At 43.7% G+C, this 922746-nt stretch carries 814 protein-coding genes, 16 tRNA genes, 2 rRNA genes, 38 pseudogenes, 2 CRISPR repeat arrays, 3 riboswitches and 1 other annotated feature (1 of these 876 cut by a window edge); of the genes and pseudogenes, 651 read left to right on the forward strand and 219 right to left on the reverse strand.

Going from position 1 to position 922746, the window contains the following annotated elements; genetic code table 11:
• Window positions 1–157 precede the first annotated feature (157 nt).
• The 3 genes from G4D54_03700 (at window position 158) to brnQ (ending at window position 4942) form a co-directional block, all read left to right on the forward strand.
• Window positions 158–3067: ribosomal RNA gene (locus G4D54_03700) — 23S ribosomal RNA — on the forward strand.
• A 67-nt stretch (window positions 3068–3134) separates the two neighbouring features.
• Window positions 3135–3248 (forward strand): 5S ribosomal RNA (gene rrf / locus G4D54_03705).
• A gap of 341 nt (window positions 3249–3589) precedes the next feature.
• A complete protein-coding gene (gene brnQ / locus G4D54_03710; GenBank protein QJA01590.1) occupies window positions 3590–4942 on the forward strand; it encodes a branched-chain amino acid transport system II carrier protein in 1353 nt (450 codons plus the stop codon).
• Between the two features lie 143 nt (window positions 4943–5085).
• Here the strand turns inward: brnQ and G4D54_03715 are convergent, their stop codons facing one another.
• Window positions 5086–5898, reverse strand: a complete 813-nt coding sequence (locus G4D54_03715) for a Cof-type HAD-IIB family hydrolase (protein ID QJA01591.1) — start codon at window positions 5896–5898, stop codon at window positions 5086–5088.
• A 218-nt stretch (window positions 5899–6116) separates the two neighbouring features.
• Between G4D54_03715 and rpsL the strand changes: the two genes are divergently transcribed.
• The 44 genes from rpsL to G4D54_03935 all read left to right on the forward strand — a co-directional run bounded on the left by rpsL (window position 6117) and on the right by G4D54_03935 (window position 34376).
• Window positions 6117–6539, forward strand: coding sequence for a 30S ribosomal protein S12 (gene rpsL / locus G4D54_03720; GenBank protein ID QJA01592.1), 423 nt, complete (start codon window positions 6117–6119; stop codon window positions 6537–6539).
• Between the two features lie 25 nt (window positions 6540–6564).
• A complete protein-coding gene (rpsG, locus tag G4D54_03725) occupies window positions 6565–7035 on the forward strand; it encodes a 30S ribosomal protein S7 (protein ID QJA01593.1) in 471 nt (156 codons plus the stop codon).
• 15 nt (window positions 7036–7050) lie between these two features.
• Window positions 7051–9129 (forward strand): elongation factor G, encoded by a 2079-nt coding sequence (fusA, locus tag G4D54_03730; GenBank protein ID QJA01594.1) that lies wholly within the window; start codon window positions 7051–7053, stop codon window positions 9127–9129.
• A 68-nt stretch (window positions 9130–9197) separates the two neighbouring features.
• Window positions 9198–10382: an elongation factor Tu gene (tuf, locus tag G4D54_03735; protein ID QJA01595.1), complete on the forward strand. Its 1185-nt coding sequence runs from the start codon at window positions 9198–9200 to the stop codon at window positions 10380–10382.
• Window positions 10383–10483: 101 nt separating this feature from the next.
• On the forward strand, window positions 10484–10702 hold the full coding sequence (locus G4D54_03740) for a hypothetical protein (protein ID QJA01596.1): 219 nt from the start codon (window positions 10484–10486) through the stop codon (window positions 10700–10702).
• Window positions 10683–10994: a YbjQ family protein gene (locus G4D54_03745; GenBank protein ID QJA01597.1), complete on the forward strand. Its 312-nt coding sequence runs from the start codon at window positions 10683–10685 to the stop codon at window positions 10992–10994. Before G4D54_03740 ends, G4D54_03745 begins: the two co-directional genes overlap by 20 nt.
• A 55-nt stretch (window positions 10995–11049) precedes the next feature.
• Window positions 11050–11138, forward strand: a riboswitch (TPP riboswitch).
• Window positions 11139–11199: 61 nt separating this feature from the next.
• Complete coding sequence (locus G4D54_03750; protein ID QJA01598.1) at window positions 11200–11967, forward strand: ABC transporter permease; 768 nt, start codon at window positions 11200–11202, stop codon at window positions 11965–11967.
• Window positions 11964–12962 carry an ABC transporter substrate-binding protein gene (locus tag G4D54_03755; protein QJA01599.1) on the forward strand — a complete coding sequence of 333 codons (999 nt, stop codon included), beginning with the start codon at window positions 11964–11966 and terminating at the stop codon, window positions 12960–12962. The genes G4D54_03750 and G4D54_03755 overlap by 4 nt, the downstream gene beginning before the upstream one ends.
• 22 nt (window positions 12963–12984) lie before the next feature.
• A complete protein-coding gene (locus G4D54_03760) occupies window positions 12985–13725 on the forward strand; it encodes an ABC transporter ATP-binding protein (protein QJA01600.1) in 741 nt (246 codons plus the stop codon).
• Window positions 13715–14443 carry a hydrolase TatD gene (locus tag G4D54_03765; protein ID QJA01601.1) on the forward strand — a complete coding sequence of 243 codons (729 nt, stop codon included), beginning with the start codon at window positions 13715–13717 and terminating at the stop codon, window positions 14441–14443. The genes G4D54_03760 and G4D54_03765 overlap by 11 nt, the downstream gene beginning before the upstream one ends.
• A 296-nt stretch (window positions 14444–14739) precedes the next feature.
• A complete protein-coding gene (rpsJ, locus tag G4D54_03770; GenBank protein QJA01602.1) occupies window positions 14740–15051 on the forward strand; it encodes a 30S ribosomal protein S10 in 312 nt (103 codons plus the stop codon).
• Between the two features lie 13 nt (window positions 15052–15064).
• On the forward strand, window positions 15065–15751 hold the full coding sequence (gene rplC, locus G4D54_03775) for a 50S ribosomal protein L3 (protein ID QJA01603.1): 687 nt from the start codon (window positions 15065–15067) through the stop codon (window positions 15749–15751).
• 3 nt (window positions 15752–15754) lie between these two features.
• Entirely contained in the window at window positions 15755–16384 is a 630-nt protein-coding gene (gene rplD, locus G4D54_03780) for a 50S ribosomal protein L4 (GenBank protein ID QJA01604.1), read from the forward strand.
• The gene (rplW, locus tag G4D54_03785; protein QJA01605.1) at window positions 16384–16680 is read left to right on the forward strand and encodes a 50S ribosomal protein L23; all 297 of its coding nucleotides are present in this window, start codon (window positions 16384–16386) and stop codon (window positions 16678–16680) included. The genes rplD and rplW overlap by 1 nt, the downstream gene beginning before the upstream one ends.
• A gap of 59 nt (window positions 16681–16739) precedes the next feature.
• Window positions 16740–17573 carry a 50S ribosomal protein L2 gene (gene rplB, locus G4D54_03790; protein QJA01606.1) on the forward strand — a complete coding sequence of 278 codons (834 nt, stop codon included), beginning with the start codon at window positions 16740–16742 and terminating at the stop codon, window positions 17571–17573.
• Window positions 17574–17592: 19 nt separating this feature from the next.
• The gene (rpsS, locus tag G4D54_03795; GenBank protein ID QJA01607.1) at window positions 17593–17871 is read left to right on the forward strand and encodes a 30S ribosomal protein S19; all 279 of its coding nucleotides are present in this window, start codon (window positions 17593–17595) and stop codon (window positions 17869–17871) included.
• Between the two features lie 15 nt (window positions 17872–17886).
• Entirely contained in the window at window positions 17887–18222 is a 336-nt protein-coding gene (gene rplV / locus G4D54_03800) for a 50S ribosomal protein L22 (GenBank protein ID QJA01608.1), read from the forward strand.
• Between the two features lie 11 nt (window positions 18223–18233).
• Window positions 18234–19025: a 30S ribosomal protein S3 gene (gene rpsC / locus G4D54_03805; GenBank protein QJA01609.1), complete on the forward strand. Its 792-nt coding sequence runs from the start codon at window positions 18234–18236 to the stop codon at window positions 19023–19025.
• Window positions 19026–19028: 3 nt separating this feature from the next.
• The gene (gene rplP, locus G4D54_03810) at window positions 19029–19445 is read left to right on the forward strand and encodes a 50S ribosomal protein L16 (protein ID QJA01610.1); all 417 of its coding nucleotides are present in this window, start codon (window positions 19029–19031) and stop codon (window positions 19443–19445) included.
• A gap of 2 nt (window positions 19446–19447) precedes the next feature.
• On the forward strand, window positions 19448–19648 hold the full coding sequence (gene rpmC / locus G4D54_03815; protein QJA01611.1) for a 50S ribosomal protein L29: 201 nt from the start codon (window positions 19448–19450) through the stop codon (window positions 19646–19648).
• 16 nt (window positions 19649–19664) lie between these two features.
• Window positions 19665–19925, forward strand: a complete 261-nt coding sequence (gene rpsQ, locus G4D54_03820) for a 30S ribosomal protein S17 (GenBank protein ID QJA01612.1) — start codon at window positions 19665–19667, stop codon at window positions 19923–19925.
• A gap of 17 nt (window positions 19926–19942) precedes the next feature.
• Window positions 19943–20311 (forward strand): 50S ribosomal protein L14, encoded by a 369-nt coding sequence (gene rplN, locus G4D54_03825; GenBank protein QJA01613.1) that lies wholly within the window; start codon window positions 19943–19945, stop codon window positions 20309–20311.
• 12 nt (window positions 20312–20323) lie between these two features.
• Window positions 20324–20647, forward strand: a complete 324-nt coding sequence (rplX, locus tag G4D54_03830; protein ID QJA01614.1) for a 50S ribosomal protein L24 — start codon at window positions 20324–20326, stop codon at window positions 20645–20647.
• 12 nt (window positions 20648–20659) lie between these two features.
• A complete protein-coding gene (gene rplE / locus G4D54_03835; GenBank protein QJA01615.1) occupies window positions 20660–21199 on the forward strand; it encodes a 50S ribosomal protein L5 in 540 nt (179 codons plus the stop codon).
• A gap of 16 nt (window positions 21200–21215) precedes the next feature.
• On the forward strand, window positions 21216–21401 hold the full coding sequence (locus G4D54_03840) for a type Z 30S ribosomal protein S14 (GenBank protein ID QJA01616.1): 186 nt from the start codon (window positions 21216–21218) through the stop codon (window positions 21399–21401).
• A 21-nt stretch (window positions 21402–21422) separates the two neighbouring features.
• Window positions 21423–21818 carry a 30S ribosomal protein S8 gene (rpsH, locus tag G4D54_03845; GenBank protein ID QJA01617.1) on the forward strand — a complete coding sequence of 132 codons (396 nt, stop codon included), beginning with the start codon at window positions 21423–21425 and terminating at the stop codon, window positions 21816–21818.
• 21 nt (window positions 21819–21839) lie between these two features.
• Window positions 21840–22385 carry a 50S ribosomal protein L6 gene (gene rplF / locus G4D54_03850; protein QJA01618.1) on the forward strand — a complete coding sequence of 182 codons (546 nt, stop codon included), beginning with the start codon at window positions 21840–21842 and terminating at the stop codon, window positions 22383–22385.
• Between the two features lie 21 nt (window positions 22386–22406).
• Window positions 22407–22763: a 50S ribosomal protein L18 gene (rplR, locus tag G4D54_03855; protein ID QJA01619.1), complete on the forward strand. Its 357-nt coding sequence runs from the start codon at window positions 22407–22409 to the stop codon at window positions 22761–22763.
• A 12-nt stretch (window positions 22764–22775) separates the two neighbouring features.
• Window positions 22776–23288, forward strand: a complete 513-nt coding sequence (rpsE, locus tag G4D54_03860) for a 30S ribosomal protein S5 (protein QJA01620.1) — start codon at window positions 22776–22778, stop codon at window positions 23286–23288.
• Between the two features lie 15 nt (window positions 23289–23303).
• Entirely contained in the window at window positions 23304–23744 is a 441-nt protein-coding gene (gene rplO, locus G4D54_03865) for a 50S ribosomal protein L15 (GenBank protein ID QJA01621.1), read from the forward strand.
• A gap of 2 nt (window positions 23745–23746) precedes the next feature.
• Window positions 23747–25051, forward strand: coding sequence for a preprotein translocase subunit SecY (gene secY, locus G4D54_03870; protein QJA01622.1), 1305 nt, complete (start codon window positions 23747–23749; stop codon window positions 25049–25051).
• 19 nt (window positions 25052–25070) lie between these two features.
• Window positions 25071–25718, forward strand: coding sequence for an adenylate kinase (locus G4D54_03875; GenBank protein QJA01623.1), 648 nt, complete (start codon window positions 25071–25073; stop codon window positions 25716–25718).
• 2 nt (window positions 25719–25720) lie between these two features.
• Window positions 25721–26494 (forward strand): type I methionyl aminopeptidase, encoded by a 774-nt coding sequence (gene map, locus G4D54_03880; protein ID QJA01624.1) that lies wholly within the window; start codon window positions 25721–25723, stop codon window positions 26492–26494.
• Entirely contained in the window at window positions 26487–26705 is a 219-nt protein-coding gene (infA, locus tag G4D54_03885; protein ID QJA01625.1) for a translation initiation factor IF-1, read from the forward strand. The genes map and infA overlap by 8 nt, the downstream gene beginning before the upstream one ends.
• A 24-nt stretch (window positions 26706–26729) precedes the next feature.
• A complete protein-coding gene (gene rpmJ, locus G4D54_03890) occupies window positions 26730–26846 on the forward strand; it encodes a 50S ribosomal protein L36 (protein ID QJA01626.1) in 117 nt (38 codons plus the stop codon).
• A gap of 15 nt (window positions 26847–26861) precedes the next feature.
• The gene (gene rpsM / locus G4D54_03895; GenBank protein QJA01627.1) at window positions 26862–27227 is read left to right on the forward strand and encodes a 30S ribosomal protein S13; all 366 of its coding nucleotides are present in this window, start codon (window positions 26862–26864) and stop codon (window positions 27225–27227) included.
• Window positions 27228–27248: 21 nt separating this feature from the next.
• The gene (gene rpsK / locus G4D54_03900) at window positions 27249–27647 is read left to right on the forward strand and encodes a 30S ribosomal protein S11 (GenBank protein QJA01628.1); all 399 of its coding nucleotides are present in this window, start codon (window positions 27249–27251) and stop codon (window positions 27645–27647) included.
• A 28-nt stretch (window positions 27648–27675) separates the two neighbouring features.
• On the forward strand, window positions 27676–28635 hold the full coding sequence (locus G4D54_03905; GenBank protein ID QJA01629.1) for a DNA-directed RNA polymerase subunit alpha: 960 nt from the start codon (window positions 27676–27678) through the stop codon (window positions 28633–28635).
• A 27-nt stretch (window positions 28636–28662) separates the two neighbouring features.
• On the forward strand, window positions 28663–29028 hold the full coding sequence (rplQ, locus tag G4D54_03910) for a 50S ribosomal protein L17 (GenBank protein QJA01630.1): 366 nt from the start codon (window positions 28663–28665) through the stop codon (window positions 29026–29028).
• Window positions 29029–29430: 402 nt separating this feature from the next.
• Complete coding sequence (locus G4D54_03915) at window positions 29431–30597, forward strand: D-alanyl-D-alanine carboxypeptidase (GenBank protein QJA01631.1); 1167 nt, start codon at window positions 29431–29433, stop codon at window positions 30595–30597.
• Window positions 30598–30809: 212 nt separating this feature from the next.
• Complete coding sequence (locus tag G4D54_03920) at window positions 30810–31796, forward strand: M15 family metallopeptidase (GenBank protein QJA01632.1); 987 nt, start codon at window positions 30810–30812, stop codon at window positions 31794–31796.
• A complete protein-coding gene (locus G4D54_03925) occupies window positions 31793–32971 on the forward strand; it encodes a CapA family protein (GenBank protein QJA01633.1) in 1179 nt (392 codons plus the stop codon). The genes G4D54_03920 and G4D54_03925 overlap by 4 nt, the downstream gene beginning before the upstream one ends.
• On the forward strand, window positions 32968–33549 hold the full coding sequence (locus tag G4D54_03930; protein ID QJA01634.1) for an O-methyltransferase: 582 nt from the start codon (window positions 32968–32970) through the stop codon (window positions 33547–33549). The genes G4D54_03925 and G4D54_03930 overlap by 4 nt, the downstream gene beginning before the upstream one ends.
• 125 nt (window positions 33550–33674) lie before the next feature.
• The gene (locus tag G4D54_03935; protein ID QJA01635.1) at window positions 33675–34376 is read left to right on the forward strand and encodes a hypothetical protein; all 702 of its coding nucleotides are present in this window, start codon (window positions 33675–33677) and stop codon (window positions 34374–34376) included.
• A gap of 140 nt (window positions 34377–34516) precedes the next feature.
• On the opposite strand, the gene G4D54_03940 is transcribed toward G4D54_03935, so the two are convergent.
• On the reverse strand, window positions 34517–34945 hold the full coding sequence (locus G4D54_03940) for a hypothetical protein (GenBank protein QJA05146.1): 429 nt from the start codon (window positions 34943–34945) through the stop codon (window positions 34517–34519).
• A 208-nt stretch (window positions 34946–35153) separates the two neighbouring features.
• A complete protein-coding gene (locus tag G4D54_03945; GenBank protein QJA01636.1) occupies window positions 35154–36176 on the reverse strand; it encodes a DUF2804 domain-containing protein in 1023 nt (340 codons plus the stop codon).
• Window positions 36177–36398: 222 nt separating this feature from the next.
• Here G4D54_03945 and G4D54_03950 point away from each other — a divergent pair, with 222 nt between their 5' ends.
• The 15 genes from G4D54_03950 (at window position 36399) to G4D54_04020 (ending at window position 56201) form a co-directional block, all read left to right on the forward strand.
• Window positions 36399–37109 (forward strand): ABC transporter ATP-binding protein, encoded by a 711-nt coding sequence (locus G4D54_03950; GenBank protein QJA01637.1) that lies wholly within the window; start codon window positions 36399–36401, stop codon window positions 37107–37109.
• Complete coding sequence (locus G4D54_03955) at window positions 37099–38691, forward strand: hypothetical protein (protein QJA01638.1); 1593 nt, start codon at window positions 37099–37101, stop codon at window positions 38689–38691. Before G4D54_03950 ends, G4D54_03955 begins: the two co-directional genes overlap by 11 nt.
• A 377-nt stretch (window positions 38692–39068) precedes the next feature.
• Window positions 39069–43220, forward strand: coding sequence for a leucine-rich repeat protein (locus tag G4D54_03960; protein ID QJA01639.1), 4152 nt, complete (start codon window positions 39069–39071; stop codon window positions 43218–43220).
• A 4-nt stretch (window positions 43221–43224) separates the two neighbouring features.
• Entirely contained in the window at window positions 43225–43743 is a 519-nt protein-coding gene (locus G4D54_03965; protein ID QJA01640.1) for an LPXTG cell wall anchor domain-containing protein, read from the forward strand.
• Complete coding sequence (locus G4D54_03970; protein QJA01641.1) at window positions 43730–44458, forward strand: hypothetical protein; 729 nt, start codon at window positions 43730–43732, stop codon at window positions 44456–44458. The genes G4D54_03965 and G4D54_03970 overlap by 14 nt, the downstream gene beginning before the upstream one ends.
• A 63-nt stretch (window positions 44459–44521) precedes the next feature.
• Window positions 44522–45034: a hypothetical protein gene (locus G4D54_03975; GenBank protein ID QJA01642.1), complete on the forward strand. Its 513-nt coding sequence runs from the start codon at window positions 44522–44524 to the stop codon at window positions 45032–45034.
• Window positions 45035–45182: 148 nt separating this feature from the next.
• The gene (locus tag G4D54_03980) at window positions 45183–45536 is read left to right on the forward strand and encodes a hypothetical protein (protein ID QJA01643.1); all 354 of its coding nucleotides are present in this window, start codon (window positions 45183–45185) and stop codon (window positions 45534–45536) included.
• Between the two features lie 165 nt (window positions 45537–45701).
• A complete protein-coding gene (locus tag G4D54_03985; protein QJA01644.1) occupies window positions 45702–47009 on the forward strand; it encodes a hypothetical protein in 1308 nt (435 codons plus the stop codon).
• A 357-nt stretch (window positions 47010–47366) separates the two neighbouring features.
• On the forward strand, window positions 47367–49877 hold the full coding sequence (locus G4D54_03990; protein QJA01645.1) for an ABC transporter ATP-binding protein/permease: 2511 nt from the start codon (window positions 47367–47369) through the stop codon (window positions 49875–49877).
• A gap of 348 nt (window positions 49878–50225) precedes the next feature.
• Complete coding sequence (locus tag G4D54_03995; protein QJA01646.1) at window positions 50226–51053, forward strand: energy-coupling factor transporter ATPase; 828 nt, start codon at window positions 50226–50228, stop codon at window positions 51051–51053.
• Window positions 51029–51889: an energy-coupling factor transporter ATPase gene (locus G4D54_04000; protein ID QJA01647.1), complete on the forward strand. Its 861-nt coding sequence runs from the start codon at window positions 51029–51031 to the stop codon at window positions 51887–51889. The genes G4D54_03995 and G4D54_04000 overlap by 25 nt, the downstream gene beginning before the upstream one ends.
• Complete coding sequence (locus G4D54_04005; GenBank protein QJA01648.1) at window positions 51882–52682, forward strand: energy-coupling factor transporter transmembrane protein EcfT; 801 nt, start codon at window positions 51882–51884, stop codon at window positions 52680–52682. The genes G4D54_04000 and G4D54_04005 overlap by 8 nt, the downstream gene beginning before the upstream one ends.
• Complete coding sequence (gene truA, locus G4D54_04010; protein QJA01649.1) at window positions 52675–53433, forward strand: tRNA pseudouridine(38-40) synthase TruA; 759 nt, start codon at window positions 52675–52677, stop codon at window positions 53431–53433. Before G4D54_04005 ends, truA begins: the two co-directional genes overlap by 8 nt.
• Window positions 53434–53698: 265 nt before the next feature.
• Window positions 53699–55102, forward strand: coding sequence for a cation:dicarboxylase symporter family transporter (locus G4D54_04015; GenBank protein QJA01650.1), 1404 nt, complete (start codon window positions 53699–53701; stop codon window positions 55100–55102).
• Between the two features lie 319 nt (window positions 55103–55421).
• A complete protein-coding gene (locus G4D54_04020) occupies window positions 55422–56201 on the forward strand; it encodes a hypothetical protein (protein QJA01651.1) in 780 nt (259 codons plus the stop codon).
• A gap of 336 nt (window positions 56202–56537) precedes the next feature.
• Here G4D54_04020 and G4D54_04025 read toward each other — a convergent pair.
• Window positions 56538–58319 (reverse strand): annotated as a pseudogene (locus G4D54_04025) (IS1634 family transposase).
• A gap of 291 nt (window positions 58320–58610) precedes the next feature.
• On the opposite strand from G4D54_04025, the gene G4D54_04030 reads away from it, so the two are divergent.
• The 7 genes from G4D54_04030 to G4D54_04060 all read left to right on the forward strand — a co-directional run bounded on the left by G4D54_04030 (window position 58611) and on the right by G4D54_04060 (window position 66786).
• Window positions 58611–59063: a GNAT family N-acetyltransferase gene (locus G4D54_04030; protein ID QJA01652.1), complete on the forward strand. Its 453-nt coding sequence runs from the start codon at window positions 58611–58613 to the stop codon at window positions 59061–59063.
• Window positions 59064–59202: 139 nt separating this feature from the next.
• Window positions 59203–59841: a helix-turn-helix transcriptional regulator gene (locus G4D54_04035; protein ID QJA01653.1), complete on the forward strand. Its 639-nt coding sequence runs from the start codon at window positions 59203–59205 to the stop codon at window positions 59839–59841.
• A 175-nt stretch (window positions 59842–60016) separates the two neighbouring features.
• Window positions 60017–60727, forward strand: a complete 711-nt coding sequence (locus tag G4D54_04040) for an aspartate/glutamate racemase family protein (GenBank protein QJA01654.1) — start codon at window positions 60017–60019, stop codon at window positions 60725–60727.
• An 818-nt stretch (window positions 60728–61545) separates the two neighbouring features.
• A complete protein-coding gene (locus G4D54_04045) occupies window positions 61546–62298 on the forward strand; it encodes an ABC transporter ATP-binding protein (GenBank protein ID QJA01655.1) in 753 nt (250 codons plus the stop codon).
• Window positions 62291–64897: an ABC transporter permease subunit gene (locus tag G4D54_04050; GenBank protein QJA01656.1), complete on the forward strand. Its 2607-nt coding sequence runs from the start codon at window positions 62291–62293 to the stop codon at window positions 64895–64897. The genes G4D54_04045 and G4D54_04050 overlap by 8 nt, the downstream gene beginning before the upstream one ends.
• Window positions 64898–64910: 13 nt before the next feature.
• Window positions 64911–66002 (forward strand): 2-aminoethylphosphonate--pyruvate transaminase, encoded by a 1092-nt coding sequence (phnW, locus tag G4D54_04055; protein ID QJA01657.1) that lies wholly within the window; start codon window positions 64911–64913, stop codon window positions 66000–66002.
• A gap of 1 nt (window position 66003) precedes the next feature.
• Window positions 66004–66786, forward strand: coding sequence for a phosphonoacetaldehyde hydrolase (locus G4D54_04060; GenBank protein ID QJA01658.1), 783 nt, complete (start codon window positions 66004–66006; stop codon window positions 66784–66786).
• Between the two features lie 341 nt (window positions 66787–67127).
• Here G4D54_04060 and G4D54_04065 read toward each other — a convergent pair whose 3' ends face one another.
• A complete protein-coding gene (locus G4D54_04065; GenBank protein QJA01659.1) occupies window positions 67128–68594 on the reverse strand; it encodes a GntR family transcriptional regulator in 1467 nt (488 codons plus the stop codon).
• Window positions 68595–68797: 203 nt separating this feature from the next.
• On the opposite strand from G4D54_04065, the gene G4D54_04070 reads away from it, so the two are divergent.
• The 8 genes and pseudogenes from G4D54_04070 to G4D54_04105 all read left to right on the forward strand — a co-directional run bounded on the left by G4D54_04070 (window position 68798) and on the right by G4D54_04105 (window position 79274).
• The gene (locus tag G4D54_04070; protein ID QJA01660.1) at window positions 68798–70447 is read left to right on the forward strand and encodes a diguanylate cyclase; all 1650 of its coding nucleotides are present in this window, start codon (window positions 68798–68800) and stop codon (window positions 70445–70447) included.
• Complete coding sequence (locus tag G4D54_04075; GenBank protein QJA01661.1) at window positions 70444–70812, forward strand: Hpt domain-containing protein; 369 nt, start codon at window positions 70444–70446, stop codon at window positions 70810–70812. Before G4D54_04070 ends, G4D54_04075 begins: the two co-directional genes overlap by 4 nt.
• Window positions 70809–73361, forward strand: coding sequence for a response regulator (locus G4D54_04080; GenBank protein ID QJA01662.1), 2553 nt, complete (start codon window positions 70809–70811; stop codon window positions 73359–73361). The genes G4D54_04075 and G4D54_04080 overlap by 4 nt, the downstream gene beginning before the upstream one ends.
• Window positions 73362–73513: 152 nt before the next feature.
• Window positions 73514–73954: a recombinase family protein gene (locus tag G4D54_04085; GenBank protein QJA01663.1), complete on the forward strand. Its 441-nt coding sequence runs from the start codon at window positions 73514–73516 to the stop codon at window positions 73952–73954.
• A gap of 270 nt (window positions 73955–74224) precedes the next feature.
• Window positions 74225–75038, forward strand: a pseudogene (locus tag G4D54_04090) (hypothetical protein).
• Window positions 75039–75063: 25 nt separating this feature from the next.
• Window positions 75064–78528, forward strand: a complete 3465-nt coding sequence (locus G4D54_04095; GenBank protein ID QJA01664.1) for a hypothetical protein — start codon at window positions 75064–75066, stop codon at window positions 78526–78528.
• Between the two features lie 325 nt (window positions 78529–78853).
• Window positions 78854–79129 (forward strand): annotated as a pseudogene (locus G4D54_04100) (hypothetical protein).
• Between the two features lie 52 nt (window positions 79130–79181).
• Window positions 79182–79274: pseudogene (locus G4D54_04105) on the forward strand (integrase).
• 142 nt (window positions 79275–79416) lie between these two features.
• Here the strand turns inward: G4D54_04105 and G4D54_04110 are convergent.
• From G4D54_04110 to G4D54_04130, 5 genes are all read right to left on the reverse strand, one after another.
• Window positions 79417–79493, reverse strand: a tRNA-Arg gene (locus tag G4D54_04110).
• 377 nt (window positions 79494–79870) lie between these two features.
• On the reverse strand, window positions 79871–80470 hold the full coding sequence (locus G4D54_04115; GenBank protein QJA01665.1) for a GNAT family N-acetyltransferase: 600 nt from the start codon (window positions 80468–80470) through the stop codon (window positions 79871–79873).
• A gap of 63 nt (window positions 80471–80533) precedes the next feature.
• Entirely contained in the window at window positions 80534–81163 is a 630-nt protein-coding gene (locus tag G4D54_04120; GenBank protein ID QJA01666.1) for a CPBP family intramembrane metalloprotease, read from the reverse strand.
• 61 nt (window positions 81164–81224) lie between these two features.
• A complete protein-coding gene (locus G4D54_04125) occupies window positions 81225–81650 on the reverse strand; it encodes a VOC family protein (protein ID QJA01667.1) in 426 nt (141 codons plus the stop codon).
• A gap of 56 nt (window positions 81651–81706) precedes the next feature.
• Complete coding sequence (locus G4D54_04130; GenBank protein ID QJA01668.1) at window positions 81707–82291, reverse strand: flavodoxin family protein; 585 nt, start codon at window positions 82289–82291, stop codon at window positions 81707–81709.
• Between the two features lie 230 nt (window positions 82292–82521).
• On the opposite strand from G4D54_04130, the gene G4D54_04135 reads away from it, so the two are divergent.
• The 9 genes from G4D54_04135 (at window position 82522) to G4D54_04175 (ending at window position 92936) form a co-directional block, all read left to right on the forward strand.
• Window positions 82522–83238, forward strand: a complete 717-nt coding sequence (locus G4D54_04135; protein ID QJA01669.1) for a hypothetical protein — start codon at window positions 82522–82524, stop codon at window positions 83236–83238.
• Window positions 83239–83738: 500 nt separating this feature from the next.
• Window positions 83739–85196, forward strand: a complete 1458-nt coding sequence (locus G4D54_04140; protein ID QJA01670.1) for a hypothetical protein — start codon at window positions 83739–83741, stop codon at window positions 85194–85196.
• A gap of 5 nt (window positions 85197–85201) precedes the next feature.
• Window positions 85202–86380 carry an FAD-dependent oxidoreductase gene (locus tag G4D54_04145; protein QJA01671.1) on the forward strand — a complete coding sequence of 393 codons (1179 nt, stop codon included), beginning with the start codon at window positions 85202–85204 and terminating at the stop codon, window positions 86378–86380.
• Between the two features lie 27 nt (window positions 86381–86407).
• The gene (locus G4D54_04150) at window positions 86408–88219 is read left to right on the forward strand and encodes a thioredoxin (GenBank protein ID QJA01672.1); all 1812 of its coding nucleotides are present in this window, start codon (window positions 86408–86410) and stop codon (window positions 88217–88219) included.
• Window positions 88220–88247: 28 nt separating this feature from the next.
• A complete protein-coding gene (locus G4D54_04155) occupies window positions 88248–88907 on the forward strand; it encodes a Crp/Fnr family transcriptional regulator (GenBank protein ID QJA01673.1) in 660 nt (219 codons plus the stop codon).
• A gap of 427 nt (window positions 88908–89334) precedes the next feature.
• Complete coding sequence (locus G4D54_04160) at window positions 89335–90045, forward strand: hypothetical protein (GenBank protein ID QJA01674.1); 711 nt, start codon at window positions 89335–89337, stop codon at window positions 90043–90045.
• Window positions 90046–90401: 356 nt separating this feature from the next.
• Window positions 90402–91202 carry a KilA-N domain-containing protein gene (locus tag G4D54_04165; GenBank protein QJA01675.1) on the forward strand — a complete coding sequence of 267 codons (801 nt, stop codon included), beginning with the start codon at window positions 90402–90404 and terminating at the stop codon, window positions 91200–91202.
• Between the two features lie 337 nt (window positions 91203–91539).
• Entirely contained in the window at window positions 91540–91803 is a 264-nt protein-coding gene (locus G4D54_04170; protein QJA05147.1) for a helix-turn-helix transcriptional regulator, read from the forward strand.
• A 158-nt stretch (window positions 91804–91961) separates the two neighbouring features.
• Window positions 91962–92936 carry a Gfo/Idh/MocA family oxidoreductase gene (locus G4D54_04175; GenBank protein QJA01676.1) on the forward strand — a complete coding sequence of 325 codons (975 nt, stop codon included), beginning with the start codon at window positions 91962–91964 and terminating at the stop codon, window positions 92934–92936.
• Window positions 92937–93303: 367 nt separating this feature from the next.
• Here G4D54_04175 and G4D54_04180 read toward each other — a convergent pair whose 3' ends face one another.
• Window positions 93304–93666, reverse strand: a complete 363-nt coding sequence (locus tag G4D54_04180) for a hypothetical protein (protein QJA05148.1) — start codon at window positions 93664–93666, stop codon at window positions 93304–93306.
• A gap of 6 nt (window positions 93667–93672) precedes the next feature.
• Complete coding sequence (locus G4D54_04185) at window positions 93673–94137, reverse strand: DeoR/GlpR transcriptional regulator (protein QJA01677.1); 465 nt, start codon at window positions 94135–94137, stop codon at window positions 93673–93675.
• Window positions 94138–94438: 301 nt separating this feature from the next.
• Between G4D54_04185 and G4D54_04190 the strand changes: the two genes are divergently transcribed.
• The 12 genes from G4D54_04190 to G4D54_04245 all read left to right on the forward strand — a co-directional run bounded on the left by G4D54_04190 (window position 94439) and on the right by G4D54_04245 (window position 106488).
• Window positions 94439–95239 (forward strand): DeoR/GlpR transcriptional regulator, encoded by an 801-nt coding sequence (locus G4D54_04190; GenBank protein QJA01678.1) that lies wholly within the window; start codon window positions 94439–94441, stop codon window positions 95237–95239.
• Window positions 95205–96149 carry a mannose-6-phosphate isomerase gene (locus G4D54_04195; protein ID QJA01679.1) on the forward strand — a complete coding sequence of 315 codons (945 nt, stop codon included), beginning with the start codon at window positions 95205–95207 and terminating at the stop codon, window positions 96147–96149. The genes G4D54_04190 and G4D54_04195 overlap by 35 nt, the downstream gene beginning before the upstream one ends.
• Before the next feature lie 533 nt (window positions 96150–96682).
• Entirely contained in the window at window positions 96683–97546 is an 864-nt protein-coding gene (locus G4D54_04200; protein ID QJA01680.1) for a ketose-bisphosphate aldolase, read from the forward strand.
• 9 nt (window positions 97547–97555) lie between these two features.
• Window positions 97556–98737 (forward strand): iron-containing alcohol dehydrogenase, encoded by a 1182-nt coding sequence (locus G4D54_04205; protein QJA01681.1) that lies wholly within the window; start codon window positions 97556–97558, stop codon window positions 98735–98737.
• Window positions 98734–99540: a transketolase gene (locus G4D54_04210; GenBank protein QJA01682.1), complete on the forward strand. Its 807-nt coding sequence runs from the start codon at window positions 98734–98736 to the stop codon at window positions 99538–99540. Before G4D54_04205 ends, G4D54_04210 begins: the two co-directional genes overlap by 4 nt.
• A complete protein-coding gene (locus G4D54_04215) occupies window positions 99537–100505 on the forward strand; it encodes a transketolase (GenBank protein QJA01683.1) in 969 nt (322 codons plus the stop codon). Before G4D54_04210 ends, G4D54_04215 begins: the two co-directional genes overlap by 4 nt.
• A 131-nt stretch (window positions 100506–100636) precedes the next feature.
• Window positions 100637–103354: a PRD domain-containing protein gene (locus G4D54_04220; GenBank protein ID QJA01684.1), complete on the forward strand. Its 2718-nt coding sequence runs from the start codon at window positions 100637–100639 to the stop codon at window positions 103352–103354.
• Window positions 103355–103774 (forward strand): PTS fructose transporter subunit IIA, encoded by a 420-nt coding sequence (locus G4D54_04225; protein QJA01685.1) that lies wholly within the window; start codon window positions 103355–103357, stop codon window positions 103772–103774.
• 12 nt (window positions 103775–103786) lie between these two features.
• The gene (locus G4D54_04230) at window positions 103787–104251 is read left to right on the forward strand and encodes a PTS sugar transporter subunit IIB (GenBank protein QJA01686.1); all 465 of its coding nucleotides are present in this window, start codon (window positions 103787–103789) and stop codon (window positions 104249–104251) included.
• A gap of 20 nt (window positions 104252–104271) precedes the next feature.
• The gene (locus G4D54_04235) at window positions 104272–105036 is read left to right on the forward strand and encodes a PTS sugar transporter subunit IIC (GenBank protein QJA01687.1); all 765 of its coding nucleotides are present in this window, start codon (window positions 104272–104274) and stop codon (window positions 105034–105036) included.
• Window positions 105020–105835 carry a PTS system mannose/fructose/sorbose family transporter subunit IID gene (locus G4D54_04240; GenBank protein ID QJA01688.1) on the forward strand — a complete coding sequence of 272 codons (816 nt, stop codon included), beginning with the start codon at window positions 105020–105022 and terminating at the stop codon, window positions 105833–105835. The genes G4D54_04235 and G4D54_04240 overlap by 17 nt, the downstream gene beginning before the upstream one ends.
• An 8-nt stretch (window positions 105836–105843) precedes the next feature.
• Window positions 105844–106488, forward strand: coding sequence for an RpiB/LacA/LacB family sugar-phosphate isomerase (locus tag G4D54_04245; protein ID QJA01689.1), 645 nt, complete (start codon window positions 105844–105846; stop codon window positions 106486–106488).
• A gap of 430 nt (window positions 106489–106918) precedes the next feature.
• On the opposite strand, the pseudogene G4D54_04250 reads toward G4D54_04245, so the two are convergent.
• Window positions 106919–108701 (reverse strand): annotated as a pseudogene (locus tag G4D54_04250) (IS1634 family transposase).
• Window positions 108702–108978: 277 nt separating this feature from the next.
• Here G4D54_04250 and G4D54_04255 point away from each other — a divergent pair.
• The 5 genes and pseudogenes from G4D54_04255 (at window position 108979) to G4D54_04275 (ending at window position 112970) form a co-directional block, all read left to right on the forward strand.
• Window positions 108979–109206, forward strand: a complete 228-nt coding sequence (locus tag G4D54_04255; protein ID QJA05149.1) for an AAA family ATPase — start codon at window positions 108979–108981, stop codon at window positions 109204–109206.
• Window positions 109164–109535: an AAA family ATPase gene (locus tag G4D54_04260; protein QJA01690.1), complete on the forward strand. Its 372-nt coding sequence runs from the start codon at window positions 109164–109166 to the stop codon at window positions 109533–109535. The genes G4D54_04255 and G4D54_04260 overlap by 43 nt, the downstream gene beginning before the upstream one ends.
• Window positions 109487–110667, forward strand: a pseudogene (locus G4D54_04265) (AAA family ATPase). Before G4D54_04260 ends, G4D54_04265 begins: the two are co-directional and overlap by 49 nt.
• 402 nt (window positions 110668–111069) lie before the next feature.
• Window positions 111070–112086: an ROK family protein gene (locus G4D54_04270; GenBank protein QJA01691.1), complete on the forward strand. Its 1017-nt coding sequence runs from the start codon at window positions 111070–111072 to the stop codon at window positions 112084–112086.
• A complete protein-coding gene (locus G4D54_04275; GenBank protein ID QJA01692.1) occupies window positions 112083–112970 on the forward strand; it encodes a PHP domain-containing protein in 888 nt (295 codons plus the stop codon). The genes G4D54_04270 and G4D54_04275 overlap by 4 nt, the downstream gene beginning before the upstream one ends.
• A gap of 117 nt (window positions 112971–113087) precedes the next feature.
• Here the strand turns inward: G4D54_04275 and G4D54_04280 are convergent, their stop codons facing one another.
• A complete protein-coding gene (locus G4D54_04280) occupies window positions 113088–114005 on the reverse strand; it encodes a hypothetical protein (protein QJA01693.1) in 918 nt (305 codons plus the stop codon).
• 691 nt (window positions 114006–114696) lie between these two features.
• Between G4D54_04280 and G4D54_04285 the strand changes: the two genes are divergently transcribed.
• The 11 genes and pseudogenes from G4D54_04285 to G4D54_04335 all read left to right on the forward strand — a co-directional run bounded on the left by G4D54_04285 (window position 114697) and on the right by G4D54_04335 (window position 127805).
• Window positions 114697–115137: a PTS glucose transporter subunit IIA gene (locus G4D54_04285; GenBank protein ID QJA01694.1), complete on the forward strand. Its 441-nt coding sequence runs from the start codon at window positions 114697–114699 to the stop codon at window positions 115135–115137.
• Window positions 115138–115149: 12 nt separating this feature from the next.
• Window positions 115150–115989: a PRD domain-containing protein gene (locus G4D54_04290; GenBank protein ID QJA01695.1), complete on the forward strand. Its 840-nt coding sequence runs from the start codon at window positions 115150–115152 to the stop codon at window positions 115987–115989.
• A 339-nt stretch (window positions 115990–116328) separates the two neighbouring features.
• A complete protein-coding gene (locus G4D54_04295; protein ID QJA01696.1) occupies window positions 116329–117714 on the forward strand; it encodes a PTS transporter subunit EIIC in 1386 nt (461 codons plus the stop codon).
• Window positions 117715–117804: 90 nt separating this feature from the next.
• Window positions 117805–119244, forward strand: coding sequence for a M81 family metallopeptidase (locus G4D54_04300; GenBank protein QJA01697.1), 1440 nt, complete (start codon window positions 117805–117807; stop codon window positions 119242–119244).
• Window positions 119245–119291: 47 nt separating this feature from the next.
• Window positions 119292–120731, forward strand: a pseudogene (locus G4D54_04305) (M81 family metallopeptidase).
• Window positions 120732–120790: 59 nt separating this feature from the next.
• A complete protein-coding gene (locus G4D54_04310) occupies window positions 120791–122164 on the forward strand; it encodes a M24 family metallopeptidase (protein QJA01698.1) in 1374 nt (457 codons plus the stop codon).
• A gap of 30 nt (window positions 122165–122194) precedes the next feature.
• Window positions 122195–122976: pseudogene (locus tag G4D54_04315) on the forward strand (HAD-IIB family hydrolase).
• The gene (locus G4D54_04320) at window positions 122973–123677 is read left to right on the forward strand and encodes a hypothetical protein (GenBank protein QJA01699.1); all 705 of its coding nucleotides are present in this window, start codon (window positions 122973–122975) and stop codon (window positions 123675–123677) included. Before G4D54_04315 ends, G4D54_04320 begins: the two are co-directional and overlap by 4 nt.
• A gap of 43 nt (window positions 123678–123720) precedes the next feature.
• Window positions 123721–125145, forward strand: a complete 1425-nt coding sequence (locus G4D54_04325) for a glycoside hydrolase family 1 protein (GenBank protein ID QJA01700.1) — start codon at window positions 123721–123723, stop codon at window positions 125143–125145.
• Between the two features lie 155 nt (window positions 125146–125300).
• Entirely contained in the window at window positions 125301–126200 is a 900-nt protein-coding gene (locus G4D54_04330; GenBank protein QJA01701.1) for a MurR/RpiR family transcriptional regulator, read from the forward strand.
• 138 nt (window positions 126201–126338) lie between these two features.
• On the forward strand, window positions 126339–127805 hold the full coding sequence (locus G4D54_04335; protein QJA01702.1) for a glycoside hydrolase family 1 protein: 1467 nt from the start codon (window positions 126339–126341) through the stop codon (window positions 127803–127805).
• A gap of 272 nt (window positions 127806–128077) precedes the next feature.
• On the opposite strand, the gene G4D54_04340 is transcribed toward G4D54_04335, so the two are convergent.
• A complete protein-coding gene (locus G4D54_04340) occupies window positions 128078–129577 on the reverse strand; it encodes a carboxypeptidase M32 (protein ID QJA01703.1) in 1500 nt (499 codons plus the stop codon).
• Window positions 129578–129810: 233 nt separating this feature from the next.
• A riboswitch (TPP riboswitch) is annotated at window positions 129811–129914 on the forward strand.
• 53 nt (window positions 129915–129967) lie between these two features.
• On the opposite strand from G4D54_04340, the gene G4D54_04345 reads away from it, so the two are divergent.
• The 8 genes from G4D54_04345 (at window position 129968) to G4D54_04380 (ending at window position 140349) form a co-directional block, all read left to right on the forward strand.
• Window positions 129968–130606: an HAD family phosphatase gene (locus G4D54_04345; protein ID QJA01704.1), complete on the forward strand. Its 639-nt coding sequence runs from the start codon at window positions 129968–129970 to the stop codon at window positions 130604–130606.
• 2 nt (window positions 130607–130608) lie between these two features.
• Window positions 130609–131406, forward strand: coding sequence for a bifunctional hydroxymethylpyrimidine kinase/phosphomethylpyrimidine kinase (thiD, locus tag G4D54_04350; GenBank protein ID QJA01705.1), 798 nt, complete (start codon window positions 130609–130611; stop codon window positions 131404–131406).
• 244 nt (window positions 131407–131650) lie between these two features.
• Window positions 131651–133333, forward strand: coding sequence for an EAL domain-containing protein (locus G4D54_04355; GenBank protein ID QJA01706.1), 1683 nt, complete (start codon window positions 131651–131653; stop codon window positions 133331–133333).
• A 477-nt stretch (window positions 133334–133810) separates the two neighbouring features.
• Entirely contained in the window at window positions 133811–134296 is a 486-nt protein-coding gene (locus G4D54_04360; protein ID QJA01707.1) for a sigma-70 family RNA polymerase sigma factor, read from the forward strand.
• Window positions 134277–135008 carry a hypothetical protein gene (locus G4D54_04365; protein QJA01708.1) on the forward strand — a complete coding sequence of 244 codons (732 nt, stop codon included), beginning with the start codon at window positions 134277–134279 and terminating at the stop codon, window positions 135006–135008. Before G4D54_04360 ends, G4D54_04365 begins: the two co-directional genes overlap by 20 nt.
• Window positions 135009–135434: 426 nt before the next feature.
• Window positions 135435–137783 (forward strand): hypothetical protein, encoded by a 2349-nt coding sequence (locus G4D54_04370; protein QJA01709.1) that lies wholly within the window; start codon window positions 135435–135437, stop codon window positions 137781–137783.
• Window positions 137784–138786: 1003 nt separating this feature from the next.
• Window positions 138787–138963: a hypothetical protein gene (locus G4D54_04375; protein ID QJA01710.1), complete on the forward strand. Its 177-nt coding sequence runs from the start codon at window positions 138787–138789 to the stop codon at window positions 138961–138963.
• 366 nt (window positions 138964–139329) lie between these two features.
• Entirely contained in the window at window positions 139330–140349 is a 1020-nt protein-coding gene (locus G4D54_04380; GenBank protein QJA01711.1) for a DUF1016 domain-containing protein, read from the forward strand.
• Window positions 140350–141343: 994 nt separating this feature from the next.
• Here the strand turns inward: G4D54_04380 and G4D54_04385 are convergent.
• The 14 genes and pseudogenes from G4D54_04385 to G4D54_04450 form a co-directional block, all read right to left on the reverse strand.
• Complete coding sequence (locus G4D54_04385; GenBank protein QJA01712.1) at window positions 141344–141580, reverse strand: hypothetical protein; 237 nt, start codon at window positions 141578–141580, stop codon at window positions 141344–141346.
• Between the two features lie 87 nt (window positions 141581–141667).
• Window positions 141668–143047, reverse strand: coding sequence for a site-specific integrase (locus G4D54_04390; GenBank protein QJA01713.1), 1380 nt, complete (start codon window positions 143045–143047; stop codon window positions 141668–141670).
• Between the two features lie 13 nt (window positions 143048–143060).
• Entirely contained in the window at window positions 143061–143276 is a 216-nt protein-coding gene (locus tag G4D54_04395) for a helix-turn-helix domain-containing protein (protein ID QJA01714.1), read from the reverse strand.
• A complete protein-coding gene (locus G4D54_04400; protein ID QJA01715.1) occupies window positions 143249–143683 on the reverse strand; it encodes a helix-turn-helix domain-containing protein in 435 nt (144 codons plus the stop codon). Before G4D54_04400 ends, G4D54_04395 begins: the two co-directional genes overlap by 28 nt.
• A 140-nt stretch (window positions 143684–143823) precedes the next feature.
• Entirely contained in the window at window positions 143824–144066 is a 243-nt protein-coding gene (locus G4D54_04405) for a helix-turn-helix domain-containing protein (protein QJA01716.1), read from the reverse strand.
• Window positions 144059–144445, reverse strand: a complete 387-nt coding sequence (locus G4D54_04410) for a type II toxin-antitoxin system PemK/MazF family toxin (GenBank protein QJA01717.1) — start codon at window positions 144443–144445, stop codon at window positions 144059–144061. The genes G4D54_04405 and G4D54_04410 overlap by 8 nt, the downstream gene beginning before the upstream one ends.
• Before the next feature lie 133 nt (window positions 144446–144578).
• Window positions 144579–144845, reverse strand: a pseudogene (locus G4D54_04415) (hypothetical protein).
• Between the two features lie 198 nt (window positions 144846–145043).
• Window positions 145044–145469, reverse strand: coding sequence for a sigma-70 family RNA polymerase sigma factor (locus G4D54_04420; GenBank protein QJA01718.1), 426 nt, complete (start codon window positions 145467–145469; stop codon window positions 145044–145046).
• A 401-nt stretch (window positions 145470–145870) separates the two neighbouring features.
• Window positions 145871–146290: a metal-dependent transcriptional regulator gene (locus G4D54_04425; protein ID QJA01719.1), complete on the reverse strand. Its 420-nt coding sequence runs from the start codon at window positions 146288–146290 to the stop codon at window positions 145871–145873.
• 11 nt (window positions 146291–146301) lie between these two features.
• The gene (locus G4D54_04430; GenBank protein QJA01720.1) at window positions 146302–148011 is read right to left on the reverse strand and encodes an ABC transporter ATP-binding protein; all 1710 of its coding nucleotides are present in this window, start codon (window positions 148009–148011) and stop codon (window positions 146302–146304) included.
• Window positions 148011–149768 (reverse strand): ABC transporter ATP-binding protein, encoded by a 1758-nt coding sequence (locus G4D54_04435; protein QJA01721.1) that lies wholly within the window; start codon window positions 149766–149768, stop codon window positions 148011–148013. The genes G4D54_04430 and G4D54_04435 overlap by 1 nt, the downstream gene beginning before the upstream one ends.
• 1 nt (window position 149769) lies before the next feature.
• Window positions 149770–151239 (reverse strand): ABC transporter ATP-binding protein, encoded by a 1470-nt coding sequence (locus tag G4D54_04440; GenBank protein ID QJA01722.1) that lies wholly within the window; start codon window positions 151237–151239, stop codon window positions 149770–149772.
• Window positions 151236–151967, reverse strand: coding sequence for an energy-coupling factor transporter transmembrane protein EcfT (locus tag G4D54_04445; GenBank protein ID QJA01723.1), 732 nt, complete (start codon window positions 151965–151967; stop codon window positions 151236–151238). Before G4D54_04445 ends, G4D54_04440 begins: the two co-directional genes overlap by 4 nt.
• On the reverse strand, window positions 151964–152563 hold the full coding sequence (locus G4D54_04450) for an MptD family putative ECF transporter S component (GenBank protein ID QJA01724.1): 600 nt from the start codon (window positions 152561–152563) through the stop codon (window positions 151964–151966). The genes G4D54_04445 and G4D54_04450 overlap by 4 nt, the downstream gene beginning before the upstream one ends.
• A gap of 184 nt (window positions 152564–152747) precedes the next feature.
• Here G4D54_04450 and G4D54_04455 point away from each other — a divergent pair, with 184 nt between their 5' ends.
• Window positions 152748–153740: a helix-turn-helix transcriptional regulator gene (locus G4D54_04455; protein QJA01725.1), complete on the forward strand. Its 993-nt coding sequence runs from the start codon at window positions 152748–152750 to the stop codon at window positions 153738–153740.
• Window positions 153741–153930: 190 nt separating this feature from the next.
• Here G4D54_04455 and G4D54_04460 read toward each other — a convergent pair whose 3' ends face one another.
• From G4D54_04460 to G4D54_04485, 6 genes are read right to left on the reverse strand one after another with little or no spacing between them, the layout of a single operon-like run.
• A complete protein-coding gene (locus G4D54_04460; protein QJA01726.1) occupies window positions 153931–154089 on the reverse strand; it encodes a TnpV protein in 159 nt (52 codons plus the stop codon).
• On the reverse strand, window positions 154059–155765 hold the full coding sequence (locus tag G4D54_04465; GenBank protein QJA01727.1) for an ABC transporter ATP-binding protein: 1707 nt from the start codon (window positions 155763–155765) through the stop codon (window positions 154059–154061). The genes G4D54_04460 and G4D54_04465 overlap by 31 nt, the downstream gene beginning before the upstream one ends.
• Window positions 155758–157524, reverse strand: coding sequence for an ABC transporter ATP-binding protein (locus G4D54_04470; GenBank protein ID QJA01728.1), 1767 nt, complete (start codon window positions 157522–157524; stop codon window positions 155758–155760). The genes G4D54_04465 and G4D54_04470 overlap by 8 nt, the downstream gene beginning before the upstream one ends.
• Before the next feature lie 30 nt (window positions 157525–157554).
• A complete protein-coding gene (locus tag G4D54_04475) occupies window positions 157555–159012 on the reverse strand; it encodes an ABC transporter ATP-binding protein (GenBank protein ID QJA01729.1) in 1458 nt (485 codons plus the stop codon).
• Window positions 159013–159732 (reverse strand): energy-coupling factor transporter transmembrane protein EcfT, encoded by a 720-nt coding sequence (locus G4D54_04480; protein ID QJA01730.1) that lies wholly within the window; start codon window positions 159730–159732, stop codon window positions 159013–159015.
• Window positions 159729–160343: an MptD family putative ECF transporter S component gene (locus G4D54_04485; protein ID QJA01731.1), complete on the reverse strand. Its 615-nt coding sequence runs from the start codon at window positions 160341–160343 to the stop codon at window positions 159729–159731. Before G4D54_04485 ends, G4D54_04480 begins: the two co-directional genes overlap by 4 nt.
• A 188-nt stretch (window positions 160344–160531) precedes the next feature.
• Here G4D54_04485 and G4D54_04490 point away from each other — a divergent pair, with 188 nt between their 5' ends.
• Window positions 160532–161503, forward strand: coding sequence for a helix-turn-helix transcriptional regulator (locus G4D54_04490; GenBank protein ID QJA01732.1), 972 nt, complete (start codon window positions 160532–160534; stop codon window positions 161501–161503).
• A gap of 117 nt (window positions 161504–161620) precedes the next feature.
• Here the strand turns inward: G4D54_04490 and G4D54_04495 are convergent, their stop codons facing one another.
• The 22 genes from G4D54_04495 to G4D54_04600 all read right to left on the reverse strand — a co-directional run bounded on the left by G4D54_04495 (window position 161621) and on the right by G4D54_04600 (window position 185702).
• Complete coding sequence (locus G4D54_04495) at window positions 161621–162049, reverse strand: sigma-70 family RNA polymerase sigma factor (protein ID QJA01733.1); 429 nt, start codon at window positions 162047–162049, stop codon at window positions 161621–161623.
• A 401-nt stretch (window positions 162050–162450) separates the two neighbouring features.
• Window positions 162451–162870 (reverse strand): metal-dependent transcriptional regulator, encoded by a 420-nt coding sequence (locus G4D54_04500; protein QJA01734.1) that lies wholly within the window; start codon window positions 162868–162870, stop codon window positions 162451–162453.
• Window positions 162867–164342, reverse strand: a complete 1476-nt coding sequence (locus tag G4D54_04505; protein ID QJA01735.1) for an energy-coupling factor ABC transporter ATP-binding protein — start codon at window positions 164340–164342, stop codon at window positions 162867–162869. Before G4D54_04505 ends, G4D54_04500 begins: the two co-directional genes overlap by 4 nt.
• A complete protein-coding gene (locus G4D54_04510; GenBank protein QJA05150.1) occupies window positions 164339–165019 on the reverse strand; it encodes an energy-coupling factor transporter transmembrane protein EcfT in 681 nt (226 codons plus the stop codon). Before G4D54_04510 ends, G4D54_04505 begins: the two co-directional genes overlap by 4 nt.
• Window positions 165019–165615 carry an MptD family putative ECF transporter S component gene (locus G4D54_04515; protein ID QJA01736.1) on the reverse strand — a complete coding sequence of 199 codons (597 nt, stop codon included), beginning with the start codon at window positions 165613–165615 and terminating at the stop codon, window positions 165019–165021. The genes G4D54_04510 and G4D54_04515 overlap by 1 nt, the downstream gene beginning before the upstream one ends.
• Window positions 165616–165639: 24 nt before the next feature.
• Window positions 165640–166623, reverse strand: coding sequence for a helix-turn-helix transcriptional regulator (locus G4D54_04520; protein ID QJA01737.1), 984 nt, complete (start codon window positions 166621–166623; stop codon window positions 165640–165642).
• A 107-nt stretch (window positions 166624–166730) separates the two neighbouring features.
• A complete protein-coding gene (locus G4D54_04525; protein ID QJA01738.1) occupies window positions 166731–168467 on the reverse strand; it encodes an ABC transporter ATP-binding protein in 1737 nt (578 codons plus the stop codon).
• Window positions 168468–168470: 3 nt separating this feature from the next.
• On the reverse strand, window positions 168471–170288 hold the full coding sequence (locus G4D54_04530; GenBank protein QJA01739.1) for an ABC transporter ATP-binding protein: 1818 nt from the start codon (window positions 170286–170288) through the stop codon (window positions 168471–168473).
• 152 nt (window positions 170289–170440) lie between these two features.
• Window positions 170441–171247, reverse strand: coding sequence for a class I SAM-dependent methyltransferase (locus G4D54_04535; GenBank protein QJA01740.1), 807 nt, complete (start codon window positions 171245–171247; stop codon window positions 170441–170443).
• A 25-nt stretch (window positions 171248–171272) separates the two neighbouring features.
• A complete protein-coding gene (locus G4D54_04540) occupies window positions 171273–172088 on the reverse strand; it encodes a methyltransferase domain-containing protein (GenBank protein ID QJA01741.1) in 816 nt (271 codons plus the stop codon).
• Between the two features lie 13 nt (window positions 172089–172101).
• Window positions 172102–172620 (reverse strand): hypothetical protein, encoded by a 519-nt coding sequence (locus G4D54_04545; protein QJA01742.1) that lies wholly within the window; start codon window positions 172618–172620, stop codon window positions 172102–172104.
• Window positions 172617–173471 (reverse strand): class I SAM-dependent methyltransferase, encoded by an 855-nt coding sequence (locus tag G4D54_04550; GenBank protein QJA01743.1) that lies wholly within the window; start codon window positions 173469–173471, stop codon window positions 172617–172619. Before G4D54_04550 ends, G4D54_04545 begins: the two co-directional genes overlap by 4 nt.
• 118 nt (window positions 173472–173589) lie before the next feature.
• Complete coding sequence (locus tag G4D54_04555; GenBank protein QJA01744.1) at window positions 173590–175323, reverse strand: ABC transporter ATP-binding protein; 1734 nt, start codon at window positions 175321–175323, stop codon at window positions 173590–173592.
• Between the two features lies 1 nt (window position 175324).
• Complete coding sequence (locus G4D54_04560; GenBank protein QJA01745.1) at window positions 175325–177097, reverse strand: ABC transporter ATP-binding protein; 1773 nt, start codon at window positions 177095–177097, stop codon at window positions 175325–175327.
• 110 nt (window positions 177098–177207) lie between these two features.
• Window positions 177208–177831: a TetR/AcrR family transcriptional regulator gene (locus tag G4D54_04565; protein ID QJA01746.1), complete on the reverse strand. Its 624-nt coding sequence runs from the start codon at window positions 177829–177831 to the stop codon at window positions 177208–177210.
• Window positions 177832–178061: 230 nt separating this feature from the next.
• Window positions 178062–178490: a sigma-70 family RNA polymerase sigma factor gene (locus G4D54_04570; GenBank protein ID QJA01747.1), complete on the reverse strand. Its 429-nt coding sequence runs from the start codon at window positions 178488–178490 to the stop codon at window positions 178062–178064.
• A gap of 401 nt (window positions 178491–178891) precedes the next feature.
• Window positions 178892–179311: a metal-dependent transcriptional regulator gene (locus G4D54_04575; GenBank protein QJA01748.1), complete on the reverse strand. Its 420-nt coding sequence runs from the start codon at window positions 179309–179311 to the stop codon at window positions 178892–178894.
• Window positions 179312–179322: 11 nt separating this feature from the next.
• The gene (locus G4D54_04580) at window positions 179323–181065 is read right to left on the reverse strand and encodes an ABC transporter ATP-binding protein (GenBank protein ID QJA01749.1); all 1743 of its coding nucleotides are present in this window, start codon (window positions 181063–181065) and stop codon (window positions 179323–179325) included.
• Window positions 181062–182876, reverse strand: coding sequence for an ABC transporter ATP-binding protein (locus G4D54_04585; GenBank protein ID QJA01750.1), 1815 nt, complete (start codon window positions 182874–182876; stop codon window positions 181062–181064). The genes G4D54_04580 and G4D54_04585 overlap by 4 nt, the downstream gene beginning before the upstream one ends.
• Complete coding sequence (locus G4D54_04590) at window positions 182857–183477, reverse strand: MptD family putative ECF transporter S component (GenBank protein ID QJA01751.1); 621 nt, start codon at window positions 183475–183477, stop codon at window positions 182857–182859. Before G4D54_04590 ends, G4D54_04585 begins: the two co-directional genes overlap by 20 nt.
• Before the next feature lies 1 nt (window position 183478).
• On the reverse strand, window positions 183479–184978 hold the full coding sequence (locus tag G4D54_04595; GenBank protein QJA01752.1) for an ABC transporter ATP-binding protein: 1500 nt from the start codon (window positions 184976–184978) through the stop codon (window positions 183479–183481).
• A gap of 19 nt (window positions 184979–184997) precedes the next feature.
• Window positions 184998–185702 carry an energy-coupling factor transporter transmembrane protein EcfT gene (locus tag G4D54_04600; protein QJA01753.1) on the reverse strand — a complete coding sequence of 235 codons (705 nt, stop codon included), beginning with the start codon at window positions 185700–185702 and terminating at the stop codon, window positions 184998–185000.
• Window positions 185703–185884: 182 nt separating this feature from the next.
• On the opposite strand from G4D54_04600, the gene G4D54_04605 reads away from it, so the two are divergent.
• Window positions 185885–186850 carry a helix-turn-helix transcriptional regulator gene (locus G4D54_04605; GenBank protein ID QJA01754.1) on the forward strand — a complete coding sequence of 322 codons (966 nt, stop codon included), beginning with the start codon at window positions 185885–185887 and terminating at the stop codon, window positions 186848–186850.
• Between the two features lie 382 nt (window positions 186851–187232).
• The gene (locus G4D54_04610) at window positions 187233–187592 is read left to right on the forward strand and encodes a helix-turn-helix domain-containing protein (protein ID QJA01755.1); all 360 of its coding nucleotides are present in this window, start codon (window positions 187233–187235) and stop codon (window positions 187590–187592) included.
• 28 nt (window positions 187593–187620) lie between these two features.
• Here the strand turns inward: G4D54_04610 and G4D54_04615 are convergent, their stop codons facing one another.
• The 31 genes from G4D54_04615 to G4D54_04765 all read right to left on the reverse strand — a co-directional run bounded on the left by G4D54_04615 (window position 187621) and on the right by G4D54_04765 (window position 224769).
• Window positions 187621–189384, reverse strand: coding sequence for a CHAP domain-containing protein (locus G4D54_04615; GenBank protein ID QJA01756.1), 1764 nt, complete (start codon window positions 189382–189384; stop codon window positions 187621–187623).
• Window positions 189385–189417: 33 nt separating this feature from the next.
• Window positions 189418–190191 (reverse strand): class B sortase, encoded by a 774-nt coding sequence (srtB, locus tag G4D54_04620; GenBank protein QJA01757.1) that lies wholly within the window; start codon window positions 190189–190191, stop codon window positions 189418–189420.
• A 14-nt stretch (window positions 190192–190205) separates the two neighbouring features.
• Window positions 190206–190610, reverse strand: coding sequence for a hypothetical protein (locus tag G4D54_04625; GenBank protein ID QJA01758.1), 405 nt, complete (start codon window positions 190608–190610; stop codon window positions 190206–190208).
• Between the two features lie 13 nt (window positions 190611–190623).
• Window positions 190624–192957 carry a DUF87 domain-containing protein gene (locus G4D54_04630; protein QJA01759.1) on the reverse strand — a complete coding sequence of 778 codons (2334 nt, stop codon included), beginning with the start codon at window positions 192955–192957 and terminating at the stop codon, window positions 190624–190626.
• Window positions 192954–193394, reverse strand: coding sequence for a PrgI family protein (locus tag G4D54_04635; protein ID QJA01760.1), 441 nt, complete (start codon window positions 193392–193394; stop codon window positions 192954–192956). The genes G4D54_04630 and G4D54_04635 overlap by 4 nt, the downstream gene beginning before the upstream one ends.
• A gap of 13 nt (window positions 193395–193407) precedes the next feature.
• Complete coding sequence (locus tag G4D54_04640; GenBank protein QJA01761.1) at window positions 193408–194244, reverse strand: hypothetical protein; 837 nt, start codon at window positions 194242–194244, stop codon at window positions 193408–193410.
• Window positions 194237–194809, reverse strand: a complete 573-nt coding sequence (locus tag G4D54_04645; GenBank protein QJA05151.1) for a DNA methyltransferase — start codon at window positions 194807–194809, stop codon at window positions 194237–194239. Before G4D54_04645 ends, G4D54_04640 begins: the two co-directional genes overlap by 8 nt.
• 100 nt (window positions 194810–194909) lie before the next feature.
• Window positions 194910–195263 carry a glutamyl-tRNA amidotransferase gene (locus G4D54_04650; protein QJA01762.1) on the reverse strand — a complete coding sequence of 118 codons (354 nt, stop codon included), beginning with the start codon at window positions 195261–195263 and terminating at the stop codon, window positions 194910–194912.
• Between the two features lie 14 nt (window positions 195264–195277).
• The gene (locus G4D54_04655) at window positions 195278–197071 is read right to left on the reverse strand and encodes a type IV secretory system conjugative DNA transfer family protein (GenBank protein QJA01763.1); all 1794 of its coding nucleotides are present in this window, start codon (window positions 197069–197071) and stop codon (window positions 195278–195280) included.
• Window positions 197058–197255, reverse strand: coding sequence for a hypothetical protein (locus G4D54_04660; protein ID QJA01764.1), 198 nt, complete (start codon window positions 197253–197255; stop codon window positions 197058–197060). Before G4D54_04660 ends, G4D54_04655 begins: the two co-directional genes overlap by 14 nt.
• Before the next feature lie 15 nt (window positions 197256–197270).
• Window positions 197271–198134, reverse strand: a complete 864-nt coding sequence (locus tag G4D54_04665) for a hypothetical protein (GenBank protein ID QJA01765.1) — start codon at window positions 198132–198134, stop codon at window positions 197271–197273.
• 6 nt (window positions 198135–198140) lie between these two features.
• The gene (locus G4D54_04670; protein ID QJA01766.1) at window positions 198141–198956 is read right to left on the reverse strand and encodes a PcfB family protein; all 816 of its coding nucleotides are present in this window, start codon (window positions 198954–198956) and stop codon (window positions 198141–198143) included.
• On the reverse strand, window positions 198898–200307 hold the full coding sequence (locus G4D54_04675) for a relaxase/mobilization nuclease domain-containing protein (protein QJA01767.1): 1410 nt from the start codon (window positions 200305–200307) through the stop codon (window positions 198898–198900). Before G4D54_04675 ends, G4D54_04670 begins: the two co-directional genes overlap by 59 nt.
• Window positions 200307–200639, reverse strand: a complete 333-nt coding sequence (locus G4D54_04680) for a ribbon-helix-helix protein, CopG family (GenBank protein ID QJA01768.1) — start codon at window positions 200637–200639, stop codon at window positions 200307–200309. Before G4D54_04680 ends, G4D54_04675 begins: the two co-directional genes overlap by 1 nt.
• On the reverse strand, window positions 200599–200739 hold the full coding sequence (locus G4D54_04685) for a DUF3789 domain-containing protein (protein ID QJA01769.1): 141 nt from the start codon (window positions 200737–200739) through the stop codon (window positions 200599–200601). The genes G4D54_04680 and G4D54_04685 overlap by 41 nt, the downstream gene beginning before the upstream one ends.
• Window positions 200740–200844: 105 nt before the next feature.
• The gene (locus G4D54_04690; GenBank protein QJA01770.1) at window positions 200845–201234 is read right to left on the reverse strand and encodes a hypothetical protein; all 390 of its coding nucleotides are present in this window, start codon (window positions 201232–201234) and stop codon (window positions 200845–200847) included.
• Window positions 201212–202195: a DUF3991 domain-containing protein gene (locus G4D54_04695; protein ID QJA01771.1), complete on the reverse strand. Its 984-nt coding sequence runs from the start codon at window positions 202193–202195 to the stop codon at window positions 201212–201214. Before G4D54_04695 ends, G4D54_04690 begins: the two co-directional genes overlap by 23 nt.
• Before the next feature lie 79 nt (window positions 202196–202274).
• Complete coding sequence (locus tag G4D54_04700; protein ID QJA01772.1) at window positions 202275–204095, reverse strand: hypothetical protein; 1821 nt, start codon at window positions 204093–204095, stop codon at window positions 202275–202277.
• Window positions 204096–204207: 112 nt separating this feature from the next.
• Window positions 204208–204585, reverse strand: coding sequence for a hypothetical protein (locus tag G4D54_04705; GenBank protein ID QJA01773.1), 378 nt, complete (start codon window positions 204583–204585; stop codon window positions 204208–204210).
• A 32-nt stretch (window positions 204586–204617) separates the two neighbouring features.
• A complete protein-coding gene (locus G4D54_04710; protein ID QJA01774.1) occupies window positions 204618–212948 on the reverse strand; it encodes a DEAD/DEAH box helicase family protein in 8331 nt (2776 codons plus the stop codon).
• A 15-nt stretch (window positions 212949–212963) separates the two neighbouring features.
• A complete protein-coding gene (locus G4D54_04715; protein ID QJA01775.1) occupies window positions 212964–213188 on the reverse strand; it encodes a hypothetical protein in 225 nt (74 codons plus the stop codon).
• A gap of 12 nt (window positions 213189–213200) precedes the next feature.
• Window positions 213201–213806 (reverse strand): hypothetical protein, encoded by a 606-nt coding sequence (locus G4D54_04720; protein QJA01776.1) that lies wholly within the window; start codon window positions 213804–213806, stop codon window positions 213201–213203.
• 131 nt (window positions 213807–213937) lie between these two features.
• Window positions 213938–214213 (reverse strand): hypothetical protein, encoded by a 276-nt coding sequence (locus tag G4D54_04725; GenBank protein ID QJA01777.1) that lies wholly within the window; start codon window positions 214211–214213, stop codon window positions 213938–213940.
• A gap of 9 nt (window positions 214214–214222) precedes the next feature.
• Window positions 214223–214528 (reverse strand): hypothetical protein, encoded by a 306-nt coding sequence (locus tag G4D54_04730; GenBank protein QJA01778.1) that lies wholly within the window; start codon window positions 214526–214528, stop codon window positions 214223–214225.
• Between the two features lie 147 nt (window positions 214529–214675).
• A complete protein-coding gene (locus G4D54_04735) occupies window positions 214676–218821 on the reverse strand; it encodes a Cys-Gln thioester bond-forming surface protein (protein ID QJA01779.1) in 4146 nt (1381 codons plus the stop codon).
• A gap of 181 nt (window positions 218822–219002) precedes the next feature.
• Window positions 219003–219938, reverse strand: coding sequence for a ParB/RepB/Spo0J family partition protein (locus G4D54_04740; protein ID QJA01780.1), 936 nt, complete (start codon window positions 219936–219938; stop codon window positions 219003–219005).
• Entirely contained in the window at window positions 219892–220719 is an 828-nt protein-coding gene (locus tag G4D54_04745) for a ParA family protein (protein ID QJA01781.1), read from the reverse strand. The genes G4D54_04740 and G4D54_04745 overlap by 47 nt, the downstream gene beginning before the upstream one ends.
• Before the next feature lie 149 nt (window positions 220720–220868).
• Window positions 220869–221288 (reverse strand): nuclear transport factor 2 family protein, encoded by a 420-nt coding sequence (locus G4D54_04750; protein QJA01782.1) that lies wholly within the window; start codon window positions 221286–221288, stop codon window positions 220869–220871.
• 58 nt (window positions 221289–221346) lie between these two features.
• The gene (locus G4D54_04755) at window positions 221347–221520 is read right to left on the reverse strand and encodes a hypothetical protein (protein ID QJA01783.1); all 174 of its coding nucleotides are present in this window, start codon (window positions 221518–221520) and stop codon (window positions 221347–221349) included.
• A gap of 371 nt (window positions 221521–221891) precedes the next feature.
• A tRNA-Arg gene (locus G4D54_04760) sits at window positions 221892–221968 on the reverse strand.
• A 446-nt stretch (window positions 221969–222414) separates the two neighbouring features.
• The gene (locus tag G4D54_04765) at window positions 222415–224769 is read right to left on the reverse strand and encodes an HAD-IC family P-type ATPase (protein ID QJA01784.1); all 2355 of its coding nucleotides are present in this window, start codon (window positions 224767–224769) and stop codon (window positions 222415–222417) included.
• Window positions 224770–224970: 201 nt separating this feature from the next.
• On the opposite strand from G4D54_04765, the gene G4D54_04770 reads away from it, so the two are divergent.
• Complete coding sequence (locus G4D54_04770) at window positions 224971–225756, forward strand: DeoR/GlpR transcriptional regulator (protein ID QJA01785.1); 786 nt, start codon at window positions 224971–224973, stop codon at window positions 225754–225756.
• 129 nt (window positions 225757–225885) lie between these two features.
• Here the strand turns inward: G4D54_04770 and G4D54_04775 are convergent, their stop codons facing one another.
• Both G4D54_04775 and G4D54_04780 read right to left on the reverse strand, forming a co-directional pair.
• Window positions 225886–226176, reverse strand: a complete 291-nt coding sequence (locus tag G4D54_04775) for a Dabb family protein (protein ID QJA01786.1) — start codon at window positions 226174–226176, stop codon at window positions 225886–225888.
• A gap of 16 nt (window positions 226177–226192) precedes the next feature.
• Window positions 226193–226813, reverse strand: coding sequence for a DUF4230 domain-containing protein (locus G4D54_04780; GenBank protein ID QJA01787.1), 621 nt, complete (start codon window positions 226811–226813; stop codon window positions 226193–226195).
• 209 nt (window positions 226814–227022) lie between these two features.
• Between G4D54_04780 and G4D54_04785 the strand changes: the two genes are divergently transcribed.
• From G4D54_04785 to G4D54_04795, 3 genes are all read left to right on the forward strand, one after another.
• The gene (locus G4D54_04785) at window positions 227023–227586 is read left to right on the forward strand and encodes a hypothetical protein (protein ID QJA01788.1); all 564 of its coding nucleotides are present in this window, start codon (window positions 227023–227025) and stop codon (window positions 227584–227586) included.
• A 229-nt stretch (window positions 227587–227815) separates the two neighbouring features.
• Window positions 227816–228292 carry a hypothetical protein gene (locus tag G4D54_04790; GenBank protein ID QJA01789.1) on the forward strand — a complete coding sequence of 159 codons (477 nt, stop codon included), beginning with the start codon at window positions 227816–227818 and terminating at the stop codon, window positions 228290–228292.
• 386 nt (window positions 228293–228678) lie between these two features.
• The gene (locus G4D54_04795; GenBank protein ID QJA01790.1) at window positions 228679–229278 is read left to right on the forward strand and encodes a polymer-forming cytoskeletal protein; all 600 of its coding nucleotides are present in this window, start codon (window positions 228679–228681) and stop codon (window positions 229276–229278) included.
• 480 nt (window positions 229279–229758) lie between these two features.
• Here G4D54_04795 and G4D54_04800 read toward each other — a convergent pair whose 3' ends face one another.
• Both G4D54_04800 and G4D54_04805 read right to left on the reverse strand, forming a co-directional pair.
• Complete coding sequence (locus G4D54_04800) at window positions 229759–230943, reverse strand: collagen-like protein (GenBank protein ID QJA01791.1); 1185 nt, start codon at window positions 230941–230943, stop codon at window positions 229759–229761.
• Between the two features lie 407 nt (window positions 230944–231350).
• Window positions 231351–231728: a MerR family transcriptional regulator gene (locus G4D54_04805; protein ID QJA01792.1), complete on the reverse strand. Its 378-nt coding sequence runs from the start codon at window positions 231726–231728 to the stop codon at window positions 231351–231353.
• A 312-nt stretch (window positions 231729–232040) separates the two neighbouring features.
• On the opposite strand from G4D54_04805, the gene G4D54_04810 reads away from it, so the two are divergent.
• The 5 genes from G4D54_04810 to G4D54_04830 all read left to right on the forward strand — a co-directional run bounded on the left by G4D54_04810 (window position 232041) and on the right by G4D54_04830 (window position 236983).
• Window positions 232041–232790 (forward strand): N-acetylmannosamine-6-phosphate 2-epimerase, encoded by a 750-nt coding sequence (locus G4D54_04810; GenBank protein QJA01793.1) that lies wholly within the window; start codon window positions 232041–232043, stop codon window positions 232788–232790.
• 32 nt (window positions 232791–232822) lie between these two features.
• Window positions 232823–235093: a pyruvate formate-lyase gene (locus G4D54_04815; GenBank protein ID QJA01794.1), complete on the forward strand. Its 2271-nt coding sequence runs from the start codon at window positions 232823–232825 to the stop codon at window positions 235091–235093.
• Window positions 235086–235982: a glycyl-radical enzyme activating protein gene (locus G4D54_04820; protein QJA01795.1), complete on the forward strand. Its 897-nt coding sequence runs from the start codon at window positions 235086–235088 to the stop codon at window positions 235980–235982. Before G4D54_04815 ends, G4D54_04820 begins: the two co-directional genes overlap by 8 nt.
• 166 nt (window positions 235983–236148) lie before the next feature.
• Window positions 236149–236568, forward strand: coding sequence for a C_GCAxxG_C_C family protein (locus tag G4D54_04825; GenBank protein QJA01796.1), 420 nt, complete (start codon window positions 236149–236151; stop codon window positions 236566–236568).
• Window positions 236569–236779: 211 nt separating this feature from the next.
• The gene (locus G4D54_04830) at window positions 236780–236983 is read left to right on the forward strand and encodes a hypothetical protein (GenBank protein ID QJA01797.1); all 204 of its coding nucleotides are present in this window, start codon (window positions 236780–236782) and stop codon (window positions 236981–236983) included.
• A gap of 254 nt (window positions 236984–237237) precedes the next feature.
• Here the strand turns inward: G4D54_04830 and G4D54_04835 are convergent, their stop codons facing one another.
• Window positions 237238–237648: an XRE family transcriptional regulator gene (locus G4D54_04835; protein QJA01798.1), complete on the reverse strand. Its 411-nt coding sequence runs from the start codon at window positions 237646–237648 to the stop codon at window positions 237238–237240.
• 444 nt (window positions 237649–238092) lie between these two features.
• Here G4D54_04835 and G4D54_04840 point away from each other — a divergent pair, with 444 nt between their 5' ends.
• Window positions 238093–239097: a hypothetical protein gene (locus tag G4D54_04840; protein QJA01799.1), complete on the forward strand. Its 1005-nt coding sequence runs from the start codon at window positions 238093–238095 to the stop codon at window positions 239095–239097.
• 164 nt (window positions 239098–239261) lie between these two features.
• Window positions 239262–239717: pseudogene (locus G4D54_04845) on the forward strand (hypothetical protein).
• Window positions 239718–239934: 217 nt separating this feature from the next.
• Here the strand turns inward: G4D54_04845 and G4D54_04850 are convergent.
• The 6 genes and pseudogenes from G4D54_04850 to G4D54_04875 form a co-directional block, all read right to left on the reverse strand.
• Window positions 239935–240120 carry a hypothetical protein gene (locus G4D54_04850; GenBank protein QJA01800.1) on the reverse strand — a complete coding sequence of 62 codons (186 nt, stop codon included), beginning with the start codon at window positions 240118–240120 and terminating at the stop codon, window positions 239935–239937.
• 5 nt (window positions 240121–240125) lie between these two features.
• Window positions 240126–240542 (reverse strand): annotated as a pseudogene (locus G4D54_04855) (sigma-70 family RNA polymerase sigma factor).
• Window positions 240543–240798: 256 nt separating this feature from the next.
• Entirely contained in the window at window positions 240799–241485 is a 687-nt protein-coding gene (locus tag G4D54_04860) for a hypothetical protein (GenBank protein ID QJA01801.1), read from the reverse strand.
• Entirely contained in the window at window positions 241485–241934 is a 450-nt protein-coding gene (locus tag G4D54_04865) for a winged helix DNA-binding protein (protein QJA01802.1), read from the reverse strand. Before G4D54_04865 ends, G4D54_04860 begins: the two co-directional genes overlap by 1 nt.
• 249 nt (window positions 241935–242183) lie before the next feature.
• Window positions 242184–242432 (reverse strand): annotated as a pseudogene (locus G4D54_04870) (hypothetical protein).
• Window positions 242426–242668: a hypothetical protein gene (locus G4D54_04875; protein ID QJA01803.1), complete on the reverse strand. Its 243-nt coding sequence runs from the start codon at window positions 242666–242668 to the stop codon at window positions 242426–242428. Before G4D54_04875 ends, G4D54_04870 begins: the two are co-directional and overlap by 7 nt.
• 510 nt (window positions 242669–243178) lie before the next feature.
• Between G4D54_04875 and G4D54_04880 the strand changes: the two genes are divergently transcribed.
• From G4D54_04880 to G4D54_04905, 6 genes are all read left to right on the forward strand, one after another.
• Window positions 243179–243847 carry a response regulator transcription factor gene (locus G4D54_04880; protein ID QJA01804.1) on the forward strand — a complete coding sequence of 223 codons (669 nt, stop codon included), beginning with the start codon at window positions 243179–243181 and terminating at the stop codon, window positions 243845–243847.
• Window positions 243831–245255: a HAMP domain-containing histidine kinase gene (locus tag G4D54_04885; GenBank protein ID QJA01805.1), complete on the forward strand. Its 1425-nt coding sequence runs from the start codon at window positions 243831–243833 to the stop codon at window positions 245253–245255. The genes G4D54_04880 and G4D54_04885 overlap by 17 nt, the downstream gene beginning before the upstream one ends.
• Window positions 245245–246006, forward strand: coding sequence for a hypothetical protein (locus G4D54_04890; GenBank protein ID QJA01806.1), 762 nt, complete (start codon window positions 245245–245247; stop codon window positions 246004–246006). Before G4D54_04885 ends, G4D54_04890 begins: the two co-directional genes overlap by 11 nt.
• A 134-nt stretch (window positions 246007–246140) precedes the next feature.
• Window positions 246141–247454: a hypothetical protein gene (locus G4D54_04895; protein QJA01807.1), complete on the forward strand. Its 1314-nt coding sequence runs from the start codon at window positions 246141–246143 to the stop codon at window positions 247452–247454.
• Window positions 247455–247458: 4 nt separating this feature from the next.
• Window positions 247459–248184: an ATP-binding cassette domain-containing protein gene (locus G4D54_04900; protein ID QJA01808.1), complete on the forward strand. Its 726-nt coding sequence runs from the start codon at window positions 247459–247461 to the stop codon at window positions 248182–248184.
• Window positions 248178–250526 (forward strand): ABC transporter permease, encoded by a 2349-nt coding sequence (locus G4D54_04905; GenBank protein ID QJA01809.1) that lies wholly within the window; start codon window positions 248178–248180, stop codon window positions 250524–250526. Before G4D54_04900 ends, G4D54_04905 begins: the two co-directional genes overlap by 7 nt.
• A gap of 68 nt (window positions 250527–250594) precedes the next feature.
• Here the strand turns inward: G4D54_04905 and G4D54_04910 are convergent, their stop codons facing one another.
• The 5 genes and pseudogenes from G4D54_04910 to G4D54_04930 all read right to left on the reverse strand — a co-directional run bounded on the left by G4D54_04910 (window position 250595) and on the right by G4D54_04930 (window position 256044).
• On the reverse strand, window positions 250595–252058 hold the full coding sequence (locus tag G4D54_04910; GenBank protein ID QJA01810.1) for a collagen-like protein: 1464 nt from the start codon (window positions 252056–252058) through the stop codon (window positions 250595–250597).
• A gap of 175 nt (window positions 252059–252233) precedes the next feature.
• Window positions 252234–253970 (reverse strand): collagen-like protein, encoded by a 1737-nt coding sequence (locus tag G4D54_04915; protein QJA01811.1) that lies wholly within the window; start codon window positions 253968–253970, stop codon window positions 252234–252236.
• A gap of 320 nt (window positions 253971–254290) precedes the next feature.
• Entirely contained in the window at window positions 254291–254890 is a 600-nt protein-coding gene (locus G4D54_04920) for a collagen-like protein (protein ID QJA01812.1), read from the reverse strand.
• 182 nt (window positions 254891–255072) lie between these two features.
• Complete coding sequence (locus tag G4D54_04925; protein QJA05152.1) at window positions 255073–255735, reverse strand: collagen-like protein; 663 nt, start codon at window positions 255733–255735, stop codon at window positions 255073–255075.
• A gap of 117 nt (window positions 255736–255852) precedes the next feature.
• Window positions 255853–256044: pseudogene (locus tag G4D54_04930) on the reverse strand (hypothetical protein).
• A gap of 121 nt (window positions 256045–256165) precedes the next feature.
• On the opposite strand from G4D54_04930, the gene G4D54_04935 reads away from it, so the two are divergent.
• From G4D54_04935 to G4D54_04980, 10 genes are all read left to right on the forward strand, one after another.
• Complete coding sequence (locus tag G4D54_04935) at window positions 256166–256927, forward strand: DeoR/GlpR transcriptional regulator (GenBank protein QJA01813.1); 762 nt, start codon at window positions 256166–256168, stop codon at window positions 256925–256927.
• Between the two features lie 292 nt (window positions 256928–257219).
• Complete coding sequence (locus G4D54_04940; protein QJA01814.1) at window positions 257220–257831, forward strand: bifunctional 4-hydroxy-2-oxoglutarate aldolase/2-dehydro-3-deoxy-phosphogluconate aldolase; 612 nt, start codon at window positions 257220–257222, stop codon at window positions 257829–257831.
• Between the two features lie 15 nt (window positions 257832–257846).
• Window positions 257847–259766: a BglG family transcription antiterminator gene (locus G4D54_04945; protein QJA01815.1), complete on the forward strand. Its 1920-nt coding sequence runs from the start codon at window positions 257847–257849 to the stop codon at window positions 259764–259766.
• Entirely contained in the window at window positions 259759–260223 is a 465-nt protein-coding gene (locus tag G4D54_04950; GenBank protein ID QJA01816.1) for a PTS transporter subunit EIIA, read from the forward strand. Before G4D54_04945 ends, G4D54_04950 begins: the two co-directional genes overlap by 8 nt.
• Entirely contained in the window at window positions 260220–260534 is a 315-nt protein-coding gene (locus G4D54_04955) for a PTS fructose transporter subunit IIBC (GenBank protein QJA01817.1), read from the forward strand. The genes G4D54_04950 and G4D54_04955 overlap by 4 nt, the downstream gene beginning before the upstream one ends.
• Window positions 260535–260539: 5 nt before the next feature.
• Window positions 260540–261583, forward strand: a complete 1044-nt coding sequence (locus G4D54_04960; GenBank protein ID QJA01818.1) for a PTS fructose transporter subunit IIC — start codon at window positions 260540–260542, stop codon at window positions 261581–261583.
• 589 nt (window positions 261584–262172) lie between these two features.
• On the forward strand, window positions 262173–263564 hold the full coding sequence (locus tag G4D54_04965) for a glycoside hydrolase family 1 protein (protein ID QJA01819.1): 1392 nt from the start codon (window positions 262173–262175) through the stop codon (window positions 263562–263564).
• A 252-nt stretch (window positions 263565–263816) separates the two neighbouring features.
• Window positions 263817–266237 carry a formate C-acetyltransferase/glycerol dehydratase family glycyl radical enzyme gene (locus G4D54_04970; GenBank protein ID QJA01820.1) on the forward strand — a complete coding sequence of 807 codons (2421 nt, stop codon included), beginning with the start codon at window positions 263817–263819 and terminating at the stop codon, window positions 266235–266237.
• Window positions 266231–267139 carry a glycyl-radical enzyme activating protein gene (locus tag G4D54_04975; protein QJA01821.1) on the forward strand — a complete coding sequence of 303 codons (909 nt, stop codon included), beginning with the start codon at window positions 266231–266233 and terminating at the stop codon, window positions 267137–267139. The genes G4D54_04970 and G4D54_04975 overlap by 7 nt, the downstream gene beginning before the upstream one ends.
• 298 nt (window positions 267140–267437) lie before the next feature.
• Complete coding sequence (locus tag G4D54_04980; GenBank protein QJA01822.1) at window positions 267438–267971, forward strand: hypothetical protein; 534 nt, start codon at window positions 267438–267440, stop codon at window positions 267969–267971.
• A gap of 252 nt (window positions 267972–268223) precedes the next feature.
• On the opposite strand, the gene G4D54_04985 is transcribed toward G4D54_04980, so the two are convergent.
• Window positions 268224–269003, reverse strand: coding sequence for a DeoR/GlpR transcriptional regulator (locus G4D54_04985; GenBank protein QJA01823.1), 780 nt, complete (start codon window positions 269001–269003; stop codon window positions 268224–268226).
• Window positions 269004–269237: 234 nt separating this feature from the next.
• Between G4D54_04985 and G4D54_04990 the strand changes: the two genes are divergently transcribed.
• Window positions 269238–270311 carry a transaldolase gene (locus G4D54_04990; protein QJA01824.1) on the forward strand — a complete coding sequence of 358 codons (1074 nt, stop codon included), beginning with the start codon at window positions 269238–269240 and terminating at the stop codon, window positions 270309–270311.
• A gap of 410 nt (window positions 270312–270721) precedes the next feature.
• On the opposite strand, the gene G4D54_04995 is transcribed toward G4D54_04990, so the two are convergent.
• Entirely contained in the window at window positions 270722–271309 is a 588-nt protein-coding gene (locus G4D54_04995; GenBank protein ID QJA01825.1) for an NUDIX hydrolase, read from the reverse strand.
• A 128-nt stretch (window positions 271310–271437) separates the two neighbouring features.
• Here G4D54_04995 and G4D54_05000 point away from each other — a divergent pair, with 128 nt between their 5' ends.
• Both G4D54_05000 and G4D54_05005 read left to right on the forward strand, forming a co-directional pair.
• Window positions 271438–271665: a hypothetical protein gene (locus tag G4D54_05000; protein ID QJA01826.1), complete on the forward strand. Its 228-nt coding sequence runs from the start codon at window positions 271438–271440 to the stop codon at window positions 271663–271665.
• An 84-nt stretch (window positions 271666–271749) separates the two neighbouring features.
• Window positions 271750–272208, forward strand: coding sequence for a thioredoxin (locus tag G4D54_05005; protein QJA01827.1), 459 nt, complete (start codon window positions 271750–271752; stop codon window positions 272206–272208).
• Window positions 272209–272512: 304 nt separating this feature from the next.
• On the opposite strand, the gene G4D54_05010 is transcribed toward G4D54_05005, so the two are convergent.
• Complete coding sequence (locus tag G4D54_05010) at window positions 272513–272824, reverse strand: hypothetical protein (protein ID QJA01828.1); 312 nt, start codon at window positions 272822–272824, stop codon at window positions 272513–272515.
• 138 nt (window positions 272825–272962) lie between these two features.
• Here G4D54_05010 and G4D54_05015 point away from each other — a divergent pair, with 138 nt between their 5' ends.
• The 5 genes from G4D54_05015 to G4D54_05035 all read left to right on the forward strand — a co-directional run bounded on the left by G4D54_05015 (window position 272963) and on the right by G4D54_05035 (window position 278140).
• Window positions 272963–273421 carry a pyridoxamine 5'-phosphate oxidase family protein gene (locus tag G4D54_05015; GenBank protein ID QJA01829.1) on the forward strand — a complete coding sequence of 153 codons (459 nt, stop codon included), beginning with the start codon at window positions 272963–272965 and terminating at the stop codon, window positions 273419–273421.
• A 453-nt stretch (window positions 273422–273874) separates the two neighbouring features.
• Window positions 273875–274852: a sugar ABC transporter substrate-binding protein gene (locus G4D54_05020; protein ID QJA01830.1), complete on the forward strand. Its 978-nt coding sequence runs from the start codon at window positions 273875–273877 to the stop codon at window positions 274850–274852.
• 2 nt (window positions 274853–274854) lie between these two features.
• On the forward strand, window positions 274855–276162 hold the full coding sequence (locus G4D54_05025) for a sensor histidine kinase (GenBank protein ID QJA01831.1): 1308 nt from the start codon (window positions 274855–274857) through the stop codon (window positions 276160–276162).
• Window positions 276162–276839 (forward strand): response regulator transcription factor, encoded by a 678-nt coding sequence (locus G4D54_05030; GenBank protein ID QJA01832.1) that lies wholly within the window; start codon window positions 276162–276164, stop codon window positions 276837–276839. Before G4D54_05025 ends, G4D54_05030 begins: the two co-directional genes overlap by 1 nt.
• Window positions 276836–278140 (forward strand): sugar ABC transporter substrate-binding protein, encoded by a 1305-nt coding sequence (locus G4D54_05035; protein ID QJA01833.1) that lies wholly within the window; start codon window positions 276836–276838, stop codon window positions 278138–278140. The genes G4D54_05030 and G4D54_05035 overlap by 4 nt, the downstream gene beginning before the upstream one ends.
• 485 nt (window positions 278141–278625) lie before the next feature.
• On the opposite strand, the gene G4D54_05040 is transcribed toward G4D54_05035, so the two are convergent.
• Window positions 278626–279318, reverse strand: a complete 693-nt coding sequence (locus G4D54_05040; protein QJA01834.1) for a response regulator transcription factor — start codon at window positions 279316–279318, stop codon at window positions 278626–278628.
• On the reverse strand, window positions 279315–280826 hold the full coding sequence (locus tag G4D54_05045; protein QJA01835.1) for a HAMP domain-containing histidine kinase: 1512 nt from the start codon (window positions 280824–280826) through the stop codon (window positions 279315–279317). The genes G4D54_05040 and G4D54_05045 overlap by 4 nt, the downstream gene beginning before the upstream one ends.
• Before the next feature lie 452 nt (window positions 280827–281278).
• Between G4D54_05045 and G4D54_05050 the strand changes: the two genes are divergently transcribed.
• Window positions 281279–281722 carry a hypothetical protein gene (locus G4D54_05050; protein ID QJA01836.1) on the forward strand — a complete coding sequence of 148 codons (444 nt, stop codon included), beginning with the start codon at window positions 281279–281281 and terminating at the stop codon, window positions 281720–281722.
• Window positions 281723–281788: 66 nt separating this feature from the next.
• Here G4D54_05050 and G4D54_05055 read toward each other — a convergent pair whose 3' ends face one another.
• Complete coding sequence (locus G4D54_05055) at window positions 281789–282667, reverse strand: alpha/beta hydrolase (GenBank protein ID QJA01837.1); 879 nt, start codon at window positions 282665–282667, stop codon at window positions 281789–281791.
• 142 nt (window positions 282668–282809) lie between these two features.
• On the opposite strand from G4D54_05055, the gene G4D54_05060 reads away from it, so the two are divergent.
• Window positions 282810–284867, forward strand: a complete 2058-nt coding sequence (locus G4D54_05060) for a PTS transporter subunit EIIA (GenBank protein ID QJA01838.1) — start codon at window positions 282810–282812, stop codon at window positions 284865–284867.
• A 122-nt stretch (window positions 284868–284989) separates the two neighbouring features.
• On the opposite strand, the gene G4D54_05065 is transcribed toward G4D54_05060, so the two are convergent.
• Together G4D54_05065 and G4D54_05070 are read right to left on the reverse strand one after the other, a co-directional pair.
• Complete coding sequence (locus G4D54_05065; protein QJA01839.1) at window positions 284990–285454, reverse strand: hypothetical protein; 465 nt, start codon at window positions 285452–285454, stop codon at window positions 284990–284992.
• 133 nt (window positions 285455–285587) lie between these two features.
• Window positions 285588–286364, reverse strand: coding sequence for a DeoR/GlpR transcriptional regulator (locus tag G4D54_05070; protein QJA01840.1), 777 nt, complete (start codon window positions 286362–286364; stop codon window positions 285588–285590).
• A 156-nt stretch (window positions 286365–286520) separates the two neighbouring features.
• Here G4D54_05070 and G4D54_05075 point away from each other — a divergent pair, with 156 nt between their 5' ends.
• The gene (locus G4D54_05075; protein ID QJA01841.1) at window positions 286521–287549 is read left to right on the forward strand and encodes a 2-hydroxyacid dehydrogenase; all 1029 of its coding nucleotides are present in this window, start codon (window positions 286521–286523) and stop codon (window positions 287547–287549) included.
• Window positions 287550–287657: 108 nt separating this feature from the next.
• On the forward strand, window positions 287658–288485 hold the full coding sequence (rhaD, locus tag G4D54_05080) for a rhamnulose-1-phosphate aldolase (GenBank protein ID QJA01842.1): 828 nt from the start codon (window positions 287658–287660) through the stop codon (window positions 288483–288485).
• Window positions 288486–288554: 69 nt separating this feature from the next.
• Here rhaD and G4D54_05085 read toward each other — a convergent pair whose 3' ends face one another.
• Window positions 288555–288791 carry a hypothetical protein gene (locus G4D54_05085; protein QJA01843.1) on the reverse strand — a complete coding sequence of 79 codons (237 nt, stop codon included), beginning with the start codon at window positions 288789–288791 and terminating at the stop codon, window positions 288555–288557.
• A 263-nt stretch (window positions 288792–289054) separates the two neighbouring features.
• Between G4D54_05085 and G4D54_05090 the strand changes: the two genes are divergently transcribed.
• The 9 genes and pseudogenes from G4D54_05090 (at window position 289055) to G4D54_05130 (ending at window position 299359) form a co-directional block, all read left to right on the forward strand.
• Entirely contained in the window at window positions 289055–289336 is a 282-nt protein-coding gene (locus G4D54_05090) for a hypothetical protein (GenBank protein QJA01844.1), read from the forward strand.
• 192 nt (window positions 289337–289528) lie between these two features.
• A pseudogene (locus G4D54_05095) lies at window positions 289529–290220 on the forward strand (response regulator).
• A gap of 240 nt (window positions 290221–290460) precedes the next feature.
• Window positions 290461–290943: a PTS sugar transporter subunit IIA gene (locus tag G4D54_05100; GenBank protein ID QJA01845.1), complete on the forward strand. Its 483-nt coding sequence runs from the start codon at window positions 290461–290463 to the stop codon at window positions 290941–290943.
• Complete coding sequence (locus G4D54_05105) at window positions 290940–291242, forward strand: PTS sugar transporter subunit IIB (GenBank protein ID QJA01846.1); 303 nt, start codon at window positions 290940–290942, stop codon at window positions 291240–291242. Before G4D54_05100 ends, G4D54_05105 begins: the two co-directional genes overlap by 4 nt.
• Window positions 291243–291292: 50 nt before the next feature.
• Window positions 291293–292708, forward strand: a complete 1416-nt coding sequence (locus G4D54_05110) for a PTS galactitol transporter subunit IIC (protein ID QJA01847.1) — start codon at window positions 291293–291295, stop codon at window positions 292706–292708.
• A gap of 3 nt (window positions 292709–292711) precedes the next feature.
• Entirely contained in the window at window positions 292712–294001 is a 1290-nt protein-coding gene (locus G4D54_05115) for a sn-glycerol-1-phosphate dehydrogenase (GenBank protein QJA01848.1), read from the forward strand.
• 8 nt (window positions 294002–294009) lie between these two features.
• Window positions 294010–294705 (forward strand): L-ribulose-5-phosphate 4-epimerase, encoded by a 696-nt coding sequence (locus G4D54_05120; protein QJA01849.1) that lies wholly within the window; start codon window positions 294010–294012, stop codon window positions 294703–294705.
• A 30-nt stretch (window positions 294706–294735) separates the two neighbouring features.
• On the forward strand, window positions 294736–295542 hold the full coding sequence (locus G4D54_05125; GenBank protein ID QJA01850.1) for an HAD-IIA family hydrolase: 807 nt from the start codon (window positions 294736–294738) through the stop codon (window positions 295540–295542).
• Window positions 295543–295870: 328 nt separating this feature from the next.
• Complete coding sequence (locus G4D54_05130; GenBank protein QJA01851.1) at window positions 295871–299359, forward strand: hypothetical protein; 3489 nt, start codon at window positions 295871–295873, stop codon at window positions 299357–299359.
• Between the two features lie 514 nt (window positions 299360–299873).
• Here the strand turns inward: G4D54_05130 and G4D54_05135 are convergent.
• Window positions 299874–299949, reverse strand: a tRNA-Val gene (locus G4D54_05135).
• An 844-nt stretch (window positions 299950–300793) separates the two neighbouring features.
• Here G4D54_05135 and G4D54_05140 point away from each other — a divergent pair.
• The 5 genes from G4D54_05140 (at window position 300794) to G4D54_05160 (ending at window position 307292) form a co-directional block, all read left to right on the forward strand.
• Window positions 300794–301390 carry a TetR/AcrR family transcriptional regulator gene (locus tag G4D54_05140; protein ID QJA01852.1) on the forward strand — a complete coding sequence of 199 codons (597 nt, stop codon included), beginning with the start codon at window positions 300794–300796 and terminating at the stop codon, window positions 301388–301390.
• 21 nt (window positions 301391–301411) lie between these two features.
• Complete coding sequence (locus G4D54_05145; GenBank protein ID QJA01853.1) at window positions 301412–303484, forward strand: MMPL family transporter; 2073 nt, start codon at window positions 301412–301414, stop codon at window positions 303482–303484.
• 13 nt (window positions 303485–303497) lie between these two features.
• Entirely contained in the window at window positions 303498–305663 is a 2166-nt protein-coding gene (locus G4D54_05150; GenBank protein ID QJA01854.1) for a hypothetical protein, read from the forward strand.
• 105 nt (window positions 305664–305768) lie between these two features.
• Window positions 305769–307016 (forward strand): HD domain-containing protein, encoded by a 1248-nt coding sequence (locus tag G4D54_05155; protein ID QJA01855.1) that lies wholly within the window; start codon window positions 305769–305771, stop codon window positions 307014–307016.
• Between the two features lie 201 nt (window positions 307017–307217).
• A tRNA-Thr gene (locus tag G4D54_05160) sits at window positions 307218–307292 on the forward strand.
• Between the two features lie 470 nt (window positions 307293–307762).
• On the opposite strand, the pseudogene G4D54_05165 reads toward G4D54_05160, so the two are convergent.
• A pseudogene (locus G4D54_05165) lies at window positions 307763–307891 on the reverse strand (2,4-dienoyl-CoA reductase).
• A gap of 2 nt (window positions 307892–307893) precedes the next feature.
• A pseudogene (locus G4D54_05170) lies at window positions 307894–308022 on the reverse strand (hypothetical protein).
• Window positions 308023–308153: 131 nt separating this feature from the next.
• On the opposite strand from G4D54_05170, the gene G4D54_05175 reads away from it, so the two are divergent.
• The 15 genes from G4D54_05175 to G4D54_05245 all read left to right on the forward strand — a co-directional run bounded on the left by G4D54_05175 (window position 308154) and on the right by G4D54_05245 (window position 323173).
• Window positions 308154–308753, forward strand: a complete 600-nt coding sequence (locus tag G4D54_05175; GenBank protein QJA01856.1) for a TetR/AcrR family transcriptional regulator — start codon at window positions 308154–308156, stop codon at window positions 308751–308753.
• Between the two features lie 246 nt (window positions 308754–308999).
• Window positions 309000–309827: a peptide transporter gene (locus tag G4D54_05180; protein ID QJA01857.1), complete on the forward strand. Its 828-nt coding sequence runs from the start codon at window positions 309000–309002 to the stop codon at window positions 309825–309827.
• 43 nt (window positions 309828–309870) lie between these two features.
• Complete coding sequence (locus tag G4D54_05185) at window positions 309871–310389, forward strand: hypothetical protein (protein ID QJA01858.1); 519 nt, start codon at window positions 309871–309873, stop codon at window positions 310387–310389.
• Between the two features lie 44 nt (window positions 310390–310433).
• Window positions 310434–310781: a hypothetical protein gene (locus G4D54_05190; GenBank protein QJA01859.1), complete on the forward strand. Its 348-nt coding sequence runs from the start codon at window positions 310434–310436 to the stop codon at window positions 310779–310781.
• Between the two features lie 32 nt (window positions 310782–310813).
• A complete protein-coding gene (locus G4D54_05195; protein QJA01860.1) occupies window positions 310814–311173 on the forward strand; it encodes a nuclear transport factor 2 family protein in 360 nt (119 codons plus the stop codon).
• Window positions 311174–311316: 143 nt separating this feature from the next.
• Window positions 311317–311769: a helix-turn-helix domain-containing protein gene (locus G4D54_05200; GenBank protein ID QJA01861.1), complete on the forward strand. Its 453-nt coding sequence runs from the start codon at window positions 311317–311319 to the stop codon at window positions 311767–311769.
• Between the two features lie 148 nt (window positions 311770–311917).
• Window positions 311918–312829, forward strand: coding sequence for a nucleotidyltransferase (locus tag G4D54_05205; GenBank protein ID QJA01862.1), 912 nt, complete (start codon window positions 311918–311920; stop codon window positions 312827–312829).
• Window positions 312830–313003: 174 nt separating this feature from the next.
• Window positions 313004–314185 carry a helix-turn-helix transcriptional regulator gene (locus G4D54_05210; protein ID QJA01863.1) on the forward strand — a complete coding sequence of 394 codons (1182 nt, stop codon included), beginning with the start codon at window positions 313004–313006 and terminating at the stop codon, window positions 314183–314185.
• Between the two features lie 77 nt (window positions 314186–314262).
• Window positions 314263–316191 carry an FAD-dependent oxidoreductase gene (locus G4D54_05215; protein ID QJA01864.1) on the forward strand — a complete coding sequence of 643 codons (1929 nt, stop codon included), beginning with the start codon at window positions 314263–314265 and terminating at the stop codon, window positions 316189–316191.
• Between the two features lie 11 nt (window positions 316192–316202).
• On the forward strand, window positions 316203–318131 hold the full coding sequence (locus G4D54_05220) for an FAD-dependent oxidoreductase (protein ID QJA01865.1): 1929 nt from the start codon (window positions 316203–316205) through the stop codon (window positions 318129–318131).
• 253 nt (window positions 318132–318384) lie between these two features.
• A complete protein-coding gene (locus G4D54_05225; protein QJA01866.1) occupies window positions 318385–319014 on the forward strand; it encodes an HAD family hydrolase in 630 nt (209 codons plus the stop codon).
• Between the two features lie 309 nt (window positions 319015–319323).
• On the forward strand, window positions 319324–320700 hold the full coding sequence (locus tag G4D54_05230) for a sodium-dependent transporter (GenBank protein QJA01867.1): 1377 nt from the start codon (window positions 319324–319326) through the stop codon (window positions 320698–320700).
• A gap of 97 nt (window positions 320701–320797) precedes the next feature.
• Complete coding sequence (locus G4D54_05235) at window positions 320798–321970, forward strand: iron-containing alcohol dehydrogenase (protein ID QJA01868.1); 1173 nt, start codon at window positions 320798–320800, stop codon at window positions 321968–321970.
• A gap of 495 nt (window positions 321971–322465) precedes the next feature.
• A complete protein-coding gene (locus tag G4D54_05240) occupies window positions 322466–322957 on the forward strand; it encodes a hypothetical protein (protein QJA01869.1) in 492 nt (163 codons plus the stop codon).
• A gap of 18 nt (window positions 322958–322975) precedes the next feature.
• The gene (locus G4D54_05245) at window positions 322976–323173 is read left to right on the forward strand and encodes a hypothetical protein (GenBank protein QJA01870.1); all 198 of its coding nucleotides are present in this window, start codon (window positions 322976–322978) and stop codon (window positions 323171–323173) included.
• A gap of 157 nt (window positions 323174–323330) precedes the next feature.
• Here G4D54_05245 and G4D54_05250 read toward each other — a convergent pair whose 3' ends face one another.
• Together G4D54_05250 and G4D54_05255 are read right to left on the reverse strand one after the other, a co-directional pair.
• A complete protein-coding gene (locus tag G4D54_05250; GenBank protein QJA01871.1) occupies window positions 323331–323585 on the reverse strand; it encodes a DUF2087 domain-containing protein in 255 nt (84 codons plus the stop codon).
• A 99-nt stretch (window positions 323586–323684) separates the two neighbouring features.
• Complete coding sequence (locus G4D54_05255; protein ID QJA01872.1) at window positions 323685–324107, reverse strand: hypothetical protein; 423 nt, start codon at window positions 324105–324107, stop codon at window positions 323685–323687.
• A gap of 138 nt (window positions 324108–324245) precedes the next feature.
• Between G4D54_05255 and G4D54_05260 the strand changes: the two are divergent.
• The 5 genes and pseudogenes from G4D54_05260 (at window position 324246) to G4D54_05280 (ending at window position 328064) form a co-directional block, all read left to right on the forward strand.
• Window positions 324246–324946: pseudogene (locus G4D54_05260) on the forward strand (DUF1361 domain-containing protein).
• The gene (locus G4D54_05265) at window positions 324924–325769 is read left to right on the forward strand and encodes a Cof-type HAD-IIB family hydrolase (protein ID QJA01873.1); all 846 of its coding nucleotides are present in this window, start codon (window positions 324924–324926) and stop codon (window positions 325767–325769) included. Before G4D54_05260 ends, G4D54_05265 begins: the two are co-directional and overlap by 23 nt.
• Complete coding sequence (locus G4D54_05270; GenBank protein QJA01874.1) at window positions 325762–326583, forward strand: Cof-type HAD-IIB family hydrolase; 822 nt, start codon at window positions 325762–325764, stop codon at window positions 326581–326583. The genes G4D54_05265 and G4D54_05270 overlap by 8 nt, the downstream gene beginning before the upstream one ends.
• Window positions 326584–327049: 466 nt before the next feature.
• Window positions 327050–327769 (forward strand): AzlC family ABC transporter permease, encoded by a 720-nt coding sequence (locus G4D54_05275; GenBank protein QJA01875.1) that lies wholly within the window; start codon window positions 327050–327052, stop codon window positions 327767–327769.
• Window positions 327762–328064 carry an AzlD domain-containing protein gene (locus G4D54_05280; protein QJA01876.1) on the forward strand — a complete coding sequence of 101 codons (303 nt, stop codon included), beginning with the start codon at window positions 327762–327764 and terminating at the stop codon, window positions 328062–328064. The genes G4D54_05275 and G4D54_05280 overlap by 8 nt, the downstream gene beginning before the upstream one ends.
• A 47-nt stretch (window positions 328065–328111) precedes the next feature.
• On the opposite strand, the gene G4D54_05285 is transcribed toward G4D54_05280, so the two are convergent.
• Both G4D54_05285 and G4D54_05290 read right to left on the reverse strand, forming a co-directional pair.
• Entirely contained in the window at window positions 328112–328450 is a 339-nt protein-coding gene (locus G4D54_05285) for a helix-turn-helix transcriptional regulator (protein QJA01877.1), read from the reverse strand.
• Between the two features lie 350 nt (window positions 328451–328800).
• Complete coding sequence (locus G4D54_05290; protein ID QJA01878.1) at window positions 328801–329547, reverse strand: SDR family oxidoreductase; 747 nt, start codon at window positions 329545–329547, stop codon at window positions 328801–328803.
• A gap of 136 nt (window positions 329548–329683) precedes the next feature.
• On the opposite strand from G4D54_05290, the gene G4D54_05295 reads away from it, so the two are divergent.
• The 5 genes and pseudogenes from G4D54_05295 (at window position 329684) to G4D54_05315 (ending at window position 333135) form a co-directional block, all read left to right on the forward strand.
• Window positions 329684–330223, forward strand: a complete 540-nt coding sequence (locus tag G4D54_05295; GenBank protein ID QJA01879.1) for a hypothetical protein — start codon at window positions 329684–329686, stop codon at window positions 330221–330223.
• Window positions 330204–330707, forward strand: a complete 504-nt coding sequence (locus tag G4D54_05300; GenBank protein QJA01880.1) for a hypothetical protein — start codon at window positions 330204–330206, stop codon at window positions 330705–330707. Before G4D54_05295 ends, G4D54_05300 begins: the two co-directional genes overlap by 20 nt.
• A 63-nt stretch (window positions 330708–330770) precedes the next feature.
• Window positions 330771–331328, forward strand: a complete 558-nt coding sequence (locus tag G4D54_05305; protein QJA01881.1) for a PadR family transcriptional regulator — start codon at window positions 330771–330773, stop codon at window positions 331326–331328.
• A 20-nt stretch (window positions 331329–331348) separates the two neighbouring features.
• Complete coding sequence (locus G4D54_05310) at window positions 331349–331618, forward strand: DUF3795 domain-containing protein (protein QJA01882.1); 270 nt, start codon at window positions 331349–331351, stop codon at window positions 331616–331618.
• Between the two features lie 542 nt (window positions 331619–332160).
• Window positions 332161–333135, forward strand: a pseudogene (locus G4D54_05315) (transposase).
• A 468-nt stretch (window positions 333136–333603) separates the two neighbouring features.
• Here G4D54_05315 and G4D54_05320 read toward each other — a convergent pair.
• On the reverse strand, window positions 333604–335538 hold the full coding sequence (locus tag G4D54_05320; protein QJA05153.1) for a transcription antiterminator: 1935 nt from the start codon (window positions 335536–335538) through the stop codon (window positions 333604–333606).
• 283 nt (window positions 335539–335821) lie between these two features.
• On the opposite strand from G4D54_05320, the gene G4D54_05325 reads away from it, so the two are divergent.
• From G4D54_05325 to G4D54_05355, 7 genes are all read left to right on the forward strand, one after another.
• Window positions 335822–336823, forward strand: coding sequence for a Gfo/Idh/MocA family oxidoreductase (locus G4D54_05325; protein ID QJA01883.1), 1002 nt, complete (start codon window positions 335822–335824; stop codon window positions 336821–336823).
• Between the two features lie 134 nt (window positions 336824–336957).
• Window positions 336958–338382: a PTS mannitol transporter subunit IICB gene (locus tag G4D54_05330; GenBank protein ID QJA01884.1), complete on the forward strand. Its 1425-nt coding sequence runs from the start codon at window positions 336958–336960 to the stop codon at window positions 338380–338382.
• Between the two features lie 55 nt (window positions 338383–338437).
• The gene (locus G4D54_05335) at window positions 338438–339097 is read left to right on the forward strand and encodes an HAD family hydrolase (protein QJA01885.1); all 660 of its coding nucleotides are present in this window, start codon (window positions 338438–338440) and stop codon (window positions 339095–339097) included.
• 15 nt (window positions 339098–339112) lie between these two features.
• Window positions 339113–339580 carry a PTS sugar transporter subunit IIA gene (locus tag G4D54_05340; GenBank protein QJA01886.1) on the forward strand — a complete coding sequence of 156 codons (468 nt, stop codon included), beginning with the start codon at window positions 339113–339115 and terminating at the stop codon, window positions 339578–339580.
• On the forward strand, window positions 339564–340457 hold the full coding sequence (locus tag G4D54_05345) for an ROK family protein (GenBank protein QJA01887.1): 894 nt from the start codon (window positions 339564–339566) through the stop codon (window positions 340455–340457). The genes G4D54_05340 and G4D54_05345 overlap by 17 nt, the downstream gene beginning before the upstream one ends.
• A 1095-nt stretch (window positions 340458–341552) precedes the next feature.
• Window positions 341553–341981: an IS200/IS605 family transposase gene (gene tnpA, locus G4D54_05350; protein ID QJA01888.1), complete on the forward strand. Its 429-nt coding sequence runs from the start codon at window positions 341553–341555 to the stop codon at window positions 341979–341981.
• Window positions 341953–343056 carry a transposase gene (locus G4D54_05355; protein QJA01889.1) on the forward strand — a complete coding sequence of 368 codons (1104 nt, stop codon included), beginning with the start codon at window positions 341953–341955 and terminating at the stop codon, window positions 343054–343056. Before tnpA (G4D54_05350) ends, G4D54_05355 begins: the two co-directional genes overlap by 29 nt.
• Window positions 343057–343212: 156 nt before the next feature.
• Here G4D54_05355 and G4D54_05360 read toward each other — a convergent pair whose 3' ends face one another.
• Complete coding sequence (locus G4D54_05360) at window positions 343213–344028, reverse strand: MerR family transcriptional regulator (protein QJA01890.1); 816 nt, start codon at window positions 344026–344028, stop codon at window positions 343213–343215.
• A gap of 86 nt (window positions 344029–344114) precedes the next feature.
• Here G4D54_05360 and G4D54_05365 point away from each other — a divergent pair, with 86 nt between their 5' ends.
• Window positions 344115–345845, forward strand: a complete 1731-nt coding sequence (locus G4D54_05365; protein ID QJA01891.1) for an ABC transporter ATP-binding protein — start codon at window positions 344115–344117, stop codon at window positions 345843–345845.
• On the forward strand, window positions 345838–347619 hold the full coding sequence (locus tag G4D54_05370) for an ABC transporter ATP-binding protein (protein ID QJA01892.1): 1782 nt from the start codon (window positions 345838–345840) through the stop codon (window positions 347617–347619). The genes G4D54_05365 and G4D54_05370 overlap by 8 nt, the downstream gene beginning before the upstream one ends.
• 257 nt (window positions 347620–347876) lie before the next feature.
• Here G4D54_05370 and G4D54_05375 read toward each other — a convergent pair whose 3' ends face one another.
• A complete protein-coding gene (locus G4D54_05375; protein QJA01893.1) occupies window positions 347877–348170 on the reverse strand; it encodes a Tat (twin-arginine translocation) pathway signal sequence in 294 nt (97 codons plus the stop codon).
• A gap of 345 nt (window positions 348171–348515) precedes the next feature.
• Between G4D54_05375 and G4D54_05380 the strand changes: the two genes are divergently transcribed.
• From G4D54_05380 to asnB, 9 genes are all read left to right on the forward strand, one after another.
• Window positions 348516–348878 carry a hypothetical protein gene (locus G4D54_05380; protein ID QJA01894.1) on the forward strand — a complete coding sequence of 121 codons (363 nt, stop codon included), beginning with the start codon at window positions 348516–348518 and terminating at the stop codon, window positions 348876–348878.
• A 91-nt stretch (window positions 348879–348969) separates the two neighbouring features.
• Entirely contained in the window at window positions 348970–349743 is a 774-nt protein-coding gene (locus G4D54_05385) for a histidinol-phosphatase HisJ family protein (GenBank protein QJA05154.1), read from the forward strand.
• Window positions 349744–349762: 19 nt separating this feature from the next.
• On the forward strand, window positions 349763–350326 hold the full coding sequence (locus G4D54_05390; GenBank protein QJA01895.1) for a histidine phosphatase family protein: 564 nt from the start codon (window positions 349763–349765) through the stop codon (window positions 350324–350326).
• 403 nt (window positions 350327–350729) lie between these two features.
• A complete protein-coding gene (locus G4D54_05395) occupies window positions 350730–351422 on the forward strand; it encodes a hypothetical protein (protein ID QJA01896.1) in 693 nt (230 codons plus the stop codon).
• Window positions 351423–351433: 11 nt separating this feature from the next.
• Window positions 351434–352435 carry a GGGtGRT protein gene (locus G4D54_05400; protein QJA01897.1) on the forward strand — a complete coding sequence of 334 codons (1002 nt, stop codon included), beginning with the start codon at window positions 351434–351436 and terminating at the stop codon, window positions 352433–352435.
• A 679-nt stretch (window positions 352436–353114) separates the two neighbouring features.
• Entirely contained in the window at window positions 353115–354086 is a 972-nt protein-coding gene (locus tag G4D54_05405; protein ID QJA01898.1) for a rod shape-determining protein, read from the forward strand.
• A 320-nt stretch (window positions 354087–354406) separates the two neighbouring features.
• Entirely contained in the window at window positions 354407–355726 is a 1320-nt protein-coding gene (gene amrA, locus G4D54_05410) for an AmmeMemoRadiSam system protein A (protein ID QJA01899.1), read from the forward strand.
• Window positions 355710–356534 carry an AmmeMemoRadiSam system radical SAM enzyme gene (gene amrS / locus G4D54_05415; GenBank protein ID QJA01900.1) on the forward strand — a complete coding sequence of 275 codons (825 nt, stop codon included), beginning with the start codon at window positions 355710–355712 and terminating at the stop codon, window positions 356532–356534. The genes amrA and amrS overlap by 17 nt, the downstream gene beginning before the upstream one ends.
• Window positions 356535–356626: 92 nt before the next feature.
• Entirely contained in the window at window positions 356627–358462 is a 1836-nt protein-coding gene (gene asnB, locus G4D54_05420) for an asparagine synthase (glutamine-hydrolyzing) (protein ID QJA01901.1), read from the forward strand.
• Window positions 358463–358746: 284 nt separating this feature from the next.
• Here asnB and G4D54_05425 read toward each other — a convergent pair whose 3' ends face one another.
• Together G4D54_05425 and G4D54_05430 are read right to left on the reverse strand one after the other, a co-directional pair.
• The gene (locus tag G4D54_05425; GenBank protein QJA01902.1) at window positions 358747–358893 is read right to left on the reverse strand and encodes a hypothetical protein; all 147 of its coding nucleotides are present in this window, start codon (window positions 358891–358893) and stop codon (window positions 358747–358749) included.
• Between the two features lie 99 nt (window positions 358894–358992).
• Window positions 358993–359868 carry a DMT family transporter gene (locus G4D54_05430; protein ID QJA01903.1) on the reverse strand — a complete coding sequence of 292 codons (876 nt, stop codon included), beginning with the start codon at window positions 359866–359868 and terminating at the stop codon, window positions 358993–358995.
• Window positions 359869–359972: 104 nt separating this feature from the next.
• Between G4D54_05430 and G4D54_05435 the strand changes: the two genes are divergently transcribed.
• The 5 genes from G4D54_05435 to G4D54_05455 all read left to right on the forward strand — a co-directional run bounded on the left by G4D54_05435 (window position 359973) and on the right by G4D54_05455 (window position 365727).
• The gene (locus G4D54_05435; GenBank protein QJA01904.1) at window positions 359973–360608 is read left to right on the forward strand and encodes an ATP-binding cassette domain-containing protein; all 636 of its coding nucleotides are present in this window, start codon (window positions 359973–359975) and stop codon (window positions 360606–360608) included.
• The gene (gene fetB, locus G4D54_05440; protein QJA01905.1) at window positions 360601–361380 is read left to right on the forward strand and encodes an iron export ABC transporter permease subunit FetB; all 780 of its coding nucleotides are present in this window, start codon (window positions 360601–360603) and stop codon (window positions 361378–361380) included. Before G4D54_05435 ends, fetB begins: the two co-directional genes overlap by 8 nt.
• Before the next feature lie 91 nt (window positions 361381–361471).
• A complete protein-coding gene (locus G4D54_05445) occupies window positions 361472–362368 on the forward strand; it encodes an AraC family transcriptional regulator (protein QJA01906.1) in 897 nt (298 codons plus the stop codon).
• A gap of 160 nt (window positions 362369–362528) precedes the next feature.
• The gene (locus G4D54_05450; GenBank protein QJA01907.1) at window positions 362529–364082 is read left to right on the forward strand and encodes a peptidoglycan DD-metalloendopeptidase family protein; all 1554 of its coding nucleotides are present in this window, start codon (window positions 362529–362531) and stop codon (window positions 364080–364082) included.
• Window positions 364083–364290: 208 nt separating this feature from the next.
• The gene (locus G4D54_05455) at window positions 364291–365727 is read left to right on the forward strand and encodes a glycoside hydrolase family 1 protein (protein QJA01908.1); all 1437 of its coding nucleotides are present in this window, start codon (window positions 364291–364293) and stop codon (window positions 365725–365727) included.
• A 60-nt stretch (window positions 365728–365787) separates the two neighbouring features.
• On the opposite strand, the gene G4D54_05460 is transcribed toward G4D54_05455, so the two are convergent.
• The gene (locus G4D54_05460; protein ID QJA01909.1) at window positions 365788–367668 is read right to left on the reverse strand and encodes a PTS transporter subunit EIIA; all 1881 of its coding nucleotides are present in this window, start codon (window positions 367666–367668) and stop codon (window positions 365788–365790) included.
• 223 nt (window positions 367669–367891) lie between these two features.
• On the opposite strand from G4D54_05460, the gene G4D54_05465 reads away from it, so the two are divergent.
• The 20 genes from G4D54_05465 to G4D54_05560 all read left to right on the forward strand — a co-directional run bounded on the left by G4D54_05465 (window position 367892) and on the right by G4D54_05560 (window position 384226).
• Window positions 367892–369307, forward strand: coding sequence for a glycoside hydrolase family 1 protein (locus G4D54_05465; protein QJA01910.1), 1416 nt, complete (start codon window positions 367892–367894; stop codon window positions 369305–369307).
• Window positions 369304–370257 carry a DMT family transporter gene (locus tag G4D54_05470; protein ID QJA01911.1) on the forward strand — a complete coding sequence of 318 codons (954 nt, stop codon included), beginning with the start codon at window positions 369304–369306 and terminating at the stop codon, window positions 370255–370257. Before G4D54_05465 ends, G4D54_05470 begins: the two co-directional genes overlap by 4 nt.
• On the forward strand, window positions 370254–370559 hold the full coding sequence (locus tag G4D54_05475) for a PTS lactose/cellobiose transporter subunit IIA (GenBank protein QJA01912.1): 306 nt from the start codon (window positions 370254–370256) through the stop codon (window positions 370557–370559). The genes G4D54_05470 and G4D54_05475 overlap by 4 nt, the downstream gene beginning before the upstream one ends.
• A 23-nt stretch (window positions 370560–370582) precedes the next feature.
• Window positions 370583–371899: a PTS sugar transporter subunit IIC gene (locus tag G4D54_05480; protein ID QJA01913.1), complete on the forward strand. Its 1317-nt coding sequence runs from the start codon at window positions 370583–370585 to the stop codon at window positions 371897–371899.
• A gap of 21 nt (window positions 371900–371920) precedes the next feature.
• Window positions 371921–372238 carry a hypothetical protein gene (locus G4D54_05485; GenBank protein QJA01914.1) on the forward strand — a complete coding sequence of 106 codons (318 nt, stop codon included), beginning with the start codon at window positions 371921–371923 and terminating at the stop codon, window positions 372236–372238.
• 55 nt (window positions 372239–372293) lie between these two features.
• On the forward strand, window positions 372294–373025 hold the full coding sequence (locus tag G4D54_05490; protein QJA01915.1) for a hypothetical protein: 732 nt from the start codon (window positions 372294–372296) through the stop codon (window positions 373023–373025).
• 422 nt (window positions 373026–373447) lie between these two features.
• On the forward strand, window positions 373448–374401 hold the full coding sequence (locus tag G4D54_05495; protein ID QJA01916.1) for a biotin--[acetyl-CoA-carboxylase] ligase: 954 nt from the start codon (window positions 373448–373450) through the stop codon (window positions 374399–374401).
• Complete coding sequence (locus tag G4D54_05500; GenBank protein QJA01917.1) at window positions 374398–374952, forward strand: biotin transporter BioY; 555 nt, start codon at window positions 374398–374400, stop codon at window positions 374950–374952. The genes G4D54_05495 and G4D54_05500 overlap by 4 nt, the downstream gene beginning before the upstream one ends.
• Before the next feature lie 295 nt (window positions 374953–375247).
• On the forward strand, window positions 375248–376171 hold the full coding sequence (locus G4D54_05505) for an ABC transporter permease (protein ID QJA01918.1): 924 nt from the start codon (window positions 375248–375250) through the stop codon (window positions 376169–376171).
• Window positions 376172–376259: 88 nt separating this feature from the next.
• Entirely contained in the window at window positions 376260–377663 is a 1404-nt protein-coding gene (mutY, locus tag G4D54_05510; GenBank protein QJA01919.1) for an A/G-specific adenine glycosylase, read from the forward strand.
• Window positions 377663–378232: an NUDIX hydrolase gene (locus G4D54_05515; GenBank protein ID QJA01920.1), complete on the forward strand. Its 570-nt coding sequence runs from the start codon at window positions 377663–377665 to the stop codon at window positions 378230–378232. The genes mutY and G4D54_05515 overlap by 1 nt, the downstream gene beginning before the upstream one ends.
• Before the next feature lie 222 nt (window positions 378233–378454).
• Complete coding sequence (locus G4D54_05520; GenBank protein ID QJA05155.1) at window positions 378455–379123, forward strand: N-acetylmannosamine-6-phosphate 2-epimerase; 669 nt, start codon at window positions 378455–378457, stop codon at window positions 379121–379123.
• Between the two features lie 195 nt (window positions 379124–379318).
• A complete protein-coding gene (locus G4D54_05525; protein ID QJA01921.1) occupies window positions 379319–380047 on the forward strand; it encodes an aspartate kinase in 729 nt (242 codons plus the stop codon).
• An 83-nt stretch (window positions 380048–380130) separates the two neighbouring features.
• Window positions 380131–380322, forward strand: a complete 192-nt coding sequence (locus tag G4D54_05530) for a hypothetical protein (protein QJA01922.1) — start codon at window positions 380131–380133, stop codon at window positions 380320–380322.
• A gap of 49 nt (window positions 380323–380371) precedes the next feature.
• Window positions 380372–380788 (forward strand): GNAT family N-acetyltransferase, encoded by a 417-nt coding sequence (locus G4D54_05535; GenBank protein ID QJA01923.1) that lies wholly within the window; start codon window positions 380372–380374, stop codon window positions 380786–380788.
• A 6-nt stretch (window positions 380789–380794) separates the two neighbouring features.
• Window positions 380795–380950 (forward strand): hypothetical protein, encoded by a 156-nt coding sequence (locus tag G4D54_05540; GenBank protein QJA01924.1) that lies wholly within the window; start codon window positions 380795–380797, stop codon window positions 380948–380950.
• A 344-nt stretch (window positions 380951–381294) separates the two neighbouring features.
• Window positions 381295–381924, forward strand: a complete 630-nt coding sequence (locus G4D54_05545; protein QJA01925.1) for a redox-sensing transcriptional repressor Rex — start codon at window positions 381295–381297, stop codon at window positions 381922–381924.
• Window positions 381925–381978: 54 nt separating this feature from the next.
• Window positions 381979–382152, forward strand: a complete 174-nt coding sequence (locus tag G4D54_05550) for a hypothetical protein (GenBank protein ID QJA01926.1) — start codon at window positions 381979–381981, stop codon at window positions 382150–382152.
• A 16-nt stretch (window positions 382153–382168) separates the two neighbouring features.
• Window positions 382169–383551: an asparagine--tRNA ligase gene (gene asnS, locus G4D54_05555; protein ID QJA01927.1), complete on the forward strand. Its 1383-nt coding sequence runs from the start codon at window positions 382169–382171 to the stop codon at window positions 383549–383551.
• A 15-nt stretch (window positions 383552–383566) separates the two neighbouring features.
• The gene (locus tag G4D54_05560; GenBank protein QJA01928.1) at window positions 383567–384226 is read left to right on the forward strand and encodes an N-acetyltransferase; all 660 of its coding nucleotides are present in this window, start codon (window positions 383567–383569) and stop codon (window positions 384224–384226) included.
• A gap of 55 nt (window positions 384227–384281) precedes the next feature.
• Here G4D54_05560 and G4D54_05565 read toward each other — a convergent pair whose 3' ends face one another.
• The 5 genes and pseudogenes from G4D54_05565 to G4D54_05585 form a co-directional block, all read right to left on the reverse strand.
• The gene (locus G4D54_05565; protein QJA01929.1) at window positions 384282–384605 is read right to left on the reverse strand and encodes a helix-turn-helix transcriptional regulator; all 324 of its coding nucleotides are present in this window, start codon (window positions 384603–384605) and stop codon (window positions 384282–384284) included.
• Window positions 384606–385014: 409 nt separating this feature from the next.
• Window positions 385015–385347, reverse strand: coding sequence for a helix-turn-helix transcriptional regulator (locus G4D54_05570; GenBank protein QJA01930.1), 333 nt, complete (start codon window positions 385345–385347; stop codon window positions 385015–385017).
• An 85-nt stretch (window positions 385348–385432) separates the two neighbouring features.
• A pseudogene (locus G4D54_05575) lies at window positions 385433–385743 on the reverse strand (hypothetical protein).
• Window positions 385744–386194: 451 nt separating this feature from the next.
• Window positions 386195–386610 (reverse strand): annotated as a pseudogene (locus G4D54_05580) (hypothetical protein).
• 145 nt (window positions 386611–386755) lie between these two features.
• Window positions 386756–387712, reverse strand: a complete 957-nt coding sequence (locus G4D54_05585; protein ID QJA01931.1) for an Rpn family recombination-promoting nuclease/putative transposase — start codon at window positions 387710–387712, stop codon at window positions 386756–386758.
• A gap of 385 nt (window positions 387713–388097) precedes the next feature.
• Here G4D54_05585 and G4D54_05590 point away from each other — a divergent pair, with 385 nt between their 5' ends.
• The 19 genes from G4D54_05590 to G4D54_05680 all read left to right on the forward strand — a co-directional run bounded on the left by G4D54_05590 (window position 388098) and on the right by G4D54_05680 (window position 411948).
• A complete protein-coding gene (locus G4D54_05590) occupies window positions 388098–388934 on the forward strand; it encodes a LicD family protein (protein QJA01932.1) in 837 nt (278 codons plus the stop codon).
• Between the two features lie 17 nt (window positions 388935–388951).
• Window positions 388952–390244 (forward strand): N-acetylmuramoyl-L-alanine amidase, encoded by a 1293-nt coding sequence (locus G4D54_05595; GenBank protein ID QJA01933.1) that lies wholly within the window; start codon window positions 388952–388954, stop codon window positions 390242–390244.
• Between the two features lie 33 nt (window positions 390245–390277).
• Window positions 390278–392134, forward strand: coding sequence for an ABC-F type ribosomal protection protein (gene abc-f / locus G4D54_05600; GenBank protein QJA01934.1), 1857 nt, complete (start codon window positions 390278–390280; stop codon window positions 392132–392134).
• A gap of 16 nt (window positions 392135–392150) precedes the next feature.
• Window positions 392151–393149, forward strand: coding sequence for an NADPH dehydrogenase (locus tag G4D54_05605; GenBank protein ID QJA01935.1), 999 nt, complete (start codon window positions 392151–392153; stop codon window positions 393147–393149).
• Window positions 393150–393372: 223 nt separating this feature from the next.
• Window positions 393373–394440: a cell division protein FtsZ gene (gene ftsZ, locus G4D54_05610; GenBank protein QJA01936.1), complete on the forward strand. Its 1068-nt coding sequence runs from the start codon at window positions 393373–393375 to the stop codon at window positions 394438–394440.
• Between the two features lie 133 nt (window positions 394441–394573).
• Window positions 394574–395992, forward strand: a complete 1419-nt coding sequence (locus G4D54_05615; protein ID QJA01937.1) for a spore germination protein — start codon at window positions 394574–394576, stop codon at window positions 395990–395992.
• Between the two features lie 60 nt (window positions 395993–396052).
• Complete coding sequence (locus G4D54_05620) at window positions 396053–396403, forward strand: hypothetical protein (GenBank protein QJA01938.1); 351 nt, start codon at window positions 396053–396055, stop codon at window positions 396401–396403.
• A 72-nt stretch (window positions 396404–396475) separates the two neighbouring features.
• Window positions 396476–397681: a diphosphate--fructose-6-phosphate 1-phosphotransferase gene (locus G4D54_05625; GenBank protein ID QJA01939.1), complete on the forward strand. Its 1206-nt coding sequence runs from the start codon at window positions 396476–396478 to the stop codon at window positions 397679–397681.
• A 295-nt stretch (window positions 397682–397976) separates the two neighbouring features.
• On the forward strand, window positions 397977–399677 hold the full coding sequence (locus G4D54_05630; protein ID QJA01940.1) for an ABC transporter substrate-binding protein: 1701 nt from the start codon (window positions 397977–397979) through the stop codon (window positions 399675–399677).
• Between the two features lie 113 nt (window positions 399678–399790).
• Window positions 399791–400771 (forward strand): ABC transporter permease, encoded by a 981-nt coding sequence (locus tag G4D54_05635; GenBank protein ID QJA01941.1) that lies wholly within the window; start codon window positions 399791–399793, stop codon window positions 400769–400771.
• Between the two features lie 11 nt (window positions 400772–400782).
• Entirely contained in the window at window positions 400783–401697 is a 915-nt protein-coding gene (locus G4D54_05640) for an ABC transporter permease (protein QJA01942.1), read from the forward strand.
• Between the two features lie 12 nt (window positions 401698–401709).
• Entirely contained in the window at window positions 401710–402708 is a 999-nt protein-coding gene (locus G4D54_05645) for an ABC transporter ATP-binding protein (protein QJA01943.1), read from the forward strand.
• Window positions 402709–402711: 3 nt separating this feature from the next.
• The gene (locus tag G4D54_05650; GenBank protein ID QJA01944.1) at window positions 402712–403695 is read left to right on the forward strand and encodes a dipeptide ABC transporter ATP-binding protein; all 984 of its coding nucleotides are present in this window, start codon (window positions 402712–402714) and stop codon (window positions 403693–403695) included.
• Entirely contained in the window at window positions 403695–403889 is a 195-nt protein-coding gene (locus G4D54_05655) for a hypothetical protein (GenBank protein ID QJA01945.1), read from the forward strand. The genes G4D54_05650 and G4D54_05655 overlap by 1 nt, the downstream gene beginning before the upstream one ends.
• A 316-nt stretch (window positions 403890–404205) precedes the next feature.
• Window positions 404206–405906, forward strand: coding sequence for a phosphoenolpyruvate--protein phosphotransferase (gene ptsP / locus G4D54_05660; GenBank protein QJA01946.1), 1701 nt, complete (start codon window positions 404206–404208; stop codon window positions 405904–405906).
• A 256-nt stretch (window positions 405907–406162) separates the two neighbouring features.
• Window positions 406163–407695: a GGDEF domain-containing protein gene (locus G4D54_05665; GenBank protein QJA01947.1), complete on the forward strand. Its 1533-nt coding sequence runs from the start codon at window positions 406163–406165 to the stop codon at window positions 407693–407695.
• Between the two features lie 306 nt (window positions 407696–408001).
• Complete coding sequence (locus G4D54_05670) at window positions 408002–408976, forward strand: substrate-binding domain-containing protein (GenBank protein ID QJA01948.1); 975 nt, start codon at window positions 408002–408004, stop codon at window positions 408974–408976.
• Window positions 408966–410441 carry a sensor histidine kinase gene (locus G4D54_05675; protein QJA01949.1) on the forward strand — a complete coding sequence of 492 codons (1476 nt, stop codon included), beginning with the start codon at window positions 408966–408968 and terminating at the stop codon, window positions 410439–410441. Before G4D54_05670 ends, G4D54_05675 begins: the two co-directional genes overlap by 11 nt.
• Complete coding sequence (locus G4D54_05680) at window positions 410434–411948, forward strand: response regulator (GenBank protein QJA01950.1); 1515 nt, start codon at window positions 410434–410436, stop codon at window positions 411946–411948. The genes G4D54_05675 and G4D54_05680 overlap by 8 nt, the downstream gene beginning before the upstream one ends.
• A gap of 348 nt (window positions 411949–412296) precedes the next feature.
• On the opposite strand, the gene G4D54_05685 is transcribed toward G4D54_05680, so the two are convergent.
• The 6 genes from G4D54_05685 to G4D54_05710 all read right to left on the reverse strand — a co-directional run bounded on the left by G4D54_05685 (window position 412297) and on the right by G4D54_05710 (window position 421943).
• The gene (locus tag G4D54_05685) at window positions 412297–414048 is read right to left on the reverse strand and encodes a M3 family oligoendopeptidase (protein QJA01951.1); all 1752 of its coding nucleotides are present in this window, start codon (window positions 414046–414048) and stop codon (window positions 412297–412299) included.
• Between the two features lie 226 nt (window positions 414049–414274).
• The gene (locus G4D54_05690; GenBank protein QJA01952.1) at window positions 414275–414928 is read right to left on the reverse strand and encodes a TMEM165/GDT1 family protein; all 654 of its coding nucleotides are present in this window, start codon (window positions 414926–414928) and stop codon (window positions 414275–414277) included.
• 110 nt (window positions 414929–415038) lie between these two features.
• A complete protein-coding gene (locus G4D54_05695) occupies window positions 415039–416061 on the reverse strand; it encodes a M42 family metallopeptidase (GenBank protein QJA01953.1) in 1023 nt (340 codons plus the stop codon).
• A 9-nt stretch (window positions 416062–416070) separates the two neighbouring features.
• On the reverse strand, window positions 416071–416586 hold the full coding sequence (gene pyrR, locus G4D54_05700) for a bifunctional pyr operon transcriptional regulator/uracil phosphoribosyltransferase PyrR (protein ID QJA01954.1): 516 nt from the start codon (window positions 416584–416586) through the stop codon (window positions 416071–416073).
• Between the two features lie 24 nt (window positions 416587–416610).
• Window positions 416611–418104: a hypothetical protein gene (locus G4D54_05705; GenBank protein QJA01955.1), complete on the reverse strand. Its 1494-nt coding sequence runs from the start codon at window positions 418102–418104 to the stop codon at window positions 416611–416613.
• A 605-nt stretch (window positions 418105–418709) separates the two neighbouring features.
• Window positions 418710–421943: a DEAD/DEAH box helicase family protein gene (locus G4D54_05710; protein QJA01956.1), complete on the reverse strand. Its 3234-nt coding sequence runs from the start codon at window positions 421941–421943 to the stop codon at window positions 418710–418712.
• A gap of 783 nt (window positions 421944–422726) precedes the next feature.
• Here G4D54_05710 and G4D54_05715 point away from each other — a divergent pair.
• The 5 genes and pseudogenes from G4D54_05715 (at window position 422727) to G4D54_05735 (ending at window position 426018) form a co-directional block, all read left to right on the forward strand.
• Window positions 422727–424352, forward strand: coding sequence for an ABC-F family ATP-binding cassette domain-containing protein (locus tag G4D54_05715; GenBank protein QJA01957.1), 1626 nt, complete (start codon window positions 422727–422729; stop codon window positions 424350–424352).
• Window positions 424353–424421: 69 nt separating this feature from the next.
• Window positions 424422–424735 (forward strand): annotated as a pseudogene (locus G4D54_05720) (hypothetical protein).
• Between the two features lie 47 nt (window positions 424736–424782).
• Window positions 424783–425091 (forward strand): hypothetical protein, encoded by a 309-nt coding sequence (locus G4D54_05725; protein QJA01958.1) that lies wholly within the window; start codon window positions 424783–424785, stop codon window positions 425089–425091.
• A 32-nt stretch (window positions 425092–425123) separates the two neighbouring features.
• Complete coding sequence (locus G4D54_05730; protein QJA01959.1) at window positions 425124–425354, forward strand: hypothetical protein; 231 nt, start codon at window positions 425124–425126, stop codon at window positions 425352–425354.
• 190 nt (window positions 425355–425544) lie between these two features.
• Window positions 425545–426018, forward strand: coding sequence for a low molecular weight phosphotyrosine protein phosphatase (locus tag G4D54_05735; protein ID QJA01960.1), 474 nt, complete (start codon window positions 425545–425547; stop codon window positions 426016–426018).
• A 411-nt stretch (window positions 426019–426429) separates the two neighbouring features.
• On the opposite strand, the gene G4D54_05740 is transcribed toward G4D54_05735, so the two are convergent.
• The 5 genes from G4D54_05740 to G4D54_05760 form a co-directional block, all read right to left on the reverse strand.
• Entirely contained in the window at window positions 426430–427251 is an 822-nt protein-coding gene (locus G4D54_05740) for a formamidopyrimidine-DNA glycosylase (GenBank protein ID QJA01961.1), read from the reverse strand.
• Between the two features lie 114 nt (window positions 427252–427365).
• A tRNA-Trp gene (locus G4D54_05745) sits at window positions 427366–427439 on the reverse strand.
• Window positions 427440–428071: 632 nt separating this feature from the next.
• Window positions 428072–428938, reverse strand: coding sequence for a class I SAM-dependent methyltransferase (locus tag G4D54_05750; GenBank protein ID QJA01962.1), 867 nt, complete (start codon window positions 428936–428938; stop codon window positions 428072–428074).
• A gap of 541 nt (window positions 428939–429479) precedes the next feature.
• Window positions 429480–430247, reverse strand: coding sequence for a class I SAM-dependent methyltransferase (locus tag G4D54_05755; GenBank protein QJA01963.1), 768 nt, complete (start codon window positions 430245–430247; stop codon window positions 429480–429482).
• Between the two features lie 200 nt (window positions 430248–430447).
• Window positions 430448–431689: a transcriptional regulator gene (locus G4D54_05760; protein ID QJA01964.1), complete on the reverse strand. Its 1242-nt coding sequence runs from the start codon at window positions 431687–431689 to the stop codon at window positions 430448–430450.
• Between the two features lie 545 nt (window positions 431690–432234).
• Between G4D54_05760 and G4D54_05765 the strand changes: the two genes are divergently transcribed.
• On the forward strand, window positions 432235–433290 hold the full coding sequence (locus tag G4D54_05765; protein ID QJA01965.1) for a flippase-like domain-containing protein: 1056 nt from the start codon (window positions 432235–432237) through the stop codon (window positions 433288–433290).
• Between the two features lie 205 nt (window positions 433291–433495).
• Window positions 433496–434776: an EAL domain-containing protein gene (locus G4D54_05770; GenBank protein ID QJA01966.1), complete on the forward strand. Its 1281-nt coding sequence runs from the start codon at window positions 433496–433498 to the stop codon at window positions 434774–434776.
• A gap of 154 nt (window positions 434777–434930) precedes the next feature.
• On the opposite strand, the gene crcB is transcribed toward G4D54_05770, so the two are convergent.
• On the reverse strand, window positions 434931–435296 hold the full coding sequence (gene crcB / locus G4D54_05775) for a fluoride efflux transporter CrcB (protein QJA01967.1): 366 nt from the start codon (window positions 435294–435296) through the stop codon (window positions 434931–434933).
• A 160-nt stretch (window positions 435297–435456) separates the two neighbouring features.
• Between crcB and G4D54_05780 the strand changes: the two genes are divergently transcribed.
• From G4D54_05780 to G4D54_05795, 4 genes are read left to right on the forward strand one after another with little or no spacing between them, the layout of a single operon-like run.
• On the forward strand, window positions 435457–436785 hold the full coding sequence (locus G4D54_05780; protein ID QJA01968.1) for an MATE family efflux transporter: 1329 nt from the start codon (window positions 435457–435459) through the stop codon (window positions 436783–436785).
• 9 nt (window positions 436786–436794) lie between these two features.
• The gene (locus G4D54_05785; protein QJA01969.1) at window positions 436795–437493 is read left to right on the forward strand and encodes a noncanonical pyrimidine nucleotidase, YjjG family; all 699 of its coding nucleotides are present in this window, start codon (window positions 436795–436797) and stop codon (window positions 437491–437493) included.
• Window positions 437486–438142: an HAD family hydrolase gene (locus tag G4D54_05790; GenBank protein QJA01970.1), complete on the forward strand. Its 657-nt coding sequence runs from the start codon at window positions 437486–437488 to the stop codon at window positions 438140–438142. The genes G4D54_05785 and G4D54_05790 overlap by 8 nt, the downstream gene beginning before the upstream one ends.
• 1 nt (window position 438143) lies before the next feature.
• A complete protein-coding gene (locus tag G4D54_05795) occupies window positions 438144–438290 on the forward strand; it encodes a hypothetical protein (protein QJA01971.1) in 147 nt (48 codons plus the stop codon).
• A gap of 11 nt (window positions 438291–438301) precedes the next feature.
• Here G4D54_05795 and G4D54_05800 read toward each other — a convergent pair whose 3' ends face one another.
• The 3 genes from G4D54_05800 to tpx form a co-directional block, all read right to left on the reverse strand.
• Window positions 438302–439189, reverse strand: a complete 888-nt coding sequence (locus G4D54_05800) for a YegS/Rv2252/BmrU family lipid kinase (protein QJA01972.1) — start codon at window positions 439187–439189, stop codon at window positions 438302–438304.
• A 76-nt stretch (window positions 439190–439265) separates the two neighbouring features.
• The gene (locus G4D54_05805) at window positions 439266–439763 is read right to left on the reverse strand and encodes a cytidine deaminase (protein ID QJA01973.1); all 498 of its coding nucleotides are present in this window, start codon (window positions 439761–439763) and stop codon (window positions 439266–439268) included.
• Between the two features lie 564 nt (window positions 439764–440327).
• Window positions 440328–440819, reverse strand: a complete 492-nt coding sequence (tpx, locus tag G4D54_05810; GenBank protein QJA01974.1) for a thiol peroxidase — start codon at window positions 440817–440819, stop codon at window positions 440328–440330.
• A gap of 198 nt (window positions 440820–441017) precedes the next feature.
• Here tpx and G4D54_05815 point away from each other — a divergent pair, with 198 nt between their 5' ends.
• The 17 genes and pseudogenes from G4D54_05815 to G4D54_05895 all read left to right on the forward strand — a co-directional run bounded on the left by G4D54_05815 (window position 441018) and on the right by G4D54_05895 (window position 455007).
• Window positions 441018–441785 (forward strand): threonine/serine exporter family protein, encoded by a 768-nt coding sequence (locus tag G4D54_05815; GenBank protein QJA01975.1) that lies wholly within the window; start codon window positions 441018–441020, stop codon window positions 441783–441785.
• Between the two features lies 1 nt (window position 441786).
• Entirely contained in the window at window positions 441787–442245 is a 459-nt protein-coding gene (locus tag G4D54_05820) for a threonine/serine exporter (GenBank protein ID QJA01976.1), read from the forward strand.
• Complete coding sequence (locus G4D54_05825; GenBank protein QJA01977.1) at window positions 442232–444544, forward strand: U32 family peptidase; 2313 nt, start codon at window positions 442232–442234, stop codon at window positions 444542–444544. The genes G4D54_05820 and G4D54_05825 overlap by 14 nt, the downstream gene beginning before the upstream one ends.
• A 47-nt stretch (window positions 444545–444591) precedes the next feature.
• Window positions 444592–445368 (forward strand): HD domain-containing protein, encoded by a 777-nt coding sequence (locus G4D54_05830; GenBank protein QJA01978.1) that lies wholly within the window; start codon window positions 444592–444594, stop codon window positions 445366–445368.
• 550 nt (window positions 445369–445918) lie between these two features.
• Window positions 445919–446569, forward strand: a complete 651-nt coding sequence (locus tag G4D54_05835) for a TVP38/TMEM64 family protein (GenBank protein QJA01979.1) — start codon at window positions 445919–445921, stop codon at window positions 446567–446569.
• Between the two features lie 119 nt (window positions 446570–446688).
• The gene (locus G4D54_05840) at window positions 446689–447399 is read left to right on the forward strand and encodes a response regulator transcription factor (protein ID QJA01980.1); all 711 of its coding nucleotides are present in this window, start codon (window positions 446689–446691) and stop codon (window positions 447397–447399) included.
• A 14-nt stretch (window positions 447400–447413) separates the two neighbouring features.
• Window positions 447414–449561: a HAMP domain-containing histidine kinase gene (locus G4D54_05845; protein ID QJA01981.1), complete on the forward strand. Its 2148-nt coding sequence runs from the start codon at window positions 447414–447416 to the stop codon at window positions 449559–449561.
• A gap of 186 nt (window positions 449562–449747) precedes the next feature.
• Entirely contained in the window at window positions 449748–449987 is a 240-nt protein-coding gene (locus G4D54_05850) for a hypothetical protein (protein ID QJA01982.1), read from the forward strand.
• Window positions 449978–450199, forward strand: coding sequence for a GNAT family N-acetyltransferase (locus G4D54_05855; GenBank protein QJA05156.1), 222 nt, complete (start codon window positions 449978–449980; stop codon window positions 450197–450199). Before G4D54_05850 ends, G4D54_05855 begins: the two co-directional genes overlap by 10 nt.
• 48 nt (window positions 450200–450247) lie before the next feature.
• Window positions 450248–450673 (forward strand): hypothetical protein, encoded by a 426-nt coding sequence (locus G4D54_05860; protein ID QJA01983.1) that lies wholly within the window; start codon window positions 450248–450250, stop codon window positions 450671–450673.
• A gap of 54 nt (window positions 450674–450727) precedes the next feature.
• Complete coding sequence (locus G4D54_05865) at window positions 450728–451108, forward strand: GNAT family N-acetyltransferase (GenBank protein ID QJA01984.1); 381 nt, start codon at window positions 450728–450730, stop codon at window positions 451106–451108.
• Window positions 451109–451208: 100 nt separating this feature from the next.
• Complete coding sequence (locus G4D54_05870; protein QJA01985.1) at window positions 451209–452246, forward strand: DUF1016 domain-containing protein; 1038 nt, start codon at window positions 451209–451211, stop codon at window positions 452244–452246.
• A gap of 51 nt (window positions 452247–452297) precedes the next feature.
• A complete protein-coding gene (locus tag G4D54_05875) occupies window positions 452298–452663 on the forward strand; it encodes a glyoxalase/bleomycin resistance/dioxygenase family protein (protein QJA01986.1) in 366 nt (121 codons plus the stop codon).
• Between the two features lie 164 nt (window positions 452664–452827).
• Complete coding sequence (locus G4D54_05880) at window positions 452828–453361, forward strand: PadR family transcriptional regulator (protein ID QJA01987.1); 534 nt, start codon at window positions 452828–452830, stop codon at window positions 453359–453361.
• Between the two features lie 2 nt (window positions 453362–453363).
• Entirely contained in the window at window positions 453364–454155 is a 792-nt protein-coding gene (locus G4D54_05885; protein ID QJA05157.1) for an alpha/beta hydrolase, read from the forward strand.
• A gap of 1 nt (window position 454156) precedes the next feature.
• A pseudogene (locus G4D54_05890) lies at window positions 454157–454529 on the forward strand (IS256 family transposase).
• Window positions 454530–454821: 292 nt separating this feature from the next.
• Complete coding sequence (locus G4D54_05895) at window positions 454822–455007, forward strand: hypothetical protein (GenBank protein ID QJA01988.1); 186 nt, start codon at window positions 454822–454824, stop codon at window positions 455005–455007.
• Window positions 455008–455075: 68 nt separating this feature from the next.
• Here G4D54_05895 and G4D54_05900 read toward each other — a convergent pair whose 3' ends face one another.
• Window positions 455076–456485: an MATE family efflux transporter gene (locus G4D54_05900; GenBank protein ID QJA01989.1), complete on the reverse strand. Its 1410-nt coding sequence runs from the start codon at window positions 456483–456485 to the stop codon at window positions 455076–455078.
• A gap of 125 nt (window positions 456486–456610) precedes the next feature.
• On the opposite strand from G4D54_05900, the gene G4D54_05905 reads away from it, so the two are divergent.
• Window positions 456611–457129, forward strand: coding sequence for a PadR family transcriptional regulator (locus G4D54_05905; GenBank protein QJA01990.1), 519 nt, complete (start codon window positions 456611–456613; stop codon window positions 457127–457129).
• A gap of 202 nt (window positions 457130–457331) precedes the next feature.
• Complete coding sequence (locus G4D54_05910; protein ID QJA01991.1) at window positions 457332–457595, forward strand: hypothetical protein; 264 nt, start codon at window positions 457332–457334, stop codon at window positions 457593–457595.
• A 293-nt stretch (window positions 457596–457888) separates the two neighbouring features.
• On the opposite strand, the gene G4D54_05915 is transcribed toward G4D54_05910, so the two are convergent.
• Window positions 457889–459415: an FAD-dependent oxidoreductase gene (locus tag G4D54_05915; protein ID QJA01992.1), complete on the reverse strand. Its 1527-nt coding sequence runs from the start codon at window positions 459413–459415 to the stop codon at window positions 457889–457891.
• Between the two features lie 134 nt (window positions 459416–459549).
• Here G4D54_05915 and G4D54_05920 point away from each other — a divergent pair, with 134 nt between their 5' ends.
• The 4 genes from G4D54_05920 (at window position 459550) to G4D54_05935 (ending at window position 463396) form a co-directional block, all read left to right on the forward strand.
• Window positions 459550–460260: an alpha/beta hydrolase gene (locus G4D54_05920; GenBank protein QJA01993.1), complete on the forward strand. Its 711-nt coding sequence runs from the start codon at window positions 459550–459552 to the stop codon at window positions 460258–460260.
• Window positions 460257–461828: a UDP-N-acetylmuramoyl-tripeptide--D-alanyl-D-alanine ligase gene (locus tag G4D54_05925; protein QJA01994.1), complete on the forward strand. Its 1572-nt coding sequence runs from the start codon at window positions 460257–460259 to the stop codon at window positions 461826–461828. The genes G4D54_05920 and G4D54_05925 overlap by 4 nt, the downstream gene beginning before the upstream one ends.
• Before the next feature lie 71 nt (window positions 461829–461899).
• Window positions 461900–463054 (forward strand): D-alanine--D-alanine ligase, encoded by a 1155-nt coding sequence (locus tag G4D54_05930; GenBank protein ID QJA01995.1) that lies wholly within the window; start codon window positions 461900–461902, stop codon window positions 463052–463054.
• An 81-nt stretch (window positions 463055–463135) separates the two neighbouring features.
• Entirely contained in the window at window positions 463136–463396 is a 261-nt protein-coding gene (locus G4D54_05935) for a hypothetical protein (GenBank protein QJA01996.1), read from the forward strand.
• A gap of 296 nt (window positions 463397–463692) precedes the next feature.
• Here G4D54_05935 and G4D54_05940 read toward each other — a convergent pair whose 3' ends face one another.
• Window positions 463693–464559, reverse strand: coding sequence for an AraC family transcriptional regulator (locus tag G4D54_05940; GenBank protein ID QJA01997.1), 867 nt, complete (start codon window positions 464557–464559; stop codon window positions 463693–463695).
• Window positions 464560–464819: 260 nt separating this feature from the next.
• On the opposite strand from G4D54_05940, the gene gnpA reads away from it, so the two are divergent.
• Window positions 464820–466991 (forward strand): 1,3-beta-galactosyl-N-acetylhexosamine phosphorylase, encoded by a 2172-nt coding sequence (gene gnpA / locus G4D54_05945; protein ID QJA01998.1) that lies wholly within the window; start codon window positions 464820–464822, stop codon window positions 466989–466991.
• 624 nt (window positions 466992–467615) lie between these two features.
• Window positions 467616–468743: a hypothetical protein gene (locus tag G4D54_05950; GenBank protein ID QJA01999.1), complete on the forward strand. Its 1128-nt coding sequence runs from the start codon at window positions 467616–467618 to the stop codon at window positions 468741–468743.
• Window positions 468744–469106: 363 nt separating this feature from the next.
• On the opposite strand, the gene G4D54_05955 is transcribed toward G4D54_05950, so the two are convergent.
• A complete protein-coding gene (locus G4D54_05955) occupies window positions 469107–470312 on the reverse strand; it encodes an FprA family A-type flavoprotein (protein QJA02000.1) in 1206 nt (401 codons plus the stop codon).
• A 22-nt stretch (window positions 470313–470334) separates the two neighbouring features.
• The gene (locus tag G4D54_05960; protein ID QJA02001.1) at window positions 470335–472239 is read right to left on the reverse strand and encodes an acyl-CoA dehydrogenase; all 1905 of its coding nucleotides are present in this window, start codon (window positions 472237–472239) and stop codon (window positions 470335–470337) included.
• Window positions 472240–472784: 545 nt separating this feature from the next.
• Between G4D54_05960 and G4D54_05965 the strand changes: the two genes are divergently transcribed.
• The 3 genes from G4D54_05965 to G4D54_05975 all read left to right on the forward strand — a co-directional run bounded on the left by G4D54_05965 (window position 472785) and on the right by G4D54_05975 (window position 475834).
• Complete coding sequence (locus G4D54_05965) at window positions 472785–473387, forward strand: sugar O-acetyltransferase (protein ID QJA02002.1); 603 nt, start codon at window positions 472785–472787, stop codon at window positions 473385–473387.
• A 287-nt stretch (window positions 473388–473674) separates the two neighbouring features.
• Window positions 473675–474490 (forward strand): purine-nucleoside phosphorylase, encoded by an 816-nt coding sequence (locus tag G4D54_05970; GenBank protein QJA02003.1) that lies wholly within the window; start codon window positions 473675–473677, stop codon window positions 474488–474490.
• An 18-nt stretch (window positions 474491–474508) separates the two neighbouring features.
• Entirely contained in the window at window positions 474509–475834 is a 1326-nt protein-coding gene (locus G4D54_05975) for a replication-associated recombination protein A (GenBank protein QJA02004.1), read from the forward strand.
• Between the two features lie 348 nt (window positions 475835–476182).
• Here G4D54_05975 and G4D54_05980 read toward each other — a convergent pair whose 3' ends face one another.
• On the reverse strand, window positions 476183–476911 hold the full coding sequence (locus G4D54_05980) for an SIS domain-containing protein (protein QJA02005.1): 729 nt from the start codon (window positions 476909–476911) through the stop codon (window positions 476183–476185).
• Window positions 476912–477108: 197 nt separating this feature from the next.
• Between G4D54_05980 and G4D54_05985 the strand changes: the two genes are divergently transcribed.
• From G4D54_05985 to G4D54_06055, 15 genes are all read left to right on the forward strand, one after another.
• Window positions 477109–477465 carry a helix-turn-helix transcriptional regulator gene (locus tag G4D54_05985; protein QJA02006.1) on the forward strand — a complete coding sequence of 119 codons (357 nt, stop codon included), beginning with the start codon at window positions 477109–477111 and terminating at the stop codon, window positions 477463–477465.
• A gap of 9 nt (window positions 477466–477474) precedes the next feature.
• On the forward strand, window positions 477475–477831 hold the full coding sequence (locus G4D54_05990; GenBank protein QJA02007.1) for a hypothetical protein: 357 nt from the start codon (window positions 477475–477477) through the stop codon (window positions 477829–477831).
• 441 nt (window positions 477832–478272) lie between these two features.
• Window positions 478273–478511 (forward strand) — a binding site (T-box leader).
• Between the two features lie 45 nt (window positions 478512–478556).
• Entirely contained in the window at window positions 478557–479681 is a 1125-nt protein-coding gene (gene hisZ / locus G4D54_05995; protein QJA02008.1) for an ATP phosphoribosyltransferase regulatory subunit, read from the forward strand.
• Entirely contained in the window at window positions 479678–480310 is a 633-nt protein-coding gene (locus G4D54_06000; protein QJA02009.1) for an ATP phosphoribosyltransferase, read from the forward strand. The genes hisZ and G4D54_06000 overlap by 4 nt, the downstream gene beginning before the upstream one ends.
• A complete protein-coding gene (gene hisD / locus G4D54_06005) occupies window positions 480304–481587 on the forward strand; it encodes a histidinol dehydrogenase (GenBank protein ID QJA02010.1) in 1284 nt (427 codons plus the stop codon). Before G4D54_06000 ends, hisD begins: the two co-directional genes overlap by 7 nt.
• Window positions 481584–482618, forward strand: a complete 1035-nt coding sequence (gene hisC / locus G4D54_06010; protein ID QJA02011.1) for a histidinol-phosphate transaminase — start codon at window positions 481584–481586, stop codon at window positions 482616–482618. The genes hisD and hisC overlap by 4 nt, the downstream gene beginning before the upstream one ends.
• Entirely contained in the window at window positions 482615–483226 is a 612-nt protein-coding gene (gene hisB / locus G4D54_06015; GenBank protein QJA02012.1) for an imidazoleglycerol-phosphate dehydratase HisB, read from the forward strand. Before hisC ends, hisB begins: the two co-directional genes overlap by 4 nt.
• Before the next feature lies 1 nt (window position 483227).
• On the forward strand, window positions 483228–483851 hold the full coding sequence (hisH, locus tag G4D54_06020; protein ID QJA02013.1) for an imidazole glycerol phosphate synthase subunit HisH: 624 nt from the start codon (window positions 483228–483230) through the stop codon (window positions 483849–483851).
• The gene (gene hisA, locus G4D54_06025) at window positions 483848–484567 is read left to right on the forward strand and encodes a 1-(5-phosphoribosyl)-5-[(5-phosphoribosylamino)methylideneamino]imidazole-4-carboxamide isomerase (protein QJA02014.1); all 720 of its coding nucleotides are present in this window, start codon (window positions 483848–483850) and stop codon (window positions 484565–484567) included. The genes hisH and hisA overlap by 4 nt, the downstream gene beginning before the upstream one ends.
• Window positions 484567–485328 (forward strand): imidazole glycerol phosphate synthase subunit HisF, encoded by a 762-nt coding sequence (gene hisF, locus G4D54_06030; protein ID QJA02015.1) that lies wholly within the window; start codon window positions 484567–484569, stop codon window positions 485326–485328. The genes hisA and hisF overlap by 1 nt, the downstream gene beginning before the upstream one ends.
• Window positions 485325–485651 (forward strand): phosphoribosyl-AMP cyclohydrolase, encoded by a 327-nt coding sequence (gene hisI / locus G4D54_06035; GenBank protein ID QJA02016.1) that lies wholly within the window; start codon window positions 485325–485327, stop codon window positions 485649–485651. Before hisF ends, hisI begins: the two co-directional genes overlap by 4 nt.
• Window positions 485648–485971 carry a phosphoribosyl-ATP diphosphatase gene (gene hisE, locus G4D54_06040; protein QJA02017.1) on the forward strand — a complete coding sequence of 108 codons (324 nt, stop codon included), beginning with the start codon at window positions 485648–485650 and terminating at the stop codon, window positions 485969–485971. The genes hisI and hisE overlap by 4 nt, the downstream gene beginning before the upstream one ends.
• A gap of 171 nt (window positions 485972–486142) precedes the next feature.
• On the forward strand, window positions 486143–486994 hold the full coding sequence (locus tag G4D54_06045; GenBank protein QJA02018.1) for an AraC family transcriptional regulator: 852 nt from the start codon (window positions 486143–486145) through the stop codon (window positions 486992–486994).
• Between the two features lie 209 nt (window positions 486995–487203).
• On the forward strand, window positions 487204–488241 hold the full coding sequence (locus G4D54_06050) for a YeiH family putative sulfate export transporter (GenBank protein ID QJA02019.1): 1038 nt from the start codon (window positions 487204–487206) through the stop codon (window positions 488239–488241).
• A 143-nt stretch (window positions 488242–488384) separates the two neighbouring features.
• Window positions 488385–489005, forward strand: coding sequence for a DUF308 domain-containing protein (locus G4D54_06055; GenBank protein ID QJA02020.1), 621 nt, complete (start codon window positions 488385–488387; stop codon window positions 489003–489005).
• A gap of 837 nt (window positions 489006–489842) precedes the next feature.
• Here the strand turns inward: G4D54_06055 and G4D54_06060 are convergent.
• Window positions 489843–490787, reverse strand: coding sequence for a magnesium transporter CorA family protein (locus G4D54_06060; GenBank protein QJA02021.1), 945 nt, complete (start codon window positions 490785–490787; stop codon window positions 489843–489845).
• 225 nt (window positions 490788–491012) lie between these two features.
• On the opposite strand from G4D54_06060, the gene G4D54_06065 reads away from it, so the two are divergent.
• Entirely contained in the window at window positions 491013–491921 is a 909-nt protein-coding gene (locus G4D54_06065; protein ID QJA02022.1) for a GNAT family N-acetyltransferase, read from the forward strand.
• A gap of 176 nt (window positions 491922–492097) precedes the next feature.
• Here G4D54_06065 and G4D54_06070 read toward each other — a convergent pair whose 3' ends face one another.
• Entirely contained in the window at window positions 492098–492631 is a 534-nt protein-coding gene (locus tag G4D54_06070; GenBank protein QJA02023.1) for a DJ-1/PfpI family protein, read from the reverse strand.
• Between the two features lie 112 nt (window positions 492632–492743).
• Between G4D54_06070 and G4D54_06075 the strand changes: the two genes are divergently transcribed.
• The 15 genes from G4D54_06075 to G4D54_06145 all read left to right on the forward strand — a co-directional run bounded on the left by G4D54_06075 (window position 492744) and on the right by G4D54_06145 (window position 512348).
• Window positions 492744–494090 carry a sodium:alanine symporter family protein gene (locus G4D54_06075; GenBank protein ID QJA02024.1) on the forward strand — a complete coding sequence of 449 codons (1347 nt, stop codon included), beginning with the start codon at window positions 492744–492746 and terminating at the stop codon, window positions 494088–494090.
• Entirely contained in the window at window positions 494091–495245 is a 1155-nt protein-coding gene (locus tag G4D54_06080) for a glycerate kinase (protein ID QJA02025.1), read from the forward strand.
• 262 nt (window positions 495246–495507) lie between these two features.
• On the forward strand, window positions 495508–495867 hold the full coding sequence (locus tag G4D54_06085) for a winged helix-turn-helix transcriptional regulator (GenBank protein ID QJA02026.1): 360 nt from the start codon (window positions 495508–495510) through the stop codon (window positions 495865–495867).
• Between the two features lies 1 nt (window position 495868).
• Entirely contained in the window at window positions 495869–496534 is a 666-nt protein-coding gene (locus G4D54_06090) for a class I SAM-dependent methyltransferase (protein ID QJA02027.1), read from the forward strand.
• Window positions 496535–496615: 81 nt separating this feature from the next.
• Complete coding sequence (gene cadA, locus G4D54_06095; GenBank protein QJA02028.1) at window positions 496616–499210, forward strand: cadmium-translocating P-type ATPase; 2595 nt, start codon at window positions 496616–496618, stop codon at window positions 499208–499210.
• A gap of 222 nt (window positions 499211–499432) precedes the next feature.
• Window positions 499433–499870: a bacteriocin gene (locus G4D54_06100; GenBank protein ID QJA02029.1), complete on the forward strand. Its 438-nt coding sequence runs from the start codon at window positions 499433–499435 to the stop codon at window positions 499868–499870.
• 329 nt (window positions 499871–500199) lie between these two features.
• Entirely contained in the window at window positions 500200–501225 is a 1026-nt protein-coding gene (locus tag G4D54_06105; protein QJA02030.1) for an alpha-hydroxy-acid oxidizing protein, read from the forward strand.
• A 14-nt stretch (window positions 501226–501239) separates the two neighbouring features.
• The gene (locus G4D54_06110; GenBank protein QJA02031.1) at window positions 501240–501629 is read left to right on the forward strand and encodes an Inorganic pyrophosphatase; all 390 of its coding nucleotides are present in this window, start codon (window positions 501240–501242) and stop codon (window positions 501627–501629) included.
• 214 nt (window positions 501630–501843) lie between these two features.
• Entirely contained in the window at window positions 501844–502329 is a 486-nt protein-coding gene (locus tag G4D54_06115) for a DUF4358 domain-containing protein (GenBank protein ID QJA02032.1), read from the forward strand.
• Window positions 502330–502382: 53 nt separating this feature from the next.
• Window positions 502383–503201 (forward strand): YihY/virulence factor BrkB family protein, encoded by an 819-nt coding sequence (locus tag G4D54_06120; GenBank protein ID QJA02033.1) that lies wholly within the window; start codon window positions 502383–502385, stop codon window positions 503199–503201.
• A gap of 21 nt (window positions 503202–503222) precedes the next feature.
• A complete protein-coding gene (rlmD, locus tag G4D54_06125; GenBank protein QJA02034.1) occupies window positions 503223–504539 on the forward strand; it encodes a 23S rRNA (uracil(1939)-C(5))-methyltransferase RlmD in 1317 nt (438 codons plus the stop codon).
• 155 nt (window positions 504540–504694) lie between these two features.
• Window positions 504695–505468, forward strand: coding sequence for an amidohydrolase family protein (locus tag G4D54_06130; GenBank protein QJA02035.1), 774 nt, complete (start codon window positions 504695–504697; stop codon window positions 505466–505468).
• A gap of 252 nt (window positions 505469–505720) precedes the next feature.
• On the forward strand, window positions 505721–508024 hold the full coding sequence (locus tag G4D54_06135) for an EAL domain-containing protein (GenBank protein ID QJA02036.1): 2304 nt from the start codon (window positions 505721–505723) through the stop codon (window positions 508022–508024).
• Between the two features lie 718 nt (window positions 508025–508742).
• On the forward strand, window positions 508743–509615 hold the full coding sequence (locus tag G4D54_06140) for a hypothetical protein (GenBank protein ID QJA05158.1): 873 nt from the start codon (window positions 508743–508745) through the stop codon (window positions 509613–509615).
• Between the two features lie 735 nt (window positions 509616–510350).
• A complete protein-coding gene (locus G4D54_06145) occupies window positions 510351–512348 on the forward strand; it encodes a S9 family peptidase (GenBank protein QJA02037.1) in 1998 nt (665 codons plus the stop codon).
• 76 nt (window positions 512349–512424) lie between these two features.
• Here G4D54_06145 and G4D54_06150 read toward each other — a convergent pair whose 3' ends face one another.
• On the reverse strand, window positions 512425–513825 hold the full coding sequence (locus G4D54_06150) for an FMN-binding glutamate synthase family protein (protein QJA02038.1): 1401 nt from the start codon (window positions 513823–513825) through the stop codon (window positions 512425–512427).
• A gap of 120 nt (window positions 513826–513945) precedes the next feature.
• A CRISPR array of direct repeats spans window positions 513946–514597; the repeat unit is 34 nt; unit sequence ATTTAGATCCACAAGCTCCGCGAAAGAGCTTGAC.
• 366 nt (window positions 514598–514963) lie between these two features.
• Between G4D54_06150 and G4D54_06155 the strand changes: the two genes are divergently transcribed.
• From G4D54_06155 to guaA, 4 genes are all read left to right on the forward strand, one after another.
• Window positions 514964–516133: an aminotransferase class I/II-fold pyridoxal phosphate-dependent enzyme gene (locus tag G4D54_06155; GenBank protein QJA02039.1), complete on the forward strand. Its 1170-nt coding sequence runs from the start codon at window positions 514964–514966 to the stop codon at window positions 516131–516133.
• Entirely contained in the window at window positions 516130–516729 is a 600-nt protein-coding gene (locus tag G4D54_06160; protein ID QJA02040.1) for a type 1 glutamine amidotransferase-like domain-containing protein, read from the forward strand. The genes G4D54_06155 and G4D54_06160 overlap by 4 nt, the downstream gene beginning before the upstream one ends.
• 70 nt (window positions 516730–516799) lie before the next feature.
• Window positions 516800–516899, forward strand: a riboswitch (purine riboswitch).
• 52 nt (window positions 516900–516951) lie between these two features.
• The gene (locus G4D54_06165; protein QJA02041.1) at window positions 516952–518286 is read left to right on the forward strand and encodes an NCS2 family permease; all 1335 of its coding nucleotides are present in this window, start codon (window positions 516952–516954) and stop codon (window positions 518284–518286) included.
• Between the two features lie 122 nt (window positions 518287–518408).
• Complete coding sequence (guaA, locus tag G4D54_06170) at window positions 518409–519950, forward strand: glutamine-hydrolyzing GMP synthase (GenBank protein QJA02042.1); 1542 nt, start codon at window positions 518409–518411, stop codon at window positions 519948–519950.
• A 239-nt stretch (window positions 519951–520189) separates the two neighbouring features.
• On the opposite strand, the pseudogene G4D54_06175 reads toward guaA, so the two are convergent.
• Window positions 520190–520411: pseudogene (locus G4D54_06175) on the reverse strand (helix-turn-helix transcriptional regulator).
• Window positions 520412–520442: 31 nt separating this feature from the next.
• Here G4D54_06175 and G4D54_06180 point away from each other — a divergent pair.
• A complete protein-coding gene (locus tag G4D54_06180; GenBank protein QJA05159.1) occupies window positions 520443–522404 on the forward strand; it encodes a hypothetical protein in 1962 nt (653 codons plus the stop codon).
• Between the two features lie 737 nt (window positions 522405–523141).
• On the opposite strand, the gene tsaA is transcribed toward G4D54_06180, so the two are convergent.
• Together tsaA and G4D54_06190 are read right to left on the reverse strand one after the other, a co-directional pair.
• Entirely contained in the window at window positions 523142–523621 is a 480-nt protein-coding gene (tsaA, locus tag G4D54_06185) for a tRNA (N6-threonylcarbamoyladenosine(37)-N6)-methyltransferase TrmO (protein ID QJA02043.1), read from the reverse strand.
• Between the two features lie 71 nt (window positions 523622–523692).
• Complete coding sequence (locus tag G4D54_06190; protein ID QJA02044.1) at window positions 523693–524514, reverse strand: MerR family transcriptional regulator; 822 nt, start codon at window positions 524512–524514, stop codon at window positions 523693–523695.
• A gap of 381 nt (window positions 524515–524895) precedes the next feature.
• Between G4D54_06190 and G4D54_06195 the strand changes: the two genes are divergently transcribed.
• The 7 genes from G4D54_06195 to G4D54_06225 all read left to right on the forward strand — a co-directional run bounded on the left by G4D54_06195 (window position 524896) and on the right by G4D54_06225 (window position 531421).
• Window positions 524896–526368 carry a hypothetical protein gene (locus tag G4D54_06195; GenBank protein QJA02045.1) on the forward strand — a complete coding sequence of 491 codons (1473 nt, stop codon included), beginning with the start codon at window positions 524896–524898 and terminating at the stop codon, window positions 526366–526368.
• 174 nt (window positions 526369–526542) lie between these two features.
• Window positions 526543–528303, forward strand: a complete 1761-nt coding sequence (locus G4D54_06200; GenBank protein QJA02046.1) for a DEAD/DEAH box helicase family protein — start codon at window positions 526543–526545, stop codon at window positions 528301–528303.
• An 8-nt stretch (window positions 528304–528311) separates the two neighbouring features.
• Complete coding sequence (locus tag G4D54_06205; protein QJA02047.1) at window positions 528312–529286, forward strand: helicase; 975 nt, start codon at window positions 528312–528314, stop codon at window positions 529284–529286.
• A gap of 115 nt (window positions 529287–529401) precedes the next feature.
• Window positions 529402–529608 carry a hypothetical protein gene (locus tag G4D54_06210; protein QJA02048.1) on the forward strand — a complete coding sequence of 69 codons (207 nt, stop codon included), beginning with the start codon at window positions 529402–529404 and terminating at the stop codon, window positions 529606–529608.
• Between the two features lie 124 nt (window positions 529609–529732).
• The gene (locus G4D54_06215) at window positions 529733–529903 is read left to right on the forward strand and encodes a hypothetical protein (protein ID QJA02049.1); all 171 of its coding nucleotides are present in this window, start codon (window positions 529733–529735) and stop codon (window positions 529901–529903) included.
• A 161-nt stretch (window positions 529904–530064) separates the two neighbouring features.
• The gene (locus G4D54_06220; GenBank protein QJA02050.1) at window positions 530065–530361 is read left to right on the forward strand and encodes a DNA methyltransferase; all 297 of its coding nucleotides are present in this window, start codon (window positions 530065–530067) and stop codon (window positions 530359–530361) included.
• A gap of 244 nt (window positions 530362–530605) precedes the next feature.
• The gene (locus G4D54_06225; GenBank protein ID QJA02051.1) at window positions 530606–531421 is read left to right on the forward strand and encodes an HAD family phosphatase; all 816 of its coding nucleotides are present in this window, start codon (window positions 530606–530608) and stop codon (window positions 531419–531421) included.
• 639 nt (window positions 531422–532060) lie between these two features.
• On the opposite strand, the gene G4D54_06230 is transcribed toward G4D54_06225, so the two are convergent.
• Entirely contained in the window at window positions 532061–534547 is a 2487-nt protein-coding gene (locus G4D54_06230; GenBank protein QJA05160.1) for an ABC transporter permease, read from the reverse strand.
• Window positions 534547–535248: an ABC transporter ATP-binding protein gene (locus G4D54_06235; GenBank protein QJA02052.1), complete on the reverse strand. Its 702-nt coding sequence runs from the start codon at window positions 535246–535248 to the stop codon at window positions 534547–534549. Before G4D54_06235 ends, G4D54_06230 begins: the two co-directional genes overlap by 1 nt.
• A gap of 573 nt (window positions 535249–535821) precedes the next feature.
• Between G4D54_06235 and G4D54_06240 the strand changes: the two genes are divergently transcribed.
• The 6 genes from G4D54_06240 to G4D54_06265 all read left to right on the forward strand — a co-directional run bounded on the left by G4D54_06240 (window position 535822) and on the right by G4D54_06265 (window position 545001).
• A complete protein-coding gene (locus tag G4D54_06240; GenBank protein QJA02053.1) occupies window positions 535822–536379 on the forward strand; it encodes a TetR/AcrR family transcriptional regulator in 558 nt (185 codons plus the stop codon).
• Between the two features lie 218 nt (window positions 536380–536597).
• Window positions 536598–537287 carry a response regulator transcription factor gene (locus G4D54_06245; GenBank protein QJA02054.1) on the forward strand — a complete coding sequence of 230 codons (690 nt, stop codon included), beginning with the start codon at window positions 536598–536600 and terminating at the stop codon, window positions 537285–537287.
• Window positions 537275–538237, forward strand: coding sequence for a GHKL domain-containing protein (locus tag G4D54_06250; GenBank protein QJA02055.1), 963 nt, complete (start codon window positions 537275–537277; stop codon window positions 538235–538237). Before G4D54_06245 ends, G4D54_06250 begins: the two co-directional genes overlap by 13 nt.
• 196 nt (window positions 538238–538433) lie before the next feature.
• Window positions 538434–540245, forward strand: coding sequence for an ABC transporter ATP-binding protein (locus G4D54_06255; protein ID QJA02056.1), 1812 nt, complete (start codon window positions 538434–538436; stop codon window positions 540243–540245).
• Window positions 540202–542010 carry an ABC transporter ATP-binding protein gene (locus G4D54_06260; protein QJA05161.1) on the forward strand — a complete coding sequence of 603 codons (1809 nt, stop codon included), beginning with the start codon at window positions 540202–540204 and terminating at the stop codon, window positions 542008–542010. Before G4D54_06255 ends, G4D54_06260 begins: the two co-directional genes overlap by 44 nt.
• A gap of 663 nt (window positions 542011–542673) precedes the next feature.
• The gene (locus tag G4D54_06265) at window positions 542674–545001 is read left to right on the forward strand and encodes a hypothetical protein (protein ID QJA02057.1); all 2328 of its coding nucleotides are present in this window, start codon (window positions 542674–542676) and stop codon (window positions 544999–545001) included.
• Window positions 545002–545350: 349 nt separating this feature from the next.
• On the opposite strand, the gene G4D54_06270 is transcribed toward G4D54_06265, so the two are convergent.
• Window positions 545351–546454 carry a transposase gene (locus G4D54_06270; protein ID QJA02058.1) on the reverse strand — a complete coding sequence of 368 codons (1104 nt, stop codon included), beginning with the start codon at window positions 546452–546454 and terminating at the stop codon, window positions 545351–545353.
• Window positions 546426–546854, reverse strand: a complete 429-nt coding sequence (gene tnpA / locus G4D54_06275; protein QJA02059.1) for an IS200/IS605 family transposase — start codon at window positions 546852–546854, stop codon at window positions 546426–546428. The genes G4D54_06270 and tnpA (G4D54_06275) overlap by 29 nt, the downstream gene beginning before the upstream one ends.
• Before the next feature lie 637 nt (window positions 546855–547491).
• Here tnpA (G4D54_06275) and G4D54_06280 point away from each other — a divergent pair.
• The 72 genes and pseudogenes from G4D54_06280 to G4D54_06635 all read left to right on the forward strand — a co-directional run bounded on the left by G4D54_06280 (window position 547492) and on the right by G4D54_06635 (window position 610808).
• Window positions 547492–548919, forward strand: a complete 1428-nt coding sequence (locus G4D54_06280; protein QJA02060.1) for an amidophosphoribosyltransferase — start codon at window positions 547492–547494, stop codon at window positions 548917–548919.
• 296 nt (window positions 548920–549215) lie between these two features.
• A complete protein-coding gene (locus G4D54_06285; GenBank protein ID QJA02061.1) occupies window positions 549216–549845 on the forward strand; it encodes a TetR/AcrR family transcriptional regulator in 630 nt (209 codons plus the stop codon).
• Between the two features lies 1 nt (window position 549846).
• Window positions 549847–550554, forward strand: a complete 708-nt coding sequence (locus tag G4D54_06290) for an NAD(P)H-dependent oxidoreductase (protein ID QJA02062.1) — start codon at window positions 549847–549849, stop codon at window positions 550552–550554.
• Complete coding sequence (locus tag G4D54_06295; protein QJA02063.1) at window positions 550547–551254, forward strand: hypothetical protein; 708 nt, start codon at window positions 550547–550549, stop codon at window positions 551252–551254. The genes G4D54_06290 and G4D54_06295 overlap by 8 nt, the downstream gene beginning before the upstream one ends.
• A gap of 138 nt (window positions 551255–551392) precedes the next feature.
• Window positions 551393–552745 carry an MATE family efflux transporter gene (locus tag G4D54_06300; protein QJA02064.1) on the forward strand — a complete coding sequence of 451 codons (1353 nt, stop codon included), beginning with the start codon at window positions 551393–551395 and terminating at the stop codon, window positions 552743–552745.
• A 510-nt stretch (window positions 552746–553255) separates the two neighbouring features.
• A complete protein-coding gene (locus G4D54_06305) occupies window positions 553256–555859 on the forward strand; it encodes a GTP-binding protein (protein ID QJA02065.1) in 2604 nt (867 codons plus the stop codon).
• Between the two features lie 578 nt (window positions 555860–556437).
• The gene (locus tag G4D54_06310; GenBank protein ID QJA02066.1) at window positions 556438–557862 is read left to right on the forward strand and encodes a deoxyguanosinetriphosphate triphosphohydrolase; all 1425 of its coding nucleotides are present in this window, start codon (window positions 556438–556440) and stop codon (window positions 557860–557862) included.
• Between the two features lie 8 nt (window positions 557863–557870).
• Complete coding sequence (locus tag G4D54_06315; protein ID QJA02067.1) at window positions 557871–558455, forward strand: uracil-DNA glycosylase; 585 nt, start codon at window positions 557871–557873, stop codon at window positions 558453–558455.
• A 529-nt stretch (window positions 558456–558984) separates the two neighbouring features.
• Complete coding sequence (locus G4D54_06320; GenBank protein ID QJA02068.1) at window positions 558985–560313, forward strand: FAD-dependent oxidoreductase; 1329 nt, start codon at window positions 558985–558987, stop codon at window positions 560311–560313.
• Between the two features lie 134 nt (window positions 560314–560447).
• The gene (trxA, locus tag G4D54_06325) at window positions 560448–560765 is read left to right on the forward strand and encodes a thioredoxin (GenBank protein ID QJA02069.1); all 318 of its coding nucleotides are present in this window, start codon (window positions 560448–560450) and stop codon (window positions 560763–560765) included.
• Between the two features lie 9 nt (window positions 560766–560774).
• Window positions 560775–561988, forward strand: a pseudogene (locus tag G4D54_06330) (redoxin domain-containing protein).
• A 43-nt stretch (window positions 561989–562031) separates the two neighbouring features.
• Window positions 562032–562466, forward strand: a complete 435-nt coding sequence (locus tag G4D54_06335; GenBank protein ID QJA02070.1) for a helix-turn-helix transcriptional regulator — start codon at window positions 562032–562034, stop codon at window positions 562464–562466.
• Window positions 562467–562585: 119 nt separating this feature from the next.
• A complete protein-coding gene (locus G4D54_06340) occupies window positions 562586–562870 on the forward strand; it encodes a hypothetical protein (GenBank protein QJA02071.1) in 285 nt (94 codons plus the stop codon).
• Between the two features lie 223 nt (window positions 562871–563093).
• Window positions 563094–563169: transfer RNA gene (locus G4D54_06345), tRNA-Val, on the forward strand.
• A 9-nt stretch (window positions 563170–563178) separates the two neighbouring features.
• Window positions 563179–563254: transfer RNA gene (locus G4D54_06350), tRNA-Thr, on the forward strand.
• 17 nt (window positions 563255–563271) lie between these two features.
• Window positions 563272–563355 (forward strand) — tRNA-Tyr (locus G4D54_06355).
• An 8-nt stretch (window positions 563356–563363) separates the two neighbouring features.
• Window positions 563364–563439 (forward strand) — tRNA-Gln (locus tag G4D54_06360).
• Window positions 563440–563459: 20 nt separating this feature from the next.
• Window positions 563460–563535, forward strand: a tRNA-Lys gene (locus G4D54_06365).
• 10 nt (window positions 563536–563545) lie between these two features.
• Window positions 563546–563619: transfer RNA gene (locus tag G4D54_06370), tRNA-Gly, on the forward strand.
• A gap of 570 nt (window positions 563620–564189) precedes the next feature.
• Window positions 564190–564459, forward strand: a complete 270-nt coding sequence (locus G4D54_06375; GenBank protein QJA02072.1) for a cold shock domain-containing protein — start codon at window positions 564190–564192, stop codon at window positions 564457–564459.
• Between the two features lie 59 nt (window positions 564460–564518).
• Window positions 564519–565361, forward strand: coding sequence for an AAA family ATPase (locus G4D54_06380; protein QJA02073.1), 843 nt, complete (start codon window positions 564519–564521; stop codon window positions 565359–565361).
• Window positions 565354–566052 carry a ParB N-terminal domain-containing protein gene (locus G4D54_06385; protein QJA02074.1) on the forward strand — a complete coding sequence of 233 codons (699 nt, stop codon included), beginning with the start codon at window positions 565354–565356 and terminating at the stop codon, window positions 566050–566052. The genes G4D54_06380 and G4D54_06385 overlap by 8 nt, the downstream gene beginning before the upstream one ends.
• 53 nt (window positions 566053–566105) lie before the next feature.
• On the forward strand, window positions 566106–566384 hold the full coding sequence (locus G4D54_06390; GenBank protein ID QJA02075.1) for a helix-turn-helix transcriptional regulator: 279 nt from the start codon (window positions 566106–566108) through the stop codon (window positions 566382–566384).
• Entirely contained in the window at window positions 566384–567463 is a 1080-nt protein-coding gene (locus tag G4D54_06395) for a peptidoglycan DD-metalloendopeptidase family protein (protein ID QJA02076.1), read from the forward strand. The genes G4D54_06390 and G4D54_06395 overlap by 1 nt, the downstream gene beginning before the upstream one ends.
• A gap of 55 nt (window positions 567464–567518) precedes the next feature.
• A complete protein-coding gene (locus G4D54_06400; protein ID QJA02077.1) occupies window positions 567519–568151 on the forward strand; it encodes a hypothetical protein in 633 nt (210 codons plus the stop codon).
• 349 nt (window positions 568152–568500) lie between these two features.
• Entirely contained in the window at window positions 568501–569637 is a 1137-nt protein-coding gene (locus tag G4D54_06405) for a hypothetical protein (GenBank protein ID QJA02078.1), read from the forward strand.
• A gap of 19 nt (window positions 569638–569656) precedes the next feature.
• On the forward strand, window positions 569657–570007 hold the full coding sequence (locus G4D54_06410; GenBank protein QJA02079.1) for a hypothetical protein: 351 nt from the start codon (window positions 569657–569659) through the stop codon (window positions 570005–570007).
• A gap of 339 nt (window positions 570008–570346) precedes the next feature.
• Entirely contained in the window at window positions 570347–571216 is an 870-nt protein-coding gene (locus G4D54_06415; protein ID QJA02080.1) for a hypothetical protein, read from the forward strand.
• Complete coding sequence (locus G4D54_06420; protein QJA02081.1) at window positions 571209–571442, forward strand: hypothetical protein; 234 nt, start codon at window positions 571209–571211, stop codon at window positions 571440–571442. The genes G4D54_06415 and G4D54_06420 overlap by 8 nt, the downstream gene beginning before the upstream one ends.
• 17 nt (window positions 571443–571459) lie before the next feature.
• Window positions 571460–571921, forward strand: coding sequence for a single-stranded DNA-binding protein (ssb, locus tag G4D54_06425; GenBank protein QJA02082.1), 462 nt, complete (start codon window positions 571460–571462; stop codon window positions 571919–571921).
• Window positions 571922–572169: 248 nt separating this feature from the next.
• Entirely contained in the window at window positions 572170–572403 is a 234-nt protein-coding gene (locus G4D54_06430; GenBank protein ID QJA02083.1) for a hypothetical protein, read from the forward strand.
• A 13-nt stretch (window positions 572404–572416) separates the two neighbouring features.
• Window positions 572417–572674, forward strand: coding sequence for a hypothetical protein (locus tag G4D54_06435; GenBank protein ID QJA02084.1), 258 nt, complete (start codon window positions 572417–572419; stop codon window positions 572672–572674).
• A complete protein-coding gene (locus tag G4D54_06440) occupies window positions 572671–573654 on the forward strand; it encodes a hypothetical protein (protein QJA02085.1) in 984 nt (327 codons plus the stop codon). Before G4D54_06435 ends, G4D54_06440 begins: the two co-directional genes overlap by 4 nt.
• A gap of 1142 nt (window positions 573655–574796) precedes the next feature.
• On the forward strand, window positions 574797–575075 hold the full coding sequence (locus G4D54_06445; GenBank protein QJA02086.1) for a hypothetical protein: 279 nt from the start codon (window positions 574797–574799) through the stop codon (window positions 575073–575075).
• Window positions 575075–575233 carry a hypothetical protein gene (locus G4D54_06450; protein QJA02087.1) on the forward strand — a complete coding sequence of 53 codons (159 nt, stop codon included), beginning with the start codon at window positions 575075–575077 and terminating at the stop codon, window positions 575231–575233. Before G4D54_06445 ends, G4D54_06450 begins: the two co-directional genes overlap by 1 nt.
• 63 nt (window positions 575234–575296) lie before the next feature.
• Window positions 575297–576283 carry a hypothetical protein gene (locus G4D54_06455; protein QJA02088.1) on the forward strand — a complete coding sequence of 329 codons (987 nt, stop codon included), beginning with the start codon at window positions 575297–575299 and terminating at the stop codon, window positions 576281–576283.
• Window positions 576273–576563: a hypothetical protein gene (locus G4D54_06460; GenBank protein ID QJA02089.1), complete on the forward strand. Its 291-nt coding sequence runs from the start codon at window positions 576273–576275 to the stop codon at window positions 576561–576563. The genes G4D54_06455 and G4D54_06460 overlap by 11 nt, the downstream gene beginning before the upstream one ends.
• Before the next feature lie 154 nt (window positions 576564–576717).
• The gene (locus G4D54_06465) at window positions 576718–577590 is read left to right on the forward strand and encodes a hypothetical protein (GenBank protein QJA02090.1); all 873 of its coding nucleotides are present in this window, start codon (window positions 576718–576720) and stop codon (window positions 577588–577590) included.
• A 50-nt stretch (window positions 577591–577640) separates the two neighbouring features.
• Window positions 577641–577850: a hypothetical protein gene (locus tag G4D54_06470; GenBank protein ID QJA05162.1), complete on the forward strand. Its 210-nt coding sequence runs from the start codon at window positions 577641–577643 to the stop codon at window positions 577848–577850.
• A 79-nt stretch (window positions 577851–577929) separates the two neighbouring features.
• A complete protein-coding gene (locus G4D54_06475) occupies window positions 577930–579657 on the forward strand; it encodes an AAA family ATPase (protein ID QJA02091.1) in 1728 nt (575 codons plus the stop codon).
• 76 nt (window positions 579658–579733) lie between these two features.
• Window positions 579734–580177: a hypothetical protein gene (locus G4D54_06480; GenBank protein ID QJA02092.1), complete on the forward strand. Its 444-nt coding sequence runs from the start codon at window positions 579734–579736 to the stop codon at window positions 580175–580177.
• A 42-nt stretch (window positions 580178–580219) separates the two neighbouring features.
• The gene (locus G4D54_06485) at window positions 580220–581206 is read left to right on the forward strand and encodes a flagellar biosynthesis protein FlgM (GenBank protein ID QJA02093.1); all 987 of its coding nucleotides are present in this window, start codon (window positions 580220–580222) and stop codon (window positions 581204–581206) included.
• Between the two features lie 232 nt (window positions 581207–581438).
• A complete protein-coding gene (locus G4D54_06490; protein ID QJA02094.1) occupies window positions 581439–583940 on the forward strand; it encodes a hypothetical protein in 2502 nt (833 codons plus the stop codon).
• The gene (locus G4D54_06495) at window positions 583937–585790 is read left to right on the forward strand and encodes an isopeptide-forming domain-containing fimbrial protein (protein QJA02095.1); all 1854 of its coding nucleotides are present in this window, start codon (window positions 583937–583939) and stop codon (window positions 585788–585790) included. Before G4D54_06490 ends, G4D54_06495 begins: the two co-directional genes overlap by 4 nt.
• Complete coding sequence (locus G4D54_06500; GenBank protein ID QJA02096.1) at window positions 585787–586641, forward strand: class C sortase; 855 nt, start codon at window positions 585787–585789, stop codon at window positions 586639–586641. The genes G4D54_06495 and G4D54_06500 overlap by 4 nt, the downstream gene beginning before the upstream one ends.
• Window positions 586625–587578, forward strand: coding sequence for an LPXTG cell wall anchor domain-containing protein (locus tag G4D54_06505; GenBank protein QJA02097.1), 954 nt, complete (start codon window positions 586625–586627; stop codon window positions 587576–587578). Before G4D54_06500 ends, G4D54_06505 begins: the two co-directional genes overlap by 17 nt.
• Before the next feature lie 308 nt (window positions 587579–587886).
• Window positions 587887–588393, forward strand: a complete 507-nt coding sequence (locus tag G4D54_06510; protein QJA02098.1) for a hypothetical protein — start codon at window positions 587887–587889, stop codon at window positions 588391–588393.
• A 185-nt stretch (window positions 588394–588578) separates the two neighbouring features.
• Window positions 588579–588911, forward strand: coding sequence for a hypothetical protein (locus tag G4D54_06515; GenBank protein ID QJA02099.1), 333 nt, complete (start codon window positions 588579–588581; stop codon window positions 588909–588911).
• Window positions 588912–588923: 12 nt separating this feature from the next.
• On the forward strand, window positions 588924–590867 hold the full coding sequence (locus tag G4D54_06520; protein QJA02100.1) for a hypothetical protein: 1944 nt from the start codon (window positions 588924–588926) through the stop codon (window positions 590865–590867).
• Window positions 590864–591184 (forward strand): hypothetical protein, encoded by a 321-nt coding sequence (locus tag G4D54_06525; GenBank protein QJA02101.1) that lies wholly within the window; start codon window positions 590864–590866, stop codon window positions 591182–591184. The genes G4D54_06520 and G4D54_06525 overlap by 4 nt, the downstream gene beginning before the upstream one ends.
• On the forward strand, window positions 591165–591890 hold the full coding sequence (locus tag G4D54_06530) for a hypothetical protein (protein ID QJA02102.1): 726 nt from the start codon (window positions 591165–591167) through the stop codon (window positions 591888–591890). The genes G4D54_06525 and G4D54_06530 overlap by 20 nt, the downstream gene beginning before the upstream one ends.
• Before the next feature lie 4 nt (window positions 591891–591894).
• Complete coding sequence (locus G4D54_06535) at window positions 591895–592086, forward strand: hypothetical protein (protein ID QJA02103.1); 192 nt, start codon at window positions 591895–591897, stop codon at window positions 592084–592086.
• 20 nt (window positions 592087–592106) lie between these two features.
• Complete coding sequence (locus tag G4D54_06540) at window positions 592107–593936, forward strand: hypothetical protein (GenBank protein ID QJA02104.1); 1830 nt, start codon at window positions 592107–592109, stop codon at window positions 593934–593936.
• Window positions 593937–594107: 171 nt separating this feature from the next.
• Window positions 594108–594821 (forward strand): TIR domain-containing protein, encoded by a 714-nt coding sequence (locus tag G4D54_06545; protein QJA05163.1) that lies wholly within the window; start codon window positions 594108–594110, stop codon window positions 594819–594821.
• Window positions 594822–594841: 20 nt separating this feature from the next.
• The gene (locus G4D54_06550) at window positions 594842–595039 is read left to right on the forward strand and encodes a hypothetical protein (GenBank protein QJA05164.1); all 198 of its coding nucleotides are present in this window, start codon (window positions 594842–594844) and stop codon (window positions 595037–595039) included.
• Window positions 595040–595356: 317 nt separating this feature from the next.
• Window positions 595357–595734 carry a recombinase family protein gene (locus tag G4D54_06555; protein ID QJA02105.1) on the forward strand — a complete coding sequence of 126 codons (378 nt, stop codon included), beginning with the start codon at window positions 595357–595359 and terminating at the stop codon, window positions 595732–595734.
• A 272-nt stretch (window positions 595735–596006) separates the two neighbouring features.
• Window positions 596007–596450, forward strand: coding sequence for a hypothetical protein (locus tag G4D54_06560; protein QJA02106.1), 444 nt, complete (start codon window positions 596007–596009; stop codon window positions 596448–596450).
• Between the two features lie 326 nt (window positions 596451–596776).
• Window positions 596777–597712: a hypothetical protein gene (locus G4D54_06565; GenBank protein QJA02107.1), complete on the forward strand. Its 936-nt coding sequence runs from the start codon at window positions 596777–596779 to the stop codon at window positions 597710–597712.
• Window positions 597709–597981 carry a single-stranded DNA-binding protein gene (locus G4D54_06570; protein QJA02108.1) on the forward strand — a complete coding sequence of 91 codons (273 nt, stop codon included), beginning with the start codon at window positions 597709–597711 and terminating at the stop codon, window positions 597979–597981. Before G4D54_06565 ends, G4D54_06570 begins: the two co-directional genes overlap by 4 nt.
• A 70-nt stretch (window positions 597982–598051) precedes the next feature.
• Window positions 598052–598210, forward strand: coding sequence for a hypothetical protein (locus tag G4D54_06575; protein QJA02109.1), 159 nt, complete (start codon window positions 598052–598054; stop codon window positions 598208–598210).
• Between the two features lie 294 nt (window positions 598211–598504).
• Window positions 598505–598813: a hypothetical protein gene (locus G4D54_06580; GenBank protein QJA02110.1), complete on the forward strand. Its 309-nt coding sequence runs from the start codon at window positions 598505–598507 to the stop codon at window positions 598811–598813.
• Entirely contained in the window at window positions 598791–599309 is a 519-nt protein-coding gene (locus tag G4D54_06585) for a hypothetical protein (GenBank protein ID QJA02111.1), read from the forward strand. Before G4D54_06580 ends, G4D54_06585 begins: the two co-directional genes overlap by 23 nt.
• A 288-nt stretch (window positions 599310–599597) precedes the next feature.
• Window positions 599598–599837, forward strand: a complete 240-nt coding sequence (locus G4D54_06590; protein QJA02112.1) for a hypothetical protein — start codon at window positions 599598–599600, stop codon at window positions 599835–599837.
• A gap of 376 nt (window positions 599838–600213) precedes the next feature.
• Complete coding sequence (locus tag G4D54_06595; GenBank protein QJA02113.1) at window positions 600214–600705, forward strand: hypothetical protein; 492 nt, start codon at window positions 600214–600216, stop codon at window positions 600703–600705.
• A 749-nt stretch (window positions 600706–601454) separates the two neighbouring features.
• Window positions 601455–601904 carry a hypothetical protein gene (locus G4D54_06600; GenBank protein QJA02114.1) on the forward strand — a complete coding sequence of 150 codons (450 nt, stop codon included), beginning with the start codon at window positions 601455–601457 and terminating at the stop codon, window positions 601902–601904.
• Window positions 601905–601907: 3 nt separating this feature from the next.
• Window positions 601908–602774, forward strand: a complete 867-nt coding sequence (locus tag G4D54_06605; protein ID QJA02115.1) for a hypothetical protein — start codon at window positions 601908–601910, stop codon at window positions 602772–602774.
• Between the two features lie 35 nt (window positions 602775–602809).
• Complete coding sequence (locus G4D54_06610) at window positions 602810–604441, forward strand: hypothetical protein (protein QJA02116.1); 1632 nt, start codon at window positions 602810–602812, stop codon at window positions 604439–604441.
• The gene (locus G4D54_06615; protein ID QJA02117.1) at window positions 604438–606459 is read left to right on the forward strand and encodes a type IV secretory system conjugative DNA transfer family protein; all 2022 of its coding nucleotides are present in this window, start codon (window positions 604438–604440) and stop codon (window positions 606457–606459) included. Before G4D54_06610 ends, G4D54_06615 begins: the two co-directional genes overlap by 4 nt.
• 83 nt (window positions 606460–606542) lie before the next feature.
• The gene (locus tag G4D54_06620) at window positions 606543–607682 is read left to right on the forward strand and encodes a pentapeptide repeat-containing protein (GenBank protein QJA02118.1); all 1140 of its coding nucleotides are present in this window, start codon (window positions 606543–606545) and stop codon (window positions 607680–607682) included.
• On the forward strand, window positions 607682–608788 hold the full coding sequence (locus G4D54_06625) for a hypothetical protein (GenBank protein ID QJA02119.1): 1107 nt from the start codon (window positions 607682–607684) through the stop codon (window positions 608786–608788). Before G4D54_06620 ends, G4D54_06625 begins: the two co-directional genes overlap by 1 nt.
• Window positions 608789–608833: 45 nt before the next feature.
• Window positions 608834–610126 (forward strand): DUF3991 domain-containing protein, encoded by a 1293-nt coding sequence (locus G4D54_06630; GenBank protein ID QJA02120.1) that lies wholly within the window; start codon window positions 608834–608836, stop codon window positions 610124–610126.
• A gap of 475 nt (window positions 610127–610601) precedes the next feature.
• A pseudogene (locus tag G4D54_06635) lies at window positions 610602–610808 on the forward strand (hypothetical protein).
• 1032 nt (window positions 610809–611840) lie between these two features.
• Here G4D54_06635 and G4D54_06640 read toward each other — a convergent pair.
• From G4D54_06640 to G4D54_06650, 3 genes and pseudogenes are all read right to left on the reverse strand, one after another.
• Window positions 611841–612080, reverse strand: a pseudogene (locus G4D54_06640) (hypothetical protein).
• Complete coding sequence (locus tag G4D54_06645) at window positions 612073–612534, reverse strand: thioredoxin (GenBank protein QJA02121.1); 462 nt, start codon at window positions 612532–612534, stop codon at window positions 612073–612075. Before G4D54_06645 ends, G4D54_06640 begins: the two are co-directional and overlap by 8 nt.
• A 25-nt stretch (window positions 612535–612559) precedes the next feature.
• The gene (locus G4D54_06650; protein QJA02122.1) at window positions 612560–619480 is read right to left on the reverse strand and encodes a DUF4968 domain-containing protein; all 6921 of its coding nucleotides are present in this window, start codon (window positions 619478–619480) and stop codon (window positions 612560–612562) included.
• Between the two features lie 1044 nt (window positions 619481–620524).
• Between G4D54_06650 and G4D54_06655 the strand changes: the two genes are divergently transcribed.
• Window positions 620525–621835: a recombinase family protein gene (locus G4D54_06655; protein QJA02123.1), complete on the forward strand. Its 1311-nt coding sequence runs from the start codon at window positions 620525–620527 to the stop codon at window positions 621833–621835.
• Between the two features lie 951 nt (window positions 621836–622786).
• Here the strand turns inward: G4D54_06655 and G4D54_06660 are convergent.
• Window positions 622787–623650, reverse strand: coding sequence for a MurR/RpiR family transcriptional regulator (locus G4D54_06660; protein QJA02124.1), 864 nt, complete (start codon window positions 623648–623650; stop codon window positions 622787–622789).
• Window positions 623651–624050: 400 nt separating this feature from the next.
• On the opposite strand from G4D54_06660, the gene G4D54_06665 reads away from it, so the two are divergent.
• The 6 genes from G4D54_06665 to pepT all read left to right on the forward strand — a co-directional run bounded on the left by G4D54_06665 (window position 624051) and on the right by pepT (window position 629398).
• Window positions 624051–625349, forward strand: coding sequence for a PTS sugar transporter subunit IIC (locus G4D54_06665; protein QJA02125.1), 1299 nt, complete (start codon window positions 624051–624053; stop codon window positions 625347–625349).
• A gap of 94 nt (window positions 625350–625443) precedes the next feature.
• Window positions 625444–625740, forward strand: a complete 297-nt coding sequence (locus tag G4D54_06670; protein QJA02126.1) for a PTS sugar transporter subunit IIB — start codon at window positions 625444–625446, stop codon at window positions 625738–625740.
• Window positions 625740–626066 carry a PTS lactose/cellobiose transporter subunit IIA gene (locus G4D54_06675; GenBank protein QJA02127.1) on the forward strand — a complete coding sequence of 109 codons (327 nt, stop codon included), beginning with the start codon at window positions 625740–625742 and terminating at the stop codon, window positions 626064–626066. The genes G4D54_06670 and G4D54_06675 overlap by 1 nt, the downstream gene beginning before the upstream one ends.
• Window positions 626059–627225, forward strand: coding sequence for an aminotransferase class I/II-fold pyridoxal phosphate-dependent enzyme (locus tag G4D54_06680; protein QJA02128.1), 1167 nt, complete (start codon window positions 626059–626061; stop codon window positions 627223–627225). The genes G4D54_06675 and G4D54_06680 overlap by 8 nt, the downstream gene beginning before the upstream one ends.
• A 441-nt stretch (window positions 627226–627666) precedes the next feature.
• The gene (locus tag G4D54_06685) at window positions 627667–628113 is read left to right on the forward strand and encodes a DUF2383 domain-containing protein (protein QJA02129.1); all 447 of its coding nucleotides are present in this window, start codon (window positions 627667–627669) and stop codon (window positions 628111–628113) included.
• A gap of 61 nt (window positions 628114–628174) precedes the next feature.
• The gene (gene pepT / locus G4D54_06690) at window positions 628175–629398 is read left to right on the forward strand and encodes a peptidase T (GenBank protein ID QJA02130.1); all 1224 of its coding nucleotides are present in this window, start codon (window positions 628175–628177) and stop codon (window positions 629396–629398) included.
• A gap of 677 nt (window positions 629399–630075) precedes the next feature.
• Here the strand turns inward: pepT and G4D54_06695 are convergent.
• A complete protein-coding gene (locus G4D54_06695; GenBank protein QJA02131.1) occupies window positions 630076–630711 on the reverse strand; it encodes a pentapeptide repeat-containing protein in 636 nt (211 codons plus the stop codon).
• Between the two features lie 382 nt (window positions 630712–631093).
• Between G4D54_06695 and G4D54_06700 the strand changes: the two genes are divergently transcribed.
• From G4D54_06700 to G4D54_06710, 3 genes are all read left to right on the forward strand, one after another.
• On the forward strand, window positions 631094–633241 hold the full coding sequence (locus G4D54_06700) for an RNA-binding transcriptional accessory protein (protein ID QJA02132.1): 2148 nt from the start codon (window positions 631094–631096) through the stop codon (window positions 633239–633241).
• A 172-nt stretch (window positions 633242–633413) separates the two neighbouring features.
• Complete coding sequence (locus G4D54_06705; protein ID QJA02133.1) at window positions 633414–634241, forward strand: transketolase; 828 nt, start codon at window positions 633414–633416, stop codon at window positions 634239–634241.
• On the forward strand, window positions 634241–635170 hold the full coding sequence (locus G4D54_06710; GenBank protein QJA02134.1) for a transketolase family protein: 930 nt from the start codon (window positions 634241–634243) through the stop codon (window positions 635168–635170). The genes G4D54_06705 and G4D54_06710 overlap by 1 nt, the downstream gene beginning before the upstream one ends.
• 428 nt (window positions 635171–635598) lie before the next feature.
• Here the strand turns inward: G4D54_06710 and G4D54_06715 are convergent, their stop codons facing one another.
• Window positions 635599–636606, reverse strand: coding sequence for a D-alanyl-D-alanine carboxypeptidase (locus tag G4D54_06715; protein QJA02135.1), 1008 nt, complete (start codon window positions 636604–636606; stop codon window positions 635599–635601).
• Between the two features lie 150 nt (window positions 636607–636756).
• Here G4D54_06715 and vanR point away from each other — a divergent pair, with 150 nt between their 5' ends.
• The 14 genes from vanR to G4D54_06785 all read left to right on the forward strand — a co-directional run bounded on the left by vanR (window position 636757) and on the right by G4D54_06785 (window position 649923).
• Complete coding sequence (gene vanR, locus G4D54_06720) at window positions 636757–637446, forward strand: VanR-ABDEGLN family response regulator transcription factor (protein QJA02136.1); 690 nt, start codon at window positions 636757–636759, stop codon at window positions 637444–637446.
• Window positions 637436–638536, forward strand: a complete 1101-nt coding sequence (locus tag G4D54_06725; GenBank protein QJA02137.1) for a HAMP domain-containing histidine kinase — start codon at window positions 637436–637438, stop codon at window positions 638534–638536. The genes vanR and G4D54_06725 overlap by 11 nt, the downstream gene beginning before the upstream one ends.
• Window positions 638533–639654, forward strand: a complete 1122-nt coding sequence (locus tag G4D54_06730) for a HAMP domain-containing histidine kinase (protein QJA02138.1) — start codon at window positions 638533–638535, stop codon at window positions 639652–639654. Before G4D54_06725 ends, G4D54_06730 begins: the two co-directional genes overlap by 4 nt.
• 28 nt (window positions 639655–639682) lie before the next feature.
• Window positions 639683–640198 (forward strand): hypothetical protein, encoded by a 516-nt coding sequence (locus G4D54_06735; protein QJA02139.1) that lies wholly within the window; start codon window positions 639683–639685, stop codon window positions 640196–640198.
• A 104-nt stretch (window positions 640199–640302) separates the two neighbouring features.
• Window positions 640303–640572 carry an ACT domain-containing protein gene (locus tag G4D54_06740; GenBank protein QJA02140.1) on the forward strand — a complete coding sequence of 90 codons (270 nt, stop codon included), beginning with the start codon at window positions 640303–640305 and terminating at the stop codon, window positions 640570–640572.
• Window positions 640573–640584: 12 nt separating this feature from the next.
• On the forward strand, window positions 640585–641943 hold the full coding sequence (locus G4D54_06745) for a PFL family protein (protein ID QJA02141.1): 1359 nt from the start codon (window positions 640585–640587) through the stop codon (window positions 641941–641943).
• Between the two features lie 481 nt (window positions 641944–642424).
• Window positions 642425–643345 carry a hypothetical protein gene (locus G4D54_06750; GenBank protein QJA02142.1) on the forward strand — a complete coding sequence of 307 codons (921 nt, stop codon included), beginning with the start codon at window positions 642425–642427 and terminating at the stop codon, window positions 643343–643345.
• 622 nt (window positions 643346–643967) lie between these two features.
• The gene (locus tag G4D54_06755) at window positions 643968–644672 is read left to right on the forward strand and encodes an ATP-binding cassette domain-containing protein (GenBank protein QJA02143.1); all 705 of its coding nucleotides are present in this window, start codon (window positions 643968–643970) and stop codon (window positions 644670–644672) included.
• Between the two features lie 9 nt (window positions 644673–644681).
• Window positions 644682–645602 (forward strand): SufD family Fe-S cluster assembly protein, encoded by a 921-nt coding sequence (locus G4D54_06760; GenBank protein QJA02144.1) that lies wholly within the window; start codon window positions 644682–644684, stop codon window positions 645600–645602.
• A gap of 153 nt (window positions 645603–645755) precedes the next feature.
• Window positions 645756–646820 (forward strand): methyltransferase domain-containing protein, encoded by a 1065-nt coding sequence (locus tag G4D54_06765; GenBank protein QJA02145.1) that lies wholly within the window; start codon window positions 645756–645758, stop codon window positions 646818–646820.
• A gap of 71 nt (window positions 646821–646891) precedes the next feature.
• Window positions 646892–647698 (forward strand): helix-turn-helix transcriptional regulator, encoded by an 807-nt coding sequence (locus G4D54_06770; protein ID QJA02146.1) that lies wholly within the window; start codon window positions 646892–646894, stop codon window positions 647696–647698.
• Window positions 647695–647970, forward strand: a complete 276-nt coding sequence (locus G4D54_06775) for a hypothetical protein (GenBank protein ID QJA02147.1) — start codon at window positions 647695–647697, stop codon at window positions 647968–647970. Before G4D54_06770 ends, G4D54_06775 begins: the two co-directional genes overlap by 4 nt.
• 45 nt (window positions 647971–648015) lie before the next feature.
• The gene (locus G4D54_06780; GenBank protein QJA02148.1) at window positions 648016–648633 is read left to right on the forward strand and encodes a thermonuclease family protein; all 618 of its coding nucleotides are present in this window, start codon (window positions 648016–648018) and stop codon (window positions 648631–648633) included.
• 393 nt (window positions 648634–649026) lie between these two features.
• Window positions 649027–649923 (forward strand): MerR family transcriptional regulator, encoded by an 897-nt coding sequence (locus tag G4D54_06785; protein QJA02149.1) that lies wholly within the window; start codon window positions 649027–649029, stop codon window positions 649921–649923.
• 203 nt (window positions 649924–650126) lie between these two features.
• Here G4D54_06785 and G4D54_06790 read toward each other — a convergent pair whose 3' ends face one another.
• The gene (locus G4D54_06790) at window positions 650127–651326 is read right to left on the reverse strand and encodes an FprA family A-type flavoprotein (GenBank protein ID QJA02150.1); all 1200 of its coding nucleotides are present in this window, start codon (window positions 651324–651326) and stop codon (window positions 650127–650129) included.
• Window positions 651327–651529: 203 nt separating this feature from the next.
• Between G4D54_06790 and nagA the strand changes: the two genes are divergently transcribed.
• From nagA to G4D54_06820, 6 genes are all read left to right on the forward strand, one after another.
• Window positions 651530–652669, forward strand: a complete 1140-nt coding sequence (nagA, locus tag G4D54_06795) for an N-acetylglucosamine-6-phosphate deacetylase (GenBank protein QJA02151.1) — start codon at window positions 651530–651532, stop codon at window positions 652667–652669.
• A 1082-nt stretch (window positions 652670–653751) separates the two neighbouring features.
• The gene (locus G4D54_06800) at window positions 653752–654537 is read left to right on the forward strand and encodes a Cof-type HAD-IIB family hydrolase (GenBank protein ID QJA02152.1); all 786 of its coding nucleotides are present in this window, start codon (window positions 653752–653754) and stop codon (window positions 654535–654537) included.
• A gap of 79 nt (window positions 654538–654616) precedes the next feature.
• Complete coding sequence (locus G4D54_06805; protein ID QJA02153.1) at window positions 654617–655480, forward strand: aldose 1-epimerase family protein; 864 nt, start codon at window positions 654617–654619, stop codon at window positions 655478–655480.
• Between the two features lie 434 nt (window positions 655481–655914).
• On the forward strand, window positions 655915–656835 hold the full coding sequence (locus G4D54_06810) for an aldo/keto reductase family oxidoreductase (GenBank protein ID QJA02154.1): 921 nt from the start codon (window positions 655915–655917) through the stop codon (window positions 656833–656835).
• A gap of 196 nt (window positions 656836–657031) precedes the next feature.
• The gene (nagB, locus tag G4D54_06815) at window positions 657032–657754 is read left to right on the forward strand and encodes a glucosamine-6-phosphate deaminase (protein QJA02155.1); all 723 of its coding nucleotides are present in this window, start codon (window positions 657032–657034) and stop codon (window positions 657752–657754) included.
• Window positions 657755–657888: 134 nt separating this feature from the next.
• On the forward strand, window positions 657889–658746 hold the full coding sequence (locus tag G4D54_06820; GenBank protein ID QJA02156.1) for a Cof-type HAD-IIB family hydrolase: 858 nt from the start codon (window positions 657889–657891) through the stop codon (window positions 658744–658746).
• A 44-nt stretch (window positions 658747–658790) separates the two neighbouring features.
• On the opposite strand, the gene ybaK is transcribed toward G4D54_06820, so the two are convergent.
• Complete coding sequence (ybaK, locus tag G4D54_06825) at window positions 658791–659273, reverse strand: Cys-tRNA(Pro) deacylase (GenBank protein ID QJA02157.1); 483 nt, start codon at window positions 659271–659273, stop codon at window positions 658791–658793.
• A 114-nt stretch (window positions 659274–659387) separates the two neighbouring features.
• Here ybaK and G4D54_06830 point away from each other — a divergent pair, with 114 nt between their 5' ends.
• The 5 genes from G4D54_06830 to G4D54_06850 all read left to right on the forward strand — a co-directional run bounded on the left by G4D54_06830 (window position 659388) and on the right by G4D54_06850 (window position 664978).
• Window positions 659388–660263, forward strand: coding sequence for a Cof-type HAD-IIB family hydrolase (locus G4D54_06830; GenBank protein QJA02158.1), 876 nt, complete (start codon window positions 659388–659390; stop codon window positions 660261–660263).
• A 62-nt stretch (window positions 660264–660325) separates the two neighbouring features.
• Window positions 660326–660634 (forward strand): thioredoxin, encoded by a 309-nt coding sequence (gene trxA / locus G4D54_06835; GenBank protein QJA02159.1) that lies wholly within the window; start codon window positions 660326–660328, stop codon window positions 660632–660634.
• Between the two features lie 298 nt (window positions 660635–660932).
• On the forward strand, window positions 660933–661658 hold the full coding sequence (locus G4D54_06840) for a DUF554 domain-containing protein (protein ID QJA02160.1): 726 nt from the start codon (window positions 660933–660935) through the stop codon (window positions 661656–661658).
• A 951-nt stretch (window positions 661659–662609) separates the two neighbouring features.
• Entirely contained in the window at window positions 662610–663923 is a 1314-nt protein-coding gene (locus G4D54_06845) for an MFS transporter (protein QJA02161.1), read from the forward strand.
• A gap of 653 nt (window positions 663924–664576) precedes the next feature.
• Window positions 664577–664978 (forward strand): hypothetical protein, encoded by a 402-nt coding sequence (locus tag G4D54_06850; protein ID QJA05165.1) that lies wholly within the window; start codon window positions 664577–664579, stop codon window positions 664976–664978.
• Window positions 664979–665299: 321 nt separating this feature from the next.
• Here the strand turns inward: G4D54_06850 and G4D54_06855 are convergent, their stop codons facing one another.
• A complete protein-coding gene (locus tag G4D54_06855) occupies window positions 665300–665500 on the reverse strand; it encodes a cold-shock protein (GenBank protein ID QJA02162.1) in 201 nt (66 codons plus the stop codon).
• Between the two features lie 904 nt (window positions 665501–666404).
• Between G4D54_06855 and G4D54_06860 the strand changes: the two genes are divergently transcribed.
• On the forward strand, window positions 666405–666872 hold the full coding sequence (locus G4D54_06860) for a hypothetical protein (protein ID QJA02163.1): 468 nt from the start codon (window positions 666405–666407) through the stop codon (window positions 666870–666872).
• Window positions 666873–667042: 170 nt separating this feature from the next.
• Entirely contained in the window at window positions 667043–668794 is a 1752-nt protein-coding gene (locus tag G4D54_06865) for a DEAD/DEAH box helicase (GenBank protein QJA02164.1), read from the forward strand.
• A gap of 79 nt (window positions 668795–668873) precedes the next feature.
• Here the strand turns inward: G4D54_06865 and G4D54_06870 are convergent, their stop codons facing one another.
• Entirely contained in the window at window positions 668874–669728 is an 855-nt protein-coding gene (locus G4D54_06870) for a mechanosensitive ion channel family protein (protein ID QJA02165.1), read from the reverse strand.
• A 146-nt stretch (window positions 669729–669874) separates the two neighbouring features.
• On the opposite strand from G4D54_06870, the gene G4D54_06875 reads away from it, so the two are divergent.
• The 16 genes and pseudogenes from G4D54_06875 (at window position 669875) to G4D54_06950 (ending at window position 694071) form a co-directional block, all read left to right on the forward strand.
• The gene (locus tag G4D54_06875) at window positions 669875–670336 is read left to right on the forward strand and encodes a hypothetical protein (GenBank protein QJA02166.1); all 462 of its coding nucleotides are present in this window, start codon (window positions 669875–669877) and stop codon (window positions 670334–670336) included.
• A 127-nt stretch (window positions 670337–670463) separates the two neighbouring features.
• Entirely contained in the window at window positions 670464–671246 is a 783-nt protein-coding gene (locus G4D54_06880) for a hypothetical protein (GenBank protein ID QJA02167.1), read from the forward strand.
• A 175-nt stretch (window positions 671247–671421) separates the two neighbouring features.
• Entirely contained in the window at window positions 671422–671769 is a 348-nt protein-coding gene (locus tag G4D54_06885) for a hypothetical protein (GenBank protein QJA02168.1), read from the forward strand.
• Between the two features lie 88 nt (window positions 671770–671857).
• The gene (locus G4D54_06890) at window positions 671858–672955 is read left to right on the forward strand and encodes a hypothetical protein (protein QJA02169.1); all 1098 of its coding nucleotides are present in this window, start codon (window positions 671858–671860) and stop codon (window positions 672953–672955) included.
• A gap of 11 nt (window positions 672956–672966) precedes the next feature.
• Window positions 672967–673818 (forward strand): ATP-binding cassette domain-containing protein, encoded by an 852-nt coding sequence (locus G4D54_06895; protein QJA02170.1) that lies wholly within the window; start codon window positions 672967–672969, stop codon window positions 673816–673818.
• Window positions 673819–673823: 5 nt separating this feature from the next.
• Complete coding sequence (locus G4D54_06900) at window positions 673824–676166, forward strand: hypothetical protein (GenBank protein QJA02171.1); 2343 nt, start codon at window positions 673824–673826, stop codon at window positions 676164–676166.
• A 385-nt stretch (window positions 676167–676551) separates the two neighbouring features.
• A pseudogene (locus G4D54_06905) lies at window positions 676552–676763 on the forward strand (AAA family ATPase).
• A gap of 108 nt (window positions 676764–676871) precedes the next feature.
• Complete coding sequence (locus G4D54_06910; protein QJA02172.1) at window positions 676872–677180, forward strand: hypothetical protein; 309 nt, start codon at window positions 676872–676874, stop codon at window positions 677178–677180.
• Complete coding sequence (locus G4D54_06915) at window positions 677132–677791, forward strand: AAA family ATPase (GenBank protein QJA02173.1); 660 nt, start codon at window positions 677132–677134, stop codon at window positions 677789–677791. Before G4D54_06910 ends, G4D54_06915 begins: the two co-directional genes overlap by 49 nt.
• Window positions 677755–678336 (forward strand): hypothetical protein, encoded by a 582-nt coding sequence (locus G4D54_06920; GenBank protein ID QJA02174.1) that lies wholly within the window; start codon window positions 677755–677757, stop codon window positions 678334–678336. Before G4D54_06915 ends, G4D54_06920 begins: the two co-directional genes overlap by 37 nt.
• Window positions 678337–678578: 242 nt before the next feature.
• Window positions 678579–679385 carry a hypothetical protein gene (locus G4D54_06925; protein ID QJA02175.1) on the forward strand — a complete coding sequence of 269 codons (807 nt, stop codon included), beginning with the start codon at window positions 678579–678581 and terminating at the stop codon, window positions 679383–679385.
• A 259-nt stretch (window positions 679386–679644) separates the two neighbouring features.
• Complete coding sequence (locus G4D54_06930) at window positions 679645–686934, forward strand: S-layer family protein (GenBank protein ID QJA02176.1); 7290 nt, start codon at window positions 679645–679647, stop codon at window positions 686932–686934.
• Window positions 686935–687142: 208 nt separating this feature from the next.
• Window positions 687143–690649 (forward strand): pyruvate:ferredoxin (flavodoxin) oxidoreductase, encoded by a 3507-nt coding sequence (gene nifJ / locus G4D54_06935; protein ID QJA02177.1) that lies wholly within the window; start codon window positions 687143–687145, stop codon window positions 690647–690649.
• 61 nt (window positions 690650–690710) lie between these two features.
• Window positions 690711–691922, forward strand: coding sequence for an AI-2E family transporter (locus G4D54_06940; GenBank protein QJA02178.1), 1212 nt, complete (start codon window positions 690711–690713; stop codon window positions 691920–691922).
• A 111-nt stretch (window positions 691923–692033) separates the two neighbouring features.
• Window positions 692034–692783, forward strand: coding sequence for an N-acetylmuramoyl-L-alanine amidase (locus G4D54_06945; protein ID QJA02179.1), 750 nt, complete (start codon window positions 692034–692036; stop codon window positions 692781–692783).
• 79 nt (window positions 692784–692862) lie between these two features.
• Window positions 692863–694071 (forward strand): helix-turn-helix transcriptional regulator, encoded by a 1209-nt coding sequence (locus G4D54_06950; protein QJA02180.1) that lies wholly within the window; start codon window positions 692863–692865, stop codon window positions 694069–694071.
• A gap of 124 nt (window positions 694072–694195) precedes the next feature.
• Here G4D54_06950 and G4D54_06955 read toward each other — a convergent pair whose 3' ends face one another.
• The gene (locus G4D54_06955; protein QJA02181.1) at window positions 694196–694615 is read right to left on the reverse strand and encodes a hypothetical protein; all 420 of its coding nucleotides are present in this window, start codon (window positions 694613–694615) and stop codon (window positions 694196–694198) included.
• Window positions 694616–694788: 173 nt separating this feature from the next.
• Here G4D54_06955 and G4D54_06960 point away from each other — a divergent pair, with 173 nt between their 5' ends.
• On the forward strand, window positions 694789–696423 hold the full coding sequence (locus G4D54_06960) for a putative manganese-dependent inorganic diphosphatase (protein QJA02182.1): 1635 nt from the start codon (window positions 694789–694791) through the stop codon (window positions 696421–696423).
• 36 nt (window positions 696424–696459) lie between these two features.
• Here G4D54_06960 and G4D54_06965 read toward each other — a convergent pair whose 3' ends face one another.
• A complete protein-coding gene (locus tag G4D54_06965; GenBank protein ID QJA02183.1) occupies window positions 696460–698541 on the reverse strand; it encodes a diguanylate cyclase in 2082 nt (693 codons plus the stop codon).
• A gap of 106 nt (window positions 698542–698647) precedes the next feature.
• Here G4D54_06965 and G4D54_06970 point away from each other — a divergent pair, with 106 nt between their 5' ends.
• The 11 genes from G4D54_06970 to G4D54_07020 all read left to right on the forward strand — a co-directional run bounded on the left by G4D54_06970 (window position 698648) and on the right by G4D54_07020 (window position 709684).
• Window positions 698648–699370 (forward strand): response regulator transcription factor, encoded by a 723-nt coding sequence (locus tag G4D54_06970; protein QJA02184.1) that lies wholly within the window; start codon window positions 698648–698650, stop codon window positions 699368–699370.
• Window positions 699367–699909, forward strand: a complete 543-nt coding sequence (locus G4D54_06975) for a hypothetical protein (protein ID QJA02185.1) — start codon at window positions 699367–699369, stop codon at window positions 699907–699909. Before G4D54_06970 ends, G4D54_06975 begins: the two co-directional genes overlap by 4 nt.
• On the forward strand, window positions 699869–700621 hold the full coding sequence (locus G4D54_06980; protein QJA02186.1) for a hypothetical protein: 753 nt from the start codon (window positions 699869–699871) through the stop codon (window positions 700619–700621). Before G4D54_06975 ends, G4D54_06980 begins: the two co-directional genes overlap by 41 nt.
• 147 nt (window positions 700622–700768) lie before the next feature.
• Complete coding sequence (locus G4D54_06985; protein ID QJA02187.1) at window positions 700769–701212, forward strand: DUF2712 domain-containing protein; 444 nt, start codon at window positions 700769–700771, stop codon at window positions 701210–701212.
• Window positions 701213–701265: 53 nt separating this feature from the next.
• Window positions 701266–702042, forward strand: coding sequence for a hypothetical protein (locus tag G4D54_06990; GenBank protein QJA02188.1), 777 nt, complete (start codon window positions 701266–701268; stop codon window positions 702040–702042).
• On the forward strand, window positions 702032–702757 hold the full coding sequence (locus G4D54_06995; GenBank protein QJA02189.1) for a hypothetical protein: 726 nt from the start codon (window positions 702032–702034) through the stop codon (window positions 702755–702757). The genes G4D54_06990 and G4D54_06995 overlap by 11 nt, the downstream gene beginning before the upstream one ends.
• Window positions 702754–703455, forward strand: a complete 702-nt coding sequence (locus G4D54_07000; GenBank protein QJA02190.1) for a DUF2705 family protein — start codon at window positions 702754–702756, stop codon at window positions 703453–703455. Before G4D54_06995 ends, G4D54_07000 begins: the two co-directional genes overlap by 4 nt.
• A gap of 11 nt (window positions 703456–703466) precedes the next feature.
• Window positions 703467–704198: a hypothetical protein gene (locus G4D54_07005; GenBank protein ID QJA02191.1), complete on the forward strand. Its 732-nt coding sequence runs from the start codon at window positions 703467–703469 to the stop codon at window positions 704196–704198.
• A 17-nt stretch (window positions 704199–704215) separates the two neighbouring features.
• On the forward strand, window positions 704216–704872 hold the full coding sequence (locus tag G4D54_07010) for an ABC transporter ATP-binding protein (GenBank protein ID QJA02192.1): 657 nt from the start codon (window positions 704216–704218) through the stop codon (window positions 704870–704872).
• A gap of 294 nt (window positions 704873–705166) precedes the next feature.
• Entirely contained in the window at window positions 705167–707749 is a 2583-nt protein-coding gene (locus G4D54_07015; GenBank protein ID QJA05166.1) for a cation-translocating P-type ATPase, read from the forward strand.
• Window positions 707750–708361: 612 nt separating this feature from the next.
• Window positions 708362–709684: an HAD hydrolase family protein gene (locus G4D54_07020; GenBank protein QJA02193.1), complete on the forward strand. Its 1323-nt coding sequence runs from the start codon at window positions 708362–708364 to the stop codon at window positions 709682–709684.
• Window positions 709685–709805: 121 nt separating this feature from the next.
• Here the strand turns inward: G4D54_07020 and G4D54_07025 are convergent, their stop codons facing one another.
• Both G4D54_07025 and G4D54_07030 read right to left on the reverse strand, forming a co-directional pair.
• A complete protein-coding gene (locus G4D54_07025; protein QJA02194.1) occupies window positions 709806–710696 on the reverse strand; it encodes a hypothetical protein in 891 nt (296 codons plus the stop codon).
• Between the two features lies 1 nt (window position 710697).
• Window positions 710698–710913 (reverse strand): helix-turn-helix transcriptional regulator, encoded by a 216-nt coding sequence (locus G4D54_07030; protein ID QJA02195.1) that lies wholly within the window; start codon window positions 710911–710913, stop codon window positions 710698–710700.
• Window positions 710914–711072: 159 nt separating this feature from the next.
• Between G4D54_07030 and G4D54_07035 the strand changes: the two genes are divergently transcribed.
• The 8 genes from G4D54_07035 to G4D54_07070 all read left to right on the forward strand — a co-directional run bounded on the left by G4D54_07035 (window position 711073) and on the right by G4D54_07070 (window position 718414).
• Window positions 711073–711990: an ATP-binding cassette domain-containing protein gene (locus G4D54_07035; GenBank protein QJA02196.1), complete on the forward strand. Its 918-nt coding sequence runs from the start codon at window positions 711073–711075 to the stop codon at window positions 711988–711990.
• Window positions 711987–713207 carry an ABC transporter permease gene (locus G4D54_07040; GenBank protein ID QJA02197.1) on the forward strand — a complete coding sequence of 407 codons (1221 nt, stop codon included), beginning with the start codon at window positions 711987–711989 and terminating at the stop codon, window positions 713205–713207. The genes G4D54_07035 and G4D54_07040 overlap by 4 nt, the downstream gene beginning before the upstream one ends.
• A 23-nt stretch (window positions 713208–713230) precedes the next feature.
• Window positions 713231–713647, forward strand: coding sequence for a hypothetical protein (locus G4D54_07045; GenBank protein ID QJA05167.1), 417 nt, complete (start codon window positions 713231–713233; stop codon window positions 713645–713647).
• A 235-nt stretch (window positions 713648–713882) separates the two neighbouring features.
• Window positions 713883–714587, forward strand: a complete 705-nt coding sequence (locus G4D54_07050) for a GntR family transcriptional regulator (GenBank protein ID QJA02198.1) — start codon at window positions 713883–713885, stop codon at window positions 714585–714587.
• Window positions 714588–714703: 116 nt separating this feature from the next.
• Window positions 714704–715690, forward strand: coding sequence for a PhnD/SsuA/transferrin family substrate-binding protein (locus tag G4D54_07055; protein QJA02199.1), 987 nt, complete (start codon window positions 714704–714706; stop codon window positions 715688–715690).
• 293 nt (window positions 715691–715983) lie between these two features.
• Entirely contained in the window at window positions 715984–716772 is a 789-nt protein-coding gene (gene phnC, locus G4D54_07060) for a phosphonate ABC transporter ATP-binding protein (GenBank protein ID QJA02200.1), read from the forward strand.
• Window positions 716769–717557 carry an ABC transporter permease subunit gene (locus G4D54_07065; protein QJA02201.1) on the forward strand — a complete coding sequence of 263 codons (789 nt, stop codon included), beginning with the start codon at window positions 716769–716771 and terminating at the stop codon, window positions 717555–717557. The genes phnC and G4D54_07065 overlap by 4 nt, the downstream gene beginning before the upstream one ends.
• Window positions 717557–718414 (forward strand): ABC transporter permease subunit, encoded by an 858-nt coding sequence (locus tag G4D54_07070; protein QJA02202.1) that lies wholly within the window; start codon window positions 717557–717559, stop codon window positions 718412–718414. Before G4D54_07065 ends, G4D54_07070 begins: the two co-directional genes overlap by 1 nt.
• A gap of 187 nt (window positions 718415–718601) precedes the next feature.
• Here G4D54_07070 and G4D54_07075 read toward each other — a convergent pair whose 3' ends face one another.
• Window positions 718602–719027, reverse strand: a complete 426-nt coding sequence (locus tag G4D54_07075) for a hypothetical protein (GenBank protein ID QJA02203.1) — start codon at window positions 719025–719027, stop codon at window positions 718602–718604.
• 191 nt (window positions 719028–719218) lie between these two features.
• On the opposite strand from G4D54_07075, the gene G4D54_07080 reads away from it, so the two are divergent.
• On the forward strand, window positions 719219–719617 hold the full coding sequence (locus G4D54_07080; protein QJA02204.1) for a hypothetical protein: 399 nt from the start codon (window positions 719219–719221) through the stop codon (window positions 719615–719617).
• 210 nt (window positions 719618–719827) lie between these two features.
• Here the strand turns inward: G4D54_07080 and G4D54_07085 are convergent, their stop codons facing one another.
• The 3 genes from G4D54_07085 to G4D54_07095 form a co-directional block, all read right to left on the reverse strand.
• Entirely contained in the window at window positions 719828–720559 is a 732-nt protein-coding gene (locus G4D54_07085) for a hypothetical protein (GenBank protein QJA02205.1), read from the reverse strand.
• Window positions 720543–721301 carry an ABC transporter ATP-binding protein gene (locus tag G4D54_07090; GenBank protein ID QJA02206.1) on the reverse strand — a complete coding sequence of 253 codons (759 nt, stop codon included), beginning with the start codon at window positions 721299–721301 and terminating at the stop codon, window positions 720543–720545. Before G4D54_07090 ends, G4D54_07085 begins: the two co-directional genes overlap by 17 nt.
• 107 nt (window positions 721302–721408) lie before the next feature.
• Window positions 721409–722254 carry a DUF368 domain-containing protein gene (locus tag G4D54_07095; protein ID QJA02207.1) on the reverse strand — a complete coding sequence of 282 codons (846 nt, stop codon included), beginning with the start codon at window positions 722252–722254 and terminating at the stop codon, window positions 721409–721411.
• Between the two features lie 193 nt (window positions 722255–722447).
• Between G4D54_07095 and G4D54_07100 the strand changes: the two genes are divergently transcribed.
• Together G4D54_07100 and G4D54_07105 are read left to right on the forward strand one after the other, a co-directional pair.
• Entirely contained in the window at window positions 722448–723035 is a 588-nt protein-coding gene (locus G4D54_07100; GenBank protein QJA02208.1) for an N-acetylmuramoyl-L-alanine amidase, read from the forward strand.
• Window positions 723036–723218: 183 nt separating this feature from the next.
• Entirely contained in the window at window positions 723219–725252 is a 2034-nt protein-coding gene (locus G4D54_07105; protein ID QJA02209.1) for an ATP-dependent helicase, read from the forward strand.
• 503 nt (window positions 725253–725755) lie between these two features.
• On the opposite strand, the gene G4D54_07110 is transcribed toward G4D54_07105, so the two are convergent.
• Window positions 725756–725831: transfer RNA gene (locus G4D54_07110), tRNA-Asn, on the reverse strand.
• Between the two features lie 135 nt (window positions 725832–725966).
• Window positions 725967–726218 carry a kinase to dihydroxyacetone kinase gene (locus tag G4D54_07115; GenBank protein QJA02210.1) on the reverse strand — a complete coding sequence of 84 codons (252 nt, stop codon included), beginning with the start codon at window positions 726216–726218 and terminating at the stop codon, window positions 725967–725969.
• A 195-nt stretch (window positions 726219–726413) separates the two neighbouring features.
• On the opposite strand from G4D54_07115, the gene G4D54_07120 reads away from it, so the two are divergent.
• From G4D54_07120 to G4D54_07130, 3 genes are read left to right on the forward strand one after another with little or no spacing between them, the layout of a single operon-like run.
• Window positions 726414–726989, forward strand: coding sequence for a hypothetical protein (locus G4D54_07120; GenBank protein ID QJA02211.1), 576 nt, complete (start codon window positions 726414–726416; stop codon window positions 726987–726989).
• A 12-nt stretch (window positions 726990–727001) separates the two neighbouring features.
• A complete protein-coding gene (locus G4D54_07125; GenBank protein ID QJA02212.1) occupies window positions 727002–727571 on the forward strand; it encodes a hypothetical protein in 570 nt (189 codons plus the stop codon).
• Between the two features lie 10 nt (window positions 727572–727581).
• Window positions 727582–727797 carry a helix-turn-helix transcriptional regulator gene (locus G4D54_07130; protein ID QJA02213.1) on the forward strand — a complete coding sequence of 72 codons (216 nt, stop codon included), beginning with the start codon at window positions 727582–727584 and terminating at the stop codon, window positions 727795–727797.
• A gap of 102 nt (window positions 727798–727899) precedes the next feature.
• Here the strand turns inward: G4D54_07130 and G4D54_07135 are convergent, their stop codons facing one another.
• From G4D54_07135 to G4D54_07155, 5 genes and pseudogenes are all read right to left on the reverse strand, one after another.
• Complete coding sequence (locus tag G4D54_07135) at window positions 727900–728658, reverse strand: CPBP family intramembrane metalloprotease (GenBank protein ID QJA02214.1); 759 nt, start codon at window positions 728656–728658, stop codon at window positions 727900–727902.
• Between the two features lie 40 nt (window positions 728659–728698).
• Window positions 728699–729901: a class I SAM-dependent rRNA methyltransferase gene (locus tag G4D54_07140; GenBank protein ID QJA02215.1), complete on the reverse strand. Its 1203-nt coding sequence runs from the start codon at window positions 729899–729901 to the stop codon at window positions 728699–728701.
• A gap of 215 nt (window positions 729902–730116) precedes the next feature.
• Complete coding sequence (locus G4D54_07145; GenBank protein QJA02216.1) at window positions 730117–730476, reverse strand: hypothetical protein; 360 nt, start codon at window positions 730474–730476, stop codon at window positions 730117–730119.
• 642 nt (window positions 730477–731118) lie between these two features.
• Window positions 731119–731327, reverse strand: a pseudogene (locus G4D54_07150) (helix-turn-helix transcriptional regulator).
• 344 nt (window positions 731328–731671) lie between these two features.
• Window positions 731672–731747 (reverse strand) — tRNA-Glu (locus tag G4D54_07155).
• 214 nt (window positions 731748–731961) lie between these two features.
• Between G4D54_07155 and G4D54_07160 the strand changes: the two genes are divergently transcribed.
• From G4D54_07160 to G4D54_07170, 3 genes are all read left to right on the forward strand, one after another.
• Complete coding sequence (locus G4D54_07160) at window positions 731962–732957, forward strand: asparaginase (GenBank protein QJA02217.1); 996 nt, start codon at window positions 731962–731964, stop codon at window positions 732955–732957.
• A gap of 325 nt (window positions 732958–733282) precedes the next feature.
• Window positions 733283–733816, forward strand: a complete 534-nt coding sequence (locus G4D54_07165) for a DUF1836 domain-containing protein (protein ID QJA02218.1) — start codon at window positions 733283–733285, stop codon at window positions 733814–733816.
• An 89-nt stretch (window positions 733817–733905) separates the two neighbouring features.
• The gene (locus G4D54_07170; GenBank protein QJA02219.1) at window positions 733906–734121 is read left to right on the forward strand and encodes a hypothetical protein; all 216 of its coding nucleotides are present in this window, start codon (window positions 733906–733908) and stop codon (window positions 734119–734121) included.
• On the opposite strand, the gene G4D54_07175 is transcribed toward G4D54_07170, so the two are convergent.
• Window positions 734081–734965, reverse strand: coding sequence for a metallophosphoesterase (locus G4D54_07175; protein ID QJA02220.1), 885 nt, complete (start codon window positions 734963–734965; stop codon window positions 734081–734083). The genes G4D54_07170 and G4D54_07175 overlap by 41 nt on opposite strands.
• Window positions 734966–735144: 179 nt before the next feature.
• On the opposite strand from G4D54_07175, the gene G4D54_07180 reads away from it, so the two are divergent.
• Window positions 735145–736317 (forward strand): NAD-dependent malic enzyme, encoded by a 1173-nt coding sequence (locus G4D54_07180; protein QJA02221.1) that lies wholly within the window; start codon window positions 735145–735147, stop codon window positions 736315–736317.
• 213 nt (window positions 736318–736530) lie between these two features.
• Here G4D54_07180 and fumC read toward each other — a convergent pair whose 3' ends face one another.
• From fumC to G4D54_07195, 3 genes are all read right to left on the reverse strand, one after another.
• Entirely contained in the window at window positions 736531–737895 is a 1365-nt protein-coding gene (gene fumC, locus G4D54_07185) for a class II fumarate hydratase (protein QJA02222.1), read from the reverse strand.
• A gap of 82 nt (window positions 737896–737977) precedes the next feature.
• Complete coding sequence (locus G4D54_07190) at window positions 737978–738265, reverse strand: hypothetical protein (protein ID QJA02223.1); 288 nt, start codon at window positions 738263–738265, stop codon at window positions 737978–737980.
• A 41-nt stretch (window positions 738266–738306) separates the two neighbouring features.
• On the reverse strand, window positions 738307–738870 hold the full coding sequence (locus tag G4D54_07195; GenBank protein ID QJA02224.1) for a hypothetical protein: 564 nt from the start codon (window positions 738868–738870) through the stop codon (window positions 738307–738309).
• A 394-nt stretch (window positions 738871–739264) separates the two neighbouring features.
• Here G4D54_07195 and G4D54_07200 point away from each other — a divergent pair, with 394 nt between their 5' ends.
• Window positions 739265–740272, forward strand: a complete 1008-nt coding sequence (locus tag G4D54_07200; protein ID QJA02225.1) for a hypothetical protein — start codon at window positions 739265–739267, stop codon at window positions 740270–740272.
• A gap of 60 nt (window positions 740273–740332) precedes the next feature.
• On the forward strand, window positions 740333–740566 hold the full coding sequence (locus G4D54_07205) for a hypothetical protein (protein ID QJA02226.1): 234 nt from the start codon (window positions 740333–740335) through the stop codon (window positions 740564–740566).
• A gap of 525 nt (window positions 740567–741091) precedes the next feature.
• Here G4D54_07205 and G4D54_07210 read toward each other — a convergent pair.
• Window positions 741092–741595 (reverse strand): flavin reductase family protein, encoded by a 504-nt coding sequence (locus tag G4D54_07210; GenBank protein QJA02227.1) that lies wholly within the window; start codon window positions 741593–741595, stop codon window positions 741092–741094.
• Between the two features lie 132 nt (window positions 741596–741727).
• Between G4D54_07210 and G4D54_07215 the strand changes: the two genes are divergently transcribed.
• The 3 genes from G4D54_07215 (at window position 741728) to G4D54_07225 (ending at window position 744115) form a co-directional block, all read left to right on the forward strand.
• Window positions 741728–742402 carry a metal-dependent hydrolase gene (locus G4D54_07215; protein QJA02228.1) on the forward strand — a complete coding sequence of 225 codons (675 nt, stop codon included), beginning with the start codon at window positions 741728–741730 and terminating at the stop codon, window positions 742400–742402.
• Between the two features lie 83 nt (window positions 742403–742485).
• Window positions 742486–742983 (forward strand): hypothetical protein, encoded by a 498-nt coding sequence (locus G4D54_07220; GenBank protein QJA02229.1) that lies wholly within the window; start codon window positions 742486–742488, stop codon window positions 742981–742983.
• A gap of 334 nt (window positions 742984–743317) precedes the next feature.
• On the forward strand, window positions 743318–744115 hold the full coding sequence (locus G4D54_07225; GenBank protein QJA02230.1) for a ZIP family metal transporter: 798 nt from the start codon (window positions 743318–743320) through the stop codon (window positions 744113–744115).
• 81 nt (window positions 744116–744196) lie between these two features.
• Here G4D54_07225 and G4D54_07230 read toward each other — a convergent pair whose 3' ends face one another.
• Entirely contained in the window at window positions 744197–746182 is a 1986-nt protein-coding gene (locus G4D54_07230; GenBank protein ID QJA02231.1) for an FAD-dependent oxidoreductase, read from the reverse strand.
• 229 nt (window positions 746183–746411) lie between these two features.
• Between G4D54_07230 and G4D54_07235 the strand changes: the two genes are divergently transcribed.
• The 3 genes from G4D54_07235 (at window position 746412) to malQ (ending at window position 750946) form a co-directional block, all read left to right on the forward strand.
• Window positions 746412–747023: a TetR/AcrR family transcriptional regulator gene (locus tag G4D54_07235; GenBank protein QJA02232.1), complete on the forward strand. Its 612-nt coding sequence runs from the start codon at window positions 746412–746414 to the stop codon at window positions 747021–747023.
• Window positions 747024–747206: 183 nt separating this feature from the next.
• Entirely contained in the window at window positions 747207–749465 is a 2259-nt protein-coding gene (locus G4D54_07240) for a glycogen/starch/alpha-glucan phosphorylase (protein QJA02233.1), read from the forward strand.
• 8 nt (window positions 749466–749473) lie between these two features.
• Window positions 749474–750946 (forward strand): 4-alpha-glucanotransferase, encoded by a 1473-nt coding sequence (gene malQ, locus G4D54_07245; protein ID QJA02234.1) that lies wholly within the window; start codon window positions 749474–749476, stop codon window positions 750944–750946.
• A gap of 281 nt (window positions 750947–751227) precedes the next feature.
• Here the strand turns inward: malQ and G4D54_07250 are convergent, their stop codons facing one another.
• On the reverse strand, window positions 751228–752523 hold the full coding sequence (locus G4D54_07250; protein QJA02235.1) for a PDZ domain-containing protein: 1296 nt from the start codon (window positions 752521–752523) through the stop codon (window positions 751228–751230).
• 313 nt (window positions 752524–752836) lie between these two features.
• On the opposite strand from G4D54_07250, the gene G4D54_07255 reads away from it, so the two are divergent.
• From G4D54_07255 to G4D54_07435, 37 genes and pseudogenes are all read left to right on the forward strand, one after another.
• Entirely contained in the window at window positions 752837–754213 is a 1377-nt protein-coding gene (locus G4D54_07255) for a neurofilament protein (GenBank protein ID QJA02236.1), read from the forward strand.
• Between the two features lie 288 nt (window positions 754214–754501).
• Window positions 754502–754577 (forward strand) — tRNA-Glu (locus tag G4D54_07260).
• Between the two features lie 122 nt (window positions 754578–754699).
• Window positions 754700–755023 (forward strand): hypothetical protein, encoded by a 324-nt coding sequence (locus G4D54_07265; GenBank protein ID QJA02237.1) that lies wholly within the window; start codon window positions 754700–754702, stop codon window positions 755021–755023.
• Window positions 755007–756554, forward strand: a complete 1548-nt coding sequence (locus tag G4D54_07270) for a hypothetical protein (GenBank protein ID QJA02238.1) — start codon at window positions 755007–755009, stop codon at window positions 756552–756554. Before G4D54_07265 ends, G4D54_07270 begins: the two co-directional genes overlap by 17 nt.
• 272 nt (window positions 756555–756826) lie before the next feature.
• Complete coding sequence (locus G4D54_07275; protein QJA02239.1) at window positions 756827–757504, forward strand: hypothetical protein; 678 nt, start codon at window positions 756827–756829, stop codon at window positions 757502–757504.
• 45 nt (window positions 757505–757549) lie between these two features.
• Window positions 757550–757777 (forward strand): hypothetical protein, encoded by a 228-nt coding sequence (locus tag G4D54_07280; GenBank protein ID QJA02240.1) that lies wholly within the window; start codon window positions 757550–757552, stop codon window positions 757775–757777.
• Window positions 757778–757956: 179 nt separating this feature from the next.
• On the forward strand, window positions 757957–758448 hold the full coding sequence (locus tag G4D54_07285) for a thermonuclease family protein (protein QJA02241.1): 492 nt from the start codon (window positions 757957–757959) through the stop codon (window positions 758446–758448).
• A 14-nt stretch (window positions 758449–758462) separates the two neighbouring features.
• The gene (locus G4D54_07290; protein QJA02242.1) at window positions 758463–758681 is read left to right on the forward strand and encodes a hypothetical protein; all 219 of its coding nucleotides are present in this window, start codon (window positions 758463–758465) and stop codon (window positions 758679–758681) included.
• The gene (locus G4D54_07295) at window positions 758654–758920 is read left to right on the forward strand and encodes a hypothetical protein (protein ID QJA02243.1); all 267 of its coding nucleotides are present in this window, start codon (window positions 758654–758656) and stop codon (window positions 758918–758920) included. Before G4D54_07290 ends, G4D54_07295 begins: the two co-directional genes overlap by 28 nt.
• A complete protein-coding gene (locus G4D54_07300) occupies window positions 758917–759081 on the forward strand; it encodes a hypothetical protein (protein QJA02244.1) in 165 nt (54 codons plus the stop codon). The genes G4D54_07295 and G4D54_07300 overlap by 4 nt, the downstream gene beginning before the upstream one ends.
• Before the next feature lie 59 nt (window positions 759082–759140).
• Window positions 759141–759863 carry an AAA family ATPase gene (locus G4D54_07305; protein QJA02245.1) on the forward strand — a complete coding sequence of 241 codons (723 nt, stop codon included), beginning with the start codon at window positions 759141–759143 and terminating at the stop codon, window positions 759861–759863.
• A 1-nt stretch (window position 759864) separates the two neighbouring features.
• Window positions 759865–760881 carry a ParB N-terminal domain-containing protein gene (locus G4D54_07310; GenBank protein QJA02246.1) on the forward strand — a complete coding sequence of 339 codons (1017 nt, stop codon included), beginning with the start codon at window positions 759865–759867 and terminating at the stop codon, window positions 760879–760881.
• A 751-nt stretch (window positions 760882–761632) separates the two neighbouring features.
• Window positions 761633–762913, forward strand: a pseudogene (locus G4D54_07315) (IS30 family transposase).
• A 456-nt stretch (window positions 762914–763369) separates the two neighbouring features.
• A complete protein-coding gene (locus G4D54_07320) occupies window positions 763370–764365 on the forward strand; it encodes a flagellar biosynthesis protein FlgM (protein QJA02247.1) in 996 nt (331 codons plus the stop codon).
• A 223-nt stretch (window positions 764366–764588) separates the two neighbouring features.
• On the forward strand, window positions 764589–767090 hold the full coding sequence (locus G4D54_07325) for a hypothetical protein (GenBank protein QJA02248.1): 2502 nt from the start codon (window positions 764589–764591) through the stop codon (window positions 767088–767090).
• Window positions 767087–768940, forward strand: a complete 1854-nt coding sequence (locus tag G4D54_07330) for an isopeptide-forming domain-containing fimbrial protein (protein ID QJA02249.1) — start codon at window positions 767087–767089, stop codon at window positions 768938–768940. The genes G4D54_07325 and G4D54_07330 overlap by 4 nt, the downstream gene beginning before the upstream one ends.
• On the forward strand, window positions 768937–769791 hold the full coding sequence (locus tag G4D54_07335) for a class C sortase (protein QJA02250.1): 855 nt from the start codon (window positions 768937–768939) through the stop codon (window positions 769789–769791). Before G4D54_07330 ends, G4D54_07335 begins: the two co-directional genes overlap by 4 nt.
• Window positions 769775–770719 (forward strand): hypothetical protein, encoded by a 945-nt coding sequence (locus G4D54_07340; protein ID QJA02251.1) that lies wholly within the window; start codon window positions 769775–769777, stop codon window positions 770717–770719. The genes G4D54_07335 and G4D54_07340 overlap by 17 nt, the downstream gene beginning before the upstream one ends.
• Window positions 770716–771558 carry a DUF5011 domain-containing protein gene (locus G4D54_07345; GenBank protein QJA02252.1) on the forward strand — a complete coding sequence of 281 codons (843 nt, stop codon included), beginning with the start codon at window positions 770716–770718 and terminating at the stop codon, window positions 771556–771558. The genes G4D54_07340 and G4D54_07345 overlap by 4 nt, the downstream gene beginning before the upstream one ends.
• A gap of 65 nt (window positions 771559–771623) precedes the next feature.
• A complete protein-coding gene (locus tag G4D54_07350; GenBank protein ID QJA02253.1) occupies window positions 771624–772577 on the forward strand; it encodes a conjugal transfer protein in 954 nt (317 codons plus the stop codon).
• Between the two features lie 2 nt (window positions 772578–772579).
• On the forward strand, window positions 772580–772873 hold the full coding sequence (locus G4D54_07355; protein ID QJA02254.1) for a hypothetical protein: 294 nt from the start codon (window positions 772580–772582) through the stop codon (window positions 772871–772873).
• Window positions 772874–772882: 9 nt separating this feature from the next.
• Complete coding sequence (locus G4D54_07360) at window positions 772883–773263, forward strand: hypothetical protein (GenBank protein QJA02255.1); 381 nt, start codon at window positions 772883–772885, stop codon at window positions 773261–773263.
• Window positions 773253–775652, forward strand: a complete 2400-nt coding sequence (locus G4D54_07365) for a hypothetical protein (GenBank protein QJA02256.1) — start codon at window positions 773253–773255, stop codon at window positions 775650–775652. Before G4D54_07360 ends, G4D54_07365 begins: the two co-directional genes overlap by 11 nt.
• Window positions 775649–777967: a hypothetical protein gene (locus tag G4D54_07370; GenBank protein ID QJA02257.1), complete on the forward strand. Its 2319-nt coding sequence runs from the start codon at window positions 775649–775651 to the stop codon at window positions 777965–777967. The genes G4D54_07365 and G4D54_07370 overlap by 4 nt, the downstream gene beginning before the upstream one ends.
• Complete coding sequence (locus tag G4D54_07375; GenBank protein QJA02258.1) at window positions 777954–779018, forward strand: peptidoglycan DD-metalloendopeptidase family protein; 1065 nt, start codon at window positions 777954–777956, stop codon at window positions 779016–779018. The genes G4D54_07370 and G4D54_07375 overlap by 14 nt, the downstream gene beginning before the upstream one ends.
• Window positions 779019–779034: 16 nt before the next feature.
• The gene (locus G4D54_07380; protein ID QJA02259.1) at window positions 779035–779625 is read left to right on the forward strand and encodes a hypothetical protein; all 591 of its coding nucleotides are present in this window, start codon (window positions 779035–779037) and stop codon (window positions 779623–779625) included.
• A 14-nt stretch (window positions 779626–779639) separates the two neighbouring features.
• Window positions 779640–780101, forward strand: a complete 462-nt coding sequence (locus G4D54_07385; GenBank protein QJA02260.1) for a hypothetical protein — start codon at window positions 779640–779642, stop codon at window positions 780099–780101.
• A 14-nt stretch (window positions 780102–780115) separates the two neighbouring features.
• Entirely contained in the window at window positions 780116–780376 is a 261-nt protein-coding gene (locus G4D54_07390; GenBank protein ID QJA02261.1) for a hypothetical protein, read from the forward strand.
• Between the two features lie 21 nt (window positions 780377–780397).
• A complete protein-coding gene (locus tag G4D54_07395) occupies window positions 780398–782548 on the forward strand; it encodes an ATP-binding protein (protein QJA02262.1) in 2151 nt (716 codons plus the stop codon).
• Entirely contained in the window at window positions 782536–782877 is a 342-nt protein-coding gene (locus tag G4D54_07400) for a hypothetical protein (GenBank protein QJA02263.1), read from the forward strand. The genes G4D54_07395 and G4D54_07400 overlap by 13 nt, the downstream gene beginning before the upstream one ends.
• 357 nt (window positions 782878–783234) lie before the next feature.
• On the forward strand, window positions 783235–784074 hold the full coding sequence (locus tag G4D54_07405; protein QJA02264.1) for a hypothetical protein: 840 nt from the start codon (window positions 783235–783237) through the stop codon (window positions 784072–784074).
• Window positions 784075–785668: 1594 nt separating this feature from the next.
• Window positions 785669–786382: a transposase gene (locus G4D54_07410; GenBank protein QJA02265.1), complete on the forward strand. Its 714-nt coding sequence runs from the start codon at window positions 785669–785671 to the stop codon at window positions 786380–786382.
• Between the two features lie 2228 nt (window positions 786383–788610).
• A pseudogene (locus G4D54_07415) lies at window positions 788611–788903 on the forward strand (helix-turn-helix transcriptional regulator).
• A 75-nt stretch (window positions 788904–788978) separates the two neighbouring features.
• Complete coding sequence (locus tag G4D54_07420; protein ID QJA02266.1) at window positions 788979–789437, forward strand: hypothetical protein; 459 nt, start codon at window positions 788979–788981, stop codon at window positions 789435–789437.
• Entirely contained in the window at window positions 789332–790207 is an 876-nt protein-coding gene (locus G4D54_07425; protein ID QJA02267.1) for a hypothetical protein, read from the forward strand. The genes G4D54_07420 and G4D54_07425 overlap by 106 nt, the downstream gene beginning before the upstream one ends.
• A 450-nt stretch (window positions 790208–790657) precedes the next feature.
• Window positions 790658–791359 (forward strand): annotated as a pseudogene (locus G4D54_07430) (replication initiation factor domain-containing protein).
• Window positions 791360–792058: 699 nt separating this feature from the next.
• Entirely contained in the window at window positions 792059–796081 is a 4023-nt protein-coding gene (locus tag G4D54_07435; GenBank protein QJA02268.1) for a hypothetical protein, read from the forward strand.
• A 1575-nt stretch (window positions 796082–797656) separates the two neighbouring features.
• Here G4D54_07435 and G4D54_07440 read toward each other — a convergent pair.
• Window positions 797657–797953, reverse strand: coding sequence for a hypothetical protein (locus tag G4D54_07440; GenBank protein QJA02269.1), 297 nt, complete (start codon window positions 797951–797953; stop codon window positions 797657–797659).
• A 64-nt stretch (window positions 797954–798017) separates the two neighbouring features.
• A pseudogene (locus tag G4D54_07445) lies at window positions 798018–798502 on the reverse strand (helix-turn-helix domain-containing protein).
• A gap of 1087 nt (window positions 798503–799589) precedes the next feature.
• Here G4D54_07445 and G4D54_07450 point away from each other — a divergent pair.
• The 21 genes from G4D54_07450 (at window position 799590) to G4D54_07550 (ending at window position 822698) form a co-directional block, all read left to right on the forward strand.
• Window positions 799590–799787 (forward strand): site-specific DNA-methyltransferase, encoded by a 198-nt coding sequence (locus G4D54_07450; GenBank protein ID QJA02270.1) that lies wholly within the window; start codon window positions 799590–799592, stop codon window positions 799785–799787.
• A gap of 1134 nt (window positions 799788–800921) precedes the next feature.
• On the forward strand, window positions 800922–801686 hold the full coding sequence (locus G4D54_07455) for a GntR family transcriptional regulator (protein ID QJA02271.1): 765 nt from the start codon (window positions 800922–800924) through the stop codon (window positions 801684–801686).
• The gene (locus tag G4D54_07460) at window positions 801683–802411 is read left to right on the forward strand and encodes an amidohydrolase (protein QJA02272.1); all 729 of its coding nucleotides are present in this window, start codon (window positions 801683–801685) and stop codon (window positions 802409–802411) included. Before G4D54_07455 ends, G4D54_07460 begins: the two co-directional genes overlap by 4 nt.
• Before the next feature lie 21 nt (window positions 802412–802432).
• Complete coding sequence (locus G4D54_07465; GenBank protein ID QJA02273.1) at window positions 802433–802924, forward strand: PTS sugar transporter subunit IIB; 492 nt, start codon at window positions 802433–802435, stop codon at window positions 802922–802924.
• Between the two features lie 41 nt (window positions 802925–802965).
• Window positions 802966–803709 (forward strand): PTS sugar transporter subunit IIC, encoded by a 744-nt coding sequence (locus G4D54_07470; protein QJA02274.1) that lies wholly within the window; start codon window positions 802966–802968, stop codon window positions 803707–803709.
• Window positions 803710–803727: 18 nt separating this feature from the next.
• Complete coding sequence (locus tag G4D54_07475) at window positions 803728–804558, forward strand: PTS system mannose/fructose/sorbose family transporter subunit IID (GenBank protein ID QJA02275.1); 831 nt, start codon at window positions 803728–803730, stop codon at window positions 804556–804558.
• Window positions 804533–805294, forward strand: coding sequence for an amidohydrolase (locus G4D54_07480; protein ID QJA02276.1), 762 nt, complete (start codon window positions 804533–804535; stop codon window positions 805292–805294). Before G4D54_07475 ends, G4D54_07480 begins: the two co-directional genes overlap by 26 nt.
• A gap of 24 nt (window positions 805295–805318) precedes the next feature.
• On the forward strand, window positions 805319–806281 hold the full coding sequence (locus G4D54_07485; protein QJA02277.1) for a translation initiation factor eIF-2B: 963 nt from the start codon (window positions 805319–805321) through the stop codon (window positions 806279–806281).
• On the forward strand, window positions 806278–807087 hold the full coding sequence (locus G4D54_07490; protein ID QJA02278.1) for a BtpA/SgcQ family protein: 810 nt from the start codon (window positions 806278–806280) through the stop codon (window positions 807085–807087). The genes G4D54_07485 and G4D54_07490 overlap by 4 nt, the downstream gene beginning before the upstream one ends.
• A gap of 67 nt (window positions 807088–807154) precedes the next feature.
• Complete coding sequence (locus G4D54_07495) at window positions 807155–807565, forward strand: PTS sugar transporter subunit IIA (GenBank protein QJA02279.1); 411 nt, start codon at window positions 807155–807157, stop codon at window positions 807563–807565.
• Between the two features lies 1 nt (window position 807566).
• Complete coding sequence (hydA, locus tag G4D54_07500) at window positions 807567–808958, forward strand: dihydropyrimidinase (GenBank protein QJA02280.1); 1392 nt, start codon at window positions 807567–807569, stop codon at window positions 808956–808958.
• Between the two features lie 579 nt (window positions 808959–809537).
• Window positions 809538–811115: a recombinase family protein gene (locus tag G4D54_07505; protein ID QJA05168.1), complete on the forward strand. Its 1578-nt coding sequence runs from the start codon at window positions 809538–809540 to the stop codon at window positions 811113–811115.
• A 667-nt stretch (window positions 811116–811782) separates the two neighbouring features.
• The gene (locus tag G4D54_07510) at window positions 811783–812676 is read left to right on the forward strand and encodes a U32 family peptidase (GenBank protein QJA02281.1); all 894 of its coding nucleotides are present in this window, start codon (window positions 811783–811785) and stop codon (window positions 812674–812676) included.
• Window positions 812677–812684: 8 nt separating this feature from the next.
• The gene (locus tag G4D54_07515) at window positions 812685–813914 is read left to right on the forward strand and encodes a U32 family peptidase (GenBank protein QJA02282.1); all 1230 of its coding nucleotides are present in this window, start codon (window positions 812685–812687) and stop codon (window positions 813912–813914) included.
• A 93-nt stretch (window positions 813915–814007) separates the two neighbouring features.
• Window positions 814008–815702, forward strand: a complete 1695-nt coding sequence (locus tag G4D54_07520; protein QJA02283.1) for a proline--tRNA ligase — start codon at window positions 814008–814010, stop codon at window positions 815700–815702.
• Between the two features lie 526 nt (window positions 815703–816228).
• Window positions 816229–817929, forward strand: a complete 1701-nt coding sequence (locus G4D54_07525; protein ID QJA02284.1) for a hypothetical protein — start codon at window positions 816229–816231, stop codon at window positions 817927–817929.
• 307 nt (window positions 817930–818236) lie between these two features.
• Complete coding sequence (locus G4D54_07530; protein QJA02285.1) at window positions 818237–819436, forward strand: threonine ammonia-lyase; 1200 nt, start codon at window positions 818237–818239, stop codon at window positions 819434–819436.
• Complete coding sequence (locus tag G4D54_07535; protein QJA02286.1) at window positions 819429–819875, forward strand: YaiI/YqxD family protein; 447 nt, start codon at window positions 819429–819431, stop codon at window positions 819873–819875. The genes G4D54_07530 and G4D54_07535 overlap by 8 nt, the downstream gene beginning before the upstream one ends.
• A gap of 450 nt (window positions 819876–820325) precedes the next feature.
• The gene (locus G4D54_07540) at window positions 820326–821153 is read left to right on the forward strand and encodes a hypothetical protein (GenBank protein QJA02287.1); all 828 of its coding nucleotides are present in this window, start codon (window positions 820326–820328) and stop codon (window positions 821151–821153) included.
• 14 nt (window positions 821154–821167) lie between these two features.
• Window positions 821168–821920, forward strand: a complete 753-nt coding sequence (locus G4D54_07545) for an N-acetylmuramoyl-L-alanine amidase (protein ID QJA02288.1) — start codon at window positions 821168–821170, stop codon at window positions 821918–821920.
• 76 nt (window positions 821921–821996) lie between these two features.
• Window positions 821997–822698 carry a Bax inhibitor-1/YccA family protein gene (locus G4D54_07550; GenBank protein ID QJA02289.1) on the forward strand — a complete coding sequence of 234 codons (702 nt, stop codon included), beginning with the start codon at window positions 821997–821999 and terminating at the stop codon, window positions 822696–822698.
• A 278-nt stretch (window positions 822699–822976) separates the two neighbouring features.
• Here the strand turns inward: G4D54_07550 and G4D54_07555 are convergent, their stop codons facing one another.
• A complete protein-coding gene (locus tag G4D54_07555; GenBank protein QJA02290.1) occupies window positions 822977–823837 on the reverse strand; it encodes a DUF4438 domain-containing protein in 861 nt (286 codons plus the stop codon).
• 278 nt (window positions 823838–824115) lie between these two features.
• Between G4D54_07555 and G4D54_07560 the strand changes: the two genes are divergently transcribed.
• The 5 genes from G4D54_07560 to G4D54_07580 all read left to right on the forward strand — a co-directional run bounded on the left by G4D54_07560 (window position 824116) and on the right by G4D54_07580 (window position 827089).
• A complete protein-coding gene (locus G4D54_07560; GenBank protein ID QJA02291.1) occupies window positions 824116–825081 on the forward strand; it encodes a clan AA aspartic protease in 966 nt (321 codons plus the stop codon).
• A 151-nt stretch (window positions 825082–825232) separates the two neighbouring features.
• Window positions 825233–825670 (forward strand): peptidylprolyl isomerase, encoded by a 438-nt coding sequence (locus tag G4D54_07565; protein ID QJA02292.1) that lies wholly within the window; start codon window positions 825233–825235, stop codon window positions 825668–825670.
• Window position 825671: 1 nt separating this feature from the next.
• Window positions 825672–826016 carry an amino acid permease gene (locus G4D54_07570; protein QJA02293.1) on the forward strand — a complete coding sequence of 115 codons (345 nt, stop codon included), beginning with the start codon at window positions 825672–825674 and terminating at the stop codon, window positions 826014–826016.
• Window positions 826017–826025: 9 nt separating this feature from the next.
• Window positions 826026–826352 carry a rhodanese-like domain-containing protein gene (locus G4D54_07575; GenBank protein ID QJA02294.1) on the forward strand — a complete coding sequence of 109 codons (327 nt, stop codon included), beginning with the start codon at window positions 826026–826028 and terminating at the stop codon, window positions 826350–826352.
• Entirely contained in the window at window positions 826349–827089 is a 741-nt protein-coding gene (locus tag G4D54_07580; GenBank protein ID QJA02295.1) for a tyrosine-protein phosphatase, read from the forward strand. The genes G4D54_07575 and G4D54_07580 overlap by 4 nt, the downstream gene beginning before the upstream one ends.
• A 166-nt stretch (window positions 827090–827255) precedes the next feature.
• Here the strand turns inward: G4D54_07580 and G4D54_07585 are convergent, their stop codons facing one another.
• Window positions 827256–827987, reverse strand: a complete 732-nt coding sequence (locus G4D54_07585) for an RNA methyltransferase (GenBank protein ID QJA02296.1) — start codon at window positions 827985–827987, stop codon at window positions 827256–827258.
• A gap of 122 nt (window positions 827988–828109) precedes the next feature.
• On the opposite strand from G4D54_07585, the gene nadE reads away from it, so the two are divergent.
• The 3 genes and pseudogenes from nadE (at window position 828110) to G4D54_07600 (ending at window position 831597) form a co-directional block, all read left to right on the forward strand.
• Window positions 828110–829759, forward strand: a complete 1650-nt coding sequence (gene nadE, locus G4D54_07590; protein QJA02297.1) for an NAD(+) synthase — start codon at window positions 828110–828112, stop codon at window positions 829757–829759.
• A gap of 69 nt (window positions 829760–829828) precedes the next feature.
• Window positions 829829–831031 (forward strand): AI-2E family transporter, encoded by a 1203-nt coding sequence (locus G4D54_07595; GenBank protein QJA02298.1) that lies wholly within the window; start codon window positions 829829–829831, stop codon window positions 831029–831031.
• Window positions 831032–831086: 55 nt separating this feature from the next.
• Window positions 831087–831597, forward strand: a pseudogene (locus tag G4D54_07600) (GNAT family N-acetyltransferase).
• A 164-nt stretch (window positions 831598–831761) separates the two neighbouring features.
• Here G4D54_07600 and G4D54_07605 read toward each other — a convergent pair.
• The 4 genes and pseudogenes from G4D54_07605 to G4D54_07620 all read right to left on the reverse strand — a co-directional run bounded on the left by G4D54_07605 (window position 831762) and on the right by G4D54_07620 (window position 838593).
• Window positions 831762–831926, reverse strand: a pseudogene (locus G4D54_07605) (hypothetical protein).
• A gap of 283 nt (window positions 831927–832209) precedes the next feature.
• Window positions 832210–833877 carry a Na/Pi cotransporter family protein gene (locus G4D54_07610; protein QJA02299.1) on the reverse strand — a complete coding sequence of 556 codons (1668 nt, stop codon included), beginning with the start codon at window positions 833875–833877 and terminating at the stop codon, window positions 832210–832212.
• Window positions 833878–834601: 724 nt separating this feature from the next.
• Window positions 834602–836275, reverse strand: coding sequence for a Na/Pi cotransporter family protein (locus G4D54_07615; GenBank protein ID QJA02300.1), 1674 nt, complete (start codon window positions 836273–836275; stop codon window positions 834602–834604).
• Between the two features lie 224 nt (window positions 836276–836499).
• The gene (locus tag G4D54_07620) at window positions 836500–838593 is read right to left on the reverse strand and encodes a glutamine synthetase type III (protein QJA02301.1); all 2094 of its coding nucleotides are present in this window, start codon (window positions 838591–838593) and stop codon (window positions 836500–836502) included.
• 335 nt (window positions 838594–838928) lie between these two features.
• Here G4D54_07620 and G4D54_07625 point away from each other — a divergent pair, with 335 nt between their 5' ends.
• From G4D54_07625 to yunB, 4 genes are all read left to right on the forward strand, one after another.
• Window positions 838929–839465 carry a rubrerythrin family protein gene (locus G4D54_07625; GenBank protein QJA02302.1) on the forward strand — a complete coding sequence of 179 codons (537 nt, stop codon included), beginning with the start codon at window positions 838929–838931 and terminating at the stop codon, window positions 839463–839465.
• A 246-nt stretch (window positions 839466–839711) separates the two neighbouring features.
• On the forward strand, window positions 839712–841109 hold the full coding sequence (locus G4D54_07630) for a TrkH family potassium uptake protein (protein ID QJA02303.1): 1398 nt from the start codon (window positions 839712–839714) through the stop codon (window positions 841107–841109).
• A 12-nt stretch (window positions 841110–841121) separates the two neighbouring features.
• Window positions 841122–841799, forward strand: coding sequence for a TrkA family potassium uptake protein (locus G4D54_07635; GenBank protein ID QJA02304.1), 678 nt, complete (start codon window positions 841122–841124; stop codon window positions 841797–841799).
• 115 nt (window positions 841800–841914) lie between these two features.
• Window positions 841915–842598 carry a sporulation protein YunB gene (gene yunB / locus G4D54_07640; GenBank protein QJA02305.1) on the forward strand — a complete coding sequence of 228 codons (684 nt, stop codon included), beginning with the start codon at window positions 841915–841917 and terminating at the stop codon, window positions 842596–842598.
• 96 nt (window positions 842599–842694) lie between these two features.
• Window positions 842695–844697: a CRISPR direct-repeat array (repeat unit 33 nt; unit sequence ATTTAGATCCACTAGCCTCAGGAGAGGCTAGAC).
• 259 nt (window positions 844698–844956) lie between these two features.
• Here yunB and G4D54_07645 read toward each other — a convergent pair.
• Both G4D54_07645 and G4D54_07650 read right to left on the reverse strand, forming a co-directional pair.
• Window positions 844957–847335 carry a ribonucleoside triphosphate reductase gene (locus tag G4D54_07645; protein QJA02306.1) on the reverse strand — a complete coding sequence of 793 codons (2379 nt, stop codon included), beginning with the start codon at window positions 847333–847335 and terminating at the stop codon, window positions 844957–844959.
• An 18-nt stretch (window positions 847336–847353) separates the two neighbouring features.
• The gene (locus G4D54_07650; GenBank protein QJA02307.1) at window positions 847354–848490 is read right to left on the reverse strand and encodes an anaerobic ribonucleoside-triphosphate reductase activating protein; all 1137 of its coding nucleotides are present in this window, start codon (window positions 848488–848490) and stop codon (window positions 847354–847356) included.
• A gap of 234 nt (window positions 848491–848724) precedes the next feature.
• On the opposite strand from G4D54_07650, the gene G4D54_07655 reads away from it, so the two are divergent.
• Window positions 848725–849795 (forward strand): hypothetical protein, encoded by a 1071-nt coding sequence (locus tag G4D54_07655; GenBank protein QJA02308.1) that lies wholly within the window; start codon window positions 848725–848727, stop codon window positions 849793–849795.
• 102 nt (window positions 849796–849897) lie between these two features.
• On the opposite strand, the gene G4D54_07660 is transcribed toward G4D54_07655, so the two are convergent.
• The 3 genes from G4D54_07660 to G4D54_07670 form a co-directional block, all read right to left on the reverse strand.
• Window positions 849898–851001: a DUF2974 domain-containing protein gene (locus G4D54_07660; protein ID QJA02309.1), complete on the reverse strand. Its 1104-nt coding sequence runs from the start codon at window positions 850999–851001 to the stop codon at window positions 849898–849900.
• 310 nt (window positions 851002–851311) lie between these two features.
• A tRNA-Leu gene (locus G4D54_07665) sits at window positions 851312–851399 on the reverse strand.
• 8 nt (window positions 851400–851407) lie between these two features.
• Window positions 851408–851481, reverse strand: a tRNA-Cys gene (locus G4D54_07670).
• 768 nt (window positions 851482–852249) lie between these two features.
• On the opposite strand from G4D54_07670, the gene G4D54_07675 reads away from it, so the two are divergent.
• Together G4D54_07675 and G4D54_07680 are read left to right on the forward strand one after the other, a co-directional pair.
• Window positions 852250–853305: an alanine--glyoxylate aminotransferase family protein gene (locus G4D54_07675; GenBank protein ID QJA02310.1), complete on the forward strand. Its 1056-nt coding sequence runs from the start codon at window positions 852250–852252 to the stop codon at window positions 853303–853305.
• Window positions 853302–854015, forward strand: coding sequence for a phosphocholine cytidylyltransferase family protein (locus G4D54_07680; GenBank protein QJA02311.1), 714 nt, complete (start codon window positions 853302–853304; stop codon window positions 854013–854015). The genes G4D54_07675 and G4D54_07680 overlap by 4 nt, the downstream gene beginning before the upstream one ends.
• A 158-nt stretch (window positions 854016–854173) precedes the next feature.
• Here G4D54_07680 and G4D54_07685 read toward each other — a convergent pair whose 3' ends face one another.
• Window positions 854174–854773: a hypothetical protein gene (locus G4D54_07685; GenBank protein QJA02312.1), complete on the reverse strand. Its 600-nt coding sequence runs from the start codon at window positions 854771–854773 to the stop codon at window positions 854174–854176.
• 184 nt (window positions 854774–854957) lie between these two features.
• Here G4D54_07685 and G4D54_07690 point away from each other — a divergent pair, with 184 nt between their 5' ends.
• The 5 genes from G4D54_07690 to G4D54_07710 all read left to right on the forward strand — a co-directional run bounded on the left by G4D54_07690 (window position 854958) and on the right by G4D54_07710 (window position 859770).
• Window positions 854958–855935 (forward strand): extracellular solute-binding protein, encoded by a 978-nt coding sequence (locus G4D54_07690; GenBank protein ID QJA02313.1) that lies wholly within the window; start codon window positions 854958–854960, stop codon window positions 855933–855935.
• Window positions 855923–856708: an ABC transporter ATP-binding protein gene (locus G4D54_07695; GenBank protein QJA02314.1), complete on the forward strand. Its 786-nt coding sequence runs from the start codon at window positions 855923–855925 to the stop codon at window positions 856706–856708. The genes G4D54_07690 and G4D54_07695 overlap by 13 nt, the downstream gene beginning before the upstream one ends.
• Entirely contained in the window at window positions 856698–858284 is a 1587-nt protein-coding gene (locus G4D54_07700) for an ABC transporter permease subunit (GenBank protein QJA02315.1), read from the forward strand. Before G4D54_07695 ends, G4D54_07700 begins: the two co-directional genes overlap by 11 nt.
• 90 nt (window positions 858285–858374) lie before the next feature.
• Complete coding sequence (locus G4D54_07705; protein QJA02316.1) at window positions 858375–859283, forward strand: NTP transferase domain-containing protein; 909 nt, start codon at window positions 858375–858377, stop codon at window positions 859281–859283.
• 214 nt (window positions 859284–859497) lie between these two features.
• Entirely contained in the window at window positions 859498–859770 is a 273-nt protein-coding gene (locus G4D54_07710; GenBank protein ID QJA05169.1) for a DUF1905 domain-containing protein, read from the forward strand.
• Between the two features lie 23 nt (window positions 859771–859793).
• Here the strand turns inward: G4D54_07710 and G4D54_07715 are convergent, their stop codons facing one another.
• The 4 genes from G4D54_07715 to G4D54_07730 all read right to left on the reverse strand — a co-directional run bounded on the left by G4D54_07715 (window position 859794) and on the right by G4D54_07730 (window position 861986).
• Complete coding sequence (locus G4D54_07715) at window positions 859794–860486, reverse strand: M23 family metallopeptidase (GenBank protein QJA05170.1); 693 nt, start codon at window positions 860484–860486, stop codon at window positions 859794–859796.
• Window positions 860479–861138, reverse strand: coding sequence for a TetR/AcrR family transcriptional regulator (locus tag G4D54_07720; GenBank protein QJA02317.1), 660 nt, complete (start codon window positions 861136–861138; stop codon window positions 860479–860481). The genes G4D54_07715 and G4D54_07720 overlap by 8 nt, the downstream gene beginning before the upstream one ends.
• A 315-nt stretch (window positions 861139–861453) precedes the next feature.
• Window positions 861454–861669, reverse strand: a complete 216-nt coding sequence (locus G4D54_07725) for a helix-turn-helix transcriptional regulator (GenBank protein ID QJA05171.1) — start codon at window positions 861667–861669, stop codon at window positions 861454–861456.
• Window positions 861666–861986: a hypothetical protein gene (locus G4D54_07730; protein QJA02318.1), complete on the reverse strand. Its 321-nt coding sequence runs from the start codon at window positions 861984–861986 to the stop codon at window positions 861666–861668. The genes G4D54_07725 and G4D54_07730 overlap by 4 nt, the downstream gene beginning before the upstream one ends.
• 195 nt (window positions 861987–862181) lie before the next feature.
• Here G4D54_07730 and G4D54_07735 point away from each other — a divergent pair, with 195 nt between their 5' ends.
• The 3 genes and pseudogenes from G4D54_07735 (at window position 862182) to G4D54_07745 (ending at window position 864631) form a co-directional block, all read left to right on the forward strand.
• A complete protein-coding gene (locus G4D54_07735; GenBank protein ID QJA02319.1) occupies window positions 862182–862964 on the forward strand; it encodes a histidinol phosphate phosphatase in 783 nt (260 codons plus the stop codon).
• 449 nt (window positions 862965–863413) lie between these two features.
• Window positions 863414–864076 carry a helix-turn-helix transcriptional regulator gene (locus G4D54_07740; protein ID QJA02320.1) on the forward strand — a complete coding sequence of 221 codons (663 nt, stop codon included), beginning with the start codon at window positions 863414–863416 and terminating at the stop codon, window positions 864074–864076.
• Window positions 864077–864171: 95 nt separating this feature from the next.
• Window positions 864172–864631, forward strand: a pseudogene (locus tag G4D54_07745) (pyridoxamine 5'-phosphate oxidase family protein).
• Window positions 864632–865430: 799 nt separating this feature from the next.
• Here G4D54_07745 and trxA (G4D54_07750) read toward each other — a convergent pair.
• Window positions 865431–865739 carry a thioredoxin gene (gene trxA / locus G4D54_07750; protein ID QJA02321.1) on the reverse strand — a complete coding sequence of 103 codons (309 nt, stop codon included), beginning with the start codon at window positions 865737–865739 and terminating at the stop codon, window positions 865431–865433.
• A 348-nt stretch (window positions 865740–866087) separates the two neighbouring features.
• Here trxA (G4D54_07750) and G4D54_07755 point away from each other — a divergent pair, with 348 nt between their 5' ends.
• The 4 genes from G4D54_07755 (at window position 866088) to G4D54_07770 (ending at window position 867900) form a co-directional block, all read left to right on the forward strand.
• Window positions 866088–866852 (forward strand): 4Fe-4S binding protein, encoded by a 765-nt coding sequence (locus G4D54_07755; protein QJA02322.1) that lies wholly within the window; start codon window positions 866088–866090, stop codon window positions 866850–866852.
• A 63-nt stretch (window positions 866853–866915) separates the two neighbouring features.
• A complete protein-coding gene (locus G4D54_07760) occupies window positions 866916–867098 on the forward strand; it encodes a 4Fe-4S binding protein (protein ID QJA02323.1) in 183 nt (60 codons plus the stop codon).
• The gene (locus G4D54_07765) at window positions 867095–867652 is read left to right on the forward strand and encodes a 4Fe-4S binding protein (protein QJA02324.1); all 558 of its coding nucleotides are present in this window, start codon (window positions 867095–867097) and stop codon (window positions 867650–867652) included. Before G4D54_07760 ends, G4D54_07765 begins: the two co-directional genes overlap by 4 nt.
• Window positions 867652–867900 carry a heavy-metal-associated domain-containing protein gene (locus tag G4D54_07770; GenBank protein QJA02325.1) on the forward strand — a complete coding sequence of 83 codons (249 nt, stop codon included), beginning with the start codon at window positions 867652–867654 and terminating at the stop codon, window positions 867898–867900. Before G4D54_07765 ends, G4D54_07770 begins: the two co-directional genes overlap by 1 nt.
• Before the next feature lie 670 nt (window positions 867901–868570).
• Here the strand turns inward: G4D54_07770 and G4D54_07775 are convergent.
• Window positions 868571–869287 carry a DUF134 domain-containing protein gene (locus G4D54_07775; protein ID QJA02326.1) on the reverse strand — a complete coding sequence of 239 codons (717 nt, stop codon included), beginning with the start codon at window positions 869285–869287 and terminating at the stop codon, window positions 868571–868573.
• Between the two features lie 287 nt (window positions 869288–869574).
• Here G4D54_07775 and G4D54_07780 point away from each other — a divergent pair, with 287 nt between their 5' ends.
• Together G4D54_07780 and G4D54_07785 are read left to right on the forward strand one after the other, a co-directional pair.
• Window positions 869575–869850, forward strand: a complete 276-nt coding sequence (locus G4D54_07780) for a hypothetical protein (GenBank protein ID QJA02327.1) — start codon at window positions 869575–869577, stop codon at window positions 869848–869850.
• Window positions 869847–870455 (forward strand): DUF308 domain-containing protein, encoded by a 609-nt coding sequence (locus G4D54_07785; GenBank protein ID QJA02328.1) that lies wholly within the window; start codon window positions 869847–869849, stop codon window positions 870453–870455. Before G4D54_07780 ends, G4D54_07785 begins: the two co-directional genes overlap by 4 nt.
• A gap of 481 nt (window positions 870456–870936) precedes the next feature.
• Here G4D54_07785 and G4D54_07790 read toward each other — a convergent pair whose 3' ends face one another.
• On the reverse strand, window positions 870937–872049 hold the full coding sequence (locus G4D54_07790; GenBank protein ID QJA02329.1) for a 4-hydroxybutyrate dehydrogenase: 1113 nt from the start codon (window positions 872047–872049) through the stop codon (window positions 870937–870939).
• A gap of 134 nt (window positions 872050–872183) precedes the next feature.
• On the opposite strand from G4D54_07790, the gene G4D54_07795 reads away from it, so the two are divergent.
• The 4 genes from G4D54_07795 (at window position 872184) to G4D54_07810 (ending at window position 877967) form a co-directional block, all read left to right on the forward strand.
• Window positions 872184–872888 carry a polyphosphate polymerase domain-containing protein gene (locus tag G4D54_07795; protein QJA02330.1) on the forward strand — a complete coding sequence of 235 codons (705 nt, stop codon included), beginning with the start codon at window positions 872184–872186 and terminating at the stop codon, window positions 872886–872888.
• Window positions 872870–873541: a DUF4956 domain-containing protein gene (locus tag G4D54_07800; GenBank protein QJA02331.1), complete on the forward strand. Its 672-nt coding sequence runs from the start codon at window positions 872870–872872 to the stop codon at window positions 873539–873541. The genes G4D54_07795 and G4D54_07800 overlap by 19 nt, the downstream gene beginning before the upstream one ends.
• Window positions 873531–875270 carry a carbohydrate-binding domain-containing protein gene (locus G4D54_07805; protein QJA02332.1) on the forward strand — a complete coding sequence of 580 codons (1740 nt, stop codon included), beginning with the start codon at window positions 873531–873533 and terminating at the stop codon, window positions 875268–875270. Before G4D54_07800 ends, G4D54_07805 begins: the two co-directional genes overlap by 11 nt.
• A 474-nt stretch (window positions 875271–875744) precedes the next feature.
• Complete coding sequence (locus G4D54_07810; GenBank protein QJA02333.1) at window positions 875745–877967, forward strand: GGDEF domain-containing protein; 2223 nt, start codon at window positions 875745–875747, stop codon at window positions 877965–877967.
• A gap of 129 nt (window positions 877968–878096) precedes the next feature.
• Here the strand turns inward: G4D54_07810 and G4D54_07815 are convergent, their stop codons facing one another.
• On the reverse strand, window positions 878097–880028 hold the full coding sequence (locus G4D54_07815) for an NAD(+) synthase (protein ID QJA02334.1): 1932 nt from the start codon (window positions 880026–880028) through the stop codon (window positions 878097–878099).
• Window positions 880029–880280: 252 nt separating this feature from the next.
• Here G4D54_07815 and G4D54_07820 point away from each other — a divergent pair, with 252 nt between their 5' ends.
• Window positions 880281–881189 (forward strand): cation diffusion facilitator family transporter, encoded by a 909-nt coding sequence (locus G4D54_07820; GenBank protein ID QJA02335.1) that lies wholly within the window; start codon window positions 880281–880283, stop codon window positions 881187–881189.
• A gap of 336 nt (window positions 881190–881525) precedes the next feature.
• Here the strand turns inward: G4D54_07820 and G4D54_07825 are convergent, their stop codons facing one another.
• Complete coding sequence (locus G4D54_07825) at window positions 881526–883040, reverse strand: 4Fe-4S binding protein (protein QJA02336.1); 1515 nt, start codon at window positions 883038–883040, stop codon at window positions 881526–881528.
• Window positions 883041–883469: 429 nt separating this feature from the next.
• Between G4D54_07825 and G4D54_07830 the strand changes: the two genes are divergently transcribed.
• The 26 genes from G4D54_07830 (at window position 883470) to G4D54_07955 (ending at window position 901429) form a co-directional block, all read left to right on the forward strand.
• Window positions 883470–884840: an aldehyde dehydrogenase gene (locus G4D54_07830; GenBank protein ID QJA02337.1), complete on the forward strand. Its 1371-nt coding sequence runs from the start codon at window positions 883470–883472 to the stop codon at window positions 884838–884840.
• 6 nt (window positions 884841–884846) lie between these two features.
• Window positions 884847–885641 carry a polysaccharide deacetylase family protein gene (locus G4D54_07835; protein ID QJA02338.1) on the forward strand — a complete coding sequence of 265 codons (795 nt, stop codon included), beginning with the start codon at window positions 884847–884849 and terminating at the stop codon, window positions 885639–885641.
• Between the two features lie 113 nt (window positions 885642–885754).
• Window positions 885755–886276, forward strand: a complete 522-nt coding sequence (locus G4D54_07840; GenBank protein ID QJA00893.1) for a hypothetical protein — start codon at window positions 885755–885757, stop codon at window positions 886274–886276.
• A 1403-nt stretch (window positions 886277–887679) separates the two neighbouring features.
• Window positions 887680–888210, forward strand: coding sequence for a hypothetical protein (locus tag G4D54_07845; protein QJA02339.1), 531 nt, complete (start codon window positions 887680–887682; stop codon window positions 888208–888210).
• Between the two features lie 456 nt (window positions 888211–888666).
• A complete protein-coding gene (locus G4D54_07850; GenBank protein QJA02340.1) occupies window positions 888667–889347 on the forward strand; it encodes a deaminase in 681 nt (226 codons plus the stop codon).
• Window positions 889348–889544: 197 nt separating this feature from the next.
• Window positions 889545–889988: a GNAT family N-acetyltransferase gene (locus tag G4D54_07855; GenBank protein QJA02341.1), complete on the forward strand. Its 444-nt coding sequence runs from the start codon at window positions 889545–889547 to the stop codon at window positions 889986–889988.
• 335 nt (window positions 889989–890323) lie between these two features.
• On the forward strand, window positions 890324–890485 hold the full coding sequence (locus G4D54_07860) for a hypothetical protein (GenBank protein ID QJA00894.1): 162 nt from the start codon (window positions 890324–890326) through the stop codon (window positions 890483–890485).
• A 25-nt stretch (window positions 890486–890510) separates the two neighbouring features.
• Window positions 890511–890837 carry a nucleotide pyrophosphohydrolase gene (locus G4D54_07865; GenBank protein ID QJA02342.1) on the forward strand — a complete coding sequence of 109 codons (327 nt, stop codon included), beginning with the start codon at window positions 890511–890513 and terminating at the stop codon, window positions 890835–890837.
• A gap of 60 nt (window positions 890838–890897) precedes the next feature.
• Complete coding sequence (locus G4D54_07870; protein QJA02343.1) at window positions 890898–891254, forward strand: helix-turn-helix transcriptional regulator; 357 nt, start codon at window positions 890898–890900, stop codon at window positions 891252–891254.
• Window positions 891255–891314: 60 nt separating this feature from the next.
• Entirely contained in the window at window positions 891315–891770 is a 456-nt protein-coding gene (locus G4D54_07875; protein QJA02344.1) for a pyridoxamine 5'-phosphate oxidase family protein, read from the forward strand.
• Window positions 891771–892519: 749 nt separating this feature from the next.
• Window positions 892520–892777: a methyltransferase domain-containing protein gene (locus G4D54_07880; protein QJA05172.1), complete on the forward strand. Its 258-nt coding sequence runs from the start codon at window positions 892520–892522 to the stop codon at window positions 892775–892777.
• A 42-nt stretch (window positions 892778–892819) separates the two neighbouring features.
• Window positions 892820–893035 (forward strand): class I SAM-dependent methyltransferase, encoded by a 216-nt coding sequence (locus G4D54_07885; protein ID QJA05173.1) that lies wholly within the window; start codon window positions 892820–892822, stop codon window positions 893033–893035.
• On the forward strand, window positions 893026–893283 hold the full coding sequence (locus G4D54_07890) for a hypothetical protein (GenBank protein QJA02345.1): 258 nt from the start codon (window positions 893026–893028) through the stop codon (window positions 893281–893283). The genes G4D54_07885 and G4D54_07890 overlap by 10 nt, the downstream gene beginning before the upstream one ends.
• A 70-nt stretch (window positions 893284–893353) precedes the next feature.
• The gene (locus tag G4D54_07895) at window positions 893354–893707 is read left to right on the forward strand and encodes a n-acetylglutamate synthase (protein QJA02346.1); all 354 of its coding nucleotides are present in this window, start codon (window positions 893354–893356) and stop codon (window positions 893705–893707) included.
• 40 nt (window positions 893708–893747) lie between these two features.
• A complete protein-coding gene (locus G4D54_07900; protein QJA02347.1) occupies window positions 893748–894248 on the forward strand; it encodes a GNAT family N-acetyltransferase in 501 nt (166 codons plus the stop codon).
• Window positions 894249–894618: 370 nt separating this feature from the next.
• A complete protein-coding gene (locus G4D54_07905) occupies window positions 894619–894831 on the forward strand; it encodes an ATP-binding protein (GenBank protein QJA02348.1) in 213 nt (70 codons plus the stop codon).
• Between the two features lie 24 nt (window positions 894832–894855).
• A complete protein-coding gene (locus tag G4D54_07910; GenBank protein ID QJA02349.1) occupies window positions 894856–895008 on the forward strand; it encodes a hypothetical protein in 153 nt (50 codons plus the stop codon).
• A gap of 175 nt (window positions 895009–895183) precedes the next feature.
• On the forward strand, window positions 895184–895435 hold the full coding sequence (locus tag G4D54_07915; GenBank protein ID QJA02350.1) for an HAD hydrolase family protein: 252 nt from the start codon (window positions 895184–895186) through the stop codon (window positions 895433–895435).
• 55 nt (window positions 895436–895490) lie between these two features.
• Complete coding sequence (locus tag G4D54_07920) at window positions 895491–895952, forward strand: NUDIX domain-containing protein (protein ID QJA02351.1); 462 nt, start codon at window positions 895491–895493, stop codon at window positions 895950–895952.
• The gene (locus G4D54_07925) at window positions 895949–896146 is read left to right on the forward strand and encodes a DUF4177 domain-containing protein (GenBank protein ID QJA02352.1); all 198 of its coding nucleotides are present in this window, start codon (window positions 895949–895951) and stop codon (window positions 896144–896146) included. Before G4D54_07920 ends, G4D54_07925 begins: the two co-directional genes overlap by 4 nt.
• Window positions 896143–896481 (forward strand): transporter, encoded by a 339-nt coding sequence (locus G4D54_07930; GenBank protein QJA02353.1) that lies wholly within the window; start codon window positions 896143–896145, stop codon window positions 896479–896481. The genes G4D54_07925 and G4D54_07930 overlap by 4 nt, the downstream gene beginning before the upstream one ends.
• Window positions 896482–896566: 85 nt before the next feature.
• On the forward strand, window positions 896567–897238 hold the full coding sequence (locus tag G4D54_07935) for a hypothetical protein (protein ID QJA02354.1): 672 nt from the start codon (window positions 896567–896569) through the stop codon (window positions 897236–897238).
• A gap of 582 nt (window positions 897239–897820) precedes the next feature.
• The gene (locus tag G4D54_07940) at window positions 897821–898594 is read left to right on the forward strand and encodes a 4Fe-4S dicluster domain-containing protein (protein QJA02355.1); all 774 of its coding nucleotides are present in this window, start codon (window positions 897821–897823) and stop codon (window positions 898592–898594) included.
• A gap of 12 nt (window positions 898595–898606) precedes the next feature.
• On the forward strand, window positions 898607–898972 hold the full coding sequence (locus G4D54_07945; GenBank protein QJA02356.1) for a winged helix-turn-helix transcriptional regulator: 366 nt from the start codon (window positions 898607–898609) through the stop codon (window positions 898970–898972).
• Window positions 898969–899733: a 4Fe-4S binding protein gene (locus tag G4D54_07950; protein QJA02357.1), complete on the forward strand. Its 765-nt coding sequence runs from the start codon at window positions 898969–898971 to the stop codon at window positions 899731–899733. The genes G4D54_07945 and G4D54_07950 overlap by 4 nt, the downstream gene beginning before the upstream one ends.
• Before the next feature lie 544 nt (window positions 899734–900277).
• On the forward strand, window positions 900278–901429 hold the full coding sequence (locus G4D54_07955) for a DUF349 domain-containing protein (protein QJA02358.1): 1152 nt from the start codon (window positions 900278–900280) through the stop codon (window positions 901427–901429).
• Window positions 901430–901525: 96 nt separating this feature from the next.
• Here the strand turns inward: G4D54_07955 and G4D54_07960 are convergent, their stop codons facing one another.
• Window positions 901526–902200, reverse strand: coding sequence for a Crp/Fnr family transcriptional regulator (locus G4D54_07960; protein ID QJA02359.1), 675 nt, complete (start codon window positions 902198–902200; stop codon window positions 901526–901528).
• A 104-nt stretch (window positions 902201–902304) separates the two neighbouring features.
• On the opposite strand from G4D54_07960, the gene G4D54_07965 reads away from it, so the two are divergent.
• Window positions 902305–903684 carry an MATE family efflux transporter gene (locus G4D54_07965; GenBank protein ID QJA02360.1) on the forward strand — a complete coding sequence of 460 codons (1380 nt, stop codon included), beginning with the start codon at window positions 902305–902307 and terminating at the stop codon, window positions 903682–903684.
• Window positions 903685–904129: 445 nt separating this feature from the next.
• The gene (locus G4D54_07970; protein ID QJA02361.1) at window positions 904130–907438 is read left to right on the forward strand and encodes an EAL domain-containing protein; all 3309 of its coding nucleotides are present in this window, start codon (window positions 904130–904132) and stop codon (window positions 907436–907438) included.
• A gap of 419 nt (window positions 907439–907857) precedes the next feature.
• Here the strand turns inward: G4D54_07970 and G4D54_07975 are convergent, their stop codons facing one another.
• Window positions 907858–908511: a Crp/Fnr family transcriptional regulator gene (locus G4D54_07975; protein QJA02362.1), complete on the reverse strand. Its 654-nt coding sequence runs from the start codon at window positions 908509–908511 to the stop codon at window positions 907858–907860.
• A 114-nt stretch (window positions 908512–908625) separates the two neighbouring features.
• Here G4D54_07975 and G4D54_07980 point away from each other — a divergent pair, with 114 nt between their 5' ends.
• The 14 genes and pseudogenes from G4D54_07980 to G4D54_08045 all read left to right on the forward strand — a co-directional run.
• The gene (locus G4D54_07980) at window positions 908626–908970 is read left to right on the forward strand and encodes a hypothetical protein (GenBank protein ID QJA02363.1); all 345 of its coding nucleotides are present in this window, start codon (window positions 908626–908628) and stop codon (window positions 908968–908970) included.
• A gap of 390 nt (window positions 908971–909360) precedes the next feature.
• On the forward strand, window positions 909361–911529 hold the full coding sequence (priA, locus tag G4D54_07985) for a primosomal protein N' (protein QJA02364.1): 2169 nt from the start codon (window positions 909361–909363) through the stop codon (window positions 911527–911529).
• A 10-nt stretch (window positions 911530–911539) separates the two neighbouring features.
• Complete coding sequence (locus G4D54_07990) at window positions 911540–912319, forward strand: phosphatase PAP2 family protein (protein QJA02365.1); 780 nt, start codon at window positions 911540–911542, stop codon at window positions 912317–912319.
• Entirely contained in the window at window positions 912316–913563 is a 1248-nt protein-coding gene (gene rsmB / locus G4D54_07995; protein QJA02366.1) for a 16S rRNA (cytosine(967)-C(5))-methyltransferase RsmB, read from the forward strand. The genes G4D54_07990 and rsmB overlap by 4 nt, the downstream gene beginning before the upstream one ends.
• 141 nt (window positions 913564–913704) lie before the next feature.
• The gene (locus tag G4D54_08000) at window positions 913705–914991 is read left to right on the forward strand and encodes a hypothetical protein (GenBank protein ID QJA02367.1); all 1287 of its coding nucleotides are present in this window, start codon (window positions 913705–913707) and stop codon (window positions 914989–914991) included.
• A gap of 370 nt (window positions 914992–915361) precedes the next feature.
• On the forward strand, window positions 915362–915631 hold the full coding sequence (locus G4D54_08005; GenBank protein QJA05174.1) for a hypothetical protein: 270 nt from the start codon (window positions 915362–915364) through the stop codon (window positions 915629–915631).
• A gap of 52 nt (window positions 915632–915683) precedes the next feature.
• A pseudogene (locus G4D54_08010) lies at window positions 915684–916193 on the forward strand (hypothetical protein).
• Window positions 916194–916208: 15 nt separating this feature from the next.
• Entirely contained in the window at window positions 916209–917012 is an 804-nt protein-coding gene (locus tag G4D54_08015) for a hypothetical protein (GenBank protein QJA05175.1), read from the forward strand.
• Window positions 917009–917620 carry an ABC transporter ATP-binding protein gene (locus tag G4D54_08020; protein QJA02368.1) on the forward strand — a complete coding sequence of 204 codons (612 nt, stop codon included), beginning with the start codon at window positions 917009–917011 and terminating at the stop codon, window positions 917618–917620. The genes G4D54_08015 and G4D54_08020 overlap by 4 nt, the downstream gene beginning before the upstream one ends.
• Window positions 917587–918085 (forward strand): annotated as a pseudogene (locus G4D54_08025) (hypothetical protein). The gene G4D54_08020 and the pseudogene G4D54_08025 overlap by 34 nt, the downstream one beginning before the upstream one ends.
• A gap of 189 nt (window positions 918086–918274) precedes the next feature.
• Window positions 918275–920356: a DUF1430 domain-containing protein gene (locus G4D54_08030; GenBank protein QJA02369.1), complete on the forward strand. Its 2082-nt coding sequence runs from the start codon at window positions 918275–918277 to the stop codon at window positions 920354–920356.
• Window positions 920353–920997 (forward strand): ABC transporter ATP-binding protein, encoded by a 645-nt coding sequence (locus G4D54_08035; protein QJA02370.1) that lies wholly within the window; start codon window positions 920353–920355, stop codon window positions 920995–920997. The genes G4D54_08030 and G4D54_08035 overlap by 4 nt, the downstream gene beginning before the upstream one ends.
• 344 nt (window positions 920998–921341) lie before the next feature.
• Window positions 921342–922679 carry a DEAD/DEAH box helicase gene (locus G4D54_08040; GenBank protein QJA02371.1) on the forward strand — a complete coding sequence of 446 codons (1338 nt, stop codon included), beginning with the start codon at window positions 921342–921344 and terminating at the stop codon, window positions 922677–922679.
• Window positions 922645–922746, forward strand: a pseudogene (locus tag G4D54_08045) (DEAD/DEAH box helicase) (it continues 1076 nt past the right edge of the window). Before G4D54_08040 ends, G4D54_08045 begins: the two are co-directional and overlap by 35 nt.

Raw genomic sequence — 922746 nt, forward strand, 5'->3', positions numbered from 1 at the left:
AAAGAAGTCGATCTTTGAAAACTGAATAACAGAAGACATATGAAGGTCTATAACGAAAGTTGTAAACGAACATAGATATTCACGAGTAGAAAGTTAAACAAAACAGAAAACTCAAGCAAAAACCTAAGCAAAGAAAAGAACGCTTTAGAACTTAATCGTGATTAAGTGAATAAGGGCGTACGGTGGATGCCTAGGCACTTGGAACTGAAGAAGGACGCAACAAACGGCGAAACGCGACGGGGAGTGGTACGTACACAAAGATCCGTCGATATCCGAATGGGGGAAACCCGGCAGCAGTAATGAGCTGTCACCCATGAGTGAATACATAGCTCATGAGGGAGGTACCCGGAGAACTGAAACATCTAAGTATCCGGAGGAAAAGAAAATAAGAATGATTCCGTAAGTAGCGGCGAGCGAACGCGGAGGAGCCCAAACCAGATCTTGATCTGGGGGTTGTAGGACCACGAGATGGCAAGAGCAAGGCTAAGAGAACGGCATTGAAAGGCCGACCGGAGAGGGTGCAAGTCCCGTAACTGAAAGTCTAGCGAAGCCTAGTGGTATCCTGAGTACGGCGAGACACGAGAAATCTTGTCGGAAGCAGGCGGGACCATCCGTCAAGGCTAAATATACCCAAGTGACCGATAGTGAACCAGTACCGTGAGGGAAAGGTGAAAAGAACCGCGGGAGCGGAGTGAAATAGAACCTGAAACCGTATGCTTACAAGAAGTCAGAGCCCGTTAAAGGGTGATGGCGTGCCTTTGTAGAATGAACCGGCGAGTTACGTTATCGTGCGAGGTTAAGTAGAAGATACGGAGCCGAAGCGAAAGCGAGTCTTAATAGGGCGACAGTACGATGATGTAGACCCGAAACCGTGTGATCTAGCCATGACCAGGTTGAAGTTCAGGTGAAACTGAATGGAGGACCGAACCGACCCCCGTTGAAAAGTTGGCGGATGAGTTGTGGCTAGGGGAGAAATTCCAATCGAACACGGATATAGCTGGTTCTCCCCGAAATAGCTTTAGGGCTAGCGTCGAGGTAGAGTCGCATGGAGGTAGAGCACTGAATGTACGATGGCCCCATCCCGGGGGTACTGAGTATAATCAAACTCCGAATGCCATGGTGACATACTCGGCAGTCAGACTGTGGGTGATAAGGTCCATGGTCAAAAGGGAAACAGCCCAGACCGCCAGTTAAGGTCCCAAAATGTATGCTAAGTGGAAAAGGATGTGGGGATGCACAGACAACTAGGAGGTTGGCTCAGAAGCAGCCATCCTTCAAAGAGTGCGTAACAGCTCACTAGTCGAGTGACCCTGCGCCGAAAATGTACCGGGGCTAAGCATACTACCGAAGCTGCGGATTTGCAGTAATGCAAGTGGTAGGGGAGCGTTGCATGCACGTAGAAGCCGTACCGTAAGGAGCGGTGGAGAGCATGGAAGAGAGAATGCCGGTGTGAGTAGCGAGATGTAGGTGAGAATCCTACACACCGATAGCCCAAGGATTCCAGGGGAAGGTTCGTCCGCCCTGGGTAAGTCGGGACCTAACGCGAGGCCGAAAGGCGTAGTGGATGGAAAACAGGCAGATATTCCTGTACCCGCGATGGAAATGAAGGAATGACGGAGAAGGCTAGTGTGAGCCACTTAGTGGATTGTGGTCGAAGCATATAGCAGGCTGACAGTGAAATGCGTCAGCGGGATGTAAGATGTGATAGGTAAGGGAACGTCCTCGGACAAGTACTGAAGCACATGATGCCAGCTTCCAAGAAAAGTTTCTAGTAATGATTCCATAGCGGCCCGTACCAAAACCGACACAGGTGGGCAAGGAGAGAATCCTGAGGTGAGCGAGAGAACTGTTGCCAAGGAACTCGGCAAAATGACTCCGTAAGTTAGCGATAAGGAGTGCTCTTGTAAAAGAGAGCCGCAGTGAAGAGGCCCAAGCGACTGTTTAACTAAAACACAGCTCTCTGCAAAGTCGCAAGACGAAGTATAGGGGGTGACGCCTGCCCGGTGCTGGAAGGTTAAGAGGATTTGTCATCCGCAAGGAGAAGCAATGAATTGAAGCCCCAGTGAACGGCGGCCGTAACTATAACGGTCCTAAGGTAGCGAAATTCCTTGTCAGGTAAGTTCTGACCCGCACGAAAGGCGTAACGATTTGGGCGCTGTCTCGGCAGCAGACTCGGTGAAATCTTAGTACCTGTGAAAATGCAGGTTACCCGCAACTAGACGGAAAGACCCCATGGAGCTTTACTGTAGCCTGATATTGAATTTTGATCAAAGATGTACAGGATAGGTGGGAGGCTGTGAGACGTGTACGCCAGTATACGAGGAGCCGCTGTTGGGATACCACTCTTGTTTGATTGAAGTTCTAACCTGCATCCATGAACTGGGTGAGGGACCGTGTCAGGTGGGCAGTTTGACTGGGGCGGTCGCCTCCTAAAGAGTAACGGAGGCGCCCAAAGGTACGCTCAGATTGGATGGAAATCAATCGACGAGTGCAAATGCAGAAGCGTGCTTGACTGTGAGACAAACAAGTCGAACAGGGACGAAAGTCGGGATTAGTGATCCGGCGGTGCCGAATGGAAGGGCCGTCGCTCAACGGATAAAAGCTACCCTGGGGATAACAGGCTGATCTCGCCCAAGAGTTCACATCGACGGCGAGGTTTGGCACCTCGATGTCGGCTCATCGCATCCTGGAGCTGAATTCGGTTCCAAGGGTTGGGCTGTCCGCCCATTAAAGCGGTACGCGAGCTGGGTTCAGAACGTCGTGAGACAGTTCGGTCCCTATCTGTTGTGGGCGTTGGAGATCTGAGGAGAGCTGTCCTTAGTACGAGAGGACCGGGATGGACCTACCGCTGGTGCACCAGTTGTTCCGCCAGGAGCATAGCTGGGTAGCTAAGTAGGGAAGGGATAAGCGCTGAAAGCATCTAAGCGCGAAGCCTACTCCAAGATGAGATCTCCCATTCGTATAACGAAGTAAGACCCCTTGAAGACGACGAGGTGGATAGGTCAGAGATGGAAGTGTAGCGATACATGGAGTTGACTGATACTAATAGGTCGAGGACTTAATCACACGTACCAGATGGTACAAAAAGAAACTGTCAACTGTTATTCAGTTTTGAGGGGTAGACCTCAAAGTGATCTGGTGGCGATAGCGATGTGGATACACCTGTTCTCATCCCGAACACAGAAGTTAAGCATATCAGCGGCGACAATATCTGGACTGGCTCCAGTGAAGATAGCACGCTGCCAGGTAATCTGACTCATCTTACGATGGGTCTTTTTTTGTTTTGTGTCTTCTGTTCAATCTGTGGATTGTGTACTCTTGGCAATAGCTTACATTTTCTTTTTTGGCATTCCCTATATGTAACTACAGTACCTTGTATACCGAAAATTGAATAGCAGTGTCTCTGATGTAACATTGCCAGTGAATGCTGATTACTGTTCTTTCTGTAATTATATACAGGCTAAGTCGAAAAATAGCTGCTGGATGCAGATTATGATTTGCAGCAGTCAGTCTAAAACAGTGAAAAAGTGATTGCGTATCGCTTTGTTTTCCGCTATGATGAATAGGCGTGAATATAAGGAGCTTTTATATGAAGAAATTAACATTTATTCAAATTATATCGGTATCTATGATGCTTTTTGCAATTTTTTTTGGTGCCGGCAACATGATTTTTCCTCCTGCTATGGGACAACTGGCTGGAACGAGCTATATCAGTGCCCTTGCAGGCTTTATTCTGACTGATGCGGGTATTGCAATTCTTGGAGTAACAGCTGTTGTACTGGCAGGAACTTCTATGAGTGATCTGGGAAATCTGGTCAGTCGGAGGTTCGCTTTGGTTCTATCGGTTGGTGTTTATATGCTAATCGGTCCGCTGTTTGCACTGCCAAGAACCGGAAGCGTTTCTTTTGAAATAGCATTGCTTCCCTACATAGGGGAGAACAATGCCATACTATGGTCATTGCTGTTTACAGCTGCCTTCTTCGGACTTACCTACTATCTGAGCAGCAACCCAAGCAGGATTGTGGATGTTGTCGGCAAATATCTGACGCCGGTCCTGCTGATCAGTATACTGGCTATCTTTATCGCCTCTCTTTTACAGGAAACAAGCAATGGTGCATTCTCTTTTGGAACCATGATGGAGCCGTCCCCTGCATATGTTGATATTCCGTTCTTTAAGGGCATGATCGAGGGCTATAATGCATTGGATGGACCGGCAGGGCTGGCATTTGCAATTCTTGTTATAACAGCAATTCGCAGTTATGGTGTTACAGATAAGAAATCCATTGCTCGTTATACGATACTCTGCGGTCTTGGAGCGGCAGGCTTTCTGGCAGTTGTTTATTTTATGCTCACCTATGTCGGGGCCATTACGAATACGCCCTTCACAAACGGCGGAGCACTTCTGCATGCAGTAACCAATCATCTGTTTGGCGGTATCGGTGGAATCATTCTGGGAATTGCTGTTCTATTCGCCTGTCTTACAACCTCAATTGGACTGACAACATCCTTTGCGGATTATTTTCAAACCATACTGCCCAAACGCTGGACCTATAAAAGAATAGCTGCTGCTGTCTGCTTGTTCAGCTTTGTGATTTCCAATATTGGCTTAAGTCAGCTAATCACTGTATCACTCCCAATTTTGATTATGATATATCCGCTCACCGTGGTGCTGATGCTTTTGTCTTTTCTAAAACAGCGGATCGGATCACGGCGAATGGTGTATATCATGGCGATGCTGTTCACCTTTGCAGTATCCTTCGTAAATGGTATGGAAAGTGCAGGTGTTTCCTTGGGGATAATCAGTGACTGGTTTGCAGAGCTACCGTTTTATGAGCTGAGTATCGGCTGGATTCTACCCGCAGTGGCAGGTGCATTGATCGGACTTCTGCCATTCTGGCCAATGAACAATGAAGGATCAGGACTAACAGAAACCAGAGAATAAGAAAAGGAAGACCGTTCAATGAGCGGTCTTCTTCTGATATATGTAATTTCATTTTTTGACTCTCAATAGCCTTGACAACAAAGCATAATCACAACGCTGGAGTGTCTCCTTTTCATGCGTTATATCTGCCTGTTAAAGATATGCTATAGTTTGAGCTGCAGATTTAAAATTTTTTGTAATGCACGCGCTGTTCCATGGTCATAGACAGAGGCTGTCACCATGTTGGCAAAGGATTTTACGTAATCGGTGGCACTTCCCATGGCAACCCCCATACCTGCCATCTCCAGCATCTTGATATCATTGGTGCTGTCGCCAAAGCAAATGCATTCCTCCCAGGAAATCCCCTCTTTTTGCAGAACCTGATTGATTCCCACAAACTTATCGTTATTTGCATTGAATACATCAAAGCAGAAATGATCCTGTGCAACCTCGATCAGATCGCTGCGCAGCAGCGGATGCTTTGCAAGAAATTCCTCCAGGGAGCGCTGCTCCTTTGTCATCAGGACTGCATTATAGGCATTGTGCCGTTTATGATAAGAGCGCTGTTCATCATAGAACAGATAATTCAGAACATGGTGGTCTCGACAGAAATAATAAAACGGATAAAATTTATCATATATATAGGATGTATCTCCGAAATGGAACATCAGTCCGTTTTCCTGCTGCTCGCACCAGTCTACGATATCCTGCGTCGTCTGTCTGTCAAGCGGATTTTCAAACAGCAGGCGCTGCTCACGATCCAGAACATAGCCGCCGTTGATCATCACCATATAATCAAACTGTACACGCTCCAGAATCAGGTTCATCTGATTCAGCGGTCGACCCGTTGCGGCGCATACGAGATACCCCTGATCCTTCAATGCTTGAATCGCCTGAAGACTGGATTCCTGAATGATGTCGTTTTCTGTCTGATACAAGGTACCATCCATATCAAAAAACACGATTTTATAAGCCATACTTGAAACCTCTACTTTCCCTCTATGTCTATTCGTCCCCTATTATACTAGAATCTCAAATCTTTTACAAAGAAAAATAAAAAAAGGTGTTGACAAGCTATTCCAGTTGCTTTATGATTATTAGGCAAGTGGATTTTTGAGGTTCCCGTTCTGCGGGAACTACATTTACACTTCAAAATGACACACCCGGAAATGTGTGTTAGTGAAAGGAGGATATTATGCCAACAATTAACCAATTAATTCGTAAAGGTCGTGAACAGAGCGTGAAGCTTTCCAAGTCACCAGCTCTGAATAGAGGATATAACTCAATCAAGAAACGTCCTACAAACTTAAGTGCACCTCAGAAACGTGGAGTTTGTACTCGTGTCGGTACAATGACACCGAAGAAACCAAACTCAGCGCTGCGTAAATATGCCCGTGTTCGTCTGAGCAACGGTATGGAGGTTACTGCCTACATTCCTGGTATTGGACACAACCTGCAGGAGCATAGTGTTGTAATGATCCGTGGAGGACGTGTTAAGGATCTTCCAGGTGTTCGTTACCACATCATCCGTGGTACACTGGACTGTGCTGGAGTTGCGAACCGTAACCAGAGCCGTTCCCTGTACGGAGCAAAACGCCCAAAAGAAGCTAAGAAATAATCAATTGTGAAAGGAGGAAATTCGAATGCCTAGAAAAGGACATGTAGCAAAACGTGATGTATTAGTAGATCCAATTTACAACTCCAAGCTGGTTACTCGTTTAATCAACAAGATCATGATTGATGGTAAAAGAGGGGTTGCACAGAAGATTCTGTACAATGCGTTCGATATTATTGAAGTAAAAACTAACGAAAAACCAATGGAAGTTTTCGAGAAAGCTCTGGAAAACGTAATGCCATTACTGGAACTTAAGGTTCGCCGTGTTGGTGGTGCCAACTATCAGGTCCCGGTGGAAGTATCCGCTGAAAGACGTCTGACTCTTGGTCTGCGTTGGATCGTGAACTATGCTCGTTTAAGAAACGAGAAAACAATGGAGCAAAGACTTGCTGCTGAAATCATGGATGCAGCAAACGGAAGTGGTGCATCTGTTAAGAAACGTGAGGACACTCACAAGATGGCAGAGGCAAACAAAGCATTTGCTCATTACCGCTGGTAAGAAAGGAGATCCATTATGCCACGTCAGTATTCATTAGAAAACACACGTAACATTGGTATCATGGCTCATATCGATGCTGGTAAGACAACAACTACAGAGCGTATTCTGTATTATACAGGTGTTAATCACAAAATCGGAGAGACTCACGATGGAGCTTCTACGATGGACTGGATGGCACAGGAGCAGGAACGTGGTATTACCATCACTTCTGCAGCAACAACTGCAGCATGGAAGGGTACCCGTATCAACATTATCGATACTCCAGGTCACGTTGACTTCACAGTTGAGGTTGAACGTTCCCTGCGTGTACTGGATGGTGCCGTAACGGTACTGGATGCAAAAGCCGGTGTAGAGCCTCAGACAGAAACCGTTTGGCGTCAGGCTACTACATATGGTGTTCCTCGTATCGTATTCTGTAACAAAATGGATGCAACAGGAGCTGACTTCCTGATGTCCTGCAAAACAATTGTAGATCGTCTGGGAGCTAAGTCCTGCCCGATTCAGCTGCCAATCGGTGCTGAATCCACTTTCACTGGTATCGTTGATATCATTGAAAGAAAATCTGAAATCTATACAAACGACTTAGGTACGGATATTCAGGAAGGCGATGTTCCGGAAGATCTGAAGGATCTGTGTGAGGAATACCGTTCCAAGCTGATTGACTACCTTGCTGATTATGATGAAGATTTCATGATGCAGGTACTGGAGGGTGAAGAACCTAGCGTTGAGGACATCAAGCGTGTTCTGCGTATCGCCGTATGTGCCGGTGATTTCTTCCCTGTATTATGTGGTTCTGCATATAAGAACAAGGGTGTTCAGATGGTTCTGGATGCTGTTGTTGAATATCTGCCTTCTCCGCTGGATGTTCCTGCAATCAAGGGAACGCTGGAGGACGGAAGCGAATCCGAGCGTCATTCCAGTGATGAAGAACCATTCGCTGCATTGGCATTCAAAATCGCAACGGACCCATTTGTTGGAAAGCTTTCCTTTTTCCGTGTGTACTCCGGTACAGCAAAGGCAGGAAGCTACGTTCTGAATTCCACAAAGGGAAAAAGAGAGCGTTTCGGACGTATCGTTCAGATGCACGCCAACGCTCGTAAGGAAATCGATCAGGTATATGCAGGAGATATCGCTGCTGCCGTAGGTCTGAAGGTTACAACAACCGGAGACAGCTTATGTGCAGAGGATTCTCCAATCATTCTGGAATCCATGGAATTCCCGGAACCGGTTATCGAACTGTCTCTGGAACCGAAGACCAAGGCTGACCAGGATAAGATGGGTCTTGCTCTTGCGAAGCTTGCAGAAGAGGATCCTACCTTCAAAACCTATACAGACCAGGAAACAGGTCAGACAATTATCGCCGGTGTCGGTGAGCTTCACCTGGACATCATCGTTGACCGTCTGCGCCGTGAATTCAAGGTGGAAGCAAACGTTGGACAGCCGATGGTTGCTTACCGTGAAACCATCCGCGGTACTGCTGACTGTGAAGGTAAATACATCAAACAGTCCGGTGGACGTGGACAATATGGTCATGTATGGATCAAATTTGAGCCTCAGGAAGAGGGAAAAGGATTTGAATTCGTTGATGCTACAGTCGGTGGAAGCGTACCTCGTGAATACATCAAGCCTACAGAAGAAGGTCTGAGAGATGCACTGGCAAACGGTATTGTTGCCGGATATCAGGTAATCGATATCAAAGCAACGCTGTTTGACGGTTCTTACCACGATGTCGATTCCAGTGAAATGGCGTACAAAATTGCGGCTAGTATGGCATTAAAGGCAGCTGCCAAGAAATGTAATCCGGTTATTCTGGAGCCGATCATGATGGTGGAGGTAACTGCACCAAATGAATATCTTGGATCCGTAATGGGTGACGTAAGCTCCCGTCGTGGTGCTATCGTTGACCAGGAAGAGAGAGGAAACGCGATTATCGTTAAGGCTCACATTCCGCTGTCAGAGATGTTCGGTTACGTTACAGACCTGCGTTCCTTCACTCAGGGACGTGGAAATTACTCTATGAAATTCGACCATTATGCCGAAGTACCGAAGAGTATTGCAGAAAAAATCATTAAAAACAATAGTTCTGAAAATTAACTGTTGCTTTTATAAAAACTTTGAATTAGAATATACTTGGAAACTAATAAATTAGGAGGAAAATTAAAATGGCAAAAGAAAAATTTGACCGTTCCAAAACACATGTTAACATTGGAACTATCGGACACGTTGACCACGGTAAAACTACGTTAACTGCTGCTATTACAAACGTTCTTGCAAAAGACGGTATGGCACAGGCACAGGCTTATGACCAGATCGATGGTGCACCTGAAGAAAAAGAACGTGGAATCACAATCAACACTGCACACGTTGAATATCAGACTGACAAGCGTCACTATGCACACGTTGACTGCCCAGGTCACGCTGACTACGTTAAGAACATGATCACTGGTGCTGCACAGATGGATGGTGCTATCCTGGTTGTTGCTGCATCTGATGGTCCTATGCCTCAGACTCGTGAGCACATCCTGCTTGCTCGTCAGGTAGGTGTTCCTTACATCGTTGTATTCCTGAACAAATGCGACATGGTTGATGACGAAGAACTGATCGACCTTGTTGAAATGGAAGTACGTGAGCTGTTAAGCGAGTACGGATTCGACGGAGATAACGCTCCGGTTATCCGTGGTTCTGCACTGAAGGCTCTGGAAGGTGACGACAAATACGTTGGCGCTATCAAAGAACTGATGGATGCAGTTGATGAATTCATCCCAGATCCAACTCGTGAAACTGACAAACCATTCCTGATGTCTGTAGAAGACGTTATGACAATCACAGGACGTGGTACAGTTGCTACAGGACGTGTTGAGCGTGGGGTAGTAAAACTGGGAGAAGAAGTTGAAATCGTTGGTATCAAGGATACTCAGAAAACTGTTGTTACCGGACTGGAAATGTTCCGTAAGCAGCTGGACTTCGCAGAATCCGGAGACAACATCGGTGCTCTGCTGCGTGGTATCAACCGTGACCAGATTCAGCGTGGACAGGTTCTTGCTAAACCAGGATCCGTACATCCACACACAAAGTTCAAGGCTCAGGTTTATGTATTAACAAAAGAAGAAGGTGGACGTCACACTCCATTCGTTTCTAACTACCGTCCTCAGTTCTACTTCCGTACAACTGACGTAACTGGTGTTATTACATTACCGGAAGGAACTGAAATGGTTATGCCTGGTGACAACGTTGAAATGAACGTTGAGCTGATTGCTCCAATTGCTATCGAAAACAACACAAAGTTCTCTATCCGTGAGGGTGGACGTACTGTTGGTTCCGGTAACGTTACAGAAATCATCGAGTAATTTTATAAAAACAATGAAAAGAGCACAATTGTGCTCTTTTTTCTGTGTGTTGTACCTTTTTTGTAGTATAATACAGGTAACGACAGAAGGGAGTGGGCAGTATGAACAGAAAAATGCTGGCACCTATCATAATTGGCATTTTGATTGCATTTTATATGATGATTTGGATCAGCTCCTTGTTTTTTCTGGATGCACCGGGGTTTCTCGTAATCTTGTTTGGCATCCCCATGCTGGCACTGCTTTTTCTGTGGATACATGTTGTCAAGGAACGGCTTGACGAGATAAGGAGCGGAGAAGAAGATGATCTTAGTAAATACTGATTACATTACCGGAAAAACGCTGAATATGCTGGGACTGGTAAAGGGAAGTACAATTCAGACAAAGAATATCGGTAAGGATATTTCTCAGGGCTTTAAGACACTGGTTGGTGGTGAGCTGAAGGCATACAATGAAATGATGAATGAGGCACGTGCACTGGCAACGAAGCGAATGGTGGAGGAGGCAGAGGCTCTCGGTGCTGACGCTATTGTCAACATCCGTTATGCATCCAGTGCCATCATGGGTGGAGCCGCAGAGGTTATAGCCTATGGTACAGCGGCAACCTTCCTGTAAAAGCAGCTTGTCTGCTTTTTTCTTTTCTTTTTTACACGGAGCGTGTATAATGATACTGTCATGACAGGGGTGCCGTAAGGCTGAGACAGTCCCTTATGACCTGATCTAGTTAATGCTAGCGTAGGGAGTCATATCTATCTTGAGTATTAGATTGGTTCACTTACGCCTCACGGAGGTGTTTTTTTATTGGAAAGGAGAACTATGGATGAAGCGTTTAAAAAGAATCGGTATGCCGCTGCTCACGCTGCTTCTGGTACTGGCAGTATGGGAAGGCTGTGTTCATATATTTGATATTGATTTGTATATTCTGCCGGCGCCCTCAACCATCCTACAGGCGCTGTTTGCGAATCGCGATATACTGTGGATGCATTCTCTGGTAACGCTGCAGGAGGCTGTCATCGGTTTATTGATCGCCACCCTGCTCGCAATCGTAATTGCGATTGGCATGGATCTTTCCCAGCTGTTTAAACACAGCATATTTCCCCATCTGGTTGTCACGCAGACAGTACCGGTCATGGTACTGGGACCGCTGTTTTCCATTTGGCTGGGTTTCGGCATGGCACCGAAGATTCTAATGGTCATCTTCATGTGCTTCTTTCCGGTCGCAATCGCCTTCTGTGACGCGCTGGGTAAAGTAGATGAGCATCAGATCAGTCTGCTGAAAAGCTTTGGAGCAAAAAAATGGCAGATATATGCATATGTGAAGATACCGGCGGCCTCCACTGCACTGTTTTCCGGATTGAAGGTAGCAGCTACCTACTGTATCGGTGGTGCTATCGTCGGAGAGTGGCTGAGTGCATCCGCAGGTCTTGGATACTATATGATCCGTGTAAAAAACGGCTATATGCTGGATAAGGTGTTTGCCTGCGTAGTGGTTATTATCGCACTGAGTCTGCTGCTGCATGGAGCGGTGGTGCTGCTGGAGGCGGTGTTGTTTCCATATGCGAGAAAGAAAAGAGGGAAAGCGAAATGAAGAAATTAGGCTGTATGCTGATGGCTGTGCTGATGGCTGTCACAGTGAGTGGATGTTCTGATAAAAAGGAAGCATCCGAAAACAAAGAAACAGAAAAAAAGGTAACATTGATTCTGGATTATCTTCCAAACACCAATCATACCGGTTTCTATGTGGCGAAGGAAAAAGGCTTTTTCAAGGAAGAAGGCCTGGAGGTGGATATCATTGAGCCGGGAGATGATTCGACAAGTGCAACACTGGTTGCGGCAAACAAGGGAGAATTCGGTGTCAGCTATCAGGAGGACGTCACGTATGCGAGAACGGCGGAGGAACCATTGCCGATTCGTGCAATTGCGACCATCATCCAGCATAATACAAGCGGCTTTGTATCATTGAAAAAGGAAAATATCAAAACACCGAAGGATTTCGAGGGAAAGGTTTATGCAGGATGGCAGGCACCGAGTGAGGAAGCAGTTGTAAAGGCGGTAATGACAGCTGCGAAGGCAGATTTCTCCAAGCTGACAATGGTGGGGGCAGATGGCAGCGGCTTTGCTTCCCTTGGCAAGAGTGTGGATATCCAGTGGGAATTTGAAGGCTGGGCAGTCACAAAGGGAAGAATGGAAGGCTATGAACTGAATTACATACCGTTACGCGAACTGGATGAACGCCTTGATTATTATACACCGCTCATTATTACCAGTGAAAAGATGATCAAGGAAGATCCGGAAACGGTTCAGAAATTTATGAATGCGGTAAAGAAGGGATATGAATATGCAATTGAAAACCCGGATGCATCCGCTGAAATATTAAGCAAATACGCTCCTGATTATGATTTGAAATTTCTGAAGGAAAGTCAGAAATATCTGAGCAGTGAATATGCCAGGGATGCGGACAGCTGGGGTGTTATGAAGGATTCCGTATGGGATAACTATACTGCCTTTATGTATGAAAACAAGCTGATCACAGAAAAAATCAAGGCGGATGAACAGTATACCAATGAATTTGTAATGAAATAAAAAAACGACACAGGAGGTCATCATGAAATTACGAGTGGAGGATATGGCAATCTCTTTTGATAACAGAAGAATACTGGAGCATGTCGGCTTTCATGTGGAAGAGGGAGAGTTTACTGCGCTGATTGGACCAAGCGGATGTGGAAAGTCCACATTGCTGAACATACTGGCAGGGCTTTTGGATTGTGAAGAGGGAACCTTTTATGTGGATGATGTGCAGGTTAGCGGCGTATCCTCCCACTTTGCCTATATGCCACAGGATGATCTTCTTCTGCCATGGAAGAATATTCTGGATAATGTTTGTTTATATGGAAAGCTTCACGGGCATGTGAAGGAAGCCAGAGAGCAGGCATTGCAGGAGTTTGAGGCATTTGGATTGAAGGGATATGAACAGGCTTATCCCTATGAACTATCCGGCGGTATGAGGCAGCGGGCTGCGTTTTTACGAACGGCACTTTGCAGTGCGGATATCCTGTTGCTGGATGAACCCTTCGGTGCGCTGGATGTCATCACCCGCAACGATATGCAGGATTGGCTGCTGAAGCTGAGAAGTGAATTAAACAGAACGATGCTGCTGGTGACCCATGATATTGAAGAGGCCCTGTATCTGGCAGACCGCATTCTGATTCTTGGTGGATCACCTGCTTCCATCTGTAGGGAAATCTCATTAAAGGATTGCAAAAAAAGCAGGGAGTGGCTGTATGATCAGGGTGGTCTGAAGAAGGAAATCTATCAGCTGCTGAAGGAGGGGACATATGATCGTTGATGCGCATATGCATATGGAGGAAGCTTATCCGGCAGAAATCTTAAAAGAACAGGACATTGCCTGTATCGCCAATGCCGCAACACCTGAAGAATATAAGAACTTAAGAAAGCTGCAAGAGAAGAATCCTTTCCTATGGATCAGTGCCGGTATTCATCCGTGGAAGGTGGATGAGGTTCACTGGGATGCAATGCTGCCGATTCTTGAGGAAGTGGACATCATTGGTGAAATCGGATTGGATAGTGTCTGGTGTAACACGGATATGACATTGCAGTCCCGGCTGTTTGAGCAGCAGCTTGCTTTTGCACAGCGATATCAGAAACCGGTGATTCTGCATCTGAAGGGAAGAGAAAAGGAAGCACTTGAATATTTGCGTCGCTATGAAAACCGGTATCTGGTGCACTGGTATTCCTGTGATGCATGGCTGCAGGAGTATATTGATCTGGGCTGCTGGTTTACCGTCGGTCCTTCGCTGCCCTTCGATGAAACGGTACAGCATGTGGCGGCCTGTGTCCCGCTGGATCGAATGCTGGTGGAAACGGATGGTATTTCCGCATGTACGTGGTGTGAGAATCGTAAGGTCGCACCAGAGGAGCATGGAGCCATATTAAAACGCAGTATGCACAAAATCTGTGAAATGCGTAACATATCCTATGAGAAACTGCAGGAACAGATGGTGGTTAACTGTGAAAAATTTATCGGGAAGCGATTTCCGTTTTAAAGAAAACTTCTATCGATTTAGAAGTTTTTTTACGTGATTTTCATCAAAAAAACATGTAAACGCTCTCATAAACTGCTGATTTTCAGCAGGAAACGCATTCGGAAAAGATTATGAAAAAAACTAAAAAAAGCCGTAAATAACGCTTGTAATCAACATTTGGATGTGTTAGAATATTATCACGACCGCAAGGACATGCGAGGTTGCCGACCCACTGAGAAACGTTGTCATGGACGGCGAGGCCGGGGAATTCGCATCGAGCGAGTCTATAGTCCATATAGGCGAAAGGAGATATATTCATGGCAAAAAATAGCGTAAGAATTCGCTTAAAAGCTTATGAGCACAGAATCTTGGATGCATCCGCAGAAAAGATCGTGCAAGCGGCACAAGCTCACGGTGCTAAAAAAATTGTTGGACCAGTACCTCTTCCAACTGAAAAGCAGGTGGTTACAATCCTGCGTGCGGTACACAAATACAAAGATTCTCGCGAGCAGTTCGAGATCAGAACGCACAAACGTTTAATTGAGATTGTCGGACCTACAGCAGAAACAATCGACTCACTGAGTCGTCTGGAGCTGCCTAGTGGTGTTGACATCGAAATTAAGCTGTAATGGAGGTGACATCATGAAAGGTATTCTAGGACGCAAACTTGGGATGACACAGGTCTTCACAGAGGATGGAACACTGATTCCTGTAACTGTAGTTGAGGCTTGTCCAAATGTTGTATTACAGAAGAAAACAGTGGAAAACGACGGATACGAAGCTGTGCAGTTAGGTTTTGAAGATGTTAAAGAAACACGCAGCACAAAAGGTGAAGCCGGACATGCTGCGAAAGCAAACACTGCTCCAAAAAGATTTGTCAAGGAAGTTCGCGACAGCGAATTTGCTGATCTGGAGCTGGGTGCTGAGGTTAACGTAGGAATCTTCAGTGCCGGAGAAACAGTAGATGTTATCGGTACATCCAAGGGTAAGGGATTCATGGGTACGATTGTTCGTAACAATGCGAAAATCGGTCCTAAGAGCCATGGTTCCGGACACCACAGACATATCGGTTCCCTTGCTACAAACGGTATTACCTCTCGTCAGGGTAAAATCTTAAAGGGTACGATGATGGCTGGTCAGGAAGGTGGTTACAGAACTACAAACCAGAACCTGACAGTGATCAAGGTTGACGTTGAAAACAACTACTTATTGATTAAAGGAAACGTGCCTGGGCCAAAACGTGGAATGGTTATGGTGCGCACTGCTAAATGTTCCAAGGGCAATACAGAACCTGTAACATTAGTGGATTACACGAAAGAGGAGGAATAAAAGATGCCTAAGATGGTCGTATTAAGCCAAACTGGTAAAGAGCTGAATGAAATCACTCTTGCAGATACAGTATTTGGCATCGAGCCAAATCAGCAATGTATCTTCGATGCTGTCATTATGCAGAGAGCATCTATGCGTCAGGGTACTCACGATACCAAAAACCGTACAGAAGTACGCGGTGGTGGACGTAAGCCTTGGCGTCAGAAGGGAACCGGACGTGCTCGTCAGGGATCCATTCGTGCCACACAGTGGAGAGGCGGAGGAATCGTATTCGGTCCGACTCCTAGAAACTATGGCTACAAGCTGAACAAAAAAGTTCGTCGTCTGGCTCTGAAATCAGCTCTGTCTGAAAAAGTGCTGGAAAACGCAATGAGCGTTGTGGACAAGTTTGAGCTGGAAGCTCCGAAAACAAAAGCTTTCAATCAGATTGTCGCTGATATCAACGCACCTAAGAAAACCTTATTCGTAGTATCTGAAGGTGAAGATTTTGAAAACGCATTCCTGAGCATGAGGAACATCCCTACTATGATGATGCTTACTGCTGATGGATTAAATGTTTACGATATCGTAAATGCTAACAAAATCGTCTTTACAGAAGCTGCTGTGAAAGATGTTGAGGAGGCACTTGCATAATGGAAAACTACAAGGATATCATCATCCGTCCGATCATCACTGAAAAAACGATGAGATACATGGACGCAGATAACAAAGTAACGTTTGAAGTTAAAAAGGGAACCAACAAAACACAGGTAAAACAGGCCGTGGAAGCAATCTTCGGTGTCGATGTTGAGAAAGTGAACATCGTGAATGTGAAACCGAAAACCAAGAGAATGGGTAAATATGTTGGTACTACCAAGAATGTCCGTAAAGCCTATGTGAAAATCAAGGAAGGTCAGGACATCAACTTATTCGGCGAAGAAGCTGAATAAGTTCAGGAAGAAGCACGCTATTTCCTGACTAAATATTGCGTAAGGAGGAAATTGACACTATGCCAATTAAGAAGTATAAGCCGACCACTCCAGGTCGTCGTGGTATGACTAGTCTGTCCTATGAAGAAATTACGACAGACAAGCCTGAAAAAAGTCTGCTGGAGCCGTTAAAGAGCAAAGGTGGACGTAACAATAACGGACGTATCACAACCCGTCATCAGGGTGGTGGACACAAGAGAGCTTACCGTGTTATCGATTTTAAGAGAAACAAAGACGGTGTTCCTGCTCGTGTGGCTACGATTGAATACGATCCAAACCGTTCCGCTAACATCGCTCTGTTGAACTATGCAGACGGTGAAAAGCGTTACATCATCGCTCCAAAGGGATTAACTGTTGGTATGACAGTAGTTTCCGGTGAAGGTGCCGACATCAAGGTCGGTAACGCAATGGAGCTGAAAGATATCCCTGAAGGTACTTTCATTCACAATATTGAATTAAAGCCAGGTAAGGGTGGCCAGATGGCTCGTTCCGCTGGAACATCTGCTCAGATCCTTGGTATTGAAGAAAAATACACAACGGTTCGTTTGGCTTCTGGTGAAGTTCGTAGAATTCTGTCTAATTGCCGTGCTACAATCGGTCAGGTTGGTAACGAAGACCACAGTCTGGTAAACTACGGTAAAGCCGGACGTATGAGATGGAAGGGTGTTCGCCCGACTGTTCGTGGTTCCGTTATGAACCCTAATGATCACCCTCATGGTGGTGGTGAAGGACGTACTCCAGTAGGACGTAAATCTCCAATGACACCTTGGGGTAAGAAAGCTATGGGTGTGAAAACACGTAAAGCGAAAAAAGCGTCAACGAAACTGATCGTTCGTCGTCGTAATGGCAAATAGGCAAAGGAGGAAATGAAAAATGAGTCGTAGTCTTAAAAAAGGCCCGTTCTGTGATGACCACTTAATGAAAAAAGTGGATGAGCTGAACAAAGCCGGTAAAAAACAAGTTATCAAAACCTGGTCACGTCGTTCAACTATATTCCCTCAGTTTGTGGAACATACATTTGCCGTTTACAACGGTAAGGAGCACCTGCCTGTTTACGTTACAGAAGATATGGTAGGACACAAGCTTGGTGAATTCGTGCCAACCCGTAAATACGGTGGTCACGGCGATAATGACAAGAAAGCTAAACGATAAGGAGGAAACGTTATAATGGAAGTTAAGTCAACAGCGAAAACATTACGTATCCCACCTAGAAAAGCTCGTATTGTTATCGATTTAATCCGTGGGAAAGATGCTGCTGAAGCAGCTGCAATCTTAAAGTTCACACCGAACGTTGCAGCAGAAGCAGTTGGTAAGGTATTGAAATCTGCAGTAGCAAATGCAGTGAATAACCATGATATGGATGAAGAAAAGCTGTACGTAAAGGCATGCTATGCAAACGAGGGTGTAACTCTGAAACGTTTCATGCCACGTGCAAAAGGATCTGCTAGTGCGATCCACAAACGCACCAGCCACATTACTGTTGTGGTTGACGAGCGTGATTAAGGAGGTAGCTCATGGGACAGAAAGTTAGTCCGATCGGATTACGTGTCGGTGTCATCCGTGACTGGGAGTCCAGATGGTACGCTGACAAGGATTATGCCGATTTATTATTGGAAGATGTAAAGATTCGTGAATTCCTGTTCGCTGAGTGCAAGAATGCATCAGTGTCCAGAGTTGAGATCGAACGTTCTAAAAACCGTGTGGAAATCATGATCCGTACCGCTCGTCCAGGTGTGATCATCGGGACAAACGGTGAAAATGTTGAAATGCTGAAGAAAAAAGTTGAGAAGCTGACTGGTGGAAAGAACATCTACCTGAAGGTTCTGGAAATTGCAAACCCGGATCTGGATGCAAAGCTGGTTGCCCGCAGCATTGCGGATCAGCTGGAGCAGCGTGCTTCCTTCCGTACTGCACAGAAGAAAGCTATCCAGAGAACAATGCGTGCCGGAGCAAAGGGTATCAAGACAGCTGTATCCGGTCGTTTGGGCGGAGCTGATATGGCTCGTACCGAAGGCTACAGCGAAGGTGTTGTACCTCTGCACACACTGCGTGCAGATATCGATTATGCTTGGGAAGAAGCATCTACGACTTACGGTCGTTTAGGTGTAAAGGTTTGGATTTGCCGTGGTGAAGTTCTGCCAGGACAGATGGTTCAGGAACCGGAAGCTCCGAAGAACAACATGAACGACAGACGCCGCAATCGCCGTGGTAATCGTGGTGGAAACAGAAACAACAGCCAGAGAAACAATAACAACAGAAACTCTGCTGGTGGAAATGCTCCTAGAAAAGCGGAAGGAGGAAAATAATTTATGTTAATGCCTAAGAGAACTAAATATAGAAGACCTCACCGTTTAAGCTACGAGGGACGTGCAAAAGCCGGTCGTGAAGTATCTTTTGGTGAATATGGTCTAATGGCTGACACTGGTGCTTACGTCAGCAACCGTCAGATCGAGGCCGCTCGTATTGCCATGACTCGTTACATGAAGCGTGGTGGTAAGGTTTGGATCCGTATCTTCCCTCACATGGCAAGAACGAAAAAACCTCTTGAAGTACGTATGGGTTCTGGTAAGGGTGCTCCTGAAGGATGGGTAGCAGTTGTAAAACCGGGCCGTGTTATGTTTGAAATCGCCGGTGTACCTGAAGAAGTGGCACGTGAGGCATTCCGTCTTGCTGCTCACAAGCTGCCGGTGAAGACAAAATTTGTTGTTAGAAAAGGAGAGAAGTAATTATGACAGCGAAAGAGATCAGAGAAAAAAGCAATACTGAATTATTACAAGAGATCGAAACGCTTAAAGATGAACTTTTTAATCTTCGTTTCCAACAAGCTACAGGTCAGTTGACAAACACTGCACGTATGAAGACAGTGAAAAAGACAATTGCCCGTATCAAAACTGTGATGACTGAGCGCGAGCTTGGTAGTCAGGATTAAGGAGGATCACTAAGTTATGGAAAGATCTAACCGTAAAGTATATCGCGGGACTGTAGTTTCCGACAAGATGGATAAGACAATTACTGTTATTGTTGAAACAAAGAAAACACACCCGTTATACGGAAAACGTGTAAAATATTCTAAGAAATTTAAAGCGCATGACGAAAACAATGAAGCTAGAATGGGAGATAAGGTAGAAATCATGGAAACACGTCCATTGTCTGCTACCAAGAGATTCCGTCTGGTGAAAATCGTCGAAAAAGCTGTACAGCTGTAATCAGGAGGTAGACATTCATGATCCAGAATGAAAGTAGATTACGCGTCGCTGACAACACGGGAGCCAAAGAAGTTCTGGTTATCCGCTGCTTAGGCGGAAGCGTTCGTAAGTTTTCAAACATCGGGGATATCGTTGTCTGTGCTGTAAAGCAGGCTGCTCCTGGTGGAACTGTAAAAAAAGGTGATGTTGTCAAGGGTGTAATCGTACGTACAAAACGTGGCGTTCGCCGTGACAACGGAACATACATCAAATTTGATGACAATGCGGTTGTCCTGATCAAGGACGACAATACACCGCGTGGAACTCGTATTTTCGGACCTGTTGCACGTGAGCTGCGTGACAAGGACTTCATGAAAATTGTGTCTTTGGCACCAGAAGTACTGTAAGGAGGTGTCTTTGTGAAAATCAAAAAAGGTGATAAGGTTCAGGTTATTACAGGTGCTTACAAGGGCACTATCGGTGAAGTAACCAAAGTTTTCCCTAAGGAAGACAAAGTAATCGTGGAAGGTGTCAACCTGGTGAAGAAGCATCTGAAGCCTACACAGGCGAATCCGGATGGCGGAATCATCGAGAAGGAAGCTCCGATCCATGTATCCAACGTAATGGCTTACGATTCCAAAGCGAAGAAGGCAAGCCGTGTCGGTTATGAAACAAAAACTGACAAAAAAGGTAACACAGAAAAGGTACGCGTCTACAAAAAAACCGGCGCTGAAGTTAAGTAGGGAGGCTAAAGGATGAATCGCCTAGAACAGAAATATAAAGAGGTCGTAACACCAAGCCTGATGAAGAAATTCAACTACAAATCAGTCATGGAAGTACCTCACGTAGATAAAATCGTTATCAATATGGGTATCGGTGAAGCTATTTCAAACCCAAAAGTGCTGGATGAAGCAGTTGCTGAGCTGGCACAGATCACCGGACAGGCTCCGGTAATCACAAAAGCTAAGAAGTCCATCGCAAACTTCAAACTTCGTGAAGGAATGCCGATCGGATGTAAGGTTACTCTGAGAAAAGAAAAAATGTATGATTTCATGGATAAGCTGATGAACATCTCACTGCCTCGTGTACGTGACTTCCGCGGTGTCAGTGCCACTTCCTTTGACGGTCGTGGAAACTACACTCTGGGTGTAAAGGAACAGCTGATCTTCCCGGAAATCGATTACGATAAGATCAACAAGGTTCGCGGTATGGATATCGTTATTGTTACGACAGCCAACACGAACGAAGAAGCAAAGGCACTGCTGGAAGAAATGGGCATGCCTTTCAAGAAATAGGAGGACTTAGACGTATATGGCAAAAAAAGCAATGGTTAACAAATCAAAACGTCCTCAGAAGTACAAAGTGCGCGAGTACACCAGATGTGAGCGTTGTGGACGTCCTCACTCAGTTTTACGTAAATACAAACTCTGCCGTATTTGCTTCCGTGAGCTGGCTTACAAAGGTCAGATCCCGGGTGTGAAAAAGGCAAGTTGGTAGTCAGATAGGAGGAATACAGTCATGATTATGACAGATCCGATTGCAGATATGCTTACCAGAGTTCGTAACGCGCTTCAGGCTCGTCACGAAACAGTGGAAATTCCTGCAAACAAAGAAAAAGTTGAAATCGCTAAGATTTTAAAGAATGAAGGATTCATCACAGACTATACAGTCGATGGTGATGTTAAGAAAACCATCACAGTTACTCTGAAATATGGTCCTAACAACGAAAAAGTAATCAACGGGCTGAAGAGAATCTCAAAACCAGGCTTACGTGTTTATGCAAAGGTGGACTCCATTCCTCGCGTAATGAACGGACTGGGAATTGCAATCATCTCTACATCCCACGGTGTGATAACAGATAAAGAAGCAAAAGCTAAACATGTTGGCGGTGAAGTCATCGCTTACGTTTGGTAAGAGCTTAACGGAGGTAAGAAAATGTCACGTATCGGTAATAAAGCGATTACCATTCCTGCCGGCGTTGAAGTAACCATCGCTGCCGGGAATGAGGTGACTGTTAAAGGTTCCAAGGGAACTTTAACTCGTCAGTTTAACCCTGCTTTGGGAATCAAGGTAGAAGAAAATGTATTGACAGTAACTCGTCCTAACGACGAAAAGCATGTGAAACAGCTGCATGGTACAACCCGTGCATTGCTGGCAAACATGGTGGAAGGTGTGTCCGAAGGCTTTACAAAGGAACTGGAACTGGTAGGTATCGGTTTCCGTGCTGCTGTAAGCGGAAGCAAGCTGACCTTAAACGTTGGGTACTCCCACCCGGTTGAGTTCGCTGTAGAAGACGGTCTGAAGGTAGAATGCTCTTCTGCTACGGATATCAAAGTATCAGGAATTGACAAACAACGCGTTGGTGAATTCGCTGCAAACATTCGTGCTGTGAGAAAACCAGAACCTTACAAAGGAAAAGGTATTCGCTATAAAGGTGAATATGTTCGTCGTAAGGAAGGTAAAACAGCAGGTAAGAAATAGTGGGAAAGGAGAAATTGAACAATGCTTAAGAAAGTTTCTAGAAATGACGAGCGTATGCGCCGTCACGTGCGTGTTCGTACCAAAATCAGCGGTACTCCTGAATGTCCCCGCCTGAACGTTTTCCGTTCAAACAGCAACATTCACGCGCAGATCATTGATGATGTTAACGGTGTAACCCTGGCATCTGCAAGTAGTGTAGAATTAAAGTTAGAAAACGGTGGAAATGTTGAAGCCGCTAAAACTGTAGGAACAGAAATTGCAAAGCGTGCAATTGAAAAGAACATCACTGGTGTCGTATTCGACCGTGGTGGATATGTTTACACAGGGCGTGTAAAGGCATTGGCCGAAGCAGCAAGAGTTGCTGGCTTGAAATTTTAGGAGGTTATGCGAATGGAACGTAGACCAAGAAGAAATCGCGATGCTGAAAAAGAATTTGAAGAACGCGTAGTTACCATTAACCGTGTAACAAAGGTAGTCAAGGGTGGACGTCGTTTCCGCTTTGCAGCTCTGGTTGTTATCGGTGACAAGAAGGGCCGCGTCGGCTTTGGTACAGGTAAAGCCAACGAAGTACCTGATGCAATTAAGAAAGCAATCGAAGATGCTAAGAAGAATGTCTTCACAGTACCTGTTGTAGGAACTACAATTCCTCATGCAATCACTGGAAGATACGGAGCTGGAGAAGTATTCCTGCGTCCTGCTTCTGAAGGTACCGGAGTTATCGCCGGTGGTCCTGTTCGTGCAGTCCTGGAGCTGGCTGGTATCAACGATATCCTTTCCAAGTGTCTGGGAAGCCGTACACCAATCAACATGGTTCGTGCTACGATCTCTGCCCTGAAAGATCTGAAAACGATCGAGGAAGTTGCTCGTCTCCGTGGTAAAAAACCAGAAGAAATTCGCGGTTAATAGGAGGATTAGAACATGAAATTACATGAAATGAAATATACTGAAGGAGCTAGACAGAAAAGCTACCGTGTTGGTCGCGGTCATGGCTCCGGAAATGGTAAAACAGCAGGAAAGGGTCATAAAGGACAGAAAGCAAGATCTGGCGGAGGCGTTCGTTTAGGTTTTGAAGGTGGTCAGACACCACTTGCTAGACGTTTACCAAAACGTGGATTTACAAACTTCAATCGCAAGGAATATGCTATCGTAAACGTTGCATCCCTGAACGGGTTTGAAGACGGTACGGAAGTAACTCCGGAATTGTTGATTGAATGTGGATTAGTAAAGAAAGAACTGGATGGTATTAAAATCCTGGGCGAAGGTGAATTGGAGAAGAAGCTGAGCGTAAAAGCAAACAAATTCTCTAAATCAGCAATCGCTACCATTGAGCAGGCAGGCGGAAAAGCAGAGGTTATCTAATCATGTTTAGGACCTTTGCAGACATGTTCAAGAATAAAGATATTCGTAATCGAATATTCTTTACTCTTGCCATGTTGTTCGTCTTTCGCTTCGGTTCAGCAATCACTGTACCGGGCGTAGATGTAACCGAATTGATAAAAGGTATGCAGGATAGCTCACTATTTGCGATGATTAATATGCTGGGCGGTGGTGGTCTGGAGCAGCTTTCCATTTTTGCGATGGGTGTTGGTCCATACATTACTGCCTCCATTATTATTCAGCTGTTATCCATGGATGTCATTCCTGCGCTTACCGAACTGGCTAAGGGCGGAGCAACCGGAAAGAAGCAGATTGACCGTTATACACGCTATCTGGCAGTCGTATTAAGCTTTTTCCAGGCATCCACACTGGTTTACAGTTTCTCCACACAGTATAAAACACTGCTGGTAAATGGAAGCGGATGGGCTTCTATTTTGTACGTTGCGACCCTGTTAACAGCAGGCAGCATGTTCATTCTGTGGATTGGAGACCGTATCAGCATGAAGGGAATTGGAAACGGTGTTTCCATGATCATTGCTGCCGGTATCATCTCCAGACTGCCATATCAGTTTACAACAGCATGGCAGACACTGGTGGATCAAAGCAACAGCAGTGCAACCTTCAATGGTATTCTGACATTCGGACTTTATATTGTGTCCTATCTGCTGATTATCGTATTCGTCGTCTTCATGCAGACAGCAGAACGTAAGATTCCGATTCAGTATACATCCAGTACTGTAACGACTCGTAAGAAGGACATGACTTACCTGCCGCTGAAAATCAATTCCGCCAGCGTAATTCCTGTCATCTTCGCATCCGCCATCATGGTTGCGCCGCTGCAGATCTGCAAAATGGTCTGGCCAGCAGCTGGCTGGGTCAAAACACTGGAAACCTATATGGGAATGCAGACTCCGGTCAGCCTTGTGATCTATGTGGTTTTGATACTGTTATTCACCTTCTTCTATACGAAGCTGCAGGTGGATCCGGAAAAAATCGCAGAGAACCTCGGAAAATCCGGTACGTATATCCCGGGAATCCGTCCGGGTACGGAGACCAAAGAATATGTTAACAAAGTATTGTGCAGAATCACGGTTCTGGGAGCAATCGGGCTTGCCTTTATCGCTGTTCTGCCGCATGCACTGCCTCTGATTCCAGGCATCAATCTTCCACAGTCAATGGGTATTGGTGGAACCGGAATCATCATCGTTGTCGGTGTGGCAATGGAAACGGTAAAACAGATCGAGGGACGCCTGACACAGAAATCCTACCGCGGATTCCTGCAGAGATAAAACGATAGAAGGTGAACCTATGAATATCCTGATTATGGGAGGACCTGGTGCCGGAAAAGGTACAATGTCTGCCAAAATCGTCGAGAAGTTTAACGTTAACCACATTTCCACGGGAGATATCTTCCGCAGTGAAATCGGAAAGGGAACAGCTCTTGGCATGGAGGCGAAAAGCTTCATGGATAAAGGACTGCTGGTTCCCGACGAAGTCGTTAACAATATGGTAAAGAGTTATCTGGAAAAGCTGGAAGACAAGAAAAACGGTTTCCTGCTGGACGGCTATCCGAGAACACTTGACCAGGCCAAAGCATTCGATGCACTGGCTGAAGGCAGCGAGCTTGCCATTGACAAAGTCATCGCACTTGAAATTGACTTTGAAAAGCTGGCAGATCGTGTAACCGGACGCCGCATTTGCAAGGAATGTGGAGAAATCTATCACATCAAATCAAAGCCGAGTAAAACCGACAATGTTTGCGATGTATGTGGTGGAGAATTATTCCAGCGCAAGGACGATACTGTGGAAAGCTTAACAGTGCGTCTGGAAGAGTACAGTTCACAGACGGCTCCGGTGCTTGACTATTATGATAGTAAGGGAATCGTCACAAGAATTGATGCGAGTCAGCCGATTGACAGCGTATGGAATGATACACTGACAGCTCTGGAGAAATAGGAATGGTGAAAGCCAAAACAAATCAGGAGTTGACAAAGATGAGAAAAGCGGGTATAATTGTTGCGCTTGCACATCGTGCAGCAAGTGCAGCAATGCAGCCCGGAATTACCACGCAGGAATTGGATAGAATCATTGAAAATGTGATTCTGGAAAACGGTGCAACACCGTCATTCAAGGGTCTGTACGGCTTTCCGGCAGCAGCCTGTATTTCTATAAATTCTGTCGTAGTACATGGTATCCCAGGCGATACCGTTTTATGCGACGGAGACATTGTTTCAGTAGATATCGGTGCCTGTTATCAGGGGTACCATGGAGACTCTGCCTGGACCTATGGCGTTGGCAAGCTCAGCGAGGAAGATCAGCGACTGATGCGTGTCAGTGAAGAATCCTTGTATGAAGGTTTAAAAATGGCCAGAGCGGGGAATCATTTAACTGATATTTCTCATGCAATCGGAGAATATGTGTTTACGCACGGATATTCGATTCCAAGAGACTATGCAGGACATGGTATTGGAACTTCTGTCCATGAAGATCCGACAGTTCCAAATTTTGGCCCAGCAGGCCGCGGCATCCTCCTGCAGGAGGGTATGACGCTGGCAGTGGAACCGATGGTTCACGCGGGCAAACCACAGACAAGAATGTTGAAGGATGGCTGGGGTGTTGTCACTAGAGACGGCAGCAAGGCAGCTCATTTCGAACACACGATTGTGATTACAAACCGTGGGTATGAAATACTCACAACACTGAATAAGGAGGAACGTCCAGATAATGGGTAAACAAGATGTTATTGAAATTGACGGAGTTGTTGTAGATACTCTGCCAAATGCAATGTTTAAGGTGAAACTGGCCAACGGACACGAAATTCTGGCTCACGTTTCTGGTAAAATCCGCATGCACTACATTCGCATTTTACCAGGGGACCGTGTTACCGTAGAGATTTCACCGTATGATTTAACACGTGGGCGTATAACATTCCGACACAAGTAAGTCGTGAATTAAGGAGGAAAACGCATGAAAGTAAGACCATCTGTCAAACCAATATGCGATAAGTGCCGCATTATCAAACGTAAAGGCCGCGTCATGGTTATTTGCGAAAATCCAAAACACAAACAGAGACAGGGAAACTAACGGAGGTGTAATGTAATGGCTCGTATTGCAGGTGTAGACTTACCACGCGATAAGCGCGTAGTAGTATCATTAACGTATATTTACGGTATCGGTCGCTCCACATCAGAAAAAATTCTGGCTAAAACTGGAATCAGCGAAGATATCCGTGTAAAAGACTTAACAGAAGATCAGGTAAATGCAATCCGTAACGAAATCGATGGTGTAAAGGTTGAAGGTGACCTGCGTCGTGAGGTTCAGTTAAACATCAAGCGTTTAATGGAAATCGGATGCTACCGTGGAATCCGTCACAGAAGAGGATTACCAGTACGCGGACAGCGTACAAAGACAAATGCTCGTACGCGTAAAGGTCCAGTTCGTACAGTAGCAAACAAAAAGAAATAGGACGATAGGAGGAAGTAAATAATGGCAAAGAACGTAAAAGCGAACTCACGTGGTAAACGTAAGGCACGCAAGAATATTGCTCGTGGAGTTGCACATGTCCACTCAACATTTAACAATACCATCGTTACTATTACTGATGAAAACGGAAATGCTGTAGCATGGTCTAGTGCTGGTGCTTTAGGATTCAAGGGATCTCGTAAATCCACTCCTTTCGCAGCACAGATGGCTGGAGAAGCTGCAGGAAAAGCAGCAATAGAGAATGGTATGAAAGTAATTGCAGTTAGCGTAAAGGGTCCGGGACCAGGACGTGAAGCAGCTGTAAGAGCTCTGCAGGTAGCAGGACTGGAAATCACATTGATTAACGATGTGACACCGATCCCGCACAACGGTTGTCGTCCACCTAAACGACCACGTGGTTAATGATTAACTGTAATTGAGGAGGTAAACTATGCAAAAATTCGAACGTGCACATTTTGAAGTAAAAGAATATGATGAATCTCAACATTACGGGAAGTTTGTGTTTGAACCTTTGGAAAGAGGTTTTGGTACAACCATTGGAAATGCACTAAGACGTGTTTTGCTCTCCTCTTTACCGGGAGCTGCCGTATTTTCAATTAAAGTTGATGGTGTTTACCACGAGTTCACTTCAATTCCTGGAATTGTAGAGGACGTAACGGCAATCATTTTAAATATCAAAACCCTTGTGATGAGTATTCAGGATGATGAAATTTATACCCTGCGTATCTCAAAACAGGGTCCAGGCGCAGTAACCGGTGCTGATATCATTTGCCCGGAAGGTGTGGAGGTAATAAGCAAGGACTTGCACATCTGTACACTGGAAGAGGGCGGAATGCTGGAAATGGAACTGCAGGCTCGTATTGGTCGCGGGTACGTGAGTGCTGACACAAACAAGCAGCTGTACCAGACACCAAATCAGCCTCTGGGAATCATTTACACAGATTCAATTTATACACCAATCGAAAAGGTATCCTATAATGTGGAGCCGACTCGTGTTGGACAGGATGCTCACTATGACAAGGTTGCTCTGGAAATCTGGACAGACTCTTCACTGAGTCCTGCAGAAGCCGTAGCACTTGCCAGCAAAATTCTGATCGACCATCTGGAGCTGCTGACGAATGTTCACGAAGCAGTAAACGATATGGAATCCGTGATGAAGGAAGCACAGGGTGAGGTACAGAATAAGGGACTTGTCATGATGATTGAAGACCTTGACTTATCCGTACGTTCCTATAACTGTTTGAAGCGTGCAGGAATCCAGACTGTGGAGGAACTGACGCAGAGAACAGAGGATGAAATGATGCGTGTAAGAAACCTGGGTAAGAAATCATTAAAGGAAGTTAAAGATAAGATCTATGATTTGGGACTGAGTTTCAAGTCATACGAATAAATATTCGCAAGGGAGGTTAATGGACCAATGTGGAATCGTAAATTAGGACGTAAAGCTGACCACCGTAAAGCTTTATTACGTAACATGGCGACATCCGTGATCGCTTACGGTCAGATTGAAACTACTGAAATGAAAGCAAAGGAACTTCGTTCCGTTGTTGATGAACTGATCACACTGGCAAAACGTGGAGACCTGCACGCTCGTCGTCAGGCTGCAAGCTTTGTACGTGATGTTGTTGTCAATGAAGAAACAGGACAGACTGCTCTGCAGAAGCTGTTTGAAGAAATCGGACCTGCTTATGCAGACCGTAAGGGTGGATATACTCGTGTTGTTAAGACAAGAGTACGTCGCGGAGACGCAGCACCTATGGCAATCATTGAATTAGTTAAATAAATAACATGAGAACTGCAACGCAAATCCATAGCGCTGCAGTTTTTTTATCCCTACGGTAATTTAGACATCCTTTTCTAGGACCAGTGACAAAGGCAGACCAGCTGTTAAACTGGAATTGTTTGACGAGGGCTCCTGTATGATCACAACTGTTATTTGCAGGCGATAATAGAATTCCTCCCGTATTAAATTTATGAATATGGAGGATTCATGCATTCGCATTAAACAAATAATCTTATGCGATAGACATATCATGTATTTGATGGAAAAAAAGAAATTGAATGCAGATCTGTGGTTTCGTTAACATACGATTCAGCAGTGTCTTTTTATATTGAAAAAAAGGTTACCTGTATTCATTTTACCTGCATTGTAGTATTATAGTGTAGTAAAGGATGTGGGTAGCTCATGCGAATGAAGAAAAAAGTTCTCATTGCCGGTATTGCGATAATACTTGCAGCTTCCGCCGTTGTTGGCTATATCTGGTCACAAAATCAAAAAAAGGAACAGGATTATGCAAAGATGGAGATAACATTCCAAAAGGATCGCCAGATTCTGGAATATGGGGAAAAGATAGACAGCCGCTCCTTTGTAAAGCATTCATTTGGTGAAGTGAAAACCTACCCGAACGTTAATACAAAGAAAACAGGTAATCAGACAATCACCTATGTATTGACCTATGAAGGGCAGACGAAAAAAATACCGTATACGGTTGAAGTAAAGGATACAAGAAAACCGACAATAAAGCTGAAGGAGAATCATATTACACTGGAATATGGGCAGAAGTATGATGTCGCAGATAATATAAAAAGCGTTCGTGATCCGATTGACGGACCCTTGAAGAAAGCAAACAAAAAAGCAGCCGGAAGCTATTGGATTGACAGCAAGCTGAATGTGTTGGAGGCAGGGAGCTACACCATCACCATACATGCACAGGATCTAAATGGAAACAGTGCAGAAAAAAAGTTTACGGTAATGGTAGAGAAAAAAACAGCGCCGGACCTGAAGGAAAAAAATCCTTCTTCTTCTGATGAAGCGTCATCATCACAGACAGAAGGTTCCGAAGCTGCATCTGTCGAGCCGTATTACGTCAACGGAGTGCTTCTGGTGAATAAAAAGCATGCACTGCCACAGAATTACGGAGGGATGGATTCCAATGCTTACGCAGCTCTGCAGCAGCTTCAGGCCGGAGCTGAGGCTGCTGGTTATTCCATGCCGCTGATCAGCGGCTATCGTTCCTATGCATATCAGGCTTCCTTGTATAACAGCTATGTCGCACAGGATGGACAGGAGCTTGCTGATACCTATTCAGCAAGACCGGGACATTCGGAGCATCAAAGCGGTCTTGCTTTTGACATCGGTGCCTTGGATAACGGGTATGGCAATACGCCGGGTGGAAGATGGCTGAATGCCCATTGTGCAGACTATGGCTTTATTCTGCGCTATCCGGCTGGTAAGGAAAGCATTACAGGCTATCAATACGAGCCATGGCATGTTCGCTACGTTGGGAAAGAAATCGCATCCCGGATTATGTCACAGGGGATCACGCTGGAGGAATATCTGGGAAATGTATAAGCATAGAAAATAAGTGAACTCTACATCCCTGTATAGAGTTCGCTTTTTTTCATTATGTCCGCCGCTTCATAAGACAGCCGTATTATTGAGGATAAACAGCATGCTTCCCATATATAATCTTAAGAAACAGGGAAGATTCACCTGCTTTTTGCGGATGTCACTGTACGAATAAACAGAAACTGTTATAATATGGTGGAGCGAGGGATGTACATATGAAAAAACAACTGATGATACTTATGACGGCAGCGCTTCTGCTTGCCGGCTGCAATTCCAACGAGGAAGAGGACGCCCTAAAACAGTATGGGGTAGAGGATACAAAAAGCTGTGATAATCTTGCGGCTGTGAAGCAGGCAGGTGACAAGCTTGTAAAGGACAAGGAAAGTGTCTACTGTGCCATCACAACAGATAAGAATCTGGATCAGGCAACTGCCTTTGTGAAAAAGGATTACGATGCGAAGCGCATCAGCGAGTTTTTAAATCTTCCATACTACCACAAGGAGTTAACCGAGCGCTATATTGCATACGATGACGGAAAAAGAGCAGTACAGGACATTGTTACGAAAGTTAATATCGGCTTGGATCAGCCATATTTCACCAACGTTGATATAATCAGGGATACTGATGATGTAGCACTGCTGGTTAATAAATATCACCGGCTGCCGGATGATTATGAGCCGCAGAATCTGGTAAAGACTCCGAATGCCTGTGTAATTGGAGAAGATTTTTCCTGTCAGAGCGAGCCTCAGTATCTACGCAAGGAGGTTGCGGATGCATTTTCCGAGCTGGTGAAGGCAGGAAAGGCAAAGCATATCAATATCAAGGCAATTGCAAGCTATCGCAGCTTTGCCTATCAGAAAAATCTGTATGATTATTATGAGCAGAGTCAGGGAAAGGAATATGCGGATAAATACTATGCCCGCCCGGGACAGAGTGAGCATAACAGCGCCCTTGCCGTGGATGTGACCATTAACAATGAAAATTTCAATGAAATTGAAAACTCAGAGCATTATGACTGGCTGCTTAAACATATCGCAGACTATGGCTTCATCCTGCGATACCCTGAGGATAAGGTGGATGTGACCGGTTATCAGTATGAATCCTGGCATCTGCGTTATGTCGGAAAGGATATTGCTAAGGAAATTGTGAAGCAGGGGCTTACACTGGATGAATATATTGCCAGAAAGGATGTGCAGAAATGAAAAAGCTTATGGTTTTGATGCTGAGTCTGCTGCTGTGTGCATGCAGTACATCAGAGAATAAAGAAAAAGAAACACCGAAAGAGGATCCGAAAAATGAAAATACAACGGTATCCTTTGTCGGAGTCGGAGATAATTTGATTCATGAAATGATATATAAGCAGGCGGATGCTGCTGCCGGTGAGATGAATGATGGAAAATATGATTTTACGGAAATGTATACGCATGTAAAGAAGGATATTCAGAAAGCGGATCTTGCTTATATCGATCAGGAATCCATTGTTGGTGGAGATGCGCTTGGTATCAGTGGCTATCCGACATTCAACACGCCTGCAGATATCGCTAAAAATGTTGCGGATACCGGCTTTGATATCGTGAATACGGCAAACAATCACTGTCTGGATAAATATCAGGAGGGAATCGATTATTCTCATGAAATCTGGGCAAAACAGAAGGGCATTATTACAGCTGGAACCTATACCTCCCAGAAGGATCGGGATACGATACGCACAATCAAACGCAAGGGAATCACATTTTCCTTTCTTGCCTATACCTATGGAACAAACGGAATTGAACCACCCAATCCCTACAGTGTTGCTTATTTCGATGAGGACCGGATTCGCGAGGATGTGAAGAAGGCAAAACAGCTCAGCGACGTTGTGATTGTTTCTGCGCATTGGGGTGATGAAAATGTTTCAGCCCCTACGGAGTTTCAAAAGAAGTATGCAAAGCTGTTTGCGGATTTGGGTGTTGATGTTGTTGTCGGTGAGCATCCGCATGTGATTCAGCCGGTAACATGGATGGATGGTAAGGATGGAAATAAGACGCTGGTCATTTACTCACTTGGCAATTTTCTGAATGGAATGCTGGATGTAAATAACGTTCTTGGCGGTATGATCCGTTTCGATTTTGTAAAAGACGCAAAAAGCAGTGAAATTTCCATCCAGAATGTGAAATGGGAACCACTGATTACACATTATACTGGAGATGCTGCGGATATTATGAATACGAGAAAGAATTTCACAGTATATAAGCTGAGTGATTACAGCGAGGAGCTGGCGGAACAGCATGGATTAAATGGTGTGGACGGACAGAAGGTTCGCCTGAATGATCTGTATGCGCGAACAAAAAAGGTGATTACAGAAATACCTGTTATAGAAAAAGGGGATACGAAATGACGCTGATAGAAGAAATGGAGATGTATGCGCACGAACATGATGTGCCGATTATGCAGAAGGAAGGCATTGATTTTACGTGCTCCTTTCTGAAGGAGCATAATCTGAAGCATGTGCTGGAAATCGGAAGTGCCATCGGCTATTCGGCAATCCGTATGGCAATGCTGGATATGGATATACGGATCACCACGATTGAACGGGATAAGGATCGCTATGATCAGGCTGTAGAGTATGTAAAAAGAAGCGGATTGCAGGACCGGATCACACTGCTGTTTGGTGATGCACTGGAGACAGTCGTTGAGGGAAGCTTTGATATGCTGTTCATCGATGCGGCCAAGGCACAGTACACTAAGTTTTTCGAGCGCTATGAGCCATTGCTGAAAAAGGGCGGATATGTAATAACGGATAATCTGAAATTCCATGGTCTGGTAGAGCATCCGGAAAACATTAAAAGCCGCAATCTGCGTAGTCTGGTACGTAAAATCGGAAATTTTGTCGAGTATCTGAAGCAGCGTGAGGATTATGATACACAATTTTATGATTTTGGAGACGGTGTGGGAATCAGCAGAAAAAAAGTGTGAGTATAGATCGGAAAGAAAAGGCGTAGCCGGTGCAGTAAGGAATGAAACTATTCCTGAAATTAAGCTATTTCATGTATCATTTCGCATGTTTTGTGATACAATAGAAACAAGAAAGTGGTGATACTATGAAAAAGATAATACCTGCACTGGCGGTAATTGCCGGAGCTGCGGCACTGGTTGCCTACAAGCTGAAAAAGGATGAGGAAAAACAGATCGTTGATCTTGATCAGGGACTTCTTGAGGATGAGGATGACCTGAATGAAATGGATATGGATGACGAAATTGAAGAAGGTCCGATCAGTGATCCCGCTTCCTGTATGGAGACTGTGAAAGAAGAAGCTGCGGATGCTGCAGAGGATTTGAAGGATCTTGCAAAGGATGCTTTTGAAGAAGGAAAAGAAGCAGCTGAGGATTTTGCGGATGCTGTGAAGGATCAGGCAGCGGAAGCAAAGGATATCGTTCAGGATGCTGCAGAGGAATTTGATACGGATTTTCCGTCTCTCCTGAAGAGTGAAACGGCAGCTCTGAAGGAGCAGGCAAAGAAATTGATGGATGACATGCTGCAGGAGGGGGACGTACATGAAAATGAGCGTCCGGTTCAGCACAGCGTGGTATTCCAGACAGCCGAGGATATGGATAGCTTTAAAAATGAGGTTATCAATAAGGGCTTCGTCATCACAAGAGGGGATGAAGACCTGGAGCTGATTGTATTGCATATCACTCCGATTGATGATGTCAAGCTGATGGGAAATATCTTGTATATTGCCGGCGAAGCGAAGCTGCATCATGGTAAATATCAGGGATGGAGCAGTAAGGTTATTTATTAAGCCATACAAATAGAAAGACGTCACATACTGCGGCGTCTTTTTCTCAGCTTTGAAACACTTGCTTTTATTCGCTGAATGCTCATAGCACAATAGAGATTCGTTTCGTAAAGAAAAACCCCGGTTTATGCGCCGGTTTTTTTTCAATCAATTAACACTGTTTCGTCTATGCGTTTCCCATGCTTATCGTAAAAACGTAATTGTGAAATACTTGAATAAGGCGGAAGGAAGTCATAGCTTTTGATAAGATAGGTATCCAGATTTGATAATCCATCCAGTGATATGGTGAGCTTATCTTTATCATTCTTGGAAGCACGCAAATCAAATTCATAGCGCTCTGCTTTCACGATACTGTTATCGATAAAGACGACGATACGGATATTATCGGGCGTTCCAACCTTCATATAGCCAAAAGGTGTATCAGATTCTCTGCCGCCTTCATAGGAATAGGATGAACCATCCTTCTTAAAAATCAACAGATGATAGGTGTCCCTTTGTTTTAGTAAATATAGTAAGCTTTGCTTATCTTCTATAACATTTAATTGCTCATGATTTTTATAATTATTGTTCATATAATCCTTTGGATCAACCGTATCCTTACTGAATTCACATGCGGATAAAATGAATGCGCAGGCGAATATAAATGACAACCTTATTTTTGCTTTCGTTTTCTTATCTCCCGTTAAAGTAGAAATGACCTATTCGGCTTTTAGAACAGATGATACGTAGGCTCTATGGATGTAATCATATCACATAGGTAATTGAAAATAATGATATGGTTTAATAGCGGTTGTGAACCTTTTCAAAAAAGCAAAGCATATCCTCTAGCTTCAAAATGCTTCCATCATCCAATACGGCCGTTCCACTGAGGTAGCCGAAAACCTGATGCTGATCCGTTACAATGATGAGCGCACTTGTTTTCGCACAACGATCAAGAATCGGTCGAAAGGACATTTCAAAGCGTGCGTCGCTGGATGTAATACGCCAAGGCTTGAGATAGCTGTCCGGCGGTATGTGGAAGGTAACATCCTCCAGCTTGTGTGCAACACCATCATACAGCAGTAGATTTTCACTGGCCGCTGTCGTATCACCAAAGCCGTAGCCGACATTGAAGCCAAACGGTTTTCCTTCCACAAGGCCGTTTCCGTTTCCCCAGTACCAGGTGTTGTCATAGGTCCATACCCCACGCCCCCAATCCAGTGTTCCGAAGGAATCCTGTGGATCAAAGTGTATTGTGTTACCGTCAAAGCTGACATTTCCCTCAGCACGCATGCAATTGATTTTCTGATTGTAGTAAAATGCGGTCTTTTTTTCTTTCCACGGTGTCGCAATTACCATACTGTCCATATCCGGCTGATGCAGCGTGATTTCACAATGGAATGGTTTTCCTTCATAGAAGTTCTGAAAATCACAGCGAAGAATGCGTTTGCCCTTCATGACCTGAAATTCCATATCGAGTCGCTTATCCCTGTATCGGCAGGAGCCGCTTTCCGAGCTGGTCGGCAGCTTCAGCTTACCCATTGGAAATGCGTTCAGTATGGTTTCGGTATGCTCCCAGCCCTTCTTAAAATCAAGAAGAGAAACGGATTGCAGTCCGATATAACCGTCATCGGAAATTGTGAAGGCGACCCCATAATGATTGTTAAGTATCAGATAATAATCCCATTCCTTGATTCTCCAGCGTTTTGCTTTAATATCCTCTCTGCGATATTCCTGCAGCAGGGAGCGGGACCAGCCTGTCTCTTTCAGCCTGCCATGCTCGTTCAGTAAAAGGTGCCGCTGTGTAACCTCATGATTGCGCATACGATAGCCTCCTGTTCTTTTATCTTCATTATAGTAAGTGTCCTGCAGGATTACAATATCATGTCGTAAATCCTTGATTTTATTTGACAAATGATTTTTGTACGGGTATCCTGAAATTACAGATGCCGTAGGCTGTAGCATGACCATCAAATATCCGGTAAAATAAGCGGTCAAACACGGATACAGTGTCTGCATAAGAGAAGGACAACCGGGAGGATACCTATGAAACTTCATATACAGAATGTGAAAAAGACCTATGATAAGAAAGAAGTGCTCAAAAACACCGGTGCAGTTTTTGAACAAGGGAAGATATATGGTCTGCTGGGAAGAAACGGAAGTGGTAAAACGACGCTGTTTAACTGCATATCCCATGAGATACCCTGTGAGGGTGATTTTCTGATAGAGGAGCACGGTGAACTGCGAAAGGTAGAGGACAGAGATATCGGTTATGCATATTCCAGCCCGATTCTGCCTGAATTTATGACTGGTTTTGAATATATCCGCTTTTATATGGATATTCATGCAAAGGAAATTGATTCTGCCAAGACCATAGATTCCTATTTTGATCTGATGCGCATCGTAGCGGAGGACCGGCATCGTCTGATTAAGGGGTACAGTCACGGTATGAAGAACAAGCTGCAGATGCTGGGATTTCTGATTTCACGGCCGAAGATCATTTTACTGGATGAACCGCTGACATCCTTTGATGTTGTTGTGGCAAATGAAATGAAGCATTTGCTGCTGGAAATGAAGGAGGAACACATTCTCATATTCTCCACCCATATTCTGCAGCTGGCAAGAGATCTCTGTGATGAGATCGTGCTATTGCATAACGGGGTACTGGAACAGCTCGATCATGATCTGCTGCAACAAAATGATTTTGAGGATCGCATCGTTTCACTGCTGCAGGAGGAAGTAAAGCATGCTGGGTGATATTCTGCTGCTGTTTCGGATTCGGATGACCAGAAAGGTGAACGGATTTTTCTATTACTTTAAAAAACTCCCTCTGATTGGCAGGCTTTTGAAGGAATCCTGTTATGCGGCTGTAAATCTAAAGGGAGTGCTGAGTGTCTTCTCCTTCTTGGTGGATGTCCTGATGAACTTATTGAAGAATTTGCTGTATCTGTTTGTGGTGATTGCTGTGCCGCTGATCAATCTGCAGAAGGGTGCGAATGATGTGCAGATTAGAAATGGGTTTCTGTTTGGCTTTGTACTGTTAAGTCTTGTAGCAGGAAGCATAAGCAACAGCAAGCTTCTCACAGCGGATGATGAAACCTTTATTCTCAGCCGCCAGATGCATATGGCAGCCAGACGTTGTCTGTGCTCCCGCAGCTGGTACAGCTATAGCATGAATGCGATCGGACTCTTCCTGGCGTGCCTGCTTCTGTCCTTTATGTTTTCGTTTCCCTTCTGGTATGCACTTATGGCCGGATTCGGCTATCTGGGCTCCCATCAGTGTATGGACATGCTGCAGATGCGGCGCTTTCAAAAGAAAAACAGCTTTTATTTGGATGCGAATATATGGAAGCTCCTCATTTCACTTGGCTCCTTGATCCTGCTGTATGCGCTATACTGGCTGAAAGTGGATTTCAGCTTTGCTCCACGGCTATTCTGCATCTTTGCACTTGTGTGTGCAGCAGCCATCATTCCCTATCTGCGTTTTGAAAGCGGCTATCATGCTTACAGTGAGCTGCTGACACGTCTGCTTACGGATAATCATGAAATATTGCAGCTGGATAGCAGTCGGATGAAGCAGATGGAGGTAGCTTTGGATGAAAAGAGCTATACCAGTGAGGAGCTGCAATATCAAACGGAGAAAACGGGCTACGCCTTTTTAAATGATCTATTCTTCCGCCGTCATAAGCATTTGATTTATAAGCCGGTAAGATTTCGTCTGGTGATGATGACAGTGCTCTGGCTTGCAGGAACACTTTTGATAATTATGCTGAAGGATGATATGAAACTCACGAAGGATATTCTGGAGCTGCTTCCGCCATTTGTATTCCTTTCCTATATTCTCAGCATCTCACAGCGTGTCTGTAAGGCAATGTTTATGAACTGTGATGTGTCGCTGCTGCATTACAGCTATTATCGCAGAAAGGAGGCGGTGCTGGTAAATTTTCGGCTTCGCTTAAAAAAGCTCTGCTTCTATAATCTCCTGCTCATCATGGTGCTTTGCCTGTACATGAATATCACCGTGGTGCTTGCCGGATTGCCCTATACTCTCTCAACGCTTCTTCTGTTCGATTTTGCTTTGCTTTGTCTGGCTGTGTTTTTCAGTGTTCACTATCTGTTTGTCTACTATATCTTTCAACCGTATAACGAACAGTTTGATATGAAGAATCCGTTCATGTCAATCCTGAACGGCATGGTGTACCTTTTTTGCTATTTCTGCATGCGGTTGGATGGAAATCTGGTGTTTGTCTGCGGTGTATTGGCTGCTACAATTCTATATATTCCGATTGCGCTTACCCTGGTGTACCGTCTGTCACCGAAGACGTTCCATTTGAAATAGATATTTTGAGCGTATACAGGCGGCTTAGATAGTAAAACGAAGAAAATAATTGTAAAAATATATTGCTATTATTTACAAATTTTGGTAATATGTAAATGTAATAAAGTGTTCATAAAATTATACATTTAGAGACAATGTGTTTTATCGCGATATTGTCTCTTTTTTTATACTTTTTCCCGTGTTTTTCTTTAAATCACCTCTATTTAATAAAGTATAATATTATGCATAGGGAGTAGCGCATCGCCGATATATCGAATGAAAGAATCCATGAAAATATCCGCTGTGCGGTATGTAAATGTTTATAAATATATAATAAAGATGAGGTAAGCAAAGAGAATCAGAGGCTATGATGATAATGTCAGAATGGGAGGATGTATATGAAAAGAAGGTTTATCGTGTGTGCACTGACGATAGGAATGATGCTGATGATGATTCCACAGAATTTCATATATGCAGTATCAAACACCGAAGTCGAGGTGACTAGCACAGAAATACATGCTGAAAATGTAAAAGCTGATGTTTCCTATATTGGTAAAAAAGCAGATACGGGAGTGCAGGAAGCAACCTTAGCAGCATCAGCTCCTACAGATCCAACCTTTTTTACATTTGATACAGCAAATCCGGGAATGATTACAAACTATTCTGCAAGACCGGATGCCCCTAAGGATATCGTAATTCCGGATTCCTATGTAAAGGATGGAAAGACGATTGAAATTACAGCAATAGGACAGAGTGCGTTTTCAGGTCAGGAGCTGACATCTGTTGTGCTGAATGATAATCTTTTATCCATTGGGAACAATGCTTTTTCCAGTAATACAAAGATCACCTCCATTGTCATCCCAAACAGTGTAACATCCTTAGGAAGGAGTGCATTTTACGGCTGCAGTGCTTTATCTTCGGTAACTCTGTCAGATCAGCTGAAAGAGCTGCCTGACTCTGTATTCGAAGGTACTAAAGTTGACAATCTGATTGTACCGGAGGGTGTTTTGAATATCGGCAGCAGAGCATTTTACGGGGACAGTGCCTTGAAGAATATTCAGCTTCCATCGACACTGACAGGAATCGGATCAAATACGTTTTATCGTGCCGGCGCTTTACAATCCATTACTCTTCCCGATAAACTTCAGTTGATATCAGACAGTGCATTTGCATTTAGCGGATTAACAAGTCTGTCACTTCCGGATGCTATTACAAGCATTTCCAGCAATAGCTTTTCCAACTGTACGGCCCTTCAGAATATCAGATGGCCTGCCAATCTGAAAGCTATTAAGAGCAGTGCATTTTCAGGCTGCTTCAATCTTTCTGACATCACATTGCCTGATAGTGTTGAGACAATTGACGCTAAGGCATTTTACAGCTGCTCCGGCTTGCAGAAGATAACAGTGGGCTCATCTATAAAAACAATAGGCCAAAATGCATTTAACGGAACAAAAAGCGGAATCGAAATTCATTTAGAGCAAAAGGCTGTGAACGATGTGACAGGCGCTCCCTGGGGAGCGGTAAAAGCGCAAATATATTGGCAGAGTGATGATGATTCCTGTTTTTATATTAGTGGTGATGGCACAATATTGGGCTTTAAGCCATTAAATCATACGACAGGTTCATCGCAGCATACGGCGTCTAAAAATCACACGATTGTAAATATTCCCTCTGTGATAAATGGAATTACGGTGACTTCCATTGCTGATAATGCATTTAACAGTAATTCCGACATTTTAGCTGTTAATTTTCCAAATACGTTAAAAAGCATAGGTACTAGGGCTTTTTATGGATGTGGAAAATTAGGCTATAACGATAAAAAAATAGTATTTCCTGATTCCGTTACCGATATCGGTGAAGAGGCATTTGTCTCGTTTAGTCTTGCAGTAACTCAGATCCAATTTGGGTCAGGTATTAAAACGATTGGTAAGGACGCTTTCCGTGTAACGAATGCTATGAAAATTCATCTATTGTCAAAAAACGTAAATGAGGTTACAGGAAGTCCATGGGGCGCAAGCAAGGCTTCTATTTACTGGAAAGACAGCGATACTTCCTGCTTCTATGTAGATGATAAGGGGAAATTGATCGGTTTTAAGCCATTAGATCATACTGGCTCTGATGAACACACAGCCTCACAAAATCACACCGTGGTAGACATACCGGAAGAGGTTCGCGGAATAAAGGTGACAAGCATTGGAGCGAATGCATTTGCAAATTCCGATATAACTTCAATCTCATTTCCTGATACCGTCACAGAAATAGAGGAAGCAGCTTGTAAAAATTGTAAGTCCTTAAGCTATGTGCGACTGCCGAGAAATTTGAACATGATACCTGATTATATGTTTTATGGCTGTACACAGTTAAACACCATAATTTTACCGGACGGACTGACAACGATTTCCGATTATGCATTTAGCAATACTTCGCTTGAGACGGTAACATTTCCTGATACACTGCAGAGTATCGGGACTCATGCATTTGAAAAGACGAAGATAACATTCCTGCATTTACCTGACAGCGTTACAAAATTGGGTACCGGTGTATTCAGTGACTGTTCTGAGCTTACAGAAGTTACTTTGCCGAACAAGCTGAATAGTATCTCAGGAGCAATGTTCTCTAACGATAAAAAATTAACAACCATCATCCTTCCCGAATCCACCAAAACAATCGGCACATTTGCATTTTCAAATTGCAGCTCACTATCCACCCTCACATTGCCATCAGGTATTACAGAAATTTATGATTATGCATTTCAGGGCTGTACATCTCTGGATAGTCTAACGCTGCCGGAGGGATTAATCAGATTGGGGGAAAATGCAATAAATGGTACCAATATCTCACAAATCAAGCTTCCGTCAACTCTGTTGTATGCTTCAAAGTCTCTGACTGGCTATAAGGGAAATACCATTTATGTTCATCAGGCTCGGGATTCTTCTGCAATTGCCTGGGCACAGCCATGGGGAGCAACCGGAGCGACCGTATATTATGATGGTGAGTATACCGATATCACAACCTCAGTAACATATGATGCAGTATGCAGCAAAGCAACGATTCATGCCGTCATTACAGCTCCTGAAAATGCTATGATTAAATCTGTTACATTGCCGGACGGAGAAAAAAAAGATTTTCTGAATACTCCTGTTTATGAATTTGATTATCCGGTTCATATGAATGGAGAATATACGATAACGGCTTCGACAAATAGTGCGGATACAATACAGGCTGTTAAAGTTTCGGAGCTTGTCTATGCACGAATAGAAGCAAACAGCTTTTCTCTGTCCCTTAACAAGGTGTCAAATCTTACAGAACAGAGTATCCTAAGCAGCGCGCAGGCACATGCATATCGTAACAATGACGAGCAAACGCCCATTACAGTAACACTAGAAACATCGCTGCAGGATATAAAACATGCATTGAATAAATCAGGCAGCCGAACAAATGCGGTGCTGAGCGCTACGACAAAGACACCGGATGATAAGACTGATATTACAGTGAAAAAGGAAATTATAATTTCTGTTAGTGACGTGGTACGAGTTACTTTTAAGGACTGGAACGGTACGATATTAAAGGATGCGACAGAAATAACTGTTGGAAGCAGTGCAGTTCCGCCAGCTGACCCGAAACGTGAGGGATATACATTTACCGGCTGGGATCATCCATTATCGAATATTCAGGAGGATACCGTATTTACTGCCCAGTATATGCAGAAGCAATATTCAGTAAAGTACGATACCAATGGCGGTACACCTGCTTATCCGGATAAAATAGTAACATGGGAGCAAAAGAATTTGTTGCCGGGGACTCCCAACAGAGAGCATTACGAATTTCTGGGCTGGCGCATTGCAGGCAGCAGTGAAAATATAACCAGCGAGAATACTTTCAAGGAGCTTGCTCTTAACGATCAGGTTTCATCCATCACCCTGACTGCTGTATGGAAACCAGTATCGTATAAACTGCATCTTATCACCAATGGAGGAAGAGAGCCGGATATTGAAAAATCCTTTACGATTGAAAACAATAAGGTGGATATCAGTGATGTTAAGGTAACGAAAATCGGAAGCAGTTTTTCCGGATGGAATACAGTGCAGGACGGAAGCGGTGATACAGTTGAAGCTTTACAAGACTATGAGCCTCCATTAAAAGATACATATCTTTATGCTCAATGGACAGCGCAGGATGCCAGCTATTATGTAGCTATTCCTAATAAGATAACATTGCATAATATACCCGGAAGCGGTTATGCCGGTGCATCGGAAGTGATTCAAATGGATGAGTCTCATGTTGAAGATGCCACTATGCCGGATAAGACGGTTGAAGTTTATTGTACGCCGTCCATCACCCTGACAAATACTGAATCACAGAATGCCTATACCGCGAAGGTGCTGACATCTGAACAAAAACCATATGAAGATGCTTCCAAACCGCTGATGATTTTAAGCATGAAGGGAACCAAGCAGAAGGAATTCCACCTCCGTACGGTAAAAAACAGTCAATGGAAGCGCGGTATATATGAAGGAAGCATGATGTTTCGTTTAAAATTGGGAGGGTGATTGTATGCATAGCAAAAACTATGGGACTGCATTGTTTCTTATCCTGATGATTGTTGGTCTTACCATCCTTCCTGTAAATGCACATGAGGTAGAAGTAAGCTATGTACCACAGGATTATGAATTAAAAACCTTTCATATGGAAGTACGTATACAGGGAGAAGGTGCCGTGCTGGATCAGGGACTAACGTTAAAAAATCCTACTTTCTTTGCATTGCATTCCGATGAAAAAAAGCAGTTTGTACTGCAGCCTGCACAAGGCTATGAAATTGCCGATATTCAGTATGACGGGGAAGATATAACAAATCTGCTGCAGCAACAGACCCTTACGGTCAAAGGAAAGGATCATGATACAAAACTGATCGTTACTTTTTGTAAACAATCACAAAAACCCCGGAAGGACACAGATACAGTGGAAACAGGGGATTCGGTAGCCACAGCAGGATACCTTTCCATCATCTTGTTATCTGCAGGCTTTATCATCTTCGTCAGGAAGAAAAAGGAGAAGCAGCATGACAAGAGGTAAGCGCGAATTCAGAAGTAAGGGGGTAAACTGGCCATGCCTATCACCAAAAGATATGAAGGAAAAGTATCAGAATAAGACCTATGCAGTGATAGGGGAGATAGGGGCTAAAGCTATAAAAGGAAGGACTGTGGATATTTCCGTTGGACAGAAAATTTTAAAGGCTGCGCCGGCAGGAACCTATCACGCCATGCTGTATCGTACATATGGCTATATTGAAGTTGAAAAGGATACTTATCTTGCAGTAAAAAAGAGTAATATACACTATATTTTGCTGACAGCATGTATCGTGCTTGCCTTGTTTATCGGTATTCTCTGGAATACACAGGGGAATGTGCCGCTAGATCCAAATTCACAGGATTACAAAGGTAAACTGCAGCGACCTGAAAATTGGGATGCGAATTCTATATTGATACCGGGGTTCGATGATCTCCATATGAACGCTGATTCGGATACTATTTATGTGGCATTCAGTAATCCAAAGGAAAATCCATGTTACTTCCAATACACAATCGTTTTGGATAAAACAGAGGAGATTCTATATACAAGCGGGCTTATAGAGCCGGGGAAGGCAGTCGTAAAAGAAACGCTTAACAAACCGTTTCCGGAGGGTGTTTATCCAATTACAATTAAAATTCGCTCTTATTCTCTGGAGGATTATGAAAAAGAGCTGAATGGAGGAGCTGTACAAACAAATCTAGTTTCGCTAAAGGAATAGAAAAAAGATGGTAAGAAAGAAGAAATCTTCTTACAGATAAATGAGAATAGAGGAGGAAAAAAAATGAAAAAACTATTCGCAACAGCAGCAGCGATGGCAATGTTTCTGTCATTGGGTGCGACCACAGTATTAGCAGCAGATGAGGATACAAAGGATGTAGATGTTACTTATGACAATTCAGAAACGATTGTTGACCCTACTGATCCTGATGCAGGAAAATGGGGGGGACGAGTACCCGCATCCATTCAGTTTACAGAAACAACAAAATCCGTAAATGCTGATCTTGAACTGGTTGGTTTAAATGGGAATGACATTGCTGCAATGAATAAAGATGTAGACGTTACAGTTACATCATCAAAGGGAATGAAATTATCTCTATCTGACGGAACGGATGAATTGCCGTATACACTGACATATGGATCAAAGACAATGAATGGTTCAACACCAATTACTGTGAATTTGACGTCACAGGCAACGAAGCAGGCCGGTATAGCAACCTTGCCAGGGTCATCTGTAGCAACCAAAAAAGGAGTACATAAGGATATCTTAACTTACACGGTAGCAATGCATAAATGATTATTGTTACAAGCCTTTATTGTAACGGTTTGGGCATTTCAGATAACGTGACAATGTAAACAAAACGGAATCAAACTGAATGAGGAGCCTATTTCAATCAGTCTGATTCCATTTTTTCAATCGATTTATTAACTGATAGGAGCATATTATGGAAATAGAAACGTCGATTAAGAATGAGCAGTTTCAGATTATGAGAATCGAAGATACATATACCGTTCGAATCGATATTAAGGACCATATGAAGGAATTGTTTATAAAACATAAAGGGGATGGCTTTGTATGCTGCGGCTATGACTGGTGTACATTGCTGATTGCATTCATGTATCATAATGAAGAACTGAAAAATTTATGGTATGTTTTTGACTATGAACCGACGGATGAACAGTTATGTGTATCATCAAAGGATGGTGACGCTTTACAACAGCTTATGGAGGCGTTTGGAAAGATATATAACAACGCAGCTTTTATAGAGCATTTAATGCAGGAGATTGACTATAAATAATGTTATGATGGAATGCAGCATTTTCTGATTGAGCATTTATAATCATAGTATGAAAGGAGGTCATAATGGAATACAAATGCAGCTGCGTATGCAAAATATCCTTAAAAAATAGATTGCGGAATTTTTTCTTTCCGCTATAATTATAGGAAGTAGGGAGATGAGGGCATGCTGAAGAAAAATTTTAATTATTTTACTATGTTTGCGACCGGGCTGTTTTTCTGTGTGCTCGGTTTTTCCTTTATCTTCGATTCTCTTGCTGTCTGGAACTGGCTGTATACCACACTTGTCATCGGTATATCCGTCACCGGAGTCTTTCGTATGTTCAACATGATTCTGAATTACCGCAAGCTGAAGCATAAGGGCGGACAGTTTCTGGATATCGTCGTGTGGCTGATTGCCATTATCATATCACTCACCATACCGGAAACCTTCTTCGCGATATTTCCACGGTTGATCGGCTGCTGGATCCTACTGCATGCCATTATCAAAATTATCGTCTTTTATATCAAAATCAAGGATCGGCTGCCCATTCCGTTTACAAAGGTGATTTTTCTATGCGGCGATTTGATCATCGCTTTCTTTCTGATTGTAAATCCGGGAGCGCATGAGGATGTAATCAGCCTTTTTCTGGGAGCCTATTTTCTTATTTACGGAGGAAATACCCTGCTTGATCTGATACGGGAAATCCTGCCAAGTGGCAGCGGGGATAAGCTGGATCAGAAAATTCAGCTATCGGTACCTCCGGTATTGTCCGCCATCATCCCTCCGCATTTGATGAGTACCCTTTTGAACAAGGATAAAGAGGATGAAATCAAGGAGCGCTTTGATGCCATAAAGGAGGATATTCCCGTTGATATGGAGGTGCTGATTCATTTAGCGCCAAGCGGACCCGCTATGTTTGGACATGCGGATGTCGTGTATCGCGGACTGGTCATATCCTATGGCTGCTATGATCCGCATAATCGACATTTGTTTGGAACACTGGGAGATGGTGTCGTCATTATCGCACCAAAGGATACCTATATCCGAAACTGTCTGGAGAATGAGAATAAGACACTGATCGGCTTTGGTGTATCTCTGAATGAGGAACAGAAAAAAAGGCTGAATGACCGCATTCTGGAGGTATTTGAGACCTTTTGCGATTTCGAGTGTGACGAGCAGCTGAAACAGAAAGGACTTCCCTGCAAGGGAGCGTGTGATGACTATCTGAGCCGTGTAACCAGAACATCACCGGATGCCAGATTTTATAAGATACGGGAAGGAAAGCTGAAAACCTTTTTTGTCGTTTCGAGCAACTGCGTATTTTTTCTGGGAAACCTGCTGAGCTCCATCGGCTTGAATCTGTTTGACCTCAGCGGTATTATATCTCCGGGAGCGTATTATGATTTTTTAAACAAGCAGTTTAAAAGTCACAAGGGATTTATTGTTTCCCGCAGACTATATCGGAAAAAGGATGTGGATCAGTTTGATTAAAGCATATCTGAAATCTATAAATAATCGCCAAATGGTACAGAATCGGAAGCACACATCAGGATTTATCAAAGCAGAGCGAAGTAGTTACACATCTGCGGCTGATAAGTCTTTTTTTTAGAAGAAAGCTTACGAATTTGCAAATAGGATGAACAATAGCTGTACGAGGTTTCCTGCTATGTGATGGTTTACGGGGATACATGTGCAGTCTTCCTTAATAAGACTGTAAAGGAATGTTCTGAACCTTACAAAATGGTCACATTTCTATGAATACATTGACAAATCCAGCTCTTTCTTATAGTGTATTAGTGTAATAGATACAGTAGTACAGTTATCGTTTTGTACAGGGAGGAGAATACTATGCTGGAGCTTAAACATATAGCAAAGACGTATAAAACAACAAAGGGAGTGAGAACTGAGGCTTTGAAGGATATCAATCTGCGCTTTCCACAGCGCGGGATGGTGTTCGTATTAGGAAAATCAGGGTCTGGGAAATCCACCTTACTGAATATCATCGGCGGACTGGATCAGGCAGATACAGGGGAAATCATCATCAATGGAAAAAGCTCTGCGGATTTCAAGCAATCGGATTATGATTCCTACCGCAATACGTATGTGGGATTTATCTTTCAGGAATTCAATCTGATGGAGGAATACACCATCGAGAAAAATATCGCCATGGCGCTGCAGCTGCAGCAGAAGGAAGCGTCTTCTGCACAAATCGAGCAGCTGCTGGAACGTCTGGGTCTGAGCGGCTATGCGACGAGATATCCGAATGAATTATCCGGAGGACAGAAGCAGCGCGTTGCCATCGCGCGTGCCTTGATCAAGGAACCGCAAATCCTGATGGCGGATGAACCGACGGGGGCCTTGGATTCTGCGACAGGGAAAGAAATTTTCGATACACTAAAGGAATTGAGTAGAGAAAAGCTGGTCATCGTTGTCAGTCATGACCGTGAATCTGCACAAGCCTATGCGGATCGAATCATTGAGTTCAAGGACGGTGTTGTGGAATGTGATACAGCACCCGATGTCGATGAGCAGCATGAGGTATTTGAAGCTATTCATTCCCATCTGCCGTTCAAAGACAGCTTCCGGCTTGGATTTTCCTGTCTTGGACACAAAAAGATCCGAATGGTATTCACCATTCTGCTGACCAGCTTCGCACTGCTGCTTCTGGCACTTTCGGATGCTGTTGGAAATTTCAGCTCTGTCAATGCCCAGTATAAGGCAGCTGAGGAATTACAGGAACCGTATGCCGGTGTTCGTTATCAGTACCTGGATGAGAATGGAAATACCATCTATACCGGCATGGATACGCAGATAAAGGATTCGGATATCCATGCTGTTTTAAAGGAGAATGAAAAGCAGAAGTTCGCAAAGGTCTATTCCTGGGACACGATGCCGCTGCGTCTGGGAGATTTGGGAATCGAGGAGCTGGACAGCACGGCGTATTCCGCTGCCGTCGACCAGTATAAGCTGACGGAAATGGGCAGCTTTGATACTCTGGGCTACAAGGATATCAAGGGATCCTTTCCCAAGGATTACAGGGAAATGGCAATTTCCTCCTATCTGGCGGATATCATCCTTTCACAGGGAATCGCAGATGAGAAAGGAAAGCTGCAGTTTCCGAAGACATATGATGATATTCTGAAAAACGTAAAGCTTCCAATCGGAGATACATGGATGCGCATCAGTGGGATTGTAGTTAAGGATACCGGCAAATATGAATCCCTGAAGAAGGTCAGTGCGAATAATATCGACAGTGAAACGTACAAGCTGGTTCGTGAATTCCGAAATATAGCAAGCATAAGCTGTAATAAGCTGTATGTGAAAGAGGGCTTTGTAAACACAGTGAAGCAGCAGAAGGGAACGGTTCTGGACAGCAGTAAGCATACATTATATCTGCGTGTGAATGAGCAGGATATGGGCATGTCCTCACTGGCTTATCCTGCGCAGACGGTTACCTATTTCAATGGTACGGAAATGGTTTCCACTAAGAGCGTGAAAAAAGATGAAATCCTGCTTACGCCGGATATGCTGATGCTTATTCTGGGAAAATCGGAAAGCTTCTACAGTGATGCTATGGCGAAGAAGTCTTCGGAAGAAATCCGCACAGCTCTGCAGGACAGTGCGAAGCGGTTGATTGGAAGAAGTGTGGAGCTGCATGTACAGGAGGGCTTTGGAAACAGCGGTGAGCTTTTGAAGCAGCAGGTGCGCATTGCCGGTGTAGTGATGCCGGAGGGAAAGTTCAGTATGGAGAATGTTTATCAGATCAATGATAATATGGTCAATCAGGAGCTGATTGCCGCTTACATTCCGGATACGCTGTATGTCAGTGAGCTGCTGGGAAGCTTTGATGATACCACATTGAAGCCGTTTCTTGAACAATACGATATCGGCAACAATCTGTATGCCAACACGGTAGCTACGCAGGATGTCAAGAGCATCAAGGATTTTGCGAGCTTTGCTACGAAGGTATTCTTCTATGCAAGCATTGCCCTGTTCATCTTTGCGGCAGTGCTGATGATGAATTTCATCATTGTGTCGATTTCCTATCGTAAAAAGGATATCGGAATCCTTCGTGCCATCGGTGCAAGAAGCACAGATGTTTTGAAAATCTTTATCTGGGAAGGAGTCATGCTGGCGGTGATCTCCTATGTGATAACCATGATAGGTCTGCAGCTGGTGTCACTGATCACCAATACGTTTGCAAAGGAGGAAATCGGTGTTCTGATTTCACCGGTCATCATTACATTGCGTCAGCCGCTGCTGATGCTGGTAATCGTTGCGGCAGTAACCTTTATCGCCTGTATCCTTCCGGTAACAAGAATTGCCCGTCAGCGTCCGATAGACGCAATCAAGAAGTAAATGAAAGAACAATGATCAAACAGAATCCATTCATCGAAAAAAAGCAGGATAATTTTATTGATTATCCTGCTTTTCATTGATAAAGAACAGGATGTTTAACGCGGGTGACATCCGTAAATCAGCAGGTGAAAAAATTTTATATAGGATACAGCATAATCGCTGTTTATATAATGAAGAATTGATGGTTTCTCTGCTTTACATACCAGAACCGAAAAAGCATGAAGAAACCTCATACATATAAGGAAGAATCCATGGTTTATGCTGTTAGTTTTGTTTTACACAGTAGATTTATTGTATTCACTTTCGATTCGTTGTATAATAAAAACGCTATAATTTTGAGGTGAGAACATGGAAAAAATACGTGTGGAGGATCTGACCTTCTCTTATGATAAGGAAACAAATGCAGTGGAGCATGTTTCTTTTTCAATTGAAGAGGGAAGCTATACAACCATTATCGGACATAACGGAAGCGGCAAGTCAACGATTGCTAAGCTGTTGATCGGTTTGCTGGATAAGGATCAGGGACATATTTATGTGGATCAGGATGAACTGAGCATGGACACCCTGTATGATATTCGCAATAAGGTGGGAATCGTGTTTCAGAATCCCGACAACCAATTTATCGGCGCTACCGTAGCGGATGATATCGCGTTTGGGTTGGAAAATCATCAGGTGGAAACGGAAAAAATGCAGCCGATTATCGAACGTTTTGCACAGAAGGTGAAAATGACGGAATATATGCAGAGTGAACCGACCAAGCTGTCCGGCGGGCAGAAGCAGCGTGTGGCAATCGCCGGTGTTCTTGCCATGTCTCCGCAGATTCTTATTTTTGATGAATCCACGAGTATGCTGGACCCGCAGGGAAAAGCGGAAATCAATGAGCTGATTCAGGAAATTCATAAAGAAAGCAAGATTACAATTATTTCGATAACCCATGACATTGAAGAGGTCAGTAAGTCGGACTATGTCATCGTCATGGATGGCGGACACGTGGTTATGAAGGGACTTCCTGACGATATTTTAAGAAAAGAAAAAGAGCTGATCGATCTTCAGCTGGATATACCGTTTGCCTTAAAGTTCACAAAGGCCATGCGTGCACATGGTGTGGATATGAAGGATTGCACAACGATGGAAAAGGTGGTGGATGAAGTATGCCGATTACATTTCGAAAAGTAGCACATACCTATAATGCGGATTCTCCGTTTTCCTATGCAGCCTTAAAGGGCATTGATCTGGAGATTCCCGAGGGTAGGGTAACTGCCATTATCGGTGAAACCGGCAGTGGAAAGTCTACCCTGGTACAGCATCTGAATGCGCTGCTGCTTCCTACGGAGGGAGAAGTGCAGATTCTGGATAAAACGATTACCGCCGGCAGCAAGCCAAAAAATCTGAAGGAGCTGCGCCGTCTGGTCGGTCTGGTGTTCCAGTTTCCGGAATATCAGCTGTTTGAAGAAACCATTGAAAAGGATATCAGCTTCGGACCGAAGAATTTCGGCGTCAGTGCTGAGGAAGCGGCACAGCGTGCGAAGGAGGTACTGAAGGTCGTCGGTTTGGATGAAAGCTACCTGCAGCGCTCACCGTTTGATTTATCCGGGGGACAGAAGCGAAGAATTGCCATTGCCGGAATCCTTGCCATGAACCCGGATGTGCTTGTACTGGATGAGCCGACAGCCGGACTGGATCCGCAGGGAGCCAGCGATATGATGCGGCTGTTTGTGGATATGAATAAGAAATACGGAAAAACCGTTTTGATCGTAACACATGATATGGAGCATGTATTACAATATTGTGAAGAGGTTGTCGTTGTTCAGGCCGGAAGCATCAAAAAGCACTGTGATGTGCAGTCCTTCTTTGAAACCGTAGAGCTCCTGCAGGAGCTGAATATCAATCCCCCGGCTGTGATACGGCTTCGGGAAGAGCTGATTCGCCGCGGCTTTTCCATCGACCGCACTCTGCTGGACATGGACAAGCTGGCTGCGGCTGTCGCTTGTGAGGTGAAGAAGCATGAATAATATCGCACTTGGAAAATATCTGCCGCTGGATTCCATCATTCATCATATGGATCCCAGAGCCAAAATCGGTGCCATGCTGATTATGATGATTGCGATTTTCATACCGGCAGGCTATGCGGGCTATGGAGTTATTGCGGCTGCGGTCATCGGAACTGCTCTGCTGGCACGTTTAAAGCTGTCCTTTTTATGGAGAGCAATGAAGCCGATGCTGTTCATGCTGACGTTTCTGCTCATCATCAATCTGCTGGTTATCCGTGACGGGGATGTTCTGTTTACCATATTCGGATTTTCTGTCTACACCGGGGCAATTGCACAGACCCTGTATATCGTTGTCCGTCTTGCTTTAATGATTATGATTACCACAATTCTGACTGCCACCACAAAGCCGCTGGAGCTGACGCTGGGAATCGAAGACCTGCTGAAGCCGTTTCAGGTCATTCATGTACCTGCTCATGAAATTGCCATGATGATTTCCATCGCGCTGCGCTTTATTCCAACGCTGATTGAAGAAACACAGCGCATCATGAAGGCGCAGGCATCCCGTGGTGTGGATATGGAGGAGGGAAGCCTGATGGAAAAGGTGAAGGCGATTCTTTCTCTGATTGTACCGCTGTTTGTATCTGCATTCCAGCGTGCCGAGGATCTGGCGTATGCCATGGAGGCAAGAGGCTATATCCCCAACCGTATGCGGACGCGCTATAAGCAGCTGAAGATGGAAGGCAGAGATTATGTTCTGCTTAGTGCATCTGTTCTGGTTTTCGCTGCAATGGTTGCTATGATGCTGTATGCCTAGATATAAGGTGATTCTCAGCTATGACGGTACTGCCTACGGAGGCTGGCAGCGGCAGACGAATACGCATTCCATACAGCAGGAAATTGAAGCAGCCATGGAAAAAATCGAAGGCAGCTTTATCCGTATTACGGCAAGTGGAAGAACAGATGCCCATGTGCATGCACTCGGACAGGTATTTCATTTTGATTCCGCTAAGGATCTGGCACCGGAGAACTGGAGGCGTGCTTTAAATTCCCTGCTTCCTCACGATATCCGGATACAGGATGTATGTCTTGTAGAGGATGACTTCCACGCACGCTTTCATGCGGTAAGCAAGCGCTATGATTATCTGATTACAACGGATGTGAACAATCCGTTTTATTATCATTATATGGGGAAGGATCGCAAGGTGCTGGATGTAAAACGTATGAGTGAATGTGCCAGAGTGTTTCTGGGAACCCATGATTTTACAAGCTTCACCAGCAGCAAGCTTGATCCGCGCAAATCAAAGGTCAAAACCATCACCCGTTTGGATATCGTACAGGAGGAGCATGCTGTCCGCCTTGTTTTCGAGGGGAACGGTTTTTTGCGCTATATGGTGCGTATGATTGCACAGACCCTGATTGAAGCAGGCAAGCATCGTCTGGATGTTGCGGATGTCAAACAGATGCTGTATGGGCAAGATAAGCATCTGTGCCGGTATAAGGCACAGGCGGAAGGACTTTATCTGGTCCACGTAACCTATGCGGATACGAAAAAAACAAAGGAATAGGTACAAAATGACTTGCTATCGGCAGGTCGTTTTTCTGTTTGCAGATGTTCTCAAAAAAGCACATTTCCTTTTCATGCCTGCAAAATGTGGGTTAAGGAAAGCAAGCTGCTGTTTTCGCCTGTACCGAGGGCTTTTAAACAGCATATGATAAAAAACAGGTATAAAAGCTTGGATATGGTTCATAACATAAAAGAGCAGTAAGCATATGACTTGAAAAAATAAAGCTGCTTGTATATGATAGTCAGGTACAACGAGGAGGGGTTTTATGAAAAACGTGTTTCTAAGCCAGTTTCTGATGATCAGTGAGTGGAAAACCATTGTGTTTCTCATCGCCTATCTGCTGCTGGCTTTTGCAGTATATAAGCTTCCAAAGAAAAAATTCAGCTTTTCCAGCAAGGTGCTGATTGCGACTGTGCTCGGTCTGGCACTGGGACTTGCCATGCAGGCGGTATCCGGTTTTGCGGCAGACCCGTTGAAGATTCCGTTTGTGAATGAAACGACACTGTGGTATTCGCTTATCGGTAACGGCTTCATTGATTTTATCCGTATGCTGGTAATTCCGCTTGTCATGGTTTCCATCATTCATGTTATCCTTCATATGGATGAGCGTGAAAATGTACGCAAGCTTGTAAAACGCAGTATTCTTACTACCATGGGCATGGTGGCCGTTGCCGCTGTTGTCGGTCTGACACTGGGAATCGTCTTTCAGCTTGGAGGCAGCGGAAGTGCCGCATCCATCACAAACGGAGAGATGAAGGAGGTCGTACCGGTTGTGACGACTCTGCGCAATCTGATACCTGCCAATCCTGTGGAAGCCATGGTCAACAGCAATGTTGTTGGACTGGTAATCTTCTCCGCATTTTTCGGGCTTGCGGCACGCCGTATGCAGAAAAAGTATCCCGATACCATCCAGGTGTTTTATGAGCTGATTGATGCTCTGCACAAGATTATCATCAGTATTGCCATGACGATTATTAAGGGAATGCCATATGCAGTGCTGGCATTATTGGCAAATACGATTGCACAGCGCGGTCTGAACAGTATTCTGGAGGTTGGAAAGTTCATCGTGATTCTGTATATTGCATGTATCATACAGCTCATGATTCAACTGCTCGCTATTTCCTTTTTCAAGGTCAATCCGATCACATATTTGAAAAAAAGCTATTCTCTGTTACTGCTTGCCTTTACCTCCCGCAGCTCTCTGGGAGTTCTGCCGGCAACGATTGACACACTGACGCAGAAGCTCGGGGTGTCACAGGGAACCGCAAGCTTTGTATCCAGCTTTGGAACAACGGCCGGTATGCAGGGTTGTGCAGGAGTTTTTCCGGCGCTCCTGATTGTCTATGTCGCAAATACCAGCGGTACACCGATTGATATCAGTTTGATCATCATGTCCATCATTGTCATTACCATCGGCTCCATTGGTATTGCCGGTATCCCGGGTACCAGTACCATGGCGGCCTCAGTCGGTTTGTCCGGTGTTGGCCTTGGAGCATCCTTTGCTTTCATAACACCAATTCTGGCAATCGATCCCATTATTGATATGATGCGTACCATGCTGAATGTATCCGGGTCACTGACCAATGCCATCATGGTTGACCGTCAGCTGGAGCTGATGGATATGGAGCTGTATCAGGATATGACACGCAAGGAAGCAGAAAAGGTATAAAGTTGCGGGCATGGAATGAAATGAAATGTGCCTGCGTGAAACAGAAGAAACAGGGAACGGGCTTAGCCTGCACCTGTTTCTTTTTTTGTAATACATATGGAAGAGGGCAGAGAATCTGAGCAGATTGTTTTTTGTCTATTGTCATGCAAGTGTTTCTCCGTTTCAGAGCATCTATTTCTTTGTGGAGGTCAGCTATTGGCAGCGGGTGTTTTGTATATTATAATGAGAATACGTACAGCTTGGGTAAATTTATGGAGAAAAGCAGGTGCAAAGCTGGTGGAAACGACAAGAATAGCGATATATCGATAGGAGAATACAGATGAAGAAAATAATACTGAATCAGGCATCACTGAAGCTTATCGCAATGGGTCTGATGCTTCTGGACCATATATATAAAATTTTTTGCTTTGATGTACGGGATTTTCTTCTTGTACATACCACGCTGACACAGGAAGTCATTCAATGGGGAATTCAGCTGATCGGTATGCTTGGCGCCGCCTCCTTCTGGATCTTTGCATTTTTTATAGCGGAGGGCTGCCATAGGACTCACAATCGCAGTGCCTATCTAATTCGATTGCTGATTATGGGGCTGATATCGGAAATTCCCTTTCAGTATATGATCTGCATTTTACTGGATGCTCCGCTCACTCTGCACTTCGCTTTAACGAACATTTTTTTCACCCTTTTTCTGGGAGCTGCAGCTATTATGACCTATGATGCTTTCAGAAGCAGACAAACGCTTCAAAAGCTCTCCCTCCTACCATTGCCTCTTTGCATGCTTATCGCATCTGTCCTGCAAACAGACTACGGTGCCCTTGGTGTTCTGGCGATTTTTGCCTGCTATTGCGGAAGTGATGAATATCGTCTGTATCGTCTGGGAGGGGTCATCCTGTTGGAAGCCTCTACTCTCCTTATACAGGGACAAAGCCTTCAGGCAGATGATCTGCTGTATGCTTTCCTGTATATCCTCTACGCTTCTTTGTCCCTGCCGCTGTTATCCTGCTATAACGGTAAAAAAGGAGCCCTGCCAAAATGGTTATTCTATACCTTCTATCCCTTGCACATCACCATTCTGGTTGTATTGTATATCACTGCATGAAAAGACAAGAAAATCATACAGGAAGCTATCCTGCATGTACCGAGCTGTTTTCTATTATGTTAATAGCAGGGCTGTAATTTTCTCTTTATTTTATAGCCGCTCTTTTCATATCGGAAAGACTTAAATGAAAACTTCTATGAGTATCGTGAATGCTACAAAGGATACGAGTTTAAGAATTTGCTGCAAAGAACATATCAAATAGCATTCTTATAAAGCGTTGACGGCTAAACAATTCATCGAAAGCAGAAAGAAATGACGATATTGAAGCAGTATGATATAATCCCGTCTTTGACAGTTTAAGGAAAAAATAACTCAAGAAAACCCTTTAGTTAAGGGTTAATCTTGAGTTTTTGGTTTTGCAGGGGAATATAGTAATTGATTGGCAATTTTAGACTCATGAATGATACTTCTCATTTTAGCCTTCTTGATAATCTGAGTATCTGTACGGAAACCAAATAATTCATGAAGGTCATCCGTCAAATCTGTTCTTTTATAAATTGGAATGTAGCCATATGCGTCAAGTGCACATACATCCATGCTTCTCAGTGTATCTATGATATTCTCTGTTGTATATTTCTTGTCCAGTTTGAATTCCAGAATCCTATATATCAGCAATGACAGAAAGCAGATTAGGAAATGGGCCTTTATCCTGTCTTCTCTCTGCAGGTATACAGGTCGTGCTTCAAAGTCCGTCTTCATTATTCTGAAACATTCTTCGATCTGCCATCTTCTCTCATTGATAGCGATGATCTCAGATACATCTCCCTCTATATCTGTCGTTACTGCATAGAACCCATCATACATCGCCTCTTTATCTATGGCTGCCTGATCGAGCTGACAATATTCTTCTTCTGCCACCTCACCATCCGCAGTGATCGCAGTCTTTTTTTATAAATCTGGCCGGATCATTAGGATTACGTCTATTCTTCTTAAACTTTTTTTCCATTATCATTGATCATCTTCATAGCACGTTCGATCTGTCCCTGTCTAATCTTTGCTTGATAAGCCTTATATTTAGGCGAATACGTTACGATCATCGTTTCTGATAACTTCTTTGACTCGATTGGGACTTCTTTATAGTAAATGGATCTGTATACTTCGGGATCGTTTTCATCCAGTTCTCTGAGATCGATGAACTTTTCGCTCCCCCAGCTTTCTGTATTGTTTCGGATCAAGTGCTGTGATACGATCCTCTTTCTTTAATTTCTTCAATGACTGTGTGACGACATACGATCTACCACCCATATCATTGAACAATTTGTTATTCTGTGATCCAAGTCCGCTATCAGAACAATAGATGAATTCAGAACAGTCAAAATCACGTATGACCTTCTGCTCAAGAGGCTTCAATGTTTTCTGTTCATTCTGTTTGCCAGGATGTAGGTCGAAAGCAAGCGGGAAGCCATCAGCATCCATAAAAAGTCCCATGCCTATGATTGGATTAGGCCGATTCTCCTTACTTTTACCATATGTCTTACTACCACTCTCCTGTTCTATTTCAAAATAATAGTTTGTACAGTCATAATAAAGGATCTTGGTATTCCGTTTATGAAGGAAATGTGAATTACGATAGATCTCAGCCTGGATATAATCTGATTCATCGGCAATAACAGAAAGGGCGCGATAGACGTTTTGGAGAATGTATTTGGGCTGTTCCAGGAGCGTCTGAGCAAAAGCGTAAGAGTTTTTCTTACTGGAAGGATGAAGGATCCGTGCAAAAAGCAAATCGGAAAAAATATCATAAAGATTGTATTCATACTGATGGCGTCTTTTGATATTACGGCAGATATTATCAAAGCGGAGAGAAGAAATGATAGATTGAAGGAAAAGGTATCCGCAGTTAAAAGAGCGCTGCTCATTTTTAGGGATATAGTGCGTAGGAGATAGGAGAACGGAAACGGCTTGATTTTCCTTATTGTAGTCATCAGTAGCAATACGAGCCTGTTCTTTAGCCCATGCCATGACACCATCGCGGTCAGTAGAGAGCAAAAGGGAAAGTTCAGCCAAAGTGCCAAGCCGTTTATGAACTCTGGAAGTATTTTTGCCGTTCTTATCAACAAAAGAATGACAGATATAAAAAGTTTCAGAGGATTTAGATCGAGTAGTAGTAACTTTCATATACATCACCTATACAAATTATATCATATATTACCAATAATTACCATATAATAAAGCTAAAAATTTGACAAAATAACATAAAGAAAAGCCTATGATAAAAGGCTTTAGAAGCTATTAGCTATGAATAGACTGTCAAAGACCCGAGAACATATCAAATAGCATTCTTATAAAGCGTTGACGGCTAAACAATTCATCGAAAGCAGAAAGAAATGACGATATTGAAGCAGTATGATATAATGTACAGAATGATAAACCGGCATCAGTCGTTTATATGATAGGAGGCTGTTAACAATGAATATACAGCGCATTGCAAACCGGCATCTTGAAGATGTAACCAAATTGGTTACAAAGGTTTTTATGGAATTTGAAGCACCGGATTATACGGATGAGGGGATAAAAACGTTTTTTGATACTGCATTGCATAATCAGGAGTTTATGGACCAACTGGATATCTGGGGGGCATATATAAACAAAAAACTGACTGGTATAATTGCGACTAGAAACAACGGCAGTCATATAGCGCTGTTCTTTGTTGATGGTGAGCATCATCGACAGGGAATCGGACGAAGGTTGTTTGAAGCAGCATTAAAAAATTCTTCTTCCAATGAGTTAACTGTAAATGCATCTCCTTATGCCAGGGAAATTTATCACCATTTGGGCTTCAAAGACACAAAAACCGAACAAACTGTTATGGGGATACGCTTTATTCCAATGATATACAGAAGCAAAACAAGAGACTGCTAAACTCCGCCTTCAATTAACATAAGCTTTTATTATTTATGTTTTTTTTCATTGCAACTACGGGTTGACACATTTCCATGCTTGCATAGTGGCTATGCAACTGAATACTTGCTATAATCGCATCATGAAAGGAGTGCTGATCATGAAGTTAGCGGAAAGAATACAATATTTAAGAAAAATGAAAGGAATCTCACAAGAGGAGCTTGCTGAGAAAGCAGGTGTTTCCAGACAGGCTGTTTCCAAATGGGAGAGTGATCAGAGTACACCGGATGTAGAAAAAATAATTATAATGAGTGATTATTTTGGAGTTACAACAGATTATATCCTAAAGGGCATTCAGACGGTAGAGAGCAAAGAACAAAAAAGCAGGGAGCTTGCGAGTAAGGTACTTTATATCTCATCAGCAGCTTTTGTTGTAATAGGTCTGTTCTGTGCATTTGGAGGCTGGTATGCGCAACAGACAATGGAAGCTGTTTGGGGAGCAATGATCGTTCAAGTAGTAGGTGTTGCCGGATTTTTTATAGCAAGCATACTGTCCAGAGAAAAGGCTCCGATTTATATTACGTGGATTCTTATCAATGGAATCGTTTTTATGCCTGTATCTATCATGACCGGATATATTGCAGACCTAGTTTTCAAGCAAGGGTGGATTTCTCCTTATCCAATAGGGATCATTCATACCTTAGCATTTGCAGTTGTATACCTGTCCGTTTTAATTATGAGTTATTTCATTCTGAAGAAACGACAGGAAAATGCAGTTGATATTCAGAAATTTTATTGAATACCATCACTGACACGGGTCTGAGCGGATCAAGTGTCAGACGATATTTTAAATCTTATAAAACAGAATATGCTTTTATTACTCAGGTGAGATTCTGGAACAGCTGGTGGCTACGAGTTGTTGTGGTGTATGATTATCGTGATATACTCAAATAGAAAGCTATGGAGGGTTAAAAATGAAAACAATTGGCTTAATTGGTGAAATGAGTTGGGAAAGTACAATCCCGTATTATCAAATTATCAATGAAGGAGTTAAGGCACAGCTTGGCGGACTGCATTCAGCAAAAATTATTCTTCACAGTGTGGAATTTGATGAAATTGAAAAATGCCAGTCAAGAGGTGACTGGAAAAAAAGCGGAGAAATATTAGGGAAAGCTGCTCAGGGATTAGAAGGTGCCGGTGCGGATTTTATTTTGATCTGTACAAATACTATGCATAAGGTTGCACCTCAAATCGCATCCATGATTCATATTCCCATCATCCATATAGCAGATGCGACAGCAGAAGAGCTTTTAAATCACAATATTCATAGAGTGGGATTGTTAGGCACAAAATATACGATGACTCAGGATTTCTATAAGCAAAAACTGGTAGAGAGAGGCATAGAGGTTATCGTTCCTGAAGCAACGGAGATTGAAGTGATCAATCATATTATTTTTCATGAACTCTGCGTTGGTCAAATAAAGAAGGACTCACGGAAAAAATTCCAGAGCATTATAGAGCGCATGAAGTCCAGAGGAGCTGAGGGTGTTATTCTTGGCTGTACGGAAATCGGACTTCTTATTCATCGATCAGATTCTTCCATCCCTGTATTCGATACAACGTGTATTCATGCAAAGCGTGCAGTAGAAATCGCATTAGGTGATGGAAGGATGGGAAATTGCTGAGACGATTGTTATGGATGTATGGAAAACACTATATAAGTAAGCAAGTGAGCAATATCCCCCCTGAAGAAGTAACCCCTGTTAACTATGCACACCATGTTGCCTGTGAACTTGAAGCAGGCAATGGGGATATTGATACCGGCTTTTGTATGGAAAGCTGTAGGGAAGCTTTTGTACTGAATATGTGCATAGACAGCGGAAGCTATAATCAAACATTTGATTGCCTTTCGTGAAATGGCTCCATATGAAGGTGGAACCGGCAGGCTTGTTGAGGGCTTCTTCATCAGTTAAACGAAGAGAACGAACATATGGAAAAAATGGTTGATTTTAAGAAAAGGAAATTGATGTGTTCATAGGGCTGATGCCAAAATAGCGGGAAAGAATGATACATGAATGCAAATGCAAAATGGCTGCTTTTCATCCATACGAAGGTAAGCTGCAGCACAGTGACGTTGCATCGTTTCTTCATTCAGTAGTGCCATCTTTCTTGTATCGTATATGCGCAGGACACGGAAAATTATAAAAAAGAACACGGTCATTGCGTGCATACAGCATGATTTTCATTTTTCTGCTAAAGAAATCGTATTATGAACATAAAGGAGCTGTTATTTACAAATTTATTAAATAGCAGCTCTTTTTGTTGTGTTTTTATGAACAAATTACATGAAAAACAGAAAATATAACAAAGAATTTACATAATTTATGAAATGTTAAGGGTTCGTAAAGAGGACGTTAACACTTAATGAAAGCTATTGTAATCTTTTTTCACTTTTCTATAATGGACACAAGCGAGTAAAATATCGCGATGAGGAGAGTGACGTATGCTGACACTGAATAATCTGAAGAAATCGTATGATCAGACATCGATTCTGAATGGAATCAGTCTGTCGATAGAAACCGGGGAAATCGTTTCCATACTGGGACCGAGCGGAAGCGGTAAAACAACCCTGCTGAATTGTATACTGGGTATCACAGACATTGACAGCGGGAGTGTGGTATTCAATGGACAGGATGTTACCGGAGTATCCATGGAGAAGCGCGGATTCAATATCGTATTTCAGGACTATGCTCTGTTTCCGAATCTGAACGCCTATGAAAATATCACCTATGGTCTGAAGAACAAGCCGGGAATTTCCACACAGCAGGAGGTGAATGAGCTGATTGAGCTGCTGGGGCTTTCTCAGCATCTGAATAAGCACATCGACCAGCTGTCCGGTGGCCAGAAGCAGCGTGTGGCACTGGCCAGAACCATGGTTATGAAACCGAAAATTTTATTACTGGATGAGCCGCTGAGTGCGCTGGATGGTGTCATTAAGGAAAGCATCAAGGAGAAGATCAAAACGATTGCCAAGGAATTTCACCTGACAACAATCATTGTCACACATGATCCGGAGGAGGCGCTGACCTTGTCCGACCGCGTGCTGATCATGAAGGATGGCAGCATTTCGCAGTATGCGAAGCCGAAGGATATCATCGAGCATCCGCAAAACAGCTTCGTGAAGGAATTCATCCTGAACCAGCTGGAAATCAAACGCAATAATATCTTTACGTTGTTTGGAGAAACCTATGCATAAAAAGCAGCTGGAGCTAAAGGGAATCTATGTGGTTCTGGCGGCTTTGTTTCTCGTATTTCTCTTTATGCCGGTCGCCATTCTGCTGTATAAATCCTTTGAAAGCGGAACCTCACTGACACTGCAGCATTACCGTGATTTGATCTTCAGCGGCAAGTTTGTGAACGCCTTTGGCAACAGCTTTACGGTATCCGGTATCAGTGCCCTGGTGACAACGCTGCTTGCCTTTCTAATGGCCTACACCATCAATTATACAAATGTATCACAGCGGCTGAAAAAGGGAATCCGCAGTATTGCCACGCTGCCTATGCTGTTGCCGACCATCACCTATGGCTTTGCCATTATTTATACATTTGGAAAGCAGGGACTGCTGAGCAAGCTGCTGCATGTGCAGCTGTTTGATATATATGGTTTCAGCGGTCTTCTGATCGGCTATGTGATCTATACGCTGCCAATCGCCTTCCTTCTTGTGAACAATACGATGAAATTTATTGATAAAAAATTCATCATCGTTTCAAAAATCATGGGGGATTCCGGAGGAAAGCGCTTTTGGATGACCGCCCTGTCACCGATGATTCCAACCCTTGCGGCAGCCTTTATTCAGGCATTCTTTCTGAGCTTTACCGACTTTGGTATCCCGGCGGCCGTTGGTGGTGAATATGCGGTAGTCGCAACCACGCTGTATAATGAAATGCTCGGCTCCATCCCGAACTTCAGCAACGGCGCAGTTGTCGCCATGATGATGCTGCTTCCTTCCATCATCAGTATCATTCTTCTGAACTATCTGGAGCGCTATAATGTCCGCTACAACAGGATCAGTGTTATCGAGCTGCCGGAAAACAGGAAACGGGATTTGTGGTGCGGCATTGGCTCCGGTCTTGTCCTGTGCGGTATTGCTCTGGTATTTGCTGTCATTATTCTGCTGCCGTTTGTAAAGGAATGGCCGTATGATATCAGCTTTTCCCTGCAGCATTTCACAGACACGCTGGCAAGCGCCAATTTACTGTCGGTTTACCGCAATTCTTTAATAGTAGCACTGGGGACGGCAGCTGCCGGAACGCTGGTCGCGTATGGCTCTGCCCTTGTGACCACACGCAGCACGCTTCCTGTGCTGTGCAGAAAAAGTATTGATGCCATCAGCAGTATTGCCAATACCATACCGGGAATGGTCATCGGTATTGCCTTCCTGTTCGCATTCAGCGGCACACCGCTGCAAAGCACCTTCTGGATCATCATTCTCTGTAATATGATTCATTTCTTCTCCACACCGTATGTGATGGCGAAGAACACACTGGGAAAGCTGAATACCTCCTATGAAACAACGGCTATGCTGATGGGGGACAGCTGGTTCAAAACGATTCGAAGAGTGGTCGTTCCCAATTCCAAAAGCACGATACTGGAGATGCTCAGCTATTATTTTATCAATTCCATGGTGACGATTTCTGCCCTGATTTTCATTGTCGGTGCAAAAACAGCAGTGCTGACAACCAAGATCAAGGAGCTGCAGCATTTTGCGAAATTTGATCAGATTTTCGTTCTGTCTCTATTGATTCTTCTGACAAATCTGCTGGTAAAGGGAATCATTCTCTTTGTTACACAGAAGAAGGATGAAAAAAAAGAAAAGGGTGTCCGTGTGAAGAAATATGCACTTGGCATTCTTGCCGGCGGTGTTGTGCTGTTCACCTTCGTTTTCGGACAGGGAAAGGAGCCTGTGGTAATTTACTCCAATGCGGATGAGGAAGCACTGATAGCGATACAGCATGCACTGGATGAAAACGGCTTTCAGGATCAATATGTTCTGCAATCGTTTGGAACAAGTGAGCTTGGTGGAAAAATCATGGCGGAGGGTAAGAATCTGGAAGCGGATATTATTACGATGAGCTCCTATTATATTGACAGTGCCCAACAAAAAAATGACATGTTTGATAAGCTGACCTTCCCGACGCCGACACTGAAAACCTATTCCGATTACGATACTCCGCTGACGGCATTGGAGGGAGCGATGATTGTGAATACGAGTGTACTGAAGGAAAAGCAGCTGCCGGTGCCGTCCTCTCTGAAGGAGCTTGCAAATCCAAAATATAAGGGAATGATCTCAATACCGGATATCAAGGCAAGCAGTACCGGCTGGCTGCTCGTACAGGCATTGCTGGATACCTATGGAGAAGAAGATGGGAAAGAAATTCTAACTGCAATCCTCGACAATGTCGGTCCGCATCTGGAATCCAGCGGCTCAGGTCCTTTGAAAAAGGTGCGCTCCGGGGAGGTCGGCATTGCCTTCGGACTGCGGCATCAGGCACTTGCGGATAAGGAAAAGGGGCTTCCCATCGACTGTATTGACCCGATCGAAGGCAATTATTCCCTTACGGAAAGCATTGCCGTTGTAAAAAAGGAAAATGTGAATAAGACGGCAATGGCAATGGCACGCTGCATTATGGAAAATGGGAGAAGAGATATTCTGTATACCTATCCAACTGCACTTTATGAAGGTGAACAGGTGGAGAAAAAATATGCAAGCAAATATCCGCGAGTATTTAAGAGAGCATTGAGTGTAGAGCTTTTAGAAGAGCATCAGGCGTTCTTTGAAGGCTGTAGAAAATAAGGAGAGAAAACAAATGAAAACATACAAGCTGTTAACACCGGGACCACTTACGACAACAGACAGTGTAAAGCAGGAAATGCTGTTTGATCACTGTACATGGGATGAGGATTATAAGCAGATTACGCAGCGAATCCGAAGAGAGCTGCTGCAGCTGGCACATGTCGATGAGACTGCATATACAACCGTACTGATGCAGGGCTCCGGAACCTTTGGGGTGGAAAGTGTGATTTCCAGCGTGATTCCTGACGATGGCTGTCTGCTGCTGCTCAGCAATGGGGCCTATGGGGAACGAATCGCCGCAATGTGTCGCTATCATCACATTAACTGCGTTCATATTGTACAGGATTATGATAAAATGCCGGATCGAATGAAAGCAGAGGAAGCACTGAAGCAGCACCCGGAAATTACGCATATTGCAATGATTCACAGCGAAACGACAACCGGCATTCTCAATGATATTCAATCCATTGGTGAGCTGGCTAAGACGTATCATAAGGTCTTTATCGTGGATGCGATGTCAAGCTTTGCCGGCGTGGATATTCCGATGCATGACTGGCATATTGATTTTCTGGTAAGCTCGGCCAATAAGTGTATTCAGGGTGTTCCGGGCTTCTCCTTTATCATCGCAAGAAGAGAGCTTTTGATCGCTTCCAGAGGCTGTGCCCGCAGTCTGTCCTTGGACCTGTACGATCAGTGGGCAGGCATGGAGAAGGATGGAAAATGGCGCTATACCTCTCCTACGCATGTTGTTCTGGCATTTGCCAAGGCAATGGAGGAGCTGCAAAAGGAAGGCGGTATTCCTGCAAGAAGTAAACGCTATGCACATAACCGTGATGTTTTGATTGAGGAATTCGGTAAGCTTGGTTTCCTTCCTTATGTGGAAAAGGCGGTACAAGGGCCAATCATCACAACCTTCCTGTATCCGGATACAGATTTTGATTTCGCACAGATGTATCGCTTTATCAAGGAGCGAGGCTATGCAATTTATCCGGGAAAGCTGACGGATAAGGATACCTTCCGCATTGGAACGATCGGTGAGATTTATGAGGAGGATATCCTGCGGCTGGCACAGATTATGAAAGAGTATATGGAAAGAGGAAACTGATATGAAAATAGAGGGAATTATATTTGACTGGGCAGGAACGACGGTAGATTACGGCTGTTTTGCGCCGGTACAGGCATTTGCGGAGGTATTTCATGGGTTTGGCATGGAGGTTACGATGGAGGAAACGAGAAAGCCGATGGGGATGCTGAAGCGTGATCACATCAAGACCATGCTGGAAATGCCGAGAATTGAGGGATTGTGGAAAAGTGCACACGGCCGTGCAGTAACGGAAGCGGATATCGATGCAATGCATGATACCTTTACGGAAAAGCTGATGGGTATACTGGATCAGTTTGCCGATCCGAAGCCGTATGTCGTGGAAACGATCGCAAGGCTGCGGGCTATGGGACTGGCGATCGGCTCTACTACCGGCTATACCGATCAGATGATGGCGGTCGTAACGCGTGTCGCAAAGGAGAAGGGATATGCTCCGGATTTCTGGATTTCACCGAACAGCGTGGATAACTATGGAAGACCATACCCGTATATGATTTTTGAAAACCTGAAGCAGCTGCATATCCGTGATGTACACGCAGCCGTTAAGGTAGGGGATACGATCTCTGATATTAAGGAAGGCGCTGCGGCAGGTGTGATTTCTGTCGGTATTCTGGAGGGAAGCTCTCTGATGGGGCTGACACAAACAGAATACGAAGCACTCAGCACACAGGAAAAGGAAGCACTGTGTGCACGCCTGCGCAAGGAGTATATGCAGGCAGGTGCCGATTATGTTCTGCAGGATATACGTGAATTGCCTGCATTGATTCAAGAGCTGAACGATAAATAGACCCGCTACGGCGGGTTTTTCTATATAGTGTGAGAATATAAGACATACTTTCTGATAAAAATAGCGGAATACTTATCAAGTAAAATTCAGTTTACTTATCTATCGCTGTTATTCATCTATCAATTGTCCATAAGCATATTAACTAGGATAAATTGACAAAATAAAAGAAAGAGCGAATTGTCATTATTGAAAAACAGTCTGCTTTCAAAAGACGTTATAAAATTGATGATATTTTCGATAACGAAAACGTAGAGCAGGAAAAGAAAAACAATGACAATCGATGAAAAGAAAGAGTAATCATGCCGGAAATATAGATATACAAATGCTGTCAAATGAAGTTTTCAATAATACTTCTCCGGTAACTGGATAGCTGCAGCGGAAGAAAATCCGTATTTGTTTGTCATGATGTCTCTGGCATGCTGAAATATTTGGTAATAGCAATCAGCAATTCGATTAGCAAATTCTATGTAGTCTCCGGTATGCAACTCATGGACTGCTAAGCGCAGCCGTTTATTAACTGTCTGCAATACCTGCTTTTTATGATCGTAATATGCAATATAATGCCCCCATTCTGTGAGACGAAAGGCCTCTTTCAGTATGCTTTTCAGGGGTTGTGTATCCGTATGGTATAAAATAGCTTCAAATATATCTATGATACAGATAGAATCCGGAAGATAGAGCTTTTCCTCTAAACTCTTCAGCTCCTTTTTCTTGAATTTTGCGGCTGCATTCACCGTTGCAGGGTGAATGATCAATGCCAGTAATTGCAAAGTATGCAAGTACCGCAATGCCTCCTCTGTTCGTCCCGGATTGGGAAGAATCTGCCTTACACGGCTATCATCCGGGGTTATAATCATGGTACCTTTTCCGTTTATCGTTCTGACAAAGCCTCGTTGTGAAAGCTCTGTCAGTGCTTTTCGTATTGTGGAAACAGAAACATTATAGAATGCAGCCAATTGCTTTTCACTGGGGAGAAAAGTGCCGCGCGGATAATCACCGCGGACTATTTTCCGGTTCAGATCACTGACGATGCGAGTATAGAAATAATCCTTGCCGCGCGTTGGTCTCCATGAAAAAGCAGCTGGGCTCTGCAGGGGATAAGCCTCCAATGTATCTGCCAGATGCTGCAGGGTTTCTTGAACAGCATATACAAATCTGAGAAGAAGATGAGTCAGCTGCGTATACATAACATGCGTATCCTTTTCTTTCAGGATACTAATAAGATTTGCTGTTATGGGGATGGAATCCTTTCGTAAGACTTTCAGAAAAAAGGTACTGTTCTCTGTGAAAAAGCTTAAATGAGAATGTAGTTCAAAGACAGAATAAAGGTTCCCCAGCAAGGGACTGCCACCAACTGTCAGAATTTCTTTTAACAGATTTGATACAGGACGCCACCCTCCGGCGGAAATCCCCATACGGGAGACCTTCATGGCTTTTTTGTAATGATACAGGATTTCCAGATCACAGTGCTTTGCTGCAAAGCTTAACAAGGAGGGAAGTATCAGGGCGAATGTCTCATATATCTGTAGAATGTTATCACGACTTCGCAAAATGTCAATACCTTCATTACCCTGCTTTATTTCGGTTTCTCGCGGTAATACGATGGGAGCGATGCGAGGTTTTATTTCAATATATCCCTCCTTTTGCAGTGCATCAAAGACGCGATTGATGGTATAACGGCTCACATTGAATTGATGACAGAGTATTCTTGAGGATGGTATATAATCACCGGGTGGTATTTGGTTTGTAAGGATGCGCTGCTTTACTTCATGATAGACAAATGAGAATTTCGTTTCTTGTGCTTCCATACCCATATCCTTTCCGGTCTTTTTTCCATTATAGTATGCGACCTTCTGTTTGTCAGTATGCATATGCGAAGCTATTTGTTCACCTTGCCAATTTTGTATAAAACGTATAGGTATACCTTACCAATCGGGATGTTGTCAGGGTGTTTACCTGAAATTATAATAAAATCGTGAAATATACCTTGTTATGAAAGCGATGGATGCATGTGAATAAACAAAAAGTTCTTATAGCAGATGATTCAGAAATAAACAGAGCTCTTCTGATTGAAATCCTTGAGAATCAATATGACATTGTAGAAGCGGAAAATGGAGTAGAGGCAATAACTCTTCTTTCTCGCTACGGAACGGAATTTTCACTCTTATTACTGGATATCATGATGCCGGAAATGGATGGCTTCGAAGTTTTGGCTTATATAAAAAAAAGAAGCTGGAATGCCAACCTTGCGGTTATTATGATTTCCTCGGACAATTCTCCTGCGAATATAAAACAGGCATATGACTTCGGGGCATTTGATTATATAAGCCGGCCATTTGATCCTGCGATTGTCCAGCATCGAATAGCGAATACAATGCTGTTATATGCACGGCAGAATTACCTCGAAGAAATAATTGCACAGCAATATCAAAGTCAGGAAGAAAATAATAAGCTGATGATTTCTATCCTATCCCACATTGTAGAATTTCGTAATGGAGAAAGCGGCTCGCATATCCAGCATGTTCATACGATAACAAGGCTTTTGTTGGAAAACCTTATTCAACAAAGCACTCCGTATATGCTGACAGATACCGATATAGACGTCATCAGCACGGCTTCAGCACTTCATGATATAGGGAAAATCGCGATACCCGATGCAATTTTAAATAAGCCGGAACAATTAACAGCTGAGGAGTTTCAGGTAATGAAGACGCATACGGAGATCGGCGCTGAAATGCTGATGGAATTACCAGCGGAACAGCGGGAATCCGAGCTTGTCAAGATAGCCATTGAAATTTGCCGCTGGCACCATGAGCGATATGATGGAAGCGGCTATCCGGATGGGCTGAAGGGAGAAGAGATACCAATTGCAGCGCAGGTGGTAGCACTGGCAGATGTATATGATGCACTAACCAGTGAGAGGTGCTATAAAAAGGCATATTCACATACAAAGGCATTGCACATGATTGTAAATGGAGAATGCGGTGTGTTTAATCCAATGCTTATACAAGGTCTGATAGACATAAGTACTACACTTGCATTAAATCTCACCTATGATCAAGCGGATTCCTATAATGTGCAGGGATTGTTGAAAAAGGGAATACCGCATAAAAGGCGTGATGCTGTGGACACTCTGACCTATGAAGAAACTCTTGAATTATTATATACAGATGCATTAACAGGAGTATATAACCGAAGATATTATGAAGATTATATTCTTCTTCATGAAATACAAAATCTTTCCGTAATTGATATCGATAATTTCAAGGCTATCAATGATTCCTATGGTCACTTTGTCGGAGATATCGTTTTGCAAAAAATCGCCAAGCTAATATGCTCCAGTGTTGGAAAAGGAGACACTGTTATACGTTATGGCGGAGATGAGTTCATCATTATCTTTTGGAATCTGCCGATAGCGTTGTTCACCAAACGCTTAGAAAAGATACGCAATTCTGTATCTGAAATGAAGCTGGCGGATTATCCAAATCTAACTGTTTCTGTGAGCATTGGCGGTGTATATGAGAAAGGGGGAGCTGAAGAGCTTTTCATAACTGCGGACGAACTCATGTATCAAGCGAAAGCGGACAAAAATCTGGGGATAGTGAGTCTTTTGAAGGAAGAAACAGCGGATTTGAATAAAAGAGAGGAAGACATACGATGAATTTAAAGGATTGCTATACTGCTTTTGGCGGTGATTATGAGGAAGTGATGTCAAGACTGCGCTTAGAAAAGACAGTCACGAAATTCCTTTTGAAATATTCCGAGGACAAGAGCTTTTTTATGTTCAAAGAGGCTTTTGCTCGCAAAGATTATGATGAGGCCCTTCGCTTTATCCATACGCTGAAGGGAATCTGTCAGAATCTTTCATTTACCAGGCTGTATGAATGCAGCAGTCAAATTACAAAAGCATGCAGAGAAGGAGATTATCAAAGCGTGGAAAAGCACCTTCCTCAGCTTTCTAAATTGTATGATCAGCAAATAGCTGCCATAAAAGCGTATCAGAGACAGGGAGATTTTTGTAAATGAAGACGCAGCGCTCACATCGGTATGTAACGCGATTTCTAGCGTTCAGCTTCACTGGTTTTCTGCTGATCAGCATCGCTGTTTTTGGCCTGCTCGTATTTTTTATGGATCAGAAGAGCAATAAAAGTATTTATAAGGTCGGCGAACTATATATGTCGGGAATGAATCGTGAGATTTCAAAAAATTTTGAGAATGTTATAGATTTACGTTTCCGTCAGGTTGAGGGCATTATCACCGCTGTTACGACAAAGAACAGCAATAAGGAGAATCTGTACAACGAGCTGGTCTACAGAGCACAGATCAGAGACTTTGAATATCTGGCACTCTGTTCCGATAAGGGAAGTTTTGAAAACCTTTATGGAGAACAAGTGCAGCCCAAGAATCCAGAGCCGTTTGTAAAAGCGCTAAAGCAGGGGGAACATCGGGTGGCGATAGGAGTGGACGCAAAAGGACGCGAAATAGTTTTATTTGGTGTTAAGGCAGTATATCCGATGAAAAGTGAAGAGAAATCAATTGGCTTGATAGCAGCAGTACCGTTAGCATATATTACTGATTTTTTATCACTGGATGATGCAACTGACATACTGTATTATCATATCATACGTCCTGACTACAGCTTTGTAATACGCAATGAAAATCCGGAGCTTTGGGAATATTTTGATCAATTACATCAGGGAAACGGCACAAAACAAAACAATCCGCTGTATGGTCTTGCAGCGGCATGGAAGAGACAGGGGAATTATGCAACAACGTTAAAAGTTCAGGGCGAATACCGGCAGGTTTTTGGAACCGCGTTGCCAAACTCTGAATGGATTCTGGTTGCAGTTATGCCGTACGGTATATTAAGTGAGACGATGAATGCTTTAGGGTCTCAAAGGATGATGGCAACCATGCTTGCCTGTAGCTTTGTCATAGGTTATTTATGGATTATATTCATTCGTTTTTATTATATCAGCCAGCAGCAGGTACAGGAGCTTGATCATGCTCGAAGACTTGCAATGGAGGCAAATCAAGCAAAAAGTGAGTTTTTAGCAAATATGAGCCACGATATCCGAACACCGATGAATGCAATTGTAGGGATGACGGCGATAGCTGAAAATCATATAAATGATCGGGAACATGTGAAGGACTGTTTGAAAAAAATCACACTGTCCGGTAAACATCTGCTGGGACTGATCAATGACGTTTTAGACATGTCGAAAATCGAAAGCGGTAAATTGTCCCTGTCTTTTGAGCAGGTATCTTTGAAAGAGGTTGTGGAAGGAATTGTCAACATAATGCAGCCGCAGGTGAAAGCAAAGCAGCAGAGCTTTGAAGTACAAATCAATACAATAGCGACAGAGCATGTATGGTGTGATGGTGTACGCTTAAATCAGGTACTGTTGAATCTGTTATCAAATGCGGTAAAGTACACGCCGGAGGGGGGATTCATTCAATTAACTTTATATGAAGAGAAATCTTTAAAGGGAGAAGACTATGTGCAGCTACATATCTGTGTAAAGGATAATGGAATCGGAATGTCTCCTGATTTTTTGAAAAAAATATATGATTCCTATAGCAGGGCAGATGGTGCAAGAGTACAGAAAACAGAGGGTGCAGGCTTGGGAATGGCGATTACAAAATATATAGTCGATGCCATGCAGGGAACCATAGATATACAGAGTGAGCTGCAGAAGGGCACTGAAGTTCATATAGCCCTCGATTTTGAAAAAGCTCCTTCTGCTGCTTATGATATGGTTCTTCCTCCATGGAAAATACTTGTCGTGGATGATGATGAGCTGTTCGGCAAAAACACTATCCGTACCTTGAACTCTATGGGAGTTCATGCTGAATGGACGCAGAGCGGGGAAGCTGCCATTGAATTGCTGATTGAGCATAACAGTAACAGAGACGATTATCAAATAGTACTATCGGACTGGAAGCTGCCCGGTATGAATGGTGTTCAGGTGGCAAAAGAGATACGGCATCGATTAGGAAATGAAATGCCTGTTATATTGATATCGGCATATGACTGGAGTGAATTTGAACAGGAAGCGCGTGAAGCTGGTATCTCCGGGTTTATTTCAAAGCCGCTGTTCAAATCAACATTATTTCATGGTCTAAGACAATATATGGATATGGAAATAAAAAAGGATGAGGATAGGAATACAGATATGCACCTATCCGGATATCGTATTCTGCTTGCTGAGGATAATGAATTAAACGCGGAGATTGCACGTGAATTGCTGACGGATATAGGGATGGAGGTTGCGTGGGCAGAGGATGGACGAAGCTGTTTAAAGATGTTTGAAAAGTCCCCTGTTGGATATTATGATGCTATCCTCATGGATCTTAGAATGCCGCATATGACTGGATATGAGGCTACACAGGCGATTCGTACATCAAAGCATGCAGCTGCTGTATCAATACCTATTATCGCTATGACAGCAGATGCATTTTCTGAAGATATTCAAAAATGCCTGCGTTGCGGAATGAATGCCCATATTGCAAAGCCAATTGATATTCAGGTGCTTACAAGGCTCTTGAAGAGATATTTGGAAACCGGCAGTTAGACACGGGGATAGCATTGATTAGTGAAGCGAATTGCAAGGTGCTGTAAAAATATAATGCATGGAAATCCTGCAGTGGTGTTTTGGATTTCGTATGACCTCACCAGCACCTGAAAATCAGATGCAACATATAGAACATAAGAAAGGATACTGGGATGAAACATAAAAATTTGAAACTTACATCATTCACTGCTCTGGGACAGGATGTCATACAGGTGGAAAATGAATTGCGGGAATATGCAAAAAACGGAATACAGCTATCCATTCAGGGGATGGTCATTGATGCAGCTGTACTTTCTTCCTTTTATGAATATATTATAGATTTGAACCGTAAGAAGATGAAAGAATGTCAGCATCGAGGCATCCAGAAGGCTTTGCAAAGAAAATCAGAAGGAAAAGGAAATTATGGACGGCCATCAATTGATTTGCCGAATGACTTTGAGGAACAAATAAGAAAACGTTTAGTTGACAGGGAGGCATTAAGTGAATACCAAAAAGAATTGAACATCAAGAGGTCTACCTTTTATCGGCATGCAAATCTTATCAAGCACGCAATCCTAATGGAGGAGGCAGAACAGAATATTCAAAAGGGATGATGGGAAGACATGTCTTATGTACTTAACAGAATAAGGTGACACCTTATATTCCACCCTTTTATATCATGATTGATTATGCTATTTGCCTTTAAAACGATCAGAGGATAACGTGGAGATTTCAAGAAATATTATATTTTAAAAGTTGTGCAGATTTTGGAAAAGCGATTTAGTTGTAATCTGAAATTTTATATAGGTAACGAAGCTTATTATGCAATCAGGTTATTATTAGGTTTTCGAAAGTGAGTGATTGATAATGAGAGGTCTGAAGTAGATACGGGAAAGGATTTCCATTTTCGAGTATACCTTCAGGATACAAAAATTAACGGCTTGTTCGGTGATATAAGCTACAAGAGAGGTGTGAAGCATGGGGGAAAGTCTGCCATAAATCTTTCATTAGGAACAGCGTATGAAGTTGTTAAGGTTGAAAGCAATCAGGATGGTTATATCACAACCTCAAAAGGTGCAAAAGGCAAGATTACAACGAATGCTTCTACAGCGGAATTCCTTAATACGAAGAACAGTATGCCAACAGAGTCTGAGGTTAAAACCGGAAGTCTGATGATTTCCAATACAGCAGCCGGAAATAAAGAAGAAAAGAAATATTTACCGTGACTCTGCGTGATAAGAGAGTCACGGGTGCTTATGGAGACATGAGATTTAAGCAGGGTGTAGCGAACATTGTTTTGAAGCATAAGAGAGTATTACTGCTAAAGGTCTTCCTTCCGGAATTCGTTATACAGTAGAGGATACCGATAACAACAAAGCCTACAAGGTGGAAAAATCGGGAGAAACTGGAATTATTAAGGAGGGAGAACTAGCTTTTGCTAAGTTTTTGTATTACAGAAAGGATAGTGTTGGTATTGATGATGGTTTAAAGGATAATATAACAAGTCCTTCCTGGCATAATGAAAAGGATAATGATTTGAAATCTTCGGTGAATGTGAAAACACCAGAGACAAAGATAAAAGAAGTACCGGTAACCGGTGATAAATCTAACAGATTGCTTTGGGTGTTATTCTTAGTAGCTTCGGGTATAGTGATTTCTATTTTAACAGTTTTAAAAAAAGAAAATAAGATTTGTAAATTACTTCTGAAAGGGGAAAAAGAGTATGAGAAAAAGATTATTAAGCCTGCTGCTATGTTCAGTTATGTTTTGCGGTCTTATCCCTCAGGGGACAATGATAGCTTCCGCTTTAGCAGAGAATGGTCTGTGCGAACATCATAATTTGCATACTGAAGATTGCGGTTACAGCGAGGGTGTGGAAGGCAGCCCATGCACCCATGAACATACAGAGGATTGCTACATCATTGAAACGAATTGCATTCATTCACACGACGAAACTTGTTATTCTGGTGAAATCTCTGCGGATAACAACGCTACCCCGTCCAATGCGGACGAGGGAGCGCCAACTGAATGTATTCATGTTTGCAGCGAAGAATGCGGATGTACTACAAAGAATTTGAACTGTACCCATGCGCATGGCGAAAGCTGTGGTTATATGGAAATGGTTGAGGATACACCATGTGCTTTCGTGTGCGAGATCTGTTCAAAGCAGCAAACAAATGCAATAGACGATTCCGAAGCAAATACATTCCGGGTTTCATCAGATAAAGAATTTATCAATGCAGTTAAACAAATCAACAATGGTATTGATGATGCAACGTATGTAATAGAAATGACGGATGATATTACAATTACAAACGACTCACACACTGGAAATAACGCTTCATTAGAATTCATAAAAGGTATGACAACGATTTATGGAAATGGTCATACTCTCAAATCAAGGTTTAATTCATACAGTTTGATTTTTGCAAACGATAGTGCTGTTGTAAATCTCGGATCAGCAGGTGAGGTTGAAAAAAGCAAGCTGATTATAGAGGCAGGTGTGAGGCTTCCTGACCTTTTAGGAATAGGTGATTGTGCAACTGTCAATGTGTACGAGGGTGTTGTTTTTCAGAATAACAACGCAATGGGCAGACCGGGTGGTGCAATTTCAGTTGGAGAATTAGGTGTATCAACAAATGCAACGTTAAATATGTATGGTGGAGCAATCCGAAACTGCCAAGATACATATACGGGATATGGCGGTGCTGTTTTTGTTGGTACGAATGCAAAGTTTAATATGTCTGGCGGTATCATTGAGAATAATAAGGGTAATTATGGCGGAGGCGTCTGCAGCATTGGCACCTTTACTATGACAGGCGGAGTTATTCAAAATAATACAGCATCTAAAATGGGGGATGATATCTATTCAGAGGGTACTGTAAATGTTTCTGTTACTGCAAGTAAAGAAAACGGCTTTGGCGTTTTGACATCGACCGGAAAACAGATCACAGGATGGTTTGAAGATGGTTATAATTGGGACTCCAATCGCTGGGATGTAGATAGTTACTGCAAAGAGATTTCTGCTGAAGAAGCTTCCAAACAAAATTCTATTGCACTCAAAGCAGCACATAGTGCGCCTGAACCTGGCAGCTTGACAATTACACCGGTTTCTGTTACCAGCTATGTGGGCGGACAATCCGCCAGCGGCAACCACATCCCTACTTTGCGCTTCAAGGTAGAGGGGTTGCCAGAGGGCGCCGCCATCGCCGGAACGAATCCAAGCATGGTCATAACCATGCATCTGGAAAACGACAAAGTCGTGGAAGGTCATGAGAGTGAGGAAAGCTGGACTCTGCTTCCCCTGAAAGCAGATACCGGCGCAGAAACGCCGATTTACTATTTCCCGACTCTGGAATCGGGTCTGAAGCTGGATAAGGGCAACTCTGATGATTTGGGTTTGACGGGCGATTTTCTGAAAATGACAAGCATAAGCAATACCGGCTCCAGTGCGGGCAGGTATAAGATTGAGCTGACCGGCGATTGGTATATTACGGCAGAATATGAGGGACAGAGTTATCGGGTTCAGGTGGAAACTCCGGAGGATGTTTATTACACCTCCCGGTATGTATCCAATAAGGGAAACAATGGCGACCTGCCTGACGGCGTTGATATTTATGATAATCCCGAATATTTCCTGTCTCCGATTGTAACGGATGAAGATGATGTTACGACATTAGTCACAACGGACGCCGAGGGCAACCCTTTGGATAAGCCTGTTCGCCGGGGTGTTGTCGTAATTCCAGAGGATGCAGCATTTTATACCAATGGTAAAAGTTCCGGCTTAGGCAGTCCTATCGGTATTGATGAAGACAGCGAACCGCTGATTAGTCTGTTCTTTGACGATACGGTGTCGCTGTCATCTGAGGTAGATGACAAGAAGATCGAGGAATATCAGATGAAGCATGCGCAGGAATGCGCTGCGGATAGCCGATTTGGTGGCGAGACGTATTCCTTTGACGGCTGGGACTATAACTTCCGTTATCTTGACCTTGTCAATGCTAGTGATGGCAACTCATGGGTGTCCTGCGATAAGGATATCACTGTGTACTGGCCTTACCCATTTGCAACAATGGATTGTTATGAGGATTATGAATATCAGATTCTGCACTTCAAAGGAATGGAGCGTGAATATTCTGCTTCTTTATCGGATAAAGCCGACGAATGGGGCGAGGCGATCATGCATGCTCTAGGCAATGAGGTCAAAGTTGAGAAGTTAGATGTAGAGCTTACCGAAAAGGGTCTTAAATTCGTGCTGCCCGCAGATGAAGAGGGAAATAACATGTCCCCCTTTGTGCTGATGTGGAAACCTGTTGATAACCCTGAACCAGAAAAATACGGCAGTCTGACCGTATCAAAAATGGTGGCAGGAAATGCGGGAGAAAAAGATAAAGACTTCCATTTCATCGTAACTCTCGGCGATACTACAATCACTGGTACATACGGAGAGATAAAGTTTACTGGCGGCATGGCAGAGTTCACCCTGAGGCATGGAGAAAGCAAAACAGCAGCCAATCTACCAGCAGGCATAGAGTATGAAGTAACTGAAACAGAAGAAAATCAGGACGGCTATGTAACCTCTAAAACAGATGATACAGGAACAATCACAAAAGGTGTGAAAGAAACAGCTGTATTTACAAATACGAAAGATGTAACACCGCCAGAACCTGAAACAGGCGATTTGACCGTATCAAAGATAGTAACAGGAAATGCTGGGGATAAAAATAAGGACTTCAACTTTACTGTAACGTTAAGCGATAAGACAATCAGCGGAGTATATGGGGATTTGGAATTTACTGACGGTGTCGCAACGTTCACCTTGAAGCATGGAGAAAGCAAAACAGCAATCAATCTATCAGCAGGCATAGATTATGAAGTAACTGAAACAGAAGAAAATCAGGACGGCTATGTAACCTCTAAAAAAGATGATACAGGAACAATCACAAAAGATGTGAAAGGAACGGCTGTATTTATAAATGCAAAAGATGTAACACCGCCAGAACCTGAAAATCCTGATAAGCCTTACACTCCTGTTATCACTGATACGCCAAATCAAGATGTATTAACTCCTAAAACTGGAGACAATACGAACTTGAAATTCTATATGTCATTGTTTATCATGAGTGGTTTATTTCTTGTGATATTAGAAGTGATGTATAGAAAGAGAATCTGTAAAAAAGATAATTAGACTTTAATATGATTATTGAGATACCGTATGTCTAACATGATGTTTCCAGATACTTGAGAAAGTGCTTTAAGGAGGATTAACGTTATGGAAAGCTTTAAGTACAATGCTACACAATCAAATACGATATAATTAAACTTCATTAGAAAATGAACACAATACAGTTTAAAGGCTCGTACAAACTATATGCTTTTTGCGGGCTTTTTTAATGCAGAAATTTTTTCATATTTTTTCCGGTTTCAACTTAACCAATCACACTAATCATTCCCTATATGGTGCGGAAAGAGGGATAAACACTTTTCACGTCATAACGGAAGGGGTGGGATTGATGAAATTGTCTGATTTCCAGAAAACTCTTCAATGTCGTTTTGACAGTTGTTTGAAGAAAGTTGTCCGTCATGCTGTTAAGGACTATCAGCAAGATTGAAGCGGCGAAAAGAAAAAAAATTTCGTTTTGTGAACTTCCAGAAATCATAGTTGAAAACTTGGTTGTCTGGGACGACTACGAAACAGACTATACGATTTTCAATGTATGCGGTAAAATGATATTCGTGTCTATGATGAATCGGCAGAAGCCTTGAAACAGTTACCCGAACGTAACTGAGAAACTTTGTTGATGTATTACTTTTTGGAAATGAATAATGTAGATTTTGCCAAAAGAAGCACAGATAATAAAAGACCTAAACAACGGTATCGACACAGCCGGTGGTAAAATGATAGTTTGCCAGATTTACGACAAGAAAAACAGCCTATTGTACGAATATGGCAAACAAAAGAATGAATCCAAACACTTATATTTAATGGGACATACTAACATAGCCATGATACTTGGATATTACATTGTATAAGGTATAGAAAAAAGCCCTGAACAACAGGGCTTCTATAATATTCTGGCGCACCCGACAGGGATCGAACCTGCAACCGTCAGAATCGGAATCTGATACTCTATCCAATTGAGCTACGGGCACATCATTTGCAGGATTCATTATATCATAAAATTAAGGTGGCGGCTACTTAAAATTTCTATTTTGATATCATTTTGACATTATCATTGGAATACTCACAATCTGTCTTAGGGGTGTTGAAAAGCTGAATTCTCATAATGTCACACTTCTGTGTTTATAGCTTATGGTACTCCATAGTGAATAGATTTAGACAACTGAAGGAAACGTGAGATCGATAAAGACGGTAAAGCATTGCAAGATTTTATGCAGGAAAAATCCATTTACCTGTTCTGCTTTGATTTTCAGGTATTTTGGAACGTCGCTTTTCATCAGCATGCTTAACAAAAAAAATTATTGTTATATACGTACCAATGTGAATTAAACAGTAAAATCTATTATAATTATTTCTTATCAAATTCTAATTTCTCTATGAAATGATTGCTATACATATTCCAATACGTTTTATACACAAAATCCTCATTACCATCAAAATTGAGCTGATACATTCTGAATATAACAGGCAAATCTTTTGGCTGCCATTGTTCTTCATAGGAATAACGATATGTCATCCCTACCCTTCGCATAACATTCCCACTTCTCGGGTTGTTTTTATCGTGCGTTGCCGTAATATAAGGCAAACCATCTTTTTTCACTTGCTTTATGACTGCTTTACCTGCTTCTGTAACAATTCCCCTATGCCAAAACTCCTGACGAAGTCCATAACCAAAGTCATGATGTTCTTCCATATCAACATTGACATAGCCTATAGGAAAATTATCTTCTTTTAAACAGATTGCATACGCATATGCCTGCGGCTGTACATATTTCAAAGCATACCTTTCTTCATAAAATTTTCTTGTTTCCTCTAAATTTTTCAAGGGATACCATGGTAAGAATTTATTGACTTCCTCATCTTTCAAAATGAGAAAAAGAGCTTTCATATCCTTATCTGTAAATTTTCTTAAAATCAAACGTTTTGTTATTAACACAGGTGTATTCACGTTATCAACCTCCATAATTCCTTGTTTTAAGTTCGATAAACTGGAATTTGTAGCGTGATATTACTACAAAATAAAATATGGTATCCATTGATTTAAACTGTCGTTTATGGCGTGTCCAAACATACATGGGAAAATAGAACGATTATTAGAATTGAATTTCACTTTACAATAAAGTAAAGAGATAACAAAAGCTATTACAACATTCATGATACTTCCATTATAGACATGAACTAATGCAAATACAAAAGAGGTCAATAGGATACTAATATTTTCATTATAGTTTTTATTAAAATTTTCTAATAAAAATCCTCTAAATATAATTTCTTCTGAAGGTGCAACAATGAGAAAATAATAAATGGTTTGTGTAATGCAGATTGTTAGAGAAGTTTTTGGTGGAAACATAGTATCAAGATTACCACAATTCAACACAATCATTAAAAACATAGGGATTAAAGCTACTATAATTCCTACAATCCATGCAATTGGCTTGATTGGTTTGATTATCCCCATATCCTTTAAACTTAAATTTTGTCTTTTAGATAAAATGAACACAATACTCACCTCAATAATACTAATCGTTATTCCAAATATTCGTCTTTCAATATAGTTAAGAGTATTAAATAGCATAGTAATCAAACCGAGAAATACTATAATACTAATAACAAACAAATTGCTTTTAATATATTTATTCATTTTTATTCTTCTCCATAATTTCTAAGTTGTCTTGTTTATAACTGTTCACTAGAGTAAGAAATCAACAATCAATTTCAGCTATTTCAAGAATATTTCCATCAGGGTCTTTAATGTTAAAGTACCAATACGGAAGATGAACATTTACATACATCATTTGGGATACTTCTCCAATATGTAAAAATTTTAACCGCTCATGCTCTAACTTTAAATTTTCAACCTCAAAATTCAAAATTATAATATTGTTCTTTTTACCTGAATCTTCTTTATAAAAATCATCAATGTAGGCTTGATTAAAGCATTCCTCACCAGCTTTTTCTAGTAGCTTTTCATCAAACGCTTTATTATATAATGAAATACTATTTCCACAATCAAATGTAACCCACCTATCGTCGTTGGTATAGATAGGTTTCGATTGTAAAAGCAGTTCATAAAAATTCATTAACTTTTTCATATTCTCTACACATATATACGTTGTACCTAATTTCATTATCCTAATCACCTCTTCAACTTCTAATTTTATAACTCTGCAATCTCGAAGTTGTACTATTCACTATAAATACTTTTTCCAAAATTATAGGCTTTTATAAGATGGTGTGTTTTATCAATTTGAGGTTTTCCGGATGTTCCCCCACATCCACCAGCTAGTAACATACCTTTATCATTAAAGCCAATATAATTTATGATTGCAAAATTGTAATAAGATACCGCCTGTTCATATGTCCAAAAGAAATTATCTGCAGATGTCATAAGTAAAGCGGCATCTTTTATCGGATACCTTTCATATCGTCCCAAAGGCGGATTTGGGTCTTCCTCTGCAATGCAATAAAACCTCTCGATAAATGCCTTGATTTTAGAAGAGAGTGTCCAGAATAATAAGGGAGATGCAAAAACGATTAAATCAGCAGCTTTAATTTTTGGAATAAGTTCAAGAAACCCATCCTTTTGTACACATTCTTTTCCATGACGGCAGGCATTGCACCCTATACGACCCCGTACTTCTATTGTATTAAGAGAAATTTTTTCAACACTATGTCCTGCCTCTTTTGCTCCTTGAATAAACGAATCTACTAATTGACTTGTATTTCCATTAACGCGACCTCCACCTTGTATCACAAGAATATTTTTCATTGGCGTCTCCTTTCATATTCCCGATTCCTATGAACTCATTTTACCATAATAGTTATCTATAAAATAAAAATATTGAAAAACTTTCTTGTCTAATCAGTTTTATCTTATTATAAAGCCGTACCTGCCGCAGTATACGGAAGGTGTCGCCATACTACGGGGAGTTACATACAGCGGTATCCATAATAGAATCAGCTTCTGATTAAAAACAGCTGACAGAGTATAGCTAATAAATGGAAGACAATTCAGCTATCCTCGTGTACAATAAAGGAAAGAAGGAGTGCGTGGCGTATTTAACCGACATGCAAATGTATACTGTAACTATGAAGAACATTGGATACTGTATAATGCTGCTCCTGCTGTGCTGTGCCTGCAGTGCTCAGCCTAACAGAGATGCAGAGGAATTTCAGAAAGACAAGGATACCGTAGCACAACTGGATACCGCGTTAAAAAAGCTGGAAGACGCAGAAAGCTTTCATTTAAAGCAGGAGAATGATAAAGGACAGCTTGTGGATATGAGTATTCGTAAATCCGGCAGCAGGCAGGATACTACAGCCAAGCCAAATGATGTATATGCCCCTTATGAATTCAGCGGCACCTATACGGATGAAAAGGGAACTGCTTTTCATATCGAACAGACAAAGCAGTCAGGGCTTATGGCAGAGGTGAATATAGCGGATACCCGTCTGCTGTCCTTGGGCTTCAACACCATACGCTGGGATAAACAGGCCCTTGAACAAGCACTGGAGGATTCTGCACTGGAGGATTATGTACGTATCTGCGAAATGGATGATGATCATATGCACACCTGTAAAGTAAACGAGCTGACGGTGACCTTTAAAACGGATACTGCAGGTTATCTCATCTATCATAAAAGCAGCAGAGATCAAATTGATCGCAGCTATACGAATGTGAATAAGGAACAGGTGCTTTTCATGAATAAGACATAAAGCGGAAATCATAAATATCAGCTTGATGATTTATCGGCGGAGAACTGTAGACCTATCGTGTATGAAAACCTGTAACGTAAGGTTGATCATCTCAAAGCTTTATATTATATTTGTATACCGCTAACATGGAAATCAGAGCTTCGATAACGATTGTACGCAGCGATCGTAACGAAGTTTTTTTGTATCCTGCCATATTTTTTTTCCGGTCCATATCACACACATTCGTTATATCTGACTATCCTGTCTACGAGACAGGCCCTTTTTTCGCTAATCCTGGTTACGCTGCCGCTCTGCAGCCCTTAGACCATACCCGAATCCGCTGTTCTCAATCCGGAAGGCTCATCATATTCTGTACTGTTCACCCGGCTTCTTTCTTGTGAAAAATCACTGTTTTTTAATTTGTTATTTTATTCACAAAAAGTGAGAAACTGTTGGAATACCAACATGTAACAGGAAAAAGGGAGTGTTATCATAGGGGTGGATCCAAGGTTGGTGGCTATATGAAAAGGAACGATGTAAACGCTTTATTGAAATTCCATATGCATCAGGAATTCGCCGTACTGCCCATCGTATTGTATGTACTGCTGAGCGGTATCATCATGATCTGTTTTCATTATTACTCTATGAAGGCGCTGATTCTGGCAGCGGTACTTGCCATTCTGAGCGGCTTCCTCCTGTGTGCCGACAAGGCGCATTACTGGGATGCCGTTGTTCGCGGTCTTGCCCAGTACGGCAATGCCAGACTGATTATGATCTTCATGGTGATCGGTATCTTTTCCAGGCTTCTTGCTGTCGGACAGATTGGCTCCGGCTTTGTCTGGATCGGCATGCATCTGCATTTGAGCGGAGGAAGCTTTACCGTTTTCTGTTTTCTTGTATCCTCGCTTATTTCCATGGGTGCAGGTGCACCGATTGCGGCACTTCTGGCCGTTGTACCGATTTTTTATCCGGCAGGTGTGCTGATGGGCGCTGATCCTGCGATTCTGACAGGGGCTATGCTGAGCGGCATTTTCTTCGGGGACGCACTCTCCCCAAGCTCTCAGGTCATTCATACGACGATTGCCTCCCAGCATGATCCTGTTACAAACAAGAGTGCTGATCTTCTGTGCGTGATGAAACAGCGTCTGCCGTATCTTCTAATCGCAGGTATTCTGTCCGCTATCCTGTTTTATGCTTTCGGAACCAGTGGAAACGCACAGAATCCCGAGCTGCTTGCGAGCATGTGCAATCCGAAGGGACTGTGGATGCTGCTGCCGATTCTTCTGCTGCTGGCCATCTGCTTCAGGACGAGAAATTTATTTATCGGTGTTACGTATGCGATTCTGGCAGGAATCGTTGTCGGAATCGCCACCGGATTGTTTCAGTTCTCCGATTTGATCAGTATTCAGTATGAAACGCAGGCGCTGCACGGTATTTTGTTTGACGGCTTATCCGGTGTGGTGGATATCATCATTTCCACCATCCTCCTCTATGGTCTGATTGCGATTGCCGTAGAGGGCGGTATGATGGAAAAATGCTGCAATTATCTTACATCGCGAAAAGCGGTACAGCGTGCATGTGGTGGTGAAGCTGTGATTTGCCTTGGCGTCGGTATCGTTAACATTCTGCTGGCAGGCTGTGTGCTTCCATCGATTCTCATGTTCAAGGATATCGCGGATACCATCGGAAAAAGGACCGGGATTTCAGCGGAGCGCAGAAGCATCCTGCTAACTGCAATGACAACCAATATAACAGCAATCATCCCTATCAACAGTGCCTTTGTGATGGGGGCTGTCACCGTGATCAACCAGCTGGCCGCAAATCATACCTATCTGCCGGTTGTCACACCGTTTCAAATATTCCTGTCCTCTTATTACTGCCTGCTTTTGACACTGGTATGTATCATCTGGGTCATGCTTGGTGCAGAAAGAGAAGGAGAACATAGCTATATAAGGAAATACCATCATGCAAAGGAGTGAGATATATGGAAAAGCGCTATGATGTCATCATTATCGGAGGAGGGCCAGCCGGTCTGGCAGCTGCCATCTATACAGGAAGAGCCGGACGAAAAACCCTCATGATTGAGAAGGGAAGCTTTGGCGGCCGCATTAACGATACCAGGGAAATCCGAAATTATCCGGGTGTTATCTCTGACAGCGGTGCCAATCTGATGCAGAAATTTAAAGCACATGCCCAGTCGTATGCCACAAATGTCTTCAAGCGGACAACGGTAACCGGTCTGGAAGCAAGGGAGGACGGCACGCTTCTTGTACACACAAAGCGACGCGGAGATTTTGTCGGTGACTGTGTGATTCTGGATACGGGGACAAAGCCGAGGGTTCTCGGTATTCCGAATGAAATCGAGCTGGCCGGACATGGTGTTGCCTATTGCGCCACCTGTGATGCGGAGTTTTTCCGGGATAAGGAAATCTATGTGCTGGGAGCCGGAGATCAGGCAATCGAGGAAAGCGGATATCTGACCAATTTCGCAAAAAAGGTAACCGTCATCGTTCTGCATGAGGAGGGTCATCTGGACTGCAATGAAATGGCGGCGAATGAGGCCTATGCCAACCCGAAAATAGAATTCGTCTGGAACACCACCCTGCAGGAGATTCTGGGGGAGGAGGAGGTCCGCGGACTCATCCTGAAAAACGTTGTCAGCGGTGAAACGCGGGAAGTAAAGGCGGATGGTATCTTCTTCTTTGTCGGGATGGTACCGCAGACGGAGTTTGTACAGGAGGTTGTCGCCTGTGATGCAAAGGGATATATTCTTGTAAATGAGAAAAAGGAAACCAGTGTTCCCGGTATTTATGCAGTGGGGGACTGTACACAGACCTATCTGCGCCAGGTGGTCACCTCAGCCGCAGACGGAGCGATTGCTGCTACGGCAAGTGAGCGGTATTGCAGGGAGAGGAATCAGCTGGAAAGCATTCTGACACCGGATTCCGGAAGAGTTGCATTCCTGTTCTATAATCCGTATGAAAGCTCACAGATTGAACAGGTAACACAGCTTGAGGAGGCCCTGAAGGATGATTATAAAGTCATTCGTCAGGATATTACAAGACAGACCCTGCTGTATCAGCTGCTGCATATGGACGGAACCTTATCCAGTGCAATGTTTGAACATGGCAAATTGATAAAAAAGAATGGTAAAGAGGCATAGCAAAACCATAGAATGGAGGAATGTAATATGGGACAGCCTTTCGTTTTTCCACACGGAGTTACCGTATATGATCCACAAAAATGCTGGAACGGGTATACGATTGTACCCTTGATCAATGACGGTGTTCTGCTGTTTGATATGAATGGCAATGAGGTGCGCAGATGGAATATGCACGCCATGCCGCCCAAGCTGCTTCCCGGCGGCTATGTGATGGGACTGAGCGGATACCGCCATCCGGATTACGGTATGCAGGATGGTGTGAATCTGATTGAAATTGATTACGATGGAAATATCGTATGGGAGTTTGACAGATTTGAACATATCAACGATCCCGGAAGAGATCACCGCTGGATGGCGCGGCAGCACCACGATTATCAACGCGAAGGCAATCCGGTCGGCTATTATGTACCGGGAATGGATGCCAAACCTTTGGAAGGTAATACCCTGATTCTGGTTCATCAGACGATTAAAAATCCGGCAATCTCCGATAAGAAGCTGCTGGATGACGCGATGATCGAGGTGGATTGGGAAGGAAATATTTTATGGAAGTGGTCGATTTCCGAGCATTTTGATGAGCTTGGATTTGATGAAGCCGCAAAGAATGTGCTGGCACGCGATCCGAATATGCGTTCCAGTGACGGCGGTGTCGGTGATTATCTGCATGTGAACTGCATGAGCTATCTCGGTCCAAACAAATGGCATGAGCAGGGAGATATGCGCTTTAAGCCGGATAATATCATCTTTGACTGCCGTGAAGCAAACATCCTTGCCATTCTGGATAAGGAAAGCGGTAAGATCGTATGGAAAATCGGCCCGGATTTCAATGCGACTCCGGAATTGAGAAAGCTTGGCTGGATCATCGGCCAGCATCATTTCCATATGATACCGAAGGGTCTTCCGGGAGAAGGAAACCTGATGGTGTTTGATAACGGAGGCTGGGGAGGCTATGGTGTTCCAAATCCGGGAAGCCGCAACGGCTCCAAGAATGCGCTGCGGGATTACAGCCGTGTGCTGGAATTTAATCCCATCACACTGGAGGTAGTGTGGAAGCTGACACCAAAGGAGTTAAATCATGCCATTCCAACCGATGCCAGCAAGTTCTACAGTCCGTATGTATCCAGCGCCCAGCGTCTTCCGAATGGAAATACCCTCGTGACAGAAGGAAGCGATGGTCGTATAATAGAGGTAACTGCAGATCATGAAATTGTATGGGAGTGGATTTCGCCATATTATACGCATAATGAAACCGGTCCGAAGAACAATATGATTTATCGCGGCTACCGCTATCCGTACAGCTATGTCCCACAGGAGCCGACACCAGAGGAAATAGCGATTCCACGCATTGACAACACGACCTTCCGTATGCCGAATGCCGGAGCATTTGGCGCAAAAACAGTGATTGATGTGGAAGGAAGCCTACCGTATTATCAGGATGTGGCACTGTGTGTGGCAACCGATGATGAGGAGGATTTGAGCCTGCGCGAAAAGGTTTTCTCTGTAGATACCGAGGTGTTTGATCCGGTTAACGGCATGGCGGAGTGGAATGATAAGGTATTGAAGCAGCAGGAGAAGCCGGTGCTTGTACTGTTTGGTGCGGAGCGCTGCGTACACTGCAAGGCGCTGCATCCGGTATTGGAGGAGGCCCTGCAGGAGGAATTTGCGAACAGCTTCCTGATTCGCTATGTGGATGTTGATGCCAATAAGGATATCGTTGCAGCCTGTCATGTACAGGGGATTCCGGTTGTGGCAGTATATCGTAACGGGGAAGAGTTACGTCGCTTTCACGGAGAGCATGATTACGATGATGTCTGTGACTTTCTGGATGCGGTGTTTGCCTGATTCTGTAAACGGATAAAGGAGGATTTCCATGCGCAAGGAACCCTATGGTCTTATGCCGATATTTGCCCACCGCTGTATGCACCATGAGATTTATGGTAAACGGCTGCAGTATGAAACCTATAAAAGCTCACAGATTCTGCATTCAATCAATGATACGATCGATCATTTCGGAATGGTTGTGGATGGCGTATTAAAGGCGGAGCAGTATACCAGTCAGGGAAGTGTGCTGTGCAGCGCCTATTTTGAGGATAACGATGTGTTTCCGGAGCTGCTGTATTTCACAGGAAAACGGCAGTATACGTATACACTTGTCGCAGTAAGACGGACCACCGTTGCCTGGATGCATGTATCCGATCTGGAGGAAATGCTGAAGGAGGATGCGGAAATGATGACGGCGTTTATGCTGTATCTGTCAAAACGGGGATTGCGCAATCAGATGCTGCTGAGCTGTCTGCTGTATCAGACGATTCAAAAGCGCGTGGCATACTGGCTGTTGAGTATGAACCATTTATCAGAAAATGAACGCATACCGCTCCCGCGTTCCCAGACAATCTGGGCGAATACGCTGCATGTGAGCCGTTCCTCCCTAAATCAGGAGCTGAAGCGCATGGAAAAGGAAGGAATCTTTCGGATTGAGGGGCATGTTTTGATTCTCCTCGATCAGAAGAGGCTGGAGGATATTTTGTAAAATCAATGAGAGGCAGGTCTTGTCTATGTTCTATCTGAGAGCGTAGAAGGCCTGTTTTTGTTATACTGGAGGCGTAATAATCCCGTATAAGACCAGTCAGGTTTAGGACTATCCATATACGAAAAAATAAGAACCTGTACCATGTGAATTCTTATGTATAACATTCCGCAATTTATGAACTTTTACCCGCAAATACATTATTATGTGCTATGATACGGTTATGTCATGTATATAAACAGATTCAGTATACGAAAAAATATACATTCATCCGGTTCTTCCATATCGAATTTTTAAAATTGCTTATGGATGATGGATGCAGAAAAGGGAATCGTGATCATGCAGGCATATTTCTGGTTGCTAGGTCAAACGATAAAGAAAAGACAGGAAGATATGGGCAGCATACGAAACCAACAGGAGGATACATACGATGTGTACAAGTATAATTTCAAACGGCAATAAAACAATCATCGGCTTCAATCTGGATATACTGGATATGGAATATCAGGTGGTGGCTGAGGAAGATAGAGTTTATATCGCTATACAGGACGATAAAGAAGGCTGGCTTCCCTTATTCGGTGCAAATTCCAGAGGGGATTTTGTAGCTATGCCGACATGCTGGCCATTCGATGAGAGAAGTAATCCTGCGGGTTCGGATAGTCTGAATATCATCAATCTGGATATTGATTTACTGCTTGGGAAAAAAACATTTGATGAAATTAAAACGATTGCTGAGCATGAAGCGGTATCGAGTGTTTTGGGTATCACCTTTCAATCACAGCTATCAGATCGCCACGGTAATGTTTTGCAAATAATTCCGGGGCAGGGAATACGATATTTACCGAAACCGAAATTCTCCGTTTTAACAAATTTTTCTCCATTCAAGGGCAGTACTGAAAAGCACCCCTGGATGGGGTTGGACAGATATGATAAGGCTGTAAGGCTGCTTGAGAATAAACGTGAGGATTTTGATGTTTCGGATTGTTTTGAGGTTTTAAGACAGACTTCACAGACGATATGTCCTACCGTGGTATCTATGGTGTTTGATATAGCGGATAATACGGTATACTGGTGTGAGAACAGAGAGTGGGGGAAGATTGAAAAAAAGAAAATTGGCGATCCGATTCCGGCAGGAGAATAGCATTTTGAGTACAGGTGTGGAATTGGTTGGAAATGAGCATTGTTTTTGATCATAAAGGACGTATACAGTACTCTTGCTGTATGTTCATGATTCGCTTGAAAAGGTGTATTCATTTTCAAGGAATTAATCCTTCTTTAAAAACGCTGTATCATGTTAATCAATCTCTTAAAATGGGCAGATAAGTATCAAAGCGATAATATGATAGAAAAGGACTTGTACAATATTCACATAAAGTTATAGAATAATGCAAGTATCAGGTTGTAGAAGAGTAAAAAATTCAGTTTAACTGAGAGAAAAATCAGAATTTGTCAGAGAAAATATTTATCAAAATTTAGGAATAAGAGGTGAATATACGTATGAGTAAACTTAACGTTGAAGGAATAGAAATACAAATCTTTAAAATTGAGGAAGATGATTACATTTCTTTAACCGATATGGTAAGAAAAATTGAAAATGGACCAGCATTAATAGAAAAGTGGCTGAGAAATAAAAACACAATTGAATTCCTTGGTATTTGGGAAGAAATGTACAATAGAGAATTTAACTCCAGTGGATATGAAGAAATATTATTAGAAGCAGGGTTAAATCGCTTTATTATGTCAGTAAAACAGTGGGTATCGCGTACTAACTCTAAGGGAATTATGGCAAAAGCAGGAAGGTATGGAGGTACATATGCTTATAAAGACATTGCTTTTGAGTTTGCAAGTTGGGTATCACCACAATTTAAACTTTATCTAATAAAAGAGTTTGATCGTCTAAAGAAAGAAGAACAGGCGTTGTTAGGATGGAGCGCAAAGCGAGAACTGGCAAAAATAAATTATCATATACATACAGATGCAATTAGAGCGAATCTTATTCCGAGTGAACTTACTTCTCAGCAAATATCTATAATTTACGCATCAGAAGCAGATGTATTAAATGTGGCATTATTTGGAATGACTGCAAAACAATGGCGTGAAAAAAATCCTAATAAAAGAGGAAATATTAGAGATTATGCAAATATAAATGAATTAATCTGTATTTCTAATATGGAAAATATAAATGCTGTTCTAATAGAAGATGGATTAAATCAAAGTGAACGCTTGGTGAAACTCAATAAAATTGCAATACATCAAATGTCTATATTGGAGGAGCGGACTACGAAAGTACTGAGATAATTTAATTCCCTCGAATTCGGGGGAATTAAACACACAAAGAGTGACATTGGATTTATCAATGGAGATATAGAAATACTGTTTATGAAATCAACAAATCCCAGTTTATCAAACTGAACAAATCAGAATTTATAGAGGTATGTCAGATGATCAGATGAACACTATATTATGGATTTTGATTGCAATAGCAATATTATGATAAAGTAAATTAGAAATTTATAAGTTCCTTATATGTAAAAAAAACGTGCAGATTTGATAATTTTAATTGGTGGAGTTTGTCCTTGTCAAGGAATATAATAAGGCTACAAACCAACAAGGAGGAAAATCAGAGGAAAATCAAATGAATTTAGGTAACAATTTATTTCAGGCAAGAAAAAGGTGTGGGCTTTCGCAGGAGGATGTGGCGGAAAAGCTGGGGGTAAGCAGACAGACTGTTTCGAAATGGGAAACGGATGAAACAGTTCCTGATATTCGCCAGTCTAAAAAGATGGCAATGCTTTACAGTATGTTGTTAGATGAACTGATTGATTTTGACCTTGATATAAAAGAAATTCAGGAGACTATCGACAAAACGAGTGAAGAAGCGGAAGAAAAAATCAATTAGATTCATACATAAGGATATGCTCTAAAACTATAATCAATACAGACTGCATAGAAATCAGAAACATCGTTTATCAAATAAAATTACATATTTATGAAACAGATATTCACAGAAACGGGAAGATATGCTACATTATGGGTAAGAAAGAAGAGGGAACTGTTATGAAACTGGGTATTGCAGGAGCAGGCATGATCGTTGTACAGGGTCTGCTGGAATTTGTACATGATATCAAAGGAATCGAGCTGATCGGGATTTGTGCTACAAAGCGGTCGGAGGAAAAGCTGAAGAAATTAAGTAAGGAGCATGGCATTGCTCATACATATACGGATTATGAGGAAATGCTGAAGCTGGATGAAATTGATACGGTGTATGTAGCAATCAATAACCATCTGCATTATGAATTCAGTAAAAAGGCGATTCTTGCCGGTAAGCATGTTATCTGTGAAAAGCCGTTTACGGTCCATGTGGATGAATTGAAGGAACTGATTGCACTTGCAAAGCAGCACAATGTCATGCTGCTGGAGGCGATAACCAATCAATATTATCCAAATTATCTGGAGCTGAAGAAGCAGTTGGACAGAGTGGGAAATATCCATGTGGTTTCCTGTAACTATTCGCAGTATTCTTCCCGTTATGATGCCTTTAAGCGCGGAGAAATTCTGCCTGCATTTAATGCGGATATGGCAGGCGGCGCACTGATGGACTTGAATGTATACAATGTGCATTTTAATGCAGGTCTGTTCGGGATGCCGAAGAATGTGCAGTATTTTGCAAACATCGAAAAACGCGTGGATACATCCGGTATTCTGGTGCTGGATTATGGCAGCTTTAAATCCGTATGTATTGCCGCAAAGGATTGCGAGGGACCTTCTCAGGCAGTGATTGAAGGTGAAAACGGATATCTGGAGGTGGAGGGCTCCGCCTCAGTATGCTCGGCGGTAGCTTATAAATACCGTGATACAAAGGAAGAAGGTCAATTCAATTCGCATCCGGATGTACATCGTATGAAATTTGAGTTCATCGAATTTGAACGTATTGTGCGTGAAAAGGACTGGAAACGGGTAGAGGAAGGACAGCAGGAGAGTCTGATTGTCATGGAAATCATCACACAGGCAAGAGAAAAGGCAGGGCTGTAGCTATTATCGCCTGATTCGTATTCAATAGAAACGGAAAAGGTATGCGAGGTGTGATGCAAATTCTTACTTGATTGCGGGAAATTTAAAACATGGAGAATTCAAAACGAACGTTATCTACAATCGTATTGATTTCTCCTCTTTTTTGTAAACACTTTAAAGTAAGCAGAACCTGATACAGGAGCATACCTTTTTATATACAGCTTTCCCATACCAGAAAAAATCATGCATAACAAGCTGTTCAGCGAAGAGAGGTGCCCTCATAAGATACTGTTCTTTGTGCTGTTGCAGGTATGGATGGTTGATCGTAAATGACAGTAAGGCAGCATGCAGGAAATGGGCGATGATAACAACCGATATACAGGCAGTATCAGAGAAATGAGTAAGGATAGCTACAGATTCTCCTGCTGCTGTAATTGGCTTCGATAGGAAAGTAAGCCCTCCTGATTACAAATAAGTCGTACATGATGCAGCTCGCATAGCTTCTGTAGCTGATGTGAAACAGGTCCATTGTAGATGATGACGGATAGCTGTGCCATGGACAGCTCCAGATACTGAAAGGTTTCCCCGATCTCGTATGATCCAGGAGTAAAACGGTATGATCCGCATTATCATAAAATGCCCTCTTGATCTTTGCTTCCTCTGCATCGTAATTGAAGCAGCCCTTTTCAGGATGGAATGCGGGAGCGGAAATGAAGCACCATTTCGCATGAAAGCGTCGGATATAGTCGATCGTTCCTTATCCGTAAATACTCGTTCTTTTCGGCATGTACCGTCCGCAGGTAATCTGAGCATGAAAGGTTTCATTTTCAGCGAGAATGCGTGCGTTATTGACTCCGTAGGTAAGAATAGAAAGATCCTTTTTTTCCAGCAGCTCCCTTGCCAGACAGAAGCAGGTGCTTCCACTATCAAGAAACAGCGTATCACCATCCTGTACCAGACGTGCTGCCATTCGTGCAATCTCATTCTTCTCACGGATGTTCTCTTTTTGACGGAAGGAGAAGGGCCAGTCAACCAGATCTGGATTAACATAGGAAGCCCCGCCGCGTGTTCGCTTGATAGAGCCCTCCTTCGCAAGCTGCATCAGATCTCGTCGTATCGTCGGCTCGCTTACAAAAATGGAACGTGCCAGTCTTTCCACGCTCATCGTTTTCTCATCTGCCAGCAGCTCCAGTATTTTTTTCCGTCGTTCCTCACTTAACATAGGACATACTCCTTTCCTTCGTATACTGAAATATAATTGAATTATAGCGTAATCCTTTCCGGAATGAAACAATTTCCACAGAAAATAGATAAAACGGCTGCTGCAACGTATTTGGAAACACAGAGATCGATAACTACTTCTACATATATGTATTCGATGATTGTTGAAGCAGGCTTTTATTTGCATTTAAAATCGCAGGATAACACAACTTTTATGTTACAATAAAAGAAAATCGCAAGAAACCGCAATTTGTGAAGATGGCACAAATTTTGTATACTGTCATCAGGAAGGAGAACAGCATGTGAAGATACCAACCTTTGAACGGCGTAATGAAATCATCAGAATGCTGCTGTTACAGGGCTATGTGAAAGCCCAGCTTTTGGCAGAGCAATATCAGGTAAGCATGGAAACGATCCGTAAGGACCTGACATATTTGCAGGACATCGGAATCGCCCGTAAGGAATATGGCGGGGCATCTCTCTCTCAGCAGGATATCGAGCAGAGTCTACCCATCCGTATGGAGCATGGTGCCCGGAAGCAGGAAATCGCCCGGTATGCACTTGGCTTTTTGGAGGATGCCAAAGTCATTTTTCTGGATGCCGGCACGACGGTGCATGAGCTGGCAAAGCTTCTGAATGATTATCGCCCGCTTGATATTGTGACAAACTCACTGCTCGCATGGGAAAGTCTGGATGCCGGATGTCACAATGTATTTCTCACCGGTGGAAAAAAACGGGAGAAAAACCGTTCGTTGACAGGCAGCTGGTGTGTACAGGCAATCGAATCTGTTCATGCGGATATCTGCTTTTTAGGGACAAGCGGTATTCTGGACAGAAAAGGTCCAACCACGCACTCCTATCAGGAGCTGGAGGCAAAAAAGGCCATGGTACGCCAAAGTGAACGCGTCTATGTACTGGCGGATAGTGATAAATTTCAGGAGTCAGGATTCCATACCATGTGCTTATGGGAAGAAATTGACGGTATCATCACAGATGGTTTTCTGTCCGCAAAAGCTTATAAGCAGTATGAGAAAATCGTGCCGATCTGGATGGCACAGGAGGAGGAATATGAAAAGAATCGTCAAAATTCTGCCGTTTTATGAACCACGTATGTGGGGAGGCGGTGAGCGTCTGGAAAAAGAATTCAATTATCATACAGATGTACGGCCGCTGGGAGAGGTTTATAATGTAGTCGCATTGAAGGGACATGCGGATTGTGTGGTGCCGGAAATGGATATGACGCTTTCAGAATTATACAAGCGATATCCGGACTGGTTTAACTGTGATACAGAAGAGCTTCCTGTACGTGTGAACATTCTCGATCCCATCGCTGATTTATCGGTACAGCTGCATCCGGATGATGCGTTTGCCAGAGCATATAACGGCGGCCGCGGGAAGCCGGAGGCCTGGGTTATACTGGATACCACAGAGGATGGTAAAATCCAGTTCGGCCACAAGGCGAAAACAATTGAAGAATTCAGGGAAAAAACAGAACAGCAGGATTGGGATGGCCTGTTGAAATACCTGAAGGCGGTAAAGGATGCATTCATCGACATTCCGGCAGGAACACTGCATGCGATCGGCAGTGGCGTATTAACCTATAATATTTCAAGAAATGCAGATTGCACCCTGCGTTTATACGACTATGACCGCATAGATCCCTCAACCGGAAGGAAACGTGAAATTCAGCCGGAGCAGGTATATGAAAATGTAAATATGCCGGATACCTCAACCGAGTTTGTACGATATCCGGCTTCCCTTGAACGCGGCATTCATGTGACGAGATACTGGGATGAACCGGGCTTGTACACGCTTATGCGCCTTCAGGTAGAGAGGATGGGAAGCTTTTCACATCCGCGCTTTGCATTTTATACCTGTGTAGAGGGGGAAGGAACTATACAGGGGGTACCTGTCAGAAAAGGAGAAACTCTGCTTGTTCCGGAAGGCTTGGGTATGCTGGAATTTAAAGGGAAGCTGGATGTCTTTCTGGCATCCTATCGAAATGAGGAGTAGGGTATGAAAGTACAGCTGGCTTTCAAGGCTATTCCATAGCATGTGGTACCTTAACCATGGTATGGTATCGTATGAGCAGCTTTCATCATGTAAAAGCTGACGGCAGAAGCTATACCGCTTTGATTATGCAGATACGCTTAACAGCAGCAAATCGGAAGCCATGGTCCATAGGGTCTTGACCTTTCGCTGTTTGAGATCTAATTGCTGTTAGCTTTCATCAACTGCGAAAGCAACATGTAAGGCAGTATCATAATTTGATGAGGACATTGTGATTCATTACAGTGTCTTTTTATTATGCTGTTTAGGGGAGAATCATATATCAAATCATCAGTAATTCAAATTTTTTTCAGTAACCTCCCCACTTGCTTATTCCTAATACGGATGCTTTTCGTATAGGTTAAAAAAATCGGAAAGAAGTGATAAAGCGGTGGATTACGGTGGAAATGTATGAAAACATAAAAAAATTTTTCAACAATTCTGACGCTGCTTTTTATCCTCGTTATGATGAGGTCATCAGAAAGGAGAGATGAAAAATGCTGATGAATATGGAGTGCCTGCTGAAAACAGCGAAAAAGCATCATTTTGCAGTGGGAGCATTTAATGTATGCGACAGCCTTCTGTTTTCAACAGTTATGGAATGCGCAGAAGAGCAGCATGCACCGGTAATTGTTGAACTTGCGCCACCGGAATTTTCGTATGTGGGATCGGATTTCTTCGCCTATGCTGTGAAGCGGATGCAAAACAGCAGTGTTCCCTGTGTCCTGCATCTGGATCACGGAAAGACCATACAGGATTGCATACGAGCAATACGCTGCGGCTTTACATCTGTTATGATTGACGGCTCATTATTAGCGTATGAGGACAATGTAAAACTCACAAAAACCGTTGTTGAGATTGCGCATGGTGTCGATGTGTCAGTAGAAGGGGAAATTGGAACGATTGGCGCGTTATCAGACAGCGTTGAGGGAGGCGTGGAACAGGTAACCTATACCAGACCGGAGGAGGTTACCGACTTTTTGACCAGAACGAATGCTGATACGCTTGCTGTCGCGATAGGTACTGCACACGGTATCTATCCGAAAGGATTTGTGCCGAAGCTTCGTCTGGATATTCTCGAGGCTATTGAAAAATTAAATACACGTCCTCTTGTTTTACACGGAGGCTCTGCGAATCGCGATGAGGAAATCGCAGAAGCATGCCGCCATGGGATCTGCAAGGTCAATATTGCAAGTGACTATCGCAAAGCATTTTTTCAGGGTACAAAGGAAATGCTTATAGAAACAGATGCTTTTTGGACACCTGACGTATTTGTATCTGGCAAGCGGGAGGCGAAAAGGGTAATCACTCACAAAATGCAGCTGTTCGGATGTATCGGGCAAGCCGATAAATATCGCTAAAGGTATGCTATGGAAAATTTTATTTATAAAAATCCAACAGAAATTATCTTTGGTAGGAATTGTCTGCATGCATTGAAAGATCAACTGCTAAAGCGCGGATATCGTTCTGCGCTGGTATTGTACGGAGGATCTCACTGTAAGGTTAACGGTGTATTAAAGCAAATAACAACGCAGTTGGAGTCCTGTTCCATTTCCTGCTTTGTACAAGGGGGAATACATCCCAATCCAAAGCTGTCAGAGGTCGAACAAATCGTCAAAAACGTAAAGGATGATATTGTGGATGTGGTTCTTGCACTTGGAGGCGGGTCTGTTATAGATACGGCAAAGGCAGTAGCGGTATGCTTGGCAGCACCGTCCGTAAGACTTCAGGATATCCTCTTAGGAGATCAAAAAATAAAGCGGGCGCTTGATGTAGGCGTAATATCGACCATTGCCGGTTCAGGTAGTGAATCCAGCTGTTCTATGGTGATTACCATTGATGACGGGAATCTGAAAAGAGCCTGTGATGATGAACAGCTCTATCCTGTATTCGCAATTTTGGATCCGACACTGACATTCACACTTCCGTATTATCAAATGGTAAGTGGAGCCTGCGATATCCTCATGCATGCAATGGAGCGTTATTTTTCTCCAACGGATAACACAGAATTGATTGACAGTATGTGTGAAGGTCTTATGCGTGTGGTATTATCCAGTATCGAAAAAAGCATAAAAAATCCACAGGATTATGAGGCCAGAGCTAACCTGATGTGGGCGGGCTCTTTATGCCATAACGGTTTGCTCGGGACAGGCAGAAAAGAAGATTGGGCCTGTCATCGTATGGAGCATGAGCTCAGCGGATTATTTAATGTTGTCCATGGAGCAGGCTTGTGTGCCTTATGGGGAAGCTGGGCTGCCTATGTCCGGCCATATCATCCGAAACGATTTGCTTCCTTTGCTCGTCAAGTCATGGGTATAGAGGAAGTAAATGATGATCGCTGTGGAACGCTCGGTATCCAGGCGCTTGTATCCTTCTTCAAAAGAGTGGGCATGCCAGTTTGTATCACAGATTTGAACGTGTGTATTGATGAAGCAATCATACAGACCATGGCACAAAACTGTCTCCTTCGCTCTGACAGTATCGGACAACTGAAGAGGCTGTCATTACAGGACATTAAAGCGATTTACAGAAAGGCGGGAAAGGTTGAATGAATACGTGTGAGTTGAAAGCTTTTGCGAGCAAAATACGAAGGGTAACCTGCGATATGGTTCTTTATCGCGGTGATGGTCATATCGGCGGTGCTCTTTCCATGAGTGATGCATTGGCAGTTCTGTTTGGAAATTACATGAAGGAAGAGGACTGGTTTGTTTTATCCAAGGGGCATGCGGGACCTGCTTATTATGCGGTACTGATGCTGACAGGCAGACTGGATCAAAAGCATATTCACACCTTGAATGAAAACGGCACCTTGCTTCCTTCTCATCCGGATCGCATGAAAACACCCGGTGTTCAGGTAACGACCGGCTCCCTTGGGCAGGGGATTTCTCAGGCTGCCGGAATTGCTTATGCGTTAAAGACAATGGAGAGAGAAGGATATGTGTTTTGTATAGTAGGGGATGGTGAATGCAATGAGGGTGAGGTGTTTGAAGCGTTGCAGTTCATCGCAAATAAACGATTGAATAACTGTATTGTTATGGTTGACTGTAATAAGAAGCAGGTAGACGGCTTGCTGCGAAAGGTCAGCTGTGACTTTGATTTTCCTTCCTTGTTTCAAAGTATCGGTTTTCATGTGTGTGAAGTGGATGGGAATGCAGTGGAGGATGTTGATCGAAAGCTTTCCGAATGCATAAAAAGAAAGGGGCAGGCAAGTGCGCTCTTATTAAACACGGTTAAGGGAGCCGGTATTCCCTACTTTGAACAGCAGGAGAATCCACACCATGTGACATTTAATGAAGCAGATAAGCAGGCGCTTCAGGACTATATCATTCAGACAGGAAAGGAGCTGAACATATGAGCTGGCAGCTGGCAGAGAATCATGAAATCAGTGAGGTTAGAAAAGCATATGGACAAACATTGGAACAGATGATTTTGAATGGCAGGCCTATTATGGTTTGTGACGCGGATCTGGCAGGATCGTCCGGCGCCGGATATCTGTACGATAAATATCCAAAGCATACTGTTAATTTCGGCATCTGTGAAGCAAATATGATAGCAGCTGCTGCAGCGATGTCACGCATTGGAATACGCCCCTATGTCCATTCCTTTGCACCCTTTGTATCCAGACGAGTTGCGGATCAGGTATGTATCTCTGCTGCATTCGCCAAGCAGGATCTTCACATTTATGCATCAGATCCCGGTTACTGGTCGTTGTACAATGGGGCAACACATACCACCTTTGAGGATATTGCTATGATGCGTGCAATTCCGTCAGTTCATGTTGTAGCACCGGCAGACAGTGTTGCATTTTCCTGGGTTCTGAAATGGTATGAGCAGAATGGCGGAATCGTTTATAACCGCTGTACAAGAAAACCGGTGCCGTCTATATACGCAAAGGGCTCTTCCTTTACATTCGGAAAGGCTAATATCTTAAAAACAGGTTCAGATGTTGCGCTCATCGCCATCGGTGCCGGTGTCTATGATGCATTAGAAAGTGCAAAGCAGCTGGAGGAACAGGGAATATCAACAAGTGTGATTGATCTGTTCTTCATAAAGCCGGTAGATGAAACAGTTCTTCAAAATGTGATACAGACGCATAAGGTTATTGTCACAATCGAGAACCATAGCCGATATGGAGGTATCGGGGAGCTGGTAGCTGATGTCATGGCACAGCAGAAAACGTCTGCACTGCTTCGTCATATTTCCGTTGATGATCAATTCGGTGAAGTAGGAACAAAAGAATATTTAAAAGAGAAATTCCACCTGACCAGTACGGATATCGTGAACAAGGCTCTGGATGGTTTGGAAAAATATGGCAGCTGAGGAGTGAAAAAAAGTGTTTGCATAAAGAAAAGATCAGGCTTTAGTGTTTAAATTTTCAACAATGTTGTGCACTGCTTTTATCTCTTTTATAATCTAAATAACAGTATCAGATATTGAAGGGAGTAATGCAAATGACAATCAGCACAAAAAATGAAATTCTGGAATATCTTCTTTCAAAGAAGGTGGAGTTGGATTTAAGGAATATCGAGGAGTTTTCTGCTCATATTTTGAGCAATGAGCTTCATATCAGCCGATCTCTGGCAAGCCAGTATCTCAATGGCTTTGTAAAGGAAGGGCTTCTTGTGAAAATTGCTACACGACCTGTGTATTTTCTTTCCAGAAAAAACATTGAGGAACAGTTTCAGGTGCAATTTAAAGAAAGTATGTTTTACAGCGTTGAGGATTTTCTGGATACGTTGTCTAAAAAAACATGTATTAAGCGTAATTTTATGAAAATGATCGGATATGACACTTCTCTTCATACTGTGATAGATCAGTTGAAATCCGCATTAAAATATCCTCCAAATGGTCTTCCGGTGATTCTTTATGGAGAAAAAGGCAGTGGGAAATCGCTTATGTGTCAGAAGATGTTTGAGTATGGACAGGATGCAGGGATTATTCCGGAACAGGCGCTGCTGCAGAAATATAAGGTCCTTGAACAGGATATGCAGCTGGCAGAACAGCTGTTGGGAACAGAGATCAAAAAAGGGCTGCTGGAGCAATGCGAAGGCGGTATTCTCTACCTTACTCAAGCGCAGAATCTGAGCAAGCATGATCAGCAGCTCCTCATGCGTATTCTGGAGGATGGAGGCTTTATTCGTGGAGGAAACCGTATCACGCTTCGTGCAAGAATCATCCTTTCACTGGATGAGGATTATCAGAAATATCTGGATTATGACCTGATTCAATGCTTCCCGATCATTTGCCGGATGCCGAATTTGGATGAGCGCTATCAGGATGATAAGGAAGAGCTTATCATACATTTCTTTAAGCTGCAGTCATGGAAGCTGGGAAGATATCTGTTTGTCAGTAAAAATCTGATTCATATACTTCTGACTAGAACCTATAAACGCAATATAGATGAATTAAAACGTACGGTAGAAGATGTATGTGCACGTGCAAACAGTGAGGAAGAAACAACCGAGCAGCTGTATATCCGCATGTATCAGCTTCCGGATTCCATTTTAATGGATTTAGGTGAACAGGACTATATGGAGGAACAGGTGGAGTATGTGGATATTTCCTCCTATAAACGAAATGAAGAATCAAGAAAGCTGCTGGAGCTGTTTGAAACTATATTAAATCGTGTTCCAAAGGATGAAGCGACTTCTATGATATCGTATGTTAAGGAGCTGAATGGTGTATTGACACAATACTGCAGTGCAATCGCATATAACGAGAAATATACGAATCAGCAGATTCTTGCGTTAGAGCATACGATTCGTAATATTTTGAACCGCGTTCTTACCACGTACAACGTTTCGATTCCATATCACTGCAGCCCGCTGTTTGCGGCTTGTATTTATGGCAGGCAGTCCCATAACAGGATACTTGAGGAATGGAAACAGGAGCATGCCTATGAAATCAGCAAATGTCTGAGTCTGTTGGAAAAGCAGTATCCTCAGGGGTATCTGATCAGTGAAAAGCTGAGCTATGCACTGCTTGCGAATCTGGAATTAGGGTTTGATGATATGGAAAAAATCATTCTCATGATTCATCTCGGATTTTATCATGAGCATGCCCATCAGAATAAATACCTGTCCATTATAATCGCACATGGCTATTCCACTGCCAGCAGCATGGCCGAGGCTATAAATTCTCTGCTGGGCAGCTATCTGTTTGAAGCCTTTGATATGCCTCTGGATACCTCCATGCCGGATATTGCGGACCGCCTGAAACGTTATATTGATCGCTATACAATAAAAAATGATATCCTTTTGCTTGTGGACATGGGATCACTGGAGCATATTGATGAGCAGCTGACTATGATAGACAATAAGAACATCGGCATTATCAATAATGTATCGACAAGACTTGCTCTGGATATCGGAGAATCTATACTGCAGGGAGCGGATATGGAGTCATTATTAAGGAACGCGGCAGAGCATTCTACAAGTACCTATACACTTGTAGAAAATAAGCAGAAAAAGGATCTGATAATTTTCATATCGGATAATGGAATCAAAATGGCGAACCGCATGCGGGAATTATTCGCGGATTCATTGCCGAAGGCGATTGATATCGAAATGCTTTCTATCGATTTATTGGATTTCAGAAATGAAGACTATATGAATGAAATTGCAAAGGAATATGATATTCTATTTGTATCCGGTATCTGTTCCAGCATTGATTGTCCGAAGCAGTTTATATCACTGGAGGATTTGATTACCTCTAATCAGCTGGATTATCTGAGAACCTTGCTTAATAAATATTTGACGATTGAAGATATAGATACATTTACGAGAAATCTAATCCATAATTTCTCACTTGGCAATGCATTGGATACCTTATCTATTCTGGATGCAAAAAAGCTGCTGGAGTTTGTAGAGGGTGCTGTCAATCAAATGCAGCTGCAATTGGACCGCCGCTTCTATGGAAATACGCTAGCTGGATTGTATATTCATCTATGCTGTATGATTGAACGTCTGGTAACAAAAGAACCCATTACCAATCACGAGGGTTTGCAGCAATTTGAGAAAGAAAACAGAAAGTTCATAGAGATAGTAAGAAGAAGCTTCACAAAGGTATGCAGCCATTATGGCGTAGAGCTATCTATGAGCGAAATATCCTATTTATATGATTATATCAAAGAAGACAAACTGCATGGAACGCAAGAGGGGGATTTCTAAATGAAAACAAAAATTATTATCGCAAGTCATGGAAGATTTGCAGAAGGTATTATGGATAGTCTTAAAATGATTGCGGGAGAGCAGGACCATGTAGAACCGCTTTGTGCTTATATTGATCGTAGCGTTGACTACAGCGCACACATACGACAGCTGGTAGCTGATCATGATTATGAAAAGCAGGCGCTTCTGGTTATCACAGACTTGTTGGGAGGTAGTGTGAATAACGAATTCATGCGTTTTACAGAGGATTATCCGTTTTATCTGGTTTCCGGATTAAATCTCAGTCTGCTGCTGGAATTAGCACTGTATCCGGACGAATTAAAATCAGATACGATTCAGAAAATCGTAGAGCATAACAGTGATTATATAGTATTCTGCAGTGGAGACACTTTACACCTGCAGGAAGAAAACGATTTTTAGGAGGATGAACATATGATTAAAATGCTTCGTGTTGATCACAGACTTCTGCATGGACAGGTAGCCTTTTCCTGGACCGGGTATCTCGGGGTCAACTGCATATTGATTGCGAATGATGATTGTGTAACCAATGATCTGCGCAGAACAACGCTTCGCCTCGCCAAGCCATCCAGCTGTAAGCTGATTGTAAAAGGCATCGAGGAATCCATCGCGGCATTAAACAGCGGGAAAGCAGATAAATACAATCTGTTTATTGTTGTGGATAATGTAACGGATGCCTATCGTCTTGCCAGTGAGGTGGACCGTATCCATATCGTCAACATTGGAGGTCTGAAAGCAGGAGAGCATACACATCCGCATCCCTCCAATCATAATATCAATTTTACAGATGAAGAGGAAATGATGCTTCGGGAGCTGGTCGATAAGAATATTGATGTAGAGCTTCGTATGGTTCCCAGTGATCCCGTTAAGCGACTTTAAATGAAAGAGAGGAATGAAGTATGATACAAGCAGCATTGATAGCACTGATAGCTTTTCTTGCCTATATGGGAGATGCTCTAGGATATTCACAATATGACCGTCCGCTTTGTACCGGCGTACTGGTTGGTATCGCATTGAATGATGTACAGCAGGGACTAATGGTGGGGGCCAGTCTGGAATTGGTCTACATGGGGACATTGACAATCGGTGGAGCATTTCCACCCGATATTTACACCGGTGGAATCCTGGGTACGGCATTTGCAATAACCACAGGCTCCGGTATCGAGGGGGCAGTTGCCCTTTCCCTTCCGATTGCAACCTTCGCCTTGCTGATAAAACAGGTTATTTATACGTTTGTAAGAGGATTCTTTGTACACCGTGCAGACAGCTATGCATTACAGGGGAATGACTCCAAGGTAGCTGCCATGCATGTATGGTCAACTTTGGCATACTGTGTGCCGATGGCAATTGTAGTCGGAATTTGTTTCTATGTCGGAGGTCCTGCAGTTCAGGCAGTGCTTGATCAGATACCGGCATTCATTATGAAGGGATTGTCAGCTGCAAGTGGCATGCTGCCTGCCCTTGGCTTTGCCATGCTGGTGAAAATGATTATCAGTAAGGAGCTGGCTCCATATTTCTTTATCGGCTTTCTGATTGCCAGCTATCTGCAGATTCCTGTGCTTGGTATTGCATGCATCGCGATTTTAATTGCTCTGCTGGTTATTATGAATGATCGTAAGAAAAACAATGTGGAGATGGGAGGTATGGATGATAATGAATTCTAATTCTGTAGAGAAGAAGCTGACAAAAAAAGATTTAAAGCAGGTGTTTGTTCGTTCAATAGCGTATAATTCATCGTTTAATTACGAAAGGCAGTTAAATCTGGGATGGGCATTCTCCCTTATGCCGGTATTGCGCAAGCTATATAAAGATGATGAGGAACAAATGAAAGCAGCATTGGCCCGTCATTTGGAGTTTAACAATATTACCCCATTTATCTGTACAGTACTATTTGGTATAACTGCGGCGATGGAAGAACAGAATGCGAATGATAGGGACTTTGATACTGAATCCATCAATGCTGTTAAGGTAGGACTGATGGGGCCGCTTTCGGCAATCGGTGATTCAATCTTTCTTGGAACACTGCGTGTAATAGCCGCAAGTCTGGGCTGTTCTCTGGCATTGAAGGGCAATATCTTGGGACCCATCATCTATCTGCTTATCTTCAATATTCCGAATTTTGCATCTCGTTATTTTCTGATGTACAAGGGGTATGAGCTGGGAACCAGCTTTCTGAATAAGGTAGAGGAATCCGGCATCATGGATAAGATTTTCAAGGGAGCCGGTATTCTGGGATTGATGGTTATAGGCGGAATGGTCGCAACCAATGTCAGTGTTCCCCTGACGGTAGCTTACGACGATGTGAAAATTCTGGACACCATTAACGGCGTTATGCCTAATCTTCTACCACTATGCTTTACCGGACTGATCTTCTATTTCCTGAAAAAGGATTTTAAGGTAACCTATATTCTGGCTGGTATCATCCTGTTTGGTATCCTTGGTGCCGCCATTTCGATGTTTTAGGAGGTTGTATGAAAATAGGATTGATAAATGAAGATTCACAGGCAGATAAGAATGCCATGATATTTGATATTCTGAAGCAGGAAGCAGAGAAAAAAGGACATACGGTATTCAATTACGGTATGTATACGGAACAGGATAGTCATCAGATTAATTTTACGCAGATAGGTATTCTTGCAGCGGTTCTATTGCACAGCCACGCAGTAGATTTTGTCGTGACGGGCTGCGGAACAGGGCAAGGAGCTATGATTTCCTGTAATGCGTTCGCTGATGTTGTTTGCGGCTATGTCAATACACCACTTGATGCGTATTTGTTTACCCAGGTGAATGCGGGAAATGCGGTATCTTTGCCATTCTCCCAGTATTTTGGATGGGGTGCTGAAATCAATCTGAAGTATGTGTTCGAAAAATTATTTGCACAGGAATTCGGTGGTGGCTATCCGCAATGCTATGCAGAAGGTGAAAAACGTAGCAGAGCACGTATGATGAATGAAACAAAGCTGCCTGCCCAGTATGCATTGCTGGAAGCATTACAGCGAACAGATCAGGAATTGCTGAAGCAGCTTCTTGATTATCCACAATTTCAGGAGCAGTTTTTCAGAAATGCAGAGGATACACCTGTTACACGATTCATAAAAAACCTGTTACATCCATAGGTTTAAATGAAAAACATATAATATAAAATGCCATGTAAATTCAGGACAGAAAATTGTAGCTGATAATAATTAAAATGCGAAGGAAAAGCAGCCATTTATAAGGGAGGTTCTTTCTTGCTTTAGGGTGTTTGCAAAAGGGAGACTTCAACTTCTATTGATAACTATAATAGTATGGAAGTCTCCCTGTTTCAAGTTTACCTGCAATCAAGAAAGAACCATAAGGAACCGGCTGCTTTTCGCTTTGCTATGAAAGCAGCCCGCATGGATTCTCATAGGGAACAAAGAACAACCTATCATGATAAATCTTGCATTGGAAATCAGAATTCTATATTTCTTCATTCGCTGGTTTCTATAAACTTAGAAATGCGATATAATCCCGTCTTTGACAGTTTAAGGAAAAAATAACTCAAGAAAACCCTTTAGTTAAGGGTTAATCTTGAGTTTTTGGTTTTGCAGGGGAATATAGTAATTGATTGGCAATTTTAGACTCATGAATGATACTTCTCATTTTAGCCTTCTTGATAATCTGAGTATCTGTACGGAAACCAAATAATTCATGAAGGTCATCCGTCAAATCTGTTCTTTTATAAATTGGAATGTAGCCATATGCGTCAAGTGCACATACATCCATGCTTCTCAGTGTATCTATGATATTCTCTGTTGTATATTTCTTGTCCAGTTTGAATTCCAGAATCCTATATATCAGCAATGACAGAAAGCAGATTAGGAAATGGGCCTTTATCCTGTCTTCTCTCTGCAGGTATACAGGTCGTGCTTCAAAGTCCGTCTTCATTATTCTGAAACATTCTTCGATCTGCCATCTTCTCTCATTGATAGCGATGATCTCAGATACATCTCCCTCTATATCTGTCGTTACTGCATAGAACCCATCATACATCGCCTCTTTATCTATGGCTGCCTGATCGAGCTGACAATATTCTTCTTCTGCCACCTCACCATCCGCAGTGATCGCAGTCTTTTTTATAAATCTGGCCGGATCATTAGGATTACGTCTATTCTTCTTAAACTTTTTTCCATTATCATTGATCATCTTCATAGCACGTTCGATCTGTCCCTGTCTAATCTTTGCTTGATAAGCCTTATATTTAGGCGAATACGTTACGATCATCGTTTCTGATAACTTCTTTGACTCGATTGGGACTTCTTTATAGTAAATGGATCTGTATACTTCGGGATCGTTTTCATCCAGTTCTCTGAGATCGATGAACTTTTCGCTCCCCAGCTTTCTGTATTGTTTCGGATCAAGTGCTGTGATACGATCCTCTTTCTTTAATTTCTTCAATGACTGTGTGACGACATACGATCTACCACCCATATCATTGAACAATTTGTTATTCTGTGATCCAAGTCCGCTATCAGAACAATAGATGAATTCAGAACAGTCAAAATCACGTATGACCTTCTGCTCAAGAGGCTTCAATGTTTTCTGTTCATTCTGTTTGCCAGGATGTAGGTCGAAAGCAAGCGGGAAGCCATCAGCATCCATAAAAAGTCCCATGCCTATGATTGGATTAGGCCGATTCTCCTTACTTTTACCATATGTCTTACTACCACTCTCCTGTTCTATTTCAAAATAATAGTTTGTACAGTCATAATAAAGGATCTTGGTATTCCGTTTATGAAGGAAATGTGAATTACGATAGATCTCAGCCTGGATATAATCTGATTCATCGGCAATAACAGAAAGGGCGCGATAGACGTTTTTGGAGAATGTATTTGGGCTGTTCCAGGAGCGTCTGAGCAAAAGCGTAAGAGTTTTTTCTTACTGGAAGGATGAAGGATCCGTGCAAAAAGCAAATCGGAAAAAAATATCATAAAGATTGTATTCATACTGATGGCGTCTTTTGATATTACGGCAGATATTATCAAAGCGGAGAGAAGAAATGATAGATTGAAGGAAAAAGGTATCCGCAGTTAAAAGAGCGCTGCTCATTTTTAGGGATATAGTGCGTAGGAGATAGGAGAACGGAAACGGCTTGATTTTCCTTATTGTAGTCATCAGTAGCAATACGAGCCTGTTCTTTAGCCCATGCCATGACACCATCGCGGTCAGTAGAGAGCAAAAGGGAAAGTTCAGCCAAAGTGCCAAGCCGTTTATGAACTCTGGAAGTATTTTTGCCGTTCTTATCAACAAAAGAATGACAGATATAAAAAGTTTCAGAGGATTTAGATCGAGTAGTAGTAACTTTCATATACATCACCTATACAAATTATATCATATATTACCAATAATTACCATATAATAAAGCTAAAAATTTGACAAAATAACATAAAGAAAAGCCTATGATAAAAGGCTTTAGAAGCTATTAGCTATGAATAGACTGTCAAAGACCCGGATTCTCATAGGGAACAAAGAACAACCTATCATGATAAATCTTGCATTGGAAATCAGAATTCTATATTTCTTCATTCGCTGGTTTCTATAAACTTAGAAATGCGATATAATAGGAAGAGAAAGTGAGTGATATAATGAAAAAAGGAATTCCGTTAGGAATCATGAATTACAGAGAATTGAAAGAAAAAAATTATTATGTAGTTGATAAAAGTCTTCTGATTCAGGAATTTCTTGAGCGGATGGCAAAAGCCACGTTGGTTACACGGCCCCGCCGATTCGGTAAAACACTCAATATGAGCAGGCGCTGCCCGCCCATGGCGTGCTTGCAGAATTCTTCGATATCACAAAGAATTCAAAAGTAATTTTTGCAGATACTGCTATTATGAAAACAAAGTACGCAGAACATATGAACAGCTACCCGACAATATTTCTTTCATTTGCAGATGCAAAGGATAGTAAAAACCGGATTGTTGCATGCGTGAAAGAACAACTGCTTAAGGTGTATGATCAATACTCCTTTACATTGGAAAATTTGAGCATCTTTGAAAAGCCCCAATTTGATTCTATTTTGAAGGGACTGTCAAATTTGGATGATGGAAATCTGGAGACCGTTGATCGCGCCATCAGTTTTCTTATGACAAGGTGTCATCAATACTATGGAAAGCGGGTCATGCTTTTTATAGACGAATAGGCGCTGCCCGCCCAAGGCGTGACACGCCTTTTATAGAAGCTCATACAGGAGGTTTTTATGAAGATGTACGCGGGGCGTTTGCTGCTTTGCTTCATACCTCACTGAAATCCAGCGATGATTTGGAATATGCTATGATTACCGGGATACAGCGTGTTGCGAAGGAGAACGTTTTTAGTGATTTGAATAATATATTTGTATGCACAGTGAAGGATGCTGATTATGCAAGCTATTTTGGATTTACAGAGAATGAAGTTAAGAAGATGCTTGTTGATAACGGGATGGAGTATACAGCTGATGTAAAGGAAATGTATGACGGATATAACATAGGAGGCATCGACATCTACACTGCTAGTGGGCAGAGCCTAATCCATGGTCAATTGTGAACTATGTATGCAAGAAGGTATTGGCTCCCTACTGGATCAATACCAGTTCCAATACAATGATCAAAGAAGCAATGCAAAGCTGTGAACAGGATTTTAAGGATGATTATGAGAAACTTATCAAAACCGGTACAGTAGAAACATTGGTGAATTTTGAAACCTCCTTTTATGAATTGAAAAATACATCCAGCTTGTGGGGACTATTTGTCAATGTGGGATACTTAACTGTACATAAGACTTTGGATGTACTTGAGGACATGTACTCCTTACGGATTCCCAATAATGAGGTCGCAAGAGAATTTCAATCACTGACGGTGTTTTTTCTGAATGTGGATGAAACCACGGTGGCAAAAATGTTTCAGGCACTAAAAACACAGAACTGGGATGAATTTTTGAAGAATTATCAGAAAATGCTGCTGGAGTCTGTCAGCTATTATGATTTAAGAAATGAGAATTCATACCACTCACTGCTTTTAGGTATGTGTATGTGGCTGCGAAACGATTATGAAATCGTCAGTAACAGGGAAAGCGGAGAAGGACGTTTTGATATTTTGCTCAACAGTAAAAACAATGCTCTGCCATCTATGCTGTTTGAATTGAAATACACGAAGGATGAGAGCGTGAATCTGGAAGCATTAGCTGAAGCGGGTATGGAACAGATGAAAAAGAAAAAATATGGTATCGGTTTGGAGAACTGTGTTTATATCGCCTTGGCACATTGTGGAAAACGTGTTTCCATGAGCAGAGAATAAGATAATGAAAAGAAGTTTCGAGACGATTGTGTTTATGAAATAATCACAATCCACAAAGAAACTTCTTTTTATCTGTCGAGCTAAACGAGTGCCGCGGATTTAAATTATTGTACAGATACCATAGGACAGGCGATACCTGCTTCAGCAGTTTCATAGTCTGCGGATTTCATCTTTTCACTTCGCATATTTTCTCATGCTTTTGCAAGGTCAGACACGAATTGATATCAAACGCAAAGAGCCTTTGTATTTTCAATTATGAATCTTCATATTCAAAGTGAATTTCTAGCTATCGTATGATGGTTTAATTCCATATTTTACACAGCAGGCAGTTGACATTTTATGCAGCTTCCTGTACGATATAGGTGACTTAATAAAGAATCTTTAAAAAGAGGCGGTGATTTATTGGCTTGGAATCCCATACAGATGAAACAGGAGAATCTATCTGTTTTACGAAACGTATTTCTCAAGCAGCACAGTGCGACAAAGCCACAGCTGGCAAAGCTGAGTGGTTTAAGCGTTGTGACTGTTAATTCTTTGATCCATGAGCTTTTGGAAACCGGTGAAGTAATACAAAAGCAGATGCTTCCATCCGGTGGAGGACGACCCGCCCTGCAGTATCAGTACAATGGCCGTTATAAAATGGCATTAACAGCGTATATGTATGTTCAAGAGGGAAGAGAGCGGTTATTTCTGGAGGTTCAGGACTTATTTCAAAACATGGTAGCATCCGATGCCTATGAGATAGCGGATATGGATATTGATATGCTGGAGCATGCCATTTCAAGGTGGATGAAACAGTATCCGACAATTTCAGTTATGGTCTTCGGTATTCCCGGTACGGAGTATCAGGGAAAGCTGAAGGTTATGGATTATGCAATCTTCCAATCACAGGAGCTGTTCGCAAGACTGCGCAGCACCTATCAGATGCCTGTGCTTATAGAAAATGATATCAATGCGGCTTTATTTGGTTACTGTCAGCGGCAGAATATACGTCAGGAATGTACAGCGGGTCTGTATTTTCCAAAAAAGTATCCGCCGGGTTCGGCACTCTATATCCGCGGAGATATTTATCGCGGCGCGAATCACATGGTAGGTGAGCTTGACCAGCTGCCACTGGGCGTTGATTGGAGAGAACAGAATATCAGTGATGAGCAGCAGCTGCGTAACATGGATTTGCTTATACAAAGCATCGCCTGTATGTATGATCCGCATGCGCTTCTGATTTATTGTGACACAATGGATGAGGCACTGCTGAAGAAGCTGATTACTATCATGAAGACAGAGTGGAAGGTGCTGACGCCTCCAACGATGATCTTACGTAGCAGTATCCACGAGGATTTCTCACTGGGCGTCAGAGAAATAGCCGCAAGAGAGCTTTTTGATCAGATCATACGGAAAGAAAGAGGTACTTCATTATGAAAAAACTGGATCTGCATATGCATTCCAAATATAGCGACGATGGGCAGTATGAACCCATAGAATTATTGAAAATGTGCAAAGCTGCCGGTCTGGATATGATGGCCATTGCCGATCATAACAGTGTAAGAGGAAGCCGGATTGCACTTCGCCATCAGCAGGAATATGGAATCACCTGTATACCTGCAATTGAAATAGATGCTGTATCACAGGATGTCGGCTATCATATTTTAGGATATGGAATTGATGTTCATAATCCTGTATTTGATGAAATTGAGGAGCATGCGGCTTCTCAGGAACGCGAGGCAAGCAAGCGCCGCCGCCAGCTGGTACGGGACATGGGGATCGCCTTTGATGAAAAGCGTATTCAGGAATTAAGTCCCGGCGGTATCACGACCGGTGAGGCGATTGGAGAAGCTGCTATGGAGTATGATGTGGAAAAGAAAAACCCGCTTCTGCAGCCGTATTATCCAGGGGGGGAACGCAGCGATAATCCTTTTGTGAATTTTTACTGGGATATATGCGCACCTGGGAAGCCGGCCTATGTGGAAATCTTCTATCCGAGTGTCAGCGCCATCGTGGAGCTGCTTCACCAGCAAAATGCATTGGCCATTGTGGCACATCCCGGGATGAATGCCAAAGAACAGATGGATCGCATACATGATCTGCTTCAACTCGGTGTTGACGGGTTTGAGGTGTTCAGCTCCTATCACAGTGAACAGCAGACACAGTTTTATTATGATCTGGCAAAGAGCCACGGCTTGTATATGACCTACGGAAGTGACTTCCACGGGAAGACGAAGCCTGCAGTTCACATTGGTATGTGCAGCATGGAGGAAAAAGAAAATACATGTCTGGTGCGTAAGCTGGAAACACTGCGCATATGAGAAAAAGCTGCGGTTATGCTCTCAACCGCAGCTTTTTCCATGGAAATGTCCTGACGAATGCCGCTTTTTTACGTATAATGCAGGCAGAACCAAGGCGTTCATTCTCTCATAATATCATTAGATGTCAATACCTGCACGTACCAGTCCGCCCTGTGAAAAGTGCCAGCTTTTGATATGTCTGCCCTTGCTCAGAAGTGTCACGAAAGCCTCACCCCTCAGGGTTTCCTGTATCCTTCCCTGCATGGCTCCCTGTTTCGGTGAAGCAAGCGTGTGTCCCTTTTCACCAAACAAGCGTATGCGCAGCTCCAGAGGATATTGCTTCAGCACGATTTGCTGGTTTTTCCTGTCCTCTGTGGCACGACACCCCAGATAGGTCGCAAAGCACAGCTGTTTTTCATGAACCATCAATACGCAGATACAGCCCTGAAAGGAGCCGGTGAGAAATGGAATATGTGCCAGAGAAAAGAAAAAGCAGGAAGCAGTGTCCTCACAGTTGTTTGACTGAAACCAGGCATAAGCGGAGGGAAACGAGGTACCGCGGTCCTTCTCCATATAGCCGCTGCCATGAATCTGAAAGCAGCGATTGTTCAGTCGGATTGTTCCGCTGACGGTGTGACGCAGAGAAATGATGGAATGCACACATTCCATAGACACATAGGAAAACGGACCCATAATGGTCGGTGCATACGGGGAAGTATGCAGCGGTGTTAAGGAGCTGTGCAGCAGATCCGCCTGCAGCTGCGACAGGCGCAGTGTTACGGAATTCATAGACAGCCGGTTTCCTCTGATGTTAAGCACAAACGGATGCTGCTGTATGGTTACAGCCTTCCATGGATACTCCACATAGCGGCTTTTCTTCGTATGGGTGTCAAGAAACTGAATAAATGCGCTTTTCTTAGCATTGCTGATCTGTAATCCGAAGATGATTGCAAAGCTGATTTCTTTGGTTTGAACACGTACATACCAGCCCTCAAACCAGGGCTTGTTTCCCTTTGGCAGATGCAGTGCGAATTCCTGTTCAAGTGATGATTTCATAAGCAGCCTCCCATGTCCATTCGTATATCGCATGGAATATTGTATGTAGGAAGGATGCTTCCTATACCCATGGATTCTTCTTTACGCAAGGAACTGTTTTTGAAAGATGCTTTTCAACTTTCTACAATAATAAAGAAACTGAGATCAGGGGGATGAACACTTTCATATCTCAGGCTGAACACAGGCTGTAATCTTTTTCTGAAGGAACAGTTAGATGTTCTGCCGGCTTCTTGCTAATGTAAAAGCGGTAAAAGTAAGAAGCTGTAATTCATCCATCTATCTAGTAGAATCCAGCTTGGATAAGGACAAAATAATATCGTATGGCAGTAATCTCATAGATTAAGAGTCCCCTTTATAGTAGCCTTGATTGATTTATTCTCCGCTGAATCGTAATCAATCATAAAAAAATGTTAAAAATATACAAAAAAATGGTATTGACAACGCTTTCAGCGTGGTGCTATACTGTAGGTGCGGATAAAGAAATGACTGGATTGTAATTCTTAACTTGATTTTAGGAAGCAAGACCTATCAGTAAATCCAAATTTTTGGTATGATAACGTCTTGCTTTTTTGTGTCTTATAAACATAAGCGAAATGAGCGGGATGTGCAGAAACGGATACTGTTAAAACACAGTGCTTCATACATAAAGGTGAGGCTGTGAATTAAACAAGGAAAACAGGAGGGAAAGAAAATGGAAGTTTTATGTAGTCCGGTGAATGGCAAAGCTACTATGCTGGAGAATGTACATGATGAAATGTTCTCGGAAAAAATGCTGGGAGACGGTATCGCAGTGATACCGGATGAGAATGAATTGAGGAGTCCTGTGGAGGGAACGGTAACCATGATTTATGAAACACAGCATGCAATCGGTATTCAGACAGATTTGGGAACCGATATTCTGATACATATCGGTATTGACACCGTGCAGCTGCACGGGGTACCGTTTCAAACAAAAGCAAAGGTTGGAGATCGGGTTAAGCAGGGAGATTTGCTGACCATCGTAGACTGGGATATGATAAGAAATAAAAACATGGATGTTATTGTGCCAATTATTGTAACAAATAAAAGGGTTGATCAAATGAAAACAAATGGGGATATCAGAGTGGGGGAGCCTTTGTTTGAGATAGTGTAAGCGGGTGCTCATATGCAGATCAAGAAAATTTATAACAATAACATCGCCATGGTCAAAAACGAGGCTGGGGATGAGGTCATTCTGGTGGGAAAGGGCATTGTATTCGGTTTGAAAAAAGGGGATGAAATTCAGGCGGAAAAAGCGGAAAAGAAGTTCGAGCTGAAGGGGGAGGCGAAGCATAAATTTGAAAAAATGATTCAGGATACACCAATCGACTATATTCTGGTATCTGAGGAAATCATTGCGTATTTCAAGGAGCACAGCACAAAAGAACTGAATGACGGTATTTATGTAACACTCACCGATCATATAGCGAACACCATAGAGCGCATACGACTGGGAATAGATTTCGACATGACGATGCTGTTAAATGTGAAGTCATTGTACAGAGAGGAATATAAGCTCGCTTTACATGCAATCGAAATGCTGCGCAACGCATTTCATCTTCATATCGATGACAACGAAGCAAATTTTATAACGCTGCATATCGTCAACGCCGAGCTTACCTCCAATATGATGGAAATATATACCATTACATCCATCCTGGAAAGCATCAATACAATTGTGTTGCAGAGCTTCCAAGTCGATGTACAGGATAATTATGATTTTGACCGGTTCCTCATCCATTGCCGCTTCTTTGTGCAGCGCATTGTCAATGCGGAAGCCGGTGTGCACCAATCAACGGCAAATCAGGCAATCTTTCAGATGATGAAGGAACAGAGTGTGCAGCAGTATGCCTGTGTAAATCAAATCGCAGAGATGCTGGAAAAAAAGTATGCATACTCTGTCAATGATGAGGAAAAATTATATCTTCTGATTCATTTGAATAAATTAACGAAGGACAGCGTTTAGAAAAAGAATCCTGAATAACATACAAAAAAAGCCTGCAGAGAGCTTTTGGAATACCGGTACAGCATTGCCGGCTTACTCTTGTTTCACTGGTTTCAAAAGAGATAGCTATATGTGGTATGTACCCGTATGATATTCCGGAAAGCCTGGGGATGAACGGCACTTTCAGCGGCTTGTATGTAGTCTTCAGGTTCTGATATAAAATCAGTGAGAAAGGGATATAGAGAAGTAAGCCAAGCGATACCATCTCTATACTAGGTGAAAGACACACAGCATTGGATGGTGACGGTAGATCCGGCCAAACCTCTTAGAAAATTTATTTTCATAAAAGGAGGAAAATTTATGGCAAAGTATACAGAAATGGCCAAAGGAGTCTTGACGAATGTTGGCGGAATTGAAAATATCACATTCGTTGAGCACTGTGCGACGAGATTGAGAATTCACTATAAGAGCAAAAACAAGGTAAATGTGGAGGCCCTGAAAACGGTTGACCGTGTTGTTGGACTTGTTGAGAAAGCCGGACAGGTACAGATTATTATCGGTCCGGAGGTCAATGATGCGTATAATGAATTTCTGGATGTTTCCGGCTTCAAGGTAACGGATGAACAACCGTCTGTGGGGAATGATTCGTCCGATGATGAGCAGGAAAAGAACTTCATGTATTATTTGAATGTCTTCGGAAACAAATGTGCGGCAATCTTTATGCCGATCATTCCGGCTATGATTACCGGAGGTCTGATCCTGGCTGTTAAAAACCTGCTGGTAAACTACTTCGGTATGAGTGCGGATGGCGGAACTGCGACGCTGCTTCTGAATATCTTCACGGCTGGCTTCTCATTCTTCCCGATCTGGATCGGATACTCCTTCGCGAAATCATTGCGTATGGAACCGATTATGGGTGGTTTTTTAGGAGCTGTACTGTTTGTATGCAGTGATGCGAAGGGGCTTGATTTCCTGGGACTCAGTGTGCCAACCGTAACCTATGCAGGCAGTGTGTTCCCTATCATTCTGGGTGTGGCTGTTATGTATTTCGTTGATAAGTTCCTGAAACGCGTCATTCCGGAAATGTTTGTGTATTTCTTAAAACCAATTCTAACTATGATCATCGTTGTTCCTATAACTCTGATTGTTTTAGGACCGATTGGTACCGTGCTAAGCAACAGTGTCGGTGCCGCAATTCAGGCAGTCATGAGTGTTGCCGGCTGGATTGCAATGCCTATTCTGTCTGCCCTGTATCCGTATATGGTTATGCTTGGGCTGGATAAAGCATTTACACCGATTATGGCACAGTCCATTGCGGAAATCGGCTATGATCCATTCAATATGGTTATGGGTCTTGTATCCAATCTATGTATTGGCGGCAGTGCACTTGCAGTTGCGTTCCATTTAAAAGATAAAGCGAAAAAGGGTATGATTTCATCCTTTGGTATTACAGCACTGTGCGGTGTTACAGAGCCTGCCTTCTACGGCTCCCTGATCATGCGTCCGAAATGTCTGATCGGTACTGCAATCGGTGCGGTATGCTCCGGTCTGATTGCCGGAATCTTCGGACTTCAAAACTATGTTGTCGGCGGATGTCCGGGTCTGTTATCCTTCTTCTATTTCCTGCCCGCAGATGGTTCTACGGGGAATATCATCCTATATTTTGCAGTAGCGGTTGTTGCGATTGTCGTATCCTTTGTGGCGACCAGCTACATTCTTAAAAAAACAGATACTGTGAAAGAATAGAGTAAGAAAAGACTTTGACGAAACTGTATTTGTTGAAGTCTTTCTTTCAAATGAAACAAACAAAGGAACGAAGAACACGGAGGTAAGAAAATGAAGGTACTCGTCGGAGAGTTTGTCACAGAATCAAATGCTAATATTCCCACTATATGTACGATAAAGCAGTATGATATCGGACTTGGTGAGGATTGTATTCAGAAAATGGGAATCCGTGAAGTTTTTGAAAGGAACGATGTCACGCTGATACCCAGTATATATGCAAATGCCGGAGCTGCCGGTGTTGTAGAGAAAAGCGCATTTACGTATATCGAGCATGTGTTTATCGATACGCTAAAAAAGAATTTGCATGAAATTGACGGTATTTTCCTGATGCTGCATGGTGCCAGTGAGGTGGAGGCACTGGGGTCCGGAGATCATCATATTTTAAAGGAGCTGCGTAAACTTGCCGGTCCGTATTTACCGATTGCGATTGTATGTGATCCGCATGGAAATTTATGCAAGGAATATGCAGAATCGGCAACCATCCTGCGAAGCTATCGCGAGTCTCCGCATACGGATGCTGATGAAACAATGGAAAAGGTAGCGGAAATGCTATGTGGGCTGTTGAAAAAACGGCGTAATATTCATGCGGTATACCGCAAGCTTCCTTTGATTCTGGGGGGAGAACAAAGCGTATCTGCGGATGAGCCGGTCTTATCAATCAACCGGTATATGGATGAACTGGAGAAGGACGATCGTATCTTAAGCTGTTCCTGGCATGTTGGCTATATCCGTCATGATTGTGATGTCGCAGGCTGTGGTATCATTGTTGTTCCATACAGTGAGCAGGATTTGCCTTATGCACAGGAGGCTGCGGATCGTCTGGCTGTCTATGTATGGGAAAAGCGTCATGAGTTTTATTATACAGGCTTAACAGCTTCGCCTTCCAAAGCGTTGCAGATGGCACTGGATGTTCAGGATAAGCCGGTGTTTCTCACGGATTCCGGTGATAATGTAACATCGGGTGCAACCGGATGGAATACCGGTATACTGCGTCAGGTGCTGCAAACGGAAACGACAAAAAAATTTTTATTTGCGACCATATGCGATCCTGCCGCATACCAGACACTGTCCGCATGTAAAACAGGGGAGGAGCTTTCCTTTACTCTGGGTGTAGGCTTTGATGAGCTGAGCAGTGCTGTGGAGCTGGATGCTGTTGTGAAAAGCAGTGGAAAGCTGACAGGCTTTATGATGCATGATCATACCTCTGTTTTCGGACACTGTGTCAATGTTCATGTAAAGGGAACTTCGATCGATATCATGGTTGCGGATACCGGTTGGGCAGTTTGTGAGCTGCATCAGTTTGTCAGTGTAGGCATTGATGTCGATGCGTATGATGTTATCGTCGTAAAGCAGGGGTATATTTTTCCCGATTTCAAAGCAAAGGGGAAGCTTTGTGTCATGTCACTGACCGAAGGGGCAACTCTTCAGGATACTGCACGTCTGCCATTTAAACGTATCATGCGCCCTATGTTTCCAATCGATGATATCTGAAGCATACCAAACGTATATACGGATTATATGACAGGAGGAGGAAGCAGATGAAAATTTTAGCAGCTAAATTTGTATTGGAGGCAAATGCCCATGTACCGATGAAATGTGATATGGAGAATGTGGCGTTGTCTTATGGAAAGGAAGCACTGTCACACATGCAGCTTGGCAATGTGTTTGATGCAGAGGATATAGATCTCATTCCGGTAATCTGTGCGGATGCCGGATGCAGCGGAGTGATGAAAACATCTTGTTTTATGTATATTGAGCAGCGCATTCTACAGGCTGTGAAAGAACATGTAAAGGATTTGGACGGTATCTATCTTCACCTGCACGGCGCAAGCTTTGTAGAGGATATCGGTTCGGGCGAGCATCACTTGCTGCGCTGTATTCGCAGGATTACCGGTCCCTATCTGCCCATTGCGATATCCTGTGATCCGCATGGAAATCTGACAAAGGAATATGTGGAGAATGCTACCATTCTTCGCAGCTTTCGGGAGGCACCGCATACCGATATTCCGGAAACTGTACAATTTGTATGCCGTGCACTCGTTCAGGAAATCCGCGATCGGATGAATATGCGTCCTGTATACCGCAAGCTTCCATTGATACTGGGAGGAGAACAGAGTGTTTCTGCGGATGAACCGGTACATTCCATCAATCAGTTTATGAATGAACTGGAAAAGGATGAGCGGATACTGAGCTGTTCGTGGCATGTCGGATATCTGCGTCATGATGCCCCGGAAGCAGGCTGTGGGATTGTCGTGGTGCCAAGCGCACAGGACTTTCAGCAATATGCTGAAGAAGCAGCAGATCAGCTGATGAACTATGTCTGGGGTAAGCGCCATGAATTTCATTACACGGGTCTTACCAGAGAACCGCAGGAAGCATTGCAGGCGGCTCTTGATTTTTCAGGAAAGCCGGTGTTTCTCACGGATTCCGGGGATAATGTGACCTCCGGGGCGATGGGGGCTAACACATTTATATTACGGCAGGTGTTAGCTTGAGAACATCTGACAAAACGCTTTTTGTTTGCCGCAATCAATGATCCCGCAGCCTATCAGCTGCTGGAAGCACATGATGTGCAGGAGCAGGTTCATTTACGCCTCGGTATGGATATGGATGAGTGTACAGCTGCGGTGGAGCTGGATGTTACGATACTTGCGAAGGGACGGCAGGAAGGAACGCATATGTATGGGGAAGAAGGAGATTACGGAGGTCTGGTTAGCGTATCGGTAAAGGATAAGCCGATAACGATCGTTGTTACGGATAATAATCATTCCTTTGTGGAAAAGCACCAGATGGACGCATGCGGTATCGACTGGGATGATTATGATGTCATCGTTGTTAAGCAGGGATACATCCATCCGGAAATGAAGGAAAAAGGAAAGCTGTGCATCATGTCCTTAACGGATGGGGCAACCTTGCAGGATACAAAGCGGATACCGTTCAAGCTGATTATGCGTCCGATGTATCCACTGGACGATATGTTGCACATGCTCAACAGAAATGATAAACTGGAAATACGGTATGAGAAAGGAAGGAATGTATGATTAAGTTAAAAGAAGTAGAGGCACCGAAACCGGAGGAGGGGCTTATCCCTGTCATGCTGAGCGATGTAACAATGCAGAATCGGAAAGCACGTCTGCTTGAAAGCATGCAGAAGGACGGCTTTGATGCAGTAGTCGTATATGCAGATTTGGAGCATGGCAGTAATTTTGAATATCTGTGCGGTTTTCTACCGCGCTTTGAGGAAGCGTTGCTTATTCTTCATGCAAATGGCAAGGCATTTATGGTACTGGGAAATGAGAATTTAAACAAGGCGGGAAAAGCCAGAATCGAAGCAGTACCTATTCATATGCCGCATTTCTCCCTGCCGAATCAGCCGATGCAGACAGAGAAAAGTGTTGCGCAAATACTGGCATCCTGCGAGTTGGAAGATGCAGAAAAAATCGGATTGATCGGATGGAAGAATTTTACCAGCCATGTGGAGGATAATCATCTGCTGTTTGATTTGCCGTATTTTCTTGTTGAGGCACTTAAGACGGTTTGCGGAAAAGCACAGTTTACCAATGCAGCGTATCTCCTCATTGGAGAAAACGGTGTTCGGACAACCAACAATGCGAATGAGTTTGCACACTATGAATACGGGGCAGCATTGGCAGGAAACTGCATACTGAAGACCATGGATCGCCTAAAGGTCGGTAAAACGGAAATGGAAATGGCAGAAACACTTGCAGCTGACGGACAGCGTCACAGTGTTGTGACCATCATGGCTACAGGAGCCCGTTTTGAAAAAGCCAATCTGTATCCGGGTAATAAACAAATTCAGTGCGGTGATAAAATTTCCATCACCACAGGATTTAAGGGAGGATTGCAGAGTCGTGCTGGCTATGCAGTGGAATGTGCTGAGCAGCTGCCTGAGAAGGAACAGGATTATCTAAAGGCAGTCGCGATTCCTTATTTTCAGGCAGTAAAAACCTGGCTGGAAACCATTAAAATCGGGATAAACGGAAACGATTTGTATGAGGCAGTTGAGACTGTATTGCCAAAGGAGGAGTATGGCTGGACACTGAATCCGGGGCACCTGTGCGCTGATGAGGAATGGATGTCCTCACCGATCTATCCGCAGTCTGAGGAAACATTACAAAGCGGCATGCTGTTTCAGATTGATATCATTCCAAGTGTAAACGGTTATGGGGGAGTCAGCTGTGAAAGTGGAATTTTACTAGCAGATGAGCAGTTGCGAAAGGCAATCGCAAAGGAATATCCGGCTGTGTGGGAACGCATCGTGAAGCGCAGAGCATATATGCAGGAAGTGCTGGGAATCCGTATTCAGGAGGATGTGTTACCAACAAGCATGGCAACGGCATATCTCAGACCGTATCTGTTGAAGAAAGAGATGGCGCTTGCCAGTGTATGAAGAACGTCTTCTTACATCGAAAGCAAGATCATGAAACCGGAAAAGCTGCGGATGGTGGTATGTGATATTGATAATACCCTTGTTGTAAAACATCATGCGTTGACAAAAAAAGCAAAAGAAGTTATCAGAAAACTACATAAACGACACATCGTATTTGGTTTGGCATCCGGACGCTCTCTTGCAGAAGTGCGAAGATTGCTGCACCGCTGGGGATTGGAAGATGTTGATATGCTGATCTGTATGAATGGATCAACGCTTTGGGACAATCTTACGAAAGAGGAAGAAACATACTATAAACTGAAAAAGGAATGGATTCGGGAAATCATAGAAAAAATGTCCGTTTTCACTTGTAATCCCGTTATCTATCGTAATGATTGCATATATTGCAAAGAGATGGATGAGGTTGTGAAATAATCGGCTACATCAGCAGAAATGGAAGCAATTGAAGTTATGGATATGAAGGTGTTTTATCAGGAAGAAAATGCCAAAATCATGTTCCGGGTAAACGAGTAAGATATGCCGCAAATTGAAGCATATCTTACTGCTCATCCTTCTAAGGATTATCACTTTCTCATCGCAGGGTTTCCAAAGCATACGATTTGAAAAAATTCTGTGAAAAACATCAGATATCTACAGCTGAAGTTATGGCGTTTGGAGATACGACAAATGATCATACAATGCTGGAACCAAGTGGTGTAGGTGTGTGTTTGAAAAACGGCAGCGATGATACAAAGGCGATAGCAGATATCATCACAGACTATCCATGTGATGAGGACGGTTGGGCACGTTTTATGGAAATGTATGCAGAATGAAAAAGAAAGCAGAAAAACAACCCTATCTGTATTTGCGTCTTATTGAAATGCTGCTGGGTATTCTGATAACAGCAATCGGGTTATCCTGCATGATGAAATCACAGTTGGGACAGACTGCAATAACAGCTTTTACACAGAATCTAACTGCCATTACCGGTATCAAGAGTGGAACAGTACTGATTATATTCTTCATATCCTGCACAGGAGCACAGATTGTTATCCTGAAAAAGCAGTTTGCAAACATACAGTACCTTCAAATACCTCTGGCACTGCTGCAGGGAAAAATTGTGAATCTGATCTGTTATGATGTGCCCGGACTCTGTGACTGGTATCCGAAAACCTATATCGGAAAATGGCTGTGTATCTTTTCAGGTATACTCTTCTGTTCCTATGGTGTGGCTGTATTATTTCATGCCGATCTTGTTAAAAATCCATTTGAGGAACTGGCTATGGTCATATCCAGACGGCTGCGGATGGAATTTTGTATATTTCGAACCAGAATAGACATTGTTTTCATGCTGCTGAGTCTGTTTATGATTCTATGCTTCCATCTGGATTTCACGACAGTTAGAGAAGGAACATGGGTATGTATGCTCCTGTTGGGGAAATCAATGAAATATACGTTTCCTTTCGCAGCGAAAACATCGGTATATCATCGAAAAGTAAATAGGAAATACCAATATCAAGAAAACGTGACATAAACGAGTAAAATGATGCATCTAAGATGCAGGAATGGAGGCTACTATGCAAAATATAGAAAAACAAAAATTTTTATGGGGCAGTGCCACAGCAGCGTATCAATGTGAGGGAGCATGGGATGCGGATGGAAAAGGCTTAGGGGAATGGGATGTATTTTCCCATGGTAACCCGTTGAATATCAATGGTGCTACAGGGGATGTATCCTGTGATTTTTACCATCACTATAAGGAAGATATTGATATGCTGAAGGCAGGAGGACAGAATACATACCGGTTTTCCATCTCCTGGGCAAGAATCCTTCCGAATGGAAGAGGTGCTGTAAATCAGGGGGGGATAGATTTCTATAACAGGGTTATTGACTACTGTCTGAAACAGGGTGTGGAGCCGAATGTGACCTTGTTTCATTATGATTTACCGGAAGCAATTGCAAAGGAAGGCGGCTGGGAAAATCGTGCCATCGTAGATGCGTTTGCAGAATATGCAAGGGTCTGCTTTACCGCCTTTGGTGACCGTGTAAAGCTGTGGGTCACGATCAATGAACCGAAATACTATGCATATTGCAGTCATATGGTAGGGAATTATCCTCCCAATCACCGTCATGATTTTAACCGCTATTTTACGACGGTCTATCATGAAGCAGTCGCCAGTGCGAAAGCAGTGGCAATCTACCATTCGCTGAAGCTGAACGGGTCAATCGGTATTGTGCATGATTCCAGTAATGTGGAGGTAGCACCGGATACGAAGGAAAAAGAACGTGTTCATATGATTGCGGATCTGTTTTATAACCGTATCATATTAGACACCGCATGCAAGGGAGAATTTCCGGGCGCACTGATTTCTTTGTTGCGGGAGTATGGAATCGATACCAGCTATATTAAGTTTGAGGATATGCTGGTATTCCTACAGGGGAAAGTGGATTTCCTTGGGTTGAACGTATACAATCGCTTTTATATTACGGACTACTCAGCAGGGGAAACGGAGGTCTTCCATAACAATAAGGGGGCAGGCTCCAATGCAAAAGAGGGAATCCGTATCAGGGACTGGTATGAAACAGCGATCGATCCAAATACAAAACGGAATCTATGGGGAAGGGAAATCTATCCGAAGTGCATGTATAACACATTGATGGAAATTAAAGAACGCTATGGGGATATTCCTGTGTATATCACAGAGAATGGTCATGGCTGTTATGAAAAACCAAACGATGAAGGCTATGTGGAGGATGATGAGCGTATCGAAATGATGCAGGGATATATTGACTATATGTTGAAAGCGATGGAAGACGGCTGCAATGTAAGGGGGTACTATGCCTGGTCTACGATGGATTTATACAGCTGGGTTAACGGTTATGAAAAGCGTTACGGGCTTGTACGGGTGGATTTTGATGATCACAACAGGCGATATCCGAAAAAGAGCTATTACTGGTTCAAAAAGCTGATTGAAGATTATCGGAAAGCAGAAGAGGAATAATCAGCCTGTATGCTTTGAATTTTACATGAATACTGTCATACTTGTTTTGAAAAAGAACATGTGAAGCATGAAATCAGATCACAGAGCAAGGCATATCAGGAAAGATGGTAGCGTCTTGCTTTTTGATATATGCATGAAATAAAAGAGGTGTTTATATGCTGCTTACACAGATTTTGAAAAGAGGAGAACATTTTTCAAACATAGACAACATCATTGCATCCTATATATTGGAAAAAGGGGAGGAGCTGAATACTGAGACAGTACGCTCCATTGCAGAAAATACATATGTTTCACCAGCTACTGTGATGCGTTTTTTTCAAAGACTGGGCTATAACGGATATCGCACATTCAAAAAGGACTTTTTGGAGGAGATAACATATTTTTCTTCGCATTTTCAGAATATCGATCCCAATCTTCCCTTCCTGCCGCAGGATGATGGAAAGGTGAGAACCAATAAACTGGCTGCTTTGTTTAAGGAAACCATTGATGATGTCTTGGCGCTGACGGATTACGCAATGCTGCAGAGAGCATATCACATGATTGCAAAGGCGAAGCTCATTTATGTATACAGTGCAGGGATACAAATCGGGCTATGTGAAATTTTCAAGGACAAAATGATAAAGATAGGAAAGACTGTCATTGTATCGAATGTTATAGATGAACTATACTACAGTGCCTGCTTTACACAAAGGGACGCTGCATTTATCCTAGTATCCTATTCCGGAGAAACAAAAACCATTTTAGAGGTTGCCGCAAAATTAAAAGAACGCAGTATCTCATGGATTGCTATTACCTCTTATGGTAATAATACGCTTTCGAAATATTCGGATTGCTGCTTGTACGTATCAACACGGGAAAAGATAAATGCCAAAATCGGTGATTTTAGTTTCAATATCTCTGTACTGTTTCTGATGGATGTTTTATACTCCTATTACTTTGCTTCAGACTATTTTGGAAATTATCAGAGCAGACGAAACTACCTAACAGGCTTTGAACAGAATCGAGGGAATATGAAGAAATCGATTAAAAATCCTATATTGATAGATGATAAGTAAGTGGAAACGATACAGTGTTTCGCAGGTGTAAGGGAGATAAAGTGTTTTTTTAGTACAGTGTTTTTATATCCGGTATCAGCCTTGTGCTTGATGACGCAGGAAGGTATCATATGCTTACAAAAGAGAGGAGGATGTATTATGAAACAGTATTGTGAAAGCTTTCCAAAGAATTTTTTATGGGGTGGTGCTACTGCGGCCAATCAGTTGGAGGGAGGCTTCCGGGAAGGAGGAAAAGGACTTTCCACTGCGGATATGACACCGTTTCGAGAGGAGGCTGTAAAGGAGCACAGGCCTGTTATGGATGCTTCCTATGAAGAAATCAAAAAGTACAGAACAGATGGTTTCTGTGGAAACTTTCCAAAACACAGAGGGAATGACTTTTATCATCATTGGAAAGAGGACATCGCATTATTCGCAGAGATGGGGTTTCGCTGCTATCGGATGTCAATTGCATGGACAAGGATATTTCCGACAGGCTTTGAAGCCGAACCAAATGAGGAAGGACTTCTGTTTTATGATGACGTATTTGATGAATGCAGGAAGTATCATATGCAACCGATTGTAACGGTTTCACATTATGAAATGCCAATAGAAATAACCTTGAATCTAAATGGATGGGAAAGCCGGAAAACTATAGACCTGTATTTGAAATATTGTGAAACGATATTCAAAAGATATAAGAACAAGGTGAAGATGTGGATCCCATTTAATGAAATGAATCAAATGACGACAGTACCCTATGTAGGCGGCGGTTTGTTATTGGAGAAAGCAAAAACAGATAACCTGTTGGAGGTGGAGTATCAGGCGATTCACCATCAGCTTGTTGCAAGTGCAATGGCGGTGAAGTTATGCAAAAAAATTATAAAGAATGCAAGAATAGGAAGTATGATTGCTGTTATAGACCCATATCCGGAAACCTGTCATCCTTTGGATGTACTAGAGGCATTGAAGGAAAATCAATTAAATATGTTTTATCTGGATGTGACTGTGCGGGGCTATTATCCATCTTATATGGCAAGATATTTTCAAGAGCATGATATCCATATAGACATGGAGGAAGAGGATGAAGAAATATTACAGGGAGGCAAAGTTGATTTTATAGCTTTTAGTTATTATATGAGCTATATTGCTTCTCATAAGAGGAAGCAGAATGAAAGCAAAAACAGTGTCATCATGGTGGATAAGGTGAACCCTTATCTGGAAGTTAGTGACTGGCGCTGGCCTATTGATTCCGTTGGACTGAGAATCGTATTGAATAAGCTCTATGACCGGTATCAGCTGCCAATTCTGATTGCGGAAAATGGACTTGGCGCAGATGATGTTGTGAGCGAGGATGGATTGATTCATGATGCATACCGAATTGAGTATTTAAGAAAGCATATCATAGCAGTTAAAGAAGCAATGAGAGACGGCGTCGATGTTATTGGCTATACGATGTGGGGGCCGATTGATATCGTATCGCAGGGAACCTGTGAAATGAAGAAACGCTATGGCTTTATATATGTAGATGCGGATAATTATGGTAACGGAAGCTATAAGCGCTTACGGAAAGATTCTTTTTACTGGTACTCCCGTGTGATAGCATCAAACGCAGAGGAGCTGTAGGTGTGTGCGCAAAATACTGCTGAGGACTCAGGATATCCCTTTTGTTTCTGTGCTTTCATCAGCATGGAAGAAACGCTTACAGAATAAGGGGAGTGAAAGGGTAGAAATGCCGATTGCCAAATTTAAATGAAAGGAATTTACATAGGGAATCGCTTCTTAGCTGTTTGGTAATGAAATCAAAAAAAGGAGAATTCATTAGAATCTCCTTTTTATAAACACCCTAAGGTAAGAAAAACGAGTGCATGCAGCCTTTTGTTACCTGATTTCTCCGTTTAATCGGCAGATATCTGATACAATTGTGCGTATTTGTTCTTGAGATATTCGATGTAATACTTCGGATCAAAGGACTCCCCGCATACATCCATCATCAGCTCATCCGCATCCTTGAAGGCACCGTACTGATGAATATTCTCCTTCAGCCAGCCGCTGATTTTTTCAAAGGCACCGCTGCGCAGTGCTTCCTCCACATCCATATCCTGTTCCATCTGATGATAGAACTGAGCCGCAAATGCGCTTCCCAGCGCATAAGTAGGGAAATAGCCCAGCAGAGCACCGCCCCAGTGCATATCCTGTAAAATACCGTCCCGGTCATGCTCTGGACGGATTCCCAGATATTCCTCATATTTATCGTTCCACATCGTATCCAGATTGTCATAATCTGCAGTGCCGTTGAAGATTTCCTTCTCCAGCTCATAGCGGATCAGAATATGGATCGGGTAGGTCAGCTCATCCGCTTCCGTACGAATAAAGGAAGGTCGTGATACATTGATCATCCGCATGAAATCATCCAGAGAAACATCCTGTAGCTGCTTTGGAAAATGCTGTTGGAGCTTTGGATAATTCACTTCCCAGAATGCACGGTTTCTTCCGATGTGATTTTCCATAAAACGTGACTGTGATTCATGCATGGCTGTACCAATTCCGCTGAACAGGGAGGTTCCCTCATATGCTTCCTTTACCTGCAGGCCGTATTGTGCATGCCCGTATTCGTGAATGGTTGAGAAAATCGCAGACATCACATTGTGTTCATGATAATGCGTGGTAATGCGTGCCTCATGCGCTGAGAAGAAGTCCGTGAACGGATGCTCCGTTGTTGTCATATAGCATTCCCTGTCATTAACCTTCATATAGTCCATGAGCTCCTGCATAAAGGCCTCCTGTTCCTTGATATCAAAGGCTGTAAACAGCAGGGAATCGTCAATCGGTGTTCCCTCCTTCAGGAGCTTTTGCAGAAACGGAAGCAGTTTCTTTCGAATGGCATCGAAGAAGCGGTCATAATATGCAATATCGGTGTTGATCTGATAGCTGTCCAGCATAAAATCATAATCGCTTTTCTTATCTGTGACATAGGACAGAATCTCCTTCTGCTTTTCTATGACGCTGATCAGATGCGGCTTAAACAGCTGATAATCATCCTGTTCCTTTGCCTCATGCCATGCGGCCTCACTGTCTGCGATGGTTCTGCGATACTCCACGTACACCTCTCTTGGCAGTACACGCAGCTCATTCAGCTCGCGCAACAGCAGCTGCAGCTCTTTCTTACGCTCTGCACTTACATTCTCCTGCCTTGCCAGCTCTTCGATCCTTTGGATACTTTCCTTGTCCGCCATTTGATCGAAGGCTTCTCCCGACAGGATCGCCGTCATGCGGTTGCGGTAGGGAATGCCGTTTTTCGGAGCAATCGTGGCCTGGTCATAATACATTGTGCTCAGTGCCATCTGATAGGCATTCTTTTTTTCTTTATACTCATGAAAAAATGCTTCAAAATCCATGTTATCACCTCTGTAATGTATTGTATCACAGCTGAAGAAGAAACGTAACTGTTCCCGATAAAAAGATGGAAGGGACAAATGTGCAGCTGGATACCATCCAATGGCATCGGGGTGTGTCTGCTTCCCTTCTTACCGGCCATGCAGAATCCTCATCTGTCAGCCTGCGTTTAGAAAAAACCTTGTCTTCAAACGCGGATGCCTGTTGACGAAAATATATGGAAATGGTATGATGAGCGTGGAAATAAGGGAGCTTGTAGACAGGCTGAGAGGAAGTTGTGAACTTCGACCGATTACCTGATTTGGATAATGCCAACGTAGGGACTGCAGATATAACGCGGGTTATGCATACATGGCATAGCCCTTTTTTCATTATAAAAGGAGGCGCAGCATATGAAGGGGTACATATTTGATCTGGATGGCACGCTGGTGGACTCCATGTGGGTTTGGGAGGATCTGGCAGCGGTCTATCTTCAGACAAAGGGTATCAAAGCAGAGGAAAATCTCAGTAAAGAGCTGCAGCTGATGACGATGACAGATGCTATCCGGTATCTGAAGGAGAAGTATGTGATACAGGATTCCCTGGCACAGATGCGTACTGAGGTTTATGCAATCGTACGGCGACGCTACAGGCAGGAGGTTGCTGCCAAGAAGGGGGCCGGGGCCTGTCTGGAAAGACTGCATACACAGGGGATGCGTATAGGCGTTTTGACGGCATGTGAACGGGTTTGCGCGGAAGAGGTCCTGAAACGAAACGGTCTGCTGGAATATATGAACTTTGTCGCAAGCTGTGAGGAGCTCCCCTATGATAAGCAGGACGGACGTCTGTTTGAGCTTATGCCTGCCATGCTGCATACGGATAAGGCAGAAACGATGTTTGTAGAGGATGCTCTGCATGCCGTTCAGACATTGAAGACGCATGGCTTTCACGTGACAGCGGTATATGATGCAGCCAGTAAAGCGCACTGGAAAGAAATCTGCATGCAGGCCGATGCTGCCTTCCTGTCGCTGGATGATTTGAAAGGAGAATGAGCATGAAAACTGTTGTAACAATTGCCGGCACTGACCCTACAGGGGGAGCCGGTGCACAGGCTGATTTAAAAACCTTTATGGCACATGAGGTATACGGTATGAGTATCCTGACAGCCCTGGTTGCACAGAATACAACCGGTGTGACTTCGATCATGAATGTAACACCGAAGTTTTTAAAGGAACAATTTGACTGTGTCTTTACGGATATCCGTCCGGATGCGGTAAAAATCGGCATGGTTTCCCAACCGGAGCTGATTGCCGTCATTGTGGAAAAGCTGAAGCAGTATGCAGTGGAGCGCATTGTCGTTGATCCGGTTATGGTCAGCACCAGCGGCTCCCGTCTGCTGGAGGATACAGCGCTGGAGCTGTTGCAAACAAAGCTGCTTCCTCTTGCCGATATCATAACACCGAATCTTCCGGAGGCTGAGGCTTTAAGCGGTATACGGATATGCAATCATCAGGATATGAGGAAGGCTGCTGTCATGATTGCGCAGGACTATGACGGATACATTCTGATAAAGGGCGGGCATTCCATGAACCGTGCCGATGATTTGCTGGTACATAAGGATGAGGCTCACTGGCTCTCCAGTGAAAAAATCGATAATCCAAACACCCATGGAACCGGCTGTACGCTGTCCAGCGCCATTGCCGGCAATCTGGCACTGGGATATGATATGATCAGTGCAGTGGAAAGAGCCAAGGCTTTTATCAGCGGTGCATTACGCGATGGTCTTGATCTGGGACAGGGCAGTGGACCATTGAATCACTGCTGGAATATCAAACAGAAGCAGCCGTTGTAGAAGGTGCCCTTGAAAAGATGTACATAAAAGCATTTGTTATTTCAGTATGTGTGATGCTGGTGTGATATATTTTTTTGATGAAGTTTCCATACAGTCTAAAAAACCATTCATTTAGGAAAATGATGCAATTTTTTCATGCAGATGTGGTATGATATAGGAAGAAAGAGCTTCTCAAAAATACAGGGATTTTGATGCTGCATTCTGCCATTTTAAAGAAGCCTGAAATCAGAAACGGGGTTGTTGTATGAAAAGCGGTAAGGAGATTCTGGCTGAGTTTCAGCTGGATCCATGGATGCTGTATGATACCATAGTCAATAGTACGGATGATTATATTTACCTTGTGAACATGCAGGAGGATCGTGCTTTAATTTCTGAAAATATGCTGCAGGATTTTGACCTTCCCGATCTCATTGTCCCTGGATTGATTCCGTTGTGGGGGGATCTGGTTCATGAACGTGACAGACAGCGATTTGATGATTCCATTACGGCTATGCTGAACGGAGAAACTGATGAGCATAATGTGGAATATCAGGTGCGCAATCGTAAGCATGAATATATCTGGGTTATCTGCAGAGGACTTTTAAAACGCAATGACCGAGGAGAGCCGATTTTTTTCGCCGGAATCGTATCCAATCTGGAGAATAAGGGAAAAATAGATTCCATCACCGGACTGTTTACCCAGACAGCCTGTGAAAATTCTGTAACACAGCTGCTGGAGCATAAGAGAAACGGCGGGATCCTCCTGCTTGGTCTTGATGATTTTTCCCATATTAATGAATTGAACGATCATATTTTCGGGGATGCTGTCCTGCGTCAGTTTTCCCAGACGATGCAGCGTCTTCTTCCCGCGTCGGCACGCATGTATCGATTTGACGGAGATGAATTTGCCATCGTATATGAACAGGCAACGCGCAAGCAGGTGCGGGAGTTATATAAAATCATCCACGCATACTGCAACAGACGGCACTTTATTGATGATATCGGCTATTTCTGTACGGTGTCGGGTGGAATTGCGATGTTCTGGGAGGATGGCGACAATTTCCTGGATTTAATCAAGTATGCGGATAATGCTCTGGAAGCCAGTAAATACCGCGGAAAGAATCAGTGTACACAGTTTTCACATGAGCTAGTACAGATCAAACGCCGCCGCTTATCCATTGCGAATCAGTTGCAGAGCAGTGTTTTGCGGGGTATGCAGGATTTCTACCTCGTATATCAGCCCCTGATCAATGCTTCCAGTATGAAGGTGGAGGGGGCAGAGGCTTTGCTGCGCTGGTCCAGCAGTGAATATGGAAATGTTCGCCCGGATGAGTTTATTCCCATTCTGGAATCTGCCGGTCTGATTCATCAGGCAGGGAAATGGGTGTTTCAGGAGGCTGTTCATACGTGTAAGGAGTGGGTGAAGGAAAATCCGGGTTTTGTGATGAACGTGAACTTTTCCTATATACAGATGCTGAATGAGGATCTTCTGCCCTTTATCCGCAGGACCCTGAAGCAGGCGGATTTATCTGCAAAGCATATCGTCATTGAGCTTACGGAGAGCTGCTTTGTGACCGAAATGGATGCGCTGAAGCGCTCCTTCCAGCAGCTGCGGGAAATGGGGATTCGCATCGCGATCGATGATTTTGGTACCGGCTATTCCTCCCTGGGCATGCTGTCGCAGATGCCGGCGGATATCGTTAAAATTGATCGGCTGTTTATTTCATCGATTCATGAAAATTCTTTTCATCAAAGCTTTATCAATGCTGTAATTCAGCTGTGCCACAGTGTCGGCATACGGGTTTGTGTTGAGGGTGTTGAGGAGCAGGAGGAATTGAAGGTTGTACGGGATATCCAGGCAGATAATATACAGGGCTTTTATTTTTCAAGACCTGTGGAAAAGCGTACCTTCCATGATCGATTCCTTGATCTGCAAATGGTATTGTAAGGAATCGTGAATCAACTGGTGTCCATTAATATGCTGCGTGGCGGCAGTATCTGATGGACCTTTTTTATGTCTGATCGATGTAAATTGAGCGTGATGAAAGAAGCCTGTTCATTATCAATTCCGATACAGAGAAAAATGCAGGGGATTTTAAGACTTTATGCAGCTTTCAGATAGAGTTCAAGGCTTATGAGGTTCTCTATATTAAATTATGATAGAAACTTGAAATTTGATAAGGCAAGATACAATTACATAAATGAAGATTATGCAATATTGATACTACAAATGTGCTTCTATTCCTTATTTAATGTATTCTTATTGAGCTGTGTTTAAGATACATGTGAATGCGTTTACTCCCATCACTTTTTTACTTGATCCGTACTTCAGATGGAATTGTTTCCCGTCTGGTTTTTTGTTATACTTTATAAAAGCATGCAACCTTTCCGGTTGTCGTATGGTATTAAGGATGGAGGGAACAGCTTGGGTATTTCTATAGAAACAGGTGATGCGGAGACTGTCTTGGAAACCTATGGATTGATGGTATATAAGCTTGCTCTTTCGCAGACGCGCAATCGCAGTGATGCGCAGGATGTCTTTCAGGAGGTATTCCTGCGGCTTATGAAGAACAAAAAGCCGTTTGCCAGTGAAGAACATTTGAAGGCGTGGCTGCTGCGTGTCACAATCAATTGCAGTAAAAAGTTTTTTATGAGCTCATGGTACAGGAAGACGGAGGAGCTTGTAGTGGATATCCCCTTCGAGGAGGAACAAAACAGTGAGCTGTACTATGCGGTATTAAAGCTTCCGCTGAAATACCGTACCGTGATCCATCTGTTTTATTACGAACAGTATTCCGTTGCACAGATTGCACAATATTTAAAACGTAATGAATCAACGGTTAAATCCCAGCTGAAGCGGGGAAGAGAAATGCTGAAAGGAGTGCTGCGTGATGACACAGAAGAACAATGAATATAAGAGCATTATGGATCATGTGGAAATTCCGGAGGATGTATGGAATCAGACGCTTGAACGGATGCAGAGCGCAGGACAGCCACATGGCATACTGCTATGGAAAAAAGCCGCTGTCTTGTGTGTGCTTCTGGTGATCTGCGGCATTTCCATGTTCACTGCAGTGCAGCTGAAAAAGGATAGCGGGCCGGTGTTTATAAGTGCCTTGCAGGAAGATAGTGAATTTTCCTATGTAGAGCTCGAGGAAGGTGTTTTAACCTTTGATAAAACAGAGAAAATTAGTAATTTGCAGGTGCAGACCGGCAGCATAGAGGGAAAGCGAACACCGATTTCATGGCATACGCTGGAGGAGCTGCTCTCAACGAAGGTGGGTATATCACCACTACCAAGGGGGTTTACAAAAGCAAAGGAAGAGGCTGTGCAGGCAAAGGAAAAGGATGGAAAAGCGGAGCTGTTTGCCGAGCTGAGCTATGAAAAGGAACAGGCGTTTATCCGGCTTCAAGTGGAGCAGGGGACAGGAGCGATTGTTGAAAGACAGAATTCACAGCTCAATGGAATCGGTCTGTATACTGCTATGCAAAAAAGCGGAGTTACGGACAGAAGCCGGCAGTATCTGGCGCAATATTCCAAGCATGGAGTCATATATACGCTGCAAAGCAGCGGTATATCACAGAAGGAATTTATAACGATTCTGTACAATTTAACAAAATAAAGAGGATCGGACATGGGAAACGTTGCATCCGTTGGAAATAAGCCAAAAGCTACCATCAGCTATCACATGCCAGGATAGAATTTCCGGGCTTACTTGTGAGGAGCTGTGATGAGTAATGAAGGATAAAGATAGGAGAAGTGCTGCTATTGATTGTGTCTTTCATTTCCTGCTCGAATGCAAAGAGGGTCTCTATGTGAATTTTTGCTTTTATGCTCTGTATTCAAAAGCGTATGGAAACGTATTGCATATAAAAAGTTTGATGTGTTTGGGAATAGCCAGATTCTGTTGTATTCGATAAGGCTTGAAAGGTCTTGGTGCTATGAAAGCTGAAGCCTGTAAAAACGTAAATTTAAAAAAATTAAAAAAATGCAACCTTTTGGAGGATATAGAGGTATATAAGGTGAAAAGGAAAGAGAGGTAATGGGAATGAAACATGCTGTAAAATCATCCATGCTGATAGTTCTGGCAGCAGCGTTACTGCTTGTCAGCGGCTGCAGCGGCAAGGAAAAGGAGCCGGCAGGCCTTGCGGATAACAGCAGACTGGCCAGCAATATCAAACAGAAGTATAAGGAAGAGGAAAAGGTCAGCTATGCGGATCCGATGTTTAACCTTTCCAGAGATCACGTGTTTGAAAAGAAGCTGGAGTTTGATCTTGAACAATACATCAAGGATCACCCCGACATTAAAAACTTTACACAGATTGTAAATGTGTATGCGGATGCAGATTTTAAGGATAGGGTGAATCCGGTTTATGAATTTGATAAGGAATCCAATACAATTCAAATCCATCCGCCAAAGCGTCCGAAGTTCTACGTTACGGATACCGCCACCTCCTCTGTGAAAAATCGGTATGAAAGAGGAGAAAGCAGGGATTGGGGCAATGCCCGGCAATATTATATGGTGCAGTATATGGATTTGAAGACAGGGGAAATGCTGAAAAAGCCGGAGGTCACCATTTTTTCAGTGAAGACAGAGCTTGCGACTCCGAATGTGGAATTTTCTGTCAGTGATGATGGGACTCCGCAGCTGCGTTGGGATGCTGTTGCGGGGGCGGATCAATACATGGTGTTCTATTACAACTATGATATGAAGAACAATTTCACTGATACACAGCTGAGCGAGAAGCTCATTACAAATAAAACCGAATGGAAGGCAGAAAATGACAGGGATGGCCTGCTGGTTAACAAGGATTTCAATATGACGAAGCTGTTCAGCTCTGAGGATGATGTCACAGCCGGTGATGCAAAGAAAGCAGAATTGAAGACTACGACCAAGGTATGGGGTGTGATTGCGATGAATGACAAGGGAACCTCACGTATTTCCGAGACCTTCAACGGGAACGATATCGCCTCGTTGCTGCCGTATCGGGAGGCACTGGCGAAAAATAAGTCGGATAAGGTTTCCAAATACGCTGATAGGGAGGTTGGATTGCTGCCATCCTATCGCTGGATTGTCATGTGTGACGGTAAGCTGTCACAGCGGCTGATAACATATGATATCGATAAGGCTGAGCTGAAAAACGGCAGCTTTGGAATCACAGATGATGAAGGTAATATCACCGGTACAAAGAAAATCGATTATCTGGATATTCCGTATACCATCGATGGAACAGCCTTTCAGGACATGGCGAGAATTTTCTATGTGAATAAAAAAACCTATTCGCAGGAGCTGAAGAAGCTGAAGGATCGTCAGGATTCCCTGCGCAGCAAGGGGGGCTCATTGAAATCAGAAAGCAATATGCAGGATGCCAAAGCCGCAGATGATATGGAAAAGGATGCTAAGCTGGATGCGTCAATCAGTGAGCATGTGTACGCCAACAGTGCACTGGGAGAATATCTCGCAGTGAACATGCTGAATGGAAATACCCGTGTTTCTTTGAATGACTTCAGGGAAAGCAGTGACCGCAATTATCTGGTGGATGCATGGAATGAGGCAGTTTATCAGAATCCGCTCATCCTGGGGGTGCGCTCCATATCGCTTGATACGAATACGAATGATTTGCTGATTCAATACGATATGACACGGGAGGAAATAAAAGAGAAGCAGGAGGCGATTCAGGCAGAGGTAAAGAAGGTCGCGAAGGAAATCATCAAGGATGGGATGAGCAATCTGAAGAAAGAAATTGCAATCAATGATTATCTGTGCATGAGCGCGGAGTATGATAATGCAGCTCTGGAAAATGCAGAGAAAAACGACTTCAAATACGTGGATGAAAGCTTTCATGATTCCTTTAATGCCTATGGTATTCTGTTGAAGAAAAAGGGAGTATGTGCCAGCTATGCAGCCAGCTTCAAGCTGCTTGCGGATGAGGCTGGTCTGGATTCCATTGTGGTTACCGGATATCTTAACGGAAATGTCCCACATGCGTGGAATCGCGTGAATATCGATGGACAGTGGCTGACAATTGATAGCACGAATAATGACAATGAGGTTATGCGTAACGCTCTGTTCAATCTTCCTGACAAAGTCGCCAGAGGTACCTTGAGTGAGGATAAGCTGTATATGATGGATAGTGAAATTTCTGCTTATAAGGCTGATGTGGAGGATAAGGAGTATTACCATTTAAAGAAGCGTTTCTTCGACAACAAGGATGAAGTTGTGGAAAAGCTGAGCAGTGAGCTGGAGAAAGACGGTTCGACGCTGCTTCGTACAGATTATAGTCTGGAGGATGAAGCGTTCAAGCAGATTGCACAGGAGGTCATGCAGAAAACAGGGGATGCTTCTTTGCAGGGGACGACTTTCCTGGGTATGATTTATTTGCAGAAGGCGAAATAGAAGAAATAAAGAGTTTTCTATTTCTGAAGAAGCAAATGAATGAGCGTTCGGATATGATATAGGTCCGACAGCTGTCATAAAGAAAAGAAGGAGACTTCGATACGATTGCGGTATATGGCGATGGTATTTGAAGTTTCTTTTTATCATTAATATGCTGATAATTAAAGCGATGGTCTTTCGTTGAAGGAGGTGAAAGAAAGCTGTATACAATAGATGGAAAAGGAATCATGAATAATTTTTAGCAGAAAAAATGTGGGCAGCCGAGGAACTCTTGATGAAAGAAGATATTGAACATGAATTTGATTTATAACATTATTATGGCGTCGATAGCAGCTATCGGATGATGGATTTCAAGTATGAAATTATCTGCTACAGTTGACGGAAGACTTTATGAAATCCGTATGAATTGATTAGAAAATGTGAACTTACATGAGTTGGAGAGTAAGAAAAAAGAATGCACCGACCTACTTATCCTGGTCTATCAATACAATCTCTGATTGTCTTATCTAGTCATGTTAGCAAAATACGATTTTTCTTAGCAATTCAACCGAAAAGCGTTTGACTCCATCCAGAAATATTTGTGAAATTTCCACAAGATTAAATCTTCTTGAAAGTAAAAAAAACACATCGACAGTTTGGTGTCAATGTGCTTTAAACCCTTTAAAATGGCGTCCCTGATAGGACTCGAACCAACTACGTTCCGCTTTGGAGGTCTTTTTTTCGCTTTTTGGCAGGTCTCCTCTTTTCTCCTGTGATCTTCAAAAAATCCATGGATAAAGGCTTTTTTGAAGATGGCCAGCACTTTTTTTGTACCACCTGTTCCTTGCGATATTGCCTGATTTTAAGATGTCATGTTAGCAAACTGGATCTATGGTCTTTTTTTATGACCGATGATTTTTATAAAACATAGTACCATACTTATGGATTTCCTTTTCATTTGGAAGTCCTTTTTTCATTTACATAGCCGGCAAAAGATCGGCTTATAGAAAGGAGTGGCAAAACGATGACAGCTGTCAGTATGAGTTCTTGTCTTGCGTTGTATGGTGAAAAGATATCAGTGTTAGATTTTGACCATCAGGGTCATGCGCCAAAAGGATGTTTTGATAGAAGCAAATATCCTTTATCTATGACGGATACGATACAATTAGTCATCAATGGTACTGGTATTGAAAAAATTTAATCTGTAGAGTTTATATATTCTTTTGTTATAGTCGATTTGATGATACAATATGTATACAAATTCGTAGCAAAATTTACGAGATGACTACAAGTATTATATTAGAAGTGATGAAAGAGTATTTGGGCTATTAGCTTCTGCAGTAATTCAAAAGGAGGAGCATTCAATGAAAAATCAATTTCAGTTTTTAATTTATAAAATCTCTAACGATAAAATGTCGATAAATGCGCTAATAAAAGATGAGATAATTTGGTTGACCCAAAAAGGAAATAACTACTCAACGTGGGGCTATGAGTGATAAACAAGTTAACAAAAAAATTGGTACTTTGGTTTACTAGATAAATTGTAATTAGTGGAGGAAATAAAGATATGATACTAGATAAAAATTATGTTAGTGTTTTTGAAAATATTAAAGAGCAAATACGGATGGCACAGCATAAAGCTTTATTGAATGCTAATAGGGAAATGATATATTTATACTGGAATATTGGGAAAATCATAGACGCTAATAGTGAATGGGGAAATAAGTTTGTTGATAATTTATCAAAAGATATAAGAAGAGAATTTCCCTCATCGAAGGGATTCTCAACAAGGAATTTAAAAAGCATGGTAAGATTCTATCGAGAATATCAGGAAGTTGAATTTGTGCAGACGGTGGCTGCACAAATTCCATGGTCACATAATTTAGAAATATTAAGAGTCAAATCAAAGGAAGAAAGGCTATGGTATATTGAAAAGACAATAGAAAATGGATGGTCTAAAAACATTTTAGCCCATCAGATTGATACAAATCTTTATATGAGACAGGTTGAGAATAAAAAAATTTCAAATTTCCAAAATAGATTGGAGGTATCACAAAGTGAATTGATTCTAGAAACTATGAAAGATCCTTATGTTTTTGACTTTTTAAATTTGCAGGAAAATATTAAAGAAAAAGATTTAGAAACTGCATTGATGAACAATATTACAAAAGTTTTACTCGAACTTGGAAAAGGATTCGCTTTCATAGGAAATCAATATCATCTTGAAATAGCAGGTGAGGATTTTTTCATAGACTTATTGTTTTATAATATTACTATAAAATGCTATGTTGTCATAGAATTGAAGATTGGACAATTCAAACCTGAATACGCAGGACAACTTAGTTTTTATTTGACCGCTGTTGATGAGACATTGAAAATAAAGTCAGATAAACCTACAATTGGCTTACTGTTATGTAGGCATAAAAACAACATCATTGCAGAATATACATTAAGAGATATGGAAAAGCCAATGGGAGTAAGCGAATACAGTGTTAATGATTATTTACCACAAGATTTAAAGGATGACTTGCCTTCCTTGGAAGAACTGATAAATACGATTGAGATTGATTTGGCTGAAAGTAAATAATATAGAATTTACTCCACTCTAACATAAGGCTGTACGATTCAATGATAGTGTACTTTCTGATTACTGTTTGAATGATAAGAAGAAAGTAAAAGGTGCGGTATCATCGTTAACAGTTTGAGCTATAGTTCATAAATATATGAATTTGGCATACTGAGGCAGATATGATAACAGTTGTATTTAGTTATATTTTGATGAAGATAAAAAAGTAAATACACAGAAACTTGATGATTCCTTTTAACGAAATGGAAAAGAAATCGATCATAAGAAAAATAAGGTGGATGTAGATGCACTGGTAAGTGCTTTGAAGGATAGTCCGAAATAGATGAAACAGCTGATAGATGCATTAAGATAAAGTTATTGAGAAATCAATAGCTTTTTTCATAATAAAGCCTATTCGTCTTTTTGATTCACTTCTAATCCTTGATTGTCATGGCTAGTCATGTTAGCAAAATACGATTTTTCTTAGCAATTCAACCGAAAAGCGTTTGACTCCATCCAGAAATATTTGTGAAATATCCACAAGAATAAATCTTCTTGAAAGTAAAAAAACACATCGACAGTTTGGTGTCAATGTGCTTAAAACCCTTTAAAATGGCGTCCCTGATTGGACTCGAACCAACTACGTTCCGCTTAGGAGAAGCACTCCTAAAGGTCAATCAGCTGCCTTCTAAGTTTAAATAATCCCCGTATTTACTGGCTTTTCACGGCATCAGAATGTTATCCTGTACCTCGGTGTTTCTGCTAATTTTAAGGTGTTTTATACCTTCCAATTTGCAGGTGATTAGCACGAAGTTCGAGTTTGGGAAAATGCTCAATGGTAAAAACAAGCCGCTGTTGTGTGGGTGTGTCCCTTCTGGTGTTAGGACGGCTCTTCTGATCTGGAACTTCTCAAGAACAGTATGTACATAATAGTCTGAAAGAAAGAGGACAACCCATGTTAGATTGTCCTCTTGTGTTTCTTTGGGTGCAGATGCTTGCTCAATGATTTATTACTTCAATCTGCACACACTTTTCTTTTATGGCTCATTATATCCTTTCTTTGCAACGCTTCCTGTATAACGGTATAAGGCACATCGAATACATAGCGTGAAAAATCTTCTAACTGTTTTTTAGGATAGGCAGACAGACAAAGACGTTTCATCTCAAGCCAGACGGCCCGCTTATGATAGGTCAGGTCAGATATATACTGACATCCTATTTGGGCCTGCATATCCGTAAAAATATCTTTCAATCAATCACTCCAATCTTAATACGATATAGCGGAAGGAGCCATTGCTCCATAGATGATTACTCATCCATTTGCAACGGCTCCTCAGTGTCATATGGTTTTCGCCAGTGATTTCAAAAGGGCTGCCATTTCTGGATTGGCAAGAAGTTTCTGAAGCAGCTCCTGTTCAGTCTGTGTTTCTTTAGGTTCGGTTGTTTCCTCCGGTTCTTCAACTGCTGGGGTTGATTTGCTCTGGTAGAACTGCTCCTCAAATCGTTGCGCATTTAAACGTCTGTCCTCGTCTATGATATGAGAATACACATCGGCTACCATCTTGACCTGTGCGTGGCCGGAATCCCCCTGTACGGATTTCATATCGCCACCGTTGAGTTTCAGCTTATAAGTGATACTTGAATGTCTGAAACTGTGAAATACGACAGGCGGCAAGTCGTGATCTTTGATCAGCTTTCCTAAAGCTCGATTGATAACCTGTCCTTCAATCGGTCTGCCGCAGGAAGAAGCGAATACGAGATTAAAGTCCAAGTATTCGTCTCCAAACAGTGCCTTGTAGTTTTCAATTTCCTCACGTCGATCAGCAAGCATTTCCGCAACTGTTTTCGGAAGAAATATCTTTCGGATACTGGTTTTTGTTTTCGGTTCTTTCAGCACCAGCGCTGTGTGTGTACTTGCCAGCGCAGGCGGGAATTTAAAGACAACTCCTTTTTCACCCAGCTGTTCCAACGCATTACGATTAACACGCTGAAGCTCTTTGTTGACAAAGATGTAGGCACATCCATTTTTTATGCTGTCCTCTGAAATGTCGATACAGTCCCAGGTCAGTCCGAGAAGCTCACCCATTCGCAATGAGCAGGAAAAAGCAAGATTCAGTGCCAATGCCAGATTGTCATCGTCACAAACTTCCAATGCTTTGAACAGTGTTTCTGCTGTCCAGATTGCACGCTCTTTATGTTCTTCTTTTGGAAGGGTAGCATTAAGAACAGGATTCCTTGACATCAGTTCCCATTTTACTGCCTGATTAAAGGCATTGCGGAGCAGCTTATGAATCTCTCTGACCGTATGAGGCGTGAGATATTCATTGTTCGGCCTGCGGTTATTTACCACCTTTGCCTTGACCGATAATAAGCTCTGATAGAATTTGTCCATAGTTCTCGGTGTCAGATCTTCCAGTTTAATATCTCCAATCAGCGGAGTAATATAATTGAAGATCAGGCTTCGCCTTGCTTCATAGGTCGATAATGCCCAGGTATTCACACCATAAATAGACATGTATTCTTCCAGAAGATCACTGACCGTCTTAGCGGAAGGGGTAATAAAAGTACCTGTCTCCTGTTCAAATTCAACCTGCACTTTGCGCTTTTTTGCTTCGGCATTAGTGGCAAAGGTTTCCCATTTTTGCCTCTTTACACCGTTTTCATCCGTATAGCTGTAAACCACAGAATAGCGGTTTTTTCTCTTAACAATAGATGCCATGCAAAACACCTCCTTATTCTCTTGTTTCGAGCCATGCATCAAAACTGCTTTTTACGATTCTGATGCCACGATTCAATCGAACACTCTGAAACACATTCTGATTTATCAGCTTATATGCAGTGGGGCGGCTTATTCCAAGAATTTGCCGAATTTCTGCAACAGTATAGCTTTTCTTATTCGGAGCAGTTTTTGAAACTCCATTTAATTCAGCGATGCGATCTTCAAACATGCTGCCACCTCCTCATTTTTGATAACTTTCTTATAGTGAGATTGCGAATTGTACCAATCCTCGAAGCTATCTATGTAAATACGGGTATACATCCCAACCTTTACGGTTTTGAACGGTTTCTTCTTCATTAAGTCATATAGGGTTCCTTCAGCAATCCCAAGTAAGCGGGCAGTTTCCTGAATTGACATTGTGATGGATGTCCAATTCTTTCCCGGTGCTTCACCAATTATTTTCTTATAATGAAGCTGGTTGGCGTACCAGTTTTCAAAGCTCTCGATCATCACACGCATCTTACCGGCGATGATGACCGTATCAAAATAGTTCTTTTTCACGAGCCAGTATGATTCCGTCTTACCAAGCCCAAGAAGCCGACGCATTTCTCGCACGGACATGCTTTTCTTTTTCATTGTATTTTCCTCCGATTCATATTTTTTCGGCTCGTCAGCCGTTAGGGTATGCTATATAGCCAAGCATCTCTGCTTGGCTATATAGTAGGGAAAATCGGAGAAAAAGTGAAATGTGCAAATCCGACAGTTCAAGGGATTTTTCACACTTGACAAGTATCCATCTGTTTATCAAGCCAATCGTCAAAGCTCTTTTTTGAAATACGGATATTGCCGCCGATACGGACACTGTGGAATACGCCGGATTTCACAAGATTATAGGCAGAATTCCTGCCGATGCCTAAAATGTCCTGGATCTCATCTACTGTATAAATTCTTTTCTCATATGGAATACTCGGCATAGCTTCTGTATCCTTATTTAATGCTGCAATTCTATCCTCAAACATGAGAAATCCTCCTTTCTGCTTTCAGCTCTTTTTCTGCGCCCATGCTGATAAACAGGGGTAAAACAATCTTTTCCATAGATTGTTTATCAAGCTGTGTTACCTTCTCTTTGAGACGGCTTTTGTCAATCGTGCGCACCTGTTCAAAGAGAATAATGGAATTTTCGGGAAGCCCGTCAACATCTTCTAAATAGTAATGTGTCGGCAGCTTCGTTTTCTTTCGTACTCGGCTCGTAATGGCAGCAACAATGACCGTAGGGCTGAACCTGTTTCCTGTATCATTGGAAAGAATGAGGACAGGTCTTGTGCCGCCCTGTTCAGAGCCGATATGCGGATCAAGTTTTGCGTAGTAAATATCTCCACGCCTGACAGTTCTTTTCATTTGAATGCCCTCCAATCTATATTTGACATACGGTTTCTGTCTATGTAATAAGCCAGACGAAAGGCTTTTTGAGGTCGGGAGCATATAAAACAAAGCTCTGTTCTCATTGATAACCTTATATCTGGCTTTATGATCATGGCATTTCTATTTGTCCTCGACACCCCGAAATGCAAATGCGCAAAAGCGCAGGGAAGTCGCCAAACGGTCAGCAGCGAACTGACTCCACGGGAGTTTCACCCCAACTGACGGTCTGCCAGAGCCGCCCTCATTGCCTGCGGCGGATTGGATACCGCTCGGACTGTGACTGGACGGGAGTACCATTATGCTCTTTGTGGGTTATGGCGAAACCGGGGGCTACCCGATATTTGGAGTCAGTATAGGCTCGCTCACCACCTTTCATCGCTATTTGCTTGTCGGCAGGTCTTGGCGTACTGCTCCGCACGCTTATGCTCATCACAATCACAAAGAGGAAGTATTTGGCGAATGACTATTCGGTTGTCAAGGAACAACCCTGTTTACGCCACACAAAGGAAAACAGGGTGGAGGATTTCGTCCTCTCACCCTGTCGCCAATGGGAAACTATGAATTTCCCCTCATATTAAAATATTTTTTTGATTTTTTCTTTCAGTCTGTCCATACGCCTGTAAACCGCCTTTTCGGTAATCTTCAGATACCTGGCTATTTCATGAGTGCTATACCCTTGGATCTTCATCAGAACGATCTGAAGGGTAAGCCTGTCCACTGTAATCAGTACATGATACAATTCCTGATTTTCAATATGATCCAGGAAGTCCTGTACTGTTTTCGGTTCTGCCTGATCTGTGGATGCTGCTACGGTATCCAGATATGTACCTGTCTCCTGCACACGCTCATAATAGCGTCTGTCTGAATTAAATGCCTGACGGTCATAGAGACGGATTGTTTCAATTATATCTTCAGAAACACCGCTGTCTCTTAAAATCTTTTCTTCTTTCTCTTTCCAGAGCTTCCATTTGCGCTCTGCTTTTCCATGGTTATATGCCATTTTCCTTACCTCCAATCTGATTTGTTTGAACATTCAGATTGGAAAGGGCGGAGAACGGCAGCCAATACCGGAAGAAGGCTTGTCCTTTTTGCCGACAAATATCGACAAACAAAAAACCGCAAAGGCTGTTAAACCTTTGCGGCAGTGAGAAAAATAAGAACTATGTTGTAGAGCTAAAACTTCTACATTAGGGGCGTGAGAGTGCCACCAACAGCAGAAGATTTTTTTGAGAGGCTATCCTCATTCCTGTATGAAATTATGTAGGTAGTTGCTGCTTTGAATAAGCAGCGGGGCGGCTGAAGCAGACCAGCACATAAAAAATCCCTCCAAACCCAAAACGGGTTCAGAGGGAAGATGTGTAATCAGGCATGATGAATCCGCCCACCGAAACACCGTTTTTTTTATTCGGTGGGCTTATCCTTTATCTCTTTTGACAGGGCAGAAATCTTGTTTTCCTGATTTCTAAAGGCGGCTTCTTTCAACCGTTCAAAACTTTCATTACTGATTACATGTTCTATCCGGCAGGCATCAACTTCTGCAGTTTCAGGATCAACACCTGCTTCGATAAGCTGTTCCGTAAAGAAGCAATGACGTTCATAAATCTTTTCGGCAACCTCGCGGCCCACATCGGTCAAATGGAGAAAGTGATCTTCATCCATTGTAAGAAAGCCGCCATTCTGCAAAGTCGCCACCGCATGGCATACACTTGGCTTTGACACCTCCATGTGCCGAGCCACGTCTACGGAGCGTACCATACCGAGTTTCTTTTGGAGAACAAGGATGGTTTCCAGATAGTCCTCCCCGGACGCATGAAGTTTCATTAAGACCTCCCTTATGCAGATAATTTATGTTCGGCGTTCCACATGGCTGCATACTTTCCGCCTTTCGCCAGCAATTCATCGTGAGTACCGGCTTCAGCAATCTTTCCATCAGATACCACAAGGATCTGATCTGCATTTTTGACGATGGAAAGGGTATGGGCAATCATTACCACAGTCTTTTTCTCTTTCAGCAGATTGGCGATAGCCTGCTTTACTGCCAGCTCGTTCTCGATGTCAAGAGATGCTGTTGCTTCATCCAAAAGCAGAATTGGGCTATTTTTTAGGATGGCGCGAGCGATTGAAATCCGCTGACGCTCACCGCCAGAGAGAAAGTTTCCGTTCTCGCCGGTTGGTGTATCATATCCCTTTTCCATCTTGCGGATGAAACCGTCGCAGTTGGCCTCCCGGCAGGCAGCCTCAATTTCCTCGTCCGTAGCATTGGGGCGGGCATGACGTATGTTCTCGCGAATGGTATCATCAAAGAGAAATACATCCTGATCTACCATCGAGATTTGTTCCAACACACGCTCGGCGGATATATGACTGATTGGCTTACCGCCGATACGGATTTCGCCGCCAGTCGTCTCATAGTATTTGGCGATCAGGTTCAGGATGGTGGATTTACCGGAACCGGAGTCACCAACAATTGCAGTCAATTTCTGATTTGGAATTATAAAGGAAGTTTCCTTCAAAACTGCTTCGCCAGGAATATAGGAGAAGTCCACATTATCAAAAACAATCTCATAATTCTTAACTGTGAACGGTTCTGTACTGCCGTTTTCTTCTGGCTCATGGATTACTTTTAAAATATTGTTTTTTGAAATCACAAGGTTTTTGTAGCTAAACAAATCTACTGAAATTGCCCCGATTAGCTTTGCCAGCAACATAGGGAGCATACATAAAAGCAGAAAATCAATCGTCTGAATTTCTCCTGCCATCCACGGAGAAATCCCAATAAACATAATAAAGGGAACCATAAGCCAGTTAATAATGTTAAAAGCAAAGTTTATGGGAATACCATGCGCTTCATATTCAAAGCTGACCTGACTGAACAATTGCATTGCTTCTGTGGTTGCCTTATTTTTTGTGCCAGCCACGCCGTATGCACGAAACGTCTGAATACCTTCTATATATTCCACAATACTGCTTACTGTTTCAGATGAAACCTTATTTTTTCTGGTTCCATACTTTTTTACCGTTCGGAAAGAAAGCCACATTTCAGGAATCAGCATGGAAGTAGAGAGCAAAAGGATCCCTCCTGCGGGCAGATACAAATAACAGATAAATACAATAACCATAACGGCCAGAGCAATATTTTTGGTCAAGTTACTTACCTTGTGCGTCAATATTTGTTCATAACCATTTACATCGCATGTCATTGTATTTACATATTGCCCCACCTGCCCATGTGTGAAGCGAAAGAGAGGAATCCTCTTAAATTTATCTCCAAGGAAAAGGCGAAGATTTTTTGAAACGGCAGCCCCGCCGATTTGGTTCTGTGTATAACCTATACTGTAAATAAGCACTCGCAAAACATAGATTACGCACAGAATTCCTGTGATCGTTAAGATGTCTGTTGTAGTTGTTTTCTTGCCGAGCAGGATCTGAATGACTAGGTAAATCATTATATAACTGCATCCAGAAAGAAAACCTTCAATAACCGTAAATATCACTCCTATATTAAAGTGGATATTTTTATGTAATGGCCCTGTTTCTTTCATTATGCTTCATCTCCTTTCCCGCCATAGACGATTTTTCTTGAAGCATTGTAATCGCTCCATGCCTTTCTATAATAATTATTTCTGGAAAGGACTTCTTCATGGGTGCCTGCATCGGTTATCGTGTGATTTTCGACAATTGCCACTTTATCACACATTTTAACTGCACCCAAACGATGTGCGACAATCAAAACGGTTTTCCCTTTGCAAAGATTCTCAATTGCCCGATCTATTTCCAACTGATTTTCGGGATCGGCTGCACTTGTGGCTTCGTCCAATATCAGAATAGGAGCGTTTTTCAAAATAGCTCTTGCAATCGCTATCCTTTGTTTTTCTCCGCCAGAGAAACGGGAGCCGAAACTGCCTACTTTCGTATCATATCCATTTGGCAAAGACATAATGAAATCGTCAATCTGTGCCTCTTTTGCGGCTGCCCTCACTTCTTCCAGAGTGGCGTTACTGCCCATACGGATATTCTCCAAAACACTGTCGCGGGTCAAAAACGTCTTTTGAAATACAATGGATATGTTTTGAAGCAATTTTTCATAGTTTATGTTTTTTACATTTATACCGCCGATCAATACCTGACCTTCCTGCACATCGTAAAATCGGGAGATCAGCTCAATGACTGTGCTTTTACCAGCACCGGAAACACCGATCAGAGCTATTTTCTCTCCTTCAGCTACATACAAACTGCAATTCTCCAGAACATTCTTTTTCCCATCATATGAAAAGGAAATGTTTTTAACAGCAATATCACAATGTGCAGGAAAATCCCCATCGCTTTCATAAACAGGCAACTCCAGTATTTCCTTTGTCTTAGTAACTCCATTCAATGCCTGTGCAAAGGTTGTTCCTAACTGCTGAAGTGGAAGTAGCTCAGTTAAATATAGAGAACCAACATAAGCGAAAAGCAAAAACACACTGGAAGTGATAGAATTTCTTAAAAACAGCATTCCACCAATAGGAACCAAAAGAACCATTCCACATTCCAGAATAATAATAAAAATTGCAAAGGGAGGTCCCATTTTACGCGAAATCAAATTCCATACTCTGTTTTCCTCTTTAATTGCATCCGAGAATTTTTTGAACGATTTACTTCCCATATTATAGGCTTTAATTAACCGCATTCCGCGAATGTACTCAATCATAATCGAATTAAATGCAATAAGAGATTGGTTTGAATCATGCATGATACTTGACATACCCTTAAAAAGATGTATCATAACAATTCCTGCAATCGGAAGGGGAATCAAAGAAATTATCGCTAATGGAATGTTTACTGTCATTAAATAAATAAAAATGACTATCGGACCAGTGAGATAACTTACCAACTCTGGAATATTATGAGCAAGGCATAGTTCCAGTTTTTCAATATCCTCATTTAAAACAGTTTTGATTTCTCCCGTGCTGCGATCATCCAGTACGCCTAAAGGAACTTTTGCCAAATGTTCCACTATCATACAACGTACACGATATAATGCACCATAAGCTCCTTTATGAGAAAGAACGCCTGAACAAGCCAAAGTAATCATACGCAGGATAGTTGTTGCAGAAATCAATACGATATTATTCACCAATAACCGTTGTGTTATATTTTCGGATAAAATCGCATCCATAAGGTTATAAATGCCAATATACGGCCCTATTACAAATAAGCCGCTTGCAAAAGCACAGGCGACGGACGCAAAAAGATACCGTTTACTTTTCCCCGACCATGACAAAAGAAGTTTTATTGGGTTTTCTTGTTTCTGCTCCATATCACTTTTTCTCCCCCTGTTCCATAAGTGCATAAATTCTTTCCTTGTTTTCTATACAAACGGGAAGATCATCTGCCAAAGCGTGATGATCAAAGCGAATCAGACGCGAGCATGTTTGGCAGACAAATTCATAATCGTGAGTGACAACAAATATGACTTTATCTTTTGCAAGGTTCTGAATCAATTTGCTAACTTGCTCCATGCTGTCATAATCAAGACCCGAAGTTGGTTCATCAAAAACCACCAATTCCTTACCGCATATCATACTAACGGCTACAGCAACCCGCTGCTTTTGTCCTCCGGAAAGTGTGTTTGGATGCCGTTTACGGACAGAAAGAAGGCCCAAATCATCTAATGCTCTTTTCACCAGCGCAGGATCAGTGTTTCTGATTCCAAACGTACATTCAGCTTCTACACTATCTGCAAACAATTCGTAGTTAACATCCTGCATAACCATAAAAGATCGCTTCATGCGTTCCTTTTCATTTTGTGCATTGCCTTGCCACAAGAATTTCCCTGTGGATCCTTTATGCAACCCACATAAAGCACGAAGGAATGTCGTTTTCCCAGCTCCATTGCATCCGACAACGCCAATGATTTCACCTTTAAAAGCCTGCATTGAGATGTGACTGATAATCGTCTGTTTTTTGTAAAACAGTGATACATCTTGTATTTCCAGTACAGGTTTTTGAATTGGAACATTTGAAACAGTGGGATACACAGTTTCTAACGCCACAGCGCGCAGCCCCATATTCTTTCTTTCAATATCCGAGAGTATCTTAAGTTCTTCTGACGTCCAAATTGCCCCGATTTCCCCTTCTGACAAATACACAATGCGATCTGCTATATCAAGAAGATAATAAAGGCGGTGTTCAGCAATTAGAATTGTTTTGCCCTCTTTCTTCAGTATTTGCAGATATTTTTTTAAGTCCGCTATTGAAGCCATATCCAAGTTAGAAGATGGCTCATCCAACAGATAAATATCCGGGTTCATTGCATACACAGACGCAAAGGCAACTTTTTGTTTTTCGCCCCCGGATAATTCAAATATATTTCGTCCCTGCAAATGACGGATATGTAAGACATCAAGAGTATTTTCAAGTCTACGATGCAATTCCTCCGGTGGGACAGCCGCATTTTCTATTCCAAATGCGATCTCACTGTCCACATCCACATTAAAGAACTGGGTCCTCGGATTTTGAAATACAGATCCGATTTTTTCAGCAAGTTGATATGTAGGTGTTTCAAAAACCTTCAGGTCATCAACTTGTATGTCGCCATTTAACTTGCCAGGAAAATAATTAGGGATAAGTCCATTAATTAATTTTGTAATTGTTGTTTTACCACACCCAGAACGACCGCAAAGTAAAACGCATTCTCCTGTTTCTACAAATAGGTCAATATGTTTTACTCCGATTTCGGAAGCGGTTGTCCCTGCATAGGTAAAGCCAACATTTTTAAATTGGATCATACCGCACCTCCAATCTCGACTGCGTTCAGCACCAAAAGAAACAGGAAACAAATTATTAACAAAATATCCTGTATTCTAAATTTGATTTGAATCAGGCATGTTCGTGAATGAGGATTTTCGATGCCTCTTGTCACAGATGCAATTGCAAGTTCATCAGCCGCCTTAGACGCAGTCATTAAAAGCGGAACATACAAACACTCGATTGTCATTCCAGGGCAACGAATAAAGCTCTGAAAAGAAAGCGATATATCTCTTAATCGCATACCGTCTTTGATGAAGTGCCAATCTTCCCGAATTGTTGGAAGATATCGCAACATAACCGCCAACGGAATGTATATTCCTTTGGAAACATGTGCTTTATTCATCGCTGTAAGAAATTCATTTACGCTCGTTGTAGACAGTATAATTCCAGCGAGCATTGCACAAGGATACACTTTATAGAAAAGCCCCATCCATGCAACAAACATCGTATATACAACACCCGTTTCAAGAGAGAGAACATAAAGAGTTAGTGAATAAAATATAGCAAAAAAAATCAGATGGCCTAAAGAACGTTTGATTTTCCCGCATGTACATCCAAATAGTGTGATAAATAACACCAATACCCATACATGCCGCAACGATGGAGCTATCGTTGCGGCAAATACAGTAATTGCAAGTAATATGATTTTTGTACGGGGATCAAACCTACATAATCCACTATGAATTTTTGTGTACTGTATATTCATGCTGTGATACCCGCTCTTTCAAACTGTTTCTTTAATAGCTTGCTTCCAACAAAACCGCTAAACAAAGCAATCACTATTGTTCCGATCAACATTGTTACAAGTACGATCCAATCGGTAGATGCAAGCATACTATCAAGATATTCCTGTGTCGTTCCTTTTTCTAACATAGTGTTTACCCATGTTTGCGGGTTAATAAAATATGCAATATATGTACCAGTTCCGCCCAAGCAAAAGAATACATACGAAAGAATATTCATTTTTTTGCTTTTATAATTTGCAATGTGTGCAACAATTTCCGCAAGTACTCCACCAATTAAATAACCGATTGTCATTCCAATGTGCATACCTGTTATAAAGCAAAAGATTGCCATAAGCGCACTTGCAATAAAAGCAGGTCCTCTCTTTGGTACTTTAGCAATCATAAGCAAATACACTGGACCAGCAAGCAGAGCAGCACCGACAGGGTAGTAGAAAGTAAGTGCTGGCATCATCATAAACACACCACCGCTAAGGCTGATACAGATAAAGATAATTGCGGAAAAGACACCTGTTACGATAAGGTCTTTGACAGAAAGACCGGATTTCGTGTTAGACATTTTTTGTTCCTCCATTTTGTATATTCCACATTTGACTTTCTAAAATCAATGTGGTAGGCTTTGATTAGTTTTAGCTAACTGCCAAAAAAAACTATACATGAACTGATTTGCTTTCGCAACACATTCAGTCTATTGTCGTCTTATGTGTCTGAAAGTATGTCTAATGTGTCTGAGGAGGATGATTATGTCCGATATTGCTGCTCAATTTAATACTATGTTGATAAAAAGCGGTTTTCAGGAAATGCCACCAAATGGAAAATTTAGCTCTATTGGGAACTTTTATTGTTTGCCCAAATCATTTGGAGAGGGAATTTATTGGATATATGGTGAAAAAAACCTATTTAATATCAAAATACATGATTTCTATTTTTACGAGGATGAATTTTTCGATCAGGAAAGTCTAAACTGGCCGGAGAGCCTAAGCATCACCTATTACGAATCTGTATCTGGTGAAGAAATCATGCCTTACCGGCGCCTTACCGCAGGATGTATAAAAACATTCTTTGGAGGCCAGCACCCATACAAGGCACTTTTTCATAAAAATATACCAATTCGGACGATTGGTATAGAGATTATGCCTGCTTACTATGAAAAGTATCTAAAAGAAGCATTTCCAGATGAATATATAAATCCAGATGAAGCATTTCGAGAAATTGATCAAACAAATAATTTTCCTGAAATGGTTTCTCTGTTACGCAAAGTCTGGAATTATAATGGAGATGGAATGGCAGCAAAACTATTCTTTCAAAGTAAAGTCTTTGAAGCAGTAGCTTTGATTGTCGAACATAACAAAAAAAGTCCAGAAAAAGAGAAAGTTCGTATTTCATCACAGGATATAAAATCTCTTGAAAATGTCGCTGCGTATATCAACGATCATTACAACAGAGAAATTCTTTTAGATAAACTATCGCGCATTGCCTGCATGGGAACAACAAAGTTGAAAATTACATTTAAGCAGGTTTATTGCTGCACCATTACGGAATATATTCAACAGCGGCGTTTATCTCAGGGAGAAAATCTCCTTTGCTCCACCGATTTTCCAATTGAGCAAATTGCTCTGGCTGTTGGATATAGTAATGCTGGTCGTTTTTCAAGAGACTTCAAAAAAAGTACTGGGCTATATCCTTCTGAATATCGAAAGTGGGCACAGCAAAAAAACAATAAAAAAACGATATAGCAAATCATTCTGTTTAGAGAAGTTCCTCCATAAACTATTGAAATATCATCTCCTTTCTCTTGTGCTCAGTAGAATAGACGGAAAATATTTCCACGCATTAGAAAATCCCTTGCTTTTTCTACATAATAGCAATCATATTTAGTTGGGCAAGAAACGAGCGTCAGGGAATTTTTCTCTGGCGCTCATTTTATTACTTGAATATCAGTTCTGCTTGTATAATGTCCTCCACCTGCGCTTTCAGCGTGTTTATCAGCCCCACCCAGCGCATGAGATCACGGGCCTTCAATTCCTCGGTGACGCCCGCCGCATTAACCTCCTTTATGCAGATAATTTCTGCTCGGCGTTCCACATGGCTGCGTACTTTCCGCCCTTAGCCAGCAATTCATCGTGAGTGCCGGCTTCAGCAATCTTTCCGTCAGATACCACAAGGATTTGATCTGCATTTTTGACGATAGAAAGGGTATGAGCAATCATTACCACAGTCTTTTTCGCTTTCAGCAGATTAGCGATGGCCTGCTTTACCGCCAGTTCGTTCTCGATGTCAAGGGACGCCGTTGCTTCATCCAAAAGCAGGATCGGGCTGTTTTTCAGGATAGCGCGGGCGATGGAAATTCGCTGACGCTCTCCGCCGGAGAGAAGGTTTCCGTTTTCGCCGGTCGGCGTATCGTATCCCTTTTCCATCTTGCGTATGAAGCTGTCACAATTAGCCTCCCGGCAGGCAGCCTCGATTTCCTCGTCCGTGGCGTTGGGGCGGGCGTGCCGGATGTTCTCACGAATGGTATCATCAAAGAGAAATACATCCTGATCTACCATAGAGATTTGTTCCAGTACACGCTCTGCGGCCACATGGTTGATCGGTTTTCCGCCGATTGAAATAGTTCCTCCATTTGCCTCGTAGTATTTTGCAATCAGGTTCAGAATGGTGGATTTGCCAGAACCGGAGTCCCCGACAATGGCTGTGAGCTTCTGGTCTGGCACCGTAAAGGTGGCGTGTTTCAGCACCGGCTCTCCGGGTACATAGGAAAAGTCCACATTGTTGAAGTTGATTTCATGGGTGGCTGTTTGAAGCGGTTCCATGCTACCGGTTTCCTCTGGTTCTTCAATAATGTCTATAACTTTATCTTTGGAGATTTTCAGGTTTTTGTAGCTCATCAGGCCACGGGAGATAGAGTCCGAAAGTTTTGCAAGCAGCATGGGCAGCATACAAATCAACAAATAGGAAATCGGGTCCAGTTTCCCGGACAGCATAGGGATAGAAGCCGCCCATATCATTACAGGTAGTCCGATCCAAAGAAAGATACATTGTATTGCATTTGTCGGAATACCATGTTTCTCGTAGTTGTAGCTCACATCACTGAAATGTTTTAGAGTAGATGTTACCGTCTCATTTTTTGTTCCGCCAATACCATATGCCCGAAAGGTTTGAATGCCCGTGGCATATTCCACAATGCTGCTGACTGTTTCGGCGCTGACAGTGTTTTTTTCTGTGCCGTACTTGCGGACAACTCGAAAAGAAAGCCAGAGAAACGGAATTAAAACCAATTCGACGCAGGCAAGGATGATGCCTCCCGGCAGCCAGATACAGCCTACAAAAATAACCATCATTGTGCAGAATGTAATATGTTTCACAATATCCCCGACTGTATGAGTAAGGATTTTTTCATAGTTATTGACATCGCTGGTAACGATATTGATGTATTGTCCAGTCTGACCTTGCGTAAATTTGGACAGAGGTATGCGCTTTATTTTATCTCCCAGGAATAGCCGGGTACGGTTGCTGACCGCTGCACCACCGATCTGACTTTGTGTATAGCCAATGCTGTAAATCACAATACGCAGAATGAAAATGCCGCCTAAAAACAGAGAAAGCCGGAGCAGAGAGGGTGAGTTGATTGTACCATTCCACAGCATTTTCATCGCTTCATAAAGGAGCAGAAAGTTAAAACCGGACAGCATACCTTCCACAACATTTAGAACCATACCAAGATAAAACCGGCTATTTTTCTTTAATGGATTTTCACGCATGATCTGCACCTCCTTCCAACTGATAAGTAATATTGCGGGCCGTTTCATAATCTGTCCATGCCTGATTGTAATAAGCATTATCCTGTCGGACTTCATCATGTGATCCTACACTCGTAATCGTGTGATTTTCGACAATGGCCACCCGATTGCACATTTTCAAGGCCCCCAGCCGGTGAGCAACAACGATTACCGTCTTGCCTTTGCACAGGTTTTCAATAGCCTTATCAATCTCCACCTGATTTTCGGGGTCTGCGGCACTTGTAGCTTCGTCTAAAATCAGAATAGGCGCATTTTTCAGGATAGCACGCGCTATTGCAATCCGCTGTTTTTCGCCGCCTGAGAAGCGGGAACCGAAACTACCAACCTTCGTATCGTAACCATCGGGCAAGGACATGATAAAATCATCAATCTGCGCCTCTTTTGCGGCAGCCCGCACTTCTTCCAGAGTGGCGTTGCTACCCATACGAATATTTTCAAACACACTGTCGCGGGTAAGAAAAGTTTTTTGGAATACAATTGCTATATTCTGCAAAAGTGTTTCGTAGTTGATTTCCTTGACATTCTTACCGCCGATCAGCACCTCGCCTTCCTGCACATCGTAAAAGCGGGAGATTAATTCGATCACGGTGCTTTTGCCTGCGCCAGAACGCCCTACCAAAGCCATACGCTCTCCATCTTTGACTTTTAGATTACAATGTTCCAAAACATTTACCTTACCATCGTAAGAAAACCTTACATTCCGCAGTTCGATATCGTGTGCCTGGGGAAAATCTCCGCCGCCCTTATAAATCGGCAGTTCTAATATTTCCTCTGTTTTTGTAACCGCCTTGAGTACCTGCGCCATGTTGCTGGATATTTCCTGCAAAGGTCGGATCTCCGTCAGGTGCATGGAACCTACAAAAGCAAACAGCAGGAATACACTGGCCGTAATAGAACCATTCAGGAAAAACATTCCGCCCAGCGGCACCAGCAACAGCATCCCGCACTCAATCACAACAATAAAAGAAGCGTAAAACGGCCCCATTCGTTTAGACATTTCATTCCAAATATCATTTTCCTCTTTGACAGCAGCAGAAAATTTCTGAAATGATTTACTTCCCATGTTATAGGCTTTTATCAGCTTCATACCGCTGATATACTCCACCATTACGGAGTTCAGATTTGCAACAGATTGATTGGCGCGCCCCATCATGCTGGATGCTCCCATAAACATCCCACACATGACGAATACAGCCAAGACTAAAGGAACCAGCGACACCAATGCCAAAGGCACATTGACGGTCAGAAGGTAAATAAACACCACCACCGGCCCTATAAGGTAACAGATCAATTCAGGCACATTGTGGGCCAGAAACAGTTCCAGCTTTTCAATGTCCTCATTCAGAACCGTTTTAATCTCGCCGGTGCTGCGTTCATTCAGCGCACCAAGAGGTACTTTTGCCATGTGGTCAATCACCATACAACGCACCTTCAGCAATGCACGATAGGCCCCTTTGTGAGATGCCACACCAGATGCACCAAACAATAAAAACCGGATAACGATACCGCCAGCGATTATGCCAGCATCCCGAATAACAAATTCTGTGGTACAGGTTCCTGTATAGACAGCACTCATCAGACTGTAAATCCCGTAATAAGGGATCATGGTACAAATTCCACTGAAAAAGGATAGGATGACCGCCAGATACATCCAATATTTTTCTTTTCCAGCCCATTGGAGCAAGAGCCTGATTGAACTGCTCTTTTTCTCCTTCTGCATAAACTCACTCCTTTCATATCCATTCAACGGCTATATAGAAAATAGCTTTTTTAGATTTTCTTCATTATCCGGAACCAACGGAAGATCATCGCACTGCTCTCCGTGGTCAATATGAAGAACGCGGGAACAGGTACGGCAGACAAATTCATAATCGTGGGTTACGACAAAAATTACTTTCCCCATAGCAGAGAGCTTTTGGATCAGCAACGCAACCTGCTCCATACTATCGAAATCCAAACCGCTTGTGGGTTCATCAAATACCAAAAGCTCTTTTCCACAAATCATGCTGACAGCAACCGCCACCCGCTGCTTTTGTCCCCCGCTGAGTGTGTTTGGATGATGATTGCGGTAGGGTAGCAAGCCCAGACCATCCATTGTTGCTTCAATCAGCGATTTATCTGGATTGCGGATACCAAAGGAGCATTCGGCCTCTACACTATCAGCAAATAACTCAAAGTTAACATCCTGCATGACCATATAGGAGCGATGCAACCTTTTTTTCCTGTCTTGTGGCTTTTTATTCCACAAAAATTGTCCACTGGTATCATTGTGCAGTCCGCACAGAGTACGGGAAAGAGTTGTCTTTCCCGCCCCGTTATGACCGATAACACCGATAACTTCTCCCATTCCTGCTGAAAGAGTGATATGTTCCACAATGGCCTGTTTCCTATAAAACAAGCTCACATCCTGCAGTTTCAGGATTTTATCCTCTGTCACGCCCGGACTTGTGAATTGCGGGTGTACTTCATGGAGATCCACGGCCCGGAGCCCCATGCGTTCCCGCTCGTCTTTTTTAATAGCTTTAAATTGCTCTGGCGTATAAATCCCGGCGATTTGTCCCTGCTCCATGTAGACAATACGATCCGCAACATCCATCAAATAATAGAGTCGATGTTCCGCGATTAAAATTGTCTTTCCCTGTTGCTTGACAAATTTCAGATGCTTTCTTAAATCTTGTATGGCATCCATATCCAGATTAGAGGATGGCTCATCCAGCAAGTAAATGTCCGGGTTCATAGCATAAACTGAGGCGAACGCAACTTTCTGCTTTTCGCCGCCAGACAATGCGTGCAGGGAACGGTTACGCAATGACTGGATTTCTAAATCCACCGCTGTGGTTTCTACTCTCTGCCGCAATTTCTCCGTTGGCATTCCTTGATTTTCAAGCCCAAACGCAATTTCGCTGTTGCTGTCAGTATTGAAAAACTGTGTGCGCGGATTTTGGAATACGCTCCCAACTTTTTTTGCAATTTCATACATGGTCAAGTCGGCGATATCTTTACCATCAACTAAAACCTGCCCGGTCAGGCCTCCTGCATAGAAACGTGGAATCAGTCCGTTGACAAGTCGGGTGATCGTTGTTTTGCCGCAACCACTCCGCCCGCACAACAGAATGCACTCCCCATCTTTGACGGTTAGGTTAATGTCACGCAGTCCGCCTTGATTTCGTCCCTCGTATGAGAAGGTTATGTTTTTCAGTTCAATCATTCAAAACACCTCCCCATAGAATTGCCCCACAAGGAACATGGCAAGAAAGGCAAGGGCAACAGTGAGATCAGCTATGCCAAAGCCAATCTTTACATACGAAGTCCTTTGTGTGGGATTTTCAATTCCTCTTGTTACAGAGGCGACTGTCAATTCGTCCGCTGTTTTGGATGCGGCCATCATCAGAGGAACATAAATGCACTCGATTGTCATAGCCGGATGTAATATAAAATTTTTAAGATTAGGTGATACATCCCTCATCCGCATAGCGTCCTTGATAAAACGCCAGTCCTCCCGAATTGTAGGTACATAGCGTAGCATGACTGCTATGGGAATCACTATTTTTTGTGAAACATGGCTCCGATTCATAGCAGAAAGAAATTCTCCCACTTTTGTCGTTGAAATGATAATGCCGGACAGAATGCCACAAGGATAAACCTTATGAACTAAACCTAGAAACGCAATCAACATTACCTGTACATTGCCGGACGGCATCTGCAACACCACCTGTGTCAACAAGTAGAAGCCTCCATAGACAATAACACCGATAATGGAGTAGCGTACTTTCCCGCAGGCAATGCCAAAGCAGGCAACCAGTGCAACGACAAGCATTTCATAAAAAAGCGATGGTGCCATAGTTGCCGACAAAACACATAAAAACAACAGCAATATTTTTGTGCGGGGGTCTATCCAAAGACCCCCGCGGCTTTTTCCGATGTTCATGCGGTGATCCCCGCTTTTTCAAACTGCTTTTTAAGCAATTTCTTTCCAACAAGGCCACTTATGAAAGCCAGAACGATTGTCCCCAAAAAGATGACCGGCAGCATCCCCGTAGGTGCCGAGGCTGTCATCATGTCAATGTATTCTTGTGAAGTTCCGTTGTTCAGCATTGTCTCTGCCCACGCAGCAGGATCGGCAAAATAGGCCAGGAATACACCAGAAGGCCCAAGGCAGAAAAGAGCATAAGAGACCATATTCCACTTGACATTTCGGTAACCTTTAATACCTGCGACGATTTCAGCTACAATACCCATGACGATATATCCCAAGTCCATTCCCCAGTGCATGCCTAATATATACCAGATGATGCCGTTGATGATACCCAAAATAGCAATGCCGCCGCGTTTAGGTACTTTAGCTACCATCAGAAGATATACAGGCCCGCAGAGCAAGGCAATCCCAAAGGGTTGGTAGAAAGTAAGCGCCGGGTTCGGAGCAAACGGGAGGGAGCCGATAAGCTCAAATACGAAAAACAGTGCAGTAAAAATACCAATAGTTACAAGGTCCTTAACCGTAAGACCTTTCTTGTTCAGATACGACGATTGCGCAGACATATCAAAATCCTCCTTTTCAGAGAAGCGTTGCCTTGACGCTTCCCTTTTCTTATGTTATATTCTGGTTAGATTCCGCTAACCTCAAATCAAAGATACTTTATTTGCATCCTTCTTACAATAGATTGAAAGGACGTTTGCGTTATCAAGATATAAGTTTGCGCAATCGTGGCAAAGGAGCGAAATGCGTTATGAAGAATATGATTGAAGATTTCTATGTAACACAATTTACGGAGCGGGGGTTTATACCGGCTCCGAACAATCCGAACTATTGTGAGGCTGGAACCACCTGGCAGTTAAATGACAAAACTGGGACAGGAACCTTCTGGATTTATAACAGGCAGGATCTTTTTGACATCAAAATCCACGACTTCTATCTCAATGAGGATACTATTTTAGAGTTTAACTGGCCAGAGTGTTTAAGCATCATGCAGTTTGATTCTATTTCCGGTGAAGAACTCTCGCCTTATCGAAGATTGGAAGTGGGGAGTGTCAAAAGTTTTATTGGAGGATATTCCACCTACAAGATTCTCGTACACAAAAAAATCCCAATCCGCACGGTTGGAATTGAGATTATGCCTGCCTATTATGAAGGTTATTTGAAAGAGCAGTATCCCGACGAATATGCAAGTACTTTAAAAGCGTTTGAGGATGTCGGACAGACGATGAATTTTCCAGAAATGTCCCGTCTGCTGAAGCAGGTGGAAACGTATAGGGGAAAGGGTATTGCCGCGGCTCTGTTCTATGAAGGGAAAGTAGCTGAGGCGATTTCTCTGATTGTAGAGTGGAGCCGATTACAGCAGCAGAAAAAAGATGTCAGAAAAAAGCTATCTGTTCAAGATATTCAACAGTTGGAAAATCTCACACTGTATTTAAACGATCACTGTATTCAGGACATTCCTTTGGAGCAGATTGTGCGTATTTCCTGTATGAGCGCCAGAAAGCTCCAGATTTCATTTAAAGAATATCATGGCTGCACGATTACAGAGTATATCCAGCAGCGACGTATGAGCCAGGCAGAAACTCTTTTAGCAAAGACTGATCTTTCAATCGGCCAGGTAGCACAAAGTGTCGGATATACAAGTGCAAGTAGGTTTGCAGAACTGTTTCGGAAAAGTACAGGATTGTTACCTGGAGAGTTTCGTAAAATGGCACAGAAATAATGGCTTAAAAAGTACATATATTCTTTCTAATACGATGTTTGAAAATTCCTAATAGCATTTCAAATCACAAAGCAGGGTGGAGATTGTTCTCACACCCTGCTTTGTGATTATCATGAATTACTCAAAGATCTTCTTCACTTTTTCTTTCAGCCTGTCCATGCGCCTGTAAACCGCCTTTTCGGTAATCTTCAGATACCTGGCGATTTCATGAGTGCTATACCCCTGGATCTTCATCAGAACGATCTGCAGGGTAAGCCTGTCCACTGTGATCAGTATATGATACAATTCCTGATTCTCAATATGATCCAGGAAGTCCTGTACTGTTTTCGGTTCTGCCTGATCTGTGGATGCTGCTACGGTATCCAGATATGTACCTGTTTCCTGCACGCGCTCATAATAGCGTCTGTCTGAATTAAACACCTGGCGGTCATAGAGACGGATTGCTTCAATCGTATCTTCAGTAACACCGCTGTCTCTTAAAATTTTTTCTTCTTTCTCTTTCCAGAGTTTCCATTTATACTCTGCTTTTCCATGGTTATATGCCATTCTCCTTACCTCCAATCTGATTTGTTTGAACATTCAGATTGGAAAAGGGGGAGAACGGCAGCCGATACCGGAAGAAGGCTTGTCCTTTTTCACGACAAATATCGACAAACAAAAAACCGCAAAGGCTGTTAAACCTTTGCGGCAGTGAGATAAATGAGAACTATGTTGTAGAGTTAAAACTTCTACATTAGGGGCGTGAGAGTGCCACCAACAGCAGAAGATTTTTTTGAGAGGCTATCCTCATTCCTGTATGAAATTATGTAGGTAGTTGCTGCTTTGGATAAGCAGCAGGGCGGCTGAAGCAGACCAGCACATAAAAAATCCCTCCAAACCCAAAACGGGTTCAGAGGGAAGATGTGTAATCAGGCATGATGAATCCGCCCACCGAAACACCGTTTTTTTTATTCGATGGGCTTATCCTTTATCGCTTTTGACAGGGCAGAAATCTCGCTTTCCTGATTTCTAAAGGCGGCCTCTTTCAACCGTTCAAAACTTTCATTACTGATCACATGTTCTATCCGGCAGGCATCTACCTCTGCAGTTTCAGGATCAACACCTGCTGCGATAAGCTGTTCCGTAAAGAAGCAATGACGTTCATAAATCTTTTCGGCCACCTCGCGGCCCACATCGGTCAAATGGAGAAGGTGATCTTCATCCATTGTGAGAAAGCCGCCATCCTTCAGAGTGTTGACCGCCACACAAACACTCGGTTTTGACACTCCCATGTGCCGGGCCACGTCTACGGAGCGCACCATGTCTAATTTCTTTTTCAGCACCAGGATGGCTTCTAAATAATCTTCACCGGATGCATGAAGTTTCATATTGTGTTCCTCGCACATTGGGTAAAAAACGACTTTAGTTTCTGAATCCCGTTTGCATCTAAATCATACTGTTCAAAAAGCTTTCCATGTTCAATGTGGATTACGCTGTCGCAAACAGATGCAATCAGTTCATAATCGTGAGTAATAATGAACACAAAAACGTCTTCTCCATGAAGCTGATTCAATAGCTGGCAAGTCTGCATCATGTGGCTAAAATCAAGGCCGGATGTAGGCTCATCAAAATACAGGATCTTTTTCCCACAAAACATGGCAGAAGCAATGATAACCCGCTGCTTCTGTCCACCAGACAGAGTCATAGGATGACGTTCTGTGAGAACTGAAATATCCAGAGTCTCCATGATTTTTTGCAGACTGTTTTCTGATGAATCTCGGTTTCCCAGTACAATTTCTTCCCGAACGCTATCGGAAAAAAGCTGGTGATTAACTTCCTGCATGACAAGATAACTTTTCTGAACTCGTTCTTTTGCGGTTTGTTTTTTCCCGTCTAACAGAAATGTCCCTTTGTTTTTCTTCATAAGCCCGCACATATAGGAAACAAATGTAGATTTTCCTGCCCCATTGGTGCCAATGATCGCAGTGATCTTACCGGAAGGCATAGACAACGACGGGATAGATAGGGCCTCCGTCCGCTCATAGGAACAGTGAATATCTTTGAGTTCTATTACATGATTGGCAGGAAAAGCAACATGAGGCGTGATGGGATAAGAAAGCAAATCCACTGTCCGAATGCCACTTTGCAGTTGTTCTTCAAAAGTTAGATCCGCTAATTCTGCCATTGTATATTCCCGGATGATTTTTCCATTCTCCATATAGAGTGCTCGATCTACAAGGTCTTTCAGATAATAGGTGCGGTGTTCAGCAATAATGATAGTCTTACCCTGCTGCTTGAGAAGGGATAAAATTTTCCGCACTTTTTCAATGGCCTGTATATCCAGGTTAGAGGATGGCTCATCCAACACATAGACCTGCGGGGACATGGCATAAATGCTGGCGAAGGCGATGATCTGTTTTTCGCCTCCTGACAGGTTGAAAATGTTTCGGTCCAGCAGATATTCAATCTCCAGATCTTCCGCAGTCTGCTTGACGCGGGTGGCAATTTTCTCCGGTTCCATGCCGAAATTTTCACAGCCGAAGGCGATCTCACTGGTGGTATTGACGGTGTAGAACTGCGTCCGAGGATTTTGAAAAACGCTGCCGACCTGTTTTGAAATTTCATACATGGGAAGGTCAAAAAGGTTTTTCCCATCCAGCAGGACAGCTCCTTGCAGGTTTCCATCATAGAAGTTGGGAATCATGCCATTGAGTAGGCGTGTCATCGTCGTTTTCCCGCATCCGCTTTTCCCACACAGTAAAATACATTCTCCATCTTTCACTTTTAGGTTGATGGAATTCAGGCTTTTGGGTTCCCCATTTTCCTGATAGGAGTACGTAACATTTTGAAAAGAAATCATAGTATCCCCACCCCCTTTAGAAGTAGTGCCGATACCGCCAAAATTCCTGTTATCATCCAAACGGCAATATCGTAATGGCTGAATTTCACCTGCACAAGACTGGTATGTGTACCTGGATTATCTAAGCCCCGGCAAAGCGCGGCTGCCGACAGTTCTTCACTGACATTCACAGCAGACATTAAAAGCGGAACCATGATGTGTTCCAGAGAAACATGGATCCCCCGCATCTTCATAGCTGCCCGGATGGAGGCCCATTCCTCTTTGATCGTAGGGAAGTAACGAAATACCACGGATAGCGGAATGATTGCGGTCTGCGGAAGCCGCAGTTTCCACATGACCGCAACAAATTCACTAACTTCTGTTTTTTTCAAAATCCACTTGCCCAGGATAAAGCAGGGAAGAAATTTCCGAAGCGCCACTGTGATGAAGGATACCAGTGTAAAGGCAAACCCATTCATGTGGGGCGTACCAAGCTGGTCAATGCCAAGCATGATAAAAAACGCGATCAGGAAATGGAAGGCGCTTCTCGTCTGCCTGTCTATAGTGATAAGCAGCAGACAGCCAAACACCAAAACCAGTTCAAAAACCAGGGCATGGCTGAGAAGTAAAAAGAGATTCACAACCAATATCAGCATCAGCTTTGTCCGCAGATCAAATTTTACTTCTCGTCTTCCCATCATACCATTCCAGCCTTTTCAAAGTGTTTCTTAAACATTTTCTTGCCGATCATGCAGCCAATCAAGGCGAAGATAACAGTTCCGACGATCATCACGAACAGCACCCAAATTGGCGTCATGGCCTCCAGCGTATTGCAGAAATCTGCGCTCATACCACGCTCCAGGGTATCGGCAAAATAGTAATCGCGCATGATCCAGATCGGCAGAAAGCCTCCCAGCAAATTTTGAGAGAAAACTACATAACTCAAAATGTTCAATCTGTTATTGCGGAATTTTCCCGCACCCGCGATAATCTCAGCCAGGATACCTGCCACAGCGCCAGTCACCGCAACAACCCAGATGTTTCCCTGGAGCAGAAGGAACAGGCAAGGCAGCATGGCTGCGATAAAGATAGGGCCATGAATAGGAGACTTTGCCAGCAGCATCTGGTAAACCGGAGCAGCCACCAAGGCAATCAGACTTGTCATACAGAGATAAAGGGGCGGCACTGGCATACAACAGCATCCAATAATAACGAATACAACGAAATACAGCGCGATAAACACTCCTGCCGACACCAGACGTTTGGATTTTTTTGTGTTGCTTTTTTCGTTCATTTTATGTACCTCCAAAAAGTTAAATTAAATTCCGCACCGGCTCTGACGCCGATACTCTAATGGGGTTGCCCCCAAAAAGCTCTTAAATGCCGCAGAAAATTTGCTGGCATTTTCGTATCCCACACTGGCGGCGATTTCTGCCACGGGTTGATTTCCTTCCCGCAGCGCAGCCGAAGCCACAGACATTCTTGCTTCTCGCAGCCATGTGGAGATGTTTTTTCCATATACTCCTTGAAAATAATTTTTCAGAGAGGAAGGGCTGATCCCAAAGGGAGCCGCAAGGCTTTCGATAGAATAGTGGCGGCTCAAATCATCACTGATAATTTCCATGACCTGCTTGGCAATCTGTACCTGCCCCATGGTCATAAAAGAACTTTCATCACTTTTCTCCGGCATATCCGACTTACAAAGCAGGAGCAACAGTTCCGCCACTTTCATTTGCAGATAGGGAATCCGGCATTCAGAAGGTGCGCCGCTCATATCTTCAAACAGTTTCTTGAATCGATCATCTGCCCGTACCACATAGCTTTGTGCGTTCTGGCAAAAGCGGGACTGCACTTGTTTTCCATCCACTCCAAACAGCCGCAAGATTTCCGGGGCCTCGTGGTTCCGTGTTGAGGAGTGGAACAAGAGTTCCATCCCGTGATAGTGACCGCATGGAAATTGAAAACTGTCCTGGGCTTTCCGCACATCAATGCTTAAATTGCCAGGTTCCATAAACAGGAGCAAATTATCGGACATTCGCACTTCCATGCGTCCTTCTGTGCAGTAATTAATCTTGAGACTATTGCCTACTTCTTTACTTTCTGACAGCTGGAAAGATTTGCAGTGAAAGCTGTGGAATTGCAGAACCACTCCTGGAAAGAGCGTTAGCACTTCCACTGTGCCCGTTCCATCTACACAATCGATTTGATAGACGATACGATGGTCATTATGAATCAGTACACGGATATTGTTCTGCATTTTCAGTTCACTCATATAGGTTGGAAGAATTGCTGTCGGGTCCAAAGAATCACCTCCTCTTATGTTAGTTTTAGCTAACTTATCACAGTATAACATTTTGATTATTCTCTTTCTACTCTGGAAGCCAAAAATGCTCCGTCTGACAATGGGTTTCAAACCGCCCATTCCTGGCTCTTGGCCTGGATCTGATACAGGCGCTGATACAAACCGCCCTTTGCCATCAGGTCTGCGTGTGTCCCGGATTCTTCGATTTCACCATTGTTCAGCACCAGGATTTGATCTGCATCCGCAATGGTACGAAGCCGGTGAGCAATCACCAGAACCGTTTTTCCTTTTATCAAGCGGGAGATGGCGCTTTGGATCAGCACTTCATTTTCCGGGTCAAGAGATGCGGTAGCCTCATCCAGCAGAATGATAGGTGCGTCTTTCAAAAGGGCGCGGGCAATGGAAATACGCTGACGTTCACCGCCGGAGAGGGTGGAGCCGTTTTCTCCCAACAGAGTGTTATATCCCTCTGGAAGCCGCTGGACAAACTCATCACAGCAGGCCGCTTTTGCCGCCGCAAGAACCTGTTCATCCGTTGCATCCAGATTTCCAATTTTAATGTTGTTCCATACGGTATCATTGAATAGGGTTACATCCTGAAATACGAAAGACATCGTTCCCATTAAATACTCCGGGTCGAGCGTTTTCACATCTGCGCCGCCCACTTTTACTGTGCCGGTGCTCACATCCCAGAATCGGGCGATTAGTCTCGACATGGTACTCTTTCCGCTGCCGGAAGGACCGACCAAGGCGGTGATCTTGCCCTCTGGAATCGTCGCAGTTACATCTTTCAAGACAGGCTCTTTATTATAGGCAAAACTCACATGGTCAAAGGTAATCGCATGGTTTGGAATCGGAACATCCGTCCGGCCCTCCATAACCGGGATACTGGCCAGTTCTCTCATTCGCTGGGTGGATACCAATGTGTGGAACAGCATTGGCAGCAGCGTGAGGATCGTCAAAATCGGCCCGTACATTCGGCACACAATCACCAGCGAAAGCAGCAACGGCAAAATGGTGATGCTGCCGCCGGTCAGAAGGTGGACGCCGACAAAAACCGTGATACCGATGCCTGCCTGGAGGACAAACTGGGCGATAGAGATGAAAACACTGGTTCCCAGTTCCATGTGGATGGACTGCTTTTTCAAGTCTTTTAGTGCATCGTTTAATTTGGAGAATCTTTCACCATCCAGATGACAGGATTTGATGATACGGATACCTTCCAAATATTCCTGTTCTTCTTCGGAAGCCTTTAATTTGGCCTTCACCTGTCGCTGACTCCCACGTTCCTGGGCTTTCCGGCTGCCAAAAATAATCAGGAAAGAAATTGGCAGTGTGCAGAAGATAGACAGACCCATACGCCAGTCAAAGAACATTACACAGATGCAGATTAGAGTGCAGGAAATGGCGTTTGCCATCAAAGGTGGCACAATATGGCTCATGGAGTGTTCAATGCTGGCACAGTCACCCATCATATTGGTGGTTAGTTCGGTCAGGTCTTTGTTGTTAAACACACTCATGGGGAACTTGCGAACCAGTTCTGCAATGCGAATCCGTGAATCTTCCGCCGCCGTATAGCAGGACACATAGGTTTTCCGATAATCATTTTTGCAACAGAGGAAGTGGATGACTACGGCGACAACACCAGCACCAAACAGCATCCACATCTTACTCCAGGAAACTGCACCGCCAGTCAGCGGCGTCAAAACCTCCCAAAAAATCTGAACTGTGATGACAACCGACAGCATCAGGGAGAGGTTGGTAAGGGTGCAGGCAAAGATGCCCTTTTTCAAATCCTTTGCTCCCCGATCCGAGAGCTGAAACATTTCTTTCAAATTCATCATTGTTTATGCCTCCCTTCCCGCACCGAACTTCCAGTTCAAAGCTGTGGTATAGTTGTTCCACAAGTCCTGATAGCGCCCGGCCTGTGCCATCAGTTCCTCATGGGTACCGGATTGAACAAGTCGTCCCTGGTCAACCACAAGAATCTGGTCAGCATCCCGAATAGTAGAAAGGCGGTGCGCAATCATAATAACGGTTTTGCCTTTTATCAGTTCCGAAAGCGCCTGCTGAATCAGATGCTCATTCTCCGGGTCACTAAAAGACGTAGCCTCATCCAATACCAGGATGGGGGCGTTTTTCACAATCGCCCTGGCGATGGCAATGCGTTGGATCTGACCGCCGGATAGTTTCACACCATTTTTCCCGAATACTGTGTGATAGCCCTCCGGCAGTTCCGAAATAAATTCATGGCACTGAGCCGCTTTTGCTGCGGCAATCACTTCATCCTCGGCGGCGCCGGGACACCCCATGCAAATGTTGTCCAGAATGCTTTGTTTGAACAGGAAGTTGTCCTGGAATACAAAACTGACGGTATCCATCAGGGCAGCCATACTCATGTCTCGGATGTCTACACCGCCAATACGGATAGCACCCTGTTCCACATCATAGAAACGCGGAAGCAGGCTGGCAATAGTGCTTTTTCCGCCGCCGGACGGGCCGACGATGGCAGTCATTTTTCCCTGGGGCGCGGTAAAGGACACATCCGTTAGAGCGGTATGCGTTTTATCTTCGGTATAGGAAAAAGTCACATGGTCATAAACAACATCGTATGAATCAGGCTTTGCAGAGGTAGACCTTTCCGGGATTTCCGGCTCCGCCAATACCTGATCCATGTGTTCTACTGCATTGCCCACCTGCATGGCGTTGACGGAGGCATACAGCACCTTCATCAAAATGGAAGCCACCACAGGCACAAAGATCAAATAGAAAATGAAGGAAGCCACAAAGGACTGATAATCTGTGGTGGAGCTGCCGATCCAAATGCCCACCGGGATAATAAACAGATAAATTCCATTGAGCGCGGCGGTAAAGGCCGCTGTCATCAGTTCCTGGCTCAGAGAGTACGGAATGACGGTTTTGGTATAATTCTTAATGGAATCGTGCAGACGCTTAAAAGAGAAGGCTGTCTGGCGGAAAGCCTTAACCACAGCAATCCCTCGGATGTACTCTACGGAAGCATTGCTCATATCCTCCAGCGATGTCTGGTAGTCCTCCATCAGTTTCTTTGTCTTGTTGCCGCCGGAAGTCGCACCATACACCAGGAACGAAACGATAATTCCTACAAAGGTTGCCAGGCCAAATCGCCAATCAACGGCGAACACCAGCACCAACATGACCACCGGCGCTACAAAAGCGGAAATCATGTTGGGAAGGTCGTGGGCGATGAATCCTTCCAGGCTTTCAATGTTGTCATCCATGACCTTCCGCAGCTTACCGCTGCCCATCTTCAAATGGTAGCCCAGTGGGAGCTTTGTAATGTGGGAAATATAGTTGATTTTGCATTGATACAGAGTCCCATAAGCCGCAATGTGCGACAGCGCCACGGATGCAGTGTAAAGCAGTACATTCAGGAGAACCCCACCGAGAGCCAGGCCGCCATATCCCAGCACTTTGGGCACATCCAGAGTGCTGAAATCCGGGTAAGCCCCCACGATTTCCTGAATGATAAAATAAATGGCCAGATAGGGCAGAAATGACGCAATAGTAGCCATAGCAGAAAGAAGCATTCCTCCCACCATGGGTGCTTTCTGCGTCATAGCCAGCTCCATGAGGCGTGGCAGGCCTTTTTTTGACTTGCCGTCTTGGCTTTCTTTTTTCGCCATTGATATCACCTTCTCTTTCATAATAAATGGTGGTTAGCAATCACTAACCACCATTTATTATATTTCTTATTTACTTCTTCTCCAACTCTTTAACAGTAAAAATACTCCGTTCGACAATGGATTTCTATCTGTCTAACATTGCAGTATATTCGCTATAGTTTTAGATGTATCATCTTTACCATTTTGAATTGATCAGAAACCGCCATACTGACCTTTGTGGAGAGCTTTAAGCCGTTTTTAGGAATGTAACGATAATAAGGTTCCTCCGCAATCACCTTCGCATTACTCCCGATCTTTGCTGCCAGTTCTTTTGCTGCATCCACAAAAAAGAACATCTGCGCATCGGCATGGCCTACCTGCTTCATATACTTCTTTTGCATCATAGCCATGCCTTTTTTGTTCACGGTGTCAAAAACAACTTCCATATTTCCAAATTGTCCCATCGTACGCAGAAGGGCAACGACCTTATTTTCTTCAAAATAATGAAACAGCCCGCCTGCAGTAACGAGAATAGGAGCATCGGGAAATTCTGTACGAACTTGTCTGATCCAGTCTTCGGAAAAGGCATCTCCTGCAAGATAGGTTTCTCGTTCCAATTCCGGGAGCAGTTCCCGCCGGTAGTCAATGACATGAGGCAAATCCACGGCATACCAGCGTGTCCTTCCGTTATCACAGCGGTAATAGGTTGTCTCCAGGCCACAGCCCAGCTGGACAATCACACCGTCCGGTCTTCTTTCCAGAAAAGACCGAATGAACCGATCCATATTGGCAGAGCGGGAGGCAGAGGCCAAAAGAGTATACTGGTTCTGCTTATTCTGTTTAATCAAGTCCAAGGGCAGCTTATTTTTCAATTCCAATGCTTTTTTATCATATAAAATTTGCGGGCAATGCTCACTGGCATGGATTCTGCCCAGCATAGGGACGAACAGGGTATCCTCCACAACGCCTAATTTCCGCATAACCAGTCCTCCTTATATAGTGAGATTATTTCCGGCCTACCAGGAGTCTGGAAGATCCCAGCATCATCATGGCTGCCCGGCGATGTGAGCCGAACGCCTCTTGTGCAGTATCAATGAGACGAACATCCTGATACCCCATATCCCGCAGTTTCTGCGCAAAATCTTCCATGTCACCGTACATCTTTGGTTTCATATCATCGTTGAGTGCAAAGACGCCGCCTTTTTTCAATACCCGCAGGCTTTCCAGCAGCAGTTTCTGCATATCAGCACCCATAACATTGTGATAGACATAGTTGCTGATGACTACATCAAAGCTCTCATCGGGAAAATCCAGATGCTTCGCATCACCGTGCTGAAATACACAGCGGGAAGCCACGCCCTCACTTGCAGCATTTTTCTCGCAGATCGCCTTGCTGTAATTGTACACAGCTCCCCAGTAATCAACACCAATCACTTTTGCTTTTGGCCATGTCAGCGCCGCACGGATTGCCAGTGCTCCGGAGCCACAGCCGACTTCCAAGAGACTGCCCTGGCCGTCATAGTCCAGATGAGAGAGAACGACCCGGTGAACCTGTTCCATGATCCCGCCGCCGCCAAAGGCATACTGGCGCCTGATCCATGTGATCCAGACCAGCAGGGCCATCAGCGCCGCCGCAACAACAGAGAACAGAGCACCGAGAACCGTGATGTGGAACACCGAAAAAGAGAGTACGGCCAAAACCACGGCCAGAGCCGTGATGCCGCCGATAATATAGAACACGGGATTGGACATCCAGCTTCCGTAGTCTTCCCCGTGAGTTCCAAGTCGAATATTCTCCTGTTTTAATTCTTTCTTGTTCATTACATTATCTCCTCTATATTAATAATCTCATCAACAATACTCCTATCCCTGCCTGCACCGCCGCCATCAAGGGACACAGGAGCAATGGCCATTGCAACAGATGCTCCGGCAATGCGTAGCTTTTCATCCACACTTTGAACCCATAGCCAGGGTGCCCTTCCGTACCAGGAATTACAAAACGGCGTTTCGCCCTTTTCTGGATGAGAAAGATATCCAGAAAAAACAGGTCGCACAGGTTTATCATCATCCACTGGATATATCCTGTCAGCGCCATCTGCCAAAACCCATGAGTGCCCCCTTCCACCATACTGACCGCCCCGTAGAGCAAGAGGGGCAGAAGCTCCCCAAAAAAGATCCATAGCCAGTAAAAGCGATTCTCCGCTTTTGAGGGCGGTTCCGGCGCACTCCTGATAATGGCAGGCGGGTAGCTGGGAAACATCAGTCGGGGATTGTACAGTGCCACGGCAGCAGCAAACAAATTAAAATAGGCTGCCATGGCAAATCCGTCTAATATCGTTCGCATCCAGTTCATCCAGATTCCTCCTTAAAACGCACTCGCACAATCTGCAAATGCAGCGGTCCGTCGGCGATTTTAGCCAGAAGGCGGTGAATGGATCTTACCCCCGGTCCCTCCAGTTTCTGATAGCCCTGCATATACCCGCAGCTGGAAACAGAGAGCAATGGTGACCAGCTCTCCAGCTCTCCTTTGGCATCCTTTACGGAGAAATATGCACCGACATCCTTGATCCCCGCCTGTTTTACCCAGGTTTTCAGCATTAGTTTGACAGCGGTTTTGCCTGCTGCATCAAAAACCAGACGTCCTCCCGGAAAGTGTTCGGCCATTGCCTTAACCAACTGCTTCATCTGGTTTGTAGTAAAATAGTAGAATACACCGGCGGCAAACATCACTGCACCATTCTCAGGATCAAACCGTACAGCTTTCATCCAACTCAGATCTGTTAAATCACAAGCCAGATTTGCTTCCCGCTCTGCGGTGGGAAGCAATTGATTCCGTAGCGCAATCACATCCGGCAGGTCAATATTCCAGATATGGCACTGACCGTTGTCGCACATTCGTCCGGTGTTGTCCAATCCGCAGCCAAGATTAATGACTGCGGCGTTTGGATGTTGATGGAGATAGTCCCGTATCTCCCACGCAAGATCATTTTGGCGCATGGCTACTTCCAATGCACCAAAGCTATGCATGATACTTTCCGATTGTTTTTCTAATGCAGAAAAGTCATAATCCACTTTTTTAATCAACTCCCCGGCTGTTTCATCCTGAAACAATCCGGGGAATTTCTGGGAACAGAGCCATCGGGCGTACAAAGGAATGATCAAGGTTTCCTGTAATGAATTCTTTTTGATTGTTGATTTGTTCATAATCTGCCTCTTCGGGTTAGTTATCGCTAACCTTTTTTATTTATTTTAACAGATTTAAAAATCTTTTTCTACTCAAATTGCTCTTTTAATTCCTATAAGATATCTTTTAGAGACTTCTTCACGCAAGTTTCCAGTTTTGGCTTTCTGTCTGCAGTTTTACCATATGGGCATATACACCATTTTTTTCTGCCAGATCCTTTGGTGATCCTTCTTCTGCCACGGTGCCATCAGAAAGAACAACGATCTTATCTGCTCCGGCTACGGTACGCATCCTGTGGGCGATAACGAGAACGGTTTTATCTGCGATCAGACGGGAAAGGGCTGTCTGTATCAGAGTTTCATTCTCCACATCCAGGGAAGCAGTAGCTTCATCCAAAAGAATAATTGGCGCATTTTTCAGAAATGCACGGGCAATGGAAATACGCTGACGCTCTCCGCCGGATAGTTCACAGCCATTTTCTCCGATATTGGTATGCCATCCATCCGGCAGTTTTTTGGCAAATTCATCTACATTAGCAAGTTTCGCAGCAGCAATGACCTGTTCATCTGTGGCGTCTTTGTTTCCGATTCGGATATTCTCCAGAATCGTATTGTCAAACAGCGTAACATCCTGGAATACGATGGAATACAGAGAAAGCAGTGTTTCCGGGTCAATCTGGGATACATCCATGCCGCCCACGGTAATCTTTCCTCTGTTAATATCCCAGAATCTTGCAGCCAGCCGGGATACGGTTGTTTTCCCGCCGCCGGATGGGCCGACCAAAGCCGTAACCTCTCCCTGCTTTGCCGTAAAGGAAACATCTTTCAATACGGTTTCTCCTGTATTGTAGGCAAACCCAACATGGTCAAAGACAATATCATAGCCCTGGTTGGAAAGCCTGTCGCTGCCTTGCTGGATTGGATGATCGAGAATCTCATTCATACGGGCAATATTGGTTCGTGTACTGATGACTGCCGCAAGATTCTGGAGCGCGCCCTGCAGAGGGTCATACAAACGGGATACCACCAGAAGAAACATAAAGAATGTAAGCACGGAGAGGCTTCCTTGCATGAGTAGAACAGCTCCCACCAGCGCAACCGTTGCAATACCAAGCTTCAGCACCAGTGACGCGGAAACCACAAAAGCAGCAAGGCCGAATTCATTGAGGATGGAACGATGCTCCACGGCACGGATCTTCTTTTCCAGACCTTTTAAATATGCCTGCTCCGCGTTGTTCGCTTTCAGGTCACGAACCGTTTCAATGCACTCCTGTATCCCGTCTGCGCAGGCCATCTTCACATCCATCGCTTTCTGATTCAGATTTTCCTGAATCTTTGCGGAAAATCCCACAATCGCAAAGGCAACCGGCAGAACCCATAAGGCAGCCAGCCCCATTCTCCAGTCCGTAAAGAGCAGACCGACAGAAATCAGAACCGTAGAAATGATCGACCCCGCAAGCTCGGGGATAAAATGCGAAAAACTCTGTTCTAGGAAGGTACAGTCTGCCATAATGGTGCTGGTAAGATCGGCTAAATCCTTTTTCCCGAAAAAGGAAAGGGGGATTTTGCGCAGATGCTCTGCAAGGGTAATGCGGCGGATACCGCTTTCTTTGTAAGTGGCAAAATAGGTCGCATTGTATTGAAAAAAAGTGGTCAGCAGAATCAAGCCGATACACACCACGCAGCCCGCCACATAAAATGGAATTTTCCCACCGGGAACACCCCCGTTCATCAGATCGCTGACCAGGTAATATAAAAGTCCCACCGGAAACATAAAAGACAGATTCTGAAGGACACAGGCCAGGCAGCCTTTGATCAGGTCTTTTGCTCCCTGTTCAGACAGGGCATATTTTTTCTGCAGTTTTTTGATCATATCACTGCACCTCCTTTGTTACCTTCCATTGCACGGAAGTCTGGTAATTTTTCCACATACGGCTGAAAATGCCGTCTTTTGCAAGCAATTCACGACTGTTCCCGCACTCGGCAACCTGTCCGTCCTGAATGACAAAAATCTGATCCACATTTGTTACGGTAGAAAGCCTATGGGCAATCATAATCACCGTCTTTCCCTCGGAAAGTTTTAAGAAAGCAGCCTGTACACGGCTTTCGTTATCCGGGTCAGCAAAGGCAGTGGCTTCATCCAGAATGATAATCGGAGCATTTTTCAGCATCACACGGGCAATGGCAATTCGCTGCTGCTCGCCACCGGAAAGATAGACCCCCTTTGTACCGATGACCGTATCCACACCCTGTGGGAGTTTTTCCAGAATATCATCGCATTGCGCGTGATGAAGGGCAGTCAGAACTTCCTCACGGGTAGCTTCCGGTTTTCCCATACGCACATTTTCCAGAATGGACGCCTTGATGAGACGGCTGTTCTGAAATACGAAAGACACCGTATTCATGAGTTCCTCTTTTGGGATGTCTTTCACATTAACACCACCGATTTTTACCATTCCGCTCTGGGGATCAAAGAATCGGGAAATCAGGTTGGCAAGGGTTGTCTTACCACCGCCGGACGGGCCTACAAAAGCTACCGTCTGCCCTGCAGGAATGGTCAGTGAAATATCTTTTAATACTTCTTTTTCTCCATCATAGCTGAAATGAACCGATTTCAGTTCCACGGAAGCGTTTTGCGGATGCTTTGGATGTTTCGTTTCCTCCAGAGGCTTCAAATTCAACACGCTGTCAATTCTCTGTAAAGCGTCGTCTACGATCATGGCGTTTTCACTTTGGAACATAATGCGTGTCAGTGTGACAGAAATAACCGGCGTAATAATGATATAGAAAATGAGATCCAGTAAGAAACCGGAAGTCACACCGTCTTGTGTAAGCAATAGTCCTCCGGCGATCAGTGTGGCAAAAACTCCGTTGATCGCAGCTGTATAGAACATCATCGGTGTCCGAAGCTGCTTGGTATAAGCAATCACCCATACTTTATACCGGTCAATGGAGTCTTTAAACTTCTTAAAGGAAAAGATCGTCTGGCCGAATGTTTTTACCACCGGAATCCCGCGGACATACTCTACCGCTTCATTGGACATATCATCCAGCGCATTCTGGTATTCTTTCATCTTTTCCTGCATCTGCTTTCCGGTCATTGTCATCATGATCAGAAATCCCAGCACAACCGGAACAAGGCTCAACAGTCCCAGTCTCCAGTCAAATGCAAACAACAGCACCAAAAGACCACAGGGGGTTGCAATGGCATTGGCTCTGTCGGGAAGCTGATGAGCGAGATAGGTTTCAGTGGCTGCGCTGGATTCGTTGACGATCTTGCGCAGTTTTCCGCTGCCAAAACTCTCGGCAAACCCAAGAGGAAGCTTAACAATATGCTCCATAGTCTGGATACGCAGGTTTGTGGCGATACGAAATGCTCCCAAATGGGAACACATCAGCCCTGCTATGTAGACAAGCACCGCTATAACTGCAAACAATACTGCCATCCAGCCATTACCGGTCAGGTTCTGTGCCTGACCAAAATTCGGTGCCACCTCCAATACTTCCTTGATCATTTTCCAGATGTAATAGAAGGGTACCAGGGCAATCAGGGCACTGATGGCAGAAAGCACCCAGGAAGCATAGGTCAGGTACTTATGGCTGCCTGCAATTTCCAGCAGGCGTGATAAATTGGATTGTTTTTTCAAAAAAATTCCTCCTTTTCTTTGTGTCTATGATAAAGAGAACACGTCTATGTTCTTACAATATCCAAATTTAGGTTAGTTGTAGCTAACTATCGAACAAAAATTATAAGGCATTACTGCCCCATAATTTTCATCCATCCTGCTGTATAAAAGGCGCGCATTTCTCTAACGTAGTTTTCGGCATCTTTGAGCGGCATTTCGTGGATGATCAATTCAAAAAAAGTATGAAACATTCCAGTGATCAGAATATGCTCCAGCGAAGGATCGATATGCGGAGAGGGCCGTCCAAGCTGCCTTAAGACATCCTGGTAGGCATGCGTCCCATCTACCTCAATCTCCACCATTTCATCAATCAGCCCTGCAAATTTTGTTCCTTCCGAACAGCAGAGGATGAGTTTACATTCCTCTAAATGTTCGTACGCATAATGGAGCATATCGTACATGCAGATTCCCGAAATATCACTCATGACTTCCGGCTGCTGGGCAGCTGGTAGTTCGGCGAACTTCTGCTGTGCCTTTATAAAACGATTGAGAATATATTCGTAATGCTCACCAACGATGGCTTCAAAAAGTTCTTCTTTGCTTTTGTAATATCCGTAAAAAGCTCCGGTAGTCATTCCCACGGATTTCACAATATTCCGCAAGGAAGCGTCTTTATATCCTTTTTCTAAAAATTCCGCTTTCGCTGCCCGATGGATATTTTCTAAAGTCGTTCCATTTCCGTTTATTTTGCACACCTCCTATATAACAGTGCTATATAACGCTGTTATAATTTTAATCTTTAAAAAGGATTTTGTCAAGAGCAACAAGAAATAGTTGCATAAAAACAGCAATCCAAACATCATTGTGCACTTTATTACTGATAAAATTTTTAAATACTGGTTTTGACAAAAGTTTTATTTTTTCTAACTAAAATGATAAGCAGGGTGGAGTTTGTTATCACACCCTGCTTTGTGATTATCATGAATTACTCAAAGATCTTCTTCACTTTTTCTTTCAGCCTGTCCATGCGCCTGTAAACCGCCTTTTCGGTAATCTTCAGATACCTGGCGATTTCATGAGTGCTATACCCCTGGATCTTCATCAGAACGATCTGCAGGGTAAGCCTGTCCACTGTGATCAGTATATGATACAATTCCTGATTTTCAATATGATCCAGGAAGTCCTGTACTGTTTTCGGTTCTGCCTGATCTGTGGATGCTGCTACGGTATCCAGATATGTACCTGTCTCCTGCACACGCTCATAATAGCGTCTGTCTGAATTAAATGCCTGACGGTCATAGAGACGGATTGTTTCAATTATATCTTCAGAAACACCGCTGTCTCTTAAAATCTTTTCTTCTTTCTCTTTCCAGAGCTTCCATTTGCGCTCTGCTTTTCCATGGTTATATGCCATTTTCCTTACCTCCAATCTGATTTGTTTGAACATTCAGATTGGAAAGGGCGGAGAACGGCAGCCAATACCGGAAGAAGGCTTGTCCTTTTTGCCGACAAATATCGACAAACAAAAAACCGCAAAGGCTGTTAAACCTTTGCGGCAGTGAGATAAATGAGAACTATGTTGTAGAGTTAAAACTTCTACATTAGGGGCGTGAGAGTGCCACCAACAGCAGAAGATTTTTTTGAGAGGCTATCCTCATTCCTGTATGAAATTATGTAGGTAGTTGCTGCTTTGGATAAGCAGCAGGGCGGCTGAAGCAGACCAGCACATAAAAAATCCCTCCAAACCCAAAACGGGTTCAGAGGGAAGATGTGTAATCAGGCATGATGAATCCGCCCACCGAAACACCGTTTTTTTTATTCGATGGGCTTATCCTTTATCGCTTTTGACAGGGCAGAAATCTCGCTTTCCTGATTTCTAAAGGCGGCCTTTTTCAACCGTTCAAAGCTTTCATTACTGATTACATGTTCTATACGGCAGGCATCGACTTCTGCAGTTTCAGGATCAACACCTGCTGCGATAAGCTGTTCCGTAAAGAAGCAATGACGTTCATAAATCTTTTCGGCAACCTCGCGGCCCACATCGGTCAAATGGAGAAGGTGATCTTCATCCATTGTGAGAAAGCCGCCGTCCCGCAGGGTTGCCACCGCATGGCACACGCTGGGCTTCGACACCTCCATGTGCCGGGCAACATCTACGGAGCGTACCATACCGAGTTTCTTTTGGAGAACAAGGATGGCCTCCAGATAGTCCTCCCCGGACGCATGAAGTTTCATAAATATTTCTCCTAATTGATTTGCCAACCGGCTGTAGTTAGCTGAATATCCCACAAATGTCGGTATAGACCATGATTATTCATCAATTCCTCATGTGTACCTATTTCTTTTACCTCACCCTGATCCAAGACAATGATCTGATCCGCGCGGGCAATCGTTTTCAATTTATGGGCAATCATTACCACAGTACGATCTTTCACGAGTTCCTCGATAGCCTGCTGAACCTCTACTTCATTCTCTGGGTCAAGGGAAGACGTTGCTTCATCCAATAGCAGTACAGGGGCATCTTTTAAAATTGCACGGGCGATAGAAATTCGCTGTTTCTCTCCACCTGATAACGTGGAGCCGCCCTCGCCAACCATTGTGTCATAGCCATCCGGCAGAGCCATGATGAAATCATGACAATGAGCTAGTTTTGCGGCTGCTTCAATTTCTTTCTGCGTGGCATTTTCCCGGCCATAGCGGATGTTGTTTCCAATGGTATCCTGGAACAAGTACACATCCTGAAAGACCACGGATATTTTAGACATCAGTTTTTCCGGGTCAACCGTCTTTTCATCAACACCTCCAAAGCGGACAACACCGTTTTGCGGATCATAGAACCGGGCAATCAGCCGGAGCATTGTACTTTTACCACTGCCAGAAGGCCCGACAATGGCAGTCATTGAGCCATATGGGAAAGAAGCACTCACATCATGCAAGACCATATCTTTTCCATATCCAAAATTCACATGCTCAAATTGAATATCGTGCTGAACTGGAACCTCTCCTTCGCCGGACATGATTGGTTCATCCATTAAATCTACAATACGTTGTCCGGCAGTTTTTTTATAAACAAAAACAGGAAGCTGTGTTATAGCACCTACCAACGGATCAAAAAGTCGTGTTCCAATAAATAGAAACATAACAAACGTAGTAATATTCAATGTCCCACCCATTAACAAATAAACACCTGCCATTGTAATAAAGGAAAGACCGGATTGCAAAAAAGAAACAGCTACTAAATAAAAAGGGCCGGACACGCATTCCAATTTAATACTTTCTTCTGTAAAGTGTTTGAATGCCTGCTCCAATTTTGTGAAATTAGAACCTCGCAGGTTGTATGCCTTAATTATTTTCATACCAGTGAGATATTCCTGCAAACGGTTTGTCTGTTCAATTCTTGCTTTCGTATGTGCCGCACCGCGGCGTTTATCAATCGTTTGTACACCCCAGATAATCAAGAAAGTCACAGGAAATCCTGCAAACATCGCTAACGCCAATCTCCAGTCAACGAATGACATACCAATAAATCCAAGAATTGCGGTAATTAAACCGCCAATCAATTGAGGTAAAACATGGGTTACGGCTTCTTCGATCTGTGCAAAGTCATTCATCATTGTATTTCCCATCTCACCTGAATCTTTGCTCATTAAGAAACCAAGTGGAAGCTTGCGAATATGTTCTGCAAGTTGTACCCGTCCTTTGGCACTGGCATCATAGCCATCGTGATAGGTTGCGTGGACAGCCTTTCGCTCAAAGAAATAAAGGACGATTGCAAAAACTGCCATGCCACCCCAAACCATCCAAAGGATGCGAACGTCTATATTATCTGATGTCCCACCGAAATACAGATAAATACTGCTTACAGCCAAGGTAAGTAATCCAAATGGAAATAGATTGACCAAATCAGCCAACACTGTCCACACCACGGGCTTTATAACTTTTTTCGGATTTCCTGCGGTAATACAATAAAGAGAACCTGCTTTTTTCACAGATGTGTCACCTCCTTTTTCGCTGTAATCTGCCAGTCGGATGAAACGGTATAGGCTTTCCACATGGCAGAATACGTTTCACTATTCTGCAAAAGAAATTCGTGCGCCCCTGCATTTTCGATCTGTCCGTTTTTTATAACCAGTATCTTATTCGCGTTCTTGATCGTAATAAGGCGATGAGCTATAATCAGCACTGTTTTATTTTTGATGAGTTCCTGCAGAGCCAACTGCATTTGAAACTCGTTTTCTGGATCAGCATAGGCGGTAGCTTCATCAAGAATCAGGATCGGAGCATTTTTCAAGATTGCTCTTGCCACAGAAACACGTTGTTCCTCGCCTCCCGATAAATAGACACCGCCCTCGCCAATTAAAGTGTCATATCCCTGCGGCAGCTTTTCTATAAACTCATGACATTGTGCCGCTTTTGCCGCAGTATACACTTCTTCTTTTGTTGCTCCAGGTTTTCCTATGGCGATATTGTTGTAAAGGGTATCAGAAAACAAGAAGGAATCCTGAAAAACAAAAGACATACTTGCCATTAAGTCTTCCGTTTTCATATCTCGAATATCCACACCGCCAATTTTGATTTGTCCAGTACCAACGTCCCAAAAGCGTGGAATAAGCTGTGCAATCGTGGATTTGCCAGAGCCGGATGGCCCCACAAGAGCGGTAATCTGGCCCTGCTCTGCACGAAAGCTCACATCTTTCAATACCAGAGCACTATCTTTTCCCTCATAGGAAAAAGATACGTGTTCAAAGGTAATCTCATATCCCTGCGGTTTTTTCCCATCTGTTGGCTCTTGGATTGGGATTTCACTCATGATTTCATCAATTCGCCTGACACCTTCTGTAATATTATTCATGCTGGAACCAAAGCTATTAAACTTGAATACTGGAGTGGAAATACCAGGAGCAAAAATCAAAAAGAATAAAAGGGTAATGGCAAAAGCCATATTTTGCGGATCGCCTGAGAAAAGGAATATCCCGATGGCAAAAATAAATGTCGCAAGGGATAAAACTAAAACTCTGAACAGGCAGTAAGTAGGCTCATAGTTATCTGCATATTTTGTGCTGAAATCCCGGTAACTCATAATGTCCTGATAAAACTTCCGAAAAGAATGAACCGTTTGTCCAAAGATTTTAATGGACGGCATACCGCGCACATACTGTACCGAGGATGTACTGATATTTTCCAAGGCGTCATAATATTCACTCAGACCTTCTTGGGCTTTCTTCCCAAACATCATGGAAAACTGTGCAGTAAATCCTATAATAATAGGAATGATACAGGCTAATGCCAGCCATGGATTAAGCCCAAACATAATAACTACCATAACAAGCAACAGAACGATTGTATTCACCATATCCGGTAATTGATGAGCGATGAACTTTTCAATTTGTTCTACATCCTGTTCGGCAATCTGTTTTACTTTGCCGATAGCATTTCTATTAAACCATCCCAATGGAAGTTCACTGATATGATTTGATAACCGCACACGGATTCCATAAAGGGTGCGATAGGCTGCTGTATGACCCAACATACCTCCAAAATACATAAAAGCATAGGCAAGCAGTAGGCCAAGAATTCCTTTTACGGCCCATGACAACATAAAACTCGTATCAGCTTTAGAAAAATCAGCTGCATTTTGAAGCAGCTCTGCCATAATGTTGTATACCGCCCAAAAAGGAATTATCTGAAAAAACACACTTAAAGTTGAAAGAATACACCCCCAAACCAGTAAGCTTTTTTTCTCACCGGCAAGCTCCAAAAGACGTGGAATTCCACTTTTTTTATTTTGTGTTTTTTCCATTTGTCCTTCCTCCTTGATTATCCAGCCGTTTTACAACAATCTTTCTTCCCCATAAGTAACCGAGTATTGCACAGATCAAAGTCATGACAGTAAGAACAATAGCAAGTGGTGTACTAAGCAGTTCAATAGCCTTCATTCCAACGTCGCTTGTGAAACTTCCCTCATAAAGTTCTTTGAAGGCTTCTTTCATGTAACAAAGAGGAATATATTCTCCTAATGCCAAACCAACCATGGGCAGAGAGATTCCAGCTGCTTTCGCTTTAGTGCTTTTTTTGCCTGCTGTATCATAAATAATTTCTCCAAGAAGACCTCCGATAGATGTGCAAATAAACAACATCCCGTAGGGAACCATTGTAAATAAGCAGAGACCAAAGATAAAAGACGGAATAAAAATTCCACCTCGAGTATTCATTTTAGAAAGCAATACGACATAGATTACCGATCCTGCAACAGCAAGTATACAAGGAAGTATTACTAAGATTGGTGGGAAAAAACCAATCGTACACGCAATTATCCAGCCCACTGCAATCCACAGGGCGGTAAATATGCCTATACGGATAAGGTCACGAATTTTTTTACTTTCTTTGGGTTTATTAGCCATATTAAAATTCCTCCAATTCAAATAATTTTGATAAGATAGATGGGTGATATTGATCCGGCCTAATCCAATTTATGGAATGATCGTCCTGAACAATAAGAAGGGAAGAAAACAGTGAGGCAGCAAACTCATAGTCATGAGTGATAATAAATGCCACGCATCCCTTTTCGGCCTGCGCTTTAATTGTTTCCCGCACAAGTTGCATATTTTCTGCATCAAGCCCGCTGGTAGGTTCATCAAAATATAAAAAAGGCATGTCACACATACAGGATAATGCGATTGACAATCGTTGTTTTTGCCCACCGGAAAGTGTTGATGGATGAGCATCTGCATAAATTCCCAGGCTAAAACTTTTAAGAATTTCTTTTGCTTTTTTCGGTGCATCCAATTCTTTTTCATGCCCGGAAAGCATTTCTTCCAAAACACTTCCTGCAAAAAACTGATAATCTACATCCTGCATAACATAAAAGGATTTTTTTCTTCTCTGTTGTCGTGAGGCATATCTGCCACACAAATTGATTTTTCCGCTCTGCGGTTTTTCAAGACCCATGAGGACTCGAATCAACGTAGATTTACCTGTTCCATTTTTTCCGACTATACCGACAATATCTCCACTTACAGCAGAAAAGGAAACATTGCTCCACAAAGGCTGCTCCCGCGGATATTTAAAGGATAAATTTTCAGCCCGAATAGATACCGGGGCATGATCTGTTTTGGAAACAGTACCGGAAGACGGTTCTATCTGTTTTAAATCAAGTTGTCGCAGGCCATTTGCAGTAAGGCAATCATTGGAACAATGGATAATCTCACTGCTATCAAGTATTTTTTGAATCCTTCCATTTTGAAGAATCACCATACGATCTGCCAGGTTCCGTAAATAATATAATTTGTGTTCCGATACAACAATCGTACATCCTTGTTCCTTTAGCTTCTTAAGAAGCTGTCGTAGCTGTTCCGTGCCAGCCCAGTCGAGATTTGCGGAAGGTTCGTCAAGCACATATACATTTACTCCGGCGGTATAGACAGAGGCTACCGCAACTTTTTGTTTTTCTCCACTGGAAAGCTGGAAAATACTCTTTTTTAAGAGGTTTTCGATATGTAGTCCTTTCACCGTTCTATTTACTCTGTTTTGAATTTCCTGCGTTGAGATACCTAAATTTTCACTAGGAAACGGTAATTCCGTCTTTACGTGGAGGGTAAAAAACTGAGAACGAGGATCTTGAAAAACACTTCCTACAAAAGCAGAGTAGTCTCCGGTTTCGTGTTCAGAAATATCCATGCCGCATACCTGACACTTTCCACTCAACTTTCCTTCAAAAAAATCTGGAATTAGACCATTTATACATCTGGTTAAAGTTGTTTTTCCGCATCCGCTTGGGCCGGTCAATACAATGAATTCTCCTTCATGTACCGTAAGATTGATATCATATACTCCAAAGCGCTCGCTTTCATTGTAAGTAAAACTAAACCTATCAAACGAGATTTTTTCTTTTGCTTTTTCCATGTCGCAGTCACCTCCAATATTAAGTCAAGAAATTTAAAAAGAACAATGCGACGGTAACAACTGTCATACCTGATAGATACAGATAATCTTCTTTTGTAAAACGAACATCTGTACAGCATGTTCGTTTCCTTCCTATACTCAGCCCTTTGCACAAAGAAGCAGCAGAAAGTTCTTCTGAAATTTTTTCACTTCGGAAAAGTAAAGGAACCATGTAATTTTCCAATGTTCTTATTAAACACTTTAAATTTGAGAAAGAAAGATTCAACCCTCTTATTTTTAAACTCTCGTTAATATAATGAATTTCCTGAATAATTGTTGGAACATATCGGTACACAATCATTAACGGAATAGAAAGAGATTTTGAAATGTGAATCCGATCCAAAACATATAACAGTTCATTCATTGGAGCTTTATCTACCAGCAGCCTGAGAAGCAGATAAATGGGATATACTTTAATCATCATCATCAAAAACGGCGGGAAGATTATAGATAGAATTGGGATGTTTATTGTTGTAAATCCCCAAATCATTCCCCACATTATTACGTATATAAGAAATCGTTTTACAAAAACTTTTATCCCATACCAATAGGAAAGCAAAGAATCAATTACAAAAAACAATGCAATTATGGCGTATATGCTGTGAAAGCCAAACTCTAAAATACTGGCGATAACAATTTGCAAAATCAAAATCCGTGCATCTGGTTTAGATGCTTTAAAAGACATCGCGTTCGGCCCTCCTTTCCTCTTTATTGCACAAAACACCTAGGTGTGATACAATGGGTTAGACACTACTAACCCATTTACATTATATATTTGGCTCTAAAAACGAACAATAGATTTTACAAATCAAAGACTTTAAGCCGTATTCTTTCGACGAATCGGCGTATTTTTTCGAGGTGATTGCATTGAATGATGTTAAAAAACTTTATGAACAAATGTTACCTGATGGCGGCTTCATTTTAGACCATGAACGCTCTATCATTGAGGAAAATCAATATTGTTATGCGCTTTCATCAGAGAGAGGTGAAGGCTACTTTTGGTATTATTTTTATGAAGATATGTTTGTGATAGAGAAGCAGGATTTCTTTTTTTATGATGAGTTCTTTTTGGAGTCTCCAGAACCCGATTTTATATCTGTCCAGTATTTCTTTTCGGTGTCTGGAGAGGAATTTCATCCTTATCGCCAGTTATCACCAAACAGCTTAAGAGTGTATGTTGGGGGAAACGGAAAGACGTTTCAGGCGGTATATCACAAAAATATTCCTATTCGTTCGATAAGTATTAGTATCATGCCGGATTTTTATAACAACTACTTAAAAGAAAAATTAGGCGGAGAATACATCGATCCACGTAACGCGTTCAAGGGGTTGAGCCTCGGTGTGGATTTTCCTCAGCTCGTTGCGCTGCTGAAACAGATTCAGTCGTATTCTGGTAATGGTGCATCTGCGAAACTCTTTTATGAAGGCAAAGTTTTAGAAACACTTGCCTTAATACTTGAACGAGCACAGCAGAATCAAAAACAAAGCCAGAAAATTCCCATTACTAAGAAAGATGAGGAAAACTTACAAGCTGTCGCAGATTATATTGACCATCATTTTGAATTTTCCATTTCTGTAGATCAGCTTTGCAAAATTGCTTATATGGGGAACACAAAACTCAAAACCAAATTCAAAGAGTATTTTGGCTGTAATATAACAGACTATATTATTCGCAAAAGAATTGACCAGGCACAGCACCTGCTGATTGTTACAGAATTAAGCATTGCTGAAATAGCACAAGCAGTAGGGTATGAACGTCCAGAGAGCTTTGCAAAACAATTTCACCGTATAACTGGGTTACTTCCGAGAGAATATCGAAAATTAGTAAAATAACATCTTTTCATTTCCAAAATGCTTATTTTAGAAATTGCATCACAGGTTGGATATACTAAACAAGGTAAATTTGCAGAAGTGTTTCGATAACGGTTTCAAATGAATCCATTAGAATATAGATGCTCTAAAATGTTAGAAAAATTTTAAATTAAACATCATATTTTTATTAGATGGTTAAAATCAACAGATGAAAAATGCTAGGGATTTTGTTCGGAAAAGAAATCACTTTAATTCATGAAAAAGAACATTGAGAATCTGAAATTTTATCTCTATATATAAGATATAAAATCTCTTATTGCAGGAAATTTCACATCGTTTCATAAGAACTCTGACCTCTGTACAATATAAAAGTAACATTATATTGCTACAAGGTGGTGAGCTTATGGACGAAAGAAACAACGATTTTGACTTTGATTTTATGCCCATTGGACAGGCGATCAAAAAAGCCCGTGAAGCCAGAGGAATGACCAGGGAGCAGCTTGCCGGGATTATTGGATATGCTCCACGACATATTCAGTCCATTGAGAACGAGGGACAACATCCCAGTATTGAGCTGTTTATTCAGCTGATTACCACGTTTGATGTGTCTGTTGATGAATACATATTTCCTGAAAAAGAAGTTAAGAAAAGTTCCGTCCGCAGACGCTTAGACGCACAGCTCGACAAACTCAATGATAGAGAACTGTCTGTCATAGAAGCAACTGTAAACGGGTTATGTATGGCAAAAGAGCCAGAGGAATAAAAATCCTCTGGTTTTCTTTTGCTGATTTTTAATAGGCTGGAACACCGTATCCATAGATGGAGCTGCTTCCAACGGTATATTGTCTTTGTTTTACCGCATCGCCGGAATTTCCTTCTACGGTGTAGACAACTCCGTTTTCGCATTTCTCTACAATACCTACATGGTCGGTTGAACCATCGCCTTCCCAATCGAAGAAAATAATATCTCCCGCCGTAGGCTCATAGTTTCTGTCCTGCCATTGGTTCCGTTCTTTAAACCAGTTTGCACCGCTGACGCATCCTGCAAACTTCGGAATAAAACCACCTTCGATATAGCCGCATTGTTCTGCACACCACGAAACAAAGCAGGCACACCATTCCACCCGGCTGTTGAAGCCATACCAAGACCAGTAGGGCTGACCACCTTCATTGCCAAGCTGCGTCAGAGCAACTTCTACAATCGCCTGATTTCCACCGCCGGTAAATGCCCGTCCGAAAGGATAATAGCGCAGTACATGAGAAACATACTGGGTATCGCCATAGCTGTCCCATCCCAATCGCTCTGCCTGTATCGTGGAAAATTCAACCGCATTGGCATAAGTGTAGCCGCCATAATTGGTCTGCGCCCATGTGATATAGCCATTTCCAAAGTTATATCCCTGCAGGGCCAGTTTGATCCGATCCATGTCCACGGGATTTTCCACTTGTGCCGCATTCAGACAGGCAGCTAAATTCTGGATGCCGACATTGATGGAATATTCCGGGTCTGTAATGCCATTTGGTGTATTTGGGTACTGTGTGTTATACCCACATTCCGATGCCTGCATGGGGTCATTTCCCCGTCCTCCAGACTCCTGCATCATGACCGCCTTGATAAGCTCTACATATTCAGGAATCCCATGCTGCTTAGCATATTTCTGGATCAGCGGTTCATAAGCTTCTACCTCGGCACTGACCGGAGTATAAGAAGTGCTTTCACTGCCGCCGCCAAACAGGGAGATCGCACAACCAAGCAATACCACGATCAGAATAATCACTATTGCGATCCAGCCGCCTGCAACAATCGCTGCTATCAATGCTTTTGTTCCTGCAATGATCGCTTTGACAGCCGCTATGGTGGCTTTGACGGTTGTTTTAGCCGCCGCTGCAGATGCCTTTGCGGATGCTCTTGCCGCCTGCGCTGCTTTCTGTGCGGTTTTGGCAGAAGCCTTTGCCGCTGCCTGTGCGGTTTTGGTAGCCTGCTGTGTGGTCTTAATGGCCGCTTTGGAAGTCACCTGTGCTGTTTTTACGCTTCTTTCGGTTGTTTTTACAGAGCCTTTTGCCGCTGTCTTGACGGTTTTTCCTGCACTTCTGGCAGACTGCTTAATCGTTCTTTTGGTATCTGTTGATGTTTTTATGGTCTGGACAGAAGCATCCGAAACAGGAGAACGGCCTGCAGTTCCACGATGGATCTGCAAGCCGTTCTGTCCAGACACATTCCTTGCTGACCTCTGTTCAGCAGCTTTGGCAGCCCGCTTCTGCTTAAAATCAGCCATTTTGTCCTTTGCCTTAACGACAGTTTCTTTGGTGGTCTTAACGCCTTTTTGCCCTTGCTTATTGAACTGGTGGATACCCTCATCTTTTACCCGGTCAGAAGCATAGGAGATCTTATCCGCAGCATATTCCGTAGCAGAACCTTCGTTGGCGTAATATCCTTCTTCCGCTTTCTCCTTTGTCTTTGCATAGGCAGCTTTCATACGCTCTGAAGCAACGGCGGCTTTATCTATGGTCTTAATCGTACCTTTGACTGCATCCCTGGTTTTAATATCTGCCATAGAAGCCCTCCTTTCTTAGAAGCTGTACCTTACTCATGCAGTCCTTTTTGCTACCACAACAAGCCTGCCATTTGTAGCCGAATACTCACAGGTAGAAAGGGTAATCAGCCTGTCGCCATAGTCTGCGGTAACACCCGTATCGTATAGGGCAAGCTCTTTACACGTTTTGATATAGGCATCAAATTCTTCCTCATTCTCGGCATTCACAAAATAATAATAGCGGTAACCGCTGGAGCTGTAAGCGACCGTCTTAAATACAGCAACGATCTCATACTCTGCCTGCTCTGTCAGGGTATCAAACTGAATGGTTTTGTGTTCCTCATAAAAGCTCTTGGATTTATAATCCTCCAAAGCTCCAAACATGCGGTTTCCGCTGATGTGGTGTCCGTAAATGATGAGATTGTCACTGGTAAGCAAATCACAGTTTTCCTGAATATACGGAGTACCTAAATCACTGTACTGCTTCTCAAAGTTGTGTTTGAGATAGTAATTCGGTTCATCCTTCGTCTGCATAACAGGGTAGTTAATAGACGTGCCGGAAATGGAAATCCAGCCCACCATATCTTCATTCTGCAAATACAGCTCCTTGTACTTGGACAGGACATCTTGGCCTTCGCTGACGGGGACATCATCAGGAACCGGTTCTTCATCGGGAGCCTGTGCCACCACTTCCGCAATCTCGTCAAATACTTCCGTCTGTTCGTCCAGCTGTTCATAGTGATCATAGATGTGGTAAATAGAAAATGCCGCCGTACCTAAAAGGCACACGGCGGCAACCAGGCAGATTATAGATTGATACTTTTTCATGGGCTTCTCCTTTCTTAGCGTAACCGTTCATTTTGTTTTCTGGATGCAGGAAGATCCCTGCAATATTCGGGATACCTGACCTTGATGCCCTCCATGAAGTAGGGGGCAAATTCACAGCAGAACAGATCTTCCGGTGTAAAAGACTGAGGGCTGTCCATATCGGTGTAACCGTTCCAGAGGTTAAAGGCAAGGCGGCAGACCCTAACAGTTCCGCTTGTCTGCCATCCGCCGTGCATCCCATCCGGCTCGATACAGTCATTCTTAAAGTCAAACATCTGGTTGATATTTGCCCTGGTTTCTGAAGCAATCCCCATGACATAGAAAAATGCCCGGTGATAGCAGTCGTTGACTCTGCACTTGTTCATGTTTTCAAGGAAAAAATCTCTGTGAGCTGTTCCGTTAAAGCGTATCTCTGACATAACTTCTCCTTTCTTAAACCTCTCCGAACTTGGTCGTCATCAGTTTATACAGTTCCGTATTATGCGGGAATTTGTTGACAAACGGTACAAGGGAACTGCCTACCTTTAAAAGTCCCTGGCCTGCGCCTACATTGGTGATATAGCCCATCTGAAGGTCAGAGATATTCAAAAGTTTGGCAAGCTCGATTCTGTCCGTAGACGCCTGATTGAGCATGATGATAAATTCAGAGTTGGCAAGCATTGTCCTTGCGGTATGGCTCTGCAAAAGGTCATCCACATTCTGTGTGATACCGGTACAGTACGCACCATATTTACGCACACGCTTCCAGAGGGTAAAGAGGAAGTTTGCTGAGTATTCATGCTGGAACAGCAGATAGATTTCATCAATGAAAATGAACGTGTTCCTGCCTTTGGCTCTGTTCTGCGTAATGCGGTTTAGAATACTGTCCAGAACAACCAGCATACCGATCGGCTGTAACTGTTTGCCCAGATCCAGAATGTCATAGCAGATCAGACGGCTGTGGGTATCCACATTGGTGTTCTTGGCAAAGGTGTTCAGGCTGCCATCGGTAAACAACTCAATGGCAAGGGCGATTTCCTGTGCCTCCGGCTCATTCTGTTTGAGCAGTTCTTCACGGAAGTCCTGTAAAGTAGGCGGGACACCCTGATAATTTCCCTGCTGATAGTGGCGGTAAACACTGGCCGTACAGCGGTCGATAATGGATTTCTGTTTTGCCCCCAGACTTGCACCGCCAATGAGCTGTTCACAGAGAGACAAAATAAACTCCGATTTCAGAATGACCGGGTTTGCGCCGTCACCATAATCGGAGTTCATATCCATTGCATTGATGTGGTTTTCACTGGTCGCAGAAATGTGGATGACTTCGCCCTGCATGGCTTTTACCAGTGGAGAATATTCCCGTTCAGGGTCGATAATAATAACATCCGCATTGGGGTCTGTGAGGATGATATTGGTCATTTCTTCTTTTGCCGTAAAGGATTTACCGGCACCAGACACACCGAGAATAAAGGAGTTTCCGTTGAGCAGGTGGCGGCGGTTGGCAATAATCATGTTCTTGCTGATCACATTCTGCCCGTAATATACACCGTCCTTGTGGTAGATCTCCTGCACCCGGAACGGGATAAATACGGCAAGGCTTTCCGTTGTCAGCGTGCGCAGGGCATCGATCTTACGCACACCAAACGGCAGCGCCGTGTTCAGTCCGTCCATCTGCTGATATTTCAGCACCGCAAACTGACACAAATGCTTTCTTGCAGTGGTCAGCAGGGCTTCCGTGTCGCTGTCCAGCTGCTCTTTGGTTTCAGCAGTATGCACCAGTGTCAGCACCGCAAACATCATCCGCTGGTCACGGGTTGTCAGGTCGTCCAGAAATTCCTTACTTTCCTTGCGCTGCTGCTCAAGGTCATAAGGAACAACTGCGGAGAAGTTATTATTTTGATTCTGTTTTCTCTGCCAGTTCGTAATATTGGTTTCAACACCGAGCAGTCGGTTTTCCACTTCCCGCACGGCTTCATCCGTGGGAACCGGGACAACATCAATGGACAGCATCATGTTTCGGTTCAGCTCACAAAGCTCCGCTACCATGCTGTCTTTGATATAAGCAGCGTATTCTCTCAGGAAGATCACACGCCCGTATCGGTCGCCCATACGGAAGCAGTCCTTTTCAAACTCAAAGGTGTCCGGGCAGATGAAGTCCTTAAAATCATGGCCTTTGCGCATACTCTGTACCATATCAAAGGTAAAGGCGGTTTCTTCTCCGGTACGGTAGAAGTCGTGGAAGATACGGAGTTTTTCTTCCGCTTCCAGTTCTACGCATCGTGCGCCCAGGCGGGAAAAATGAGTGACAAGGTCGGCACCCACACGGGCAAAATAGTTCCGTGCTTCTTCGATATTTTTCTTGCACACAGAAATGGTCACATATTTGTCCTGCACAATAGAGTTTGCTCCCGTTGCCTTATCCAGCAGCATCTTGTTGTACTCCTTACGGTACTTATCCAGACCGTCCTCCGCCATGGGGATCAGGATGGTCTGCTCAAAATCCACCCGGTTCAGACGGCGGTTGTTGATGGTGAGTTTTGTGGTAGCGCCGCTGTCAAAAGCATTGAGCAGTTCAGAGTATTCCAGAAACATAGCTTCCTTGTCCTCACGGCTGGCCACGGCATAATTGATGTCCTCAAATTTAAAGGTCTTTGCGTATTTATTCCTGCCCACAAGGAAAATGCCATCTTCCCAGATGGTGTAAATGGGGATGATATTCTGTACCGACTTTGGCACCACAAATTTTTCCTTATCCTGCTTGAACAGGGTTCTCAGTGTTTTGATCATGCTGCGCCTCCTTTATTCTTTTTCGTTTTCTTCTTATCCTGTTTTTTCTCCTTTCGCTCTTTTCGTCTCTGTTTCTTAGGAACGACAGGAAGTCCTTTTTCTCTGGCTTCGATGTTGGACTTCATGGCTTCGTAATAAAGATTGTCTGGCCGGAACATCAGTTTCTTGGGCATCAGAAATTCGGATTTAAACCATGCCCAGACAAACTGTTCTGCGGTCATGCCGTTATATTTGATAAAGCCCATCGCCGCAAAGGGCAAGGCCCCTAAAATACATACCCAGCTAAGGGTTTCCATGCCAAAGTACGGACGGAGAAGAAAATACAAGCCTACCGCAACACCGCAGGCAAGGACAGAAAAAATGAACTGCCTTAATGACAGTCCAAAAAACATGCTTTCCGTATAGTTACGGATTTCTTTATTGATCTTTACTTCCAAATGGATACCTCCTTTATAAGCCCATCATTTCCCGTACAACACGGTCAGCCATTTTGATCGCACCGACTAAGACGAGCATATTAAATACCAGTTCCCCGATGTAGCTCCATACCATAGATACTGCTGCCGCATCCGGGTTGACTGCCGGTGGCGCCGCTGCAAACAGGGAAAAGATGATGCAGGCAAGCACAATGATCGCTCCTTCCAGGCAGACAGCGGCATAGCTTTTGATAAAGCTCTTGCCAATACTCTGACTCGGTTCCCCTGCAAAAGTGGAAAGAGGGATGGGAGCAATCGCCGTATAGAGATACAGTTTAAAAAATCTGCCATAGACAGACATAATCATAATGAACGACAGTATCGTAATGAACAGACCGCCGATCAATGTGACTGCCCAGAGGGGAATACTCTCAAAAAAGCCACAGTCCTCAACGGCTGTGACGATTTCCTGCGGCAGTACCGTTTGTGTGGCAGAGCCAAATCCAGCGGCATTCATAATCGTGGAAACCACACCCTGAACGATGTTAAAGAGAGCCATCATCAGCTCTAAGCCATAGGTGACGACTCCTTTTGCAAGGGCGAAACGGATAAACAGCTTCAAAGCATGTTCCGGCTTTTTGACTTCTGCAAAATTGCCGCAGGTACGCATGACACCAACGACAAAGAACAGCACCAGCAGGGCAAGCCCGATTGCCTGCAGTGCGCCGTGGATATTCAGGATAACAGACCATATCGTACCGCCTTTGAACTGCTCCGGTGACTGGGTAATAAGCTGCCATATCTCGGCTAACTTTTCATTCCATGTGTTCAGGGCATTTTCAAGATTCTGTACGACCCAGTTATCAGACACATAAACCACCTCCTGTTTTCTCTGCATAACTGCTGATTTCAACATCACTTACAACCTCGTTGCCCCACACATCCCAACCATCTGTTTTTTGGCGGGCAAACAATTCCAATCGCGGCAGGTCGCCCATCAGCGCAACGATTTTCTCTCGGACTTCATCCGGTTTCTGACTATGCTCACGCAAAGGGCTGATAATAAACTGATGGATACGGTTTGATTGTCTGTGAGGTTTTCCTTTTGTGGCGAGCAGGCAGATTTCCGCATTTCCTCTTGTCCAAAATCCAAGACCGAAGAACCATCCTTTTCCACTTTTGTTCTGTTTTAGCCAAACAAATGCAACTGTTTTATATTGAAAGCCCCATGCTTTTATTACCTTTAAGGCTTCGGGTAATTGAGGAAATGTCGCCCATAAAAACAGGACACAATGTTGATCGGCTACTTCTGCAACTTTCAGCTTACAGATTTCTTCGATACTCATGGTGCGGTAATGATGTTCTGCTGCTCCAGAAAGATTTTTCTGGTTGTAGTGCCACGGCGGATCGGCGTAAATGATGCCATATTTTTTTATATTCTCGATAGATTCAACCACCTTTCTTGTCATAAAACAGACAGTGGGAGCATTTCTGCCGCAGCAGATCTGCTCCCACTGCCTTGTTTCGCCCGTTATCTTAGCCTGTAATCAGGGTAAGGATCTCCTTTGCAAAGGTAATGACTACACCGCCCGCAAGTGTCAGGAATCCATTCGCTCTCTGGGAAGGGTCATGGGATTTCAGAGAAAGGCCGATCTGTACGATACCAAAGCCGAGCATGATCATACCAACAGCCCTGACCAGTCCGAAAATGAAGTCGGAGAGATTGTTGACTACGGTAATGGGATCGTTGGCGGCAAATGCCGTCGTGGTAAAACAGGTCATACAAAGCACTGCACCTGCATATGCCACCAAGGCTCTTTTGGTCTTTCTGCTCATCGGCAGCTTCACGGTTTCTTTCTTCTTGGTATCCTTCTTGTTAAAAAATTTCATAGATAAATCCTCCTTTAGATGTTAAACATTTCTTCCAAATCCTCATCGGACAGAAGTTCATAAGTTGTGTTGACAGATGCAATGCTTACGGCATTCTCTGGAATTTCACTGTCAAACATGAGTGTAGCGACAGCCTGTGTCGGCTCTCCGTGGATATACGGCGGCTGGCCGCCATCCACCGTCAGCTTCACATTCGGGTGCTTCAGGATGTCGTACTTAAGATCCATAACCGGACGCTCCCCACGGATAAACAGCAGTGCATAACGGTTATCCAGCATCCGCACCTCATCCGGGGTCATCAGTTCACGTCCTGAAATCTGATAGTTGGTCGAATAGTTTCCGCTGCGCCCGGAGCTTTTTCCATAGGTGTTCGTATCAATGGTTTCCTTCCCTAAAAGCTCGGACACATATTTGTGGGTACTCTGTTCGTTGCCGCCCAGATACAGAAATTCATCACAGTTGCCCACAATGCTTTCCCATTGCTTTTCAAAGAGTGCCTTAAGCTGTGCCAGATTCTGAAGAATGATGCTGACGGATACGCCACGGGAGCGCATCACAGAAAGAATCTTGTCAAAATCATCCGGCAGGCTCACGTTGGCAAACTCGTCCATGATGAAATGGCAGTGGACAGGCAGGCTGCCTCCGTACTTGTGGTCGGCAAGATAAAAGAGCTGCTGGAAAAGCTGCGTATAAAGGATACTGACAAGAAAGTTAAAACTCGTATCGTTGTCTGGTATCAGAGCGAACAAAGCAACTTTCTTTTCGCCTAAAGAGGGCAGATCAAGCTCATCCGTAGCTGTCAAACCGGCAAGGCTCTCCAGATTGAATTTTTCAAGCCTTGCGGCAAGGGTGATCTGGATGCTCTTTAAGGTCTTAGCCGAACCGGAGTGATAATCCCTGTAATACTTCAGGGCGATATGCTCCGGGTTATCCAATTCCAACCGGTCAAACAGTTCATCCAGAGGACTGACATAGCTATCATCATCCTCCCGAACTTCACCAGCCCGTAAAAGCTCCATGACCATTGGGAAGTTCTGTTCATCAGGCGGCGCTTCGTATTTCAGATAAAACACCAGTGCCAGAAGCAGCATACTGGCCGCTGTATCCCAGAAGGGGTCTTGCGACTGTGCGCCTTTGGGCGTGGTTGCCTTAAAAAGATTGGTCACCAGCCTTTGTACATCGTTGTCATTCCTAAGATAAACAAAGGGATTGTAACAATGGCTTCGGTGCATATTGATCAGATCAAGGACTCGCACTTCATAGCCTTTCTTTTCCAACAGACCGCCAATGTCACGGACAATTTCTCCTTTCGGATCGAGGATCACGAAAGAGGTATTGCACTGCATGGCATTGGGCTTACAGAAAAATCTTGTTTTTCCTGCGCCGGAACCGCCGCATACTAAAATGTTCAGGTTTCTGCGGTGTTTTCTGCCATCCAGACCAATACGGACATTCTGTGTCAGCAGCTTATTTGCGGACGGATCTTTATCCCGGTACTTCTTATTCAAAGTCCCGGTGTTGCCCCATTTTGCCGAGCCATGCTCCTCCCGTCTGCGGTAGTTCCTGCGGGTAGAGAAATAAATGCCAATCCCCATTGCATAAGCAAGCAAAAAAAGAAGGACCGTTTTTAAGCTGTCCTCACACATCCTGATTGCAAAAGGGTGGCGCATCGCCACAGGTAATCCATTGACGATCTCTACCATGCCTCCACTGACATAGGGTGCTGTCAGCAGGGCAAACCATACGACGGGAACAATCCCGCAGACAGAAAGGATGATGCTCATTTTCTGGTCGTTATCGTTCCTCATGACACTTACAGGGAAGCACCCTGACTTTCTTTGTCGGGGCATTGGCTACCTTGTCGATCAGCTCATCCACAGGCTCAGTGGGGCGTTCCTCCTGTATCTGCCGTGTCCGCAAGGTATTTAAGGCATTGATCACGATATTCCTGTCGTACCTATCCAGTGCGATATGGTATCGTTCTTCTTTCATAGGCCCTACCTCCGATTAGCGTTCCTGTTCCTTATTCTTAGGCGGTCTGCTCTTTTCCAGGCTCTTAAACATGTCACTCTGGATTTCTCCCAGAACATCACGCATGGAGTTAAGCTCGCCTTTGAACACCTGCGTATCCATTTCCGAAAATTCACCCGGAAGCCGGTCAAAACTGAACCCTCTGGTATCTACGCCATAGCGCTCACTGACCATATAGGCGACACAGAAGGATTTGAAATCGGAAGCGTCACGGCTTTCATTGTGTTTGAAGTCAAAGACCGCTGCAGAAACTTCCTTTGCCATGCTCACAAAAAGCTGTTCTTCGGAAAGGCCGGTCTTAATAAAAATCGTCTGCTGCTTACTGTCGTAGTAGGCAGGCATTTCCAGATCGCCAACCGGAACAAAGGGAACCGGGCTTGCATCGATCAGGGCAGAAACAAGCTCCCGCATGTTTTTTCTCTCCGGTGCCTGCACTTTTCCTGCCGCAGAGGTTTCGGAAATGTCATAGACAACCTTTGCATTATAGCCGACTGCCTTTGAACCATCCTCACGGGTATATTCCTTCCCCGGTTCAAGAATGACGATCTTGTGTGCATCCTTGTTGACATAGATCCGATTCTGCTTCCATGTGCTGTAATCTTTCAGCTGCACTGCATCGGGTTTCTGGGCAGATACCAAAATGGCATTGGCAACCGAGTAACGGTCAAAACGACTCTGTACATCCAGGTACTGGCGGAAACTGTCGCCGTTTGTCATCATTTCCGCACAGGTACTGTCGATCAGCTCATAGGCTTCCTTACGCTGTTCCTGCTTCTGGGCAGCCCACTGTGCTTTATCAAACGGTTTGCTGCCGCCGTTAAATACATCATAAATACTCATCATCATTTACCTCGTTTCTTTGGATTTTGGTTTCTTTTTCCGCCTTGGCGGCTGTTTATGCTCTGTTTTTCCTGCTGGCGGTTTCTTGGCTCTGTCAGAAGCAGAGCTTTTGTCCAGGGAAGGGGAAGCCTCCGCTTCCTGCTCCTTACGGCTCTCTTTGATTTTCCGCAGTTCCTCTCTGACAGAAGGTTTTTCCTTAGTCATAGTAGCCCCCTCTGCGGATTTCTTTGGCTGCTCTAAGATAGGCTCGGACTGAGGGGATTTTTCGGTCTTTGCCACAGAGGGGTTTTCCGGGGCATGTTCCTCCTTCTGAACCGGCGCACCCATCAGTGCGTCAAGAAGTTTATCTTTCTCTGCCTTTTCCTGTACTCCGATGTCTGGCTCCGGCTGGCCGTCCTTCGTATCTTTGGACTTTTCTGTTTCCGTCACAATAGACGCCGTGCTTTCGGATGCCAGTTTGAAGCGCTCCGCAATACGGCTGATCTTAGATGCATCCTCCGCACGGGCGATCACATCCACCTCGGCATTGGGATCTTTGTTTTTTCGGTCAGCAAGCACACAGTAGAGGACACCGTATTTCTTGGCTTCCTGTGTGAACTTCTTTAAATCACCATTCTTGACGGTAAAGACTTTCAGTTCCTTTCCAGAGCGCAGCATGTTGGTGAGTCTTGCCTTACCTTTGGTTTTCTTTTCTTCTTTGAGAATGGAATACAAGAGGATGGCAATGTTTTTCGCTCCGGCTCCGGTAATCCTGGCGGCGACTTCAAATCCCTCCAAGCTCATTCGGACGATCTGTTCTGCCGCTTCGCCGCTTGTGTTCATTCATCATCAGCTCCTTTCTTTGCTGTTCTTCATCTGCCCGTATGGTTTTCAGCTTTTCCTTGAGGGTATCGTTACGGGCCTCGATCCCCTCGCACAGTTTCACCTCCTTTCGGATCACTCGCAATCGTTTGGAAAGATCGGAAAGCTGTGACTGTATCGCTTCCTTTTCTTCACCGCTCATCTTGCGGGATTGGGAATAAAGCCCCTTGCGCTTTTGAAGCAGGTCAGCCATTTCCGTTTCCAAAGATTCCTTATAAGAACAAAGCTGCTCTACCGTATCAATGCGATTCCGGCAAAGCAGCCTTGTTTCCTGCGATATGGCTTCCATCTTCATCAGGTCATCCTTTAAAAGATAATGAAGCCTTGCATAATTCTGTTTTCTGTTTTTCGGAAGAATACCAAGCCTGTAACAGTAATGCAGATACAGCCCCCGCAGCCCGCCGATTTTCTTTGCTCCTTTCAGAGTGCCTTTCAGGCGGTACACCGGGATTGGTTTTTGTGGCCCGGCAAACCGGGAAAATTTCACTGCATAGGAGTTCTCCCGGATGCGCTCCATGATCCTCTCGTTGGTATAATCATCTCCCAGTTTATAAAGCCGCTTGGGGCGCTTCCAGCCTTTCCCCATGATCGTCCAGTATTTCCGGTTCGGATCAAACCGGACATGGTATCCCATTTCCGCCATCTGACGGTCAAAGTCTTTCAGGGTAAAGGACTTGCTGATCGCTTCATCCACCGCCTGCCTTGCCACGTTGTCCCGTGTAGGCATCCCATTCTTTTCCGCCTGATAAAGCGCATAGGGTTTCTTTCTGCCGCTTGGATGTTCTATGACCGAAAGGGCATATTCCCGACACAGCTCATCGGAGCGCTGGCGAAGCAGTCGAAGATTGGCTTTGTTATCGTGGTAATGTTTCCCGTCCATAAAAGAAACCGAGTTCACAACAAAGTGATTGTGAAGGCAGTCCGTATTCAGATGGGTAGCAACGATTACCTGAAACCTGTCGCCCCACATCCGCTGTGCAAGCCTGACTCCGATTTCGTGTGCCTGTTTGGGCGTGACCTCTCCCGATTTAAAACTCTGGAACCCGTGATAGCAGATGATCTCACTTTCATCATTCCACTGTGCTTTGGCGATCATCATTTCCTCTCTGGCAGAAGCAGGATCACAGTTGACACCTGTAACAAAAAAACGCTGCTCCGTCTTATCCTGATTGGTCGCATATTCCATCACATCCACCAAAGCCTGAAGTTCTGTTTCCGAGTAATTGGGATTGGCAGTCTTTTCCGGGTTTTCGGCATAGTCAATCGGATGGTCAAGCCTGCCCCGTACATCCCAGATCTCACAGACTGCCATTATCCTGATTGCCTTTGAGGAAGCAGATATTTTTTTCGGACATCCACCTGAAACTCATGCCACTTCTTTGCTTCCTGTGAAAGCATGGGGGCGTCTACAAATCCCAGGGCATTGGCTTTTGCAGCAAGCTGGTTGATACGGTTGCCGATGGCAGACAGTTCCCGCATGATTTTATAAAATTCAGGATCGGGCTTTTCACAAAGTCGGTAGCCCTTGACCATTTCCCGCAGGAACGCTTCTTTGGAGCGGCCGGATTTTTTTACAAGCTCATAGAGATGCTGTGCTTCTTCCTCATTCAGACGAAACAGGATCTGTACGCTTCGGTTTCTCATTTTCCACATCCTTTCTGGCGTAGAGCCGATTGATCTGCAGGCAGCACATCAGTACAACGCCGAAAATTCCGCCCAGGGTAAACGCAATAAATTCACTCATTCTTAAACTCCTTTCTTCTGCCGGGGTATTAGGGGCTGCCCCCTAACAAGCGAATTTGGCATCCAGAAGCTATCTGGATAACCAAATTCAGTGCTTGGTAAGACATCACTCCTCGCACTCGTCCTCATACACACATTCTCCGCAAACGGAACAGAAGTACGGGCAACCCAAACAGCAGTCGTCCTCATCCGTTTCTTCCTCGACAGATTCTTCAAGACCGTCCTCCCGGTCTACGGTGATGGCAGCTTCACCGCCAATGAAATCCTCATCCGAAAAGTCGATCAGGTCAGTGTCAAACAGGATGGTTTCTGTCTTTTCTTTTGCCTGTTCCGGGGTTTCCGCATAAACGGAAATGGTCTTTTGATAGTGTCCAGTCAGAGTAACCTTAAATTTTTTCAATGAATTTTCCTCGCTTTCTTTCTTCAATTTGATTTCAATGCCGTGGTTTTTCCTGCTAAAAATCAGTGGACAATCAACGGGCATCCCTCCTTTCATGGTTCCGATTCGGCCTTGCAATTCCTAAATAGGACAATAAAAAATCGTTGAAATCCTTACCGACAGGCGGTGGATCATCAACGATCTGGTAGTTTTTCTGCAACAATTCTTTTAAGGCGGCAGTACAAAGCCTGCCTGTTTTGTCATTGTCCAGATGCAGAAAAATGGTCTTTACTTGTGGATTTGCCTTCAAAAAGGTGGAAAGGGCAATGGGGATTTTGCTGTCCTTTATCTCTTTCTTTGGCTGATACACGCCCGAAAGAGAAAGCAGATTTTCTTTTTTGTAGTCCTTACCTTCACATTTAAGCAGGGTAGCATAGGAGAGTAAATCAATGGCTGCTTCAAACAGATGCACCGACTGGCAAGGCTCTCTTGCCAGAAGGCGGAAGGAATACCGCTTATCACTTCCCGATGCATCACCCTTAAAGGAACTGGCCATCGTTCCACGATAGGCAGCATACTTAGGGGTTCCGCTTTCATCCTTGCCGATAAAAACAACGTTGTGATACCTGGCACTTTCATAAATCGTACCGTCTGCAATGCACTCCTGAATAATCTGAAAGTCAATGCCGCGCCCGAAAAGATACTGGATCACTCGGTCACAGTCTTTATTCCTGGGTGGCAGAAGAAGCACCTTGGGTTCCTCTTTGGGTGCAGAAACAGGCGGCGGACTCCAGCTTGCGGTAATACCTGCCAGAGCTTCCACGGCTTCTACAAAGCTGTATTCCTTGACTTTGATCAGATAGTCGAGAGCTGAAACACCGCCAAAACCTCTTGACCACCAGTACCATTTACCATTGGAAATCTTCAGACTGTCGTGTTCTCTGGTACAGTAAACATTCCTCGCCACATGCTTCAGATTGTCTGGTTCATACCTCTGCAAGTAGGAAAGCAAGTCCATCTGCCGTGCCTGCTCGATCACGGCAGGGTCAAGCTGTACATAGGGTCTGTTACTTCTCATTCAATACAATCACCTCCTGAAATAGAAAAAGCCGAGGGATTTTCGTAATGAAAACCTCTCGGCTATGTAAGACGATATGCTATTGTTGTTGTAAGTTTTTTATTTTTTGTAACGCTGCATTTACTCCACCTAAAGTTTGTTTAACCTCTGGAGTAACATTACACCTAAACAAACCATTAACTACTGATAAAAACTCCATATTTATTCCTAAATGGTCATATCCTTCGTTAATGATGTCATTAAGTCTCTCAAGTACATACTCCCAAAATTCTTTACATAGAAACTCATTCCTTAATTCTAATAAATCTTCTTTATCATCTATTTGTTCATATATTTTTTCGTAGTATGGATTTACTAACCAGTATGATACTTGAATGGGTCTATATGTATCAAGAGTATCATAGTCTGCAACTGTTTTATTTCCAATCATATCGTTAAATAATGCTCCAAAACACTTATGCTCATTTGGTGTGTGTATGATTCGTTCATAGTGTTTTTTATATCCATGAATAAAACGATACATTTTTTCCGTTTCGCTTTTACGGGACAACATATGCACCAACATTGCCATATCCAATATCAGTTCTTTTGCAAAAATCTCATCTTGAGTCTGTCGTTCGTGATTTCCTTTATATCTTCCGTGAGCAACTCTATTACGAATCATATTGTTAAAATAATACATAAAATATTCAATTGCTTCTGGATACATATCGCTCTTAACTTCTTGCAGATGCCTGATTTTATCTTTCAATACTGCATTAGGGTAAATATCCATTTTAGAAAAGCGCAAAAATGTTGTTGTATCATGTAAATAATCCGCAAACACACCTTCTATTTGTATGGGTAAAATGTTATTTAAAACTTCGTATTCGCCGCGTTCATATAATTCTACTGATTTTAGCAAAATATTCTTTCTTCCTCGAAGGCATACACTTGACTGCAGCATATCTTTTAGTTCTTCTAATAGTTTATAGTCACAAATCAACTTATCTAAATCCATATTATAGCTCTCAAGATCACTGTTTTTGTGTGCATGTAAATCATCTATTTTGGGGATTTGCTCTATATATTCTGTATATTCTTCTATAGCTTCACTACTTGATTTTGTATAACAGGAATGGTGATATTGTTTTCGTGCTTTCTCTATAATAAAGTATATTTTAACTTTGAAAAATAGCGCATACGGTCTGTCTAAATCATCATCTGCTATATCTACATAATCTCGATATGGCGAAAACAAAAATTTTGCATCATAAGTGCCTTCTTTGCTTAATTTCAATGTTTCCTGTTGTTTAGCCATTTCAACACTTTGAGCATCTTGCATATCACAAAAATCCGACAATTTTGAAGATACATAATCTATGATAAACATTAGCATTTCTTTTCGAGTTCTCAAAGAATTACACTTTAAATAAAGCTCATATAGTTTTTGTTCATCAGTAGAAATATCTCTCATTAATGAATAGCTTGGTTTTGAGTTTTTTATTTTATCAGAATCTGCTTTCGTTTGATTAAGTTCTGCATCTATTCTGTTCACTTCAGCACGGTATTTTTGTATTATTACACTATACTTCTGGACAAATATTTCATCATATTCTTTTGTAACATCCGTCCATACTTCAAATGGCAATCTTTTCAGGTGAAGTATTTTGCACAATGCCATGTAATAATCCTCCTGCATTGTACATTCTATATCACTTGGCTTTATAGCTCTTATTACTGCGTTTAATAAATCAGTATCTGCATTTTCAACCTCATTGAGTACATGACTATAATATAGTTCTCCCAATTCCTTCATTGATGTCCTTGTAAAAATTTGAGTATCCATCCAATCGTCTAATTCTGTAGTTATATATAGAAAAATATTTTCACATATTTTTTGCTTTTCATCAGAAGTCATATTAAAAATCCCCCTACTGCTTTTTTGTAATCATACCACATATCAAGCAATTTTTCACTCTTGTAGCTATGTAAAAGCGGCATCAGCTATACGCCAATGCCGCCTTTGTCGGTTATAAAATTCCTGCTTTTTTCAGATACCCAACGCCATCATAACAGCCACGGAAGTAAACCGTCTGCATTTCAATATCTGTAAGATTGTTTCTAAGCTCCATAACCTTGATCAGAGCCGCACATTCCTGCTGGGATAATTCCGCTGCTTTTTCGGTATCAACAGCCTCCAGCACTTTGGGATATTGTTGAAATATCGCTTCCATCTGTTCCTGAATGGCACGGTAGTCCTCATTGCTTTCCGGCAGTTTTGCAATCACGGAGCTTAGATATTCACGAAAGATATTGCTGTGGGCATCTACAAAGGTTTCAAATCTGAACTCGTCAGACACCGCTCTCACCTCCGATAGTTTCAATTCTACACTTATTATACTGCCCATATTTCTGCAATACAAATGTGCAAAAAGGGAATTTATCGCTCCCGGCCTACGCATTTTCTTTCAGGCGCTTCCTCACTTTGCTCCGGCTCTGCGTCAAGCACAGCGGGATCTTTCTGGTCTAAATTCAGCTCGATGTTGAGGGCATTGAGCCGTTCTGATTTCTCTTTCAGTTCATCTTCAAAGGCAAACGGCTTTTCCACCTCAATCTTAGCGATTTCAAGCTGTTCTATCGTTTCTGCTTTTTTGGTTTTTGCGGCTTCCAGTTTTGCAGGGATTTTCGCAAGCTCATTTTCAATTCGGGTCAGATTACCCAGCGGATCAGTACCTAAATCCACCTTGTGCTTTGCCTTCCCGCAAAGATATAAACAGTAATGGGCATTGAAGGTATCATAGAAAACTTCCAGTTTGAACCCACGATAGCTGCCGATTTCCGCAGGCTCAGCCATCGGATATTCTTTACAGACCGCAAGAAGCATCTCGCCTGCAGCTGCTTTTTCCGTATAAGTGATCCCTTTTAAGGTCATCGGACAGAACTTTTCTTCACCCTGTGGCTGATGCTGCCGGGCAAGGGAAGCATCGGCTTCATAGCAGACAATCCGCTGCTCACACTCCTTAATGGTCTGCGGGAAGTATTTGAGTATCCTGTCCTCAAGGTCGTAATGCTCGGATAGATAGCTTTGTTTCAGCACTTTGAGCTTGGAAACCTGAATGTCTAAGTCCATTTTTTCTTTGAAACGCTCGTCCCCTGTGGCAAGCATTTTGACTTCTGCAAAGGAAAGGGCCACTTCATCCACATCTTCCGCAGAGCGAACAGGACTTTTGCTGGTCATGATCTGGGAGATAAATTTCTGCTTCGATTCCACCAGCTGATAGAGATAGGCATCAAAGGTCTGCTCCGTCACATAACGGTAAACCTGAACTTCCGGGAACATGTTTCCCTGGCGCTCAATACGTCCCTGGCGCTGTTCCAGATCGGATGGACGCCACGGGCAATCCAGATTATGAATGGCAATGAGTCTGTCCTGTACGTTGGTACCTGCACCCATCTTAGGGGTTGAACCCAGCAGCACACGGACTTCGCCGCTTCTGACCTTTGCAAACAGTTCCTTTTTCTGTGCATCACTGGTGGCTTCATGGATAAACCGTATCTGTTCGGCAGGGATGCCACGGGCAATCAGCTTTTCCCGGATGTCATCGTAGACATTAAAAGTCCCGTCATTTTTCGGGGTAGACAGGTCACAGAACACCAGCTGGGTTGCTTTCGTATCCGCATATTCTTCCCAGATACGGTACACGTTGTCCACACAGGCATTCACCTTGCTGTTGGGATCATCCGGCAGCATGGGATCAATCATTCTCTGGTCAAGGGCAAGTTTTCGCCCATCGTTGGTAATCTTGAGCATGTTGTCAACATTCGGCTCCACAAGCCTTGCACGGACTTTTTCTGCTCGTTTGGCAAGGGAAGCGACCAGTTCCGTCTGGATTTCACTTGGCTTGGTCTTGATGTTGTGGTACTTGACCGCCGGAACAGGGAGCTTCAGCATATCGGCGGTCTGAATATCCGCCACCTCCCGGAACATCAGCATCAGCTCCGGCAGGTTGAAAAACTTGGCAAAGCGGGTTTTCGCCCGGTAATTGGTTCCCTCCGGAGCCAGCTCCAAAGCGGTGACTGTCTCACCAAAGGTGGATGCCCAGCTGTCAAAATGCTGCAATCCATTCCGTAAAAGCGCATCATACTGCAAGTAGCGCTGTACCGAATACAGCTCGACCATGGAGTTGCTGATCGGGGTTCCCGTGGCAAAGATCGTTCCCCGGTTGCCTGTGATTTCATCCAGATAGCGGCACTTCATAAAAAGGTCGCTGGATTTCTGGGCTTCCGTCTGGGCGATTCCGCCTACATTTCGCATCTTGGTATAAAGATACAGGTTCTTATAAAAATGGCTCTCATCAATAAAGAGCCTGTCGATGCCGAGCTGTTCAAAATCAATGACGGTATCCTTTCGCTTGATGTCATTGAGCTTATCCAGTTTTGTCTGAATCGCCTTTCTGGTTTTCATCAGCTGCTTGACCGTGAACTGTTCGCCTTTGCTTGCCTTCACATCATCAATTCCACGCTCAATGTCATCGATCTGACGTTGAAGCTGTTCTCTCTGACGCTCAATGCTCATTGGGATTTTCTCAAACTGGCTATGCCCGATAATGACCGCATCGTAATCGCCGGTGGCAATGCGGGAACAGAACTTTTTCCGGTTGCCCGTCTCAAAGTCCTGCCTGCGGGTTACAAGGATATTGGCACTTGGGTACAGCCTGAGATACTCGGAAGCCCATTGCCCCACAAGATGATTGGGAACAACGAACATCGACTTATTGCATAATCCAAGGCGCTTGCTTTCCTGTGCCGCAGCAACCATTTCAAAGGTCTTTCCTGCGCCCACCTTGTGGGCAAGAAGTGTGTTGCCGCCATACAGGATATGGGCAATGGCATTGACCTGATGGGGCCGGAGTGTGATCTCCGGGCTGATACCGCCAAATACAATATGGCTTCCGTCATACTCACGGGGACGGACGGAATTGAACGTGTCGTTGTAATACCGCACCAGTCGGCTCCTTCGTGCCGGATCTTTCCAGATCCAATCCTGAAATGCCTGTTTGATAGCTTCCTGCTTTGCCTGCGCTGCCGTGGTTTCTTTGGCATTGAATACGGCTCTTTTATTGCCGTTTTCATCATACACATAATCAAAAATACGGGTATCACGCAGGTTTAAGGTGTCCTCAATAATACGATAGGCGGAAGCCCTTTTTGTACCATAGGTGCTGTCCGCCTTGACATTTCCGAAATCGGAACTCTTATTTTCAATAAACCAGTCGCCATTCATTGGAGTATAGCGCACTCGGATTCTTCCTGCTGCATAGCTGGAAGGGGTAAGAAGCTCCATGACAAACCGCTGAATATCCTCCTGCGGTATCCAGGTGGTACCCAGACGGACGGAGATTTCTGCCGCTGACAGGTCTTTGGGGATCACCTGCTTTAAGGCTTCTACATTGATTTCATACGCCGGATCTTCCTTTGCCGCAGCCTGTGCGCTTAGAAGTTTTGTCCGCACATTGCCGGACAGATATTCGTCAGCAGTCACATATTTTGCCGGTTCCGAAGCAGGGATACGAAAGATCACGCCCTGCAATTCCTGTACCAGTTCCTCCTGTGGTTTGCCTGTAAGCTGCTCCATATAAGGCAGGTCAACAAGCGCTTTTTCCCCAATCGAAAGGGCAAGGGCTTCACTGGCCGTTTCCACAGAAGTAACTTCTCGGTGGGGCTTGATCGTCCGCTTCGTAAACATATCTGCTTTTCGTTTGAAATTACCCTCATCATCCAGCACTTCCAAAGAGCATAACAGGAAGTAGCTCTCATCCGATGCAAAGGCCAGATAGTTGCCACGGCTGTTGATCAGCCCGTATTTTTTGGAAAACGCATCATACAGCCGGTTCAGGTTTTCCTGTTCGGTGCGTATCATTTCTTCTGGATAATCCTCCGTCTGATACTCGATGAGCTTTCTGACACAGTCACGGATCTGGATCAATCCCTTGATGCGGCTCTCTGCGGTCATAGATACTGTGGCCGGTGTCATGCGGTCATTTTCCCGGAAGTAGACTTTTCCATCCACCATGGTAAAGGAAAAATTGCGCACATTCGGGTCGGCAGGAACAGAAGCGTCCGGCTCATCCGAGATTTCATCGATCCCTTTTTCATACTCCGGGATTTCTCCCTGAATGTTCTGGACAGCTTTGCTTAACAGGTCTGCAAGTGGAATATCTTTGTATGCCTTGCAGACAGAGTCAAAACCAAAACGGGTACTTTCCATTTTCATTTCGCCCAGGATCATTTCCGGGTGCTGTACAAAATAGCTGTTCATGGTGATCCCGTTCTCATCGGTATCCAGGTGTACCCAATCCGGTTCCACATCTGCAATGCGGTCACGCTTTTGCAAAAAGAGGATGTCACTGGTGACCTCTGTCCCTGCATTGGCTCGGAACGTATTATCTGGCAGGCGGATGGCTCCTAAAAGTTCTGCCCTCTGTGCGATATATTTCCGCACCTCCGGGCTTGTTTTATCCATCGTTCCCTTGGAAGTGATAAAGGCCACTACGCCGCCGCTGCGGACTTTATCCAATGCTTTCGCAAAGAAATAATCGTGGATCAGGAATTTCTGGGCGTTGTAACGGCTGTCATTGACCTTAAAATCGCCAAACGGTACATTGCCGACAACGATGTCAAAATGGTCATCGGGAAGTTTTGTCTGCTCAAATCCCTCAATGGCAATGCTGGCTTTCTGGTAAAGCTGCTTTGCAATTCTTCCTGTAAGAGAGTCGATTTCTACACCGTGAAGCGTTGAGCCTGCCATACGATCCGGGAGCAGACCAAAGAAATTGCCGGTTCCGCAGGACGGCTCCAGAATCGTACCACCGGAAAATCCCATATGGTCAAGGGATTCGTACATGGCTTTGATGACAACCGGCGGGGTATAGAACGCTGTCAGAGTGGACTCCATGGCTGCCCGGTATTCTTCCGGGGAGAGGCTGGCGTTCAGCTCCTTAAATTCTTCTGCCCAGGCCGCATTGTTCTCGTCAAAGGCCATGGATAGACCGCCCCAGCCAACATAACGGGCAAGAACTTCCTGTTCTTCGGGGGTAGCAAGACGATGTTCCAATTCCAGCTCATGGAGCAGCTGGATGGCTGCCATGTTGTTTCTGAATTTTTCTTTTGCACCACCGACACCTAAAGTATCTTCTGTAATCCGATAATTGTGCCGGTCAGAAGAAGGAACAACTGCTTTTTCTGTCTTTTCTTCGGTCTGTGATTCAAGCGGTTTCAATCGTTCAACCTGATCTTCTGCCTTTGCTACTAAGTCTCCAAATTCCAGATCAGAAAGACAGCGTTCAATCATATCCGAAAGACCGTTGAACCTTTCTCGATGAGTCAGGCTGCTGTCGATATAAATATCCAGTGTACAATCCACCAGATCCGCATTGATCTGAAGATCATGCTCCTCATTCTCGGAAGTAGTATAGGCAAGCCCTACGCTGTGCAAATCCTCATAATCTGCCCCTAATTCGCTGTCGTATTCTTCATGGATAAATTTATCGATCAGGGCTTTTGCCTGTTCCAGTAGTTCCTCCTGTGGCTGTTGCTGTTCCAAAATCCTGCGGATATAACTGATCTTTTCCACACGATTGATCGGGAAACCAACATGGTTCTGGAACGTGATGTCACGCATAGACACATCACCGCTGATTTCTCCTACACTTTCAATCCGGTATCTTCGGTTGTCGATCACGATTTCCTTACCGATCAGGTCGGAAGAATCCTGTGAAACTCCATCTTGTTCTTTTTCTTCCTGCCCGGCAGTGGGCTGCAATTCAGCAATGAGCTGTCTGCAGATCTCTTTTTGTTCTTCATCCTCCAATTCTTCCTGCCACTGCGTCAGCTGTTCCACATAACTTTGCACATGCGCCGGATCAGCTAAATCTGCCTCGATTTTCTGAATGGCATCCTCTTTGGTTTCTCCAACTTCCAAGGTGTCCTGATACTCATATGGATCAACTTCCTCAATGAAGTCCACCAAACGCCCGGCAAGGCTTGTATTCTTATTCTCCGGGACACGGAACCAGTCATTTTCGGTTGCCATGATTTCCGCAAAGAGCTTCTCGTCCTCTGGCGTCAGAGTCTTATGCTGTTCCAGATAGGGAAGGAATACATCTCGTCCCCATTGCAGGCTCTCTATTTTCTCACGATAGAAATCCTCGCCCTGTTTCTTCCATTCGGGAATAAATGGGCAGTTGGGGGAGAGGGAGTATTCATAGAAGTTTTTGATATGGGCAATCAGATCGCCCTCGCCATCTCCAATGTCAAAGCGTCCCTCATAGTGAAAATCTTCGCCGCCGATAGTGGCCGTAATCTCAAAATCAGTCTTGTGATACCATCCAACATGATTTTCTTCCACCTGTCTTTCCCGGTGCTGCTTCTCGTCCAAAACACCCAGAAGATAATTGCCAAGGGCAAAGCTCAAATTGGTATAGCGATCCTTCAGTTCCCGGTCATAAAAGGCGGGATGTTCCGAAAAGCCGATAGAAAATACCAGACGGTCAGGCTTTGTTTCGGCAGGTGTTTCCTTGCCCTGCATTTCTGTGATGATGACCTTCAGGTGGTCATTGGCAGGATTTTCACGGAGCTTTTCTTCAAAATCCGTCCGGCTCATTTCTTTTCCAAACAGGGGAAATTCAGGATTTTGAAGGGATACAGCAGTTTCATCAAAGGCAGATACTTCATATTTATCTGCTCCCAGATACACCGTATCTCCCTCGTGATAGAGGTAGCGGACAGGGTGAAGCTCCAGAAGTTCCTGGGAAAAGCGCCATGCATTGCTCCGGCTGTAAACGCTGACGGTCTGCCTCTGCACTTTCGTCAGAAAATCAAGCATCTGCTGGACAGTGGCAGGCTCTGAAAGAAGCTGCTCCATCTGTTCGGCAGGAACATCGGAAAGGTCGGTACGATCCACCTCTTTGAGCAGATCTTTTTCGTAATGATCCAGATCACGGATAAAATCAGACAGCCGCAAAGAAAGGGTATCTCTCTTATCCGCAGGCGGAAGGTCACGGTGGGCATCAATAAAACGCTGCCTTGCCATTTTCCGCTGTGCATCAATTTCATACTGGGGAGCTTCCACACTTTCCAGAAATTCAGGATAGTGGTCTTTTTCCTTGGCATTGAAATAGCGGTCATTTTGAATCAGTTCCCTGATCCGTTTTTCTACTTTTGACCACGAAAGTACAAGGTCGGGCTTTGTATAGGAACCATGCTTTTCAATTCCGATCCCTTTACTGTCATGCCATGTCCCGCCCTGTGTCCCATCGGGATAACTGTGCGTACCGCCGCCGGTGCCGTACTCATTTTTAAGAAAGGCAATGTTGGCTTTCTTATCCTCATGCTTCTGAAATTGACGGTAGATACGGTACTTTCCATTTTCAAAGCCGCTTCCTCTTACCAGGACAGAGTCAATATCTTCCTGTGAAACAGAAAAAGCAGAGGATTTTTCGTCCTCTGCTTCTGCAATCTGTTCGATTTGTTCCTCTACGGTAGGAAGATTGGCTGTGACTTCTTCTTCATTGGCTGTGCTTAACGGTAGATCAGTTCGTTCAGGATCAGTTCCTCCGCCTGGCTGCGAATGTTGTTCATCATTCCCACCCACTGCATCTGTGCTTTCTCTTTCAGTTCCTCCGTCACGCCCTGCTCGGCTGACAGCTGCTTCGTCAGAAGTTCCAGCCTCTGGAGCGCTGCCTGTTCCGTCTGGTACAGATGCTCGTTCAACCTGCCCTGTGTCAGAAGGTTCAGATAGGTCACTCTCTTGTGCTGTTCCAGATAATCCCGGTGCATCAATGCGTATCTGCCAAGCGGAAGTTCTGGCTCTGTCGGTAATGTCAGGTCGGGAATAAGATAATCCCCCTGACGGGTATATGTGATGTTCTCCATGATGATCGCTCCTTTCGGGTTGTTTTGTGCTTCTATCATACGAAGATTGTATTTCCTGCGCAAAGGTGCGGGATTGTGTTTTTTCTGCCACCTGCACATCCCGGATCGTTTGTGAGATTTCCCGGAGTGCCATTTCCGCAATGTCACTTGTTGCAATACCAAGGGCATTTATGGTGGCAGGGGTATTAAAATTCACAATGTCCTGAAAATCCTCTCGGTCAAAGTATTCGCCCGTATCCAGACCACAGCGACTGATCAGCATAAATGCCACGCTGTTTACAGCCAGCCGCTGGTACATGACCTCAATGTTCAAATCGTCCAGTTCCTCTAAGAAACTGTCCGCCGTCACATCTTTAAGCTGTGCAAGATAGTCCTGCAGATGATCTTCTACGGCATTTTTCGCTGTTTCCATCAGGGCAGAAGCAAGATCGGTGCTTTCCAGTTCTCCAAACCTGTCAGAAAGCCGTTCCATCACAGGCTGCTCGTATCGGGTTTCCATCTGCCATATCGGAACAGGACGGCTGCCGTAATAACCTTCGTGTGTGTCTGACACATCAAAGTAATATTTCAGGGTATTCCTGCGGCCTTTGGGGTCAAATACCGCAATCCCTTTGCTGTCTTTATTTACCCAGCGCCGGAACTGTTTGTTCCAGGTTTCAATCTGTGCCACGGCAACTGCATCCGGGCGCTGGGCAAAGATTAAGAGCTGTTCGTCAAAGCGGCATTTGTAATTCCGGCAGGCAGCGGCAAGAAAGTTCTGCCATGTCTGCGGGTTCTTGGCTACCGAAATTTCTGTGCGCCGATACAGCTCGGTAATCAGCTGATACTTTGCAGCCATTTCATTTCCACCTCCTTATTGATTTTCAGGATTATTCCTTGTCCTCTCCGTCAAAAAGGAAATCACCCTGTTTGCTTTTATGCTTTTCTGCAATTCATTGATGAGCGCAATGTCCGCCACGGTAATGCCCTGGATAGAAAGAATATCGTCCATTGTCATGGCGGAGATTGCTTTTTCATCGGTAAAACCAGCGTCCAGAATCTTATTGATGACTTTGACTGCTTTCTGGTTGATCGCCATTATCTATCCTCCTTATCGTTCCATTTCTTTCTGTTTTGCAGCTTTTACAGGCTGCGCTTTCTGAATGGTTTTCAAGGCATCCTTGGCCCATTGGGGCATACGCTCCGGCTTGATCTCACCAAGGACATCATACCTTTCCCAGCGGCTATGCTCGCCGGTAGCAAGGCAGGTGCCAAAGACTGCCTGACCTCTGCCGCCGGTGGCCCCGTTTCCGCCTTCCGCAAGTACAAGCTGGTAAGCAGCGTGCTGATATTCATATCGCTTCGGTTCTGCATTGATCACAACCACCTTGCCCACAATGCTTTTATTCCTCATGTCAGGGATACAGTCAGCGACTGTAAAGGGGGTAGGGTCAAACTTGAATTTTTCCAGCTCAGCTCGTGTCTGTTCGATCTGTGCCTGCACACGGTCACAAAAAAGCTGCATGGCTTCCAGATAATCCTCTGTTCCTACGGCTTCTGTTGGCCATGGTGCGGAAAACGGATTATTGTAATCGCAGTAGCAGACTACATAAGGATGTTCCGCACGTTTATCGACACAGAAAACAACTTCTTTCTTTCCGATGTGGATACTCTGTTCCACAGCATAGTTGCCGATCATCCTTTTTTCGTCATTCATCAGCATCATCCTTTCTTTGTTTTTTCCTGTTCTGCTCGTCTAAGATTTTTCGGATACAGACATCGCAGAAAATCATTGACCTGTCCTTATATCGGGGATAGGGGCAGGTCGTACAGTCATATTTCTTCTTTTTACCGTTCACGGTCATCACTGCTTTTCTGCTTTGGGGGAGAAGGGTTGTTGTAAGGCAGACGGCATTCCGTCTGATACCGCTCATTCAGTTTCTCCCTCGCCGCAGAAAGTTCATTGACATAGCAGCCCCAGAAATAATCCGTTCCGTTTTTGCAATACCAGCAGACATAAGGGTTGGGGGCTTTCGGGTTATGACCGATCACCAATTCCGTACTCCCGATAGTACAGCTTTCTATAATCTCATAACCGGCATTGATGCGCTTTTCTTCATTCATAGGCAGACCTCATGATTCTTTTGCATAGTTGCGATAGTCTTTTTCTCCTTCGGCCCGGACACGGCGCACATGGCTGTTGCCCGCAAGCTCCGGGTGCTTTGCCTGAAGTTTTCTCCGTATCCTGCATACGCTCTCAAAACTCGGTAAGTCAAGATATTTGTACTGGGTCATGACCTCAGCGAGAGGCATTGCCCCGGCACCTTTCAGATAGGCATTGCACACCTTCAGGTAGAGCAGCATATCATCATCCCTGGTTTCCTCGTCTTTTTTCAGAATGGCCTTAATCTTGCCCTCGATGGTTTTCAGATTTTCCATTGAATACCTCCATAAAGGAAAGGGGCGGCATGTTTTGCCGCCCCTCCACGATCACTTCTTATTTCTGTGGCGGATGTTCAGCCAGATGGCTCCACCTGCAATGAACACAACAAGTGCGATTGCAAGGATTGTTTTTACCTCCATGCTTTAATCCTCCTTTTTCTTTTTATTCTTAAAGCCAACAAAACCTAAGACACCGGCACCAAGCACGGAAACCGCCGCCAGCCCGATCCAAAGAGCAGGATTGAAGTCGTCTCCTGTTTTCGGTGTTTCTCTCAGTTCGTTGTGCATTTCTACGGTAGCTGTTTCATCTACCTTGATGGTTACCTGCTTGTCGGCAGGCAGGATATATCCAGAAGAAACACTGTCGCTGACCTCATATACCGTGTATTCGCCAATTCGCAGACCTTCAATGAAGATCTCACCGTTTTTATCGGTCTTAAAGGTCTGGTCATATCCGTTTGTTCCTGTCACACGGAAGGAGAAGCCCTCTACCTTTTTGTCAGAAGAAGTTTTTACGATCTTCAGAGAGCCTTTCTGCGCTGCATTGATAAATCCAACACCTGCTTCATTTTCAACCGTATAGACCTTTCCATCTTCCTCAATGGACACCGGATAAACATTCTCATCAAGCAGGAATCCTTCGGGCGCTGTCTTTTCACGGACAAGATATTTTCCATAGCGAAGGTCGCTCATCTGGTAAACACCATCGCCCAGTTCGCCCATTTCTCCCAGCAGTTCATCGCCGTCATCCAGTTTTCCGTCACCGTTTTTATCTGCATAGACTTCAAAAACAGCACCGGTCAGCTTATTGTCAGGATAATCTTCATCCACCTTTGTCAGCTCGATGCTGCCGGTAATAAACTCATTGACCAGTTCAATTTCCACAACCTCGTCTACCTTGCTGATGGTTACAGGAATTTCTTCATCGGAGAGTACATAACCCGTCGGGCTTTCAATCTCACGGATGATCCAGTTTCCATATGGTACTTTGGCAAAAGAAAAACTACCGTCATCTTCCGATGTGGTAGTTGCAATCGCTGTTTCGGTTGTAAATTCCTCTGTACCGGTCTTAAAGATACCGATAAGCGCACCGCCTAAATCATTTCCATCCTCATCGGATTTCTTTCCACTGACAGCTCCATAGATCAGATCATTTTCAATGGCTTCGCCCTCATTGGCAGTAATGGAAACGACAGCGGTTTCCTGACCGGCGTACTCAAAGACAACCGGGTATTTGGTTTCATTTTTCAGATAGGCCGCATTGGTACTGATTTCCTGCACATAATAGCTGCCCATCGGCAGGTCGCTGACTGCCTTACCGTGTCCATTCTCATCAAGGGTAATCACCTCAATCAGACCGTCAGCCGGAATGGTCGTTCCATCAGCGGCGGTCAGTTCCTCGGCTGCATAAAGCCCAAAGGAAACATCAAAGATCTCGCCGTTGTTTCCAACTCCATAATCCTCATCGACTTCAAGGCTCTTGGTCAGGTCAATTTCAACTTTCTGCCTTTCGTTGTAGAAGCTGGTGGAAGTTTCGGTCACCGCTACTTCCTGACCGGCATAGATAAGCTCAACCGAGTGAATTTCTTCATTGAGAACCATGCCATACGGAGCCGTGATTTCCTTTACTTCATAGCTGCCAAGATACAGTTCCTTGCTGGTTGCCGTCCCGTCTGCACCGGTGGTAATGGTATCCACAACCTCGCCCTTAGAAGCCCGAAGGGTTCCATCCAGTGTATAGATGTCCTCGGCCGCGGTGATCTCATATACCGTACCTTCCAGGCTGCCGACTGCAAAAACAGGCTGATACATGCCTCCGGCTTCCGTAACAGAGCTGAACACTTCGCCGGACTTGGAAACGGTAATGGTTCCTTTCTGGGCTACGTTTTCCCTGACCACCTCAATGACGGTAATGCCGCTTTCCTCAGAAGAATCCTCCTGTACCACATCGAAATAGACAGGTTCAGAATTCAGAACATAGCCGTATGGAGCCTGTACTTCAACCAGGGAATATCCGGTTCCATACTCCAGTGTCTGCGGAGTGATCAGTTCGCCGTCTGCCGTAGTATAGAACGTGTCAATGGTTGTGACTTCCGGGTAAGTGAAAGTCATCGTTACCAGCTCGCCATTAGGGTCATAGATCTGGAAACCGGCACCGGCATACGGGATGGTGTTGCCTGTTTCAGCGTCTTTCTTCACGATCTTGATATAGCTTTCAAAGTTGGCATTGTTGATGAGATAGCGGTAAGTCTGTCCATCCGAATTGATAAACACATCAAACGGTTTCATCAGCTCACGGCCTTCCCAGCCGGATGTCTGCTTGACCGTATAGATCCCGTAAGGCAAGTCCTTTGTCTGGGCAAAACCATTCTCGTCACAAGTCAGAAGATCACGCTCACTGTCTTTAGCGTCGGCATAACTGTTTGCCGATTTCAAATAGACTTCAAATACTGCGCCTTCTTCGGGTGTTTCAATCTGGGTTTCTCCGTCATCGGTGTGTTTGATGATCGCAATCTTTCCCTTGATCACCTGTTCATTCACATCGTTGGCGGTGCTGTTCAGCTCTACGGTATAAAGCTCCGGCTCTGCCCCTACATGATGGATGGTTTCATCGAGCAGATAGCCTTCCGATGGGCTGATCTCACGGATACTCCAGTCATTGCCGCACACATAATAGTCTGTGGTAAACTGTCCGTTTCCGTCTGTGGTATAGGTGTCGATCAGTTCCTCGCCCTTATAGATGCCATAAACTGCTCCGGCAAGGGAAGCATCCCCCTGGGGTGTCCCGGTTTCAGCGTCTGTCTTTGTGACAGTTACATTGAATTTTTTGAGGATGTTGGTAAAGCTGCGCTCTGTGACCTTGTTCCATTCCACCGGAGCGGTCTGGCTTGCCGGAACCACATAGCGGATAGCGGTATCTACTTCCTCAAGGACATACGGAGTATCGCCGCTGATCAGGATATTTTCAAATTTTGCCACACCCTCGGCATCGGTCACAGCATACTCATCTACCGGTAAACCGCTTAATGATGTTCCGTAAAGGTGGAACGTCACGCCCTCAACCAGACTGTCCTCGGAAGTTTTTACAACCTCAAGGCTTCCTCTTTTCAGCGTATTATTGAAGTTAACTGTGGTGGTCTTGCCACCGATCAGCGTAATGGTCTGGGTTTCCTGCGGCTCATACTTATCAATGGACTGTTCCGTAATGGTGTAAGTGCCGGGGAACAATCCCTCCACGGTCAGATTACCATTTTCGTCTGTGGTAACGGTTTTGTTGAAGTTCTCGCCCTTGATCGTAAAGGAAATTCCTGCAACAACTCCGTCCTCAGAAGTCTTTTTCAGTGCGATTGTACCGGTAGGTGTCTCCACATTCAGATATGCCTTTACTGCATCTGCATTTTCCACACCGGTCACAACATCCTGCAGGCTGGGATCACCATAGGCGATCAGTTTTGCGCTGCTGCTGACCGTTGGCACATTGCTTCTTGTGGCGGTGATCCTTACCGAACCGTCAAAGGCTGTTTCGGATGTGATCGTCAGCTTGTTGCCGGATTTGGACACACGCACTTTACTGTCGGATGTGGCAAAGGAATAGTCTGCAAGGACACCATTGTTATCCGTCAGTGTCATGGTGTATTTCCCATCCTGATAGGAAAGCTCTTTTGTAATGTCATCCGCACCACCCGACATAAAACTCGGAATGGTATTGTGTTTGGACAGCAGAGAAACGATCTGGTTATACACCTCGGCAGCACCGCTGTTTGGATAATTGGAACCAAAGTGCAGGCTGTACGCTTTCTGGCTTGTCTGCTGGTAAGCCCCTGTGGACTCACGGCATCCCGTCACAAATTCCCAGACAAGGGTCTGTGTGGCAAGCCATTTCTCATCATCACTTCCCGAAAGATGACTGCGGTTCCCCTGATAGCCATAGAGCAGGGCAAGTCCTACTGCTTTTTTCTGGCTGGAAGAAAGGGCATTCCATGTTTGGGAAGAATTTTTCTTGAGGGTATTGCCTGTTTTCAGCGGTACACCCGGCTGAATACAGAATGCATTATCACCGTCTACATACATACGGTACTTGTAACTGCCTGTTCCGCCTGCGGTATAACCGTCAAACACTGCACTGGAGTTATAGCGCATGGCATTTCCATTCCTGTCATAAGTGAAGTCAAAGGAAATCGTACCAATATCTCCCGCAGCAAATGCTGTTGTCGCTGGCAGCACAGAGAAGGTTGTGACCGCAGCCATGACAAGGGCCGCAGCCTTTTTGAATAATTTGGGGAATTTCATACATTACCTCCTACTTTTTGTTTGTGAGTTTCTTTACTAACCGAAAAAAGCAGTCTATAACGACTGCCAATTTTTTTCTTTCGGATAGTTTTGGTAGTAATTAGGGGGTGAGGTGTGGAGAGGGGGAAAGCGAAAATATGGCTATCCACACCAACGGACAGACCTCACCCTCGATGTGTGGCTATCGTTCCCGGTCTTTGTTCCGCTGCAGGTAGCGGTTGTAAAATTCCAGCGCCTTGACAACAAAATCCGATTCCCTGCCTCTGGGAACGCTCTTGGGAATGAGCTTGGTGATCCGTTCATCACGGAAAGCAGGTTTTTCCCCCTGGTTTGGCTTTTCTTCCTGCATGATCGACTGGATAACCTCATCTGTGAGTTTCCCGTCCTGCATGAACTTTTTCATTTTGATAGCCTGTGCAAGTGACGGGGTCGCATCGTTATACTGCATGGCTTCCAGAAGGGAATACTGCTGTTCATCGGACAGATAAGAGATTTCTACCGCCGGGCGAAAAGCAATCTGCCGTTCATCTACCATCTGCAAGATTTCAGGAACAAGCTCGGTCAATCGGATATACCTTTGGATTTGATTGCGGCTTTCTCCAACTTTTTCAGCTAACTCTGCATCAGAGCGTAACTTTGTCCCCACTGGGGACGAAGTTAAATCCCTTCTTTGGCCCTGTCTGTTCATTGCTTCCAGACGCATTTTATAGGCAAAGGCTTTCTCACTTGGTAAGATCGTTGATCTTTGCAGATTGGACTCGACCATCACAATAATGGCTTCGTCACGGGTCAGCTCCTTCACCTCGCATTTCAGAGTTTCAATCCCGGCAATCTCACATGCCTTTTTGCGCCTGTGACCGCTGATAAGCTCATACCGCCCATCCTCTTTCAGCCGAACCGTTGCCGGGGTCATCACTCCATTTCGCTTGATGCTCTCAACAAGCTGTTCCATATCCTCGTCCAGTAAAACTTTGAACGGATGATCTGGAAACTCATCAATCTCCGCAATAGGAATGTCCCGTATCTTACTCAGTTTGGCTTCCGCACGGCTTTCGTCCGTCTGGAAAAGGTCATCGTATGCGGTCAGCTCGATTTTGTGTCCGTTGCTTCTCGCCAATTTCTGCCACCTCCTTTCCTAATTGTTCATAGGCAGCGGCTACCTTTCCGCTTTTGTCATAAGCAAAAATACTCTTTCCCTCTGCGGTAGCTTCTACCGCACGGATAGAATGGGGGATTTCGGTATCAAAAACCTTGATTCTTTGCCCGTATGCACTTTTCACCGAAGCGGTAATTTCTTTTGAAATGTTGGTGCGGGGCATTACCATTGTCATCAAGATACCGTCTATCCGCAGTTTGGGATTGATCTGCCGCTTGACCATAGAAACCGAGCGAAGCAACAGCTCCAGACCTTTCGCAGAAAGATAGTGGGGCTGTGTTGGGATAACCACACTGTCAGCTGCCGCCAGAGCATTGATGGTGATCATGCCAAGAGAGGGCATACAGTCAATCAGTACATAGTCGTAATTCTTTTTGACCTCATTCACATAGGTTTTCAAGACACGCTCACGGCTCATGGCATTGATCAGCCTGACTTCAAAGCCAGACAGCTCAATATTGGACGGAAGCAGATCCACGCCCTCATGGTGATGCAGGATGCCTTGTGAAACATCAAAGGCTTTATCGTCGATAATACTTTGCATCATGGTGGAGAGGGTTATGGGAATGTCATCTGGTCTGCTGTACCCCAAGGCCATAGTTAAGTTGGCCTGTGCATCCGCATCAATCAGCAGGACTTTCTTTCCTTGCTGTGCCAGACTAACACCCAGGTTGACTGCTGTGGTTGTTTTACCCACACCACCTTTTTGATTGGTCAGAGCAATCACTTTGCAATTTGACATAGGTGCGTCCTCCTTTCTTTTAGATTTAGCCGCTTTGTCAGGGCGGCTATGTAAGGTTCCTCAGAACGCAAAAAAGCCGACTGGCTTTTATACCAATCGGCTATGTAAACAATATTTAATTTTTAAGGTTTAACTTATATTTGTAAGGCTCAAAACCAATTCACTTTCTCATCTCTAAATTGGGGAATATCGCTTTCTTCGTATGGATTATAGTTATTTAGATTACATCCAAATTCTTTTAGTTCTTTTATTTTGTTGTCTTTTGTCCATACAACTAAAGAAATCCCATCAAACTCTTCAAAATTTCCAGTATTCATTTTATTTTTGAAATACCATTCCACAATGGTTTGGTTGTCCTTATGGAAAAATTGCTTAATGTCCCATATAAGAACTTTTCCACGAGTATTCCATTCATTGAACCAGTGCTTTAACAGTTCTCTATTTTCGTATTTAGGCCCCCAGCTTTCAATATAGATGAGATCGTCTGTAAAGATATCATCAATTCCTAAATCTTGTTGATTAAGCCACATATCAAACCATAATCGAATAATCTTTTCTCTTTCATCCATATGATAGGAACCTCCAAATAAATATTCACTTCTTATTATATAACTTTTAGGAGCGCTTTCAACTGATTTTTAGCTTCTTAACTGGTGCATTGATTACCTTGAAAATTAGTTCATCGACACAATCTGTATATCGGCCTTGTTGGATCAACAGATTTTTCAATTCTACAAGGCTTTGAAGTAAAAGACTTCTATCATGGCTATCCACATAAACATGAAATGTTTTTTCTCTCATACGATGCACCTCCTTACAGCATCATTATACGAGAAGCGGTGTACCCCCTCAAATATGCCAGCAAAAGGACGAAATAAACTTCAAAAAAATGCCTTTTACTCGGTAACATTCGCCCATCCAATTAGCAAGGTTTTTTGCATGATTTTTCGGCAAATTAGCAGGAGAGGCAATTTGATTAGCAAAAATCGAAATTTTTCTGCTAATCATTAGCAAGCTAATCGGTGACAAAAATCAATCGTTCGAGTTCACCATGGTCACTTCCGATTAGCAAAAATGCTTCCTGCTAATCGCTGTTTGTTATGTGTTCGATTTTTCTTGGGAAAAAGAAAACGCCGAAAACCTTGAAAAATCAACGTTTTCGGCGGAGTTTTTGGCGTCGCTAAGAGGATTTGAACCTCCGACCTACCGCTTAGGAGGCGGTCGCTCTATCCAGCTGAGCTATAGCGACATCTAGAAAATCTATATTTAATTTTACTTGTTACCGGTTCCCTTTGCCTCCAAGGTGTATGTTTCAACACTTTCTTAGGAGGCGGACCCTCTATCCAGATGAGGTACAGGGACATTTGTGAAATATCTTGGTTTTTGTTTGAAATTGCTAGGAATAAGGCCTAAGGTGAGCGAAGGCTGAAAAGACCTGTAGTATATCCTTTTAACTGCAAGGATAACTGTAAAATATCCCGTATCCAATCAGAAACGTAATTTCTACTTGTTTCTGATTGGATACAATCTTATTATGGGATAAAAATAAATGCCGTCTTTAGTATTATACCATAATCTTTTATAATGAAAAGATGATAAACGCAAAAATTAAACGGATATAATTCGAAATAATCAGCTTCTGCATGAGAAAAGCAGAACAGTAAGAGTATACACCGTTCTGCCTGTTTTTAAACATCAGGATAGGGAATGCTGTCTCGCATTGTTTGGCTGAGGACGAAGGCCGGGAATCCATGGCAGTAAAAGCATTAGGATTTGACGTACGAGAATAGCGGATAGCGCCAGTATTGCGGTCAGGATAAGGAGTCGAAAGGATAGTAACGTGATATGAAGCAGATTATGAAATAATAGAATGGCTAATATGAATCCTGCAGTCATGCAAATGCAGATCAGCGTCCGCAAACGATTCAAGGGACGTGAGGAATGGTATACAGCCAGCATGGAAATAACTGCAACACATACATACATCATTGTAACCGCCTCATCATAGCGGATGGAAAAGCCGTCACTCATGAACTCAATAGCCAAAAAGCTGTATACAATGGCAATCGCGTTGGGTAGCGCATTGCGGAGTACGGTGGAAAGAAAATCACCATTCACTTTCCTGTGATCCGGTTCCAGCATGGTAAGGAAGGATGGAAAGGCTTCTATTGCAAGATCAATCAGGGTTATCTGAATCGGGATGAATGGAAAAGGAAGATTCATAACAATACAGAGGACTGATAGCAGGATGGAATATATGGTCTTAATAAAGAACACTCCGGCAACTCTTGTCGCGTTATTCACCACGCGGCGTCCTTCCTTCAGAATCATCGGCAAAGCTGAGAAATCGGAATCCAGCAATACAATTTGTGACATCTGCTTAACAGCATCACTCCCCTGTGCGATTGCAATACTGCAATCCGCTTCCTTCAATGCAAGCATATCATTTACACCATCACCACTCATTGCGACTGCGTGACCCTTTTTCTGCAATGCCTGTACAAGCAGCTTTTTCTGTAACGGAGTTACCCTGCCGAATACAGCATACTGTTCAGCAAGCTGCTCAATAACGAATGGATCATCACCGATTCCACTCATATCCAGGCAGGCATTCCAGTTATGAAGTCCTGCCTGCCTGGCGATAGCGGAAACCGCAGTTATATGATCACCGGATATGATTTTGATATTCACATCCTCCTCCCGAAAAAACTGCAGCGTTTTTTCTACATGCGGACGTATGGTATCGGTAAAGATGACAGCATACAAGGGTTGGATGATTGGGAGTGGCGCATCCTTGTCGATCACCTGAGCACATCTGCCGATCACAACCATTCGCTTACCTTCTTCCATAATAGCAGAAAAGGAAGTATCCAGCTTCTCCAGCAGCTTTTCCGGCGCTCCCATAACCAGAGAACCATAGCCTTCAAAATATGCGCTGCTCCATTTGCGAAGCGAGGAAAATGGAATCCTCGCTTTCGGCTCATGTAGCGCACAGGGACTGATCTGCGCACAAAGCGCCTGATAGGTTGCATTGTTATCGTCGCTGTAGTGTAAAAAGGAGCGAATATATTCCATATCTGTTTCCGCTTCATCGCAAAGGGGAAGCAGTGCTTCCACCTTTAAATCTCCGGTGGTAATGGTTCCTGTCTTATCCAGACACAATGTGTCGACATTGGCCAGTGTTTCCAGTGAATACAGATCCTGTATAAGAACCTTATGCTTTGCCATGCGGCTTACTCCCGCCGCCAGGGATACACTGATCAAAAGAACAAGACCCTTGGGAAGCATTCCCAGCAATGCAGCGGAGCTTGTGATAACACTTTCCTGTATGGAATCTCCCCGAAATCCCCAGGCCTCCAGAAACAACAAAATACCTAAGGGAATAATTGCATAACCACTCAATCTTGTAATACGCTTCATGGCATTTAACAGCCGGGAATTAACTGCACGGACTTCCTTTACCTCACTGGCGATACGATTTGCGTAATTCTCCTCACCGACATGGATAATCCGTGCATAACATTTTCCGGATATTATGGAGCTTCCGGATAAAAGCTGATCCTTTTTGCGTTTATGAATGGGATCGGATTCACCACTTAATAAGGCTTCATTAACTTCAGCCTCTCCCTGTATAAGGACGGCATCACAGACAATTTGTTCACCGCTGGACAGAACCATGATATCATCCACAACGAGATCCTGAACATCTACACTGCATACTACACCATCCCGCATGACGGAAACCTTTTGCCGCATAAGCAGGGAAAGGTCATCTACCAGCTTCTTCGCATGCAGCTCCTGCAGAATGCCAATTACGATATTGCAGATAATCACAGCTAGAAAAAATAAATTCGACCAGGCATTTACCAGCACCAGTCCCAGTGCAATCAATATATTAAGCAGATTAAATAGGGTGCATATGTTTTCTTTGAAAATCTGCCCGTGAGTCTTCGTAATAGAATGCGATACGCTGTTTCTCTGATGATTTCTTATGCGTTCTTCTACCTGCTTCTGTGTAAGTCCTTTGATGGCTGTGTTCGTAACTTCCATTTCATCACCTAAACTTTCTTTATTGTCTATTATGGCCAATAATCGTTAAGATTCTTTTCGTATCTTCTTAAGAATGTATAAACTTTTTGTTATGTGAGAGGAAATTTGTTGTTTTCTTAAAAAAAACAAAAATTAAAGTGCATAAACACAAAGTCTTTGGCAATTCTGTTATAATAAACTTGTATATATGAGGTGAGTGGAATGAATAATGATAAGAAAGCAAGGCGTCGGCATCAGAGAATCTGTGAAGTGCTCCAGGAGCAGGAGCATATGCAGGTTCTTGAGCTGTGTGAGCTGTTTCATGTCTCACCGGCAACGATTCGAAACGACCTGACAGTACTAGAAAAAAAGCAGCTGCTGAAACGTATTCCCGGTGGTGCGGTAAGTATTGGAAGAATGCCGCAAAATACTATTTTTTCTGCCAGAGAATCGCTCCATATGGATCTGAAGGATAAGATGGCCGACTACGCCGTTGCGCATCTGATCAAAGAAGGGATGAATGTGGCATTGGATGCCGGTACCACCTGCTGTGCTATTGCAAAGAAGCTGGCAGACGCATCCTGCCGCTGTACGGTTATCACCTATTCTCTTCCTGTAGCCAATGCCCTTGTTCATTGTGAGCATATAGAGGTGTTTTTAATGGCCGGACGGCTGGATAAGAAGCACGAATCGTTCCATGATGATGTGGCAGTTGAGGCAATGAAGCGAATGAACAGTGATGTATTTTTTCTTTCACCCAACGGAATCGATCCGATTGCCGGAATCACCAGCTCTGCAACCGATGAAAATATAATGAAGCGCATGATGCATGAGCATGCAGAGGAAACAATAGTTTGTGCAGATCACAGCAAGTTTTTCAAAAAGGCATTTAAAACGATCTGTCAGCTGTCAGATATCAAGGGAATTTTGAGTGACAGTAAGCTGAGCGGGGAGATACAGCAGAGATACAGCTCCATGGGTGTACGCTTGTATCTGGCAGAGAAATAAGACCGATATGAAGCTTTGGCTTCTGATGAAATGCACTGTTTCAGGAAAACAAAAAGGGAATCCGCCAATTGTGTTAACAATAGAATACGGATTCTTAAATGAGAAAGCAGCCGCAAACGTTTGCATTCCTCAGTATTCATAATCAACAGTTGCACTGCCACTTCGCACGGCATGAATATAAGGCTTTACCTTTTCTACATGGTAGGTGTTTTTCTGATAGTCCTCCAATGCCTGCCGATCATCCACCACAAGCTCCAGAACGACATCATAAGAACGCTGGGAATGCAGATAGTCAATTCCGACCTGCACCTCCCGCAGAAATGGAATCTGCTCCTTCATGGATAAGAACAATGCCTTCACTTTCTCACATTGCTCGATGGAATTATCCTTCATTTTCACAAACAGTATGTGCTTTACCATAACTTCCTTTTCCTCCTTATGATTTGAATTTTACTTCGATGCTGTACTGCTCTTTGATTTCCGGTATCATATTGAAGAATTTACGGATTGCGGATTGCGATTTTGTCGCCGCCTCACTGAGCAGCCCGTTTTCCACTGCTTCATCCGCTACCTTATCCTTCTGCTGAGTTGCAAATGCCGTATAGTCCTCAATGCTGATCGGATTGAAAATATTCTTTGTTTCATCATATACCTCTATGCTCTTCTCATCGATGATATTACTCAGAATTTCAACCTCCGGCAGTAAAACGGTTATCGTTTTTCCTTTTACATCAACCTCGGCCTGATCCATTCTCACACCGGCCTTCAGCTGTCCTGCATACGTAAGCAGAAAGCTTTTTTTTGTCAACGGGATATTCCATCCGTTTAAGGTCAGTGAATTCTCAAATTTCCCCACCTTCGTATAATTATATTCCATGACGGCAAGGTCATTGACCTCCTGCAGCTGCTGTGTCAGTGCTGTTGATGTGATTTTCGGTTCACTTTGTTTTCCTCCGAAAACGGTTCCTGCAAAGAAGATGACCGCAGCCAGTATACAGATGGCCACAACGCCGCCGATAGCTTTCTTTGTTTTTCCAAGGGTATCCAGTATTTTCATTCTCTACCTCCCGCTATAGGTAAAATTATATCATATTTGACAGATGAAGCCTATATGCGATATTCTTACATTTTTCTTTCTGCCGAACCTGTGTTTAGCCCGCAGCTTCATTATGAATGCCGGTGAAAATTTCTTATGACTTTTTTGCAGTACAAGCTTTCTTTTCCTATCTGTTCGTGATACCATAGGGATACGCATGGAGGGATCGTATGCTTTTTTCTATTAAATATGTACATAGACTAAAATGGAATGGTCTGTATCAATCATTGATGTGGAGCTGCTTTGGTATAATGTTTATGCTTCTGTATCCGGTTAGTCCGGATTTGATGACGTTTATCGGAGGCGTTATGCTGCTGTTTCAGGGTGTACCGCAGCTTATTTTATTTCTGGAGGAGGACGAGCGTTTTCTGATTTCACTACTATCCCTGGTAGAGTGTCTGCTGGTCAGCTTTCTGGGGGTGTGGATGCTGACGAATCCGGAGGAGGTTTATGACACACTGCCGGCTGTTCTGGCCTTTGTCACCTTTCTGCATGCTTTCAGCAATTTGATTATTACAGGTAGAATACGGCATCTGCAATATTCAAAATGGTGGATTGCTGCGCTTGTTACGGCTGCGAAGATGATAGCTACAGCTGCACTTGCCTTACAATTTCATTTACATAGTGAATTTATGGTTGTGGGAACCGGAATTTGTATGCTTCTCGATGCTGTTAGTGATATTTGGATGTGGAAAAAGCTGGAGGCATTGATCATTCAGGATATGGGAATATAATGTGCGGAAATCCCGCACTTTTTTTGAATCATTTTCAGAGCGTTAACTACTTCAAATTGTTCAATGCCTTTGTAATGCTGTATTCTAAACGTTTTAGAAACCCCTTTTTTAGGGGTATTTTTCGTATCTCCACTATTCTTTAAATGTGATAATATGTAGAAGTAAAGGGAAGGACAGTAACAAAACAGGCAGAAGCTGGGGGAAGAAGAGAAGTAAGGAGAGCTGAGTCATGTGTGTAAGAAGATATGAGGATAACTGGGGAGAACTGAAGGGGAAGCTGATGGAGCGGGATGTGCTGGAGGTGCTGTCGTTCAGTGCATTTGCACAGGATGAAAGCGACCTGGAGGAGAAGCTGCGCTACTGTGGAGAAAAGGATATCCACATACAGGTGAAGGATGCACGGATAACACCGGATGTGTATCTGGACATCCTGTATCTGATGAAGCGTGAGGAGAAAAAGAAGCGGGAAGAGCAGAAGAAGGCACAGTATGAGGGGATCGTAAAGGCGCTGGAAAAGAAGAAAGAGGGAGCGGGGAGCTATGGAAGACCGCGTGCAAGCCTGCCGGAGGATTTCCGGGAACAGGTGGAATACTGTCAGAAGAACCATATCCCGCTGGAGACCTACCGCAGAAGGACCTCACTGAAAAAGGCCACCTTTTATAAATATGTAAAGGTGCTGCAGAGCGAGCACGAACATACCTTTTAGCATCATAAGAAATAAAATAACAGTCGATTTACAGAAACGTATGCAATCCTGTAAACCGGCTTTTCATTTTAGCCGCTGCATTGAAAAAGAACACAGGCAGTTTCGATGCTTGAAGGAAAACCTCTATCATACAGCTTGTTTCTATAAATATAGAGATAAATATAAAGGTGAAAACACGGATGCGGTCCTTTGATGCATCATCTTTTATAAAATCAACATGGTGTTAAAATATACGGATTATACAAATGTCAAGTTTTGTGATAAAAAAGTGAAATTAACCGATAAATAAAGCGTTTTTTTGCCTTTTTTGTATTTTGATTATTATGCCAAAATGATATATTTATACATATATCAGAAGACTGTAATTCCTTGAAAGGGGGATGCTTATGGGCTGGTATCAGAAACAGAAAAGAATATATGAATCCAGACAGCAGAATCATGTACATGATCTGCCAGAGGATGAAGTGGTTCATTCAGAACCCAAGAAGGAGGATATGACTAAAATGGAAGAAAACAAAGATGCGCAGCAACCTGTAAAGCCGCAGGAAAGTGCTTCTCTGATTGGAGAACATACAGAAGTAACAGGTGATGTCAGTACGGATGATGACCTGACAATTTACGGTCGTGTAAAGGGGAATATCAAATGCAGCAAGCGTATTCAGATATATGGGAGTGTGGAAGGCGATATCCTCTGTCAGGATGCCTCTGTTATACAGGCTGAAATACATGGTAATATTGAATGCAAAGAAACACTGAAGATATCACAGGAAAGCACAGTGGAAGGAAATATCACAACGACTGCATTGGAAAACGGCGGAGCTGTTCGCGGAGATATTCATGCGGGAGGGCATATTCGCCTGAGTGAAAAATCACAGGTGAGCGGTGATATCACAGCCGCATCCATAAGTGTTGATCAGGGGGCAGTTATACAGGGCTGTGTTATGATTGGCATCCAGGATACAAACGGCGCACAAAAGGAAGCGTAAAAGAAGCCTGTTCCTGACAAGACGGTTCTTTCCTGCATTATGATGTTAGTAAAATGGAGAATACAGGTTCTATTGATGCATGCTATAGTATTGAATTCTCCATTCCTTCCTTGTATCCACAATCGAGTAAAACCTGACGAGGCTGTCAGGATTTTTTGTTGCTTTAAAGCATTCCAAAACCAAGCATGTATCTGTGGAGCAGCATATCTGTACGTTTTGACGATTTCCTGTGAGAAATGCAATGATTAAAAAAATATAAGATATGTATCAAGTTACGCTGAAAAGCTTATCGTTGGGCAGAATTTTCTGTAAAATATGGGTATGTGATGATCCATCCCCAAGATGATCACATGTATCGGAAAGGAAGAGACTGCGATGCAGTCCCCCAACGAAAAAAGACGGCATCAGTAAATGTCCGCCTTTTTTTATATTTCATAATTTATCACAGAAAGCCTGCATCGATACCTGACTGGTGTCTATTTAACGCTCCAGCTTCACGATGACCAGTGTCAGCTGACCGTCCGTATTTGCTACATTGGAATTGTAATTGACGGTAAACGGGGTTGCCTGTGTCACCTCGATTATGAAATGACTGCTGCCTTCAGCTGTGTTCTGTGGGGAACCTGTTCGTGAATAAATACCAAATTCAATATGCGGTGCTCCGTTGTAGGCCGGGGTTATCTGCATATAGCCGGCTGTAGACAGTATTGTGCTGACCTCCAGTGAGATCTGATAGAAGCCCGGCTGCAGCAGCAGGGAAGTCGTGGAGGTTGATGTGATATTGCCGGTTGTATCCGCAATGCTTTGGTATAACGGCATTGGCTGAGCATTTTCAAAGGCTCTTGCAAAATCAGCAAAGCTGGCAAAGGACTGTGTTTCAATACCGCGTGGTCCGGTTGCTCCGGTAGCCCCAATCGGACCTGTGCTTCCGGTTGGTCCTGTTGGACCGATTGCTCCATCCGCTCCGGTTGGCCCTGTTGCACCTCTTAATCCGGTAGGTCCTGTCGGTCCCTGCAATCCTCTAAGTCCCTGTGGCCCGGTCGCACCCGTTGTTCCTGTCGCTCCGGTTGCACCATCTGCCCCTGTATTCCCGGTAGCCCCGCGTGGTCCGGTAGCCCCTGTTGCTCCGGTCATGCCGGTTGCTCCGGTCGCACCCGTCGGTCCATCTCTTCCATCTAAACCGGTTGGTCCGATGTTTCCCGTCGGTCCTGTGACACCGGGGGTTCCGGTAGGTCCCGTTGGTCCGATCAATCCCTGTGGTCCAGGACTTCCGGCAGGTCCTGTTGCACCCGTCGGTCCGGTAGCGCCATTTTCACCAGTTGCCCCTGTAGCCCCTGTGATGCCGGAGGCTCCGGTATTTCCTGTAGCCCCTGTTGCTCCCCGCGGCCCGGTTGGCCCCGTAGCCCCATCTGCCCCGGTATTTCCCGTAGCTCCGGTAGGCCCCGTCGGTCCGGTTACTCCAATGCCCGGCCCTGTCGGTCCCATAGGTCCTGTCGGACCTGCAGGCCCGCGAAAGCCCCTTGGACCTCTCGGCCCCGGACAACATGTATGGGAATAGGGTTCACAGCAGGTATCTGTTGGAATGTCCTCTTGCAGAGCATGCTCATCCTCACACACTGCATAGTTGTCTGTATAATCGTCATAATATTCATCCTGATATGTCATCTTTTCACCTCATCCTGTCGGATTTCAAATACTTCCTTATCCGTTTTATCCTATGTGTACAGGGACATTCTGCACATGGCAAATGCCCAGCAGTGAAGACGGTACCAGGAAAAGTGAGGATAAAAGCTGTTGGAAATACACTTTCACCGGATATGACCTGCTGTTGTGAAGATACCCCATGTCCGATATCCGACACCGCAGAATCAAAGCACAGAGCACCCCTTCTGTTTCGTGGGGAACAAGATGGAATAATACACAATACGCTGCTTATAATACAATTCCAGCAAAATATATTCTGAAAGGAAATGAATGAGAAAGCGTTTAAAAGGCAGGTGAGGAATATCGAACCGGCACCTGCCCTCTATGTACATAACTGCATGTAATGCTTGCGCTCACTTGGGGAGATATCACGTCCTCAGCTTTTTCTCCGCTCTTGCAAGCCCGTCCTCATAGCCTTCGATTTTCGTATACAGCCGCTTCAGGGTAGCCTGCATTTCCAGCACCCTTTTTTTCAGCAGGGTACGCTGTTCCTTCAAAATATCCAGCCGTGCCTGTGTGGAGGCATCTCCCTGCTGAAACAGCTCCACGTATTCAATCAAAGCTTCAGTCGGCAGTCCCGCACTACGCATGCATTTGATGAACGCAATCCATCCCAAATCCTTTTCACCGTAATCACGGATGCCGTCGGGAGTCCGCGGAACAGCAGGAAGCAGTCCGATTCTTTCATAATAGCGAAGCGTATCTACGGAAATTTCAAACATACGGCTTACTTCGGCAATTGTCATGATTGTACTTCCTCTATAAAGTATGTATCTGTTATCATATCACACAAAGAACCAGTGACTAGCAATACCATGGTAATGAATAACCATCAGCTTCACTAAATCACTTGGAGCACGCTTTAAGTCAATATAATTATTGCAGTATTGCGAAAACTGCTAAAGAATAAAGAGTTTCATAATATAAATTTTAAAAATATCACACATTATGAATCAATATGAATCAAAATAAATTAAAATGATATAAAAAGATTGACATCCTTTCTACATACTTCTATAATAAAATTGTAAGAAGGACACAGAAAAGGAGAACATGGAATGAAAACTACTGATCCTAAGAAAAGAGCACTGCTGGACGGTCTGAAAGACGGTCTGATCGTATCCTGTCAGGTACAGAAGGATGACCCTATCTATACCGATGACATCGTAGTAAAAATGGCGGAGGCAGCCAAATGGGCAGGAGCTGTGGCAATCCGCGCGAATTCTCCGGAACAGATCAAGGCAATTAAGGATAAGGTTGATTTGCCGATGATCGGTTTATGGAAAATCTGGCATGACGATACGGATGTTTTTATCACACCGACGATGGATGCCGCAAGAGCTGTGTGGGAGGCAGGAGCGGAAATCATCGCTCTGGACTGTACATCACAGATTACACATGAAAACACACAGGCATGGGATTTGATCAAAACCGTGAAACAGGAAATTCCGGAAGCTATTATCTTTGCGGATGTTTCCAACATGGAGGAAGCAGCACGCGCTGTGGAAAACGGTGCGGATATCGTTGCACCGACGCTGTACGGCTATACAAAGGAAACAGAGCATATCGAGGGTGCGGATTACCGTATGTTTGCGGAGATGTGCCGTACCTTCCGCGATGAAGCATTCGTCATGATGGAGGGACATATCTATACGCCGGAGGATGCGATGAAGTGCATTTATCTGGGGGCGCATTCTGTTGTCGTAGGAAGTGCCATCACCCGTCCGCATCTGACTGCAAAGCGTTTTGTCGATCTGCTTGGCGGCTATCAGGATAATTGGAGAGATGCAGAAAAGGCAAAGCACTGATCTCATGATATAAGAAAGGAAGGCACAGGAGTATGAAAAAGAAAATCAGTATTGACGGCGCGCAGAATGTTGAGGTATCCAAACCGATTCCGTGCGAAAAATCACCACAGGAACAGCTTGCCATCATGGAGGCCTATACACAGGCTCACAGGGATAGTGCCGCTCTGGATAAGGCAGAACGTGAACTTCGCTGCCTGCGTACTATTTTTCCTGCTCTGTTTCGAAGCATAGAGGATGATGATCTGCTGGCCGGACGTCTGGATTTTCTGCCGATTGGCTTTGGCAGTGTGACCAGCATCGGCGGTGTTTCCCATTACTGTGTTTTCCATAAGCTGCGCTCGTTTAAGGAACAGCTCGACAGCGAGGAAGAAAAGGCCAGAGTGGATGCTCTGTATGCCTATTGGGAGGAGCATGACACCAAGGCGATATATTGTGCAGATGTTTTAAATGAGTCCACCATCGGCCGCTTTATCGATTGCTCCTATCCGCTGATGGCAACTGCACGCTTATCTGGTATGATGCTGAATTACAAAAAGCTCATGGCATATGGACTGGAGGGGCTGAAAAAGCTGATCCGCTCACAGAAGCCCAATACCTTTTTAAACAGCTGTGTGGAAAGCTTAACGCTACTGCAGGAGGTTATCGACCGTCAGATTGAGCTGGTGCGGGAAGCAAAGCTGGATGCTGCGCGCAGCCGATTGCAGGATCTGGAGCTGATGGAACGCGATCTTGCGGTAATCCGCACACAGAAGCCTGCGACCTTTCATCAGGCGCTGCAGCTGTTCTGGATTTATGCCTTAGTGGCAGGGGTTATCAATTACGGTCGCATGGATGATGTGCTGGGGCCGTATCTGCAGCGTGATCTGGAGGACGATCTGATTACGGAGGAGGAAGCGTACCGGTATCTGAAGTCTCTGTGGAAAATGATTGAGAACCGCCGTACAACGGTAAATGGACGTATCATCGTCGGCGGAGAAGGAAGAGAGCATCCAGAGGAAGGCGATACCTTTGCGCGTATCTGCCTGCGTGTCTGTCGGGATACCCGCTACGTGGAGCCGCAGTTTACGCTGCGCTTCAGTAAAAATACCCCGGCGGATATCATGGATATGGCATATGACTGCATCGGATCCGGTGCAACCTATCCGACGCTGTACAATGATGATGTCAATATTGAGGCAGTCATGTACGGCATGCGTGTATCCCGTGAGATAGCGGAGCAGTATGTTCCCTTCGGCTGTGGAGAATTCGTGATTCAGGGAAAAAGCGTCGGTACACCGAATACCCTTTTAAACCTGTTGAAGCTTCTCAATATCACCTTAAATGCAGGGATTGATCCAATGGATGGCAAGGCGAAAAACGGTCCGGTTTCCATACCGGAGTGCAGTGCGTTTACCACCTTTGATGAACTGTATGATACCTATAAGGAGCTGCTGGATTATTATTTTGACCTCAGTGTGGAGGCACAGAAGCATTCCTATGAGGTGATGAATCAGGAGGCAAGCTTTCTGTTTACCTCGATCCTGATGGATGACTGTATCACCCGTGGAAGGGCATTGCTTGACGGTGGTGTACAGATTCTGGGCGGTACCAATGAAACCTATGGAAACATCAATGCCAGTGATGCTCTGTATGCGATCCGTAAGCTGGTATATGAGGATAAGGTATACACACTACAACAGCTGCATGAGGCACAGCTCGCAGATTTTGAAGGCTATGAGCAGCTGCGAAGAGACCTGCTGCATGCAGACAAATATGGAAATGACAAGCCGGAATGCGATGCACTTGCCAATGATTTATATGAGTTTGTCGCTAAGGGAATACGGCAGCGGGGCATTGACGCGGGTCTTGGCTATTATCTGATTGTTATTTCCAATAATCAAACGAATACAGACTGGGGTCATCAGACCTTCGCCAGTCTGGATGGACGGAAAACGGGTGTCTTTATGAATCCTGCGAATAATCCGCAGGGCGGCGCCGCAAAGAGCGGACCGACAGCCTGTTTGAATTCCCTAAGCAGATTTCAGGCAAAATATCATGGCGGCAGTGTGCAGAATATCAAATTCACACCGCGCATGTTCAATGAGGATCGGGATAAAATCCGAATCCTGTTTGATACGTATTTTAAGAAGGGCGGCTGCCAGCTGATGGTGACCGTTGTGGATCACGGCGTACTGGAGGATGCGCAGAAGCATCCGGAAAAGTATCCGGATCTGATTGTGCGTGTAGCCGGCTACAGTGCTGTCTTCGTGAATCTTACCAGAGATATTCAGGATGAGCTGCTGAGCAGGATGCTGTATGATTAACGTCACGAATATTGAGCGCTTTGCGACTCATGACGGTCCGGGTATTCGCACAACACTCTTTCTGAAGGGATGTCCACTGTTTTGTCCATGGTGCGCCAATCCGGAGACACAGAGTGTGAAAAGCACAATGTTTCACAATGCCGTGCGCTGTGTTGGCTGCCGGTTGTGTGAGCGGGCATGTCCGCATCAGGCCATCACGTTTGCGCAGGGAAACTTCACGTACAGGGAAGACCGCTGTCAGCGCTGCGGTGCCTGTGAACAGGTGTGTCTGCAGGATGCCATAGCATTTCAGGGAAAGGAAATGACGCTGGAAGCGATTATGGCGGAGCTGTGCAGGGATCGGGACTATTATGAAAACTCCGGCGGCGGTATCACCTTCAGCGGTGGTGAACCGTTTGTTCAGCAGGAAGCATTATGGGAGCTGCTTCGTGCCTGCAAGCAGGAGGGCTTTCATACCGCCGTGGAAACGACCGGTAACTACTCCAGCGATTTGCTGATACGCATGATGCCGCTGATTGATCTTTTTCTATTTGACTTCAAGCATCCGGATGATACCATTCTGCATACGGTTACCGGTGCGGATGGAGCTTTGATTAAGGAAAATCTGCGTTATCTTCTCAAGGTGGATCCACAGAAGGTAATTGTACGCATTCCCGTCATACCGGGGTTCAATTATGAAAAGGACACACTGGAATCCGCATTGCGATATCTGAAATCCATTGGTGTCTGCGAGGTGAATCTTCTCCCGTACCATACACTGGGAAAGGTGAAATACGAAAAGATGGGAAAACCGTATACCTTATCGAATAAAATGCTGCAAAAAGAGGATCTGATGTGTTATCTGGAATATGCCCGACAACTCGGTATGCAGGCAAATATCGGCGGATAGGGGTGCAGTTCTGTAAAAGCAGACGGCACATCATGATGCAACGCGAAAACTGCCGGAGCAAATCCGGCAGTTTTCCACAGGAGGATGTGACAGAAGAAAAATTCATGGTTTTCTTCAAAAGAAACTTTTGGTATACTGAATACGTGAAAGAGAAAGAGGGTTCGATATGTTAGCAGAAACAGCAGTGAAATATTATCATATGGGATACAACTGTGCGGAAAGCATCATTCGCGCAGGCAATGAGGTGTATGGTCTTGACCTGCATGACAGGGATATGAAGATGACAGCAGCCTTTGGCGGCGGCTTTCAGATTGGGGATGTATGCGGTGCCCTGTGCGGTGCAGCCTGTGTAGTCTCCGCTCGCTATGTGGAAACAAAGGCACACGACTGTTCTTTTCTTAGAACACTGACGCAGAAGCTGGTCATAGCATTTCAGAATAAAATGGGTTCCCGTCTTTGTGCGAAAATTAAACCGGTGTATCACAGCAAGGAAAAGAAATGTGAGCATACGGTGGAAACTGCCGCAGCCATTCTGGAGGAGGTCATCCGGGAATGGGATGAGGAAAGAAATGGCATACAGGGATAGTAAGGTATCTTTTCCGCTTTAAGGTATTCTCCTGAAATCAGCTTAATCAAAAGGATCAGGTGCATCGGCTTATCGATGTGCTTGATCTTTTACTGTTTCTAAGTATGCAGTCCTCTTCCTTTGAACAGGAATCGGATGAAGGAGAAGCTGTTTGCATTTTACTTGTCTTTTTTCAATATTGCGCATATTCTGAATATAGGAGATGATGCTTATGAAGGAAGGAACTCTCGTATATTACCTGGATGAGGGGCAGATTCATGATGGACATGTTATCGATGTGGAAACCAAACAAAACGGCTTCGTGTTCAGTATTGACAGCTATGGAGAATGCGGTGGTTTCTGCCGTATTGATTCTGCACAGATCAACCGCACGGTGTTTGAGGATTTTGAGGAAGCGAAAAAGCACTTAAGATAACATGCGGCTGTTGTACAGCCTGTCACAGCTGCTTTCAATGGGGGTGTTCCGCTTTGTCTGATTGAAAATTTCTTGGCGTATGCGGAATGTCTGACAACTGCTGCCTTTTTTTTCATGCCCGCAGCGCGGTATCATAAAGAAAAGCATACCGACGGACGGATACTACTCACACTTAGGAGAGCACAAAAAAATCAACCGATGTGTATTCACTGTGGTTGATTTTTTTGATTCATTCTTTGCAGTAGGGAAAGCAGTTATTTCCTGCCTGTCTGCTTCAATGCCTGCATGGTTTCATCAAAGGGACAAATCATATTACTCAGTCTGCTGATTTGCGCGGCCAGTGTGTATTTAGTGGAAAGGGGAATCTCCCCGCCCTTTTGAAATGTCGCAAGCTGCTCCTTTTGCACTCCTGCCGTCGCAGCTACAAAGGATAGCGGCAGCTTATATTTTTCTACCAGAACATTCAGCAGTGCCTTCACAATATCGTCATTATCCACCCTCCATGCAGGAAGGGTGATGAAATTGGATACAAACGAACAGATCATTGCCTGTTCCTGCTCTGTATGCTTTGTTACGTTTACACTGATTCCCATTGCCTGCAAAACAGCTTTCATATCAATGCCGTTTACCTCTTCCGCGGTTTGCAGGATGTCAAATAATTCCATATCATAAGCCTCGCTTTCGTAATGCTTTCGTATGCAAGTATGTGCAGGATAAACAGATATATCCAGCAGCATTCCTCTGAACGCAGTCATCTACAGTTTAGCGTAGTAGACAATAAAAATGAAGTAAAAAATACCATCGGTTTCTTAAGTTATGTTAATCGGTGACAGGAAAGTATACGGCTGAAGCTGCTTGTAAATAGAAAGAAATCAAGGATGAAAAGAAATATGGCTGCATTCATGCCTGTAAGGTACACAGAGTGCGCCGTAGGGTGAACAGAGTATCCCCCATCTGTTCATCGACCACTGAGATGGGCGTATTCTGCCTGCTTTTTAGATAAAATCCCTTTTAACGTGAAAAATAGAAAAAGTTATCAAAAATTTGCGGATTTTTTAGGAATTTGACAGATTCCATACGTATAGAAGGGGGTAAGGAGCCCTTACAGAATGGAGGACATAAAAATGTCAAATGCAATGAATCAACTCAACTACAGTAACGATCTATTTTTTAAGTACACCCTTTCCCGCGAGGATGAAGGCTCTGTGTACGCCCGCAACACCATCATTGAACGTGTTACCGGTATCAGGGTAAAGGAAAGCACCGTACTCAATCCCAACCTGGATCCGGACATCATCGGAAAGAAGCGCATCATTCTGGATGTCCACGTGAAGGATGAACAAAATCGTCATTTCAATATCGAGATGCAGACGACCTGTAAGGGAATAGCGGAAATGATGCGTTTTGAATTTTACGGAGCCAGAGCGTTGAACAATCAGCTGAAAAGCGGTGAGTTTTATGATCAATTAAAGCCGGTTTATCAAATCATATTCATCGATGAGTATGCATGGAACAACAGAAATCTGATCAATCAATATCAGATGCGCAATGAGCAGGGAGAAGATGAAAGCGGATATCCGCTCATCCTTCGTACCTTTGTTCATACGCCGGCAATCAATGACATCGTAAAGAAGAAAATGCAGAGGCTGAATGACTTTGAACAACTGGTATACCTGTTTGAAAATAATGAAAAAAATGATATACTGAAGTCGAAGGAAAGGCTGGTGAAGGTATTCATGAACAAGTATGAGGAAATGCAGAAGGATGATGAGCTGTGGTCAACGGCTATGGCGATTCAAATGGGAGAAGCACGTTACCGCAACGGCTTGCGTGACAGCTTTGAAGAGGGAAAAGCTGCCGGAAAAATGGAAGGAAAGATAGAAGGCAGGATGGAAGGAAAGATAGAAGGTAGGATGGAAGGAAAGATAGAAGGCAAGTTGGAAGGAGAAAGGCAGCTCTTACACAAACTCATAGAAATGAAATATCATGAGGATTGCGCTACGTGGCTGCAGGCATTAACTGAGGAGCAGATGCATATCGTATCCACTTTACTTCTGGAATGTGATACCTTCGAGGCTGTCAAAAAGCAATTAAATAAAACTGATACGAAATAAGTTATTCTATACATAATAATTGTGAATTTCTTTTCTATACCGTAAACGAAAGGTTCTCAGCACATGAAGTGCTGAGGCTTTTCATATTGTTCATACAAATGTCATATTTCTCTATGTGGCTGATAATATTGAAAAAAGGGAAAGAAAATCCAAAGTTGAATGAGTTGAATGACTTTGAACAGCTGCTGTATCTGTTTGAAAATAATGAAAAAAATGATATACTGAAGTCGAAGGAAAGGCTGGTGAAGGTATTCGTGGATAAGTATGAGGAAATGCAGAAGGATGATGAGCTGTGGTCAACGGCTATGGCGATTCAAATGGGAGAAGCACGTTACCGCAACGGCTTGCGTGACAGCTTTGAAGAGGGAAAAGCTGCCGGAAAAATGGAAGGAAAGATAGAAGGCAGGATGGAAGGAAAGATAGAAGGTAGGATAGAAGGCAAGTTGGAAGGAGAAAGGCAGCTCTTACACAAACTCATAGAAATGAAGTATCATGAGGCTTGCGCAACGTGGCTGCAGGCATTAACTGAGGAGCAGATGCATATCGTATCCACTTTACTTCTGGAATGTGATACCTTTGAGTCACTCAGAAAACGATTAAATAAATCTGACAAGAAATAAGCTGTCTGTAATTTAAGAGAAATTTTTATATGTATTTTTGAATTATTCGCATAAACACTATACTTATAAGCAATTTTATAATTGCAAAAACATTCATTTTACCTGGATATGCCACGATTGAATGAGCCTTGATATGACAATAAAACCGATAAGGGAGATAGCACATAAAAGGGTTCTTTCTAACTTTAGGGTGTTTGCAAAAGGGAGACTTCAGCTTCTATTGATAACTACAATCGTATGGAACTCTCCCTATTTCAAGTTTACCCACAATCGAGAAAGAACCCATAAAAGCTGTGTATCTCCCTTTATTCTTGCAATCTAATATTTCTCTGACTGCCTTTTCATCTCCGCTAGTCACTCTGCAAATGAGGTCATAAGAGGGATAACCATAATCTTTTTTCATTTGTCCTATTTCCTTGCGTTTAATAACTGCTGTGATTTTTTCAGTCCTCTATCCCGTCTACTGTTGATAGCGGAACGCGGTACATGACACAGTTCTGAAATTTCTCTGTCACTCATATCTTGAAAGAAATGCAACAAGATAGTACTACGCTGTTTTTCTGTTCACTCTTTCGATGCTGTACTTAATTTTTGATCAGATATACGAATTACAAAATCCAGCACTTGAAATGATACAAGTTCATGTGAATAGTCATCATTCATACTATACTCAATCCGTTTCATTTTAGGTAATTCACAAAACAGCACTTCATGCTTGAAACGTTTGGTAATCTGCCTTCTATGACTTGATAATGTGCCTTTAATAACAATTAGTAAAGAATTAAACTGTAATCTGACAATATGCTCGAAAGAAGATGTCCTCATAATTTCATCTCCCCTCTACACATGCCTAAATATATAAACTAGTTATTTCGCAGTGGAAATAATGCTTATATCTTTTTGTTAGTACAGAAACAGAACGTGAAAAAGCCCGCACAAAATAAATGGTTTGTACGGGTAAAGGAATTGCAATCTCTTTAAAAAAATAGATATTTATACCGGCTTTTAGTATTCTGATTTTTTCTTGATATATTTCATACAGAAATTTCCTTTTATAGAAGAAGTAAAGGGATTTTAAAGATTAAAATAGGTATTTACCATAGAATAAATAAAATCCCGTATCAACGATTAACAAGATGGCAATGACGATCAGAATGATATAAAAAACATTTTTAACTCCCTTTAGATTTCTGTTTTTGAATTTATCAACCCAATGAACCAGCTTATTCAGAAGATTGCATTGATTTGCAATATATACAATCACTGCCAAGCACTGACTGACTAAAAACCAAATGGTTAAAAGCAGAATGGAGATAAAAATATTATCTGTTTCGCCACTTATAAGCACCACCGCATAAAATGTAGGGTCTGTAAAAGAACTGATTGCAAATACAAAACCCGTAATAATATGTTTTAAAACATTTCCACTAACGGTTTCTTTTGTCTGATTTTCGGTTTGCTTTTTATCTATAAACAATTTTTTTGAAATCCATATCAGAATAAAAATAGAGATAGCAAATTCTAAAACTGCCCATAGGGGACTATCATCACTTGGCGTTACACTCTTTATAAAATCTATTGCAGCTACACCTAAAATCATAGCAAGCCCTACACCGACAAAAATGCTGAACCCTGCAAAAGACAAAAAAAATAAAGTGACTTTTGTTTTCTTTTCGTTGCGTAATCCCATAGATAAAAGATAAACTGCTGTTATGGGATCAATACCAAGAATGCCTAAACCGAAAGTACTGAGTATCTTGTGTATCATTATTTCTCTCCTTGTAATTTTTCAATTTTATGACGGAAAGAACTTAAATAATTTTCAATTAAGCGCAAAATCTCCCGTTGTTCTTGGATCGTCATTTCATCAAAAACCTCATTTTCAGCCTGTTCAATAGGCAAAATGTTTTCATTTATAAAATTTTGACCTTTAGAAGTCAAATAGATTTTCATTTCTCTACCATTTCCTTGATGAAATTCAATCAACCCATTTTGTTTTAATTTTTTTACAGAGGAGTTGACTGTTTGCTTGTTTAAACAAGTATATTTACAAATATCTGTCTGTGTATTACCGTTTCCCAAAATCAGCATTGCTTGTAATATAGAATACGCGCTATCGGATATACCTTGTTTGACAGCAATTTCGTGATACAGTTCATTTACTAACCGATTTAGACGGTCAAATTCCTGTAAAGTTTTATTTTGTTTATATTGCATGTTATCTCTCCTTCAAGTATGAAATCATACTTGAATTATAGTATGATTTCATACTCGTGTCAATGGATATATAGGAAATTTTATTTTCGTGTTACACACAATATGGCAATAAACTACCCCTTTATTCCTCTTGATTACCCCAAAACAGTAAAGAAAAAGTTCTGTCAAGAGCCTTGCCACCGTAGGTGGTGCTGCTTGCACTCTTAATCGGACTCTTTGTTTGCTGTATCTTCCATGAGAGGATAAAAGTTATTCGTCTTCATCTTCAAAATTCATATTTACAATGACCTTGCCTTGGCCGAATGGAGCATAAGGGTTAATGTGTTTGTTTCCCTCTGTGCTTTCTCCAAACATATCAAGGCTCTAAAACTCATCATAGTGGTCTAAAATCTTCTGAAATTTCAAATACTGGACATATTCTTTGATTGGGTAAAGGACGGACGCTGCGATGTCTTTGCCATTGATATATTCCGTGATATACTCCGTAACTGCTATAATTCATAGTCCAGCCATTCTTCCTCATTGTCAAAGTAGTTATCATAGTGCCCGTATTTTAATTCAGCGTTTAACCGTTCTTCCCCTCTGACGAACAGACAGACTTCTTTCTCTATATGAGAAGCAAATTTCCATGTGCGTGACAGCATTTCATTCGGTGTGACTTCTAACACAGCCATTATCTTTAGATACCGCAAAATCAGAGATTCAGCGTTTAATTGCATAGAAGTATTTACCATGATTTTAACCACGTTTGATAGGAAAAATATAAGAAGTCAGACCTTGTTATGCGAGGTTTACCACAAAAGCAAAATGCTCGAATAGCTTGTAAAATTGGGCTATTCGGACATTTGAGAAGATTTGAAAAGATAAGGGAAAAAGCATATATAATTTCATAATAAATACGCATTCCTTTTCCATAATAAAATACTTTGAAGACAACAGAAAAGCCATCCTGTATAAAAAAAGGGATGACTTTTCTTTTCAGGCTCTTCAGTAATCAGCATTATCTCTGTATACATGACTGTAGGTAATGTTTTAATTAACTAGGCCTTTTCCTGCATGAAGATGTGCTGATGAATGGCAATACTGTTTAAGATACACAGTAGAGATTGCTGTATTTGTATTTTTAAGTTGACAAGGTAATTCATGGAGCTGTACGGGATGGTTATAAAGTATGGTAAAATAAAAGGTGACAGGATACAATTTGGATACAAGAATTATGTATCATACAGAAAAGAGGTGATAGCATGCGGCTTCTGATTGTTGAGGATGAACGGGCCATCGCAGAGGTGATGATGCTGAATCTGAAAAGAGTCGGCTATGAATGCGAGTATGCGCAGGATGGGGAAATGGGGGTAGCAATGGTGGAGAAACAAAGCTATGATCTGGTTCTGCTGGATATTATGCTTCCGAAAATCAATGGCTATGAACTGATGGAATATCTTGCACAGCTGCAGATTCCGGTAATTTTTATCACGGCAAAGGGCAGTGTGCAGGACCGCGTAAAGGGTCTGCATATGGGAGCGGATGATTATCTTGTGAAACCGTTTGCGGTGGATGAGCTTACAGCAAGAGTGGAAAATGTGCTGCGTCGTTATCATAAAAGTATGCAGGATATCCATGTACTGGACGTCACGATTCATACAGCGACCCGTTTGGTGGAAAAGGAGAACCGCACCATCGCTTTGACAAAAAAAGAATATGAGCTGCTGCTGTATCTGGTTCAAAATAAAAATATCGCACTGTATCGGGATACGATGTATGAAAAGGTCTGGCATGAGGAGGAGTTTGAACAGACACGCACCCTGGATTTGCATATACAGCGTCTGCGCAAGAAACTGGATTGGCACAGGGTGATTCAGACCGTGTATAAAATCGGTTATATGCTGGAGGTGAAGGATGAAGTTCAGCGATAAGCTCACACTGAGCAGCACTGCAGTTATCGCGATTCTGTTTTCCACCGGCGCAACCTTTATGATGGTACAGAATCATGACCACCTTTTGCAATCCTATATATCCCGCAATATGCAGACGCACGATCTGGAATCCTTTTCTCTGGAATCCAAGCTGACACAGGATGCCACATCCAATCTGACCTCCTTTGGGAGTGATGAAAAGGCAATAAGAAGCCGCTCAATGTATTATCTTCAGCAGGTTGCCAGTCATATGAACCAGCCGCAAACCCAGTATGCTTTGCTGGATACAAAGCATACCGTGCTGTATGCGACAGGGGAGAAAAAGCTGTTTGAAGAGCATTCGCTGAATGACCCGCAGACCTATCGCATTGTCTCCTATAACGATTCCCGTATCATGCTGGTCAGCAGTCAGATCACCGTTGGGAAATTCACCTACCTTTTGGAAAGCGGTTATGATATCACATCCTGCTTTCAGGAGCGAAACCGGCAGTTTCAAACCTTTTTTCTCACACTGCTGTGCGTCCTGCTGTTCTCCTTTCTGCTGCTGAAGCGGCTGTCCGTCTATCTCAGCAAACCGATTCTGAAGCTGCATGAGGCAAGCCGCCGCATCGCATCCGGGAATTATGAGGAACGCACCAGTATCCAGAGTGATGATGAAATCGGAGAGCTGAGCCGCAGCTTTGATGAGATGGCAAAAGCGACCCAGCAGACCATTCAACAGCTGGAGGTAAACCTTGCACAGCGGGAGGATTTTATGAGCAATTTTGCCCATGAAATCAAGACACCGATGACGGCGATTCTCGGGTTTGCGGACACCTTGCGCACGTATGACTGTGATGTGGACACAAAGAAAAAATGTGCGGATTATATTTATACAGAGGGCAAGCGTCTGGAAAAACTGTCCTATACCCTGATGGATCTTCTATCCCTGAGCGGAAAGGACATACAGCTGCAGCCCGTTTCTATTGCCAGTGTGGTGAAGCAGCTGCGCCAATATTACGATGCTGTTTCCATTACGGATCGGCTTTGCTTCCATTGTGCTTCCTGTACGGTGTATGCGCTGGAGGAGCTACTCTTCAGTGCCCTGCGCAATCTGATCGATAATGCCATCAAGGCATCCGACGCCGATCAGGAAATATTAGTAAAGGGAGAGCTGTGCGGGAAGAGCTATCGCATATCGGTAACGGATCATGGAATTGGTATGCGGAAAGATGATATCCAGCAGGCATCCCAGCCGTTTTATATGGCGGATAAGTCAAGAGCCCGGCAACAGGGCGGTGCAGGTCTTGGCCTGAGTATCGTCAAGCGAATCTGCGATCTGCATGGCAGTCCCCTGCTGATTACCAGTAAACTGCATGAGGGAACGGTTGTTGCGATGCTGCTGGAGGTGATCGATCATGAAAACTAGAATTGCATTTGCCTTGTGTCTGGGCGTTTGCAGTCTGTCTGTATTGCTGCCGCTGGGTATCTTTTACATCCAGGACAGCGTTGCAGTGGATAAGGATATCGTGTGGCAGTCATCCACGGAGGATATCGCCAAAAACTATCCGGTTGTCTCCAGAGTATATGCCAATTTCTATCAGGGTAATGAAACCATGATGGATAATGAAAGCTTTCATCTGTCCGATATGAGTGCCTATACAGAGAAGCAGCAGAGTCAGCTTACAGAGGTGAAAAAGAAATATAGCCGGGAGCTGAATCAGCTGCTTGCACAGGGAATCTTTCCCTATGAGCTGCTGGATTTGAAGAAGGGGGAGCCCTTTTCCGTCGAATTCGGCACTTTGTCCCAAATGAGTGAAAAAAGCGGTGCCTGGCAGCTGAATCAGGTATACCGCCTAAATACAGCGAATGATAATATCGGGGATTTCACACTGGACAAGCAGACCGAAAAGATTTTGAATCTTGAATTTTACAGGCATGAAGTAAAGCAGTACAGCGAACAGGAGCGTAAGGAATTCGCCTGGAATATGATTCAGTATCTGGGTCTTGATTCCCTAAAGGACTGGACCTATACCAGATATGGCTATGAATCCTATCAGGCGAAGGTACAGGTGTATTGCGAGGTGGAGAATTTAGGGGATTCCTCACGATTTACGATGGGAATCACACCATTGGGGCAGCATATCTCTACGACATTGTATAATTATATACAGCATTGAGAACGCTGAATATCGGCGTTTTTTCTATTGGTTTTTGTCAAAGCTGCATCGTATTAACAGTGAACAAAAGATACTCGCAGAATATACAACTGTGATACAACCGGATGCTAAAGTAGCAGCAAGGAGATGATATAATGAAAAAACTATGCATGCTGCTTTGCTGTATTACACTGCTTGCAGGCTGTGTAAGCAGGGAACAAGCCATATCGGATAAAGCTGGCGGTAAACCACAGAAGCAGAGTGCCTCCAATGAAGCGCTGCAGCTAAAGAGATGGTCGTTTCGCTCCCTCAATCAGGGGGATGGAAATGAACAGGGCTTTTACCGTATAAAAACCATCGATAACGGTGGAGGGAACCTGTATTCCAATATCTTATATACCGATTATGAGAATAAGAAAGAAATCTTTTTATGTGATAAGCCGGAGTGCAGGCACAATGACACTTCCTGCACCTCATATTATGCAGGTCTGGATATGATTACGCAGCTGATCGTTCAGCAGGACCATGTATATCTGATAGCAAATGAGGATAGTGTTGTTAATGAAAAAAATGAGACTGTAACCGTACCTGCTAGAATTTTACAAATGGATCTGGATGGTAAGAACCGCAAAGAGCTCTGTCAGCTTCCAAGCGGCTATGGCTTCAGCTATGAGGATTGGGCAGTAGCCGGGGATGTGTTGTATGTTCCTGTGGAGAAGACGGAGAATGTGAGTACCGAAGAGGGAGAAATGAGCTCCGCCGTACAGGTGGTCCGTGAAAAAAAGCTGTATGCCATACAGCTGAGCAGCGGCGAACAAAAGGTGGTTGCGGATATGAAAAACAAAAGCATTCTGGGGTGTATGGGAAGAAATCTCATCGTCAATGCCTACCGTTATAAAGAAGATCCGGAAGAGCTTTTGGATAAGGGGGATTTTGCAGGCTATGACCGCGCATCACAGCAGGCCGAGATTGCGTATGAACGCGTCAACGTGGATAGCGGAAGGGTGGAAAAAAGCTTTCATACAGATGCGGATACTTTGGGTGTCTTTGTCAACGACAGTATCTATTATACGGATACCGGCGGCATGCTGAAGCAGCTGAATATGAAGGATGGCAAGGTATATGCTCGAAAGCAGCTGGATACATCATCAGCCAGCTTGATGTTTGGTGAAGATGACCATCTGTTCCTGTATCTGGGAGAAAAGGAATATATATACAGCTTGAAGGATGACAGCTTGAAACCGGCTACGCTGCAAATGTCGGATACACAGGAGCCGATCCGCCTGCTTGGAGAATCCAGGGACATGTATTATGTCATCTATGATCAGGTCGGAGAGGTAAAGAAGACATGGGCAGGTACGGATCAGTATGAGGCAAGCAGCTATGCCTATGGATTGATAAAAAAGAAGGACTACTGGAACAACAAGGCGGATTATATACCGGTGGATGTCATTGTGAAAGGGGAATAGCAGCATGCTGGAAATCAAAAATGTAAGTAAATCCTATGCGGATAGAAGAGTGCTGCATCATATCGACCTGCGTCTTTCTCATGGCATCTATGCACTTCTTGGCCCCAACGGTGCCGGAAAATCAACGTTGATGAATATCCTGTGCAATCAGCTGAACTATGAGGAAGGCAGTGTTTTGTACAATGATAAGGATATCCGTGAGCTGAAGCAGGCGTATTATGCGTTGCTCGGTTATGCTCCGCAGCAGCAGGGACTGTATGATGAATTCAGCGGGGAACGGTTTCTGACCTATATGGCTTTGCTGAAAAACATCGACAGGAAACAGATACGAAAGGAGGTGCTGCGTGTCGCAGAGCTTGTGAATATGCAACAGCACCTCAAGCAGCGCTGCGGTGCATATTCCGGTGGTATGAAGCAGCGTATCCTGGTTGCGCAGGCATTGCTGGGGAGTCCGGAAATTCTGCTGTTCGATGAACCGACGGCAGGCCTGGACCCGAAGGAGCGGGTGTCTCTTCGTCGTGTGTTTGATTCGCTGAAGGAGGAGCATACCCTGCTGATTGCAACCCATGTGGTAAGTGATGTGGAATCCATTGCAGATGAGGTTATCTTTTTAAAGCAGGGCAAGCTGATCGCACAGGGTGGTGTTGATGAGCTGCTGCTTTGCCATCCCAGTATCGCTTCACTGGAGGAGCTGTATCTGCATCTGTTTGCCGGGGAAGCATCATGTTGAAAAATCTGTATGCAATGGAGCTGTATAAGCTGTGGAAAAATAAAAGGTTTCTGCTGTTTCTTTTCCTGCTGCTGTTATGCAATATCGGCTTTCTTTCCTACGAAACATGGGGGCAGCAGGGTGCAGAAACAACAGCCTATCAGAAATTATCCACCCATCTGCAGACCTTATCCAGTGATGAGCGCTTCACGTATCTGCAGGGGCATGCACACGATGTGGAGCTCGCCTTTGTACGTGAACAAATCCGCAATCTGAAAACACAGCACGACCCGCAGGCGGAGATGCGGATTGCAGCCTTGCGCGACCAGTATCCCGAGCTTGATCAAAACGGAACTATACCTTCTTTATATACCGGTGATCTGGCAGCGGAAAATGCTTTCTTGCAGCCGATTATAAAACAGGCGGATACGGTGAAGCGGTATGCGGATTTTCTCAAAGAGGTCGAACAGAAGGCAAAAACGATATCCGCTATTTCCATATTTGCAAAGGAAGACAGCTTCTCCATCCGCAATATAGAGAAAAGCAAAGAGGATTATGCGGCAATGCATACAGTATCTATTGATTTCCAGCTGCAGGATGCCTTGCTGAAGGCGTTATCATATCCCATAACCGCTGTACTTGTCATGCTTGCAATTTTTCTATTTGCGACCATGGTATATCAGCAGGAGAGTCAAAGAAAGCTGCAGCCGATGCTGTATGGGACTTTACGTGGCCGGCATACCTATATGAATACGAAGACGGCTTCCATTGCAGTATCCTCAGCTGTGATTGTTGGCCTGTTTTACGGCAGTAATCTTCTGCTTATGGAGCTTGCGTATGGCGGCATTCACCTGTCTGCTTCCCTGCAATCGCTTGCGGCTTTTCAGCAATCCACGCTGCCGAACAGCATTTTCCAGTTTCTTCTGCTGTTTTTCTTTCTGAAGATATGCATCTGTTTTATTTTCGCTCAGGCAATGCTGCTTCTCTGCACGGTTTTTAAGCATAGGGTAATCAGCTGTCTAAGTATGATTGCCTGTGTTCTGTTATCCTTGTTCATGCATATATTCCTATCTCCGACCGGGACCTTCCGTGTACTGTATTATCTGAATCCGATTCGCCTGTTTCAGGTGATTGAGCTGTTACAGGGCTATGTGAATTTCAATGTGTTTCAACAGCCTGTATCCCTAACATTGCTTTACGGCAGCCTGCTTTTCATTACGGCTGTACTATTGTTCGTGCTGCTGCATATCATGGTGGAGCGCTCTGGTCGCAGCTGTCAGCTTCCGGCATGGATACAGCGTATACATATGCCCGTCACCTGCAGTTTATGGGTACAGGAGTGCTATAAGCTTTTCTGGGTACAGAAAATAGCGCTCGTCCTGCTGGCTTTTGCCGGATTTCAGCTGTACAGCTATTCGCATACGCAGCTGTATACAAGTGAAAAGGAACGGTTGTGTTCCTCTTATATGCAAACGCTGCAGGGGGAGCTGATCAAAGAAAAGGAGCAGTTTCTTCAGAAGGAAAAGACCTATTATGAGGATTTGCACAAACAGGAGGCACGTCTGCAACAGCGTCTTGATCAAAAAGAAATCAGTATGGCGCAGTATCGCCGCCAGGTGGAGCCGATTTCCAACATGCTGTTAAAGGAGGAAACCTTTCAGGAGGTGCTGCAGGAATATGAATATGTAAAGCAGGATTCCTCACGTCAGTTTGTAGCTCCCTTTGGCTATCGGCGACAGTTTTTTGTATCTGATCGCTGGAGTACACTGATCTTTCTCTTCCTGTTTCTGCTGAGTATAGCGAATCTTCAATGCATTGAATATCGCAATAAACGGCAGATTTTGTTACAGACATGCGTGCATGCAAAAAAGGCGCTGGTAAACAGAAAGCTGATACTTGCATTACTATGCGGTACTGCCCTGTTTATCATGGCGCGTCTTCCACAGCTGCTCCTTCATGCAAAAACCTATGGATTTCCATGCATTACAGCGTCGATTACGTCCCTGCAGGAGTTTGCACAGCTGCCAGCCGGTATCCATATTGCAGGCTTTATGATAATGGCGGCAATCCTTCGAATGTGTGCCCTGCTTCCGGTTATCATGTTCTGCTTTATGGTTTCTGTCCGTGTCCGTCAGCAGCTGTTTACGCTGTTATCGGCATTGTTGATTTTTTTGTTTCCACTGCTGCTGTCTGCCGCCGGTATTCATGTTCTGGATGCGGTGAGTCTGTATCCGCTGCTGTATAATGAAAGCTGTATGACATCTGTTTCCGGAATGTGGAATCTATTGTTTTCCATCCTTGGTTATTTTCTGTTTTCCATTGCATGCTACCGCCTTGCCCGTTCCTTTGAAAAGCATGTATAAGAAAAAACACTTCCCGTTCATAGCTGCATTTAAGCAGAAGGGAGGTGTTTTTCTTTTAGACAGTGCTGCTAGTTTGCCAAAGCATCATTCAGACGCTTCACACTCAGTGTGACAGTAACGCCTGTACTCAGGGTCAGCGTTAAGGCGATAGCCGCACTGACTGCCATATCGATTATATCACCGGCTGATAAGGGTTCAATCACACTGCCGGAATAGATGGACTCTGTTGCGATTGCCAGCAGATGGCGTTCTTCCGTACTCGGTATGGCTGCACCGTTGCGTCGTACAGCAAGGGTAACGGCAGCCCCCAGTGAAGCGGAAGCGTTGAACATATAGTTGATTTCATAGACACCGCTGGTAACTATGGTTAATGCATTCACAGGGGCAAGATCAACATTGGAAGCAGACATATCCACAGGAAGAGGCAGCTGCTGCTCAGCACCGATTAACAAATTCAGTGTCTGGGCGGAATCATTATACTTACCACCATAGGCAAGTAGACCTCCTCCGCCACCGCCTGGTCCAGTATCCCCGCGCGGGATGATGAAATTCAGCTCGATGCCATCCGGTGTTTCAACGTAGGACACATCGGCAGGAGTACCCGGTTCGGAGGTTGTCGTACTTCCAACTCTTACAATCGGTGTAGCTCCTGTTTCACCCTGCGGTCCTTGTTCACCCTGTGGTCCGGGTTCTCCCTGCGGCCCTGGTTCCCCCTGTGGGCCTGGATCACCAATAGGACCTGTCGGTCCGATGGCACCATCGGCCCCTGTAACACCAGTGGTACCTGTAGCACCTGTATTTCCGGTAGCCCCAGTTGGTCCCGTGGCTCCCGTCGGCCCGGTCGGCCCAATATCTCCGGTAGCACCAGTTACACCAGTTGCTCCGGCAGCGCCTGTACTACCGGTGGCTCCCGTCGGTCCTGTCGGCCCAATATCTCCGGTAGGACCAGTTACACCGGTTGCTCCGGCAGCGCCTGTACTTCCGGTAGCCCCTGTCGGTCCGGCAGGTCCGGTAGGCCCAGTTGCTCCATTTTCACCCGTAGCGCCAATGGCACCCGTCGGTCCGGTATTTCCGTTTGCCCCAGTTGGTCCTGTAGCTCCGATAGGGCCTGTTGCCCCTGTATTTCCAGTAGCACCAGTTGCGCCTGTCGGCCCGGTAGCTCCTACGCCGGGTCCTGTCGGTCCCGTAGCCCCTGTAACTCCGGTATCACCGCGGGGAATAACGAAATCCAGTACATGATTTGGCCCCCCGCTGTCATGTACCTGTGCCGGTGTTCCCGGGTCAGCTGTTGTTGTGGAACGAATGGTTATCGTCTCAGATAATCCGGTAGCGCCCGTAGCGCCGGTGAGACCTGTATTTCCGGTAGCTCCTGTAGCTCCAGTGGCACCTGCTTCTCCTGCCGGACCTCTGAATCCCCGCGGCCCCCGCGGTCCAGGACAGCAGCATACATCATAGTCACCCTGGTCACAGGATGAAGAACTGCATTCATTGCAGCAGTTTTTGTCATCAAAATCATAGTCATCATAATGCATATCGTTCACCTCATTTATGTTAATTCATTTTAGTATATGGCTGAGCTTAAAAATGGGGAATGGTATTGTCCCGGTTCCGATGAAAAGACATGATTTTTTTAAGTATCCGGCAATCAGCTGTTAACTGATTGTCCGGTTTTATGAAAGAAAAACGATTCGGATGTGCAGTTGTCTATCAGGATATAGCGATTCCTGCGCTGGCATAGCCGGCAACTGTGTTGACAAGGCTCAATCCGGCAGCAGTAGCAGTGAATACAAGCAGCAGTCTGGTCTGGTTCGTAACTGCAATCGATAGACCTGTTGTTGTACCGGAGGATATCGTTCCGATAGCGATTACCCCGGTTATTGCCGGAGCAAGTGTCACAACTGCTCCTGGGACAGCTGTGAAGGAATTGTTTGGTGCTGTAGACTGATAAAGTGTTGCTGTGATCGTTACAGTGGAGCCAACCAGCGACAAAGCGGCAGTGGTTGAGAAAAAAGCAGAAATGGAAGTTATGGTACCTGCTCTTGGCATGGAAAATGCAAAGTTTGTCAGCGTTCCCGCTGCATTGGTCAGGTCAATAACACCACCTACAATGCTGACACCTGGCGCAGAGCTGCCGAAGCCGACAAAGCCCGGTGTACCAACAAGTCCGCCAGCAATCGTTGTTAGTGATAACGGAATACCGGAGCTGTAAGGAATGATTGCAGAGCTTCCTGCCAGACCGGTAGCTCCGGTTGCTCCAGTGACACCGATTGCGCCATCAGCTCCAGTAGCACCAGTGGCTCCGGTAGGTCCTGTGGCACCATCAGCCCCGGTGTTTCCGGTTGCTCCTGTCGGTCCCGTTGCTCCGGTCAAACCGGTACTTCCCGTAGCGCCTGTCGGTCCGGTAGGCCCGGCAGCACCATCCGGTCCGGTATTTCCCGTGGCACCAGTTGGTCCCGTAGCACCGTCAGCCCCGGTGTTTCCCATAGCCCCGGTCGGTCCCGTAGCACCTGTTAAACCGGTATTTCCAGTAGCACCAGTCGGTCCGGTAGGCCCGGCAGCACCATCGGCGCCGGTATTTCCCGTGGCTCCGGTCGGACCTGTTACGCCGTCAGCTCCCGTGTTTCCGGTAGCCCCGGTCGGTCCTGTTACCCCTGTGCTTCCGGTTGGTCCAATCCCTCCGGTAGCTCCGGTACTGCCTGTTGACCCGGTCGGTCCGATAGGACCGATTCCACCAGCTGCTCCGGTAATACCGGTAGCCCCGGCAGGTCCCGTTGGTCCGGTAGGCCCCGTGCTTCCCGTCGCACCGGTCGGTCCTGTCGCCCCCGTATTGCCTGTTGGTCCGCTAACGCCGTTGGCTCCGGTGTTACCCATAGGTCCTGTTGGTCCGGTTACACCGTTCGCTCCGGTATTTCCAGTAGCTCCTGTTATGCCGCTGGCACCAGTCGCCCCCGTAGCGCCTGCTGGCCCGATGGGTCCGGTATTTCCCGTAGCTCCGGTTGAGCCTGTGCTTCCGGTCGGACCCGTTGGTCCTGCCGGTATAGTGAACAGCAATGAAGCGCCGGAAGGTGTAAATGTCTCAGTGACACTGGCCTGTGTTCCCGGATCTCCGGTAATGGTTCCTGCAACGGTAATCACAGGTGTCATGCCCGTAGCTCCCGTGTTTCCGGTAGCTCCTATGCTTCCTGTCGGTCCGGTATTTCCGCGTAATCCTGCCGGTCCTGTATTTCCGGTATTTCCGGTAGGCCCGGTAGCTCCGGTAGGCCCGGTAGCGCCTACACCCGGTCCTGTCGCCCCGGTAGCCCCTGTTGAACCCGTCGGTCCGGTTGCTCCCCGAAATCCGCGTGGTCCCCGCGGTCCCTGGCAACAGCTGTTACAGTCACAGCTGCAGGAAGAAGCATCCTCGCCATAGCAGTCATCATGGTAATTATAATCATCGTAATGCATATTGCTCACCTCACTTTCTAAAACAGTACAGTATATGTAAGATAAAAATTCGTGTCGTGTTAAAGTCCCGGATTTTATATAAATACATATCCCAAAGCAAAAAAAGCACTCCTTTTTCTAATCTGTCTGAAGTACATCCTACATAGAACGAAAGGATAGCGTCTTCAGACTTTTCATCGGATACTCCTTTGGGGTATCCCCTCGTAAAAACAATACCAGTCACATGATGTGAATGGTATTGCAGGACCAGAGGATATCAATTAATAGAATGCAAATATTCAGGTATTGTGATAAAAATGTCAGAATCTTGTTTCTATACATCAGGCTATTCTAACAATATTTAATGATGCTCCGGTGCCGGATTGCAGGGTAACCGTACCATTTACTCCGTAAATTTGTAATGATAAAACATCCCCTGCTGTTAAAGACTGCATGAATGATACACTATATTCATTTGAGGATGTTGAGGACGTACTGATAGAGTTTAATATCGGCGTACCATTCCGTGTTACTCTTGATGACATTGGCAATCCAGATGTCATTTTGATAACATAGGATATGAAATAGGTACCTGTTTGATTAACTGTGAACTGCGTATTCGAAGCATTTGCCATAAATCCGTTTATATAGGGCTGAACAGGCAGAGGAATATTCGTTCCATCGGATGTTACCGAAACGGTAGCAGCGGAAATATTCAGTGCGGAGAGTGCATTCGTGATAACAGAAGTCCCGGTTGGACCTGTGGCACCTGTATTTCCTGTCGGCCCCGTATTTCCAATAGGTCCTGTTGCCCCGGTCGGACCTTGAAAACCGTGTGGACCGCGCGGCCCCGGACAGCAGCACGGGGTATAGTCATATGGATGACAGGAGGGCATACTGCATGGATCACAGCAGCTGTCATCGTATTCATCATAGTGCATAATACGTTCCAGTATATGGGGAACATACAAATCCTGTATTTACATTCTCCCATATCCGTTGCAATTTCTTTACATAACACAGGGAAAATTCACCTGCTTCCAGGCATCTTTATGGCAATACCTCCGCCGGCTTGCTATGGAGGCAGAAAAAAGCGGAGATGTCCTAACCTCCGCGCATCCCTTTACAGGATAAATAAATCTATACTGCAGCTTGAAACAAAGGTGATATTCCTGTTTGTCTGATTGGCAAGAACAATCATACCATATTCATTTCTTATAACCGTTCCAATGGAAGGCGTCTGTGTGTTGGTAGTGATATAGACATTTTCTCTTCCTACCGGGAGTAGAGAACGGATAACAGCATCACAATCAGCACAGCAATCCGTCAAGGCAGGCACCGGCTCTGGTAAATATACAATGGCGTCATTGTACACGGCATCATTGATCTGAATCGTATCAATACTGCAGATTGATAGATACTGGGAAGTATTTTGAGAGTTTATAACCTCGAATACGCCGGTACGTCCATTCGGTCCCAATAGCAGTGCGCCTGCACGTCCGACAGCGGCAACTCCGCTTTCCAACGTAATAAATAAATCCTGATTCGGATAAAGCGTAATGATCTGCTGGAGGATATTTCTTATCTGCTCCTTACAGTCACAGCAAACGGTTTCCGAAGACCCGGCAGGTCTTGTGGGACCGGTAGCGCCTGTTGCTCCACTTGATCCTGTGGCACCCGTTGGTCCGGTAGCTCCACGATATCCTCGCGGACCCTGTGGTCCCTCACAACAGCAGCTCTCAGCACTGCTGCAGGATGGCGCCTGCTCTGCACAGCAATTGTCCATGCAGGCATAATCATCATAATGCATACTGCTCACCTCGCTTTCTGATACAGTATAAGCTATGCTGTCTGCATAAATATGTATTGACGATATTCCAGAGAGACTTGTATTTCTGTAAGTTATATACATATATATAGCCATAACGGTTGATAGATGAAGCCCTAGATAGTGACAGGCATATTCAGTTTCATGCAGGGTGTCTGTATGCTGTTGTGAATTTCCATGGCGGATGAAACAGGTGTTGATGTGTTTCCATTGAACATCCGTAAGGGTCTAAAAACAGGGAAAGCTGTCAGAGATGACCATAGCCATAACGAAGCCCTGCTGTCAGGAATGCTCTTTCTTCTTTCTGATTTGTCTAACCTTTGTTACATCATATTGCGGACTTTTTGTCGTGCGTATGCTATACTGTTAACATAAATGAGGTGATTGTATGCTGTCTACAGAGCGTAAATTATATCTGCTGCAGAAGGTGGAAAGAGAAGGAACCATCCATGTACGGGATGTCGCAAAGCAGCTTAACATCAGTGAGACCACGATTCGACGCGATCTGATGGAGCTGGAGCAGGAAGGAAAGGTGCGAAGAGTGCACGGCGGTGCTGTCAGAGAAAGCCTGAATCAGATTCTGACGGAATCCAGAGAGCTGCTGATGCAGGATCGTATGCTGATCAATTTTGACAGAAAATCCAGAATCTGCCGCAGTGCCAGTGAGCTTGTTGAGGATGGTGAATGTGTCTTTCTGGATGGAGGAACCAGTATCGTTGCCATGATTGACTATCTGCAAAGCCGTCCCATCAAAATCGTGACGCATAACCAGCTGATTGTACAGCGGCTGCACGATCCGGTTGCACAAATCATCATCATCGGTGGAGATTTCAATGCGAAATATCACATGAGTGAGGGACCGATGGCGCAGAATATGCTTGGTCTGTATAATTTCGACAGAGCCTTTATCGGCTGTGCAGGCATGGACCCTATCAGCGGGCAGTGTTATACTGCGGAAATGGGAACCAGGGAACTGAAGGAAATTGCGATGAAAAACAGCAATCACAGCTATCTGCTGATCGATGACAGCAAGCTGTTTGTAAAGGGCTTCTGCAAATTCACAAATGCGGATGCCTTTGAACAGATATTCTGCAATAGGCTGGATGAGACTGTGGAAAACCTGCCAGATAATATGAAATTTGTGGAATAAGCAATATATGGATATTGTATAAAAAAACCGGAAGCATTTTCGCAAATAGTGAAAGGCACTGGTTTTTTTTGCTTTTTTCCTTAAGGAGAAATGCTGATAATTTGATCAGTATGACCTGTAGTTTCTTATATCACGGTAAAGGTGATGAATGTGTCCCACTACTATTCTATATGCGATTGCTTGCATAAAATACGGGAGCAGTAAATAGAATTGCAACAATATTGTTGCAGAAAAAAGGCATTTTCGAGGGTGTGAATGCGTGATACTATTTTCCTGTAAAGGAGGATTTGATATGGAATTATCGAAAGTGACGATGATTTTAAGAGGGTATACCTATGAGCAGGTACGCTGTGTTGCTGAAGTTCTGATTAACAGCAGCTATGTGAAAAACATGGAGATTACTTTAAATACCAGCAATGCATATGAAATCATCAAAAAGATTGCTGATGAGTTTCAAGGGAGATTGCATATTGGCGCTGGAACCGTTCAGACATATGATGAGCTGGTTCAGGCGATTGCAGCAGGGGCAGTCTTTGTTTTATCTCCGAGAAAAATGAATCAGAAGATGCTCGATTATTGCAAGCAGCACAATGTGATTGCAGTTCCCGGGGCTTTTACACCATCCGAAATCGCAGAATCTTTGGAAATGGGAGCTGATATCGTAAAGGTATTTCCAGCGAATGAAGTAGGCTTTGATTATGCAAAAAAGCTCTGTGAACCAATGGGAGAGCTTCCTCTCATGGCGGTCGGAGGTATTCAGGCAGGAAATGTGAAAAAAGCTTTACAATCAGGTTATACTTATGTAGGAACAGCAGGCGGTCTTTTTGAGAAGGAAGATATTCAGAACATGCGAAAGGATCATATGTTGAAATCTTTAGAAGTATTCGAAAAAGAATTATTATAGATAGGAGAGATTCACTTGAAGGCTGCGCAAAGACAAAAAAAGCTACTGGAAATATTAACATACAGCGAAAATTATATGACTGTTCAAAGTCTTGCTGATACTTTTACTGTATCAAAGCGAACAATACATAATGATATTGCGCAGCTGGAAAATCAGGGAATAGAATTTGAAAAAAAGCCTAGTGCCGGATTAAAGCTGAAAAACAGAAAAGAGGCCCGCTTTGTAGAGCATATGGATAAATATCGGCCGGAGCAGCGTAGAAAGCAGCTTATGAAAGAACTACTGTTTTATGAAAATAGAATCACCTTTCAATCAGCCTCTGCGTGTTATATGGTGGGGGTAAGCTCGATTATTGCAGATATCCATTACATAAAAGAGCATATTTTAAATGATGCGACAGTGTCACTGATTGGAGATGAAAACGGTACCAGGCTGACGGGGACAGAAATAGAATGGCAAAAGGCGTTAATCTCATTTAATGAATATCTGATAGCATCGGAAAATCTGACATTCACGGATGATGCAATGCTGGCATTGTTTAAGGAATTCTATGATACAGATATCATAACAGCATGCTACACAACAATTCAGGCGCTGGATGATTTCAACATATATATTGCTGCACAGCATTATTTAATCAATCTGTTCAATGTCATGATTGTATTATGTCATCGCTTGAGAAAAGGATACCATCACAAAATTATCCATAATGCATTTTACAGCGATCAGATAATGGCGATGATGTATTATCTGATTGGTGATGATTTACTTCGTATTCTGAAGAAGGATTTAAACATCACTTATGAGGATGGCGATATATATTTCCTTTCTATGTATTTGAGTGCAAATCGGATTATGCTCAACAGCTCTTTACATAGACGGGGAAATCCATTTAAGCATATAGTTGAGAATTTAATTGAAAGAATGTCAAACTGCGTCGATGTTGATTTAACGCAGGATCAGGATTTGTTTTACAATCTCTGTCTGCATCTGGAACCGATGATATATCGGTTGAAAAATCGAATTTATATCACTAACCCGATGTTATTTGAAATTAAGCAGCAATATCATTTGATGTTTGATTTGACCTGGATGATTATGGACTCTATAAGGACAACGCTTGGGGTCACGCTTACTGAGGATGAGGTTGGCTTTCTTATGCTTCATTTCCAGAATGCATTGGAGAAGAAAAAAAAGAGTAAGCGTATTTTGGTTGTGTGTCCAAACGGGATAACAACTTCGGAATTGATTGCCAACAGGATACGAAGTGTCCTGCCGCCTTTAGACATAATTGAAGCCGCATCGATTGATACGATCAACTCATTTGAATTAAGGAGTATCGATTTTATAGTGTCAACCATACCTTTGAAAAGCCTTGATAAACCGGTTGTAGTTGTTTCAATGCTGATCAATGATTCTGATATACAGAGGATTGAAGAGCTATATAAGAAAAAGTTATCAATACCCAAGGAAGCGGATGTACGCTTTATTGAAATCCCACAGTATTTGCATGAGAAAAATATTTATATTAATGGTGGGAAAATAACAAAGGATGAAATTATTCATCAGGTCTGTACGGGCCTGAATAAAGAAGGCTGTGTAGATGCGCATTTTGAAACCAGTGTATGGGAAAGAGAGCAGAAAGGAGGAACGGATATCGCGGTTGGAGGTGCAATACCTCATGGCGCAGTTTCCACTGTACGAAAAACACAATTGGCTTTATGGATCAATAAGGAGCCGGTGAAATGGTCTAAATACCGTGTGAAGGTGATTGTATTTTTCGCATTGAACAGCGAGGATACAGCAAAAACAAAGGTTATTTTGGAAGAAGCCTTTTCACTTATCAAAACAAAGGAAATGATAGAAAAGCTGTCTTCCATGAAGAATAAGAAGGCTGTTATAAAATATATATTTGGAGGAAGCCGATTTGATTAGAGAAAATCTTTTATATTTAAACAAAGATATCCGTGATCGTGAAACAGTTATCACATATATTGCAGATATGGCAGATACTGTTGGATTATTAAGCGATAAAAACCTGTTTTTAAAAAGTGTTCAGGAAAGAGAACACATATTACCCACATCTGTAGGCTTTAAAGTAGCTATACCGCATGGCCGGAGCAGCAGCGTCAGAGAACCATTTGTATCCTTCATGAAAACAAAGCATGAATTTATCTGGGATACGAGAAACAATAATGAGGTGGATTTGATATTTCTGATTGCCGTGCCTGAAAAAAATGAGAATAACCTGCATCTCCGGTTTCTTTCGGAAATCAGTAAAAAATTGATGGATAGCAGCTTCAGGGAACGATTGCGGAATGCGGATAATGAACACGAGGTATTCGTTATGTTACATGAAATTAATGAGAAAGTGATGGAGGAAAACACATGAAAATTATAGGAATAACAGCATGCCCAACAGGGATTGCACATACATATATGGCACAGGAGTGTCTGGAAAAGGAATGCAGAAAAAGAGGCTTTGATGTGAAAATCGAAACACAGGGCGGTTTGGGGATAGAAAATGAACTAAGTGAAGAGGATGTAGCTCAAGCTGATGTTGTAATTCTGGCAGTCAGTGTCGTTATTGAGGGGGAGGAACGATTTGAGAATAAGCGTGTATTACATACTGATGTGGATGAAGCAATTTCGCATGTGGAAAAGCTGGTAGATAGAGCGGTTGCACTCGTAGAAGGAAATTGATAATTATGAAAACGATTTGGAAAGATATTCAAAAGCATTTGTTAAGTGGCGTATCCTTTATGATGCCGGTTGTCGTTGCCGGTGGTGTGATCCTGGCAGTTTCCTTATTGGGTGCAACGCAGACGGAAACAGGACTTGTTCCTAATGGGCCGTTGCTGACCTATTTGAATCAGCTGGGAAAAGCAGGAATGGCGATGATGATTCCTGTATTCGCTGCCTATATTTCATATTCTGTAGCCGGGAAACCGGGTCTTACACCGGGATTCATTTTAGGTTATATTGCAAACAATGCTATCATGATCAATGGTGTTGAGGTTAAGGCAGGATTTCTGGGAGCACTTATCTTAGGTCTGCTTGCGGGCTATATGGCGAAATGGATGAAGGGATTAAAGGTAGGGAAAACGATTCGCTCCATCATGCCTATTTTGGTCATTCCAATCTCAACTGTCCTTGTACTAGGCCTTGCTTATTATTTTATAATAGGATATCCGATTTCCTTTCTGATGCAGGCGCTGTCAGATTTGATGGTGACTTTGAACGGCAGTGGGAAAGCTGTGCTGGCAGTGTTTATGGGGTTCTTTAGTGAAATTGATTTTGGAGGACCTGTGACAAAAGCTGTCTCCATGTTTACACTTTCTATGATCAATGAAGGGATCATGGAGCCTAATGGAATATTCAGAATTCTGGTAGCTGTTCCTCCGATTGGAATCTTTTTATCCACGATTATTGCTAAGAAAAAATATAGTGAGGAAGAACGTGATAATGCGAAAGCTGTAGGTATTATGGGATGTCTGGGGATAACAGAGGGAGCAATTCCGTATGCTATCAAAGATCCGAAGGCTGTGTATCCTGCATGTATTATCGGAAATATCGTCGGGGCATTGATCGGGGCCTTTGGAAATGTGGCATGTCCGGTACCGCATGGTGGATTCATTGTACTTCCGGTCGTAGAAAATCAACTTTGGTTTGTTGTTGCAATACTTGTCGGCTCTGTCATCACAGCACTGCTGCTAAAGGTATTGAAAAAGGATGTTCTTGAGGAGCGCTAAAAAGTTTGCTCTTAAATACTTAAACAGCTATTCGAGCAGAATTACAGAAATCTATACAGCATTAAAAGAAAGTAATAGGCTCTTTCTCGATTACAGGTAAACTTAACATAGGGAGACTTCCATACGATTGTAGTTATCAATAGAAGTTGAAGTCTCCCTTTTGCAAACACCCTAAAGTAAGAAAGAAACGAAGCTATCATATGCTGTCAACATACGGGCAGTCTGCTGCTTTTGTTAAAAATGCGGTAAACTTATACAGTGAATCAGATATATGAAATTATATAGTTCTATTTTGATGGTGATAAGGCAAACCTGTCTCTTTTGAATAAGGAGATAGGTTTGCTTTATCTTAGCTGATTGTCACTTGATTCCGCATCAAATGCACTTATAGAAGCTATCGAGAAAAAGTGCAGTATGAGATATTGGATAGTGTTTTTACGTATTGGAAGACATCTGCTTTAAATTCACCACAGCGTATAGGATATGTAAATGCGTAATTTCTATGAATACCAAGACGAAATAGTAAGAAAACGCTTTCCTGTTTGCCCTTCCTGATTTATCATAAGAGTATAAAGAAAAGAGGGGTTTTATGATAAGGACGATACCTGAAGATTTTTTAATCGGAACAAGCAGCAGTGCATGGCAGATCGAAGGGGTGGCAGGAAAAAGCAAAGAGCAGAAAAGCTGGGCAGAGCTGTTCTATGCATCAGCACCGGAAAAATGGCATGATGGAGTCGGACCGGAAAAGGCGGCTGATTTCTATTACCGCTACAAAGAGGATATTCATACCATGGCATCTCTTCATATGAAAGCCTTCCGCTTTACCATACAATGGGCGCGGTTTATGAAGGATCCGATAGCCGGCATTGTGGATGAGGAGGCAGCTGCATATTATCTTGATGTGATCAAAACCATTCGGAAGGAGGGAATGGAGCCGCTGATTTCCCTTGAGCACTGGGACCTTCCGGCAGTGCTCATCGAACGCTTTAACGGCTGGGCAGGCAGAGAAACGCTGGACTGCTACATCATCTATGTGAAAGAGGTGCTGCGGCGTTTTGCGGATCAGGTAACCTGGTGGTTCGCCTTTACAGAACCAAACATACCAATAGACAACGGATATATGGATGCCATATGGTATCCGTTCACTCATGATCCGAAAACCGCTTATCAGGCACATTTTCATAAGATACTGGCAACCTCGTATGCAGTCGCATGCATAGAGCAGTATCGCTCCTATGGATGCCGCATGGGGGCTATGGTGCACATGACGCCGGTCTATGCGAAAAGCGGAGAGATTCAGGATGTAACAGCCGCATGGTATGCCGACTTGTTTCATGTGCGTCTGTATCTGGACCCGTACCTGAAGGGAGAGTTTCCAGCGGAGCTGCTGCATCAGCTTAAGCTGCATGACTGTATGTTCACCTATAAGGAAGAGGATTTGCAGCATATCCGAGCACATCGTATTGCTATGCTCGGTATTGATTATTATTTTCCGATACGCGTGCAGGCGCGCAGTCATCCGTATTCCGGCCCCTTTCATCCAAAGCAGTTCTACGAGCCATGGATCAAGGAGGATCGCAAATTCAATGCGGACCGCGGCTGGGAGGTTTACGAACAGGCTGTCTATGATATTGGAATGCGCCTGAAAAATGAATATGGCAATCCAGACTGGCTGATCAGTGAAAACGGTATCGGTATTGCACATGAGGAGCGCTACCGAAACGAGCAGGGAAGCATTGACGATGATTATCGAATCGACTTCCTTTCTGAACATCTGCGGTATGCGCTGAAAGCAAGGGAAGCAGGCTGTCACTGTCATGGGTATCTCGTCTGGTCCTATATTGATAATGTGTCCGCCATCAATGCGTTTAAAAACCGATACGGTCTGCTGGAGCTGGATATAGAAACAGGAAAGCGGATTCCGAAGAAATCGGCATACTGGTTTCGGGACATATTGGCTAAAAAGCAACTTGATGATTGAAAATGTATGATAATGCATGATTAAACATACAAAAATATGCATAAACAAAATAATATGAGCGCAAATGGCTTGCGTCCCGGTTGGAATCCCATTATAATATGCATAGAAAGAATCAAAGCACAGCTGGATTCTTTGACGCAGCCTGCATGAATTTATGGATGGACGGTTTGCGGGTGTCATGATGCTGCAATCAGCAGGCACACGCAGACGATCCATACCAGAAGCAGGCGCATCGCTATGAGGAGGGCGCTTATGAAAGATTTTCTATTTTATACACCTGCAGCATCCGGCGTTGACTGGAAGCGCATCGATTCTCTTCGCCATGTCATGGAGAAACGCACTGCCAGTATATGCTCGCAGCGTGCTCTTCTGTATACACAATCCTTTCAGGAAAGTGAAGGAGAACCGTATATCATTCGCAAGGCAAAGGCCTTCGCCCACACCCTTGCCCATATGGATATCTATATCCAGCCCCATTCCCTGATATTCGGTAATCAGGCGTCCGCAAACTTCGCGGCTCCGATATTTCCGGAATATTCCATACAGTGGGTCATTGACGAGCTGGAAGCCTTCGATCAGCGAAGTGGTGATGTGTTTCAGATCAGCGAGGAAGTAAAACAGGATTTGAAACGCATAGCACCATACTGGCTGCAGCATACCCATGAGGATGAGGTCAATGCACATCTCAGTGAGAATATCCGTCTTGCAGAGAAGCAGGGAGTTTTACACCGCGGTGGCATCTCCATGTCCGGGGATGGTCATATTGTACCGGATCATGAAATGCTGTTGCAAAGAGGGTTTCGTTCGATCATCGATGAGGCGAAGCATGCCCTGACAAATACTGACTTGCAGGATGCACAGCGTAATTACTATCAGGCGGTTATCATTTCACTGGAAGGGGCTCTGCTGTTCTTTCAGCGCTTTGCCAAGCTGGCGGAGGAAATGGCGGAGCATGAGCAGGATGAAAAGAGAAGACAGGAGCTGCGAGTTATAGCACAGATGGCCGGGACCATGATGGAACAGGGGGCCAGAAGCTTTTATGAAGGAGTAGAGGTGTGCTATATGGTGCATGTTCTGCAGATGATTGAAAGCAACGGGCATTCCTTCTGTTACGGCCGTTTCGACCAGTACATGCGAAAGCTGTATGAACAGGATGTAGAGCGGGGCGTGCTGACAAAGGATCAGGCATTGGAAATCATCACGCACATGTTCATTATGAATTCCTCCTGTAACAAGGTGCGTCCCTACGGTCATACAAAATACTCACAGGGCTATCCGCTTTATTCCAATCTGGTCGTCGGCGGGAAAACACCGCAGGGAAGCGACGGCACCAATGAGCTTTCCTATCTATGTATTGAGGCGATGCATCTGACATCCTTAGCGGAACCGAATTTCTCTGTCCGTTATCATTTGGAAACACCGAGGCAGTTTCTGAAGGCGGCTGCCTTGCTGATTCGCACCGGATGCGGCATGCCGAGCATGTTCAATGACGAGGTTGCCGCAAAGGGAATCGAGGATTTGGGAATACCGAAGGAGGATGCGCTGGATTATTGTCCGATTGGCTGTGTGGAAACCGGTGTTCCGGGGAAATACGGGCATCGGGCTACCGGGATGACCTATGTAAACTGGGGCAAGGTTTTGGAGATTCTGCTGCATAACGGTGTGGATCCTGCAAGCGGCATCCAAATGCTGTCGGTCAATGGACAAGGCGGGGATGCTGTTACGTTTGAAAACTATGAGGAATTGTGGCAGGGCTGGGAAAAGCTGCTGAAATTCTATTCTGATATATCGGTGGAATGCGATGCAATCTGTGATGATTCTCTGGTAAAATATGATGCTGATCCATTCGCAAGCTGTTTTATACAGGACTCCATGAAGCTGGGGAAAACCCTGAAGGAGGGTGGCTGCCGCTACGATGTGATTTCACAGTCCAATATCGGACCGTGCGTTGTCGGAAACGCATTATACGCAATAAAGAAGCTGGTGTTTGAAGAGCAGTCGGTAACCTGGGAAGAGCTGATGACTGCTATGCAGGATAACTGGCAGTCTCTGGAATCTGCTAGAATTCATAAAAAAATACGTCATGTAGCCAAGTTTGGAAATGATGATGATGCGGTGGATGAAATTGTTAAGGATGTTTTTGATTCCTACCTGAAGCTGCTTCCGCAGTATCGTACACAGCGTTATCAGCAGGGACCTGCAGTAAGCTGCTATACGATGTCGACCAGCAACATCACCTCCTATGTACCAAACGGCTTTGTCGTCGGCGCAACACCGGACGGGCGGTTTGCGGGAACACCGTTAAACGAGGGCTGTTCTCCAACACAGGGGACAGATACAAGCGGTCCTACCGCGGTTATCAATTCGGTTGCCAAGCTGCCAAACGAGCAGGTGGCGGCAGGACAGCTGCTGAATATGCGTTTCTCCAGCGGTGCACTGGCAGGAGAGGAAAATCTCGATAAATTTGTCGACTTTCTGATGGCCTCTGCGAAAAAGCACATCTACCATAATCAGTTCAATGTCATAGACAGTGCAACGCTGCGTCTGGCGCAGGAGCATCCGCAGGATTATACGGATCTGATTGTGCGTGTTGCCGGTTACTGTGCTCAGTTTGTTTCCCTGATGCCGGAAGCACAGGAAGCCATTATCGCACGTACGGAGAATACATGGTAGCCATTCACCTGTCGACCATACAGCGCTATTCCACAAAGGACGGCCCTGGAATACGGTCCACCGTGTTTCTGATTGGCTGCAATCTGCGCTGTGCATGGTGCTCCAATCCGGAGCTGATGCTGCCGTACAATAAGCTGCTCCATTTTTCATCTCTGTGCCGCGGCTGTCAAAGCTGTGTGCATGCGTATCCAACAGCTGTATACATGGAGGACGGTGCTATTCACATGCATCCCTGTGCACAGCATATGGCAGGGGAGCTGGAGGAGGTATGTCCCTTTGATGCCCTTGAACAGGTTGGTATGCAGGTGGAGTGCCAACAGCTTGTAAAGCAGCTGGAAAAGGATTTCACATATTATGAGGAGTCCAAAGGCGGCGTGACGTTCAGCGGCGGGGAGCCGCTGTTACAGGCTGAGGCTTTGGCGGATACACTCTGTCTGCTGAAGCAGAAGCACATAGCAACATGTGTGGATACCGCTGGTGATGTGGCATGGGAGCATATGGAAAGGGCTGCGGAATACTGCGATTTGTTTCTCTATGATATCAAAGCCTTTGATGCAGCATTACACAAAAAAATCACCGGAGCGGACAACGGCCGAATTCTTGATAACGCAGGAAGACTGGCGGCAATGCACAAGCCGATGTGGATTCGCATGGTCATCGTGAAGGGATATAATGATGATCGAAGGGATTTGCGGAAAAGACTGCAGTTTGCGGCATCACTGGGTTCTGCGGTACAAAGAGTAGAGCTTTTACCATATCATGCACTGGGGGAAGGTAAGTATAAAAGCATGGAGCTGGCATACCCGATACAGGAGGATGCCTGTCCGGATGCTGAAACGCTGGCTTATTGCATGGAGGAAGGGCGAAGGCTCAGTCTGCCAATGTATATGGAAAAAGCGTGAATATACTGGCGGCTGTCATTCATTCATAACTATCACATTCTTTATTCTGTTAAGAAAAGATAATAGTGTGAATGTATCAAAAGTTCTTTTAATTATTAAAAAATATGATACAATAATTTTAGGAATGTGATCGTGATAACTTTGAGCATGATATGAAGGCTACAGGGTGAGAAACCTGGCGGAATCCGGAATATACCGGGGTTCATGGATTGTTAGAGAGGTAAGTATCATTGATGGAGGATACCATCAGTGTGCTTGCCTTTTTTTGTTATCACGAGCAGGAAAGGAGTGTCTTGACATGGGACAATTTATCAGATTGAGATTGACGAATGAGCTTTATGTGCTAAAAAAGGACAGATGGGGGTGTGCATATGATACGGACAGGATAACGGACATGCTCAATTCATGGTTTAACATGCAGCTTTATGATGCAGAGGAGCTTGAGGACAGCGTTCTCTTTACACTCAAAAAGGATGTGTTTCAGGAGCATTTTCTCTCGTTTCTTATGGAACAGACACAGATTATGCATGATTTTGATGCGGAAGAAATCAAGGAAGAGGTGGAAGCATTGAAAAGCAGAAGCCTGCCTGATTATATGAAATGGATAAAGGAAAACCGCATGCCGTCCTGTCTATGGTATGGAAAATGCACCATTGTCTCACCGCTGTATTGTTCCGAAAAGCTGTATATGAGTGCCGATGGCGTGGATTATCTGGTAGAGGGTAAGGCTGTTATGGAATGCTATGATAGTTTGTTTACATACATCCACAACATGATTCGCAAAACCTCTGCGAATCCCTTAAAGGATACGGTGGCAGTTCTGCTTGACTAAGCATCCCTTTCGATTTCTGGATGCTATTGGATGGTATGTGAACAGGTAACGTCTTTTTACGCTATTACACTATGATGAATGCCGATATAAAACAGCATAGAATTCGCTAGGCTTTCCTGTGGTCTTATATACACAGTCTGCCTGCTTTTTTGATTTTTTGTGCTTGCGCCGTGTTATTTTGCAGTCTGTAAAGGATGAGAGGCTTCCCGGCAGACACAGCATAAACATAGCGTTCTTGTCTTTACAGTCGCATCATAGGAATTCATAGTCCTCATCTGATACACAAATCAGCTGCCTGACCTCCTTCACCATATGCTGCTCCTGCTCAGTAATCTGATCTGTTATCAATACGTCGTAATCGGACCACCTTGCGAAGGTATATGAGGAGGATTTTCGAAACTTGGAGGAATCGCATAACAGAATCCTCTGCTGTGCCTTCCGCAGCACATGCTGCTTGACCTCCATCTCCTCATGGGAAAAGGTTGCCGGTCCAAACGAATCAAGAAATCCGTCGCAGCCCATGAAGGCGGTATCGATATGGATGGCGTCAATCATGCTGTTTGTAAAACCGCCGATCGCAGCCTTGCCCTGCTTCTGCAGCAGCCCTCCTGCAATCATCAGCTGATGTGTGGTTTCCGATACCATAGACGCAATCGCAAGAGAATTCGTGACAACGGTCAAGCCCTTGCGTAGTCGCAGATATTTTGCCAGATATAGAATCGTACTGCCCGGATCAAGAAAAAGAACAGTGTTGTCCTGAATGAAATCCAGTGCCCTGCGTGCAATCAGCTGCTTTTCATATACATGCTCGCTCATTTTCACATCCAGCGGCAGCTGATAATAGGTGTTTTTTATTTCAGCGCCGCCATGATTTTTTATGATGATGCCCTGTTCATCCATACTGTTGAGATCCTTGCGAATCGTTTCGGTTGTGACCTGCAGCTGCTCCGCCAGTTCACTTACACGTGCGCTTCCCTGTGATACAATGATGCGATAGATTTCATTTCTTCTCTGCTGTGTTGTTTTTGCCATGGAGTCTCCCTCATTTCTATAGCTCCATGGTAGCGCAGCCAAAGGCTTTCGTCAATATAATCTCACATATGGAGTTGGGATTTCTTTGTAAATATTTGTATAAATTCTTTTCTTTACTATTGAAAACAAGCTTTTCTGATTGCTTATTCTGAAAAAACAGGAATCATATTGCATTTGTGTAAAAATGCTTTATGATGTAGGCACAGTTAGAAAAAGAAAAAGGAGAAACCGATTATGAAGAGTAAACTGATTGAAATGCGTGAGAAATATCCACAGACGGAGCTATGGACGGATTCCTTCCATACAGCTGATCATGCATATGGTCTGACACAGGGGATCACAGGCATCACGACAAGTCCTACCTGGGTGTCCCGTATGCTGTGCAATGAGGAAGGTAGTGAGCATGAAAAGATACTTTGTGAGCTGCAGGGAAAGCATCCTGAATATAATGAACAGGAAATGATATGGGCTTGGACACTGGAAATGGGAAAACGCAGAAGCAGGGTTCTGCTTCCGCTTTGGGAACAGGGGAATCCGAAGCAGGGGCGTTTCTCTATTCAGACATCCATCTATGACTACAGCAATACGGAAAAAATGGTACGCATGGCAGAGGAGGTAAACAGCTGCGGTCCGAATATGCAGGTGAAAATTCCATCCACAAAGGAAGGAATCAAGGCGATGGAGGAGGCTACCTTCAAAGGAATCAGTGTGATGGCGACCGTTTGCTTCAGCGTGGATCAGGCAGTCGCGGCAGCTGAGGCGATCGAGCGGGGAATGAAGCGGCGAACTGCGCAGGGGCTGTCCAATGCAGATTTGAATCCGGTGTGTGCGGTTCTATTGGGAATGCAGGAGGACTGGCTGAAATCCTATGCGGAGAGCAGGGATATCGTCATACACCCGGACGCATTTGCATGGTGTGGTGTGGCCATCTGTAAAGAGGTATACCGGATATTTCAGGAACGCGGATATAAAACCAGAGTGCTGACGGCTTACTACCGCCATCAGCTGCACTGGTCTGAATTTATCGGAGGAGACATTATCATGACCATTCCTGCAAAGTGGCAGAAGCGATTCGCAAATTGTGACGTGGAAATCCGTGATTATATGAGTGAGGCTGTGGCTGCGGACAAGCTGAAGCATCTGAATAAGCTTACACCGTTTGTACAGGCGTATACACAAGGGTCTTTGACAGAGGATGATTTCAACAGCTTCGGACCTGTTATTCTGACGATTCGCTATTTTACAGAGGAATATGAAAAGGCGGTACATAAGGTACGTGACATTCTGTTGCCGAATCCCATCCGTTAACTGCCTCGCCTTCAGCATGCGGCTGCCGTCTGTAAAACACTGACGGTAAAGCTGTCATGAGGATCGCTCAGCACATAGCTTACAAACAGATATGGGGAGATATGCGTGACCGCTTTGGCAGCATAGAATAGGCAGCTTCAAAAACCTGTACATAACAGATATTTGCAGTGTTGTGTTTAGCTGCTGTTCTGTTAGAAAATGCCTGAAGCAGCATGCCACAGACAGTGAATCCCTCCATGAGAAAAAGCACAAAGCCGGATAAGGACTCCGATAACGCTTTGTGTTTTTGTCATGGTCAAAACCCGAAATTGCCAACTCTGCATATATCCTTATAGTTTTCTTATTCAGAAGCAGGACAAAAGCAGTCATTCGGCATCATCTGTCCAGCAGTCCCGTATCGGGATAACTTTCTAAGCAGCCGGTAGAAGCTTCAAGAAGCTCAGCGCATCCAGTATCATTTGTATATGATCGAATGCCAGTGCTTCCTGATCCGGATTTACGCTGCGCGCTGTTTTCATATGGTACTGCATGCGATGCTGTGCATGATACAGGGTAAGCGTATTATCGTTTATCTGTACTTCAAACCATGCCGCATCATCTGCATCGTCCTTTGCCTCAACCTTTACATCCTGATTGATCAGCGCAACGTGGGCAACGGAAACTACACGCATACGGGGATCGCGGTGGACAGCCCCATAGGTATGCAGCTGGTATAGCTGCACCTGATTGCGTTCAATGGAGGTTTCCTCCTTCAGCTCGCGATAGGCGGCATCCAGAATATCTTCCCTGATATTCAGAAAGCCTCCCGGTAAGGCCCACTGCTGTATATAGGGATGATTTTTTCTGCGAATCAATAACAGCTTCAGCCGGTTTTCGTATTTAGAAAATATAAGCATGTCCACGCTGAGGGCAGGACAGGGGTAGCGGCTGGCATCATATGCCTTTAAAAATTCCTCCTCTGTCTGACCCTTTGCATTCACCGGTTGTTTTTTTATCATACACTTCCGCCTCTTTTCTACTGTAAGCATAGCACAGGATTTCATTGTGTAGAAGAAAAAATTATGCAGAATGCGGAAATCCATTTCTTAATATGCTATGATGATAGAGAAGAAACGGAGGAGCTGTTATGGATACAAGACTTGCGGAAAGATTATTCGTACTGATTACATCCAATATGGATCGTACCTATGAGGAAGAATGCAATATGGCTATGGATGTATTTCTCGAAGAGGAATTTGACATGGGTGAGCTGAAGCGCATGCTGCTGTATCTGCTGGATAAGGTGAAGGCAGACAGGCGGGAAATGGTGAAGGAAAAGATCGAACAGCAGATTGGTTCTTTACATGAGCAGTAGCTGGCAGATTTTGCAAGGCCGCCCTGCTTTTCATTTTGTGGAAAATACGCTATACTGATAGCATCAGTCAAATGGAGGTCGGATATGAAGGAATTTATCAGATTATGTGGAATCGCAGCTTGTACACTGCTGCTTCTGACAGGCTGCAGTTCAAAATATGAACGTGATGATGAGCCGGGAAGGGTGGAAAATATCACCGTTGCAAAGATGCAGGAAATGGTGGATAAGAAGGAAAGCTTTGCCATTGTATTTACGCAGACTACCTGCTCACACTGTATAGAATTCAAGAAAATGCTGGATGGTTACCTGCTGGATCATAACGTTGTACTGTATGATGTTGTTCTGGATGAAGCACCTGCCTCACAGCGGAAATCTGATTTGAATACGATTCGGAAAACCTTTCCGGGAATGAACGAAACACCTTCCCTTTTTTATGTGAAGGAAGGAAAGCTGGAAAATCTACTGGAAAACGGTGATGATGGCTTAACGGAGGAAAAATTCGATAGCTGGGTACAGCGCTATAAGCTGGATGAGAAAAAATAAAATACATAAAAAAAGTATTCTGTATAAGGGATGTTTCCTGTTATAACGGAATACTTTTTTATGGACTCCTGTTTAAAAATATGCGCTGTCAAAGAAATCATAAAAGCAGATTACTGTAAGCTGCTGTCACATAAGGCATTCATGGGAATTACAAAAAGCAATCGCAAGCGCACTTTCTTTCAATTCCAAGTGACTGATAAAAGGTATGGTTGCATACGACCGGTTTGCATCTGTTTCATTGGCTGTTGATACTGTATGACAAACATCCTTTTCTCTTTGCTTTGATCAGATTTGAGAACAGGTATTATTTATTAGCTTTATCCACATAATACCAAAGCTTATATTGCGGCTCGTCAAACTCACTGACATAGGCATTTTTAGGATTGTCCTCACTGATTTTAATGCGCAGGCGCTCCTGCAGCTTCAGCTTCTTCTCATGAGCAGGAAGGATACTGTAAATCAGCTGTCTGACCTCGTAGCGCTGCTGGTTAACGTGATATTCCACAGTTACATATTTGGAGGGTAATCCGCGATACAGATAAAAACCATCATCGATTTTTATTATACGGCCATAGCTTTCATATCCATGCAGTCTTGCCTTTTGTTTTCCAAACATCACCACACCTGTTCAAAACCTTCCTTTTTATAACTATAGTATATCATTTTGATGTGGGAAAAGCAGGAACTTAAGAAAAAATAATATTTGAATATATTTGCTTGTGTTTCATGGTATACTTATATAAAAAGGAGACATATGAGACGAACAGACAGAGAAACAACAAGAGAAGAGGCATGGCGCATTTTTGATCAAAGCGCATATTCCGTGCTTTCCATGAGCTACCGGAATAGACCGTATGCCACTGCACTATCGGTAGCACGTATCAATGAGACCCTGTACTTTCACTGTGCCCGTGACGGGGAAAAAATCAGGGCCATGCGTGAAAATCCAAATGTCTGTTTGCACAGCGTTGCCCGTATGGAGAACTGTGCAGAAGGGTTTACTGTTTATTATGCATCCTGTACAATTAGAGGAATTGCGCAGGAGGTGGTTGATGAAGAGGAACGGCATCGCGCGCTGCTTGCCCTCTGCAGGACCTTTATACCACAGAGCATGGACATGGCAGAGCAGGAAATCCGCGATTTAAGGAGCGTTACTGCTGTGTGGAGCATCACCGTGCAGGAAATTACGGGAAAGCGGAATGTGGAAAAATGACAAATGTAATAAAAAACAAATGACATTTGAAAGTTGAATTTACAGGGAACCTTTTGTAAAATATACGTGCAATAAGATATTGGTTCTGCATGGTGGTAGTGCAGAAGCAGTTATGGTATTGTGGTGAATTTAGAAATTGGTCTTTCTTAAATTCCAATCTACAACATTGCTTGAATCGCACGGTATGACTTCTGCAGATGTTTGCTGGTAACATTCCTATGCAGAAAACCCATTCATAATCTGATCCGTTGCTAAAATCCTGAATCTGGAATAGACATGAAACCCTTCAACACCAATACAGGCGCGGAGTATCTCATACCGAATGCAAAGCTTCAGTCAATATGCAACCTATTTTATCAAAAAATATACGATAAAATAGAAAAGAACAAGCCAAAAGAGAGAGTGGCTTGTTTTTTTATGATATAATAATGGTTGATAAAAAGTGAGGTCTTTATGTCAAAACTGAAAGTGAGTATACGTTCCATTGTCATGTTTCTGTTCGCCCTGATGTTTGTTGTGGCCGGCTTGTCACTTCTGAGCCGCTATACCAGCGAGCAGTTCATCTATCGCAGCAAGAAGCCTCTGAAAATCGGGGCGACCTATATGACGCTGAACAATCCCTTTTTCAATGTAATCGATGATGAGGTACGCAATGTCGTCGAGGCAAACGGAGATGTTCTCATATCCCTGGATCCTGCACTTGATTTGCAGAAGCAAAAGGAACAGATTCACTATCTGATTGAACAGGGTGTCAGTGCGCTGATTATCAATCCGGTGGATTTTACGGGCTTGAGTGAGGAGCTGAAGGAGGCAAGGGAAGCGAATATACCGGTCATTACTGTGGATACGGATGTATTTGATGAGGATCTTGTCGCGTATTCTCTGATGTCGGATAATTACGATGCCGGTGTGCAGTGTGCCAAGGATATGATGAAGCGGAAGAAATCGGCGAATATCGTATTGCTTCAGCACAGTACCGCCTATTCTGCTGTCCAGCGGATTCAGGGCTTTGTCGATACCATTAAGGATAAGCCGCAGTACCGTGTTGTGGAGCGAATCGAGTGTGAGGGACAGCTTGAAATCGCCATGCCGAAAATGGATGCCTTTTTGAATAAGGATATCTCCTTTGATGTGGTTATGGCACTGAACGACCCCAGTGCGCTGGGTGCCCTTGCCGCCATGCAGGATAAGGATCGTCTGCAGTCGGTACTTGTCTATGGTGTGGATGGATCGCCGGAAACTAAGGCACTGATCAAGGATCATATCATGACGGCATCCGTTTCCCAGTCACCGAAAACGATGGGAAAGGATGCGGCGGAGATCGTCTATAAAATACTGGAAAACAAGCCGTACAGCAGCAAGGCCAGAATACCGGTAACGCTGATCAATGAAAATAATATCGATCAGTTCTCTCTGGAAGGGTGGCAGTAATCATGGGGTTTATGAAATGGAGCAATGATGAGAAGCTGAAGGCGATTCACTGGATGATGTGCTTTCTCAATCTGACAATCATTCTGTTTATCAGTGTCATTATGTACATTACCACACTGCGCATCTGTGATATGTATGAGGCCAGGACCTTTCTTTCGACCTTACCGTGTCTGCCTTCCAATCCTCTGCGCATCATGATTACATCGGTCGCCTGTTTTCCGATACTTCTGTTTGTGATGCGGCTGCGGCATCAGATTCAGCTGACCACCTGGAAGCTGGCGGGAAGCTTTCTGCTGGAAACCTGTCTCTGTCTGATTATCATGCAGTCTCTCAGCTTTTCCACCAACAGCATTCTGCTTCTTGTGATGGCCGATCTGTTGACGTATATCAGCACCAACCGGGAACGGGCACTCTGTCTGGCCGTGATGATTGTCATCTATCTGTGCGGGAATTATGATTTTCTGTCCGGACGCTTTGCCATCGTCTCCTTCAATGACTATCTCGCATGCTATAACTCCATGACGCAGTCCGTGCTGTCCAGTATCCATAACACGCTGGCTTCCCTGAACATCATCATGTTTATCCTGTATATGATCTTTCTTGTACAGGAGAAAATCAATGAAAGCAAGAAATTTCTACAGATGAATCAGGAGCTGCAGGATTTGAATGAACAGCTGAAGGAATATGCCAACATCCGTGAAAAGATGGGAGCGACCAGAGAACGAAACCGTCTGGCAAGAGAAATTCATGATACGCTGGGGCACACACTGACCGGCTTATCCGTCGGTATCGATGCCTGTGTATTGATGAGTGAAATCGATCCGGCCGCAACAAAGAATCAGCTGAGCACGCTGGCGGAAACGGCCAGAAACGGCTTGAAGGATGTGCGGCGTTCCGTGGATAAGCTGCGTCCGGATGCACTGGAGCATTATACGCTGAAGGAAGCTCTGGATAAAATGATTCAGGAATTCCAGGGGGTTACCGATGTCGTTATTCATTTTGTATGTCATCTTCCGCATTTAACCTTTGATAAGGACGAGGAAGAGGTCATATACCGCATTATTCAGGAGGGAATGACGAATGCGGTCCGACACGGCAAGGCGAAGGAGATATTTATATCCATCGCAAAGGAAAATGATACGCTGATTCTGATTATCGAGGATGATGGAATCGGCTGTGAAACTATTAAGCCGGACTTTGGACTGCACCACATGCAGGAGCGTATCGCCCTCTTGCAGGGAGATATCCGGTTTTACGGATCCAACGGGTTTGTGATCCTTGCAGAAATTCCAATCAGGGAGGGTATCTGATGATTAAGATTATGATTGCGGATGATCAGGAGCTGATCCGCGAAAGTCTGAAAATTATATTGAGTACAAAAGAAGAATTCAGGGTGATCGCCACCGTAGGAAGCGGTAAGGAGGTCATTGAGGCAATACGCAGGGAGCAGCCGGATGTCATTTTGATGGATATGCGGATGCCGGATATGGATGGGGTACACTGTACCAAGTTTGTGAAGGAAGTGTATCCGGATGTGAAGGTTATTGTTCTGACAACCTTTGATGATGATGAATATGTATATTCTGCTTTGAAATACGGAGCCAGCGGCTATCTGTTGAAGGGCGTATCACTGGATGAGCTTTCCAATGCGATAAAAACCGTGCTGCAGGGTGGTGCGATTTTCAATCCCAATGTCGCAAGCAAGGCGATTCGTATCTTTTCGCAGATGGCGAAGAATAATGTGGTTACTGAGAAATTTCAAAGTCAGGATGATCTTCCCACACTGAGCAATACGGAGTGGAAAATCATTCAGCAGGTGGCACAGGGGCTGTCCAATAAGGAAATCGCAGAAATCCTGAAGTTTACAGAGGGTACGATACGAAATTATCTGAGTGTTATTCTGGATAAGCTGGAGCTGCGCGATCGTACGCAGCTGGCCATCTGGTATATACACCGGGAAAAAGCGGAACAGGACGATAACGGATGAAACGGCGTCTGTTGATCACTCTGGTGTTGCTGCTGCTGTGTATCGGCGGAATCGGATGGTTTTCCTATATGCAGCAGAAAACAGTAGTCCTGAAATTCGGCATGTTTGCCGGCAGCAACTGGGATGTTCCCAACGGAGACAGCTACAAAATTATCGATCAGGCCATTGAGCGCTTTGAAAAGGCACATCCGAATGTGCGGGTGGAATATGTGAGCGGTCTGCAGAAGGCGGATTACTCCGAATGGCTTTCCCAGCAGGCACTGGAAGGTGATTTGCCGGATGTATACATGGTGCTGTCCGATGATTTGTATACCTTTGCGGATATCGGAATGCTGGAGGAGCTGGATTCCTACATACAGCGTGATGAAAAGCTTACGGTGAAAAACTATTTTACACCGGCATTGAAAAGCGGACAGATGAATGGCAGGCAGTACGCCCTGCCATATGAAAGTGTTCCGACCATGATGTATGTGAATAAGACGCTGCTGGACAAGTTCGGTATCGCCCTGCCGGATAATAACTGGACATGGGATGATTTCTATACAATCTGTGAAAAGGTGACACTGGATTCGGATCATGACGGTTCCCTGGATACCTTTGGTGTTTACGGCTATGGCTGGCAGAATGCGCTTGCCTCCAACGATGCGACGATATTCAATGCCAGCGGAACAAGTGCGACTCTGGCGAATGACAAGGTGTATGAGGCTGTGGAATTTACGAGAAAGCTGGAGGAGCTGAATAAGGGGCAGAGTGTGAACAGTGCCATGTTTGATAAGGGGATGGTTGCCTTTTGTCCGATGAAATTCAGCGAATACAGAACCTACAAGCCCTATCCGTGGCGTGTGAAGAAATATACGAATTTTGAATGGGACTGCATTCCAATGCCTGCGGGACCAGAGGGGGATAATGTATCGCAGCTGGATACGCTGAGTATGGGAATCAGTGCCAGCAGCTCGCATAAGAAGCTGGCGTGGGAATTTTTGAAATCGCTGTGCTATGATACAACAGCACAGAAGGATATTTTTAAATATTCTCAGGGCGTTTCCGTGTTAAAGGATATCACGGGCTCCAAACAGGTGATGGAGTATTTACTGAAGGATGCCCCGGGGGATTCCACCTTCAATATGGATTTCTTTAATGATACGATGGAGCATGCAATTCCGAATACCAAGTTTACTGATTACGACCAGGTGATTTCGGTAGCGGACAGTGAGATACGAAGACTGCTGGGGACGGATGAGGATATCAAGACAAGCATCAATACCCTGCAGACAAAGATTGATCTGATTTTGAAAAAATAGAGGAGCAGGGAATGGTAAGCGGGTGATTCTCAGGACAAACGGGTATTGAAGCGCTGAATAGCTTTGATACTCGTTATTTCTTAAAAGAGTTTACAATACCTTTGCCTATGTGCAGGACTCCTGCATTTTCTTTGGCTTTCAGGCTCAGAGTGCAGAATGCAGTGCGTGTGTTTCCACCAGATAAAACAATGTGTACTTATCTACAGACGGATGTTTGTAGGTGCTGGTAATACGGGAATATACGGGGTGTATCTTTTACTTGGTGAATCATACCGTGCTATGAAGGGAAATGAATCTGTAAATAGAAACATATGAATTGGCATACAAAATATGATGTGTTGTGAAAAGGCGGTATATATACGGAGATATCCGTCATGTTTGATTGTAAAAAAAAGGGAATCCGGCGATTATGAGTGCAATAGCTTTGGATATCCCTGTTTTTTTCTGCATAACTAGCTTCTATTTGATAATTCGTTCGTGTGCGTTTAATATTTGCGGAAACGATAGCCGCTTCCCCATACGGTTTCGATAAATTTCGGATTGGCACTGTCCTTTTCGATTTTCTCACGGATCCGATTGATGTGTACGGTAACGGTAGAGATTTCACCGATGGCATCCAGTCCCCATATTTTTTCAAACAGCTGATCCTTGCTGAAAACGATATTCGGATTTTTGGCAAGGAATACGAGAAGCTCAAATTCCTTGTTGGGGAGAACGAGGGATTCACCATCCAAAAAAACCTCATGGGAGTTTAAATCAATCATCAGATTTTCGATTTGCAGCAGATTCTCTTTTTTCTGTGCTCCTTGTGTCAGCCGTTCATAATTGGCGATTTGTGATTTCACTCTTGCAATCAGTTCGCTTGGATTAAACGGCTTTACGATATAGTCATTGGCACCCAGACCAAGACCCCGGATTTTATCCATATCCTCACGCTTGGCTGATACCAGAATGATCGGTACATTTTTCGATGCTCTCAGATTCCGGCATACCTGAAAGCCGTCTTCCTTCGGTAGCATGACATCCAGCAGAATCAAAGCAAAATCCTCCTGCAAGGCGCGTTTTAATCCGCTTTCACCATCCTCACAGATTTCAACCTCATAGTCATTCGCTTCCAGATAATCGCGTTCCAGTTCCGCAATCGCTCTGTCATCCTCTACAATCAGTATTCGTTTCATAGCGTTGTTCCTCCTTGTAAAAGCGGCAGTCTTATCGTAATACACAGACCCTTGTTCAATTCACCGCTGGCGCTTATTTCACCCTTCATCTGGGTTATGATTTGCTTGGTGATGGAAAGACCCAGTCCGTTTCCCTTCACCTTGGAGCTTCTCGCAGGATCGCTGCGATAGAAGCTGTCAAACAATCTTGGTGCCTGGGATGGATCGATTCCGATTCCATTGTCCTGAAATGTGAGAATGCATTCCTTCTTATCGCATTCCAGTGTGACATCAATGTGCACCGGATTCTCACTTCTATATTTTATACTATTCTGACACAGATTGTCCAATACCCGAATAAAATGTGTACGGTCCATCAAAACCTGCACGGGCTGCGTGCATTTGACGGTAAGCTTTATGCTTGCATGCTCATAGCGGGAAGCACATTCCTGATACCAGTCTTGTAAAAAGTCTGCCAGATTTACACATTCATCATGAAACGGCACCTGTCCCAGATCAAGCTTGGATAAGAGAAAGAGACTTTCCACCAGCGCATTCATGGCATTTGTTTTCTCCTGTATGATATGCAGATAGTGCTGCTGTTTTTCCGGCGTATCCGCAATCCCGTCCAGCAGTCCGTTGACATACCCCTGCATGGAGGTGAGCGGTGTGGAAAGGTCATGGGAAATGCCTGCAATGAGCTCCTTGCGGTTCAGGTCATATTGGGACCGCAGCTTTTCCGACTCGATCAGCTGCTTGCGCATCGCTTCGAAGTTTGAGCACAGCTCGCCGATTTCATCCTCTTTCTCCACAGAGATCTCCTGCTTCAGATTACCGCTTCGGATTTCACTGGTAGCCTGATTGAGATCATACAGCGGAATCAGGATATGCTGTGCCAGCTTTCTTGTCAGTACGGCACCCAGTGCTACAATGAATAATACCATGAATACACCGGTTGCGACAATCGTTATTTTGATCATCAGCTTGGTATGCTCCCAGGATTCATAAGAGTCCTGAGGGAAGGTTAGATCCTTCCCGGAAAAGGTTATGCGCAGGGTTTTATCCGCCGCATTTTTCAGCTCAGCCTGATATGCCATGCCGTTTGCATTCCATATGATATAAGGAAGCTCATACTGCTTTGTTTCGGCTATGCTTTCGAATTCCTTCTGCATGCTTTTCCGGTTGACTCCGCTGCTGTGGTATAAAACCTCCGCTTTTTGATCGTGTGCTTCCTCGACGAAAATATGAAGACCTGATTTTTCAAGCTGTGCGAGAATACGTCTGGCCTCGTCCGTGATGTGCTCACTTCCTGCCAGCTCGTCGTTCATTGTTTTGATCAGCAGTGTAGGTCCGTAGTTTGAGGTGTTTAACAGGACATTGCGGATGAGTGCAGCCGGAGAGTGTGTCACAAAGGAAAATCCCAGCAGCAGGGAAAACAGAATGAAGCATACAAAAATGATGGGAATGAGTACCATAAGAAAATTGGAAAGCAGTATTTTTTTACGTATGGATATATCTCGATAGCGCATGTTACCACCCCTTTGCATGTTCATTATGTAGGAATTCATCATGAAAAGCAAGGAAAAACGGCAGTGTTAATAGAAAGTATAGAATCTTTGCTGTCTGTTTGTATGCCAAAGCCGGACAGCCCTTACACCGTATATGGAAGGAGAATAAAAACATGTAAGCGTACATGATATGCACTGCTTACATGTTTAATTTATAACACATTTCCGTTTGTTGCGATCACATTCCGATACCACCAGTAAGAATCCTTCGGATACCGTTTCCGTGTCCCGTGTCCTGCATCATCCTGATCGTTGTAAAGGCATGGAATGGAGCAGTCAGCACATCGTCAATGATGTATTTATGATACAGATTTCGCTCAGATTGTAAGAATGCATGCGAAACAGCAGGACGCGAGGTTGCAATTCCTGCTCTCTATGTTACGATATATATGGAAAAGGATGGAGGGTATCATATGAAAAAAATACTGCTTCTGTGTCTGGTGTTTCTCTTCCTGGGCAGTTTTACCGCATGCAGTAAAGCCGGGAATACAGCCACTGCGGATGGTCAGGAACAAATTCTGGAGGAAAGCGATTTTTCAAAGCTGGTGAAGGATGACGACATATTGAAGGTTTCATCGAAGGATACGGATATTACAGTGAAGCTTGGATCTGTTCCAAAGGATCTGGTTGTGAGCGGGGAGCTTCTGGATGCTTCCGGAAAGCCGCTGTACCATCATGTGGTGAAGATTTCATTTCAGGAAAAAGATGGAAATATCGTCTTCCAGAATGAAGCGCTGCTTCTAAGTGCTGTAAGCAGTGATTCGGATATTTTAAAAAAGAGTCTGCTTGCCTATCGTATTCACAGTGAAAGTGAGAATATGGACTGGCATCTTCTTGTGCAGCTGCAGGATGTATAGCCTAATCGATTATACATAAGAAAAGCTTATCTTTTATATAGCATGGATAAGCTTCTTTTTTCTATTTTAAGAGCCTGCCTTCTGCAGCTTTTTCTTTGCTTTTTTATCCTTGATCTTATTCACAAGATGCTTCCAGTTCGGCAGGTAATCCCCCTCCTGCTGTTCCTTCTGTTTACGAACCTTTCGCTTTTGCTGGATATCCTTGTTCTGTATCCAGCTTTTGACAAAGCGCAGGTATTCCCTTGGATTGCCAAGACTGAAATCCCCGTGCGTATAATTCATCAGCATGAAAATCTGTGCATCACTCAGTGCCTCTTTCAATAGATCGGCACTTTTTTTCATACTCTTCTTCTCACGCTGTCCAACCAGAATTGCTGTTTTACATGTAGCCTGCGCCAGATTTTCGGGAAGCTGAAAGGTACTGACTGTATGGTGTATGCTTTTCAGGTTTTCCTTTGTCATTGCCTGATAATTTTGATAATAATCCTCAAAGGCAAAATCATCATTGAAAACAGTGTAGTACATGAATTTATTGAACCATTTTTTTCTTGCCAGTGCATTTGTGTAGATGCCGGCATAGGCACTCCAGCTCTGCAGCTTTACCGGCTGCATCATCGCACTTTCAATCATGGCGTATTCGCACAGATCCGGCTTCATAGACAGCATGGAAACGGCAATCTGCGCACCCAGTGAAAATCCTGACAGCACCTGGATATGCCCGTTATAAAACTCCTGAAGATAGGTAAGCAGCTCCTCTGCACACTGCTGTATACTGATGAATGGTTTCTGAGCTTCACTTCCATGTCCGTCTAAGACGGGGACGATGAGGGTGTAATCTTTTTTCAGCTCCCGTATTTCTTCCTGAAAGCTGAAGGCGGAAAGGCATTCTCCGTGGATATACATATAGACCGGTTTGTTTTTCTGAACATAGGTTTTAAATTGCATGATGACCAACCTCACTTTATGCTTCCATTATACGATAGGAAACCGTTTTCAGCTGATTAACTTCTTGCGGAGTCTTTTGCAGAAAATTAACCTTTGCATTTTGACATATTTTCTATATGATATATGGTGAGGTAGATAGCTAATGAATAAACGTGCACGAGAAATCATTTTCTGGATAATGGAAAAGCGGGATTATCAGGAAACCTGTACCATCAATGATCTGATGGACAAATTCAAGGTATCGGAACGAACGATTCGCTATGATCTGGAGGGAATCACGGATTTTCTTCTGGAAAACAAGCAGAAGCCGATTCAGCTTTGTGAGCATGGCGTGATTGAGCTGCAGAAGGATACTGATACCATTCGCATGCTGCTGGGACAGAATGATTTTTATTCCTTCAAGCTGAGCAAGGAGGAACGCATGCATATGATTCTGTATCTGATAGCGAATACGGGGGAGCATGTAACCCTGCAGCAGCTGGCGGATATACTTTTTGTATCCCGTTCCACAATCATTCATGATGTGGATGATGTACGCAAGAGCATTCAGAAGCAGGATCTGGAAATCGTATCCCTTTGCCGAGGTCTGCGTATTCAGGGCAGGGAGAGCAGCCGCCGGATCATGCTGATGCATCTGCTGCGCCTGCCGTATGTGCAGCAGTATCGGATTTCAGAATATAAAGATATGATGTCCCCACAGGATTTGGAAAGCCTGAAGCGTATGATCAAGGATGCGGAATTATCAAGCAGCCGTTTTTTTACTGACGGTTCCTTTGAAGATTTGCGGCAGTATCTAATGCTTATGATTGAACGCTACCATAAGCATCGGTTTGTGGAGATCGACTATGTATCCCAGCATCTGTCCACGCAGAAAATGGCAAGCCATCTGATGAACAAAATGGAGGATTATTTCGGTATGGAGCATCGGCTGCAGGAGGAATACCTGCTGGCGGATATCCTGTACAATATGCATTATCTCAAACGCAATGATGCGGATGAGAAGATCATGCAGATTCAGGTCATCTCCAAGCAGTTTATTGATGCCGTAGCGCATGATCTGAATATTGATCTGCGCAATGATTTTCAGTTTTACCAGAATCTGACCAATCATCTGCAATCCACATTTAAGGATCTGGATATGGGGTATGATAGTGACAATGAGCTTCTGTATGAAATCGTGAAGAAGAATTCGGAGGTTGTCGCAGCGATTGAGAAAAATCTGCAGCCACTGGAGCTGTTTGTACAAAGAGCCATCACCCGTGAGGAAATCGCCTATATCACCATTCATGTCTGTGCGGCAATGGAGCGCAACCGTTATCAGGGTGCGCAGTTCACGATTCTTCTTGTGTGCAACTCCGGTGTGGGAACCTCACAGCTGCTGTTAAGCCGGCTGAAAAAATACTTTCAGTTTTATGTAGCGGATGTTCTGCCGGTGCATGCACTCGCGAATTATGATGTTACAGGAATCGATCTGATCATATCAACGGTACCGCTGAAGGAGGAGCGCTGTGAAACCATCATTCTGCATCCGTATCTGAGTGATGAGGACTGTATCCTTTTGGGTGAAAAGCTGGAAACATTGAAAAGCGGTATGCACCGTGTGAATTCCAATCCGAATTTTCAGCGACTTCAGACACTGATTGCGAATTCCATTGCCATCAGCCCGCTGGATAAGGATGAAATCTATAAGAATATTATCCGGGATCTGCAATCGCATTTCTTTCCGATAGCCCCAAGTGACAAGGCAACGCTTCGTGAACTGCTTGCCGGACATATCGAGGTGGATGTGGAATGTGCAGACTGGAAGGAGGCTGTCAGAAGAAGTGCGCAGCCATTGCTGGAACAGGACTATCTGAGTGAACAGTACATCACGCAGATGATTCGCAATATTGAAACAATGGGACCGTATATCGTACTGGCACAGGGCTTTGCCTTGCCGCATGAATCGCCGGATGTCGGTGGGATGCAGCTGGGGATGCAGCTGATTCGGCTGAAGCATCCGGTACCGTTTCATTCGCAGTTCTATGATCCTGTGGATTTTGTATGCTGTCTGTCCACGATAGATAAGGACTCGCATTTGAAGGCAATGTTTCATTTAATGAATCTGTTATCGAAAGCGGATTTCTGTGAGAATATCAGAAAGGCGAAAACCGCAGAGGAAGTATATCAGATAATTTATGAATATGAATCCATTTTATAAACAGCTCTTTGCAGGATACTGTAGGAACGTACTACCATGCGTAAAAGGGCTCATGAAGTAGTATCACACATAAAATAAAAAGCTTTCTGAAGAGCTGCGATACGCATCTGAAAGCTTTTTTATTATTCTGCCAGCAGAACACCCGTATAGGTCGCAGCCATCGTATCCCCCGTTATATCCATACGGTTTATTTCGATACATTGCAGCTGACCATGCAGGGATAAGGAGCCGCTGTTTTCCTGAAATTGCAGCGTATCCGGAAATTCTATAAGCTTTCCCGATTTCTTGGTTATGGTAACACTGCGAAAGTGGAATGGTGCAGGAATCAGTTTCCCAACCTTTTTGTAAAGTGAATTTTCTGTCAGTTGAATCTTTGTGTCCTTTGTCACATATGCACTATCCAGCTTTACGGATACGGCTTTACCGATATCAAAGCGCTTATCAATTCCGGTTTCCTTAATTACATGTTCTTCCGATTGTGACAAGGTATTGCTCCATGGCTCCGGATTTTCTTTTGCACCGATCGGCATGGATACGGCAAGACAGGCTGCCATAAGTGCAGCACATGGTAAAAGCTTTTTCTTCATAACATCATTTCCTCCCTATTTTCTGTTCAGTGATTAGAACTATATCTAGTATTATACCATAAAAAACGGGTTCTCCTCATTTTTCAGGCTAATTGTAAAATGATGCATAACAATAAAATCTGAGTTTATGAAATTAAATTTGTGGTGCAGCTTTCACCACGCGGATACCGCATTGCCGATATGCCTCCAGCAGACTTTCATCCGCGCCCTGATCTGTGATAAGCGTATAGCTCTGTTCATGAGATATTGCAATGAAATCACGGCTGTTCAGCTTACTGGAATCACACAGGACATAGACCTCCTCCACAATGGAGAACAGTGTTTCCAGCAGACCGCTTTCCACCACACTGTCGGTATACAGGTTTCCCTTTTCATCTATCGCATTCACACTTAAAAAGGCCTTTGACAGCTGAAACTGTTTTAGATTTGTCTGTGCAATCGGACCGGTCAGCGTGAGGGAATTGCTGCGCAGTTCACCACCGAGCATAAAAATGGTTAATCTGGAATCCTGATACAATTCATATGCCACATTCACAGCATCGGTTACGACGGTCAATGGCAGGTAGTGCAGAAGGGCAGACGCAAACATATCCATCGTAGAGCCGCTGGCAAGAAAAATACGATCATGCTCCTTCAGAAAGCCTCTTGCAATATGGGCAAGCTGCCGCTTTTTCTCTGTATGCAGCTTACGGCGCTTTGCAAACGGTGTCTGCGCATCAAAGGTTTTCTTTTCCTTTGCGATGGCACCTCCATGTGTTCGAATCAATGCTCCCATCTGTTCCAGCTCCATGAGATCACGACGAGCGGTCATGGCCACTATGTGGAAGCTTCGGCATATCGTCTGTACGTGAAGCTCTCCTTTTTCCTGCAAAAGCGCAAGTATTGCTTTCTGCCGTTCCTGTTTTGTCATTGTTATCACCTGCCTTCACTATATCATAAAATGTGCGTTTCGAACAATAAAATTAAAAAAAAGATGAAATATAAACAATAAACATGAATAGTGTTTCTGGATTTTCATTTTTGTACTATGATGAATGTGCGAAACGAACAATTAGGAGGAATGTATATGAAATGTGTTGCTGTTGGAGATATGTTTCTGTCAGAGGAGGCATTCGCTAGGGTATTGAAACATCACGCACTGTTTTGTTCCTATCACGGCTTTTCATGGAAGGCGGATCTGGATCGTGTATCTACACGTACGCTGATTCGCAAGATTGAAACAAAGGGAAGTGAGGCATATGCAGTCGAAGGGGAATTGAAGGAGGCTATGCTGGATGCGGACGTGATCTTCATTCATATGTGTCCGGTGGGAAAGGATATCATTGAGCAGGCACCGCACTTGAAGTATATTGTTACGGCAAGGGGCGGTGTGGAAAACATCGCGGTGGAAAGTGCAAAGAAAAAAGGAATCAGAGTTATTCACTGTCCCATGCACAACGCCTTTGCCGTTGCTGAGCTGACGGTTGGGTTAATGATCTGTGAAACACGAAATGTGACAAGAGCAGATCGCTCCCTGCGCGAGGGTATCTGGAGAGAATCCTATCCGAATACCGGATCGATACGGGAGCTTAGAAGTATGACGGTAGGTTTGATTGGCTTTGGTGCAATTGGTCAGCTTGTCGCACAGCGCCTGCAGCCGTTTGGATGCAGCATCATGGTACATGATCCCTATCTGGATGCATCTGTTATTGAGCGACTTGGCTGTATCGCGGTTGATAAGAAAACCCTGTTACAGGAAAGTGATATCGTATCCCTTCACGGTCGCATCGGACCCAATGATCCCCCGATTATCGGGCGTGAGGAATTGAAGCTTATGAAACCGGTCAGCTATCTGATCAATACGGCAAGAGCGGTACTGGTGGATATGCCGGCGCTGGAGGAGGCGCTGCAAAACGGCAGCATCATGGGGGCTGCGATCGATGTATTTCCGAAGGAGCCGCTGACTAAAGAAGATGCTGTCGTACAACTGGATAACTGCACACTTACCAATCATCGCGGCGGGGATACTCTGGATTCCTATGAACGCAGTCCGGAGCTGCTGCTGGAACAGCTGCAGGAGGCAGTGCAAACAGGACATACGAAATACATGATATAAAACCTATATGATTGCCCTGCACACAGAGGGCAATGTCTTATGCATGATTTAAGATAAGGATGGCTTACAGCTGCTTGCTATCCTGTGGGATATGAGAGGAGAAAACATATGAAAGTAGAAGAAACATCATTTTTAAATGAATATATCGCTATGGCGGATTATGGCGACAGACTGGGCTGGCATGAGCGCAACGGCGGGAATTTCACCTATTGGATGAAGCCGGAAAATGTTGCGGATGTAAAAGATGAATTGCACGATAAAGGGGAATGGCTGCCGATTGGTACCAATGTGGATAATCTTGCAAATGAATATTTTCTAATCAGCGGCACGGGAAAGTATTTTCACAATATGAAAAAGGATCCCCGGCATACAATAGGCATCATACAGGTTGATTCTACCGGTACAAAGTATCGTATTCGCTGGGGTCTTGAAAACGGAGGCCGTCCTACCAGTGAGCTGCCTACGCATCTTATGAATATGGCAGTCAAGGCAAAGCTTACAAATAATGAAAACCGCGTGATTTATCACTGTCACTGTCCCAATGTGATTGCACTTACCTTTCTGCTTCCGCTGAAGTCGGAAATTATCACAAGAGAGATTTGGGAGATGATGACGGAATGTCCGATCATCTTTCCTGAGGGAATCGGTGTCGTGGAGTGGATGGTACCGGGAGGTCGCGAGATTGCCGTTGTCACAAGCAGGCTGATGGAAACCTATAATGCGGTCATATGGGCACATCATGGAATGTTCTGCAGCGGCGTGGATTTTGATTCCACCTTTGGTCTGATGCATACGATTGAAAAGAGTGCCGAGATGTGGATCAAGGTGCATTCCTGCCGACAGGATAAGCTGCAGACGATTCCTGTGGAGGGCTTCCGTGATTTGCAGGAAGCGTTCCAAGTAATACTGGATGAACGTTTTCTTTACAAAAAGTAGATAAATAAAACTCCGGTCATGACCTATGCTTGACCGGAGCTTTTTCATACCGCTAACAGTTAAACTCTTTTACTTCTGAATGGACCTGTTTCCAGCCACAAGCAGTATGATACAGGAAAGTGATGAAAGGATAGAGATAAGCAACAGAAGCCAGTACAGCATCCCATAGGAATCGAAATATTCTGTGACACTGATCATCTCATCCAGGGCGATTCCGCTCGTCCATAAGAATACCATGGAAATAGCCAGTGTCCCCAATAAGCAGAGAAGCAGAAAAGGCAATACTATTTTTTTAAAATTTGACATAAAGATCCTCCATTTCTATTTATATAAGCTTTCGCATGCCTGCTGCGTAACTAAATGGTTGGGCATTGAACATCATCAGGTACGCAGATAGCTGCAAACAGGAAAATGATTTGATTTACAGAAGGGGAAAACCACTACCTTATCATCTACTTCCCTATGTTTATTTTACATGGAATGTGGAAAATGTAAATATGTAGGGGATGAATGGTATCTATCCAGGAGGGAACGGTCTATGTGTTACCAGAATAGGAGGAGAGCCAGTTATGCTTTTAATTTTTTACCGTTTCCTACCTAAATCGACCGCTTGTCCCATTTTTATTTACTTTTATGATCATAATGTTTATGATGAAGACGATGATAGGTGGAGGAAGAGACAAATGAAAACATATACCTTATTGATTGTGGATGATCAGGCGGATGCGGCAGAGCAACTGAGAAGTGGTATCGAAGGTATAAGTCCCGGTGTATTTGATATAGCGGTGATGAATGATGTACAGGCGATACAACAGATTTTTCATCAGATAGCTTTTTACATCTTAAAATGACCGAATGATACCTGTGGCATACCGCTTGTCCCAAAAGCCTTTTCATCTTTTCAAATTATGCTATTGTATATATAACGCGCGAAGGACAGAAGCCGGCACCTGAATGTATCCATAAAGGAAGCCCTCCTCTATCCTGTGTGCTTCACCATATAACTGGAAACAAGGCAACACCATGCCGACAGGGAGGTACTTATGCAGCACTATACTATACTGATTATTGATGACAAAAGAGAACAGGCAAAGGAAATCAAAAAGAAAATTGAAGCCCTGCATCCCGCCTTTCATGCTGATATCGCCAATGACGCAAGCTATGCATTAAAGGGCACCTATGATGCCTATCTCAGCGATCTGATGATGCCGGTTCACTCCGGTATAGAAATCGGAAATATGATTTATAAGGAAAATCCGGATGCCATTATCATACTCATGTCCTCGCTGGATAATTTCGCCATTGAGCGCACCCAGCAGTTTTCCGCCTTTACCTTTCTTCCCAAATCCAAACTGGATCAGGAGCTTTTGCCGCTGCTTCAGCATCTGGAACGCCGCCTGAATTACATCAATATACGCATCCATGTAAAAGATGGGGACAAAAGCATCGCTGTACCGATTTATAAAATCCATAAAGTGAGCGTTATAAAAAAGCAGCTCTGTCTGGACATGGGAAATACACGCTATACCTATTCATGCGATTTCAGGATTTTCAGCGCATATACGATGATTATTTTGTCTGTCCGAAAAACGGTCTACTCATCAATCCGTCCTGCGGCTATTACTATGAAGCGGGGCATACACTGCAGCTGAAGGAGGAATCGATTCGTGTCAGTCTGCTGAAGCGGAAGGAATTCAAAGAAAAATACCAAAAATATTATGATAGCCTCATGTAAATCCCGGCTGTTATTCATGTCACAAAAAGACGCTGTACGCTGATACAGGGTCTTTTTCTATGGTACAATTTGCAGTATGCCTGCTGTGCAAAGAATTCCACTGTTCAAAACTCTGCAATCCTCTGCGCAGTCTTTTACTCTTTTATGAAAGCGCTTTTTGCATTACACTGTAGGTGGATAGAAACAGCGGGATACATGAAGGGGTGGCATCCCTCATGATCGACAAAAAGGAGTATGGAAATGATTTGGGAAGACTTAGATAAAAAACTGATTCACCTACAGGCGGAAGCAGGGCATGCCAATGATATCTTTGATCAGCTGGGCACCTGCTTCATAAACGAGGGCTACAGCCGAAGCGATTATGTGGAGGCCCTGAAACAAAGAGAGGCACAGTTTCCAACCGGATTGGATATCAATGGATTCGGTGTCGCAATACCGCATACGGATGCCGGCTATGTACTGCATGAAACTGAAGGAATCATGACACTGAAGCATCCGGTAACGTTCATTCAAATGGGCAGTGATGATACACAGGTAGAGGTGAAGGTTGTCTTCATGCTGGCGATTGAGGATCCCAAAAACCACATTAAGAAGCTGCAGCAGATTCTGCGTATCATACAGGACAACGCCGTTCTGGAGAAGATCTATCAAGCCTCCAGTGCCGACGAGGTCATAGATATAGTAAAACAGAAGGAAATAGAAATAGGAGGAGAAAACTTATGAAATCAGTAAACATTCTATCAATCTGTGGTTCGGGAACCGTCACCAGCAGCATGGTGGCCGCTAAGCTGAAGGACCGTTTGTCCGAGCACGGCTATCAGGTAAGTGCTACCGAGGCAAAACCGACCGAGGCTTTAAATCTGGCGCAGTCAAAACGCTTTGACATTATCGCACACACCTCACCGCTTCCTAAGGGAGATTATGGGATTCCTTGTGTCAATGCCTTTGCCTGCATCACAGGAATGGGAGAGGACAAGTTCTTCGAGGACTTCCTCAAGGCACTGCAGTCAATAGGGAAATAGGCATTCGACTTCGCAGTACGCAACATAAATTATAAAGGAGAGATAAACGTATGGTTATATTAGAATTTCTGAAATCAATGATCGACAATTTTGGGGCTGCGGTTATCGTACCGATCATCATCGGAATCATCGCATTGTTCTTCCGTGTCAAACCGCAGAAAGCATTCCTTTCCGCCTTATATGCCGGAGTATCTCTGGAGGGTATTTCCCTGATGGTTGGGGCATTCACACCGATTATCACCCCGCTGGTTAAGAATATGGCGGATGCCATGGTCAACATCACCGGTGTAAATCTGAATGTATTCGATGTCGGCTGGCAGGCAACCAGTCTGGTAGCGTTCTCGACAAGTGCCGGTATGATCTATCTGGGACTCGGTATTGTATTACAGACAGTGCTGTTTCTGATCAAATGGACAAAGTGCTTCCAGCCCTCTGATTTATGGAACAACTATTCCTATATGGTATGGGGAGCCATGGTTATCTTTGCGACAGACAACTTTGCACTGGGCATCGCCTGCATGGTGCTGCTGAACCTGTATTCTCTGCTGATATCCGATATGCTGGCAAAACGTTGGTCTACGTATTATCAGTATCCAAACTGCACCATCATTGCTATGCATAACATTGAACCGGGTATTTTCGCCATTGTCTTCGATCCGATTCTGAATGCAATCGGCTTCAACAAACTGAAGCTGAATCCGCAGACGATCCAGCAGAAAATCGGGTTCATGGGGGAACCGATGACCATTGGCTTTGTATTGGGTGGTATTATCGGTATTCTGGGAAACCTGTCCAATCTTGGCTCTATGGCAGGCTGGGGATCTGTGCTGACGGCTGCTGTTGCCACGGCTGCGGTTATGGCCATCTTCCCGAAAATCACAGGGTTCTTTGCACAGGCATTTGCGCCGATCACCGAGGGTGCCCGTAAATTCATGGGCAATACCGGAGATCGCGAATGGTATATCGCCGTCAATGATGCTGTCGGCTATGGAGAGCCTGCAACGCTGACGTGTGGATTGCTGCTGATGCCGGTTATGGTACTGATTGCATTCTTCCTGCCTGGCAACCAGACACTGCCGGTTGTCGATCTGGTCGCAATTCCTTATATGGTAGAGGGACTTGTTGCCGTATTCAACGGAAACATGGCAAAGGTCATCGTTACCGGTGCCATCTGGTTCAGTGTCGGCTTACTGATGTGTACGTATACAGCACCGCTGTTTACCGAGGTTGCCAAGGGCGCAGGCTATGCGATTCCGGCAGGTGCTGCCATGATTACCAGCTTCAATATACTGGGAAAACCGCTGATGGGGCTGATCTTCCTCGCCTTCCTGAGCGGAAGTCCGCTATGGATCGGTGTCGCCGTCGTCGCATATGTGGTCTGCTATGCCGGATACCGCATGAAACAGAAAAACGTAGAGGAGTATCTGGAAACACAGGCAATGAAAAATGCAGAGGCGGAGGCTTAGGCTATGAATATTGATGTACAGGAATTCCGTAAGCCGTGTGCCTGCGGAAGAACACATGAAATTGTTGTAGATGATATGATTATTGAGAAGGGCGCCATACAGCGCCTTCCTCACATCATGAAAACATATTACAGTGAATACAAAACGATTGCCATGCTGTGCGATGACAATACGTATGCAGCGGTAGGAAAGCTCGTGGAGGAGCTTCTTCCCAATATCATCACCATCCGGCTGAACCCTGAAAATCTGCATGCGGATGAGCATGGTGTGGAGGCTGCACAGAAGCAGCTGGACAAATATGCGGGAATTGACTTTCTGATTGCGGCAGGCTCAGGAACGATTCATGACATTACCCGCTATCATGCGTATGAGAAAAAGCTTCCGTTTCTGAGTATACCAACGGCTGCCAGTGTGGACGGCTATGTTTCCACCGTTGCCGCCATGACATGGCACGGCTTTAAGAAAAGCTTTACGGCGGTATCTCCGCGCTTTGTGCTGGCGGACAGTGAAATCTTTTCAAAGGCACCGCTTCGTCTGACCGCAAGCGGCGTCGCTGATCTGCTGGGAAAATTTACGGCACTGTGTGACTGGAGAATCGCGCATGCCCTAACCGGTGAATATATCTGCGATACCGTCGTTGATATGGAATATAAGGTACTGAAGGAGCTTTGTGACAATCTGGACGGTATTCGCAACGGCGATTTGAGTGCCTACGAAAATCTGATGTATGGTCTGCTGCTGAGCGGAATCGCTATGCAGATGGTTGGTAATTCCCGCCCTGCATCCGGAGCGGAGCATCATATGTCACATTTGTGGGAGATGTCCGCAATCAATGAGCCGATTGATTTCTATCACGGAGAAAAGGTCGGTGTCGGACTCTGTATGGCCACGGCAGTTTATAAGAAAGCAGAACAGAAGCTGCGTGCGGGAGGCTATCAGGTGAAGGATCACATGGAGCTGGAAACAGAGTTCATCAAAGCCAATATCACCAGTCCTGTCCTGCAGGAGGAGATTCTGAAGGAAAACACACCGAATCTGATGGCAGATATCACCGGGAACATGCTGAAGGAGAAGGAAGCGGATATCCTGACGATTCTGGCAGACCTGCCGGATGCGGAAACTATGATTGGCTGGATGAAAAAGGTACACGGTCTGACGACGATGCAGGAGCTGACACTTGATGAGGCACTGAAAACGACAACACAGCGTCTGAGTCCGTATATCCGTCAGCGGCTGACCTTCATGCGATTGTTGAAATTCTGTGATTTCTATGATGAAATCACAGAAGGGTAGGAATCACTATGCTGGAAGAATTAAAGCAGCGTGTGCTGGAGGCGAATCTCTTGCTTCCCAAGCACGGACTGATCACCTTTACCTGGGGAAATGTATCCGGAATTGATCGTGAAATGGGCATCGTCGCCATCAAACCGAGCGGTGTGGAATATGATCATATGACGGCACAGGATATCGTGCTGTGCGACCTGGATGGAAACGTGGTGGAAGGAAAGCTGAAGCCAAGCAGTGATCTGATGACGCATCTTGCATTTTATAAGAGCTTTCCCAATGTCGGCGGAGCGGTGCATACACACTCCCGCTGGGCAACCGCCTTTGCGCAGGCAGGACGAGCAATCCCTGCATTAGGGACTACGCAGGCGGATTACTTCTATGGAGATATTCCATGCACCAGACTCATGAGTGAAGCGGAAATTCACGGAGAATATGAACTGGAAACCGGACATGTGATCGTGGAAACCTTCACAAAGGAAAACCTGAATCCAGATACGATGCCGGGCGTGCTTGTACACAGCCATGGACCTTTCGCATGGGGAAAAGACCCCTTTGAAGCGGTGCATAATGCAGTTGTGATGGAGGAATGTGCTGCGATGGCATTTGTCAGCATCATGCTGCAGGACAACGCGGTACAGCCGATGCAGCAGGTATTGCTGGATAAGCATTTCAAACGGAAGCACGGTCCCAATGCCTATTATGGACAGTAGACCCTGCAAGCCGTATTAAGGATGGATATTATGATACGAGATAAGAAACAGATCCAGGAAGCGATGAAGCCCATACGGGCATTCATTCTGGATATGGATGGAACAATTTATTTAGGGAATGCATTGTTCCCCTATACCCGCAGCTTTCTGGATACGGTAAAACAAAGCGGGAGAGCATATTATTTCTTTACAAACAACTCCTCAAAGGACGTTAAGACGTATATCGATAAGCTGCATACCATGGGCATTGATATCGAACAGCGGCAGATGATGATTTCCACCCATGTCATCCTGCGCTGGCTGAAGGAGCATCATGCGGGAAAACGCGTGTATGTGGTGGGGACACCTGCTCTGCAGGCAGAGTTTCAACATCATGGCTGGCAGCTGGATGAGGAGCATCCGGATATCGTTGTTCTGGGCTTTGATACGACACTGACCTACGATAAGCTGTCAAAGGCCTGTCATTTCATCCGGGAGGGAGCCGCATACTACGGCATCAATCCCGATCTCAACTGTCCCATGGAAAACGATACCTTTATCCCGGACTGCGGAAGCATGGCAAGGCTGATTGAAGCAAGTACCGGTCGCTATCCGAAATTCTTCGGAAAGCCGAGTCCGAAAACACTGGAATACATCATTAAGGAAACCGGTCTTGACGCAAACCAGATCGCCATTATCGGGGATCGTCTGTATACGGATATCGCCGTAGCGGATCACAGTGCGGTTACCAGCATTCTGGTGATGAGCGGAGAAACGAAGGAAGCGGATATCGAAAAGAGCGAGGTAACGCCGGATATCGTGATCGAGGATATCGGAGAACTCGCAAAGCTGCTGTAGGAAACCGCATGCGTCATATGGCTTTCTATCAAAGGAATGCATTCCATAAAAACAAGGAAGGAATCCTCTTGCACAGACAGGGGATTCTTTTGCATTCTTCCGTTACATACAGATACACATTCAATTCCTATTCACCAATCTGTCTCGCATATAAACAGCAAAGAAAAGGGGAAAGAAGTCAAATTAATTGTATGACAATGATTTCATAAATCATGATTGCCCGCTATGAACCCATGCATTGATCTGCGATTTCTCAGTGAACAAAACCGCATTTGCTTTTAAAGTCCATCAGAAGATGTTTCTATTTATTAAAGGTTGGAGTATACTGATGGTAGATGGTGAAACGAGGGATTACATGAAAAAGAAAATGAAATGGCGAAAGCTGGCACTAGCCCTGGCTCTGGCAGTGTCCTGTATGCCGCAGAGCATGAAGGCACAGGAGGTTGTTGAGCAGATGAAAGCCCTGCCTTTTGAGATTACGAATATCGGTGTATCATCCAACACGGTGAAAGCAAAAGAGGCTGTTACGTACACAATAGATGTACAAAGTGAAAAACCGATGAGCTCCAGAATAACAATACATCTGACTGCCCCGATTACAAAAAAGGAAAAAGGGGTAACTATGAAATATGACGGAAACGGACGATACACAGGCATATTTCAAACGTCTGAGGATGAGGAAGACGGCATATGGAGGGTTGATCGTATCGATGCAGGACTGGAAAATGGTGACAGAATTTTGATATATAATACCGTTGACCTGCCAAGCTATGCGGTATATGCATATGACTTTTCCCCTCTGGATGTAACGGTTACAGATTCAACAGGCGCCGATATTACAAGGCCGGAGCTGCACGGAATTTCCGTTTTGACAAAAGAAGTCTATCCTGGTTCCGCAATTAAATATCAGTTTGATGCAAGTGATGATATGAGTGGAATCAAAAGAATTTCAATCACCCTGCATTCTCCCAGTGGTAAGGCGTTGAGGAAAAACGTGGAATATTCGCAGGATCAAACGGTATATGAATTGACAATTCCTACAGACAGCGATCTGGAGGAAGGAAACTGGACCATTTATTCAGTAGCTCTGTGGGATTACAAAATGAATTTTGTGAACTATATCAATCAGCCTTTACTTTCATCTTCCTATGAGAATATGCGCTATTTAGATATGTCTGCACAGGGATTTCAGGTAGTGCCTGATCCGGATGTCGCCCAGGGACTGAGCAATGTATTTTATATTACGGATTCTAAAACAGTAAATGATTATGTTTACGATGGGGATTTGTATGTCGGGGAAAATGCTTTCCTTACAATGAAAAATGTGCATGTGACAGGGAATGTCTATGTACTGGGTGTATTGCGTTCCCAAGGTATTCAGGTTGATGGAACCGTGTTCTGCAAAATGAGTACGACAGGCTATAACAACACACAGGGTACGTTTATGTGGTCAGGAACAAATAGTATTCACAGTGTTCAGGCAACCAACCGGCCGGTAGCGGTGGTTCCGGTTCGCATTGATCAGACGCTCACGGCTTCCCGTAACGGGGATGTGGCTCTTAAGGGTGTGTCCCTGCCGTATATCACGATTGCGGTGGAGGGAAAAGAAATGCAAACCGATTATCGAGGGCGTTTTGACGCCGGTATTGTTAACATCGGAGAAAAGGATACCGTAAATATCACATGGAAGCTCCCGTTTGGGATGCCGGCAGAAAACAATATTGCAGTAGAACGGGAAACTCCTGTATCACTGCATATGCTTACGCCTCCCGATAAACTGGAGTATATAGCCGGAGAGAAAGTATCGTTGAAGGGAATGCGCATAGAGGCTGTATATGCGGACGGCTCTAAGAGGGAAACCACGGCATACAGGGTGGAGAATACCGCTTTGACTGCCGGAAATCATTCGATCACTGTCAGCTATCATGGCGCAAAAACATCGTTTCAAGTAACCGTGAAGGATATTCCGGTTACTTCCCTGAAGTTGAATAAGCAAAGTGCAACCCTGCATCCGGATGAATCGGTAGCCCTGCAGGCAGATATACAGCCCGCAAATGCAACGGACAAATCCATCGCATGGAAATCAAGCAACTCTGCAGTTGCCTCTGTGGATGAAAAAGGCAGGGTTACCGCCCTGAAGAGTGGAACTGCAGTGATTTCAGCTGTTATGAAGAACGGCATACGTGCCGAGTGTAGGATTACAGTGAAAATCGCTGTTGATCATATACAATTAGACAGCACAGCTCATGCGGTATTTGTTACAAATACAGGAGATGTAAAGGCAACGGTGTATCCACAGGATGCGACCAATCAGAAGGTGATCTGGCACAGTTCAAACACCAGTGTTGTGACCGTGGATCAAAACGGCCATTATAAGACTCTGAAACCGGGGTTTGCCTACATCTATGCAACGTCGGATGATAATGAGAATATCAGAACGTTTTGCGAAATCAATGTAAATGTGCCTCTGGTGGAGGTGAGTATTCAGGAAGCATCCTTGAATTTGAAACGAGGACAGTCCTATCAGCTGAATTATAGCGCCTATAGTCCTGCCGGCGTGAATGTCGCTTTCCAGTGGACGAGCAACAATCCGGATATTGCTTCTGTGAATCAAATGGGTGTCATAACAGCACACAAGGCAGGGGTGACATCCGTCAGTCTGAACTCCCCGTATGATAACGGCAGTGATGTGGTTTATGTGACGGTCACCAACCCGGTCAGCGCATTGAAAATGAATAAGGCATCCGCGAATATGACCAAGGGCAGCTATCTGCAGCTGTCGGCGTCCATATCTCCATCGGATGCATCGAACAAAGGTCTTACCTGGACATCCAGCAACAAGAATATCCTTACGGTCAGCAGCAGCGGAAAGGTTTATGCGAAGGGCTTTGGAACAGCTACGATCACTGCACAGGCAAAGGATGGCAGCAAGGTAAAAGCAGCAAGCAGAATTTTCAGCGGCTATGGTATCAGCTATGTGCTCAATGGCGGAAGCAATCATAAATCCAATGTCAGCGTGTATTACAATCAGGCAGTCAAGCTGTACAATCCTACCCGCAGCGGATACAGCTTTAAGGGCTGGTACTCCGACAGCAAATATAAGACGAGAGTAACGTCCTATAAAAAAGGAACCAAGGGAAACAAGAAGCTGTATGCGAAGTGGAGCAAGAACACCTACCGCATCACCTATAAGCTGAATGGCGGGAAAAATACGAAGTCCAATCCATCCACCTATTCTGTAACTTCCTCCATTTCCTTGAAGAACCCAAGCCGTAAGGGGTATTCCTTCAAGGGCTGGTACAGCGACAGTAAATATAAGAACAAGGTAACCAACATCAAGAAAAGAACAGGAAATCTGACACTGTATGCGAAGTGGAGCGCCACTTCCTACCGCATCACCTATAAGCTGAACGGTGGTAAAAATACAAAGTCCAATCCATCTGCATTTACAATCAATTCAACTGTATCTCTGAAAAATCCAAGCCGTAAGGGCTATTCCTTTAAGGGCTGGTACAGTGACAGCCGCTATCGGACACGGATCAAGACAATTAAAAAAGGAACAACCGGAAACAAAACACTGTATGCGAAATGGAGCAAAAACAGCTACCGTATCACGTATAAGCTGAATGGCGGGAAGAATACGAAATCCAATCCTGCCAAATACTCGATCACATCCTCTGTGAAGCTAAAAAACCCAAGCAGAAAAGGCTATCGATTCACAGGCTGGTATACGGATGCTGCCTGTAAAAAGAAGGTAACCGCTATTAAAAAGGGAACTACTGGTAATAAAACCTTTTATGCAGGGTGGAGAAAATAGGCGATTCATGCAAAAGCATGTACAAAAGCTGCTTGAAAATTAAGCTGTTCATGCTCTCTTTATGAAAAATAAGGGAATTCAAAGCTATTGTGTTTAACAATAGAAATTCGGATTCCCTTTTTATAATGTGAAACACCAGAAAAAACATACAGCGTGCTTACCTTTGTTTCAGCAACCTCTGAAAAATTACGAAAATCAGCTTATATGTAGACAGCAATATAGCTGTAAGAATTCAAACACCGGCGAAGCTACTATAAAGGAATATGGTTTTGCTATTCATGGAAATTTATATCCTTTCGCTATTTTAATGCAAGTGTATGATCAAAGAGTATTTTTCGTGGCGCAAACTCAGAATCTAAGAAAGCTCTGTTGTATAAGCTCATCCATAGAGAGAAACCTGCAGTTTTTGCTTTTCCCGTAGCCGGATATAACGCATCCAAAGAACTTGAAAGCAAATATAAAAAAAACGGCTCTGCCTTATTGATAAGGTTAGAGTCCGTTTCACGTTTATTCATGGTGGAGGCTGAGGGACTCGAACCCCCGACCCTCTGCTTGTAAGGCAGACGCTCTCCCAACTGAGCTAAGCCTCCATCAACGTTAACTATAATACCATGAATGATTTTAAATTGCAATTACTTTTTTGTGAAATCATAATATTTGTATTTATTTGTTACGGGCTACAGTCTATATGAATAGTATAAACCTGATTCAAAGAAGCAATTTGTAATGAAACATGCATTTTTCTGTTTCATGCTCTTTACACGGATGTACTATACCATTTTTTTCTTTTTGATGATAGCGGGATCCAGACTGAGGTTCAATACAGTGCTCTCCCTAGGGGGATTCCCTGTCACTCGTTTAATAACGGTGTTACAGATAAAAGCAGCATCTTCATCCTCCGAACCAAGAACAAACTTGAAAAATATCGTTATCATATGTTAGCCGTTCCTGCACCTCCACGTTTATTTCTTTGTTTCCGATTACATCTTTTGTATGCATAGGTATCAATTCCTTTCCTATGCCTTACACTATTACATACGTAAAAAAAGGATGAAACTCCTAAAAAAAGAAACATTTTTTATATTAAATGATGTTTGTGTTTACTAGTGTTTTAATCGTGAATGAAAGAATATCTGCTTAATTCTTTTACTAGCTGCTATCCGGTTTCAGTCATTTATGAGCTGTGAAAATCAAAGCTGCTGATGTTCACGCACAAAAGCAAACACCTCCAGATAAAGCCACTGTAAGGTACGATGAAAAATAGGCCATAAGAAAAACAAATGTTAAGCATTTAGACAAAAATCAGAAATTGTATAGAGAACCTGCTTCAAAGCCGCATATAAATTATTGACGAATCGTCATTTTTGCAATATCCTTTTCATCGGTTAGAAAAAAATGACGAATCGTCATTCAGCGAAAACGGGAGAGAAGCATATGAAGAACAAGGTACTATTGAACAAGAGTGAGAAAAAGAAACGGATTGAAGAAGCCGCACTTGCATTGTTTTCCTGCAATGAGGTGCATCAGATTTCCATTGATCAGATCGCCCAAAAAGCGAAAGTTGCCAAAGGTACGTTCTACCTTTACTTTCATGACAAGGTGCAGCTGATCAATCATCTCATCGTAAAGGAAAGCTCCTCGATCATCAACGACGCACTCCTTGAAGCCAAGCGGCAAAGAATTGATGATAAAATTGACGAACTGATTTTTCTGATCGACCATGTCATCGCCTATTTCTGCAGACATCCGGAGGTTATCAAGCTTATACAGAAAAACCTGTCCTGGAATCTTGTTGGCGGAAAGCTGAAGGAGGATGACAATTATGAGGTGGCAGTGCATATGAACAGCTACTGTGACTTTCTGGTAACACTCGGGTATACCCGAAATGAAGCCTATCAGCTGCTGTTTATGATTTTAGAGCTTGTTTCTACCCTGTGCTATACTGCAATCGTGCTGCATCAGCCGGACGATATCGAACAGCTGAAGCCAATGCTGTTTACTACGATTCGCAAAATGATCGAACGATCATAAACAAGATTGGAGATGAAATGTATGAAGAAGCTTTCTGATTTTATTGTAAAGAAAAGAAATCTGATTCTGCTTGTTGCCGTACTGCTGCTGATACCCAGTGTTATCGGATATGCGCGTACGAAAGTAAATTATGACCTGCTGAGCTATCTGCCGCAGGATGCCGAGTCCATGATCGGACAGAAGTCACTGAGTGATGACTTCAATCTGGCGAGCACCGGTATGCTGGTCGTTGAGAATATGCCGGATAAGAATGTATCGGAATTAAAAAAGGAGATCAAGGCGATTGACGGCGTTAAGGATGTCCTGTGGAGAGATGATGTTCTGGATATCAGCATTCCCAAGGAGATACTGCCAAAGGATGTTCGTGAGATGCTGTATTCTGATAAGGGAACACTGATGGTAATCACATTTCAGGAGGAAACCTCATCCCAGCGTACGATGGATGCCATTAAAACCATCAAGGGCTATGCCGATCGTGAATGCTATCTGGGCGGCTTTTCCGCCATCACTGAGGATACCAAGGATTTGATGAACGAGGAAACTCCGCTGTATGCCGTAACTGCCATCATCCTGTGTATGATTGTATTGTTTATGGGGCTGGAGTCCTCCATAGCACCGTTTGTCTTCGTTTTGGGAATCGTTTTCCCAATCGTCTACAACTTCGGAACCAACGTCTTTCTGGGACAGATATCCTATATCACCAAGGCACTGGCTCTGGTCCTGCAGCTGGGTGTCACGATGGATTACTCCATCTTCCTGCTGCACCGCTATCAGGAGGAAAAAAAGAAAAGCAGTGATCGTGATGAAGCCATGTCAAATGCGATACAGGCTACCTTCACCTCCATCACCAGCTCTTCTATAACGACTGTCGCTGGATTTCTGGCATTATGCGCAATGCAGCTGACCCTGGGCAGGGATATCGGTATCGTTATGGCAAAGGGTGTTGTATTCGGCGTATTATCGACTATCATCATCCTGCCTGCGCTGCTGATGCTGTTCGATAAATATATTGAGAAATGGAAGCATCCGATCCTTTTAAAGGAACCGAAAAAGCTTCCGGGCTTTCTGACAAGACATTATAAAACAATTCTGGTGGTCTTTGTCGTTATCTTCATTCCGATGATTTATGCACAGGCACATACCAATGTCTATTACGATCTGAATGCGACAATGCCTAAGGATTTTCCAAGTGTCATCGGTACGAATAAGCTGAAGGACCAGTTCCATATGACGACGACGCATTTCCTACTGGTGGACGAGAAGCTGGAAAATTATGAAATCAAGGAAATCTGTGATTCTGTGGAGGAACTACCGGGAGTTTATTCCGTCGTTTCCTATGAGAGTCTGATTGGCGGCGGTATTCCGAATGAGCTGGAGCCTGCAGCAGTGAAAAACATCCTGCAGAATGGCGGCAGAAAGATGATCCTGGTCAACAGCACCTATCGTTCCGCAACGGATGAAGAGGATGAACAGCTGAATAAGATAGATACGATACTGCATAAATACGATAAGCATGCGGTGATTGCCGGGGAAGGCTCATTAACCCGTGATTTGATTACTACGACGGATATTGATTTTAAAATGGTGAATATCTTATCTGTTGCCGCGATTTTTCTGATTATCGCTATCACCTTCAAATCGCTTGCACTACCGGTTATACTGGTAGCTTCCATCGAATTTGCAATCTGTATCAATATGGGGATTCCATTCTTCACCGGAACAACGCTTCCATTTATCGCCAGCATTGTCATCGGTACAATTCAGCTGGGAGCGACGGTGGATTATGCCATCCTGATGACAACACGCTATAAGGAAGAACTCAGCAACGGCAGTACGGTTATAGAGGCCGCGAAGGAAGCAGCAGCAAAATCTGCACCGAGTATTATCACATCCGGACTGTCCTTCTTCGCCGCATGTATCGGTGTATCCTTTATTTCCAAAATGGATTTAATCAAGAGTCTGTGTACGCTGATCTCCCGCGGGGCAGTGATTTCTATGCTTTCTATTCTGCTGGTACTGCCAGCTATGCTGATTATATTCCATAAGCTGATAGAGAAAACAACCAAGGGCTGGCCAAAAGCCAATCTGAAATAAGGAGGGTATTCATATGAAGAAAAATGTGAAAGCAGTAACGTGTGTGGCATTGAGTATGCTGCTGGTTAATTCCGGCATGGTGCTGTATGCAAAGGATGATGAAACGGTAAAGGATGAAACGGTTTACGCAATGCTGAACAGTGATGGCAGTGTCGATCAGGAAATTGTAAGCAGCTGGCTGCACAACGATAACGGTATTCGTAATATAAAGGAACAGCTGGACCTCAGCAATGTCAAGAATGTGAAAAGTGACGAAAAGCCGGAGGTTTCCGGAAAGACCTATACCTGGAATGCAGATTCCAATGATATTTATTATGAAGGAACGAGCAACAAAACTCTACCGATACAGGTAAGGGTGACTTATAAGCTGGATGGTAAGGAAATCAGTGGAAAGGACCTGATCGGGAAAAGCGGTAAGCTGGAAATTCATATTTCACTGAAAAATACGCAGAGTAAAACAGTGAATGTGAATGGCAGACAGACACGCATTCATCCATTTTATATGGGGGCAGGTGTACTTGATCTTTCCACCGATCATTTTTCAAATGTGAAGTGTGAAAACGGTAAGGTGCTTTCCGAGGGCAACAATACCATGGTCGCTTTCATCAGTGTTCCCGGATTGCAGGATACGCTGGAAAGCTGCGGTGTAACTGGCGCAAAGGAACTGCCGATGCAGGATGATATCACCATTACCTGTGAAGCTAAGGATTTTGAGCTTGGTCCGATTATGTTTGCAATGACACCGGAGGTGCCGGTGGATAAGCTGAAGGATATCAATTCCATGGATGATCTCACGAAGGGGCTGGATGAGCTGACCAATGCAAGTGCACAGCTATTGAATGGTACTTCACAGCTTTCTGAGGGTACAGTAACCTTCCAAGGTAAAATGCAGGAGCTGGTAAATGGTGTGCCGACACTGACGAACGGTGTATCTGCATTAAAGAATGGTACGCAGGAGCTGGTGAGCGGCTCAACCAGGCTGTACAGCGGATTGCAGGATTTGCATACCGGAATGAATCAGGCGAAGAAGGGAACTGCCAAGCTGAATAAAGCAACAGACGGTTTGGGTACACTGGTAAGCGGTGTTGATGAGATCAATACGAATATGCAGGCACTTGCAAAGGGCTTGCAGGATGGAAGCAATGAGCTGAATGCATCCCTGAGTGATGAAATGCTGAAAAATTTAACAGATGGTTTAGGAAATGTATCTGCTTTACAGGCGATGTTTGAAAAGGATCAGCAACATGTGGCGCAGGCTGCCGCTGATCTGGAGGCTGCACTCACAAGCACAGATGTTGATAACGCAGCAGGAAAACTGGGAGAAACTGCAGAATATCTAAAGAAAAAAGCTTTTAATGATAAAGGAGAGGTTGTGGATGCAGAGGCAGCGCAGGCTCTGAAAAGCCTTAAAAGTGCGGATGACTACTTATTAAATTATAAAACGCAGGCTACAGCTTCTGCGGTCAATCTGCAAAAACAGCTGACCCAGCTGCAGACAGATTCAGCAAATCTGAAAAATCTATCCGACATGGCAGCCTCTGCTGCTGAAATGCTGCCGAAGCTAAGCAGTTTCAAAGCAAGTCTGAATACTGCATCACAGGGAGTACAGCAGCTTGCCCGGGGTACGCAGCAGCTCAGTGAAAAATCCTCCTCTCTCTTAGAACTGAAAAAGGGAATTTCCACACTGGACTCCAGTATGACAACGGCAGTCGGTGGCATTAGCGAGCTATATAAGGGCGGTCAGGCTCTGGTATCCGGATTACAGCGTGTTGATCAGGGCGCAGGTGCTCTGCAAAGCGGTTCTGCGACTATCGGTAACGGAGCACAGCAGCTATATGATGCATCAACTCTGTTAAAGGATAAAACAGGGGAACTGCATGCAGGCATGAGCAAATTCAAAACAACCGGTATTGATGAAATGCAGAAGCAGGTTTCCCTGTCACTGGATGATGTCACACAGCTTCTTGCTATCAAGGATGAAATTGTAAAGGAAGCAGAGCAGGAGCACACCTTCAGCGGTGCACCGAAAAACAGTGAAAGCAAGGTCAAATATATTTATAAAACAGAAGAGTTGCAAAAGGAAAAAAAGACAGACACACAGGAAACAAAGAAAACAAAGGAAGAAACAAAGGATGATTTCTTTGATAAGATTTCAAATTTCTTCTCAAAGATGTTTTAAATTCAGAGGGGCAGAGAAAAGCTGCCTCTTTTTTCACACAGAAACTTATTGTAGAAACCAGGTGTGTACAGTATAATGGGTACAGTTGCATTCACAGGAGGATACATGAAGGTCATAGAACACAAACACGTGATACCGATTATACGAAATACATTAAATGCACTGGATGCGCGGCTGGTGGATCATGGCTACCGTGTGGCTTTTTTGATGGAACAGACATTGCGTCATGCAGGACTCTTTAAAGGAAAGGAATTGCGGGATATTGTCATGACCTGCTTTCTTCATGATATAGGTGCTTATAAGACAGAGGAAATCGAGCAGCTGATTCAGTTTGAAACATGGGATATCTACCAGCATTCCGTATACGGCTATCTTTTCCTTAGAAATCTGTCCCCGCTCGGCCCGTATGCGGATATCATTCTATATCATCACATATATTACAGAAAGCTCAGAGATCATGATATTCCCTACCTTCTTGTGTCACAGCTTCTCAGCCTCTGTGATCGCCTGGATGTCTATCAGCTTGAGAAACCGCTTCAAAATGTGGAAGCCTTTCTTCGCCAGTTCGAGGAGGATTATTTCAGTAAGGAGGCGATTGATCTGTTCCTTTCCGCAGATGCACAATGCCACATGCTGGATCAGCTTTATGTGCAGCATCAGGAGGTAAAGGTAGCGGTCTTCGATGAAATACCGTTTACGGAATCAGAAGGAAAGGCATATCTGCATATGCTCAGCTATGCAATAGATTTCCGCAGTGAATATATGGTAGCACATACCATTACAACGACAAGTGTTTCCACAACACTTGCGGCGCTATGTGATTATCATCCGACAGAAATAGAAAAGGTGTATTACGGAGCCCTGCTGCATGATATCGGTAAGGTTGCCATACCGGTGACGATTCTTGACTTCCCGGGCAGACTCAGTCCGCAGGACATGGCAGTTATGCAGTCACATGTGACATATTCCATGAAAATTCTGCATGGTGTTGTCGATGAGGAAATCGAGCATATCGCTGTCCGTCATCATGAAAAGCTGAACGGCAAAGGCTATCCTCTGGGGCTGAAGGAGGAAGCTTTAACGACATCCGAACGCATTGTAGCAATTGCGGATATCATCAGCGCTCTCATAGGAAAGCGCAGCTATAAGGAAGCATATGACTTGGAGAAAATCAAAGAAATTTTACAGGACATGGCTGAGGGGCAGTATCTTGACGATAGGATTGTACAGATCGCCTGTGACAATCTTCCTCACATCCTGCAGACGGTGAAGCGCGATTGTACACCGGTAATCGCAATGTACCAGGAAATACGTCGTGATTATGAGCATAGGATAGCACAGCTTGACAGGTAAGCAGTACATAAATGTGACTGCATAGTTCAATAATTACAGCCACACAGAGCTGCTGCATATGGCTATGCCAGGAAGAAATGCGGAAATTAAGCAAATAATCTTATAAAAATTTCTTTTTGATTCTGTACATAAGGAAGAAAAGATGGTATAATAATCGCGGTCTCAGGGAAACGGTCCGTGAGAAAGCTATTTCCTTATTCTGCCGGAGTGGCTCAATGGTAGAGCAACGCACTCGTAACGCGTAGGTTGGGTGTTCGATTCACCTCTCCGGCACCATATGATATATTCAGGTTGTGTTCATTTCGCCGTATGGCAAAGACCTTAGAAAAGGGTTTGAAATGCATGACCTTTTTTTCTTGTATTTTGTATGTCCTCGTGCTGTGGAAGATGCTTTTTCTAAAGCGTTGTATATGTCGAAGGGATACGCTAAAACAAGAATAGATAAAGAGGATAGTTCCTTTTGAATATCATCAGCAACAAGAAAAAAAGAATCAATGCATCATTAAAGCGATGTACTTGATTCCTTTTAGCTTTCATGGGTAAAAGCTCTACCCATCTCTGATGAAACGAAACCGGAAGACTATTCTTTTTTTTTGCTTGTGAAAGATACCCTGTGCTTATTCTCTAACATTGATAGAAGGGAAACCTGTATGTTTTTTTATGAGAAGAGGCAGCATGCATGTAAATATCCAATAAAAGCCTTTGGCTGATGAAACAGCCGAGGTATCGGGATAGGGAATTGTTGCTTACAGGTGCGAGCACAGCTCATAGGCATCCCAGATGCCCTCCATGATATCCTTTGGATGAGAGCTGTCACCGATATTATAAATATCCTTTGCCTTCAACAAAATCTGATCATACAGAGAACGATTGCTGTGGATTCCTGCTTATATGCCCAATGGTCATCCAGCTGGCCCATCGCCATCGGAGCCATAGCAAAACGGTTTCGTATCTCCACATTACCGATACGAAGCGGCGTGAATAAAGCTTCATATTCCTTTTTCATGATGTCCCTCCTTTAAGTGAACATGTTCATTTAATTAAATGATAGCACTTACATAGAAAAAGTCAAGGGGTGGTTCACATTGTGTTTTTTAAGCGGATACGATACAATGAAGACACAAAGCAGGTGAGTCTATGAAAGAAAAGGAAATGCGGCGGCGGCCGAACCAGACGGAAAAAACAAGAAGAAAAATTGTTGAGGCGATTCATGTGAGTATGAAGGAAGCGGATCTCAGTGATATCACCATTCGAAGTGTATGTAAAAAGGCAGGTGTATCCATCGGCACCTTCTATTTATATTTTTCCTGTAAGGAGGCTGCTTTGCTGTATGGCTATCGTCAGGCGGATGAACAGTTTCTTGCATTACAGCTGGAGGAGGATGCATGGAGCAGCATTCGTAAAATCATGACCTGCTATCTGAAGATGGTCACGCTGGAAGACATGCATGCCGTGCGTCAGATTTATATCTGCCATATCAAATACCACGATACCTATTTCTTTGATGAACAGCGTCCGATTTTTCAGCTACTGGCGGCAGAGGTTGGAAAGCTGGTTTCAGAGACTGCAGTAAAGGATGTGACATGGGGACTGCTGACGACTGCCCGGGGTCTGATTTATCATGCCTGCTGTTTGAAGGATGAGCAGATAGCATTGGACTGGCATGAGAAGCAGCTGGAGGAGCTTATGGATTACCTTTCCTATCGTGTGCAGAAATTACAAAAAGGAAATACGTGATCGCTGGCTTCATAATCATGTTTAACGTATGGTGGAAAAGGCTATTGCGAATAAGAGGATTCAATATGTTAAATAGTAGCTCCTTTTGATTACAGGCTGCATGGACTAGGTTTGTTTTAAAGGAAACAGTGTTTTATAAATTGTAATTTCAGGAGGATTTTAAAATTATATCAGGCAGATATGATGATGGTTTAAATCCAAAGGAGGAAACATTTATGGAAAAGGCTAAATGCAATAGAGGTTATTATGAGAGAACTTATAAGATTGACTGATTATAGTAAATCCGATATATTTGAAATTTTTAAAATTGCTGATGATCTATTAAAAGGGAAATATATAAACTTTTTAAAAGGGAAGACCGTAGTAATGTTTTTTCCTAACACTAGTATCAGAACAAGAGTTACATTTGAAAAGGGCGTCTATTTATTAGGTGGACAAGCTGTTTTGTTTCCAACGGAGACACTTGATAAAAAAGAAGCTTTGCAAGATGTTTTTGGATATTTAAGCAATTGGGCTGATGTTTTAGTCGTACGTCATAAAGATATTCATATCTTGGAAAAAATAGCAAGATATTCTTCGGTTCCAGTGATCAATGCAATGACTGATGTTAACCATCCATGTGAAATTATTTCTGATTTATATACACTTTCAAAAATAAGGGATCATTTCATAAAAGATAAACTTCTTTTTTGTGGAGAGAATAAAAATATAGGATATGCTTGGAAGGAAGCCTCTGAGGTTATGGGATTTGATTTAGAGCAATGCTGTGGTAGAGGATATGAAATGGAAGGAATCGTATCGCATCATGATATTGAAAAGGCCATTTTAGGTAAGGATATCATTTGTACTGATTCACTTCCTGCTACCACGTTAGATCATTTCAAGAAATGTAAAGTTACAACACACGTAATGAAAAAAGCAAACAAGGGAGCTGTATTGAATCCATGCCCGCCATTTTATAGAGGTGAAGAGATATCAGACGATATAATAGAATCTGAATTTTTCGTAGGATATGAATTTAAAAAATATTTATTATATATCCATCAAGCAATTATGATTTATTGTTTGATTTGAAATTAGAATTTGTATTAGAAACTTTACAGGAGGAATAAATTTTATGAATGATTTATTAAGAAGCGAAGAATATGATTTTGTTAATTCTAAGGATAAGCAGTTTATAGTGGCTTTCGATTCTGAAATGTTAAAGTTAGGCTACACATGTAACCAAGCAATAGGGGAGGGATATTGTTGGGGAAGGAAAATGATTATTTACACAAAAGCAGGCGTAAAAAGCAAAAAATCATATGCTCGAATTTATTTACGTGATAATGACTTGATTCTCCGTATGTATTTCAGCAATGTAGATAAACATAAGCAGGCAATTGAACAAGCTCCTGACTATATTCAGCAGGCATTTACTGGTGATTATGGAGCTTGTAAGCATTGCCATAATATGAAAGAGGATGGGACATGCAATCATAGAAAAAGCTATACGGTTCATAATCAACATTATGAATTCTGTGACGGTTTTGCTTTTTGGTTCTTTTCTCCTGACCTTGCAAGAATACCAGATTACATCAAGCTGTTTCTAGACTTTTATCCTGATAAAAAGCGAAAAGTAAAAGTAATATCATAAGGGACTAAGGGTATTTACTAAATTAGAATTTGAGGAGGTATTTTATGTTTAATGAAATATGCATATATGAGGCAAAACTGACCAAGCTAGATGAAATTGAAGAACTGATGAGGGAAGTAGCGGAATTTTATTTGGAGCAAGATGGTGTTATTGATGTACACTATATAAAACGTACTCACCGACAAAAAGATTTCAATGCAGTTAAAGAGGGAGAATTACCTATTCGTCTTACAAGAAATGTAGGTAAGGTAACATATGTCTTGTATTGGGTGATGGAAAATGAAGCAGTTCATGCAAGAGTTGGAAAACTTGGCATAGAAAAATTCTATAAACGTTGGAATAGGTGTTTAACCACGATGCCCAAAATAATCTTGGGTGAGAATATAGTTTGATTTACAAATTAGAATTTGTAGAGGTGAATCATATGTATAATACTTTGTTGCAATTAGAAAAGGACTTCTTCAAAATCAGTAAAATAACAGATATAATATGGCTTAACGATACCCTACATGATGATTTTAAAGAAATCGGTAGTTCAGGTTTGGTGTTCAATAAACAAGATACAATGAAGGCACTTTCTTCTTTGAAATCTAACAAAGAGATAGCGATATATAATTTTGAATTTCTAAATTTAAAATTGGATTGTTGGATGGTTCATTATGTAACGAAGGATAAAAATGAAATGACTTATCGTACATCTATTTGGTTAAAAGAAGATAGATTAAAAATCATATTTCATCAAGCAACGAAATTAAATGGTCAGCATACATTGAATGAATCTTAATAAGGTATTTTTTGTTTCAGTAAAGAGATAGAGAAAAATTCCAGTTTGTTAAATTCTCGTGCGATATTGATTGAAAAAGTTGGTGGAGTTCTTCTTTAATATTCTCTATAATTTGATTATCAAAAAACAAGGAGGATAACACAATGAATTTAGGAAATAGTTTATTTCACGCAAGAAAGAAGAGTGGATTATCACAAGAGGAAGTTGCTGAAAAAATCGGCGTAAGCAGACAAACGATATCAAAATGGGAAACCAATGAAACAGTTCCAGATATTTACCAATCAAAGAAGATGGCGAAACTCTATAAAATTTCTTTAGATGAACTTATTGAATTTGATATTGATTTACAAGAAATTGAAGAAATGATTGATAAAAGTGATGAAAAACTAAATGAAAAAGTGAATTGGACAAATGCATGGGGAAAGAAATATCCTATACTCCTTAAATATCAGACAGAAGTGAATACTTCAAATTATGCTTTTCGAATTACAAAAATGTTTGATGAAATTAAGAATGAATATGGATATAGCAAACAAGACGCAATGTTAGTTCTAAAAGATATTTTGTATCAATCATATAAAATCTGGAACAAATAAATAACGATTTATCTTCAGCTAGAGATGATTTCCTTGAAAAGAAATGGGTAGCCGGGTTTCAGTATCTTGTGAAGAATTGTCAAAATCGTGTTGTAATCCTTTTCATCAAATACCAACTATGGTAAAATAGGGACAATGAGGTGAGATAATGAAAGATGTGACATTAGTTGTACTGGCGGCCGGTATGGGCAGCCGTTACGGAGGATTGAAGCAGATTGATCCGATTGGACCAAACGGAGAAATTATTCTGGAAATGTCTGCATTTGATGCAATTCGTGCAGGCTTCAACAAGATTGTTTTTATTATAAAGAAAGCGATTGAAGAAGATTTCAAGAAAGCGATTGGAAATAAGATTGCGGAGCATATCAAGGTGGAATACGTATTTCAGGAGATGGATGCGTGTCTGCCTGAGGGGTATGAGATACCTGCCGACCGTGTAAAGCCATGGGGAACGGCCCATGCCATTCTGTGCTGTAAAAACGTAATTCATGAACCGTTCGCCGTGATTAATGCGGATGATTACTATGGTATTGCTTCCTTCCAGAAGCTGCATGACTATCTGGTATCCAATGCGGATGAAACAGCATACAGCATGGTTGGCTTTGTTCTTGGAAACACCCTGACAGATCATGGCAGTGTTGCCCGCGGTGTCTGCAAGGTGGAAGACGGCAAGCTGGCAGGTGTTGATGAACGCACGAGAATTGAAAAACGCGAGGGCAAGGTACAGTATTACGAAAACGATACATGGTATGATGTGGATGCCAATTCTCTTGTTTCCATGAATATGTGGGGCTTTACTCCAAAATTCATGGAGGAAGTGGAAGAACGCTTCCCGACCTTCCTGCAGGAGACGGTGAAGGAAAATCCATTGAAGAGCGAATTTTACATTCCGGTGACAGTGGATACGCTGATCCGTGAAGGAAAAGCTACCGTAACTGTATTATCCAGTGATGACAAATGGTACGGTGTTACCTATCAGGAAGATAAGCCGATGGTAAAGGAAGGGATTCGCAAGCTGATTGAAGCTGGCAAGTATCCGGTACCGCTCTGGAGCAAATAACGAACAAGGGGAGCTTCCCCTTTTCTTTTGCTTACGAGCAAGCACACGGCAACTGGAAAGCACGAGTATTAAGGAAACTTGATAAGCGATAAATGCCTGTTATTCTGTGATAGGCTTGAATGCTTCTGCAAAAGAAGCATTCTGATGATGAAGAGCATAGCGAGGTGAACATGCATGCAGCAACAAAATGACTGGTACACGGGGATTGACTATTTTCAATCCTATAAGGAACAGGATATACTGGTGGAGGAACAAAGCCTTGCACAACCGGTTCCGCTCACACGGCATGAACGCGTGGAGCTCTGGTATGTTTTAAAGGGGGATGGCGATATTCTGGTGAACGGGGTTTTGCATACCGTTCAGCAGGATTCCTTTCTCTGTCTGTATGCTCATCATCTGTATGAGGTTTCCTGTGTGCGAAAGCCGCTGCGGGTATTGCGAATCCAGTTTTATATCGGTTTGTTCATGCATGCCATGTGGGAAAAACATCCCAGAGGAAGAAATGCCTCTCTGGTATATGAAACTCCGGCCTGTCTTCGCTGTGCGGATAGCGAGGTACTCCAGCTGTTTCATCGGGCACAGCAGGAATCTTACGGCAATGCCTTTGGTTCCCGCAATATGCTGATGTATATCGTCCTGCAAATTCATATGCTGTTCTGCCGCTATGCATTGCAGGAATCCATGGAGGAGGAACAGTCACCTGTCTGGAAGCTGATCAAGCGCACAATTGTAGCCTCACAGGAGCATACCACACTGCAGGATGCGGCAGCAAAGCTGCAGCTGCATCCACGCTACCTCAATCAGAAGATCAAGGATGCCTGCGGTTACAGCTTTACCCAACTGCGCTCATTCGGCAAAATCATCAATGCCTGTGCACTGCTTCACTTTGAGGACCTATCCATTTCTTATATTGTGGATCTGCTTTCCTACTCCTCTACTGCTGCCTTTTACCGTCAGTTTCAGGCATGGACAGGAATGTCACCACTGGATTACCAGAAGCACCGGATTCTGGACAATGCTCATTTCTATTGCCGCAAGGATTTGTATTTGCAGATTATGCAATACCTCTATCTGCATTTTTCACAGGATATTACGCTAGAGGATATGGCGAGAGAATGCCATCGGAAAAGCTATGAGCTGGAACAGCTGTTAAAGCAGGAATATCATACGAGCTGGACACAGGAGCTGATGGCTGTTCGTGTGCATCAGGCGGCTGCCTTACTGACGGCGACGAAGCGTACCATCACATCGATTGCCATGGATTGCGGATTTTCATCTCTGGCTGTCTTTGAACGGCACTTTGCAGCCTGCATGGGCTGTACACCGGAACAGTATCGCAAACAGCAATCTGTATAAATGAGAAAAAGACCTTTAAATTTGAATATACGTTTTTCATGTAAGCGTTATAATTTAAGTATCAGGAGGTCTTTTTTATGTTTGAAAAACTATTTGAACCAATCAGAATTCGCGGAATGGAAGTGAAAAACCGCATTGTGCTGCCGGCAATGGGAACGAAAATGGCGGCAGAGGATGGAAACGTGACACAGCAGATCATCGATTATCAGGTAGCGCGGGTAAAGGGCGGCTGCGGTCTGAACTTATCGGAGGTATGTGCAGTCCATGCGCCGAGTGCTCCCCGAAAATTTCTGGCACTGCATAACGATTCCTATATTCCATCACACAAGGCATTCTGTGATGCCATTCATGAGGCAGGTGGGAAGTGCGGTGTGCAGCTGTGGCAGGGAAGTCTTGCCGCAAGCATGGATCCAAAGGCAAGAATCCTGGTGGCCAGTGATTTGCATGTGCACGGGCATACCATACCGGCTGTGGATGTGGAGACGATTGAAGAGGTTGTCGCCTGCTTCGGCGCTGCGGCAATGCGCGCGGTGAAGGCCGGCTATGACTGTGTGGAATTCCATTGCGGACATAATTATCTGCCGCATTCCTTTTTGTCACCGGCATTCAATCACCGTGAGGATGCCTATGGCGGAACATTTGAAAAGCGCTGTAAATTCCCGCTGGACTGTATCCGCGCCATTCGTCAGAGCATACCGCAGGATATGCCGCTGCTGATGCGCCTGGATGCACAGGATGATTATCTGGAGAATGGCTTGACCATAGAGGATGTCATTGCGTTTTGCAGGCTGGCAAAAGAGGCCGGAGTAGATGTACTGGATATCTCGCGTGGTAATATGATAACAGCGGGGTTGAAATACGAGGTACCGCCGATTGATATACCAAAGGGCTTTAATGTGGATAACTGTGCCAGAATCCGTAGGGAAACCGGAATGCTGTGTATTGCGGTCGGACGTATCAACACACCGCAGCTGGCGGAGGAAATTCTGGAACAGAATAAGGCGGATATGGTTGTTATGGGACGTGCGCAGCTTGCCGATGCCGACTTCTGCGTAAAGGCGAAGGAAGGCAGACTGCAGGAAATCGTATACTGCATTGGCTGTGATCAGGGCTGCTATGACGGATTTACCGATCCCGCTGCTCCATTCATTACCTGTATGCGAAATCCATACCTTGGAAAAGAAGCACAGGATGTACTGGTACCGGCGCAGAAGCCGAAAAGGGTGCTGATCGCAGGTGGCGGTGTTGCCGGTCTGGAGGCAGCCTGCATACTGAAGCAGCGCGGTCATCAGCCTGTTGTATATGAAGCAAGCGACGAGCTGGGCGGTCAGTTTGTGACTGCGGGTAAGGCACCAAGGAAGATGGAAATGAAGGATGCGGCGCTGTCCTATGGAGAAAAGGCGAAGCGTCTTGGCATTTTGATTCATCTCAACACACCGGTAGATGCGTCGCTGATCACAGAGGGCAGCTGGGATGAGGTTATCCTTGCGATCGGAGCAGAGCCGATTCACCTGTCCATTCCGGGGGCAGATCAGGAACATGTATACAAATCCCATGACATATTGAACGGAAAAGCAACCGCATCCGGTCATGTCGCAGTTATCGGCGGTGGTCTGGTTGGTGTGGAAACTGCAGAATATCTGAGTGAACAGGGGGCAGCTGTTACCGTTATCGAAATGCTGGACGGCGTCGCGAAGGACCTTGGCGCATTGCGTAAAATCTGTGTTATGGAATCGCTGTACATGCATCATATCGAAACGGTTGTCAACACCTCGGTAAAAGCCGTTGTGGAAAACGGAGTACTGGTGGAAAACGAAGGAGTCGAGCAGGTGATTCCTTGTGACAGTGTCGTTATGGCCGTAGGTGCACGCGCAAGAGATCATGAGGCGCTGACAGAAGCCTGTGAGAAAAAACAGATACCGTATCACATCATAGGAGATGCCAAAAAGGCAAGAAGGGCACTGCAGGCGATTGCGGAAGCACATGAAACTGCACGTTCCCTGTAACAGGAGGAAATATGAATAATTCAAAGCTTTTTCAGCCGCTGACGATTTCTACCATGAAGCTGCGCAATGCGACGTTTATGGCACCGATGTCTCTGGGATATGAAAGCAGTGACGGCTGTGTAAATGAGCGCATGCAGGCATACTGGCTTGAGCGTGCACGCGGCGGTGTCGGCTGTATTATTCTGGATGCGTTAAGCGTTGATCCATCCGTTCCCTATCTGGGAAATACACTGTGCTTTCGAGGTGAGGAAGCCATAGCATCCTATAAGGCCTTCACGGATAAAATTCACGAAGCAGGTGCCTGCATCATACCGCAGATTACCCATCCGGGGCCAGAGAGTATCTCAGCATTTATGGGAATACCACCGGTTGCAAGCAGTGTCTATGTCAATTCGATGGGGCAAAAGACAAGAGCACTGGCAATCGAAGAACTGCCAAACATCATTAAACAGTATGCACAAACCTCGTTGCAGGCGAAGCAGGCAGGCTTTGATGGAATCGAGCTGCACTGTGCACATGCATATATGCTGCTGGGCTCCTTCCTGTCACCAATGCGCAATAAGCGCTGTGATGCGTATGGAGGAAGTCTGGATCATCGTGCACGTCTTCTGTTTGAGGTGATCGATGCAATCAAAGAAGCCTGCGGCAGGGACTTTCCTATCATTCTGCGCATCAGCGGGGATGAAAAGGATGCGCAGGGAAATACGGTGGAGGATATGTGCTGTCTTGTGCCAAAGCTGATTGCACACGGTGTCGATGCCTTTGAAGTCAGTGGCGGTACACAGTATGAGCGCCCGAATAAGATCATTCCAAGTCACGGTGAGCATGAGGGCGTCAATGTTGCGCAGGCAGCAAGAATCCGCGAGGTCAGCAGTGTGCCTGTCCTTGTGGTAGGCAAGGTGCTGGATCCTGCTATGGCAATGGAGCTGGTTGATCAAAAAGCATTGGATGGGGTCGTATTCGGTCGTGCGCTGCTTGCTGATCCATACCTGGTTAATAAGGCAGCTGAAGATAAGCTGGAGGAAATTGCACCATGCACAGGCTGTGTGATCGGCTGTGTAGGGGAACAGACAAAGCGTCACCCGGCGAGCTGTGTTATCAATCCTGCCTGTGGTAAAGAGTTGGAAATGAAGCTGATTCCGGCTGATAAGAAAAAGCATGTCGCTGTAGCCGGCGGTGGTATCGCGGGTATGGCTGCCGCAAGGGTACTGGCTCTTCGCGGACATACGGTAACCTTATTTGAGAAAACAGACCGTCTGGGAGGACAGCTGCTGCTGGCCTGTGTGCCGCCGTTTAAGCAGCCGATCAGTAAGTGGGTTGTTTATCTGGAGCATGAACTGACACGCTTATCCGTTGATATCCGTTTGCATACGGAATTCTGCGAGAATATGAAGGATGCATATGATGCTTTGATCGTGGCAACCGGTGCAATGGAGGCAGTACCGCCAATCCCCGGACTGGCAGAGCATGGCATCGGTGCCTGGGAGGTGCTGAAAAACGAACAGCTCATTCCGGGCGGTAACGTTCTGGTAGTCGGTGGAGGAATGGTCGGCTGTGAGGTATGTGAACACCTTCTCCATAACAAGCGCGGACCGCTGCATATCACGATGATTGAAATGATGGATGAGATTGCGGCAGGTATGGTTATAAATGAAAAGGTGCTGGTCATGGACCGTCTGCATAAGGCACAGGTACAGCTACTGACCCATACCAGGCTGGAGGCTGTGGAAGCCGGCATAGTAAAGCTGAATGTTCATGGAGAGGCGCTGGAGCGACAGGATTTCACACATGTGGTGTATGCGACCGGCTCCCGCAGCAATACGGCATTGGCCTGTGCATTGACAGATCAGGATAATGTATATGTTGTTGGGGATGCCGCAACCGTAGCGCAGGCACTCGAGGCTGTGCGGGATGCAACCCTGGCAGCAATGGCTGTATAGCTTCCCTAAGAAAATCCGGGAGCCTGTGCGCTGAAATTGGATGTCCTCAGGATTCACTGTAACAGTGTAAATGATAAGGAGCGATTTTCTTTATACGGAATAGCTCCTTTTTCCATATCCGTCTTTCTGTCTTTAAATGAATAGCTGAAGCTCTTGATCTGTTATGAAGTCAGGCTATTGCGTTTCCTGCTGTGTCATTATACAATGGAGAAAAGTGCCTGTTCAGCAAATGGAAACAGGACAGGAGGTATTTATGGCAATACAGCATATCATATTTGATTTGGATGGAACCCTTATGGATACGGAAAAGGGAAATCTGTATGCATGGCAAAAGACCCTGCGCTATTATGTACCCTGGCGTACATTTTCTAATACGGAATTGAAAGCCATACTGGGAGTAACCACGGAGAAAGCATTAACCATGCTGCAGGTGGAGAATGTTGATGCAGCCCAGTTCGATGAATACTGGCAGCTGCAATATCAGACACAGGTTGAGCATATCGCGCTGTTCAGCGGGATGCTGGAGGTACTGGAAAATCTGCGTCATCAGGGATATACCTTGGGAATCGTTACCTCCCGTGACTGGCAGGAATACAGAGCTTACTTTTCATCCCCTTCCTTCGATGCGCTGTTTACCTGTATAATTTGCAAGGAGGATACCTTGCTTCACAAACCGGACCCGGAACCTCTTCTTGCTTATATGCGGAAGATGAATGCAGTAAAAGAGGACTGTATCTATATCGGAGACATGGACACGGATATGGAATGTGCTGCCAGAGCCGGTGTAAGCTCTGCACTGGCAGTTTGGGGTACAGATGGTCCGGTATCGCAGGGCTGTCTTTCTTCACCGCAACAGATATCTGCATTTGTACAAAACGTATAGATGAGGTGATGAGAATACGTCACTAAAAAGCATTTGAGTGAAATTGAAAAAGTTCAAAACACAGTACCGTGAATAGTGTATTTGTGACATTTTATTTATAAATTCAGGCAAATGTATGAAGAAGCTGTGGAAATGGATGCATGTTTTACATTTTCCTATCTCTTACTTTTTTGAAATAGTTTTAGGGAACACACAGTAAGTATGTTTCCCTTCGTTTTCGTTGACTTCCATACAAAATTCTTTTACAATGAAGAACGTCTGTGTTCCCGGGGCACGTTATCCGCAGGACACTTTGTTAAAGGAGTAATTATGGAAAATAAAAGAGAAAAATTATCCTCCCGACTCGGTTTCATCTTTTTGTCGGCAGGATGTGCCATCGGTCTTGGCAATATATGGCGGTTTCCTTATATGGTGGGAAAATACGGGGGAGGAGCCTTTGTACTCGTGTATCTGTTTTTTCTTGTGCTTCTGGGGCTTCCCATTATCGTTATGGAATATTCCGTGGGAAGAGGAAGCGGAAAAAGTGTGGCAAGAAGCTTTCATGTTTTAGAGAAGCCGGGTCAGCTCTGGCATCGGTTCTCCTATGTGGCTATGGCTGGCAACTATCTGCTTGTCATGTTTTACACAACGATATCCGGCTGGATGCTCGCATATTTTGCAAAGATGATCAGCGGGGAATTTAACGGTCTTGATCCGCAGGAGGTGAAGCATGTCTTTGCCTCTTTACAGCAGAATCCGCAGGCATCCTTGTTCTGGATGCTGCTGATTGTCGCTATCGGCTGCGGTGTATGTGCGCTTGGCCTGCAAAACGGTGTGGAAAAAATCACAAAAGGGATGATGGGACTGCTGCTGGCGGTTATGATCCTGCTGGTAGTAAAGTCCCTGAGTCTGGATGGTGCGATGAAGGGTGTCTCCTTTTATCTGATACCGGATTTTGATGAACTGATGAAAAACGGTATTTTCAATGCCATCTATGCGGCGATGGGGCAGGCCTTTTTTACACTGAGCATTGGAATGGGTGGTATGGCAATCTTTGGAAGCTATATTGACCGCAAGCATTCCCTGAGTGGTGAGGGTGTACGGGTTATGGCGCTGGATACGTTTGTGGCTTTTATGGCAGGTATGATTATCTTTCCCGCCTGCATGTCCTTCGGGGTAGCACCTGACAGCGGTCCCGGACTGGTGTTTGTGACGCTTCCCAATATCTTCAATGAAATGGCAAACGGACAGCTGTGGGGAACTCTGTTCTTCGTATTTATGAACTTCGCGGCGTTATCCACCATCATTGCCGTGTTTGAAAATATTGTTTCCTTTACAATTGATTTATGTAACTGGACAAGGCGGAAGAGTGTTCTCTTGAATTTTATTATTATCGCAGTGGGAAGCATCCCCTGTGCAATCGGCTTCAGTGTCCTGTCCGGATTTCAGCCTTTCGGTGAAGAAAGCGCTGTGCTGGATTTGCTGGATTTCCTTGTTTCCAATGTTATTATGCCGCTTGGTTCTCTGGTTTTCCTGTTCTTCTGTACGAGAAAGCTTGGCTGGGGCTGGAAAAATTTTGTGGCAGAGGCGAATGCCGGAAAAGGTCTTCGCTTCCCGGAAAAGGCAAGAGGCTATGTATCTTATGTTCTGCCGCTGATTGTAATGTTTATTTTTCTGTTTGGATTGTGGGAAAAATTCACCGGATAAGCAGTGTATTGCGCGCTGCTTTTTTTATGAGCCTCCCGCATGACTTGCGCCTTTGTTTGATTCGTTGTAAACTAATGACATATACAGGAGGTAGCTTATGGGCAATTTTACATTTTACGCTCCGACACGCGTGTATTTCGGTCGAAAAGAAGAGGAGCGAATTGGTTCTATATTGAAACAGGAGGGGTGTCACAGGGTACTGGTGCATTACGGTGGACAGAGTGCTGTGAAAAGCGGTCTGCTTGACCGTGTTTTGGCGTCCTTGAAGAAGGCCGGGATTTCCGCCGTCACATTGGGCGGTGTTGTGCCGAATCCGCAGCTTTCCAAGGTGCGCGAGGGAATCGCTCTTGCTAAAAAGGAACAGGTGGACTTCATTCTGGCAGTTGGGGGCGGCAGTGTGATTGATTCTGCGAAAGGCATCGGCTATGGCGTTGTGAATGAAGGCGATGTATGGGAGTATTATGCAAGAAGGAAAAAGGTAACCGGCTGCCTTCCGGTGGGTGCGATACTGACGATTGCGGCTGCCGGCAGTGAAATGAGTAATTCCAGTGTCATCACCAATGAAGACGGATGGCTGAAGCGTGGATTAAGCTCTGATTACGGACGATGCCGGTTTGCCATTATGAATCCGGAGCTGACTATGACACTTCCTCCCTATCAGACAGCAAGCGGCTGTACGGATATCATTTTACACACCATGGAACGTTATTTCATAAAGGAAAACAACATGGATATCACTGACGGCTTTGCAGAGAGTCTGATGCGTACGGTTATGAAGCATACCCGTATTCTGATGAAGGAGCCAAACAACTATGAATCCCGCGCAGAGGTGATGTGGGCAGGCAGTCTTTCTCATAACGATATAACAGGAAGCCGCAGCTTCGGTGACTGGGCCTGTCATCAGCTGGAGCATGAGCTGAGCGGGATGTACAAGGTTGCGCACGGTGCAGGGCTGGCTGCCGTATGGGGCAGCTGGGCACGCTATGTCTATCAGGAACAGCCATCCAGATTTGCGCAGTATGCCAGAAATGTAATGGGAATCCGGGAAGAAAACGATATCGAGTGTGCACTGGCAGGAATTGAAGCAACCGAACAGTTCTTTAAGGAAATCGGTATGCCGACATCCATTCATGAAATGGGAATTGCGTTAGGTGAGGAGGATATCCGAAAGCTGGCATGGAAGTGCAGCTTTGAGGACGAACGCACGATCGGGTGTTTCAAGGTTTTGAAGAAAGAGGATATGGAAAATATTTATCGTATTGCGAAATAAAAAAATATCATAAAACCATAACACTTTATAAAATGTTATGGTTTTATATTTAGGTGAATTTAGAGCATATTCGGAGCCAAAAATTATGTGTCTGATAAGTTTTTTTATTGATACGCCATTATAGCTAAAAAAGAATGATATATAGACATAAAAGGAAGATGATTCGAATATATTAAGATAATCATATTATCTAATAAATTGGAAAAGATAGTAATCGCTGACTGTGGTTAATTATAGCATTATAATTATATTATAACAAATTAATCAATGCTATGTAAGTCTTATATTTCTTCATTAGTTATTATATACTATGTATATAGAAAGGATTTTACATTAAGTAAACAAGGGAAAGACCAATGGGGGATTAAAAACATTTCTAAAGCTAATAGATTATTCTTACGATATACTGTTGATTTCTGTTGCAAGGTAAGTCATTAAATGAGCGGTAATTTTAGAAAATATATATTTAAAATTTGCATATTATAAGGAGGATAATTGCATGAAAAAATAAGTAAAATAGTTATGACTTTTATTTTAACATCAGCGTTGTATACATGTGTTTTACCTACATCTATTGTACATGCAACAGAATTTCCTGTAGCATTTAGGGCAAGTAATCCTTACCCGGAGCACTCGTGGATAAATCTAGGAACGATTACTCTGGATCCTGTCACAATAAATAATGCTATAGATGTCAGATCTGTTTTTCTTACTGTACTTGGAGGAATTGTCGGTTCAAATTTTGGAGCTATAGGAGCAACATTAGTAAGTTCTGTTTCCGCACTGGTAAACAAGGGACATACAAAGTTTTACATTCGGCTTACACAATATGTATCGACAGATTATCAATGGCACTATTACTCTTATACTGTATATGAAGATGCTAAATGTACAAAAAAAGTCGGAAGTTATACATCTCAGAAGTGGAAAGATAGATATGCACGAAAATTAATGGAGCTTGGATTAACTATGCTATCCTTATCATAGTTAAAGGAAAGGGATATGATGAATAAGAGGAAAATTCGTCTTATAAAAACCATGATTGGCGTATGGATAGGATGTTTGATTGCATATATTCTATCAATGAATTTTGGCGGACAAGTAGATTGGTTTACAGGTGTGAATATATGTATCGCCATTCTGATTTTCTTCCTGATACAGGAAATCATCTGTTTCAGACGGCATAAAGGACATAAGGATTAGGTTTTAAAATGAGCGTGTAGTTGTATCATGTTTTCATTAAAGTTATTTCTTTATACAATTTTAAAAGCATAAAAAGAAGCTGTAAAATCTAAACGAAAAGCTTTGTCATTGATTTTGCAGTTTCTTTTTCAAATACTTTATCGTCTCAAAATTTTATTTATGTAATGTGATAACAGCTCCCGTCTCTGCTGCGCTCTAACAGCTTATAATCGACCAGATAACGGCGCAGCTCTACAAAATCATCAGATATTGGTTTTAAAATAGCGTTAACTTCCTGTTCGCTGAGATCACGATCGGGCAGCTGTGCAGCCGCCAGTGCAAGTATTGATTTGCGTGGTTCCTGTTTTTTCGGCATCCGATGGATGGTAAATGGTTCTGCCTGATAAAATACGTCCAAATTTACACCTTTCATAAACACATCTCCTTTCTGTTTATTAAAACAATAAACTACAATATGATATTATCACTATTTGTTTATAAAATCAATAAACAAAAAGAGGAAATGCCTATCTTATTTCCTCTTTGCACAGTATTTCTGTATTCTTGTGATCAAATCCATATAATAGGTGTCGTTTTGATCATGGTTCTCTATGACCTTTGTGATTTTTCGTACGAAATCCCCTTTGGTAACCTTTTCCCTGATACTCAGCTCCACCTGACCATTGTCCGCATCCTTCATTTCAAATATGGTTTTGGTAACATGGACGCTGCTTTGAGCGAACGGATACCGCTCCATAACGATACGATCCTCACTCACCTCTGTAAAATAGAATTTCATTAGAAAATGATCGCCGTAATCTTCAATCCAGTTATCCTCATCCAGCTTTTTATATACCTGATAACCACGTATATTGCAGGTTTCCGGATGCAGAATAACAGAAGCGATCTGTTTTTTTGTATAGGGTAGAATTTTACTGTTTTCACTTTTCTTCATATAAAGATACCTCTCTTGCGTGTGATATAGTATAATGTATCACGAATCGGTAAGAAAGAAAAGATGAAGAATGTCATGGAAATGATAAACGGTGGCTGTAGAATATATGCTATACTGATGAACGAGGGAGGGCTGTCCATGATGAAAAAGCTATGGAAGCAGAATTTCTGGCTTCTGGCTGCACTTGGTGCCTATGCACTGGTGAGTCTTTATGTCTATGAGCGAAGCGGTATATTTATTCACAGAGCAATTGTATGGAATGTGTTTCTCGCTCTGTTACCCTATCTGTTTATGACGCTGTTTTTTGCGGCACAGCAGCGTCGTCATCACCTTGGTATGCTGGCTGCCTTTCTCTGCTGGCTGCTGCTGTTTCCCAATGTACCGTATCTGATTACGGATTTTATACATATCTCACCGCTGACCTTCTATATCTTTCAGGAAACCGGAAGTGTCTATGTCCGTGAGCTTCTCCCCTGGCTGGAGCTGCTGCATCTGGCTGTTGGTATCTTCTTCGGCATCATGAGCGGCTATCGTTCGCTCTATCTGCTGCACGAATTCACGGCGGAAAGGCTGGGTCAGCTGCGCACCTGGCTGCTTGCCGCCCTGATTTGTCTGCTGAGCAGCTATGGGGTGTATCTGGGACGGTTTCTGCGTCTGAATTCCTGGGATATCATGCATCCATCCTCACTGATTGAAAAAATCGTGCAGGGCAGCGATACCTTCAGTCTGCAGTTTACACTGGTATTCTTTCTGTTTCTGTTTATAACCTATGGTCTGTATTATTTCTGCTTTCATAAAAAATAGGAGGTACGCGTCATGAAGACACTTTACGTCAGTGACCTGGATGGTACACTGCTCAACAGCAACACTGCATTAACCGATACAACGATTGAGACAATCAATGCTCTGGTGGAGGAGGGAATGGAATTCACCTTTGCGACAGCACGCTCCATAACGTCCGCTTCTCTGGTAACCAGGGGACTCCATCTTCGTACACCTTTAATCGTATACAATGGGGTCTATCTGCTGGATCCGGATTCTCATGATATCCTGTATTCGCATTCCTTTACCAGACAGGATGCACAGGATATTCTGAACTATCTGTTAAGGCATGATATGATACCCTTTGTTTATTCCTACATTGATGGAAGGGAAAGGGTCAGCTATATGGAGGAGGGGATGCATGAAGGTGGGAAATACTACATGGAATCTCGCCCCTATGACAAGCGTTTTCGTAAAGTGGATACCACAGAGCAGCTGCTGGAGGGGGATGTCTTCTACTTTACCTGTATTCACGACGGTTCCTTTTTAAAGCCGATGTATGAATATCTGGAGGAAACAACCGACTATGTGATTGTTTTTCAACAGGAGCTGTACCGGGAGGAATACTGGCTGGAGGTCATGCCACGAGGAGTTTCCAAGGCGCAGGCAATTCTGGAGCTGAAGGAAAAAGGCGGATATGACCGGGTGATATCCTTTGGGGATGCCATCAATGATCTGCCGATGTTTCAAATCAGTGATGAATGCTATGCGGTGGGAAATGCCATTGAGGAGTTGAAAAACACAGCAACAGCGGTGATCGGTGATCATGATGCGGATGCTGTGGCGATGTGGCTGAAGGCGAATTATCAGAAAAAGGCAGGAGGGAGCGCGAGTGTATAAGCTGATTGCATGTGATCTGGATGAAACACTTTTAAATACGGATAAGGAAATCTGCGCCAGAAATATAGCGGCCATCAAGCGTGCCGAGCGGGAGTATGGTGTGCGGTTTGTACCGGCAACCGGACGGGGCTACACCTGTATTGATAATGTGCTGCATACGCTGGGAGTCTATGATGCTGAACAGGAGTACACGATTTCCAATAACGGCGGTGTTGTGACGGAGAATAAGAACTACCGAAAGCTTTCCTTTCATGAGCTGCCTTATGAAATCGCTGAAAGGCTGTTTGCCTTCGGTATTGAACAGGATGTCTGCATACAGGTTTTTACAGCGGAGGATGTGTATGCGTTTCATCTGAATGAGGATGAGCGATCCTGGCTGTTTTCCTTCAAGCCGGATTCCATCGTATGTGAGGAAACGTCTCTTGCCTTTTTAAAGGGTACACCGATAACAAAGATTCTGTTTCAGAATACGGGTATCCCCTATCTTCACACACTGGCTGACCAGCTGCATGCGCTTACCGATCAGCGGGTTGCCGTCTCTTTTTCCAGCAACCGCTATCTTGAGCTGAATCCATATGGTGTGGATAAGGGTCTTGGTCTGCGTGATTTGTGTGAGCATCTGCAGATTGACCTGTCGGAAACCATCGCCATTGGTGATAACTTCAACGACGTGGGAATGCTAAGGGAGGCAGGACTTTCAGCCGCTGTGGCAAATGCGGTTCCGGAAATCAAAGAAATGTGTGATTATGTCTGTACAGCCGACCATAATGAAGGTGCGGTAGCGGAGGTCATCGAGCGGTTTATTTTTGTCTGATACGAAAGCTCAGGTAAACAAGAGTCCTTTTCCCCGTTATGAAGAAAAGGATTCTTTTGTATTTTTACTGAAGGAAAGAGAAGCATTATAATGTTCTTGATGCTGCAAAAATGAAAAATGCTTTCACAGGAAAGCAGTATTCTTAATAGATTCGTTTTTGTGTAAGCTGCATGTTCAATCAGGACAGAGACTTTATAAGCAATACTGCTGATGCGTGGTGTTACCGATTGCTATGTATTACGCATTCCTCTCAGTACGATCATGTGCTCGCAGAGCATTTGCTTCATCCTTCCTTATATTTATTACGGACATCTGCATACACTGTCAGTGGCAATGGCGTATCACCGAAACGCTGAATTTGTGCACCCGTAAGGCTGTCTATATGTATTCTTTTCTCGGTTTCGGGATTCACCCTTTTAAAACAAGGAAAATTCTTGTATAATGTTACCTAAGTATTGCGGGGTGTATGAAATTGGAACTAGTGGAGAATAGATTTCGAAAGGGAATTCAGGATGGTGTGCCGATTGGGCTTGGCTATCTGTCTGTATCCTTTACCTTTGGTATGATGGCGGTTTCCAACGGGATTCCGGTGGAGGCTGCCGTTGTGATATCCTTAACGAATGTAACCAGTGCCGGGCAGTTTTCCGGTCTGACGCTGATGCTGGCGCACGGCTCCTATGTGGAGCTGGCTCTGTCACAGTTTATCATCAATCTGCGTTATGCCCTGATGTCCCTGTCACTGACACAGAAGGTCGACCGGCATATGAAAACACATGAGCGCGCCTTGATAGCCTATGGCGTCACCGATGAGATTTTTGCTCTTGCCAGCAGTACGTATGAGCGTGTCGGGAAATGGTATATGGCAGGACTTATCGCCTTTCCGGTATTCTGCTGGACACTGGGTACCTTTCTGGGGGGAGCGGCGAGTACGCTGCTTCCGGAAGCAATCCGGTCTGCCCTTGGTATCGCCATTTATGGAATGTTCCTTGCCATTATCATACCTCCGGCCAGAAAGCTGCGCTCCGTGCGTATCGTATTGCTTTTATCTGTGATTCTAAGCTGTCTGTTTGCCGCTATGCAGGCAGTTGTACCTGTCAGCTCCGGGTTCGTCATCATTATCTGTACAATCGCCGCATCTGCGTTTGGGTCATGGTTCTTTCCGGTGGAGGAGGTGCAGCATGACTGAGTATCTTCCTTACATTCTGGTAATGGCAGTCGTTACCTATCTGATCCGTATGCTTCCGTTAACCTTTTTTCAGAAGGAAATCAAAAGTCCTTTTATAAAATCCTTTTTATTTTATGTACCCTATGCCGTGTTGGGAGCCATGACGTTTCCAGCCATCTTTACGGCTACCGGTCACACGCTGGCAAGCTGTGCCGGCTGCTTTGTGGGGCTGGTACTGGCATATCAGGGAAAAGGCCTGCTGAGTGTTGCGGTAGCGTCCTGTATTACGGCATATCTGGCAGCCTGTATCTTCTGAAGCAGGCTGGAGGCAGTCGTGCGCCTGTGCAAAAGCCGGCGCTTTTTTTAATGCGGACAGCTGTATTTCAACAAACGCTCTACGTAATCGTATACCATCTTTTTGCCTTTGTGATCCAGCTTCATTATATTTTTGTATATAATATGATCCAGATGATCCGGTATGTCCTTCTTTAAGCCAAGTAATACATAAATATCCAGACTCAGAATCTGGGATATGGCCACCAGATCATGTATATTCGGTGTTCTTTGGTTGTGTATGTAGCAGCTGAGCGTCTGCTGTGATATATGAAGAGCCTTTGCGAGCTGCTTTTGTGTCATATTGTTTAGTATGATGCCCTCCTTGATTGCGGCACCCAAATCCGTATCAATTTGATTTCTTTTCATGTCTTCCTCCTGTGGGCATGTACTCTCCCCGAATATGCCCGGCATTATTATATCTGAAAAAGTAACATTCATAAGAAAAAGTAATCAAATACGGAATTTTATCGGTCTAAAAATTCATGTTTTTAACATTACTTTCTTTTCTATAGGATAAAGGCCTAGATTTATGGAAGCAAACTGCATAGTACAGCATGAGGTGGAACGGATGGAACCCAAAAGAGAAGACATCATACTGGCTTACCTGACCCTGCTGCTTGTATTGCTGATCGGTTTGTTTCTGGTATGGGTCGTAGCGATGTTTTTGGAATGAGAGATGAAAAAAGGAATGGAAAGCAGTCCATTCCTACATAGCATCAGATACTGTAGCCGCCATCCAGCGGGATGCAGGCACCATTGATGTAATTCCCTGCAGCACTGCAAAGTACAAGAAGCAGACCGTCGAGATCCTGCCAGGTACCCCAGCGTCCTGCGGGAATTTCCTTTAAGACAGACAAATCATCATTCTGTCCATCTCCGCTTTGCAGCCGGTTTCCCTCATTCATGAAGCCCAGTGTGATTGCGTTGATCTGTATATCTCTGCCCGCAAACTCATGTGCCATATATTTCGTCATTGCTTCCACGGCACCCTTGCTGGTGAAATAGGCACAGTATTCGCTGGTACCATAGGGCAGGATTCCGGATGCATTGATGATTTTGCCTCCATGCCCCTGCCTGATAAACTGGCGTATAACCTCCTGGGAAAGTGTAAACGCCGCAGTTACATTGATATCCAGTGCGCTTTGAAATGCCTGTCTGCTGATTTCCAGAGTATCCTCCTTTTTCAGAATGCCTGCAAAGTTCAATAGAATATCCACATGTCCATAGGCGGCAAGCACTTCCTTCATGACATCATGAATGCTGCCGGGTGTCGTAAGGGATACGGTGAGGGAATGATACGATCTTCCCAGCGCCTCCACCTCTTTTTTCAACGCGGAATCATCACCGATACTGACGCCGAATATATCTGCACCATGTCTGGCCAGTGTGCGTACACAGGCATATCCAAGACCCTGCGAGCAGCCGCTGACCAGTGCGACTCTGCCATCTAGCTCTAAATTCATAAATAAAAACCTCCTGTCATACATAGTATGCCTTGTGCGGGAATACATAAACCTGCAGGTGCAAAAAGAAAAAGACTTTTTCAGAAACGGGAAAGGGTTTTCATGATATACTGAGAGTAAGAAAGGGGGAATCGTCATGAAGGTTATATTTCTTGATATCGACGGTGTACTGTACCCCTGCTTTTCCAGAAGGACAAGCTGTTTTCATGCGGAGGCTGTGCGAAGCAGATTACAAAAAGAAAGGATTTCCACGGAAGGGATAACAGACTGGGATTTGTGCAGTGTGGTCTGCGGTTTCCAGAAAGCTGCGGTAGAGCGTCTGCGCAGACTTTGTGAGCAAAGCGGTGCAAAAATTGTGCTGGAAACCTCATGGAAGTGCATGCGGAGTCTGGATGAAATGAAGCGGCTGTTTTCCCTGTGGAGACTGGACAGCTATATTGTTGACATGACAGATAATGAGGAAATGTTCTTCAAGGAAGGAGCTATACAGCGCTATCTGGATGCGCATCCGGCAGTGGAAAACTACGTCATTCTGGATGATATCTCCATGCGGAAGGCATTTCCCGGACATGATGTGGTTACGCCGGATATCCTTGATGAAGAAAGTTATCGGCAGGCGCTTCATATACTGAACCATTGGACAAAGGAGCTGGGGCATGAACATCATCTTCCTTGATATCGACGGCGTACTGATGCCGCTGGGTTCTCATGAATATCTGCGCAATGATGCAGCCGCATTAAAGGCCTACTATGTTTCACAGGATCAGCGCTTTGCACCGGTGAATGCCTATGACATCGCTGCTGTGGATCTGGACTGGTATCCAAAAGCCAGCCGTTATATACGGCAGCTTGCCGAAACCTGCCATGCATCCATTGTATTGACCTCCTCATGGCGGCTTCACCGTTCGCTGGAAACCTTGCAGCTGCTGTTTTCCCTGCATGGGCTGGACAGGTATCTGGTGGATGTAACGATGGATACCGGTAATAAAGCAGAAGAAATTCAAATGTATTTGTGGGGATATCCGGAAATTAAACGCTATGTGGTGATCGATGACCTGGATATGGAGCGCAGCTTCAAAGACCATTTTGTACAGGTTCGGGACAAGTATTTCAATGAGGATAATCTGAAAGAGGCTGTCTGTATCCTGAGAAAGGAATAGGCACTCTTTTTTTATTGACATATAGTATACAGTATAGTAATATATAGGAAAAGAGGTGATGGTGTGGTATCCTCCATTGATTTGATTCTACTGGGTATGGTGTATGATCAGCCCCGCAGTGCCTATGATATCCAGAAGCATGTGGAATATCGTAATCTTTCTCACTGGGTGAAAATCAGCTCACCTTCTGTTTATAAAAAGCTGAGAGTGCTGGAGCAGAAGGGATATCTGATGACGAAGCGGCAGCGGGAGGGAAACATGCCCGAGAAAAGCATTTATTCATTGACTCGTGAGGGTCGAAAATATTTCCATGAGCTGATGCATGAAATCAGTGCACAGCCATTTGAAATCCTGTTTGATTTTAATGCTGTGGTTGTCAGTCTGAACAAGGTTGATAAGGAAGAGGGGCTGGAGTGCGTTCAGCGAATAGCGCAAAGTCTGCAGGATACACGTACATATCTGAGCATGCAAAGGGATGTGAAAAAGGAAATTCCCTATGTGGGAAGGAGTATTCTTGAGCAGCAGCTGAGCGTTTGTGAAACCCTGCTTACCTGGTGCCATACTCTGTGCGAGGAGCTAAAGAGCAGTGACGGCTTAGAGAAAATGAAGGAACTGCCTTAAGGCAGAGAAAGGAGTACAGGATGTGTTCATCAAGATGTGGTGTGGATTGTACAACATGTGAAAGAAAGGAAGCGGTGCATTGTCTTGGCTGCAATGCCATGAAGCAGCCGTTCTGGGGGAGTCCCTGTCAGGTAAAGACCTGCTGTGAGGAAAAGCATTTGCAGCATTGCGGGGAGTGTAAGGAGTTTCCTTGTGAAATGTGCGCCAACATGGGGAAGGAAATGGGCTTTGATCCTGAACCGCGCTTAGCAAATTTAAGAGCATGGGCGAATGAGAAAACAGCCGGCTGAAAGGCTTTCTTATGCAGAGACAGGATAACAGATTTAATGGGCTATGAGCTGATTTTTCATTTACCATACAAGGCTTGCCTGCACTTTATAATGATTACGGTGCAGGAAATGTACAGGTATAAGGCTACATGTAGTCTTTCGGTTCTTTGTGTGCAGAAAGGTATATAAGAAGGGCAGGAGAATAAAAGACTTCTGCTTTTTCTTGTTGATTCTTGTAGATGCAATCAGGAAGTATGCTCTTTTTCTTAACATGAGCATACGGGAAGAAAATAAGGAGATTATGATACGTGATACTGGTCTTTCTTGATATCACAGGAAGCTATATATCCCATATATCGCATACGTTTAGCCGACATGGCAATAAAAAAGCGGTGATGCTTATATAAATAAAGAAATAGGCAGGCTTTTCCCTTTAGCACTTCATATAAGCTTGACGTAACATGAAACCGTAAAAAATAATAAAAAAATTATGTTAAATTTAGGAGTTTTGCCCTTTCCATACGTATATAAGAGTGTATATGCAAAAAAGGAGGATGATACATATGCATAAATCGAAGGAAAGGGAGTATCCGATTCCCTTTCACAATGATGTATTTTTCAAGTACATGCTGATCGGTGAGGATGCGGGCTCTGCCATGCTGAGAAGCAGGATCATTGAAGAGATTTACGGATTGAAGGTTCAAAAGACACAGGTGCTGAATCCGGAGCTCCTGCCGGAAGCCTTTTTCGGAAAACGAGCGGTTCTGGATGTTGTATTGGAGGATGAAACAGGTCACCTCTATGATTTGGAAATGCAGGTATCCGGGTACACGAAGGAGGAACAGCTGCGTTTTCAGCAGTATGGCTACCGCCTGGCTGGCAGACAGCTGAAGCAGGGGAATGATTACACAAAGCTGAAGCCGTTTTATCAGATTATCTTTATGAATTACAAGCCCAAAGACACAGGGCGCATGATTCGACACTACACGGTAAAGGATGAAGATAATCGGGAGGAGCCCAACGGTACACTGCATCGCGCGATTGTGTTTTTACCAATGATCAGGCAGCGTGTATAGGAGGTTGGAGGCATAGAGAACCTGACGGAATTTGAAACCTTCTGCTATGTACTTGCATATAATCCGGATGATGCTATACTAAACATGAAGAGAAGGATGGTGAATGTGGCTATGGAAAAATATAATGAGATGCGCGAGGATGGCTCATTATTCAGCTGGGCGGAATCCGTGGAATTTGCACAACGTGCAGTACAGGCCAATTTGGAAGAGCAAACTGCAGAAGCCGAGAAGTCAGGACTTGAGCGGGGATTTAAACAAGGCCTCCAACAAGGTCTTCAAAAAGGTCTTGATGAAGAGAAAAGGACATTGTTACAGTCACTTATAGTACACAAATATGGAATAGAGGATGAATGGGTGGAATCACTGTCAGATCAGCAGAAGGATGATGCAGTTATTCAAATTCTGGACTGTGATACGTATGAAGCTTTAAAAGAAAGGCTGAATAATAAAGAAATGAAATAATGCAGATATAACCTGATGAAAGGCTGATTCTACAGAAGTAGGATACAGCTTTTTTTATTCTCATAGGCAGGCAGCTCCTTTACGCGAAACAGCTTCTCCGGCATTGTAGTTTAAAAAGCTGACTACCCGCGTAATGTTTATGTATAACAGAGGATGTGCCAATGCTGTACAGCGTTAATTTTGCATCGCTTCATTCACCGCGATCAGGCTTTATGCTGAACAAGCGGCCATATACGAAATTGAAGCATTCGGCCTATAGGAAGTGATTTGAAGATATAGTCTGGAGAATATCCAGACTGCTAGGTTAAAACTAAAGTATCCAGGTTGTTGGAAAATCATTCATCATTGGACTGTTATACGTGTTTTTCCGAATGATGCTCAGTGAAATAGAAAAACACGCCTTTTCCCTATAGCACAATGAGAGCTTGCGTGTCTTGATAGTATTCAAATTCATCATGTCATACCTCGTCAGTATGCTTCCGTATCTAAATTCTGCTTTAGGATATTCAAAAATTCAGATAGGCTTCGTGCATGAAACAGCAGCTCCTGCAAGGGAGCATTGTGCGTCATGGCGACAAAGGTATCGTACAGCTTCTCTATGTCCTTCTTTGCATCATCCGCAAGACCCAGCAACAGTATAATCTGAGCACTGTCTTTATCAGACCACAAGATCGGATGCTGCAAAACCCCGACAGCGATTTTACTTTTCAGTGAACATATTTTGAGAGGATGCGGTATGGCAACCACACCATCCATTCCTGTGGAAATACGCTGTTCCCGCTCCAGAACACTGGCCTCAAAATCATCATTGATGCAATGCTCCTGATGCAGCAGGGTACATAAGGTATGGATAATTTCCTCCTTACTGTCTGCAGCTGTATTGATAAACAGCTTCTCATCAAAAAACTGTGCAATCTTATCAATCGGATGCTGCTCATCCATGGTGATAGCTCTTGCCACATTTTCAATATCTCTTCTGGACAGTGGAATATCCACGACCACCACCGGCAGTACTGTCTGCTTGAGGGCAACGGTGGAAATCACGATATCCGCAGCCTGCAGCTTCTGTTCTTCGATTTCGTGTGACGGGTATCTGCCGATGATTTCCAGTGTTTCCTTAAATAGCGTATTCAGCTTGGAAGCAAGAAAGCTGCCGGCTGCATACCCGCTGTCATATACGATAACAGCCTTCTTGTGCTTGAGATAACGGGAATCAAAATAGCGCTCAATGGCTGCTCCGATGTGTAAAGAGATATAGCCGATTTCATCATCATTCAGCTCAAACGGTTCATTTGCGAATGCCTGTTTGATTGCCGTTCCGCTTATTTCATAGGCAAGGATATAGTTGTTGCGAATGGTATTCAGCAGCGGATTCTTTTTGTTTAGATGATAATACCTGGCATTCAGAATGGATTGCAGATGATGCGTCAGATCATGCTCCAGAATCAAATCTGAACGTAGGTCGAAGTGATAGGATTCAAAGATGGAATCCAGAATATTTGCGACCAGATTATGGATGTATTCCGTGTTTTTTTGCGCATCCAGAAGCTCGTTTGTGTTGGATACATAATGGGAGTAAATGTAATTTTTTTCATTCGCAGTAAAGACAACCTGAAAGTCAAGCTCAATCTCTGCAATGAGCGGCTCCAGCAATGTACGAAGCGCTTCATGCTCCGGTATGGCATACTCCTCGATTGGTTTGGCTACAAGCAGTCTGGATATGGACAATGCGATATGCAGAATCAGATTTTTCAGATTATAGTCTGAGAAGTGCAGATCGTTCTTTCGATTGAACTCCATGACAATATCCTTGATCTGTTCCAGGTTGACATGATTCAGCAGGGCTGTCTGTTCCTGAGAAAACCGGAATTCATAATGCTGATAATTGGTCGTAATCAGATCAATGATACAGCGGCGCTTATCCGCCTCTTCACCAGTTACAATATAGCCAAGGTTTGCCTTTGTCTGAAGTGTGAGCTGATATTTGGAGAGAATCAGACGAATTGTTTTCAGATAATTGATTATCGTATTGATGGATACGAACACCTCATCCGCCAGCGCATCCTGTGTGAGATAGGTGTTGGCATACAGCATCTTGATAATGATATGGTTGATTCGCTTGTCGGCAGAATCCAGCTGCTTTTCCTCCTCATTAACCAGCATATTCTCCAGTAGTGCCCGTGTCTGTCCCTCTTTGATCTTTAAGGCATAGCCCTGAGAGCGTTTCATGATGATTTGAGCATCAAAGCCGGATAGCTCCTCATTCAGATTGTGGATATCGCTGCGCAGTGTTCGCTGGGATATTTGAAAGTGTCTGGTTAACACAGACGGAGACATGTAGCCTTGATGTGACAGAAAGTAGTCAAGTAAGTCCTGTAATCGCGTGTACTGAAACAAGCGCATCCACCTCCTCATCCTTACATCCCCCTGGTACCCTTATTATATAGATTTTACTATCCGGAAGCAACATAAGGCTTCGCCGTTTCCGCTGGCAAAGCGACAGGCAGAATATTTGAAGAAGCTGCCGTTTGAAACGGAAACAGCTGCTGAAGCACAATGGTTTAAGGCTGCCGTTTCATATGGAAAACGGTTGTCTTCTCTTTTTTTTAATCCGGATCTACAATGGAGTCAGAAATTGAAAGAGATTTCAAGGCAGCGAATCATGCTGTAGGAGAGGAGGATTTTTATGAGTAAAATCAACGTTGGTGTTATCGGTGTAGGACAGATGGGAACCTATCATGCCCAGATTTATCAGAAGCTACCACAGGTGGAGCTGTGTGCATTGTGTGAGTTTAATGACAGCCGCAGAAAGGAACTGGAAACAGAATTTCCGGGAATCACAATGTATAAGGATTATAAGGAGCTGTTAAAGGATACCGCAATAGAAGCGGTGAGTATCGTACTTCCGGACAATCTGCATCGGGAGGCTGTGGAGCTGGCAGTGCAGGCAGGTAAGCATATACTTCTGGAAAAACCGCTGGCAAAGGAGTTGGAGGATGGGAAAGCCCTATATGAAATTACAAAGGATTATGATAAAGTATTTACAACAGGCTTCCTGCTTCGCTTTGATCCGCGCTTTGCCATGATCAAGGAGCGGCTGGACAGCAATGAGCTGGGGGATATCATTCACTGCTACGTGAGAAGAAACAGTCCGATTATCGGACCGCGGCGTTATATCGGCGCAAGTGATTTGAGTATGCATGTTATGATTCATGATATTGATTATATCAACTGGTGGATGGATTGTCAGCCGGTGAAGGTATTCGCGAAAAATCGCAGTGTGCTGTTGAAGGAAAACGGTATGAATGATGTGATCTATGCATTGGTTACCTATGAAAACGGTGCTGTAGCCTGTATGGAGGCATGCTGGACACTTCCGGAAAACTCTCCGACAATTATTGATGATAAAGTAGAGCTTGTTGGCACAAAGGGCGTTGCCTATGTGGATTCCTGTGATCACGGTGTCCGCTTCGTTACCGGAAAGGGTGTTCAGTATCCGGACAGCCGTCACTGGTACTACGTTAACGGTGAAGTATGCGGGGATTTGGCAGAAGAGGTTATGGCGTTTGTAAACAATGTTGCGACAAATACGAAATCCGTCATTACTCCAAAGCAGTCCTATGATGCACTGCGGGTTGTTGATGCCATCGAGCGTTCCATCGTGGAAGGAAAAGAGGTAGCGCTTTAAGCTGTGAATGTATGCTTCCTATAAATAGACTGTCTGTGTTGAACAACGCAATCGTTTATGGGGGCATGCGCAAGTATCATGCGTTAAATTTTAGCGAACGTAAGCTTACATTATATGAAGAGGAGAATAAGAACATGTCAAACGATGTATCTTTGCGTGTGAAGGCTCAGCGCCTTGGCGGAAAGCTCAGTGCCATGGTGCTTCCGAATCTGGGAGCGTTTATGGGCTGGGGCATTCTAACCGCTTTGGGAATCTGGTTGTCCAATGATATGCTGAAGGCCTTTATTTCACCGGTACTCACGTACCTGCTTCCGCTGTTAATCGCAATTTCCGGGGGAAAAATGATATATGGAGAAAAAGGTGCTGTTATCGGTGCCTTTACCACAATGGGGGTTATCATCGGAGCGGATATTTCCATGCTGCTGGGAGCCATGATAATCGCACCGCTGTCCGCATGGCTGTTGAAAAAGCTGGATGCGGTTGTGGAGCCGCTGATTCCTGTCGGCTTTGAGCTGCTGATTGGAAATTTGACTGTTGCCCTGCTTGGTGCGGTTATTGCAATCATCGGCTGTGTCTGGATCGCTCCGGCCATTACGTCACTGTCTGCTGTGTTCTCCGCAGGTGTTTCCACCTTGGAAAACAACAATCTGTTACCGCTGACAGCGATCTTCATCGAGCCGGCGAAGGTGCTGTTTCTGAACAATGCCATCGGACAGGGAATCCTGACGCCGCTTGGTACGACACAGCTGAATGAATTCGGGAAATCGGTGTTGTTTCTGCTGGAATCCAATCCCGGACCGGGACTTGGTATACTGCTGGCATATTGCTTCTTTGGCAAGGGAAATGCAAAAGCAAATGCCTATGGAGCCAGCATTATCCACTTCTTCGGCGGTATTCATGAAATTTACTTCCCGTTTATCCTGATGAATCCGCTGACCGTTCTGGCTGCAATTGCCGGAGGGATTACCGGCACCTTCCTGTTTACACTGTTCAATGTCGGTCTGGTGGGAGTCAGCTCTCCCGGAAGTATCGTCACCATTATGATGATGGCCTCGGCTGGAGATCAGCTGCTGATTCTGCTTGCCGTTCTTGCTTCAACCGCCGTCAGCTTTCTGGTTGCCGCTGTCATTGTGAAGCATTCCAAACAGAATGATGAGGATGTAAATAAGAACCTGAAGGAAGCCGCAAAGCAGATGGAGTCTTTGAAGGGAAAGAAATCCCGGATATCCTCTGTGTTTGAGGAAAAGGAAGCTGTGACGGATTTCCGTACAGTAAAGCGTATTGTGTATGTATGTGATGCCGGGATGGGATCTTCTGCCATGGGCGCGAGTGTGATAGCCAAGCGGCTGCGAAAGGCCGGAATCACAGATATCACGGTGGAGCATGCCCGGGTCATGGAGCTGCCGGATCCAAAGGCGGATATCATTGTTACGCACGTGTCTTTGCGGCAGGTGGCACATGAGAAACAGCCGGATATCAAAATCATATCCATTGAGGATTATTTGAATGCACCGGAATATGATGAGCTCGTAAACAGCATCAAGGCAGCGAGATCATAAGCTGAAAAAGGAATCTGAGCGTATATGAGGATTCCTTTTTTAAAAGGAGGGTTCTATGTTAAAGGCACTCGTATTTGATTTTGACGGTGTTATTGTCGATACCGAAACACAATGGTACTATATATACAGAGATTGGCTGAAAAAGGTCTATCATTATGATTTAAGCATACAGGATTATCTGGTGTGCGTCGGCTCCAGCAGTGAGCGGCTGTTTGCTTTCCTGAAGCAAAAGCTTGGTACGGATGAGGATATCCGTGAATTTGAGAAACAGGCAATGGCAGAGTTTATTGAGCGTACCCGTACTCTTCCGGCAATGGAGGGCGTTACAGAACTGGTCACAGCGGCGAAGAAAAAAGGACTGCGCCTGGCAATTGCGACCTCTGCGACCAGAAAAAAACCGCAGGTGCATCTGGAGCGGCTGCAGCTGCTGGATTATTTTGATGCATTTTCCACAGCGGAATTAAGCAGACACATCAAGCCTGCACCGGATATATTTTTGAAAGCCGCAGAGCTTCTTGGCTGCTCCTGTGCAGAATGTCTGGCAATAGAGGATTCCCGCAACGGCCTGATCGCAGCTGATAAAGCAGGTATGCCGTGTCTGATCGTACCAAACAAAATTACAGAGTCAAGTGATTTTACAGGCTGCTATCGTAAGGTTTCCTCTTTGAAGGAACTGAAACTAAAGGAACTCATTGCGGATTTTCAATCCTCATAGCAAAGGAGAAACATCATGTTAGAACTGATAAAAGAAGAAAATGTCGAGGTAGGTGTTCATGCCGCAGATTGGGAGGATGCAATCCGCAGGTCAGCACAGCATTTGCTGGAAACCGGAAAAATCGAGGAACGCTATATCCGTGCAATGATTGACGCGGTGCATCGCGTAGGTCCTTATATCGTATTGGGAAATCATGTTGCTTTGGCACATGCCCGACCGGAATGCGGTGTCAATGAGCTTTCAGTGCATTTCACAACCTTAGAGCCGCCGATACCGTTTGGCAGTGAGAAATTTGATCCCGTATCGCTGATTATCACGCTTGCTGCAGTTGATGCCGACAGTCATCTGGAGCTGATCAGTGAGCTTGCGGATATCCTCATGGAAGAAACACATGTCGAGCGTCTGTCAAGCTGTACAACCGAGCGGGAATTTGTTGAGCTGCTGCGGAGGATGAAGGAGGAATCGAATGCTTATTACATTTGATATCGGAGGAACTTCCATCAAGTATGGTATCCTTACACTGCGAAAGGGCCAGCCGGTGTTTGTGATGCAGGATGAGGTGAGCAGCGATGCCAGAGTATTGAAGGGGCCTGGCATCCTGCATCGTGTTGAGTCACTGATTGCAAAGGCTATGCGGCAGGATATCAAAGGTATTGCTATTTCAACAGCAGGGATGGTTGATGCGGAAAAGGGATGTATTCAGTATGCCAATGATAATATTCCGGAATATACCGGATTGCAGTTTAAACAGCAGCTGGAAGCCCGCTTTCATATCCCCTGCTGGGTGGAGAACGATGTGAACGCCGCTGCTTTGGGAGAAGCAGTCTTCGGTGCCGGAAAGGGTGCTGCTCATGTACTGATGCTGACAATCGGAACAGGGATCGGAGGAGCTGTGGTAATCGATTATACCATCTACCGTGGCTGTAGCGGAAGTGCTGGAGAAATCGGCTACATGTGGGTAAAGGATCATCACTTTCAGGATATCGCAAGCACAACAGCACTGGTTCAGCATGTGGAGGCACAGACAAAGGAAGCTGATTTGAATGGAAAAATCATATGTACACGGGCAAAACGCGGTGATGCTGTGTGTATGCAGGCAATCCGGGAGCTGTGCAGCCATATCGCTATTGGCGTAAGCAGCTGTGCCTGTCTGATGAATCCGCAGATCGTTATTCTTGGAGGCGGTATCATGACACAGAAGGAATTGTTTGCACCGCTGATGGAAACATATCTAAAGCAGTATATGAATGAAGAAATCTATGCGCATACACAGCTTGCTTTTGCACAGCTGGGAAATCGTGCCGGAATGGTTGGCGCTTGTGCTTACTGGATGAAACAGGAAGGAATCCGGTTCGCTTGATATGACTTGAGAACGATCTGGCTGCGAGTGTGCTGCAGGCTGATTGGCGCAATATACAGAAATCAATGCCACATACCAATTTACACCTTCATAAGGACCTCGGATGATGTTCAGTAATTTGCTGAATACTTCGAGGTTTTTTAGAATAGGTATGTTTTCACTTAGTACAGGCTTCTTTGAATCTTTGTAGCTGCGAAACATATCAAACGATGAAAGTCTGCGCTTCATGATTTGCAAATCAATTCCACGGTCTCATCACAGGGATATCAGTGCCTGTCTTTATCTGTAAAATAATGCAGAATTTTTGCAGATTTGAAACGTATAGAAGTATGCAGGAGGTTCTGGATGCGTAGACAATACACGTTTATAGCACCAAAAGGAAAGGCGTCCAAGGTCCGAATGGGCCGTCATCTGTTTAACATTCATTGTGATACTCAACGTATCCTGCATGAAGCAGGGGAAATCATTCTGTAGCATTAGAAAGCTGCGCAGATAGACAGTAAGAACAGGGAAAGGAGGTGAAGAAACACATCAGCCATTTTCCGGGACTGGTGCCTACTATGTAAAAAAGAGTAATTGCACGAACACTCCTGCTTGAATCAAAAGACCCGAGGCTGGTTAGCCGGATTATACCTCAGTCCATAGGGGGTTCAATAGATACCCGGCATTAGAGCATAATCATGCAGATAGGGATACAGAGTAAAAAATGTTTAACAAATAACAGGCAGAAGTCCCCCATCTCTGCGACGATAAGCAGATGGTGGGATGAAAGCAGCCATTTTCCTTTATCCCTCACACTAGATAAATACGATTAAATTTCTTAGATTCAAAAAAAGCAAAAACATTTGAGAAAGGATTTTGCTCATGCTTTTTATGACTGTTGAGTGAAAATATCAAGAGATGAGCACAATTACATATAATTGATATGACTTTGTTAAATAAGGAATGCCTGAATAAATTTCCATCTATATCTTAAGTCAAATAAATGCGTAAGTTCTGTCCCTTTTCTTTATAAATATGGTAAATCAGACCGCCTTGTGGTATACTATGAGTATAAAAATAGTTTCGGTCGATATTATGAAATGAGGTGTATTTATGCTAGATTTAGACAGTAATGCTCATTCAGTGTTTGCTCTCCGTTATCATTTGATCATGACAACTAAATATCGGCGTCGTGTGTTCGATGATGTCATCAGTGATCGTGCAAAAGATATCTTTCTTCATATTGCCAGATCCTATAACATCTCTCTTCAAGAATGGAATCATGATGTCGATCATATTCATATCCTGTTCTCTGCTCACCCTAACTCTTGTCTTACGAAATTCATCAATGCGTATAAGAGTGCCAGTTCACGTTTATTGAAGAAGGAGTTTCCTGAAATTCGTGAAAAGCTTTGGAAAGAAGCATTTTGGAGTCAGAGCTTCTGTTTGATCAGTACAGGAGGTGTCACCACCGACATCATCAAAGCTTATATCGAAAGTCAAGGTGAGAAGAATGGTGTCAAGAAAAGGGTATCAGTTTAGAATCTATCCAAACAAGGAGCAAGAGATTTTCTTTACCAAAACATTTGGTTGTGTCCGTTTTTTATACAATCATATGTTAGATGACAAAATCAAATATTATGAAAAAACTAAGAAAATGAAACAAACGACACCTGCATCCTATAAGAAGGATCATCCATTTCTCAAGGAAGTAGATTCTTTGGCATTAGCAAACGCTCAGCTACATTTAGAAGCTGCTTTCGAAAAGTTCTTCAAAGAAACAGATATCAGTTTTCCCAAATGGAAATCAAAGCATCAGGCGAAACAAAGTTACACGACAAATATGGTCAACGGAAATATCCGATTATTTAGTGCGATACAAAACCAAACGACCTATCTACGTTTACCAAAGGCAGGTGATGTAAGGATCCATATGCATCGCATACCACAGGGGATATTAAAAGCAGTGACGATAAGCAAACAGCAGGATCGTTATATTGCGACATGTCTGTTTGAATATGAAAATAAAGTAGAAAGTAAAGAAGTGGTACATGTGTTAGGTCTTGATTATTCGCAAAAACATTTATATGTAGATAGTGAAGGTCAGGTATGTGACTATCCCCATTTTTACCGTGCGAGTGAGAAGCGATTAGTAAGAGAACAACGCAAACTTTCCAAGATGATCAAAGGAAGTAATAACTATAAGAAGCAAAGGAACAAGGTAGCCAAGCTGCATGCCCATATAGGACAGCAAAGAAAAGATTTTCTACATAAAGAAAGCAGGAAGATAGCCAATTCCTGGGATATGGTAGTTGTAGAAGATATCGACATGAAAACTATGAGCCAAGGATTACAGCTAGGAAAGAATCTTATGGATAATGGCTTTGGCACCTTGAGAAATTATTTGAAGTACAAGTTGGAAGATGTGGGAAAACGGTTTATAAAAATCGATAAATGGTATGCCAGCACACAGATATGTAACCACTGTGGAGCAAAGAGAAAGATAGGACTGAATGAAAGAATCTATCAATGTCCGAAATGTGGTCATATAGAAGATCGTGATATCAATGCAGCGAAGAATATACGTGATGAAGGTATACGATTACATAGAGGTTAGGAAATAAGGATTACAAAGAACCGCTGGACGAGCGGGGATAGCTTGCTTATGCTTAGGATATTGGTTCTATCGAACACACTCTGCGCACCCGAAGGGTGAGAAGCTCCCACTTCTATGCTAGTCATAGTATATGTGTTGAGAGTACGTCACCTGTTTCTAATCCACCAGATCCATACGAATATAGGTCACGTACCGAGTATGATCCTTTTGTGCGATATCGGCAATTAGATATTCCTCGTAGGCGTAGGGACCGATTATTAAATTGCATTGCTCAGCATACGCAAGCATCCGCTCGTAGGTATTCTGAATCGTATCATAGGAGCCCTTATGCCATGCACACAGATAGCTCCCTTCCTCACGAATATGCGTGTTCCGGCGGATATCCTTTTCAATCTTCATAAAAAGATAAGAGAAATTGAGATAATCCCTGTTACGTATATTATCTGTCTTGATCATACAGCCCACAGATTCCTGAACCAGTACATTATGTTCCTTACAGAAGCTGATATATTCCTCCATGAAGGAGGCAAAGCTGCGGCTGGAGGCATTCTCCAGATCATCGCTGCAAAGCAGTATCTCTCTGGGATATTGGCGTATGGTGATATCCTCATCCTCATGCGTTACCGCAAACAGCGTGCTTTCCTTCATATAGACCATCATTCGCTTCAGGGCAAGCAGCTTTTCAATCTCCCGGTCCACCTCCTCAAACTTATCCTCCAGCAGCTGCAGAAACACTGCAGGACTGCGCTGCTCCAGAAATACCTTGATATCCTTCAGCGGCATTCCCATTTTTTTCAGCTTGGTGATGACGGAAAAGGTATCGTACTGATGATAGGAATAATACCGGTAGCCGTTCTCGTTGACCATGACCGGCTGAAAGAGCCCGATCTCATCGTAATGAAACAATACATGCTTTTCCACCCCGCAGATTTTCGCAAACTGTCCTGCTGTCAGATATTTCTTTTCCTTCATATATACATTCTCCTCTTGACTGTAAGGTTACCTTATAGTTTATGATAGTATAGCTCACGAACGACGTCAAGAAAGGAAGGGATATTTTGAAACTTATTTTGCATTATCTGAAACGATATAAAAAACTATTCATTATCAATGTCATCTCCGTTTTCGGATTTGCATTGGTGGAACTTGGCATCCCGACCATAATCGCGGATATGATCGATGTCGGTGTTATGAATGCCGATACGGATTATATCATCCGCATGGGATTTGTCGTACTGCTGATCTCACTGATCGGCGTCAGTATGACAATTCTTCTCGGGTATTGCTGTGCAAAGATTTCCACGGCAATTACCAGAGATATCCGAAATGATATCTTTGATCATGCACAGCGCTTTACTGCGTATGAATTTAACAGGTTCGGGATTTCTTCCATGATTACCCGTACCAACAATGATGCTTTTCAGATTCAGATGTTTGTCAATGTGCTGCTTCGTACTGCATTGATGACGCCGATCATGTTCGTTGCAAGTATTATCATGACGGCCAGAGCATCACTGCCTTTGAGCGGTATCATTGTGGCAACCATCCCGTTGATTATCATCGGAGTCTTTGTGGTTGCGAAGATCAGTAAACCGATTTCCGAAAATCAGCAGGCATCCCTGGATAGTCTGAACCGGATTTCCCGTGAGAACTTAAGTGGAATCCGTGTGATTCGTGCATTTGACAACGACGCCTATGAACAGCAGCGCTTTGATGATACCAACGAGAAATTCACAGGCTATTCCAAAAAGCTGTTTAAGCTGATGATGATGACCTCGCCGATTTTCTTCCTGCTTATGAACGTAGCAGGCCTGTGCATTTACTGGGTGGCTGCTTTACTCATTCAGGGTGGCGATTTGCCGCTTGGTCAGCTGGTGGCCTTCATGGATTATCTGTTCCACGCCATGTTCTCCATTATGCTGTTTTGCACAGTCTTTATGATGTATCCGCGTGCAGAGGTCAGTGCCAAGCGTATTGAAGCAGTATTTGATACGGTACCGCTGGTGCACAATGACGGAAAACGCATGGATGGAAATCAGCAGGGAACGATCAGCTTCGAGCATGTGACCTTCGTCTATCCGGATGGGGAAGAGCCGGTGTTGAAGGATGTCAGCTTTTCTGCGAAAAAGGGTGAAACGATTGCCTTTATCGGAAGTACCGGGTCGGGAAAAAGTACACTGGTCAATCTGATACCGCGGTTTTACGATGTCAGCGAGGGAAGTATCCGGATCGACGGTGTGGATATCCGCGACTATGATTTATTTGAGCTGCGCTCCCGCTTAGGTGTGATACCGCAGAAAGCCTTTCTGTTCAATGGAACGATTGCGGACAATATCCGCTTTGGAAAACCGGACGCAACCATGGAAGAGGTTATACAGGCGGCAAAAACCGCGCAGGCATATGACTTCATCATGGAAAAGGAGCATGGCTTTGAGGAAGAAATCACCGAGGGAGCGACCAATGTTTCCGGTGGGCAGAAGCAGCGTCTTTCCATTGCCCGGGCGCTGGTGCGCAAGCCGGATATCTATGTGTTTGATGATTCCTTCTCCGCACTGGACTTCAGAACGGATGCAACACTGCGCAAAGAGCTGAAAAAAGAAACCGGTGATGCCATCGTCATGGTTGTTGCACAGCGCATTTCCAGCATTATGGAAGCAGACCGCATTGTTGTGTTAAATGAAGGAAACGTCATCGGTACCGGAACTCACCGGGAATTGCTGAAGAACTGTGAAATCTACAAGGAAATCGCATTGTCTCAGCTCAGTGAGGAGGAACTGGCACATGAATAAGAAGCTTTCATCACTCAAACGGATCGTATCCGGACTGAAACCATTCATTTCTCCATATAAATGGGAATTTGCGGGTGCTGTCCTTATGGTCATTATCAGTGTGGTTACCATGGTCAGTGCGCCAAGTGTGGAGGGTATGATTACCACACAGCTGGCAAGCGATTTGTCACTTGCCGAAAGTATTGGAAAGCTGCAGGTGAATTTCGATGAGATAACGAAGATCATGCTGATGCTGGCCTTCATTTATCTGGCGAAGACCCTGTCTCAGGTATTTGCCGTTATCTGGCTGACAAACGCGATTCAGCATGCGATGCAGGATTTAAGAAATGCGCTGCAAAGCAAGATCCGCCGCCTGCCGGTACGCTACTTTGACAGCCACCAGTTCGGTGATGTGCTGAGCAGAATCACCAACGATGTGGATGCGATAAGCAATGCCCTGCAGCAAAGCTTTGTCAATGTGGTTACTGGTGTTCTAACCATCATTCTGGCTCTGATCATGATGTTTCGCATCCATGTTCTCATGGCATGCATCGCCTTTTTGATCATTCCGTTATCCTTGTTGATTACCGTCTTTATCGTACGGCACTCCCAGAAGCGCTTCAAGGCGCAGCAGGATGCCCTCGGCGCATTGAATGGCGCTATCACGGAGCTGTATACCGGCTACAACGAGATTCTGATCTTCAATAAGCAGCAGGAATCTATTGAAAAATTCCGCAATCTGAATGAGAATCTTCGACAGAATGCATGTACCGCACAATTTGTATCCAGTACCATCGGACCATTGAATGCGCTGGTTACCTATCTGACTATCGGCGGTGTTGCGGTTGTTGGTACGATACAAATCATACATGGTAACCTGAGCGTTGGAAATCTGCAGGCCTTTGTCCGCTATATCTGGCAGGTCAATGATCCGTTATCTCAGATATCCTCCCTTTCCTCACAGATTCAGTCGGCCTTTGCGGCGATTGCGCGTGTTCTGGAAATTCTGGAGGAGGAAGAGGAGATTGCAGAGCTGAACCCGTCGAAGCATATTGAACAGGTAAAGGGAAATGTCACCTTCTCGCATGTTCGCTTCGGATATGGTGAGGAGCCGTTGATGAAGGACCTTAACGTGGAAGTGAAAAGCGGACAGATGGTCGCAATCGTCGGTCCTACCGGTGCCGGTAAAACGACACTGATCAACCTGCTGCTTCGTTTCTATGATGTCAACGGAGGAAGCATCTGCATCGACGGTGTGGATATCCGCGACATGAAGCGTGGGGAGCTGCGGGATATGTTCGGTATGGTATTGCAGGATACCTGGCTGTTCTCCGGAAGTATTTACGATAATATCCGCTACGGGCGTCTCGATGCCCGCAAGGATGAGATCATTCACGCAGCAAAGATGGCGAATGTTCATCACTTTATCCGTACCCTGCCGGACGGCTATCATTCCGTGATCAATGAAGAAGCCAACAATATTTCACAGGGAGAAAAACAGCTGCTTACGATTGCCCGTGCTATCTTAAAGGACCCGCAGATTTTGATTCTGGATGAGGCGACAAGCTCTGTCGACACCCGTTTGGAAAAAATGCTGCAGGAAGCGATGCACCGTGTAATGGAGGGAAGAACAAGCTTTGTCATTGCGCACCGTTTGTCCACCATACGCAGTGCCGATCTGATTCTGGTGATCAACGATGGAGATATCGTCGAACAGGGAACGCATGAGGAGCTGATGGAAAAACAGGGCTATTATGAAAAGCTCTACAATTCACAGTTTGCGGACAAAGAATAGGTGTGCAGCCATAGCTTGGGTAAATGAGGAAACAACAACGAATCAGCGCAGACGATAGTTACATGCTGCATTGCGTTCCTGTTCAAACTGAAAAAGGATAGGCAGGCTTTTCATAAAGTCTGCTTAAAAAGAAGCCTCCATACTATTGTAAACTGTCAATCGTATGAGAAGCTTCTTTTTCTATGCTTATATGTATGCTGTTCTTATATTCGTATATTCGCTGAAAAGCTCGATACTCGCTGTGATATTGTATAAGCTTACGCAAGATACTGCTTCAGCTTTTTTTGAAGCCTGCGGGCATGCTCTACCATTTCGTAATAATCCAGATTTCCCCTTATGAGCACCTGTTCATTCATAAGAATGTCCTCATAGCCTCGCAACAGGTGGATGCGAACGATTATATGAACCTGTTCATTGCCGTTGGCTATACTGTTTGTCATAGCATTGGCCACCGCATTTGCTACTGTGGCACCGGCTTTTTTCAATACCGGACGAATCAGCACCTCTGTGCGTTTCATAACATTTATGGAGTAATCTCTACCGCTTTGCATGAAATAGATTCTATTGCTTTGAACTCTGAAAAAAATCACTGGACTTCATAAGAAATCACCTCCCGGCATACAGCCTCTTCTATCTAATAACATAAAGCACAGGTAAAAGGCAGATGAGGAACAACGGATTTTTAAAATTCGTAAAAGTTTGTATAGTAAAAGGGTTTTGTCTTCTTGTAAGAATGCATAAAATACGGTATAGTAATGGAAGAAAGAATTATATTGACAGAAAACACAGGAGGTAGTGTACCATCACATAAACAATTATTTTTCATGAGGAACCTTTTTTGTATTTTCAACATATAATTGCATAAGCTATTAAAAAGATAATGGAGGAATCAATGAATGAGAATCAAGAATGACGATGTTCTGGCACATTTGCGCAGTTTTGGCTTTACTATGCAGGAAAATAATGCTCAGGGATTTATCCGCTGGCAGAAACGTATCGGAGATATGCTTGTCACCATTGCGAACGGACAGTTTGAAAATAAGATCCGGGTGTCCCTTTTACAGGACAGAAACGGTAATATCCGTACATCTTATAAGGATATACTCGCGTATACGGAGCTGATCTGTTCTTTGCAGGATGCAGGACTGACCGGGATGAGTCAGGATTGCACCTGTTATCAGGAGGAGGATGTCGTGGAACCGATGGATAATCCGCTCATTTCCTTTCCACGCAAACCGGAAGGCTTTATGGCACAGTAATCACGGCTGCAGGGGGAATCAGTTGCAATCACGCTTTTCTGCAAGTATAATGTAGGAAATAAAAAGGGGTGATATCGTGATTGACGGACATATGCATCTGGAGAATGGTCCGCTTACTGTGGAGTATGCGATGAAATATGTGGAAGCCGGTGTAAAGGCAGGTATGGATACCATACAGATTCTGGATCATACCCATCGGTTTCTGGAGTTTAAGCCGATGTATGACAATCTGAAGCAGGCTTCTGTTTACCAGAAGGACTGGTTTGAAAAGAAAAAGCTGGAGCCGCTGCAGAGCTATTTTAACCTGATTGAGGAAATGAAGAAAATGGAGCTTCCGATTGCGGTTCGTTTTGGTCTTGAGGTATGCTATGCACCACAGGATAAAGCATTTCTTCGTGATTTGCTGGCAGGCTATCCTTATGATTTTCTGATTGGAAGCATTCATTCCATTGACGGACTGCTGTATGATATGAATGGATTTTCCCGGGAAATATTATGGGATAAATATGATACCAATGCCATTTACAGGCGGTATTATGAAATTATGGAGGATATGATCGAGAGTGATTTGTTTACACAGATCGGGCATCCTGACCAGCTGAAGATTTTTCATTATGAACCGGATTATGATCTGAAGCCAACCTATGAAAGACTGGCAGTGCTGGCTAAGGAGCATGATGTATATATGGAAACCAATACCGGCTGTCATTACCGTTACCTGCATGAGGATGTCGGTACCAATCAGGTGTTTCTGGATATCCTGAAGGCACACGGTGTTAACATTATGACGGCAAGTGATGCGCATCAGCCGCAGCATGTGGGAATGCATATTGCAGAAATAAGCAGGCAGCTGGGGCTGGACTAGCGGAAAGGACAATAGGGAAATGGGTTTATATTTTGTAAGACACGGGCAGACGGACTGGAATGTAAGGGGAAAGCTGCAGGGGAAGAGTGATATTGCATTGAATGAGACCGGACGCCTGCAGGCTGTGGAAACAAGAGAAAAGCTGAAGCAGGTAGCCATGGATGCCATTTATTGTTCACCGCTGATGCGTGCGAGAGAAACGGCTGAAATTATCAATGTGCTGTGGGAGCTCCCCATACAGTGCGATGACCGCCTGATGGAGAGAAGCTTCGGTGATATGGAAGGTGCATTGCGAAAGGATGTTCCCTTCGATGACCTGTGGGCATTTTCTTCCGCATCCATGTTTGCGGGCGGTGAGGATACCGCACATTTCTATGAACGGGTAGAGAGCTTTTTAAAGGAGATTCTCCCGTATGCGCAGGAAAAGGAAATTCTGATTGTAGCACATGGCGGAGTCAGTATTCCCTATCAGTGCTTCTTCGAGGGCTATGCGTGTGTGGAAAATCTGAGTGATCTCATCATCGCAAATTGTGAAGTCAGGCACTATGCCGCAAAGCAAATACAGGAGTTGGTAAAGGGATAAGCATCCCTTTTTTTTGATCTCGATAACGAGGCGGCTGTATGCAAGCAGTCTATGCAGGGGAAATCAAGCATGCAGGTAGGAATATTATACGATACCGCAAAAGGAGTCCTCGTATTTTATATCTGCATCCTCATTTGTCATGTCTGTGGACAGTCAATTTTCTTGCTTGTTTACGGGCTAAAAACGATGGTAAGCATTGACATAGTCATGGAAAAGAATTACAATAAAATGGTGGGTAACGATTTCTTGTGAAATATTGCACGAATAAGAAAACCGTACATATCCGCACTTGCAAATGTTGTTTGATAGAGGAGATGACATTGCAGAAGCAGCTACAGCTTTCCTGAAGGGGAAGGTGGCATAAAGGTAAATCTATCATGGATTATGAGAAAGGAGAAATGACATGATTTATTCAAAAGAAGTTGAAAACATGTGCACTGTAAAGTGTGGTGCGAGCCATGGATGTGCACCTATTCCTGAAGAAGGAAAATGGGTTTATTCAAGAGAAATCAAAGACATCTCTGGTTTGACACACGGTATTGGCTGGTGTGCTCCTCAGCAGGGTGCCTGCAAACTGACATTAAATGTAAAAGAAGGTATTATTGAGGAAGCACTGATTGAAACAATCGGATGCTCCGGTATGACTCACTCTGCTGCTATGGCGAGTGAAGCAATTGTTGGAAAGACACTGCTGGAAGCTGTTAATACAGACCTTGTTTGTGACGCAATCAACACTGCTATGCGTGAATTGTTCTTACAGATCGTCTATGGACGTACACAGTCTGCATTCTCTGAAAACGGACTTCCTGTAGGAGCTGGTCTGGAAGACTTAGGTAAGGGAACCCGTTCTCAGGTTGGTACTGTTTACTCTACCAAGGTTAAGGGACCTCGTTACCTGGATCTTGCAGAAGGATATATTCTGAAAATGGGTCTTGACGAAAATGGGGAAATCATCGGTTACGAATATGTAAACATGGGTGTCTTCATGGATGCTGTCAAGAAGGGTGTAAACGCTGAAGAAGCTTTAAACAACGCTAAGAAAACATACGGTCGTTACGCAGATGCTGTTAAGTACATCGACCCGCGACACGAATAGGAGGAAAAATCATGGCATTATTTGAAAGTTACGAAAGACGTATTGATACGATCAATAAAGTTTTAAACTCATATGGTATTTCTTCTATCGAAGAAGCAAAAAAACTGTGTGACGATTTAGGTGTAGATGTATACAACATCGTGAAGGAAATCCAGCCAATCTGTTTTGAGAATGCTTGCTGGGCTTACATCGCTGGTGCTGCAATCGCAATCAAAAAAGGCGACAAGAGCGCATATGAAGTAGCAAAATCACTGGGTGAAGGTCTGCAGAGCTTCTGTATTCCTGGATCCGTTGCAGATGACCGCAAGGTTGGTATCGGGCACGGTAACCTGGCTGCTATGCTGCTGAGCGATGAAACAAAATGTTTTGCATTCCTTGCAGGACACGAAAGCTTTGCTGCTGCTGAGGGTGCTATCGGTATTGCACGTAATGCAAACAAGGCTCGTAAAGAACCGCTGCGTGTTATCCTGAACGGTTTGGGAAAGGATGCTGCAAAGATCATTTCCCGTATCAACGGATTTACCTATGTAGAAACTCAGTTTGACTACTTCACAGGAGAACTGAAAGAGCTGTCCAGAACGGCTTATTCTCAGGGAGAAAGAGCTGCTGTAAACTGCTATGGTGTGGACGATGTTCGTGAAGGTGTTGCAGTTATGCATCACGAGGGTGTTGATGTTTCCATCACTGGTAACTCTACGAACCCTACACGTTTCCAGCACCCGGTTGCAGGTACATACAAGAAAGAATGTATCGAACAGGGCAAGAAATACTTCTCTGTAGCTAGTGGTGGTGGTACCGGACGTACTCTGCATCCGGATAACATGGCTGCTGGTCCTGCTTCCTATGGTATGACAGACACAATGGGACGTATGCACTCTGATGCACAGTTTGCCGGATCCTCTTCTGTTCCTGCTCACGTAGAAATGATGGGTCTGATCGGTATGGGCAACAACCCTATGGTTGGTGCCAGTGTAGCTGTAGCTGTAGCTGTTTCTGAAGCAATGAACAAATAAATAAACAAGAAAGCCTTTGAAAAAGGGCTTTTTTTCATTTGTGGGACAATGGCAGTACCTACAGCATTCCTACATTATTCATACATCTGTATTTCTGCTTAGGCAACAGGAGCGAACGCTATTTTCAATGGTTCCTGCTTTCTAATCACCTCCTGAATACAGGGTCCATAAGAGAGAAGCACAGACTTAAAATGATGAAGCTGTCTTTTTAATCTGGACTACGAAATTATCCATTTCCTTCGCCAAACTTTCCTGGCTTAAGGCTTGTCTGCGGTAACCTGCTGCATACGGATTGATACCATTTGTGAGCAGGCGGTAACCGTGGCTGACAGTTACCGTAAACTATATGCAGGATGTCCTTCAGCTGACTTCGCAATACGGTGTATTGCAGTATCCAAAAGCCGGTTTTCTGATATCTGTAATTTTATCGGTATTCTATGATGTTTCATTGGCTGCGCTGGTTTCTGCTTCCAATTTTTCTTCCTGTTCATAAGACTGTATTGGTTTGCACGAGCGGTTTTTGGGCATACTGAGACACATAGAAGGGGTTTTTATCTATGGCTAAGTTTGTAAAAGTAAAAATTTATCAAAAAGATTCTTGTTTCTTTGCTTTTACTGGTAAGAAATGGTATATTATTATTGGAAATTCGACAATGCAGGATATGAAAGAAGGTTAAACATGGCAAGAAAAATTGGAATTGACTTGGGAACAACAAATTTACTCATTTGTGTAGATAACAAAGGAATCCTGGTGGATGAACCTTCCATCATTACAGTAGATGCTACAACTAAGAAATGTATAGCGGCAGGTCTTGATGCGAGAGATATGCTGGGACGTACACCGAAAAACATGATATGTATCCGTCCGTTAAAGGACGGTGTGGTTGCTGACTTTGAGGCAACTGACATGATGCTGAACTATTTTCTAAAGAAATGCGACCTAAAGGGCATGTTTAAAAAGAACGTGATTTTAATATGTCATCCGACAAAAATCACTTCTGTTGAAAAAAATGCAATCCGGGACTGTGCATACCGTGCCGGAGCAAAAAAGGTATATCTGGAAGAGGAACCTAAAATAGCAGCACTCGGTGCAGGACTGGATATCGGTAAGGCAAGTGGAAATATGGTGCTGGATATCGGGGGAGGTACGAGCGATATTGCAGTGCTTTCTCTTGGGGATATCGTATGCTCTACCTCAATCAAAACTGCAGGAAATAAGATTACACAGGATATTCTGGAAAATGTACGCATTCAGAAGAAAATGTATATCGGTGAACAGACGGCGGATGAAATCAAACGCCGTATTGCGAATGCGCTGGTTGTTAAAGAACCGGAAACCATTACCATTTCAGGACGTGATGTGGAAACCGGGCTGCCACATTCCATTGACATCAACAGCAATGAGGTGGAAAGCTACATAAGAAGCAGCTTACAGGAAATCGTTCATGCCACGAAGACGATTCTGGAGGTGACACCACCGGAGCTGGCAGCGGATATTGTTCAGCATGGGCTTGTCCTTACCGGAGGCGGTGCATTATTGAAAAATCTGGATCAGCTGATGCGCAATGAGCTTCAAATTCCTGTATATGTTGCTGAAAATGCATTGAAATGCGTTGTAGACGGCTGTACCATTATGCTTCAGAATTTATAATTGCATATCCTATAAGAACCGCGGGCTGCGGTTCTTTTTAGTTTTCTATTCAACTGCTGAAAAAAAGGAAGAAAGCAGTTGTTGCGGATGCCTGTATAAAGAGGGAACTCTGGATATGCAACGGGCTTTATAAATATATAAGTGCTGTCTTTCTGATGTTCGTTATACTATGCAAATTCCCTTTCATACCGTGATTTCAGGCTTTATTCTAAATTCACGGTGAACACTAGCCCTGCACATTGAAATGAACGCTTCTTTTGACGGCGAAGGTTTAAAAATTGAAGGAGAATGTGTATAATGGAGATAAAGGAAGTGATACGATGTTAAGTAAAGCATATATCGTTCCGCACCCTCCGATTATCCTTTCGGAAATCGGCAGGGGGCAGGAGCGGGTTATTCAGAATACAGTGAATGCCTATCGCATGATTGCCCATGATATAGCGTCTGCAAAGCCGCAGACAATCGTTGTGTTTTCTCCGCATGCCCCAAGCTATCGGGACTATATTCAGATATCCGATGGCGCACAGGCGTTTGGCAGCTTTGAGGCCTTCGGTGTGAAGGATGTGGATATGAAGGTGTTGTACGATGAAGATTTTGTCGATATGCTCTGTCATGCGGCAGCTTCCCAGGGACTGCCGGCCGGTACGCTGGGAGAGCAGAGTCAGACACTGGATCATGGAACCATGGTGCCGCTGCATTTTATTTTACAGGAATACACTGATTTTCGGCTTGTGCGTATTTCAGTCAGCGGACTGGATCGTGATACACAGGTGGCCTTTGGAAACTGTCTGCGCAGAGTTATTGATGAATCACAGCGCAATGTTGCAGTAATTGCCAGCGGAGATCTATCTCATAAGCTGAAGGAGGACGGACCGTATGGATTTCATCCGATGGGGCCTGTATTTGATGAACAGATCGTAGATATTATTAAAAGCAATGATTATGCACGCTTGCTGACTATGGATGAGCAAATCATCGAAGAGAGTGCAAACTGCGGCTATCCTGCATTTGTGATGCTGCATGGTGTGCTGCAGGCATATCCCATTGATTCTCAATTTTTATCCTATGAGGGACCGTTCGGTGTGGGTTACGCAACGGCAATCATCAGCGTATTGAAAAAGGATCCGTATGTCGCACTTGCCCGGGAATCACTGGAGGTATACATTCGTTCACGTACAGAGCTGCCGTTACGGAAATCTCTGCCCAAAGACCTGCTTACCTGCCGGGGCGGCGTCTTTGTCTCTCTGAAAAAATTCGGTGAGCTGCGCGGGTGCGTCGGTACCATTGCACCGGTACAGGAAAATCTGGCACAGGAGATCATTTCCAATGCGATATCCGCAGGTACCAGAGATCCTAGGTTTCTTCCGGTTGAGGAAAAGGAGCTGCCCTATCTGGAATACAGTGTGGATGTATTGAAGGAGGCTGAGCAGATTGACAGTCTGGAGCAGCTGGATGTCAGGCGATATGGAGTAATAGTCAGTGACGAGCATCGCCGGGGCTTACTGCTCCCTGATCTGGAGGGTGTGGATACACCGCTTCAGCAAATCAGTATTGCATTAAACAAGGCCGGTATGGATCCGGATGAACCGTTTTTGCTGGAACGCTTTGAGGTTGTCCGTCACCATGAGTGCCGTATGTGAGCTTTGTCCGCATAGGTGCCTTATACCGGAGGGAAAACGTGGATTCTGCGGTGTAAGAACATGCAGAAACGGCCGTATTGTTTCCACTGCCTACGGGAAGATATCATCCATGGCTCTTGACCCGATTGAGAAGAAACCGCTTCGCCGTTTCCATCCGGGCTCACAGATTATGTCAATTGGCAGCATGGGCTGTAATATGCGTTGTCCGTTCTGTCAGAATTATGAGATTTCAATGCAGGAGGACGCTGCATTTTGTGTTCGACTACAGCCGCAAAAGCTTGTGGACATCGCCTTGCAGCAGAAGCAGAGGGGCAATATCGGTATCGCTTATACGTATAATGAGCCTTTGATCAACTTTGAATTTGTTCTTGCCTGCTGCAAGCTGGCACGGCAGCACGGGCTGAAAAACGTCATTGTTACAAATGGCTATATACAGGAGCAGAAGCTGCTTGAGCTGCTCCCCTATGTCGATGCAATGAATATCGATGTGAAGGCCTTCGATGAGGAGGGCTATCGCAGACTGCAGGGAGATTTTACAGCCGTACGCCGCAGTGTGGAGCTGGCTGTTCAGCATACACATGTTGAAATCACCTCCCTTATGGTGCCGGGACTGCATGATGATGTAGATCGAATCGAGGAGGAAGCGGCATGGCTTGCTTCTTTGCATCCGGATATACCGCTCCATTTAACAAGGTTTTTTCCCATGTATCACATGTACGGGGAGCAGCCTACAGCAAAGCAGCTGATCCTGGAGGCGGTGAAAGCAGCATCCGGATGGCTGCGATATGTCTATGCTGGAAATATATGACAGGAAACAAACATGAAAACATGCATATACTACTATGGAACAAGGGTGTTCTTCTGTAACGGGGAGGACCCCTTTTTTAAGGAGGACGGGTTATGTGTGGTATTGCAGGAATCGTAGACGGGGAACACCGGATGAAGTATCGAAATCAGCAGGCGGTGGAAGACATGCTGGATACGATGAAACGACGAGGACCTGATCAGCAGAATATATATACGGATGAGGCGGTTACTCTGCTGCATGCACGACTGAGTGTTATGGACTTGCAGCATGGAAAACAGCCTATGCAGCTGAAAAGCGACCCCCGCTACGTAATGGTTTATAACGGGGAGCTGTATAATACGGAGGAGCTGCGCAGAGAATTGCAGAAAAAAGGATATGCATTTCAGGAAACCAGCGATACGGAGGTGCTGTTACAGGCCTTTATAGAGTGGAAGGAAACCGTGGTGGAAAGGCTGAACGGCATCTTCGCCTTTGCCGTATGGGATAAAAAAGCACACAGATTGTTTATGGCAAGAGATCGTATGGGAGTAAAGCCGCTGTTTTATACGCTGCAGGAAGGGGCGATGCTGTTTGCTTCGGAAATGAAGGCACTGCTGGCGCATCCGCAAATCCCTGCGATTCTGCATGCGGACGGCATTGCGGAAATCATGCTGCTGGGTCCGGGCAGAACACCGGGCTATGGAGTATTTCATAATATACGGGAGCTTAAGCCGGGACAGTATGCATGGTATGACCACAAGGGGATGCGGCTGACAACCTATTTCCACTTACAGGATAGAGAGCATCCGAATGATTTTGCGACTACGGTACAGACGGTGCATGATCTAGTGACAGATTCCATACGGCGGCAGCTGATCGCCGATGTGGATGTCGCAACGTTTCTCTCAGGGGGGCTGGATTCCAGTATCATATCTGCAGTGGCAGCTAGGGAATTCAAAAAGCAGGGAAAAACACTGCACACCTTTTCGGTAAACTATGAGGATAATGAGAAATACTTCCACTCAACAAAATTTCAGCCCAATTCCGATCAGCATTATATTGAGGTTATGCAGAACTTTCTGCAAAGTGATCACCACAATATTGTCCTGAAAACAGAGGATTTGGTTGACGCATTGTATACGGCAGTGGATGCCAGAGATTTACCCGGTATGGCAGATGTGGACAGCTCCTTACTGCTGTTCTGTAAGGAAATACGCAAATACTGTACGGTCGCCTTGTCCGGAGAGTGTGCGGATGAGATATTCGGCGGTTATCCGTGGTACCGCGATCCGAAGATTCGCGCCACCTATGGCTTTCCATGGGCACAATCCACAAAATACCGCATGGGCTTTCTGAATGAGGAGCTTGCGGAGCAAATCAACGCAGTCACCTATGTCGATCAGCGCTATCAGGAGACACTGAAGCAAAGTGACATCCTGTGCAATCGCACAAAGGAAGAAAGGCGCCTTCGTGAAATGGTGAATCTGAACATGAAATGGTTCATGCAGACGCTGCTGGATCGCAAAGACCGTATGTCCATGTACAATTCTCTGGAGGTGCGGGTTCCTTTTTGCGATATGCGCATTGCGGAATATCTGTATAGCGTTCCATGGGAATTCAAAGATTATCAGGGCTATGAAAAGGGATTACTGCGGGAAGCGGTCAAGGGTCTGCTTCCGGATGAGGTGCTCTGGCGGAAAAAAAGCCCATATCCGAAGACCTGGCATCCGAAATACCGTGCGCTTGTCAGCAGACAGATGGAGGAGCTGCTTGCACAGGGCAATGAGCCCCTGCTGCAAATTGTAAAAAAGGAAAAGCTGCAGGAGCTGCTACGTGAGGATCGCTCGATTCCATGGTATGGACAGCTTATGAATACACCGCAGACGATTGCATATCTGCTGCAGGTGAATTACTGGCTGAAAAAGTATCACGTTCAGATTCAGGTTTAGAAGCTGTAAACGCATAATGGATGAAAAAGCAGTGAGGAAGGAGATATGGTTCTTTCTCGCTTGTGGGTAAACTTAACATAGGAAGACTTCAGTACTATTGTAGTTACAATAGAAGTTGAAGTCTTCCTTTTGCAAACACCCTAAAGTAAGAAAGAACCGGAAATATCCAATCACTGCTTTTTTGCAGGCATGTACGAGCCGGAAGTGCAGTATACTGTGTGTTTTCCAAGCAGTATAAAAAACGCATTCACATATGGAGAATGCGCTGTGATTGTTAAAGTAATTTATTTGTGTGAGCGTATCTGATGTATGATCAGATATACAAAAGCAACTGCACACAGGGCGATAAGTATATACGAAATGATTTCACTTCGCTGCGACGTGTATTTACCGCCGATTTCTGCTATACTGGCAAGGTTTAATGGTTCCATGGGACTCCTTCATAAATAAGCTGTTTTCTGTTTTCATTATATCATAGTTTTTACCGATTCCCATATCATCATGCAAAATCGGGTAAATTTTAAGAAAACTTAAGAAGAAGCCGCTGTATGCTGATCCCTGCTCATGATAATCAGCGCTGTAAAGATAATGCAGCATCCTATGATCTTTGCCGGTGTCAGGGCTTCCTTTAGAAACAGGGCACCGCAGACAACTGAGGTAACCGGTTCAAACAGACAAAACAGTGACGCTGTACTGGAGCCAAGGTATTGAATCCCCTTCTGCAGCAAAACCACAGCAAGAAAGCTGGACACCAGCGATAGCAGAAGAATCAGCCCGTATGCATTCCATGGCAGAATAAATTGTATGGAGGAAAACAGCAAATGATACACAAGTGTTTCAAGCAAGATAAAGATGGCAAGATAAAAGGATATTTTATAGGCATTCTGATGAGAAAGCCGTGTTTTCTCCAGCTGAACCATGTAAAAGGCGTAGGTAAGTCCCGAGCCTGCTGCCAATAACAGACCCAGCATGCTGCCGGAATTGCTCAGATCTAAAAAGCAAAGTGCTCCCAGCAGTGCAAGAGAGAGTGCCGTAAGCTTACGCCTGCTGAGTATTTCGTGATATACAGCAAAGCAGAGCAGCGAAACAAATACCGGATATAGAAAATGCAGTGTTGTCGCACACCCGACATCAATATAGGAATAGGAGGTAAACAGCAGAATGGTTGTCAGTCCGCTTCCAAAGATGGCAATGATACCGGTATTGCGCAGATCGTGTGCAGAAATGGAAAAGGAGATGTGCCTGCCCTTCATGATCACCGCAAGCATGGGAATAACAAATAGAGACCGGTAAAATACCACGGTCATGGAGTTGGCACCGTATCCGTAAACCGCTCTTGTGATCAGCGGTGTGATGCCGAATAAAACAGCAGATAAGACTGTATATAGAATACCTTTTGTATGCATTGTATCACCCTCACGTCATCCTATTATATATCATATGGTATATGTGTGGAAGTATTTTTCAACTTATGGTATTCTAAAAATGTAAAGAAAGGATACGGGAAATTATGTTTGAACTGAAAAATGTTACATTTAAGCATATTCTTCATATACAGCATGTATGTCTGGACCGCTGTGTTACCTGCATCATTGGCCCCAGTGGCAGTGGAAAAACCACGATGCTGCGTCTGTTGAATCGTTTGAATGAGGCTGAACAGGGAACGATTTTGTACAATGGGGAGGATATTCAGAAACTGAATCCGATGGAGCTGCGAAGACGGGTCGTCATGCTGGGGCAGACACCGGTGATCTATCCGGGAGATATCGAGGATAATCTTCAAATCGGATTACGACTGAGCGGCCGGCTTCCTGCCACGAAGCAAAAGCTGAAGGAATACCTGGAAAAAGTGGATTTGCATAAGGAGCTGCAGGAGAGCTGTGAACGTCTGTCAGGGGGAGAAAAACAGCGGCTCTGCCTGGCACGGGTGATGCTGATGGATGCAGAGGTCTATCTGGTGGATGAGCCAAGCTCGGCTCTGGATAAGGAAACGGAGAGCTTTGTCATTGAGAATCTTGTACACTTTGTGACAGAACGAAAGCGGCAGCTGATCATGGTTACGCATTCCGCAGAGGTATCGGCAAAGTATCCGAAGAGTCTTTTGCGTATAGAAAACGGTGATACGAGGGGGTATGTGTATGAATGATTCCGTTATGGATCTTTCCATTGTTAATCTGGCCATCGCCTATATCTTTGTGTTGCTTTTGCTTATCATCTTTCGTGCAAGAGGTATTCGCAGGGAGAATATGATTCTGATTGCTACTACGCGAATGACGGTACAGCTGACGATTATGGGGTATATACTGCTCTATGTATTTAAAAATCCAAGCTGGTGGCTTACACTTCTCATGCTGCTGATCATGCTTGGCTTTGCCATCTACAATGCCGCAAAAAGAGTCCGCTATGATATGAGCGATGATTTAAAGCGGCTGATGGGCGTTTCTATGACGATCGGCTATCTCTGTACGGCAGTTGTCTTTATGCTGCTGGTACTGCAGGTTCGCCCCTGGTTCAATCCGCAGTATTTTATACCGATTTCCGGTATGATTATCGGCAATTCCATGACCGGTATTGCGCTGGGGGCAAACCGTCTTTGTGCAAATATGCAGGATCACCGGGAGAAGATTGAAAATTCACTCATGCTGGGAGCATCTCCAAAGCTTGCTGCTCATGAGGAAGTAAATGATGCCTTTGACAGCGCCATTCTGCCAACCATGAACAATATGATGACAATGGGGATCGTATCACTTCCCGGTATGATGACGGGTCAGATGCTGTCCGGAACCTTCCCCTTGACGGCGATCAAGTATCAGATTGGTATTATGCTTGCAATCCTGGGCTGTACGGCTGTTACTGTTGTTGTCTTTGTGACTCTGGGATATAAGACGTTTTTTACTCGTCATGCTTCTTTAAAATAATATTCATTCCTTGCAGTATCCTTATACAGGGCATTCCGTGGAAAGCGAAAGATGATGTGTTTGCCGTATACTCTAGGTGGAGGTGATGCTTATGCAGGCATGGGAAGCAATACAGAAGACCCTGGATTATATGGAGGAGCATTATGAGGAGGAACTGACAATCGAACAGCTTTCGTCAATTGCGCATCTGTCGAGGTTTTACTATCAGCGGCTGTTTTACCGACTGACAGGATATACGGTCAGTGAGTATCTGCGCAGCGTACGGCTGAAAATGGCGGCAGGACTGTTGAAGGCGGATAACGGAAAAATCATGGACATTGCAATGCAATGCGGATTTTCCAGTCACAGTACCTTGACCAGAGCATTTCGGCAGTGCTATGGAATGTCTCCGGCGGAGTATCGTGCATCATCGGATATCCATCTGGATCATGTGATCAAGCCGGAGCTGCGCATGCAATATACCCTGGTGGATGAAGGTGTGCCTTTGATCTGTGACGATATGGTTCTGGAAATTCAACGCAGAGTACAAAAGGAACCACTGTGGTTCAGCGGCTACACAAAAGAGGATGAAAGTGCTAAAATTGCGCAGCCGAAGGAGAATACGCTGGTGGCACTCTGGGATCGCTTGGAACAGGATGATGTACTGCAGCATGCTGCTCTTGATGAAGGAAATGATATTCTGACGCCTTCACAAACACCGGGAGCCTTCACATATATGGCCGCTGTTCATACGGCAGAGCCGGTAAAGGGATATACCGCCTTTGAAATGCCTGTGGGCACCTATGCTGTCTGTGAATATGAGGCGGAAAGCTTTGAAGACCTCGTACAGAAGGCATTGTATAAGGCAAGCGCCTATCTGTTTGAGGTATGGCTGCCAAGACATGGCTATGCATGTGATGCATTTCTCATACAGCGCTATATCCGTCCGAAGCAGGAGGATTGCAGGCTGCAGCTGTGGGTGAAAATATCAGATTCCTTAACCCTGTAAAGAAGCTGTGCAGCAATACCTTTTCAACACTGTTTTTTTCAGTCTGATACAGGCGGGAATCAGCAGTGTTTTTTCTTTACTTTTTAAAGTGCTTACGTTATCATATACATACAGGTAGTATCATATTATATCTGTAATTCAGGTAGGGAGGTATGCGCAAATGAAAAAGAAATATGCAGCTCTGTTTGTCAGCGGTGCATTGCTGATTAGTAATGCAGGCCTTCTGAAAGCAGAGAGTTTCGAAGGAAGAGAAAGTGAGATGAATGCCAAATGTGCAGTCATCAAGGATACGAAAACACAGGAGGAGTGCAGCAGATACAAGGATTATCTGCAAAGCAAATCCGATAATCTGGATAAGGAAATCAGTGATATCAAGAGTCAGATTGCCAGTGTTAAGGGCGATGTGGAAAAGGTCAGCAAGCTGATTGCGGATAACAATAAGAAAATCGCGAGCTATGAAAAAGAAATCAGCAGTATACAGGCTAGTATTGACCAGACACAGAGCTCGATCAGTGACCTGAAGAAACAGATTAAGGAAAAAGAGGATAGCATCAAGGAGCGCGACAAGCAGATGCGTGCGCGTCTTTTGGAAATGCAGGCCTATACCGGCAGTAATTATTATATTGATTTTTTGATGGGCTCCACCAGCTTTACGGATCTGCTGAGAAGAACGGAAATCGTAGGCGAGCTGAACAGATATGAAAACGAGCAGATCAAAACATTGAATAAGGAAAAGAAAAAGCTGGATCAGGATCGTAAGATTGTGGAAGAACAGAAGGAGCTTCTTGTTGTTCAGCAGAAGGATGTAAAATCCAGCAAGGCCAAGGTGGAAGCGCTGAATGAGGTGAAAAAGGATCTGCTGAGTGATTATCACGCAAAGGAAGCAAATCTTGCTACACAGAAGCGTGAGGCACAGATGGCACAGGCAAATCTGCCGAAGGTGGATCTGTCGCTGGCCGCTGATTTTGATGAGCCTGAGCAGCAGCCGGAAAAACCGGATACTCCACAGAACGGTGGGAATGAAACAGGTAACAGCGGGAATACAGATAACGGTAATTCCGGTGACGGGAATACGGATAATGGAAATACCGATCCGGATAAGGGCAACAGTGGAAATTCCGGCGGGAACAGCGGAAATAACTCAAATAACGGTTCTTCCGGCGGTACGGCACAAAGCTCCAGCTTTATCGCCCCGCTGCAAAGCGGCTGGCATTATGAAGCAGGAACCTGGGCCTATCCTGGCGGCGGCGGACATATGGGAATGGATTTCTCTACCGGCTCAACGACAGGGATTCCGGTTGTAGCACCGGCAAACGGTATCATCATTCATACATATCAGGGCTGCGGCTATGGCGCCTTGAATAACTGGTGTGGTATTCCGGCAGGTGGCGGAAACAACGTTGCACTTCTAACAAGGGTAAACGGTGTCGTATATGCTATGCCGTTCTATCACTTAAGCTCCGTTGCGGTAAGTGTGGGGCAGCGTGTGAACCAGGGACAGGTTATGGGATATTCCGGAAGCTCCGGTAACAGCTCCGGTCCGCATTGCCATGTTGAAATCATACGCGTTGGTTCCATGACGATGACGGCTGCATTAAATCAGTTTAACCGTACGGGAGATCTGACCTTCGGTACCGGATGGAATGCGGATGCACCGAATGCATGCGGCTCAGCACCATGCCGGGAGAGGCCGGAAAATTACTGGTTGCGTTAGATATAAATGAGAGGACAGCTTGTGACAGGCTGTCTTTTTTTGTGTACAAAAAGTTATAAATCAGCTAATACAAATGAGGCAGACTCATCCGCACTTTACTATTTTTGTGACAAAAGGCGTTGTGAAAAGCTTCCATATGTATGGTAAAACTAAGATTGCGGAAAGCACTTTATATTTTTATAATGAAATCATACGAGGAGGTATGAAGATGACACCAAAAAATAAAAAAGATTTTCCGGAGGGATTCATTTGGGGTGGAGCAATGACTGCTAGCCAGGCTGAAGGAAATTGGAAAGCAGGAGGAAAGGGCGTTTGTCCCCCTGATTTAATCCTTTATCAAAAGGGAAAACGACAAAATGATTGCATGTCTTCCAGTGAAATACAGGCAGCTATTCAGGATACAAACGGTTATTATCCAAGACGCTACGGTATAGACTTTTATCACACATTTCCAGAGGATTTGGCACTCTTAAAAGACCTAGGCATTCATTGCCTACGTACGTCGGTGAACTGGGCCAGAATTTTCCCGCAAGGTGATGAAGAGGAACCAAATGAAGAAGGATTGGCTTTTTATGATCGCTTGATTGATGAAATGCTGCGTCTTGGAATCGAGCCGTTAATTACAATTTCCCATTTTGAAATGCCTGTTCATCTGGCATTGACATATAAGGGCTGGTATTCTCGCAAAGTCATAGATTGCTATGTGAAATATGCAACCATATTATTCAATCGCTATAAGGGTAAAGTAAAATACTGGGTTCCCTTTGATGAAATGAATCTGATTCTAAGAGAATCCTTTCATCAGTTTGGCATGCCTAGCGATCTTGTTGAAAATACAATGGAGCACAAGCTATTGGCACTGCATCATCAGATGATTGCGGCCTGTGAAGTAACACGGATTGCACATGAAGTTGATGAAGAAAATAAAGTTGGAGCAATGGTAACAAATTTTCTTTCTTACCCACGCACATGCGATCCGCGTGATGCGTTGGCAGCATTGCATAATGATCAGTTTGAAAACTATTATCTGGATGTTATGGTACGTGGTGCATATCCTAAAACGATGTTTCGTTATCTGGAAGAACATAACTTCTATATTGATTATCAGGAGGAAGATGCATCTGTTTTCGAGCAGGGAAGGGCTGATTTTATCGGCATTTCTTATTATGATACACGGACAGTATCACATCATAGTATCAAAAATCTGAGGAATCCGGAAGAGGAAAATCCGTATTTGAAAAAAAACGATTGGGATTGGGTTATCGATCCTCTGGGGTTGCGTTATTGTCTAAACCGACTTTACGATCAGTATCGTATGCCAATATTCCTTTTGGAGTTGGGAATAGGAACACACGATGAGGTTATTGATGGAAAGATTCATGATAAAGAACGTATAGAATATCTCAATGCTCATCTTAAACAATTAAAAGAGGCGATTTATGATGGGGTGGATGTTATGGGATGTCTAATGTGGGGGCCGATAGATATCGTTAGCAACTCTTCTGCAGAAATGAGTAAGCGTTATGGATTCATTTATGTTGATATTGATGATTCCGGAAACGGGACAGGAAAACGATGGAAAAAAGAGAGCTTTTCCTGGTATCAGAATATTATCCGTACAAATGGAAAATGCATAAAACCATAAACTAATAAAATGCACCTCGGCAATGAGGTGCATTTTATTAGGGAATCTTAATTAGATTTGTTAACGGCAGTTGCTTGATATTAGATACAGGAAATCGACAAAATCGGTTACAGTTTTAAATTCTTCAATGGTGGTGATTGTACACAAAATTGCTGGCAATCCATCAAGTAGCTTCTTTTTGAAAATCTGGTCACGTTTATTTAACGCAATAAGAAATACAATCTGTATTTCTTGATTATCCCAGTGAATACCTTCTCGGTTAATAAAAACTGCAATCTTGCTATGTATGGAGTTCGCTTCAAAGGAGTGAGGGATAGCAAATGAATTCATAAAGCAGGTAGGGCTGAGAGATTCGCGATAGAAAACACTTTCCAGAAATGAATTATCCACGATCTGTTGTTCTTCCATCTTATTACACAAAAAATGCAGAACATCCTCACGATTATCTTTTGTAGTATCTATAAAAAACAATTCTTCATCAAAATATTCGCGAATTATAGTATTAAACTCTTTCTTCTGCTGATTTTCAAGTGCTTTCGAGATGGAGTGATTTACCTTATTTTTATCAGAATCTGTCAGTAACGGTGATATTTGACAATATTGATAAATGTTGTTCTGGAAATAGGGCTGCGTAGTAATTAAAAGATCGATATTAGAGGTATGATTTGAAAGTGAATTTAGATTTTTGATCTTATGTATTTCTATCATATCTGAAAAATTGCGTATTATTTCCTCAGTGATATAGGTATCAATCAATGGATATTGCCCGGTATATAAATACAAGTTAACTCTGCCTCTGGCACTGAATGCGGATTCAATAGCGAATCCTATGTGAATGGCGATTAACGAGATTTCATTATCCGGAACCTGAATATTGTATTTCTGGTTTAGCTTTTGACATAAATAAACAGCAACATCATATACGTAAAAACAGCTTGATTTGATGGAAATATTATGAGGTACTGTTGCATAATTTCCGTTACGCAACCTTATGATCAGTTCATATACATGATCCGCAAATACGTGAAGAAAAGCGTGCGGATCAGCATTAATACCATAATGGTGAAAACAGGATTGAACAATATCAAAGAGATCACTGACAAATGTCTGAGCATAAGGTTTAGTGCAGGAAGTTTGGTTTTCCTTTGATTTAATAACACCGACAAGACTGTAGGTTATCATGTTTATGAGGTTATCATGATACAATTCATCATTCACCAACTGGTTTACAATCGTTGTAGCAATTTGTACCTCTGGTATTGATTCATTATAAGCACGTGTTTTCACTGGCTCAGATGCATATAGACTTATGATGGTAAGAATGTTGATGATAAGATTATTCTCATAATATGAGGATATATAATATCCATGCTCGGATATCGCATTTTTTATCACAAAATTTGCTTTGCTGATATCGATACTATTGAAATATTCTGAATAAGCATTTAAATCTGAAAAGGAATATTCTGTATCGCTATAAATCAAATCCAGAAATAGTTTGTGTTTATTATAGGCTCCGCCTTCTAATATCAGTCGGCCATCTCTTCGTACGATTTCCAGCGAATAGCTTGTTATCATCTGATTGAGATTTTTGATTTTCATTTGTAGAGATGAGGGAGAAATGCAAAAATAATCAGAAATTTCATAAAATAGCTCGGGTGAATGATTTAATAGTAAATGATATAATAATTGACTGTTTTCGTCGAATAGGCTTTGTTTGATAAGCTGAATAGCAGTATTGATATATTCATCCATGATTACAAACCCATTTCGGTCTGAAGCAATCAACGGAAGCTTTAATATGCTGTTGATATTTTTTATTTCATTTCGTATGGTTTTATCTGAAACCTCGAGACTGAGGCTAATATTATGACATTTTGTTTTTCCGTTTTTTAACAGATATTCAATAATTTGGTGTTGTCTGTTTGATATTCGTTCCATTTCAATCATCCTTTTCTTAAATAACCCCCTTACTATATTTATACCATTCATAAGCGTAAAGGCAAACAGAAAAATGCCAAGTCTATGGTATTTCTTTATTCTGTTTGTTTTATCATTTATCCAGATAGGTGGTAAAAGCATGTTTGATTGAATCAATTATATCTCTTATAGTAGTGATGTAAAGACGGAATGGAAATGGCTTTACAGAAAGGAAGGTATTCCAATGAAAGAACAATTTCTATGGGGATCGGCTACTGCAGCTTATCAATGTGAAGGTGCTTGGAATGAAGGCGGCAGAGGATTAACGCAGTGGGATGTGTTTTCTCATGAAAGTGATAGAAATCTGAATCATGTTACAGGAGATACAGCATCTGATTTTTATCACCACTATGAGGAAGATATCAGAATGCTTCATGAAAGTAATCAAAACTCATATCGCTTTTCCATTGCATGGACACGTATTTTTCCAAACGGCTATGGTGAAATCAATCAGGAAGGCGTTAATTTCTATAATCGAATAATCGATTTGTGCTTGCAATATCATATAGAGCCCAATGTTACGCTCCATCATTATGATCTACCAATCGAGCTGGCAGAAAACGGTGGATGGCTTAATGATAAAACGATTGATTACTTCGTTGACTATGCAAGGACATGCTTTGAACTGTTCGGTGATCGTGTTAAACTATGGGTAACGATTAATGAATTGAGCTTCTATGCACATTGCTGTTTTCTGGTAGGTAATTATCCACCGCATCATGAGCTTGATTTTACATCTTACAGCAAAGTTATATACAATGGGCTGTTGGCAAGTGCAAAGGCGGTAACTGCTTATCGTAAGCTAAAACAAGGTGGTAAAATCGGTATTGTACATCCGTGTGGCTCTGTTGAAAGTCTACATGATGATTCGGATTATGCGCAAGCGAGATACAATGCAGAGCTATATTGTATACGCTGCATACTTGATCCTGCAGTGAAAGGGGAAATTCCACAAGAGCTTATTGTTAAAATGAAGGATTCAGGATTGGATACATCTTTTATCAGGGAGGAAGATAAAAAGATATTGAAGGAAGGAATAGTTGATTTTATCGGTTTGAACTTCTACTTGCGTGAGTTGGTAAAACCATGTATGGATGGTGTGACAAAAATGTCTATGAATAATAAGGGAAAAGGATCTGACGTGATGGAAGGTACCTCTATTCATGGATGGTTTGCGAGTGATAACGATCCATGGACAGAAAAGAATCACTGGGGAAGAGAGGTGCATCCAAAATCTTTATATGATGCGTTGACATATCTGGATAGATTATATCCACAGGTACCTATTTATGTAACAGAAAATGGACATGCATTGTATGATGAACTGGAAAAAGGTGAAATTCATGATATAGAGCGAATCCGTATCGTTCAGGGCTTTCTGGATTGGATGCTACAGGCTAAAAAGCAGGGAGTGAATGTTAAAGGATATTATATGTGGTCAACTATGGATTTATACAGTTGGGTAAACGGTTATAAAAAACGTTATGGTCTGGTATATATTGATTTTGACGATAATTGCAAACGTATTGCCAAGGATAGTTTTTACTGGTACAAGAGATATATAGAAGATTATCAGAGAAGGGAAACGGCAGTAATTTGAAATCAGATATACTGAATAAACGTTGTTCCATATTAATCCTTGCTTTTATAGAAAGCTATTGGGGTTTCACAACTGTATTTATGAAAAATATTCTGGAGTATATGACACCTTCCATGTATGTGTTTCTGCGATTCCTTTTTGCTTCCATAGCATTAATTCTATTATACTGGCGAAAATCCATGAAGTTTGATCGTGGCACTGTTTTAAGAGGTAGTGTACTTGGTGGATTGACTGTAGTGCCAATTTTAATGACGGTGGTAGCGTTACAGGATATAGCTGCTACTAATTCAGTCTTCTATACACAATTCGTTATTATTTTTGTGCCTTTGCTGTTATGGGTTATAAAGAGGAAGAAGCCGGGAATGAACTATTATTTATCTCTGATAGTTATTATGACAGGTCTATGGGTATTTACCGAATGTAATCTTTCAATGATCACACTTGGAGATGTTGTAACGATTATTGCATCTTTTCTGAATGGTTTGGCTATTATTGCTACAACGGTTTATGCGGCACATACTAGTCATTATGAACTTGGTATTGTACAGATGGTATCAGGTACCCTGATAAGCATTCCAATGCTTTTTTCGGAAAGTATGCATATACAGTGGAATAAAGAGGTTTTCACGATACTGATTATAACAGGCGTAGTTGGCTCTGGAATTGCTTTTACAGCTAAGAATTTCGCACAAAGAAACGTGAGCTCGACAACTGCATCTATGCTGACTGTTCTCTCCCCAATTTTCGGAGTTCTAGGAGCAAGGATAATCAGTAATTCCAATGGTATAACAGAATCGGTAACAATGAGTCAATACTGTGGTGTTTTTATACTATGTGTGGGAATGGTGTTATATTTTACAGGGGTAAGAAACATTAAAGAAATAAAGAATATATTGCTGCTGCCAAAATATCTCTACAGCAGCTTGCAGATAAGATGGAGGAAACAATGACGAAAGAAGATGTACAAATGCTGGCATTTCAAATGATATCACTGGCGGGAAATGCAATTGACTGTTTTTACAATTCACTGCTTGAAAAGCAACAGGGTAATCAGCAGCAAAGTGATGAATTGTTTGAGGAAGGAGAAAAAAATCTGAATGAATGCCACCAAATTCAGACAAATCTGATACAGGAGGAAACGCGGGGAGGTGAGTTGCCCTACAGCTTGATTATGACGCATGCGCAAGATCATTTTACAAATGCATTAAACTGGAAGATGATGGTTAAACTATTAATGAATGATAAAACTTAATAAATTTGAAGGGAGAGAAAACGATGAATTCAATAAGCAAATTTTTGGAGAAAAAGCTGCTTCCGATTGCTACCGTGGTAGCTAACAATACTTATATTCAGGTATTATCACAGACCTTTATATCGCTAATTCCAATTATTATAATAGGTGCTTTTTCACTGATTTTGTCAAAAGCCCCTATTGATTATTCAGGCTTTGAAGAGGGAACTTACTGGTATAATTTCTTTTTGGGGTGGAGCAACTGGACAGATCAAAGTCTTTGGCCGCTTAAATTTATCAATGCAGCTACTTTAGGATCGTTATCTTTATGGGTGTCTGTCGGTATTGCTTATCGTTGGGCGAAGAAGCATGACATGGATCTTATGTCTACGATAATTGTTGTGTTTGTAAATTTTATACTGATAAATTCCAATATGATAGAGGGGGGATGGTCAACAGCATATTTTGGAGGAGAAGGTTTGTTTTCTGCAATTATTGGCTCTTTCCTAATAGTACAGCTTTATCGGTATTTGACAAAAAAGGAATTTGGTCGTATCAATTTGCCGGAAAGTGTTCCACCGGCACTTGCTAAGTCTATGAACTCTATGATACCTATGACGATTTGCTTTCTGAGTGGAGCAATTGTAACCGGTGTCTCACATGCACTATTTGGTGTGTCTATTCCAGAATTAATTATGACGATTGGTAAGCCAATCAATAATGGGGTTGATAATCCATTTGCTCCTTCTCTTATCTATATGGGATCAAATGTAGGATATTGGTTTGGAATACATACGGCAGCAATTGAGGCCCCGTTTGATCCAATCATGTTTGGTAATCTTGCAGTTAATGCAGATGCCTTTGCTAAGGGAACCGCCGCAAGTGATCTCCCTTATATAGTGAATATCGCGTTGCGTTATGGTTTTACAGGGATTGGCGGTTCTGGTGCTACCTTTGGTTTAGTATTGCTGCTAATACGTTCAAAATCAGAAAGTATTCGTTCTGTTGGAAAGCTTTCGTTGATTCCTGCCTGCTTTGGTATCAATGAGCCGGTTGTATTTGGTTTACCTATTATGATGAATGTTACTTTCCTAATTCCTTTTCTTATTGTGGAAAGTGTAAACACATTTATTGCATATCTGGCTATGTATTTCAACTTATTGAATCGACCGATTTTCTTTATGGGAGGTACTGCACCGGAGCTATTAAAGTCTGTTTTATCAAATATGGATGTACGATCAGTAATTTATTGGTTTATTGCTGTTGCAGTTGATATAATGATATGGTATCCATTCTTTAAAATCTTTGAGAAGCAAAAACTGGAAGAAGAACAGCAAGGGAAGCCAGCTGTTTCATCATAAGCTGGTAAAGGAGAGAAAATTATGATAAAGGCGATACTTGTTTGTACACAGGGAATGAGCACAAACATTATGAAGATGAAAATTGAAGAGGCTGCAAAAAATGATCAGAAAGAGCTTGATATTCAAGCTGTAGGACTTGATGAACTTGATACTTATCTAAAGGGTACGGATATCGTCATATTGGGACCTCAGATCAAATATGCTGAAAAAATGATACGTGAGCAACTGGATAAGGTGGATTCACAGATATTAATGATGTGCATGGAGCCTGCTGATTTTGGGCTCATGCGCGGTACTGTTGTCTATCAGAAGATGCTTGACTGTCTTAAACAACAATAATAACAGCAGGTGATAATCATCGCAGCCTGCTTTATACCAATATAGGAGGTGTCATATGAAAATTATGGTTCTATTTCTGGCAATACTTCTCAATCTGTTTATACCTATTGTAATGATTTTAGTACTTTTAAGAAAACAACAGCTTCGTAAGAAATTCATATTCTTCGGTTTTCTTCAGTATGGAATAGGCAAAGTATTACTGACGCTTTTGAATTTATTTTGCCGTAATGTGAATATGCCTAATCTGCTGGCGGATACAGGGGTTCAGGTATTGCTTCTCGCTATTCTTGCAGTCGGAACAAAATATATACTATATAGCAGGTGTTATCATATTACATCAGAAACCGATGCACTATCTGCCGGATTTGGAGAGGCAACTATGGAAATATTCCTACATATTTTGCCAATTGCTTTTAATAATCTTATGTATCAAGCTTTGATTGCGAATGGGTCCATATATCAATCCGTTGGAGCTGCACTTTCTGAAGCACAGGTACTCGCATTTATTAAACAATTTACGAACTATGACCTTTCCTATTTTCTATACACGGGTTTAGTATGTATTATACTCATGATGATTCATATGCTTTCGGCTGTTATGATTTTTCACAAAATAGCGTTGATAGTTCCTTTTCTAACAACTTTCGCATTATTTAGTGTATATTATGTGATACCATTATTCTCCTATACTGTGTGCAATGCTGTAATCTTTATGCTAGTATGTGTGTATTTGGTATTCATGTACCAGCGAAAAAAAATAGCTATCAAGAAAAACGCATATTTATAATGAGTGCGACATAAATGTTTTCGGTTATTTCATTGCTGTAGGCTTTCTATTTAATAAAAAATGGCTTAAAATCCTTTGCTTACGGATTAAAAAGTCATTTTTTTGTATATGAAATATTATAGTTTAATGCCATTAAGTTTATGATTCTTATACAATTTAGGATGTGATTAAAGAATATGGAAGTTTTATCGCTTAATCATATTCCTGAATATGTTTATACCTTTCCTGTTTTCAGATGAATATGGTTTGATTATTCAAAAAGCCTATGCATACCATTATAAGAACAAATTTCTTTCTGTGAGGTACAAGTAACAAGCTGATATCGGAAAAAAGTCATCTATCAAGTAAACCTTTTTTAAAATACGGGTTTACAAAGATGGAAAAGTTTGATATTCTAAGTATCGAGAAAAGGAGCTGTTACGATGTCGATACGAAGTGAATTGATACGGGAACTTGAGCAAAACAGAACAAAGCCGGTTTCCGGACAAAAGCTGGCACAGCGATTGCATGTCAGCCGTAATGCCGTATGTAAAATGATTCATACCCTGAACGAGGAGGGCTTTGAAATAGCATCCTTTCCCCGCAAGGGCTATCAGCTGGCAGAGACCTCAAACAAGCTGTCTGCTGAGGCAATCTCGGTTTACCTGAAAAAAAAGCTGCCGGTATATACCTTTGAACAGGTAGATTCCACCAATCAGCTGCTGAAAAAAATGGCAATCGACGGCAGTGAGCATCTGACACTGATTGCCGCGGAAGAACAACGTGCAGGCAGAGGCAGATTTGGAAGACCGTTTTATTCTCCATCGCGCACCGGAATCTATATGAGCCTGCTGCTGCGGATGCCACAGCAGCTGTCTGATGCCTCTATGATTACCATCTATGCTGCGGTTGCTGTGCAGCGTGCATTGAAGCAACTGTATCAGACTGATACACAGATAAAATGGGTGAATGATATTTTCTATCAGGGAAAAAAGCTGTGCGGGATTCTTTGCGAGGCCATCAGTGATTTTGAAAGCGGCAGACTGGAGGCCATCATTGTCGGAATCGGTCTTAATACCTCCACTATGACATTTCCCGAGGAATTGAAGGATATTGCGGTATCTCTGAGCACGCATCCGGTGAATCGAAATAAGCTGATTGCCTGTATCGTGAATGAGCTTTTAGCCCTGCAGAAGGAAGAGCACAGCAGTGTGCTTGCGAAGTATCGGGATGCCTCTGTGGTTTTACATCAACAGATTAGCTGGATGCAGAACGGGAAGCAGCTCAGTGGTTATGTAAAGGATATCAACAATGCCGGAAATCTGATAGTAGAAAGTGAAGATACAACCCATATCCTCAGCTCAGGTGAGGTTTCCATAAAGGCGGTGGCAGCATGAAGCAAATGACAGCTGTCAGGATGGCGCTGTGTTCTCTGTTTACGGCATTGATCGCCATAGGTGCCTTTCTGCAAATTCCCCTGCCTAATTTTGATTATTTTACGCTCCAGTTTTTCTTTGTCCTGATGGCTGGTATGCTTCTGGGAGCGCGCCTGGGGGCTCTTTCCGCTGCCTTGTATGTGCTGATCGGTTTGCTTGGTATACCGGTATTTGCGGCAGGGGGAGGAATTTCCTACGTTCTGCGCCCAAGCTTTGGGTTTTTACTTGGCTTTATCGTCACAGCATTTTGCAGCGGCTGGATTATGGAGCATGGGCAAAAAAACTGGAAGACATGCTTTCTGGCTGTACTGGCAGGATTGCTGGCAACCTATGGAATCGGACTTGCTTATAAGTATGTGATCTTAAATTACTACACGGGAACAAAGATTTCATTTTATCTTCTGCTGTTATCCTGCTTTCCTCTGGATCTGCCGAAAGATATCCTGTGCAGTATCCTTGCGGCATATGTAGCTTTGCGTTTCCCTGTAGCCGTATGCCGTGGTATAAAATAGGAGAGGGTCTATGCCAAGCAGATACAGAAATAAGGTGCTGTAGTAGAAATGCTTACCCAACAGCTCTTGGCATCTGAAAAATAAATGTACAATCGAGCGGCTGAGATGCTTTCCTGCCGTACACTGAATCGGAAATCAACAGACTGTCTGTCTGGCTGTAACATGCTTTTTCCAGCGTCTGGATGCGTGTGACAGGAATCCATCCTCTCCATATGAAGAAATTTCAAATCTTACAAATTCTTAAACTGCTTTACATTCCACTTTTGCTAGGGTATCATTATTAGGTAAGAGAAATATGAGTGATAAGCCTATGAAAAAACTTTACAGATATATTAAATTCCATTTAAAAATGACATATAAAAATATCGTCCGGCATTTCGGACTGACATTTTCCGCATCCGTTGCGGTATCCATAACACTGATTCTGATATCGGTATTCATGCTGCTGACCAGCAATCTCAACTGCTTTACGAAGCATATCGAGCAACAGGTAACCATACGTGCGAGTATAGATACCATTGTAAAGGATAAGCAAAAGCAGCAGCTGCTTCATGCAATCGAACAGCTGAATACTGTAAAGCATGTAACGCTTTCCACCGGAAAAGAAGAACTGGAAAATTATAAAGCGGAATTTCAGGATGATTCCACTATGTTCGATATGTATGAGGGAAAAGCCAATCCGATTCGCGATACGTTTCTGATTGAGGTAAAAAACGGAAAGGATATACAAAAAACTGCGGATAAGATCGAAGATATGAAAGGGATCGTATCTGCGGAATATGGCGGAGATTCCACAAGTGGAATGATTTCCACCTTTGAGAAAATCCGGGAAGGCGGTATGATTTTCATTATCTTCCTGATTGTGATTGCAGTATTTCTGATTTCCAATAAAATCAAAATGTCTATTTATACACGAAAACAGGAAATTGCCATTATGCGTTTTGTCGGGGCCAGCAACTGGGCAATCAAATTTCCGATGATGCTGGAGGGTGTTTTCATCGGGATACTGGGAAGTCTGGTTCCTGTCCTGCTGACAATTTTCGGCTATCAGTATGTATATACCATCCTGGGCGGTACCTTCATGAGCAACATGTTCGTACTGCAAACGGTATTTCCTATGACACTGGAGATATCAGGAATTTTAATTCTGATCGGCGTTCTTGTCGGCCTGGTGGGAAGCTTTTTCTCCACCACCAGATACCTGCATTGGAAACGCTGATGTATTCGTTGTGAACCCGTATGTCGTAACACAAGCAATTATCATAAACAGAATGTACTCGCAGATTTGATCCAGTAGCGAGTTACTTATGAAGAAGGGAATTCAGATTTCTATGAAATCGTATGAAATTCCCTCTTTTTTTATGTGCAAGGGAAGTGTCTGCGATATTATTCATTTTATGACTAGGACCTGCAATCAGGCATACCAATATAATAGCCACCTGTCCAGGCACTTTGTAAACAGCACAGGGCAACGTACACTGCTTTTTTTGAATACTTCTTCCTGCATTTATCCTACCTTTGCGCAGATACCGTTTGATTTCTATAGTGCTTTCTCTGCCCCTTTGATCGTATGTGATGTCTGTCCTGTTTCAACAAGAATCTTGTTGGCTTTTTCTTTGCCTGCCGTCTTTACCCTGTGGTATAATAAACGCATGAAACTACAACATGATAAAAAGAAATTTACAGAGCAGCTGCTGGACTGGTACGACCAGAATGCCCGTGTCCTGCCATGGAGAGAGGACGCTTCCCCCTACCGCGTCTGGGTAAGCGAGATTATGCTGCAGCAGACACGTGTGGAAGCAGTGAAGCCTTATTTTGAACGGTTTATACAGGCACTGCCTTCACTGAAGGCTTTAGCAGAGGCGGATGAGGATACGCTGCGTAAGCTGTGGGAGGGACTTGGCTATTATAACCGTGTCCGCAACATGAAAAAATGTGCAATGGAATGCATGGAGCGCCATAACGGTGTACTTCCGGATACATATGAGGAGCTGTTGAAGCTTCCGGGCATCGGTGCCTATACAGCGGGAGCTATTGCCTCTATCGCCTATAAGCGCTGTGTTCCGGCAGTGGATGGCAATGTTTTGCGTGTGTTCAGCCGGGTGCTCGTCAGCGAGGATGACATTTTGAAGGAACGCACAAAGAAGAAATTTCAGGACATTATACAGGAATATATACCGGAGCACAGAAGTGATGCCTTTAATCAGGCACTGATGGAAATCGGTGCGCTCGTATGCGTGCCGAATGCGGCACCCCGCTGTAATATCTGTCCGCTGGCAAGTGAATGCATGGGCTATCAGAGCGGAGCGGCACACCGGCTACCCAATAAAACAGCTAAAAAGGACAGAAGAATTGAAAAAAAGACAGTGCTTGTCCTTTTGTGTAAAGATAGGGTTTATCTGCATAAACGAGATGAGCAGGGACTGCTTGCAGGCCTGTATGAATTTATGATGCTGGACGAACAGAAAAGCAGAAAGGAGATCACACAGGAATTTCAGGATCAGCTTCTGAGGCTGGTTCCTCTGCGGAAAGCAAAACATATCTTTTCCCATGTTGAGTGGCATATGAACGGATATCTGCTGGAGCTGAAACAGGAGGCAGTGGAAGGGGTATGGTGCACGAAGGATGAACTGCAAAAGACCTATGCAATCCCTACAGCGCTCAAGGTGTACAGAGAAGCCCTGCTGACATGGATAGGAGGTGATTCATAATGAAGCTGTATGAAGAGCTTTGCGCATATACACCCTGCAATCTACAGGAGGAAGCAGACCGTAAGGTCATGATGCGCTATATAAAGGAATTTCTCAATGTCTATACAAGAGATAATGTATATGGACATATCACCAGCAGTCCGTGGATCATCAATGCGGATGCGTCAAAGGTACTCATGATTTATCATAATATTTATAACTCCTGGGGCTGGTGCGGCGGTCATGCGGACGGGGATCGGGATTTGATCCATGTCGCATTAAAGGAGGGAAGAGAAGAAACCGGACTGAAAAAGCTTGAGCTGCTAAGTGAATCCATTCTGGCCATCGATATACTGCCGGTACCACCGCATGTGAAAAGAGGTGCATTTGTATCCTCTCATGTTCATTTGAATGTCACCTATCTGTGTCAGGCGGATGAACGGGATACGCTGTGCAGCAAGCCGGATGAAAACAGCGGTGTTAGGTGGATTGCAGTGGAGGAAATCAATCACTATGTAACAGAGGAGGATATGAAGCCGGTATATCGAAAGCTTGTGGAAAAAAGCCGCAGCCTCCTGCTTGCAGGCTAAGAGCAGGGGGAGTGAAACGCTAACGGAAGCAAGCGCATGGATATTCTAAAAGTCCCGTCAGGGATGATTGCGGCAGGCTGTTTTTCCATTGCTGTTTGATACATGCTGAAAGGCGTCGGGGAATTGAATTCCATAAAAATCATCTAGGAAAGGGAAGACAAAAAAAAGGAAAAGGATTATACTGTATATGTATATCAGGAAAGGTTGGTCTTAATTATGAACATGCTGGAACAAATTAAAGGTGGACTTGTTGTGTCCTGTCAGGCGCTGCCTGATGAACCACTGCATTCATCCTTCATTATGGGAAGAATGGCGCTTGCGGCAAAACAGGGAGGTGCCGTAGGAATCCGTGCACAGAGCAAGGAGGATATCATCGAAATTAAAAAAGTCGTTGATCTGCCTGTTATCGGAATTGTAAAACGCAGCTATCCGGATAGTGATATTTATATCACCGCAACGAAAAAGGAGCTGGATGAGCTATTTGAAACAGGGTGTGAAATGATCGCTATGGATGCGACGCTTCGTGATCGTCCGAATGGGGAAAAGCTGGAGGATCTCGTCAACTATGTGCATGAACACGGTGTTCTTGCCATGGCGGACTGCTCGACATATGAAGAATGCGTGAATGCGGAAAACATCGGCTTTGACTGTGTATCTACCACCTTATGCGGATACACGCCGTATTCCAAAAATGTGGATGGTCCAAATCTTGAGCTATTCAAAAAGCTGGCGGAAACAATCAAGGCTCCGATTCTTGCGGAGGGCAAAATCAATACGCCGGAAGATCTGGCTGCAGTATATGAGGCTGGTGCTTACAGTGCAGTTGTCGGTGGTGCTATCACACGTCCGAAGCAGATTACCGAGCGTTTTGTGAAGGCTTTGAAAAAATAAGATAGACGACATAATTTTGATAAGATACCTGAGCGTATGTGCAATTACATGCACATGACGGCTTTTGGGTATCTTTTTCTTTTGCCAGCAGGAACGGATTCCAAATTCCTGAAAGTACTATGAAATCAAGCGAACTGGGCGAAAAAACCGCACATTCCGACATCTTTTGACATATGGTATAAGGAATGTGGGGTTATGCATATGAACATGAAAGTAATGAAGTTTGGCGGTACCTCCCTGCGCAGTGAAGCGACCAGGAAATATGTGTACCGTCATGTGCTGGAAAGCAGCAAGACAAATAAAGTGATTGTTGTGGTATCGGCCATGGGCCGCTATCCGGATGCGTATGCTACGGATACCCTGCTGTCCATGGGCAGTGAATTTCTCACCAGGCAGGAAAAAGCCAGACTGGTTTCTATGGGAGAGCAGCTATCTGCACTGAAGATATGCAGTGAACTTCTGGATATGGGAATACGGGCGTATGCGCTCCCTTTTTTCGATTGCGGAATACTTACCGATGAGAACTATGACTATGCAAAGGTACTGAAGCTGGATCATACCGGAATACGCAAGAAGCTGAACAGCTATGATGTGCTGGTTGTCGGCGGTTTTATCGGTATCTCCCCCAGTGGTCATGTGACGACCCTCGGCAGAGGAGGCAGTGATTACAGTGCGGTATTGTTTGCGGATATGCTGGATCTCAAGGAAGTGGATATTTATACAGATGTGGATGGTGTCTATGACAAGGATCCCAAGCTGAATGAATATGCGATTAAATACGACAAACTGACCTACGACGAAATGCTGAATATGAAATCGAGGGTTTTGCATGACCGCTGTGTCAACTATGCAAAGGACCATCATATCCGCATATATTTAAAAGGAACCTTTTCCACAAGTCTTGGAACAATCGTTGAAGATTAAATTCTCTTACAATTCACGAACAATCGTATCAACTATTGGATTGTTTACAGGGATTGTGATACAATAACAACGAGGTGATCCGCTTGAAGAACATTATTTTGGTAAAGTATCTGGATGATGATACCAAGGCGAGAAGAATAGAAACGGCACTGGCTGAAACCAGAGTGGATTTTCAGGTAAATCTGGAAAAGCAATGCGTCATTGTGGAGGGAAACTCCGATATGGTGGCCGTTGCCAGAAAGGTTATCAATGATCTCGGCTTTATGATTATATAAGAGAGGGCAGCTATGTCGAGCTTGCCTTTTTTCTTGGATGGGAGCAAATATGATAGAAATTAAAACAAAGGATAACGAGCAGGACTACAGGTATGTTCGTATTGAGGTGTTCATGAAGGAACAGGGATTTCAGAATGAATTTGACGAAATTGATGCGACTGCTGTACATATTACTGTTTATGTGGATGGCACACTTGCAGGTTGTGCACGCTGTTTTCCAAAGGAAGAGGAGGCGGCATGGGTCTTCGGACGTATTGCGGTACTTCCCCAGTTTCGCCATCAGGGACTGGGCGGTGTCCTGCTATCCGAGATGGAGAGCATCGTTCACAGCAAAAAGGGAAGGCGCTGTATTCTGGATGCACAATGCCGTGCCTGTGCGTTTTATGAAAGCTATGGCTATACCATATGCGGGGAGGAGCATATGGATGAGCATGTTCCTCATGTACAGATGGAGAAGCTGCTGTGAGTAGGAATGTGCTTTACAGGATGTGATGGAAACAATGCACTGGATGTATCGGATATAAGAGGGGAGCGTCAAGGAAAAGGTGCTTTGATGAAGGATATGCAGGAAGTCATTGATGAGCAGCCGGATGTGAAATGCACAGACCATGCATGTATCTTAAGGTGATGCTCTACAGTATCGGCGTAAGAAACGAAAACAGACCTGTACCTTTCCTGTAAAGGAAGCTGTCCGTTCCTTGCTATGCAGTCTATACTGCCGTATGCAGGAACCCATGCAGCATCACGTACAATATTGCATACGGATACAGATCATATAACTGGTGATGGGATGGAAACGTATTGCAATCATTTCCGCATTCATTCTCCCCGTATGCTGAACATCTAAAGCACTCCGTGTTTTGCTTTCTACTTCTGTGTCCGGCAGGAAATTTCCCTTTTCAAAAAAGTTAAATATGATAGTTTATTCACAAAGTTAAAAAAGTATGCTATACTATGCAATAGGTGATAAACATGACAGAGAAAAATGTGCCAAAGGCAACGCTGCAGCGATATCCTGTCTATCTGAAGGCATTGCGCAAGCTGAAAAGTTCAGGTGTAGAAAGAATCATGTCCAAGGAACTGGCCAGTGTCGTCAATATTGAACCGACGACGATTCGCCGTGATTTTTCTTTTCTGGGAAATCTGGGAAAGCAGGGATATGGTTATGATGTCAATCGGTTGATTGAAATTTTTAATCAGCAGCTCGGTATGGATTTTGATGAAAAAATCATTCTGGTCGGAGCCGGTAATATGGGCCGGGCACTGATGAAGTATAATAAATGGGATTATGTGGTTGGTGAGATTGCCTGTGCATTTGATGTCAATCCAGACCGTCAGGGTGTACGCTTCGGTATACCGGTATATGATATTGCGGATTTGGAGAAGAAGGTGCCGGATGGCTGCCGTATCGCAATTCTGGCGATTTCTGAAAATATCCAGCAAACGGTCGATCGCTTGATTGCCTGTGGTATCACAGGACTTGTGGATTTTACGCATGAACATATACAAATTCCAAAAGGGGTTGTATTAAAGAGCGTGGATGTGGTATCATCTATACAGGAGCTGGTCTTTGAGACCAACAATCTGAATGTAGAGCGTTGAAGCAGAACAGAATAAATTACGCGCAACTAGCGAATGCAGGAAGGTGGAAGCTGCATGCATACGGATTTATATCTGAACGGCTGTGGAGCTGAACCGGAGAACAACAGTAGACGGTTTCGTGTGGGAACGATATATCCCGAAGAAGATGCTCATGCGGCAAACGCATGGGAATCAGGATGGCACCGCGTACAATACGTTCCTGAAAGGGAACGTTTTTTTGTACCGTAAACAGGAGGAAATGAATATGTTTGAATTTATGACAATACGCGAGCTGTATGAGATCGTTATGAGTGGATCTCATGTGGAACAGGACAGCATGGAATATGTGCAGCTGCAGGGCTGGGTTCGGACAAACCGCTGCAGTGGCAAGCTTGGCTTCATCGAGCTGAATGACGGAACATATTTCCGAAACGCGCAGCTGGTGTATTTACAGGAACTGAAAAACTTTGCGGAGGTTGAGAAATATCCGACAGGTGCGGCGATCACCGTAACCGGAAAATTCGTGCTGACACCACAGGGAAAGCAGCCGTTTGAAATTCAGGTTACCGAAGCATCGCTGGAAGGGGATTGCGACCGTGATTATCCATTGCAGAAAAAGCGTCACAGCTTTGAATATCTGCGTGAAATTGCACATCTGCGTCCGCGTGCCAACTCCTTTTATGCAATCTTCCGTCTGCGCTCGGTATTATCCATGGCAATTCATGAATTTTTCCAGGATCAGGGCTTTGTATACGTACATACACCGATCATTACGGGAAATGATGGTGAGGGTGCTGGTGAAATGTTTAAGGCGACAACCAGAGATGATGCCGATTATGAGCAGGACTTCTTTGGAAAGGAAGCATTTTTGACGGTTACCGGACAGCTGCATGTCGAAGCGTTTGCCATGGCGTTCCGTGATGTGTATACCTTTGGTCCGGCCTTCCGTGCGGAGAATTCCAACACGAGCCGTCATGCCAGTGAGTTCTGGATGATTGAGCCGGAAATTGCCTTTGCGGATCTGGAGGATGATATGAACCTGATCGAGGATATGGTGAAATACTGTATCGATTATGTTCTTGAAAATGCGCCTGAGGAAATGAAATTTTTCAATACGATGATTGATAAGAGCTGTATTGAGCGTATCACGAAGGTGCGCAATTCGGATTTCAAGCGGATGACATATACGGAGGCAATCGATCTGCTGTTACAGGCGGATGTGAAGTTTGATAATAAGGTGGAATGGGGGATGGATCTCAATTCCGAGCATGAGCGTTATATCTGTGAGAAAATCGTGGATGGACCGGTTTTCCTGACGGATTATCCAAAGGAAATCAAGGCATTCTACATGCGTGTCAATGATGATGGAAAAACCGTGGCAGCCTGTGATCTGCTTGTCCCGGGAGTCGGTGAGCTGGTCGGCGGCAGTCAGCGTGAAGAACGCTATGATGTTTTGGAAGCGCGTATGAAGGATATGGGCATGACGACAGACAGTCTGCAGTGGTATATGGATTTGAGAAGATACGGAGGCTGCAAGCATGCCGGTTTCGGTCTTGGCTTTGACCGCCTGTTGATGTACCTGACAGGAATGCAGAATATCCGTGATGTGGAGCCATTCCCGCGTACACCGAAGAATCTGTTATTTTAAGAGTTACGGCCATGGATGCGTCCATGGCTTTCTTGTGAGGGGGAGGGCTTTGTCGGCCTCAAAGTCTGTGGGGAGGAAAGGAGCACCATGAAAACTATACGGTTTGCGCAGCTGTCGGATGCACCGGCACTTCTATCCATCTATGCACATTATGTGGAGAACAGTGTTATCACCTTTGAATATGACGTTCCCTCTCTGGAAGAATTTGAAGGACGCATGATGAAGATTCAAAGGGAATACCCGTATCTGGTATGTGAGATTGATCAGAACATCGTGGGGTATGCCTATGCACACCGTCATATGGAACGTGCCGCCTATCAGTGGAATGTGGAATTATCCATCTATCTGCTGCCGCAGGTACAGCACCGTCAGATCGGTAAGGCACTGTATACGGCACTTTTGGAGGTTTTAAAGCTGCAGGGTTTGCAGACAGCGATTTCCTGTATCACACTACCCAATGACGCAAGTCTTGCATTGCATAGAAGCTTCGGTTTTACAGAAATCGGTGTGCTGCGTAATGCAGGCTATAAATTCGATGCATGGAGAGATGTAATCTGGCTGCAGAAGGCACTGCATGAGCACCCTGTACCTGTACAGGAATGGATCAGTATCGAGCGGCTTGATTATATTCGCATCATGGAAATTTTTCACACCACATGTATGATTATCATATAGAAAACTGCCGCATCATTATGACACGGCAGTTTTTTCGTCTGCTTGTTTGTATCGTTTAATTCTTACTGCCGTTATTCAGCAGCAGATCAATCAGCTGTAAGATAGGCTTTTTCTGTTCATTTGTCAAAAGGCCCCATTTCTTCAGTAAATTCTGCTCTTCCAGTTCATGCTTCTTCATGAGGGACTCATCATAAAAAAATTCACTCAGTGTCATATCCATTGCGGTCAGCAGTGATTCCAGCGTAGATATCGTCGGAAGATTATTTTTACGAAATAAGGAATTGATGGTGCTTTGCGCTACATCGGCTTTCTGAGCCAGCTTGTATTCCGTAAGATTATGCTGCTTCATCAATACTTTTAGCTTCTCTAAATAATCCATGGCGACCTCCTGTTCTATATCTATTGTAATACGATAAAGCGTAGCAAAACTAACGTAAAGGCGTTATATATAACGTATCGGCGTTAGTATTAACGGAAAAATGTTAAATATGTCATATTTAATGGAATAGATGATCATTTTCTGAAATAAAGAGGTTGAGAATTCTCAATATCGGGATTATATGTATGGCTTTTCCTGAATGCTTTTATATGGGAGCCTTTACGCTAAAATATACTCAAGGCTGTTGCACCCGGTATCCGGATACTAGGGATTGTTCCATAAAGCAGATTATATGTGGGATACAATTGATATTGTGAATACGTCGTTAAAGTGTCTGCCTGGTATACGTGGAGGATAAAAAAATCACTGCTGGAGTATAAGGACAGCTGTGATCTTTTGTAATGCACTTTCATCCGTTTGCTCTGTTAGAGCCGGTGTTTAACAATAAATCGATGAGTATGAGTACCCCGTTTTTCTGCTCACTGGTCATGAAATTCCATTTGCTCATTAAATTTTGTTCTTCCAGCTGATGTTTCTTCATGAGCGCATCATCATAGAAAAATTCACTCAAAGTCATATCCAGGGCTTCCAATAGTGCCTCCAGTGTTGAAATTGTAGGAAGGTTATTTTTCTGGAATAAGGAATTTATGGTACTCTGCGGTACATTGGCTTTTTTTGCCAGCTGATTTTCATTGAGACCATGTTGCTTCATAAGGAGCTTTAGTTTCTCTAGATAATTCATGGGATTCTTCCTCCTCTATATGTATTGTAATACGGAAAAACGTTATGAAAATAACGAATGAACGTTAAAACTAACATATAGGCGTTTATACTAACGAAAAACCGATATACATATGTTGAGTTATATGGAAAAGCTCTATATGGAGGAAATACATACGGGTTATCCGATTGTATGATACAAGCAGAAATGTAAAAAAAGGAATCCTTACGGTTTCCTTACATACGTAAAAGATAAAGCCAACCATTCTAAAAGGTGGCTGGTGTTGTTTATAGGCGGTTTTATGTATTATTTTTTACACTCCACTTGACACTTTAGTTCCTGAAAAGTATCACAGGTTAAAATGAGATTGGAGATGTTCTCGATTTGCTCTGCTGTCAAAGTACAAAGCCATGTCATATGATCCTCATGATACTTGATTTCTATGAGTTTGTGTAAGAATTGCCTCTTTTCTTCCATCTTTCCCGCTGCTATTCTCTTTTCAGAGCTGTCCTCCAAGTCATAGCGGTAACGTGCCTCTTCCAATTGCATTGCCATTGCGGTTGACCAAAGCTCGTCATTCTTCTGTATTTCCTCGTACTTGCTCACCTGGAACCCTTTGGGTAAGAATACCTTCACCAGCCTCTTTTTTGACTTCAGCATATCATTTTTTTCATTATGTTCAAACAGATACAGCAGTGTTCAAAGTCATTCAACCTTTGGGTGTTCTTTCCCTTTTATCAGTATATCAGCCACATAGAGAAAACTGACATTTGTATGAACAATATGAAAAGCCTCAGCACTTCATGTGCTGAGAGCCTTTCGTTTACGGTATAGAAAAGAAATTCACAATTATGATGTATAGAATAACTTATTTCATATCAGCTTTATTTAATTGCTTTTTGAGTGACTCGAAGGTGTCACATTCCAGAAGTAACGTGGATACGATATGCATCTGCTCCTCAGTTAATGCCTGCAGCCACGTTACGCAGTCCTCATGATACTTAATTTCTATGAGTTTGTGTAAGAGCTGTCTCTCTCCTTCCAGCTTACCTTCCATTTTTCCGGCAGCTTTTCCCTCTTCAAAGCTGTCACGCAAGCCGTTGCGGTAACGTGCCTCTCCCATCTGAATCGCCATAGCCGTTGACCACAGCTCATCATCCTTCTGCATTTCCTCATACTTGTTCATGAATACCCTCACCAGCCTTTCCTTTGACTTCAGTATATCATTTTTTTCATTATGTTCAAACAGATACAGCAGTGTTCAAAGTCATTCAACCTTTGGATGTTCTTTCCCTTTTTTCAGCATATCAGCCTATAGAGAAAACTGACTTTTGTATGAACAATATGAAAAGCCTCAGCACTTCATGTGCTGAGAGCCTTTCGTTTACGGTATAGAAAAGAAATTCACAATTATGATGTATAGAATAACTTATTTCATATCAGCTTTATTTAATTGCTTTTTGAGCGACTCGAAGGTGTCACATTCCAGAAGTAAAGTGGATACGATATGCATCTGCTCATCAGTTAATGCCTGCAGCCACGTTACACAGTCCTCATGATACTTAATTTCTATGAGTTTGTGTAAGAGCTGTCTCTCTCCTTCCAGCTTACCTTCTATCTTTCCTTCCATCCTACCTTCCATTTTTCCGGCAGCTTTTCCCTCTTCAAAGCTGTCACGCAAGCCGTTGCGGTAACGTGCTTCTCCCATCTGAATCGCCATAGCCGTTGACCACAGCTCGTCATCCTTCTGCATTTCCTCATACTTGTTCATGAATACCCTCACCAGCCTTTCCTTTGACTTCAGTATATCATTTTTTTCATTATTTTCAAACAGGTATACCAGCTGTTCAAAGTCATTCAGCCTCTGCATTTCCTTCTCCTTTACGATGTCATTGATTGCCGGCATATGAACAAAGGTGCGAAGGATGAGCGGATAGCCGCTTTCATCTTCTCCCTGCTCATTGCGCATCTGATACTGATTGATCAGATTTCTGTTGTTCCATGCATACTCATCAATGAAGATAATTTGATAAACCGGCTTTAATTGATCATAAAACTCACCGCTTTTCAGCTGATTGTTCAATGCTCTGGCACCGTAAAATTCAAAGCGCATCATTTCCGCTATTCCCTTACAGGTCGTCTGCATCTCGATATTGAAATGACGATTTTGTTCATCCTTTACATGCACATCCAGAATGATGCGCTTCTTTCCGATGATGCCTGGATCCAGGTTGGGATTGAGCACGGTGCTTTCCTTTACCCTGATTCCGGTAACACGCTCAATGATGGTGTTGCGGGCGTACACAGAGCCTTCATCTTCACGGGAAAGGGTGTACTTAAAAAATAGATCGTTACTGTAGTTGAGTTGATTCCTTGCATTTGACATTTTTATGTCCTCCATTCTGTAAGGGCTCCTTACCCCCTTCTATACGTATGGAATCTGTCAAATTCCTAAAAAATCCACAAATGCTTGATTTTTTTGTTATATTTTTATGTAAAAGGGGATTTCATAGCAGAGCGATAAACAATGCGCTCCTCAGGATGGTTTAGGATAGATTTCCGTATCCGTAGTGTTTATTTTACATGCTTTGTGGTTGTCCTGCTCTCCATGACGCGATTGGATCGCAAAAAAGCCCGGTACTTTCAAATATTACCGGTGACTCTGTTATTTTAGTGATTTCGCATTATGGTTTCTTACCTTTTTGTGATATTTTTTGAAAACCGTTGTGTTCGCTATCTTTATCTTCTATAATATAACATGGTGATTTGTGATGAAAGAGTACATATTAAAGACAAGAAAAGATGGTACCAGCATTACCGTACGGGATGTACAGCTCGTACTGCTGGAAATGCTGAAGGATATAGATGCATTGTGTAAAAAGCACAACATTCGATACTGGCTGACCGGCGGAAGTGCCCTTGGCGCTGTCCGGCACAAAGGCTTTATTCCATGGGATGATGATGCGGATATCGGAATGCTGCGCGAGGATTATGAAAAATTCCAAAGGGTGGTTCATGAACTGGGCGATGCCTATATCACACAGTGCTTTGAAACCCACAGCGAGTATAATGTGCTGGTTCCGCCGATGAAGGTACGAAAAAAAGGTACCTATTGTGTGGAATACAACGCGCTGTTAAAAAATAAATGCAGAGATAGTGACGGCTTGTTCATTGATATTTTTGTGCTGGATCATGTAAGCGAAAACAAAGCAAAGGATTTTATATGGCGTGTGCGCAACGGTATTCTGATGGTTTTGATCGTCTTCTTTGAGAATCTGCACTGCAATCCGCTGCTTTTAAAGCGCCGATTTGTACGCAATGCAAAAAAATACGGGCAGATCAATAAGAACACCGCATGGATTGGCTATGATCTGACCTGGACCTTTAATTCCTTTTTTCATCCGGTTGTATACAGCTTGGAAAGTGTTTTTCCTATACAGTACGTGGAGTTTGAGGATACCATGCTGCCGGTACCGAAGAGACCGAAGGATATGCTGGATGTTGAAGTATCCACGCAGCATATGAGCTATCCGCCGTTAAAGGACCAGGCACCCAAGCATATCAAGGATATCGAACTGCAGGCTTCACTGATTGATGATATACGTTAGAAAACGGAGGGATACTCATGGCATACGCACCTCGACAACGAAAATACAAGGTACGCTGGAAAATCGCAGTACCGCTGATTCTGCTGGTTGCTCTTGTTTTGTATGCGGTCGCAGGACTGCTGTTTCCGCAGAAGAAGGAAGAAGCCAAAAAATTCACTGTCTGCGGCTTGAACAGTGAAGAAACGATACATCTGTTAAACAAAAAGGCTGCCGATACCCTCACGGTTCGGGATTATGTCTTTTACGGAGAATCTCTGGGTTTATATACTCAGACATATGATGCAAAAGGCGACAAGGATGAGCTTGCAGGAAAAACCGTAGAGCTGCATAACCTGTGTACGGATGAAACCATTCCGATGACCATGGATTCCACAGCGGATCAGAAAATCACGCTGGAGGATCTCAATCCCGGCTATTATGAGATAACGGTTATTGATAATCTGGTGAAGAAGCGGGTTATCTTTGATCGGACGCTGCATTCGGATACCTTTACCACCGTACAGCGCAAGGGAAATGTCAATGCGATAAAGCTGATTGCGGATCAGGATCTGCTGAAGGATTATGACAGTAAGCTGGATCAGAACTACCTGTTTTTATCCGTGGAAAAAGCCAAGCCCAAAGAGGGAGATATTGATGTTCTGCTGGATCCCTATGGAATGAATATGGATCTTACCTATGTCCCGGATGAGGGAAATAAAGGGAATGGTATCACAGAATATAAGGAAACCTACAAGGCAGCCGTATGGATGAAGGAAGAGCTTGAACAACATGGTCTGCGGGTGGAAATAACGAAAAGCGATGCGTCAGAGCAGCCGAAGCCTGCCTATGGAAAAGATGGCAGACTGGCAGACGGCTATCAGAAGCATGCACGCTATTATATTTATCTGCGGTTTAATACGAACCCGGATGAGAATGTGAGCGGTGTGGAAATCTGGCACAGTGCCTACAGCAGTCCGACGCTTGGAAAAAATATTATGTACGGTCTGGAAAAGAAGCTGAAGATGAGCGGCAGTGCGTATACGGATGCAAACAATCCCGGTGTCGGTGCAAGTCCGCTGATCAGTGGCGGCTACGATATGTATTCCAATATTCGGGAAGCGGGCGGACGTGCAACCATGGCAGGAAAGGGCAGTGAAAATGCCCGTAAGGAAAACCAGACCTTTGTGGATGCGGACGGCATGCAGGGGCTGGAAATAGATTTTGCCTATGTATCAAATAAAGAGGATGCCGCATACTGGTTAAAGAACGGGGAGAAGATTTCCAAACAGGCAGCCGCCTCCTTTGCCAGCGGCATCAATGCGTCCAAATAAATATTACGAATCTAATAAAAGAAGGTGGAGATGATGAAATATCAGATTCATAAAGGAAGCAAATATTACGGTGCAACAACCGTATTTGAAAACATACAGTTTGAAATAAGAAATACTGAGAAAATCGCCATTGTCGGAAGAAACGGCTGCGGAAAGACAACGCTGCTGCGGGTGATTGCGGAAACGGAAGTACTGGATGCCGGAGAAATTCATAAGGAAAATAAACTGCGGATCGGTTATCTGGCACAGACGACCTTCACGGATGAGAATGTCATTGTGGAAGAAGAGATGGAGCAGGCCTTTGAACAGGTGAAGGCGGTTGGTAAACGGCTGGAGGAGCTGAGTGAAAAAATGTGCAGCGACCACAGTGAAGCTGTGCTGAATGCCTATGCGGATGTACAGCAGCGCTTTGAAGAACTGGGCGGCTATACCTATCGCAGTGAAATGATGACGATTTTTACAAAATTCGGGTTTCAGGAGGATGACCTCAAACGCCCGATCTCTACGTTTTCCGGTGGTCAGAAAACACGGCTGGCATTTGTGAAGCTACTGCTGAGCAAGCCGGATGTCCTGTTGCTGGATGAGCCGACCAACCATCTGGATATTGATACGATCGAGTGGCTGGAGGGATATGTGAAACGCTATCCCAAGGCAGTTATCCTCGTATCCCATGACCGTATGTTTCTGGATGATGTCGTGGATGTCGTCTATGAAATCGAATACGGTGTCATGCGGCGCTATCCGGGAAACTACAGCAATTACGTGAATGTGAAAAAAAGTGATCTGGAACAGCAGAAAAGTGCTTATATTCGCCAGCAGAAGGAAATTCAGCGAATGGAGGAGCTGATTGAGAAGTTCCGGTATAAGAAAAATAAGGCTGCCTTTGCACAGTCAAAAATCAAATATCTGGATCGTATGGAGCGTATCGAGGATCCCAAAAGCAACGAGAAAAGCTTCAATGCCCGCTTTGTACCCAATGTAAAGGGTGGAAAACGGGTTCTGGAGGTACAGGATTTGACAATTGGCTATGACCAGCCGCTATGTACCGTGAATCTGGAGGTTATGCAGTCTGCCAAGATTGCCGTGATCGGGCCAAACGGAAAAGGAAAATCAACCTTCATGAAAACGCTGATGAAGCAGGTGAAGCCGCTGTCCGGCAGCTTTCTGCTCGGGCATCAGATCGAGGTTGGATATTTTGATCAGGAGCTTGCGCAGTTCAACAGTGCAAATACCGTGCTGGAAGAGGTATGGAACGACTTTCCGGATTTGAATCGCACCGAGGTGCGCACTGCACTGGGATGCTTTCTCTTTACCGGGGAAGAGGTTTTCAAAACCGTGGACTGCCTGTCCGGAGGAGAGAAGGTACGCCTGAGCTTTGTGAAGCTGATGCTGTCACACCCCAATTTCCTTTTAATGGATGAGCCGACCAACCATCTGGATCTCATCGGTAAAGAGGCGCTGGAGGAATCCCTGAAGGATTATGAGGGCACGATGCTGTTTGTTTCCCATGACCGTTACTTTATAAGCAAGCTGGCTACCGCGATTCTGGTCATTGATGACGGTAAGGCAAGCTATTATCCGCTGACCTATGAGGAATATATGAACAGGGATAAGGCGCAGCCGGTGGAAAAGAAGCAGCAGCCGGAGAAAAAAGAAAGTGCAAAGCCGGAGCGCTACATCAATTACGGCAAGGAAATCAGTAAGCTGGAAAAAAAGATTGCGGTGAAGGAGGAGGAGCTGGAGGCTCTTCGTGAGCTGCGCTTTGAACCGGAGTACTACCACGATTATCATAAAATGCAGGAGCTGGATGAAAAAATTGATCTTATTCACAATGAAATTGAAAATCTGATGCAAAAGTGGGAAGAATACAGTGAGAAAGTAGAAAACTAAGAAAGAAGGGATTCACTTGAAGGTTTTTGAAAAAAACAAGCTGGGGCATATGGAGCTGAGCAATCGCATCGGAGTACCTGCCATGTGTACCTATATGGTGAAAACAAAGGATGGTGTGGGAAATCTGCATCATGTTGCGCATTATGATACGCTTGCCAAGGGGCGGCCGGCCTTTATCGTGCAGGAAGCTACGGCAGTAAATGCCCACGGCTATATCAATGATGAATGTCTGGGGATCTTTACACCGAGGCAGCGGCAGATTCTGAAGGATATTGTGGATTGTGTTCATGCCTATGGTGTGAACATCGGTATTCAGTTAAATCACGCCGGAATGAAAAATACCTTTGGTAATCAGAAGTATGGACCGATGGAGCAGGGGGATGTCATCTCTCTGGATGAGGATGGTATCAATGAGCTGATTGTGAATTTTGAATTCGCAAGCCGCTGGGCACGGGAGCTTGGATATGATTTTGTGGAGGTGCATGCCGCCCACGGGTATCTGATTAACCAGTTTTTATCTCCGCTCACCAATCAGCGCAGCGATGCTTATGGGCAGGACCGTACCCTTCTGCTTCGCCGTATCGTGGAGGGCTGCCGGGATAATTTTGAGGGAGATATCGTGGTTCGTATCTCTGCCGAGGAATATGAAGCCGGTGGTCTGCATCCGGAAGATATGAAGTCAACGGTACAGGTGATTGAGGAAGCCGGAGCTGCTGCGATTTCCGTATCCAGCGGCGGGTTGAATACAGGAGCTGTACATGCGTACCCGCTGTATCAGATACCCTATGCGGAAACAATCCGTACCATGACGACGTTACCGGTCATGGGGGTTGGCTGTATTACCAAAGAATCAGAAATCAGTCAGATCCTGCAGGAGGAGCGCTGTGATTATGTGCTTCTCGGGCGGAAATTACTGCGTGATCCGTTTTTTCTGTTGAAATGGCAGGATGAGCTGGGATTGCTTCGTGAGGAAGAAATCGGTCAGTGTCTGTATCGTGGAATCCATATGAAATAATGTAGAAACAGTCTTCGGACTGTTTTTTTCTGGAAAACTGGCAGCATGTGTCAAATTTGAAACAGCGGATATTGTAATATACAGACAGGTGATGGTATGTATTTGATAAAACTGTGCGAATTTACAGATGCCCTACTTTTTAACAATTATATAGGGGAAGGAACAGGATTGGATACAAAATCAGCTGTGCAGATGGTGGGTATTTATTACAGGATGTCTTGTAATGGAATGCAATGATAAACGTATTTTTGTACAGGTGCTGAAAATGAGGTTGGCAGGGGATACAGCAGTATCGTCTTACTACATAATGAAAGGTGTGCGTTTTATTTACATCATGTGTTATGATATCTGTCTGAAAGATAAAGGAGATTCTATGGGAAAGGTCACAATTAAAATTTTTGGTATCGGTGATGGCGGGAATACTATCATCCGCCATATGCTGCAGCATAGACTGCACGGTGTGGAATATATTGCGGTCAATACCAATCGGCTTGCTTTGCTGCAGCTTTCACAGGAGCATAAACTATTGATTGGAGAAAAGCAGACGAAAGGATATGGGACAGGAGCAGATTCTTTATTGGGCAAGCGTGCAGCAATCGAGGCGAAGGAGGAAATCTGTAAAAGAATGAAGGGTGCGGATATGATACTGTTATGTGCCGGTCTTGGGGGCGGTACAGGGAGTGGAGCACTTCCGGTATTTGCACAGCTTGCCAGAGAGCTGCATGCGCTGACCATTGCGTTTGTAACGCTGCCCTTTCCCTTTGAAGGAAAAAAACGCATGCGCACTGCCATGGCATCTATGGAAGAAATATATTCGTACACGGATACCTGCATTACGCTCTCTAACCGTCATATCCTTCAGCATCTTGGCAATGCTCCGATCACCAGTGCATTTTCCACAGCAAACAGCATCATTCAGCAGGGAATACAGGCACTGTACGAGCTGATTACCATTCCTGTTTACATCAATATTGATTACGCGGATATCTGTACAACGATGGAAAAACAGAAGCACGGGTTTATCGGCGTCGGATATGGAAGCGGGAATCGGAAAGGGGAAGATGCAGTCAAGGAAGCTTTATCCGCAAGTCTTTTAGAACATGACATCAGGGGACTGCATCACGCGATTGTTCACATATGCGGTAACAGTGAGCTGACATTGGAGGAGGTTCAGCAAATTGTCAATTTCATACATACGGAGGCTGGTGGTGCACTGGATATCATATTCGGCATGGCAATCAATGATAGTTTAAAGGACGAGGTCATTGTAACGATTCTTGCGGCAGGATGAGCCTCTTAAAAAATATTTACAGGAAGTATAGCAATGAAAGCAGCTAGAAGAAAATCTATATATTCTATGTATACATTCATGAATTCCTGCATAATTCCTTTCATTCTGCACACGATAACAGCAGGTGATGCAAATGAAAAAGGAATATGAGAAACTGAACACCCGCCTGAAAGAACAAATGCAGACGGATTTAAACTTTGATATCGTTGTAAAACCGCTGCTCGTACAGGGAATCCATATGAATCTGTACTTTGTGGACGGCTTTGCTAAGGATGAAATACTGGAAAAGATGATGGAATTTCTATTAAAAGCCGATTTACAGAAATGCGTGGAAACACAGGATATTCAGACCTTCTGCGACTCCTGGCTCTCCTATCTCGAGGTGGATGTGCAGCCGGATTTTGCGGCGATGATTACATCTGTTTTAAGCGGCAGTGTCCTGATGATCGTAGAAGGCTATGAGGAAGGTATTGTGATTGATGCCAGAACGTATCCCACACGCAGTATGCAGGAGCCGGAGGATGATAAGGTGCTGCGCGGCAGTCGGGACGGCTTTGTGGAAACACTGATTTTCAATACAGCCTTAATACGGCGAAGAATCCGCGATACACATCTGCGAATGGAATACCATACGCTGGGCTCTATGAGCAAAAGTGATATTGTGCTGTGCTATATGGATGGACTGGCTGATAAGGATTTGCTGGATGATATCCGCAATAAGCTGTCGGAAATCCATGTGGAGGCGCTGACCATGGCACAGGAGAGTCTTGCTGAAGCACTGGTACCGCACAAATGGCTGAATCCATTTCCCAAGGTTCGCTATACAGAGCGTCCGGATGCGGCCAGCAGTAATATTCTGGAGGGAAAGGTCATTTTAATGATTGACAACTCGCCCAGTGTGCTCATCCTGCCGACCAGCTTTTTTGACTTCATACAGGAGGCACAGGACTATTATCTGCCACCGATTACCGGAAGCTATCTGCGCATCGTACGCATTCTGGTGTTTTTCCTGACACTGCTTGTCACACCCATCTGGTACTATCTCAACTGCAATCCGCAGCTGACACCGGACTGGCTCAGCTTTGCGATGATACAGGACCATATGAATCTGCCGATCATCGTGCAGTTTCTGGTGCTGGAATTCGGTATTGATGCTCTGAAGATGGCATCTCTCAACACCCCAAGCTCCCTGAACAGCTCCTTCAGTATCATCGGTGCACTGATCCTGGGGGATTTTGCAGTGAATGCAGGCTGGCTGGCACCGGAAATTATCCTGTATATGGCATTTGTGGCACTTGCGAACTTCACGCAGCCAAGCTATGAGCTGGGCTATGCGATCAAATTCATGCGTGTGATGCTGCTGGTGCTTACGGCGATTTCACCGGTTTGGGGCTTCTGGCTCGGTATCGCACTTATGCTGATTATCATGGCAAGCAACCGCACCGTGACAAACACCTCCTATTTCTATCCGCTGTTCCCGTTCAATCCACATGATTTCAAAATGATATTCGCACGAAAAAAGCTGCGCGGGAAAAGCAGCAGCCGTTCCTGAAACTTTTGCTTCCATAATCTGCGAAACGTGTTACCATATGCATGAGGATGTGATTTGCATATGGTAAAAACAATACAGGATAATATACTGGCACATTGTATGGAGCTGGCGCTGATGCCTGCTTTGCTGTACAGCTATCGCGACGGCGGTGTTCTGTACTGGATCGTATTGATTTTGATGGATGACTATATATTGAGGCATCAGGATGTGAAGGGACTGCTGCCGCTGTGGGGGGATGCACGCTATAAAAAGGATATCCGTCTGCTGCTGATTCTGGAGGGCTGTATGCTGGCAGGTATTGTGATCATCGCCTTTAAAAACTGGCAGGTTTCCGCGATTCTGCTTGTGAATGACCTGATTCTTGATTTTATCGGTATATTTGGACAGTATAATACAAAGAAAAACAAATAGGAACTTTAAAAATAGCGGATTATGTGCTAAAATAATGCCGTAATGTTAAATGTTAATAGGAGGAATTATAACATGGCAAATTGTTTAGTTGCACAGTCTGGTGGACCAACTACCGTTATTAACGCTTCTTTGGCAGGTGTGGTACGCGCAAACCAGTTGAACCCTGTATATGACCACGTATATGGTGGATTAAATGGTATTGAAGGAATTCTGGAAGACCGTTTATACGATCTGACAAACATGAGCGAGTACGAAAACAGACTTCTGCGTCAGACGCCGTCTTCTGCACTTGGAAGCTGCCGCTACAAGCTGAAGAGAAACGATGAAACAGATTACCGCAAGCTGGTTGAAATCATGGACAAGCATGATATCGAAATTCTGTTCTATATCGGCGGAAATGATTCCATGGATACTGTTGATGCACTGAGCCAGTGGGCGAAGGCAAACAATATCGACAAGCGTTTTGTTGGTATTCCAAAAACAGTAGACAATGACCTGATGGTTACTGACCACTGTCCGGGATTCGCTTCAGGAGCTAAATTTGCTAATGAAGTTGTAAACGCTACTTGGCTGGACTACAACGTATATACACGTGAAGAAGTATTTATTCTGGAAACAATGGGTAGAGATGCAGGATGGCTTGCAGGATCTACAGTTGTTACCGGAAGAGTTGACCTGATCGTTCTGCCTGAGGTTGATTTCGATAAGGAAAAATTCCTTGCACAGGTTAAGAAATGCATGGATGAAAAAGGAAAATGCTACATCGTTACAAGTGAGGGTGCTCACTATGCAGACGGTACATACATTGCAGCCGGTGAAGCTGTAAATGACGGTTTCGGACACGCTGTATTAGGTGGTGCCGGTGAAAACCTGAAAAATATGATTCTGGAAGCTGGTATCGCTCCTCGTGCTAAGGTGCAGGATCTGAGTACTGCAGCAAGAAGCTCCAACTTCGCACAGTCACTGGTTGACGTTACAGAAGCATTTGAGCTGGGTATGTCAGCACACAACAGAAGTGCTGATGGCAAATTTACAGGACACGTAGTTGCCGTACAGAGAGAATATGTGGATGGAAGATATAATGCAAAATTCATCTCCGGACCTGCTGAAAACTTCGCTAACCATGTAAAACATGTACCTGTTGAGTGGATTCTGCCGGATTACCAGGGTCTGACACAGGAATTCTATGACTACATCACACCACTGATTCAGGGTGAGCCTACACTGATCATGGAAAACGGAATTCCTAAGACAATCGTTCCTTTCAACAAACGATAAGATTATACATGAACAGCAAAAAGGATGTGTTCTCATATTGAGAGCATCCTTTTTTTCTGCAGCTGCCTGGGAGCGAAAGGGTGTCCATATATAATGCACAAATTTATCATTTTGTCTGAAAATAAAGTGATACATAGCATGCTAATGCATTTGGTTTCATAAAAATGACGGTTTTCTTTCATGAAAATGTAAACAAAAATGACATTTTCGTGTGAAAGTGAGAGTTAAAATATTGTATTTCTATGTGAATTACGATATAATAAGGTCATTATCAGGAATGATAGGAGGGAATTAGATGAAAAAGCTATTCAAAGTGATGGCCGCAGCAGCATGTGCGCTTTCACTGACAGCCTGTGGAGGATCTTCTAAAAAAAGTGATACATTAGTTGTAGGAGCTGAGGAACTTACAGGAACATTTTCACCATTGTACTACACTGGTGCTTACGACGGATACGTAATCGATCTGGTGTACAACAAATTGATGGAGTATGACGTGGATGGTAATTTACAGCCTTCTCTGGCAGAAAAAACGGACGTTGCCAAGGATGGTAAAACAATTACATTCAATCTGAGAAAGGGTGTTAAGTTCTCAGACGGAAGCGACTTTACAGCAAAGGATGTTGAATTCTCATACAAGGTAGTTTCAGATCCAAGCTATACAGGACGTTTCATCTCTACTTGCCAGTATCTGGAAGGATACAAGCAGTACAACAACAAAAAGAACAAGGAAGAACCAGATTATCCTGGTATCGAAGTGAAGGACGATTATACTGTCGTATTCCACTTCACAGAAGCAAGAAACGATAATCTGCAGAGTTTGATGAACATCAGTGTTATCAGCTCTAACCAGTTTAAGGATTCCTATGCTTACAAGAAAACAAAACCAATTCAGGATGCTGTAGGTAAACCAATCGGAACCGGACCATACGTATTGGACAAATGGGAAGCCGGTACAGGTGCTTCTCTGAAAAAGAATGAGAAATACTGGGGCGATGATTACAAGGGTATTGCAAATGTCATTATCAAACCGGTAAAGATGGAAACGGAATATCAGGAACTGAAATCCGGCAATATCGACCTGCTGGCAGGACAGATTGAGCCTAAGAAAATCGGACCTGCTTCCAACAACGAGGATCTGACAATCAACCACTACCCACGTGGTGGTATGGGTTACATCACTTACAACACAGTAAATGGTGCAACAAGTGAAAAAGAAGTACGTCAGGCACTGTCTTACGCATTCGACCGTCAGTCTTTCGTGAATTCTTACTATGAATGCAAGGACTGCAAGGATCTTGATGGTGTAGAAATCGGTTATGTACCAACAACTTGGAACAACCCAATCTCTAAGCTTGGTAAAGTTATCACAGGCGAGGAAAAGGTTGACGGCTTAACAAACTACAGCTATGACATCGAAAAGGCTAAAAAGCTTCTGGATGATGCAGGATGGAAAGTCGGAGCTAGCGGATTCCGTGAAAAAGACGGACAGAAGCTGGAAATCAAAATCATGGCAATCAAAGATCATGATATCCTGAACAACCTGATCCCTATGTGGAAAAAGGCTTGGGGTGAAGAGCTGAAAGCTGATGTTAAGGTTGCAACTGTTGACTTCAACACACTGATGGATAAAGTATACTATGACAAGAACATTGAAGAATGGAACGTTTACTTCATGGCTACTTCTTTCACAGATGATACAATGTCAGGTGCTGTAACGAACTTTGATTCCAAATATGTTGGTGATGGTCTGGACAACACAAGCCGTCTGAAAGACGAGAAGCTGGATAGTCTGATGGATGCTGCATTGACAGAAATGGATATGGATAAAGCAAAAGACAAATGGGTAGAGGCTCAGAAACAGGTAAATGAAGACGTTTCTGCACTGCCTGTATATGGTAACACTTACTTTGACTTCTACAACAAGAAGATCAAGAACCTGAAGACAAGTGCACTGTACCAGTGGACACATGGTCTGAGGGATGCTACAATCGAGTAAAGTTAAGTAGTAAACTGTAAAGTGTTCAAATAAGAGCAAGGATACACTTGCTCTTATTTATGTTTTAATTCAACTTCTATGTTTCAAAATTAAGTTTTTTTGGAGGTGATCTCATGCTGAAATATATAGTTAAACGTTTGCTAAATCTAATTCCTGTCATATTTATTATTTCAATCGTCATTTTTGGGACCGTAAAAGGAATGCCAGGAGATCCAGTTGATGCTTATCTGGGAATGGGAAGCAAGGCTACCCCGGAACAGAAACAGCAGATTCGTGAGGAATTGGGACTTGATAAATCTCTGCCAGAACAGTATGTAATCTGGGTTGGAAATCTTGCTAAAGGAGAACTGGGGACATCTACCAAGTTCAAACTTCCAGTTTCTGAAATCATTGGAGACTACGTATGGAATACATTCCTGCTGAACCTGGTTTCCCTCGTTATCGGTATCGGGCTTTCTATTCCGATTGGAATTAAGCAGGCAACAAAAAAATTCTCTAAATTCGACAATTTCTGGACAGTATTCTCCTTATTGGGTGTATCTGTGCCAACTTTCTTCTTTGCGCTGATTCTGATTTTCTTCGTAGCGCTGCCTTCCGGCGTGATACCAGTCAACGGTATGCGTACCCCGGATCTTGCAGTCTTCGGATATGATAATATATTCCAGGAAATCGGAGATGTTGCATTGCATATGCTGCTGCCGACAATTGTTCTTGCGTTCGGTAACTTTGCGACCTTCTCCCGTTATGTACGAAGCTCCATGATCGATGTTATCAATCAGGACTATGTACGAACCGCGCGTGCAAAGGGCTTGAAAGAGAAAACAGTGATTTACCGTCATGCATTTAAAAATGCGCTGATACCTCTTGTCACACTGCTGGGTCTGTACATTCCTTCCCTGTTCAGTGGGGCAATGATTCTGGAATCCGTATTCCTGTGGCCTGGTCTGGGTAAGATTTTGATCGAGGCAATCAGTGGACAGGATCAGAGTATTATCACGGCGTGTCTGATGTTCTCTGCCATTTTGATGGTGCTGGGAAATCTGTTGTCGGATATTCTGTATTCCGTTGTCGATCCACGTGTTAAAGTAGAATAGAGGTGATTAGAATGGCGAAAGAAAATGTAAATCAAACTGAAATAAAGCTGGATAAAAGCGATACCATGGGCCCTTGGCAAATTGCATGGAATAAATTCAGACAAAACAAAATCGCTATGGCCGGTCTGATCATTTTTATACTGATCGTTCTTGCCGTGATTTTCGTACCGATCATAAGCGGTGTTAATGTAAATGATTATAGCTTTGATACAAAAAATATTGGACCGAATGCTGAGCACTGGCTGGGTACTGACCAGCAGGGGCGTGATGTATTCTTCCGTTTGTTCCTGGGTGGACGTATTTCTATCATGGTAGGTATCATCGCTGCCCTGATTACGGTGCTCCTTGGCTGTGTGATCGGTGGTATATCCGGTTATTATGGTGGATGGATTGACAATCTTCTTATGCGTTTTGCGGAAATTGTGTACTCTCTGCCATTTACACCACTGATTCTTGTACTGGCATATAATATGTTATGGACACCGTCAAATGTGAAAATGTATATCGTATCGTTTCTGATCGGTGTGCTGTCGTGGCCGGGACTGGCGCGTCTTGTGCGCGGACAGATTCTGTCACTTCGCGAACAGGAATTCATGCAGGCCTGCGAGGCACTTGGTCTGAGTGATTTTTCAAAAATATTCAAGCATCTGATACCGAATGTTTTATCCATGATCATTGTTAATGCGACATTGTCCATGGCGAGTGCTATTCTGACAGAGGCCGGATTATCTTTCCTTGGTATGGGTGTTACCGCACCTACGCCTTCCTGGGGAAATCTGATGGAACTGGCAAGAAATACCGAAGTCTTCCAGGACTTTCCATGGAACTGGCTGCCTGCCGGTATCATGTGTCTGCTGACCGTTATCTCCATCAATCTGATTGGAGAGGGACTGCGTGATGCGTTTGACCCGAAAGATATACGATAGGAGCTGGTGAGTATGGAACAAGTAAAGAACAAGAAAATATTGGATGTTGAAAATCTGAAAGTATATTTCTATACAAAAAAGGGTGTTTCCAAGGCGGTAGACGGAAACAACTTCAAAATGTACGAAAATGAAACACTGGCAATCGTTGGGGAATCCGGCTGTGGAAAGAGTGTTACGGCCATGAGTATCCTTGGTCTGGTGGATGAACCCGGTAAAATCGGGGAAGACAGCAAGATCATGTATGGTGACAAAAACCTTGCGACATTAAAGGATGATGAAATCCGTAAGATTCGTGGTAACGATATCTCTATGATTTTTCAGGAGCCGATGACTTCATTGAACCCGGTATTCACAGTAGGAAATCAGATTATGGAGAATATCCTGCTGCATGAGGATGTAAAAAAGGAAGAGGCACACGAACGCGCTGTCAAGCTTCTGGACATGGTTGGAATTTCCCGCCCGGAAAAGGTTGTGGACAACTACCCGCATCAGCTTTCCGGTGGTATGCGTCAGCGTGTTATGATCGCTATGGCGCTTGCATGTAATCCAAAGCTGCTGATTGCCGATGAACCGACAACAGCACTGGATGTTACCATTCAGGCACAGATTCTGAAGCTGATGAATGATCTGAAGGAAAAAACAGGAACCTCCATCATGCTGATTACGCATGACCTTGGTGTGGTTGCACAGATGGCGGACCATGTAAATGTCATGTATGCCGGTAAGGTAGTGGAAAGTGCTCCGGTATTTGAAATCTTCAAAAACCCGAAGCATCCGTATACCGTTGGCTTAATGAGCAGTATGCCTTCCCTGAACAGCGGAAGCAAACGTCTGAGTACGATTGAAGGGAATGTACCAAACCCGATCAATCTGCCAAAGGGCTGCTATTTCGCAGACCGTTGTCCGAAGGCGATGCCAAAATGCAGGGAGTCCCAGCCGCATGACGTGAAGGTCGGATCCAGACATCACGTTAGCTGCTTCCTGTTTGATGATGCGAAAGGGGAGGAATAAAAAATGGAAGACAAGAAAGTAATTCTCGAAGTCAAAGACCTGAAAAAATATTTCCCTCTTGGAAAAGGTAAGCTGGATAAAAATAAAAAATATGTAAAGGCTGTTGATGGTGTATCCTTCAAGCTGTATGAAGGGGAGACGCTTGGTCTTGTTGGAGAATCCGGCTGTGGAAAATCCACACTAGGACGTGCAATTCTTCGTCTGCATGAACCGACAAGCGGGGAAGTGCACTTCAATGGTGAAGATATTCTGAAAAAGAACCGTAAGGAAATGCGAAAGCTGCGTGAGGAAATGCAGATCATTTTCCAGGATCCATACAGCTCTTTGAATCCCCGGATGAATGTATACAACATTTTGAGTGAACCGCTGGTTGCGCATGGCTATTATAAAAAAGGTGACGAGCTGAAACAGTATATTCTGAATCTGATGGAAAAATGCGGTTTGCCGCCATACTACTGCTACCGTTACCCGCATCAGTTCTCCGGAGGTCAGCGTCAGCGTATCGGTATCGCCCGTTCTCTGGCACTGGATCCAAGCTTCATCGTATGTGATGAGCCGGTATCCGCACTGGATGTTTCCATTCAGTCACAGATCATCAACCTGATGATGGATATGCAGGAAGAACGAAAGATTTCTTACATCTTTATTTCTCATGACCTCAGTGTTGTGAAGCATATCAGTAACCGTGTAGGTGTTATGTACCTTGGTTCACTGGTAGAGCTTGCGGATAAGGATGAAATCTATGAGAATCCGCAGCACCCTTATACAAAGGCGCTGATGGCTGCGATTCCAAAGCCGGATCCTACACAGCGTTCCAGCATGGAAGCAATTCATGGAGAGATTCCAAGCAATGTCAACGTACCAAGCGGATGTAAATTCCACCCGCGTTGTCCATACGCGAAGGATATCTGTAAAACACAGGAGCCGGCAGCGAAGGAAATCAAACCGGGTCACGTTGTTCTCTGCCATTTTGGCGGTGAGTTCTAGTGTTCATCAATAAACCGAAATTTAAGGATCTGTTGAAAAAGAAGGAAGTGCGGGAAGGGAAGGAAGCAAATCTTGAAAAGGGTGACTTTCTGGCTCTCATTATGGCTGCATTCTCGGTGTTTGTACCGGTAATTCTGCTGTTCTGTGCCGTACTCGGTATATTTATCTGGCTCTTTCTTCTGTATATTCACTAAGTCGTTAAAGACGAAGGCACAGGTGTCTGCAAATATTTGTAGAGCTCTGTGCTTTTTTTGTATTGGCTTTTTATGACTGTATCCAGACGGAAATGACTACAATTGGTATTTTCCTTGAAGCTTTCAGCTGCAGGACGTGCGGTGGTACAGCTTTTCCTTTGTCGAAAAAAGCGCTTTGTAATGCATTCTTTCATTGCTTATAGGCTCAAAAAATGTTATTATTTTAGGTAGAGATAGACTCATGGAAGCGTTGTGATTCTATCAGATAAGGACTACTTTTAATAAGTATTACATGAAGTAAGAGGAGGACATACTTATGTTAAAAGGTATTGCAGCATCCGCAGGGATTGCGATTGCAAAGGTTTACAAGCTGGAAACACCGAGCTTCGAAATTGTTAAGACAGAAGCAACACCTGCAGAAGAGGTAGCGAAATTCAACGATGCTTTGGAAAAAACGAAATCTGATATCGAAGGTATCAAGGAACGTGCCGCAAAACGTCTGGCACCGGAAGAGCTGGCAGTTTTTGATGCTCACCTGATGATGGCAGGGGATCCTGAGCTGGCAAGCCAGATTATCTCAATGATTGAAAACGACAAGGTAAACGCAGAATTTGCGACCAATGAAGTTGCGAATATGATGGTTGCCATGTTTGAATCCATGGATAACGAATACTTTAAAGAGAGAGCAGCTGATGTTAAGGATGTTACATTCCGTTTGAAATGTAATCTGCTGGGACTGACGATTCCTGATCTGAGTGCAATCAACGAGGATTCCGTTATTATCGCACATGATTTGACACCTTCCGACACAGCGCAGCTGAATGAATACGCAAAGGGCTTTGCGACGAATATCGGTGGTAAGACAAGCCACTCTGCTATCATGGCAAACTCTCTGGAGATTCCTGCTGTTGTAGGCTGCAGTGGTGTTCTGGATGCCGCAAGCAATGGCGATACGGTAATTCTGGATGCATTGGACGGCGTTGTTATTCTGAATCCAACTGCTGAGGAAATCAAGGAATATGAAGGAAAACGTGCTGCTTATATGGAAGAAAAAGAAGCACTGAAGGTATTAAAGGATGCAAAATCCATTACAACAGACGGACATGAGGTTGAGCTTGCCGGAAATATCGGTACACCGGATGATGTAGATGGTGTGTTGAACAATGGTGGGGAAGGTATCGGTCTGTACCGTACAGAATTCCTGTATATGCACTCTGATCACTTCCCTACTGAGGATGAGCAGTTTGAAGCTTATAAAGCAGTTCTTGAAGGTATGGGAGGACGCCGTGTTGTCGTACGTACACTGGATATCGGTGGTGACAAAAAGCTTCCTTACTTCACGTTCGATCCGGAAATGAACCCGTTTTTGGGATATCGTGCAATTCGTCTGTGTCTGGACAGAAAAGAAATTTTCCGCACACAGCTGCGTGCACTGATCCGTGCTTCTGTTTACGGAAGACTGTGCATCATGTTCCCGATGATTGCGACGGTTGATGAATTCCGTCAGGGTAAGGCAATCTTTGAAGAAGAAAGAGAAAAACTGATCGCAGAAGGCGTTAAGGTTGCAGATAAAATCGAAGTAGGTATGATGGTGGAAATTCCTGCTGCTGCAGTAAATGCAGATAACTTTGCGAAGGAAGCAGATTTCTTCTCCATCGGTACAAACGATTTGATTCAGTACTCTATGGCAGCTGACCGTATGAATGAGAAGGTATCCTACCTGTATCAGCCATACAATCCATCTATCCTGCGTCTCATCAAAATGACGATTGACGGAGCACACAAGGAAGGCAAATGGGCTGGTATGTGTGGAGCAATGGCTGGAGAAGAATATGCGGTACCTGTACTTCTCGGTCTTGGACTCGATGAGTTCTCCATGTCAGCTACACAGATTCTGAAGGCTCGTAAGATGGTTACCAACCTGAGCAAGAAGGAAATGGAAGGTCTTGCTGAGGAAGCACTGAAGCAGGCGACTGCTGAAGATGTTCTTGCACTTGTGAAAAAAGCAGTGGAATAATATTTATAAATGGAACCGAATGGCAGACTGCTGTCCGGTTTTTTTATAGTGAAACAGACTGAATTTCCAGTGAAAAATACGAACGGTACTGCAGCTTTTGCTGTATCAATCATTCAGACAGCGTATAAAATCGCTAAATAGTATGTAAAAAACTGCATTTATAGACACTTGTATCGACAGAGTGTTTAAAAACATATATGATTGTGATATGATAATACCATGAAAACAGATAAGTTAGAGAGCTTGTATACACACATTGAAGAAAAAAAGAGTCCTTCGTGATTTTGAAGGCATTTTTCATTATGCCTCCCTGTTATATACAGCCAGCAGGGAACAAAACAATGACCATTATTTGATAATCAGCTGTTATTTTCTTGGCAGCTCCTATTTCAACACAGGTGTTTATGATAAAGCGATGAAATATCTGCAGGAGGGAATTCGCATCGGAGAACATACGCCCTATCCATTTTTTCAGATGATGTGCTATAATCTGGCAGGGATGGTGAGTGGAACGCTTGGCGATGATATCATGTCGGTTGAATATATGCTGAAGTCCTATTATATCGCTTTGGATCATCAGGAGCTCGGGTATCTGTATATCATTTTAAACAATCTGGGTGTACTCTTTTTTAACCTTGGTTATTATGAAATCGCAAAGGAATATTTCACCAATGCCTTTGAAGAGCGCGGAATCGGTAGCTATGATGATCTTAAAATCAATGATGGCTTCAATATCATCAATCTGATGGGGACAAGCATTTATCTGAAGGATGATCTTGAATATGAGCGCTGGCTGATCTGGTACCGAGAATTTCAAAAACGATTTCAGATCGTTACAGTAGATAATGACTATCAGATGTATCAGGTTCTCTTGTCTGCCCATACGCAGGATATAGCAAGGCTGCGTGCTGAAGTGGTCCGCTTTCTGGAAATTGCCGGCAGAGAAGAGGATCGTTTGCATACGTTTAAAAATCTCCTTAAGGTATTTAAGGTCTGCATGCAGTTTCAGGAACAGAAGCTTTCCTCACAGATTTTATATGAGCTTCAGCTGATTCTTCAGGATTATCCGAATTATCAGAATCATTCCGAGCTTAAGGAATGTCAGGTCATTTATGCGAACACGTTTAAAGCTGAACAGGAGCGTCTACAGGCGCTGGAGGAGTATTATGATATTCGGCAGCTGGAGCTTTCGGCTGCACACAACAACATGAAGAATACGCTGCTGTTAAAGATAGACATGGAACAGCTGCTGTATGAACGTAATCAGATTTTAAAGGAAAACAGGGAGCTGGAGCGTCGTTCTGAAATAGAGGAATTCACAAATGTCATGAATAAAACGGCGTTTCGGACACATGTGAGTGCAGAGCTTGAAACCATGCATCAGGATCAGTATGTCTGCCTGTTGGTCATTGATATTGATAAATTTAAAAGCATCAACGACACCTTCGGTCATCTTGTCGGTGACCAGGTGCTTCTGCATGTCGTTAAGGTGTTGAAGGAGGTTCTTCGCAGCAGCGAATTCATCGGTCGCATCGGCGGTGATGAGTTCTGTGTGTTTATGAAGAATATCCTTTCTCTGCCCTATCTGTATGAGCGTCTGGATGAGATTTTAGATCGTCTGGTAAATACAAGAATCGAGGACAGACAGGTCCTGAGTGCCAGTATCGGTGTATGTATGAGCAATCATATCTGCAGGTATGATGAGATATTCCAAAAGGCGGATGAAGCGATGTATCACGCAAAGAACGCCGGTGGAAACTGCTATGATATTACAGAATTGAGTACATGACAAGATATTGCTAAAAATGACAAGATATTTTATATTTGATACTGTATACTATGTACTGTAGTCGGCAGATATGCCGCTTAATCACAAAGTTATCAGAGAGGAAAACAGCCGCGGTAAACCCCGGACATGAATGCAGTTCAGCGGTTTTTCAATGATGGAGCGATATGAGGATCGTCTCTATTGCTGATAATCTTGTATAAAGAAATGATTCTTACGATCCCTTTCAAGAATCATTTTTTTTATTTTTCACGCGTTTTCAATTTGTCTGTGATGTGATAGAATGATTCCATGAGAGCGGGGATGAGAATGAGAAAAAAAAGACTATGCGGAATCGTGTGCCTGTGTCTGGTGCTGAGTGGCGGATGCAGTGCAGCTGAGCCAAAGGAGGAGAAAAAATCCTCACAGTATTTTCTATTTGCCACACCTTTATCTACACATACGCTATGGCAAAAGGCCAGAGAAGGGATGCAGGATGCCTGTACGGAGCTGGAGGTGCATTGTGACTGGAAGGGACCTATTAAAATTTCCACCGATGATATGGTGGATGTCATCAATACAGGTCTTTTGAAAAAAGCAGATGGCATAATCACACAGGGGGTCATCAGCAAGGAGCTGATCCAAAAAGGAAATGACAAGGGTATCCCCTTCGTCCTGGTGGATTCTCCTGTTGAGGGCAGCAGTCCGCTAACAACGATCAGCAAGGACTTTGATGAACAGGCCAGACTTCTGTTAGCCGATATCGAAGAAAAGCTGGGTAAGAATAAAATGCTTCGCATCGGCATTCAGGTCAGTGATTTGAGCTTTGACCTTGCAAGGGATCAGATTGCATCCATTGAAGCTGTATTTGCACAGCATCCCGGCGGCTTTGAGATTGTCGCAAAAAGTGAATCGCGCAGTGACCAGCTCACCTCCCGCAACGAGTGGATCAAGGTGCTGCAGAAGGATACCGGTATGAATGTTTCCATCAACCTTGCAGGGGAGAATGCAATCGGTTTTGTGGATGCAAGCGAATATATGGACAATCGCGATACGATTCTTGTGTACGGCGTTGATGATATGAAGGAAACACTGGAGCTGATACGGGAGGGGAAGGTGGAAGGCAGTATTGTGACATCCTTTTATCAGTACGGATATGAATCGGTACATATATTATATGATTATGTCACCAGGGGAGTACGGCCGGAAAAGGAAAGGATTCCTTCCTATCTTGTGCTCGTTAACAGGAAGAATCTGAATACCTATGCCTCCGCTTTGCAAAAGGAGAAAATGCATGTGGAATAGATCGAAAAGCTTTCGCAGTAAAATCATGAACTACAATCTCATGCTGATCGTGGTGATGGTACTTGTCTGCACGACCTATGTACTTATCAATGATCGAACGATAAAGAAATTCAATTCCACCTATACCACCTACAATGAGCTGAATCAGTTTTATGACAATTTGAAGAATCTCAACGATGCGTTACAGGTGTACCTGTATTCTCCAGATGATCAGAATTATAAGGATTTTCACAGATATCGCACAGTTCTGCAGGGAAATGTGGAAAAGGTAAAGGCGAGTCTGAAAAATCAGGATCATGTCTGGCGTTTCGAGCTGCTAAACAATATGGTGGATGGCTATATGGCGCAGGCAGAGCTGGTCATCGCTTCCGATCTTCAGCAGGAAAAGGAGTTCAGTGCGAAGTATCAGGAGCTGCTGTATGAATATGATCTGATCAATAAGACAGCTAGTGAATATTATGGCTTGGCGACGCAGGATATGCAGCTGCAAAAGGCGGCAGTCAACAGCAATCAGAAGACCATGCAGCTGGTGTCGCTGTTCTTTATCCTCTATCTGATTGTATGGATGATCTATTTTTCCATATCCACTATCAAATCCATCACCGATCCTCTGGAAAAGGTAATCAATAATATGAACCGTATCAAGAAGGGAGCATATGACCTTACGCAGATTTCCAATACGAATAAGGAGATGAATGTGCTTTGTCTTGCCCTGGAGGATATGGCGGACAGTATCGAAAAAAACATCCAGTATGAAAATGAAAAGGCAAGACTGGAACGCAGGGTTCTGGAACAGCAGAATGACAATCTGCGAAAAGATGAGCTGCTTGCCCAAAGCGAGCTGCGCATTTTACAGAATCAGATCAATCCGCATTTCCTGTTTAATACACTGAATATGATTTATAAAAAGGCGTACAGTGAGGGAGCCTATGAAACAAGTGAGCTGATGGAAAAGACGAGCCAGCTGCTTCGCTACGGTCTTGATAATGCAAGTAAAATCAGTTCTCTGAAAAAGGAAATCAAGGCAATTTACAACTACAATTACATACAGGAAAAACGATACGGTGACAGAATCCGCTTTCTGATGGATATTGAGGAGGATTTGCCGGATATCCCGATGCCCTCCATGGTGCTGCAGCCGCTTGTGGAAAATGCGGTGTCACACGGCTTACAGGATATTATCGAGGATGGAGAGGTTGTGATTGAGGTAAGCCGTCTCAATGATGAAATCATGATATCTGTCAGTGACAACGGTACCGGTATGCCTGCGGATGAGCTGGAGAAGCTTATTCTGAACGATTTCCGCATGAGCAGTGATGAACGCTCTCATCTTGGGCTTTATAATGTTACAAGGCGCCTGAAGGCCTTCTATGGCGATGGGGTACGTATCATTGTCAACAGTCTGGAGGAATGCGGATTTGAAATCAATATACAGATTGATTTGAAGGAGAACGGATATGTATAAAATCATGATCATTGAGGATGAACAGATTGAGCGGGAAACGCTGTATAAGATCATTCAGGAGGGTTTTCCGGAATGTCAGGAGCTGTATGCTGCGAAAAATGGTAAAGAAGCACTGACCCTGTTTGAAGAGCATCATCCGGATATCATATTAGCCGATATCAATATTCCGGGTATCAATGGTCTGGAGGTGATTCGCCGCATTCGGCAGACAGCGGGGGAAGTGGAGTTTCTGATTTTATCCTCCTATAATTACTTCGAATATGCACAGGAGGCGATTCGTCTTGGTGTAGAGGATTTCATCTTAAAGCCGTATACGATTGATCATTTAAAGGATGCTCTGCGAAAAACGATGGAGCAGTTACAGCAGAAGCAGAATGAAAAAAAGCATCAGAGTGATCTGCTGGAAAAAATAGAAAGGATTACTCCGGTTGTGGAAAATGAATGTCTGTTTGCCATATTGTCGAATGAGGATGAGCTGGTGCTGCGCAAGAATCTAAGACTGCTCAGTCCGCGCATCTGCAGCGGCTTCTGTTTCATCATCCGATCCTCTCATTACGATCAAACCTATATGGAAAAGGTGTCCGCAGGCTTCATACAGCTGGGCTTTCGCTGCCTGAAGGAGCTCTTTCATGAGCTGCAGATTTTTTATATCCTTGCAGAGCGGGCTATTCCGCAGGAGGATTTGCAGCATTTGGAGAGCTATATCACAGCATTGCAGTCGGATAGCCTTGAATTTGGTATCGGACCGATTGTAAATGACATTGCGCTGTTTCACCATTCCTTCCAAATAGCAAGAGATCGCATCGGCATTCAGGAGCCGATCTGTTCTCAGCTTCTGCAGGACAGCAGCGATGATTGCAAGGTGGATATCGATCTGGATAAAATTGTTGCACGATTTGTGTCCATCTTTCAGAAAATGGATGAGGAGGGTCTAAAAAGGGCAGTTCATCAGCTCTGTCTGACACTGATTCCTCATGAGCGCAGGCAAATCGTTCAGGAGGTGGCCGATTTGTTTGAAAGGCTGCGTGATACGTTGCAAAAGGAGTATGCGGATATCAATCTGCAAAGGATAGAAATAGCACCACTGCAAATCAGTACGAATATTCATCAGGAGGTGCCGCTGTATCTACATATGCAGATGCATCGACTGTATGATCCCATTGTTGAGGAGCGCTTCCGTAACACCAATCAGCTGGTACGTCAGGCAGTCCGCTATATTGATGCCAACTACCGTAAACAGATCACCCTGAGTGATATGGCGGATGCATTGCAGGTTTCACCGTTTTACCTGAGTAAGCTGTTGAATAATTCTCTGCATAAAACCTTTACCGAGCTTGTCAGCGAGCGGCGGGTGGAGGCGAGTAAGGAGCTGTTGAAAAGCGGTAAGCGAATCAAGGAGATTGCTTATGAGGTCGGCTTTCAGGGACAGAATTACTTCACAAAAATATTTAAGAAGTATACCGGTGTAACACCGAAGATGTATAAGAATTCCTTCGACGACAAATAGGAAATAAAAGGAAACTGCAAATAATTGCTAAAGATAACAAGAATTTACTAGTTTAACAGTTATATAATAACATTGCAGATAAAAGACCAATTTAACAATCATAATTATATCTGCAATACCATAATGGTAAGGCTGTTACCAGCCGGCCTTACTTTAATCCTTTTTCTTTAAAAAAACCATGTTTCTCCCAGAACATGGTTTTTTTATGCCAAGCGTAAAAAGAAAAGCAATATCCGAATGGGATGTATTCCACAAGCGAATATTGCATATTCATTCATTGTTCAACCGACTTCAAAATTCATGTATGCACAATGCTGTTTTCATAAACAGATATTGCGGTATCTCTTTTTATTTGGTCAGCTCCAGGAATTCATCAATACGCTGTGCGCATGTATCCAGACAGCTTGTCCAGAATGCTTCATCACACAGGTCGATATCAGCCATCGCTGCAACATCCTCAACACTGGATACCGTTGTTGCTTTTAGAAGCTCACGGTATTTTGGTACGAAAGCTTCTTTCTCTTCCTGATACTTCACAATCAGTCCCCGTGCAAACAGAGCTCCGAATGCATATGGGAAATTGTAGAAGCTCAAACCGCTGGAATAGTAATGGGACTTGCAAATCCACATATACGGATGCAGATAGTCGGGATCCAGACCGTCCCCATATGCCTGCTTCTGTGTTTCGATCATGATGGCTTCCAGCTCGTCCGCAAACATAAAGCTGTCTTTGCGCTTTTCAAATACTGTCTTTTCAAACAGGAAGCGGGAATAGATATCACAGATAACCTGTGTCAGATCCTGCAGCTGATTTTCAATCAATGTGATTTTTTCCTGACCCTTCGCCTCCTCGATTGCGGCATTCATAATGATGTTTTCATTGAATGTTGAAGCAGTTTCCGCAACCGGCATGGAATAATCGGTATTCAGGGGACGGTGATTCTCAATCATCATACCGTGATAGGCATGTCCCAGCTCATGGGCAAGCGTAACGATATCACCTAGCGCACCGTCATAGTTCGTCAGAACACGGCTCTGTTTTACGCCGCTTAAATTAGCACAGAAGGCACCGCCGACCTTTCCCTTGCGCGGGAAGAAATCAATCCAGCTTTCGTCAAAGGCACGCTCCATCATATCTGCCATATCCTCTGCGAAAGGACGGAAGTGCTTCAGCAGGTATTCCTTTGCCTCCTCTACACGATAGGTTTTTGTTTCCTCACCGAGTGGCGCAAACAGCTCATACCAGGGAAGACCGTTCTTATATCCGAGAAGCTCTGCCTTGCGTCTGAGATAGGCATGAAATTTCGGCATATAGGATTGCATGGTATGCAGCAGGGCATCCAGCGTTTCCTGCTTCATGTGCGCATTGTGCAGTGTCATGGCAAGTGGAGAAGCAAAGCCGCGCAGCTCACATTCTGTCAAAACCTGTGCCTTGATGCTGTTTAAGGAAAAGGCAACGGCATCACGTATTTTATCATAGGCCTTCAATTCTGCCTCATAGGCACTCTTGCGCACCTTTGCATCACTGTCATAGGCCATATTGCGAATCTGAGAAAGGGTGGAGACTTCGCCCTTATACTCTACCTCTACAATACTCGTCAGATATTCCTGCAGATTGGCCCAGGCTTCACCGCCGCTGATATTCATTTTGGATAATACATCCTCTACATCATCACTGAGCAGATAGGTACTGTCCTCTTTTATTGTATGCAGCAGGTAGCTGTATTCCTTCAGCAGTGCATCCTGTTCAATACACGCATCCAGATCCTCAATTTCTGCCACGTAGCGGTTGAACTTTGCATTTGCTTTCGTGATGCCGCTGAATTTCTGTGAAAACTGATTCATCAGCGAAACCGTTTTTCCATCCGATGTATTCGTGGACTGCTTCAGAGAAATAAAGTGCCCGACGCGATCGGCTAGTGTGTGGAATTCCTCCAGCAGGGACAGCATATCGTGTAAAGCTTTCACCTCGTTATCATGACACAGCTGCTCAGCAGCCTGTGTACAGCGTTGAATAACGGTATCCATTTTTTTGAAGTCATTAACAAAGGCTTCATCATAATATCCCTTGTATAAAACATCTAAAGACCATTCATTCATAAGTATCTACCTTCTTTCATCCTTTAGACAATACCCATATTATATCCCATCTATACAGGAAATGCACAGTTTTACAAAGCTTATTTCAGGAAATTGTGCAGTTGAGAGGATGACATGTAAAAAGACTCCACTTTTCATGGGGTCTCTTATGCAATTCAAACAGGAATACTCTGTTGTGCTGATTGCGATTTTTTTGGTATTTGTAACAGGTTGCAGGAAGGTGTTTTTATCCGCGTGTTCCAACGTGACGACGTGAAAAGGTGTAAATTGCGTAGGCACATACCATAAGCACCGTGCTGTATCCGATGAATATCAGATTGTTGCCAGGAACGGCTTCAAACAGGGTCAGAGAGCCGAAGAGGAAAAAGATGAAGGAGCTTCCCACCTTGACCGTATCTTCACGAAGGTGAGAGAAGATCAGCTTGCCTGCAAAGATACCGAGTATATTCGCCATAATCAGCCCCAGAGAAGCACCGAGGAAAATCGGAAAATGCTCACGCATGTGATCGGCGGCCAGCGCAACGGTGGCAAGCTGCGTTTTATCACCAAGCTCTGCGATAACAAAGGTAAATGCAATGGATACTACGGGGATTTTCAATGCAACATGATGCCCTGCTTCTTCCTCGGTGCTGCAGCGAAGATTCATCAGTCCAAAAAACAGAAACATGGCACTTGCCGCCAGCTTGATCAGACGCATGGGAATCAGATCACCGATCAGATCACCGGCCAGTACGGAGACACCGCTGATGGCAAAGACACCGAGTATCATGCCGGCAATTACGGTTTTTACGGAGTAGCGGTTTGTCAGCGCCATAATCATCAGCTGTGTTTTATCGGCCATCTCTGCCAGAAAAACAAATAGAAATGTATGAAACAGCATAGGTTCACCTCTTTCAACTATATGCGTGGGAAGCAGGCGGTATGCAGGGAATATAAAAAAGATTTTCTTCAGAGCATGGTTGCATATTCTGAAGAAAATCAAGGGGAAAGCTAGGAAATATATGCGAGAATCAGCTTCATGGTGTTTTCCACACCATCATAATGCGTTCGTTCCATTCCATGGGATGCATGTACGCCCGGACCGATCAGTGCACCGCGGATATCACAGCCTCCGCGCAGTGCTGCGCTGACGTCGCTGCCATACATCGGATAAATATCAACGGCATAGCACAGCTTCTTTTCCTTAGCCAGCTCAATCAGCCGGCTGGTCATTTCATAATCATACGGTCCGCTGGAATCCTTGGCACAGATGGAAACATCCTGTTCACTGCAGGCCAGATCAAGACCGATACAGCCCATATCCACGGCTATCAGCTCATTAATGCATTCCGGTATGTGTGACATGCCATGACCGACCTCCTCATATGTGCTCATCATGAAAATAAGATCGTATGCAGGGGTGATGCTGTGTTCCTTCATATGCTGAAGGACGCCCATCAGGGCACTGGCACTGATTTTGTCATCCAGAAAGCGGGATTTGATAAAGCCGCTTTCCGTAATCTGAACCTTTGGATCGATTGCCACAAAATCACCGTTGCAGATGCCGAGTGCTTCCACATCCGCTTTTGTTTTCACAACCTCGTCAATGCGGATTTCCATCTCATCGACCTCACGTTTTCTGGTCGAAGCGTCTTTATATACATGTGATGCGGGAGAACAGGAAAGTACGGTACCGGTATATACCCTGCCATCTCTTGTATGAATGCGGCAGTATTCCCCATCCAGTGTGGGAATGATCGGGCCGCCGATGTTGGTGACTGCCAGCATACCGTTGCTTTTGATGGAGCGTACCATCAGCCCAAGTGTGTCGCAGTGCGCACAGAAGCCGATTGTTTTTTCACTGCTGGAGCCCTTTACATAAATCAGAAGGTTTCCCTTATTGTTGCGTTTTGTCTGATATCCCAAGGCTGCTGCCTCGTCGGCTACAAGGTCAATTGCCTTTTTTGTATAACCGGTTGGGGAGTCCGTCCCCAAAAGTCTTGAAGCAAAATCCAATACGTATGTCTTATCCATTTGTCTACCTCACTTACTTATAGAAACGCCGTCGTTTCCGTCAATTTCGCTGACTCTGACCCGAATGACCTCACGCAGGGAGCTGGGAATATTCTTTCCTATATAGTCAGCGCGAATGGGAAGCTCCCGATGCCCGCGGTCCACCAGCACAGCAAGCTGAATTTCCCTGGCTCTACCATAGTGCATGATCGCATCCATCGCAGCCCGTACGGTTCTTCCCTTGAAGAGTACATCATCCACAAGGATGACCTTTTTATCCTTTACCGGCAGGGATTCCATCGGCATGGGATAGGGCTTTTCCCGATCATCTCTCCAATGCGATACATCCAGGGCAAAGCAGGGAACACTGACATCCTCCACGTTGCATATAATGTCTGCCAGTCGTCTGGCAAGAATTTCTCCTCTTGTCTTGATACCGATTAAGACGATATCCTCTACGCCGCGGTTATGCTCGATGATTTCATGCGATATGCGGATGAGAGAACGTTTCATCTGGAGCGCGTCTATGATTTCCTTTGTTTCCATGTACTACCTCCTGACGTACAGCTACTATAAGTATAGCGGTTCGTCTTCGTTTTCGCAATCATTTCCAAGGATTTCACGTAAAATCGAGGCTGTATATTCCTCATACAGCTGCGTATTGTTTTCCGCCCTTCTCGTGTACAGAACATAGACCGGAATATCCTGCAGATAGAGGATGGTAAAGAAATCCCGCAGGAGGGCGTCACAGACAGGCTTGTTTTGAGCACAGCCAAGCGGATTGATGAAATAGGAGGAAATCAGCTGTCCGTTTCTGCGGCAGGGTCCCTTGCGGAACAGGTCCAGACATTCATCCAGTGTTTCCAGTCGCCGATAGCCGTATTCATCGCTGACATTATCCAGATAAAACAAATGTGTAACCTTGTGAAACTGCAGGGTATTTGCATGCTGAATAAGCGGCAGAATCTGATACAGCTCCTGATTTTCCTGTATCAGAAACAGGCTGTCGGAAAAAGTGGAGAATACCGAGGTGATACGGGAATGTGTGATGTTTTTCAGCGCACTGATTTCTCCGCCGGTGCTGACAATTTCCTCATCCAGATAATGCAGGGTTCCATGATCATCATAAACGGGGGCTGCCGATAGCCCCTTCTGTTCACAGACTCGAAGGCAGGCATCAAGCAGCTCACTTTTGCCGGTTCCGCTTTCTCCGGCAAAGACCAGTCCTTTCTTTGTATCACCTGCCTGCATCTGAAGCATGGAAGCATGAATGGGCAGATCGTGCTTCTCCATGCAGATTGCATTGTAAAGGGTCTGCAGCATATCCTTGAGATAGCGTATATGATGCATACGCGGGGTTCCGCTGACCAGTCCAATGGTGATCTGATTCGTTTCATCGTAATAGTAGCAGGCCTGATCCTTTGCGGAGGCTAAGGCAAAAATGAGAATGAAGTCCTGTTGCAGGGACAAGGCAGTGAGCGGATACAGGGCGGCGAGACAGACGCCCAGCTGTACGCATTCTCTGGACAGATAAACAATGCCCTTTTTATCCGCAATCGCAATACTCATTGCAAAAAAAGCATTTGCATCCATACTGATATCGCGGTAGATGAAGGTGGAGGAGCGCTCAATAGAAATATTGGTGGCATCCGGCTGCTGAAAGAGTGGTACATGATGCAGCTGTACCTGTGAAATAAAGGGAATCTGCTCCAGAGGAAGGTGCGCATAGGGATGGGATACCTCACATACACGCAGCTGCAGGGTAGCATCAAATCCAAAGGGCTGCATATGCAGCAGGCTGCTGTCCTTTTGCTTCAGGACGGCCATGTTCTGAAACAGGGTGTCCAGAGAAGGGTTTCGTGCTGCTTCACTGCTGCACAGACGAAATTTTGAAAGTGTCGCGGCATAGGTCAGAAATTCCAGCAGATACGGACTGGGGTGCGGCTGTGCGGTAAGCAGGGCGAGTACTCTTGCTTCCTCAATATCATAAGGATAGGCGTCTATCAGACGGCGCAGGTATTGCTCACCGTCACAATCCTGTGGAAATAAAAGTTCTTTTTTCATATGGGATCACCTGTTTGTAAGCTATGCGGCGGCTGCCGAAAAAAGTACAAATTTGCACAACAGTCAGCAGAGTGGCTCTATTCTACATCATATCGTTTTCTACAGCTTCAGATAGAAAATGCGGAGGTATGCAATCCACTGATGATTTTAAGGGGAAAAGCGGCTACAGAATGCATGTCTTCGCTGTATACGGTTATGGAGCATTTAAAAATCAGAAGGCATCGTTCGTTTTTCTTTGCTAATATGGGAATGAGATGCAAGAAACCGCTCATTTTTATAAGCAGCGAAAGAAATAACTTGTAATCGGTTGCTTAACGGAGAAAAGATATGCTGCCAGCATGCTTCCCTATGTCTTTCTCTTCCGCAAATGAGTAAGGCAGCCATTGCGCTGTGAAAAGCGTTCAGAGGTCTATAGTAAGGTTGGATATAGAAAAAGACGCAGTACATGGGAGTATCCAAATGTATATGCGTCTTTGTTATGATAGCTTCAGCTGTGCATTATGCCATGCTGTTATAAAGGACAGCCTTATAAAAATAGCAATGAAATTCAGCTTGTGTAAGTATCTCTATTTTTGTACATGACCTTGTCAGACAGAGGCAGGGCGTTAGAACAAATTCATCAGCTCTTCCTTGCTCATACTGGTGATGATTCCCTCGTTATTGTGAATAATGGAGTCGCTGAGGTCCTGCTTCAGACTCTGCAGCTGCATGATTTTCTCCTCGATGGTATCCTTTGCTATCAGCTTGACAACCTGTACATTGTTATGCTGACCGATGCGGTAGGCGCGATCCGTTGCCTGATTCTGTGCAGAAACGTTCCACCATGGATCAAAATGGATAACGACTTCCGCACTTGTCAGATTTAAGCCGGTACCGCCTGCCTTCAGGGATATCAGGAAGATGGGGGTATCATCACTGTTAAAGCTGTTTACCAGCTGCTGCCGCTGCAGCTTCGGTGTGCTTCCCTTCAACAAATAGTAAGGGATATCCTGGCGTACCAGCTCCTTTTCCAGCAGCGAAAGAAGCGAGGTGAACTGTGAGAATAGGAGAACCTTTTTTCCGGATTCCCGGCAGCTTTCAATAAACTCCATACAGGCACTGATTTTGGCACCAATACCGTTATAATTTTCATACAGCAGGCGCGGATCACAGCACAGCTGACGCAGTCTGGTCAGCATACTGAGAATCATGATTTTACTGTTTGCGAAGCCTTTTTCCTTAAAGCTTTTGTTAAGGTCATCCCGTATGAGGGATACATTGGCCATATATAATTTTCTTGTTTCTTCATCCAGCTCAATCAGCATGGTGTTTTCCACCTTTTCCGGCAGTTCCTTGAGGACATCCTTCTTCACACGCCGCAGGATAAATGGTTCAACCATACGTTTCAGCTCCTTCAGCATTCCCATATCGTTTTCCTTGACAATGGGCTGCTCATACTGCTTTTTGAAATAGGAATAGGTATACAGATAGCCGGGCATTAGGAAATCAAAGATGCTCCACAGCTCTGCCAGTGAATTTTCAATCGGTGTTCCGGTCAGGGCGAACCGATGGCGGGCCTGTATCTGCTTTACGCTGATGGCATTCTTGGTGTTGTGGTTTTTGATATACTGCGCTTCATCGATAATCTGATACTGGAAGGTGAAGTCCTCGTAGGCTTCAATATCCCGTTTTAAATAGTCATAGGAGGTGATAACGACATCATAGTCCTTACAGCTGCGGATTTGTACCTTTCGCTCATCACTGGAGCCGCTGATAATGATGCTCGTCAGCGTCTTGGAAAATTTCTCAATTTCACTTTGCCAGTTGAGTATCAGTGAAGACGGGCAAACGACCAGTGACAAAGAATCTTTGCGCTGCAGCCGTTCATCCTCCAGCAGCGTGATGACCTGCAGGGTTTTACCGATACCCATATCATCTGCCAGTATACCGCTAAAGCCATAGGCAGCCATGGTTTTCATCCAGCGAAAGCCGGTTTTCTGATAATTACGCAGTGTTGACTTCAGCGCTGGAGGGACTGCAAAGTCACTGTCCTTGACATTGCGGATGCCGCGAATGATATCCTTGAAGGAGGAATCCCGGTCGACCTTGATCATATCGCTATCCTTCAGACTGTTGTCAATATACAGAGAACGATATTTGGGAACCTTGATCACACCGCTGCTGATTTCCTTTTCACTCACGTGCATACCATCCAGAATTGCACTGAGCTCCTGCAGTGCACTATCCTCGATATTGACAAAGGAGCCGTTTTTCATACGGTAATACTTCTTATTCATACGATAAGAGGCAAGGACCTCCTGCAGCTCATTAACAGGGAAATCGTAGGTATCAAAATTAATTTCCAGCAAATCACTTTCAATGCGGACACCCATGGAGATATTGACACTCTCCTTGATCTGCAGCTTTTTAAATTTATCTGTAGCAAATATCTCACAGGTATTGCCAAGCTCCTTCAGCCCCTGATTCAGAAATTCATACATGGCATCCTGCGAATGCTCGATATAGGCAATGCCGTCCACTGCATCGATTCGGGTCATGTAACGGGTAAAGACAAGCCGTGTCGAAATTTCATCATTGAAATTTCTGGAGGTGGACAGGGCACTTGTGCTGAAAGCGTTGTATTCCTCATTTCCATAGCAGTACATCAGGCGTGCGGAAATCACATTGTGCTTGGGCATATCGATATACAGACGGCATTCCAGAGGAAGCGGTGCAAAGGCAGAGATATCCACACCTCTCAGCGGAATATACCGGCGTGTATTCATAATGACATTATTATAGAAGGTGGGCATGAGTTCACTGCTTAACAGCAGCGGTTTTTTCTTTTCCAGATATGTCTGCAGCAGGCGGCTGCAGGCTTTGGAATAAGCGGTATCACAGCGGTACAAAATATGATCCATTAACAAATATACATGGCTGCGGCCTTCAAATATGCGATAGCTCAAAGAGCTCAAGGCGATTTCATAGGAGTCATCCTCCTGTTTTTTAACTTCCATGGTAAGCTTTGGATTTTCATCCAGAAAGCGCATGTTGATCAGCATTTTTTCCTTCATGCGATGCATAATATCCTCACCGGCGTACAGCTGGAAAAATTCATCAAGCGCATCCGGTGTCATACACAGGTTACGCGCCTGTGGACAGCGCTCCAGTGCATGGCGGTTCTGGAAATAGAGGACATCATGCTCATGGCGCAGCATAAAGTCAAGCAGCTTCTGACTATCTTCATCAAAGCTTAAGCGGTTATGCAGAAACTCCAGCTCCTTGCCATAGCTTTTTTTCACATTGTTGCGGATATCGTCAAGAAACTGTGCAATATCCTTTACGATATAGCGCTTTGCATTCCCCACCTTCAGTGTCAGTGCCAGGATAGTTCGCTGACGAATCTCCAAAACAGGCTCGATATGTACCGCCTGCTTCAGATTCATAGCCAGCGAGGAATAGATGATTTGTTCCTCATAGGCATTCATAAGGGAAATGGCGTAGCTGTCATGCTGCTGAACTGCGGTATGTGCATCCGTCTCCTTCTGCTTCTTTTCATGCTCCTCATTCAGCTTTATTAAAACAGCTGTACAGTGCTCACAGGACAATGTATCTTTCCCATGCTGCGGACAGCTGCATAAATGTGCGCGCACCGTTACATCATCCTTGTCGATGGACATGTTGACTTCCCGGTAGTCCTTTCCATCCTTAATGGTAGCGTTGATCATGATGATTTCCCTGGAAGAAAAATCATCGATATCCAGAGATACGATTCTCTGCTCATCCACCAGTCTTTTCGCTTTTTCATATTGTTCATCACTTCCGGCAAAATCCCGGATTTGTGCATTGGTAAACTCCATACATACACCCCTGCTTTCATCTTATTATTGTACCATCTTTTTCACGTAATTTGTCCCTGTATATGAAATGTTTTTCCATAAAGAGAAGATATGTATACCGTTCAGTGTTTGTAAAAATACACCTGCTGCTCGCATTCATCAGTGTCTGTGAAAAAAATGTTGTAAGGCAACAGTTGCTGAAGGTACCGGATATACATAAAGGATCAAATGACTAAGACGAGATTACACAAAGATAAGTCAAAGCTGCTGTTTACAGTATGAAGCATGTATATACTGTGTGAGGATAGCATGTTAATAAGCTTTTCGTTATGTTTCATAAGTATGAATGATATATTCCTCTATATTTCTTGTAGATAGTACTATTCTGATACTATAATGTTAGGCTTTTACCTTCAGTATACCAACTATGAAAAATTGATATTATAGACGATTCAAGAAAATGAAAGTCGGATATGCTTTGCATAAAAAGAAGCACTGAAAAGGAGTCTCTAAAAAATCACTTGACGTATCAGTGTCCTAACGTATAATATTAAGTAAAGGATTTAGAAAGACAGAGGAACAGCTGCGATGAGAATTTGATAATCTAATTTACAAAAACGTGAAAACTAGCAGACATACCATAGCGTATGTACTGTTTTGCGGACTGTGGGTTAAATTATCATTGTGTTTTTTTATCAATCTGTTCTTTTCTTATACTTCAATGCATGTAGAATGCAGGTAAGATAGATATTGAGCATAGATTTTTTATATATGATAATCCACCCGCTCATAGGGAGGGATTCTATGCTGCTGGAATTACAGCATGTAATAAAAAGGTTTCATGATAAAGAACTGCTTCATATACCGGTATGGCAGATTCATCAGGGTCAGCGGATTGGACTGATTGGCGCAAACGGATGCGGAAAAACCACACTTTTGCGGATTTTACAGGGAGTGTGTGTGGTTGAAGAAGGTGTTGTACGTAGATTTTGTACGCTTTCCTATTTTGAACAGCTGTCACAACAGGTTTCTTATGGGGATGGAAGACTACTGAGGGAATTATCTGTTTCTCATCTGCAATTGAAGAAACAGGTAAGCGGTGGGGAACAGCAGAGGCTGCGGTTGTCAAAAGCACTGAGCACCCCCTGTCATCTGTATCTTCTGGACGAGCCGACAAGCAATCTGGATCAGCAGGGAATTGCCTTTGTGAAAAAAGCCCTGCAGAATATGGATTCCTTTGTACTGGTTACGCATGAGCGTTCCCTGTTACAGGAGGTATGCAACCAGATCATTGAAATTAAGGATGGCAGGCTGCACATATATGAAGGTAATTATGAAAGCTATCTTTATCAGAAAGAGGAACATAGAAAATATCTGCAGCACCGCTACGATACAATCGAGAAGCAGCGTCACCAGCTGCAAAAGGCGTATGAGCAAAAAATAAAGCAGGCACAAAAGGCGAAGCGGAAGCCGCGAAATGTTTCAAACAGTGAACGTAAAATGCGGGGAAAGGTCGCGCTTCGAAAGTCCAAGGACGGTATCAGTAAGGCGATGTATCGGCAGGCGGATGCGATTGCAAGCCGTATGGAGCATTTGGAAAAGGTTGAGGTGTTAAAAGAGGAAGAAGCAATTGTGATGGATGTACAGGCGCTGGATCTGCCAAAAGGAAAATGGCTGTTGAAAGCAGAAGGACTAAGTGTTTCCTATGGAAGGCACAATGTGCTAAAGAATGTGCATTTCTTTATGAAAAATCACAGTAGAGTAGCTCTTGTTGGAGAAAACGGCTGTGGCAAAACAACGCTGCTGCAAGCGATTGTACAAGGAAATCCTGCGATATGGAAGGCACCAAAGGTGAAGATTGGCAGATTGTTTCAGCAGTTTGAGAATTTGAAGGATGAGCAAAGTGTATATGAGAATGCCATGGCGGATAGTGTGCAGGGGGAGCATGTCGTGCGCACAATTCTGGATCGGTTGTTATTTCAACAACAGGATTTGAAAAAGCCGGTAGCTGTGTTAAGCGGTGGAGAGCGGATGCGGCTTGGCTTTGCGAAGCTGATGGTAGGTTCCAGCAATCTGCTGCTTCTGGATGAGCCGACAAATTATCTCGATCTTCCTTCCATTCGCTGTATCACAAAGCTGCTGCAAAATTATGAGGGAAGTGTATTGTTTGTATCTCATGATGCGGCATTTATCAAAGAGGTCGCAACTGAGGTATGGGAGCTTCGCGAGCATGCGCTGTCCATGCCGCAGGACTGTGTGAAGTCATGCAGTAAAAAGCAGGGACAAATCGATCCGGATATAGCGACAAAGCGAATGATTCTGGATATGCGCAGAAGTGAGGTGGCACATCGACTCATACAGGCATCAGGTGATCGGGAAGTACTGGAGAAGGAATATGCTGAAATTATGGAAAAACTGAAAAATCTATAGAAAGGGATTTGTCAATCTGTGCTTTTCATGATACCATGGACGGTAGCAGGTAGTCCGGATAGGAAAGAGATGCATGATTCGCGGATTCATGAAACTTCACAGGAGCATCAGGGCGATGAAATTCTTTCCAGGTCACTGCAAATCGTTGCCGCAGGGGGATTTGTGAACAGGTATATACGACCAAATATCAAACAGATATTACTGATTCGACGGACTGACACGCTATCTTATATGAAGATAGCATTGCAGATGTCTTCTATGGAAGCTTCAATTCATTTTTTGATGCAGAGACGTCGCAACGATACAGCAGCTGTGGATATGTCGATATTCTGCACAAGGTTGGCAAAGAATATGAGGCGATGATGAAATGGAAGGCATTATAAGTGAGCGTAGCATTCGATTACGTAAATGTTAACAAGGAGAAGCATACATGGACATACATAATCATAATCTGAATATACATTATTCCATACCGGAAAACTTATGGAATGAGCTGGTAGAAATGTTTGCACAGCTGCCGCATTATCGGGGCTTTAGTGATGGCTGTCCGCAATGGTATGGATGTGACGGAAAGCTGATTGAGGCTTCTTTGGAGACCAGTGGTCTGCAGTTTTACGCAGAGCTTCCACAGGAGGAATGGGATGCGTGGTTTGCGCAGTTTCAGCGCAGAGCAGAGGAAATCCTGGGATATCCCATAGGAGAACCGGAAGACGGATATGAATTTCGGATTTATGACTGAATAGAAAGATGAAATGATAAAGAACCGCTCAGATGGCAGTGGACGATGATTTTCTTCGCAAAAATCCATTGGCATTTGAACTGGCATCTGCCATTGTCAATGATTCTGTTACCAGAGAAGTGAATACCCGGAAACAGCAAATAGATCTATTTGACAAAATTCGAGATAGATCCGAAACCTTGCAGTATATTCTGGGTCACGCAGACATCAGTGTAGCCTTGAACACATACACCCATGTGAAGTTCGATATGCAGAGGAAGTAGTATATCGGATAGCGAAGGATTAAAAAAGCCCGTTGGTAAGGATGCTTGCTTTACCGATGGATTTACAAGGATTGCAGGAGAAGACATGAGAAAACACGAAAAGATATGAGAGGATACCTTGAAAAACGGAAAACCCTGAAATATCAAGCGTTTGGAAAGAAACATAAGACTTAGATGGAGATATGAGCACATGATAAAAATACTATTCGTTTGCCACGGCAATATCTGTCGATCCACAATGGCGGAATATGTTATGAAGGATTTGGTGAAAAAAGAAGGAATGCAGGACAGATTTTATATTTCATCCGCCGGCACAAGCCGCGAAGAAATCGGAAACGGAGTTCATTATGGAACACGCCGTAAGCTGCGTGAAGAAGGAATACCGATAGGAAATCACAGGGCTGTACAGATGTGTGAAGCAGATTATAAAAAATACGATTATTTGATTGGTATGGATAGCGCAAACATGAGAAACATGGAACGTATTGTTCATGGTGATCCAAAGCATAAGCTGTATCTGCTGCTTGACTTTACAAGCCGCCCGGGCGCAATTGCCGATCCATGGTATACTGGTAACTTTGATGCTACGTTTACCGATGTGATGGAAGGCTGCAGTGGTCTTCTGAAGTATTTGAAATCACAGTGGACAGATGAGAAGTACTGACAGTGATATACGCAAGAAAAAACACGCATGAAATTGTGAAGGGTTCTTTCTTACTTTAGGGTGTTTGCAAAAGGGAGACTTCAACTTCTATTGATAACTGCAATCGTATGGAAGTCTCCCTATGTTAAGTTTACCCACAATCGAGAAAGAACCTTGTGAAGAGCATGCGTGTTTTATGCTATACAAAGAATCTGAAGGGCGAAAAGAGCAGATACTGCACATATAGGAAGCTTGCCAGTTCACTTCTGTTATAAAAGCTTTACATTTTGTTTAGATTGCCTTTTCGTACCTATGATATAGTTCTTACAGCCACATACTACCTGTATACTGTGGCATATTCATTTAATTCCATAATTCTGGATATGGAATCCACAAAGAAACCGCCGGTGTCCGTTACATCCGGCGGCTTTCTTATTTCTGGCAGTGTGGACAGTAATAAATACTTCCCCCCAGATATTGCTCTTTCTGAATTCTGCCTCCGCATTTCGGGCAGCCATCCTTATAATGCCCTGCTGACATGACACAGTGATACCCGCCCTTTTCACCATAAATGTTCTTCTCACTATCCCTGCCGCCTTCCTGTACCATCTGCTGCAGCGTCTGCTTCATTGAGAAAAACAATGTGTTTACTTCATCCTTTGTCAGTGTATTCATTTTCCGTTTCGGATGCAGTCCCGCATAAAACAGGATATCCTGACAGACACCGTTTCCGATTCCTATAAACCTCTGCTTTGTCGCCAGAAAGGCTTTCACACTCAGCTTTTCTGTTTCATGATGCAGCTTGCTTAAAAAATTTTCGTACGTGAAGCACTCGTCCAGCAAAGAACAGCTTTTCAGCTCTGCCTCATAATAGGCATCCTGTGCACCCTCAGTCTTTGGAAAAACATGTATTGCCGCATACATGGAGGTTGTAACGTGCAGACAGCTTCCATCTGTAAACATAAGCAGCAGCTTGCTTTTCTTGAATTGCTGTGGTTTTGCAAACCATCGGATATTTGCTCCATCACGAAAGGTCAGCACCTCATCCTCAATCTCCAGTTCCACGTAGAAGCTGCGCTCTACTACAGCGGTTACGGCTTTGTTTTTCAGTCGATCGTGATAGGTATCCGGATTACCATAATAAAACGTGAATTTGTGATCTGTGAAATTTCCGGACACACTTTGAATAGTTTTTCCAAGAACCTCTTTACGTAAATCTGCTGCTATTGTTCTTGCTTCAGGAAGCTCAATCATATACATCACCTGTATAGATTGTATCAGAAAAAGGTACAGCTGCCTATGATCCTCCTGTATTTCCCAAAGATGATGAAAAAAAAGATGCTCGAATGAGCATCTGAAGATGTAAACTGGCAGGGGTAGAGAGGATCGAACTCCCATCAGCGGTTTTGGAGACCGTTATACTACCATTGTACTATACCCCTAGGCTTTAACGCTTTATTATATTATCACAGAAAAAGATTTATGGCAATAAGAAAATCGTAAAAATTACAGGAACCGCGGTACCTGATCCATCCATTTCTCAGGTTGCCGTCTCTGCAATATCATTGATCATGCACATCGCTTTTTGCATATTGCGACACAACTCCTGAAATCCTAAAAGGGTATGGCATACTGCTTATTCATAGCTACAGCACCTGGTAGCCAGCAAACCTTCATAGGGAAACACAACTGCGTATCAAAGCACTTCCCTTCATACCATGGGCATAGTGAATATATCGCTGCTGCACAGCTTACTTTCAATCTATGACAGCGAACAATCATATGAGTATCACAATATTACTGTGAGCAAATAAGTTTGCATATACAAAAAAAGGTGATACAATAACCATGCCATCAATCTTCTCTATAAACTCCCGATGGTGCTGCTCTTCACATCCAAAGAGCGGCTTTTTTTGTTCCTCAGCTGCTTATGCTAATAAAGCGATACTTATGAATACATGAATGCACAGTCCCAGGAAGTCTCTATTCAAAAAAAGGCTCCCATGAAAGAGAGCCTTGTGTCATTTCCTGCTAGCTATATCTGAATGGAGATTTCGTAAATTATCTGCCGCAATCAGCCATCACTGCCTATATCCGTTGCGTTAGTTCTGCTTTTACAGGCGGCGATACACATTGTCTGATCATAATCACCACATGGATTTCCGTTCATATCACGGAAGAATGCTATGTTTGTAAAGCCTGCCTCCTGCAGTGCTTCCTGCAGCTCTGCTTTCGTAAAGGTATGCTCCCATACATGAAACTGACGGATATCATCCTCTGTTATCGCGATATATCGGTTCAAAACAGTATTGTCTTCCTCATAGCGAAAAACATCATGCAGAGTCAGGCATCGCTCATCCGCCCAGAAGCCATCTTCTGTAATTTCCCATGTTTTAGATTCAGGGACTCCGTCGTAGCGGGAAGGAAGAAATACATCAAAAAGCAGGACGCCCTCCGGCTGTAACCAGCTGTAAACGGAAGCCAGCAGTTTTTTTCTGTCCACAGCAGACAATACACCAAAATCACAGTAAATCAGGGTGATGATGTGAAATCTGCTGTTCATGTGCAGCTGTGTATAATCAGCACACAGATAGTGTATGGAAAGCTGCTGCTGTCTGGCAGAATGCATTGCATAGGTAATCGAATGCTCGGAAAAATCCACACCGGTGACTGCATATCCCTTTTTGCAGAAGCGCTCCGTATAAACACCGGGTCCGCAGCCAAGGTCTAGTAGTGTCGGATATCTTTCCGCTGGAAACTGCCTGCTTATCCAGTTGATGGCTTTTTCCACGGTTTCGATCCTACGAGTTGCGGAGTCCTCGGTAGTATCCAGATGTGCTTTCAGCATACGTTTTACAGTATGCGGATCACTCCAGATATTGTCCTTGCTTGTTTCATACAATGCCGGTTTTTGCATTGCCATGGTAAATAGTTTTTTCATTTGTTCTGTCCTTTCTTTTCCTGATGGCAGCTTACGAAAAGCCTGTGGATATCCCACAGGCTGTTATAAACATTTCTGTGGAAGTAGCTGATACAATGACCACGATATAAACCCTGTCTGATACAGGCTGTTTTATATCTGTTTTCTGATCATTTTCTACTTTTCCACGTTTCGCTTCATTACGCCTTCAACAGCGTCAAGTGCGCCGGACAGAACCATCTCCTTTAAAAGCCGCCACGCTCTCATTATACAGAATATGGACGACAGATGCAATTGAATTTTCAAGAAGCTGTAAATCTGTTAGCATCTACCAATTTACATTACCGATGCAGTCGCATACATAGCATTGCTTTTGATAGTTCAAAATGAAGGTATGTTAAAACTACCGCTCGAAAAGTCGCTTTTGTGGCGGGAAAGTTCCTGTGAAAGCATGCACAGCATGCAGGGGTAGCTATATTAGCTTTTTCTATCAGGCAACCTGACGGGCACGGGTTGCACTGCCTGATGGCATCCATTCCTGTATAGATTCAAACAGAAAAGATTAACGGCTGTTTTTTTGTGCAATGAAAAGATTGTGATTGCTGTGTCCCAAAAAGGATGGTTTTTCACATGTTTTCAAATGGTATCGCATCCATACCTGAAATTCCTCTGAAGTAAAGCGATTGATACGCTCACTCATCAATTCCGCAAGACCGTCTGCCGCAACATGCTTCAGCTTTTCTAAGGGAAAGGGATGAAACAGCTCATCTATGCTTTGCTCGTCATGAAACACAAACGGGTCATTGTGAAGCTGCAGGGTTTTCGTATCAAATTCATCTCCCGTAAGGAATCCCTCCACATGCATGATTTCCGTTGCCATAACCATATCGTGTGGAATATAGGCAAACATCAGGATGCCCTTGTTTTTGCATACCCGGCAGGCTGCCTCGATAGCCTGTAGCTGCTCCTGTGTTCTCGAAAGGTGATACAGGGGACCGAAGCAGAGAACCATGTCAAACTTTGAATTCCAGTCCTCCGGCAGGTGTGCGGCATCACATTCCAGAATGGTGATATCCATATCCCTTGTTTTTCTGCTTTCCATAATCTGAACATGCTTTTTAACCGGTTCCACCGCAGTAAGGGAATACCCCTCCTTCGCTAAGGCGAGAGAATATGCACCACAGCCTGCACCGATTTCCAGAATCTGCGCCTGTGTATTTGCATATCGATGAATATAGTGCATGGTTGTCAGGTACTCAACCTGACTTGCATAACCGTGAAAGAGTCTTTTTTCCTCCTCAAAGTGTTCATACAATTCCTGTAATTCCATAATCACTACCTCCTCTTGTTTCCCAAAGTATACAGGAAACCGTACACCGATATGGAAAATCTGCAGATTGCTGAGAAAAGAGGTGTTAAGCTGATGAATTCCTTATCAGGTGCAGAAACACTTTATCAGAAAAGGGAACTTCAAGGCTGTTGCAATATCAATGTATTAAAATCTTCAAGTAAGCCGTGTAGGGAATTTGATTACAGCCGCAGCTGTTTCATATAAAGATGCAGATCCTTGTAATATCTGGTTTTGGGAATCAAAAGTTGAAGCTCATGAAGAAAAACGATTTGAAATTCCACAGCAAGCTCACTCATCAATGGCAGACATCGCTTCATAAGATATTTCTGGGAAGTCTGCGCATCCGCATGAGGCAGCAGTTCATAAAACCCCCACAGAGTCTGCAGACGTTCACTGCAGTCACGCATATCATAGGATTGCGCAAGAACCTTTTCAATTCCTTTCCCTTGAAGCCGCTGATTATGAATATACCAAAACATGAATGGCAGAAGCTGGCGGGTATGATTTTTCAGAAACAGGCAAAGATAATATTCCTCCTTCTCATACTCCTTCTGGTTATGATAAACACCCGAGAGATTGAAATAATAGGTGATTCTGCGCTCTGCCTTGATTGTATGCTCCTGCAGCAGCTTTTCACACATCCTGTGCAGGTCCTCAAAGGCAGGTACATGAATGCGGGCGCTGATCAGACAGAGCCAGTGATACAGATCAAACAATGCTGTCCAGTTTCCGCTGTGCTCCTCCTTCTTTCGAAATTTCTGCAGCTGCTTCCACGCAGGCAGGTCATTATGCTCCAGATTTGTCTGATGAAGCGCATAGGTAATACAGTTTTTCACAGAATCGGGATGAGAAAGCATAGGAAATATGGTTAGCAGATTGCGCAGCTGATTTCGATCATGGGGAAGGGTATATTGATAGTGATAAAGGATGGAGGCATACACAGATTCCAATTCTCTTGGCAATACGCTATGAAACTGCATCAGCCAGTCATATTCCTCTGACTTCAGCAATCTGTCCTTTTTCAAAGCATCCAGCAGGATGGAAAGACTTTTTAAAACCACGCTCTCCCAGCTGTATTGTCTATAGGGGGAAAGAAGCAGCAGCAGCTCCCGGATACAGCTACAGCATGCCTCTTCCTCATAAGCGTTCCAGCTTTCAAAGAGCTTCTGCAGAAAAGGCGTCAGCAGGGGATTGGGATTGCATGCATAATTATACTGCAGATCAAGCAGGGCAAACAGCTGATCATAGATATCCATATCCTGCAGCGCTTTTCCGTTTTCCAAGGCAATGTAGCTGCGAAGTGAAACAGCATGACCCAGCGTTTCGACAAGCTCCTTTTGGGTATAGCCGAGTGCTATTCTTTTTTGCCGAATCAGCCAGCCATAGCGTTTTCTGTGTTCTTTACATATATCCAGCAGCATATGATCATGTCCTTTCTTACAGGTGAAGACTCTCATACCAAATACACGTATAGAAAATCATGTCGATTCCTACAATGATTGGAGCTTGTCTATTTTGTCGTTCTAACAGTCTATCCCCGCTTTCTGCCAGTCTGCATAATGGAAGTAGGTACAACTCCCCATTATGGAGGATATGCAAACGCAGCTGCTTTCTGCCAGCCTGCAAATGGAATTAGAATGTTCACGTTGCATGTTTAAGCCTTTCCTCCATTATAGCATATGGATTGGGATTGCAATAAGCAAACCAGTGTTTCATATAGGAAAAACGCGGGGTGGATTACAGGGCATTCTGCATGATTTCCTTGATGCTTTCGTATATTTCAATAGAAGAAATTCGTATTCTGCTATAAAGAAGCAAGCTGCTGCATACCTTTTTAAGGTACAGGAAATATCAGAATAAAGGAAGCATGAGTAGAAAAAGATTTGAAGAATGATATGAAAATATTTAGAGAAAGTTAAGATTTAACTGCTATACTTACTCGAGAGCTTAGAAAGCGGGGTGTTTTATGCAGACTACCTGGAAAAAACGAATCCTACAGATTCTATTGCTTCTGTCACTGACAGCCTTTGCCTGCTGGTTTGCGTTAAAGGATGATTGTGCAGAGGTTTTATATAATATTTCTCATATATCCTGGTATTGGATTGTGCTTATTGCGGTACTGGGCACCGCTTATTATCTGCTTCAGGGAATCGTCTTATACAGGATAGCAAAACCCTATAAAACGGATATCCGCATATGGGACGGAATACACAATGCGTATATTGCAGCTTTTTTCAACGGTGTTACCCCGTTGGGCGGAGGACAGGTGGCTCAGACCTATGCATTTCGTAAGCTGGATATGCAGTACAGTGATATCGCCAGTGTACTTTGGAAGGATTTCTTCCTTTATCAGAGTACAGTCCTGTTTTATGTGAGCATACTGCTGCTTACACGGTTTCCCTATGCAATGGAACATTTTCAGATCTATTTTTTTCTGGTGCTGCTTGGCTTTGCCATCAATGCCTCTGTCATACTGATTTTATGGACGATGGCCAGATTTCCAAAGCTGTATGTGAAAATCAGCCGTGGAATTGTCAATGTCGGCTTTCGTTTTCATATTGTGAAGAATAAGGCGTATACACTGGAAAAATGGCAGGGACAGATTTTATACTTTAATGAGGAAATCAAAAAGCTGAAGGAGGACCGCCGCATGATTGTGGAGGCTGTTCTTCTGAATTTTCTGCGTATGACAATTTTCTATGCAATTCCTTATGTGGCGGCATTGGCGCTGCAGGTACCCTTGTCCCTTTCTGATTTGATCAATGTTTTGCTGATGTCTGCGTGTATCCATATGCTGAATGCCTTAACGCCTCTTCCCGGAGATACCGGATGGACAGAAAGCGCATTTATTCTGATATTTGCAGTTCTGTTTGGTAGAACAGAAGCGAGCAGTGTTATGATATTATGGCGTGTGGCAACGTATCACATCCAGCTCATTGCAGGAGGGATCATTTTCCTGTATGTGAAATCAGCAGACACCAAAAGACAGAGGCAGCTGCCAACAGCGAAGTCTCTTCCATAACGTTCCAACCACAGGTGAAATGCTGTTACGCCGCATGATGATAACAATCGTGTTCGCTTTCGGATATCCGCATCTGCAGCCTGCTTCCACGTTACCCTTGCTACAAACGGGCAATGGAAACAGCCGGCAGATGGAAACTTTCCTGTTATCTTATGAATAAAGTGTGGTAAAATAAAACAGATAAAGGAAAAAAGGGTCAAATATTATGAAGACTGACAACAATGGTACGGTGCTGTACAATCGTTCAGAGCTACAGGCTGTTTTTTCTCAGCTGCAGCCGCGCGAGGAATATTCTCTTCTGCATTTTAATGTTAAGAAATTTCGATATTTTCTTGGCCGATATGACCATGAAACAGGGGAGGAGCTGCTTCAACAGATTCTGAAGACTTTCACAAAGGGTTTGAAGAAAGGACAGTATCTGCTGTATACAGGCGGGGATGATTTCATATTCCTCATTCATGAGTGGCGAAAAAAGAAGATTATTGATGAGCTTATTCAAAGAGACTACAAGGGCTATGAGTTGAAGGATTCTCGGTTTTTCAACAAAGTGTTTTTTTCCATGGGGGTGTGTCGTCTGCGGGATTTCCCGGAGGCGGATTTTGAAACCTGCTGCTTATATGCATGGCTTGCCCGCATAACATCAAAAGAGCATGAAAAGAAAAGCTCGGATTTTAAGTTTTTTACCAGAAAACAGCTGCAGGAATTTCAAATGCGATCGCAGCTTGAGGTGAAGACAGTCGAGGCCTGCCGCAAGGAAACCTATGCGGTTTATATTCAGCCTAAGGTTGATGCCAAAACCCTGAAAATATGCGGAGGAGAAGCATTGCTGCGCTGGTTTGATGAAGATGGTACAATGATTCCTCTTTCATTGTTTCTGCTGGTGCTGAATGAAAACAGCTACATCCGTTATGTAGATCAAATGGTGTTTGAGCTGGTATGTAAAATGATACAGGAGAGCATACAAAAGGGGATGAAGATGGTTCCCATCAGCTTTAACCTTTCCAAGGCAAGCTTTGAGGATGAACCGTTCATGCAGGAATATATGGAAGTGTTTCAGCAGTTTGACATACCGAAGGAATACATCGAATTTGAATTGCTGGAAAGCATAAGCATGGATAATTCCGATAAGCTGATCAAGGTGGTGGATACGATACATAAGGCAGGATTTCGCTGTGCGCTGGATGATTTTGGCAGCGGCTATTCCTCCATGAGTGTCCTTGCCAGGGTTCCCATCGATATCATTAAGCTGGATCGCTCCCTTTTTCAGAATCCATACAGGGATATCGATAAATTTCTGATTGTGGATGGTCTGCTGGATATACTGCATCATTTTCCTGTACAGATCGTGGCAGAGGGAGTTGAGGATGAGACTGTGGCAGAGCATATGCGCCAGCATGGATGTGATATGATTCAGGGGTTCTATTATTATCGTCCGATGCCGATGGATGAATTTCAGCGTCTGATTGCAGAACAGGGAGAGTGTTAGCCTATTCATAGCAGACCCTTCCCGGTATGCACGCTGCAGGCTTGTGTAAGCTTTTCGGATAATCCGTTATGGAGTGCAAAAAGGCTGTATGCAGAGACTATCTCAACGCATACAGACCTTTTTTTGCTTAGCAGGATTTTTCGTCTTCCGCATATTAAAGAGGATGAAGCATTGCTTTGCCAAGCAGCACTCCAAGCAGGCATAAAAGAACGGAGGACAGAATATAGGTGATTCCCATCCCTGTTTTATGCTGCTCCAGCAGGGAAACCGCCTCCAGAGAAAAGGTGGAGAAGGTGGTGAATCCTCCGCATACCCCTGTTTTCAATAACAAAAGACTGTGCTCCGTTAACAATGACTGCCTCATGCTCATTGCTGCCAGTATCCCGATTGCGATTGCACCGAGAAAATTGATGAGAAGTGTCATATACGGAAACTCACTTTTTACAGGTACCATGGACATTCCATAGCGCAGCATCGCTCCTACGGCACCGCCAAGGCCGACAAACAAAAACTCTTTCATAAACATCGCTCCCGCAACCATTTTACCATACTTTTGAAATGAAACCGCATACCCTGCAAAACTTTTTCACTTCCGGCAGGAGTTTTCTCAATTTGCTTGCGCATTCCCTGATATGGGCTATAATAGTAACATTCAAAGGGATGATTGGGAGTGTGATGAAATGTTTACAAATGAGAATCTGAAGCGGCTGATTCTGCCACTTGTTGTCGAACAGATTCTGGCGGTAACGATCGGGATGAGCGATACGATCATGGTGTCGAGTGTGGGCGAGGCGGCGGTTTCGGGTCTTAGTCTTGTGGATACGATCAACATCCTTCTGATCAATATCTTTGCCGCACTGGCTACCGGAGGCGCTGTTGTCTGCAGTCAGTATCTCGGTGGTCGTGACCGCGATCGGGCCTGTGTGTCGGCAAAGCAGCTGATTGTTTCAACCGGTATTTTTGCTGTTATCATCATGGGAATCGTTCTGATTGGCTGTACGGCAATCCTGCAGCTGGTCTTTACGGATGTGGAGCCGGCAGTCATGTGGAATGCAGAGATTTATATTAAAATATCCGCATGGTCCTACCCGTTTATCGCGCTGTATAATTCCGGAGCTGCACTGTTTCGCTCCATGGGGAATTCCAAAATTTCAATGATTACCTCATTGTTCATGAATGCCTTCAATATCCTCGGAAATGCCGTTTTGATTTACGGCTTCCATATGGGGGTGGCGGGTGCTGCCATATCCTCGCTGGTTTCCCGTATTCTGGGTTCCCTGTTTATGCTGTATCTGCTGCGCAGTCCGGATAATCTGATTTATATTGATTCCTACAGGAAGCTGGAATTTCATCCGGATATGATACGCCGTATATTGACAATCGGAATACCAAACGGTTTGGAAAACGGTATGTTCCAGATAGGAAAAATCCTTGTTCAGGGACTGATTGCGGGCTTTGGTACGGTTGCGATAGCGGCCAATGCCGTAGCGAACAATATTGCACAAATGGAAATCATACCCGCTGCCGCAATCGGACTTGCAATGATAACGGTCGTAGGGCAGTGCGTTGGGGCTGGGGATTATGCGCAGGCCCGTCTCTACATAAAAAAACTAATGAAAATCGCATATATATCCATGCTTGCAGTAAATCTTATCATCCTGTGTCTTGTGCCTTTGCTTCTGAACATATATAATTTAAGTGCACAGACGTATGATACCGCATTGGAGCTGCTGCTGTATCACGGCATATTCGCCATGGTGCTGTGGCCGGCATCCTTCACCTTTCCCAATGCATTGCGTGCAGCCGGAGATGTGCGCTTTACAATGTGCATCTCCATTGTATCCATGTGGCTGTGCAGAATCTGTCTGAGCTGGCTGCTAGGGGTGATACTGGGGCTTGGTGTATTGGGCGTCTGGCTCGCGATGTTTACCGACTGGCTCTTTCGCATACTCTGGTTTTACTGGCGGTATCGAAGCGGCTCATGGATGAAGAAACGCATTATCACATAAGGAGAACATATGAAGTTTACGACGCTGTTATTTGACGCAGACGGAACGCTGCTCGATTTCGATGCAACGGAAAAGCGGGCTCTGCAGAGGGTATTTGATCTGCATCATTACCCGTTGACAAATGAAATGAAGAAACGCTATCAGGACATAAACGCACAGCTGTGGTCAGCGTATGAGGAAGGCGAAATCTCAAGGGAAGCAGTGATTTACACACGGTTTGGAAAGCTGTTTCGTGAATTCGGTATTGCGGATGATGGCATCGCCTTCGAGGATATCTATCAAAAGGAGCTGGGCAGAGGGCACGATATGATACCGCATGCTATGGAGGTGGTACGCCGCCTGTATCTGCAGTATCGTATGTGTATCGTGACCAACGGTGTTGTCGCAACACAGTATGCGCGTCTGCGGGATTCCGGTCTGGACGCGTATTTCCATCATATGTTTGTATCGGAGGAAATCGGATTTCGGAAGCCGGATCGATCCTATTTTGATCACTGCTTTGCCAGATTAAATGGAGCGAAGCGGAATCGGACCCTCATAATTGGTGATTCGTTATCCAGCGATATGCAGGGAGGTATCAATGCCGGTATTTCCACCTGCTGGTATAATCCTGATGGGAAAAAGAATCACAAGCAGCTTCCGTTAACCTATGAAATTCGGGATTTGCGGGAATTATATACAATATTGGAGGAGGAAAATGATGGATAAGGATATCCTGTTGTTTGATTTGGATGGAACATTGACAGATCCAAAGGTTGGTATTACCAGATCGGTAGCCTTTGCTTTGGATAAAGCCGGTATTCATGTGGAAAATCCGGATGATTTGTGCGCATTTATCGGACCGCCCTTAAAGGATATGTTCATGGAGCTGTATTCCTTTGACGAGGCGCAGGCCTTGCAGGCAATTGCGGATTACCGCGTTTATTTTCGCAAGCAGGGAATGCTGGAAAACGTGGCATATCCGGGGATTCGTGAACTGCTGGAGGCATTGCAGAAGCAGGGCAAAACGCTTTTGGTCGCTACCAGTAAGCCTGAGGAATTCGCCTGTACCATCCTGAAGCATTTTAAGCTGGATTCCTATATGCTGGATATTTGCGGTGCCACGATGGATGGTACCCGCAGCGATAAGGCGGATGTCATTGCCTATGCTGTGCAGAAGTACCGGCTGCCAATTGAACGGTGTGTGATGATCGGAGATCGCCGGCACGATATCATCGGTGGGAAAAAGAACGGCATGCGCACGATTGGCGTATTATATGGATACGGAAGCCGTGAGGAGCTAAAGGAAGCAGGCGCTGACTGCATCGTGGAAGATGTGCAGAGTCTGTTGGATGTATTGAAAAAAGGAGGTTCATAACATGGCTGATAAAAAAAAGAAGAGTACAGCAGAGCTGCTGGAGCAGGCCCGCAAAGCCAAGCAGAAGCCCCGCACCAAAGCTTTGGAAAAAACACTGGGCAAGGGGAAGAACAGCGCCAAGTTTAATAAAGTAAATTTTAACGGATAAGAAAAGAGCGGCTATACCAGAATGGTAACCGCTCTGTTTTTATTCAGGATATGGGCAAGTGCTGTGCTTCCCCCATCCTCACCATCCAGTGTCCAGGGAATCTGTTCCCGGGCTTCTATGCGGATATCACAGGCCTTTCGAAAATACATCCAGGTTTCATTAACCTCATGCTTTATCAGCGCCGCAATGATATTTTGTACATCCAGGGGATTGTTGGGAACCCGGATGAGCAGAAGCTCAAACTGCCCATCATCCAGCTGTGCATCCTCGGAGTTCACAGCTGTAAAGCCTGCCACAAACTTGGAATTGGTGATACAGCCGAAGATACAGGAATCCTCAATGACTTCATCCTGATCAATGACAGCTTTGACATGATAGCGGGGAATATTTGTCAGCTGCTTGACGCCTTCCAGAAAATATGCGATTTTTCCGAAGGAGTTCTTGGTGCTTTGCGGTGTGGAGTAGGAAATTTCTGTGAAGATACCAAACGCCGCAACATAGGTGAAATAGCGGTTATTGAACTGGCCGATATCACAGGAAAACGGACGGTATTGTGCAATGGTGTCCATGAGCTTTCCAGCACTTTTCGGCAGCTTCAGCGTAGCCGCAAAATCGTTGACTGTCCCGCTTGGAAGATAGGCAAGCACAGGCTTGTTGTCTATTTCCATAATGCCGCTGATCACCTCATTCCAGGTACCGTCCCCACCGATGCATACGAGAATATCACAGCAGCCTTCACTGGTTTTCGCAAGCTTTTGTGCATGTCCCGCATACTGGGTTACATAAACCTGTATCGTATCCTGCATGGCACAAAACCGGTCACATAACGTAAATAAAGCCGTTTTTGCCGTCTGCTTTCCTGCCTTTGGATTCATAATGATTCTGATGCTTCTGTCCATACACACGCCCCGTTTCCTTTGCATATAATTGTATAGCATAAAGACGGAAAAGGGAAGTGGAGTGCAGGAATTAGTGTTAATATCCTAAGACACCGTCGAGTGATTCATCCTGCAATACCCAGTCGTTGTATACATCAATCATACGGTATTGGGAAGGCGTATCCCGTATATAGACTTTTGAAATTCCTGCATTGATGATCATTCGCTTGCACATGGAACAGCTGTTCGAGCTTTGAATCAGCTCCCCGCTGACTGCTTCATAGCCTACCAGAAACATATCGGCTCCCAGCATTTCACTGCGCTGTGCACTGATGATTGCATTTGCTTCCGCATGGACACTCCGACATAATTCATAGCGTTCTCCCCTTGGAACCTGCAGCTTCTCTCGGATACAGTATTCCAGATCCAGACAGTTGGTACGTCCCCGAGGGGCACCCACATATCCGGTGGAGACAATTTCATCATGCTGAACGATTACCGCACCGTAAATTCTTCTGCGGCAGGTGCTTCTCTGTGCGACTGTTCCTGCGATATCCAGATAGTAATTGATTTTATCTACGCGCTCCTGTTTCATAAAAACCTCCCTTTCTTTATCAAATATTATTATAAGGGGAGCTGCTTTTTAATACAATCATCTAAAGAAAGCTGACAGAAAAGCTATGGGAATGCTTGCGGAAGTAAAAAGAAATCATATCGGTATATACAAGTAGGATAAGAGAAAGTCGTATGCTAAAAGCAGTGAGTAAGTCCATGGATAGCAAACAGCTGTGTGAAAAGAGCTGCTGTATATGGTGCAGCTTGCATCATAACTACATGATTACGGTTTTTTATATAAAGAGGTCGACCACATCGAATCAAGTCTTCCATAAAGCTTCCTGCTTACGGACATCCTGAATCTCAAAGGGTTGCAGGCAATGAAAAGTGTGCGGGTGAGCGGTGAAGCTGTTTATTCTGCATTGGTATGAAGAGATAATGGAAATCCATATCTTCTTCCTTTTCGAAAGGAGTAACCAAAAAGCAGACGATACGTTTATCAATCGTCTGCCTTTCAGAAATTAAGCTATTGCATTCACTTTTAACATGCGCCCTGCAGACTCATGTTGCATGCTGCATTCAGCTTCTGTTATTACGAGTACCTTCAGATGCCTTTCACACAGGAAAGAACAGCCTCATAATCGGGTTCGTCTGTAATTTCCCTGACATACTCGACATAGCGCAGGATATTGTCCTTATCAACTACAAATACTGCCCGCGTCAGTAAACCTAACTCTTCGACATAGGTTGCAGTTGCCGCTGCAAAGCTGTGCAGCTTGTAATCACTCAATGTAATTACATTTTCATTGTTTTTTGCCTGACACCAGCGTTCAAGAGCAAATGGCAGGTCCATGGATATTGCACAGACGGTAACATCCTTTAGCTCCTTTGCGTAATTGATAAACTTTGCGACCTCCATACTGCATACACCGGTATCCAGGGAAGGTACACTGAGGAAAATACGTGTACCTGTACTGTCCTCACTTCGCCACTCGCTCATATCATTTCGTATAGCAGTAAACGGCTTTAATGTCTCGTTTTCCTTCACTGCCTCATGCTTTATTGTCACAGGATTTCCCTGAAAGGTTATATTCATTTGATATCCCTCGCTTTCTGTACATAGTATACCCGGATTGTTTGAAAAGGTGAACTTATTTGCCTGGAAATTTATGAACAAGGATACGAAACGAAAACAGTGTGTAGCTTCTGCTTTTTTCTTGTATATTGTTTACAAAACTGTTTCCATTTCCCTTCGAATCCGCTATACTGTTAGAGGAAAGTTGAGGGGTTGTGCATGAATACAGATCAGCTGCTGGATGTGGCCAGCTATGCAGGGAAACTGCTCATAGAAAGCGGAGCGGAAATCTATCGGGTGGAGGAAACGATGGTGCGGCTCTGCACGAGCTTTTCCGAGGTGGAGGATGCACAGAGCTTCGTTACCACAACCGGCATCATGTTCTCCATCACGGTTGCCAGCAAAACACATACAAAAATTCTTCGTGTGCATACACGCGGTGTGGATTTAAACTGCATTGATAAGATCAACAGCCTCTCAAGAGAAACCGCCGTGCAGAATTACACAATCGAGGAGCTGGCGCTAAAGCTGAGAGAAATAGAAAATGAACAGCGCTATTCCTTTTGGATAATCATGTTCTTCGGAGCATTGAGTGCAGGTGGCTTTGCGGTTTTCTTCGGTGGAAATTATCTGGAGGCAGGATGCAGCTTTTTGATCGGACTGCTGATTAAAGCGGTAAGCGCCCTTATGGAACAGCGCGGCCTGCACGGCTTTTTTACGAATGCAATTGCGGCGGCGAGCGGTGCGCTTGCGGCACTGGGGGCACATGCCCTCTGTCCGGATACGGATGTCGATATCCTTATTATATCCAGCATCATGCTGCTTGTTCCCGGCTTAGCCATCACCAATGCCATACGGGATACGGTTTCCGGGGATTATCTGTCCGGTGTTGCCCGTGCAACCGAGGCCTTTCTGGTGGCGATTGCAATCGCTGCCGGTATCGGTGTTGTCCTTTCCATGTCCATCGGACTGAGCGGAGGTATGTGACATGTATCTGATAAATATGATGATCGCCTCTTTTTTTGCCTCTCTGGGATTTGGCGTAATGTTTAATATTCGTGGAAGAAAACTGATTCTTGCAGGAATTGCAGGCTCAATCGGCGGTGCAGTCTACCATGCGGCACTGCTGTTGGGCTGCTCGGAGCTGACTGCCATGTTTCTGGGGTCGGTTGCACTATCGCTGTATTCTGAAATTTTTGCCCGTATCTGCAAGACACCGGTAACAACCTTTATCATTTGTGCCCTGATACCGCTGGTACCCGGAGGTGGAATGTATCGTACGATGCTGAAGGCGATAGAAGGGGATGTGATGCAGGCGTTGTCCATCGGTCTGGATACGCTGACCATCGCAGGCGTACTGGCTCTGGGAATCCTTGTTGTTTCAACAATCATGAAGGCTGTATTCAAACCGGAGAGAAGGAGTGTGAGAAGGCATGTGGAAAACTGAAAGAAAAGTGGAGCTGCTGGCACCTGCCGGCTCTATGGAGGCGCTTCGTGCGGCAGTCCAAAATGGTTGTGATGCCGTGTATCTTGGTGGCAGTATGTTTGGTGCCAGAGCATTCGCCAATAATTTTGATGAGGATGAAATTCAGGAAGCAATCGCCTATGCCCATGTGTATGGGGTCCGTGTGTTTGTTACCGTCAATACCCTGATTCGGGAAGAGGAATTTGAGGACTGTGTCCGGTATGTTCAGTTTTTATATGAGCATGATGTGGATGCGGTAATTATTCAGGATATGGGCTTATTCTCTGTGCTGCACCAACGCTTCCCGGACATGGAGCTGCATGCATCCACACAGATGCATATCCATAATCCGCAGGGAATTCGCTTTATGGAGTCCTGCGGTGCCAGCAGAGTGGTGGTGCCAAGAGAAACTCCGCTAAAGGAAATCCGAGCATATGCGGCTTTGGGCGTAGACCTGGAGGTTTTTGTTCAGGGAGCCCTGTGTGTATCCTACAGCGGGCAGTGTCTGATGAGCTCACTGACACTGCAGCGAAGCGGAAACCGCGGCGAATGTGCACAGAACTGCCGTATGAAATATCAGCTGGAAAAGCGGGAGGACGGTCATAGGGAAATCCTGCAAGGAAAAGGGGAATACCTGCTGAGCCCGAAGGATATGAATACGCTGGAAAGAGTTCCGGAGCTGATTGAAGCGGGAATTGCCTCCTTTAAAATCGAGGGCAGGATGAAACGCCCGGAATATGTGGCATTGATGGTTGCCTTATACCGTAAGGCGATCGATGCGTATTATGAGGGAAGAGCATTTATCTATGATGAAGCTGTGGATATGCAGATGAAAAAAATATTCAACCGCGGCTTTACCCAGGGGCATTTGTTTCATCATTACGGGGCGCAGCTGATGAATCCTATCCGTCCCAATCATATCGGAGTCAAGGTTGGTAAAGTCATTCAGGTTACCAGAGATAAAATTGTGATACGCCTGCAGGATACCCTGCGGCAGCAGGATGGTATCCGCATTTTGCAGGAACCGAAGGATATCGGCTTTCAGGTAAATTTTCTGTATAAGGACGGATTGCTGGTCAATCACGGAGCAGCAGGGGATATTGTGGAGCTGGATAAAACAGTACCTGTTGTGAAAGGAAGTATTGTCCTGAAGACCAGTGATGCACAGCAGCTGCAGGCATTGCAGAAAAGCTATGAGGCAGCACCGCGTAAGGTTGCCGTTTATGCACAGTTCACCATGCAGGCAGGCAAACCGGCAGTCCTGGAGATTATGGACGAGGAAGGCAGAAGTGTACGAGTGGAAAGTGATGCCGTATGTGAAACAGCACGCAGGATGCCGCTGAAAGAGGAGCGAATTGCTGCGCAGCTGAAAAAAAGCGGAGATACGCCGTTTGTATTCGAGAACATTTCCTATCAGCTGGATGTGCAGGGAATACTTCCTATCCGGGAACTCAATCAGATGCGTCGAAGTGCATTGGCGAAGCTGGAGGAGCAGCGAAAAATTCTGCATAAGCAGCGCCGTATTCTTGCGGACAAGCAGCCCGTAATCCATTCAATACAGGACGCTCCATCACTCTGTGCTGTTGTGCATACTGAGGAACAGCTGCAGGCCTGTCTACAGGAGGGCTTGGATATGATCTTTGTGGAAAATCGCAGCCTGTATGCATTGATGAAGGGTACAGAGGGAGTTTATCCGCGTATGCCACGAGTGATGAAGGAGGAGTATCCTGCTTCCCTGATGATGATTCAGGAAACCGGCGGCTTGCAGGCGGGAAAGGTCTTCTGTGATACCTCGCTGAATATGACGAATTCCCATACCGCCGCATTTCTGCTTACTCACGGTGCAAGGGGGATCAGCTTTTCTCTGGAAAGCAGCCTACAGGACTGTATTGCAATCAAACGTTGCTTTCAGGAACGATATGCGGTGGATGCACCCTTCTTTTATACGGTATACGGCAGAGCTGAGCTGATGCTGAGCGAATACTGTCCAATCAATTCCGTTATCTGTAATCATACAGACAGAAATTGCGGTCTTTGCAGGCAGGGGGCGGCATACGCTCTTCTCGATGTGAAACAGCATCGCTATCCGATTTTGTGTGACGAGGCTTGCCGTACGCATATTCTACATTATGAGGTGCGCAATCATATTGATTCAATTCCGGAAGCAAAGCAGCATGGGATTCAGCATTTTCTATGCACGTTCACCATAGAAGGCGCGGCTGACTGCCACAGGATTATCACAGCCTGTAAAGCGCAGCTGCAAATGAAACAGGGTGTATAAGAAAAGGTATGTCATAGAATATACCTAATTGAAAAGAGGGCGTATATATGGTGAATCTTATACAGGCAAAGGAGCAGTTTGCCGCCTATTGCAAAGGATATGATACACAGGATGAGCGGGTGGCTCTTAAAATCGTGCATTCACAAAAGGTGGCTGAGATTTCAAAGCAGCTGGCGATCCACAGAAACTGCTCTGCTATGGATGTGGAGCTGGCCGAGGTGACAGGCCTGTATCATGATATCGGAAGATTTGAACAGCTGAAGCAGTATCATACCTTTCTGGATGCGAAAAGTATCGATCATGCGGCACTTGGGGTACGGATTTTACAGGAACAAGGGCTGTTATCTGTTTTCTGTGATGATCCGCACCAGCAGGAAGTACTGCTGCATGCGATAGAAAACCATAATAAGTTTCAGATTGCAGACGACCTGGAGGAACATGCATTTCTGCATACCACGATTCTGAGGGATGCGGATAAAACGGATATCTTCCGTGTAAATCTGATGGAGAAAGCGGAAAATGTCTATCTGTGCAGTGAAGAGCAGCTGCTGCAGGAAACGGTGAGTGAGGAGGTTCTGCAGGATTTTTTGAACAGCCGTCCCATTCTGTCCGCAAAACGGAAAACGCATCTCGATATCCTGCTGTCCCATATGGCATTTATATTTGATTATCATGATGCCTATGCACTGTCTCTTGTTTTACAGCAGCATTATATTGAACGCATGGTAGAACGTTATCCGTTTCAAAGAGAGCAGGCACAGCAGGCAATACAGCTTGCTGTACAACATGCACTGACATATATGCAAAAGCGAATCGCTGCGTAAAAGAGTGGCTTTCATGCCTACCAAGGAGTAAAGCGTTTTCCGTTTCTGTAAGAATATGGAGGATGTAAAAAGTTTCCCCTGCTGATTTACAGAAAGCAGGGGATGAATGCATGGCATTTTGTGAAGCATACGTTTGAATTATGAGAAAGCAGGAATCCGGTTATGGGAAAAAACTCCATACAATCGGATTCCTTTTTCATCATCACCGTATGGCTGATATACAGCTTATTTCATGTATCCCGACAGGGTAAGCTATGGAAAGCTGTACTGCGTGAATGCGGAAAGGAACACATCAGCTTTTTATAATCGGCTGTTTTCAGCAGTACCTAGCATGGCTTCTTTTTCTGTGAATGTCTGCAGCGAAACCGTCAGCTGAATTGCTTCGCTGTAACAGGTCCTCTCAGCATCCCTGTCGGAAGGAAAATGCAAAGGATGCCTTTTCCACTATTCTTTGAATTGCATGACGGATTTAGAAAAGTTTAAGATTTACCTGCGTTTTATGGTAAGAAATCTCCTGCATAATAAAGACTGTAAGAAAGGGGCTGATCTCATGAAGAAGAAATACATCGTTATGCTGGGTGGTGTTCTTCTATTGGCTGGTGCCGGACTTGGTCTTCTTTTTGGCAGTATCGACATGGATCAGATTTCCCGTATGCTGGAAGATATCCCGCATGGCCTGCGTGAGATACTCATGATTGTTTTGATAGCCGCACAGATTTTTCTGGCCTTTCTGCCGGGAGAGCCGCTGGAGCTTGCGGCCGGATTTCTGTTTGGCTCCGTTGGCGGGACATTGCTTTGTCTGGTAGGATCTCTGCTTGGGACAGCACTTGTATACCTTCTGGTTCAGCGGTATGGAAAACGGCTGGTAACCGTCTTTTTTAAACAGGAGCAGCTGAATGAGTTTACCGGAGTATTGAAAAAAAAGAATAGCATGCTGTGGATTTTCCTGCTGTTTCTGATTCCCGGCACGCCGAAGGATATTATGACCTATGCCGTATCCCTATCCAATATCGCTCTGGGAAAATGGCTGCTGCTCACAACCGTGGGACGTATTCCCAGCATTGTGACATCGACATTTCTCAGCGGTTCATTGAAGGAGGGAAATTTCGTCGCAGCTGCCGGAGTGGCAATACTTACGATTCTGCTTGTAATTGCAGGAGGCTTTGCTTATAAACGCATGAAGGAGGATACAGCGATATGATACAATTTATTATCTGCACATTCTGTGCAGTTGCAACCTTTCTGGGGTTTCTGCTGCATAACATGGAAGAATCATCCGGAATATAGTACAATTACACTTGTTGAGAGGGAGTGAAGGCTATGGATCATAACATACTCGTCGTGGAGGACGAAAAAGGAATACGGGAGGCTATACAGATATATCTGAAAAATCAGGGATATCGTGTATTTCTGGCTGAAAACGGCCAGGAGGGTCTGAACATAATAAAACGTGAAACAATTCATCTGGCTGTGGTGGATATCATGATGCCGGTTATGGATGGAATCACTATGACGATGGAGGTGCGTAAGGAGTATGATTTTCCAATCATCTTTCTGAGTGCGAAATCCGAAGATATCGATAAAATAACCGGCTTGAATATCGGTGCGGATGATTATATCACAAAGCCGTTTGGCTCTATGGAGCTGCTGGCCCGTGTCCGCAGTCAGCTGCGCCGCTATGAACAGATTCTGATGCTGAAAGAGCATGCGGTATCCTCTGCGAATCGTGAGGAGGAAATTTACAGCATTGGGACACTGGAATTAAACAGCACGACAAAGGAAGTGCGTGTGGATAATCAGATCGTCAAGCTGCGGCCGAAGGAGTTTATGATACTGGAGCTGTTGATGAAGCATGCGGGGCGTGTATTTTCAGCACAGCAGATATATGAAGCTGTCTGGAATGAGGAAGCAATCAATACGGAAACCGTGATGGTGCATATCCGTAAGCTAAGAGAGAAAATCGAGCTGGATCCCAAGCATCCGCGCTATTTAAAGGTGGTCTGGGGGATCGGCTATAAAATAGAAAAATAAAAACAGGTGATCTTATGAAGAAAAAACATATATTTCTAACATCGTTCATTGCGCTGCTTTCTGTAATGAGCCTTATGATTTGCTCCGTATATCGAAATGATCAGATTCAGGAGCTGGGGCGTTCCGGCAAGCAGGCGGTCATATGGTATCTTGAAAATGATATTCAGGAGAGTGTGCTGGGTCTTGCACAGACGATACGCCCGAAGGATGATGCTATCAAATTTGATTCCAGACTGCCGGATTATCTGAAAAGCATGATATCCAATGATTTAAAAGAAAAAGTCACAAAAAGCTTTCTGGAATTGAAGGAGGATGCCAATTTTCAATATTATGCAAAGGATTTGAAAAGCGGCAGAGAATATGGAAACAAAAAGCTGAGGGAAATGCCTCAGAATGAGCTTCGTGACAGCAGTCTGTTGTATGGTATTCTGGAGTATGATAAGGATGGTGTAGCGAAAATTCTGGGAGATTTCAGTGACATGGATTTCCAGCAGCAGTCATTGACCCGGTATCTGCGTTATTTTGATTCTGTTGAGGAAAACGGAGCCATGATAACCTATCATATAAATGATGAACAATTCACACAGGCACAGGCAATGATTCAGAATCCGAAGCAGATGAAGATCATCTTCCGTGTACCAAAGGAGGTTACAAAGGATCAGGGATTGATTGCGCGAACCGTGTATGACTGGTCGAATTATACGCAGTTCTCCGCTATCGCCGCTATGATCGCTACAATGGTCCTGATTCTGTATCTGTTGTTTTATCCGATTGCAATCGTTGAGGAAGTGAATCCGTTCCAGACCTTTAAGAAAGTGAAATTCGGTTTCCTGTTTATTTTGCTGGCAACCGGAATTACGCTGGGGACTGCCGGTGTCATGGCATTGAGCGGAGCTACGATCAGCGGTACATTGCAGAGTGTCATGAATGAATATCATATTATGATGTCTGAAGAGCTTCTGTTTGTGGCAAATGTCGTATCCTGGATGCTGCTGTTCCTGATGATCAGTATCGCCTTGTTTGCGGTGAAGTATATATTTGTAAAGGGATTCTGGAAATATATGAAGGAGGATACTGTTCTGGGCAGTATGATCGCCGGCATACATCGGCATATAGATGCCCTGGCGGAAATTGATTTGAAGGATAATGCAAACCGCAGGCTGTTAAAGTTCATGCTGATGCAGATCGTCATCATGATAGCTCTGTGTCTGTTCTGGTGGTTTGGCATGTTTCTGGCAATCATCTATGGCTTTGCCCTCTTCCTGTGGCTGAAGCAAAAGCTCAATGCAGTACAGAATGATTATCGAACCTTGCTGAAGCAGACGCAGGAGCTGAAGGAGGGAAACTTTCAGGCAGAGCTGCCGCAGGATGTCGGTATCTTCAATGCCCTGAAGGATGAATTTGGAGAAATTCGCGTGGGCTTTGAGAAAGCAGTGCAGGAGGAAACGAAATCTCAGAATATGAAAACAGAGCTCATCAGCAATGTGTCACATGATTTGAAGACACCGCTGACCGGAATCCGCAATTACGTAGAGCTTCTGCAGCAGGAGGGTATCAGTGAAGCACAGCGTAGGGAGTATGTGAGCATGCTGGATCAGTATGCCAAACGGCTGCATGCTCTGATGGAGGATTTGTTTGAGGTTAGCAAGGCAAACAGCGGAAATATTCAGCTGGATATGGCCCGTCTGGATATTATCGCACTGGTGGAGCAGGTACAGGCAGAGTGCAGTGAGCTTCTACAGGAACGCGGGCTGGAGGTACTCTGGAATCTGCATGGTGAAAAACAGCTGAGTGTACTGCTGGACGGCAGTAAGGCATTCCGGATATTTGAAAATCTGTTTATCAATATACACCATTATGCATTAGAGCATACCCGTGTGTATGTGGATATCCGCAAGACAGCCAACCGGGTACGGATTGAATGCAAAAATATATCAAAGGAACCGTTGAATTTTGATACGGATGATATTGTGGATCGCTTCGTTCGCGGAGATAAATCGCGTCATGACGGAGGCAGCGGACTTGGTCTGGCTATTGCCAAGAGCTTTACAGAGGCGATGAAGGGCAGCTTCCATATTGAAACGGATGGAGATTTGTTTAAGGCGATTATTGAATTTCCACTGATTGATGATACTTTAGCAGAAAATCAGGAGGAAGGCTAGAAGCCTTATATGAAAATATGATGGATAGAAGGGACCGGATCATATATACCGGTCTTTTTCTACATTCTTCTGCGGGGATGTGGGGAACTGACTTACAGGTAGCATTATCTTCTCCTTGCATTATTTTGATTGCATAGTATTTAAGATTTGATTATGTTAAGATAGGGTTATACGAGGAGAAACATTATGAGAATAGAAAAAGCAAAACAAGAAAAGATTAAAGATATAGTGCAGATATCAAAAAGGGCATTTGAATCAGATGTATTCGTTGGAGGTGTAGAAAAGGATAGTCCTCCAGATTACGATTCAGTGGAGTGGCATGAAAAAATGCTGGAAGGGAATCATTTGTTTCAAGCAATGGTGGAGGATACGATTGTAGGTGGAGCAATTTTATTTCTGGACGAGATAGAACTAAGCTGTATGTAGGAAGAATTTTTATTGATGATAAGTATCATAGAAAGGGATATGGAAAGGCATTGATGGAGAGTGTTGAGGAAATATATCCGACCGTGAAAGAGGTGCATCTTGATACACCGGTTTGGAATGTAAGAACAAACTCTTTTTATAGAAAATCAGGGTATGTTATGGAGAAACAAGAAGAAGGCTTTATTTTTTATAAAAAAGTTTTAAGTAGATAAATCCCTGTTTATTAAACAGAGAAATTAGATCTCGGAGGAGGGAAGCTCATGAAGAAAACGATGAGAATTGTATTTTCCTGTATGCTGATATTATCTTTATTTGGATGTAACTCTTCGACAAAAAATGTAAAAATTGATTATGGATCATCTGCAATCTATACAGAAGAAGACATGGATACTGCGATAGATCAAATAAAAGAAACCTTCAAATCGTTAGAGGGATGTGAGTTGCATAGTCTTTCATATTCGTCAGATGATGTTTGTTTGGATCAAGAAAATATTGTATGGATGAATGATCTGGAGCATGCTAATGATGATAAGCAGGTTTTTACACAATGTATCATGTTCAATAGCAGCTTTCGCTCTCCGAAAAAAGGTGGTGGAGCTTGGGAACCTAACGAAGAATATACATGGTCTTGGTGGTTAGCTCGAAGTGAAGGCGGAGAATGGAAGCTGATGACGTATGGGTATTAAGAACCGAATGTTTCCAGTTTCCGACGAATCAGAATTTGTAGGGGGTGAATAACAATGGAATACATGATTGATGATAGAGAGCTAAATGCCTCAATATTTATTGATTTTGTTAATAAAGTATGGCAAGGCAATTATGATTTGGATAAAACACAGATAGCATTATCTAAAACTATAAATTTAACAGCTTATGATAATGATAAGCTCATAGGTTGCTTGCGTATCCTTTCAGATGGATATTATTTTGGAACAATTACAGAATTACTTGTTCTTCCACAATATCAAAAACAAGGTGTTGGAAGTAAACTTCTTCAACTTGCAAAGGATAATACACCCACAATGTTATATTTTGGCTCACAACCAACAGTAGAGCAATTTTATGAAAAGAATGGTTGTCAAAAAAGTTTACAATCCTATATTATTAAAAAGGAAAGATAAATTTCAGTTTATCAAATTGTAAAATTTGAATTTTATGTGATATTAAGGTGAAGTCTGAATCTGAGATTTCTAATATAAGTTATATAATGAAGGAGTGATTGTGTTGAATGAACTAAATAATATTTTTCTTGATAAAGTTAGTATGGTTGTTGAAGAGGCGAGAAAAAATGTAAAAACTGCAGTTAATATTATGATGGTATATACTTACTTCGAAATAGGAAGAATGATAGTAGAAGAAGAACAAAGCGGTTCTAATAGAGCTGAATATGGAAAATATATTATAAAAAATCTATCAAATTTTTTAACTGAAAATTATGGAAAAGGATATTCGGTTGACAATTTGAAATTAATGAGAAGATTTTATTCAATTTACTGTGAAGACACAATTGGGGAAACAGTGTTTCCCCAATTCAAAAATCTTCCTACTACTACAAATGGAAGAAGGTTTTATTTAAGTTGGTCACACTATTTAAAATTAATGAGAATATCAAATGTTGATGAAAGGCATTTTTATGAAATAGAGACAATTAAGAATGACTGGAGTCTCTCTGAATTGAAACGGCAATATAATTCATCATTATATGAAAGACTTGCATTAAGTAAAAACAAAGAAGAAGTTATTGATTTATCTAGAAATGGACAACTGATAGAAAAACCATCTGATGCAATTAAAGATCCATATGTATTAGAATTTCTTGGTCTTCAAGAGTTACCTGTGTATTCGGAGTCAGAATTAGAAAATAAAATTATTGATCATTTACAGCAGTTCCTACTTGAATTAGGTAAGGGATTTGCATTTGTGGGAAGACAAGTGCGTTTGACGTTTGATGAGGAGCATTTTAAAGTTGATTTAGTGTTTTTTAATAGAATTTTACGCTGTTTTGTATTAATTGATTTAAAAATTGGCGAATTAAAGCATCAAGATATTGGACAAATGCAAATGTACGTTAACTATTATGATCGTAAAATTAAACTGGAAGATGAAAATAAAACAATAGGTATCATCCTTTGTAAGGATACAAAACAATCTATTGTTGAAATGACTTTACCTGAAAATAATAATACAATTTTCGCTAGTAAATATGAAACAGTGTTACCTAGCAAAGAGGCTTTGCAAAAATTATTAAATGAAGAATAGACAAATTCCAGATTATGTAACTGATAAATTAGAATTTTAGGAGATGAAAATATGATAACGGGATATTATTGCACTAATATTTTTTCTGAGCAAGCAAAAGAACTTATAGCTTTTTATAAAGAGGTATTAGGAATACCTTTTATCAAGACAGATGTTGATGAATCGAATGGGGTTTATCTTGGCTTTATAGAAAACGCACCCACTCTTTGTATATGGGATTGTAAAGTATTCGACGCACAACCGACAGGACATCAATCATTTGTTTTTCAAACAGATAATCTCGATTTAACGATGGAATGTTTGAAGAAAAAAGAGGTTGTCCTGTCCGAAGCTATTAGATATGATTGGGGTACTTATGAGGTTCGCTTAAACGATATTGACGGAAACGAGATAGTGATAGTTGAGCTAACTAAATAACTAAATTAGAATTTGGAGGTTCTATGCTCATGTAAATAACAAGATAATCTACATATAACAATTTTGGAGCAGGGCTTTACTTCCTGCTTCTTTTATATCTATTGACATCGTTAGAAAAAACAAATATAATAGTAATATTACTAATAGTAATATGGGGGAGACGTATGGATAATATTATACTTGGTATTTTACTGTTGAGCAGCAGAACAATTTATCAGTTGCGTGAAAGGATAGATAAAGGGCTTAATATGATGTATAGCAGCAGTATGGGAAGTATACAGGCTGCCATAAAGAAATTGCTTAATTATGGATATATTCAGTATGAAGAAACCGTTGAGAATGGAAAATATAAAAAAATTTATTCCATAACGGAGAGTGGGAAACAGAAATTTATTGAGTGGGTATCCTCTCCGATGGAAATGCAGAGTAGTAAAAATCCTGAATTGGCTAAATTGTATTTTATGGGTTTTTCAAGAAAAGAAAAGCGGAAATTAGGGTTACAGGAGTATATATCAAAGTTAAAAGAACAGTATAATGTGTTGAATGCCATTTGCAAAGAAGCAGAAAATGTCAAAGTTCCTGATGAACACAAGGAAATTCTTTATTATCAGCTTACCGCAGCCCGATATGGCAGAGACTTTATGAAATTTAATATTGAGTGGTATCAGAAACTGCTTGATGAAATGAGGAACGAATGATTATGAAACCAATAAAGTTAGTTAACTCACCGATTACATATTTTGTTAGCCGAGTGGAGCAAGCTGAATGGATACTGTTTATCCACGCTGCTTTTGCCAATCATACTATGTTCAGGGAACAATTTGAGTATTTTCAGAATAATTACAATATTCTGGCGATTGACATCATTGGTCACGGACAATCAACTGATACAAAAAAAGGTGATACGATAGATAAAATGTCAGAGTGGATATTTGATATTTTAAAGGTAGAAAATATTGAAAAAATGCATATTGTCGGCGTTTCATTAGGTGCAGTTTTAGCACAGGATTTTGCTAATCGTTATCCATACGCAGTAAGCTCACTTGCTTGTTTTGGTGGATATGACATCAATAATTTTGATAGTAAAATGCAGAGGGAAAATGGTGTGAAACAGCTGCTAATGATGTTGAAAGCCCTTTTTTCGGTCAAATGGTTTGCAAAAGAAAATAAGAAAATTTCTGCCTATACTTTACAGGCGCAAGATAAGTTTTTTGATATGAACATACTTTTTCCAAAAAAGTCATTTATGTTTCTGGCAACACTCAACAGTATGGTAAACAAGTATAAGACGGAAAAACGAAATTATCCCTTATTGATTGGATGTGGAAGTTCTGATATTCCAATGGAGTTAGAAGCCATAAAAAAATGGAAAAGCAGCGAACCCGATTGTACGGTAGTTATTTTTGAAAATGCCGGACATTGTGTAAATATGGATGTACCGCAGGAGTTTAATAAAGCAATGGAGAAATTTTGGGGAAGTGCAAATCAATAAGACTAACAGTGCGTAATACTGGATGGGTGTGTTAAATGAGTTGAAAAGCAGAAGGAGTAAAGGAAGCTTCCTTATTCTGTGCAGTTGGTCTTACAGGGGTTCAGACAAGGCATAGGAGCAGTCTATGCAAAGACACGCATACAGCGCTGTAATATCCATCAAATCCGCAACTGTACACGCTTCGTAAGCTATAAGCATATCAAGGGATTTATGCCAGAGGCGGGAAGAGCCAGACAGTTTTTCCAAATGATGACAGTTTGAGAAAGATGCTTTATCCGGCAATACAGAATCTAAGCAGTAAGTGGACACAGAGATGTAGAAACTGGGATCTTATTCAGAATCAACTTTCCATTATGAACGCAGCAGATGCGTAACGTGCAAAGATAAAAACAAAAAAAATCAGTATATCCCTTTGTGAACTGAGTATACTGATAATGCATAAATTGATGATAATTAGACATGATTCGTCATTTACATATCTAATTCTGTCGATTATTACTTACACATGATTCTTCACATTCCCGCCTTGGATTTCTCTAGTGCTTCCATTATCTTATAAAAGATTACAAGTATCATGTGTTACAAATAAAATAGGGTCATTTCCATTCATTACATGGTGACTATTATGGCTGCTATGTTCATTGCATCATAAGAAGGAGCTTCCATATGCGCTCCTTCTTTGTGATTCTGACTTATTTCTTTACTTATAAACATGGGGAATTCCCTGTGACACCGCCACCCACTAATCCAAGTGTTAAGTTATCTAATAGAAGTCCGCCTGGAAACCCTATCATCAATCTCCATGCTAATGTAACATTATGTTTTTTTATTTCCCTTATTTCACCTCCATAATTTTCATTTATCTTAATCTCAGTTACTTCACAAAACTGTGATTTATATGTCAATGAAAACTACATCGCTTATAGCGCCTCGTCAGTTCCAGATGAATCAGATTGCGTTGCTTGTATGGCAAGGAAATGTGCTTTTGTTGTACTCAGTTCCTTGTGTAGCTGAACGGCCATATACGCAGTTACAATAGCAGACAGCACATCAGCAATCGGTTGAGCGTATAAAATACCATTTAACCCCCATAGCATCGGGAGAATCAGAATAACGGGAACAAAGCAGATGCCCTGCCTGCAAGCACCAAGAATACACCCCTCTTTTGCTTTTCCCATCACAAGGAATAGGAATGAATATACGGTATAGAAGCCAAATAGTATAAAAGAAACACCACTTGCCCGCAATACGATGGAACCGACTCGAATCATTTCCATATCACTTTTTGTAAATAGGGACATAATATCCGTAGAGAAAACAGCAGCCGCTAAACCAAAAATCACGCAAAATGTAGTTGACCAGAGGATTGAAGTTTTAATTGCTTCCTGCAGGCGGTCAAATTTTTTTGCCCCATAGCTGAATCCTGCGATTGGTTGAAAACCTTTCAGGAATCCGAATACGATCAGACTTCCCATCGACATAATTTTTGTAAGCGGCCCCATCGCGGCAAGCACAGAACCTCCATACTCTTTTGCAGCATTGTTAATCATGCTAATGGAAAGGCTTGTTAATAGCTGAAATACCATCGTTGGAATCCCTATTTTCAAAATTTCGGACATGATTTCTTTGGAAAAACAGCACTCCTTGATACGGAAAGTAAACACGCTCTTTTTTCGGAAGATATAGAACAGATAGATCAAAGCTGAAACAATTTGTGAAATGGCGGTGGCAATGGCTGCACCTGCAACACCAAAGTTAAGTATATAGATGAAAATGGGGTCTAATACCACATTCAATATGGCACCGGCCATTAACGCACACATAGCAGTTTTGGCGGCTCCTTCGCTTGATACGATGTTGTTCATGGTGACGTTAAACACGTTGAAGAACGAAAATGTGATATAAATGCTCGTGTAGGTAACGGCATAGGGCATGACGCTTTCAATTGCCCCTGTTTGTCTCAATATTGGTTCCAGAAAGATGACAGAGCAGAGAATGACGATTCCTCCAATCAGAACACTGCTATAAAGGGCAGTGCTGGCTACTTTATTTGCGGTATCTTTGTCCCCGCGCCCCAGTAATCTTGAAAGATAAGCAGCAGCACCATTTCCAAAGAGCAGGCCTAAGCCTACAACGATTTGCCCAAGGGGAAAGGCTACCGTGACCGCTCCCATTTGGTCGGTTCCCAGCCCACCGACAAAATAGGTGTCTACCAGATTGTACAGAGCATTGATTAGCATACCGATCATAGTTGGCAGCCCCAGCGCCAGAAGTGCTTTTGGTATTGGCGCACTTCCCAGCAGTTCCATTTTTTTGTTTGGTTGATTCATAGGTTAAATCTCCTTTCAACTAATAATAGATATAATTTACAGTACTATAAATTATATCTATTGCATTGCGGAGGATATAGTACTATAATTTATAGTATATGTCAAGCAGTGAAAGGAGAAAACAAATGGCGACGATAGATTTGATTGTGCTGGGTATGCTGAAAAAAGAACCCCTAAGCGCATATGATATTCAAAAACTGGTTGAGTATCGTAACATATCCCGATGGGTAAAAATAAGCACTCCCTCTATATACAAAAAAGTAATTCAGTTAGAAGAAAAGGGATACATTACCAGCGTTACTGTAAAAGAGGGAAAAATGCCGGAGAAAGCAGTATATTCTTTGACAGAAGCCGGTGAAAAAGAATTTGAAAGCCTAATGCTGGGTATTTCCACCCAGCCGGTTAATATTTTTTTGGACTTTAATGCAGTCATTGTAAATTTGCATAGTCTTTCGCCAGACAAACAACAGCAGTGCTTAACCGATATTGAAAATAATGTGAAAGCCTTAAAAAGGTATCTGGAAAACAATATCAGTCTGAAAGAAAATGCACCAGAAATTCCCGAAACGGGAATCGCCGTTTTGCAGCAGCAGTTTATCTTAGCTCAGGCAATCGAAACATGGATTTCTTCTCTGAAAAGGTAGGTAGTTACTGTTTGCGAATTATGTAATGTATGTACAGTGCATGTTATATCATTTCTGACATATTCTCCGAGAATAGAAGTCTAAGGGTGGCGTAACATGAAAAGGCAAAAAATATTCCAGCCCTGTGCCCTGCGGAGAAGATATAAAGTGGTACGAAATGCTAAAAGAGCAGAATGCATGAAATAGTATCTGATAGGCAGATATGCGCACCGGTATGAAAAAGAACCCGAAGCTTATGAAGCAAACCTCAAAATTTGGATATCCAAATGATAAGGGTTCATCTCAAGCTCAACGGGTTCTTTTTCTTGTTAGTGCATCCATACAGATCAATGGTTGTCTTTCGCATAACTGCACGCTCCGGAATTCGAAACATCAGGTAGGCAGCGACTGCATGGCATACCATACAAAGCACCTCCTGCAGCATCAGAAAAGTGACCGGCGTATTCCATGCGTCATGGGTGAGTAGTGCATTGCCTGTAGTCCATGTGTCAATGGCAGAACAGTGGAAAGCCATTGCGGGGGAGTGGCAGCAGATGAATGGATATATTGGCACCACATAGGAAAAACAGCAGGGTGATAAATAAATTATATACAAAATTGATATCCGGCAGGATAATGCCAAAGGAAATCAGAGAATCCAGCAATAGGAAAAAATGCGAACATTCGCATTTTCTTATGGAATAAGCCCGTGCATTCACACATTCTTTATGAATTAGAATTGCTTGCGGCTATTTATGAATCTAATGAATATTGTAGGAATCAATGGTCAACTGTATCAGGATTCATGATATGAGGGTCAATGGAATTATGTGGCTCATGCATGGTATGCAGCCTTTGTGTGGCAGGCCCCTTAATAATCTCCCCGGTATAGGAAAATCGTGATCCATGACATGGGCAGTCCCACGTTTTTTCATCTGCATTAAAGCGCAGCGTACAGCCAAGATGCGGGCAGAGGATGTCAACGATATACAGCTCATCGTTCTCATCCCGATACACGCCATAGCGGTGATCGTCCAGCTCCATAATGGTACCTTCTCCGATATGCGGATAGTCTGTGGTGCTTTTTTGCAGCTTGCTTTTCAGAAAGGCGCCGACAACATTCAGATTCTCTTTGACAAACTGCAGCGAAAAAATGCTGGAAAGACGCTGTGGAGAGAACATCATACGATAGGGGGAGCCGCGATGCAGTGCGTAGGAGCATAACAGCTTGCCTGCGATGCAGCTTGTGGTGTTGCCCCATTTGTTATAGCCGCTGGCAAACAATACGCGATCCTCATGCTTATCCAGCTTACCGATCAGAGGCAGCTGATCAAAGGTCATATAATCCTGTGAGCTCCATGCGGCACTGATTTCCTGCACGATGAAATCCTCACGCAATGTATTTTCAAATTCCTGCAGATTCATGGCCTTATCCTGTCCGCTTTTATAGGTGTTGCCGGCATACAGCAGAGTATCCCCGCATGTGTTGTAGGACTGTACACGTTCGTCTATGGACAGCATCATATCCTTTGGAAGTACATTCTTTACATGGGCACTGATGACGCTTTCCTGATCACAATACATACGCGTAAAGTAAAAGTGGCCCTGATCGATAAACGGAAACTGCGTCGCAAAGATTACAATATCCGCATGTATGCATGTACCGTTGACCATCAGACGATAGCCGTGCTCTTCCTCCTGCATGTCTGTGACAGGGGAATGCTCATAGATATCAATACCGCCCTCCTTTGCGATTTCGGCGAGCGCACAGCCGTAGGCATAGGGATCAAAGCGTGCCTGATACTGCATGCGCAGACCTGCCTCCATGGGAAACGGTGCGTCTGTTTTTTCTATATAGGTGCAGGGGATATGCAGATCCAGATAGGCCTGATATTCCTCCTGCAGCCTGGCTACCTGCACGGCATCACGGGTAAACAGCATAGAATCACAACGTTCAAAGCTGCATCCTATATGGTGCTCCTGAATAATTGCTTCTATGGAATTCAACGCTTCCTCATTTGCTTCATAATACTGCCGGGCAAGGATACGGTCATAATGCTCAATCAGATTTGCATACAGCAGGCCGTGCTGCATGGTCAGCTTTCCGGTATTTCTTCCGCTGGCACCAAAGCATAGAGAATCCGCTTCAAGGAGAATGGCATCCTCCTCTGCCTGTGCGAGATAATAGGCTGTTGTTATACCGGTAAGACCGCCGCCGATAATGGCGATATGGACATCCGTCTCCTTTTGTAAAGTCGGATAGTTCGTCGTTTTTATGTTTCGTTTCATCCAGAATGATTCTGTCATGTTCTTCACCTCTTCTACAGACTACCCAGAAACCGGCATTTCTTTCTCATAAAAAGAAAGACCTGCAGAAAACTTTGTCGAACGTTGGGTCTATCACTCCACAAGCATCATATACTTGAAGGAGGAGGAACAACATGATTACCATTCAAAATATAAAAGTAAATGTTACACGCGCAGGGAATAACGAGTCTGCCGTGGTACTGTTGCACGGATGGGGACAGAATCAATACATGATGAAGTTTCTGCAGGACCATCTCTGCGACACCTTTACGGTTATCAATCTGGATCTGCCGGGGTTTGGAGAGAGTGAGGAGCCGCCGCGTGTCTGGAGTGTAGACGATTACGTGGATTTTCTGCAGGAGCTTCTGGACCATCTGCAGATTACTCATGTGAGCTTTATCGCTCATTCCTTCGGAGCACGCATTGCACTGCGCTATGCATACCGCTTTCCGGTGGAGAAAATGGTTCTGACCGGTGCTGCCGGCATTCAGGCAAAGCGCGGGCTGGGCTATCATATCCGCGTGAAAACATATAAGCTGCTGAAAAAACTGCATGCTGCCCCTGCCATGGGAAGCAGTGATTATCAGAGTGCTTCAGCAATCATGAAGGGGGTTCTCGTTGCCAGTGTTGAGGATGATCTTTCGGGAATACTGAAGGATATATCCACGGAGACGCTGTTGGTCTGGGGAGAAAAGGATACGGCTACACCGCTGTGGATGGGTCGTGTCATGGAGGAGGAACTGCCAAATGCCGCCCTGGTTGTTCTGCCGAAGGAGGATCATTTTGCCTACTTCCACCTCAGTATACAGTTCTGCCGCATCGTGGATGCCTTTTTAAGACCATGATGCTGTTCTGTTTTCTGGCGGCGTATCTTTTTTTTCTTTATGTTCCTTTGAAGCAGTCTATGCATATGTTCCAGCAGAACCGTTACAACAAAGGGCGGTATCGGACATGGCTGGTGTCCTATATCCGCTTATCCTGGAAGCTGATTGTGAAAATACTGCTGACGCTGATGCTGAGCTACAGCCTTCTTTTGCTGCAGCCGACTTCCATGCAGGAGGTTCTGCTGCTGATGCTGGTTGCTATCTTTGCCTACATCAGCTGTAAAATGGAGGAGGAGCGCACCTATCGAAAGCCGCTGGTGAAAACAGCGCGAATTCACCGCCTTGCGATCCTGCTGTATACGCTATACGGCATTTTGCTGTGCCTGCTGCATTGTTTCCTGTCTGCCGCAGCGCTCATTCTTGTGACACCGTTTCTTTTTCTGTCCGCATGGCTTATGGTGCTGCCTGCCGCATGGATTTCAGAGCCGCTGGAAATGGCGATTCGCAATCATTATGCAGCGGATGCCGCAAAGCTGTTAAGAAGCAACAGCGCGCTGTCCATTGTCGGCATCACCGGAAGCTATGGGAAAACGAGTGTGAAAACCATTCTGAATGAGCTCTTGTCAGATGTTTACTATACCCTGATGACGCCCGGCTCCTATAATAATCATATGGGAATCACTCTCACCATACGCAATAAGCTGGAACGGCTGCATGAGGTGTTTTTATGTGAAATGGGAGCGGATCATGTGAAGGAAATTCATGATCTGATGCAGTTTGTAAAGCCGCAGTATGGTGTTGTGACCTCTGTCGGCGCACAGCATCTGGCAACGTTTGGCTCCATGGAAAATATACTCCATGAGAAAATGCAGATGATAGAATGTCTTCCTGCCGACGGTATCGGCTTCGTGAATCGGGACAATGCCTATATTCGTACCTACAGTATTCAAAACACCTGCCGAATCGTATGGTTCGGGATGAGCGAGGATGCGGATTATCGCTGCTGTGATATCCGTTACAGTGAGGAAGGCACGTCGTTTACGGTGATACAGGAGGGACAGTCTCACCGGTTTCACACAAAGCTTTTAGGAAAACACAATGTCGTGAACATCACCTGTGCCATCGCAGTTGCGCACACACTTGGTGTTTCCTGGGAAATAATGGCGTTAGCTGTCGAAAAGCTGCCCTATGTCGAGCATCGGCTGCAGGTACGGAAAAGCTTTTGCACCCTGCTGGATGACGCCTATAATTCCAATCCGGAAGGAGCGCGCTGTGCACTGGAGGTTTTAAAGCAGATGAAGCATCAGCGGTTTATCATCACACCCGGTTTTCTGGAGCTGGGAGAACAGCAGGAGGAAGAACAGTATAAGCTGGGTGAGGAGATTGCGGATAGTGTGGATACGGCGGTATTGGTAGGTGCTGTCCAGACGAAAAGCATCGCCGCAGGATTGGCGGACAGCGGATTTCCAAAAGAAAGGGTCCATGTTTGCGACAGCTTTCAGGAGGCACTGGCAATCGTACAAAAGCAGGCACAGCTGCAGGACTGCGTGCTGCTGGAAAACGATTTGCCGGATGCATTCAACCACTAGCAGCCCTACTCACATGAACACGTTTTAGGCATTCGCATACACTGATAATGTGTAAGGAAAGGAAGAATGCTATGAAACTTAAAATTGCCGTGGCATTTGGCGGCAGAAGTGTAGAACATGAAATCAGTGTCCTGTCGGCTCAGCAGGTAATGGCTGCTCTGGATGAGGAGCGCTATGAAATACTGCCGTTGTATATTGCCAAGGATGGCAGAATGTTTTGTGAGGAGGAATTACGGGAGCTGGAAACCTTTCAGCATATTGAAGAATTCATAGCGGATCATACCAGTGTAGCTCTGATTCGAAGAGATGCGCATACCTATTTGATTCCATCGCGTCGTAAATTATTTGCCAGGGATAAGGAGGTTGATCTGGTGTTCCCGGTTCTGCATGGAACCAACGGGGAAGACGGCACCTTTCAGGGATATCTGAAAACGATCGGAATACCCTATGTCGGCTGCAGTGTTCTGGCTGGGGCAATCGGGCAGGATAAGGTGATTATGAAGCAGGTATTGCAGGATAGCGGACTTTCGGTTGTACCGTGGTTTTTCTGGACATTGCATCAGCCGATGGAGCAGTCCTTTTTCAAAAAAGCACAGCGTCTTGGTTATCCGCTCATCATTAAGCCTGCGAATCTGGGCAGCAGTATCGGCATCGCCGTTGCCCACAATGATGTGGAGCTGCATAAAAGCATGATCGAGGCCTTTCAGTATGATCACAAGGTTGTGATTGAAAAGGTGATCGAACCGCTGCGGGAGATCAACGCCTCGGTATTGGGGGATGAGGACGGCTGTCGCTGCAGTACGCTGGAAGAAGTTGTCAAGCAGGATGAAATTCTGTCCTATGACAACAAGTACAGCGGCCAGGGAAAATCCAAGGGAATGCTCAGTACCAGCCGCAAGCTGCCGGCAGAGCTTAGTGATGAGCAGGCTGAGGAGGTTCGCACGATGGCTATGGATGCCTTCCGTGCGCTGAATGCGGCAGGGGTCGTGCGGATTGATTTTCTGATGCATGCAGACAGCTCAGCTCTGTATGTGAATGAAATCAATACGATTCCAGGCTCCCTGTCCTTCTATTTGTGGGAAAAGGAAGGTCTTTCCTTTCCTGCCCTGCTGGATGAGCTGATCTCGCTAGCACTTCAGCGGGTACGCAGGGAACAGAAGATGATTTTCAGCTATGACACAAATATTCTGCGGGATTATAAGGGCAGAGGAAAACTGATGAAGTAGAAAAATGCGGACAGTGCTTCGCATCTTTTCTATTGCAGGAAGACAGAACGATGGAAGAAGGAGGAACGGTAAAGGACGCTGATGTATACTTTGAAGCATAAACAGAAAGAAATTTCGCTGCGGGATAAACATAGGCAGTCACAAGATGTTGCATCCGCTTTTCATACAGGAACGATTCAGCGGGGAAAGGATTTTTTTCATAACAGCATGAACTTCACCGTTGTATTTACTGCAGAATACATACGGTACGGTTCACAGGGGATAGCGTTCAATCAGACAGCGCAAGGACTGCACTTGCAGGTGTGGAAAATCGGCTTTTTGTTTCATGAGAATCATGCGTAAGAAGAATTTGATATTTCATAATCAGTCCGGTATAAAAAAGAAGATGACGAGCATAAAGCATTGTCATCTTCGTATCATTCATTCATTTTCAGCTTTTCCGTTGCATATTCGTTCTTTACAGAGAAACAAGAAACACCTCATATGCAATCAAGGACTCCCTGCTTTCTTATTTGAATTTTGAAAGGATGTATGAATTTCAGCTTTCCGGCATAAGGGGGAGCGTACAGCTGCTTGGCATAAACACTGTAAACAGGGCTTCCTACGGTTTCTATCGTGCTATATCAAAGCATGAGCGGCTATGTGATGTCATTTGCGATGACCTTGCCACGATCACTGCTTTTGCGATAGGCATTCGGTGTCATCCCGCATGCTTTTTTAAAGACCTGTGAGAAATAAGACTGGGAGGAAAAGCCGCAGGAGTCGGAAATCTGTGCTATGGAATAATTTGTGGTTTCCAGCAGCTCCTTTGCCTGCTGTACACGCAGTCGGATGAGATAATTGATGGGGGAGACGCCCTTGTACTGCTTAAAGGCATGTACCAGATAAAATTTATTCATATAGGTTTTTTCACTTAACAGTTCCAGCGTGATATCCTCCTGATAATGATTGTTGATATACTGCTCCACAAAATGACATTCCTTGGTTATTTTCTGAGACGGCGCTACAATCAGGTTCGCCTTTGTCCTGCGTACCATGTTAATGATCAGCACCTCCAGCAGATTCTGACATACCGCCTCGTAATCATCATCCTGCTGCGCCATTTCCTGCACCAGTGTTTTCAGATAAAACAGAATCTCATGCTTGAATTCATAATAGTTGTGGACACTGTAGTCCTCATATTCCATATGGTTGGTAAAGCTGGTAAACTGCAGACCTTCAATACCGAGAACGATATATTCCAAAGGGGATTCATCCCTGCTCATTTCCGTATGCGGGACATTGGGATTGACAATGATCAAATCATCCGCCTTTACATCGAAAACATCATCATTTACAAGAAAGCTTCCCTTGCCGCTGGATACATAAAATAATTCCGTACAGTGATGGGCATGCGGCGTGCTGTGCCAGTCACCCTCATAACGACTTGTTGAAATATAGAGAAGGTGGAAGCTCATCTTATCCAGCTTGCGATTCTTCAACTGATATCTTTGTATACTCATCATATCACATCCTTATATCTGCTTTTATTATAATAGACACCGCTGTCGTTGACAAGAATTATATTTATTGGCAAAAAGTAAAAGTAGCCAATATCTCTAAAAAATGAAATACAATGCTTGTGTTTATCGAATAAATAAGAAATACCGGATTCGCTTTTTTAGATATCTTGCCTGTTTTTTTGCAGATCGACGTGTCCGGACGGTTTGACAAGCGCTTCATAAGCCCATAAAATGAAGATAAAGATGATCAGGAGGAGTTTGACATGAATACGAAAAAGGGGCGCGTAACTGTGCCGAGTGATGTTGATGTAATTGAGGAAACCTTAAACATCATAGAACGATGGGGGGCGGATGCGATCCGGGACTGTGACGGCACCAGCATGCCCGAGCAGCTGCGTGAGCTGGATGTGAAGCAGTATGCGACCTATTATACGACGAGAAAGGATAATGCATGGGCAAGTGCAAATCCGCAGGAGATACAGCAGATGTATCTGATGAGCGATATGGTGACGGCAAGTGCACAGACCCTGACCATACCGTTGATGAAGCATTATTATAAGGAACAGCTGAAGGTCAATACACTGGATGATATAAAGCGGTGGTGGGAGGTGATCGACCGTACGAGCGGTGATGTGGTTGCAGAGGACAAGTGGGAATATGACGCGGAAAAGGAAGCGGTTGTCGTGTTGGAATGTGTGCCGTTTCATGCGTATACAGTAAGCTTTCTGGCATTTGTGATCTGGGATCCGGTGCATATGTACAATGCCCTGACCAATGAATGGAAGCATGAGGAGCATCAGATGACCTATGATGTACGGCAGCCAAAGACCCAGGCATATGTTCTGGATAAGCTGCGCCGCTGGATTGCTGAGCATCCGGAGGTGGATGTTATTCGCTTTACGACATTCTTTCATCAGTTTACGCTCATGTTCGATGAGCGGGCGCGTGAGAAATTTGTAGACTGGTTCGGTTACAGTGCCAGTGTGTCCCCCTATATTCTTGAACAGTTCGAGCAGGAGGTCGGATACCGGTTTCGTCCGGAGTATATCATCAATCAGGGATATCATAATTCCACCTTCTGTGTTCCTACGAAGGAATATCGTGATTTCATGGACTTCCAGATGCGTGAGGTTGCGAAGCTGGTGAAGAAATTTGTGGATATTACACATGAAGCCGGTAAGGAAGCGATGATGTTTCTGGGAGACCACTGGATTGGGACAGAGCCGTTTGGTCCTTACTTTCAGGAGCTTGGACTGGATGCCGTGGTAGGCTCTGTCGGGGATGGACGTACCTTGCGTCTGATTTCCGATATCAGAGGAGTGAAGTATACCGAGGGACGGTTTCTGCCGTATTTCTTCCCCGATGTATTTTATGAGGGCGGTGACCCTGTTCAGGAGGCGAAGGTAAACTGGGTGAGCGCAAGGCGTGCAATCCTTCGCTCACCACTGGACCGTATCGGATATGGCGGGTATTTGAAGCTAGCATTGAAATTTCCGGATTTTGTTGATTATATTGAAGAGGTATGCAATGAATTTCGTGAGCTGTACGAGCATGTACACTCTGCACAGCCGATGTGCATGCCGTTTAAGGTAACGATTCTAAACAGCTGGGGAGCACTTCGGGGCTGGGGAGCGGAAATGGTCGCTCATGCGCTGTGGTATAAGCAGATTTATTCCTATTCCGGTGTTCTGGAGGCTCTGAGCGGTATGCCGTTTGATGTGCAGTTTATCAGCTTTGACGATATACTGGAAAATCCGAAGGTACTGGATGATGCCGGTGTGATTATCAATGCAGGGGATGCCTATACAGCCTTCAGCGGCGGAGATTACTGGAAGGACGCACGCATTGTGAGCGCCCTACGCAAATTTGTATACGAGGGGGGCGGCTTTATCGGCGTCGGAGAACCGAGCGCAGCACAAAAGGAAGGTCATTTCTTCCAGCTGTATGATGTGCTGGGCGTGGATAAGGAAATTGGCTTTTCCCTGTCACAGGATAAATATAACTGGGAGGAACAGCCGCATTTCCTGAAGGAGGAGCTACCTGAAGCTTTACAGCTTGGAGAAGAAATACGCAATATCTATGCATTGCCGGATACGACGGTTTTGATCAATGAACATCAGAATATCCGTTTTGCGGCCAATACGTATGGGAAAGGGAAAAGTGTCTATCTGAGCGGTCTGCCATTCAGCTTTGAAAATGCACGTCTGCTGTATCGCTGCCTGTTCTATGCGGCAGGAAAAGAAACCGAAATGAAAAAATGGTACAGCGAAAACTGCAATGTGGAGGTCAATGTTTATCCGAATACAAACAGCTACTGTGTGGTGAACAATACGTATGAGGTGCAGGATACGCGGATTTATACGGACCATGATGTCTTTGATATCCGTTTACAGGCAAATGAAATTCGCTGGTTTTCCATCAGCGGGGAAGAATAAGAATTGTGCGGCATGAATGCCGCATTTTTCCATGCGGTAAATGGACGTAGGAGTGTACAGCGTATGAGATAGAATTTTCATGGTTTCAGTCCTTTCAGGCAGTATTATGAACTCATATCGTGGTTTTCGATACTGTAAAACAGCATTAAGAAATCAGCATATCCAAGTCTTTCAGGTTTGAGATTGAAAACACAGGGATTGGACAATCAGTAAGTAATTGCTTCATGTTCTTTTATACTGTCCTGCAGGGGATTCACAAGAGAAATGTGGTAGCCGATTTCAAGATATAAACGGCCTGCACAATTCTTACATAGAACAAATGTTACACTGCTTTTCCATATTAAAAAATAATTTTTGCTTTTCTGCAACCATTTTCTTTCTTCAGAGGTATTAAGGGTGAACAGAGAAAAAGAGGCAGTTCAAATAGAACTGACGGAGTGTTTTGCGGTATTTGCCGGAATGGACTCATTCTCTGATGATATCGCATTGCGTATTCGGGTACGAAAACGATGGAGATAAACGAAGCTGCTGTATTCGAAAGAAAAGCAATGGGTTCAGGACAGTATGAGGGAGGGTTTCATATGCTGAAGCTGTCAAAATGGAAGAAATGAAAAGGAGAGCTGTATGAAAATCAGAAATTACGGATTGGTGCTGCTGGCATGCGGCATGCTGTTTGCCGGCGGTTGTTCAAAAGAGAAAGCGAAGAAAAAAGCAGAAGACTTGAAGCTTGAAAATCTCACGATCGTACTGCATGATGAGAATATCACCATTTACCAGCCGCTGGGGGATCTTCTGGATACCTGGGAGCTGGATCAGGCGCCGGAGCATATCGAAGCGCTGGGACATGATATGGTATTTTTAACATATAAGGATAATGACCGGGAATCGATGATTCTCCGTGTCTTCAATCCGAAGGATGAAGAAATCAGTGTGAACGATGCGCTAATTCAGCATGTAGTCTTTTCAGACAGAAATACAGAAAATGTGAAGGAATACAAGCTTCCTCACAATTTTAAAATCGGAAGTACTACTGAGCAGGATGTAATCAAAGCACTGGGAACGCCTTATGAGTATAGGATTTCCAACGATGACAGCAATATGGATTATGTCACAGGTACCTCGTATGAAACCTCTGAGCTGGCAGAGTTTTCATTTGAAAAAGGAAAACTGAGCAAGGTTGCATTGTCAGGAAGTGAAAAACGCAAGGAAAAGAAAGAGAATATCAGCTTTGATACGGCTAAGGCAGTTGGGTATTCTGTATATGATATCCCCCTTGCGAAGGGAAGTGCTGCGGATGAATTTGCGAAGGGAAGCATACAGTTCGATGGTGTGAGCATAAACAAAACGACACCTGCGAAGGCACTTATAGAAAAAGGGTGGAAATCCAAATATCTGGATGAATATAATAAAAAAGAGACTACCATCAGTGCAGAAAAAAGTGATATGCGTATTGATTTGCGAGTGGATGGAACGATTTCTTCCACAGATCAGCTGACCGAAAAGCATGTGATTCAGGAAATATTTGCAGCGGATGAGTCTCTGGAAGCTTTGACATTCGCATCTGGTGTTAACGGTACATCAACACTTCAGGATGTGTATCAGATACTGGGAAAACCGATGAGTGTGCGGTATAGCAAAAACGGTGTTCGCGTTCGGTATAGGACAGAAAGCAATACTGCCGTTTCCATGTCCTTTAAGACCTCCGGAGCAATGGAATACTGCAGTGTGAAATTTGATTCCGAATGGGAATAGACGGTGTGACAGATAAAGGATTGAGCCGGGTGCTCTTTTCTTTTGCATTGTTTGTTGAGAAGTAACCTTTGACCTCGCATAAGTAGAAGCTTATCCTTTATGCTTGATACGTGTTGTCCGGAAAAATATGCAACGGTTTTTTCATACGGCGAAAGCCTGTGAAGGAAACGATTCGTATTCTGTTTTTTTGAATACTTTCTATGTGTCCGACAAGTATGCTCAACAGTACCAATTCATTTGTTTAAACATTTAATAAGTGCTTCAGATATGAAAAAGGAACATCTGAATGACCGTGTGGAGAACTCTGTCCGCTGGACTGTCATACGCTCAAAAAAAGGATTCTCGGCTGAGAATCCTCCTTTGTTAAGCCTCCATGGAATCAATGATGCTGTCAACCAGATTATCCATTTCAGATTTATTATTATCATTCAGGGCACTGATCATGGATACTTCAGAATTCAGAATACTCATCTGCTTCATCTGATTATCCAGGAAGTCCTTCATGAGGGAACCGGATTTCGGTGCCCAGGACCCGTTTTCAATGATTCCCACCGTACGCTTCTGCATATTGAGTGCCTTCATATGCATGAGGAAATCATGCATAACAGGATAGATTCCCAGGTTATAGGTTACCGAAGCCAGTACGATATGGCTGTATTTAAACGTATCACTGATCAGGTAGGATACATGGGTATTGGAAACATCATGCACCACAACATTTTTGACACCCTTTTCCACCAGCTTGGCAGCCAGTACCTGCGCGGCGGATTCCGTATTTCCATACATGGAGGCATAGGCAATCAGGACACCGGTTTCCTCCGGCTCATAACGGCTCCATTTGTCATATTTATCCAGCAGATAACCGAAATCATTTCTCCATACCGGTCCATGCAGCGGACAGATGACCTTGATATCAATGGTTCCCGCCTTTTTCAGCAGTGCCTGTACGTGCGGTCCGTATTTTCCTACGATATTGGTATAGTAACGGCGGGCATCATCCAGCCAGTCGCGGTCAAAATCAACCTCATCGTTAAACAGCTTGCCATCCAGTGCGCCAAAGCTTCCAAAGGCATCAGCGGAAAACAGAACGCCGTTTGTTACATCAAAGCTGACCATTGCTTCCGGCCAGTGCACCATCGGAGCCTCTACAAAGGTGATGGTGTGCTTACCGAAGCATCTGGTATCGCCTTCCTTGACCTCCTCTGTGCGCCCGTCAACGTTAAAGCCGAACTGATGCATCAGCAGGAAGCTTTTTTCGGTTGATATGATTTTCACCTTTGGATAGCGAAGAAGAATTTCCTCAATGCTGGCACCGTGATCAGGCTCCATATGATTGATTACCAGATAATCCAGGTCACGCCCGTTCAGAACATGCTCTACATTTTCCAGAAACTGACGGCAGGCATCCCAGTCCACCGTATCAAACAATACCGTTTTCTTATCCAGCAGCAAATAGGAATTATAGGATACGCCATTCGGAATCGGGTGAATATTTTCAAACAGGGCAAGACGGTGATCATTTCCTCCCACCCAGTACAGATCGTCAACTACTTTTCTTACACAGTACATACTACATCCTCCTTCTCTTTATTTAATCCAATGTCTCGATGAACTGATCCTTTGCTTCTCCGCATTCCGGACAGATCCATTCCTCAGGCAGCTTTTCAAACGGCGTACCCGGAGCAATATCATTTTCCGGATCTCCCAGCATCTGATCATATTCATAGCCGCAGCCATTGCAGACATGACGCATATAGGAAGGAGCTTCCTTTTTGATAAACGGACGTTTCATTTTCTTCATTGGCGGAGCCGGTTTCTTTTCTCCGGTATCCAGAGCCTTGCTTAACAGCGGCAGTATTTCCATAACATCACCGACAATCCCGTAGTCGGCATTTTTAAAGATCGGAGCATTGGCATTCGTATTGATGGCAACGATGGTGGTGGCATCCTTGATTCCCTTCAAATGCTGTCCCGCACCGGAGATACCGCATGCGATATACAGATTGCCGGTAAATTTCTGACCGGACATACCGACATAGCGGTTGATCGGTACATATTTCAGAGTTTCTGCGACTGGACGGGAGCTTCCGATTGCGGCCCCTGCACTTCTTGCCAGATCCTCAATCAGCTTCATGTTCTTCTTTTCGCCGATACCCTTGCCGGCTGATACCACACGCTCCGCATTCATAATCGGGGTATCCATCGGGATACCGACCGTGAAATCATAGCCATCCTTCTGTAAGGCTTCCACCAGGGCATTGACACGTTCCTGTGCATCGCCTTCCTTGAATATCTGTTTCTTACGTTCTCCTGTGATTGCACCTTTTTTCTTACGGACACCGCCGTCCTTTGGCGCTTTTCCTATGATATGAGAGGCAATAACGACCCTCTGAATTTCATTGGTTCCTTCATAGATGGTTGTGATTTTTGCATCACGATACGCACGTTCCACTTCCATACCCTTCAGATAACCGCTTCCGCCGAAGATCTGTAAGGCATCGTTGCAGATTTCCAGCGCAACATCACTTGCATACTGCTTCGCCATTGCGGATTCCATGCCATATGGTTCGTGGTGTTCCTTCAGCTCCGCAGAGGAGTAAATCAGCATTCTTGCACAACGCAGCTTGGTTGCCATATCGGCAAGCTTGAAGCTGATGACCTGCTGCTGTGCAATCGGTTTGCCGAACTGCACACGCTCCTTTGCGTATTCCAGCGCATTCTCATACGCACCCTGTGCGATTCCCAGTGCCTGTGCGGCGATACCGATACGACCGCCATCCAGTGTGGCCATTGCAATCTTAAAGCCCTGACCAAGCTTACCAAGCAGGTTTTCCTTAGGTACCTTTACATCATTGAAAATCAGCTCTGCTGTTGAGGATGAACGGATGCCCATCTTGTCGTAATGATCACCGAAGGTAAAGCCGTCCCAGCCCTTCTCTACGATAAATGCGGAGATTCCTCTGGTTCCCATTTCCGGATTTGTGGATGCAAAGACGACATACGTATCTGCCTTATCAGCATTTGTAATAAAGATCTTGCCACCGTTCAGAATGTAGTAATCACCCTCCAGAACAGCCGTTGTTTCGGTACCTGCCGCATCACTTCCGGCATTTACCTCCGTTAATCCAAATGCGCCGATTTTTTCACCGCTTGCCAGCGGTACCAGATATTTCTGCTTCTGTTCCTCGGTACCAAACGCAAAAATAGGGTAGCTTCCCAGTGAGACATGTGCGGACAGAATAACACCTGTACCACCGTCTACACGGGATAATTCTTCTACAGCAATGGCATAGCTGATTACATCCAGACCGGCCCCTCCATATTCCTTTGGATAGGGAATACCCATCAGACCCATCTTTCCAAACTTCGCAATCGCCTCACTCGGGAACTCATTTTCCTTATCGAGCATAAAGGCAATCGGTTTGATTTCGGTTTCCGCAAATTCCCGAACTGTCTTGCGGATTTCCTCCTGCTGCTGTGTCGTTGTAAATAGCATAGTTTACGTCCTCCTCACTTATCTCTATGATATTCCTTCTGCTTTCATGATTTTTCTTAATATGAGAATCATTTTAAGAATGTAAATCACTTTACACTCTGATAATATCATAGCGCTTACAATAAGTCTAAAGATATGCTCACAGAATTTTCCTTTTTTGGATTCGTTTTAAGAAGTACCTGAAAAACGGCGCCAGCGCTTTTGGAATTTCCTGAATTAGGTCCCACAGGTGTAAGATAAGCAGATGCTGGTGCGCAGATGATTTGTAACGTTCTGCGTAAGAGAATACGGCTTCATTTTCAAACAGGTATACCGGCTGTACACTCATTCAGCCTTTGAATTTCCTTCACCTATACGATTTATGGTTTCGCATATACATACAGGTATGAAAGAATGTGTGTTCGTCCCTTCCTACCTCTTTCTGCAAATTACAAATCGATAAGATTCTCTTTTAACATGCTGACTTTTACTTCTCAGCCTGCGGACTTATGGTCTGCCGTATGCTATACTGTACTTAGCGGAAAACAATTGGAAGGAGGAGCTGTATGTCGGAAAAGAAAAAGGCGGAGGAAGGGTTTCTGTATAATGCGAATTACAACGCAGCACTGCTGGATGAGCGTGCCTGGTGTAAGGATCAGTGTCATTTGTGCAATCAGCTGCGTCCAAGCGATACGGAAAAGCGCTATCAGATTTATCACAGCTTATTCAAGCAGATGGGAAAGCATGTATCCATAGAACCACCATTCTGGTGTGATTATGGCTATAATATCAGCATCGGAAATGAATTTTTTATGAACCATAACGGTGTCATACTCGACGGAGCAGAGGTAACCTTTGGTGATTATGTCTATATCGCACCAAACTGCGGCTTTTATACGGCAGGGCATCCGTTGGATGTGGAACAGCGTAAGCAGGGGCTGGAGTATGCCTTTCCCATTCATGTGAAAAGCAATGTATGGATCGGAGCAGGCGTTCAGGTGCTGGCGGGCGTTACCATTGGGGAAGGCTCGGTGATTGGGGCAGGCAGTGTTGTGAACAGAGACATTCCTGATCATGTTCTTGCGGCAGGTGTTCCCTGCAGGGTGATTCGCCGCATTACAGACGAGGATCGAAAGAAGTACCGTATTCAAATGGAGGAGGAAAGTTGATGGGAAGCAGGTGAAACCTGTAAACGGCGCCCCTGTATAGGCAGTAAAGGTCTTTTTGGATACGCCGTAAGCGATCGCCTAGTCGTCTGTGAGGCTGTATTTGCAGTCTGATGGCGATAGGGAATACGGAAGAAAACGGATATGCATATGACTGATAAGCTATGCGAAAGCTGTCCGTGAAAAAGAAATGTCGAGGAGAGTCTTCCTTTTTAAAGAAGTTATTTGCATGTCCTCACTTGCGGCGGTATGGCTATGATATAATAAGGATAAGCAGGAGGTATGAAACCATGTTTTATGAACAAGTAGAAGAATCAGTGCAATATATTCGTAAGCACGTGAAAACAGAGCCACTTATTGGCATCATTTTAGGAAGCGGACTGGGCTCGCTGGTGGAGATGATGGAGGATAAAGAGGTGCTCTCCTATCAGGATATTCCACATTTTCCGCAATCCAGAGTGGCAGGTCATGCGGGAAATCTGGTCTTTGGCAGAATTGGAAATCAGCGTCTGATCGTTATGCAGGGGAGGTTTCATTATTATGAAGGCTTTTCAATGAAGGAGGTCACCTATCCGATTTATGTGATGAAGCTGCTCGGTGTTCGGGATTTGATCGTGACCAATGCCTGTGGCGGTATCAATCCGGATTTTACACCGGGGGATTTGATGATCATTGATGATTTTATCAATTCGCTGGATGTAAATCCTTTGATTGGAGATAATGATGAGCGCTTTGGACCACGTTTTCCGGATATGTCAGAGCCTTATTCCATCCAGCTGCGTGAAAAGGCAGAACAGGTGGCGGATCAGTTGGCAATTCCTTACCGCCATGGTGTATACACCCTTTTTCAGGGACCGTATTATGAAACAGCAGCGGAAATCCGTATGTATGCCAGAGCAGGCAGTGATGCCATTGGAATGTCCACTGTGCCGGAGACTATAGCGGCAAATTATCTCGGTATCCGTGTGTTGGGAATTGCATGTATCACCAACATGGCAACCGGTATTGCGAAGGAAAAGCATTCACATGAAGAGGTTGTGAAAATGGCAAATAAGAGCAGTGCCCGGCTTTGTACATGGATGGAAGCACTGTTAAAGGAGTGGTAAGAAGGAGGGGGATGCTTCATGGAACAGAATTCGCTGTTTCAAAATGATGTACAGAAGGATCCTCTTGCCGCCCGACTGCGTCCGGCATCGCTGCAGGATTACGTAGGGCAGAAGCATCTGCTTGGAAAAGGGAAGATACTGTATAACCTGATAGAAAAGGATATGGTTTCCTCCATGATCTTCTGGGGACCGCCGGGTGTTGGAAAAACGACGCTTGCCAGAATCATCGCCAGGCAGACACAGGCACATTTTATCAATTTCAGTGCCGTCACAAGCGGAATCCGTGAAATTAAGGCCGTGATGAAGGAAGCGGAGGACGCGCGTCTGTATGGCAGAAAGACGATTGTATTTGTTGATGAAATACATCGTTTCAATAAAGCCCAGCAGGATGCCTTTTTGCCGTATGTGGAAAAGGGCAGTATTATTTTGATTGGCGCAACAACGGAAAATCCGTCGTTTGAAGTCAATGCCGCGCTTCTTTCCCGCTGCAAGGTGTTTGTGCTGAAGGCACTGGAGGTTTCGGATCTGGTGGAGCTGCTAAAGCATGCTCTGCAGGATGAACGCGGCTTTGGCTCACAGCATGTTCTCATCACAGAGGAGCAGCTGCGTATGCTTGCCATGTTTGCCAACGGAGATGCCAGAACAGCACTGAATACGCTGGAGATGGTCGTTTTAAACGGAGAAAGCTCAGAAGCGGGAACCGTCATCACAAAAGAGGTGCTGGAGCAATGTACCTCCCAGAAGTCGCTGCTGTATGACAGACAGGGAGAGGAGCACTACAATCTGATCAGTGCCCTGCATAAATCCATGCGCAACTCTGACGTGGATGCAGCTATTTACTGGCTTGCGAGAATGCTGGAGGCGGGGGAGGACCCGTTGTACGTGGCAAGGCGTCTGGTTCGTTTTGCGAGTGAGGATATCGGGATGGCGGACAGCCGTGCCTTGGAAATCTGCGTTGCGGCTTATCAGGCATGCCATTTTCTCGGTATGCCGGAGTGTAATGTACATTTGACACATGCGGTTACCTATCTTTCTCTTTCTCCGAAATCCAATGCCCTGTATATGGCATACGGCGCAGCGAAGGAGGATGCTGTGCATATGCTGAGTGAACCGGTTCCCCTGCAAATACGAAATGCACCGACATCCCTCATGAAGGACCTGCATTATGGAGAAGGCTATCAGTATGCTCATGATACGCAGGAAAAGCTGACAAACATGGAATGTATGCCGGAATCCCTGAAGGGAAGGGAATACTATCACCCAACGATACAGGGAAGTGAAGCAAGGGTAAGCAAGCGATTGCAGGATATCAAGGAATGGAAACGGAAGCATCAAAATAAATAGAGAGCCGGTGTTTTAAGAAGACTTTCCTGCGAGTGATGAAACGCTGGGATATTGGCAGAACACGGATAGGCGCAGATTTCAGGATGCAGGCATTTGGCAGCACTTGTGCATGATCAATGCCTCTTTCCGTAAGGAAGGAAGGCCGCATAAGAAAGCCATGAAAGCATCCGGGCGGCTGTACGCAGACAGTCTGTATGATACAGATGCTCATGGAGCTGCGTTTGCGTATTTCCTGAATTAGGCAGCTAGAAAAAAAGGTAATCCAGCCTTGATACAACAGGTTCGGATTGCCTTTTATATGTTTTCATCAGCGGTAAAGGTGCCATGCATACCGCCGTTTTCTGTTTCTTATTTTACAGTTTTTATGACATACTTATCGAACAGCTCACGATTTCGCTCATCGGCACCGTCCATATTGCTGGAGGCGAACACCGGAGCCTCCATGCCATGCTCCTTCAGCAGCTCGACAAATCTTCCCATCACACACTGTGCAAGGAAGCATCCGGTCAGGGTACTGACAGGTCCCATACTGGTTGCATCATCGATTGGTGTTGTCGCATCCCCATACGGAGCATGATTGTCCAGAATCACATCCGCTAGCTCAAACAGACGCAGTCCGCTTTCATGACGGGAAGCGATGGTTTTGCTATGCGATAAGGAGGTGATCACGATAATACGGGCACCCTTTTCCCTTGCTCTCATCGTGTATTCAATCACCAGTGGATTTCTTCCGGAATTACTGGTGACAAGCAGAACATCTCCCGCTTCTATCGTGTAAATTGCATCCAGTACATCCGCATAGGAAGCTGTACGCTCCAGTGTGGTACTCTTTGTCGGGTGGGTTGCCAGCGTCATTTCGATTTCATTGATCGGATAAACCTTTGCATACCCTCCGGCTCTGGCATAGATATCCTGCCCGATCATATGCGAGTGCCCGCTGCCGAAGGTGTAAATGGTATGATGTTCCTTCTCCGCTTCAAACAATAGACGTGCTGCCCGTTCCAGCGGCTCCCGCTCCTGTTTCATTACCGCGAATCGCTGTTCCACTTCTTTGAAATACGTATCAATAAATGCCATAATCAATCCTCACTTTCTTCTGATTTCAGTATACCATGATTATATGTAAAATCTATAATTGGATATAAAGTTATAACATTTTATACAAAATACGTAATTTAACCATTGTTTTCTCACAAAACACTTTTAATTATTCTATTCTGCTAAAATAGGAAAATATTTCCATTATAATAATTACAAAAACTGGAGTGGACGGAATGAAAAAAGTAACGGAAATCAATTTAAGAGTGGGAGATGCTATACGGAAAGGGCTTCAACGAAAGGGAATGACGCAAAAGGAGCTTGCTGCACTGGTTGGTTCCACGCAGCGCTCGATTTCTTCATATATCAATGGGAATGCACAGCCCCCGCTTGATATTCTGTCTTTGATTTGCCGCATACTGGAAATCAATATGAATCAGATTCTGCAAATACCGGATTTCAATTTTCCCGGACGTATGCTGCATGATCCGATGGAGCTGGAATTCATGAAGATTTTTGATCAGGTGCCGGAGGAACGGCGGATGACCTTTACAAAGCTGATGAAAAGTATACTCAGCTTTCATCTGGAATAGGAAGTAAAATTGCAACTGTTACATAACATGGAAAATAAGACGATTCTTTTGGTAAATGACAAATACAGAAAGATGGAAAATTTTTATTTTTATGATAAAATGCCGTATTTATCGGTGTTTTTTTATATTTTGCGCAGAATTCGTATGGAAGAAAACTTTTTCATTTTATATACTATAGAAGTAAAAGGGAGAGAGAGGAGGAATATGGAAGAAAAACATACCTGTGTACTGAATCATGATGAGTATGAGCTGCTGAACTTTTATCGACAGCTCAGTGAAGAGCGCAAGCAGAAATTTTTTGATCTTGTGCAGACACTGGATATGCTGTTGAACCAGCAGGAGGATACGACTGCGGTCGCAGAGTAAATCACAGGTGTTGAAGTCATGGTTCTGAGAGCGCAATCCTTTTCATAAGAGAATGAGAAGGATGTGTGTTTGTTATACCGTGCACTGCTATCCTTACGGCGCAGGATACAGCACGGTGCATCAGCTGTAAAACAAATCCTGCAGGATCCATCCTGGTGTTGCAGCGGCTGAGCATGCATACTGTTTTGAAACCGGATGAGGACCGCAGGGTCCTTTTCTGTTTCTAGGCACCGACTGGCTTTCAGGGCACTGGATGAAAAAGCTGTCCGCCATAACTGACCGTGGTGTGGGGATCATTCCATTTCTGATGCTGAAGCGTTCCACGCAGGGTCCTATGTGATTTGTCGATGTTGATACAGCTGTTTCTTACATAATTATTTCATGAAAATATTTCAGAAAATGATTGACTTTTTCATCCCTGGATTGTACTATAGTAATATATGAAATGCGCTGACGGGAAATAGTATGGATATGGACATGACAGAGAGTCTTCGGCTGGTGGAAGAAGATATGCGAAGTATGCGGAACACATCCCCGAGCAGCAGAGGTGAAATTCAGTAGCTTCTGCCGGAATCCTGCATCCGTTACCGTGCTAGAGTATGCTGGTACTCGAAGAGATTGATATCGTGAGGTATCAATAAAATAAGGTGGAATCACGTAAGGTAACTTTCGTCCTTTGGATGGAAGCTTTTTTTGTATAAGCGTATAAGGGAGGATATGAAGCTATGAAAAGATTTGCTATACCGGAAGGAACTCGGGATCTGATTCTGGGGGAATGTACTGCGAAGAAACGATTGCAGGGTGCAATCGAACAGGTGTTTGACAGCTATGGCTATAAGGAAATCGTAACACCGAGCATTGAATTTTATCAGACCTATCAGACCGGCTTTGAACAGGTTCAGGAGGAAGCGATGTACAAGTTTTTTGACCATAACGGAAGCATCCTGACACTGCGCATGGATATGACGGTACCGATCGCCCGTGTTGCGGCAACCAAGTTCAAGGATCAAAAGCCGCCGCTTCGTTTTCGCTACTGTGCCAACGTATACAAGGTCAAGGAGTCCTTTGCCGGAAAGCGCAATGAGGTGACAGATTGCGGGATTGAGCTGCTGGGGCTGAACGAAAAGCAGAGTGATCTGGAAATTCTGGTGTGTGCACTGGAGGTTATGGAGTGTATGCAGCAGCAGGCGTATACGCTGGAAATCGGCAATGTGAATTTCTTTCACACAGCAGTAAAGCTTCTGGGGCTTTCTGCGGAAGAAACAGAGCTTCTGGCGGATTTGATCGATCGCAAGAGTCTGAGCGAACTGAAGGAATATCTGCATACCCTGCCACTGAAGGATGAGGACAGAGAATTCTTCCTGCAGCTGCCGTGGCTGTGTGGAGATGCAGGGATGCTCAAGGAGGCATTGAACTGCTGCTTCGATGACAGACTGCGCAGTATTGTGGAAAGTCTTCAGGAATTGTATGCACAACTAAAGGCGCTCGGCTATGAAAACCGCATTACCTTTGATTTGGGAAAGCTGCCGCATCTGAACTATTACAGTGGCATTCTTTTTGAAGGCTTTGTACCGGGAATCGGAACCAGTGTGCTGAGTGGCGGACGCTATGATTCTCTGTTGGAGAAATTCGGAGAGCCGTTGCCGGCAATCGGCTTCTCTGTAAAGCTGGATGCCGTGCTGCCGGTTCTGGATTTAAAGCAGAAGGAGGCAACCCTCACGCTGTGCTATCCGTATGCGCGAAAGGTGGAGGCACTGCGCAAGGCAAAGGAATTAAGAAAAACTGCACGGGTGGAGCTGCTGTGCGGGGAATATGATGATATTATCGTGAAAGGGGAGAAGGACGCATGAGTATATCCATAGCATTAACGAAGGGGCGTCTGGAAAAGGCCACCGTGAAGCTGCTGGAGGAGCGCGGGTATGGCATTGAATCATTAAAGGATAAGGGAAGGGCGCTGGTGTTTCAGGATTCCAAAAAGGATATTCGCTACTTCCTTGTGAAATCCAATGACTGCATCACCTATGTACAGCACGGCGTTGCGGATATTGGTGTTGTGGGAAAGGATACGCTTTTGGAGGGTGGCAAGGATTATTATGAAATGCTGGATTTAGGCATTGGAAAATGTAAATTCATCGTTGCCGGTCTGCGGGAACACAATCTGTTTGATAAGGTGGGACATGTGAAAATAGGAACGAAATATCCCAATATCGCAAAGCAGTATTTCCTGGAAAAGGGCATGGATGTGGAGTGTATCAAAATAGACGGCTCTGTGGAGCTGGCGCCGATTCTGGGCTTGTGCGATGGAATCGTGGATATCATGGAAACGGGGACGACGCTGAAGGAAAACGGTCTGGTTGTCTTTGACACCGTCTGCGATATCAGCGCAAGAGTGATTGTGAACAAAGCGAGCTTTAAGCTGAAAAGAGCGGAGATCCTAGCAATCTTAGAGGATATGAAGAAAGGACTGGAAGCATGCTGAAACGAATGCGAGCATCGGATACAGGGAAACTGCAGACGTATCTGGAAAGCAGAACAGAGGAGATTGACAGTGATATCATTGTCAGGGTCAGTGCCATCCTGCAGGATGTGAAAACACGCAGGGATGATGCTGTCAGGGAATATACACAGCAGTTTGACGGAATTTTATTGGACAGTATGTGTGTGGAGCCTTCCGATATAGAAGCGGCGGCTGCCAAGGCGGATCCCTTCTTTGTGGAAAGTATGAAGAAGGCGAAAGCAAATATCGAGTATTATCACAATGCACAGAAGCAAAACGGTTATCTTTTGCAGAAGGAGCTCGGCATCTATCTGGGACAGCGTGTACTTCCACTGGACAGCGTAGGTATTTATGTGCCGGGAGGCAGAGCACAGTATCCAAGCAGTGTGCTGATGAATGCAATTCCTGCCCGTATCGCAGGTGTAAAGCGTATTGTCATGATTACGCCTCCGGCGAAGGATGGCAGTCTGCATCCCAATATTGCGGCGGCAGCACAGATTGCCGGTGTGGATGAAATTTATAAGGTTGGCGGTGCTCAGGGGATTGCGGCGTTAGCCTATGGCACCCAAAGCATTGCGCCTGTGGATAAAATTGTCGGACCGGGAAATGTATACGTTGCGGCAGCGAAGAAGCTTGTCTTCGGGAAAGTGGATATTGACATGATTGCCGGACCGAGTGAAATTCTGGTGATTGCGGATGCGGATGCTCCTGCGAAAAGCGTTGCGGCGGATCTGCTGTCACAGGCAGAGCATGATCCGATGGCGAGTGCCATTCTGGTGACAACCAGTGAACAGCTTGTGGATGCTGTGGAGCTGGAGCTGCGCAAGCAGAGTGCTCTTCTGCCGAAACAGGAAATTGTGGAACAGTCGCTGCAGGCCTATGGAACAGCCATTTTATGTGAGAGCATGGAGGAATGTCTGGATGTATCCAATGCGGTTGCGCCGGAGCATCTGGAGCTGATGGTGAAGCAGCCGATGGACTATCTGGGAAAGGTACGCCATGCGGGCAGTGTGTTCCTTGGCTATCACACCTGTGAAAGTGTCGGAGATTATTTCGGCGGCTGCAATCACGTACTGCCGACAAGCGGGACAGCGCGTTTCTCCAGTGCACTTGGAGTGGACAGCTTTATCAAAAAAAGCAGCTATCTGCACTATAGCGAAGAGGCTTTACAGACCTATGGCGACCATATTATAGAAATGGCGGAGCAGGAAGAGCTGCAGGCTCATGCCAATGCTGTGAAAGTGAGGCTGAAATCATGAAAAATATCGAAAGCTATGCGGCGCGGACAAACGGTACCGTCATGCTGAATGCAAACGAGTGCTATAAAAATATCAGTGGGGAAATCGTAAAGGAGCTGCAGGAGGCAATCGCGGAGCTGGAGTTTAACCGCTATCCGGATGAATCCAGCAGGGAGCTGATACAGGCATATGCGAATGTGAAAAAATTAGATGCCGGGTATCTGATCGCCGGGAATGGCAGCGATGAAATGCTGGGGCTCATGATTGGCTATTTCCTGGGAAAAGGTAAGAAATTACTGACCCTGTCTCCGGACTTCTCCATGTATGATTATTATGCATCCATGCATGAGAGTGAGGTTGTGAAATTTCCATGTGAGCAGGATGGTTCCTTCAGCATTGCGGATTTTATAGAATTTGGGCGGGAGCATCATGTGGATATGGTGCTGTTCTCCAATCCGAATAATCCAACCGGGCATTTTGTAAGCAATGCCCAGCTGTGTAAAATCGCGGAGGCCTTTCCTCGTATTCCGGTGATTATAGATGAGGCATATGGGGAGTTCGCAAAGGAAAGCATGCTGGCATATCTGGATACCTACCATAACCTGTATGTGACCAGAACCCTATCTAAGGCGTATGGGTTTGCCGGTGCGCGACTGGGCTTTCTAATCAGCTGTCCATCCAATATTGCGAAATTGAAACCGGTGCTGGTACCTTATAATATCAGCTCTTTAACACAAAGGGCCGGTGTGATCGTATTGCGTCATGCGGCGGAATATGAGCTGCTGGTGGAGGAAATACAGCTGGAGCGGGATATGCTGTATCACAAGCTGAAGCAGTTAAAAAACGTTACCTTCTATCCGAGTCAGGCGAATTATCTGTATGGAAGAAGCAGCTATAAGCAGGAGCTGTTGAAGGCGATGGAAAAGGAAGGCATTGTTATTCGCAACTACGAAGGAAAGGACAGCTTCCGCATTACGGTTGGTTCCCCTGCGGAAAATGCCATTGTATTATCCGTATTACAGGAATTTGACAGAAAGGCGGTTGCGGTATGAAACAAGAAACGAAGGAAACAGGCTTTGCGCCAAGAATGGCAGGCCTGAGCCGGGATACCAAAGAAACAAGCATCAGCTGCACGATGCATCTGGATGGTACGGGAGTCAGTGAGATTCACACAGGCATCGGCTTCTTCGATCACATGCTGACGCTGTTTTCCTTCCATTCCGGTATCGACCTTACGCTGCATGCAAACGGCGATTTACAGGTGTGTGATCATCACACGGTAGAGGATTGCGGTATCGCGATGGGAGCCTGCCTGAAGGAAGCCCTGCAGGATAAAAGAGGAATCGAACGCTATGGCATTATGCTGCTGCCGATGGATGAAACACTGGCACAGGTTGTACTGGATATCAGCGGACGCAGCTTTCTGGTGTATAACTGTGAGCTGAAGCGGGATACGATCGGTACGTTTTCCTGTGAAATGGTGGAGGAGTTTCTTCGTGCCTTTGCCTTTCAGGCAGGCATCACACTGCATGTGAATGTAGTGTATGGAACCAATGATCATCACAAGGTGGAGGCGATTTTCAAAGCGCTGGGCCGTGCCTTAAAAACGGCAATCCGTGTGAGTGGCGATACGCTGCCGAGTACAAAGGGGAAGCTGTAATATGATTGCGATACTTGATTATGGAATGGGAAATCTGCACAGTGTGGAAAATGCCTTACAGCATATCGGCTGTACCTGCTGTGTGACGGATAAAAAGGAAGACCTACAGCGTGCGGATCAGCTGATTCTGCCGGGTGTGGGAGCGTTTGCGGACTGTATGAAGCATCTGCAGGAGCGTGATTTGATTACGGCTTTAAAGGAAGAGGTTCAGGGAAAGAAAAAACCGCTGCTTGGTATCTGTCTGGGCATGCAGGCGCTGTTTGAAGACAGCGAGGAAAACGGCTATACCAAGGGACTCGGCTTTTTGAAGGGCAACATCGTGAAAATGAGTGATGCTGCGGAAAGCAGGGTACGCATTCCGCATATCGGCTGGAATCTGCTGGAACAGTGTCAGAAATCCAGTGTATTTGAGCGGCTGAGCGAGCGTCCGTTCGTCTATTATGTACATTCCTATTATGCACAGAATTATGCACAGGAGGATCTGCTGGCAGACAGCGGCTATGGCGGTATGCGGATTCCCGGGCTTGTACGCAGAGACAATGTGGCTGGTGCCCAGTTTCATCCTGAAAAAAGCGGAGAAGACGGACTGCAGATTCTGCGGTGGTTTAAGGAGGAGTTTGTATGATCATTTTACCTGCAATTGATATACTGGATCAGCAGCCAGTGCGGCTGTATCAGGGAGATTATGAACAAAAGGAATGTGTTGGTGACAGTATCGGGGATATCGCCAAAGCATTTGAACAGCAGGGGGCCCGGTATGTGCATATGGTTGATCTCAACGGGGCGAAGGAAGGAAAGAAAATCAACCAGGACATCATCGTGAAAACTGCACAGAGCCTGCAGATTCCGGTTGAGGTTGGCGGCGGCATCCGCAGTATGGAGGACGTTCGATTTTATCTGGAGCATGGCATTGCGCGTGTTATTCTGGGAACGGCAGCCATAGAGAATCCGGAGTTTTTGCGGGAAGCACTCGCACAATATAAAGAGAAAATCGCCGTCGGCATCGATTGCAAGAACGGCATGGTTTGCGGTCATGGCTGGCTGCAGGAAAGTGAGCTGCAGTATATCGACTTTGCAATTCAGATGGAGGCCATGGGGGTAAAGACGATTATTGTGACCGATATCTCCAGGGACGGCACCATGACAGGACCGAATACAGGGATGCTGGCGGAGTTAAAGAAAACGGTTTCGATCGATATTATAGCTTCTGGGGGTATTCGTGACATCACGCATATCGAGGCATTGAAACAGCTGGATATTTACGGTGCAATCACAGGAAAGGCGATGTATGCCGAAACATTGTCCCTGTCCCAGGCCATCGCACTGTGCGGGGAAGCCTGATGCACACGAAGCGAATCATCCCGTGTCTGGATGTAAAGGACGGCAAGGTCGTCAAGGGAATCAATTTTGTCGGATTGAAGGAGGTCGGTGATCCGGTCGATCTGGCAAGAGCCTATTATGAGCAGGGGGCGGACGAGCTGGTATTTCTGGATATCACAGCGACGCATGAACAGCGGGATACCATGGTTCAGGTTGTCGAGCGCGTAGCCAGAGAAATCTTCATTCCGTTTACCGTAGGTGGCGGCATCCGCAGTGTGGAGGATATACGAAACATGCTGCTGGCAGGAGCTGACAAGGTTTCGCTGAACTCTGCAGCTGTCCGCAATAAGGAGCTGATCCGTGAGGGAGCATCGATGTTTGGCAATCAGTGCATTGTGCTTGCCGTGGATGGAAAGCGCCGCGAGGATGGCAGCGGCTGGAATGTATATGTTGCCGGCGGCCGTGAGGATACCGGTCTGGACCTGCAGGAATGGGTACAGGAGGGCGTTCGTCTGGGGGCAGGGGAAATTCTGCTGACCAGTATGGATGCGGATGGAACCAAGCAGGGCTTTGATATCGAGCTGTGCAAGGCGGTGCATGAGCTGGTGGATGTTCCAGTGATCGCCTCGGGCGGCTGTGGGACGCTGGAGCATTTCGCACAGGTGTTCGAAGAGGATGCCAGTGATGCGGCTCTGGCGGCAAGTATGTTCCACTACAAGGAGGTAACGATACCCGAGGTGAAGGAATATTTAAAAGAGAAAGGAATTGCGGTGCGTCTATGATACGGGTGAATTTTGATAAAGGAAACGGACTTGTTCCGGTCATTGTCCAGGATGTGCAGACCGGAGCTGTCCTCATGCTGGCGTATATGAATGAAGAAAGTCTGCGCATGACGATGGATACCGGGCGTGCAACCTATTACAGCCGCAGCCGTCAGGAATTATGGATCAAAGGAGAAACAAGCGGTCATTACCAGTATGTGAAGGATATCCGCATCGATTGTGATGAGGATACGATTCTTCTTCTGGTGGAGCAGGTGGGAGCAGCCTGCCATACCGGACATACCAGCTGTTTTTACCGGAATATGGAGGGAGAAGAGATATGAAGGAACTGGATGCATTATATGAAACCATAAAGGATCGCAAGGAAAACAAAGAGGAAGGAAGCTATACCACCTATTTGTTTGAAAAGGGTCTGGAGAAAATTCTGAAAAAGGTAGGAGAGGAATGTACAGAGGTCGTGATTGCCTCTTTGACACAGACAAAGGAGGATCAGATCAATGAAATAGGAGATCTGCTGTATCATCTTACTGTACTGATGGTGGAGAAGGGAATTTCCATGGACGATGTCAATGCGGAGCTAAAGCGCCGTGCACAGAAAACGCATAACCTGAAGGCGGAGCGAAAGCCGATCGAACATTTGTAAGCCGAGCAGTCGGCTTTTCTTTTCCTTTGGTTCTTATTCACAGAAAGCTGTTATATATGGTATGGTGCAGGGACAATATATGTCTCATAGCGGATGTGAAAGAACGGATGCCAAAAATGATGAACGGTATTAAGGAAGTTCTTCTGGTATACTATGTACGAGGTGATTCATATGAGGACTAATCAGGAGATTATACAATCTGTACTGCGCTATATCGAGGAGCATTTGAATGAACCGCTGACGCTGGATACGGTTGCTGCTTATACGGGCTATTCCCCCTACCATCTGCATAAAATGTTTACGGCAATATGCGGGCTGCCGCTGCATGCCTATGTGCGGCGCAGACAGGTATCCAAAGGGGCATTGCTTCTTGTACAAAGCGATTTACGTATTGCGGAAATCGCCTCCGCCTGCGGTTATCTCTCCCAGCGGGCATTTCATAAGGCTTTTTTGCAGCTGTATCGCACAACACCGGACGCCTTTCGGAAAAAGAAGAATGCCTATGTGCTGCAGGAGCCGTTGCAGCTTCATCAGCAGCCGGATATCAACCATATGCATATGGATATGGAAGTACAGCACTGGACAGAGATACAGCTGGAGGGCTATGGTGCAGATACCAGACACGGCTTTCATGTGATTGGTAAATGTCATCGCAAATGCAACCGGTATCTGAAAGCAAATCCGCAAAAGGATTCGGTAGTGTATGGTATCCATGATTATACAGATGCCGATATGGATGCCGGTCAGCCCTGCTTTCAATATTTTGCAGGTATAGCAGTTGAGCGGGTGCACAGACAGAAGCTGACGCATAGAATCCTGCCGACAGGAGCCTATCTTGTGTTTTCCTTTTGCGCAGATCCAAAGACCTCTATGGAGCCGTTTGCACAGGATATTTATCAGAACTGGCTGCCCAAAAGTGCATACCGGCTTCGAGCGGACTGCTGTATGGATATTGTGAAATATAAAGAGGAAAATGCACAGGGGATAGCCGGAATTGAATATTGTATTCCGATAATGAAATAAATAAAGAGAAATGAAAACGCTGTCTAGACACTGCTGTCACAGAGCGTTTTTTTTATACCTTCAGCTGTAAATAAGCGGGATAACATCGTGTTATGTAGATATAAATATTTATAATTTCATTTTTTGGAAAAGGTATCGTATACTGACATAGCTGCCTTGCATGTCATGCTGTAAGGCGCATATTCAGAAATTGAGAAAAGGAGAATCGTATGATTTTTATAAAAGAAAAGGGGAAGGGACTGCTGGTATGCTTTGGTATAGCGGTGGTTGCTCTTCTGCTGGGACAATGGATTCCCATTATCGGAGGGCCGGTATTTGCCATCCTCATCGGGATGCTGCTGGCTTTTCGCATAAAGGAAGTGAAAAGTCTACAGGCCGGCATCACCTTCACATCAAAGAAAATTTTACAGTATGCAGTCATTTTACTGGGGTTTGGCTTAAATCTGTCCGTTATTGCTAAAACAGGACAGCAGTCGCTCCCAATCATTCTGGCAACCATCACGACATCCCTCGTCATTGCTTACGGTTTGAAGCGTCGACTTCATATGCCGGCAAATATCTCCACTTTGGTGGGAGTCGGCTCATCCATCTGCGGAGGCTCCGCGATTGCAGCGACTGCCCCGGTCATTGCGGCGGATGACGAAGAGGTGGCACAGGCCATTTCTGTGATATTTCTATTTAATATTCTGGCAGCCGTTCTGTTTCCATGGCTGGGAACACTGCTGCATTTTCATGGCAGTGAGGGCTTCGGCGTGTTTGCGGGCACCGCTGTGAACGACACCTCCTCCGTAACAGCAACCGCAGCAACCTGGGACAGCATGTTTCATTTAGGCTCTGCCACACTGGATAAGGCGGTTACTGTCAAGCTGACGCGTACCCTTGCCATTATACCGATTACGCTGTTTCTGGGTGTTCAAAGAATGCGAAAAGAGGAGCAGGAGGAGAAAAGGGAGGGGAAAAAGCTTGCATGGAAACAGATCTTTCCGGTATTTATTCTTTACTTCCTTATGGCCTCCGTCATAACGACCGTCTCTACGAATGTATTGCATATATCCCCGGATATCTTCCTGCCCTTAAAGGAGCTGAGCAAGTTCTTTATCATTATGGCGATGGGGGCAGTCGGTCTGCATACCGATATTGTAAAGCTGGTAAAAAACGGTGGTAGGCCTATCTTTATGGGGTTCTGCTGCTGGGTCGGTATCACGCTGATATCCCTGCTCATGCAGAGGCTGCTGGGCATCTGGTGAGGAATTACAATAGCGTAAACAGCTTTTCTCATGTGCCTTTACGGACAGGCTTGTACATTTGAAAAGGCATGAAATTCATGTTCTTGCGGATAATTATGGAAAAATATGATATGATAAGAACAGCTATATGAGGAGGCCGTTGTATGAATTTGAAAATTGAAAACTGGAAGCTTTTGATTCTTTCCATTTTTTATATGATATTTTCCATTTTATCCTATACGATTGAAAAGGAGAAATTCTTGAATTTCTTCCAGATTGCAGGGATTGTGATCATTTTGGTAGGCTTGTTTCAGATTCTTGTATATTTCTTTAAAAAAGAATATATGAAGCCGAATGAATTCAGCTTTTCCTTTGGGGTATTATACTGCATAGCAGGACTGATCGTTGCCACTAAGCCATATCTGATTGTAGATAATTATCCTATCGTTATTTCCGCTCTGGTGGTTTTGGATGCGACACTGCGTCTGCAGTATTCCATGAATCTGTTTCGCCTGGAGGATGCACAATGGAAGATTCATCTGGCTCTTGCCGTAGTCCCGCTGCTTATGGGAATGGTGCTGATACTGGTATCCTTCGAGGAAAAGACACTGCATAATCTATTCAGCTTTCTGCTGATTCTGGATGCCATTGCGAATTTCTATACAATTTTGTATTATCGCGGTGTTGCCAGACGCTATGGCCGTCACAGTGAACAGATTCTGGATATTTCCAATCAGGAAGCCACTGCACATGAAGTGATCGACGGAAAAGATAATATGGTATGATAAAAAGCGGTGGAAGCATCGCTTTTTTCAATTCGGACAAAGGAAAGCAGAGATTGACGAAAGAGGGCTGCTTCCGCTGTATGATTGCCGAAGCGTATTAGGGTACGGAGGTACCTGCGGATATGCATGTCCTGACGATACCGGAGGTTACCTGTGTAAAGTTCATGGTGCACTGCAGGCCGTAAATACAAAGCTTTTCTCAGCATGGCTGCAGGAAAATCAGGGATATGATATCGCGGCGAACATGTACATTGTGTGGTATACACCGGATGAGGATGAGGTTATGCTGATAATGGAAGTGAGGTATGGATTCCTGTGAAAAGGTTGACTGAGAAGGGATAGGAGACTGATTCTATCTGTATATCGTATGAAATAAAAGAAGCCTGCAGGGTACATCCTGCAGGTCGTTTTTATGGATGAAAGAAATGTAATGGGAGAAGTAAGGAGTACGAAAAAAATCAGCGCTTTACAGGCTCTCCCTGAATTACATAAAGGCAGCGTATTTTTCAATCGGTTATAAACGCAAATAATCCAGTCTAAGCAGGGCTTTTCCATTTGGCAGGGGGTATATCATGCGTTTCGACAGAGAATACTCAATAGACAGCATACTGTGCGTGAGCTCCACTTTCTGCAGCTGTTCATGGATGGTGTTTCATACGGCAAAGGAATGCAGATACAGGGAGTCGGATACAAAGCCTTCATCCGTATCCTGCATATGTGCTTCATATGTCTGTAGTTCGATATCGGTCCATGGATTGTTCATAGGTTATCTCCTCGTTTTGTATATTGTAACGTACATGGTGCGGAAATACAAAAAAAACAGAACGTGATGTTCTGTTAGTGAAACATATCCTTTTTCTTGAAGATAAGAGTTGCGATGATACAGCACACAGCTGCAATGACTGTCGGGAACCACCATTCCGGATAAGGCAATCCGCTGACATTCATGCCATAGAAACTGAAAATGATATTCGGGATTGCCATGACGATGGTAATTACCGTCAAAATTTTCATCACGATGTTCAGATTGTTGGAAATGACGGAAGCAAAGGCATCCATTGTTCCGGAAAGGATGTTGGAGTAAATGTTACACATCTCTATCGCCTGATGAATCTCAATCAGTACATCCTCCAGAATATCCTGATCCTCTTCATACAGCTTGATCAGCTTTCCGCGCATGATTTTGTTTAAGGTAACCTCATCGGTTTTCAGTGAGGTGCTGAAATAGACCAGAGACTTTTCCAGACCCAGCATCTGAATCAGCTCCTTGTTTTTCATAGACTGGTGTAGCCTCTGTTCGGTACGGGAGGAAATCCGATCGATTTGGCGCAGATAAATCAGGAAACGCTGAGATATACGAAGCAGCAGCAACAATAGAAAACGGGTTTTCATATCGGTATTCATACCCTTGATTCTACCGTTTGCCATATCCTCGATGCTTAGATTCTCATACAGGGAAATCGTAATCACATAGCCCTTCATGATAACAACACCCAGTGGCAGCGTGGTATACAGCAGGGTATTTTCATCCAGATTGTCATCTTCCTCTGCACTCGGGTAATCGACAATCACCAGGGTCTGGTTTTCATCATCGTCATAATCGATATGGGAGCTTTCCTCTTCATCCAGTGAAGATTTGATAAACTCCGGCAGCACGCCGATTTTATTTGTCAGGAAATCAATATCTTCCTGTGTAGGCGCAACAGCGCTGATCCAGCAGCCTGGTTCCGGCTGTTCCAGTTTTTTTGTGACAGTTCCATATGTCTTGTAAAATTCCAACATAAAAAAGACCTCCTTCTTACAGGAGGGATGTAGATACGCCTCCTGTATTTTGATTTATACAACTTCGATATGGACTTTCGGGCTCAGGAGACATACAAACACCTTCTTTCTCAACTTAGCTATTATAACATAAAAATAGAATTGTGGGAGTGTGTGCGGGAAGGAAAAATCAGAAATTTGGCAGAAATATGGTACAATAGGGATAAATGAGGAGATGAATGGGATATGAAGGTTCGATTTTATGATTCTGTACAGGATGTAAAGCTGAGGTTTGCCGTGATTGCTGTGTGGTGCAGGAGTGGATGGCTGTTTGTACGCCACAGGGAACGTGATACATGGGAGCTGCCCGGGGGACATCGGGAAGCGGGGGAAAGCATTGATGCCTGTGCCCAAAGAGAGCTGCTTGAGGAAACGGGAATCGCAGATGCCCGTATGAAGCGTATCTGTGTGTATTCGGTTGAAGGCAAAACACGGGTGAATGAAACAGGTGAGGAAAGCTTCGGCATGCTGTATCAGGCAGAGGCTTCCTCCTTCAAAGAGCTGCCGCAGAGTGAAATTGCGGAGGTAAGGTGCATGACTGCGCTCCCAGAGGCCTTGACATATCCGGCAATTCAGCCGCTCCTTTTTCATATGGCTATAAAAAGCTGTCTTCGATATGAGCTTTTTGACGGCTGTAATCCCGATGACTCGCGTGCAGTATTAAAGCAGCTTCCGGAATGGTTTGGTCTACCGGATGCTTTGGAGGAATATGTACAGAAAAGCAGGGAGATGAAAACCGTCGGCTGTTATTTCAAGAATTACATGGTTGGCTTTCTGTCACTAAAAAAGACCAGTCCAAAGGCGATGGAGGTTTATGTTATGGGTATTCTTCCGCAGCTGCATCGTATGGGAATCGGTACGAGACTGATGCGGATGGCAGAACAGGAGGTAGAAAAAGCGGCAATGCAGTATCTGCAGGTGAAAACATTATCTCCTAAGGTGCAGGATCCCGATTATTTGAAAACCTACGCCTTTTATGAAAGAATGGGGTTCTGTCCGCTGGAGGTGCTGCCATTGTGGGATGAATGGAATCCGTGTCAGCTCATGGTGAAGTACATTGCGATGAAGCAGCAGCCTGCTTTGTGTAAGCCTTGAACTGCTACAGTAATTTGATTGGTAGTTGTACAGACACGCATTAAGGTAGTATATAAAAAGAATAGCGTATCATCCCTTCGTATGCATATCTATGTAATAAAAAAAATAGACGAAACAAGAAATCGCCTATTTTTTGCAGCTTTGCGCAGGTACAAGCTTTTTTAATCCGTAATATGTTAATAATAAATCGATGCCTTCACTTCCTCTACCTTTTTCCTTCCCTCCAGCTTTTCAATGATGGCGAAGGCAAAATCAATCACAGCGGCTGCACTTCTTCCGGTGATGATTGTTCCATCAATTACCGCATACTGATCCACATACGTTCCGCCGAAATCCTCATTCATACTTGTAAAACAGGTGTATTTTCTACCCTTGAGATAACCCTGTTTTCCTAGAATGGTCGGTGCTGCGCAGATTGCACTCACCAGCTTTCCCTGATCCATAAAATCCTTTAAAATGGAAAGCACACGTTCATCGGCTTCCAGCTTCTGATAATGCGGACCGCCCGGCAGAAACAGCATATCATAGTCTGCCGTATTCACATCCTTAACATCTGCCAGATTGCTGATGGTAATATCAAAGCGTCCGGTTGCTGCTGTATGATCAATCGCATAGACATCAATCCTGATACCTGCTCTTCGAAGCAGTGCAATCGTACCGACAGCCTCCAGCTCTTCAAATCCATCCGTTACTATACACATAACATTCATAATGCAAGACCTCCTTAACGACACCATTATATCACCTTTTTCCTGCTCACTTCCCTGTATTTCATTCTTTTTATAGAGGTATAAGAATATAGTATAACAGGAGTGTGAGGTTATGGATAAACTGATGCTGATGAATGATCAACTCAATGCGGTTGTATGGGGGAAGTACATGATCTTTTTTTTATTGTTTACGGGCTTCTGGCTCATGCTGCGTACCAGATTCCTTCCCTTTACCCATGCACGGCTGATTCTGCGTAAAACATTGGGCTCACTGGGAAAAGGTGATAAGGGGGATGGGGTTACTCCCTTTCAGGCTGTAGCGACCGCACTGGCTGGAACACTGGGAGTCGGCAGTGTGGTGGGCGTTACCACGGCTTTGACGATGGGAGGGCCGGGTGCACTGCTGTGGATGTGCGTCAGTGCCATCTTTGGCATGATGACCAAATATGCAGAGGTTGTGCTTGCCATCCATTATCGTACGAGGGAACGGGATGGCACCTTTATCGGCGGACCGATGACAACACTGGAGAACGGCTGCCATATGGGCTTTCTCGGTATTTTGTTTGCCGTGCTTTGTATTTTTGCATCCTTTGGTATCGGGAATGTCACACCGGCAAATACGATTGCACATACGATCACATCTTATATTTCCATACCTTCCTGGAGCATAGGTCTCATCATGGCGCTTTTTATTGCCTGGATCATATTCGGAAAGGGAAATCTTATCATGCGGTTTAATGAAATTACGATTCCTGTGATTTCCGTGCTTTATATTGCCGCGTGTCTGTATCTGATTGTATTGCATGCCGATGCGCTGCCGCAGGCACTGCGACTTGTATGGTATGATGCTATGCGTCCCATGGCCGGGGTTGGCGGTATCGGCGGCTTTGTCATCAGCCGGGCCATGCATTTCGGTATTTCCAGAGGCGTATTTTCCAATGAAGCGGGGATGGGAAGCTCACCGATCTCCCATGCCTGCGTTTCTCATGCCAATGCAATCGAGCAGGGGTTCTGGGGAATCTTTGAGGTGTTCTTCGATACGATTGTCGTCTGTACGATTACCGGTCTGATGATTTTGACCAGTGGACTGCTCGACAGCGGGATGGAGGGGGTGGCATTAACGGTTGCCTGCTTTACCTCCGGCTTCGGTCACCTCGGCGGTATCATATTTTCCTTTTCCATTGTTGCCTTTGCGATTCCCTCCATTCTCGGCTGGTATTATTATGCGCGGGAGTGTTTACGGTATCTGTTTAAGGGAAAACTGATGCTGTATATCTATCAGGGGGTTTTTCTGGTACTGCTGGTTTTCGGAGCACAGCTGCAGCTGACATTCGTATGGGATGTTGCGGATACGCTGAACGGACTCATGGCGATACCCAACCTGATTTCTCTGGTAATTTTATGCCGAGTTGTGGTAAAATTAACGAAAGAGTATTTGGAAGAACATGGGAGTGATTAGATGAAGGTTGTAATTGCCTGTGATTCTTACAAGGGCTGTATGACTTCAAGAGAGGTTGCCGAACGTATTGAACTGGGGATTCGACAGGTGGATGATGCTGTTATCACAACATCCTATGTCATTGGTGACGGCGGGGAAGGGACAGTGGAGGCATTTCATGAAACCTGTCACGGAAGGAAACAGCCGGTAAGTACCACGGATGCTTATGGAAAGAAAATCATAAGTGAGTACACGATCATTGAGAATGGTGAAACAGCAGTGATCGAGGTAGCAAATATCATAGGATTAAATATGCATGAGCGGGATAAGCGGGCACCGTTTTTCGGCAGCAGCTACGGTGTAGGTACCGTTATGCTGGATGCGGCTGCACAGGGCTGCAGGAAAATTATCATCGGCTTGGGCGGAAGTGCAACCAATGACGGCGGAATGGGTCTTCTGCAGGCACTGGGGTGCCGGTTTTATGACAGCTGCCATAAATATCTTTCACCGCAGGCGATGAATCTGGAAAAGGTTCGCTATATTGATTTCAATCGGCTGAACAAGCTGGAGGGTATTGAACTGATTGCGGCCTGTGATGTGAAAAATCATCTGCTGGGAGAAAACGGGGCAACCTATGTATTCGGAAAACAGAAGGGTTTTTTCCCGAATCAGATTCGTAAAATCGATCTGGGAATGGAAAATTTCCGCAATCAGGTGCGGCGGTATCTGCATGTGGATATTGATTCCTTTGACGGCGGAGGAGCGGCAGGGGGCATCGGTGCTGTTTTAATCGGTATCCTGCATGCGAACATGATTTCCGGCATTGAACTGCTGCTATCCTTCAGTGACATGGAGGAGCAGGTGAAGGATTGTGATCTTGTGATTACAGGAGAAGGGCAAAGTGACCGTCAGACGATGTTTGGAAAGGTTCCGGTGGGAATCCTGAAGGTTGCCAACCGCCATCATAAGCCATGTATCTGTATCAGCGGTGCCTTGGGAATCGGATATCAGGAGCTTTATGATCTTGGATTTATCGGAATATACAGTATAGCGGATCGGGCTATGACGTTTCAGCAGGCTTTGGATAATGCTCCGGATAAGCTGACAGCCACCACCTATGGGGTAATGAAAACGGTTATGTATTACATGAATCGCATCAACGGGAACAGAGGATGATCTGTTCTTTTTTTTCACGGTCATATAGTTCTGCGGTTTTGTAAAACAATGGAGTGTTCTTTCGTTTTTGAACCGGTATAGAATAAAGCATAAGCGAACAGGCTGTGAATCTGGCGGTTGTGCGTCTGTAATACATTGTGTCCGTTCGGCTTGCAGTCTTATGATTTTAAAAAGATTTTATTTTTCTATTTACAAAATGCGGATTCTCACATATAATACATATGAACAGATGTTCATATGTTAAAGGAAATGAGGAAATCAAATGATAAAGGAAGCTATGGAATGTGAAGTAACAGAGGTGCATACGGATACCGTTGCAAGATTAAAGGATACTCTGCTGAGTCAGGAACAGTTTCAGAATCTGGGTACCCTGTTTAAGATGTTTTCGGATCCGACAAGACTGAAAATACTGAGTGCGCTGTTTCAGGAAGAACTATGTGTATGTGATTTGTCGGAGCTGCTGGAAATGACACACTCCGCAGTTTCCCATCAGCTGAGCGTTCTTCGGCAGAATCGCCTGATAAAGTACCGCAGAAGCGGGAAAAATATTTACTATTCTCTGGATGATGAACATATTCAGCTCATATTTGATGCAGGTTTATCCCATATTATGGAGGGATGATATGCTGTCGAAAAGGTTTTGTTTCAGGAAGGCACAGCCTATGACCTCTGGAATTCTGTATCCTTGCAGGGTAGTGTCGCAGTTTCGCAGGCCAACCGGCTTTGGCGGACGCTGTGCAACGCGAGTAATGAATATTATGAATCGCGCACAGTATAACCGGGTTTTAAAGGAACTGCCGCTGCAGGGACGTATTCTGGATATCGGCTTTGGAAACGGAAACATGCTGAAGCGAGTGTTGAAAAAGGGCTGCCGCAGTGTTTATGGGACGGAAATCAGTGAAAGCTGTATGACTGCGGTGGAATGGAAGCTGCTGCCAAGCCTGCAGCAGGGATATCTGAAGCTTGCTATGGGCAGTGCCGAATCCTTGCCATTTGCAGATGCCTGCATGGATACGGTATACAGCGTGAACACGATTTATTTCTGGGAATCACTGGACAAGGGGCTGTGTGAGATAGCACGTATACTCAAGCCGCAGGGTACGCTGCTTTTGGCCTTCTATGATAAGCGTTTTATGTCACGTCTTCCCCTACGTGAATACGGCTTTCAGCTATACGATCCAAAGGATGTGAAAGCGGCATTGAAGCATAACGGATATACGTCTATTGAGGTTTATGAAGTGAAAAAGGAAAAATCCTATTGTATTCGGGCAAAACGCGGGAATGTTTAGGAACGTGGAGCATAAAGCTTTTGTACAATTTTATACAGAAGAGGCAATAACACAAGTAATTATAAGGTAAGGAGGCAGCATATGGAACGCATATATATACTGGATGAGCTTGATTGCGCTAACTGTGCAATGAAGATTGAAAAGCATGTAGGAAAAATCAAGGGTGTGAAGGAATGCTCGGTGGATTTTGTTAGTAAACGGATGTTTGTGGATATGGAGCATGAGGGGATTGAAGCTGTGCTCGAAGAAACGGTGCAGGCGATTGAACCGGATGTAATCCTGCGGCGTAAGGATGATAAAAAGGCAGCTTCTGGCGGGAAGCAGGAGGCAAGCGGGAAAGCTGGACATCCCGAGGCAGAGGAACACCATCCTGCACAGGAAGACTGTACCTGCAAAAAAGCGCATCATCACGACCATGCAAACAGTGCCTGCGCACACACGGATGGACATGATCACCACGAAGCTTGCAATGGGCCGCATGCACATGAAAACGATGGGAAGGAGCATGACGGACACCATCATCATGAAGGCTGTGGCTGTGGGCATGACCATGCTCATGAAGCACATGAGGATCGTGAAATTCAGGGAGCACTCAAGCTGTATGTGAAAAATCTCGATTGTGCCAACTGTGCAAATAAAATCGAAGCATATGTCCGCAAGATGGACAATATAAGGGACGCCAGCATGAACTTTTCACACGGTGTTCTGTTTGTTGAGCTGCAGGATGCAAGCCGCAGCGAGGAAACCATCAAAGCGGTTATGGCGGTTATACCTACCCTGGAGGACGGTGTGACTGTTGAGCTGGAGAAATCTACAGAAGAGGAAAAGCCTTCCCGAATGTTTTCCTTCCAGGAAAATGCACGGCTGTATCTGGGAATCCTGCTGTTTGCGGCAGCTGTTGTATTGGAAGCACAGTCCTGGTCTGTCTGGCTGTTTCTGGCTGCTTATGTGATGGCAGGAGGTAAGGTGGTCTATATTGCATTGCGCAATATACTGAAGGGGGAGGTTTTTGATGAAAACTTCCTGATGAGTGTTGCGACCATCGGGGCACTGGCCATCGGCTCCTATGAGGAAGCGGTTGCTGTTATGATTTTTTACGAAATCGGGGAGATGTTTCAGTCCTATGCAGTGAATCGTTCCAGAAAATCGATTTCCTCGCTGATGAATATCCGTGCAGACTATGCCAATCTGTGGAAGGATGGAAAAGAGATTAGGGTTTCACCGGAGGCGGTTGGCCTTCATGATCTGATTGTGATCAAGCCGGGTGAGCGGGTACCGCTGGATGGTGTAATCGTTGAAGGAACGAGCTCTCTTGATACCTCGGCTCTGACAGGAGAATCTCTTCCAAGAGATGTCGGTGTGCAGGATGAGGTACTTGCAGGCGTCGTCAATCTAAGCGGTGTGCTGAAGGTGGAGGTCAGCAAGGAGTATGGGGAATCTACCGTATCCCGTATTCTGGAGCTGGTGGAGAATGCGAGCAGTAAAAAAGCACCGATGGAAAAATTCATCACACGCTTTGCAAAGGTGTATACGCCAACGGTTGTCTTTCTGGCAATCGCACTGCTTGTGCTGCCGATGCTGTTTATACCGGATGCCGTCTTCGCCGACTGGCTGTATCGGGCATTGACCTTCCTTGTTGTGTCCTGTCCATGCGCACTGGTTATCAGTGTTCCTCTGGGCATGTTTGCCGGAATCGGGGCAGCAAGCAAATCCGGCATACTGATTAAGGGCGGCAATTATCTGGAGGCATTGAAGGATATTGATACGGTTGTGTTTGATAAAACCGGAACTCTGACAAAGGGCGTATTTACAGTAACACAGATACATGCCATACAGCGCAGTGCGGATGAGCTGCTGGAAATGGCAGCCTATGCGGAAAATTATTCTACTCACCCGATTGCACTTTCCATTCGCAAGGCATATGCAAAGACGATCGATGCGGAAAGACTGAGTCGGTATGAAGAGGTTGCCGGGAACGGGATTCATGTACAGCTGGATCAGCATGAGCTGCTGGTGGGAAATTACAAGCTGATGCAGGCTAACGGTATCACCTATGAAGAAAATGATGCATTAGGAACAATCGTGCATATCGCCGTTGACGGCACATATGAGGGCTATATTGTTATTGATGATGAAATCAAGGAAACCAGTAAGGAAGCCATTACTTCTTTGAAAAGCAGCGGAGTTAAGAAATGTGTTATGCTGAGTGGTGACCGCTATAAAGTGGGAGAGCATGTTGCGTCCGTCCTTGGATTGGATGAGGTTCACATGCAGCTGCTTCCTGCAGATAAGGTGGAGAAGGTCGAAGAGCTGCTGCAGCAGGAGAGTGAGCATGGCAAGCTGGCCTTTGTCGGTGATGGCATCAACGATGCGCCGGTACTTGCAAGAGCTGATATCGGTGTTGCGATGGGAGGCATTGGAAGTGATGCCGCAATCGAAGCTGCGGATGTCGTCTTGATGAAGGATGATCCTTCCGCATTGAGCACTGCAATCCGCATCGCAGGAAAAACCATGCAGATTTTATGGCAGAACATTGTATTCTCTCTGGGAATCAAGGTTGTAATCCTGATCTTAACAGCCTTTGGCATGGCAAATATGTGGATGGGTGTGTTTGCGGATGTCGGTGTGACACTGATCGCCATTCTGAATTCCATGCGCGCTTTAAAGATACGATAATCTAACTGTTTGTATTGCATAGAAGGAGAAGCTTTTGGAAACAGAAGCCTCTTTTCTTTTGCTTTGTTTCACAGATGCTTTTTTTTGACAGAAAGAAAAGTGATGATCCATACATATGACAGTAAAGGGGAAGACGCAGCGTTTTAATGTGTCTGATTGCTGTTGAATAATGTAAGGGAAATGGGTATAATAGGGAATATTCCGAAAGGATGAGGTGATATCATGAAAAAATTTATACTGTCTGTTTTCTGTTGTATGCTTCTGCTTACCGGCTGCAGTAATAAGGTGCAGGAAAAGGGGAAGGTGCAACAGATTGGAATCGAGGATGCTTTTTCCAAAATGGATAAAAAAGAAACGTTTCTGCTTATGATTACAAGAGATAAATGCTATTATTGCCAGCTGATGCACAAGATGCTGGAGGATACGATTGAGGATCATCCGACGACCATCTATAATGTAAAAATGGATGATTCCACGACCGAGAAACTGTATGCGGATAATGACCTGTTGAAAACCAGACTGGAAAAGCCCGGGACAACACCGCATGTTTATTATATTAAGGATGGGGTGGTCAAGGATGACATCACCGGCTTTGATGAAGAAAATCCGCTGGAGTTCTGGGATTGGGTAAAGAAGCATAATATCGAGAATCTGAAATAGAAACAGAAGGATGGAAAAACGTATCTTTCTTGCTTTTGAATATCGTTGCATCCTGGGATAGAAGGGAATCAATTTCATCGTTTAGAAACAATGAGGTTGATTCCTTTTTGTCTCAGTCATTACGGCTTGCCTATTTTCAGGTAGGAAGCAGACAGGGGGTATTCTCTTAGGTTATGTGTCCTGCACAGATTTTATGACAGGAGAATGACATAAAATGAAAAAACTTATGAAAATCTTTTAAAAGGATTGATAATTTTTTTCATAACCGCTATAATAGTAAAGTGAGTAAGAAAGCTTTTCATGGAAGTTGAAGAAAGTGATGTGTTGATATGAAAACGTGGCAGGAGGTTTATGCAAACGCAAAAGCTCTGTGCGCAAAATGCAGATGCTGTCCGGTATGCAATGGATTGGCATGTCGAGGCGAAACACCCGGTCCCGGAGGAAAGGGCAGCGGGAGTGCATTTGTAAGAAATGCTGAAATGCTGAAAAAGGTATTCATTACCATGGATACAATCAGTAACAATACGGAAATCGATACGACTTCCGAATTTTTTGGCCATAAGGTATCATTACCGGTGTATGCTGCACCAATCAGCGGTATCCTGCAGAATTATGGTGCAGAGCTGGATGATATGAGCTATACCAGAGCGCTGGTGGATGGCTGCCGCCGTGCGGGAACACTGGCATTTACCGGAGACGGTATGCATGATGAAATGTTCAAAGGCCCGATGTCTGTAGTCGCACAGCATGAAGGCTTCGGTGTGCCGACGATTAAGCCGTGGAGCAGGGAGCATATGGCCTGGCGGATCGAACTGGCGAAAGAAGGACATGCGCTGGCAATTGCCAGTGATATTGATGCCAGCGGTCTGACAAATCTGAGAACAAGCATTACACCAGTCGGATTTAAAAATGTTGAGGAGCTAAAGGAAATTACGCGAATCTGTGGAGATGTTCCTTTTATTCTGAAGGGGATACTCAGCGTGAAGGGAGCCCGCAAGGCACTGGAGGCAGGAGCATCCGGTATTATTGTAAGTAACCATGGCGGCCGTGTTCTGGACGACTGTCTGTCCGGTATCGAAGTGCTGGAGGACATCGTGAAGGTGGTAGACGGACGTATGAAGGTATTTGTGGACGGCGCGTTCCGTACGGGAAATGACGTTTTCAAAGCACTTGCACTGGGGGCTGACGGCGTATTGATTGGCCGGCCGGTTTCCCAGGCGGTTATTGGAGATGGCAGCGACGGCCTTGTGACCTATTTGGAAAAAATCAGACTGGAGTTAAAAGAAGCGATGGCAATGGCTGGTTGTAAGACGATTCAGGATATAACCAGAGATTGCGTCAGCGTAACATTCTAAAGGAGGAGATCATTATGAATTCTTTTGAGAACAATGCATTTTTCTGGCAGAAGCTGGATACTTTGTTTTTATCAAGCAAGCTCGTAATCGACAGACCCAGAAATACCTGTCATTACAAATACAGCAACCTGGTATATCCTGTGGATTACGGGTATCTGAATGATACCACAGGCTCTGATCAGGCACCGATTGATGTGTTCAGAGGCAGTGAGAAAAGCAATCTCGTACAATCCGTTGTAATCAGCGCAGATATATTGAAAAAAGACTGCGAGGTCAAGCTGCTGGTTGGCTGTACGGAGGAAGACGAAAATGATATTCTGGAATTTCTGAATCAGACAGAATTTCAGAAGGCTGTATTGATTCGTCGCGGAAATGAAGTTCCGGAATGGGCACAGAACGATTAGGCTGAAGTAATTCAGCTTTTTTTCATATTTATGGACAGAAACAAAGCTGTTTCGTGATACAAGGCATATGTAGAACGGATAGGTGCTATCCCCTGTATGTGGAAGGAGCTTCCTGCCGTTTCCCGGTATTTTATGCAGGATCTGTTGTTTTTTTGATTCTTACCATGCATGAAACCTTCTTTTTTTCCATACAGTAGAAAAGGAGGTCTTTTGCATGAAAAAATTATTGATTATAGGATTGCTGCTGTGCCTGATGAGCGGATGCCAAAAAAATACGGGTACCTTTGCACAGGGGGATAAAAATCTTTCCAGCGTATTTGCGGATATCAATGAACAGATTGCGGACGGAGCCTTTTCTATTCCATTGTTAAAGGACACTGCGCTGAGTGAGCGGGAGGTGGAAACCCTCTATCAGCTGGATATGACGAAAATAGAAAGCTGTATGGTGAGAACCGCTGCTGTGCAGGCACAGCTTGGAGAAATCGCCTTGTTTAAGGTGAAGAAGGAGAATGAGGGAGAAGTGAAAAAGGCCATTGCGAGCCGTAAGGAAGATTTGAAAAAGCAATGGGGCGCCTATGTTCCGGAGGCGGCAGATTTGCTGTATCAGGCAAAAGAGGGCAGAATCGGACAGTATTATTACTTTGTTCTTGGTTCAGATAGTGAAAAGGTGGTAAACTATATGCAGAAGATGGATGCATAATGCATGTATTTATGGTATAGTAGAGCAGTTAATGAAGCAAGGCAGGTGAAGGTATGAAGTGGATCATGGATCTGTATCGGGAATTTACGTCGTTTGAGGGAAGTCTTTTTAAATACTCCCTATCCTTTTCTTTGCTGCTGGCACTTGCCCCCAGTCTGCTGCTGATTGCGATGCTGTTTCGCTTTGCATATCTGCCGATGGATATCATTATGAAGTTTCTGATCAGCTTTATGCCGGATATGAGTATGGATGGACTGGATCAGGTATTTCAGTTCTTCGCAAATCAGAACTACAACATCACCTCCTTTATTGTGACGATGTGCGTGTCCTTTTATCTGGCAAGCAGAAGCATTTTCTCCTTTCTGCTGATCAGTGCCTCCCATGAGAGTGTAGAGGTTCCCAAGTGGTCGATTCGCATTAAGTCCGTGGTGCTGTTTGTATCCCTTGTTCTGCTTCTGGTCTTATCCATATTCATAGCAACAAGGCTGAATGAGTTTCTGCCGATTGTGTCCGCAGTTATCATGCTGCTGTTGTTCACCATGATGTATCGGGCATTGAGCTTTCGGAAGCGGAACTGGTCATTCGGTATCATCGGAGCGATGTTCTCAACCATCTGCATCCTGGGGCTGGCTGCCTTATTTGTAACAATTGTCAGTCATTTTACATCCTATAAGGATGTTTACGGCCCTCTTGCATCTCTGGTCACCCTGCTGCTGGCCATCTATCTGATATCCTGCATCATTTATCTGGGGTTTTGTCTGAATCTGATTTGTGAGGAGGAGTATGGCAGAGAGGAAGCACTGCCGTTAAAAAATGAGAAGTTTTTTATTCTGTGCAGTGAGCTGACGAAGAGAATACGCAGCCGTTTTTAAAGAAGGAAGAGGAAGAATTATATGAAAGTAACTATAAAGAAAACAGGGATCAACGGGGAAGGAATCGGGTATATCGACCGCATGCCGGTATTTGTACCGCAGGCACTGATCGGTGAGGAAGTGGAAATCCGCATTGTGGATAAACAGAAGCGCTATGCGACAGCGGAGCTGCTGCGGGTGGTTAAAAGCAGTAAGAACCGTATCCGTCCGAAATGTTTTATTCAGAATACCTGCGGTGCCTGTCCACTGATGATTGCCCGTTATCCGGTACAGCTGGAATACAAGCAGGATCTGTTGAAGCAGTCTCTGATAAAATATGCGCAAATCGATCCCAGAAAGGTTGCCCGTGTAAAGGCTAGTGAGGATGTATTCGGTTACCGGAATCAATTTAAGCTGCCCTGTGCCATGGAGGAAGGACGTCTGGTCAGCGGCTTGTTTATGCCGAATTCCAATTATTTTATCGATGTAAAAAAATGCTGGATACATGAGGATGGCCTGGAACGGGTCCGTATGGATATCATGCATGTGTTGAATACACACGGCTGTGTGTCCTATAATCCGCATGATAAAAAAGGTATCCGCAATCTGGTGGTTCGCGGCTTTGACAATCGCTATCAGTGTACAATTGTTACGGGCAATGATGAGCTTGATGAACGCCTGATTTCTGATCTGATGCGGATAAAGGGGCTTACGAGTCTGTGGCAGAGTATACATACAATTAAAAAGACACCGGAGGTGTTCGGTAATAAAATGATGCATCTGGCAGGGGAAACGAGTCTTGCGATGGAGCTGGACGGCTTAAAGCTTCAAATTTCACCGCGCTCATTCTTTCAGCTGAACAGCAAACAGGCAGTGCAGCTGTATCGGACGATTGCATCCATGGTGAAGGAGGACAATGAGCTGATCGTGGAGGCCTACAGTGGTATCGGTGCAATTTCCTTATATCTGAAGGATAAGGCAAAGGAAATCATCGGAATCGAAAGCATTAAGGATGCGGTAGTGAATGCCAATCAAAATGCAGCGCTGAATGGCTGTGAGCATGTTTCCTTTCTGTGTGACGATGCGGCAAACAAGCTGACCTATCTGTCGAAGAAGCGCAGTATTGATGTACTGGTTGTGGATCCGCCAAGAAGCGGTCTGGATGACGCCATGCTGGATTGCATTCTGCGAAGTAAAATTAAAAATATCATTTATGTTTCCTGTAATCCGGCAACGCTTGGAAAGAATCTGGCTGTGCTGAGCTCACGTTATAATGTAGACAAGATTCAGCCAATCGATATCTTTCCTCATACTCCACACGTTGAGAGTGTTGTCTTGATGTCACGAAAGAATAAATAAAGTGTCAAAGAACATCTAAAACAAGGGATTTCTGGTGTCAGGCGGAAAAGTGCTGTATGTTGGAAATTCCTTTCCTTATATTTGTCAGAATCAATCTATCTTTTTTCCAGAGAGTTATGTGTAAATAATCACAAGGATACTAAGGAGACAGCCGTATGGATAGCGAACAGAAAAGAAGAATCTTAGATGCCCATATGCATCTGCCGGTCCAGGGAATATCCTTGCCGGAGAAAAAAGAAATACTCCTTAAGGAAATGCAAAAAAACGGCATTGATGAGGGAATCGTCATCAGTGATTCCGCAATTACAAGTGAAATCGGAAGCTTAAAGGATTGTCTGGAACTGTTCTCAGATACCTGCAATGTTCATGTCGTTGGCGAAATCAGTCCTTTCTTCAATTACAAGGAGCAATGTAAACTGCTGGATACGGCTCTATCTGAAAAAAAGATTGTAGGAATCAAGCTGTTTTGCGGACATGAGTCGTTTTATCTGTCAGACAATATACTGGGGCCTGTTTATGCGCTTGCTGAAACATATAATGTGCCGGTGCTGTTTCATTCGGAAAAAGACAGCTCACAATATGCATCCTATTTTGCCGTATGCGAAGCGGTACGACAGCATCCAAATATCACCTTTGTCTGCTGTCACTGCCATTATCCGAATGTAGAGGCATGCTTTCAGCGGTATAAAAATGTAAATAACATCGTGTTTGATATTTCCTCCATTGCGGATGTACAAATGACAGCAGATATGAGAAAGGCTGTTCAATCCGAATTGCAAAGACATCCGGACGCTATCATGTTCGGCTCTGATTATGCAGGGTGCTCTCAGGCAGATCATTTGGATTTCGCGATGTCTCTGGCAGTATCGGATGATATACGAAGCAGGCTGTTGTATAAAACTGCATACCGTGTTTTTCATTTGGCGTAGGAAAATCAAGCACTGCATAAATTTATGAATATATATAGCCATATTGATATACATACAGCCTGTGTCTGTAGCTATCCACTATGGTGGCAGACAAATCGTGCAGTTGTATCCAATACATTCAGCTTTTCCTATGCCATCGGATGATTTGTATGCAGAATTCGCCTTTTTTTGCGGACTTACAGCAAAGAGAGTTCCTCTTTTCAACAATCTATAGTATAATACCTATAATTGAATGTTGAGAGGGGGGCGCATATGTATTCCCTGGGAAAAAAGCAGAAAACGCATACAAAGCTGACCATCGGTATTCTGATTCTCATGATCATAACAATGATTGGTTTGAGTTCTATGATGATACAGCAGAGCAAATCACTGATTATGAATGAAACACAGCGGTATCTTTCTGAATTATCGAAACAGACATCAAGCAGAGTGGATCAGAACATTGCAAAGAATATTGCACAGCTGCGTGAGGTCAGTGCAAATCTGTCAGAGATTGCCACAACCGATGCTGTCGGACAGACCATCATAGACAGTGTTCTAAAGGAGAACGACTTCTCCTGGATTGGCTATGTGGATATGAACGGTCTTTTGCATGTAAAAAATCATAAGACAGTCTCTGTCACAAAGCTGGAAATCGTTCTGGATGCTCTCCATAAGCAGAAAAGCGGCGTGAGTAAGCAGCTGGAAACGCTGTATGATGAAACGGGAATTTTGTATGCAGTTCCTTTTTATGTACAGGGGCACATAAAAGGAGCGATGGTTGCCTGGAGCAATACGGAAACTCTGCAGCTGCTCTCGGATACCGATACCTTTAACGGCGTTGGCTTCAGCTATATCATTTCGCAGGATGGCGATTTTATTATGCATTCCAGTAACCAGTACGCCGTATTTCTAAAAAATGACTTCTATAAAAGCATTCAGGATGTGGCGGATATCGACAGCGGAAGCTCTCTTTCTAAATTGAAGTCAGATATCCATTACAGAAAAAGCGGTACCATACATTATACGGTGCATCAGGATGTCCGTGGAGAACCTGAGGAAAGGACTCTGTACTATACACCTCTGCAGGAGGGGAGCTGGTATCTGTTGTCCATAGCACCAAGTATGATTTATGCCAAAAATATACAGGACTATACGAATTTTTCGATTATGATCAATGTATTCATCTTTCTGGTCTTCGGTATCCTTATTCTCTATATTTTGTTTACGAATACGAAATTCAATAAGGAAATCTATCGTGTTGCCTATGTGGATCCTGTGACCAACGGCTTTACTGCACCACGGTTTGAAAAGGAGCTGCAGAGGATTCTGGAGAATTTTCAGTCCTTTGCGTTCGTTACCGTCGATATTCGTAAATTCAAGCTCATCAATGACTCCTTCGGGAGCAGGGATGGAGACCGGGTATTGCAGTATGTGCATGACTGCCTGCAATCCTATTTGAAGGAAGGTGAATTTCTTGCCAGAATCTCATCGGATACATACAATCTGGTGTTGTTTACAACGGATACGGCAGAGATTCGTGAACGTCTGGAAGCGATGACGGATAAGGTGAACTCCTATAATCAGAGTAAGGAACAAACCTATTATCTGCCGTTGGATTGCGGCATCTATATTGTGACAGACAGCAGCATTGATATCGTCAATATACGTGATCGGGCAAACACCGCCAGAAAAAACAATAAGGACATGATCAGTCGCCATATGTGCTCCTGTGTATTTTATGATGACTATGACCGTGTGCAGATGCTGAAAGAGAAGAAAATGGAGAATTCCATGCAGCAGGCTCTTGAGAATGGTGAATTTATTGTATATCTGCAGCCGAAAATCAATCTGGAGAAGAGTGAAATCGTCGGAGCAGAGGCACTGGTTCGCTGGAATTCACAGGATGGACTGATATCACCTGGGGAATTTATTCCGTTCTTTGAGAAAAACGGCTTTATTGTCAAGCTGGATCTGTATGTGTTTGACTGCGTCTGCCGTCTCTTGCAGGACTGGGAAAACAGGGGAATCGCGCCTATTCCAATCTCTGTGAACCTGTCAAGAAATCATCTTTTGGATCCGCAGTTTTTGAAAAAGTATGAGGTAATACAGAAAACATATGGTATAGCTTCCCATCTACTTGAGTTTGAGCTTACGGAAACTGTGGTATTTGAAAATCTGGAGCTGCTGAAAAATGTCATTGCACAGATTCATGCGGCAGGCTTTCAATGCTCGATGGATGATTTTGGAAGCGGCTATTCCTCCCTGAACGTATTGAAGGAAATACCGGTTGACATATTGAAGCTGGATGGTGCATTCTTCGATAAGGAAGGGGACCCTAGAGGCAATGATGTTGTGGAGACTGCGATTGAGCTTGCCAGAAAGCTTGGGATGAAAACTGTGGCAGAGGGTGTGGAAACCTTTACACAGGTGGAATTTTTGCGAAATGCAAATTGTGATATGGTGCAGGGATATGTATTCTCCAAACCGTTGTCAATTGAGAATTTTGAAGTTTTGGCGTTTTCGGCAAGGAAAGCAAAAACGCTACACGAATTCCAAATACGACAAGACGGGTAAGACTTCAAACGAATAAAGACGAAGACTGCCACAAACACAGGGCAGCCCTTCTGAAATTCAGTTTTAGTGGGATATGATGATCAATACCACCTGAAATACAGTTTTTGCGGCATAGGATGATCATTACCACATATTTGTCATAACCAATACGTTTGAAAGAATAACGGGATCGACTGAGACTCGTTCAGAATCATGTATTTCAAAACAGGCACAAGAGGAGAGAAATATGAGATGATGCAGTTTCTCGGGTACTTTCTCGATTGTGGGTAAACTTAACATAGGGAGACTTCCATACGATTATAGTTATCAATAGAAGTCGATGTCTCCCTTTCGCAAACACCCTAAAGTAAGAAAGAACCGTTTCTCGATTTCCTCTTTTTCTTATACCCGTTTTCAGAATTCATGATACGTTTGAATGATATATGCTTTTGTGCACAGGGTTTCTTTCAATGCAGCTTTTCGTATAGACTTACAATCATACATTGTTTTATTCGCAATCCACAGGATGAGCTGCAGCATCATTTCACCGACTCACTCTTATCCTGTGGTAGTATAGGAGCTGTACCTGAGCGATATCATATAAGAAAACATGTCCTGTTTTTACAAGCCGTTCAGGAACGCATGTGATATCATACGTAAAAAGAAAGGAGCGCAGCAGAATAGGCACTGCGCAGATTAGACAATGACAAAACTGGATATAACAAAAACAGGTCGATGGATGCATCGCAATGCCAGAGGGCTGGAGCTGGCAAAATGGCGTTTTTACTTTGAGGGTGGTGATGCAGGGGCTGTGGTTGACGAATTGCAGTATTATCAAAATACAGATGGAGGATTCGCTCATGCTTTAGAGGCGGACTGCTGGAATCCTGCCTCTGCACCCTCTCAGATGTTTTATGCGATACATATTCTTCATGAGCTTGAATACCAGGATAAAACACATCCGGTTATACAGGGGATGCTGCGCTATCTGGAAAGTGGAAAGGATATGGAGGACGGCTTCTGGATCAGTATTCTTTCCTCCAATAATGAATATCCGCATGCGCCGTGGTGGACGAAGACAGAGAAAAAAACGTTTGATGTCTATATGCCGAATGCAGATATATGCTGGTTCATTCTGAAATTCGCACAGAAAGACAGCTCTCTGTATACTAAAGCGGAATCAATGGTACAGCGTATGATGGTTTTGTTCCTTTCGCAGAAAGAGGTTGAACCGCATTCTCTGGAGTCTATGATGTTTCTTCTGCGTGAACTGCAGAAGACGGGAAGCTTTTGCGGACCGCAGGCAGATGCTGTCGCTGCCCATGGAATTCAGCTGATGCGGGGATTGATTGAAGAAGATCCTGATAATTGGAATGCATACTGCATTACGCCGTCATTTTTCATACACGATCGTCTTCATCCGCTATATCCGGAATATAGTAATCTTCTGAAGCTGGAGGTTCAAAGAATTACGGAAACAAGAGATGCCGAGGGTTGCTGGGATATCAACTGGGTATGGCAGGGGTATGAGAACGAATATCGCCTGAGTGCAAACTGGTGGAAGAGCAGCGTTACCATGCAGAAGCTGATGCTGTATGAGACCTTTGCATAAAAATGTGCAATGCCGTAAGACTGTGTCAATTCTCTGTTGTAGACGGCTGTATCCATCACATTTGAACCTATAGGACAGCATAGCTAACGCCTTTCGATAAAGTGGTTTTATGTCAGGGTAAATGTTTGACAGTAACGGGAAATTGAATGATTTATAGCGAATGCCTGGTCATCTTCTTTTTCATGCTTACAGGGAGGAGGCTGTGTGAGATTGCAGAAAAAGTGAATATATTCAGTATATGTCTCATAAAAGTAATTGCTTCATCAGTATAATAAAGAACATGTGGTGATAAAAATAGAGGATACAGGGAAGATACAGGAAAGTGAAGTGAACACTTTCCTTTGGCTGTCCAAGCTCTGGGGTTCGTTTCAAAGCGTCTGTTTTTTTGCAGATTCAGCTGGATCCTGTTTACTCACTATACTGTAAATTATGAAATGCATTATAATTATCAGGAACGCTTTTTCATACAAAAACAAACAAAAAGGAAAACAGATGGTTTACCATGGGGAATTAAATTTTCTTTAAATGAAATACTATGATGATAAAGGAAATGCAAATCCAGGCTCTCAATATAATGGTTTGGGAAACGCATTGCCGGATTATAAAGTAAGGAGTCTACCCGTTTAGTCGCCTATGCATGGCTTGGAAGTGGAAAGCCATACGGATTTCTCTAAAAGACTTTTTATTTCAGGGGGTTTGTACTAGAATAAAGGAAGAGCATAAGAGGAGGGTATTATGAAGGATACAATTAAATTAAAGGATTTTCTGGATTTTACATATCTGAGTAATCTGTCATTTGCACCGGATGAGGAGCATGGTGTTTTTGTCGGCAGCAAGTGTGTGGAGAAGGATAACAGCTATCAGATGAAGCTATATCTGACGGATGGCGATACTGTGCGGCAGCTGACCAGCCATGGAAAGGAACAGCTCTATTTATGGGATGATAATGAAACTGTTCTGTTTGCCAATATGCGGGATGAGGAGGATCGAAAGGCTGTTGAAAACGGAGAGGAGAGAACCTGCTTCTATCGAATCAGCATTCATGGAGGAGAGGCTGTAAAGGCTTTTACCATACCATTACAGGTAACTTCCATCAAGAAGGCGGCAGATGGAGAATATGTATTCTGTGCGGATTTTCATTTGGAATATTCACGCATGTATCAAATGAATGCCGATGAGAAGGAAAAAATCCTTCAGGAAAAGAAGGATATGCAGGATTATGAGGTTCTGGATGAGCTGCCCTTTTATGGAAATGGCATGGGATATACGAATAAGAAACGAAACAGCCTGTTTCTGTATCATGAGCATGATGATGAAATATTGCGCATCAGTGAAGAAACCTGCAATGTATATGATGTAGAGCTTTCAGATAATCATGAGATTGTGTATTACACAGGTGAGAGCTACGCATGCAAACCCATAAATAAGGAAGGGGTATATTCTTATTACCGAAATACAGGAGAGCATCGTGAAATTCTTCCTGCAGGGCAGTGGTCGATTGGGAAAATTCTACCATGGAAGGATAACATTATGATGCTGGCGAGTGAACAGAAGCGCTACGGTCTGAATGAAAACGGCATGTTTTATCAGCTGGATCCAAATAGCGGAGTGGTAGAGCTGTTTGCCTCCTATGAGGATGCTGTTGGCTCCAGCGTAGGCAGTGACTGTCGTTATGGTGGCGGTAAGAGCATCTGTCTGTATAAGGATACGGTGTATTTTATTACGACATTGTTCAATAGGAGCAGTGTATATGCATTGCATAGTGATGGAAGCATTACACCTGTGTATGACAGGGAGGGAAGCGTGGATGTCATTGCACTTGCAAAGGACCGTTTGTATTTTGCAGGTATGCAGGATATGCGTTTACAGGAGCTGTATTCATATGATATGCACGGAAAAAGCTGCAGGCAGTTAACCGGATTCAATGAGGAATTTTATGCGGAGAAGGATATCCGTCCATGCGTACCATGCAATTTCACACAGGATGGAATGGAGCTGTATGGCTGGGTGCTGGAGCCAAAGGGATTTGATCCAAAGAAAACCTATCCGGCAATTCTGGATATTCATGGCGGACCGAAGACGGTGTATGGCGAGGTCTATTATCATGAAATGCAGGTGTGGGCGAATCAGGGATATTTTGTGTTTTTTATGAATCCGCGTGGAGGCGATGGCAGAGGTAACAGCTTTGCGGATATCCGTGGTAAGTACGGTACGATTGATTATGAGGATTTGATGAAATTCACAGATGAGGTACTGAAGAAATATCCGGCGATAGATACCGCGCGTGTCGGTGTGACAGGAGGCAGCTATGGCGGATTCATGACAAACTGGATTATCGGTCATACTGATCGATTTAAGGCTGCGGCAAGTCAGCGTTCTATCTCCAACTGGATAAGCTTTGCGCATACATCCGATATCGGAGAAATGTTCGGTGCTGATCAGCAGGGTGCTGACACATGGAAAAATGTAGATAAGCTGTGGTGGCATTCTCCTTTGAAATATGCAAATCAGTGTACGACGCCGACGCTGTTTATCCATAGTGATGAGGATTTCCGTTGTCCATACAGTGAGGGAATGCAGATGTACAGTGCCTTGTGCGAGCATGGTGTTGCGACACGCTTGTGCATGTTTAAGGGAGAGAATCACGAGCTGTCCAGGAGTGGAAAGCCAAGACACAGAGTAAAGCGTCTAAAGGAAATTACGACCTGGATGGATACCTATCTGAAGGATTAAATAGAAAAGAAAAACGAGCAGGCTGTATTTGTTGAGGATACGTCTGTTCGTTTTTTTGTGGTCTGGATATTGCAGTTTAGCAGTGTGGAATGTCAGTGTGATTGGATATTTCTGAGCTGGTTGTACATAGATCATCCCTGCTGAGGTCGTGAATGGAGGTGTGTCCGCTGATTCTTGCGAAGGATTTTAATTCCTCCCATAGTACATGAAGATAGTTTTCCAAGCGCTTTGCTCCTTTGTCTATGGAAAAATTCTTGCGTAGTTCAGGATCTTGCGTGGCAATGCCCATCGGACATTTTCCGTTGTGGCAGATGCGGTATTGCTGACAGCCGATTGCTATCATGGCAGCACTTGCAATTGCGATGGCATCCGCTCCCATTGCCAGAGCCTTGATCATTTCTCCACTTGTACGAAAGCCTCCGGTAATGATGAGCTCCTGTGTCATATGGTGCTGGTTCATGTATGCGCGGGCGCGGGCCAGGGCATATACGGTAGGCACTGTAGAATTGTCTTTCAGGTATTTTGGAGATGCTCCGGTTGCGCCACCGCGGCCGTCAATGGTAATGAAGTCAGGCTGTGCATATGCGATCCATTCCAGATCTGCTTCGATATGCCCGGCTGCGATTTTTATACCGATCGGACGTCCGTCACTGCGTTCTCTGAGAGAGGTGACCAGCTGCTTTAAATCGTCCTTTGTTTTGATTTCATCAAATTTCGATGGGGAAATGATGTCCTGATGCAGTGGCTTTCCACGTATGGCGGATATTTCCTCAGTGACTTTTTCTGCAGGAAGATGACCGCCCATGCCTGGTTTTGATCCCTGACCGATTTTGATTTCGATTGCATCACTGCGTTTCAGGTTTTCGTCGGTGACACTGTATTTGTTGGGAACATATTCAAAAATGTATTTGTAGGCATGATCGATTTCATCCGGGAGGATGCCGCCTTCTCCACTGCATTGCGCGGTATGTACGGCTGCTGTTCCTTTCGCAAGTGCAGTTTTGGCTTCTTTGGAGAGGGCGCCGAAGGACATGTGAGATACGTAGACGGCATGATCAAGAACCATTGGCTTGCGTGCATTTTTCCCAATGATGGTCGTTGTGTCAACATCGGCTTTATCGGCAAGTGGCGGGTGGGCGAGCTGGCCTCCCAATAGCAGGATGTCATCCCATCCGGGTACGGATTTGCGTGTGCGCATCGCTTCGATACGGCTGGTGTTGTGAATCGCCATTTCATGGATGAGGGACATGCTGGTTTCCAGGGTGTCTTCCTTTTTGGTATTTTTCTGTATGGCAAGGGAGGTGGCATCGTTGCTTTTGGATGTAGCTGACGCGTCTTCCTCTGATGCTACTTTTTTAAAGCATTCCTTTGGAGCGGTGCATAGTGGGCATTTCCATGTGCTATCAAGGTTGACCCAGGAGGTGCCTTCAACAGCTTCATCATACATGTAGCCGCATATTTCGCATACATATTTCATATAAAAAATCTCCTTCCTGTAAGCGTTTACTTTATGTGTTTATTGTACGCTGTTTAGAGAGAGATTGCAAATGGTATTGGATGGGAAGTAGTGTGTAGGAATGCAAAATCTGTACTGAGCTGTTTGATCGCCAAGCTCTGAAAAAGAGCTTGGCGGACAATTCAATCATACTGTCGATAAAGGCTGGAAATTTAGATCAACAAGCTCCGCGAAAGAGCTTGACAGAAGAAACTGTGAAATATTGTAGGCATGATGTTATTTAGATCAACAAGCTCCGCGAAAGAGCTTGACGAAAATCTACAATTATTGTTTTACACGATTGGAATTTAGATCAACATGCTTCGCGAAAGAGCTTGACTTGCTTTGCCATAATTACTCCAAATAATTACGATGATTTAGATCAACAAGCTCCGCGAAAGAGCTTGACTCTTTGATCAGATCCACTAGGAACTGGATCAGGATAGAATTTAGATCCACAAGCTCCGCGAAAGAGCTTGACAAGAACTGGCAGTTACAGAGGGTGAGTAATGTGTGGATTTAGATCCACAAGCTCCGCGAAAGAGCTTGACCTCGGCTCAAATACTCCGCAAAATCCAGCGTTATATTTAGATCCACAAGCTCCGCGAAAGAGCTTGACCGGTAATATCCTGAAATAACTTTAATAGGATACGATTTAGATCCACAAGCTCCGCGAAAGAGCTTGACATTAACCAATATTCGTCGTGTGTATATGATATTATTTAGATCCACAAGCTCCGCGAAAGAGCTTGACTGCGAGATTTGTGATAAACCACTCAAAATGTAATAAAAAATATTATTTACATTTAATTATCTATTGTACTTTTATTGTAAATTTGTTACATTTTGTTTTAAAACACAATTATGTGGCGCGAACCTCCCTGGAAAATCATGTGAGCTTGGGGTTCGCGCAAAGAACATGTGAGTGGATATGATATCTCTACTTTTATTATAACAGAAACTTTACAAAGTGCTAAACAAAAATGTAATTGAGGTCAGTTTTTAGAATCTGTTAGTGTACACCATACGAAGGTTGTGAAATTCACCCATCAGCTATTGAAGGGACCGGTCTTTTCTTTTATAATGAGAGAAATATGAAATATCAGAAAAGAGGGAGAATATGAAATTTTCCAAACGAATGGATTTACTTGCGGAAGGTGTTTTCAGCAGGCTTGATGAAGAAAAACAAAAAATGCTGGCTAGTGGGAAAGCCGTGTATGACTTTACAATAGGATCCCCTAACATAGCACCAAGTAAGGAGGTCATGGATGCACTAATCACTGCTGCACAGCAGCCGGAAAGCTATATGTATTCACTTCATGATACAAAAGAATTAAAAGAAACAATACAAGCCTGGTACAGAAAACGATATCAGGTAGAATTGGATACAGAAACAGAGATACTGTCTCTGCAGGGATCTCAGGAAGGACTTGCACATGTCGCATTGGCACTATGTGATGAAGGTGATATTGTTCTCATCCCTGCTCCCAGCTACCCTATCTTTGCGAACGGACCGAAAATAGCAGGGGCAGAGTTATATGAAATGCCGATGCTGAAAGAATATGATTATCTGATTCAATTCGATGCAATTCCTGAAGAAATAGCAGAAAAGGCTAAGATGATGATTATATCCTATCCGAATAATCCAACAGGCGCTACGGCTCCAGATAGCTTTTATGAAGAATTGATTCAATTTGCAAAGGCACATGATATTATCGTCATTCACGATACAGCCTACAGCAATCTTGTGTTTGATGGAGAGGAAGGAAAAAGTTTCTTATATTATGCGGGTGCAAAGGATATTGGTATTGAATTTAATTCCTTTAGTAAAACCTATGGTATGGCTGGAGCACGTATTGGAATATGTGTGGGTAATGCGGAAATCGTCGGTATTCTGAGAAAACTGAAAAGCAATATTGATTACGGTATGTTTTTACCTATTCAAAAAGCCGCAATCGCAGCTTTAACGCAAGAACAGAGCATTGTGAAGGAAACCCGTGAAACCTACCAGAGAAGAAGAAATCGTATTGTTGCCGGCGCTGCAGCTGCAGGCTGGCACATCGCTTCATGCAAGAGTACCATGTTCTTATGGGCACAGATACCGGAAGGCTATGGAAGCAGTGAAGAATTCGCTTTAAACCTGTTAAAATGCAGCGGAATGCTGGTGACTCCTGGCAGTTCTTTTGGAGCATATGGTGAGGGCTTTGTACGAATTGCACTTGTTCAAAGTGATGAAGTTATCGAACAGGCATTGCAGGCTTTAAAGGAAAGCCGGTTATTTCTGAAATGAAAACACTGATTGCAATCGGCGGCGGAAGCTTTCAAAAGCAGGAAACAATGTCAATCGACACCTATGCGATTTCCAGGTGTGGAAAAACACAACCACATGTATTGTTTATTCCGCTAGCAAGCAGAGACGATCAGGGCTATGCGAAACGCTTCAAGCAATATTATCGCAGCCTTGACTGTCAGGTCGAAGCTTTGCGTCTGCTGCATACAAAGCTGAGTAATGAAGAAATATATAAGAAATTCCGTTCACAGGATATGATATATCTTGGGGCAGGCGATACCGTGTTTCTCATGAAGCAGCTGAAACAGAGAAAGCTGGATTTGCTTTTAAAGGAGCTATCCCAGCAGGGAATCGTTATCTGCGGCATTAGTGCCGGAGCGAATGCTCTCTTTGAATATGGCTACAGCAACATCGCATCAGACACATTTGAACTTGTGAACGGTATGGGTATGATAAAAGGTGCGTTCTGTCCACATTATCAGAAGGAAGAACGTAAATCCTTCGATATGGTTTGCAGAAAACAGAATCTGCCGGCTATTGGCTGTGTGGACCAGCGTGCCTATGTAGTTACAGATGAAAAGAGATTTTTCCTTTGAAGAATCTTTTTTTTCTTTTATAAGAACTTCGGGTAATATTACTTGCAAATTGTTTCATTTTTGTCTATAATGTACAAGTCTATAGAAACATCGTATATACTTTCGACATGATGGTGAAAGCGTTTCTACCTGAAAACCAATTTCAGACTACGATGGAAGCTTATATACGAATACTGCGGTTTGCGGTGTTTTTTTGTTTTGGGAGACAGAAAAGAGGGAATTATGTTAGAAAAATTATTCAAATTGAATGTGAAGCAGACTTCTGTGAAAACCGAGGTAATTGCCGGTATCACAACCTTTCTGGCAATGGCCTATATTCTTGGGGTAAACCCGTCTATTCTGCATGATGCAGGTATGGATCGTGCATCTGTTTTTATGGCTACGGCTATTTCTGCAGGCTTTGCCTCCATCGTTATGGGACTGGTGGCAAATTATCCGGTTGCTTTGGCTGCCGGTATGGGGGTTAATGCATTATTTGCTTATACGATCTGCGGACAGATGGGGATGAGCTGGCAGGCAGCATTGGCTGGCGTATTTATTTCCGGTTTGATTTTCATCGTAATTTCAGTTACCGGTATTCGTAAAGCGATTATCAATGCGATTCCAAAGCAGCTGAAGATGGCGATTGGTGCCGGTATCGGTTTCTTTATTGCTTTTGTCGGTTTAAAAAATGCTGGGATTGTTGCCGGAAGCGCATCTACCTTTGTGACAATCGGTGATTTTGCTGATCCGCAGGTATTGCTTGCACTCTTCGGTATCCTGCTGACTATTGCGTTGCTTGTCAAAAAGGTACCGGCTGCTGTTTTTGTGGGGATGGTAATTACTGCGATTATCGGTATCATCTGCGGTGCGGCGTTTGGTTTAAAGGGAATGCCGGCATTGCCTGATAAATTCTTTGAAATGAATTTCCATCTGAATGCAGCAGGCTCTTTTGTAGATGGTTTCGGTGAATTGTTCGCAAATCCGTTGAATGCGTTTGTTGTGATTTTCTCCTTTCTGTTTGTGGATTTCTTTGATACTGCCGGTACGCTGGTTGCTGTTGCAAATCGCATCGGTCTGGTGAATGAGAAGGGCGAGTTGGAGAATGTGGAGCGCGCACTGGTTGCGGATGCGGTAGGTACTGTTGCAGGTGCTGCTTTAGGTACTTCTACGGTTACCTCCTTTGTGGAATCTACCTCCGGCGTTGAGGTTGGCGGCAGAACCGGTTTAACTGCTTGTACGACGGGTATACTGTTCTTTGTATCCATTCTGTTTTCACCAATCGTGCTGTCCGCTGTAACAAATGCGGTAACGGCTCCTGCTCTTGTTGTTGTGGGTATTCTGATGGCACAGCAGCTGAAGGAAATCGAATGGGATAATATGGTATATGCGACTGCCGGTTTCATTACGGTTCTTATGATGATTCTGACATATTCCATTTCCAATGGCATCGCGTTTGGATTTATTGCCTATGCGATTGCGATGACGGCTGCAGGCAAAACAAAGGAAGTGCACATCACGGTATGGGTATTGATGGTGATTTTCCTAATCTATTTCGCACTGCCGCAATTTATGTAGAAAAAGATTTTAAAATCAGAAAAAAAATGATATTATAATACACGGAAATCTTAGTATTTCAACGACGCCGATACTATACATATACGCTATGGTATCGGCTTCTTAATAAGGAGGATACATTCATGGCTGATAAAATTATCGTACTTGACTTCGGAAGTCAGTATAACCAGCTGATAGCACGTCGTATTCGTGAGTTTGGTGTTTATTCTGAGTTGCACCCGCACACGATGACACTGGAAGAAATTCTGGCACTGAAGGATGTCCGGGGAATCATTTTCTCTGGTGGACCAAACAGTGTATATGATGAGGAAGCGTTTAAATGCGATCCTGCAATTTTTGAATCCGGGATTCCTGTTCTTGGCATTTGTTACGGTATGCAGATGACGCATTTTATGAATGGCGGAAGTGTGAAGGCTTGTGAAGCAAAGGAATATGGAAGAACTGAGATCACGATTGAAACGGATTCTCCGATTTTCAGAGGGCTGCCGAAAAAGCAGATTGTCTGGATGAGTCACGGTGATCAGGTGGATACTCTGGCTGATGGCTTTGTGAAGGATGCGTATAGCGATACCTGTACATATGCGGCTACCAGCAATATAGAGAAGAATATTTATACGCTGCAGTTCCATCCGGAGGTACGTCATTCCGAGTATGGAAATGAAATTCTGAAAAATTTTGTTTTTGAGGTTTGCAAGGCGAACAATGATTGGTCTATGCATAGCTTCATCGACATGGAAATTGAGAAAATCCGCAAGACTGTCGGTACGGACAAGGTGCTGTTGGGATTAAGCGGAGGCGTGGATTCCTCTGTTGTTGCGGCATTGCTGCATAAGGCGATCGGGGATCAGCTGATTTGTATGTTTATTGATCACGGCTTGCTGCGTAAGGGCGAGGCGGAAAGCGTTATGGAAACATTCGGGCGCGAGATGAATATCAATCTGGTGAAGATTGATGCAAAGGAGCGTTTCCTGAGTAAGCTGGCTGGTGTGAGTGATCCGGAGAAGAAGCGTAAAATCATTGGAAATGAGTTTGTGTATACCTTTGATGAGGAAGTGAAGAAGCTGACTTCAGGTGAGGACATCAAGTGGCTGGCGCAGGGAACGCTGTATACGGATGTCATTGAGTCGGGAACAAAGACAGCGCAGACAATCAAGTCACATCACAATGTCGGTGGGTTGCCTGAGGATATGCAGTTCAAGCTGATTGAACCATTGAATACGCTGTTTAAGGATGAGGTGCGTGCATTGGGTACGGAGTTGGGATTGCCTGATGAGATGGTTTGGCGGCAGCCGTTCCCGGGTCCTGGCTTGGGTATCCGTGTGCTGGGCGATATTACGGAGGAGAAGCTGGAAATCGTTCGGGATTCTGATCTGATTCTGCGTGAGGAAGTTGCGAAAGCAGGGCTGCAGAAGGAGATTTGGCAGTATTTTACGTGTCTGACGAATATGCGTTCCGTTGGTGTTATGGGGGATCAGCGTACATATGATTATGCGGTAGCTATCCGTGCGGTGACTTCGATTGACGGAATGACGGCGGATTGGGCGAAAATTCCGTATGAGGTGCTGGATGTTATCAGCAATCGTATTGTGAATGAGGTGAAGCATGTGAATCGAGTGGTGTATGATATTACGAGCAAGCCGCCGGGGACGATTGAATTCGAATAGTGTACTATGAAGAAAAGCGCCTTTAGATAGGGCGTTTTTTGCGCTTTAGACTGTTTTTGATACCTTTTTGAAAGCATGAATTAGAATAGAATGATACCTTTGATAATTCTTTAATGGCCTAATCATATGGGTTCAGAAAATGAATAACTTTTATAGGTGCTTAAATGAAAGTATTTAATGTATTTGTGTACAAATTAGATAAGCTCTTTTTGATTAAATGAAAATGACTTTTGTGTAGGTCATTTTGTATTTGTTCTATTTACTAGGTAATCAATAGAAGTCTTATAATAATCAGCAAGTTTAATCAGTATTTGAATAGGAATATCTCTACCACCTGTTTCGTAATAAGAATATGTTCTTTGCGATATATTCAGATATTTGGCAATATCATTTTGAGATAAATCATGATCTTCTCTTAAGTTTTAGAACAATCTCTTGAAATGGCAGGAAAAACAGTTTATAACTGACCAGAATTTTGATTCAGTAACTATAATGAATGATCATTTCTTTCAGCAGTTTTACTTGCATGAAAATAAAGATGTACATCTACTAAATCCATGGGTGAGTGAACGTTACCATAGAGAAAGAGAAAAGTTATTTTATTATGCGTTACAGGTGAATAAAGAATTCGTTTTATCTAGTACCTGTATGCGAAGTAATTTGAAAAACCTACTGATGATGTGGAGAGGTACAGATGGTAATGAAACTATCAAATTTAAAGAGAACGATAAAATCAATGCATTTTCATCTTTATATCAGACAATTTCTATTTTAGTACCTGTAATTTCAACTACATTTGCTTCAGTAGGAAGATTTTTGGAATATGTTCAAAAACCTTATGAACTAGGAACATTGATTATTGATGAAGCAGGGCAGGCGCAACCACATCTCGCACTGGGCGCTATGCTAAGATGCAAAAAGGTACTTGTAGTTGGTGATCCTAAACAAGTTGAACCGGTTGTAACAGATGATCTGGATGCAATTAAGCAATTGCTGAAAAATGAATATACAACACCATATAGTGATAAGCACATTTCAGTACAGCAGTTTTCGGATAAGCTTAATCCATTTGGCACTTATTTAAATGATTCAAGCGGAGAAAAACTTTGGGTTGGATGTCCTCTGGTTGTCCATAGAAGATGTATCAATCCTATGTTTGATATATCAAATCGTATTTCATATGATGGTGTTATGATTCAGCAGACAAAAGAGCCTGATCAGAATATTGTGGATACATTTGCCATTCCTATTTCGAAGTGGTTACAATGCAGTGGTAAAGAAAAAAATCATTTAAGAAAAGATCATTATGTACCGGAACAAGGTAAAGAAACGTTGAATATTATTAAATTGGCATTTGAAAAGGCTAAAGGAGATAAACCTGATTTGTATGTAATCTCACCGTTTACCTCAGTAGTAGAAGGTTTGAAGAAAGAGATAAGAGAGTCCGATTTTTACAAATTGAACAAGGAAAATTATAATGAATGGATGGAGTCTAATATTGGTACAGTGCATACATTCCAGGGAAAAGAAGCAAATGAAGTTGTGTTGCTATTGGGCTGTGATCAGGATGCGAAAGGCGCTGTTACATGGGTAAATGCCAATATTATCAATGTTGCTGTTACACGAGCCAAATATCGATTATGTATCATTGGTGACTATAGAATTTGGAAACAAAATCAAGTTTTAAAGATAACCAAGGGGGTAATTGATGCTTATACTTTACAATATTTAAATCAACTTAAAGAAGCTGATCAAACAAATCAAAATAAAGAGTTGATCACTTTATTAATGAAACAACTTCCTTCGTCATCTGATTATGTTAATGAAAAAGGAGATGGCGAAGAGGATATCATAGATACTTATATCTTGATGAAGGAATTAAAGAAAATCAAGTTTGCCAAGAATTTTCTTACAGAAGAAGAGAAAAAGATTTATCATTTAACTGATGAAGATTTAAATGAACTCAGTTATTCGGTAAAGTCACATTTACTTACAGGAATCAAGATCAACTCCCTGTATGAAGCGCTTTTCTATGATAACAATATCCCATTCGAGGACTTTTCATTTAAGAATATCATGTTTTGTAAAGCGACTGAACTTTATATGAGAGAAAGCTTTATAAGTGTAATTCAAAGTCAATTTAAAGATGCCAAAAAAAAGGATAATAATTATACTATCGGATATATGGCTAAGAAAATAAACGATAATATAGATACATTTATAAGATTACTAAATGATAAATATTATAATGGCATTTGGTGGAAAATATACGGGAAAAAGCTAAACGATATCAATGTACTACGAAGAACATGTTGCCACCCTGATGAGTTTCTATTGGCGGATGAGCAGAATTTAAAACAGTTGCTGTTTGACGAGGAAGTATTTAAAAACTTGAAAGTAGGAAGAAGGATTGCCAAGAATATTGAAAAACTCAATATTAAATGTGTACAATAGTATTATCGAAAAAATTTATAATATGTTTTAAGTGGAAATAAGCAAGGAATAATAGCATGAATCAAATCCTTAATAGTTAGAATTGTGGTGACAGATTTATATTTTACAACAAAGGTAAATATTCATTTTTATGGACATTACAATTTGTGAGTTTTCATTTCTGTTATCTTATGACAAGCATAATGCAAGTAGAATCTTTAAGAGGAGGGCGTTATATATGCTTAGTAAATTACACCTTGTCGATAGAATAAAAGTCATCATCATGTAAGTTTAAAAGTATGATTTTTATGACTAGGAGGAATTTATTCATTATGACCTTCATAAAAAAAGAATAATCAAATCAAAGATAGTTTATAAAAAAGAAATAGATGAATAACACATATTTCTAAGAAATATAGATCCCTAAATTTGCATACATAGGTAAAAGCCTCTAAAGATTTTCAGTACATATGTTACGCTCTGGATATTCTTTACTCCATTCTCAAGGACTTTTATAATACGAAACAGATTGATGCGATACTTTATCAAGAATTTTTAAAACAGCTTTCTATTGCGCAATAGAGAAAAGAAACGTGAATCGCGCTAATAGATTTTTACGACTATATTATTCTCGTGAGTACAAGTTGGTTGCCTGGCTTTGCATATTGATAATTGCTCTTAAACTACTATTACTGTTGTAATAATAGTTTAAGAAACAGTGTCTTTGCATGATACCATCCATTTAGCCTATAAGATCCCTAAAAATTAAACTCTTCTTCCCATGCAAAACTACCCGACTTTTCAAGGCTTTTCGGCCAATGCGCACACCATGCAGGTACTTTAGGATCCTCAATACAATCAAGACTAGGCGTATAAGGCTTTATATCCAGAACAGGTGAGCCATCATTCGCATCAATATAAGCAATCTGTACTACGCCCTTTTCATAATCAATATGAAGTATCTCAACCGCGGTTAACGCAATCGGGTTCGGACGAATCGGGGATCTTGTCGCAAAGATTCCCATTTCCTTCGGAGCCTTTTTATATGGCTGTTTTGTCTTTAAGACAGTCCTGTACACATCCTCATCATAACCGTTAAACCACCAGATGATTTGCAGATGGCTGAAACCATCCAATGCCTGCAACGCTGGAATATAATTCTCATCCACCTGAATAAATGTACCTCCCTCCTCACTGCTGTGAATAGAACCTACAGAATAAACTTCAAATTTTGTCATGATTTTTTCCTCCATTTCATCTATACCAATACGATAATCCCTCACACCGTGTGAGGGTCAAGAGGTAAATTTCAATATTTGTTAAGCATGCGCAAAGGAATCTGCAATTCCGTGAGATAACTGCCAGCATCTTCCTCATTCCACGGACCACGGTGTATCATCTGCCGATTTGCACCTTTCATTTCATATTGTCTGTTTGTCTCCAGCCATTTTGCAAAGGATTGATATGCCGCAGATATATTTGAAAAATCTCCATATACCATAAGTGAGGCCATCAATGGCTCTTCTTCCACCTCACGACATTGAAATCCATCACAATCTCTGATTGCTTTTTTTACAGGCAGACACAATTCCACATCCACATTCGCTTCTTTGTAATCCTCATCATGATAAATGGAAAAAGTGGTTGGAGAACAATCAACTCTATGTTGCCTTGCAAAATCAGATAGCTTCTCCCAGAGCATTTCTTCCGCATAATAATCAGGAATAAGTTCTCTTATTGATACCACAAGACAGCGTGGAATCGACTTTATCGTAACATTAGAATGCATATCAGCAGTTCCCTGAAGAAAGTCCTGCTTTGCATGATCAATTCTATGAAGCTTCTGTTCCTCTGCTTTTATCGCAAGCGCAATCTCCTTTTCCTTATTCTTTAATGCCTCCATCATCCTATCGTCATTTCCTAAAACTAAACCTTCTATCTCAGCTACTGTAAAACCACAATCCCGTAAATATAAAATCCTGTTCAGAACAGGAATCTGCTCCACAGAATACATGCGATATCCTGTCCATGGATCACTCTGTGCAGGCTTCAGAAGTCCCACCTCATCATAATAACGCAGCATTCTGACAGAAACCTGCATCAGCTTGGAAAACTCACCAATTCGAAACATAAATCGCCTCCGTTCTGCTTCTTATTATAAGGCAAGATTTTTATACTTCAATAGGAAACGCAATGTACATGCCAAAGCACTGAATCTAACTTGAAAAACCAATAGACTATCTGTAAAAATCACTAAAAAATAAAAACAGTCATGGTATACAATTCGTCGCATTACTAAATCATAGCTTTATGTCTTACATCGCTAATTGCCTATTCTTAAGTGAACCCTATCTGATTGATATGTACTTATTTCAACAGCTTACGATAATCATTTTAATATTTCACCAGGCATGGTAAAATATGTATATCATTCATAAATCCAGCACAAGAGGATTTTTTTACATCACAATATATAGCATAAATCATACCAATAAAATGAAGGAGCATGGCCATGGACTATTTAGATAAAGTAAAAGCGCAGCTAAAGAAAATGTCAATAGAAGAAAAGGACGCATGGATATTAACGCAGGCAAAATTGATCTCCAATAACAAACAGAATGATTTTTTAATGGCACTATCCGGAACAAAGAAAATCATTGATATGCCAGCACTTGATGATATAGATACCTTATGTACGAGGATTGAAACAGGTGATATCTATCTTGAGTATGTTACTCATTATCATGAATTTGACGAAGATGGCAGATATATGGATGATTGGGTAATCTGGTATAATGATCCGTTTTCAATCCTGCCAATGCTGGAAAGAATATTTACCGGATGCCATCAGCTCGGAGTGCTGGAAGAATATCAGTTAGTATACGATTTGTTAACCAGAATTTTTGAATTGAAGTTCTCTGTTGAAGAGAGTGAAAATTCTGAGGATGCACCGGAAGAGGATTATATTGAATTGTCAGATTCTAAAATCGAAGAAGAGTTATCTTATGATTTAGATAAAGCAGCTACAGACTGGATCATCTCATTTATGTATTTAACAACTGAACAAAGCGATAAAGATCGTGCGGAAAAGCTTATCAATATGTTAGAAACATCCATCTGTAAGAATCTGAAGCCAAGAATTCTGAAGGATTTAGGCGGAACTGAGAAATTGTTTGTTTCTATGCAATCTGCTTTAGAAATTGCAATTGCTGATTTGGAAACAAAAAAGACTGAAATTCTGAAATCCGGAAATAGAGGTAGAAAACTTTTTGAAATAAAAGAAAAATTAACTCGAAGCAACGAACTTCTGACAGATATTCGTATGCGATGCTTAGAAAGGAAAAAGGAAGAACAAATGGAATCATTTTTAGAGGATAGATGGAATGATGTGTGTGAGGTTGTCGAGTGGTTGAGCTTTGAAAAATATATCGATGATCAACCGGAAATTGATACAGTTTTGGAAATTTGTGAAGAACTTGTTCAATCTGATGAAATTCAGTATGATGATTGGCAGTTAAGAAAAAAGGTAATTACCGATATTGTTGAACATGATTACTATGATTGTCTTGGCGCTTCCGATATTATGGATGAGCTTGCTGAAAAACTATGTACAAATGATGAAGAATACCAGGCATATGCGGATATTCTATATATCTATAGAAATGAAGAAAAAGCAGCGTTTATATATAATCAACATGGCAGAGAAGATAAGTATATTACTTATTTAGAAAATCATTTAGGAAGAGAACAAAAGAATTATAATGCTTTAATTACATACTACAATCTGCATAATCAAAAGGATGATGCAATACGTGTTGCTCAGCTGGGATTAAAAAAATGTAAAGATGATTTAACAGATATCTTTATTTTTCTCCTTTTGCATACAAGAGATAATGATGCTACATGGTTTGAAAAATTATTTGCTAGCGCAAAACGGAGAAAGAATGTGGATATGAAAAAAATTGATATAGTAATGCAAAGGTGAATGATGTAATCTTGGCGAAGTGTACAAAGGTCCAGGGAAATGCTTTAGAATCAACAATTTTAACACTTTTATAATAAATGCAAAATCTGATAAATGGAGCGAACACAGAAGTAAAGAAAAGCCAATAACATAAGCAAATAGACATCAATATTTTATCATGATAGGAGAACTCTTATGCAACATGAGGATAGAATACAGCAACTGGAACAGGAAAATGCATTTCTAAAAGCTGAACTAAGAAAAAGAGGGTATTTTTATCTTTCTGCAAACGAAAAGCTATCTACTATAGATAAAATAGAAATCTATTTAAGTTATTTCAGAGGAAGACCGGATGTTTATGCCGAAAGATACTTTCGTAAGAAGCATCAGAAATTCGGTTGGAATCCCGCATGTGACAGAAGTTTTCAAGCAGGGTGTAAAAAGGGAAAAATAAAAAATCATTGTAGTATCTGTCCAATCTCTCAATTTCCATCTCTGGATGGGGTTATCCTAAAACATCACTTCACTGGGAAACTGACATGCGAAGGGATTGGAATTTATCCTTTACTAACGGATAATACCTGTTATCTTCTGGCGATGGATTTCGACGAGGATAACTGGTTTGATGACATGCTGAGTGTCTATAAAACAGCCTTGCGCTTTGAAATTTATCCATTAATGGAACGATCTTCTTCCGGACAGGGTGGACATTTATGGCTGTTTTTCGAATCACCGGTAAAAGCATTAAAAGCAAGAAAGCTTGGTTCTTTACTCATTCAGGAGGCAATAGAAGGTAATAAAAATCTAAACTTTAATTCCTTTGACAGAATGTTTCCCAATCAGGACTATCTGCCACAGGGAGGCTTTGGAAATCTGATTGCTCTACCGCTGCGACATGATGCGTATTTAAAAGGTAATTCCGCTTTTATCAATGATTTACAGCAGGTGATCGACCATCCCATAGAATATCTTGCTTCCTTGCCTAAACTGCAGGAACAGCAGCTGGATCAGATTTTAAACAGCTATTACAAAAATGATTATTTCTTCGATCAACAGCAAATGGGATTATCCTTAGATACAAATATGAAATATTCCAAACAAATGTATGGTCTGGAAAATACCATGCTCTGTATAGAAAAGAAGGATTTAAATCTTTATACGTTATCTGTATTGAAAAGACTTGGCTCCATGTACAATCCGGAATATTTTTTGAAACAGAAATTGAAAAAAACGATTTATCGGGAAACAACTCCCAGAGTACTGAGCTATTATGAAGAAGATGATAGGTATTTATATTTGCCAAGAGGACAAAAATATAAACTGCAAGAAATATTTCCGGAAGCTGAAATACAGCTCGAAGCACAGGTAACAAACGGTCAGGTAATCGATACAGCGTTTATAGGAGAATTGCGACAGAATCAACAGGAGGCTGTCAATACACTGATGCAGTTTGATATGGGAATTATGAAGGCAGTTCCGGGTTTTGGTAAAACAGTTATGGCATTGTATATGATAGCGCAAAGAACAGTATCTACTTTAGTTATCGTACCCAATAAAGAAATCCAAAAACAATGGGAACAACGGATTCATGAGTTTTTAACTATACCGCCATGTAAATCAAAAAGAGACTCCTATATCGGAATCTATAACGGCTCCAAGAAAAAACTGAGAGGGCATATAGATATCGCCGTTGCTGCATCTTTAGCAAATTTAGAAAACATTGCAGTTACCCTAAAGGAATATGGCATGATTATCGTTGATGAATGTCATCATGCCGCCAGCGATACATTTACCAGAGTTTTGAGAAACGTGAATGCAAAGTATATATATGGCTTTTCGGCAACTCCCAAAAGAAAAGACGGATTGGAGAAAATCATGCATATGTTCTGTGGTCCTATTCGCTATGAAACAGTTCATTTCAAATACAGAATACATACAGGTTCCAACAGCTCCTGATTCCCAGAATGACGACTATGCGGTGTCTGGATGATAATAAAACCTACACGCAGTATTGCAGCGACATTATGAACGACCAAAATCGAAATTATCTGATTGTGAAGGATGTGGTGAAAGAATTTCAGAATGATGGTAAAATCATTATCCTGTCAGAGCGTAAGCAGCATCTGACAGTCTTATATGAGATGTTAAAGCACATGCATATACATGTGTATGTACTGACTGGTGAAAGAAAAACAAAAGAGAGAAATGAAATCATTGCAAAAGTACGGAATTTTAATAACCAGGAGAAATTCATCCTCTTGGCAACTAGCAAGCTTCTTGGTGAAGGCTTTGATTTGCCTGCCTTATCAACGTTATTTCTTGTTATGCCGATTTCTGATGAATCCAGGATAGAGCAGTATACAGGAAGAATTCATAGAAATGTGGAAGGTAAGGATATGGTGAAGGTATATGATTATGTTGATGCTCATATACCTATGCTGGAAGGAATGTTTCGCAAAAGGTTGAAGCAGTACCAGAAAGAAGGCTACTTTCTGCAGGAACAAAATCAAATTGTTGAAGTTTCCCAGCTGATGTATGAAGGACAGAGCTATAAACATGTATTCCTTGACGATATAAAGGCGTCCAGCAGTGAAATCCTGATTATGAACGCGCATTATGAGTTAGGAAAAATCAAAAGCTATTTTGATGTCATGCAGGAAAAGGCACATCAAAATGTTCAGCTGTATGTCGTCTTGAATGATGAGCAAAGACAAAAGGAAATGCTCGTGCGAACGATAGAAGGAATGGGTGCAGCTATTTTGTACAGCAATCATTCAGCACATTTTGTTGTGATTGATAAAGAAATTATCTGGTACAGTGATATGGATTTCCTTGGAAGGGCAAAAAAAGATGGTTTAAGTACAAGGCTGAAAGATCCGCATCTGGTAAATGAAATTATGAAAATTGCACAGGATGAACAGCTGCAAAATATAGAATGACACAAAGGCAAGCTTATGGTGAATACGAAAATGAATGTAAAATAGAAAATAAAAAAGCCAGATACTCCAATGCCCTTTGGAATTAAGGTAAAAGCTGTATGAGGAAAATGCCATTGTGGAAGCTATCACTGTTAATGATACCAAAGCCTGTTTCCGCGTAAAAAGGAACGATACTGCGGTTTTACAGAAAACAGAGCATGCCGTTACGATTGCTTGCAACTGTCCGTATTTTGGAGAATGCAGGCACGAGGTAGCTGAATTACAGTATCTTGAAAAGCATCCAGTATTGAAATCAATACAGACCGGTCACGACAGAGATTAGTCATCTGGATGATTTTTAGCTTGAGGTTAAGGAACAGCTGTATGAGCTGGATGAAAATGATGAGGATTTATCGCATGAGGAATGACTGTGTTTACGCTATCAGACAATTCAACGTGAAAGGCATGTGGAAACCAAGCTACGGATGCTGATTTATTTATCAAAGAAAATCGTAGTATCCCCTGATGTATGGATGGTGATTGTTAAGGATCTGAATCAGAATCCGGAATCTGTAAAAGCGGTAATTTCAAACAGGAAGGAACAGGATATGATTTTCATGCTAAGCGAAGGAATATGAGCTGTGGGGGAATCTGGTTCCTCAGCATAGGAAGCATTGATGATATGCTTTCAGGAGAGAATGATGGAATTGGAACATGTATTCGCTAATGCAGGTATGTAAGGCAGGATAGCAGGAAAGTCAAAACTGTAAACGTACATATAAGAATCGGAGGTCCCCATATGGATGAGCATTTTATTTATATCGTACTGGAAATCGTATCGGAAATACCCAAAGGAAGCGTCGCAACCTATAAACAGATTGCGGAGCTGGCCGGCAGAGAGCGAAATGCCAGACAGGTTGGCAAGATTCTTTCCGCTTCCTCTCTATATGGCGAATACCCCTGCCATCGCGTCGTTAACAGTGCGGGTAGAACTGCACCGGACTGGAATGAACAAAAGGATCTCCTCATAGACGAGGGCGTGACCTTTAAACCTAATGGAAACGTTGACCTTAAAGCCTGTCAGTGGAAAATATAAAGCAAGCACCTCTATCAAAAGAACCACTAGCAAAACCCAAACAGAGGCACGCTTAACCTGACGAGTGAACTTCCCAAATTACTGTGTGATAAATTATTTTCAAAAAGAATACAGCAACCTTGCAGTTTCTAATGAGAAACCGTCATTTCCTGAATTCATGCTAACAAATTCGGAAAAAGTGTCTTATAATGTAACTGACAGGGGAATTTTCCCGCAAACTTTACAAGCCAAGGAGCAATCGATTATGGAAAAAAATATACGTCTGGTTATATGTGATATTGACAGTACCCTCGTTACTTCCGAAAGAGAACTGACACCAAGAACGAGAGCTGTCATCCATCAGCTTCACGCAAAAGGAATTTACTTCGGCATCGCATCAGGCCGGTCATTGGATGAACTGGCAAAAAAAGCAGCACTGTGGGGAATCTCATACCCCTTTGATATCCTGATCGGCATGAACGGCTCCGAGCTTTGGGATAACCTTCATCAAAAGGAATTCAGCTACTTTAAAATGAAAAAGGCGTGGATCAAAGAAACAATGGAGCTGATGAAGCTCTTTGATTCTAACTGCTTTATCTATCGTGATGACTGCCTGCTCTGTGAACGCGATGACGCACAAATGCGCAAATCCGCCCTGACCAGTGACAAACATATGGTTGTCGTGGACTCTCTCTCTGTCATGTATGAGCAGGAGAACGCTAAAATCATGTATCGTGTCAAAGAAGATATCGTGGATGAAATCGAACAATATTTGAACCGACATCCCTCTCCTTACTATAAAGGCTTCAAAACGCAGCCGACCCTCATCGAATTTGCAGACAAACGGGTATCCAAAGCCTATGCACTGAAAAAATTCTGTGAATGTAACAGAATAACACCGGAAGAGGTCGTTGCCTTTGGCGATACGACCAATGATAATGACATGCTGGCATACAGCGGTCTTGGTGTCTGTATGATCAATGGCAGTGATGATACCAAAGCGATTGCAGATGATATCACCGCATACAGCAATGATGAAGACGGCTTTGCCAGATACATGGAAGATCATTTCTTGAAATAACAGAGGCATACAGGTGAATATCTCTCGGTTATCCGCCTAAACACAATAGACACATACAGGAACGTGTCTTCATTGATTGTTGCAGCCTGCATGCAAATCCTGATAACCCCCTGCAGGGTCAGAAATTTCATATGGACAAGGAAACACAGCATTCAATCACCAGTACCGACAATACTATACCTGTAGGAATCTCTGGTTTAAGACGATCTACAAACGAACGCATATCCAAAGAACCCGGCCTGCACAAAATGATAAAGCCCATAAAAAAGTATCCGTAAGGGATTCACTTCCATCAGGAATACATCCTATAGCCAGCCGGATACTTTTTACTACGCGATTCTTTCCTCTTGTTATTATCACACAAAATGCAATAACATGCCAATCAACACTTTTCGATTGATAGAGTAAAAAAGTTATGGGATTAAAATCATTCACATATATCTTTAACACAGATTCAATGAGAGTACATTAAATAAGGTATAGAAGTACATTCGTATTCTCAATATTTAATTATCTTCGTTTATTTAATTGTATCTTGATTATACGAATTTTCAAGTTTCTATTATACTTTTAATTTCAATTTAAAAATCCCATAAACTTTTGACTCTATCTTTTCGATTCACATCTACCGCTTTTCCTTTACTCCATACTCTTCAAAGACTCCACCATATCAATATGATTCAATACACGGTTTGTAATCAGATTTACGATAACTGCAAAACCAAAGGACAATATCACCGTATACAGATAGCTTATGGGACGTATCGTCACAGCGAAATGGATCGACGGCATATTCAGCACATACGTAAGGCTCTGTGCAAGTATCGTACCGGCAGGAAGCCCAGCCAGAATACCCAGAAATGTCAGAAGCAGCGTTTCCTTATTCACATAGGAATGCACTTCCTTATCATAAAAGCCCAGCACCTTAATCGTCGCAAGCTCCCGTACCCGCTCTGATATATTTGTTGTGGACAATGTGAACAGAACAACGAAGGCAAGAGCGGCAGCCATGGCTAAAATCAGATAGACAACCGAGGTTATCAGGGAAAAGGAGGTTTCAAACGCATCCTGCATCGACGAAGTGCTTACAACAGACAACACACCCTCCCTGTCCTCCAGCTTCTGCACATAGCTGTCCTTCTGCTGTTTACTGATATCGCCCCTAAAATTCGCCAGCACTGCATTCTCCCTATAAGAACCAAACAGCGACTCATAGGTGTTTTCACTCATATAGATGGTATTTCCCAGATAATTCTGAACGATTCCCGTGACCTTCACACGCTTTTCCTTAAAATCGCTGTTCTGCACACGTATCGTATCCTTCAAAGAAAAATCTAAAACCTGCGATGCATTCTGCGTCACATATACATCGCCCATTTCAAGCGTTACCGGATCACCATCCAAATCCTCCAGTGAGAGATACGAAGCCACATCCGCCTGTTCGGGAAAGACCATCAGCTGTACGCGTTCTTCCTTATTTCCACTGCTCTTGATTGTGGCATTATCCACCAGCAGCGCCAGGCACTCGCTCACCTCATCATCCCTTGAAAGCGATTGGTATACATGCGCATCATCCTTCATCACCATGAGATCATAGCGGTAAATATGCTCATACTGTCTCGGAATCAATGCACTGACGGAATCATTGATCGCCATGGCGCACAGCACCAGCGCACTGCAGCCCATAATCCCGAACACCGTCATCAGCATTCGTTTCTTATAGCGAAACAGATTCCTTGCCGTAACCTTATTCAAAAACGTCAGATTCCTCCATAACGGACGAATCCGCTCCAGCAGAACTCTTGCGCCTGTTCGTGGCGCCTTAGGCCGCATCAGTACAGCCGGCATATGCTTCAGCTCTCCATGAACCGCAATCCACACGGCAACCAGTATCCCGCCGGTAAACAATGCGATTCCACCGATTCCATACCATGCGTCAAACTGCAGACGGTAATTCGGAAGCAGGTATAATGTCTGAAAGATACGGAACACAAACTTCGGAAGCAGAAGGAAGCCGCCGATATCCCCGATGATACCTCCCAGCAAACAGGCACTTCCCGCATACAGGAGATATTTCTTCATGATTTCTATATTTCGAAACCCCAGCGCCTTGTAGGTTCCAATCAACAGGCGCTCTTCCTCCACCATTCTGGTAATCGTCGTTAACGCAATCAGAATCGCAACCGTGAAAAATACAATAGGAAAGGCTGTGCCAACCGCCTCGATGGAAGCCGCATCACTCTCAATATTGCTGTAGCTGGAAAGTGAGGAGCGATCCTGAATGTACCACTTCGGATGCTCAATGGAAGAGGTATCCACATATGCGGCGGCCTGTGGATCAATTGCATATACCGCAAGCTTCATCTGCTCCACCAGCTCATCATAGCGCCTGTCCTCCTGCTGCTGCTTCACATCCTGTTCCAGCGTTTCCTTCGTCCGTTTGATCAGCGCCTCATATTCATCCGAATACGACGCCATATCCCGGCTGCCCTTTACCTGTACATAGGCTGCCGTATAGGCAGGGATAGAAATACCGTCTTCCCTGATAAAGCATACGTAGCGGCTTGCCGAAATGGAACGAAACGACGCTGCCCCGTCTTTATTGTTCAAATCCGAAGGGTCCTGCACGATGGCAGATATGGTATAAGTGCTTCTGATCTGCGATGGTTCATGAAACCGGATCGTATCACCGATCGTTTTTCCGCTGTCATCCGCATAGGTTTTGGAAACAGCAATCTCCTTCTCGTTTTCAGGCAGCCTCCCCTTCAGGAGATAAGGTGTATTCAACTGTCCGCCCAGTGTCTGTACATCCGTATTCTGTGAACTGCCCTTTACGGAGGTGTACACCGTTTCCCTATAGACACCTTCTGCACGCCCGATCCCATCCGCCTTTCGCAATGCCGCAAGATCGTCCTCATCCAGCCCCATCGTTGACACAATCTGAATATCGAATACCTGCTGTGCATCGTAAAACTGATCCGCACTGTAGCGAAGATCGTCACAGGCAGCCTTCAATCCGCTCAGCATCATGACACCAAGCGCAGTGATAATCAGGATGGAACAAAAGCGCTTCTTGTTGCGGAATATCGTTCTGCGGATATCTTTACCGGATGCTTTCATTATCATCACCACGCAATTTCGGAAACCGGCAGCGGTGTATTGCGTACCATTTCACTGACTGCCCCGTTTTTAAAGCGTATGATGCGATCCGCCATCTGTGCAATAGCCGCATTGTGTGTGATGATGAGAACGGTCATCCCTGCCTGGCGGCTCAGCTTCTGTAACAGCCCCAAAACCATACGCCCGCTTTGATCATCCAGCGCGCCGGTCGGCTCATCGCAAAGCAGCAGCTTCGGTTTTTTGGCAATGGCTCTGGCAATGGCGACCCGCTGCTGTTCTCCTCCGGAAAGCTGCCCGGGGAAATTACTGCTTCGATGTGACAATCCGACGAGCTTCAGAATTTCTCCTGCATCCATGCTGTCCTTCTTCATCTGATTTGCCAGCTCGATATTCTCAAGGGCGGTCAGATTCGGTATGAGATTATAAAACTGAAACACAAAGCCGATATCATAGCGCCGGTATTCCACCAGCTGTCTGTGATTGCAGGCGGTGATATCTCTGCCATCCACAAGCAGTTTTCCACTGGTAGCGGTATCCATACCGCCCAGAATATTCAATGCCGTCGTCTTGCCGGCACCCGATGGTCCCAGGATGACCGCAAGCTCGCCCTGCTCTACGGAAAAGCTGGCACCGTCCAGGGCTCTGGTTACGACTTCTGCACTGTGATAATGCTTTGCGATGTTGTCAAATGTGATATATGCACTCATAAAGTCCTCCATGATTCCTATGAACAATTATAAAATGGAACGTAAAGCGTATCAATAAACAATATGCGACATGCTGTTGAGTGATTGAAATACAGCGGCCGGCATGGTATCATAAAACAAGGTGAAGTGTAACAGAAAAGCTGTGCAGGCAGCCTTGCATGATTAGAAATGAGAATATGCGATACCTGTATAATTATGGTATTCATTCGCAAATCTTATTCCCGTGATACACGTTCCTCATTCCTGCATGAAAAACTTATCAGCCACATATGCAAACAATTCATGAAAGTACGCCTCTATTGAGCCACTATGCAATCTTTCGGATTAAGACAGCATGGCGTAGGGCGGCTTTGCATATGGAAAATACGTGCATATTGATGGATAACAGAGAGCTTCCATAAGCAGATAATCATGACCGTATTCCATACTGTACACAAAAACCTAGAGGCAATCAAAATTCAGCCGGTACATGTTTGGATGACATGCTGTATCCGTCAAAGCATCCGCTTAAACATGTGAAGGCTGCAACGCACAACGCTTTATGAAATCGAAAGAAAGAAGGGGAACGCCGCTATGAAAAAACAGCCGCAGATTACAGAACAGACAAAGGACAAGCTGCGCTCAGCCTTCTGGACGCTTTATTCCAGTAAGCCGATCGATAAAATCACCATAAAGGAAATCACAGATCTGGCAGGCTATAACCGGGGAACCTTCTATTTATACTATAAGGATGTCTATGATATCCTTGCATCTATAGAGGCTGAGCTGCTGCAGGCATCTGAACAGATTCTTGAAACAGCAAGAGAAAGCGAGCTGTCCGGGTTAAAAAATCATATGAGCATGATTATGGAGCTGGCCAGGAAATATTCCGCCTATGTAAGTGTATTGCTGCGGGACCCTTCCAGCAATCAGTTCAGCAGGAAGCTGCGGGAAATGATATGGCCAATACTGCGTCCGTATGTAATTCAGCATCCCTGTACCGAGCAGGAGGAAAGCATTCTGGAGGAATTTTACCTCTGCGGTCTGCTTGCCGCAATTTCAAGCTGGGTCAAAGAGGAGGAGCCGCTTCCCATTGATCAGTTTATCAGCTTTGTGTTATCAACTATACTGCCATTCAGCTGGAAAGCCTGAACACAGGATTGCAGGCAATCAGGAATGTATGCAGGAAGCATATGCATACGGATGCTGCGCATACAGAACCGTGAAATTGTCTGCGGATTATCCACATGTATATAGGATGATCGAGCCAGCTGTGAATTGCATATATGCATACAGGGCTGCAGGAAAATCATGGAACTGTCTTATGAGGTGTGCGCATGAATTTTGAAATGAGATGAGAGGGTGACGATATGAGGATAGCTATTGTAGAGGATGAGCAGGATTTAGCCTTGGAGCTGCATGCACTCCTGCAGAAGCTGGGCAGCCACAGCATTGCGCTGTTTCCCGGAGGAGAGCAGTTTCTATTCGCATGGGAGGAGCAGCCCTATGATCTGGTGTTTCTGGATATACAAATGGAGGGTATGAACGGTTTAAAGATAGCTCGCAAAGTACGGGAAAAGGACGCACACGCCTATCTTGTGTTTTTGACAAATGACCCCTCCTTCGTATTTGAAGGCTATGAGGTAAATGCCGTCCGCTACTGGCTGAAGCCGGTACAGGAGGAAAAGCTCTGTCAGCTGTTGGATCAGCTGGAAGCACCGAAAGCGTATCTGTTATGGTCCATAGATGGAGAACTGCGCAAGCTGTATGAGGAGGATATTTATTATTTGGAAAGTGATGCACATTATGTGCGCTGTCATCACCGCAAGGGGATCTTCCGCATGAAGGGCAGCTTTCAAAAGGAATGTGCCGGACTTTCCGGCGACTTTCTGAGCTGTCATCGCAGCTACTGTGTGAATCTGAATCACATCCATGCACTGCGCAAAGATGGCTGTATGCTGGATAATCAGGAATGCATCCCGGTAAGCAGAGGAATGAAACAGCGGGTGCAGGAGGAAATTATGAAGCGCTGCAAGCGGGATTTGTTATGCAGATTCTGATACTGCTGCCGCTGCTGGTTCACCTGTGGCTGCTTCGGAAGCAGAGAAACAGACTGCTGTGGGAGGCTGCCGCTTCCCTGATTGTCTTTTCTGCACTCCTGTATACAGGGGATCGCCGGCTGTATGCCGCATTTCTTCTGCTTATTTTTATCCTGGATACAGGCGGGGAGTATATCCTGCATATCATCGTACCCGTTTTTATCCTGCTGACCTGGCCGCTTTCGTATGCCCCCTTTGTCTGGACACTGCTGGAGCTTGTGCTCGTACTCTATGATAAGCTGATGATCCGCAGCTATGAACAACAGCTGCAGGAATATCAGAATAAGGTATTTGACCGGCAGGTGCAGGAGGTGGAGCATATGTATACCACCATGCGTGCATGGCGGCATGACTATCATAATCACCTGCAGAATCTCAAGGCGAAGCTGCGGAAGGCGGAGCTGGAGGAATCGCTGAGCTATCTGAATGAGCTGGAACAGGAGCTGGATGATATCCGGCAGCTGGTGGAAACCGGGAATGCCAATATGGATGCAATCCTCAACTCCAAGCTTTCTCTGGCACTGGCGCAGGGAATTGATATCAACGTGAAGGCAAGCGTTCCCGAAAGCATACCGTTTCAGGATACGGATATGTGTGCTCTGCTGGGAAATCTGGCGGATAACGCGGTGGAGGCCTGTGCAAAGGTAAAGGAGCAGCCGTTTTTACGGCTGTATATCGGTCTGTACAAGGGACAGCTGTATATCTCCTGTACCAACGCCACCAGTGAAGCTGTCCGTAAGCTGGATGCGGACTATGTGACAAAAAAACGCGGCAATCACGGACACGGGTTAAAGCGTATGAACCTGATTGTTGAAAAATATGACGGCTTTATACAGCGGAAAAACGAGCCCGGAGTATTTCTTACGGAGATCATGCTGCCGCTGCAGGAATCCGACAGAACCCGAAAGTGAAATGCTGTGGGGAACACAGAGGTATTCTCTGCTGTATGCATAATTACGAACACAGCGAAATCCGCTTTATGTTGTACTGCCCTATATCCGATTATCGAGGAGGTATACAACCATTCGTGTACGAAAATCTGCAATTCGTGCACGTTTTGTTATTATTGCGAGCTTTTGCTTTATACTGCAGTTGTGAGGTGAGAATATGAAAAAAACGATACCGGGAAATATGCTGTATCTGCTTAAAATTTTATGGAAAATCGACCGTCACACCTTTTGGAGCATGCAGCTTCACATACTGCTTGGCGCGATCGTCCCCTTTATTTCTGTACTGATTCCCAGTGTGATTATAAATCTGCTGCTGAAGGAACGCTCGCTATCAGATTTTGTACTTGTGCTGGGAGGGCTGTTGCTGCTGTATGGAATCCTGCAGGGACTGGTAAGCTATTTAAACGAATACAATGCATTTGCGTTTATTAAAAGCCGGGGGTTGTATTTTGTCCGTAACGTATATATGGGAAGAGCACATCTGGACTATGCTCAGCTGGAAAATGAGGAATACAAGAAAATACTGGAGGATGCGGTAGAGGCGATCGAATCCAATAACAGCGGACAGGAGGGAATGTTCCATGACTTCATCATCTTTGCCACATCACTTCTGGGACTGGTGCTGTATGCACTGGCTAGCTCTGGACTCAGTATATGGTTTGTACTTGGTCTGCTTCTGCTAGTGGTTTTGCAATATGCATTGTTTTCCATTGCCAGACATTATGAATATTCACACCGCTCAGAACTGGATGGCTATCTTATCGAAACACGCTACCTGAATCAGATTGCATATGACACAGCGGCAGGCAAGGATATTCGCCTGTATCAGCTGCAGGAGTGGATCAATGATAAATTTGAACATGTAAACCGCCTGATCGCCCGTATTCGCACCAGGGATTACAGTGCCTATATGCTGGTGGATACGCTGGGAGTGCTGCTGGATTTTGTGCGGGATATCGCCTGCTATGCATTTTTGATCAACCGGCTGATTGCAGGAATGGCGATTGATGAGTTTGTATTCTATCTCGGTATTATTTCCGGCTTTTCCCTCTGGTTTAAAAAGGTGGAGGAAAGCTATGCGAGAATGTCGGTGAACAATGTACTCATCAATCGGATGCGTACGGCATTGCATATGAAAAACAGGATGCATCACGGCAGCGGTGTCAAATTGGATCAGAAAGAGATTACGATTACCTTTGATCACGTGTCCTTCTCCTATCCGAATCAGGATAGAAGCATACTGGAGGATGTTTCCTTTACCCTGCAGGATGGAAAAAAGCTTGCACTGGTCGGCGCAAACGGAGCCGGGAAAAGTACGATCGTAAAGCTGATTCTAGGCTTTTATACACCAAGTGCGGGGAATATTTATATCAGCGGCACGGATATATGTGAGCTGGATCTGGATGATTTGTATACGCATATCACAGGTATTTTTCAGGATGCAGTGATGCTCAGCTATTCCATTGCGGAAAATGTAAGCATGCAGGATATTTCTGACACCGATCTACAGCGGGTGAAGGACTGTCTCAAGCGCTGCGGACTCTGGGAGTTTATATCCGCACTTCCGCAGCAGGAGCTGACGCATATCGGCAAGGATATCGAAGAGGATGGAATTCAGCTGTCCGGAGGTCAGAAGCAAAAGCTGTTTATGGCCAGAGCGCTGTATCGCGACTTCGGGTGTCTGTTGCTGGATGAGCCGACAGCTGCACTGGATGCACTTGCGGAAAAAGAACTGTATGAAAGCTATCATGAGCTGACACAGGGAACCTCCAGTCTGTTTATATCTCATCGGCTGAGCTCCACAAGATTCTGTGATGAAATTCTCGTGCTGGATCAGGGGCATATCGCAGAGCGGGGAAGCCATGATGAGCTGCTGGAAAAGCAGGGGATTTATGCGGCGATGTTTCAGGCACAGTCGCAATATTATGAGAAAGAGGGTGACGGATGTGAATGCATGGCAGGAAATTAAAAAATTCACCGGTATAGTCCGGTTGAGCAATTCGCATATTGTCTGGATCTGGGCCGGCTATGGAATTACGAATGCGCTATCTCCGTTTATCACCCTGTATTACTCCGCAGAAATTCTGAATCAGCTGATTGTAAAAGAATATACGGCTGCATTTCAAACGGCGCTTCTCATGTGCACAGGGGTACTGTTCTGTTCCCTGCTGGCAAAGGCGTTTTATAACCGTCTTAAGGTTATCTGCCGAACAGCGGTACAGCGAATTGATCAGAAGCTGCTGTATAAGGCGATGTGCATGGAATATGAGCGTATGGAAACACAGGAAACCATGGATACGCTAAGAAGAACACGCAATTCCAGCAATGGCTCCGGTAAGATTGACTCCGCAATCGAGAATTTCGCATTATGCAGTTCCTCACTCTGTACGATCCTTCTGGCACTGCTTGCGTTAGGTACTTTGATGCTGCAGATTCACACATGGGATATCTATCTCCTTTTGCTGCTGGCGGTTTTGGCTGTATTTCTGTTATTTAAAAATGCATTCGCAAAGAAGCATGGCGCTCTTCTCGAAAAGCTGTGTAAGGAAAATGATCATAATAATGCTCTGGTTAATTACCTGTGGGGTTTGTTCTACAGGATGGAAACGGCTAAGGAAATCCGTCTTTATCATATGGATGCTTTGTTTGAAGCGAAAAATGATGAGCTTATGCAGGATCCGGCTTTCCGCAGCTTCGGCAAGGATAACGGAAAGCTGCTGTTTCAAAGTGATCTGCTGGGGCAGGTGCTTTCCTTCAGTGCCTACATGTATGTAGCTACTCTGGCCATGCGTTCCATCATATCCATCGGGCAGGTGTTGTATATGGCGGGAATTATCCTGAAGGCAGTGGATGCGATTGCAAACTTTCAGGTAGACTATGCACAGCTTCGCCATCAGCTCTCCTATCTGAATGCGTTTTATGATTTCCTGCATCTTCCCAATATGCATTATGACGGAACGCTTCCCATTGAAAAACGGGATGATGGAGAATATGAATTTGTATTCCGTCATGTTTCCTTTCGTTATCCGCAACAGAAAAACGATGTCCTGCATGACGTGAATATCCGGTTTCATGTAAGGGAAAAGCTGGCGATTGTGGGGATGAACGGTGCAGGGAAAACCACGATTGTGAAGCTGCTTTGCCGGCTGTATGATCCAAGTGAGGGAGAAATATTATTAAACGGAATCAATATCCAAAAGTACGATTATGCAGAATATACAAGTATCTTCTCTGTTGTGTTTCAGGATTTTGCACTGTTTTCTTATCCGCTGGATGAAAATGTTGCCGGAGCATCTACACCGAACGAAAAAAGGATTGCGTCTGTCCTGCAGCGTCTGGATATATGGGAGCGCATCAAGTCGTTTACCGATCAGGAGCACAGTCTTCTGTTTACGAATTATGCGAATGGTGTGAATGTGTCCGGCGGAGAGGCACAAAAGCTGGCTATTGCCCGAGCTTTGTATAAGGACGCTCCCTTTGTGATTCTGGATGAGCCAACCGCCGCACTGGATCCGCTGTCGGAAGCGGAAATTTATGAGCATTTCGATATGCTGGTAAAAGGAAAAACAACCCTGTACATCTCTCATCGCATGAGCTCCTGCAAATTCTGTGACCGCATCATTGTTATGGAACAGGGGAAGGTGGAGGAAGAGGGGACACACGATACTCTGCTGAAGGAGAATGGCGTGTATGCACAGCTCTGGAATGCGCAGGCGCAGTATTACAGTGAGTAAGGGTGTTTCTTATGGATTTCTTAAACGTGAACATCTGTTGGTTAAGGCAGCAGCATATGAAATTCTGTAAACCATTCCGGTATTGAAAAGAGAATTCTGAAAAATGGATACCGCCTTTTATTTGTTATTTGAAAACAGGATATATAATAGAAAGTATGCGCTTTAACATTTGCTAACAGAATTTTAAGAAGCGTGATGCTACAATTTACTAATTTATTTAGAATTTCTTAAATAATTACAGCTTTATTGGGTGTCTTTCGTTAGCATATCAATGCTAGTAATTCTAAGTGGCAGTAAATAATTATTCAAATTTTACCAAAAACATGTTATTATATAAATATTGATATATATGTACAATTACTACGTATTATAAATATCTTATTTACAAAGTTATACTTTATGAAATTGTCTAAAAACAGCAGATTATGCTGTTTTTTTTGCATAAGAATAAGGAAAAATGCCCTTTTATACACGTGTTTATATATGTATAGGTTTATGTATAATACATGTGGATTATGTAGCAATTTGAAATATGGGCGTGGTATGCTACATAAAGAAAGAGAAAGCTGGTGAAAGAATAGAATGAATAAAATAAGCATATGAAGCTTAAATAAAAATGTACAAGCTATATGGAGAATTGAATTATGGATAGGAGAGAAAAGCATGAAGAAGATAAAAATGATAATGATTATACTCTGTACTGCTATTTTTATTGCAATGGGATTATCTATAAAAGTAAATGCGAAAAATGCAGTATCTGTTATGGATCAGAAATCACTTGATGATGTATCTAGTGAAGAAAAAGGTCCTATCGATGATATAGATAAAGTAAAAGGAGTTCGTCAAATTATGGCGGCTGGAGTAATTGATGAGAACTTTGCTTCAGCTATATATGATGCTTTTCAAAAGGAAGGTTTTTATGGGGACGATACCAAAACGATACGAGAGATTCTAGGTGAATATTCCAAGAGTATTGATGCTTCAAATAGAGGTATTAAAAGCATTCAGGGCATCGAGTGGTTGAGAAATACCAGGTTTATAGAATTAGGAAATAAATACGATGCACTTAATCCTGAAATTAAGAATGAGATTAGCGATCTCTCTCCTCTTTCAATAGAATATATAAATCGCATCAACCCTTCATCTGATGATGTTTTGAAATGGTTTAAAAATAAGAGTAATCTTGAAATTCAACTAGGGGGGAATCCAATCAAAAATTATGGGAAATGTGTTGGAGGCTTACAATTAACATATGGAGGTAGAGCATTACCGCTTATTCAGTCCAATAATTTAACAGCTATAAAATCAGGAAAGGAAAAGAATTGGAAGGTTGTTAAAAATATTAGACTGCCTGAATTAAAGAAAGATGGATTTGATGTAACGTTTTCAGGGAAAAAGCAAAATGGAAATCAACCTCTTACTAGAATAGAAAAGAGTATAACCACTGTTAACAGTGATGCAGAAATAAATTATGAGGAACTTAATAAGAAAAACTTACAAATTGACAATATAAAACATAGTGGAGATCTTTGGGCTACACTGGGACATGAAGCTAAGGATGCAATTGATTTCTTTAAATATAATTCAATAGGCGGAGGTGTCGATATAAGACTTGATCCGGATTATATCTCATATAGTTATGAGACTACTTTTAGAACTCGTATCTATACACCGGTAATTGCGGAAAGTATAGCAAAAGCCAATATCAAAGTAACGAAACTAATAACAGAAAACAAATCAGGAATAAAAAGAGTGAAGGGAGCAAAATACTATTTATATAATGCAAATACGAATTCGAGATTCTCAGATAAGCAGTATATCACAGATGAGAATGGTGAATTTATGATTGTAGATAATCTCCCCTCAGGAGATTATTACTTACTGGAATTTGAAGCTCCAAATGGATTTAATCTTAATAAAAACAAGGTGAAATTCTCTATTTTTGTAGATAACAATGGAGTTCGTGTAACTGGTGGTGATAAAAACCTGAATGTAAATGCAGGAAATATCCAAGAGGATGTCGATGTGGTATATATTGATCGGTACTCCAACGATGTAGAAGTGAAGATAGAGGAAATTCCAGATGCAGTTTTAGACCATGTTGAAATGAGCTATATAGATCGTGAAACTCAGAAAGAAAAAGAAGTTGAAATTACACAATCCTTTCTGTCTGCACAAGAAGCTTCTGCGTGGTTATCTAATTGGATAAACGTTAATAAAGGAAATGCGGAAAACATAGGCAGTATTGATGGTGAAGTGAAAATAAAAGTATACTACACCTATACAAAAAAGTTAATTACATCTGATTCAAGATCTGTTACAAATGTTGATTTCAATAAAAAGGGTAGCTATAGAGATGATGATAAAAATATTGTATCTCCTTTGGCAGGGGCTAAATTCAAATTAGTATGTACACATAAGCATGATGAAAATTGTAAAAGCAAAGACGGAAAATATAGCAATTGCAGTGATGCACATTCAGATTATACTGATTTTATAACAGAAAGAGGATGTAATTGGAGTAGCGAGGCTATAAGCAACAAAGAAGGAAAAGTTTTGTTTACAAATATTAACAGTGGTGTCTATGAGCTGACGGAAACAAAAGTACCTGAAGGATACAAGGAACCTAAAACATCATGGACAGTAATTGTAGATGCAGCAAATGATAAATTTACAATAGAAGAGGATAATGTTATAAATGACTGCAAATTAGAATGGAATCAAATGGATGGCTTTACGATAATAAACGAGAAACGATTTCAACCAGTAATACCGGATGAACCTACTATACCAAATACACCAGATAAGCCGATATATGAAGAAACTGTAAAACAGAACACACCCAAGACGGAGCAGAAAATAAAATTCAATAAAAATGCAAAAACAGGAGATTATTCAGATATGAGTTTTTGGAGTTTGGCTGCGCTTATATCGGTAATTACTATTTTGATTATAGTGACACAGAAGAGTAGAAATGCAAAAAATAATTAATTAAAAGCAGAATGTTTTCTGCCGTATACCTTTGCTATAAAATGCTGTTGGATAAGGCGGAATTTACATTGGAGGAAATAAAAAAGGTGTCAGCAATACGTTGTTGGGGATTCGTTCATTTCAGCAAGAGGAGCTGGTGCCGTACCAAGGAGTCCTGTATCTTGATTACACAGAGAGAATGTTCCTTTGAATAAAGCTGTTTATGTTAAGTATGTTAGTAAGTGACGTACTCTCACCACTTATGCTAAGACTAGCATAGAAGTGGGAGCTTCTTGTTCGATAGAACCAACGTTCTAAGCATAAGCAAGCTATCCCCGCTCGTCCAGCGGTTCTTTGTAATCCTTATTTCCTAACTCCTATGTAATCGTATGCCTTCATCACGTATATTCTTCGCTGCATTGATATCACGATTCTCTATGTAACCACATATTGGACATTGATAGGTTCTTTCATTTAACCCTATCTTATTCTTTGCTCCACAGTGATTACATAGCTGTGTGCTGGCATACCATTTATCGACCTTTATAAATCGTTTTCCTTCATCTTCCAACTTATATCTTAAATAATTTCTCAAGATCCCAAAGCCATTATCCATAAGATTCTTTCCTAGCTTCAATGCCTGACTCATTGCCTTCATGTCGATATCTTCTACAACAACCATATCCCAGGAATTGGCTATCTTCCTGCTTTCTTTATGTAGAAAATCTTTTCTCTGTTGTCCTATATGGGCATGTAGCCTGGCTATCTTGTTCCTTTGCTTCTTATAGTTATTACTTCCTTTGACCATCTTGGAAAGTTTGCGTTGCTCTCTTGCTAATCGATTCTCACTTGCACGATAAAAATGAGGATAGTCGCATACATGACCTTCACTATCAACATATAGATGTTTTTGCGAATAATCAAGGCCTAATACATGTACGACTTCTTTCCTTTCTACTTTATTTTCATATTCAAACAGACATGTCGCAATATAACGATCCTGCTGTTTGCTTATCGTCACTGCTTTTAAGATCCCCTGTGGTATGCGATGCATACGGATCCTTACATTACCTGCCTTTGGTAAACGTAGATAGGTCGTTTGATTTTGTATCATACTAAATAATCTAATATTTCCATTGACCATATTCGTCGTGTAACTTTGTTTCGCCTGATGCTTTGATTTCCATTTCGGAAAGCCGATATCTGTTTCTTTGAAGAATTTTTTAAAAGCAGCTTCTAAATGAAGTTGAGCGTTTGCTAAGGCCAAAGAATCTACTTCCTTAAGAAACGGATGCTCTTTCTTATAGGATGCAGGTGTCGTTTGTTTCATCTTCTTAGTTTCTTCATAATATTTGATTTTGTCATCTAACATATGATTATATAAAAAGCGAGTACAACCAAATGTTTTGATAAAGAGGAGCTCTTGCTCCTTGTTTGGATAGATTCTAAACTGATACCCTTTTCTTGACACCATTCTTCTCACCTTGACTTTCGATATAAGCTTTGATGATGTCGGTGGTGACTCCTCCTGTACTGATCAAACAGAAACTCTGACTCCAAAATGCCTCTTTCCAAAGTTTTTCACGAATTTCAGGGAACTCCTTTTTCAATAAACGTGAACTGGCACTCTTATATGCATTGATAAACTTTGTAAGACAAGAGTTAGGGTGAGCAGAGAACAGGATATGAATATGATCGACATCATGGTTCCATTCTTGAAGAGAGATGTTATAGGATCTGGCAATATGAAGAAAGATCTCTTTTGCACGATCACTGATGACATCATTGAACACACGACGCCGATATTTCGTTGTCATAATCAAATGATAATGGAGAGCAAATACCGAATGAGCATTACTGTCTAAATAAAGCATAAATACACCTCATTTCGCTATATCGACCGAAACCGTTTTTATACTCATATTATACCACAAAACAGCCTGATTTACCATACTTGTAAAGGGAAAGCCAAAGGAAATATGGCTGCATTCATCCCTCCATCTACTTATCGTCGTAGAGATGGGGGACTTCTGCCTGTTGTTTGTTAAAAAAATATTTAAAGAAAGTAGTTCATACAGAGTCTCTACCTCACATCAGGATACAAGCAAATGAAACACTAAAGAAGAAATAAATTCCTATGATTCGGGAGGTTTATTTCTTCTTTTATATTCAAGGTCAGGGCGAGTTTTGAAGCATCTATGGAATATGCGATCCATCTGCTCTGTACGGAATCTTCAAATCATACTGCACAGCTTGTTATACGTCAGTGGCAAAACGGAAAGCAACGCATAAAGCGGCTATATCCTGGGGAAGCTGGCAATCGCTGTCATCAGCCATGACAGCTCCTATATGCTATGCAGGCTCTCTTGCTATTGAACCGGTAAACCGAGACCACAGTTTACGAAAAAATGTAAAAAAAACTATCTTTTTATTTTCATACAGGGCAAAAAGCGTTAAAATGAATCTGTGCTATGCGCAAAAAGAAAAGAAAGAGTTAATTGGAGGTAAGACATGAGCGGTTTTTTTGGAGTAGCTTCAAAAGAAAACTGTGTACTGGATGTGTTTTTTGGTGTAGATTACCATTCACATCTGGGCACGAGACGTGGAGGAATGGCGATACATGGAGAAAAGGGCTTTGCCCGTGCCATTCATAACATCGAGAATTCTCCGTTTCGTACGAAATTTGAAAAAGATATTGAGGAATTTGATGGAAATCTTGGAATCGGATGTATTTCAGACAATGAGGCACAGCCGCTTCTAGTAAAATCCCATCTGGGATCCTTTGCCATCACAACGGTTGGCCGTATCAACAATCTGGAAGAGCTGCAGAGTCTGTGCTTTGAACGCGGTGTTACACACTTTCTGGAGATGAGTACCGGAGAAGTGAATCCGACAGAGCTGATTGCTTCGTTAATCAATCACAAGGCGACGATTGTTGAAGGTCTGCAGTATGTACAAAGTCTTGTCAAGGGCAGTATGAGCATTCTGCTGATGACACAGTATGGCATTTATGCCGCAAGAGATTTGCTTGGAAGAACACCGATCGTTCTTGGAGAAAAGGAAACAGGTTTCTGTGCAACCTTTGAAAGCAGTGCGTTTTTGAATCTGGGCTACCATCACTACCGTGATCTGGGAGCCGGAGAAATCGTCTTCATCACACCGGAGCGCATTGAAGTATTGCAGAAGCCGAAGGATAAAATGAAAATCTGTTCCTTCCTGTGGGTATATTACGGTTATCCGACATCTACCTATGAGGGCATCAATGTGGAATGTATGCGGAACCGCTGTGGTGAGCTGCTTGCAGGACGTGACAATGTTGACAATGTAGAGGTAGATAGTGTCGCAGGTGTTCCGGATTCCGGAATTGCACATGCTGTGGGTTATTCCAATGTTTCCAGTGTGCCGTTCGCAAGACCGTTTATCAAATATACACCTACCTGGCCGAGATCCTTTATGCCAACAGGTCAGATGCAGCGGAATATGATTGCGAAAATGAAGCTGATTCCGGTACAGGAGCTCATTCGGGATAAGCGTCTGCTTTTAATTGATGATTCCATTGTGCGGGGGACACAGCTCGGCGAAACCACGGAATTCTTATATGAAAGCGGCGCAAAGGAAGTCCATGTCCGCCCGGCCTGCCCGCCGATTATCTTCGGATGTAAATATCTGAATTTTTCACGCTCAAAATCAGAGATGGATCTGATTACGCGCAGAGTCATCCGAAAGCTGGAGGGGGATGATGTATCCAGTGAGGTACTGGCAGAATATGCAGATCCTGACAGCGAACGCTATCAGAAGATGTGTGAGGAAATTCGCCAGCGCTCCAACTTTACATCTCTTCGCTATCATCGCCTCGATGATATGATTGCTTCCATTGGGCTGGACAGATGCAAGCTATGTACATATTGCTGGGATGGCAAGGAAGACGACGAGGAGTAGGGAAAAGAAGCTTCGTCTGCTCTCTGAAGGAGAATAGAGCGGATAGTGATAACATCTTACCTGTTTTTGAAATAATAAAGAATCGGAGATACCTATGCAGTTGATGCAAGTCAGGCATAGGTATCTTCTTTTTTTGTAGGAGCAATATTGCTTTCTGTGTAATTTACTGCAGTAAGACAAAAGAGCCAGTTGCTTTCAAAAACCAAAAGAATACAGCGCATGTGCTTGACAGCTAACGATTATTAGCCTATACTGATGATAGAAAGCTAATGATTGTTAGCCGAAGGGAGAATACAATGAAACAGTTATCCACAAAGGAGCGTATCCGTACAGAGGCGCTGCATCTGTTTGCACAATATGGATATGATGCAATCAGTGTCGCACAGATTGCAAAGGCGGTAGGCATACAGGCTCCGTCCTTATACAAGCATTATGCAAGTAAGGAGGACATATTCCTTGCCATTATAAAGGAAATGGAGAAGCGCTATGCGCAGCATGCTGCCGGGATGCAGATCAATGGCAGTAATGCTATGGAAGACGGAAAGCTGTATACCCGGATTACCGATGAGCAGCTTGTCGATATGGGCATACATATGTTTTCTTATTTTCTTCACGATGCGTATGAGAGCAGCTTTCGGAAAATGCTGAATATGGAGCGCTACCATAATCAAAGACTTGCAGAGCTGTTTCAAAAGCAGTATTTCGATGATGCAATTGCATATCAGACAGTGATTTTTCAACACTTGATGAAAGCAGGTATTCTGAAGCCGCTTGATCCGCAGATTACGGCACTGCAGTTTTATTCACCAATCTTTCTGCTGCTTCAGCTATGCGATTCCAACCCACAGTATGAACGAACGGCAATTGAACTGCTTCAGAAGCATATTCGACAATTTCTGAAGCTGAATTCTACAAAGGGTGACTGATATGAAGGTTACGCTACTACATGGTCAGAATCACAGGCAGTCATCGTGGCATGCGGCACACCTGCTGCTGGAGCAGCTGCCGGTGGAAACCCTGCATGAATTTTATTTACCTAAGGATATGCCGCATTTCTGCTGCGGCTGTTATCGCTGCATGGAGCTGGGAGAGGACTTCTGCCCGCACACAGCATATATGGCTCCTATTATGAAAGCGATGAAGGAAGCTGATTTACTTATATTTACAACGCCTACCTACTGCTTGCGAACAAGCGGTTCCATGAAAGCATTTCTGGATCACTGCTTTCTAAATTTCGTTGTACATCGTCCCCTGCCTTCCATGTATGATAAGCAGGCGGTAATCTTGGCCTCCGGTGCAGGCAGCGGGATGAAAAAGGCCGCAAAGGATATACGGACGAGTCTGACAGGATGGGGAATCTCCCACATAAGCTGCTACGGCTTTCGCTCCAAGGCGACTACATGGGAAGCAGTACCGGAAAGCATCAAACGAAGACTGACGACAGACCTTGCAAAGCTCGCCGGCCGTATCAAACGAAAGCAGCACCATAAGCGTATCAGCTGGAAACAAAAGCTGATGTTTCATGCAATGCGACAGATGCAAAAGCACGGGATGGGGGCAGGAGAGCTGGACTATCAATACTGGAAGAAGCGTGGATGGCTCGAAAGCAGTCGCCCATGGACGGATGATGAATAGAATACGTGTATTTACTTCCGGCGCACTCCTTGCATTTGCCTGCTATTGTGTGCTGTTTGATAGAAATCTGCCCTTTTCGCTTCCTTTCCCTGTTTATGCTGCCGCGTTTCTTTACTTTAGCGTGTTTCCGATAAAGGATATGCTGTCTTTCTGCAATACCACCTTGTATAAAGGTCGGCAGTTTCAGAAAAATTATGAGGCCGGGGAGGAATCCATGCAGGTGCTTTTCACGGAAAAACGCAGCTATGACCGGCGTGCTGCCGGCGCAATGTTGTTCTGGCTGACCTTTCTCGCTATCCCCGGCTATCTGTACTGTAACGGTCTTCTCGATCGGATCTGGATATTCCTCCTGTTTACTCTCTCCAATTTTTCTGTATTCTTCGCCATATTCGGCTGGTGCCCGTTTCATTCCATCTTCATTCGTCCGGACTGCTGTATGGAATGCAGAATCTACAACTGGGACTCCTTCTTCCAATACAGCTTTCTGATCTTCTTTCCCAATGTATTCACCCTCACACTGGTTCTGCTCGGTGTGCTGTCCCTGATAGTTTGGGAAATTCGACATGCACTGCATCCGGAGCGCTTTTACAAATGCAGCAATGCACGTCTTACCTGTGAAAACTGTGACCTTGACGGCTGCCGAAAACACAAGAAAAAACTGTTTCATAAGACGCTGAAAGAAGAATATAGAAACAAATGAATGGATAACGCTGCTGTAAAGGATCAAAAGGTCATAAAACAGCCGGGTATTTTTGGATTATCAAAATCTGCTCTTGACGAAGCAGCATCGTGTGAGTATCATAAATACTAGCATTTAAAAAGGGAGAGTAGAAATTTTATGGAGGTAGCGGAATCAAAGAATTTAATGACAGAGGGAACGATATGGAAGAAAATCATATTCTTCGCCCTTCCCCTGTTTTTGGGAAATCTGTTTCAACAGCTGTATAATACAGCGGATTCATTGATTGTAGGAAATTTTCTCGGCAGCAATGCACTGGCTGCCGTCAGCTCGTCGGGAAATCTCATCTTTCTGATGGTCGGCTTTTTCAACGGTATCGCAATCGGTGCAGGGGTTGTGATTGCCCGTTATTTTGGAGCCAGAGATATCGACAATATGCAACGGGCGATTCATACAACAGTCGCCTTCGGTCTTGTTTCCAGTTTGATTCTAACGGTGCTCGGCGTACTTCTGGCACCTCAGATTCTGATCTGGATGGATACACCGGCGAATGTTCTGCCGCAGTCGGTAACCTATTTCCGCATTTATTTTATGGGCTCTCTGGGGCTTGTCATGTACAACATCTTTGTGGGCATCCTGCAGGCGGTAGGTGACAGTAGACATCCGCTGAATTATCTAATCATTTCATCAATTATCAATATCGTGCTGGACATCGTATTGATCGTTGTCTTTCACATGGGGGTTGGCTCTGCGGCCTTTGCGACGATTCTTTCGCAATTCGTCAGTGCATTTCTGTGTATGAACCGGCTGCTGCGGACAAAGGACAGCTATCGGCTTTCCCTGCGCAAAATTCGCTTTCACAAAGATATGCTCGCACTGATTATCCGCTATGGTCTGCCAAGCGGTCTTCAGAATTCCATCATCGCCATCGCCAACGTGGTCGTGCAATCCAATATCAACGGCTTTGGGGAAATGGCAATGGCCGGATGCGGAGCCTATTCAAAAATCGAGGGGTTTGCGTTTTTGCCAATTACCAGCTTCACCATGGCACTGACAACCTTTGTCGGTCAGAACCTGGGGGCACGTCAATACGAACGTACGAAAAAGGGCGCAAAATTCGGTATGCTGTGCTCCATGGCGATTGCAGAGGTGATCGGAATTGTCATTTTTCTGGGGGCACCGCTATTGACAGCTGCCTTTAACAATGATCCGCAGGTGGTAATGTTTGGAACCGAGAGAGCCAGAACCTCGGCAATGTTCTTCTTCCTGCTGGCTTATTCACACTGCATATCCGCCATACTGCGCGGTGCCGGAAAATCCATGGTACCAATGATTGTCATGCTGCTGTTCTGGTGTGTGGTGCGAGTGACCTTTTTAACGGTTATGATTCACTTTTTGAATGATATCGCCGTTGTATACTGGGTATATCCGCTGACATGGTCCTTAAGCTCCATCGCCTTCTTCCTATATTATCGTAAGGTGAACTGGATGCATGCGTTCGAGGCGGCCTGAGACACACACACTTGTTTCCAACCGGAAGGCCTGTATGCGCGTCATAGTAGCTATGACATTTTTCGCTAGTTGCAGGATAGGAGTTCAAAATATTTGCCTTTTAATTCCAAACGGCTTCAAAAAACGCTTCAAATCCGGGCATGATGACATACTGAGCTGAAAAGACTTTACAGAGATGAACATACATATTGAATGAAGGAACAGGTAACCTGCATGCGGGCACGCTGTTCTTTTTATATGCGGTTTTTATAACATTAAGGAAGCATACAGCTGTAGGGCAAAGAATACAGCGGCTTTTGCTTCATGCGATATCTGCCGAGAACGTACGGTGAAATATGAAATTGCCTGTTCGCTATTGACAGGGAGCAGCTACAAACGGATAACGCCCCATCGATTAGGAAGCTGACAAAATTCTTTTCTTTTTTCCTCAGAACTCTTATAATGAAAAGAGCAGCTCAGAAAGAACAACAATACGTGATGCTTTACGCTGGATACTATGAAAGAAGTGAAATGATGAACAATATAAATATCGGAATGCTGGCACATGTGGATGCCGGCAAAACAACGCTGTCGGAAAGTCTGCTGTATGTGTCCGGGAGTATTCGTCAGCTGGGACGGGTGGACCATGGAAATGCCTTTCTGGATTATGATGCACAGGAAAAGGATCGCGGTATCACGATTTATGCCAAGCAGGCAATCTTTGACTGGAAGGATACACGCATTACCCTGCTGGATACACCGGGACATGTGGATTTTTCCGCAGAAATGGAGCGGGTGCTTCAGGTGCTGGACTATGCAGTGGTGATCATCAATGCACTGGATGGCATACAGTCCCATACGGAAACGATCTGGAAGCTGTTGCAGCACTATCATGTTCCTGCACTCGTATTTGTGAATAAGATGGATGTCAGCCATACAGAGCGCACACAGATCATGGAGGATTTGAAACGGCATCTGGATGAGCATTGTGTGGATGTTACCCTGCAGGATGAAGCATGTCAGGAGCAGCTGGCCATGTGCAGTGATGAATTGCTGGAAAGCTATATGGAAACAGGAGGAATTACCGATGAGCAGCTGGCGGATGCGGTTGCGCAGCGAACCATCTTTCCCTGCTGCTTCGGCTCTGCACTGAAAATGGAAGGAATTCAGGAATTTCTTGATATGTTAAACTCCTGTACAAAGGCTCCGGCATATCCGGAAGCATTTGGTGCCCGGATATTTAAAATCAGTCGGGATGAGAATGGAAACCGTCTGACGCATATGAAAATCACCGGCGGCAGTCTCAAGGTAAAAACGAAGCTTGCGGAGGATGAAAAGGTCGATCAGATTCGTCTGTACTCCGGAACCCGTTATCAGCTTTGCGAGGAGGCATGCAGCGGCTGTGTATGTGCAGTAAAGGGATTGACCGATTTTCATGCAGGAGATGGTCTTGGCTTTGAAAGGAGTCGGCAGGAGGTTCAGCTTACCTCGTTTATGAATTATCGTGTGCAGCTTCCAACGGGCTGTGATCCCTTTGTCATGCTGAAGCAGCTGCGCCAGCTGGCGGAGGAGGATCCACAGCTGCATGTAAGCTATGATACTCATTTGAAAGAGCTGCATGTACGGCTGATGGGGGATATTCAGACCGAGGTATTAAAGCATACCATACAGGAGCGTTATCATACCGCAGTGGACTTTGATGAGGGCAGTGTTGTATATAAGGAAACGATATTGAACACAGTTGAGGGGATTGGCCATTATGAGCCGCTGCGTCATTATGCAGAGGTGCATCTTCTTTTGGAGCCCCTGCCGAGAGGAAGCGGTCTGCTCTTTGAAAGTGACTGTAAGGATGAGGTGCTGGACCGTCACTGGCAGCGTCTTATTCTGAGTCATTTGCAGGAAACGGAGCATGTCGGCGTTTTGAGCGGGTCTCCCATTACCGATATGAAAATCACCCTGCTTTGTGGCCGTGCCCATCAAAAGCATACCGAGGGTGGAGATTTCCGGCAGGCAACCTATCGGGCATTGCGGCATGGACTGCGCAGTGCAGAAAGCATACTGCTGGAGCCTTACTATGAATTTACCCTTCGCATTCCCCCTTCCTGCGTCAGCCGTGCGGTATTTGACATCGAGCGCTTTCACGGTACCTTTACCCTGCAGGAGGACAGTGGGGAGATGAGTGTCATCAGCGGCAGTGCACCGGTACGGAAGCTGCAGAGCTATCCACAGGAGGTATATGCCTATACCAAGGGGAAGGGACGCCTGTTCTGTACACTGAAGGGCTATGAGGCGTGCGCAGATGAGGAGGATGTGCTGAAGGAAGTGGCATATGACTGTGATGCAGACATGGATCATCCGTGTGGTTCCATCTTCTGTTCTCATGGAGCGGGCTATTATGTGCCTTGGAATGAAGTGAAGCAGCATATGCATATGCAGAGTGACTGGGGCCGTATGCAGCTGAAAAGGGAAAGCTATCAGAGCTATACGGCAAAGCCTGTGGATGAAAAGGAGCTGGAGGAAATCTTTATCCGTACATACGGTCCGATCAAGCGAAGACCACCGCAGAAAACGAAACCCGCCTCGAATATTATAGATTTGGAAAAACAGAACATTTGCTATCAGCCGCTCCCGGAATGCCTGCTGGTGGACGGATATAATGTGATTCACGACTGGGAAGAGCTGAAAGCCATGGCAAAAGAGCATCTGGATGCGGCACGGCATCGATTGATCGACATCATGTGCAGCTATCAGGGGTATCGCGGCTGTGAATTGATTCTTGTCTTTGATGCCTATAAGGTAAAAGCAGGTATCGGCTCCTCTCATAAAGAGGGAACGATTCATGTTGTGTATACAAAACAGGCGCAGACAGCCGATATGTATATTGAACAGGCAACGCATCAGCTTGCGAGTGAATTCCGTGTAACTGTGGCAACCTCTGACGGTATGGAACAGCTGATTGCCAGCGGACAGGGGGCATCCCGTATGTCATCCCGCCAGCTGTATGCCGAGGTATTGCGCATGAAGAACACCTCGGTAAAGGAATTTGAGCGGAAGCAGCTGCGCGGCGGTGCGGAGCCGCTGAAAAAACTGCGGGAATACCGGATTGAGGATGCTGATGAGGAAATGAAATCATAAAACAAAAGCACCGGAAAACATGGTATGATGGAAGCGTCAAAGGTTCCTTCTGCAGAAGATCTGTGCAGGTTTTGATATAGAAAATACATCGCTGTAAGGGATGGTACTGCAATGTATCGCCTTTCTACCGGTGTTTTTTCATATCCATCATGTACTCACAAGCCTATCCGCTGTAGAAGGAAACAGGGCTGAACAAAACGAAAAAGAGACCCTCATGCTGCAGAGCATATAAATGAAAATGCCATGGAATCAAAACAGACCCTATTGTGCCGGCATGCAGACTGCTTAAATTTCTCTTTGTGCAGGACATCAAAACCATGGTATGCGCTTGGTTTCTGAAAAGCAAATACCCGCTATGATTCTACAGCGGCTTCATTTCTGTGTGCCGGAATAGAAAGCTTTTGAAAAACGGTATACACAGCAGTCCTGTGTTTTTTCTTTGTATGACAGGGGTAAAAGGATGCAGAGTGTGATAAAATAGAAAAAAGGACAAGAGCATATGGCGGCAGCTTATCCTGATACAGGCGTTATTCAGAGTACCTGTGTTTGGGTGTGCCGGCCTAAAAGGAGGTAAGACCATGCACCGACTATCATGGAATAGCATAACAAGCGAAACACGGATTCCGCAGAAAACATCCGCAAATGCAGGGAAATACCGCAGTGAAATTGAAAGTGACTATCATCGGATCATCCGCAGTGCATCCTTTCGCAGACTGCAGGATAAGACACAGGTATTCCCGCTTGACAACAGTGATTTTGTGCGCACAAGACTGACGCATTCTCTGGAGGTATCCTCCATCGCAAAGCTGATTGGCAAGCAGGTATGCATACAGGTGCTTGATCAGCAGCTGGCACCTGCCGGGGATCAGCCGGATTCCTTGAAGGTTATTGAAATTCTCAACTGTGCAGGTCTTCTGCATGATATTGGCAATCCGCCCTTCGGTCATTTTGGAGAAAGTGCAATTCGCAACTGGTTTGAGAAAAATCTATCCCTGTTACAATTCAAGCAACGGCCTTTACAGGCATGGCTGGATGAGCAGCAGCAGGCAGACCTTCTGTATTATGAGGGCAATGCCCAGGCGCTGCGTATAATCACAAAGCTGCACCGTCTCACAGGACGAAGCGGTATGCATCTGACCAGCAGTGTTATGGATACGATTATCAAGTACCCGGTGAACTCTCTGGAAAAGCTGGCAGAGGATACAAAGGAAAAATCAAAGCGCAGTCTGCTCAGAAAAAAGGTCGGTTACTATCAGAGTGAAACGGATCAGTTTCTGGAAATCAAACAGAATACCGGTACAACGGGCTGCCGGAATCCGCTGTGCTTTATACTGGAGGCGGCAGACGATCTGGCTTATACCTTTGCGGATTTGGAGGATGGCTATAAAAAAGGTCTGTATTCCTATGAACAGCTGCTAGATGTAATCGTGGAAGCGCAGGATGAGCGGGGAGCGGAGCTGCTGCGGCAGGGGCTGGAGGAAGGACGCCAGCTGAAGAAAACGAGTGAGAAGGGCTTCGATCCTTATCAGCACGCAGTTTTCACATGGCTGACAAAGAAACAGCTGTTCAGTATTTCCGGTGTGTCTGATGCATTTTTGAAGCATTATGATGCGATTATGAACGGGGAATTTGATCAGGAGCTGCTTGCGGTAAGCAAGGAGGGACAGCTGATCCGAAGTCTGAAGCAATTCGCCTTTGACAGAGTTTATAATGATGCCGCAATATTAAAGCTCGAGCTGATGGGGAATGAAATCATCACCTTTCTGCTGGATCGCTTCATGGATGCACTGCTGCCCTATGACAGCGGCTTGAACATGAGTGAAATACAGGAAAAATACATTGATCTGCTTTCCGGAAACTACCTGAATACCTACCAGTATACTGCACAGGATAAGGAGGATGGCGAACGGCTGTATCTGCGTTTACTGCTGGGAGCGGATTTTGTGTCCGGCATGACAGACAGCTATGCAATCCGTCTGTATCAGGAGCTGAAAGGAATCTAGGTGATGCTATGAAGCAGGAAATCTTTGAACAGCTGAAAAGGGAGCTATGCGCCTGCCGGCTCTGTGAAGGAAAATTTGACCATGAGCCGCGTGCGATTTTTCAGGGGGCGCAGGATGCAAACATCATGCAGATTTCACAGGCACCCTCTATTCATGTACATAACAGTGGTCTGCCCTTCCATGACGCCAGTGGGAAAAAGCTGCGCAGGGAATGGTATCAAATCGATGATGCACAGTTTTATGATGAGCATAACTTCTATATCGCTTCCATGGGACACTGCTATCCGGGAAAGGGGAAACAGGGAGATAAAAAGCCTCCCAGAATCTGTGCCAGAACCTGGCTTATGCGTGAGCTTGACGCGGTGGATAATCAGCTGTATATCATCATCGGGGCAATGGCCGCAAGGGAGCTGTTTCCTGAACGAAGCTTTGAGGAGCTCGTATTTCACGATCAGCAGCTGCGTGGAAAGCCGACTCTGGTGCTGCCGCATCCATCTCCACTCAATGTACGCTGGATGAAGGAGCATCCGCAGTTCGAAGCGGATCGCCTATTGCATATCCGAAGGCTGATACATAGGGCTTTGCAGCTTTGAAGGCAGGATTTCCTGTTGGATATCACCATATTCTATCGGAAAGACAATTAAGAATTGCAGGAAGCAGGATGCCATACAATGGGCATACTGCATGGATGTAAGGCTTTCTGTATTATCATGAGCAGTCCTGCACAGGTATGTTATACAGCAGTAGGGCTTAGAATAAGGAGTGCCGTTTGCTTGTTGCACAAAGCAGCATGCGGGTGCTCCCTTTTATTCGTGAAAAAGTAAACCTAAGGACCAGCAGCTTCCGGTGATGTGGGAAGGCATACAGGCGCTGAAAGCAGCCATTGCAGAAAATAAAAGAGCTGTATCTATCAGACGGTATAGATGATTGCTATGGTGCATTAAGTAAGGAACCTGCTGTGCCTGTTTGTTTGCACATCCGGCAGGGGTAAGCAGATTTCTGTGTTATTTTCCATAAACAGGAAAAAAGTTTACTTTCTTTATGCAAATCACTTTAAAAAATAAAGTTGCTATGGTATAGTATGGATGTAAAGCAGGGAAACACATGCTGCAGGAGGTATTTATGAAATCTTACGACGCAATTATCATCGGCTTTGGAAAGGGTGGAAAGACCCTTGCTGGATATATGGCAAAACAGGGAAAACGGGTGGCAATGATTGAAAAATCAAATCAGATGTATGGAGGTACCTGCATCAACGAAGGCTGCATTCCCTCAAAGTCCCTAATCATACAGGCAGATAAGCAGTCCTATGGGCAGGCGGTAGAGCGCAAGGAAGCACTCATCGAGAAGCTGCGAAAGAAAAATTTTGACAAGCTGGATTCTCTGGAGCTGGTCGATGTCATCACGGCAAAGGCTTCCTTTGTCAGTGACCACGAGGTACATGTACAGGGGGCAGGTGTGGATGAAACCCTCTATGGAGACTATATCTTCCTCAATACTGGTTCTGTTTCAAACATTCCCAATATAAAGGGGATACACGAGGCACGGCATATTTACACAAGTGCGGAAATGATGAAGGAACGCAGTCTTCCTGCAAAGCTGGCCATTATCGGCGGCGGCTACATCGGTCTGGAGTTTTCCAGTATGTATGCACGCTATGGAAGCACAGTCACTGTATTTGAGCATGGAAGCCGTCTGGTAAAGCGTGAGGATCAGGATGTTGCGGATGAGATTCAGAAGGTGCTGGAGAAGCAGGGGGTAGGCTTCGTATTTGAAAGCAGTGTAAAGGAGTTTGCCAATGAAGGGGAACAGGTTGTGATTACGTATGATGATGCGCATGGTATACAGCAGAAGCTTACAGTGGATGCAGTCCTGCTGGCGGCCGGAAGAAGTGCCAATACAAAGCAGCTCCATCTGGAGAACACCGGAGTAAAGCTGGATCAGCGCGGCAATGTCATCGTGAATGAGTATCTGCAAACCAGTGTGCCTCATATATATGCGATGGGTGATGTAAAGGGTGGATTGCAGTTTACCTACATTTCTCTGGATGACTATCGCATTGTGAAGGATCATCTCTTCGGAAACAAGCAGCGAACTACAAAAAATCGCGGTCATATCGCTTATTCCGTATTTATTTCACCAACCTTCTCCCGTGTGGGACTGAGCGAACAGGAGGCACGGGAACAGGGCTATGCCGTAAAAACGGTTTCCATGCCAGCCGCAGCAATTCCACGAGCGAATGTCATTTCACAGCCCGATGGTCTTTTAAAGGCGGTTATTGATACAAAAACAGATCAGATTCTAGGCTGTGTACTGTTTTGCGCAGAATCTGAGGAGGTTATCAATTTTGTACAGCTGGCTATGAATCAGAGGCTGACGTACCAGGAGGTCGGAAATCACATCTTTACACATCCGACGATGAGCGAGGCCCTGAATGATTTATTCAGCTGATAAAGCGGTTTAAAGCATTCGAAAGAAATGAGGCAGGAGGCGTGTCAGGAAGCTGTAGCTTTCTTCTATGGTTAGGAATTCTCATGATGCAGCCCTGTCTATCTTGTAAACAACATAAAATAAAGGAGGAAAACATGATGTCAAATGTAATACATGCAAAGGAAGCGGAATTTAACGAACTGATTCAAAAGGAGGAACTGGTACTGGTGGACTTCTTCGCTACCTGGTGCGGGCCATGTAAGATGCTGGCACCGGAAATCGAAAAGCTGGCAGATGAGTTAGAAGGAAAGGCGAAAATTTTAAAGGTGGATGTCGATCAGGAGCAGGCACTGGCTATGCGCTACGGGGTACAGTCCATTCCAACGCTGATCGTATTCAAAAACGGCGTACAGACTGAAAAGCGCCTGGGCTATCAGCCGTATCCGAAATTGAAAGAAATGTTAAACAGATAGGAGAATAGAATGCTGAATCCCAACGACGTATTAAGCCATATCAGCTTTCTACTGGTCTTTCTGGAGGGCTTATTATCCTTTTTATCACCCTGTGTATTGCCGCTGCTGCCTGTCTATATGGGGTATCTGGCAGGGCAGGATCAAGAGCAGCCGCATTCGCAGCGCAGAATTTTCCTGCTGACGGTCAGCTTTGTCATCGGAATTTTTACCGCGATACTGCTGATGAATATTTCCGTACATGTGCTGAGCAGCTTTTTCAAGGATCACATGGTGTATTTCGTACGAATCGGGGGTATCCTGATTGTGCTTCTTGGCCTGCATCAGCTGGGAATCTGGAAATTCAAAAGTCTGGAGCGCACATGGAAGCTGCCGTTTCAGAAAAAAGGAAGTGTGAATGCAGTTATTGCCTTTCTGATGGGCTTTACTGGACACCTTGTATCGGACCTGCGCTGTCTTCCATTTTGCTGCTGGCGTCATCCTCCGGCAGTCTTTGGGTGTCCACCTTCCTGATGATTGTATACGCACTGGGGTTTACAATTCCCTTCCTGATATTGGGATTGTTTACCGGAAAGGTACTGCACTGGATTTCCAATCATAAGAATATCATGAATATTGCTGTCAAGCTGGGGGCTGTTATCTTAATTGCAATCGGTTTGATGATGTTTACCGGTAAAATGAATACCATCAGCTCGTACATGAGTACCTCGGATAAGGCAACTGCCAAAAAGGATACGGATACGGCCACACCAGAGCAGGAAGAGGAGGCTGCGGATACTCCGGATGCACAGACCTCGGCGGAACAGCTGGATTTTGTTCTGACGGATCAAAACGGAAAACAGGTATCCCTTGGCGATTACCGGGGAAAGGTTATTTTTCTGAATTTCTGGGCAACCTGGTGCCCGCCGTGTCAACGTGAGCTTCCGCATATTCAGGAGCTGTATGAGAAGTATAGGAATAGTGATGAGGTAGCTGTTTTGACGGTGGTGAATCCCGGCGGTCAGGAGAAATCTGCGGAAGGAATTCGGGCATTCCTTGATGAGCATGCATATTCCATGCCGGTTTTGTTTGATGATGGCTCCATGTATTATTATTTTCAGATAACAAGTATGCCGACGACGTTTATGATTGATAAGAACGGGAAGCCGTTTGGCTATATCAAGGGACAGCTGACGCCGGATATGATGGAGAATATGATACAGCAGACATTGTCAGGAAAAAAATAAGGAATTGATGGTATATATGGAAAGGGTTATATAAGGTGATGGTATGAAAAAACAGTATGATATGCATTGCAATATCGCACAGACACTCAATCTGATCGGTGACAGATGGACACTGCTCATTTTGCATGCAGTACGTGAGGGGAGACGCACATATAAGGATTTGCAGGAGGGGCTGGAGGGAATACCGACAAATCTGCTGTCCAGCCGATTAAAGTCCTTGTGCGAGGATGAGCTTCTCAGCTGCAGCCTGTATCAGGAGCATCCGCCGCGCTATCAGTATGAGCTTACGGATAAGAGCAGGGATCTGGATGATATTTATAATGCGATGATGATCTGGGGGGACAGGCATCTGCATAAGAGCTATAAGTGTCTGAAGCATAAGGATTGCGGGGGGGCTGTTGATATACAGTATGTATGTAGGGAGTGCGGAAAGGTCATACGAAAAGAGGACCTGATTGCGAAACCGGTTGAGGGGTGAAGCGGGTACAGCTGGCACGGGCTGGCTGTATCTTTTTTGTATGCATTCCTGGAATTTGAAAAGATTAACGATAAAGTATATGAAAAATATGATATGATAGTAGCTGAGGTGAGTCTTTCATGAAATTGATGTTTATTATTGCAGGAGATGAGTATGCTGCCGATATTTCGGAAAAGCTCAAAGAGCATGCATTTATGGCGACAGAGGTTGGAAGTACAGGTGATTTTCTGCAATATGGACAGACCGTTTTGCTGCTGGGGGTGAATGAGCAGGATTGTGACAGAATTTTATCAATTCTCGATCCGGAAGCTGACTGGAAGGGCACAGAACACGGATTTCCGTTTCATGAGGAGGTTTCTATATTTGTCACGGATGTAAATGATTATGTGAAGGTAAATGCATAGGGATGGTCGGTTTATTTCGGGCTTTAAAATAGATGACAGAGCATCCTTTTCTTTTGGAGTATTTGATTAAAAGGCCTTGTTTTAAAGGGTTTAAAGGGGTTCGATTTCGTTGGATAAAAAAAATCAAAAAAATTCAAAAAAGTTGTTGACATAAAAAAAGTCTAATGGTATTATATATGAGCGCTGATGAGAACGGCGCGAAAAAAGAAGTTCAAAAAAACGTGGAGGCTTAGCTCAGCTGGGAGAGCGTCTGCCTTACAAGCAGAGGGTCGGGGGTTCGAGTCCCTCAGCCTCCACCATAAAAATGTGCCGACTTAGCTCAATTGGTAGAGCAACTGACTTGTAATCAGTAGGTTGTGGGTTCAATTCCTATAGTCGGCACCATCTTTTAAAAAAGATTCGGGGAGGTAGCGAAGTGGCTAAACGCGGCTGACTGTAACTCAGTTCCTTTTGGTTCGGCAGTTCGAATCTGCCCCTCCCCACCATCTTTTATTGGGGCATAGCCAAGCGGTAAGGCACCAGACTTTGACTCTGGCATTCCACTGGTTCGATCCCAGTTGCCCCAGCCAATTAAATTCAACATATAAATGACCCGTTAGCTCAGTTGGTAGAGCATCTGACTTTTAATCAGAGGGTCGGGCGTTCGAATCGCCCACGGGTCACCATTTATCTGTTGCGGGTGTAGTTCAATGGTAGAACTTCAGCCTTCCAAGCTGACTACGTGAGTTCGATTCTCATCACCCGCTCCATTATGAGTAAGATTTCTGCTCAGAGCCAATGGCTCTGGGCATTTTTATTAAATCTTACGAAATTCGGAAGCGAGTTCGTTTGATATATACACGGGATGTGTAAGGAATATTTCTCCTTATACATCCTTTTTTCTTTTCCTCCACCGTTGTGTATGATCTTTGAAAATAGAATAGCGAGTACTAAAACAAGAAGTGAGCGACATCTGATGATACGCCACGACGGCATTATCCTTCCTCTCATGGATTCCATAATGCAAGAGCGATACCTATCAGGCAGAAAAAGCGGTCTCGAAAGCCGGTTCGCCATGACCTTCGTATAATGATACTTATAATCAAAATGCCCCGTGGAGGGGTTGGTGTGATTCCAATGAATGCTAGCGATAGCTGTTTAGTGCTGCCCATGCCGAGGGATACGAAAGATATCGGTGTTTTGACTTTTATAGTTTTATAAACGGGTCTTTGACTCGTTGTTACATAGAACTGCTGAGACTTTTTTGCTTTCGGCAGTTTTCTTGTACCAACAAGTCAAGATATGGCTTTGTAGATACAATACGGAAAGGAGGATTGCAAATGCCGCATGAAGATGAAGACCGATGTGTCCATGGTACCTGTGTCTGGTTCAGCGATGAAAGAGGCTATGGTTTCCTATTGTCTGACGGTGGTGTTTCCAGTATGGTACATTACACGAACATAAAGGAACCCGGCTTCAAGAGACTCTATAGAGGGCAACGCGTGGTCTATGAGGAACTTGATACAGAAAAGGGCAAATCAGCTCATCGGGTAAAATATGAAAAAGATTTCACTTATATAGCAGATCATCGCGATGATCTGGCTGCTTGAGAAATAAAAGAAGATCAGAAGAAGATAGCGGAAGAAACCGCACGGAGGAAAAAACTATTATGAAAACGATCGCGATCTATAACATCAAAGGCGGAGACGGGAAAACGACCACCGCAAAACACCTGGCTGTCGGACTTGCAAAAAAAGGTATCCGTATATTACTTGCTGATGCAGATGGCCAAGCCAATTGTTCCAAATCTTTTATTGACAAGAAATTGAAACGGGATCCGGAATATTATGAAAACAGTTCCGCAGAAAATAAGGAACAAGCTTTTATCAGCCGTTACATGAACCAAGACCATGGTACGACGATATCGACGATATTTGAAAGTCCTAAGGCCGTGAGCACGTGTATCCAGCATACATCATACGAAAATCTGGATATCATCCCAAGCGATCTGACGCTCTACCTGGCTGATACAAAGCTTCGCCTCAGTGATGGTACACGGGAAAATAAGTTAAAGAGAGCTACAAATTTTATCAAGAATGATTATGATTACATGATCTTCGACTGCTCCCCTGTTAAATCCCTTGTTTCTGTGAACGTACTTTACACAGAGCCTTTGGTCATCATTCCTGTCAGTCCTGCAGATGATTCCATGCAGGGTTTAGCACTGACACTCAATGAGATCAATGCCCTGAAAGATCTATATGAGGATCTGGAAATCGATTACAGGATCCTGATCGTCAAACGAAAGGATAATATCGAGTATCGTGAAAATATTGCAGAGATCCGCTCAGCGTTCGGAAACAAGGTATTCCAGACGATGATTCGTGATCAAAGTAAACCGGTAGAAAAAGCCGTCAGAGAAAGAAAGACAGTGCTGGATCTCCCACAGACATCTATCGCAGATGATTACCGTGATTTCCTTGGAGAATTGGAGGTGATGCTGCATGACTGATGTTATAGGAGAAATGCTGAATGATACCTCAAAGGATATGCGTTATAAGCGGATATTCATTTATGATATAGATGCCTGCGAATATAATATGTATCCAATGCAGGAGATCGAAGAGCTCGCCCGGAATATAAGTGAATGCGGGCTTCTTCACCCTATCACGCTATATCGAAAAGCAGATGGTCGTTATATGATATTGAGTGGAGAGCGGCGCTATCGTGCGATGTGTCTGAATTATGAGAATGGTGATGAACGCTGGGAAGAGGTCCCCGCCATCATCAAGACGCAGGAGCTCACGATGCGTGAGATCAAAAGATTCGTCCGCAGAGGAAATGCGAATCGTGAAAGTCTGTCTAAAGAACTGAAGATGAGGATCGTCAAGGAATCTTTGATAGACTTCCAGCAAACAAAAGCAGATGGCCTCATCCCTGCCGGTATGTTGAAAAGAGACTGGATAGCTATGGATACCGGATTCAGTGCGCGCTCTGTCCAGGATTATCTCCATATGCTGGAAGAGCGTCCAGACAAGAAGAATAAGCAAGAACAGCCTTCCCGATATGAGGATATACAAAATTCGATGAATGATGTACTCAAGCTTCCGGTAAAGATAACTGATAAACAGATCAGTATAAAAATAAAGAATGAATGTGACCTTGCGCGCATTCTCGAATTATTGGGGATCGAAACCCCGTAAACGAACGATATGCAAGAGCAGAGATCTACCTACTTAAAGAAAGGAGGAAGCGGATGACGATTCAAAAGAAAAGGAAGAAGAAAAAAGGACCAATACCGCAAAAAGGAATAACGAACGAAAAACTGGCTCCCAAACTGAAACAGATCCTATGGGAGAAACAGTTATCAAAAGAAGAATTCGCCAGAAAGCTGGATGAGCCATTCCCTTATATCCTGGAAGTGCTAAAAGGTAAAAGGAGCATCCAGCTTTCTACGTTGATACGGATGTGCAAAGTATTGAATGTACCTATCATGGATTTTGAAGAATGTATCAGGAAGGATGATATCTCCTGATGTCTGGCTCATCAAAGAAAGTCGCTTTCGTAGGGATCATCTTTCTACTCGCGGTCATGATGTTCGCGGCAGTTGGTATCGGCAGTGGTGGAGATACAGCTAATACCGACCTGACCTCTTCCCTATTGAGCGAAAAAGTAGAGAAATATCGCGCCTATGTGACAAAAAGAGCAGAGGTCTATGATATGCAGGATCATGTCGAATTGATCCTTTGTGTAATGGAAGTGGAATCTCATGGCGAAGGTCTGGATCCTATGCAAGCTGCAGAGGGTCCTTTTAATAAGAAATACCCTAAGATACCGAACGGTATCCGTGACCCTAAATATTCTATCGATTGTGGGATACAGGAGCTGCACTCTGTATTGAAAAAGGCCGGAGTGACATCCGGAAAGGATATCGAACGGATAAAAGTAGCTTTGGCCGGTTATAACTTCGGAAGTGGTTATATCGAATGGGTCGATGCGAACAAAGGTGGGAAATGGACATTAGAGAACGCGAAAGAATTCTCTGCAATGATGGCAGCCAAGATGGGATGGTCAGTCTACGGAGATCCGAACTATGTCAATAAGGTCATGGGATACTATGAGAACGTCGATAGCAAACTGGAAGGCAAGGATGCTTTCTTAGTGCCGATGAAAAGCTATACACTGACCAGTGGTGTTGGACCGCGAAGTCTCGGAGATTATCACTATGGAACAGATATCGACGGAGGATATGGATCCAATATCTATGCACCGGCATCGGGTACGGTCTACGAGGTATCGAATGTCTGTCCGCCGGATAATGGCTATCTGGGAAATACTTGTCCATATAATGGTGGTTATATCGGTGGTGGAAATTATGTAATGCTGAAAGTCTCCTATAAGAAGGAACAATACTATATCTTCTTATGCCATATGAAAAGGACCATGGTCACAAAAGGTCAGAAGGTAAAAAAAGGACAGAAGATTGGTGAACAGGGACATAGCGGCAACAGTACCGCTTCGCATCTGCATATCGAGATCCACAAAGGAACCGCACGTATTGCTACCAAGGATGGCCTGTTAGATCCGGTAAAACTCATGAAATTCAAAAAATGAAATAGAACGACCTGCAGGCTAGTGGACGAGAAAAAATATTGGAGGAGATCAGAGCATGAAGAAAAACTATGTAATCTTAGCGTTATTCTGTCTGGGGATGGCAGGCGGGTTTGGGTATGGTGCCGGCCAAGCATCGAAGGATGAAATTGTACCGGAACCAACAAGAGTGAAACAAAAAACATCCTCTGAAAATAAACAGCAGAAAGAAACACCACAAAAGGGTCAGAACATTGAAAAAACGAATCAGACGGCATGCGGACAGAACGTATCGGAAGCCTCAGCATATGCAGCATCTGCTGTAAGATATATCAAAGCGGTAAAGACCGGCAGCTCTACAGACATCTATTATGAACGGCTGGATAAAGTTAAAGATATACTGAGTGACAGCATGTATAAGAAACTGTCACCGGAGATGAGTAAAGAGGAACTGGAAGCTGCAAAAGAACAGGCTGAAAAGGTCGACAAGGACTCCATCACCGAGACAAGGATCACAGATACGCAATATAGTTACCGATGGAAAGATGAAGGAAACTACGAAGTCTCTGTGATCTACACGCAGCGCATCACACGAGGAGATTTCAGCGATCAAGAACGATATCTGTGTCGTATGGAGGTCACAAAACAAGATGATAGATATATCATCACGAACATATATGAAGACAGCACTCTGTCTGATGGTCTATATTGAATAAGACATTTTGATTACTATCAATATATAGAGTGAAAGAAGTGGTTCCGTTGCTTATCAAGATCTGTGTATATTAACATAGCACCATTTCTATATGAGACTCTTGCTATCCCCTCACCTTATCGCCACAGAAAAGCCTCACTGAGAGGCTTTTCTCATCTATAAAGGAAATACTAATGTAGTATAAAAAGACCGTCAAAACGGCTGAAAATAAGAAAATCAGATGATTTTAATTTCAAACAAACATCTATATAAACAAGTCGCGCACGAGCTTGTGTATAGATAAGAGGCCCTCTCAAATGGGAATCTCCAATAATCTACTATTATTTTGAAAGGAATGAATGTGTGCATGGAACTCGACCAGATGATATGCGATGATCTCATCAAGTGTTATAAGACGAAGAACTATCGCTTCGATTTCGTATCTGATGAACTCTTCGTAGATGGATATTCCAAAGGAGTGTATATCCACTTTGAACCTTTGAACAGGGATGCTTTTCTGAAGTATATAGAGGATACTCCTTTTTTCTTCAACATGGAACTTCCCATGCAAAAGGACGCCTTCTGTGAAGCCTATATGGATTTCATGGATTTCTATTGCTCAAAAAAACGCAATACCCGCTATGCGGTCTCCATCACCATCCTGTATCCGAAGAAGCTTCAGACCATCGAGGAACAAAAACGTTTCATACGCCAGTATGTCCTGCAGCTGTGTGGTCTGAAACAGCCGATTCCTTATTTCGTTGAAAACATCACCATGGGATGCGGTACTTATGCTAGAATAACCATGATAGACAGGATCTATATCGCCAGGACACAATGGATGGTCTACAAGAAGGATGGCTGGTTCGACAGCAGGAGCGGAAGATTCGCAAGTGCGGATTGCCCGGAAAGATACAAGGTGTTGAAATATAGAGCCGGTGACTATCGACTGGATAAAGATGGTAACCGTATTCCATCGAAGGCTGTCTTCAGCAATTCCCTGCAAAACTTCGTTTACGGAAAAGACATGCAGAGCGGCCGTAATCTGTGGGATGAATTCATTTGGAAGCTGCGTCAAAAGTTCCTGGACGCAGTATTGCGAGTGTGCGGTAAGACAGATCATGTCAAAAAAGGAAAACGGCTCCATAAGACAGAAAGCAAGCCGGAGTATCATCGCTATGTACGCAGACGCATTGCTGCATTGAATTTCGCAAAGCAGACCATCGAATATACGACGAATTATCTATTGAAGAAGTTCTGCGCAGAGGATATCGTATTCACACACTACAATGAAGCGAAAGGCGGACGGACAGAGCATAGCCGGGCTTATAAACAGGTCTTGTCGATCTTTCACAAATACAGGACCAGGTTTCGTAACGGATTCTTCCATGATGAGACAGGGAATGAACATCAGCTGGACTATTATCACCAGAACGTCTATGAATTAGATCGCAGTATCCAATGCCTGCTGGATCTATTCTTTTCCGATATAAAGGCATTGTAGGATGAGGAGGAAAGAATACATGACACAATCGAAACAATTATTCCTATTACGGGATGATCTGACATCCACTTTGCAAAGAGTCATCATCGAAATCAGTGAGGAAGGTCATGAATACTGTATCGGACATGGAGATGACGACAGGGAATATATTCTAAAACAAAGTGAACGATACAGGGTGCTTGAGAATCCGCGTGGGATCCAGGTATATGGAACAGACGAGGATATCTGCCACTATCTGTTGTTCAAATACTGCAGAGATATAGCACCAGATGTGGCATATCCCACAGGATGGCTGAAAGAACTGGAAAAACGATTCGAACAGATCCGCTGTGACGATCTTTCTGTATTCTACAATAAAACAAATGAATAGATATGCTGTAACACTGCTTCTCATGCGGTGTTTTATTTTCCTCTCTCAGCCTGACCTCTGCTGGGAAAAGGACAAAAACGACCTTCAGCTGGCCTAACAAATACAAAAAGCTGAGTCAAAAGACTCTGCCGGCATGAGCGCCGGCGGCTACATGGCAAGTTGCCATGTAGCTATGGAATACCGCATGTACCTACACCGTCAATGATCGGGTCGTATTTTCCTATCGGAAAATCTCCACCCTACGTTCCGTTCCTTGACTGCTCCGGCCCATCGCGGTACGTAGAAAGTGTAAGGTACATAGCTTTACGATAAAAGTAATATGTAAGGAGGACATAAAGTATGATGACGTTTCATTTCAAAAACAAGGAAGAATTCTATGAGCGGATCGCAGATGGATCCCTGCAGAAGAGCATGATGGAATATCTCGATAGATGGGCAGACATGGAGCTTCCGATCGAAGAGAATACCCTGCTCTATAACTTCGAAGCAGAATTTGAATGTGTATTAGAAAATGGAAGGCGTTGTATCACGGATGAGGAAGTAGCACATCGACATGGGGAGATAGGTAAGCTGCTGCATGACACGATTGTCCTGGCATGGAAGGATTTTCAAAAAAAGGAGATCGAAGAAAGCTTGGAATCGTCCTTCGAAGCTGACTTTATCAGACAGGAAGCTACAACCTTTACGCTGAGCCATGTCGGAGAAGAGGATGAAACGCTGGAATATGTCTTCCTGAAGCATCGGCTCTTCATCTTCAATGATGACTTCTGTACGGTATTCAGCCTTCCCCAGAGTATGAGGAGCAAGGATGACTGGACAAATATGACGGAAGCTGAATTTGCCGGATATCTGACAGATAGTCCGATCAAAAGTATGATCTGGAGCGGCGATGCTGCACATGATGACATCATAGAGCATTACCGGCAGCAATACCGAAAGGTAGATGAAGAGGGACCGATCTCCCTGATAGAATATGAACGATATCTACAGTATGCGCAAGAGTCTTCATATCATGAGGAATTCCTTCTGAGGATCGAGCTGGATGAAGACCTACCCTATCGTCATGATCAGAATGAGCGATGGCTACGGACAGAATGCGGGATGCGCCCGGATCCCCATATCGCAAGATATCTGGAAGGTCTGCATATAGGTTATAAAAAATTATGTCATGCTGAGCCAGATCCAGATGAGGAGGCATCCCATGACTGAGGCTGGTAGGAGGAGCTTCCCGAAAAGAATGCATATGCGGATCTATCTGTACCGCGGATGTGACGGGTTGAGGCAACATATCCAAATGATGAAATGGATCCATCATTTGGGTGTAGAAGAAGCCTATCATATCGTACGGGATCTGTTCGATGACGCATGGGAAACATCGATCGAGGAATGCTTACGACGAGCAGGATCTGATAAAGAAGAAAACAGGAAATCGTAGGAAGGAGAGAAGATATCATGATCAACAGAGTAGTATTAGTCGGACGATTGACGAAGGACCCCGTATTGCGGAAGACAGCGAATGGCGCATCGGTCGTGTCTTTTACTGTAGCATGCAACCGGCTTTTCAAACAGGAGGGACAGCCAGAAGCGGATTTTATCAACACCGTCGTCTGGAACAAGACCGCAAACAGTGTCGCAAAGTATACGCACAAGGGCTCTCTGGTAGGTGTAGAGGGCCGTATCCAAACGCGAAACTATGATGACAAAGACGGCAAATGCGTATATGTAACAGAGGTGGTCGCAGATAATGTGTGCTTCCTGGATAGTAGGAATGCGGGAGGTACGAACAGTGCCTATGTCCCGGAACAGGAGATACCACAAAGCAGCGAACAGACGAGCAACACATATCAGAGCTTCTCCGGCGACTTCACAAGCAACGACACTCTGGATATCGCAGATGATGATCTACCGTTCTGACACAAAAAGTAGCGATACGGATGATAACACAAAAAGAGAGCGTTGTGGAAGTGTGGAAGCTAGTCGATATGACGAAGAACCCTTACATCTCCAATATAGGGACCTTTTACAAACTGAGAAAGAAATATCGTAAGGAGACAGAGGAATGGAAGACATAAGAAAAATGATCCTATTCCTGATCATAAATATCTCAGCATTCCTTTGTTTCCTGTTGGGAAAAGAGAATAGAAGAAAGAGAGAGAATGAACATGAGGAAGAATAAATACCTAAAAGCAAAATTGACTGCAGATACAGAAGAAGATTGTCTATACAATACATTCTGGATCTATCTTGCCGGTATATCAGAACTGTTACTGATCGTTATGTTGCAGGGAGAACTGAATTATATCAGTATCCCCTGTCTCATTGCAGCCGGCATCGTATTAGGTGTTTGTGCATATCGAGTCGGACAGAATTCCAAAGAAAAGACAAATAAAACATGAGGAGGACGAAATCATGGAAACTTTAGAAGATTACTTACCACAGATACAGTTGCTTACTTTACAGAATTACAACAATACCATCATCGCTTATCAGGCATATGTGCGTTTTGGAAAGAAAGCGATTGCGGACTACTGCAGAGAGAAGATCAGAAAGGAAGTCAGGGTCACAGTAAAGGATGATGATTACATCAATGAAGATGGGTCGATCAGTCAAAATCGCTCGAAGCCTTTCGGATCGAGAACGGTGATCCTGGAGGTCATCAGCGAATGACGTACGTGGTCGTCACGATCATGTACTTCCTCCTCATCGGATTCCTCCTGTGGAAGAATGAGGCGGGGACCTATATCCGGCATATGACGCCGCATCATCTGTTCTGTATCCTGAAGACCTCCCTTTCCATACTGGCCGAAGTGGTATTGACGATGTCCCAGACATTCGCATGCGTCTATACACTTTGCGGCTTGCTCGGAACGCTCCCTGATGAGAAGGAGATCCTGTTGTTGTGCCGGACGGTCCTGTTGTTCATCGTGCCGGTACGCTACTTGATTCAGAAAGGGGTGGGCTTCCCGTTCCTCCTCTTCTATATGAATGTGACCATCTTTTTCGACTACCTCTATCAGGGCGCGGATATCCTGCGTTCCCTGCTGTATCTGGTGTTTCTCATACTACATGCACTCTTTTGCGTCTGCGATGAGGGAAGGATGCGGACATACCGCAAAACAGTCGCGATCCTAACAGAGGAAGATATCGATATCATCGCCATCCATGAAGTCGGACATGCCATCATGTCGATGAACGATGGCGTGATACCGATGGAGATCGTCCTCCTGCAGGGGAAGGATGGTCCGGTGGGAGGATATTGCCGCTATGAGAATCAAGAGCTGCCTCTGCGCGTGATACTGTGCAGGTTACTCGCCGGAGATATCGCAGCGAGAAGATATGGGATGCTTGCACAGAAGATGGTCTATTCCGAGCTATCCTCAGTTGATGACCATAACCGGTGTTTCGAACTCCTGCAGCAGGTGCCGCGACAGGAGCGCTATACGCTGTATGAAGACTGCCGTAAGCACTGTACACAGGTCCTGTATGGGCACTGGGATCTGGTAGCCCTGATCGCACAGAGACTGCTTGAGGAGAAGAAACTTGAACGACAGGAGCTGGAACTGCTCTGGCAGACATATGGGAAGGAAGACGGGATGAACCATGAAGACGATAGAAGACGATTGGAAAGGAGGTTAGGGTCACAATGAAACGTGATGATCTGTTGAGTGTGGAAGAAATGTGTAGCCGGCACTATAAGAACTCTGACGCTCCACACACTGTGATCTTGGAAATCATCGAATGAAGAAAAAGAAATATCTAGTACTGAGAAACAAGGAGAACGGGAATATCGTAACCGTCGACAAGACTTGGTTCTATGGTCTGCCTAGGCATATCCAAGCGCTGTATCATGCAAAATGGCAGATCGTGATAAAGTAAGACATCACCTGGCAAGTTGCCAGGTAATCGATCCAAACTGTAAGGAAGAACGGAAGGTGTAAAAAAAATGGAGGCATTCAAAAGAAGGATGAGGCCGGTCCTCGCTCATTTCTATTTTCTGGCAGCATGCATAGCTCTAGCAGTATGCGCAGCCTTAGTATTATGCGTCATAGTATCCATCGTACCTTGCTCCCTCTTCATCTTTCTCAAAATCGTCATGTATGCTATGGAAGGAGCTGGTAAGCTGCGGCTCCTAAACATCGTTTGCTTACTTTGCCAAGCTATCGCTTTCATGCTTCTATCAAAACTTATGATAGAGTATCTGGATACTCACAAGTACCCCAAAAGCGGGAGCAGTCATAACGATATAGAAATGATAGAAGAAAAGGGAGCAGAAGGAATCTCGCCTACCAGGGATCTCAAAAACGTTATACAGCCCTCGCCGATATCCTATGCGGCTTCGTATTTATTCCGATCGGTATAGTCACAGGACTTCTGATAGGAATCATCGTTGCTTTTTATGATGTAATGTGGCTTTATGATAAAAAAGTGGATGTCCCTTTTATCGAAATGGCTGAATATCTTATTCTTGTGGGTTCCATGATGGTCTTGTTTAGAGTGTATATGAACATCATAGTAAATATTTCTGTACTGATCTTCTTGGCATTTTTCTGGATGCTTGATCGATTCGAAACGATCTTATCGAGACAAGAGGTGAAAGGATAGTGGTATCATCTTTTGAAGACCTGCGCGAACGTGTATTGAAAAGCATAGGATCAAAGATCCTTCCCTATCCGGCGTCATTCAGCTTGCACATGCTTTAGAAATCGATATGAACAGCTTTTGTTCATCAAGTTGGAAACCTTACAGGAAAACAGCAAATGACCAGTCGATGGTCTTTGGGAGGAAACATATGAAACACAAGTATAAAGAGCAATGTTGTCGTTGTAAGAAATGGATATATGACTATGATACGATTACCGGGAAGCTCCTTTGTAGACAGTGCTTACAGGAAACCGGAGGCAAGCTGGAATTAGAGGAACCGCTCCAACTGACGATCGACGCATTTTTATATCCGGATGCGGAAGGCAGTGATAATCTTTTGGATGCCGGAATAGATGTGCGTAGAGAACACTTTATATCGAAAAACTACAAAAGAGTAGAAGTATCTTCACGGGAGGAGGCAGCATAATGCTGATGTTTTTTGTAGGGATGATCGTTTCCCTCTTCATCATATTGTCCTATGCTCTTTGCAGAGCGAGTGATGAAGCTGACAGCATGTTCGGGTACAAAACCATGAGCGAAGATCGTGAGATAACACATGAAGGATACGATAAGGATTTAACATAACAAAGGATATTGTATCTACCTGGCAAATTGCCAGGTAGATAGAAAAGGAGGTGTTCAAAAGCTATGAATGACTTAAAAAGCAGAAAAGAATATATCAATACGAACTGTGAACGAAAGTATCCGGGAGTCAAAGACTATTATCTACGCTGCGTCAGTGACGAGGTCGTAGACAGACTGCGAAAAGAATCTTTATATGGTGTTTGCTTTCTATCTTTATCAGATCTCAGAGAAGCATATAATCTCACCAAGAGTGAAGGTCTAAAAGTGATGCTGTTGATCGATGATGAACCGGATATACAGCGTAAGGGCTGGCATAAGAATCTGGTCGAATATAGAATACAGGATCCAAAGGAAATGAAAAGCATAACAGTTCGGCTTCAGGACGAAGCTATGGATCTCTATGACGAAAAGGACGACGCACTTCAACTGCTCGGGCATAAGTTGCTGCCGGGACTTGTCTATTCCCTTGCGCAGGCACGAAAGATCGCAACGGATCTGGTCAACATTCTCCAGCATAAGGAGATGCCGAAGAAAGTACAGGAAGGACTATTGGAGGCGTACATACGTTCACATAAAGGCTATGCGCTGACAGAAGAGATCCAGGAAGATGGCACCCATCTTCAGGTCCTCTTATATGATGGCCTTCCGATAGCAAGAGGAAGCGGCACTGAGCTCCTGAAAACGATAGGAATCGAAGGTGTCACAGTTTCTGATCTGAACGTATACACGAAGGAAGATATGGAGCCTGTCCTATCCCGCTATCACGAATATGTCCAAAAAGAACAGATCAGCGATATCCTGAACGATCGTTGGAACAAGCAATTAGCTGCTCATGACCTGGATGAAGACAGCTTGGAGGATACCTTCGATAAAGATGATCTGACGCTAGAGTTATGGGGCAAACGAGCTGCGCTGGACCCCACATTTCCTTCCCGCCCTGCTTTGGATATAGAGGACATGCGATGGATGCATGATGAAGCAGACATCCAGCTGGAACGGATATTAGTTACAGAACTAGAGAAAGAAAAGGGATTGTCTTATGGATCCTAATGTTTTAGAAAAATTCATGAAAAAAGATCAGGAGCGCATCTGCGGATTTCATGGACTATCTTACACCAAGAAACTATTACGACATCTTTTATGGATAACGGTCGGTGTCATCGTCCTTGTCCTTCTCGCTATCGTTATCCTGCAGTTCCTATATGACAGTGTCCGTCTTGCTTCCCTATTCCTTCTGATCATCATCTTTCTTGGAATCGCTTTTCTTCTATATCGCAAAGCAAGGAAAGCAAAGACTGAAAAAGACAGAAATGTTTCAGATGGCAGATAAACAGGCTAGGCTTGTGTAATACGACTCAACGTAGTAAAATTTAGATGACATAGGGCTTCCTCTATTACCTGGCAAGTTGCCATGTTGAAATGATGAGACACAGAAACGTGTGTTACCTGGCAAATTGCCAGGTAGTGAAATGAAGGAGATATTTATGAAGCTATTCATCAAATTGTTATTGGCATCCTTACTTACTCTTTCAATGACAGGCTGTACACAGCCTGTCGAAAGGGATGCGCAGAACCAGTCGATAAAAGACATCTCTAAGGTCCCTGCTTATTCCGGCACTCCATATGTAGAGCTGAACAACAATGTTCCGGCATTTTCTGATGAGGAAAAGTCTGAAACATCCTTTGAGAGGTACAGTGAACTGGATGAATTGGGACGATGTGGACCGGCGATAGCGAACATCGGAAAAGATCTGATGCCAAGAGAAAAAAGAGGCTCTATCGGTATGATCAAGCCCTCCGGATGGCACACTGTGCGATATGATGACCTGGTGGATGGGAAATATCTTTATAACCGCTGCCATCTGATCGGATTCCAGCTGTCCGGTGAAAATGCCAATGAAAGGAATCTGATAACCGGTACACGGTACATGAATGTGGAAGGCATGTTGCCATTTGAAGATATGGTCGCCGATTACGTTCAGGACACGAACAACCATGTATTGTATCAGGTCACACCGATATTTGAAGGCAAAAACCTCGTAGCTTCCGGTGTACAGATGGAAGCACAGTCAGTGGAAGACCATGGAAAAGGAATCGAATTCAATGTCTTCGTATACAATATTCAACCAGGCATCACGATCGACTATGCTACCGGAAATAGTCATTTGGAAAAAGCTTCAGGAAATGAAACAAATGATAAAGACTTCAAGATGGAGATACGTGGAAATAAGAAATCAAAGATCTATCACTGCCCCAATCAACAAGCATACGATGAGATGGAAGATTCCAAAAACCTGATCATATTCCATAGTGAGGAAAAAGCACAGGCAGCTGGGTATAGGAAAGCACAGCGATAGATAGAAAGAAGGAAGATGTAAAGAGTAGAAGAGATGTGCAGTTGCAACAGATGCGGGAGCAGCGGCTGGTAGAAACGACCAGCAAGATCTACGCATCGACCGTGGCAGAGGTATTATCCGAGGCAGGCTTACCAAAGGAAGACATCGAGTATGTGCTTTCTCAAGTCATGAACAAAGCGGAGGATCTTTCAAAAGGCTATATCGATGTAGATACGTATGTGGAATCAGTGGAAGAAAAAACAGGAATCACTTTAAAGTGACCTGATATAAAGTAGAAAAAGCAAGCAATATCAGCTACCTGGCAAGTTGCCGTGTAGGAGTAGACAGCGGAGAGACCGCATGGAGAAAAAATATATGAACGAAAACAAAAAAATGGTCGAACATGGACCGAAAGGTTTGAAACGGATACCGATCGGTATCTCAGATTATCGAAAATTGAAAACGGGAGATTATTATATCGTCGATAAATCCTTATTGATAAAAGAATTTTTGGATAGTGGCGCAGAAGTTACATTGGTGACCCGTCCTCGCCGATTTGGAAAAACATTGAATATGAGTATGATGGCAGAATTCTTCGACATCACGAAGGATTCAAAGGATATCTTCAAGGATACGGCGATCATGGATACAGAATATGTTCGTGAGATGAACCAATATCCTACAATCTTCCTGAGCTTTGCGGATGCGAAAAATAGCCAAACAAATGTCGTCATGCAGATAAAATCCCAGCTTTTGAAGGAGTATCAAAAGAACAAGCAGTTATTCAAAGAAATCGATATGTTTGAAAAACCCAGATTCGAATTGATTATGAAGGGACTTTCCAATCTACAGGACGGATCCCTGGAGACGGTGCCGAATGCAATCAGTTTTTTGACAGAAAAACTTCATCAGTATTACGCAAAAAGAGTTATGTTATTCATCGACGAATACGACATGCCATTTATAGAATCTCATATACATGGATTTTATAATAAAGTACATTCTTCTTTGTCAGTTATGTTAAGTAGTGCATTGAAAGATAATTCATATTTACAATATGCAATGTTGACGGGAATACAGCGGGTCGTGAAGGAGAATATCTTTTCCGGTTTGAATAACCCGGAGGTGCGTACAGTAAGTGATCCAGCATACTCCCAGCATTTTGGTTTTATGAAGGAAGAAGCAGAAGCTTTATTGAAGTATTATGGCTTAGAATGTTCTGAAGAAGTGAAGGCAATGTATGATGGCTATTATATCGGTGGAACTGAAATATATAATCCCTGGTCTATCATCAATTATGCGAAGAATCATAAACTGATTCCCTATTGGGTGAACGTAAGCTCTAATCAGCTTATAAAAAAAGCAATGGCGGAAATGAAGAAGGAACCAGGAGAGAACGGTAAAAGTAAGTCTGAGTTTGAAACCAAGTATGAAGAGCTGATAGAAAATAAGCAGGTGGAGACCGTCTTAGATCTTGAAAGATGTTTCTATGAAGAAGCGGATACCGCAAGTCTATGGGGGCTTTTCGTAAATGCCGGATATCTGACCATAAGACAAGAAAAATCGAGTACGTATTTGTTGGAGATTCCCAACAATGAAGTCGCAGAAGAGTTCCAAAGACTGACCTTGAATTATTTAAATAAAGACTATGACACGTTTACTATGATGATACGAGGTCTATATGATAAAGAACCAGGTGAATTCTTAAAAAACTATCAGAGCTTTCTTTTAGGTTCTACAAGTTATCATGATCTGATCAGCGAAAACAGTTATCACACCCTTCTGTTAGGGATGTGTGCCTGTCTGTATGCGGATTATGAGGTGAAGAGTAATCGAGAAGATGGAAAAGGCAGATATGATATCCTCCTGCAAAGCAAGACGGACAAGTATCCTTCCTATATCATCGAATTGAAGTATTTAAAGAAGGAAGAATATGATAAGCATCCAGAGCTGTTGAAGGAAAAATGTGAGGAAGCTTTACAACAGATTGAAACGAACCGTTATGATGTTACGCTGCATGGACAAGTCATCCATATCGCATTGGCACATAGTGGTAAAGATGTAGAGATGCTTTGGAAAAAAGCTTGATGGACGATGTTCCACGTAACATGGCAACTTGCCGGGTAAGCAGAGGATAGCGGCAGAACCGCACGGAGGAAGAGCGATGAATCTAAATGAAGCAGCATTATTATGTGGGATTCAGATGCGACCAGTACTTAAAAGTGACGAATTCGTAATCGAACGAAGTGAGGTAGAAAACCTAACGGAAGCGCTGGAACATTTGTTAGAGGAAGGCTATGTAAGATATGAAGATATCGACCAAGGAGCAGTAATAGATACATTAAACAGTATCCGACCGGAGTCAGTCTTTTTGAATATAGAGGCTCTCATAAGAGAACTCGGAGGTGTGCAGCTATTCTGCTATATACCTACAAAAAAAGGCTTAGAAGCAGTGACGGAATTTGAGCATCTAAGACAATATATGATCTATCCAGAGCTGCCCAAGGAAATGACGCTGGGAAAATACCAACATGACTACGAAAAAGAAGAAGAAAAATTTAAACGAGAATTTATAAAAAAATATTTTGCAAAGCTGAAGAAAAAATAAATCGATAAAAAAGTCTAAATGGGTGATAAGGAGGCAAAGAACATGAAGAAATTATTAAGTATCGCTGCGATGGCAGCTCTCGTATTGACAGGATGCAACAAGGATTTAAAAGTCACACCGACAGACAAGCTGACTGTGGAATATGGTGATAAACTCGACAACAACAAACTCTTTGACGCAAAAAAATCTGATAAAAATATCAAAGTAGATAAAGTACAGGATTTTAATGCAAAGAAAGTTGGAGATCAGACCTTGAAGGTCACATTTACGGATGGGGACAAGACTATCCAGAAAGATGTGAAGATCACAGTTAAAGATACGAAGAAACCTGAAATTGTACTGAAAAAGGATAAAGTCACAATCGCAGCTGGTGATAAGCTCGATCTGAAAGACAATGTAAAATCAGTAAAGGATCCCGTAGATGGTGTTTTGAAATACAGCGGTAAAGAAATAAAAAAATCTGGCTACTACATTGATAAAGGAAAATTAAACACAAAGAAAGCCGGAACTTATGAAGTCATTATAAAAGCATTTGATGCTAACGGAAACAAGACAGAGAAAAAATTCAAAGTCATCGTAAAGAAAAAAGAAGAGGCAAAAGCAACTACTGAAGGGCAGAAAGCTGAAACAGCCCCAAATAACAGTAATACAGGACAGCAATCACAGACATCCTCTTCATCTACAGGTAATCAAACTGCAGGAACGAGCGGAGGACAAGGAAGCAGCACTGCGAATACCGGAGGCTCCTCCGGTTCCAATGGAGCGCAGAATTCCTCTCCTTCACAGGCAAAGCCGTCAACACCTACTCCGGCACCTTCAGCTCCGCATATCACATATGATGGTAGAAAACAAGGTTTACCTATTTCTATGCAATCACCTATATTTGATGATCCAAGGGCTGCTGAAGCATGGGCCGATCAATTCTTTGGTACTCTGGATGAAAGTAGTCCATATTATAATTTAGGATATAGCTCTTGTTATATAGGTTACAGTGATGGAACTGAAAAATATTCAATATATTGGTATTAAAATCATTTAACAATAAGGAAGCGTAAATATCGCTTCTTTTTTGTTAATAGAAAATCAAGACGGACAGTTGTTCGTCTTTTTTATTGGAGGTGACTATATGAATTATTTCAAGGTGAGGTATGACTCGCAGCTGCGCGTAGCGTAAGGCGAATACAGGAAAAGGTTTCATGTATATCATTGTATGAGTAATGCCTATATAAAAAGTAAGTGTAAATTTATGGAGGAAAACAAGATGCGGAAGAAATTAAAAAGTATCGTCATGATATTCGCTTCGATCTTGCTATGTGGATCTAATATGTTGTCCACGGTAACGATCAAAGCCAATGTCACAAAGCTGGAAGATACCGGATACTGGCATAGTGGACAAGCGCACAATCCAGATAATCCTGCGCAAACTGCATGGTTCGATCATCAAAAGATTGAAAAGATCCATGTCGAACAAGGTGTCGGTGTATGCAGTGAGCCTTGGGAAGTAATCAATGGTTGGAGTGGATATTCAACATCTTATTCTGATAAAGAACATATCGCTAAAATTTGGTACTATGCTTATGTCAACACCAATCAATCGAAATGGAATTATGCTGTTGGCCAGCTGATGGTGTGGGAATATCTAGGATATAAACCTACGGATCATAATATCCCTAATTATGAAAAGCGAAAAGCTGAAGTCAATACAATGATTAAGAATATGAAAAAGCGTCCTAGCTTCAATGGGGAAACTGTTACCTTGAATGCTGGGGAAAGCATTACACTGACAGACACCAATAACGTCCTGCAGGATTTCAAAGGTAAAGAAAGTATTCCGAAAGGACTTAGTGTAAAACGAAGTGGAAATAAGTTAACGATTACCGCCAGCTCCAAAGCTAATGATAACAGTACATATAGTTTGGATAAGGTCAAGCCGGAAATGATTGGACAATCCATCGTCCATCGAAAACCAGGCGGACAAGATATTATCAAACCCATGCTCTTAGACCCAGGAACATTCAAACTAAAAATTCAGGTCAACAAGTATGGTGCACTAAAGATCACGAAACAGGATGAAGATGGGAATATGGTTCCTAATACTTCCTTCAAGGTATCTAAAAATGCCGATATGTCTTCCCCGATCGGAACCTACAAAACAGGCTCTGATGGTACTGTTACGGTAAATAATCTCGCACCTTCGACTTACTATATCCAGGAGAGCGCTGTACCGAATCATCTGATTCTGGACAAGACGATCCATACGGTAAGTGTATCTGCCAATAAGACGGCCTCTTTCACTGCTCGTAATGGTTGGAAGAAAGGGCGTGTCCAGATCCGTAAGGTCGATACGGATTCCAAGAAACAAGTCGCAGGTGCGACGTATGCGATCTTCAACCAACAAGGTCAGGAGCTTCAGCGCCTCGTTACGAAGGCATCCGGTTATTCTCTGTCCGGGTATCTGCGTGTCGGGCAGTATTATGTGCAAGAAGTCATTGCGCCAAAAGGATATACGCTCAATAAGACGAAATACCCTGTCACGATTTCCAATAATAACCAGACCATTACCGTGACAGGCACAGATAAAAGCCAGTCCGGCACATTGAAACTATCCAAGGCAGATAGTAAGACGAATAAAAAACCACAGGGAGACGCAACGCTACAGGGTGCTGTCTATGAGTTGCGGGCGAAGGAGAATATCCTGGATCCTGCTGACAGATCCGTAAAATACAAAAAAGGTGCGCTGGTCGCAACGCTGACCACGGATAAGAATGGTAATGCCACGAAAACAGGTCTCTATCTGGGAAAATACACCATGAAGGAGACGAAGGCCAGTCCGGGATACCGCCTGGACCCTAAGTCATATGATGTGACGATCAATCCTGCAGCACAAACGACCAGCGTCATCACAGTTTCTAAAAATGTCCTTGAAGATATCATCAAGTTGCGGATCCATAAGGTCCAGGAAGAGCCTAAGCTGAATATCCCGAATACGATCTTCACCTTCACAAAACCGAATGGAACTACCTCAGAAGTAAAAACAGATAAGAACGGCTCCATCCAGTTCGTCGGTCTTCGCCCGGGTGTCTATATATTGAAGGAAAAAGCTGTCATGGATGGCTATGATATCAATCGTACCGAAGTACGTTTTGAAGTGTTATCCGGTGGTGGCGTCAAGGTACTGACAGACCTGACGAATACAGGCATTACCTTCCAGAAGACAGATGCATTCGATGGCATCATGACCGTGCGTGATAAGGTATCTCCGTTCACGTTGAAGATCACGAAGCTCAACGACCACAAGCAGCTGCTGGACGGTGCGGAATTTACGCTATACAGCGATAAAGCGTGCACAAAGGTAGTCGCAAAGAGAACCTCATATAACGGTGTATTGAGCTTTGCCGGACTGAAGGATCGAACGAAGTATTACCTCAAAGAAACGAAAGCACCGGATGGATACCGTATCCCACTAGATCCGGATACGAAACAGCCTCATATCTATGAGATCGAGACTGTCTCTTCCCCGGTCAATGAGCTGTTCGAGTTATGGGTAGATGGTAAGAAATATACACCGAAAGATACGGTCACGACAGGTGCTATCCGCATCGAGGGTACGAAGAAAACAAGAGTCGTACATATGGAGATCGTGAATATGGTAGGTATCAAATTGCCGGAAACAGGCAGTGATCTCATGTTCCCGATGTTTATCATAGGCATGGGGTTGATGTTCTTAGGGAGAAAAAGCTTACGAGGAGGAGTTAGAGAATGAATAAAAAGAACGTAATGAAATATCTGGGGATCCCTGCTCTGGCGACAGGGATGCTGTTATCCGGTGCACTACCGGCATTGACCATCACTAGTCTGGTGATCCATGCAGCTCAGGAGATCACGACGCCGGGTGGCATCGTAGACCTGAAGAAAGGCGGTGCTGCCATCACCATCGAAGCGAATGAAGGACAATCGCTCATAGGAAAGAAGTTTCGTCTGTATCAGCTGTTCTCTGTAAAGAATGCAGCGCATCTGGAAAGTGTGAACTATACCTGGACACCTGCCTATAAGGATGTCCTGCAGAAGGTCATCGGAAAACGCTTGAACAAACCGGCAAAGGAAGTGACGGAATATGAAGCAGTCGACTACATCCAGTCTTTAAACAATCATAAGGTGGAAGGTGCTGTGACAGAACAGAAGTTGGAAGGAAGATACAGCGAATTCCGCTATTTCATCGAAGAGATCACTACAGAGTTGCGTACACAGAAGAAACAAGGGACCGATATCCATGTCACGGAGACGATGGATAACGGCAATATCCGTTTCGACGGTCTGGATTTCGGATACTACATCACCGATGAGATATCTGATAATGCAGGGACGCACTCCGCAAGCTCTCTGTGTATGGTAAATACGGCTAATCCGAATGCTGCTGTAAAGATCAAATCCGATTATCCTTCGATCACGAAGAAGATACAGGAGGATGACCACAAAGAAGAGATCGGCGCAGATGGATGGAACGATATCGGAGATTATGAGATCGGTCAGACCGTTCCGTATCGTTATGATACCGCTGTACCGGATATGAATGGATATCACAGCTATTACTTCGCTTTCCATGACAAGATGGATAAAGCACTGACCTTTGACCCGGATACCGTGAAGATCCAGATCATGGATGGAAAGAAGACCTATGATGTCGATCCCAGCGAATACAATATATTGGAAAATGTAGAAGGAACGACGTTCAAGATAGAGATCGAAGACCTGAAGAAGATCGTAGACCGCGAGTTCCCGGAAGGCATGAACAAAGACAAGGAGAACGTCTATGGACAGAAGATCGTCCTTCGCTATGATGCCAAGCTGAACGATGAGGCTGCCAAGGATACCGGAAGACCGGGCTTCGAGAACAGTGTGAAGCTGGAGTTCTCCAATGACCCGGATGCGGATGGTGTCGGAAAGACCGGAGAGACACCGTGGGATACGGTCGTGTGCTTCACCTATAAGCTGAACGTATCGAAGGTCAATGACCATGACGCACCGTTGAAGGACGCAAGATTCCGTCTGTACAGTGATGCGGACTGTACGAAGGAAGTATATCTGAAACGTACTCCTGACGGTTATAACGTGATCAACCGTGATTCTGTAGGCGGTAATGATCATGACGGTGGAACACAGCCGAAGGAAGCCGTCGAGATCGTCACACCTTTGGATGGCAATTTCACGATCTATGGTCTCGATCAGGGGGTGTATTACCTTTCGGAGGTAGAAGCACCGGATGGATATCGCCGTTTATTGGATCCGATCGTATTGACGGTAAGACCGACCTATACGAACGATAGAAACAGCTACGCAGCCGGCGAAGGCGCAACGGATAAGATCCTGCAGAAGCTGGAGGCAACTGCACATTTCAAAGAATTCTATGATGGTGCGACTACGGAAAAAGATAATAAACTGGAGACAGATGCGACGCAAGGTTCCATGAATCTAACGGTAGTAAACAAAGTAGGAAGCAAGCTGCCGGTCACAGGATCACAGCTGACGATCGTCATGGTCGCTCTTGGGGCAGGGCTGATGATCGCCGGTTATGGTATCCACAGAAAGAGAAGCCATGTGGATGATGGGAAATGAAGCGTGAAAAAAGATCCGGAAGACGATGGTGGAGCATAGCGATCATCCTTGTCGGCTTTCTGATCTGCAGCTATCCCATAGTGAGTGGTCTGTATCAGCGAAGTGTACAGTCCGATTCCCTGAAGACATATTCCAAAGCGCTGCGCCGCAATGAAGATCAGGTGGAAGGTCTGGTGAAGGCGGCAGATACCTATAACGATATGCTCTTTCAAACGCAGGGGAACTATATCCAAGGTATCAGTGACAAGTATCTGACAGAGAAGGCTTATGAAAAACAGTTGCGATTGAAGGACAGCGATGTCATGGCACGCATCGAGATACCGAAGATCAGTGTCGATCTTCCTATCTATCACGGTGTGAGTGAGAGCGTCCTGTCAAAAGGTGTGGGACATCTTCGATCCAGCAGTCTTCCTGTTGGTGGTGAGAGTACACATACGGCATTGAGCGGACATCGTGGTCTTCCATCATCAAAGCTATTTACCAGATTAGATGAATTGGAAAAAGGCGATCTCTTCTACATCGATGTACTCGGTAGGATGCTGGCCTATCGAATCTGCGATATCCAAACGACAGATCCACAGGATACCGATCTGTTGGAGATACAAGAAGGAAGAGACCTCGTGACGCTCATCACCTGTACACCATACGGAATCAATACGAAAAGGCTGCTCATAACAGGAGAACGAGTGGCTTATGAGAAACAGGAAAAGGAATCGATCCAAGAATCGATGATGTCGATAAGAGAGCTCCTCTTTACGGCAGCGCCCTTTGTGATCGTCACACTCCTGTTGGGAAAAGAGATCTATCATCATAGAATAAGGAGGTCAAAAGAACATGAAGAAGCGAAATAAGATAGTCTGCATCATGACATTATCGTTGTTGTCATTATGCTGCATCCGGCCGGTAAGCGCACAGGAAGCACTTCCCCAGCCTATGGATCTTTCTACACAGGAGAAAGGCAGTATCCATGTGGAACTGGAGGAAACACAAGACAAGTTATCCAGAGAAGGCGTCGGTCTTTCTCTGGCCTATGTCGCAACGATAAAGGAAGGGAGCTATCAGCTTACCGAGGACTATAGCTCTGCGAATGTGGAACTGAATGCCATCGAAACGGCAGAAGGACTGCAGGAAGCCGCAGATACGTTGCGGCCACTCGTGAAAGACGTGATACAGACGAAACAGACAAATGTGCAGGGTATCGTAGATTTCACAGATCTGGAGGTAGGTGTCTATCTGTTGTATGTGAGTGATCAGGCGGGCTATGAAACGATACAGCCGACACTGATCAGCGTACCGATGTGGGATGAGACCGTCAAACAGATGAACTACCATATCGAAGTATTCCCAAAACATGCGCCTTTACCAGCATTGCATGTGCGGAAAGTCGATTATTATGATCATAAGAGCATTTTAAAAGAAGCTGAATTTACTCTGTATTCTGATGCGGAGTGCACAGAAGTCATCAAAACAGAAAAGACAGATCCGAAGGATGGGGTCGCGTCATTCGATGGACTATTATATCAGACAGTATACATAAAGGAAACGAAGGCTCCTGCCGGTTATCAGCTATCTGATGAGGTCGTGAAGGTCACGATCGATGACGAATGGGTCAATGGTGACGATAAGCTTCGTACGATCGTCTATGCGGACAGACCACTTCCGGGTGGTGTTGTCAGCACAGGAGATCATACGAATATATGGTTATTAAGTATCGTAGCTGGTATTACTGGCGCAGCACTCATTTTTGTGGCTTATAAACGCAGAAAAGCAAATAAGGCTGAACAGTAGTCTGTCTTTGCCTAAGGGAGATGCAGTTATCTGCATTTCCCCTTTCATTTGAAGAAGAGGTGCATCATCATGGAGCGATCCTTATCGACATGAAGGACAGGAGGAGTACTGAAATGGTTGAAGACATACTTGACGGCTTTTACAAAAAAATTACTTTTCTCCGGATAGAGAACCGGAGTTGATGGAGGAGGTAAGAAATCTATTAAAAAATGACCACTATGCTTTGGATATCTTCGATAAGCTGATGAAGGGTTGCACAGTGGCCAGGAAGCAGTTAGAAGAAAGAAGAAAAGAAGTAGGTCTACCGCGTGGCAGCATTTCTGACGATATGCATCGACGCATTCCTGCTGTATCATGGCTTCATATGGGGAATTCCGGTAGTGGATATCATCTTGTGGGGGCTTCTATTATATCTGGTGAGGATCTATATCGGGAAGACACCGCTATCCAAAAGGATCCGCTTCCCTGTCTGTGATACCGGATATCATTACCTGAATGGCACATTGAGTGAATACGAGTTCGTACATACCTACGTACCGATCAAAAAAGGAGATTCCGTCTTTATTGAAAAAGATGGCGACCTTATAGAACTTACGGAGGAAGTAGGCAGAAATAAAAAGATAGACAAGATCGTATGCACCATGACGATGAAGTTCGTACGTGAATGGATGAGACCAAGACATACCAGGCCCCCTCTATGCTGGTTTGATAAGCGTTCCTATACGAAAGGGATGATGGAAGATGATGAGCATCTATGCATCCATATAGATCAAAAATATCATGGGATCATCAGTTCTGGGAATCCTTCCTACTAGCTATTTCATATCGGAATGCTTATGAAGATACCCGGAGGATCCCTTCGCTCGATGTCTCCTGGCACAGCAGTCAGGAGCTATCCGAAAATGAACGTCTTGCCCTGCATATCCGTCTATGCAGCGGCTCCATATCCGACACATCACGTGTCTTTTTTATTTACTGAAAGAAAGGAAACGATATACCTATGTTAAAGAAAAAAATAAGATTGACTCCCACTACTGCCGGTATCCTCATCGCATTTTATACAACGATGACCCCTATACTGGCCAAGCCAAAGCCGAATACGGAAGGAATCAAAAACGAAGCAAAGCCATGGTTGGATTCCGCAAGAGATATCGGGCTTTGGCTGATTCCTTTAACCGGTCTTGTAGCCTGCATCGTTCATACCGTTACTTGGATGACAAAAGATGAAGATGAAAAAAGTCAAAAACCTGTTTGGAAAATGCTGAAGAAGATCATTGGCTTTACCATTGGCGGAGAGATGTTGACAGTCCTATGGAAACTGTTGAGCTTGTAAGGAGCGACAAACATGGATCTAGTGATCGATGGTGTCCGTTGGGTCTTGTGGATACTCGTTAAAGGCAGCCTGTTCCTTATTGACAGCGTATATAACATCATAAGACCGATCCTCTCCTTTGATATCGGCGCAAATCCGACGGTATGGAAATGGTGGGAGATCCTGGTTGGATTCCTCTTTTTATTTACGCTTCTTCGGATCGTTTCCATGATGTTGAAAGCGACCATCGATGAGGAATATGCTTTAAAATTAAATGGTCTTCAAATATTCTACCGTACATTCGCTATCGCTTTCATCATAGCTATGACACCAGTAGTGATCAAAGAATTCACTGCTTTTACGAGTGTCGTGATGGATAACGTTGCAGATTCTTTTGTCGTAGAGAACAATTTCGCAAATACGAAGCCAAAAACAGATGATCCAGAAAAACAAAAGGTCATTGATAAATTGTATAAGGAATATGATGGGATGCCATCCCAAATCTTCATCAGTTCCGCCAGCAATGGGAAATATCCACCTTATCAAATGATTGATATCAATGCTACAGAAGGTGGTATGGATCACTGGTTCGACGGCGTTCCGATCGTAGGCGGATTCTTCAATATCACCTCGGCCCTGATCGGAGCTGATGGCGATTATATATTTTTTCCGGATACCACGATGCTGATCTTCCTGATCGTGGAAGGGGTATGTGGAGCTTATATGTTTCTGCTTATGGCGATACAGATATCACAGAGGATGATATCCATCGCAGTCAAGATCCTGGTATCTCCTTACCCGATATCCGGTATCATAAACCCGGATGATCGCAGTTTTGGTTTATGGGTCAAACTGATCAGTGCCGATCTGATCTCGAATGTCCTGCAGTATATCATCCTGTTGCTCGTTATGGCCATCACTTCCTCAAAAGCTGTACAGAATTTTGGAATCGTCGGCCAAGGGATCTTCTTCCTTGGCGGCATGCTTGCCGTCTTGATTGGACCCGGTCAGGTCGCTCAGCTCATCGGCGGTGACGGTATGGGCCTCTTTATGACGATGCAGGGGTTCCAGGCAATGTCCGCGCTGAAAGGTGTTACACAGGCTATCGGCCATAAAGGGATCGGGCTGGCCGGTGGAGCTGCAGCACTAGGTACATATGGAGCTGGCAGGATGGTAGGATTAAACTCACTTGGTAACTATTCTGGAAGAGGCGGTCCTGGTCCCAGTAATCCTATGTCTGGAATATATGATCCAGGTAGTGGTCCGGGCGGTGGCCCAGGTTCTGGAGGCGCAGGGAATATCCCACCAAAAGCTTTTTCCGAACCACATACGGAGAAGCAGGCACGTGCAGCGAAAAAGTATGGGGTCGACATCAGCGATATGAGCAAAGGGGATGCTTCCCTGGCTTTGGAAAAAGCCGGTATGGATAAAAGTTACTGGAAGGCTCCAAACCAAACGGGTGGTGGCGCATCCGGTACGATTGATAAGAGCAATCCGACATATGGCTTTGGTAATACTCCGTCATCCGTATCAACGGATGGAGCGTATGACAGCGCCATGGATGGCGGATCAGATATGGGACCGTCTGGAATGGAAGAGGATAGTGCAACTGCATCTATGGGCAATGATGGCAATATGCAAAACGTTGACAGCGCTGATGCCGGCGGTATCCGTTTGAGTCGTGACAATACACTCGCAAGACATGTTGGAGACTCAGCTTCCTTGGGCGCAAGGGCGGTCTCCAAGGTCGGAAAGGCTGCATATCTCTCCGCAGGGAATCGTCTCATGGGACAAAAGAATGTCGTTCGTGGAGGTCGGTATATAACGAAAAATACCCACGCGCAGAACCTCTCCAATATGCATGCAGGCATCAATGATCTGATACGCCCAAAACAGACCGATGTACTGTCTTCCATGAGTGCTGAAAAAAGAGATGTACAAGATATGAGAGAAATGGAGGATTTCAATAGATCATGAGATTTTATTCACCTAAAAATTTTAAGAAAGGAAGACATGTTGGTGGGATGTTTCGTTGGATAGACATTGCTGTTTTAGGAGTAGGTTCGCTGATCTTCATTCCAATGATGATCATCCTTTTGATGGGGGATAGTGTCAACATCCCCCTCCTCCTTATAGTAGCGCTCCTCTATGGGATCGTAGTCCTGCTCATTCAGTCATTCCCTCCTATCTATCACAATTTCATGATGTTCTTCTATCTACAATATCTATACATTACACGGCAGAAGAAATATATATGGGGAGGTATCGTAAAATATGAAGAAAAAGAAGAATAAAGAAAAAAAGGCAGAAAAGAAAGCCAAGAAGCAGGCAGAAAAACAGAAAAGATATTGTGCTACGGCATTGGAATGGTCAAATATCGAAATGATCGATGGAAATGCGATCTACATAAGAGACGGCAACATGCAGGAACGGGTCATTGGTCTTAAGGTCATCCCCAGAAACATCTTTATCGATACGAGCTATGTGCAGGCACGCGTCGTGAATAATCTGCGTATCATCTTCAACAAGGTACGCTTCCCCATCTACTGGCAATATGTATTCGTACCGGTACAGATCGACGATCATGTCTCGATACTGCTGCGAGAGGAGGCGCAGGAAGAAGACCCTCGTATCCGTGCGATGATCCGCAATGATTTTGAGAAGGTCACCTGGTTTCAGGATACGCATCGGGAACTGGAATTCTTCCTGATGCTACGGGATAAGGATGAAGGAACGTTGATGAAGAATTTTGATGAACTGGTCGCTGAGCTTCAGTATGCCGGATTTCGGACTAAAGATCTGAATATGCATGATCTCTATGATTATGTTGCTTATATGTATGAGAATCCGCTGATCAACGATTATTACTTCTCACGTGGCATCTTCAGCTGTCTGGCGGACACCAGTGAAGATATCTTTGCAACAGAAGATACCTATCACGAGCCGGATTTTGATTATGATGACTACTACAAGCTTCAGAAAGAAGAAAAAGGAGCGTGAACTTATGGATAAAAAATGTGTTCTACATCCTGCAGTACGAAAAGTGATATCAGATAAGTTTTATGCAAGACAGGGACATGGAAGAAATACTATAGTCTCTGAAATGACTCTTAATGACCGTGTAAATAAAGAAAGGCTCATCTTTATCGAAGCGGAAGATGCATCGCATAAGCACAAACATCGTTTTATCTTATAAAAAGTCTAAGGAGGAACAACATGTGGAACAATGACCTGGTCAAGAAAAAAAGTTTATTACAGCCTATCGGTCTAAAGATCCAAAGAGGTCACTATATCCTTGGAGACCGATATATCAAGTCTCTGCTTGTCACAGAACTCCCCCGCCAATTCGATCTTGGCCTGTTGAGTTCCTACGTATCGGATCCACAGATAAAAGTCTTCATGCGCACAGAACCATTGGATCTGGACTGTGCCGGTATGTTGAAGAAGGAATACAATGACAAGAATAGAGAGTATCAGAAAAGTTGGAATGACCCGACAAGAAGAGAAACGCTGGAAAATGAGTTGATCTCCCTGAATACCTATATCAAGGAGATCATCGACAATCATGATATGACATGGAACATCATCATCGTATTCAGCGTCTATGCACAGACGGAAAAAGAAGTAAATAACCGATGTCGGGACCTCAATCTCCGTTTACGGGCACAGGGATTCAAGCTGACCAGTGCTCCCGTCATGCAGGAGAACCTGATGCGGGTCGCTTCCCCGTTATTTGTCAATAGTCTCCTTCCTTCCGAAGTAGAGAAGAACATCGGTATCCCGCTTCCCAGCCTTGGTATGGCAGGCCTGTATCCCTTCGTATTCGAAACACTGAAGGATCGTGGAGGATTCTTACTCGGTCATGAACTGATGAACAAAGGAGCGATCCTGTTCGATCAATTCCAATGGCTCAATGATTCGGAAAGTGCCCGAGCACTGAATCGGCTGAGTGGGAACCTCGTCATCGTTGGAGGTACTGGATTCGGTAAATCTACGCTGATGAAGCTGCTGATCCGTTTTTATATCCGGACACATAAGAAGATCATCTGGATCGATCCGGAGAACAAGAATAGGTCGCTGACGAAGCGTTATGGAGGTACGTTCGTCAACTGGGGACGGCGCGGACATATCATCAATGTCTTCGATCTAAAGCCGATCTCAGTGGAAGAGGATGAGGACGCCAGCGTCAAATGGGATACAGAGCTTGCCATATACAACTGTATCGATGATGTCAAGATCATCCTACGCTATCTCGTACCCTCTATCAGTGATGACACACTTTCCATCGTTGGAGATCAGATGGTCAAGTTGTATGCGGATCATGGATTGACGACAGAAACAGATTTCCGTGGACTACCTGCCTCTGCGTATCCGACCTTCTCCGATCTCGATGTACGTCTGCAGAAAAGTATAGAAGAATGTCAGAAGCAGCCGCATGCTGATACGAAGGAACTGGAGCTGCTGCGAGATCTGCGCCTGAAGATAAAACCGCTGCTCAGAGAATGGTCGATCTATTTCAACGGGCACACATCTCTAGGGAAGGAGGACTTATCAAAGGATATCATCGCTTTCGGTACGAAGACGCTGCTGGAGAAACCGATGACGCTGATCAATGCACTGAATCACATCATGTATCAATTTGCCTGGTCTCTGTGTCTGGATGAATCAGTGGATTCTGCATTCGTCCTGGACGAAGCGCATACGCAGATACTGACACCGATGAGTGCGGAGAGAGTGGCACAATACACACGAAGATCCAGAAAATACCATAATGTCTGTACGATCGCGACGCAGGAGCCGAAAGACTTTGCGGGGAAAGATATCCTCGTACATGGAAAAGCGATCTTCAACAACAGCGTCTATAAGATGATCATGCATCTGGAGCGCGATGGAACCAACGATCTCAGCAACTTCATCACCGTCAACGAGAATGAGAAAGGACTGATCGAGCAGTTGCGTATGGGCGATGCATTGTTCGTCTGTGGAGACCGGCATATCCCATTGCATGTCCTTGCGACAGAGAACGAGTTGAAGGAGATGGCATGACCGCAAGGAACCGAAGATCAAGCACATGGATCTATTCCCTATCATTCAAACATTGGCTCTCATGACAGGTGGTCCACGAACGTGATAGATCCATCAGAAAAAAAACAATACCTGGCAACTTGCCAGTTGGCTTTTCGCAAAAGATCTGACAATGATGGAGGAGGTGCAAGGATGATCACATACACTTTGAAAGAACTGGGATATCCGGAAGAACCACCGAGAAAGCTGCTGCCTTGGATACACATGGAACTACAATGGAAAAACCTTGATAAAATAATTACTTTTATTTATGATAATACGATACATATATACGAGGTGAGTGAATTGAGGCAGAAATATTGTTTTGAGATACCCTACGGAAGCAGAAGTCAGTGGATCGATCGGTGTTGGCAGTTGAACGAGTTCGTTGGAACGAAAGGAATCGTAAAGCTATTCGTATCAAATATACCATATCATCTAAGATCTTATATTTATTTTGATTATGATGGGGATCGTGAAGATATCATCGAATTCTGTAAAAAATATGAGATCGATGTATCTTATGATAAGGGATCTAAAGAATTCCTTGAAGATATGCGTAATAGGATGTGGAATGAAATTTCTTTTAGTTCGAGAATGAATCGCCAAATGTTTGAGGTGTTCTTCGTTTCAAGTTTTCAGTATGCGGAGATCAGCGAGCTCCATGAAAAGGGATATTATTGGGAAACGGAATCAAAAAGAAAAAAAGTATTCATATCCTATGCATGGAAAGATAAAGAGATTATTGATAATATGATTGATAAGCTACAGACGAGTGGTATCAGGGTCTTCATGGATTACGGTGATCATATATTAGAAAGTATCCTGAGTGGTTTAAGCGAATGCGAGCTGGCTTTATTTTTTTAAGTCATGCATTTCGGAACTCTATGATGGGCAAACAAGAGCTAAGAGCTATCTGGACAAAAGTCATCAGTAGAAGAAAAGCATGGATGATCATAAGATTGGATGATGTGGACCCTGAGGATATATTTTACTCATTGAGTGACTATAAGTATTTTGATGCTCAAACGGAATCATTCGATGATTTTATAAAAGCAGTACATAAAAAGCTGAAGGAATGTTAAAGGTAAAACGAATGAAGAAGGAAACATACCTGCTTTTTCTTTTTGGAAGATAGCGTAGTAGAGCTTCATGAAAAGCATTACCTACATTACCTGGCAACTTGCCAGGTAACTATGAAATAGCGCTTCCTACTCCTCAGCCGTGGATAAGGATGATATACCGGAACATTGAGGCAGTCCCTCACTGTTCCATCCCCTTCATATATTCAAGACGATGCCCGTACTATATCTATTGAATGCGACGGAACTTTTGGTGTAAGATATATGTAGCAGATATGAAGAAGCCAAGCTATCTATGTGATGAGAAAGAGGTGTCATGAATGAAAACGGAAGGATTATCAAAGACATTGGAGGAGGCCAGGGATAATTGCACACAGCTCGCTGATATGGGAGTGGAAAAAGAAATGCTGGAACCGTTCCGGCAGTTGATAAAGGAGTGTGAAGCGATCATCCAACATGAGGCTGATATTAAGAAAAAAATGATGAGGGGGATAAAAGAGGCACAGAAGAACGGGATCCGCATAGGCCGCCCGGCGATCCCTTGCAGTGATGAGTTCCTGAAGCTGGCTGTCCTGCAATCCCAACATGTGATCACGGCAGTGGAGGCGGCAACGCAGCTCAACATAGGGAGATCGACCTTCTATAAATTGAAGAAGCTCTATCATAAAGAGATAAAGTGGAAGAAACAGGAGGTATGACCGGATATACGCGAGGTACGACATACAAGACAGGCTGCTGGAATGGCAGCTTTCTCTCTTTCCTCTCCGGCTGCGCCTCTACATGGCAAGTTGCCATGTAGCTATGGAATACCGCTTACGGCTCCATCAGTCAATGACCGGGTCGTATTTTCCTACGGAAAATCTCCACCCTGCCTATGGCTCCTTGACTGCTCCACCTCCAGCGGTGTGAAGAAAGTGTAAGGTAGCTACACTTACAGTCGATAGCGGAAGAACCGCACAGGAGGAAAGATATGCATTATTATGAAGTACAGTCACAATTAGTAGTTTTGAATAATGAGGATGCCTATGTAGCATCCGAAAAAGCCCTAAATGAATTTGACCTTTTGGTCATCGATAGTAAGGAACACGGATTCATTACTGTTTCTATCTCTCGGAAACTCACGAATTTTGAGGCGATTTCCATGCCATTCGAAATCAGTACCTATCTCATGAAGATGGATATCGAGGGATATCTGAAAAAGAAGAAAGCGGAAATTAGTGCAGATGTCATCCTTAAAAAGGTGGAACTCAAAGTCAAGGAGATACAGTATATGGAGAAACTGAAAAAATATCAGAGAGACCCGAAAGTAAAAGCATTACTGGATGAATATGATGCTTTACAGAAAGATACGCCTATTCAAGCAGAAGCGGAAGAAAATACATATGATGGATTGTCATTGGATGACCTAGTCTAAACAAAGAAATCGGGAGAGACACCTCTCTCGATTTTTCTATCTCATTTTGATATCCGGCATTTGAATCAGTATATTAACTATGGCTGCGCCTCTACATGGCAAGTTGCCATGTAGCTATGGAATACCGCTTACGGTTCCTCAGTCAAGGACCGAGTCGTATTTTCCTTCGGAAAATCTCCACCCTGCCTTACGGCTCCTTGACTGCTCCACCTCCAGCGGTGTGAAGAAAGTGTAAGGTACATATCCTTACGATCGTAAGCGGTGACCCTGCAAGGAAAAGCAATAAAAGAAGATAATAGATAAAAATACATTTACGGGAGGCAAGCATGAATGAGAGTATCGTATTGAAAGGAATACATAACAAAAAAATAAAAAACATATTCATATTAGGACAGCCAAGGACTGGTAAGAGTACGATTGCTAAAAAATTATTGTCATATGGTGCTTTTAGTATCTTAGCAATGGATGAAGTAAGACATGCGTTTTATGCATGTGGGATACAGGATATATATGCAAAGGATAATAAGACCGAGGTGAAGGATACATATTCCACAGCTTTTTTAGAGTTTATAAAAAGCTATATCAAATCTTTTCGTCATAACAATCCGGATATCACCCTAATCATTGAAGGAATGGAAATGACCGTACAGGAAGTAGCTAAGGAATTTCCAGAGGATATCATCGTAGTTTTGGGAATAGATACATCTGATACACAGGTATTTTTTGATTTGATAAGAATGCAGGAACGCACGATCGGACATGCATGGACTAGAAATATTACGGATGATGAACTATATGAATGTATAGAACGTAGTATGAGATTTTCTAAAGAAAACGAGAAAGATGCACGGAAGTGGAGGATCGCATATTTTTCCTGCAATGGTCATCGGACAGAAGATTATGAAAGATCGATCATCGACTATATATTACGATCCATGTCTTCCGATGATATAAGGTCTTACCGTGAACATATGAATTTGATGGATCTATATCTTTTCTTAGATCTTACTGATCGTTTTGAAAACTATAACTATATTAAAAATATTTTGAAAATCGATTATTATCAGATCATCAAGGTAGGTCATCGTGATCTATTAGAGCTTCATGAGCTTCACCTTAGAGTCCCTATCTTATATCATGTCGATGACCTTAGCATATTTGAAAAACAAATATCCAAGCTTAGAGATTTGAGAAATACATCGAAAGATATCGTTATCGATATCTGTGGGAATATCGAAAACTTAGGAGGGATCACGAAATGAAACTGTTTATGATAAGTGGAAGGATAAAGGATATCAGGACAAGGATATCGGCAACCCAGCGAAGCTTTCTCAATATGCATATCTCTTCCAGTGATGGTGCATCCTATGAAATATCGATGTCATATGAGCAATTACTCGATAACCGTCCTCTGGAGGTCGGTGATAGTGTGATGGCAAAAGGACAGATCGTCTCCCATGAGAGTGAGAATGCATCCGGTGAGGTACATCTGTCCTATGAATTCATAGCAGATCACATCACGAGGTATTAGCATGTACTACATGGCAAGTTGCCAGGTAGTTTCCCATATGCCAGATAGTCGAAAGAGAGGATGTAAAAATATGAAATTACTCATTCTGATACAGTCACTGTATATCATCTATTTATTATTACGGATCAAGCGCTATAAACAAGAAATCGAAATGTATGAAAACTTACGTTATATGTATGTTGAAATGATACGATGGTTGAATGCTAAGCGTCTCAAAGATAAAAAATAAGTGTAATGACTCATCACGACTAAGGGAGAAAGACGGAAAACTTGATGCAATGAGATAGCTTCAGATCTTACGATATCATCGATTCCCTTTTGGCTGCGCCTCTACATGGCAAATTGCCATGTAGCTATGGAATACCGCATCCGGCTCCTCAGTCAAGGATCGGGTCGTATTTTCCTTTCGGAAAATCTCCACCCTGCCTTGCGGCTCCCTGACTGCTCCACCTCCAGCGGTATGAAGAAAGTGTAAGGTACTCATCCTTACGATCGTAAGCGGTAACCCCGCAAGGAGAAGAATATGAAAAATGTAGTGAATACGATCATCGGAGACAACAACATTATAATCAGAAACAGCACGGTATCTCACATCAAGAATGTCGAGACCCTTTCGCGAGGTTGGAAGTGGGTCGAATCCACAGAGGGCTCAGGCTTCTTACTATCACCTGAGAGAGATAGCGTTGTCGATTATGTCCTGATCATAGGGACAAGTGATATCCGTTACCGTTTCCGTGATACAGAGTCATGGCTACTGTTCGTAGGAACGGAAAAAGAATTCAAGGATTTCATCTTGAAGGAAGTGAGGGATGGATACGATCTCCATAAGTGAAGAAAGAAAAAAGTTGATGAACGATATACTGACACTACAGCAGAAAGAACTCGAAACCTGCGATAACCTCCGAGCGCTCTATATATCCATGCTCAACCATCACAATCATCACAAGGACCATAGCTGCACGGAAAAAGGTGTCGATATCCGTGTAGGAGATATCTGTTATATCGATTTCGGAAATGCATTCATCGAAGAGATAGGCTTCCAGCATTTCGGACTCATTTTGAGCCTATATAAAAATAAAGCGTATGTCGTGCCGATGAGCGGCAATGAGCGAGCTTATGCGCAAGCCTATAGTAAGGACACCCCGAACGGAAAAAGACACCTGATGCGCCTGGAAAAGGTAGGTATGATGAAGAAACGCTCTGTCTTATTCATAAACGATTCCAAATGGATAAATACCGCAAGGGTCATAGATGTAAAAGGACATCTGAAAAGAGACAGTCAGGTCTTTCAAGAAATCATGACCAGAGTCAAAGACATGATATCCTAGAGGAGCTCTCCTCTAGGATATTTCATATACTACCGAGCAGCTGATCAAGTAAAAAGATGCTGGATAGCTCTGCCGGCTCAGGTGCCGGCCAGCTACATGGCAAGTCGCCACGTAGCTATGGAATACCGCTTATGGCTCCATCAGTCAATGACCGGGTTGTATTTTCCTTTCGGAAAATCTCCACCCTGCCTATGGCTCATTGACTGCTCCACCTCCAGCGGTGTGAAGAAAGTGTAAGGTAGCTATCTTACATGAAGCGATCGGTAACCCCGCGCGGAGGACATAACTATGAAAACAATTCAAACGATGAAAAAACAAATTCTAAAAATGTACGAAATCGAATATGGCAACGAAGATTATCCGTACAGTGTGAGAATCTATAATAATTTCAATGGTGTGTTATATTACACAGGAATCGGAAGATATTGCAAAAGTATTGATGAAATTGATGAATATATACTAAAAGAAGGATTTGAAAAAATGAATGGTGTATTTTCAAAACATGGCTATATTTTTAAGAAAGTGTAAAGGCAAAGTATGTATCTTTCTAAGAATTTCTATGGCTGCCGATGGCAGTGCCAGCGGCAGCAGCGTCCGTGTAATCTACGCCGATAGGAGAAAGATAAACCCAATTCTATATAACCTGGCAAATTGCCAGGTTATGAAGATTTCCCTGTATAAAGCACAGTCGTTTTATGAGCCGACAGACTACATGGCAAGTTGCCATGTAGCTATGGAATACCGCTTGCGGTTCCACAGTCAAGGACCGGGTCGTATTTTCCTAACGGAAAATCTCCACCCTGCCTTTGGCTCCTTGACTGCTCCACCTTCAGCGGTGTGAAGAAAGTATAAGGCAGCTACCTTACATGAAGTGAGCGGTAACCCCGCATGGAGGAATAATAAAATGACAAATAAAGAATTAAGCACAAAGATAAGAAAGACATTAAAGGAATCCGGATACACATCAAAAGATATAAAAGTATCTGTCCGCTCCAGCCTATACGACACGGTCGCAAAGATCACGATCCATAACCCGCACATCAATAAAAACGAGATTGAGAAATTGCTGCTGACTGCATATGAAGAAATAGACAGAGATATAGTTACCGGTGAGATCCTACAAGGTGGGAACACAATGTTATTTATTGATTATGAATACGGAATCTTTGAAGAAGTGGCGTATGAATGGGCAGCGACCGCAAAAGGCCTGATGCATAGTAAAGAGGAAGTAACAAGGATCTTTGATGGTCTGTATCTGCTGGATCCGGACCGCACCGGAGTGCTCTCAATCCGACAGCAGAACGAAAAAGCCTCTTGCACATATAAGGTATATAACCTTTCTCATCTCTGCGAATTCATTTACAAATTCGTAGAATTTGGTACGATCGCCGTATAAAAAAATTCATTAAAAAAAATAGGAAAAATGTTTTTGAAAAGGTCATCGAAGAGAAGGCCTTTTTTTACTTCCTTCATTTTTCCATAGCTGCCGATGGCAGTGCCAGCGGCAGCAGCGCCTTCGCAAATCGCGCGGTGGGGATATGTAAAAGAGCACTCGAAAGCCAACATGGCAACTTGCCAGGTAGGATTCATAACAGTATAAAAGCATATCAAAAGATAAGGAGGATATCCAAAAAGATGATAAAAAAAAGAATGTATAGAACAACTATTCATGCCGGATCAACCTTAAGAGAGTACCAGAGATGGCTGGCTCCCTCTCGGGAGCCGCCACTTCACTAAAAACGCTGTTTTTAGTGAAGCAGGATAAGGGAAAACGTATACGTTTTCGTGGGAACAAACGGTCAACGACCGTTTTTTTTAGTGCTTTGGAGAATATATGTATACATTATGCAGACATAAATAAATCCTTTATTTATCATAGTTTTTAAATATCAAAGAGGGCTTTAAAAATCTGTATTTCGCTTTATAGAACAAGTATACATTTCTGTATACATGTAACCATAAATAATCGTATACGTGTATACATTTTGTATACACAGCTCATATACCTTACATATAAAGGTGATTTCACGTAATCTTAAGCATTAGAACACAAATATGTATACATACTCAATTTTATATGTATACAAAAAGCAAGCGATCAATATCTAATTTTTAAGTCAATGAATAGACTGGAAGGAGTACCAAATGGAGAAAAAAACTTTATCTATTCGAGTCAGCGATATTGCTCTAGATAAACTTCAACAGCTATATTATTTAGAAGAAGAAAGAAAGAAAAAATACAATGAGTCCACACTAACGAAAGGAGAAATTTTAGAAGAAGCCATCGATAATTATTATGCAATGAAATTGGATAAAGACACCGGTTCCGATTATCTTACCAGAATGAATCTGATGATCCAGGATGCTCTAAAACAACAAAACAACCAAAGAGATATGACCCTCAACCATATCCTCCGCTATGCCATGATGTCTTATGAAGCCGGTGTCACCATGCTCAAAAATTTTAGGTTACCGGATGAAGAAAAACCAAAGGATTTTGAAGATGCAAGAAACCTTGTCCAAAATCTTGATAGTATCTTTGAAGATAGTATCTATGAAAAAGTCGCTAAAGAGCTTGGTGAGGAGGTCGATTGATCTATGCTCATCAAGGATGTTTTTGATAGTCTGAGTGATCATCTGGAAAAGGGATTCTCCTGTTATCGAAAGATGCGCGGCACCGACCCCAATGGCTTCAATTATGACATGCTTGAGAATTTCCTGAACGTCACCAGGCAATCTTATATGAACTGTTTAGAAGATCATTTCGATCATACCTTGCTGGAACATATAGAACGACAGTGTCAGAAAAAGGGACAACAGGTATTCAGTGCTGACTTTTTAAATGACCTCATGGAAACCTATATGGAGGAACGCTTTGCGAAGCCGAGATATTTTTTCGACATGGATGGCGTCCTGTTCAAACTTGATAATACCCTGACTTCTCTTGAACCACTATACGAGGAAGGATATTTTAAGAATCTTCCCACCCATCGTTTGGCAGTCCGCTGCCTGCAGGAGATGCTGATACAGGACCCTGAACAGGTCTATATCCTTTCACATTATATCGACTCTCCTTTTGCAGAACAGGAAAAGCGGGAGGTACTGCAGGAACTCTTCCCTTCTCTGGATATGCACAACGTGATCCTGGTTCCTTATGGAGAAAGTAAGACTGACTATGTACCGATAAGGATCAAAGAGAATGATTTCCTCGTAGATGACTATAACCACAATCTTGAATGTTGGAGAGATGCAGGCGGATATGCGATCAAATTCGTGAATGCCATAAATGACAGACACGGGTCCTGGATAGGCAGCAAAGTCGAATATGATGATCCTGAACTCAACAGATCCCTGAACCACATATTTGAAAATGCTGCTATGAGTAAACCTCTGGAAATGACTCTTGAGCCTTATATGCAACAAAAACTGGAGGTGTTACGATCGCATGCAGATATCGGTTTTTGATCACATGGCAATCTGCCAGGTAGGAGGTCCCATCTATGAGTAAGGCTCATGTCATCAGTAAATTCCGCTTCCTGGAATGTGGGAAAGCTCCACCGAAAGGGTCTCGATTCAAAGGAACGATATCTACGGAGTCTCTATTAGATTGGAGTGAATATACCGGCAGAGAAAAAGCAGCGGACAGAAGGAAAGAACGTAGTATGCATGAAGGTGGACTCTTAGGATATACGAGTCAGGATGATACGACGCGTACCTTTTCCAGCGATGGCTGGCTTACGAAAGAAAAAATGGCAGGATTCAAGAAGAAGATAGCTAAGGCATTCTGTAAAGATGGCGATATCTGTTGGGATACCGTCATCTCTCTAAAAAACTATCAGGACTCCTTCCAAAGCAATATGTATGATGTCAATGATTATGCCGCCATCGTTTCCAAATTATTGCCCGGATATTTCAAAAGTATCGGTCTCGATCCAGACAACATGATCTGGTGGATGAATTATCACAATAATAAGAAGAATCCCCATATGCATATCGTGTTCATGGAGAAGGTCCATACCAGAACGCGTGGAAAGCTGGCACAGAAATATCTGGATAAATATAAAAGTATATGGCTGAAGGAATTAGGGCTCCGACAGGAATTTGCTAAAACATACAAAAAGGATCCGAAGGATATCTTCAAGGAAAAAGATGCGTTGAGGAAGACTCTGATCTCCAGGATTGACATGAGTTTCAATGACCAGCTGCTTCATAGCTTTTACACGACGCTGCCGAAAAAAGGGAGACTCTCTTATAATTCCAAACATATGAAACCATACAGGAGACAGCTCAACCTGATCATCCGCTCCTTGCTGCAAGACGAAGAAATAGGAAAGGTATATGAACAGTGGCTCAATAAGGTCGAGATGTTGGATGATTTTCAGAACACACTTGCGAATGAGAAGATCTCCCACTTCAAGAAAACAGAACTGGATAAGCTCTACACCCGGCTCGGGAATATGATCCTGGAACATGCGAAATATAAAGAGACAGAATGCAAACAAGAATATGATCTATGGTTCTCAAAACAGAATATCCGTTATCAGGACGAGCAGGTATATCGTATAAAGCTGCATGATCGAGCAGCTTGTATCGACCTGCCATCTGATTTAGCCCTGTTCCTGGATGAACGGGGCTTTTATCATGTCGAAATCGAACAAGATAAAAGCTACACGCTCCATCGGTATGCTAAAAACCTCGATGCCTGGAAAGACATCTCTGAAACAGATACATTGCAGATCGATAGAGACACACTCTTCCGCTATATGAATACGAAGGATATATCGTTATCCGAAGGTGAGCCTAAGATCTCTGCAGGTCAAGATAGCCGTATATCGCTTATAGATGCGACTGATGAGACTGATGTGCAGTTCCTTACGGATAGTTCAAAAGAGATACCGCATGATTCCCAACGATCCACACACGCTCGCTCAGAAGGTCCCCATGTCCGTATGGGGATGCGGAAGAAAGCAAAGGTGTTCCACAACCAAAAACTAAGTGCAGTCCTGAAAAAAGGCTCCAAGCGAATCCTGCATCAGGACGCACAGGAAAAAGAAAGAGATCTGGAAAGATTCATAAGAGAATATGAGGAACAACAGATCCGAAGTGAAGAAAGGGGTAAAGAATATATATGATACGAAAGCTCATGATCTCACTGCTTGGGACATTGCTTGCAAGGATACTCATGGATCTTGCGGCCATCAATCTGATCAACACACTCGTATTTGACAGACTGGAACCATCCTTCGATCTCAGTCTGCTGGATCAGGTACCACAAGCCAAATTGGTCGTCAATATACTTACATCGCTCATCGCAGTATTCATCTTCCTGGGCATGTTTTCAAAAAGCACCAAGAAGAAACTGGATGATGACAAGAAGAATTTTACACATCTCTCCTCTATCCATGAAGCGAAGCGCAGTCTGACCAGAGTGCAATTTCATGAAACAGATAAAGGAAAGTCAGCCAAAGAAGATACACGATGGGGATTGAACGAAACATCTTTTCTAGCAAAAGCTGATCGTATCCTGAACTATCCGAAGCTTCCTTATAATGCCCTCCTGACATTTTTACGAATCGATGACTGGCATAAGTTTAATACAGTAAGACATTGGAAGATAGATGGAAAGTCTGTCACACAGCGTGCAGGTCTTCCCATCTATATGCCAAGATTTCGGAAACATACGATCTTCGTCGATGCAAACGATAATCATTCTCTGCTGATCGGTACGACGAATTCCGGTAAGACCTTCTCTGTCATCCTGCAAATGATCGAGCTCGTTTGTATGGCCGGTGAATGTGCCATTATCAACGATCCGAAAGGAGAGCTCTATGAATATACTGCCAAGCAATTCGAAGAAGCCGGGTATGAGATCATCAAACTGAATTTCGTCAATGCGAAGGCTTCCGATGCTTGGGCTCCTCTGGAACTGGCATGGGATACATGGAAGAAGGCCTATATGGATCATCAGGAGGCACTGAAGGAATGGAAAGCAGAAGAGACCACCTTCACACCTGCTGAGAAAGCAGAATGGCTGGCCAGGATACCGGAGCCTGACTACTCTCAGGCGATCGAATTCCTCAAGGATCTTGCGAACAGTCTCACCTATGATCCGAATGTCAAGGATCCGTTCTGGAACGATTCCGCAAGAGACTGCATCATCGGGATGGCAGCTTTCCTGATGGAAGAAGCGATCAAAAATGGTGATATGACGGAAGGCATCGTGAACTTCAAGGCGATCAAACTGGGATTGAACTATGCAGATGTGAAGCTGACGAAGGAACAACAGAAAGCGCTGCAGGTACGCTCCGACAACATCCTGGGCGCAGTGTTGGAAACATCAAGAAGGATGGATGATACTAGTTACATGTATCTGATGGATTATTGTAATGCACCAGAACAGACACGGCAGAGCATCAAGAAGGTACTTGCGACGAAGATCGATATCCTGACGATGAATGAACAGATCATGCGGATGACCTCCTATTCCGATTTCGATATGAAGGCTCTCGGTCAAAAGAAGATGGTGATCTATCTGATCGTGCATGATGAGAAGAAGACCTATTATCCTTTGGTATCTATCTTTTTGAAACAACTCTATGAAGTGATCATCAAGGAAGCCAGAGGGAATAAAGGAAGACTCCCCATCCCTGTGAATGTCATATTGGATGAATTCGGTAATTGCCCGCCATTGAAGGATATCCAGAGCATGCTGACTGCATCCCGTTCCCGCGGTGTACGTTTCTCACTGGTCGTGCAGGATCTCTCTCAGTTAGGAGAAGTCTATGGAGACAAAGTAGCGACGACGATCCAGAACAACTGCTCCAATACCGTGTATATCTTAGGCTCCCAGATGGATACACTGAAGAGGTTCAGTGAGATGTGTGGTTCCAGACAGATATGGCTGCCATCGAAAAGCTGGTATGAGACGCGTCCTGTCATAAGCATCGATCGTCTACAAAAATTGAATCTTGGTGAAGTCGTCATCCACAGACAGAGGAAATCCCCTTTCATCGCAAGGATGATCCCTTATGACAGATGTAAGTTCTATAGAGGCAAGAATATGGATCCAAACGAAGAGAGATCACCAAAGCCGGCTGTCAGATGGATCGATATGAAGGCTCTATTATCGAATTATGGAGATGTTTTCTAACAACATGGTGATCTGCCATGTGTGTAATGACCATGAACACGATATTACCTGGCAACTTGCCAGGTAATGGAAAGGAGAAGAAAATGGAGGAAGAACAGATAAAGAGATTCGTACAAACGAATAGTGAGATATCATTGATGGATTTTTACAAAAGCTTGGAAAGACAGCAGCGAGAAGCCGGATATAGTATGCAAAAGACCAGTCTGATCTTTCCGCAGCGCCAGATCATCGAACTGGAAGGAAAGAGCTCCTGTAAGATATTCACTTCTTATTTCGAGAACTGTGAATTCATGAACCTGGAGCTAATGGATACGGCCGGATATAACCAAAGGATATTGGAGGGAAATATCTTCAAAGGCTGCACCTTCACGAACTGTAGAAACATCGCATCTATGAATGCATGTACGTTCATCGACTGTAATTTCAATGCCTGTGATCTCAGGCATACCTCATTCGTCCGCTGCAGGTTTGTAGATACGAGCGCAGGAGACTGCGATTTCCGGATGGCGAATTTCTCCCTCGCCGATCATGCAAAGTTGTATATCGCATATGAGACCTGCAAAGTAGAGGATACTCTGCTGCAGCCGCAGGTATCGGAAGAAGAGAGGAAGCAGACCGGCGATCCGATCAGAATGGATATCTTCCTCGATATGCTGGAGTGTTCCCTGAAACTGCTCCGTGATGCGATCCATCTCGACAGTGATGCGCAGATGACACTCGATCCGATCGCTCACGACCTGAATGCCTATATACAGATGACGCGAAAGGCGATGGAATCAGAAGGAATCCGGGAACGTGAGGAAACGGAGATATTGAACGATCTCGACGTGCATGAAGCATGGGCGAATCAGATCTGCCGCAAGACAGAGGAGATGCCTGTCATCGACTGGACGAAGAGCAATTACAGCAGGATGAACCTGAAGAACCGGAATCTGTCCGGTATCGACTTCACCGGTTCCCTCATGAAGAACTGTGACTTTACAGCCTGTAACCTCACCGGAGTCGATTTCACCGGCTGTAATCTCACCGGTGCCATATTTTTGAATGCGATCCTTGCGCAGAATACCTTCGATGGCGCAAAGCTGGAGGACATCAAGATCGATCAGAAGAACCTGCAGCTATTCGAAAATGCCGGCATCGCTGTGAATACGGACCAGACCGGCCCCATGAATATCTCTGTCAATCGCAGCGTCTTATCGAGGAAAGGAAATACGGCCGTCTGATGGAAGACAGATACCAACGCTATCAGAACACTGCCTTCACAAGCCAACAATGGTACATCATAAAAAAGGCGATCGATGAAGATATCGAAGTCAAGGATATCGCAGATCCAAGATTCAGCGTCGAACAGCTGACGCTACTCATAGACGCAAGGAGATCCGGTATCGACTTATCCGGATTGACAGATCCGGATATCAAGGAAGAACAGCTCAAACAGATATTGGAAAAGATAGCAAATGAGATGGGACTCTATGATGAGCATTATGAAAAGGTCAGGAGGAAGTGGCTCCGGAACATCACCTGGATGCTTCTCATCGGCTCTGTCCTCACGATCATCGTTTCTCTGCTCTATGTCACGAAGGATGAATGGCTGAAATACTTTGAAGAGTTGTACCTGTCCTTCGATCGTGAGACTGTACAGCTCGAGGCAGGAGAACCATTCGAGCCTGCCTCCTACATCCGTTCTTATGATCCCGAAGCGGTGATCACCTTTCCGAATCGTGAAGAGATCGATACGAAAAAGCCCGGCACCTATTGGGTCGTCTACCATATCAGTAACGGCAAGAAGGAAAAGGATATGAAGCTGCTCGTGGAAGTGAAGGACACTGAAGCACCGGTTATAAGATTGAAGAGATCCAGCGTAACTGTGTCTGATCGTTCCAAGCTGAAAGCGGAGGACTATATAGATTCTGTCGTCGATATCGTCGATGGTGATCTTCGCTCAAAAACGACTACTAAGATAACAAAGGACAAGATCATTTATAAAGTGAGCGATACACATGGGAATGAAGCACAGGAGACCTTGGATATCCATATAGAAAAGCCAAAAAGTAATGAGACAGAGAGTGTGCCAAAGATAGAGGGACCACGAACGGATATGCCACCGCAACAGAAACAGGAGGTCGCACCAATAGAAAAAGATGTGCCTGTTACGGCACAGAGCAGATCGTTTCCCTTCATAGAAGGTAAGACCTTCGATCAGACGTATCAGGAATGTATGGCAGCCGGTAATGCAGCAGTACGCGCAGGACAGGCAAACACGGCGTCCTGTACCGTCTATGACGATGAGAATGGGATCCATAAAGGATACGTTTTAAATTTTGATTGATGATACCTGGCAAGATGCCAGGTATTTTTTAGGAGGTAAGGACATATGAAAGAGATCGTCAACATCAGTATTCCAAAATCACGCTTCAAACAGAAGATCAAACAAGCCAATGGCACCAAATACAGCCATCGCGTCATCCTTCCAAAAGAAGCAGGAGCTTATCGATATCATGTACTATTGATCAGTGAGGATTTCGTACAGGAGGATATCGACAATAAAGAAAATAACGTCCTGCATTTTTATGCAGATCGAGAGATCCAGCTGTCGCAGCATCATCGGACACCGAACGGAGAGGACGTCTATGAAAAGATCAGAGTCATGCCGAAGGAATTGTACAAAAGCTTCTATGGTGAATACAAAGACAATAGCAGGAAGATGTTCTCTGATGAAGAAATCGAATTTCTGAAGAAGAACATATCCGTGATGGATTTCCTGCAGGATCGTGCAGGCTTCAGCTTCAAAAGACAAGGGCAGAATTATTACCGCTGTGATCAGCATAGTTCTCTCGTCATCGATACGAGGAACAACGCGATGTTCTGGCACACCGAGCATATCAATGGATCTGCATTGGAATATTTGAGAAAGGCAGAAGGCAAGACGTTCCCAGAGGCGATGAATATCCTGATCGAATATCATAACGGACTTGCGCCTGACAAGAAGCAGTATATCGCACCGAAATATGAGCAGATAGAATTCAAGCTTCCGGATTCACAACAGAATATCTCGAAGATCTATGAGTATCTATGTGACAAGCGAAAGATCGACCGTGACCTCATCAAGCGATTCGTCGATGACGGTAAGATCTATTTAGATGGAAAAGGCAACTGCGTCTTTGCATGTGAGAACTACAAAGGAAAGGTAGATTCCGCCTTCGTACGTTCGACCTATTCAGGCTTTCGGGGAGATGTCGGTGGAGGAAATAAGTTTACCGGATTCTTCATCGAAATGGATCCAAAGGCTACGAAGCTTGTCCTGACAGAAGCCTATATCGATGGGTTGTCTTATATCACGGCCAAGAAGCAAGCCGGTGAGAAGATAGACTTCAATGTGCTCGCATGCGACAGCTGTAATGTCATGAATGAGACGTTCCGCGTAAATTATCTTACCCGACCTGTCCTGAATCAGAATATCGATACTGTCATACTTGCATCGGATAACGATAAAGCAGGCAGAGCAGCTGCAGAAGAGTTCAAATCATTCGTCCGGCCATTTCATAGGATACAGAATGTCGTCGATGATCTTCCATCCCTCGGTTCTGACTGGAACAAGGATCTGCAGAAGGTCTATGAACAACCGGATATGTTAAAAGATAAAGCTATATTTTTAAATAGCAAGTAAAAACATGTAGTGATCTATAAGAATTAGTATAACAAACTATGGGAAGAAGCTAACAAAGCTATGAGGAATTTCATATACCTACGAAATACAATTACTAATTCAAAGGACTGGTACAGTTCGAATGTGGAGAATGGATGATAACAAAATCTACAGTAAAAAAGACGAAAGAAGTTTATCAGTATTATTTCTGCAATGTCTGTAAGAACAAAATAAAAGGCTGATGTCAAAGAAGAAATGGTATTTAATACTATGGATTCTTATTCCAGGCGTAATCTTATTCAAAATTCAATAAAATAATACGCATTTCTAAAGCAGATAAATATGGTGAAAGAAAGGTTACAATAGAGTATATAAAAGACATTTCCTAAACGAATCAAAGAATTTACACAAAATGTATTGTAATCAGTTTTTTTTCAAATGATAAAATCAAAACGGTATTTCTAAGCAAAATCAATTTTACAGGAGGACAATAGAAATGCTAAAAGAACAAGATATTAAACAATATCTTAATGAAAAAATATTGCATTTAAGGAGAATTCATCTATTATCAGCGTTATATTCCCGAATAAATTCACTTATGCTCTTGGTTCAGTCGCAACTGCTCTTTTATATGCAATATTTTGCAATGAATTTTAATGATATTGGTAGTGCTATTATCGGCTTAAATAACACAACGGGAAAACTAGAAAATGAAGCATTTCGGTGCTTCATGGCATAAAGAAAATTTAGCAATGATTTTAAAAATTTTAGATTAAAGATAAATGATACAAATCGTATCTTTTATCATTTATACATGAGTATATATTTATTTTTACTACAAATATATTGTAAGGGTATACGGAGTATTTCTTTTCCTGAACATATACTTAATACTTAAAAGGTCAAGTGTTATTTTGCATCTTCCAACTATAGAGAAAACAGCTTGTATATTGTGTAATATACAAGCTGCTATTTTTTTATGGTACAATCTACCGGTTCCTTCCCTATATATTATAAACTCAAGCTGCGACACTCATGTTACTCTCACAGGGAGTTTGCGCAATATCACAGTTCCAGCCAAGATGTACGCTCAATTTCTGCCTTACAACTCATCGTTTTAAAAGATAGACTTGTTTGTAGTCCAAACACTTATGAACTTCGTTATATTACTTGATCCTTACAATAACCGCAATCTAGTCAGCGCTTATGCATGAGTTCGTATCTGCTCTGGTCATTATGATATCTGCAATGATGTGTTACGCCATATCTTTTTGAATCATGACTTATCCCAGCTAAGCTGCAGTAAACCCAAAGATTCAAGTACTAGAAAAAATACAATAGATACAGTGTTTTAAGATATAATCGGAATTTAACACAAACGCAATTCCGAAAATCGCTTATCTAATTTGAAAAATCTGTAATATGGAAAATCTCTGTTATAAACCCTTATCAACGAGAACTCCCGCTGCAATAAGCATAATCATTTAGCATGATAGCAAGAACTTACTATATGCAATACAGAATTTCTTCCTATGTGCTATGCATTTAATGAAAGCAGATCATGATTGGCTATATGATATATCTGTTTTCATAATTAAAAGTAGAGAGTTTCTTTCCTTCTTTAAGGTTTCTGCAGTTCTTTTTTTACCATTTCTTTAATATCATGAAGACTTCCCAGTTCTTCAACTGTGGTTGTCTGTTCATTACTTGATTGTTTTAAATTTTTAGTATTACCGGACTTCATCAAGAGCGCGATTCCATACATCGTACAGGCGTAAGCCAAGCAGGGAACCACAGCAGCCAAACCTACCTGCAGACAATATGTCCATTCCTTCAGCATGGTGGTACTGTAGGTCTTGCAATATGTCTGCAGGGTAAAGTAGGTTGTAATAGCTGAGTAAAGTAAATACATAAGAAACAAAACACTCATGACATAAAAGAATATATAGGATCTATCTTTTTCACGTTTATTCATTGGATTCCTCTTTTCGGTCTAGTTGGTATTCCTGTACCCATTCATCTAACAATGAATCATCAATTTCTCCATCTTTTGGTTTCAGATGGCTTTTTTCAACACCTTTTTCTACATAAAAGATACCGGGGGTTGATCCAAAGTCCGGGAAAACAGGTCTGATCAATTCCAGATTTTCCTGTGGAGTTGCTTCCTCCTCATCAAGGATTACATTATACATGGTAATATCATGATCCTTCAGATATGCAGTCAACATTTCTTCAAAATCCTGACAATAACCACAGTAAGTTTGTGTTAGCATGACTGCAAATGTATCCTTTCTCTGTACTTTATCTAGCATAGCAGCAAGGGAAATCTTATAGATTTCTCCTCGCTCTGTACTCCGTTTGTAAGAAGAAGAGGCACAGCCGCAAAGGATAAGTGATAAACTCAACGCTGCTAATATCCATCTTTTCATTGCTTTTGCCCCCTTTCCATGACTGTTATTTTTTTAACTTTGTGCGTTTTTTATTTGTGAACCATGCCGCAGCGCCACCTAATCCGATAATAGCAAGCCATCCTGCATTGTTGGTCGAATCAGAGGTATCTACCGGTGTGCTTGGATTTGCAATAACCGGTTCTTTATCTTGTCCTACAGGTTTTTGTGGTGTCCCACCCGGAACTGCCGGTTGATCCGGTTTCGTTTGACCGTCTGGTTTCTCTGTTCCATCATCTGGTTTTTGTGGTGCTATTGGTTTTAGTGTCAATAATGAATTCAACTGTTCGATCACCTTTTCAGCATCCGCTTCACTCAGATTTTTATTCTCCATTGCTGTTTTCGCAGCAGCTAAGACATCTGCTATCTTCTTTTGATCTGCTTTACTATATTGCGATTTATCTAGCTTCGATAATACGTCAAATTGCTTTTTGATTGTTGCAATCTGCTCTTTGGAAGCCCTTCTAGTCAATGCCTTCATCGCATTACTCAAACGATCGATCGTTTCCATGATCTGTTGATTGGTTTTCGGCTGCAATGTCTTCGCTTCGTGCAATGCGTCTATAAAAACCTTGCGTTCAGCATTATCTACGTAATTGTCCATATTCAACTTTTCTGCGTAAACGACCGCTTCCTGCAATCTATCAAGATGTAAGGCAACCAGATTGCCGTATACTTCGTCCAGTTGCTTCTTCGCTGCAGCCAGCGCATCTTTGTTTTGGACAGGGTCCTTAGCAAGAGCTAAAGAATCTTGTACCAGGCTCTTATATGTCTCTGCTGCAGCTCCTGCCTCATATTTGCTAAGATCTACAGCTGCAAATGCTTTTATAGCAGTAACATCCTGATTGATCAGATCTGCTTCTGACATGGCTGCTGCCAGTGCCTGATATGCAGCCTTTATTTCATCTTTATCACCATTCAGATGAGTTTCTGCCTCTGTAATTGCATCCTGCAAATACTTCTCAATATCTGCATTATCATAACCCTCAGCTTGTGTTTTCGCCTCCTGAATCAAAGATGTCAGTAAATCCTTATCCTCTGCTCTCACACTGACAGAGATTTCTGCCTTAACATTTTCATTTGCCTGTACGGTGACGGTAGCTGTACCACTACCAACAGCTGTTACAAGTCCACTGCCATCCACTATCGCAACTTTTTCATTACTGCTCGTCCATGTCAGTAAATCTGTACTATCAGCAGGTGTCAGGGCTGCATGTATCTGCTGACTCATTCCCGTTTCCATATCTTTCAGTTCCGTGACATCAAGTTGTATGCCGGTAGCGGGCTTCAAATCACTTACTTCAATTCCATAAACCTGAATTTCAGCTGCGGATGCATATGCATTTGGAATATCACCAAGAGCTGACAAAGCAATAAACTTCACGTAGCGTCCCATAGTTCTTTGGAATTTCACTTTATTAAAACTGTCTTTTTGCAGTAATTCTGTATCATTATGTGCGAAGCTCCCCTGAACAACCGGCTTGTAGTTTTGACCATCTTCACTTATTTCGATACGATACTCAGTGATATCCCCATTCTTACTGCCATCCTGTCTTGGAAGGTAATCCAGTTGCTCGATTGCATAATTTCCACCCAAATCTAGTGTGACAGCTTGTGGAAGTCTATTTGCACCGGAGTAATCAGAATGCCAGAAGGTATTCTGTTGACCATCAATCAAATTGGTTACAGGACTTTCTCCTGCAGAAGAAGTGGCAGTTGGCTTTATAGTAGTATGTGGAATCAATGCTTGACTGTCCGGCTGCAATTCATCAGATCCTTTGTATTCGAGTTTGACCATCGCGTTGTGTAGGTCTATGACGGCATTATCCACAGCGCTTTGTGATCTCTTATCTGCCATTGCTTTTTCTGCATTCGCTATTGCATCCTGTAGTTTTGTCAAACTTTCCTTTGTGTATAGCTGTTCTTCTGCTATCGTATCTTTGGCATCCTGTAGCATCTTCTGCAGGTCATCAAGATAAACACCATCTACGACGGTGATACTTACTCTCTTCATCACTTTTTTTCCTGCATCGTTCACACCTTGGCTACTGACAGTTATATCCGCCTTGCCTGCTTTATTACCTTTAAGTGCAAATGCATAACCATCCGGTGTTATCGTTTTGATTATTGATATAACACTTGGATCACTGCTCGTTACCTCATAGAAAGGATTTGAAGCATTACCTGGTGTTACACTTGCTTTAAAATCGACAATGCGGTTTACATTTATCTGTGTTGGATTATTTTTATCCAATACGATATCTTTCACATTCTGTGTGGAGTCTTCGATAAATTGTATTTCATGCAGTGTCAGCATACGGTTTTCTTTACCACCTTCAGGAACTGTGTTCGGATCATTGTTTGCGATGGCCTGCCCATTACTTGTCAGTGGTGTAATCGTGATAGAAGTGATCTTACCAGCATCCTTGGGAATATTAAATTCATAAATATTTTTCGCCTCGGATATAGTACCCAAGTCGACTTTCTGTCCGGCTTCCGTGTGTGCGACCGCTTTTATGGATGTCATCCTTCCATTACCACTCTCCCTGTTATAAACCTTAAATGATGTAATGCCTCTTGCTTTGTCGAAGGTGAACTTCATATCTGTAGGAAGTTTCACATCAGGTGTTAAATCACTGGCACTTCCATAATAATATTTGAATTCGGCATTGTTGCTCAAATTACCATCAAATAATATCTTTTTCCAATCATCTTGCTGCCACAGGTTTGTTGCCGGCACATTGTTGTTCACATCATTGCTAAATGTTACTGATGGCACTTCATTTTCTGTCAAAATACGTTCTGTATTCGGAAGGGAGGGATCTTGTGGTGTTTTCAGCGGATTTATTTCCTTCAAACCACTGCTGACATACGTAACCTTTGCCTCTGAATAGAATGCATCTGTGATATTCATATCTTTCATAGCAATGAATTCAAAGGTACACAGATCCTGTGTTCCACTGATCATAGTCTGGTTACCGATATCAGAAAATACGACATTCAAATTAAAATCATTTACAGAATCTGCTTCCTTCTCCACTTTTTTGCGTGAGAATGCGAACTGTTTCATATTGATCGTAGCAAGAGACGGCTTCGTAGTAATATAATTCAGATCACTGCTATTGAATGGTAATTGAAATCCTAAGGCGTATACATTTTTCATATTTATGCCATATGCCTTGATACTGAGCTTTTCTCCTTTTTTCACATCGGCTTTATCCGCAACGAACTGAATGTTCCCTTCAGGGATACCTGCTGGCTTAGCGATTCCGCCATTCAACTGTGTTGTTGTATATGCTACGTCTAGCGCATCGATATAGCCGTTATTATTCCAGTCCATATCCTTTACCTGACCCCATGCTGCATCGCCTTTTTCCAAACCAACATAGTTATCGATCTGCGTCAGGTCATTATCATCGACAACACCGTCTTTATTTGTATCTCCTGGGAGAATGCCTTCTGTTCCATCTATTTTATATGGCTGCATTTCAGCAGCTGAGAAGAATCCACCTTTTGATTTACGTGGGACAAGCTTCAGATATCTTGCGCGTACACCTTTCAAATCCACAGTCTTCGTATCACGAACGCTCATATCATTTGAGTATGTCCATTCATCTTGCACCCCTTCATGAACCAGTGAGTAATCCGTACCGTCTATACTTGCGTAAATATCCATCTGTTGAACAGCTCCGTTTCCCTTATTGTCCTGACGTGGGGTATATTCGAATCGATCCATATCATATACTTTCTTCATATCCATTATGAAGTCTTTATTAATTGCATTGTCTGTGGAATGGAACATGTTACCATAATCAAAATCCAGAGCATTCTTTACTGCACCCCATTGATCGCCATACGGCCATTTCAATTCGATATCCTTTGGTACATTGCGGTATGGATCTAATGCGCTTTGAGCTTCTAACGGAGCACTCCATGCAGAGAATCCGTCTTCATTGATTGCACGGATACGATATGTATGCTTGGAATGGTATTCCAGATCTTCATGGGTATAGCTTGTAGAGGTGATACCCCCCTGTATCACACCATCTGTTTCCACTTCATAACCGGTTGCGCCACTTACAGCACTCCAAGTTAGAGGAATCGAGGTAGGTGTCACATTGTCTTCATCCACAGTGAGATTCTGCGGTACACCAAGATTTTTATTCAACTCATATTTATTCAGTTTTCCATCATTGACGAAATCCTTCACCTGCAGCTGTACTGCTTTGTTATTAACATTCATTTTCGCAAATTTAACATACAGTTTCGGTGTTGTAGTTATTTCTTTTGAGGCAAAATCACTGTCAGCGGTAGCATACTTATTTAGATTCGGTTTTGCATTATAGAAATATGTATTTCCTTTAGCTTTATCAAACTCCTCTTGTGAAGTAACCACAGTGAAGTCTGCTTTATTCAGTGTCTGATCTCCAACTTTAGCAGTGATATCACTAGGCTCTTTGGACACATTAACAACAAAGGTGGTTTCCCGATTCGCATTGTAGCCGCCATAGCTTCCTGTACTCTTTTCAGCTGTCAGTGTTGCTGTACCATTATCAACTTTGCTTGTAAAGTGTGTTGTTACCACATCGCCATACGTAGGTTGATCCTTGTTCGTATTATCGATAGATTTACCATCATCTTCATATAATGTATAGTTCGTGCTTTTTTTTGTTGCATCAGGATAAAATTCTACGATTCGCTTTGACTTATCCAATCCTTTTGTATTTGTATCAGAAATCGGTTCAGCATTATTATTTTCTGTAAACATAGGTAATATTGCTCCGTTTTTCACAAATAATGGAAGTTTCCAGATCGGTGCGTCGAAATTATTAAGAGTCTGATTTCCACGATATTGTTTTCCTGTAAAATAATCGATCCATACCTGATCTTCATCCGGCAAATAAATGCCATTACGGATATCATCACCATTATCTTTCATCGCAGTATCTTGATATATTGGAGCAACAAGCAGATTTTGCCCCATCATGAACTGATACTGCACATTGGTGCCATAAGTGTTAGGATCATCTGGATATTCTAGAAACATCGCACGTACCTGCGGTTTTCCTTTTTCACTGCCCTCACCGAGATTTGCAGATGTATAAGCCGTAGAATAAATATAAGGCATCAGTTCTGCACGCAGCTTGAGATACATACGATTGATGGAGGTCGTATCCTCACCAAAAATATAAGGTTTTTTAGGGAAACTTCCCCAGCCATCCATATCCAACATCATCGTAGTAAACGATTTCCACTGGATATCTCTTGTTTGAATTAGTGAACTTCCTCCAAAGATTCCATCAACATCACTGGATACGTTTGGATTACCGCTTAAACTTTGTCCGATATATGTAGGAATATGGAAACGTATATATTCCCAGTTGCCACCAGTTTGATCGCCTGTCCAGATACCGCCATACCGCTGTGTGCCTGCCCAGCCATCAAGTGTTACAATCGTAGGACGATCTTTTGTTTCAGCTACGATATCGTATGCATGGCTAATTCCGTTCAATCCGAATGAATATCCCTGACCTACCCAGGCCACATCAGTCTTCAAGGTCCGGATACCGCCCTCTTTGACTTCTTTTTCAAAATCTCTTTGCAAATGAATTGGTTCTTTCGGATTCGGTGTCAGGTCTGATTGCGTCCATAATCCGGTACCAATACCGTATTGCGCGGCATATTGCGTGAAATTTTTCAGATTTGCGATATTATCATCCAGTGATGTATCACTTTGACCATAACCACAGCCATACCCATCGTTAGGGATAAACCAGCCAAATGGCATATCATTAGAAACATGTCCGTCAATAACTGCACGCGCAGAAAACTTATATGCTGAATCATTTTTATCGCTCTTACCATTTAGCGTTTCGAGCGTCCAACCGGGTTCGGCAACACCGGCATTGTTTTTTTCCTGATAACGCTTTCCATCCTCAAGAAGAGAACCACTATTTCCAGATGCTGCCTTCCATTCATCACGGTTATAACAGTTCAAATGACCAAGATAGAAGGATTTCATCGGCATCAGTGCCGGGTCTCCTGTAAGTTTGAAATAGCTGTTCAGAATATCCGTAGGTTTATCACCCACAAAGAAATAGGCATCAAAGCGGTTCTCATTATGCGTTGTAGTAACCTTTCCTTCTGTTGTATTGCCAAAATCATATTTACCGGGTTTGAACGTATTCCGTACGACCCCATATCCGTTTGTTGACCAATAAAAAGGGTTCGGGCTGGAAACTTTTCCATCTGTCCATCCGTTTTCATTGACGATATTGATTGCTTGTCCGGTATGTACAAATCTACCGTTCTGTGTACCGCCTCCGTAGAAATTCTCATTGCCTTGTTTTTTCAGTGTTTGAATCGTACTTCCGGATTTGTATTGTATTGGTGCACTTTCTTCCCAAATGACCTCCTTTGTTTTTGCATTTAGAAGTTTCATCATAGACGTGGCCTTATCAATCTCTAGGCGTACGCTGTCTGTTGAAATCGTTATGTATCCATCTGTTTCCTCTACTGTAGGTGATGGTTTGTTGTATTCTGAAGAATCATCTTTCTGCTGTATGATCCTACCTGTCTCTTCAGAGTTATTTGGCGTGGCGTAGTCTTTGAAACTATCACTCTTGCCATCCGGCTCCATATCAAAACGGAAAAGATTGTTTTCAAGAAATGTAATTTGAGCTTTTTCACCGTTTTCATACGCAACCGTTACAATGTTATCCTGCTTTGCGGCGCTTGCAACGGAACTCAGGTATGTATAGCCTGACTTCGGCTTTAGAATATTTACAGCGGTCTGATCTTTTATTGTATCCTTTTTTACGGATGTAGCGGTGACGGAATCAGCCAAAACTCCAATAGTTGTGCTTCCTGCTGCCATAGCAGCTGCGGTACTCAATACGATTGCCTTATTCACTGTTTTTCTTTTCAAGTTCTTACCCTCCCTTTAACGATAACAATACCAAAAACAAAACAGTAGCATGTGCACCTCCTATCCGAATATACCACCTCCTCATCTAGATGGCTCATCTCAAGAATATGTCTTTGTGCATTTGTTTCATAAAGTATACGATTAGATATACTGATGAATATTTATTCTTCAGTTTTTTTTATCGTTTACCTACGATTTCATAGGGCTTACAATATGATTTTCTTGTACAGGCACTCTTTTTATAATCGTATACCTTTATAAACAATTCCATTCACACCAAGACTTACTTGTAACCGATTTCATTTTACTGTAACTTACGTTTGCAGTAAACCCTTACAGTTTGTGTTTTTCAACAATAATTTTGTACTTTTTATTTATTAGCATCCATATAATATATTATAAAGAAATATCAGGATACACATAGAATAATTTCCAAGTTCGATTGTATCCATAACATTTGAATAAGTGAGCATATCGGAAAAGCTGTTTCGCTTTCCATTATCTATAAAAGTGGATGAAGGATATTTTTGATAAAAATGCTAATCAATAGTAGATAACATTGCAATTCTTGCTAAAAAATAGGAATGATAGAGTCAAAACTTTATGTAATTTCATATGATTGATAAGAAATGCTTGAAAACTGACATATCAAGAGACATTGAAGAATAGTCTATTATTTATAATTAGCATACGAATCTATACCTCTATCAGAAATGCTATAATAGATTTAATCTCTACATAAGATATTCTTGAAAGAATTTGATTCCATAACTTTTACTCTATCTAGAAATAATTTACTTGACATTTATTAGGAATATTTGTATTATAATGATGTATTAAAAAAAAAAACCTACTGGTTAGTTCAATCAAAGCGTCCTTGTAGATTCATACGTGGATGCTTTTTTTGTTCTAAAAAGCAATTAAAGGGCGGAGATATGGAATATAATTTTTCTCTTCATATGTCAAAGGAAGGAACTTTGACATATGAGATAAAAATCATCCTCAGAAAGTGTGTGGTATTCTCACACGAAGGAGGAAAAAACTATGAAAGTATTTGGCTATGCCAGAAGAAGTTCGTCAGAAAAAAGTAAATCGAACTACAGCATCGAATCACAAAAACGTGTATGCAATGAGCTTGCTGCAAGAGATAACAGGACGATTGAAAAATGGTATATTGATGAAGGATATTCCGGAACAACTTTAAAGCGTCCCCACATGCAGGAGATGTTGAAGGCCATAGCTACAGCGAATCAAGAAATAATCATCTATGTCTGGTTAGCTTCCAGATTATCCAGAAATGCGAATCATTGCAATTCCCTTCGTTATGTTTTTAGCAAGTATAATGTCACCGTCATCTCTGATAATAGAGACTGGGCGAGTCTGGAAGACATCGCATTACACCCGGATAAGACGATCGGTCCACGGATCATTACACTTTCCGATGAAACAGAGGTGCATCGTGATCGTAAGAGAACACGTATAGGTCTCACCACATCAGCTTATAAAGGGAATTATACGAAAGGAGGAAAGACGCCACCTACCGGCTATCTGTTTAAGAATAATCCGGGTGAGAATGCGAGAGGAAGAAAAGTAGAAATCGACGCTACCTATGTCGAAACGATGCTATACATCTTAACGCAGGTCCATGATCATAAGAGATCATTGGACTCACTGGCAATCGAATTAGACTTCAAACAGGCTTGTGGAGTACACTGGTCCTATACAAAAATCTACAAAGCGGTCACAGACCCAATCATTTACGGAAGGCTCCTGACCTCGTATGTCGACATCCAGGATCATTCTCCTGCATATTGTTCACAGAAATATTACGAAGAGATACAGAAAATATTACATGGGAGAAGGAAAGAATATCATTACAAATACTTATTTAAGAATCTAATCAAATGCGGAGACTGTGATTGTTGGTGTAGTGAGATTCCTACGATCCACTATCCACGGAATGGAAATAAAAAAGGCAGAAGAGTTTACAAATATTATTATTGTCCTTGTTGTAAGCAGAGGATCAATGAACAAGTCCTGCTACACAAAATGATCCATCATATCAATGCGATTTTGGATGAGACCACGAATTTTGACGTTGTGGAAGATATCTCCAGGAGGATTGGAAAACTGGAAAAGCGCTTGGAGTTTCTTGACATTGAATATGAAGAAGGCTACCTTGATGATGATTCTTATATCGAAGAGCGCAAGAAACTGCTATCTAAGAAAAGAAATTTAGACAAGGATATGAAAAGATTAAGGAATAAAGCAATAAAAAAATTCAATGAGTATACATACAGCGAACAGAAGCAGATCATCAAAAGATCATTTTTTTGTATTAGCGTAGATCTATAAACGAAATGTATCATCAACATAGACAATTTAGAGAAATGATCCTATGTATAAAGCTGGAGCAAAAATCACAACCTCAGCTTTAAAATTAAAAAAGGGGTTTACAATTTTATATAGAAGGTATAAAATGTAAGTGACCAGAGGTGTCGAGGTGAGGAGATAATATTTCGCTTTATCATCCGTTCTCCCTCCATATACCAAACAAGTCGATAACTATCGGCTTTTTTTGTGCTTTACCGAAGTTTTGACCAACATTATTATAGAAATTCTGTATGAATTATTCTATTTCGTATGTGGCAAATATTGAATCATTGTTTATTTCAGTGATGGTTAGGTATTGCTTATCGACCGTTTATATTCTACATTACCCTGAATTCATTCTGGTAACTTGTTCTGTACATCTCTAAATACGGACTTGTCTTCTCTTTTGTAATTTTCATCCGTACATTTCTTTTGCTCCTCTTTATTCCTGTTTTTATATTGACTTTATCTTTACCTACATTTTAAACTCTGGTGATTTGTAAACGTATGCCTCAAGAATAATTCCACTTTTTACGATATACGGTTTATATTAACTTTTACTCAATTATCGTACGAGCTTTCTCTAATTATCAAAATAAGTAATATGCCGTTCCTCTCAGATTACTGCCTGCATAGTGGACGCTCCCTTTTTTTTGTAACAGCAATAATCTTTTTTTACAAAAGGATTGATAAGAAATATAGACTTTTATTTCCAGTAATCATAAAACAAAAAAATGGGATGATATGAAATGTTTTAGTAATCTATTCGCTATTAATATAAAGAAAACACATTTTTATGTAAATTTTTATGAAAAACATCTTTTATTTATACGAATTCTATGAAATGAAATTATCAAATATTGCAGTTCTTTTGCTTACGATTTAGATTTTTTCTGTTTGTATACTCATGAGAATTCTCTATGTGATAAATAATCAGTCATGCAGATACTGCTTGCGAGTATAATACAAATGCTTTCTACTTTCCTCGAAATTCGCATTATAGAAGCAAGAATATAGGACATTCAGTGTATACTCAATAGCCAACTGAGATGAAAAGGAATACGTTGCAGTAGCCTTATCCTCCTCATTCGGTAAAAGAAGCACCAAATCACTTAGTCTTGCCAGAGGACTATCAATATTAGATGTCAACGCCACCATCTTTACACCTCTTTGCTTTAAAATCTTTGCCTCATTGATAACTTCTGCTGTTTTTCCGCTATAGGAAACCATCATTGCGAAATCCTTGTTTGTGGCATTGGCACATAGATATGCCTGATCTGGCGATAGAATAGAAATCTTTACATACGTATTTATTTTCATCATCTTTAACTGAAAGTCCAGTATACGAATAAAACTATCACTGACAGCAATCGCTAGAAGATTCTCCGCTTCCAGCATACACTGTACGACCTTTTCGATGATCTGATAGTCCATATGCTTTAAGCAAGAATTGATGGTTGTTTTGGTAAGATATGCGATTTTCTGAGAAATAGAAACTGATGTATCTTCTACACTAAATGGTGCATTTACATCGATAGGAAATTCCTTTACCATTTCAAAGCTTACATCCTTTGACAGTTGAATCTTAAATTCCTTATAACCATGAAATCCCAGCTTTTTACATAAGCGAATGATTGTAGTTGTAGAAGTAAAGGCTGCATTGGCTAATTCCTTAATAGACATCGTTACAGCACTGCTGCTGTTTTGTAAGATGTAATTTGCGACAGCCTGTTCATTTGTGGAAAGACTTAGTTTCTCGAATTGTTCAAAAATAGTCATAGAATGTACTACGGTCATACAGACAGCTTATCCCCTGTATCTCGTATCTCCTTTCTTACCTAACGATTTTATATAGCATGTACACTTAGCAGAAAAATGCAGGAAGTCAAACATTTACAGCAAGCGATGAAAATTAAAAAATCATGTACGTCTATGTCTATTATATCATAGGTAGGGTATAAGAACGCGTTATATTCTCATCATTTTCCCATAGAATTTGTAGAAACTGTAAATAAGTTACGCGAATCATAATCAAATAGGATTTTTGGAAGTAACAAAATTACAAAATGGAAGAAACGTATTTACAAACCAGAAGTTTAATTTATAATAAAGGCGATGAAAACGTTTGCATCTTTGGGGAATTGTTTGAAAATGAATGCTTTATAGCAAAACTTTGAAGAAAAGGAGAAATATTATTATGATTTTAAAGTGGATTGAAACTTGGCTGAGTCCAAAAGTGTCTGTTATTACAAGCACACGTTATTTTCAGGCGTTTCGTAGCGGATTCTTTGTACTAATGCCTTTAACGATTATCGGAACTGTATTTATGTTGATTACAGATTTCCCAATCCCTGGCTATAATGAATGGATGAGTGGTATATTTGGGGTAGGATGGGAAGATTTCCTCTCACCTGCATATCGTGCAACATTTAATATGATGGGATTCCTGTTTGCTGGAACATTCGCCTACAAATTGGCAGAAGGGTATAAACTCGATAAATTAACTGTTTGTATTCTCGGTTTGGTAGCCTATGTTGTTTTATCTCCAAAATCGGTTCTAGCACCGGAATCCGGAGAGGTTATTGGTAGAGTTTTACAGTTTGACTGGTTAGGTACAAAGGGTATTCTGACAGCATTGTTTGCCGCAACGATTTCTACGGAAATCTTCCGCTGGTGTGTGAAAAAGAATTTTACAATCAAAATGCCACAGAGTGTTCCACCGATGGTAATTAACGCATTTACTGCTTTGATACCAGGTATTTTGATTGTTACGGTATTGTTGATTATTAACGGTATATGTATGAGGATGGCTGGTTCTTTACCAGAACAGTTGTTCGCTTTGATCCAGTTACCATTGCAGTCTATGATTTCTCATCCATGGGCAATGGTTGTCATAGCATTCCTGAATGGTTTCCTATGGTGGGCTGGTATTCATCCAACCGTTGTCAATTCTTTAATATATCCACTATTGTATGCAAATGCAGAGTTCAATCAGACACTGGCAGATGCAGGGAATTTAACAACAGCTACTGGAAGTTTTGGTTCTGTACAAGTATTAGATCAATTCCTTACGATTGGTGGTGCTGGCATGATGATCGGTCTGACGATATCTATGATTATAGCAGCACGTTCAGCGCGTATGAAAGCTGTCTCTAAAGTTGCCTTCGTACCATCTCTGTTTAATATTTCAGAACCTGTAACTTTTGCGACGCCAACGGTATTCAGTCCATTGATGTTGATTCCCATGACGGTAACTCCGATTGTATCCTATGGTATTATGTATTTAGCGCAAATTATTGGTTTCATGCCAATGTTTACCAATGTACAAGCACCATGGGCAACACCGTTTGTGTTCTCTGGATTCCTGGTATCCGGTTGGCAGGGAGCAGTGGTACAGCTCATTATTGTCAGCGTTACAGTACTTATTTATTTACCATTTGCAAAAGCGTTGGATCATCAGTTCATGCAGGAAGAAAAAGAAACTGCACAGAAATAATAAAAAGCGAACATCCTACGGCTGTTTCATTGTAATGGATACAGGTAGCCTGTAGGTATATAGAAAATAGCATAGGAATACATAGGAGGACATTATGAAAAATATTGTGTTATTATGCTCTCAAGGAGCAAGTACAAGCATTTTGGTACAGGCGATGAAGAAAGCTGCGGATGCTATGGAGTATTCATGCGACATCAATGCATATTCTATCAATATGTTAAATGAAGTAAAGGAAACTGCGGATATAATCCTGCTTGGGCCACAGATTCGCTTTCAAGAAGGCAAGGTGAAAGCAGAGGCAAGCTGTCCGGTCAAAACGATTGAGATGCAGATGTATGGTATGATGGATGGAAAAGCGGTTATGGAAATGGTACGCAAGGAGCTGGATTGATGAAAGGGATTGAATCCGTCTGCTTCCAGATTATAAGTTATACAGGAGCTGCGAAAAGCTGTTTCGTGGAAGCTATCAACGAGGCTGAACAGGGGAATTTTGAAAGAGCTGAGGAGCTATTATGCGAAGGTGATCAAAATTTTAACGAAGGTCATCATGCACATTTCGGATTGCTTCAGAAAGAAGCACAGCAGGAGCATGTAGAAATCAGATTGCTGCTGCTTCATGCGGAGGATCAAATGATGGCAGCGGAAACAATTCGTATTCTTGCCGAAAAGTTTATCCAAATCCACAAAGAATTAAAAAAGGGTGGTAAGAATGACTGATTTTGATACGATATGCAATGAGGTGCAAAAAAAGAAGAGAACCTATCGTCCGATGTCACCGGAAATTGTGCTGACTTCTTCCTTTTACTTTGATGATTTTAATGAATATGCTGAAGCAACGTCCAATGAGTTTGAGCATTATGTATATACAAGAGGAACAAATCCAACAACCGAGCTGTTGGAGGAAAAGCTTGCAAAGATGGAGGAAGGAGAGCGTTGTAAGGTGTTTGCTTCCGGAATGGGGGCTATTAGTGCAACCTTTTTTACCATGCTAAAGGCGAACGATCATGTTATCTTTGTCAATACGGTCTATGGAACAACGGTTTCCTTGATTCGTTATATGGAGCGCTATCAGATATCCTATGATATTGTAAATTCTACAGATACCGATGTGATTCTCTCTTATATAAAGGATGAGACCCACATTATTTATATGGAAAGTCCATCCTCACAGAAGTTTGAGTTGATAGATCTGGAAGCGATTGCTAAAGTCGCTAAACAGAAGGATATTATAACGGTGATTGATAATACGTGGGCTACTCCCATCTATCAACGTCCCTTAGTGCATGGCATTGATATTGTTATACATTCCTGTTCTAAATATATTGGAGGACATTCCGATATTGTGGCAGGGGCAGTAATCAGTAGCAAGCAAACTGTGGAACTGATTGAAGAAAAGGGCTTCCTCTATCTAGGAGCTACATGCAGTCCGTTAAATTCTTATTTGGCGTTGCGTGGTTTAAGAACGATGCCAGTACGTATGCGTCAGTTTACGAAGAACATATGTACTGTGTTGGATTATCTTTCTACGGATAAGCGAATCAAAAAAATTCATCATCCATATTGTGGGAATGCATGGCAGAAGCAGCTGGCAGAAAAATATTTGGATGGATATGGAAGTCTTTTTGGAATTGACATGGTAGATGATGATTTGGAAAAGCTGAAGGTATTTGTTAATGCATTACAGGTGTTTACCTTGGGTGTCAGCTGGGGTGGCTTTGAAAGTCTGGTGCTGCCCGTGTTTAAAGGAAATAATCAGCAGGCGATAATTGACAGAGGATTGGATGTTACGCATCTTCGTATATATGTTGGATTAGAGAATCCACAGGAGCTGATTGAGGATATAAAAGCAGCACTTACGATTGCCTACGGAAAATAAAGGAAAGTCTTACGATCATTATAGACATATCCTATATGATATCTGTTTTACATGGGATGATCGACAATACAGAAAAGTTACAATCAATGCTTTTATTTAAACTGGCAGTAGAACTGGATATTATGGCCCGTATTCTGGCATCGGCTGTCGATAAAGAACCTGTGCAGCTTGAGCGTATCTGCTGATTCTGTAAAGAAAGGTATTATATTTCAGTATCATATAAAAATGTATGTACAATAAACACATGGATCATGCATACCGCATTTTCAAATATAACTGCAGATGGGATACAGAGCCTCACAAAAAGGTACCTGAAGCCTGTAAAATTGCAAGTAAACCGGAGCGGTACACGAATAGCATGAGGTCCAGCGTGTCTTCCAATATTTTTCGCAGGTATGGAAATCGGGGTTGTCATCCATACTATGCATGAGGTGATATACTATGGATAACAATGCAATCGTAGAAGAATTAAACCAGCTGCTGAAGGGCACGCACATGGGAATCGGTATATTTGAAGACTTGGAGGCGAAGCTGCAGAGTGAACGACTGAAAAAGGAATTCCATGGACTGCTGGATAAGCTGAAAATGCATGCACATTCCCTGAGTGCTTTAATTCAGACCTGCGGTGGTGACCCTGTCGAAAGTGCCGGAATTAAGGGCATGGTGAGCGAAGCTGTCGAAATGCTGAAAAACCTGATGATCGGTAATGATAAGCAGGTTCTGGAGGAAGCGGTCAAAAATATGAAAATGGCGCAGAAGGCTTTGCATGCATTTGATGAGAAGCATCTCGTCTTGAATGATCAGATGAAGAAAACAATGCGGATCATGCAGGAGGATTATGAATCCATGTACCATATGCTGCATAAATATCTGATTGAATTTCAATAAACCTACTGGAGTGTTTGAACGTTTCCGTGTATAATCGTATCTATAGAAAGAAGGGTTAAGCATGAACGTTCAGGAAAGATTTTTACACTATGTATCCTTTGATACGCAATCCGATGAGCATTCCCAGACAACACCAAGCTCTTTGAAGCAGCTGAAGCTGGCAGAGGCACTTGTGGATGAAATGAAGGCGATCGGCATCAAGGATGCATATGTGGATGAATTCGGTATCGTCTATGGTATAATACCGGCAACAACCAAAAAAGATGTAAAATCCATCGGGTTTATTGCGCATATGGATACATCACCGGATATGAGCGGCAGAGATGTAAAGCCGAGAATAGTCAAAGCCTATGACGGGTCCGATATTGTGCTGAATGAAGCACTGGGTATCAAAATGGGAATCCATGATTTTGCATGCCTGCAGGAAAAAATCGGCGAGGATTTGATCGTGACAGATGGAACGACGCTGCTGGGTGCTGATGACAAGGCGGGAATCGCGGAAATCATGACGATGGCGGAAACGCTGCTTCAGGAAAACCGTGAGCATGGAAAAATCTGTCTGGCATTTACTCCGGATGAAGAGGTAGGCCGGGGAACGGATCATTTCCGTGTTCCGGAATTCGGTGCCGATTTTGCATATACGGTTGACGGTGGAGAGGTCGATTGCGTGGATTATGAAAACTTCAATGCCGCAGGTGCAGAAATTCACATTCAGGGTCTGAGCATCCACCCGGGTAGTGCAAAGGATAAAATGATCAATGCTTTGCTGGTAGCGATGGAATTTCACTCTATGCTGCCGGTACAGAAAAATCCTGCGTATACGGAAGGCTATGAAGGCTTTAATCATCTTACAGAGCTCCATGGAGAATGTGAGCATGCCTACATGTCCTATATTATTCGCAATCACAGTGAAGAGCTGTTTGAACAGCAGAAGGCAGAGTTTCAAAGAATCGCGGAGTATCTGAATCAGAAATATCCGGAAAACACCGTTCAACTGCAGATACATGACAGCTATGCGAATATGCGTACCATTATTGAAAAGGATATGCGAATCATAGAGCTGGTGAAAACGTCCATGAAGCAGATTGGCTTGGAACCGAGATCCATGGCGATCCGCGGAGGCACGGATGGTGCCCGTCTGACCTATGACGGCCTTCCTTGTCCCAACCTTGGAACCGGTGGCTACAACTACCATGGAAAATATGAGTTTGCTTCCATTCAGGAAATGCAGAAAAGCGTTGAGCTGCTGCTAAAAATTGTAGAAAACAATGTGCAGGAAGCATAAAAGGCATATTCCTGTACCGATGATCGTCTTGGAATAAATGCAAGAAAACAGAAGATGGAAGCCTGCTGCATGTGCAGGAAATCATTCTTCTGTTTTTTTCTGTTTTTAAGGTGAGTGAGGTCTCCTTCGCACAGCCTGTGTATGCGGACGGATATTCCATGCCGCTGTGCTTTCTTCACATTATAGGAAATCGTGCCGATTTCCTATAATGGGTTAGAGCTGCGCTACTATGTTAAATCGTCCCGATTTCCCATAATAGCTTTATAACACCCTCTAAACTAGAATCGAAATATTTCATTCTTCGGGTGTTATAAACCTCTAACCCATTATAACATTTTTATATGGACAAGCAGTTTCTATTTTGCGGATAGTTTCTTTTCTTCAGCTTTTTTCAGCAATCATTCTCTCCCTTATTCTATAGAGAGCATTTTCCTAAAAGGCGGCAGTGCTCCAACAGAGGGAGCATTCCCTGTACGGTTGCATAAACTGTTCAGCAAAGCGTAGTTTCGCAAGCATGATAACCACAGTAGCAAAGGTACAGCCTATTCTCTGCGGCTTTTTGTATAAGACGGTATCCTATCTTTGACCGAAAAAAAGTGTCTTGAGAGAAGACACCCTACCGATCATATGTTTTTGAAAAAGACCTGTGCAAAAGAGCAGCTGTTAAGAACAGCGCGTTACTCCTTGACAATGATACCCAGCAGCTGTACCAGACGAAGCGCCTGCTGTTCATTGACGATGACTCCGCGGATATGATCCATCGTCAGACTGATACCTTCAATATCGCTGGAGGAAAGATCCATGCCCTTTAAATTCGTGTTATGAAACTCACTCTCCTTCAAATCACAGCTGTCGTATACGGTTTTCTGATATTCGCACTGAATGAAGCTCGCATTTGAAAAATTGCTGTTTTCAAAAATAACCTGCCGAAATCTGGAGCCCGACAAATTGGCATAGGCAGCCTTCAGATTTGTGAAAAGGGTATTGTGTATGACACAATCGCTGAAATCGATTCCCATACAGCGGCAGTTGCGGAAAACACAGCGGTGAATAGCTCCCTTGTTGAAATGCAGGTTTGACAGCTCGCAATTTTCAAATACGGTATCAATCATATCAATCGCATCAAACTCACAATCCTCAAAAAACACATTACGAAAGACGCAGCCGTCCAGATGCAAGGCGGTATACTCCTCATTGCTGATGGTGATGCCGTCAAATTCCATTCCTTCCACATAATTGTCCTCATCAATGCAGGCATACAAGCTTTGTGCCTTCGTATACGATGGGCGCAGGCGGGGCTGTATTATTTTCATTATATCCACATCCTTTGGGTTCTATTGTACCGTATTCTCTGCGGTATGAAAAGAAAATCTCCGTAAAAATTTCAGCGGCTGCTTTCCACTCATCGCTTTCCCATAGCGGTAATCGTATAAATTCCAAGGAAGCATTACCTTTAGGCAGGCTGGGAAATGACCGCAGAAGACTGCTTGTACATTTTTTTGTTTGACATGTTTTCGTTGATTGCTTCCTGAATGGTGAAGAAGGGCATCAGGCTTATATCCGGCTCGATCAGTCTTCGAAATAGAAGTCTTGTATTTCCGGGGAATCCTCTATATAATGAAGACGTTGAAAAAACGATTGCGTATTTATGAAGGATACTTGATAGAACGCAGTAGATGAAGGAAGGTACATATTATGGAACATATCATACAGCCGATGGCGGCTTCTTTGCATATCCAGCCGGAACAGATCAAAAACACGCTGCAGCTGCTGGAGGAAGGAAACACCGTTCCGTTCATTGCCCGTTACCGTAAGGAAGTGACCAAGGGACTGGATGAAGAACAGATTCGTGTTATACAGGAGCAATATGAGTATCAGGTGAATCTGGAAAAGCGCAAGGAGGATGTCAAGCGTCTGATTGAGCAGCAGGGCAAGCTGACGGAAGAAATTATCGCATCAGTCAACGCCTGTGAAAAGCTGTCACAGGTTGAGGATATTTATCGTCCATACCAGCAGAAGCGGAAAACAAGAGCAAGTGATGCGGCTGCACGTGGCTTAAAGCCGTTTGCGGAATGGATGCTGAAGCTGCTGCGGGATGGGGATGTGCGTCAAGAAGCGAAGAGATATTTGAACGATAAGGTGTCCGATGTGGAGGCTGCCATACAGGGAGCAAAGGATATCATTGCGGAAATGGCAAGTGATGATCCGGCTGTGCGCCAGAAAATCCGCAGCAGTATGGAGCGCTATGGAAGGTTAACGACGAAGGAAAAGAAAAAGCATACCGATGAGAAAAAGATTTATAAAATGTACTATGATTACAGTGAGCGTGTAACCACACTGGCCAGTCACCGTATCATGGCAATCGATCGTGGAGAAAAGGAAAAGGTGCTTGCCGTTTCCATCGAGTTTGATAAGGAGTATATCATTGACTGGACCAATCGCCGGTTTACGAAAAAACGCCAGAGTCCGTGTGTTGAATATATCGAGGAGGCTGTGCAGGACGGCCTGAAGCGGCTTGCCTTTCCTGCGGTGGAGCGTGAAATCCGATCCCAGCTGAGTGAAAAGGCACACGAGCAGTCGATTGAGGTATTCTCGTTAAATCTGGAACGTCTGCTGATGCAGCCGCCGATGAAAAATAAAATGGTGCTTGGCTTTGACCCGGCCTTTCGTACCGGCTGTAAGCTGGCTGTCGTCGATAAAAACGGTAATATGCTGGATGTCAGTGTGATTTATCCGACACCGCCAAATGCCAAAATCAAAGAGGCGAAGGAGAAGATGCTGCAGCTGTTAAAGAAGTATCCCATTGATATTATCGCTATCGGAAACGGAACTGCCAGCCGTGAAAGCGAAGCCTTTGTTGCCGCATTGATTCGTGAATATCATCTGTCGGCTGCCTATACCATCGTTTCCGAAGCAGGGGCATCCGTGTATTCCGCAAGCAAGCTGGCACGGGAGGAATTTCCTGATCTGCATGTGGAGCAGCGCTCTGCCATTTCCATTGCACGCAGGATCATTGATCCGCTATCCGAGCTGATCAAAATCGATCCGCAGTCGATCGGTGTCGGGCAGTATCAGCATGACCTTCCCACCGCCCGTTTAAAGGATCGTCTTGATTTTGTTGTTTCCAAGGCGGTGAACCGGGTCGGTGTCAATGTGAATACCGCATCCCAGGAGCTGTTGAAAAACATATCCGGACTCAGCCAGGCAACAGCAAAATCCATTGTGGAATACCGCAGGGAGCACGGGGAGCTGAAAAACAGGAAGGAACTGAAGAAAATTCCGAAGATTGGTGAGAAATCGTATGAACAGGCGGCCGGCTTTTTGCGTATCGAGGATGGGGATGAGCTGCTGGATCGTACCAGTATTCATCCGGAAAGCTATGCCACAGCCAGAAAGGTGTTACAGCAGCTGGGTCTCAGTGAGCAGGATATGGGAAGTGAACAGGCACAGGAAGCGGTACAGCAGGCGGATGCTGACGGGCTGATTCGTGATTGTGAGAGTGACCGCTATACGATTCAGGATATCCTGGAGGCAATTGCGACACCGTTAAGAGATTATCGTGAACGGTATGATGCGCCGCTGTTAAGAAGCGATGTGCTGGAGCTTGAGGATCTGCATATCGGTGATCAGCTGGAGGGAGTTGTCCGCAATGTGGTGGATTTTGGAGCCTTTGTGGATATCGGGCTGCATGAGGACGGTCTTGTGCATATCTCCAAAATGAGCAGGCACCGTATTGCACATCCAAGCGATAAGGTATCGGTAGGAGATATCGTGAAGGTCTGGGTATACAATATCGATGAGGAAAAGCAGAAGGTACAGCTGTCACTGCTGCCGATGCAATAGAAATAAATTTACGGTTCTGTTGAACCGATGGATAAGAGTATTCATGAAAGCAGCCGTTAAGAACATTTGTTCAAAAAAACGGCTGCTCTTTTACAATTTCACATAATATTCTATGTGCAATGCAGGGGTTTTATAGTATAATAAACGTGTTCAAAACAAGGAGGACTATAGAATGTACCAATTAGAAGATCTAAAGGGAAAAGCGAACAACATTCGCAAGAACATCGTTAAGACGGTTACAGAAGCAAAATCCGGTCATCCGGGTGGAAGTCTGTCTTCTGTAGAAATCGCAACGGCAATTTACTTTACACAGATGGATATCACCCCAGACAACGTGGCATCAACGAATAGGGATCGTTTTGTCCTGTCAAAGGGTCATGCTTCACCGCTGCTGTATTCTGTACTGGCAGAGAAAGGGCTGATCGAAGAGGAAGAGCTGCTAACGTTCCGTAAAATCAACTCCCGCCTGCAGGGACATCCAAGTATGCGCAAGCTGCCTGGTGTCGATATGTCCACCGGATCACTGGGACAGGGAATCTCCTGTGCAGTCGGTATGGCACTGGCGAACAAATACAACAAGGAAGACCACCGTATTTATACGATTTTAGGTGATGGGGAATGTCAGGAAGGGCAGGTATGGGAAGCTGCTATGGCGGCATCACACTACAAGCTGGATAACCTGCTGGCATTTGTTGACCACAACGGTCTTCAGATTGACGGTAATGTAACCGATGTTATGAATCCAACACCGATTGATGAAAAATTCAAGGCATTTGGATGGAATGTGATCGTTCTGGAAAACGGAAATGATCTGGAAAGCGTAATTGCAGCTTGTGAGGAAGCAAAGACGGTCAAGGGAAAACCAACGGTTGTTGTTGCTCACACAGTTAAGGGTAAAGGCGTATCCTTCATGGAAAACAAAGCTGGCTGGCATGGAACTGCACCGAGTGCAGAACAGTGTGCGGAAGCAATTGCAGAACTTGAAGGAGGATGTAAATAATGGCAAAGATGGCTACTCGTGAAGCGTATGGAAAAGCGCTTGCTGAACTGGCAAAGGAAAATAAAAAGATTCTGGTACTGGATGCCGATTTATCCGGTTCCACAAAAACAGGCGAAGTGAAGAAGGTTGCACCTGAGCAGCATTTCAACTTCGGTATTGCAGAGGGTAATATGATGGCAGCGGCTGCCGGTATGGCAACAAGCGGAAACATCGTATTTGCAAGTACATTCGCAATGTTCGCTGCCGGACGTGCGTTTGAACAGGTGCGCAACTCCATCTGTTATCCGCACCTGAATGTAAAGGTGTGTGCAACACATGCCGGACTTACCGTAGGTGAGGATGGAGCAAGTCACCAGAGTGTTGAGGATGTTGCTTTGATGAGAAGCATTCCGGGTATGGTTGTTGTTTCACCGGCTGACGGAGTGGAAACAAAGGCGGCAATTCGTGCAGTGGCTGAATACGATGGTCCATGCTATGTACGTCTGGGTAGAATGGCAGTTGAGGATGTATATACAGAAGATACGCTGAACTTCCAGATTGGAAAAGGAAACGTGATCCGCAAAGGAAACAGCGTTGCGCTGATTGCGACCGGTATCATGGTGGAGGCTGCCATGAAGGCTGCGGATATCCTGAAGGAAAACGGTATGGATGTAACGGTTGTTGATATGCACACCATCAAACCGATTGACGAAGAGCTAATCGTTGAACTGACAAAGGATCACGATCTGTTTGTAACCTGTGAAGAGCACAGTGTTATCGGCGGTTTGGGTAGTGCTGTTGCCGAGGTACTCAGTCAAAAGGCACCGAAGAAGCTTGCCATGGTAGGAATCAAGGATACCTTTGGAGAAAGCGGAACACCGGCTGCACTGCTTGAGAAATACGGTCTCACTGCAAACGATATCGTTAAGGCAGTGGAAGACAATAAGTAAATTATAGGATAGAAAGCTGTAAGATTTGGTTATCGGATAAAATCTTGCAGCTTTTTTTGTTCCTGCGCCTTTTACAGTCATGGGAAAAATTAGGATATGATAGAGACGTGCTTATGCAGGTCATTATCGAAAAGTCTGTAATTAACGGAAGAAACAGCAAGGGTGTTGGAAGCGATGCATAGAAATATACTGAAAATATGCTATCTATAAGAGACATATCACATTAAACTGCTGATGAAAAAGGAAAGATAAATACATTGTGCGGGATTGCTTTGACTGATGCATGATAGGAACCTGTGTACATTTTCCTTATATTTTCTGTCTGTCATATCAGAAGGGTGGCAGAGGGTGCACTGTATGATGTTCTTAAGGTATGTATATAAAGACGAATATATAAAAAAGCAGAACCTGTGTGTTCTGCCTCTTTCCTATTTGTTTTTTACATCCGCTATTGCAGTGTAAACGGCCTTTGCATCCATGACATTGCCATATTCTGTAGCACTGCCGCCTTCCTCAACAAGAGTTTTCTCTATTTTCTCTGCCTTGGCGCTGATGACCATATACTGATGACCGTCCTTCATTCTGGCAACACTGATCAGACAATAGCCTGCCTCAGGTGTAAAGCCGCTTTTACCGCCAATGATTTCTCCGCCTGGAAACTTCAGATCCTTATCATAAAACAGAAGGGTGCTCCTCAGCTTCAGCCCATTTGGGTGCTGTTTGGTTGCAGGTATGGTATACCGCAGGGTTGTCATCACCTTGCGAAAGGCAGGGTTTTTCCATGCGTGATCCATCATTTTTTTCATATCCTGCAGTGTTGTATAGTGCTGTTTATCCTGCAGTCCTGTCGTATTTGTGAAATGCGTATGCAGCATTCCCATACCGTTGGCCTTTTCATTCATATCCTTCACAAATTTGGAAATACTGCCATTCAAGTGATTAGCCAAAGCGTTTGCACCATCTGCACCGGAGGGAAGAATGAGTGCGTATAAAAGATCCTCCAGTGTTACCTGTTCTCCTGCTTCCAGACCTGCGACACTTGCATTTGCTTCCGCAAGCCCTTCAATATCCTGTTCTGTAATCGTTATTTTTTTATGCAGATTCTCCATGTTATCCAGAGCGACGATTGCGGTGAGCACCTTTGTCAGGGATGCGGGAAACAGCCTTTCATCACTGTTTTTTTCATAGAGTACCTGCTGATCCTGTAAGTCGATCACCATGGCATAGCGGCTGTTCAGGGTCATACTCTCTAGCCTTTTTTTTATGTTCTGCTGATTTGCATCAAGACCTTGCCCTGTGACGGGGGTTGATGCTTCCTCCTGCTTCATGAAATCAGGATAATACTCTTTGATTTGTATGTACATAGCGACATCCAGAAACAGCAGAAGCAGAGCTGCTGCCGCCACGAGCCACCATCTTTTTCTTATATTTCGCATTGCTGTCAACTCCTCCAATATCATAACACAGATAGTAAAATAGTCTATGGCAAATATGGGAAAATCGCCTCTTAATTTTTTCTTACATTGCAAACTTGTCGCGACGAATGTGGCGGGATTTGTTATAATAGAAACATGGAGGGATTTTTCATGCAGACAAAAATACTGGTATTAGATGATGAAAAGGAAATTGCAGACCTCGTTGCGCTGTATCTGAACAATGAAGGCTATGAAGTACATAAATTTTATGACAGCAAGGATGCGCTGGAATATATGAAAAATAACCGCGTTGATCTGGCACTGCTGGATGTGATGATGCCGGAAATCAGCGGCTTTGAAATATGCAGGATCATACGGGAAAAATATATGTTTCCGGTCATCATGCTGACTGCCAAGGTGGAGGATGTGGATAAGATACAGGGACTTTCTCTGGGAGCGGATGACTATATTACAAAGCCGTTTAATCCGCTGGAGCTGGTGGCCCGTGTCAAGGCACAGCTGCGCCGCTATAAAAAATATAACCCGTCACAGGAAAATGTGAATGTGATTGACTTTAAGGGGCTGATCATCGACAATGATTCCCATCGATGCACCCTGTATGACGAAGTGCTCAATCTGACACCGATTGAATTTTCAATCCTGTGGTATCTGTGCAAAAACCGCGGGCGTGTGATCACCAGTGAAGAGCTGTTTGAGGCTGTGTGGAAGGAAAAATACTTTGACAGCAACAATACGGTAATGGTGCATATCCGCCGTCTGCGTGAAAAAATGCATGAACCGCCGAGAAATCCGAAATTCATCAAAACGGTGTGGGGCGTAGGATACCAGATTGAAGAATAGCACCTATCGCAGATTGCGCAAGCATCTGGCGTATCTGTATCTCTTTATGACAGCGCTGGTTATGGGAATCATCGGCATTCTTATGTTTCTGCTGGATCATTACGCACAGGTTTTCAGTAATCAGGGAGCACTCAGGGATTCAGATTTTCTGCTGTTTTATCTGAAGCATGAGCTGGAGTTCAATCTGTTTCTGCTGGCAGCAGGCACAGCGCTTCTGCTGTATCTGTTTGTACTGCTCTTCTTTCAAAATCTGGATGTCCTGCTTGATACAGTGCAGGGTAAGCCGGTGGACCGACTGCCGTTCAGCTACCGTTATCTGCCGGAAATGGATATGGCCAGAGGACGGATTCAGGATATGCTGGAGAAAAAGCAGCATACCCGTCAGCTGTCGGTTCAGGAGAAGGAGCATAAAAACGAGCTGCTGATGTATCTCGCACATGACCTGAAAACACCACTTACATCAATGATTGGCTATATTAACCATATTCTTGATCACAAGGTGGATCAGGAGCAGCTGGATACCTCGATTCGCATCACCTATGAAAAGGCACAGCGTCTGGATGATCTAATTGATGAATTTTCAGAAATTCTGCGGTATGACGATAAGGTGTCACAGCTGGAGGTCACCAGAATTGATCTGAATACCATGCTGCAGCAGCAGCTGGCAGGCTTTTATCCGCTTATGGAGGAAAAGGGAATCCGGCTGCAACTACATCTGGCGGATCATATGGAAATCAGTGGAGACTTCGATAAACTGCAGCGTGTCTTTGATAATCTTATGCGAAATGCCATCAACTACAGCATTCCCCAGACGGAAATCCGGATCGCCGGTATGCTGTATGAGGATGGTGTCTGCCTGACCTACAGCAATGAAGGAGAAGCCATGGATACCGCTTCCGTGCAGCATCTGTTCGACAAATTTTATCGGGCGGGAAGTGCACGGACATCGACCAGCGGAGGTGCCGGGCTGGGACTGGCGATTGCCAGAGAAATCATTGAGCTGCATCAGGGGGAAATCAAAGCCGACATGGAAGGTACGACGATTACCTTTACCCTGCGGCTTCCGTATGAACAGAAGGTGATACTGTGAAACACGCCAATTTAAAAGCCCTGCGTCGCCGTCTGTTTATCAAATATGCATGCATTATCATTGGCATCACGCTGGGGACGATAACACTGATTTATCTCTTTGATGATGTGCTGAACGGTGTTGTCATCGACTTTATCCGGCTGTTTATGGAAACCGGAGATCCCTTTGCGATGTTTCGCAAAATTTATATGATTGTGCTGCCGCTGCTTATTGTGGCCGCCATTATTCTTATGATTTATTTCCTCTGTCGTGATCTTGTCAATTATATGCGGATATTGATGCGGGGCATGGAGGATGTTATGCGCAAGGATCGCTCCCGTTTTGATTTCCCAAAGGAAATGAAGGAAGCGGAACAGCTGATAATGGCGCTGTCTGATGATTATCAGAATTATCTGAAGGCTGCTGCACAGGATGAGGAAAAGAAAAAGGATTTGATTTATCTGCTGGCGCAGGATATCAAAATGCCGTTGTCCAATATTTTAATGTATTTGGAATTTCTGCATAAGGAAACCCGTATTTCCCCGGAAATTCAGAAGGACTTTGTAATACAGGTACTGCATAAGTCGCTGGACTTGGAGGATATGATCAATGAGTTTTTCGATATCACCCGGTTCAATTTGCAATATGCGAAATGGAATCCGGAGCATATGTATCTGGATCGCATGATGGAACAGGTGGTGGATGAGTACTATATGCTGATGGAAGCAAAGCAGATGGAGGTATCCATAGAAAGCGGCAGCGGCCTTGCATTGTTTGCGGATAATGAAAAGATAGCACGCGTCATGCGGGATCTTCTGCGCAATTTAGTTGAGCTGGGACGGGTGAAAGCGACGATTCATATCCGGATGCAGGAGTTTGATGAACGCTATGAGGTGCTTATGGAGGTGGAATCCAGACATCTCTCAGCATATCAGATTGCCCATATCTTTCACAATTATTACCGGCTGGAGGATGTGCATGGCGAGGGCAACCTGCATGTTCTGGGGCTGGGGATTGCCAGACAGATCATGGATATGCAGAAGGGGACACTGCGGGCAAGCTCGATAGACAAGCTGTTAAGCTTTACAGTTCAGATTCCAAAGGCTTTTGTACCGGGACATAAGGAATCCGTGATATAATACGATAGAAAGAAAAACAGGTGATGAAATGAATATAGAAATAGGAGAAGTATTTCCTTCCGCAATCGAAGAGGAAGGAACCGTTATGGATTTCGTTGATGATGAATTTGTATTCGTTATCAAGGATGAGGTCTGGATGGATGAGGAATGTCAGGCAATGAAGCACAATCCGCTGACACTGGATTTTGTGTATAAATATGATATCGCCGTCTTCCTGCTGACACTGGAGGATGCTGTTGATACCAGCGACTTCATATTTAATGTACATGACAACGAATATCCGGAACATCTGTATCGCAGCTTTGAAAACGGTGACGGCTATGGTATGACGCTGTATCTGATTAACAGTATGAATACGGTATGCGCAAAGCGCCGCGTCCGTCTGTCACAGGGTATGTCCAATACGATTTCCCAATATCTTGCACAACAGAAGCAGGCTCCCTTCATGGAAGAGGAATTCCTGTGCAATCTGCAGGGGCTGCAGTCTGCCTGGGAACCGTTCGAAATGCAGAAGATGGCATTGGGAAGCGAAACCTTCAAATAAGCAATGTAAGAAAATGAAAGTGATATGTAATTTTTATCATTTTGTATTGTGATTTTTTCACAATTACAGTATAATGGAAAATAAGCTTAAGAAGGAGGAATTGTATGAGAGCAGTTGTGAGTGTAATCGGAAAGGATATGGTGGGAATCCTCGCCAAAGTCAGCGCAGAGTGTGAGAATGCAAATATGAATGTGATCGAGGTGTCCCAGACGCTGCTTCAGGATATGTTCGCAATGATCATGCTGATTGATATTACAAAGGGAAATACGACACTGGCCGATTTTGCGGCTCATATGGAGAATGTGGGAAAACAGAGTGGTTTGACCATTCATGTCATGCACGAGGACATATTCAACTCCATGCATAAGATATAGGATGGTGAACGTATGATAAACGTACATGATATACTGGAAACCATAAAGATGATTGATGAGGAATATCTCGATGTTCGCACAATCACGATGGGAATTTCTCTATTGGACTGCTGTGACAGTGATATAGATAAGTCCTGTGAGAAGATTTACAATAAGATTACACGTCTGGCAAAGAATCTTGTCAAGACAGGAGAGGATATTGAACGGGAATACGGTATTCCTATCATCAACAAGCGGATATCCGTTACACCGATCGCCATGCTTGTGGCTGTCAGCGGCGGTGATCCTGTAAAGTATGCACATACCCTTGAGCGCTGTGCTCAGGCGGTGGGCGTTAATTTTATCGGCGGTTACTCCGCACTTGTCCAAAAGGGCTGTGCGGCAGGTGATCGCGAGCTGATGGAATCCATTCCAAGAGCATTGGCGGAAACAGAGCATGTATGTGCGTCCGTCAATGTCGGTTCTACCAAGGCCGGAATCAATATGAATGCGGTGGAGCTGATGGGACGCATGGTGAAGGAGGCTGCCGAGCTGACGAAGGATCGTAACTGCATCGGTGCTGCCAAGCTGGTCGTCTTCTGCAATGCGCCGGAGGATAATCCGTTTATGGCGGGTGCATTCCACGGTGTCGGAGAAGCTGACTGCGTCATCAATGTCGGTGTCAGCGGTCCGGGTGTTGTCCGTGCCGCATTGGCAAAGGCGGATAAGTCACTGCCAATGAATGAGCTTGCGGATATCATTAAGAAAACAGCCTTCAAGGTTACCCGTATGGGACAGCTGGTGGGAACGCTGGCAAGTGAGCGTCTGGGTGTTCCGTTTGGTATCGTCGATCTGTCACTGGCACCTACTCCTGCTATCGGTGATTCCGTTGCCTATATTTTAGAGGAAATGGGTCTGAAAAGCTGTGGTGCTTATGGAACGACTGCCTGCCTGGCAATGCTGAACGATGCAGTGAAAAAGGGCGGTGTCATGGCCAGCAGTACGGTCGGCGGACTTTCCGGTGCCTTTATACCGGTGAGTGAGGATGCCGGAATGATTGCGGCAACCAGAGCGGGTACCCTGTGTCTGGAAAAGCTGGAGGCTATGACAGCAGTATGCTCGGTTGGTCTGGACATGGTTGTAATTCCGGGTGAAACAACGCCGGAGGTTATTTCCGGTATCATTGCGGATGAGGCTGCCATTGGTATGGTTAATTCTAAAACGACTGCGGTTCGCGCCATTCCTGCAATTGGCAAGAAGGTTGGAGAAGAACTGGAGTTTGGCGGCTTGCTGGGAAGTGGTCCTGTGATGAACATCAACCAAACAGATTGTTCTGTCATGATACATAGAAAGGGAAGAATCCCTGCACCGATTCAGGCCTTGAAAAACTAACCACAGGTGAAAAATCATATCAGAGGAACCATATTATATAAAAGTTCTCAACGGCTATCATAAAGTGATTCAGGACATAGAGCGGCATGTATTCTATGTCCTTTTTCCCGTTGTGAATGGAAATGACCTTTTCTTACGATATGCTGTTTTGCTGCGGCAGGCACAGCGTTACCGGATAGAAGCATGCTGTGCCCTTTCTTTCACCTGCCTGCATTCAGCCATGAAGTATCGTCACTCCTTTATCTCCAAGCTTATTGAATGGAGTAAAGCAATACCGGGGATAGTCAAATAACTCACAACGGTACATGGTCTGTTGTTTCCATCTTCACATGGCACCCTTGACAATAATCTGTGGTGAACTACATTTGTCGCATGCTTATCAGATTCAAAAACTATGCAGACGGCTATTCAGGAAGATGCTTCTCTTGTCTGCCGTCGTTTGCTGTGCTATGATAAAAATAAGAGATGGGAGAGCAAGCATATGAAAAAAGATATCGTTGAGCTGCGGCATCAGCTTCAGAAAATTGAATCGGATAAGCTGTATCTGGAGGAATGCATCGAGCGTCTTCATGAGGTGGAGAGTGCTTTACGGCAGGCCGAGAAACAGCTGAAAAAGGAAACCCGTGATGTGGAAAAGCTGAATACCGCATCCGTTGCCTCCATCCTTGCATTTTTTGCAAAGGATAAGGAGGAGCGCCTGGTGAAGGAAGAACAGGAGGCGTTGCAGGCTGCACTTCATGTGCGGCAGCTTCAGGAAAATGCTAAGGCACTGCGGCAGGATATGGATGCCTGTGAGCTGAATATCGTACAGGAGGAGCTGGTTCGAAAGCAGCTTGCGGAATGTGAGCTTGCGGAAGCGATACAGCATTCTCCCTACGGAGAAGCGCTGCGTGAGCAGAAGCAGCTTGTAGATGCGCATACACAGCGGTTAAAGGAAATTCAGGAAGCACTAGAGGCCGGCTATCTTGTGCTGGATCAGCTGAAAAATGCGCTTCGTAGCCTGGACAGTGCATCCTCCTGGGGCTTTATGGATATCGCAGGCGGCGGGATTCTCTCTACTGCTATGAAGCATTCCGCAGTTGACAAGGCACAGAAAAAAATCGCACTGCTGAAAATCAATTTGTATAAGTTTCAGAAGGAGGTTCAGGATGTTCAGGGATTTCAGATAAATACCGTGAAGCTTTCTGATGGAACGGTTGCAATGGATTATCTTTTTGATAATATTTTTACGGATATGTTCGTGCAGTCCAAAATCCGGGAATCGGAAAAATCGCTGCAGCAGGCGAAACGTAGAATTGATCAAATTATGGATTCGTTATTGCAGGAGCGCCAGCACACACAGCAACAGCTGGAAAGGGAACAGGCAGCCTATGAGCGCATGTGCAGGGAGTCTGTAGATTAGAAACAGCAGCTGCTTCTGGCGCTCGTTCTTCTGCTGTGCAATGCATGAGAAAAACAATGGTTGGCTATTGGCTGTCCCCGAATATGGAAAAAAGCGGAAGACAAAGAAAGCCTGACTAATCGGGTTTGGTTCTTATTTGATTGTGGGTGAATTAAAATGAAGGAGAATTCGATACTATTGCAAATTATCTGTCGTATTTGAATGCCTCCTTTTGAAAGCACCCCGAATAAGAAAGATTCTGTTTAGCTCTTCTTTTTTACGTTGCTTATGTGTGTATTCTGAAGCAAAAAAGAACCCGGCTTTTGATCTGTGGCTTCCTGTCTGCTTCCGGATTTCAAATGTGTCCTTTCTGTTTTCTGAAGACCATAAGGAATACTGCTGTGCAGACGTTTTGGCTACTAATCATCGCGTTAGCATAGAAAAATGCATTACCTGCAAAAGCATAGAAGAGCATCAGAATATGGCTATCAACGCTATGTATCTCTTGTATTTTGCAAATACGCTCAGAATTTGGTAAATAGGAATACGATCTGCTGTATTTTCCTGTTTTCTTTTTTAAATCATTATATATTTTACAGTATTTGTGATAAAATAGAAAAAGCATTGGAAAAGGAGAGATAACATGCTGGAATTGCGCAATGTATCCTTTGAGGTAGATGGAAAAAAGATTTTAAACAACATCAGTCTGACGATGGAAGACAATAGATTTACCGTAATTACAGGCCCCAACGGCGGTGGGAAATCAACGCTGGCAAAGCTGATTATGGGGATTGAAAAACCAACAGAGGGAGAGATTTTGTTTGATGGGGAGGACATTACGGCAATGTCTATCGACGAACGGGCAAAACGAAAAATCGGTTATGCCTTTCAGCAGCCCCCCAGATTTAAGGGAATGAGTGTGCGTAAGCTGTTGTCCCTGGCACACGGTAAGGATTTGGATGAGGAAATCTGCTGCAGCTATCTGACGGATGTCGGACTGTGCTCCAAAGATTATCTGAACAGAGATGTGGATGCTTCTCTGTCCGGAGGCGAGGTAAAGCGGATTGAAATTGCGAGTATTCTCGCGCGCGACTTAAAGCTTTCCATATTCGATGAACCTGAGGCGGGCATCGATCTGTGGAGCTTTGCGAAGCTGGTGGAAACCTTCCAGAAGCTGCAAAGGGAATCCAGACAGTCCATTATCCTGATATCCCATCAGGAGCGGATCATGCAGCTGGCGGATGAAATCATTATTATCGAAAACGGGGCAATCAAAACAAAAGGGAAGAGGGATGATATTCTTCCGTCACTTATGAGTGAATTTGATTCCTGTGAATTTAAAAAGTAGGTGAGGCAGATGGAACAGATGGAAAAAAATCTGCTGAAGACAGTAGCGGATATCAGCGGCTTTATGCCGGGCAGTGCCTTCAGCTTAAGAAAAAACGGAGCAGGTGTGGAACGTCACTCTACAGAGCATGTAAAAATTCTGGCAAAAACAGACAAGCCGGGTATCGATATCATCGTGGATGACAATACGGTGGGGGAAAGTATACATATTCCGGTTATTCTGACAGACAGCGGCATTCAGGATATGGTATATAACGATTTCTATATCGGAGAGGGTGCGGATGTGGAGATTGTAGCCGGATGCGGTATTCACAATGACGGCTGTGACACTTCACAGCATGACGGAATTCATACCTTTCATATCGGAAGAAATGCCAGCATTACCTATACGGAAAAGCATTATGGAGAAGGCAGCGGTAGCGGAGGCAGAATACTGAATCCGACAACCGTCATTCATATGGAGGAAGGCTCCTTTGCCAAAATGGATATGAGCCAGATTAAAGGGGTTGACTCCACCTTTCGTAAAACGGAGGCAAATTTAGGTGCAACTGCCAAGCTGGTGATCAATGAAAAGCTGATGACGCATGGAGAGCAGAAGGCACATTCGGATGTGACGGTGAATCTGAATGGAGAGGACAGCGTTGTTCAGATTGTTTCCCGATCTGTAGGAAAAGATACTTCCGTGCAGGTGTTTCATCCGATCGCAGTGGGAAATAATCGTTCCCGTGCACATATTCAGTGTGATTCCATCATTATGGGAAAAGCAAAAATCAGTTCAATACCGGAAATTGCTGCGAATCATGTGGATGCGGAAATCATCCATGAGGCAGCCATCGGGAAAATCAACAATGATCAGCTGATCAAGCTGCAGACATTCGGGTTAAACAGCGAGGAAGCGGAAAAGGTCATTGTGGACGGTTTCTTAAAGTGATTAAAAAAATGATATTTACAACAAGGAGATGTTTTCTTCCCAGAGGCAGTACAGGGAGAAGGACCTCCTTTTTTTGCTGTTCTGAAAGAAATCTGAAATATATCTTGACCTTATCCCTGAGCGAAGGTGTACGATATGCATGAGGTGATACAAATGTATAAGATAAAGGAGCTGGCAGAGCTGTATGGCATCCATACGAATGTGCTGCGGTTTTATGAAAAAAAGGGGCTGCTTGCCTCACGGCGGCTCACGAACGGCTATCGTGTCTACGGAGAGGATGAGCGGGCTATATTGCAGAAAATTCTGCTGTATCGCGCAATGAATTTTTCACTTGCGGATATCAGGGAGCTTTTAAGCAGGGAAAAGGGGAATGCGCAGGAGCTGTATTTCCAACAGCTGCAGCTGTTAAACGCGCACCTGCATGAACTGACAGCGGTACGCGATCATATTTCGCAGGAGTTGAATGCGATGCTGGCAAACACCTATGAGGAGCAGCAGGATCAAAAGGAAATGCAGCGACTGCTGCAGGAATTAAATAAGAACCGGGAATGGAAGGATCGCTGGGATTTTGATTCCTTTGCAAAGGTGTATGATGAGGTCGTGCATATGCCCGCAGTACAGGGACTGCCGTTTTATGAGGCATATGACCATGTACTGGATGAAACTGCGAAGCATGCGCAAATGCATGGCGGCAGGGTTTTGGATGTCGGTTGTGGAACCGGAAATCTGGGTGAGCGCTTAGCTGCTGCAGGATTGTCGGTTGAGGGGGTGGATCAGTCATTGGAAATGCTGATTCAGGCAAAGAAGAAGCTGCCGGACATGCTTCTTCATCAGGGAACCTTTCTTTCCCTCCCCTTTGAAAAATGCTCGTTCGATACCATAACGGCGTCCTATGCTTTCCACCACTGTGATGCACAGGAACGGCTTCTCGCCGTTCGTGAAATGAAGCGGGTACTGTGCAGACAGGGGCGCATTGTGATTGCTGATCTCATGTTTGAGCATGCACAGGATCGCATGAAGTATGAGCAGCACTGTACCCCACAGCAGAAAGCAGAGCTGGAGGATGAATATTTTACAACCGTTGAGGAGCTGACACACATTTTTTCGGAAGAAGGCTTTATATGCACAAATTATAAGGTTTCTGATATTTTGTGGATTTTTGTGGCTGATTTATCAGAAGAAGACAGGGAATGCAGGAAAAACAAACGCTTTATCTGATATCTACGAATCGTCGATAGGTGATTTTGCGAAAGCATGATATGATACCTGTATAGAAACGAGGTGCATGTATGCAGCAAAAGGAGATTGGCATGCAGATTTCTGCAGCAAGAAAGAAGTTAAAGTATACACAGCGAGAGCTTGCAGAAAAGCTTGGAGTGAGTGATAAGACAATCAGTAAGTGGGAGCGTGGCGTAGGCTATCCGGACATTTCCTTGCTTCTGCCGCTGTGCAGGGAGCTTGGCATAGAGGTTTCCCAGCTGCTCGGGGATGAGGAAACGGATACGCAAAAGCAGGGAAATGAAAAAAATCTAAAGAATCTTGCAGATTATGCTGTTTTGAAGGTGAAGGAAAACAGGGAACGTATTCAGCGATGGATTTGGATTATGCTCAGTGCACTTGCTGTGTTGTCCATCGGCATCTGCCTGTTGTGCAATTATGTTCTGGAGGGAGCGATCAGCTGGGCATGGATTGCTGTTGTGTCTGTCATATATGGATGGATGATTCTTACGGCATTGCTTATGTCACATCGCTATTTGATCGAAAAAACAATGCTGGTGGGAATGGTGATGCTGTTTCCTTATCTGTACTGCCTGTCATTGCAGCTTCCGATTTCAAATTTTCTCCCCCTGTCCTGGACGATTGCTGCCGCTGCTGATGTATTTGCAGTTCTTATCTATCTGGTATTGCTGCACAGCCGCATATCCTTCTGGTTCAAGCTGACAATCATTGTCATATTGTCCGGAATCTTTAATTCCTTTGTGCAGTGGCTGACAGAAGGGGGTCTAAGTCAGATGCTGCTGCAGCTGTTTGGAAATCTTTTTGCAGCTGTGATTTTAGCAATTGTGGGAATCTATGCAAGGGGGCATGCAAAATGAATCCTGTTGAAAAAATGAATGAATTACAGAGACGTGTAGATGCAGTAAATCATAGCGTTATGAAAAAGCGGGAACAGCTTATGAAGCCCACGAAGAAACAGATGGAGATATCTGTTCTTGTATCTACAGGAGGCAGTATTGTCTTTCTGATCGTGGCCGGCGTAGTATACTTTGTATATCATCTGCATCTGCAGGCAGCATCTTGTACTGCCATAGCGGGCCTGCTGTTGCTGAATGCCGGAATTATGAAAAATAAAAAAAGCAAGTCTTGAGAACGACATAATTTTCATTATAATTAAACTCATGGAGAGGATATTATGAAGAAAATTATGTTTTTTTGTCTGCTGGCACTTATGGCAGCACTGCCTGTACAGGCAAATACAAGAGAGGAAGTTGAATTTAGCAAATGTACAGATGGAGACACCGCACATTTTAAAATCAATGGCAAGGATACGACAGTACGATTTCTGGCAATCAATGCGCCTGAATATACCAAAACCAAAGAGCCCTATGGCAAAGAGGCAAGCGCTTATGTGTGTGATGCCTTGAAATCTGCGGAAACGATCGAGCTGGAATATGATGACGGCAGTGATAAGCTGGATAAATACGGACGCACACTGGCATGGGTGTTTGCGGATGATGTCCTGCTGCAAAAGGAGCTTGTAAAGAAGGGACTGGCAGAGGTGAAGTATCTGTATGGTGATTATGCATATACGAAGGAGCTGCAGACGCTGGAGAAAGAAGCAAAAAAAGAGAAGCTGAATATGTGGAGCGATGGATTGGCTGCTGAAGAGGAACATAATGAAACGATACAGTATGTATTGGGAGCTGCAGGCGGTGTTATCTTAATTGTTTTCGGGCTGTTCTTTGCAAAGGGCAAGCGCAATAAACAGCGCTATATCCGCAAGGGAGTAAAGCAGCTGCGCAGGAAATAACAGAAAATGTACGCCTTCATGTGGGAAAGGCGGTAACTGCTGTTAAAGCTTCTTTACTGCAAACAAGCTAAGCTGCAAAGGAAATACATGCAGAAAAGGAGCATTTTCTACAGGCAGGTTCCAGGGATTTTCTGGCAAGAAAAGCCTGGCAGGTCTCATGCTCTTATCTTAACGACAGCTTTGCCATATGGGATGGTGACTGCAATGCTTATATACAGATAGTTACTGCATATCAAAAGCCGTGGGAAGCTTTTCGCCTTCGTTACGAAAACGGTTGTGCAGAGGGTGTGCGCTTTACAAGCACTGCTTTCGCATGATATAAGAGAGAAATGTGGCTGTTTCTATTGACCTGTACGCCGCGTACAGGTATATGGTTTAGCTGGAGGTGATCTCATGAAACTACAGGAAGTGGCACAGCAGGTACAAATGACCAAGCGGGCCATCAAGTATTATGAGGAAAAGGGACTGCTGCAGGTGGAAAAGGATGAAAACGGTTATCGCCGGTATACCGAAGATCACATAGCTGTTCTGCAACAGATTCAGGTTTATCGAAAGCTGGGGATGGAGCTATCCGCCATTCAACGTATTTTGCATGATCCCCAGGTGGAGCAAGAGGAGCTGCAGCGGCTTGAAGAACAGATGCAGAGATATCTGGAGCAGCAATCTGCACAGCTGGCGGCAGTGCAACAAATGCTGGCAGGCGCAAAGGATTACCAGGTACTGCAGGAGCAGCTTGATTATCAAACAATTGCGGCAGCTATTCAGGAAATGATACCGGGCTTTTATGGCAAGCTCTTTCTGCATCATTTTCTGCCGTATCTCCAGATCCCCATCACGACGCAGGAGCAGCGGGATGCCTATCAGGCAATTCTCACATTCTGGGATACAACCGACCTGAAGATGCCGCTGTCTATGAGAATCGTTACATTTCTAACGGGGTTTCTACAAAATCAGCAGGCCGCGGCTATACAGGCAAGGCTGGATGCACAGCTGAAAAGGCTACTGGAACCTGATGCAAAGCAGTACGCGCAAATGAAAAAGGCGGTTCTCCATCAGTATCGGATTCAGAAATATTGTCTGCTTCGCTACCTGCCTTCCTCAATCAGTAAACGACACTGGATGATGGAGCTGCAAAGAAGTGGTTACAATGATATATTCCTGCCGAATATGGAGAAGCTGAGTCCAGCCTATCGTGAATATCGAAATGCCCTTTATGCAATCAATGATAGAATTTGTACAGAGCTGAATCTGGGCTATGATGAATATTTTCATCTCGTGAAAAAATCATAAAACTCTTTTTATCGGTACTTGAAATCAGCACCATCCACATCAGAAACAGAGAGTATCAGGCAGGTGGTACGCTATTGTTGTGCTACGTTTTTAGAAACGCACAGCGTGTATGTTAACGTACAAGCACTCCTGCATAAAAAAACAAGGCATTTTGCGTGCCTTGCTTTTTTATGTATATGCTCACTGGCAGAGCTGAATCAAACCTACATCGCCTTGATTTCTTCAGCAATCTGTTTACCAAGCTCCATCAGTGCGTCCAAATCCGCTTCACTCGGCGTGTAATTCTGTGAAACAACCTCATCATTCAGCAGTGTGATTCCTGCCTTTTCCAGTCGGGCATTGATTTCCTTTGTGACGAGATTTGCCCAGCCATAGGAACCAAAGCCAAGCCCCTTTTTATTCTTCACCTTGCAGGTGATGAGCTTTTCCAGAAATGCCGCAATGCTTCCCGCCATGGCATTGTTGTAATTCCCGCTTCCGACCAGAACCGCCTTGGCATCCAGCAGTTCCTTTTGTATGATTGCGGGGGAGGTCATTGAGCATTTGAAGATTTTTACACAAATTCCGTTTCTTCCCATGCCCTCAGCGAGCGCTTCAGCCATCATCTGTGTATGCTTCCAGACACTTTCATATACAATGACCGCCTTATCAACCGCCTTGAAGGTCGCAAAATCCTCATATGCCTGAAACAGCTCCGGCAGATAGCTTCTCCAGATAATACCATGTGCCGGGGCAATCATATCAATGTCAAGATTCATATCCCGAATCTGCTTCAGCTTATTGGCAACCTGCATACCATACGGCATCACGATATTTGCATAGTAATCCTTTGCGCGATCAATACACTTGGCAGCACCGTGTGCATCATCAAAGATATCATAGCTTGCAATGTGCTGTCCGAACGCATCATTGGAGAATGCAATTTTCTGCTCTGCGACATAGGTCAGCATGTTATCCGGCCAGTGAATCATCGGCATTTCCACAAACGTAAGCGTATAACGCCCGGTGGACAAGGTATCACCGGTTTTCACCCTTTGAAAATCATAGCTTTTGAAATACTGCTTCAGCATGATGCCCACACCGGCATTGCTGGCATACGGTCTGGCATTGGGATAATCCTTCATAAATTTCAGGAAGCCTCCGGAATGATCCGGCTCTGCATGCTGTACGATAACATTGTCAATGGTTCGCTCACCGATTACCGAACGAATACGCTCCATCATCGTATCATAGAATTCTTCCTCAACAGTATCAATCAGTGTCACCTGCTCATCGACAATCAGATAGGAATTATAGGTCGTCCCTTCTGCAATCGGAAACAGATCACCGTGAAAATGACGGCAATTGAAATCATGAACACCGACCCAGTACATATTTTCTTTAATTTGTATTGCTTGTTTCATTTCCTTCACCTCTGATTTCTATTTTAATATGATATAAGGAGGATGTCCACTTATTTAATTTTTTTATTCACAAATTAAATAAGTGACATTGTTTGCAGTTTTTAGCAGAAACGGTACACGAATTGAAAATTAAGTTGCAAACCCGTTTAAATTAAAAGATTCGGGTAGTATAATAAAGATATCAATAAAGGAGGAGCTATTTCATGATTATTCAAAGTAAGAGAATATGGGTACTCGGTCAATTCATCGAAGCCCAGCTGGAGCTGGAGGATGGAAAAATCAAAAATGTTCTCGCTTATGGCGCTAAACCGGCTGACAAGGACTATGGTGAAAGACGAATTGTACCTGGATTCATTGACGTTCATACACATGGTGCTTATGGCTTTGACACCAATGATGCAGAAGAAGAAGGCTTGCGAAACTGGATGAAACACATTCCCGAGGAGGGTGTTACCGGAATCTGTCCTACCACAATCACACAGATAGAGGAGGTACTTACCAAGGCAGTGAAAAATGTCGCAAAGGTCGTAGCGGATGGCTATGAGGGAGCGGAAATCCTCGGTATCCATTTTGAAGGACCGTATCTGGATATGGTATACAAGGGAGCACAGCCGGAGCAGTGCATTGTAAAACCGGATGTTGAACAGTTCAAGCGGTATCAGAAGGCTGCCGACGGACTGATTAAAATTATAACAATGGCTACCGAGCGTGACGAGGATTTCGAACTGACAAGATACTGTGCAGCAAACGATGTCCGCGTAAGCATCGGACATTCTGCGGCAACGATTGAGGAAGCAGGTATGGCAATTGCCAACGGAGCAACTTCCATGACGCATATCTTTAACGGTATGACACCGTTCCATCACCGCAAGCCGGGTCTGGTAGGAGCTGCTATGCGTTTCCGTGATACCTTCGGTGAGGTTATCTGTGATGGAAATCACTCTACACCGGATGCATTAAACGATTTGTTCATGGCGAAGGGAAGAGATTATACCATCATGATTACGGATGCGTTAATGGTAAAAGGTCTGCCGGTCGGGACAAAGGTTCTCTTCGGTGGAAATGAAATTGAGCTGTATCCGGATGGCAGTGCACATCTGACCGGCGCAAAGAGTCTTGCGGGCTCTACCCTGAAGGTCAATGAGGGCTTGAAGGTGCTTGTTGAAAAGGCGATGATTCCTTGGGATTATGCAATCAACTCCTGTACGCTGAATCCGGCAAGATATCTGAATGTGGATGATCGCAAAGGAAAGCTTGTGGCTGGCTATGATGCAGATATCGTTGTACTGAATGATGATTACTCCGTCGAAATGACCTACGTAAGAGGAAAAGAAGCATTCTAATCATAATAGAAACAAGATGGGAATCCGCAGGATTCCCTTTCAGCATTTTTACGGCAATGCTCACATAATTTGGGGTGAGCTTCGCTGAATTACACATAATTTACCATGATCTATACATAATATATTGATAGACATTTTGTATACTATAGGCAAGCAAGAGGTATCTTGCTTGTATGAACGATTTCCCCCAAAATTATTTCATACTTTCTCCCTTTCAAAATAATAATTATCATATACAGAGAAGATGCTTCCCCCAAGGCATCTTTTTTGTTAACCAAAGAAAAGCACACAGATTCATGATGATTCATATGTTTGCACAGGGAGTCATGAAATATGACCAAATGCATGCTGTTGCCATAAGCCTTATGCGGTCCTTACCGGAGGGATAGCTGTAGCACAGATCAGGTCTTCTCAGAAAAGCGTTCGATACCGTTATTCAAGTATGATTGAAAATGGAAGACAAAATAGTAAAAAATCAAGGCAGGAACTGCTTCACTGATGGAAATAAACGCAGGGAACATTCTCAGGTTGCTGAAATACGATTAAAAATGATGATTACCGATTTGCCGATGCATGCATTCCACATAATTTACCATGATCTATACATAATATATTGATAGACATTTAGTATACTATCAGCAGGCAGGAGGTATCCTGCCTGTATGAACTATTTCTCCCAAAATTATTTCATACCTTCTCCCTTTCAAAATACTAATTACCATATACAGAAAAGGTGCTTCCCCCAAGGCACCTTTTTTGTTGGCAAATCCGTGAGAATTTCACATGTATCTTTCTACAGCCCTTTTTTGCATGTGCTTCACATAATTTGGGTTCAGGCACTTGAAAGAACACACATTTTTACAAGTTCTCTACATAATTGAAATATAACTTTCCGGTATACTGTAAGCATGCAGGAGGAATCCTGCAGATATGAATTTTTCCCCTCAGAAAATTTTTCATACTTTTCCTTTCTATTAAATAAATAATAAGCAACAGCAAAAGGAGCACTTCCCCAGGTGCTTCTTTTGTTTTATCCCTTTATCATGCTATAATGATAAGCGTTATGAAATGAGGGATTGTATATGAAACATATAAAAGCTTTATTTTTTGATGTGGACAATACGCTGTATACGCATCGTATTCATGATTTTCCTGCAACCACCCGTCAGACGCTGAACCGCCTGAAGGAAAACGGATACCGTATCGGTATCGCTACAAGCCGGTGTCGCTATGAGGTCCGTAATCTTCCGGCCTTTTTTCGGGATTTTGCATTTGATGCTGCAATCTTTGATGGGGGAGCACTCATCATGGGCAAAGAGGAGACTGTCACCAGCTTTCCCCTGTTACAGGAGCAGGTGGAGCGGCTCATCCGCTACTGTGAACAAAGGCACATACCTGTGCGGTACTCCACCTTTGACAATGACTGTCTGACAACACCTTGTCCTCACAATATCCGTGATGAGTTTTTCAAGCTGTATCTGAATATGCCCGTTGTAAAGCCCTATGAGCAGGAAACAGTGTTTAATATGCTTGCCTATCCGCAAAACGGGGAACAGCGTGAGGAAATCATTGCGCTCATGAAGGATGCCTTTATTGTAACGCATTCCTCCAATACGTTGGAAATCACAGCGGAAAACGTAGATAAAAGCAAAGGGGTAGAGGCGATGGCTGCACATTGGGATATTCCGGTTGAACAGATCGCATGCTTTGGTGACGGTGCCAATGATGTGGGGATGCTGCAGGCCGCAGGCATCGGCATTGCTATGGGGAATGCCAATCCTAAAGCAAAGGCGGCAGCGGATTATGTCTGCGGTTCCATTGACGAGGATGGACTATATCACTTCTGTAAAGAGATGGAATGGATATAGGAGAAGTCCTGCAGTTTCTGGAGAATCTGCTTTTTGTTGTGCTATAATAGACATGAACAACTGAGAGAGGAGAGGCAGTATGAAATTAACAAATAATCGTTATGAGGTGACCTTTACTGCGAAGGGTGGAGAAATTGAAAGCTTTACCGATCTGGAAACCGGCATTCAGTATATGTGGCAGGGACATCCGGATTATTGGACAGGGAAAAATCCAGGTCTGTTTCCTCTGGTAGGCAATACGCTGGATGGCACCTATGAAATGGATGGCAAAACATATGCAATGAAAAATCACGGTCTGGTTCGCTATGCGACGCTCGACTGTGTATGCGATGATGGAAAAGAGGTCATCATGGCATTTGACAGCAGTGCGGAAACAAAAGCACAGTACCCCTTCGATTTTCATTATGAGGTAGGCTATGCACTGCAGGATGATACCCTTACGGTAACCTATCGTATCACGAACACCGGAGAACGGGACATGCCGTTTACATTCGGGCTGCATCCCGGCTTCAATTGTCCGTTGTGTGAGGGAGAGGCGTTTGAGGACTATACCATGCGTTTTTCGAATCCGGAGAAGCTGAAGCAGCTGGTGTTTGATCCTGAAAAGAAGAAACCGTATACGCTGGAGGATGTGGAGCTGCAGACGATACCTTGCAGCTATGAGGAAATCGAGAAATATGCGACGCTGATCTATCAGGGGATGAAAAGCTCCTATCTGACATTATCCGGACCGAACAACCACGGTGTGCGCATTTCCATCAGCGGCTATCCGTATCTGGCAATCTGGACAGCGAAAAAGAATGCGCCGTTTATCTGTCTGGAGCCGTGGTACGGCCATGCGGACTTTTCAAGGGTGGAGGAAGACTTCTCCCATCGTGAGGGAACGATGACACTTTCCGCAGGAAAAACATTCACAACCGCATATACAATTCAGGTATTTTAAAAAAACAGGGATATGCAGAAAGCGTGCTTCCTAAGCCGGATATGGGATAGGAGGAAGGCTCTTTGCATATCCTTTTTCATGCCGTGGCAGTAGCGCTTTTCATGCGGTGATGAAAAACCTACAGACTGTTTTAATTACCCTGCTCCTTGCAGAACAGATATCATGCTGCGGATGAAGGACAGAAAGAGGCAGTTGTGCGTTCATACACAGGGGCTGCTTCCGGCAATTGAGATTTCAAGGGCTTGGCAGGCACTGGGAGCCCTTTTCTGAATTCAGCTGGCAAAGTACAGAATCAGGAATGAAATGGTATCCGCGTTAATGCTCTGCTTCCTATGCAATAAGAATTCCATTGCTGAAAAAAGCTTTTTCCTGTATTCACGTACAGGAAAAAGAAGTATAATGAAGGCAACTGATAAAGAGGAGGAAGCTAGCATATGAAAAGCATAAGCATTGCAGGTACACAGGCACCGGCTATCATACAGGGCTGTATGCGTATTGATGCCATGAGCGTAAACGAGTTGGAGGAACTGATTCATCAGGATTTAAAGCTCGGTATCAATTTCTTTGACCATGCGGATATCTATGGAAAAGGAGTCTGTGAGGAGCTGTTTGGTAAGGTATTGAAGGCACAGCCTTCTTTAAGAAAGGATATGCTCATTCAGTCAAAATGCGGTATCCATCGCAGTGAAACAACACATTATGATTTTTCCAGAGACTACATACTTCACTGTGTGGATGCTTCTCTAGAGCGTCTGCAATGTGGATATCTCGATTATCTGCTGCTGCATCGTCCGGATGTCCTGATGGATCCGCTGGAGGTAGCACAGGCCTTTGATGCATTGTATACCTCAGGAAAAGTGAAGCATTTCGGCGTCAGTAATCACAATCCCTATCAGATTGAGCTGCTGAAAAAATACAGCAGGCAGCCGATTGAAATCAATCAGATGCAGCTGAGTGTCATGCATACACCGATGATTGATGCCGGTGTCAATGTCAATACCTTTGACCAGCGCGGTATTGACCGTGATAACGGTACACTGGATTATTGCAGACTGCAGGATATTACAATACAGTGCTGGTCACCGTTTCAGTATGGCATGTTTGAAGGTGTGTTCCTCGATAATCCGAAATTTCCCGAGGTGAATGCACGGATTCAGACACTAGCAAAGAAATATCAGGTCAGCAGCAGTGCGATTGCGGCAGCATGGCTGCTTCGCCATCCGGCTCAAATGCAGGTGATTCTGGGCTCTGTCAATACTGCGCGCATTGAAGGGATTGTACAAGCCTGTGACATTACGCTGACCAGAGAGGAATGGTATTCCATCTATGTTGCAGCCGGAAATCTGTTGCCATAGGAACCGGGATCTGAACTGCAGAAGCAAAACAAACGCCGCATGGAAAAAAGCGGCTACCATCTGTAATCGTATATGGAATGCAAGAAGCCGGTGCTCAGCGATCGGCTGGAAATACAGGATATGTATGTTCTGACATTGAAAACATGCTTTTAAAATGGTATGATATTACTGTGTAATATCAGGAGGAGAAAAGAAAATGAAAGTTATTGTAGTGAAAGATTACGATGCAGTAAGCAAAGAAGCATTTGCTGTTATGAAGGAAGTTGTCACAAACAAAAAGGATGCTGTTTTAGGTCTTGCAACAGGCTCCAGTCCGATTGGATTGTACAAGAACATGATTCAGGATCATAAGGACAATGGAACAAGCTATGCACAGTGCCAGTCTTTCAATCTGGATGAATATGTTGGAATTGACAGAAATCACCCGGAATCCTACTGGACATTCATGCATGAAAACCTGTTTAAGGGTATCGACTTACCGGAAGACAAGATTCATGTACCTTATGGAAGTACGAAGGAAGACTGTGAAGGCTATGAAAAGGCTATGGAAAATGTCAGCGTGGACGTACAGGTTCTGGGAATCGGCGGAAACGGACATATCGGATTTAATGAGCCGGGTACACCGTTTACAGAGGAAACGCATATCGTTGAGCTGACAGAAAAAACACGTTCTGATAATGCGCGTTTCTTTGATAATGATATCAATCAGGTGCCGACACATGCAATTACAATGGGAATTGCGACCATCATGAAGGCAAAGAAAATCCTGCTTGTCGCATCCGGCGCAAACAAGGCAGATGCTGTTGCAGCTATGGTCAACGGACCGGTTGATCCGGCATGTCCTGCAAGCGTATTGCAGAATCATGCAGATGTTGTCGTTGTTGTTGATGAGGCAGCAGCTGCTAAATTAGCGAAATAAATATAAAGGAGCGGACATTTCAATAGAGATGTCCGTTTTCTTTACGGTTGGCAGAGCTTCTTTACAGGGATTTCAGGTTTACTTTTTTTCTATTTTCGCTATAATAGGGTTGAAAAAGAAAGTAGAGGTAGAATATGGCGATAAAACTGATAGCACTGGATCTGGATGGAACGCTGCTGACCACGCAGAAGACAATTGATGAGGAAACCAAAAAACGTCTGATCAAGGCACAGGAGATGGGGATTTCCATAACGATAGCTACCGGACGGGATAAGGGTGGTATTGATTTTGTATATGAGCCCTTGGAGCTTGAGCACAGAGGTGATAATTTTGTAGCAGGGGTTAACGGACAGATTATTTATGATTTTCATAAAAAGGAATATTATGTGGATAAGGTGCTGGACGGCAATGACGCAAAGAAAGTGATGGCACTGGGAATGAAATATAATTTTGAGGTCATCAGCTGCTGCGGATATGATTTCTATGATTTGATATCCAAGCGTCTGAAGGCAATGAAAAAGGTGCGCAGTGTCGTGTTTGGGCGGCCGATGGATTACGGGTTTAATCAGGGAAAGCGAAATTTCATTCCACTGGAGGATGCAGACTATGAAATTACACAGGATGTGAATAAGTTTGTACTGATACAGACGGCCTCCTTTTTCAAGAAGCACCTGCCGCATCTTCGTAGGGAATTGAAGGATTATGACTTGCTGGAGGTTGGTCCTGCCTGGATTGAGGTTATGCCGAAGGGGGTATCCAAGGCGAGTGCGCTGTTGCGTATTGGAAAGAAGCTGGGAATCTCCACAGAGGAAATGATGGCGTTTGGAGATGCGGAAAATGATATGGAAATGATCAAAACCGTGAAGTACGGCATCGCTATGGGAAATGCTATGGATTCCTTGAAACAGGCAGCATGGGATGTCACCGATACCAATGATCAGATGGGAATCGCGAAGGCGCTGGATAAATATGTATTTACATCAGGGGAGTAAGCTCTCCTTTTTTATGAAAAAAGCTGCCATGGAGCATGACAGCACTAAGCTTCACTGATGAGATCTGCTGTTTCCGCATGAATCAGTCTTAACAGTTCATCCGGCTGCATTTTGATCTGAACACCGATTTTCCCGCCACTGAACATTATGGTAGGATGCCCTGTACAGCTTTCGTGTACAAAGGTGCGGAATTGCTTCTTCATACCGATGGGGGAGCATCCCCCACGGACGTAGCCTGTAATCTTATTAATATCCTTCACATGAATCATTTCCACGGATTTTACACCGGCAGCCTTTGCGCATTTCTTCAGATGCAGCTCATGTGCCACAGGAATTACGAAGACGATATATTCCTTCGTGTTCGCAACCGTTACCAGTGTTTTGAAAACCTGCTCCGGATTCTCTTCCAGCTGCTTTGCTACATCAAGACCTGCAACAGCCTCTTTTCCATGTGCATAGCTCAGCACTTCATAGGACAGCTGCTTGCTGTCCAGAATACGCATGGCATTCGTTTTCTGTATTTTCATTGCAGTACCTCCCCATTGTGCATTTAGTATAGCACTCTTTTTTTTCTTCTTCCAGTATGATTTTACTTCTGAAGATATTCATTGTATAATCCTATTCAAAAGGGGCGTGATAGTATGATACAAATGATTGTAATGGATATGGATGGAACACTGCTGACAAGCGATAACAGGATTTCCTCCAGAACCAAGGAGCTGCTGCTGCGTGTGCAGAAGCAGGGGGTACGTCTTGTACTGGCCAGCGGAAGAAGCTATTGCAAGCTTATGGAATATGCCGAAGAGCTGCATATGGATGCCTATGGAGGCTATTTACTGGAGGTCAACGGTTTAATTCTGTATGATCTTGCGAGTGGAAAACGTCATATCCGCAAGCAGATGGGACGCAGTGAAATGGAAGAGCTTTTTACATATTTCCGGCAATGGGATGTTGAAATTATGGCACAGTTTGATGACGGACTGTTTGATTATAATCCGGAAAGTGTCTTAAAGGAAAAAGCGGAATATCGCAAAAAGCACAAGCTTAGTGATGATTACCCGTGGACGGGAGGTGCCTTTGCACTTCTGGCGGATAACAGAAAGGGCTACCCGAAGATTCATTATATCAATACGTGGGAAGAAATTGACCGCAGTATCAACAAGGTGAGTGTTGCCTACCATGAGGATGTCATGGCTGAAGTAAGTGCGCAGGCAAAAAGAGATTTGCAGGATCGTTACTGGCTGGGACTGACAACACCGAAATGGCTGGAGCTGATGCCGCTGGGGATTACAAAGGGAAGTGGTCTGACAGCACTGGCGGAAATGCTGGATATTCCCATGCATGATGTGATGGCATTCGGTGATGGCGAAAATGATATTGAAATGCTGCAGGCGGCAGGTATCGGTATTGCGATGGGGAATGCGATGCCTGAGGTTAAGGCAGCGGCGGATGAGGTTAGTAGCGGCAACAATGAGGATGGAATTGCGGAGGCATTGCAGAAATATTTCACAGTATGAGCATTTTCATGCATGTTTTTGGCAGAATGTGCTATACTGTGGATAGTCGGAGGTACGAGATTATGAAAGTTATAAATAAAGCAGAATTTGAACAAATAACAAAAGAGGGTGTAGTCCTGGTAGATTTCTTTGCGACCTGGTGCGGGCCATGCAAAATGCTGGCTCCGGTACTGGAGGAGCTGGCAGAGGATATGAAGGGCAAAGCGGAAATAGTCAAGGTTGATGTTGATCAGGAAGGTGATCTGGCAATGAAGTTTGGTATCATGTCGGTTCCTACCATGATCGTATTCAAGAACGGAGAAGCAGTAAAGCAGATTTCCGGCTATCAGCCAAAGACACAGCTTGCAAATATACTGAATCAGCTGCTGTAAAAGAATCAGACCACTGTTGAGTATCTGTGATAATGAGCTGAAATAAGAGGTTTTTCATTCCATGGTGCAGATCATGAATGAGAAATCTTTTTTTTGTCTGCAGCAGAGATAGGATATGGAAAGCATGTTCAATTCCAGGGAATGGGGGAGGTATTTCGTCACTTCATACGTTCCTGCACGTTGCACTACCCTTTCTTGAACAGGTCTGTAATAAACTGTTTCATAGGAGCTGTCGGAGATTTCATTGACTTTCCTTTTTTGGAATGATACATTTATAGGAAAAAAGAGGAGGAACGTTATGGGAACAGTAATCAATGCAGCTGCCGTGATTATCGGAGGGATGATCGGTATGCTGGTTAAGGGGGGACTACCGCTTCGTGTACGCGATTTGCTCATGCGCTCACTTGGTCTATGCACATTGTTTATCGGTATCAGCGGAGCGATAAGCGCTATGATGCAAGTGGATGGTACACGCCTGCAGGCGAACGGTACACTACTGCTGATTTGCTCACTGGGGATTGGTGCAGTTGCCGGAGAGCTGTTACGTTTGGAAGATCGCATGGAGGGGCTGGCTCATCGTCTTCAAAGTATGGTAAAAAGCAGGGACGATAAATTTGTGGAAGGATTTGTGAGTAATGCGCTTGTCATCTGTGTCGGAGCGATGGCTGTTGTGGGAGCATTGCAGGATGGACTGACACACGATGCCTCCATGCTGATTACAAAGGCGATTCTCGATGGTATCATATCCATGGTTTTTGCTTCTGCCCTTGGAATTGGCGTAGTTTTTGCGGCCGTTCCGCTTTTTCTGTATCAGGGAGCCATCACCATTCTAGCCGGAACCCTTTCTCCGTTGTTCAGTGATACGCTCATCCGGAATCTCTCACTGGTCGGAAATGCACTGATTTTTGGTGTTGGAATCAATTTGTTTTTCGGTAAACAGATGAAAATAGGTAATCTGCTGCCGGCATTGCTAATACCGGTTGTCTGGGAAGCACTGCAATATCTTGTATCCGGTATGAGATAATCAATCTCTTTGACAGCAGTATGATGCAATACAGAAAGAATCATCCGCTTAATCCTGTCCATGTGCAAAAGCAATGCATATCGTTTTTGATAGCAATACACTATGGTGCCGGCAGGAAAAGGGTGCAGGGATGAGAGATCAATTCGGCTATAAACGTAAATAAAAGAAAAAGAACGCTGAGGGGGTGCGTTCTTTTTCTTTTAGAATTATAAAATTAAATGAAAGGGAGAAAGTATGAATTTCATTTGAGGGGGAAATTATCATACTTGGCAAGAGTTCCTCTTGCTGACTATAGTATACGAAAATGTTATCTGAAAAATATGTCGCAACTATGTGAAATTATGTAGTTGAAATCACGTACTGTTTTGAACATTCCGTTATTTCAAATGCTGCATTTTCTGTTTTGTTCATGATGATATTAAAGTTCGTCTTCTCTGGCTGAATAAGAAAATAGAAACGCACTGCTTGGGGGAACAGTGCGCTTCTATTATTATCAGTTTTAAATGAAAGAGAGAAAGTATGAATTTACTTTTGGGGGAATTATCATACTAGCAAGCATTTCCTACTTGCTGCTTACAGTATACAAAATACTTGTCAATAAATAATGTAGATAATATGGAAAACTATGTTATAATACATCGTTTTCGTTTTACATTATGGGAAGCATACCGCGAAGCTGTGGTATAATGGAAAGGAAGTAAGCTGCCTGTACGGATAGCATGTGAGTGTTCATTTACAACGTTTGAACAGGGCTTATTTCGATTATGAAAGACTGAATGATTCCTCAGACTATATACAGTCTGATATGAAGGGAGAGATATTATGAAATTACCTTATGCAGCAGCTCCATGCAAAGTCTGATGGACGAATCGCTTGCATGGAGCAATGATTACGGACTCGTCCGCTGACTTTGCCTGTATACAATTCATGTAGAAAAGGAGCAAAGTCAAAATGAACAATATGAAACAAACAATAAAAGACCTGCATGTTTTTCTTGTACTCTGGAGTACGCAGGCATGCTCGCAGCTTGGAAGCTCTATGACGAGCTTTGCACTTGTCATATGGAGTCTGCAACAATCCGGAAGTGCTATGGTCAGCGCGATGCTTTCCATCTGTTCGTACACCCCCTATGTGATATTCGGCCTGTTTGCCGGATCCCTGTGTGATCGCTGGGATAAAAAGAAGACAATGCTGATCTGTGATAGTCTGGCTGCTGGCTCAACCCTTGTAATCAGTATCCTGCTGTTACAGGGAACGCTGGAGATATGGCATTTGTATATTCTGAATGCTGTAAACGGATGTATGAATACGCTGCAGCAGCCCTCCAGTGAAGTGGCGATTACTCTGCTGACTCCGAAGAAGCAGTATGCCAGAGCAGGCGCTCTGCGGATGTTTTCCAATTCATTGAACACACTGCTGGTTCCCGTTTTCGCAACCTCTGTTTATGCGTTGTTCGGTATGCAGACAATCCTGCTGATTGATCTGATCAGCTTCAGCGTCGCCTTTACAGCCCTGGCCTTCTTCATACGGCTGCCTGCTGTAGAAGCGGTGTCCGCTATAGAAAAACAATCTCTTCTGAACGGCGTAAAAAGCGGTCTTCACTGGCTGAGAGAAAATCGCGGTGTTCTGGACCTGATCCTGTATCTGGCTGCGATAAATCTGGTAGCCTCCACCCTGGATGCTGCACTGCCTTATATGCTGCTGATGCGCGAGGGTGGCAGTGAAGCTGTGCTGGGGGTAGTGAATACCTGTATGGGACTGGCAAATCTTGCCGGAAGTCTTGTTCTGATGCTGAAGCCGACGAGGCATCAACGTGTGCGATTGATTCACAATGCCCTGCTGATCAGCATGGGAACCGAAAGCTTTTTTCTGGCATTGGGCAGAGAACCCTTTGTATGGTGTCTGGGGGCATTTCTCGGCTGGCTGTTTATCCCGGCAATGAATACGAATATGGATGTGCTGCTGCGTGAACATATACCGCTTGATATGCAGGGAAGAGTGTATGCCGCTAGAAATTCTCTTCAATTCTTCACCATACCGGCAGGATATTTTCTGGGTGGTGCCCTTATAGATTATATCCTTGAGCCCTTCATGGCGGCACAGGGAGCATCCTCCCTGCTTGGACGTGCAATCGGTGTAGGCGAAGGAAGCGGTGCAGCTCTTCTGTTTCTACTGCTGGGATTTGCGGGTATCGCGATTTGCCTGCTGTTTCGAAGAGACTCAAACATCTGGTCTTTGGAAACAATAGATGAACAACATAAGTAAAACAAAAGAAGCTCATGCTTGGGTTCATGAGCTTCTTTTGTATCTTATTATCTTTATATTTGAAAGGGAGAAAGTATGAAGTATTCTTGGGGGAATTTTATCATACCAGCAAGATTACCTCTTGCTTGCTTATAGTATACGAAAAACTTGCAGTTTAAATATGGCGCGATCATGGAAAAATATGTGGAAATCAGAATTGTGGCGCACAAATTGTGTGATAGCTCCCACAATTTTATGGATCGTGGAATAAAAAGGGGAAAAGCTGTACATACGAATACAGTCATTTTGGTATCAGCGGACACAGGTGATGGAAAGGGAAAATGTGGCTTTACAGTCATTCTTGCTGCTGTAAAGAGAAATCTATGATCCTGCATACAACAAAAAAGACGTTTGGGGGAACGTCTTTTTTGTATCATTATTATATAATTTTGAAAGGGAGAAAGTATGAAGTTATTTTTGGGGGAAATATGTCATACTAAGCAAGATTACCACTTGCTTGCCTATAGTATACAAAAAACTTTCCGTTTAAATATGGTGGGATCATGGAAAAATGTGTGGAAACTTGACTTTTTCGTACACAAATTGTGTGATTAGCATTTCTAAGATGTCAAAAAGCACATAATTCATGATATAATACGATGCATAGGAAGGTGATGGATTTGCAGATTACAGGACTTGAGGAGCAGGATGTAGTACAGGCGGCTGCTGTAAAATTTCCAGGTAAATACATAGAGATGGGTGAAAGTGATCTGTATCTGCCGGATATTGAAAAGGGCAGCTTGACGATTGAGGGTATCGATCATCCCGTATTTGCCAGCACGCATTATGCCTATGAAGATAAGCTGGTAAATGGAAACAAGACCCGCTACAAGATACCTCTGACTACGGTGCTTGTAAAGAAGGATAAATATGAAGTAATCTATGACAGCTATGGGAAATATTATGTGGCTTATAAAGAGGAAGAGAAAATTCATTTTGTTCCATATGAGGATTTCTATGAGCTGCTGAAGCCGCTGATTCATATGAATGAAGAAAAAAACGAACAGGCGACATAGTTCGACAAATTGCGAAAATGAAGTGCTGTATAGTATGGGTGGCAGATGAGAAAACTGCTGATACGTAAATGATCCCCGAAAACTATCCCTAATTTACGTATAACATCATTCTATCCCCTATAATTTTGGAAAAGGCTCTGCATTGCATGCGGAGCCTTTTCTATACCGATAAGCATGTCCTGACGAACAGTTCTGTAAAATGTCATAGCACGCAAAAAGCTGTGCGATCCGTTTTTCAAAGGAGCCCAGTCAAAGAGGCGGTGCTGCTTTCGGATAATGAAAAACCGCCGATTTCTATCGACGGTTCCCTTGATTGTATAATTAAATTACAGTTACGTTTGCAGCGTGATCTCCGCGATCGTTTGTATTGATCTCGAAGTTAACCTTTGCTCCCTCTTCCAGTGTGCGGAATCCGGAAGTCTGGATTTCAGAATAGTGTACAAACAGATCCTGACCAGCGTCTGTTGTGATAAATCCGTATCCTTTGTCTGCATTAAACCATTTTACTTTACCTGTACTCATATTAGTACCTCCTTATAATGTAGATAAGAAGCACTCTCATGGCATAAAAAAACACATATGTGAATTGTACAATGAGATAATTACAATTCCTGATATGTGAATATTGAAATCATAGTTATTTGCTTGTTATTACACTTTCAGTATAACACAAGAAATGAGAAAAGCAAGAACTTTCGTAATTATTTGCAATATGGTCGTTACGATTCACCAATCTGTTGTAGATATCAGCTGAGATAAGGGTAAATTATCGAATGGCAGTGAACTCATACATACAAAAGTATCCTCTATGGTATCCTTGATTGATTATTCCTCGAAAGAAGTGCAATGATAGCCTGATGCATCATTTGATCACAATGGAATAAAACGTTCTCATAAGCACTTACTCTGCGGCATTTCTGGTTCGCAGCTGTTTATGATAAACCATACGCAAAACGCTAACAGTATAAGACGACAAAAATGTCTGAAGATTTGAAATGCAGAAAGAAAGTGCTGGTATAATTATGGCGGTTACTGCACTTCATTCGCATGCGTATATTATATATCTGAAAGACGATTCATTATTGACAAAGTTGAGCATAGAGCTTATATAGAGAGAAAGCCAACTGTTCTTTTTGGAATTACTATGTAAAGCGTATGCTTGCTGCAGTGCAGAAGGTTCGGCGGGCAGAAAGGTTCGGCGGGCAGGAATGCTTCACTGTGTAATTGCGATTCGTCATAATGTATATAATGCATCGGTATTTTGTATCAGACCAGGTTTTTTTACATATTCGTTTAGAACGTGAAAACGAATCTTTTGCTTCAGCAATCTTGTGTTCTTTTGCTCCAAAGACGATTTGATTTCTTTTGATATTTATTTGACTTTTCACTGAAAAAAGCATAGACTGAGGGTATTGAGGTATATAAAATGGTAAACTATGAAGAAAAGGTATTTCATCCAAACCTGGGCATCTGTGATGTTACAGGCATCGACAAAAAAGAAAAGCGTATGGTAATTACGGCAGCGGATGGAAGTACCTGTTCCATACCGTTCGAGAGCCTGCCACGAGTGGGTGTACGAAATCTGATGGAAAGTGATGAGGCGGATCTCATCATGAAGAAATTGTTTACTCCCAAACAGGAATCATCCCTTCCAGCCAGTCTTACGCTTATGCAGATTCAGCAGAGTATTGTGGACTACAAGCTGGAACAGCAGGTACAGCTGCTCATTGGTCTGCTGTATTGGAAATACGCGGAAGGTAAAAAAGGTATCCGTTATCAGGAATGTCTTTCCCGTATTGAGGGTGTACTCTGTGAGGAGCTGTCCTTTGTTCTTGACCTTTCTAAGGATCTTCTTGTGGAGCGTCTGGAGGATTGCTACCGCAGCATGGCATAGATTACAGAAAATGGTGCAGTCGCACTATTTTTTTATTTGCTGAATGCCGTAGTTTTATATGGGAAAACTGATAGATGATAAAAATTATAAATTGACGTATGTACCATCGTATGGTAAACTTAGTAAGTTATTACGAGTTTTTAACCTGCAATGATAGAAAGAAGGTAACAATGACAACATTTAATGAATTACAGATCAGCAGCGAGGTAATGAAGGCTGTTGAAGAAATGGGATATGAAAATGCAACCGATATTCAGGCACAATCCATTCCGCTTATTATGGAGGGCAAGGATGTGCTTGGTCGTTCAAATACAGGAACAGGTAAAACTGCTGCATTCGGTATCCCGGCGATTGAGAAAGTATGTCAGGGAACAAGATATCCGAACGCACTGATCATCTGTCCAACAAGAGAGCTGGTCACCCAGGTGGCTACCGAGCTTAGAAAATTTTCAAAGTACAAGGAAGGCGTTAAGATCGTTCCGATTTACGGAGGTCAGCCGATTGACCGTCAGATTCAGCTGTTGAAACGAGGCTGCGGTATCGTTGTCGGTACACCGGGCCGTATCATGGATCATTTGAACCGCCGTACACTGAAGCTGGATAATACCAATATGGTAATTCTGGATGAAGCGGATGAGATGCTGAACATGGGCTTTAAGGAAGATATTGAAGAAATCCTGTCCATGATGCCGGAGGGCAACGAGCATCAGACCATTCTGTTCTCGGCTACATGGCCTGCGGAAATTCTGCGTATCACCAAGGAATTCCAGAATGACCCGGTACGTGTGGAAATTAAGTCTGCACAGCGTACTATTGATACAGTAGAGCAGATTTATTATGATGCACCGCGTGGAAAAAAAGCAAATGCTTTACGTGTGCTGCTGTCTCATTACGATCCGGATTTGTGCATGATTTTCTGTAATACGAAGAAAATGGTAGATGAATTGTGTGATGAGCTGAATAAGCACAACATCAAAGCGATTTCTCTGCATGGGGATATGAAGCAGGAGTTCCGCTCCCGTGTTATGGAGCAGTTCCGTTCCGGAAATTATCCGATTCTGATCGCCACGGATGTCGCAGCCCGCGGAATCGACGTGGATGATATTGATCTGGTTGTGAATTTTGATATTCCACAGGATAATGAATATTACATCCATCGTGTCGGACGTACCGGAAGAGCCGGCAAGAAAGGTCTTGCTATCACTCTGGTAAGCGGTGGAAAGCAGCGTGCGGGAATCCGTGACATCATTCGTTATACGAAAACCAATATTGTCCGTCATGCGCTGCCAACCTGTGCACAGATGATGGAAGCCAACCGCAATGCTTTTGTTGCAAAGGTAAAGGAAGCATGCGATGAGGGCATTACTGAAGAAAGCATGGAGATTGCAAATGAACTGATGGCAGAGGGAATTGCTCTGGAAAACATTATTTCTGCATTGATTTCCATGACCTACAAGAATGAAATCATCGATATTGAAGCGGATGAGGATGTGAAGCGTTATGCATCTGCATTTGATGCTATCACGTTGAAATTCAATGTCGGAAGAAACAATGGTGTACAGCCGGGTAATATCGTTGCGGCAATCATTGAGGAATCCGGACTGAATGGAAAAGCCATCGGGCGTATTGATGTACGCAAGGATTTCACCCTGGTGGATGTGGAAGCCAGCAAGGTGGATGCAGTATTGAGCAATATGCAGCGCAGTCATATCCGCGGTGTGGAAGTCATGGTGGAAATCGACAGTGCGCCGAAGCGCAAAAACAGCAGCCGTTCCAATGGAAGAGGAACCGGAGGCGGTTATAATAAAGGCGGACGCAGCAGAAGCTATGATAACAGTGCTTCTTCTTCACAGCGTCGTCCAAGCAGACGAGCATCCGGAAGTCATGACAAGAGTGTTCGTAAGAGCAGAAAAGAGAAATAAGAAAGAAGCATCCCAAGCTCAAGGGATGCTTTTCCTTTATGTTTTAAGGTTATTGCTTGCTATCGGCAATGCTATCATTTTATTCTTTATAGGTAATCGTACGGTGCGGATAGGGGAATTCAATGCCTTCCTGATCAAAGCGTTTTTTAATTGCGATGCGCAGATCAGACAGCATGGCAAAGCCTTCTGAATTATCACGCGAGTATACGGTGGCACGCAGGGTCAGGGAAGAATCGTTGAAGGAGGTAAGACGAACGATAACCGGCTCCACATGGTTTCGCATATCCTCCTCTGTGCGGGGATCCACATAAGCGGGATGCCGTATGATTTCTTCCTTCATGATATTCATCGCCTTATCCAAATCACTTTCATAAGCGATGTCCAGTGATAGAAAATTACCTTTTGTGTGATTGGTCAGACTTACATTTTCCAGAACGGCTTTGTTCATGGTGCTGTTAGGAATGATAACCTTTGTGTTTTCGTAGGTTCTTATCACCGTATCTCGAAGGGAGATATCCACCACGTAGCCTTCATATTCTCCGTTATTGACCTTTACCAGATCGCCGATTTTAAACGGCTTGAAGGTGGTAATCAACAATCCGTTTACAAAGTTGCCCATGGATTCCTGGGCCGCAAGACCTAATACCACTGCGATGATACCTGCACTTCCCCAGATTTTACCAAGGACACTTTCAAAAGGAGTCAGCAGAGATAAACAGCCGTATATGGCTATGGTGTACAGAGTGATTTTAACAATGCGCATAACAAACTTCGCATTTACAATTTCCTTTTTACGGATCCAGCGGTTGATTGCCCGTTTGCACAGCCAGGCACATAACAGAAATATCAGCATAATGACAAGGGATTGCAGGAAGCCGTATTTGAATAGGGAACCCTTCCCCCATTGATCTATATCCTTTACTATGTCAAACATGACAACACGTCCTTTCTGTGTGATATACAGGAATATTATACATGGAAATATGCGAAATATATATAAGAAATAAGTGGAATTGTGTGATTATATTGATATAATAATTATTTCATATATAATAATTTCTAGATAAGAAGGTGTCGAACGTGAACGTAAAAAGTAAGGTGCTAAAAATCAGAAATTTGCCCACAGACGGCAGAAAAATCGACCAGATCAACGCAAAGCCGTATCTGGTCATTGCCGTATTCCTTTTCATCGGGATTGCATTGCTGTTTACCCGTGTCTATCTCATAGGAATCGTAATAACCTTTCTGTTTCTGTATTGCCTGCTGTTTGTCAAAGATGTTGTACTGATAGAGTTTTATGAAACCTATGCGGTCTTTTATCTCAATAACGGCAAGGAGGAATGCTTTCTGCTGTTCTGGCAGGATGTAGCAAAATGGTCGATTACCTCCAGTCGCAATGATTTGGATGTGTTGAACATCGAATTGAAAAATCATCAGTGCATCTCGCTGAAATGCGTATCACGCAAAAAGGTGGAAAAATACTTTCTGCAGTATGCCACTCCCATAAGGGAATCCGAAATCACCAAGCAGCATGCTCTTTGAGCGGTTGCTTTTCTTTTCGCTTTCTCGTATAATGTTTTGTATTGTGATTGCTGAAACAGGAGAAACAGACAGCTATCAGCAGTTCAAGCAGCAAAGCCCGTATGCAGCGGGTTACATGGAGGTAATTATGAAAACATATCAACAATATAAGGAACAGCTATCTGCACAGCTGAAGGGGCATCATCTACGGCTGTTTGCCATACTGCTTGTTTCCAGCCTTATGATATCCCTGTGTAAGGATTCTCTAATTTATATCATGGATGCCAAATCGCTGGTGTATTCCATCTTGAGTTTTCTTCTGTCCCTGTTTTTTTCACTGATCAACTATGTGATTCTGTTTCTGTTTATTCAAAGGGTTCGAAATGAATCCTTTAGTGTGAAGGATGTGCAATACGGCGCTTCACGCTTCATATATCTGATTCTGTCTGGTCTTATTGTCAGTGTGATACAGCTGCTGGTCAGTACCGTGGCAACGTTTCTGATCATGGTTCCACCATTGTACTATGTGGGAATGAGTGTGCTGAATGTCTTCTTTATCCTGTGGAACGCACTGATCGCCTATGGCGTATATGATGGTGTTACCCGGATCAAGGCACTCGTGATGGGGAGCTTTCAGTTGCTTTGGGAACAGATTCGTGTGATTCTTCGCGGCTCTCTTGTGTATATGATCTGGTTTGTTGTGGCTCAGATTGGTATTCTGCTTGTAGTGACGTCCTTTTTGGGGAATGATATCAGTAACAATCTGATGGAGGTATTCAGTGCTGCTGCCGATAATACACAGGCGCTGATCAGTATTATCGGTATTTATGCGCTGTATTATGTGGTGCAGTTTTATTTGCTGGTTCCATTATATCTGTTGAGTGCAAATGTGTATGAGGATGGAAAGGACCATTGGATCAATATAAAATAAGGAGGTACCAATCCTTCTGCAATATCGGCAGGAGGATTTTTTGTATTCCTGATTCAATATGATCAATATGCTGCTGATCAATATGATTTGTTATAAAGCGTTGACAAAAAATAGTTAATAGGTTATTATAAAATTATAAATGGAAGCGCTGACATTATGGGGGGGAGGTGATTCTGTGAAAAGAAAGAAATTTATGCTTGTAGCATTGTTCTCTTTTGGATTCGCTTTATCAGCTATTTCAATAAATGCTGCATCATATGACTATGGCGTAAGTTGCAATGATAAAACTACAAGTGGGTATACATATGCTACTAATGATTCATGCAATATTAAATCAGTATCTCGTTATACAAAGGATGGAGCAAGTATTATTACACTAGCTGCTGATTATGGCTATAGAGATGCTAATACTGGTTATGCAACAACTAGACGCTCTTTACCGAGTGGAGGTCGTTACTTTACACGTATTGATGGTACTCATAAAGTAGGAAATAATACTTATTATAGTTCAGATGTTCGATAACTCTATTTTATTATGCGAATAATTCCTCCTAGGTACCTAGGAGGAATTATTCTAATAATCGAAAGAATAATTTTAAAGGGGGACTCTTATGAAAAAAAATTTCACTAAAGTAATCGCGATGTTTATAATGTTTTCCTTGTTAAGCGGCTGTAGCGGCAAGCAGACACAGAAAGTTGATGAGAAAGCTCTGCATTATGAAGCTGATTATGCTACACTGAAAAATTCTATGGCATCTTCCTCTTTCATGGCAGATATTAAAGGTGGGGCATTATTGTTCCCTGTTTATGAAAATTCTGAAGGAACACATAAATATACAGTTTTTTATGATGGCAAGAACACAAATATAATGGATTCAAACCCTGAATCCGGCTGTGATTTTGACAATGTAGATAGCTGTAGTAGCATTTCTGATGAAACGCGTTCAAATTATACTGTATATGGGGATAAGCTTTATTATGTAGTAGAGGCTTTTAATAAAAAAGATCAATTAACAGAGACTATTATAAGAAGTAATTTTGATGGAACCGAGGAAGAACAGCTTCTTTCTGTCACAAAAAGTGATGATGGTGAGGATGTTTCCTTTGCCTTTACAATACATAAGAATATTTTATATTATGCAGACAGCAACAAGGTACATGCTTATGACCTGTCTGATAACGAGGATGAAATATGCTTTGAATTAGAACCTGATACAAATATTGTAAATATGTTTTTTGAAGATGATAGTGTATATATAACTACAGAAATCTATAAGGATAAACAAGAAGTCATAAAGAATGCTATATTGAAAGGATCACTTACAGATTACAGTATGAAGCTCTGGCAGAAGGAGAAAAATGTTTATTATGCAAACAGCCAGTTTTTAATTGAAGTAGGTAATGGGGAAAAAGAAGGTGTCTTTTACTATGATGTTGCATCAAATAAGAAAAAGAAATTATTGGATACCTATTCTTTTAGTGCCTTTGTAAATGATGACTATATCGTATTATGCGATATTGACATGAAAAATCTTTATCTGTTTAACAGAAAAGGTGAATTGCTTGATAAGACAGCTTTAGAACATATGGAAGGATTGCCACAGGGAATCATCCATCACTCATTTTATTTTGCAAATGGAAATAAATTTTATAGGTATCCGATCAAAGAAGATAAATTCCAAAAGTATGTACAAATTGAATTAACATAAGGGGGTGCCTCATGTTATCGTTAAATGTTCAAAAGGTGACGAAGAATTATGGGAAAACGGTAGCCGTACGTGATATGAGCTTTGTGCTGCAACCGGGGGTTTATGGTATTATTGGACCGAATGGCGCAGGGAAAAGTACGCTATTACAAATGATTACAACGAATTTAACGCAATATGAAGGTACAATTTCTTATTGTGGAGATGAAATAAAAAAGATGGGCTCTACCTATCGCAATATTCTTGGCTATATGCCGCAAATAACAACGGGATACGGCGATTTTACTGCGAAGCAGTTTTTGTATTATATGGCAGCACTAAAAGGAATAAAGAAAGAGGAAGCGGAACAAAAGATAAAGGCATTAAGCAGTATACTTAACCTTGATACTTATCTGAACCGGAAAATTAAGGCCTACTCCGGAGGGATGAAGCAACGGTTATTTTTCCTGCAGGCGTTATTAAATGATCCAAAGGTACTGGTCCTCGATGAACCGACGGCAGGCTTGGATCCATTGGAGAGAATACGGTTGCGTAATTATATTTCTACGATTGCAAAAGATAAGATAGTTTTAATAGCAACGCATGTTATGCAGGATATTGAGACGATTGCAAAAGAAATTTTATTCATAAAGGAAGGGAATCTGTTATTCGAAGGTAGTATAACGGAGTTGATTGAACGCTTAAAGGGTAGGGTACAGGAAACATTGATTGCTGAAGATGTATGGGAGGAATTTCAGAGAACACATAAAATTACAAGGTCATTGCGTTTGGATACTGTATTTCATGTACGCTATATAGTTGATGAAGTCGGTGAAAGCTCTGTTCTCCCCTCACTTGAAGATGCTTATCTGTATTATATGGGATAATTTATATGCAGCTTATACGATATGAGATAAGGAAGCTTACATCAAAGCGCAATCTGATCGTTGCCATCCTTCTTCTTCTTTTTGCGACATTCACCTTTCTGTATATGGAACAATTACAGAGCAATGATGTAATGGCGAAATATAAAGATGTTTATTTCAGCATAAATAAACAATTAAATGGCAAAAATCTGCAGGATAAAAAAGCATGGATAGAAAAAAAGCATACATTCTTCACACAAGTGAAGCAATATGAAGAGCAGCTTCATTTAACGGAGGCCTTTCAGGATGATACGGAAGCACAGAAGGCTGATGCAGATTTTCTATCAGAATATCAAAAATTACTGCAAACGGATATCTATACGGATTTGAATGCTCATTTACAGATATACCAGTATCTCCATACCTATTACAATCGTATAACAGAGTATCAAACATATCTGGATGGTATTCTGAAGAAAACGGATTTTCTCAAAAATAATCCCATGCATATTACGATATCGGATGAAAAGCTACAACAGTTGGAATTCACAAAAAGTACCTACGAAAGGCTTCGTAATACAAGCTTCAGTGACGAAGGCTTCCTTGTTTTTGAACGTTATGTGACAAGCTCTGTCTCTATCATGATTTGTTTTGCCTGGTTATTTATAGCGATTATCGTATTACAGAGCGATGAAAGTGCAGATATGACATCCTTGATAACAACTACGAAATATGGAAGGGTCGCATCACGCTTTTCTAAATGCATTGTTATCTTCATTACAGGTATTTTGCTTACGATCCTAATTGAAGGGGGATATCTGCTTCTCCTGCAGGGATTGTATGGCGGCAGAAATTGGGAAGCATCCATTCAAAGCATACCTTCTCTGTATACAAGCGCATTTCAAGGAAATGTAGGTATGTGGTATGGTATAACATTTGCCATAAAAATCATTACAGGATTCACTTTAGCTATGATATTTGCATGTTTGTATCAATGCTTTCAGAAATTCTCTATTCTTTTAATGAGTGCATTGCTGGCCCTCTCTTATCTGCTTTTCCAGACTATTTCAGTCAACTCTATACTGCGTATCTTTCATTACCTCAATTTATATGAAATCAGTAATACACATACGTTTTATCAGGATTATATAGTATTTACATTTTGTTCTATTACAATATCATTAGCTGAACTCCTATGTATATGTATCATCATATGTATGTTACTTTTTACAGCGTTATTCCTGTTTTTACATAAAAAGGTCAGGGTCCCCAAATGGAATGCTCATTCGATTGCGTTTGTACAGCATACCAGTCTGTTGATACATGAAATTCAAAAAATCATTGTTAATAATAAATTCTTTATCATATGTGTCCTGCTGTGTGTTTATCAGGGGAATTATAGTTATACAATTGCCAGTCAGCGACAGGACTCTGTCATTGAGGATAAGGTGATAGAACTATATAAAGAATATGGCGGTGTACTGAATCCTGTTAAGAAGCGTAAAATTGAAAAACAATATAAGCTGTATGAGGAGCAGGAAACAGAACTGGAAAAGCTAGCTGCAGAGAAAGATAGGGGAATGGCGGCATCGGAAGCAAATTACCAGGCTTTATTAAAAAAGAGTATGGATCAAATAAAAGACAAAGCGGCGTTCAAGATTTTTTATAAGGATTATCAGGATGGTGAGGTACTCGTTTATAAAAAGGGATATCAGGCTATTTTTGCTATGAATACACAAGAGCGGGATATTCAAATGAGTATTCTGCTGATTGCCTCCCTTATATTTGCTTTACATGGAATCTATACATTTGATCAGCAGAAAAAGGAGTATATACTGTATGAGACTACAAAAAAAGGCAGAAGGTCGAGGAATAGAGCTAAATTCATAGTTGTACTAATGGTGTCGGTATTCATGTATTTATTTTACAATCTTAGTGACGCACTTGCATTTCATCAACTATATCCGATGTTTCAATGGGATGCCCCATTACAAGCTGTAGTACCTGATGATTGGAGTATTGCATCTTCATTACCGCTTGAAATTTCATGTTTGCAGTATGCTTGTTTGCTGTATTTCATCCGGTGCTCGGGTGTAGTGCTCAGTGGCTGTATCGTAGCCCTAATATCTAAAAAGTGTGAAAATCCTCTTGTTAGCTGCTTTTTGAGTTTATTTATATTATTGTTTCCAATGATTCTTTATTATAACGGTGCTGATTTTATCTTGTATGTCACTGTCTTTGACTTGGTTCAGGGAAATCTCTTTCTATATCATAATTTCAATTTCATTAAGTATTTGGTGATTATACTATTTCTAGCGGGCTCATCTGTGAGGCGATTTTCATTGATACATTCAAAAAGGAAGCTTTAATATCGAGCAATATTCATCCATATGGATTTCCTGCACAGGCTTGTTTTGTGAAAGGTACATAAAATGCAATAAAAAATTCTTCCTGCAATATCGGCAGGAGGATTTTTTTACGTATAGAAATTTTATAATAGAAGATTGATTTTCCAGAATGCTTTGGTTAACTGTGGTGTAGAAAAAACTTGATTATCGTGCATTTAAATCCACAATTTATTGATTTTTCGCCATAAAGCGATGAATTCATGCTATGATACAGATATCTAGTGATACATTGAAAAGAGCAAAACTAAAAAGCTTTCGCAGTACGTTGATTTATGTATCCTTTTTCTCAATTCGTATGTCTGAATTATGAAATTAAGGTATAATATATATAGAAGGCGGTGATATTTTGAAAAAAGCCATACCAATAGGAGTTGACGGTTATCAGAAATTACGGGTTGAAGATTATTACACAGTTGATAAAAGCAGGCACTGCCCGCCTGAGGCGTGATGATTGCGGAGTTTCTGGAAAGGAAAACAACTGTTACACTGATTACACGACCAAGACGCTTTCACCGAAATATTGCCGATACCTTTGGTATCCGACAAAAGGCGCGCTAGTAGCGGGGAAGACAATCAATATGAGCAGGCGCTGCCCACCCATGGCATGCTTTCAGATTTTTTCGATGTTACCAAGAATTCAGCTAGCATTTTTGAAGCTTCAGCAATATGAAAACAGAGTATGCTTCCTATATAAATACGTATCCAACAATATTTTTATCTTTTGCGGATGCAAAAGAATCTAAGAGGAGGATAGTAAAATCTATAAAGGAGCAATTATTAAATGTTTATGATGAATATGCATGTGTTTTAGAAAAACTCAGTATGTTTGAAAAGCCTAAATTTGATTTGATTTTACGGGGATTATCTGATCTTGAAGACGAAAACTTGGAGCTAGTTGACCATGCAATCAGCTTTTTAATGAAAAAATGTCATCAATATTACAAAAAACGCGTTATGTTGTTTATAGACGAATAGGCGCTGCCCGCCCAAGGCGTGACACACCGTTTATTGAAGCCCATACACAGGGATTTTATAAAGAAGTGAGCGGTGCCTTATCAGCACTCCTGCATACGGCTTTGAAAACAAGTGATGATTTACAATTTGCTATATTGACAGGCATACAGCGCGTTGCGAAAGAGAATACGCGTAAGGCGGGCAGAGGCCTTTTTTCTGATTTAAATAATCTGCTTGTATGTACAGTAAAGGATAAAGAATATGCAGAATACTTTGGATTTACAAAGAATGAGGTAAAAGACTTGTTAGCATATTATGATTTGAAGTATACGGATGAAGTACGCGCATTATATGACGGTTATAATATGGGAGGCGTAGACATTTTTAATCCCTGGTCCATTATCAATTACGCGGAACGTAAAGTATTGATGCCTTACTGGGTGAATACCAGTTCTAATAAAATGATAAAAGTGGCAATGAAAGATTGTGATGCTTCATTTAAAGAGGGATATGAAGAATTAATAAGGATCGGAACAGTTAGAACACTTGTAAATTTCGAAACATCTTTTTATGAGCTAAAGGAAACAAGCAGTTTATGGGGGCTGTTTGCGCCTCAGGCGGGCAGTGCCTGAATGCCGGATATCTAACCGTACAGGATACGCTTGATTCATTACTCGGAAGATATGAATTAAGAATTCCTAATAAAGAAATCATGAGTGAATTTAGTGCAATCACAGCACATTATCTTCATGTAGATGAGAATAGTATCGATGTTTTAACAGATAAACTCCTTCAAAAAGACTGGAAAGGGTTTTTGCGCGGATATCGTAAAATTCTGATGGATACTATAAGTTATTTTGATTTAATCAATGAGAATTCTTACCAGACGCTTCTATTAGGTCTTCTTATGCGGTTGGGAAATGCTTATGAAATTTCGAGCAATCGGGAGCATGGTGAAGGTAGGTATGACATTTTGTTAAGCAACAAAACCAGTGGAGAACCCTCACTGTTGTTTGAATTGAAATATACAAAGGACGAAAATATTGACCTTACAAAATTGGCGAAGCTTGCATGTGATCAAATCATAGACAAGAAATATGATCACGATATGCAAAATGTTATTAAAGTAGGACTTGCGCATCGGGGAAAGCAGGTTGAGATGTACGTTCATGCGTGATATCAATAAAATACAGTATATACATGCATATCCTGTTTACTGAAGTCTTCCTGTGCGGCTTGCAGGAGGATTTTTACATATTAAGGAAATCTTAGGCACTAAAGATAAGAATCAGCAATCAAACATCGTCTATGGAAACTATTCATATCTGAGCACCGCCTGCACAGTTCCAATCTTATCCTTTTTAGCATTTCCCATTTTACATGAAATATGGTAGAATAACCTATACCTGAGGTGATATTATGAAAACTTGGAAAGACTTTCTTTCATTTACCAATATAAGAGAACGCATTGCCAGTCTGCTGATTATGCTGATGCTGCTCAGCATTCTGTACTGCTCGATTTACAGTATGGGAATTTCGGTTGTCAGCCGGGCAGGCAGTATGCTGGTATCCTACCTGTTTCTCTATCTGATCGTTGTTGTGGCTGCCTATGTATATCTGATTGTCATGTTTCAGTTTATCCGTACCAAGCGGGAAGATATACGTACGCTTACGATGAAGGACTATATGTTTCCTCTCATTGGGGTGCAGACCCTGCTGTTTGTCGTAATGGTGGGGAGCAGCTGGCTTTCCTTTCAGCTGATGCTTGCGGATATGAGCAGTATCAATACCATACTGACTCCAATCATGCTTGTGCTGATGATGTTTTATATTCCGGTGCAGGTATTTGCCTGCTTTGCCATTTATGACGGGGCGCGGAATCCGTTTCTCATCATAAAGGATGCCTTTGTTAAGATCATTCGGCATTACCGTTCTTCCTTTTACAGTATGCTGGTCATCTTTTTAATTGCTTTTGCCTATACCTCGTTCATGAATGCCTTTTTCCAATATGGAACCCTGTTTGCTGTAAACAGCGGTGTCGTTGATATCATGACCCGCAGCAATCCATTCATGGATGCGATGGAGCTGGGACTTTCCCTGTTTGATAATATGCAGCTTCTTCCTGCCTTTCTTGTATCTGTTATCTATGGTGTTGTCATGTGTCTGGTGCTGGTATTCTACTATACCTTTATGGTGTGTATCTATGATGAGGATGTACACGTTTAAGCTTTTTACATACGATAAAGCAGGTGATTGTAATGAATAATGAATATGATATCCCGTTTGTTGTAACACTGCACATGAAGAATACCTATGCTGTACTGCGTGTACATGTAATCAAAATTGAGGGGCAGCCCTATGTGCTGCTGCAGCTGGAACCGTTGATGAATTAACGGTTCTTTTATTTTGTAGAACAATTTCCATGTGGGCTCATATACTAGAATGTATAAGAAATGAATCGCTTATATGAAGAAGGAGGATAAAGATGAGCAAACGCTTATGGAACGTCTTTTACCGCATGCTGCCTGTCAGCCTTCTGGAAACGGCACAGCCGTGCATAGAAAATGCGAGCATGGATATTGTCATAGAAGAGAGGATGCGTGACGGTAGTGCCAGAGACATACGCAGAATGCGTCATGTCAAGGTCTGTCACTCTCAGAACGAATGCTGTTATTATGATGTACCCATCGATCCGGCTACCGGTATTGGAAAAATCACGATTTCCGATATCCAGGCAGTACAGCATGTCATCGTACAGACGGATGAAAGCGGACAGCAGATGATCAACGGGGATGAGGTGGATATCACCTATCTGGTGGATGAGGAAATTCAGCAGGAGGACTACGCCACAGTGATCTACACGAGTACGACCTCTCACCGCACAGTCCGCATCATCAATCAGCAGCTGGGTGAGACACAGCTGCATGTCGTAAAGAAATTAGTAGATATGAATGGGGACCCGCTGGAATTTCAGAGGGACATGGCATTTACCCTGCATGTCATGCAGAATGGGCAGGAGCAGTGTGTTACCCTTGATGCATCCAATGACTTTCAGGAAACCATCTGTGACCTGCTGCCAGGCTATACTATGGTTGAGGAAAGCGGATGTACAGGGTATCTGACCCGCTGGAGATTCAATGATGAGGGAGAAACCTCGGATGGCCGCTTTGATCTGATGCCGCAGGAAAATGAACTCGTCATGATCAATGAACTGCGTGCAGACACTGTATTGAAGATTGAAAAGTATATTCGTATGGAAAACGGACACCTGTGCAAGCCGGGCTGTGGTGAGGTTTATCAGGTTCGCGTTATCTCTGACAGCGATGATCGTCTGATTGAGCTGAGCGAGGATAATGACTACTGTGCCATGCTTTGCGGACTGCTGCCGGGCTATTACGATATCAATGAGCTGAGTGATCCGATGGAAGCGAATCCGGTTTATATCGTAAATGGCCGTGAGGAGCAGTGCTATGCCAATGTAGAGCTGAACGACTGTGAGCAGGCATCGGTTATGATTATCAATTCACAGCAGAATATGGGACTTTGTGAAGGTATGACCTCACCGCTTCGTATCTGCAAGTTTATTCGCAGCTGTGACGGCAGTGTTTCCAAGCCGTCGAAGGATCTGCAGTTCATGGTCATGGTCAGCGGCTGCGGTATGAATGAAACCTTTAATCTGAATGCCAGCAACAACTTCTGCGTGGATATCGCGAATTTATGCAATGGGGAATATATCATCGAGGAAGTGAGCTGTAATACCGATTATACGACAAGCTATGTTATCAACGGGGGAAGAGAGAGTACTAGTGCCTGTATCCGCATCAATGGTGACAATGCCTTCTGTGTGTCCGTCATCAATGAGGAACGCAATGCAGGTAAGGTCAGCATCTGCAAATATGTGCGCAATGAATTCGGTGATTTGATTAAGCCGCAGAAGCATCAGTGCTTTCATGTAACCCTCAGCTCCTACTTCTGTAAACGCTGCTTCGAGCTGAATGCGGATAACGACTGGTGCATGTGCTTCGATGATCTGCGCTTCGGCAGCTATGAGGTGCGTGAGGATGCACCGTGTGAGTATGAGGTCAGCTATCAGGTCAACTGCGGACGGGAGTGCCGTCATGCCCGCTTTGTTGTCGATGACTGCTGTGAAAATGAAATCCGCATCATCAACAGTGTTGCGAAGAGCAGCTGCGGTGTTTTGAAAATCTGTAAATTTGAAGAAACACGAAGCGGTGAGCTGGTCAAGCCGGGGCGCGATGAGGAATTTGAAGTATGTGTGGAAAGTGCCTGCTTCAAGGAAACGTATCTGTTAAAGGCCGGAAACAACTGGTGTGTCATGCTGGAGGGTCTTGCGGCAGGAGAATACCGTATTACCGAGCTGGACAGCTATGATTATGATGTTTCCTATATCGTCAATCAGCAGGATGAATGCGATGCCATCGTGTATATGGATGGGTCCAATCAGGAGGTCAGCATCATCAACCGCCGCCGCAACAGCGGTATGCTGAAGCTGCGTGGTGTTGTTCGCTGCTGCAACGGGGACATGCAGCGTCCATCCAGAGGCATGCTGCTGGATATCCTGGTCGAAGGTAGAGAGTGCAGTGAGCACGTCTGTCTGCGTGCGGAAAACAACTGGTGTGTGATTCTGGATCAGCTGCCGCAGGGACGCTATCGTATTGTGCAGAAGGATAATCTGGGCTATCGCGTTAGCTATGTCATAGACGGCAACGAGGAAAGCTTCGGCAATGTCGAGCTGGGACAGTGCGATGTGGAGGTTCTGATTGTCAATCAGGAAAGCGACTGCACAGGAAGTGTCCGCGTTACCAAGTATATCGAGGATGCGCAGGGGGAGCTGTTCATGCCGTGTCCGCAGGATGAATTCCGCTTCCTGTTACAGGGACAGGGCTTCAGCCGCACCTACCGCCTGTGTGCACGCAATGACTTCTGTGTATATTTCGATGATCTGATGGAGGGAAGCTATGAAATCAGTGAGGTCGATGAAAACTGGAATGTCCGCTACCGCGTCAATGGGGAAAGCTGCGAGCGTGCCTGCTTTACACTGGGACGTGATGATGAATATATCGACATCATCAACAGTGAACAGCGGCAGGGCGTTGTAACGATTGAAAAACGCATACGGGATGGAAACCGTATCGTGATGCCGGATGAGGATGCCGTATACCGTGTGCTGCTAAAGGGCAAGAACTGTCATGAGGTATATGAACTGCATGCCGGCAATGATTTCTGCATCTGCCTGAGCAATCTGGCCAACCAGCATTATGAGCTGCGTGAGCTGGGCGGCGGTAAGCATGTATATGACATCAACGGGGAATTGCATGAGAGCTGCTACTTCCTGTTCGAGGGAGAAAGCATGCATGTTACGATCATCAACGAAGAGGAGCGCTGCGGCTGTATGCTGCTGGAGAAGCGTATCGCGGATGCAGACGGTAACCTGGTCATGCCATCCTATGGTGAGTCCTTCTGTGCCATCGTGGAAAGCGATATGTGCACACAGAAAATCGAGTTGAACAGCGAAAATGATTTCTGTGTCCGCCTGTATGATTTGCCGCAGGGACATTATGAGGTACGTGAGGTTCCATGCGAGGGCTATGAGGTCAGCTGGCTGATCAATGATCTGCCGTGTGCGTCTGCCGTCGTGGATGTGTGTGATGAGGATGTCTGCATCACCATGGTAAATACACCGTGTCCAAAGGGCTGCATCCGTGTTGGTGCACTCATGGAGGAGGACGGCGTTCGCCGTGATCTGTGTCCGGGCGAAGAGGTACGTGTGGAAATCGTCAGCGAGCATTGCAAGGAAACACTCTGCCTGAACAGCCGCAATAGCTTCTGCGATGAATTAAAGAATCTGCAGCCGGGCTCTTATACACTGCGTGTGCTTGATGCCGGTGCGGTTCGCTTTGAAATTGAGGAGTGTGTATTCGAGGATGTTGTCTGCATTGAGTTAAACGGGGAATGTGTAAGCGTCTGTGCTGTGATCAAGCAGCCGCGCCGCGCCGACATCACCGTTACCAAATGCATGGAAAACGGATTCAAAGAACGCTTTAAGCCGGAACGAAACGACACCTTCCGTATCCAGCTCCTGCATGATAAGGAAAAACAGGAATGTGTTCTGGACAGAAGCAATGACTGGACAGCGACCTTTTGCAGGCAGCCAAACGGCGCCTATGAAATCCGTGAGCTGGGGAATCATGAGGTCCGTTATCAGATCAATGATGAGTGTCCGAAGGATAGCGGATACTTTGAGGTCAGGGATGAAGCTGTAAACATTACCGTGCTGAATGCAAGCGAGGCTATGGCGAAGCTGCATCTGGAGGCAGTCGTCAAGAATTGTGAGGATGATCTTACAGCGCCGTCAAAGGACATGGTGTTCCATATGCAGGTCAAGGGGAAGCATATGGATAAGACCTTCGTGCTGAATGAGCGCAATCACTGGCATCAGGCGGTGGAGCTTCCGCAGGCGGAATATCAGGTCATTCAGAAGGAGGATCCGCAATTCAAGGAGCTGTATTATCTGGTGGATGATGCACGCGAGTGCGATGGTACAATTGTGTTATGCAGTGATGTGCATGTACAGTCTGTCAATGTAATGAAATGTGCATTGGGAAGCATCACGCTTTCCAAGTACATGCGCGATGCATCCTGCGGCTGTCTGAAGAAACCGCAGCAGGAAGAGGAGTTTGAGGTGGACGTCAGGGGAGAAGCGTTCCATCAGATTATTACGCTAAACTCCTGCAACCGCTGGAAGGAAACGCTGGAGCATCTTCCGATGGGGGTATATGAGCTGCGTGAGCTGAATACAACGCATGATGTCAGCTATATCATCAACGGGGGTAAGGAAGTAGAGAGTGCTGTCATCAATGTGGAAGCGGAAAACGTGGATGTCAAGGTAATCAATGAGGAGAAGCAGCCGCATGAGGGAAGCATTGAGCTGTGCAAGCTCATTCGTGACACTGAGGGGTGTTACCGCTATCCATCCGAGCAGGACAGCTTCTGGGTACGCATCAAGGGAGAAGAGGAAACAAGCAGAGTTCTTCTGAATTACGCAAATCACTTCTATGCCAGCCTGCGCAATTTAAAGGACGGCTGGTATGAAATTATCGAAGAGAGTGGACAGGAGGGTGTTCGCTATGTCGTCAATAATGCGGCACCGCTTGCAAGGGGAATCGTTCATGTCATGCAGAATGCCAATACGGTGAATATCATCAATCCGCAGGGGACAGGAAACACCGGCAGCATCACATTGAGCAAATATGTAGAGGATGCACAGGGACTGCTGAGCAAGCCGCAATCAGGCAGCTATCGCATCCATGTTTCCTCACCGGGCTATAACGAAATCTTCACATTATCCTCCAGAAACAGCTTCACGGAGACGATTGGACCGTTACCAAGCGCAACCTATGTCATCGATGAGCTGGATCATGAGGATGTCAGCTATATTATCGACGGCGGTTCTCAGGTGGATCGCGCCATTGTGGCAGTGAATGGCACTGCGCATCAGGTACAGGTCATCAATCGGGAGCAGGTAGCGGAAAGCGGCAGCATCACCATGGCCAAATATATTCGTCAGGATGGTATGCTGATGCGCCCGCAAAAGGATGCGTCCTATGTCTTCCTGGTATCCGGGCCTTCCTATAATGAGCTGATCACACTGGATGCCTCCAACCGCTGGATGCGCGTGCTTTCGGATTTGGCAGCAGGGGATTATGTCATCAGCGAAACGACGACGATGGATGCTGTCAGCTTCATCATCAACGGGGGGAATGAAGTGGACCGCGGTATCATCCATGTGGCAGGTACCAGCAATACCGTTCAGATTATCGATACACCGCAGGTATCCGGCAGGGGCAGTATACAGCTGGATAAATATATGCGCCGCAATCAGAATCTGGTGCGTCCGGATGAGGATTTTATTTCCACCATTCATATCTCACGACCGGGGTACAATGAGGTCTTTACATTGAATCGTGAAAACAACTGGTCGCTGCTGGTAGATGCTCTGGAGGATGGCGTGTACGTCGTGGATGAGGTCGATGACCGCTATGATGTGAGCTACATTGTCAACGGTGCAAGTGAGGTTAACAGCGCTATTGTCAATGTGGAGGGCAACGTCAGTACCGTGCAGATTATCAATACGGTGAAGGAAGTCTTCGGCAGTATCCGCATCGAGAAGTTCATGCGGGTAAATGGCAAGCTGGAACAGCCGGCACAGGATTTTGTGACCCGGGTACATGTATCCAAGCCGGGCTACAATGAGGTGTTTACCCTGAATGCAGCCAATCACTGGAGCATCCTTGTCAAGGATCTGATGGATGGCTGGTATGTGATCGATGAAGTGGACAGTGATGATCAGGTCACATATATTATCAACGGCGGCAGCGAGGTCGCAAACGGCATCGTGCATGTTGAGAAAAATTCCAATGAGGTGGCAATGATTGATGCAGCTGGGGGAAGCGGGGGCTCCATCACGCTCTCAAAGCTTATCCGCAACGCCAGCGGACAGCTCGTTTTGCCGAATGATACCCAGCGCTTTGTTGTTGCGGTAAGTGGTGCGGGAATGCAGACAAGTGTCGTTCTGCAGAAAAGCAACAGCTGGAAGACCACACTGCGTGATCTGGCAGCGGGAACCTATCAGATTTCTGAACAGAATCCGGGCGGCTATGAGGTGACGTATATTGTAGATGATGCGCAGGAAAGCTCCACTGCTACGGTGGAGGTCGACCGTGATGCGCACAATGTCAGCATCATCAACGCCCAGCGCAGCAGCTATGGAAAGCTGGAAATCACGAAATTCATTAAGCAGGCAAACGGTACGCTGATCCGCCCGGCGGATGGCGACCAGTATGTTGTGGAAATCTATAATATGACGACGATGCGCCGTGTGGAATTGAACTTCGGTAATTCCTTCACCTATGTGGTTAACGATCTGCTGAAGGGAACCTACAGCATCCGGGAAATCAATAATGATCAGTTCATCACAACCTATCGGGTAAACGGGGGAGCGGAAACCGATAGTGCTACCATCACCATGGGGGATGCTGTCAGCAATGTTGTGGAGGTTATCAATGAGCTGATTGTCAACCGCAGTACGATTGAAGTATTCAAGTATATGCTGGACGATGACGGCAACTATCTGCCGCCAAGTGCTCCGGATACGTTTAGATTCCGCATTCGTGGGGAAGGAATCGATCAGGTGTATGACCTGAATGTGGATAACAGCTGGCATCAGTCACTGACAACGTATCCAAGCGGTGCCTATGAGGTGCAGGAGCTGGATTCCTCTTATCCGGTACAGTATCTGATCAATTCGCCGGAGCTTGTGGATGAGGCGAAATTTACCGTACTGCCGGGAACAACCGTAGTGGTTGGTATTATCAACCGTACCAGTGGTGTACAGAACGGTTCTATGGAGCTGACCAAGCGGGTTCGCAACGCACAGGGGGAATTGCAGCGTCCGGCGGATTCCCAGTCCTATGTCATGCAGGTGTCCTCCGATTCCTTCAACCGTTTTGTGACGCTGGATAAGGACAATGATTTTACGGCGCTGCTGGAAAATCTGCCGTATGAGACTTATCAGATTCAGGAAACCAGTGGAAATGGAAGCGTCAGCTTTCTTATCAACAATGAAGCGGAAACGACACAGGGCATACTGGAAATCATCAGCGATACAAGGAATGAAGTGACAATAATCAATACAGAAGCACAGGCGTTTTATCGCAGCAATGCGGCAAATACCGTGAAAATTGTAATTGAATAAGAAGGGGAAAAGACCTTGAAAACAGGTCTTTTCTTTCATTTTGTATACATTTTCTTTCATGTAGTGAAAATAAGCGGTGCAAACTTTTCAATTCCCAAAATAATTACAAAATTCCCTTGAAATCCAACGAAAAATTGCTTAAAAATCCTAGTAAAATCAAAGATAAAGTTTTATAATAGAGAAGTAAGTTATGCAAGGAGGAAAACAAATGACTAAGAAATTTATGTCAATGGACGGTAATACTGCAGCCGCACATTGTGCGTATGCATTTACCGAACTATCTGCGATCTACCCGATCACTCCATCTTCACCAATGGCTGAGGTTGTTGATCAGTGGGCTACACAGGGTCGCAAGAATATTTTTGACAGTGTTGTAAAAGTTGCTGAACTTCAGTCCGAAGGTGGAGCAGCTGGTGCAGTACATGGTGCTTTACAGGCAGGATCTCTGGCTACAACCTTCACGGCTTCTCAGGGTCTGCTGCTGATGATTCCAAACATCTACAAGATGGTTGGTGAGTGTCTGCCAGGCGTTATCCACGTTGCAGCTCGTGCACTTGCTACAAGAGCACTGAACATCTTCGGTGACCATGAAGACATATATGCATGCCGCCAGAGCGGTGTATGTATGCTGGCTTCCCATTCTGTACAGGAAGCTATGGATCTGGCTGGTGTAGCTCATTTGGCTGCAATCAAGGGGTCCGTACCATTCATGCACTTCTTCGATGGATTCCGTACATCTCACGAAATTCAGAAAATCGAAGTTATGGATACAGATGTATTCAAGGAACTGGTTGACAAGGAAGCTCTTGCTAAATTCCGCAAGAACGCTTTAAATCCTCACACAAACCCGGTAACACGCGGTGGTGCTGAGAACGACGACATCTTCTTCCAGGGTGTGGAAGCAAGAAACAAACACTTCGATGCAATTCCTGACATCGTTGCTGACTACATGAAGAAAATCAGTGAAATCACTGGTCGTGAATATGCACCGTTTACTTACTATGGTGCAAGTGATGCAGAACGTGTAATCGTTGCTATGGGCTCTGTAACAGAGGCTGCTAAAGAAACAATCGATGCGCTGACTGCTGCCGGAGAAAAGGTTGGTATGATCAAGGTTCACCTGTACCGTCCGTTCTCTGTAAAATACCTACTGGCTGTACTGCCGGAAACAGTTAAGAAAATTGCTGTACTGGATCGTACAAAGGAAACAGGATCCATGGGAGAGCCTCTGTATCTTGACATCCTGTCTGCACTGAAGGACAAAGACATCGAAATCATCGGTGGACGTTACGGTATGGGGTCCAAGGATACACAGCCTTACCACATCAAAGCTGTCTTTGATGAACTGAAGAAGGATGAAATGAAGAACAGCTTTACCATCGGTATCGTTGATGACGTTACCAACCTGAGCCTGGAAGCAGATTCCAACTTCCACGTTCCAGCTGACTACACTTCTTGCTTATTCTGGGGACTGGGATCAGACGGTACGGTTTCTGCAAACAAATCCACTGTCAAGATCATCGGTGACAATACAGATCAGTATGCACAGGCTTACTTTGCATATGACTCTAAAAAAGCCGGTGGTGTTACCCGTTCTCACCTGCGTTTTGGAAACTCTCCAATCCGTTCCACTTACTATATCGGTAACGCAGACTTCATTTCCTGCTCACTGGATGCTTACATGTTCAAATATGACATGGCGAAAGATATCAAGGAAGGCGGAAGCTTCCTGTTGAATACTACCTTCTCCAAGGAAGAAATCGTTGAGCACATGCCGAACCGTATGAAGGCGCAGCTTGCTAAAAAGCATGCAAAATTCTACATCATCAACGCAACTAAAATCGCTCAGGAAATCGGTATGGGACGTAGAACCAACACGATTCTGCAGTCTGCATTCTTCGCACTGAATGAGCAGATTATGCCATACGATACAGCTGTTGAGCTGATGAAGGCAGCAGCAAAGAAATCCTACTCCAAGAAGGGTGATGCTGTTGTACAGCTGAACTACAAGGCAATCGATGCTGGTAAAGCCGGAATCGAAGAAATTACGGTGGATGCAGCTTGGGCTGATCTTCCATTTGATTCCAGCCGTAAGCTGACTGGTGACGAATATTTCGATAACCATGTTGCAGTAATCAACGGTCTGGAGGGCTATGATATGCCTGTCAGCGCATTCACAGGAGACTTCCTGCTGGATGGCTCTATCCGTAACAACGTAGCATTTGAAGAAAAACGTACCATTGCAGTACAGGTACCTACATGGCACCCGGAAAACTGTATCCAGTGCGGTATCTGTAGCTTTGTATGTCCGCATGCAACAATTCGTCCGTTCCTGTTAACAGAGGAAGAGGTTGCTGCAGCACCTATGGAATTTGAAACAATTACACCAATGGGTAAGGGTGTTGAAAACCTGAAATATCGTATCCAGGTTACTCCTGCAAACTGTGTAGGCTGTGGTCTGTGTGCGGTTGAGTGTCCTGGTAAAGCCGGTAACAAGGCTCTGGAAATGGTTGACATCAACGAAAAGCTTGGTGAAGAACCACTGGCAGATTACCTGTTCAAGCATACAGAATACAAGACTGAATTCTTCCCTGCTGATACCGTTAAGGGATCTCAGTTCATGATGCCTTACTTCGAAGTAAGCGGAGCTTGCCCTGGCTGTGGTGAAACTCCATACTATAAGCTGGTATCTCAGCTGTTCGGTCATGACATGCTGGTTGCGAATGCAACAGGATGCTCTATGATCTACTGTTCTTCTACTCCTTCCACTCCATTCGTAAATGACAGCAATGGTGAGGGTGTTGCATGGGCGAACTCTCTGTTCGAAGACAATGCGGAATTCGGATATGGTATGGCTCTGGCACAGAACTATAAGGAATCAAGAATCCTGAAGACAATGGAAGACAACATGGAAAATGTTGAGCCTGCTCTGAAGGAAGCATTTGCTAAATATCTGGAAGTACACGGTGACCGTGATGCGGAAAGAGAAATCGCTCCGACAATCAAGGAACTGGCTGCTAAATCTGATATCGCTATGGTAAAAGAACTGGCAGATGTTGACCTGGTTTCCAAATCTATCTGGATCGTCGGTGGTGACGGATGGGCTTATGACATCGGTTACGGCGGATTAGACCACGTACTGGCAAACAACCTGAACGTGAATGTTCTGGTTCTGGATACTGAGGTTTACTCCAACACTGGTGGACAGTCCTCCAAATCCAGCCAGGCTGCATCTATCGCCAAGTTCGCTGCAGGTGGTAAGACAACTGCGAAGAAGGACCTGGGACAGATCGCTATGGCATACGGACACGTATATGTAGCTGCAATCTCTATGGGAGCAAATAAAAACCAGACACTGAAAGCACTGAAGGAAGCAGAAAGCTATGATGGACCATCTCTGATCCTGGCTTACTCTCCATGTGCGGAGCACGGTATCAAGGGCGGACTTGCTAACCACCAGAGAACACAGGCAAAAGCTGTTGAGTGCGGATACTTCGATCTGTATCGTTATGACCCAAGAAAAGAAACTCCTCTGACAATCGACTCCAAGGAGCCTGATTACGAGAAGATGCTGGACTTCATGATGACAGAAACTCGTTACAGCCAGCTGCCTAAGGTAAAAGGTGAAACAGCGTACGAAATGTTTGAGAAAACAAAGAAGGACGCTATGAAACGTCATAAGAGATTACTTGCAATCGCAAAAGAAGAAATGTAAGAAATCATAAAAAGGATTGGATACGTCCAGTCCTTTTTTTCAAAAGAAAGAGGGGATGCACATGAAACTGCCTTTTCGTGATAAAGACGTTATACGATCCATACGACCCTGGATTTACCTGAGTACCTATATTCTTCTGCTTGGATTTCTCCTTGTGCATCTGCAGGACTTGAAAAACGGCTTTGATTTTGTATTATCCGTGTTTAAATCCCTGCTGTATGCCATTGTCTTTGCCTATGTTTTAAATCTGCCAATGAAGCATATTGAGGGCTTTCTGCTTCGCCATACAAAGCAGGATTCCTTTCTCCAAAAGAAAAAACGTGTCATTTCCATGATACTCACGTTTCTGCTTGCTCTGATTTTAATCATTCTTATCAGCAGTATCATCCTGCCTAGCATTATCGATTCTCTCATATCCCTTATGGAAAATCTAACCTCCTTCTTTACGAATATTGTGAAGAATATCGATGAGGTGCTGGCATATTTCCATATTGATTATCGAATCGAGAATATTACACAGGTTGAGCAGTTCATTCAGATGCCATGGGAGAAAATCGTTACCAACGTAATCAATCTGCTGTCCGGCAGTGCCAGCGGGATTTTATCAAGCGCTACCGGCTTTGTTTCCAGCTTTGCTGTCGGCTTTACGGGCTTTATGTTCTCCTTGTATCTGCTTAGCGGGAAAGAAAACTTCATACGCCAGATGCGCAAGGTGACAGCGGCCTTTCTCGGATATGGAAATTCAAAGATCGTTTTCCGCTATGCTGCACGTGTAAACCGGATATTTTCCAGCTTTATCGGCGGGCAGCTGACGGAGGCCTGTATTTTGTGGGTTTTGTATTATATCTTCATGCGGCTGTTTCAATTCCCGTATCCGGAGCTCATCTGTACACTGATTGCCGTTTGTTCCATGGTTCCGGTATTCGGCTCCATGTTTGCTATGAGTGTCGGAGCGATTATGATGCTGTCCAAGGATCCCTTACAGAGTGTATGGTTTATCATATTCTATCAGATACTCAGCTACTTTGAGGATAATGTCATTTATCCCCGTGTGGTTGGCAATTCCGTGGGACTCCCCGGTCTCTGGGTGCTGCTTAGTATTTTTGTTTTCGGGGATCTGTGGGGTGTCTTCGGTATGATTATGGCAGTACCGACAACAGCATGTCTGTATGTTTTCTTTACGGAATATGTGAATCACCGTTTGCGAAAGCAGAGGCTGATTGTAACAGAGAAAACCGTGTATCAGGAGGATGAAGAGGAGCATTCTGCATAAGATAAGGTTTGTGGAATCGGTATGCAAATCATCTCATTTCCGTCACGCAAAAGGTAGGAATTTCCTGATTTATCTGCTATAATTACATCAGTTTGAAAGTCAGGTGACACGGTGGCAAAGCAAAGAAAGAAAAAAAGAGGAATTAATCCGATTCGACTGCTGATCGTAGTTGCGATGGAGTTTCTGGTCATACTGGGGCTGCTGATCATATGCGTGAAGGTTTTTCCGGACAATCCTATCCTTGCGCCTTTGTTCAGTAAAAAGGCAGAGACACCCGTTGTTGTTCTTGATGCCGGACATGGCGGCTATGATGCGGGTAGTACCTTTGAAGAGCTGTATGAAAAGGATGTTACACTTGCTCTAGTTAAGGATATCGGTGCTCGATTGGAAGCAAACGGCTATCCTGTTCTGTATACGAGACAGAGTGATGCTGTATCCTGGCCGGCGAATGAGATTGAAGATCTCAGCGAACGTGTCCGTATCTCCAATGAAAGTGATGCCCGTCTGTTTGTTTCTATACATACCAATGCGGCAGAAGTGGTAAATGGCTCCTATGGCTATGAAATCTGGGGGAAAATGAAGGAGCCGAGGGTGAAGGCTCTGTCGGAAAATATTTTAAAGGAGCTGGATTCTCTGGGCTATTCTCAGAATCGGGGCATGAAGGATCAGGATCTGTCTCCAATTCAGGTGCTGCAAAATAATAAGCTGCCCTCCATTCTGATAGAAGCCGGCTTTCTCGCCAGTGAGAACGACCGTCTGTATCTGATCGATGATGCAAAACGGAAGGTTTTTGCGGATAAAATAGCGGATGGCATTATCAAGACATTGGAGGATGAAAAGAAATCGGATAGCAATCCATGAAGCGTGGAGTAAATCCCGCAATCGTGGATTGCTTTTTATATGGAATTTCGTCATACTATAGATAAAGGAGGGATGGTGTATGAACAAAGAGCAATTTGCGGAAAAGATTATAAAGCTGCGCAAAAAGAAGGGGTACACGCAGGCACAGCTTGCAGAGCTGCTGAATGTCAGTAATAAGGCAGTTTCACGATGGGAAACGGCTGAGGGGTATCCCGACATTACATTACTGAAGCCGCTGAGCGAGGCATTGGGAATCAGCTGTGATGAGCTTCTCGGTGATACGGAAAGCTACAGTGATTTGTCGCGCTATGATTTACAGCGCTATCTTCCCTATGCACTAACTCTGCTTGCATTGCTGCTGTATTATGTGTTTTTAAAGCTTCAGATATCCCAACTGCTTTCCTTTGCGGCTTTTTTAGGCATGATGATCTTCAGCTTTGTACTCATGATTCAGCATACGGATAAAAAGGGACTTCCTGCGCTGACCCGCTGGAATCTGCTGCTGGCTTATTTCCCGCTTGTTTCCGTCCTGCAATATGTGTATATCCTATACCTGTTTCTGCAATTCGGTTTTTCCAGTTTGCTGGATGTGATGGCGATGCAGACGGAAGAGGTATTCAATCCTTACAGCCTTCTCGTGAACGGATTTGAAACCGGCATTACCATATATCTGCTGATGTATGTGGCTGCCTTTCTTTTGCTTGTGGCAGTGTATGGCTTTTTACGGCATACGTTCATTATGCGCTATGATATTGGCTGGAACGCCCTGCATAAAAGAGTACATGTAAAAGAACAGGAGGAAAAGAATATCCTGTTTCGCAGATGGTCAAGTAAGGGGGAAGCTATTTTACGTATTATGATGCCGCTGGCAGCCGCTGTGACACTGACAGTTATATTTCTTCTGCTGTATCAGGAATATCGTTCACTGATTGATCAATTCCATAATTCAGTACCTCCGGATTATTCCGGCAATGACTATGCGCTGACAGTATCTACCGAGCAGTTGCGTGTGTGCAGAGGAAGGCTGCTGTTGATTTTGGGTGGCTCCTGTCTGTTACAGCTGCTTGCGATTATGAAAAGCAAAAGAGTGCTGTATTACATTTCCAATGTCAGTCTGTTGTTCCTATACGGCGTGATTACGCTTTTGTTCACAACGATTGTAGACCGTTTCTATATAAAGCTTCCATTTGCATTTGCAATAACGGCGGGTATCGGCATGATCATGTGGTATTGCCGCGATATCCTGCAGAAAAAAGGAAAACATGGGACAGGGAATAAAAAAATATAGAAAAACATAATATCCAGCGGCTGTCTCACTTGCGGTGGCTTGGAAATAAAAGAAATTAAAACGATCAATCTCACTTTACAGTCGTCATTGATCGTTTTACGTTTATACAGTCTATTGATATTAATTAAGAATCCGAGTCACCTTGATCAGTTCTTCTCTCCTTGATGAGGAAAGAAATCTGATAGCCTTCTCCAATCAGAAGCAGCCCATAGGTGACTGTGAGAAATAGCTGCTCATTTTGAAAAACACTGTAGGCAATTGGACTGAGTGACGCAAATACATCAGGCAGCCAGATCAAAAGGGTATAGACAATAACTGCAATTGTATTCAAAAGCAATGCGATTCCGTCATATTTCTCCATAATATTGAGAATATAAAAGAATATAAATATCGTACAGATGACAGCTGTCAGCGTAAGCATATCCGTATACGTATCATACTGCATGAGGGATGCAGCCTGTATTCTCCAGCGTTCCTCCAATATGCATACCGCAAGTATCAAATAAGGAAACAGAAACAGAATTGCTCGTTTAAGGGTAGACATAATATCGCCTCTTTCTGATTGTTTTATACAGTATAACACACTTTTCTCTTATATGGTATACGGAAGAAATTCGTTAAAAGCTATCACAGTGCAGCAAAAGATAGCGCTACCACTGGAAAAAAGGGGCTAAATAAGGTACAATGAACGTAAGAAAACAGGGGAGTGAAGCCGTAATGAAAGACGTTGTTCATATTATCGGGCACAAGAATCCGGATACGGATTCCATTGTATCGGCAATTGCATATGCACAGCTGAAGCAGAAGCTGGGAATCAATGCCATTGCCTGCCGTTTGGGAGAATTGAATCCGGAAACGGATTTTGTTTTAAAGAAATTTCAGGTTCCGGAACCGGTGTATATTCAAAATGCCAGAGTCAAGCTGTATGATGTACCGTTTGATGAACCGCTGCTGCTGAAAAAGGATGATACGATAAAGGAGGCGTGGGACCGCATGGGGATGCGTTCCACCAGCGCATTGTTCGTTGTGGATGAAGCACAGAAGCTGATTGGTGTTGTTTCCCTGTCGGATATGACAAATATCCTGATGAGCGATAAGGGAGAAAAGCCGATTTCCCTTATGAAAAACACATCCTGCGAGAATATCCGCAAGGTTTTGCAGGGCGAGTTTCTGTATGAATGCGAAGCGTATCGCACAAATGGAAGAATTCATATCTTATGCAGTCGGAATGCGGAGTACAGCGACATCAGCTATCGTGACAGCATCGTCGTTGTAAATGATGATTTGAAGCTGCAAAAGCGTGCGTTGAGTGATGGGGCCGGCTGTATGATCCTGGTGGATGTGGATATCATTTCCCAGGGAATTATCCGCATGGCGAAGGAAGCAAACTGTACGATTATCAAAACACCGCTGAATATGTTTCAGGTAGCCCGCAGCATGTATCGCTCACCAAGTGTGAAGCTGATTATGAAGCGTAAAATCATCAGCTTCAACAACCATGCCTATATTGATGATGTATACAAACAGATGTCGAAATCCAGATTTCGTTCCTATCCAATTGTTAACAATCAGGGCGTGGTGCTGGGCTCGATTTCCCGCTATCACCTGTTGAATTATCAGAAGAAAAAATTCATCCTGGTCGATCATAACGAGCTTTCTCAAAGTATTGATGATTTGAAGGAGGCGGAGATTCTGGAGGTTGTGGATCATCATCGCATCGGTGATGTGGAAACGACAACACCGATACGCTTCCGTAACGAAATCATCGGCAGTACGGTATCCATCATCGCCCGCATGTACAAGGAGGCGGGTATTGTACCAGAAAAGAAAACGGCAGCGATCATGTGCTGTGCGATTATCAGTGATACGATGAATTTCAATTCTCCTACGACCACTCCCGTTGACAGGGAGCTGGCAAAGGAGCTGGCAGCTGTCGCCGGCCTTGATCTGGATGCCATGGCGAAGGAGATGTTTGGAGCGGTTGCCACAATCAAGGGAAGAAGCATGTCCGAAATCCTGTATAATGATTTCAAGGAATACAATATTGACGGAAGGCGGATTGCGATCGGTCAGATCAATATCGCCGATGAGCAGGAAATCGTGGATGTACAGGATGAAATTCGTTCCTATATGAAGAAAATTAACGAGATAAATAAATTCGATCTGCTGATGATGTGCTTTACAGCCGCAGACGGCAGTGGAAGTAATCTGGTGTTTATCGGTTCTCTGAGTTCTCTTGTGGATGAAGCCTTTAAGGAGGATATTATGGATGATCTGTATTTTGTGGATGGTGTCATTTCACGTAAGAAACAGATTATTCCTTCTCTTTCCAAATGTCTGGAAGCCATGTAGTATAGAAAAAGATGCCGGCGGCATCTTTTTTCTATACTACATCTGTACGTAATTCTTTCCGTTTCGTTTGGCGATATACAGCCGCTGGTCAGCTTCATTGAACAATTCCTGCAGTGCAGAAGTCGGGTGCTCCTGATAATAGCAGCCGATGCTGATGGTGAAGGATATCGTACCGTTTTCCGTGGCGATCCTGCAAGCTTCACAGGCGTAGCGGATATCCTCGGCCAGCTCATACAATTCCTGCTTACTGATACTGTCAATCAGGAGGATAAATTCCTCACCCCCGAAGCGTGCGATGATACCGTGACGCTGTTTTTGCCTCATGATGGCGGTTACCCGGCGGATTACCTCATCCCCCTGCATATGTCCGAAGGTATCATTGATTTTCTTAAAATCATCAATGTCCATCATCAGGACGCCAATGGAATGTCTGTTCTGCAATACCTCCTGCAGCATAGTTTCTCCATACTGCATAAGGGCACTTCGATTGTAGATACCGCTGAGGTAATCATAGCTGGACTTATCCAGCGCATCCTCAAACTGCAAGACATTGTGGATGGCGATTGCAATGTAGTCGGCGAAGACCTGCAGCAGTCGCTGGTCTGTTCGGCTGAAGTTCTCCATCTGATTTGATTTCATGCAGAATATGGCCAGTATAGTTCCCTGATAGGTAATCGGCTGCAGCAGCATAGAGCGCGTCTTCTCATCGTAGAGTGATCCAAGACTTTGGGTGATAGCAGATTCCGGTGTAAGGCTGGGCAGCTTTTGCGATGCAGCTTTGCGTATGCATTCCCTAAGAATGGGATGTGTTTCCAATTCATAGCAGGTATCATTGAGAGAATGAAATAATCCTCTTGGTTCTTCATAAAGCAGAACCTCCCAGTTATCAAAGGAAAAGATGCGTCCGGCATGCTGTTCAATGACATGGAAAAGCTGTTTTCGGTTCAGACAGGAGGTCACCGTTTTCCCAAACTCAGTCATATCAAGCAAACGGTCATACAGAACCTCATAGGAAAGCATGCGATTCTTTTCCCAGACATCTTCGATTTCCTGCCGATACATATCATCAATGAAGGCGGTGTAGGTTATGGAAAGCTCGTGTGCCTGCCGCATATAGGAATATGCTCTTGCATGATCATTCAGACATTCATAAAGCTTTGCTGCTTCTTCAAGAATATGCCGCTTATGACCAAGCAGCTCGTCCATGTGAGCCAGCAGATGCTCGTAATACTCCTGAGCCTTTTCATAATCCTTCTGATACATGTGGTAGCGTGCTAAAGACAGGTACACCTCATTGTTATCGAGGTGATCATTTTTTGAAAAATCATAGGTTTGCGTCAGCGTCTGAAACCATTGCTCGGCGAGCGGCCGGTTATCATCGATGATTGCTGCCTCCATATATTGCTTGTAGTAAATGCTGGGATCAAAATATTCACTTTTAATAAGCTCCTGCATATGGGCTTCCAGAAGCTTACGCACCTTGTCCGTTTCTCTGGCATAAAGATACAGGCTGGACAACAGAAAAATCGTGATGAAGAAATTACTTTCTCCGATAAGATCACGTTTCTCCAGTGTTTCCTCCACCTGTTGAATAGCTTTTTTGTAAAGCCCGAACTCCCGCAGGATGATGGCTCCGTTATTCAGAAAAGCGGAGTAATAGGAAATCCGTCCACCCTTCTCAGCCAGCGGCATGGCAGCTGCAATCTCCTGATAGGCGGCTCCGTAATTTTCCTTTAGAATATTGGCCAGTACAGCATTGTTGGCTACGGTCAGTATGCCGTCACGCTCTTTATAATCCGGAAGCTGCAGAAACAGCTTTCTGGCTTTTTCATTATAGGAAATCGCCAGATCGATATCCGAGGCATAGGTTCTGAAAAACAGCATGGCATAGCCCAGCGGTGTTGCATAGGGATAGTGCTGTGTTTCTGCAATCTCAAGAAAACGCCGGAGAACAGCATCGAGCTCACTGCCGCAGCCGAGCTGTTCCAACACCAGCTTTTTAATGCTTTCACAAACATTCTCATCACTTTGAAAGCGTTCCAGATAATCATCAAACGCTTTGTGGATTTCCTCTTTCATACAATCACCTTCGCTTATAATACTTATATGATACATCATTTTATAGCCCTTTGTGCATATATTTCAAATATTAATATAAAATATTGTTTACTTTCTTTTCGTCTTCTGTTATAAAATAAAGATATATTTATGGGGAGGGATAAATATGAACAAAATAGCAATATGTGATAATAATCCGAAAGCAAAAGAACAGATAAGAAAATGCTGTGAAAAATATGATGCAAAGGAAGGAAATATAAATGAATATTATGAATTTTCCTCCGGTGAAGATTTGCTGGCATCTTCTTTGCATTTTGATTTAATCTTTTTGGATATTGAAATGGATGATCTAAATGGTATTGAAACAGCAGAGCAGATTCGTAAGACAGATATGAATGTATTGTTAATTATCGTATCTGGTTATTCGAAATATAAAACAAGAGCTTATGGACTTCATGTTTTTGATTATATGGACAAACCATTTCGGTCCTCACAGATTGAGCATGTGTTACAAGAGGTTAAGCGATATCAGAAGCTCATGGAAACAAAATTTACTGTTTTTCGAACAACAGAGGGAGTGACAAAACTCAATATTAAAGAAGTTTTATATCTTGAGTTCAAATCGCGTAAAACACATATTTATACAACTAATGGAATCTACATAACAAAAGAAACATTAAATGAATGTATGAATCGTTTAAAAGAATACGACTTTTTTTCACCTCATCGTGCATTTATTGTGAACTTTTATCATATCCGTTCATTCGACAGCTCCTCAATCCTCCTAGACGATCAGGAAAAGACAGCACTTCCTATATCGAAATTAAGAGTTAAGGAATTTCGGGAGGAATTTCTAATGTATTTAGAAAAGGCGGTATCCCATGTATGATGAATTTATCATCCTTTTTCGAATTACTCACACTGGCAGCAGCCATTGTGTATAATAGTGTTTTTCTTGATTTTTTTGAATGTAGATACAAGGCTGTTATCTCAAACTCAAAAAACGGTTTATTTTTGATTGTTGTATCTGTATTGCCTCTTTGGTTTCATATTGAATATCCGTGGAATTTTGTTATTTGTTGGTGTTTTATGTATCTATATTTGTTTCTTACTTTTCGTGTGTATATACATAAGGATATATTTATCAATCTCATGTTACTCCTGCAAGCGATTGCCATGTTATTTACAGTATTTTTCTTTGTACATTTTCTAACTCCTACCACAATGGAAAATACGAGTGCTTCCTTTAGTATAACAACGGCAGTTTCATCTGTACTGTTTCTGTTATCCTACAGAATTCTTATTCGACCGATAGATTTTACTGTATTTCATCGTCTGAGCTTCGGTGATATCATCTTCTGTCTGGTTTTTTTTTACATTTTCTTTGATGCTGTTGGCTGGTTTATCTTATCTCTCGCAATGGTATAATGCCATGATTATAGAATTTACCATTTTCTTATTAGCGGCATTTCTGTTAATGTTTTTATTATTTTTTATACGTCTTTTCTATAAATTATGTTCCAGCTATGAAACAGAAACAGAGCTGTACAAGCTTCAGAAAAAAGAGGAATTGACATTTGCATATTATAAGAAAAATGAAAAAGCACAGACAGAAATGGCATATTTGCTACATGATATTAAAAATCATCTGTTGCTTCAGGCTACAGGAAATAATGAGATGATAAACACATATGTCAGCGATTTACAGGCACAGATTGAGGATATGGAGCCTAATTTCTATTCTTCTATCCCCATTTTGCAAATGCTGTTTACAGATAAGATAGAGGAAGCTAAAAAACTAAATATCCAATTGGACATCTATAATGAAGATAAGGAAATGACTATGTTTCAGGAGTACGACTTGATCACAATGTTTTCTTTCTTGCTGGAATATGCATTTAATGAAATAGGTGCCATGACAGGAAAACGCTCTGTAAATCTAGTAATTAGAGAAATACAAGGTATGTTGGTTATCAGGGAAACATTTACAGTTATAGCTTCTGAAAAGGGAAAGGAAACAAGGACCGTTCCATATCGTCGAATACAGAAGATTGTGGATAAATATGGGGGAACCATTAAGATAGAAACAAAGGAAATTCAATGTCTCATCCTGCTTGTATTTCCATGTTCTCCATTGTAATCGTCATTTTAGACAGGAATTCTGCCATGTTATACAGTTCAAGCTTTCTTTTTTGAATAATATGATACTCTATGTATAAGAATAGTGCGAGTCACAGAAAGGAGAAAAGAGAATAGGACTCTGTCTATTCAGAAAAGGAGAAAATTTATGAAAACAGGAAAAAGGAAGTATGCAATGAGTGCGGCATTCGCGGCATTTCTTGCTTTATCGGCTGTTTCACCAATCGCTGCGGCGTATGAAGACAATGATGTGGATTATCAATTCCACATATTGAAACAGCAACAAAATAGCAGAAAGACCGGCAGATATTGTGGTACGGCTGATGTGAACAATGCATGGAAGGTATGGATGAAAAGATCTGAAGAAGGCGCATGGACATATACGACTTACTGGCTGGAGCATTACAATGGAGATAATGTTGCTCCTTCCCATTCTATCCGTGTCGAAGATGGTCCACAGTATTATAATACGTATTCATCCGCAAGCCGATCTACTGTTTATTTAACAGCAGAGAATAATAATAAAAATGACACTGATTATTTTGTATCAGGTGTTTGGGACGAAGAAACAGGGAAGCGTTATTATCCGTAAGGGAATACCTGCAGCTAAGCTGCAGGTAATTCTTAAAAAGAAAGGTGATTCACATGTTAAGAAAAGAGTTGAAAGCAGTTCTGTACAATAAAAAAACATATCTAATATTCATTTTCTTTATGTTGATTATGTTGCTGGATCTGTCAATAAATTATAAAAATAATGTAATATCACAAGGAGATCATTTAGATTGGAAAAATGTATTTAGTCCCGCATTTATGGCATATCTGAGTGCTAAATCAGAAGGACATATTGGAGCAATGCTATTCTCTTGGTGTATGCCACTGTATATGTTGATATGCATTTCAGATTCCTATACAACTGAATATAAATTGCATTATCATACAGTTCTAGCGATACGATGCGGACGAAAAAAGGAATATTTCTCTAAACTGAAAGCTTCTTTTCTTGTTGGCTTTTGTATGACATTCATAGTATTGCTCATAAATTACTTACTTGCTATTTTACTTTTTCATCAGGGAATGAGATCTGGTGAATACATGCATACCACCTTAAATGCATTATCTTTAATACAGCCTGAGCTAACATATATTGTCTACATGTTTGTTGCGGCAGTGATATATGGGCTTTGTTCAGTTTATTGCAGTGCGTTGAGCTTTTTTCTTAGAGATGTGAAATTCTTGTATGCAGTATCCTACTTTATTTGGATGTTTCTGATATCGAATCGGTTTAGTATTATGTATTGTGAACAACCATTTATTGAATATGGATTTACCTTTGTAGTACCAGCACTACTGCTATATACAGGAATCGTACTATTGTGTGTCTATTTGGGTTATCGAAAGAAGGTGAGTAAGGATGACTTATAAGCAAAAAAACTGGAAATTATTACTAGGCCTTTCTATTGCCTTTTTAATATATATGTCTATTCGCTGTTATTTCAAATATAGAAATAACCCAACTGATGTAATCTTTGACTTGGTTGATGTTCGTGTGTTTGCTTTGGCGTCAGTGACATCCCTAGGCGGAACTGATAAAATGTATACCATTTATGCTTTACTGTATATGATTGCAATCTTATTAATGATGCAGAAGTGTACAGCCCAGCGTATTACGAAAGGTACAAGAAGAGGATACATTAAACATGTAACGCTTCTTGTTCTGTTAATTGCATTTCTCATGTCCTTCATATTCAATCTGGTAGCAGTAGTAAACGTGCATTATTTTTTCAGTATAGAGAGTTTATGGAATGGTTCCTATTATATCGCTCAGTTTCTATCATTTCTCCATATCTTTCTCTGCTTTTACATTCTTGGACAGGTGTATCTTCTGTTATATGTCATTACTCAGAGATCATGGTTGAGTACTGTTCTTGTTTTACTGGGAGGGATTGGGATTATGACACTCGATGTTCCACTCTTGTTTTATCAAGTCGATGTGTTTGAAAATTTGTACGGAACTTATTCAGATCATCAGCTGCATTTCGCGGACTGGTGCTGGATGATGGTACGTCTGGGGATTGTATCTTGCGTGCTTTTCGAAGTAAGTAAACGTTTTTTTCAAAGAAGGTCATTGTTGAAATGAGAAATTCTTATAAATATTGGGCTTTTTTCCTGATGATGCTGTTTAGTGAATATCTGTTGATAATGAATGGTACAAAAGATGCAGGAGTATTGTATGATGGCATTATGTTTCATAGTCGATTTGAATTTTATCTCATGAATTTTTCGTTGTTTTGCGTATTACCACTCTATTTCTTTCATATCTTCGAAGATCTGATAACAGAGCGATCAGCACTTTATGTGACACGAGGGATAAGCAGAAAGGTGTTTTATAGATTATTTGCTAAGAAAATAATCATGGGGGTTTTCTTTTATGAGATTTTAAAGATAATCATATACCTCATTATTGGATTTTTAGTTTATGGAAAAAGTTTCTATATTTCAGATTTTTCCTTCCTGATCGGTATGGCGGTGCTGAATATGGTGATTGAAATAGGGATTATTCATATGCAGATGTATTTAGAAATTTTTAATAATTCACGAATTGCCTTGTTTGCTGTATTACTGTATTATCTGATATCTGTGATAATGGGAGATGTGTTATTTACAAATGAAATATATGGCATACCCTTTATCTTGTTTATACCAAATGCAATAATGCAGCTGCGATTAGAGGTTATAACTATTACATCGATCGCATTTCTCATAATAGGCACAATTTTAACAGTTCTGGTTTTCATGTTTGGGCAAATGAGGTTTTGTAGAAAGGATTTATTGTAAGAGGTGATGATATGAAGATGCGAATGAATAAGCAGACCTTACAGATTTTTTCGATGATAGCTGCTATCATGATTTTTCGTTGGTATATGAAATATCGTTTTATTGAAAGTCCATTACCGCTGGAGGCATTTATAAGTGTATTCTCAACCCAATCTCTATTCACGAATATTACGCATTTATTGAGCTTTTATACATTGTTTTATTTGCTCTTATTAAATACTACAATACCGACGATGGAGATTCAGCTTCTTTCTCGCTTGAATCGAAAATTATATATGCGAGAATACCTGAAGCATATTGCCTTATGGGCATTTCTATTTTCCTTATGGCTAAATATACTTACAATTTTACTGGCATTGATCCAGTTAACGGATTTCAAAACCCTATGGGATACCGGTTGTTTTATTGGATGTATATTTAACACTCTTCACTGGACACTGTGTTATATTGTGCTAGGGTGTATTTATGTGAGCTTGTTGCTGAATACTTCAAAACGCTGGCTGTCTATGTCTCTCACAGTAGTAATGGCGATTGCAATCATCTTTGTAGCACGGTTCTATAAATTCACATTTCTATTTACAGAAATGGACGTATATGGAGCGATATACGATGTGCATAGTACCGGATTAAGCTTGATATTTTATGGAATAAACTTGGCGAAACTGCTATTATTGGTATTCTTGCTATACTCTTTAAACTATATATCATTCAAAAAAAAGGATATTTTAAAAGAAATCATTTAGGAGGATAAATAAACTATATGAGTGAACTTATTTTGCGTCATGTTACGAAGACGCTGAAAAATAGAAAAGTGTTGAAAGATATTACGGCAAGGTTTGAAAGTGGTAAAATTTATGGATTTTATGGTAGAAATGGTTCTGGAAAAACGATGCTGCTTCGGGCGATTGCAGGACTTATTTATCCGGAGGAGGGAGAAATCTGCATAAATGGACAAAAGCTACAGGAGGATATTGATTTCCCACCGGATATGGGGATTATTATTGAACATACAAGTCTGCTGCCGCAATATAGCGCATATATGAATCTAAAAATGCTTTCAGAAATTAGGAAAGTCGCAACAGATGAGGATATTCGCACTGCACTGCGTAGGGTGAGCTTAGATCCAGATGATAAACGCAAGGTAAAGGTATACTCTTTAGGAATGAAGCAGCGTTTGGCAATAGCACAGGCAATTTTCGAACATCCGAAGCTGCTTTTACTGGATGAGCCAACAAATGCTTTGGATGAAGAAAGTATCAGAGAAATACGGACACTGCTTCTGAATATGCGAGATGAAGGTTGTATGATACTTCTTGCCAGTCATAACAAAGATGATTTAAAATTGCTGTGTGATGAAATATACAGGATGGATGAAGGCATGCTTTCTAATTTTGATGATTATATTACGAATAAATAGGATAGTCATCTGAATTTGGTTAAATAATAATGTAAACATTGTGTAAATTTCCATCATCCGGTTTACAAATGTCCCTGTTTTATGGTAAACTGTAAGTCAATAAGGGAGTAGTCAGCACAGAATTTCTGTGTGAAGCCGGTCAACAAACCCGAAGAGTGTATCTCTTCTGGCCTGCATTCAGCGATTGACGAGACTTATAGAAATTTTCTATAGTCTCGTTTTTATTTTGAAAAAATGTCAAGACTATAGAAAAGAATCATAAACAGGAAAGTAGAGGTCTTGAGATTGAAACAGATGTATGAGAAAGACGTCGCCCAGGTAATGGAAGAGCTGGGGGCAGTAGAAACAGGTCTGCGCAGCGAGGAAGTCGCAGAGCGTCAAAACACCTATGGAAGAAATGAGCTGGAGGAAGTAAAGCCGGTGCATCCGTTTATCGTCTTCCTTTCTCAGTTTAAGGACCTGCTGGTTATCATTCTGATTGCCGCAGCTATCATTTCCATGGTAAGCGGAGAATTGGAGAGCACGATCGTTATTCTGGCGGTTATCACCATGAATGCTATTCTGGGGACCGTGCAGAGCATCAAGGCACAGAAATCACTGGATGCCTTAAAGCAGCTGTCCACACCGCATAGCCGCGTCCTGCGTGACGGCACGCTGATGGAGGTGTCCAGTCAGGAATTGACAGTGGGAGATATCCTGTTTCTGGAAGCCGGAGATGTTGTAGGCGCAGATGGACGGATCATTGAAAATCATTCCCTGCAGGTCAATGAAAGTGCACTGACCGGTGAGGTTGAGAGTGTGCATAAGGCCGTTGATACCATAACGGGGGAATGCGGTCTTGGAGATCAGAAAAACATGGTGTTCTCCAGCGGACTGGTAACCTATGGACGTGCCCGCGTCGTTGTTACAGCGGTAGGAATGAAGTCGGAAATCGGTAAGATTGCGACACTGATGAATACAGCACAGGATCGTAAGACACCGCTGCAGAAGACACTGGATGATTTCAGTAAAAAGCTGAGTATTGCGATTATCGCCATCTGCATTCTTGTATTCGCCTTAAATGTATGGCAGGGGAATGCAGTTATGGATGCACTGATGTTTGCCGTTGCACTGGCTGTTGCCGCAATTCCGGAAGCACTGGCAAGCATAGTGACGATCGTGCTTGCCATGGGGACAAGCCAGATGGCAAAAGAGAATGCGATCATCAAGAACATCAATTCCGTGGAAAGTCTGGGCTGTGTGTCTGTTATCTGTTCCGATAAGACAGGAACCCTGACCCAGAATAAAATGACAGCACAGCAGGTATATCGGAATCATGAGCTGCTGCACGCCAACAATTTAAAGGAATCCTCACCGCTGGATCGTCTGCTGCTGCTTGGCTTTGCGCTGTGCTGTGATGCCACGACTAATGAAAATCAGCGAATCGGAGACCCCACGGAGCTTGCTTTGGTAGATTTGCTGGAGCTGTATCGTATCGATGAACTGAAAACCAGAGAGAAATATCCGCGTATCGATGAGAATCCGTTTGATTCCGAACGGAAGCTGATGTCCACCCTTCATGTAATCGATGGGGAAAACAGATTGCTGCTGAAGGGGGCCTGTGATGAAATTCTGAAAAAAGCAACATATATACAGACGGAACAGGGCATCCGTGATATCACGGAGGACGATCGTGAACGTATCCTGCAAATGAATCATACCTTCGCGGATAACGGTCTTCGTGTACTGGGCTTTGCGACACGGATTGTCGAAAAGGACCATATCGAGGTGGAGGATGAGAATCAGCTTATTTTCCTGGGACTGATTTCTTTAATGGATCCTCCGCGTGAGGAAAGCAGGGCCGCTGTTGAAAACTGTCAGCGTGCCGGTATCATTCCGGTAATGATTACCGGGGATCACAAGGTGACAGCACGCAGTATTGCCAAGGCACTTGGAATCTATAAGAACGGGGATCAGTGTGTGGATGGTACGGAGCTGAATGCCATGAGTGAAGAAGAACTGATGAATCGTCTGGAGCACATCCGTGTCTATGCCCGTGTTGCTCCGGAGCATAAGATTCGCATCGTCAACGCATGGCAGAAAAAAGGAAAGATTGCGGCAATGACCGGAGATGGTGTCAATGATGCTCCAGCCTTAAAGCAGGCGGATATCGGTATTGCAATGGGAATCACCGGTACCGAGGTCAGCAAGGATGCCGCCAGCATGATTCTGACGGATGATAACTTTGCGACTATCGTCAAGGCTGTTGCGACGGGAAGAAATATTTATGCCAATATCAAGAATGCGATCATCTATCTGCTGTCCGGTAACCTGTCCGGCATTATCTGTGTACTGGCAGCCTCCCTGTTATCTCTGCAGGTACCGTTTTTGCCGGTGCATCTGCTGTTTATCAATCTGGTGACAGACTCCCTTCCTGCTATCGCCATTGGAATGGAGCGCAGCACCAAGGATATACTGAAAGAGAAGCCTCGCGATCCATCCGTTGGTATTCTGACGCCGGCAACGATGAAGCAGCTGGGAATCCAGGGAATTCTGATTGCCATTGCGACAATGAGCGCGTATTTTCTGGGTCTGAAGGAAAGCTGGGCAATCGCAACGACCATGGCCTTCTCAACCCTGTGCCTGTCCAGATTGTTCCATGGCTTTAACTGTCGTTCTCAGCGTTCTCTGTATCGCATCGGTCTGTTTACAAATAAGTATTCCATTCTGGCCTTTGTGATCGGATTCTGCTTTCTGAATGCAATTCTGCTGTGGCAGCCGCTGCATTCCTTATTCTCGGTAACGACGATAACCATGACACAGCTGTTTACAATTTATGGACTTGCCCTGATACCAACAGCGCTTATTCAGCTTGGCAGAATGCTGAGACACCGCTAATGATAGATATGCAACCAAGCTCTAAGGCAGTGACCGTCCGGTCACTGTCTTTTTACTAGACCTGCTTCATAGCACAGAATGAAAAGGAGCGCAGCTGTTTACACAATTTATAAAAACATGAGATTCCCGACTTTAAACATGTAGTATTCCTGATTCAGTTACGTGCAACACATAGGCAATGCCATCGTACAAAAGAAAAGGAATCCTTTGAGGGAGCCGGATATAGAAGCTATGCTGATAACGATCTCTGGGAACATGTCAGGTTCGGATACCCTAGGAAATATCTGGAGAAACTGATGGGAAGCCGGCATTTTATCTTTGCCAAATTCAGACATGGCTGTCTGGAAAGCGTGTATGTGAGAAAAGCCGTTGTATACTTCGTACTTTTGAGCATTGAGCCTGCCTATGCATAGGAGGATACTGGTATGTATGAAACGCTAGAGGGGAATGCCAGTATAGGGCCACTTACGTTCCATATGACATGTCATATGGACTGCTTTATCATTGGTAAAGGAAGAGCAGCTTGACAACATGTTTTCTGTTCCCTTTGCCGTCTGCTATTTACATTTGTAAAAACGGCGCTATAATTATAACCATTGGAGGAATGGTATCATGCCTAGAATTGGTAAACGAATCCTGAAATCTTCACTGGCAGTATTTTTATGCTTTCTGATTTATCTGCTGCGAAATGAGGAGGGGATAGTATTTTATTCCTGTATTGCGGCTGTGTTATGCATGCAGCAGGATACATCCCATACACAGCGTGTTGCGACCAACCGTGTTGTCGGTACTTTGGTCGGCGGATTCTGCGGAATGCTTGTGCTGCTGTTTGAAAAGCATATCCTGCCGGGGAATACGCAGCTTATGCAATATGCTCTCATATCCTTTATGATCATTCCAGTGATTTATATTACCGTGCTGCTGAAGAAAACCTCAGCCTCGTATATTTCCTGCGTGGTGTTCATGAGTGTTACCGTATCGCACGGTGCCGATGTGAATCCCTATCTGTTCGCGATCAACCGTATGATTGATACCCTAATTGGTATTGCGGTTGCCTATGGTATCAACTGCATCCACCTTCCTGTACATTTGCAGAAAGAGACGCTGTATGTATCCACACTGGATCACACGCTGCTGCAGGAAAATGAACAGCTTTCTCCCTATACAAGGGTGAAGCTGCGTCAGCTGCTGGAGCAGGGGGCTGCCATCACTCTGGCGACGTCCCGTACACCGGCAACGCTGCTGCCCATACTGGAAGGCATTCCCTTGACACTTCCTGTTGTCGTCATGAATGGAGCTGCTCTATATGATTGCCGTACGCAGACCTATTCGCACAGTCGCTGCATGAAAAAGGAACAGGTGGCGCAGCTGCTGCAGCTGTTGGACGAGGAGGGAATGAATTGCTTTCAGCATGTCATCCTGCATCATATTCTGCATGTGTATTACAGTGATTTCCGCAATCCTCTGGAGGAGGAATATTATCATGAAATGCGCAGGCTGCCGTATAAGAGCTATGTGTACGAGCAAAAAGCACAGGCACATGCCTGTGTGTGTATAACGATTATGGATACCATACCACGCATACAGCAGCTGTATACGCGGATGCAGCAACAAAGCTATGCGGCTGATTTACAAATCCATATCCGGTTCAGTGAAGAGCATCAGGGATATAAGGTATTGGATATATACAGTGTGGATGCTACGAAGCAGGCTGCTGTCCACATTATACAAAGAGAGGGCGGTTTTGAGCGTCTCTGCGTGTTTGCCTCTCATCAACGGGATGCGGCACTGATCAGCAGTGCAGATGAGGCTTATACCGTATCTGAGGGAGATGCGGATATGCAGGAGCTCTGCTGTGTGCTGGGAAGCAGGGAAAGGGACAGTGTGATACGTGAGATAGAACGAAGCTATCACGGCCATCGAAAAAGAAAATAAAAAGCAGAAACGACAATGCCTTCCTTTCCATATCCATAACAGGAAATGGGAAAGCACTGTAAGCTTTCTGTTTTTCTTTATACAGGAAAGGCTATCGACGAAGACTGAAAGAGAGGACTTTTCAGAGGTTGTTTTCAAGCTCTACACAGAAGCGGTATGCATTTTCCGGAAACAGCAGAATATCGCGCCCGTCGTAACAGTGAATGCAAACCTTATCCTTCGCATATCCCACATTGAAGGTATCCTGCTGTTTGACGCTTTCGATCTCATCATAGCGCAGAAATCCGCCCCTTCCATTCCACAGCGATTTATGATAAATCAATCCGCTTTCATTCAGGATATATTCATTGTGCGGCGTATAAAATCCATAATAGCAGATCATAAAGAGGATCAGCAGCGTCCCTGCGACGATACCGATTTGAAACAACGCGTCAAAGGATATCGGCAGTATGGATATGAAAATAATGGTAATGATGATAAAATTCACAATCTGCTTACGGGAGCGAAAGTGAATTTCCCCCTGATATATCTCCTGTTCCATGGCCTGCCTGCCCCTTTGGTAAACTCTGTTTGCCCCCAGATAAAATATAATGAAATACAAGGGCCATAAAAATGTCGTAATACGGAAAAAGAGTACATCCGCATCTAACAGCAGCCCGCATACATGCAGGGCATTCATAAGCAGTGATGGAGTGAATCCGAGTGCCGGAATGACAAGAATTTCAAAATTGACATCAATGCCGATAACCTGCTGATAACAGGAGCGAAGCAGATAATAATAGGTGACGGCTCCAAGCAGACTCATTGCGAGGCTCATATAATTGAAGGTGCTTTCCTTCTGATACATTTCCTTATAGCCGTAAATGATCATGAATACCATAAACGCGAGGATTACGGATTTTGCAAGCTCCATATACAAGTCCTTCAGGGTATCCATCTGGCGTTCATCCAGCGGTGCCTTACCCTTGGTTTTCGCATATCGGATAATGTCGCGAAGCAGTGAAGTCTTCATCCTACAATTCCTCCTTGTCATAGTCGTCTTCCCAGAACAGATCATCCAGATGCTTATGCAGGGCAATGCAGATTTTAATGCAAAGCTTGATGGTTGGATTGTAGCGTCCTGCTTCAATCAGTCCGATGGTCTGCCGTGTTGCGCCTACCTTGCCGGCAAGCTCCTCCTGGGACATATTCAGCTCCATGCGCGCCATTTTGATTTTTAGATTTTTCATAGCTGCACTCACCTGTTCCTTCTTCTACGTATATTATTATAGGAAAATCAAGCTGGAAAAGCAAGGAGATATGAAAAATATATCTTACAAATGCAAAATATATATTGCATTGAATGGTGATCTGTACTATAATGCAAATAGATTAAGGAGGGAAACAGTATGGAACTGCAAGTGCATGATCTGCATAAGAGCTTTGACGGAAGAGAAGTCCTGCATGGAATTTCCTTTTCCATATCAAGCGGCAAGGCATTGGGACTGCTGGGACGTAACGGTGCCGGTAAGTCTACGACGATTCGCATTCTAATGGATGTGTTCAAGGCAGATCAGGGAAATATGAGTATGAATGGCAAGACCTTTCATGCAAAGGATTACAATATCGGGTATCTGCCGGAGGAGCGCGGTCTCTATCCGAAGAAAAAGGTTTCCGAGCAGCTGATTTATCTGGCAACGCTGCGCGGCTTGTCTCACGGTGAGGCAAAGGCCAATCTGAAGAAGTGGCTGAAGCGGCTGGGAATCGAGGAATATGAAAACCGTGTTCTGGATACCTTAAGCAAAGGAAATCAGCAGAAGGCACAGCTGGCACAGACACTCATGTGCGATCCGGATATCGTCATTCTGGATGAGCCGTTTTCCGGACTGGATCCGGTCAATTCCCAGACGCTGAAGGAAGTCGTTCAGGAACAGATTCAGGATGGAAAGCTTGTGATTTTCTCCTCCCATCAAATGAATTATGTGGAGGAGTTCTGTGAGGATATCGTTATCCTGCATCATGGAGATGTGGTGCTGCAGGGAAATCTGAAGCAGATCAAAAAGGAATACGGAAAGAACCGTATCGTAATTCGTGCATTGTATCCAAAAAAGCAGGAGTTTCGTGAGCTGCTGGAAACACAGTGTCAGGAGCTGCTGCATATTTATGAGGAAAAGGACGGCGGCTTTATTATCGAGCTGCAGCCGAACGTCAATAAACGTGACGTGCTTACAAGAATGCTGGAGCTGGAGGTTGACCTTGAGGCATTCCAGCTGTATGAGGCGTCCTTAACTGATATTTTTGTATCAAAGGCAGGTGATGAGGAATGAGAGATTTCTTACTGGTTCTGAAATTTGAATTACAGACAATGGTACGCAAGAAGTCATTTCTGATTTCGACGGTGCTGGTAGCGGCTGCGGCTTTTGTCCTGTTGTCCATTCCACGTGTTTTCTCGGATGATAAGGGAACGGATGATTCGGCATCAGAAAAGGATAAAACGATGCTGATTTATGATGGAAGCGGTATTTTGAAAAACCGTGAGCTGGCGGAAAAGAACTTCCCTGAATTTCAGATTTCCTATGCCAATTCCTTATCCGAGGTAGAGGAAAAGGTGAAGAAAAGTGAGGCAGATGCCGGCTTTGAGGTGAAAACGCCGACGAGCTTCCAATATTATGTGAATAATTCCTCCCTGAATGATGCGAATTCCTCACGCTTTAAAACACTGCTTCAACAGCAGTATCAGGCAAGTGAGCTGGCAAAGCTGAAGTATGATGCAGGTAAGGTTCAGGCGATTTATCAAACAGAGGTCATTTCGGATACGACGGTATTGGGAACGGACGGTATGAACAATTATTTCTATACCTATGTGCTGATTCTGGTGCTGTACATGATGATTCTGATTTACGGCAATCAGATCGGTGTCGGTGTGGCCAGTGAAAAAAGCAACCGTGCAATTGAAATACTGACAACGAGCTGTTCACCGAATGCTTTGATTTTCGGTAAGGTTATTGCGGGGGCGATTGCCGGTGTCGTACAGACAGCCATTATGCTTGGCTCCTTCCTGATTGCCTATCAGCTGAATGCGGATGTATGGGATCATATGCTGGATAAATTCCTGGATATCCCTGGTCTGGTGCTGGTTACCTTTGCCCTGTTTGGTATTCTGGGCTATCTGCTGTTCAGCTTCCTGTTTGGCGCAATCGGAGCTCTGTGCTCCAAGGTGGAAGAGGTCAACGGTGCCACTATGCCGATTCAGCTTCTGATAATCGCAGTCTTCATCATCAGCTTTATCACGCTACAGAATCCGGATACGCTGCTTGCCAAAATCATGTGCTATGTGCCGTTCTCTTCCTGGATGTGCATGTTTATCAATGTGGCGATGGGAAGTGTATCCACAATGGAAATCGTGATATCTCTGGCTCTGCTTGCGGCTACTACGGTCGCCATGGGACTTATTGGTGCCAGACTGTATCGCAGAGGTACGCTGTCCTACGGTAATTCCGTGAAGCTTAAACATATCATGAAAATGGTAAAGCAAAAAGATTAGAGGCGTTGTCATTGGAATATATCATGTATGCCTTTCTGGCGATGGTGCTTTTGATGCTGCTGTGGGCACTGCGCCTTTGGTACCGTATGCATCAGGAAGAGACAGTGTATGCTGTTTATAAGAAATTGAATTATATTTTCTGTGCTGCCTTTCTGTTACTTGGCATTTTAAATCTGTACGATGAGAGGCGGCTGCAGTATGGGATCATCCTGATGGCACTTGGTATTCTGTATGGAATGAGAAGAAGCGGCATCTCACAGCACAACCTGTATGTGGACGGAAGAAGAATTCCTTTGCAGCCGGGGAAGCTCATCACACAGAAGGAACAAGATGGCTGTCTGCAGCTGTATTATGAGCTGGGTGTTCATTACGGCACACTGAATTTTTCAATCGATAAAAAAGAACAGATAACTCAGATTTTGAAGAATCAGGGATATTGAACATCATTGTATAGCGGCTGTGAACAGGAGGTTTCTCTTTCTATCATATAGGAAGAAGGCCTCTTTTTTCTGTTTGTATCTATAGAGCACATTCCGGCTTGAAATAGGAGCTTTTAGAGTTCGTAATCAGACTTATCAAAGCATTTTGTTTTTCTTCTGTTTGCATAGGGTTAAGATTTTGTAAAATGATGATGTTTGCACTGATGCCATGATAAACTATCAGGGAGGTGAAGTTATGATGACAAGCTGGGAACCGGTGGTGGATTACCTTCTGGAGAACATGCAGAAGCAGACATATAAAAAGGATGAGCGTCTTCCAAGCGAGCATGAGCTGGCACAGCGTTTTGAGCTGACAAGAATCGAAGTGCGAAAGGCCTATGACCGCTTAAAGGAAATGGGCTATGTATACTCTCGGCAGGGAAAGGGCAATTACTATGCGGGATATCTGGAGAAGGTGGAGCTTGTACTGTCCTCCACAGACAGCTTTTCCATGAAGATGAGTCCATTGGCAGGCCGCTTTTCTACACGCCTGCTAAGCTGTGAGCGCATCGCCTGGCACAAGGATATTCATGAGCGCTTAGCGGTGGTGCAGGGAGAGCCTGTCCTCTGTGTGAAACGGCTTAGATATCTGGATCATATGCCAGCGGCAATGCATATTTCCTATGTGCGGGAAAAAAGCTTTCCAAACATCAGGGAATGTCTTCAGAAAAATCCGAGCCTGTATGCGTATTTTCAAGGCAGGGGTATTCAGGATATCGCCACTGAGGATACACAGCTAACCATTTCCACACTGAATACGGATGAGCGTCTCTACATGAAGGTCAGTGGAATCGTACCCTGTCTCATGCTGAAGGGCGTAAGCAGAGATTGTAAAACAAAGGAGATACTGGAGCTATCCACCATTATCTATCGGGGAGATAAGTTCATTTTCCGTCTGTGATTGTTGGAAATATAACAATTTGTTTACCCGGCATTCACAAATTTACCGCAAAAAAGCCTTATCATATGCATGTGCTGAGAAAGCATGAACAAATGATAAAAGGAGAAGAATCAGTGATGAAAAAGATGGTGAATCTATGCATGGCAGCGCTCTTATCCTGCAGTATGCTGGCTGGCTGCAGCTCTGGAAAGGATAACAGCGGTACCGGGGAGAAAAAGGATATTACAATTGCCTTTTTGCCGAATGAGGATGAAAATGCAGAACGCAGCAGTGAGGCTTTTCATATGCTGAAGGAAGAGGTACAGGCGGCTTTGGGCGATAACTACAATGTGAAAATCGCAAAGCTGGACAATTACAATGCGGTTATGGAGGCAATGGTATCCGGAACTGCACAGATTGCATGGGAAAGCGGGGCAACGTTTGCGGCTTCCTATATGAAGGATGATAAGATCCAGCCGATACTGTCCTATGGACCAAACGGCGATCCGGAAAAGAGTGGTTATAATGCCTATATTGCGACAAACAAAAAGCATGCGGCTGATTTTCAGGGAATGAGTCGGGATGAAAAGCTGAAATCACTGAAGGGAAAATCCTTCGGATTTGTATCTCCGACCTCTACCTCCGGATGTCTGGTACCAACAACGGCGTTCTGGAAGCTGTTTGGCCCGGATGGTGATAAAACCGTGTCCAAAAAAGAACAGATTAATATTAAGAATGCGGCTGATGGAGGTGTTTTCTCCGAGGTGCAAAACGGAGGAGATCATCAGGGGGCAGTTCAGCTGCTGGTGAATGACAAGGTATATGCCGGTGCTTTCTGCTGTACGTATGGCGACAGCTTTAAGGATCAGCTGGATATACTGGATACGACCTTTGTTCCAAACGGACCGCTCTGGGTAAATACCTCGGCACTGAATAAAGAGGAAATCAGTAAGCTGACGGATCACTTTGTAAACCTGACAGCGGATACCGCAAAAAACAAGGATTTCTTCGATCAGGAAAAGGGCTTCTTCTTTGAGGCAGAAGAGGATCCTGCGACCTTCAAATTCTTCAAAACCGATGTTTCCCGCTATCAGTTTATTCTGGATATGTATAAGGATCAGTAGGCGTACACAAAAGGTATGCTCCTTATGGGGGATATGAAATCAAATTGAAAAAAGGGAATCCAATGCTATTGTATACATCAATCGCGCCGGATTCTCTTTTTCATAAACCGCAGATGTCAATGCTGTTTTACAGATGAAGGGAATGCATACAACAGACAGTATGGGAAAAGGAAACACGATGCCTTTCTTCGTTAAAGGAAGGATTACGAAGGCTTAACAGCCGCTTAACACACAACAGGCAAACCCGGGGTACAATAACCATGTGGTATAAAAAAGAAAAGGTGGTATCGTGAATGAGTGATATATTACGTGTTCAAAATGTTTCAAAGACATATGAAGACAATGCGGTTCAGGCCCTGCGTTATGCCAGCTTTGAAGTGCATGAGGGTGAGCTGATCTCGGTGATCGGACCAAGCGGCTCAGGGAAAAGTACATTGCTGCGCTGTATCAACCGGATGATTGATGTGAGCGAGGGCAGCATTCAGTTTCTCAATTATGAGGTAACGTGTGCAAATAAACGGCAGATCAAGGATATCCGCCGGAATATCGGTATGATTTTTCAGCACTACAATCTGGTCTATCGGTTGAATGTTCTGGAGAATGTACTTCATGGAAGACTTGGCTATTATCCGACATGGAAAAGTACGCTGGGAATGTATTCGCAAAAGGATATCGAGCAGGCCGCAAAGCTTTTGGAAATGCTGGGACTGGGAGATAAGCTGTATGATAAATGCTGTGATCTTTCCGGCGGACAGAAGCAGCGTGTCGGGATTGCGCGGGCTTTGCTTCAGAATCCGAAAATTATGCTTTGCGATGAACCGATTGCTTCTCTGGACCCGCAGTCAAGCAAGGTGATTATGGAGCATTTAAAGGCGATTACCACAAACATGAGGATTCCCTGCATTGTGAATCTGCATCAGGTGGATGTTGCCCTGCATTATTCGGACCGCATTATCGGTATGCATCAGGGAAGCATTGTTTTCAATGGAAAACCGCAGGAGCTGGGAAGTGATGTAATTGAAAAGATTTACGGAGTCCCTATGAATGAGCTGATCAGTAAGGTGGAGGAGGTGAAGGCATGAGCTATTTTACGAAAAAAAGACGGTCCCTGGGCATGTATGCTGCTGTCACCATTGCTCTGCTGGCACTGTGTACCTGGCGTCTGGAAATTGACTGGGGTCTCATTCTTGCGAACTTTCAGGTATCCGTTGTGCGCTTTACAAAAACGTATCTTCCAATGGACTTTTCACAGCTGCGGGAACAGCTGTATCAGCTTTGGATTACCGTTGTGATATCCATTGCCGGAGCGTTTGTCGGCATGCTTCTTGCCTTCTTCTCCTCTCTGGCTATCTCCAGCAAAACCTCCCGTTACCGGGTTCTGAAATATCTGGTCCGCGCTCTTGCGTCATTGACCAGAAATATTCCGGAGGCTGTCTGGGCGGTTCTGCTTCTGCCACTGCTGTGGTACGGTGATTTTCTCGGCTTCCTCGTCTTGTGTATTATCTCCTATGGCTTTTTAACCCGTTCCTTTGCGGATTCCATCGACGAAACAAATGCCAGCTGTATCAAGGCTCTGGAGGCAACCGGTGCCAATTACTGGCAGATTGTCGTTCATGCTGTGATTCCGGAAACCATGCCGTCTCTGATTTCCTGGACACTGTACGCGGCGGAAAACAATATCCGAAGTGCTACGGTCGTCGGAATGCTTGCGGGGGGCGGTATCGGGTATCTGATGAGTATTTATCAGGGAGGACTGTATATCGGCTATACGGGGTATCAGCTGATGGCATCCTGCATTCTGCTGATTATAATCACGGTGATTATCACGGATCAAATATCTGCACAGATTAGAAAGAGGATTATCTAATGGAAACATATACGCTGACCTCTCCTGCCGCCCCGACGCTGAAAAAAAAGAAAAAGGGACGCTATATCCTGCGCAGAAAAGATACCTCGCGCCTGTTGTCACGGAGTGTGGTGCTTGTCTTTGCTTTTGTCTTTCTCTATTTTATCCTGTTCATCTGCCCCTATCGATGGGATCAGGTACGGCCGCAGCTGATTGCCACGTATCTAAGCAGCTTTCTGGATTTCACTGCCGTTACACAGAAAACGGCGATTGAGGTATTCACCAGTCTGATCAATACAATAGCACTTGCCTTTGTCACGACGATTATCGGAGCATGTATCGGATTCCTGCTGGGACTTATGGCAGCCCGGAATCTTTCACATCCATGGGTGTGCAGTATGGTACGCGGTTTTGCAGGGCTGATTCGTGCCGTGCCGACAATTATCTGGGTGCTGATCTTTATTTCCGGCTTCGGGTTAACAGCTACCACAGCCATTGTGGGGATGAGTTTTCACAGTGTCGCCTACTTCATCAAATCGTATTCCGAAGCCTTTGAGGAGGTAGATCCTGGTGCGATGGAGGCGATGAAGGCAAGTGGAGGAAGCTGGTGGCAGATCGTATGGAGTGCTGTCATCCCGGTATCCTTTACAAAGCTTTTATCCTGGATTGCCATGCGCAGTGAAATGAATTTCGCAGCTGCGGTGATCATCGGTCCTGCTGTAGGTGTTCCGGGGACGATTGGCTCCATTTTGAATTCCTATCAACGAAGCGGCGGTTATGGTACCGTGGGGCTGTGTGTACTGGCAATCTTTATGACAGCGCTGCTGTTTGAAATCATCATCACCCTGTATAAACAGAAAAGTATCGTAAACGACTAGAAGCCGATACGTTCTGCAGAAGCATTATCAGGGAAAGAAATAAATCTGTATAGAAAAAAAGAAGCTCTTTCGCTGCAGATTGCGATGCAGCTGAAAGCTTCTGATTTCAGAAAATCATGGCAGCACCACACCGATTGCATGTCGGACAGGCTGCCATTCTTTTTGTGTGATTGTACAATGCTCAGAGTCAGTCCTGCACTGCCTGCGGATGCTTTTTGATCCAGCGGCGATGGGAGGTATTTCGCTTGACCTCCAGAAATTTTTCTCCGGGGAAATGCAGTGGATTCTCTTTTGTTTCGGCATAGATTTTCAGAATATCCTCTGCATCCTCACGCAGGTATTCCAAATTCATGGAACCATACAGACGTGCAGGGATTACATACATGGGAAGCTGAATTTCATTTTTTCTTGCCATTTCCTGAGCATGGTGCATGGTATGCGGACAGAGCATCGCAATATCAAATTCCTCCTGATGCTTTACGAGAAACAAGAGTGGCATGAAGGCCACCGATATTTCATCCTCCCACCCCTTGTCCTCAATGGCTTTTTTGATTTGTACAGAAATTACACTGGAAGACATGCCCCCACCGCAACAGATAACCATTCGTAACATAAGCTCCTCCTTTGTGTCGCTATCTAGCGACATTATTGTATCACGATATTTGAAAAAAGGAAAGCGTATTCAGTCAATATATACAAGCCCCTGAATTTATCGTATAATAGGAAAAGACAAAGATGAAGACGGATATTTCTGTAGCAAAGTAAGCGGGCAGTGTAGATATGCAAGTTGATAGGAGTGAAGGTATGATCAATCTGGATGAGGTGCTGACATTTACAGAGGCAGCGGACAAATGGGGACTGGCGGATGGAAAAACCATTCGCAAGGCAGTGGAGCGCGGACGGTTTGAGCCGCACGAAATTAAAAAGAGCGGGAATGTCTGGCTGACAACCTATGCGGCCATGCAGCGTGTGTTTGGAAGTCCGAGAACCTCTCCCTCCGTGTTGTATTATACAGAGCTTTACGAGAATACAAGAGAGCGTCTGGAGCGTTTTTTTGAAGAAGCTGGTCTTGCCCTGCAAAGAGGGGATATGATTTCCATTGTGGAAAGCAGGGAGCATCCCGAGCGGATATTCTGTATTTTAAAGACAGAAGAGGAGCTGGAGGGCTTGCAGCGGCGATTGAAGTATTTTATGAAGTCGTAGTGCTGATAGGTGAGAAAGAAAGGAAGGTCTGCAAGTGAGGATTCTTTCTCGATTGTGGATAAACATAAAACAGGGAGATTCAACATGATGGGTTTTATCAATAGAAAATGAATTCTCCCTTTTTCATATACCCTAAAGTAAGAAAGAGACCAAGTGAGCCTTTCTTTTTTTTGAATCAGCTTTGAAAATATCTGGTAATAAAGCAAGGTTTTATCCGAATTTTCGTTTCATAAGTATTCGTACCTGCACGATTGCATAAACAGCAGCATAAAGCAGCATCTGCAATGTGTATATGCCTGTTTCCCTCATGGGCACCTGTGTCCATTTTGCACTTTGGATACTGATATCGGAAACCGGAGGAAATACACAGGCAAATATTTCTGGCAGCTGCATATCCTGCAGCAGTGCGGAAAACGTCATGGCTGCTATGATGAGCATACAGGCAAGGGGCAGCGCCAGCTTCTGGTTGGAAACAATACGCGGGTGCAGCAGCGAAATCATCATCCCACCGCACAGGCCGGCACTGACATGCAGGTCGAAATATCCGAACAGCATATCCGCCCGGATGGGATACAGTGTAAAGGCTGCCCCGTTGATCAGATAAAACAGACAGGGGATAAGGAGGATGAGGAAGCTGAAAAACAAATCGCACAGCAAAAAGAAAAACAGACGGCTGACGTAATACAGCAGTTCATTTCCCCTGCTTTGTAAAATCAATATCTGTTCCTCCAGGGCTTCCTGCTTCTGCAGGGAATGTACGATCCAGCCCATGATGGCGAAGGTCAGCAAGATGGTTGCCGCAAAGCTGCTGTAGGGATTGATTCCGTTCTCATTATAAAAGATACCGCAGAAGACAACGGTAACCACCAGCGGCATAACCAGCCTGGTTGAGGTCAGGGTTCTGCGTATATAGTATCGGTTTAATTCAAAGATTGTTTTCATGCCGAAGCTCCTCCAGATGCCAGCCCTGCATCAGATACCGCTGAATGCAGGCATCGCTTTCCTCTCTTGCACACACAAGCTTCTTTTCCTCCTGCTGTCTGCTGAAACGCACATAGACCTGTTCCATGACAGGAAGTGAAGCCATCAAACGCAACACACCATCATGCAGCTCATATACGATATCTGCCACCTCCTTGATCAGGCGCTGCTCATGCACGGCCATTAGGATACATACGTCTTTTTTCTTCAGTGCCTCCATCAGTTCGACGAAGACCCTCTGGGAAGCGATATCCTGTCCGTTAAGTGGTTCATCCATCAACAGAATATCAGGGGTCTGCAGCAGTGCCTGTATCACTGCCACCTTTTGCAGGCTTCCCTTTGAAAGATAGTGCATCGGTGTTTTCAACAGGTCATCCATAAAAAATTTATGCGTATATTCCCGAATGACAGCCAGTGCTGCATCAGCATCCATTCCCTGTATGGCACCCATATGCATCAGAAAATCACGGGCATTCATGCGGGTCGTGAAAAAATGATCCGGTATATACTGCAGAACAGCGTTTTTAAGCTGTAGCTCTCCGCTGTCGATTCGTAAAAAGCCTGCCACAGCATTCAAAAGGGTGCTTTTTCCGCAGCCGTTGTGTCCGCAGATCGCAATGCATTTTCCGGGTATCAGCTGCAGCGAAACGTCCTGCAGAACCACATTGCTTCCAAAGGACTTGCTTATATGTATTATCTCCATCGTATCACTCTTTTCCATATACTGTTATGATAGCACAAAGGATAGGACTTGTCTGAAAAATACAGAAGCAATATAAAAAAGAACAGCAGCTGCTGTCCTGTATAAGCTTATTTCTCACTGATATCCTTCATTTTCTGAAGTCCGAAGATGATGGCACCGCCGATAATGAACCAGAGAATTTCAAAGGTTTCAAGGCTGAGTGGGGCCTGTGGAGTTTCCAGTGTCTGCGGTCCCATGATAATTGCATAGAAAGAGCCGAGCATCATACCGATAATCAGAAAGACCATGATACTGCGGTGCTTATCCAGTGCAAACTTAATCAGCCGTACAACGGTAATCACACCGGTTATGATTCCCAATCCAAAGACAAACAAAATCGGTACATAGGAGAAATCAAATCCCATCAATGCCTTGATTGCAGAGATAATCGGTACATACAGCCCAAAAATCAGCAGCAGAGTGGAACCGCTGATTCCCGGCAGAACCATTGCGGAAATCGCAAACATTGCAGAAATAAAGACATAGACGATCAAACCGATATCCAGCTGAGCCAGATTGACACTGGAGCCGCTGCCTGCGACCGGATTGAAATAGGTGATCAATGCAACGACGGCGATACCGACAAGAAGCGCTATCATGCTTGCTGCATTGAGTCTCATGTTTTTCTTTTCTTCCCGAATCACGATTGGAATCGCGAACAGAATAAATCCCATAAACAGAGAGGATATGGCATAGATCTGTGTATGAAAGATGCTGGCGAGCACAGATACCGCCATCAGGAAGCCGACGATCCAGCCGATTCCCAGCTTCAGCAGAAAGATGACCGCCTCTTTTTTCTGCTGCATATTACCGCTCATCAGTGCATCCAGTGAACCGATGAATTTATCATAAAAGCCGAGCAGAAATGCAATCGTTCCTCCGGAAACTCCGGGAACACTATCTGCCAGCGCCATACAGAAGCCTCGAATAAAGTTTAATACCACTATGAAGTACCTTCCTTTCGTATCAAGGTTTATTATACTGTATATTTTGTAAAAGCCAACCGCTTTTTTATTAAATTTTCCTAAACAAAGGAAGGGAAAATATTTACCTGTGAGGAACCCTGTACGTTTTTTTACATAGTATGTCCAAAAAGGAGGTAGTTTCATGGCGGTAAGAATCTATGTGGATCAGGGGCATAACCCGGGGAATATCAATGCGGGGGCTAGTGGTAACGGGGTTGTGGAATCGGAGGTCACCTATTGGGTGGGAATCTATCTTGCAGGCTTTCTCTATGCAGATCAGCGCTTTGAAGTAAAGGTATCCAGACCATTTCCGGATACAGTGCTTGGCTATGATCAGGCGAGCAGTCTGCGAGCAAGAGTAGATGAGGCGAATGCATGGCCGGCAGATTATTTTGTCAGTATTCATGTCAACTCCAATCCGAATCCTGCAATCAACGGCTCGGAGGTGTATGTATACCGGGAGAATTCCACTGCTTACGATCTGGGCGTCAATGTTTTGGAATCCATTGTCGATCTGGTGGGAACACGCTACAATCAGGTGCGGACCAATCCATCCCTTTATGTTCTGCGGCGTACAAGCATGCCGGCAATTCTGGTGGAGCTGGCGTATCTTTCCAATCTTCAGGATGCCGAAAAGCTGTTGAATGACCAGTATCTGTTTGCTTTTTCCATCTATATCGGAATTCTGAATTATCTGGGTTATTCCTATGATCCCTTTCCCAGACGCTGATGGAAGGAATTGGAAAAAGGAGTGCATTTCTCTTGCATAAAAGTGGAGTTTCTGCTCCCTGTGGAGTGTAAGAGGTTACAAGGTAAATAATGTAAATAAAGTAGGAAAAAGTTTTAAAAAGGTTAGTATTTGGGGAGAATTTAAGGTATAATTATGAATCGTTGAGAAGTGAGTGGTGAATGTATGGATATGAATGAATTACTGAAGGAATATAACGTAGAACTGGATGAAAAAAAGCAGGAGCTGTGTTGTGAGCTGCAGCATCCTCTTCTGATTAATGGAACAACAGGGAGTGGTAAAACATTCCTTTTATTAGCCCGTAATGCGTATCTAATGAAGGTTGAAGAGGTGGAACCGTCAGCTATTTTGAATATTGTGCATGATCCTGCCATTGCAAAGAGAATGGCGAAGGATTACCGCTATCTATACTGTGATGATGAACGGATGCCTTCCTTTGTGGATATGCACAGCTTTGCTTATCGGATTATCCGCTTCCATGATAAAATGATACAGCGGGAATCCTGTAAGGCGTATCGTGATATGGAGAAGGTGGTTCGCCGTCTGATCAAGGATATGTTTGCAATGGAGCTTACCGGTGTACAGCTGCGCCGTTTGATGCGGCAGATCAGCACCTGCCGTACTATGATGATGAGTGAGCGTGAAATTGCTTCTATCAGCTTTGAGGGAATTGATTTTCCGGCTTTTCTAAAGGCTTATGATAAATTTAAGAATGAGCGCAATATTTATGATCAGGATGATATTCTGTGTGAATGCGCCCGTATTTTAATGAGTACACCGGCCGTTTTGCAGACCTTTTCCTCCCGGTATCAGTATGTGCATATCGATGATGCACAGGAGCTCTCCTTTGTTGCCCATGTCATCATCAAGCTGCTGTTTTCATCGGATTGTCAGATGATGATGCTGGCAGATCGTGATCAGTGTCTGGATTTTGATAAGGCGGCGTATCCGCAGGCACTGGACAGCTTTTCGGAAGCATATGTGCAGGCGCGCATTGAACAGCTGGAGGGAAACTGGCGCAATAATCAGACCATCAACGCTCTGGCAAATGAGTTTTATTATAAGAATGAGACAGCTATGAGCTGCAGCAGTGAGGAAACCTGCGAGGTGAAATTCAAGGGCTTTGCACAGCTGGAGCGGATGTATGAGTATGCGATGCGCATGGTGGTAGAGGATGAAAGTGATATTGCCTTCCTGTATCGTGACGGCGCAATGGCGATGCCTCTTGTGGAGCTGTTCATGCAGCATCAGGTGCCGTTTCACCTGCATGGAAGCGTAAAAAAGTTTTTGCAGGAGCCGGTTGTCAAGGATCTATGTAATATCATTGAGCTTCTGATCGATCCAAAGGATATGCGTGCCTTTTATGAGGTATATGAGAAGCTTGGCTTTGATATTTCAAAAAAGGTGTTGCTGGAGGTTGCGCAGCGTCTGCGGGATGATGAGCATGTGGATGTCTACCAGGCGATGATGGAAAGCAGCTATCGAGCTGCCGGAAAGAAAAAGCTGGCGGCTTCCATGGAGAATATCCGAACTGCCTCCACATTGGAAACACACACGATGATTACCTTTATTCTGGACAAGCTGGGGTATCGGGCACGTCTGCTGAAGGCGAATATCCTGATGAATGATTCCAATCTGCTGGCCCTGCGCGTGATTGCTGCTCGCTACAGTGATCCGGCACAGTTCCTGAATCGTCTGCGGGAAATGGGGGAATTCCTGTGTGAGCCAATCAGCCGTATCCAGATTCGCAGTGTAGCTTCTGCCAGAGGTATGGAATTCAGTCGTGTGGCACTGCTGGATTGTCTGGGATCGACTTTTCCAAAAGCCGGTCTGCAGGAGGAAGAGCTTCAACTGGAACGCCGTTTGTTTTTTACTGGGATCACCAGAGCCAAGCATCAGCTGGAGTTTTTTACAAGCAAGCGCTGTGATGTAATACGTCTGGAAATATCTCCATTCATATATGAGCTGCATGCGCCAAAGGAAGAAGAAGCAAAGGTGGCAGGGGAGCGACCTGTAGCACAGCCGAAAAAGCTGCGAGAGGGTGGCTTGCGTCGCGGTATGCGGATTACACATGCCACGCTTGGAGAAGGCCGCATTATGAAAATCAGCGAAGGCATGATGCAGGTACAATTTCAAACAGAAAGCAAAACACTGAATATTCACCACTGTATCATGAATGAGCTGATTGATCTGGTATAGAAGAAGTGCTGCTTAGCAGCTATGTTGGAAGCTAAAATAGGGAAGTCCTGCAAATGTCGTTGACAGTAACGCGGGTCTTCCCTTTTCTGTACTTTTTACTCCAGATATTCAGAATAAGAATGTATATGCATGTGAGGGTCCTGCTGTTTTGAACAAAGGATTCTGCATACTGTAAAGGAATGGCTGTTTAAGCTTATAAGTAGGCGGTAACATGACCTTTTTTCAGCCTCTGCAGAAGAAAGATATACACTTTCAATGTGATATTTGTTCATGATTTGAGGCATTATAAAACATTCATTTCTTACAGGCAATCATCGATTGTGAAGATGCAGAGAGCTGTTTAGTTATCGTATCCAATAGGAATATGGAAACTATTGTCAGGAAAGAACAGCCCTTTTTAGGTCAACAGGGTGTTGTATGCAAGAGGAAGCTGACAGAATAGGGTTGTCAGTTTTTAATGGAAGTATAAAAAACCCCATTATTCATGGGGTTACCTGTTATCATGGCGCCTTAAACAGGACTTGAACCTGTGACCTGCCGGTTAACAGCCGGATGCTCTACCAACTGAGCTATTAAGGCATTTCTTAAATGCTTAATTATAATACCATAGGTATTTTGTTTTTGCAAGTTATAAAATCAATTTTCATGCAATTAAAGTCATAAAAAAAGGATGGAAACCAAAAATAATATTTCGGTTTCCAGTATCAGGAAGTCTTAGCCCTTCAAGCCTCTGGACTGACGATCCATGTCCTCAATTACAATATCATAGATTTCCCCAAGGGTAGCGCAATATTTTAGCACATCCCAAGGTGTATTCGTATGAAAATGGATTTTGATGAGCTCAGCATCTCCAACAGCAAGCAGGCAATTTCCTTGAAAATTCTCCATAAAATAATCGTGTATGGAATCCTCACATAAATCATTTCCTTCAATCAGCAGCTGTGTGTCATAACGGTATTCCAGCATATGCAAATCTCCTTTCCTAAGCATGATTATATCATATCATAATGAGACGCAAAGCGGCGTAGTTTTTATTTTGGATGCAACAGGTGCTTTAAACTTAATATTCATGTTTAAGATATAATATTTAATGATAAACGATAAAAATATATTGTAAAATATAAAAACTATGCTAGAATGTAATTAGATGGAGGTGTTCCTATGAAACTGAAACAACCTGTAAATTGGAAGCATACGACGTTTCTCTGGATACTGAGATTCATGCTGAGTGGTGTGGCTGTATCCATTGTTTTTCAATGCTTGAGAATAATTGAACTCTATCAAGTGCCGGAGCAAAGTCTGCGCTTTATTCCATGGGAGGTCAACAATGTTGTAACGCTGGCTCGTCTATTGGCAGAAAGCGGACTCTTTTCCAGCAGATTTTATGCTGTTTTTGACTCCCTGCTTGCAATTACAAATGCCAGCATATATGCTCTTTTGCTTCTGTGGGGTATACAGGCAGTAAAGGAAGCCGCAAAGACAACACCGTTTTTAACAGATATATTGAAAAAATTAAAGATCAGTATACTGCTGCTGGCAGGCTTTCGTTTCCTTTTAGTCTTCCTGGAATTTCTTCTGGCTCTGATATACCAGCCGCCAATTGATTGGTCTAGCCTATTTTTCGATGTTGTTCGTAATCTTTTTGAAAGCCTGATCATGCTGGGAGCATTATGGTGTCTTATACATGTCTGGATGTATGGGGCAGCTTTGCAGCATGAGCTTGATGAAACAATATAAGGGGACAGGACTATGAGAAAAAATAAGAATAGACTTATGAAGGTATTGCTGTACTGTCTCGTCGTATGCGGAATCATCATAATCAGCTTAAGACTATATACAATTTATACCATCTGCATATCTCCGGAATCCTGCTTCGAGCCAAACCTGCCGCGGGAGCAAATTATTCAGGTTACCGGGAAAAGCTTGAGCAATGTGCTCATGAGCGTAGGGCTTATTTCAGATAAAGCGGCAGCTCTGATGGAAGTTGCTGTCGGTTTACTAGCTGAGCTTATACAAATTGTTATTTTAATTCTTGCCGTATACATCTTTCAGAGAAACTCAATTCATCGACCTTTTCAGACGAATATGATAAACTGGTTACAGTGCTTCGCTATTCTCTATTGTATCCTTCCTGTTATACAGGGTCTGTTTATCATCTGCATTCTGGGTTTGAATCAGGTTAATTTATATCCAAGGCTTATACTGTTTCAAATTTTCGATATCGGTGTACAGGTGTTACCGGGGTTAGCGATTATCGGTATTGCAAAGGTGTTCCGATATGGGTATAGCTTGCAAAATGAAGTGGATCAGATTCTCTAGGAGGTGAATTATGGCTATCATATTAAGACTCGACCGTGTCATGGCAGATCGAAAAATTTCATTGAATGAGCTGGCAGATCAGGTAGGAATCTCCAATGTTAATCTTTCGAATTTAAAGCGGGGAAAGGTAAAAGCCATTCGGTTTTCAACCCTCGATAAAATATGTGAGGTACTGAATTGCCAGCCAAGTGATATTCTGGAATATCAGCGAACAGAAGAGCAATAAATACAGATATGAAAAAGGAAATCCATCATGTCACCTTCTCAGCATCTGCGAATGTATGTGAATCGCAGATACTGTACCTGATAATGTGGACTTCCCTTTTTATTATTTCGTAGGCAGTTTGTGCATATGCCTGCTTTTATCGTGAGCAAGCAACAACAGCACCATGCTCACCTCAAACAGTGTCATGAGGATATAAGGAAATTCATTTCCTGCATTATCCGCAGGATTGATGGCAAACAGGTGGATGCAGAGATTCCATGAGAAATGATATGTCATCGAGGATAAAAGATTTCCCTCACTCCACTGAAGCAGATACTCATATACAAAGCTTTCTGCGATACAGCCGATGAAGAAGGAAAGCAGAGGGACCTCTATGCCATTTTGATAGAAATAATGATAATGCCAGAGAAACCAGATGATACCGATACTGACAGGGACATGCCATTCCTTTTCCATACGTTCTCTCAAATAAGATCGTAAGTATCCACGCCATCCGATTTCCTCTGCAAAAAATGCCCATACAATGACAATAAACTGCAGATCATAATTCAGAAAATGTCCAGATGAAGAAGAACCTGCGAACAGCCTTGCGAGCAGCATGGGGGCAAGGGAAAACACGCAGGGGAATAGGAGTGCGGTGCCAGATTTCCAGCCTTTGAAATTCTTCTTAAAAAAACTCAGGAGCTGTCTGTTCTTCGATAGAACGAGAAGAGCGGCGATACTGGGAGAGGCTGCTTCCAGTCCGTAAAACAGAAGCTGTAATACAGGAAGCCCGGTATATCGCTGACACAATACAAAAAAGAAGGGCATGAGAAAAGTCAGTAAGAGAAACATGCATATGTCGTTTGTTTTCGTCTTCATCAGCACTCAGCCCTTCATGTTCGAATATCAGTAACTATTTTTAAACAATCTGGAAAATATAAAACTTCAGATACGAGGTTTCTTCCATTGTCCATAGGATAGGATGGTCATGATTCTGCTGTGTAACGGATACCTGCTTCAGGGTGACTCCTGCTTCCTGTGCAGATTCACGCAGCATCTTTTCAAAATTTTCTATTTCCATAAAACGGGAACAGCTGCAGGTGATGAGATAGCCGCCTCTTCCCAACAGCATCATAGCCTGTTTGTTAATGCGTTTATAGCCGCTGTAAGCATGGTCAATCGTTCTTCTGGATTTTGTGAAGGCAGGGGGATCCAGCACAATAATGTCGAACTGTCCCTCTTTACAGGTATCCAGGTATTTGAACACATCCGCTTTCACAAAAGAAATCCTGTTTTCAAGATGATTCAGCTTTGCATTGGCATATGCCTGATCCAATGCAGTCTGCGATACATCGACAGCGACAACCTGACTGGCATTTCCATACGCCGCATTTAATGCAAAGCCGCCGGTATGCGAAAAGCAATCCATGACACGTTTTCCATGTGCCATTTCACGAAGCAGAACACGGTTGGCTTTCTGATCCAGAAAATATCCGGTCTTCTGTCCGTTTTCAACATCCACATGAAGCTTTAATCCGTTTTCATCAATGATGGTTGTGGTTGGCAGCTTCATCTGCTTCCAGTATCCCTTTTCCAGAGGCAGACCTTCCTTGGCACGCACCCTGATATCATTGCGTTCGTAAATTCCTTTTACATCCTGTCCGTCTTCTCTTAATACTTCCAGCAGCACCTCATACAGCATATCCTTTCGCTGTTCCAGTCCATAGGAGCTGATCTGTGATACCAGAATATCATTATAGCGATCCACTGTAAGACCGGGAAGCTGATCGGCTTCTCCGAAAATCAGGCGGCAGTTGGTTATATTCTTACTTTCCAGCGTTTTGCGAAACGCATACGCAAATTGGATTCTTTCTTTGAAAAATGCTCTGTCAAATGTATCTGCTGTATCCTTTGACAGTATTCTTACAGTGATATGACTGTTTCTGGACAGAAAGCCGGTTCCAAGATAGCGATCCTTGGTTGTTACGATGTCAACAAGTGCACCGTTTTCTATTTCCTCAGCAAGCTTAACAACATTATTCTTATACATCCACATCTGTCCGTTGTCCAGCCACTTTTCTCCTTCTTCGCTTATTGTAATCTTTGGATAATTTCTATTCATATAAATACCTCACTATTTCAATTCCCCTGTATTATATCATACATTCCGTTTCTGCTGTATGCTAAGCCGGCAGGTATTACCGTGTATGGTCATTTCTCTGTTTAAAAAGCCAGAGAGACATTAGAGGTTTCCGTATCATAAGATAACAGCATCCTCTTGCATGCTTTATTTGAAGGGAAAAGGATATAATCCTTGCAATTGAAAGGTAAAAACATTTAATCATGCTCGTTATGGATAAAACCATTTTTTATATAACGATCCTTGTTCTGCTTTTTGCAATACACAAAATAACTGCTTACAATGAAAAATATCTGTGCAAGGGTCATTGTAATACCGGTTCTTAAAATGTTGGATGGATGAAACATACTGCATAGTACAATACCGGTCACAAGCAGCCCCACGTATGCAACATAATCCTTTAAGACAATCTTTCTTTTCATGAGCAAATAGTAGAAAAGACATATGATAAATAAATCCATCAGACCGAATGAAGCTTTTACATCATACAGCAGCATATATATTTGTGAACATATTAAAATCACAGCGCATATAAATTTTTGATAGACATTTTTCATGCACAACTCCCTCGCTTTTCACTCATTCATATCGTATTCAGGTAATTATAAGGATACTTCTTTGTGTATCTTTATTATAGCATAGCTATGATAAGGTATAGAAGGCAAATAAGCTTCACTTTTATTATTTGATTGAGATAGATAATTCATGACAGCTTAAAGGTATTATTAACGCTTAGAAAAATATGCAAATTTATGCGTGATATAGGGTACATTGATGACGCGTGCGGGAATCAAAGCTACATGCATCACCGACTAATAAACTCTGCCCTAATTGATGCTTAACGTACTAAGACACCATTGGTTTGTCCCTATTGACATAAGTAATGTACCTTTCTTCAGGTATGCTTAAATATCTTAAATAAACTCTAACAAGCGATATAAATCAGTATACCTCATCATATTTATTTTCAACACAAGAGATAACTCTTATATTGTGAGCTATATTTGACTATGAACGAGCTTCACAACCTTGTGATTTATGATAATACCATTGAATCTAAAGAAAAATGATGATTTACATATGAACAGGTTATAAAAATAATAGCTGATAATGCAAAACTCAATGATAAGCAACAGCTAAGTGAACCAGATGATTACAATAGCATTTTAATAAAATAAAAATGACCTTTGTTTGCGAGGTCATTTTTCTGGTCTAAAGGTTACTATATCCTGTATATCACAATCGAGTATCTTACAAAGGTCATGTAATGTATTTATTGTCACACTGTTTCCTTTACGAAATGCATCTAATGTTCCAGTGCTTACATGATACTTATTTATTAAGGTAAGGTGTATTGCGATATATGCTTTTCTTTAAGTGTATTCCACAGTGGCTCATAACTTATCATGTAATCACCTCATTCCAATATAGATTATAATGCAGATCATCATATCAAATATTGCCGAAAATTAGGCTATATAGTAAATGAATTATAATAATTCATTTACAAGGAGGTAGGACATATCATGAACAGAGAAAGCTTGCATATTGACGCTGTCAATAGAGATGCTTAAATCAAGTTTTATAACGCTTTATCGAACGAAAGAAAGGATAAATTTATGGGCTTGGTAGAAACACTTTCAGGACTTCTGACAAAAATAAAGATACTGAAATTTCAAAACCATCGTCAAAAACTCGACAATCGTGTTATAAGCAGTAAAAAAGCCCTTGTTTAGGGCTTTATCTGTCTATTGGTGACGCGTACGGGATTCGAACCCGTGAATGCTTGCGTGAAAGGCAAGTGAGTTAACCGTTTCTCCAACGCGCCATCATTTAATCGCGAATGCCAGTTAATAATACCACAAGAAGAATTAGTACGCAAGTCTTTTTTTTGAAAAAAACAAAAAAATGAATGCTTACATAAAAAGCAGAATATCGCAGAAACTAATCTGGTAAGGAATAAGAATTATAAAGAAATAAAGCTTTTCAATATATCGAAATAGCGCGTATAATATATGCGGTTAGATAAATGAGGTAGGAAGATGAAAAAGATATTATTTTTAACAACCGGTGGAACCATCGCATCCAGCTCCAGTGAAGAAGGTCTGGTGCCATCCCTGACAAGCGAGGAAATTTTGCATTATCTCGGTGAGCATCATGGTGATATTGAAATAACCTGTGAGGATTTGCTGCGGCTGGACTCCAGTAACATGCAGCCGGAGGAATGGCAGCTGATTGCAAGGCGTATTGCAGAGGCGAAAAGCGGATATGACGGTATTGTTCTGAGTCATGGTACAGATACGATGGCCTATACAGCCGGGGCGCTTTCCTTCATGCTGCGCAATCTGGACATACCCCTGATCATAACAGGAAGTCAGCTGCCGCTGCTTCATCCGCTGAGTGACGGTGTGGAAAATATTCGTGTGGCATTTACCGCTGTATGTGAGGATATGCAAGGTGTTTATGTATGCTTTAACAGAAAAATTATGCTGGCAACACGTGTTGTTAAGGTTCGAACGATGAATTTCGACGCCTTTGAGAGTGTAAACATAGAGCCGTGCGGACTGGTGGATGCCAGAGGTCTGCGTATAAACAGGCAGCTGCTGATTCATCCAACGAATGCGTTTGCTTTAGAGGATGATCTGTGTAAGGAGGTCGTGCTGATTAAGCTGATACCGGGCATGAACCCGCTGCTGTTCGACAAGCTGGCGGAAATGGATATCCGCGGTATCGTCATCGAAGCCTTTGGTGCCGGTGGAATCAATTTTGTGCGTCGTGATTTGATCAGCAAGCTGGAAGAAATCGTCGCCCGCGGAATCAGTGTAGTCGTATGCAGTCAGTGTCTTTACGAATACAGTGACTTCTCTATCTATCAGACTGGTCAGAAGGTATTGCAGCACGGCGTGATTCAGGGCTATGATATGACAAGCGAGGCCTGTGTTACCAAGCTGATGTGGGCATTGGGAAAAAGTACGGATACAAAGGAAGTAAAGCGGATATTTGAAACCAATTATGTCAATGAGATAACATTGACATAGGCCTGTGTGCTGTTTTGCTTAAGGATTCATGTTAAACAGAAGCTGTTATCAATCGATGACCCGTAGCTGGTTGAAGGCTTCTGTTTTTTATGTCTGGCAAACAACATGAAAGCAGAGACCGGCCTTTTATATTGCTTCTTTCTGTTTGATAAAAGGATGGCTATCGCAGGGGAGTATGAGCTGAATTTCCCTTATTTTATCGGTTTTCAGCTATAGTAAGCTAAAATATAAGGATTGGTATCATTTAGTATTGAAAAACATATAAACTGGTACAATATATTAGTTGACAATTCATTGACAGAATGCTACGATATGCTTGGTGATAATGATGATAGAGAAAAGAAAAGCACCGGCGTTTCATTGCCCCCGCTGGGAAGAACTGCCGGATATGGATTTATATATGGATCAGGTCGTAACCCTGTTAAATGAATATCTGAAGCCGTTTCATGCGAAGGATCAGGAAAAGATGGTAACCTCCACCATGATCAATAATTATGTGAAGCACGGAATCGTTTCCCCGCCCGTCAAAAAGAAATATACGAAGAACCACGTTGCCTATCTGATGGTGGTCTGTATCTTAAAGATGGTGTATCGCATGGATGAAATCAGCAAGCTGATTCGTGTGCAGATTTACAAATATCCCATTGATCAGGCATATAACTATTTCTGTGCTGAGCTGGAATGCTGTCTGAAATGCATTTTCGCCCATAAAAAAGTGCATCATGCGCCAAGTGATGATGAGGGAAGTCTTGTGGTCGACCTGATTCGTAATACCGTGCAGGCTGTGGCGTACACGATTTATGTACGGCACGAGCTGGAGCATCCCCAGATTATGATACAGGAGGAATCCGATACATAGGCGGCTTTCACAGTAACATGTGGAAGCTTTTTTATTTTTTGTTTATTTCCTTCCATCAGCCGCATATAGTATAGCAAGAGGGATACCAAATGAACGAACTGCTTGTGATTGCCTGGCTGCTGCTTCCTGCTTCCGCTTTGCTGATACAATATTATCTGATACAAAAACGACAGAATTTGCTGTGGATCCTGCCGCTTTTGAGTCTGGCCGTCACCTTTTTTATCGGACTGGCGGCTGTATTGTATGCTTTTTTCCTGATTATATTTACAAAGGTGCTGATGGCAGAAGATCCGCATCAAAGCTGATGACCTCACTCGTTTTCATATCGAGAATATATTCATGGGAAACGATCCAGCGCCGGTTTTTATAATCCCGTGTCCGCAGATACAGAAAATCCGCATAAAAACGAAGATGGAAACCGATCTGATCCTGTGAATCCCCGTGCTCTATACGTACGAAGGAAGGCAGATTGATCAAAAACAGATTGCGTCTTGCCAGAACCTCGCATAGGGCGAAGCTGTTGTGCAGATGTCCGCTGATGAAAATGATATGCGGATGTACATCCTTCAGCATGTCCACCTGCAGGTGCTGCTGCGTACCGGTATGATCTTCACTCATAACATGGGTATCCTGCAGCGGCTGGTGTGCGATGATGCATACCGGCTTGTTTTTATCATCCTGCTTTAATCCGTTTAACAGCCAGTCCACCTGCTTTTTGGTGAGAATCATATCGTTCTTGCTTGGCCGCTCACTATTCAAAATATAAAAATGGACGCCTTCTACATACCGGTCAAAATAAATACTTTCCGCATGTCGTGGCAGCAGCTTCCGGTATTCCGGATGAATGCGGTTTTGTGTGCGTGAAAACAGATTATAGAGATCGTGGTTACCCAATGCAGGCAGAATATGAATCGGGAATTCCTGCAGCTGCGTAAGCACCTGTTTCATCTGAAACGGATAGCCGTTATTTGTCAGATCACCGCAAATTGCCACATGGCGAACCTTGCGCTTCCATATATCCTCCAATGCGGCTTCCAGCTTTTCATTCTGTCTGGGGAAAGCGATGTGCAAATCTGACAGCAGCTCCATTTGCAGATAGCTTTTTTCGTTGCAGATCCGATTGGCAAAGGCCGTTCTTTTTTTATCCATAGCAAATCTCCTCCTGCTGTATATTGTGGACAGAAAACGCTCTTCTATAACGCATAGAGAAAAAGAATTACAGCTGTCGAACAGCTTTTCCACCGCTGAAAATCACAATTTCTGTTTATATCTTTTTTCGCTTGTGATACTATAATACTGAACGAAAAAGAAAGTTGAGGTATGCGAAGATGGATTATGCAAAAGAAGCGCTGCGTCTGCATGCAGAGTGGAAAGGAAAGCTGGATGTCAATCCCAAAATGGAAATCAACACCAAGGATGATCTGAGTCTGGCGTATACACCGGGAGTTGCTGCTCCCTGTCTGGAAATCGAAAAGGACATCAACAAAAGCTATGAGCTGACCGGACGTGGAAATCTGGTAGCGGTTGTAACTGACGGGACGGCGGTTCTCGGCTTGGGAGATATCGGACCGGAGGCAGGGATGCCGGTCATGGAGGGGAAATGTGTTCTGTTTAAGGAGTTTGGCGGTGTGAACGCAATCCCTTTATGCATCAAAAGCAAGGATGTGGATGAAATCGTACATACAATTGCCCTTTTATCCGGCAGCTTTGGCGGCATCAATCTGGAAGATATCGCAGCACCGCGCTGTTTTGAAATCGAGGCGAAGCTGAAGGAGCTGTGTGATATTCCGGTATTCCATGATGATCAGCATGGAACTGCCATCGTTACCGCAGCTGCTTTGTTGAATGCAGTGAAGCTGACAGGTAAAAACATGGGGGATTTACGTATCGTCATTAACGGTGCAGGCTCTGCCGGTATCGCGATTGCCAGACTGCTGCTGAATATGAAGTTCGGTGACGTTATTTTGTGTGATTCCAAGGGTAGTGTTTATAAGGGAAGAGAAGGCATGAATGCGGGCAAGAAGGAGATTGCCGAGCTGACGAACAAGGGCATGCTGAAGGGAAGTCTTGCGGATGCCATGAAGGGGAGCGATATCTTTATCGGTGTATCTGCCCCGGATGTGGTGAGTGAGGCTATGGTAGCCAGCATGAATGAGAAATCCATTGTCCTGCCGATGGCAAATCCGGTACCGGAAATCATGCCGGATAAGGCAAAGCATGCCGGAGCCTTCGTCGTGGGAACAGGCCGCAGTGACTTTGCTAATCAGATCAATAACGTTCTGGCATTCCCCGGCATTTTCCGCGGTGCTCTGGATGTTCGTGCAAGCGATATCAATGAGGAAATGAAGGTTGCTGCTGCATATGCAATCGCTTCCTTGGTAAGTGATGAAGAGCTGAGCGTAGATTATATTATCCCAAGCGCTTTGAATAAAGAGGTGGGTGCTGTTATAGCCGAAGCTGTTGCACAGGCGGCAAGGGAAAGCGGTGTAGCGCGCATATAATTGAATAGAGAATACGGTGACCAGTATGAAGTATAGAAATCGCCGTATTTTTTTTGGTAAGCAGGTGGGAGGAGCGTGCCGTCCGACGGATATGGGAGAATAAGCCTTCATCTGTAAAGCTCAGCCTGCGTTTTCTATTTCTATCATAAAAAAAGAGCTCCTATCAGCCTGATTGCGGAGTTCTTTTTCTATCTGTATGTTATGTAAAAAATATTATACCATGTTTTCTGCTATGACATAGGCATCAAATTCTTCCGCACTCAAAAAGCCGAGTGCCACACAGGCTTCTTTTAAGGATATCCCATCCTGATAGGCTTTTTTTGCTGTTTTTGCGGCATTCTCATAGCCAATATGCGGATTCAGAGCAGTAACGAGCATCAGTGAATGCTGCAGATATTCCGCCATTTTTTCTTCGTTTGCCCGGATACCCTCTACACAGTGGATGCGGAAGCTGCGCAGACCGTCACTGAGCAGGGTGATGGATTGCAGGAAGTTATAAATGATTACCGGCATGAAGACATTCAGCTCAAAATTTCCCTGACTGGCCGCAAAGCCGATGGCCGCATCATTTCCCATGACCTGTACGGCTACCATGGTCATCGCTTCACATTGTGTCGGATTTACCTTTCCCGGCATAATGCTGCTTCCTGGCTCATTTTCCGGTATCCGAATTTCCTGCAGACCACAACGCGGACCGCTTGCCAGCCAGCGTACATCATTTGCCATCTTCATACAGTTTGCCGCCAGTGCCTTCAGCGCACCATGGGCGAAGCAGATATCATCCTTCGCAGACAGAGCATGGAATTTGTTCGGGTCACTGATAAATTGGGTAGCCAGCTGATCGCTCAGCTTTTCACAGACGAGATCGCCGAATCCCTGTGGTGTATTCAGTCCGGTGCCGACTGCCGTCCCTCCAATGGCAAGCTTACGCAGGGAATCAATTGCCTTTTGCAGCATATCGATATTGTTCTCCAGCATGCCTCTCCATCCGCTGATTTCCTGTGAAAAGCGCAGTGGTGTCGCATCCTGCAGGTGTGTACGTCCGATTTTGATGATATGCTGATTCTCTTTTTCCAGACGCTTTAAAGCATGAATCATTTCCTCCAGCTGGGGCATTAGCTGTTTACGTAGTGCTTCAATCGCTGCGATATGCATAGCAGTAGGGAACGTGTCATTGGAACTTTGTCCCTTATTCACATCGTCATTTGGATGCAGCAGCTGTTCCCTTGCAATTTCATTTCCGCGATTGGCAATGACCTCATTTACATTCATATTGCTCTGTGTTCCACTTCCTGTCTGCCAGACAGAAAGTGGGAAGTGGGCATCCAGTCTGCCGCATAAAATCTCATCACAGGCAGTGGCAATCGCATCCAGCTTACGCTCCTCCATACGGCCAAGCTCATAGTTGACCTTTGCGCAGGCCAGCTTCAGATGTGCAAAGGCACAGATCATGCTCAGAGGGATTTTCTCATCCCCGATTTTGAAATTCTCATAGCTGCGCTGTGTCTGGGCTCCCCAGTATTTATCTTCCTCCACAGCGATTTCACCCATGGAATCATGTTCCATTCGTGTTTTCATAAGACGCACTCTCCTTTTTATCTCTACACTGATTTTATCATGTTCCGGTATGAAAAAAAAGAGCCGGACAGGAAAGAGCGGCTCAGAAAGCTATGCACAAAAGTAAAAGACAGAGAAGCAGAAGTCCCGAAATACTGGTACCGATGATGCCCAGCACCAGACCGGCAATCGCTCTGCCTGCCGGACGTAGCACCCTGGCTCTGGCTCCCATGACAATAGCCAGAATTCCGCAAGCCAGAGAAACAAGCACAATCAGCATTCCCGGCAGCCACCGGAAAAAGGAAAACAGGATAGCAGGCACACAGAATGATACAGAAACAATGCCGAGAACCATGGATGCAATCGCTGTACGGATTGTCGCGCTGTTCATATCAAATCCATCCTTTCAATATAAAACGGGCCATAGCCCGTTTAACCGCCAATCTGATAATCGTCATCCAGTACCTTGATTTGACTGTCACCGATAATGAAATAATGCGGATAATGATACAGCAGATTCTTATTCACAAAGGAAATGCTGCCCAGCAGAATATCCACAGCCTCAATGGATGTACGTGTCATAAGATCGGAAATAAAATTGAAATCTGTTTTCATGTCCTTGTAATGTGCATCGGAGAATGTGTAGATGGTGTTTTCCGGAATAAAGCCGGTTGCTCTACTCAGCGGTTTCACAATATTTCTTGCATAAGCCGGAGCACTGATTTCATAGCCGTTCATACTCAATGGGGTACCATATTCCACGATAGCCTTTAGAATACGCGCATTACCAATCACCTTTTCCAGAGAATCATCCTTGACATTGATGACAAATTTACGACCTTCGGCAAACTGATTGATATGATATTCGTTCTGAAAGAACAGATACATGTGATGATTCAGTGTCTTTGCGACATCCTCTCTCACCGGCTCATATCCAACCCAGCCTCCAAAATCATTTACATCTGCAATTTCGATTCCATACATAACCTGTTTCATATGAATTCTCCTCTCGTGTGTAGTTCTTATCTATATTATATACTGAAATGAATGTAAAAAACAGATTTTACGCACAAATTCTCCATGCTTTTCCTTATACAGAAGTGTTTACAGTCGCAAAGGTATGCCATCATATGCGAATTCCTTCGAAAAATACTGACTGCGTGGCATACAAAGCAGTATCCTACAGATACCCGGAAGTGGTCTTCCCAAACTGAATGTAACAGGTAGTAAATATTCCGCTAATAGTGCTCTCTGATTTTTTTACAAATTTCTATTATTTCCTATCCACATATGATAAAATTATACAAAGGTTTACCAGTGCTTTTACAGAGTCTGCATGCTGTATGCACAAGCGATAGCATAGGCTTTTGATAGAGAGAGGATATCGGGGATGAGTAGAAAACGGATTTGTGAGGATTGCGGAAATAAGTGCAATGATGAATATTGTCCGATTTGCGGAAGGAAAACAAAGGTATACAACGAAGCTTCCCGTCAGGAGGATACGCTGTATGATGCCGCAAAGTATCGTACCACGGCTGATACGAAAAAAGCGGAGAGTGGCGTGTTTGAAGAAAAGAAGGAGCGCATCGATGACAGTGAGCGTGTAAGGGAGCACCGCTATAATCATCCCAATGCGAAGAATTTGCGCCTGCGCATGGAAAAGGGTGGACATCCGTATTATGAGCATATCAAGGGAGGGGGTACGCAGAAAAATATCCGTTTGGTTCAGCTGTTCAGCCTGCTGCTGATTATCGGTATCGTGGTTGCGGTTGCTGTGGTCGCTGTGACCTCCTTTCGCGATGAGCCTTCGGCATTCACAGACAATGAGGACATTGGTGACAGCTTTGTGAGTGGAAATATTTCCAAGCATGAGGTGGATGAGAAGGTTTCCCTGACCTGTATGGTAAAGGATTATGAATATGCCGAAGGTGTCCAGACGGTCATTGTGGAAAATAACAGTCCGTATTTTGTGAAAACGGATTTGATAAAGAACGGAGAACCGGTGGGATATTTGAATCTGCCTTCCCATTCAAAAACGGAGAATCTGATTTATGATGAAAATCTGTCCTCCTGTGAGAATAAAATCTACGGGGTGTATGAAATGGATATCGAAAAGCCGCAGGTAGCCTACACATTTACGGATACGTATGTGGAAGACTATACGCTGCAGGCAAGGATAGATGTAAAGGAAGCTATTGATGAAAAGCAGCTTGCCGTTCTCATGCGTTATCTGTATGCACAGGCCAGTGAATCCTTTCTGTATGAGCTGTATGAGGTGAACATCTATCAGGGCGATCGATACCTGTTCGATTCCTATTTTGACTTTACACGAGGAACCATCAAATTCAATTCCGTGGAGGCATCTTTTACTATGGAGGACATCGTTATCGAAAATTAGGACTTTTTCTAATAATGAAAACGTGGTAAGATAGTAAGGAATATGAAGGAGAAATAGGTTATGAAACATACAGTGCGTTTACAGGAAGAGATTTCAAAACATGTGTCCGCAAGAAAACATATTACAACACAGATCGAATACTTCTGCGACAGCGAAGAGGATACGAAGCATCTGACACAGAATATCACAGAGGTGCTGACAAAGCATCTTGGTGACAGCAGACTTGCCAAAATCACCTACGACTATCATCCGGCTGAGAAAAAAGTGGAAGTTGTGATTATCGAACACCAGTAAGAAGCTTTGCGATGTCTTGATGGCATCGTTTTTTCTTTTCCTGGTGAATGCCATGGAAAGAAAAGGATCAAAAAAGCATTTTTTATGCACATTCCTACACGCAGTGGGATTCAAGCGAAAAGGAAGAGTGAATTCTATGAGGCAGGAGATTTTCCGCTCCTTCATTTTATTGCGGCTTTACGGATTTTCCATTACCATATAGCATCCTTATACGAATTGTGCACCTGTTATCAATGATACACAATGTGCAATCGATGTTCCCTTATAAGCAGGTGGTTATATTGCTGAAATCGGTTGAAAAGGAAGAATCCGGATAGGATGAAAAAAGTCGGTAAACTATACTGTTCCTTCATATCGGGGATGTATAGCTTGTTAGCTATAAAAAAGAAGCTGTCATACAATTGAGAACCGATTTGGTCTCTCCTGTATTCCAGCTTTCATGCTGTCGTATATTCCCAACACGGATAAGAAGCAGGAAGGAAAAGAGGCTGTTTCTCTTTTTATACTTTCTGCTTTTTATTACTGTTATTTTTGATAGACGTGCTCAATTTCTGCGACATACATGGTATGATAATCCTTCTGCGGATAATTCTTTTCAATCAAGGCGGCATCCAGGAAGCAGTCCTCCCGCATTTCCTGCGCATACAGCTTGCGGCATACAAGCACCGTGTTTGCTTCTGTGAAATAAGGTGCATCGTTTATGAATGCGGTATGCAGACCGGCTTTTTCTATCTTTTGCTCATCTCTGCCACTGACCGTGCCAAGATAGGAAAGTGTTTTGCGGTATTCCTCATCGTAAAAGGAAAGGGTAAAGCAGTCTTTCTGATCAATAAATTCCTTGGTATAGCGCTGCGGACGCAGAAATACGAAAGCAACCTTCTTGTTCCATAAAATTCCCATGCCTCCCCAGGAGGCTGTCATCGTATTCACAATACCGTCCCTTTCGGCGCTGACCAGCATCCATTCCTTTCCGATCATCGTAAACGCATCACTGTGCAGCTGACTTGTTTGTATCTCTTTAAGCTCCATAATATCAGATCCTTTCTTTTCCATTATTATAGTGTATGCAGATTCCGTTTACAAGTTGAATATAGCGGGTAATCACTTGCAAAGCTGCGCTGTGTGCATTATGATAGCCTTATGAAAAGAGGGAATCTGTTTATGAACATAACCTATATTACACACAGCTGCTTTCTGGTGGAGCTGGATAGCTGTTATCTGCTGTTTGACTATTACAGGGGCACGCTGCCGAGGATGAAAGAGGACAAGCCACTGTATGTGTTTGCCAGTCATGCGCATGCCGATCACTACAGCACCAGGATTTTTAAGCTGAAGCACCCGTCTATTACATGGATTTTATCCAGTGATATCGCAGCTGCGCATCCCCATATACAGGTGGAAGCAGGGAAGTGCTATACAGTGAATGAGCTGCAGCTGCGCACGCTTGCTTCTACGGATGAGGGTGTTGCCTTTCTGGTGACAGCTGAGGACAATTGCATCTATCACGCCGGTGATCTCAACTGGTGGGACTGGGGCGATGAAGATACGCCGCAGGAACATGCAGAGATGAAGGAGCGCTATTTCCGGGAGCTGCAAAGCATCAAAGGGATGCATTTTGACGTTGCCTTTCTACCGGTGGATCCCAGATTGAAGGAGCGTGCGCTGAAAGGAGCCCGGGCTTTTCTTCAATATGCCTCCTGCAATCTTCTGGTACCGATGCATTTCTGGAAGGATACTGCCGTCTTTACATGGCTGCGGCATTCAGAAATCCAGAACATAGAAGCCATGCAGCTCTGGCTGGGATTCCAGGAACTGGAAACGTTTACAAAAGTATAAGGTTTCTTCACCTTCCTGTGGAAGTTTTTTCTGAAGTATGCTACTATTGTACTATATAAACAATAGAAAAGGGAGTATGGATAATGGAAACAAAAGAAATCATCAAACATGCCTTAAAGGATTATCAGAATATTACCGGACTGCGCAGCTATGTAGTATATGACAATACGGTAATTCAGAGTGCTTCAGAGAAAAATTATTTCTGCAAGTGTTTGAAATCCAGCAGTAAGGCTTTGAAAAAGTGTGAGGAATGTACAGAGGAAACATATGAGAATGCGAGAAAAATCGATCATGAATGTGTGTATTCCTGTCATGCAGGTCTCATCAAATGGGCGGTACCGGTACAGCGCGGAGATTTCCACTGTGTTATTGTCAGTGAAGGTGTTCTCGCCATGAAACAGATGGAGGATGCTGATAAATGGGCAAAATATCTAAGCAGGGAGTATCAGCTGGATGAGAGTATGCTGCTGAAGAATTTTAAGGTCATTCAGACGATGGATGAGGATCAGATGAATGCTTCGATTGAGCTGTTAAAGGATTTGTTGTCCTATCACTTTGCCATGGCGGAAAAGCAGGCGTAGCGTTATATTTTCATACAATGGAAGCGTGTATGTTCAGTCAGGGAATCGCTGAAGGGATAAACATACATGCAAAAGGGATCGATACCGTTTCGATGATATCGATTCCTTTTCTTTATGAGATGTATCCTGTCCATTTCTGGATAAGAAATTACGCATCCTTCAAGCTTGGCTGTTTTATTGCTTAGTGTCAATTGCTCTATGGAATATATGGGAAATATGGCATAAGAAAGCATTATGATATGAATCGCAGGATTCTCGAGACATATGAATGGCGAAAAGAAAGTGTATCCTTTATAATAAAGACAGCTACAATAATAGAGAAGAGGGTGATTTTATGACAATTACAAATCCATATATACTGGCAGCGATTGGAACCGGGTTCACATTTTTGATGACTGCCCTGGGCGCTGCGACAATCTTTTTGATCCGCAAGGAGATGAAGAAGGGAATGCAGTCTGCCTTTCTCGGCTTTGCGGCAGGTGTGATGATTGCGGCTTCTGTCTGGAGTCTTTTGATTCCCAGCATGGAACAGGCAAAGGAACTGGGAATACCGGAATGGCTTCCGGCAGGCGGCGGCTTTGTGTTAGGCGGTCTGTTTCTGCTGGCACTGGATAAGGCGCTGCCGCATCTGCATCCGGGAAGCGATGAACCCGAGGGACCGAAAAGCTCCCTGAAGAGGACGACGATGCTGGTATTTGCCGTTACGCTGCATAACATTCCCGAGGGCATGGCAGTCGGTCTGTCCTTTGCCTTATCCACATCGGCGGGGGCCTCTACAACATTGGCTGCCGCTGTCGCATTGGCAATCGGAATCGGCCTGCAGAATTTTCCGGAGGGTGCCGCCATCTCCTTACCGCTGTACAAGGAGGGCTGCTCGCGTGCGAAAGCATTTCTTTACGGCGCATTGAGCGGTATCGTGGAGCCGATTGCAGGAATCGCTACGGTTGCTATCGTCGGCGGGGCCACCATTGCCATGCCATGGCTGCTGTCCTTTGCGGCAGGGGCAATGATTTATGTGGTGGTGGAGGAGCTGATTCCGGAAGCAAATCTGGATGCGCACTCCCATGCCGGGACCTACGGTGTCATGATCGGGTTTCTGATTATGATGATCATGGATGTTGCCTTGGGATAAAACGATTTCTAAATTATCGTAGGGTCCTGAAGAAAAAACAGCAAAAACGGGTCGCACTGACCCGTTTTTCTTTGTACTGTATCAGATATTTCTTGCAAGCTCATAGGCATCCCAGATCGCATACATGATATTATGTACCCGGTTGGAATCTCCGATATTGTATACCTGGATATCCATATCCTTCAGTTCCTCATAAATCCTGTTGTTTGCGATATAGCCGATAGAGGTGATGATGCCGTCCGCAGGCAGCAGCTTTTCACCCTGTGGCGTAGAAATGACAACACCCTCATCGCTAGATTTCACTACGCTGGATTTGGTGTGCACATCGATCCTGTGGTAGGTAATCAGATCCTCCAGCATGAAATGATTCATATGCGGCAGAGCACCGGCTCCTCCCAGAATTTCGTCCGCTATTTCCACAACTGTGACATGGCTGCCCTGCTGTGCCAGCCAGATTCCTGTTTCACAGCCGACAAGTCCGCCGCCGATGATGACAACATTGCCACTGATGTTTTTCTGTCCCAGCAGCACCTCGTCCGCGCTCGCAACTGGCAGAGGTCCTTCAACCTCCATATGTCTCGGTGTTGAACCGCTGGCACATACGATGACATCCGCATGATAACTGTCGATTGTATCTGGAGTAACCTCATGATGATAGCGGACATCAACCTTCAGCAGCTCCAGCTGACGCTTGTAATAGGAAATCAGCTTGCGGTCATAGCGTTTAAAATGCGGAACACCGCCGGGAATCAGGTTACCTCCCAGCTGATCGCTTTTTTCACACAGAATGACAGAATGACCTCTGAGTGAACACACCCGTGCTGTTTCCAGTCCTGCAACACCGCCGCCGATAACGAGTACGGTTTTCTTTGTACAGGCTGCAGTAATGCCGTAAATTTCCTCACGTCCGCACGCCGGATTTACTGCACAGCAAATCGGACCATTGGCAATTCTTCCCAGACAGCCCTCATGACAGCCCAGACATGGCCGGATTTCATCCGTTCTTCCCGTTCTGACCTTTTCTGCGAACTCCGCATCCGCCAGCAGCGGACGTCCGTAGCTGATAATATCACAGCAATCCTTCAATGCCTCCACTGCCATATCCGGATCATCCATCCGCCCGGCTAAGATAATCGGTACGTCGACCTCTTTTTTCAGAATTCTTCCGAATTCGCGGTACATGCCGTCTTCAAAATACATCGGTGGGTGATTCCAGTACCAGGAATCATAGGTTCCAGCATCCACATTCAATGCATCATAGCCGGCATTAACCAGGATCTTCGCAGCTGCAATGCCTTCCTCGATATCCTTTCCGACCTCCGTGTATTCCTCCTGCGGCAGACCTCCCTGCCGAAGACCCTTCATACAGCTTTTCAGACTGTAGCGCAGCGATACAGGAAAGTCAGGTCCGCAGACCTTTTTGATTCCCCTGACAATCTCTGTGGCAACACGCAGACGGTTTTCCAGAGAGCCGCCGAATTCATCGCTGCGTTTATTAAATAAAGCAATGGCGAACTGATCCAGCAGGTAGCCTTCATGCACCGCATGGATTTCCACACCGTCAAAGCCTGACTTTTTCGCAATCGCCGCAGATTCGATGAAGCGCCTGATCAGATTCATGATTTCCTCTTTGGTCATTTCACGATGTGTGATACGCGGATCAAAGCGGTTGGTGTTTTCACTTGGAGCGATATGCTTTGCCGTAAAGCCGGGCAGGGCACTGCGTCCCAGACCGCCGGTCAGCTGAAGAAAAATCTTGGAGCCGTATGCATGAATGCGGTCATTCATGCTATAGGTACTGTGAATGAAAGCAAGCGGATTGCTTGTCGGGCATGGCAGACCGTTTGCGGGGATGCCCTCGATACTCATATCGACGGAGCAGATACCCGTGATGATCAAACCAACGTTGTTTTTTGCGCGCTCTACGTAATAATCCTGCAGGCGCTGGTTGAAGCCGCCGAAGGAATCCGCATACCCGACCGGCCCCATGGGTGCCATGGAAATCCTGTTTTTCAATGTACAGGAGCCAATGCCTGTTGGTTGAAACAACTCTCGATGATGTGTCATAAAGTCCTCCTTACCGAATACGTTCGGTCAATATCTAGTTTCATTCTAACAGGCAATGTAAGCGTTGTCAACACTTACCGAATACATTCGCTGAAAGGATTTGTATGTCTGTGTCAGGTATGATATAATCAACTGGAAATCGGGTGAAGAGGATACCGGAGAAAGCTTTTGAGGCGAATCGTCATTAGGCAATTTCAGAATCTTGCTTTACCCACAGGAGGTCAGTTGGATGGAAAAAAAACAAACGCGGAAGGAACAGGCATTGCAGACGCGCTCCAATATACTTACTGTATGCACCGGACTGCTGCGTGAGCATACCTTTGATGAGCTCAGCATATCCATGATCTGCAGGGAAGCGGACATATCCGTGGGTGCCTTCTATCATCATTTTAAAACGAAATCCGACATCATTGTGGAGCTGTACCGCGATGTGGATGATGTCTTCGTGAACGATATTCTGCCTGTCTGCAGGCAGCTGCCGCCGCTGGAAGCGATTTTGCAGTACCTGTGTGAGCAATGCGGCTATGCGGAAACGATGGGGATTGACAGTATCAAAAATGTGTACAAGGCGCAAATCGACAATGGAAATACCTTTTTTGCGTCCAATGCACGCGGTCTGCCCGACGGTCTGCGCTGTCTTTTGCAGCGTGCGGTGAGGGAGTGCTGTCTGAAAACGGATACGGATATCGAAAAGCTTTTGGAGGATCTGCTGATTATGAGCAGGGGGGTAATCTATTACTGGTGTATCCGAAACGGAGAAATCAATGTGCGGGACTATATCTATCATATGGCAGAGGGATATTTGCAGGCATATATTGCGAATCCGTCCATTTCTTTGTGATTATCATACAAAACAGGTATACATACAATGCGGATAGCACGAAATTCACAGAAAAATGAATAAAAAGTACAGAAATTTGAAAAAACTGTACTTTTTTTAAATTCTTCACGTATTCCTTAGTGATTTGTGTTAAAATATTGATAAATGATAAACGCTTACATATTTGTGTAAAGGAGGCAATTTATGACGTTCATGAGACAGGAACTGATTCAGGATATACGAAATGCAGCGGGATGCAAGCCAACTGCCGGGACACTTTACAAGGCAATCAACCGTGCGGTGCGCAAGCAGATGGCAAAGCTGGAGCCTGTTGTATCAAAGCGGAAGCTGTACTATATCTCCGCAGAGTTTTTGCTGGGAAAAATGCTGACAAGCAATCTGATTCATCTGCATGCTCTGGAGGATGTAAAGACTCTTGTCGGGGAATATGGCTGGACATGGAAGGAAATACAGGATATTGAGCAGGAGCCAAGTCTTGGTAACGGCGGTCTTGGAAGACTGGCCGCATGCTTTCTGGATTCCATTGCAGAGCTGAATCTGTGCGGGGACGGGATCGGTCTGTATTATCACTTCGGCCTGTTTGAACAGCGCTTTCTAAATCATAAGCAGACAGAGCTGCCAAACGCATGGATCGACACGGTCAGCTGGTTTGATAGGGTGCCGGTTGATTTTCAGGTTAAGCTTCCACGCTGTACCCTGCAGCCGGTGCGCTACGATATGGATGTTATCGGCTTTGACGGGAAAAAGAACCGTCTGCATCTGTTTGATGTGGAAAGTGTTGAGGAGGGCATCGTTAAAGAGGGCATTCAGTTCGATAAAACGGATATCCGACGGAATCTGACGCTGTTTCTGTATCCGGATGACAGTGATGAGCAGGGCAGACTGCTTCGCATTTACCAGCAGTATTTCATGGTAGCCTGCGGTGCGCATATGATTCTGGAGGAACAGAAGCAGCTAGGGCATGATCTGCACAGACTGTATGAGCATGCCGTGATTCAAATCAATGATACCCATCCATCTCTGATCATACCGGAGCTGATATATCAGCTGATGCAGGAGGGAATTCGTATGAAGGAGGCGGTGCGCATTGTTGAAAAAACGTGTGCATACACCAATCATACGATTCTGGCAGAGGCTCTGGAAACCTGGCCGATGTCCTATCTGGAAACCGTAGTTCCGCATTTGTGCGGCATTCTGCAGGCACTGGATACCGCAGCAGATCAGCGCTGCAGTGCAGCTGGTGTGGCATTGATCGATGCGGACAATCGCATGCATATGGCACATATGGATATACATTTTGGAAAAAGCGTCAACGGGGTTGCGGCTTTGCACACAGAGATACTGAAGCAAAGCGAGCTGCATGCCTTTTATGAGCTGTATCCTAAAAAATTTAAAAATAAAACCAATGGTATCACCTTTACCCGCTGGCTGCATGCCTGCAATACACAGCTGTATACGTATCTGATGGAGCTGCTGCATATGGATTCCTGGCAGGATGAGCGCCTTGCAGAGCTGCATGCCTATGCACAGGATGCGGATGTCATTGCACATCTGCAGGCCATTAAACAGGAAAAGAAACGGGAATGGTGTACACATATCCGCAACAAGCAGAGGGTGGCAATCAATCCCAACAGTATCTTCGATACGCAGGTCAAACGGCTGCATGAATACAAGCGCCAGCAGATGAATGCGCTGTGGATTATTTATAAACTGAAGGAAATTCGCAAAGGAAATCTGCCAAAGCGGCCGATCACCTGTATTTTCGGAGCCAAGGCGGCACCTGCATATACGATTGCCAAGGATATCATTCATGTGCTGCTCTGTCTGCAGGATATCATTGAACACGATGCCAGGGTATCTCCGTATCTGCAGGTCTGCTTCATTGAAAATTACAATGTGAGCGAAGCGGAGCTGATCATTCCGGCAAGCGACATATCCGAGCAGATCTCACTGGCAAGCAAGGAAGCCAGCGGGACAGGAAACATGAAGTTTATGCTGAACGGTGCGCTGACGCTGGGAACTCGGGACGGTGCCAATGTGGAGATTGCCGATCTGGTTGAGGAAGACAATATTTATATCTTTGGAAAAAGCAGTGAAGAGGTCATTGCGCATTATGAAAAGGCAGATTACTGTTCACGGGATTATTATGAACAGGATGCTCTGCTGCAGGAGCTGGTGGATTATCTGATCGGTGAGGAAATGCTTGCGACAGGAGATCGAAAATCGCTGCATCGCTTTTATCAGGAGCTGCTGAACAAGGACTGGTTCATGACGCTGCTGGATACCAGAGAGTATATAGCATGTAAGGAACAGATGCTGAAGGATTATGAGAACCGCAAGCTTTGGGGACGGAAAATGCTGCACAATATCGCATGCAGCTCCTTCTTCTCCAGCAAACGTACGATTGAGGATTATGACCGTGACATCTGGAACTTAGGATAGGAGGAATTATGGAGAGACAAACTGGAATTTTAATGCCTATTTCGTCATTGCCTGGAAATCAGGGAATCGGTGATTTCGGCAAACACACCTATCGGCTCATAGATGCCATCAGTAAACAGCATATCCGCATCTGGCAGATTTTGCCCCTGAACCCTGTAGGCTATGGGAATTCGCCCTACCAGCCGTTTTCATCGTACGCAGGGGATGAAATCTACATCAGTGTGGATACACTGGCAGATTACGGACTGCTTAAGCAAAGCTCTATCCGCAATTATAATAAATTTTCAGAAAAGGTGGATTATGACGGGGTTCGTGCTTTCAAGGCACCGTATCTGAAAAAGGCATACAAGACCTTTTTGAAGATGCAGGATACCTTTGCTCAGGAATACCAGCTGTTTTGTTCCACTGCTCCATGGCTGTATCCATACGCTGTTTTCATAACGCTGAAAAAGCATAATCAGATGGCAAGCTGGACACAGTGGCCAAAGGAGCAGCGTGAATGGATTCGCAACCGCCGCTTTTCGTTGAAGGAGTTTGAAGAGGAAATCCGTTATGAACAGTTTCTGCAGTTCATCTTCTATAAGCAGTGGAATCAGGTAAAAGCATATGCGAACGCACATGGTGTGGAAATCATGGGCGATCTTCCGTTTTATGTCGGACTGGACAGTGCGGATGTCTGGCAGAATCAGGAGGATTTCCTGCTGGATCCGCAGGGAAATCCAAGTCATATCGCAGGAGTACCGCCGGATTATTTCAGTGACGACGGACAACGCTGGGGAAATCCAATCTATAACTGGAAGCAGATGAAAAAGGATCACTATGATTTCTGGATGGAACGGCTCGCCTGGAATCAGCAGCAGTATGATATCATCCGTCTGGATCATTTCCGTGCCTTTGATACCTATTGGAAAATACCGGCATCCTGTCCGACTGCAAAGGATGGAGAATGGATCATGGGACCATCCTATGAGTTTTTTGATGAGGTGTTCCGCCGATTCCCGGATATCCGTCTGATTGCAGAGGATTTGGGCGATCTGCGCAGACAGGTTGGCAAGCTGCGTGATCATTACAACCTGATGGGCATGAATGTCATATCCTTTGAGCTGCAGCCTAAGCTTTTGAAGAAGCCGCGGAAAGAGCATATCGTTTTATATACGGGAACGCATGATAATGATACACTGGAGGGCTTTTATCAGCTATTGACACAGAATCGGCGTATCGCCCTGCGCAGATTTTTCCATAACTGCGGCTATGATAACCGAATGTTTCACGAACTGGTGATTCGTTATTGTCTGGATAGTGCCGCCGATGTGGTCATCCTGCCAATGAGTGATATCCTTGGCTTGAAAAGTGAGGGGCGCCTCAATACACCGGGAACGATCGGCAGTCCGAACTGGGAGTGGAAGGTGAAAAACCTCAAGGAATTTTATGCACTGCTGCCAAAGCTGGGAGAATGGATGCAAGCAGGCGGGCGCAGCTGATTGAGATAATCAATATATTGAACATGGAAGCTGAAAAAAGGGTATCCTGTCTGTCGTATGGATAGAACCGGATTGCCCTTTTCGTTATGATTATAGATATCTTCACTGTTTTTCTGTTTTCAATTCGTTTTACATACATACTGAATTCCTTTTACCAGGCTGTAGATCAGGAACCAAAAACGATACAGCATAAAAAGCTTTTTCATACATTTTAGATTTCATGGATGAAAAAGCTTTTTGTTTTATTGCTGCGTTAGGAAAAATATACGAGCTGATAAGTATCAGCGATTCTGGTTTGGCGTCTGCCGGGAAGTGCCCTCATCCGAGGAGGAAGTGGTATTGTCAGCTTCTCCAAGTGTGACTGTAAAGGTCTTAGTGGAACGATCCCGCAGGACGGTAATTTTCATAGTTTCTCCAGCCTTGTGGGAATTTACCACGGTTTTAACATCGGAAATACTTTCTACATCCTTGTCATCTACTTTTAAAATCTGATCGCCGGCCTGCAGTCCTGCTTTATCAGCTGCCTTACCTTCCACGACACTTGCGATATAGACCTGTGTGCTGGTATCGGAGCTGAATGGATTGTTGCTGGTACCCAGGGTCAGTGTAACTCCCAGAGATGCGCGTCCCTTTACATAACCGTTTTCAATTAGATTTGTGATAACATCCTTTGCACGGTCGATAGGAATTGCAAAACCAAGACCTTCGATATTGGAACCACTGGATTTGGCATTAACAATACCGATCAGTTCACCCTGATCATTGAACAAACCGCCACCGGAATTTCCCGGGTTGATAGCAGCATTTGTCTGTAGAAGATGCATTGTCTGATTATCTATCGTCACTTCCCGATCCAGTGCGGAAATGATGCCGCTTGTCACGGTACCGCCAAGTTCACCAAGTGGGTTTCCAATCGCAACTGCGGTATCCCCTACTTCCAGCTTGGAGCTGTTGCCCAGTACAGCAGGCTTTAGGTTGCTTGCCTCGACCTTTATAACAGCCAGATCGGTGGAGGAATCATTGCCTATCAGTTTGGCATCGTAAGACTTTCCATCCTTGGTTGTTACCTTGATTTTGCTTGCACCGTCAATTACATGATTGTTTGTCACGATGTATCCATCCTTGCTAAGAATGACACCACTGCCGGCACCTGACTGAACTGCCTGTTGGAAAAACTCATTCGTGGAAACTGATTCTGTTTTTATCTCCACAACGCTTTCCATGGCCTCATTCGCGATATCCTTGACTGACATACTGGTCGCGTTTGCTGTATTGCTTTTGGAAGAATTCGTTTTCTCAACTGCCTGATAAAGCACGGTTCCGTTTCCATTCGATTTGCTCAGCTGATATGCCAGTGTTGCTCCTCCAAATCCGCCTCCGATGGAAATCAGCAGACATCCGCTGATGATGCAGGCATTTTTGTGACGCTTCATAAACGATGGCTTTTTTTCCTTCTGCAAAGGTGCCCCTGCAGCTGCATCATCCATGTTCATTTCCGTGTTTTCTGATTTTTCATTGAACGAATTTTGTTTAACATCTTCCTCATTATGTTCTTCATATACTTCAAAGTCTTCCATATGTGTGTCCTCCTTTTATGCATAAGACTACAAGTGACATAGTCATTTTACGAGTCTTATTTTACAAAAACATTATCTCAGAAAAATATAGTAAATGTGTGAAATTCTTATGAATTCTGGATGGAATGTGTGAAAACATGCCGGAAAAAATCGAAAATAAAAGATTTTACAAAGAAAAACACGGAAACTTCCTTAACCATACAGACATGTTGTGCTATAATGAAAAGGGATTTTCTGAAAAGAAATGAATATCGTCTGTATTATGCGATTAACATAAGATAAGAAAAGTGAAAATGTCGGAGGGTAAAAACACATGGCTAAAACTACAAAAAAGAAAACATTAACAAAGAAAACAGCCAAGGCTGCAGCTAAGACAGAATCAAAGACAGCACAGGAACAGCTGAAGCTGACAGCGGAACCGGAAGCGAAGAAAATAACAGCAGAGAAGGAACCGGAAAAACTAACAACGAAAAAGATTGAAAAAATCACGACTGCGAAGGAAGCAGAAAAGCTGACTACAGCACCTGCACCAGAGAAAATCGAAACAAAGGATACCGTGAAGCTGGAAACAAGTGCAGCGAAAACTACAGGGGTAAAGAAGCCGACAGAAGCAAAAGCGGAGACTAAGAAAAAGCCGGCAGCGAAAAAAACTGCGGCAAAGAAAACAACGAAAAAAGAAGAAAGCAAAGAGGAAGCAGTAAAGGCAGAGGATAAACCGGTAAAGAAAGCTGCAAAGAAAACAGCAGCAGCGAAAAAAGCAGAGCCGACAGCGAAAAAGGCTGTGAAGAAGACTGAGGAAAAAAAGGCAGAGAAGAAGCCTGCGGCAAAAAAGGCAGCAGCGAAAAAAGCAGCACCGAAAAAGGCAGATAAGGAAAAGCTGGAGGCTTATGCAGCACTGTCCCTGGATGAAGCAATTCAAAAGGCACAGGCAATGGGTGTGCAGCATGTATACGAGGACTATACAAGATTCCTGCTTGATGAGGCAGACAGTAAACAAATTGCGAAAAACATCATTGATGGAAATGCTCTTTTGGAAAAGGGTTTCACATATGATAAGGACGGCTTTGATACGGATTTGATTTCTGTCGTTCTGGAAAAGGTAGCGGATACCATGGATGTAAAGGCTATGGATTATAAAGAACTGAAAAAGGATATCACGGCATGTCTGAAGGCTGAGATGACAGCAGATGCGGAAGCAAATGCTGCGGAATACCTGAAGGAGTTCAAGGTGTGTGAGAAGCTGCTGATGATCGGGCAGCGCAAAAACATTACAGATGCAGCGATCGTCAGTGATTTGATCGGTGCGGATGTGGATGCGTTTGTAGCACACTTCTTCCAGTTTGCATATGCAATTCTACCAGGCTGGCAGTATGATGATGTAAAATTCTATGAGGACTTTGCATTTGCGGTGCTTTCCCAGTACAGTGATCTGTATGAGAAATATCAGTTGAATATCCTGCTGGATGTTGCAGACCTTTACATCAAGCATGGTGATTTCGGTCATGGTGATGAATGCTATGGCTATATCCTGCGTGACAACCAGATTAAGGACTATATTTATTACCGTTTTGCTTCTGTGTATGAAGACATCGACTTCAACAAGGCGAAGGCACTTGCCTATGAGTCCCTGCAGTATGTTGACGGACGTTATACGTACTACCAGAACATCATGGATATCATTAACAAATAAATGAAAGCTAAGACCGGGAATCGTATGATCTACCGGTCTTTCTTTATGCTGCTTTGCTGAAATCCAATGCAGATAGTGATTGCAGGATTTACGTTACGATATGGAGCTTACAAAACATGATAACATAATAGGTCATTTATAAACTTGGTGGGTGTTTCTCATGAGAGACGTTATACATGGATTTTCTGAGAGAATCCTGATGGGGAATATTTTTTTTTCTAAAAAATGAAGAAAATGCTTGACGTAAGGGAATATTATTTGTTATACTATACAGGCAGTTAGAAGTATGGCGCGTTGGAGAAACGGTTAACTCACTTGCCTTTCACGCAAGCATTCACGGGTTCGAATCCCGTACGCGTCACCATGTACAAATTTAACGAACTATGACAAATAGTTCGTTTTTTTATAAATCTGTGGTATCTGACTATAATCTTTCCTTAAAGTTTATAGTCGGGTACCACTTTTTTGTTATTCGGAGGTAAGGATATGGCTGATAAAACGGACATTATACGCAATAAAAGAATCGTTTCTAACTTCACTCCGCAAGAAATGGAGCAAGTGGAAGAGCTTAGAACGCGAGTAAATATCAATACCTATGGAAAATTAGTTCGTGTTATCTTACTTGCCATTGCCAGAAACCCTGAGTTTGCGTTCCTTGCTTCTAAAGATGATGTTTGGGATGACTTACCTGAGGACATCAGAGAAAATATAGCATTGATTAGTAAGCTTGACGACACATTGGATATTCTGAATGATCAGGGGGTGTTCGATGGGGATGGAGAGGAGGTAAAGAATGGTCCCGGGACTTGAGTTGATAAAAAAGATCCATGCCGGTGCTGATGATACCTGTTATTCCTCCATCCTCACCACTTGGGAAGAAAAATCGAGGTATGAACGATTGGAAGAACTGATGTCTCTTTTATGTAAAGGTATGGATATGCAAACGGCTGTAAATCAGCTGCATATCACTCCGGCCGGCGCAAAAGCTTTGCTGAAGGATTGCGAACATATCCGGATGGATAAAGGAAAACGATGTATGTATGATCATATGCTACAGACCTCTATCTTTCTGGACCAATGTGAAGAAATGATATGCGCTCAAGCGGAAGATGTCTATTACTCACTCAATAGCTTTTATAAGCCTAAGAAAGCAGGCAGTAATGTCAGACATATCAATGCTATGGTATTGGATTTTGACTATTACAAGGATGACAGGTTTATGGACTGGGAAGCTGAAAGATTTTATAAAAAGAAGATTAAGGACAAGCTTCCCTTCCCTCCGACTGCTGTCATGGATTCCGGTCGTGGTCTTTATGTCATCTATGCATTCCAGCACTGTTCCTACCATATGGAAGGTCTCTACAGAGCCATCATGAAGGCGTTCTATATCCGTTTTGAAGAATTATGCATCGATGCCGGTGCGATGCTCATCACGCAGGTGATACGACTACCCGGTACGATCAACAGTAAATCCGGAAGACAGGTAAGGATCCTGCAGTATGAGGATACGGATTACCGTATCCAGGATTTCATTGAAATGCTCCCCTGGTCAGTGATGGAGGTCAAGCAACATCGGCTGAAAAAGGAAAAAAAGAAAAAGCCGGAGAAGGAAGTGAAAAAGGACATATCGGCAAGGAAACCTTATTTTAAAGATTTCTATGAAGACATGCGAAAGCTGATCATCCTAAGGAATCATAACTGCCAGTATGAAGGATACCGAGAGTTGCTGCTATATCTTGTAAGAGAAAGAGCCGTCTGGTCGGGATATACGATCAAGGAATCGGTCGACCTTGCTATGGAGCTGAATAAGGAGATGCATCAGCCCTTGTCTGAAAAGGAAGTGGAAACTGTTTGCAGACCATCGCCGGGGAGACACAAATGTTCGATTGCGAAGATCATCGAAAAACTGAATATCGTGGTGGTTGAGCAAAAAAGGCTAAGAGTACTTAAGCGGAAGTGGTTGAAGAAATCAGAGTATGCCAAAAGGAAACGCAAGAATACACTGACGAATCTAACACCCAAACAGCAGGAGATCCTGGAAAGGAGAACGAGAGTATGTGAACTGAAGAACGTACATCATCTGAAGAACAAAGATATCGCCGATATCCTTGCGGTCGACAGATCTCTAGTCACGAGGGACCTGCAGCATATCAAGCAGAATCCCTCCAGATTCAAGATCTTATTAAAAGATTACATGGATAGGCTGAAGGAAAGAAGAGAAACCGATGACTATCGACTACGGCTCACCTATCAAAGGCAACAACAGCTTGAAAAATGGATGGGGTATGCACAGACAGCCCTGGATTACCTAGTACGTGATCTGGATGTGTCCGTGACCTAAACACAAGCGGAAACGAGGGCTATAGAAATACGTTAATTTAGCAGGTATGCCTAAACCTATATCGAAGAAACAACTCCTAAAACGGCTGAAAACAAGCCGTGGCGCATGTACTCAGATGTGCAGAGATAAGGGAGTTGCAAAAAAATAGGCAGCATTGAAAAATCTGTGCAAGGGTGTTTTCGAAGAAGTATGACAACCATAAGTTTCCTCTTAAATAGCCTTTTGAGGGGCATCCCCTTGCTGACGAAAACGAAAGAAAGAAGGACAAGAACATGAAAGAATACAGCATAAAACTAAGACTTACGGCAACAGAGGCAGAACAGCTCGTAAAAGCTGCAGCACAGCACGATCAGAAGGTTTCCGAACTCCTGGAATCCTTCGTATACGACTTGGTTTCTTCCGATGAGCATCGTGGAGGAGATGAGGAGACGGAAGCAGCACAACAGTGGTATCAGCGATGCAATGAGGCGTTATACCTACATCATACGACCTCATTAACAGAAACGGAAGCACTGCAACAGGCGGAAACGGATGCACAGAAGCGCTGCATACAGGAAGCTTTTCAGCACGTTCCTCTTTACTTTGAAGCATGGATCAAAGCTACGATGGCAGAGGATGGCGTGATCATGGAAGATCAGGATCATGAGCGTGTACACTTTTTTATCAATACATATAATACTGTCGAATTTGACGGTGGATACGGAAACAGCTGTAATGATTTGGAGCGTGTCTGTACATATGAAAAGATCACATGGGATGAGGTAGAAGCTCGCCTGCGCAGCTACACGAAAGAGCATCAACAGGAATTACAGTATCACCTGCGAGAATGTTTCAAACAACTGCCAAAGCAAGACAACAGTATCGACTATGTGCAGATAAAGATGACGAGGGATATATATCGTCTGGAAGCGATGCTGCGTGAGATCCTTGGAAACTTCTGTTATGAGTGAGCCACTGTTCGAATTGGATGAAACAGGAGAAGGAGGTAGTGTGACATGAAGAAAGCAAAGACAGGAAGTGTCCCTGCATGGGTACTATCACATCTGAAAAGATACGGTAATTGTGCCATCGGAAGGAAGATCGCAAAAGAACTCGGAGATGAATTATTACCCCTCCTGCGAGAAGAGGGTTACGTTTGTGAGTTCCTCACGATCGATCATACTGGGGAAGGAAAAAGCGGAACGACCTACCTCGTCAGATGCCTATGCGGAAACAGAAGATAACAGCTGTACTTCATATGTTGCGCTACTTACATCAAGGCTGTGTCGGATATGCACAACATATTGAAATGCAGAAATGGATTCGACAAAAAGGATTGCATAACGTCTATCACTTCATGTGGGAAACCTTCCAAGATGCTTGGAAGAGGTGAAAGCGTCATGAATAGAAAGGAAAAACGGAAATGATGAAAAAAATCAGACGTATCATCATCGTATCGGCAATCATACTATCAGCCGCATTACCAGGATTGAAGAAACTGCAGCCGTTGGAACAGGAAGGCGTGAAGCTGACAAAATGTACGGATGGCGATACCGCCCATTTCATGATCGATGGGCAAGATACGACGGTGCGATTCCTAGCCATCGATACACCGGAGACGAAAAAGCCAAACACGCCGGTACAACCCTATGGCAAAGAAGCAAGCCAATATACATGTGATGCCCTTAGCAGCGCAAAAGAGATCCGTTTGGAATATGAAAAAGAAAAGACCGATAAGTACGGAAGGTGTCTGGCGTGGGTGTTCGTAGATGATGAATTACTGCAGGAAAAGCTCATACGAAAGGGATACGCCAAAGTAGCGTACCTATACGATGAGTATACGTATACCGGCAGATTGCAAAAAGCAGAGAAAGAAGCGAAAGAGCGAGAGCTGGGTCTATGGGATAAGGAATAAGGAGAATTTTATGAATGAAAAAGAGAACCCACACGTATAAGTTTACGATTTATTTTGATCGTAATGCAAATTGTGAATGTGAGACTGAAGAAATATCTTACGAGGAACTCACAAAGATGTTGAATATGCCAGTGAAACAGGCATTGAATAAGTTTGGATATATAAATTTAAGAATAGAAGTATTAGACCATGAGGAGATGAAATTATGTCACATACAAAACAATATGAGCTGATCATAGAGCGTGCAAAGGATTTGCAGATCATACAGATGGAGGAGGATCTTCTCAGTATCATGATGGATCTTGAAAGTGCAGATGAGACGTTCCACGTACGTTGGGATGACTTATTGGCCGCAGATGATTTTAACTTCGTACATGATGTTTGCGGCATCCGGAATCACATCGTCCGGGATGATTTTCCATCACATGGTTTTGGATACTTCGTACCACGTTTTGCGGGAGATAAGACATGATGATCCTGCGGTTAGAATTCGTACACGAAAGTGAAAGGACACAACTTCTAAAGAAGATCCGGGAGGATTATATCATCGTGGAAGAAAGTAAGGTGACCCCTTCCAAAAAGAAAAACAGCAAGAAGCTGCTGCAATTCATAGAAATAGAGAAACGGGTCTAGCGGTACCACGCACTGGTACAACGAAAACGAAAACAGAAACGTAAAGAGGAGAAACAGAAATGAATAAAATCATCGCTATAACGAATAGAAAAGGTGGCAGTGGAAAGACCACGACTGCTAAGAATCTAGCATATGACCTCACACTGAAAGGTAAGCGGGTACTGCTTATCGATCTAGACCCACAGTGCAATGCGACCGAAGGTCTTACACGCAGAAAATATAAGAGAACGGTCATCGGGATGCTGCAATGGATGCCGGTACGGAAGTGTATCTACAAAACAAGATTCAAAGATTTGGATATCCTGCCAGGGAATGATTATCTTGCAAGTACAGAGGTACAGGACAATATCTTGATAAAACAGGTATTACCGGTCCGAGAGGATTATGATCACATCATCATCGATACATCCCCCTATTTCAATAAGCTCACCGCAGAGATACTGAAGATCAGTGACTTAGTCATCATCCCTACTCTGCTGGAAGATGATTCCATGAAAGGAGTCATGACGACGATCCTGGAATTGATGGCATTGTTCGGGGATACGATCCGCTGTAAGGTCTTGGCGACGATGGTTGACGACAGCAGATTTGCCGAGAATCTATTAACAGCCTTGAAAAAGGATGTCGGAATCTTGTGTTTTGATACCTTTATCCGAGAGAATCACATAGCAGTAAGAAGAGCCAGAAAGCGTCAGGTACCGCTCTCCTATCGCTATCGGTATACATCGAAAGCCGCCCGAGACTATGAAAGACTTACGGCAGAATTACTGGAGGTGATATGATATGGCGAAGAAAAGTATCCTCGGGGAATTCATGCAAAGTTCTGCAGGAAAGAAGCTGGGCTTTGACAATCACATCAAGAACATCCATTATACTAAAATCAAGCGACCACAACGAAATCGCGAATTAAGAAGAATCGATGAATTGGCTGAAGATATCCGGGAGGACGGTCTGGAAAATAACCTTCTGGTACGAAAGATAGAAGATGACAGATACGAAGTAGAACTGATCGGAGGGGAACGCCGATATTCTGCGATCCTGCGGAATATCGAATATGGAGATAGGACCTATGAATATATCCCCTGTAAGGTCTTGACGATGAGTGATATAGACGCACGGAAACGTTTGATCTTGAACAATATGGAAAATGATCCGTTGACGAATGCCGAAAAACTGGAAGCTGTCGAGGAACTGAAAGAGATATACAAAGCAAAGAAGGAGGCCGGTGAAAACATCCCGGGGCGTATCCAGACGATCATCGCAAGTGAGATGGGGCTGAAGAAATCCCAGATAGCCAATTATGAAAAGATCCTGAATCATGCATCAGAGGAAGTCAGAGAGAGCATCCGGAAAGAAGAACTGCCTCTGGATGCAGCTGTGACACTGGTGGATCTGGATGAGGAGGAACAACGCCGATTTCTGAACGAACATGATACCTACAGTAAGAAAGCGGTGGAATCTTACAAAGAAGCAAAGCATGCGCAAGAGCAGCCGATCGAAAAGCAACTCTATTATGATGAATACGATGAGATCCAAGAAATCGATATAGAGGATGTAGATCAAAGGAAGGATACAGAGGTTGATGAAATCTTAGAAAGTGAAGCATGGGACAGCAGAACAGATACGCCCCCTATTGAAACAATCGAGGATATCATGACAGATATCGTCAATAGCATGGAGAAACTGGAGACGAAACTTCGTGGCGTCGAATTCCGTGACGAATATGCACAGTTTCAAAAGATCCAACGAGAGATCGATACATTGATGGAAAGATTAGGTCTGGTCTATGAAGAAGCGTAAGTTCTATGTCTTTGTACCAGTCACTAGTGCAAAGGAAAGAGGTCTTCGATGTATGAATCCTTATCATTGGAATCGTATGTATTTCATTCAGCGTATTGTCATATGCCCTTTGCAAGGTAAGTGATGAAGCTGATAGACGAGCAGGATATGACGAATAAAAAATGTACCAGTCACTGGTACATTCGAGCATTCCTACCATACATCTTATGAAAAAGATCCGATAAGATGGATATTCATATGAAAAGGTGTCATGAGCCATATCTCGGCATAAACATAAGAACCACATATGGAGCGGAGAAAATCATGCTAATGTTCCCGGAATACATCATCGTTCTCGGAAACAGATGAAATTGTGAAAATCAGTCAGTACTGTAAAAAGTTGAGATTCTTTTCCGCAATATCCCATCTTCTGGACGATCGTAGAAACATGAGAGTAAAATGTAATAAAGAAGTTCTTCTGTATGCATGGATCAGGCCTCTACGATCGGCTACAAGCTAGGATATGATCCTCTTATAATTATAACAGATAAGAAAGAAAAAGCCAGAATAATGCAAGGCAATCGTACCAATCACTGGCTGAAGTGAAAAGTTAAATTCCACTTTCAAAGTAGCTAAGTAGAAAAGACTCTTACACAACAATCTAGTTGAATTTACACTTACAATTGCATTTAGTCTTTCATATATCCTTTTTTATATCTATGATGAAGGTAACCGCTGGTTATTATCATACACATTACAAAGGGTGATGAATATGGCAACGAACAAAAACAAACATCTGACTCAGGACGATCGCAATGTCATCGCGATCGGCATCGTTAATGGTTCCTCTAAAAAAGCTATTGCTGATAATCTAGGCAAAGATAAATCTACGATAGGTAAGGAAATCCGTGCTCACCGTTATCTCTCTCATAAATCTACACTTTCTCTAGAATGCGAGAACTATGCTCACTGTAAGTTTAAGAGAAAGAATTGTACTGTCAACTGCCCTGATTATTCTAAGTTCCGCTGTAAACGCAGAGATCGTACTCCGGGAGCTTGTAATGGCTGTGAGAAACTGAAAAGCTGCCGCTTTGATAAATACCTCTATAAACCTACGATCGCCTATGAGGAATACCGTAGCGAACTCGTTGAGTCTCGAACCGGAATCAATCTGACCTCATCAGAAGCTGTAGAGCTAGGCAATACCATCAAGCCTCTTCTATTAAAAGGTCATTCACCTTATCAGATCATAGCTGCACATCCCGAACTTTGAATCAGTGAGAAGACACTCTACAACTATATTGAACAAGGTGTATTCGAATGTGTTGGCATTGCTAACATTGACCTTCGTATAAAAGTCAAAAGAAAAATGACCGCTAAGAAGAAGACGATCTATAAAAAACGACAAGACCGTAAATTCCTTGTTGGACGGCTTTACACAGATTACCAATCCTATGTTGAGTCTGAGGAAATCACTCACATTTTACAAATGGATACAGTCTACAATGACATTTCCAATGGACCGTTTATCCAGACTTTCAAATTCATCAAATATGGGCTCCTGTTTGCTGTATATCACGACACGAAGACTGCTGCAGATATGGTTGACGGACTAGCTGTTCTTGATTCCATCCTTGGAAAAAGCCTGTTTGAACAGGAAGCTCATATAACACTCACCGATCGCGGAGGTGAATTTACTGATGCTGAGCATATGGAAAAAAGAGACGATGGTACCAGAAGGACACGAGTCTTCTATTGCGACCCTATGCAGTCCGGGCAGAAAGGAAGCCTGGAAAATATGCATCGTGAATTACGTTATATATTACCTAACGAAGTAGACTTACGCAGTATCGGCCTGACCGATCAGACTTCCTTGAATGTAGCCATCTCACATATCAATTCCAGTGCCAAGGAACATTTGAATGGAAAATCCCCATTTGAGCTATGTGAGTTCATGTGTCCGGAATTAGCGCAGAAACTTTATGAATTTGGTCTACAGAAAATAGAAAAGGACGAAGTGATACTTCGTCCAAGCGTATTGACTCATAAGTAACAAACAGATGATATAAAGAATGATAAGAGCGGCGGCAAAGAACAGTTATTTATAGTGTAACTATAAAATGGAAGTGGAATTTAGTTATACATAGGCATAATGGAGCCTATTTTCAGTGCGCTTATCCATTTTATCTATCATTCGCACAATGACCACTTTCTTCACATTTTTACTTACTTCTACCTATTTGAAACCCTTTCTAACGCTATATTTATGCTCTGTATAGACTTCTGTAGAAGAAAGTTCCACATTTTTTATTCGCCTTTTGAAAGTGGAATTTAACTTTTCACTTCAGCGTACCAATCACTGGTACATGTCATGTGCAAGTGGAAATGATACATTTGATCAACAAATAGGAATTTAACATAAAAAGAGATATCGAAGGGTATATGTAATTGTTATCCCCTTACGATAGTGATATACTAAAAATAGATAGAAAAGTGGAGGGAATATATTATGAAGAAATTATTAAGTATCGCTGCAGTGTCAGCGCTCGTATTGACAGGTTGCAGTAAAGAGCTGAAGGTAAAGACGGTTGATAAACTGACTGTGGAGTATGGCGATACATTGGATAACAACAAACTCTTTGACGCAAAAAAATCTGATAAAAATATCAAAGTAGATAAAGTACAGGATTTCAATGCAAAGAAAGTTGGAAATCAGACCTTGAAGGTCACATTTACTGATGGGGACAAGACTATCCAGAAAGATGTGAAGATCATAGTTAAAGATACAAAGAGACCTGAAATTGTACTGAAGAAGGATAAAGTCACAATCACTGCAGGTGATAAACTTAATCTGAAAGACAATGTAAAATCAGTAAAGGATCCCGTAGATGGTGCTTTGAAATACAGTGATAAAGAAACTAAAAAATCAGGCTACTGCATTGATAAAGGAAAATTAAACACAAAGAAAGCCGGAACTTATGAAGTCATTGTAAAAGCATTTGATGCTAACGGAAACAAGACGGAGAAGAAATTCAAAGTCATCGTAAAGGAAAAAGAAAAGGCAAAAGCAACTACTGAAGGACAGAAATCTGAAGCAGCCCAGAATAACAATAATGCAGGACAACGATCAGAGACATCCTCTCCATCTACAGGTAATCAAAATGCAGGGACAAGTGGAGGACAAGGAAGCAGCACTGCGAATACTGGAAGCTCCTCCGGTTCCAATGGAGCACAGAGTTCCGCTCCTTCACAGGCAAAGCCGTCAACACCTACTCCAGCACCTTCTGAGCCATATATCGTAGATGATGGAAGGAAACAAGGATTACCGATTTCTATGCAGTCTCCATTGTTTGATGATCCAAGAGCTGCAGAAGCATGGGCTGATGAAATATTTGATCAATCTATGACTGACCAAAATCACCCTTATTATAATTGTAATGGTTGGAGTAGTACGTATGTGGAATTTAGTGATGGCTCAACAAAATATAGCATTTATTGGTATTAAAAAATGTAGAAGCGAAAGTATCGCTTCTTTTTTGTTAATAGAAAATCAAGACGGACAGAGGTTCGTCTTTTTTTTGTTGGAGGTGACCATATGAATTACTACAAGGTAAGATATGACTCGCAGCTGCTCGCAGCGTAAGGCGAATACAGGAAAAGGTTTCATATATGTCATTGTATGAGTATACCTATAAAAAAATAAGTGAAAATTTATGGAGGAAAACGAGATGCGGAAGAAATTAAAAAGTATCATCATGATATTCGCTTCGATCTTGCTATGTGGATCTAATATGTTATCCACGATAACGATCAAAGCCAATGTCACAAAGCTGGAAGATACCGGATACTGGCATAGCGGACAAGCACACAATCCTGACAATCCTGTACAGACCGCATGGTTCGATCATCAAAAGATTGAAAAGATCCATGTCGAACAAGGTGTCGGTGTATGCAGTGAGCCTTGGGAAGTAATCAATGGCTGGAATGGCTATGCTGTATCTAGATATGATAAAGAGCAAATATCTAAAATTTGGTATTATGCATATGTCAATACGAATCAATCGAAATGGAATTATGCAGTTGGTCAGCTGATGGTATGGGAATATCTAGGATATAAACCTACAGATCATAATGTCCCCAATTATGGAAAAAGAAAAGCTGAAGTCAATGCTGCCATCGCAAAGATGAAAGTAATGCCAAGCTTCAGCGGTCAAAAAATAACTTTAAATGTTGGGGAAAGTAAAACTTTAACTGACACAAACGGTGTTCTTTCCGATTTCAAAGGTAAAGAAAGTATTCCAAAAGGAATCAGTGTGAAGCGGAACGGCAATAAACTGACAGTAACAGCATCAACTACTGCAGCTGAGAATAGCACATATATTCTAAATAAAATACGCCCAGAAATGATTGGTCAATCTATCGTTCATCGAAAATCAGGCGGACAAGATATTATCAAGCCTATGATTTTAGATCCTGGAAGATTTAAATTGAATATTCGTGCAAACAAGTATGGTGCACTAAAGATCACGAAACAGGATGAAGATGGGAATATGGTTCCTAATACTTCCTTCAAGGTATCTAAAAATGCCGATATGTCTTCCCCGATCGGAACCTACCAAACAGGCTCTGATGGTACTGTTACAGTAAATGACCTTGCACCTGCGACTTACTATGTGCAGGAGAGCGCTGTTCCGAATCATCTGATTCTGGACAAGACGATCCATAAGGTAAGTGTATCTGCCAATAAGACGGCCTCTTTCATTGCTCGTAATAATTGGAAGAAAGGGCGTGTCCAGATCCGTAAGGTCGATACGGATTCCAAGAAACAAGTCGCAGGTGCGACGTATGCGATCTTCAACCAACAAGGTCAGGAGCTCCAGCGACTCGTTACGAAGGCATCCGGTTATTCTCTGTCCGGGTATCTGCGTGTTGGCGAGTATTATGTAAAAGAGGTCATTGCTCCGAAAGGATATACGCTCAATAAGACGAAATACCCTGTCACGATCTCCAATAATAACCAGACCATTACCGTGACAGGCACAGATAAGCGCCAGTCCGGCACATTGAAACTATCCAAGGCAGATAGTAAGACGAATAAAAAACCACAGGGAGACGCAACGCTGCAGGGTGCTGTCTATGAGTTGCGGGCGAAAGAGAATATCCTGGATCCTGCTGACAGATCCGTAAAATACAAAAAGGGCGCTTTGGTCGCAACGCTGACCACGGATAAGAATGGTAATGCCACGAAAACAGGTCTCTATCTGGGGAAATATACCCTGAAAGAGATGAAGGCCAGTCCGGGATATCGCCTGGATCCTAAGTCATATGATGTGACGATCAATCCTGCAGCACAAACGACCAGCGTCATCACAGTTTCAAAAAATGTCCTTGAGGATATCATCAAGCTGCGGATCCATAAGGTCCAGGAAGAACCGAAGCTGAATATCCCAAATACGATCTTCACCTTCACAAAACCGAATGGAACTACCTCAGAAGTAAAAACAGATAAGAACGGCTCCATCCAGTTCGTAGGTCTTCGTCCAGGCGTCTATAAATTGAAGGAAAAAGCTGTCATGGATGGCTATGATATCAATCCTACCGAAGTACGTTTTGAAGTGGTATCCGGTGGGGGCGTCAAGGTACTGACAGACCTGACGAATACAGGCATCACCTTCCAGAAGACAGATGCATTCGATGGCATCATAACCGTGCGTGATAAGGTATCTCCGTTTACGTTGAAGATCACGAAGCTCAACGACCACAAGCAGCTGCTGGACGGTGCGGAATTTACGCTATACAGCGATAAAGCCTGTACGAAGGTAGTCGCAAAGAGGACCTCATATAACGGTGTATTGAGCTTTGCCGGACTGAAGGATCGAACGAAGTATTACCTCAAAGAAACGAAAGCACCGGATGGATACCGTATCCCACTAGATCCGGATACGAAACAGCCGCATATCTATGAGATCGAGACCGTCTCTTCCCCGGTCAATGACCTGTTCGAGTTATGGGTAGACGGTAAGAAATATACACCGAAAGATACGGTCACGACAGGTGCTATCCGCATCGAGGGTACGAAGAAAGCAAGAGTCGTACATATGGAGATCGTGAATATGGTAGGTATCAAATTGCCGGAAACAGGCAGTGATCTCATGTTCCCGATGTTTATCATAGGTATGGGTTTGATGTTCTTAGGGAGAAAAAGCTTACGAGGAGGAGTTAGAGAATGAATAAAAAGAACGTAATGAAATATCTGGGGATCCCTGCTCTGGCGACAGGGATGCTGTTATCCGGTGCACTTCCGGCATTGACCATCACTAGTCTAGTGATCCATGCAGCTCAGGAGATCACGACGCCGGGTGGTATCGTGGACCTGAAACAAGGCGGTGCCGCCATCACCATCGAAGCGAATGAAGGACAATCGCTCATAGGAAAGAAGTTTCGTCTGTATCAGCTGTTCTCTGTAAAGAATGCAGCGCATCTGGAAAGTGTGAACTATACCTGGACACCTGCCTATCAGGATGTCCTGCAGAAGGTCATCGGGAAACGCCTGAACAAACCGGCAAAGGATGTAACGGAATATGAAGCAGTGGATTACATCCAGTCCTTGAATCACCACAAGGTAGAAGGCGCTGCGACAGAACAGAAGTTGGAAGGAAGATACAGCGAATTCCGCTATTTCATCGAAGAGATCACGACAGAGCTGCGTGCCCAGAAGAAACAAGGGACCGATATCCATGTCACGCAAACGATGGATAACGGCAATATCCGTTTCGACGGTCTGGATTTCGGATACTACATCACCGATGAGATATCTGATAATGCAGGGACGCACTCCGCAAGCTCTCTGTGTATGGTGAATACGGCTAATCCGAATGCTGCTGTAAAAATCAAATCCGACTATCCTTCGATCACGAAGAAGATCCTGGAGGATGACCACAAAGAAGAGATCGGTGCAGATGGATGGAACGATATCGCAGATTATGAGATCGGTCAGACCGTTCCGTATCGTTATGATACAGCTGTACCGGATATGAATGGATATCACAGCTATTACTTCGCTTTCCATGACAAGATGGATAAAGCACTGACCTTTGATCCGGATACCGTGAAGATCCGGATCATGGATGGAAAGAAGACCTATGATGTCGATCCCAGCGAATACAACATATTGGAAAATGTAGGAGGAACGACATTCAAGATAGAGATCGAAGACCTGAAGAAGATCGTAGACCGCGAGTTTCCGGAAGGCATGAACAAAGACAAGGAGAACATCTATGGACAGAAGATCGTCCTTCGCTATGATGCCAAGCTGAACGATGAGGCTGCCAAGGATACCGGAAGACCGGGCTTCGAGAACAGTGTGAAGCTGGAGTTCTCCAATGACCCGGATGTGGATGGTGTCGGAAAGACCGGAGAGACACCGTGGGATACGGTCGTGTGCTTCACCTATAAGCTGAACGTATCGAAGGTCAATGACCATGACGCACCGTTGAAGGACGCAAGATTCCGTCTGTACAGCGATGCGGACTGTACGAAGGAAGTATATCTGAAACGTACTCCTGACGGTTATAACGTGATCAACCGTGATTCTGTAGGCGGTAATGATTATGACGGTGGGACACAGCCGAAGGAAGCCGTCGAGATCGTCACACCTTTGGATGGCAATTTCACGATCTATGGTCTCGATCAGGGTGTGTATTACCTTTCGGAGGTAGATGCACCGGATGGATACCGGAAATTATTGGACCCGATCGTATTGACGGTAAGACCGACCTATACGAACGATAGAAACAGCTACGTAGCCGGCGAAGGCGCAACGGATAAGATCCTGCAGAAGCTGGAGGCAACTGCTCATTTTAAAGAATTCTATGATGGTGCATCTTCCGAAAAAGATAATAAGCTGGAGACAGATGCGACGCAAGGTTCCATGAATCTAACGGTAGTAAACAAAGTAGGAAGCAAGCTGCCGGTCACAGGATCACAGCTGACGATCGTCATGGTCGCTCTTGGGGCAGGGCTGATGATCGCCGGTTATGGTATCCACAGAAAGAGAAGCCATGTGGATGATGGGAAATGAAGAGTAGAAAAAGATCCGGAAGACGATGGTGGAGCATAGCGATCATCCTCGTCGGCTTTCTGATCTGCAGCTATCCGATAGTGAGTGGTCTGTATCAGCGAAGTGTACAGTCCGATTCCCTGAAGACATATTTCAAAGCGCTACGACGCAATGAAGATCAGGTGGAAGGTCTGTTGAAGGCGGCAGACACCTATAACGATATGTTGTTTCAAACTCAAGGGAACTATATCCAGGGTATCAGTGACAAGTATCTGACAGAGAAGGCTTATGAAAAACAGCTGCGATTGAAGGACAGCGATGTCATGGCACGCATCGAGATACCGAAGATCAGTGTCGATCTTCCTATCTATCACGGTGTGAGTGAGAGTGTCCTATCAAAAGGTGTGGGACATCTTCGATCCAGCAGTCTTCCTGTCGGTGGTGAGAGTACGCATGCGGCATTGAGCGGACATCGTGGTCTTCCATCATCAAAGCTATTTACCAGATTAGATGAATTGGAAAAAGGCGATCTCTTCTACATCGATGTACTCGGCAGGACGCTGGCCTATCGAATCTGCGATATCCAAACGACAGATCCACAGGATACCGATCTGTTGGAGATACAAGAAGGAAGAGACCTCGTGACGCTCATCACCTGTACGCCATACGGAATCAATACGAAAAGGCTGCTCATAACAGGAGAACGAGTGGCTTATGAGAAACAGGAAAAGGAATCGATCCAGGGATCGATGATGTCGATACGAGAACTTATCTTTATGGCAGCACCCTTTGTGATCGTCACACTCCTGTTGGGAAAAGAGATCTATCATCATAGAATAAGGAGGTCAAAAGAACATGAAGAAGCGAAATAAGATAGTCTGCATCATGACATTATCGTTGTTGTCATTATGCTGCATCCGGCCGATAAGCGCACAGGAAGCACTTCCCCAGCCTATGGATCTTTCTACACAGGAGAAAGGCAGTATCCATGTGGAACTGGAGGAAACACAAGACAAGTTATCCAGAGAAGGCGTCGGTCTTTCTCTGGCCTATGTCGCAACGATAAAGGAAGGGAGCTATCAGCTTACCGAGGACTATAGCTCTGCGAATGTGGAACTGAATGCCATCGAAACGGCAGAAGGACTGCAGGAAGCCGCAGATACGTTGCGGCCACTCGTGAAAGACGCGATACAGACGAAACAGACAAATGTGCAGGGTATCGTAGATTTCACAGATCTGGAGGTAGGTGTCTATCTGTTGTATGTGAGTGATCAGGCGGGCTATGAAACGATACAGCCGACACTAATCAGCGTACCGATGTGGGATGAGACCGTCAAACAGATGAACTACCATATCGAAGTATTCCCAAAACATGCGCCTTTACCAGCATTACATGTGCGGAAAGTCGATTATTATGATCATAAGAGCATTTTAAAAGAAGCTGAGTTTACTCTGTATTCTGATGCGGAGTGCACAGAAGTCATCAAAACAGAAAAGACAGATCCGAAGGATGGGGTCGCGTCATTCGATGGACTATTATATCAGACAGTATACATAAAGGAAACGAAGGCTCCTGCCGGTTATCAGCTATCGGATGAGGTCGTGAAGGTCACGATCGATGACGAATGGGTCAATGGTGACGATAATCTTCGTACGATCGTCTATGCGGACAGGCCGCTTGCGACATCCGGCGGTCCTGATACCGGCGATCACACGAGTGTAGCCGGATGGATCTTCCTGCTTGGAGTATCCACATGCACTGCCTTCTTCTTATTGCGTAGAAAGCATGAGGCACAGTGAAAAAAAGCCAGTATATGACATTCATCCTCTGTGTCCTCCTACTCTGCCTGGGATTTTGGTATCTCTTATTTCCGAAACCGGCAGATAAAGATGACCTGTCAATCACATTCAAGGATACGGAAAAGGTGAAACTGAACGAAAAGATCGAACCTGTCGATCTGATCCGTTCCACGACATCTGTGAAGATCCTATATCCGACAATCGACACCTCATCCCCGGGGGTAAAGAAGCTCTTATATATCGCTGTGGGAGAGGATGGAGAACAAAAAGAGTTCATGAAGGAGATCCGAGTGGTGGCGCCGACATCACCTGTCCTTGAACTCAAGAAGGATACGGTCGAGATCTATGTGAAGGAAGCATTCGATGCAAGAGGATATGTAAAGAAAGCCTATAGTGATTATGACGGTGATCTGGACGTGTCGATCCGTGGGAGCTTCGATGTGAAGAAAGCCGGTACGTATACGATCACGTATCAGGTCAAAGATTCCAGCGGCCATATTGCCACGAAGGAGCTGCGGCTCATCGTCAAAGATAAAGAAGAGGCGCCAAAGGAAAAGGAGCCACAGCATCCACAGAAGACAGAATGGCCATCAACTGCACAGCCGCCGAAAGAACAAGATACGATGACAGGCTCCGCTTTATCTCCGAAAGCAGAGAAGCCACAGGAACCAGCCCCATCGATTGGCGTACAGACATGGCTGTTTACCAATGGAGAGAGTTTCTCCTCCGCACTGGAGAAATGTAATGCTGCAGGAGCGGCAAGTGGAAGGAGGTATCAGTGTGATGTGTTACAGGATGATGCCGGTATCTATACAGGTTATCGGCTCGACCTACGATGATGTACCAGTGACTGGTACATCTGCCAATAGAAAAGATGTAGGGATGATAGAAAGGAGTGAGGAGGATGCTATTCAAACGGCTACATAAACACCTGGATCAAGACATAGAAGAGCACACGGAAGGAAGTGAGGGTCCACAGGTAGAACATACAGAGGAGGAACTGGAAGCACATCTACAGAAGCTGATGAAGCGACAACGGCGTATCGTACGATTGAAGAAAGCAGCTCTGTATCTGATCGTAGGTATCGGTCTGCTGGGAGGCTTCCGTTCCCTTGCTCAGGAACGGCCGGACATAACGCCTGCAGTAGCGGTGAACGACTATAGCTTCCTGGAGGATTATATAAAAAACTATTATAAATATCCGCAGGATGAAGAAAGTCAGCAGTTCTTACAGGAATTCACGACCGGAGGAAGCTGGAACGTATCCTATGATCAAAAGATCAAGAGTGCCGAGGTAGAAACCGTAGATGTATATCAGGTGGAGCCATCTGATACAGAGGAAGGCCGGCTCACATCCTATGCCAGAGTATCTCTCGATCTGAAAGACGACGAAGGCAAGAGTAAACGACAAACAGCATATATCTCGATACGTTCTATTCAAAAAGATGGTCACTATATCGTGGATCGTCCGATCTCGATGATATCAACTGCGCCAGCTGCTATGAATGAGGATATGAAAAAAGGACTGGAGACAGAAAAAGAAGATATCAAGGGAGCGGACTGTACGGAACAGGAGAAGCAGGAGATCACGAATACGATCCAGTTGTTCTTTACGACCTATGCCGCTGATCTGGAACAGGCACGGCTCCTGATGCAGGATCCGGAAACGCTGAAACCATTGGATCCGGATACGAAACCGGTATTCGTAAGTCTACAGTCCGCCATACAGAATGAGGATGAGATACAGGCAGATGTGATCGTCCGCTATGAAACGAAGGAACTATTCCAACAGGAACGTAGCGTGCGTTTCCTGTTCGATAGAAAAACGAACAAGATCATTTCAAAGGAGGAGTATTAGGTATGGATTTTACAAAATTAGATGGTTTCAAGGTCTTTTATTATTTGGTATTGCTTCTCATATTCGTAGCACTCATGGTGTTCTTGTTGAAAAGTGCAAAAGAATCTCTGCGCCGCACGGGTGGGAAATGGCAGTCTGTCATCGATGAAGCGTTCATCGGATTCCTCGTATTGGTCGCTTTCACGATCATCGCTCAGATAGAGCCATCTTCTATCATCTCGTTCCTGACGAAGCCGCTCACATGGATATGGGACCTCGTCCTGAAAGCATTGCGGTTCGTAGGTATCAAGATCTAGAGGGCCATCATGAAGAGCGCCTATAATTATACGGCTGTCGAGACACACAAGCAGAAACTGTATATCCCCTATATCGGGATCGAACTGAATGGCTGGGGGATGGTACTCGTGATGCTGGGGGGTCTGTTGTTTGCACTGATCCCCATCGGTATCCCTGCGTATCATCTGTTCGGATCATTGGGGATCCTGTTGTCGATCGCGATCGCTGCGGTACTGGAGATCGGCGCTGTGATGTTCCTGACAGAGATCGACCGGGAGAGCCGCAAGAACAAGCTGATCACGTTCTACTATCGGGATGTGAAGAACTATCGCATCCTGTATGATTCCCAAGGACACACACATAGAGTATCGAAGGAAAGAGAAGGGAGAGTGCATCGGTGTGTACGTTGAACCTTATTACAGCTATGGAGAAGGAAACATCGTCTACTGTAAGGAATGTATCTGTTATCACTATGAGATCCGTCCGATGAATAGCCTGTATGCATCCGATCATCAGCTGCAGACATTGATCGATAACCTGCATCGGAAGATCCTTTCCGTCAATATGCCGGGAGCGATCTATATCCTGCCACAGCGCATCGATGAACAGGAGATCCTAAAGCATTATAAGATGTTATATGAGACGAATGGTGATCCACAGACAGAGAAGCTGTATCGCTCCTTCATGAAGGATATCAAAGCGCAGCTGACAAGTGGTATCAAGTATCGCTATCGGATACATATATGCTTTACAGACAACCGTGATCCATTGAAGAAAAAGTGGTTGAGTGGTTGGCTGAGTAAGAACAACGATCCGTTGGAAAAGCGGATGGTCGATCTGAGTGAGGTCATCGATGAACAGATATACAAGAAATTGACTATGGATCTGAGTGTGGAACGACCGGACAAGAAAGAGATACAGCATCTATATGATTATCTGGCGATCCCGATCGAGATACCGATATCCGATTATTACACGATCCCACAGGCAACGGAGCTGGAATATCATTATCAGACGCTGAAGAACAAAGGTGGATTCCGGGAGCTGTATTCTCGAGTGCTCATCGCAGATAAACTCATCCAGGATCGATTGGAGGATGGGTATCGTGCGAATGTGGCGGTCAATGAGATCCAGCTCTATACCTTCCCTGTCGACACGATCATCAAGTTCGATCTGGAACATACGCAGACCTTCAAGAGCAATATGACCGGAAAACGTGAGGAGATCCATAAGAATGCACGCCGTTACTGGCAGAGCAGCGGACGAAAGGACAAGGAAGCACAGAAAGCCTTCGAGCTTGCGAAGATCGGAGAAGATGTGGATCCATCGATCGAAGATTCCAAGATCCGCTGGCAGATGATGCTGCGCATCCGTGCCAATACGCAGGACATGCTGATGAAGCGCAGCGACAAGCTGCAGAAGAGATTCGAAGGGAAACGGATCCAGTTGACTTATGCAATCGGGGAACAGGAACAGCTTGCGGAACACCTGTTTCCATACAAGAACAGCTGTTACCGGTATGTGAATCTAACAGACGTTTTGTACTTTGCGCATTTTAATTTTTTCGGTGGCTTATACATAGGAGAAGCAGACAAAGGAGTCGTGCTCACATATACGAGACCTGCAGACCTGCCGGTACGGATCGACATCGAGGCTCCGATCAAGGGATTGACGCAGACAGGGTCCTCTACGGTGGCCTTTGTCGGAGAGACCGGTTCCGGGAAATCACAGATCGCCAACTATTTTGCACTCCTCTCCATGATCTTCTATGGGCACCGGCTGCTATTGGTCGATCCGAAAGGTGACCGTCACAAGCTCGTGAAGCTGTTGGATCGCTTCGGTGTTCTGACTTCTCACCTCATCATCGGAGATCCATCTTGTCCAAACGGTATGTTCGACGCCTTCCTATTACATCCGGATTCTCCCTTAGATGCATTGGCAGCGGCCAAGAATGATATCATCGCCCTGGTGCGTGCCATCAATCCACAACAGGAGGTCGATCTGATGCAGGTCGATGAAGCATATATGGAGCTGAGCGAAGCAATCAACAGTGGAAAGAACACACGGATCACGATGCGAAGGTTGGTCGATGTCATGATGAACAAGGATCCCAAGCTTGCACGCAGTTTGTATTCCCTGCGCAATGATCCGATGGCCCGCCTGTTCTTCGGGGACGATGATACCGATATCTCGAAGGTGTTCCGTCTCGATCGCCCCTTCAATCTGATCACGTTCGCGAAGATGCCGGTGTATTCCAGAGATTCGCTCACCTATAGCTATGATTCCGGAAATCTGGAACATCGGATTTTCTCCCTCATCCTGGGAAAGGTCAATGAGATCACGAACATGTTCCTGCGTATGTACAAAGGACAAGCGAAGACGATGCTGTTCGATGAGGCAAAACTGTATTCGACAGTCCCGGGTGGTATGTCCGTATTGGTGAACAACAATCTGATCGCAAGATCGGAGCTGTGTGATATGCTGGTCATCCTGCAGAACTGGAGCGATCTTCCGGATTCCATCATCAACAATACCGGACAGTTCTTCATCGGCAATATGAAGAGCAAGGACGAGATCCAACATATCCTGTGTCATTTCGATCTGGATGGCAATTCCACGCTGTCCGCTATCCTGCAGGATCGAACGAAGGAGGAAGGTGTCGACCAGGCAAAGCAGCACAATTTCTTATACTGTGATTACAACAACCGCAAATGCCTGACGAAGATGGCGATCTTGCCGATGTTTTCGGATGCCTTCCGCACCTTCAAGGATATCGATGAACAGGGGGCGAAGTCATGAGATGGCGTAGGTGCCTTACCGTCCTGAGCTTACTGTTCCTGCTGTTGTTCCCGACAGGTATCCATGCGGAATCTATGGATGGAGCGATCGGCAACGGTAATTCTCCCGGAGAGATGACAGCACAGAAGAACGATGAAGAAAAGGTAGATACCAATACTTCGGATTTTCTCTCGGATGCGATCCTCAGTTTAGATAACGATACGAGAAAAAAAGAAATGGACCAGGATTATATCAAGAATCTCTATAATTCCAGTATGACAGCGAAGACCAAAGGGCTCAACCTGCTTGATGGGGATTCCATCGTCACATGTTTCATGAATTTGATCACGCTGCTTCTGGAAATGATCGGGTTCGTGATCTCCTTCTTCGTGTTGACGATCTATAACCTGGTATCCTCCAGCTTTTTGGGAACCGTCATACAGGGGATCTTTGATATGATCGACAAGGTCGTTTTCGATTGGAGCGATCCTGAATCCTGGATCAATAAAGTGCTCCTGATAGCTGCATTGTCCTCTATCCTGTATAAGCTCATCAAAGACTTTACCAGGATCGTGCGATGGCAACAGATCGTACAGATCGTGCTTACCGCCTTCCTATCGATGACCTTCATCACCTTCATCGGCCAGAATGGACGCAAGATCGCAAATGGGTTCGAGAACGTGACGTCACAGATGTTGACGGAAACGTTCGTATTCAAAGAAGAGAAGGAAGATCCGGAGATCATGAACAAGCAGAACATCTTCGATATCTTGCAGAAACAGCCGTTCATGGTACGACATTTCGGTACGACAGATCTTGCGAAGATCGCCGGTTCGGACGATAAGGATGCTATCGAAAAGGTAGAAAAGCGAGTACAGCGCCTCCTGAACGATCCATCACAAGACAATGCGGAGGATGAATATGACAAGTTCGGAAATCATGCGATCACGCATGATGGTGGTTCCGCAATGCGGGTCTTGGGACTCTCCTTCGTCTTGTTAGTACATCGTGGTGCGATCAGTATCGTCATCGCAGCGATCTGTATCGGCTTAGGGGCTGTAAAGGCCTCAAAATATATCGTTCTGGGATTGAGTGTATATCAACTCATCTGGTGGCTGCTCAAGCATGGACGCAAAGCTCGCCAATGGTTCACAGACAGGCTCATGTGGTGCATGGTCACGATCTTTGCGGATATCCTGTTCAGTATGGCACTGTTCTTCCTGGTAGAATTATGCACGAAGATATCCGCTTACAGTGTCCTGCTCATGCTGGCAGTCGATGTGATCCTCATCGTCTTGCTCAGATTCGTGATCAAGAATCTACCGACGATCATGTCGAAGCTGATGGAAGATGGAAAGATCGTGGCAGAAGGAATGCTGTTGGGTACCTCTCCGATGTCGACGTACCGACAGCTGAAAGGCTCTGCTTCACAAAGTGATGCGTTTGATGGGGGCGGTGAAGGAAACGGCAGTGGCACAGGTGGCTATGGAGAAAGTGATGATAGTGATCTTCGTGATCATGATGATCCATATGATAGCAGCTATGATGACGACGCCTTGCGAGATGAAAAAGATCCCGATATGTATGCAGACGATATACAGGATGATGTGGACTCTGCGGATCATGAGGAAGCACCTGCAGAAGGTGACAGCGAACTGGCTGGACAGGCTGGTCCTGCCACAAGTAGTGAGGGTGCGCCTACAGAAGCAGAGAGTGAAACAGAAGGATCTGATGAAATGACTTCTGAGACACAGAGAGACATCGATGGTGGGGCACAGGAAACGGATCCGGGAGATGATGGTGAACCATTCAATGAAGAACATGCAGCTGACATACAGAACATGAGTGCAGAAACGCAGGAAGAGGAAGACCTGAGCGATGAAGCGGATATGGCGGAAGAAGATATATCGGATATCGATATGGACGATGACGATGATCTTATCGAGGATGCAGGAGCCCCGGATCTCTCAGATGTGGAAGGAGTTCCGGAAACAGTGGATCCTGAAACAGAAGATGATCTGAAAGATCGCTCGGATGATGATCCTATTCCTACAGAAGCTGCGAAACATACGGATTCTGAAGAGGCAACGGAAGAAACATCGTCAGCCTCTACAGAAGACAGCCCAGATGTAGAAATGAACACAGAACCTACACAAGCTACGCAGCAGCCGGATGATCCAAACAGTGTGCCTGCAGGAATGGATGTCGATGAAGGAGGACAAGAGAGCGGACCGATAAACGAACAGGATGTGCCGGCAGAACATGAGGCTTCAACAAAACCGGAAGAGGATACACTGCCGCAGGAAGAGGAGAACCTCCTGAATGAAGGCGATTAAGAAGCTCCTTCTCCTTTTCCTTCCCCTTATCATTATCATGATGATGTTTCTGATGTTCCTTGGCGGTGGTGTGAGAGATGGGAATGAGACGCCCAAAAACAATCTCAGTTCCTCTGTCGAATATTATCGTCCCTATGTGTCCAAGATCGCCAAGCTGGAAGGCATGGAAGATTATGTGGATCTGATCCTAGCAGTGATGCAGGTGGAATCCGGTGGGACTGGCGGTGATCCTATGCAGGCATCGGAAGGGCCGTTCAACAAAAAATATCCGCAGATACCCAATGGGATCAAGGATCCGCATTACTCGATCCGCTGCGGTATCAAAGAGCTGCAGGATTGCCTGAAAAGGGCGAAGGTCAAGGATGCATCCGAAGAAGGTCGCATCCGGGTGGCATTAGGTGGATATAATTTCGGAAATGGATTCATCGAATGGATCGATCGTGAAAAAGGTGGACGATGGACACTGGAAGCAGCTCAGGAATTTTCCGATATCATGAAGGGAAAGACCGGATGGAGCGTCTATGGAGATCCTCCTTATGCCGATAAGGTGATGTCCTACTATGACGCCTTGGATTTTATCAGTGGGGATGGGACATTGATCCCACCATTGAAGGGCTATACGCTCACCAGTGGGTATGGGAATCGACCATCGATCGGTGACTTCCATTATGGTGTCGATTTGGATGGCTCCTATGGTGCATCGATCTACGCTCCCGGTGATGCGAAGGTATATCAGGCATCCTCGAGCTGTCCTGCAGATGGCGGATACCTTGGGAATATGTGTCCGGGTGGTGCTTATGCAGGTGCCGGAAACTTTATCCAACTGAAAATGAAGTATAAAGGAAAAGAACTCTATATCCTACTTTGCCATATGAAGGATGTGGACGTCAAGACAGGACAGAGCATAAAGAAAGGACAACGGATCGGCAGCCAGGGACATTCGGGTAATTTGACAGCATCCCATGTACATATGGAGATGCATTTCTCAACCCCTGTGATTGCAACGAAAGAAGGTAGTGTGGATCCGAGAAAATACATCAAATTCAAATAATGGACAGAGGTGAAATATGGAAAAGAAAACGATCGTGTCTATGGGTATCCTCATAGCTGTGACGGCAGCATTCCTATGGATGAATCAGCCATCGGAAACGAAGGTGAACTCGCAGCAGAGCAGTACCATGATACAGAAAAAGCCAACAACGGAGCCATCTCCTCAGTCGGCTGTTCCCAATGATGTGGAAGAGGCCTGTAAGAGCGCAGCAGAACGCTTCGTGAGAGTGAAGACCGAAGGCCGCAGCAGTGATATCTTCCTGGATCGTATCGAACCGGTCAAGGAACTTCTCAGCGATGACTTGTACCAGTCACTGGTACCGGATCTGAGTAAGGAAGAGCTTGCGGCAATGCGAAGAGAGAGCAAACGTATCAAAAAAGAAGAAACGACAGAAACACAGATCACATCGATGGACAGCGCTATCGACAGGATAGCGGATGATGACTTTGAAGTATATGTCATCTACACTGCACAGATGCAGCATGCGGACAGGAACGATGCGAGCCGGTATCTGGTCCGGATGCGCGTACAGTGGATCGATGGGAAAGCGAAGATCTATAAGATGATCGAAGAGAGCAGCCTGGGAAACGGCTTCTATGAAAAGTAAGAGGAGGATCCGATATGACAGGAAGGAAAGCGGACATCATCCATCGTTTATATGAACTACAGGAAAAGATGGAAGAGGTAGACGGATATTGGGAAGATGCCCTGGAAAGAGATGCCCTTATGGAAAGTGAGGGATACGAGGAACAACATCAGGCCCTATATCAGGAATATTGGGACATCATGATGAAGGAAGTAGAAGAAAGGTGGCGCAAGTATGTAGAGGGGATCCTTGGTGATGGCCATTTTACAGAAAAGATATATGTGGAAGAATTGGAGATGATCATGGAGGCAGACGGTAAGCTCGTGGATGAATATCAGGGATACATCCTGCGCTCCGGCATGGACCCATTCGGTACGCTGACCTATTGGATCAAATCTCCGGATGGTGAACCGGTAGAAGAAAGTTTCGACTTCGTAAGCGATGCAGATGCGATCATATCGTTTCGTGACATGGTCGATCGAAACGAGTTTTATTGAGATGAGGTGAAGATATGGTACTAGAAGAAATATTGAAACATGATGAGACGTTCCGCTATCAGCTCCTCTCCCGGATGGTGGAGGACTGTAACTATTATCTGGGATATGGCAACCGAAACGCCGAGGGCCTTTGGGCCAATGATGAATGGGAGCAGATTGAGATCATGCAGGCATTGTATGAGAGCTTTCCTCCTGAAAAGAAACCGGAATGGCTCACACCGGACGATATCCTGGGATATGGAGAACGGATGCTTACTCCTCTTGGAGAGATATAGGTGTTAGGAGGAATGCAGAATATGTTATATCAGATATTACCAAGATATGATCATCAGTTCCAGGTAGATACGATGCGGATGTTCTTGAAGACATTGTCCGGAACGAAAAGGCGTCGATCGTTGCGAGATCGTCTGTCGAAGCTCTTCGATCCTAACTGTATCCTGGATTATCGTTTCATCATCGATTGCGACGGTAAGGATCAAACGGATGGGATGATCTCTTTCTACTTACAGGTGAGTGATGAAAGAGAGAATGGGCTCGTCCTGAACAGCCTGCAGAACATGTTCCAGGATAAGGCGAACGTATTCGAAGCGGTGAGACCGCTCACGCCGTATACGACAGTACATACCTTGTTTACGGATGATGTGCTGGATCATGCGAAAGATACGAAAAAGAGCCTTGCGACCTTCCGGGATGATCAGATCTTCCTGTTCATCCTGGGGACGATGCGCAACAAGACGAGGATCACGATCGATTTCAGTGTCGAAAAGAATTACAGTGCAACGAAGAGCATGTTACGAGGTGTGAGTACGGATGTCGATGTGCAGGTGATGATCAAGGTATCCGGAAAGACGAGATACCAGAGAAACCAGATCCTGGAGATCACGAATACGATCATCAATCTGACAGCAGGAGAAAAGGAGCTTCGGGCGATCTATCGGGATACCTATAAATTTTCCAAACTGACAGGAAACGAACTGATGAACCTGTTTCAGATCCCGACCTTCTACAATAAGAAGGATCTTGAGATACTGAAACGGATACACAAACTTGAGATCGGTCAGCGGACATTGAAGGAGGAAGAATTTGCGTCCGGGATCAAATGCGGACATGTCTATCATCCGATGCAGGATCGTGTGGTCTTCCTGAAGCAGCTACAGCTGCGGAAACATATGGTCATCTCCGGACAGACCGGTTCCGGAAAATCGAGCTTTGCGGAGGAGATGATGCGCGATATCCTGACATCTATCGTACAGGGGAAGAAGAACATACCGGGCTTCACGTTCTTCGATCCTGCAGAGACCAGTGTGCTGGGGGTCATCGATATGATGCTGAAGCTGCAGGCGGATGGTCATGATATCATGAAGCTGCGTGAAAAGATCCATTATATCGATTTTGGGTATGAGGATTGTATCTTTCCTATCTCCTTATTGAATAAGGATGTCCCCTCTACCGAGATCCTGGACTATTTCCGGATGTTGTTCGGTTCCGCAGTCACTGTACAGGTAGACCGTATGATCACCAGTGCAATCAATACGATCCTACTGGATGAAGATGAGCATACGATCATGGATATCCCAAAGATGTTTCAGGATGAAACGATGCGTGAGCGACTGTATGAGCGACTGAAGGATAATGTATATGCGGATGATGCATGTGCCTTCCTAAAAGGGCGTTTCGATAAACAACAGGTAGATCCGATCCTGAACCGTACCGATCCTTTCATCAATACGCCGAAGAAGAAGCTCATGTTCGGTATGCATAGTAAGTATGATGGGTTGCGGAAGATTTCAGAGTGGATCGAAAAAGGTGACATCATCTTATTCAATCTGAAAGGTCTCAATGACAATGACCTACGGATCATCGTCGGATATATCTCTTTAAAATATTATCTGATCGGTCTGAAGCGTCCGGATAATTCACGGCTACATCTGACCTTCATCGATGAATGTCACAAGGTGCAGTTCGATATCTACGAGCGCTGGTTGGCGGAGCTGAGGAAAGGCGGTATGGCACTGATCCCGATGACGCAATATCTGGAACAGTTCCAGCAAGGCTTCCTGAAGGCCGTCCTTGGGAATGCTGGTACGAAGGTGACCTTCCGACAGGGGCGTGATGGAGCCGTGCGTATGTCCGCAAACCTTCCCGGCCATCCGGATATCGATGGTCTGCAGGGACTTCCCGACCGAATCGGATATGTATCTACAGAGGACAACCGTATCGCCAAAACGGTACTCGTAGAAGTGGATCCGCCATATCGGTATAATGCCGGAAAAGTAGTACCACACAAGGAAGGAGAGAATGTGCAGGCGGAAATGAATACAGAGAAGAACCGTAACGAAGCACGCAGTTTGATGCGTCGTGACTTCCTGTCGAAAGAAGAGGCAGAAAAGATCGTATTCCGTAAAATAAAAAGACGAAAGAAAGGTGATGGAGAATGGGACGGATAAGATTTCTATTGTATAAGATATCGCAGCTCCTCCCAAAGGGACAACGCCGACCGGTGATCCTGATCTCATCGATTCTTGGGTTGTTCATCTTCTTTCAGTTCATGACAAGGATCAGTGATTCCTACCTGCTGTTGAGTGTGCAGCAGGTATTCCGGGATACATGGAAAGCATTGCAGGATGAGCAAGTCGGAGGACTTACGATCGTATTCATCTGTGCTATCTTGGGATATGGTGGATATCGATATTACGGCAGGATACAGACGGCCATCACGGTCTGTTATGCGATCATCTTCCTCCTCGCCATCTTGCCGTTCATCATGTCGAAGTAGGACGAAGATCTATGGAATTTGCTGTGCCGGTTACTGTGCCTAGAGCTGTGCCGACATATGTGCCGAATACTGTACGATATATGTCACACTTTTTCGCCATGAAATCCTTTATTTAAAGGCTAATTCAGACTTCAAAATTCTGGACAATTACCTTATTTTACCTTATAAAATAATATAAACTATAACAACCTTACGGAACGCTGCTTTATGCCTTAAATCAGAACCTTGCCCCCCTTATCCTCATATATATCTATCTCATGATATAACTATATATACTACTTGATACTACTGTATAGATATAGTAACTATTACTTTAATATAAACTATTTATTATGATAACTAAAGGAGGAATTAGTGATGGGACATAAGAATAAACCGAGAATATTGGACGACGATATTGAACTGATGATCCGGATCGCTAGACACGGATTCGTGGATATGGACTATATACAGTTATTTGCGTATGAGGGGAGAAAAAAAGAGACGATCGACAGACGTATCCTACAACTGGCTCTGCACGACTTCTTGATCATAGAGAGGACATTCATACCTGCGAACCATACAGCAAGTTTCCGGACCGGATACAAGATCGTTACTTTAGGGAAACGAGGTCTCCAGTACATGGAAGATATGGGATATGAGACAAAGGACAATACAAAAGCATTTTTAAACTACAGTCCTTATTACATGTATCATCAAGTGCAAGTGGCCACTGTTTGTGACATCTTACAACAGGCATACGAACAAGGTGTATCGAACTGGTATGTGGATGAAATACTTAATGAAAAGGAAGCATATCTGGAAGAGGCTTCCAACCGGCCGGATGCTGTCTTGATATTCAAACACAAGGATAGGACAAAGACATCTGCGGTATTGGTGTATTTAGAGTTGGAAAGATCGTATCCAAAGCAGGAGCGACTGGAAAGAAAAATCAGAGCGTACAACCGCTTGGTCAATGAGGAGTTATACGCAAACGCATTATCTCTGACTGTCATAGATCATCGTGTCTTATTTGTCAGTAAGGTAAGGAATGACCGACAGCTCCTGATCCGTAAGATACAGGAATATAAAGGTAAGATCGATTTTAATCTGTTGGTGGCAGGATATGAAAATGTCACAAAAGAACCTTTGAACGATATATACGAGATGCCTTTACATGTAGAGGAAACATATAAACTCATGGGGCAACTGCCATGATGAAGGAACTATATGAACGCCGTCGATAAGTATTATAGAACGAAGCATGAACTGCTTCAGGAAGGTTCTTATGCAGTAAAGATATTCTGTGATGCCAGCTTAAAGGATGGTGTCCTCGTCAGTGCGATCTATATCGATGATCATATCCGCATACATACCAAAACTAAATACCAAAGAATGAAAAGAATATTCAGAAAGGAGAAGCCTATGCGATCAAGATGGCATTGGATCATATAGCCAAACATTTTTATAAAGAAGCCGTCATATATACAGAGATCGATTCTATCATACATACACATCTATTCAGTGTCGTATTAGGAAAGACAAAGATTCAAGAGATCCCTAAGCAGCTCCGCCCTACTGCCCGGATGCATCAAAAACTCTGGTCGCAGTTTCGCTATGTGTACCGGATGAATAAAAGGATCGTACTGCAGAAAATAGATAGCAACAAAAATCCTGCACATGCGATTGCTTGTCAAAAACGTGAAGAATTCTTGCATCCGCAGGTACGACCTGCATGGAAACGTTGGATGATATTCTTATGTAACCGATTGATAGCGCAGCTCAGTAAATAAGTAGATATGAGTAACAAAAGTCACAGTTGAGATAAACATTACATTATATGTATTTCAACTGTGAAATATATGCTATAATTTTGTACGAAGATAGATTATTCCACTTCGACTGTGAACCCTTTCAGTGAATAGTTCGGAGGTGGTCATTTTGAATATTGACTTATATATCAGCTTTCTGATCATACTAGTTATATTAGAAACTGTGAAGCTAATAAAAAAGTGATCGCCCTCTAAACTTTACCACGGTTTAGGGCGATCACTCCGACAATAAATAATCTATCTTCACTATTGTGGAGAAGATCATCTTCATCTATATTATACACAATATTTAAGGTGATTCAACACAAAAGACTTAAAAATAAAAAAAACTTAGTCACACCTATCCAATGCCAATAGGTTAAGGAAGTTGACAAATAGGAAAAGAGAAAACTAGGAGAAATTTTAAAAATTCTCTAGATACCTTCTTTTTTGCTATTGACAAATGAATCAAAAAGCAGCCGCTATCGCGGCTGTGTTTATAAGTGAAAAGGGCGAGGAGGACACAACTTATGGTATTCATTTATAGACAACAGATTTCTCTATGTTTTTACATTCATTCTCTTATAGTTTTATTCAACCATTATTCAGATTTTTACACTTTGATTGATTTTTTTTGTTTATAATGGTTGTGACGCCTATGTGTGCTAATGTCATTCGTACTTTTTATGATTACATTCAGCAGGCTTCCGTTTTTCATCTAGATCTTATCCGAGGTGATAATCCCCATTCTTTCACCAGAAATCGCCATAACTCTGTTATTGATCTTGTTTATCAAATGCTGAATTGAAAAGGCGGTTCTCAATGGAGTGATATCATGGACTATTATCAAGATTAGGAAAAAAACCGGTTACAGAAACTGCTTTCTATCTCGCCAGGAAGAAGTTCAATCCACAGGCTATATGTGTCATGAGTAATGAGTTCATTGCAAATTATTACGATAATGAAGCAGATAGTTTAAAAAATGGAAAGGAAATCTTGTATTGGCTGTCGATGGATCAAAAATCATTCTTCCCAACACAAAGGAAAATACAGCTGCATTCGGAAGATTCTCTGCATCTGCAAATCCAACAAAAAATCAATCAAAACCTGTAGGTGGACTTTTATCTACCTTACATGACTGTCTAAACAATACGTTTTTAGATATGCAATTCGGTTCATGTACATTAAGTGAAATGGCACTGGCAGCACAGCATATCAAAACTTATTGTGAAAATTATGTTGCAAAAGCAATCTTTACCTTTGATTGCGGGTATCCGTCTATGCGACTCATAGATCAACTGTTACAACAAAAACAATACTTTCTATTTCGTGTATCTTCTGTTTTTTTAAAAGCTTATATGGATCAGGTACAGGATGGTGAAGACAGATTATTTGAAGTAACATTCGATAGAAAAACGACAAATCACTATCGAGAGGATATTCGGTTTCGCCAGCATCTGATGAATACCACATATCAGCTTTGGTTCATTAAGATCATTATAGGAAAAGACATTGTGGAATATCTGATATCTAACCTGCCAATGAATGAATACAGCATAGATGACTTAAAGGAATTGTATCATCTGCGCTGGACGATAGAAACATCCTATAATCGTTTGAAGAACAGGATAAAATTGGAGGAATTCAGAGGATTCAAAGAGATACTCATCTCTTCTATCAGGGTATTTATGCAGATATATGGTTGTATAACTTGATATCATTAAAATGATAGAAATTAATGAAAAAGCAGCGATTGAACAAAAGGAAGATGGAGAATACGTAATCAAGCGAAATTTTAACAAGGCAGTGGGTATCATGAAAAAATGTTTATCAAATCATTGGTAATGATGGAAGAAGATATCTATAATACTGCAATGCAAGTGATTGAGGAAAATATTATGAACAACGTCGTGTGGGTAAAAAAAGATTGATCCTATAGTCGAAAAAGGACAACAACACCATCGGCAATATCCTATAAAAAAGCATATTGATTTATATATAGCATAGTGGCTCTCATATTTTTTTTCATAATGCCTTTTTTACTATGTTTTATGGATTAAATATGTTTATAAAAAGATTAGACATCTACATTTCATCTTGTGCAGACATCTAATCTATTTTTTTATTTTGTCAACTTCCTTAACTGATTGGCATTGGTAGGTAGATACCCTGTTTTTTTAATACAACCATTTTCTAGATGGAGATAATTTTCCTAAACTTTACATTCCTCTATTAATTGTATTAAAAGGGCTGTGCTTTTTGGCTTAATTAGTAAATTAGTGTGATTTAAATATTATTACATAAATACTGTAACGATAGCGTAGGTTTATCCTATAGATGAAGTGAGTACATCTATAGGATAAACCTACGCTATCGTTACAACAGGGATTCGGCTCTTTATTTATCCAAACTTGTGGATTTATGCGCCAATTTGTGATAATTATTCCACATTAGTGTAGTGAACCGATTACTTTTAGCGATATCAATATCCCTATGATGTACTGAATTTCCTAGCATTATCGGTAGTGAATCGCCATCGGATGCGGACATATGTCCATTGCGGTCACTCTCCCATGCTTCTAGTTTCTGCCGGAGCAGGTCTATATTGTTAATCATTCGGGATAGGCACTGACATGTCATTACATAAAGCTCTATTTCGGCAATAAAAAGCCAGCTCACATGCTTGGAAGTGTAATGGATTTACAGCTTTTTAGCAATCATGTGGTCTTCCGCAGCAGGAAATGCTTTGTACAGGGATGAAAGGGCTTGGGTATTCTGATTGTCCATGACAAGTATGATTTTATCACGGCCAGGGTAGCTGACATCCACCAAGTACTTGATCACCTCTGCCCAGTTAACCGCAGTAAGGTGTTCCTGGACACTTACATGCCGCACGCCTCCTAGAGGTTACACGAATACAAATATACTGCATGTACCGTTTCGGATATATTCTGAATCAAATTTCTGGGTATCACCTGGGCGCATAAGCAGCGGCCCCCTGTATTCTCCAAGCAGCTGGGTATGGCTTTTTATCCATACATACCAACGGAACAGTAGGGTCATATGGCTTTTTATAAATGTCCAGAATCTCCTCCATGCGGGCTACGAATTCTGCGTTATCTTTGGGAGGGATGCATTAGTAGGTGTTTTGTGGGGCCGAAGTGTCCGGCGTGAATGCCCCTCCGGGGTAGGACTGCAGACCATCTGGATAATGAGTGCTTCAGCGCTTCCATCCACCTTGAGCAATGCAGCACTGGAATTAGGGATGATTTTGTAGACGACAATATCGGTAATGCCATTCTTAACATAAGACTGAATGATATTTGTTATGGTAGCAGGTCAAACAGCATAGCTGTGAGCAACCAAGGGATGGGTGAGCCCTGTTTCATGCTCTTCATCCGACTCATGCAGTATCAGGCACTGCTTTAAAACGGTTTTGCAGTTTTTTTTGTTGCGAAATGTTTTTTTGAAGTGTAGCCCTTTCATCATCACTAAGCTTAAAAATGTATATTTTTGATCTTGCCATAGAAAATCACCACCGTTTCTTTGTTTCTTTTATTGTGCCAGAAAACGGCAATAATAGCCAAGACTATTCAACTAAATATCATCATGTCAATACACTAGATGTATGCCATGCACGGCACAATAATAAAAGCAGGAAGAAAAACAACCTGCTTACTAAAGAATTGAATCGTCCTAATGAAATCCCGTCTTTTGACACCTAAAGAACAAAAAAACAGCTATAAGTCCTTTAAATGTCGCAGCACATTATCTACAAGGATATTTAGCTCTGTTCCAATATCGGAGAAAACATCCTATGTATTTAAATAATGAAATAGGACGCAGTCTGTTTTGTCAGTTGAATTGTATTAAAATGCACTTAGAAATAAAGATATCTGTAGTGGCGTCAATATTTATAGGACTTTATTTATAGGACTTTTTAATGCAGCATATAAAACAACTAAAAGAAAAGCGTGAGGAATACGGTGTATCACAATTACGATTTGCTGTTGCCTGTGGTATTAGTCGTGAGTATTACGATCGTATTGAATTGGAAAACAGCCATTGACAGACGAATTAAAGGAAACAATGACAAAACAGATTGAGCATTTCAATCCTCTAGAACCATTGTTCTTATTGGTAGATTACTTTCGTGTTCGCTTTCCAATTACGGACGCACTAGCAGTTATTCTTGATGTCTTACAACTTAAACCTGATTATATGTTTTTTTTCTAGTGTGGAATAATTATCACAAAATAATCAATATAGGCATCAAAGGGTGTATAATGAGAATAATGGAGATGATAAATTATGAAAAGCATCTATACTGTGGAAGCAGAGGAAAAACTCGTATATAAACTAGAAATCACAAGATGTCCAATATGTATATCGTCATTGTGTATCAAACAAATTGTAATGACACTAAGCGGAACATATCAGATTATAAATTTAGGTTATGGATGTCCAGATAAAAACTGTAAAGGAAATGATGTCGTATATTCATCAGAAGAAGCATTTCATCAAAGCTTATGGTATACAAGATATGGTATGGATGTTTTTGCCTTTATTGGAGAGCAACGTTTCTGTAATCATAAAACCAGAATGGAAATAGCGGAAGAATTGAAACAGTATCATGTTCAGATAACTGACCGTGAGGTTGAGAAATGTATGAGAAATACAAGCACCTTCTTAAAACAGATAGCACAGAAAGACAAAACGAGACTTATCAGACTTGCAAAGCAAGATATGGTGGTATCGTACTGTCGTTAGATGGTATACAACCAGCGAAAGGGAATGAACCACTATATGTTTTAAGAGAAGTTTTGTGTGGTAAAGTGATTGCATCAATCAGTATGAAAAATGGGTCTTCGAAAGAGTTGAAGGAAGCCTTAGAGCCATATGTAAATACAGATGTTCCCATACTTGGTTTCGTCAGAGATAGACAAAGATCAATACGGAAAGCTCTAAAAGAATTACGTTCGGATGTTCCTTATCAGTTCTGCCAGTTTCATTACTTAAAAGATATTTCAAAGCCAATGATAGCATCAGATAGAAAGTTAAAAACTACAATCAAGAAAAACCTGCGAGGTTTGCAGGCAATCGAAGTAAGTTTTAAGCAGAATGAGCAATTAGAGGAGAAGGAAAAAGAAATCATAAACGGATATTGTGAGGCTATAAGATCTATTCTGTTAGAAGATGGAAAACCGTCACTAGAACTACCTGGGATGAAAATTTATGAGAGACTGGAAGAGTTAAAAAAATCGTTTGAGCATTCATTGCGAATGGTAGAGCAAAAAAAGAGACTTTCAGTATATCTTAAAACGTTTCCCACAATGATCAATAGGAGAAATCACAAAAGAAGCTATCACAAGGTGCAAGAGATGTATGAAATCATAAGAGATATAGTCAAAAGCCTAGAAAAAACAAGCTTTTCCACCAGTCAATCGCACGAGGAGGCTCTTAAAAGTCTATTGATAAAAGCCTTTCAAGAAAAGGGTCAAAAGCATGGCATGAAAGGGTTTATGGAAAATCTAAAATGATACAGCAAGGGATTTTGGGAAGGATTATTCACGTATTATGATAATCCAGAGATACCAAAAACAAATAATGATCTCGAACGTTCATTCCATTTAGCTAAACAAGATTATCGTAGGATTGCAGGAAATGATGATTGGGGTAGATATATACAATATCAAGGAGAAAAGGTGATGTTTATCTATAATTATACAAATAGGAGAGACGATATGATTAAAAAGTTTACAGAAATAGGAAAACTTACTTACAGATCAATATCACAAGATTACCTAAACAAGAATAGTGATCAAACATCGCGATATCGTTATAATAGGAATTCTGCTCTCTATTTATCTATGCTCGAAGATATGTGCGCTGATATGTGATAATTATTCCACACTAGTTTTTTTAAAATTATGGATAATGTGGATATGATTCAAATATATTCTTGGAAACACAAATTTGCTGGCACATAGTATGACTTTATGCTCTATTGTATGTCGGTTGGTGGTGTAATGAAAAGGCTTTGTTTGGCTATCAATGACAGAGCAGGTATTTTAGATATTCCACATTAAGGAAAAAATAAGGCAGGTGAATGTATTTCTTATTTTCGTAAGCAGAAAGATTAGGACAGTACAGAAAAATGTGGAGATGATATACCTAAAAACACTGTAGAAATCTTATATCTGGGTACTTTATGTAGTGAACCATATATGTGTGTATCAGAAGTATTATGAGCTGTATGTCAAGAATGGCACAGTTGAAGATACAGAAATTAAAAACAAATTTTAATACGTATGAAGAATGAGCTTGCTTATTATGCGGTTGTTGATTTACTGACTTATCGAGACGCTGAACGCATCGCTTTTTCTTTTTTCAATCATTATATCCGCTTTTTTAGACAGAGAGGACGATAAATCGAAAAATCAATGAAAGATAAATGCGGATTGGGCATGGTTTATAGGAGAAGACAGAGAGCAGATACAATAAACAACGAAATCAGAGACTTATACATTACAAAAGGCATTGCATCGGTTAAAAGGCAAGTAGCACCTACGAAAAAATGTTACAGGAATTAGATAAAGAAAACCCCACAACCATACTGAAAGATATGATTGAGCTGGCAGAACTGGAAAATAAGCTTTATTGTAGTTAGAAAATCAAAGATTGTAGAATGAATTGATACAACTGTTCCACAAGAGAATGACGGTATTTTTTAATTTTTTCTATCGATGTTCGCCATTTTATCAAATTCATTTGTATTAATGATGAGGAAGAAAAAAGCAGATTGTATCTAAATGATTGCCGTGCAGATAGTAAATGAAAGAAGAAAAAGATTTCTAAAAGTGTCGGAATCAATCTTTCATGAACAGTGTTATGTGAAAGGAAGAAAATATTTAAAATTGGTAGTGTTATTATCAAAAAAGCAAGAGGCTGAAAATGCTTTACACTGAGAATATATGCCTTAGTAGTAAAGTAATTTATGAAACATCAAAAGTGGTAAAATATTCGAGCAAAAGAGTTGCAATTCCATTATTTTTCATGATATATTTTTTTATGATTGGTAAATATTGGATTTAAATTTTTCTCATGAAAGGAGGGGTATCAGTAAGAATGGACATTTGCTATTTTGTCAAATGAGAGTGCTTAACAAAGGATCATCCCATGAACAAATAACGATATCCGAAAAGAAACAGAAGCAAATCTTTCAGCGGAAGTATGGGGGTAAGACAAAATACCAAGTGCTGTTTTTAGAATAGTGATTTAAAAGACAAAAGAGTACATCTACAAAGGCACATAAATTGGGAATTAATGGTACACTTACCCATTTGTTTTTTGAATCAAGAATTACAAGATCTATTTGAAAGGAGATGTCTATGAAAGGTAACAAAGTCTTTACACTGGTATGTTTAAGTTCGCTTATTATGGGAAACATCCCATATCAACCTATCCATGCCACAACTTCTACGACGGATGTAAAAGAGGAACAGAGTACTTCTGTTGCAAGAAAAGAAGTGCTTAGCTTATTCAAAGACCAGACATGTACTAGATTAGCTGATGGAATCACACAGGAAAACATCGATCAAGCGCGAGCAAAGGTTGAGACCGTCAATCAGGCTGAAAAAGAAAGATTGACAGCTTTGATAACAAAAGCCAATGCTATGCTTCAACAATTCAATCTGAATGGATTGTATGGCACTTTCACTCAGCTGTATTTCTATAGTGATGGTAGCTATTCTGCTCGATTGGTGACAAAAGGAGGTGTGCCTCATTCTTATATCAAGGATAGTTATGCATCAATCAAGATTGATGATGCAAATAAGGAGAATGTCTATACAAAAGATTATGTTGGTAATGTATCACAACAAGCGACAACAGAAACTCTTGATCTAAAAGAAGGGTATTATCTAACGATAACAATAAAAGAGCCATGGCGTTTTTCAACAAACCACAACGATGAATTGAAGCAGAATGATACCAATCCATATAAATATGTTGTTAGAAATGGAAAATTAGAGCGTATTGATGACAAGAACAGCGTATTACACTTGTTAGGGTTAGGAAACAATGAATATGCCTCTTTAAGAGTCGATTACAATTCCATGAAGATGCGCTTGACAACAAGAAATGTTACGCCACATTCATATTTTTCAGGTTCTTATGAAAAAATCGAAGTTCTTGATACAACAAATGTAGTTGTATACACCAAAGATTTTAATGGTAAACAGAGGCTTGAAGCAGGGATAGAAGACATTCCTTTTGCAGTCGGCTATAAGATTCGCCTCAGCGGTTCTGAGCAGGATTTCAGAGTAAAAGCCTACCAAGATGACAATACCCCTCAGTCTTTACAGCTGTCCAAGAACAAAGCAACTCTGAAAATAGGAGCTAGCGGACTTGAACTGATGAAGTCACAAAATGGATCTGATTTGGAATCCGAAGTCATCAGTCTTTTTACAGATGGCTCTCTTACAAGATTGGTCCCAGATATGACACAGGAAAAAATCAATACAGTAAAGAAAAAAGTTGAAGCATCCAATGAAGCTGATAAAGAGCAGATGTTGTCTACAGTATCTAAAGCAAGTAATCTGTTACAGCAGTTCAATCTGAATGGATTGTATGGCACTTTCTCTCAGCTATATTTTAATTGCGATGGTAGCTATTCAGCTCGTCTGGTTACGGGAGCAGGACAGCCTCACAGTTATATCGCAAAAGACTATGCAACGATCACGGTAAAGGATACGACAGGAAAATCTGTATTCGAAAAGAAATATGTAGGAAATGTTTCTGAAAAAGCTGCAACACAAAGCATTGAATTGAAGGAAGGATACACCTTGACGATTGTTATGCAGGAACCATCTCGTTTTTCAACGAATCATAACGATGAATTGAAACAGAACAACAGCAATCCATATACATATGTCGTTAGAAATGGTAAACTGGAAAGAATCGACAATAAGAACCGTATATTCCACTTTACCGGATTAGGTGATAGAGAATATGCCACACTGAAAGTTGATTACAATTCCATGACCCTGGCTTTGAATGCAAAGAAAGTGATACCACACTCATATTTTAAGGGTTCTTATGAAAAGCTGGAAGTTCTCAATGAAGTAAATGAAGTAGTCTATACGAAAGATTTCGAAGGTAGCAAGACATTGATTCCAGAAACGAAAAAAGTGGCTTTCAAGACAGGATATAAAATTCGTTTAACGGGTGCAGAACAGAATGTAAGAATAAAAGTATATGATGAAGGTAATAAACCAGTCTCTTTGAGCCTTGCCAAGAACAAGACTTCTATTAAACTGGGAGCTAATGGACTAGAAGTGATGAAATCACAGAACGGTTCAGATCTAGAATCCGAAGTTATCGACTTGTTCACAGATACCACATGTACGAAGTTGGCAGAAAACGTAACACAGGAAAAAATCGACGCTCTGGTAAAGAAAGTGAATGAATCTAAGGAAACAAACAATAAATATATGTCATCTCTATTGTCAGAAGCAAGTAACCTGCTTCAGCAATTTACTTTGCAGGGGTTAAGCGATACGACGTTTGCTCAATTATTCTTCTATAATGATGGAAGCAATTCTGCGCGTCTAGTTACAAAAAATAGAATGCCACATTCCTATATCAAGAACGAGTATGCAAAGATTACAGTTCAGGATACAAAAGGAAAGACCACATACGCAAAAAGTTATATTGGAAATGTTTCACAGAAAGCAGAAACTGAAACATTCGATTTAAAAGAAGGCTATCGTCTCATTATTGAAAAGCAGGAACCTTCACGTTTCACGACGAATCACAATGACGAGTTGAAACAAAACAATACCAATCCTTTCACATATATCGTACGTAATAGCAAACTGGAACGAGTGGATGCTAAAAACAGAACAATGCGTTTTTCAGGCTTGGGGAATGGAGAATATGCGTCATTGAAAGTCGATTATAATTCTATGGATATAAAATTGACAACTAAGAATACAGCGCCACACGTGTATTTTAGCGGTTCATACGAGAAAGTGGAAATTCTTGATCTAAAAGGCAATGTCGTATACTCGAAAGATTTTATTGGAAATAAAAAACTGGATGTGAAGACAGATGAGACCCCATTTAAGATTGGATATAAGATTCGATTAACCGGCGCAGAACATTTTAGAGTCAAGACATATGATGATGAGAAAAAGTTGGTAGATTTGAATTTGAGCAACAAAAAGATGGAAGTCCGTATTACTTCAGATGGATTGGATATCGTCTTTGCTACTACAGATTCCATGACCGCTATATTGAAAGCTAACGTTGAAAAACGTCTAACGAATACGGAGCTTGATGTATTTGCAAAAAAAGATGCAGATCACAAGAAGTTCCTAGATTGGCTGTATAAGAATCCGGAAGCTATGAGACTATACCTAGATGGCGGAAATGCAGCATCCTCTAAACAGACAGGAATGTCATCTTATCAATTCAAAGATACTACGTTTAACGTGAAAAATGAGATGGAATCACTGGAAATTTGGTATCAAATCTGGAAGAAGCACGAATCATCACACCAAGGAACAAATCTGAAAATTGCAATTGCTACATCTTTGGAATTCAATAAAGGTGTGTACGCATGGTATAACGTAAAATCCCAAATAGATCCAATGAAGAGATATGAAAATCTTGCGAGGGCTGAAGCAGAAGGAATTCTATTCGAAGACTTTGCCGGATTGACAATCCGTGAGATGAGAAACGTGGTCAATGCGAAAATCTCCGATGAGGATATGATTTGGTTGAGAAATTATATGAAAGAGAATAAGCAAGACATGATCAACAGAAATGATATTACAAAAGGCTATTCTCTGATCAAATATGTCGCTACCAATCCGGATACAGGTGCCAGCGTTCAAGGTCCTAATTTTTATGGTCCTAATCCAACGATAAAAGAGGTTATCAAATACGGTGGTGTGTGTGGAGCTATGTCTAAACTAAGCAGCGTTCTTGCTCAATCATATGGTATTCCAACATTCCCTATTGGGCAGCCAGGGCACTGTGCATATATCTATCTAGATGCAAAGCACAATTATCAGTTAGGATATGATGTCTTTGGATGGAAAGGCTGCGGTAATGCTAACTCAACATTGCCATATATCATGATCAACAACTACTTCAGTGGTCATATCGATGCTTATAATGCTTCAGAATATGATAGGCATCAGGCAAGTGTTACGTCAAGTGATGAGCTCAAGCTAAAATATCTGAATTCTTCTTTAGAAAAGGAACCATTGAATTATAAGTCATGGGAAGATAAGTTGATATTATTATCCAGCATGGATAAAGATGCACATTCTAAAGCAGTAAAAGAGATGCAGGAAGTATTCAAGGATTACCCCGTGATTGTAAAAAATCTAGAAAACAAATAATTATCAAAATATGAGTCAAAAGAAAAAGGATCAAAATCATCCAAAAATCTATATGATGTGAGTACACTGTGGGGGACTTTCACCATAATCGTCAACCACTTCTCTTTATAAAGTGGTTTATTCCAGTCATTCCACTCTGACTGTGAATGTTTTTACTGCAACTTTTCCGCTGAGATTGGTGTTCATCTGGCATTCCGTATAACAGACAACATCAAGATCATTTAGGACTAGATCAACCGATTTATCCTGGAAAAGCAGCAAACTCCTGTCATCACTATAGATGAAGTGAATTTTATCGGGATACCGTTCTCAATAATCTGGAGATGCTGCTCAACATTGAAATGGATTCCAGAGACTAGGCTGTTGCCCTTCTTTCCGGTCTACCTCTCTCTGCGTCCGAGTATCTATGAACCCTTACATCATATGATTGGTTATGAATCAACATAAAGGAAATGACAAAGGCGGAATCCTATATCAATGTCAAACTGAATGGTGCCGGCTGCCCACAAACCGTATTAGAGGAGTTTGAGGCGATTCTCAATTCTGTCCATGGCACTCTCCGTAAATCAACAAACTCTATAACGAAAGCCATTTGGTTGGAAACAGTTCTAATTTAAACATTATAAACAGCGACGCTGTCATGCAGGCAATCAATGACTAAGAAATCGTATAACTTTTGGACTATCATATAATGGGGCTCTAAATTAACATAGGGTTTTAAAAAGGCAGTAGAAATGTTAGAAAATGAACATTCTGCTGCTTTTTATATTGGTCAAACAACATTATTATTATTTTTTATTTTTACTGCGTTTATGTCTCTTCATTCTTAATGATACATCATAACCTGCCATATTAGGTTTAGCATTTTTATTCATACAGTATATAAAGCGATTTCTAAATCTGGCGAAGTTAACGTAGCCATTACCTGTTATCTTAATGAGCTTAACAATAGAATTTCGAGATTTTATGATACCATTCTATAAATGCTTGCCATCAACTACAATAAACGAATTTATGATTTCAACATGCCAATTATTCAACATATTGATCATCTCAATCATTACAGGGACTTATAATTTTTCACTTCCTTCATAAAATCAGAAAAGTCATGGTCTGCATTTTCATAATCACTTACCATATTAAAACATAAGCATAGATTTTTAAATCTATACGCTGCTTTGAGTTCAGGTGATATGTTTAATAACAAATCAAGGAGTTGTGGATAATTGATAAATCTGCGTAGTTGTCGATCTTTGTATTGAAGCAACTAGTGTAATGACTCAATGATTTTTAATAATAATACCACCTCGTTAAGAGGCAGTAGTAAATGTGGGATACAGTGAACTGAGTTTTATTCTGGCTTCACTGGTTCTAAAATGCCAGTTGACCTTTGCTGCCAGTGTATTCCGTTCTGTTTCCCATGCAGACAGTTCGCTGCGTAACAGTCCTATTTCAGCGATGCGGCGGCTGAGGCATTTCTAGTCATTACATGAAGCTCTATTTCAGCAATATCCAGCAACTCCCATACTTTGGGGTATAATGGATCTCCAGCCTTATCAGGATGCGTCTTGCTTCTTACGGTGGATAGCGCTTATACAATGAGAAAGTTTTGTGGTTATCCATCACAAGGACGATTTTTTCAGCATCCGGATACATGTCGTCTGTAATGTATCTGATTTCTTCTGCCCAGTCAAGCGCTGTGCGGTGTTCTCTTACACTTACATGATGCATCCTTCCAGGCGGTTCTATAAAAGCAAATATGCTGACAGTGCCGTTACGGACATATTCGGAATCTGTTTTTCGGTCACTTCTCGGAATCATCGGCAGTAGTTCCCTTGCCTCACCAAGAAGCTGGTATGGTTTTTCATCCATGCATACCACCGGATGTTTCTTATCATAGGGAAGTTCGTAAACGTCAAGAATATCTTCCATACAGCTATGAATTCCGGATCTTTTTTTGCTGGGATGCACCAGTAGTCGTTTTTGTGAGGTTGAAGTTTGTTTTTTTAGGGCCTTGCGGATTGCCTCCCTGCCCACGGGAGTTTCCAAGATCACTTTGGATTCTTTTTCAAGCAGACAGATTGTCCAACGGGAATGCCCCTCCGGAACGGCTCCGCAGGCAAGTTCGATCAGCCGAGCTTCTGTACGTCCGTCATCCTTGCGCCTTGCATTATCTGAATTTATGTTCCTCTTAATTTCAGTAACGGCGTCAATGCCGCCATTCATATATTTCGTCACAGTATTGGTAACCGTTGCCATGCAGACACCATTCGATCTTGCACTTTGTTCATGGGTTAAATCTTTTCCGTGGGATTCGTCCAGATTGAGAATGATCTGGCATCTGCTGCGGATCGTTTTTGATGTTCCTTTCTTACGGATAGAAGATTTCAACGTTTTCAATTCTTTTTCTGTAAGATGGATATTATATTTTTTTTGGTCTTGCCATAGGGATCACTGCCGTTTCTTTTTATCATACATCAGGGCAGCTGTGATTACCAGAAAATTTAATTAAATATCACAAGGTCATAACACTAGTCTGCATACTTATTTTACACTCCCCAACCAGACCAAAAATCTATATTCACAGCTTACTTTATCTGTGACATCAGAGTAACAAGCATTTACGCTCTTATTTATACTTTCAAACAGCATATCTCATCCAGAAATCGAAAATTGCTCTCTATCATAAAATCAGACAGATCATCACCTGCTCCAGTATATATGCTCTTCTCATTGCTGAACAGATCAGTTATCAGAAACACCGAATCATTTACATGTTTCCAACATTTTATGACAATAATTTTCTTGTTATTCATGATAATCTTTTGATTCATCGCATTCTCATACATCATCAAGGCAACTGAGTTTTCTTAGTAATTCCATTGATTAGAATCGGCAATCCTCTGGATAAGATACAACGCTTTGTAAAACTCTAAAAGCGTTATTCCAACTAATCGGTTGTTCAACCTTTTCGAATGAGTTAAAGATATTTTTTTACTGTCCATATAAAAATGCAAAAAAGTGGTTTGCATTTTTATAAATAGTGTGTAGAATGTAGATACAACGAAAGCAAAAAAAGTGAAGGAAACGATGTTACGTGATGATATTCGCTCTCCCCATTATGACATCGATACAAAAAATACATCTTGTATGAAGAATGATATCGGAAAGTTATCGTTCAGTGATAAGGGAGTTATCTGCGGATGATCTTACTTCTGGCATAGAGCTTTCGATATTGGACTACTTTCTTAGTGTGCTGAAAATAGTCAAAATCTATACATGGTGTAACCGTCAACTGATCATCCCCTATCTTGATTTTTTTTGTGGAAGAACACGTCTGTAATTATGATATCCTGGTATGGATTAAAACTAATCCTATACCGGCATGTGGAAAGTACTATCTAAACGATAAAGAATATTGCTTGTATTTTCGGAAATGCACACAATTACATACTACATATCAAAGAGGTCACACATACTGGATCACGCCTACAAATAAATAAACAAGATGTTATATGGTCATCCAACAGTGAAACCACAAGCTATCATAGAGGATCTAGTGCTCAACTCTTCTGAAGAAAGAGATGTGATCCTTGACCCTTTGAGTTGTTCCGGTACGACCGGGGCAGCTACAGTAAGGTATAATCGGTCATTTATAGAAATTGAAAAAGAAAAAAGTATCTTGATATTTCACAAAACAGGATAAATAAAATGAGGCTTTTGTGTTAAACGAATTTACTTTACTTATCATATCTTGTTATAAAAAGCAGAAAAAAGATACTATTTGAAAAAAATGATGAAGTGAAAAGCTAAATTTCACTTCCAAAAGGCGGAAAAAAGTGGAATTATCTTCTACAAAAGTTTATTCAAACCATAAATATAGGGTTCGAAAGAGATTCAACTGAGTAGAAGTAAATAAAAACATGAAGAGAGCTGCTATTGTGCAAATGGTAAAAAAATAAATGGGATAAAAATTTTATTTTATGTGTCTACTTGACAGGGATCAGATCAAGGACGCGGCTCTTTTCATTATCAAACAAAGTGCAAAAAGTCTTGAACTGAATATGACAAAACAGCTGATGGGAAATCAGCTCATTTTATCTTTTTCAAACATTGTATCATAACATTCAGGCATATCATTTAATATGTTTTATCATCACTAAAATCATTTAATTCAGCCAGAACCCATTGTGGAACTTCTTCTTCGCACCCGCATTTCTTGCATTTCATAGATACACTTTTTCTTTATAGTCGCTCATCCTGGTGGATATTGTGTGCAGAAGGATGATATGGAGAAGGCGGATATCATCGTCTTTGGAACATTGGTGTACTTTTATAATATGAGTGCACACTGAAAACACTGATTGATTGCACCTGTCCTCGCTATATGTCATTAGGCAATGAAGATTATATCATCATGACGGCACCAGATGAGGTTTGTACACAGATGCAGCATGTGCTGGAAAGTTTCCGTGGATTATTTGACTGTCATGATGGTATGCGCTGCAGGTGTTATTTATGGCCTGGGGGACATATGAGATGGGGAATATCGATACATGCGTAGCTATGAAGAAAGCCTTTGAAGCAGGAAAACATTATAGAGGTTGTAGAAGTGATATATGAAATCATAACATGTATCACTTTTCTTAATACCAATATTTACCTCATTTGTGAACACGTTATAACGTATTGACGGATTTTTCTATTCATTTTGTATTTTTGGGGTTCATATGCTCATTTCAGACTGTATATAAATAAATTTTAAAATATTTTATATCATCTGTTGACAGCTATGGTTATAACGTGGTATATTTAGGTTATAACAAGTGGGGTGTTAACCATGGGAAAAAAGTTCAGTCTGGACAGAGATTCAAAAGCGCCGATCCATCAGCAGCTCTATCGCTTCATCAAAGAGTGTATTGACGATGGAACATTCAAAGAAAGGGAGGCGATTCCATCCGAAAAAGATATGCAGGAACTCTTCGATATCAGCCGGATTACGGTAAGAAGAGCCATATCAGACCTGGAACATGATGGGTATCTGCGTAAAATACGCGGTAAAGGTACCTTTGTAGAACGTATCAAGAAGGAGAAACCCTTGTCTTCTTTCACGAGTTTCAGTGGAGATGCAAAGGTGAAAGGTGACAAACCGGGTTCTATTATTCTTGCGTGTCGTAAAATGGAAGCAAGTGTTAAAGTAGCGGACAGGCTGCAGATTGAGCCAGGTGAGAGTATCACCTATCTTAAACGTCTGCGTCTGTTGAATGGTAAGATTATCGCTCTGCATGAATCCCATATCAGTTCAAGAATTGGTATTGAGATATGCGAGGATGATTTTGATACAACGACGTCTTTGTATGAATATTTGGAAGAGAATGGCATATCTCTGGGAAGTGCTGATGAGACATTGGAAGTGAAGATGGCCAGTTTTGAACTGCGCAGGGATTTGTTTTTGGAAGAAACACAGCCGCTGGTATACAAAGAGCGCGTCACCTACGACAGTGAAGGACATCCGGTTGAGTTCTCACAAAACTCGTATATAGCGGAAACTTACAAATATTACGTACATATCGTCAATGTGAAAGATGGAGGTAATCGTTCGTGAAACGATATGATTTTCACTCCCATTTGGGAAAGACAAGATCAGGGGATGCCAACAGTGCTGCACAGCTCGTAGAGGATTTGAAGGCATTCGGAATCAGCAAGGTCGGTATCTGTTCCTTATCTGGCAATGGAGTGCGCGCACAGAATGATTTGGTCTATGAGGCCATGTGTGAATTTCCCGAAGTGATTGAAGGATATGCAGATATTGATCCCAAAGCACCTGATGCAATAGATGAAGTACATCGGACATTAGGTGAATGCCATATGAATGGTGTCAAATTCATGCCATGGAAACATGGTTATGCAGCCGAAAACTGCCCAAGCCTTGGTGGTGTGCTGGATGCCATTGGTGAATATGGTGTTCATGTACAAATACATGGAGGGGCAAGCCCGCTGTGTACGCCGTTTGTATGGATTGAACATGCGAAGAAACGCCCGCATATGAAATTTGTGTTCACTCATATTTGTGGCCGTGAATTTGGACACGCATGTATTGAAGCAATCAAGAACCTGGATAATTTCTGGGTGGAAACAAGCGCCAATATGGAAGCAGATATCCTGCAGGAAGCCGTAGATGTATTAGGTTCAAAGCGGATACTGTTCGGTACGGACTGGCCATATAAACCAACAAATATCGAAATACAGAAGCTGTATCATCTGGGACTTGATGAGGATGAGCTTGAAGATGTCTTCTGGCGTAATGCGCAGTTTCTATGGGAGCGATAACGAAACAGGAGGAAGTATGTTATGTCAGTTACAACTATGAGAATTGATGATCGTCTGATTCATGGACAGATCGTAACACGATGGATTGCGGATGCACAGGCAGACACGATTCTGATTGCCGATGATATGGCAGCAGGTGATGCAACACAGCAGATGCTTCTGAAACTTGTGGCACCTGCCAATATCAATCTGCTAATCAAAACGATAAATGAAGCAGCACAGCTGCTGGCATCGAGTGAACTGGATGATAAAAAAGTTCTGCTGATGCTGCGTAACCCTGCAACAGCGTTGGCACTATGCAATTTGGGATTTCATATTGATACCATCAATGTGGGAAATATCAGCAATGCACGTTCAGAAACAGGAAGAAAGAAGCTGTTGAGTTTCATCTTTGTGGAAGCACAGGATGTGGAATGTCTGAAAGCACTGGCAGCCAAAGGTATCCATCTGGATATTCGTGCCGTACCAAATGACAAGAGCATTGATGCAATGGAACTGCTGAAAAAGTATTAACAACATACACAGAACATAACAGTGAAGAAAGGGATAAAAAAATGGAAAATCTATTATTGAAAGCAATTATGGTCAGTATCTTCATGTGGATAACATTCTTTGATAAATATGTCACACAGTTTTTCACATACCGTCCTATCGTGGTAGGACCGATTGTCGGGGCAATCATGGGAGATATCAATATCGGGCTGCAGGTCGGCTGTACAATTGAGCTGATGTTTCTGGGGCAGGTATTTGTTGGTACGGCGCTGCCTCCAGAAGAGACCTTCTCAACTGGTATTGCTGCCGCATTCGCATGTATATCCGGTAATCAGCAGCTTGCACTTGCGACGGCATTACCATTAGCGATACTTGGTCAGATGGGTATGTATTTCCGTAACATGGCATTGTGTGTATGGACACAGCATCGCATGGAAGCTGCTGTTGAGCGTGGAAGTAAAATTGGTATCATCATGAATACACAGGTGTGGCCGAATATCTTCAATCTAATTTTGTTTGTCATTCCGACTTTCATGGCAATCTACTTTGGGGCTGATGCTGTACAGGCAATCATTGATGCTGTACCAAAGGTGATTATTGATGGTCTTGCTGTTGGTGGTGGTATGATCGGTGCTGTTGGACTGGCATTATTGTTACAATCCATCAATGTAAAAGGAATTTGGTATTATTTCATCATAGGATTCTTTTTCTCAAGTTTTTTGAAAATTGGAAACATCGGAATCACACTGGTTGCAGTTGTCTGTGTCGCTATGGCGTACTACAATGACAATAAGCAGGAAGCATAAGGAAAGGGGTATATGGACATGGCTGAAATTAATACAAAACTTACAAAAAAAGATTTATGGAAACTGTTCTTCTATTCTGAAGGATTTGTTACCGGCTTCAACTATGAAAAACAGGAAGCCCCTGGATTCGTCTTCTCCATGATTCCGGTGCTGGAAAAAGTATACAGCGATCCAGAAGAGAAAAAAGACGCGTATCGTAGACATACAGAACTGTTCCTTACAGAAGCGCGTCTTTCTCACTTCGTCATTGGTTTAACAGCCGCAATGGAAGAACGCAATGCCAATGAACATGACTTTGATCCTGTCAGTATCGGTGCCATTAAATCAGCACTTATGGGACCTCTCGCTGGCATTGGTGATTCCCTGTATCATGGAACACTGCGTCCGATCATGGCAGGTTTGGCTATCTCCATGGTTATCGCCAGCAATTATACAAGTGTTCTAGGGCCTGTTATCTTTGTTGCTGTTATGGCAATCGTAGGTCAGGTAATACGTTACATCGGTATTTTCAAAGGCTATGAAAAAGGAGTCGCATTTGTAGGTGCCATGCAGAGCAGTGGTATGATTTCCAAGATGACACGTTATGCAGGTATTGCTGCTTATGTTGTCATTGGTGGCTTCGTAAGTAACTTTGTTTCTATGTCAATTCCATGGTCTTATATGGCTGGTGAGACAGAGGTAAGTATTCAGACGACACTGGATAGAATGGTTCCAGGTCTTCTGCCTGTATTATATACATTGCTGATGCTATGGCTGATGAAGAAAAAGAAAGCCAATCCAATTCTGCTGATGCTGTTGACCATGGCAGTTGGTGTCATCGGTTATGCATGCGGTATCCTGGCTTCATAAGGTATTCGATATGATAATCGATTATCACGCACATCTGAAATGGAACCGTGACAGCGATACTTATGATGTCGAAAGCTGTCTCCATGATATGGATGAAAATAAAATTGATATGAGAATGATATCTGCCCTTGAAGGGTATGATATCGTTCATCAGAATAATGTGGTTGCTGAAGCAATAAAACAGCATCCTGATAAACTGATCGGCTGTGCAGTTTTGAATCCGAAGGAACGTGATGTGATGAAAGAACTGCATCGGGTGATTGATATGGGTGTGTTTTCTGCGATAGAGCTAGACTCTAATGAACACTGTTACTTTCCGGAAATTGCACCTCATATGGAAGAAATTATGACAGTCTGTGAAGAAAAAGGTATCATTGTCAACGTGTTTACGGGATGGGGTTGTCGCACCATGCCGGCACAGTGGGCATTCTATGCGGATCGTCATCCAGATCTTGTTATGGTTCTTCTGCATATGGGGACCACGGACTTTGGATATGGATGTGTGGAACTGGTAAAGAATCGCAAAAATCTGTTTGTTGAGACATCCTGCATGTATGAATTTCCTATTCTGCGCAAAGCATTTGCCAACATACCACAGGACAAGTTTTTGTTCGGCACCCATTATCCACATAAATTCAGCGATTGTTCCATTCACACATTTGATCTTCTGAAAATGGAATCATCGCTTTCAGAAGCGTTATATAACAAAAACGCACAGCGTCTTCTTCACTTATAGGACGTGTAAGCAAGGAGGATATATATGTATAGCAAAGAAGAAATGAGGGAACTGCTGCCTTCTGCTGCGGTATCAAAATTTGATGATATCGTATACAGTCGTGTGCTCGGCGCTAATGCCCATACCCGCCTGATTCAGAAGATCCTTCTGGATATTGCGGATCAGGATCTGGACAGTGAGGAAATGCTGACTCTTTTAGGGAAGTGTGCACAGTTCTTTAAGGATACCAGAGGGCAGAACAGTCGTGCCATTTACAATGCCATTATGATATTTACACGAGGATATGAACATCTTCATGGTCATGATGTAGAAGAAATACGACAGATTGTCAAAGAACAGATTACAGCGTATGATAAACAGGCAAAAAAGGATACAGAAACATTAGTATCTTATGGTGTACATCTTTGTGAAAATATGGAATCTATTATGATATTCGATTATTCAAGTACTGTAGATGCTTTTGTATCCGCACTGCCTTCTGGGCGTCACATTTATATCTGTGAAAGCAGGGCACTTGATGGCGGACGTCCGTTTGTGAAAAATGCACTTGCAAGTGGTCACCATGTCCACTTCATTCCAGATACAACAATGCTGTCTGCCATGAAAAAATGTCAGGCTGTCTTCATAGGAGCAGAAACGATCTATCCGGATGGTACGGTATTCAACACGATCGGTTCTGATATCGTTGCGATGCTTTGCGTCACCATACATAAACCACTCTATGTGTTGACTCCGCTGATCAAGCTTGATATGCGTCCGCTGGAAGGTTATGTACGCTGCTCTGCCATGCCATTTGACTATGGTGAACGACTTGCATCTCATTGGGATGAGGATGTCCGCTCAAATGTAGATTTCAGCGGATTCAAACTTTTGGAAATTGAAGCTGAAATGATTCGTGGCTATATAACTGAAAAAGGCATATTGCCTCCTTCTGGACTGTATGTGGAAGCCAGGGCGTATGCAAAAGAACTGGAGGAACGTCAATGAGTATAAAAAAAACAAATTTTCCATTAGCCCTTTGTATGATTCAGCCGGAACCATGCCCTGGAAGTTATCGCAATACTGGTATGTCTTTTCAGGAAGTTATGGATATTAGTATCAAGGAAGTGGAAATGATACAGAACACCGGTTTTGACGGCTATATCATACAGAATCGTAATGATGCACCTGTAAAGCAGATAGCATCCCCCGAAACGATTGCCTATATGAGTGTGCTTTCTTATGAACTAAAACGCCGCTTTCCCAACATGATTCAGGGAATTCTGATTGATTGGGATGGTGTAGCATCACTTGCTGTTGCAGATGCGGTACAGGCAGATTTCATACGGATAGAACATACTTATACTGGTATGGAAGTAGGATATGCAGGATTGATGCATGCACAGTGTGTGGATGTATGCATGATGCGCAAACGTCTTGGATCTCGTATTCCTGTATATGCAGATGTACAGGAAATACATTATGAACAGATTGGTGGAAAGAAGATTGTCGATGCTGCATGGGACAGTGTACAGAATGCCTTTGCGGATGGACTGTTCATCGGTGGGCGCACGACAGAGGAGAGCATGCAGATCTATCATGATGTGCGCAAACGTCTTGGTGATGATGTACCGCTGTTTCTCAGTGCTGGATCCAATGGTGATAACATCAGAGAAATACTGACCTGTTATGATGGTGTGAGCGTAGGGACATGGGTCAAGAATGGAAATATGAAAAATCCGATTGATCCTGAAAAAGCACGCATCTTCATGGACGGCGTAAAAGAAGCACGCAGACTGCGTAATAACAGATAAAAAGATGTATTCCCTTTTTATCTTCCATAAGAAAGGATAAGACATATTGCATGTGTCAGGTAACAATATGAATATGGAAATTATTATCATGGGACATGGTCACTTTGCTAGTGGGTTGTACAGTACGCTGGAACTGATTGGCGGTGAACAAGAACATGTGGCATGGATCGATTTTACAGAAGATAAAGATATGGATGGACTGCTGGAAGAACTCAAAGAGACAGCTGACAAGATGAGTGAATGTGATAATGTGCTGATTGCGTGTGATTTAGATGGTGGTACGCCTTATAAGACCGCACTGTTATATAGTATGCAACATCAAGATGTAGAAATCGTCTCTGGTATCAGTTTTCCATTTCTGCTGGAACTCTCTCTGACAAGAGATATTGTGGATGATATGGATACATTACTGGAAACGACCATGAACAGTGCTAGAACTGCCATGAAGCGATTTGATCTTTCACAGATGGGCATGTGATATGAAAACATGTATTCATCAGGGTATCATACTGCTGGAAAATGGTGAATTTACTGGCGATATTGTATTTGAAGACGAAAAAATCTTAGCTCTTGGAGAGAATCTTGTGGATATGGCAGATTATGTTGTTGATGTATCCGGCTGTTATGTGTTTGCTGGAGGCATCGATGAACATACACATTTTGGTTCCTTTAACAGCTGTTCTTTTGAGACATCAGAAGCAGCTGCCCTTGGTGGTACGACAACAGTTGTTGATTTCGTCGATCAGGAAAAAGGACAGTCGCTGAAAGAGGCGCTGATGTCACAGCAGGAAAAGGCAGCGCGTTATCCTTATATTGATGTTGCTTTTCACAGCATGTTGATGGATATACGCGAGGAAGTCATCGAAGAAATTCAGGAACTGCCTGGATATGGCGTTTCTGCGTTAAAGGTATTTACGGCCTATAAAGGGACACCATACTATGCAGATGATGCATCTATACTGCGTGTTATGCAGAAGATTCGAAACAGTGGACTGTTGCTGATGGTACATGCGGAGAATGCGGATATGATTGCCTGCAGAACAGAAGATCTACTTAAAGAAGGTTGTATTGCGCCAAAATATCATGCTGATGCTCGAGATGTACAGAGTGAGGCAGAAATGGTAGAGCGAATGATTGCTTATGCAAAATGGTGTGATATTCCAATCTTTTTTGTGCATATTTCCACAAAAGAGGCTCTTTTAAAAATCATGAATGCAAAACGCGAGGGGCAGCCTGTATTTTGTGAAACATGTACCCATTATTTGATATTGAATGAAGATGATCTTGCAAAAGAGGGACTTCTGGGTGCACGTTATATATGCTCACCTCCACTGCGTAAAGAACAAGATCAAGATGCATTGTGGCATGGAATTCATGAACATATGATTGAGGCTGTAAGTTCTGATCATTGTGCAGTTAGCGGCGGATATAAAAAGAAGATCGAAGCGTATCATGATTTCTCTAAAGTACCTAATGGTGCGCCAGGTGTGCAACATCGTCTACAGATGTTGTGGAGTGAAGGGGTCTGTAAACAGCGCATCAGCAAACAAGAGTTTGTACAGATGTTCTCTTCTGGACCAGCTGATGTATGCGGAATTACAAAGAAAGGAAGACTTCAGCCCGGTTACGATGCAGATATCGTTATTTATGACCCTGAAGGCCATCAAACTCTGCAAGACAGTGATGCACATGAAGGCATCGATTATGCAACTTTTGCCGGACATGAAGTCTTTGGCAAGATACGTGCAGTCTATCTGAGAGGTATACAGATTGTGAACCATAATGAGTATATAGGAAAGGGAACAGGCAGAATCATAAAATTACAGTCATCCCTGTGTTATGGATATAGAGAAAAGGATAACGGTCAGTGACTGTTATTCTTTTTATAAATTGGAGGTGAGAGTTATAACGATTACTCTGAATATTATATGTAATAGCGTACAAAAGGTGCAGATGATACAACACTTGAAATTAAAGAATTATAATGATAGAACAGCGAGCGGACATCATTTTTGGCAGAGTTCGGGTAAGATCGGGCTTTTATTTTTGAACATTCACATAATTTCACACAAAATTATTAAAAGTAAATATTGAAAATGTATCTTTATATGAATATAATATAGTTGCTTATATTCTAATCTAATCTAAGCGCTTATCGTCAGAAAGAGATACCTATCATTGATACAATGAGGGTATCTCTTTTTCTGTCTCTTTTATCCAAAAAAAGGAGGAACATAAACAAAATGCTAAATGCAGGGATTATTAGAAAGACAGAATTAAAAAGAAATTACATGATGGCTACAGATAACCAAAATAGAAAAGCCATCGTTGTCATGGAGAATACGATAAAAAAAACAAAGCTGCAATCTTATCTACAAATAAATAATTATCAGCCACATAATATATGTTTCATACAGAAGGGAAATAACTACCCTACTATTCTTATCGCGATGATCCACAGCTTCCGCCCAGATGATCTAATCGTATTACGTGCGGATGAATTATCGTCGGATCCTGCGGCTGTGCAGGACATTCTCGACATATCGTTCCGTATGAAAATAAGAGTCATTTCTATCCTAGATCGCATTACGGTCAAGGCTCAAGGTGCTTATCTACGAAAGATGGAACATATGACTTTCACAAGTGTTGTCAGACAGAGGACCGGCAATTTCTGGAGAGCCGACATTTATGATAAATTAGGGATAGAAAATAAAGAGATAAAAAAGAAAAAGCGAATCGGCATATATTGTCGTGTATCCACCAGAGAACAGACGCTCGGCTACTCCATAGATAATCAAAAAAATAAATGCCAGGACTATATGCATTTATTTAATGATGATTATACTGAGGCGGTGTTGTATATAGATGAAGGACATTCTGCTTCGACACTTGAGCGTCCTAGCATCAAACAAATGCTGCAGGATGTCAGGGATCGAAAGCTGGATGAGATTATCATTTACAAACTAGATCGTTTGACCAGGAATGTGATCGATACATATGAACTCCTGAATATGTTTGCAAATAATGATGTGAACCTTGTAGCAGTCATGGATAATCTGGATATCACTACAGCGAATGGAAAACTAGTCGTCGGCATCCTTGCTATCTTTGCCCAATGGGAAAGAGAAACGATTGTCGAGAGAACAAATGACGGTCTGTTGCAGATGGCAATGGAAGGAAAATATCCGAAAAGTGGGGTCCTTCTTGGTTATTCTAAAGATAAAGAAAAATATCTAACCATCAATGAAGAGACGGCCCCTATCATAAAAAGCATATTCATGTATGCCAAAGCCGGCTATCCACTGTCTGATATACGAATAAAGATCAAGGAAATATACGATTACAAATTACGCACGGATCGAATAAAAAGAATTATTTTTGAAAATGGATATTATGGTGAATTTACCTATAAAGACTATGTCTTCCCCGATGTGATGCAAGCAATCGTTAGTAAAGAGGATGCAATGGAAGCTAAAAAAGTAGTCGGAAAAAGAAGCGTTGCATACGGTAAAGAACAAAATAAATTTTATTATAGAAATAAAATAACGTGTAAGAACTGCGGAAATATCTTAGGCGGTATTCCAACATATAAGAGGAATAAAAAATATTATTACTATTATTGTAAAAAGTGCAATCAGAGGATCAACCAGGATGTGATTTGTCATCAGGCAATACATGATATGATCACGCATATAGATAAAGCAGATTATACAAGAGAAGCAGAAGATATTCTAAGAGATATCAATAGACTGCAGCGTAAGCTTAAAACGGTCTCCAGACAATATGCAGAAGATTTCCTCTCGGATGAAGCATACGATACTATCGTAAAATCCATCAATTTAAAATTAAATAAAGAGAAAGCAAGGTTCGGAAAAATAAAGATCGTAAATGGTTATAATTGGAATGAGCTGTCAGACAGTGAAAAACGAGGATTTATCGAACAGACTATATTAACGATGTATGTTGATTTAAGTAAAAAAGAAATCATTAAAATCGAATATCATGAGAATGATAATGAGAAAAAGTGACTATTTTGAAAAAAAGTATGGTAAATTGACATGAATCATGGTATAGTATTCATGACGATAAGCCAAGGGTTAGAAAAGAATATAGGTAGATACAAAAGAGTCAGAAATATAAAAATACTATATATGGTTCGTATATGTAACGCATGTGGCACCATTTAAACCATACCTCATACATGAATTTGTGTGAGTTTTTATTTGTTGCATATAAAAGGCACACTCTGTATGGATGATTAAGAACCATCTTTTGCGTAGTGTGCTTTTTTATGTGCTTGCGTACGGGTTGGGATAATACATGATTTCTATTCTTTACTTTTTTAAACATACAAAACGAGCCTTATGATGTTACTTTGACCCTGGGAAATAAGAGTCACAATATCCCGTCGCAATTACTGTATGTTTGTTTTCAAAAGCGGAAATATATATCACCCATATTATTATACAAAATCCTTCTTTATTTATCTATCTTTGCTTTTTGTCTTTCGGAATGTCCTTGGACATTTTTCTTCCATGTACACCGCGGATACATCATGGTCATCAACGGTATGAAAAGCGGTTTTTTGTTTGAAATAGATGTTTTCCCTACCTTTTCTGTACAGAATATATTATAATAAAAAGCAGTGTTAGCGGGTGCCTTCGTGCACATGACACATAAAGGAAAGGTGACGTTATGGTTGATTTCATCGCAACACCATTTGCGTTTGGTGATATAGAAAAATTAAAGACGGCAGGTGCGCAGAGTGTACTGATTGCGGTACCGTTTTTCTCGGCGAGAGGAGCTGCCTGTTTTCCAATAGAGGAGCTGCCGGATATCAAAGCGGAATGTGTCCGTTGTCAAATCAGCATGTATGTTCTGGTCAACCGCATTTTTGTGGAGGAAGAGCTGGAGAGGCTGCGTGACTTTCTGAAGCTTTTGAAGGAGCTGGATGTGGAAGGCATCTATTACGGGGACGAGGGTGTTCTTTATGAGGCAGCGCGTCTTGATATGAAGGACCGGCTTATTTACAACCCGGACACCCTGATTACCAATGCCATGGATATGCAGTATTATCTGGATGAGGGAATCCGCATGGCAACCATATCCAAGGAAATCACCCTGCAGGAAATGTGCACAGTGGCACGGGATGTACAGGGGGAATGTGAAGTCGTTCTGCATGGCAGATTGAATATGATGCATTCCAAGCGGAAGCTGCTGAGTGCCTATATGGAGTTTCTGGGGAAAGAGGAAGCGGTAACGGACAATCATCAGCTGTATCTGATGGAGGAAACACGGGATGATCATATGCCGATTGTTGAGGATGCGCTTGGAACCCATGTGTTTACCGGATTTACACTTGTCTCCTTTGAAGAAATACGGGAGCTGTATGAAGCGGGTGTACGGCATTTTCGCATTGACGGTATCTTCCATGATATCGAGTATGTATGTGAAGCGCTTCGTCTGTATCAGGATGTGTTAAAGGGCGTGCGGGACGGCCGTCAGACCTATCAGGAATATGAAAAGAAATACAAAGAGGATCATGTGAGTCATGGCTTCTATTATACGAAAACAAGCAAGGTAAAGTAGGTGAGAGCTTGAAGAAGATAGAATTGCTCGCTCCGGCAGGTGATCTGGAGCGTTTGAAAATCGCGGTATTGTACGGTGCGGATGCCGTATATCTGGGAGGCAAGCAGTTTTCCCTGCGCTCCCGTGCCAGTAATTTCGGATTAAAGGAGATTGCAGAGGGGGTTGCTTTTGCGAAGGAGCATGGCGCCCATGTGCATGTGACTGTGAACATGCTGCCCCATGAAGAGGATTTACACGGCTTAAAGGAATATCTGATGGAGCTGGAGCGAATCGGTGTAACGGCGATCATCGCTGCCTCTCCCGGCATCATGATGTGTGCCAAAAAATGGGCACCGAAGCTGGAGGTTCATGTTAGCACCCAGCATTCCTCCACCAATTCCAGCGCCGCAAATTACTGGCAGGAGAAAGGCATGGATCGTGTCGTTCTCGGCCGTGAGGTTACGCTGGAGGAAATCAAAGCAAGTGCTGCTCATACGCAGGTACCTTTGGAGGTCTTCATCCATGGCGGTATGTGTATCTCCTATTCAGGACGCTGTGTACTCAGCAACAATATGACGGGCCGTGATGCCAATCGCGGTGGGTGTGCGCAGAGCTGCCGTTGGAAATATCGTCTGTATGAGGGAGATCGTGCACTGCATGATGAACAGGATCTGTTTTCCATGTCCAGCAAGGATCTGATGGCTGCCAAATATATTCCGGATTTGATTACGGCGGGTATCGCCAGTCTGAAAATCGAAGGACGTATGAAAAGCGCGTATTACATCGCCACCCTGATCAAAACCTACCGCATGCTGATTGATGAAATTTATGCGGAAGGCGGAAGACTGAGTGACAAACGGATGGAATGGTATTATAATGAACTGGCAAAGGCGGAAAACCGACCCACCGGGTGCGGCTTCTATGAGGGTATGCCGAGCTTTCACGGGCATTTGTACGGTGTCAACGGAGCCGGTGTGACACAGGAATTTATCGCCTATGTTCTGGATTATGAGGAAGAAAGCGGCATGGCAACGCTGGAGGTGCGCAATAACTTTCGCGGACATATCGCTGCGGAGGTTTTTGGACCGACGATATCCGCCACACGTTTTGAGCTGCAGGAGCTCTATGATATGGATGGAAATCTCTTGGACGTTGCCAAAACACCAATGCAGAAAATCAGAACCCATGTACCCCTGCGTCTGGAAAAGGACGCCATGATTCGCAAGGTTGTGACAAGGAATCGCTCCGGTATATACTGAACGGTGTGTGGATATGTGGGTATGCGGTATTGCGGCATAACGAAGGTGTCGGATATCGCAGTGCTTTATAAAGGATACTAAGGAGAGAAGATTATGAAACTGAGTAAGTCGTATTTTTATACATTGCGGGAAAACGTGAAGGATGAAGACAGTACAAGCGGAAATCTGCTGGTGCGTGCGGGAATGATCAAAAAGAGTAGCAGTGGAATTTATATGATTATGCCTATGGGGAAACGCGTACTGAAAAAGATTGAGGAAATCGTACGTGAAGAAATGGATGCCGCAGGTGCACAGGAGCTGCTCATGCCTGCCATGATACCGGAAGAAATTTATGAGAAAAGCGGACGCCGTGAGGCTTTTGGTTCCAATATGTTTGCATTAAAGGACCGCTATCAGAAAAATTATGTGCTGGGACCGACCCATGAAGAGCTGTTTACCATGGCAGCGATGATGAAGGGAAGCTCCTATAAGGATTTTCCATATAACCTGTATCAGATTCAGACAAAATTCCGTGATGAGACAAGACCGCGCTATGGCCTGATCCGTGTGCGTGAATTCATCATGAAGGACGCGTATTCCTTTGATATTGATGAAGCCGGTCTGCAGGAATCCTATATGAAGATGTTTCAAGCATATAAGAATATTATGGATCGCTGCAATCTGAACTATAAGATCGTCAAGGCGGATACCGGAGCTATGGGCGGTTCTCTGTCTGAGGAATTTCAGGCAATCACCGAAATCGGGGAGGATGTCGTGGTGACCTGTGAGGGCTGTGACTTCTCCAGTAATCTGGAAATCACCGAGGTTATCGATACCGGCAGGCCATCCGATGTAGAGGCGCTGGATATGGAAATCGTGGAAACTCCGGATGCGAAAACAATTGAGGATGTTGCGGCATTCTTCCAGAAATCCGTAAATGATTTTGTGAAAACACTGATTTATTCCATTGATGGGAAAACGATGGCCTTCCTGTTGAAGGGGGATCGGGAGCTGAATGAAACCAAGGTGCTGAAGCTGCTGCAGGCAAATGAAATGGAGCTTGCGTCCTTTGATGAGGTGGAACGTGTTACCCATGCAAGGGTTGGCTTTGCAGGTCCGATTGGACTGGAGTGTCCGATTATCATGGATCGTGAAGTGGCAAATATGAAAAACTTTATCGTTGGAGCAAACAAAACCGATCATCATATCAAAAATGTAAACCTGAAGGATTTCACAGTGGAAACCGTTGCGGATATTGCACAGGTTCATGAAGGGGATATTTGTCCGAAATGCGGAAAACCGCTGAAGTTCTGTAAGGGCATTGAGGTCGGCAACACCTTCAAGCTGGGAACCAAATATGCAAAGGCACTCGGTCTGGAATATCAGGATGTCAACAATAAGCTGCATCCTGTGGAAATGGGATGCTATGGCTTTGGTCTGGAGCGCTGCATGGCGGCAATCGTGGAACAGCATAACGATGCATCCGGTATCATCTGGCCAACAAGCGTGGCACCGTATGAGGTCGCTGTGGTGGTTGTGTCCAGCAAGGATGATGAACAGATGCGCATTGGAAATGAACTGTATGAGGCACTGAAAAAAGAAGGCATTGATGTTCTGCTGGATGATCGCAAGGAACGTCCGGGAGTGAAGTTCAAGGATATGGAGCTGATCGGTATTCCATACCGCATCACCGTCGGCAGAGGAATCAAGGACGGCAATGTGGAATTCCGTGCCAGAACAGCTGATGAAAGCAGTGATGTTTCCCTGCATGAGATTGTTGACATGGTCAAGAAGGAATTACAGAAATAAGTCTGCGTGAGACTTTCAGGCAGTCTGAATATGCTGTGAAAAAGTTCGAAGGGGATTCGGACTTTTTTCTAAAGATTAGAGCGCGAAGTGATGCATGCGAAGAGCAGGCTGCCTATGCAAGTGCTGAAGCTTTTAATAACTGCTGTAAGGTACATGGGAAAGGTACCTTACAGCTACAGATGAAAGCCGGTTGGATCACTTGACGATGAGAATCCCCATCATCGCTTTCTATATATGGAAGACCGAAGTGCTTCAGGATTTCAAAAAAATACGGTCTTTTTACAAGCGTGTGACAAAATTGCGGTATACTTTTCCCGGCTCTCGCATATCATGTAATCGTTACCAGTATGCTGTGCGACAGGTGAGCACAGCTGCGAAACAGAAATTGGAATTGAAAAAGTTTTCATAAAATGAAAATATTACAAAAACTACTTTCTTATTTTTTCTTTTTATTGTATAATATAACCCGATAGGGTTATTTAACTTTATTTTCCAACTTCATTTTTGAATTTGAAAGGAGCAGATTATGAAAGAGACATTGTATTTAACAAAAGAACTTGCAATACTGAACTACAGCGCAGGATACGCACATTCCGGTGACCAGCTGCTGAATTCTTCCACGTTCAGTAATTATGTTCATAACTACCTGGATTACTTAAAAGCTGATAACGAGGCTTTATACTTCTACGCATTGAACGGCAAAACAACCAGAGAGGCAACCTTTGAAATTCTGAAGCTGTTCCGCATGCTGCGTGTATTCAAAGCGGAAGAGGTGGATTCTCCATATCTGAACGATAAAGCGAAGCTGCTGGAGTTCGTGGAGGAAATGTACAACTTCTGGAAAAAGCATCAGCGATTCTCCGTAATGTCGATCGGACAGGGAAATGCATTGCAGGATCTGACCTTTGTGGGCGCAGATTCCAGCTTTACCAGTCTGATTCTTGGATTGTACCGTAACATCGAGGAACAGATCATGGGAAGAAAAAACCGTGTATACCGTCAGCTGCAGGCTGGTACCAATGCATCGATTGCAGTGAAAAATATTGATAATCCAAAGCTGAGCCCTAAATACGATGCATTAAAGGATATCGAATTCATTCAGTCCGTTATGCTGCGGACACCGATGATCCTTCATCCGAAGTCAAACAAGCGTACCGGGATGTTTACAGAACGGGATACCAATCCGATTACGGAATTTACCGGAACACCGGATGAATGGTTCTGTTATCCATGCAAGGTCGGAAGCCTGCTTGCTTTTATCTACTTCCACCGTGACTTTATTTCCTCTGCCGTATCTCTGGCAAATCTGTTTGAGCTGGCGAATGAGGATGAGTGCCGCAAAAAACCGGATCTGATTTGTTTATTCGGGAATCAGGATGACAAGGAACAGACAACCTTCCATTATGATGCTGAGGATGATGTATGGATCGGATGTGTCAGCTATCATGAACGTATTGAATACTTCGGTTATCTGAAGAAAATGACACTGACACTGCATAACGTAAGAAAAATGCAGAAGGGCTGGCTGCCGATTCACGGAGCATTCGTCAATATTACCTTAAAGAGCGGAAAACGCAAGGGTATTATGCTGATGGGGGATTCCGGAGCAGGTAAGTCCGAATCCATTGAAGCCTTGAAAATTGCCGGTGCGGATGTCATTAAGGACATTGAGGTTGTCTTTGATGATATGGGTACCATTCATCTGGAGGACGGTGTTCCTTATGGACAGGGTACGGAAATCGGTGCCTTTATCCGTCTGGATGATCTGGATCCGGGAACCCCGTACCGTGATATGGACCGCTCCATTTTCATGAATCCGGAATCCAGCAACAATGCCCGTGTTATCACACCGGCTGCACCATATGAAATCGTAGCGATGAATCATAGAATTGACTTATTTGCCTATGCAAATAACTATGATGATAAGCTGGGGCTGCATCGTTTTGATACTCTTGAGGATGCGAAGGCAACCTGCAAGGAGGGAAAACGTATGGCCAAGGGAACGACACAGGAGGTCGGTATTTCCACAACCTACTTTGCGAACCCGTTTGGACCGATGCAGCAGCAGGAGGTTTGTGAGCCTCTGATTGACCAGATGTTTGTCGCACTGCGCGACAGCGGCTGCTTCGTCGGAGAAATTTACACCCACCTGGGACTTGATAAAGAAAACCGTGACGGTATTAATATCGCGGCCAAGGAGCTGCTGGACTTCATCGAAAAAGACTAAGTCTGTAAAGCTGCTGTTCTCCAACTGGAGACGGCAGTTTTTTTACGGTTATACTTCTATAAGGAGAATGGCTGCGGACGGACGCGGCTATTGGTATGAAGGAAGATCGGCGGGGAATACTGAAACAGATACGATATACAGGATTCTACGATATATATACGATGAAACAAATATGTATGCATAACATAGATGATTGTATGCAATATAAAAACAATGTGAATAAAATGTATCCAAATTGTAGAAAAACACTCTTTTCGAACGGTGATATTCATAGTACAATACAGATAAGGATACAGGAGGAAATTGTATGGATATTTCAAATATTTATGATGCCAAGGAAGTATTGAAGGATGTTATTTCCAAAACACCGCTGGTGCATGCGGATAAGCTGCATGAAAATCTGTGGATCAAGGCGGAAAATCTGCAGGGAACCGGTGCCTTTAAGCTGCGTGGAGCTTACCATAAGCTGCATTCTCTGACACAAAAGGAGCGCGAGAAGGGCGTGATAGCCGCAAGTGCCGGAAACCATGCACAGGGAGTCGCTTATTCCTGCATGAAGATGGGAATCAAGGGAACAATCGTTATGCCGAAAACCGCTCCGCTGTCTAAAATTGAAGCAACGCGAAGCTATGGTGTTGCGGTGGAACTGCAGGGAGATACCTTTAATGATGCCTATGAGTATGCGAAGAATCTGCAGGAAATCACAGGCGCAGTATTCGTGGAGCCCTTTGATGATGAATATGTCATTGCCGGACAGGGTACGATCGGTCTGGAAATTCTGGATAAGCTCAGTGATGTGGATACGGTAATCGTACCGATTGGCGGGGGCGGTCTGATCAGCGGGATTGCCGTTGCAATCAAGGCAATGCGTCCCAGCTGCCGTATTATCGGCGTTCAGTCCGAGCATGCGCCGAGCATGAAGCAGTCGCTGGAAAAGAAGGAGATTATCAAGCTGCAGAATGTAAGTACGATCGCGGACGGAATCGCTGTAAAAACTCCGGGAAAGCTGACCTATGAGCTGTGCAGCAAGTACGTGGATGAGGTGGTAACCGTCAGTGAGGAGGAAATTGCGGCTGCCATACTGACACTGCTAGAGAAAATGAAGATGGTCGCTGAGGGAGCCGGAGCCACCAGTGTTGCGGCGGCGATGTTCGGTAAGGTGGATCTGAAGCATCACAAATGCGTTGCAGTCCTTTCCGGAGGAAATATCGATGTCAATCTGCTGTCTAAAATAATCGACCTCGGCTTGATGAAGACCGGACGCAAGGCAGTCATCAATATGAACGTTATGGATAAGCCGGGGAATCTGTCCCGTATGATTGAGCTGATATCCAGAACCGGAGCCAATATCATTTCTGTAAATCATAACCGTATTCAGAATGCCATGCTGTTTAATCAGTGCAGAGTCGGCGTTATTATTGAAACCAATGATAACAAGCATATCGCAGATGTGCTTGCAATTCTGAAAAACAACGGCTATGACCCGCATCTGGTCGAGCATGTCTGATATTTATATCGATGCGGACGGCTGTCCGGTGATTGAGGAAACCCTGCAGGCAGGAGAGGATTTCGGTTTTCCTGTAACACTGGTATGTGATACCTCCCATGTCTTTCCCTATGAGCATGTCGTTATCCTTATGGCGGATAAAGGAAGAGACAGTACGGATTTTCTGTTGCTGTCGCATGTAAAAAAGGGAGATATTGTTGTTACGCAGGATTACGGTCTGGCTGCACTGGTTCTCAGTAAGGAAGGATATCCAATCTCCTGCAATGGAGTCCCCTATACAACAGAAAATATCAATCGCCTTCTCACAATGCGTCATGTCTGCAGTGTGGAGCGTAAGCATGGCAATTATGGAAATCATGCGAAAAAGCGGACACAGCAGGACAATGAACGGTTTCTGGATGGTCTGTATGCATTGTGTGAAAGTCTGCAGGATAAATAAAAACGGATATACCGGCTGTTTTCCCCATTTGTTTGAATGGGGTATACCATAATAGAAAGCACAGAACCATTTCACAGTCCAGTGGAAGCGATTCTGTGTTTTTGCATTTAGAATCGTAGTGAATCACTGTTTTGTATAAGTCGCTGTCAAGACAGGGTGTTGGATGCCTGAACAATCAAGGAAATCACAAGCTGTCTGTGCACTGCATACACTTCACCAGCAATATTTTTCATAAAGAACACCATCAACGGTATGGTAAGCTGTCAGCTGTGTCAGTCAATCGGAGAAAGGCCTTTCAAAAGATGGCAGAGAGAACATGGGTTGCAAATTTGTAAAAAAAATGATATCGTTATGACTCGGGATTTGAAAATTCCAAAGATAAGTAGCATCGGACAATCAAGTCCGGTACCACCCCGGGAAGCTGCAGGAACGAGAAATGGAGTGAATCGTATGAAAGAGCTGTATCTGCAAAAGGTTACGTCGCAGGACATGGTGAACAAAATCAGAGGTATGCGCAGTGAAGAAATCAATACGTATCTTACGGAGCTTGGGTGTACGCTTACCTGTGAGGGTATTCGGGGGCGTCTGGAAGCCACCTACAACGATCTTGCAGTCGCGGATGCTATCTTTGAAACACAGAAGATTGACGATACCCATGCAACGTTCCCCAAAGCCTTCATCGATGAAGCGGTGCTGGAGATTGCAAGAAGAGAGGACTTCGGCTTTACCCATTACGGTCTTATATCCGATGCGATTCTGGATTTGATGGAACAGGGCAGTGAACAGGTTGCGGCGGATTTGCTGGAACAGTTCCGATTGCTGTTTAAAACTGCGAAAAGATTTCATATTGACAGCCTGGAAGCTATGATGTATCAGGTTAACGATGGCTTGGATATGATTGGTGTGGTTACCTTTCTGCTGGATATATTGATGGAGCAGGGACGCAGGGACAAGGAACAGTACCGTGTACTTATCGCATTTGTCGATAAGTTTCTGCATGTATTTTCCAAAACGAGCGATTTCTTCCGTGTCGGGATGCAGTATGAACAGGCAAAAGCATATATCGCACTAAAATCAAAAAAAGGAGAACAGATGTTTCAAAAGCTGTTAGCCACACACAGTGATGTAACCGACGTGGTGTTGCATTATGCTCTGGCATATCTGGATGATGATGAAAAACGTACACGCAGGCTTCTGGAGCGTTATGCCTCACGGCTGGATAAGGAAAGTCCGGCATATGAGGAGATTCAGGAGCTGAAAAAAGATGTATATAACTAACATGAGGTGATTTCATGCAAAAGAATTTTGTACAGCGACATGCTTTGTTCTTTTCTGTCATTGTATTCTGTTTCGTAATCGTACCCTTTATACGAAATGCCTATGCACAGGAAAAAGCAGATAAAAAGCAGCAGGCGGAAACACTGGTTATCCGTACACAGAAGCAGGCTGAAGAAAAGAAGGTCACAAAGCGACGGGTTGTTCTGGATGCCGGTCACGGCGGCTATGATGACGGCAGTGTTGCGGCGGATGGCACAAAGGAAAAAAACATTACACTGCAGCTGACGAAAAAAATCGGAAAGCTGCTGGAGAAGCAGGATGTGGATGTTGTGTATACACGAGTGCAGGACAAGGTGTCCTGGCCGTCGGATAATGAAAAGGATTTGCTGGAGCGTTCCCGCATTGCCAACACATCAAAAGCGGATTATTTTATATCGATTCATATGAATTTTTCGGATACAGCGCAGGATTCCGCAAGGGGTGCGGAAATCTGGGTAAGAGAGAGTGATGCGAAAAGCAGGGCACTGGCAAAGCAGGTAAATAAACAGCTCACGGGTCTGAAGGGGATGAAAAGCAGAGGGCTGAAGGATGAGGCGGAGGCCCCGCTTTCTCTGATGGAATATACCGATATTCCGACTATTTTAGTGGAGGCAGGCTTTTTATCCAATGATGGTGACCTGTCCTATCTGAAATCAGAGAAGAATCAGGAGGCAATGGCTAAGGCGATTGCGGATGGTATTGTGCATGCATTTGATAAAGAATCATAAAATACCGCAAAATCTTTCTATTTTACTGTAAAAATGATACAATATGACTTATACTATAGGAAAAGGAGGAATATTTATGTTTGAACGCAATGAAGATTATTTTGAGCCGCAATATGCAGCAACCAGCCTGCAGAAGCATGCTGTACGTACATTTGGATGGATGACATTGGGTCTTCTGGTGACTACGGCTACTGCCTTTGCTGTATACTCCACAGATTTGATTTATTATATTTATACTATGCGATTTGCGCCACTGATTCTGATTGCCGCACAATTCGGTGTGGTCATCGCTCTGGGGGCACGTCTGATGAAGATGTCCGCCACAAGTGCCAAGATTTTATTCCTGGCGTACTCTATGCTGACCGGTATCACCTTCTCAACGCTTGCTCTTGTATACCTGCCGGGTACACTGGCTATGGCGTTTTTGATGACGACTGTGTATTTCGGAAGTCTGGCTGTCATCGGATATACGACGAAAATGAATCTGCTCCGCTTTGGACCGATTCTCTTTGGCAGCTTGCTTGCTTTGATCATCACTGAGGTTATTATGATGTTCATGAGGGCTGATACCAGCACAATGCTGATGAGTGCCATCGGTCTGTTGATTTTTACCGGACTGACTGCCTATGATGCACAGAAGATGAAGGCACTGTATGCAAGCTATGAAGGGGATGAAGAAATGCTGAAAAAGCTTTCGATCTATTCTGCTTTTGAGCTGTATTTGGATTTCATCAATATCTTCCTGTATATTCTGCGTTTTGTAGGAAACAGAGACTAGCTGTATAGGTTAATAGAATGCTTCCCGCCGTCATGAGAACGGTATGGAAGCATTTTTTTGTGTACAGGATACAAAAAAGCCAACATGTCATAAGGCATGAGGGTACTCGGCGTATGAAATCATAATCTTCTCTGAATAGGCAGGTGTATACAGTAGGCGTATATGTGTATCCTATATGGCGGTTTTCTGCAATCCGCTTTTGATTCGAATGGTTCATAGATGATACCGGCATATGAAAACAGCCGCAGTACATATCCAATATGCTGCAGCTGGTATAGTTATTTTATATGCAGATAGTTTGCGATATTCGCGTTTGGATCCAGAATCGGCTCAATGCTTCCGCACCGACTGCTCATAATCACAGCCAGTCCGGGGCCGTGTCCGCTTGTATAGGAATCCGCATGCACAACAATACCGACAGATACCGCTCCCCTGCGATAGTGCGGACCGTTGTGGTTATCATGATCCTGAATCATGACCAGATCACCAAAGCGCAGCTCATTGATTCCGAATTCCTTATTTGCCTGTGCATCCTGCGTCATAATGTCGTAATCCCCCAGCATGGTGGTCGCACTTCCCAAACCGCTTCCCATGAGATAGGCCGGAACACAGGTCACAACCGGTATTTTGATTCCCTGCTCCTCCTCTACGATTCCCAGTCCTTCAAACAGCGCTGGATCGATGTTCATCAGCTGTATCTCTTCATGATCGATCAGTTTAAGTCCCTGTCCGCAGGCTTTGATCAGCACCTTATCCTCTGTTGTCATCAGCTCCAGCGTTTCTTCATCGAAATAAACCATTACATGATCAATACCGCCATGCTTTCCGGTCACATAGCCCTCTTTGCCCTTTGCATCGCCGCTGATGACCTTCGCCCTGTTTCCGATACAGGCAAAGGCCTGCAGTGCATTGTTTTCTTTTTCTACAGGATTCTTCAGACTAACGCCCGGCTCTATGTGATCTCCTGCAATACCCATGCAGGAATCACCGATTTTATAGTTGTAAATAATACCGCCTGTCGCCATCGGGATTCTGCCATATCCGTCATAACCGACACGATATCCGTTTCCACTCATGATGGGATGATCCACCTTTCCCTGAACACTCATCACAGGCAGTGAAGCTTTATTTGTCTGCATATCAATCACTCCTTTTCCATGTTTTTACCATGCATCCATTTTACTATACCATGAAGAACTCTTCAACATGAAAACGTAATCTGTGGGTATTCTTTCCAACGCTTCCATCATTTTATGCCAGGATGCGTGTACAGCAGGCTGTACCGGAATTGCTTGAACAGGCAGCTGCAATCGAAAAACTTGAGAAATTGATAAAAATCCGCACCATAAGGAAAGTAACCCACAATTCTCACATATGCTTATGATATAATCGTACACAAAAGACAGGAGGTGATGGCATGCATAGCTGTAAGGTACAAAGTCATCCTGCCGCTCATGTGCAGCCGGCAGAATATGAGGAACAGAGGAAACGGGTATCCCTTGGTCTGTTTCCGAGTGCATTATTAAAAGCGCAGGAGCAGGTGATGGGGAAGGAACATGCATGGGAGCTGCGCTATTATCAGCGTGAATTTTCCCTTCCGCTTTCCCGCAATATCTTCGGACTGTTTACAATTCCAGTCTATATCAATCATGTACGGGCTGTTTTTGTTGTGGATACAGGAGCACAGATCAGCGGCATCAAGAGTGAAAAAATTGCACAGCTGAAGCTGAAAAAAACAGGAGGTAAACTGCAGATTGGAAGTATCGGCGGAACCCGGCGGGATATGCAGGGGCTGGTAGCGGACTCCGTCCAGCTGGGGGGACTGGAGGTTTTAAACATGGCGATGATTGCACTGGATTCCTCAGATTTTTCCCTGCGCTTCGGTAACATCGATCTGTTCGGCTTCGACGGGATTCTTGGCTGGGATATTTTGCATCAGCTTGACTTTGAGCTGGATGATGTCGCAAAGCAGTTCATCGTTTTGAAAAACAGGTTTCGGATCCCCTATCCCAATATGCTGAAGGGAAGCTTTCCCTGCTTTCTGGTAAAACGAGCCGATCAGGAGATTTCGCTGTTTGGCTTTGACAGCGGCTCCCGTGTCAGCTGGATTGGGGATCAGGCGATTCAGGAGCATGCGCTCACGGTTGTACATGAAGGCAGTGCCATGGGCTTTGGCGTGCATGGACTGGAAAGGATGGATTTAAAGATTATCAAGCAATGGACGCTTTATCTGGATAAGGCTGAAATCACCCTTAAGGATACGATGACAGGGCGGGTCAGGCTGTTTGATGATTTTGCATTTGACGGAGTATTCGGAAACGAAATCTTCAGAAAGCGCAGAATACGCATCCTGAACAGTGCCAATATGGTACTGCTGGCATAACCCTTTTCCTTTTGGAGGGCTGAAAGTCAGGGAACTGCAGGAGTTTGAACCGACGCTTCCGTTTGTATGCTTTCCACCGCCTCAGCTTCCCGGCGGTTGTTTTTTTTGTCGGATTATAGTATATTTATAGAATGAAATAGGAGGAATGAACATGATATACCATGGAACAATAACAATGGAGAACGGGGCAGAGCTTCCCTTTGAGCTGTATCCGGAGGATGCTCCGCTCACCGTTGAGAATTTCGTCAAGTTGGTGAAGGAGGGCTATTACGATGGCAAAACCTTTCACCGTGTCATTAAAAACTTTGTATCGCAGGGCGGCTGCCCATATGGAACCGGTGCCGGGGATCTGGGCTATACGATTCCCTGTGAAACGGCAAACAACCCGCATAAGCATGAGGATGGAAGCTTGTCTATGGCACATCGCGGTAAGGATACCGGCTGTTGTCAGTTTTTTATCTGCCACTGTCCGCAGCCGCATCTGGATGGGGTACATACCGTATTCGGCAAGGTGACAGACAATCTGGGCGCTGTACGCAATATGCGCAACGGCGATGTTATGAAAAAAGTGGTCATCGAGGAAGTATAAAATGGATGATGTCAAACGACTGGGAACACCGCTGCTGATCATCGTACTTTCAGCCTTTCTTACCAAACTGGTGGAAACCTGGCTGAAGGGCGGCTTTGTACATACGCTGCTGATCATCATCATGGTTGCTTCTCTGTTTATGTTCGGTGTTTCACTGAATCGTAAAAAGCGAAGCAATGCTGTTTTTCGCAAGGTGGTCGCAATCGTTATCGTTCTTCTGCTGCTCTTTATGCAGCTGGGTTATCTGGATCTTGCCATTGTGAACCGCTGGTTTGCATACCTTGGCATGGGGTCCTTTTACATCAATATGCTATATATATTCTGCGGCTATCTGTTCGTGGATTAGGAGGCGGCTATGTTTGGATTTTCTTTTGATAAAACAATGGAGGAAGTAAAGCAGGAGCTGGATGCAGGGAAAGACATCCAGCTGATCGACGTGTGGGAAACGGATGAATATCGGGATGGTCATATTCCCGGAGCGGATCACCTTGCCCTGAGTGAGCTGGAAGACAGGGCAGCTGCTGTTGTGGCGAAAGGGAAGCCGCATTATCTGTACTGCCGCAGCGGGCAGCGTTCCAGGACGGCATTGAAGAAGCTGCGGGCTCTTGGTTATGATGAGCTGTATAACATCGGCGGTATCGTTCACTGGCCCTATGAACAAAAAACAGGGAGTCAGAAATGAGGACAGCACGCCGTATGCGTTTGCAGGGAGCCGGCAATGTACGGGATCTCGGCGGCTATCCCTGTGGGGAAACGATAACGGCATGGCAGTGCTGCTATCGCAGTGATATGCTGAATAACCTGACACAGGAGGACTGGAAAAAGCTGCAGGAAGCTGATATTCAGCTGATTCTGGACCTTCGCGGCAAAACGGAACAGATACAGGCACCCTATGACAGCGAACGCTATGGAATTGCGCGGGTATCGCTTCCCTTTATGAAGGAGGAGGTGCCGCTTGCGGATTCATTGGATGAGCAGGCTCAAAAGAGATTTCTTGACAGTATGAAGCTGGATTATGTGGATATGGTGAGAGCCGTACCGGAGGCGGTATGTGCAGCACTTCGCCATATACGAAATACAAGGAAAGCAGGACATGCAGTCTTGTTTCACTGTACGGCAGGCAAGGATCGCACCGGCATACTGGCAGCACTCCTGCTGAAGCTGTGCGGTGTATGCAATGAGGATATCCTTGCGGATTATCAGGTGTCCGCCACCTATAATGCATTGGGTGTAAACCGGATGCTTCCGGCGGATGTAATGGCGATCCAGGCAGTGCGCGCATTGCTTGACAGCACACCGGACATGCTGCAGCCGCTGCTCACCATGCTGGATGAAGCAGGCTGTTTTTCCTATCTGAAATCCATCGGCATGCGTCAGGATGAGCTGGAAGAGCTGTCTGCACTGCTGCAGGAGCCGTAACGAGCCAGTGCATGCAGGAACTTCATGCTTACTGACAGCTACGCAAATACCACTGTATGTGCAGGTCTGAAATGTCATTGCGACATTCTCCTGCAGATACAGTTTTTTTGTATCGGCGCATATAAAAAAGAAAAACCATACAGCTGAAGCTGCATGGTTTGGATGGTTAGTCTGCTGTTTTCTGACGGACAAGCTCAAAGGCGAAGATTGCCGTAGATGCCGCTGCCGTCATGGCATTGCGGAAATCCTGACGATAGGGAATAAACAGATTCTGGTCGCTGTGATTTTGCACATGCTTACTCAACCCGCGCATCTCACCGCCGATTGCCAGACACAGCTTTAAAGGAAAGGCATAGTCATACAGGGAGATTGCATCCTTGCGCTGTGCACATATAAGCTGTATGTCTGCCTGCTTCATTTCATGAAGCAGAGCCTCCATATCCGTTGCGACAATCAGATTCAGATATTCACTGGCGCCTGCACTGGCTTTGGTAACAACTCCTGCAGCAGTAGTCCAGTTCCGCGGTGGAATGATGACGCCGTCGCAGCCTGCCGCATACAGCGTACGCAGTATGTAGCCGAAATTAAAGGGATCCTCCACCCCCTCGATCAGTGCCAGAAAAACTGAATCCTTTTCAGCGACAGCCTGCAGTGTCTGAAAGCTGCGCTCCCCGCAAAGTGCCAGCAGCCCGCCATGCGTTTTTCCCTGTGCAAGCTCATCAATGGCTTCCCGGCTGTTTTGTTCGATCGGGATATTGCGCTGTGCTGCCTGACGAAGAATAAAGGCGGTATCGCGATCCTTTTTCTTCTCATCGACCATGATTTTTATGATATCCCGCTTCTGAGCGAGTAAAACGGCTTTTACAGAGATATTCCCCTCTACGATATATTGTTCCATACAACAACCTCACTTTTCCTGTTTCTATATTATATAGGAGATGCCGCAACTTTAAAAGGGAATTCTTCAATTCTCGTACGATTCATGGTATGATACTCATGTTGAAGATGAGGAGGGATATCATGAAGGTTGCCGTTGTGACCATGCATGTCAAACAGGGAAAATGTGAGGAAAACGTTTCCTATATGAAACAGATGATTCAGAAGGCCAGAGAGGAACAGGCGGATATGATCGTATTTCCGCAGAATGCCGTCAGCGGATATCTGCTCGGTGATCAGTGGCTGGATGATGACTGGTGCCGCTATGTGGACAGCTTCAATGAAGCACTGCTTGCGGAAAGTGAGGATATTGCCATTGTCTGGGGAAATATCCGCTATCGCAATCGCAGAAGATTCAATGCGGCATTTTTTGCGTATCGCAAGCAGACGCATATGCGGGTTAAGCGGAATACGCCCTATATGGATGATGCGCGCTATTTCGAGGAAAACCCGATCAACAGCGCCATTGAATTTAAGGGACACGTCTTTGCATTGAATTTTGGACGTGAGGTTCAGTTAACAGATATCAATATCAATCTGGATGCCGCAATGTACGAGCTTGATCAGACATACAGCTTAAAGGGCAATGTCATTTATGCCAATGCCCTCGGTATGCAGAACAGTGGCAAGGATGTTGTGGTCATGGCCGGAGGCAGCGGTGTCCGCATGCAGAAGAAAACCATTTATCAGGCTGCTTGGTTTCATGAGGAAATGCAGATTGTAGATCTTGCGGAAACAAGGGAAGTGGAATCCACACAGCCGCAGCTGCTGGATGCGCTGCTTCTGGGAATCCGGGATTTTGATGCGCAGATATTTAATCGTGCAATTCCCTGGATCGTCGGTATGAGCGGTGGGTTGGACAGCAGTGTGACGGCTGCACTACTGGTTGCCGCCCTGGGGCCAAAACGTGTTTACGGCTATAACATAGCAACACGCCACAACAGTACGACGACCATTTCCAATGCTGCTGCGGAGGCGAAGGCTCTGGGCATTGCATATCAGGAGGGAAACATGGAAACACTCGTGCAGGCAAGTGTTGAGCTGTTTCATAAGGAATACGGCTACGCGGTGGAAGCAATGCCTTCGCTGGTAATGGAAAATGTACAGGCACGCTCCCGCGGTTATCTGTTAAGCGGCTTTGCAGGTATTCTTGGCGGTGTTGTTGTGAATAATGGGAATAAGGTGGAAACCGCTCTGGGCTATTGTACCCTCTACGGGGACAGCATCGGGGCATTGTCGCTCATCGGTGATTTGACCAAGGTGCAGCTGTTTGATTTGTCAAAAGCATTGAATGCGCACTTCGGCAAAGAGGTGGTGCCGCTGAATCTGCTGCCGTGCGTGCATGAGCATGGGGTGGATTGGACAATGCCGCCGAGTGCGGAATTGAAGGATGCACAGTTTGATCCGATGAAATGGTTCTATCATGATTATCTCATCGAGCATCTGGGTACAGACCTCAGCCTTCGCTCATTTATGGAGAGCTATGCAGACGGCAGTATCTGGAAGCAGGACATTGCACGCTGGATGAAATATTATCATCTCGATGACCCGGATGCCTTTTTAAAGGATTTGGAGTGGCTGCTGACCACCAGGGCAAAAAACGCTTTCAAGCGTCTTCAGCTGCCACCGCTGTTAAGCGTGCATAAACGAACACTGGCCAATACGAGGGAAGCGCAGATGCGTGAGGACCGCTATGTGTTTGAAGAGCTGAAGCAGAGGATCCTGAATGACTAATACTTTCGAATTTGTAAGAAATGAAACAGAATTTTCATGATAGAATAGATAGGGATGGAGGCGATTTATATGAAATTTAGATTAACCGAGGACATGAGAAAGAAAATATGGCTGTATGTGATTGTGATCGCCATAGGAATCAGCATATATTTCGCTTTCGATAAAATTGATTTCATCATTCGCTCACTCAGACGCGTCTGTTCTCTGACAACACCGTTTATCCTTGGATTTGCGATAGCATTTCTGTTAAATAAACCGATGGAGCTGATTGAAGTAAAGCTGCTTGGAAGGCTCCGCATGAAGCCGCAGCATAAACGAAGCATTGCCGCCGTACTGGCAGTTCTGCTTGGAATCATCATTGTATGTGCCTTTCTGGCACTGCTGCTGCCGCAGCTGTTTGACAGCATCTTTTCCCTGGTGAAGGCATTTCCGGGCTATGTGGAGGATTTCCAGAAATTTGCATTGGATTTTGTTGAAAAGTATGCCATTGATACCCAGCAGGTCACCAATTACATTACGGATACCGATTTCTTTGAAAAGCTTACCGGCTTTGTAACGGATGCACTACCGCAGATGGCAAAGGCCACCTATGCCTTTGGAAGCACACTGCTGAACATCCTGCTGAGTATTATGGCTGGTCTGTATATGCTGATCGACAAGGAACGTCTGTCCGGCTATGCAAAAAAAATCAACTATGCACTGTTTCCGAAGGAAATCAGCGAGTATCTGCATCGTATGGTACTGGCAAGCGGTGATATCTTCAATAACTTTATCGTGGGAAAGGCGATCGATTCCCTGATCATCGGAATCCTCTGCTATATCGGATCTCTGATTTTTCAGTTTCCGTATGCACTGCTGTTATCGGTGATCGTCGGTGTTACCAATATGATTCCGGTATTCGGACCGTTTATCGGTGCTGTACCGGGGATTGTAATTCTCTTCATCATACATCCGATTACCGCATTATACTTTGCACTCTTTGTCTTCGCCCTGCAGCAGTTTGACGGCAATATTCTGGGACCGCTGATTCTGGGGGATAAGCTGGGACTGCCTAGTATCGGTATTCTGTTCTCCGTCTGTGTAGGGGGCGGACTGTTCGGTATCATCGGTATGTTTATCGGTGTACCATGCTTTGCTGTGATTTATATGGCGGTGAAGGAATTTGTAAATTACCGTTTAAAGAAAAAAGAAATTGATCTGGAGAGTATTTCCAGAGAAATGAAGAAGGAAGCGCTGGAGATTGAAGAGCGTATGGAGCAATTGGAAGAATAAAGGCAAGCGGGGATTCTGTGTTCAACAGGCACCGCTTTTCTTTTGGGAGGATCATATTCTGAAAACAGATAGATGCAGTATATATGAAATAAAGGAATCGGATTTGGCGGATGTACGAATTCTTTTTACAGATGATGAGGTACGTACCTATCTTGGTGGTGCTTATGATAAGGCCAGTGCAGAGGAAAAGCTCCGCAATATGATGATGGGGATAGACAATCAGGGCTTTACAGTGCGCAGGACAAGTGATTCTGATTGAAATCGGACCTTATCATAATGGCATGGAGCAGGAGATTTCCTATCAGTTTGCACCGGAGGTTTGGGGACAGGGCTATGCGAAAGAGGCAATCCAGGCTGTTCTTGTATTTCTTTCAGAACAGGGAACGCTGGAAAGCATTATAGCAGAAACGCAAAAGAAAAACATTCGCTCATGCAGACTGCTGGAGGCTCTGGGCTTCAAAAAGCGGGAATCTTTGATACGCTTTCACCAGCCGCAGATGGTATATGGGAAGCGGTTATGCAAAAATATCAAAGCGTATAAGGCATTCAATGAAAAGCTTGAATAGAAGTAAGCGGATAATACTTGTATGCAGTATAGGATGGTGAATGGGGAATCTCCTGAATCGGATAAGGAAAAGAGGCTTCTAAAGCATTGCATGTACGCAATGGTTTAAGAAGCCTTTTATCATCTGTTACGATGAGACTCTATAAAGGTTTTGAACATCCTGATTTAGCGGATACCGGGGTTCCATGAGCCGTCTTTCTTTGCATTGGATATTTCCAGTGTCTTTTCATAGGCGAAGATACCCTTTAGATGGTGCATCTGGAACCGTTCGCAGAAGTAGTCGCATTTGCATAAAAGCAGATAATAGATTGGCAGGCCACAGCCATACACATCACCTCTGTCTTTAAGTATAGCATGCACCTGAGCAAAAAGACACCTTGTATTCCTTAATCCTGTGAAGGGTTTATCATAGACTGCAGGCAGGGAGTATCAGAAAGTAAGGTGTTCATTTGAAGCACTTCCTGCAGATTGCTGTAAATTTGATAACAGCCGGTATGCATAGGAGGCGCATACCGGTTCAGCATTTGACTGTATACATAAGTAGGACCCTATAAACGGATATATCAGACATAGCTGAAAAAGGAAGGGATGAAAAAAGACACCATTCGGTGTCTCAGGCTGCAGACAGGGCAGGGTCGCTTTGTATAGCCTCATCACTCAGTGTGAAGTTACAGCGCTTGGCTTCCTGAATGATGTTCATGATATGATCGGATACACGCTCCACATCTGTAAGGATTTCAGAATAGATGACACAATCCAAGACATTGACCTTTTTCTCCATCAGTCGCTCAATCTGTGCCTGTCGATAGCTTGCGGTCAGCTCGTCAATGCGATCCTCGATCCGTTCGATTTTTTCAAAGCATTCATCCTGAGAATCCAGGCTGTAGGTTGACAGCAGTGAGAAGCTCTTGGAAAGAAGGGAAGCCAGCTGATGCAATTCATCCTCTATGTATTTTGAGCTGGAAAGCTTATTATCCTCATCGGTGGAATACTGTATGATATTGATTGCATGATCGCCGATCCGCTCGATGTCGGAAAAGCATTTGTATAAGGCGTTGCAGGTCGTGGAATCAGACTCATTCATTTTCAGAGAGCTGACCAGCGTCATATAATTGGTGATTTCGTAATTGATATAATCAATGCGTTTCTCGCGCTTTTTAATTTTCTCCAGACTGAAGGCATTCCCGCATAAGGCATCCATGGATTCTGCAAGATTTGTTTCTGCCAGCTGGAGCATTGCCATTGCTTCCTTACGTAAAGAGGAAATGGCGATCGGCACGGAACCGATATTGTCCTCATCTACAAAGGTGAGCGGTATGTTGTAGCCTGCATCCTCAATTTCCTCCTGCTTCACAGGAAGGATTACCTGCGCAAGCTTGGCAAGACGGGAACCGAACGGTATCAGCAGCAGCGTGGTGGCGATATTGAATATCGTATGTGTATTGGCAATCTGTGCCGCCGGATTGGAGGTAACACTTTCCATCCAGGATACAAACGGAACAAGAGCCGCAAACGCCATGAAGACAATTGTACCGATAATGTTAAAGGACAGGTGAATAATGGTTGCCCGCTTGGCATTTCGATTGGCGCCAAGTGATGCCAGTACCGATGTGATGCAGGTACCGATATTCTGTCCGAAAATGATATAGATGGCACTGCTTAACGGAATCAGACCGCTGACAGCCAGTGCCTGCAGGATACCGACGGAAGCAGAGGAGCTCTGAATCAGAGCAGTGAAGCCAGCGCCCAGCAGAATTGCCAGAACAGGGTTGGAAATTGTTGTCATGGCATGAATGAATGCCTCACTTTGCTGTAACGGAACCATGGCATCCTTCATCATATCCATACCGATGAATAAGATACCAAGACCGGCAAAGATCTCGCCGAAGGCATTGACCTTCTTGCCTTTGAGAAACGTGACCAGTACAACACCGAAGATAGCCACAAGCGGTGCGATCTTGGATGCATCCAGGGCAATCAGCTGTCCGGTGATCGTCGTACCGATATTGGCACCCATGATGATCCAGACTGCCTGATTCAATGTCATCAGCTGTGAATTCACAAAGCCGACAACCATAACGGTAGTGGCAGAAGAGCTCTGGATTACTGCTGTGATGGCCGCTCCCACGATAATGCCCAGAAAACGGTTGCTGGTCAGTCTTTCCAGAATGGTTTTCATACGATCTCCCGCAGCCCCCTCCAGACCGGAGCTCATCATATGCATACCATACAGGAACAGGGCAAGACCCCCGAATAATTTCAGAATACTATCAAATGTCATGAATACATAACCTCCTGTTCGAGTATTGTTACGAACATAGTTTTAGTATATCGGGAAACAGATATTCATACAATATAGGTTTTGTTAAGACTCTGTTAATAATTAACACAAAATATTTATAAATCTCATTTGAAACCGTTTTCCAATCGAAAATGTAATATAACGGTTAAGATTTGCAGTGAAATGACTGCATGAGTTGATGTCTTCGCTATCGCTGTAAACAGTAAGCAGGCTGTGATGGAAATACGGAAAATCAAAAAGCCTGCATCTATATCGAGGGAACAAATGTAGGTGCTGTATTGGTTCTTTCTAATTTGGGGTGTATGCAAAAGGGAGACTTCAGCTTCTATTGATACATACAATAGTGATGAAGTCTCCTGTTTTATATTACCCTACAATCGAGAAAGAACCGCTGTATTGCCTGCATGTGGAAAATGCGGTATCTGTGCACGATAAGAGCTGGTGTCTGTTTATGAAATATCGAAGGGATATTTGAATACGGCTGAAATTGAATTTAGGAAAGAACTGCAGCTGCAGTTGTGAAGTATGCGGTTTTCCTGTTCATAAGGATGGTGTTGTGATGCACATGCAAAGTAAATGCCAATAGCTTCCGAAAAAATAAAGCTACACACTGTTTTTTACCCAATGCTGACGCGTTCATCAGCTTTCCATACAAACAGTCTCTGTATACAGCGTTCCTGTTTTACTACCGTTGTAAGTTTTATTATGCAGCACATTCCTGAATCAGCGGCATATCCTTTAATTCCTCGTCATTCAAGGTAAAGCTGCAGCGGCGGCATTCTTCAATAATATTTATGATATGGTCGCTGACACGTTCGATATCTGTCATGATTTCCGAGTAGATAACACAATCTCTCGCATGTATCTGCTTATGCACCATGCGTTCGATCTGCCGGTTTCTGAATTCTGCCGTTAATTCATCAATACGGGCCTCTATGCGTTCTATTTTCAAAAGACTTTCATCCTGTGATTCCAAACGGTTGGTATACAACAGCTGGAAGCTTTTATCCAGCAGCTCCTCCAGCTGCTTCAGCTCCTCACGAATCACACCGACATCCTGCAGACGCTCCTTTTCATTTTTGGTGTATTGCAGAATATTGATTGCATGATCTCCTATGCGTTCGATATCCGCATAGCATTTAAACAGTGCATTGATTGTATTGGATGCAGTGGGATTCATAGGCAGGGTGGATACAGAGGTCATATAATCGGAAATCTGATAATTGATGGAATCGATCCGCTTTTCACGCTTTTCGATATCCTGTATGCTACATGCTTCTTGACAAACGCCGTGCAGTGCTTCGATCAAATTGGTCTGTGCCATTTTCAGCATCGCCAGCGCTTCCTTGCGCAGGGAGGAGATGGCAATCGGAACACTGCCAATATTATTGACATCAACAAAGGCAAGCGGCAGATTTGCTTCATCCCTTTGATACTCTTCTTTGCGTATCGGCATCAGCAGCTGTGCGAGATGAGCCAGACGGTTTCCAAACGGCAATAGAATCAGGGTTGTTACGATATTGAAAATCGTATGGGTATTGGCGATCTGTGCCGCCGGGTTTGCAGTGATTTCACACATCCAGTCCACAAACGGAAAGATATGGATAAAGCAGAAGAACAGCATGGTTCCGATAATATTAAAGGATAAGTGAATAATGGTTGTCCGCTTGGCATTTCGGTTCGCACTCAGGGATGCCAGCACGGCGGTAATGCAGGTACCGATATTCTGTCCGAAGATGATATAAATCGAGCTGGACAGTGGAATCAGTCCGCTCAAAGCCAGAGCCTGTAATATTCCAACGGATGCGGAGGAGCTTTGAATCAGTGCAGTAAAGCCGGCTCCCAGAGCAATCGCAAGCAGCGGATTGGAAATGGAGGTCATGGCATTCAGGAATACAGGAGAGTCCTGCAGCGGTGTCATGGAATTGGACATCATATCCATACCGATAAACAATATTCCAAGCCCTGCGAGAATGTCTCCAATGGAATTGATGCGCTTTCCTTTCAGGAAGGTCACCATGACAACACCGATGATGGCAACCAGCGGGGCAATGCGGGAGGCATCCAGGGCAATCAGCTGCCCGGTAATCGTCGTGCCGATATTGGCCCCCATAATAATCCAGACTGCCTGATTCAGCGTCATCAGTCCGCTGTTCACAAAGCCGACAACCATAACGGTTGTGGCAGAGGAGCTTTGGATAACGGCAGTGATGCCGGCTCCTACGGCAACACCGAGCAGGCGGTTGCTGGTCAGCTTTTCCAGAATGGCTTTCATGCGGTCCCCGGCAGCCGTTTCCAGACCGACACTCATCATATGCATTCCATATAGGAACAGTGCCAGACCTCCCAACAGAGATAATACATTTTGAATGGTCATACATCATCGCTTCCTTTCCTTATCAAGTCGGCTTTAGTATAAATAACGAAGGAAAAAGAAACAAGCAGGTTTCGTTAACATTTTGTTAAAACAGAGAAATACGCTTACGAAATCTTAACAAATTCCACCGTTTATGAATTTGCTGTTTCAAAAGTATAAATAAATTATTAACACAGACAAAGCGAATAAAAAAAAGCCGCCTGTCACTGACAGACGACGCAATGCTATTGCATGGAGATAAACATATCATCATAGGTTGGAAACGGGTAATTATCCGAGGATACCGCTTCCTCAATCGCATCAATCACTGCGCGCAGCTCCTCCATTTTCGGAACAATCACCTGATTGAGATACTGTGCCTTTTCCATATTATCCGGATACTGCTGACGCTCAATCATATGCTTCTTCAAATCATGATAGCGTTCATCAAAGGTGGCTAACAGATCACACAAATGCTTGATTTTCCGCTGATAATAGCTGTTCTCTGTACCAAGAGAATTCTGTGCATCTGTATAAAATTTGATTTCACGAACGAGAGCAGGGAGGATATCCTTTTTACTGATATCCAGCAGCGTCAGCACCTCCGCTTTGACGGATTTACGGTATTCCTCTGTCAGAATATCAACGCGGGCCTCCAGCTCCAGCCGGTCATATACCTTGTTTCGCTCAAACATTTCCACTGCCTTGTCATCCAGCATGGAATAGATGCTGTCCACATAATGCTTAATGTTCGGCAATCCGCGTTCCTGTGCCTCCTGAAGCCATTCCTCACTGTAGCCATCCTTGGAAAAGAGAATACGGGAATGCTTGCGCAGAATATCACGGCAGATGTCCAGAGACTTCTTGCGGATATCGTCAATGTATTTATACTGCTGCAAAGTGTCGGCGATACTGCGCAGTGAATCCGCAACAATGGAATTCAAGATAATGTTTGTCGTTGATGCACTGCGACTGCTTCCTACCATACGAAATTCAAATTTATTACCGGTAAAGGCGAAGGGAGAGGTGCGGTTTCGGTCACTGGTATCCTTTGGTACATACGACAGATTCGCAATCGCATATGGCTGTGTCTCCACATCCGGTTTGATTTCATGTTCACCGTTACGCAGCTTTTCCAGAATGATTTCCAGCTCATCACCCATACAGATGGAAACAACAGCAGGCGGTGCTTCATCAGCTCCCAGCCGGTAATCATTCCCATAGCAGCTTGCCGCCATACGAAGCAGCTCCGGATATGTATCCACAGCCTCGATGATTGCACAGACAAACAGCAGGAAACGAATGTTTTCATGCGGGCGATCCCCCGGCTCCAGAAGATTCTGTCCATCATCGGTAACCAGTGACCAGTTGTTGTGCTTTCCGCTTCCGTTCACGCCCTGAAACGGTTTCTCATGAAGCAGGCATGCCATACCGTGCTTATCTGCCTTTTTCTTCAACACATCCATGATGATCAGATTTTGATCCACCGCAACATTGGCATCGATAAACAGCGGTGCGATTTCAAACTGACAGGGAGCTACCTCGTTGTGCTCGGTCTTTGCATAGATTCCAAGCTTCCACAGCTCCTCATCCACCTCTGTCATGAAGGCCTGTACACGGGAAGGGATGCTTCCAAAGTAATGACCGCGAATATCCATGCTCTTTGGCGGCATGGAACCAAACAGCGTGCGTCCGGTATGCACCAGATCCTTACGCTCCAGATACATCCTTTTATCAATCAAAAAGTATTCCTGCTCCAGACCGACCATGGCATTGACATGCTTGATATCCTTATCTTTAAACAGATTGACAATGCGGGTGGCCTGCTTGCTGATCGCTTCCGCTGATTTTAAAAGAGGTGCCTTTTTATCCAGGGTTTCTCCGTTGTATGAAACAAAGATGGTAGGGATACAGAGAACGTTATCCCGCAGAAAGGCCGGGGAGGTACAATCCCAATACGTATACCCGCGTGCCTCAAAGGTTGCCCGTAAACCGCCGCTTGGAAAAGAGGAGGCATCCCCCTCGCCCTTGATCAGGGACTTCCCGCTGAATCTGGAAATCGGCTGATCGTGATCCCCGGGCTCGATAAAGCTGTCATGCTTTTCGGCAGTGGAGCCGGTCAGCGGCTGGAACCAGTGCGTAAAATGCGTCGCTCCCCTGTCCATTGCCCATGTCTTCATTGCATGCGCAATCGCATCTGCCGTCGGACGATCCAGCGCATCCTCCTTGCGGGTTGCGGTTTTCCATTTTTTATAAATCGGATGAGGGAGACATTCCTTCATCACACATTCACTAAAGAGATTGATTCCAAAATCATCAAAAGGGTGTTTTTCTGCCATGATAGATTCCTCCTATAGTGGAATTTTACTGCAAAATGAATTTTTTGTATATAAAAACTTGAAAAAATTTAAAAATCAAATAGAAAATAGAAAAAATATGGAGAAATGCGAATAAAAATTCTATTTTTGTCATAAAATGTTAAAAAATTCTGTATTGTGGGAAATGATGGGTTCATAGAAAAAAGAATGAAATAATTGGAAAAGTAGAGTATAATATAAATATCGGTAAAGAGGCTGTCAACGCTTTCTATTTCCTGCAGTTCGGCGGTTGAACGCATAAGAACAGCAGGATTTACATACAATGGGGCGAAGACTGCTTAAAAGGAGGAAAAAATATGAACTTAAAAGGAACAAAGACAGAAAAGAACCTGAATGAGGCATTTGCCGGAGAATCCATGGCAAGAAACAAGTATACGTATTATGCTTCCAAGGCGAAGAAAGACGGTTATGTTCAAATTTCCAATATTTTCGAACAGACAGCAAACAATGAAAAGGAGCATGCAAAATTGTGGTTTAAGCTGCTGCATGACGGTATGCCGGATACGGTTACCAATCTGAAGGATGCTGCTGCCGGTGAAAACTTCGAGTGGACAGACATGTATGCACGTATGGCAAAGGAAGCACGCGAGGAAGGCTTTGATGACATCGCTGATACGATGGAAGGTGTTCTGGCTATTGAGAAAACACATGAACAGCGCTATGTTGCTCTGCTGAACAATATTGAGGATGGTACTGTGTTTGAAAAAGCAGAGGAAACCCTGTGGGAATGTCTGAACTGCGGACACCTGCACACTGGAAAAACGGCTCCAGAGGTATGTCCGGTATGCAATCACCCGCGTTCTTACTTCGAGGTTCGCAAAGAGAATTACTAATTCATAGCATAGAAAAGGCTTTTTTCGATAGGAAAGGAGCCTTTTTTTTGCGTCATTAGAAAAAGTATTGGGAAAGTTTATATGTTTTTTAGAAAAGCGTATTGTAAAAAAATATAATATGTGTAGAATATATTTGATACATCTTTCAGCGGCCGCTGTCTGTTCTGTATAAATAAAAGGTGAAGACTGCATAGGATTATGTCAGTTTCCTGCGAACAAATAGAAAGAAAGTCTGGTTAAATTGATATGACAAATTTTATTCATTCGGTGCTGGGATTCAAAAAACTATCTCCTGCACAGAAGATTGCATCGAGCTTCCTGCTTGTGATTCTCAGCGGAACACTGCTGCTGATGCTGCCGATTTCCAATAAGAATTTTCAGTTTTTGAACTGGCTGGATGCTTTGTTTACGGCAACCAGTGCTACCTGCGTAACCGGATTAAGTGTATTTACGGTTGCTGATCAGCTTAACTGGTTTGGTCAGCTGATTCTGCTTCTGCTGATTCAGGTAGGCGGTCTTGGACTGATGACATTCATGGCGGTCTTTATTCTGATTGTGAAAAACCGTCTCTCTATGAATGAGAAAATCGCTATGAAGGAAATGCTGAATCAGGAAAGGGTCGTAAATATGCGGAAGTTTCTGCTGGACATCCTGTACTATACCTTGTTTTTTGAGGCTGTGGGTGCGATTCTGATATCGTTTCGCATGATACCGCGCTTCGGACTTGTGGATGGCAGCTTTAAAGCGGTATTTCTGGCTGTTTCAGCTTTCTGTAACGCCGGGTTCGATACGCTTGGATCGGTGAGTCTTCAGGAATATGTGCATGATCCGCTGATGTGTCTGACAATTATGGCGCTGATTGTACTGGGTGGTCTGGGTTTTGCTGTCTGGTTTGATATTCGGGATAAGGTGGGACCGCTGCTGCATCGTCGGATCACATTCAAGAAGTTCAGACATTCTCTGTCTCTGCATACCAAAATCGTATTGAGTGTCAGTCTGTTTCTGATTATCATACCCGGACTGCTGATTATGCTGGTGGAGTTCACAAATTCCAGAACGCTGGGAGATTTCAATATATTCGAGAAGCTGATGACTGCAATGTTTGAATCCATAGCACTTCGAACGGCAGGCTTTACAACGATTAACTATGCTGGCTTGAAGCCTGCAACCGATTTGCTAATGATGGTTGTCATGTTTATCGGTGGTTCTCCGGGAGGTACGGCCGGCGGTATCAAAACGACGACGATTGCGGTGCTTGTCATCTATATTATCTCCTCTTTGAAGGGGAGGGAGCACACCGTTGTTCTTCACAGGAAAATCGGAAGAGGAATCATCATTCGTGCGATGGGAATTTTCTTCATCAATCTGGTTGTGTTGTTTACCGGGATTTTCCTGTTGAATATCGTTGAGCAAAAGCCGTTTTTGAGTCTTTCCTTTGAAGCGGTGAGCGCAATGGCGACCGTAGGCTCCAGTCTTGGAATCACTACCTCTCTTGGTGTGGGAGGCAAGCTGATCATCATCTTCCTCATGTATGTCGGACGTATCGGTATTTCCACACTGATATTGTCATTGACACGTAATAAGCCAAATAGAAATTCAGCCAATAAGGTATCATTCCCAAATGGAAACATAATTGTGGGATAAGGAGATAGAAAAATGAAAAAGATTTCAAACAGACAGTATGTTGTACTCGGATTAGGAATTTTCGGTTCAACAGTAGCGAAGACATTGAGCAGCTATAATTGCGAGGTGATTGCTCTGGATAATGACGAAAAATGCGTAGATCGCATGGCGGATATTGTTACACAGAGTATGATGTGTGATATTACCGATATCAATCAGCTGCGCGAGGCGGGTGTACAGGATTGTGATATTGCGATTGTAAGTATGGGGAGCCACCTTGAGGAGAGTGTGATGGGCATTATCAATCTGAAGGAGCTGGGTGTTCCGTATATCGTGGCAAAGGCAAAAAACAAGCGCTATATGCAGATATTCACGGAGCTTGGAGCCAATAAGGTTGTGCGCCCGGAGAAGGAAATGGGCGAACAGGTTGCCAAGGGCGTATTAGGGAAAAATATTATCGATGTTGTGGATCTGGACAAGGAGTACAGTATCGTGGAAATACCTACGCCGCCGCAGTGGGTAGGAAAATCTCTGATTGAACTTGATCTGCGCCGAAGATTCGGTATCAATGTTGTGGGCATTCGTTCTTATTTGCAGGAGCATTTGAATGTGTGCCCGGATGCAGAGTATAAAATACAGAAGGAGGATCATCTGGTTGTGATTGCGGATTGCAAGACACTGGATCGATTCGACGTGCTGGATCAGCTGTAAGATGCGAAAACTGCATCTTTTTTTTGTGCATAATGGATACACATGTTTTCAGGTATGCTTTCATATACTGTTTTAATGGAGGATGCTTTTATTGTTAATAGAGGCAGGATGCTCAATGAGAAAAGTCAAAAGCAGGAAATATAAAAAGCAGAAGCTGATTCTTCTGCTGGTCGCGATCGTTCTTGGATTTGGATGTGTTGTCCGTTCATTTAATACGTATATGGAGCCGCAGCTTCAGGCGATTGCCAAGCAGCATACAGGGTTTGCAATCAATAATATTGTGAAAGAAGTGCTGGCGGATATTGAATATGATACCGATGCACTGTTTAAAATAAATCGCACAAAGAACGGGGATATAACCAGTATTGAATATGATTCGTATAAATTAAATCAGCTGTTGTATTCGGCATTGAATACGATTGATAAATCACTGCTGGCTGCACAGGATGGTAAAAAGGATCCTACGACGAAGGATGTCTTCTATGAGGATGGAGTTTTGTATGAAGTACCGGCAGGTTATCTGAGTCATATTTTCTTTTTATATGATAAGGGGCCGAAAATCAGAGTGCGTATGCGGATGCTGAATGATGTTACAGGAGAGATAAAAACGGAATCAAAGCCATATGGAATCAACAACACCATGATTAAAATATCACTTGTTGTTAAGGTGAATGCGCAGGTTATAACTTTTTTGAGTACGTCAGAGCTGGAGACGAAAACGGAGATACCGTTGGTTGTACAGATTGTGAATGGACAGGTGCCTGATTTTACTCCATATAGTAGTTCTTCTGGAAAGTGATGAGAAAGTATTACTGGAGTATTGTTTATTATTTGGTTTGTGAGCCTAAAGAGAAACTAGAGTGTATCGCTTAGTGAGCGCCTGATTAGAAGGATTATTTAGATCCACTAGCCTCAGGAGAGGCTAGACCGGATGCTGAATATTCCGATTGCATCCATAAATATTTAGATCCACTAGCCTCAGGAGAGGCTAGACTATGTCAGCGCTCTTTCTTCCTTAACTTCTCTCAATTTAGATCCACTAGCCTCAGGAGAGGCTAGACTGGAAAAACTGTAATGCTCTGGCTGCTCTTGCAATTTAGATCCACTAGTCTCAGGAGAGGCTAGACGTGAAAGCATGTTGAATCGAAACAGCACCTCTTGATTTAGAACCACTAGCCTCAGGAGAGGCTAGACTAAAAGATAAAAGGATCTATGTTACTGAGTGTGATATTTAGATCCACTAGTCTCAGGAGAGGCTAGACGCCATGGTCAAAATATCTGTGTTCATACAAGTACCGATATTTAGATCCACTAGCCTCAGGAGAGGCTAGACGGAAAGCAGAAGAAATAAAGCGGCTACGTATTGAATTTAGATCCACTAGCCTCAGGAGAGGCTAGACAAGAGCTGACTGCTAAAGGATATGATTTCCGAAGTAAGATTTAGATCCACTAGCCTCAGGAGAGGCTAGACACGAGTGACGGTCGAATGCATCCAGTGGAAAATGCATTTAGATCCACTAGCCTCAGGAGAGGCTAGACTGTAGCAGATGGATTCCTGGATAAAACACTGGAAATTTAGATCCACTAGCCTCAGGAGAGGCTAGACCGATAATGTGGTCGGTGATAATAATGTGATCAATGGTATTTAGATCCACTAGCCTCAGGAGAGGCTAGACCGGATGTAGCCTGCTTTGTAGATGCCATTGACTTGCCATTTAGATCCACTAGCCTCAGGAGAGGCTAGACCGTTTATATCTGTTCAATCCCTTCCGAATTAAGATTTAGATCCACTAGCCTCAGGAGAGGCTAGACCAGATGAATTGGCGGATCTGACAACATTCTTCAATATTTAGATCCACTAGCCTCAGGAGAGGCTAGACGATGCTCATGCTATACGATCTAGTGTACGACACAATTTAGATCCACTAGCCTCAGGAGAGGCTAGACTAGATAGTCCTAAACGGCATATATGTATGCCGCTACATTTAGATCCACTAGCCTCAGGAGAGGCTAGACGTAAGCAGACGGTGTATAACTGGGGACGTTGGAAATTTAGATCCACTAGCCTCAGGAGAGGCTAGACCAGACCATGTTAAAACAATATGCACAAGAGATATTATTTAGATCCACTAGCCTCAGGAGTGGCTAGACAATAATATATCCAAGGCATTTTATTTCCTTTATTATTTAGATCCACTAGCCTCAGGAGAGGCTAGACGACAAACCAACCCATTGCGCCACACGCCACGATAGGATTTAGATCCACTAGCCTCAGGAGAGGCTAGACGGATTCAGATTTGGAATCTGGATGGGCATTTAATATTTAGATCCACTAGCCTCAGGAGAGGCTAGACCGTGACCGCATTCCGTCTATAAAAAAAGTAATCAGTATTTAGATCCACTAGCCTCAGGAGAGGCTAGACGCCAAGAAACTCACCTCTTGCCACTTTCCTTTCAAATATTTAGATCCACTAGCCTCAGGAGAGGCTAGACAGATGATCTCAACAGGCTCTGGACAAAGGGCAAACATTTAGATCCACTAGCCTCAGGAGAGGCTAGACCTATCTACTTTAACAGGGATAAGCGAAACTAAATTATTTAGATCCACTAGCCTCAGGAGAGGCTAGACAAGGCACTCGGAATAGGAAAGAGTGCCTTCTATATTTAGATCCACTAGCCTCAGGAGAGGCTAGACTTACATATGTATAAATACGGCGCAGTACAGCTAATATTTAGATCCACTAGCCTCAGGAGAGGCTAGACGGTATCAAAGGGTCGAAAGCTGGAACGACGCTGAAATTTAGATCCACTAGCCTCAGGAGAGGCTAGACCCTTTGTATTTGACAAGAAGGTGCCGTCTACACCATTTAGATCCACTAGCCTCAGGAGAGGCTAGACCGTGAAAAATCCCATTAAATCCCCTAAATGAAACAAATTTACACAAATATAAAACTTTGGTTAATGAAAATTGTGTTGAAATTGTTACATTTGTGTGAATTTGAACAAAATGATGCGCGAACCTCCCAGGGAATTCATGTGAGCTTATGGTTCGCGCTGGATTATTTAGCGGGATAACCATCTACTATTATTATAACAGAAAAAATTCCAAATACATAAAAAGGATACATTCCAGTATGAAATATATCCTCTTATTTGCTTATGCTTTCTGCATCATATCAATGTACTTACGAATGTTGGATGCATTACTGTATGTTTCACAGCTTCCATCTCTGCATACGACCAGCGTTGGTGCCTGCATAATTGAGAATTTTTTTGTTAATTCAGCCTGTTCCTCGGCATCCACTTTTTCATAGGATATTCCAGCGCTTTTCAGCCAGGTGTCAGCTATTTTACAATTTGGGCAGGTCTTCGTTGTGAACAGAAAAACACCTTCTTCATTTACAGCCTTGACGGTATCAGCTTCCTTCTCAACATGTGGAAGGGCATCCTTTCCTTTTAACACAGAATGTCCGATATCATAAACCTTACGTTCTTTGAATTCCTGACTCTTTCCTTCATTCCAATTCTGTACAGGTCGATAGTATCCCGTAATTCGGCTCCATACCTCAGTAGCACCACCACATTGCGGACATGTATAATGCTCCCCGTTAATATATCCGTGATTTCGACAGATGGAATAGGTGGGAGAAAGGGTGTAATAAGGCAGGCGGTAGTTCTCGGCAATTTTTCTTACCAGCGCTGCTGCTGCTTTCCAATCCGGAAGCTTTTCTCCCAAGAACGCATGGAACACAGTTCCGGAAGTATACAAGGTCTGTAGCTCATCCTGTACATCCAGTGCCTCAAAAATATCCTCTGTATAGCCAACAGGTAAGTGAGAGCTGTTCGTATAATATGGTGTATTTCCTTCTTCTGTAGCAGTGATGATATCCGGATAGCGTTCCTTGTCATGCTTTGCCAGACGATATGTTGTTGATTCCGCAGGCGTAGCCTCCAGATTATACAGATCCCCATATTCCTCCTGATAAATTACCAGACGCTCACGCATATGATTCAGAACCTCTTTTGTGAATTTCTGAGCTTCCTTTTGTGTCAGATCCATGCCAAGCCATTTGGCATTTAACGCGACTTCATTCATACCGATCAGCCCCAATGTGGAGAAGTGGTTCGCAAAGGTTCCAAGATACCGTTTGGTATATGGATATAAGCCTTCCTCTAGCAGCTTGGAAATGACCGTGCGCTTTACCTTTAAGGAGCGTGCAGCAATATCCATTAGATGATCGAGTCGCTTATAGAAATCCTCTTTATCTGTTGAAAGGTAAGCAATTCGCGGCATGTTGATCGTGACTACACCAACAGAGCCGGTGCTTTCGCCGCTTCCAAAGTATCCACCGCTTTTTTTACGCAGTTCTCGAAGATCCAGACGAAGACGGCAGCACATGCTTCGTACATCGCTTGGCTCCATATCAGAATTTACATAGTTTGAGAAATAAGGTGTCCCATACTTTGCGGTCATTTCAAACAGCAGCTTGTTGTTTTCTGTTTCCGACCAGTCAAAGTCACGGGTAATGGAATAGGTGGGAATCGGATACTGGAAACCACGTCCATTGGCATCTCCCTCAATCATGATTTCAATAAATGCCTTGTTCACCATATCCATTTCCTTTTTACAATCCTTATATTTAAAATCTACTTCCTTGCCTCCAATTATGCAATTCAGCTCCGCAAGATCGGCAGGAACCGTCCAATCCAAGGTGATATTGGAGAAGGGAGCCTGTGTACCCCAGCGACTTGGTGTATTGACACCATATATGAAGGACTCCACACATTTTTTAACCTGATCATAGTTCAGATTATCCGCTTTTACAAAAGGTGCCAGATACGTATCGAAGGAAGAGAAGGCCTGTGCACCGGCCCACTCATTCTGCATAATGCCGAGAAAGTTTACCATCTGATTGCAGAGTGTCGCAAGATGACTTGCCGGTTTGGAGGTGATTTTTCCTCCGACACCGCCCAGGCCTTCCTGAATCAGCTGCTTCAGACTCCAGCCGGCACAATAACCTGTCAGCATGCTCAAATCATGAATATGCATATCACCGGACTTATGAGCATTTCCGATTTCCTCATCATAGATTTCACTCAGCCAGTAATTGGCAGTGATTGCTCCGGAGTTATTCAAAATCAGTCCGCCTACGGAATAGGTGACCGTTGAATTTTCTTTTACGCGCCAGTCGGTGGCTTTCACATAGCTGTCGACAAGCTCCTTGTAATCCAGAATTGTGGATTTCATATTCCGGATTTTTTCCCGCTGCTTTCGATAGAGGATATAGCATTTTGCTACATCACCGTAACCGGATTGAATCAGGATGGACTCCACGCTGTCCTGAATATCCTCCACCTGAATGCGGTCATGTCTGATTTTTGGCTCAAAATCGGATGTGACACGCAAAGCGAGCATATCGATAATGCTTGGATGATACTGGCGTTCCACCGCATCAAATGCCTTTTGAATGGCATTGCTGATCTTGGCAATGTCAAACTCTGAAATCTTTCCATCTCTTTTAATAACCTGATACATATCGTTCTTCCTTTCCTTCTATATACCACGAAGCTCTGTATTTGGAACCTTCGCTTTCGCCAATTTCTGAAACTGCTGCAGGGTTTCTTCATCCCACGCATGCAATCCCTTCTGAATAACACGGTCGCTGTCTTCAAAATTTTGCAGATACCAGGCGGCTGCACCTTGGAGCCAGTCAGCCATATCCTGAATATCCTGAGCTGTATGAAGCTCCTTTACAATGGTTGTACGAAACTCATAAGCAACATGTCCTTCCTTCAGATAGGTGATGCTCTCCTGTATGCCGCTGAGATCAAGATTGCGGATGCCGGCAGTTTCACTGTATTTTTGCGGAGCATTTTTGATATCCATTGCCACATAATTAACAAGTCCCTCTTCAACAAGGTACTTCAGCTGATCCGGACTGCTGCCGTTTGTATCCAGCTTGACTGCATAGCCCATGTCCTTGATTTTTTTCAGAAATCCTGCCAGCTCCGGATTTAGCAGAGGCTCCCCGCCGCTGATGCAGACACCATCCAAAATTCCTTTTCGCTTTTCCAGAAAGCTAAGCACATCCTCTTCCTGCAGCTCCGGCATGTTTTCCGGCAGAAAGACAAGGTCACTGTTCTGGCAGAAGGGGCATCGGAAATTGCAGCCGCCTGTGAAAATCGTGCTCGCCATTTTCTGCGGGTAATCCAGCAGAGTCAGCTTTTGAATACCGAACAGCTTGATGCCTGCTTCTTCCTGCTGCTCGTATCTGCGTGCGTTTTCACTCAGACGGCTGAGCGTTGCTTCAAACTGCTGCAGCTCCTGTGCACCGATATCCTTGGATAAAAGCTCCCACCACTGCTGACGAATCATATAGATATCACGGATGATGTCCTTTGTTTTATCAGTCGTATATAGCAATCGGATACGTTTATCCTGGGGACTGCTCTGTGTAGTCACATAACCAAGCTCCTCCAGACGGGAAATGCTTTTCGTGATGGTCCCTTTATCAAAACAGCCCTTTTGCGCAAGCTGCTGCATGTTCAGCCCCTCCTGCTCATAAATAAGAATCAGAAAGAGAATCTGTGCTGCATTGATATCGTGTCCGCTCAATTTCTTATCATAATATTTCTGACCGCAGCGGTACAGAATCGAGGTGTTTAAATACAAATAGTTGCTATTATCCATGTCTTCCCTCCAATGGTTGACCACTCAACTATAAGAATGATAGCATACAAAAGTTGAACATTCAACCTTTGTAAAGAATGTAACAAATGAAAAGCAAAGTCATTACAAATTTTTATAATTGTATAAATTGGATAGGTAATCTTTTATAAAAAATAAAAAAGGTTTTGCAAAAATTTTGATACGGGGTAGAGAGCAGCCTCGTTCTGTGCTAGGATAATAGGGAAGGTGAAATTCATGAGAATGCAGTTGTTTTTACTTTTGTGTCTGTTGCTTCTTATCCTTATGCAGCTGTTTTTCTGGCATATGATAAAGAAGATGTATAAGAAAAAGCAGATCCGTTATGCTTTATTGATATTATCTCTGCTAGGCAGCGTTTTTCTGATTTATCGCTTTACACCGTTTTTTGCGATGTACAAGGATGCGATGCCGATGCGGGGGGCACTTGTTTTGGTACTGAACAGTGTATATGTAGCGCAGATGACAGGCTTTTGTCTACTTGCTTTGCTGCACAAGCTGTACTGCAGAAGGTATTCCAAGGAGTTTCATTCAAGGCTCTATGTGCTTGCTTCTGTTGTCATGCTTTTGTTTTCCGTATATGGAATCGGGTGTGCAGCCCGTGTAAAGGTGCATCAGGAAATTGTTGAATTAAAGGGAGTGAAACAGGAACAAAAACTTCTGTATATCACTGACCTGCATGCAGGTACAACGCTTTCTTCACCTTATAATACTATAAAGCGTCTGGCTGGGAAATGTGATATAGTGCTGCTTGGCGGAGATTTATTTGATGAATCAACTTCACAAAAGGATATGGAAGCTCTTTGTACAATGCTTTCCGATTTGCATAAAGATGTTTACTATGCAGGCGGGAATCATGAGCTGTTACAGAAGCGGCGCAGGGAATATGAGGCAATGCTGCGCTCTGCAGGTGTGCATATTTTGCAGGATGAATCTGCAGTGGTGAACGGTGTCAGAATAATCGGACGAAGGGATCGGGGAGAAGAAAGACGCTCCTGGTCTTCCCTTACGAAGGAATATCAGGGGAATGAGCCTGTGATTTTACTGGAGCATCGCCCGGAATCTGTAGAAGAGTCCTTGGATGCACAGTTGCTGCAGCTATCCGGACACACGCATAACGGTCAGATTTTCCCGAATACTGTGCTGACCAGAATCCCGTACCCAAGAGCATATGGCAGCTATGATGTCGGCTATCGCATGCTGGTATCGTCAGGAGCAGGCACATGGGGCTTTCCGATGCGGGTCGCATCCCATAATGAAATTTTGTTCGTTACGATACGGCCAAAGTGATGCATGCAGGATACAAAAAAAGAGAATGCGATTTCAGTATTGTTCACTGGAATTTGATATTCTCTTTTTACTCGCTTGTGCATGGGATTGAAGAACACGTAATCAGTCTGTAGGCTTTCCGTTTTCAAGATTTGTCTCGATGGCACTTTTCGCACTGGACAACAGCTTCAGGATGATATCGGAAAGCATCTTTTTAGTCTGCTTGTCCGTGCGGTTTAATGCTTTCAAAATCAGAGCAGTGCTATGCATCCGGTTTTCATTCATTTCCTTAAAGGAGGCGGCATTGGTGTTGCTGAGTATCTGAAACACAGCATCCGTGAAGGCTTCTCTCTGGGAGCGGTCCAGCTCACTGATCCAGTGCTTGATGGTGCTGTCCAGAACGATGCTCTGGCGATCTAACGCATCCATTCGTACGAAATCAGGACCAAGCACCTCCCAGGAATAGGGGTCATGCTGCCATAGGGAAATCTGTGTACTGGAAATCACAGTATAATGCTCCTCATGCTCCATCAGCATACCGACAACGCTGGATTGTGGAACAAAGGTTTCTATACGCTGTGCAATAGAGCGATAGCCTGCTGCTTGCAGCGTTTCTGCGGCAAAACCCGGGCCGTCGTGATTGTATACCCGCTGTATCCGATTCTGTATAGCGAAAGAACAAAATGCAGCTGCATAGACCGCAAGGTTTCCACCCTTGGAATGCCCGCATAGGATTATACGCCGGTCGGGATATGCAATTGCCATCGCCTCCCAATACTGTACCGCTTCCTTTTGGGAGGGAATGGTGTCCAGAAAGGTCATATTGAAATCCTCTTTCCATCCAACAAGTGTATTATCTGTTCCGCGATAGGTTATCAGCATGACATCATCTTCCAACAGACAGGTGAGGGCAGAAAACTGTTTTTCCATAGAGGGATCCAGATGGTCGACATATCCACATAGTATTACATTCCCATATCGATTGCCTTCTGCCATTTTATGCAGCAGCTGCAGGTCTTCCTTTACGCGGAAGTGAATTTCCTCCGGATTTATCGCCCTTATAATTTCAGAAGCACGCTTGACATAGAGCATGTCCTGTTTGTCAAACACCGGCTGCAGTCGCAGATAGGATAGACAGCTGCATATGAGGGTATCCACTGCACAGCAGGGAACTTTTGAAAACGTTAAATCATTTCTCCATGTAAGATAATCAAACAGATTGCTCATACTATCATTCTCCTATGTTTTTTTCAGGTGTATCCATTACCACTTTGAAGGTGGTCTGCTCTGGAAGCAGGTGCTTATTGTTTTCATGAGGGAGGACCTGCATGTAAGATACCTCCATAAAACGCTGTGTCGCTTTTTCCTTCATTCACATTTTCAGTCAGCACAATAAGGCGAAGGAGATTGTATGCGGTGAAGACTGTATAAGACAGGTTTCTTGCTGAATCGTCCACCGTTCCCTGAAAATAGTTCACATCGCACTTCCATAGTATTTATATAAAAAAAGTCCTTTTTCAAGGACTGTTTTTCTGAATGGTGGGAACGGTGGGACTTGAACCCACACGGGATTAACTCCCAACGGATTTTAAGTCCGTTGCGTCTGCCTATTTCGCCACGATCCCAACAATAATGGAGGTTCCGATCGGATTTGAACCGATGATCACAGAGTTGCAGTCTATTGCCTTACCACTTGGCTACGGAACCATCTGACATATTCTTTTTGAAACATGTTGCTTTAATATTATACAATAATTTTTAGAAATTGCAATAGGCATTTTTCCTTTTTATAGCTTTTTTTGGAAGATTTGTCACTATTCACGGATCTAATTGCAGATAATAGCATAGATAAGGGCAAAAACGAAATTACGTAGGGCAGTAAACTCATACAGAAAGGAGCACACGCTATCATATCACTGATTGATTTGTTATACCTACATGAATCGTAACCTCCCATGTTTATGAAGAAACAGGAGATTAAAACAAGAATATCGAGATTGGCGCAAGCACTATAAAATATTGTAGAAAACAGCAAGCAGGGATTTTCACAGGCTTTTACTTTAGGTTCGTTGCAAAAGGGAGAATTCAAATCCAATTGATAAATTACGATAGGATTGCATTCTCCTTTAGTTAAAATTAACCACAATCGAGTAAGAACCTTTCCACAATATGGCTTTTTAACATACTCATAGAACACAGGCCAATCAAGCTGACGGAGCACAGCTGATAAAAGTAGCTGATTACAGTCCTATACATATGATTAAATAGACACCGCGCTTTTCTTTCTGTACATGTACCATAGAATCAAAATTCCAAAGGATGGGAATGAAAAAGAATCTGTCCAAATCTTTTTGTTCGTTTCAAAATGAGAAATACATTTTAGAATATGAACAAAATATGATTAAAAATTCAGTTGTATTTTTCTTATTTGCATAATATAATCTAAAATATGAACAAATAACTGGAGATGATACTATGAAATTGTTCACAGTGGGACCTGTTGAGATGTATCCTGAAACATTACAGGTCAGCGGTACACAGCTGCCATACTTTCGCAATGATGAATTCTCATCCATCATGAAGGAAAACGAACAGCAGCTGCTGACCTTATGCGGCTGTCGTAAAGGAAGAGCATTGTTTCTGTGCGGCAGCGGAAGTGCAGCAATGGAGGCGGTTGTTGCCTGCAGCTTTCGCAGACAGGACAAGGTACTGATACTTCGCGGAGGGAGCTTTGGCGAGCGCTTTGTGCAGCTGTGCAGAATTTACGGGATACCCTATGATGAGCTGTGTCTGCAGGAGCTGGAGGCATTGCGAAAGGAACACCTGGACGCTTTTTTTCAAAATGAATATTGTGCCCTGCTTGTCAATCTGCATGAAACAAGCACCGGACAGCTTTATGATATTCAGCTGCTTTCTGCATTTACGAAAGCAAAGAATATGTATCTGATTGTGGATGCCATCAGCAGCTTTATGGCTGATCCACTGGATATGGACCAAATGGGAATCGATGTCCTGATTCTTTCCTCTCAGAAAGCACTGGCATTGTCCTGTGGATTGTCCATGGTGGTTTTGCAGGAATCCTTCTATCGCGATATGGTCGAGCCCAAAGATGATATCTGCCTGTATTTGAGCTTAAAGGAGCATGCACGCAATATGGAGAGGGGACAGACTCCCAACACACCGGCAGTGGGTATCCTTATGGAGCTTCATGAGCGATTGCAGCACTTACAGGGGGATGGCTTTGTCCTTGAACAGCAGCGGATCGCAACGCGTGCTGCCTACTTTCGAAGCAGAGTTCAAAAGCTGGGAATACAGCTTCCACACTTTCCTCTCAGCAACGCCCTGACTCCACTGCTGTTTGACGGTGATGCGCAGAAGGTTTATCAGTTTCTGAAAAAGAACTATGCCATCACACTGACCCCGAGCGGAGGAGCAATGAGGGAGCGTATGCTGCGTGTGGGGCATCTGGGAAATCTGAAGCTGTGTGATTATGATGCCCTGTGCGACGGGCTGAGGGAGTATGGAAAATGAAAGCAATTCTAATGGCAGCCGGTATGGGTACCCGCATCGCCACGAAAACAAATGAACCGAAGTGTTTGCTGGATATCGGCAACGGGCCTCTGATTCGTCATACGGTCGAGCTGCTGCTGAACAATCATATGGAGGTATGCATCTGTCTGGGCTTTAAAGGATATCTGATCAGGGAAGCACTCCGTGATTATCCAATCACGTTTTATGAAAATCCGTTTTATAGGGTTACCAACAGCATCGCATCCCTCTGGTTTTCCAGAGAACAGCTGGATGAAGCACAGGATCTTCTGCTTGCGAATGCGGATGTTTTCTGGCAGCAGGATATTCTTGACCTTCTGCTTGCGGATCAGCGTGGAATCGTTTTACTGGCAGACAGCTCCCGCAGATTGAGCGGAGATTACTTTTTCCATTGTGAAAACGGAATCCTGACAGATTATGGAAAGGATATGCCGGAGGCTGAGCGTACCAGTGAGTATGTCGGTATTGCCCGGATACAGAAGCAGGAGATCGCCTGCTTTCGCAAACAGCTGGAGCTGCTCGTCCAGGAAGGTGATTATCAGCTTTGGTGGGAGAATACACTGTATTCCATGATACCGCAGAAGCAGATTCCGGTACAGGATATCGCAGGGCACTACTGGTCGGAAATCGATGTTCTGCAGGATTATGAAAATATACTGGACTATGTGCACCGGCATCCACAGTGTCTGTAACCTGCGCAGCCAATGCGGAGGTAAGCACATAAAAATAAAATTAGACTTATCACAGCCAGGCATGAGGTCTGGTCTTGATAAGTCTTTTTTGTGCCGTATACCGGCAGCCTGATTTGAATATCGTGTACATGCTGGAAAGGCTTCTTTCAACGGCATGCTTATTTCTTTCGCACATGAAGCTGATTATCCATAGGAATCGAGGCATCCTCCATATCCATATAATTCATATATGCGTAGGTGATGCTCAGCTTTTTTCCATGGAGCCTGCGATAGTATCGGATATAATCCATCGCGGACAGATCACTGGTAATATAATTCTTATAATGAAACAGCATCGACATTTCCAGCTTATCGCTTGCCTTATGCATGAAATCCACCAGCTCGCCACTTGTTTTCAATCCGGTATCCGGCAGTGTCAGCCCGACATCCCTGCTGAAGGTTTTCATATGCAGATAGATGCTGTGATCATAATCGACATGCAGAAAATTACCGACACTCTCTGTGATACACTCCCGGTTTGTCTCCATTTTTACATTGGACAGCGGTGCAGCATAGCCTTGTGCACAGGCGATCGGTACGAGCAGATCCGCAGGCAGAAAGCCGATTTGCAGACTGTCATCCTCTTTGATGCGTACATCGATCAGCCACGCCAGATCATCACTCATCAAGAGAAGCCGTTCTTCCTTTTCCGCAGCGTGTACGCCGCCCAGCTGCAGCAGCATGCAGATAACCAGCAGAATCGGCAGTTTATGCTTCATGAAACTCCTCCTTTCCTTTTTCTAGTATACGTCAGGGGAAAAAGGGTTATACAAAACTTGCAATATGTTCAAATAGCATTGGAATTGTTGCAAAATTGTAATAGTGAAATGCGAAAATAAGATTGAAATGTTTTCTTAATGTGATAAAATGGGTACTACATGAACAAAGATAGGGTTGAGGTGTATGAAAAAGCTGATTCTTGCCATGATTGTAATCACCATGGCTTTACTCGTAAGCATATCCAACGAACAGCATACGATTATCGTCTACTCCTCCATGGAACAATTCCGTGGAGAGGAGCTGCAGAAGCAGCTGAATGAAAAATTTCCGGATTTGCATGTGATGGTCATGTATGTATCCACCGCCAAGGCTGCGGCAAAGATATCTGTGGAGCAGGAACAAAGCGATGCGGATATCGTCGTTGGTCTGGAAACCTCCTACATGGAGAAAATTAAGGATCAGCTGGCGGATATCAAGGGAAAGAGCCGTCTGCAGTATTTGAATGGTCTGGCACCCGAGGATCATGGCAACGCGTATGTGACCTGGGAACGGCAGGCAGGAGCCTTAATCATCAATACGGATGTCTTGAAAAAGCATAAGCTCAGTGAACCGAAAACCTATGAGGATCTGCTGGATCGCAAATACTATAATCTGATTGCCATGCCTGATCCGAAATCCAGTGGCACCGGCTATTTCTTCTTCAAAAATCTGGTGAACACCATGGGAGAAGAAAAAGCACTGGCTTATATTGACAAGCTGGAATTCAATGTCAAGCAGTTTACGGAATCCGGCAGCGGACCAATCAAGCTGCTCATTCAGGGTGAGATCGGCATTGGGCTGGGACTGACCTTTCAGGCGGTCAATCAGATTAACACCGGCTCTCCCTTTAAAATTATCTATCCAAAGGAAGGCTCCCCCTATTCTCTGACGGGCACCGGTCTGATGAAGCGTCATGCGGATGATCCCGATGTACAAAGGGTGTTTGATTTCATCATCAACGATTTTCTGCTATATGATAAGGAGCATTTCTCACCGGAGGTTATCCTGCAAAATCAGAAGAATACGATACAAAATTATCCGACACACATCCCATATGCCGATATGAGCGGTATTGAGGACATACATGAAAAAGAAAGGCTGCTGGACTTATGGAAGTATTAGAAAAAGAGAAGCTGATCGTTCGCGATCTGTATAAAAATTTTGATGGCAAGGATGTATTGAAAACGATATCCTTCACTGTGCATGAAGGGGAATTTCTGAGTGTGCTGGGACCCAGCGGCTGCGGCAAGACAACCCTTCTGCGAATCCTGATCGGACTGGAACAGCAAACCAAAGGGCAAATCCTGATGGACGGGGAGGATATTTCCCACCTCAAGCCGAGTGAGCGAAATATGGGAATCATATTCCAAAACTATGCACTGTTTCCCAACATGACCGTATTGGAAAATGTGGAATATGCATTGAAGCTGCGCCCTGGAAAAAAAGCGGAAAGTCGAAAAATCGCCTTGCAGACACTGGATGCGATTGGAATGAGCGATCAGACTGAAAAACGTCCCTCCCAGTTATCCGGTGGACAGCAGCAGCGTGTGGCAATCGCAAGAACACTGGCGCTGAATCCGAAAATCATATTGCTGGATGAACCGATCAGCGCATTGGATGTGAGCATGCGCGAGGTCATGAAAAAGGAGCTGAAGGACATTCAGAGACGCTTTCATTCCACCATGATCTTTATTACCCATGAGCAGGAGGAGGCATTCTATCTGTCCGATCGCATCATGGTCATGAGTGAGGGAAATATCGAGCAGATCGACACACCGCAAACTATCTACCACCATCCGGCCAACCGGTATATTCAGAGCTTTGTCAATGCACATCTGGACGGTAAGCTGGAAAGTCTGTGTAAATGTACAGGGAAACAGGTCTATGAGCAATAAACGCTATCAGGTCTCCCGTGTCCTTGTGGCCCTGTTTCTGTTTTTCTTTGTCATCTGTCCGCTGATCACCCTGCTGATACATATCGATATGAAAGATATTCAAAAGGTACTCACATCCCCGCAGTTTCAGCCAATGGTGATCAATTCCTTATGCACCACCATTCTGGCAACCCTGTTATCCGTATCGCTGGCCTTTGTCCTCGCCTGGTTTATGAACCGTTCCCATATCCGGCATCGCTCCGTTTTCACAATGCTGTTCACCCTGCCGATGCTCATTCCTTCCATATCACATGGGATGGGGCTGGTTCTGCTGTTCGGAGATAACGGCATCATATCCAATCTGCTGCACATGAGGTTTTTCCTATACGGCTATGTCGGTATTATTTTAGGCTCCATTCTGTATTCCTTTCCGGTTGCCTTTCTAATGCTGAACGATACCTTTCAATATGAGGACTACACGACCTATGAGGCTGCCAGCGTGCTTGGCTTATCCAAGCGCCAGCAGTTCTTCACCATTACGCTGCCCAATATCAAGGGCCCGCTGATCAGCGTTATATTTTCTGTCTTCACGATGATATTCACCGACTACGGTGTACCGCTTGTCGTCGGTGGGAAATCCATCACTCTTCCGGTATATATGTATCGTGAGGTCATCGGACTGCTTGATTTTTCGAAGGGAGCCATCATCGGAATCCTGCTGCTGATTCCTGCAGTTATCGCCTTTGTGCTTGATTTGAGAAATGAAAACAAGAGCAGCAGCTCCACGGTTACGCGCTCCTATCAGATTGCGCCGAATGCGAAGCGTGACCGCATCGCCTATATCGTATGCATTGCCACGGTTGTTTTTCTCTCTTTGCCGCTGATCACCTTTGCCGTGCTTTCCTTTGTCCGTCATTATCCAACCGATCTTTCCCTGACACTGGACAATATTACGCAGGCGATGGATCTGGGAGTACGCATGTATTTGAAAAATTCATTGGCGATTGCAATGCTGACCTCTATGATCGGCGTCTGTCTGACCTATTTAACAGCCTTTATGACAGCCCGTAATGCATCACAGCTATCCAGTCGTGTTTTGCATCTGGTGTCCATGATATCCCTAGCCATACCCGGCGTCGTTCTCGGTCTGAGCTATGTGCTCTTTTACAAGGGAAGCTTTCTGTATGGCGGCATTGCAATTCTGGTGCTCGTCAACATCACGCATTTCTTTGCCAATCCTTATCTGATGGCATACAATTCGCTCCAGCAGTTTCACAGCAATCTGGAGGATATCTCCACAGCGATGGGCATTTCCCGTTTCCGTATGCTGAAGGATGTCTACATTCCCTGCACAAAGGGAACCATTGTAGAGATGTTCAGCTATCTGTTCGTCAATTCCATGGTGACGATATCCGCAGTATCCTTTCTGGCCAATTTTCGCAACATGCCGCTTTCGCTGCTGATACCGCAATTTGATTCGCAGTCACTGATCGAGGCAACCGCCTTTATCTCTGTTGTGATTTTACTTGTCAATCTGATTGTGAAGCTGCTTGTATATGTGGTGAAAAGAAAGCTGATCAAGGATCATGAGGCTTAGCGGGAGGCTTTCTCCTGTGTATTTCGAGTATTTGCAAAACCGCTGTACTCTGCTATAATGATAAAAGCGCTGTAAAGAGGAGATAAGTATATGAACCTTACATTAAATCAGTTTGAAACCCTTGTGTATATCGAACGCCATCAAAACGACAAATGCACCCAGAGAAGACTGGCAAAAAAGCTGGATCTTTCTCTCGGTGTCATCAATAAAACCCTGACGGAGCTGCAGGACAGCGAGGTGATCAAAACCAGAGGCAGCTCTATGTACGATGTTACCCTCAAGGGCTACGAGGTACTGGAGCCCTATCGCGTGAAGAAGGCGATCTTTCTTGCGGCCGGCTTTGGATCCCGCATGGTTCCGATCACCTTAAATACACCCAAGCCACTTGTTCTGGTACATGGAAAGCGCATCATAGAAACCCTGCTAGATGCTGTCGTGGCTGCAGGGATCGAGGATATCACAATTGTGCGCGGCTATCTGGGAGAGCAGTTTGACGTACTCCTGCACAAATATCCGAAAATCAAATTCATTGAGAATCCTCTGTTTAACGAAACCAATAATATTTCCAGTGCCTATCTGATTAAGGATATGATGTGCAATGCCTATGTGCTGGAAAGCGATCTGTTGCTGTACAATCCGGAAATTATTCGTAAATATGAATATACGACGAATTACTGCGGTATTAAAATGGACGTTACCGATGACTGGTGCTTCTATACCCGAAAGGGCTATATCAGCAGACTTGCCGTAGGTGGCAAGGACTGTCATCAGATGGTGGGAATCTCCTTCTGGAATAAGGAAGATGGAGAGAAAATGGCGAAGGATATCGAAGAGGTGTTTAAAATGCCGGGCGGTAAGGAAAAGTATTGGGATGAGGTGGCATTGCGTGAAAAGCTGTCCAATCACAAGGTCATAGTAAAGCCGGTCCGTAAGGAGGATATCGTGGAAATCGACACGTTCAAGGAATTGAAGCAGATCGATCCCATCTATAATGTTTAACAAGGAATTTCACCAGGTAAAAAGCTTTCATTACGGAAAGAGATGCAGGAGGCTATTTCATGCATCTGGAATAAGATGGAGCCACAATCGTCTTATGCGTAAAAAGCCTTACCGAGGAACTTCCTTTTTCTCTGTTTCGGATAGAACAAGGAATATCCTGTGCATGGGCGCTGTAAAGCTGGACAGGATATAAAAGAGGAAAGGCTGTGTGCAAATGAATCCAAAAATCTATGAATTTGATGCCGTGCTGCAAAAGGTTGATGGTATCGATGGTGCCTATATCGAGTTTCCGTGGGATGTAAAAGAAGAATTTCAAAAGGGGAGGGTCTACGTACATGCGACATTTGACAATGTGGCGTATGATGGCTCCCTTGTCCGCATGAAGACTGTCCGCCATATTTTAGGTGTGCGCAAGGATATCCGCGCTAAAATAGGGAAGCAGCCGGGAGACAGCATTCATGTTACCATACAGGAAAGAAGCCGCTGAGGAAGCAGATTCCAAAGCGGCTTTTATACGTATTCATCTACCGGGGCATAGCGTATCCGCTGCTGTGCTGTGGGGATACCTCCGTATACAGTGTGCCATTGTCCGTTTTCCAACACCTCATATTGGGCAAAGGCACAGGGAAGCCCGTTCGCATGCAGAAAATCAGCACTGTCCATGAGCTGGAAATGAAGATGGGGGAACATGGAATTGCCACTGTGTCCGATGCTGCCGATAAAATCTCCTGCTTTGACATACTGTCCAACAGCCACCGCAATCGAATTCGGCTGCAGGTGACAGAAGGCGGCATAAATCGTATCTGTATACTGGATTATTACGGCATTTCCGCTGATTTCACATATTTCTTGGTTCTGCCTGCGACGACTGTTTTTAAAAGCCATCAGGGCATCAGAGAAAAACCAGGCGCGTTTTCTTTCTCTGCAGCCATCCATCACATATACAACCCTTCCATCACATGGGGCATACACAGGCAATCCATAGCAATAGCACGAAGATAATGCGACACCGAATAACAGATACGAAAGGACATGGGAGCGATAGCAGGGATGTCCTCTTTTTTTCCAGTTCAGCTGCAGAAAGTCATAGGCGTATCTGGTACCCAGCGCATTTGTGCCATGACTGGGGATGCGGCTTCCCGGTGTATTGGGCGTATTCCATTCGCCAATTAACGGAAAACGCATAAGAATCGGCTTATTCATTGCAGGCATGGGGAGCTTCGGCTGCACCGTCCTTATACATAAGTCTGCGCAGACCCTCGAAAAATACATGTAAATCCTCTTCGACGGAAGAAAAGCTGAGCTCTTCCTTTTGCATTGTTCTGATTTTTTCCAGCATCAGATCACCAAACCCTTTACAGGAGCAATAGAGAATCTGCATACATGCGGCTTCCTCCAGCTGCGATATAAACAGACTGTGATCATATTGTTCAAACAAATCGGTACAGTCCTTCGTCCTGCACTTTTTCAGCCTTTGTTGCAGGTCTTCATCAAATATCCGGATATCCATGCTCGCATACATTTTGAAAAAATCGAATACCCATGGATATGCATACAGCAGGCGCAGCTGTAACCGATATGCACCATGAAGCCGTTTGATTACATCCGGCTCTGTACAATCCAGCTGTCTGTAATACTCCTTATTGAGCAGGTCGAAGAAGTATTCGTAAACGAAGAGAAACAGCTGCTGTTTATTACCAACATAGTGAAACATAAGCGGCTTGGAAAGTCCGGCTTCCTTTGCGATTCTGTTTGTAGAAGCCTGCTCATAGCCGTACTCTGCGAATTCTCTCAATGCAGCGTTCAACAGTGCTGCTTTTCGCTGTTCCTGAAGCTGTGGCGTTATTGCGGACATATATATCCTCCTTATCTGTTTTTACCTAATAGGTCAATAACAGTATACCATCGTTTATCTAATAGGTCAATACATGCTGCTTTATCCTACAAAATACGTGTTGCTTTATATAATTGAAATCACTATAAAAAAAGCGTTTCAACACGAGTTCTTTCTCACTTTAGGGTGTATGCAAAAGGAAGACTTTCTTCTATTGATAACTACAATAGTTTGGAAGTCTCCCTGTTTTAAGTTTGCCTACCATCGAGTAGAACCTCGACACGAAATACTGTGGAAAAGCTTCTGTCACCTTGCTTTTAAAAAAAATAAACGATATCATGCTTCATCGAAATAAAACAGGTCTTCAAATTTCTGCTCGAGGGCAATACACAGGATGAGAGCAAGCTTGGCGGTCGGATTGAACTGGCCTGTCTCAATGGAGCTGATGGTGTTGCGCGAAACACCGACAAGCTCTGCCAGCTGTGTCTGAGATAGGTGCATAGCGGTACGGGCCTGCTTCAGCCGGTTGCGTAGAATCAGTTCTTCCTTCAGCATAACAGCTTCCACAGAAACAGAACGAGGAACATGAGAAACAGTGCAGTATAAAAAATGGAAAGAAATAGCTCATGCCGTTTTTTCATGAGGCGGTATTTCATAAGGAACAGTGTGCTTAGTATGCCGAAATAGATCAGCCAGCTTTCCATACTGACCTGTCCGGTTACAGCGACCTCCATGACTGCGACAAAGCAGCATAGCAGCATGCCGACCTGTGCTGCGATTCTGCTTGCTTTTTCAAGACTTTGCAGCTCTATAATATCCATGCCTTTGTTTTCATTTCTGCTCCTTGCGAGGATCTCTTCTTTATTCATAGGGTATTCCGCCTTTCTTGCCAAGTACACTTGGTAACTTAAGTATATCATACCAAGTGTACTTGGCAATATGAATGACAAGTTTTCTTGGTATTTTTTATCTTCATTGTTTTTCTGCAATAATTCTGCTAGAATGCAGATAGAGAATTCATGTTGTTTTTACGATAAGGAATATACATGAATAAGGAGGCACCTATGAACTATTACGATCAGCATGTCCATTCCAGTTTTTCCTTTGATTCACAAACAGAGCTGTCTGACTATCTGAAGCATGCGGATGGTTGCTTTGTGACTACCGAGCACGTGGATTTGGAAAATTCCGCCAACCATTTCATGGATAGCTGGATGGACTATGACCGCTATTCTTTATATCTTGAGAATTTGCAGAAAAATACAGACATCCGACTTCTGAAAGGTGTGGAAATCGGCTGGCTCAGAAAACATCATGGACGGCTTATGGCCTGGCTGCAATGCAAGCAATTTGATATTATCCTGCTCAGTATACATCAGAACGGAATCTTTGATTATATGGATGAGGAAGCTAAAAAGCATGATATCATCTATATTCTGCGTTCTTATTTCCAGCAGATGCTCGATGCGCTGCGCAGTGGTATTCCAGCCAATGTTCTCAGTCATTTTGATTATGTCAGTCGCATACAGGATGTTGATACCGATACATTTCTCACCATTGCACATCCGTATATGGAGAAAATATTTCCGGAAATGATTAAGCGTGGCATTGCCCTGGAGCTGAATACCCGCAGTATGTTTCAGTATGGACAGCTGCCTTTATATGAAATCGTGGTGGACTGGTATATACAGATGGGAGGAAGGATGTTTACCATGAGCTCGGACGCGCACAAAGCGCAAGCCTATGCCTACCATTTTGATGAGGGAAAGGAATTTCTGCGGCGGCATGATATTTCAAAGCTGACAGTCTTTCAGGAAGGAAAGCCGATTGAAATTGCGTGGGAATAAGACCGTTATGATATGGAAGGTAACACATGCGTTCTTATATCATAAGGGATGTATCTTTGTGTAGTGTTCACGCATGCAGCAAATCATGAATACGTATTGATTGACTTTTTGGGTAGGGAAGCATGCGATTCTCATCCTATCAGGATGATAGTACGAATGCGGTATAGTAGGAAATGATGAAAACAGGCGATTTCATGCGGTTAAAAGAATCAGCATGAGAAATCTGTGTTAGCTAAAGAATCCCGTAGTTGTTTGGGTCAAACATAAGCAGGTATAAGGAGAGCGGCAAAAATCAGTATGGTGCCGGCTCTTTTTTTAAACATATCCGATTCCTTGTTATTGCATTCTGGAGAGACGCAGAGTACTCATGTATAGCAAAAATGTAAACGACAGTTTCTAGGATAACTGGAAAAGACATGATATGATAGATCTATCAGGGAGGCGAGTTCATGTTTCATTTAAAAATGATAGAGTATAGGAAAAAGAATATGATGACACAAGAAGAATTAGCTGATAGATTAGGTGTCTCCAGACAAACGATTACAAAATGGGAGAAGGGAACGATTCTGCCGAGTTTGGAATATCTGATTGATTTGTCTCGGTTATTTGGAGTAACGATTGATCATTTGGTTAAGGATGATGATTGTATATGTGAAAGTTCACATCAGGTTCACACAACAGCCCTCGCGGAATTTTTAGTAACTGCCAAGCAATCAACCTATGCGGCGCAGAAAAATAAAACAGAAGGGACAAGACAAGGCTCCCATGACTATATGTTTTCCAGAAATCCATATACATACCGAGATTCATTCTTTGGCGCTTCCTGTTTTTCCGGTCAGGAGCTGGTTTACAGGGATGCTCAGGCCTGCTGGAGTATGAATTATTACGGAACAGTTTTACATGAAGCCTTTCATGGTGATTTTTTGAAAGAGGCACTTATGCTTGTCGATACGCAAAGACCCTATAGGGGACCTGCTATGTACAGAAAAGGAGAATATACCTATATTTCAGAAGTAGAAGGAGACATCTGTTTATTTCAAGGTCATGAAAGCATATTTTATCAGACGCAGAAAATATATGAGGGCTGTTTTCACGGCGGAGTGATTCGATAGGGAAAGGCGTGATAAGCTGATTTTATTAAATAATCTGATCCGGTATGATCTGTATCAAAATCAGTGACTGTACGCAGTTGGAAACGGAGGCAATTATGCAGAATAAATATCAGCAGAAATACACAGAGATATTTCAACAAATCGGGGACCACGCCAAACTGGTACTTGCGACTTCTCTTAACAACAAGGTTTCCGCTAGAACAATGAGTTTCGTCATTCTGGAGGGAAGCCTTTACTTTCAAACGGATAAAGGGATGCGTAAATATAAGGATATAAAGGGAAATCCAAATGTTGCATTATGCTTCTCCAATATTCAGCTTGAAGGAATTTGTGAGGATCGGACGACCTATCGAGCATGAGGACTTTTGCAGACTGTTTCAACAACACTTGCCATCGTCCTTTGAAGCCTATAGCCAGCTTCCAAATGAAAGGTTATTTGTAGTGAGGCCAACGTTCATTCAAAGATGGAGCTATATCAATGAATCGCCAATGATAGAAAGACTCTATCTTCATGAAAAGCAGTATCATGAAGAAGCCTATCTGAACGATGATTGAACGTATATGATTTGTAATAGTTACTGGGATATGAGCATACGGATATCATCTGTATGTCTGCCATAAGCCCTGCGGATAAAAAACCGCAGACTGTGGATTACGTTACTGTGATGTAATCTGTTTTCTACGGTTTTTTGTATATGTTCATATAGAGCCTGATGCAGAGGTTTATATAAGAGAACTGCCATAGCCGCCAAATGCATGACCTGATTGTGAGAAAGTGCAGTTTCAATGGCTCGTATTAAAACTGCAGCTCCGTAATAGAGCTTGTCTGGAATGCCTGATTACATTGACTATACCAGTGTAATTTCGATCCACTAGCGCTGAAATATGCAATTAGTGCTTTCTTCATCCTAACTCCTCCTTTATGATTGATATAAAGATTCATACGCCTTTACTATACAACTTAAAGTTCACTATAAGTCAAGTGTAAAATATAAAAACCTAGGTATGCTTGAAAAGCATGCAGATAGACTGCATGCCACTGTAAAGAAGTTGATAAGCGTTTGTAGCGATAGGATGAAGGTATTTTTACTATAAGAAAGAAATATGATACCCTATCTTTTCATGAATGTAGAAGTACGGACAGCTATGCTTTGAAGGTAAGTGATGCATATCCATGTACTGCTTTTTCATCATACTTGCTCCATGGCAGTATGTTTGCAGAGAAACTGTGTTGTACAAACAATCAAGAGTTAGAGGTTACGCTAGATCTCCTGCATTTTTCACTATGCTTCAGCACCATGCCTTCCTTCATGGAATTTGCTTCTACTTTCGGCGTTGTTTGAAGAACAGCATGCTATTCCCCAATCCAGGATTTGATTTGTTCCAGGCTGTGATAGCCGCTGACACTTCCCTGTATGGAGCCATTCTGCATATATACCAGTGTTGGAATGCTCATAACCTGAAACATGCCGGCCAGCTGAGGCTCTTCATCAATGTTGATTTTCACGATTTTTGTATGTTCCGCCTCTTCGCTGATCTGTTCGATGACCGGCTTCAGCATCTGACAGGGACCGCACCAGTCTGCATAGAAATCAATGAGGACAGGCTCTGTGCTGTCCAGTATTTCCTCTTCATAATTCCCGCTTGTTACATGTATTGTCATAATCATGACCTCCTTGCTTTATCTTACGCATAAAGCATACTACCGGCGAACAAAAACTTCAGTGACTTTATCACATTCCTGAAATATACAGCCTGTCCTACAGCTCCTGTACTAGGATAAGCGTGTAATCATACAAGGAGGGAAAAACAGTTTTTGAGGAGGCAGGTTTTTTATGCAGTGACTTTTTCCGGCAGTGAAGGAAAAACGGCAGGGCGTATTGAATCACACCGCCCATCGTTCTATAATGGAGAAAGATACAAAAGGGTTCAGGTATGCATGCTTTTACCAAGATTGTGAAGGCTTGCTTCCGAATGCATCTGTATACCTGAAAGGAGAGGAGATTTTATCATGGCATTTTATACGATTCTATTCAGTCCCTGCGGCGGAACAAGGCGCATTGCTGAAATACTGGAGCGTGAATGGAAGGAAGAACAACGTATCTGTATCGACCTTTGTGATCTACAGGTAACAAAAAGTCTTCTTTATTTTAAAGAGGATGATACCTGCATCATAGCTATGCCTTCCTATGGAGGAAGAGCACCACAAACAGCATTGCAGCGACTGCGTGTCATACAGGGAAATCATGCTTCTGCTATTCTGGTATGCAGCTATGGCAATCGTGCCTATGAGGATACTCTGCTGGAGATGAAGGAACGTGCACAGGAAAGCGGCTTTGTGTGCCGTGCCGCGATCGCGGCTGTTGCCGAGCATTCCATCATGCATCAGTATGGAGCCGGACGTCCCGATGCACAGGATACACAGGAGCTTAATGTATTTGCCCGTCAGATACGGGAGCATTTGGAAAAGGATGCGGCATGTGAGCTGCAAGTAACGGGAAACCATCCGTATAAGCCCTATAACGGAGTTCCGTTGAAGCCTTCTGCAAATCAATCGTGTATGCAATGTGGGCAGTGCGCCGCACAATGCCCTGTACAGGCGATCCCGATAAAGCATCCGGAAAAAACAGACACAGACCGTTGTATATCCTGTATGCGCTGCGTCGCTGTTTGTCCTGTACATGCCCGCAGCTTGAATAAGCTGTTGCTGGCGGTTTCTGTTAGAAAGCTGCATAAGGCCTGTGTGACAAGAAAGAGTAACGATTTGTTTCTGTGACAAAGTCACGGTAAAACGGCAGCTTCTTCTGTATACTGAATACAGGCAGAAGGAGGAGCTGTTTTGAAAAAAGCTTTTGTAGAAGAAAAAGAGTGTATTGCCTGTGGAACCTGTCTTGTCACATGTCCCCGTCAGGCGATACACATTGCGCATGGCTGTTACGCAGTCATTGATTCTGTGCGCTGTGTAGGCTGCGGTCTATGCAGTAAGGCCTGTCCAGCAAACGTTATTGAGGTGCATTCATGAAAAAGAAATGGTCAGATTATTTTTGGATTGCATCCCTGCTGTATTTGTTTCTCGGTTTGTTTCATATTCTGTTTGCCTGGCTGGGACTCATTTGTTTTCTGGTACCGCTGCTGCTGGCTGTTGGAAAAGGAGAAAAGAGCTACTGTAATCATTACTGCGGCCGGGGACAGCTTATGCAGCGTCTGGGAAATCGGTTTTCTGCACAGCGAGCCTGTCCTGGATGGCTGAGAAGCAGGTGGTTTCGCTATGGTTTTCTGCTGTTCTTTTTATCAATGTTTGCCAGTATGCTGTATATGAGCTATGCTGTTCTGCAGGGAAAGCCGCTATCCGCTTCCATCACACTTTTATGGACTGTGCGGATTCCATGGTTTGTAAAGTCCGGTGCACCGGACTGGATACTGCAGTTTGCATACGGCTTTTACAGTCTGATGCTGACAAGCACGATGCTGGGCATCCTCACCATGCTGGTGTATAAACCCCGGACATGTTGTGTATACTGTCCAATGGGTACCATGACACAGATGGTATGCAGAGTAAAAAAAAGGAAATTTTGATGAAAGTATGCTATGATAACGGTAAAGATAGGAGTGAGTTTATGAAAAAAGCATTTCAGGTTGAAGGTATGATGTGCCAGCACTGTGAACAGCGTGTAAATAAGGCACTGCAAGGCATGGAAGGCGTTAGCGCCTGTTCGGCAAGTGCAAAAGACGGTATTGTCAATGTGGAGTATGATGCGCAGCGGATCAATGATGCCGCTATTATACAGGCAATCACAGACACCGGATATGATGTAAAAGGGTAAGGAGTGCAGCCTGCAGCTGTTGTCTGAATGGCTGCTGACTGCGTGTTCCTCCATATGATTTAGAAGACAGCGTCTTGTTTCAAAGACGTTTTTTTGTGCGTCCGCGTTTTGAAATTCACAGTAGCGGTGGAGACACTGTCGCTTTCAATACTGTATCAAAACGACGCTCATGGTTCCTTGCGTTTTTCGAATAGATGTTATAGCAGGTACCTCCCCATTTCATTACAGGATGCAGCATTTCTTCTATTGGAACACAATATTAAGATTGCAGCCTTTTTCAGGATGTTGAACCCTTTGTTTTATAGCAGGGCGTGTACGGTATATATGCGGTAGAGGGAGCAGAAGCAGGATACATAGGCTTATCCTTATAGTGTTTCTAGGGCATGGATATATCGGTCGCTTGGAAGCCTTACTTGCAGCTGTTGCGAATTACAGGCATCCTTATGTCTGTATGATCTGTATGAATGGAGAAGAAAATCCAAATGCAATGGGTGAATATAGAAGCGCGGATACCTGACTTCAGAAGCAAGCTGGCGCAGACAGATGTTGAACAGTCATAATCATCATCAGAACAGAAAAAAACTGTGCTGGCATTTGATGGTTTTCTGTTAGCTGAAATTTCATCATTTTGCGATGCACAGTCCTTTTGTGAGAGTGTATTTGTTATGGTCTATAGATGAGAAGAACCGCAGGAATGTCCATGTCCCTCATGGCTTCCGCAGGTATGTCCCTCACCGTGGTGAGAACACTGGATATTCGGATTGTATTGCAGATTGCCGTTCAGAAAGGAGGTAACCTGTGCATCTGCATCACCACATGCGCCACCATACAGCTCGATACCGGCTTCCGCAAGTGCATTCTTCGCACCGCCTCCGATACCGCCGCAGATCAGTGTATCCACCTGATTTGCTTTCAGCAGGGTGACCAGCGCACTGTGGCCGTTACCATTGGTGTCCAGGAGTCTGGTTGCTGTGACTTCCTGATTTGTAACCTCATAAAGCTTAAACATCTGTGTGTGTCCAAAGTGCTGGAACACCTGTCCGTTATCATACGTAACTGCAATTTTCATACTATCATCTCCTGTTGGTTTCTGTGCAAGGTTCAGCTGATAATTGCCGCCGGCTATCACCATTGCACTGCCTTCCATGAGAAAGCGGGAAAGCTTGCGTCTTGCCTCATTATACAGGGATTGCACGCTGCCTCTGCTGGTCTGCATCTGCTTTGCACATTCCTCCTGATTCCATCCCAGATAATCAATCAGACGAATGGTCTCATATTCCTCTACACTCATTTGGATATGACTTGCGGGAATCGGCTCATCTGTATGGATGAAAGCAGTATAGCTCGGTATGGAGGACACGCATTTTTTCTTGCAAGGTCGTGGCATTTTATCAGCTCCTTCTATGTTATCATACGTCAATTATTTGCATATGTCAATAATAATACTGAAAATTAGCTCTGTTGTTATTTTGTATAAATAGCTGTAGCGTATCGGCAGATGCAGCTGTCAATAAGCATTGCTGTTATTCGCACAGCATTTCTATGCATTTTTGGAAGCAGCTGTCAATGCTGCTTCTGAAATTAGTGCTGCCGATTTTGACATATACGGGATTCTGTATATGGAAGCGTAAGGAAGGCAGCGTTAAAATGAAGACAGGATAGGAGGAATGCCAAATGAAAAAGGGTTGGAAATGTATCTGTACCATTGGTGGAGTTGCTGCTCTATGTGCCGGGGCTTCCTTTGTGAAGGATTATCGCAATATGAAAAGGATGGAAAAGCGCCTGGATTCTCTGCCTCTGCATAAGCTGAAGGAAAAGCTTTCCGATACTCAGGAGGATAAAGAGAAAACCGTCCTGACAATACCGAAGGATATGCCAATGCTTGAGCGCTTGCGTGTGTGCAGACACGTACTGCATGGGAATGTCGGGAATCGGGATGCATGTAAATGATGAAGCGATTCAGAGATTTTGCACGTGTATTCAGTGAGAACAGTGAGAACTGGAACCGCAAGCTGAAATCGGTTAGGCTGCTTGGTGCTGTTGTAAGTCTTTGTATGCTGGTTTGCGCAGTTTTGTGTATGCATTCCGCAGTACCGATGCACCAGGCATTAAAGACAGCTGCCGCACTTGTGATAATTGCACTGGGAATGTATCAGCTGGTGGATTATTACTATATGCCGGTTCTTTTACGGGATGGGGGAACGCTGATTGGTGCTGTTCTGAATACGGTGATCGGTATGCTTCTGCTGTTCTCACCGGTGGAAATCACAGTATCAGTTTTTGCCTATATGTTTGGATTTCTATTGATGATTTTTGGTGTGAATAAAATCACCTTTGCCAATAAGCTGCATTTTTTTGGTATCTTTGATTACAGCTGGGTGATAGCAAGCGGAGTTTTGAATATACTTGCTGCTGCTGTTTTTCTGATAATCCCGCTCATATCCATTGTGATGCTGAATACGGCACTTGCAGGCTACTTGGCTATGGGTGGAATCACATTGCTTGTGGAAGTGGTTACCATGAAAAATATGAAGATAGAGGATGCTCAGGAATGAATGGGGACAGCCGCATATAAAGCAGGACTGCATGCTTTAGGTCCTATTAACACAGATGCAGATACGGATAAAATCAGATTAGTAAATGATTCGCAGTGACTTCCACTTGCTGAAAATTAAACAAGGGATTTAACAGGCGAAAAAGGAAAGGAATCAAGTACATCGTAAAAAATGAGCTTGATTCCTTTTGTTTATCGTATAGGCGGCAATGTGGATAGCTTTGCATATACTGTGTGCTAGGCAGCGTATCATTTCCCACCTTTTCTTAATATTGATAAAGGCATCATGTCGGATGCAGAGGGGGGAGTCAAGATCACAGCTTTAAAATCTTTCCAATCTGCATGATGCAGCAGCACTGCTTCAACGGACATTTGTGATTTCGTCAACTTATTGTTATCAGACAATGCGGACTTCCACAGATGAATCTATTTAATGCTTTTTCAAATGCTTATATGCAGTTTTGTCATTTGTTCCAGCACAATCAAAATAAAGCCTTGTAAATAGAGTGAATTTCATCTCTTGAAAGAGGTATTGCACTATTGGAAAGCAGGCGCTGCTGGGATTCGATTACACTGTCTGTGAATCTTTTGATTTCACTTTCCTTCATACCGTATTCATGCAGCGGCTTTCGTGCAAGAAGCGTGGAAAACAGTGTTTCCATACAGGTAAAGGCATCCTCCATGGAACAGGAAAGAGCTTCTGAAAACAGTTTCTTTATATCATATACACTATATTTTTCCCGTGCTTCATATGTTTGGAATACAGCTGTGAAAAACTGATAGTTGGCTTCCCCGTGTGTTACATGGTAGATTCCCGATAACGGATAGCTGAGGGCATGTACTGCACCTGTACCGGTATTGCCAAATGCGATGCCCGCAAAGTTGCTGGCCTGCATGAAATCCCCTAACAGTCGCATGCGTGCATCTTCACCCTCTTTTGCAATAACTTGAAATCCATGTAGCAGCAGGCGAATAGCCTCCGCACTGAACATGCGGGTATAGGCATTGGATTTAGGGGATACAAAGGATTCACTCGCATGAATCAAAGCGTCAATGCCGCTTGTTACAAAATAGAAGAACGGCAGCTTGGACAGCAGCTCTGGAATCAGAACTGCCTGATCCGGATACAGTGCATCGACGGCCAGTCCCAGCTTGGTATGCAGTGATGTAAGCTCACAGATGGAAATCCGACTGACCTCAGAGCCAGAGCCGCAGGTTGTCGGCATGGCGATCAGCTCCCTGCTTTTTTCCGGTGTACATCTGTGCAGAAACATATCCTCAGCACTGGCAGTTCCTTCCAATACAAACAGCTTGGCACAGTCAATCACACTGCCGCCGCCGATTGCAATAATACGCTCAGGCTGTTTTTCCCGCATATCTTTCAGCATCGCATCCAGCATGCGATCATCGGGTTCTCCCTGACCATAATCACTGTGAAAGGCGATAGAAGCCCTGCCGGTGGAATCCCGAAAGAATGCTTCGTAAATACTGCGGCTTGCTAAAATGTAATCCTTCTTTTGAAAGGTGAAATCCCTCAGAAACTCCTGTACCGTTTCATATTGCAGAATCTTTGTTTTTTGTTGAAATACGTCCATAATCTTCTCCTTTTTTCTCTTGCTATTATTGTAACAGCTTCTTAAAAAAAAGCATTGAAAACTTCACTTAATTTTCAAGGCACCATCATGAAATATCCGTTCACCTTTGCTAAACTATGACCGAGGTGATATCTATGAAGCAGGTTATACAGAGATTTGAAAAAAAATATTTGCTGGATGCAGATCAGTGCCGCAGCTTTGTAATGCGCATCCAACCATATATTACAGAGGACATTTATCCGGCAAGCACCATATACAATCTTTATCTGGATACGGAGCAGTTTGATCTTATCCACCGTTCCATTGAAAAGCCGCCCTTTAAGGAGAAGCTGCGCATCCGCAGCTATACACCGGTATGCAGTGAAGAGGAACCCATATATCTGGAAATCAAACGCAAATATGCACAGATAGTCTGCAAGCGCAGAATGCAGCTGAGCTATGGTGAATGCCGCAGGTTTCTGAACAATCCCTATCTGAGTGCTAGTCAGATTGAAAAGGAACTATCCTATACGCTGTACCATTATCAGGTGCAGCCTAGAATCTTTCTGGCATATGATCGTATTTCCTATGTCGGAAAACAGGAACAGCAGCTGCGCATCACGATGGACAGCCATATTCGCAGCAGGTTTGACCATCTGTCCTTAAACGATCACGAAAGCAATGAAGAGTTGTTTCACAGAGATATGATTCTGCTGGAAATCAAGGCTGAAAGGAGTTATCCGCTGTGGCTGAGCAGCGTACTTTCGGATATGCGGCTGTACCCAACATCCTTTTCCAAGGTGGGACAGGTATTTTATAAAAAAGAAAAAGGAGAACTGTTATGTTTACAAGCATCTTAAATCTGGAACAGGGTCTGACGATCCTGGACGGCGTGGTGTGCTGCATGAGTGCACTTGGTCTGGGACTGATCATTGCATGGTTTTATCGAAGGCTTGGGTACTGCTCTCACAGCTTTACTGTCACACTGGCACTGCTGCCCGCTCTTGTGCAGTTTGTCATCATGATGGTCAATGGTAATCTGGGAACCGGAATTGCCGTTGTCGGGGCCTTCAGTCTTGTACGGTTTCGCTCACTTCCGGGCAGCAGTAAGGAGATACTGTTCATCTTTTTCTCCATGGCAATCGGACTGGCAATCGGTATGGGCTATGTCAGCTTTGCGGCATTTATGACGATTGTTGTCAGTATGAGTGCATGGCTGCTGTTTACTCTTTTGCAGCCGAACAATCTGCAGCTGTATAAGGAACTGAAAATCGTGATCCCCGAGGATCTGGATTATACAGAGGTATTTGACGATATCCTGCAAAGCTACTGTAAAAGTGCTGAGCTTGTCCGCGTAAAAACGATACAGCTTGGCGCCATGCTGGAAATGACCTATCATGTGGAGTTGAAGGAAGTAAAACAGGAAAAGCATATGGTGGATGACATTCGCTGCCGCAATGGCAATCTGAATGTAATTGTAGCAAAAAGGCAGGCGATGCAGAATGAATTATAAAAAAGCCGCATGGATGTCCGCCTTTCTGGCCGGAGCACTTGTATTGGCAGGCTGTCAAAGTGATTCGGATACTGAGGACACCACATCTGCCGTTAACACAAATACTTCTGCGGTGAAACAAAGCAGCACTCTTTCTCTGGAGGCAGAGGACTACGATACGGAAATCAATGATGCACAAAAAATTTCACTGGATGAGCAAAGCGGTGATGTGAAGATAAAAAAGGCCGGCACGTATCAGCTGAGCGGCACACTGAAGAACGGTTCTGTTGTCGTGGATGCCAAGGCTGCCGTTGTTCGCATCGTATTGGATAATGCTCATATCAGGAGCAAAAACAGTGCACCGGTATATGTGAAGCAGGCGGATAAGGTCATCATCACACTGCCTAAGGGCACTGCCAGCTCCCTGAAGGATACAGCCTCCTATACTGTGGATGAAAAAGAAGAGCCAAGTGCGGCATTGTTTTCCAAGGATGATTTAACGATCAACGGCAGCGGTACACTGAACATCACAGCTTCTTATAAAAACGGTATCCAGTGCAAGGATACGCTGAAGCTGGTAGATACAAATTTGAACATCACGGCAGAGAACGATGGAATCAAGGTCAGGGACGCTTTACTTATTTACAAAGGCAGCTACACGGTAAAGGCACAGGGTGACGGCATTGTGACAACCAATGAAAAGGAACAGGGAAATCTGAGCATTGATCAGGGAACCTTTGCTATTGAAGCACAGCAGGACGGTTTACAGAGTGCAGGAGATCTTACGATTTACGACGGGGTCTTTACGGTTACCAGCGGCGGGGGAAGCGTTCATAGGGTTGACACCGGCTCCGCATTACAGCCTTGGGGAGAATTTGATGATCATGATGAAGCAGTCCAAAAGAGCCAGAAGGGAATCAAGGCCGCTAAGAATATGGTACTGTATAAGGGAAGCTATACCATCAGCTCTCATGATGATGCCCTGCATGCCAATGGAAGTATGGATATCAAAGGCGGTACCTATACCCTGTCAAGTGATGATGACGGTGTGCATGCGGATGATACGCTGACGATTCACAATGGCACAATACAGGTCAAACAGTCCTATGAAGGAATGGAGGCGAATACCATTCAAATCAAGGGTGGAGCACTTCAGATAAAAGCGAGTGATGACGGCATCAATGCGGCTGGTGATTTGGGGAATCCATTGCTTACCATAGACGGAGGAACCATTTATGTAGACGCTGATGGAGATGGTGTGGACAGCAATCAGGATATTGTGATGAATGATGGTACCCTGATTGTCATGGGGCCTGAAAGCGGCGGCAACGGGGCACTGGATTATGATGGCAGCTTTGCGATGAACGGGGGAACGCTGGTTGCAGTGGGAAGCAGTGATATGGCGATGGCTCCTTCGACCTCCAGTACGCAGCCCTCTCTTATGATTCGTACAGACAGTACACAACCTGCGGAAACAATTTTGTATGTGCAGGATGAAGATGGCGAAACCATACTGGGTGTGTCTTCGGTGAAGGCATGGCAGAATGTGGTCATCAGTACGGGTACATTGAAGAAAGGGAGTACCTATGATATCTATGTAGGCGGCAGTGCCTCCTCCGTGAAAAATGGTGTCTTTACAAACGCAAAGGGCGGTACGTTGCTGGCATCCATGACGCTGAATGATGTGGTGTCCACGTATGGAAACGCAGGTATGCTGCAGGGGCCACAGGGAGGCGGTAGGCATCCATAAACTACAAGAGATGAACGCATTATTGTTAAGTACAAATAGTTAATCCTTTGTATAGCTTATAAGTCTGTAAATAACAGCGCTGAGCTGTTCTGAAGAGAGCTTGTATTCGTTTACTATGGAAAAAGAGCTGCTCAAACAGAGATTCATCTGATTAGGATATAAGTATAACAAAACAGGAAGAAGTATCGTTTCTAAGAATGTTAGGAACGATACTTCTTCTTTTATGTTACAGTCCTTGTTAGCGAAGAAGAATCAAAAAGGAATACAGTCACCTTTTTTCATGTGCTACCTGTCTGTAAAAGACAAGATTTACCAGTTTTGATAAAAAATGAGATTTCCTTTCATCAGATGGACAAATTTCAGTTGTATATGCCGGAAAATGACTTTATAATAAGAATGTAACAAAAAAAGGGAATTTATACTCTTCATAAAAATATAATATACATAAACTTAGTAGAAGGGAGGAAGCTGAATATGAAAAAACACGGATCCATTAAACAGGCGATTGTTCTTGCAGCACTCAGTCTTCTGTTTTTTGCCTGCATTGCAGGATTTTATATCGATCGCATTCGGAACAGTCTGATTACAGATCTGAAGCATAATGTTCAGGAAATCTCCGCTTCTACTACAACCGCGATTGAAATACGGATTCATGATCATATGTCAACCTTGGAGAACATATCCTATATGCTGCAGAATGAGCATACCACCGATACGGAAAAGCTGCTTCAGGCACTGATGAGTGCCAGTGCAAACAGTGAATTTATGCGTTACGGCATTACCGATGAAAAGGGAAACTGTCTGACAACGGACGGAATGCTGTTTTATGTGGGGGACCGGGAATATTTCAAAGAAGCCCTGAAGGGGAAATCCTCCTTCTCCAATACCCTGCATGATAAAATCGGGGGGTATGATCTCAATGTGTTTGCCACACCGGTTCGCGCAGAGGATGGCAGTATCCGCAATGTATTGTTTGCGGCAAGCAGGACAAAGGATGTGGCAGATAAGCTGCTGATGGAAATTTATGACGGCAAGGGCTTCAGCTCCATCTGGGATGAGGAAGGAAATATCGTCCTTAATTCGAACAGTGAAACCGCCAGCAGGGCCGTACACAATCTCAAGCAGCTGAGCTTTTACGATGATTTCGGTACGGAGAAGCTGAAAAAACAGGAAAGCGGTATTGTAAAATTCAAGTCGATGAACAATGAAGACCGCTATCTCGCCTATGAACCGCTGGGCTATAACAACTGGTATGTGTTTTCCGTTGTTCCGGTAAGCGTTGTGACCAGTCAGATCAATAATGTCATTGTCATAGCGGCGGCTACCTGGTTTCTGGTAGCTCTGGTTCTCAGCGGCATCATATGCTATCTGTATATGTCACGAGTGCGCAATGAGAAGAAAATTGACAAGGTGGTATTCTATGACGATCTGACTTCCCATTATAATTACAATAAATTTCGCATGGACGTTCAGATGCTGCTGGATAAAGGGCAGGCCGACAGCTATGCACTGATTGAGTTCGACGTCAGTGACTTCAAGCTGTTAAATGAATTGTATGGCTATCAGGGCGGTGATCAGCTGCTGATTACCACCATGCGGCTGTGTGAGGAAAACTGCAGTGCGGATGAGCGTTGTGCACGGATTTCCGCAGACCGTTTTATCGTCTTGTGGAAAATGCGTGATACGGATAGCATTGCGAGTCGTTATGCTGCTTTGATGGAAGCGGTTCAGGAGGATATGCGAAAGCAGCGGGAACAGTTTAAGGCTGATTTTTATGCCGGTGTATATCTGCTCCAGAATACGGATCGTGAGTTCTCTCCATGTCATGACCGCTGTATGCATGCAAAGATGCTTGGCAAGGCAGAAAAGAAACAGCGCTGTACCTTCTTCAGTGAAAAGATGTACGATACGATGCTGTATCAGAAGCGGCTGGAGGGGCAGATGGAGCAGGCATTGCAGCATAAGGAATTTAAGGTCTTTCTGCAGCCGAAGGTTACACTGCGTGATGATATTGTCCACAGTGCGGAGGCACTGGTGCGCTGGGATTCTCCGATATTCGGCATGATTCCGCCAATGGCCTTTATCCCGCTGTTTGAAAAAAACGGATTTCTGGAACAGCTGGACATGTATATGATGGATGAAGTCTGTCAGCTCTTAAAGAAGTGGGAGCAAACGTATCCCTCGCTGCGTATTTCCATCAATGTTTCCAGAATGTATATCTTCCGCCCCGGCTTTGCCCGGCGTGTACTCGAAATTGTTGAGCGCAACGGCGTTTCCACAAAGCAGCTGGAAATAGAAATAACGGAAAGTGTGATTTTTGACCGCAGCATGGAGCTGTTCGCCATTATTCAGGAGCTGCGTTCCTATGGGTTCCGTATTTCCATGGATGATTTTGGAAGCGGCTATTCCTCATTGAATATGCTGAAGGATATTCCCATCGATACCATCAAGCTGGATCAGGTGTTCTTTCAGACAAACCACGGCAATACGCAGCGTGCCAGAGATATTGTCGGCGGCGTTTTGAGTCTTGCGAAGACGCTTGGTATTCACAGTGTGGCAGAAGGAATTGAAGAGGCGGATGAGGTTGTGTTCCTAAAGGAGCATCGCTGTGATGAAATTCAGGGCTATTATTATTCCAAGCCACTGTGTGTGGAGGATTTCGAGGCCTATATATGCAGGCAGAATGCAGATAGATGATGTGTTACAGCAGGATTGTGAAAAAGGTTCAAGGCTGTCCGTGAATGGATTGCTTTGAACCTTTTTATGGTATTGCATTTTTTTAAATACCATATCACTGCGAATTGCAAATATCTGATCATACGGGGTCTATTGCAGGTCATTCACCTGCCTAATCCACGCCGCTGCACTGGCATCACTCGGCATACGCCAGTCACCGCGCGGGGAAAGACAGATGGAACCTACCTTAACGCCGTCCGGCATTGCGTTTCGCTTGAATTGCTGTGTAAAGAAGCGACGGTAGAATATCCGCATGGTATCAAGGATAACCTTACGTTCTTCCTGTGGAAAGGCGAGCATTGCAAGCTTCAGTATCTTGGCAGGGGCATAGTGATTTCTCAGCATGTGGTAGAGGAAAAAGTCGTGATATGCATAGGAGCCGATGGCATCCTCCGTTATCTGTGCGATTTCATCATCTGCCTTCGGTGGCAGAAGCTCCGGCGAAACCGGTGTCGCACAAATATCATCCAATACATCAGCGATATCTGTTTTCTCTGTTTTTCGCATTTCCTGCGCATATGTTTTTACGAGATGGCGTACCAGTGTTTTGGGAATGGATGCATTGACACCATACATGGACATATGATCTCCGTTATAGGTACACCATCCCAGAGCAAGCTCGCTCAGATCACCGGTACCCAAGACAATGCCGTTGTATGTATTGGCTAAATCCATCAGAATCTGCGTTCTCTCTCTTGCCTGTGTGTTCTCATAGGTGATGTCCAGTTGTTTCGGGTCATGCCCGATATCGTGGAAATGCTGCTCGCATGCATCATGTATGGAAATTTCTTTCACACTTGTATGCAGGGCAGCCATCAGCTTATGGGAATTGCCGCGTGTTCGCCTTGTGGTGCCAAATCCCGGCATGGTTACTGCAAGGATACCCTTGCTGTTGAGACCGAGCCTTTCAAACGCCATATGTGCTACGAGCAGCGCTAGCGTGGAATCCAGACCTCCGGATATACCGATAATCAGCTGTGTACAATTAATTTTCTTCAATCGCTGTGCAAGTCCGGCAGCCTGCATATGCAAAATCTGCATACAGCGTTTGCTGCGCTGTGCTTCCTCTCCTGGTACAAACGGATAAGGAGAGATGTCACGCATCAGCTGCAACGGCTGCGTAATCGGGGCAGTTCGTATCGTAACCTCTGTATAGGTGCAGCTGTCCTGAATCTGCATCGCTGTATGAAATTTCAGCCGCTCACTGCGGCATTTTTCCAGGTCGATTTCCCCATAGAGAATGTGTTCCTCTTCCAGTATTTCGGATTCTGAAATGATGGTGCCGTTATCTGCGATGATGTCATGTCCGCTGAATACCAGATCGCTTGTACTTTCACTGACACCTGCCGAGGTATAGACATAGCCGCACATGTTTTTGGCGCTGTGTGTTGTGATTATCGCCTTGCGATATTCGCTTTTGCCGACTGTTTCATTACTGGCAGACAGATTGACGATTACATTGGCTCCATGCCCGGCATGTCTGGTAGAAGGGGGAATAGGCACCCAGAGGTCCTCGCACACCTCGGCGGCAATTACAGCGCCGCTTGTTTCATCATGAATCAAAAGATTCGGTGTGAAGGGTACAGACTTTCCAAACAGACTGATCGTATCCAGCATGCGCTGCTCACTGTCTGAAAACCACCGCTTCTCATAAAATTCATTATAATTCGGGACATAGGTTTTGGGAACGATGCCGAGAATATCATGCTTATATAGAAACGCTGCACAGTTAAACAGATGATTCCCCTGTCGAAGGGGAAGACCGACTGCAAGGATGGCTTCACTTTCATTCTCATCCCGCAGTGCTTTCAAGGCTGCCAGACAATCATCCAGCAACAGATTTTGATACAGCAGATCCTGACAGGTGTAAGCACACAGCGACAATTCAGGAAACACCGCAAGCCGTATATCGGGGCGCAGGGTATGCAGCAGTCTCTGCATGGTCTTTCGATTGGTCTCCACATCCGCAATCTGAACAGCAGGCGTAATACACGCAACATGAAAGTATCCGTAATTTTCCATAATATCTGACCTCACTTTCCTGTTTAGTATAAGCAAAAAGTAAGCAAAATACAATAAATTCATATATGGAAGGTGAATGCATACCTTGTAATGCAGTACAAAAAGCGATACAATGGAAACAGGAAAGGATTGTGAAACTATGCTTGTCCACTCGGACAAAAGAAAAAAGCGTACATCCAAACAATATATACAGCCGGGCCCGTTTCAATAGAGAAGGGTATTTCTTTATGGAAAAGTGAGGCTGAATATACTATGAATAAAGAAAAAATGAATTATGAACAGCGTCTTCTGCATGTGACGGTCGCTGCGGGAATTCTGTTTTCCGTAATCGAGGTCATGATGGCAATCTATACAAATTCACAGGCGGTGCTGATGGACAGTATCTATGACGGTGCGGAGGCTGTTGTCCTTGCGCTGATGGTCTTTCTTGTACCGCTGCTGTACCGCCCGTATTCGGAGCGCAAGCCATATGGCTACTCCCAGCTGGAGTCCTTCTTTTTGTTGATGAAGGGAGGTTTTCTGGCAGCTGTAACTATTGGATTGATCGTTGGTAATGTACAGATGATCGTTAATGGCGGAAATCATGTGGATCAGGGAATGATTGGCTGGTTTGAGCTGTTTCTGGCAGTGCTGTCCGCTGTCATACTCATCGTCTTACTGGTGATGAATCGCCGTGTCGATTCTCCTTTGATAAAAGCGGAGCTGCTGGGCTGGAAAATTGATGTGTGCAGCAGCATCGGTGTTGCCGCTGCGTTTCTGTGTGCCGGCCTGTTGGCCGATACCTCGCTTGCATGGCTGTCTCCCTATGTGGATCAGATTATCGCCATCGTCATTGCGATGATCATGCTGCCGCAGCCATGGCGTATGATGAAGGATGCATTTCGCAGTCTGATTCTGTTTGCGCCTGAGGAGGATGTAACACAGCGGATTCGAAGGCTGGCGGATCATGAATTCGAACGGTATTCCTATGAACCAACCTTTTATAATATCATACAGACCGGACGAAAGCTTTGGGTGGAAATATACATCCGCAACGATACCAATATGATCAATGTGACACAGCTTGCGGCTATACAGAAGCAGCTGAGCAGCTCCCTGCAGGATATTTATGATGATGTCTATGTGGAAATCACACCGGATATCAAAGAAGCGGCAGGCTGATTCTCAGGTATATGTAATTTGAAAAACGGCTTACAGCATCCTCGCAGAAAGGTCAAGTGCAGGACAGCCTGAAAGTCCATCACTTTAGCTTATTCTAAAGGTGAACAGTATACTATCGTCAGAAAAGAAAGCCCCTGTACACGAAGGACTTCCTTTTTCAAAAGACATCCTGTAGCGAATTGGGTTCTTTCTCGATTGCAGGTAAACGTAAAATAGGGAGACTTCCAACTATTGCAGTTATCAATACAAGTTGGAGTCTCCCCTTTTGCAAACACCCTAAAGTAAGAAAGAACCTCGAATTGCTGTACAGGATGTCTGTTTTATTTTTTTATGTGTTTATTCTTTGGTCAGTAAATCCAGGTTATCCAGATATTCACTTTCGAATGCAAGCTTTTTTTCTGCATCATTTGTATATTTCTTAACCAGAGCACTGGATTTGATTACCGGCTGCAATGTTCCGGCACCGGCTACACAGCCACCCGGACATGCCATACCCTCCAGCAGATAGCCGTTTCTTTTTCCAGCCTTTGCCATCATCAGCATGGTGCGGCAGTTTTTCAGACCTTCAGCGGAATCGATCAGAACCTCCTTGTCCGGATGCTCCTTCTGAATACACTGCTTCACCGCATTGGCAACGCCTCCGCTGACAGCAAAGCCACGACCATTGGCAGTGCCTTCCTCAAATGGAGCGTCTGCCTCGACCTGCGGCAGGTTGATTCCCTTTGCTTCAAACATCCCCATTACCTCTTCAAAGGTCAAGACAAAATCCACATCACTTCTCACACTTTTCCTGCTGGCTTCCAGCTTCTTTGCGGCGCAAGGTCCGATGAAGACAACCTTTGCGTCCGGCTTTTGCTTTTTGATCAGCCGTCCGGTCAGTACCATCGGAGTCAAAGCCATGGAAATATACGGCTTGAAGTCCGGGAACAGCTTTTTCGCCATAACAGACCATGCAGGACAGCAGGAGGTCGCCATGAACGGCTGCTCAGCCGGTACCTTGCTCAGGAAATCCTCAGCTTCCTCCACTGTACAAAGGTCAGCACCGATTGCAACTTCAACAACATCCGCAAAGCCAAGCTCCTTTAACGCTCCTTTTACCTTTTCCGGTGTGACAGTCGGTCCAAATTGGCCGACAAAGGCAGGGGCAATCGCGGCAATCACCTCCTTACCGGACTTCATCGCATGAATGGTTTGGAAAATCTGTCCCTTATCGACAATGGCACCGAACGGACAATTCACCAGACACATACCGCAGGATACACACTTATCATAGTCGATTTCCGCCCGACCCAGCTCATCGGAGGTAATGGCATCCATACCGCAGCTTCTTGCACAAGGACGCTCCAGCTTATTGATTGCACCATATGGACACACATCCATACAGCGTCCGCATTTGATGCATTTCTCCTGATCGATGTAGGATTTTCCGTTCACCATAGAGATCGCATCCTTTGGACATACCTCCTTGCATGGATGTGCCAGACAGCCCTGACACGTATCGGTTACCACAACCGTCTTTTCCGGACATGCATTGCAGGCAAACTTGATAACGTTTACCAGTGGGTCATCGTAATATTTTTCGGCGATGGCACTCTCTTCAATACCATCACTCAGGGAAGAATGCTCATCCATTCTTCTTACAGGAAGACCGATTCCAAGACGCAGGCGCTCACCAACGATGGCACGCTCCAGAAAAATAGAATCACGGTAAGTAGCACGTTCTCCCGGGATAATTTTAAATGGCAGCTTTTCAATACTGCTTGCATAATCTCCGCCTTCATAGGCAAGGCGGGCGATTTCTGTAAAGACATTTCTTCTTATATCAGTTACTGAATTGTAAATTCCTCTCATAACGTTTCACCTCGATTCCATTATACTGTATTTATTTCTATTTGTAAGCAGGAAATGTAAATTTGTGAAATTTTTCGTTACCTTCATAATCTATAAGCTTAATATCACTTTTTCAGTGAATTACAGCGATAAGCTATGAGACAAAGGAAATGAGTAAGGCACATGGTAAACAAAACTTCCAAGCAGCAGGAATGAAAGCATCGTGTTCCAGCAGGGTGGCCTGCGGTATGCATTCCTTATAAATACTCATTAAGGAAAAGAAATTTAAAGTGCCTCATACATATGATACTGCGGCAATGCATATCGCGGTGTATGTTTCGATTTGAATGGAATCCGGTTATGAAAAGCAGCAGAGGTTTTTTAGCCGTAAGGTACACAAGCAGGCGGAATTCTGCTATAATTTCAGAAACAAAGGAAACAGGTGATGGTATGGAAATCAAAGGATTGGTAAAGAAACAGCGTGCATATTTTCGCACGCAGGCAACAAAGGATTTGGAAATACGCCGAAATGCATTGAAGAAGCTGCGTTCAGCAATTCGCGACATGGAAGCGGAAATTCATGCGGCTCTGCGCGCAGACCTCAATAAATCCGATATGGAAGCGTATATGAGCGAAACCGGTATGGTGCTGAGTGAGCTGACCTATCAGCTTCGCCATATAGAGCAGTGGGCAAAGCCAAAGCGCGTTCATACACCACTTGCACAGTTTTCAGCAAAAAGCTGGACGCAGTTTGAGCCTTATGGGGTAGTTCTGGTAATGGCGCCGTGGAATTATCCGTTCCAGCTTTCACTGGAGCCGGCGATTGGCGCGATAGCGGCAGGGAATACGGTCATCATCAAGCCGAGTGCCTATGCGAGCGCAACCTCTGCCATCATCGCAAAGCTGATTCGCCGTTGCTTTCCCAGTGAATATGTGGCAGTGGTTGAGGGAGGCCGCCGTGAAAATACAGAGCTGCTGGAGCAGCGCTTTGATTATATCTTTTTTACCGGCGGAGTAGAGGTCGGCCGTCTGGTCATGGAAAAGGCCAGCAGATATCTGACACCGATCACGCTGGAGCTTGGCGGTAAAAGTCCATGCATTGTAGATAGGAGCGCAAATTTGAAGCTGGCTGCCCGCCGTATTGCGTTTGGGAAGTTCCTGAATGCGGGACAGACCTGTGTTGCCCCGGATTATGTATATGTAGAGGCATCGGTGAAAAATGAGTTTCTGGCTTATCTGCAGGACAGTCTGCATACCTTTTTTCAGGGAAGTGCCATGGATTGTGCAACCTATCCGAAAATCATCAATAAAAAGCATTTTGACCGCCTTTGTGCACTCATGCAGGAGGGAAGCATCTGTATGGGCGGAGCCATCCGTGAAGAAACGTGTCAAATCGAGCCAACGGTAATTGAGAATATCTCATGGGACAATGCCATCATGCAGGAGGAAATCTTTGGTCCGCTGCTTCCGATACTGACCTTTACGGATCTGGATGAGGTTATACAGACACTTCTGGATAAGGAAAAACCTCTGGCATTGTATCTGTTCAGCGAGCAGAAGCAGAATCAGCACAGGGTGTTGTCAGCTCTTAGCTATGGGGGCGGCTGCATCAACGATACGATTATTCATCTGGCAACGAGTGCGATGGGCTTTGGCGGTGTTGGTCAAAGCGGGATGGGAAGCTATCACGGCTATGACAGCTTTCAAACCTTCTCTCACTGCAAGAGTATCGTAAAAAAAGCGAACTGGATCGATCTGCCTTTTCGCTATCACCCCTATACAACATGCAAGCAGCGCCTGGTGCGTCTGTTTCTGAAGTAGGTGTTTATGCGTCAGAGAAAGCTAACGGTCATCCTGCTTTGCATCCTGCTATTGCTGTATGCGGGAAATGCGCTTGTGCAGGCGTTTAACCGCGAGGACGGCATACCGATTATCGGCTATCACCATATTGTTCCGGATGCTGATAAACAGGCCTTCTTCCCGAACAACATGTGGGTGATCTCCCTCTCTGATTTTGAACGGCAGATGCAGCTGTTAAAGGAAGAGGGCTACCACAGTGTGACACTGGAGGATGTATATGCCTGGAAGATGGGGAAGAAAGATTTGGATGAGAAAAGTATTGCCATCACCTTTGATGACGGATTTTATTCAACGACGAAATTTGCACAGCCGGTATTGAAGCGCTATGGCTTTACCGGCTCGGTATTCGTGATTGGCTCGGCTATTGATGAGCAGCACGGTCCCTATGATCCTAAGCTTCGCCAGCATGCTTCCCATGCGGATATGCAGGATGAACGTGTGCTTCAGTATTTCTCACATTCCTATGATCTTCATCATAAGAATGCGGATGGCTTTCGCATCGATCAGCTAAACGATGAACAGCTGCAAAGGGATACGGAGCAGGCCGCAAAGCAGGGCTCTATCACCTATTACGCATATCCGTATGGGAAATATAATAAAAGAATACAGAAAATTCTAAAGGATAACGGCACGCGCCTTGCCTTTGGATACAATGAGAACCGCAAAGCAAAACGCAGTGATGATTCCTATGCACTGCCGCGGTTTAATGTCAACGCCTATACCAGACTGGATGTATTCCGCGCCATGCTGGAAAGCAAGTAAGAAAAAAACACAGATTTTCCCTCCACCATTGTGATACGCCTATGTTGGGCATCGGACATTTGCATATAGTGGATTGAGATGGATGAAATCTCATATAAAGGAGGAAATCTTACATGTATAACTCAAGATGCAATTGTTCTTCCAACAGCGGACGCGGGTCTTCCTGCGCACGCAATGGAGAAAGAATTCTGGTAAACCAGTCCGGCTGCAATACGGAAAGCCGTTCCCGCTGTTCCTGTGTCAACACCTACCGTCCTGGCTGCGGTGGTAATCATGGCAGCTGCGGCTGTCATCACCATGACAATGACTGCGGTTGTGGAAGCAATGGAAACTCTCATGGCTGTGGCTGCGGCAATCACCGTCCGTGTCCGCCAAGACCATGCCCGCCAAGACCGTGTCCACCAAGACCATGCCCACCAAAACCGTGTCCGCCAAAACCATGTCCACCGAGACCATGCCCGCCAAGACCGTGTCCGCCACGCCCTAGCTGTGAGGACCGCTGCCGTGAGCAGTATCGCCGCTGCATGAGAAACTGCCGACTGCGTGATGATGATCTGCGTGAGGATTATGCGGAAGCATTCGACTATGATGAAACAGATAGAAAATACGAAGAGTACGAAGAATACGAAGATTAACAGCTGATTCCTTTTTCAGGCGATTCATATAACAAACGGACTCCTGCATGTATTGCAGGGGTCTTTACGTATTATGGGAATTTGCATATTTGGCGAATTATAATTATTTCCAGTTATATGTATAAACCGTCATGTTGAGAGGGGAAGAAAAGCAGAAAGAAAACACAGAAGATCTGCAGGGGATTTTCAAATATCGATGAATAAAAGTTCATTTCTGCAGGTTGTCTAAAATACTTTCCGGATACACGATATGTTCACATTATATACAGTATTCATATATCCATCTTTGCGATTTGTCTTTCAGAATATCTTTGGACATTTTTATTTGATAGGGGAGTTGAGAATGGTTTGAAGATCTAGTTGTATTTCTATCGGCATTTGTGATACCCTTGCGATACGAAAAAAAGGAGGGGCAGCCCATGAAAAAACATATACAAACCATAATGATGATGTATGCATCTCAATCACAAAAGCCCCGGCCTTTCTGCATGTCACTCTGAGCGATATTTTCTTCGCATTCCTATAGAATTTTAACACATGGCACCTTTTTCTATATCATGATGCACAAGTCTGTCAATTATCAGCGGACATTGTTGCGGCTACTTCATTTGCCATAAAAATAACAGTGACAGAGGATCACCCGATCATATTCCTGAAGCAAAACATGAAAAAGGAAAGAAGGGATAAGACCATGCGTGAAACTCAAAAATTGCTTCTGTTATAACAAAGTATTTATGAGATAAATATAAGAGGGGGACAATGAAAAGATGGAAGGGGATGTAGTTGGGCTGTGAAGTATCGATCAAATAGGTCATTGTACATCTGTTTTATTGAGTGATATGCTGCCTGATAAGATATTTACAACAATGGTGGTGCAATTTAAATGCAATTCTTTTAATTTGTACTGAAAGAAGTGTGTATGTATAAATAAGCATGTTGTACAGACTTTGAAAAATCATCCAGTTGTTATTGTATGAATAATATAAAAGCTTATCGATGCTTAGAAAATTCAGTGTATAACATAGCAAATAGAGCGATTACATGTAACACAATGGACAAATATCCTTTGAATAGAGAAGTAGAAGTCGTTTCGCTAACATGTATTTAATCGAAAAGGTGTTTAAATGGGTATCTTTTTCATGAAAGGGAGTATCAAACGTTAAATGGTAGGGGATTTGTTATCGACGCCGGAAAAAGTTTATCCATCAGATGTTGAAGGATATGAATATGAAAATAGAAACGATGAGTTCCCTATATACATAGCATACTTTATTCTTTTTGATATATGTCAGTATGGACCGCTTTCGAGAATAAAACATCACGGTCTGGAATCAAAAGGCGAATGATGATATGATAACGTCAGAATACAGCATACAACTGAGGCGAAAAGGAGTGTTAGCGATATGAATATTTTACTTTTTGGTGTTCCCAATGTTGGAAAAACAACAACCGGTAAATTATTGGCAGACAGATTAGGATATGACTTTCATGATATAGATGAGGAGATTAAGCAGCGCTATAACATAACGATTGAGGAATTTGTTGGCATCGGGACAATTGAAGAAAGAGATGAAAAGAGGGGAAGGATTATTTGTGAATTGGTAAAGCGTAAAAATAACAAGGTGGTGTCCGTAACATCTATATCATATCCTGATTATTTTAAAGAGATTTTGAAAAGGGATGATGTTTTGGCAATCGAACTGAAGGATACGGTTGAGAATATTTATAATCGTTTGATTTTTAGTGATGAAAATGATCATATCTATGTAGATGATGAATATAAAAATGCACATCGTGATTATTATCTAAGCGAAATTTACAAGGATCGGGTATGGTACGGCAGTGTGTATACCATTATTGAAGCAAAATATGATATGATGGGGCAGTCACCTGAGGATGTTGCAGATGGGATAATCAAAAAATTTCACCTATAAAGGAGCTGCAAGGGAGCAGTGTCTGTTCATCATGCAAAAGTCTGCATCATGCAGCGTAAGGATATTTTCTTTGAGACTTCAACATATAGAAATAATGCCCTTTCTTATGAAGATTTATACAGAGGTATTACGCAAAAGCGTTAAATATACTATAATTACGTTATATCGCATTTAGAAAGATACCTAGGCAATATCAAAGCGATAGAAATAGAAGTGGAGTCTTTTATAGAATTCACTTCTTTTTGTATTCACTATTCTTAAAATAGCAGTTCCATCATATATTCCGAAAGGATATAAGTATTGAGTAAGCTCGATTATGTCAATAAGTGGTAAATAGGTGACTGCTTTTATTTTTTACCTCATGAAGAAATCCAGCTTGCAACTCGGGAGTTTATTCATTCATGACAATTTCATTTCACTGTGTTAGAATGAAGCTAGTCATAGGAGGAATGAATTATGGATAGAGCAGTAACCACCTTGTTTATGCTGATGTCAGTAGATGGGAAAATCAGTACCGGGTCATCGGATGAAATGGATGTCGATAAAGACTTTCCTAATATAACCGGCGTTAAGGAGGGACTTCATCAATATTATGAATTTGAACAAATGAGTGATCTATGGTCCTTTAATACCGGTCGAGTTCAGCAGAAAATGGGAGTAAATGAAGAGGATTTCCCGGCAAAATCGCCTGTATCCTTTGTGTTGCTGGATAATCATCATCTAACGGAGCACGGCATTCGGTATTTCTGTCAGTTGTCCAAGGAATTTGTGTTGATTACACAAAACCCCGCACATCCGGCATTTTTAGTAAAGGAAGATAATTTACACATCATCATGCAGGATACGTTGGATCTGGCAGGCGCTTTGAAAATTTTAAAAGAGGATTATGGATGCAGTCGATTAACGGTACAGTCAGGAGGTACCTTGAACGGACTTTTTTTGAGGAAGAAATTGCTGGACTATATAGATATTGTTGTTGCCCCGATATTGATTGGCGGAAAAGATACTGCAACACTGATTGACGGAGCTTCCATCACATCTGTAGATGATTTGCATGCATTGGGAGTACTGAAGCTGGAAGCGTGTGATGTACTGAAAAATTCGTATATTCGCCTAAGATATAAAGTGATCAATTGAAAAGCTGGTCGGTTTAAAATGTCAGTATTTTAGTATATAGGCGCTATGGCGAAAAGACGGCACACTTTCTTTTATGGATACTGTAACAGCATATGCAATAGGAGGGCTGTTTCACTTGGCTGTATTGGTTAGGCAGTGCTTGTTGTTGATGGTACTTTGACAGCATAAAAAATTTTAGAATTACGGAGGATAACAAAATGAAAATCATGGAAGCAATAGATAGAAATCCAACACTGACAGGGCAGCTGCTAGAGGTGTGGGAAAGCTCTGTAAAAGCAACCCATCTCTTCCTGTCAGAGGAAGAAATAGAAAATATTAAGAACTATGTGCCACAGGCAATACAGGAAATACCGTATTTAATTATCGTGGTAAATGAACATCAGGTTCCCATAGGATTCATGGGAATTGCAGAGCAGCATCTTGAAATGCTCTTCATTTCTGACGTAGAAAGAGGAAAAGGCTTGGGCAGAGAATTGCTTACATTCGGAATGGAAAAATATTCAGTGAATGATCTGGCAGTAAATGAACAAAATCCTCTAGCAAAAGGGTTTTATGAATACATGGGATTTAAAGTGTATAAAAGGACAGAGTGTGATGAACAAGGCAATCCATACCCACTTTTATATATGAAATTGAATTGATCTGTACGATTACACAAACGAATCTGCTAGAATATTCACAGGGTATGGAAAGGCTGTATGTATAGGTCTGAGCCTCCTGATCAAAGATATGGTTCATTCTTATATATAATAGAAAAGGCAATAGAAGAAGATTATGTGCAATCAAGCTTTTGTAGATACCATTGGTCATCAGAATTTTCTGAAACAGGCTTGTAATATGAATGTTATCAAAGGTAGGTGTACAGTTCCCACTGGAGAATCCATTACCTACCCATTTGTTGATATCAGGACTACAAGGAACTCATAGATGAGCATGAATAGATTACTATAAGCAGAATATGCGCAGGAGGATGATGGTGAAAAACAGGAAAAACAGAAAATCCAGTTCTAATGATAAAATCGCATGGGGCCTGATTTTGGGATTTATGGGCGGACTATTATTGGATAATATAGCACTTGGTTTAGTGGTTGGGCTGCTGATTGGCAGCTTGCCTGAATGTATAGAAAAGGGAAAGTAATAAACCAGAATGAAAGAAGGATAACATGGATGAATTTACGATCAATGAAATGAAAGAAATGCAGCTGATTTTGCAAGAGAAATATAAAGATAAATGGGAAGGTATTTCTGTTCTAGCAGGCAGGAACAAGCTGCTTTGGATGATTGGAGAAATAGGCGAAGTCATAGACATCGTAAAAAAGCATGGGGATTTTGAAGCGGCTCATCAGGAAGATATAAGAAAAGATCTAATTGAAGAATTAGCTGATGTTCTAATGTATTATAACGATATTTTGTTGTGTTATGATATATCTTCCGAAGAATTAAAGACAGCATATAAAGAAAAATTCGAAAGAAACATGAAACGCTGGTAAAGGTATGTACTGCACGGCCTCTATACAAGTGCTGTGATAAAGCTAAACAGGAGGAGCAATTTGAAAACACGTATGGAATACACCTGTCCTCTGGAGCTGACGCATGATGTTACAAAAGGTAAATGGAAACCGATTATTCTGTGGCAGCTTGGAAAAGGGCGCCGCTCATTATCTTCCTTGAAAAAAGAAATACTGGGCATCACACAGAAAATGCTGATGGAACAGCTGAAGGAGCTTTTGGAATACGGTATGGTTGAAAAGCATACGTATGCCGGTTATCCGCTGCATGTTGAATATTATCTTACCAAGCGCGGAGAGCATATGCTGGAGGCGATTGCAATCATGCAGGAAATCGGAGTGGAAATGATGCTGGAGGATAACCGTGAGGAATTTTTGAAGGAAAAGGGACTTATATAGTCACAAAAAAGTGGGTAATGTACAAATGCTTCCGATCAGACTACAATGGAGGAAAGGTTGGTGAGTGATATGATGAAAGATTGTGAAGCAACGATTGGCAGGCTGATAGATAAACAGACAACAGCATTTGTCAGCTCCGTGGATCTGGACGGCTTTCCAAACACGAAGGCAATGCTTTCTCCGAGAAAGAGAATCGGTATTCAAACATTTTATTTTACGACAAACACATCCTCCATGCGGGCAGCACAGTACCGAGAAAACCCGAAGGCATGTATTTATTTCTGTGATAAACGCTATTTTCGAGGTGTTATGCTGATAGGAACTGCAGAAATTCTGGAGGATACTAAAAGCAGGGAAATGATATGGAGAGAAGGGGATACCATGTATTATCCTGAGGGAGTAACGGATCCGGATTATTGTGTTTTAAAGATTACTGTAACAAAGGGCAGATATTATTCCAACTTTCATTCGGAAACGTTTGCTGTACCTGCTGTGAAACCGATAACTCCTGAATAATCGATTCCCTGCTGAAATGCAATGGATAAAAGCATATGCCCCAGGGAAATGAAATTCATGGTCGGAAAAGCAGAAGGATATTGCAGGCTGTTACCTACATATGCCTTCAAAGAGCAGAAGCTTCTGTTTCTTCAGCATCAGTAAATGTAAATGCTTTTTGTGGATATATTGATCAGGAGGTGGGCTGTTGCTGGAAACCGGACAAGCGAAATAAAAGGAAAAACCATGTAATGCGTTCGGATTTTATGTATGCCTTTCACAGGAATCGGATATCCGCAGACAATTATGGAAAGGGTTTTGTGCAGATTAGACTGTACATTCCCTTTTTTGTTAAGTATAATCTACATAACAGGCTTTATTGACACAAATGGTCTAGCCTCTTTTGAGGCTAGTGGATCTAAATCTTTTCACGAAGTGATATATCATCACGTTTCCCGTCTAGCCTCAACCTGAGGTTAATGGATCTTAATTCAAGATCGGTACATCTAAATATGAATACAAAGCTTTGTGTTTGCAGTAGCTTTACATAGAATCACCATCTTTGTACCACCCTGATCCGTGGGATGACCAGCTACATCTATTTTATATCCATAACAAAAAGTCATGGATGAGTTACACAAAGAGCTGTTAAAGGTTGCAGGAAGTTCTGGAAAGCTTATGCTTCAGCTGAAAAAACGGCATAGAACGATATGCGTTGAATATAACTCAGCGTAAACTTGTGAAAGTGATTGTTCTTCATGGAAGGGGAAATGGACATGGAGCAGAATTCAAAAGACAGTATAGAGAAAACAAAACAAGGATTCGAAGAAAGCTTCAAAAAAGCAGCATATTATGATATGCAAACACAGGACGCATCACACCTGGAAGCAATCCTGAGTTTTCTACCGATACGTCCGGGCATGAAAATACTGGATCTGGGAACAGGAACAGGTTATCTTTCCTTTGCAATTGCGAAGCGATATCCGGACTGTGAAATATATGGGCTGGATATCGTTGCGGAAACATGATGCAGGAATCGTGATAAAGCAAATGCTTTACATAGGAGAAATCTGCATCTTATATGCTATGAAGGTATAGACTTTCCATTCGAAGCTGTAACCTTTGATATGGTCATAACCCGCTATGCTCTGCATCATTTTCCCGCAATTACGCAAACATTTCAGGAAGTATATCGTGTATTGCGGCAAAAAGGCTGTTTCTTTCTCTACGACCAGCACCCAATGAAGATGATGAAAAACGATTTGTCGATGCTTATATGCAGATGAAAAAGGATGGACATATCAAATTTTATACGCTGTATGAATGGCGGCAGCTTGCAGAGACTGCCGGTTTTACATACCATGATTCTTTTGAAACACAGATCAGATTTCCCAGAAAAATGGATGCTGCGTTCGGATTGGAATGCATTATGAAATCCTTTGATGAAAAGACGGTCAGCGGATATGATATTGAAATACTGCAGGATGAAATCTGGATTACGGAAAAGGTTCAGAATGTGATGTTCCTGAAATAGTGCGCATGCCAAACGCAAGGCGCGTTGTATAGCAGGCAGTAGGGAAGATCATAAACAGGAGGCGATAACGATGGCAAATGAAAATAACATAGATTATGATGGAAAAAGCTTCATTCCAAAGCTTAACAGTGCGAATGGCGAGGTCAGTGAGCAGACTGTATTTCATTACCATCAAAAGGATACTGTCATATGGGCAGAATATGCAGGCGGAGATATCTTGAAGGGATTTCTGATTGGAACTGTGGATGAAGCAGGAATGCTGGACTTTACCTATCAGCACCTGAATATAAAGAAAGAAATCAAAATCGGGAAGTGCCACAGCATACCAGTTGTTCTAAAGGCTAACTGCATAGAATTACATGAGCAGTGGCAGTGGCTCAATGGTGACCACAGTAAGGGAACCTCCATTCTCATAGAAATATAAGAAGCATATGGATAACAGGACGAAAAGGAGAAGGTGAATTATGAATTACGAAAATGCGGAGGGCTGCAGAATCATTCAGGCAGGATTCCAAGAACAGACATTGCAGGTGGTACGTACGATCACCAGAGAAACGATACAGGAAATCTATCCTCACTATTATCCGAAGGGCGCAGTAGATTTTTTTCTCTCACACCATAATGCCGCAGGAATTCGTCAGGACTTGGAAGCCGGCAGTGTTTATCTTTTATTGAATGAGAAGCAGCTTGCCGTCGGTACTGTCACGCTGAAGAATCATGAGATATGCAGGCTGTTTGTTCTGCCGGCACACCAGAAAAAGGGATATGGCCGCAGGCTAATGGATTTTGCAGAGCAGAAAATATTCGAATGTACAGATATCTGTAGATTCGATGCATCACTTCCGGCAAAGGCAATCTATATCAAACGCGGCTACAGGGAAAGTGCATATCATATCATACCGACAGAAAACGGTGATTTCCTATGCTATGATGTGATGCAGAAAACAAAGAATACAGATAAATAAACAGGTGTCGATCGGCATCCTCCACACGATCGTACAGCATGTCATGCAGAAAGCGAATGTGTGGATATACAATTCTGGAATGTATGCAGAACAGATGTGCTGGCACTGGTACATATGGGGAATGCGACTCCATATAGATGCGGCCGTTTAAAAGAAGAACCGCAAAATGCATAAAACTGTCTCTTATACAAAACCCCTTTGATTCATATTACAGAACAACTCTGATTTCGTATATTCGTAGAAAGGATACATAAAACAGATACAAAACAGAGAACATATGCAAATGTTAAAAATCTTTGACAGACTTCCAAACAGTTTTGCTGGAGTAGAAGAAGCCCATATCGTATAAACATTCATGAAAGGAGTCAACATGGAATTAGGAACCGGTTGTTCATATGCTGCAAAGAAAGATTGTGCGCAGCTTGAATGCGGCAATGCTTTCTCGCGTACAGGCCTCGGCTTGGAAATCGCACGGAGTCTACTGGAGCGTATGCATGGCAGCATCTCTGCAGAGTATGCGCAAAATAGGCTGTGCATCTGTATACGGCTGCCAAATACTGCAGAGAAAACACATACCGTGTGAAAGTTTAGCAACAGGGGAAAGCACATGCCGCGGATTCCAAAAAACGGTGCTGTAAGACCTGATAAAGACAACGCGTATGGCAGTAAGGCTTACCGTCAAACAGATAGTGACTGTCATCATGCCTCACAGCTGCATGACGACAGCAGAAGCTGGAATGGTGGAAAGGTCTGTGCTTAACAGATTTTGAATGCAGCATATTTACAGCGGGGCTTCTCTCATCCGCCATGCGTCCAAGCGTTAAAGCCTGTAGCATACGAAATATAACAGGAAAAGGTGGTAATGCGGCGTATTTGCTGTACATTACCTCTTTTGTTTACTATAATTTAGATTAAGGTAGGAATAAACGAGAGCGGTGGATATCATTCCGGCAAATGGTGGAAAAGGACTCGGTGTCAAAAAGGTTCTGGACTATGTTCCGTTCACCAAAGAGGAAGCCATCGCCTTTGGAGATAGTATCAATGACATTGAAATGCTGCAGGCAGTTGGAACCGGCATCGCCATGGACAATGCCAGTCAGGATGTAAAGGCCGTGGCGGATGTAATCTGCGGCAGTGTCAGGGAGGAAGAAATTTACCGGTATTGTAAGGAAAATCACCTGATCTGACAGGCCATCTGCATGATGATTGATTGAATATCAAGGAAAAAAGGAAGTGAAGCTTATGGATGCTTATATACGTGTAGGAATCGGTGTTTTGATTCTTCAAAACGGAAGGCTGCTACTGGGACACCGCGTATGCAATGCAGCGGATACCGGTGGGATTTATGAACCAGATTCCTGGTGTCTTCCGGGTGGAAAGCAGGAATACGGGGAGACGATTTTAGAGGATGCCGTAAGGGAAACAAAAGAGGAAACCAATCTGGATATCAAAGACTTACAGGTGTATTGTGCCGTTGATGATCTGCAGCCGGGTAAGCATTATGTCACCATTCAGGTGATAGCCCGTGCCTGCAGCGGGACGCTTTGTGTTATGGAGCCGGAAAAGCAGGATGTCTGGAAATGGTTTCCAGTCGATCAGCTTCCAAAGAACATATACACGCCTTCAAAAAAATTCATTGATGCTTATTTGAGGACACAGAAACAAGACTATTTACAAGAGGTTCGCAGGAAGGAGACCCTATGAAACAATATGAATATGGTAATGTTGCTTACATAATGAAGGATGTGGTTTTGGCAGTCACGATGGAGCATCGTGATATCATAAATGACTATGCCGTAAAGGGTTACCGGTATGCTGGAATGATACCGACAGAAATCAGTGCAAACGGCTGTATCCGCAGAATCGATCTGATATTTGAAAAGGATGGGATCTTATGAGTGTATACTTTTCGATATGCGTCAGTTTATCCGTAGGTCTGATCCTAGGTGCCGTGGGCGGCGGTGTAAAAAAGAAGCTGATAAAAAAGGACTATACGCAGAAACAAATCGCAAGAAATATCAAATTCATCAGTAAAGCGGCAGGTCTGCTCAAGTATGTCACCTGCCTTGTTCTTTTGCTGGGGCTGCTCTGGTGCAGCTATTATCTCATACTTGGCATTATGGAGCCAAAGATGGCAGAGTATGCAAACAACATGTCGGAGTTGATTGTTGCTGTTCTGAGTGTTATTTCCATCATGTTTGCCTTTGTGGAATTTATCAGAAGAAAAGAGTAAGGGTGTTACTGACAGCCTGTAAAGAAAGGAAGAAGATGTGTGCAGCTATTGTGGGGGCAGGGATGCATATCGGAAGGTAAGGTTTATGATAAAGCAGATTAGAATGCTTTTGGTTGCTCTGTCGGTCATATTTTTTATGACGGCATGTAAGGATACTGCCGGATATACTGCAGTACAAAGCATGTGGAATAAGGATATGCTGTTTTCTTTGAAGCAGGCATCGCTTGAAAAGGCGATAGCTTCGTATTACGGGGGAGATGGTACGGCAGCGGCTATGGCATTTATGAAGCATAAGAGTGTGCAGCGATTCATGGCGATGTGGGTTCAAGAAGAAACAAAGGATATCGATCAGCCGATTTGGAATTATGACAGCTTTGCCAGAGTTTCTATACGCAATCATGAGCTGAAGGAGTTGTACACAGATAAGCAATTCTACTCCTGTACATTTACGGATGGACACGGTCGCTGGGGGTACTGTATTTTCCAGTATGATGAAAAGGAATCCGCAGTATCAAACTGGGAGGTGAAGGAAACCACACCGTATCAATATGATTTGCGGGTGAATATGAAAGAGATTGTTGATCGTATTATGAAAACCGACTTGGACATCCTCACCACTTCCGCATCAAGTGTTTATTTATATGATGAAGAAAAGAAACAGGCGGAGCAGGTTATCTTGTTTCATGATGAAAATGCTGCCTATATCTGTTATTACGGGGATGCTGTCCTTCGTATGAAAAGGTGTAAGGGACAGTAAAGGAATCTCATATATAGGAATGAAAGCAGCAGGCTTTGATTGAATTTATAAGTGGTCGCTGTGTGCGTTTAGATTCAACAAACTATCATGGAATGATTCATCAAAATATACTGTATAATTGAAAACGCAGCTGCAAAGACAGCTCTTTTTCATGTTTTATTCTTATCTCAAAAAACCACGGTATCCAATTTGGTTCTTTCTCGATTGTAGGGAAACTCAAAGCAGAGAGACTTCAACACGATTGTATTTATCAATAGAAGTTGAAGTCTTCCTTTTGCAAACACCTTAAAGTAAGAAAGACCCTCCGATATATGCGCAGCTTTCGATATTGTATGTCATTCTGTGTATAGCAAAGCTGCAGCACTGCTATGTTCCGGTTTGAAAAGGACGTTAAGCAAAAAAGCAAGCATCCGGTTATCATGAGATGCTTTAGAAGCAGGGAGTGCGAAAGATTGAAATATGAAGGGTAGGTCTTTTCCTGTTTTGTGTATAATTTCTTTGGTAACGAGTTTCTTTACGGATACTGCAATTTTGCAGAAGTTTGTTATAATGGTTAAAGAATGTTAACGAAAGGAGTCCGTTATGAACAGACATGAAATACAAATAAAGCCTTCCTTGTGCATCGGTTGTGATCAGTGTGCGAAAGACTGCCCCACCAGCAATATACAACTAAAAGATAAAAAGGCAGAGATACTGGAAGCAGAGTGTATCATGTGCGGACACTGTGCTGCAATCTGTCCGAAGAAAGCCGTCACGATCAGCGGCTACAGTGAAGCTGCCGTTGAGCAGGCATCCAGCGTACGCCTTGATCCTCAAAAGGTGCTGGAGGTGATTCGTTTCCGTCGAACCATTCGTCAGTTTCAGGAAACGGAAATCCCTGCCGAAGTGATTTCTCAGATTCTGGAAGCAGGCAGACTGACACATACAGCAGAAAACAAACAGGATGTGACATATATCGTTATCGATAAAGAAAAGGCTTCTTTGGAGCAGCAGGCAGTGAAATTCTTTCGAAGATTGAAGCCGGTTGCAAATCTGTTCAGCTCCATGGCCAGAAGAACCGTCATTGATGATCACTTTTTCTTTTTTCAGGCACCGGTTGCCATCGTTATAGCAGCAAAAGAGGAAATTAACGGGGCACTGGCTGCACAGAATATGGAATTTGTTGCGGAGGCAAACGGCTTGGGGGTACTGTACAGCGGATTCTTCACCATGGTGGTGAACCATTCGCGAAGCTTGCGGGCGGCATTGCACATACCAAAAGGAAAAAAAGCGGTCACAACGCTGTTTCTGGGGTATCCTAAGATACGATATCAGAGAAGTGCACAGCGGGATACAGCCGATATCCGCTATATGTAGGGAGGGACTTTCATGGATAAGGAATGTCAGAAGCGCATTGCGCATATCACCAGCGGCTTTCATACATGTAAAACGGCATTCACTGCCATTGGTGATGAAACAAGGCAGGTCATTTTGTTGATACTGATCCAAAGCGAGCGATCGGGAATCCGTGTCAATGAAATAGCTGAAAGGGCTCATTTGACCAGACCCTCTGTATCGCATCATCTGCAGATTCTAAAGGTAGCAGGTATTGTTGATATGCGGAAGGAGGGGACAAAAAACTATTATTATATCAGTGCGGACAACACCCAGTGGAAACAGGTCAAGCAGCTGATTGACCTCATCTATGACAGTGTGATTCATTTACAGAAGGAAGAGGAGGAGAGACATCTATGATTGTATATTTTTCAGGAACCGGAAACAGTGCCTATGTGGCAAAACGATTACAGAGGGAGTTGCAGGATGAAGGCTTTGATCTGTTTTCTTCCATACGACACAGGAAGAAGGACGCACTGTATGCAAAGCAGCCCTGGGTGATTGTTGCTCCAACCTATGCATGGCGGATTCCGCGTGTTGTTCATGAATGGCTGAAAGAAGTGGAGCTGACGGGAAGCAGGGAACTGTATTTTGTAATGACCTGCGGCGGATCGATTGGAAACGCCGGTGCTTATCTTGAACGGCTCTGCAAAGAAAAAGGATGGAGCTATCAGGGATGCATGCAAATCGTCATGCCGGAAAACTATATCGCACTCTATGATGCTCCCAAAAAGCAGGAGGCTTTAACCATCATCCATAACGCAGAAAAGCAGATTGCAGAGGCAGCTGAGTATATACGGACACATCGCAGAATACCAAAACCGGAAATAAGTGTGAGGGATTTTGTGAACAGTGCCTGGATCAATCCTTTATTTTATCCTTTGATCGTACATGCGGATAAATTTTACGCAACGGATGCATGTATTTCCTGCGGAAAATGTGAACAGGTCTGTCCGCTGGGCAATATTCAACTGAAGCAGGGGGTACCGGACTGGGGGAAAAGCTGCACCCACTGCATGGCATGTATCTGCAGCTGTCCGAAAGAAGCGATTGAATATGGAAACAGCAGTAAGGGGAAGGTTCGCTATCTCTGCTCACATGTGGTTTCAAAGGAAGAATGATGATATACAGGCAGAAACGTAAGGACAGCTTTTCTGCCTTTACGCTATGCAATCCAAAGAATCATCAGTATGATGAAGGATAGCTGACTGAACATCAAGACAGTGCTCGGTGATGCAGCCTTCCATCAGATAGAAGCAGGCTGTATGTAAACAGAGGTGATGCAGAAACGGTATAGCGGAATCATCTTTGCTTTAACAACTCACCTGCTTTTGGATGTTATGATTGTGCATCATGCTTTTTTTTATGCAACAGGTGTTCTTCACCATGCAGATAAACCCTACAGTCTGATAAGAGACAGCGAAGCTATGGAGGAAAATCTGCGCTTCGTATATTTTGAGTAGACAATTACAGAAGAAGCCTTGTTTTGATTATGAAAATATGCAGTGATGTAGTATTTTTTTATCTTTTATCGCCAAATTATGATAATCAGCGCAATTTCTATACAAAAATGAAAGAAATGAATGACTTTTTAGCGTATTTGAGATAGAATTTAAGTTGATAGCAGGCGATTGTGGTGGAATCGCCCTTACTGGAGGAATACATATGTACAATGATCATGATGATTTTGAAGTAAATGACTATGATGAGGACATTCGGCGCAGAGAGGCGTTGATTGAAGAAGCGAAGAATATTGAAATATCTTCCGACTGGAACACGGTGTTCCGTGAAATTTCAGATTTAAAGAGGAGATGGAAACGCATTTCTTATTGGGACAGTGCCTATGAAGAAACGCTGAATGAAGAATTTGACAGCTATATGGATGCCTTTTATGCGAAGCGTAGAGAGGGGTATCAGAGCAATCAGGCCATTAAGCAGGAGCTGATTGACCGTGCGGAAAAGGTTGCTGCTTCCGATGACTGGAATCAGGCAACAGAGGAAATGAATGAGCTGATGCAGCAATGGAAAGCATCGGGAACAGCAGGAAAAGAAACAGATGATGAATTATGGGATGCCTTCAATGCGGCTCGTCAGAAATTTTTTGACCGCAAGCATGAGCACTGGGAAAATCTGCAGACGAAGTTCTCGAATGCAAAAGAAATAAAGGAAGGGCTGATCAAAGAGGCAGCAGCACTGGCGGATTCTGTTGAATGGAACAAGACAGGAGAAAAATTCCGTGCGATGATGGATCAGTGGAAGGCGGCAGGAAGTGCGGGCCGTGAGCATGAGGATCGTCTGTGGAATGCCTTTAATGAAAGCCGTCAGAAATTCTATGATCGAAGAGGCGAATACTATGATCAGCTGCATGAACAGCAGGATGGGAAATACGAGGAAAAACGCAGGCTGGTAGAGCAGGCAAATGAAATTGCACAGCGCGGGGAATATACCCGGGAGCATACGGATGTTATGAAAAATCTAAGCAAGGAATGGAAAAGCATCGGTTCCTGCGGCAGAGAAAGAGAAGATGACATCTGGAAGGAATTCCGTACGGCAATGGATTCCTATTTTGAAGGGCTGCGCAACTGGAATGAACAGCGGCATGCACAGTGGCGTCAGAGAATGCAGGAGGCACGTGCACGCAAGCAGGAGCTGATCCTGGATCAGCAGCGTCAGATCAAGCGTATGCAGAATGATATTATCGGATTGATTGGAGAACGGGCAATCAATGATATGGAGGAACAGATAGCGGATAAGAAGGAATTTATCCGTGAGCTGGAAGAAGAACTGGCGGATATTGATAAAACGCTGGCAAAATAGAAGCAGATATCAAATGATAAAAAAAGAGTGATTTTGTCGATGTCACTCTTTTTTCATTTTTAAGCTATCCGTATTCACAGGAAGCTTACTGAATGTTCAACGAGTCAAATGCTTTGGAGATGCTGCCGGAAACAGCGCCTCCAGACTGGTACGCTTGAGTATCGTGATCTTTCCATAGGAAGCTGTCACAATGCCTTTTTTCTTCCACTCACTGAGTACCCGGTTTACCGTTACCCGGTTGAGATTCAGGATCAGTGCCAGATCCTCCTGGGTATAGGGGATGCTGGAAGAAGTGACACCGCGGTCATAATCAGGCGCAGCTGTTTCCGACAGCAGCAGGCTGGCAATACGCTGATAGCGGTCATACAGCGTGATACGGCGCAGCTGTGCGGTCAAATGATTACAGGTATTGGACAGCAGCTGCAGCATGATCTGCATAAGTCCGGGGGATTGCTCCATATACACATACAGCTGATTCAGATCGCAGGCCATCAGCTCAACCTGTGTAACTGCTGCCACGCAGACCGGTCTGGCACATTGTGAAAGAAAGGAGGATTCACCGAATATCCTGCCCTTTTCAATAATTTCATACGTTAATTCACGCCCCTGTGAGGTCACATAATAGGCACGTACACGACCTTTCCTGATAAAGTAAATACGTCCCGCATCATCTCCCTGCATATAGATATCCTCATTGGCCTCATAGTGCTGCCGATAGCCTGCCGCTTCAAAGCAGTGGTACAGCTCCTCTGGAATTTTAATCTGACGCATATCCATCTCCCCTTAAAATTTTTCTCTCTGAATTGTAACATAGGCTACAGAATATGGGAAGAGCTGCCTTTACAATAAGAACAAGAAAAATGAGGAGAGATTTTATGAAACACACCGCATCACTTACACAGGGAAATATTTTGCAGGTACTGCTGCGCTTTTCGATACCGTTTCTGCTTGCCAATCTGCTGCAGGCACTGTACGGGGCGGCTGACCTGATGATTATCGGAGCTTATTGTCCGGCGGAAAGCATTGCGGCGGTATCCACCGGCACACAGGTCACACAGATAATCACAAGCGTGATTTCCGGACTGACACTGGGAGCTACCATTCTTGTCGCAAAATATGCAGGCAGGCAGCAGCCTGATAAAATCGAAAAGACGATCGGTACCACGATTACCTTTTTTGCACTGTTCTCTATTATCCTGAGCCTGATACTGGCCTTCAGCACAGGGATGATTCTTCAGCTGCTGCAGGTACCGCAGGCATCTATGGCACAGGCCTATGAGTATGTCTTTATCTGCATAACCGGTATTTTCTTCATCTGTGAATATAATGCTTTCAGTGCACTCCTGCGCGGCTATGGGGATTCAATAAGCCCGTTGTTGTTTGTGGCTGCTGCCTGTGTCTGCAATATTGCAGGCGATCTGTTTACTGTGGGTGTTCTTCATATGGGAGTAGCAGGAACGGCGATATCCACGGTTGTCTCACAGGGAATCAGCATGCTGATCGCGATATGGTATATGCGACGTCAGGGTTCAGCCCTTCACTTTTCAAGACGCTGTCTGAAGCTGGATAAAGCAGTGCTGAAGGAATTGATTGCCATTGGTATTCCTGTTTCCTTTCAGGAATGCATGGTGCGCTTCTCCTTTCTGTATCTGACTGCCATCACAAATGGTTTTGGAGTGTATGCAGCTTCCGCCGTTGGGATTGCCAGTAAATTTGATATTTTTGCCATGCTTCCGGCAACCTCCGTCTCCAATGCCCTGACAGCGTTGACTGCACAGAATCTGGCAGCCGGTAAAAAAGAGCGTGCTGTCGGCTTCGTCCGCTATGGAATCTGCGTATCCATGCTTTGTTCCTCTCTGTTCTTTTTATGGGCACAGCTGTCCCCGCAATCCATGATTTCTCTGTTTTCCAGGGATGCAGCAGTCATCCGTGCAGGAATCCCCTTTTTAAGAGGCTGCAGTCTGGATTATCTTGCTGTTTCCATCCTGTTCTGTATGAACGGATATCTGAATGGAAGTGAAAAAACCGTATTTACCATGCTGAACTCCTGTGGTGGCGCATTGGTGATCCGCGTACCGCTGCTCTTTGCATTGATGCATTACAGGGTGGAGGTTCTTGCCGTTTACGGACTGGTATCTCCGCTGTCCTCCACTGCCATGCTTGCTGTCATCTGGTTCTATATGAAAAAGCATGCGGTCACTCATAATACCTTCATAAGCCAAAATAGTATAAACACCTCCCTGCAGAAGGAATAGGATATGGATACAAATTCACATATCTGATTCAGAATCCTATAGGATGCTTACCGTATTCGAGTATTTTGATATTGCGTATGGTTGGTTATGCCTGTGGCAATTGATTTACCGGCATGTAATAAGGGATGCAATCATGGCTTTTGCACAGGAGTGTACATGTCAGCTGTATCCGCTTTCTGCCGGTTAACCTGACCTGAATGCGGTCTTATCCGTACCTTTTGTTTGTCTTTTGGGATGGCTGTGCGAATACAGCATTATGATTTACAAGAGTAAGCTTTCATTTCTTCAAAGGTATAAATAGCATTATAGTTACAAAAGCGCTCTGTCCGGCTGGAACAATGGATTGTAATAGCAGGGAACATCGGAATCTTCATTGAGGTTTTATCTGGAAAATAGTACAATAAAGGAAAGTACTATAATCTTCCTGTCGTAAAGGAGCACGCCTATGGATAAAAAGCTGAACAATGAAGAAATCGAAAAGGGTGTTTTTGTTATCAATCAGCATTATGAAATCGTTTATATGGATGAAACCGCAAAACAGAACTTTCCCGGATGTGAACAGCATGCATTCTGCTATCAAATGCTGCAGGAGAGCAAAACGCCCTGTTTTGACTGCCCGCTGAAAAAGACAGGACACCAAAAGATAGAAAACAGGCTGCTATACAATCAAAAGCTGGAAATCTGGATGGAGTATGTCGCGATTCGGGTGGAATGGCCGAAGGAGGGGCTGTGTACCCTGATATCCATGCATGCGGCAGCTCCTGGGAAAGCCAGCAGTGTGATCCATGCACAAACTGATGGGCTGCTGTATGCTATTGTGGAGCTTCATATACAAAGGGATTCCTTTACCATGCTTTATGAGAATCTCAGGCAGCAGCCACGGCTTTCACAAAACGGCTCGCTGTGTAAGCTGCTACAGAAGCTGTGTACACGGTATGTATATAAGGAAGACCGTGCAGATTTTGAAGATTTCTGGAATCTGGACACCCTGAAAAAACGCATTGCCGTATATTCTCATGTCAGCTGCAGCTTCCGCATCCTGCTGCATGGTGCATATCGCTGGATGAAATTCCAAATCACTGCTTCCTCCAATGAAGAACTGACGGATACCTGTCTCTGTCTGATAGATACGATGTCAGAGGAGCTTCCAAATCCCGCAGCCGGACAGGATTACAAGCCTCATTACGATGAGCTTACCAGGCTGTATGGGAAAACGACCTTTGAACGACTTGCTCAGGAACGCCTTATGCAGGATGTTCATCAGGAGTATGGTCTTGTAGATATCGATATCGAGCATTTTAAGCTGTTCAATGACTGGTATGGTATACAGGAGGGGGATCATCTGCTGATGTATATCTCCTATCAGATACGTAAAAAGGTGCAGGAGTTAAATGGCATTGCAACACGCATAGGCGGCGATGAGTTCGTCATGCTGCTGCCGCAGGCTGCCTGTGATGTAAAAAAGCTGGAGCCCGAGATCATCGGCTGGATACAGAACTACGATGCTTCCATCAAATTTCTTCCCACGGTAGGTATTTATATGATTCAGGATAAAACGCTTCCGATTGCTCAGATGTGTGATCGGGCGGCAATTGCCGCAGCCAGCAGAAAAGGCAATTATGCGAGCCGCGTTGCTGTGTATCAGGATTCAATGAAAAAACTGATTGAAAACCGTCAGGAGGTACTGTTCGGTGTGAAAAACGGACTGGATAACCGGGAATTCGTTGTCTATTATCAGCCGCAGGTCAGTGCCAGAACGAATCGTATACTCGCAGCCGAGGCACTGGTGCGATGGCAGCATCCCCAGCGCGGTCTGCTGCCGCCGGGAGAATTTATTCCCATTCTGGAGACAAGCGGCTTTATTTATAAGCTGGATTCCTATGTATGGGAGGAGGTCTGCCGCTTCCTGCATGACAGATTGATGAAAAAGCTGCCAGTGGTACCGGTCAGTGTGAATGTTTCAAGGGTGGATATGCTTCAGTTCCGCCTGTGTGAAGTCTTTACTGCACTAATAAAAAAATACGAAATACCATCCCGGCTTTTGGAAATAGAGATAACGGAAAGTGCCTACGCTGAGAATTTCGATCAATTGATTGCCACTGTCAATGAACTGCGGGCATGCGGCTTCACCGTTTTGATGGATGATTTTGGCAGTGGTTATTCCTCCTTGAACATGCTGTCAAACATTGAACTGGATATTCTGAAAATCGATATGAAATTTCTGGATACATCCAATCATCAGAATACGAGAAATTCCAGTATCCTGGAGTCCATAACCTCGATGGGACGCTGGCTTGGCCTGCGGATGATTGCAGAGGGTGTGGAAACCCATGAACAGGTGGACCGCCTGTTAAACCTCGATTGTGAATATATGCAGGGTTATTATTTTTATAAGCCAATGAGCCGGGAGCACTTCTGTGAGCTTCTTGCGGATGCCGGGCGTATTGATGTTCGCGGCATGCAGGCGAAACGCCTGCCCAGTATAGATCTGGAGGATTTATTTCACAAGGATATTACAAGTGAAGCGATGCTTTCCAATATTCTGGGGGGAATCGCATTGTATGAAATCGAGGATGATACGCATTTACAGATTCTGATGGTAAATGACCGCTACTACCGTATTACAGGCTGCAATGCTGTGGATTTACAGGAGCGCAGCAGACTCATCACCCGTCAGATTCATCCGGAGGATATGCCGCTTGTATGGGATATTTTCCATAAGGCACAAGAAGCGGGATCCATGGGGGCAAGTGGAACCTTTCGGCGGTACCGTCTGAACGGAGAGCTTATGTGGATGCATCTGCAGGCCTTTTTCCTGCATAAACAGGGAAATCGCAAGCTGTTCTACGGCTCAGTCAGCGATGTGAGCACCACGATGAGTCTGCAGAAGGAGCTGCTGGCAATCCTACAGACGATGCCCGGAGATATATTTGAATATCAGGTGTACCCCGATGAGCGGCTCAGCTGTCGTGTAATCAGTGCAGGTCTATCCCTTTTGCACGGCTATACGACACAGGAGCTGCAGGATATTCTGGAAAACGGAATGCTGGAGTACATTGATGATCGTGACCATGATGAGGTGATGCGTATCTGGTCGAATCCAAAGCAGTGGAAAACGGATTGCAGCGTGGAATTCCGGCTGTTTACAAAAACCGGTGAAACCGTATGGGTGGAACAGCATATCCGCTATATCCGCGAAGAGGAGGGTGTGCGCATTTATAACAGCCTGTTAACGGATATCACAAAGATAAAGAGGCAGGAGGATGAATTGCTGGAATCGCAGCGCCTATTGCATCATTTGCTGGGAATTGCCGATCAGAGGGATTCACCGCGGCAGCTGACCAAAAGAAACAAGGAGCATGCCGCCAAGCTGTATGCAGAATCTTTTCCGGGAGGTATGATTGGAGGATTTTGCGAGAAAGGCTTTCCACTCTACTTTGCCAATGAGGAGATGATTCATTTTCTGGGCTATGACAGCTATCAGGATCTCTATCAGGGAATCAATGGAATGGTGGAGAATACGATTTATCAGGAAGACAGGGCACAGGTGGAGCTTGATCTCGGCACGACTTTCCGAGAAGGTATGGAATATACTACACGCTATCGTATGGTGCAGAAGGACGGCAGTCTTATATGGGTTCAGGACAGAGGACGTGTAATATGTGAGGAACAGGGACGCCTTGCCATCATCAGCACCTGTATGAATATTGATGAAATCGTGAAAGCCCGTCAGCTGCTTGAGAAGGTCCGCTAGAATCGGCAGTTCCTCAGATAAGCAAGCGGTAGCAGCTGTTACCCGCTTCAAGTTTGTAAGGGATTTCCGCTGCACCATACAAGTTTTTCCATCGGCTGCATCTTAGAGTGGCCGTCACGGCTGTTATATCAGAAAGAGACAGTTGCAGATTCTTACATAAGGTCTAATTTCCTGTACATCTGTACATGCGCAGGAAGCATGACAATCAAGCAGCTGAAAAAAAACGACAGGAACACCTTCTGCCGTTTTTTGACTTTGTATAGCTGATGTAAAAGCATCATGTCGGTGAAGCAGTTTGCATGCGTGTAACGAAATGCCATACAGCAGAATATGATGTTTAGTGAACTACTGCCAGTTATAGAGCAAGCGTTCATCGACCACTGAGGCGGGGGTATTCTGCCTGCTTTTTATAAACAACTTTATAGGCGGGAAAGCCGCTGCTCATCAAGTATGGTGATACAGCCTCTTGATTGCTGAAGCAGACCATCCCTTTGAAATTGCTTCAAGAGGCGGGATACAACCTCACGGGCAGTCCCCAGCTCATGTGCCAGCGTATCATGTGTGAGCTGAAGGGAAGTGGCTTCCTGAAGCTGCATCTGTGTTAAAAGCGCCTGGGCAAGTCGGTGCTCGTTGCTGGAAAACATGACATCGTGCATGGTGTTCATCACGGAGGAAAAGCGATCTGCAACCAGCTCCATCGTAAAATCCTTTACCCGGCAGTTTTGTAATGAAACGATCTGCAGAATCTGCTTGGGAATGAGCAGGATCACGGCATCCGTTTCAAACTCCATGCTGACCGTGAAGGTCAGAGAATGAATCATACAGGCTGCCGACAATACACAGACATCCTGTTCCAATAAACGATACAGCGTAATTTCATTCCCCTGCGGTGACATCATGAAAATACGTGCCTGTCCTTTTACCATCATTTCCAGACCGGTGCATTCCTGACTGCCGTGATTGAGAATGTCCCCCTTTTGAAAGCTGCGCTCTATGATATGGGTAGATAACAGCTGCTTTTGGTCATCTGTAAGCTCCTTCCAGAAGGGAAGTGTTTCAAGGTAATTATGCATATATCCATCCTTTCAGTAATAGTATAGCAGAAATAAGAAATTTGCGTTGTCCTTTTGCATGCTTCCTGTATAGTATACACAGAATGTACAGGAAAGGTAACAGCAGGAGAGTGCATGAGTTATACCTTTAAACCTTACAGGGGTTATCATGTACAGGATGTCGTCGTTGACGGTAAATCTATGGGACAGCTGGATAGCTATACATTTTCTTCTGTCAGTGAAAATCATACCATTCATGTTATTTTTGAAAAGGATGAGGTAAAAGCAGAACATACGAAGCTTGAACACGCTGATTCTGCTGGAGTACAGAAAAGCAGTCCTGAAAAATCACAAATAGCTATAAAGCATACAGCGGCGGATACCTTTGATTCTACTGGAAATGAAATCTGGCTGCTGGCTGGAGTTGTATCCATATTTGCAATGCTTTGTACCGGCATTTATCGGTTTAAAAGAAGATGAAGGAAAAACGGTCTGTGTGATGGACAGATCGTTTTTAAGTTTACAATGTTTGGTTCATGAGCTAGCGCTTTGTAGCACACTGAAAAAAACAGTAAATGCTGATGCAGGTATAGAAAGCGATGACGGACAGTAAAGAGTATACTTGCAAACTGAAAGTTATTTCAATATTTAATGGAATCAGCTACTAGTCCCATATGAAGCTTTCATCAGGTAGTGATAAACGGATATGATTCTTTCAGCCTTTGTCTGCGGCATATGCGCGGTATGAATCCGGGATATGCAGATCTGTTTTTTTCAGTGTGATATTGTTCCTAATATAAATATGGTATGCAGCATAGGATTCTGCTTTGGTTTGTGATAAAATAATACCATTCGAACAGGAGGCGGCATATGAAAATAGCACAGGTATTTGTTGAACATCCCATCATGCATCTGGACCATACCTTTACCTATGCCTGCGACGGCTTTTCTGTACAGCGGGGAGTTCGTGTACAGGTGCCATTCGGGAAAACCTCGATTATCGGCTTTGTTATGCAGGTGGAAACGATCACGGAGCAGCAGGCTGCCGGATACGGCTTCACCATACGTCCGATTGACAAGGTGATTGATGAGGAACCGCTGCTGAATGAGGAGCTGTTTGCTCTTGGTGAATGGATGGCGAAAACCTGTATCGTACCAATGATCAGCTGCTTTCAGTGCATGCTTCCGGCAAAGCTGAAACCAAAATCAACGCATGGACATGCAAAGAGGGAAGCCTGGATACGTTATGTGAAAGATGGGGATGGGCTGACGGTAAAGCAGCGTGCCGCATTACAGGCACTGCAGGAAGAAAAGGAAATGCTTCGCTCACAGTTTTATCAGATTTATAAAACACCGGGTAAAAAGCTGGTAAAGCTTGGGCTGGCACAGGTATATGAAAAAGAAGCGCAGGCACGACTTTTGTCAAAGGAAATCACACAGCAGGATCTGCCCCTTCACCCGGAGCAGCAACAGGCGCTGCATATCCTGCAGAAGGTAAGCGGGCATGAGGTTGTTTTACTGCATGGTGCGACCGGCAGTGGGAAAACAGAGGTGTTTCTGCAGCTGGCAAGGTCTGTCATGCAGCAGGGAAAGCAGGTTCTGATTCTGGTACCGGAAATCTCTTTGACTCCACAGATGGTAAAGCGGGTAACGGCACGCTTTGGAAGGCATGTGGCAATCTATCATTCCGGATTGAATGCACAGGAGAAATACGAGCAGTATCAGCTTGTCCGCCGGCATCAGGTGCAGATCGTGGTCGGTACACGCAGTGCGGTTTTTATGCCGTTTGATAATCTGGGTGTCATCATCATGGATGAAGAGCACGATACCAGCTATAAACAGGATTCCTCTCCACGCTATCATTGTCGCGATATCGCTTTGCAAAGAGGAAGACATCATCATGCGCTGGTCGTTTTGGCAAGTGCCACGCCTTCTCTGGAAACCTATGCCAGAGCAATTAAGGGTGTTTATCGGCTGATTGAAATGCCAAGCCGCATCAATGGCAGCTTTCCGGATGTAAAGCTGGTGGAAATGCGCAAGGCGGTCGGTCGGGGAGAGAGCTATCTGCTGAGCAATGAGCTGCTGGCTGCAATGTATGAGCGGCTGCAAAGAAAGGAACAGATCCTTCTGCTTCTGAATCGCAGAGGCTATACACCAATCCTTCGCTGTATCGGCTGCGGCCATGTCGTAATGTGTCCGCACTGTGAGGTGGCGATGTCCTATCACAAGGATGATAAACAGCTGAAATGCCATACCTGCGGATATACGATGCCGGTACCGAATTACTGTCCCGAATGCGGCAGTGATACCTGGCGGTATCTCGGGCTGGGTACGCAAAAGCTGGAGGAGCTTGTGCAGATCAAATTTCCGGATGCCAGGATTATTCGCATGGATGCGGATACGACAGGGAAAAAAAATGCCCACGAGGAGCTGCTGGCTGCCTTTGGTGAGCACAGGGCGGATATTCTTATGGGAACACAGATGATTGCGAAGGGGCTGGATTTTGAAAATGTGACACTGGTTGGTATCATCAACGGGGATGCCATGCTGAATCGCAGTGATTATCGCAGTGCAGAGCTGACCTACGATCTGCTGGAGCAGGCGGTGGGAAGAAGCGGGCGCGGTGCCAAGGCGGGGGAGGTCATTATTCAGGCATACGATACAACACATTATGCCATACAGTGTGCGGCGCACCATGATTATCGAGCCTTTTTTCAGAACGAAATGAAATACCGGCATATTGCAGGCTATCCACCGTATACCTATCTGGCCTCCATGATGTTTTCCCATACCTCACCGGAGGAGGTCGCAAAGGCTGCCGCCAGAGCAAAAAAGCTGCTGGAAGCGCATGCGGGATATCGAATTCTGGGACCGGCACAGCTGACAAAGCGCAAGGATGAGATGCGTATGCGCATCCTGCTGAAGGGAAAACAGCAGGAGCTGCTGGGGCAATGTGTCCGAGAGGTTTATGATGCACATCTCGCCGCAAAGGAAAAGGCCAGACTGGATATCGATGTATCTCCGGTCGCGCTGGATTGAGGAGGCTGTTATGCAGAAAAAAGAATGGATACCGGTGGGAGCGGCACTGCTTCTGTTAGCTTTCGGTGCAGTTTATGATTATCAGATCACGGATACCCTGTACCAGACGCTTCCAATGACAGGTATGATATTTGAACGCTTTTTACTACTACCTGTACAAATGATGACCGTGCTTGCCATGGCGATGCTGTTTCGTGTAAAGAAAAATGCTTTTTATCTTTTAATCGGCTATGCGGCATCCTACTATATGCTGCAGGATGCCTTACATTACTGGGTTTCCCTGCAGAACAGTGGTGTACAGCTGCTCCTGCTTGCAGGAAGCGGTGGACTAATCGCTGTTGTGCAGCTAGTGATACAGCGTATTCCCTATAACTGGATACAGAAGCATCTTTCATTTTTTGTGTTTTATACACTTGTACTGCTGAGTGCGGTGCTGATTACGACGATTCTCAAGCTGGCGTGGGGACGTATCCGCTATCGCGATATGCAGGATGCCGCACAGTTCTGTGTATGGTATAAGCCATGCGGATCGATTGGCAGCAATTCCTTTCCAAGCGGTCACACAACAGCCTTTACAACCCTTATGTGCTGGCTGCAATGGAAAAAGAATCCGTATGAGAAACCGTCCGTTTGGCGTTATCTGCTGATTGGAACGGCAATTCTTTTCATGCCGCTGACACGCATGATTATGGGTGCTCATTTTTTGAGTGATACAGCGATGGGCTTTCTGATCACCTATGGCTGCTATCTGTATTATCGACAATTTTTCAGGAAGAGGGGATATTTATGAACGCAAGAGGAATCGCTTATACGATGCTGAGGGATATCTGTTTACATAAGACCTACAGTAATCTGCTGCTGCGCAAGGGACTGAATCAGGCCAAGCCGCAGGATAAGGGGCTGATCACGCAGATTGTTTACGGTACTCTGCAAAACTACCGGCTGTGCCGCTATCAGTGGGAAGATTGTGTGAAAAAGCTGCCCAGTGATGAGGTTTGTGTTTTACTGGATATGAGTGTGTATCAGCTGTTTTACATGGACAAGCTGCCCGCCTATGCGATTATCAATGATGCTGTAGAAATCACGAAGAAGCAGATTCATGGAAACATCGCAAAGCTTGTCAATGCTGTACTGCACGCTGTACAGCGCAGAGGAAAGCGGGAAATTACAGGCAAAGAGGAGGAAGCTCTGGCAATCAGGACCTCTCATCCAACCTGGCTTGTACAGATGTGGAAGGCACAGTACGGCTGGGATAACGCACAAAAGATTTGTGAAGCGGATATGGAAACAAAGCCAAACGCTGCCCGCGTAAATACATGGAAAATAACAAGAGATGAGCTGATGAAGCAGGATTCCTCCTTTCAAAAGGGATATCTGAGTGAGGATGCTTTGCTGTATGATGCATCGCTGGCCGCAACACCATGGTATGCGCAGGGACTGCTTTCCATACAGGATGAAGCGAGTCAGCTGATTGCACGTATCGTGGATCCGCAAAAAGGAGAACAGATTCTTGATGTGTGCAGTGCACCGGGTACAAAGGCGAACCATATGGCTGAGCTGATGCAGAATGATGGCAGCATTGTATGCGGCGATATTCATGAGCATAGAGTAGAGCTGATCAGGGAGGGTGCTGCGCGTCTTGGTATCACGATTTTAAAGCCGCAGGTTATGGATGCGACAGAGCTCAAGGAAGTCGAAGGAATTCTGTTTGATCGTGTATTATGCGATGTGCCATGCAGCGGATATGGGGTATTAGCCAGAAAAAGTGATATCAAGGTTCATATGCAAAGCGGTGATATGGATACGCTGATTCCGATTCAAAAGGCGATCCTTGCAAAGAGTGCCGAGCATGTAAAGGAACATGGGATTCTTGTATATTCCACCTGTACGCTGAATAAAAAAGAAAACGAAAAGCAGGTGCAGGCGTTTTTAAAGGAGCATGAGAACTTCACCCTGATAGAGGAACGAACGATATTTCCGTATACTGCACATACGGATGGATTTTATATGGCGAAGCTGCAGAGGATTTCATGAAGTAAATTATGGTATCGCCTAATAAAATAATGAAAGCTTAACAGCATTAAATATAGTATTAATAGAGCAAGGCAGAAAATTCTGTCTTTTTTTTATATATACTATATGTTATATTTAGTTTAGGGAAAGGGATGATGCTATATGAAATTAACGGATTCATATAAACAGAAATTAAATATATTGATACCCTATTATAGGAATCAGAATTTGAAGGAAACAGGGGAAGGTATTTGGCAACAGTCAGCATTTTATACAAATAGCGATACAAAGCTTCCTGTATGTTCTTCAAAGCTATACTGCGGTTTGGAAAAACAACGTATGCTGGTACGGGATGCTATATACGAATTTGCTGCAGAAAAACTAAACAAACGAGTGATGGAAGACGATGAATGGAATCAGATTATAGATAAAACAGCGCATCAGGTATGTAAACTCATGGATTTTAGAAAAGAAAAGGAAAGCATAAATGTGTTGGAAAAAGCATGTAGAAGGCTTGAAATTTGTAGAGGGGTTCTCTACTATGAAGAAATCTTATGGCTGTTTGAAATTTTAAAAGCATATTTCAGTGCTATGGATCAAGTCATCACTGAAAGTGAATTCTATCGTCTTGATGCGATTATTACCGTATTTCATAATGATTTGAAGCAATTGGCAATGTATTATCTATATGTATATGCGAATCATAATGAAGATGAAAAAATAGGATATGTGTTGAATAAATATGAGTATCATGCATCGAAACTGTTATCCAATCAGTTATTTGCAATGAATGCAGATTTACGAAAGGGCAAAATACTGAATTTTTTAGATACTGGAAAAGAATTGGAGAAACTGTTTCAGGAAACAAATAATAAGATTCAATTGTATTATTTATATATGAAGTTAATAGCAGCTTATATTGATATCAGTATGGCATGTAAATATATAGAGAAAATTAGAAATTTTCTATTGACCAATGATGAACTATCTTTGCGTCAAAAAAGTACTGGTTATATGAATATGGGGACACTTTTGTTATATGCAGGTAGATATGAGGATAGTATTGAATATCTGGAGGAAGCTATTAAGCTTTCCGACAGGAAACTTGTGCGTTGCGAAATCTGTATCTCTCATGCATATCGCATGTTGAGGCTTCCAATACCGCATCAATACTTGATTACGGATGATGTTGCAAAGGGCGATATGGTTGATTGGTTATTATATGTGTTCTTTTATAATCTTGAAACGGTTAATAATGAAGAACAAAAGAAATATCTAATAAAAAAGGTTTTACCATTTCTTGAAATAAATGATAAACTCTATCTTAAAATTTTAGAGGAGGAGCTTGAGTTATTGTGTGATAACGGGAAAGGATATAAAGCAATCTATGATTATCATGTATATGTGCGGAAAAAATCGATGAGAATCATGAGTAAACAAGGAAAATAAGAAGATTTTTTATAATTAGCTTCATGTCTTGTATGTCGTTAAGGAGTAATTTATAATAGTTATATAAAATGAGGAGGAAAATAAAATGATAGCTGTGAAAAAACTTATTTTACCGCCTGGCGTTTCTGTATTCAGATGCAGGAATAATAACAGGTCCAGGCATACAACCTAGAGGTGGAGGTATTATTATAGAGGAATAAAAAGGAGGAAAATGCAGCCTTCATCCAGAGTAAGCACTTAAAAATTTATGAAAAAATTATACGCATTGATATTTACAGGTATGTTATTTTTCACAACAATAGGTGTCGGTGCAGCATCTGCTCAATATTATCAAGGTAGACTGTCTATTCCTGGTGGCGGAAGTTCAGATATGACAGGTTCAAGAATGAAGGTAAATGCTACGAATAATGGAAAGATGAGTGGTGTTACCAGTGCCTGGCTTGGTGCTTATGGAAGAATTTGTCACAGTGATGGAAATCCTGCTGCGAGACAGGGTCAAAAAAAATTAAATAGTAGTCTCCAACCTCTGGATATTGATCAGGGTGTCTATTTAACAGGTAGTTTGTTCAGAGGAAGAGTTTTCTCACAGGGCGCTGAACCAAATAATATTACTGTCGATGTACAATTTACACCATGGTAAAATAAATGAGACAGAGGAATTCTGTCTCATTTATTGAGAGAGAAGGTTAATTATGATGTGGGGAAAAACGAGATATTTAAAAAAAAATATATTGCTAGCATTTTTTTATCTGCTGAGTATTGTATATTATATTTACGCATATACAAGAGATATATCAATTGATGATTATCTTATGAGAATCCATTACATCACATTGATATCAAATAATATCATCATCTATTATTTATATAGAAAATATTCAATATATAAATCTATACATAAATCCATAATTGTTTGATTAATGAAGCACAAATTTGAAAGGATATTATGGAGAAATGCAGTTGCAGATGCAAGCCTGTTTGTTGTCTCAAACTATATTGTTCTCTGTTTGTTTAATGTTCAGTATATTCAGAATACAGTTTTAGTGATACTGTTTCTATTTGCAAATTTCATTCTGTTCCTTCTATTGGAAGGAATTGTTATCTATAGCATTACAGAAGATATTCATAAAATAATGTTAATATTGCTTGTTGTCTTAAATCTTTTTTTTCATTATATATTCATACCAGTCGCATTTTTATAGAAAGGGGCAAACATGATGCTTTCTAAAAATAAATATTGTTTTAGAGTAGCGACGATATTGGTTATCCTTACCATATTGCAATGGGTGATAACCTATATGGAGGCTTATCAAGAAGCGACACCGCTGAATCAGTTTTATTTCACAACATCATTTCCGAGAAGTATATGGTTTGAAATGCTTTTGATGCTGTTATTTCCTTATGTAATATTGATGGATTATCATAAAGCTGTAAGTTGTGGTTACATCCATCAAATGATGATTAGAGTGGGAATAAAACAGATGTTTTTCTATTCCATTAAGCAAATCACAAAATATACATTAATTTTCTCGATACTGTTATATGCAGTGGTTTTATTCAACAGCTATGTAATTGCATTCATACAGCCGAACGGTATTCCATCTGGACAAGAGCTTTTATCTTATTTTCTGGGAACATATGATATTCCGGATTTTCTCATTTATTTTATTACGACTGTTATAGGAATATGCATATATTCTATTTTCATGTTTTCTCTTTGTTATGTCATACGCAATCGATATCTATATGTTTTCTTTACGCCTCTACTGTTATTTATTGGTATATTTTCCATATCCAGTTTCTTACACCCATTTCTGTTACAATTCTCATGGTATGCTCAAAATTCGGAGATTATGGCTATGCCATCCTGCATATTGCCGATTGCTTTATTTGCGCCGGGTAGTTTAATGGAAGCTATTGGATTTTATAATTTTATTATCGGAACCATTGTGTATTTTGGAGGTGGAATCAGTATTTTAATTATTGCCTGCAGAAAAATGAAAAAGGAGGCTTTCTTATGAAAAAGGCGATTTTGGAAATATGTCATGTCTCAAAATCATTTAGACACCAAAGCATTTTATCAGATGGCAATATGACGGTTTATGAAGGTGAGCTTCTTTATTTGTGTGGGAAGAATGGAAGTGGTAAATCTACAATATTTAAAATCATAGCCGGTTTACTAGAACCGGACACTGGTACATTGAATTGGATGAAAAAGGTGAAAATAGGTGCGTTAATTGAGAATCCTGAGTATATGGGAAGTGAAACATTATTTGATAATCTTCGTTTTTTATATCAGTTAACTTCACCCTTTCATAAACAGGAAGTAGAGATGCTGGTTAATAGATTTAATCTTGCTCTGTACAATAAAAAACCTTTAAAAAAGTATAGTGTAGGGATGCTTCAGAAAGTGGGAATCATTCAGGCCATCATGGAACATCAAGATTTTATTATGCTTGATGAACCGATGCGTGGATTGGATAAAGAGGCGCAGCAAACGTTTTATGAAATAATACAGGAACTCCATGAGGAAGGGAAAACCGTAATCATTGCATCACATGATGTTATGGATGAAATTGAATTTGATAGAAAACTATGTGTAGAAAATGGAAAGATAATGGAATTATAAAGAAAGGAAGATTCCTGTATATAAAAGTTATTTTGCTAATAGTGTTTTCTGCTCTTGAGGCTGAAGATATCATGATGATTTTGTTTGGTATACCAAAAATACAGCTCATGTATGCCATGTTATTATGGCTTATCTGTGATATGCTTTTCTATAGTGATATGTTACTCCCTTATTTTCGTATGAAATATGGAATGGCAATTCGACTTCAAAAGCATGGGATGTATACATGGTATGTAAAATACAGCGGTATGTCTTGCATGATTTTATGTTTATTTAGAATCTTTTTGCAATATAATAGCAAAGCTATTCGTGTATCTATCGCAGTTATTATGCTATATACAATCGGAGAATGGCTCATTTTTACGCTTGTAATGATACTTTTTCAGCGACTTTCACAAGAAAAACAGCTGATGATTCAATTTGTTAATTATGACGCGATATGCTTTCTATTATTTTTGTATATAGAATATAAGAAGTCAAAGGGAAGGACTTTAATCCGTAAGCATTGGATTTTCTATAGCGTTAATGGCAGAATTAAGGTCAAATCAACAATTAAAGTTACAAATCGCACAGTAGAAACAAATATAGATATCCAATATTTAAAGCTTGTTTCTAGATTATGATTCTCATACGCATGGAGGTGGACAAGCATAGATGAGTGACGGTACAAATATATACCGTTTTTCTTGCTACGATATGAAAAAAATAATATGCATATTGGTCTGTATTTCTCAAATTCTTGTTGTTTATTGCGTGAAGTTTGCATTTTATGAACGCGATATTTCCGATATCCAGGGCTTCTTTGGATTGGAAGGAGAAAAGGAAGCGACTTTTTTCGAAATAACCCCGCAAAGCAATGAATTCGATCATAAACAAATGATAAATACCATGGAGGCCTTATCTCAAAAATTTAATTGTACGGTGATAAGAACAGAACAGCATGATTCTGAGTATATCTGGTATCTCTATAGTCCCTATGATATTTTTCAATACATGGATATTTCCAAGATTAGTGAGCATGATCTTGTATATGAGAATCAGTTGCGCTATGATACAAAACAAAACAGCCTGCGCTTATTCAATCAGGACATTCGTCTGGTTATTCAGCCATTTCAAAATCTGAATCAGAGATTTCAAAATCTCGCAGGAGATTATATCCTGTATTTTAATCAGGATACAGATAAAGATGCCTTTCTTACCGATATCTCTCAGCAGTATCCGGGTGCAATACAGGATATGGGAGCTTTTGAACGACATGCATTTACGCTTTCATCCTATCTGAAAGAGAACATAATTCCGATGGGAATCATAACATTCCTATTGCTGGGGCTGCTTCTCATCATGCTGGTGAATCAGAAATTAAAAACCATCGGCATATTGAAAAGTATGGGAATGTCTGGGCTGCGCATTGGAAGGTTACTGTATCAGAAGCTGTTTTTTCAAATCCTGGCTGTATCGTTACTCAGTATTGTTGTTGCTTATATCTGTATGATAGGCTTTGCCGCCAGACAGACCTATGAGGCAATCCTTTTGCTTTCTTTCTTCTGGATTGGATTTTCAATCGGTATGTTTCTTGTATTTGCAGGTACGGTTTTGTTGATTCTACGCTGTCCTGTCTATGCATTTATAAAAAATAGAAGCTTCACCAGACGGTTTATGAATCTGAACTATCTATATGGTATTCTCGCCCTTCTTGTCCTGATGCCGCTTTGCATAACTGCATGGAAACAAATGCAATTGAATCTGCCTACCTTTCAAGCACTATTGCGCCAACGGGATATGCTGGATTCCTATGTGTATGCATTTGATTATCAGGACGGATTTCGCTTTGACGGCTATGATGAGCAATCCATAGAGGAAGATTACAGAAACAAAAAGCCAATTAAGAATGAAATGTATCGGATATACCTGCAGGAATACGAAAAGATAAATAGAGAAGGAGGTATCTATTATCGAAAGGATGTTATCCCAAAAGGAGAGGAGCTGCAGCCGTATGCGGAAGTGAATCTGAATTATACAAAGCGCTTTCCTCTTAGAAAACGGGATGGCAGCCTTATTGAATTAACGGACAAAAAGGATACGGTGTATATCCTGCTTCCTGAATCGCTTACTACTGTGGATATCAGCTATCTTGAAACATACGGCAATCGGATTGAGAGGCTGTATATTCAGGATGAGCAGGTGGATGCTGTGGATTTTTCTTTGCTGGACAGTATGCTGGATACAGCTTCCCCGATGTTTTATGTTGTATATAGTGATGATGCCTTTCGTCTGGGGAAAAAGGTAACAAATTATGTATATATGGATATGGATAAGCTGAGCACTTTGACCTCAGTTCATAACGGGGAGCATCTGGAGCTTGTCAACAGTCGCGAGCGTTTGCAGCAGCGCATGCAGACACTGGCGAAGGAGCTGCTTCTTCAGGGAATGGTATTTGTTCCCTCCGCATTGCTGATTCTGCTGGTTATGGCAGAGTATACACATTTGTATCTGCTTTCCTTTCGACAGCGTATTTTTGTCAGACGGGTACAGGGAACCTCCTTTTTCAGGGTATATCTACGGTTGTTTACTGAGCTGTCAGCACCCTTTGTGTTTGTAATCGCATTGTTTCATCAACAGGAGGAATGGAAAATCACAGGTGTATTTCTGATGATCAGTCTGATTGCGTCGATGCTGTTTGTCTATGTAAAAGATAAGGGTGTACGAAATCAAAGCAGGGAGGTGCATATCGGATGAAGTCGATCACGTTAAAGAATATTACACACACATACGGAAAACATACGGTTCTACATGATGTCACCCTATCATTGCCCATAGGAAAAATGATTGCGATATGCGGTCCAAGCGGCTGTGGAAAGACAACGCTTCTCAATATTATCGGCTTGCTGGAGCGTCCGAGCAGGGGAAGTGTGCAGTATGATGAAATGGAGGTTCGCGCAAACAGCAGCAGAGCGGTGAAAAAGCTCCGCTACACAATCGGCTTCCTGTTTCAAAATTACGGATTGTCGGATAATGATACGGTTTTGTGGAATATGCTGAGTGCCATGGAATATGTGAAGACCGGTAAGGAAGAGAAAAAGAAATGCATTGCGCAAGCGCTGGAAAAGGTGGGACTGTACGGTATCGAACAACAGAAAATCTGTCAGCTGTCTGGTGGAGAGCAGCAGCGTGTAGCGCTGGCAAAGCTGATGGTAAAGCCCTGTGAACTGATCCTTGCGGATGAGCCGACGGGAAATCTGGATGAGGAAAATCGGGATATAGTATTTTCGATTTTGCGTGATTTGAATCAGAAAGGAAAGACGGTTGTTATGGTTACGCATGATCCTGTGCTTGCGAAGCGTTGTGATGAGGTCATTTTATTGGAAAAACACATATAAAAAGCTGGAGGCAGTGATTTTGAAAATCGGAATATGCCTCCAGTTTTCGTATATTCTATTGTTATGGTGAAAAGAGATGCTTATCGTGTGTGAGAATTTATTTTCCGAAACACAGATAAATGCATTGGCTATGATAAAATCTTCAAATTTCATGAAAAAGTATATATGCAGCAATAAAAATACGATATACTGTACATAACAAATGGAGGGATTTTATGGTAAAAGAAGAGGTAAGAAATCTGTCATTTCTGTTTACGGAAACAGGGTTTGTGTTGGATACCGTTGATAGAGAACAGCAAGATTCTAAATGGTTTCAACGATTTCAGGAGGATTAATACAGTGCCTTGTATGATTTCGGCTTTCAGGAACGCATTCATCAACTGCATGCTTCCACCGGTTTCCTTCATCGTACAGCAGAATTGTTTATCCATGTTTTAACATCCCTAAGCGAGCTGGAAATCGCCAGAGAGCAGGTGCAAATCACATTGCCAGTTGACATATGGGAACAATTGCAGAAGGAGCTGCCTTTTGCTATTGGCAGTGAGTTCATTACCTATGAATGGGTACAGAATATCTTTGTTCACCTGCACGAGGTATTTTGCAGGGAAATCCGCAGGTATGAGGGAAGTGTAAAACTATATCTTGCTGAGAAAAATCAGAATCTAAAGGTGGCAGAGCGTATTTTCTTTCATTTGGTTGAGAGCAAGGATGAGGATTTTCCATTTGCTTTTCTGGCAACCTATGCGACGAAGGATACGGAAGGCAGGATCCGGCACATGCCGCTTCGTTACGCTTTGGAAGAATTCAAGCAGGAGCGCGACCGTCTGCTGACTCTGTTATCCTGTCTGAACAAGGCTGCAAAGACATGTGACTTACTGGATTCCTTTATCGCGCATGGAGAGCTGTTTCATCCTTTGCGCCTGCAGACACAGGAGGCCTATGAAATCCTGAAGCATACAGAAGAAATTGAAGCCTGTGGAATCTTATGCAGAATCCCGAACTGGTGGCGGAAAAAATATGCCAGTGTTTCTGTAACCATGAAGATGGGGGAGAAAAAGCCTTCCCTGCTCGGTTTTGATTCTCTATTGTCAATACAACCGGAATTCAGTGTGGACGGTGTTGCTTTAACCAAGGAAGATATCGAACAGCTGCTTCTGCAAAGTGAGGGTCTTGCCTTTTTAAAGGGGAAATGGGTTGAAGTCAACCATAAAAAGCTGCAGGCTCTTTTAAAGCAGATGGAAAATTCAGAAAATGAAAGTATTACGTTAATGGAAGCTTTAAGAACCAATCTAAAAGAAGAAGAGCAAGCAGAGGATGATATAAGCATATGCAATGTGGAATGGCTCCAGTCTTTTCTCCAAAGTCTTCGCAAGCCTGCTGAACATCAGAGCGATCATGTGCCTGCGACACTTCAGGCAGTGCTTCGCCCTTATCAAAAGGCAGGCTACAGCTGGCTGCGGCAGACGCAGCAGGTTCATTTCGGAGCCTGTCTTGCGGATGACATGGGGCTTGGTAAAACGCTTCAGGTATTGAGCTTTCTGGAGGAGCTGCGTCTGGAGAAGCCGGATAGCAAAGTTCTACTCATTGTCCCTGCTTCTTTGCTGGGGAACTGGAGCAGTGAGGGTAAGCATTTCCTTTACACCAAAGATGGATTTTCATATATTGCATGGCAAAACAAGTGATAAGCTCTGTATGGATTATGAAGACTTGCATGTGTTCCTTACCATCACAACCTATTGAATGGCCGCA

The sequence above is a fragment of the [Clostridium] innocuum genome (assembly GCA_012317185.1).
GTDB classification, from domain to species: domain Bacteria; phylum Bacillota_I; class Bacilli_A; order Erysipelotrichales; family Erysipelotrichaceae; genus Clostridium_AQ; species Clostridium_AQ innocuum.

Bases quoted from the DNA above. Each gene is read 5' to 3' on its own strand.
- G4D54_07735 (QJA02319.1), top strand. From the start codon at position 862,182: ATGAACTATTACGATCAGCATGTCCATTCCAGTTTTTCCTTTGATTCA.
- G4D54_06515 (QJA02099.1), top strand. From the start codon at position 588,579: ATGTTAAAGAAAAAAATAAGATTGACTCCCACTACTGCCGGTATCCTC.
- G4D54_07555 (QJA02290.1), bottom strand. From the start codon at position 823,837: ATGCAGACAAATAAAGCTTCACTGCCTGTGATGAGTGTTCAGGGAAAG.
- G4D54_04300 (QJA01697.1), top strand. From the start codon at position 117,805: ATGAAGGTACTCGTCGGAGAGTTTGTCACAGAATCAAATGCTAATATT.
- G4D54_06405 (QJA02078.1), top strand. From the start codon at position 568,501: ATGGAACTCGACCAGATGATATGCGATGATCTCATCAAGTGTTATAAG.
- G4D54_06555 (QJA02105.1), top strand. From the start codon at position 595,357: ATGAAAACGGAAGGATTATCAAAGACATTGGAGGAGGCCAGGGATAAT.
- G4D54_07610 (QJA02299.1), bottom strand. From the start codon at position 833,877: ATGACATTTGATAGTATTCTGAAATTATTCGGGGGTCTTGCCCTGTTC.
- G4D54_06715 (QJA02135.1), bottom strand. From the start codon at position 636,606: ATGCGAAATATAAGAAAAAGATGGTGGCTCGTGGCGGCAGCAGCTCTG.
- G4D54_07780 (QJA02327.1), top strand. From the start codon at position 869,575: ATGAAAAAGGGTTGGAAATGTATCTGTACCATTGGTGGAGTTGCTGCT.
- amrS (QJA01900.1), top strand. From the start codon at position 355,710: ATGAGTGCCGTATGTGAGCTTTGTCCGCATAGGTGCCTTATACCGGAG.
- trxA (QJA02069.1), top strand. From the start codon at position 560,448: ATGATGTCAAATGTAATACATGCAAAGGAAGCGGAATTTAACGAACTG.
- G4D54_05965 (QJA02002.1), top strand. From the start codon at position 472,785: ATGTCGGAAAAGAAAAAGGCGGAGGAAGGGTTTCTGTATAATGCGAAT.
- G4D54_08020 (QJA02368.1), top strand. From the start codon at position 917,009: ATGAAAAAGGCGATTTTGGAAATATGTCATGTCTCAAAATCATTTAGA.
- G4D54_04220 (QJA01684.1), top strand. From the start codon at position 100,637: ATGACAATCAGCACAAAAAATGAAATTCTGGAATATCTTCTTTCAAAG.
- rplP (QJA01610.1), top strand. From the start codon at position 19,029: ATGTTAATGCCTAAGAGAACTAAATATAGAAGACCTCACCGTTTAAGC.
- G4D54_04790 (QJA01789.1), top strand. From the start codon at position 227,816: ATGTGTGTAAGAAGATATGAGGATAACTGGGGAGAACTGAAGGGGAAG.
- G4D54_06805 (QJA02153.1), top strand. From the start codon at position 654,617: ATGAAATTAACAAATAATCGTTATGAGGTGACCTTTACTGCGAAGGGT.
- G4D54_06100 (QJA02029.1), top strand. From the start codon at position 499,433: ATGAAAAAATTTATACTGTCTGTTTTCTGTTGTATGCTTCTGCTTACC.
- crcB (QJA01967.1), bottom strand. From the start codon at position 435,296: ATGAAAGAGTTTTTGTTTGTCGGCCTTGGCGGTGCCGTAGGAGCGATG.
- G4D54_05110 (QJA01847.1), top strand. From the start codon at position 291,293: ATGGTTATATTAGAATTTCTGAAATCAATGATCGACAATTTTGGGGCT.
- G4D54_06435 (QJA02084.1), top strand. From the start codon at position 572,417: ATGGAAACTTTAGAAGATTACTTACCACAGATACAGTTGCTTACTTTA.
- G4D54_06420 (QJA02081.1), top strand. From the start codon at position 571,209: ATGACTGAGGCTGGTAGGAGGAGCTTCCCGAAAAGAATGCATATGCGG.
- G4D54_07030 (QJA02195.1), bottom strand. From the start codon at position 710,913: ATGAAAAATCTAAAAATCAAAATGGCGCGCATGGAGCTGAATATGTCC.
- hisD (QJA02010.1), top strand. From the start codon at position 480,304: ATGCTGAAACGAATGCGAGCATCGGATACAGGGAAACTGCAGACGTAT.
- G4D54_06780 (QJA02148.1), top strand. From the start codon at position 648,016: ATGAAGAAAATTATGTTTTTTTGTCTGCTGGCACTTATGGCAGCACTG.
- G4D54_06070 (QJA02023.1), bottom strand. From the start codon at position 492,631: ATGAATGTTATGTGTATAGTAACGGATGGATTTGAAGAGCTGGAGGCT.
- G4D54_03715 (QJA01591.1), bottom strand. From the start codon at position 5,898: ATGGCTTATAAAATCGTGTTTTTTGATATGGATGGTACCTTGTATCAG.
- G4D54_06430 (QJA02083.1), top strand. From the start codon at position 572,170: ATGAGGAAGAATAAATACCTAAAAGCAAAATTGACTGCAGATACAGAA.
- G4D54_04850 (QJA01800.1), bottom strand. From the start codon at position 240,120: ATGAAAAAAGATTATGGTTATCCCTCTTATGACCTCATTTGCAGAGTG.
- G4D54_05330 (QJA01884.1), top strand. From the start codon at position 336,958: ATGTCAAACGATGTATCTTTGCGTGTGAAGGCTCAGCGCCTTGGCGGA.
- G4D54_05400 (QJA01897.1), top strand. From the start codon at position 351,434: ATGGCATTATTTGAAAGTTACGAAAGACGTATTGATACGATCAATAAA.
- G4D54_07390 (QJA02261.1), top strand. From the start codon at position 780,116: ATGGTACTAGAAGAAATATTGAAACATGATGAGACGTTCCGCTATCAG.
- G4D54_06540 (QJA02104.1), top strand. From the start codon at position 592,107: ATGTGGAACAATGACCTGGTCAAGAAAAAAAGTTTATTACAGCCTATC.
- nifJ (QJA02177.1), top strand. From the start codon at position 687,143: ATGACTAAGAAATTTATGTCAATGGACGGTAATACTGCAGCCGCACAT.
- G4D54_05705 (QJA01955.1), bottom strand. From the start codon at position 418,104: ATGAAAAAAGAACTTTTATTTCCACAGGATTGTGACGGTGAGCAATAC.
- G4D54_07035 (QJA02196.1), top strand. From the start codon at position 711,073: ATGGAACTGCAAGTGCATGATCTGCATAAGAGCTTTGACGGAAGAGAA.
- priA (QJA02364.1), top strand. From the start codon at position 909,361: ATGAAAATAGCACAGGTATTTGTTGAACATCCCATCATGCATCTGGAC.
- G4D54_05285 (QJA01877.1), bottom strand. From the start codon at position 328,450: ATGAAAAGAAATCAAATTGATACGGATTTGGGTGCCGCAATCAAGGAG.
- G4D54_06880 (QJA02167.1), top strand. From the start codon at position 670,464: ATGAAAACATATCAACAATATAAGGAACAGCTATCTGCACAGCTGAAG.
- G4D54_04545 (QJA01742.1), bottom strand. From the start codon at position 172,620: ATGAACTGGATGCGAACGATATTAGACGGATTTGCCATGGCAGCCTAT.
- G4D54_07305 (QJA02245.1), top strand. From the start codon at position 759,141: ATGAATAAAATCATCGCTATAACGAATAGAAAAGGTGGCAGTGGAAAG.
- G4D54_06090 (QJA02027.1), top strand. From the start codon at position 495,869: ATGCTGTCGAAAAGGTTTTGTTTCAGGAAGGCACAGCCTATGACCTCT.
- G4D54_07950 (QJA02357.1), top strand. From the start codon at position 898,969: ATGATTGTATATTTTTCAGGAACCGGAAACAGTGCCTATGTGGCAAAA.
- G4D54_05190 (QJA01859.1), top strand. From the start codon at position 310,434: ATGTTTAATGAAATATGCATATATGAGGCAAAACTGACCAAGCTAGAT.
- mutY (QJA01919.1), top strand. From the start codon at position 376,260: ATGAAGAAGGGAATTCAGATTTCTATGAAATCGTATGAAATTCCCTCT.
- G4D54_07025 (QJA02194.1), bottom strand. From the start codon at position 710,696: ATGAAGACTTCACTGCTTCGCGACATTATCCGATATGCGAAAACCAAG.
- G4D54_06195 (QJA02045.1), top strand. From the start codon at position 524,896: ATGGACTATTTAGATAAAGTAAAAGCGCAGCTAAAGAAAATGTCAATA.
- G4D54_07165 (QJA02218.1), top strand. From the start codon at position 733,283: ATGATGATAGAGAAAAGAAAAGCACCGGCGTTTCATTGCCCCCGCTGG.
- G4D54_07070 (QJA02202.1), top strand. From the start codon at position 717,557: ATGGAAACATATACGCTGACCTCTCCTGCCGCCCCGACGCTGAAAAAA.
- G4D54_04215 (QJA01683.1), top strand. From the start codon at position 99,537: ATGAGCTGGCAGCTGGCAGAGAATCATGAAATCAGTGAGGTTAGAAAA.
- G4D54_05435 (QJA01904.1), top strand. From the start codon at position 359,973: ATGTTTGAACTGAAAAATGTTACATTTAAGCATATTCTTCATATACAG.
- rpsG (QJA01593.1), top strand. From the start codon at position 6,565: ATGCCTAGAAAAGGACATGTAGCAAAACGTGATGTATTAGTAGATCCA.
- G4D54_07220 (QJA02229.1), top strand. From the start codon at position 742,486: ATGGAAACAAAAGAAATCATCAAACATGCCTTAAAGGATTATCAGAAT.
- G4D54_07230 (QJA02231.1), bottom strand. From the start codon at position 746,182: ATGACACATCATCGAGAGTTGTTTCAACCAACAGGCATTGGCTCCTGT.
- G4D54_04510 (QJA05150.1), bottom strand. From the start codon at position 165,019: ATGGGAAGACGAGAAGTAAAATTTGATCTGCGGACAAAGCTGATGCTG.
- G4D54_06625 (QJA02119.1), top strand. From the start codon at position 607,682: ATGGAAGACAGATACCAACGCTATCAGAACACTGCCTTCACAAGCCAA.
- G4D54_06675 (QJA02127.1), top strand. From the start codon at position 625,740: ATGAAAGGGATTGAATCCGTCTGCTTCCAGATTATAAGTTATACAGGA.
- hisA (QJA02014.1), top strand. From the start codon at position 483,848: ATGATCATTTTACCTGCAATTGATATACTGGATCAGCAGCCAGTGCGG.
- G4D54_05425 (QJA01902.1), bottom strand. From the start codon at position 358,893: ATGGAACCATTAAACCTTGCCAGTATAGCAGAAATCGGCGGTAAATAC.
- G4D54_06285 (QJA02061.1), top strand. From the start codon at position 549,216: ATGAAACAGTTATCCACAAAGGAGCGTATCCGTACAGAGGCGCTGCAT.
- G4D54_05115 (QJA01848.1), top strand. From the start codon at position 292,712: ATGAATATTGATGTACAGGAATTCCGTAAGCCGTGTGCCTGCGGAAGA.
- G4D54_03905 (QJA01629.1), top strand. From the start codon at position 27,676: ATGCAAAAATTCGAACGTGCACATTTTGAAGTAAAAGAATATGATGAA.
- G4D54_06390 (QJA02075.1), top strand. From the start codon at position 566,106: ATGACGATTCAAAAGAAAAGGAAGAAGAAAAAAGGACCAATACCGCAA.
- G4D54_04195 (QJA01679.1), top strand. From the start codon at position 95,205: ATGAAAAGAATCGTCAAAATTCTGCCGTTTTATGAACCACGTATGTGG.
- G4D54_05785 (QJA01969.1), top strand. From the start codon at position 436,795: ATGAAGTTTACGACGCTGTTATTTGACGCAGACGGAACGCTGCTCGAT.
- cadA (QJA02028.1), top strand. From the start codon at position 496,616: ATGGAACGCATATATATACTGGATGAGCTTGATTGCGCTAACTGTGCA.
- G4D54_07930 (QJA02353.1), top strand. From the start codon at position 896,143: ATGAGTGTATACTTTTCGATATGCGTCAGTTTATCCGTAGGTCTGATC.
- G4D54_06250 (QJA02055.1), top strand. From the start codon at position 537,275: ATGCAGATTCTGATACTGCTGCCGCTGCTGGTTCACCTGTGGCTGCTT.
- G4D54_07100 (QJA02208.1), top strand. From the start codon at position 722,448: ATGGCGGTAAGAATCTATGTGGATCAGGGGCATAACCCGGGGAATATC.
- G4D54_07895 (QJA02346.1), top strand. From the start codon at position 893,354: ATGGCAAATGAAAATAACATAGATTATGATGGAAAAAGCTTCATTCCA.
- G4D54_04450 (QJA01724.1), bottom strand. From the start codon at position 152,563: ATGTCTAACACGAAATCCGGTCTTTCTGTCAAAGACCTTATCGTAACA.
- G4D54_05070 (QJA01840.1), bottom strand. From the start codon at position 286,364: ATGACAAAACAGGAACGGCAGAAAGCAATACTTGCGCTTTTGCAGGAA.
- G4D54_07065 (QJA02201.1), top strand. From the start codon at position 716,769: ATGAGCTATTTTACGAAAAAAAGACGGTCCCTGGGCATGTATGCTGCT.
- G4D54_04465 (QJA01727.1), bottom strand. From the start codon at position 155,765: ATGCGTGAAAATCCATTAAAGAAAAATAGCCGGTTTTATCTTGGTATG.
- rplE (QJA01615.1), top strand. From the start codon at position 20,660: ATGAATCGCCTAGAACAGAAATATAAAGAGGTCGTAACACCAAGCCTG.
- G4D54_04170 (QJA05147.1), top strand. From the start codon at position 91,540: ATGAATTTAGGTAACAATTTATTTCAGGCAAGAAAAAGGTGTGGGCTT.
- G4D54_04550 (QJA01743.1), bottom strand. From the start codon at position 173,471: ATGAACAAATCAACAATCAAAAAGAATTCATTACAGGAAACCTTGATC.
- G4D54_05025 (QJA01831.1), top strand. From the start codon at position 274,855: ATGGGGTTTATGAAATGGAGCAATGATGAGAAGCTGAAGGCGATTCAC.
- G4D54_06955 (QJA02181.1), bottom strand. From the start codon at position 694,615: ATGTCTACCCTTAAACGAGCAATTCTGTTTCTGTTTCCTTATTTGATA.
- ybaK (QJA02157.1), bottom strand. From the start codon at position 659,273: ATGAAAATACAGAAAACGAATGCCATGCGTATTCTGGACAGCAAGCAG.
- G4D54_07265 (QJA02237.1), top strand. From the start codon at position 754,700: ATGGCTGATAAAACGGACATTATACGCAATAAAAGAATCGTTTCTAAC.
- G4D54_04380 (QJA01711.1), top strand. From the start codon at position 139,330: ATGATACTAGATAAAAATTATGTTAGTGTTTTTGAAAATATTAAAGAG.
- G4D54_04245 (QJA01689.1), top strand. From the start codon at position 105,844: ATGAAAATAGGATTGATAAATGAAGATTCACAGGCAGATAAGAATGCC.
- rpmC (QJA01611.1), top strand. From the start codon at position 19,448: ATGACAGCGAAAGAGATCAGAGAAAAAAGCAATACTGAATTATTACAA.
- G4D54_04080 (QJA01662.1), top strand. From the start codon at position 70,809: ATGAAGACGCAGCGCTCACATCGGTATGTAACGCGATTTCTAGCGTTC.
- G4D54_07970 (QJA02361.1), top strand. From the start codon at position 904,130: ATGGATAAAAAGCTGAACAATGAAGAAATCGAAAAGGGTGTTTTTGTT.
- G4D54_04015 (QJA01650.1), top strand. From the start codon at position 53,699: ATGAAAAACGTGTTTCTAAGCCAGTTTCTGATGATCAGTGAGTGGAAA.
- G4D54_07865 (QJA02342.1), top strand. From the start codon at position 890,511: ATGGATGAATTTACGATCAATGAAATGAAAGAAATGCAGCTGATTTTG.
- G4D54_05130 (QJA01851.1), top strand. From the start codon at position 295,871: ATGGTAGATGGTGAAACGAGGGATTACATGAAAAAGAAAATGAAATGG.
- G4D54_07715 (QJA05170.1), bottom strand. From the start codon at position 860,486: ATGAATAAGCCGATTCTTATGCGTTTTCCGTTAATTGGCGAATGGAAT.
- G4D54_05045 (QJA01835.1), bottom strand. From the start codon at position 280,826: ATGCGCTATCGAGATATATCCATACGTAAAAAAATACTGCTTTCCAAT.
- G4D54_05455 (QJA01908.1), top strand. From the start codon at position 364,291: ATGACACCAAAAAATAAAAAAGATTTTCCGGAGGGATTCATTTGGGGT.
- G4D54_07200 (QJA02225.1), top strand. From the start codon at position 739,265: ATGAGTAGAAAACGGATTTGTGAGGATTGCGGAAATAAGTGCAATGAT.
- nagB (QJA02155.1), top strand. From the start codon at position 657,032: ATGAAAGTTATTGTAGTGAAAGATTACGATGCAGTAAGCAAAGAAGCA.
- G4D54_05380 (QJA01894.1), top strand. From the start codon at position 348,516: ATGAGAATCAAGAATGACGATGTTCTGGCACATTTGCGCAGTTTTGGC.
- G4D54_06610 (QJA02116.1), top strand. From the start codon at position 602,810: ATGAGTAAGGCTCATGTCATCAGTAAATTCCGCTTCCTGGAATGTGGG.
- tuf (QJA01595.1), top strand. From the start codon at position 9,198: ATGGCAAAAGAAAAATTTGACCGTTCCAAAACACATGTTAACATTGGA.
- tpx (QJA01974.1), bottom strand. From the start codon at position 440,819: ATGAATATAACCTTTCAGGGAAATCCTGTGACAATAAAGCATGAGGCA.
- G4D54_05970 (QJA02003.1), top strand. From the start codon at position 473,675: ATGTTTTATGAACAAGTAGAAGAATCAGTGCAATATATTCGTAAGCAC.
- G4D54_07595 (QJA02298.1), top strand. From the start codon at position 829,829: ATGAAATTTAGATTAACCGAGGACATGAGAAAGAAAATATGGCTGTAT.
- G4D54_07400 (QJA02263.1), top strand. From the start codon at position 782,536: ATGGGACGGATAAGATTTCTATTGTATAAGATATCGCAGCTCCTCCCA.
- G4D54_06375 (QJA02072.1), top strand. From the start codon at position 564,190: ATGCCGCATGAAGATGAAGACCGATGTGTCCATGGTACCTGTGTCTGG.
- G4D54_06895 (QJA02170.1), top strand. From the start codon at position 672,967: ATGTTATCGTTAAATGTTCAAAAGGTGACGAAGAATTATGGGAAAACG.
- G4D54_05895 (QJA01988.1), top strand. From the start codon at position 454,822: ATGCGCTCCTTCTTTGTGATTCTGACTTATTTCTTTACTTATAAACAT.
- G4D54_04980 (QJA01822.1), top strand. From the start codon at position 267,438: ATGGGACAATTTATCAGATTGAGATTGACGAATGAGCTTTATGTGCTA.
- G4D54_05630 (QJA01940.1), top strand. From the start codon at position 397,977: ATGAAAAAGCTATTCAAAGTGATGGCCGCAGCAGCATGTGCGCTTTCA.
- G4D54_06620 (QJA02118.1), top strand. From the start codon at position 606,543: ATGGAGGAAGAACAGATAAAGAGATTCGTACAAACGAATAGTGAGATA.
- G4D54_04830 (QJA01797.1), top strand. From the start codon at position 236,780: ATGAAGGAAGGAACTCTCGTATATTACCTGGATGAGGGGCAGATTCAT.
- G4D54_04505 (QJA01735.1), bottom strand. From the start codon at position 164,342: ATGATTTCTTTTCAAAATGTTACGTACTCCTATCAGGAAAATGGGGAA.
- G4D54_06615 (QJA02117.1), top strand. From the start codon at position 604,438: ATGATACGAAAGCTCATGATCTCACTGCTTGGGACATTGCTTGCAAGG.
- G4D54_07485 (QJA02277.1), top strand. From the start codon at position 805,319: ATGTATAGCAAAGAAGAAATGAGGGAACTGCTGCCTTCTGCTGCGGTA.
- G4D54_06930 (QJA02176.1), top strand. From the start codon at position 679,645: ATGAGCAAACGCTTATGGAACGTCTTTTACCGCATGCTGCCTGTCAGC.
- G4D54_05375 (QJA01893.1), bottom strand. From the start codon at position 348,170: ATGCAAAGCGGTAGAGATTACTCCATAAATGTTATGAAACGCACAGAG.
- G4D54_06490 (QJA02094.1), top strand. From the start codon at position 581,439: ATGCGGAAGAAATTAAAAAGTATCGTCATGATATTCGCTTCGATCTTG.
- G4D54_06900 (QJA02171.1), top strand. From the start codon at position 673,824: ATGCAGCTTATACGATATGAGATAAGGAAGCTTACATCAAAGCGCAAT.
- G4D54_06680 (QJA02128.1), top strand. From the start codon at position 626,059: ATGACTGATTTTGATACGATATGCAATGAGGTGCAAAAAAAGAAGAGA.
- G4D54_04570 (QJA01747.1), bottom strand. From the start codon at position 178,490: ATGGCATATAACCATGGAAAAGCAGAGCGCAAATGGAAGCTCTGGAAA.
- G4D54_07235 (QJA02232.1), top strand. From the start codon at position 746,412: ATGGAAAAAAAACAAACGCGGAAGGAACAGGCATTGCAGACGCGCTCC.
- trxA (QJA02159.1), top strand. From the start codon at position 660,326: ATGAAAGTTATAAATAAAGCAGAATTTGAACAAATAACAAAAGAGGGT.
- G4D54_05490 (QJA01915.1), top strand. From the start codon at position 372,294: ATGAAAATTATGGTTCTATTTCTGGCAATACTTCTCAATCTGTTTATA.
- G4D54_05695 (QJA01953.1), bottom strand. From the start codon at position 416,061: ATGGATAAGACATACGTATTGGATTTTGCTTCAAGACTTTTGGGGACG.
- G4D54_05480 (QJA01913.1), top strand. From the start codon at position 370,583: ATGAATTCAATAAGCAAATTTTTGGAGAAAAAGCTGCTTCCGATTGCT.
- G4D54_04600 (QJA01753.1), bottom strand. From the start codon at position 185,702: ATGTCTTTTAAAGCATCTAAACCAGATGCACGGATTTTGATTTTGCAA.
- G4D54_06300 (QJA02064.1), top strand. From the start codon at position 551,393: ATGGAGGTAGCGGAATCAAAGAATTTAATGACAGAGGGAACGATATGG.
- G4D54_07510 (QJA02281.1), top strand. From the start codon at position 811,783: ATGGTTGATTTCATCGCAACACCATTTGCGTTTGGTGATATAGAAAAA.
- G4D54_06260 (QJA05161.1), top strand. From the start codon at position 540,202: ATGAGAAAGAGGGTGACGGATGTGAATGCATGGCAGGAAATTAAAAAA.
- G4D54_07195 (QJA02224.1), bottom strand. From the start codon at position 738,870: ATGAAACAGGTTATGTATGGAATCGAAATTGCAGATGTAAATGATTTT.
- G4D54_05980 (QJA02005.1), bottom strand. From the start codon at position 476,911: ATGGCATTTATTGATACGTATTTCAAAGAAGTGGAACAGCGATTCGCG.
- G4D54_06235 (QJA02052.1), bottom strand. From the start codon at position 535,248: ATGAGTGCATATATCACATTTGACAACATCGCAAAGCATTATCACAGT.
- G4D54_06335 (QJA02070.1), top strand. From the start codon at position 562,032: ATGAAAAAACAGTATGATATGCATTGCAATATCGCACAGACACTCAAT.
- G4D54_06290 (QJA02062.1), top strand. From the start codon at position 549,847: ATGAAGGTTACGCTACTACATGGTCAGAATCACAGGCAGTCATCGTGG.
- G4D54_03945 (QJA01636.1), bottom strand. From the start codon at position 36,176: ATGCGCAATCATGAGGTTACACAGCGGCACCTTTTACTGAACGAGCAT.
- G4D54_06455 (QJA02088.1), top strand. From the start codon at position 575,297: ATGAATGACTTAAAAAGCAGAAAAGAATATATCAATACGAACTGTGAA.
- G4D54_07330 (QJA02249.1), top strand. From the start codon at position 767,087: ATGAATAAAAAGAACGTAATGAAATATCTGGGGATCCCTGCTCTGGCG.
- malQ (QJA02234.1), top strand. From the start codon at position 749,474: ATGGAGAGACAAACTGGAATTTTAATGCCTATTTCGTCATTGCCTGGA.
- G4D54_03740 (QJA01596.1), top strand. From the start codon at position 10,484: ATGAACAGAAAAATGCTGGCACCTATCATAATTGGCATTTTGATTGCA.
- G4D54_03955 (QJA01638.1), top strand. From the start codon at position 37,099: ATGCTGGGTGATATTCTGCTGCTGTTTCGGATTCGGATGACCAGAAAG.
- G4D54_07050 (QJA02198.1), top strand. From the start codon at position 713,883: ATGATGACAAGCTGGGAACCGGTGGTGGATTACCTTCTGGAGAACATG.
- G4D54_05800 (QJA01972.1), bottom strand. From the start codon at position 439,189: ATGGACAGAAGCATCAGAATCATTATGAATCCAAAGGCAGGAAAGCAG.
- G4D54_06380 (QJA02073.1), top strand. From the start codon at position 564,519: ATGAAAACGATCGCGATCTATAACATCAAAGGCGGAGACGGGAAAACG.
- G4D54_05905 (QJA01990.1), top strand. From the start codon at position 456,611: ATGGCGACGATAGATTTGATTGTGCTGGGTATGCTGAAAAAAGAACCC.
- G4D54_07325 (QJA02248.1), top strand. From the start codon at position 764,589: ATGCGGAAGAAATTAAAAAGTATCATCATGATATTCGCTTCGATCTTG.
- G4D54_06765 (QJA02145.1), top strand. From the start codon at position 645,756: ATGTATAAGATAAAGGAGCTGGCAGAGCTGTATGGCATCCATACGAAT.
- G4D54_06925 (QJA02175.1), top strand. From the start codon at position 678,579: ATGAAAACTTGGAAAGACTTTCTTTCATTTACCAATATAAGAGAACGC.
- hydA (QJA02280.1), top strand. From the start codon at position 807,567: ATGAAAACATGTATTCATCAGGGTATCATACTGCTGGAAAATGGTGAA.
- G4D54_06440 (QJA02085.1), top strand. From the start codon at position 572,671: ATGACGTACGTGGTCGTCACGATCATGTACTTCCTCCTCATCGGATTC.
- G4D54_06400 (QJA02077.1), top strand. From the start codon at position 567,519: ATGAAGAAAAACTATGTAATCTTAGCGTTATTCTGTCTGGGGATGGCA.
- G4D54_06985 (QJA02187.1), top strand. From the start codon at position 700,769: ATGAAAACAGGAAAAAGGAAGTATGCAATGAGTGCGGCATTCGCGGCA.
- G4D54_05370 (QJA01892.1), top strand. From the start codon at position 345,838: ATGAATAAGAAGCTTTCATCACTCAAACGGATCGTATCCGGACTGAAA.
- G4D54_04425 (QJA01719.1), bottom strand. From the start codon at position 146,290: ATGAAACTTCATGCGTCCGGGGAGGACTATCTGGAAACCATCCTTGTT.
- G4D54_04225 (QJA01685.1), top strand. From the start codon at position 103,355: ATGAAAACAAAAATTATTATCGCAAGTCATGGAAGATTTGCAGAAGGT.
- rplR (QJA01619.1), top strand. From the start codon at position 22,407: ATGCTTAAGAAAGTTTCTAGAAATGACGAGCGTATGCGCCGTCACGTG.
- G4D54_06560 (QJA02106.1), top strand. From the start codon at position 596,007: ATGCATTATTATGAAGTACAGTCACAATTAGTAGTTTTGAATAATGAG.
- G4D54_06750 (QJA02142.1), top strand. From the start codon at position 642,425: ATGAAAAAAGATATCGTTGAGCTGCGGCATCAGCTTCAGAAAATTGAA.
- G4D54_04145 (QJA01671.1), top strand. From the start codon at position 85,202: ATGGAAAAGCGCTATGATGTCATCATTATCGGAGGAGGGCCAGCCGGT.
- G4D54_03990 (QJA01645.1), top strand. From the start codon at position 47,367: ATGCTGGAGCTTAAACATATAGCAAAGACGTATAAAACAACAAAGGGA.
- G4D54_05915 (QJA01992.1), bottom strand. From the start codon at position 459,415: ATGACAGAATCATTCTGGATGAAACGAAACATAAAAACGACGAACTAT.
- G4D54_06150 (QJA02038.1), bottom strand. From the start codon at position 513,825: ATGAAATATGTATGCGAAATATGCGGCTACATGTATGATGAAGCTGTT.
- G4D54_06410 (QJA02079.1), top strand. From the start codon at position 569,657: ATGACACAATCGAAACAATTATTCCTATTACGGGATGATCTGACATCC.
- G4D54_06890 (QJA02169.1), top strand. From the start codon at position 671,858: ATGAAAAAAAATTTCACTAAAGTAATCGCGATGTTTATAATGTTTTCC.
- G4D54_04860 (QJA01801.1), bottom strand. From the start codon at position 241,485: ATGATACACAAGATACTCAGTACTTTCGGTTTAGGCATTCTTGGTATT.
- G4D54_07280 (QJA02240.1), top strand. From the start codon at position 757,550: ATGAAGAAAGCAAAGACAGGAAGTGTCCCTGCATGGGTACTATCACAT.
- G4D54_04655 (QJA01763.1), bottom strand. From the start codon at position 197,071: ATGAGGAACGATAACGACCAGAAAATGAGCATCATCCTTTCTGTCTGC.
- G4D54_05245 (QJA01870.1), top strand. From the start codon at position 322,976: ATGAATAAGAGGAAAATTCGTCTTATAAAAACCATGATTGGCGTATGG.
- G4D54_05590 (QJA01932.1), top strand. From the start codon at position 388,098: ATGAAAGAGTACATATTAAAGACAAGAAAAGATGGTACCAGCATTACC.
- G4D54_05795 (QJA01971.1), top strand. From the start codon at position 438,144: ATGGCTGATAAAAAAAAGAAGAGTACAGCAGAGCTGCTGGAGCAGGCC.
- G4D54_05150 (QJA01854.1), top strand. From the start codon at position 303,498: ATGAAGAAAAATGTGAAAGCAGTAACGTGTGTGGCATTGAGTATGCTG.
- G4D54_06475 (QJA02091.1), top strand. From the start codon at position 577,930: ATGGAGAAAAAATATATGAACGAAAACAAAAAAATGGTCGAACATGGA.
- G4D54_04370 (QJA01709.1), top strand. From the start codon at position 135,435: ATGAAACATGCTGTAAAATCATCCATGCTGATAGTTCTGGCAGCAGCG.
- rsmB (QJA02366.1), top strand. From the start codon at position 912,316: ATGAACGCAAGAGGAATCGCTTATACGATGCTGAGGGATATCTGTTTA.
- G4D54_06740 (QJA02140.1), top strand. From the start codon at position 640,303: ATGAGAGCAGTTGTGAGTGTAATCGGAAAGGATATGGTGGGAATCCTC.
- G4D54_05975 (QJA02004.1), top strand. From the start codon at position 474,509: ATGGAACAGAATTCGCTGTTTCAAAATGATGTACAGAAGGATCCTCTT.
- G4D54_07675 (QJA02310.1), top strand. From the start codon at position 852,250: ATGAAATTGTTCACAGTGGGACCTGTTGAGATGTATCCTGAAACATTA.
- G4D54_05395 (QJA01896.1), top strand. From the start codon at position 350,730: ATGATTTATTCAAAAGAAGTTGAAAACATGTGCACTGTAAAGTGTGGT.
- G4D54_05985 (QJA02006.1), top strand. From the start codon at position 477,109: ATGAAAAAAGTAACGGAAATCAATTTAAGAGTGGGAGATGCTATACGG.
- G4D54_03755 (QJA01599.1), top strand. From the start codon at position 11,964: ATGAAGAAATTAGGCTGTATGCTGATGGCTGTGCTGATGGCTGTCACA.
- G4D54_04420 (QJA01718.1), bottom strand. From the start codon at position 145,469: ATGGCATATAACCATGGAAAAGCAGAGCGCAAATGGAAGCTCTGGAAA.
- G4D54_07465 (QJA02273.1), top strand. From the start codon at position 802,433: ATGTCAGTTACAACTATGAGAATTGATGATCGTCTGATTCATGGACAG.
- rpsJ (QJA01602.1), top strand. From the start codon at position 14,740: ATGGCAAAAAATAGCGTAAGAATTCGCTTAAAAGCTTATGAGCACAGA.
- G4D54_07055 (QJA02199.1), top strand. From the start codon at position 714,704: ATGAAAAAGATGGTGAATCTATGCATGGCAGCGCTCTTATCCTGCAGT.
- G4D54_07380 (QJA02259.1), top strand. From the start codon at position 779,035: ATGGAAAAGAAAACGATCGTGTCTATGGGTATCCTCATAGCTGTGACG.
- G4D54_05465 (QJA01910.1), top strand. From the start codon at position 367,892: ATGAAAGAACAATTTCTATGGGGATCGGCTACTGCAGCTTATCAATGT.
- G4D54_06160 (QJA02040.1), top strand. From the start codon at position 516,130: ATGAAAACACTGATTGCAATCGGCGGCGGAAGCTTTCAAAAGCAGGAA.
- G4D54_07830 (QJA02337.1), top strand. From the start codon at position 883,470: ATGGAAATCAAAGGATTGGTAAAGAAACAGCGTGCATATTTTCGCACG.
- G4D54_06790 (QJA02150.1), bottom strand. From the start codon at position 651,326: ATGAAACAAGCAATACAAATTAAAGAAAATATGTACTGGGTCGGTGTT.
- G4D54_07775 (QJA02326.1), bottom strand. From the start codon at position 869,287: ATGCCACGACCTTGCAAGAAAAAATGCGTGTCCTCCATACCGAGCTAT.
- G4D54_04210 (QJA01682.1), top strand. From the start codon at position 98,734: ATGAATACGTGTGAGTTGAAAGCTTTTGCGAGCAAAATACGAAGGGTA.
- G4D54_04310 (QJA01698.1), top strand. From the start codon at position 120,791: ATGATTAAGTTAAAAGAAGTAGAGGCACCGAAACCGGAGGAGGGGCTT.
- G4D54_07525 (QJA02284.1), top strand. From the start codon at position 816,229: ATGAAAGAGACATTGTATTTAACAAAAGAACTTGCAATACTGAACTAC.
- G4D54_05355 (QJA01889.1), top strand. From the start codon at position 341,953: ATGGTGTCAAGAAAAGGGTATCAGTTTAGAATCTATCCAAACAAGGAG.
- G4D54_05520 (QJA05155.1), top strand. From the start codon at position 378,455: ATGCTGGAACAAATTAAAGGTGGACTTGTTGTGTCCTGTCAGGCGCTG.
- G4D54_07795 (QJA02330.1), top strand. From the start codon at position 872,184: ATGAAGCAGGTTATACAGAGATTTGAAAAAAAATATTTGCTGGATGCA.
- G4D54_04765 (QJA01784.1), bottom strand. From the start codon at position 224,769: ATGGAAGTTACGAACACAGCCATCAAAGGACTTACACAGAAGCAGGTA.
- G4D54_07545 (QJA02288.1), top strand. From the start codon at position 821,168: ATGCAAAAGAATTTTGTACAGCGACATGCTTTGTTCTTTTCTGTCATT.
- G4D54_07425 (QJA02267.1), top strand. From the start codon at position 789,332: ATGTATGAGAAATACAAGCACCTTCTTAAAACAGATAGCACAGAAAGA.
- G4D54_07575 (QJA02294.1), top strand. From the start codon at position 826,026: ATGTTTGGATTTTCTTTTGATAAAACAATGGAGGAAGTAAAGCAGGAG.
- G4D54_05730 (QJA01959.1), top strand. From the start codon at position 425,124: ATGGCAGTGGACGATGATTTTCTTCGCAAAAATCCATTGGCATTTGAA.
- G4D54_04160 (QJA01674.1), top strand. From the start codon at position 89,335: ATGTGTACAAGTATAATTTCAAACGGCAATAAAACAATCATCGGCTTC.
- G4D54_05055 (QJA01837.1), bottom strand. From the start codon at position 282,667: ATGCAATTTAAAACCTATGTTCAGAAAAACAAACCGGTCTATATGTAT.
- G4D54_06130 (QJA02035.1), top strand. From the start codon at position 504,695: ATGGATAGCGAACAGAAAAGAAGAATCTTAGATGCCCATATGCATCTG.
- G4D54_05585 (QJA01931.1), bottom strand. From the start codon at position 387,712: ATGTCAAATGCAAGGAATCAACTCAACTACAGTAACGATCTATTTTTT.
- G4D54_05935 (QJA01996.1), top strand. From the start codon at position 463,136: ATGTATACTTTGAAGCATAAACAGAAAGAAATTTCGCTGCGGGATAAA.
- G4D54_07635 (QJA02304.1), top strand. From the start codon at position 841,122: ATGAAAAAGATTTCAAACAGACAGTATGTTGTACTCGGATTAGGAATT.
- G4D54_04880 (QJA01804.1), top strand. From the start codon at position 243,179: ATGCGGCTTCTGATTGTTGAGGATGAACGGGCCATCGCAGAGGTGATG.
- G4D54_07955 (QJA02358.1), top strand. From the start codon at position 900,278: ATGTACAATGATCATGATGATTTTGAAGTAAATGACTATGATGAGGAC.
- G4D54_07310 (QJA02246.1), top strand. From the start codon at position 759,865: ATGGCGAAGAAAAGTATCCTCGGGGAATTCATGCAAAGTTCTGCAGGA.
- G4D54_04725 (QJA01777.1), bottom strand. From the start codon at position 214,213: ATGAATGAAGAAAAGCGCATCAATGCCGGTTATGAGATTATAGAAAGC.
- G4D54_04345 (QJA01704.1), top strand. From the start codon at position 129,968: ATGAAGGGGTACATATTTGATCTGGATGGCACGCTGGTGGACTCCATG.
- G4D54_05790 (QJA01970.1), top strand. From the start codon at position 437,486: ATGGATAAGGATATCCTGTTGTTTGATTTGGATGGAACATTGACAGAT.
- G4D54_07855 (QJA02341.1), top strand. From the start codon at position 889,545: ATGAAAATCATGGAAGCAATAGATAGAAATCCAACACTGACAGGGCAG.
- ssb (QJA02082.1), top strand. From the start codon at position 571,460: ATGATCAACAGAGTAGTATTAGTCGGACGATTGACGAAGGACCCCGTA.
- G4D54_07225 (QJA02230.1), top strand. From the start codon at position 743,318: ATGACAATTACAAATCCATATATACTGGCAGCGATTGGAACCGGGTTC.
- G4D54_07820 (QJA02335.1), top strand. From the start codon at position 880,281: ATGAATAAAGAAAAAATGAATTATGAACAGCGTCTTCTGCATGTGACG.
- nagA (QJA02151.1), top strand. From the start codon at position 651,530: ATGATTATTCAAAGTAAGAGAATATGGGTACTCGGTCAATTCATCGAA.
- G4D54_06755 (QJA02143.1), top strand. From the start codon at position 643,968: ATGCTGGAATTGCGCAATGTATCCTTTGAGGTAGATGGAAAAAAGATT.
- ptsP (QJA01946.1), top strand. From the start codon at position 404,206: ATGTTAAAAGGTATTGCAGCATCCGCAGGGATTGCGATTGCAAAGGTT.
- G4D54_06205 (QJA02047.1), top strand. From the start codon at position 528,312: ATGACGACTATGCGGTGTCTGGATGATAATAAAACCTACACGCAGTAT.
- G4D54_04590 (QJA01751.1), bottom strand. From the start codon at position 183,477: ATGGCTAATAAACCCAAAGAAAGTAAAAAAATTCGTGACCTTATCCGT.
- G4D54_05830 (QJA01978.1), top strand. From the start codon at position 444,592: ATGGTGAATCTTATACAGGCAAAGGAGCAGTTTGCCGCCTATTGCAAA.
- G4D54_06590 (QJA02112.1), top strand. From the start codon at position 599,598: ATGAAAACAATTCAAACGATGAAAAAACAAATTCTAAAAATGTACGAA.
- G4D54_05635 (QJA01941.1), top strand. From the start codon at position 399,791: ATGCTGAAATATATAGTTAAACGTTTGCTAAATCTAATTCCTGTCATA.
- G4D54_07900 (QJA02347.1), top strand. From the start codon at position 893,748: ATGAATTACGAAAATGCGGAGGGCTGCAGAATCATTCAGGCAGGATTC.
- G4D54_05955 (QJA02000.1), bottom strand. From the start codon at position 470,312: ATGTACTGTGTAAGAAAAGTAGTTGACGATCTGTACTGGGTGGGAGGA.
- G4D54_05740 (QJA01961.1), bottom strand. From the start codon at position 427,251: ATGATTGAGCTTCCTGAAGCAAGAACAATAGCAGCAGATTTACGTAAA.
- G4D54_05850 (QJA01982.1), top strand. From the start codon at position 449,748: ATGAGAATAGAAAAAGCAAAACAAGAAAAGATTAAAGATATAGTGCAG.
- G4D54_03915 (QJA01631.1), top strand. From the start codon at position 29,431: ATGCGAATGAAGAAAAAAGTTCTCATTGCCGGTATTGCGATAATACTT.
- G4D54_05265 (QJA01873.1), top strand. From the start codon at position 324,924: ATGAAGACACTTTACGTCAGTGACCTGGATGGTACACTGCTCAACAGC.
- G4D54_06460 (QJA02089.1), top strand. From the start codon at position 576,273: ATGGATCCTAATGTTTTAGAAAAATTCATGAAAAAAGATCAGGAGCGC.
- G4D54_05205 (QJA01862.1), top strand. From the start codon at position 311,918: ATGAAAGATGTGACATTAGTTGTACTGGCGGCCGGTATGGGCAGCCGT.
- G4D54_04285 (QJA01694.1), top strand. From the start codon at position 114,697: ATGGAAGTTTTATGTAGTCCGGTGAATGGCAAAGCTACTATGCTGGAG.
- G4D54_06710 (QJA02134.1), top strand. From the start codon at position 634,241: ATGGCAAAGATGGCTACTCGTGAAGCGTATGGAAAAGCGCTTGCTGAA.
- G4D54_05390 (QJA01895.1), top strand. From the start codon at position 349,763: ATGGGTTTATATTTTGTAAGACACGGGCAGACGGACTGGAATGTAAGG.
- G4D54_07370 (QJA02257.1), top strand. From the start codon at position 775,649: ATGAGATGGCGTAGGTGCCTTACCGTCCTGAGCTTACTGTTCCTGCTG.
- G4D54_06470 (QJA05162.1), top strand. From the start codon at position 577,641: ATGCGGGAGCAGCGGCTGGTAGAAACGACCAGCAAGATCTACGCATCG.
- rplW (QJA01605.1), top strand. From the start codon at position 16,384: ATGGAAAACTACAAGGATATCATCATCCGTCCGATCATCACTGAAAAA.
- G4D54_04840 (QJA01799.1), top strand. From the start codon at position 238,093: ATGGAGGACATAAAAATGTCAAATGCAATGAATCAACTCAACTACAGT.
- G4D54_06995 (QJA02189.1), top strand. From the start codon at position 702,032: ATGACTTATAAGCAAAAAAACTGGAAATTATTACTAGGCCTTTCTATT.
- G4D54_06915 (QJA02173.1), top strand. From the start codon at position 677,132: ATGTCATCAATATTACAAAAAACGCGTTATGTTGTTTATAGACGAATA.
- G4D54_05615 (QJA01937.1), top strand. From the start codon at position 394,574: ATGAAAAAGGAATATGAGAAACTGAACACCCGCCTGAAAGAACAAATG.
- G4D54_04280 (QJA01693.1), bottom strand. From the start codon at position 114,005: ATGAAATCATCACTTGAACAGGAATTCGCACTGCATCTGCCAAAGGGA.
- G4D54_07880 (QJA05172.1), top strand. From the start codon at position 892,520: ATGGACATGGAGCAGAATTCAAAAGACAGTATAGAGAAAACAAAACAA.
- G4D54_04720 (QJA01776.1), bottom strand. From the start codon at position 213,806: ATGAATGACGAAAAAAGGATGATCGGCAACTATGCTGTGGAACAGAGT.
- G4D54_04780 (QJA01787.1), bottom strand. From the start codon at position 226,813: ATGAAAATACTGGATACCCTTGGAAAAACAAAGAAAGCTATCGGCGGC.
- G4D54_07705 (QJA02316.1), top strand. From the start codon at position 858,375: ATGAACCTTACATTAAATCAGTTTGAAACCCTTGTGTATATCGAACGC.
- G4D54_07455 (QJA02271.1), top strand. From the start codon at position 800,922: ATGGGAAAAAAGTTCAGTCTGGACAGAGATTCAAAAGCGCCGATCCAT.
- G4D54_05680 (QJA01950.1), top strand. From the start codon at position 410,434: ATGTATAAAATCATGATCATTGAGGATGAACAGATTGAGCGGGAAACG.
- G4D54_07550 (QJA02289.1), top strand. From the start codon at position 821,997: ATGTTTGAACGCAATGAAGATTATTTTGAGCCGCAATATGCAGCAACC.
- G4D54_07090 (QJA02206.1), bottom strand. From the start codon at position 721,301: ATGGAGATAATACATATAAGCAAGTCCTTTGGAAGCAATGTGGTTCTG.
- G4D54_06320 (QJA02068.1), top strand. From the start codon at position 558,985: ATGAAATCTTACGACGCAATTATCATCGGCTTTGGAAAGGGTGGAAAG.
- G4D54_07005 (QJA02191.1), top strand. From the start codon at position 703,467: ATGAAGATGCGAATGAATAAGCAGACCTTACAGATTTTTTCGATGATA.
- G4D54_04030 (QJA01652.1), top strand. From the start codon at position 58,611: ATGAATATACAGCGCATTGCAAACCGGCATCTTGAAGATGTAACCAAA.
- G4D54_05460 (QJA01909.1), bottom strand. From the start codon at position 367,668: ATGGAACGAATATCAAACAGACAACACCAAATTATTGAATATCTGTTA.
- G4D54_04695 (QJA01771.1), bottom strand. From the start codon at position 202,195: ATGAGAAGTAACAGACCCTATGTACAGCTTGACCCTGCCGTGATCGAG.
- G4D54_05050 (QJA01836.1), top strand. From the start codon at position 281,279: ATGAAAAAAATACTGCTTCTGTGTCTGGTGTTTCTCTTCCTGGGCAGT.
- tsaA (QJA02043.1), bottom strand. From the start codon at position 523,621: ATGACAAAATTTGAAGTTTATTCTGTAGGTTCTATTCACAGCAGTGAG.
- G4D54_06000 (QJA02009.1), top strand. From the start codon at position 479,678: ATGAGTATATCCATAGCATTAACGAAGGGGCGTCTGGAAAAGGCCACC.
- G4D54_04815 (QJA01794.1), top strand. From the start codon at position 232,823: ATGAAAAAGAAAATCAGTATTGACGGCGCGCAGAATGTTGAGGTATCC.
- G4D54_04240 (QJA01688.1), top strand. From the start codon at position 105,020: ATGATAATGAATTCTAATTCTGTAGAGAAGAAGCTGACAAAAAAAGAT.
- yunB (QJA02305.1), top strand. From the start codon at position 841,915: ATGAGAAAAGTCAAAAGCAGGAAATATAAAAAGCAGAAGCTGATTCTT.
- G4D54_05880 (QJA01987.1), top strand. From the start codon at position 452,828: ATGGATAATATTATACTTGGTATTTTACTGTTGAGCAGCAGAACAATT.
- infA (QJA01625.1), top strand. From the start codon at position 26,487: ATGGGTAAACAAGATGTTATTGAAATTGACGGAGTTGTTGTAGATACT.
- G4D54_05725 (QJA01958.1), top strand. From the start codon at position 424,783: ATGGACATACATAATCATAATCTGAATATACATTATTCCATACCGGAA.
- G4D54_05030 (QJA01832.1), top strand. From the start codon at position 276,162: ATGATTAAGATTATGATTGCGGATGATCAGGAGCTGATCCGCGAAAGT.
- G4D54_07135 (QJA02214.1), bottom strand. From the start codon at position 728,658: ATGAAGACGAAAACAAACGACATATGCATGTTTCTCTTACTGACTTTT.
- G4D54_06340 (QJA02071.1), top strand. From the start codon at position 562,586: ATGAAATTGATGTTTATTATTGCAGGAGATGAGTATGCTGCCGATATT.
- G4D54_04150 (QJA01672.1), top strand. From the start codon at position 86,408: ATGGGACAGCCTTTCGTTTTTCCACACGGAGTTACCGTATATGATCCA.
- G4D54_07540 (QJA02287.1), top strand. From the start codon at position 820,326: ATGAAAGAGCTGTATCTGCAAAAGGTTACGTCGCAGGACATGGTGAAC.
- G4D54_07770 (QJA02325.1), top strand. From the start codon at position 867,652: ATGAAAGTATGCTATGATAACGGTAAAGATAGGAGTGAGTTTATGAAA.
- G4D54_03970 (QJA01641.1), top strand. From the start codon at position 43,730: ATGACAAGAGGTAAGCGCGAATTCAGAAGTAAGGGGGTAAACTGGCCA.
- G4D54_06220 (QJA02050.1), top strand. From the start codon at position 530,065: ATGGATGAGCATTTTATTTATATCGTACTGGAAATCGTATCGGAAATA.
- G4D54_05300 (QJA01880.1), top strand. From the start codon at position 330,204: ATGAACATCATCTTCCTTGATATCGACGGCGTACTGATGCCGCTGGGT.
- G4D54_06480 (QJA02092.1), top strand. From the start codon at position 579,734: ATGAATCTAAATGAAGCAGCATTATTATGTGGGATTCAGATGCGACCA.
- G4D54_07810 (QJA02333.1), top strand. From the start codon at position 875,745: ATGAAAAAACACGGATCCATTAAACAGGCGATTGTTCTTGCAGCACTC.
- G4D54_05750 (QJA01962.1), bottom strand. From the start codon at position 428,938: ATGAAAAAACTATTTACCATGGCAATGCAAAAACCGGCATTGTATGAA.
- G4D54_05430 (QJA01903.1), bottom strand. From the start codon at position 359,868: ATGCATACAAAAGGTATTCTATATACAGTCTTATCTGCTGTTTTATTC.
- G4D54_07395 (QJA02262.1), top strand. From the start codon at position 780,398: ATGTTATATCAGATATTACCAAGATATGATCATCAGTTCCAGGTAGAT.
- G4D54_04050 (QJA01656.1), top strand. From the start codon at position 62,291: ATGCATAAAAAGCAGCTGGAGCTAAAGGGAATCTATGTGGTTCTGGCG.
- fumC (QJA02222.1), bottom strand. From the start codon at position 737,895: ATGAAAACACGAATGGAACATGATTCCATGGGTGAAATCGCTGTGGAG.
- G4D54_06545 (QJA05163.1), top strand. From the start codon at position 594,108: ATGATCACATACACTTTGAAAGAACTGGGATATCCGGAAGAACCACCG.
- G4D54_05760 (QJA01964.1), bottom strand. From the start codon at position 431,689: ATGCTGCTGGATATATGTAAAGAACACAGAAAACGCTATGGCTGGCTG.
- G4D54_05250 (QJA01871.1), bottom strand. From the start codon at position 323,585: ATGAAAGGTGTAAATTTGGACGTATTTTATCAGGCAGAACCATTTACC.
- G4D54_05445 (QJA01906.1), top strand. From the start codon at position 361,472: ATGCAGGCATGGGAAGCAATACAGAAGACCCTGGATTATATGGAGGAG.
- G4D54_04935 (QJA01813.1), top strand. From the start codon at position 256,166: ATGCTGTCTACAGAGCGTAAATTATATCTGCTGCAGAAGGTGGAAAGA.
- ftsZ (QJA01936.1), top strand. From the start codon at position 393,373: ATGGAATGCAATGATAAACGTATTTTTGTACAGGTGCTGAAAATGAGG.
- G4D54_07920 (QJA02351.1), top strand. From the start codon at position 895,491: ATGGATGCTTATATACGTGTAGGAATCGGTGTTTTGATTCTTCAAAAC.
- G4D54_07685 (QJA02312.1), bottom strand. From the start codon at position 854,773: ATGAAGCATAAACTGCCGATTCTGCTGGTTATCTGCATGCTGCTGCAG.
- G4D54_05020 (QJA01830.1), top strand. From the start codon at position 273,875: ATGTCAAAACTGAAAGTGAGTATACGTTCCATTGTCATGTTTCTGTTC.
- G4D54_08015 (QJA05175.1), top strand. From the start codon at position 916,209: ATGCTTTCTAAAAATAAATATTGTTTTAGAGTAGCGACGATATTGGTT.
- G4D54_03760 (QJA01600.1), top strand. From the start codon at position 12,985: ATGAAATTACGAGTGGAGGATATGGCAATCTCTTTTGATAACAGAAGA.
- G4D54_07655 (QJA02308.1), top strand. From the start codon at position 848,725: ATGAGAATGCAGTTGTTTTTACTTTTGTGTCTGTTGCTTCTTATCCTT.
- G4D54_06080 (QJA02025.1), top strand. From the start codon at position 494,091: ATGAAGGTTGTAATTGCCTGTGATTCTTACAAGGGCTGTATGACTTCA.
- G4D54_04410 (QJA01717.1), bottom strand. From the start codon at position 144,445: ATGAAAAGAACTGTCAGGCGTGGAGATATTTACTACGCAAAACTTGAT.
- G4D54_07890 (QJA02345.1), top strand. From the start codon at position 893,026: ATGCAGATGAAAAAGGATGGACATATCAAATTTTATACGCTGTATGAA.
- G4D54_06850 (QJA05165.1), top strand. From the start codon at position 664,577: ATGGATTTGCAGATTACAGGACTTGAGGAGCAGGATGTAGTACAGGCG.
- G4D54_06845 (QJA02161.1), top strand. From the start codon at position 662,610: ATGAACAATATGAAACAAACAATAAAAGACCTGCATGTTTTTCTTGTA.
- G4D54_06505 (QJA02097.1), top strand. From the start codon at position 586,625: ATGAAGAAGCGAAATAAGATAGTCTGCATCATGACATTATCGTTGTTG.
- G4D54_03975 (QJA01642.1), top strand. From the start codon at position 44,522: ATGAAAAAACTATTCGCAACAGCAGCAGCGATGGCAATGTTTCTGTCA.
- G4D54_06085 (QJA02026.1), top strand. From the start codon at position 495,508: ATGATAAAGGAAGCTATGGAATGTGAAGTAACAGAGGTGCATACGGAT.
- G4D54_04660 (QJA01764.1), bottom strand. From the start codon at position 197,255: ATGAAAGAAGAACGATACCATATCGCACTGGATAGGTACGACAGGAAT.
- G4D54_04960 (QJA01818.1), top strand. From the start codon at position 260,540: ATGAAAACGATTTGGAAAGATATTCAAAAGCATTTGTTAAGTGGCGTA.
- G4D54_06865 (QJA02164.1), top strand. From the start codon at position 667,043: ATGACAACATTTAATGAATTACAGATCAGCAGCGAGGTAATGAAGGCT.
- G4D54_07990 (QJA02365.1), top strand. From the start codon at position 911,540: ATGCAGAAAAAAGAATGGATACCGGTGGGAGCGGCACTGCTTCTGTTA.
- G4D54_03930 (QJA01634.1), top strand. From the start codon at position 32,968: ATGACGCTGATAGAAGAAATGGAGATGTATGCGCACGAACATGATGTG.
- G4D54_05570 (QJA01930.1), bottom strand. From the start codon at position 385,347: ATGAATTATCTAGAGAAACTAAAGCTCCTTATGAAGCAACATGGTCTC.
- G4D54_07690 (QJA02313.1), top strand. From the start codon at position 854,958: ATGAAAAAGCTGATTCTTGCCATGATTGTAATCACCATGGCTTTACTC.
- G4D54_03995 (QJA01646.1), top strand. From the start codon at position 50,226: ATGGAAAAAATACGTGTGGAGGATCTGACCTTCTCTTATGATAAGGAA.
- G4D54_04125 (QJA01667.1), bottom strand. From the start codon at position 81,650: ATGAAATTAGGTACAACGTATATATGTGTAGAGAATATGAAAAAGTTA.
- G4D54_05815 (QJA01975.1), top strand. From the start codon at position 441,018: ATGAATACAGATCAGCTGCTGGATGTGGCCAGCTATGCAGGGAAACTG.
- hisH (QJA02013.1), top strand. From the start codon at position 483,228: ATGATTGCGATACTTGATTATGGAATGGGAAATCTGCACAGTGTGGAA.
- G4D54_05210 (QJA01863.1), top strand. From the start codon at position 313,004: ATGCAGCAACAAAATGACTGGTACACGGGGATTGACTATTTTCAATCC.
- G4D54_08035 (QJA02370.1), top strand. From the start codon at position 920,353: ATGAAGTCGATCACGTTAAAGAATATTACACACACATACGGAAAACAT.
- G4D54_05770 (QJA01966.1), top strand. From the start codon at position 433,496: ATGAAGACTGACAACAATGGTACGGTGCTGTACAATCGTTCAGAGCTA.
- phnC (QJA02200.1), top strand. From the start codon at position 715,984: ATGAGTGATATATTACGTGTTCAAAATGTTTCAAAGACATATGAAGAC.
- G4D54_05215 (QJA01864.1), top strand. From the start codon at position 314,263: ATGTTTGAAAAACTATTTGAACCAATCAGAATTCGCGGAATGGAAGTG.
- G4D54_07420 (QJA02266.1), top strand. From the start codon at position 788,979: ATGAAAAGCATCTATACTGTGGAAGCAGAGGAAAAACTCGTATATAAA.
- rplN (QJA01613.1), top strand. From the start codon at position 19,943: ATGATCCAGAATGAAAGTAGATTACGCGTCGCTGACAACACGGGAGCC.
- G4D54_04075 (QJA01661.1), top strand. From the start codon at position 70,444: ATGAATTTAAAGGATTGCTATACTGCTTTTGGCGGTGATTATGAGGAA.
- G4D54_04200 (QJA01680.1), top strand. From the start codon at position 96,683: ATGCTGATGAATATGGAGTGCCTGCTGAAAACAGCGAAAAAGCATCAT.
- G4D54_05340 (QJA01886.1), top strand. From the start codon at position 339,113: ATGTTAGAACTGATAAAAGAAGAAAATGTCGAGGTAGGTGTTCATGCC.
- G4D54_06600 (QJA02114.1), top strand. From the start codon at position 601,455: ATGGAGAAAAAAACTTTATCTATTCGAGTCAGCGATATTGCTCTAGAT.
- rpsK (QJA01628.1), top strand. From the start codon at position 27,249: ATGGCAAAGAACGTAAAAGCGAACTCACGTGGTAAACGTAAGGCACGC.
- G4D54_04965 (QJA01819.1), top strand. From the start codon at position 262,173: ATGATAAGGACGATACCTGAAGATTTTTTAATCGGAACAAGCAGCAGT.
- G4D54_05185 (QJA01858.1), top strand. From the start codon at position 309,871: ATGAATGATTTATTAAGAAGCGAAGAATATGATTTTGTTAATTCTAAG.
- G4D54_07285 (QJA02241.1), top strand. From the start codon at position 757,957: ATGATGAAAAAAATCAGACGTATCATCATCGTATCGGCAATCATACTA.
- G4D54_06180 (QJA05159.1), top strand. From the start codon at position 520,443: ATGAATGATCATTTCTTTCAGCAGTTTTACTTGCATGAAAATAAAGAT.
- trxA (QJA02321.1), bottom strand. From the start codon at position 865,739: ATGACAATACATGTAACAAGCGGGAATTATGAAGAGGAAATACTGGAC.
- G4D54_04865 (QJA01802.1), bottom strand. From the start codon at position 241,934: ATGCAATATAAACAAAATAAAACTTTACAGGAATTTGACCGTCTAAAT.
- srtB (QJA01757.1), bottom strand. From the start codon at position 190,191: ATGAAAAAGTATCAATCTATAATCTGCCTGGTTGCCGCCGTGTGCCTT.
- G4D54_08000 (QJA02367.1), top strand. From the start codon at position 913,705: ATGAAATTAACGGATTCATATAAACAGAAATTAAATATATTGATACCC.
- G4D54_04495 (QJA01733.1), bottom strand. From the start codon at position 162,049: ATGGCATATAACCATGGAAAAGCAGAGTATAAATGGAAACTCTGGAAA.
- G4D54_07720 (QJA02317.1), bottom strand. From the start codon at position 861,138: ATGTCCGCAATAACGCCACAGCTTCAGGAACAGCGAAAAGCAGCACTG.
- G4D54_04700 (QJA01772.1), bottom strand. From the start codon at position 204,095: ATGACTTCTGATGAAAAGCAAAAAATATGTGAAAATATTTTTCTATAT.
- G4D54_06225 (QJA02051.1), top strand. From the start codon at position 530,606: ATGGAAAAAAATATACGTCTGGTTATATGTGATATTGACAGTACCCTC.
- G4D54_07080 (QJA02204.1), top strand. From the start codon at position 719,219: ATGATCAATCTGGATGAGGTGCTGACATTTACAGAGGCAGCGGACAAA.
- G4D54_06200 (QJA02046.1), top strand. From the start codon at position 526,543: ATGCAACATGAGGATAGAATACAGCAACTGGAACAGGAAAATGCATTT.
- G4D54_04175 (QJA01676.1), top strand. From the start codon at position 91,962: ATGAAACTGGGTATTGCAGGAGCAGGCATGATCGTTGTACAGGGTCTG.
- G4D54_04755 (QJA01783.1), bottom strand. From the start codon at position 221,520: ATGAGAGAAAAAACATTTCATGTTTATGTGGATAGCCATGATAGAAGT.
- G4D54_08030 (QJA02369.1), top strand. From the start codon at position 918,275: ATGAGTGACGGTACAAATATATACCGTTTTTCTTGCTACGATATGAAA.
- G4D54_05515 (QJA01920.1), top strand. From the start codon at position 377,663: ATGAAGCTGTATGAAGAGCTTTGCGCATATACACCCTGCAATCTACAG.
- G4D54_04095 (QJA01664.1), top strand. From the start codon at position 75,064: ATGAGAAAAAGATTATTAAGCCTGCTGCTATGTTCAGTTATGTTTTGC.
- G4D54_05885 (QJA05157.1), top strand. From the start codon at position 453,364: ATGAAACCAATAAAGTTAGTTAACTCACCGATTACATATTTTGTTAGC.
- G4D54_07320 (QJA02247.1), top strand. From the start codon at position 763,370: ATGAAGAAATTATTAAGTATCGCTGCAGTGTCAGCGCTCGTATTGACA.
- G4D54_04290 (QJA01695.1), top strand. From the start codon at position 115,150: ATGCAGATCAAGAAAATTTATAACAATAACATCGCCATGGTCAAAAAC.
- G4D54_06255 (QJA02056.1), top strand. From the start codon at position 538,434: ATGAAAAAAACGATACCGGGAAATATGCTGTATCTGCTTAAAATTTTA.
- G4D54_03960 (QJA01639.1), top strand. From the start codon at position 39,069: ATGAAAAGAAGGTTTATCGTGTGTGCACTGACGATAGGAATGATGCTG.
- G4D54_05225 (QJA01866.1), top strand. From the start codon at position 318,385: ATGGCAATACAGCATATCATATTTGATTTGGATGGAACCCTTATGGAT.
- G4D54_05505 (QJA01918.1), top strand. From the start codon at position 375,248: ATGAGTGATAAGCCTATGAAAAAACTTTACAGATATATTAAATTCCAT.
- G4D54_07085 (QJA02205.1), bottom strand. From the start codon at position 720,559: ATGAAAACAATCTTTGAATTAAACCGATACTATATACGCAGAACCCTG.
- G4D54_05155 (QJA01855.1), top strand. From the start codon at position 305,769: ATGAAGGTCATAGAACACAAACACGTGATACCGATTATACGAAATACA.
- G4D54_05835 (QJA01979.1), top strand. From the start codon at position 445,919: ATGAAGAAGAAATACATCGTTATGCTGGGTGGTGTTCTTCTATTGGCT.
- G4D54_06110 (QJA02031.1), top strand. From the start codon at position 501,240: ATGAATTCTTTTGAGAACAATGCATTTTTCTGGCAGAAGCTGGATACT.
- G4D54_07980 (QJA02363.1), top strand. From the start codon at position 908,626: ATGAGTTATACCTTTAAACCTTACAGGGGTTATCATGTACAGGATGTC.
- G4D54_07695 (QJA02314.1), top strand. From the start codon at position 855,923: ATGGAAGTATTAGAAAAAGAGAAGCTGATCGTTCGCGATCTGTATAAA.
- G4D54_04140 (QJA01670.1), top strand. From the start codon at position 83,739: ATGAAAAGGAACGATGTAAACGCTTTATTGAAATTCCATATGCATCAG.
- G4D54_04985 (QJA01823.1), bottom strand. From the start codon at position 269,003: ATGGCAAAAACAACACAGCAGAGAAGAAATGAAATCTATCGCATCATT.
- G4D54_05540 (QJA01924.1), top strand. From the start codon at position 380,795: ATGTGCTTTACAGGATGTGATGGAAACAATGCACTGGATGTATCGGAT.
- G4D54_05500 (QJA01917.1), top strand. From the start codon at position 374,398: ATGAAGCAAATGACAGCTGTCAGGATGGCGCTGTGTTCTCTGTTTACG.
- G4D54_05100 (QJA01845.1), top strand. From the start codon at position 290,461: ATGATTTGGGAAGACTTAGATAAAAAACTGATTCACCTACAGGCGGAA.
- G4D54_04035 (QJA01653.1), top strand. From the start codon at position 59,203: ATGAAGTTAGCGGAAAGAATACAATATTTAAGAAAAATGAAAGGAATC.
- G4D54_06445 (QJA02086.1), top strand. From the start codon at position 574,797: ATGAAACACAAGTATAAAGAGCAATGTTGTCGTTGTAAGAAATGGATA.
- G4D54_07130 (QJA02213.1), top strand. From the start codon at position 727,582: ATGGCTATCATATTAAGACTCGACCGTGTCATGGCAGATCGAAAAATT.
- G4D54_06770 (QJA02146.1), top strand. From the start codon at position 646,892: ATGCAGCAAAAGGAGATTGGCATGCAGATTTCTGCAGCAAGAAAGAAG.
- G4D54_04455 (QJA01725.1), top strand. From the start codon at position 152,748: ATGTCCGATATTGCTGCTCAATTTAATACTATGTTGATAAAAAGCGGT.
- G4D54_05755 (QJA01963.1), bottom strand. From the start codon at position 430,247: ATGGAATTACAGGAATTGTATGAACACTTTGAGGAGGAAAAAAGACTC.
- G4D54_03980 (QJA01643.1), top strand. From the start codon at position 45,183: ATGGAAATAGAAACGTCGATTAAGAATGAGCAGTTTCAGATTATGAGA.
- G4D54_05060 (QJA01838.1), top strand. From the start codon at position 282,810: ATGAATAAACGTGCACGAGAAATCATTTTCTGGATAATGGAAAAGCGG.
- G4D54_04390 (QJA01713.1), bottom strand. From the start codon at position 143,047: ATGGCATCTATTGTTAAGAGAAAAAACCGCTATTCTGTGGTTTACAGC.
- G4D54_06115 (QJA02032.1), top strand. From the start codon at position 501,844: ATGAAAAAATTATTGATTATAGGATTGCTGCTGTGCCTGATGAGCGGA.
- G4D54_04705 (QJA01773.1), bottom strand. From the start codon at position 204,585: ATGGGCAGTATAATAAGTGTAGAATTGAAACTATCGGAGGTGAGAGCG.
- G4D54_07375 (QJA02258.1), top strand. From the start codon at position 777,954: ATGAAGGCGATTAAGAAGCTCCTTCTCCTTTTCCTTCCCCTTATCATT.
- G4D54_07120 (QJA02211.1), top strand. From the start codon at position 726,414: ATGAAACTGAAACAACCTGTAAATTGGAAGCATACGACGTTTCTCTGG.
- G4D54_04940 (QJA01814.1), top strand. From the start codon at position 257,220: ATGGAATTATCGAAAGTGACGATGATTTTAAGAGGGTATACCTATGAG.
- truA (QJA01649.1), top strand. From the start codon at position 52,675: ATGCCTAGATATAAGGTGATTCTCAGCTATGACGGTACTGCCTACGGA.
- G4D54_06105 (QJA02030.1), top strand. From the start codon at position 500,200: ATGAAAACGTGGCAGGAGGTTTATGCAAACGCAAAAGCTCTGTGCGCA.
- G4D54_07215 (QJA02228.1), top strand. From the start codon at position 741,728: ATGAACATAACCTATATTACACACAGCTGCTTTCTGGTGGAGCTGGAT.
- G4D54_05525 (QJA01921.1), top strand. From the start codon at position 379,319: ATGCATATGAACATGAAAGTAATGAAGTTTGGCGGTACCTCCCTGCGC.
- G4D54_04330 (QJA01701.1), top strand. From the start codon at position 125,301: ATGCTGCTTACACAGATTTTGAAAAGAGGAGAACATTTTTCAAACATA.
- G4D54_04825 (QJA01796.1), top strand. From the start codon at position 236,149: ATGTTAGCAGAAACAGCAGTGAAATATTATCATATGGGATACAACTGT.
- G4D54_04785 (QJA01788.1), top strand. From the start codon at position 227,023: ATGCTTTTTTCTATTAAATATGTACATAGACTAAAATGGAATGGTCTG.
- G4D54_07800 (QJA02331.1), top strand. From the start codon at position 872,870: ATGTTTACAAGCATCTTAAATCTGGAACAGGGTCTGACGATCCTGGAC.
- G4D54_04485 (QJA01731.1), bottom strand. From the start codon at position 160,343: ATGTCTGCGCAATCGTCGTATCTGAACAAGAAAGGTCTTACGGTTAAG.
- G4D54_07680 (QJA02311.1), top strand. From the start codon at position 853,302: ATGAAAGCAATTCTAATGGCAGCCGGTATGGGTACCCGCATCGCCACG.
- G4D54_05000 (QJA01826.1), top strand. From the start codon at position 271,438: ATGGATACAAGACTTGCGGAAAGATTATTCGTACTGATTACATCCAAT.
- G4D54_05950 (QJA01999.1), top strand. From the start codon at position 467,616: ATGAAAATCAGAAATTACGGATTGGTGCTGCTGGCATGCGGCATGCTG.
- G4D54_04970 (QJA01820.1), top strand. From the start codon at position 263,817: ATGAAAGATTTTCTATTTTATACACCTGCAGCATCCGGCGTTGACTGG.
- G4D54_07560 (QJA02291.1), top strand. From the start codon at position 824,116: ATGCATAGCTGTAAGGTACAAAGTCATCCTGCCGCTCATGTGCAGCCG.
- rpmJ (QJA01626.1), top strand. From the start codon at position 26,730: ATGAAAGTAAGACCATCTGTCAAACCAATATGCGATAAGTGCCGCATT.
- G4D54_07040 (QJA02197.1), top strand. From the start codon at position 711,987: ATGAGAGATTTCTTACTGGTTCTGAAATTTGAATTACAGACAATGGTA.
- G4D54_05960 (QJA02001.1), bottom strand. From the start codon at position 472,239: ATGCTATTTACAACGACACAGCAGCAGGAGGAAATCCGCAAGACAGTT.
- G4D54_05670 (QJA01948.1), top strand. From the start codon at position 408,002: ATGAGAAAAAAAAGACTATGCGGAATCGTGTGCCTGTGTCTGGTGCTG.
- G4D54_07910 (QJA02349.1), top strand. From the start codon at position 894,856: ATGCCGCGGATTCCAAAAAACGGTGCTGTAAGACCTGATAAAGACAAC.
- G4D54_04000 (QJA01647.1), top strand. From the start codon at position 51,029: ATGCCGATTACATTTCGAAAAGTAGCACATACCTATAATGCGGATTCT.
- G4D54_07535 (QJA02286.1), top strand. From the start codon at position 819,429: ATGTCTGATATTTATATCGATGCGGACGGCTGTCCGGTGATTGAGGAA.
- G4D54_07470 (QJA02274.1), top strand. From the start codon at position 802,966: ATGGAAAATCTATTATTGAAAGCAATTATGGTCAGTATCTTCATGTGG.
- G4D54_07250 (QJA02235.1), bottom strand. From the start codon at position 752,523: ATGGAAGACTTTGAAGTATATGAAGAACATAATGAGGAAGATGTTAAA.
- G4D54_04715 (QJA01775.1), bottom strand. From the start codon at position 213,188: ATGGCGATCAACCAGAAAGCAGTCAAAGTCATCAATAAGATTCTGGAC.
- G4D54_04320 (QJA01699.1), top strand. From the start codon at position 122,973: ATGAAAAAGAAAGCAGAAAAACAACCCTATCTGTATTTGCGTCTTATT.
- G4D54_04490 (QJA01732.1), top strand. From the start codon at position 160,532: ATGAAGAATATGATTGAAGATTTCTATGTAACACAATTTACGGAGCGG.
- hisC (QJA02011.1), top strand. From the start codon at position 481,584: ATGAAAAATATCGAAAGCTATGCGGCGCGGACAAACGGTACCGTCATG.
- G4D54_04530 (QJA01739.1), bottom strand. From the start codon at position 170,288: ATGGCGAAAAAAGAAAGCCAAGACGGCAAGTCAAAAAAAGGCCTGCCA.
- rpsM (QJA01627.1), top strand. From the start codon at position 26,862: ATGGCTCGTATTGCAGGTGTAGACTTACCACGCGATAAGCGCGTAGTA.
- G4D54_07300 (QJA02244.1), top strand. From the start codon at position 758,917: ATGATGATCCTGCGGTTAGAATTCGTACACGAAAGTGAAAGGACACAA.
- G4D54_06075 (QJA02024.1), top strand. From the start codon at position 492,744: ATGGATAAACTGATGCTGATGAATGATCAACTCAATGCGGTTGTATGG.
- G4D54_04555 (QJA01744.1), bottom strand. From the start codon at position 175,323: ATGATCAAAAAACTGCAGAAAAAATATGCCCTGTCTGAACAGGGAGCA.
- G4D54_05920 (QJA01993.1), top strand. From the start codon at position 459,550: ATGATTACCATTCAAAATATAAAAGTAAATGTTACACGCGCAGGGAAT.
- G4D54_05805 (QJA01973.1), bottom strand. From the start codon at position 439,763: ATGAAACAGGAGCGCGTAGATAAAATCAATTACTATCTGGATATCGCA.
- G4D54_04925 (QJA05152.1), bottom strand. From the start codon at position 255,735: ATGGACAATTGCTGTGCAGAGCAGGCGCCATCCTGCAGCAGTGCTGAG.
- G4D54_06565 (QJA02107.1), top strand. From the start codon at position 596,777: ATGAATGAGAGTATCGTATTGAAAGGAATACATAACAAAAAAATAAAA.
- brnQ (QJA01590.1), top strand. From the start codon at position 3,590: ATGAAGAAATTAACATTTATTCAAATTATATCGGTATCTATGATGCTT.
- G4D54_05910 (QJA01991.1), top strand. From the start codon at position 457,332: ATGCGCACCGGTATGAAAAAGAACCCGAAGCTTATGAAGCAAACCTCA.
- G4D54_06535 (QJA02103.1), top strand. From the start codon at position 591,895: ATGGATAAAAAATGTGTTCTACATCCTGCAGTACGAAAAGTGATATCA.
- G4D54_07125 (QJA02212.1), top strand. From the start codon at position 727,002: ATGAGAAAAAATAAGAATAGACTTATGAAGGTATTGCTGTACTGTCTC.
- G4D54_07140 (QJA02215.1), bottom strand. From the start codon at position 729,901: ATGAATAGAAATTATCCAAAGATTACAATAAGCGAAGAAGGAGAAAAG.
- G4D54_04445 (QJA01723.1), bottom strand. From the start codon at position 151,967: ATGAATATACAGTACACAAAAATTCATAGTGGATTATGTAGGTTTGAT.
- G4D54_05825 (QJA01977.1), top strand. From the start codon at position 442,232: ATGTGGAAAACTGAAAGAAAAGTGGAGCTGCTGGCACCTGCCGGCTCT.
- G4D54_04185 (QJA01677.1), bottom strand. From the start codon at position 94,137: ATGTTAAGTGAGGAACGACGGAAAAAAATACTGGAGCTGCTGGCAGAT.
- G4D54_07730 (QJA02318.1), bottom strand. From the start codon at position 861,986: ATGAATAAAGAAGAGATCCTCGCAAGGAGCAGAAATGAAAACAAAGGC.
- G4D54_05295 (QJA01879.1), top strand. From the start codon at position 329,684: ATGAAGGTTATATTTCTTGATATCGACGGTGTACTGTACCCCTGCTTT.
- G4D54_04820 (QJA01795.1), top strand. From the start codon at position 235,086: ATGATTAACGTCACGAATATTGAGCGCTTTGCGACTCATGACGGTCCG.
- G4D54_06775 (QJA02147.1), top strand. From the start codon at position 647,695: ATGAATCCTGTTGAAAAAATGAATGAATTACAGAGACGTGTAGATGCA.
- G4D54_05710 (QJA01956.1), bottom strand. From the start codon at position 421,943: ATGGAGTTTACCAATGCACAAATCCGGGATTTTGCCGGAAGTGATGAA.
- G4D54_07270 (QJA02238.1), top strand. From the start codon at position 755,007: ATGGTCCCGGGACTTGAGTTGATAAAAAAGATCCATGCCGGTGCTGAT.
- G4D54_07405 (QJA02264.1), top strand. From the start codon at position 783,235: ATGGGACATAAGAATAAACCGAGAATATTGGACGACGATATTGAACTG.
- G4D54_06695 (QJA02131.1), bottom strand. From the start codon at position 630,711: ATGAAAATAATACAGCCCCGCCTGCGCCCATCGTATACGAAGGCACAA.
- hisI (QJA02016.1), top strand. From the start codon at position 485,325: ATGATACGGGTGAATTTTGATAAAGGAAACGGACTTGTTCCGGTCATT.
- G4D54_07490 (QJA02278.1), top strand. From the start codon at position 806,278: ATGAGTATAAAAAAAACAAATTTTCCATTAGCCCTTTGTATGATTCAG.
- G4D54_03875 (QJA01623.1), top strand. From the start codon at position 25,071: ATGAATATCCTGATTATGGGAGGACCTGGTGCCGGAAAAGGTACAATG.
- G4D54_07625 (QJA02302.1), top strand. From the start codon at position 838,929: ATGAACTTAAAAGGAACAAAGACAGAAAAGAACCTGAATGAGGCATTT.
- G4D54_04365 (QJA01708.1), top strand. From the start codon at position 134,277: ATGACACAGAAGAACAATGAATATAAGAGCATTATGGATCATGTGGAA.
- G4D54_04835 (QJA01798.1), bottom strand. From the start codon at position 237,648: ATGGAATTATTTGACATCCTGCAAACCGCGGAAGAGGTAAACGGCATT.
- G4D54_07530 (QJA02285.1), top strand. From the start codon at position 818,237: ATGGATATTTCAAATATTTATGATGCCAAGGAAGTATTGAAGGATGTT.
- G4D54_04975 (QJA01821.1), top strand. From the start codon at position 266,231: ATGGTAGCCATTCACCTGTCGACCATACAGCGCTATTCCACAAAGGAC.
- G4D54_05090 (QJA01844.1), top strand. From the start codon at position 289,055: ATGCTTTTAATTTTTTACCGTTTCCTACCTAAATCGACCGCTTGTCCC.
- G4D54_05595 (QJA01933.1), top strand. From the start codon at position 388,952: ATGGCATACGCACCTCGACAACGAAAATACAAGGTACGCTGGAAAATC.
- G4D54_06310 (QJA02066.1), top strand. From the start codon at position 556,438: ATGCACCGACTATCATGGAATAGCATAACAAGCGAAACACGGATTCCG.
- G4D54_05765 (QJA01965.1), top strand. From the start codon at position 432,235: ATGCAGACTACCTGGAAAAAACGAATCCTACAGATTCTATTGCTTCTG.
- G4D54_06660 (QJA02124.1), bottom strand. From the start codon at position 623,650: ATGACCGTAGTACATTCTATGACTATTTTTGAACAATTCGAGAAACTA.
- G4D54_07360 (QJA02255.1), top strand. From the start codon at position 772,883: ATGAAGAGCGCCTATAATTATACGGCTGTCGAGACACACAAGCAGAAA.
- G4D54_06120 (QJA02033.1), top strand. From the start codon at position 502,383: ATGAAGTGGATCATGGATCTGTATCGGGAATTTACGTCGTTTGAGGGA.
- G4D54_04230 (QJA01686.1), top strand. From the start codon at position 103,787: ATGATTAAAATGCTTCGTGTTGATCACAGACTTCTGCATGGACAGGTA.
- G4D54_04630 (QJA01759.1), bottom strand. From the start codon at position 192,957: ATGATCAAAACACTGAGAACCCTGTTCAAGCAGGATAAGGAAAAATTT.
- G4D54_07095 (QJA02207.1), bottom strand. From the start codon at position 722,254: ATGGCGCTGGCAGATAGTGTTCCCGGAGTTTCCGGAGGAACGATTGCA.
- G4D54_06450 (QJA02087.1), top strand. From the start codon at position 575,075: ATGCTGATGTTTTTTGTAGGGATGATCGTTTCCCTCTTCATCATATTG.
- G4D54_03925 (QJA01633.1), top strand. From the start codon at position 31,793: ATGAAAAAGCTTATGGTTTTGATGCTGAGTCTGCTGCTGTGTGCATGC.
- G4D54_05475 (QJA01912.1), top strand. From the start codon at position 370,254: ATGACGAAAGAAGATGTACAAATGCTGGCATTTCAAATGATATCACTG.
- G4D54_04885 (QJA01805.1), top strand. From the start codon at position 243,831: ATGAAGTTCAGCGATAAGCTCACACTGAGCAGCACTGCAGTTATCGCG.
- rlmD (QJA02034.1), top strand. From the start codon at position 503,223: ATGAAAGTAACTATAAAGAAAACAGGGATCAACGGGGAAGGAATCGGG.
- G4D54_06760 (QJA02144.1), top strand. From the start codon at position 644,682: ATGGAACAGATGGAAAAAAATCTGCTGAAGACAGTAGCGGATATCAGC.
- G4D54_07335 (QJA02250.1), top strand. From the start codon at position 768,937: ATGAAGAGTAGAAAAAGATCCGGAAGACGATGGTGGAGCATAGCGATC.
- G4D54_07290 (QJA02242.1), top strand. From the start codon at position 758,463: ATGAAAAAGAGAACCCACACGTATAAGTTTACGATTTATTTTGATCGT.
- G4D54_05675 (QJA01949.1), top strand. From the start codon at position 408,966: ATGTGGAATAGATCGAAAAGCTTTCGCAGTAAAATCATGAACTACAAT.
- G4D54_05620 (QJA01938.1), top strand. From the start codon at position 396,053: ATGGTAAAAACAATACAGGATAATATACTGGCACATTGTATGGAGCTG.
- G4D54_07765 (QJA02324.1), top strand. From the start codon at position 867,095: ATGAAAAAGAAATGGTCAGATTATTTTTGGATTGCATCCCTGCTGTAT.
- G4D54_03985 (QJA01644.1), top strand. From the start codon at position 45,702: ATGCTGAAGAAAAATTTTAATTATTTTACTATGTTTGCGACCGGGCTG.
- G4D54_07945 (QJA02356.1), top strand. From the start codon at position 898,607: ATGGATAAGGAATGTCAGAAGCGCATTGCGCATATCACCAGCGGCTTT.
- tnpA (QJA01888.1), top strand. From the start codon at position 341,553: ATGCTAGATTTAGACAGTAATGCTCATTCAGTGTTTGCTCTCCGTTAT.
- G4D54_03965 (QJA01640.1), top strand. From the start codon at position 43,225: ATGCATAGCAAAAACTATGGGACTGCATTGTTTCTTATCCTGATGATT.
- G4D54_04910 (QJA01810.1), bottom strand. From the start codon at position 252,058: ATGCATTATGATGACTATGATTTTGATGACAAAAACTGCTGCAATGAA.
- G4D54_04540 (QJA01741.1), bottom strand. From the start codon at position 172,088: ATGAACAAGAAAGAATTAAAACAGGAGAATATTCGACTTGGAACTCAC.
- rplD (QJA01604.1), top strand. From the start codon at position 15,755: ATGCCTAAGATGGTCGTATTAAGCCAAACTGGTAAAGAGCTGAATGAA.
- G4D54_07160 (QJA02217.1), top strand. From the start codon at position 731,962: ATGAAAAAGATATTATTTTTAACAACCGGTGGAACCATCGCATCCAGC.
- G4D54_07710 (QJA05169.1), top strand. From the start codon at position 859,498: ATGAATCCAAAAATCTATGAATTTGATGCCGTGCTGCAAAAGGTTGAT.
- G4D54_07495 (QJA02279.1), top strand. From the start codon at position 807,155: ATGAATATGGAAATTATTATCATGGGACATGGTCACTTTGCTAGTGGG.
- G4D54_06525 (QJA02101.1), top strand. From the start codon at position 590,864: ATGAGATTTTATTCACCTAAAAATTTTAAGAAAGGAAGACATGTTGGT.
- G4D54_04395 (QJA01714.1), bottom strand. From the start codon at position 143,276: ATGTTTGAAGATCGCATCGCTGAATTAAATGGAGTTTCAAAAACTGCT.
- amrA (QJA01899.1), top strand. From the start codon at position 354,407: ATGTTAAGTAAAGCATATATCGTTCCGCACCCTCCGATTATCCTTTCG.
- G4D54_07580 (QJA02295.1), top strand. From the start codon at position 826,349: ATGAGGACAGCACGCCGTATGCGTTTGCAGGGAGCCGGCAATGTACGG.
- G4D54_04475 (QJA01729.1), bottom strand. From the start codon at position 159,012: ATGATTGAACTGAAAAACATAACCTTCTCATACGAGGGACGAAATCAA.
- G4D54_06785 (QJA02149.1), top strand. From the start codon at position 649,027: ATGAAACTACAGGAAGTGGCACAGCAGGTACAAATGACCAAGCGGGCC.
- G4D54_04340 (QJA01703.1), bottom strand. From the start codon at position 129,577: ATGGATTTTGAAGCATTTTTTCATGAGTATAAAGAAAAAAAGAATGCC.
- G4D54_06700 (QJA02132.1), top strand. From the start codon at position 631,094: ATGGAACATATCATACAGCCGATGGCGGCTTCTTTGCATATCCAGCCG.
- G4D54_04005 (QJA01648.1), top strand. From the start codon at position 51,882: ATGAATAATATCGCACTTGGAAAATATCTGCCGCTGGATTCCATCATT.
- G4D54_06145 (QJA02037.1), top strand. From the start codon at position 510,351: ATGAAGGATACAATTAAATTAAAGGATTTTCTGGATTTTACATATCTG.
- rpsH (QJA01617.1), top strand. From the start codon at position 21,423: ATGATTATGACAGATCCGATTGCAGATATGCTTACCAGAGTTCGTAAC.
- G4D54_07020 (QJA02193.1), top strand. From the start codon at position 708,362: ATGCCTAGAATTGGTAAACGAATCCTGAAATCTTCACTGGCAGTATTT.
- G4D54_07845 (QJA02339.1), top strand. From the start codon at position 887,680: ATGAATATTTTACTTTTTGGTGTTCCCAATGTTGGAAAAACAACAACC.
- G4D54_06970 (QJA02184.1), top strand. From the start codon at position 698,648: ATGAACAAAATAGCAATATGTGATAATAATCCGAAAGCAAAAGAACAG.
- G4D54_07115 (QJA02210.1), bottom strand. From the start codon at position 726,218: ATGCTGGAATACCGTTATGACACACAGCTGCTGATTGAAGGAAATGAT.
- G4D54_04895 (QJA01807.1), top strand. From the start codon at position 246,141: ATGAAAAAACTATGCATGCTGCTTTGCTGTATTACACTGCTTGCAGGC.
- G4D54_07620 (QJA02301.1), bottom strand. From the start codon at position 838,593: ATGGCAGAAAAACACCCTTTTGATGATTTTGGAATCAATCTCTTTAGT.
- G4D54_04430 (QJA01720.1), bottom strand. From the start codon at position 148,011: ATGAAAGAAACAGGGCCATTACATAAAAATATCCACTTTAATATAGGA.
- G4D54_04040 (QJA01654.1), top strand. From the start codon at position 60,017: ATGAAAACAATTGGCTTAATTGGTGAAATGAGTTGGGAAAGTACAATC.
- G4D54_04045 (QJA01655.1), top strand. From the start codon at position 61,546: ATGCTGACACTGAATAATCTGAAGAAATCGTATGATCAGACATCGATT.
- G4D54_04745 (QJA01781.1), bottom strand. From the start codon at position 220,719: ATGTCAAATTGCAAAGTGATTGCTCTGACCAATCAAAAAGGTGGTGTG.
- G4D54_05405 (QJA01898.1), top strand. From the start codon at position 353,115: ATGGCAAGAAAAATTGGAATTGACTTGGGAACAACAAATTTACTCATT.
- G4D54_06315 (QJA02067.1), top strand. From the start codon at position 557,871: ATGAAGCAGGAAATCTTTGAACAGCTGAAAAGGGAGCTATGCGCCTGC.
- G4D54_06820 (QJA02156.1), top strand. From the start codon at position 657,889: ATGGCGATAAAACTGATAGCACTGGATCTGGATGGAACGCTGCTGACC.
- G4D54_05035 (QJA01833.1), top strand. From the start codon at position 276,836: ATGAAACGGCGTCTGTTGATCACTCTGGTGTTGCTGCTGCTGTGTATC.
- G4D54_07045 (QJA05167.1), top strand. From the start codon at position 713,231: ATGTATGCCTTTCTGGCGATGGTGCTTTTGATGCTGCTGTGGGCACTG.
- G4D54_07255 (QJA02236.1), top strand. From the start codon at position 752,837: ATGGCTAAAACTACAAAAAAGAAAACATTAACAAAGAAAACAGCCAAG.
- G4D54_06585 (QJA02111.1), top strand. From the start codon at position 598,791: ATGGATACGATCTCCATAAGTGAAGAAAGAAAAAAGTTGATGAACGAT.
- G4D54_04955 (QJA01817.1), top strand. From the start codon at position 260,220: ATGAAAATTATAGGAATAACAGCATGCCCAACAGGGATTGCACATACA.
- G4D54_04500 (QJA01734.1), bottom strand. From the start codon at position 162,870: ATGAAACTTCATGCATCCGGTGAAGATTATTTAGAAGCCATCCTGGTG.
- G4D54_07570 (QJA02293.1), top strand. From the start codon at position 825,672: ATGGATGATGTCAAACGACTGGGAACACCGCTGCTGATCATCGTACTT.
- G4D54_07175 (QJA02220.1), bottom strand. From the start codon at position 734,965: ATGGATAAAAAAAGAACGGCCTTTGCCAATCGGATCTGCAACGAAAAA.
- G4D54_03750 (QJA01598.1), top strand. From the start codon at position 11,200: ATGAAGCGTTTAAAAAGAATCGGTATGCCGCTGCTCACGCTGCTTCTG.
- G4D54_07295 (QJA02243.1), top strand. From the start codon at position 758,654: ATGTCACATACAAAACAATATGAGCTGATCATAGAGCGTGCAAAGGAT.
- G4D54_04990 (QJA01824.1), top strand. From the start codon at position 269,238: ATGAAGAGTAAACTGATTGAAATGCGTGAGAAATATCCACAGACGGAG.
- G4D54_06050 (QJA02019.1), top strand. From the start codon at position 487,204: ATGATTTTTATAAAAGAAAAGGGGAAGGGACTGCTGGTATGCTTTGGT.
- G4D54_07480 (QJA02276.1), top strand. From the start codon at position 804,533: ATGCATGCGGTATCCTGGCTTCATAAGGTATTCGATATGATAATCGAT.
- G4D54_07740 (QJA02320.1), top strand. From the start codon at position 863,414: ATGTTTCATTTAAAAATGATAGAGTATAGGAAAAAGAATATGATGACA.
- G4D54_05495 (QJA01916.1), top strand. From the start codon at position 373,448: ATGTCGATACGAAGTGAATTGATACGGGAACTTGAGCAAAACAGAACA.
- G4D54_04435 (QJA01721.1), bottom strand. From the start codon at position 149,768: ATGGAGCAGAAACAAGAAAACCCAATAAAACTTCTTTTGTCATGGTCG.
- G4D54_05105 (QJA01846.1), top strand. From the start codon at position 290,940: ATGAAATCAGTAAACATTCTATCAATCTGTGGTTCGGGAACCGTCACC.
- rpsE (QJA01620.1), top strand. From the start codon at position 22,776: ATGGAACGTAGACCAAGAAGAAATCGCGATGCTGAAAAAGAATTTGAA.
- G4D54_06165 (QJA02041.1), top strand. From the start codon at position 516,952: ATGTTAGAAAAATTATTCAAATTGAATGTGAAGCAGACTTCTGTGAAA.
- G4D54_07755 (QJA02322.1), top strand. From the start codon at position 866,088: ATGGCATTTTATACGATTCTATTCAGTCCCTGCGGCGGAACAAGGCGC.
- G4D54_05125 (QJA01850.1), top strand. From the start codon at position 294,736: ATGATACGAGATAAGAAACAGATCCAGGAAGCGATGAAGCCCATACGG.
- G4D54_07075 (QJA02203.1), bottom strand. From the start codon at position 719,027: ATGTTACGAATGGTTATCTGTTGCGGTGGGGGCATGTCTTCCAGTGTA.
- G4D54_07650 (QJA02307.1), bottom strand. From the start codon at position 848,490: ATGGATAATAGCAACTATTTGTATTTAAACACCTCGATTCTGTACCGC.
- G4D54_04710 (QJA01774.1), bottom strand. From the start codon at position 212,948: ATGGCTGCAAAGTATCAGCTGATTACCGAGCTGTATCGGCGCACAGAA.
- G4D54_05860 (QJA01983.1), top strand. From the start codon at position 450,248: ATGAAGAAAACGATGAGAATTGTATTTTCCTGTATGCTGATATTATCT.
- G4D54_06595 (QJA02113.1), top strand. From the start codon at position 600,214: ATGACAAATAAAGAATTAAGCACAAAGATAAGAAAGACATTAAAGGAA.
- G4D54_05485 (QJA01914.1), top strand. From the start codon at position 371,921: ATGATAAAGGCGATACTTGTTTGTACACAGGGAATGAGCACAAACATT.
- G4D54_04400 (QJA01715.1), bottom strand. From the start codon at position 143,683: ATGAAAAAGAAAAGCATGTCCGTGCGAGAAATGCGTCGGCTTCTTGGG.
- G4D54_07805 (QJA02332.1), top strand. From the start codon at position 873,531: ATGAATTATAAAAAAGCCGCATGGATGTCCGCCTTTCTGGCCGGAGCA.
- G4D54_06055 (QJA02020.1), top strand. From the start codon at position 488,385: ATGAATTTGAAAATTGAAAACTGGAAGCTTTTGATTCTTTCCATTTTT.
- G4D54_06580 (QJA02110.1), top strand. From the start codon at position 598,505: ATGAAAAATGTAGTGAATACGATCATCGGAGACAACAACATTATAATC.
- G4D54_04915 (QJA01811.1), bottom strand. From the start codon at position 253,970: ATGCATTACGATGATTATAATTACCATGATGACTGCTATGGCGAGGAT.
- hisF (QJA02015.1), top strand. From the start codon at position 484,567: ATGCACACGAAGCGAATCATCCCGTGTCTGGATGTAAAGGACGGCAAG.
- G4D54_06855 (QJA02162.1), bottom strand. From the start codon at position 665,500: ATGAGTACAGGTAAAGTAAAATGGTTTAATGCAGACAAAGGATACGGA.
- G4D54_06240 (QJA02053.1), top strand. From the start codon at position 535,822: ATGAAAAAACAGCCGCAGATTACAGAACAGACAAAGGACAAGCTGCGC.
- G4D54_06465 (QJA02090.1), top strand. From the start codon at position 576,718: ATGAAGCTATTCATCAAATTGTTATTGGCATCCTTACTTACTCTTTCA.
- G4D54_04665 (QJA01765.1), bottom strand. From the start codon at position 198,134: ATGAGTATTTATGATGTATTTAACGGCGGCAGCAAACCGTTTGATAAA.
- G4D54_06950 (QJA02180.1), top strand. From the start codon at position 692,863: ATGAACAAAGAGCAATTTGCGGAAAAGATTATAAAGCTGCGCAAAAAG.
- G4D54_05140 (QJA01852.1), top strand. From the start codon at position 300,794: ATGAAGAACAAGGTACTATTGAACAAGAGTGAGAAAAAGAAACGGATT.
- G4D54_07010 (QJA02192.1), top strand. From the start codon at position 704,216: ATGAGTGAACTTATTTTGCGTCATGTTACGAAGACGCTGAAAAATAGA.
- G4D54_05545 (QJA01925.1), top strand. From the start codon at position 381,295: ATGACAGAGAAAAATGTGCCAAAGGCAACGCTGCAGCGATATCCTGTC.
- G4D54_04020 (QJA01651.1), top strand. From the start codon at position 55,422: ATGAAGAAAATAATACTGAATCAGGCATCACTGAAGCTTATCGCAATG.
- G4D54_06520 (QJA02100.1), top strand. From the start codon at position 588,924: ATGGATCTAGTGATCGATGGTGTCCGTTGGGTCTTGTGGATACTCGTT.
- nadE (QJA02297.1), top strand. From the start codon at position 828,110: ATGAAGGTTGCCGTTGTGACCATGCATGTCAAACAGGGAAAATGTGAG.
- G4D54_04795 (QJA01790.1), top strand. From the start codon at position 228,679: ATGGGCTGGTATCAGAAACAGAAAAGAATATATGAATCCAGACAGCAG.
- G4D54_05450 (QJA01907.1), top strand. From the start codon at position 362,529: ATGAAAAAGAAATATGCAGCTCTGTTTGTCAGCGGTGCATTGCTGATT.
- hisE (QJA02017.1), top strand. From the start codon at position 485,648: ATGAAGGAACTGGATGCATTATATGAAACCATAAAGGATCGCAAGGAA.
- G4D54_06065 (QJA02022.1), top strand. From the start codon at position 491,013: ATGAAGGTTCGATTTTATGATTCTGTACAGGATGTAAAGCTGAGGTTT.
- rpsL (QJA01592.1), top strand. From the start codon at position 6,117: ATGCCAACAATTAACCAATTAATTCGTAAAGGTCGTGAACAGAGCGTG.
- asnS (QJA01927.1), top strand. From the start codon at position 382,169: ATGTTTGAATTTATGACAATACGCGAGCTGTATGAGATCGTTATGAGT.
- G4D54_03745 (QJA01597.1), top strand. From the start codon at position 10,683: ATGATCTTAGTAAATACTGATTACATTACCGGAAAAACGCTGAATATG.
- fusA (QJA01594.1), top strand. From the start codon at position 7,051: ATGCCACGTCAGTATTCATTAGAAAACACACGTAACATTGGTATCATG.
- G4D54_07145 (QJA02216.1), bottom strand. From the start codon at position 730,476: ATGAAAAATGTCTATCAAAAATTTATATGCGCTGTGATTTTAATATGT.
- G4D54_04525 (QJA01738.1), bottom strand. From the start codon at position 168,467: ATGATGAATTTGAAAGAAATGTTTCAGCTCTCGGATCGGGGAGCAAAG.
- G4D54_05255 (QJA01872.1), bottom strand. From the start codon at position 324,107: ATGAAGAAAAGTGAAAACAGTAAAATTCTACCCTATACAAAAAAACAG.
- G4D54_06745 (QJA02141.1), top strand. From the start codon at position 640,585: ATGATAAACGTACATGATATACTGGAAACCATAAAGATGATTGATGAG.
- G4D54_06485 (QJA02093.1), top strand. From the start codon at position 580,220: ATGAAGAAATTATTAAGTATCGCTGCGATGGCAGCTCTCGTATTGACA.
- G4D54_04165 (QJA01675.1), top strand. From the start codon at position 90,402: ATGAGTAAACTTAACGTTGAAGGAATAGAAATACAAATCTTTAAAATT.
- G4D54_04875 (QJA01803.1), bottom strand. From the start codon at position 242,668: ATGGTAAATACTTCTATGCAATTAAACGCTGAATCTCTGATTTTGCGG.
- G4D54_06920 (QJA02174.1), top strand. From the start codon at position 677,755: ATGGGGGCTGTTTGCGCCTCAGGCGGGCAGTGCCTGAATGCCGGATAT.
- G4D54_05875 (QJA01986.1), top strand. From the start codon at position 452,298: ATGATAACGGGATATTATTGCACTAATATTTTTTCTGAGCAAGCAAAA.
- G4D54_07520 (QJA02283.1), top strand. From the start codon at position 814,008: ATGAAACTGAGTAAGTCGTATTTTTATACATTGCGGGAAAACGTGAAG.
- G4D54_07450 (QJA02270.1), top strand. From the start codon at position 799,590: ATGTTATATGGTCATCCAACAGTGAAACCACAAGCTATCATAGAGGAT.
- G4D54_05360 (QJA01890.1), bottom strand. From the start codon at position 344,028: ATGAAGGAAAAGAAATATCTGACAGCAGGACAGTTTGCGAAAATCTGC.
- G4D54_04135 (QJA01669.1), top strand. From the start codon at position 82,522: ATGGAAGACAATTCAGCTATCCTCGTGTACAATAAAGGAAAGAAGGAG.
- G4D54_06295 (QJA02063.1), top strand. From the start codon at position 550,547: ATGAATAGAATACGTGTATTTACTTCCGGCGCACTCCTTGCATTTGCC.
- G4D54_04085 (QJA01663.1), top strand. From the start codon at position 73,514: ATGAAACATAAAAATTTGAAACTTACATCATTCACTGCTCTGGGACAG.
- G4D54_05310 (QJA01882.1), top strand. From the start codon at position 331,349: ATGTGTTCATCAAGATGTGGTGTGGATTGTACAACATGTGAAAGAAAG.
- G4D54_04255 (QJA05149.1), top strand. From the start codon at position 108,979: ATGAAAAAAGGAATTCCGTTAGGAATCATGAATTACAGAGAATTGAAA.
- G4D54_06940 (QJA02178.1), top strand. From the start codon at position 690,711: ATGAAACTGCCTTTTCGTGATAAAGACGTTATACGATCCATACGACCC.
- G4D54_06155 (QJA02039.1), top strand. From the start codon at position 514,964: ATGAAATTTTCCAAACGAATGGATTTACTTGCGGAAGGTGTTTTCAGC.
- G4D54_07700 (QJA02315.1), top strand. From the start codon at position 856,698: ATGAGCAATAAACGCTATCAGGTCTCCCGTGTCCTTGTGGCCCTGTTT.
- G4D54_05175 (QJA01856.1), top strand. From the start codon at position 308,154: ATGAAAGAAAAGGAAATGCGGCGGCGGCCGAACCAGACGGAAAAAACA.
- G4D54_05120 (QJA01849.1), top strand. From the start codon at position 294,010: ATGCTGGAAGAATTAAAGCAGCGTGTGCTGGAGGCGAATCTCTTGCTT.
- G4D54_07435 (QJA02268.1), top strand. From the start codon at position 792,059: ATGAAAGGTAACAAAGTCTTTACACTGGTATGTTTAAGTTCGCTTATT.
- G4D54_06140 (QJA05158.1), top strand. From the start codon at position 508,743: ATGCATCGCAATGCCAGAGGGCTGGAGCTGGCAAAATGGCGTTTTTAC.
- G4D54_06665 (QJA02125.1), top strand. From the start codon at position 624,051: ATGATTTTAAAGTGGATTGAAACTTGGCTGAGTCCAAAAGTGTCTGTT.
- G4D54_05685 (QJA01951.1), bottom strand. From the start codon at position 414,048: ATGAATGAATGGTCTTTAGATGTTTTATACAAGGGATATTATGATGAA.
- G4D54_07790 (QJA02329.1), bottom strand. From the start codon at position 872,049: ATGGACGTATTTCAACAAAAAACAAAGATTCTGCAATATGAAACGGTA.
- G4D54_07105 (QJA02209.1), top strand. From the start codon at position 723,219: ATGGATATGAATGAATTACTGAAGGAATATAACGTAGAACTGGATGAA.
- G4D54_06530 (QJA02102.1), top strand. From the start codon at position 591,165: ATGAAGAAAAAGAAGAATAAAGAAAAAAAGGCAGAAAAGAAAGCCAAG.
- thiD (QJA01705.1), top strand. From the start codon at position 130,609: ATGAAAACTGTTGTAACAATTGCCGGCACTGACCCTACAGGGGGAGCC.
- G4D54_04625 (QJA01758.1), bottom strand. From the start codon at position 190,610: ATGTCAGAGATACGCTTTAACGGAACAGCTCACAGAGATTTTTTCCTT.
- G4D54_07850 (QJA02340.1), top strand. From the start codon at position 888,667: ATGGATAGAGCAGTAACCACCTTGTTTATGCTGATGTCAGTAGATGGG.
- G4D54_05930 (QJA01995.1), top strand. From the start codon at position 461,900: ATGAAACTTAAAATTGCCGTGGCATTTGGCGGCAGAAGTGTAGAACAT.
- G4D54_06575 (QJA02109.1), top strand. From the start codon at position 598,052: ATGAAATTACTCATTCTGATACAGTCACTGTATATCATCTATTTATTA.
- G4D54_05235 (QJA01868.1), top strand. From the start codon at position 320,798: ATGGGCAATTTTACATTTTACGCTCCGACACGCGTGTATTTCGGTCGA.
- G4D54_06230 (QJA05160.1), bottom strand. From the start codon at position 534,547: ATGATAATGAAAGCATCCGGTAAAGATATCCGCAGAACGATATTCCGC.
- G4D54_07565 (QJA02292.1), top strand. From the start codon at position 825,233: ATGATATACCATGGAACAATAACAATGGAGAACGGGGCAGAGCTTCCC.
- G4D54_05040 (QJA01834.1), bottom strand. From the start codon at position 279,318: ATGAAACGAATACTGATTGTAGAGGATGACAGAGCGATTGCGGAACTG.
- asnB (QJA01901.1), top strand. From the start codon at position 356,627: ATGTGTGGTATTGCAGGAATCGTAGACGGGGAACACCGGATGAAGTAT.
- G4D54_05900 (QJA01989.1), bottom strand. From the start codon at position 456,485: ATGAATCAACCAAACAAAAAAATGGAACTGCTGGGAAGTGCGCCAATA.
- G4D54_04920 (QJA01812.1), bottom strand. From the start codon at position 254,890: ATGCACTATGATGAATACGATGACAGCTGCTGTGATCCATGCAGTATG.
- rhaD (QJA01842.1), top strand. From the start codon at position 287,658: ATGAAAGTAGAAGAAACATCATTTTTAAATGAATATATCGCTATGGCG.
- G4D54_04730 (QJA01778.1), bottom strand. From the start codon at position 214,528: ATGGAAAATCTGAAAACCATCGAGGGCAAGATTAAGGCCATTCTGAAA.
- G4D54_07475 (QJA02275.1), top strand. From the start codon at position 803,728: ATGGCTGAAATTAATACAAAACTTACAAAAAAAGATTTATGGAAACTG.
- G4D54_07975 (QJA02362.1), bottom strand. From the start codon at position 908,511: ATGCATAATTACCTTGAAACACTTCCCTTCTGGAAGGAGCTTACAGAT.
- G4D54_07835 (QJA02338.1), top strand. From the start codon at position 884,847: ATGCGTCAGAGAAAGCTAACGGTCATCCTGCTTTGCATCCTGCTATTG.
- G4D54_03940 (QJA05146.1), bottom strand. From the start codon at position 34,945: ATGAACAATAATTATAAAAATCATGAGCAATTAAATGTTATAGAAGAT.
- rplC (QJA01603.1), top strand. From the start codon at position 15,065: ATGAAAGGTATTCTAGGACGCAAACTTGGGATGACACAGGTCTTCACA.
- rpsQ (QJA01612.1), top strand. From the start codon at position 19,665: ATGGAAAGATCTAACCGTAAAGTATATCGCGGGACTGTAGTTTCCGAC.
- G4D54_07585 (QJA02296.1), bottom strand. From the start codon at position 827,987: ATGGAACAATATATCGTAGAGGGGAATATCTCTGTAAAAGCCGTTTTA.
- G4D54_08005 (QJA05174.1), top strand. From the start codon at position 915,362: ATGACAGGTTCAAGAATGAAGGTAAATGCTACGAATAATGGAAAGATG.
- G4D54_06415 (QJA02080.1), top strand. From the start codon at position 570,347: ATGATGACGTTTCATTTCAAAAACAAGGAAGAATTCTATGAGCGGATC.
- G4D54_07935 (QJA02354.1), top strand. From the start codon at position 896,567: ATGATAAAGCAGATTAGAATGCTTTTGGTTGCTCTGTCGGTCATATTT.
- G4D54_05385 (QJA05154.1), top strand. From the start codon at position 348,970: ATGCATCTGGAGAATGGTCCGCTTACTGTGGAGTATGCGATGAAATAT.
- G4D54_06280 (QJA02060.1), top strand. From the start codon at position 547,492: ATGAGCGGTTTTTTTGGAGTAGCTTCAAAAGAAAACTGTGTACTGGAT.
- rplB (QJA01606.1), top strand. From the start codon at position 16,740: ATGCCAATTAAGAAGTATAAGCCGACCACTCCAGGTCGTCGTGGTATG.
- G4D54_06550 (QJA05164.1), top strand. From the start codon at position 594,842: ATGATGGGCAAACAAGAGCTAAGAGCTATCTGGACAAAAGTCATCAGT.
- G4D54_07190 (QJA02223.1), bottom strand. From the start codon at position 738,265: ATGAACAGCGCGACAATCCGTACAGCGATTGCATCCATGGTTCTCGGC.
- G4D54_04205 (QJA01681.1), top strand. From the start codon at position 97,556: ATGGAAAATTTTATTTATAAAAATCCAACAGAAATTATCTTTGGTAGG.
- G4D54_06910 (QJA02172.1), top strand. From the start codon at position 676,872: ATGAAAACAGAGTATGCTTCCTATATAAATACGTATCCAACAATATTT.
- G4D54_07825 (QJA02336.1), bottom strand. From the start codon at position 883,040: ATGAGAGGAATTTACAATTCAGTAACTGATATAAGAAGAAATGTCTTT.
- G4D54_05715 (QJA01957.1), top strand. From the start codon at position 422,727: ATGCTGCTGGAATTACAGCATGTAATAAAAAGGTTTCATGATAAAGAA.
- G4D54_05010 (QJA01828.1), bottom strand. From the start codon at position 272,824: ATGTTTGGAAAACAAAAGGCAAGACTGCATGGATATGAAAGCTATGGC.
- G4D54_05335 (QJA01885.1), top strand. From the start codon at position 338,438: ATGTTAAAGGCACTCGTATTTGATTTTGACGGTGTTATTGTCGATACC.
- G4D54_06975 (QJA02185.1), top strand. From the start codon at position 699,367: ATGATGAATTTATCATCCTTTTTCGAATTACTCACACTGGCAGCAGCC.
- G4D54_05005 (QJA01827.1), top strand. From the start codon at position 271,750: ATGAAGGAATTTATCAGATTATGTGGAATCGCAGCTTGTACACTGCTG.
- tnpA (QJA02059.1), bottom strand. From the start codon at position 546,854: ATGCTTTATTTAGACAGTAATGCTCATTCGGTATTTGCTCTCCATTAT.
- G4D54_04585 (QJA01750.1), bottom strand. From the start codon at position 182,876: ATGGAAAAAACACAAAATAAAAAAAGTGGAATTCCACGTCTTTTGGAG.
- G4D54_05645 (QJA01943.1), top strand. From the start codon at position 401,710: ATGGAACAAGTAAAGAACAAGAAAATATTGGATGTTGAAAATCTGAAA.
- G4D54_04235 (QJA01687.1), top strand. From the start codon at position 104,272: ATGATACAAGCAGCATTGATAGCACTGATAGCTTTTCTTGCCTATATG.
- G4D54_04805 (QJA01792.1), bottom strand. From the start codon at position 231,728: ATGACAATTGCCGAAGTAAGCCGTATGTTTGAAATTTCCGTAGATACG.
- G4D54_04680 (QJA01768.1), bottom strand. From the start codon at position 200,639: ATGAGAAACCGAAGCGTACAGATCCTGTTTCGTCTGAATGAGGAAGAA.
- G4D54_05865 (QJA01984.1), top strand. From the start codon at position 450,728: ATGGAATACATGATTGATGATAGAGAGCTAAATGCCTCAATATTTATT.
- G4D54_04735 (QJA01779.1), bottom strand. From the start codon at position 218,821: ATGAAATTCCCCAAATTATTCAAAAAGGCTGCGGCCCTTGTCATGGCT.
- G4D54_04995 (QJA01825.1), bottom strand. From the start codon at position 271,309: ATGATAAAAAAACAACCGGTGAATGCAAAGGGTCAGACAGAGGAGGAA.
- G4D54_04325 (QJA01700.1), top strand. From the start codon at position 123,721: ATGCAAAATATAGAAAAACAAAAATTTTTATGGGGCAGTGCCACAGCA.
- G4D54_05075 (QJA01841.1), top strand. From the start codon at position 286,521: ATGAAATGTGTTGCTGTTGGAGATATGTTTCTGTCAGAGGAGGCATTC.
- G4D54_06840 (QJA02160.1), top strand. From the start codon at position 660,933: ATGGGAACAGTAATCAATGCAGCTGCCGTGATTATCGGAGGGATGATC.
- G4D54_05820 (QJA01976.1), top strand. From the start codon at position 441,787: ATGTATCTGATAAATATGATGATCGCCTCTTTTTTTGCCTCTCTGGGA.
- G4D54_04905 (QJA01809.1), top strand. From the start codon at position 248,178: ATGTTGAAAAATCTGTATGCAATGGAGCTGTATAAGCTGTGGAAAAAT.
- G4D54_06630 (QJA02120.1), top strand. From the start codon at position 608,834: ATGAAAGAGATCGTCAACATCAGTATTCCAAAATCACGCTTCAAACAG.
- G4D54_06570 (QJA02108.1), top strand. From the start codon at position 597,709: ATGAAACTGTTTATGATAAGTGGAAGGATAAAGGATATCAGGACAAGG.
- G4D54_04065 (QJA01659.1), bottom strand. From the start codon at position 68,594: ATGGAAGCACAAGAAACGAAATTCTCATTTGTCTATCATGAAGTAAAG.
- G4D54_04355 (QJA01706.1), top strand. From the start codon at position 131,651: ATGAAAAGCGGTAAGGAGATTCTGGCTGAGTTTCAGCTGGATCCATGG.
- G4D54_07240 (QJA02233.1), top strand. From the start codon at position 747,207: ATGACGTTCATGAGACAGGAACTGATTCAGGATATACGAAATGCAGCG.
- G4D54_04775 (QJA01786.1), bottom strand. From the start codon at position 226,176: ATGGTAAAGCACATACTGTTTGTGAAAATGAAGGATAATTCCATCGAG.
- G4D54_04890 (QJA01806.1), top strand. From the start codon at position 245,245: ATGAAAACTAGAATTGCATTTGCCTTGTGTCTGGGCGTTTGCAGTCTG.
- G4D54_05320 (QJA05153.1), bottom strand. From the start codon at position 335,538: ATGCGCTTGTTTCAGTACACGCGATTACAGGACTTACTTGACTACTTT.
- G4D54_07815 (QJA02334.1), bottom strand. From the start codon at position 880,028: ATGGAAAATTACGGATACTTTCATGTTGCGTGTATTACGCCTGCTGTT.
- G4D54_04480 (QJA01730.1), bottom strand. From the start codon at position 159,732: ATGAACATCGGAAAAAGCCGCGGGGGTCTTTGGATAGACCCCCGCACA.
- G4D54_05195 (QJA01860.1), top strand. From the start codon at position 310,814: ATGTATAATACTTTGTTGCAATTAGAAAAGGACTTCTTCAAAATCAGT.
- G4D54_06395 (QJA02076.1), top strand. From the start codon at position 566,384: ATGTCTGGCTCATCAAAGAAAGTCGCTTTCGTAGGGATCATCTTTCTA.
- rplF (QJA01618.1), top strand. From the start codon at position 21,840: ATGTCACGTATCGGTAATAAAGCGATTACCATTCCTGCCGGCGTTGAA.
- G4D54_05065 (QJA01839.1), bottom strand. From the start codon at position 285,454: ATGAAGAAAAAGCTTTTACCATGTGCTGCACTTATGGCAGCCTGTCTT.
- G4D54_03920 (QJA01632.1), top strand. From the start codon at position 30,810: ATGAAAAAACAACTGATGATACTTATGACGGCAGCGCTTCTGCTTGCC.
- G4D54_04275 (QJA01692.1), top strand. From the start codon at position 112,083: ATGAAAAAACTGGATCTGCATATGCATTCCAAATATAGCGACGATGGG.
- G4D54_04295 (QJA01696.1), top strand. From the start codon at position 116,329: ATGGCAAAGTATACAGAAATGGCCAAAGGAGTCTTGACGAATGTTGGC.
- rplQ (QJA01630.1), top strand. From the start codon at position 28,663: ATGTGGAATCGTAAATTAGGACGTAAAGCTGACCACCGTAAAGCTTTA.
- G4D54_04535 (QJA01740.1), bottom strand. From the start codon at position 171,247: ATGCGGAAATTAGGCGTTGTGGAGGATACCCTGTTCGTCCCTATGCTG.
- G4D54_04615 (QJA01756.1), bottom strand. From the start codon at position 189,384: ATGGCAGATATTAAAACCAGGGATGCAGTCAAAGGTACGATTAAGACC.
- G4D54_05345 (QJA01887.1), top strand. From the start codon at position 339,564: ATGCTTATTACATTTGATATCGGAGGAACTTCCATCAAGTATGGTATC.
- G4D54_07660 (QJA02309.1), bottom strand. From the start codon at position 851,001: ATGAGCAATCTGTTTGATTATCTTACATGGAGAAATGATTTAACGTTT.
- rplO (QJA01621.1), top strand. From the start codon at position 23,304: ATGAAATTACATGAAATGAAATATACTGAAGGAGCTAGACAGAAAAGC.
- G4D54_03950 (QJA01637.1), top strand. From the start codon at position 36,399: ATGAAACTTCATATACAGAATGTGAAAAAGACCTATGATAAGAAAGAA.
- G4D54_06670 (QJA02126.1), top strand. From the start codon at position 625,444: ATGAAAAATATTGTGTTATTATGCTCTCAAGGAGCAAGTACAAGCATT.
- G4D54_07355 (QJA02254.1), top strand. From the start codon at position 772,580: ATGGATTTTACAAAATTAGATGGTTTCAAGGTCTTTTATTATTTGGTA.
- G4D54_07905 (QJA02348.1), top strand. From the start codon at position 894,619: ATGGAATTAGGAACCGGTTGTTCATATGCTGCAAAGAAAGATTGTGCG.
- phnW (QJA01657.1), top strand. From the start codon at position 64,911: ATGAAAACATACAAGCTGTTAACACCGGGACCACTTACGACAACAGAC.
- G4D54_07505 (QJA05168.1), top strand. From the start codon at position 809,538: ATGATCCACAGCTTCCGCCCAGATGATCTAATCGTATTACGTGCGGAT.
- G4D54_05220 (QJA01865.1), top strand. From the start codon at position 316,203: ATGAATAATTCAAAGCTTTTTCAGCCGCTGACGATTTCTACCATGAAG.
- abc-f (QJA01934.1), top strand. From the start codon at position 390,278: ATGAAATATCAGATTCATAAAGGAAGCAAATATTACGGTGCAACAACC.
- G4D54_06800 (QJA02152.1), top strand. From the start codon at position 653,752: ATGAAACATATAAAAGCTTTATTTTTTGATGTGGACAATACGCTGTAT.
- G4D54_07840 (QJA00893.1), top strand. From the start codon at position 885,755: ATGTATAACTCAAGATGCAATTGTTCTTCCAACAGCGGACGCGGGTCT.
- G4D54_06965 (QJA02183.1), bottom strand. From the start codon at position 698,541: ATGATGTATCATATAAGTATTATAAGCGAAGGTGATTGTATGAAAGAG.
- G4D54_04800 (QJA01791.1), bottom strand. From the start codon at position 230,943: ATGACATATCAGGATGAATATTATGACGATTATACAGACAACTATGCA.
- G4D54_05275 (QJA01875.1), top strand. From the start codon at position 327,050: ATGAAATTGGAACTAGTGGAGAATAGATTTCGAAAGGGAATTCAGGAT.
- G4D54_07965 (QJA02360.1), top strand. From the start codon at position 902,305: ATGAAACACACCGCATCACTTACACAGGGAAATATTTTGCAGGTACTG.
- G4D54_06830 (QJA02158.1), top strand. From the start codon at position 659,388: ATGATACAAATGATTGTAATGGATATGGATGGAACACTGCTGACAAGC.
- G4D54_04515 (QJA01736.1), bottom strand. From the start codon at position 165,615: ATGAACGAAAAAAGCAACACAAAAAAATCCAAACGTCTGGTGTCGGCA.
- G4D54_06735 (QJA02139.1), top strand. From the start codon at position 639,683: ATGAATATAGAAATAGGAGAAGTATTTCCTTCCGCAATCGAAGAGGAA.
- G4D54_04685 (QJA01769.1), bottom strand. From the start codon at position 200,739: ATGAGTGAATTTATTGCGTTTACCCTGGGCGGAATTTTCGGCGTTGTA.
- G4D54_07170 (QJA02219.1), top strand. From the start codon at position 733,906: ATGAACGAACTGCTTGTGATTGCCTGGCTGCTGCTTCCTGCTTCCGCT.
- G4D54_06655 (QJA02123.1), top strand. From the start codon at position 620,525: ATGAAAGTATTTGGCTATGCCAGAAGAAGTTCGTCAGAAAAAAGTAAA.
- G4D54_03935 (QJA01635.1), top strand. From the start codon at position 33,675: ATGAAAAAGATAATACCTGCACTGGCGGTAATTGCCGGAGCTGCGGCA.
- G4D54_06870 (QJA02165.1), bottom strand. From the start codon at position 669,728: ATGTTTGACATAGTAAAGGATATAGATCAATGGGGGAAGGGTTCCCTA.
- secY (QJA01622.1), top strand. From the start codon at position 23,747: ATGTTTAGGACCTTTGCAGACATGTTCAAGAATAAAGATATTCGTAAT.
- G4D54_05650 (QJA01944.1), top strand. From the start codon at position 402,712: ATGGAAGACAAGAAAGTAATTCTCGAAGTCAAAGACCTGAAAAAATAT.
- G4D54_05325 (QJA01883.1), top strand. From the start codon at position 335,822: ATGAGTAAAATCAACGTTGGTGTTATCGGTGTAGGACAGATGGGAACC.
- G4D54_06980 (QJA02186.1), top strand. From the start codon at position 699,869: ATGCTGTTGGCTGGTTTATCTTATCTCTCGCAATGGTATAATGCCATG.
- guaA (QJA02042.1), top strand. From the start codon at position 518,409: ATGGCTGATAAAATTATCGTACTTGACTTCGGAAGTCAGTATAACCAG.
- G4D54_05940 (QJA01997.1), bottom strand. From the start codon at position 464,559: ATGATGAGTATACAAAGATATCAGTTGAAGAATCGCAAGCTGGATAAG.
- G4D54_05015 (QJA01829.1), top strand. From the start codon at position 272,963: ATGAGACGAACAGACAGAGAAACAACAAGAGAAGAGGCATGGCGCATT.
- G4D54_05840 (QJA01980.1), top strand. From the start codon at position 446,689: ATGGATCATAACATACTCGTCGTGGAGGACGAAAAAGGAATACGGGAG.
- fetB (QJA01905.1), top strand. From the start codon at position 360,601: ATGAATGATTCCGTTATGGATCTTTCCATTGTTAATCTGGCCATCGCC.
- G4D54_05625 (QJA01939.1), top strand. From the start codon at position 396,476: ATGGCAAATTGTTTAGTTGCACAGTCTGGTGGACCAACTACCGTTATT.
- G4D54_05925 (QJA01994.1), top strand. From the start codon at position 460,257: ATGATGCTGTTCTGTTTTCTGGCGGCGTATCTTTTTTTTCTTTATGTT.
- G4D54_04060 (QJA01658.1), top strand. From the start codon at position 66,004: ATGAAAATAGAGGGAATTATATTTGACTGGGCAGGAACGACGGTAGAT.
- G4D54_04750 (QJA01782.1), bottom strand. From the start codon at position 221,288: ATGGATGAAAGAGAAAAGATTATTCGATTATGGTTTGATATGTGGCTT.
- G4D54_05180 (QJA01857.1), top strand. From the start codon at position 309,000: ATGAGAGAACTTATAAGATTGACTGATTATAGTAAATCCGATATATTT.
- rpsC (QJA01609.1), top strand. From the start codon at position 18,234: ATGGGACAGAAAGTTAGTCCGATCGGATTACGTGTCGGTGTCATCCGT.
- G4D54_04130 (QJA01668.1), bottom strand. From the start codon at position 82,291: ATGAAAAATATTCTTGTGATACAAGGTGGAGGTCGCGTTAATGGAAAT.
- G4D54_05085 (QJA01843.1), bottom strand. From the start codon at position 288,791: ATGTCAAATTTTAAAAAAATAGTATTGCCTTTTCTGCTTCTCTGCTTA.
- G4D54_06810 (QJA02154.1), top strand. From the start codon at position 655,915: ATGAAAAGCATAAGCATTGCAGGTACACAGGCACCGGCTATCATACAG.
- G4D54_05280 (QJA01876.1), top strand. From the start codon at position 327,762: ATGACTGAGTATCTTCCTTACATTCTGGTAATGGCAGTCGTTACCTAT.
- G4D54_05290 (QJA01878.1), bottom strand. From the start codon at position 329,547: ATGAATTTAGAGCTAGATGGCAGAGTCGCACTGGTCAGCGGCTGCTCG.
- G4D54_06645 (QJA02121.1), bottom strand. From the start codon at position 612,534: ATGAAAAGATGGATATTAGCAGCGTTGAGTTTATCACTTATCCTTTGC.
- hisZ (QJA02008.1), top strand. From the start codon at position 478,557: ATGAAAAGATTTGCTATACCGGAAGGAACTCGGGATCTGATTCTGGGG.
- G4D54_07440 (QJA02269.1), bottom strand. From the start codon at position 797,953: ATGGATGAAAAACCATACCAGCTTCTTGGTGAGGCAAGGGAACTACTG.
- G4D54_07615 (QJA02300.1), bottom strand. From the start codon at position 836,275: ATGACCATTCAAAATGTATTATCTCTGTTGGGAGGTCTGGCACTGTTC.
- G4D54_03840 (QJA01616.1), top strand. From the start codon at position 21,216: ATGGCAAAAAAAGCAATGGTTAACAAATCAAAACGTCCTCAGAAGTAC.
- G4D54_07210 (QJA02227.1), bottom strand. From the start codon at position 741,595: ATGGAGCTTAAAGAGATACAAACAAGTCAGCTGCACAGTGATGCGTTT.
- G4D54_07385 (QJA02260.1), top strand. From the start codon at position 779,640: ATGACAGGAAGGAAAGCGGACATCATCCATCGTTTATATGAACTACAG.
- G4D54_04470 (QJA01728.1), bottom strand. From the start codon at position 157,524: ATGCAGAAGGAGAAAAAGAGCAGTTCAATCAGGCTCTTGCTCCAATGG.
- G4D54_04690 (QJA01770.1), bottom strand. From the start codon at position 201,234: ATGAAAGGAGGGATGCCCGTTGATTGTCCACTGATTTTTAGCAGGAAA.
- G4D54_07960 (QJA02359.1), bottom strand. From the start codon at position 902,200: ATGCGTCAGATTAAAATTCCAGAGGAGCTGTACCACTGCTTTGAAGCG.
- G4D54_05550 (QJA01926.1), top strand. From the start codon at position 381,979: ATGCATACGGATTTATATCTGAACGGCTGTGGAGCTGAACCGGAGAAC.
- G4D54_05535 (QJA01923.1), top strand. From the start codon at position 380,372: ATGATAGAAATTAAAACAAAGGATAACGAGCAGGACTACAGGTATGTT.
- G4D54_06045 (QJA02018.1), top strand. From the start codon at position 486,143: ATGAGGACTAATCAGGAGATTATACAATCTGTACTGCGCTATATCGAG.
- G4D54_06860 (QJA02163.1), top strand. From the start codon at position 666,405: ATGGTAAACTATGAAGAAAAGGTATTTCATCCAAACCTGGGCATCTGT.
- G4D54_05845 (QJA01981.1), top strand. From the start codon at position 447,414: ATGAAGAAAAAACATATATTTCTAACATCGTTCATTGCGCTGCTTTCT.
- pepT (QJA02130.1), top strand. From the start codon at position 628,175: ATGAACGTTCAGGAAAGATTTTTACACTATGTATCCTTTGATACGCAA.
- G4D54_04375 (QJA01710.1), top strand. From the start codon at position 138,787: ATGACAGCTGTCAGTATGAGTTCTTGTCTTGCGTTGTATGGTGAAAAG.
- G4D54_06685 (QJA02129.1), top strand. From the start codon at position 627,667: ATGGATAACAATGCAATCGTAGAAGAATTAAACCAGCTGCTGAAGGGC.
- G4D54_04770 (QJA01785.1), top strand. From the start codon at position 224,971: ATGAATAATGATAAGAAAGCAAGGCGTCGGCATCAGAGAATCTGTGAA.
- G4D54_04675 (QJA01767.1), bottom strand. From the start codon at position 200,307: ATGGCAGTCTGTGAGATCTGGGATGTACGGGGCAGGCTTGACCATCCG.
- G4D54_07275 (QJA02239.1), top strand. From the start codon at position 756,827: ATGAAAGAATACAGCATAAAACTAAGACTTACGGCAACAGAGGCAGAA.
- G4D54_04610 (QJA01755.1), top strand. From the start codon at position 187,233: ATGGACGAAAGAAACAACGATTTTGACTTTGATTTTATGCCCATTGGA.
- gnpA (QJA01998.1), top strand. From the start codon at position 464,820: ATGAATACGAAAAAGGGGCGCGTAACTGTGCCGAGTGATGTTGATGTA.
- G4D54_06270 (QJA02058.1), bottom strand. From the start codon at position 546,454: ATGGTGTCAAGAAAAGGGTATCAGTTTAGAATCTATCCAAACAAGGAG.
- G4D54_07925 (QJA02352.1), top strand. From the start codon at position 895,949: ATGAAACAATATGAATATGGTAATGTTGCTTACATAATGAAGGATGTG.
- G4D54_06060 (QJA02021.1), bottom strand. From the start codon at position 490,787: ATGTTGGAATTTTACAAGACATATGGAACTGTCACAAAAAAACTGGAA.
- G4D54_06495 (QJA02095.1), top strand. From the start codon at position 583,937: ATGAATAAAAAGAACGTAATGAAATATCTGGGGATCCCTGCTCTGGCG.
- G4D54_07630 (QJA02303.1), top strand. From the start codon at position 839,712: ATGACAAATTTTATTCATTCGGTGCTGGGATTCAAAAAACTATCTCCT.
- G4D54_06500 (QJA02096.1), top strand. From the start codon at position 585,787: ATGAAGCGTGAAAAAAGATCCGGAAGACGATGGTGGAGCATAGCGATC.
- G4D54_07180 (QJA02221.1), top strand. From the start codon at position 735,145: ATGGATTATGCAAAAGAAGCGCTGCGTCTGCATGCAGAGTGGAAAGGA.
- G4D54_06605 (QJA02115.1), top strand. From the start codon at position 601,908: ATGCTCATCAAGGATGTTTTTGATAGTCTGAGTGATCATCTGGAAAAG.
- pyrR (QJA01954.1), bottom strand. From the start codon at position 416,586: ATGGAAACAAAGGAAATCATAGACGCGCTCCAGATGAAACGTTCTCTC.
- G4D54_07785 (QJA02328.1), top strand. From the start codon at position 869,847: ATGATGAAGCGATTCAGAGATTTTGCACGTGTATTCAGTGAGAACAGT.
- hisB (QJA02012.1), top strand. From the start codon at position 482,615: ATGAAACAAGAAACGAAGGAAACAGGCTTTGCGCCAAGAATGGCAGGC.
- G4D54_05200 (QJA01861.1), top strand. From the start codon at position 311,317: ATGAATTTAGGAAATAGTTTATTTCACGCAAGAAAGAAGAGTGGATTA.
- G4D54_04900 (QJA01808.1), top strand. From the start codon at position 247,459: ATGCTGGAAATCAAAAATGTAAGTAAATCCTATGCGGATAGAAGAGTG.
- G4D54_06190 (QJA02044.1), bottom strand. From the start codon at position 524,514: ATGTTTCGAATTGGTGAGTTTTCCAAGCTGATGCAGGTTTCTGTCAGA.
- G4D54_05640 (QJA01942.1), top strand. From the start codon at position 400,783: ATGGCGAAAGAAAATGTAAATCAAACTGAAATAAAGCTGGATAAAAGC.
- G4D54_05145 (QJA01853.1), top strand. From the start codon at position 301,412: ATGAAGAAGCTTTCTGATTTTATTGTAAAGAAAAGAAATCTGATTCTG.
- G4D54_05565 (QJA01929.1), bottom strand. From the start codon at position 384,605: ATGGATTATTTAGAGAAGCTAAAAGTATTGATGAAGCAGCATAATCTT.
- vanR (QJA02136.1), top strand. From the start codon at position 636,757: ATGCAGACAAAAATACTGGTATTAGATGATGAAAAGGAAATTGCAGAC.
- G4D54_06960 (QJA02182.1), top strand. From the start codon at position 694,789: ATGAAAGACGTTGTTCATATTATCGGGCACAAGAATCCGGATACGGAT.
- G4D54_05230 (QJA01867.1), top strand. From the start codon at position 319,324: ATGGAAAATAAAAGAGAAAAATTATCCTCCCGACTCGGTTTCATCTTT.
- G4D54_06990 (QJA02188.1), top strand. From the start codon at position 701,266: ATGTTAAGAAAAGAGTTGAAAGCAGTTCTGTACAATAAAAAAACATAT.
- G4D54_03765 (QJA01601.1), top strand. From the start codon at position 13,715: ATGATCGTTGATGCGCATATGCATATGGAGGAAGCTTATCCGGCAGAA.
- G4D54_06385 (QJA02074.1), top strand. From the start codon at position 565,354: ATGACTGATGTTATAGGAGAAATGCTGAATGATACCTCAAAGGATATG.
- G4D54_07350 (QJA02253.1), top strand. From the start codon at position 771,624: ATGCTATTCAAACGGCTACATAAACACCTGGATCAAGACATAGAAGAG.
- G4D54_04335 (QJA01702.1), top strand. From the start codon at position 126,339: ATGAAACAGTATTGTGAAAGCTTTCCAAAGAATTTTTTATGGGGTGGT.
- G4D54_06245 (QJA02054.1), top strand. From the start codon at position 536,598: ATGAGGATAGCTATTGTAGAGGATGAGCAGGATTTAGCCTTGGAGCTG.
- G4D54_07340 (QJA02251.1), top strand. From the start codon at position 769,775: ATGAAGAAGCGAAATAAGATAGTCTGCATCATGACATTATCGTTGTTG.
- G4D54_04120 (QJA01666.1), bottom strand. From the start codon at position 81,163: ATGAATAAATATATTAAAAGCAATTTGTTTGTTATTAGTATTATAGTA.
- G4D54_04405 (QJA01716.1), bottom strand. From the start codon at position 144,066: ATGTTTGAGGATAGAATTGCAGCATTAAATAAGGATACAGAAGCTATG.
- G4D54_04595 (QJA01752.1), bottom strand. From the start codon at position 184,978: ATGGAAAAAGCAAAAGAAAAAATCTCGTTTGATAGGTTTAGTTTTACT.
- G4D54_04575 (QJA01748.1), bottom strand. From the start codon at position 179,311: ATGAAACTTCATGCGTCCGGGGAGGACTATCTGGAGGCCATCCTTGTT.
- G4D54_04650 (QJA01762.1), bottom strand. From the start codon at position 195,263: ATGAAATTTTTTAACAAGAAGGATACCAAGAAGAAAGAAACCGTGAAG.
- rpsS (QJA01607.1), top strand. From the start codon at position 17,593: ATGAGTCGTAGTCTTAAAAAAGGCCCGTTCTGTGATGACCACTTAATG.
- G4D54_05560 (QJA01928.1), top strand. From the start codon at position 383,567: ATGCGTCCATGGCTTTCTTGTGAGGGGGAGGGCTTTGTCGGCCTCAAA.
- G4D54_04670 (QJA01766.1), bottom strand. From the start codon at position 198,956: ATGAACACAAGCGGCGAAGCGGCAGAACAGATCGTCCGAATGAGCTTG.
- G4D54_07205 (QJA02226.1), top strand. From the start codon at position 740,333: ATGAAACATACAGTGCGTTTACAGGAAGAGATTTCAAAACATGTGTCC.
- G4D54_05780 (QJA01968.1), top strand. From the start codon at position 435,457: ATGTTTACAAATGAGAATCTGAAGCGGCTGATTCTGCCACTTGTTGTC.
- G4D54_07940 (QJA02355.1), top strand. From the start codon at position 897,821: ATGAACAGACATGAAATACAAATAAAGCCTTCCTTGTGCATCGGTTGT.
- G4D54_07015 (QJA05166.1), top strand. From the start codon at position 705,167: ATGTATGAGAAAGACGTCGCCCAGGTAATGGAAGAGCTGGGGGCAGTA.
- G4D54_06705 (QJA02133.1), top strand. From the start codon at position 633,414: ATGTACCAATTAGAAGATCTAAAGGGAAAAGCGAACAACATTCGCAAG.
- G4D54_05735 (QJA01960.1), top strand. From the start codon at position 425,545: ATGATAAAAATACTATTCGTTTGCCACGGCAATATCTGTCGATCCACA.
- rplV (QJA01608.1), top strand. From the start codon at position 17,887: ATGGAAGTTAAGTCAACAGCGAAAACATTACGTATCCCACCTAGAAAA.
- G4D54_07000 (QJA02190.1), top strand. From the start codon at position 702,754: ATGAGAAATTCTTATAAATATTGGGCTTTTTTCCTGATGATGCTGTTT.
- G4D54_04440 (QJA01722.1), bottom strand. From the start codon at position 151,239: ATGATCCAATTTAAAAATGTTGGCTTTACCTATGCAGGGACAACCGCT.
- G4D54_07645 (QJA02306.1), bottom strand. From the start codon at position 847,335: ATGTATCAGGTTATTAAAAGAGATGGAAAGATTTCAGAGTTTGACATT.
- G4D54_06135 (QJA02036.1), top strand. From the start codon at position 505,721: ATGTATTCCCTGGGAAAAAAGCAGAAAACGCATACAAAGCTGACCATC.
- G4D54_06305 (QJA02065.1), top strand. From the start codon at position 553,256: ATGATGAACAATATAAATATCGGAATGCTGGCACATGTGGATGCCGGC.
- G4D54_06265 (QJA02057.1), top strand. From the start codon at position 542,674: ATGAAGAAGATAAAAATGATAATGATTATACTCTGTACTGCTATTTTT.
- G4D54_05690 (QJA01952.1), bottom strand. From the start codon at position 414,928: ATGCTGTTTCATACATTTCTATTTGTTTTTCTGGCAGAGATGGCCGAT.
- G4D54_04155 (QJA01673.1), top strand. From the start codon at position 88,248: ATGCGCAAGGAACCCTATGGTCTTATGCCGATATTTGCCCACCGCTGT.
- G4D54_04810 (QJA01793.1), top strand. From the start codon at position 232,041: ATGAAAACTACTGATCCTAAGAAAAGAGCACTGCTGGACGGTCTGAAA.
- map (QJA01624.1), top strand. From the start codon at position 25,721: ATGGTGAAAGCCAAAACAAATCAGGAGTTGACAAAGATGAGAAAAGCG.